The organism is Paenibacillus sp. WLX1005 (assembly GCF_046603685.1).
In the GTDB taxonomy this organism is placed as follows: Bacteria; Bacillota; Bacilli; order Paenibacillales; family Paenibacillaceae; genus Saccharibacillus.
Window position 1 is genome coordinate 190,172 of the sequence record NZ_CP176756.1, and the last position, 922,746, is coordinate 1,112,917.

The 922,746-nt window shown below is 47.8% G+C and carries 765 protein-coding genes, 29 tRNA genes, 10 rRNA genes, 3 pseudogenes, 5 riboswitches and 1 other annotated feature (2 of these 813 only partly in view); of the genes and pseudogenes, 589 read left to right on the plus strand and 218 right to left on the minus strand.

All coding sequences use genetic code 11. The annotated features are described in order from the left end of the window. Window positions 1-761: the 5' portion of a helix-turn-helix transcriptional regulator gene (locus ACE3MZ_RS00835; protein ID WP_411344674.1), read on the minus strand. Its footprint begins 79 nt before the window's first position; only the first 761 of its 840 coding nucleotides appear in the window; its start codon is at window positions 759-761; its stop codon lies off the left edge, out of view. A 112-nt stretch (window positions 762-873) separates the two neighbouring features. Here ACE3MZ_RS00835 and ACE3MZ_RS00840 point away from each other — a divergent pair, with 112 nt between their 5' ends. Further along, the gene (locus ACE3MZ_RS00840) at window positions 874-1,719 is read left to right on the plus strand and encodes an NAD-dependent epimerase/dehydratase family protein (protein ID WP_411344675.1); all 846 of its coding nucleotides are present in this window, start codon (window positions 874-876) and stop codon (window positions 1,717-1,719) included. Window positions 1,720-1,889: 170 nt separating this feature from the next. Here the strand turns inward: ACE3MZ_RS00840 and ACE3MZ_RS00845 are convergent, their stop codons facing one another. Then, window positions 1,890-2,453, minus strand: a complete 564-nt coding sequence (locus ACE3MZ_RS00845; protein WP_411344676.1) for an SMI1/KNR4 family protein — start codon at window positions 2,451-2,453, stop codon at window positions 1,890-1,892. Between the two features lie 260 nt (window positions 2,454-2,713). Between ACE3MZ_RS00845 and ACE3MZ_RS00850 the strand changes: the two genes are divergently transcribed. Further along, window positions 2,714-3,967, plus strand: coding sequence for a mechanosensitive ion channel family protein (locus ACE3MZ_RS00850; protein WP_411344677.1), 1,254 nt, complete (start codon window positions 2,714-2,716; stop codon window positions 3,965-3,967). Between the two features lie 177 nt (window positions 3,968-4,144). After that, window positions 4,145-4,342, plus strand: coding sequence for a hypothetical protein (locus tag ACE3MZ_RS00855; RefSeq protein WP_411344678.1), 198 nt, complete (start codon window positions 4,145-4,147; stop codon window positions 4,340-4,342). Between the two features lie 77 nt (window positions 4,343-4,419). Here the strand turns inward: ACE3MZ_RS00855 and ACE3MZ_RS00860 are convergent, their stop codons facing one another. Next, a complete protein-coding gene (locus ACE3MZ_RS00860) occupies window positions 4,420-5,268 on the minus strand; it encodes a stalk domain-containing protein (protein WP_411344679.1) in 849 nt (282 codons plus the stop codon). 351 nt (window positions 5,269-5,619) lie between these two features. Between ACE3MZ_RS00860 and ACE3MZ_RS00865 the strand changes: the two genes are divergently transcribed. From ACE3MZ_RS00865 to ACE3MZ_RS00880, 4 genes are all read left to right on the plus strand, one after another. Continuing rightward, window positions 5,620-6,321 carry a PspA/IM30 family protein gene (locus ACE3MZ_RS00865; protein ID WP_411344680.1) on the plus strand — a complete coding sequence of 234 codons (702 nt, stop codon included), beginning with the start codon at window positions 5,620-5,622 and terminating at the stop codon, window positions 6,319-6,321. 122 nt (window positions 6,322-6,443) lie between these two features. Next, complete coding sequence (locus tag ACE3MZ_RS00870; RefSeq protein ID WP_411344681.1) at window positions 6,444-7,475, plus strand: TFIIB-type zinc ribbon-containing protein; 1,032 nt, start codon at window positions 6,444-6,446, stop codon at window positions 7,473-7,475. Next, complete coding sequence (locus tag ACE3MZ_RS00875; protein WP_411344682.1) at window positions 7,472-8,473, plus strand: TPM domain-containing protein; 1,002 nt, start codon at window positions 7,472-7,474, stop codon at window positions 8,471-8,473. The genes ACE3MZ_RS00870 and ACE3MZ_RS00875 overlap by 4 nt, the downstream gene beginning before the upstream one ends. Before the next feature lie 63 nt (window positions 8,474-8,536). Further along, window positions 8,537-9,652 carry an SPFH domain-containing protein gene (locus tag ACE3MZ_RS00880; protein ID WP_411344683.1) on the plus strand — a complete coding sequence of 372 codons (1,116 nt, stop codon included), beginning with the start codon at window positions 8,537-8,539 and terminating at the stop codon, window positions 9,650-9,652. A gap of 272 nt (window positions 9,653-9,924) precedes the next feature. Here ACE3MZ_RS00880 and ACE3MZ_RS00885 read toward each other — a convergent pair whose 3' ends face one another. Further along, entirely contained in the window at window positions 9,925-11,427 is a 1,503-nt protein-coding gene (locus tag ACE3MZ_RS00885; protein ID WP_411344684.1) for a PucR family transcriptional regulator, read from the minus strand. A gap of 278 nt (window positions 11,428-11,705) precedes the next feature. On the opposite strand from ACE3MZ_RS00885, the gene ACE3MZ_RS00890 reads away from it, so the two are divergent. From ACE3MZ_RS00890 to ACE3MZ_RS00940, 11 genes are all read left to right on the plus strand, one after another. Continuing rightward, complete coding sequence (locus tag ACE3MZ_RS00890; RefSeq protein WP_411344685.1) at window positions 11,706-12,722, plus strand: zinc-dependent alcohol dehydrogenase; 1,017 nt, start codon at window positions 11,706-11,708, stop codon at window positions 12,720-12,722. Between the two features lie 361 nt (window positions 12,723-13,083). Then, window positions 13,084-14,121 carry a YheC/YheD family protein gene (locus ACE3MZ_RS00895; RefSeq protein WP_411344686.1) on the plus strand — a complete coding sequence of 346 codons (1,038 nt, stop codon included), beginning with the start codon at window positions 13,084-13,086 and terminating at the stop codon, window positions 14,119-14,121. A gap of 120 nt (window positions 14,122-14,241) precedes the next feature. Beyond that, on the plus strand, window positions 14,242-16,626 hold the full coding sequence (locus ACE3MZ_RS00900) for a polyprenyl synthetase family protein (RefSeq protein ID WP_411344687.1): 2,385 nt from the start codon (window positions 14,242-14,244) through the stop codon (window positions 16,624-16,626). Between the two features lie 468 nt (window positions 16,627-17,094). Continuing rightward, window positions 17,095-19,989 carry a glycoside hydrolase family 3 C-terminal domain-containing protein gene (locus tag ACE3MZ_RS00905; protein ID WP_411344688.1) on the plus strand — a complete coding sequence of 965 codons (2,895 nt, stop codon included), beginning with the start codon at window positions 17,095-17,097 and terminating at the stop codon, window positions 19,987-19,989. 341 nt (window positions 19,990-20,330) lie between these two features. After that, window positions 20,331-24,077, plus strand: a complete 3,747-nt coding sequence (locus ACE3MZ_RS00910; protein WP_411346655.1) for an alpha-L-arabinofuranosidase C-terminal domain-containing protein — start codon at window positions 20,331-20,333, stop codon at window positions 24,075-24,077. A 622-nt stretch (window positions 24,078-24,699) separates the two neighbouring features. Next, the gene (locus ACE3MZ_RS00915; protein ID WP_411344689.1) at window positions 24,700-27,264 is read left to right on the plus strand and encodes a LamG-like jellyroll fold domain-containing protein; all 2,565 of its coding nucleotides are present in this window, start codon (window positions 24,700-24,702) and stop codon (window positions 27,262-27,264) included. 252 nt (window positions 27,265-27,516) lie between these two features. After that, window positions 27,517-29,613, plus strand: coding sequence for a DUF2961 domain-containing protein (locus ACE3MZ_RS00920; RefSeq protein ID WP_411344690.1), 2,097 nt, complete (start codon window positions 27,517-27,519; stop codon window positions 29,611-29,613). A gap of 137 nt (window positions 29,614-29,750) precedes the next feature. Then, window positions 29,751-29,834 (plus strand) — tRNA-Leu (locus ACE3MZ_RS00925). 140 nt (window positions 29,835-29,974) lie between these two features. After that, window positions 29,975-30,595 (plus strand): HD domain-containing protein, encoded by a 621-nt coding sequence (locus tag ACE3MZ_RS00930; RefSeq protein ID WP_411344691.1) that lies wholly within the window; start codon window positions 29,975-29,977, stop codon window positions 30,593-30,595. Between the two features lie 213 nt (window positions 30,596-30,808). Further along, the gene (locus tag ACE3MZ_RS00935) at window positions 30,809-32,200 is read left to right on the plus strand and encodes an MATE family efflux transporter (protein ID WP_411344692.1); all 1,392 of its coding nucleotides are present in this window, start codon (window positions 30,809-30,811) and stop codon (window positions 32,198-32,200) included. 82 nt (window positions 32,201-32,282) lie between these two features. After that, a complete protein-coding gene (locus ACE3MZ_RS00940) occupies window positions 32,283-32,606 on the plus strand; it encodes a GRAM domain-containing protein (RefSeq protein WP_411344693.1) in 324 nt (107 codons plus the stop codon). 6 nt (window positions 32,607-32,612) lie between these two features. On the opposite strand, the gene ACE3MZ_RS00945 is transcribed toward ACE3MZ_RS00940, so the two are convergent. Beyond that, entirely contained in the window at window positions 32,613-32,828 is a 216-nt protein-coding gene (locus tag ACE3MZ_RS00945; protein ID WP_411344694.1) for a hypothetical protein, read from the minus strand. 259 nt (window positions 32,829-33,087) lie between these two features. Then, a complete protein-coding gene (locus ACE3MZ_RS00950; RefSeq protein WP_411346656.1) occupies window positions 33,088-33,453 on the minus strand; it encodes a DUF1304 domain-containing protein in 366 nt (121 codons plus the stop codon). A 211-nt stretch (window positions 33,454-33,664) separates the two neighbouring features. On the opposite strand from ACE3MZ_RS00950, the gene ACE3MZ_RS00955 reads away from it, so the two are divergent. Then, window positions 33,665-35,248, plus strand: coding sequence for a DUF5123 domain-containing protein (locus ACE3MZ_RS00955; protein WP_411344695.1), 1,584 nt, complete (start codon window positions 33,665-33,667; stop codon window positions 35,246-35,248). A 188-nt stretch (window positions 35,249-35,436) separates the two neighbouring features. Continuing rightward, window positions 35,437-36,321 (plus strand): NAD(P)-dependent oxidoreductase, encoded by an 885-nt coding sequence (locus tag ACE3MZ_RS00960; RefSeq protein ID WP_411346657.1) that lies wholly within the window; start codon window positions 35,437-35,439, stop codon window positions 36,319-36,321. Between the two features lie 166 nt (window positions 36,322-36,487). Here the strand turns inward: ACE3MZ_RS00960 and ACE3MZ_RS00965 are convergent, their stop codons facing one another. After that, entirely contained in the window at window positions 36,488-37,045 is a 558-nt protein-coding gene (locus ACE3MZ_RS00965) for a 5' nucleotidase, NT5C type (RefSeq protein WP_411344696.1), read from the minus strand. 169 nt (window positions 37,046-37,214) lie between these two features. After that, entirely contained in the window at window positions 37,215-37,862 is a 648-nt protein-coding gene (gene udk / locus ACE3MZ_RS00970; protein ID WP_411344697.1) for a uridine kinase, read from the minus strand. A gap of 336 nt (window positions 37,863-38,198) precedes the next feature. Between udk and ACE3MZ_RS00975 the strand changes: the two genes are divergently transcribed. Further along, complete coding sequence (locus ACE3MZ_RS00975) at window positions 38,199-39,437, plus strand: Zn-dependent hydrolase (protein WP_411344698.1); 1,239 nt, start codon at window positions 38,199-38,201, stop codon at window positions 39,435-39,437. 104 nt (window positions 39,438-39,541) lie between these two features. Here ACE3MZ_RS00975 and ACE3MZ_RS00980 read toward each other — a convergent pair whose 3' ends face one another. Beyond that, entirely contained in the window at window positions 39,542-40,078 is a 537-nt protein-coding gene (locus ACE3MZ_RS00980; protein WP_411344699.1) for a chromate transporter, read from the minus strand. Window positions 40,079-40,090: 12 nt separating this feature from the next. Beyond that, the gene (locus ACE3MZ_RS00985) at window positions 40,091-40,744 is read right to left on the minus strand and encodes a chromate transporter (protein ID WP_411344700.1); all 654 of its coding nucleotides are present in this window, start codon (window positions 40,742-40,744) and stop codon (window positions 40,091-40,093) included. 445 nt (window positions 40,745-41,189) lie between these two features. On the opposite strand from ACE3MZ_RS00985, the gene ACE3MZ_RS00990 reads away from it, so the two are divergent. After that, window positions 41,190-41,678, plus strand: coding sequence for a PTS glucose transporter subunit IIA (locus ACE3MZ_RS00990; protein WP_411344701.1), 489 nt, complete (start codon window positions 41,190-41,192; stop codon window positions 41,676-41,678). 195 nt (window positions 41,679-41,873) lie between these two features. On the opposite strand, the gene ACE3MZ_RS00995 is transcribed toward ACE3MZ_RS00990, so the two are convergent. Beyond that, a complete protein-coding gene (locus tag ACE3MZ_RS00995; RefSeq protein ID WP_411344702.1) occupies window positions 41,874-42,200 on the minus strand; it encodes a hypothetical protein in 327 nt (108 codons plus the stop codon). A gap of 62 nt (window positions 42,201-42,262) precedes the next feature. Continuing rightward, window positions 42,263-42,901, minus strand: a complete 639-nt coding sequence (locus tag ACE3MZ_RS01000; protein ID WP_411344703.1) for a hypothetical protein — start codon at window positions 42,899-42,901, stop codon at window positions 42,263-42,265. A 529-nt stretch (window positions 42,902-43,430) separates the two neighbouring features. Between ACE3MZ_RS01000 and ACE3MZ_RS01005 the strand changes: the two genes are divergently transcribed. The 4 genes from ACE3MZ_RS01005 to ACE3MZ_RS01020 all read left to right on the plus strand — a co-directional run bounded on the left by ACE3MZ_RS01005 (window position 43,431) and on the right by ACE3MZ_RS01020 (window position 46,378). Beyond that, complete coding sequence (locus ACE3MZ_RS01005) at window positions 43,431-44,090, plus strand: peptide-methionine (S)-S-oxide reductase (RefSeq protein ID WP_411344704.1); 660 nt, start codon at window positions 43,431-43,433, stop codon at window positions 44,088-44,090. Window positions 44,091-44,416: 326 nt separating this feature from the next. Then, complete coding sequence (locus ACE3MZ_RS01010; protein ID WP_411344705.1) at window positions 44,417-44,608, plus strand: LacI family DNA-binding transcriptional regulator; 192 nt, start codon at window positions 44,417-44,419, stop codon at window positions 44,606-44,608. Between the two features lie 2 nt (window positions 44,609-44,610). Beyond that, window positions 44,611-45,399 carry a LacI family DNA-binding transcriptional regulator gene (locus ACE3MZ_RS01015; protein WP_411344706.1) on the plus strand — a complete coding sequence of 263 codons (789 nt, stop codon included), beginning with the start codon at window positions 44,611-44,613 and terminating at the stop codon, window positions 45,397-45,399. Window positions 45,400-45,538: 139 nt separating this feature from the next. Further along, entirely contained in the window at window positions 45,539-46,378 is an 840-nt protein-coding gene (locus ACE3MZ_RS01020) for an endonuclease/exonuclease/phosphatase family protein (RefSeq protein ID WP_411344707.1), read from the plus strand. A 530-nt stretch (window positions 46,379-46,908) separates the two neighbouring features. On the opposite strand, the gene ACE3MZ_RS01025 is transcribed toward ACE3MZ_RS01020, so the two are convergent. Further along, window positions 46,909-50,178, minus strand: coding sequence for a DEAD/DEAH box helicase (locus ACE3MZ_RS01025; RefSeq protein WP_411344708.1), 3,270 nt, complete (start codon window positions 50,176-50,178; stop codon window positions 46,909-46,911). Continuing rightward, the gene (locus ACE3MZ_RS01030) at window positions 50,175-51,422 is read right to left on the minus strand and encodes a hypothetical protein (RefSeq protein ID WP_411344709.1); all 1,248 of its coding nucleotides are present in this window, start codon (window positions 51,420-51,422) and stop codon (window positions 50,175-50,177) included. The genes ACE3MZ_RS01025 and ACE3MZ_RS01030 overlap by 4 nt, the downstream gene beginning before the upstream one ends. A gap of 256 nt (window positions 51,423-51,678) precedes the next feature. Here ACE3MZ_RS01030 and ACE3MZ_RS01035 point away from each other — a divergent pair, with 256 nt between their 5' ends. The 5 genes from ACE3MZ_RS01035 to ACE3MZ_RS01055 all read left to right on the plus strand — a co-directional run bounded on the left by ACE3MZ_RS01035 (window position 51,679) and on the right by ACE3MZ_RS01055 (window position 57,862). Further along, complete coding sequence (locus ACE3MZ_RS01035; RefSeq protein ID WP_411344710.1) at window positions 51,679-52,998, plus strand: diguanylate cyclase domain-containing protein; 1,320 nt, start codon at window positions 51,679-51,681, stop codon at window positions 52,996-52,998. 187 nt (window positions 52,999-53,185) lie between these two features. Then, window positions 53,186-53,818: a LysE family translocator gene (locus ACE3MZ_RS01040; protein WP_411344711.1), complete on the plus strand. Its 633-nt coding sequence runs from the start codon at window positions 53,186-53,188 to the stop codon at window positions 53,816-53,818. Window positions 53,819-54,136: 318 nt separating this feature from the next. Continuing rightward, window positions 54,137-55,720, plus strand: coding sequence for a response regulator (locus tag ACE3MZ_RS01045; RefSeq protein ID WP_411344712.1), 1,584 nt, complete (start codon window positions 54,137-54,139; stop codon window positions 55,718-55,720). A gap of 36 nt (window positions 55,721-55,756) precedes the next feature. Further along, window positions 55,757-57,562 (plus strand): sensor histidine kinase, encoded by a 1,806-nt coding sequence (locus tag ACE3MZ_RS01050; RefSeq protein ID WP_411344713.1) that lies wholly within the window; start codon window positions 55,757-55,759, stop codon window positions 57,560-57,562. Between the two features lie 168 nt (window positions 57,563-57,730). Then, window positions 57,731-57,862: a hypothetical protein gene (locus ACE3MZ_RS01055; protein WP_411344714.1), complete on the plus strand. Its 132-nt coding sequence runs from the start codon at window positions 57,731-57,733 to the stop codon at window positions 57,860-57,862. A gap of 90 nt (window positions 57,863-57,952) precedes the next feature. Here the strand turns inward: ACE3MZ_RS01055 and ACE3MZ_RS01060 are convergent, their stop codons facing one another. Continuing rightward, a complete protein-coding gene (locus tag ACE3MZ_RS01060; protein ID WP_411344715.1) occupies window positions 57,953-58,855 on the minus strand; it encodes an Abi family protein in 903 nt (300 codons plus the stop codon). A gap of 170 nt (window positions 58,856-59,025) precedes the next feature. Beyond that, on the minus strand, window positions 59,026-59,643 hold the full coding sequence (locus ACE3MZ_RS01065; protein ID WP_411344716.1) for a DedA family protein: 618 nt from the start codon (window positions 59,641-59,643) through the stop codon (window positions 59,026-59,028). A 715-nt stretch (window positions 59,644-60,358) separates the two neighbouring features. On the opposite strand from ACE3MZ_RS01065, the gene ACE3MZ_RS01070 reads away from it, so the two are divergent. The 8 genes from ACE3MZ_RS01070 (at window position 60,359) to ACE3MZ_RS01105 (ending at window position 71,720) form a co-directional block, all read left to right on the plus strand. Then, window positions 60,359-61,276, plus strand: a complete 918-nt coding sequence (locus ACE3MZ_RS01070) for a copper amine oxidase N-terminal domain-containing protein (RefSeq protein WP_411344717.1) — start codon at window positions 60,359-60,361, stop codon at window positions 61,274-61,276. Between the two features lie 499 nt (window positions 61,277-61,775). Continuing rightward, on the plus strand, window positions 61,776-63,062 hold the full coding sequence (locus ACE3MZ_RS01075; protein ID WP_411344718.1) for an ABC transporter substrate-binding protein: 1,287 nt from the start codon (window positions 61,776-61,778) through the stop codon (window positions 63,060-63,062). Window positions 63,063-63,223: 161 nt separating this feature from the next. Next, window positions 63,224-64,153, plus strand: a complete 930-nt coding sequence (locus ACE3MZ_RS01080) for a carbohydrate ABC transporter permease (protein WP_411344719.1) — start codon at window positions 63,224-63,226, stop codon at window positions 64,151-64,153. Further along, window positions 64,146-64,970 carry a carbohydrate ABC transporter permease gene (locus ACE3MZ_RS01085; RefSeq protein WP_411344720.1) on the plus strand — a complete coding sequence of 275 codons (825 nt, stop codon included), beginning with the start codon at window positions 64,146-64,148 and terminating at the stop codon, window positions 64,968-64,970. The genes ACE3MZ_RS01080 and ACE3MZ_RS01085 overlap by 8 nt, the downstream gene beginning before the upstream one ends. A gap of 452 nt (window positions 64,971-65,422) precedes the next feature. Further along, on the plus strand, window positions 65,423-68,524 hold the full coding sequence (locus tag ACE3MZ_RS01090) for a glycoside hydrolase family 2 TIM barrel-domain containing protein (protein ID WP_411344721.1): 3,102 nt from the start codon (window positions 65,423-65,425) through the stop codon (window positions 68,522-68,524). A 250-nt stretch (window positions 68,525-68,774) separates the two neighbouring features. Next, window positions 68,775-69,380 (plus strand): esterase/lipase family protein, encoded by a 606-nt coding sequence (locus ACE3MZ_RS01095; protein ID WP_411346658.1) that lies wholly within the window; start codon window positions 68,775-68,777, stop codon window positions 69,378-69,380. A gap of 244 nt (window positions 69,381-69,624) precedes the next feature. Continuing rightward, window positions 69,625-70,434 carry an AraC family transcriptional regulator gene (locus ACE3MZ_RS01100; protein WP_411344722.1) on the plus strand — a complete coding sequence of 270 codons (810 nt, stop codon included), beginning with the start codon at window positions 69,625-69,627 and terminating at the stop codon, window positions 70,432-70,434. Window positions 70,435-70,697: 263 nt separating this feature from the next. Beyond that, complete coding sequence (locus ACE3MZ_RS01105; protein WP_411344723.1) at window positions 70,698-71,720, plus strand: proline dehydrogenase family protein; 1,023 nt, start codon at window positions 70,698-70,700, stop codon at window positions 71,718-71,720. Here ACE3MZ_RS01105 and ACE3MZ_RS01110 read toward each other — a convergent pair. From ACE3MZ_RS01110 to ACE3MZ_RS01120, 3 genes are all read right to left on the minus strand, one after another. Then, complete coding sequence (locus tag ACE3MZ_RS01110) at window positions 71,696-71,977, minus strand: hypothetical protein (protein WP_411344724.1); 282 nt, start codon at window positions 71,975-71,977, stop codon at window positions 71,696-71,698. The genes ACE3MZ_RS01105 and ACE3MZ_RS01110 overlap by 25 nt on opposite strands. Window positions 71,978-72,138: 161 nt before the next feature. Then, a complete protein-coding gene (locus ACE3MZ_RS01115; protein ID WP_411346659.1) occupies window positions 72,139-73,452 on the minus strand; it encodes an alkaline phosphatase in 1,314 nt (437 codons plus the stop codon). Window positions 73,453-73,596: 144 nt separating this feature from the next. Beyond that, window positions 73,597-73,728, minus strand: a complete 132-nt coding sequence (locus tag ACE3MZ_RS01120; protein WP_411344725.1) for a hypothetical protein — start codon at window positions 73,726-73,728, stop codon at window positions 73,597-73,599. A 355-nt stretch (window positions 73,729-74,083) separates the two neighbouring features. On the opposite strand from ACE3MZ_RS01120, the gene ACE3MZ_RS01125 reads away from it, so the two are divergent. From ACE3MZ_RS01125 to ACE3MZ_RS01140, 4 genes are all read left to right on the plus strand, one after another. Continuing rightward, window positions 74,084-74,713, plus strand: coding sequence for a VC0807 family protein (locus tag ACE3MZ_RS01125; RefSeq protein WP_411344726.1), 630 nt, complete (start codon window positions 74,084-74,086; stop codon window positions 74,711-74,713). A gap of 166 nt (window positions 74,714-74,879) precedes the next feature. Beyond that, on the plus strand, window positions 74,880-76,031 hold the full coding sequence (locus ACE3MZ_RS01130) for an iron-containing alcohol dehydrogenase (RefSeq protein ID WP_411344727.1): 1,152 nt from the start codon (window positions 74,880-74,882) through the stop codon (window positions 76,029-76,031). Window positions 76,032-76,412: 381 nt separating this feature from the next. Further along, a complete protein-coding gene (locus ACE3MZ_RS01135) occupies window positions 76,413-76,955 on the plus strand; it encodes an MOSC domain-containing protein (RefSeq protein ID WP_411344728.1) in 543 nt (180 codons plus the stop codon). A 40-nt stretch (window positions 76,956-76,995) separates the two neighbouring features. Further along, window positions 76,996-80,661, plus strand: a complete 3,666-nt coding sequence (locus tag ACE3MZ_RS01140) for an SNF2 helicase associated domain-containing protein (protein ID WP_411344729.1) — start codon at window positions 76,996-76,998, stop codon at window positions 80,659-80,661. Window positions 80,662-80,681: 20 nt separating this feature from the next. Here ACE3MZ_RS01140 and ACE3MZ_RS01145 read toward each other — a convergent pair whose 3' ends face one another. Beyond that, window positions 80,682-81,755 carry an HD-GYP domain-containing protein gene (locus ACE3MZ_RS01145; protein ID WP_411346660.1) on the minus strand — a complete coding sequence of 358 codons (1,074 nt, stop codon included), beginning with the start codon at window positions 81,753-81,755 and terminating at the stop codon, window positions 80,682-80,684. Between the two features lie 416 nt (window positions 81,756-82,171). On the opposite strand from ACE3MZ_RS01145, the gene ACE3MZ_RS01150 reads away from it, so the two are divergent. Continuing rightward, window positions 82,172-82,960 (plus strand): SDR family oxidoreductase, encoded by a 789-nt coding sequence (locus tag ACE3MZ_RS01150; RefSeq protein ID WP_411344730.1) that lies wholly within the window; start codon window positions 82,172-82,174, stop codon window positions 82,958-82,960. 420 nt (window positions 82,961-83,380) lie between these two features. Beyond that, on the plus strand, window positions 83,381-83,695 hold the full coding sequence (locus ACE3MZ_RS01155; protein WP_411346661.1) for a cupin domain-containing protein: 315 nt from the start codon (window positions 83,381-83,383) through the stop codon (window positions 83,693-83,695). Window positions 83,696-83,840: 145 nt separating this feature from the next. Here the strand turns inward: ACE3MZ_RS01155 and ACE3MZ_RS01160 are convergent, their stop codons facing one another. Beyond that, window positions 83,841-84,197: an MGMT family protein gene (locus ACE3MZ_RS01160; RefSeq protein ID WP_411344731.1), complete on the minus strand. Its 357-nt coding sequence runs from the start codon at window positions 84,195-84,197 to the stop codon at window positions 83,841-83,843. Between the two features lie 421 nt (window positions 84,198-84,618). On the opposite strand from ACE3MZ_RS01160, the gene ACE3MZ_RS01165 reads away from it, so the two are divergent. Then, window positions 84,619-86,115, plus strand: coding sequence for a PAS domain-containing protein (locus ACE3MZ_RS01165; protein WP_411346662.1), 1,497 nt, complete (start codon window positions 84,619-84,621; stop codon window positions 86,113-86,115). A 240-nt stretch (window positions 86,116-86,355) separates the two neighbouring features. Here the strand turns inward: ACE3MZ_RS01165 and pyk are convergent, their stop codons facing one another. Further along, window positions 86,356-87,771: a pyruvate kinase gene (gene pyk / locus ACE3MZ_RS01170; RefSeq protein WP_411344732.1), complete on the minus strand. Its 1,416-nt coding sequence runs from the start codon at window positions 87,769-87,771 to the stop codon at window positions 86,356-86,358. Window positions 87,772-88,040: 269 nt separating this feature from the next. On the opposite strand from pyk, the gene ACE3MZ_RS01175 reads away from it, so the two are divergent. Continuing rightward, a complete protein-coding gene (locus ACE3MZ_RS01175) occupies window positions 88,041-89,009 on the plus strand; it encodes an AraC family transcriptional regulator (RefSeq protein ID WP_411344733.1) in 969 nt (322 codons plus the stop codon). Window positions 89,010-89,134: 125 nt separating this feature from the next. Here ACE3MZ_RS01175 and ACE3MZ_RS01180 read toward each other — a convergent pair whose 3' ends face one another. Next, a complete protein-coding gene (locus tag ACE3MZ_RS01180) occupies window positions 89,135-90,043 on the minus strand; it encodes an AraC family transcriptional regulator (protein WP_411344734.1) in 909 nt (302 codons plus the stop codon). Window positions 90,044-90,423: 380 nt separating this feature from the next. Between ACE3MZ_RS01180 and ACE3MZ_RS01185 the strand changes: the two genes are divergently transcribed. The 4 genes from ACE3MZ_RS01185 (at window position 90,424) to ACE3MZ_RS01200 (ending at window position 95,831) form a co-directional block, all read left to right on the plus strand. Beyond that, entirely contained in the window at window positions 90,424-90,966 is a 543-nt protein-coding gene (locus ACE3MZ_RS01185; RefSeq protein ID WP_411344735.1) for a hypothetical protein, read from the plus strand. A 163-nt stretch (window positions 90,967-91,129) separates the two neighbouring features. Continuing rightward, window positions 91,130-92,215 carry an NlpC/P60 family protein gene (locus tag ACE3MZ_RS01190; protein ID WP_411344736.1) on the plus strand — a complete coding sequence of 362 codons (1,086 nt, stop codon included), beginning with the start codon at window positions 91,130-91,132 and terminating at the stop codon, window positions 92,213-92,215. 417 nt (window positions 92,216-92,632) lie between these two features. After that, window positions 92,633-95,167 (plus strand): LamG-like jellyroll fold domain-containing protein, encoded by a 2,535-nt coding sequence (locus ACE3MZ_RS01195; protein WP_411344737.1) that lies wholly within the window; start codon window positions 92,633-92,635, stop codon window positions 95,165-95,167. A 325-nt stretch (window positions 95,168-95,492) separates the two neighbouring features. Further along, a complete protein-coding gene (locus tag ACE3MZ_RS01200; RefSeq protein ID WP_411344738.1) occupies window positions 95,493-95,831 on the plus strand; it encodes a DUF4870 domain-containing protein in 339 nt (112 codons plus the stop codon). A 162-nt stretch (window positions 95,832-95,993) separates the two neighbouring features. On the opposite strand, the gene ACE3MZ_RS01205 is transcribed toward ACE3MZ_RS01200, so the two are convergent. Next, window positions 95,994-96,437: a DUF6376 family protein gene (locus ACE3MZ_RS01205; protein ID WP_411344739.1), complete on the minus strand. Its 444-nt coding sequence runs from the start codon at window positions 96,435-96,437 to the stop codon at window positions 95,994-95,996. A gap of 153 nt (window positions 96,438-96,590) precedes the next feature. On the opposite strand from ACE3MZ_RS01205, the gene ACE3MZ_RS01210 reads away from it, so the two are divergent. After that, complete coding sequence (locus ACE3MZ_RS01210) at window positions 96,591-96,836, plus strand: DUF6953 family protein (protein WP_411344740.1); 246 nt, start codon at window positions 96,591-96,593, stop codon at window positions 96,834-96,836. Between the two features lie 157 nt (window positions 96,837-96,993). On the opposite strand, the gene ACE3MZ_RS01215 is transcribed toward ACE3MZ_RS01210, so the two are convergent. Beyond that, window positions 96,994-97,251, minus strand: a complete 258-nt coding sequence (locus tag ACE3MZ_RS01215; RefSeq protein WP_411344741.1) for a hypothetical protein — start codon at window positions 97,249-97,251, stop codon at window positions 96,994-96,996. A gap of 273 nt (window positions 97,252-97,524) precedes the next feature. Between ACE3MZ_RS01215 and ACE3MZ_RS01220 the strand changes: the two genes are divergently transcribed. The 3 genes from ACE3MZ_RS01220 to ACE3MZ_RS01230 all read left to right on the plus strand — a co-directional run bounded on the left by ACE3MZ_RS01220 (window position 97,525) and on the right by ACE3MZ_RS01230 (window position 102,110). Further along, entirely contained in the window at window positions 97,525-98,289 is a 765-nt protein-coding gene (locus ACE3MZ_RS01220; protein WP_411344742.1) for an FHA domain-containing protein, read from the plus strand. 79 nt (window positions 98,290-98,368) lie between these two features. After that, window positions 98,369-100,267, plus strand: a complete 1,899-nt coding sequence (locus tag ACE3MZ_RS01225) for an ABC transporter ATP-binding protein (RefSeq protein WP_411344743.1) — start codon at window positions 98,369-98,371, stop codon at window positions 100,265-100,267. Beyond that, entirely contained in the window at window positions 100,248-102,110 is a 1,863-nt protein-coding gene (locus ACE3MZ_RS01230) for an ABC transporter ATP-binding protein (protein WP_411344744.1), read from the plus strand. Before ACE3MZ_RS01225 ends, ACE3MZ_RS01230 begins: the two co-directional genes overlap by 20 nt. A 130-nt stretch (window positions 102,111-102,240) precedes the next feature. On the opposite strand, the gene ACE3MZ_RS01235 is transcribed toward ACE3MZ_RS01230, so the two are convergent. The 3 genes from ACE3MZ_RS01235 to ACE3MZ_RS01245 form a co-directional block, all read right to left on the minus strand. Then, a complete protein-coding gene (locus tag ACE3MZ_RS01235) occupies window positions 102,241-102,678 on the minus strand; it encodes a TM2 domain-containing protein (protein WP_411344745.1) in 438 nt (145 codons plus the stop codon). Between the two features lie 39 nt (window positions 102,679-102,717). Next, the gene (locus ACE3MZ_RS01240; protein ID WP_411344746.1) at window positions 102,718-103,068 is read right to left on the minus strand and encodes a TM2 domain-containing protein; all 351 of its coding nucleotides are present in this window, start codon (window positions 103,066-103,068) and stop codon (window positions 102,718-102,720) included. Between the two features lie 196 nt (window positions 103,069-103,264). Beyond that, window positions 103,265-103,774 (minus strand): antibiotic biosynthesis monooxygenase family protein, encoded by a 510-nt coding sequence (locus tag ACE3MZ_RS01245; protein ID WP_411344747.1) that lies wholly within the window; start codon window positions 103,772-103,774, stop codon window positions 103,265-103,267. A 203-nt stretch (window positions 103,775-103,977) separates the two neighbouring features. On the opposite strand from ACE3MZ_RS01245, the gene ACE3MZ_RS01250 reads away from it, so the two are divergent. The 13 genes from ACE3MZ_RS01250 to ACE3MZ_RS01310 all read left to right on the plus strand — a co-directional run bounded on the left by ACE3MZ_RS01250 (window position 103,978) and on the right by ACE3MZ_RS01310 (window position 118,265). Beyond that, window positions 103,978-107,091, plus strand: coding sequence for a lantibiotic dehydratase (locus tag ACE3MZ_RS01250; protein WP_411344748.1), 3,114 nt, complete (start codon window positions 103,978-103,980; stop codon window positions 107,089-107,091). After that, window positions 107,082-108,920, plus strand: coding sequence for an ABC transporter ATP-binding protein (locus ACE3MZ_RS01255; protein ID WP_411344749.1), 1,839 nt, complete (start codon window positions 107,082-107,084; stop codon window positions 108,918-108,920). The genes ACE3MZ_RS01250 and ACE3MZ_RS01255 overlap by 10 nt, the downstream gene beginning before the upstream one ends. After that, entirely contained in the window at window positions 108,902-110,239 is a 1,338-nt protein-coding gene (locus ACE3MZ_RS01260; protein ID WP_411344750.1) for a lanthionine synthetase C family protein, read from the plus strand. The genes ACE3MZ_RS01255 and ACE3MZ_RS01260 overlap by 19 nt, the downstream gene beginning before the upstream one ends. A 124-nt stretch (window positions 110,240-110,363) precedes the next feature. Next, a complete protein-coding gene (locus ACE3MZ_RS01265) occupies window positions 110,364-110,537 on the plus strand; it encodes a gallidermin/nisin family lantibiotic (RefSeq protein ID WP_188774481.1) in 174 nt (57 codons plus the stop codon). Between the two features lie 157 nt (window positions 110,538-110,694). Next, entirely contained in the window at window positions 110,695-111,183 is a 489-nt protein-coding gene (locus tag ACE3MZ_RS01270; RefSeq protein ID WP_411344751.1) for a NisI/SpaI family lantibiotic immunity lipoprotein, read from the plus strand. 12 nt (window positions 111,184-111,195) lie between these two features. Then, the gene (locus ACE3MZ_RS01275; protein WP_411344752.1) at window positions 111,196-111,912 is read left to right on the plus strand and encodes a lantibiotic protection ABC transporter ATP-binding protein; all 717 of its coding nucleotides are present in this window, start codon (window positions 111,196-111,198) and stop codon (window positions 111,910-111,912) included. Next, entirely contained in the window at window positions 111,909-112,661 is a 753-nt protein-coding gene (locus ACE3MZ_RS01280) for a lantibiotic immunity ABC transporter MutE/EpiE family permease subunit (RefSeq protein WP_411344753.1), read from the plus strand. The genes ACE3MZ_RS01275 and ACE3MZ_RS01280 overlap by 4 nt, the downstream gene beginning before the upstream one ends. 1 nt (window position 112,662) lies before the next feature. Next, window positions 112,663-113,433 carry a lantibiotic immunity ABC transporter MutG family permease subunit gene (locus ACE3MZ_RS01285; protein ID WP_411344754.1) on the plus strand — a complete coding sequence of 257 codons (771 nt, stop codon included), beginning with the start codon at window positions 112,663-112,665 and terminating at the stop codon, window positions 113,431-113,433. Window positions 113,434-113,472: 39 nt separating this feature from the next. After that, on the plus strand, window positions 113,473-114,135 hold the full coding sequence (locus tag ACE3MZ_RS01290; protein WP_411344755.1) for a response regulator transcription factor: 663 nt from the start codon (window positions 113,473-113,475) through the stop codon (window positions 114,133-114,135). Next, entirely contained in the window at window positions 114,126-115,541 is a 1,416-nt protein-coding gene (locus ACE3MZ_RS01295) for a sensor histidine kinase (RefSeq protein ID WP_411344756.1), read from the plus strand. Before ACE3MZ_RS01290 ends, ACE3MZ_RS01295 begins: the two co-directional genes overlap by 10 nt. 207 nt (window positions 115,542-115,748) lie before the next feature. Continuing rightward, window positions 115,749-116,996 carry a DUF445 domain-containing protein gene (locus ACE3MZ_RS01300; RefSeq protein WP_411344757.1) on the plus strand — a complete coding sequence of 416 codons (1,248 nt, stop codon included), beginning with the start codon at window positions 115,749-115,751 and terminating at the stop codon, window positions 116,994-116,996. A gap of 95 nt (window positions 116,997-117,091) precedes the next feature. After that, complete coding sequence (locus tag ACE3MZ_RS01305) at window positions 117,092-117,595, plus strand: hypothetical protein (RefSeq protein WP_411344758.1); 504 nt, start codon at window positions 117,092-117,094, stop codon at window positions 117,593-117,595. Beyond that, window positions 117,528-118,265, plus strand: coding sequence for a nucleotidyl transferase AbiEii/AbiGii toxin family protein (locus tag ACE3MZ_RS01310; RefSeq protein ID WP_411344759.1), 738 nt, complete (start codon window positions 117,528-117,530; stop codon window positions 118,263-118,265). Before ACE3MZ_RS01305 ends, ACE3MZ_RS01310 begins: the two co-directional genes overlap by 68 nt. A gap of 77 nt (window positions 118,266-118,342) precedes the next feature. On the opposite strand, the gene ACE3MZ_RS01315 is transcribed toward ACE3MZ_RS01310, so the two are convergent. Then, a complete protein-coding gene (locus tag ACE3MZ_RS01315) occupies window positions 118,343-120,079 on the minus strand; it encodes a glycoside hydrolase family 13 protein (RefSeq protein WP_411344760.1) in 1,737 nt (578 codons plus the stop codon). Between the two features lie 269 nt (window positions 120,080-120,348). Between ACE3MZ_RS01315 and ACE3MZ_RS01320 the strand changes: the two genes are divergently transcribed. Further along, window positions 120,349-121,299, plus strand: a complete 951-nt coding sequence (locus tag ACE3MZ_RS01320; RefSeq protein ID WP_411344761.1) for a CorA family divalent cation transporter — start codon at window positions 120,349-120,351, stop codon at window positions 121,297-121,299. A 141-nt stretch (window positions 121,300-121,440) separates the two neighbouring features. On the opposite strand, the gene ACE3MZ_RS01325 is transcribed toward ACE3MZ_RS01320, so the two are convergent. After that, window positions 121,441-121,944, minus strand: coding sequence for a hypothetical protein (locus ACE3MZ_RS01325; protein ID WP_411344762.1), 504 nt, complete (start codon window positions 121,942-121,944; stop codon window positions 121,441-121,443). Between the two features lie 479 nt (window positions 121,945-122,423). Between ACE3MZ_RS01325 and ACE3MZ_RS01330 the strand changes: the two genes are divergently transcribed. Beyond that, the gene (locus tag ACE3MZ_RS01330) at window positions 122,424-125,147 is read left to right on the plus strand and encodes a stalk domain-containing protein (RefSeq protein WP_411344763.1); all 2,724 of its coding nucleotides are present in this window, start codon (window positions 122,424-122,426) and stop codon (window positions 125,145-125,147) included. 266 nt (window positions 125,148-125,413) lie between these two features. Continuing rightward, a complete protein-coding gene (locus ACE3MZ_RS01335; protein WP_411344764.1) occupies window positions 125,414-126,391 on the plus strand; it encodes an aldo/keto reductase in 978 nt (325 codons plus the stop codon). 449 nt (window positions 126,392-126,840) lie between these two features. Here ACE3MZ_RS01335 and ACE3MZ_RS01340 read toward each other — a convergent pair whose 3' ends face one another. After that, the gene (locus ACE3MZ_RS01340; RefSeq protein ID WP_411344765.1) at window positions 126,841-127,965 is read right to left on the minus strand and encodes a diguanylate cyclase; all 1,125 of its coding nucleotides are present in this window, start codon (window positions 127,963-127,965) and stop codon (window positions 126,841-126,843) included. Between the two features lie 282 nt (window positions 127,966-128,247). Between ACE3MZ_RS01340 and ACE3MZ_RS01345 the strand changes: the two genes are divergently transcribed. From ACE3MZ_RS01345 to ACE3MZ_RS01400, 12 genes are all read left to right on the plus strand, one after another. After that, window positions 128,248-129,123, plus strand: a complete 876-nt coding sequence (locus ACE3MZ_RS01345; protein ID WP_411344766.1) for an alpha/beta fold hydrolase — start codon at window positions 128,248-128,250, stop codon at window positions 129,121-129,123. Between the two features lie 357 nt (window positions 129,124-129,480). Further along, window positions 129,481-129,681: a cold-shock protein gene (locus tag ACE3MZ_RS01350; protein ID WP_017813974.1), complete on the plus strand. Its 201-nt coding sequence runs from the start codon at window positions 129,481-129,483 to the stop codon at window positions 129,679-129,681. Between the two features lie 161 nt (window positions 129,682-129,842). Beyond that, window positions 129,843-130,058, plus strand: coding sequence for a cold-shock protein (locus tag ACE3MZ_RS01355; protein WP_411344767.1), 216 nt, complete (start codon window positions 129,843-129,845; stop codon window positions 130,056-130,058). A gap of 233 nt (window positions 130,059-130,291) precedes the next feature. Further along, window positions 130,292-131,320, plus strand: coding sequence for an agmatine deiminase family protein (locus ACE3MZ_RS01360; RefSeq protein WP_411344768.1), 1,029 nt, complete (start codon window positions 130,292-130,294; stop codon window positions 131,318-131,320). 83 nt (window positions 131,321-131,403) lie between these two features. Continuing rightward, on the plus strand, window positions 131,404-132,282 hold the full coding sequence (aguB, locus tag ACE3MZ_RS01365) for an N-carbamoylputrescine amidase (protein ID WP_411344769.1): 879 nt from the start codon (window positions 131,404-131,406) through the stop codon (window positions 132,280-132,282). A 382-nt stretch (window positions 132,283-132,664) separates the two neighbouring features. Continuing rightward, entirely contained in the window at window positions 132,665-134,173 is a 1,509-nt protein-coding gene (locus ACE3MZ_RS01370; RefSeq protein WP_411344770.1) for a hypothetical protein, read from the plus strand. Window positions 134,174-134,440: 267 nt separating this feature from the next. After that, window positions 134,441-135,295: an aldo/keto reductase gene (locus ACE3MZ_RS01375; protein ID WP_411344771.1), complete on the plus strand. Its 855-nt coding sequence runs from the start codon at window positions 134,441-134,443 to the stop codon at window positions 135,293-135,295. A 135-nt stretch (window positions 135,296-135,430) separates the two neighbouring features. After that, window positions 135,431-135,952 (plus strand): hypothetical protein, encoded by a 522-nt coding sequence (locus ACE3MZ_RS01380; protein ID WP_411344772.1) that lies wholly within the window; start codon window positions 135,431-135,433, stop codon window positions 135,950-135,952. Between the two features lie 21 nt (window positions 135,953-135,973). Beyond that, on the plus strand, window positions 135,974-136,438 hold the full coding sequence (locus ACE3MZ_RS01385) for a hypothetical protein (protein ID WP_411344773.1): 465 nt from the start codon (window positions 135,974-135,976) through the stop codon (window positions 136,436-136,438). Window positions 136,439-136,581: 143 nt separating this feature from the next. Further along, the gene (locus ACE3MZ_RS01390; RefSeq protein ID WP_411344774.1) at window positions 136,582-136,797 is read left to right on the plus strand and encodes a hypothetical protein; all 216 of its coding nucleotides are present in this window, start codon (window positions 136,582-136,584) and stop codon (window positions 136,795-136,797) included. A 433-nt stretch (window positions 136,798-137,230) separates the two neighbouring features. After that, on the plus strand, window positions 137,231-140,695 hold the full coding sequence (locus ACE3MZ_RS01395; protein ID WP_411344775.1) for a PAS domain S-box protein: 3,465 nt from the start codon (window positions 137,231-137,233) through the stop codon (window positions 140,693-140,695). A 12-nt stretch (window positions 140,696-140,707) separates the two neighbouring features. Next, entirely contained in the window at window positions 140,708-141,478 is a 771-nt protein-coding gene (locus tag ACE3MZ_RS01400; RefSeq protein ID WP_411344776.1) for an NAD-dependent epimerase/dehydratase family protein, read from the plus strand. A gap of 260 nt (window positions 141,479-141,738) precedes the next feature. Here ACE3MZ_RS01400 and ACE3MZ_RS01405 read toward each other — a convergent pair whose 3' ends face one another. Beyond that, window positions 141,739-143,340: a methyl-accepting chemotaxis protein gene (locus ACE3MZ_RS01405; RefSeq protein WP_411344777.1), complete on the minus strand. Its 1,602-nt coding sequence runs from the start codon at window positions 143,338-143,340 to the stop codon at window positions 141,739-141,741. 257 nt (window positions 143,341-143,597) lie between these two features. Here ACE3MZ_RS01405 and ACE3MZ_RS01410 point away from each other — a divergent pair, with 257 nt between their 5' ends. Then, window positions 143,598-143,879 carry a GNAT family N-acetyltransferase gene (locus ACE3MZ_RS01410; RefSeq protein WP_411344778.1) on the plus strand — a complete coding sequence of 94 codons (282 nt, stop codon included), beginning with the start codon at window positions 143,598-143,600 and terminating at the stop codon, window positions 143,877-143,879. Between the two features lie 132 nt (window positions 143,880-144,011). Beyond that, the gene (locus ACE3MZ_RS01415) at window positions 144,012-144,578 is read left to right on the plus strand and encodes a DUF420 domain-containing protein (protein WP_411344779.1); all 567 of its coding nucleotides are present in this window, start codon (window positions 144,012-144,014) and stop codon (window positions 144,576-144,578) included. Window positions 144,579-144,820: 242 nt separating this feature from the next. Here the strand turns inward: ACE3MZ_RS01415 and ACE3MZ_RS01420 are convergent, their stop codons facing one another. Beyond that, a complete protein-coding gene (locus ACE3MZ_RS01420) occupies window positions 144,821-145,123 on the minus strand; it encodes a hypothetical protein (RefSeq protein WP_411344780.1) in 303 nt (100 codons plus the stop codon). Between the two features lie 545 nt (window positions 145,124-145,668). On the opposite strand from ACE3MZ_RS01420, the gene ACE3MZ_RS01425 reads away from it, so the two are divergent. Further along, window positions 145,669-146,499: a formate/nitrite transporter family protein gene (locus ACE3MZ_RS01425; protein WP_411344781.1), complete on the plus strand. Its 831-nt coding sequence runs from the start codon at window positions 145,669-145,671 to the stop codon at window positions 146,497-146,499. A gap of 319 nt (window positions 146,500-146,818) precedes the next feature. Then, a complete protein-coding gene (locus ACE3MZ_RS01430; RefSeq protein ID WP_411344782.1) occupies window positions 146,819-147,364 on the plus strand; it encodes a glutathione peroxidase in 546 nt (181 codons plus the stop codon). Window positions 147,365-147,686: 322 nt separating this feature from the next. Here ACE3MZ_RS01430 and ACE3MZ_RS01435 read toward each other — a convergent pair whose 3' ends face one another. Further along, window positions 147,687-148,841: an iron-containing alcohol dehydrogenase gene (locus tag ACE3MZ_RS01435; RefSeq protein ID WP_411344783.1), complete on the minus strand. Its 1,155-nt coding sequence runs from the start codon at window positions 148,839-148,841 to the stop codon at window positions 147,687-147,689. Between the two features lie 131 nt (window positions 148,842-148,972). Here ACE3MZ_RS01435 and ACE3MZ_RS01440 point away from each other — a divergent pair, with 131 nt between their 5' ends. After that, the gene (locus ACE3MZ_RS01440) at window positions 148,973-149,884 is read left to right on the plus strand and encodes an AraC family transcriptional regulator (RefSeq protein WP_411344784.1); all 912 of its coding nucleotides are present in this window, start codon (window positions 148,973-148,975) and stop codon (window positions 149,882-149,884) included. Between the two features lie 119 nt (window positions 149,885-150,003). On the opposite strand, the gene ACE3MZ_RS01445 is transcribed toward ACE3MZ_RS01440, so the two are convergent. Then, window positions 150,004-150,162 (minus strand): hypothetical protein, encoded by a 159-nt coding sequence (locus ACE3MZ_RS01445; RefSeq protein WP_411344785.1) that lies wholly within the window; start codon window positions 150,160-150,162, stop codon window positions 150,004-150,006. A gap of 287 nt (window positions 150,163-150,449) precedes the next feature. Between ACE3MZ_RS01445 and ACE3MZ_RS01450 the strand changes: the two genes are divergently transcribed. The 9 genes from ACE3MZ_RS01450 to ACE3MZ_RS01490 all read left to right on the plus strand — a co-directional run bounded on the left by ACE3MZ_RS01450 (window position 150,450) and on the right by ACE3MZ_RS01490 (window position 161,617). Beyond that, window positions 150,450-151,283: a sensor histidine kinase gene (locus tag ACE3MZ_RS01450; RefSeq protein WP_411344786.1), complete on the plus strand. Its 834-nt coding sequence runs from the start codon at window positions 150,450-150,452 to the stop codon at window positions 151,281-151,283. Next, entirely contained in the window at window positions 151,276-151,938 is a 663-nt protein-coding gene (locus ACE3MZ_RS01455; RefSeq protein WP_411344787.1) for a response regulator, read from the plus strand. The genes ACE3MZ_RS01450 and ACE3MZ_RS01455 overlap by 8 nt, the downstream gene beginning before the upstream one ends. A gap of 243 nt (window positions 151,939-152,181) precedes the next feature. Beyond that, window positions 152,182-153,939: a copper resistance CopC/CopD family protein gene (locus tag ACE3MZ_RS01460; RefSeq protein ID WP_411344788.1), complete on the plus strand. Its 1,758-nt coding sequence runs from the start codon at window positions 152,182-152,184 to the stop codon at window positions 153,937-153,939. 47 nt (window positions 153,940-153,986) lie between these two features. Then, window positions 153,987-154,778: a YcnI family protein gene (locus ACE3MZ_RS01465; RefSeq protein ID WP_411344789.1), complete on the plus strand. Its 792-nt coding sequence runs from the start codon at window positions 153,987-153,989 to the stop codon at window positions 154,776-154,778. A 415-nt stretch (window positions 154,779-155,193) separates the two neighbouring features. After that, window positions 155,194-156,741, plus strand: coding sequence for a p-aminobenzoyl-glutamate transporter (gene abgT / locus ACE3MZ_RS01470; protein WP_411344790.1), 1,548 nt, complete (start codon window positions 155,194-155,196; stop codon window positions 156,739-156,741). A 280-nt stretch (window positions 156,742-157,021) separates the two neighbouring features. Further along, on the plus strand, window positions 157,022-158,287 hold the full coding sequence (locus tag ACE3MZ_RS01475) for an amidohydrolase (protein WP_411344791.1): 1,266 nt from the start codon (window positions 157,022-157,024) through the stop codon (window positions 158,285-158,287). A 199-nt stretch (window positions 158,288-158,486) separates the two neighbouring features. After that, window positions 158,487-159,803 (plus strand): GTP cyclohydrolase IIa, encoded by a 1,317-nt coding sequence (locus tag ACE3MZ_RS01480; protein WP_411344792.1) that lies wholly within the window; start codon window positions 158,487-158,489, stop codon window positions 159,801-159,803. Window positions 159,804-159,862: 59 nt separating this feature from the next. Continuing rightward, window positions 159,863-160,210, plus strand: coding sequence for a hypothetical protein (locus ACE3MZ_RS01485; protein WP_411344793.1), 348 nt, complete (start codon window positions 159,863-159,865; stop codon window positions 160,208-160,210). A 3-nt stretch (window positions 160,211-160,213) separates the two neighbouring features. Beyond that, window positions 160,214-161,617 (plus strand): M20 family metallopeptidase, encoded by a 1,404-nt coding sequence (locus ACE3MZ_RS01490; RefSeq protein WP_411344794.1) that lies wholly within the window; start codon window positions 160,214-160,216, stop codon window positions 161,615-161,617. Between the two features lie 147 nt (window positions 161,618-161,764). Here the strand turns inward: ACE3MZ_RS01490 and ACE3MZ_RS01495 are convergent, their stop codons facing one another. From ACE3MZ_RS01495 to ACE3MZ_RS01515, 5 genes are all read right to left on the minus strand, one after another. Further along, complete coding sequence (locus ACE3MZ_RS01495) at window positions 161,765-162,118, minus strand: type II toxin-antitoxin system HicB family antitoxin (protein WP_411344795.1); 354 nt, start codon at window positions 162,116-162,118, stop codon at window positions 161,765-161,767. After that, window positions 162,105-162,371, minus strand: a complete 267-nt coding sequence (locus ACE3MZ_RS01500; RefSeq protein ID WP_411344796.1) for a type II toxin-antitoxin system HicA family toxin — start codon at window positions 162,369-162,371, stop codon at window positions 162,105-162,107. Before ACE3MZ_RS01500 ends, ACE3MZ_RS01495 begins: the two co-directional genes overlap by 14 nt. A 90-nt stretch (window positions 162,372-162,461) precedes the next feature. Continuing rightward, window positions 162,462-164,474, minus strand: coding sequence for a hypothetical protein (locus tag ACE3MZ_RS01505; protein ID WP_411344797.1), 2,013 nt, complete (start codon window positions 164,472-164,474; stop codon window positions 162,462-162,464). Continuing rightward, window positions 164,471-165,430: a hypothetical protein gene (locus tag ACE3MZ_RS01510; RefSeq protein ID WP_411344798.1), complete on the minus strand. Its 960-nt coding sequence runs from the start codon at window positions 165,428-165,430 to the stop codon at window positions 164,471-164,473. Before ACE3MZ_RS01510 ends, ACE3MZ_RS01505 begins: the two co-directional genes overlap by 4 nt. A gap of 32 nt (window positions 165,431-165,462) precedes the next feature. Then, window positions 165,463-165,615 (minus strand): hypothetical protein, encoded by a 153-nt coding sequence (locus ACE3MZ_RS01515; RefSeq protein ID WP_411344799.1) that lies wholly within the window; start codon window positions 165,613-165,615, stop codon window positions 165,463-165,465. 590 nt (window positions 165,616-166,205) lie between these two features. On the opposite strand from ACE3MZ_RS01515, the gene ACE3MZ_RS01520 reads away from it, so the two are divergent. From ACE3MZ_RS01520 to ACE3MZ_RS01590, 15 genes are all read left to right on the plus strand, one after another. Further along, window positions 166,206-167,987: a vWA domain-containing protein gene (locus tag ACE3MZ_RS01520; RefSeq protein WP_411344800.1), complete on the plus strand. Its 1,782-nt coding sequence runs from the start codon at window positions 166,206-166,208 to the stop codon at window positions 167,985-167,987. A gap of 189 nt (window positions 167,988-168,176) precedes the next feature. Further along, the gene (locus tag ACE3MZ_RS01525) at window positions 168,177-171,566 is read left to right on the plus strand and encodes a tubulin-like doman-containing protein (protein WP_411344801.1); all 3,390 of its coding nucleotides are present in this window, start codon (window positions 168,177-168,179) and stop codon (window positions 171,564-171,566) included. Window position 171,567: 1 nt separating this feature from the next. Then, window positions 171,568-173,934: a transcription initiation factor TFIID gene (locus tag ACE3MZ_RS01530; RefSeq protein ID WP_411344802.1), complete on the plus strand. Its 2,367-nt coding sequence runs from the start codon at window positions 171,568-171,570 to the stop codon at window positions 173,932-173,934. 488 nt (window positions 173,935-174,422) lie between these two features. Then, window positions 174,423-175,712, plus strand: coding sequence for a vWA domain-containing protein (locus tag ACE3MZ_RS01535; protein WP_411344803.1), 1,290 nt, complete (start codon window positions 174,423-174,425; stop codon window positions 175,710-175,712). 345 nt (window positions 175,713-176,057) lie between these two features. Then, window positions 176,058-176,771 carry a beta-mannanase gene (locus ACE3MZ_RS01540; RefSeq protein ID WP_411344804.1) on the plus strand — a complete coding sequence of 238 codons (714 nt, stop codon included), beginning with the start codon at window positions 176,058-176,060 and terminating at the stop codon, window positions 176,769-176,771. A 16-nt stretch (window positions 176,772-176,787) separates the two neighbouring features. Further along, on the plus strand, window positions 176,788-178,050 hold the full coding sequence (locus tag ACE3MZ_RS01545) for a TRAFAC clade GTPase domain-containing protein (RefSeq protein WP_367062799.1): 1,263 nt from the start codon (window positions 176,788-176,790) through the stop codon (window positions 178,048-178,050). A 2-nt stretch (window positions 178,051-178,052) separates the two neighbouring features. Next, the gene (locus ACE3MZ_RS01550) at window positions 178,053-181,499 is read left to right on the plus strand and encodes a hypothetical protein (RefSeq protein ID WP_411346663.1); all 3,447 of its coding nucleotides are present in this window, start codon (window positions 178,053-178,055) and stop codon (window positions 181,497-181,499) included. A 168-nt stretch (window positions 181,500-181,667) separates the two neighbouring features. After that, window positions 181,668-182,738, plus strand: a complete 1,071-nt coding sequence (locus ACE3MZ_RS01555; RefSeq protein ID WP_411344805.1) for a YheC/YheD family protein — start codon at window positions 181,668-181,670, stop codon at window positions 182,736-182,738. A 35-nt stretch (window positions 182,739-182,773) separates the two neighbouring features. Further along, window positions 182,774-184,663: an FAD-dependent monooxygenase gene (locus tag ACE3MZ_RS01560; protein ID WP_411344806.1), complete on the plus strand. Its 1,890-nt coding sequence runs from the start codon at window positions 182,774-182,776 to the stop codon at window positions 184,661-184,663. Between the two features lie 256 nt (window positions 184,664-184,919). Further along, the gene (locus ACE3MZ_RS01565; protein WP_411344807.1) at window positions 184,920-189,119 is read left to right on the plus strand and encodes a TerB N-terminal domain-containing protein; all 4,200 of its coding nucleotides are present in this window, start codon (window positions 184,920-184,922) and stop codon (window positions 189,117-189,119) included. Between the two features lie 7 nt (window positions 189,120-189,126). Further along, entirely contained in the window at window positions 189,127-190,539 is a 1,413-nt protein-coding gene (locus tag ACE3MZ_RS01570) for an ATP-binding protein (RefSeq protein WP_411344808.1), read from the plus strand. Next, entirely contained in the window at window positions 190,536-192,776 is a 2,241-nt protein-coding gene (locus ACE3MZ_RS01575) for a DEAD/DEAH box helicase (RefSeq protein WP_411344809.1), read from the plus strand. The genes ACE3MZ_RS01570 and ACE3MZ_RS01575 overlap by 4 nt, the downstream gene beginning before the upstream one ends. Before the next feature lie 200 nt (window positions 192,777-192,976). Beyond that, window positions 192,977-194,077 (plus strand): FAD-dependent monooxygenase, encoded by a 1,101-nt coding sequence (locus ACE3MZ_RS01580; RefSeq protein ID WP_411344810.1) that lies wholly within the window; start codon window positions 192,977-192,979, stop codon window positions 194,075-194,077. Between the two features lie 193 nt (window positions 194,078-194,270). Beyond that, window positions 194,271-195,044, plus strand: coding sequence for a GTP cyclohydrolase II (locus ACE3MZ_RS01585; protein ID WP_411344811.1), 774 nt, complete (start codon window positions 194,271-194,273; stop codon window positions 195,042-195,044). A 405-nt stretch (window positions 195,045-195,449) separates the two neighbouring features. After that, a complete protein-coding gene (locus ACE3MZ_RS01590; protein ID WP_411346664.1) occupies window positions 195,450-195,626 on the plus strand; it encodes a Spo0E family sporulation regulatory protein-aspartic acid phosphatase in 177 nt (58 codons plus the stop codon). Between the two features lie 270 nt (window positions 195,627-195,896). On the opposite strand, the gene ACE3MZ_RS01595 is transcribed toward ACE3MZ_RS01590, so the two are convergent. The 4 genes from ACE3MZ_RS01595 to ACE3MZ_RS01610 all read right to left on the minus strand — a co-directional run bounded on the left by ACE3MZ_RS01595 (window position 195,897) and on the right by ACE3MZ_RS01610 (window position 199,860). After that, the gene (locus ACE3MZ_RS01595; protein ID WP_411344812.1) at window positions 195,897-196,727 is read right to left on the minus strand and encodes an aldo/keto reductase; all 831 of its coding nucleotides are present in this window, start codon (window positions 196,725-196,727) and stop codon (window positions 195,897-195,899) included. 256 nt (window positions 196,728-196,983) lie between these two features. Beyond that, the gene (locus tag ACE3MZ_RS01600) at window positions 196,984-197,550 is read right to left on the minus strand and encodes an NADPH-dependent FMN reductase (RefSeq protein WP_411344813.1); all 567 of its coding nucleotides are present in this window, start codon (window positions 197,548-197,550) and stop codon (window positions 196,984-196,986) included. Window positions 197,551-197,932: 382 nt separating this feature from the next. Then, window positions 197,933-199,177, minus strand: a complete 1,245-nt coding sequence (locus tag ACE3MZ_RS01605; protein WP_411344814.1) for a CynX/NimT family MFS transporter — start codon at window positions 199,175-199,177, stop codon at window positions 197,933-197,935. Next, window positions 199,174-199,860 (minus strand): FadR/GntR family transcriptional regulator, encoded by a 687-nt coding sequence (locus ACE3MZ_RS01610; RefSeq protein WP_411344815.1) that lies wholly within the window; start codon window positions 199,858-199,860, stop codon window positions 199,174-199,176. The genes ACE3MZ_RS01605 and ACE3MZ_RS01610 overlap by 4 nt, the downstream gene beginning before the upstream one ends. A gap of 316 nt (window positions 199,861-200,176) precedes the next feature. Here ACE3MZ_RS01610 and ACE3MZ_RS01615 point away from each other — a divergent pair, with 316 nt between their 5' ends. Then, window positions 200,177-201,703, plus strand: coding sequence for a DUF6359 domain-containing protein (locus tag ACE3MZ_RS01615; RefSeq protein WP_411346665.1), 1,527 nt, complete (start codon window positions 200,177-200,179; stop codon window positions 201,701-201,703). Window positions 201,704-201,824: 121 nt separating this feature from the next. Here ACE3MZ_RS01615 and ACE3MZ_RS01620 read toward each other — a convergent pair whose 3' ends face one another. The 4 genes from ACE3MZ_RS01620 to ACE3MZ_RS01635 form a co-directional block, all read right to left on the minus strand. Then, entirely contained in the window at window positions 201,825-202,229 is a 405-nt protein-coding gene (locus tag ACE3MZ_RS01620; RefSeq protein ID WP_411344816.1) for a DUF350 domain-containing protein, read from the minus strand. 66 nt (window positions 202,230-202,295) lie between these two features. Then, window positions 202,296-203,699 (minus strand): glutathionylspermidine synthase family protein, encoded by a 1,404-nt coding sequence (locus ACE3MZ_RS01625; RefSeq protein WP_411344817.1) that lies wholly within the window; start codon window positions 203,697-203,699, stop codon window positions 202,296-202,298. A gap of 4 nt (window positions 203,700-203,703) precedes the next feature. Further along, on the minus strand, window positions 203,704-204,039 hold the full coding sequence (locus tag ACE3MZ_RS01630; RefSeq protein ID WP_411344818.1) for a hypothetical protein: 336 nt from the start codon (window positions 204,037-204,039) through the stop codon (window positions 203,704-203,706). Next, window positions 204,039-204,521, minus strand: coding sequence for a hypothetical protein (locus tag ACE3MZ_RS01635; RefSeq protein ID WP_411344819.1), 483 nt, complete (start codon window positions 204,519-204,521; stop codon window positions 204,039-204,041). The genes ACE3MZ_RS01630 and ACE3MZ_RS01635 overlap by 1 nt, the downstream gene beginning before the upstream one ends. A 331-nt stretch (window positions 204,522-204,852) precedes the next feature. Here ACE3MZ_RS01635 and ACE3MZ_RS01640 point away from each other — a divergent pair, with 331 nt between their 5' ends. The 6 genes from ACE3MZ_RS01640 to ACE3MZ_RS01665 all read left to right on the plus strand — a co-directional run bounded on the left by ACE3MZ_RS01640 (window position 204,853) and on the right by ACE3MZ_RS01665 (window position 210,487). Further along, window positions 204,853-206,175, plus strand: coding sequence for a hypothetical protein (locus ACE3MZ_RS01640; RefSeq protein ID WP_411344820.1), 1,323 nt, complete (start codon window positions 204,853-204,855; stop codon window positions 206,173-206,175). A 647-nt stretch (window positions 206,176-206,822) separates the two neighbouring features. Beyond that, window positions 206,823-207,980: a YhgE/Pip domain-containing protein gene (locus tag ACE3MZ_RS01645; RefSeq protein ID WP_411344821.1), complete on the plus strand. Its 1,158-nt coding sequence runs from the start codon at window positions 206,823-206,825 to the stop codon at window positions 207,978-207,980. Between the two features lie 109 nt (window positions 207,981-208,089). After that, window positions 208,090-208,707, plus strand: coding sequence for a TetR/AcrR family transcriptional regulator (locus ACE3MZ_RS01650; RefSeq protein WP_411344822.1), 618 nt, complete (start codon window positions 208,090-208,092; stop codon window positions 208,705-208,707). Between the two features lie 384 nt (window positions 208,708-209,091). Beyond that, window positions 209,092-209,649: an alkaline shock response membrane anchor protein AmaP gene (gene amaP, locus ACE3MZ_RS01655; RefSeq protein ID WP_411344823.1), complete on the plus strand. Its 558-nt coding sequence runs from the start codon at window positions 209,092-209,094 to the stop codon at window positions 209,647-209,649. A gap of 12 nt (window positions 209,650-209,661) precedes the next feature. Continuing rightward, window positions 209,662-209,865 carry a DUF2273 domain-containing protein gene (locus ACE3MZ_RS01660; protein WP_411344824.1) on the plus strand — a complete coding sequence of 68 codons (204 nt, stop codon included), beginning with the start codon at window positions 209,662-209,664 and terminating at the stop codon, window positions 209,863-209,865. A 181-nt stretch (window positions 209,866-210,046) separates the two neighbouring features. Beyond that, window positions 210,047-210,487, plus strand: coding sequence for an Asp23/Gls24 family envelope stress response protein (locus ACE3MZ_RS01665; RefSeq protein ID WP_411344825.1), 441 nt, complete (start codon window positions 210,047-210,049; stop codon window positions 210,485-210,487). A gap of 362 nt (window positions 210,488-210,849) precedes the next feature. Here the strand turns inward: ACE3MZ_RS01665 and ACE3MZ_RS01670 are convergent, their stop codons facing one another. Together ACE3MZ_RS01670 and ACE3MZ_RS01675 are read right to left on the minus strand one after the other, a co-directional pair. Continuing rightward, on the minus strand, window positions 210,850-211,422 hold the full coding sequence (locus tag ACE3MZ_RS01670) for a thymidine kinase (RefSeq protein ID WP_411344826.1): 573 nt from the start codon (window positions 211,420-211,422) through the stop codon (window positions 210,850-210,852). A gap of 214 nt (window positions 211,423-211,636) precedes the next feature. Beyond that, window positions 211,637-211,993: an Hpt domain-containing protein gene (locus tag ACE3MZ_RS01675; RefSeq protein WP_411344827.1), complete on the minus strand. Its 357-nt coding sequence runs from the start codon at window positions 211,991-211,993 to the stop codon at window positions 211,637-211,639. A gap of 45 nt (window positions 211,994-212,038) precedes the next feature. Between ACE3MZ_RS01675 and ACE3MZ_RS01680 the strand changes: the two genes are divergently transcribed. The 8 genes from ACE3MZ_RS01680 to ACE3MZ_RS01715 all read left to right on the plus strand — a co-directional run bounded on the left by ACE3MZ_RS01680 (window position 212,039) and on the right by ACE3MZ_RS01715 (window position 220,683). Then, on the plus strand, window positions 212,039-212,734 hold the full coding sequence (locus ACE3MZ_RS01680; RefSeq protein ID WP_411344828.1) for a response regulator: 696 nt from the start codon (window positions 212,039-212,041) through the stop codon (window positions 212,732-212,734). A gap of 308 nt (window positions 212,735-213,042) precedes the next feature. Next, on the plus strand, window positions 213,043-213,405 hold the full coding sequence (locus ACE3MZ_RS01685) for a metal-sensitive transcriptional regulator (protein ID WP_411344829.1): 363 nt from the start codon (window positions 213,043-213,045) through the stop codon (window positions 213,403-213,405). A 145-nt stretch (window positions 213,406-213,550) separates the two neighbouring features. Further along, window positions 213,551-213,763 (plus strand): copper ion binding protein, encoded by a 213-nt coding sequence (locus ACE3MZ_RS01690; RefSeq protein WP_411344830.1) that lies wholly within the window; start codon window positions 213,551-213,553, stop codon window positions 213,761-213,763. A 1-nt stretch (window position 213,764) separates the two neighbouring features. Continuing rightward, window positions 213,765-214,493 (plus strand): DUF4274 domain-containing protein, encoded by a 729-nt coding sequence (locus tag ACE3MZ_RS01695; protein WP_411344831.1) that lies wholly within the window; start codon window positions 213,765-213,767, stop codon window positions 214,491-214,493. Window positions 214,494-214,729: 236 nt separating this feature from the next. Beyond that, entirely contained in the window at window positions 214,730-217,213 is a 2,484-nt protein-coding gene (locus ACE3MZ_RS01700; RefSeq protein ID WP_411344832.1) for a heavy metal translocating P-type ATPase, read from the plus strand. Between the two features lie 228 nt (window positions 217,214-217,441). Further along, entirely contained in the window at window positions 217,442-218,185 is a 744-nt protein-coding gene (gene nfsA / locus ACE3MZ_RS01705) for an oxygen-insensitive NADPH nitroreductase (protein WP_411344833.1), read from the plus strand. 387 nt (window positions 218,186-218,572) lie between these two features. Continuing rightward, the gene (locus ACE3MZ_RS01710) at window positions 218,573-219,067 is read left to right on the plus strand and encodes a PH domain-containing protein (RefSeq protein WP_411344834.1); all 495 of its coding nucleotides are present in this window, start codon (window positions 218,573-218,575) and stop codon (window positions 219,065-219,067) included. Then, on the plus strand, window positions 219,064-220,683 hold the full coding sequence (locus ACE3MZ_RS01715) for a PH domain-containing protein (RefSeq protein WP_411344835.1): 1,620 nt from the start codon (window positions 219,064-219,066) through the stop codon (window positions 220,681-220,683). Before ACE3MZ_RS01710 ends, ACE3MZ_RS01715 begins: the two co-directional genes overlap by 4 nt. A gap of 115 nt (window positions 220,684-220,798) precedes the next feature. On the opposite strand, the gene ACE3MZ_RS01720 is transcribed toward ACE3MZ_RS01715, so the two are convergent. Then, window positions 220,799-222,184 carry an MDR family MFS transporter gene (locus ACE3MZ_RS01720; RefSeq protein WP_411344836.1) on the minus strand — a complete coding sequence of 462 codons (1,386 nt, stop codon included), beginning with the start codon at window positions 222,182-222,184 and terminating at the stop codon, window positions 220,799-220,801. A gap of 177 nt (window positions 222,185-222,361) precedes the next feature. Between ACE3MZ_RS01720 and ACE3MZ_RS01725 the strand changes: the two genes are divergently transcribed. Beyond that, the gene (locus tag ACE3MZ_RS01725; protein WP_411344837.1) at window positions 222,362-223,042 is read left to right on the plus strand and encodes a hypothetical protein; all 681 of its coding nucleotides are present in this window, start codon (window positions 222,362-222,364) and stop codon (window positions 223,040-223,042) included. A 240-nt stretch (window positions 223,043-223,282) separates the two neighbouring features. Continuing rightward, window positions 223,283-225,601 carry a response regulator gene (locus ACE3MZ_RS01730; RefSeq protein ID WP_411344838.1) on the plus strand — a complete coding sequence of 773 codons (2,319 nt, stop codon included), beginning with the start codon at window positions 223,283-223,285 and terminating at the stop codon, window positions 225,599-225,601. 121 nt (window positions 225,602-225,722) lie between these two features. On the opposite strand, the gene ACE3MZ_RS01735 is transcribed toward ACE3MZ_RS01730, so the two are convergent. The 6 genes from ACE3MZ_RS01735 to ACE3MZ_RS01760 all read right to left on the minus strand — a co-directional run bounded on the left by ACE3MZ_RS01735 (window position 225,723) and on the right by ACE3MZ_RS01760 (window position 230,027). Further along, the gene (locus ACE3MZ_RS01735) at window positions 225,723-226,508 is read right to left on the minus strand and encodes a TatD family hydrolase (RefSeq protein WP_411344839.1); all 786 of its coding nucleotides are present in this window, start codon (window positions 226,506-226,508) and stop codon (window positions 225,723-225,725) included. Next, entirely contained in the window at window positions 226,505-227,296 is a 792-nt protein-coding gene (locus ACE3MZ_RS01740; protein ID WP_411346666.1) for an ABC transporter ATP-binding protein, read from the minus strand. The genes ACE3MZ_RS01735 and ACE3MZ_RS01740 overlap by 4 nt, the downstream gene beginning before the upstream one ends. A gap of 119 nt (window positions 227,297-227,415) precedes the next feature. After that, window positions 227,416-228,198 (minus strand): ABC transporter permease, encoded by a 783-nt coding sequence (locus tag ACE3MZ_RS01745; RefSeq protein WP_411344840.1) that lies wholly within the window; start codon window positions 228,196-228,198, stop codon window positions 227,416-227,418. Next, window positions 228,195-228,488 carry an MTH1187 family thiamine-binding protein gene (locus ACE3MZ_RS01750; protein WP_411344841.1) on the minus strand — a complete coding sequence of 98 codons (294 nt, stop codon included), beginning with the start codon at window positions 228,486-228,488 and terminating at the stop codon, window positions 228,195-228,197. The genes ACE3MZ_RS01745 and ACE3MZ_RS01750 overlap by 4 nt, the downstream gene beginning before the upstream one ends. A gap of 119 nt (window positions 228,489-228,607) precedes the next feature. Beyond that, window positions 228,608-229,681, minus strand: coding sequence for an ABC transporter substrate-binding protein (locus ACE3MZ_RS01755; RefSeq protein ID WP_411344842.1), 1,074 nt, complete (start codon window positions 229,679-229,681; stop codon window positions 228,608-228,610). A gap of 90 nt (window positions 229,682-229,771) precedes the next feature. Continuing rightward, window positions 229,772-229,880, minus strand: a riboswitch (TPP riboswitch). Between the two features lie 9 nt (window positions 229,881-229,889). Then, window positions 229,890-230,027, minus strand: coding sequence for a hypothetical protein (locus ACE3MZ_RS01760; protein ID WP_411344843.1), 138 nt, complete (start codon window positions 230,025-230,027; stop codon window positions 229,890-229,892). 241 nt (window positions 230,028-230,268) lie between these two features. On the opposite strand from ACE3MZ_RS01760, the gene ACE3MZ_RS01765 reads away from it, so the two are divergent. From ACE3MZ_RS01765 to ACE3MZ_RS01785, 5 genes are all read left to right on the plus strand, one after another. Then, on the plus strand, window positions 230,269-230,685 hold the full coding sequence (locus ACE3MZ_RS01765) for a pyridoxamine 5'-phosphate oxidase family protein (protein WP_411344844.1): 417 nt from the start codon (window positions 230,269-230,271) through the stop codon (window positions 230,683-230,685). 397 nt (window positions 230,686-231,082) lie between these two features. Then, on the plus strand, window positions 231,083-231,277 hold the full coding sequence (locus ACE3MZ_RS01770; protein ID WP_411344845.1) for a Spo0E family sporulation regulatory protein-aspartic acid phosphatase: 195 nt from the start codon (window positions 231,083-231,085) through the stop codon (window positions 231,275-231,277). Window positions 231,278-231,569: 292 nt separating this feature from the next. Beyond that, window positions 231,570-233,234: a hypothetical protein gene (locus tag ACE3MZ_RS01775; protein ID WP_411344846.1), complete on the plus strand. Its 1,665-nt coding sequence runs from the start codon at window positions 231,570-231,572 to the stop codon at window positions 233,232-233,234. Between the two features lie 468 nt (window positions 233,235-233,702). Continuing rightward, window positions 233,703-235,988 carry a bifunctional 2',3'-cyclic-nucleotide 2'-phosphodiesterase/3'-nucleotidase gene (locus ACE3MZ_RS01780; RefSeq protein WP_411344847.1) on the plus strand — a complete coding sequence of 762 codons (2,286 nt, stop codon included), beginning with the start codon at window positions 233,703-233,705 and terminating at the stop codon, window positions 235,986-235,988. Window positions 235,989-236,434: 446 nt separating this feature from the next. Continuing rightward, window positions 236,435-237,463 (plus strand): EAL domain-containing protein, encoded by a 1,029-nt coding sequence (locus ACE3MZ_RS01785; RefSeq protein ID WP_411344848.1) that lies wholly within the window; start codon window positions 236,435-236,437, stop codon window positions 237,461-237,463. A 117-nt stretch (window positions 237,464-237,580) separates the two neighbouring features. On the opposite strand, the gene ACE3MZ_RS01790 is transcribed toward ACE3MZ_RS01785, so the two are convergent. From ACE3MZ_RS01790 to ACE3MZ_RS01800, 3 genes are all read right to left on the minus strand, one after another. Next, on the minus strand, window positions 237,581-238,735 hold the full coding sequence (locus tag ACE3MZ_RS01790; RefSeq protein WP_411344849.1) for a mannitol-1-phosphate 5-dehydrogenase: 1,155 nt from the start codon (window positions 238,733-238,735) through the stop codon (window positions 237,581-237,583). Between the two features lie 237 nt (window positions 238,736-238,972). Then, window positions 238,973-240,955, minus strand: a complete 1,983-nt coding sequence (locus tag ACE3MZ_RS01795; RefSeq protein ID WP_411344850.1) for a PTS mannitol transporter subunit IICBA — start codon at window positions 240,953-240,955, stop codon at window positions 238,973-238,975. Continuing rightward, the gene (locus ACE3MZ_RS01800) at window positions 240,952-243,081 is read right to left on the minus strand and encodes a PRD domain-containing protein (RefSeq protein ID WP_411344851.1); all 2,130 of its coding nucleotides are present in this window, start codon (window positions 243,079-243,081) and stop codon (window positions 240,952-240,954) included. Before ACE3MZ_RS01800 ends, ACE3MZ_RS01795 begins: the two co-directional genes overlap by 4 nt. 1,191 nt (window positions 243,082-244,272) lie before the next feature. On the opposite strand from ACE3MZ_RS01800, the gene ACE3MZ_RS01805 reads away from it, so the two are divergent. The 13 genes from ACE3MZ_RS01805 to ACE3MZ_RS01865 all read left to right on the plus strand — a co-directional run bounded on the left by ACE3MZ_RS01805 (window position 244,273) and on the right by ACE3MZ_RS01865 (window position 256,278). Beyond that, complete coding sequence (locus tag ACE3MZ_RS01805) at window positions 244,273-245,031, plus strand: flp pilus assembly protein CpaB (protein ID WP_411344852.1); 759 nt, start codon at window positions 244,273-244,275, stop codon at window positions 245,029-245,031. Then, window positions 245,028-246,182: a CpaE family protein gene (locus tag ACE3MZ_RS01810; RefSeq protein WP_411344853.1), complete on the plus strand. Its 1,155-nt coding sequence runs from the start codon at window positions 245,028-245,030 to the stop codon at window positions 246,180-246,182. The genes ACE3MZ_RS01805 and ACE3MZ_RS01810 overlap by 4 nt, the downstream gene beginning before the upstream one ends. Window positions 246,183-246,204: 22 nt before the next feature. Next, window positions 246,205-247,569, plus strand: a complete 1,365-nt coding sequence (locus tag ACE3MZ_RS01815) for a CpaF family protein (RefSeq protein WP_411344854.1) — start codon at window positions 246,205-246,207, stop codon at window positions 247,567-247,569. Next, entirely contained in the window at window positions 247,566-248,492 is a 927-nt protein-coding gene (locus ACE3MZ_RS01820) for a type II secretion system F family protein (protein ID WP_411344855.1), read from the plus strand. Before ACE3MZ_RS01815 ends, ACE3MZ_RS01820 begins: the two co-directional genes overlap by 4 nt. Before the next feature lie 3 nt (window positions 248,493-248,495). Further along, on the plus strand, window positions 248,496-249,434 hold the full coding sequence (locus ACE3MZ_RS01825) for a type II secretion system F family protein (RefSeq protein WP_411344856.1): 939 nt from the start codon (window positions 248,496-248,498) through the stop codon (window positions 249,432-249,434). A gap of 84 nt (window positions 249,435-249,518) precedes the next feature. Next, the gene (locus ACE3MZ_RS01830) at window positions 249,519-249,737 is read left to right on the plus strand and encodes a hypothetical protein (protein WP_411344857.1); all 219 of its coding nucleotides are present in this window, start codon (window positions 249,519-249,521) and stop codon (window positions 249,735-249,737) included. A 126-nt stretch (window positions 249,738-249,863) separates the two neighbouring features. Continuing rightward, complete coding sequence (locus ACE3MZ_RS01835) at window positions 249,864-251,243, plus strand: vWA domain-containing protein (protein ID WP_411344858.1); 1,380 nt, start codon at window positions 249,864-249,866, stop codon at window positions 251,241-251,243. Between the two features lie 65 nt (window positions 251,244-251,308). Next, on the plus strand, window positions 251,309-251,707 hold the full coding sequence (locus ACE3MZ_RS01840) for a pilus assembly protein (protein WP_411344859.1): 399 nt from the start codon (window positions 251,309-251,311) through the stop codon (window positions 251,705-251,707). Then, complete coding sequence (locus tag ACE3MZ_RS01845; protein WP_411344860.1) at window positions 251,704-252,414, plus strand: hypothetical protein; 711 nt, start codon at window positions 251,704-251,706, stop codon at window positions 252,412-252,414. Before ACE3MZ_RS01840 ends, ACE3MZ_RS01845 begins: the two co-directional genes overlap by 4 nt. Window positions 252,415-252,480: 66 nt before the next feature. Further along, window positions 252,481-253,161 (plus strand): hypothetical protein, encoded by a 681-nt coding sequence (locus ACE3MZ_RS01850; protein ID WP_411344861.1) that lies wholly within the window; start codon window positions 252,481-252,483, stop codon window positions 253,159-253,161. 97 nt (window positions 253,162-253,258) lie between these two features. Further along, a complete protein-coding gene (locus tag ACE3MZ_RS01855; RefSeq protein ID WP_411344862.1) occupies window positions 253,259-254,680 on the plus strand; it encodes a hypothetical protein in 1,422 nt (473 codons plus the stop codon). Window positions 254,681-254,730: 50 nt separating this feature from the next. Then, window positions 254,731-255,585, plus strand: a complete 855-nt coding sequence (locus tag ACE3MZ_RS01860; RefSeq protein ID WP_411344863.1) for a hypothetical protein — start codon at window positions 254,731-254,733, stop codon at window positions 255,583-255,585. A gap of 90 nt (window positions 255,586-255,675) precedes the next feature. Continuing rightward, on the plus strand, window positions 255,676-256,278 hold the full coding sequence (locus tag ACE3MZ_RS01865) for a prepilin peptidase (RefSeq protein WP_411344864.1): 603 nt from the start codon (window positions 255,676-255,678) through the stop codon (window positions 256,276-256,278). A gap of 118 nt (window positions 256,279-256,396) precedes the next feature. Here the strand turns inward: ACE3MZ_RS01865 and ACE3MZ_RS01870 are convergent, their stop codons facing one another. From ACE3MZ_RS01870 to ACE3MZ_RS01885, 4 genes are all read right to left on the minus strand, one after another. Next, window positions 256,397-257,338: a cation diffusion facilitator family transporter gene (locus tag ACE3MZ_RS01870; protein WP_411344865.1), complete on the minus strand. Its 942-nt coding sequence runs from the start codon at window positions 257,336-257,338 to the stop codon at window positions 256,397-256,399. Between the two features lie 391 nt (window positions 257,339-257,729). Further along, complete coding sequence (locus tag ACE3MZ_RS01875; RefSeq protein ID WP_411344866.1) at window positions 257,730-259,499, minus strand: alpha-glycosidase; 1,770 nt, start codon at window positions 259,497-259,499, stop codon at window positions 257,730-257,732. Between the two features lie 407 nt (window positions 259,500-259,906). After that, window positions 259,907-261,421 carry a CoA transferase gene (locus tag ACE3MZ_RS01880; protein WP_411344867.1) on the minus strand — a complete coding sequence of 505 codons (1,515 nt, stop codon included), beginning with the start codon at window positions 261,419-261,421 and terminating at the stop codon, window positions 259,907-259,909. 557 nt (window positions 261,422-261,978) lie between these two features. After that, window positions 261,979-263,280 carry an aldehyde dehydrogenase gene (locus ACE3MZ_RS01885; RefSeq protein ID WP_411344868.1) on the minus strand — a complete coding sequence of 434 codons (1,302 nt, stop codon included), beginning with the start codon at window positions 263,278-263,280 and terminating at the stop codon, window positions 261,979-261,981. 469 nt (window positions 263,281-263,749) lie between these two features. On the opposite strand from ACE3MZ_RS01885, the gene ACE3MZ_RS01890 reads away from it, so the two are divergent. Both ACE3MZ_RS01890 and ACE3MZ_RS01895 read left to right on the plus strand, forming a co-directional pair. Then, window positions 263,750-263,896, plus strand: a complete 147-nt coding sequence (locus ACE3MZ_RS01890; RefSeq protein ID WP_411344869.1) for a hypothetical protein — start codon at window positions 263,750-263,752, stop codon at window positions 263,894-263,896. Between the two features lie 305 nt (window positions 263,897-264,201). Further along, a complete protein-coding gene (locus ACE3MZ_RS01895) occupies window positions 264,202-264,870 on the plus strand; it encodes a TetR/AcrR family transcriptional regulator (protein WP_411344870.1) in 669 nt (222 codons plus the stop codon). Between the two features lie 153 nt (window positions 264,871-265,023). On the opposite strand, the gene ACE3MZ_RS01900 is transcribed toward ACE3MZ_RS01895, so the two are convergent. Beyond that, window positions 265,024-265,497, minus strand: coding sequence for a MarR family winged helix-turn-helix transcriptional regulator (locus tag ACE3MZ_RS01900; RefSeq protein WP_411344871.1), 474 nt, complete (start codon window positions 265,495-265,497; stop codon window positions 265,024-265,026). A 678-nt stretch (window positions 265,498-266,175) separates the two neighbouring features. On the opposite strand from ACE3MZ_RS01900, the gene zwf (ACE3MZ_RS01905) reads away from it, so the two are divergent. The 6 genes from zwf (ACE3MZ_RS01905) (at window position 266,176) to uxuA (ending at window position 272,925) form a co-directional block, all read left to right on the plus strand. Then, the gene (gene zwf / locus ACE3MZ_RS01905; RefSeq protein WP_411344872.1) at window positions 266,176-267,675 is read left to right on the plus strand and encodes a glucose-6-phosphate dehydrogenase; all 1,500 of its coding nucleotides are present in this window, start codon (window positions 266,176-266,178) and stop codon (window positions 267,673-267,675) included. A gap of 228 nt (window positions 267,676-267,903) precedes the next feature. Continuing rightward, the gene (gnd, locus tag ACE3MZ_RS01910) at window positions 267,904-268,803 is read left to right on the plus strand and encodes a phosphogluconate dehydrogenase (NAD(+)-dependent, decarboxylating) (RefSeq protein ID WP_411344873.1); all 900 of its coding nucleotides are present in this window, start codon (window positions 267,904-267,906) and stop codon (window positions 268,801-268,803) included. 269 nt (window positions 268,804-269,072) lie between these two features. Further along, window positions 269,073-269,510 carry a MerR family transcriptional regulator gene (locus tag ACE3MZ_RS01915; RefSeq protein WP_411344874.1) on the plus strand — a complete coding sequence of 146 codons (438 nt, stop codon included), beginning with the start codon at window positions 269,073-269,075 and terminating at the stop codon, window positions 269,508-269,510. A gap of 148 nt (window positions 269,511-269,658) precedes the next feature. Beyond that, window positions 269,659-270,873 (plus strand): MFS transporter, encoded by a 1,215-nt coding sequence (locus ACE3MZ_RS01920; RefSeq protein WP_411344875.1) that lies wholly within the window; start codon window positions 269,659-269,661, stop codon window positions 270,871-270,873. A gap of 122 nt (window positions 270,874-270,995) precedes the next feature. Then, a complete protein-coding gene (locus ACE3MZ_RS01925) occupies window positions 270,996-271,442 on the plus strand; it encodes a universal stress protein (RefSeq protein ID WP_411344876.1) in 447 nt (148 codons plus the stop codon). A gap of 403 nt (window positions 271,443-271,845) precedes the next feature. Further along, window positions 271,846-272,925, plus strand: coding sequence for a mannonate dehydratase (gene uxuA / locus ACE3MZ_RS01930; protein ID WP_411344877.1), 1,080 nt, complete (start codon window positions 271,846-271,848; stop codon window positions 272,923-272,925). 122 nt (window positions 272,926-273,047) lie between these two features. Here the strand turns inward: uxuA and ACE3MZ_RS01935 are convergent, their stop codons facing one another. After that, on the minus strand, window positions 273,048-274,004 hold the full coding sequence (locus ACE3MZ_RS01935; RefSeq protein WP_411344878.1) for an L-lactate dehydrogenase: 957 nt from the start codon (window positions 274,002-274,004) through the stop codon (window positions 273,048-273,050). A 534-nt stretch (window positions 274,005-274,538) separates the two neighbouring features. Between ACE3MZ_RS01935 and ACE3MZ_RS01940 the strand changes: the two genes are divergently transcribed. After that, a complete protein-coding gene (locus tag ACE3MZ_RS01940; RefSeq protein ID WP_411344879.1) occupies window positions 274,539-275,555 on the plus strand; it encodes an NADP-dependent oxidoreductase in 1,017 nt (338 codons plus the stop codon). A 263-nt stretch (window positions 275,556-275,818) separates the two neighbouring features. Here the strand turns inward: ACE3MZ_RS01940 and ACE3MZ_RS01945 are convergent, their stop codons facing one another. Further along, entirely contained in the window at window positions 275,819-276,319 is a 501-nt protein-coding gene (locus tag ACE3MZ_RS01945) for a CcdC family protein (RefSeq protein ID WP_411344880.1), read from the minus strand. A gap of 578 nt (window positions 276,320-276,897) precedes the next feature. Here ACE3MZ_RS01945 and ACE3MZ_RS01950 point away from each other — a divergent pair. The 7 genes from ACE3MZ_RS01950 (at window position 276,898) to ACE3MZ_RS01980 (ending at window position 287,382) form a co-directional block, all read left to right on the plus strand. Then, window positions 276,898-277,275 carry a response regulator transcription factor gene (locus ACE3MZ_RS01950; RefSeq protein ID WP_411344881.1) on the plus strand — a complete coding sequence of 126 codons (378 nt, stop codon included), beginning with the start codon at window positions 276,898-276,900 and terminating at the stop codon, window positions 277,273-277,275. Further along, complete coding sequence (locus ACE3MZ_RS01955; protein ID WP_411344882.1) at window positions 277,275-280,328, plus strand: ATP-binding protein; 3,054 nt, start codon at window positions 277,275-277,277, stop codon at window positions 280,326-280,328. The genes ACE3MZ_RS01950 and ACE3MZ_RS01955 overlap by 1 nt, the downstream gene beginning before the upstream one ends. Window positions 280,329-280,461: 133 nt before the next feature. After that, window positions 280,462-282,789, plus strand: a complete 2,328-nt coding sequence (locus tag ACE3MZ_RS01960; protein WP_411344883.1) for a response regulator — start codon at window positions 280,462-280,464, stop codon at window positions 282,787-282,789. Further along, entirely contained in the window at window positions 282,786-283,904 is a 1,119-nt protein-coding gene (locus ACE3MZ_RS01965) for a HEAT repeat domain-containing protein (RefSeq protein WP_411344884.1), read from the plus strand. Before ACE3MZ_RS01960 ends, ACE3MZ_RS01965 begins: the two co-directional genes overlap by 4 nt. A gap of 139 nt (window positions 283,905-284,043) precedes the next feature. Further along, entirely contained in the window at window positions 284,044-285,525 is a 1,482-nt protein-coding gene (locus ACE3MZ_RS01970) for a glycosyltransferase (RefSeq protein ID WP_411344885.1), read from the plus strand. Beyond that, window positions 285,522-286,676, plus strand: a complete 1,155-nt coding sequence (locus ACE3MZ_RS01975) for a hypothetical protein (RefSeq protein ID WP_411344886.1) — start codon at window positions 285,522-285,524, stop codon at window positions 286,674-286,676. The genes ACE3MZ_RS01970 and ACE3MZ_RS01975 overlap by 4 nt, the downstream gene beginning before the upstream one ends. A 253-nt stretch (window positions 286,677-286,929) precedes the next feature. Then, window positions 286,930-287,382 (plus strand): Lrp/AsnC family transcriptional regulator, encoded by a 453-nt coding sequence (locus ACE3MZ_RS01980; RefSeq protein WP_411344887.1) that lies wholly within the window; start codon window positions 286,930-286,932, stop codon window positions 287,380-287,382. Between the two features lie 234 nt (window positions 287,383-287,616). Here the strand turns inward: ACE3MZ_RS01980 and ACE3MZ_RS01985 are convergent, their stop codons facing one another. Genes ACE3MZ_RS01985 through ACE3MZ_RS01995 form a run of 3 tightly spaced genes read right to left on the minus strand, consistent with a single transcriptional unit; the run spans window position 287,617 to window position 289,332 of the window. Further along, the gene (locus tag ACE3MZ_RS01985; protein ID WP_411344888.1) at window positions 287,617-288,195 is read right to left on the minus strand and encodes a chromate transporter; all 579 of its coding nucleotides are present in this window, start codon (window positions 288,193-288,195) and stop codon (window positions 287,617-287,619) included. Continuing rightward, window positions 288,192-288,842 carry a chromate transporter gene (locus tag ACE3MZ_RS01990; protein WP_411344889.1) on the minus strand — a complete coding sequence of 217 codons (651 nt, stop codon included), beginning with the start codon at window positions 288,840-288,842 and terminating at the stop codon, window positions 288,192-288,194. Before ACE3MZ_RS01990 ends, ACE3MZ_RS01985 begins: the two co-directional genes overlap by 4 nt. Before the next feature lie 4 nt (window positions 288,843-288,846). Beyond that, on the minus strand, window positions 288,847-289,332 hold the full coding sequence (locus ACE3MZ_RS01995; protein ID WP_411344890.1) for an Lrp/AsnC family transcriptional regulator: 486 nt from the start codon (window positions 289,330-289,332) through the stop codon (window positions 288,847-288,849). A gap of 164 nt (window positions 289,333-289,496) precedes the next feature. Here ACE3MZ_RS01995 and ACE3MZ_RS02000 point away from each other — a divergent pair, with 164 nt between their 5' ends. From ACE3MZ_RS02000 to ACE3MZ_RS02025, 6 genes are all read left to right on the plus strand, one after another. Next, window positions 289,497-290,717 carry an amidase gene (locus tag ACE3MZ_RS02000; RefSeq protein ID WP_411344891.1) on the plus strand — a complete coding sequence of 407 codons (1,221 nt, stop codon included), beginning with the start codon at window positions 289,497-289,499 and terminating at the stop codon, window positions 290,715-290,717. A gap of 141 nt (window positions 290,718-290,858) precedes the next feature. Then, window positions 290,859-291,488 (plus strand): nitroreductase family protein, encoded by a 630-nt coding sequence (locus ACE3MZ_RS02005; protein ID WP_411344892.1) that lies wholly within the window; start codon window positions 290,859-290,861, stop codon window positions 291,486-291,488. Window positions 291,489-291,867: 379 nt separating this feature from the next. Further along, window positions 291,868-292,944 carry a GGDEF domain-containing protein gene (locus ACE3MZ_RS02010; RefSeq protein WP_411344893.1) on the plus strand — a complete coding sequence of 359 codons (1,077 nt, stop codon included), beginning with the start codon at window positions 291,868-291,870 and terminating at the stop codon, window positions 292,942-292,944. Between the two features lie 112 nt (window positions 292,945-293,056). After that, a complete protein-coding gene (locus ACE3MZ_RS02015) occupies window positions 293,057-293,854 on the plus strand; it encodes an MBL fold metallo-hydrolase (protein ID WP_411344894.1) in 798 nt (265 codons plus the stop codon). Then, complete coding sequence (locus tag ACE3MZ_RS02020; RefSeq protein WP_411344895.1) at window positions 293,851-294,948, plus strand: AbrB family transcriptional regulator; 1,098 nt, start codon at window positions 293,851-293,853, stop codon at window positions 294,946-294,948. The genes ACE3MZ_RS02015 and ACE3MZ_RS02020 overlap by 4 nt, the downstream gene beginning before the upstream one ends. Window positions 294,949-295,178: 230 nt before the next feature. Beyond that, the gene (locus ACE3MZ_RS02025) at window positions 295,179-296,246 is read left to right on the plus strand and encodes a lactonase family protein (protein WP_411344896.1); all 1,068 of its coding nucleotides are present in this window, start codon (window positions 295,179-295,181) and stop codon (window positions 296,244-296,246) included. 258 nt (window positions 296,247-296,504) lie between these two features. On the opposite strand, the gene ACE3MZ_RS02030 is transcribed toward ACE3MZ_RS02025, so the two are convergent. Together ACE3MZ_RS02030 and ACE3MZ_RS02035 are read right to left on the minus strand one after the other, a co-directional pair. Then, a complete protein-coding gene (locus ACE3MZ_RS02030) occupies window positions 296,505-297,347 on the minus strand; it encodes a hypothetical protein (RefSeq protein ID WP_411344897.1) in 843 nt (280 codons plus the stop codon). Window positions 297,348-297,546: 199 nt separating this feature from the next. Continuing rightward, window positions 297,547-297,894: a hypothetical protein gene (locus ACE3MZ_RS02035; protein ID WP_411344898.1), complete on the minus strand. Its 348-nt coding sequence runs from the start codon at window positions 297,892-297,894 to the stop codon at window positions 297,547-297,549. A gap of 274 nt (window positions 297,895-298,168) precedes the next feature. Here ACE3MZ_RS02035 and ACE3MZ_RS02040 point away from each other — a divergent pair, with 274 nt between their 5' ends. From ACE3MZ_RS02040 to ACE3MZ_RS02050, 3 genes are all read left to right on the plus strand, one after another. Continuing rightward, window positions 298,169-298,621: an Rrf2 family transcriptional regulator gene (locus ACE3MZ_RS02040; protein WP_411344899.1), complete on the plus strand. Its 453-nt coding sequence runs from the start codon at window positions 298,169-298,171 to the stop codon at window positions 298,619-298,621. 78 nt (window positions 298,622-298,699) lie between these two features. Further along, entirely contained in the window at window positions 298,700-299,332 is a 633-nt protein-coding gene (locus ACE3MZ_RS02045) for an NAD(P)-dependent oxidoreductase (protein ID WP_411344900.1), read from the plus strand. Between the two features lie 248 nt (window positions 299,333-299,580). Continuing rightward, complete coding sequence (locus ACE3MZ_RS02050) at window positions 299,581-301,284, plus strand: NAD(P)H-hydrate dehydratase (protein WP_411344901.1); 1,704 nt, start codon at window positions 299,581-299,583, stop codon at window positions 301,282-301,284. A 249-nt stretch (window positions 301,285-301,533) separates the two neighbouring features. Here ACE3MZ_RS02050 and ACE3MZ_RS02055 read toward each other — a convergent pair whose 3' ends face one another. The 4 genes from ACE3MZ_RS02055 to ACE3MZ_RS02070 all read right to left on the minus strand — a co-directional run bounded on the left by ACE3MZ_RS02055 (window position 301,534) and on the right by ACE3MZ_RS02070 (window position 307,442). Continuing rightward, window positions 301,534-303,120 carry a methyl-accepting chemotaxis protein gene (locus ACE3MZ_RS02055; protein WP_411344902.1) on the minus strand — a complete coding sequence of 529 codons (1,587 nt, stop codon included), beginning with the start codon at window positions 303,118-303,120 and terminating at the stop codon, window positions 301,534-301,536. Window positions 303,121-303,509: 389 nt separating this feature from the next. After that, entirely contained in the window at window positions 303,510-304,337 is an 828-nt protein-coding gene (locus tag ACE3MZ_RS02060; RefSeq protein ID WP_411344903.1) for a TerC family protein, read from the minus strand. Window positions 304,338-304,779: 442 nt separating this feature from the next. Beyond that, window positions 304,780-305,298 carry an anaerobic ribonucleoside-triphosphate reductase activating protein gene (gene nrdG / locus ACE3MZ_RS02065; protein ID WP_411346667.1) on the minus strand — a complete coding sequence of 173 codons (519 nt, stop codon included), beginning with the start codon at window positions 305,296-305,298 and terminating at the stop codon, window positions 304,780-304,782. Between the two features lie 5 nt (window positions 305,299-305,303). Beyond that, complete coding sequence (locus ACE3MZ_RS02070; RefSeq protein WP_411344904.1) at window positions 305,304-307,442, minus strand: anaerobic ribonucleoside triphosphate reductase; 2,139 nt, start codon at window positions 307,440-307,442, stop codon at window positions 305,304-305,306. Between the two features lie 349 nt (window positions 307,443-307,791). Here ACE3MZ_RS02070 and ACE3MZ_RS02075 point away from each other — a divergent pair, with 349 nt between their 5' ends. Then, complete coding sequence (locus ACE3MZ_RS02075) at window positions 307,792-308,109, plus strand: MTH1187 family thiamine-binding protein (RefSeq protein ID WP_411344905.1); 318 nt, start codon at window positions 307,792-307,794, stop codon at window positions 308,107-308,109. 1,595 nt (window positions 308,110-309,704) lie between these two features. Here ACE3MZ_RS02075 and ACE3MZ_RS02080 read toward each other — a convergent pair. Both ACE3MZ_RS02080 and ACE3MZ_RS02085 read right to left on the minus strand, forming a co-directional pair. After that, window positions 309,705-310,196, minus strand: a complete 492-nt coding sequence (locus ACE3MZ_RS02080) for a stalk domain-containing protein (protein WP_411344906.1) — start codon at window positions 310,194-310,196, stop codon at window positions 309,705-309,707. A gap of 542 nt (window positions 310,197-310,738) precedes the next feature. Further along, window positions 310,739-312,427, minus strand: a complete 1,689-nt coding sequence (locus ACE3MZ_RS02085; protein ID WP_411344907.1) for a stalk domain-containing protein — start codon at window positions 312,425-312,427, stop codon at window positions 310,739-310,741. A 521-nt stretch (window positions 312,428-312,948) separates the two neighbouring features. Here ACE3MZ_RS02085 and ACE3MZ_RS02090 point away from each other — a divergent pair. Together ACE3MZ_RS02090 and ACE3MZ_RS02095 are read left to right on the plus strand one after the other, a co-directional pair. Further along, window positions 312,949-313,530: an RNA polymerase sigma factor gene (locus tag ACE3MZ_RS02090; RefSeq protein WP_411344908.1), complete on the plus strand. Its 582-nt coding sequence runs from the start codon at window positions 312,949-312,951 to the stop codon at window positions 313,528-313,530. Further along, the gene (locus tag ACE3MZ_RS02095) at window positions 313,523-314,461 is read left to right on the plus strand and encodes an anti-sigma factor domain-containing protein (protein ID WP_411344909.1); all 939 of its coding nucleotides are present in this window, start codon (window positions 313,523-313,525) and stop codon (window positions 314,459-314,461) included. Before ACE3MZ_RS02090 ends, ACE3MZ_RS02095 begins: the two co-directional genes overlap by 8 nt. Before the next feature lie 155 nt (window positions 314,462-314,616). On the opposite strand, the gene ACE3MZ_RS02100 is transcribed toward ACE3MZ_RS02095, so the two are convergent. After that, window positions 314,617-316,083, minus strand: coding sequence for a potassium/proton antiporter (locus ACE3MZ_RS02100; protein WP_411344910.1), 1,467 nt, complete (start codon window positions 316,081-316,083; stop codon window positions 314,617-314,619). 169 nt (window positions 316,084-316,252) lie between these two features. On the opposite strand from ACE3MZ_RS02100, the gene ACE3MZ_RS02105 reads away from it, so the two are divergent. Further along, a complete protein-coding gene (locus ACE3MZ_RS02105; RefSeq protein WP_411344911.1) occupies window positions 316,253-317,782 on the plus strand; it encodes an HD-GYP domain-containing protein in 1,530 nt (509 codons plus the stop codon). 203 nt (window positions 317,783-317,985) lie between these two features. Here ACE3MZ_RS02105 and ACE3MZ_RS02110 read toward each other — a convergent pair whose 3' ends face one another. Both ACE3MZ_RS02110 and ACE3MZ_RS02115 read right to left on the minus strand, forming a co-directional pair. Beyond that, window positions 317,986-320,664 (minus strand): YhgE/Pip family protein, encoded by a 2,679-nt coding sequence (locus tag ACE3MZ_RS02110; protein WP_411344912.1) that lies wholly within the window; start codon window positions 320,662-320,664, stop codon window positions 317,986-317,988. 138 nt (window positions 320,665-320,802) lie between these two features. Next, a complete protein-coding gene (locus tag ACE3MZ_RS02115) occupies window positions 320,803-321,513 on the minus strand; it encodes a YoaK family protein (protein ID WP_411344913.1) in 711 nt (236 codons plus the stop codon). Between the two features lie 404 nt (window positions 321,514-321,917). On the opposite strand from ACE3MZ_RS02115, the gene ACE3MZ_RS02120 reads away from it, so the two are divergent. Together ACE3MZ_RS02120 and ACE3MZ_RS02125 are read left to right on the plus strand one after the other, a co-directional pair. Continuing rightward, window positions 321,918-322,532 carry a TetR/AcrR family transcriptional regulator gene (locus tag ACE3MZ_RS02120; RefSeq protein WP_411344914.1) on the plus strand — a complete coding sequence of 205 codons (615 nt, stop codon included), beginning with the start codon at window positions 321,918-321,920 and terminating at the stop codon, window positions 322,530-322,532. 121 nt (window positions 322,533-322,653) lie between these two features. Then, window positions 322,654-323,820, plus strand: a complete 1,167-nt coding sequence (locus tag ACE3MZ_RS02125) for an MFS transporter (RefSeq protein ID WP_411344915.1) — start codon at window positions 322,654-322,656, stop codon at window positions 323,818-323,820. Window positions 323,821-323,970: 150 nt separating this feature from the next. Here the strand turns inward: ACE3MZ_RS02125 and ACE3MZ_RS02130 are convergent, their stop codons facing one another. From ACE3MZ_RS02130 to ACE3MZ_RS02140, 3 genes are read right to left on the minus strand one after another with little or no spacing between them, the layout of a single operon-like run. After that, window positions 323,971-324,642 (minus strand): GNAT family N-acetyltransferase, encoded by a 672-nt coding sequence (locus ACE3MZ_RS02130; protein ID WP_411344916.1) that lies wholly within the window; start codon window positions 324,640-324,642, stop codon window positions 323,971-323,973. 18 nt (window positions 324,643-324,660) lie between these two features. Then, a complete protein-coding gene (locus ACE3MZ_RS02135) occupies window positions 324,661-325,356 on the minus strand; it encodes a GNAT family N-acetyltransferase (protein ID WP_411344917.1) in 696 nt (231 codons plus the stop codon). A 4-nt stretch (window positions 325,357-325,360) separates the two neighbouring features. Next, window positions 325,361-326,218: a carbon-nitrogen hydrolase family protein gene (locus ACE3MZ_RS02140; protein ID WP_411344918.1), complete on the minus strand. Its 858-nt coding sequence runs from the start codon at window positions 326,216-326,218 to the stop codon at window positions 325,361-325,363. Between the two features lie 196 nt (window positions 326,219-326,414). Here ACE3MZ_RS02140 and ACE3MZ_RS02145 point away from each other — a divergent pair, with 196 nt between their 5' ends. From ACE3MZ_RS02145 to ACE3MZ_RS02190, 10 genes are all read left to right on the plus strand, one after another. Next, entirely contained in the window at window positions 326,415-327,815 is a 1,401-nt protein-coding gene (locus ACE3MZ_RS02145; RefSeq protein WP_411344919.1) for a sensor histidine kinase, read from the plus strand. Window positions 327,816-328,109: 294 nt separating this feature from the next. Further along, window positions 328,110-329,423, plus strand: a complete 1,314-nt coding sequence (locus ACE3MZ_RS02150; RefSeq protein ID WP_411344920.1) for an MFS transporter — start codon at window positions 328,110-328,112, stop codon at window positions 329,421-329,423. Between the two features lie 269 nt (window positions 329,424-329,692). After that, on the plus strand, window positions 329,693-330,073 hold the full coding sequence (locus tag ACE3MZ_RS02155; protein ID WP_367062289.1) for a RidA family protein: 381 nt from the start codon (window positions 329,693-329,695) through the stop codon (window positions 330,071-330,073). Further along, entirely contained in the window at window positions 330,073-330,993 is a 921-nt protein-coding gene (locus ACE3MZ_RS02160) for an ArsR/SmtB family transcription factor (protein ID WP_411344921.1), read from the plus strand. Before ACE3MZ_RS02155 ends, ACE3MZ_RS02160 begins: the two co-directional genes overlap by 1 nt. Before the next feature lie 210 nt (window positions 330,994-331,203). Beyond that, window positions 331,204-332,922, plus strand: coding sequence for an ABC transporter substrate-binding protein (locus tag ACE3MZ_RS02165; RefSeq protein ID WP_411344922.1), 1,719 nt, complete (start codon window positions 331,204-331,206; stop codon window positions 332,920-332,922). A gap of 352 nt (window positions 332,923-333,274) precedes the next feature. Beyond that, window positions 333,275-334,228: an ABC transporter permease gene (locus ACE3MZ_RS02170; protein WP_411344923.1), complete on the plus strand. Its 954-nt coding sequence runs from the start codon at window positions 333,275-333,277 to the stop codon at window positions 334,226-334,228. 51 nt (window positions 334,229-334,279) lie between these two features. Further along, a complete protein-coding gene (gene opp4C / locus ACE3MZ_RS02175; RefSeq protein ID WP_411344924.1) occupies window positions 334,280-335,206 on the plus strand; it encodes an oligopeptide ABC transporter permease in 927 nt (308 codons plus the stop codon). A 9-nt stretch (window positions 335,207-335,215) separates the two neighbouring features. Beyond that, window positions 335,216-336,205 (plus strand): ABC transporter ATP-binding protein, encoded by a 990-nt coding sequence (locus tag ACE3MZ_RS02180; protein ID WP_411344925.1) that lies wholly within the window; start codon window positions 335,216-335,218, stop codon window positions 336,203-336,205. Next, the gene (locus ACE3MZ_RS02185) at window positions 336,198-337,211 is read left to right on the plus strand and encodes an ABC transporter ATP-binding protein (protein ID WP_411344926.1); all 1,014 of its coding nucleotides are present in this window, start codon (window positions 336,198-336,200) and stop codon (window positions 337,209-337,211) included. The genes ACE3MZ_RS02180 and ACE3MZ_RS02185 overlap by 8 nt, the downstream gene beginning before the upstream one ends. A 261-nt stretch (window positions 337,212-337,472) precedes the next feature. Continuing rightward, window positions 337,473-338,789, plus strand: a complete 1,317-nt coding sequence (locus ACE3MZ_RS02190; protein ID WP_411344927.1) for a hypothetical protein — start codon at window positions 337,473-337,475, stop codon at window positions 338,787-338,789. A 57-nt stretch (window positions 338,790-338,846) separates the two neighbouring features. Here ACE3MZ_RS02190 and ACE3MZ_RS02195 read toward each other — a convergent pair whose 3' ends face one another. After that, window positions 338,847-339,611, minus strand: coding sequence for a tryptophan-rich sensory protein (locus tag ACE3MZ_RS02195; protein WP_411344928.1), 765 nt, complete (start codon window positions 339,609-339,611; stop codon window positions 338,847-338,849). Between the two features lie 427 nt (window positions 339,612-340,038). Here ACE3MZ_RS02195 and ACE3MZ_RS02200 point away from each other — a divergent pair, with 427 nt between their 5' ends. The 5 genes from ACE3MZ_RS02200 to ACE3MZ_RS02220 all read left to right on the plus strand — a co-directional run bounded on the left by ACE3MZ_RS02200 (window position 340,039) and on the right by ACE3MZ_RS02220 (window position 347,427). Then, window positions 340,039-340,968 carry a carbohydrate ABC transporter permease gene (locus ACE3MZ_RS02200; RefSeq protein WP_411346668.1) on the plus strand — a complete coding sequence of 310 codons (930 nt, stop codon included), beginning with the start codon at window positions 340,039-340,041 and terminating at the stop codon, window positions 340,966-340,968. Beyond that, window positions 340,968-341,804, plus strand: coding sequence for a carbohydrate ABC transporter permease (locus ACE3MZ_RS02205; RefSeq protein ID WP_411344929.1), 837 nt, complete (start codon window positions 340,968-340,970; stop codon window positions 341,802-341,804). The genes ACE3MZ_RS02200 and ACE3MZ_RS02205 overlap by 1 nt, the downstream gene beginning before the upstream one ends. A gap of 60 nt (window positions 341,805-341,864) precedes the next feature. Further along, window positions 341,865-343,139, plus strand: a complete 1,275-nt coding sequence (locus tag ACE3MZ_RS02210) for an ABC transporter substrate-binding protein (RefSeq protein ID WP_411344930.1) — start codon at window positions 341,865-341,867, stop codon at window positions 343,137-343,139. A 455-nt stretch (window positions 343,140-343,594) separates the two neighbouring features. Next, complete coding sequence (locus ACE3MZ_RS02215; protein WP_411344931.1) at window positions 343,595-346,039, plus strand: TIM-barrel domain-containing protein; 2,445 nt, start codon at window positions 343,595-343,597, stop codon at window positions 346,037-346,039. 389 nt (window positions 346,040-346,428) lie between these two features. Beyond that, window positions 346,429-347,427 (plus strand): ROK family protein, encoded by a 999-nt coding sequence (locus tag ACE3MZ_RS02220; protein ID WP_411344932.1) that lies wholly within the window; start codon window positions 346,429-346,431, stop codon window positions 347,425-347,427. 216 nt (window positions 347,428-347,643) lie between these two features. On the opposite strand, the gene ACE3MZ_RS02225 is transcribed toward ACE3MZ_RS02220, so the two are convergent. After that, entirely contained in the window at window positions 347,644-348,360 is a 717-nt protein-coding gene (locus ACE3MZ_RS02225) for a copper homeostasis protein CutC (RefSeq protein WP_411344933.1), read from the minus strand. A 468-nt stretch (window positions 348,361-348,828) separates the two neighbouring features. Between ACE3MZ_RS02225 and ACE3MZ_RS02230 the strand changes: the two genes are divergently transcribed. The 3 genes from ACE3MZ_RS02230 (at window position 348,829) to ACE3MZ_RS02240 (ending at window position 354,054) form a co-directional block, all read left to right on the plus strand. Further along, the gene (locus ACE3MZ_RS02230) at window positions 348,829-351,975 is read left to right on the plus strand and encodes a DEAD/DEAH box helicase (protein WP_411346669.1); all 3,147 of its coding nucleotides are present in this window, start codon (window positions 348,829-348,831) and stop codon (window positions 351,973-351,975) included. Further along, a complete protein-coding gene (locus ACE3MZ_RS02235; protein WP_411344934.1) occupies window positions 351,972-352,847 on the plus strand; it encodes a hypothetical protein in 876 nt (291 codons plus the stop codon). The genes ACE3MZ_RS02230 and ACE3MZ_RS02235 overlap by 4 nt, the downstream gene beginning before the upstream one ends. A 163-nt stretch (window positions 352,848-353,010) precedes the next feature. Further along, on the plus strand, window positions 353,011-354,054 hold the full coding sequence (locus ACE3MZ_RS02240) for a D-alanyl-D-alanine carboxypeptidase family protein (RefSeq protein WP_411344935.1): 1,044 nt from the start codon (window positions 353,011-353,013) through the stop codon (window positions 354,052-354,054). A 141-nt stretch (window positions 354,055-354,195) separates the two neighbouring features. Here the strand turns inward: ACE3MZ_RS02240 and ACE3MZ_RS02245 are convergent, their stop codons facing one another. From ACE3MZ_RS02245 to ACE3MZ_RS02255, 3 genes are all read right to left on the minus strand, one after another. Continuing rightward, window positions 354,196-355,134, minus strand: a complete 939-nt coding sequence (locus ACE3MZ_RS02245; protein ID WP_411344936.1) for a nucleotidyl transferase AbiEii/AbiGii toxin family protein — start codon at window positions 355,132-355,134, stop codon at window positions 354,196-354,198. Further along, a complete protein-coding gene (locus tag ACE3MZ_RS02250; protein ID WP_411344937.1) occupies window positions 355,118-355,756 on the minus strand; it encodes a DUF6088 family protein in 639 nt (212 codons plus the stop codon). The genes ACE3MZ_RS02245 and ACE3MZ_RS02250 overlap by 17 nt, the downstream gene beginning before the upstream one ends. A 143-nt stretch (window positions 355,757-355,899) precedes the next feature. Then, window positions 355,900-357,978 (minus strand): ATP-dependent helicase, encoded by a 2,079-nt coding sequence (locus ACE3MZ_RS02255; RefSeq protein WP_411344938.1) that lies wholly within the window; start codon window positions 357,976-357,978, stop codon window positions 355,900-355,902. Between the two features lie 276 nt (window positions 357,979-358,254). Between ACE3MZ_RS02255 and ACE3MZ_RS02260 the strand changes: the two genes are divergently transcribed. Both ACE3MZ_RS02260 and ACE3MZ_RS02265 read left to right on the plus strand, forming a co-directional pair. After that, window positions 358,255-359,100, plus strand: coding sequence for a zinc ribbon domain-containing protein (locus ACE3MZ_RS02260; RefSeq protein ID WP_411344939.1), 846 nt, complete (start codon window positions 358,255-358,257; stop codon window positions 359,098-359,100). 189 nt (window positions 359,101-359,289) lie between these two features. After that, window positions 359,290-360,072: a TrmB family transcriptional regulator gene (locus tag ACE3MZ_RS02265; RefSeq protein ID WP_411344940.1), complete on the plus strand. Its 783-nt coding sequence runs from the start codon at window positions 359,290-359,292 to the stop codon at window positions 360,070-360,072. Here ACE3MZ_RS02265 and ACE3MZ_RS02270 read toward each other — a convergent pair. Continuing rightward, entirely contained in the window at window positions 360,056-360,703 is a 648-nt protein-coding gene (locus ACE3MZ_RS02270; RefSeq protein WP_411344941.1) for an NUDIX hydrolase, read from the minus strand. The genes ACE3MZ_RS02265 and ACE3MZ_RS02270 overlap by 17 nt on opposite strands. A 323-nt stretch (window positions 360,704-361,026) precedes the next feature. Here ACE3MZ_RS02270 and ACE3MZ_RS02275 point away from each other — a divergent pair, with 323 nt between their 5' ends. Beyond that, on the plus strand, window positions 361,027-361,332 hold the full coding sequence (locus ACE3MZ_RS02275) for a hypothetical protein (protein WP_411344942.1): 306 nt from the start codon (window positions 361,027-361,029) through the stop codon (window positions 361,330-361,332). Window positions 361,333-361,521: 189 nt separating this feature from the next. Here ACE3MZ_RS02275 and mscL read toward each other — a convergent pair whose 3' ends face one another. After that, window positions 361,522-362,007: a large conductance mechanosensitive channel protein MscL gene (gene mscL, locus ACE3MZ_RS02280; RefSeq protein ID WP_411344943.1), complete on the minus strand. Its 486-nt coding sequence runs from the start codon at window positions 362,005-362,007 to the stop codon at window positions 361,522-361,524. 528 nt (window positions 362,008-362,535) lie between these two features. Here mscL and ACE3MZ_RS02285 point away from each other — a divergent pair. The 17 genes from ACE3MZ_RS02285 to ACE3MZ_RS02365 all read left to right on the plus strand — a co-directional run bounded on the left by ACE3MZ_RS02285 (window position 362,536) and on the right by ACE3MZ_RS02365 (window position 381,309). Then, window positions 362,536-362,913: a hypothetical protein gene (locus ACE3MZ_RS02285; RefSeq protein WP_411344944.1), complete on the plus strand. Its 378-nt coding sequence runs from the start codon at window positions 362,536-362,538 to the stop codon at window positions 362,911-362,913. 425 nt (window positions 362,914-363,338) lie between these two features. Next, window positions 363,339-364,091, plus strand: a complete 753-nt coding sequence (locus ACE3MZ_RS02290) for a YveK family protein (RefSeq protein ID WP_411344945.1) — start codon at window positions 363,339-363,341, stop codon at window positions 364,089-364,091. Continuing rightward, entirely contained in the window at window positions 364,075-364,743 is a 669-nt protein-coding gene (locus tag ACE3MZ_RS02295; RefSeq protein ID WP_411344946.1) for a CpsD/CapB family tyrosine-protein kinase, read from the plus strand. Before ACE3MZ_RS02290 ends, ACE3MZ_RS02295 begins: the two co-directional genes overlap by 17 nt. A gap of 526 nt (window positions 364,744-365,269) precedes the next feature. Then, window positions 365,270-366,175: a UTP--glucose-1-phosphate uridylyltransferase GalU gene (galU, locus tag ACE3MZ_RS02300; RefSeq protein WP_411344947.1), complete on the plus strand. Its 906-nt coding sequence runs from the start codon at window positions 365,270-365,272 to the stop codon at window positions 366,173-366,175. Window positions 366,176-366,249: 74 nt separating this feature from the next. Continuing rightward, window positions 366,250-366,870: a sugar transferase gene (locus ACE3MZ_RS02305; protein WP_411346670.1), complete on the plus strand. Its 621-nt coding sequence runs from the start codon at window positions 366,250-366,252 to the stop codon at window positions 366,868-366,870. A gap of 34 nt (window positions 366,871-366,904) precedes the next feature. Further along, window positions 366,905-367,843, plus strand: a complete 939-nt coding sequence (locus ACE3MZ_RS02310) for a GDP-L-fucose synthase family protein (RefSeq protein ID WP_411344948.1) — start codon at window positions 366,905-366,907, stop codon at window positions 367,841-367,843. Window positions 367,844-367,880: 37 nt separating this feature from the next. Next, on the plus strand, window positions 367,881-368,864 hold the full coding sequence (gene gmd, locus ACE3MZ_RS02315) for a GDP-mannose 4,6-dehydratase (RefSeq protein ID WP_017812584.1): 984 nt from the start codon (window positions 367,881-367,883) through the stop codon (window positions 368,862-368,864). A gap of 20 nt (window positions 368,865-368,884) precedes the next feature. Continuing rightward, entirely contained in the window at window positions 368,885-370,252 is a 1,368-nt protein-coding gene (locus tag ACE3MZ_RS02320; RefSeq protein WP_411344949.1) for a flippase, read from the plus strand. A gap of 216 nt (window positions 370,253-370,468) precedes the next feature. Continuing rightward, entirely contained in the window at window positions 370,469-371,629 is a 1,161-nt protein-coding gene (locus ACE3MZ_RS02325; RefSeq protein ID WP_411344950.1) for a glycosyltransferase family 4 protein, read from the plus strand. Beyond that, the gene (locus tag ACE3MZ_RS02330; protein WP_411344951.1) at window positions 371,626-372,237 is read left to right on the plus strand and encodes a DapH/DapD/GlmU-related protein; all 612 of its coding nucleotides are present in this window, start codon (window positions 371,626-371,628) and stop codon (window positions 372,235-372,237) included. The genes ACE3MZ_RS02325 and ACE3MZ_RS02330 overlap by 4 nt, the downstream gene beginning before the upstream one ends. Next, a complete protein-coding gene (locus tag ACE3MZ_RS02335; protein WP_411346671.1) occupies window positions 372,237-373,496 on the plus strand; it encodes an O-antigen ligase family protein in 1,260 nt (419 codons plus the stop codon). Before ACE3MZ_RS02330 ends, ACE3MZ_RS02335 begins: the two co-directional genes overlap by 1 nt. Next, window positions 373,426-374,676, plus strand: coding sequence for a glycosyltransferase (locus tag ACE3MZ_RS02340; protein ID WP_411344952.1), 1,251 nt, complete (start codon window positions 373,426-373,428; stop codon window positions 374,674-374,676). Before ACE3MZ_RS02335 ends, ACE3MZ_RS02340 begins: the two co-directional genes overlap by 71 nt. Before the next feature lie 24 nt (window positions 374,677-374,700). Then, on the plus strand, window positions 374,701-375,291 hold the full coding sequence (locus ACE3MZ_RS02345; protein ID WP_411344953.1) for a WcaF family extracellular polysaccharide biosynthesis acetyltransferase: 591 nt from the start codon (window positions 374,701-374,703) through the stop codon (window positions 375,289-375,291). 434 nt (window positions 375,292-375,725) lie between these two features. Continuing rightward, window positions 375,726-377,018: a glycosyltransferase family 4 protein gene (locus ACE3MZ_RS02350; RefSeq protein ID WP_411344954.1), complete on the plus strand. Its 1,293-nt coding sequence runs from the start codon at window positions 375,726-375,728 to the stop codon at window positions 377,016-377,018. 86 nt (window positions 377,019-377,104) lie between these two features. Next, complete coding sequence (locus tag ACE3MZ_RS02355; protein ID WP_411344955.1) at window positions 377,105-378,472, plus strand: sugar phosphate nucleotidyltransferase; 1,368 nt, start codon at window positions 377,105-377,107, stop codon at window positions 378,470-378,472. Beyond that, window positions 378,436-379,590: a glycosyltransferase gene (locus ACE3MZ_RS02360; protein ID WP_411344956.1), complete on the plus strand. Its 1,155-nt coding sequence runs from the start codon at window positions 378,436-378,438 to the stop codon at window positions 379,588-379,590. Before ACE3MZ_RS02355 ends, ACE3MZ_RS02360 begins: the two co-directional genes overlap by 37 nt. A 393-nt stretch (window positions 379,591-379,983) precedes the next feature. Next, window positions 379,984-381,309 carry a UDP-glucose dehydrogenase family protein gene (locus ACE3MZ_RS02365; protein WP_411344957.1) on the plus strand — a complete coding sequence of 442 codons (1,326 nt, stop codon included), beginning with the start codon at window positions 379,984-379,986 and terminating at the stop codon, window positions 381,307-381,309. Between the two features lie 336 nt (window positions 381,310-381,645). Here ACE3MZ_RS02365 and ACE3MZ_RS02370 read toward each other — a convergent pair whose 3' ends face one another. Then, window positions 381,646-382,005 carry a helix-turn-helix domain-containing protein gene (locus ACE3MZ_RS02370; protein WP_411344958.1) on the minus strand — a complete coding sequence of 120 codons (360 nt, stop codon included), beginning with the start codon at window positions 382,003-382,005 and terminating at the stop codon, window positions 381,646-381,648. Window positions 382,006-382,569: 564 nt separating this feature from the next. On the opposite strand from ACE3MZ_RS02370, the gene ACE3MZ_RS02375 reads away from it, so the two are divergent. Next, complete coding sequence (locus ACE3MZ_RS02375) at window positions 382,570-383,142, plus strand: xanthine phosphoribosyltransferase (RefSeq protein WP_411344959.1); 573 nt, start codon at window positions 382,570-382,572, stop codon at window positions 383,140-383,142. Window positions 383,143-383,323: 181 nt separating this feature from the next. On the opposite strand, the gene ACE3MZ_RS02380 is transcribed toward ACE3MZ_RS02375, so the two are convergent. Together ACE3MZ_RS02380 and ACE3MZ_RS02385 are read right to left on the minus strand one after the other, a co-directional pair. Further along, complete coding sequence (locus ACE3MZ_RS02380; RefSeq protein WP_411344960.1) at window positions 383,324-384,532, minus strand: MGDG synthase family glycosyltransferase; 1,209 nt, start codon at window positions 384,530-384,532, stop codon at window positions 383,324-383,326. Between the two features lie 18 nt (window positions 384,533-384,550). Continuing rightward, window positions 384,551-385,609 carry a serine hydrolase domain-containing protein gene (locus tag ACE3MZ_RS02385; protein ID WP_411344961.1) on the minus strand — a complete coding sequence of 353 codons (1,059 nt, stop codon included), beginning with the start codon at window positions 385,607-385,609 and terminating at the stop codon, window positions 384,551-384,553. A 486-nt stretch (window positions 385,610-386,095) separates the two neighbouring features. Between ACE3MZ_RS02385 and ACE3MZ_RS02390 the strand changes: the two genes are divergently transcribed. The 8 genes from ACE3MZ_RS02390 (at window position 386,096) to ACE3MZ_RS02425 (ending at window position 393,284) form a co-directional block, all read left to right on the plus strand. After that, a complete protein-coding gene (locus tag ACE3MZ_RS02390; RefSeq protein WP_367062412.1) occupies window positions 386,096-386,284 on the plus strand; it encodes a hypothetical protein in 189 nt (62 codons plus the stop codon). Between the two features lie 444 nt (window positions 386,285-386,728). Further along, window positions 386,729-387,457, plus strand: a complete 729-nt coding sequence (locus ACE3MZ_RS02395) for a hypothetical protein (protein WP_411344962.1) — start codon at window positions 386,729-386,731, stop codon at window positions 387,455-387,457. Between the two features lie 51 nt (window positions 387,458-387,508). Next, window positions 387,509-387,904, plus strand: a complete 396-nt coding sequence (locus ACE3MZ_RS02400) for a GntR family transcriptional regulator (protein WP_411344963.1) — start codon at window positions 387,509-387,511, stop codon at window positions 387,902-387,904. A gap of 13 nt (window positions 387,905-387,917) precedes the next feature. Then, the gene (locus ACE3MZ_RS02405; RefSeq protein WP_411344964.1) at window positions 387,918-388,895 is read left to right on the plus strand and encodes an ABC transporter ATP-binding protein; all 978 of its coding nucleotides are present in this window, start codon (window positions 387,918-387,920) and stop codon (window positions 388,893-388,895) included. Next, window positions 388,892-389,800, plus strand: a complete 909-nt coding sequence (locus ACE3MZ_RS02410) for an ABC transporter ATP-binding protein (protein ID WP_411344965.1) — start codon at window positions 388,892-388,894, stop codon at window positions 389,798-389,800. The genes ACE3MZ_RS02405 and ACE3MZ_RS02410 overlap by 4 nt, the downstream gene beginning before the upstream one ends. Next, a complete protein-coding gene (locus ACE3MZ_RS02415) occupies window positions 389,793-391,175 on the plus strand; it encodes an ABC transporter permease (protein ID WP_411344966.1) in 1,383 nt (460 codons plus the stop codon). The genes ACE3MZ_RS02410 and ACE3MZ_RS02415 overlap by 8 nt, the downstream gene beginning before the upstream one ends. A gap of 58 nt (window positions 391,176-391,233) precedes the next feature. Then, window positions 391,234-392,400, plus strand: a complete 1,167-nt coding sequence (locus tag ACE3MZ_RS02420; protein ID WP_411344967.1) for a M23 family metallopeptidase — start codon at window positions 391,234-391,236, stop codon at window positions 392,398-392,400. 218 nt (window positions 392,401-392,618) lie between these two features. Continuing rightward, the gene (locus ACE3MZ_RS02425) at window positions 392,619-393,284 is read left to right on the plus strand and encodes a hypothetical protein (RefSeq protein WP_411344968.1); all 666 of its coding nucleotides are present in this window, start codon (window positions 392,619-392,621) and stop codon (window positions 393,282-393,284) included. A gap of 180 nt (window positions 393,285-393,464) precedes the next feature. Here ACE3MZ_RS02425 and ACE3MZ_RS02430 read toward each other — a convergent pair whose 3' ends face one another. Both ACE3MZ_RS02430 and ACE3MZ_RS02435 read right to left on the minus strand, forming a co-directional pair. Next, entirely contained in the window at window positions 393,465-394,841 is a 1,377-nt protein-coding gene (locus tag ACE3MZ_RS02430; RefSeq protein WP_411344969.1) for an MFS transporter, read from the minus strand. A 104-nt stretch (window positions 394,842-394,945) separates the two neighbouring features. After that, the gene (locus tag ACE3MZ_RS02435) at window positions 394,946-396,142 is read right to left on the minus strand and encodes an FAD-dependent oxidoreductase (protein ID WP_411344970.1); all 1,197 of its coding nucleotides are present in this window, start codon (window positions 396,140-396,142) and stop codon (window positions 394,946-394,948) included. Window positions 396,143-396,388: 246 nt separating this feature from the next. Between ACE3MZ_RS02435 and ACE3MZ_RS02440 the strand changes: the two genes are divergently transcribed. Next, window positions 396,389-397,117, plus strand: a complete 729-nt coding sequence (locus tag ACE3MZ_RS02440) for a TetR/AcrR family transcriptional regulator (protein WP_411344971.1) — start codon at window positions 396,389-396,391, stop codon at window positions 397,115-397,117. 182 nt (window positions 397,118-397,299) lie between these two features. After that, window positions 397,300-398,679, plus strand: a complete 1,380-nt coding sequence (locus tag ACE3MZ_RS02445; protein ID WP_411344972.1) for a TraB/GumN family protein — start codon at window positions 397,300-397,302, stop codon at window positions 398,677-398,679. A gap of 240 nt (window positions 398,680-398,919) precedes the next feature. Here the strand turns inward: ACE3MZ_RS02445 and ACE3MZ_RS02450 are convergent, their stop codons facing one another. Further along, on the minus strand, window positions 398,920-399,603 hold the full coding sequence (locus ACE3MZ_RS02450; protein ID WP_411344973.1) for a hypothetical protein: 684 nt from the start codon (window positions 399,601-399,603) through the stop codon (window positions 398,920-398,922). Between the two features lie 139 nt (window positions 399,604-399,742). Further along, the gene (locus ACE3MZ_RS02455; protein ID WP_411344974.1) at window positions 399,743-400,333 is read right to left on the minus strand and encodes a hypothetical protein; all 591 of its coding nucleotides are present in this window, start codon (window positions 400,331-400,333) and stop codon (window positions 399,743-399,745) included. A gap of 211 nt (window positions 400,334-400,544) precedes the next feature. Between ACE3MZ_RS02455 and ACE3MZ_RS02460 the strand changes: the two genes are divergently transcribed. Then, window positions 400,545-401,756 carry an ROK family protein gene (locus ACE3MZ_RS02460; RefSeq protein WP_411344975.1) on the plus strand — a complete coding sequence of 404 codons (1,212 nt, stop codon included), beginning with the start codon at window positions 400,545-400,547 and terminating at the stop codon, window positions 401,754-401,756. 168 nt (window positions 401,757-401,924) lie between these two features. On the opposite strand, the gene ACE3MZ_RS02465 is transcribed toward ACE3MZ_RS02460, so the two are convergent. Together ACE3MZ_RS02465 and ACE3MZ_RS02470 are read right to left on the minus strand one after the other, a co-directional pair. Then, on the minus strand, window positions 401,925-402,518 hold the full coding sequence (locus ACE3MZ_RS02465; protein WP_411344976.1) for a hypothetical protein: 594 nt from the start codon (window positions 402,516-402,518) through the stop codon (window positions 401,925-401,927). 38 nt (window positions 402,519-402,556) lie between these two features. Beyond that, a complete protein-coding gene (locus tag ACE3MZ_RS02470) occupies window positions 402,557-403,249 on the minus strand; it encodes a hypothetical protein (RefSeq protein ID WP_411344977.1) in 693 nt (230 codons plus the stop codon). A 306-nt stretch (window positions 403,250-403,555) separates the two neighbouring features. On the opposite strand from ACE3MZ_RS02470, the gene ACE3MZ_RS02475 reads away from it, so the two are divergent. Further along, window positions 403,556-404,953, plus strand: a complete 1,398-nt coding sequence (locus tag ACE3MZ_RS02475; RefSeq protein WP_411344978.1) for a dihydrolipoyl dehydrogenase family protein — start codon at window positions 403,556-403,558, stop codon at window positions 404,951-404,953. A 318-nt stretch (window positions 404,954-405,271) separates the two neighbouring features. Here the strand turns inward: ACE3MZ_RS02475 and ACE3MZ_RS02480 are convergent, their stop codons facing one another. Next, window positions 405,272-408,922: a collagen binding domain-containing protein gene (locus ACE3MZ_RS02480; RefSeq protein ID WP_411344979.1), complete on the minus strand. Its 3,651-nt coding sequence runs from the start codon at window positions 408,920-408,922 to the stop codon at window positions 405,272-405,274. Window positions 408,923-409,316: 394 nt separating this feature from the next. On the opposite strand from ACE3MZ_RS02480, the gene ACE3MZ_RS02485 reads away from it, so the two are divergent. Both ACE3MZ_RS02485 and ACE3MZ_RS02490 read left to right on the plus strand, forming a co-directional pair. Further along, window positions 409,317-410,363, plus strand: a complete 1,047-nt coding sequence (locus ACE3MZ_RS02485) for an LLM class flavin-dependent oxidoreductase (RefSeq protein WP_411344980.1) — start codon at window positions 409,317-409,319, stop codon at window positions 410,361-410,363. Window positions 410,364-410,466: 103 nt separating this feature from the next. Continuing rightward, window positions 410,467-411,156: a hypothetical protein gene (locus tag ACE3MZ_RS02490; protein ID WP_411344981.1), complete on the plus strand. Its 690-nt coding sequence runs from the start codon at window positions 410,467-410,469 to the stop codon at window positions 411,154-411,156. 259 nt (window positions 411,157-411,415) lie between these two features. Here ACE3MZ_RS02490 and ACE3MZ_RS02495 read toward each other — a convergent pair whose 3' ends face one another. The 4 genes from ACE3MZ_RS02495 to ACE3MZ_RS02510 all read right to left on the minus strand — a co-directional run bounded on the left by ACE3MZ_RS02495 (window position 411,416) and on the right by ACE3MZ_RS02510 (window position 415,314). Next, window positions 411,416-412,018 (minus strand): nitroreductase family protein, encoded by a 603-nt coding sequence (locus tag ACE3MZ_RS02495; RefSeq protein WP_411344982.1) that lies wholly within the window; start codon window positions 412,016-412,018, stop codon window positions 411,416-411,418. A gap of 438 nt (window positions 412,019-412,456) precedes the next feature. Next, entirely contained in the window at window positions 412,457-414,259 is a 1,803-nt protein-coding gene (gene pepF, locus ACE3MZ_RS02500; protein ID WP_411344983.1) for an oligoendopeptidase F, read from the minus strand. A 175-nt stretch (window positions 414,260-414,434) separates the two neighbouring features. Continuing rightward, window positions 414,435-414,650, minus strand: coding sequence for a hypothetical protein (locus ACE3MZ_RS02505; RefSeq protein ID WP_411344984.1), 216 nt, complete (start codon window positions 414,648-414,650; stop codon window positions 414,435-414,437). A gap of 184 nt (window positions 414,651-414,834) precedes the next feature. Beyond that, window positions 414,835-415,314, minus strand: a complete 480-nt coding sequence (locus ACE3MZ_RS02510; protein ID WP_411344985.1) for a GAF domain-containing protein — start codon at window positions 415,312-415,314, stop codon at window positions 414,835-414,837. Window positions 415,315-415,659: 345 nt separating this feature from the next. On the opposite strand from ACE3MZ_RS02510, the gene ACE3MZ_RS02515 reads away from it, so the two are divergent. From ACE3MZ_RS02515 to ACE3MZ_RS02530, 4 genes are all read left to right on the plus strand, one after another. After that, the gene (locus ACE3MZ_RS02515; RefSeq protein ID WP_411344986.1) at window positions 415,660-415,995 is read left to right on the plus strand and encodes a hypothetical protein; all 336 of its coding nucleotides are present in this window, start codon (window positions 415,660-415,662) and stop codon (window positions 415,993-415,995) included. Between the two features lie 248 nt (window positions 415,996-416,243). Then, on the plus strand, window positions 416,244-416,984 hold the full coding sequence (locus ACE3MZ_RS02520; protein ID WP_411344987.1) for an energy-coupling factor transporter transmembrane component T family protein: 741 nt from the start codon (window positions 416,244-416,246) through the stop codon (window positions 416,982-416,984). 168 nt (window positions 416,985-417,152) lie between these two features. Next, complete coding sequence (locus ACE3MZ_RS02525; RefSeq protein ID WP_411344988.1) at window positions 417,153-417,770, plus strand: ECF transporter S component; 618 nt, start codon at window positions 417,153-417,155, stop codon at window positions 417,768-417,770. Between the two features lie 14 nt (window positions 417,771-417,784). After that, window positions 417,785-419,434 (plus strand): ABC transporter ATP-binding protein, encoded by a 1,650-nt coding sequence (locus tag ACE3MZ_RS02530; RefSeq protein ID WP_411344989.1) that lies wholly within the window; start codon window positions 417,785-417,787, stop codon window positions 419,432-419,434. Window positions 419,435-419,607: 173 nt separating this feature from the next. On the opposite strand, the gene ACE3MZ_RS02535 is transcribed toward ACE3MZ_RS02530, so the two are convergent. Then, window positions 419,608-420,075: a MarR family winged helix-turn-helix transcriptional regulator gene (locus ACE3MZ_RS02535; RefSeq protein WP_411344990.1), complete on the minus strand. Its 468-nt coding sequence runs from the start codon at window positions 420,073-420,075 to the stop codon at window positions 419,608-419,610. A 782-nt stretch (window positions 420,076-420,857) separates the two neighbouring features. Here ACE3MZ_RS02535 and ACE3MZ_RS02540 point away from each other — a divergent pair. Further along, on the plus strand, window positions 420,858-421,724 hold the full coding sequence (locus ACE3MZ_RS02540; protein ID WP_411344991.1) for a glycerophosphodiester phosphodiesterase family protein: 867 nt from the start codon (window positions 420,858-420,860) through the stop codon (window positions 421,722-421,724). Between the two features lie 408 nt (window positions 421,725-422,132). Here the strand turns inward: ACE3MZ_RS02540 and ACE3MZ_RS02545 are convergent, their stop codons facing one another. Continuing rightward, entirely contained in the window at window positions 422,133-423,416 is a 1,284-nt protein-coding gene (locus ACE3MZ_RS02545) for an NAD(P)/FAD-dependent oxidoreductase (protein WP_411344992.1), read from the minus strand. Between the two features lie 309 nt (window positions 423,417-423,725). Here ACE3MZ_RS02545 and ACE3MZ_RS02550 point away from each other — a divergent pair, with 309 nt between their 5' ends. The 6 genes from ACE3MZ_RS02550 (at window position 423,726) to ACE3MZ_RS02575 (ending at window position 430,807) form a co-directional block, all read left to right on the plus strand. Then, complete coding sequence (locus ACE3MZ_RS02550) at window positions 423,726-425,435, plus strand: ATP-binding protein (protein WP_411344993.1); 1,710 nt, start codon at window positions 423,726-423,728, stop codon at window positions 425,433-425,435. 154 nt (window positions 425,436-425,589) lie between these two features. Then, window positions 425,590-426,024 (plus strand): BrxA/BrxB family bacilliredoxin, encoded by a 435-nt coding sequence (locus tag ACE3MZ_RS02555; RefSeq protein ID WP_411344994.1) that lies wholly within the window; start codon window positions 425,590-425,592, stop codon window positions 426,022-426,024. Between the two features lie 192 nt (window positions 426,025-426,216). Next, on the plus strand, window positions 426,217-427,023 hold the full coding sequence (gene nadE, locus ACE3MZ_RS02560) for an ammonia-dependent NAD(+) synthetase (RefSeq protein ID WP_411344995.1): 807 nt from the start codon (window positions 426,217-426,219) through the stop codon (window positions 427,021-427,023). A gap of 195 nt (window positions 427,024-427,218) precedes the next feature. Beyond that, window positions 427,219-427,617: a holo-ACP synthase gene (acpS, locus tag ACE3MZ_RS02565; RefSeq protein WP_411346672.1), complete on the plus strand. Its 399-nt coding sequence runs from the start codon at window positions 427,219-427,221 to the stop codon at window positions 427,615-427,617. Window positions 427,618-428,129: 512 nt separating this feature from the next. Further along, window positions 428,130-429,491, plus strand: coding sequence for an A/G-specific adenine glycosylase (mutY, locus tag ACE3MZ_RS02570; RefSeq protein WP_411346673.1), 1,362 nt, complete (start codon window positions 428,130-428,132; stop codon window positions 429,489-429,491). Between the two features lie 143 nt (window positions 429,492-429,634). After that, window positions 429,635-430,807 (plus strand): oligogalacturonate lyase family protein, encoded by a 1,173-nt coding sequence (locus ACE3MZ_RS02575; protein WP_411344996.1) that lies wholly within the window; start codon window positions 429,635-429,637, stop codon window positions 430,805-430,807. A 181-nt stretch (window positions 430,808-430,988) separates the two neighbouring features. Here the strand turns inward: ACE3MZ_RS02575 and ACE3MZ_RS02580 are convergent, their stop codons facing one another. After that, window positions 430,989-431,600 carry a superoxide dismutase gene (locus tag ACE3MZ_RS02580; protein ID WP_411344997.1) on the minus strand — a complete coding sequence of 204 codons (612 nt, stop codon included), beginning with the start codon at window positions 431,598-431,600 and terminating at the stop codon, window positions 430,989-430,991. Window positions 431,601-432,424: 824 nt separating this feature from the next. Between ACE3MZ_RS02580 and ACE3MZ_RS02585 the strand changes: the two genes are divergently transcribed. The 6 genes and pseudogenes from ACE3MZ_RS02585 (at window position 432,425) to ACE3MZ_RS02610 (ending at window position 437,753) form a co-directional block, all read left to right on the plus strand. After that, the gene (locus tag ACE3MZ_RS02585) at window positions 432,425-432,853 is read left to right on the plus strand and encodes a GNAT family N-acetyltransferase (protein WP_411346674.1); all 429 of its coding nucleotides are present in this window, start codon (window positions 432,425-432,427) and stop codon (window positions 432,851-432,853) included. Window positions 432,854-433,290: 437 nt separating this feature from the next. Beyond that, window positions 433,291-435,064, plus strand: a pseudogene (gene queG / locus ACE3MZ_RS02590) (tRNA epoxyqueuosine(34) reductase QueG). Window positions 435,065-435,166: 102 nt separating this feature from the next. Beyond that, window positions 435,167-436,201, plus strand: a complete 1,035-nt coding sequence (locus ACE3MZ_RS02595; RefSeq protein ID WP_411344998.1) for an HD-GYP domain-containing protein — start codon at window positions 435,167-435,169, stop codon at window positions 436,199-436,201. 146 nt (window positions 436,202-436,347) lie between these two features. Then, window positions 436,348-436,623: a YneF family protein gene (locus tag ACE3MZ_RS02600; RefSeq protein ID WP_411346675.1), complete on the plus strand. Its 276-nt coding sequence runs from the start codon at window positions 436,348-436,350 to the stop codon at window positions 436,621-436,623. Window positions 436,624-436,676: 53 nt separating this feature from the next. Beyond that, a complete protein-coding gene (folE, locus tag ACE3MZ_RS02605; RefSeq protein WP_411344999.1) occupies window positions 436,677-437,273 on the plus strand; it encodes a GTP cyclohydrolase I FolE in 597 nt (198 codons plus the stop codon). A gap of 312 nt (window positions 437,274-437,585) precedes the next feature. Further along, on the plus strand, window positions 437,586-437,753 hold the full coding sequence (locus tag ACE3MZ_RS02610) for a hypothetical protein (RefSeq protein ID WP_411345000.1): 168 nt from the start codon (window positions 437,586-437,588) through the stop codon (window positions 437,751-437,753). A 179-nt stretch (window positions 437,754-437,932) separates the two neighbouring features. Here ACE3MZ_RS02610 and ACE3MZ_RS02615 read toward each other — a convergent pair whose 3' ends face one another. Beyond that, on the minus strand, window positions 437,933-438,781 hold the full coding sequence (locus ACE3MZ_RS02615) for a MurR/RpiR family transcriptional regulator (protein ID WP_411345001.1): 849 nt from the start codon (window positions 438,779-438,781) through the stop codon (window positions 437,933-437,935). Between the two features lie 83 nt (window positions 438,782-438,864). Beyond that, the gene (locus ACE3MZ_RS02620) at window positions 438,865-439,998 is read right to left on the minus strand and encodes a serine hydrolase domain-containing protein (protein ID WP_411345002.1); all 1,134 of its coding nucleotides are present in this window, start codon (window positions 439,996-439,998) and stop codon (window positions 438,865-438,867) included. A gap of 635 nt (window positions 439,999-440,633) precedes the next feature. Here ACE3MZ_RS02620 and ACE3MZ_RS02625 point away from each other — a divergent pair. From ACE3MZ_RS02625 to ACE3MZ_RS02675, 11 genes are all read left to right on the plus strand, one after another. Continuing rightward, window positions 440,634-441,596 (plus strand): ROK family protein, encoded by a 963-nt coding sequence (locus ACE3MZ_RS02625; RefSeq protein WP_411345003.1) that lies wholly within the window; start codon window positions 440,634-440,636, stop codon window positions 441,594-441,596. 108 nt (window positions 441,597-441,704) lie between these two features. Continuing rightward, entirely contained in the window at window positions 441,705-442,610 is a 906-nt protein-coding gene (murQ, locus tag ACE3MZ_RS02630; RefSeq protein WP_411345004.1) for an N-acetylmuramic acid 6-phosphate etherase, read from the plus strand. A 338-nt stretch (window positions 442,611-442,948) separates the two neighbouring features. Further along, entirely contained in the window at window positions 442,949-443,809 is an 861-nt protein-coding gene (locus ACE3MZ_RS02635) for a biotin/lipoate A/B protein ligase family protein (RefSeq protein WP_411345005.1), read from the plus strand. A 95-nt stretch (window positions 443,810-443,904) separates the two neighbouring features. Beyond that, window positions 443,905-444,903, plus strand: coding sequence for a beta-ketoacyl-ACP synthase III (locus ACE3MZ_RS02640; RefSeq protein ID WP_411345006.1), 999 nt, complete (start codon window positions 443,905-443,907; stop codon window positions 444,901-444,903). Beyond that, window positions 444,893-446,347 (plus strand): ATP-grasp domain-containing protein, encoded by a 1,455-nt coding sequence (locus tag ACE3MZ_RS02645; protein WP_411345007.1) that lies wholly within the window; start codon window positions 444,893-444,895, stop codon window positions 446,345-446,347. Before ACE3MZ_RS02640 ends, ACE3MZ_RS02645 begins: the two co-directional genes overlap by 11 nt. After that, window positions 446,344-447,345: an NAD-dependent epimerase/dehydratase family protein gene (locus ACE3MZ_RS02650; RefSeq protein ID WP_411345008.1), complete on the plus strand. Its 1,002-nt coding sequence runs from the start codon at window positions 446,344-446,346 to the stop codon at window positions 447,343-447,345. Before ACE3MZ_RS02645 ends, ACE3MZ_RS02650 begins: the two co-directional genes overlap by 4 nt. A gap of 257 nt (window positions 447,346-447,602) precedes the next feature. After that, window positions 447,603-448,541 carry an MBL fold metallo-hydrolase gene (locus ACE3MZ_RS02655; protein ID WP_411345009.1) on the plus strand — a complete coding sequence of 313 codons (939 nt, stop codon included), beginning with the start codon at window positions 447,603-447,605 and terminating at the stop codon, window positions 448,539-448,541. Beyond that, window positions 448,529-449,893, plus strand: a complete 1,365-nt coding sequence (locus ACE3MZ_RS02660) for a F390 synthetase-related protein (protein WP_411345010.1) — start codon at window positions 448,529-448,531, stop codon at window positions 449,891-449,893. The genes ACE3MZ_RS02655 and ACE3MZ_RS02660 overlap by 13 nt, the downstream gene beginning before the upstream one ends. After that, window positions 449,890-451,098, plus strand: a complete 1,209-nt coding sequence (locus ACE3MZ_RS02665) for a GNAT family N-acetyltransferase (RefSeq protein WP_411345011.1) — start codon at window positions 449,890-449,892, stop codon at window positions 451,096-451,098. The genes ACE3MZ_RS02660 and ACE3MZ_RS02665 overlap by 4 nt, the downstream gene beginning before the upstream one ends. A 40-nt stretch (window positions 451,099-451,138) precedes the next feature. Beyond that, window positions 451,139-452,035, plus strand: coding sequence for an SDR family oxidoreductase (locus tag ACE3MZ_RS02670; protein WP_411345012.1), 897 nt, complete (start codon window positions 451,139-451,141; stop codon window positions 452,033-452,035). 539 nt (window positions 452,036-452,574) lie between these two features. After that, window positions 452,575-453,828 (plus strand): alpha/beta hydrolase fold domain-containing protein, encoded by a 1,254-nt coding sequence (locus ACE3MZ_RS02675; RefSeq protein WP_411345013.1) that lies wholly within the window; start codon window positions 452,575-452,577, stop codon window positions 453,826-453,828. Between the two features lie 347 nt (window positions 453,829-454,175). On the opposite strand, the gene ACE3MZ_RS02680 is transcribed toward ACE3MZ_RS02675, so the two are convergent. Continuing rightward, window positions 454,176-455,330, minus strand: a complete 1,155-nt coding sequence (locus ACE3MZ_RS02680) for an alpha/beta hydrolase (RefSeq protein WP_411345014.1) — start codon at window positions 455,328-455,330, stop codon at window positions 454,176-454,178. Between the two features lie 338 nt (window positions 455,331-455,668). Between ACE3MZ_RS02680 and ACE3MZ_RS02685 the strand changes: the two genes are divergently transcribed. Both ACE3MZ_RS02685 and ACE3MZ_RS02690 read left to right on the plus strand, forming a co-directional pair. Beyond that, window positions 455,669-456,412, plus strand: a complete 744-nt coding sequence (locus ACE3MZ_RS02685) for an IclR family transcriptional regulator (protein ID WP_411345015.1) — start codon at window positions 455,669-455,671, stop codon at window positions 456,410-456,412. 190 nt (window positions 456,413-456,602) lie between these two features. Next, window positions 456,603-457,208: a hypothetical protein gene (locus tag ACE3MZ_RS02690; protein WP_411345016.1), complete on the plus strand. Its 606-nt coding sequence runs from the start codon at window positions 456,603-456,605 to the stop codon at window positions 457,206-457,208. 158 nt (window positions 457,209-457,366) lie between these two features. Here the strand turns inward: ACE3MZ_RS02690 and acnA are convergent, their stop codons facing one another. Next, entirely contained in the window at window positions 457,367-460,096 is a 2,730-nt protein-coding gene (acnA, locus tag ACE3MZ_RS02695; protein ID WP_411345017.1) for an aconitate hydratase AcnA, read from the minus strand. Between the two features lie 438 nt (window positions 460,097-460,534). Here acnA and ACE3MZ_RS02700 point away from each other — a divergent pair, with 438 nt between their 5' ends. The 17 genes from ACE3MZ_RS02700 to ACE3MZ_RS02780 all read left to right on the plus strand — a co-directional run bounded on the left by ACE3MZ_RS02700 (window position 460,535) and on the right by ACE3MZ_RS02780 (window position 479,890). Continuing rightward, entirely contained in the window at window positions 460,535-461,209 is a 675-nt protein-coding gene (locus ACE3MZ_RS02700; RefSeq protein WP_411345018.1) for an AAA family ATPase, read from the plus strand. Window positions 461,210-461,244: 35 nt separating this feature from the next. After that, entirely contained in the window at window positions 461,245-461,823 is a 579-nt protein-coding gene (locus ACE3MZ_RS02705) for an AAA family ATPase (RefSeq protein WP_411345019.1), read from the plus strand. Further along, window positions 461,801-462,412 carry an RloB family protein gene (locus ACE3MZ_RS02710; protein ID WP_411345020.1) on the plus strand — a complete coding sequence of 204 codons (612 nt, stop codon included), beginning with the start codon at window positions 461,801-461,803 and terminating at the stop codon, window positions 462,410-462,412. The genes ACE3MZ_RS02705 and ACE3MZ_RS02710 overlap by 23 nt, the downstream gene beginning before the upstream one ends. A 579-nt stretch (window positions 462,413-462,991) precedes the next feature. Further along, window positions 462,992-463,807: a hypothetical protein gene (locus ACE3MZ_RS02715; protein ID WP_411345021.1), complete on the plus strand. Its 816-nt coding sequence runs from the start codon at window positions 462,992-462,994 to the stop codon at window positions 463,805-463,807. A gap of 186 nt (window positions 463,808-463,993) precedes the next feature. Next, window positions 463,994-465,088, plus strand: a complete 1,095-nt coding sequence (locus tag ACE3MZ_RS02720) for a D-alanine--D-alanine ligase (protein WP_411345022.1) — start codon at window positions 463,994-463,996, stop codon at window positions 465,086-465,088. A 195-nt stretch (window positions 465,089-465,283) separates the two neighbouring features. Then, window positions 465,284-465,610 carry a hypothetical protein gene (locus ACE3MZ_RS02725; RefSeq protein ID WP_411345023.1) on the plus strand — a complete coding sequence of 109 codons (327 nt, stop codon included), beginning with the start codon at window positions 465,284-465,286 and terminating at the stop codon, window positions 465,608-465,610. Further along, on the plus strand, window positions 465,610-466,611 hold the full coding sequence (gene uvsE, locus ACE3MZ_RS02730) for a UV DNA damage repair endonuclease UvsE (RefSeq protein ID WP_411345024.1): 1,002 nt from the start codon (window positions 465,610-465,612) through the stop codon (window positions 466,609-466,611). The genes ACE3MZ_RS02725 and uvsE overlap by 1 nt, the downstream gene beginning before the upstream one ends. A 130-nt stretch (window positions 466,612-466,741) precedes the next feature. Continuing rightward, window positions 466,742-467,593, plus strand: a complete 852-nt coding sequence (locus ACE3MZ_RS02735; RefSeq protein WP_411345025.1) for an inositol monophosphatase family protein — start codon at window positions 466,742-466,744, stop codon at window positions 467,591-467,593. 585 nt (window positions 467,594-468,178) lie between these two features. After that, entirely contained in the window at window positions 468,179-468,487 is a 309-nt protein-coding gene (locus ACE3MZ_RS02740; protein ID WP_411345026.1) for a hypothetical protein, read from the plus strand. A gap of 37 nt (window positions 468,488-468,524) precedes the next feature. Continuing rightward, entirely contained in the window at window positions 468,525-469,907 is a 1,383-nt protein-coding gene (locus ACE3MZ_RS02745; RefSeq protein ID WP_411345027.1) for a stalk domain-containing protein, read from the plus strand. A gap of 277 nt (window positions 469,908-470,184) precedes the next feature. Continuing rightward, entirely contained in the window at window positions 470,185-471,966 is a 1,782-nt protein-coding gene (locus ACE3MZ_RS02750; protein WP_411346676.1) for a sensor histidine kinase, read from the plus strand. Then, window positions 471,941-473,494, plus strand: a complete 1,554-nt coding sequence (locus tag ACE3MZ_RS02755) for a response regulator (RefSeq protein ID WP_411345028.1) — start codon at window positions 471,941-471,943, stop codon at window positions 473,492-473,494. The genes ACE3MZ_RS02750 and ACE3MZ_RS02755 overlap by 26 nt, the downstream gene beginning before the upstream one ends. 414 nt (window positions 473,495-473,908) lie before the next feature. Next, complete coding sequence (locus tag ACE3MZ_RS02760; RefSeq protein WP_411345029.1) at window positions 473,909-475,210, plus strand: ABC transporter substrate-binding protein; 1,302 nt, start codon at window positions 473,909-473,911, stop codon at window positions 475,208-475,210. A gap of 306 nt (window positions 475,211-475,516) precedes the next feature. Further along, entirely contained in the window at window positions 475,517-476,419 is a 903-nt protein-coding gene (locus ACE3MZ_RS02765) for a carbohydrate ABC transporter permease (RefSeq protein ID WP_411345030.1), read from the plus strand. A gap of 3 nt (window positions 476,420-476,422) precedes the next feature. Beyond that, window positions 476,423-477,325, plus strand: a complete 903-nt coding sequence (locus tag ACE3MZ_RS02770) for a carbohydrate ABC transporter permease (RefSeq protein WP_411345031.1) — start codon at window positions 476,423-476,425, stop codon at window positions 477,323-477,325. Between the two features lie 152 nt (window positions 477,326-477,477). Next, a complete protein-coding gene (locus ACE3MZ_RS02775; protein ID WP_411346677.1) occupies window positions 477,478-478,653 on the plus strand; it encodes a rhamnogalacturonan acetylesterase in 1,176 nt (391 codons plus the stop codon). Window positions 478,654-478,750: 97 nt separating this feature from the next. Beyond that, a complete protein-coding gene (locus tag ACE3MZ_RS02780) occupies window positions 478,751-479,890 on the plus strand; it encodes a glycoside hydrolase family 88 protein (RefSeq protein WP_411346678.1) in 1,140 nt (379 codons plus the stop codon). A 338-nt stretch (window positions 479,891-480,228) separates the two neighbouring features. Here the strand turns inward: ACE3MZ_RS02780 and ACE3MZ_RS02785 are convergent, their stop codons facing one another. After that, the gene (locus ACE3MZ_RS02785; protein ID WP_411345032.1) at window positions 480,229-481,377 is read right to left on the minus strand and encodes a hypothetical protein; all 1,149 of its coding nucleotides are present in this window, start codon (window positions 481,375-481,377) and stop codon (window positions 480,229-480,231) included. A gap of 125 nt (window positions 481,378-481,502) precedes the next feature. Continuing rightward, window positions 481,503-482,477 (minus strand): DMT family transporter, encoded by a 975-nt coding sequence (locus tag ACE3MZ_RS02790; RefSeq protein WP_411345033.1) that lies wholly within the window; start codon window positions 482,475-482,477, stop codon window positions 481,503-481,505. A gap of 256 nt (window positions 482,478-482,733) precedes the next feature. Between ACE3MZ_RS02790 and ACE3MZ_RS02795 the strand changes: the two genes are divergently transcribed. The 3 genes from ACE3MZ_RS02795 to ACE3MZ_RS02805 all read left to right on the plus strand — a co-directional run bounded on the left by ACE3MZ_RS02795 (window position 482,734) and on the right by ACE3MZ_RS02805 (window position 485,570). After that, window positions 482,734-484,092 (plus strand): PLP-dependent aminotransferase family protein, encoded by a 1,359-nt coding sequence (locus tag ACE3MZ_RS02795; RefSeq protein ID WP_411345034.1) that lies wholly within the window; start codon window positions 482,734-482,736, stop codon window positions 484,090-484,092. A gap of 207 nt (window positions 484,093-484,299) precedes the next feature. Continuing rightward, entirely contained in the window at window positions 484,300-484,887 is a 588-nt protein-coding gene (locus ACE3MZ_RS02800) for a TetR/AcrR family transcriptional regulator (RefSeq protein ID WP_411345035.1), read from the plus strand. 74 nt (window positions 484,888-484,961) lie between these two features. After that, window positions 484,962-485,570, plus strand: coding sequence for a YjgB family protein (locus tag ACE3MZ_RS02805; protein WP_411345036.1), 609 nt, complete (start codon window positions 484,962-484,964; stop codon window positions 485,568-485,570). 193 nt (window positions 485,571-485,763) lie between these two features. On the opposite strand, the gene ACE3MZ_RS02810 is transcribed toward ACE3MZ_RS02805, so the two are convergent. The 3 genes from ACE3MZ_RS02810 to ACE3MZ_RS02820 all read right to left on the minus strand — a co-directional run bounded on the left by ACE3MZ_RS02810 (window position 485,764) and on the right by ACE3MZ_RS02820 (window position 489,450). Then, the gene (locus ACE3MZ_RS02810) at window positions 485,764-486,300 is read right to left on the minus strand and encodes a LysE family translocator (protein ID WP_411345037.1); all 537 of its coding nucleotides are present in this window, start codon (window positions 486,298-486,300) and stop codon (window positions 485,764-485,766) included. A gap of 240 nt (window positions 486,301-486,540) precedes the next feature. Then, entirely contained in the window at window positions 486,541-487,863 is a 1,323-nt protein-coding gene (locus tag ACE3MZ_RS02815; RefSeq protein WP_411345038.1) for a glutamate-1-semialdehyde 2,1-aminomutase, read from the minus strand. 420 nt (window positions 487,864-488,283) lie between these two features. After that, the gene (locus tag ACE3MZ_RS02820) at window positions 488,284-489,450 is read right to left on the minus strand and encodes an LCP family protein (RefSeq protein ID WP_411345039.1); all 1,167 of its coding nucleotides are present in this window, start codon (window positions 489,448-489,450) and stop codon (window positions 488,284-488,286) included. 373 nt (window positions 489,451-489,823) lie between these two features. Between ACE3MZ_RS02820 and ACE3MZ_RS02825 the strand changes: the two genes are divergently transcribed. From ACE3MZ_RS02825 to ACE3MZ_RS02845, 5 genes are all read left to right on the plus strand, one after another. Then, window positions 489,824-490,849 carry an ATP-binding cassette domain-containing protein gene (locus ACE3MZ_RS02825; RefSeq protein WP_411345040.1) on the plus strand — a complete coding sequence of 342 codons (1,026 nt, stop codon included), beginning with the start codon at window positions 489,824-489,826 and terminating at the stop codon, window positions 490,847-490,849. Beyond that, a complete protein-coding gene (locus tag ACE3MZ_RS02830; RefSeq protein ID WP_411345041.1) occupies window positions 490,842-491,636 on the plus strand; it encodes an ABC transporter permease in 795 nt (264 codons plus the stop codon). Before ACE3MZ_RS02825 ends, ACE3MZ_RS02830 begins: the two co-directional genes overlap by 8 nt. A 10-nt stretch (window positions 491,637-491,646) precedes the next feature. Continuing rightward, complete coding sequence (locus ACE3MZ_RS02835) at window positions 491,647-492,435, plus strand: ABC transporter permease (protein WP_411346679.1); 789 nt, start codon at window positions 491,647-491,649, stop codon at window positions 492,433-492,435. 438 nt (window positions 492,436-492,873) lie between these two features. Then, a complete protein-coding gene (locus ACE3MZ_RS02840; RefSeq protein ID WP_411345042.1) occupies window positions 492,874-493,626 on the plus strand; it encodes a hypothetical protein in 753 nt (250 codons plus the stop codon). A gap of 50 nt (window positions 493,627-493,676) precedes the next feature. Next, window positions 493,677-495,197, plus strand: coding sequence for a hypothetical protein (locus ACE3MZ_RS02845; protein ID WP_411345043.1), 1,521 nt, complete (start codon window positions 493,677-493,679; stop codon window positions 495,195-495,197). Window positions 495,198-495,339: 142 nt separating this feature from the next. Here the strand turns inward: ACE3MZ_RS02845 and ACE3MZ_RS02850 are convergent, their stop codons facing one another. Both ACE3MZ_RS02850 and ACE3MZ_RS02855 read right to left on the minus strand, forming a co-directional pair. Continuing rightward, complete coding sequence (locus ACE3MZ_RS02850; protein ID WP_411345044.1) at window positions 495,340-495,888, minus strand: GNAT family N-acetyltransferase; 549 nt, start codon at window positions 495,886-495,888, stop codon at window positions 495,340-495,342. Window positions 495,889-496,145: 257 nt separating this feature from the next. Beyond that, window positions 496,146-496,343, minus strand: coding sequence for a hypothetical protein (locus ACE3MZ_RS02855; protein ID WP_411345045.1), 198 nt, complete (start codon window positions 496,341-496,343; stop codon window positions 496,146-496,148). A 429-nt stretch (window positions 496,344-496,772) separates the two neighbouring features. On the opposite strand from ACE3MZ_RS02855, the gene ACE3MZ_RS02860 reads away from it, so the two are divergent. After that, a complete protein-coding gene (locus ACE3MZ_RS02860) occupies window positions 496,773-497,192 on the plus strand; it encodes a universal stress protein (protein ID WP_411345046.1) in 420 nt (139 codons plus the stop codon). 127 nt (window positions 497,193-497,319) lie between these two features. After that, window positions 497,320-497,793 carry a thioredoxin-dependent thiol peroxidase gene (gene bcp / locus ACE3MZ_RS02865; RefSeq protein WP_411345047.1) on the plus strand — a complete coding sequence of 158 codons (474 nt, stop codon included), beginning with the start codon at window positions 497,320-497,322 and terminating at the stop codon, window positions 497,791-497,793. 236 nt (window positions 497,794-498,029) lie between these two features. Here the strand turns inward: bcp and ACE3MZ_RS02870 are convergent, their stop codons facing one another. The 3 genes from ACE3MZ_RS02870 to ACE3MZ_RS02880 form a co-directional block, all read right to left on the minus strand. After that, on the minus strand, window positions 498,030-499,463 hold the full coding sequence (locus tag ACE3MZ_RS02870) for a stalk domain-containing protein (RefSeq protein ID WP_411345048.1): 1,434 nt from the start codon (window positions 499,461-499,463) through the stop codon (window positions 498,030-498,032). A gap of 164 nt (window positions 499,464-499,627) precedes the next feature. Beyond that, complete coding sequence (locus tag ACE3MZ_RS02875; RefSeq protein WP_411345049.1) at window positions 499,628-500,281, minus strand: DedA family protein; 654 nt, start codon at window positions 500,279-500,281, stop codon at window positions 499,628-499,630. Window positions 500,282-500,549: 268 nt separating this feature from the next. Then, the gene (locus ACE3MZ_RS02880; protein ID WP_411345050.1) at window positions 500,550-501,218 is read right to left on the minus strand and encodes an alpha/beta hydrolase; all 669 of its coding nucleotides are present in this window, start codon (window positions 501,216-501,218) and stop codon (window positions 500,550-500,552) included. Between the two features lie 386 nt (window positions 501,219-501,604). On the opposite strand from ACE3MZ_RS02880, the gene guaA reads away from it, so the two are divergent. The 6 genes from guaA to ACE3MZ_RS02910 all read left to right on the plus strand — a co-directional run bounded on the left by guaA (window position 501,605) and on the right by ACE3MZ_RS02910 (window position 506,166). Beyond that, window positions 501,605-503,143, plus strand: a complete 1,539-nt coding sequence (guaA, locus tag ACE3MZ_RS02885; RefSeq protein ID WP_411345051.1) for a glutamine-hydrolyzing GMP synthase — start codon at window positions 501,605-501,607, stop codon at window positions 503,141-503,143. Between the two features lie 89 nt (window positions 503,144-503,232). Further along, window positions 503,233-503,706, plus strand: coding sequence for an SRPBCC family protein (locus ACE3MZ_RS02890; protein ID WP_411345052.1), 474 nt, complete (start codon window positions 503,233-503,235; stop codon window positions 503,704-503,706). 222 nt (window positions 503,707-503,928) lie between these two features. Then, on the plus strand, window positions 503,929-504,582 hold the full coding sequence (locus ACE3MZ_RS02895) for a restriction endonuclease (protein WP_411346680.1): 654 nt from the start codon (window positions 503,929-503,931) through the stop codon (window positions 504,580-504,582). A 41-nt stretch (window positions 504,583-504,623) separates the two neighbouring features. After that, on the plus strand, window positions 504,624-505,070 hold the full coding sequence (locus ACE3MZ_RS02900; protein WP_411345053.1) for a DUF3290 domain-containing protein: 447 nt from the start codon (window positions 504,624-504,626) through the stop codon (window positions 505,068-505,070). 24 nt (window positions 505,071-505,094) lie between these two features. Further along, window positions 505,095-505,730, plus strand: coding sequence for a DUF421 domain-containing protein (locus tag ACE3MZ_RS02905; RefSeq protein WP_411345054.1), 636 nt, complete (start codon window positions 505,095-505,097; stop codon window positions 505,728-505,730). Window positions 505,731-505,809: 79 nt separating this feature from the next. After that, window positions 505,810-506,166, plus strand: a complete 357-nt coding sequence (locus ACE3MZ_RS02910) for a nucleotide excision repair endonuclease (protein WP_411345055.1) — start codon at window positions 505,810-505,812, stop codon at window positions 506,164-506,166. 333 nt (window positions 506,167-506,499) lie between these two features. Here the strand turns inward: ACE3MZ_RS02910 and rluF are convergent, their stop codons facing one another. Continuing rightward, entirely contained in the window at window positions 506,500-507,213 is a 714-nt protein-coding gene (rluF, locus tag ACE3MZ_RS02915) for a 23S rRNA pseudouridine(2604) synthase RluF (RefSeq protein WP_411345056.1), read from the minus strand. 155 nt (window positions 507,214-507,368) lie between these two features. Here rluF and ACE3MZ_RS02920 point away from each other — a divergent pair, with 155 nt between their 5' ends. The 3 genes from ACE3MZ_RS02920 to ACE3MZ_RS02930 are packed head-to-tail and all read left to right on the plus strand — an operon-like array spanning window position 507,369 to window position 508,800. Next, a complete protein-coding gene (locus tag ACE3MZ_RS02920) occupies window positions 507,369-507,959 on the plus strand; it encodes a DUF1349 domain-containing protein (protein WP_411345057.1) in 591 nt (196 codons plus the stop codon). A gap of 54 nt (window positions 507,960-508,013) precedes the next feature. Next, on the plus strand, window positions 508,014-508,382 hold the full coding sequence (locus ACE3MZ_RS02925; protein ID WP_411345058.1) for a hypothetical protein: 369 nt from the start codon (window positions 508,014-508,016) through the stop codon (window positions 508,380-508,382). A gap of 34 nt (window positions 508,383-508,416) precedes the next feature. Next, the gene (locus ACE3MZ_RS02930; protein ID WP_411345059.1) at window positions 508,417-508,800 is read left to right on the plus strand and encodes a VOC family protein; all 384 of its coding nucleotides are present in this window, start codon (window positions 508,417-508,419) and stop codon (window positions 508,798-508,800) included. Between the two features lie 2 nt (window positions 508,801-508,802). Here the strand turns inward: ACE3MZ_RS02930 and ACE3MZ_RS02935 are convergent, their stop codons facing one another. The 6 genes from ACE3MZ_RS02935 to ACE3MZ_RS02960 all read right to left on the minus strand — a co-directional run bounded on the left by ACE3MZ_RS02935 (window position 508,803) and on the right by ACE3MZ_RS02960 (window position 514,964). Then, complete coding sequence (locus ACE3MZ_RS02935) at window positions 508,803-509,303, minus strand: hypothetical protein (RefSeq protein ID WP_411345060.1); 501 nt, start codon at window positions 509,301-509,303, stop codon at window positions 508,803-508,805. Between the two features lie 182 nt (window positions 509,304-509,485). After that, complete coding sequence (locus ACE3MZ_RS02940; protein ID WP_411345061.1) at window positions 509,486-510,208, minus strand: hypothetical protein; 723 nt, start codon at window positions 510,206-510,208, stop codon at window positions 509,486-509,488. Window positions 510,209-510,560: 352 nt separating this feature from the next. Further along, window positions 510,561-510,788, minus strand: coding sequence for a hypothetical protein (locus tag ACE3MZ_RS02945; RefSeq protein ID WP_411345062.1), 228 nt, complete (start codon window positions 510,786-510,788; stop codon window positions 510,561-510,563). Next, window positions 510,788-512,227, minus strand: a complete 1,440-nt coding sequence (hydA, locus tag ACE3MZ_RS02950) for a dihydropyrimidinase (RefSeq protein ID WP_411346681.1) — start codon at window positions 512,225-512,227, stop codon at window positions 510,788-510,790. The genes ACE3MZ_RS02945 and hydA overlap by 1 nt, the downstream gene beginning before the upstream one ends. Then, the gene (gene preA / locus ACE3MZ_RS02955; protein ID WP_411345063.1) at window positions 512,227-513,513 is read right to left on the minus strand and encodes an NAD-dependent dihydropyrimidine dehydrogenase subunit PreA; all 1,287 of its coding nucleotides are present in this window, start codon (window positions 513,511-513,513) and stop codon (window positions 512,227-512,229) included. The genes hydA and preA overlap by 1 nt, the downstream gene beginning before the upstream one ends. Window positions 513,514-513,572: 59 nt before the next feature. Further along, window positions 513,573-514,964 carry an NAD(P)-dependent oxidoreductase gene (locus tag ACE3MZ_RS02960; protein ID WP_411345064.1) on the minus strand — a complete coding sequence of 464 codons (1,392 nt, stop codon included), beginning with the start codon at window positions 514,962-514,964 and terminating at the stop codon, window positions 513,573-513,575. A gap of 307 nt (window positions 514,965-515,271) precedes the next feature. On the opposite strand from ACE3MZ_RS02960, the gene ACE3MZ_RS02965 reads away from it, so the two are divergent. After that, window positions 515,272-516,960: a PucR family transcriptional regulator gene (locus ACE3MZ_RS02965; RefSeq protein WP_411345065.1), complete on the plus strand. Its 1,689-nt coding sequence runs from the start codon at window positions 515,272-515,274 to the stop codon at window positions 516,958-516,960. Here the strand turns inward: ACE3MZ_RS02965 and ACE3MZ_RS02970 are convergent. The 5 genes from ACE3MZ_RS02970 to ACE3MZ_RS02990 form a co-directional block, all read right to left on the minus strand. Next, entirely contained in the window at window positions 516,935-518,293 is a 1,359-nt protein-coding gene (locus ACE3MZ_RS02970) for an aspartate aminotransferase family protein (protein ID WP_411345066.1), read from the minus strand. The two genes, ACE3MZ_RS02965 and ACE3MZ_RS02970, sit on opposite strands and share 26 nt — an antisense overlap. 42 nt (window positions 518,294-518,335) lie before the next feature. After that, window positions 518,336-519,406, minus strand: a complete 1,071-nt coding sequence (locus ACE3MZ_RS02975; protein ID WP_411345067.1) for an ABC transporter substrate-binding protein — start codon at window positions 519,404-519,406, stop codon at window positions 518,336-518,338. Window positions 519,407-519,631: 225 nt separating this feature from the next. Beyond that, complete coding sequence (locus tag ACE3MZ_RS02980; protein ID WP_411345068.1) at window positions 519,632-520,510, minus strand: ABC transporter permease; 879 nt, start codon at window positions 520,508-520,510, stop codon at window positions 519,632-519,634. After that, complete coding sequence (locus ACE3MZ_RS02985) at window positions 520,510-521,322, minus strand: ABC transporter permease (protein WP_411345069.1); 813 nt, start codon at window positions 521,320-521,322, stop codon at window positions 520,510-520,512. The genes ACE3MZ_RS02980 and ACE3MZ_RS02985 overlap by 1 nt, the downstream gene beginning before the upstream one ends. Before the next feature lie 8 nt (window positions 521,323-521,330). Continuing rightward, the gene (locus tag ACE3MZ_RS02990; RefSeq protein ID WP_411345070.1) at window positions 521,331-522,062 is read right to left on the minus strand and encodes an ABC transporter ATP-binding protein; all 732 of its coding nucleotides are present in this window, start codon (window positions 522,060-522,062) and stop codon (window positions 521,331-521,333) included. A 172-nt stretch (window positions 522,063-522,234) separates the two neighbouring features. On the opposite strand from ACE3MZ_RS02990, the gene ACE3MZ_RS02995 reads away from it, so the two are divergent. From ACE3MZ_RS02995 to rrf (ACE3MZ_RS03020), 6 genes are all read left to right on the plus strand, one after another. Further along, window positions 522,235-522,504 carry a hypothetical protein gene (locus tag ACE3MZ_RS02995; RefSeq protein ID WP_411345071.1) on the plus strand — a complete coding sequence of 90 codons (270 nt, stop codon included), beginning with the start codon at window positions 522,235-522,237 and terminating at the stop codon, window positions 522,502-522,504. Between the two features lie 734 nt (window positions 522,505-523,238). Then, a riboswitch (purine riboswitch) is annotated at window positions 523,239-523,338 on the plus strand. Window positions 523,339-523,514: 176 nt separating this feature from the next. Further along, complete coding sequence (locus ACE3MZ_RS03000) at window positions 523,515-524,906, plus strand: NCS2 family permease (protein ID WP_411345072.1); 1,392 nt, start codon at window positions 523,515-523,517, stop codon at window positions 524,904-524,906. A 333-nt stretch (window positions 524,907-525,239) separates the two neighbouring features. Then, a complete protein-coding gene (locus ACE3MZ_RS03005) occupies window positions 525,240-526,253 on the plus strand; it encodes an ABC transporter substrate-binding protein (protein WP_411345073.1) in 1,014 nt (337 codons plus the stop codon). A 993-nt stretch (window positions 526,254-527,246) separates the two neighbouring features. Beyond that, window positions 527,247-528,805 (plus strand): 16S ribosomal RNA (locus tag ACE3MZ_RS03010). A 255-nt stretch (window positions 528,806-529,060) separates the two neighbouring features. Continuing rightward, window positions 529,061-531,992, plus strand: a 23S ribosomal RNA gene (locus tag ACE3MZ_RS03015). A gap of 62 nt (window positions 531,993-532,054) precedes the next feature. Continuing rightward, window positions 532,055-532,171 (plus strand): 5S ribosomal RNA (rrf, locus tag ACE3MZ_RS03020). Together the 16S, 23S and 5S rRNA genes form the textbook arrangement of a ribosomal RNA operon. Window positions 532,172-532,543: 372 nt before the next feature. On the opposite strand, the gene serS is transcribed toward rrf (ACE3MZ_RS03020), so the two are convergent. Then, the gene (gene serS / locus ACE3MZ_RS03025) at window positions 532,544-534,175 is read right to left on the minus strand and encodes a serine--tRNA ligase (RefSeq protein ID WP_411345074.1); all 1,632 of its coding nucleotides are present in this window, start codon (window positions 534,173-534,175) and stop codon (window positions 532,544-532,546) included. A gap of 392 nt (window positions 534,176-534,567) precedes the next feature. Between serS and ACE3MZ_RS03030 the strand changes: the two genes are divergently transcribed. The 92 genes from ACE3MZ_RS03030 (at window position 534,568) to glmS (ending at window position 612,184) form a co-directional block, all read left to right on the plus strand. Then, window positions 534,568-535,491: a metallophosphoesterase family protein gene (locus ACE3MZ_RS03030; RefSeq protein WP_411345075.1), complete on the plus strand. Its 924-nt coding sequence runs from the start codon at window positions 534,568-534,570 to the stop codon at window positions 535,489-535,491. 326 nt (window positions 535,492-535,817) lie between these two features. Further along, complete coding sequence (locus ACE3MZ_RS03035) at window positions 535,818-536,276, plus strand: CtsR family transcriptional regulator (protein WP_411345076.1); 459 nt, start codon at window positions 535,818-535,820, stop codon at window positions 536,274-536,276. 28 nt (window positions 536,277-536,304) lie between these two features. Next, the gene (locus ACE3MZ_RS03040; RefSeq protein ID WP_411345077.1) at window positions 536,305-536,829 is read left to right on the plus strand and encodes a UvrB/UvrC motif-containing protein; all 525 of its coding nucleotides are present in this window, start codon (window positions 536,305-536,307) and stop codon (window positions 536,827-536,829) included. A 13-nt stretch (window positions 536,830-536,842) separates the two neighbouring features. Next, window positions 536,843-537,916, plus strand: a complete 1,074-nt coding sequence (locus ACE3MZ_RS03045) for a protein arginine kinase (protein ID WP_411345078.1) — start codon at window positions 536,843-536,845, stop codon at window positions 537,914-537,916. 19 nt (window positions 537,917-537,935) lie between these two features. Further along, on the plus strand, window positions 537,936-540,407 hold the full coding sequence (gene clpC, locus ACE3MZ_RS03050; RefSeq protein ID WP_411345079.1) for an ATP-dependent protease ATP-binding subunit ClpC: 2,472 nt from the start codon (window positions 537,936-537,938) through the stop codon (window positions 540,405-540,407). A 280-nt stretch (window positions 540,408-540,687) separates the two neighbouring features. Further along, complete coding sequence (radA, locus tag ACE3MZ_RS03055) at window positions 540,688-542,064, plus strand: DNA repair protein RadA (RefSeq protein ID WP_411345080.1); 1,377 nt, start codon at window positions 540,688-540,690, stop codon at window positions 542,062-542,064. A 12-nt stretch (window positions 542,065-542,076) separates the two neighbouring features. After that, window positions 542,077-543,153 (plus strand): DNA integrity scanning diadenylate cyclase DisA, encoded by a 1,077-nt coding sequence (gene disA, locus ACE3MZ_RS03060; RefSeq protein ID WP_411345081.1) that lies wholly within the window; start codon window positions 542,077-542,079, stop codon window positions 543,151-543,153. A 60-nt stretch (window positions 543,154-543,213) separates the two neighbouring features. Beyond that, window positions 543,214-543,939 (plus strand): CDP-diacylglycerol--serine O-phosphatidyltransferase, encoded by a 726-nt coding sequence (gene pssA, locus ACE3MZ_RS03065; protein ID WP_411345082.1) that lies wholly within the window; start codon window positions 543,214-543,216, stop codon window positions 543,937-543,939. Between the two features lie 169 nt (window positions 543,940-544,108). Further along, a complete protein-coding gene (locus ACE3MZ_RS03070; RefSeq protein ID WP_411345083.1) occupies window positions 544,109-545,197 on the plus strand; it encodes a PIN/TRAM domain-containing protein in 1,089 nt (362 codons plus the stop codon). Window positions 545,198-545,389: 192 nt separating this feature from the next. Beyond that, a complete protein-coding gene (gene ispD / locus ACE3MZ_RS03075) occupies window positions 545,390-546,088 on the plus strand; it encodes a 2-C-methyl-D-erythritol 4-phosphate cytidylyltransferase (protein WP_411345084.1) in 699 nt (232 codons plus the stop codon). Then, on the plus strand, window positions 546,085-546,564 hold the full coding sequence (ispF, locus tag ACE3MZ_RS03080; protein ID WP_411345085.1) for a 2-C-methyl-D-erythritol 2,4-cyclodiphosphate synthase: 480 nt from the start codon (window positions 546,085-546,087) through the stop codon (window positions 546,562-546,564). Before ispD ends, ispF begins: the two co-directional genes overlap by 4 nt. Window positions 546,565-546,657: 93 nt before the next feature. After that, a complete protein-coding gene (gene gltX, locus ACE3MZ_RS03085) occupies window positions 546,658-548,121 on the plus strand; it encodes a glutamate--tRNA ligase (protein WP_411345086.1) in 1,464 nt (487 codons plus the stop codon). Between the two features lie 477 nt (window positions 548,122-548,598). Beyond that, on the plus strand, window positions 548,599-549,279 hold the full coding sequence (cysE, locus tag ACE3MZ_RS03090) for a serine O-acetyltransferase (protein ID WP_411345087.1): 681 nt from the start codon (window positions 548,599-548,601) through the stop codon (window positions 549,277-549,279). A gap of 98 nt (window positions 549,280-549,377) precedes the next feature. After that, window positions 549,378-550,775 carry a cysteine--tRNA ligase gene (cysS, locus tag ACE3MZ_RS03095; protein ID WP_411345088.1) on the plus strand — a complete coding sequence of 466 codons (1,398 nt, stop codon included), beginning with the start codon at window positions 549,378-549,380 and terminating at the stop codon, window positions 550,773-550,775. 16 nt (window positions 550,776-550,791) lie between these two features. Beyond that, window positions 550,792-551,238 (plus strand): Mini-ribonuclease 3, encoded by a 447-nt coding sequence (locus ACE3MZ_RS03100; RefSeq protein WP_411345089.1) that lies wholly within the window; start codon window positions 550,792-550,794, stop codon window positions 551,236-551,238. 168 nt (window positions 551,239-551,406) lie between these two features. Then, window positions 551,407-552,153 carry a 23S rRNA (guanosine(2251)-2'-O)-methyltransferase RlmB gene (gene rlmB, locus ACE3MZ_RS03105; protein ID WP_411345090.1) on the plus strand — a complete coding sequence of 249 codons (747 nt, stop codon included), beginning with the start codon at window positions 551,407-551,409 and terminating at the stop codon, window positions 552,151-552,153. A 4-nt stretch (window positions 552,154-552,157) separates the two neighbouring features. Beyond that, window positions 552,158-552,682, plus strand: coding sequence for an NYN domain-containing protein (locus tag ACE3MZ_RS03110; protein ID WP_411345091.1), 525 nt, complete (start codon window positions 552,158-552,160; stop codon window positions 552,680-552,682). Window positions 552,683-552,868: 186 nt separating this feature from the next. Then, window positions 552,869-553,516 carry an RNA polymerase sporulation sigma factor SigH gene (gene sigH, locus ACE3MZ_RS03115; RefSeq protein ID WP_367064380.1) on the plus strand — a complete coding sequence of 216 codons (648 nt, stop codon included), beginning with the start codon at window positions 552,869-552,871 and terminating at the stop codon, window positions 553,514-553,516. A gap of 357 nt (window positions 553,517-553,873) precedes the next feature. Beyond that, entirely contained in the window at window positions 553,874-554,065 is a 192-nt protein-coding gene (gene secE, locus ACE3MZ_RS03120; protein WP_367064381.1) for a preprotein translocase subunit SecE, read from the plus strand. 22 nt (window positions 554,066-554,087) lie between these two features. Next, window positions 554,088-554,621: a transcription termination/antitermination protein NusG gene (gene nusG, locus ACE3MZ_RS03125; protein WP_411345092.1), complete on the plus strand. Its 534-nt coding sequence runs from the start codon at window positions 554,088-554,090 to the stop codon at window positions 554,619-554,621. Window positions 554,622-554,788: 167 nt separating this feature from the next. Beyond that, window positions 554,789-555,214, plus strand: a complete 426-nt coding sequence (rplK, locus tag ACE3MZ_RS03130; protein WP_026136396.1) for a 50S ribosomal protein L11 — start codon at window positions 554,789-554,791, stop codon at window positions 555,212-555,214. A gap of 108 nt (window positions 555,215-555,322) precedes the next feature. Then, window positions 555,323-556,015 carry a 50S ribosomal protein L1 gene (gene rplA / locus ACE3MZ_RS03135; protein WP_411345093.1) on the plus strand — a complete coding sequence of 231 codons (693 nt, stop codon included), beginning with the start codon at window positions 555,323-555,325 and terminating at the stop codon, window positions 556,013-556,015. A gap of 76 nt (window positions 556,016-556,091) precedes the next feature. Then, window positions 556,092-556,258 (plus strand) — a sequence feature (ribosomal protein L10 leader region). A 70-nt stretch (window positions 556,259-556,328) separates the two neighbouring features. Beyond that, window positions 556,329-556,832, plus strand: a complete 504-nt coding sequence (gene rplJ, locus ACE3MZ_RS03140; RefSeq protein ID WP_411345094.1) for a 50S ribosomal protein L10 — start codon at window positions 556,329-556,331, stop codon at window positions 556,830-556,832. Window positions 556,833-556,926: 94 nt separating this feature from the next. Further along, on the plus strand, window positions 556,927-557,286 hold the full coding sequence (gene rplL / locus ACE3MZ_RS03145; RefSeq protein ID WP_411345095.1) for a 50S ribosomal protein L7/L12: 360 nt from the start codon (window positions 556,927-556,929) through the stop codon (window positions 557,284-557,286). 90 nt (window positions 557,287-557,376) lie between these two features. After that, complete coding sequence (locus ACE3MZ_RS03150) at window positions 557,377-557,973, plus strand: class I SAM-dependent methyltransferase (protein WP_411345096.1); 597 nt, start codon at window positions 557,377-557,379, stop codon at window positions 557,971-557,973. Window positions 557,974-558,400: 427 nt separating this feature from the next. Next, window positions 558,401-561,946: a DNA-directed RNA polymerase subunit beta gene (rpoB, locus tag ACE3MZ_RS03155; protein WP_411345097.1), complete on the plus strand. Its 3,546-nt coding sequence runs from the start codon at window positions 558,401-558,403 to the stop codon at window positions 561,944-561,946. 153 nt (window positions 561,947-562,099) lie between these two features. Next, window positions 562,100-565,714, plus strand: coding sequence for a DNA-directed RNA polymerase subunit beta' (gene rpoC, locus ACE3MZ_RS03160; protein ID WP_411345098.1), 3,615 nt, complete (start codon window positions 562,100-562,102; stop codon window positions 565,712-565,714). A 276-nt stretch (window positions 565,715-565,990) separates the two neighbouring features. Continuing rightward, window positions 565,991-566,239 carry a ribosomal L7Ae/L30e/S12e/Gadd45 family protein gene (locus tag ACE3MZ_RS03165; RefSeq protein ID WP_411345099.1) on the plus strand — a complete coding sequence of 83 codons (249 nt, stop codon included), beginning with the start codon at window positions 565,991-565,993 and terminating at the stop codon, window positions 566,237-566,239. Between the two features lie 138 nt (window positions 566,240-566,377). Then, window positions 566,378-566,797, plus strand: coding sequence for a 30S ribosomal protein S12 (gene rpsL / locus ACE3MZ_RS03170; protein WP_188777916.1), 420 nt, complete (start codon window positions 566,378-566,380; stop codon window positions 566,795-566,797). Between the two features lie 49 nt (window positions 566,798-566,846). Next, window positions 566,847-567,317 (plus strand): 30S ribosomal protein S7, encoded by a 471-nt coding sequence (rpsG, locus tag ACE3MZ_RS03175; protein WP_367064391.1) that lies wholly within the window; start codon window positions 566,847-566,849, stop codon window positions 567,315-567,317. A gap of 50 nt (window positions 567,318-567,367) precedes the next feature. Then, window positions 567,368-569,440: an elongation factor G gene (fusA, locus tag ACE3MZ_RS03180; RefSeq protein WP_411345100.1), complete on the plus strand. Its 2,073-nt coding sequence runs from the start codon at window positions 567,368-567,370 to the stop codon at window positions 569,438-569,440. Between the two features lie 114 nt (window positions 569,441-569,554). After that, a complete protein-coding gene (gene tuf / locus ACE3MZ_RS03185; RefSeq protein ID WP_411345101.1) occupies window positions 569,555-570,745 on the plus strand; it encodes an elongation factor Tu in 1,191 nt (396 codons plus the stop codon). A 331-nt stretch (window positions 570,746-571,076) separates the two neighbouring features. Further along, on the plus strand, window positions 571,077-571,385 hold the full coding sequence (gene rpsJ / locus ACE3MZ_RS03190; RefSeq protein WP_017692074.1) for a 30S ribosomal protein S10: 309 nt from the start codon (window positions 571,077-571,079) through the stop codon (window positions 571,383-571,385). Between the two features lie 45 nt (window positions 571,386-571,430). After that, complete coding sequence (rplC, locus tag ACE3MZ_RS03195; RefSeq protein WP_411345102.1) at window positions 571,431-572,054, plus strand: 50S ribosomal protein L3; 624 nt, start codon at window positions 571,431-571,433, stop codon at window positions 572,052-572,054. Between the two features lie 25 nt (window positions 572,055-572,079). Next, window positions 572,080-572,703: a 50S ribosomal protein L4 gene (rplD, locus tag ACE3MZ_RS03200; RefSeq protein WP_411345103.1), complete on the plus strand. Its 624-nt coding sequence runs from the start codon at window positions 572,080-572,082 to the stop codon at window positions 572,701-572,703. Then, window positions 572,703-572,996, plus strand: a complete 294-nt coding sequence (rplW, locus tag ACE3MZ_RS03205) for a 50S ribosomal protein L23 (protein ID WP_411345104.1) — start codon at window positions 572,703-572,705, stop codon at window positions 572,994-572,996. Before rplD ends, rplW begins: the two co-directional genes overlap by 1 nt. 13 nt (window positions 572,997-573,009) lie before the next feature. Further along, window positions 573,010-573,840 carry a 50S ribosomal protein L2 gene (gene rplB / locus ACE3MZ_RS03210; RefSeq protein ID WP_367064396.1) on the plus strand — a complete coding sequence of 277 codons (831 nt, stop codon included), beginning with the start codon at window positions 573,010-573,012 and terminating at the stop codon, window positions 573,838-573,840. A gap of 59 nt (window positions 573,841-573,899) precedes the next feature. Further along, window positions 573,900-574,178, plus strand: a complete 279-nt coding sequence (rpsS, locus tag ACE3MZ_RS03215) for a 30S ribosomal protein S19 (RefSeq protein WP_411345105.1) — start codon at window positions 573,900-573,902, stop codon at window positions 574,176-574,178. 35 nt (window positions 574,179-574,213) lie between these two features. After that, window positions 574,214-574,561, plus strand: a complete 348-nt coding sequence (gene rplV / locus ACE3MZ_RS03220) for a 50S ribosomal protein L22 (RefSeq protein WP_367064398.1) — start codon at window positions 574,214-574,216, stop codon at window positions 574,559-574,561. A 15-nt stretch (window positions 574,562-574,576) separates the two neighbouring features. Beyond that, window positions 574,577-575,242 carry a 30S ribosomal protein S3 gene (rpsC, locus tag ACE3MZ_RS03225; protein ID WP_411345106.1) on the plus strand — a complete coding sequence of 222 codons (666 nt, stop codon included), beginning with the start codon at window positions 574,577-574,579 and terminating at the stop codon, window positions 575,240-575,242. Window positions 575,243-575,244: 2 nt separating this feature from the next. Further along, window positions 575,245-575,679, plus strand: coding sequence for a 50S ribosomal protein L16 (rplP, locus tag ACE3MZ_RS03230; protein ID WP_322907992.1), 435 nt, complete (start codon window positions 575,245-575,247; stop codon window positions 575,677-575,679). Then, complete coding sequence (rpmC, locus tag ACE3MZ_RS03235; protein ID WP_017815370.1) at window positions 575,669-575,869, plus strand: 50S ribosomal protein L29; 201 nt, start codon at window positions 575,669-575,671, stop codon at window positions 575,867-575,869. Before rplP ends, rpmC begins: the two co-directional genes overlap by 11 nt. A gap of 51 nt (window positions 575,870-575,920) precedes the next feature. After that, window positions 575,921-576,184 (plus strand): 30S ribosomal protein S17, encoded by a 264-nt coding sequence (gene rpsQ / locus ACE3MZ_RS03240; protein WP_017815371.1) that lies wholly within the window; start codon window positions 575,921-575,923, stop codon window positions 576,182-576,184. Window positions 576,185-576,220: 36 nt separating this feature from the next. Continuing rightward, the gene (gene rplN, locus ACE3MZ_RS03245; RefSeq protein ID WP_017815372.1) at window positions 576,221-576,589 is read left to right on the plus strand and encodes a 50S ribosomal protein L14; all 369 of its coding nucleotides are present in this window, start codon (window positions 576,221-576,223) and stop codon (window positions 576,587-576,589) included. Between the two features lie 53 nt (window positions 576,590-576,642). Further along, window positions 576,643-576,999 (plus strand): 50S ribosomal protein L24, encoded by a 357-nt coding sequence (gene rplX / locus ACE3MZ_RS03250; RefSeq protein ID WP_229685996.1) that lies wholly within the window; start codon window positions 576,643-576,645, stop codon window positions 576,997-576,999. A 33-nt stretch (window positions 577,000-577,032) separates the two neighbouring features. Further along, entirely contained in the window at window positions 577,033-577,575 is a 543-nt protein-coding gene (rplE, locus tag ACE3MZ_RS03255) for a 50S ribosomal protein L5 (RefSeq protein ID WP_411345107.1), read from the plus strand. Window positions 577,576-577,645: 70 nt separating this feature from the next. After that, complete coding sequence (locus ACE3MZ_RS03260) at window positions 577,646-577,831, plus strand: type Z 30S ribosomal protein S14 (RefSeq protein ID WP_013312154.1); 186 nt, start codon at window positions 577,646-577,648, stop codon at window positions 577,829-577,831. Window positions 577,832-577,863: 32 nt separating this feature from the next. After that, window positions 577,864-578,262 (plus strand): 30S ribosomal protein S8, encoded by a 399-nt coding sequence (gene rpsH, locus ACE3MZ_RS03265; RefSeq protein ID WP_367064402.1) that lies wholly within the window; start codon window positions 577,864-577,866, stop codon window positions 578,260-578,262. A 31-nt stretch (window positions 578,263-578,293) separates the two neighbouring features. Further along, entirely contained in the window at window positions 578,294-578,836 is a 543-nt protein-coding gene (rplF, locus tag ACE3MZ_RS03270; protein ID WP_411345108.1) for a 50S ribosomal protein L6, read from the plus strand. Window positions 578,837-578,918: 82 nt separating this feature from the next. Then, entirely contained in the window at window positions 578,919-579,284 is a 366-nt protein-coding gene (rplR, locus tag ACE3MZ_RS03275) for a 50S ribosomal protein L18 (RefSeq protein ID WP_411345109.1), read from the plus strand. 26 nt (window positions 579,285-579,310) lie between these two features. Beyond that, window positions 579,311-579,808, plus strand: a complete 498-nt coding sequence (gene rpsE, locus ACE3MZ_RS03280) for a 30S ribosomal protein S5 (RefSeq protein WP_188777883.1) — start codon at window positions 579,311-579,313, stop codon at window positions 579,806-579,808. 12 nt (window positions 579,809-579,820) lie between these two features. Further along, window positions 579,821-580,006 carry a 50S ribosomal protein L30 gene (rpmD, locus tag ACE3MZ_RS03285; RefSeq protein ID WP_411345110.1) on the plus strand — a complete coding sequence of 62 codons (186 nt, stop codon included), beginning with the start codon at window positions 579,821-579,823 and terminating at the stop codon, window positions 580,004-580,006. A gap of 46 nt (window positions 580,007-580,052) precedes the next feature. Then, a complete protein-coding gene (rplO, locus tag ACE3MZ_RS03290) occupies window positions 580,053-580,493 on the plus strand; it encodes a 50S ribosomal protein L15 (RefSeq protein WP_367064406.1) in 441 nt (146 codons plus the stop codon). After that, on the plus strand, window positions 580,493-581,791 hold the full coding sequence (secY, locus tag ACE3MZ_RS03295; RefSeq protein WP_411345111.1) for a preprotein translocase subunit SecY: 1,299 nt from the start codon (window positions 580,493-580,495) through the stop codon (window positions 581,789-581,791). The genes rplO and secY overlap by 1 nt, the downstream gene beginning before the upstream one ends. A 92-nt stretch (window positions 581,792-581,883) precedes the next feature. Further along, window positions 581,884-582,528: an adenylate kinase gene (locus ACE3MZ_RS03300; RefSeq protein WP_367064408.1), complete on the plus strand. Its 645-nt coding sequence runs from the start codon at window positions 581,884-581,886 to the stop codon at window positions 582,526-582,528. Window positions 582,529-582,533: 5 nt separating this feature from the next. Continuing rightward, entirely contained in the window at window positions 582,534-583,286 is a 753-nt protein-coding gene (gene map / locus ACE3MZ_RS03305; RefSeq protein ID WP_411345112.1) for a type I methionyl aminopeptidase, read from the plus strand. A 9-nt stretch (window positions 583,287-583,295) separates the two neighbouring features. Continuing rightward, window positions 583,296-583,592, plus strand: coding sequence for a hypothetical protein (locus tag ACE3MZ_RS03310; protein WP_411345113.1), 297 nt, complete (start codon window positions 583,296-583,298; stop codon window positions 583,590-583,592). Window positions 583,593-583,605: 13 nt separating this feature from the next. Continuing rightward, entirely contained in the window at window positions 583,606-583,821 is a 216-nt protein-coding gene (infA, locus tag ACE3MZ_RS03315) for a translation initiation factor IF-1 (protein ID WP_017815385.1), read from the plus strand. A gap of 115 nt (window positions 583,822-583,936) precedes the next feature. Further along, window positions 583,937-584,050 carry a 50S ribosomal protein L36 gene (gene rpmJ / locus ACE3MZ_RS03320; RefSeq protein ID WP_003333770.1) on the plus strand — a complete coding sequence of 38 codons (114 nt, stop codon included), beginning with the start codon at window positions 583,937-583,939 and terminating at the stop codon, window positions 584,048-584,050. 22 nt (window positions 584,051-584,072) lie between these two features. Then, window positions 584,073-584,438 carry a 30S ribosomal protein S13 gene (gene rpsM, locus ACE3MZ_RS03325; protein ID WP_188777868.1) on the plus strand — a complete coding sequence of 122 codons (366 nt, stop codon included), beginning with the start codon at window positions 584,073-584,075 and terminating at the stop codon, window positions 584,436-584,438. Between the two features lie 16 nt (window positions 584,439-584,454). After that, window positions 584,455-584,850 carry a 30S ribosomal protein S11 gene (gene rpsK / locus ACE3MZ_RS03330; RefSeq protein ID WP_367064411.1) on the plus strand — a complete coding sequence of 132 codons (396 nt, stop codon included), beginning with the start codon at window positions 584,455-584,457 and terminating at the stop codon, window positions 584,848-584,850. 134 nt (window positions 584,851-584,984) lie between these two features. Further along, window positions 584,985-585,929, plus strand: coding sequence for a DNA-directed RNA polymerase subunit alpha (locus tag ACE3MZ_RS03335; protein ID WP_411345114.1), 945 nt, complete (start codon window positions 584,985-584,987; stop codon window positions 585,927-585,929). A 33-nt stretch (window positions 585,930-585,962) separates the two neighbouring features. Next, window positions 585,963-586,328, plus strand: a complete 366-nt coding sequence (gene rplQ / locus ACE3MZ_RS03340) for a 50S ribosomal protein L17 (protein ID WP_367064413.1) — start codon at window positions 585,963-585,965, stop codon at window positions 586,326-586,328. Window positions 586,329-586,478: 150 nt separating this feature from the next. Further along, window positions 586,479-587,261: a tRNA pseudouridine(38-40) synthase TruA gene (gene truA / locus ACE3MZ_RS03345; protein ID WP_411345115.1), complete on the plus strand. Its 783-nt coding sequence runs from the start codon at window positions 586,479-586,481 to the stop codon at window positions 587,259-587,261. A 256-nt stretch (window positions 587,262-587,517) separates the two neighbouring features. Then, the gene (rplM, locus tag ACE3MZ_RS03350; RefSeq protein WP_411345116.1) at window positions 587,518-587,955 is read left to right on the plus strand and encodes a 50S ribosomal protein L13; all 438 of its coding nucleotides are present in this window, start codon (window positions 587,518-587,520) and stop codon (window positions 587,953-587,955) included. 19 nt (window positions 587,956-587,974) lie between these two features. Further along, a complete protein-coding gene (gene rpsI / locus ACE3MZ_RS03355; RefSeq protein WP_367064416.1) occupies window positions 587,975-588,367 on the plus strand; it encodes a 30S ribosomal protein S9 in 393 nt (130 codons plus the stop codon). Window positions 588,368-588,982: 615 nt separating this feature from the next. Next, window positions 588,983-589,675, plus strand: a complete 693-nt coding sequence (locus tag ACE3MZ_RS03360) for a phosphoadenylyl-sulfate reductase (RefSeq protein WP_411346682.1) — start codon at window positions 588,983-588,985, stop codon at window positions 589,673-589,675. A 128-nt stretch (window positions 589,676-589,803) separates the two neighbouring features. Beyond that, window positions 589,804-590,973: a sulfate adenylyltransferase gene (sat, locus tag ACE3MZ_RS03365; RefSeq protein ID WP_411345117.1), complete on the plus strand. Its 1,170-nt coding sequence runs from the start codon at window positions 589,804-589,806 to the stop codon at window positions 590,971-590,973. A gap of 223 nt (window positions 590,974-591,196) precedes the next feature. Beyond that, entirely contained in the window at window positions 591,197-592,306 is a 1,110-nt protein-coding gene (locus ACE3MZ_RS03370) for a P-loop NTPase (protein ID WP_411345118.1), read from the plus strand. 181 nt (window positions 592,307-592,487) lie between these two features. Further along, entirely contained in the window at window positions 592,488-593,105 is a 618-nt protein-coding gene (locus ACE3MZ_RS03375; RefSeq protein WP_411345119.1) for a stage II sporulation protein M, read from the plus strand. Window positions 593,106-593,294: 189 nt separating this feature from the next. Further along, on the plus strand, window positions 593,295-593,525 hold the full coding sequence (locus tag ACE3MZ_RS03380; protein ID WP_367064422.1) for a hypothetical protein: 231 nt from the start codon (window positions 593,295-593,297) through the stop codon (window positions 593,523-593,525). Window positions 593,526-593,961: 436 nt separating this feature from the next. Next, window positions 593,962-595,519: ribosomal RNA gene (locus ACE3MZ_RS03385) — 16S ribosomal RNA — on the plus strand. A 255-nt stretch (window positions 595,520-595,774) separates the two neighbouring features. Next, window positions 595,775-598,703 (plus strand): 23S ribosomal RNA (locus ACE3MZ_RS03390). 62 nt (window positions 598,704-598,765) lie between these two features. After that, window positions 598,766-598,882 (plus strand): 5S ribosomal RNA (gene rrf / locus ACE3MZ_RS03395). A 39-nt stretch (window positions 598,883-598,921) separates the two neighbouring features. Beyond that, a tRNA-Asn gene (locus tag ACE3MZ_RS03400) sits at window positions 598,922-598,997 on the plus strand. 1 nt (window position 598,998) lies between these two features. Further along, window positions 598,999-599,071, plus strand: a tRNA-Thr gene (locus tag ACE3MZ_RS03405). A 9-nt stretch (window positions 599,072-599,080) separates the two neighbouring features. Next, window positions 599,081-599,152 (plus strand) — tRNA-Glu (locus ACE3MZ_RS03410). A gap of 116 nt (window positions 599,153-599,268) precedes the next feature. Further along, window positions 599,269-599,344 (plus strand) — tRNA-Val (locus ACE3MZ_RS03415). A 17-nt stretch (window positions 599,345-599,361) separates the two neighbouring features. Beyond that, window positions 599,362-599,436, plus strand: a tRNA-Gln gene (locus ACE3MZ_RS03420). A 4-nt stretch (window positions 599,437-599,440) separates the two neighbouring features. After that, a tRNA-Lys gene (locus ACE3MZ_RS03425) sits at window positions 599,441-599,516 on the plus strand. A 21-nt stretch (window positions 599,517-599,537) separates the two neighbouring features. After that, window positions 599,538-599,619: transfer RNA gene (locus ACE3MZ_RS03430), tRNA-Leu, on the plus strand. A 6-nt stretch (window positions 599,620-599,625) separates the two neighbouring features. Next, window positions 599,626-599,700: transfer RNA gene (locus tag ACE3MZ_RS03435), tRNA-Gly, on the plus strand. A gap of 3 nt (window positions 599,701-599,703) precedes the next feature. After that, a tRNA-Arg gene (locus tag ACE3MZ_RS03440) sits at window positions 599,704-599,780 on the plus strand. Window positions 599,781-599,801: 21 nt separating this feature from the next. Then, window positions 599,802-599,875: transfer RNA gene (locus tag ACE3MZ_RS03445), tRNA-Pro, on the plus strand. Window positions 599,876-599,881: 6 nt separating this feature from the next. Continuing rightward, window positions 599,882-599,955 (plus strand) — tRNA-Gly (locus tag ACE3MZ_RS03450). 397 nt (window positions 599,956-600,352) lie between these two features. After that, the gene (ppc, locus tag ACE3MZ_RS03455; RefSeq protein ID WP_411345120.1) at window positions 600,353-603,148 is read left to right on the plus strand and encodes a phosphoenolpyruvate carboxylase; all 2,796 of its coding nucleotides are present in this window, start codon (window positions 600,353-600,355) and stop codon (window positions 603,146-603,148) included. Between the two features lie 404 nt (window positions 603,149-603,552). Then, window positions 603,553-604,122 (plus strand): RNA polymerase sigma factor SigW, encoded by a 570-nt coding sequence (sigW, locus tag ACE3MZ_RS03460; protein WP_188777435.1) that lies wholly within the window; start codon window positions 603,553-603,555, stop codon window positions 604,120-604,122. A 193-nt stretch (window positions 604,123-604,315) separates the two neighbouring features. Further along, window positions 604,316-604,930 (plus strand): zf-HC2 domain-containing protein, encoded by a 615-nt coding sequence (locus ACE3MZ_RS03465; RefSeq protein ID WP_411345121.1) that lies wholly within the window; start codon window positions 604,316-604,318, stop codon window positions 604,928-604,930. 412 nt (window positions 604,931-605,342) lie between these two features. Continuing rightward, window positions 605,343-606,185, plus strand: a complete 843-nt coding sequence (gene cdaA / locus ACE3MZ_RS03470) for a diadenylate cyclase CdaA (RefSeq protein ID WP_367064269.1) — start codon at window positions 605,343-605,345, stop codon at window positions 606,183-606,185. Further along, window positions 606,163-607,788, plus strand: a complete 1,626-nt coding sequence (locus tag ACE3MZ_RS03475; protein ID WP_411345122.1) for a CdaR family protein — start codon at window positions 606,163-606,165, stop codon at window positions 607,786-607,788. The genes cdaA and ACE3MZ_RS03475 overlap by 23 nt, the downstream gene beginning before the upstream one ends. A 192-nt stretch (window positions 607,789-607,980) precedes the next feature. Beyond that, window positions 607,981-609,321, plus strand: coding sequence for a phosphoglucosamine mutase (gene glmM, locus ACE3MZ_RS03480; protein WP_411345123.1), 1,341 nt, complete (start codon window positions 607,981-607,983; stop codon window positions 609,319-609,321). 1,030 nt (window positions 609,322-610,351) lie between these two features. Further along, window positions 610,352-612,184: a glutamine--fructose-6-phosphate transaminase (isomerizing) gene (gene glmS / locus ACE3MZ_RS03485; RefSeq protein ID WP_411345124.1), complete on the plus strand. Its 1,833-nt coding sequence runs from the start codon at window positions 610,352-610,354 to the stop codon at window positions 612,182-612,184. 432 nt (window positions 612,185-612,616) lie between these two features. On the opposite strand, the gene ACE3MZ_RS03490 is transcribed toward glmS, so the two are convergent. The 7 genes from ACE3MZ_RS03490 to ACE3MZ_RS03520 form a co-directional block, all read right to left on the minus strand. Beyond that, the gene (locus ACE3MZ_RS03490) at window positions 612,617-613,312 is read right to left on the minus strand and encodes a response regulator transcription factor (protein WP_411345125.1); all 696 of its coding nucleotides are present in this window, start codon (window positions 613,310-613,312) and stop codon (window positions 612,617-612,619) included. Continuing rightward, window positions 613,309-614,778: an ATP-binding protein gene (locus ACE3MZ_RS03495; protein ID WP_411345126.1), complete on the minus strand. Its 1,470-nt coding sequence runs from the start codon at window positions 614,776-614,778 to the stop codon at window positions 613,309-613,311. The genes ACE3MZ_RS03490 and ACE3MZ_RS03495 overlap by 4 nt, the downstream gene beginning before the upstream one ends. A 114-nt stretch (window positions 614,779-614,892) precedes the next feature. Continuing rightward, entirely contained in the window at window positions 614,893-616,062 is a 1,170-nt protein-coding gene (locus ACE3MZ_RS03500; protein ID WP_411345127.1) for an ABC transporter permease, read from the minus strand. Beyond that, entirely contained in the window at window positions 616,059-616,748 is a 690-nt protein-coding gene (locus ACE3MZ_RS03505) for an ABC transporter ATP-binding protein (protein WP_411345128.1), read from the minus strand. The genes ACE3MZ_RS03500 and ACE3MZ_RS03505 overlap by 4 nt, the downstream gene beginning before the upstream one ends. A 2-nt stretch (window positions 616,749-616,750) precedes the next feature. Further along, a complete protein-coding gene (locus ACE3MZ_RS03510) occupies window positions 616,751-618,076 on the minus strand; it encodes an efflux RND transporter periplasmic adaptor subunit (protein WP_411345129.1) in 1,326 nt (441 codons plus the stop codon). Continuing rightward, window positions 618,066-620,870 carry a hypothetical protein gene (locus ACE3MZ_RS03515; RefSeq protein WP_411345130.1) on the minus strand — a complete coding sequence of 935 codons (2,805 nt, stop codon included), beginning with the start codon at window positions 620,868-620,870 and terminating at the stop codon, window positions 618,066-618,068. Before ACE3MZ_RS03515 ends, ACE3MZ_RS03510 begins: the two co-directional genes overlap by 11 nt. A 256-nt stretch (window positions 620,871-621,126) precedes the next feature. After that, window positions 621,127-621,621 carry a DUF4334 domain-containing protein gene (locus tag ACE3MZ_RS03520; RefSeq protein WP_411345131.1) on the minus strand — a complete coding sequence of 165 codons (495 nt, stop codon included), beginning with the start codon at window positions 621,619-621,621 and terminating at the stop codon, window positions 621,127-621,129. Between the two features lie 474 nt (window positions 621,622-622,095). Between ACE3MZ_RS03520 and ACE3MZ_RS03525 the strand changes: the two genes are divergently transcribed. Further along, on the plus strand, window positions 622,096-623,475 hold the full coding sequence (locus ACE3MZ_RS03525) for an MFS transporter (protein ID WP_411345132.1): 1,380 nt from the start codon (window positions 622,096-622,098) through the stop codon (window positions 623,473-623,475). Between the two features lie 276 nt (window positions 623,476-623,751). On the opposite strand, the gene ACE3MZ_RS03530 is transcribed toward ACE3MZ_RS03525, so the two are convergent. Then, window positions 623,752-624,222, minus strand: a complete 471-nt coding sequence (locus ACE3MZ_RS03530; protein ID WP_411345133.1) for a rhodanese-like domain-containing protein — start codon at window positions 624,220-624,222, stop codon at window positions 623,752-623,754. Window positions 624,223-624,534: 312 nt separating this feature from the next. On the opposite strand from ACE3MZ_RS03530, the gene ACE3MZ_RS03535 reads away from it, so the two are divergent. The 4 genes from ACE3MZ_RS03535 to ACE3MZ_RS03550 all read left to right on the plus strand — a co-directional run bounded on the left by ACE3MZ_RS03535 (window position 624,535) and on the right by ACE3MZ_RS03550 (window position 628,806). After that, on the plus strand, window positions 624,535-626,058 hold the full coding sequence (locus ACE3MZ_RS03535) for a LysR family transcriptional regulator (protein ID WP_411345134.1): 1,524 nt from the start codon (window positions 624,535-624,537) through the stop codon (window positions 626,056-626,058). A 142-nt stretch (window positions 626,059-626,200) separates the two neighbouring features. Further along, window positions 626,201-627,127, plus strand: a complete 927-nt coding sequence (locus ACE3MZ_RS03540; protein ID WP_411345135.1) for a manganese-dependent inorganic pyrophosphatase — start codon at window positions 626,201-626,203, stop codon at window positions 627,125-627,127. Between the two features lie 239 nt (window positions 627,128-627,366). Beyond that, window positions 627,367-628,050: a hypothetical protein gene (locus ACE3MZ_RS03545; protein ID WP_411345136.1), complete on the plus strand. Its 684-nt coding sequence runs from the start codon at window positions 627,367-627,369 to the stop codon at window positions 628,048-628,050. 297 nt (window positions 628,051-628,347) lie between these two features. Further along, complete coding sequence (locus tag ACE3MZ_RS03550) at window positions 628,348-628,806, plus strand: RrF2 family transcriptional regulator (RefSeq protein ID WP_411345137.1); 459 nt, start codon at window positions 628,348-628,350, stop codon at window positions 628,804-628,806. 152 nt (window positions 628,807-628,958) lie between these two features. Here the strand turns inward: ACE3MZ_RS03550 and ACE3MZ_RS03555 are convergent, their stop codons facing one another. Beyond that, window positions 628,959-629,915, minus strand: coding sequence for a bile acid:sodium symporter family protein (locus tag ACE3MZ_RS03555; protein WP_411345138.1), 957 nt, complete (start codon window positions 629,913-629,915; stop codon window positions 628,959-628,961). A gap of 550 nt (window positions 629,916-630,465) precedes the next feature. Here ACE3MZ_RS03555 and ACE3MZ_RS03560 point away from each other — a divergent pair. The 22 genes from ACE3MZ_RS03560 to ACE3MZ_RS03665 all read left to right on the plus strand — a co-directional run bounded on the left by ACE3MZ_RS03560 (window position 630,466) and on the right by ACE3MZ_RS03665 (window position 655,665). After that, window positions 630,466-631,077, plus strand: a complete 612-nt coding sequence (locus ACE3MZ_RS03560) for a DJ-1/PfpI family protein (RefSeq protein ID WP_411345139.1) — start codon at window positions 630,466-630,468, stop codon at window positions 631,075-631,077. Between the two features lie 43 nt (window positions 631,078-631,120). Beyond that, window positions 631,121-631,675: a glycerol-3-phosphate responsive antiterminator gene (locus ACE3MZ_RS03565; RefSeq protein ID WP_411345140.1), complete on the plus strand. Its 555-nt coding sequence runs from the start codon at window positions 631,121-631,123 to the stop codon at window positions 631,673-631,675. A 329-nt stretch (window positions 631,676-632,004) separates the two neighbouring features. After that, on the plus strand, window positions 632,005-632,826 hold the full coding sequence (locus ACE3MZ_RS03570; protein WP_411345141.1) for an MIP/aquaporin family protein: 822 nt from the start codon (window positions 632,005-632,007) through the stop codon (window positions 632,824-632,826). A gap of 68 nt (window positions 632,827-632,894) precedes the next feature. Then, window positions 632,895-634,388, plus strand: a complete 1,494-nt coding sequence (gene glpK, locus ACE3MZ_RS03575) for a glycerol kinase GlpK (RefSeq protein WP_411345142.1) — start codon at window positions 632,895-632,897, stop codon at window positions 634,386-634,388. 347 nt (window positions 634,389-634,735) lie between these two features. Then, the gene (locus ACE3MZ_RS03580; protein ID WP_411345143.1) at window positions 634,736-635,728 is read left to right on the plus strand and encodes an ABC transporter substrate-binding protein; all 993 of its coding nucleotides are present in this window, start codon (window positions 634,736-634,738) and stop codon (window positions 635,726-635,728) included. Window positions 635,729-636,040: 312 nt separating this feature from the next. Next, window positions 636,041-637,729 carry a glycerol-3-phosphate dehydrogenase/oxidase gene (locus tag ACE3MZ_RS03585; RefSeq protein WP_411345144.1) on the plus strand — a complete coding sequence of 563 codons (1,689 nt, stop codon included), beginning with the start codon at window positions 636,041-636,043 and terminating at the stop codon, window positions 637,727-637,729. 398 nt (window positions 637,730-638,127) lie between these two features. Further along, window positions 638,128-638,631: a hypothetical protein gene (locus ACE3MZ_RS03590; protein ID WP_411345145.1), complete on the plus strand. Its 504-nt coding sequence runs from the start codon at window positions 638,128-638,130 to the stop codon at window positions 638,629-638,631. Between the two features lie 558 nt (window positions 638,632-639,189). Then, complete coding sequence (locus tag ACE3MZ_RS03595; protein WP_411345146.1) at window positions 639,190-641,028, plus strand: hypothetical protein; 1,839 nt, start codon at window positions 639,190-639,192, stop codon at window positions 641,026-641,028. A gap of 95 nt (window positions 641,029-641,123) precedes the next feature. Next, window positions 641,124-642,257: a glycosyl hydrolase gene (locus ACE3MZ_RS03600; RefSeq protein WP_411345147.1), complete on the plus strand. Its 1,134-nt coding sequence runs from the start codon at window positions 641,124-641,126 to the stop codon at window positions 642,255-642,257. 15 nt (window positions 642,258-642,272) lie between these two features. Then, the gene (locus tag ACE3MZ_RS03605; protein WP_411345148.1) at window positions 642,273-644,243 is read left to right on the plus strand and encodes a DUF2264 domain-containing protein; all 1,971 of its coding nucleotides are present in this window, start codon (window positions 642,273-642,275) and stop codon (window positions 644,241-644,243) included. A 322-nt stretch (window positions 644,244-644,565) separates the two neighbouring features. Further along, a complete protein-coding gene (locus ACE3MZ_RS03610; protein WP_411345149.1) occupies window positions 644,566-645,894 on the plus strand; it encodes a hemolysin family protein in 1,329 nt (442 codons plus the stop codon). Between the two features lie 317 nt (window positions 645,895-646,211). After that, complete coding sequence (locus ACE3MZ_RS03615) at window positions 646,212-646,472, plus strand: YqkE family protein (RefSeq protein ID WP_411345150.1); 261 nt, start codon at window positions 646,212-646,214, stop codon at window positions 646,470-646,472. Between the two features lie 456 nt (window positions 646,473-646,928). Further along, window positions 646,929-647,864 carry a carbohydrate ABC transporter permease gene (locus ACE3MZ_RS03620; RefSeq protein ID WP_411345151.1) on the plus strand — a complete coding sequence of 312 codons (936 nt, stop codon included), beginning with the start codon at window positions 646,929-646,931 and terminating at the stop codon, window positions 647,862-647,864. 281 nt (window positions 647,865-648,145) lie between these two features. After that, window positions 648,146-648,973 (plus strand): carbohydrate ABC transporter permease, encoded by an 828-nt coding sequence (locus tag ACE3MZ_RS03625; protein WP_411346683.1) that lies wholly within the window; start codon window positions 648,146-648,148, stop codon window positions 648,971-648,973. 65 nt (window positions 648,974-649,038) lie between these two features. Continuing rightward, a complete protein-coding gene (locus ACE3MZ_RS03630; RefSeq protein ID WP_411345152.1) occupies window positions 649,039-650,427 on the plus strand; it encodes an extracellular solute-binding protein in 1,389 nt (462 codons plus the stop codon). 346 nt (window positions 650,428-650,773) lie between these two features. Beyond that, complete coding sequence (locus tag ACE3MZ_RS03635; RefSeq protein ID WP_367064230.1) at window positions 650,774-650,977, plus strand: YwbE family protein; 204 nt, start codon at window positions 650,774-650,776, stop codon at window positions 650,975-650,977. A 37-nt stretch (window positions 650,978-651,014) separates the two neighbouring features. Beyond that, window positions 651,015-651,923, plus strand: coding sequence for an aldo/keto reductase (locus tag ACE3MZ_RS03640; RefSeq protein WP_411346684.1), 909 nt, complete (start codon window positions 651,015-651,017; stop codon window positions 651,921-651,923). A 169-nt stretch (window positions 651,924-652,092) separates the two neighbouring features. Next, window positions 652,093-653,067, plus strand: a complete 975-nt coding sequence (locus ACE3MZ_RS03645) for a ZIP family metal transporter (RefSeq protein ID WP_411346685.1) — start codon at window positions 652,093-652,095, stop codon at window positions 653,065-653,067. A gap of 141 nt (window positions 653,068-653,208) precedes the next feature. Next, a complete protein-coding gene (locus tag ACE3MZ_RS03650) occupies window positions 653,209-653,799 on the plus strand; it encodes a hypothetical protein (RefSeq protein WP_411345153.1) in 591 nt (196 codons plus the stop codon). 16 nt (window positions 653,800-653,815) lie between these two features. Beyond that, window positions 653,816-654,217, plus strand: a complete 402-nt coding sequence (locus ACE3MZ_RS03655) for a hypothetical protein (RefSeq protein WP_411345154.1) — start codon at window positions 653,816-653,818, stop codon at window positions 654,215-654,217. Window positions 654,218-654,477: 260 nt separating this feature from the next. Next, window positions 654,478-655,251, plus strand: coding sequence for an alpha/beta hydrolase (locus tag ACE3MZ_RS03660; protein ID WP_411345155.1), 774 nt, complete (start codon window positions 654,478-654,480; stop codon window positions 655,249-655,251). 96 nt (window positions 655,252-655,347) lie between these two features. Beyond that, on the plus strand, window positions 655,348-655,665 hold the full coding sequence (locus ACE3MZ_RS03665; protein ID WP_411345156.1) for a thioredoxin family protein: 318 nt from the start codon (window positions 655,348-655,350) through the stop codon (window positions 655,663-655,665). A gap of 197 nt (window positions 655,666-655,862) precedes the next feature. Here the strand turns inward: ACE3MZ_RS03665 and ACE3MZ_RS03670 are convergent, their stop codons facing one another. Then, entirely contained in the window at window positions 655,863-656,312 is a 450-nt protein-coding gene (locus ACE3MZ_RS03670) for a MarR family winged helix-turn-helix transcriptional regulator (RefSeq protein ID WP_411345157.1), read from the minus strand. A gap of 394 nt (window positions 656,313-656,706) precedes the next feature. Here ACE3MZ_RS03670 and def point away from each other — a divergent pair, with 394 nt between their 5' ends. The 14 genes from def to cyoD all read left to right on the plus strand — a co-directional run bounded on the left by def (window position 656,707) and on the right by cyoD (window position 676,245). After that, complete coding sequence (def, locus tag ACE3MZ_RS03675; RefSeq protein ID WP_411345158.1) at window positions 656,707-657,282, plus strand: peptide deformylase; 576 nt, start codon at window positions 656,707-656,709, stop codon at window positions 657,280-657,282. 293 nt (window positions 657,283-657,575) lie between these two features. Beyond that, entirely contained in the window at window positions 657,576-659,360 is a 1,785-nt protein-coding gene (locus ACE3MZ_RS03680; RefSeq protein ID WP_411345159.1) for a sensor histidine kinase, read from the plus strand. 20 nt (window positions 659,361-659,380) lie between these two features. Further along, complete coding sequence (locus ACE3MZ_RS03685; protein WP_411345160.1) at window positions 659,381-660,949, plus strand: response regulator; 1,569 nt, start codon at window positions 659,381-659,383, stop codon at window positions 660,947-660,949. A gap of 425 nt (window positions 660,950-661,374) precedes the next feature. Beyond that, the gene (locus ACE3MZ_RS03690) at window positions 661,375-662,355 is read left to right on the plus strand and encodes an ABC transporter permease (protein ID WP_411346686.1); all 981 of its coding nucleotides are present in this window, start codon (window positions 661,375-661,377) and stop codon (window positions 662,353-662,355) included. A gap of 94 nt (window positions 662,356-662,449) precedes the next feature. Then, on the plus strand, window positions 662,450-663,352 hold the full coding sequence (locus ACE3MZ_RS03695; protein WP_411345161.1) for a carbohydrate ABC transporter permease: 903 nt from the start codon (window positions 662,450-662,452) through the stop codon (window positions 663,350-663,352). 307 nt (window positions 663,353-663,659) lie between these two features. After that, window positions 663,660-665,351 (plus strand): ABC transporter substrate-binding protein, encoded by a 1,692-nt coding sequence (locus ACE3MZ_RS03700; protein WP_411345162.1) that lies wholly within the window; start codon window positions 663,660-663,662, stop codon window positions 665,349-665,351. Window positions 665,352-665,535: 184 nt separating this feature from the next. Continuing rightward, window positions 665,536-667,227, plus strand: a complete 1,692-nt coding sequence (locus ACE3MZ_RS03705; RefSeq protein WP_411345163.1) for an ABC transporter substrate-binding protein — start codon at window positions 665,536-665,538, stop codon at window positions 667,225-667,227. A gap of 176 nt (window positions 667,228-667,403) precedes the next feature. Then, window positions 667,404-670,016, plus strand: a complete 2,613-nt coding sequence (locus tag ACE3MZ_RS03710) for a glycosyl hydrolase family 95 catalytic domain-containing protein (protein ID WP_411345164.1) — start codon at window positions 667,404-667,406, stop codon at window positions 670,014-670,016. A gap of 109 nt (window positions 670,017-670,125) precedes the next feature. Continuing rightward, window positions 670,126-671,469 carry a GH1 family beta-glucosidase gene (locus tag ACE3MZ_RS03715; RefSeq protein ID WP_411345165.1) on the plus strand — a complete coding sequence of 448 codons (1,344 nt, stop codon included), beginning with the start codon at window positions 670,126-670,128 and terminating at the stop codon, window positions 671,467-671,469. Between the two features lie 162 nt (window positions 671,470-671,631). After that, entirely contained in the window at window positions 671,632-671,904 is a 273-nt protein-coding gene (locus ACE3MZ_RS03720; RefSeq protein WP_411345166.1) for a hypothetical protein, read from the plus strand. A 292-nt stretch (window positions 671,905-672,196) separates the two neighbouring features. After that, window positions 672,197-673,213 carry a cytochrome aa3 quinol oxidase subunit II gene (qoxA, locus tag ACE3MZ_RS03725; RefSeq protein ID WP_411345167.1) on the plus strand — a complete coding sequence of 339 codons (1,017 nt, stop codon included), beginning with the start codon at window positions 672,197-672,199 and terminating at the stop codon, window positions 673,211-673,213. A gap of 101 nt (window positions 673,214-673,314) precedes the next feature. After that, window positions 673,315-675,291: a cbb3-type cytochrome c oxidase subunit I gene (locus ACE3MZ_RS03730; RefSeq protein WP_411345168.1), complete on the plus strand. Its 1,977-nt coding sequence runs from the start codon at window positions 673,315-673,317 to the stop codon at window positions 675,289-675,291. Then, window positions 675,291-675,902: a cytochrome o ubiquinol oxidase subunit III gene (cyoC, locus tag ACE3MZ_RS03735; RefSeq protein ID WP_411345169.1), complete on the plus strand. Its 612-nt coding sequence runs from the start codon at window positions 675,291-675,293 to the stop codon at window positions 675,900-675,902. The genes ACE3MZ_RS03730 and cyoC overlap by 1 nt, the downstream gene beginning before the upstream one ends. A gap of 1 nt (window position 675,903) precedes the next feature. Continuing rightward, a complete protein-coding gene (cyoD, locus tag ACE3MZ_RS03740; protein WP_411345170.1) occupies window positions 675,904-676,245 on the plus strand; it encodes a cytochrome o ubiquinol oxidase subunit IV in 342 nt (113 codons plus the stop codon). 586 nt (window positions 676,246-676,831) lie between these two features. On the opposite strand, the gene galU (ACE3MZ_RS03745) is transcribed toward cyoD, so the two are convergent. The 6 genes from galU (ACE3MZ_RS03745) to ACE3MZ_RS03770 all read right to left on the minus strand — a co-directional run bounded on the left by galU (ACE3MZ_RS03745) (window position 676,832) and on the right by ACE3MZ_RS03770 (window position 684,430). Continuing rightward, window positions 676,832-677,716, minus strand: coding sequence for a UTP--glucose-1-phosphate uridylyltransferase GalU (gene galU, locus ACE3MZ_RS03745; RefSeq protein ID WP_411345171.1), 885 nt, complete (start codon window positions 677,714-677,716; stop codon window positions 676,832-676,834). Window positions 677,717-677,949: 233 nt separating this feature from the next. Continuing rightward, a complete protein-coding gene (locus ACE3MZ_RS03750; RefSeq protein WP_411345172.1) occupies window positions 677,950-678,330 on the minus strand; it encodes a GtrA family protein in 381 nt (126 codons plus the stop codon). Continuing rightward, window positions 678,317-679,345, minus strand: coding sequence for a glycosyltransferase family 2 protein (locus tag ACE3MZ_RS03755; protein WP_411345173.1), 1,029 nt, complete (start codon window positions 679,343-679,345; stop codon window positions 678,317-678,319). Before ACE3MZ_RS03755 ends, ACE3MZ_RS03750 begins: the two co-directional genes overlap by 14 nt. 53 nt (window positions 679,346-679,398) lie before the next feature. Further along, window positions 679,399-681,684 carry a glycosyltransferase family 39 protein gene (locus tag ACE3MZ_RS03760; RefSeq protein ID WP_411345174.1) on the minus strand — a complete coding sequence of 762 codons (2,286 nt, stop codon included), beginning with the start codon at window positions 681,682-681,684 and terminating at the stop codon, window positions 679,399-679,401. A gap of 362 nt (window positions 681,685-682,046) precedes the next feature. Further along, window positions 682,047-683,756: a sensor histidine kinase gene (locus ACE3MZ_RS03765; RefSeq protein WP_411345175.1), complete on the minus strand. Its 1,710-nt coding sequence runs from the start codon at window positions 683,754-683,756 to the stop codon at window positions 682,047-682,049. Further along, window positions 683,753-684,430 carry a response regulator transcription factor gene (locus tag ACE3MZ_RS03770; RefSeq protein WP_411345176.1) on the minus strand — a complete coding sequence of 226 codons (678 nt, stop codon included), beginning with the start codon at window positions 684,428-684,430 and terminating at the stop codon, window positions 683,753-683,755. Before ACE3MZ_RS03770 ends, ACE3MZ_RS03765 begins: the two co-directional genes overlap by 4 nt. A 1,319-nt stretch (window positions 684,431-685,749) precedes the next feature. Between ACE3MZ_RS03770 and kduI the strand changes: the two genes are divergently transcribed. From kduI to trxB, 6 genes are all read left to right on the plus strand, one after another. Next, window positions 685,750-686,580 carry a 5-dehydro-4-deoxy-D-glucuronate isomerase gene (kduI, locus tag ACE3MZ_RS03775; protein WP_411345177.1) on the plus strand — a complete coding sequence of 277 codons (831 nt, stop codon included), beginning with the start codon at window positions 685,750-685,752 and terminating at the stop codon, window positions 686,578-686,580. A 124-nt stretch (window positions 686,581-686,704) separates the two neighbouring features. Beyond that, window positions 686,705-687,466: a DeoR/GlpR family DNA-binding transcription regulator gene (locus ACE3MZ_RS03780; RefSeq protein ID WP_411345178.1), complete on the plus strand. Its 762-nt coding sequence runs from the start codon at window positions 686,705-686,707 to the stop codon at window positions 687,464-687,466. Between the two features lie 47 nt (window positions 687,467-687,513). Then, window positions 687,514-688,266 (plus strand): 2-dehydro-3-deoxy-D-gluconate 5-dehydrogenase KduD, encoded by a 753-nt coding sequence (gene kduD, locus ACE3MZ_RS03785; RefSeq protein ID WP_411345179.1) that lies wholly within the window; start codon window positions 687,514-687,516, stop codon window positions 688,264-688,266. Between the two features lie 220 nt (window positions 688,267-688,486). After that, the gene (locus tag ACE3MZ_RS03790) at window positions 688,487-689,353 is read left to right on the plus strand and encodes a sugar phosphate isomerase/epimerase family protein (RefSeq protein WP_411345180.1); all 867 of its coding nucleotides are present in this window, start codon (window positions 688,487-688,489) and stop codon (window positions 689,351-689,353) included. A 237-nt stretch (window positions 689,354-689,590) separates the two neighbouring features. After that, complete coding sequence (locus tag ACE3MZ_RS03795; RefSeq protein ID WP_411345181.1) at window positions 689,591-690,406, plus strand: SDR family NAD(P)-dependent oxidoreductase; 816 nt, start codon at window positions 689,591-689,593, stop codon at window positions 690,404-690,406. Window positions 690,407-690,832: 426 nt separating this feature from the next. Further along, entirely contained in the window at window positions 690,833-691,774 is a 942-nt protein-coding gene (trxB, locus tag ACE3MZ_RS03800) for a thioredoxin-disulfide reductase (protein ID WP_411345182.1), read from the plus strand. An 87-nt stretch (window positions 691,775-691,861) separates the two neighbouring features. Here trxB and ACE3MZ_RS03805 read toward each other — a convergent pair whose 3' ends face one another. After that, on the minus strand, window positions 691,862-692,608 hold the full coding sequence (locus tag ACE3MZ_RS03805; protein ID WP_411345183.1) for an EthD domain-containing protein: 747 nt from the start codon (window positions 692,606-692,608) through the stop codon (window positions 691,862-691,864). A gap of 182 nt (window positions 692,609-692,790) precedes the next feature. On the opposite strand from ACE3MZ_RS03805, the gene ACE3MZ_RS03810 reads away from it, so the two are divergent. Continuing rightward, complete coding sequence (locus ACE3MZ_RS03810; protein ID WP_411345184.1) at window positions 692,791-693,360, plus strand: TetR/AcrR family transcriptional regulator; 570 nt, start codon at window positions 692,791-692,793, stop codon at window positions 693,358-693,360. A 23-nt stretch (window positions 693,361-693,383) separates the two neighbouring features. Here the strand turns inward: ACE3MZ_RS03810 and ACE3MZ_RS03815 are convergent, their stop codons facing one another. After that, window positions 693,384-694,139 (minus strand): SDR family oxidoreductase, encoded by a 756-nt coding sequence (locus ACE3MZ_RS03815; RefSeq protein ID WP_411345185.1) that lies wholly within the window; start codon window positions 694,137-694,139, stop codon window positions 693,384-693,386. Between the two features lie 171 nt (window positions 694,140-694,310). On the opposite strand from ACE3MZ_RS03815, the gene ACE3MZ_RS03820 reads away from it, so the two are divergent. Next, complete coding sequence (locus ACE3MZ_RS03820; protein WP_411345186.1) at window positions 694,311-695,255, plus strand: AraC family transcriptional regulator N-terminal domain-containing protein; 945 nt, start codon at window positions 694,311-694,313, stop codon at window positions 695,253-695,255. Between the two features lie 41 nt (window positions 695,256-695,296). Here ACE3MZ_RS03820 and ACE3MZ_RS03825 read toward each other — a convergent pair whose 3' ends face one another. Beyond that, a complete protein-coding gene (locus ACE3MZ_RS03825) occupies window positions 695,297-696,406 on the minus strand; it encodes a hypothetical protein (RefSeq protein WP_411345187.1) in 1,110 nt (369 codons plus the stop codon). Window positions 696,407-696,547: 141 nt separating this feature from the next. After that, on the minus strand, window positions 696,548-696,745 hold the full coding sequence (locus ACE3MZ_RS03830) for a hypothetical protein (protein WP_411345188.1): 198 nt from the start codon (window positions 696,743-696,745) through the stop codon (window positions 696,548-696,550). 471 nt (window positions 696,746-697,216) lie between these two features. Between ACE3MZ_RS03830 and ACE3MZ_RS03835 the strand changes: the two genes are divergently transcribed. Next, window positions 697,217-697,579: a hypothetical protein gene (locus ACE3MZ_RS03835; protein WP_411345189.1), complete on the plus strand. Its 363-nt coding sequence runs from the start codon at window positions 697,217-697,219 to the stop codon at window positions 697,577-697,579. A gap of 240 nt (window positions 697,580-697,819) precedes the next feature. On the opposite strand, the gene ACE3MZ_RS03840 is transcribed toward ACE3MZ_RS03835, so the two are convergent. Both ACE3MZ_RS03840 and ACE3MZ_RS03845 read right to left on the minus strand, forming a co-directional pair. Further along, on the minus strand, window positions 697,820-698,047 hold the full coding sequence (locus ACE3MZ_RS03840; protein ID WP_411345190.1) for a hypothetical protein: 228 nt from the start codon (window positions 698,045-698,047) through the stop codon (window positions 697,820-697,822). A gap of 442 nt (window positions 698,048-698,489) precedes the next feature. Then, the gene (locus tag ACE3MZ_RS03845) at window positions 698,490-699,653 is read right to left on the minus strand and encodes an ROK family protein (protein WP_411345191.1); all 1,164 of its coding nucleotides are present in this window, start codon (window positions 699,651-699,653) and stop codon (window positions 698,490-698,492) included. A gap of 207 nt (window positions 699,654-699,860) precedes the next feature. Here ACE3MZ_RS03845 and xylA point away from each other — a divergent pair, with 207 nt between their 5' ends. The 7 genes from xylA (at window position 699,861) to ACE3MZ_RS03880 (ending at window position 708,985) form a co-directional block, all read left to right on the plus strand. Continuing rightward, the gene (xylA, locus tag ACE3MZ_RS03850) at window positions 699,861-701,177 is read left to right on the plus strand and encodes a xylose isomerase (RefSeq protein ID WP_411345192.1); all 1,317 of its coding nucleotides are present in this window, start codon (window positions 699,861-699,863) and stop codon (window positions 701,175-701,177) included. Window positions 701,178-701,509: 332 nt separating this feature from the next. Beyond that, on the plus strand, window positions 701,510-703,006 hold the full coding sequence (gene xylB, locus ACE3MZ_RS03855; RefSeq protein ID WP_411345193.1) for a xylulokinase: 1,497 nt from the start codon (window positions 701,510-701,512) through the stop codon (window positions 703,004-703,006). Window positions 703,007-703,535: 529 nt separating this feature from the next. Continuing rightward, the gene (locus tag ACE3MZ_RS03860; RefSeq protein ID WP_411345194.1) at window positions 703,536-704,702 is read left to right on the plus strand and encodes a transglutaminase domain-containing protein; all 1,167 of its coding nucleotides are present in this window, start codon (window positions 703,536-703,538) and stop codon (window positions 704,700-704,702) included. Between the two features lie 569 nt (window positions 704,703-705,271). Then, window positions 705,272-706,201, plus strand: coding sequence for a glycoside hydrolase family 43 protein (locus tag ACE3MZ_RS03865; protein ID WP_411346687.1), 930 nt, complete (start codon window positions 705,272-705,274; stop codon window positions 706,199-706,201). Between the two features lie 211 nt (window positions 706,202-706,412). Then, window positions 706,413-707,516 (plus strand): protease inhibitor I42 family protein, encoded by a 1,104-nt coding sequence (locus tag ACE3MZ_RS03870; protein WP_411345195.1) that lies wholly within the window; start codon window positions 706,413-706,415, stop codon window positions 707,514-707,516. A gap of 268 nt (window positions 707,517-707,784) precedes the next feature. Beyond that, window positions 707,785-708,330 (plus strand): RNA polymerase sigma factor, encoded by a 546-nt coding sequence (locus ACE3MZ_RS03875; protein ID WP_411345196.1) that lies wholly within the window; start codon window positions 707,785-707,787, stop codon window positions 708,328-708,330. Then, window positions 708,320-708,985 (plus strand): hypothetical protein, encoded by a 666-nt coding sequence (locus ACE3MZ_RS03880; protein ID WP_411345197.1) that lies wholly within the window; start codon window positions 708,320-708,322, stop codon window positions 708,983-708,985. Before ACE3MZ_RS03875 ends, ACE3MZ_RS03880 begins: the two co-directional genes overlap by 11 nt. 357 nt (window positions 708,986-709,342) lie before the next feature. Here ACE3MZ_RS03880 and ACE3MZ_RS03885 read toward each other — a convergent pair whose 3' ends face one another. The 4 genes from ACE3MZ_RS03885 to gpmA all read right to left on the minus strand — a co-directional run bounded on the left by ACE3MZ_RS03885 (window position 709,343) and on the right by gpmA (window position 714,520). Next, a complete protein-coding gene (locus ACE3MZ_RS03885) occupies window positions 709,343-710,815 on the minus strand; it encodes an amino acid permease (RefSeq protein ID WP_411345198.1) in 1,473 nt (490 codons plus the stop codon). 107 nt (window positions 710,816-710,922) lie between these two features. Further along, a riboswitch (Lysine riboswitch) is annotated at window positions 710,923-711,119 on the minus strand. A gap of 174 nt (window positions 711,120-711,293) precedes the next feature. Next, window positions 711,294-712,442, minus strand: coding sequence for a virulence factor (locus ACE3MZ_RS03890; protein WP_411345199.1), 1,149 nt, complete (start codon window positions 712,440-712,442; stop codon window positions 711,294-711,296). Window positions 712,443-712,672: 230 nt separating this feature from the next. After that, complete coding sequence (locus ACE3MZ_RS03895) at window positions 712,673-713,440, minus strand: DUF4253 domain-containing protein (RefSeq protein ID WP_411345200.1); 768 nt, start codon at window positions 713,438-713,440, stop codon at window positions 712,673-712,675. Between the two features lie 330 nt (window positions 713,441-713,770). After that, the gene (gene gpmA / locus ACE3MZ_RS03900; RefSeq protein WP_411345201.1) at window positions 713,771-714,520 is read right to left on the minus strand and encodes a 2,3-diphosphoglycerate-dependent phosphoglycerate mutase; all 750 of its coding nucleotides are present in this window, start codon (window positions 714,518-714,520) and stop codon (window positions 713,771-713,773) included. 323 nt (window positions 714,521-714,843) lie between these two features. Here gpmA and ACE3MZ_RS03905 point away from each other — a divergent pair, with 323 nt between their 5' ends. Beyond that, the gene (locus ACE3MZ_RS03905) at window positions 714,844-715,974 is read left to right on the plus strand and encodes a helix-turn-helix transcriptional regulator (protein ID WP_411345202.1); all 1,131 of its coding nucleotides are present in this window, start codon (window positions 714,844-714,846) and stop codon (window positions 715,972-715,974) included. A gap of 327 nt (window positions 715,975-716,301) precedes the next feature. Here ACE3MZ_RS03905 and isdG read toward each other — a convergent pair whose 3' ends face one another. The 4 genes from isdG to ACE3MZ_RS03925 are packed head-to-tail and all read right to left on the minus strand — an operon-like array spanning window position 716,302 to window position 719,503. Further along, window positions 716,302-716,640, minus strand: a complete 339-nt coding sequence (gene isdG, locus ACE3MZ_RS03910) for a heme oxygenase (RefSeq protein WP_411345203.1) — start codon at window positions 716,638-716,640, stop codon at window positions 716,302-716,304. Then, window positions 716,600-717,520, minus strand: a complete 921-nt coding sequence (locus ACE3MZ_RS03915) for an ABC transporter ATP-binding protein (RefSeq protein ID WP_411345204.1) — start codon at window positions 717,518-717,520, stop codon at window positions 716,600-716,602. The genes isdG and ACE3MZ_RS03915 overlap by 41 nt, the downstream gene beginning before the upstream one ends. Continuing rightward, window positions 717,517-718,527: a FecCD family ABC transporter permease gene (locus ACE3MZ_RS03920; RefSeq protein WP_411345205.1), complete on the minus strand. Its 1,011-nt coding sequence runs from the start codon at window positions 718,525-718,527 to the stop codon at window positions 717,517-717,519. The genes ACE3MZ_RS03915 and ACE3MZ_RS03920 overlap by 4 nt, the downstream gene beginning before the upstream one ends. Next, window positions 718,520-719,503, minus strand: a complete 984-nt coding sequence (locus tag ACE3MZ_RS03925; protein ID WP_411345206.1) for an ABC transporter substrate-binding protein — start codon at window positions 719,501-719,503, stop codon at window positions 718,520-718,522. Before ACE3MZ_RS03925 ends, ACE3MZ_RS03920 begins: the two co-directional genes overlap by 8 nt. 445 nt (window positions 719,504-719,948) lie before the next feature. Between ACE3MZ_RS03925 and isdC the strand changes: the two genes are divergently transcribed. The 11 genes from isdC to ACE3MZ_RS03980 all read left to right on the plus strand — a co-directional run bounded on the left by isdC (window position 719,949) and on the right by ACE3MZ_RS03980 (window position 734,792). Continuing rightward, window positions 719,949-720,422, plus strand: a complete 474-nt coding sequence (gene isdC / locus ACE3MZ_RS03930; protein WP_411345207.1) for a heme uptake protein IsdC — start codon at window positions 719,949-719,951, stop codon at window positions 720,420-720,422. Window positions 720,423-720,449: 27 nt separating this feature from the next. Continuing rightward, complete coding sequence (locus tag ACE3MZ_RS03935) at window positions 720,450-720,935, plus strand: NEAT domain-containing protein (RefSeq protein WP_411345208.1); 486 nt, start codon at window positions 720,450-720,452, stop codon at window positions 720,933-720,935. Window positions 720,936-721,023: 88 nt separating this feature from the next. Further along, the gene (locus ACE3MZ_RS03940) at window positions 721,024-721,512 is read left to right on the plus strand and encodes an NEAT domain-containing protein (protein WP_411345209.1); all 489 of its coding nucleotides are present in this window, start codon (window positions 721,024-721,026) and stop codon (window positions 721,510-721,512) included. A gap of 89 nt (window positions 721,513-721,601) precedes the next feature. Then, complete coding sequence (locus tag ACE3MZ_RS03945; protein WP_411345210.1) at window positions 721,602-726,365, plus strand: NEAT domain-containing protein; 4,764 nt, start codon at window positions 721,602-721,604, stop codon at window positions 726,363-726,365. Between the two features lie 163 nt (window positions 726,366-726,528). Next, the gene (gene isdE / locus ACE3MZ_RS03950; protein ID WP_411346688.1) at window positions 726,529-727,449 is read left to right on the plus strand and encodes a heme ABC transporter substrate-binding protein IsdE; all 921 of its coding nucleotides are present in this window, start codon (window positions 726,529-726,531) and stop codon (window positions 727,447-727,449) included. Between the two features lie 144 nt (window positions 727,450-727,593). Next, the gene (locus ACE3MZ_RS03955) at window positions 727,594-728,547 is read left to right on the plus strand and encodes a FecCD family ABC transporter permease (protein WP_411346689.1); all 954 of its coding nucleotides are present in this window, start codon (window positions 727,594-727,596) and stop codon (window positions 728,545-728,547) included. Beyond that, window positions 728,537-729,322 carry an ABC transporter ATP-binding protein gene (locus ACE3MZ_RS03960; RefSeq protein WP_411345211.1) on the plus strand — a complete coding sequence of 262 codons (786 nt, stop codon included), beginning with the start codon at window positions 728,537-728,539 and terminating at the stop codon, window positions 729,320-729,322. Before ACE3MZ_RS03955 ends, ACE3MZ_RS03960 begins: the two co-directional genes overlap by 11 nt. Window positions 729,323-729,465: 143 nt before the next feature. Next, entirely contained in the window at window positions 729,466-730,572 is a 1,107-nt protein-coding gene (locus ACE3MZ_RS03965; protein ID WP_411345212.1) for an MBL fold metallo-hydrolase, read from the plus strand. A 651-nt stretch (window positions 730,573-731,223) separates the two neighbouring features. Then, window positions 731,224-732,849 (plus strand): ABC-F family ATP-binding cassette domain-containing protein, encoded by a 1,626-nt coding sequence (locus ACE3MZ_RS03970; RefSeq protein WP_411345213.1) that lies wholly within the window; start codon window positions 731,224-731,226, stop codon window positions 732,847-732,849. Window positions 732,850-733,233: 384 nt separating this feature from the next. After that, window positions 733,234-734,106 carry a cation diffusion facilitator family transporter gene (locus ACE3MZ_RS03975; RefSeq protein ID WP_411345214.1) on the plus strand — a complete coding sequence of 291 codons (873 nt, stop codon included), beginning with the start codon at window positions 733,234-733,236 and terminating at the stop codon, window positions 734,104-734,106. A 41-nt stretch (window positions 734,107-734,147) separates the two neighbouring features. After that, entirely contained in the window at window positions 734,148-734,792 is a 645-nt protein-coding gene (locus ACE3MZ_RS03980; protein WP_411345215.1) for a hypothetical protein, read from the plus strand. 128 nt (window positions 734,793-734,920) lie between these two features. Here ACE3MZ_RS03980 and ACE3MZ_RS03985 read toward each other — a convergent pair whose 3' ends face one another. Further along, window positions 734,921-735,085, minus strand: coding sequence for a DUF1328 domain-containing protein (locus ACE3MZ_RS03985; RefSeq protein WP_367064165.1), 165 nt, complete (start codon window positions 735,083-735,085; stop codon window positions 734,921-734,923). 305 nt (window positions 735,086-735,390) lie between these two features. On the opposite strand from ACE3MZ_RS03985, the gene ACE3MZ_RS03990 reads away from it, so the two are divergent. From ACE3MZ_RS03990 to ACE3MZ_RS04035, 10 genes are all read left to right on the plus strand, one after another. Next, window positions 735,391-735,915 carry a DUF948 domain-containing protein gene (locus tag ACE3MZ_RS03990; protein WP_411345216.1) on the plus strand — a complete coding sequence of 175 codons (525 nt, stop codon included), beginning with the start codon at window positions 735,391-735,393 and terminating at the stop codon, window positions 735,913-735,915. 214 nt (window positions 735,916-736,129) lie between these two features. Then, the gene (locus tag ACE3MZ_RS03995; protein WP_411345217.1) at window positions 736,130-736,702 is read left to right on the plus strand and encodes a hypothetical protein; all 573 of its coding nucleotides are present in this window, start codon (window positions 736,130-736,132) and stop codon (window positions 736,700-736,702) included. Window positions 736,703-736,842: 140 nt separating this feature from the next. Continuing rightward, a complete protein-coding gene (locus tag ACE3MZ_RS04000; RefSeq protein WP_411345218.1) occupies window positions 736,843-737,187 on the plus strand; it encodes a general stress protein in 345 nt (114 codons plus the stop codon). 233 nt (window positions 737,188-737,420) lie between these two features. Beyond that, window positions 737,421-738,590 (plus strand): SpoIIE family protein phosphatase, encoded by a 1,170-nt coding sequence (locus ACE3MZ_RS04005; protein ID WP_411345219.1) that lies wholly within the window; start codon window positions 737,421-737,423, stop codon window positions 738,588-738,590. Further along, a complete protein-coding gene (locus ACE3MZ_RS04010; RefSeq protein WP_411345220.1) occupies window positions 738,587-742,285 on the plus strand; it encodes a response regulator in 3,699 nt (1,232 codons plus the stop codon). Before ACE3MZ_RS04005 ends, ACE3MZ_RS04010 begins: the two co-directional genes overlap by 4 nt. 166 nt (window positions 742,286-742,451) lie before the next feature. Then, complete coding sequence (locus tag ACE3MZ_RS04015; protein ID WP_411345221.1) at window positions 742,452-743,345, plus strand: CheR family methyltransferase; 894 nt, start codon at window positions 742,452-742,454, stop codon at window positions 743,343-743,345. 18 nt (window positions 743,346-743,363) lie between these two features. Then, window positions 743,364-745,031 carry a response regulator gene (locus ACE3MZ_RS04020; protein WP_411345222.1) on the plus strand — a complete coding sequence of 556 codons (1,668 nt, stop codon included), beginning with the start codon at window positions 743,364-743,366 and terminating at the stop codon, window positions 745,029-745,031. 238 nt (window positions 745,032-745,269) lie between these two features. After that, window positions 745,270-745,608: an STAS domain-containing protein gene (locus ACE3MZ_RS04025; RefSeq protein ID WP_411345223.1), complete on the plus strand. Its 339-nt coding sequence runs from the start codon at window positions 745,270-745,272 to the stop codon at window positions 745,606-745,608. A gap of 18 nt (window positions 745,609-745,626) precedes the next feature. After that, a complete protein-coding gene (gene rsbW, locus ACE3MZ_RS04030; RefSeq protein WP_411345224.1) occupies window positions 745,627-746,079 on the plus strand; it encodes an anti-sigma B factor RsbW in 453 nt (150 codons plus the stop codon). Further along, window positions 746,076-746,852: a sigma-70 family RNA polymerase sigma factor gene (locus ACE3MZ_RS04035; RefSeq protein ID WP_367064155.1), complete on the plus strand. Its 777-nt coding sequence runs from the start codon at window positions 746,076-746,078 to the stop codon at window positions 746,850-746,852. The genes rsbW and ACE3MZ_RS04035 overlap by 4 nt, the downstream gene beginning before the upstream one ends. Before the next feature lie 136 nt (window positions 746,853-746,988). On the opposite strand, the gene ACE3MZ_RS04040 is transcribed toward ACE3MZ_RS04035, so the two are convergent. The 5 genes from ACE3MZ_RS04040 to ACE3MZ_RS04060 form a co-directional block, all read right to left on the minus strand. Next, complete coding sequence (locus tag ACE3MZ_RS04040) at window positions 746,989-747,366, minus strand: DUF5665 domain-containing protein (RefSeq protein ID WP_411345225.1); 378 nt, start codon at window positions 747,364-747,366, stop codon at window positions 746,989-746,991. A gap of 105 nt (window positions 747,367-747,471) precedes the next feature. Beyond that, entirely contained in the window at window positions 747,472-748,071 is a 600-nt protein-coding gene (locus tag ACE3MZ_RS04045) for a YtxH domain-containing protein (RefSeq protein WP_411345226.1), read from the minus strand. 162 nt (window positions 748,072-748,233) lie between these two features. After that, entirely contained in the window at window positions 748,234-748,491 is a 258-nt protein-coding gene (locus ACE3MZ_RS04050) for a GlsB/YeaQ/YmgE family stress response membrane protein (protein ID WP_411345227.1), read from the minus strand. Between the two features lie 131 nt (window positions 748,492-748,622). Then, a complete protein-coding gene (locus ACE3MZ_RS04055; protein WP_411345228.1) occupies window positions 748,623-749,348 on the minus strand; it encodes a phosphatase PAP2 family protein in 726 nt (241 codons plus the stop codon). Between the two features lie 340 nt (window positions 749,349-749,688). Beyond that, entirely contained in the window at window positions 749,689-749,913 is a 225-nt protein-coding gene (locus ACE3MZ_RS04060; RefSeq protein WP_411345229.1) for a DUF1128 domain-containing protein, read from the minus strand. Window positions 749,914-750,019: 106 nt separating this feature from the next. Between ACE3MZ_RS04060 and yyaC the strand changes: the two genes are divergently transcribed. The 18 genes from yyaC (at window position 750,020) to ACE3MZ_RS04150 (ending at window position 767,620) form a co-directional block, all read left to right on the plus strand. Further along, entirely contained in the window at window positions 750,020-750,625 is a 606-nt protein-coding gene (gene yyaC, locus ACE3MZ_RS04065; protein ID WP_411345230.1) for a spore protease YyaC, read from the plus strand. A gap of 96 nt (window positions 750,626-750,721) precedes the next feature. Beyond that, the gene (locus tag ACE3MZ_RS04070; RefSeq protein WP_411345231.1) at window positions 750,722-751,513 is read left to right on the plus strand and encodes an alpha/beta fold hydrolase; all 792 of its coding nucleotides are present in this window, start codon (window positions 750,722-750,724) and stop codon (window positions 751,511-751,513) included. A 556-nt stretch (window positions 751,514-752,069) separates the two neighbouring features. Continuing rightward, entirely contained in the window at window positions 752,070-752,714 is a 645-nt protein-coding gene (locus tag ACE3MZ_RS04075; RefSeq protein ID WP_411345232.1) for a DUF6483 family protein, read from the plus strand. A gap of 16 nt (window positions 752,715-752,730) precedes the next feature. Continuing rightward, complete coding sequence (locus ACE3MZ_RS04080; protein ID WP_411345233.1) at window positions 752,731-753,924, plus strand: class I SAM-dependent methyltransferase; 1,194 nt, start codon at window positions 752,731-752,733, stop codon at window positions 753,922-753,924. Between the two features lie 280 nt (window positions 753,925-754,204). Beyond that, on the plus strand, window positions 754,205-754,804 hold the full coding sequence (locus ACE3MZ_RS04085; RefSeq protein WP_411345234.1) for a DedA family protein: 600 nt from the start codon (window positions 754,205-754,207) through the stop codon (window positions 754,802-754,804). Between the two features lie 27 nt (window positions 754,805-754,831). Beyond that, window positions 754,832-755,401, plus strand: a complete 570-nt coding sequence (locus tag ACE3MZ_RS04090) for a thioredoxin family protein (protein ID WP_411345235.1) — start codon at window positions 754,832-754,834, stop codon at window positions 755,399-755,401. A gap of 3 nt (window positions 755,402-755,404) precedes the next feature. Beyond that, window positions 755,405-756,043, plus strand: coding sequence for an MBL fold metallo-hydrolase (locus ACE3MZ_RS04095; RefSeq protein ID WP_411346690.1), 639 nt, complete (start codon window positions 755,405-755,407; stop codon window positions 756,041-756,043). A gap of 353 nt (window positions 756,044-756,396) precedes the next feature. Further along, complete coding sequence (locus tag ACE3MZ_RS04100) at window positions 756,397-756,774, plus strand: ATPase (RefSeq protein WP_411345236.1); 378 nt, start codon at window positions 756,397-756,399, stop codon at window positions 756,772-756,774. Between the two features lie 165 nt (window positions 756,775-756,939). Further along, window positions 756,940-757,227 carry an Asp-tRNA(Asn)/Glu-tRNA(Gln) amidotransferase subunit GatC gene (gene gatC / locus ACE3MZ_RS04105; protein ID WP_411345237.1) on the plus strand — a complete coding sequence of 96 codons (288 nt, stop codon included), beginning with the start codon at window positions 756,940-756,942 and terminating at the stop codon, window positions 757,225-757,227. 54 nt (window positions 757,228-757,281) lie between these two features. Continuing rightward, window positions 757,282-758,739: an Asp-tRNA(Asn)/Glu-tRNA(Gln) amidotransferase subunit GatA gene (gatA, locus tag ACE3MZ_RS04110; RefSeq protein WP_411345238.1), complete on the plus strand. Its 1,458-nt coding sequence runs from the start codon at window positions 757,282-757,284 to the stop codon at window positions 758,737-758,739. 27 nt (window positions 758,740-758,766) lie between these two features. After that, entirely contained in the window at window positions 758,767-760,206 is a 1,440-nt protein-coding gene (gene gatB, locus ACE3MZ_RS04115; protein ID WP_411345239.1) for an Asp-tRNA(Asn)/Glu-tRNA(Gln) amidotransferase subunit GatB, read from the plus strand. Window positions 760,207-760,375: 169 nt separating this feature from the next. Then, window positions 760,376-760,867 (plus strand): GNAT family N-acetyltransferase, encoded by a 492-nt coding sequence (locus ACE3MZ_RS04120; RefSeq protein WP_411345240.1) that lies wholly within the window; start codon window positions 760,376-760,378, stop codon window positions 760,865-760,867. 8 nt (window positions 760,868-760,875) lie between these two features. Further along, the gene (locus tag ACE3MZ_RS04125; protein WP_411346691.1) at window positions 760,876-761,583 is read left to right on the plus strand and encodes an MgtC/SapB family protein; all 708 of its coding nucleotides are present in this window, start codon (window positions 760,876-760,878) and stop codon (window positions 761,581-761,583) included. A gap of 135 nt (window positions 761,584-761,718) precedes the next feature. After that, entirely contained in the window at window positions 761,719-762,288 is a 570-nt protein-coding gene (locus ACE3MZ_RS04130; protein ID WP_411345241.1) for a hypothetical protein, read from the plus strand. Continuing rightward, window positions 762,272-763,666, plus strand: a complete 1,395-nt coding sequence (locus ACE3MZ_RS04135) for a DUF4097 family beta strand repeat-containing protein (protein ID WP_411345242.1) — start codon at window positions 762,272-762,274, stop codon at window positions 763,664-763,666. Before ACE3MZ_RS04130 ends, ACE3MZ_RS04135 begins: the two co-directional genes overlap by 17 nt. A gap of 359 nt (window positions 763,667-764,025) precedes the next feature. After that, complete coding sequence (locus tag ACE3MZ_RS04140; RefSeq protein ID WP_411345243.1) at window positions 764,026-764,466, plus strand: Fur family transcriptional regulator; 441 nt, start codon at window positions 764,026-764,028, stop codon at window positions 764,464-764,466. A 166-nt stretch (window positions 764,467-764,632) separates the two neighbouring features. After that, the gene (locus ACE3MZ_RS04145; RefSeq protein WP_411345244.1) at window positions 764,633-766,342 is read left to right on the plus strand and encodes a glycosyl hydrolase family 18 protein; all 1,710 of its coding nucleotides are present in this window, start codon (window positions 764,633-764,635) and stop codon (window positions 766,340-766,342) included. 399 nt (window positions 766,343-766,741) lie between these two features. Beyond that, window positions 766,742-767,620, plus strand: a complete 879-nt coding sequence (locus ACE3MZ_RS04150; protein ID WP_411345245.1) for a nucleotidyltransferase-like protein — start codon at window positions 766,742-766,744, stop codon at window positions 767,618-767,620. Window positions 767,621-767,728: 108 nt separating this feature from the next. Here the strand turns inward: ACE3MZ_RS04150 and ACE3MZ_RS04155 are convergent, their stop codons facing one another. From ACE3MZ_RS04155 to ACE3MZ_RS04175, 5 genes are all read right to left on the minus strand, one after another. Then, window positions 767,729-768,994, minus strand: a complete 1,266-nt coding sequence (locus tag ACE3MZ_RS04155) for an MFS transporter (RefSeq protein ID WP_411345246.1) — start codon at window positions 768,992-768,994, stop codon at window positions 767,729-767,731. A 10-nt stretch (window positions 768,995-769,004) separates the two neighbouring features. Then, the gene (locus tag ACE3MZ_RS04160) at window positions 769,005-769,958 is read right to left on the minus strand and encodes a hypothetical protein (RefSeq protein ID WP_411345247.1); all 954 of its coding nucleotides are present in this window, start codon (window positions 769,956-769,958) and stop codon (window positions 769,005-769,007) included. Then, complete coding sequence (locus ACE3MZ_RS04165; protein ID WP_411345248.1) at window positions 769,927-771,021, minus strand: arginase family protein; 1,095 nt, start codon at window positions 771,019-771,021, stop codon at window positions 769,927-769,929. Before ACE3MZ_RS04165 ends, ACE3MZ_RS04160 begins: the two co-directional genes overlap by 32 nt. Further along, the gene (locus ACE3MZ_RS04170; protein WP_411345249.1) at window positions 771,014-771,595 is read right to left on the minus strand and encodes a hypothetical protein; all 582 of its coding nucleotides are present in this window, start codon (window positions 771,593-771,595) and stop codon (window positions 771,014-771,016) included. The genes ACE3MZ_RS04165 and ACE3MZ_RS04170 overlap by 8 nt, the downstream gene beginning before the upstream one ends. Window positions 771,596-771,825: 230 nt before the next feature. Continuing rightward, window positions 771,826-771,990: a hypothetical protein gene (locus ACE3MZ_RS04175; protein ID WP_411345250.1), complete on the minus strand. Its 165-nt coding sequence runs from the start codon at window positions 771,988-771,990 to the stop codon at window positions 771,826-771,828. 177 nt (window positions 771,991-772,167) lie between these two features. Here ACE3MZ_RS04175 and ACE3MZ_RS04180 point away from each other — a divergent pair, with 177 nt between their 5' ends. From ACE3MZ_RS04180 to ACE3MZ_RS04340, 33 genes are all read left to right on the plus strand, one after another. After that, window positions 772,168-773,046: a helix-turn-helix domain-containing protein gene (locus ACE3MZ_RS04180; RefSeq protein ID WP_411345251.1), complete on the plus strand. Its 879-nt coding sequence runs from the start codon at window positions 772,168-772,170 to the stop codon at window positions 773,044-773,046. Window positions 773,047-773,724: 678 nt separating this feature from the next. Beyond that, window positions 773,725-775,279, plus strand: a 16S ribosomal RNA gene (locus tag ACE3MZ_RS04185). 140 nt (window positions 775,280-775,419) lie between these two features. Beyond that, window positions 775,420-775,536: ribosomal RNA gene (gene rrf, locus ACE3MZ_RS04190) — 5S ribosomal RNA — on the plus strand. A 25-nt stretch (window positions 775,537-775,561) separates the two neighbouring features. Next, window positions 775,562-775,640, plus strand: a tRNA-Ile gene (locus ACE3MZ_RS04195). Between the two features lie 22 nt (window positions 775,641-775,662). Next, a tRNA-Ala gene (locus ACE3MZ_RS04200) sits at window positions 775,663-775,738 on the plus strand. A gap of 148 nt (window positions 775,739-775,886) precedes the next feature. Beyond that, window positions 775,887-778,813 (plus strand): 23S ribosomal RNA (locus ACE3MZ_RS04205). A 62-nt stretch (window positions 778,814-778,875) separates the two neighbouring features. Further along, window positions 778,876-778,992, plus strand: a 5S ribosomal RNA gene (rrf, locus tag ACE3MZ_RS04210). A gap of 40 nt (window positions 778,993-779,032) precedes the next feature. Continuing rightward, window positions 779,033-779,108, plus strand: a tRNA-Asn gene (locus tag ACE3MZ_RS04215). A gap of 3 nt (window positions 779,109-779,111) precedes the next feature. Then, window positions 779,112-779,203 (plus strand) — tRNA-Ser (locus ACE3MZ_RS04220). Window positions 779,204-779,226: 23 nt separating this feature from the next. Then, a tRNA-Glu gene (locus tag ACE3MZ_RS04225) sits at window positions 779,227-779,298 on the plus strand. 97 nt (window positions 779,299-779,395) lie between these two features. Then, window positions 779,396-779,471, plus strand: a tRNA-Val gene (locus ACE3MZ_RS04230). A 21-nt stretch (window positions 779,472-779,492) separates the two neighbouring features. Next, window positions 779,493-779,566: transfer RNA gene (locus ACE3MZ_RS04235), tRNA-Met, on the plus strand. 4 nt (window positions 779,567-779,570) lie between these two features. Further along, window positions 779,571-779,646: transfer RNA gene (locus ACE3MZ_RS04240), tRNA-Asp, on the plus strand. A 73-nt stretch (window positions 779,647-779,719) separates the two neighbouring features. Then, a tRNA-Phe gene (locus tag ACE3MZ_RS04245) sits at window positions 779,720-779,795 on the plus strand. A 15-nt stretch (window positions 779,796-779,810) separates the two neighbouring features. Further along, window positions 779,811-779,886 (plus strand) — tRNA-Thr (locus tag ACE3MZ_RS04250). 23 nt (window positions 779,887-779,909) lie between these two features. Continuing rightward, a tRNA-Tyr gene (locus tag ACE3MZ_RS04255) sits at window positions 779,910-779,994 on the plus strand. A 7-nt stretch (window positions 779,995-780,001) separates the two neighbouring features. After that, a tRNA-Trp gene (locus ACE3MZ_RS04260) sits at window positions 780,002-780,075 on the plus strand. Window positions 780,076-780,105: 30 nt separating this feature from the next. Next, window positions 780,106-780,178, plus strand: a tRNA-His gene (locus tag ACE3MZ_RS04265). Between the two features lie 7 nt (window positions 780,179-780,185). Continuing rightward, window positions 780,186-780,260: transfer RNA gene (locus ACE3MZ_RS04270), tRNA-Gln, on the plus strand. Window positions 780,261-780,272: 12 nt separating this feature from the next. Continuing rightward, window positions 780,273-780,347 (plus strand) — tRNA-Gly (locus tag ACE3MZ_RS04275). A gap of 14 nt (window positions 780,348-780,361) precedes the next feature. Continuing rightward, a tRNA-Cys gene (locus ACE3MZ_RS04280) sits at window positions 780,362-780,435 on the plus strand. Between the two features lie 12 nt (window positions 780,436-780,447). Further along, a tRNA-Arg gene (locus tag ACE3MZ_RS04285) sits at window positions 780,448-780,521 on the plus strand. A 248-nt stretch (window positions 780,522-780,769) separates the two neighbouring features. Continuing rightward, window positions 780,770-781,081, plus strand: coding sequence for a hypothetical protein (locus ACE3MZ_RS04290; RefSeq protein ID WP_411345252.1), 312 nt, complete (start codon window positions 780,770-780,772; stop codon window positions 781,079-781,081). Window positions 781,082-781,154: 73 nt separating this feature from the next. Continuing rightward, entirely contained in the window at window positions 781,155-781,826 is a 672-nt protein-coding gene (locus tag ACE3MZ_RS04295) for a PspA/IM30 family protein (protein WP_411345253.1), read from the plus strand. A 2-nt stretch (window positions 781,827-781,828) separates the two neighbouring features. Beyond that, entirely contained in the window at window positions 781,829-782,338 is a 510-nt protein-coding gene (locus tag ACE3MZ_RS04300) for a PspC domain-containing protein (protein WP_411345254.1), read from the plus strand. Between the two features lies 1 nt (window position 782,339). Continuing rightward, window positions 782,340-783,074 carry a PspA/IM30 family protein gene (locus tag ACE3MZ_RS04305; RefSeq protein ID WP_411345255.1) on the plus strand — a complete coding sequence of 245 codons (735 nt, stop codon included), beginning with the start codon at window positions 782,340-782,342 and terminating at the stop codon, window positions 783,072-783,074. Window positions 783,075-783,366: 292 nt separating this feature from the next. Further along, window positions 783,367-784,035 carry a cell wall-active antibiotics response protein LiaF gene (gene liaF, locus ACE3MZ_RS04310; protein ID WP_411345256.1) on the plus strand — a complete coding sequence of 223 codons (669 nt, stop codon included), beginning with the start codon at window positions 783,367-783,369 and terminating at the stop codon, window positions 784,033-784,035. Window positions 784,036-784,519: 484 nt separating this feature from the next. Further along, on the plus strand, window positions 784,520-785,581 hold the full coding sequence (locus ACE3MZ_RS04315; protein ID WP_411345257.1) for a sensor histidine kinase: 1,062 nt from the start codon (window positions 784,520-784,522) through the stop codon (window positions 785,579-785,581). 4 nt (window positions 785,582-785,585) lie between these two features. Next, complete coding sequence (locus tag ACE3MZ_RS04320; protein ID WP_367053761.1) at window positions 785,586-786,233, plus strand: response regulator transcription factor; 648 nt, start codon at window positions 785,586-785,588, stop codon at window positions 786,231-786,233. 402 nt (window positions 786,234-786,635) lie between these two features. Continuing rightward, window positions 786,636-788,189, plus strand: a complete 1,554-nt coding sequence (zwf, locus tag ACE3MZ_RS04325) for a glucose-6-phosphate dehydrogenase (RefSeq protein ID WP_411345258.1) — start codon at window positions 786,636-786,638, stop codon at window positions 788,187-788,189. Window positions 788,190-788,341: 152 nt separating this feature from the next. Further along, a complete protein-coding gene (locus ACE3MZ_RS04330; RefSeq protein ID WP_411345259.1) occupies window positions 788,342-789,925 on the plus strand; it encodes a peptide chain release factor 3 in 1,584 nt (527 codons plus the stop codon). Window positions 789,926-790,157: 232 nt separating this feature from the next. Further along, complete coding sequence (locus ACE3MZ_RS04335) at window positions 790,158-790,820, plus strand: potassium channel family protein (RefSeq protein WP_411345260.1); 663 nt, start codon at window positions 790,158-790,160, stop codon at window positions 790,818-790,820. Further along, on the plus strand, window positions 790,821-791,615 hold the full coding sequence (locus ACE3MZ_RS04340; protein WP_411345261.1) for a TrmH family RNA methyltransferase: 795 nt from the start codon (window positions 790,821-790,823) through the stop codon (window positions 791,613-791,615). It abuts the gene before it with no gap. 663 nt (window positions 791,616-792,278) lie between these two features. Here ACE3MZ_RS04340 and ACE3MZ_RS04345 read toward each other — a convergent pair. Continuing rightward, window positions 792,279-793,073: a hypothetical protein gene (locus tag ACE3MZ_RS04345; protein WP_411345262.1), complete on the minus strand. Its 795-nt coding sequence runs from the start codon at window positions 793,071-793,073 to the stop codon at window positions 792,279-792,281. Between the two features lie 465 nt (window positions 793,074-793,538). On the opposite strand from ACE3MZ_RS04345, the gene ACE3MZ_RS04350 reads away from it, so the two are divergent. The 4 genes from ACE3MZ_RS04350 to ACE3MZ_RS04365 all read left to right on the plus strand — a co-directional run bounded on the left by ACE3MZ_RS04350 (window position 793,539) and on the right by ACE3MZ_RS04365 (window position 802,049). Then, window positions 793,539-796,457: an MrcB family domain-containing protein gene (locus ACE3MZ_RS04350; RefSeq protein WP_411345263.1), complete on the plus strand. Its 2,919-nt coding sequence runs from the start codon at window positions 793,539-793,541 to the stop codon at window positions 796,455-796,457. A gap of 39 nt (window positions 796,458-796,496) precedes the next feature. Beyond that, window positions 796,497-799,040 carry a DUF2357 domain-containing protein gene (locus ACE3MZ_RS04355; RefSeq protein ID WP_411345264.1) on the plus strand — a complete coding sequence of 848 codons (2,544 nt, stop codon included), beginning with the start codon at window positions 796,497-796,499 and terminating at the stop codon, window positions 799,038-799,040. Window positions 799,041-799,328: 288 nt separating this feature from the next. Further along, window positions 799,329-799,715: a hypothetical protein gene (locus tag ACE3MZ_RS04360; protein ID WP_411345265.1), complete on the plus strand. Its 387-nt coding sequence runs from the start codon at window positions 799,329-799,331 to the stop codon at window positions 799,713-799,715. Between the two features lie 744 nt (window positions 799,716-800,459). After that, window positions 800,460-802,049 carry a cellulase family glycosylhydrolase gene (locus ACE3MZ_RS04365; protein WP_411345266.1) on the plus strand — a complete coding sequence of 530 codons (1,590 nt, stop codon included), beginning with the start codon at window positions 800,460-800,462 and terminating at the stop codon, window positions 802,047-802,049. A 193-nt stretch (window positions 802,050-802,242) separates the two neighbouring features. On the opposite strand, the gene ACE3MZ_RS04370 is transcribed toward ACE3MZ_RS04365, so the two are convergent. After that, on the minus strand, window positions 802,243-803,361 hold the full coding sequence (locus ACE3MZ_RS04370) for a hypothetical protein (RefSeq protein WP_411345267.1): 1,119 nt from the start codon (window positions 803,359-803,361) through the stop codon (window positions 802,243-802,245). 221 nt (window positions 803,362-803,582) lie between these two features. Beyond that, window positions 803,583-804,437, minus strand: a complete 855-nt coding sequence (locus ACE3MZ_RS04375; RefSeq protein ID WP_411345268.1) for an alpha/beta hydrolase — start codon at window positions 804,435-804,437, stop codon at window positions 803,583-803,585. A 285-nt stretch (window positions 804,438-804,722) separates the two neighbouring features. On the opposite strand from ACE3MZ_RS04375, the gene ACE3MZ_RS04380 reads away from it, so the two are divergent. The 5 genes from ACE3MZ_RS04380 (at window position 804,723) to ACE3MZ_RS04400 (ending at window position 810,644) form a co-directional block, all read left to right on the plus strand. Next, window positions 804,723-806,522: an AraC family transcriptional regulator gene (locus ACE3MZ_RS04380; RefSeq protein WP_411345269.1), complete on the plus strand. Its 1,800-nt coding sequence runs from the start codon at window positions 804,723-804,725 to the stop codon at window positions 806,520-806,522. A 148-nt stretch (window positions 806,523-806,670) separates the two neighbouring features. Then, a complete protein-coding gene (locus ACE3MZ_RS04385; RefSeq protein ID WP_411345270.1) occupies window positions 806,671-807,705 on the plus strand; it encodes an ABC transporter substrate-binding protein in 1,035 nt (344 codons plus the stop codon). Further along, window positions 807,705-808,733, plus strand: coding sequence for a FecCD family ABC transporter permease (locus ACE3MZ_RS04390; RefSeq protein WP_411345271.1), 1,029 nt, complete (start codon window positions 807,705-807,707; stop codon window positions 808,731-808,733). Before ACE3MZ_RS04385 ends, ACE3MZ_RS04390 begins: the two co-directional genes overlap by 1 nt. Beyond that, entirely contained in the window at window positions 808,720-809,760 is a 1,041-nt protein-coding gene (locus ACE3MZ_RS04395; RefSeq protein WP_411345272.1) for a FecCD family ABC transporter permease, read from the plus strand. The genes ACE3MZ_RS04390 and ACE3MZ_RS04395 overlap by 14 nt, the downstream gene beginning before the upstream one ends. A 251-nt stretch (window positions 809,761-810,011) precedes the next feature. Beyond that, on the plus strand, window positions 810,012-810,644 hold the full coding sequence (locus ACE3MZ_RS04400) for a TetR/AcrR family transcriptional regulator (protein ID WP_411345273.1): 633 nt from the start codon (window positions 810,012-810,014) through the stop codon (window positions 810,642-810,644). A gap of 167 nt (window positions 810,645-810,811) precedes the next feature. Here ACE3MZ_RS04400 and ACE3MZ_RS04405 read toward each other — a convergent pair whose 3' ends face one another. The 5 genes from ACE3MZ_RS04405 to ACE3MZ_RS04425 all read right to left on the minus strand — a co-directional run bounded on the left by ACE3MZ_RS04405 (window position 810,812) and on the right by ACE3MZ_RS04425 (window position 815,781). Then, window positions 810,812-811,597 carry a Cof-type HAD-IIB family hydrolase gene (locus ACE3MZ_RS04405; RefSeq protein ID WP_411345274.1) on the minus strand — a complete coding sequence of 262 codons (786 nt, stop codon included), beginning with the start codon at window positions 811,595-811,597 and terminating at the stop codon, window positions 810,812-810,814. Window positions 811,598-811,934: 337 nt separating this feature from the next. Beyond that, on the minus strand, window positions 811,935-813,125 hold the full coding sequence (locus tag ACE3MZ_RS04410) for a copper amine oxidase N-terminal domain-containing protein (RefSeq protein ID WP_411345275.1): 1,191 nt from the start codon (window positions 813,123-813,125) through the stop codon (window positions 811,935-811,937). Between the two features lie 37 nt (window positions 813,126-813,162). Next, complete coding sequence (locus ACE3MZ_RS04415; protein WP_411345276.1) at window positions 813,163-813,654, minus strand: hypothetical protein; 492 nt, start codon at window positions 813,652-813,654, stop codon at window positions 813,163-813,165. Window positions 813,655-813,759: 105 nt separating this feature from the next. After that, on the minus strand, window positions 813,760-814,284 hold the full coding sequence (locus tag ACE3MZ_RS04420; protein ID WP_411345277.1) for a hypothetical protein: 525 nt from the start codon (window positions 814,282-814,284) through the stop codon (window positions 813,760-813,762). A 153-nt stretch (window positions 814,285-814,437) separates the two neighbouring features. Further along, window positions 814,438-815,781, minus strand: a complete 1,344-nt coding sequence (locus tag ACE3MZ_RS04425) for a nucleobase:cation symporter-2 family protein (protein WP_411345278.1) — start codon at window positions 815,779-815,781, stop codon at window positions 814,438-814,440. Window positions 815,782-816,243: 462 nt separating this feature from the next. Between ACE3MZ_RS04425 and ACE3MZ_RS04430 the strand changes: the two genes are divergently transcribed. The 3 genes from ACE3MZ_RS04430 to ACE3MZ_RS04440 all read left to right on the plus strand — a co-directional run bounded on the left by ACE3MZ_RS04430 (window position 816,244) and on the right by ACE3MZ_RS04440 (window position 820,382). Continuing rightward, window positions 816,244-818,742, plus strand: a complete 2,499-nt coding sequence (locus tag ACE3MZ_RS04430; RefSeq protein ID WP_411345279.1) for a rhamnogalacturonan lyase — start codon at window positions 816,244-816,246, stop codon at window positions 818,740-818,742. Window positions 818,743-819,150: 408 nt separating this feature from the next. Further along, window positions 819,151-819,366: a helix-turn-helix domain-containing protein gene (locus ACE3MZ_RS04435; protein WP_411345280.1), complete on the plus strand. Its 216-nt coding sequence runs from the start codon at window positions 819,151-819,153 to the stop codon at window positions 819,364-819,366. A 425-nt stretch (window positions 819,367-819,791) separates the two neighbouring features. After that, window positions 819,792-820,382 carry a GNAT family N-acetyltransferase gene (locus tag ACE3MZ_RS04440; RefSeq protein ID WP_411345281.1) on the plus strand — a complete coding sequence of 197 codons (591 nt, stop codon included), beginning with the start codon at window positions 819,792-819,794 and terminating at the stop codon, window positions 820,380-820,382. 531 nt (window positions 820,383-820,913) lie between these two features. On the opposite strand, the gene ACE3MZ_RS04445 is transcribed toward ACE3MZ_RS04440, so the two are convergent. From ACE3MZ_RS04445 to ACE3MZ_RS04470, 6 genes are all read right to left on the minus strand, one after another. After that, a complete protein-coding gene (locus tag ACE3MZ_RS04445) occupies window positions 820,914-821,996 on the minus strand; it encodes a glycoside hydrolase family 64 protein (RefSeq protein WP_411345282.1) in 1,083 nt (360 codons plus the stop codon). 226 nt (window positions 821,997-822,222) lie between these two features. Continuing rightward, window positions 822,223-823,017 (minus strand): ABC transporter permease, encoded by a 795-nt coding sequence (locus tag ACE3MZ_RS04450; protein WP_411345283.1) that lies wholly within the window; start codon window positions 823,015-823,017, stop codon window positions 822,223-822,225. 15 nt (window positions 823,018-823,032) lie between these two features. Next, the gene (locus ACE3MZ_RS04455) at window positions 823,033-823,887 is read right to left on the minus strand and encodes an ABC transporter ATP-binding protein (protein ID WP_411345284.1); all 855 of its coding nucleotides are present in this window, start codon (window positions 823,885-823,887) and stop codon (window positions 823,033-823,035) included. 242 nt (window positions 823,888-824,129) lie between these two features. Then, window positions 824,130-825,185, minus strand: a complete 1,056-nt coding sequence (locus ACE3MZ_RS04460; protein WP_411345285.1) for an ABC transporter substrate-binding protein — start codon at window positions 825,183-825,185, stop codon at window positions 824,130-824,132. Further along, window positions 825,182-826,645, minus strand: a complete 1,464-nt coding sequence (locus tag ACE3MZ_RS04465; protein ID WP_411345286.1) for an aryl-sulfate sulfotransferase — start codon at window positions 826,643-826,645, stop codon at window positions 825,182-825,184. Before ACE3MZ_RS04465 ends, ACE3MZ_RS04460 begins: the two co-directional genes overlap by 4 nt. Before the next feature lie 77 nt (window positions 826,646-826,722). Beyond that, window positions 826,723-827,466 carry a MarR family winged helix-turn-helix transcriptional regulator gene (locus ACE3MZ_RS04470; protein ID WP_411345287.1) on the minus strand — a complete coding sequence of 248 codons (744 nt, stop codon included), beginning with the start codon at window positions 827,464-827,466 and terminating at the stop codon, window positions 826,723-826,725. Window positions 827,467-828,787: 1,321 nt separating this feature from the next. Here ACE3MZ_RS04470 and nrdI point away from each other — a divergent pair. The 6 genes from nrdI to ACE3MZ_RS04500 all read left to right on the plus strand — a co-directional run bounded on the left by nrdI (window position 828,788) and on the right by ACE3MZ_RS04500 (window position 834,521). Beyond that, window positions 828,788-829,156, plus strand: a complete 369-nt coding sequence (nrdI, locus tag ACE3MZ_RS04475) for a class Ib ribonucleoside-diphosphate reductase assembly flavoprotein NrdI (RefSeq protein WP_411345288.1) — start codon at window positions 828,788-828,790, stop codon at window positions 829,154-829,156. Then, on the plus strand, window positions 829,143-831,227 hold the full coding sequence (gene nrdE / locus ACE3MZ_RS04480; RefSeq protein ID WP_411345289.1) for a class 1b ribonucleoside-diphosphate reductase subunit alpha: 2,085 nt from the start codon (window positions 829,143-829,145) through the stop codon (window positions 831,225-831,227). The genes nrdI and nrdE overlap by 14 nt, the downstream gene beginning before the upstream one ends. Window positions 831,228-831,301: 74 nt before the next feature. Then, the gene (locus ACE3MZ_RS04485; RefSeq protein WP_411345290.1) at window positions 831,302-831,769 is read left to right on the plus strand and encodes a VOC family protein; all 468 of its coding nucleotides are present in this window, start codon (window positions 831,302-831,304) and stop codon (window positions 831,767-831,769) included. Between the two features lie 368 nt (window positions 831,770-832,137). Continuing rightward, window positions 832,138-833,106, plus strand: coding sequence for a class 1b ribonucleoside-diphosphate reductase subunit beta (gene nrdF, locus ACE3MZ_RS04490; protein WP_411345291.1), 969 nt, complete (start codon window positions 832,138-832,140; stop codon window positions 833,104-833,106). Between the two features lie 377 nt (window positions 833,107-833,483). Then, entirely contained in the window at window positions 833,484-834,170 is a 687-nt protein-coding gene (locus ACE3MZ_RS04495; RefSeq protein ID WP_411345292.1) for a helix-turn-helix domain-containing protein, read from the plus strand. Between the two features lie 24 nt (window positions 834,171-834,194). Then, a complete protein-coding gene (locus ACE3MZ_RS04500) occupies window positions 834,195-834,521 on the plus strand; it encodes a thioredoxin family protein (protein WP_411345293.1) in 327 nt (108 codons plus the stop codon). Window positions 834,522-834,600: 79 nt separating this feature from the next. Here ACE3MZ_RS04500 and ACE3MZ_RS04505 read toward each other — a convergent pair whose 3' ends face one another. After that, window positions 834,601-835,041: a GNAT family N-acetyltransferase gene (locus ACE3MZ_RS04505; RefSeq protein WP_411345294.1), complete on the minus strand. Its 441-nt coding sequence runs from the start codon at window positions 835,039-835,041 to the stop codon at window positions 834,601-834,603. Between the two features lie 151 nt (window positions 835,042-835,192). Here ACE3MZ_RS04505 and ACE3MZ_RS04510 point away from each other — a divergent pair, with 151 nt between their 5' ends. From ACE3MZ_RS04510 to ACE3MZ_RS04555, 10 genes are all read left to right on the plus strand, one after another. Next, window positions 835,193-835,579, plus strand: coding sequence for a GntR family transcriptional regulator (locus ACE3MZ_RS04510; RefSeq protein ID WP_411345295.1), 387 nt, complete (start codon window positions 835,193-835,195; stop codon window positions 835,577-835,579). Continuing rightward, a complete protein-coding gene (locus tag ACE3MZ_RS04515) occupies window positions 835,572-836,477 on the plus strand; it encodes an ABC transporter ATP-binding protein (protein WP_411345296.1) in 906 nt (301 codons plus the stop codon). Before ACE3MZ_RS04510 ends, ACE3MZ_RS04515 begins: the two co-directional genes overlap by 8 nt. Next, the gene (locus ACE3MZ_RS04520) at window positions 836,431-838,041 is read left to right on the plus strand and encodes a hypothetical protein (protein WP_411345297.1); all 1,611 of its coding nucleotides are present in this window, start codon (window positions 836,431-836,433) and stop codon (window positions 838,039-838,041) included. Before ACE3MZ_RS04515 ends, ACE3MZ_RS04520 begins: the two co-directional genes overlap by 47 nt. A gap of 11 nt (window positions 838,042-838,052) precedes the next feature. Further along, entirely contained in the window at window positions 838,053-838,502 is a 450-nt protein-coding gene (locus ACE3MZ_RS04525) for a hypothetical protein (RefSeq protein ID WP_411345298.1), read from the plus strand. Window positions 838,503-838,980: 478 nt separating this feature from the next. Then, window positions 838,981-839,703 carry a polyphosphate polymerase domain-containing protein gene (locus ACE3MZ_RS04530; protein WP_411345299.1) on the plus strand — a complete coding sequence of 241 codons (723 nt, stop codon included), beginning with the start codon at window positions 838,981-838,983 and terminating at the stop codon, window positions 839,701-839,703. A gap of 2 nt (window positions 839,704-839,705) precedes the next feature. Then, entirely contained in the window at window positions 839,706-840,443 is a 738-nt protein-coding gene (locus ACE3MZ_RS04535; RefSeq protein ID WP_411345300.1) for a DUF4956 domain-containing protein, read from the plus strand. Window positions 840,444-840,629: 186 nt separating this feature from the next. Further along, the gene (locus ACE3MZ_RS04540; RefSeq protein ID WP_411345301.1) at window positions 840,630-842,591 is read left to right on the plus strand and encodes a CotH kinase family protein; all 1,962 of its coding nucleotides are present in this window, start codon (window positions 840,630-840,632) and stop codon (window positions 842,589-842,591) included. A 435-nt stretch (window positions 842,592-843,026) separates the two neighbouring features. Next, entirely contained in the window at window positions 843,027-843,881 is an 855-nt protein-coding gene (locus ACE3MZ_RS04545; RefSeq protein WP_411345302.1) for a rhamnogalacturonan acetylesterase, read from the plus strand. Window positions 843,882-844,046: 165 nt separating this feature from the next. Further along, complete coding sequence (locus ACE3MZ_RS04550; protein ID WP_411345303.1) at window positions 844,047-844,871, plus strand: rhamnogalacturonan acetylesterase; 825 nt, start codon at window positions 844,047-844,049, stop codon at window positions 844,869-844,871. A 499-nt stretch (window positions 844,872-845,370) separates the two neighbouring features. Beyond that, window positions 845,371-847,119: a methyl-accepting chemotaxis protein gene (locus ACE3MZ_RS04555; protein ID WP_411345304.1), complete on the plus strand. Its 1,749-nt coding sequence runs from the start codon at window positions 845,371-845,373 to the stop codon at window positions 847,117-847,119. 264 nt (window positions 847,120-847,383) lie between these two features. On the opposite strand, the gene ACE3MZ_RS04560 is transcribed toward ACE3MZ_RS04555, so the two are convergent. From ACE3MZ_RS04560 to ACE3MZ_RS04575, 4 genes are all read right to left on the minus strand, one after another. After that, window positions 847,384-847,536, minus strand: coding sequence for a DUF1540 domain-containing protein (locus ACE3MZ_RS04560; protein WP_411345305.1), 153 nt, complete (start codon window positions 847,534-847,536; stop codon window positions 847,384-847,386). 320 nt (window positions 847,537-847,856) lie between these two features. Continuing rightward, window positions 847,857-848,693 (minus strand): 1,4-dihydroxy-6-naphthoate synthase, encoded by an 837-nt coding sequence (locus ACE3MZ_RS04565; protein ID WP_411345306.1) that lies wholly within the window; start codon window positions 848,691-848,693, stop codon window positions 847,857-847,859. Next, window positions 848,694-849,374, minus strand: a complete 681-nt coding sequence (locus ACE3MZ_RS04570; protein ID WP_411345307.1) for a futalosine hydrolase — start codon at window positions 849,372-849,374, stop codon at window positions 848,694-848,696. 180 nt (window positions 849,375-849,554) lie between these two features. After that, window positions 849,555-851,123, minus strand: a complete 1,569-nt coding sequence (locus ACE3MZ_RS04575; RefSeq protein ID WP_411345308.1) for a methyl-accepting chemotaxis protein — start codon at window positions 851,121-851,123, stop codon at window positions 849,555-849,557. 533 nt (window positions 851,124-851,656) lie between these two features. On the opposite strand from ACE3MZ_RS04575, the gene fdhF reads away from it, so the two are divergent. Together fdhF and ACE3MZ_RS04585 are read left to right on the plus strand one after the other, a co-directional pair. After that, window positions 851,657-854,635, plus strand: coding sequence for a formate dehydrogenase subunit alpha (gene fdhF, locus ACE3MZ_RS04580; RefSeq protein WP_411346692.1), 2,979 nt, complete (start codon window positions 851,657-851,659; stop codon window positions 854,633-854,635). Continuing rightward, window positions 854,619-855,194: a DUF1641 domain-containing protein gene (locus ACE3MZ_RS04585; protein ID WP_411345309.1), complete on the plus strand. Its 576-nt coding sequence runs from the start codon at window positions 854,619-854,621 to the stop codon at window positions 855,192-855,194. The genes fdhF and ACE3MZ_RS04585 overlap by 17 nt, the downstream gene beginning before the upstream one ends. A 287-nt stretch (window positions 855,195-855,481) precedes the next feature. Here ACE3MZ_RS04585 and ACE3MZ_RS04590 read toward each other — a convergent pair whose 3' ends face one another. Together ACE3MZ_RS04590 and ACE3MZ_RS04595 are read right to left on the minus strand one after the other, a co-directional pair. Beyond that, window positions 855,482-856,288 (minus strand): transglutaminase-like domain-containing protein, encoded by an 807-nt coding sequence (locus ACE3MZ_RS04590; RefSeq protein ID WP_411345310.1) that lies wholly within the window; start codon window positions 856,286-856,288, stop codon window positions 855,482-855,484. A 14-nt stretch (window positions 856,289-856,302) separates the two neighbouring features. Next, window positions 856,303-856,392, minus strand: a riboswitch (cyclic di-GMP riboswitch). 48 nt (window positions 856,393-856,440) lie between these two features. Beyond that, window positions 856,441-856,531, minus strand: a riboswitch (cyclic di-GMP riboswitch). Between the two features lie 173 nt (window positions 856,532-856,704). Continuing rightward, a complete protein-coding gene (locus ACE3MZ_RS04595; protein WP_411345311.1) occupies window positions 856,705-857,349 on the minus strand; it encodes a class D sortase in 645 nt (214 codons plus the stop codon). 425 nt (window positions 857,350-857,774) lie between these two features. Here ACE3MZ_RS04595 and ACE3MZ_RS04600 point away from each other — a divergent pair, with 425 nt between their 5' ends. Next, complete coding sequence (locus ACE3MZ_RS04600; protein ID WP_411345312.1) at window positions 857,775-859,145, plus strand: alpha-L-fucosidase; 1,371 nt, start codon at window positions 857,775-857,777, stop codon at window positions 859,143-859,145. 202 nt (window positions 859,146-859,347) lie between these two features. On the opposite strand, the gene ACE3MZ_RS04605 is transcribed toward ACE3MZ_RS04600, so the two are convergent. Next, on the minus strand, window positions 859,348-859,431 hold the full coding sequence (locus ACE3MZ_RS04605; protein WP_411346693.1) for a putative holin-like toxin: 84 nt from the start codon (window positions 859,429-859,431) through the stop codon (window positions 859,348-859,350). Window positions 859,432-859,656: 225 nt separating this feature from the next. After that, on the minus strand, window positions 859,657-861,126 hold the full coding sequence (locus ACE3MZ_RS04610; RefSeq protein ID WP_411345313.1) for a PLP-dependent aminotransferase family protein: 1,470 nt from the start codon (window positions 861,124-861,126) through the stop codon (window positions 859,657-859,659). 168 nt (window positions 861,127-861,294) lie between these two features. Here ACE3MZ_RS04610 and ACE3MZ_RS04615 point away from each other — a divergent pair, with 168 nt between their 5' ends. Beyond that, complete coding sequence (locus ACE3MZ_RS04615; protein WP_411345314.1) at window positions 861,295-861,945, plus strand: LysE/ArgO family amino acid transporter; 651 nt, start codon at window positions 861,295-861,297, stop codon at window positions 861,943-861,945. 18 nt (window positions 861,946-861,963) lie between these two features. On the opposite strand, the gene ACE3MZ_RS04620 is transcribed toward ACE3MZ_RS04615, so the two are convergent. From ACE3MZ_RS04620 to ACE3MZ_RS04635, 4 genes are all read right to left on the minus strand, one after another. Beyond that, a complete protein-coding gene (locus ACE3MZ_RS04620; RefSeq protein WP_411345315.1) occupies window positions 861,964-862,170 on the minus strand; it encodes a hypothetical protein in 207 nt (68 codons plus the stop codon). A gap of 163 nt (window positions 862,171-862,333) precedes the next feature. Next, the gene (locus ACE3MZ_RS04625) at window positions 862,334-863,206 is read right to left on the minus strand and encodes a sugar phosphate isomerase/epimerase family protein (RefSeq protein ID WP_411345316.1); all 873 of its coding nucleotides are present in this window, start codon (window positions 863,204-863,206) and stop codon (window positions 862,334-862,336) included. Between the two features lie 174 nt (window positions 863,207-863,380). After that, on the minus strand, window positions 863,381-864,238 hold the full coding sequence (locus tag ACE3MZ_RS04630) for a sugar phosphate isomerase/epimerase family protein (RefSeq protein WP_411345317.1): 858 nt from the start codon (window positions 864,236-864,238) through the stop codon (window positions 863,381-863,383). Further along, the gene (locus ACE3MZ_RS04635) at window positions 864,235-865,296 is read right to left on the minus strand and encodes a Gfo/Idh/MocA family protein (protein ID WP_411345318.1); all 1,062 of its coding nucleotides are present in this window, start codon (window positions 865,294-865,296) and stop codon (window positions 864,235-864,237) included. Before ACE3MZ_RS04635 ends, ACE3MZ_RS04630 begins: the two co-directional genes overlap by 4 nt. 291 nt (window positions 865,297-865,587) lie before the next feature. On the opposite strand from ACE3MZ_RS04635, the gene ACE3MZ_RS04640 reads away from it, so the two are divergent. The 13 genes from ACE3MZ_RS04640 to ACE3MZ_RS04700 all read left to right on the plus strand — a co-directional run bounded on the left by ACE3MZ_RS04640 (window position 865,588) and on the right by ACE3MZ_RS04700 (window position 882,426). Further along, on the plus strand, window positions 865,588-866,460 hold the full coding sequence (locus ACE3MZ_RS04640; protein WP_411345319.1) for an AraC family transcriptional regulator: 873 nt from the start codon (window positions 865,588-865,590) through the stop codon (window positions 866,458-866,460). Between the two features lie 161 nt (window positions 866,461-866,621). Next, the gene (locus ACE3MZ_RS04645; RefSeq protein ID WP_411345320.1) at window positions 866,622-866,843 is read left to right on the plus strand and encodes a hypothetical protein; all 222 of its coding nucleotides are present in this window, start codon (window positions 866,622-866,624) and stop codon (window positions 866,841-866,843) included. 600 nt (window positions 866,844-867,443) lie between these two features. Continuing rightward, a complete protein-coding gene (locus ACE3MZ_RS04650; RefSeq protein ID WP_411345321.1) occupies window positions 867,444-869,003 on the plus strand; it encodes a methyltransferase domain-containing protein in 1,560 nt (519 codons plus the stop codon). Then, the gene (locus tag ACE3MZ_RS04655; RefSeq protein ID WP_411345322.1) at window positions 869,000-871,690 is read left to right on the plus strand and encodes a polynucleotide kinase-phosphatase; all 2,691 of its coding nucleotides are present in this window, start codon (window positions 869,000-869,002) and stop codon (window positions 871,688-871,690) included. The genes ACE3MZ_RS04650 and ACE3MZ_RS04655 overlap by 4 nt, the downstream gene beginning before the upstream one ends. A 62-nt stretch (window positions 871,691-871,752) precedes the next feature. After that, window positions 871,753-872,982 (plus strand): RtcB family protein, encoded by a 1,230-nt coding sequence (locus ACE3MZ_RS04660; RefSeq protein WP_411345323.1) that lies wholly within the window; start codon window positions 871,753-871,755, stop codon window positions 872,980-872,982. A gap of 87 nt (window positions 872,983-873,069) precedes the next feature. Then, a complete protein-coding gene (locus ACE3MZ_RS04665) occupies window positions 873,070-873,360 on the plus strand; it encodes a putative quinol monooxygenase (protein WP_411345324.1) in 291 nt (96 codons plus the stop codon). Between the two features lie 209 nt (window positions 873,361-873,569). Continuing rightward, on the plus strand, window positions 873,570-874,508 hold the full coding sequence (locus ACE3MZ_RS04670; protein WP_411345325.1) for an ABC transporter permease: 939 nt from the start codon (window positions 873,570-873,572) through the stop codon (window positions 874,506-874,508). Next, window positions 874,505-875,746, plus strand: coding sequence for an ABC transporter permease (locus tag ACE3MZ_RS04675; protein WP_411345326.1), 1,242 nt, complete (start codon window positions 874,505-874,507; stop codon window positions 875,744-875,746). Before ACE3MZ_RS04670 ends, ACE3MZ_RS04675 begins: the two co-directional genes overlap by 4 nt. Before the next feature lie 19 nt (window positions 875,747-875,765). After that, window positions 875,766-876,743, plus strand: a complete 978-nt coding sequence (locus ACE3MZ_RS04680) for an ABC transporter ATP-binding protein (RefSeq protein ID WP_411345327.1) — start codon at window positions 875,766-875,768, stop codon at window positions 876,741-876,743. Between the two features lie 29 nt (window positions 876,744-876,772). After that, window positions 876,773-878,011, plus strand: a complete 1,239-nt coding sequence (locus tag ACE3MZ_RS04685) for an ABC transporter ATP-binding protein (RefSeq protein WP_411345328.1) — start codon at window positions 876,773-876,775, stop codon at window positions 878,009-878,011. A 33-nt stretch (window positions 878,012-878,044) separates the two neighbouring features. Then, window positions 878,045-879,679: a peptide ABC transporter substrate-binding protein gene (locus ACE3MZ_RS04690; protein ID WP_411345329.1), complete on the plus strand. Its 1,635-nt coding sequence runs from the start codon at window positions 878,045-878,047 to the stop codon at window positions 879,677-879,679. 24 nt (window positions 879,680-879,703) lie between these two features. Next, entirely contained in the window at window positions 879,704-880,687 is a 984-nt protein-coding gene (locus ACE3MZ_RS04695; RefSeq protein ID WP_411345330.1) for a dipeptidase, read from the plus strand. Window positions 880,688-881,130: 443 nt separating this feature from the next. Then, the gene (locus ACE3MZ_RS04700; RefSeq protein WP_411345331.1) at window positions 881,131-882,426 is read left to right on the plus strand and encodes an MFS transporter; all 1,296 of its coding nucleotides are present in this window, start codon (window positions 881,131-881,133) and stop codon (window positions 882,424-882,426) included. Window positions 882,427-882,776: 350 nt separating this feature from the next. Here the strand turns inward: ACE3MZ_RS04700 and ACE3MZ_RS04705 are convergent, their stop codons facing one another. The 14 genes and pseudogenes from ACE3MZ_RS04705 to ACE3MZ_RS04770 all read right to left on the minus strand — a co-directional run. Beyond that, window positions 882,777-883,604, minus strand: coding sequence for an SDR family oxidoreductase (locus tag ACE3MZ_RS04705; RefSeq protein ID WP_411346694.1), 828 nt, complete (start codon window positions 883,602-883,604; stop codon window positions 882,777-882,779). 745 nt (window positions 883,605-884,349) lie between these two features. Next, a complete protein-coding gene (locus ACE3MZ_RS04710) occupies window positions 884,350-885,285 on the minus strand; it encodes an AraC family transcriptional regulator (protein WP_411345332.1) in 936 nt (311 codons plus the stop codon). A gap of 233 nt (window positions 885,286-885,518) precedes the next feature. Next, window positions 885,519-888,899, minus strand: a complete 3,381-nt coding sequence (locus ACE3MZ_RS04715; RefSeq protein ID WP_411345333.1) for a glycoside hydrolase family 2 TIM barrel-domain containing protein — start codon at window positions 888,897-888,899, stop codon at window positions 885,519-885,521. Then, window positions 888,896-890,212, minus strand: a complete 1,317-nt coding sequence (locus tag ACE3MZ_RS04720) for a glycoside hydrolase family 125 protein (protein ID WP_411345334.1) — start codon at window positions 890,210-890,212, stop codon at window positions 888,896-888,898. Before ACE3MZ_RS04720 ends, ACE3MZ_RS04715 begins: the two co-directional genes overlap by 4 nt. 2 nt (window positions 890,213-890,214) lie before the next feature. Next, window positions 890,215-893,728: pseudogene (locus ACE3MZ_RS04725) on the minus strand (alpha-mannosidase). Window positions 893,729-894,006: 278 nt separating this feature from the next. Beyond that, entirely contained in the window at window positions 894,007-894,972 is a 966-nt protein-coding gene (locus ACE3MZ_RS04730) for a carbohydrate kinase family protein (protein WP_411345335.1), read from the minus strand. A gap of 63 nt (window positions 894,973-895,035) precedes the next feature. Further along, window positions 895,036-895,941: a carbohydrate ABC transporter permease gene (locus ACE3MZ_RS04735; RefSeq protein WP_411345336.1), complete on the minus strand. Its 906-nt coding sequence runs from the start codon at window positions 895,939-895,941 to the stop codon at window positions 895,036-895,038. Window positions 895,942-896,021: 80 nt separating this feature from the next. Beyond that, window positions 896,022-896,810, minus strand: coding sequence for a hypothetical protein (locus tag ACE3MZ_RS04740; protein WP_411345337.1), 789 nt, complete (start codon window positions 896,808-896,810; stop codon window positions 896,022-896,024). Between the two features lie 62 nt (window positions 896,811-896,872). Then, entirely contained in the window at window positions 896,873-897,745 is an 873-nt protein-coding gene (locus ACE3MZ_RS04745) for an extracellular solute-binding protein (protein WP_411345338.1), read from the minus strand. 47 nt (window positions 897,746-897,792) lie between these two features. Continuing rightward, a complete protein-coding gene (locus ACE3MZ_RS04750; RefSeq protein ID WP_411346695.1) occupies window positions 897,793-898,743 on the minus strand; it encodes an ABC transporter permease in 951 nt (316 codons plus the stop codon). 145 nt (window positions 898,744-898,888) lie between these two features. Continuing rightward, window positions 898,889-899,653: a sugar phosphate isomerase/epimerase family protein gene (locus ACE3MZ_RS04755; RefSeq protein ID WP_411345339.1), complete on the minus strand. Its 765-nt coding sequence runs from the start codon at window positions 899,651-899,653 to the stop codon at window positions 898,889-898,891. Next, a complete protein-coding gene (locus ACE3MZ_RS04760) occupies window positions 899,650-900,576 on the minus strand; it encodes an aldo/keto reductase (RefSeq protein ID WP_411345340.1) in 927 nt (308 codons plus the stop codon). Before ACE3MZ_RS04760 ends, ACE3MZ_RS04755 begins: the two co-directional genes overlap by 4 nt. A gap of 603 nt (window positions 900,577-901,179) precedes the next feature. Next, on the minus strand, window positions 901,180-901,392 hold the full coding sequence (locus ACE3MZ_RS04765; protein ID WP_411346696.1) for a substrate-binding domain-containing protein: 213 nt from the start codon (window positions 901,390-901,392) through the stop codon (window positions 901,180-901,182). A gap of 68 nt (window positions 901,393-901,460) precedes the next feature. Beyond that, window positions 901,461-902,201: pseudogene (locus ACE3MZ_RS04770) on the minus strand (LacI family DNA-binding transcriptional regulator); the annotation flags it as partial. A 315-nt stretch (window positions 902,202-902,516) separates the two neighbouring features. On the opposite strand from ACE3MZ_RS04770, the gene ACE3MZ_RS04775 reads away from it, so the two are divergent. Both ACE3MZ_RS04775 and ACE3MZ_RS04780 read left to right on the plus strand, forming a co-directional pair. Continuing rightward, window positions 902,517-903,428: a RecB family exonuclease gene (locus ACE3MZ_RS04775; RefSeq protein WP_411345341.1), complete on the plus strand. Its 912-nt coding sequence runs from the start codon at window positions 902,517-902,519 to the stop codon at window positions 903,426-903,428. 97 nt (window positions 903,429-903,525) lie between these two features. Then, window positions 903,526-906,981 carry a PAS domain S-box protein gene (locus ACE3MZ_RS04780; RefSeq protein WP_411345342.1) on the plus strand — a complete coding sequence of 1,152 codons (3,456 nt, stop codon included), beginning with the start codon at window positions 903,526-903,528 and terminating at the stop codon, window positions 906,979-906,981. A gap of 136 nt (window positions 906,982-907,117) precedes the next feature. On the opposite strand, the gene infC is transcribed toward ACE3MZ_RS04780, so the two are convergent. Beyond that, window positions 907,118-907,597, minus strand: a complete 480-nt coding sequence (gene infC / locus ACE3MZ_RS04785) for a translation initiation factor IF-3 (RefSeq protein WP_411345343.1) — start codon at window positions 907,595-907,597, stop codon at window positions 907,118-907,120. 326 nt (window positions 907,598-907,923) lie between these two features. Between infC and ACE3MZ_RS04790 the strand changes: the two genes are divergently transcribed. The 16 genes from ACE3MZ_RS04790 to ACE3MZ_RS04865 all read left to right on the plus strand — a co-directional run. Further along, the gene (locus tag ACE3MZ_RS04790) at window positions 907,924-909,309 is read left to right on the plus strand and encodes an FxLYD domain-containing protein (RefSeq protein WP_411345344.1); all 1,386 of its coding nucleotides are present in this window, start codon (window positions 907,924-907,926) and stop codon (window positions 909,307-909,309) included. A 13-nt stretch (window positions 909,310-909,322) separates the two neighbouring features. Further along, on the plus strand, window positions 909,323-910,468 hold the full coding sequence (locus ACE3MZ_RS04795) for a S1C family serine protease (RefSeq protein ID WP_411345345.1): 1,146 nt from the start codon (window positions 909,323-909,325) through the stop codon (window positions 910,466-910,468). A gap of 156 nt (window positions 910,469-910,624) precedes the next feature. After that, window positions 910,625-912,133: a copper amine oxidase N-terminal domain-containing protein gene (locus ACE3MZ_RS04800; protein WP_411345346.1), complete on the plus strand. Its 1,509-nt coding sequence runs from the start codon at window positions 910,625-910,627 to the stop codon at window positions 912,131-912,133. A 687-nt stretch (window positions 912,134-912,820) separates the two neighbouring features. Then, window positions 912,821-913,789, plus strand: coding sequence for a hypothetical protein (locus ACE3MZ_RS04805; protein ID WP_411345347.1), 969 nt, complete (start codon window positions 912,821-912,823; stop codon window positions 913,787-913,789). Window positions 913,790-914,111: 322 nt separating this feature from the next. Continuing rightward, a complete protein-coding gene (locus ACE3MZ_RS04810) occupies window positions 914,112-915,092 on the plus strand; it encodes an aldo/keto reductase family oxidoreductase (RefSeq protein WP_411346697.1) in 981 nt (326 codons plus the stop codon). A 1,075-nt stretch (window positions 915,093-916,167) separates the two neighbouring features. Then, the gene (locus ACE3MZ_RS04815) at window positions 916,168-916,530 is read left to right on the plus strand and encodes a hypothetical protein (protein ID WP_411345348.1); all 363 of its coding nucleotides are present in this window, start codon (window positions 916,168-916,170) and stop codon (window positions 916,528-916,530) included. Window positions 916,531-916,669: 139 nt separating this feature from the next. Continuing rightward, window positions 916,670-918,619 (plus strand): asparagine synthase-related protein, encoded by a 1,950-nt coding sequence (locus ACE3MZ_RS04820; protein WP_411345349.1) that lies wholly within the window; start codon window positions 916,670-916,672, stop codon window positions 918,617-918,619. A gap of 36 nt (window positions 918,620-918,655) precedes the next feature. After that, window positions 918,656-918,784 carry a paeninodin family lasso peptide gene (locus ACE3MZ_RS04825; RefSeq protein WP_411345350.1) on the plus strand — a complete coding sequence of 43 codons (129 nt, stop codon included), beginning with the start codon at window positions 918,656-918,658 and terminating at the stop codon, window positions 918,782-918,784. Between the two features lie 64 nt (window positions 918,785-918,848). Beyond that, on the plus strand, window positions 918,849-918,983 hold the full coding sequence (locus tag ACE3MZ_RS04830; protein ID WP_411345351.1) for a paeninodin family lasso peptide: 135 nt from the start codon (window positions 918,849-918,851) through the stop codon (window positions 918,981-918,983). A 48-nt stretch (window positions 918,984-919,031) separates the two neighbouring features. Next, window positions 919,032-919,166 carry a paeninodin family lasso peptide gene (locus tag ACE3MZ_RS04835; RefSeq protein ID WP_411346698.1) on the plus strand — a complete coding sequence of 45 codons (135 nt, stop codon included), beginning with the start codon at window positions 919,032-919,034 and terminating at the stop codon, window positions 919,164-919,166. A 61-nt stretch (window positions 919,167-919,227) separates the two neighbouring features. Continuing rightward, window positions 919,228-919,362: a paeninodin family lasso peptide gene (locus ACE3MZ_RS04840; protein ID WP_411345352.1), complete on the plus strand. Its 135-nt coding sequence runs from the start codon at window positions 919,228-919,230 to the stop codon at window positions 919,360-919,362. Window positions 919,363-919,397: 35 nt separating this feature from the next. Beyond that, window positions 919,398-919,526, plus strand: coding sequence for a paeninodin family lasso peptide (locus ACE3MZ_RS04845; protein WP_367054040.1), 129 nt, complete (start codon window positions 919,398-919,400; stop codon window positions 919,524-919,526). Between the two features lie 286 nt (window positions 919,527-919,812). Then, window positions 919,813-920,745, plus strand: coding sequence for an aldolase (locus ACE3MZ_RS04850; RefSeq protein WP_411345353.1), 933 nt, complete (start codon window positions 919,813-919,815; stop codon window positions 920,743-920,745). A 281-nt stretch (window positions 920,746-921,026) separates the two neighbouring features. After that, window positions 921,027-921,338, plus strand: coding sequence for a lasso peptide biosynthesis PqqD family chaperone (locus ACE3MZ_RS04855; protein ID WP_411345354.1), 312 nt, complete (start codon window positions 921,027-921,029; stop codon window positions 921,336-921,338). Next, the gene (locus ACE3MZ_RS04860; protein ID WP_411345355.1) at window positions 921,313-921,777 is read left to right on the plus strand and encodes a lasso peptide biosynthesis B2 protein; all 465 of its coding nucleotides are present in this window, start codon (window positions 921,313-921,315) and stop codon (window positions 921,775-921,777) included. The genes ACE3MZ_RS04855 and ACE3MZ_RS04860 overlap by 26 nt, the downstream gene beginning before the upstream one ends. A 65-nt stretch (window positions 921,778-921,842) precedes the next feature. Continuing rightward, on the plus strand, window positions 921,843-922,746 hold the 5' portion of the coding sequence (locus ACE3MZ_RS04865; protein ID WP_411345356.1) for a nucleotidyltransferase family protein. The gene runs 296 nt beyond the window's last position; only the first 904 of its 1,200 coding nucleotides appear in the window; its start codon is at window positions 921,843-921,845; its stop codon lies beyond the right edge, outside the window.

Below are 922,746 nucleotides of genomic sequence, written 5' to 3' on the forward strand. Positions count from 1 at the left end.
GGATTGCCGGATGGATGCAACACGATATGTTCAAACTCCATCACACCTATACGCGGGTCGTCAAAATGTTTGAAGCGGTCTTTGACGGCTTGCACGTCGTGCATGGGCCAGCGTTCGCGGAAGATGGGGATGGTTTGTTGAAATTCGTCTACTAGCTTTTGGAATATGACATCGTTGGGAGACTGGGCGTAATCTGCACGGAATTGGGCAATGATTGCCTGCGCTTTTTCATTTCGCTCCTGCGTGTCGGTTCCGAGTCTGTCTCCGCTGAGTAGATGCTTGATCCAATTGATCTGGTAATCATTGGCAGCGGAAAAGGCAGGTAAATGGAAAACAAATGCAGCTGCCCGGTTCCAAGCGGTCAGATTCCAATACGGATCAAGCACAAATGCGGGATTCGGTTCCAGTGCCATAACGGTACGCTGCATACCTGTCTGCAATTGTTGTTGTTCGTCTTCCGTCTTCTCCTCACGCTGCGCGGGTTTGGCAAGCACATGCAAATACTGCCTCTCATCCTCGGTCAATTGCAGCGCCCGCGCAATATGATCCAGTACGTCCTGTGACGGATTCACTTCGCGTCCTTGTTCCAGCGATGTATACCATGACGTTCCAATATGGGCAAGCTGCGCCACTTCTTCACGACGAAGCCCGGATGTACGGCGTCTTCCATAATTGACCAGACCGACTTGTTCCGGCGACAAGCGTTGACGTCTTGAACGCAAAAATTCGCCTAATAGTTTTTTCGGAGAGAGTTCTTCCATATACATATGCCTCCTTATCCTGACACTGCCAGTCCTACGATCATCGTGGGCAGGCTACCTGTTGTTCTTTTCATTATACTAAATCTATTCAGTCGATACACAGGAGGGCTATATGATGAAACTATTTATTACCGGAGCTACAGGCAAAGTAGGCAGTCGTTTTGCACCACGCATGATCCAACATGGACATGATGTAAAGGTGCTGGTGCGGGATGTGGCGCAAGCGCAAGCATTGGAGCAGCAAGGCGCGCAGGTGATCCATGGGGATCTGGTACAGCCGGACAGTTATCTCGCTGCATTACAGGACGTGGATGTGATCGTGCATCTGGCAGCCAAGTTTCGCGGTGTGGATGAGGAAACGACGCGTACTGCCAATACCGACGGTAGTCTGGCGCTAGCACATGCCGCCTTGCAGGCGGGAGTATCGCGATTTGTATTTGCCAGCACGAACAATGTGTACGGCACGGGCGGTGCGGATCGTCCGAAGCATGAAGATGATGAGTTGAATCCGTTGTTTGCCTATCCGCAGAGCAAGGTTGCGGCGGAAACGGCACTGCTGGAGCTTCATCGTGAGCAAGGGTTGGGGTTACGCATCGTACGATTACCGTTTGTTTATGGTGATCGTGATCCACATATTGCTGATTTTTTACCGTATGTGAAGCAGTGGAATCCGGCGAAGCGTATTCATATGGGGCATCATGCGGACATTAGTCAGGCGTTGCTGCTGGCGGCTTCGGTACCCGGGATTGACGGTAGAATCTACAATGTGGCTGACGATGCGCCAATCTCGGCTGCGGAATTGCTTCGTTTTCATGGTGAGGAGAGTCTGCCGGAAGCGGCGCAGCAGGAGTACGATGCATGGGATATGGTCGTAGACACGATGCGTATTCGCAATGAGCTGCATTACCGGCCGGTGTATCCATCCTTCTACTCGGCATGGGCAGCCGGTGCACTGTAAGGAGTATAAATGACGGTATAAAATGATATAACCCCTTTTGGCGGATGAGCTGCAAAGCATCGGTTGACGATGATGGTTGCGACTCTGCTGAAAGGGTTTTTTGTTGGTGTGGATCAGAATTATTCGTTGGGTGCGTATTTGTAAGACACTATGCAGATAAATAGGAATAATTAACGGTGTTGATCCAATTCAAGCCAGAACGGGATCGGTTTGACGGCGGTGTAATCCATATCCGAATATGGCTTCTGCTTATATTCGATCTGAAAATATTCCTCCAAATTCGTGCCATATGGAATCACATCGGTCTGGTACACAGATAATACGGGATTGCCCGTTTCATATGGTTCGGTCGGCATGTAACGATGTCCGTAGATCGGAATCAATGGCGGAAGCTGGGCGTACTGTTGTCTGGCGATATTTTGTGCGGTCTGTGTATCTGCTGGACGTTCGCCCCAAGCGGCATACCAGAACACGTTATGTTGAATATCGAATAAGATTCCTTCCAGCGGTTTATGTAAATAGTCGCGCATATGGGTGATCCCACGTTCGGATACGTCTCTCCACTGCGGGAATCCGTTGCCGGTTGGTAGCATATGAGATAGAAATTCGCGCAGATCAGGCGGAAAATGGAATTGGTAGATGTACTCAATTTGGCTGATTTCATCGCTCAACAGACCGGGGTGCAAACTGACACGGTTCGACTCTAATAATTGCTTGATGGCGGAAAGGTTCATTGGTATGTAGACTCTCCTTTGTATGAGATGACTATGTATAGGGAAGGCTAGTCAAGGTGAAACAGACATAGTCGCGGTTGGTTTCTGACAACAAGTATAGAGCTAGTATGTATCTGGTATGGATGATCCACCAATGCAGTACTATACCTATACACCATGCCTGCATTTGCCTATGTCTCCGCCAAACTTTCTTTCGTACTGAGCAGTCATTTATAATAGGACACCAGTACACATGCAGTCAGGAGGAGACTATTTACATCATGGATTGGATCAGACAACAACTTCAGAATGTAGGCATGAATGAGATGATGATTGGCTATGCTGCTACGATCATCATGATCCTGTTTATCGCGGTCGTCTGTGTTCTGGCGAACTGGATTACACAGAAGATCGTACTCAAAACGATTATACACATCGCCAACAATAATCGATATACATGGGACGACATCATTGTAGAGAAAAAGGTATTTCACAAGCTATCCCATCTCGTACCAGCAATTATTATTTACTATTCTGCATCCGTCTTCCCAGCGTATCAAGGATTGATTGAGAAGGCGGCAATGACGTATATGATCATAGTCGGTATTACGGTATTTGATGCGCTGCTCAATGCGTTTGATGCGATTTATCGCTCGTTTGAAGTATCCAAAATCCGTCCGATTCGCGGATACATTCAGGTGGCGAAGATCATTATGTTTATCGTCGGCGGGATTGTTGTCATTTCGAATCTAATCGGGCAAAATCCGCTCATCATTCTCAGCGGACTTGGTGCGCTATCGGCGGTATTGATGCTGATTTTCAAAGATTCAATTCTCGGTCTCGTTGCTGGTATCCAGCTATCGTCCAACGATATGGTGCGTGTGGGCGACTGGATTGAGATGCCCAAGTACAATGCCGACGGTGACGTGATCGACATTACGCTGAATACGGTAAAAGTAATGAATTTTGACAAGACGATTACGATGATTCCCAGCTATGCGCTGATCTCGGATTCGTTTCGCAATTGGCGCGGGATGCAGGTGTCAGGCGGACGACGGATCAAGCGCAGTGTGCAGATCGATACGAGCAGCATTGCCTTTTGCACGCCGGACATGATCGAGGAATTTCGTAAAATTCACTATCTTGCTGATTATCTCGATGACAAAGTAGCGGAGATTGAGGCTTACAATGTGGAGCGTCAGATTAACCGCGAGAGCAATGTGAATGGCAGACAGCTGACGAATATCGGGGTGTTCCGCGAGTATGTGTATCGGTATCTCAAACACCATCCGGGCATTCATAGCAATATGACGCTGATTGTGCGCCAGCTCGCACCTGCGGATAACGGGTTGCCGCTGGAGATTTATGCGTTTAGTAGCGATACGACGTGGGCGGTGTATGAAGGGGTGCAGGCAGATATTTTTGACCATATCTTTGCGGTCGCTCCGACATTTGGACTGCGCACGTTTCAGAATCCAACCGGGCATGATATTGGGCAGCTGAAAGATCATCCGGTGTTGGTGCAGGGCGATTGAGTGGCATGAAAGTGGAATAGGTGCGTGCGGCATGTAGGGTACGTAATGCAGATGTTGAATACGGAGACATTTTGCAGTAAATAGACAGTGGGTGTACGTATATAAAAGCCATTAATCTCTGAGTTCGAAGGTTAATGGCTTTTATCCTAACTATGATATCAAATAGGAGTGAATGTTATGCCTTTGAATCGAGAGCAATTACAAGAAGCGATGAAAAAAGCAAGCCAGCATGCACGTCAGCAAGCGAAGGAGCGGGGCGCTTCGATTTATTATATGAAAGACAACAAACGTTTCCGTGAGGATGCGTTGGGGAATATATTCGAAATTGTCTACGATACGAATGGGCAACGAAAAGAGTATACGTATGAAGAATAGACATTTACCATGGATAAACTGTAGATGTTATTTTGAATATGGTAACTACATCACGTATACAATATAGCGCTACGTCCTCATTCCACGGCTACCCCCATATTCATAATACTTCTCTCAGAAAAGCTAACACGATCTACTTTCCATACGTTCCCATTTCGTATAAAGGTAGCGCTACGATCCGTAACTCCATGAGTATCTCCTAATAGATCTGGTCCATAGATGGCGAGAGACTGGGTGATCTCGGCTTTATTTTGATTAATATACGTAACTGTCGTGATTGGAGGACTGTACGGACGTGTTTTGGCAAAACCAGCATCTGGTAGAGTCGAGTTGATAAATGCATTGGTAAAGTACGATCGATAGGTGGCGGCATCTCTTTTGATTGAGGTGCGATCTGCGATTTCTTTTAACTTATCCGAAAGAACGGTCAAGCGAGCTACGGTCAGTTGTGCATCGGCAGATACTGTTACTTGAGGTTGCTGCACATGTACGATAATCTGCTTGCCGTCCTTGGTAATGGTTGCCTGTTTGGTTTGTTCGTTCCAAGAGATAGAGGCTTGAATGTATTGACTCATAAAACGCAGAGGTACATACATCGTGCCATTGCGAATTTGCGCCGGAGCATCCAGATCAATGAAAGTGAATACGTACGGAACGTCGACGCCTGGTGTATGCGTGACTGTACGGTTAAAATTCGCTGGCATATACGTTTTGTTCTTTCCTTGTGTTAACAGCACTGTTTTCATATCTGCAATCCACGTTACTGGAACGCCAAAGGATTGCGATACGGCGCGCATCGGGATGAAGACGCGATGATTCAGCAATTGACCATTATCAATCACTTCCGATTTCGCAGCTTGCGCAGTGAGTGAACAAGGCATAGCGAATAGTAAAAGGAATGCCAGACTCAGGATCAGCTTTTTCACGAAATACCCTCCTGTTAGTAAAATGATGAGATAGAGTGTTACCATAATTGCCTTACATACTTGCATGAATGATAACCAAGCTGTTCATACAAACAGATCGTTACACAAATTGGATATGTATACCAACCAGCTCATGGCAGTGGATGCATAGTACAACCTATCTATGTTAACGTTGATTTCCTTATTTTGGTTGCTGTTCCTTTACTATTTTCACATGGGAAAAGAGCAGACCGCACGTCCATGATCCAGTATCTTCATTTCCATCCACAAATCCATCCACAAAAAATGAAACCCCATCCCCACGATTCGGGTACAATATTACATATACCTTGCCGAAAGGAGATGACGGATATGAGTATGTGGAGTCGATTCAGAGACGTAATGAAAGCCAATCTGCACAGCATGCTGGAGCGGTCGGATGATCCCGAGCGTACTGCCAGACAATACATGCAGCAGTTAACCAGTGATATCGGACAGGTAAAGGCGGAGACAGCCGCCGTGTTAGCGGAGGAAAGTCGCAGTAAACGCGCATGGGACGAGAGCAGCGGCGAGATTGCCAAATTGCAGCGCTATGCTGAGAAGTCCGTCCAAAACGGCGATCAGGAGGGCGCGCTTCGTTTTCTGGAAAAGAAAGCCCAGCTGGCGCCAAAGCATAGCGAGCTACAAGCCGCTCACGAACGGGCAGCTGCCAAAGCAGATGTCATGAAGCAGATGCAAATCAAGCTGACCAGCGATCTGGACACACTACAAACTCGGTATGCCGATATCCAGAACAAGCTGCATGAAGCGCAAACGCTACAGCAAAGCAACTCCAACCATACGTACAGTAGCGCCAACAATGCGCTACATGATATGCAGCAAAAGGCAAATCAAGCACTCAACGAAGCGGAAGCACTCGCCGAAGTACGTGGAGGCGCTCAGCCGGAGGAAGATCTGGATGTGTTAATCGCCCGACTGGAGCAGCAAATGAACGCACAACCTGACCATACCGGCACATCTGACTCTACACCGCAGGAAGAATTAGCCGCGATTCAGCAACAATACAAAGGCTAGACCCTATCTGTTGTATTTTGCGATACGACAAACTAACACGCAGGTATTCAGTACTATGATGCAGGTATGTAGTATGATGCAACCTGTACAGTCCAGCATTTCAAACCGAGGTGAATCCATTCATGCCCGTTATTGATTACAAATGTCCCAACTGCGGCAGTAGCATGATGTTCGACAGTACAACTGGCATGCTATCCTGTCCAAGCTGCGGCAGGCAGGACAATATCGAACAGCTGCCCGATCCATTGAAAAAAGTCGTCTTTACCGATGACGAAGTGAAGGAATACCATTGTCCGAACTGCGGTGCCGATCTGGTGACTGAGCCGGAGACAAGTGCGACGACGTGCAGCTTTTGCGGTTCGCCAGTTGTGCTCAGTGAACGGTTGGGCGGTCAATTGGCACCAGTGAGTGTCCTTCCATTTTCCATTAGCAAGCAGCAGGCGGAGCAGGCATTCAAAAAATGGTGCCGCAACGGACTGCTCACCCCGGCTGGCTTCATGTCTGCCGACCGCATCAAAAGCATTACCGGCATGTATGTGCCATTCTGGTTATATGAGTTACATAACATTGCGGAGGCGCGCGGGCATGCGACCCGTGTACGCAGTTATACGCAGGGCGATTACCATTACACGGAAACCCAACATTACGAATTTTACCGCCGCATGCGGCTGCACTACGTCAATCTGCCCGTCGATGCTTCCGAGAAAATGAACGACCAGCTTATGGACAAGCTAGAGCCATTTCCATATGCACAGCTCAAAGATTTCAAAACGCCGTATCTGGCAGGGTATATCGCTGAAAAATACAATTACGACGACAACGATCTACTACCGCGTGCCAAGGATAAAACGATCCCGTATATTGATTCATCCATCGCGTCAACGGTCACTGGCTATTCTAGTGTGAGTTATACCGATCGGCAGGTGGATACGAATGTGCAACGCGCGGATTATGTGCTGTTGCCGGTATGGATGGTGAATTACGATTTTGACCATAAAGAATATTTGTTTGCGATGAATGGGCAGACTGGTAAAGTGGTCGGCAAACCGCCGCTTAGTAAAGGCAAGATGTTTGCTTGGTTTGCGGGGATTAGCGCCGTTTCGCTGGTATGTCTGAAGACTGTCTCTTGGGCGCTGGGAGGTGGATTCTTTTGACGTATGATTCGAATAAAGAGAGAGAGACGAGACTATATGCTTCGAGTAATGATAGACCAAGCAGCAACGAAAACGGTGATTCGGATCGTAATGATTGTGTACAAATTCATGCAGATCATGCAGATGAGGCAGCACAACATTGTCATCCTAGTGGTCATATAGATGGGCAACGTGATGGTTACGGCGTTGGCAAGTTGTTCGTTACTCTGCTGGTACTCATCACATTGCTGTGTGCTAGTGCAGGAACACTGTTGCCGACGCTGAGTTATGCTGCCAGTACGAGTGAAACGATTACAGGCACTAAGACGCTAGTTTACGATGATGCAAACTTGCTGACGACGCAGCAAAAGCAGGAGATTACCGAGATGGCGAATCAATATGGTGCGCTGCGGCAGACCGATTTTGTCGTGTATACGACAAACAATGATAGCAATCTGGATGTGGTGAAGCTGACGGAAGATTTGTACGACAACAAAGCGTTCGGCTATAACCAAAAGTATGGTAGCGCCGCGATTCTAACACTGGATATGCGCAATCGAGATATTTATCTGGCTGGTTTTGGTGAAGCGGAGCAATTGTTGGATGATTCACGTTTAGATAAAATTCGCGATTATATCACCTCGGATCTCAGCAGCGGCAATTATACGACCGCCTTTGAAAAATATATTCAGCGCTCGTACGAATATATGGGCTATCGTGCAGGAGTGAATCCCGACAATTGGCTGTTCAAATTCTGGTTCCAAGCTGCATTGGCGATTCTCGTCGGTGTCATTATTGTCTGGATAATGGCATATCGTTCCGGTGGGCGGGTGACGGTGGATCGCGCGACGTACGAAGACGCCAGTGCATCGTCGCTGCTGGATCATTATGACCGGTATATCAACACGACAGTTACCAAGCAGAAAATCGAAAAAAGTAGTAGCAGCAGTGGTGGCGGAGGCGGCGGTGGAACGAGCAGCGGCGGTCATTCGCACAGCGGGAGCCGCGGTTCCTTTTAGCATATTGGTGTTAGCAATCGGCAAGAGAGAATATATATCTGAATGACAGGGAGGATACTGAATATGGGATTTTTCAAAAATCAATTTGCCAATGTGGTGGAATGGGAAGAATTTAGAGATGATATGATCTTCTGGAAATGGAGCAACCGCGAGATCAAGAAGGGCAGTAAGCTCATTATTCGTTCAGGGCAGGATGCTATCTTTTTGAACAATGGCAAGATTGAAGGGATCTTTGAGGACGAAGGTTCGTTTAACGTGGAATCGGATATTATTCCATTTCTATCGACGCTGAAAGGGTTCAAGTTTGGCTTTAACAGCGGGATGCGCGTGGAAGTACTGTTCGTGAATACGAAGGAATTTACCGTGCGCTGGGGGACACAAAGTCCGATTCTGATCCCGGCACCACAGCTGCCGGGCGGGATGCCGATTCGTGCGAACGGGACGTTTAATTTTAAAGTAAGCGATTATGTATCGCTGATCGACAAGGTGGCAGGTATTAAGCAAAGCTATCTGGTCGAAGATGTGAAAATTCGTATTACGTCCGTGCTGGATCAGCTGCTGATGAAATGGATCGTGCGTGAAGGCAAGGACATGTTCAATCTGCAAGCAAATGCGTTCGATATTGCCAACGGGATTCGTGAGGATCTGGATATGCAAATGATGCAGCTGGGTATCGGCATTACGGGCTTCCAAGTGATGAGCTTCAACTATCCGCAGGAAATTCAGGATATGATCACGAAGACCGCTTCACATGAAATGATCGGCAACATGCAAAAATACCAGCAGGTCAGCATGACGGACGGTATCGCCTCGGGAAAAGTACAGGGTGGCGGTACAGCATCTGATATGGCGGGTATGATGATGGGTATGAACATGGCGAACGAAATGATGAAGAATATCAATCAGCAGAATGGTCAGAATAATGGCGGGCAAAATAATGCACAGAATGCCAGTGGCAACAACAGTGGCAGCAATCCGGCAAATGGGCAGAATGCCAATACGCAAAATGGCGGTAATGCCAACACTGGCGGTGGTCAGAACAATGGTGCAGAGGGCAACGCAGACACTAGTTCTGCACCAACAGGCTCCAGCGGTACAAAGCCGAATTTCTGTCCGAACTGTGGAGCGAAGAACGAAGGAGCGAATTTCTGCTCGAATTGTGGGTATAAGCTGGCATAAGGATTTTGAGACGATGTTGCTTCCTCACTTCGTATACAGTTTCAGTACGAATACAGAGAAGGAATACAGAAACATGGACAAAGAAAGATCAGCTTTACTACGGATGAGTTGTAGCAGTCGTACTATATCATACGTATGATTGTACGATGTAAGATTGAATTCAACCGCTGACAAGGGTATTACCTTCCTGTCAGCGGTTTTTTGTATGTTACAGCACCATACAATATACATGGATCATTCCGAACTTGATGACAACACGAAGAAATAGCGCATTACTTCAATAACCGCAAGCACAGCTCCACCCGAAACCGCTCATCCACATCACTCAGATCACTTCCCAGCAGTGACACGAGCCGCTCCTTCCGCGATAAAAATGAATTGCGCGAAATAAACAACCGTGATGCCGTCCGCGAATCATTGCGTCCTTCTTCCAACCAAATGTGCAGCGTCTCCACATAATCCACCGCAGACTGCTCATCATAATCGAGCAATCTTACCAACCCCGGCGGAAACAACAGGGACGGTGGCAGTTCACCCACACAATGATGCAGCACATACTCCTGCCAGCAATCTGCAAATGTACGCACCCGCGATACCTCTGGATTTACAAAATGAATAACTGCTTTCGCTTCCGCAAAATAGTCTTTGACGCTCACTAATGCAGCAAAGCTGTCGCTTGCCCCAGCAAGACAATCCATGTTGAGTAGCCATCTGTGAACCCAATCGTAAAAGTCCCGATCTTTACGCGCAAACCGAGTATCGTTGATCAGCCCGACAATCTGCTGGTCGTGCACAATCGCAATCGACGCGGGAATCTCCATCTGGAAACGATTGCGGATGTAGCGGCTCAAGTTGGTCAACGACTGCTGCGGCAATTGAATGACGATGCAGCGGAATTGATCGCCCGGCTGGGTATCTAGCGCTTCCGTTAATCGCTGTAAATGCTCCTCTGGCACAGGCAATCCATCCAGCAGTGATTGCAGTACATTTCCAAAAAACTTACCGCCCGTTTGCGATGGACGTAGCAGCATTGTTTTCACGTAGTCGGACAACAGTTCTAACAACTGCACATCATGCTCCTGTAACGGCTGACCGACGGGCTGCATGCTGAGAATACCGAGGTGAATCTGTCCATCGGTAATATGAATATAGTGCAGCTCAGAACTGGAACCGATATGGCGGGCATGCTGCGGGTCAAACGCATACCGATTACCAGATACACGCCGGATCGCCATTTTCAATCCATCCAGCGTATTGTCATCTGAAAAGACTCCGAGAATAGAATGATCGTCGCTAACTCGTTGCCCTTCATTAGAGGACGCCAAAATATGAATATTCTCATCGCTGACTGTCAGCAAGTGTCCCAGCACTGGCGAGCTAACGTCCAATAGCTCCTGAAGCGAACGGTTTCCATCCGATACAATCTGTCGTAGCGTATCCACCCATTGCTGATACATGACGAAAATAGCCTGTACCCGATTCAGCACAGTTGCGACAGATATGGCAGATTGAATCACGATCGTACCGGGCGCTATTGAGTTCTGCTCGTGGATGCCTGTTTCACAGCAGCAAACGAAAATTCCTTGCACCTCATCTGCTTGTGTCGATATCTCCTGTGTAGCATGCACGATATACACTTGATCTGACTGCAATCTCATCTCGGAATCATACAATAATGGAGGTTGTAACGGAAGATTAGCCTGAGATGGATCGCTGCAACTGAGTTTCCATGTTTTGGATAGCTGAGTGGTTAACATGTGAAAGGTTGGACGCATGAGGGATTCATCCTTCTTTTGAATATTTTCTATATCTTAACAGGTAGACCTACAATGTTGTAGGTCAGAGCAGAATAATAACTACAATTGCGACTATTACGGGAGATGGTCGGATTTTCTTATACTACATATAAGCAGTACAGATCACAGCGATACGCATCATGATAGACACGTAAAAAAGTAATATGATCTGCGATTGCTGATTCCGTAGGTAGTAGTTTGCAACACGTATTAGCTTCTATACATGATAACGAAATATAGATAAAGGAGAGATTGTGATGAAAGCAGCAATTTATTATGGTCAAAACGATATTCGAGTGGAGGCGCGTCCTGTTCCAACGGTAGGAGCGTCAGATGTGCTAGTACGTAATCTGCGTGGTGGCATTTGCGGAACAGATATTAACATTGTGAAAGTAGGCGGCGGAGACAAAGGCATTAGTCTTGGCGCGGAATTTGGACATGAGATGATGGGCGAAGTAGTCGAGATTGGGGAACATGTTGCCAGCGATATTCAGCTTGGCATGCGAGTCGGTATCAACCCAATTACCGCCAAAAAGGCAGGGCGCTTCAAATCACTGGAATGCTCCGGCTTCTCGGAATATGTGCTGGTGGAGGACGCGGTGCTGGATTACAATCTGTATGCGTTCGAAGCAGACGTATCGCCAGAAGCTGCGGTGCTGATGGAGCCGATGAGTGTTGGTCGTCACGGTGCCTTCAGCGTGGAACCGAAGCCGGACGAGCATATCGTCGTACTGGGCGCGGGACCGATCGGTTTGGCTGCTGCCGCCAGTCTGATCGCCGAAGGGATGCGTCATGTTTGTGTTGTCGATATCGATGACTGGCGTCTGAGTAAAGCGGCGGAATTGGGCGCGTTAACCGTCAATTCAGCACAAATCGATCTGGCGGAAGGATTAGCAGCCCATTTTGGCACATTACATGTGTACGGACAGGACGTACCGAATGTAGACGCATTTGTAGATGCAGCAGGTGCGCCGGTATTGTTCGACGCGGTGGCGAAGATTCTCAAGCCTCATGCTCGCATCGCGATCATCGCTGTCTATAAAAATGAAGTGCCAGTTAGCTTGCTGCAAGTGATGTCTAAAGAAGTGAAAATCATCGGAGCGAGCGGCTATACGCATGATGATATTGTAAAAGTGGTGGAGCATATCAGCCAGCAGAAAACGCCAATCCAATCCATCGTTACACAGGTGTACAAGCTGGATCAGATTCAGGAAGCATTTGAGACAGCGATTGCTGCCAAAGGAACGATCAAGGTAGTTGTTGATTTGACCTGATTATTATCTTGCGATTGCACATAAGCATTTGAAATAAATTCATGTAACAAAGTATTGAGACGTTTACAGATATTGAGTTTGCAGAATACGGTGCGAATGGTGAAAAAGGTTGTTTGTTATGGGAAGGCATCCCTTCTCGATGCAGCGGTTAAGATAGGGCTGGATCAAACAGGCAACTTTTTTCGCTGTTTATCTTTTTCTGTTCACCTTTTGCTGTTCCTCTGTCATATCATGATGTATAGCTATAGCCAATGGTCTGAGAAAATTCCTGCATGCGAACTGTTGCATTGAGTACAATACAGATAAAGAACGATACCGCACAACATGTTTTACACGATGACAAGACAGGAGGCAGCAGAAGATGAGCCATAGACCGTTGATTGGTATGATGCTGGGCTGGAAGGTGAAACCGGATCTGATGCGAGCTTGTACATTGTCGGCAGCGTATTACGGTGCTGATCTGTACTATTTTTATACATGGGATGTTAGAGAAGACAGCATTATCGGTATGCAATTGATCGATAATCAGTGGGTACAAGGAGAATTTCGTTATCCTGATGTAATCTACGACAACACCCGTCGGCGGGGACATGAACGATATGAGGAAGCGTACCGCAAGCTAGATGGCATCCCGATGGGACATATGCTCAAAGGGCGTGGCTTTGGGAAAACGAAAATCTATAATCTGATCCGTCATGATGAAGGATTGAAAAAGAATCTGATTCCATTCATGACGATGAAAGAACCGGAAAAGGTCATGGGTTTTATCGAAAAGCATAAGCGTGTCATTTTGAAGCCGGATGGCGGGTATATGGGACGTAATGCGCTGACGGTTCAGCTGACAGACGACGGAATTGAGGTATTTGATCAGGAGCAGCTGCATGTATGTAGCCGCGAGCAGATGCTACAGGTGATTGAGACGCTGATCCCGAAGAAATTCTGTGCACAAAAGCTGATCCGCAGCGAAACGTCGCATGGATATCCGTTTCATATTCGAGTGCATCTGTCCAAAAACGGTCAAAATGAATGGGTCGTGGCGTTCAAATCGGTCACGCTCTCTCTACGTCCGCATATTAAGATCACGAACAGCGATTCGACGTATCGCGGAACAAGCACATGGGCGGATTTCCTGCTGCATCGGTTTGGCGAAAAGGTCGATGGCAAGATGGACAACCAGTTGAGCGATTATGGTCTGGAGTTGGCGGCATATTTGGAAGAAGCTATTGGCGGCGGCTTTCACGAGCTAGGCTTGGATATCGGTGTAGATAAAAAGAAGCGCATCTGGCTGTTTGAAGCGGGGTTGGGTCTGCCGCGCTCGCCGTATTACCAGATGCAGCTGTCGGTTCCGGCGATGGCGCACTGTATGTATTTGTATAAGCAAGCGCAAACATCAAAATGAAATAGATGAACACATAACAATGGAACATCTTCTTGTCCATTATTCCGTAACCCCGCCGTTCTTTCTCCGTATTACTCTGTACTTATGACAAATAACGAACAGGATTTGAGGGAAAGCCTTATGAATCAACTATTCAACAATCGGGCGGAAGACGGGTATTCGGCGGCGGAACGGAAGGCGGCAGCGTATTTTGCAGAGCTGCGTCAGCAGTTGGAGAGTGAGCAGTATGCGCAAGGGCTGATGACTGATTTTGGTCAATGGCAAAAAAGGCACATTTCGCTGTCTTCTCGGCTGTCGCGCTGGCTGCCAGTCAAGCAAAAGCCTGATATGCGGGATTATCATGTATATATGCAGTGGCTGAATATGACGGGTAAGATGGACGGTTATTTGCAGCGCAGTGTGGCGTATATTTATATGCGTGATCTGGGGCGGGCGCTGCATACCCCGCATACGCAAACACGGGTGCAGGAAGTCGCAACCAGTCTGAAAAAGCGCCTGCTCACCTCGACGCAGAATAGAACGGATCATGTGCCGGAGTTTATGAGTCTGGATGGTGTATATCGCTGGGCGCAGCGCGAAGGCGTAGAAACAGCGATGATCTGGGTGATGAACAAGCTCCAGCAGGTGACCGCCCATATTCCAGAGGGCATGAATGCCGAGCAGGCACAGCGTAAATTGATCAAAATCATCGTCGGTGTTGTCCTACACGCAGTAGAGGAAATGGACGATGCTGTATCGCAAAGCGAGCGTTCGCGTCGACTGGATGAAGCGATGCGTCTGGGATATTCGTACGGGCTGACGTATCCATTTATCGACGATATTCTGGATTCCGATCTGCTTACCTCAGGCGAAAAGGAGCAATATTCGCGCCTGATCCGCCGTGCATTAGTAACCGGATCGGTGCCAAGATTGGGCGATTGGTCGGGCAGCCAGCCGGACTTGATCCGCTATATTCACAGTGAATTACGCGAAGCATTTGAATATATCAAAGGTCGTCAGCAGCCGCATGTTCAGAGTGTATTTTTTGAGCAGGCATATGTGTTTTTTCAGGCGCAGGATGTGGATCGGACACGCAGTCTGGCGAATGCGGAATACAGTAACGAGGAGTTGTATGTGCCCGTCATTCTGAAATCGGCATGCTCACGGCTGGTGGCGCGCTCGATTATCGGGGCGGATGAGGACGAAGGGTTTGATCAGCGTACGTTTTGCTATGGTATATACAATCAGCTGGCGGATGATTTTGCAGATATGTTTGACGATCTGGAGCGCGGAGCGGTGACGCCGTATACGTATTATGTAACATACGGACAGAAGCGAGACGATCTGATCAATCCGTTTGAACTGTATTGGGCAGTCATTCATTATCTGATTCACGATGTGTATCGTTCCGATGAAGCTACACGCGAAGTCATTCTGGATCGGGCGATCAACGGCTTGAAGCGGGCGCATGTACGGCTAGGTGCGGCGAGGTATGGTGAACTGATGGATCTGCTGACTGCTGGCATTCCGCAATTGAACATAATCATTCAGCGTATGGTGCGAGACGCAGAGGATGTGGATTTTCTCGACAAATTATTGCGTGACCAGATGTTAATCCATCTGCGACAAGATCGGGAACAGCAGGTACAGTTTGAATCTACAGTGCGACAGGTACGGAAGCAGATTAATGATCAGCTGCCCATCGCAACCCGGGAAGGCATCTTGCCGATGAATGAGCTATTAATCAGTGCTGCCAATTACAGTCTGGAAGGCTCCGGTAAAAGGCTGCGCCCGGTTCTGGCGTGGGTGATGGGCGTGCAGTATTACGGGCTGGATGCGCAGGCGGTGCTGCCGCTACTGCGTTCGCTGGAATATATGCACACCGCGTCCCTGATCTTCGACGATCTGCCTTCGCAGGACAACGCACCATCGCGACGCGGACGGGCAACATTGCATGAAGTACACGACAGTGCGACAGCCGAGCTGAGTGGTCTGTTCCTGATTCAGAAAAGTATCCGCGAACAAGCGTCGATGACCGGATTTCCCGCACATACCGTGTTGCAGCTGATGGACTATTCGGCGCAAAAGGCGGAAGAGCTATGTACCGGACAGGCGATGGATCTACATTCCCGTGGACAGGCGTTGACGTTGAAGCAGCTGAACGATATTTGCTTTTACAAAACAGGTGCGGCGTTTGAAGCCTCGCTGGTGATGCCAGCGATTCTGGCACAGGCGGAGCAGCAGGAGATCCAGACGCTGCAACAATTCGCGTATCACGCGGGTATTGCTTTTCAGATCAAGGACGATCTGCTGGATTTGCAGGGTGATACGGTACAGCTGGGCAAGCCAGTCGGGCAGGATGAGAGTAACAATAACTCGACCTTCGTATCCATTCTCGGTGAGGACGGGGCGCGGCGAGAGATGTGGAATCATTATTGCGACGCACTGGAAACGCTACGGGAGATGCCGAAGGCAGTGCCGTTTCTGAAGCATCTGCTGGACTATATCGTACATCGGGATCGGTAATGAGCGGCAGGATGTGGATGTGCAGAGTCGTCACGATGATCATAGATTGCGATAATATCAACGGAATCATAGATGATCCGTACAATGATTTTTGTATTTTACATTATGAGACAGCCCTGATTGTTTTGGCATACAAGGTGAGTACATCGGTTGATGTGCAACACTCGTATGCTGGAAGTTAAGGGCTGTTTTCTTTGTATCATATGGCGTAGAAATAACAGGATGTTGATCATGAATTTGTGATTTCTTGGCATATCTATTGGTGTATACAGATGGTGTAATGCATGTAGTTGACAGCGCACTTCAAATGGTGGAGTATGGAAGAGACGAATGCGCTCAAGCTAGTAATAGCAAGATGTGTATCGTCCAAAAAGCCCGTATGTTGCGGGTTGAAATAGCCGAAATAGTTGAAATGACAGAGTCTTATTCATTTACATATTGGGATTCAGCGAACAGGAGGAATAGAACATGACACAATCGCAAATTGGTGTACCGTTAGAAGGCTTTGCCGAATTTAGCCGAAAGGTTGCTGCTGAAGGTGCGGTATTGCTGAAAAATGAGAATCATATATTACCACTGTCGAAAAATGAAAGCGTTTCGATTTTTGGGCGGGTGCAGGTGAATTATTATCGAAGCGGAACAGGATCGGGTGGTAGCGTGCATGTGGCGTATACAACCAATCTGCTGGACGGGCTGCGCAGCAAGGGCAATATCTCGGTCAATGAGCAGCTAGCACAGGTGTATGAAAATTGGATTCAGGAGCATCCGTTTGACAATGGCGGCGGTGGTTGGGCAGCCGAGCCATGGCATCAGCAGGAGATGCCGCTGAACAGCGAGCTGGTGGCGGAAGCGAGACGTCAATCGGACAAGGCGGTTGTCGTCATTGGACGCACGGCGGGTGAGGATAAGGATAATGCAGACGAGCCGGGTAGTTACCGTTTGACAGCTGACGAATTGGATATGCTGAAGCAGGTGACGGCGCATTTTGACAAGGTAGCGGTTGTGCTGAATGTGTCCAATATCGTCGATATGAGCTGGGTGGATGACCCGGAGCATGTGCATCGCATCGGAGCCGTGATCTACGCATGGCACGGCGGGATGGAAGGCGGGAATGCGATTGCCGATGTGCTTGCTGGCGATGTAACGCCGGGCGGTAAATTGACGGATACGATCGCCTATTCCATCGATGATTATCCGTCCACTTCCAACTACGGGCATGAGACGAAAAGTGTGTATGCTGAGGATATTTATGTGGGCTACCGGTATTTCGAGACCTTTTGCCCAGAGAAGGTGCAGTATGCGTTCGGATATGGCATCTCGTATACGACATTTGCGCTGGAAGCAGGCGAAGCGTCGGTTGTGAACCGTGATGGGCAGGAGCAGGTGGAGCTATCTGTAACCGTGACGAATACTGGTTCAGACTACGCTGGCAAAGAGGTCGTGCAGCTATATGTCGAAGCGCCGCAGGGAAAATTGGGTCAACCCGCACGTTCACTGGCAGGCTTTGGCAAAACGAAATTGCTACAACCTGGCGAATCGCAGACGCTGACATTATCGGTTCCGGTCAGCCGACTGGCTTCCTACGACGATGCCGGAGTGACTGGTCATACACATGCGTATGTGCTAGAGCCGGGAACGTATTTGTTCCATGTCGGTACGAGTGTGAAGGAAACGACGGCGGTATCGTTTGCAGGTGATTCTGCTCAGGCAGGGCAAGATGCAGTGGCGACAGGCAGTAGTGAAAACGGCAGTACAACATTGCTCAATGGACAGGTAGCAGGTGTCGCTGACGCAGCAACCGCTGGCTTGTATATCGCTGAACTGCGTGTGGTGGAGCAATGGGAAGAAGCGATGGCGCCGGTAGAAGTATTTGACCGGATCAAGCCGGGGGCACGCAAGCCGGACGGTTCGTACGAGCTATCGTCTGAGCCAGTGCCAACGCGTCAGATTGTGCTGGCGGATCGGATTCAGAGTCGTTTGCCACAGCCACTAGCGCAGACTGGGAATCAAGGCTATACGCTGCAAGATGTGGGCAAAGGCAATGTGTCGCTAGAACAATTCGTCGCTCAGTTGGAAAATGAAGACCTTGCTGCGCTTGTACGTGCGGAAGGCATGAGTAGCCCGCTCGCAACACCGGGTACGGCATCGGCGTTTGGCGGCGTGAGTGACCGTCTGCTCGGATACGGTATTCCAGTCGCTTGTACGGCGGATGGTCCGTCCGGTATTCGTATGGACAGCGGAGACAAGTCGACACAAGTATCGATCGGTACACTGCTGGCAGCGACATGGGATGTAGAGCTAGTACAGGAATTGTATGTGCTGGAAGGCAAGGAGATGCTGCGCAACCATATTGATGCGCTACTCGGACCGGGACTGAATATTCGCCGTAGCCCACTGAATGGGCGGAATTTTGAATACTTTTCCGAAGATCCGTATATCTCAGGTGTGTTCGCAGCGGCATGTGTACGCGGAATTATGGACGGCGGCTCCAATGCGACGCTCAAGCACTTTGCGTGTAACAATCAGGAGCAGCACCGTAGTAAAGTGAATGCGGTCGTATCAGAACGTGCACTGCGCCAGATATATTTAAAAGGTTTTGAGATTGCTGTACGCGAAGGCGGCGCCAACTCGGTCATGACCTCCTATAATCCGATCAACGGTCACTGGGCGGCTTCCAACTATGATCTGAATACGACGCTGCTGCGCAAGGAATGGGGCTTCAAGGGCATCGTGATGACGGACTGGTGGGCAATTATGAACGACTGTGCCAACGGCGGTGAAGCAGATCGCAAATATACAAACTGGATGGTACGTGCGCAAAACGATCTGTATATGGTTGTTGCCAACTATGGAGCAGAGACGAATGTATGGAATGACAATACGATGGAATCGCTGGCAAACGGGACACTGACTGTTGGCGAATTGCAGCGCTGTGCGGTGAATATTTGCGACTTTATTTTGAACGCACCGGTGTTTGCACGCGGGGAGCTGTTGAAGGAGCAAACGCAGTCCTTTACAGCAGTTGCGGGCGCAGGCAGTGAGCATGGACAGGCGGTGACCGCAGGAGATGACGTGCAGATTCCCGTGCAGGCAGACGGCGTTACCGTGATCCAAGTGCCAGAAGCTGGCGAGTACCGTCTGTTTATCCATCTGATGTCTGAAGGCAACGAACTGGCGCAAAGTGCCACCAATCTGCTATTCAACGGACAGCTGGTCACTACGGCACAGACGAACGGAACGGAAGGACGCTGGCTGCGTCAGAAGCTGGTGAAGGTGCAGCTGGAGCAGGGCGTATACGAGCTGACGCTAGAGTTTGTGAAGCCGGGGATGCAGGTGGAATGGATGGAACTGAAAAAGGTGTAAAGTAGTTAAACATAGCCGTACGCTTGGATTGAATTCCGAGAGTACGGCTATTTCAATAATACGCAGAATATAATGATGTGACTGATATGAAATTGAGTAGCAAAGAATGTAAAACAAAAAGCAGAAAGCGTAGATACACTATGCTGTCTGCTTTTTGTTTTGCCAGCCATTTGATTAGCAAATCACACCTACATTTGAATGCATAAAGTACCATTTTCCAAATGTTCTACATTTAGCAGTTGAAAAACAACCAGCAGATGGAGTAGTATGACAGTATATAATACAATTATATTAATATATTAACAATAATATTAACTATATGAGCACAGGAGTTGTGAATGATGAGCAAGCTTGGGGAAGCTTTACTTGCATGGTATCCGCTGAATGAGCAGGAGCAAGCGGGCATAGATAGGTCAGGACACGGCAATGATGCACGTCCAGCAGGTCAACAATTACCGAAGATCAAGGACATACACGGACGCAAGGCAGCATGGTTTGGCGGTGGTGCCAACGGATCAAGTTATCTGGAATTGCCAGCTTCTTTGCTGGAAAATGTAAGCGATAACACTGGACTGACAGTGGCGGCTTGGGTGAACTTTGGCATGGGCGTAAGCATTTGGGAGCGGATTTTTGATTTTGGTAGCGGGGAAGGGAAACCATCGTTATTCCTCACCCGACAAATGCGCGGTACGCTGGCGGCAGATGGTGATCTGGCGGTCGACCCGGGCAAAGGGTATGTGCGTGACGAGTGGATGCACGTAGCGTTTGCAATCAAAGGCACCGAAGGCGGCACGCAAAGCAGTGCAGGACCAATTGTTTATGTGAACGGCGAGATCGCAGTTGACGGTACGATCAGCCAAACATCCAGCGGCAATTATGCCAAACTGCGCAGCTGGTTTGCTTCTTTCGGTCAATCGGAACATTACCAGAGCAACTATATCGGGCGTTCGCAATTTGCAGCAGATGACGATTACACGGGTGCAGTTACTGACTTCCGTGTGTATAAAGCTGGCTTGAGCGCAGATGAAGTCATCGAAGTGATGTGCGATTCGCTCGGAGATGATGAAGTGATCCGGTTAGCGCGGGATAAATATTTGTCCGCACCGGCAACCATCGTCACCAAGCCGCTACATTTACCAACAGAGTTAATGGGCGGACGTGTAACGGTAGCGTGGACGTCCAGCCAGCCGGCAGTACTGTCGCATACAGGCGAACTGCTGGATGTGCAATCGCCGCAAGGTGTACAGCTGAGTGCTACGCTGACACGCGGCGAGCATGTATTGGAAAAAAGTTTTGACGTTTCCGTGTTACCCTCCGATCTGCCGCCGTACACGTTAACAGTACATGGCGACCGCGAGTTGCTAGATGTGAGCGAAGTGATGTACGGGCTCTTTTATGAGGATATTAACAATGCGGCGGACGGCGGCATCTATGCAGAAATGGTGCAGAACCGCTCGTTTGAATCGTTTGCCTTTGATACGTATTCCCATGCATCGGGAGCTTGTGGCTGTTCGACTGGGCGCAATCGTGAACCGTTGTTTGCATGGTATGGAGAGACGGACAAGCTGACGGTACAGCATACAGGCGGATTGAATGCGCATTTTGGCGTGGACGACCCGGATGTGAATGCGTACTATGTGACCGCAACAGACGGCACGACCATCGTCAACCGCGGCTTCAACGATACGAATGGTGGCTGCGCGATGAATATTCGCGAGGGCGCTGGATATACCTTTACCATCTGGGCAAAAGCAGAGCAGGACGCGGAGATCACGCTACAACTGCAAACGCCGGACGGACAAGCTGCGAGTGAGCCAGTGCATATCGCTATCACAGGAAATGGAGCATGGCGCAAGTATGGAGTGGACACGCCGATTGTGTTGCATGGTAGCACCACTGTACTTGGTCAGCTGGCACTGACCTTTAACGGTGACGTGTCCATCGACATGGTATCGCTCGTACCACAGGATGTATGGGGGGCAGATGAGGAAAACAACTCGCCATCTGCGCATGCCAACTATACAGGCAACCCGAACTATCGTCTGCGCCGCGATCTGGTAGAAGCGCTACAAAACATGAAGCCATCGTTCCTGCGTTTCCCGGGCGGCTGTATTTCGGAAGGTTCCTTTATCTGGGACAATGTGTACGACTGGAAAGATTCGATCGGTGACATTGAGCTACGCAAGGAGAACTTCAACGTCTGGGGCTACATGATGACGATGGGACTCGGCTATATGGAGTATTTCCAGCTGGCGGAAGACTTGAATGCTGTTCCGTTGCCGGTAATGGCGTGCGGCGTGCTCTGTCAGGCGCGTTCGGATTACGCGCATCCGGCGGGTGGCGCATTGCGTGAGCATTATATCAAGAACTTCACCGATCTGATCGACTTTGCGATCAGTACCGATTTTGACCATAACGAATGGGCGGCGATGCGTCGTCATATGGGGCATGAAGCGCCATTCGATCTGCGGTATCTGGGCGTGGGCAACGAGAACTGGGGCACTGAATTTTTTGCTAATTTTGAAGTGTTCAAACGGGATATTGAAGCATATGTGGCTGCCCATTATCCGGGTCATGAGCTGTATATTATTTCTACCGTTGGTGCGCAGGCAGATGACGATGCGTATCAGCAGGGCTGGAAGTTCCTAAGCGGCAATCTGGAAGGCGGCGCTGAGGTTGAATTTGCCGACGGACAGCATGTGATTCAGGAGCACATTACGTGGTACGCCGACCAGCCGGATTATATGGATACGATTGCGGACGAGCATTATTATCGTTCCAATGAGTACCTGCTCAACAATGCGGATCGGTACAACTATTATCATCGTGCGCAACATCCAGACGGCAGCATCGACTGGCGCAATACGTCCAAAGTATTCGTCGGCGAGTACGCATCGACCGACAAAAACACACTTGCCGGAGCCGTCGCCGAAGCCGCAGTCATGACCGGCTTTGAAAATAACGCCGACGTCGTTCGTCTCGCCGCCTATGCGCCGCTATTCAACAAAGTGCTGACAGATGGCACGTACCGCTGGACACCGGACTGCATCTGGTTTGACGACGAGACGGTCTGGTACACGCCGAACTACTACGTACAGCATCTGTTCGCCACGTATCTCGGTGACAAAGTGCTGGGAACGTCCTTTTCCACTTACAAAAACGGTCGTTCACTGGAGCTAATCCCACGCGGCGGTATCAAGATCGCGACTGGGCAAGCGGAGATCGTCGTGAAAAAGGTCACCGTCACCTCTAACACTGACGGCGCAGTATTACTGGAACAGGACTTCACCACTGCAACCGAGCTATTGCCGGAATGGCAGATTATTCCGGGCTCTGCCGGTCATCGTCTGGAGCAAGGAACCGGACTGATTCTATCCGCGCAGGATAGCGGCTTGAACGGATTGTATGTACAAAACGACAACTGGACAGACTACCGAGTAGATGTGGTCGCCATACGCACATCAGGCACCGACGGCTTCTATATCGGCGCTGGTCTAACCGACATTCGCCCAGATACCAAGGACGTGCTGGAATACGCAATCGGCTACGGCGGCAACGCGACTGGCGTCAAAGTATACAAACAGGGCATCGAAGGCTACACACTGGGCGATTACTCCTCCAGCACCGCCGCTGGCAACCTGCGTGCGGCTAGCTACGAGCCACTGTCCGACGATACCGAATACACCATCACCGTCAACTACGGAGACGGAACCGGCAATCGCCTGATCTGCTCCTATACCGACGGTACATTCCATAGCAAAGTGCTGGACTATAAACTGGAAGCCTACAACCGCGAAGTCTTCCATTCCGTCACCAAAGACAACCAGCACGTCTATATCAAACTAGTTAACGCCGACGCCGCTTCCAAAGCAACCCGTCTGCAACTAAACAACCTAACCGTCGACCCATCCGCCAGATGGCTCACCCTAACCGGCGACGAGTCGCTACTGCACACACCAAACGTCAACACCAAAAACGCCGAACAAATCATCCCAACCGAACAACCACTAACACTAGACGGATCAACCGTAACACTCAACCTACCACCCAGTTCCGTCAACGTCTTAGTACTGAGCATCCGCGAATAGCAGTATGCAATAGTAAATAGAACGAATAATTACACCAACAAAGTCGCATACAGCAGAAGTGAAGTCCAACAGACTATCGTCGCAACATACAGATATTCCATATAGCTGAAATCACCAACCTGCAAAATCTCATAGCACTACAGCTCCAATATTCCAAACCGTTTACCCGAATGCAGTACCAGATGTACTTCAAGAACTTAAACATTCTAAGAACCCTAAGTACTGCATTCATCTTTTATATTTTTTCACTTCATCTACTACCCACCCACTTGCAATTGCATATGTTGCAAGGTGCACGGAGCGGAGGGAAGGAAATAAGGGAAAAGGGACGACTTGTAGTGTTTGTGTATTTCAAACACGGGGTTCAATAAAAAGTGATTTTTGCAAAGCAAAATATCTTACTACTCACAGTGTTTGCGCTGTTCAAACACGAGGTTCAATAGAAAGTGATTTTTGCAAAGCAAAATATCTTACTACTTCCGGGGCGTGAATCTTCATTATTTCCTAATCCAAAAGATTCGCGCGGCTCCACCGGAGGACGTCCCCTTATTCCTTCCCGAAGCGTTCGATGCACCAAGCACCATCCCAACACGCAAGTCCAAACGAAAGGGGATTTCAAAGCATGCTTCCATTGTCCACCATCAAGTCATCCGGCAAAAAGCTCGTCCTCGCTGCACTCAGCCTGTCCCTTGCAGCAGTCGTCGCCATCCCGGGCAACGCCTCTACAGCATCAGCAGCGTCTGACAACAAGGCATCATCTACATCGACGCCAACATTCAGCAACGCCACCGTCCACGATCCATCCATCATCAAGGACGGCAATACCTACTACGTCTTCGGCTCCCATATCGCTGCCGCCAAGTCACCTGACCTGATGCACTGGTCTAACTTTGCAAACGGTTACACCACGCCGGGCAATACTTTGTATGGCGACTTGTCCAAAACCCTCGCCGGCTCGTTCAAATGGGCTGGCGAAAATGATGCCGACAGCAAAGGCGGTTACGCTGTCTGGGCACCGGATGTGATCTGGAATCCCAAATATGTAAACAAAGACGGTAGCAAAGGCGCGTATACGCTCTACTATTCCACGTCATCCACCTATATCCGCTCTGCCATCGGCATGGCGGTATCACAAAAGATCGAAGGCCCATATACGTATGCAGACACCTACATCTACACTGGCTTTACCAAGGACACCGCATTTGATGCCAACAGTCAGGTAGACAAAAAGTGGACGAACACCAACGTACAAAGTCTGATCGACCAGAAAAAGCTGAGCGCCGCTAATCCGGCGTGGTTCAATGACAACGGTTCGTACAACAACCAGCAGTATCCGAACGCGATTGACCCAACCATTTTTTACGATAAAAAAGGCAAGCTATGGATGACCTACGGCTCGTGGTCAGGCGGCATCTATGTGCTGCAAGTAGATGAGAAAACCGGCAAGCCGATCTATCCAGGCAAAGACGGCAAAACGTCCGACGGTCGCCTGATCGACCGCTATTTTGGCACGAAAATCGCTGGCGGTTACGGTAAATCCGGCGAAGGCCCATACATCCAGTACAACAAGGATACTGGCTACTTTTACCTGTACATGACCTACGGTGGTCTGGCGGCAAACGGCGGCTACAATATGCGCGTCTTCCGCTCCAAAACCCCGGATGGTATCTACACCGATGCCAAAGGTCAACAAGCAACATGGCCGTCCGATGCAGATAGCAGTCAGTATGGCAACAAGCTGATCGGTAACTTTATGTTCGGCAGCAAGCCGGGTGATCCGGGCTATGGCGAGAACTTCGGTTATGTATCGCCGGGTCACAACTCCGTCTACACCGATGCCAAAACCGGACAATTGTTCCTCGTCTTCCATTCCCGCTTCCCGGGACGTGGTGAGGAGCATGAAGTACGTGTGCACCAGATGTATATGAACAAAGACGGCTGGCCGGTTGTATCGCCGTATCGTTATGCAGGCGAGCAACTGTCCAAAGTCAGCGACAAAATGATCGTCGGCGATTACCAGTTTGTCGATCATGGCAACGATACGTCCGCAGTGATCAAATCAGCTCAATCCATTCGTCTCAACGCAGACCATACCGTCACTGGCGAAGTGCAAGGCACATGGAAGAAGAAAGGCACTGCCGATGCTGAATTAACACTGGGCGGCGTGCAATACACTGGCGTATTCGTCAAAGATTGGGATCAGGTGTCCCAGCAATACGTACTGACCTTTACCGCCTTATCCTCCAATGGCACGATGGGCTGGGGCAGTCGCCTCGCCGATACACCGGATGCACAGGTGGTTAACGATGTATACGGTGATCTGACGCTGGGCAATACAGCGGAAGTGACGTCCAACCTGAATCTGCCCCAATTGGGCAGCCGAGGGACAACAATCGCCTGGACATCGTCCAATGCACAGATTGTGCAAACTGATGGAACCGTCAATCGTCCAGAATCCGGTAGCTCTGCTGTACCGGTCACGTTGACCGCAACCATTCGCAAAGGAAATAGCCAACGCAGCAAAACCTTTACGGTACAAGTATTACCTTATGTAAACGCCAAGCTAGTAGCACAATACAGCTTCAACAATAACCTGAATGACAGCACCAGCACATGGGGGCAAGGCACACTGACGGGTAACCGTCTCGATGCTACAGTCACCAGTGCAACGTATGCCACCTATGGTCAAGGTGTACAGGGACAATCGCTTGTATTGGATGGACAATCCGGCGTACGCTTGCCAAATGGGCTGATTCATAGCAATTCTTATTCACTATCGCTATGGGTGAAGCCGGAAACGTTGACGACGTATACACCTGCTTTCTTCGGGGCAGCGGATAGTAACCACTGGATTAGCCTGTTGCCACGCGGCAGTGCTGGTGACAATACGATGCTCTGGTCAGGCAGTCAGCCGTGGTACGATGCCAGCACCGGTCTGAAAATCCCGTCCGGTCAATGGAGCCATCTGGCAGTATCCGTCGATAATGGTAACGTCAAAGTATATGTAGATGGCAAAGAAACATTCAGCGGCACCGGCTTCCCGGATGTCTTCTCCGCTACGAACGACGCCAGCTTCGGTCTAGGCGTGAACTACTGGGATACTCCGTTCAAAGGAGAACTGGACGAGCTGAACATCTTCAGCGGCGCGCTGACACCAGCACAACTGGCGAAGCTATCGGCACGATGATCACACTCGTGCTTCAGTAAACGTTAAATGGAAGAGGTCAAATAAAACAAGTTAGATATAGGATGTCCATCCCAAGCATCCGTACTCAGCAAAACCAGCAAATTGTTCAATGTAATCTGAAAATCCTTCAATCTCGTACGTCGCTTCCTTCTTTATAATGAGCCATAAAGCCATCGCCGCAGAGCGATTCGCCGCCAACATCATGGCTGCGGATGTGCCCTGCGGCGATGTTGCATTTTAGGAAGAAACGCGGTGGTAGAGGTGAGAGAGATGAAGGAACATGTAACGGAAACGAAGTCTATTGAGCATACAGAAACAGGTGTGTTGAACTCGGCAACTTCTCATGCAGTACAAGGCAACAACGATAGGTCTGATTCAATAGTAGTTGATTCGGTAGAGTCTGGTGTATCAGCAGGAGGTAATACGGCAGATCCTGCTGTAACTTCCGCCGTGTCAGCAGGCATCGACAGTCTGCTGCGCTTGGATCTGCTACCTCGGCTGCGGAAGGATGTGCAGGTACGTTATGAAGGCAGTATCGACAAGCAGGGCTTTAATGCCGATTGGGATTGGTGGCTGTATAAGGAAGGCAAGGAGTGGGTGATCTTCGATGTAGATGGACCGGGGTGCGTGTACAATCTGGTGCAGCATCGGTACCCGGACAGCGAGGAGCCGACGTTTTTCTTTTATTTTGACGGGGAAGAGGAGCCGCGCTTTCAGATTCGGCATGCGGAGTTTGGACAGAAGGCACCGTTTCTAGCACCGCTGGCGGATCAATATATGGGACCAGACGATAACGGAAGGGGACCGATTCGGGTAGTACGCAGTTTTGTGCCGATGCCGTTTGCAAGGTCCTGTCGGATTACGACGGATATTCGTTTGAAGGGTGCTGCCAAAGGCGACGGCGGCTGGGGGCATGTAATATACCATACGTATGCTAGTGCACAGGGGATTTCGACCTTTACGGGACAAGAAGATTACAGTGAGTTGTTACAGCAGTGGGAGCATGTAGGCGACGATCCGAAGCCGCAAGTTGAGGGGCAAACGGTGACACTGGAACAGCTACATCTTCCGGCTGGACAGGCAGTAACCGTGTTGAAGCAGTGCGAGCCGGGCAGTATTGTATCTATGACGGCACGCTGGCATGAGGATTCTACGGTAGAGATTCCGCGCTCATTGCTTCATGATATCTGGATCGTGGCGCATTGGGACGAGCATGAGCAGCCGGATGTGGCATGTCCATTGGGGGCTTTTTTCGGTAATGAATTAGGGTATAACCGGATTGGGATTCTCTCGCATGGACAGCGCGAGGATGGACAGTGGTATCAGTATTTGCCGATGCCATATTGGAGTGGAGCGCATATCCAGCTGGACAATCGCGGGAGTGAGGACGTGGACTTTGCGCAGTGGGAGATTGTGTATACAGCGGCCAATGAACAGCTGTATCCGCAGCATGATACCGGGTACTTCCGTACGTCTGCCTATTATCCATTACAAGCTCGTCAGGGGCAGGATAGTATCATCGGGCGCATCACTGGGCGTGGACATCTGGTGGCAGGGCAGGTGACGGCATTTGCACGTACACCGGGTATCATTAGCTGTGAAGGGGATGTGCGTGTCTATATCGACGGTAATGCGACACCGCAGGTGGAGAGCGACGGTTCGGAGAGCTGGGTGAATTATGGCTGGGGCTTTCCGACGCCGCCAGAGATGAATCCGGCTACCGCTTATGACGGATTACCGGACAATCCGTGGTCGATGGTGCGGCTATGCAGCGGCGATTGTTATCCGTTTCGGCAAGAATTGATATTTGGCATCGAATCGGGGGAGTATAACAATCAGTATTTGCGGCATTCGGGCATTTTGCTGTATTACGGGCAGGATGAGAATGGGATGGTGCTGACCGATGAATTGGATATCGGTAACAAAGCATCTGAGGGCATTCACGATTATCGTAGAGAGGGCAGTCGCGGATATTGTACGCTGGAATCCAGCTACGAGGGCGCTGCCGACGATCTACGTATCGCGGATACAGGGCACGAAACAGAAGGCTGGAGTCAATTCGTCATGTCGATATCGCCAGACAATGACGGTGTACGTCTGCGCCGACGCTCTGACCAGATGATTGGGAGACAGCGGGCGCTTGTGTATGTAGACGGTCAGCAGGTGCAGGAACGTAGCTGGTACGTCGCCGACCGTAATCCGTATAAACGCTGGCTGGACGACGAATTTGAGATTCCGGTTCGTTATACGGCGGGCAAGGAGCAATTGACCATTCGGCTGGAATATGTGCAGGAGGGCGAGACGCGAACATGGAATGAATATTATTACTGGATGTATAGCTTGTTATGAGTCGCCCATGTCAGCGGAAATATAGGAATATACACGATAGTAAGCGCTTGAAAAATAATCTTAAAAAATGCTTGCGCCCTTCTCGCATACATGGTATGATCTTTCTTGTGGTTGCGAAATCAATCACCTAATCATTTGCGGTCGTGGCGGAATTGGCAGACGCGCACGGTTCAGGTCCGTGTGGGCTTACCCCCGTGGAGGTTCGAGTCCTCTCGACCGCATTATAGTGTTACTAGCGAAACTCTTCTCTTGCAGAAGAGTTTTTCTTTTTGTCCAGACAGGATAGGAGCTGTTCGTTGGTACATAAGGATATTACAGCAATTCGGCAATACAGCGCAATCGGTGAAAGGGTGGTAGAGAGATGGATTTGGGACATGTACTGGAATTGTTCAAACTCGGTGAAAAGCTGAAAATGGAGCTGCGGCATAGCTGGTTGTCCGATGGACGCCGGGAAAGTGTAGCGGAGCATACGTGGATGCTGACGCTGCTGGCGATGGCGGTCGAGCCGCATTTACCACAGCCTGTTCAGATGGAGCGGCTGCTCAAAATGCTGATCATCCACGATCTCGTCGAAGCCCGTGCCAGCGATGTCCCTGCCTTTGAGACGATGGACAATCCAGAGCGCAAAGCCATCAAACAAGCGAATGAGATTGCAGCGATTGCATATATCCGCGATCTGGTTGGCGGCGAGAATGGTCGTCAATTTTATGAGCTATGGTTTGAATTTGAACAGAAAGCGACCTATGAAGCACAGGTTGCCAATGCGCTGGACAAGCTGGAAGCGCAATTGCAGCACAATGAAGCGGCGCTGGATACGTGGTTGCCTGTCGAGCAGGGGATGACCTTTATGCTGGGACGACATACTGACTTTGATCCGGTATTGTCTCATCTCAAGGACCTGATCCAGCAGGAAGGTGACCGCAAGATGCAGGCAGGTGGAATCGACACGTCTGTGTTCAAAGATCGTCATCCTGAAGCTTGATAAGGATCATCGCAGGCATGACTGGAAGAAATAATTTCAGAACATTCCATTTTACTCTTCATAAATGCTGATAATCGTCTTAATATAGAGAACGACAATAACAAATAGAGCCTGATTGCGACAGGTTAAATAGATCATCGCAGCATCTGCAAACCCGTCGGATAAACGTGAACGAGAGCAACAACCAATTTTAACAAAAAAAGAAGTGAATCCATGATGGAAGAAGCTATACGCTGGAAGTGGGGTCACCGGATACTGGACAAATATTTCTCCGGGACTACGATGCATTACAGACAGATTATCGCGCTGTTCATTCCGATTCTGATTGATCAGGCGTTTATTATGGGACTCAATCTGATCAATACAGCGATGATCAGCTCCGCCGGAGTATCGGCGGTCAGTGCGGTCAATATGATCGATTCGCTGAATATTTTCCTGTTTAGTATTTTTATCGCGGTCGCTACGGGCGGCACGGTTGTCGTTGCCCAGTACAAGGGCAATGGCAATGTGAAAAAGGTATCCGAAGCGAGCGCAAGCGCCGTTTCGGTCGTGACGCTGCTCGGTGTCGTGGTCGGTATCTTCGGCATTGCACTGCATGTGCCGCTGCTGAATCTGCTATTCGGCTCGGCGGAAGCGGATGTGATGAGCCATGCGCGCACGTATCTAATCGGTAGCTGTATTTCGTTTGCCGGGATTGCGATTGTGGAAGCGATCTGTGGAGCGCTGCGTGGAGTTGGCAGTACGCGTGCATCGCTCATGCTGTCGCTCATTATGAATGTGCTGTACGTGCTGCTCAATTTCCTGTTTATTCACGGATTGGGACTGGGCGTACTCGGTATGACGATTGCGCTCAATATCGCCCGGTATGGCGGTGCGGTCTGCGCGCTGTATTATCTGTTCAAAATGGACGTCAACCTCAAGGTACGTATGCGCGAGCTGTTTAAAGTGAAATGGGAGATGTTCCGCAAAATCCTGTTTATCGGCTTCCCATTTGCGACGGAGCAGATGTTCTTCAACGGCGGTAAAATTCTGACTCAGATCTTTATCGTTGGCATGGGTACGTATGCGATTGCAGTCAATGCCATCTGTTCGGCGCTTGCTGGAGCGATGCAGATTCCCGCCAATGCGTTGTCGCTGACGGTAATTACGGTCGTCGGTATTTGTATCGGGAGCGGCAATGTGCAGGAGGCGCGCAAGTTTACGAAGTCCTTTCTGGTGCTGTCGTCGATGTCATTTATCGTGATGGGGCTCATTATTTTACCGTTGTTCCATCCGTTAATCTCCTTGTTCGATCCACCGGCAGAGATCGTGGACGAGATCTTTATCGTGCTGCTGGTCAATACGCTGGTGCAGATTCCGCTATGGTCAATTTCGTTTATTACGCCATCTGCACTGCGGGCGGCGGGCGATGCCAAGTTTACCTCCATGATCTCGATGCTATCCATGTGGCTGTTCCGCGTCGTCATGGGTTATATATTCGGCGTGGTTCTGGGCTGGGGCGTACTCGGCGTCTGGTTGGCGATGGATCTGGAATGGGGTGTACGGGGAGCGATCTTCCTCAAGCGCTTCTACGGGAACAAGTGGTTACAACATCGAATTATTTAGCAAGTATATTGCAATACACAGCAGGCGAAACGGCGTAGAGGATGCCGCTTCGCCTGTATGTACATAAATGGAGGTTATAGGTATGGAATTGTTACCCGGTGAGTATGTCGTCAAAAAGAATATTATGGCGAATCTGTTCAAAGGGATCGAAGCGGTCGGTGGCTTCATGCAGATTACGAATCAGCGCATCGTATTCAAGGCGCATGCGCTGAATGTGCAGACCGGTCCGGTCGATATTTGGATCGAGGATATTGTACAGATGGGCAAGCGCAATACGCTAGGGCTAGTGCCAAACGGTATGCGTATTATTGTGGCGAATGGAACGGAGTACCGATTCGTCGTCTGGAAGCGTGGCGAGCTGATGGCGCTCATCGACGAGATCAAGCGGGACAGCATGACACGTTGATACGATCTATTCCTCCGACGAGGTCTGACGTTGTCGCTTCATAAAATGATGCTGACTCCAGATGCCGATCGCGGCGATAAATGGTAAAATCACAGCTGCCAGCACCATCGCTTCCCGCAGCGGAGCCTTCATCCAGACCGGCATAATGATCACAAACAGAATAATCATCAGCACATCCCAGATCAGCTGCTTCTTGACGTAGATCTGTATCGCTTGCTGCATTCGCACGACCTCCAGTGAGCATAGTATGTAGGTAGAGCACTATTGAATATGGGAAATGCTGTAAATCTATTATACGTTGCTGAGGTTGAAATGAAAACGGTTTAGTGATAAATATAAAAAGACCGGAAATTCCCATCTTGCGGAAGATACCGGTCTTTTTGCTGTATATTTTCTATAAAAATGTACAGGCGGCTTGGAAATCACGGAATGATCAATCGCTTGATCTACCGTTTCCTCAATAGAAGCTAACGATTAGCCATCAGCTGACCAGCACCAGAATGAGTGCCATCAACGCTGGCAATCCCTGCATCAGCAGGATAGAGCGTTTCACACTCAGCCCGCCATACAGCGCCGCCACAATGACACAGAGTAGGAAGAAGATCGCCAGTTGGTGGGCAAATCCATCATTCGGATGCAGTAGCGACCAGATCAGACCTGCGGCGAGAAAGCCGTTGTACAGCCCTTGATTCGCTGCCATCGACGAGGTGGATTGTGCCAGCTCTGGCGTTGTACCGAACGTCTTCATCACACGCGGCGTAGTCCACAAAAACATCTCCATTACCAAAATATACAAATGCTCAATCGCTACCAGAGCGACCATAATACTTGCCAGAACAGAAAGCATCCGATTCACTGCCTTTCCTCATCAAAATAGAAACCATTTACCAAAGATTATTCAAAAAACATATGTAAATTCCACAGATGCCGTTACAATTATAATAACAGAAATTGTTCGTCATCCACTATGCATGACCACTCCGTCATCTCAGCCAGCAATACGAACAACAGATTTCAATGATAAATTGCTTGATCATCTTATCAGGGGAAGGTGTCACATGTCGAAGCACAGCACGGGAATACAACGAAGAATTACATGGATCACAGGAACCATCTTGGCGGCAATCGTACTGCTAACTGCATGGATGCTGCAATCCAGAGCATCTGAACAGGCATACGCAGCGCCGGCTGCTCATTACGTCGCTCCTACTGGCAAAGATACCAATAGCGGCACATTGCAATCACCATGGCGCACGCTGCAATACGCCGCAGATCATGCCGAAGCAGGCAGCACGATCTATATTCGCTCCGGTACGTACCGCGAACGACTAAACATTACCCGCTCCGGTTCGGCGAGCGCGGGCGCTATTACCTTTACAAACTATAACAAGGAACAACCGATTCTGGATGGCACCGGTCTGAGCGTAGACGGCATCCAAGGGCTGATCGAACTGAACAATGCCAGCTATATTACCATTAACGGCTTGTCAGTTCGCAATTATACGACGACCAGCCGCGATAATGTACCGGTGGGTATGTATGTACACGGTGCCGGGAAGAAGATCAGCTTGCTTAACAACAAGGTCTACAACATCCGTAATACTGCTACACCGGCAGGCAGTGATTTGTCGGGACGGGATGCGCATGGTATCGCTGTGTACGGCACAGCAGCGCCAGCTTCCATTCAGCAGTTAACTATCAGCGGCAATGAACTGTACAATCTGGTACTTGGCTCCAGCGAAGCGATGGTTATTAACGGCAATGTAGAGCAATTTGAGGTTACGAACAATGCTGTCCATGATAGCGACAATATTGGCATCGACGTGATCGGCTACGAAGGTACATCGCCCAATGACCAGTACGATGCTGCACGCAACGGCACCATCGCTGGCAATACCGTATACAACATCTCCGCCAACCAGAACCCATCGTATGGCAAAAAGCTACCGAACAATTGCAACTGCGCAGGCGGCATCTATGTGGATGGTGGCAAAAGTATTGTCATTGAACGCAATACCAGCTATGCGAACGATATCGGCATCGAGCTGGCATCAGAACACAAGGGCAAAGTGACGAAGGATATTACCGTGCGCAGCAATGTCGTTTACGAGAATCGCTATACCGGCATCGCTTTTGGCGGATATGACGAAGAACGAGGTACGACAACTGGCTCAGTTATTATTAACAATACGCTGTTCGGCAATGATACATTGTCTAGTGAGAGCGGCGATGGAGCTGGGCAATTGCTGATTCAGTACGGCACCTCCGGCAATACCGTGCTCAACAACATTATGGTGTCATCCGCATCGGGCGTACTGATTCGCAACGATTATCCATCCAGCAACAACAAAGTCGATTACAATCTGTACACGCTGAATGCTAACGTTGACACCGCCTATTGGATCTGGCAGGGCGATGCGTACGAAGGGCTACCAGCATATCAAAAGGCAAGCAAGCAGGATGCCCATTCTCGTCAGGCAGCACCGCAATTTATCAATACAAGCAAAGCCGATTTTCACCTGCAAGCCACGTCACCCGCACGGAATAGCGGCGTGTGGAACGATATTCTCAAAGGCACTTCGGATCGCGACGGCAAAGCATGGGTACCATCATCCACCGTTACAATTGGCGCATACCAATAACGTTTCGGATGATCCAAACGCCACTGCAAGCATGAATCTGTGCTAATCCGCACATGACCTACACCTTTGCTCCGTCTATGATCTCCATATAAAATGGTATAATGGACAGCGACATACAGGAACACATCATCAATCGATGAACACAATCGGCAAAGCAAACATCAATCAAGGAGGCAATCACAGTGGCAATGAATCCGGCAGAAACGGCAGTAGGTTTTATCGGTATTGGTGTGATGGGCAAAAGCATGGCGCGTCATCTCAAGGAAGCGGGCTATCCGCTGCATGTGTATACACGCACCGCAGCTTCGGCGCAGGAATTGGTGGATGAGGGCGCAATCTGGCATGAATCGCCGGGCAAGCTGGCATCGGCAAGTAACGTGATTATCACGATGGTCGGCTATCCGCAGGATGTAGAGGACATTTATCTCGGTCAAGACGGTATTCTGAACAATGCCGCCTCTGGCTCGTATGTGATCGATATGACTACATCCAGTCCACAGCTGGCACAGCGGATCGCCGAGCTGGCAAAGGACAAGGGCATTCATGCGTTTGACGCTCCGGTATCCGGCGGCGATGTGGGTGCGCGCGAAGCCCGTCTGTCGATTATGGTGGGCGGCGAGCAGGCAGCATTTGCAGAGATTCAGCCATTGCTGGAAAAGATGGGCACCAACATCGTGCTGCAAGGCGGTCCCGGCGCTGGTCAACATACGAAAATGTGTAACCAGATCGCCATCGCCTCCAATATGCTTGGTGTATGCGAAGCGCTGGCGTATGCCAAATTCGCTGGTCTGGATGCGGAAACGGTGCTGAAAAGTATCGCCACTGGCGCAGCAGGCAGCTGGTCGCTCAGCAACCTCGGTCCACGTATGATCAAGGGCGATTTTGAGCCGGGCTTTTATGTGAAGCATTTTATTAAGGATATGGGCATCGCCCTGAACTCGGCAAAAGAGATGGGATTGGATACGCCGGGACTTGCATTGGCAGAGTCGGTCTATCAACAGCTGTCCCAGCAAGGATATGACGAGAAAGGCACACAGGTGCTATACCGATATTTCACGGCACAATTTCAATAAGCACAGAGAAGATATCGTTGGAAACGTACAATCTCTATATTGCAATCATGCAACACAAAGCCGCTGTTCCTCCCAAAGGACAGCGGCTTTTATCGTTGTTCTAACTGTACTCATACTAGTTTGCCGCTATCATGAGTCTGTTTACACCAATCGTTCACACATCATACTACGATTTTCCGTTCAAAATCTCATCCACCAGCTCACTCATGCCCTGCCATGAATCCTTCATGACAAATTCGGACTGGATCGGCTGGTTCCACGGGCGCGGAATGCCAATCGTCTGTTTGCCAGCGTCACGCGCGGCGAGCAGATTATGCGGACCGTCGTCGATTAGCAGATCGAATTCCAACAGGTATTTGCGTTTGGCGACAAAGAAATTATCGTACGTAATAAACGGCAAATGCTGCTGCAACCAGCGCCACTTTTCCGGTACAGATGATGGGCGCGCAGCGGTAACGATGATCAGATCGTGCTTGGCATGGATTTTCTCCACTTCGCCAATCGTATATTCATCAAAAATCTCCAATTCCTCATACAAGCCCGGTCGCCCGAAAAAGATCTCCTCCGAGCATTCGTGATGCCAGATGCGGCTCATATCAAAATTCACAATCTGCTCCATACTGAGCAGCAGATCGGGATACAGCGCATTATGATAATGAATCGCCCGCGGCAGTAGATGGCACAGCGTATCATCCATGTCGATGGCGACAATTTTCCTATCCAATGGAACGTCCTCCTTTATACCGTGAACAAGCGGTCTGCCATCTTCAACGTGACAGACAATATCCAAATTGTAGCGGAGCCTCTCGGAAATAGCAAAACGAATGAGGAAAGGCAAACAAAAAGCAGGCTCGCTCAGAGCCTGCCAGTATATACGTGAATGATTGCTCTACTCAGTCGGTTCTTTTTACACCTGTCCATTGTTCGCCGGACAGATATTTTTCTGTGAGGATCGACAGCAGTTGAATACCAACTTCGTTATGTCCACCTTCAGGAATAATCAGGTCGGCATACTTTTTGGAAGGCTCGATGAATGCTTCGTGCATCGGCTTAACCGTCGTCAGATATTGCTGATGAATCGACTGGATGCTACGTCCGCGTTCTTCGATATCGCGCAATACACGGCGCAGGATGCGAACATCCGGGTCGGTATCGACGAATACTTTGATATCCAGCTGTTCCCGCAGTTTCTCGTCGGACAATACATGCAGCCCTTCGATAATAACGATATTGTTCGGCTGCAATTCCAATGTCTGGTCAGTAAAGCGTGCATGCATCGTAAAATTATACACCGGCGCATGTGCGACCTGACCTTGCTTCAGCTCGCCGAGATGTTGGATCAGCAGCTCATTGTCAAAGGCAAACGGGTGATCATAGTTGATCAGCGCGCGTTCTTCCAGATTCAGATGCGTATGATCCTTGTAATAATTGTCCTGCGAAATAAACGTGACTTCCTTGCCTGCACTCAAGCGTTCAATGACCGAGCGTGCGACTGTTGTTTTGCCTGAACCGGTGCCACCGGCAATACCAATAATGAGCATGGCGTTAACATAAACCTCCCTGGGATAAAAACACAATATAGTGCGGCGCGTAGATTATATCATTCGGTTATGGATATTTCCGTGATCCGGTGATCGTTCAGAAGCCTGCCAGCTGTCGAAAATGGACATGATACTGGCGAAACCGGATTTTACACACTACTAATATTTTAGAATAGCACAGCTGGCGCGATTTTTCACCTGATTTCAAAAGGTTTGCACTGGAAATATTACATTTTGTCAAATGACATTCACAACGATTGCTTTAGTATAGAAGATATGGAAATCGGCGGGACCTTGCGTTTCGGCATCCCAAATCTGGAGAGCGGAGTGATACAGATGAAGCAACAGCAACAATGGTTGGTCAATGTGCAGCGATTGGAGCAGACGATTGAGCGATTCGCAGATTACGGACGTACCGAGCAGAACGGGGTCACCCGGCTGGCGCTGAGCGAGCAGGATATTGCGGTGCGTCAGTATTTTCGGGAGTGTTGTGAGGAGCTGGGGATGCAGGTTGTTGTGGACGATATGGGCTGCATGTACGCGACACTGGCAGGTACAGAACAAGCACCGCCGATTGTGATCGGGTCGCATATGGATACTGTCAAAAAAGGCGGGTGCTTTGATGGTATACTTGGCGTGCTGGCGGGGCTTGAGATCGTGCGCACAATGAAGGATTACGGCATTCAGCCGCGCATTCCTATTACGATTATGAATTTTACTAATGAAGAAGGTGCGCGCTTTGAGCCGTCGATGATGGCTTCTGGTGTGTTGGCAGGACGCTTTGATAAGGCAATCATGCTGAACAAAACCGATCCCGACGGGATCACATTCGGTGAAGCGCTGGAACAGAGCGGGTATGCCGGCGATGTCGCCAACCGGATCAAAGAAGCGACCGCCTATCTAGAGCTACATATTGAGCAAGGACCGGTACTGGAGCGAGAGCAGCTGAGCATTGGGCTGGTGGATTGTGTGGTTGGCATGGTTTGTTATGAGATTGAAGTGATTGGCGAATCGGATCATGCGGGAACAACTCCGATGGATATGCGGCGAGATGCCTTTTTTGCTATGAACGATCTGGTGACGATATTGCGAGAGCAGCTAGAGCCGCTGGATTCGGAACTGGTGTATACGATGGGGCGTGCCAATGTGTATCCGAATATCCACACCGTCATTCCGAACCGGGTCGTCTTCACGCTGGAAGCACGGCATAAGGACGAGCAGATTGTGCGGCAGGTCGAGGAGATCATTCATGCGCTACCGAAGCAACAGAGCGGCTGCGAGGTGAAGGCAACGCGGCTATGGAATCGCGATACCGTCTGGTTTGACGAGCAGGTGTGTGCTACGCTGCAACAGGCAGTGCAGACGCTCGGATATTCACACAAAACGATGGCAAGCGGCGCGGGACACGATGCGCAGTTTGTAGCTGATTTCCTGCCGTCGGCAATGGTATTCGTACCGAGTGTGAACGGCAAGAGTCACTGTGAAGAGGAATTTACATCGTATGAAGAATGCGCACAGGGCGTGAATGTGCTGCTGGAAGCGGTCATGCTGTTGCAGAACGATACCAAGCTCTAATTCACAGTAGCTCGTTAAAGTTCGCTTATTTTGGACGCATCACAATCCACCATATCATACAAAAGAGGTATAACCGCAGCTATAGGAGCCGGGTTATACCTCTTTTAAAATAATACAATGCCCATGATCGCTGAGCCGAGGATGACCAGTAAAGGATGTGCTTTGTATTTAATAATCGCCAGAAATACACCGGCGCCGATGAGTAGTGTTAGCCATGTTTTCCATTGCAGCAGTGCATCCCAGCCGTTACCTATTCCAAAATGGATCGCTGCGTAGACGATCAGCCCGGTCACAATCGGACGTAATCCGTAAAAGTATGACTTCACCATACGGCTGCTGCCTAATCGGTAAAATAGCCCTGCCAGTGTAATGACCAGCACCAGCGATGGCAAGACGATCCCGGTCGTTGCGGCAAACGCCCCAGCAATCCCGGCGACATCATAGCCGATGAGTGTGGCGCTGTTCGTTGCAATCGAACCAGGCGCCATGCCCGCAATGGATACCGTCTGGCGAAACGTATCCGCACTCATCCAGCCGAATTGCTCCGCATCATGCTGAATCAGTGGAATGACTGCATAACCGCCGCCAAAGGAAACAAATCCAATTTTCAAAAAAGATAAAAATAGCTGCCATACCAGCATGGGTACACCTTCTTAAATATAATATTCAATATACGCCTGTGACGATGCATTCGCATGACGTTGCTTTTCCGTACGTGTTTGTAAACCAAGCGCTTGTTTTACGCGAATCACGACCCAGCCGATGACCAGCCCAGCAAGGATCAGGAACACTGGATTCAGACCAGTCAGCAGTAGAATCATTAGCGATCCGGCAGCTACGACAATCGTCGTCCAGTCAAACAGTGAATTCCTGCCCATCCGGTACGCAGCGACAGCAATCAGCCCGATGACCGCACCACGGATACCTTGGAATGCCGCCTGTACCTTCGGCTCATTCTGGAAGAACGAGTAAAACAGACTCAATCCGAATACGATCAAAAAGGTCGGCAGCGTAATGCCTAGCGTCGCTGCAATCGCCCCACCAATGCCTGCCATCCGGTAACCGACAAAAGCAGACGCATTCACGCCTACCCCACCGGGTGCCGAACCAGCAACTGATAGCAGATCATTCATCTCCTGCTGTTCCATCCAACGTCGCCGCTCCACCACCTCGCGTTCAATCATCGGAATCATCGCATACCCACCGCCAAAGGTCGCTGGTCCAATCTTGAAAAAGACTACAAACAGCTCAACCAGCACGCTCAAACGCTCCGACACCCGCGTCTGCCGGGAACTAGAAATTTTCATCATCATCCGTCCTTTCTATATACATCTAGTATATCATCTTTTTTTCAAAATGAAATTAACTTATTGGTGAACAAGCACAAGGAGATGGATTCATCAGGTAAACCAACAGGTACATCTTGCCTAATATCGTGTCTCACGTTCCAATACATAGCATTGTGCTGTAAATGAGTGTTTTTATTTGAAATATACGTACACATGCTGTCTCATACTGCCTCACAGCGGTACACCGCCATTCTTTTTTACGAAAATCAAACAGAAGGATCGTAAGTTTTTTTGTTTCTGGTAAAAAGTCGTCAAATTTGACAAGCTCTTGTGGCGGCACGTATCATAGAACCCAAAATCCAGCGAGATCTATATACAGAACATGATGAAACCGCAGATCGTCAGTGATGCTGCCATATAGTAACCAATCATCTGCTCTCGTCATCACAAGGAGGAAGCAACCATGCTGTCATTTTTCAAAAAAGGTAAGATTGAACAGATTGAGGCACTATCACCGATTACAGGTCAAGCCGTTGACCTATCCAATGTTCCTGATCCCGCATTCGCTGAGAAGTTGATGGGACAAGGTATCGCCATTGAACCAAAAGAGGGCAAAGTACATGCCCCATTCGATGGCAAAATCGCACAGCTATTCAAAACCCGCCATGCCCTGCTAGTAGAACATAGCTCTGGTGTACAGGTGCTCATCCATGTCGGCGTCGATACCGTTTCGCTCAAAGGCGAAGGCTTTACCGCTCACGTAGCAACCGGCGACAAAGTAAAACAGGGGCAATTGCTGCTGGAATTTGATATTGCATATATTCAGGCGGCAGGCTATCCGGTCATCACACCGATCATCGTACCAGATGGACAAGAAGCGGTGAAAAGTGTTGAAGAATACACTGGTAGCGTAACTGCGGGACAAGATAAAGTCGTACAGGTGAATCTGTAGTTCTTATATAATGTTTGGTTAGAATATTTGAAAGTATAATATTTATTTTCGTTTGAATACATCGATTGCAAAAACTAAAAATTTGTAATTGTACCTGAATAAATAATGTAAAAAATAAAAAGTAAGTACTTATCGTCATATGACGATAAGTACTTACTTTTTATTTTTTTGATATGAATAACTCTTCATTAGAATTCACCTAAAAACAAGAATACTAACAAAAATAATGGCATAAAATAAATAAATGTATCCAATCTTTATATTTGTTTTCTCGCAAAATAATTTTAATAAATCTCCTAATTTTTTGCTTAATAATAGGATAAGTAGATTAGCAAATAAAAATAGTCCAATTAACATAAGAGGAAAACTAAATGCTCCCTCTAATTTAAGAGTGTCATACGGAAACAAAAATAGAAAGGCAGATAAAAATACAACATCAAAAAAACTTTTGTAGGGTTTATCCTTAAAAACATGAACAGTACTCTCAAAAAAATTCGATAATCCTAATCGCATACTTTTCATTGTAGAACCTCCTTTAGAGAAAGTCCCTCATAATTATATTAAGAGGGACTCATGTTACTTATTTATTCTTTACTTGCTGCAATCTCATTATATTGAACCTTAATTGGTTTATTAAAAGAGTCGTTAGTGTAGTATACCACTGTAAGATAGTATCTGTACAAGCCAGAATTATTGTCATAAGATTTGGTAACCCAAGAGCCTACATAGGTTGGGTGTATAATTTGATTAAGCCCCCAGCCATGTACAACTCCAAAAACCCAACTAGATATTGTTCCTAAATTTTTAATGAATGGAATTTTACCTACGGTAGCACTCACTAACAAATCTGCAAGTTTTCGTTCAGTATAGTTAGAATAAGTTTTGTACTCAGGACCTGCTACTGTCATACCAGGTGAACCACCTTGATCAATAATGGAAGGTGTAACTTTATTTATACCTTGAGAAATATTTATAGTTTGATCATATAATTTTTTCAACTGTTCATCATTCAATGAAATGGTCGAACCTATTTCTACTCCATTATATGTATAAGAATATTGACTTGTTGAAGTAGAGTTTTGTGTTTCTACGATAGGACTATTTTTGACTTGATTACTAACTAGCGTTTGAGATGTACTTGCTGAAGCTAACGGAATAACTTGAGTGCTTAACATTGATGCTACAACAACTGCGGGTATACTTTTCTTGAAAAAATTATTCACTGATTTCCCTCCTGAAATTTAAAGTTAAACATTTTGGTATATGAAAATGATAGTTTATTGCAAATTAATTATATAAATAATTTGCAAGTCAAAATGTTCTATAAAGAAAATACTATACAAATATATTCATTGTCAAATTTATATCATAAATGTAATAATTTTATATTTTTATCTATACATTCATTCAGACTCAATCTTGCATTAAGTCTGTTGTTAATAATGATATCTGCAAGTGGAATTTTGTCTGCATGTATCTCAAAGTTGAATGAATGTATAGAACAAAGGGAAGTCGGGTCGAGACAATCGATTAAAATATGAGAACGTTCTCAGTTTGATTTCGCTCTCGTCGCATTCTTGGAAGCGATGCAGATGGTGCAGGTAGATTATCAGGTGCCGGATTTGGAATATTTGTGCTATCACGGCATTTTGTTGTTGTTGTCTGACTTCTGATTTGGAGAATACTCATCCTGTTACTGCTGTTTAGGCGGGCAGGATTTTTCTTTAATAAAGAGGAGGGGGAGAGGTATACATGAGTTACGATAGACAGAGCAGTTCGAATAGTGACAACAGCTCGATTCAGCGCATTACGCTCGGATTGGGCTGCTTCTGGGGACCGGAAGCATGGCTGGGCGCGCTGGAAGGCATAGTGCATACTTGTACCGGATATGCTGGTGGAACGACGGCGCACCCGGTCTATCGACAGATGGGCGATCATTCGGAAACGATTCAGCTGGACTATCGTCCAGACGTGTTGCCGCTGGAAACATTGCTTCAACTGTTCTGGGAACGACATCGTCCCGAAGGGATTAACACCTATAAGGACAGCCGCCAATATCGTTCGATCATCCTGTACGACCAGCCGTTTCAACTGGATATCATCCAGCATCTGCAAAATGAACAGCAAGCTCGTCAATCTACCGAAGTTCAGTTATGCACTGCCTTTTATCCAGCAGAGGAGCGGCACCAGAAATACTATTTGCAGCGTCGACCGGATGTACTGGCAGCGCTTGAATCTCTATTTACCAGCCGGGAGCAGGCGCTACAATCGCTACTCGCGGCACGATTGAATGGATGGAGCCGGGAAGCGTTAACGGCAACGGACATCATCGCGGAGCTGGATCACTGGCAGGAACCGCTGGATGAACAGCAGCGGGAACAATACCGAGCATTACTAATATCGCTTACGTGATCCTCATGCTGCGATATATCTGGATATATAGTGGTAACGTTTACCATTATTCCTGTATAATAAGCACAACTACAGGCACGGCATGTCGGCATTAGCGGCTGTGCCTTACATAGAACTCGTTGTCTCTTACATAGAGTTAGTCAGGAAACGAACGTATAAGCAAGAACGTACACATGCAATCATTTAGTGATACAAGCATTCAAGCATAGAGCAACGGTATGACACGCTGTGACGGAACATGCAGCGATGCTCTTACCTATTCGCCTATATACAGTTTCAAATGAAATATCCAGCCTGTATTCTTAGTAATGGGAGCGTATGCCCTGATGAAACCGAGTATTTTTGATGTAGCTAAACGGGCGGGATTATCTGTCGTGACCGTATCCCGTGTATTGAACGGAGCAGGAACGGTACGGGAGAAAAACAGGCTCAAGGTGCTGGAAGCGATCCGTGAGCTAGATTATCGCCCTAGTGCTGCCGCGCGCTCGCACGCGGGCGGACAGGCACGATTGGATTGATTTTGACGACATTGCACGATTCCTTTTTTGATTCGGTTGCCAAAGAGATTAACGATCTACTTGCCCTGCAAGGATATTATCTAGCGATTTCGGTATCGACCGGGCTAGGTGAGCAGGGTGAGCATTATATGATGCAGGAGGATCGGCTTGATGGATTGATTCTACTCTCGCCGGTAGAGGAGAAAGAGTTTGTCGATGAACTGGCAAAACGGGACATTCCGTATGTACTTATCGACAACCAGCTGCCGCAGCATAGCGCGGAAGCGATCTCCGTCGACAATGCGTATGGCGGGTATATCGCTGGACGGCATTTGCTAGAGCTGGGGCATCAGCGGATTGTGCATGTGTGCGGGGATGAACTGTTTTTGAGTACCCGTGAGCGGCGCAGCGGATTTGTTCAGGCGCTGGCGGAAGCTGGAGTGGAGCCGATAGTAGAGCAGGGAACGTACAGTATTGGCTTTGGATATGAAATCGGTCAGCGCTGGTTGCGAGAGGGAACATTGCCGGAAGCTGTATTCGCCGGGGATGATTATATTGCGATTGGACTGATCAATGCGCTGACGAATGGTGGTGTTCGTATTCCGCAGGACATGTCGATTATCGGTTATGACGATCAGATTATTGCGTCCCAGCTGCATCCGCTACTGACGACAGTACGTCAACCGGCAGACGAGATTGCCCGCTCGGCGGTCGAGCTGCTATTGAACAAAATGAATCAACAAGAGCAATCAGCGCAGGGCATGCGCATTCGTCCGCAGCTGATGATCCGTGAATCGACCGCTGTCCGCTGACAGCGGTTTTTGACGTTAAGGCATCGTAATTCACGCTCAGACTGCCTACATTCTGCGGGTGGAAAAAAGAATATGGTATGATGGGAGACAGCGAAGTTACAGTGGCAACACGATATAGAAAGAGCAGGTGGAGAGAATCATGAAACTGTTAACCTTGAATGCGCACGCCTGGCATGAAGAGAATCAATTGGACAAAATCCGCGAATTGGCGGCTTTTATTGATCAGCATTCCTTTGATCTGATCGCCATGCAGGAGGTCAATCAGCCTGCCGCTCAGCCGCCGTTATCGGTCGAGAAGCTGACTCATTATTTTGCCGCAGATTACGATGCAGTGATTCGCCGGGACAACTATGCGCATATACTAGTGTCGCATCTTCAGACCGTGTATTATTGGACATGGGTTCCGGTGCATGCGGCGTCCAGAGGTCGACTGGATGAAGGATTGGCGATTTTGTCGCGGACACCACTGACAGAGGCGATACTCGGTCACGTCTCTACGCAGCATATTTATGAACATTACAAAACGCGCAAAGTGCTGGCGGTGCAGACGGAGTATCAGGGACAACCGCTATGGTTGGCAGATGGACATTTTGGCTGGTGGAATGATGAGGTAGAACCGTTCCGTCCGCAATGGGATCGAGCAGAGGAGTTGCTGGCGCCGTGTCTGGATGATCAGGTGTTTTTCTTGGGCGATTTTAACAATGTGGCAGAGATTCGCGGCGAAGGCTACGACTATATGATGAAGCATATTTGGCATGATACGTATACACTCGCAGAGGAAAAAGACGGCGGACATACCGTAGTGAAATCCATCGCTGGTTGGGAAGGCAACGAACGTCCGCTGCGCATTGATTACATTTACAGCAATCGTCCAATGCGAGTCCAACGTTCTCAAGTTGCATTGGACGGGACAAACGGAGCTGTCGTATCCGATCACTTTGGTGTGATGGTAGAACTGGATTGCACGAATGCAGAGTAACGATGCTAGGCAAACATAGCTGCAAGCTCAATAACCATACAAAAGAGAAAAACGCTGATTCCTCGAAATGTTTAGCCAACAGGCAATCATCAGGAAACAGCGTTTTTATTTGATCAAATACTAAGTGAATAAGAAAAGCAAAACCAGAATACGCGTGTTCGTCTACATCACCATATCCTGCTTCATAGTCAACGACAACATCCTCCCGTTCATCGCTACAAGCAACCATAAACAAACAGACCAATACAATCAGGGTAACACGAAAGAAAACCTTCATCACAAGCTCCTCTCGACCACTTCATGTCTAAGACCTGCTACTCCCACAAAGTAGGAAATTGCGTTGGTGCTGCGATGAGCACGGAGCGGAGGGGAGGGAATAAGGGGAACGGGACGACTTTGGAGGTGCGAGAATCTACCTGCACTCCTAATCCATAGATTCTCGTACCTCCACCCGAGTCCCGTCCCCTTATCCCTTCCCGCAGCGGACTCTCACCCACCACCACCGTCAATTTTCCCCACACCACCTCACATTACACATCAACCCACTCACGCCGCAAGCTGAATAAGCTCTGCAACTCATCGTTCGACAGTTCCGTAATCCAGCCTTCCGAAGTGGAAATAATATTGTTACTTAGCTGCTGCTTACTCTCCAGCATCTCATCGATCCGCTCCTCCAGCGTCCCGAGCGAGATAAACTTGTGCACCTGCACATCTCGCTGCTGCCCCATCCGGTACGCCCGGTCGGTCGCCTGATTCTCGACCGCTGGATTCCACCATCGATCCACATGGAACACATGGTTGGCGGCGGTCAGATTCAGACCGACGCCGCCCGCCTTGAGTGATAGGATGAATATATTCGGCTCGCCCGGGCTTTGGAATTGCTCAATCATACGGTCACGCGCCGTCTTGGACGTGCTACCGTTCAAGTACAACACTGACTCGTTCATATCCTCGCTCAATACTTTCTGGATGATCTGACCCATACCAATATACTGGGTGAAAATCAGACATTTCTCGCCTTCGGCACGCAGCTCACGCACCATCTCCACCAACCGTTCTAGCTTGGCAGAGCGACTGATGAGCGTATCGATGCTCCAATCTGTCTGTTCTTCTTCGCCATCTTCTTGCGGCGACACAGTATGCACGAGTGCCGGATGGTCGCAGATTTGCTTGAGCTGCGTGAGGGCAGACAGAATAGCACCTTTGCGCTTCATGCCCTGTAGCTGGTTCATCTGCTGCATCAGCTGATTGACCGCCTGATCGTACATGACGCCCTGCTCCGGGGTGAGGTTGATATACGTCTTCATCTCGTTCTTTTCCGGCAAATTCAGCTGGATATTCGGATCTTTTTTCGTCCGGCGCAGCATGAATGGCTTAACGAGCTGTTGCAGATTCTGGGTGCGTTCCTCGTCATGCTCCTTCTCAATCGCCGTTGCAAAACGATCCTGAAATCCCTTCATACTGCCCAGATAGCCGGGAGTGATGAAGTCGTAAATGGACCATAGCTCGGCAAGCCGATTCTCAATCGGTGTACCGGTCATAGCGACCCGGTGCAAAGCGTGCAGACTGCGTACTGTCTGCGATTGGCGGGTTTGTGCGTTTTTGATATTTTGTGCTTCGTCCAGACAGATCGTTGCCCATGTAACCGTCTGTAATAGCTCCTGATCTAGTGAAGCCGTCGCAAAGGACGTTAGAATCACATCGTTCTCCTCAACCGCTTGCTGAAAAGCATCGCCGCTCAAGCGTTTGCTACCATAATGCAGGGCAACACGCAGAGAAGGCGCGAAGCGAAGAATCTCCTTTTGCCAGTTTCCGAGTACGGATGTCGGGCAGACAACTAGCGAAGTCGGACTGGACACCGAATGACTGACCAGCAGCGATGATTCCGTTTCCGACATACTGGGTGTAGAGTTGGAAGAAGGAGGATGTGAAAATTGTGCTTCCTCGCCGCTCCCTTGCATCGTACGCGTAAGATCCTGCTGTTGTTGTAACGATTGCTCGGAAGAGATCGTTGCACCGCTCATATCTGGTACATGGATATTTTCGTTTACAGCAGTTGTCTTCGTATCAATTGGCGGCTGCTTCATTACTGCTGCCAGCTGTGTATGTTGTAATTCCTGCGCATCATTTTGCTCCATACTTTGCAGCACGATCTGGTGTAATCGCTCTGCTTCGGTTTCAGCATCTTCCTTAATATGCAGCAGATACGTGATGAGCTGGATCGTTTTGCCGAGACCCATATCGTCTGCCAGACAAGCGCCAAGCCCAAAGCGACGCAAGAAGCTGAGCCATGAGAAGCCTTCCTGCTGATATGGTCGCAGCTGTGCATGCAGCCCAGCAGGAACCGGAATGAGCGGCATATCGTTCTGCTGACTAATCTGGCTGATCAATCCATTCAGATGCTCGTTCAATTCCACTTCAATCTCAATACGTTGAAATTCTTCCTCTTCGGCGTCAATTTCTTCTTCTTGTTCGCCATTTTGCTTGCTACGCCGCATCAGATGGAGTTGCAGCACATCTTGAAATGACAACCCGCGTCGCCGATCGATTCCTTGCATTGCGCGGCGAATCTGCTCCAGCAGCTCGGGGTCTAGTACGATCCACTGACCGCGGAACAGAGCAAGCCGTTCTTGCTTTTCCGCTAGTTCGAGGAATTCATCCTCGGTCAGCTCTGTCTCGCCGATCGCGATCCGCCAGTCGAAGTCGATTAACGCGTCCAATCCGAAAAAGGACTTGCCGGTACGCTTTTCCTCTTCCTCGCTCACTTTGGCTTTTAGCTTCGGACGCTTGCGGCGCGCCGCTTCCCACCATGCAGGCAGCAGCACGAGCCAGCCCGATTGCAGCAGTCGATTGCTGTACTGCGACAGAAAGCGCCACGCCTGCTCATTGTTCAGACTGCGCCCGATCATATCCTGCTCCGTGCCAAACTGGTTGATCGGCAGGACAGCGCGCAATTGCTCACGCCAAATGGTAGAGCGATCCAGCACATGCTGCTGCCATGCTGTCGGCCAATCCCCATCTGCCTGACCGCTCATACTCAGGCGCACTGGCACCAGATGAGTTTCATCCGTTTTATCCTGTAAAATCAGGCGTAATTGCCAGCCGTTATTCTCCTCTTCCGGCTCGACTAGCTGCAATGCCGGACGGAAAGGTGCAGAATCACTTTTCCAGCCAATCGATACGAGCCAGCTATTCTCATCCATTCCTGCCGTGCTGTTGTTCCGGTCAAATAGCTGCGGATATTCGCGCCGCAGATCGGCAGCTTCGGCTTCGGTATTGTAATACCGCTCCGACACATTGGCAGAAAAGGACGCCTGCAACCCTTCCAGCAGCTCCGGCTCCACGCCTGTTTGCAGCAATCGCTGCAATTCCTGCCGCTTCGTCCGCGATACCGATTTGAGCAAATAGTCCGGGTCCCATTTCCACTGCAATTTGCCACGTCGGTATGCGCCGAGCGATGGCAGATACTTTTTATCGTTCAGACAATTCAGTAGCGCAGGGGTAAGCTGACGCAGGGCATCGGCGTCACCTTCCCAATTCCACTCCACATGATGGAGCAGCTCTGCCTCTGCGAAAAAGGGAATTACCTGTTCGGCAGGCAAGACGATCAGCTCCACCTCTGGCGTCTGCTCGATCTGTAGCTGAGTTCCGTAAAAGGAAGGCTTGTGCCACGCAAACAGCAGATGCTTGAGGTAGAGCGCTGGTACGAAGCCGTATGATTCCTTGGTGCCATAGATCAGCGCATCGCCGTATTCGCTCATACCGACGCGGATTTGAATATGTTGTAGATGATGACTCATGGAATCAGCTTTCCTTTCCGTAATTCTTCCTGTAGCGCCCGCAAGCGGCTATGCTGGGCGGCGAATTGCTCCATATACTCCCGCCAGACTTCATCCTGCTTCAGCTTGGCATATAGCTTGGATAGTCGTTTGAGTAGCTTTACCGCTGCTTTGTAGCCATCCCGGTTTTTGTGTGACATATGCCGCTCTACCGCCTGATGGTAAAAGGGCAATAGCAGCTCCGGTGCATTGTTTTCCAGCGGTTTCAGTTCGGTCACTTTGTAGTTGGCAGGGTCTTTCCCTGCGGATAACTGATAATCCATCCACTCCCGGTACTTCCCATACGCCAGCAGGCGATCTTCATAAATACGTCCACCAAGCGGTAGCATACGTCCCAGCGCTTGCCACATCTGTGACTCACGATCTGGTAACTGCTGGATTACCAATTCCCAGTAGTCGCCGTAATGCTGGAGGTCGGAATACTGTCGGCGCAGCACCGGAACAAGCTGCTCCAGCCACCATGACAGCCGTTCCCATTGCTCCGCTGCTGCCAGTTCGCCCATTAGATCGGGCATCCGTTCCGGGTAAAAGTCATGCCGCTCTGCCGCTTGGCGAATCCAGTCCAGCGCCTGCTCATCTTCATTGGACAGAAAATAAATATAACTGCGCGCCAGCATCCCGGAATTGTAAGCAAAGCGTGGCGCCTGCCGATTGTCCTTTTGCTGATCTGCCTGCGCAAAGGCGCGTTCCAGCAGCTTCAATTCGCGCTCTAATAGCGGCACCGCCTGTGGCAAGGACATAAGCCAGCCGCGCCAGAGCAAATAATAGCAAGTCAGCAACACATGCGTATCTCGTACTTCGTACAGCATACTTTGCCGTAATTCCTTGAGCAATCCGCCCAGTACGACGCGTTCTTCCGCTTGTTCCAGTGGAGCGAGTGGCGCGGATAATAATTGTTGTAACCGATTCTGTACTTCCGTTGCCGCCAATCGGGTATGGTAACCGAGTGATAGCGTAGTGGAGCCGGTCGTGCGATGCAGTGGCTTCATGACCCGGCTATATATCGTTAATTCCACCAGTAGCCGATACAATTGCGCGGCAACTGGAGTTAGATCGGGCATGATGCGAAGACATTGCTCCAGCGCCTGCTCGGTATACGTAACATTGCGAATCTCCTGTTCTAGTGGAATCAGCTGTTGTTCAATCTGACGACGCCACCGATCCAGTATCGAATCCGCAACGGATTCATTGGAAGGTTGGTTCATATTTATCGTTCTCCTGCATTCCTAGGCTTTGTGGTATCCCTTTATTATACCATTTGCCTGTAACACGACGACTGTGTTTTCATGAAAATTTATTGTTTTTCCCGTCAAAATGGGGCTTTCAGCGCTGTAAACTGTTATGACTGCCGCCGATATAATATATATTATTGATGTGTTTATCTTTTCTGAGTCGCGCTGATCCATTTTTCTTCATTCCCTAGCGGCGATTCAGGATCATTTTGCGGAAAGGAGGATTCTTATGGAATTCTCCAATGAGCTTCTGGTAGGTTGCGAGAATGAGTCGCAGCTACGTTTGCTGATTGATATGATACCGGAGCTGATTGTACTCAAGGACGGCGAAGGGCGCTGGCTGCTATGTAACCAGATGGTACGAGAGGTTCATAAGCTGACCGAGTCTGAATATATGAATAAAACCGATCTGGAATTGGCGGAGATGCGTCCGGAATTACGATCGATTTTTGAATTTAATACAATGACTGATGAACAAACGTGGCAAAAAGGCTCCACGTTAATCGTGGAGAAGTCGTTTGTCGGGTATGACGGGGTAGAACGTACGTGGGAAGTCATGAAGACGCCGATCTTTTGCGGTGTGCATGAACGGAATCGTCTCATTATCGTGAGCCGCAATATCACCGACCGTAAACTTGCCGAAGTTGCGCTGCAACAGAAAAAGGAACGTTACCAGCTGATCGCCGAAAATATGACCGATGTGATCACCATTCTCGGACTGGATCGTACCGTGCAGTACGCATCGCCGTCCATTTCGCGTGCGCTGGGTTATACGCCGGAAGAGTTGATCCAGACCGAACGCTTTCAACTGGTACATCCCGAAGATATTGGGAAGTTTGCCGGTTTATTAAATGAAATACTGGTAGAAAAGAAAGTGCATGTTGTGCATGAATGTCGCTACCGTCACAAGGATGGTCATCATATCTGGTTTGAGATGAATATGTCGTATGTGCAGCAGGAAGACAAAGACGATTATCTGCTGACCGTAGCGCGCAATATCGAGGAACGTAAAATGCACGAGCAGCAGCTCAAATCGCTTGCCTATATCGATCCGCTGACTGGCGTGCCGAATCGTCGCTATTTGCTGACTCAGCTGCATCAAGATATTGAACTGGCACATCAGAATCAGACGATGCTAGGTATATTGTATCTGGATATCGACCGATTCAAGCAGGTAAACGATACGCTTGGTCATGAAGCGGGCGACTCGCTGCTTATTCAGATGGTTCAGCGAATCGCGAGTGAATTGGGTCCTATGGATACGATTGCTCGGATTGGCGGCGACGAATTCATCGTTGTATTGCCACTCGTGAGCAGTCGTGGTCAGATTGGCTGGATGGCAGATACGATCTGTCAGGCTTTGCAAAAACCGTGGCAACTGGACGATCAGGAAGTGATCACTGCTTCGTCGGTCGGCGTTGCAATGTATCCGAATGACGGAACAGGGGCTAAACATCTGTTAAGTTGCGCCGATCTAGCGCTGTACGAAGCGAAGCGCTCCGGGCGGGCACAGGTTGTGTTTCATGAAGATATAGAACATACGCAGTAAAGTGGTTTTTTATATTTTTTTGCGTAATAATTATACTTTTAAATGAATATTTATGTATATTGATTTCAAGTCAATCCCATCGTAATAGCTATGAGTAGCCTATACGGTAGGGTTGACTTTTTGCGTTGAAGTATTATCATTCAATATAATGTATAAAAATGGAATACATAGTACAGGAGGGTGAAGCATGCTGGATATGACAACGATGATTGGCTTTGCACTGGTGGCGCTCGGTATGGTGTGTGCGCCGGGACCGAATATGATCTATTTGTTATCGCGTTCAATTACACAGGGGCGAATGGCAGGCGTAATCTCATTAATGGGCATAATGCTGGCATTTACTGTGTATATTACAGCAACGATGTTCGGACTGTCTGCGCTCTTTCGTGCGGTGCCACTGTTGTATGAGCTGATTCGCTGGGCAGGCGCGGGTTATTTGCTCTGGCTCGCTTGGAAGTCGATTGCACGAGGTCAATCATCGCCGCTGGAACCGCAGCAGCTATCGGTGGATTCCCCGCGCAAGCTATTCATGATGGGCTTTATGACCAATCTGCTCAATCCGAAAGCAGCGGTACTGTACATATCGTTATTGCCACAATTTATCGATCCGTCGCGTGGGTCGGTATTGCTGCAAAGTATGGAGCTGGGACTGATTCAGATCAGCGTTAGCTTTATGATCAATCTGCTGATCGTTCTCACTGCCAGTGCTGTAGCGGCATGGTTCTCCACGCGTCCACTTTGGTTACAATGGCAACGCTGGCTCATGGCGGGCGTGCTGACCGGGCTGGCGGCACGGATGGCGCTAGATCGTAGCAAATAACACCAACTCCTACTTTATATGTACTGCCTGCCAATACCCGTGATGTGCTCAAGACGACATGACGGGTATTGGCTATGTATCGGTAGCGATGTACAATCCTGTGCCACTAGTGATCGTAAAACATTTTGTGCCGCAAATCCCCGTTTTGTGATAGCATAAAAAGACAAAATCAGACAAACATTATCCCTCTCTTATGAAAACGTTATCAAAAATAACTTCGCAAAACGCCATATTCGCGATCCATCCCATATAATGAAGATAGATGATGAGATTCAAAGCAACTTATGCGTAACATCCAGTCTTATAGGGAGTGTCCTAATGAAAGAATTATGCAAAATAGTAATCGTCGATGATGAGGTGCTGGTTCGGAAAGGAATCAAGCATTATCTCGTCTGGGAACAATATGGATTCCAGATCGTGGGCGAGGCGTCCAACGGACGTGAAGCATTGGAGCTGATGGACGAGCTGCGCCCGCATATCGTCATTACCGATATCGTGATGCCTATTATGGATGGTGAGGAATTTACACGAATCGTCAAGCAGAATTATCCTGCGATTGAAGTCATCGTGCTTAGCAGCTACGGTGAATTTAATTATGTGCGCTCCACCTTCCAGAACGGAGTAGCAGACTATATTCTCAAGCCCAAGTTAGAAACGCAAGAGCTGCTACAAGTGCTGCAAAATACCGCCCGCCGCATCCCGGCGCTCCAATATGACGAGCAAACGGGCGGCGAACAGATCACCGTCGACCATGTACTGGAAAAGCTCATCGCTGGCTTTGACGCTGACTATGAGCCGGAATTGTTAACGACACAGTTTCCATATGCTCACTGTTATCTCGTTGGTGTGCAGCCGCGCCTGACGCATGGTGGCAATGGCGATGCGTGGAGTCAGCAGCGCAGCAACCAGATTGCCAATATCAGTTCCAGCATAGCGGAATGTCTGGAACAGTGCGGAGTGCCGCTGGCGTTCCGTCCGGTAGCTACCGATCCGCAAATTGTTGTCTTTTTGCTGAATACGGATGATGCACATGCTGACGAGCTTATTCATGTATTGCGGAAGCTAGCATCGCACGGCGAGCAAGAGGTCGAGACAGCGCAGCATGCGTGGGCGCTAACTGAACCATTTGAACAGCCACAGCAGATTGGTGAGATGTACCAGCATTTGCTGACATTGCTGGAGTACCGGTTTTATTTTCCCGATCAGGCGTTGATGATTGAGCATGAATTGCCGGAGCCGATAGAGGTGAAGGGTGGCTTCAATCTGAAGCAGTTTACCGAGGAACTGCGGCGGGAGCAGTTTGACAGTGCCTTTGCAGCGCTACAGGAATATGTGCAGACGCTGGCTGGTAATTACCGGGCAACGCCGTTTGAATTGAAGTCGTTTCTGGGCAATATTATTTTTAACATTATTACGCTGCTGGGCAATCAGGATTACGATGTACGGCAGCTGGATCAGGAAAAATATGATTATTTCCGCGATATTAACGATGCGCTGGACGTACAGCAGACGCTGGCGCTACTGAACGGCTTTCTGGAGCGGGTGCAGGCAAGCATCGCTGAGCGTTCTGGTCAGCAGAGTGGCTCCAATATGAAGATGCTGCTGGAATATATACAGCAGCATTACGCTGAACCGCTCAGTCTGACCGGATTAGGGCAGCATTTTCATTTTAATCCGTCGTATTTGTCGAGTTATTTTACGACTCATAACAAGGAAGGCTTCAGCGAGCATTTGAACAAGATTCGGGTGCAAAAGGCTGCCGAGATGCTAACGGATGACCGGTATGCGATCTCCGAGATCAGCGACAAAGTGGGCTATTCCGATCATAGCTATTTCACCAAAGTATTCAAAAAGTGGACCGGTCTGTCGCCCAGTCAGTACCGCCGGCAGCATATGCGCTAAACGGCAGGATCTTATGAAGATGAGTGGGAATGAGAAATGAATATCAAAAACCATATGCGTCGTTTTGAGCAAAAGGGACTGTTTTTCAAGCTGTTTATCGTTATGGTTGTCAGCATCATCACCGTCTGTCTGTTCACTTCGTTAGTGACGATTCGCATGTCGGAGCGGCTGTTTACCGAGACGTTCAGCATTACCAATTCCAAAGTGCTGAATCAGATCAAGAGCAGTATGGAGTCATTCAACGATTCCATCGTTAATGGCGTCAGCCATGCGTCGCAGAACGGGACGGTGAAAAGTTACCTGACTGGCGGTGAAGGGGATTCGTTAAGCGCGTCTGTGACCTATTTTGGCATGGGACAGCAGATGAAGCAGATCAAGTCCAATGTGGATGCGTACGATGTCGGTGTGACGCTTGTCGGTGTGAACGGGCGCAGCTATACGTCGGACTGGTCGTATTGGCCTGTGCCGACCGAACAATTGGCGAAAAACCGGATTACCGAGCGTACCGTAGCAGAGCCGAAGCGGCTCATGTACCAGTATGACGAGGAGACGGCAAAGAATGGCAAGGAAGATTATATTATCGCGTCCAAAGCGCTCATGGAGCGCACGAGCGATTACCTGTATGGCACGATCTATGTGGCGATTCGAGAGCAGGAGTTCAAGCGCTTTTACAGCAATTTTACGAGTACGGGTAACGATGTGCTCATTCTCGACGCGTACGGACGGATCGTGTCGTCCAACCGCGAAGACCTGATCGGCACCTTTTCCCCGGAATTGTTAAAAGACGTGACCGACATTCAGGATCAACAGCTGAGCTACAAGAACGACGATGTGATGGGCAAAAATCATATCATTCTCGCCAATTATATCCCGTCGTACAATTTCTATCTGGTGAATCTGATCGACCGCGAATATGCTGTCGGACAGATTATTAACGTACGTGATATCGCCCTGATCTGTATCGGCATCGTACTGGCAGCACTGCTGACCGTGTTCCTGATCTCGCGTCGACTCACGCAGTCACTCACTCGACTGGTGCGCCAGATGTCGACCATTACCGAAAAGGACTTTGGCAACTATGTGCATGTGACAGGCAGCTACGAGGTGCAGGAGCTGAGCCGGGCGTTCAACTATATGCTGGATGAGCTGAACGAGTACATCGCACGTCTGCTAGAAACGCAAAAAGAACAGCGTAACGCTGAGCTAGCGGCGCTCCAGCGGCAGATCAATCCCCATTTCCTGTACAATACGCTGGCGTCGATCAAGATGCTCGTGCAAAAAGGCAATAAAGAAACCGCCGCCGAGACGATCAATGCCCTAATCTCCCTGCTGCAAAATACGATCAGCAATGTCAGCGAGACAATCACCATCGAGCAGGAACTGAACAATATGAAAAATTATGTGTTCATCAATCATGTGCGTTACGGCAATAAAGTACAGGTCAATTATTTCGTCGCACCAGACTGTATGGACTATCAGGTGCCAAAGCTGATCATCCAGCCATTTATCGAAAATGCCTTTTTCCATGCGTTTAATGAAAAAGGAGCAGGCGTTATCTATATTATGGTATCGCGCTTGGATGACATGCTGGTGTGCGAAGTCGTCGACAACGGCGACGGTATCGACGGTTTGTCTGATGATGAAGATAGCCAACTGCCCAATCCGAAGTCCAAACGCCAACTATTCACCGGCATCGGGATTCAGAACGTCAACAACCGTATTACGTTGCTGTACGGCGATCAATACGGCGTGAGTATTTCTAGTAAGAAGGGCGAAGGGACGAAGGTGAAGATCACATTGCCGTTGATTGTAGAGCAGCAGGAGTTGTTTGATCGTTCTTGATAGTGATTGGTAAAGATGCTTGTTCATGCCGATGGTTGCTAATAGTTGGTTTCCCTTTTGTTCTCATTTGAATATTCAACTACAAGTAGGATACGGCGTTCTGAAGTGGAAATTGTTGTATTTTATATGATACTTTGGATATAGATTGTGGCAAAAAGGGGGAGGAAGATGAACATCGGACGAATGAATACTCGCAAACTCATCTGGAGCATCGTTGCTGCTGTAGTGATTCTGGCGGTAGGGTTTGAATTATTCATGCTGCTTGGGTACGCGATGGTGACTAACAATCCGTCGAGTTGAGGGATGTTGTGTTGTTTATGAATAGTTGAGTTAGTCATGAATAAAAGAAGAGCCGTGGGCAGATGGTGCCTAAACTACACGGCTCTTCTTTTAATTTATGTCAGATGGTACACTCATTAAATGATGCTTCCAATCTGGTATAAAACCGAGAACATCCAGATCAATATCGGATGAGTATGTAATGATTAGATTTTCCAATTCATCTACCCATTGCTGCCAAAAATCTAAATCTTGTACCAAATACTTTGCTGAGAAAATGAGTGAAAATAACTTTTTTGCATTCAAATGAAGTTCTCTCGCATTAAACGAACGTGCTATATCTTTGTCCAAAAGCGTAAAGTACAATCTACCAAAGTGAGCACATTTGTTACGGATAACAGATAGCGCATGAAGCCAATTTCGGAGCAAGTTATTCGTTTTTAAATTAAATTCTTTTGCGATTAATCTTTGATCTTGCGTATGTAGATTGGAATATAAGATGGATAGTGAAGAAAAGGTTAGAACTTCAATAGCAACCCATATAGGATATTGTCCTCCATAACGACTGCGATAGTGCTGGATGAAAATTTCTCTACTATCAGATAAACTTTTTTGCCAGCTTTGACTAAAAGAATCAAAACTAATTTTTTGGAAATTGAAGTTTTGCTCTTCTTTATAAAACAGTGAATTCTGTACATGCTTCATTGCCAGATAATATGACAATGTAGCTCTCATTTTGATTTCGATATGTTCACACAATTTAAATAAATGAAGTCGCAATGCGGAATCGAAATGTGCAATATTAACGATCGATTGAAAATAGGTATGTTTACGATAATTACCTTGTTGATTTTTGAAGGGCAGGAGATAGCCGGTAAATCGATAGTAACTAATTTGTTGTAATATTTTCTTGGCATAATTATGATCTGGAATGATGAGACCACGAGATTCCAATAATAAAATCTGCTGTTCTATAGAAATAGCCGGTTTTAGAGGCAGACCGCCAGTATTCATAATAAGCCCCCATATAAAAAAATGGCCCACCCATTTTTGCATCAAACTGGGTCTCAGTTTGCTAGGCCGGGCGGGAACTGTTAATTATATTATACCATGATAACATCTTATCACACCATAATAACATCGTATTATTTAATAATTATTGATATTGTATACTTCTTGCTTAACTATTTCGCCTGCGCCTTCTTATGCCGTCTCACATACCAAACGATAAACCCAATCCCCACCACAGCAATAATCGCATACGCAATATTTGAATACACATCCATAAACTCCGTAATCCGATGCCAGTTCTCGCCCAGACTTGCTCCAATAATGACTAGAATCGAGTTCCAGATCACCGTACCAATCGTCGTAAATAATAGAAACAGTCCAAATTTCATATTAGACATGCCCGCTGGAATGGAGATCAGGCTGCGTACGAGTGGCACCATGCGGCAGAACAGCACTGTCCAGTAGCCATACTTGTCAAACCACTTGTCCGCGCGGTGAATATCTTCCTTTTTTACTCGTAAAATATGACCCCAGCGGTCAACAATCTTCTCCAGCCGCTCCACATCAATCAGCAGCCCCACGCCATACAAAATCACTGCACCCGCTACCGAGCCAATCGTAGCCGCAATAATAACACCAATCACGGTTAGCGACGAGTTGGTCGTCATGAATCCGCCAAACGGAAGTACAATCTCCGATGGAATCGGCGGAAATACATTTTCCAGTGCAATAATTAGCGCAATACCGACATAGCCGAATTGCTCCATGAAATTCGTAATCCAATTTTGCAAAGTAATCCTCCTCCAATATAGTCTCTACACATCCTATTGTCTGTTTGTCATTCTCTCTATTACGTCATCCGTGCATATGTCATACTCATTTGTACAAAATGACATATGCAGAATGGCATTTACTTTATATCTCTTCTGTTTATACACCGAAATCGCCTTGCTTGAAGCGCGGAAAGGCAGTCATAGCAACATAATCATAAATAAAAAGTGTCATATTCCGATGATTTTGCTGAGATATACGGTTTGCATAAAATATACAGCATCGCTTCTCCATATGCAAAGTTTGCAGCGAGCAGAACATTTCAACATAACTGCATGTACGTATGTTACGCATGTATCGTTTCTATTATTATTCATCTCATGTATTTGTCTCACCACTACCACTTTTCCAAACGATGACAGAATTGAAATTTTATGAATATGGCATAGCGGGTAAGGATACATAAGCAGGAGCGCGGTTCCGCCATACCTTTGCCAGCTCGCTTAGTTGGCAGTCGGGGTATAAAAGATGATAAGATAAGGCTGGACAGTGGAATGCTCCGTTTCTGTATACACATGGGCAGCAAAGGATAGAGCTGCGGCAGAATCGGGCGACTTTCGGCATACGGATGGAGCGGGAACCGCAAAACACGGCGTTGGCATACAAACAGCCTATGCAACATTTACGTGCACGGCAGTGTATTGGTTTGTATGACGATCAATGGAGGAATAGAATATGATGAAAACATTTTCCAGGCTGATTTTATCGATCGCGCTCGTTTTTAGTATGGGAGCCGGCACGGTTCAGGCAGCAGCGGCATCACCGGACATTCAGGTTATCGTCAACAATTCGACCGTTTATGTCGGTGTGACCGCTTACGTGGACCGCGGTACAACGATGATTCCCATCAAGGCGCTACAGTACATACCGGGCAATTCAACGATATGGAACAATATTAATCAAACGGTAACCGTCAGTCAGGACGGCAATGTGATCACGCTGGTCATCGGACAGACGACTGCAACGATCAACGACCGCACGATTCAACTGCCGGTTGCGCCGACGATTCGTGACGGACGGGCAATGGTGCCGCTGCGCTTTATCGCAGAAGCCGCACAAGCGACGGTGTACTGGAATGCGACATCGCGCATCGTCTATGTTGCCAAAACACCGGATCAGAATTTGCGTCAACTGAGCGGTACCGATCTGGCAACAGCGCGTGAGGCAGCAGTGACAATTCCGCGCATTAACCGACTGAAGAGCTTCACTCCGTCTGAGGAGAGCGGCGGCATCTACCGCTATTATTTCCCAGAAGGACAATACTACCCATTCTTTGAACAACGTGGAGATGTCGTTTCTTACTATGAAATGAAGGACAATCACAGCGAGCTGGTATGGACAGCCAAGCTGGATCTGACCAAACAATCATCGAACAATCTGTTCTTCTTGCCGTACAGCATTGAGCAGGAAGATGGAACGATGCCGAGCATTTTGAGTAAAGTGGTATTCTTCGACAATCTGACAGCTAACGGCGTATCGCGTTACGGGTATATCGATAATCCGATTCAGCCGTCAACAACAACGACTCCTACTGGCACGACACAGACAGAAAATCGCTTTACCAACATACCGGAAGAGAAGCCGGTCAAATAAGCAGAGCCAGTATCTACCTCGTGTTCGATTCCTGCATAATGTAGACGGGGAAGCCGAACAGACAGACAGCGCTAGCAATACTGGCAGCATATACGATCCGCCGCGCCCGGCGGTTCATCATTCATCCGATTGTCCTGATCACAGCCGAACCTGCGCAGCAGTATGCAGGTTCGGCTGTTTTTTGCTGCCAAAGCCCAGATGTAATTCTTGTAATCGCCAATATCCAGTCTGTTATTTCCACATCTATAATGAGAAAAAGCAGATAAAAACGGATACAAAGTCATATCTATTTTAAAATGTATCTAAAAAATGTACCAAAAAGTAAATATAGTACCAAATGATAACGCTACCAATAAAAATAGAACCAATAATATCACAAATCCGCATAAAGATATTCCTAACGACCGACGGAACGGGAATGGTAAGATAAATTTGTCAATAAGCAAGCGCTTTCAATCAAGTTGGTATTCCATCATATAAGAGCAGGGGTTGAACAGAAATGAAAAAATGGATGTTCCTTTTACTAGCAAGCGTACTGTTGTTGTCCGCATGTTCCAGCGGTGGCGGCAGCAGCGCAAGCTCCGATCCGGGCAAAAAAGAAATTACTATCTGGGCATGGGACCCGAACTTTAACATCGCCGCATTGAATCTTGCCAAAGAAAAATACATGGCTGACCATCCAGACGTAACGATTAATATCGTCGAAAATGCACAAGCGGATATCGTACAAAAGCTGAACACTGGCTTGAACTCCGGTACTACCAAAGGTTTGCCAAACATCGTACTGATAGAGGACTATCGTTCCCAAGGTTTCTTGCAAGCGTATCCTGACGCATTCCGCGACATGTCCGATTCCATCAAAGCATCCGACTTCGCAGATTACAAAGCAGGTCCTACTAGCTATCAAGGCAAACAGTACGGTGTACCGTTTGACTCCGGCGTAACGGGTCTGTATGTACGTACTGACTATCTGGAAAAAGCAGGCTACAAAGTAGCTGATCTGCAAAACATCGATTGGGATCAATTCATCGAAATCGGTAAAAAAGTCAAAGCCGCTACTGGCAAAGACATGCTGACCCAAGATCCCAATGACCTCGGTCTGATTCGTTCTATGATTCAATCCGCAGGCTCCTGGTACCTGAAAGAAGATGGTACGACACCGAATATCGCGAACAATGCTGCACTGAAAACGGCACTGGAAACATACAAAGCGATGTACGATGCTAACATCGTCAAAGCAAACTCCGACTGGAGTCAATTCCTGGCTGCCTTCAACAAAGGCGATGTAGCCAGCGTTCCAACTGGTAACTGGATCACACCTTCTGTAAAAGCTGAAGCGTCTCAATCCGGCAAATGGGCAGTTGTTCCTTACCCTGTACTGAAAGGCGTAGCTAATTCCGTACACGCTTCTAACATCGGTGGTGCTTCTTGGTACGTCATGAATATGGACGGACAAGACACAGCCGCAGACTTCCTGAAATCCACGTTCGGCTCTGACAAATCGCTGTACAACGATATGCTGACCAAAATCGGTATCATCGGTACACTGAAAACTGCTTCCGAAAACGAAGCATATGACAAACCAGACGAGTTCTTCAGTGGTCAAAAAGTATATGCCGACTTTGCAAAATGGACGAAAGAAGTTCCAAACGTAAACTACGGTCTTCACACGTACGCAATTGAAGACATCATGGCAGTCGAAGTTCAAAACTACCTGAACGGTAGCAAAGACGTCGATACGATGATGAATGATGTACAAGCACAGGCTGAAGCCCAGCTGAAATAATCGCAACACGCAATGAACGAGAGATAAAACCTTGGGCTTAACGGTTCAAGGTTTTATTTTTCCGTATCGATAGGTTGAGATGGATATACCGAAGGAAACCGCAGGCGAGCCACTACACATAGACAAGCAGCAAACCGGCGATATGAGGGAGATGAAACCAGATGAAGACAGCAGAACCCGCTCTGAATCCGAGCAAAAAATCCACCCGTTCCCGCATGGGCAATCGGGTCAAAGAAGGCGTAACCGGCTGGCTGTTCGTTGGCGTAGCCGCCGCTATGATTGTGATCTTTTATTTCTATCCGATGATCCAAGCGCTGATCCTGTCGTTCCAGACGGGAACCGGCATGAATTTGAAATTTAACGGTATCGAGAACTATACGCGTCTGCTAACAGATAGTATGTTCCTGACCGCCGTCAAAAATACATTTATTTATCTCATTTTCCAAGTGCCCCTGATGGTACTGCTGGCACTGTTTATCTCGGTGCTGCTGAATGACAAAAACCTGAAATTCAAAGGCTTTTTCCGTACGGCGATCTTCCTGCCGTGTATCACATCACTCGTTGCTTATGCAGTTGTATTCAAATACTTGTTCGCACCGGATGGATTGGTCAACTCGCTGCTGATGAATATTCATGTCATCGGCGCACCGATTCAATGGATCACCGATCCGTTCTGGGCAAAAGTAACGATTATTCTCGCAATCACATGGCGCTGGACGGGCTACAATATGATCTTCTACCTGTCCGGTCTGCAAAATATCGATAGCTCTATTTACGAAGCGGCACGCATCGACGGCGCTTCGGCAGTACGTCAATTTTTCAGCATTACGGTTCCGCTGCTCAAACCGATCATTCTGTTCACGTCCATCACATCCACCATCGGTACACTGCAATTGTTCGATGAGGTTGTGAATATTACGAAGGGCGGACCGGGTAACGCGACGACGAGTATTTCGCAGTACATCTACAATCTGTCGTTTAAATATTCGCCAGACTTTGGTTATGCGGCAACAGTATCGTATTCGATCGTAATTATGATCATCATTCTTTCCTTTATCCAGTTCAAAGTGGCAGGTGAGCGCAATGGCTAAAACCAAATTAACCTTTACGTATGTGTTTCTGATCATCGCTGCATTTGTCTCGATCTTCCCGTTCTTCTGGATGATTGTTAGCTCGACGAACTTATCGGTGGATGTGACTGGCGGACGACTGCTGCCGGGCAGTCATCTGATCGAGAATCTGAGCAAGCTCGCTAGCTCAGTCGACATCTGGAATGCGATGTGGAACTCGGCGAAGATCGCGGTATCTACTACGATTCTTGCCCTGCTGATCGCTTCGCTGGCAGGCTACGGCTTTGAAGTATATCGCAGCAAAGCGAAGGATATCGTATTCAATATCCTACTGCTGTCGATGATGATTCCATTCGCGGCGCTGATGGTGCCGTTGTACCGGATGTTCGGCAAAATTACGAATGTGGTTTCGTTCATCGGGATTGATACGCCAGCGGCTGTCGTAATTCCGACGATGACGACTGCGTTCCTGATCTTCTTTTTCCGTCAAAGTACGAAGATGTTCCCGAAAGACTTGCTGGAAGCAGGTCGGATGGATGGGCTGAGCGAGCTAGGATTGTTCTTCCGCGTATATATGCCGACGATGAAAACGACATATGCGGCTGCGGCAATCATTACATTTATGTCCAGCTGGAACAACTATCTGTGGCCGCTCGTTATTCTGCAAACGCCGGAGAATCAGACGATTCCGCTGCTGATCTCCAACCTCGGATCAAGTTATGCACCGGATTACGGTGTGATTATGATTGCGATTGTGATCTCGACGATTCCGACAGCGCTGGTGTTCTTCTTAATGCAGAAGCACTTTGTGGCAGGTATGGTTGGATCGGTGAAATGATGTTGCGCTGGTTTTATGGAAAAGATGGGTTGGGGGTGTGAGCTGGAACGCTCCGGGGAAGGGATTGTCCTGAAGTGTCGCCGTTAAGGACTGGATATTTTGAATTTCCGCTTAGGCGGAGAATATCCAGTCCTTACATGCGAGCGCTTCGCTCTTTTCAGGACAATTCCCTTCCCCTCCGCTCCGGCGCACCCCCCCAACCCTTTTCCATGCACAGCGTAAATGATTTCACTCTGGGTGAGGAAGTAGGGAAGGATTGGAAGGGCTGTAGCTTGGAGTTGGGTTTTGTGGCTAGAACTATTGGATTTTGTTTGACATTTGTAGTGAGATTAGGATTGTTAATGTATAAGAATATAGAAATTTTCTATGCGCGATTTTATTATATTAAAATGGTTGATGGTGGCGGGATATAATAATTGGGTGAGTATTTTAACGGGATGGAGTGGATGAGTATGAGTAAGGCGGACGTGCATGTTCGTGGGAAGCAGCGTGTGAATGAGGCTTCGCTGGAGTGGTTGGCGGATACGTCGGTGTTTGCGGTGAATCGGGTGGATGCGTATTCGGATCATCGGTATTATCGGTCGGCGGAGCAGGCACAGGCTGGTGGGGAGATGGATTGGCGGTATTCGCTGAATGGGAATTGGAAGTTTCATTATGCGATCAATTCGGCGGCGCGTCCGCAGGATTTTTATAAAGATGGATTTTCTTGTGCGGGTTGGGGCGATATTGCGGTGCCGGGACATATTCAGACGCAGGGCTACGGGCAGATGCAGTATGTGAATACGATGTATCCGTGGGATGGTGTGGAGAATTTGCGTCCGCCGTTTATTTCGGAAGATTATAATCCGGTAGGCAGCTATGTGAAGCATTTTGTACTGCCGGAGCAGCTAGATGGGGAACGTCCGGTATATATTTCGTTTCAAGGTGTGGAATCGGCGTTTTACGTATGGCTGAACGGGCAGTTTGTTGGATATGGGGAAGATAGCTTTACGCCGTCGGACTTTGATCTGACGCCGTTCATGCAAGCGGGCGAGAATCGTCTGGCAGTGGAAGTGTATCAACGCAGTACCGGATCGTGGTTGGAGGATCAGGACTTCTGGCGGTTCTCCGGTATTTTCCGTGAGGTGTATCTGTATACGGTGCCAGAGGTTCATGTACGGGATCTGCATGTGCATGCTGGTCTGGATGATGCCTATACGCAGGGACAATTGAACGTGAAACTGTCGCTAGAGCAGGGACAATCTGCAAATGGTGCCAAAGCGGTACTGGAATTAAAAGATGCTGCTGGCAATGTAGTGACATCTGGCGAAGCGGCATTTGCGGATGGTGAACAGGGCGGACAAGCTAGCTTCCACGCGACGGTGAATCGTGTATCCACTTGGAATGCGGAGCAACCGTATCTGTATACGCTGTACATTTCTGTGTACAATGCGGCTGGCGAATTGACCGAAGTGATTCCGCAGCATGTAGGTTTCCGTCGTTTTGAAATGATTAACAAAGTGATGTGCATTAACGGCAAACGCATTGTATTCAAAGGCGTCAATCGTCATGAATTCAACTGCCGCACCGGACGTGCAGTGACCGAAGAGGATATGCTGTGGGATATTCGTACGATTAAACAAAATAATATGAATGCAGTACGTACATCGCATTATCCGAATCAGACGCGTTGGTATGAGCTGTGCGATCAGTATGGCATTTACCTGATCGACGAGATGAATCTGGAAAGTCACGGTTCGTGGCAGAAGCTGGGTGCGGTAGAGCCATCGTGGAATATTCCGGGCGATCTGCCGGAATGGCAAGATATCGTGATGGATCGTGCGATCTCGATGGTCGAGCGCGATAAGAACCATCCGTCGATCCTCATCTGGTCATGCGGTAATGAGTCGTATGCTGGTCAGGTGATCCTGAATGTAGCAAATTATTTCCGCGCAACCGATCCGACGCGTCTCGTGCATTACGAAGGCGTATTCCACAATCGCGACTTTGACGATAGTAGCGATATGGAGAGCCGCATGTACGCGAAGCCAGCCGATATTGAGGAATACCTGAACAATGATCCGCAAAAGCCATATATTAGCTGCGAATATATGCACGCGATGGGTAACTCCGTTGGCGGCATGCACAAATATACCGAGCTGGAAAACAAATATGAGCTGTATCAAGGCGGCTTCATCTGGGATTATATCGACCAAGCGGTGATGAAGAAAAATCGCTACGGCGACGAATATCTCGCTTACGGCGGCGACTATGACGACCGTGCGACCGACTATGGCTTCTGTACAGACGGTATCGTCTACGCTGACCGTAAGGTATCTCCGAAAATGCAGGAGGTCAAATTCCTGTATCAGAATCTGAAGCTGACCCCGGATCAACAAGGGGTGACTGTGCGTAACGAGAATCTGTTTGCCGGAACGGACGAGTATACGCTACTGTATCGTCTGTACCGCGAAGGTGTGCTGGTGCATGAGCAGCAGCTGGATGTACAGGTGGCGGCAGGCACAGAGCAGCATGTAGCAGTTACATTACCACAGACAGCTCAGCTGGCAGGTGAATATGCCATCCATGCGTCCTTCTTGCTGAAGCAGGCGACGCTATGGGCAGAAGCTGGGTATGAAGTGGCATTTGGTGAGCATGTGTTTATCGTGGAACATACACAGCCACAGCCGAATCCGGTTCGTATCGGTGAGTTGCGTATTGCTGAGGGCGATGTGAATGTGGGCGTACATGGTGACAATTACAGCATCATGTTCTCGCGTGGTGCAGGCAGTCTTACGTCGCTGCGCTACGATGGACGCGAATATATTTCCACACCACCAGCACCGCTGTTCTGGCGTGCGACGACGGACAATGATCGCGGAACGGCACAGGGCTTTACGTCAGGCGCATGGTTTGCCGCCAGTCTGACTCGTCGCTGTACCGGTATGCAGCTGGACAAAGGGGACGACCACGTTACGTTTACGTTCCAATACGCGTTCAGCATTCACCCGGATGTGAGCATGACGACTGTGTACACTGTGTACCGTGATGGCAGTCTGCATGTGAAATCTAGCTATGCTGGTGCCGCTGGTCTACCGGATCTGCCTATCGTAGCATTGTCGTTCAAAATCCCGGCGGATTACCATCATCTGAACTGGTACGCAATGGGACCAGACGAGAACTATATCGACCGCGCATTTGGTGCTAGACTGGGCACTTTCCAAAATGATGCTGCCGATAACGTATCTGGCTATGTTGTACCGCAGGAGAGCGGCAATCGTACGGGCGTCCGTCGTGTGGACATTACCAACGATAACCGGCAAGGTCTGCGCATTACGTCTCCGGCAGACGCGCCGGTAGAGTGCAATATCTCGCCATACACCGCATTTGAACTGGAAAGTGCTGCGCATCTGTATGAGTTGCCACCTGTGCATTATACGGTCGTCACAATCGCAGGCAAGCAAATGGGCGTCGGCGGCGACGATAGCTGGGGCGCACCAGTACACCCGGAATACCGTATTCCAGCAGATACCGATCTGAGCTTTGCATTTACGATCACGCCATTCCGCGGCTAATCTACAAGCAAATACGTGCTATCTACTACTATCCCTGTTGTGTCACCATCGACATAACAGGGATTTTTTATACCAAATATAGACTTTCAAAGTTGACATACCAAGTAAGCATATTATATAGTAGTCAAGATCGCATTCCTAAAAATATACATAAAAGGAATAAGAATCAAAATGGCGGTTGAACGGAAATGCGAGATGATGCGAAGCCAATCAGCCGACTTTACTGGAATGATAAAGGAGAATACATATGATGAAATCTGTAATAAACATGCGCTTGACGATCATTATAGCGCTGCTTGTTTCGTTAACTGGATTATGGGGCAATGCGCCGTCTGCCAGCGCGGCAACGACACATACACCGATTATTTTCGTGCATGGTTTGGGCGGTTCTGCGAGTAATTTTACAGCGATTGAGAGTTATTTGACTCGTCAGGGCTGGTCGTCGAATGAGCTGTACGCGATTGATCTGCCTACGAAGAACGGTGTGCAAACACTGAACGCCGCAGCAATCCGCAGTAAAGTAGACGATGTACTGGCACGCACCGGTAGCACCAGAGTTAATATCGTCGCGCACAGCATGGGCGGCGCAAACAGCCTGTATTACATCCTGAACTACGGCGGTGCTGATAAAGTCGACAAGCTGATCACCCTCGGTGGTGCGAACCGCCTCACAACGAATAGCGCACCCGCAGGTGTGGACGTAACCTCGATCTATACGCTGAACGATCAGGTAGTTAGCAACTATCTGTCCATTCTGGATGGTGCAAACAATATCCGTATCGTTGGCGTCATGCACATTGGTCTGCTGTTCAACTCCAATGTGAATAGCCTCATTCTGGAAGCTCTGCAAAAGTAGTATTTGTATATTCGCACATCAACTTTCCAGCTTGCTTCATACGTAGAGTGCGCTATTATGACGTGCTTGCTTTGGTAGAGCGATCATAGCTTTGCGATGGCTTGCTCGTTGGATAGCGATACGAATAGTCGTCAATGAAATATGCACATATTACGGTCGGTCAGGCAGATGTTGCCTGAACCGATCCTTTTTTTTATACTGAGAAGAACGTAATAGATGCAACGGACAAAAGGGGGAAGATTGCATGGCAGATGTATCCTTTTACCGTCATCCGCAGTTGCCTTTTGTGGAGGGGAAACGATGCCGGGCGGACGAGTTAGCGTATCATCGGCATTTTCATGAGGAGTATTCGATTGGGCATATTCATCGCGGGCGTACGCATGCGTGGTGCGATGGGCAGGAGTTGCAGGTGGAAGCGGGACGGATGATTAGCTTTCCGCCGCAAATGCTGCATGCGTGTCACCCGGAACAGGGGATGGCGTGGAGCTACGACATGTTATTTATCGACCCGGACTGGTTAAACGGAATGGAGCGGCGACAGGTAGAGCAGATTCATATTCCGTATTTGCTGTCAGAGGGAAAGAACCGCAACTGTCTGCTGCCGATGCAGCAAGCGATACAGACACTGATGAACGGTAGCGAGCCGCTTGAAACGGAAACGGCATTAATCTCGCTGCTGCACAGAATTACTGGCACAGAGCAGGGCGATCTGGAGCATGAGCAGATGTCTACTCAGCAGGATCGCAAGTATATTGGTATCGTCCGCGATTATTTGCATGCACATTTTGACCGACCGGTGCTGCTGGAGGAATTAGAGCAGGTGACGGATATTAGCCGATTTCATCTGATTCGGCTGTTCAAGCAGTGGCAGCATGTGCCGCCGCATGCGTATCAAAACGTGCTGCGCATCAATTACGCCAAAGCCGAGCTGCATCGTCAGCGCCCGATTGCTGAAGTAGCGGCGGAAGCGGGATTTTACGATCAGAGCCATTTTACCCGTATGTTCACGCGGATTGTCGGTGTTACGCCGCGCCGGTATAAAGTATCGGTGTAAGCCAAAGCTCTAGTTGGATTTATAGGATACGGATATTCCACGATACAGCAGGGACACGTCGATGATCGATGATAGATAATAAAAGTTACTTGTTGCGATCAGGTAGCATGTTGTAGACGACTTGTTGTGACCGGGCATCATCTTGTAGACGATTGCCAGCAGTACAACGTTTTACAATGTGTCTGAGATCGTCGTCAGAGCAATTTTGTACAATATTTTGTCCTTCTCTTCCGGTAAGGTGTACGGAAAGGGAGGGATTTGGTATGAATCCAATCAATAGAGAGCAGCAAGTGATGACCGAAGCGGCGGTAGCGTTAAAATCCATTGCCCGCCGACCAGATGTTAAATCCAGTGTGGAGCATAATCCGCAGTTATATCGACTGTTACAACGTGCAGCGGCGCGTTATGTGACTGGAGATCAGCAATCACAGGCGCTGGAAGTGGCACAGCGTCTACGTCATGACGGATATGCCGTCTCGCTGGAATATATCGGGGAGAATACACGCACCCTTGCTGAATGTGAACATGCTACACAAGAATTGGCAACATTGATCATGAATATGGGGCAGCAGGGGATAAGCGGTCGGGTGTCGTTCGATCTGTCGCATATCGGACTGCTGTTGGACAAGGAGCTGGCGCTCCAGCATCTGCTACAGCTCGGGGAGCTAGCACAGCCGCTAGGCATTGAATTGTTCATCAGCATGGAGGAATCGGCGAAAACGGAATATATTTTGCATATCTATCAGCAAGCCGTCGCGAAGTATCCGTTGATCGGCATTACGCTACAAGCACATTTGCATCGTACGCTGGAAGATGCAGCAGCAGTGTTATCCGCTGGTGCCTATGTGCGGCTAGTCAAAGGGGCGTATGAGGAGCCACGCGACATATCGCTATCGCGTTCGGCAGAGCTGGATCAGCGCTATATAGAGCTGTTCCGACTGGTGGTGGAGCGTGGTTGTCATGTTTCGGTAGCTACGCATGATGAGTCGCTGATTGCATCGTTACTGGAGCTGGAGTGGAGTGGTGCAGCGAGTGTTGAGTTTGAATTGTTGTACGGCATTCGCCCAGAATTGTGTGTGCAGCTGCGGCAACAAGAACAGCCCGTACGTGTGTATCTCACCTACGGGCAGGAGTGGTATTTGTATCTGTGTCACCGGATTGCGGAGTATCCACCCAATCTGTTTCAGGCGCTGATTGATATCGTAGACGGACAGCGGGAAGAACCGGTGATGCAATATGTAACGTCAAGCTTTGATCCCAATCATTCCACCCATAGCGCCACGTAAATAAAGGTGATAAATAACAACACAGGCATAGCGGCTGCTAGCAGATATAATAAGGCTACACGCGGATTACTAAAATATTCTTTGAGTCGTTGCCAGTCGCTTTTTAGATATTGCGCTGTAACATCAGTGGAAGTATTCGGCGAATGGTCTTGTAGTTTGCGGATCATATCTTGTAAGGCGGCGACTTGTTCTGATTCGCTGCGTTGCTTTAGTTCTTGCTGTAACTGTGTTTGTAATTCTGTGATCGAAGGCTTCATGGTTCGAACTCCTTTCTAATCATTTCTAATTTGTATAAATATACCATACCATTAACAATGCACTGGTAAAATGAAAAACACACGGATCAACTACTTGAGTAGATGATTCGTGTGTTTTGGTGAATATCGACATCATCGCTGAACGTAATGATATGCCGGAGTTATTTTAATTTCAGCAGCTTGACCAACTTATCGTGAATGGCAGTGTTCTGGTAGTTCCCGCTAAATTGATCGGAGCCGGGACCCATAGCGGTCAGTGCGACATCGACTGCGCTATGCCCGCCAGTTGTCCAGTCGATATAGAATGTCTCCTGCGAATTGGCAACGGTAAACGGTCCATCTTCCTTGGAATCGCCATCGCCAGATTCGTCCTCATCGTCGGCGCCTTCGATCACCATGCCGCCAGTCTCGTGATCGGCGGTAACGAGGACAAGTGTGTCAGGGTGCTTTTTGGCGTAATCTTTGGCAACTTTGACTGCTTTGTCGAGCTGTTGACCTGCTTTGATCGTCAATTCGGCATCATTGTCATGTGCCATCTCGTCCGTCCCTTCCTCCTCTACCATCAGGAAAAAGCCCTTCTTGTTGCTGGATAGCACATCTAGCGCTTTGGTAGTCATATCTGGCAAGGAGACGATTGGATTATACTTGTTGCCCAGTTCGTTATGTGCCTGAAACATCTCTTCGTTGGCGAACAGACCGAGCAATTTGCTACCTTTGGCTGCTTGTAACTCGGTGCTGTCCGTCACATAAGTATAGCCGAGTTGCTTGGCACGTTCGACTAGATTGCCCTGTGTACCTTTGCTGGCTTCAGTTGGATCTTCAGCTGGCGCATCGGCATGAGCACCGGGCGTTCCTTTCGGATACCAGAAGTCTTCCCCGCCACCGAGCAGCACGTCGATCTTGCTGTTCTCGATATACTGCTTGGCAATATCGCTCTGCGCGGAACGATTCTCCACATGCGCGCCAAAGGCGGCTCCGGTCGCATCCGTTACTTGGCTAGTGGTTACGACGCCGGTCGACATACCGGCTTTTTTTGCCAGTTCCATAATGGTTGTCACTGGTTTCTTGTTAACATCGACACCGATGGCGCCGTTGTACGTTTTCACGCCAGTGGCGATTGCGGTCGCTGCTGCTGCGGAATCGGTCACCAGATTGTCGCTGGAGCTGGTGCGTACGAGTCCGCTGACGGGTAGACTGTCCATTTCCAGCGTGCCATGTTTGCCGACAGTGGCGTAGCGAATTGCATTACGACTCGCTTCACCCATGCCATCGCCGATGAAGAGGATGACATTTTTGGGCATGGTGACTTTGGCGGTGGTTGACGTTGGAGCTTTGGCAGGCGTCGTTTGAGCAGTTGTAGCCTTGGTTGTCGCTGCTGCGTCGGTTGTTGGTACGGTGCCTGCTAGCAGTGGCAGACTTAATACTGCTACAGCGCTGGCAGCCAGTGCCGCTTTTTTCAGAGAAGATTTGTTCATCATTCACACCCCTATATGTATTCATATGATGTATTGATCATATAAGAGTACTGTTATGTCTACATGTTTATTTTGTAAATTACATATGAAATTGCTTACAAATAGAAGGAGTGTCATTATTTTCTTCTTATTGGAATCATATATTCAGCCAAATAGCCAGCATAGTGCAACAGCCAGACCGCGGTAGATTAGACTGGGAAAAGACAAAACTAGATCGACGGTCGCATCCAGCCATGACTGCTTGCTCCAACGGCGTTCCATGATCGGTTGTGACATAGTAAAAGCCCCTTTCGATGAACTGAGAATAGGTCTGAAAATGAACAATGGACAAGGTAGCAGTATATAGCTTGGGTATAAGTATTTGGCATGCAGTATCCTTTTTTGTAAAAGGATGTAACCTTTTATACGTTTGAATATAGCGAAGGTTTGCATAAATATTTCGGTATAGCAAAAAGTCTACTGTTCATATTCATGGCAACAGATGATGGAATATCGCTTGCTTTGCAAGTTCATGTAAACGGAATATAAACAAACTCAACCTGTAGGTGGAGATACATTCCATCTATCGGTAGAGTTACATGTCCCGCGGCAGCTGTATCATAAAGACATACCTTTGATACGGGAGATGAGAATGATGTCCAATCTGTCCAATCTGTTGTTGAATCGCTCCACCCTGCTTACGCTTGTGATCAATGGGGTATTGCCGTGGTTAGTGTACATGTGGTTGCTGCCGCATACTAGCGGATTGTTCGCGTTATCGATCGCTACGCTGATTCCGCTGCTGGACAATGTGCGCAGTATATGGAAGCATCGCAAACTGGACGTATTTGGCGGATTGATGTTATTCGGATTTGTACTTAGTCTAGTGATGGTACTGCTGGGTGGCAGTGAGAAACTGCTACTGATGAGAGAGTCGTTCATTACTGCCGCCGTTGGATTGTTGTTTCTAGGATCGCTGTTGATGCCGCGCCCGCTAGTCTTTTACATGGTGGCACGGTTTGCCCGTTCGGTATCACCGGAGGAGAACTGGCAGTATCCATACTTCCGCCGTGTCATGCGCAATATGACATGGATCTGGGGCATCGGACTGCTGCTAGAAGTGAGTGTGAAGATTCTGATGATCCATCATCTGAGTACGACGCAAGTATTAGCGCTCTCGACACCAGTATCGCTGAGCATGATTGGTGGAATTGTACTGCTCACCATTGTGTATCGTCGCCTTGCAGCCGTACACATGAGACAGTTAAAAGAACAGGCGTAACCATATGGATCAAATCCATACTAAAACAATTCAAAGTATTTTCACGTATACCCATCCCGTTGTGATTATATTCACAATAGTGCTTATCTCACCGTGCTATCATGAGAAAGTAAAGACAATCAGTCACAGTCAAAGCAATTCAAAATAGATAGCGGAGGGAATAACGATGAGTACGCATGTGGTATATGTGCCAAGTACAAATCTGATGGGTAAAGGCTGTTTGGCGGAACTAGGTAATTTTATAACGGAACCGGGTTTTCAAAAGGCGCTGGTCGTGACTGACCATTTTTTGAATCATAACGGAACGGTATGCAAGGTGCTGAATATGCTGGAGGGCGCGGATATTGACTATAAAGTATACGATAACGTCAAGCCGAATCCGACGATCCGCAATGTGTATGACGGTGTAACATGTTACCGCGATCATCAATGCGACTTTATTATCTCGATCGGCGGCGGTTCTCCGCAGGATGCTGCCAAAGCAATCGGTCTGTATGTGAATAACGGCGGCGATCTGCGAGATTACGAGGGCGTTGGCAAAACGCAAAACAAATCCGTGCCGATTGTAGCGATCAATACCACCGCAGGCACATCAAGTGAATATACGATCAACTATGTGATCACCGACGAAGAGCGCGGCGTGAAGATGGTGATGGTCGACAAAAATTGTCTTGTTAGCATCTCGGTCAACGACCCCGAGCTGATGGTGGACAAACCAGCAGACTTGACCGCTGCAACGGGGATGGATGCACTGACCCATGCGATTGAAGCAATTGTTACACCCGGCGCTTTTACCGTTACCGATGCGACTGCGCTGGCGGCAGTGGAGATTATTTTTAAATATCTACCGCGTGCTGTGCGCAACGGACACGATATCGAAGCACGCGAGCAGATGAGCTATGCGATGTTCCTCGCTGGTCTGGCGTTCAACAATGCTGGTCTTGGGTATGTGCATGCGATGGCGCATCAGCTGGGCGGCATCTACGATCTGCCGCACGGTGTGTGCAATGCGATGCTGCTGCCAATCGTCGAGAATGAGAATGCCAAGCGCGACGCATCCAAATTCCGCCGGATCGCCTGTGCTGCTGGTATCGACACTACCGACAAATCCGATCTGCGCTGCGCCGAAGAACTGATTGGCGCCATTCGCATACTGGCGGAGGAAGTAGGCATTCCTTCCAAACTAAAACAACTTGGCGTCGAGCAGGTTGATCTGGAGCTGCTCGCCGATCATGCGATGCAGGACGCCTGTGCGCCCGGCAACCCGTATCAGCCGGACAAGCAGGAAGTCATTCGCATGTTCCAAGAGATTCTGTAATCCAGAGATTGTATCATGCCAAACATTCCATCATACCAAATATGCCTTCATCCAGATCGCTTTTCTTCGCCTGCTATGGACATTCAGTAGGCAGTAATCGTTGTACCGACAAACTCATACCTCTCTACCAGCCGCCTTTTGTTCCTGTATGGAGCAGAAGGCGGTTTTGTATTTCATTGCGATATGATCATTGGCTCGGAGCAGTCCACGATTCCCGTCACGACAAATACCTTTTATAAAATAAAGCAAAACATACATTCCGCACTTTAAACTTACGCTCACTATTGTTAGCATAGAACTACAGATCAAACCGAACAAATGCACCCCTATTCACATCTACACCTTATAACCCATTTTAGAACTCAGTTCAGGAGATGACCGATGACCGCAAATATTACTGTTGAACATGTACTGATCGCCGATAGCAAGGGCAGCTTTGTAACCCGTCCGCTGCCAGAAATTCAAGTGGAGCTGGCAGGCATTCCGGGCGACCGCCATTACGGATTGCTGCGCCCCGCCGATGTACGCCAGAAAATATACAAACGCGGCACGATGATTGCCAACCGCCGCCAGATTAGCATCATCTCGTATGAGGAATGCGCAGAGATCGCTGCCCGCATGAAGCTACCGGAGATTCAGGCAGAATGGCTGGGCGCAAACATCATGCTCAAAGGGCTGGAATCGCTCACCACATTGCCGCTCGGTACACGAATACTATTTCCCGATGGCACGGGGCTGATCTGTGAAGGCGAGAACCCGCCGTGCATATTGCCCGGTAAAGTGATCGAGAGCGTCAGCGGCATCGAAGGCATCAAATCGCGCTTCGTTCCCGCCGCCAAACAACGTCGCGGCATTGTCTGCTCGGTAGAACGCGAGGGTATGATTCGCTCCGGTGATGAAGTCCACATTATTTTGCCCAAGTAAATAAATATTTAGCGGCGCAGCAAGGAGGGGAGTTCCCACTATGAGCCAACAACTTCGATTGTCCACCATTCAGCAATGGTGCGGCAAGACGTCCTATACCAAAGGCATGTCCTACTACCGTGATGGCAAAGTCGGCTTTACGATGTATGACGATCATCTGCTGCAATACGAAGCGGACGTACAAGTCAAAGCCAGCGAGATTGAGCATGTATCGCTACGTATGGAAGAGGGACGCGATGTGCAGGCTGTATGCACCTGTCCCACATTGTCATCGTATCGCTATTATTGTCAGCATATCGCGGCAGTTCTGATTCATGTACATGAATCCCGATTACGTCAGGAGCCGCCGCAACTGATTGTGCCACGAACAGCTGAGTCGACATCCACATCGGCAACAGCAACACGGAATCGTTCAGAGCAGATCAATGAGATACCTGACGATCATACTAGACGTACAGATTTGCCTGACGAGAACACAGGCGCTATCGTTCATCATCCTATTCATCGCTCTGTTCATTCTACCAATGAGAATGAGGCACATGCTACTGGCGATCTATCAGCTATGAATGAGCAGCAGCTTGCTAGTGAACTGCTGACTTTGTTTGCCGGACCGCCTCAGCGTGCGGCTGGACGACGGCGATATTTGGAAACACGGGATGAGTTGGCGGTGCAGTTTATTTGCCGTCCGATCGCGTATGGCAACGGTCAATATCGGCTAGGTATCGAAATGAAGGCGGGACCGAAGCGACTGTATGTTGTGCGTCAACTGCGCAGTCTGCTAGATAGTATTCGCCGCCGCGAAAGCTATCCGCTGACAGCACGCTTCAGCTATGACCCGGAACTGCATAGCTTCACTTATGCAGATAACGAAGTGATTCGTCACTTGCTACAGATTGCCGAGGATGAACAACCGGACGAGGCATACAGCCATAACAACAGGCAACGTCGCCATTCCACATCGATACGTACAAGCCAATCGGGTCGACCAGAGGGGAGCAATAGTTATACTCGCGCCATTCCATTATCTACACAGGCAAACAAGACAGGCAAAAGCACTCTGTCCGCGATCAACGAACGGATGCTGATCATTCCCGCATCTCACTGGCACAGTCTGCTGGTCGCACTGCGTCAATGTCCGTCAGCACGCATCGCGGTTGGCGAACAGGACTTGCCGCTTCTTTGCCAGCAGGGCATGTTACCGCTGCATTTTGCATTGGACGCTGTGAAGACTGCCCGCACGAAGAGCGGTAATAACGAGCAAAGCAAAGCTGATCGCCGCAGTGAGCTAATCGTGCGCGGTTTGCAGTCTATGATCGTGCTGGAAGCATACGGTGCAGTGTTAAATGGAGCCGAGCTATGGTTGCTGGACGAAGATTTGTGCCGCCGCTTGAGTCGTCTGCAAACGCTGCTGCATTACAGCAATGAACAGAACGGCGAACAGCGGCTAACTTTATCGCCGGAGCAGCTGGAGCCATTTGTCCAGCAGGTCATTCCCGGTCTGATGAAGCTAGGCACGGTACAACTGACCCGCGGCGTCTCCGACCGGATTGTACAGACACCGCTACAAGCGAGATTGTATCTGGATCGGGTGCGCGACCGATTGCTGGCAGGATTGGAATTTCAATATGGGGATGTTGTGCTAAATCCGTTAGAGCCGGAACAGGGCAAGGATGAACAGGAACGCATTCTGCTGCGTGACGGAGAGCGGGAAGAGCAGATTTTGCAGATCATGGAAGAAGCGGAATTCACCGCGACCGAAGGCGGTTATTTTCTGACCGATGAAGAAGCGGAGTATGAATTTCTGTATCGCACCGTACCCAAGCTGGAAAAGCTGCTGCATGTGTATGCCACCTCTATCGTCAAAACACGCATCCAGCATCCACTATCTGCACCACGCCTGAGTGTGCATACCGATCACCGGCATGACTGGCTGGATTTCAAATTTCAGCTGGATGGTATTCCCGAGGCGGCGATTGTGGAAGTGCTGCAATCGCTGAAAGAGCAGCGGCGGTATCATCGGCTGCCGAACGGATCGTTTTTGCCATTGGAGGATGAGGCGTTTCAACAGGTCGCCGATTTTATCCGTAAAACAGGAATGGCGCTGCCCGATGATGTAGCAGAGCCACTGGAACAGGGCATTCTGTTCAAACTGCCTGTTATATACGGCATCGAAACGCTGGATGTGCAGGATGAGAATGAATATGTACGCTTCGACCGCTCGGTGCGCCGACTGCTCGACAGTATCAAGCATCCGGGTCGTCACGATGATCCGGTCCCACCTTCGCTGGAACCTATATTGCGCGATTATCAGCATGCTGGATACCAGTGGATGCGAACGCTGGCACGATACGGTTTTGGCGGTATTCTGGCGGACGATATGGGACTAGGCAAAACGCTGCAAAGTATAGCGTTTATCCTGTCAATGGCAGATGATATTCGCCGTAGTGGGCGTCCCGTGCTAGTCGTTACCCCGTCGTCGCTCGTATACAACTGGCAGTACGAATTGAACCAGTTTGCCCCGGAATTGAAGGTGCTGCTGATCGACGGCAGCAAGGAAGTGCGCACAGAGCGCTGGCAGCAGGTGCTGGCGCAAGAACCGGATACGTACGAGCAGAATGTCGGTACAGAGCAGCAGCCATTCGATGTGATTGTCACCTCGTACCCGCTGCTGCGCCGCGATATTGAGTGGGCTAGCACGCATGCGTACCATACGCTGATCGTCGATGAAGCGCAAAATTTCAAAAATGCGCTAACGCAGACTGCCCGCGCGGTGAGCAAGATTCAGGCGAAGCACCGCTTCGCCCTGACTGGTACGCCAATCGAAAATTCTGCCTATGAGCTGTGGTCGATCATGCATGTGATCATGCCGAAGCTGCTAGGCACGCGCAAGCATTTTGCCGATCTGGATCATGCGGTCATTGCGGCGCGTATTCGCCCATTTGTACTGCGGCGCATGAAGTCGCAGGTGCTGCACGAATTGCCGGACAAGCAGGAGACGACATTGGTATCCGAACTGCTGCCAGAGCAGAAGACGCTATACGCTGCCTATCTCGCGCAGCTACAGCAGGATGCACTGGAACATCTGCATGAGAAGAATTTTGCCGAAAATCAGATCCGCATCCTTGCTGGATTAACCCGCTTGCGGCAATTATGCTGTGATCCGTCGTTGTTTGTAGAAGGATATGAAGGTAGTTCTGCCAAGCTGGAGCAGTTGCTGGAAGTCGTGCAGGATTATCGAGATTCCGGGCGTCGGATGCTGATCTTTTCCCAATTTACCAGCATGCTGAAGATTATTGGCAATCGGTTGCGGGAACAGCAGACGTCTTACTTTTATCTGGATGGGAATACTCCTTCTGCTGAGCGGTTGGAGCTGTGTCAACGATTCAATGCAGGGGAACAGGATGTATTTCTAATTTCGCTAAAAGCGGGAGGAACCGGGCTGAATCTGACTGGTGCAGATACGGTCATTCTATACGATCTGTGGTGGAATCCGGCGGTGGAGGAACAAGCTGCCGATCGGGCGCATCGGATGGGGCAACGCAACAAAGTGCAGGTGATCCGTCTGGTCGCTCGTGGAACGGTAGAGGAGACGATGCTGGAACTACAACAAACGAAGAAAGAGCTGGTACAGCAAATGATCCAGCCCGGTCAGGCAAAATTATCGGCGCTGACAGAGCAGGATATTCGAGAATTGTTGATGATTTGAGTCTTCACAATGAATCACGGTCAAACGGTTGGTGAGGGCATATGCGAATTCATGCCTTCTACCGCTGTGATCATAACCGAATGATGGGCGAGCAGATCAAGGTCAAATGGAGCCGTGAGACGCTCGCCCTGTTCGTCGAATAAGATACGCACGATAGGACGCTGCGGAATCTCGGAATGAATATGCACGACTACACCTTTGAATCCGGTGCTGAGTGTGACGGTTACACCGATAGGGTAAATGGCAACCCGGCTTTTGAACACTTCCAGCATGGAACGGTCGTACAGCGTGCCAGAACCGGAATATAGTACATCCAGCGCCTGATGGGGCAGCATAGCCGCACGATATACCCGGCTGGTTGTCAGCGCATCATACGAATCGGCAATGCCGATCCATTTCGCATACTCATGAATATCCGGTTCCTTGATGCCGCGTGGATACCCGCTTCCGTTCAGACGCTCGTGATGCTGGTACGCACAATGAGCAGCTAGCAGTGGAATCCCTGGCTCGTCCTTGAGGATTTTGAATCCGTATTCGGTATGCAGCTTGATCGTATTATATTCGTCATCTGTCAGCTTGCCCGGTTTGAACAGAATTTCATTCGGGATATGTGCTTTGCCGACATCATGCAGTAAGGAACCGATACCAAGCACGCGAAGCTCATCCGTAGAATAGCCATGCACCTTGCCTAGTAACAATGTATAAATACAAACATTCAGTGAATGATGATACAGATAATGATCCTTTGTATGCATGCTCATCAGCATAACCATCACTTCTGGATTGCTGCTCAGTTCTCTCAGAATCGTATCTACGATACCGGCAAATGACTTGCCAATGACGGGATACATCGTCTTTTGGGTGTTAGGATCAGCCAATCTGCAAAAGTGTGTACGTATTTCCTTGAGTGCGCGTCGTTTCGTTTCAGCGGAAATAATGTCTTCCGCCATAACATCATCGGTGTCCTTGTCCTGAATGTAGACATAATCCAGCCCGTGGTTATACAGCTTACGGATGATGCCGGTAGTCAGTTCAGCACTTTCTGCTAGCAGTACGACACCTTCGTCATTATATATTTTTCTTGCCAATCGCATCCCGGGTTGGAGCGAGGTAATGGGTAATAGCCTCAATATGGTCACTTCCATCTATTCAGGAATTATCATGATCAGTATGCAGAGTGCGTCCATAGAGTTATAGCTGCTGAAGCATGATATGTATGTATGGGGAACGATATAAAGGAAGATATGTGCAGATCTAGTAGAACGTTATCAGAAATGTATAAAAGAAAAGATATACTATATATCGTCAGACAAGCGTAAATCTATAATGATTATAGGACGGATTTTTAAAATACGATAGACTTCCGGGGCAAAGTTTGACAAAGAACTAGTAAATTTAGCATCTCATATATCTGTAAGTTCCTAATGTGTATAAAAATGGATATAAAGATTTTCCTGTTTTCACCAACACTCCATTAAAGGAAACAATAAATGGAAAAAGGAGAGAGATTATGGAAACGAATCTATATGGGAAAAGTGTGTTTGTTGCCGCAGGCAGCAAAGGATTGGGACGAGCAAGCGCGCTGGAATTTGCTCGTGAGGGAGCGAACGTGACAATTGCCAGCCGAAATGCAGAACATCTACAACAAGCAGCGGCGGAGATTAAGGAAGTTACCGGACGCGATGTTCATTACGTCCTGATGGATGTGAGTGACGGCGAGCAGATCCAGAACGCTGTGAATGCGGCAGTGAAGCATTACGGACGGCTGGATGTGCTGATTACGAATGCAGGCGGACCGCAAGCGGGATCATTTGCCGATATGGATGATGCGGCATGGCAGCGTGCGTTTGAAAGTAATCTGCTCAGCACGATCCGTCTGATTCGTTCTGCGCTGCCATTTTTGCAGGAGGCGGGTGAGAGTCGAATCGTCAATATTGCCTCCAGTTCGGTCAAGCAGCCGATTGACGGATTGATCCTGTCCAATGTATATCGGGCAGGGATTCAGGCACTGACGAAGACATTATCATCGGAATATGCAGCGGCAGGTGTGCTGATTAATACGGTAGCACCCGGGCGCATTGCCACCGAACGAATGCAGGAGCTGGACAGCCGCCGTGCACAGACAGAGGGCGTTGCAGTAGAGCAAGTGCAGGCGCAATCGCTACATTCCATTCCTCTTGGTCGCTTTGGCACGCCGGAAGAGTTTGGCAAAATGGTGATGTTTTACGGTTCGTTTGCCAATACGTATGTGACGGGACAATCGCTACTGGTAGATGGCGGTACGATTCGTGCATTCTAGATTGATTCATTGTCACAAACCAACATAATGACACAAGAAAATCACATACAATCCCACAATGAAACACAACTATAATGTGACGATATTGTGTCATGTTAATGGCATAATAGATAAAAGTAGACCGAAATCTGCGGATTTTGGTCATTTTTTTGTCTTTCAAACGATAAAAATCGACTTTTTTCAATAAATGTAGTATAAAATAACTACAAACACATTTTATTTTTTTGTGATTTAATACACTATATCTTTGTTTTCAAACATGTTATTATGTGTATCAGTCGTTTCTGTGGATATGATTTCATTGCGTTGTAGATTGAAGGTAGGTTTTCATACATAAATACCGTGAATCGGTTATTTAAATTACCATCAATCTAACATCATTTTATAAAAAAGGAGCTGGGTACTGTGAGTAATGTAAGCCTGAACAATGTTGGAATCTGGGAGCTGGTTGAACCTGGTGTTCGCCGTAAAGTGTTCGAACCGGGACAATCGCTAATGATGATGGAAGTGCACTTTGAAGCGGGTTCCAAGAGCAGCGAGCATGCTCATCCACATGAGCAGATGAGTTATTGCATGAAAGGACGTTTCCAATTCGTCATTGATGGCGAAGTTCACGAGCTGCACGCCGGGAAAGCACTGGCTATTCCTGCCGGAGCGCTACATTCTGCGAAGGCACTGGCACCGGGAATCCTGCTAGACTCCTTTACCCCGCTACGCGAAGATTTGCTGAGCTGACTTTAACAAAGACGATCTTATTATCAAAGCCCGCATTCCCCAACCGACGAAGGGGAATGCGGGCTTTTCTATAAGTATTAAGAAATGAATGATCATCCTGCTGTTGTTGTATGCGGGCTGGAGGATTACCAATTAGAGTATGACACTAACAAGTATTCTCTTGCTCTTGTTCTGTATGATCTGTTTGCTCCATATCGTCTACGTCATATGTGAATCGCTCCAACTGCACACGTCCATCTAGCGTGAATTCCACGCCTTCTTCCTCCAACCTTGTCCGCTGCTCAAACGCAGATTCATCATCCTGAATGGAGATCTCGCCTTGCTTATTAATGATCCGGTGCCATGGTAGATGGTATGCAGCGCTCATCGAGTGCAGTACCCGTACCACTTGACGTGCAGCACGCGGACTACCGGCTGCTGCTGCAACCTGACCGTAACTCATGACCCGCCCGGTCGGAATGGAAGAGATTACTTCAATAACCCGTCTCGTAAAAGGTTGCATGATGATACCTCCTGTATGCAAACGCCGAAGTAGAAACATTCATATTGGCTTCATTATATCAGCAAAGCAGACCAGTTCAAAAGTGCATACATCCGCTAGGAATAAGGATTATAAACAGCGCATATCTATTCCGGTAACTTATTTATACATATTTTGGAACAAAGTTAAAAAATTTATAAAATTTCGCGAAAAATGTTTCAAAAAGTCGAATCATAGTTTAAAATTCTTATAAACTCATGAGTCTAAAGTTTTAATTTTATAATAAAATAGTTCCTGATACCTAAAAATAGACTTAGCTTATAAACCATAATTTTATTATACGTTGCTGCCATATTTCCAAGTTACCTACTTTTATGCACGACCATTTCGTAAAACGCCGTAGTAATGAATCCGGCGGTTTAAAGGAGAAGACAATATGTCCATTTTTGCCCCAAGAAAGAACTCGTCCGCTGTACAGGAATTGCTGGAAGCCAGTCGTCGCCTCGCTCAAGATCCAACAGCACCATTGCAACTACAGACCGAAGATCCTGTTATGCGCGAGATTGTCGAAAATATCAGTCAGGCTGTGCATATCGTTCGTCAAAGAAAGCAAGGTATCGCGATGCGGATGAATCTAGTTACTAAAGCGATCCATGTCGGTCTGTGGGATATGGAAGTCGAAGCGGGCGATCCAGTCAATCCGAACAATGCATTCACGTGGACAGATGAATTCCGCCATATGCTTGGCTACCAAAATGTACAGGATTTCCCGGATGTGCTCGACAGCTGGGCTTCCCGTCTGCACCCTGAGGATACCGATTGGGTATTGCAGGCACTGGCTGATCATCTGCTGGATCATAGCGGACGTACACCATACGATATCGAATACCGTCTCAAATTGAAAAATGGCGAATATCGCTGGTTCCGTGCAACAGGTACAACAGTACGCGACAACAGCGGTGTGCCGCTGCGTATCGCTGGAGCACTGTTCGATGTGCATGAGAGACGCACGAGAGACGAAGAATTGCAAATGCTCGTTACTCGCTACGATCTGATTAACAAAGCACTGGTAGAAGCACCTTGGGATATGGTCGTTGAAGCCGGTGATCCGATCAATCCGAACAATGAGTTCTGGTGGTCACCACAATTCCGCCAGACACTGGGTTTCCATGATGAGCGCGATTTCCCGAACGTATTGAGCAGCTGGAGCGATCGTCTGCATCCAGAAGACAAACAAATGTCCCTAGACGCATTTGCTGCGCATTTGAACGATCATACGGGGCGTACGCCGTTTTCCATCGAATACCGTTTACAGCTCAAGAGCGGTGAGTACCGCTGGTATCATGCAGGTGGCACAACGAATCGCGATGCGAGAGGATTGCCACTGCGTGTTGCCGGTACGATTCGCGATATTACGTTTGAAAAGAACAAAGATCATGTCGTTGATGCGATGACTGAGCGTATGTCGCAGCTGTCGCAATCGATTAGCGAAATGACGATTGCGATCAATTCCGTTACTGGGCAGGCGCAAGATCTGGCTGCCGCACAAGAGCATTCCACCGAAGCTGCCAACAAGGCGAAAAGTAGTGCGGATGAAACGAAAAACATCTCTACCTTTATCCGCGAGATTGCGAACCAGACTAACATGCTCGGTCTAAACGCATCCATCGAGGCTGCCCGTGCTGGTGAACTGGGACGCGGCTTCTCCGTTGTTGCCGACGAAGTGCGCAAGCTGGCGATCCATAGTGCTGATGCTACCGAGAATATTGAGAAAAGTCTGACTGAAATGAAAGATCAGATCGAAGAAATCCTGCAACAGATTAGCAATATGACGACGCTCACGCAATCGCAAGCAGCATTAACACAACAGCTTAATGCATCGATGGACGAGATCAATCATATGTCCCAATCGCTGACAGAGTTTGCGAAACAGATCTAAGCTGCCACTTTCGATATGGTGATTTCGCAGATTGAGAAATGTAGATAACGCGATAAACCTACAACGTGATAGCAAACGTAATAGAACTACAATGCAATAGAATACCGCTAACAAAAAGCACTCTACCTAATGGCAGAGTGCTTTTTGTTATATCACGCCACCATACTATCCGGTGGCAGCAAATGAATAGAGAGCATATATAATATAGCTTGCATACACGTTGAAATGAAAATCGTTATATTACACTTGTTGAATTTTGAGCAGGTTGGTATTACCGGATTGACCGATCGGTACGCCTGCGGACAGGACGACGATATCGCCAGCAGCGATATGACCGGTTGTTACTGCATTGCGAATTGCAGAGTCAAACATTTCGTCCGTGCTGGATACTTCTTCGCCATGTACCGGAATGACGCCGGACAGCAGACACAGCTTGTTCAGTACGGCTTCGTTATGCGTAACGGCGATGATTGGTGCATTAGGGCGATATTTGGAGATCATACGAGCAGTAAAGCCACTCTCGGTGGAGATGATGATCGCTTTTGCATTCAACTCCAGCGATGCGCTCACTGCGCCTTGGCTGATCACTTCAGTGATGTTCGTCGATTGTTGTGCTCTTTTACGGGAGAACTGCTCCTGATAATCGATCATCGTCTCGGCACGACGTGCTACAGCAGCCATTGTTTGTACCGATTGCACCGGATATTTACCAGCAGCAGATTCGCCGGACAGCATGATGACATCAGCGCCTTGCAGGACAGCATTTGCTACGTCACTCACTTCGGAGCGAGTCGGACGCGGATTCACCTGCATCGATTCCAGCATATGAGTAGCTACGATAACCGGTTTACCAGCTACATTACATTTGTCGATCATTTCCTTTTGCAGTGCCGGTACGTCTTGAATTGGCACTTCTACCCCGAGGTCGCCACGTGCAACCATGATGCCGTCGGATGCTTCGATGATATCATCGAGATTTTCCATTCCTTCGGCGTTTTCGATTTTGGAATAAATTTGTACATCTTCGGCGTTGTTTTTCGCCAGAATGCTGCGAATTTCGCGGATGTCATCGCCTTTACGGACGAAGGAAGCAGCGATCATCTCGATCTTTTGCTCCAGACCGAAGTGGATGTGCATCACGTCGCGCTCGGTAACGCCCGGCAGGGACGTGTGGATACCCGGCAGGTTCACACCTTTGCGCGGTTTGATCATGCCGCCGCTGACGATTTCGCAGACGATCTCGCTATCTTTTACTTCCAGTACGGTCAGATCGATCAGACCATCATCCAGCAGAATGCGGTCGCCTTCATTTACATCCTTGTTCAATTCTGGATAGTTGACACCGATACGCTCGGAATCACCCAGAATTTCTTCCGTTGTCAGAATCAGCTTGTTGCCGGTACGAAGTTCAAAAGATGCCTCTTTTAGCTTGCCAATCCGTACTTCTGGACCTTTGATATCCATCATGATCGGGATAAACGTGTTCATCTCGGCAGCAGCCTTACGCACGTTGTTGATACGCATCACATGATCTTCCAGTTCGCCGTGCGCCATATTCAGACGCGCTACGGTCATGCCCGCTTTGATCATTTCTTTCAGCATATCTACCGAATCACAAGCAGGTCCCATGGTACAAATAATCTTCGTTCTCAACATTACAGATGTTCCTCCTCATATTGGGCGGCTGTACGTCGACAGCCCATCATATTGGCGGCTGTCACACACCTCCTGAAACCCGGGGCAGGCAAGGACGATGTACCGACAACCTGTATTATCCATTTCATTGTAGCTGTAATATACACAGATATCTATGAAATATAGTACGGTGATTGCAATATAGTACGATTTTTATCGCGAATATTGTAGAATCTCATCTATAATGAAAGCATACAATAGCGGAACGGGGAACAAAAGGGGGGAATACGATGCTGCAACTAACCAGCGTGCATGAAGATCACCGGATGGAATGGTACGAGGAACGGCAGTTAGACCCATACAGTTATATTGTTAGTTTATGTACATATGGCAATTGTGTGTACTGGGTAGATGGGCAGAAGATGATCGTGGACAAAGGCGAATTGCTGCTGATTCCACCAGGCTGCTTTTATTATGGGAAGAGCATTCCGACCCATGTGCATACGAAGCAGGTGCTTCATTTCAGTACAGGCAATGATGTATCGGCGACAGTGGTGCAACAGTGGGGTGGGAGAAGCACTACCGTTGCGGCAACCAAGGACGTGGATGTAAACGTGGAAGCGGACGCACAAGCCAAACCCGATCAGCACGCCCGCGTTGAACAGAATGAGAATGCTATGCAAGGCGGCAAAATGCCTGTGCCTGTGCCGCCGCTCCAGCTTCAACCGACAGGCTTACCGTTGCTCGAACGCAGCCATGTACTGCATATTAAGCCCGGCAGCTATGAGCGATTGCACGACATCATCAAGCAGATTGTTGTACAATGGCGGGAAAAGCCTGCGTATTATGAGTGTATGAGTGAAGGGCTGCTGCTGCAATTGCTGGTGGAGATTAACCGCGAATATGACCGCGGACAGATGCGCGATGACAAGCAGCGACTAGTAGAACAGATGAAGCGTCATATTCAGCAACATTACAGTTCGCGTATTACGAAGGAACAGCTGGGCGATGTGATTCGGCGGACACCGAACTATGCAGCGACCCTGTTCAAAGACGTTACCGGGCAGACGATCAGCCAGTATATGCACGACGAGCGAATGAAGCGCGCCGTCTATATGCTGACCGAATCACAGCTGACGGTGGCGGAGATTGCGGAGTTTCTCGGCTATGCTGAAGTGTCGTACTTTTACCGGATTTTCAAAAAGAAGATGGGCATACCGCCCGCTGAGATGATGCAGGAGCGTCCACCGATGCGATAACGTGTGCAGCCATGTATGCACGTCGCTGTGTAGATCATGCAAGTGCGTATGCCAGCATATGATCGCATATATGGCAGTTTGAGGTTGATCTTGCATATTGCTCTTCGGTTGCTTGGTTGCATCGTTCAGTTCGTCTGACTGCGCATATGCTTGGGAGAGACGCCTTTGAGCTTTTTGAACATTTTGGAAAAGAGAAACGGATCATCGTAACCAACAGAGCGCGAGATTTCCCCGATGGACAGTGCGGTATGTTGAAGCAGCTCGACCGCTCGATTCATCCGATACTCCAGCATAAATGCCTGCAAGGACAATCCGAATTTGTCTTTAAATAGACTGGACAGATACGTACGATCCAGTCGTACCGAACGAGAGATGTCCAGTACCGTGATCTTCTGGCTGTAATTCGTTTCAATATAGTCGATGGCTTGCTGAATATGCAGCTCCTTGGAACGGGAACGACCTTTACCATGATCCGGCACGGGCAGTCGGGAGATCAGCTCATACATGACTTGATACAGAATACCCTGCGCATGAATATCTCCGGCAGGCTGTTGCGAGGTGGATAATAGCTGCTCATAAAAGCTACCCAGTGTTGGCGATATGATCGGTGGCACTGTATCGTCGGGAACGATTTCCGTAGCTTGGGCATGAGGGTATGAATAAGAAGCACGAGCATGAGTCAAGCGGTAGACTGGCTCCTCCGGTGTCAATCTAGCACGCTCCATCAGCGTTCTGGCATGCAAGCCGCGAAAACCGATCCAAGAATACACCCACGGCTGTTCCGTATCCGCTTCATATTGCACAACAGTATCTGGTGGAATGAGAAAGCCTTCATTGGCACATAATCGGTATTCCCCATCACCTAGTCGAAACATACCTGTTCCTTCATGAACATAATGCAAAATATAATCGTCTCGTACGCCGGGTCCCCAAGCGTGTCCAGGCAAACATTCTTCCTTACCAAAAAAGATCAGCTTCAAATCCATCGGCTGATGCGCCTCGGATTCGGTATAAATGGTATGATTCAGCGGCATTGTACGTTAATCCCCTTTGTACCTGTATACTCATATTATGACATGAGTAGCATGAGGTGAAAAGCATGCAAACCGAATATAATGATAATCAAACATGTGATTATGACATGCCAACGATAGAGGATGTATTCATCTTCGGCTAGAATATTCAGCATAGCCTCATACAGAATCAAGGCATATGGTGTATGCACAAAGGGAGCTGCTTATCGATTCGCTACACCGTTGATTCCAGAAGCAAATGACTCCTGATAACATCTGGAAGTGTTTTACAACGAGAAAGCCCAAAATGTTTGTGTTAGTATGAATGACATAACCTATATTTTCGGAGGGAGCGGGAGCATATCGAAAAGAATCTGCTTGGCACATGTATCGTTGTTTTTTTGCTGATCTGTGTCTTTTCTTATTTCAAATTTGCCCGCCCGCCGCGTCAACAGGAAGATGGCGAGACTCGTGATCCGCTCGATAGCATCATGAAGCCGTTCAGCCTGTTTGACCGGGTCTCCATGGCAGTGATTTTATCGCTTGGACTACTCATTGTGGTGGCAGCATCGGCGTTTGCGGCATATGCCTTTTTTTATCTGGCATCCTTCATACATCTGATTGGCTTTGAGAATCGGAGTACCGCGATGCTGTATTCGATCTGGACGAGTGCAGGATTGTCGATTCTGGCTATTTATATTCAACCTGCTGCTGCGGAATGGATCTATCCCATTCTTCGTCGTCCGCTACGGTTCTGGCAAACGCAAGTCGTTGCGATTGTACGCAATACGCTGCTGTTATACACACTGGCAGAGATCATTCGCGGCGTAGATACGCATGGCATCTGGGGAGCGTTGGGCTTGGCTTGTATCTTTCAACTGATTCAGTGTATTCGGTTTGATGAGGATTTGGATGTGAGATCGGGCGACAACGAGCAGCGCTAAGCTGCACAAGTGAAGCAAGAAGAACGAAGGATATTCCATCGGTCGATGCAAGCAACTTCGGCAATAGCCTGGCGTATACATACAGACGCACCAATACAGACTGCGATCCAACGGATGCAGGAGAACGTCAGGGTATATATGTCAACAACAGGGAGATGACAGGATGAAGGAAACCGTACCATCGTTGAGAGCGGCAATCACGCTTCGCCGTATTCCCACACTCTGGATCATGAGCGTATTGCTACTGCTAGGAACACTGTTGCCATCTGGAGTACATGCCGCCGAAGGAGGAAGCACTGCTATGCAAGAGCAAGATTGTACGATTAACAGCCAGACTCGCAAGCATTATGTCAATGTGGCAGTTGCTACGCTGTGGACGCAGCCAGGACTGGCGCGTAAGCTGGATCAATCGTCTCTATCGACTCCGGTAGACATGGAGCAATGGACTGCCGATATGAACACTGCCGACAAGCGGCGCTGGCTGACTGGCAAAACGGAAACGCAAGCGCTGTACGGTCAGGAAGTTCGTTTATTGCAGGTGAAGGGGGACTGGGCATACGTAGCAGTCGTTGGACAATCCACACCGAAGAGTAAATACGGATACCCTGGTTGGCTGCCCAAAGCTCAGATTCTGACTACCACGACGGGCGCTGCTTATAGCGAATGCCCTACCGCCATCGTGAAGGACAATAAGGCACAGCTGTACGGTGAAGATCGTCAGAGCAAGCTGCTGACGTTGAGCTTCAATACAAGATTGCCAGTAACGTCTACGGTCAGCGGTTGGGTGCAGGTGCATACCCCGGACAACCAATCTGCTTGGCTGAAAAGTAGTGCAGTAGACGTATACAAGCAATTGTCGGACATTCCTGCACCAACCGGAGCCGATCTAATTCGTACAGGTAAGCAGTTTCTTGGACTGCCGTATCTGTGGGCGGGCATCTCAGCATATGGATTTGACTGCTCTGGCTTCACATCGACGATCTATGGCTTCCACGGCATTAGCCTGCCGCGTGACGCATCCGCTCAGATCAAGGAAGGAACTGCGGTGAGCTGGGGCCAATTGCAGCCGGGTGATCTGATGTTTTTCGCTCATGATAACGGCAAAGGCAGTGTGCATCATGTGTCTATGTATATCGGTAACGGTCAGATGATGCACTCGCCCAAAGCAGGCAAAACCGTCGAGATCATCTCGATCAACACCCCTGCTTACAAAACAGAATTTGCTGGCGCAAGACGGTATATCCAGTAAGTGCAAGCGACGTATCGTTAGCAACAATAGTGGATCATGTTTTCTGATCTGAGACTGAAACTGAAACATCCCCTATCTTCGTAGCTTCCATCGTACAGGTGAAGGAATCATCTGACACGAGCAAGCGCGCAGGATAGGGGATTTTTATTATGATCATGTATATTTAATTTATGTTTTTATTTATTATTCTCTTTTTTATAAATTTAATGCTTGAAAAAGAGCAGAATGTTCCTTTATGATAAATCTATCTTCACTGAGCAAAGCGTATATTACTAAAGCATCCATACGTAATACCACATTTATGTAAGCGCTTAAAAAAATAATAGAAAGGAGCATGCTGATCTAATTTCTGAGCTATGTCCATTTCCGTTCCTATGCAACACCCATCCTATCGCCAAGTGAGAAAGGAAGACACTTATGACATCTCGTTTCCGTAAACAAGCCAGTATGACTGTTATCGCAGCAACTCTGGTGATACCGATGCTGCTGCCGTCAGCAACGATCTTCGCCGCTCCCTCTAGCACTGATTCGTTACAACCAGTGAATACGCCACTGCTGACAGATCATTCAGTTGCCAATGGAAGTGGGCAGGCTGGTACAGTTGCCGCGACGTCGAGCGCCAATCATACCAGTATCGCTTCATTATCTCCTACCTCTACATGGAACGCCATATCTACTACTGCGACTATATCTACTGGCACACCGGTGTATCAGGAAGCTTCTGTGCACGATCCGTCGGTCATCAAAGTCGGCAATGAATTTTACATATTCGGTTCCCATCTCGCCTCCGCCAAATCATCCGATCTGATGAACTGGAGTATGATCTCCTCCGGCGTCGCGGATGGCAATCCGTTAATCCCGAATGTCACTACTGAATTGAAGGATGCCTTGAGCTGGGCGCAAAGCAATACCTTATGGGCAGCCGATGTCATTCAGCTGGCAGACGGTAAATTTTACATGTACTACAACGCATGCAAAGGAGACTCGCCTCGTTCCGCGATGGGCATAGCGGTCGCGGATACTATCGAAGGTCCGTATCGCGATACAGGCATTTTCCTCAAATCAGGTATGTGGGATCAGATTAGCGAGGATGGCACCATTTACGATGCGCGTATTCATCCGAATACGGTGGACCCGGATGTATTTTTCGACAAAGACGGCAAGCTGTGGATGGTGTACGGTTCGTATTCCGGCGGCATTTTTGTTATGCAGATGGACCCGGCAACTGGCAAACCATTACCGAATCAGGGCTATGGCAAAAAGCTGATCGGCGGCAACCATAGCCGTATCGAAGGGGCGTACATGCTGTACAGTCCGCAAACAGATTATTACTACATGTTCTTGTCATTTGGTGGTCTGGATGCAGCTGGCGGTTACAATCTGCGCGTCGTTCGCTCGAAAACGCCAGATGGTCCATTTTACGATGCAGCAGGTAACGATATGACGAAGGTGAAAGCCGATCCGTCCAAGCCACTATTCGACGATGCTTCCATCGAGCCATATGGTGTGAAGATGATCGGCAATTACCAGTTTGAACGCCAGATTGGTGATCCGGGTACAGGCAGTGGAGCAGGTGCAGTCTCGCCGGGGCATAACTCTGCGTACTACGACGAGCAGACTGGACGCTATTTCCTCATTTTCCATTCCCGTTTCCCGGGACGCGGTGAGGAGCATGAAGTACGTACCCATGAGATGTTTATGAACACAGATGGCTGGCTAACGGTAGCACCATATCGCTATGCAGGCGAGCAGAATCCGCAGACCAAGGTTCGTGCTAGTGAGATTGCGGGCGAGTACCAGTGGATTACGCAGGACAAACATATTAGTGCTGACATCCACAAGGCTGTATCGGCAACGTTGAATACAGACGGTACAATTACTGGCGACGTAACCGGAACGTGGAAGCTGCAAGGCAACAATACGGCGCTACTGAGTGTAGATGGAACGCTATATAATGGTGTCTTTTTACATGAAACCAACGCCGATTCTGGCAAAACCGTGCTTACACTAACCGCATTGTCCCGCGATGGGATAGGTGTATGGGGCAGTCAGCGCGAGGTGCAGAAGGACAAGCAGCTCGTCTCGGCGGTAGATGCGGATTTGAGTCTGGGCGAGACGGACGGTGTGTTTTACGATCTGGATCTGCCGCTTACAGGAACACGCGGTGTGCAGATTAGCTGGCATTCCAACAAGCCAGAGATTATTTCTGATACAGGCAAAGTTACTCGTCCGGCAGCAGGCAAAGGCAATGCCCGCGTCACCCTGATCGCTACCATTACCAAAAACGGTGCCAAAAAGAACAAAAACTTTAAAATTACTGTACTGGAACAGGCGCGTGGACCGCTGCTGAGTCAATATACCTTCAATGAAGCCAGTGGCACAACCGTTGTCGATAGTACGTACAATCATTATGACGGTACGCTGATCAATGGCGTGACTCGTGCTGTATACGGCAAGTCCGGTGCAGGCATTACACTAGACGGCGTGGACGATTATGTACAGCTGCCGGGTACGATTACAGATGCAGAGGATTATACGTTTGCCAGCTGGGTCAAGTGGGACGGCGGCGCCGCATGGCAGCGGATTCTGGATTTTGGTGATGGGATGAATGGATTTATGTTCTTGACTCCTTTTCAAGGAACCGGTGTGCAGTTTACGATTCACCGCAACAATACTGACCAGAGCATCATCACACCATCCGCGTTACCAACCGGTCAATGGGTACATGTAGCAGTCACGCTGTCCGGCAATACGGGCAAGCTGTACATTAACGGCAAGCTGGCAGGAAGCAACGACCAGATGACCTTCAATCCACATGATCTGATGACCCGCGAAGCATATCTAGGCAAAAGCCGCTTCGCTGCCGATGCGTATTTGAAAGGCAGTCTGGATGAAGTGAATATGTACAATCGCGCGCTGAGTGAGCAGGAGATTCAGGATCTGGCGAAGTAAATGAAGGCGTCAAAATAATGTAGTCTGAACAGTTGCAGGCTCTTATGTTGTTCGTTGCACCGAAGAGATATACCTATTAAAAAAGAAGCATGTTCATCTCACTTGAGCATGCTTCTTTGCTATATCGCAAGCTACATCCTGCCAGCCCTCACCTTTGGTTTAAAATACTGCCAAAACTGCATAATAGACAGTACTCATCTCCGGTATCAGGTGGTATACTCAAGGTGCATGCCAGCAATATGAAACTTTTACATAACTACCCGCGTATTTCCCGGTATACCTGCACAGCACAGCAGTTCAAATTACGAACGAAAGAGGTTAAAACATGTCTAATTATCAAGACCCGTACGGTCAACAGGGCGATCCGAATGATGTACAAGCAAACAAAGTGATGGCGATTCTGGCGTATATTCTGTTCTTCGTCCCACTGCTTGCCGCTCGGAATTCACCGTTTGCGATGTACCATGCCAATCAAGGATTAGTATTATTCCTGCTGGCACTGGCGGCCAATGTAGTCGCTGCGATTATTCCATTTATCGGCTGGGTATTGTCGCCAATCGTGTCGATTGCCGTTGTCGTGTTCATGATCATCGGTATTATCAATGCTGCGAATGGTGAACGCAAACCGCTTCCTTTCATCGGCACCATTCAACTGATCAAATAAACCGGTATTTCTTCTACTCTACATAATACTCCGGTTTGCCAAACGCACGAAAACAGCCTTCCTTTTCACAGGAAGGCTGTTTTGTTGTTGCATGAGATTGTTCTACAGCATAGATTTCCTAAATACCACTTGCTGTTAGCGTATTCTGGATTGAGCTGTTGGTTACTGTCCCAACTGCTGGAACTGATTCAGCAAACCGTTAATCTGATCGACAGTCTGGAAAATTTGCGAATTGTTCAGGTCGGCTACGGTCAATTTTCCGGCTTGCACCTGATCGACCAGACTGTTCACTTCTGTACCCAGTGTAGCGCTGTATGCAGACAGTTGCTGATGCAAATCTTGGGCAAAGGCAGGCGGTTCCAGCTGATTGAAGTTGTCGATCTGGCTCTGGGTATTCGCTAGTTGCTGAGACAGCTGTTCACGCGCTTGTGGATCGGTGAGCGCTTGCTCGGTCAGCTCCGGCAGATTCTGCGACAGATTCGATGTACTGTTGATATACGAAGTAACTTCACTAACATAGTTAACGGACTGGTTGACCTGATCTAGTGCAGAACAGCCTGACAGCAGACCAGCGACCATAACAAGCATGAGCATGTATGTTTTCAATAGAGACACTCCTTGTTGAGGGAATACCTATATTACTGCGCAACACCGCATATGGTTTCAACAATTGCCTGTTCCGGGCGCTGGCAGATATGGTACAGTTACATACAGAGGAATCATCATCGGCAACGATGACGGATAGAAAGGAAGTAGAATATGGACAATCACGATGTACAAGCGCAGGAAATTGCCAGCTGGATGGTCGAGCATATTCGCGACCGCGGCATACTGCGGCAGGAAGAAGCGATTGATTATGTGCGAGAGCAGTACGGCGAGCAATTCCTGTTTACGAGCGATAGCGGTAACGTTTCGCTCGATAAAGAGATCAAAAAAGCATTTCGGAAAAAGCACGGCGGGCGCGTTGCCTGGGATCGGGACGGTTTTTTCTGGGCTTGGACGTAAGGCACGTATCATTTGAGATAAAAGGGTAAGCAAAAGGATCATGATCCTATCGTACACATGTACACAAATACGGGAGAAATGCGGCGTCGAATGACGGATTGCATTTCTCCCGTTTGCATAGGAAAGGGCTGCGTAGTATTGAAGCAAGCAACAAATGTTATAGATGAAGTAGAGATGAGGCGGTGTTGTCGTGATCAGTAGAGACAGGCTGAGTCGGCATCGCGGAAGACTGCTCTGGTTTGTCGGTCATCAGTCGCTGTAGATCGTCCAAATTCTCAATTCGTAGATTGTTGGTCGGTGTCGTCTGGCTATCATGCAAGCCTGGCAACTGATGATTCAGATATACATACATCGCCAGACTGCTGGCAATTAGAAATGACAATAGTCCGTAAATTAAAATTTGTTTTGGTTTCATTATGGATTCCCCACTTTTCGTCCACTCTTTGGTACCTGTTCAAGCAGGTACATTTCTCTATTGATGGAAGTGCCGGTACATTTTCTGCCAGAAAAATGACTGAAATTGAATTATTGTACAGGCGTTGTATAGTATAATGGAAAGACAGCCTTTCACGGGCAGTAGCGCTTCAAGCGCGTAATCTCTCTCCTTTACACTATAAAAGCTGCCAGGCAAGCAAACAATGAAAGGAATCTGATGATTCTGTCATTGAGCCTTCGCCAGGAAGGCGCTATGCTGACATGGCAGTGTATTTGTTGTGGAATGAGAATCTACTGGAAAGTGAGCGATGATCCCATGCCGGACATTATTAAAGTAATTGTAGATACCGCCGGCCAGGAAGGCCATGGTTCTTTTATTTATTTGGAAACTCATAAACCGATTCTGATCGGACGTCATACAGGCAGCGCGCAGACGGATCTGCCGCTGTATAACCAGCTCGTATCCAAGCAGCATTGTGTGCTTAAGCGTATCCATAACGATATCTACGTCGAAGACCTCGGCAGCAAAAATGGCACCGAGCTGAACGGTCAGCGTCTGCAACCTTACCAGTCGCGCCGAATTGGGGATGGCGATCAGTTAACGCTGGTGAACGGATTGGTCACACTGCATCTGGAACGAGGTACTGATCTGGAAGAAACGCGCGAGTACCGGGTGAGCGATCTGCTGGAGCATGAAGTGCGTCTGAACGATTATTTGCAAAATATTCAGGTGGGCGGCGACAGCATTACGCTATCCAAAAAGGAATATCAGTTGTTCAAGCTGCTGTACAATTGTCTGGATCATTTTGTGACTCGTGAGCAGATTGTACGCGAAGTCTGGCCGGAGCGTTGTGTCGATGATGCAGAGCTGGTCGGTGTGGATGAAGTGAACTCCTTGATCTATCGAACAAATAAAAAGCTGGGCGACCATTTTACAATTCGTTCGGTTTACAAAAAAGGGGTATATATGAAGAAGCAGGATCAGAGCGAAGCACTGGATCGCCATACATCCTCCTGAGGAACGGAACAGCTGAGAGCATCGATAATTGCTGGATCGTGAGCAGACGGCAAGCCATTCAAACATAAGGGGGATCACGATGACGCTATTGCTTTCCTTTTTGAAGAAATACAGGGTTGCGGCAGTACTGGCGCTGCTCATGATGCTGATTGAGCTAGCGCTGGAATTGCTGCAACCTTTTCTGATCTCCAAAATCATTGATGACGGCGTGAGTGAGCGCCATATTCCTACCGTTCTGTTATGGGGCGGCATTCTGATCGGCGGAACGATTATTGCGTTTATCGCCGGTATTTTTAGCTCTTTTTATGCGGCATATGCCAGTCAGGGGCTAGGCTATGATCTGCGGGAGGCGTTGTATCGCAAGGTGCAGTCCTTTTCATATAGTCTGTTCAATCGGTTTGCTACGTCATCGCTCATTACGAGATTGACGAACGATGTGACCATTTTGCAGGATATGCTGTTTATGGGGCTACGCTTTATGCTGCGAATTCCGCTGCTCGTCGTTGGCAGCAGCATTATGGCGCTAGTTGTTAACGTGAAGCTTGGACTGCTGCTCGTGGTAGGCATACCTGTGCTACTGGTTTTTGTAATCGCCATCATGAAGCGGGCAGCGGTTTCGTTTGAAAAGGTACAGCGGCGATTGGACAAGGTCAACAATGTGATGCAGGAAAATCTGACCGGGATGCGGCTCATTCGTGTATTCGTGCGAAGACAGCATGAACGGAATCGATTTGAGCAGCAGAGCGGGGCGCTGATGAATGATACAGTATCCGCGCTGCGGCTGACGGAGACGACGATGCCGTTTATTTTGTTCGTCATGAATGTCAGCATTATCGCTGTATTATGGTTTGGACATCGAGATATTCTGTCTGGTAGTACGTCAGTCGGTGAAGTGGTAGCGATTATCAACTATTCGATGCGTACGATGGGGGCGTTGTCGGCATTTTCGATGATCGTGGCGGCATTCTCGCGTGCGCGCGCTTCGGCAGGTCGGATGGATGAAGTGATGAGTTCCACGGAGGAGCAGGCAGGTCAGATGCTGGATATGCAGCAGAAGGATGAGGGGGCAATAGCTTCCGATGTTCGTGCAGCAGTTCATCCAGACGCACATAACGGTAACGGGCAAGTTGATCAAACTGCTATGGCAATCGTTGATGATCCTGCGGCAATGGTACATATCGATCCAGTCGTTGAAACCGTTCAGGAGCGCGACATGACAAGCGGTGCTGCACTGGAATTCCGGCATGTTCAATTCCGTTACCCTGATACTGACCGCGATATATTGAAGGATATTTCATTTACTGCCAACCGCGGTGTTACGACAGCGATTATGGGCGCGACCGGCTCGGGCAAATCGTCGCTGATGCAGCTTATTATGCGACTGTATGAAGTGCAGCAAGGTCAGGTGCTGGTCAATCATCAGGATGTGAGCCAGATGAACGAAGTGTCTCTGCGTAGCATGATCGGTTATGTGCCGCAGGAAATTGTGCTATTTACCGGCACGATTCGCGACAATATCGCTTGGGGCAATGAACATGCCAGTTCCGAAGAGATTGAGCAGGCAGCGCGTATTGCCCAGATTCACGATACGATCCTTCATCTGCCGAACGGTTATGATACACGGCTCGGTCAGCGCGGCGTGAATCTGTCAGGCGGGCAAAAGCAGCGCCTGTCCATCGCCCGCGCACTGGTGCGCAAGCCTAGCATTCTTCTGCTGGATGACAGCACAAGTGCGCTGGATGTACGAACCGAAGCCCGCTTGCTAGAAGGGCTGGCAACCTTATCGTGTACGACCATTCTGATTACACAGAAGATTAGCTCTACGATACGCGCGGATAAAGTATTGCTGTTGCAGGATGGCAAACGGATCGCTGAAGGCGGTCATGAGCAGCTGTTACAACATTCGGAATTGTACCGCCGTATTTACGCATCCCAGTTTGGAGAGGAGGAGTTGCAGCATGTGGAAGGCATTCATTGATCCGTTTCGCGTTGCTAGACCGCCAACGCTTGCTGCGCGCGAGCAAGGGGATACCCCGTCGTCAGACCATTCTGCTGTCACATCCAACAAGAAGCGTGCCAAGAACTGGCGCGGCACCTTATCTCGCATCTGGACGTATCTCGTAGAGCGTCGATTGAAGTTGTTTATGGTGCTGTTTATGGTACTGCTGACATCCGGCTTCACCCTGCTCGGTCCATATCTGGTCGGGATTGCGATTGACGATTTTCTGGAACGCGAAGGCGGTCAGCTATGGATCTGGTTTCTCGTCGGATTGGGTGTTGTGTATCTGTTGAATTCGATCACCTCATGGCTGCAAAATGTCTGGATGATCGAGATTGCACAGGAAACGGTATATCGGATGCGCTCCGATCTGTTTGCCCATTTGCATCGACTGCCGATTCCGTTCTTCGGTAAACGCCAGCAAGGTGAGCTGATGAGCCGTGTTACGAACGATATTGAAAATGTAAGTGCAACACTCAATAGTTCGGCGATCCAGATTTTCTCCAGTGTGCTAACACTTGTCGGAACACTTGTTGTGATGTTATTGCTCAGTCCGCTGCTGACGCTACTGACCTTTATCGTAGTGCCGCTGATGGCATTCGGTATGCGCTGGATTACGCGGCGTACTGGTCCACTGTTCCGCGAGCGGCAGCGCAACCTGGGTGAGCTGAACGGTTATATTGAAGAAACGCTGTCCGGCGAAAAGATTATTAAGGCGTTTGGACGCGAGCAACAAGTAATCGACGAGTTTGCGGAACGCAATGATCGCATCCGCTTCTCCGGTTTCTGGGCGCAGACGATCTCTGGTCTCATTCCGAAGCTGATGAACGGATTGAACAATTTGAGCTTTGCGCTCATTGCCGGAGTTGGTGGCTTGTTAGCGATCAAAGGCAGTATCACGGTCGGCGTGATCGTCATTTTCGTGGAATATGCGCGCCAGTTTACCCGTCCGCTGAACGATCTGGCGAACCAGTGGAATACGCTGTTATCAGCGATTGCCGGGGCAGAGCGTGTATTCGAGATTATGGATGAAGATATTGAGGAAGCGGATGAGCAGCACGCATCCGAAGTGACACAGATTACGGGCAAAGTAGAGTTCCGCGATGTATCGTTTGCGTACGATACTGGTGAAGGCGGCGACACGTTGCAGCATATTTCGTTCCAAGCGGAGCCGGGCGAGATGATTGCGCTGGTCGGACCGACTGGCGCAGGCAAGACGACGCTCATTCAGCTCATTTCTCGCTTTTACGATGCGGATCAGGGGCAGGTTCTGATTGACGGACAGGATATTCGCAGCTTGCGCCGTGCCAGTTTGCGGCAGCATATGGCGTTTGTCTTACAAGATTCGTTTCTATTTGAAGGTACGGTGATGGATAATATCCGTTACGGTCGATTGGAAGCGACGGATGATGAGGTGCGGCAGGCAGCTGAGCTAGCGAACGCCGATTCGTTTATCCAGCGATTACCGGATGGGTATGAGCAAGTATTGAGCCGAGATGGCGGCGGTATCAGTCAGGGGCAGCGTCAATTGCTGACGATTGCCCGTGCGATGCTGGCTGATCCGGCGATTCTCGTACTGGATGAAGCGACCAGCAGTATCGACACAGTGACCGAGATTCGGATTCAGGAAGGATTGCAGCGGTTGATGGAAGGACGTACGAGCTTTGTGATCGCTCATCGACTGAATACGATCCGGTCAGCAGATCAGATTCTAGTATTGCAGGACGGGCAGATTCTGGAGCATGGATCGCATGATCAATTGCTGGAGCAGGGCGGCTTTTACAGTGAATTGTTCCATAGTCAGTTGAAGGTGTCGTCTTGAGTCGCAATCTGATGTATGAAAAAGACCTTTTCCACTAAAGGAAAAGGTCTTTTATGTATCCTGCCTAGGTTTCTGTTTTATTCATAGTTGCTTCTGCAAGACTATTTTGTTGCTAACGTCGATGGAGAGATTAGCGTTTGCTCAGATCTAGTGGATGGTACGGTGGTTGTGCAGATGGCGCGCTAGTCTCTCTCTGACGCGTGGATTGCGGATTGTTACGAATCCATTCCAGCTGCTGCAAAATCTCCTGTTCCGTCTGCGTGTTCAATTGGCGAACCATACGCGGAATCATAAACAGATCAATAATGATCCAGATAAACAGTGGCACTCCGGCAATAAACATAATAGTCAGTCCCACAAACGTAACATTGCTAGATGGATCGAATCCCGAGCTAATAAGCAAGGTGAAATAGCCAAGCAGTGCGACAACAAACAAAACAAGCTGAGTGACAGCAGTGGCTGTCCGGCGCAAATAAAAACGATGCACACCAAGATGCCCGCCGATCAACATGATGTAAGCTAGCGCAAGTGACTTTTCCCGTGGGCGCATTTCCGAGTTAAGCAGCATTAGCTCCTGTGGAGATAGTTCGTATCGTGTCAGCATCTCTTAGTAGTTATAATCCGATGAAATAGGCTTTTGAATTAGAATCTGATCAATAACATTGCTCTCTACATAAGCATTGCGCTCTTTCACCCATGTATGCAGCAAGAACGCATCCACGATCCACCATATCGATGTAACAATAGCGCCGACCAAAGTTAACGTCAGAATCAGTTGTGTAACGGCTGTACCAATTTTGCCCATGTAGAAGCGGTGTGCGCCGAATACACCTAGAAAATACCACAATACGTAAGCGACAACCATATTCTTGCCGTACGTCTTCACTTCCGATTCCAACAACATCAGCTCGCGTGCGTCGAGCTGACTTTTACGCTGGAGATTGTAATTCATACCCATAATACTTGAACCCCTCAATTCCTAAAAGTAGTCGTGTTTCCCAACAACAATCATATTTTAACAAGAATGTACATTTTAATCTACCGTGTTATACGTGATGCGGTAAGGTAGGTTTCTTTTTTGACATATAGAAATCGCCCGGTTTCAGCGGAAACCGGGCGATTTTACATTCATACATATATAGTACGCCAAACGATTAACTTTCGACGATAAACGTTTTGACAAAAGATGGACGTGGGAAGATGGACGGTTGCTGTACATCAATGCCTTCCTCCGTATGACGCTTGCGGTGTGCATGACTGTATGCCTGCGATTCTTGCCACGCTTTGAACTGCTCCTCGCCATCCCACAGTGTCAAAATCACATACGTATCATCATCAAGCGGACGCAGCACACGAATACCGACAAAGCCCGGTTCTTCCTCTACCTTACGCGCCCGATTCATAAACCGCTGCTCAAATGCAGAGCGACCATCCGCCGTTACCGGAATATGATTCAACACAGCAAAGCCACCACTGACAATTCCACTACTATCCAAGACTTCATAACTAAACGTATGCTCCGACCGAATATCGACTGGCAAAATCTCGTCGATTTCCATTACATAGCGCGCATCGCCATCCTGATGCAGATGGATTACATCCGGTAAATGTGCTGCTTCTGGAAACTGCTCATGGATATTATGGGAGCTGATATACATGTACATGACATATTCCTCCAATAGGTTCGATACGATTCTGATAAAAACCTGATATTTGTACCTTAAAATAAATTTCACAGTTTATCAACGCAAAGGAACTGTTATTTACATAACCGGACTGCTGGTCTACTGAATCGCCTGTAAGTCATCTATCCAACACAACAGATATTATCTGCTCCAATACATTTATTTGAAAAGAGGTCATGGAGATGAAGCCACTTTTTCAGCCAGTCGGACAGTATATGGTACGCCTGCCCCTAAGCCCTGTTTCCGCTGAGACAGATTCTATGAATAGGAGTGGAGCGGAGGAGCAATTGCAACAATGGTGCGGCGATCCGTTATTTCGCGAACAGATATTGATCGCCAGTCGCACATTGTATGACACGATGAATGTGTATATCAATCACCCAGAGAAGTTGAATGGAAAAAAGAAGCGCAATTTTGTACAGGCGATGATGAAATATGCAGGACGGCGCGCTCATCGCACCACTCCGTTCGGTCTATTTACTGCTGTAGGTGTTGGGCAGTTTGAGGAGCACAACCAATGGACGTACGATCATCGTCACATCCGCAAATCGGCGCGCGTGGATCTGGAATGGCTATTTTTGCTAATCAAACGCCTGGAGCAGGAGTGTAGTGTGCAACTTGATTTTAAATTAAATCCAGCTTGTTATATCAAGGGGGATCGCGCGTACTTGCTGTATAGTCTGGACGGTCAGTCCGAAGATGTTCAGATTCGCGCGACGCCTGCCTTTCAGATTTTGTATGAGAATAGCCGGGCGGCGGCTTCCTTCCCTGCACTAGTGCAGACGTTGTTGAATTATTATCCCGATACATCGGCAGAACGCATCCAGCAGTATGTGCAGGAGATGGTCAATCAGGAGTTTCTCATTTCTAATCTGCGTCCTCCGCTGAATGTCAGTGATCAGTTTGCTTTTGCCATTCAACAAATGGAACGATGTCATCTGGATGCTGGAATCATTGCACAGCTTCAGCAGATTCAGCGTATGATCTGCGATTACAATGCGACGAAGCCGGGAGAAGGAGAAGCAGCCTATTTGCAGCTCGTAGATGCGATGCAGCATATCCAATCTTCATCCTCGCCGCTACAGATTGATACGAGCATGGATCATGACGAGCACACGTATTCGGGATTGGGTCTGAATCAGGAGCTAGCCGGGCAAATGGCACATCTGGCTTCTATGCTGGCTGCTGTAGCGATACCGCTTGAGCACAGACAAGGTTACTGGGAACAATACAAAAACAAATTTATCGAAGCATACGGCGTGGATCGCGAAGTCCCTTTGCTGGAAATGCTGGATACCGCTACTGGGATCGGGGCACCGTATTCGTATACTCATCCAGCAAATGATTATTTTGAGCAGATTCAGCCGGGTGAATATGTGACACCAGCATTCAAAAGTTTGCTGCTGCTCGATTATACGGAAGCGGTACAGAAGGGAATGCCGATCCAATGGACACGGCAGCATTTTGCAAAAGTTATCCCTGCAGAGCCAGATCGCGGTGAAGTGCCGGTGTCGCTGGAATTGAACTTCCTGCTGCGTATGAGACAAGGGCAACCGCTGCTGTATTTGGGGCCGAATATCGGTTCGAGACAGGCAGGCAAAACATTTGGACGATTTGCTCATCTATCGTCAGGCATGCATACGGTACTTACGCATATTCATGGTCATGAGCATAGAATACGCGGTCAGCAGGCAGAGCAGATGTGTGAACTTAGCTTTATTCCTCATCAGATTCGTTCTGGCAATGTGACGCGTAATGCCAGTGGACGCGCCAAGGAAATGGCTTTATTTACGAACAGTTCGCGCCGCACGGAAGATCAGGTAGGGATAGAGGATATCGGCATCGGTATACACGGCAATCGCTTTTATGCTCGGCACCGAATAACGGGGGAGCTGCTCGTGTTTGGTGCGAACAATATGCTCAATCCATTGATGACTACGAATGCGATTCGGTTTCTACAGGAAATGGAAGAGCATCGCCGCCGTAATTGGAGTTATTTTCCGTGGACAGACGTGTACAAAGCCTTCAAATATATACCGGAAATTCGCTATGAAGGTATTGTGCTGTCCGGTGAACAATGGCAGGTCAATCTGAATGATCTATATGAGCATGACAAGCCGGATGAGAATGAGTTTGCTGAACGATTTGAGCAATTCCGGCTACGATATCGTTTGCCGACAAGCTTTTATATTGCTAATTCGGATCATCGGCTGATCGTCGATACGCAGGATGAACGCTCCTTGCGCATGTTGTTCGCCGAGCTTCGCAAAGCGGGTAGCCAGAATATTCAACTCGTCGCTCTGGAAGAAGGAGAACCGGCGATTCATGATGCGGAAGGACGCGGTTATGTTGCAGAAGTGGTCGTACCGCTCGTACGTATCGCAGAAGAGCAGCCGCAGTTCATTCAGCAGAAATTGTGCAGTATGGAGCTGGAACAGCAACGGTTGAAGATGCCACTGGACGACTGGTTATACATCAAGCTGTATGGCAAACAGGCAAGAGAGGAAGAGCTGATTGCATTTGAGCTGCTGGACTTCTGCCGCGAACTGTCTGCCCATCTGCCGGTTCAGCATTTCTTTATGCGTTATATGGACCCCAAGCCGCATCTTCGACTTCGGTTTGCCGCTGATTCCGCTACGTTGTTAACGATGTTACCGGATGTGCTGGATTGGTTGAAAGGGCTGAAGCAGCAAGGGTTGATTGCGGATTATACGATCGCTTCGTATGATCGCGAATTGGAGCGTTATGGTGGTGTTGCTGCTATTCAAGCGGCAGAGCGACTGTTCGGTGCAGACAGCTTTGTCGTTGAATCGATATTACGCGGAAGACGCTTAAAACAGTTGAACATGGAGATAGACACGATTGCGATAATCTCCATCATTCGTCTGCTACAGCAATTGAATCTGAATCCGCAACAGCAGCTCGATATTCTGAGCCGTCAGGGTATGACGAATAGCGAATATCGTCAGGAATTCAAGCAGCAGGCAGCGTACTATACGGGGCTTTGCGATCCCGCGGATCACTGGCAGCGTCTCAGTGCAGAAGATGGAGGCAAGGAACTGCTAGATCTGCTTGCGCTTCGGGATGCACATGCGCATGAATATGCACACTATTTGCAGGGCGATATACCGCTGACTGCACATCCAGCTGATATGATCGGCAGCGTACTTCATCTGCATTGCAACCGTCTGCTCGGCACAGATCGGGAACAGGAACGCCGGGTACTGGCATTGACGGCGCATACGCTTCATGCTCTGCATAGCCGCAATCGGGAAGGACATCTGTCATGGAAGTAAAAGAAACCTTTCGGCTGCATGATTTGTTGTTTACGCTACGCCAGCTTCCGCGAACGTTGCAGCTTGTATTTCGATTGGAAGGCAGACTGTTTACCGTCATTGCCGTACTTAGCTTGATTACGGGATTGGCACCGATTGCTACGCTGTATATTTCCCAAGAACTGATCAACTCTCTGGTGCATATTCAGTCAGGGCTTCAGCCGATCTTATGGCTGTTTGCCACGTATATCGTAGTCACCTTGATCTCGGAATTGATCTCGCAGACGATGGACTTTTACAATACGCGCTTTCAATTCAGTATGAATTACAAATTGAACTATATGATTATGGAGAAAAGTGGACGTCTGGCACTAGAGGACTTTGAGAATCCAGAAGTATACGATCGGTTGGAGCGCATCACGCGCGAGATTTCGTACAAACCGTTTCAGATTTTTCAGTCGTTTATTGCCATGATTACCGCTGCGGTCACATTAGTATCAGCGATTCTCTTCCTGATGACCTGGAATTGGTTTATCGCGGTACTGTTGCTGCTTGTGCCGGTATTGTCGCTGTTTTATTTTCTACGGATTGGTCAGCAGGAATTTTTCATCCAGTGGAAACGGACAGGTGAGGAACGTAGAGCGTGGTATCTGAATTACATTTTGACGCATGATTTCTCATTCAAAGAAGTGAAGCTTTATGGGTTGAAGGGATATATTCTGGATCATTATTTGCGGATCAAACGCAAATTTTTGGAGCAGGATACCGCTGTGCTGCGGCGCAAGACGGCATTCAATGTTATGTACGAGATCATTGTGCAGATCGTTGGTGCGGCTGTGATTCTGATGGCGATTCTGTCCGCTTATGCAGGTCGGATTATGGTCGGTAATGTGCTGAGCTGCATTCGTTCTGTCGGTATGGTGCAGAGCAATTCGCAGGCGATCATTAATCAGATCTATGCGATCTATAACAGCAATCTGTATATGAATCAGCTGTTCGAGTTTTTGGAATATCGGGAGGAAGTGATTCCAGAACATCTGCAAGCAGGTGAATATACGGAAGCTATCCATTCGATTGCAATTGAACATGTGAGCTTTGCCTATCCGGGCAGTGCACAGCGTAGTCTGGAGAATATTAGTCTTACGTTTCGGGCGGGTGAGCGAGTAGCGATTGTAGGGCCGAATGGTTCAGGCAAAAGCACACTGATCAAATTACTATCCGGTCTATATCGCTTGCAGCACGGAAGTATTCAGATCAACGGTCATTCCGTAGAGCATATTCATCCAGCTGATTACAGCAATCAACTGGCAGTATTGTTTCAGGATTATATGAAATACGAGATGACGCTTCAGGAAAATATAGGCTTCGGTCAGGTCAATCGTATGCACGATACGGATCAGATGAAATCTACGCTGGAGCGGATGCAGGCTCATTTTGTCAAAGAGCATGGTGATTACAATCTGAATATGCAGCTCGGATTATGGTTTGACGAAGGACGCCAGCTATCCGGTGGACAATGGCAGAAGATTGCACTTGCGCGCACGTATTTCCGCGACGCTTCGGTCTATATTTTGGATGAACCGAGTGCAGCGCTTGATCCTATCGCGGAAAAAGATACATTCGATACCTTTTTCCGACTGTCTCGGCAAAAGATCGGTATTTTTATCTCGCATCGGCTTATAGCTGCGCAACAGGCTCATCGGATTATCGTGATGGATCAGGGACGCATTGTAGGTGAAGGCGTGCATGAACAGCTATTGCGAGATTGTCCAGTATACCGACAAATGTATGAATCGGAAAATTACGAGATCGATATGGGAGGCGAAGCCGAATGGAAACAAGTGCAATAAGTGCAACCGGCTTGCCGATCGTTGACCGGATCAAGCAGATTGCGCTAAATATGCAAGATTATGACCGCTTACTGGATGTGGTTACTCATCCACATAATGATTTGCAGATTGGCAATGAACGCATCAGTCCATGGAATGTTGCGTCATTGAGTCACGGGATTCCGGGCATCTGTATGTTATACGCTGAATTGCATGCTCATTTTCCAGAAGAAGGCTGGGATCAGAAAGGGCATCATTATTTATCCATTCTGGTGCAGCATATTGCCAGAGAAGGAATGCATAGCCCGTCTTTATTTTCAGGGGCTGCCGGCATTGGTCTGGCTACTGTCTGTTTATCGCAAAATGGACAGTTATACGGCAAGTTTATTCAGCGGATTCACGATTACTTGCTCATTCATGTTCCTGTCATGCTGGACAATGCCAGAACAGGCGGTGTGCGTAGCGGAGATTACGATGTGATCGAAGGATTGAGCGGCATCGCTGCCTATCTGTTATGGTTCCGGCAAGATGAGCAGATTCGTCCATTGCTGGAACAGGTAGTCGATTATTTGATTGAACTGGCACAGCCGATCAGATGGGGGCATCAATCCATACCCGGCTGGCATATTCCAGCTGCTCATCAGTTTAGCGAGAGCGAGAGTCAACAATATCCAGACGGTAATTTCAATCTTGGTCTGTCTCACGGGATTCCGGGCCCACTGCTGGTCTTATGCAAAGCATGGCAGCAGGGCGTTCGGAGAGCGAACCAGCTCGAAGCGATCCGTGATATGGGAGCGTTCGTGATTCGATTTGCTAGTACGGATCAACAGGGTCATCTATTCTGGAAAGGCTGCATTGGCATGGATGAATTCCAACAGGGGAGAGCGCATGAGCAGACTGAATTTCGGCGTGATGCGTGGTGTTATGGCAGTCCCGGTGTATGTGTAGCACTTTGGCATGCGGGCGAGGTGCTGGCACGAACGGAGTGGAAGCAACTGGCGCTGGATACATTTCAGCACACGCTGGAGGAGATCCATCATATCTATTCGCCAACCTTTTGCCATGGATTTGCAGGTATCGCCCAGATCGCGAGCCAATTCCAGCAATGGAGCGGATCGCCATCTATGCAGACGCATATTGATCGGATCAAACATACTATGATGGAACATGATAATCCACAATATGTATTTGGATTTTGCAATCTAGAGCATTTTGAGCATAGAGGCATGACTGCTGTACAATATACCGGATTGCTGGACGGCACAACTGGAACGGCGCTGACATTGCTGCATCTGGAATTAGGGCAGCGCACACCGTGGCAACAGGCATTTTTGTTATAGGGAAAGGAATTGGAAGTGTTAATTTTACCGATTTGGAAAAATATATAACTTAAATCCATATTCTGATAAAATCCTGATATTTGCCGTATACAATGAACTCATCCCAAAGAGAGGAGTGAGTATCATGGCAAAATTCGATGATTTCGATCTGGATCTGGTGAAAAACCCGCAGCAATCTTCGCTGCAAGTGGAGCCGCAATGGAAAAGCAAAAGTTTCTGTACACCGGGCTGTGTAACAGGTGTATTGCAAACATGTTTTATCCAAACTGCGACTTGCAACTGTCATATCAGTAAGTAATCAAACGGGCCGTATACATACGTACACTATAAATTCAGGGCACGGCCTGTGTATGAAATGATTGCAAGCGGGGGACGAGAGCTACCTTTAGGGTAAGCGGCGTGCTCCGCTTTTTTTATATGGATTGAGATCGGCTATTCATCAAGGAGGCGAAGAAATGAGATCAGTCAAAGTGATATCTTCCGTCGTTTGTATGCTGCTCGTTGTTGTATCTACGGGATGTCAGAGTCTGGATCAATTCAAGAAAAAGGTAATCACTGAAACGGAGAAAACAGCCAGCTATACGGTTGATCCCGATGTGGAGCCTGTGACTATGGCACAATTGATAGATGAAGGGCGTTCGGATTGCTTTGTATTTAACGGTGAGGTATATCAGATGCAGCATGAGGTAAAGTCGGATCAAGTCGGACGCGCACTGGGATCGGTAGGGGAAATGTATATGGTAGATCAATATGGCAAACGGTGGAGCAAGCAGGAGTTGAAGCAACCGTATGTCTATGCAAATCCGCAAGATGTTCGCGAAAAACATCCCCTGCAATATGGAGTCGTTTATCAGCTCAAGTCGACTTCAGCTCATTCTGATCAGGAATCGGTCATTATTCGTTTCAATCATCAATATATGCTAGCTATCAAATCTGAACTATAGAGGATGGATCATATGAGTGAATACATGTTGGAAACACACAATCTCTCCAAAACGTTCGGACGTGAAATGGCTGTTGCCGATGTCAGTCTGCAAGTTCGTCGCAATAGCATATACGGTCTGCTCGGACCGAATGGCGCTGGCAAATCAACAACCCTCAAAATGCTGACGGGGTTGTTATCGCCCACTTCCGGTAACATTGTATTTGATAATCATCCGTGGAGCCGCCGCGATCTAAGTTCCATTGGAGCGTTAATCGAATCACCACCACTCTATGCGAACCTGACAGCGCGCGAGAATCTGAAAGTGCACAGCATTTTATTAGGGCTAGATGATCAACGCATTACCGAGGTGCTGGATATGGTGACATTGAGCCATACGGGTCGTAAACGAGCAGGGCAATTTTCGATGGGGATGAAACAGCGACTCGGAATCGCGATCGCCTTACTCAATCATCCACAACTGCTTATTCTGGATGAACCGACCAACGGTCTGGACCCGATTGGCATTCAGGAGCTACGTGAATTGATTCGTTCATTTCCGCAAGCAGGCATGACGGTAATTTTATCCAGTCATATTTTGTCCGAAGTGGAGTTGATTGCTGATCATATCGGTATTATCAACAATGGCAAACTCGGATATCAGGGCGAGATTCACCCAGATGATGATCTGGAGCAGCTATTTATGGATGTTGTACAGGCAGATCGTATGACAGAAGGGGTGACAGGATGATTCGTTATGTGCGCGCAGAGCACCTCAAGTTCAAGAAGTCCTTTTCACGTAAATTGCTGCTGGTTGTGCCTATATTGGTGCTGCTATTTTCCTTTTTTATGAATCCGATGTATACGGTGACGAATACGTTTAACTGGTGGTCGATTTTCTTTCTACCGCTAGTTATTGCATTGTTGAGCGGGTTGTCTCATCAGAAAGAGCAACGATCGATCGGTTACAATCGTATCTTTTCGTTGCCAGTATCTCTGGCGAACGTCTGGTATGCCAAAGTGATCGTGATTGCAGGCTACACGCTGTGTATGTTGCTCTTTTTTGAATTGATATTGATGCTGTTTCAACTGGTTATGCCTATTGGAGGGCAATTGTTGAATACATTGCTGGCGGCAGGGTTGTTGTGGCTCGGAACGTTGTGGCAGATTCCATTGTGTTTATGGCTGGCACGCAAATGGGGGTTGGTCACTGCTCTGCTGGTGAACGCGGTAGGCGGAATTGGATTAGGTACGTATGTTGCGCCATTGCCGGTGTGGTGGGTCAATCCGTGGAGCTGGTCGATTCGTATGATGTGCCCGACGATTGGTGTTCATCCGAATGGAGTACCGCTTGTTCCGGGTGATGCACTTTGGAATGTGGATGTGATTGCTATTGGAGTGCCGCTAGGGCTTGTTCTATTTGGGCTAATGCTCGTCTGGACGGGTAAGGTATTCGCAGGCGTGACGCGTTCAGCTTCTATTGCAACGGAGGTGAGTTGAGATGATAGCGGTCTGGCGATGTCTGCATGCAGATTGGTACAAAGTCAAACGCACGCCTTTTGTCTGGATGCATGTGGGCTTACCGCTGATCTGGACGATTGTGTATGTGCTGTATATGCAAGGGAGAACGTATACGATGGTCAATGTGTATACAGGCTATATGGAAGTGCTAGGTGCGATGCTGCCTCTGCTATCGGGAATCATTTGCGGCATGGTCGCTATGCAAGAGGAACAGGCAGGTCATTTTCAAAATGTATTGACCCGTACTCGCATCAAAGAAACCGGGTATGCGAGCAAGCTGCTACTCGTCTGGGGCTGTGGCAGTCTGTCAATTATTCTGTCGGTATTACTACTTGGTTGCGGCATATCGCTGTCATTGAATATCGGGCAGGTTCCGTATGCTGCATTTCTGCTAGGTGCGGTCTATTTGTTGCTTACTAGTGCTATACTGTATGTAATCCAGTTATGGGTAAGTTTTACATTCGGTATCGGAGCGTCTATTTTGCTAGGCGGTTCGGGTACGTTGATTGCTGCTATTATGATTACCGGTCTAGGCGATCACATCTGGCACTACATTCCGTGGGCATGGGGCGTACGCATGACTGACAGTATCGCTTTGCTGCATATGGACACATTGACCGAAGCGGTGCAGTCTTATCTGAAACAGGATATGGCAACGGGATGGTTATGGGTGATTGCTGTCAGCATCGTGACTTTATTAGGCAGTCTATTATGGTTCCGTCATTGGGAAGGAAGCCGAACATACGAATGAGTAGAACTGGAGACCGATTACGAGGCAGGAGTGATGGTCGTGTTCAAAATACTGGCGATTGATGATGATCGCGATATTCTTGCGCTGATTTGTAATATTTTGCAGTTGGATCAGCATCTGGTCAGCGTTCGTGATCAGGTTCATCAACTGACGATTGAGGATGTTCAGGGATATGATTTGATTTTGCTTGATGTGATGATGCCGCAACTCAATGGATTTGATTTTTGTCATACGATTCGAGATGCGGTAGATTGTCCGATCTTATTTTTGACGGCACGTTCGGAAGAGGAAGCCATCGTACAAGGGCTGATGACCGGAGCTGATGATTATATTACGAAACCGTTTGGCGTGAAGGAATTGAGAGCGCGGGTGAATGCACATTTGCGGCGTGAGAAACGGGAGAAACGACCGTCTCGTCAGCAGATTGGTGCATTTACGTTTGATTTTGATCTCCGGCAAATCTGGATTGGTGATATGCAGCTACATATGACCAAAAATGAATACAAAATATGCGAATGTCTGGCTCGTAATCGTCATCATGTGTTTACAAGGGAAGAGATTTACGAAGAAATCTACGGGATGGACGGCAATGCGCTGTATTCGACCATTACTGAATTTATCCGGTCGATCCGTAAAAAATGCAAAGAACATGACAGGATGCCAATTACGACCGTCTGGGGTGTTGGATACCGGTGGGAATAAACATACATAAACGTAAAACAACCTTGCGCCGAGAATTGTTTAAATACTTGATTGCGCTGGGGCTTAGTTTTGTTCTGGTCATTGGTCTATATCTTGCACTCACCACCTTTGCCATTCGCGCTGGCTGGGTCTTCCCCGCCAATTACAACGAACAACTCATCAAGCAGGGAGAATCTATCATACGTGAAGCTCCAGAAGTTCGCGAAGATATGTTGCCGCTTGGCTCCAAATACGTCGTTCTGGATAAACAGAGCCATGCTGTATTGTATGGCAATATGGATGATGCGGAGACCAAGCTAGCGAGTCAACTCGTTAGCGGGCAATCCCCGGCGTATTACGGGCAGCAAGTGTATACGCTGATCGAGCGTCCCAAAGACTACTGTGTACTGCTATCCGATCTGCGTCCGCAATTCAGCTCGCCCTATTTACGCAGTCATCTGCCCAATTACGAATGGACAGGCAATGTGCTGCTGGGACTATCGATTTTGAGCATCTCGTTTCTGGTTACGACGATCTTTGCCAGACGATTTCAAAATAGTCTGAAAACTTTAACCCGAATCACTCGTCATATTCAAAATCAAAATCTGGATTTTGCCGAGAAGAAATCGGGCATTAAGGAATTTGACGATGTGGCGCAGGCGCTAATCGAAATGAAGGATGCGTTGCAGCAATCGCTAGAAACGCAGTGGAAAATGGAACAGACCAAGCAGGAGCAGATTGCGGCGCTTGCTCATGATATCAAAATTCCAGTCACCATTATTCGCGGCAATGCCGAATTGCTCAGCTTATCAGAGCAAAATCAGGAACAGGATATGTACACCCGCTACATTCTGAATGCCAGTGACAAAATTGATCAGCATGTGCGCATTCTGATTATGATGTCGCGCACCGGCAGCAATTTGACCCTTCATAAGGAACATGTGGTGATTCAAGAGTGGTTGAAGGAACTGCTGAGCGATACCCGTGCATACGCAGGCTGCAAGCATATTCAGATCGAGCAGCAGGCGCAATGCACCGATATGGTAGTGCCGCTGGACAAGCAGCTATTTCACCGGGCATTGATGAATATTATTGCTAATGCACTGGATCATACACCAGAAGGTGCCAGCATGCACATCCATGTGCATTGTGATCGCCATGGATTAACGATGGTCATTACGGATAGCGGTCCAGGCTTCACACCCGAAGCACTGGAAAAGGCGACGGAACTCTTTTATAGAGGGGACAAAGGTAGAAATGCAGACGGTCATTACGGCATGGGACTGACCTTTGCCGAATATGTGATCAAGCTGCATCATGGATCGCTACAATTGCAAAACGATCTACAGGGCGGAGGCGGACAAGTAACGATTCGAATGCCCGGCATATCGGAACAAACGCCACCTACACCGACCGTCAATCATTGAGACGTGTAAGGCAAAGACATGATCGGTTGAAATAAACGACACCCTTCAGCTCCTTCTTAACGTATCTATATAGGAACACGATCGCTGTTGATTCAGCCGTGCTGGATTGACGTAATAGTATGTGGGATTGGGAAGTGTTGTGCTATACTATTGCACATCCGGCCACATGCAGGCCGACGTGGAGTGAAGCGCTGGAGGAGGAAACTTATGAATTCGAGGTATTTGGCGAGTATTTCGCTTGCGGTTATGGCAGCCGGGTTTATTGGGACGCTGTTTTTGCCGCAGACGACACTCGTTTTGCTGATTCAGGGCGGCTTTGAAGCTGGGCTGGTCGGCGGGATTGCCGATTGGTTTGCGGTGACCGCGTTGTTCCGGCATCCGCTTGGATTGCCGATCCCGCATACATCGTTGTTGACCCGCAATCGGGAGAAGATTATCCGCTCGCTCATCTCAGCGATGGAGAATGAACTGCTGAACAAAGAAAGTATTGAAAATAAACTGCAACAGTTCAAATTGTTTCCGTTTGCGCTGTCAGCGATTACCCGCCAGCTGGGCAAAAAGACTGTGCGGCGTGAGATTGTTAGTCTGGTGATCCCAACGGTACAGCGGTTAGACCTGGAGCCGATTGCTCGTTCGGTATCATCCGGGCTGGTCGATTATATGCACAAAGCTAATTTGCAGGCGGCTGGCAACAAAGTGTTGACCCATCTGCTGAATGAGCGCTATGACGAGAAAACGCTCGATTATATGCTCAAGCAAGTGCACAGCTGGGCAGCGCGTCCACAAAACCGCGACAAACTGGGCAAAATTGCACTGGAGCAGCTGGAGAACATCAATCTGGGCGGGTTCAAAGGCTTTGCCTTTCAGGCGTTCGCGGGCATGATTAATGAAGATACCGTAGGTGGTATTTTACAAAATGCTCTGATGTCTGCCGTCGATAACTTGCAGCGTTCAGATAATGAATATCGCGAATCACTGCTGCGTGAGCTGCGTATCCAGATGTTCCAAGTCGTCGACGATGAAGAGACATGGTTCAAAGTCAAAGGCTGGGCAGACGAAATGCTGCAAGGCGAAGCAGCGCAAGCGTTCATCATGGAGCGCCTTGAAGAGGTGCGCGGTATGGCAGTGAATATGCTGGAACGCGAACGCGATACCGGCGGCAAGCATCTGTTCAAAATGTACCGCTCGCTTATCCGCGAACTAGGTCGCGACCCGGAGAAAGTACATGCGTGGGAAGAACGTCTGCGCGGCGGTATTATTAGCGCCGTCAGCCGCAACCATTACCGTCTCGGTCAACTGGTCAAAGAAAATCTGGATCAGATGGACAACGAGACATTGGTACACATGCTGGAGGAGAAGGTCGGTCAAGATTTGCAGTGGATTCGCGTCAATGGCGCACTCTGCGGCTTTATCGTCGGTTTGATCCTGTCAGCGATTCATCTGTTTTTGGTTTAATATAGTTTTGATAAAGATAGCGTTATCGTTTTAAAATGACTATGATAAAATTAGATTGCTTTTCATCTCAAATCAATAAAGAATGGAGTGATAGTATGGAATATAATTATATACCAACCACAGATAAGCGCCGTTATATCAGTGGACTGCATTCTTTAAATTTGGACGTTGGCGATAATACAAATAGCGATTGGCATTTTGCTAATTATTGGCTAATAAAAAATAAACCTATCGAATTATTTGGTGTTGGAAGTAAAGCAGACACTACACCTATATTTGGAAATCAAGGTGTGGAAAATCGTGCATATTCTCTACGTCGTTATGGTATTGAAGTAAGTAAGGTTTATATTGCTGATCATACTCGAGCTTTTGTTGATTTGGTATATCGTACCCTGAAATCTACAGGTCGTATCGGCTATGCTAAAGGAATGAAAGACGAAATATTTAATAATATTGAGCAAGTAAACCAAGTTTTTGACATGTTAGTCAAGTTGTTGCCTTATTTAAATGAAGATTCCAAGGAGGTTCTGGATGAGTGGTTATCTAGAGAATTTAGATCTTTCTATAAATCCAGAAAGTTTGGAGAAATACAAAGTTGAGCGAATACACGTCATCGGTAAAATTCTGGCTGCAATTAATAGTAGTAAGGACGCTGATAATTTTGCACTAAAAGGTGGTACAGGACTATTATTTTGTCATGGTTTAAACAGGTTTAGTGAAGACATCGATCTTGATGCTATAAGACCAGTAAACCTTATTAAGCTTATTGAAAACACCTTGAAAAATGAAGGTTTTACATGTTCTATTCGGGTTGCTAAGAATACAGAAACTGTAACCCGGTACATGATTAATTATGGCAGTGTTAGCGATCAACCGTACCCTTTAAAAATAGAAATAAGTTACCGTGAAAAAAAAATGTTATCTCGAGGAATATTCAAACCTATCTTTATCAAGGGTATTCGTACGTATTCCATGGATCATTTATTAAACACAAAGTTTGCTGCATTCTCGAATAGAGAAAAAGCTCGAGATTTTTATGATCTATCTTGGATGTTAGATCATCATCCGCAATTGTTTGATGCCCGTTTAGCTACTCAGCTTTTACAAATAATTGCGTATAAAGATCCTGATAGTTTAGAAGAACTTTTAAAAGAAGAATATATTAATGACCATATACTCACAAAAATTGATACTACGTCATTGGTTATTAATTTTATCGAAAAGCTTGAAGTTATTGCGTCTACTGATAATTCTGAAAAAAAGCATTAATCAAAGTTAATTTGGCTATGTATGAGGTAAAGCATTCTATCTTTGAATTTATGATGGAGTGCTTTACCTTTTACTATTTATTGATCCAAAATGGAAAAACCGCGGAATACAAGCGATTCGTATGGCTTCAATTGGGCAGGTTGTTGAGAGATCGCAGCGCGTGCCACATCGCGCGAATGATCGCCGTGTGTACACAAAATCAGCTCGGACGATTCGAGACGATCAATCAACTCCTGTGGCAATTGCAGCTCCACTTCAGAGCGCGAGAAGTTCAAAATGATCAGCCAGTGCTCATCGTGCCATTCGCGTGTATAAGCGAAGATCTGATCGTGTTCGGACATGATGCAATCGTATTTGCCATATAACAAAGCCGAACTTTTGCGGCGGATATGGATTAGTTTACGGTACATAGTCAAGATCGAATCGGGATCATCTTCTTGCCGCTGGACGTTAATATATTCCTTGTTGGGATTCACCTGCATCCATGGCTTATGCGCTGAGAAGTCGGCATATTGACTATCATCCCACTGCATCGGGGTACGTGCGTTATCGCGAGCTTTGGGACGAATACGCTTCATTACCTGTTCCGGGTCCTCGCCGTACTTGGTAGTCATTAGATCGTAATAGACGCGTGCCTGCTGTTCGGTCACATCATCAATCGTATGCAGATGAGACGCATTGGTCATACCAATCTCATCCCCTTGATAAATGTATGGCGTGCCGCGTAATGTCAATTGAAAAATGCCCAGCATCTTCGCAGACTCGACGCGGTAACGTCCTTCATCGCCGAGATAGGCAACGAGACGAGGGTGATCGTGATTACTCAGATACGTGCCCATCCAGCCTTCCCCGTACAGATCTTTTTGCCACTTGGCGACAATTTCCTTTAACTCGTGCAGATCCCATGATTTGCTTTTCCACATGTCCTTCGGATCGTCGCAGATTTTGGATGCTTCGATCATCAAGACCATGTTCAGCTCTTCGCGCGCGGGGTGCGTGTATTCTTTCACTTCTTCCAGCGTTACGTCAGAAGCTTCGCCTGTTGTGAAGATATTATAATGGGAAAAGACTTCGGTATACATCTCATGCAAATATTCATGAATATGCGGACCATTTTTATAAAACTCTGACGAGTTCGCCTGCATTTTTTCTGTATCAGTGGCAGGTGGAAAGCTCGTATCTTTGGAAATGGAATTGACCGCATCGATCCGGTAACCATCCATCCCCATATCCAGCCAGAAACGCATCGCTCTATGCATATCTTTGCGCACATTGGGATTATCCCAATTCAAATCCGGCTGTTTGATACCGTAGGAATGTAGATAATATTGTCCGGTTTGTTCATCCAGATGCCACATCGAATCGCCGAGAAACGATGTCCAATTGTTGGGCGGTCCGCCATCTGGTGCTGGATCACGCCAGAAATAATAGTCTCGGTACTTGTTATCACGCGAGGAACGAGATTCTTTGAACCACGGATGTTCATCTGAGGTATGGTTAATTACCAGATCCATAATCATGCGCATATTGCGTTCATGCAGCTCGTGCAAGAGCTGCTTCCAATCATCCATCGTGCCGTATTCGGGATTGATGCCGTAATGATCGGTAATATCGTACCCATAATCGGCATTCGGAGACGGATAAACGGGAGGAAGCCAGATTATATCGATGCCCAGATCCTGAAGATAATCAAGCTTGGAGAGGATGCCCGGAAGATCGCCGATGCCATCGTTGTTGCTGTCTTTGAAGCTGCGGGGGTATACTTCGTAAATAACACTTTCTTTCCAGAATTCGGGCTTCATGATTTTTCTCATAATCCTGCTCCTATCGGAAATAAATAGTCTGACCGGATTGTATATGTGTACCGGATATGCTGTGTAAAAGGAAGTTCCTGTTCTTTTTAATACCCGTAACTGGCTTGCCGAAATCCGGCAGTTATAAAAAGATAAACTTTTGTTACTTCGCAGTAATATGATGATCCAAGTGGAACATCAATATTTGCGCAATACGACAGATGCGAGCGATACGTAGCGGCAACTTTGCGGTTATATAATAGACAGATAGCATGGGAAGGATGATCATCATGGACAAACCGGAAGTACTACCATCCGGTCAGGGCTGGAAATGGTACCACTTGGATGACAGTCAGCATTTGATTGAGCATGAGGATTTTGACGAGCGAATCAATGCTTGGGCTTCGGAAAGTCTGCTGTGCAGGCATAATCATATATCGACCATCTCCTATGTCGACGGGCAAAATGCCATGAATGGCACGCTTATTGCGCGCTTGACGGACGAGCCGGGTGACGGCTGGATTTTCCATTATTACGTAGATGGAGATAGGCTGATCACAGTTGGCAATACCGATTGGCTGGAAAATAAGATTAGCGGTAGAGCGTGGGAAGAATATGTACTGGAACAAGGACAGCCGATCGAAGGATTTATTTTCGTGATCAATTCCTTCATTCGTGCCTTATTCGCGCGGATGGATGAGATCGAGCTGTATCTGATGAAGATTGAGAACCGGATGCAGGGCAACAATGGCAGTCGTTTGCTCAAAGAAATTATTGATCTGCGCAACCAGTTAACCCGCTGGAATCTACATACGATTGCGCTCAAGGAAATCGAGTATGCGATCGAGGAGACGTTTCCCGATACACACGACAATTCCAACACCTGCCGTATTATGCGCATCTATATGAATCGGATTCGAATGCTTCAGCAAAATTACGAGCATGAGATTGATTCCCTGCTCAAAGTCGATGACAATATCGGCAACTATCGCTCCAACATGATCATGCGTACATTGACTGTCTTCACCGTGCTGCTGACCCCGATGACCGCACTCGGCGCCATCTGGGGCATGAATTTCAAAAACATGCCGGAACTGGACTGGTCATGGGGCTATGCTGGAGCGCTCGGTCTGATTGCCGGTACTACTCTGATCACGTATGGATGGCTAAAACGAACCGGTCTGACCGACGACATTTTGCGTATTGATCTGAAGCAGGAAGAACATGACGATGACAAATGAATACGCATAGGATCCGCTTTGTCGCCAGTATTGTCACAAGCTGCGCAGTAGCGGATGGTACATGGCACAACAAAGGCTACCGTCTGTTATATGCGGTAGCCTTTGTTGTGCTTGTCTAGCCGATTCATGCTGATCCGTCGATCAGCGCCAAATGGAAGAAATGCGTGCTACTAGCGGTTTGCCTGGTGTGATCGGATAACGCGCCGTCAACCAACTGATCGTATTTAGGCGGGTACGCAATTTGATGAGGTCGGGAATCTTCCCATCATATACGCGGAACGATATAGCAAATTGCGGATTGCCTTCTGCATCGTGTTCGCCAAAGAAAAAGTCATAGAAATCCATGTCATGACCTATTTCAGCACGCATGATTGGAAATAAGACATCCGTCATACTTTGACCGTACGCACCTTCATATCCTCGGTAGATGCCATCCTCCATATTCAGCGCGATCGAATAGTTGTATCCATTACGATACGATTCTCCCTGTGCCTGTGTGTCTAATGAGGCGGCGGTAGAACTTGAAGCGACAGGGGAATCGGATGATTGTACTGCTCCTTCCGCTGCGTGATCAGCAAGGGCGACAGGAACCGATACACCCCACAGCAACAACATACATATGGATACCATTAACCATCGAATCATGATAGACTCCTCCTTTGTGTGTTTGCAGAACAGATAGAAGCAAGCAAAGCGTCGCGCGCTTGAGGGGCATTCCTCCTTTCCTTAAATATGTTAAGATCATAAGTTATTTACTAAAATATGTATATATAAAATAATTATTCCATTTTAGGTTGAATAACAAATCCGTTTTGGTAAATGAATTGTTTCCATTTGTAACTTTCCGCAGGTTGTTCGCCGAATATAAACGGTGGTACCTTACAAGGTGTCCGGCGCACAAGCCGTACGACGAATGGCAGCGAAGCCCGCTATATACTGGCAATACATACCGAGGTGGAACGCTGGGATGCACATCATCCGGTCTGCTGGTCTTCATCGCAAGGAAGGAACACCGTCATACATAGAGAGATGGTACGCCTGCATATGAACGACTAACATTCGCGAAACCAAGAATAGCGGAATATGGAAACAAGTTTGTAATCAGGGGACAAGGAGATGTCAAAGTGAAAAAGAAGCTAGGAACAGCATTACTTGCAACAGCATTAACCGTCAGCGGGGGTGTACATATCCCTTACGCGGTTGCGGCAACGCCAATCAAGATTGTGATCGATGGTGTACAGCTGAACACAGATCAACCTTCGGTGATGTCCGGCAGCCGTACGATGGTTCCGCTGCGTGGCGTATTTGAAGCATTGAATGCCAATGTCGGCTGGAAGCAAAGCACACGCACCGTAACCGCCACCAAAAATGGCACCACCATTACATTGCCACTCGGCTCCAAAACAGCCGTAATCAATGGCAAAAATACATCGCTGGATGTACCGGCAAAAGTCATCAACGGTCGCACCATGGTGCCACTGCGTTTTGTCAGTGAAGCGCTAGGCAACAAAGTGGGCTGGAACAAATCCACCCAGACTGTAACGATCACCACCGGTAGCACAACGACTCCAACAACACCGACGACACCAACCGTCGACAGTGCGGTCATGCCTGTCGCTTACGTAAACGCAACCGTCATCGGTCAGCAGGGCAATGGCAGCGATCTGCAAGTCGTTTTCCCGGCTTCCACTAGCAAGACAGGCTTGAGCCAGTACCGCATTCTGGTGAGCAAAGCTTCCGATACAAGTTCCTTTACCCTGAGCCGTGCGCTGGCGGTGCCTGCGAGCAATTATCAGGCAGTACCAGCGGGCAGCAGCAGTAATTATACGATCACCCTCACGCCGCAAGCCAAAGATGTGAACGGCGAGCTGATTCAGAAAAATGTCAGCTACCGCGTCTATGTTCTAGCGGTTGGCAATACCGGGTATATTAGCGCCATCACGACGGGGCAATCACTCGTCAATCTAGGTGCTACCGTATCCGCATCAGCAACACCAAGCAATGTGAAGCTGAGCGACGTGTCTGACTATAACGATGGTCGCGATCTGTCTGTATTTTTTGGCAAAGCGTCCAGTGAAACGAATGTTTCGGCATACCGTTTGTATATCGTGCGTACCGCCAGCGCCAGCACATTCAACACGTCCCAAGCTTCTGCTGTAAGCAGCGATAACTATACATTGGTAAGCAAGACAGGTTCCGATCAGACCGTACGTCTGAAAACGGCAACCACCGACACATCCGGCAAAACGATCCAGCAAGGCGTAGCGTACTCCGCATTTGTAATGGCGGTAAACAGCACTGGCGACGTACTCGGTCTGTCCGCAGTGTCCAACAGCATCACACTGGGCAATACGTCACCAACCGTCAGCATCAGCAAAGTCGCAGATGTTAGCAATCTGGGCGACGCTCGCGATATTCAACTGTCCTTTGACAAAATCGCTGACGAATCCAAAATTAGCGGATACCGTGTCTTCGTTGTGCGCAGCAAAGATTCCGGCAACTTCGATCTGGCAACAGCTAGTGGTCTGGCATCCAGTCGGTATATGGATGTATCCAAAGACGGCTCCGATCATGTACTGACCTTATCTTCTTCACTCAAAGATAACAACGGGGATGCGATCGCCAACAATGTAACGTACCGTGTATTCGTCATGAGCCGCGGAACAGGTTCCTACAGCGATTCACTGTCTGCCGCTTCATCCAGCATCACCCTGTCGTCCAGCAGCAAAACGGTCGGCACGACTAGCAGTGTAGCGTTGACCGACGTGAGCGACTATGGCGATGGACGCGATGCGCAGGTTACTTTTAACAAAGCGAGCGATGAGACGCTGGTGAGTCAGTACCGCGTAATGCTCGTCAAAGCGAGCAATGCCAGCAACTTTACCCAGACCAAAGCTCAGAATCTGTCCAGTTCCAACTACACATCGGTCACGAAAAATGGCTCTAACCGCACCGTGACATTCACCGCTGGTGCGCGTGATACCGATGGCGACACCATCAAAAACGGCGTCGCTTATCGCGCGTATGTGCTGACAGTCGGCACCGGCGATGCAGCAGATACGTATGCTCTGTCATCCAGCTCCAGCACCGTTACACTGGCAGGTAGCACTGCGGTGTCCGCCGTTACCGGTCTAACGGCGAGCGGCAGCAGCCCAAGCAGTGCCAAAGATATCACCGTTGCATTCACGCCTGCGAATGATACCGGCATCTCGGAATATCGCATCATTGCGGTGCGTACCGATCAAGCGGGATCGTTCAATCTGGCAGCAGCGAACAATACCAGCTCTGCCAACTACACCCGTGTGAACAAAACCGCATCCAAAGTAACGCAAGCACTGACAGATAGTACCAAAGACTACAACGGCAACGCCCTTGTGAAAAATGTCAGCTATCGCGTCTATGTGTTGGCTATAGCGGACGGTTCTACACGTACAGTCAATGCGCTGTCCGGCGCGTCCAATGATTTTACCCTTACAGACAAAGCAGTTGCTGCACCGACAAGTGTGTCTGCCGATGCAATCAATAACGGTACGGCAATCCGCGTAAGTTTCTCCCGTCCGTCCGATACGACGGGAATTAACTCGTATGCGATCATGCTGGTGCCGTCTGCTAATGCCAATAGCTTCTCCTTGTCCGACGCGAACCGCGTAACCGCGCCGAACTACCAGACTGTAACTGGCTCGACGTACAGCGAATGGTCGTTCTCGCTGAGCAATACCGATTATAGCGGCAATGCGCTGCGTCAAGGTGTAGCGTACAAAGCATTTGTCGTATCGGTAGCCAACGGCAGTACCGCAACTGTAAATGCATTGTCACCAGCTTCCCGCGAAGCAACGATGCTGCAATAGGAACACAATGCACTTGCTAGTTCCTATATGTACTATGGAAGTAGCTTGGATATGCTGCGTACGTTTTGCTTGTACTCTAATTTTCTACCCAGCCGATCATTTCCTGTACAGGGAGTGATCGGCTTTTTGGTATGTCTGCTCAAAGTGAGATCAGACCAAGACAGGTGAGCATACGACACCGATTTGACTTTTCATATCGGAAATTGGGTACAATACAGAGGTGCAAGCCGAAATCATGCCCGGTGTGGCGGAAACGAGGGAACAGCATGGAATATGTAAAATTGGGACGTACTGGTCTGGAAGTATCGCGTCTATGTCTTGGATGTATGAGTTACGGCGTACCGGAGCGTGGCACGCATCCATGGACGATGGAAGAGGAAGAGAGCCGTCCATTTATCCGGCAAGCATTGGAAATGGGCATCAACTTTTTCGATACGGCCAATGTGTATTCCGACGGAACGAGCGAGGAGATTGTCGGTCGTGCGCTCAAAGATTACGCGCATCGCGACGATGTGGTAATTGCGACCAAAGTACACGGCAAAATGCGCCCGGGACCGAATGGCGGTGGACTATCACGTAAAGTCATCCTGAGCGAGATCGACAACAGCCTGCGCCGCCTCGGAACGGACTATGTTGACCTGTATCAGATTCATCGCTGGGACCCGTTGACACCGATTGAAGAGACACTGGAAGCGCTGAACGATGTCGTTCGTGCTGGCAAAGCGCGTTATATCGGTGCTTCGTCTATGTACGCATGGCAATTTATGAAGGCGCTGGACATCTCCAAACGCAATGGCTGGGCGAGCTTCGTCTCCATGCAGAATCATGTGAATCTGCTATATCGCGAAGAAGAACGCGAGATGTTGCCGCTATGCCGGGAAGAAGGCATTGGCGTTATTCCGTGGAGCCCGCTGGCGCGCGGTCGTCTGACGCGTGACTGGAACGAGGAGACATCGCGCTCTGAGAGCGATGCGTTTGGCAAAACGTTATACAACGCATTTGAAGATGCCGACCGCCAGATTGTTGAGCGGGTCGCCGAGATTGCCAACGAACGCGGCGTACCACGAGCGCAGATTGCACTAGCTTGGGTCATTCAGAAAAATCCAGTCACCGCGCCGATCATCGGAGCAACCAAGCTACACCATTTGGAAGATGCAGCCGCAGCGCTGGATATCAAGCTCACATCAGAGGAAATCGCCCGTCTGGAAGAACCGTACGTGCCACATCCAGTGAGCGGATTCTAAATAGCAATGCTCCAATGATCGCTTGAGAAACGTACGGATCGTTTGACAAACGTACGAGATAGCATTAGGTGCATAACCGCATACTAAGGATATCGCTCTATAAAAGTGATTACGTAAATCGACTATATACATGGACTACAGCGAATAAAAAATGGACGATATTCAATACAAAAGCTAGTCAACAAAAAACACCCTGCTCTCATGCAAACCGCTCTTAAAACGGTGAGCTGCAAGAAGCAGGGTGTTTTTATGATATCCCAACTACGATAACAAGCTACAATATCGTAGGTATAAGCTGCCAATATGAAGATGAGAGATGATCCACTTCAAGCGTGATCTACACGGAGCAACCAATCACCGTCTATACGGTGCACCATCATACATCTTATCCAAAAGAATTGCCGATGATCACACCTTCCACCAGCAAATGCGAGATTGCCTATCCTGCATCAAGCGATGCTATGAATGCTGCCTGCGGTGACGGTGCGATTTTTGCCGGAGCGTTTTGCCTGATACAGATACTGGTCGACCTGCTCAAACAACTGCTCTTTGCTAAGACCCGGCTCACAGCTATGCAAACCGACACTGACTGTTACCGTCTGGTTGTCCAGTTCCTTCCATTTCAGACCTGCCAGATGACTGCGGATATTCTCAACCAGTTCATATGCTTCATCGAATTGCTTGTCAAAGATAAGCAACGCGAATTCCTCACCGCCATAACGAGCAGCGATATCACTGGACGAAATATACTGCTGAATGACCTGTGCCACGATGCCAAGCACCATATCACCTACTCGGTGTCCATACGTATCATTGATTTGTTTGAAATTATCAATATCCAGCAGTGCCAGATGCAGCGTCACACCCTGACTGGCATAATCGTAGGCGGTCTCATAATAATCTTTGAACGATACCTGATTGTATAGATTGGTCAAGCCGTCGGTTTTGGACATCTTGCTCATAATGGCATTATGGACGATCAATTCTTGCTTGGATTGCATGGTCTGATGCAGATTACTCAAAATCTCACTGCCGCTCGTCACAATAACATGAGCGACAAAGGTGCCTCCCATAATGAAGGCAGGAATAGAAACAACATCAAATGACGTTAAAAAAGTTCGGAAATGGGGATCGGCTAGATACAGAGCTGCAAATGCCACAATCTGAAGAATGGAAGAAATCCACAGCAATCGTCGTTTGAAGAAGATGACTGCCGAGAAGATGGGTATCAGACAGAGGGCGGTAATGATGCGTATGTCGTAGTTGAGATAAATGATCATCCATGTGATAAAGGTACTGGTCAGAAACAGAGCATAGTAGGAGTATGACTGTCTTTTGCGCTGCACCCATTCCGCCCAGAGGATCATAGCCATCATACCAAGCGTCGGTACAATGAGAATGTGAACATAAAAGTGGTACGGAGTCGCCTCATAGTCCAAAAATAAAAAAGAACCCAGTTGGGCAACGAAGTGAATGAAGACGACAAACCAGTATGTACTGAGAAAATTGCGAATCCATTGATGCTGATTAATATGTTCCAGATGTGCAAAGATAGGGTTTGAGGATTTCATCATATCACCCGATTACCTCATTCGATAATTTACATAATCGTATAACTGTTATTATAAAACATACCGATAGCAGAATAGAAGGTAACGATTACCAGAATATACAAAATGAAAGGCTTCTATAGCTGCATTTGCCTAATGTTTTAAAATTTTTGTACAGATCGTGTCATTCCATACATAACGGTAGCTCAGACAGTATAATGAAGTCGTTGTGTAACAGTCTAACCGTTTCAAATGAATAGTGGGTGTTAAATAACCGTTGTATTCCGAAAGGGAGGCGACTATTTTATGCCCACACAAAGTGTAGAGATTGAACATCATACGGTACACGTAAACGGTATTGATTTGCATGTGGCGCAGGCGGGACCGGAAGATGGACCGCTCGTTATTTTGCTGCATGGGTTTCCGGAGTTCTGGCATGGCTGGGTGCATCAGATTCCTGCGCTAACCGATGCAGGTTATCGCGTCTGGGCACCAGATCAGCGTGGATACAATCTAAGTGACAAGCCGGAAGGCATCGATTCCTATCAGCTGGACATTCTGGCGGACGATATTGCCGCGTTAATTCAGTCATCCGGTCGAGAGCAGGTGGATATGGTTGCGCATGACTGGGGAGCTATCGTCCAGTGGCGTTTATCCGAACGATATCCGCAGTTGATTCGTCGACAGGTCATTATGAATGTACCGCATCCGGCGGTGATGATGGACTTCCTAAAAAGCAATCCGAAGCAAATTGCCAAAAGCGCATACGTCTTTTTCTTCCAGACTCCCATCGTACCGGAAAAGGCGATTGCAGCCTCGAACTGGAAGCGTCTCGCGGACATGTTGCAGGAATCGTCCAATGAGGGTGCTTTTACCGATGAAGAGTTGGAGTTATACCGGGAAGCATGGTCACAGCCTGGTGCAGATACTGCCATGCTCAACTGGTATCGCGCATTGATGCAGAAAAAGCCGGATCTATCGAGCGAGGAACTGATTACCGTTCCGACACGTATGATTTGGGGCAGCAAGGATCATGCACTCAGTCGCGAAATGTCTGATCTGAGTATCCGCCGATGCGCGGATGGAGAACTGATTCATCTGGATCACTGTACACATTGGCTGCATCACGAAGATCCGCAGCGAGTGAACATGCTCATTTTGCAACATTTCCAATATGATTAAATCGAAGTGAAATCGAAAATGGATACCGGGATGGCAGAATCTTGCCGATTTCAGGTATCCGTTTTCATGCCTGCTAATTCGCTTAATGTCCGGTGTTGTGCGGTTTTTGGCAGCGTAATAAGAATATAGAGAGCGAACTTAAAATAAAATTACAGAAATTACCTTATAGACGTTGTGTTTATCGGCTAAATGGGTTATAATATGAATATCGAAATCGTGACCTGAACTCACCTATTGTAGAGGGTTATCATATAAGAAATGTAATAACCTTGTACAATATGTGATTTTTCATTTTATCGGATGTTTTTCTCTGAATAAAGAAAGTCATGTAAATTTAATTTTTTGGAGGTACCTCACATGCAAACAGGTACAGTAAAATGGTTCAACGCTGAAAAAGGTTTTGGTTTCATCGAAGTAGAAGGCGGTAACGATGTATTCGTTCACTTCTCCGCGATCCAAGGCGACGGTTTCAAAACTCTTGACGAAGGTCAACGTGTAGAATTCAACGTAGTTGAAGGCAACCGTGGACCACAAGCTGAGAACGTTGTAAAACTGTAATTTCAGCTTGAAAAGCGCCCTTAACGTAAGTTAGGGGCGTCTTTTTTATATTCCGGCAGTGCCGATGGGAAATGGTGTATGTCTCATATGTTGCCGTCCGGTCCGACGACGGACAAGATGGTTATTGAAACAGGAGCAAACAGCTCCGGAAGGAGACCTTCATGTATTATTCGCGTAAAAACCCGATGCAGGAAATTCCAAAGGAAATGACGGACGTATGGGAATGCAGTAAACCAGACTGTAATTCTTGGATGCGGCGTGCATTCGCCCTGGAGGATGAACCGGTGTGCGCAATATGCAAATCGCCTATGGTACACGGGCAAAAAGAATTGCCAGTGCTGGATTATGATGCCAAAGACAAATCGGCGAAAAAATAAGTGCCGACCATATAGCAGCTTCGGCTGCACTACATCGTTCGGATCAGGAATCCAGTATGTCCTGAAACGGGCGATTTTTTTTGCCCTTTTACACAAAATTTACCGAAATCACTTGGTGCAACCGTCCACGTATTGTATGATATAGGTTGTTCCAAACCGTTCTGCTTTGCATGCTGTGTATTGAACAGAAAAAGTGAACGATCCATCCTATATGAATAAGGTGAAGACTACTCATGAAACCCGTTGATTTGCAATATATGATGCCTGCCGAATGGGCGCAGCATGAACGTACAATGTTGTCCTGGCCCGTGCAGGATTCGATGGTATATCCAGACGATTACGCCAATGTGTGCGCAGGCTACCAAGAGCTGGTGAGCGCCATTGCTGAATTTGAGCCAGTGACACTAGTCGTAAACCCGGAAGATTTGGAAAAGGTACAACCGCTGTTTGTCGGACAACAGGTAGACTTCCTGCCACTTGCGCATAACGATGCATGGCTGCGCGATAACGGTCCAACCATCGTAGTGAATGCACAGGGCGAACGCGCTGGTATTAACTGGGGCTTTAACGCTTGGGGCGGCAAATATGAGCCTTGGGATCTGGACGATGCAGTCGCTCCAGCTGTGCTGAAGCATCTGAATCTGCGTCAGTTTGACGCTCCACTCGTACTGGAAGGCGGCTCCATTCATGTGGATGGTGAAGGTACACTACTCACGACCGAAGAATGCCTGCTCAATACGAACCGCAACCCGGAGCTAAGCCGGGAGCAGATTGAGCAGCATGTCAAAGAGTATACCAATGTGCAGCAGATCATCTGGCTGAACCGCGGGCTGGCTGGCGACGAGACAGACGGTCATGTCGACAATGTGGCTTGTTTTGCGGCTCCGGGTAAAGTGATTTTGCAAGTGTGCAACGATCCGTCGGACGATAACTATGCTATTACGCAAGAGAATCTGCGCATTCTTGGTGAAGCAACAGATGCACAGGGGCGCAAGCTGGAAGTAATCCAGATTGAGCAACCACCGCTAGTGATGCACGGTGAACAGCGTCTGACGCTGAGTTATTTGAACTTTTATTTTGTAAATGGCGGTATCATCCTGCCGATCTTCGGTGGCACTGCGGAACAAGCTGACCGTCAGGCAATCGAAGTACTGCAAGCAGCATTCCCGGATCGTCGTATTCGTACGATTAACGGTATGGCTGTCATCAAAGAAGGCGGCAACGTACACTGCACGACCCAACAGATTCCGACCGGACAATAATATACGGTTCCATTGATCAAGACCAAGGATACCGATTAAGATACGTCATTCTATAAGAAGTAACGAAAGGATGATCCACACCGATGAGAAACGTAAAAGTAGCCGCGACGCAGATGAGCTGTTCGTGGGATATCGACGATAATATCCGCAAAGCCGACAAGTTGGTACGGGAAGCTGCCGCAGAAGGCGCACAAATTATTTTGCTGCAAGAGCTGTTTGAAACGCCGTATTTCTGCCAAAAAGAAAAAGCTGAATATTATCAATACGCTACCGAATTGGAGCACAACAAAGCGATCCTTCATTTCCGCCAAGTTGCCAAAGAGCTTCAGGTCGTACTGCCGATCAGCTTTTATGAAAAGAAAAACTATGCTCGTTACAACTCGCTGGCAGTGATTGATGCCGACGGCGAGATTCTGGGCAAATATCGCAAAAGCCATATTCCGGATGGTCCGGGCTACGAGGAGAAATTTTATTTCAATCCGGGTGATACAGGCTTCCAAGTATGGGATACCAAATATGCCAAAATCGGCGTCGGCATCTGCTGGGATCAATGGTATCCAGAAGCTGCACGCTGCATGGCACTGATGGGCGCAGAGCTGCTGTTCTATCCGACAGCAATTGGCTCCGAGCCACAGGATGCAGGTATTGACTCCAAAGATCACTGGCAAGCGTGCATGCTTGGTCATGCTGGTGCGAACCTGATTCCAGTCATCGCATCCAACCGGATTGGCAAAGAAGAAGATGAGGATTCCTCAATCAACTTCTACGGTTCTTCATTTATCGCCGGACCACAAGGCAACAAGATGCAGGAAGCTGACCGCAGCAGTGAAGGCATCCTGACTGCTGAATTCGATCTGGATCAACTGGAAATCCAACGTCTGGAATGGGGCATCTTCCGCGACCGCCGTCCTGATCTGTACCAAATGATCGCGACGTATGATGGAGAGCGCCGTTTCAAGTAAGCTTGTTTTGAAACAACTGTCATAAACAACAAGCAGTATACAATGATCCATATCAAACAGCGACATGGCGCAACGAACGGTAGCATCATATACCGAACGACGCCATGCCGCTGTTTTTTGTATATACAGCTATATCTTGCTTTTGCTCTACATAAAATAGGAGGGAATAACCGATATATTTGATATAGCAACAAAGCAAGCAATATGCCAAGGGATCGTATAGTATAGAAAGAAGGATTAGAAATAAAAAGTAGCAACAACGAAGTGGTACTACAATGAGCATACAAGTATAACGATAAGAGGAACATGATTATGCTGATGCGAAAAGCAAACGTGAGTAGAAAGCAAATAAACCAAGTAGATACAAAAAGGAGACTTGCCTATGCAGCAATGGCTGGAAGTTCAAAGTGCCTCTATACAGACCATGACATCGTTTGTGCAATCGTTTGATGAGTTATCGTTTGTGTTGATTGGGCTACTTGCACTTAGCTTGCTTGCTAGTATTATTTTTCTAACTATTAACATTCGGTCTTATGTACATAACCGGTTCCATCCGGAATCATATGGAAAATACGATATTTTGGAACTATATTTAATCAACAATAGCTGTAAGATGTATCATGAAAGTATTTTGGTTGGGCTGATGTCCCTGTACAATCGCGGACTGTTACGGATGTCCCTTAAATCTACATCTATTATGGAGATGAGAAAGCTTCGATTTACGCTGACCAACTCTTTTGATTATGACGAGTTAAGTGAAGATGAGCAGTATCTGATAGATTGGCTGTTTGACGATCCCAATAACGATGAGTTTCTTCTTGATTCCATTGCTGGACCTTCACCGAGTGAGAAGCGTAATAAATCACGGTTTCCTTTTTATAAAGAGCGGCTGGAAGAACTGAATGAGAACTGGGATGAATGGACAGACCTTGTATATGAGCAGTGGAATGTACAGGCATGGATGTGTAAGTCGAATTCTTTTAAATGGTATATTGTATCGTTTGGGATTTTGTCTTTAATGCTTTTCTTCGCGTTACTTATGAATGAATATGAGTTTATAACAGCTTGCGCTATAATGTGGTACAACATAGTTGTTATTTTTTTATCTCTTACAACTGCTTTCTTGCTGGATTGGAACAGATTCGTTCTGGTAGTTTATGCAGTATTACAATCTGCCTTTTGTTTGTTGTATTTAGGTCTGGATAATCCGAATACAATCCTCACTATTATTCTAATCTTTTGTTTCTCACTACTGGTGTGGTTACTGCCAGAGAATCGCAAAAAACTACAATACAAGCAGACTTTTCGTTTCAGACAATGTTTGATGAACAAAGCATATCAACCTTTCGATGATCCACAGCGTTTGGAATATCTGATTCAAGCAAGCATCATATTGGGATGCAGCCAGCAATTTATGAGCCGACACGAAGATTGGATTCAACAGCAGGCGAAGCAATATCGAGGGGTCCATTCCTTTCTGACATATGCGAAGTTGATGGTTCAGGCGGAACAGGAGCTGTTCGTCTTGTATGATATAGTCGAGAGATATAGGGGCAAACCGCACTCGGTTCTTCATCAGTCGCGTCCGATTAGGTATCAGACTGAGCCTGTTGTGTACGAATCTGATCATTGTTCCGTTACTGTGGAGTGTGAATTTGAAGTTAGCTACGAAACGGAATACGAGATCGAATATGTAGATCATACTAGAAAACATACTGAGAAACGCGACAGTTCTGCACGTCGATCCAAAGATTACCTTAGCAGCGATTCGTACAGCAGCAGTAGCAGCTATAGTAGCGATAGCTCCAGCAGTGACAGTTCGAGTAGCAGTGACTCATCTTGTAGCGACAGTTCTTCGGATAGCTCTAGCAGTTCTAGCTCTAGTGATTGATACATGGATGCTGAACGATTGATCGTCTGCAATATGGATATAGTATAGCGAGACGATGGATATTCGGGGAACTCTTTTTCCAGTGTTTAAGCGATTTTCCAAGACAGATACTTCTTCATTAGAGGTGTCTGTCTTTTTGTTATATCCAGCTATATCGCCACCTAGAACATCCATTCCAACATATTATCTGTTCTCCGCTGCTCCATATCGGTTAATGGGTAAGTAGAGAAACAACGAGATTATGCAACGCTAAGGAGGAACATTACTATGTTAAATCGCAATATTACGTTAAAAGACGGAACTGTCCTTCCTGCGATTGGGCAGGGGACGTGGAATATGGGTGACGATGCTTCGCGCCGCCAAGATGAGATTGAGGCGCTACAGCGTGGATTGGATCTTGGTTTGAGTGTGATTGATACCGCCGAGATGTATGGAGAAGGACGCTCCGAATCGCTCGTTGGTGAAGCGATTCAAGGACGACGGGACGATACATTTCTCGTTTCCAAAGTGTATCCGCACAATGCAGGTGGCGAGCGGCTCATACACAGCTGTGAGCAAAGCTTGAAGCGACTCGGAACAGATTATTTGGATCTGTATTTGCTACATTGGCGTGGGCAGATTCCGCTGCATGAGACGGTGGAAGGCATGGAACGCTTGGTGCGTGATGGCAAAATTCGTCGCTGGGGTGTATCCAATCTGGATGTGGATGATATGAATGCGCTGATCAATCTTCCGGACGGTAGTCATTGTGCCGTCAATCAGGTGCTCTACCATCTCGGTTCACGCGGCATTGAATATGATCTACTATCATGGCAGGCAGAGCACCAGATTCCAGTGATGGCATATTCGCCATTGGCACAAGCTGGCTCGCTACGCCGTGAATTGATGAATCATCCCGTTGTACAGCAAGTGGCGGATGAAGTACATGCTCAGCCATTTCAGGTGATGCTGGCGTGGTGCATTCGGAGCGGTCATGTACTCGCTATTCCCAAGGCATCGTCCGTAGCGCATGTGGAAGATAATGCGGCAGCGGCTGCATTGGAGTTAAATGACGAGCAAGTACAGCGATTGAGCGAGGCATTCCCTGCACCCGATCATAAAGTGCCGCTGGATATTATTTGATCCTTGGCGTACTGATGTTCATGATTCGTATTCTATGTATTCCTTTTCCATCTCGAATGAGAGTGTCTAACACATCATCCTATGAACCGTATCCAGCAAGCGATACAACGAGCGATTCAGAGAGGCGGAACTACCATGCAGCATCATTATCTGTTTATTAGCAGTTGGACGATCGGTGCGCCGCGTGCCCAATTGTGGGATATGGCGAATGAGATTGAATGTATCGATTGCTGGAACAATGTCGTCTTTGACAAAGTAGCGCATGGTGACGGTCCAGACGGCATTGGCGACGTATTCCAATGTACGTTTCAAACGAAAATGCTGTTCCGCCTGTCCATTCGTCTCAAGGTGGTTGATCGTCGCAAGCCGAATCAGTTCACGCTGGAGGTCGAAGGACCGCTTGCTGGTATCGGCACCTGCTACATGGAAGAAACAGAGGACGGGCAATCGACATTGCTGCGCTGTGAGTGGAAGGTGCGGCTGGATCATGGCGGGCTGCGTGCGTTCAATCCAGTACTGCGTCCCGTCTATATCTGGAGTCATGATCGGGTAATGGATGAAGGTGTGCAAGGCGTTGCTGCCAGTCTGGGTGCTACGGTATCGGATCGGCATCATGAAACGAAGGTCTACCGCGCGAATAGCAGACAAACATCCTGACCGATGGAGGATTGAACGAAGATGGGGAACTATCAGTTTACACATAGCTGGCGGCTGCAAACGACATCCCGCAAGGTCTGGGAAATGATTAGTGATTTTGAGAAGATTGACAACTGGGAAGGTGTCACCTTTTGCAAGGTACATCAGTCAGCTCACCCACATGGCATCGGCGATGGCTATCGGATGAATATTCGTACCCGGTTTGGTTATCGGCTGTCCTTTGATTTTATTGTTGTGGAGAAGCGAGAAGGCACGCTGATTCGGTTGGAAGCGTCCGGCGATCTGCATGGGCATGGTATTTTTCGATTAGAGCAAACGGGTGACTGGACGGTGCTGCACTATCATTGGGAGGTACAAACTCGCAAGCCGTGGATGAGAATCTGTGAGCCATGGCTCCGTCCTTTTTTTATCTGGAATCATAATCAGGTGATTTATCGTGGGATTCGCGGATTAAGCCGTCATCTCGGTTCACAGGTGGTGCAATAAATAGCGATAAACGCGGGTGGATCTATCCATTGCCTGTTTATTCCCCGTCCATTGGGGTAAATGTCAGATAGGTAACATTCACTCATTATATACAAGCATGATCTTCTATATGATTTTCACAATATTGAAGGAGGCGTATGATTATGACTGGAAAAAAAGCATTATGGACAACGATTGGATTGGGTGCGGCTTATCTGATGCGTAACAAGGGAGCACGTGACAAAGTGATCAGTCAGGTGCGTAATATCTCCAACTCGCTACGTCAGCGTAGCAATGCAACAACTAGTTCATCTGCACATAGTCCGGCAACAGGTACAACGACTACAGGCACGAATAACATTAGTCCGCCAGCACAATAAGGCAGACTTTAATCGCAACGGAAGCATTACAGGATAGGCATATAGCCGATCTGGATCTTTATAAGACATCGATTATGCATAGCCGCGTAATCGATGTTTTTTTATGGAAAGAAATGAATGCAATCGTATGATAAATTTGTCGGTATTCGGTGATTATACGATGTGTAATATGGTGAAATAACGAGCAGCCCATACATATGTATATTTTATTCTATATAGAAATGTCGCTATTCGGTTGTCTGTTTAAAGGGTAATTTGCAGTATATCATTCTTTTTATAAGAAAGCCGACGATGTGTTGTGCATATACGGGAATAAACGATTGTTATACACGATATGTATTCATGAAGATAACGATTTTCTATTGGAACATAAGCGATTAAGATGTATAGATGTAGATAAATGGCAAGTGGTGGTATTTGGGAGGGGAGCAACATGATTAACCAATCAGGGCATGATCCAATGCTATATGAGCATATGTACCGGACCGCTTCCATCGGCATGGCGGTGATTATACCGCAGGAAGAGACGTGGAGCAGCGTCAATCCTGCATTGTGTCAGCTGCTAGGCTATGATGAGTCCCAACTGCTGCAATCTGGAGAGCAGCAGTTGGTTGCTATAGACAGCGTATCCGGTGACTCCTATATGACAATCGCAGAGGAGACACGTCATGTACAAAGTGATATGTACTGTACGGAACGGCAATTTCGCCATGTGCAGGGACATGTGCTTCGCATCGGAATCGAAGTATCGGTTGTACGTGATTCGAATGGAGAAGAAACCGCGTACATTGCCCAATTTCATGAATTAAAAGCATTACAGGAGCAGGTGCGCATGTCGGCGTCGGATCGGGAGATTTACCGACTGATTACCGAAAATGCCAAAGACCTAGTGTCGTACAGCAGTCCCGAAGGCATGCTGCGGTATGTATCCGATTCCTTTTATACCGTACTTGGATACAGACCGGAGGAGATGGTCGGGCAAAATCGGATGCAATTTTATCATCCAGACGATGCTGGTCATATGATCGCTAGCGGACAGGCATATTTGGATCAAGGCACGGTAACGCGTCGATTGAAGCACAAAAACGGACATTTTCTCTGGTTTGAGATTTCCTTTCAGGTTGTACGAGATGAAGATGGGCACATTATGCAGATTCTGGGCATCGGTCGCAATGTGAATGACCGCAAAAAGTACGAAGACAGTCTGCATGAAGCCCAGCGAATTGCCCGTATCGCTTCATGGGATTGGGATTTAATCGCTGGAACATTGAGTGCCAGTCAGGAGGCACAGGAACTATTTCCTTATATGTTCACGAGTCACAATAATGCTGCCAATCGTGTATACGAACTGGTGCATCCGTCAGATCGTGAGCAGCTAATGAATGCGCTGCGTCATTCTATCTCAACCCGTCATGCAGGCGAAGGGATCTATCGCATTGTATTACCGGATGAGACGACGCGATATTTACAATCCCACTGGAATGTTGATACCGATCATGAAGGACGTGCGATCCAGATTATCGGGATGACGCAGGATATTACGTCGCGTATTCAGATGGAAGAGCGGCTCAAGGAAAGCGAGAGGCAGTATCGCCTGATTTCGGAGCAATCACTCGACTTCATTAGTCAATTGTCGGTAGAGGATGGGATCTATCTGTATTGTTCGCCAGCTTGTTATACCATTCTCGGTTACGCTCGCGAAGAACTGACAGGAATGCCGATTCAGGACTATGTGCATCCAGATGACTGGTCAGCGGTGCAACGTTATATGACGATCTATGCAGCGGAGGAACAACCGAAACCGGTTACGTATCGCCATCGTCACAAGTCTGGCGGATACGTGTGGTTAGAAGCATCCGGTCGTTTTATTGAAAATGAAGATGGACAAGTACAGCAGCTACTCAGCATTGCACGTGACATTCAGGAGCGCCGACATGCTTCGCAACTCATTCAGGAGAGCGAGCAGCGGTATCGTTCTCTGTTTGACTATAATCCAGCAAGTGTATTCTCGTTCGATACACAGGGACGGTATACAACGATCAATGCAGAGATGGAAAATTTGGTCGGTCGTACTGAAGACGAGTTAATCGGTCGATCGTTTGAATGCTTTGTTGCACCGGAAAATGTCTATGACACGGTGGAGCATTTTGAACGAGCGCTGCAAGGAGAACCGCAATCGTATGAATCACAGGTTGTCGTCAAAAATGGCGAAAATCGCTTCGTTAACGTCGTCAATTTACCGATTGTCGTCGATGATCAGATTGTCGGTGTGTACGGCATTGCAACCGATATTACGGAAATGAAGCGGCATCTGGAGCAGATTGAGAAGCTCAGTAACGAATATACGCTTATTTTGAATTCTGTATCCGAAGGTATCTTCGGTCTGGATAATGAAGGCTATACGACGTTTATTAATCCGGCGGCAACACGAATGTTAGGCTTCAGCACGTATGAGCTGGCAGGTAAACCGTTACTGGAGATGTTCCAGTTAACACATGCGGACGGCACTAGCTATTTGCCACAGGATCATCCGATTGAACAGGCGCTGCGAGAAGGTCATTCGTATGAAGAACAGGAAGCCGTATTTTTGCGCAAAGATGGCACTAGTGTCCTTGTTTCCTACCGCATTACGCCCATCTGGGATCGTGGTCAGCGGAAAGGGGCAGTTGTCGTATTTAACGATATTACGAACGAAAAGCAGATCATCCGCGCCAAGGAAATGGCGGAGCGCGCAGACCGTGCCAAGTCTGAGTTCTTAGCGATTATGAGTCATGAGATTCGTACGCCGATGAATGGCATTATCGGTATGACCGGGTTGCTGGCGGATACGGATCTGGATGAGGAGCAACGTAGTTATATCGATATTGTGCGCGATAGCAGTGACGCATTGCTGCATATTTTGAATGAGATTCTGGATTTTAGCCGGATCGAAGCAGGCAAAATGATGCTGGATCACGCACCGATTCATCTGGGTTCACTGCTGGATAGCGTGTTCGACCTGTTCGCTGCGCGAGCGGCAGAAAAAGGAATTGAGCTGACGTATCAAACTGCTGAGCAGGTGCCTACGACGATTATTGGAGACGCTTCACGGCTGCGGCAAGTGCTGGTCAATCTGATCAGCAATGCAATCAAATTTACGGATAGCGGCAGTGTCGCGCTGTCGGTACGACAGCTGGAGCAGCGATCCAGTGAATGTGTGCTTGAATTTGAAGTGAGCGATACCGGGATTGGTATTTCTAGCGACAAACAGAATCTGCTGTTCCAATCGTTCTCTCAGCTGCATCCATCCATTAACCGCAAATATGGCGGAACCGGATTAGGGCTGGCGATTTGTAAAAAGCTGATTGAGCTGATGGGTGGTTCGATCAGCGTAGATAGCGAAGAAGGGCGCGGAGCTACATTCCGCTTTATCCTGCCAGCGCAATATTTGCCGGAGGAGTATACAGTGGCGCCACTTCCAGAGGAGAATGATGGCGAGATCAGACATGAGGAACACGCAAACGGGAAATATGGACCGCTGCGTATTCTGATTGCCGAAGATCATCCAGTGAATCAGAAATTACTGCGTGAGATGCTGCGCAAGTATGGGTATAAGCCGGATATAGCCTATAACGGACATGAAGCTGTTGTAGCGGCACTCACGCGTCCGTATGATCTGATCTTTATGGATGTTCAGATGCCTGAATTGGATGGTATTGAAGCAACGCGGGAGATCCGAAGTCGTTTACGGCAACATGAACAACCAATTATCGTAGCAGCTACCGCATTTGCCCGCAATGCCGATAAGGAAATGTGTCTGAACGCAGGTATGCAAGACTTTATTAGTAAGCCGCTTCGATTGCAGGAAGTAGAACGTGTATTAAAGGAATGTGCTGTCCATCTTCACCAGCTTGAATAGAGGAGGAGTAGGATGAAACGCAAACTACTAATCACAGGTGCAAGTGGCGTTATCGGTAGTGTGCTGTATGCCGGATTGCGGCAAGTATACGATGTCGTAGCGACTGACGTTGAAGCCGATGAACAAGCAGGTATTCAGCAGCTCGATATTACGAATGCACAGCAAGTAGATCAGATCATGCCGGGGATCGATACGATTCTCCACATTGCTTGGAAAAAGGACGAAGACGACTTTCTCGGCGTGGCGCTGCCGGTTAACGTAGGCGGAGCTTATCATCTGTATGAGGCGGCAAGACAGCATCATGTAAGACGTGTGATCTTCGCCAGCTCCAATCATGCGACCGGATTTTATCAGGTGGGTGAAGAGGTGGATGTGCATGATCCATACCGCCCCGACAGCATTTACGGGTTAAGCAAATGTTATATCGAATTGCTCGGACGGTGGTATGCGGATCGGTACGGTTTGTCTTCCTTTAATGTGCGGATTGGTAATTTCCCGGGTGATGATCGTCCGCATTCCGAGCGTTCTATGCATATCTGGATCTCGGAACGCGATATGATCCAGCTGATGCAGCGTTGTATTGAAGCAGAGGATGACTGCAAATATATGAATCTGTACGGCACTTCCGCCAATACAGACAATTATTACGATATCGCTTATTTGGAACAGGCGATTGGCTACAAACCGCAAGACAATGCCGCTGATATTCTGGCAGCCGAACATCGTCAGCGTGATGACTTGAAGCAGGATGAGACGATCTATCAAGGCGGACAACAGCCATAATCCCTTTTAAAAAAAAGAAACAGCCTGTCATACCCTGCTACCATGCAGCGTATGACAGGCTTTCTTTGTATCGAACAATCCAACGAAGGATTGAACGAAAGATCGAACGAGAAATCGTTGGCTAGAGCTATCTAATGAGAGGGTTATTCAGTGATCTAGTTATCCAATAACGACATGATGAGGGACGGGACACTGAATTGCCATTGCTTGCAGTCATAACAGACCATAATGGAGTAGAGCAGGCGAGGACATTCAGCGATTTATACTTTAAAACGCGAAACCGAATCGTTTAATTCTTCTGCCAAATGCGCGAGTGATTGAGAGGAGGCGGCAGTTTCTTCGGCAGCAGCAGCAGATTCCTGACTTGCAGCCGCGATCGATTCGACTGAGATCATGACTTCATTCGCTTGTGCGGATTCCTCTTCACAAGCGGCAGCGATTTCGCTGACCTTCATCGCGGAATCGTTGACCATTTGAATGATTTTTTGGAAAGCTTCGCCAGTTTCATCCGCCAGTTTATTATTTTGGGCAAACGAAGTAACGCTATCGCGCGTATTTTGCTGCATCACTTTGATAATACCGGTAATCTGTTTAGTTGCATCCATGCTGCGCTCTGCCAGCTTGCGTACTTCGTCGGCAACGACAGCGAAGCCTTTACCCTGTTCACCAGCGCGTGCGGCTTCAATGGCGGCATTCAGTGCCAGCAGATTCGTCTGATCGGCAATTTCGTCGATGACATCGATAATCTCACCGATACGCTGCGAATCTTGTTCCAATCGGTGAATGGCGTCGTTCACATGCTGCATGCTGATCATTGCATCATTCAGAACTTGTCCACCTTGATGCGCCATACCGGCGGTATCGTTGGACAGTTCCGCAGCTTCGCTAGCACTACGAGCAACAGAGTTAATAGCAGACGACAAATCTTCGAACAGCTCGGTAATATTGCTGGCGGATTCCGCCTGATTGGAGCTAGTGTTGGCAATTTCTTCGGTGGTAGCAGAGATTTCTTGGGAGGATGCAGCGACGCTTTGCGCAGACATAGAGATTTGTGCGATCAGATTGCGCAGATTATCTGCCATTCGGTTAAAGGAATGAGCCAGACGTCCGACTTCATCTTTGCTGCGAATATCAGATTGACCACTCAGATCGCCATCTGCGAATTGGTCGATCAGTTTGGACAGATTTTGGAGTGGTTTGGAGATCGTACGAGCGATCAGATAGCCAAGCAAAATGCTGAACAGGGTAATACCGACGAGAATAAGAATCGTTAGCTGACGGGTGGAGCTGTAGCTGGACATGGCATCATTGTTCGCCTGTCCGGCAAGCTGATCGTTGATGCTGATCAATTGATCAATATGATCGGACGCGCCGTCACCAGCAGGCTTGAGTGTATTATCTTTGAAATCAACAAATGTTGCGCGTGCTTCATCACCTTGTACTTGTGCCAGGCTCATTGCTTGATCCAACAAGGTAATGTACTGATTGTACGTATTGTCGAACTTGGCTAATTCTTGTTGCTCCGCTGCCGTTGTAGCGAGCGGGCGATATTTAGCCATATTGTCGCTAATGCTTTGCTTCAAGTCTTTGATTTTGCTCAAATACTCGGTGGTCACGGTAGCATCAGATGTATTGTTCAGATTCAGATCACGCATGTTGACACGGATACGCTGGTAATAAATTTGTACGCCCGATAGCGTCTGGATGGATACGAGGTTTTTGTTGTATACCATATCCGTTTGGAAATTGCTTTTTTGCAGGTTTTGCAAACTATATACGCCAAAGGCGATCATGATGGCGATGACGACGAGAAAAGCGGAAATAATCTTAGCCGATGTATTCCAGTTAAGGAACCATTTCATTGTAATACCCCCATTTTAATCCATAATATATAATATATTTCGTCATCCTACTCATTATGGTAATAGGGAAAAAGTAATAATTTTGATCAAATTTTGAAACTTTTTCTCGCTAAAGGATCAGAATGTGAAGATGAGGGCAAATTTTGAAGCGCGGTTTTGTTTCGCTTGCGAGGCAGAAGGGGATAAAAGGATAGATCGTTTTTCAATCAAACATCGGTTGTGCTGCATATAAAATGAAGTCCAAAGGAGAGAATATTATGCAAAATATCGTAGAAAACGAAAAAGGTCTTGTGATGGAAATTGATGGCGAACCTAAAGCGGAAATTGGCTTTGGTCCTTACGATGACAAGTCTCTCATTATTGATCATACATTTGTATCGGAAGAACTGCGTGGTCAGCATGTAGGTGAGCAATTGGTCAAACGGGTCGTCGATATTGCGCGTGAACAGGGCAAGACGATCGTTCCGGCATGTTCGTACGCGCAGGCGCAATTCAAACGCCATGAAGAATATCACGATATTTGGCGCAAAGACAACTAAGCCGGACATGAACCGCAAAACGTTCAAACTGTTGTCACCAAAAGGCTTGGTTCGTGTCCAAAATTTAAAATATAATGTACATTGAGGATGCACCAGATCCTGAGTCTGAATTGTAAAGATGGGAGCAAACACATGGGCAAAGGGACACAAACAGGCAATTTGAAGCCGACAACCAATAAAAACTTTGCGGGATTGATCATTACGGTATCAGTTGTTGCCAATATTATTATTCTGCTATTGTTCTTCGCACCGGGAATTGGTTACAAAGGGACACTCGATTTTGACGTGACAATTATGCCGCGTATGAATGCGATTTTTAACAGCTTTACGTTTATTTTTTTGGTGGCGGCATTGATTGCCATATTGAAGAAAAATATCAAATTGCATCGTGGCTTCATTCTAGCAGCCTTCTCCAGTACGCTGCTGTTTCTGGTCACGTACTTGAGCTTCCACTATCTGTCGCCCGAAACGGCACGGTATGGCGGTCAGGGCATCATTCGTCCGATTTACTTTTTCATTCTGATTACGCACAGTTTCCTGGCGGCAGTTGTTGTACCGCTGGCACTGTTCGCACTCGTATGGGGCTGGACGATGCAAATCTCCAAACACAAAAAAATCGTTCGTTGGACGATGCCCATCTGGCTATATGTTAGCTTCACTGGCGTAATCGTCTATCTGATGATGGCACCTTACTATTAAGCATACAAGTAGCTTCGACGAGCGATAACTATATCGAAGCTGTATCAACAGCATACATTGGCACAAACAAAAACCCGCAGCGAGTCAGCTGCGGGTTTTTCATAATAGTAGGTAGAACGATGGGCAGAAGTGGAGTGGATTCGTTAGAATCTGTCCATGAGGCTCGCCCGGCTACGGTATGACATGCTATGCAAAAGAAGGAATCACGTAGCGTGTATCTATCTGTACAATCGTGATGATAATTATTTAATACCGTCTTTGTAGTTTTTAGTCCAATGTTTGTCGCCAACGTGCATGAAGTCTTCTACCGTTCTCTCCAGTGTTTCGATCAGTTGTGCTTTGATCTCGGAAATCGTGTCACGGTATACGCGTTCTTCATTGCCATTGATTTTCTCGCCGTAGATTGCCAGGGAAGCATTATATTGACGGTGTTTTTCAACCAATTCGTCGATCGATTGCAGGGCGTGTTCAACGTAACGTGTAATTCCTTGTTGATCTTGTGGAATCATTTCGCGCAGTTGCATTACTTTACTTTGGTTTGTCATGATCATTCACCTCGAAGTTTTAATTGTAAATTTACATTAGCACATTTTCACAAATTGTTCATTAAATTTAGCTTAAATATGTTGATTTTTTTATATCATTTTTTTGGCTCTTGTGAAAATATACCCTTTCTACCTATATATAATCATGGTCAAAGTCAAAAATCACTTTGAACCTTGTTTACTGAAAATGATGTGTCCAATTTGTGACTTTAGTTGTGTGTAATACTATTTCGGCAGTACCATTTTCAAAATGTATAGCGTTTATAACTTTTGTCGCAAAAAATCGAATAATAGGAATTTATTCCTATGCTTATTGGACTATATAACATTTTGATAGCTAATTTCCTATACAACAGAAAATAACATGGGAGCGTGTACATTGAGCGTAAACGAGGTAATAGTACATAACAGGCAGCCAATCGTTTTGCAGCGTGAAGCAGGGTTTCATTGTATGACAGGCGAAAGGTACACAGAGGATTCAACCCCGTATTGACAGCTGGCAGACGAAGCAAACGGTCATTGACCGGAATTATGGAGGTGGCATAGTGGAAGTCCATACGTTAAAACAGGTTGAGAAACTAGCATTGGAAAAGCATTACATCTACAAACAGAGCAAATTGCGCTACCTTTCCCGGTCCATGCTGGCAAGTATGTTTATTGGCTTCGGTGTAATTGTAGCCTTTAAAACAGGGAATTTCTTTTATGCGGTAGAATCACCAGCAGCGTATCCGATGGCGGCGCTCACGTTTGGTGCGGCGATCATCTTGATCTCGCTCGGCGGTGGGGATTTGTTTACAGGCGATACGTTCTATTACTCGTATGCCGCACTGGTGCATAAGCTGAAGTGGTTGCAGGTAGTCAGGCTATGGGTGACGAGTTATATCGGCAATATTCTTGGTGCCTGTGCATTTGCGTTATTGATTTACTTGACGGGATTGTACGCGGATCATTCGGTTAACGGGTTTCTGCTTGGGGTGGTTGAACACAAGATGGAAGCGCCCACGTCGCAGTTGTTCTTCCGGGCGATTTTGTGTAACTGGCTCGTCTGTCTGGCATTCTTCATCCCGATGGGGCTAAAAAATGAAGTGGCCAAGCTATTCTGTATGATGCTGTTCGTATTCTGCTTCTTTATTTCCGGGTATGAACACAGTATCGCTAACATGTGTACATTTGCGATTGCGCTGGTAGTGGATCACCCCGCTACGATTAATTTTGCTGGCGTAATTCACAATCTGGTGCCTGTTACCATTGGTAATCTGATTGGTGGCTCGGTATTCATGGCGATGATGTACTACTACGTCAACAAGCCGTTTATGAAAGACCCGGCTTATGGTGGTAGCGATGAACAACAACCGACAGAGCGTGAACTGCATTAAATCTAAATCGCGGACAATACAAAATGATCGTCAGATGCAAGGGATGGATCTATAGAAGGCTAAGGGACTGTCGTATATGTATTATCGGCAGTCCTTTTATGTGTGTTCATATGTCAGTTTTGACTACCTATCATTTATTTACAAAAAGATAAAAATATACCTTATTTTATTGTGAAACAGGACTTTTATATTAACGGAATGTAAAATTTCGACGAAATACGACTTTTTTTGTAGTTCTATAGTTTCATTCTTCTTCTCGTTTGGGTACAATGGTATAGCACGTTATATTATTGTGAACGAAGGAGAATGACATAAATATATGAGTATTTATCAATTTTCGGCGAAGGCAATGAATGGCAAGGACATTTCGTTAGAGGATTATCGCGATAAGGTCGTTCTGATCGTCAATACAGCGAGTCAATGCGGATTCACTTTCCAGTATGAAGATTTGCAACGTCTGTATGAGCGCTATTCGGAAAAAGGTTTTGTGATTCTTGGCTTCCCATCCAACCAGTTTGCAGATCAAGAGCCGGACGGCAACGACCGTATCAATGCCTTTTGCACATTGAATTATGGTGTCTCCTTCCCGATGTTCCAAAAAGTCGATGTACGTGATCGCAATGCGCATCCACTGTTCACGTATCTGGCAGATAGCAAACCGTTTGAAGGATTTGATACGACGCACTCGGTTGCAAAAATCCTGTTGCCGCTGCTGCATGAGCGTCATCCAGAATATCTGCCGGGCAATTCGATCAAATGGAACTTTACCAAGTTCCTGATCGGTCGTGACGGAGCTGTCGTGAAGCGCTTTGAGTCGACAACCGATCCGTATGATATGGAACAAGATATCGAAGCATTGCTCTAATAGCAGTAATACGATAAGAAGCGTCCGATAGCTACAGCCCGACTATACATTCTTGATTGATGTACTGCTACCGCTACATAAGGAAGCAGAGCAGGGTGAGCTTGTTATCCATCTTGCGTGTGCAAGTATCGGCTTGATATGGTTTGTACGTATCGAAATAAATAGCAAAATCCCGGTGTGAGGAGCACCGGGATTTTTGGCATACACACATTTCTATATGATGAGCAGTCCAATCAGAGGGTCAGTGAAGATAAGCTGATGGGACAGTCATACCGATTGTTAGTGCCGAGGATACGGCAAAGGATAGCGATACATGACTAGATTACATTGCGCTGGCGAACATGTTGATAACATCTTCTTTGGATGGCTGGATCGGGTTGGTTACACCGCACGCATCCTTCATCGCATTGGCAGCGAGTGTGTCGAAGTCGTCGCGTTTTACGCCCAGTTGTTCCAGACCAGCAGGAATACCGACGCGTACCGCCAGCTTCTCAATCGCTTGGATTGCTAGCTCAGCGCCTTGCTCTGGTTGACTCTCATCGACCGTTTCACCCAGCGTACGAGCAATGATGGTCAGACGGGCAGCCGCAGCGGTTGCATTGTAGCGTTCTACATGTGGCAACAGGATCGCATTACACACGCCGTGTGGCAGATCGTAGAAGCCACCCAGTTGATGTGCCATTGCATGCACATAACCAAGACCCGCATTGTTAAATGCCATACCGGCGAGGAATTCCGCATACGCCATTTGCTCGCGAGCTTCTTCATCCTGTCCATTGTCGACAGCGCGTACCAGATAGTCGCGAATCAGCTCAATCGCTTTTAGCGCGCATGCATCGGTAATTGGTGTTGCATCGGTAGATACATATGCTTCGATGGAGTGAGTCAGCGCATCCATACCAGTAGCGGCAGTCAATGATTTTGGCATAGCCATCATCAGCTGTGGATCATTCACAGCGATGAGCGGTGTCGTGTGCTTGTCGACGATTGCCATTTTTACATGACGTACTTCATCGGTAATGATGCAGAACTTGGTCATTTCGCTGGCAGTACCAGCAGTAGTGTTGATCGCAACTAGTGGTGCAGCTGGCAACAGGGAGCGATCTACGCCTTCATAATCTTCGATCGTTCCATTATTCGTGGCAAGCAGCGCTACCCCTTTGGCGCAGTCATGTGGAGAACCGCCGCCAAGGGAGATAATACAGTCGCATGCATGCTGACGATACAGTTCTAGCCCTTCGTTGACATTCGTAACGGTCGGATTCGGACGTGTGCCATTATAAATAACGGAAGCAATTCCTTCCTTGTCCAGCATATCCGTAACGGTAGCGGCAATGCCGATATCGACGAGTGGTTTATCGGTAACGATTAACGCTTTTTTGTATTGCAGCTTGCGAATTTCTTGTCCTGCGTCTTGCAGAGAACCGGAGCCCATCAGACTCATACCGGGCATTGTAAATTTAGTCGTACCTGCCATTGTGATCAACCTCGCTTATTGGAAGATAGAATCAATTGAGTTATAATCTCTGTGTTCAGTGTAAATCGCCAACGGTTATAGAAATATCGATTTCTGCGCAAAAATATACGTGGCTTCAGGAAGGTGAACGTATGGATCAGGCATTACGTTGTTTTGACCGGTATAACGAGCTTCAATATGGATATCAGACTGATCTGCTGCGCATTTTGTATTACGATCTGCCACAGGATTACAGCGAGACGTACGCTTCCTATGAATATCCGAAATTATGTACCATTTTGAATGGGCAAAAACATGTGCGTATCAACGGCACACAAGAGCAGTTTGTGTACGATAACAGCGAAATGGTGCTGCTACCGCCGCGCTCGCTCGTAGAGATGAAGATTCCTATGCCAACGCGTGCGCTTGTATTTGAGCTAAGTGACCAACTGGTGGAACGACTGCAAAGTACGGTAGAGGAAGAACTATCCACTTCGATCATTTTGGAGCAGAGTGGATTGCTGCGCTGCGGCATCGATCATCGTACTCACGAATTAAACGAGACGATCCAGCGTATCCGTCGCTATCTATGTTACGATGATAAAAGTAAACGTTTTCTCGTTGATCTGGCAGCGCAGGAATTGACGTACCATCTGCTGCATATTCAAGGTGCTGAGCAAATCTTGCATCTGCGCAGCAATGACCCGGTACAACAAGCGATTCGCGAAATCAACGAGCAGATTGGTGAGATTCATCATGTGCGTGATCTGGCGAGTCATTACCAGATGTCCCATACGAATTTTACAAGCCGATTCAAAAAGTTGACCGGGCTCAGTCCGCGTGAATATATTACGAATCGCAAATTGGAAGAAGCCGAACGTCGACTGGAACGCTGTACAGTGACCGAGGTAGCGATGGATCTTCATTATGATAATATTTCTCATTTTATCGGACTGTTCAAAAAGAAATACGGCATGACACCGAAGCAATATCAATTGGAGCTTCAACATCGACGTGTCATTCATCACCCGGCTGCTCCATCGACGGAATATAGCCTGCACTAACAGCGGCAAACACGGAATATACAAAAAGCATACAAAAAAACCGACTTCGCGATGATAGTCGGTTTTATTTCATATAAAAGCTTCCTGATGTACAGGATGTATGTGTGTAGGGATCAGATCTAGTAACGGCTACGAGCAACAGTGGCACACTTTTTCATGTAAGCCAGTTTGCGGATGATTTCCTTTTGCCATTTCTGGTCGCCGATATGAACAGCCAGATTAAGCATATCCAAATAATCATCTATTTGAAGTGAAGTTTTCTGGGTCATTACGTTCATTGAGGTTCCGTCTCCTTTGTCATGCACCGATTGGCGCTGCATCTGGGTTGTGGTGTATACCTATATTGTTGATTCATCGGACATGTGGTAAACAATTATGTTATCGTAATATTATCAATCCGTTATCAATCAATCAGGAATGATAATCATTATCACATCTTCTTTCTCATTGTAAGCATACCGGTAGTGAAATGCAAATGATTTGACTATATTTCTTTAAATTTTTTTTAAAAAGTAATGGTTTGTTCACTTTTTCACAATATTTCTTGCAATCAAAGGAGAATCGTATGTCTTATCAACGGATCAAATGGATGATTCTGTTCTTGCCTACGGTGACGATCGGGTTATGGGAATATGTGCGTCATCAATGGTTAATGCCATATTTATCAATGGAGGCAGGCAACTGGCTATCGCCGTTAATCATCTATATCGTCAGTATTACAGTGCTGCGCGGGCTGTTTCAAATGATGGAACATACTCGTGCTGCGCTGGATCAGGAACGAATTGCCAAAGGCAAGCTGGAAGAACGGCAACAACTGGCGGGAGAATTGCATGATGGAGTGGCGCAATCGCTATTTCTGCTCGGTGTGCGTCTGGATCAGGCACGCCGCCGATTTGATCAGCCACAGGTGGTGCAACTGTTGAATGATCTTAGTCGCACGGTCAGTGAAGCGAATCATGATGTGCGTCAGGCGATTGCTGATCTGAAGCAGGCGCCGCGTCAGGAGGGCGCGCAGACTTCGTCATTGGAAGCGCGGATTCAGGCGATGGTGCCGCTTGCCGGGGTAAAGGTGGATGTGGACTGGCAATTAGAGGACGATATATTTTCCCCATCGGAGCAGGCGGAGCTGCTTGCCTGTCTACGGGAGGCGCTGCTCAATATTCACAAGCATGCTCGTGCACGTAGTGCCCGTATCGTCGGCACAAGGAATGAGAGAGGTTGGCAGATTGCGGTGGAGGATGATGGTAGCGGGTATAACAGAGATGATCTGGAGCAGCCGGGACGGTTTGGATTGCGGATTACGGCAGAGCGCGCACAGCAGCGCGGGTGGACATTTGATTTTGAGCGGGTCGATGAACGGACAGTATTTGTATTGAGGGAGGGCAAGCATCATGGATAAGGTGCGAGTGTTGATTGTGGATGATCATGCGCATGCGCGTGAGGCGACGAGTGTTATTTTATCGGAAGATCCATTGTTTGCTATTGTGGGAATGGCGGCAAGTGGACAGGAAGCACTGGATTTTACAGAGAAATGGATGCCGGATCTGATCCTGATGGACATTTCGATGAAAGGTATGGATGGGCTGGAGACGACGCGGCTGATCAAGCTGCGCTTTCCGTATGTGAAGATTATTATGATGACGGTATCGGATGATGCGGCGCATCTGTTCGAGGCGATCAAGCAAGGAGCACAGGGCTATCTGCTCAAAAGCTTGCCGCCATCGACATGGCTGGAATATTTGCGAAGTGTTGCTTCGGATCAGGAGGGCATGAGTCAGGAGATTGCGCTGCGGATTTTGCAGGAGTTTCCGTTTGGCAAGACGCGCAGCGATCCAGCGGCGGATACGCTAACCCGGCGGGAGCGGGAGATTCTGCAATGGGTATCGTCAGGCATGACCAATCGGGAGATTGCCGCTGAGCTGACAATTTCGGAGCAGACGGTGAAGAATCATCTCAAAAATATTTTGCAAAAATTACAGCTGGAGAATCGGGTACAGCTGACCCGGTATGCGATGGAGCAGGGATTGGCGTCTGATCGGCAGCATCGTCCATAATTCATTCAAATTTAAACGGAAAAGATGGATTTTATAGCCCCTTCTAGTCATTTTCAGATGCTGGCGTTCTTTGTATCATACAATAGAGGTATGACCGAACGATGACAATGGATGAAGAAGACGGCGGATTGGGCTATTTTCTATTCCATGTTCTGATTGGCATGTCACCAGTACAGGTAATAATGCAGCAGGACACGACTTCAATGATAAAGCAGGTGAGCAATCATTTCGGATTATACGATAATGGATACGACTAGTAACAGCAATAACAGGGAGCATATGCCACTTGGCACTGCACTGTGGCGCCGCTGGCGGATGATTGCTACAGCGCTGCTGGCAATGATGCTGCTGATGCTGAGTGTAGCTTTTCCACAGCAGGTATCGGCGCATGCGTCGGTGACACAATCTACACCGGCGCAAAATGAAGTGCTCACTCAGTCGCCCAAGCAACTGAAGATCAAGTTCAACGAAGATATTCAGCGGGCGTATTATGGGATGACATTGATGAATTCCGAGGGGCAGAGCATCGACGGTATTACGGCGCGGGTCGATGAGAATGACGGTACGACTATGCTGGCGGATGTATCGCAAACGTTACCAAGCGATGTGTACACCCTCTCTTGGAAAGCGATCTCTGGTGACGGGCATCCGGTGGAAGGCGTAATCATATTCCAGCTTGGCGATGGTGCAGGCAAATCGCTAAAGGAAGCGACGCAGGTGTCGCTGGATGACAGTAAACCGCTCAGCCCGCTGCTCATTGTGGCACGCTGGCTGCAATATGCGGCGCAGGCGATTGTGCTTGGTTTGCTCTGTCTGTCGCTATTTCTCATGCCGCCAGCATATCGTCAGCAAATGGCATGGATGAACGAATCACGGTATCGTCTACTGCTACTTGGTGGTGCGGTGCTAGCATTGATCGCGCTGGTGGCTCAGCTACCGCTGCGTATATCGTGGACAGCAGATGTACCGTTATCAGCAATTGGCGGTCAATTCAGCGATACGTTTAACGGAACGGTGTTTGGCAAAGTATGGATCTTGCAGACGATTGCTGCTGTTATCGTGCTGATCTGCGTACTGTTGCAATCGCTACGCAGATGGTCGCAGGGCATACGCAATCTGCTAGGGATGATCGCCTTTGTGCTGGTAGCATTGGGATTGCTGGCAAAAGCGTTTGACGGTCATGCGTTTGCTGAGCAGTACGCGGTATTGGCGGTTGCGGCAGATTATATTCATCTCTTGTCCGCATTGATCTGGAGCGGTGCGCTACTGGCGCTAGCGTTATTCTTGCCGCGAATTGTGAGCGGCATAGAGGGCGAGCAGCGCCGCACGCTGTACTGGGGCATCATTCGTCGATTCTCTTGGTGGGCGATTGCTTCGGTAGCTGCACTGCTGGTGACGGGGATTTATGGCAGCTTGTTGTATTTGCCAACATGGAGTGCCTTGTTTAACACGGGTTATGGTTTAACGTTATTGTCCAAAATGCTGCTGTTTCTCGTGATGGCAGCGTTTGGCGGTATGAACTATGTGAAGGGGCGCAAGCAGGAAGGCGAGATCGGCAAAGATATGGTCTGGGAAGTGCTGACCGGCTTCGTCATTCTGGTGCTGGCAGCGATCCTCGTTCATCTGTCACCGTACGCCGCACCACTTGGTAATAGTGGAACACCGCGCGGCGTGCAAACGCAGGTGCAGCAGGTGGACGGTTATGATATCAGTCTGAAGGTGCCGCCGAGTCGAATGGGCATGAATACCTTTACTGTGACCGTGAAGGATCAGCAGGGCAAGCCAGTAGATGTGGAGCAGATCACACTCCAATTGCAGCATCTCGATATGGCGATGGCACCGACCAATATTACGATTACTGCCAAGGATGGCAAAGATGGCGTATATGAAACGCAGGGCATGATCAGCATGAACGGGAGCTGGCAAGTCGATATGCGTATTTTGACAAAATCGCTGAACGCGGTAGAAACGAAATTTACGCTAAAAGTACCGGGCTCTTGATGAAGATGCAAATATTTTACTATAGACGACAAAGGGGAATTGTACAGATGAAAAAGAACACGTTGTGGACAAAAATGATAACGACCGGTGCAGCGGTTACCTTCGCAGGCATGTTAGTATTTAGCGGAATTGCCAGTGCGCACGTAACGGTGAAGCCAGCAACCTCGGCTACTGGCGCATGGGAAACGTATACGCTCAAAGTGCCTTCGGAAAAAGACATTCCAACAACCAAAGTGACACTGAAAGTGCCAGAAAACCTGTCCTTCAAGCAATATCAGCCTGTTCCGGGCTGGAAAGTAACCACTGAGAAGAATGATGCTGGTGAAATCTCCACCGTTACTTGGGAAGCGGAGAGCGGCGGCATTGAAGACGGTCAATTCCAGCAATTCGTCTTTGTCGGTCAAAATCCAGAGCAGGACAGCGATCTTGCTTGGGACGCGTATCAGTATTACAGTGATGGCAGTATTGTAGAATGGACGGGCGCAGAGGGCAGCGATTCCCCGCACTCCATCACCGTAGTTAGCAAAGATGGCGCAACTGCCGCTGCACCAGCGGATCACGGTCATGACAGTGCGGGTACATCCGGCACAGAAACAACACCGGAAGATGCCACAGCAACAACTGGTACGGAAACGACAACTGACAATAGTGCCGCAGGCAGCGAGAATGCGGCTACCGGCACTACAGCGACAGATAGCACAACCGCTGGTACGATGACAGGTACAGCTGCTCCAGCAGCCAATACTGGTCTGCAAACTGCAACGCTCGTCATTGCCATCGTGGCATTGATTGCCGCAGTGGGTGCATGGGTAACAGCAGCGCGTAAACGTCGCGGCTAACTCACTGTGATTGATGATGCGTCAATCACTACGTATTTCCCGATTATTGTATCGTCTATCGTATAACCGATGAAATATATGCAGACGGCATACTGTAGGATTAGCTGTATAGGATACAAATCGTGATATTGCGAACAAAAGTTGCATACGTAAAAATGAACAAAGCCTGACATCAGATCGGAGATTACCTCTGAATGAAGATGTCGGGTTTTTTCGTTTACATATTGATGCCGCTTACATGAATGAAATGACTACTGAACAAAATGATTTATCACATCTGTAATGAATGTTTATAATTTTTTTCGAATTTTTTTGTAAAAAAACCTCACATATCTATTGCGCAGACAAGAATCCATTTCCTATAATCAATTAAACGAAAATATCGTTAATAGGTCTAAAATTAGGGGGAAGGTCAGTGAGTGGATTAAATGGTGCAACAGCAAAGCAGCAGTCGGGAAATACGGGGTTGTTTGGAATGGTGGAACGGATCGGTAACAAGATTCCGAATCCATTTTTGTTATTTGTGTATCTGATCGTCATTCTGATGCTGGCAACGGCAGTGCTGTCATGGCTGCATATTTCCGTAACCGATCCGACCAATGGCGAGCAGGTCACCGTCAAAAACCTGCTGAGCAAAGAAGGCATTCAGTGGATTCTACCCAATATTATCGCCAATTTTAGCGGCTTTAAGCCTCTTGGCTCTATTCTCGCACTCGTGTTAGGTGCTGGTCTTGCCGAGAAAGTTGGATTGCTGCAAGCGTTGATGCTGAAAATGGCATCCCGCGTTAGTGCCCGCTATGCCAGCTATATGGTGCTGTTTATCGCTTTCTTCAGTCATGTGTCCTCCGATGCGGCGCTTGTCATTATGCCTCCGCTCGGCGCACTGATCTTCCTCGCTGTTGGGCGTCATCCGGTGGCTGGGCTGATGGCGGCAATCGCTGGGGTTGGTTCCGGGTTTACCGCGAATCTGTTAATTGTAACGACGGATGTGTTGCTGTCAGGTATCAGTACCGAAGCTGCGGCTGCGATCAACCCGGCGGCAACGGTCAGCGTACTGGATAACTGGTTCTTTATGGCAGCTTCGGTAATCGTGCTGACGATTACGGGCGGGATTATCACTGATAAGTTTGTCGAACCGAGATTGCCTGCGTATCACCCGTCTGACGGTGATGGCGATCATCAGCTGGAAACTCTCACACCGCAGCAGAACAAAGGTCTGATCGTCAGCGGTATTGCAGTACTGGTCTCGCTGATTGTGCTAGCGCTCATGATTCTGCCGTCCAATGCCATTTTGCGTGACCCAGAGCTAGGTACGATTGTGCCATCGCCGTTCATGTCGGGCATTGTGCCAATCATTATTTTCCTATTCTTCGTCGCCGCGATTGCATACGGACTGGCAACACGCCAGATTACGAATCAAAATGATCTGCCACGCCTGTTGACCGATCCGATGAAAGGCATGGCAGGCTTTATCGTAATGGTGTTCCCGCTGGCACAGTTTGTCGCTTTCTTCAACTGGAGCAATATGGGCAAGTTTATGGCGCTCGGTCTGACTGATCTGCTGGAAAAGACAAATATGACGGGTGTTCCTGCTTTCCTCGGTCTGATGTTCCTGTCCGCTCTGCTCTGTATGTTCATTGCCAGCGGTTCGGCGATCTGGTCGATTCTGGCACCGGTATTCGTACCGATGTTTATGCTGCTCGGGTATCATCCGGCATTTGCACAGATGATCTTCCGCGTGGCAGACTCGTCCGTCATTCCATTTGCTCCGATGTCACCGTTTCTGCCGCTGTTCCTCGGCTTCTTGCAGCGATATCGCAAAGATGCAAAGCTAGGTACGTATTACTCACTAGTGCTGCCATATCCGATTGTCTTTCTCATCGTCTGGTCGCTGCTGCTGGTTGTCTGGTATATACTGGGATTACCGATTGGACCGGGTGTATATCCGAAGCTGGAAGGCTAACTCATAGTGGACAGATGAATATTCGTTCGAACAGGTGAAGGACAGAAGGTGGATACTGGATAAATATTGGCTTTGCCGCCTATCGATCGGACTGGATGTTGTTATTCATCATGCAAGCTCTGTTTGATCTTGTCTTGTCTTTATCTTTTGATGCTAGCTATAGAAGAGATTGTGCAAACGAACATGAGCATATTACCCCATCGTTATCCGCGTCGCCCGGTACGTTTTCGCTCGCCGGGTGGTGCGATCTTACCTACAACCATCACAGGAGATGAACAACATGTTGGATATTATTGAAATGCGTCGCGATCTACATCGACACCCTGAGCTTGGATTTACCGAATTCCGTACCGCCACTATTGTCGTAGAGACGTTGCGGTCGCTTGGCTACGAGGTCATTTACGGTCGTGATGCGATTGATGGACCTTCGCGTCGTGGCTTGCCGTCCGAAGAAGTGTTAGATCATGCCTATGAGCGTGCGATCAAGAACGGAGCAAATCCGCAGATTGCGGAGCAGATGAAGGGCGGCTATACGGGCGTAGTCGGTATTTTGCGTGGCAGTGAGCCGGGACCAACGCTGGCGTTTCGTTTTGATATGGACGCATTGCCGATCAAGGAAAGTACAGATCAGCAACATGTGCCGCAGGCGGAAGGATTTATTTCGCAATTTAACGGCAATATGCATGCGTGTGCGCATGATGGACATACTACCATCGGTCTGGGCGTTGCTGAAGCGCTCTCCAAGCAGAAGCTAAAAGGCACGATCAAGCTAATTTTCCAACCTGCCGAAGAAGGTGTGCGCGGCGCATATGCGATGGTCGAAAAAGGAATGCTGGACGATGTAGATTATCTGTTCTGCGCCCATCTTGGCTGCGATGTGCCAACAGGGCAGGTGCATGGGGGAACACAGGGGTATCTGGCAACAACGAAGCTGGCAGTGCAATTCCATGGTGTTGCATCCCACGCAGGCGCTGACCCAGAAAAAGGCAACAATGCACTGCTTGGTGCGGCAACGGCGATGCTGAATATTCATGCAATTCCACGCTTCAGCACAGGCGATACTCGAATCAATGTTGGTGTATTGGAAGGCGGAACCGCCGCCAACATCATTCCTGAGCATGCACGCATGATCGTGGAGACACGTTCGGAATCGGAAGAAACCAACCGTGATCTGGAACAGCGGGTACGCCGCATTATCGAACATAGCGCAGGTATGCACGAGCTGACCTATGAAATTGAAGTTGCTGGTGGAGCGATTCCGATCACCTGCGATCCAGACATGGTAGAGCTGGCAAATGAAGCTGCGCGGGATGCCGCAGGCGTACACACTGTACCGGAGCAGATGGCATATTCAACTGGTAGTGAGGACGCAAGCTATATGGTACGCCGCGTACAGGAACACGGCGGCAAAGCGACCTATATGATCGTCGGTGCCAGCAATCCGGTGCCACATCATCATCCACGCTTTGATATTGAAGAGGAAAGTCTGCATATCGGTATCGACGTATTCCGCCGAATTGCAGAGCGCTTGTTGCAAGCGGAATAATGGTATGAGTGGGATAATATGTCGGGATCTACGTAAACCGACGAATGCGATCGGTGCAGTCTTCTTTTGTGCAGGGAACTTGGTATAATGGATATGATACGCCGGTGGCAGACCGGGCATATCTTTTATCACAAGCAAGGGTCTGTATGTGCATAAGCAGTGACAGACACTGAACATAAAGAGACTGGCGGAGGAGAGTATGATGACATACCGTTTCGGGGTAATCGGCCCGCAGCCTTCCGTGGAGCATATTTTGGAGATTACCGCATCCATGGGGGAAGATGTACAGTTTATTCCTTACATTTATAATCACCCGCAGGAAATACCGGACATTCTGGAACGTAACCGGACAGGTCTGAAAGGCTGGTTTTTCTCCGGTCCAATTCCGTTGTCGGTGGCACAGCCGTATTTGCGCAAAGAGGAGCTAGCCGTGTATTGCAAGCCTGCTGGTTCTGCGCTGTACAAGGCGATGGTACAGATGATGAACGGTCAGGATGTGCGCAGCAAGCCGTATTCGATCGATATGATTCGCTCGGAGGATCTCGATTTGCATGAATCGTTTGCCGAGCTGGGCATTGCGATGGACGGGTTGCCAGTGCGGATCTTTGATGGAACGGAAGAGCCGAACGATATTGTGCAGTTTCATCTGGAGTTATGGAAAAATGGCAAAAGTGCCGCGGCGCTGACGTGTATGCATTTTATTTATAGCGAGCTTCAAAAGCACGGCATGCCGGTATACCGGTTAATGATTACGCGTCAGGATATTCGTCAGGCGGCGCAGCTGCTCATTCAGCAGGCGCGCAGTTCGTATTTTAAAGATACGCAGATTGGTATGCAGATTGTGGAAGCAGATCTGCTCGGAGCTAGCGCACGCAGTAATGGCAGTCGATATTCTGTCCAGTATGCTGAACTGAAAATGCAGCAGCGGATCTTGCAGCTGTGCGAGCGATTGGACGGTATTATGGTGCACAACGGTGTGGGCAGCTACCAGATCATTAGCACGCGCGGCGCGATTGAGCGTGAATTGGTACGTCTGCGCCAGACGGTAGAGCGGATGGAGCTGGAATCGGATGTACAAATGTCGGTCGGTATCGGGTATGGCGATACGGCATTTACCGCCAGCAATCATGCGATGCGTGCGCTTCAGCACGCTCGTCACAACCGCCAGCAGTTACTCGTTATCGTGCAGGACAATGGCGATATTCGCGAGATCGACAAAGACGAAGGCGAATGGAGCTATGCCTCACGCTCGCTGGATTCGGAATTGCTGGAGCGATTGAATGAAGCGAATATTAGCGTCAAAACGTATCGCAAAATCGAAGCGTTAACCCGTCATATGAATTGGGACGGATTCACGACCACCCAGCTTGCTCAGCATTTGTCGATGACGATTCGCAACGCCCAGCGCATTATGAGCAGTCTGTGCCAGATTGATCTTGCCGAGATTGATGGCGAGGAACAGCAATCGGTACGGGGACGACCGCGCAAAATTTATCGTTTGCGCAGGGAGCGTTAGGATCATACATGTCGGTAGGGTTGCACAGTATAGTTTCGGCAATGAAGGGATGAGCAACGGTGAATAAACGTTCGAAGGTATGGAGTATAGGCATAAAAATATACTATGTAGTCATGGCGCTTGCTGTCGTGGCACTTGTGACGGGCAAAGAACGCTGGTTGGAACAAGGTGCCACCGGTGCGCAAGCGGGCGGGCTCTTTTACGGAATTGTAATTGTTGGAATCTTGATCATTGCACCGGCACTGATCTTGCTCTGGTTCTGGCTGCGCCGCTGGATGGAAAGTCATGGGGTAGAGCGTCAGCTACGGTTGATTCTGTTAGTGGTGACGGTGCCGATGATGCTGGTGATCGGCTATATGCTGGAACTGGTCTTTATTATGGTATTTATCGGACTGGGAGGGAGTTAACGGATGACAGATACGCAGGCAATTCGCCAGGCGATTGAGGCAAGAGGGCAGCGGTTGACGGACATCAGCGATCAGATCTGGGAATATGCAGAGACGCGTTTTCAGGAACAGCGTTCGGCGGAATTGCTGTGCCTGGCGCTGGAGGATGAAGGATTTGCTGTGGAGCGTGGTGTTGGCGGGCTGGAAACGGCGTTCATCGGCACATTTGGCAGTGGGAAGCCAGTGATTGCACTGCTCGGCGAATATGATGCATTATCCGGTTTGAGTCAGCAGGCAGGCACGGCGGTACAACAGCCAGTGGAGCCGGGCGGCAATGGGCATGGATGCGGGCATAATCTGCTCGGTACAGGCGCGCTGGGAGCGGCATTTGCGCTCAAGCAGCTGATGCAGGAGCAGGGCTTGTCTGGTACGGTGCGGTATTACGGCTGCCCGGCAGAGGAGGGCGGTTCCGGCAAAACCTTTATGGCGCGTGCCGGGTTGTTCGATGATGTGGACAGTGCGGTCACTTGGCATCCGTTTGATTATCATAGTGTGATGTCGGTACATACGCTGGCAAATTATCAGTATTATTACAAATTCAAAGGACGCAGTGCTCATGCTGCTGCCGCTCCGCATCTCGGTCGCAGTGCGCTGGACGCGGTGGAGCTGATGAATATGGGCGTCAACTATTTGCGCGAGCATATCGTTCAGGAAGCGCGTATTCATTATGCGATTACCGATACGGGCGGACGCTCGCCCAATGTGGTACAAAGTCAGGCAGAGGTGCTATATCTGATCCGTGCTCCACATGTTAGTCAGGCGGCGGAGATTGTAGAGCGGGTACATGATGTAGCACGCGGCGCTGCGCTGATGACGGGAACGGAAGTGGAGATTGTTTTTGACAAAGCATGCTCTGAGATTGTACCAAGTCGTACGCTGGAGCAAGTCATGCTGGAGCAGTTCTTGTTATTTCCGGTGCCAGAGCATACGGACGACGAGATCGCGCTGGCACAGGCGGTACGTGATACGCTGACTGAGCAGGAAAAGCAGGTGTCATGGCAATTACCAGCTTCACAGCGAAATCTGGCATTGGCTACAGAAGTGCTGCCTTATCAGCATGGGCAGATGCTATACGGTTCGACCGATGTGTCAGATGTGAGCTGGATTACGCCGACGGTGCAATGTACAACTGCTTGCTTTGCGAACAGCACCGTTGCGCATAGTTGGCAATGGGTGACATTGGGTAAAACGCCGATTGCGCACAAAGGCATGCTGTACGCATCGCAGATTATGGCAGCGACTGCGCTGGAGCTGGTAAAACGTCCAGAGTTGCTGGAAGATGCTCGTAAAGAATTGGATGAGCGTTTACAAGGACGAGCATATGAGTGCCCGATTCCGGCGGATGTACAGCCTGCGCTAGTGAGATAGAGGATAGTAGGACGGTCAGACGGATCATTGAGATTCAGATAATGGCTGTAAATGATATGCAACAAGGCGCTTCCTGAGATGCAGGGAGCGCCTTGTTTGCGTTAAATAGCCAGAATGATGTATGCAATTTGTGAAGGGAGATTGCATTTATAAATGTGGAATCAACTCTTTTAGCTCATTCTCAGCATCTGCGCGTGTGTGATCAGCGATCCATTGGTTGAGACTTTTACCTGCTTTGCTGGCGGCAATCGCCATTAATCGGTGCTGAGTGGGACTGATTCGTAACATTAAGTTTCCCGAGTACGGCTTATCCGGTTCTTCGCCACGCTCTGCGCAAAAGTCCAGATAATCATCAACCGATTCCTGAAACGCCTGTTTAAGTTCGTCAACAGATAATGCTTGAAACGTAATCACATCTTTGATGTTAATGACTTCTCCGTGCAAGATTTCCTGTTCATCATCAAATTCAACTTTGCCAATATAACCTTTATACTCCAGCATCGGGCTTTACACCTGCCTCTATTAAAAATCGTCTTACGGATTTGACCGCGCCTTTGTCTGTTTCTTTTTGTGGATGAGGACGATGAAATACGGCACGTCTATCATTCAAAAAGATACGAACTCGAGATCCATTACCTTCACTTATTTCTGCGCCACACGCAGATAAGAGTGATTCGATATTAGACCAAGGAATATTGGAGCGTACAGGATCGTCGAAAATAGCTTGTAATGTTTGCTGCTGTTTATTGTTCATGATACGTAGTACCACCTTTTGATATCATCCTTTGATACTATTTTAAGCAAACTTGTTGATATATTCAATATCAAAATAAAAAAGACAGCATCATTCGATGCTGTCTACATGCACAACTGGAATATTGATATTCATCCCCGGCGTATTCCCAGGTAACGGATTGTCGCCCAGTCCATAGTCCGGTTCAAATTGCTCATCTGGCATCGTATTGCCGTCATTGTTGCTATTACCATCGCCGATATCGCCGTTTCCATCTGGTGCAGATTGATTTTCATCCGATCCATTGTCATTCCCAGACAAACCGGAATCCGTAGCAGTAAACGATTCGTATTCTCCGTTAAACTGCCCGTACACGGTAAACGTTCCCGTCTCCAACGAAAGATCGCCTTTTAACCGCACATACGTGCCGGCCTCATTCACAATCGCGCCCGCATCATCCACCGATACAATATTGCCTGTAAAACGAATCGGTTGATTCAGATGCGCGCCGATCTCGGAGACAGCAACGTCGGTATACTGTTCGCTGTCCATTTGGCTGTCGGTTTTGCTGTACGTTCCATTCTCATCAGGCGTATATATATCCACCTGCCCTACATTGCCGCCGACTGGCTGATGCACGATAATGCTACGATCTGGTTGCACTTCATAGCTTGCTCCGGCAAAGGAGGCTACCGCCTTCAAACCAGCGCCGGTTACTGCATAGAGCGAGAACAGTGGACTGCCTTCCACACCAGATTCGGACTGAACGACCACAATCGGTTGCTCGGTCGTGCTCAATTGCGTATCAACCGCCAGCGATTGAATCTGAGCCGACGTCTGCCCGATCTCCCCAGACCAGACGCTGGCATTGCCGTCATTGTCCATTTTGCCGAAGAAGAGCTTGTTGTTCTGATCTGTCGCTACCACATAGACCGGGAAGATACCGCCATTCGTACCGCCAGTAACATGCTGATAGGCAACCGACGTATTGCTTCCTTGTAAAATAGTGACTGGTTCGTCAATGGCCCATGCCAGCTTGGTGCGGGCGATATTTTGCGTCATATCGCCAAGCGGTGTCAGCGCATTGTACAGATCCAATGCCTGCTGAAATTGCTTGTTGGTCGTCATCGTGAATGCCTGCTCCTGCAACGAGGATACTTCATTGTCAATTGTCGTCAGTACAGAAGACGACGACAGATTGAGCTGCTGTGCCGCTGAGCGGAAGCTAACCGCATGACTGACAAAACGCTCTGCTTGCCCAGAAGCGATATCCTTGGCGATGACCGATTGCGCGCCGTCTTCGGCAAGTGTGGTCACCCAGCGGGCGCCAGTATATTGGTGCTGCTGATACGCCTGCCATGTTTGAGACGCATTGGTCAGAAAAGCGTTAAAGTCCCCCGCTGATGCTAGACGCTTGAGCTTGGTCGTGTCATAGTTTTCAAACAACTTGCGCAGCTGATTGGATTGTACCGCTGCTTGTTGGCTGGCAGTAACATTGGTAGAAGTTACATCACTGGCATTGCCGTCGTTTATTCCGGTTGCAGAGTCCGATTTTGACCAGTAAGCGGAAGGGATGCGCAGCAGATTCCATTTGGCGGATTCGTCGCTGTAATTGCGATTGTCCAGATTGGTTTGCAGCGTTGTCTCCAATCGTGTACGAAACTCGCTGAAGCCCTGCTTCCATAACTGCTCCATGCCGTATTGCTTTGTGATTTTGCTATATTCATTGCTGTACTTGTCGTTCAGCGTTGCCTGCTGTTGTTGCTGCTGCGTCCATTCCGCATACACATCCATATACGTATCAAACTGGTTGAGATCCAGCGCCGCCTGCAAACGGCTCGCCGTATTGGACACGGTATCACTCCATGCACTAATGGGCGCTAGCTCCTGTAAACGGGACTGAACATGCTGCTCCTCATACTCCAGATACCGATTCTCCTGTGCCTGACGGTAAAAGGACTCTGCCTGTATCCAGTTTTGCTGCTCATAATATTGATCTGCTGCCTGTACCCAGTTGATTTTGTGATAGACGCCGATTCCTTTGAACACAAGCAACACCACGCCAACTGCGCAGCAGCACAATAGCAGATTGCGCAGCGCGAACCAGCGAAATACGGTTCTCATGACCGTTGCGCTCCTGTCGTTTGACCGCCAAAGGTCGTATCAGACGCATACAGCTCCATACGGATGCTATCCAGATCCTGTGCCAGCGCATCTGCCAGTAGTTCCGAATCGCTATGCACAATCCGATACAGCCGCACAAAGCGCTCCTTGGGCAAATGACGAGCATATCGGCGGATAAAGCCCGGATAGAGCGCGATATAACGCTTCATGCGCACCATCGCAGAAGTGACGCTAATCAAAATATTCCAGCCCTGCTCCATCTGCAATATTTTTGGTTCATGGGCAATGATATAGCGGATCGCTTTGTCCTTGATCATATCGCGCTTGAGCCGTGCTATCTCGCCAATATATTCCGCTACCAAAGGGTCAAAGTCGCGCGTAATCAGCGACTCCAGCTCCAGATCCATATCGCTGCGCAATCGGAAATTTTGCAGCAAGGATAGTAGGGCAAGCCGTAGTCGGTCATTATGCACAACAACTGCTGTCTGGCGCAGAATATGATATCCTTCGACTTCTTCGCCATCCCGCACCAGCTCTACGCCAACTCGCTGATCTTCTACCAATCCGTCGTAAATGGCAGTTCGTTGCTGCCAAAATAAGCGACTCAATTGTCGCAATGTCGCGCGCTCACGGAAACGTCGCTGCACGATGATCAGTGCCGCTAGTATCATAACGCCGCCCCCTGCACATAATGCAATCAAGGTCGTGGTCGGTGCAGCCACAATAGCGCCAATCACTAGAATGATCGTCAACAAAATCTCGTTCAGCATTCGCCGTCCAGCTAACCGACGTGCCTGTTCCATCACAGGCACTAGTCTCGATTTGCCGCAATCTGGACAGCTGTCACCCGGTAAAATGGTGAACCGTCCGCACTTGCGGCAGACGCGCAGTCGATCGTATTTGCGCCGACTTTGCTCCAGTGTCGGCAATTGTACCGCTTGTTTGGTTGTACTCATGTATGACATCACTCTCTACATTATATTTAAAATCATTTGCCCTGCTTGTGATTGACTGCATCCAGTAGCAATTGTTCCAGTTCCTGCTCGTCAGGCGTTTTTTTGCGCCGAATTGCGTATAGTAACAACCGGCTACCAACAAAAAGAAACGCAGCGCCTATACATACGTATGCAAGTATATCCATAATCCAATCCTTTCCTGTTGATCCGGTATCGGCTATGCGTTTGCCTGTTTGGGTGGTCGGATGCAGAGGATGCGAAGATCGCTCCGTGACATCCGGCGTTTGGGCAAGGACTGTGTAGTGTAATGAACAGTAATTTACCCGGCACCGTTAAGCAGAACCTGCCGATTGCGAAGTTTGTATTCTATTTTATGCCAAAATTGATGCCGGAATAAAGGGAGCGATGGTGCATATTCAACTTTTAGCCGATAGTCCAGCCCTTTTCCCCGTCTTAAGGTGGGGAAAAAATTGCATATTATAAGCTATAATGATATCCGTTCCTTGTATAGGCAAGCCAGTCAGGCACATGTGCTGTCTATAAGGATACATTGGATTGGCTTGTTCGCGATGTAAGATCAGGTTTTGGAATTCGGGAAGATATGGATTATTATGGATATTGTGGTGAAAGTGGTATCAAATTTTTCACTTTATGTTTTTTAAGGCATGTTAAGGTGAATTTAACCGGCGTTTAATCCTGATCCGCTACAATGTGAGATCATGGCCGTAGTCCTGCCAGCCACGAACTAACATTTTACCTTGAGCAAAGGAGTAGAATGATGCCCGTACGAAAATGGAATTTCATGCATATACTGCTGGCAGTTATGCTCAGTGTGACCTTGCTGCCGGGAACCCTGTTTGCCGCTGCGACAACAGGAAGCAGCAATACGAACAATGGTAATACCGCGCCAATTGATGCAGTGCTGCTATTGGACACCAGTTCTTCGATGAAGAACAGTGACCCTAACAAGCTGGGGAACGAAGCAATGAAGCTGTTTATCGATATGCTGCCGACGCAGGGTGATCGCGTAGGTGTCGTCGCTTATACCGATCAAATTGAGCGGGAAAAAGCATTGACGAGCATCGCCTCGGCAGACAGCAAATCTGGATTAAAAACATTTATCGATGATCTGAACCGTGGACCGTATACCGACATTTCAGTCGGGATGAGTGAAGCGGTCAATATTTTGCAGGATGGTGCCCAGCAGGGCAATGAGCCGATGATTGTACTGTTCGCCGATGGGAATAACGAGCTGAACAGCAATGGCGGCAAAAGCAATAGCGAAGCCGATCAGCAATTGCAAGCTGCTGTCGACAAAGCCAAACAGCTTGGCTATCCGGTTTATACAGTGGGTCTGAATGCGGACGGCAAGCTCAATCAGCAGGCACTGGCGAACATCGCCAGCGAAACGGGCGGTAAATCTTTTGTAACTAGTTCCGCCGATGAACTGCCGCAGATTTTGAGCGATATTTTCGCTGCACATCAGCAGGTCAATGTCGTACCAGTTGATTCGATTACTGGTAATGGACAATTTCAGGATGTGAAGATCAACATCCCGAACCAGAGTGTCAAAGAAGCGAATATCTCGATCATGTCCTCTCAGCAGGTCGAAGTGAAGCTGGTTGATCCAGACGGCAAAGCAGTAGCTGTACCATCTGATCAAGCGACATTATCTACTTCCAAAAGCTACTCGCTCGTCAAACTGCTGAATCCGAAGCAGGGAGATTGGACATTGCAAGTGAAAGGTGTCGATCGCGATAAGATCGATATTAACCTGATTTTCAATTACAGTCTGGAGCTGGCGCTGAACCCTATCGAGGACAAAGCATACAGCAAAGGCGATACCATCGATATCTCCGCTTATCTCGCTAGCAACGGGCAAAAGCTGACCGATGCTTCGCAGGTAGGCAGCATGAAGGCTGTACTCAACGTGACAGATCTGGATAACAATGCAACAAGTCAGGTTCCGCTCAATACGAACGGTACGGAGTTTACCGGTGCATTTGAAGTGCCGGACAATCATCGTTACCAGTTGGTTGTACGCGCCGAGGAGCAAAGCTTTTACCGTGAAACATCGCCGGTAACGGTAGATGCAAGCGGCGGCGGTGCCAGCGATGGCAAAGTTGCGGGTCTGAGCATCATGAACTGGATTATCCTTGTAGTCGTTCTGTTGCTGCTAGCTGTCGGCATCTGGTTCCTGCTCAAATGGCTAAAACAGAAAAATCGCGGCTTTGTCGGTCAGATGGTGATCGAGATCCGCGACGAGAATACGGGCGAGAAATCGTATCCGCAGTATAAAAAGTTAACTACCTTCCGTGGCAAATTCAATCTGCACCAGTTGTTGCAACTGGCGCCTGAACTCAAAGAAACGGAACAGATCGTCTTCACACCGGGTAATAACGACCGTCTGGTGCTCCGCAATCAAGCGGAAAGCGGCATCGAGAAATCCGGTCGTGCGATCGACGCCTCCAGAGGCTACGAGCTGAAGAGCGGTGATCGTCTGACGATTGCACTTCGTCAGGTAGACAAAACGATTTTGCTAGAATATTTAAACTGATTGCTACTTCATCTTATGCGGCAAACTCGGTATGTACCGAGTAGCCGCAACACATCATGGAATACAGAGAGATATGAAACGGATGTCTGCCAGCGGATCATGCGGTTCGTCTGGCGAGTCCATTTAGTACCAGATCATAATTCAACACGTATAGACACCATACTATGAAGGTTACAAGGGGGATCATCCATGAAACCAATTGTTAGAGAACACATTCAACAGCTCGACGTATCGCTCGGTGGCGGTATTGTCAGTGAAAAAATACGCGTCGATACGATCGACAATCCGATTCTGATCATCGGTCTGGGCGGTACAGGTATCGATGCCCTGCTGCGACTGAAATATCAGATCAACCGTCGCTTCCGTCTGCCGGAAGACCCGGTAACGAAGAAAAAGCAAGAGAAGCCCGATAACGTCGAATTCCTTGCTTTTGAAACGAACGAACAAGATCGCAACAAAAAATACAAAGGCGTTGGTCTCGACCCGCATAACGAATTCGTGCTGCTGTCCAACCCAGAGATCGGCGGTTTGTTGCAAAATCGCAGTCTGCTGGAGCCGTATATTACGGAATGGCTGTCCCCGGAAATGAGCATCACCGATGGTATGAACGGTGCAGCCGGGGTACGCCAAGCAGGACGTCTGCTGTTATTCACCAAGATCAATCAAGTCGTACAGAGCATCGATAAAAAGATCAAAACGCTGTCCGTCGGTACGAACAAAAAGCTGATGGTCTTCCTGCTCACCGGTCTGTCCGGCGGTACAGGCAGCGGTTCGTTCCTTGATATCTCGTATATTGTTCGCGGGATTGTGGAGCGTGACTTCGGCTCTGCTGGTATCGACCGTCTGAACATGCTCGGCTATCTGTTCACGCCTGACGTCAACCTGTCCAACAAGAGTCTGAGCGAGCATACCCGCGAATATATTCGCAAAAACGGTTATGCCGCCCTGAAAGAGCTGGATTACTGGATGAATGTCGATGCACGTGGCGAACGGTTCAAGCAGCAGTATGGCAATATTTTGAATGTCAATTCGCCGCTGCCACCGTTTAATCTGTGTCATCTGATCTCGGCAACGAATACAGAAGGCAAGCTGCTGGAAAATGCGTATGACTACTGCATGAATGTAACGGCTGAAAATATTACGAACTTTATGGCGAGTGAGGAAAAGGCGTCTGGCGAGGAATTTGCGATTCATGACTATATTAGCAATATCCGTACCAATATCGCTCAGATGAACCGTGCGTATCCTGCTAACTATGAATACAACATCATCGGTGCATCGTCTGCGGTACTGCCGATTGAAGAAATGACGACGTATCTGGCATATCGTCTGTTCCAGAAGATGGACAAAATGTTCGACAAAGCACCGGATCAGGAAGCAGTAGAGAATTTTGCCCGCAAACTGGGCGTCGATCTGGACACGATGACCAAAACGTTCGAATCTCGTGTGCCGGAACCATTGCCGGGCTTTGAAAATAGCGAACGCCTCAGCTACAACAATGTGGTGAAAATGCAGGCGGTTAGCATGGATACTGAGCTGGAGCAAACGTTCCTGACTCGTGCACGCGAGGAATATATCAAAGCGAAGCAGCAACTACCGGGCGAGATTGTCGGTCAATTTTCCGATCAGATTCGCCGCATGTTCCTGCATCCTGAGCAAGGTCCATTCTATGTATCGCGTATGCTGTACACGGAAAAAGGTTTCTCCTTGCTGAAAATGTTGCTCTCGTATATTGAAACATTACGCGAAAGCCAAACTCGCATTCCGCGCGATATCGAATCGGCGGCAGAATACGCCAATGATCGTCTGGGCGACGCGAAAAGCGCGTTCGTTTCCAAAGACAAAAAGAAAAATGTATATATTGAAGCGAAGATCGACGAGTACTGGTTGCGTGCCGATGTTGAACGTACGCAGCAAATGATCGAGTTTTACGAAGATCTGTATCAACTGCTGAACCGTGAAAATAACCGTATTTATGGCGTGTTCACGGAAGTGCTAAATGCACTTAGCTCGATTTTCGAGAAAAATGGAGAGCTGCTCACCAGCGGCAACGAACAGGAAGATCATCGCGGTAACAAAACGTACTATTGGAATCTTGTTAGCGTGCCGGACATCTCCAAAGCGGTCAGCGATATTATGGATAGCAAGGACGGCGACGATCTGATTCGCGACTTCTCCACGCAATTGCTGGATCATTCCGATCAGTGGGTCAAAGAAAACGAAGTTGATATCGTACGCTCTATCTCCGACTTCCTGAGCGACAAATTCGGTGACCTGATCACCCGTTCTATGGAAGACTTCTTAGTGATGAAATACGGTGAAGACGAGCCGATTGAGAAATTCGTCGAGCGTCAAATTGCCAGCCGTCTGGATGACGATGCTGTGCCAGTATTCCATCTGAGTAACAGTGCGGGCAATTTGCACTTCCCGTCGTGGGGCTTTGTGTCTGTACCGGTACAAGCGCCAAGCATTCTGCGCGGAATTCGCAACTACCAGAACAACGCGATTGGCAAATCGCATTTTACAATTAAAGAAAGTCAGGTCAAAAACCGGATCTTCTGGCTGAATACACGCAACGGGGTACCGCTGTTTGTGTATACACCGCTGAAAGTGTATGAGGAAAACTACGAACGCACTATTCTGGATCGCGAAGGTGTCGGTCGACATCTGGTCATGAGCGAGAAGGAAAACTGGACGTACCTGCCATCTCCGATTCCAGAACGTTCATGGGGCGACACGTATGTGAATACACGTGTGCAGTCGTACAATGCCCGCGTGCGTAACGACTTTGCTCGCGCTCGTGCGCTGCATGTAATCGTTGAGAAGGATGTAGATCAGAATACGAGCAGCCGGTTTGCTGTGCGCTTCAGTCAGCCGTTCGATTTGGAAGCGGTGCTGAGTGCTTACGATCTGCGTCTGGATGCATCCCGTCCGAATCTGGGCGAGGTGAAGCGAGCGCTGGCGGAACTGCGTCGTCTTCTGAGTGAAGGGCTGCCTGCGGAATCGACTAAAGATATTTTCAACAGCTATAACGAGGAGCTTGCGTCCGATAACCTGATCCGCTCGCCGAAAATGATATCTCGTCTGCGCGAGGAACTGGGCAAATACGATGCATTGCAAGCGAAGATCAGCGAGCTGGAAAGTCTGCTCGGTCGTCACGAAGGCGAAGAAAAGCTGATCGACCAATTCGTCCAAGCGCTGTACACCGATACAATCACCAAAAAAGGTGCCTTGTTCGTATACGACCGCGACGAGGAAGAAGAAGCGTGGGAACCGTTCGTCAATCTGATGAAAACGAAAAATGTAGTGGAATTCGAAATCTTCGAACATTTCCGCAAATTGGATGAGAAAAGCCGTGCCGTGCTGATGCGCAAAGCGGATCGTCGCGACAATGAGCTGACCGGTTCTGAGGATGTAACACCACTGCTGAACAAGCTGGATGAATTGTATGAGACGTATCTGGAAGCACGGGATCGTCTGGAATATGAGCGCGTGGAACTGGTCAACGGTGATGAAGCATACCAGTTCTACAAACAAATGGTTTCCAAATTAAACGATCTGCGCCGGAAGCTGAAATAAGATGAAGGAACGGCTGACACCATTTGCGGAAGCTTACGCTGCCGCCGGGGAGAAGACAGCCGGACAGGGAGACGGGCGGAGCAGTATTCACTACCCCGCCGTTTTCCTGTTTGTCGGGGATGGTCTTCAACAGGCGGCAGAACATATCCGCAGCGTAAATGCGCAAAAATGGGATAACGGAGCTGGTGTGATGTATGTGGAGGTGCAGTCGGAAGCGGCGGCATCTTCCTCCGTTCACCGGGAGAAGCATCCACAGCAGCTCATTACGTACTTATCTTCGCCAGATGCTACACGTTCAAGCGCGCAACATCGGCGCCCGGACTGGGCAAAGCATTTTCGGGAAGAGAGCAAGCATTTACTGGAATTGAATAAAACGTTTCGTCAGGCGTCGCACCGATTGGCGGATTTTGGACGATTGTATTCGTCCTTTGATCGTCTGCATCTGTCGGTCATTACGCGTGTGGAAGATCCTATGAATATTCTGGTGCCGGAGATTGCATTGCTGGCGCGTTCCATCTTGGGTCAGTCGTTCAAGTCGGTGCAAATGGATCTGTATGTACTGGTGCATGAAGGTGAGCAGGAGAATAACTTTGCGTATGCCAGCTCGACCGGTGTTGCCTTTTTGCAGGAAGTAGAGCAGATGCAGCGCGACGATTACAGTCTGAGTGCACCGCTACAGCGTACCGAAGATGGGCTGTCAGTAATGGTACAGCATGTGGCAGCGCCGCTGTTTGAGCTGGCGTATATTTTATCCGACCGGAACGAGCGCGGGGTGTCCGTCAATGGCGGCATTAGGAGCAATTACGATATCATTTGCCGGATCAGCTTGCTGAAAAATCGGCAGCGTGTCGATACAGGTAGTGACTCGTCATCCTACGGCTCGGATTATAACAATACGGCGTTTCGCAACAATATTCGCAATGCGGACGGTAGTCAGGGACTTGTATCGGCAGGGTTTGCGCGGGTACGGCGACCGGATGAGGCGATTGCGCTAACCGTATTGGAGCATTTCTTCCTCGGATTGGTGCAGCGAATGAAGCAGGAGCCGGATCTTGGCGTTGCTGAGCGTGAACGGCTGCTCGGTATGGACGAGCCGACGATGGATGCACGCTTGGAGCAGCTCATTCCAGACGAAGGTCGCTTGGAGGATATGAATAGCCTAATGACCCGCTCGGTCAGCTTCTCCTCGCTACGCTCAATGAGTCTACGGGAGGCGGAATATGCGCTGTTTGAACAGGGTGGGGATGCTTTTTTCGCGGACAATTACGAGCAGGAAACAATGAGAAGATTGGAACGCTGGAATGCGGAATCAGAGTTTCGCACGATAGTTGCCGAGCGCATGAAGGGGCGCAGAGATGTGCACTTTTACCAATTGGCGGCATGGAGTGACGAGAATCATTCGGACAGCATCTGGACGGTGCTGCACAGCCGGATTCGCGATTTGAATATTGCCATTGAACAAGCGCAGCAGGATTTGGAGAGCTGGTATGGCAGTCGCGCGGACGATCTGACGTTTCAAAAGCTGCCTTTTATGGACAAGCACAATGTGCGCAATCTCACGCGCGCGCTTATCCAGACGATCTATCCGCATAAGCTGTATATTTTAACATTACAAACAAGATTGAAGCTGTGTCGTCGTTGGGAAGAGCAATTAACCGCCCTGCATCGCGGCAGTCAGGTACTCGTACGCCAGATGGACGAGTTGGCGCTGGAGCTGAACCGTGCCGCCACAGCTAGCGTACGTTCTGCCGACGATTATATCGGTCAAAATATCGCCGATTACTACAGCAGATTAACGGCAGACGTGATGGCAGATATGGAAGAAAAACGCGGCGAACATGTCTTTTTTGAAGAGCGTAGCGTGGGCGATGTCATGGCTTTACTGCAAAAGGGCTCAGACGTGCTGCTGGATCGCTTGATCACCATCTGCCGTCAAGACCTGCTGCCATCGCCGATCTTGTCGCAACCCTTTGAACAAGAACTGCTCAGCCGTGCCAACGTCACCATCGACTACAACAACAAACAGGCTTTGTCGCAGGAAGACCTGTTCAAAGAGCTATACCGAACACTCGAAGACCGCGCCACCATCCACATCCGGCTGCTCGACTACACACACAAGCACCGGTACGAGGAAAAATACATGTTCGGCAACGCCAACGGCGAATTCGTCCGCTACGCCACCGGCGTCGACCACACGACCCGCATCTACAAAACCGGCTTCATCCACGAAGACCGCACCAGCGGCGTCGAAAAACTGAACCTCATGGGCGGCTTCACCATCGAAGACCTTATGTACTACCGCAACGGCAAAACGTATTACGATACGTATCTAGCCAACGGCTACACATTCCACGCGGACGCTGAGTAGCCTAAAAGCAAAGACGGCTTGACGTACAAAGCATGCTTTGAAAAAACTTATAGAGGTAATTACCAAATCCAGTCAAACAAATAAGGACTAAAGATGAGTTGAGACGCCGATGGACTGTTGATTTATATGTTTACTCATAATAAAACCACTTCAATCACGAACATGTAATAACAACTAAGAATATCTAAAAACCATCAAATTTAATAACAACATCTGTACTGCAAAGAATTTGAATTAAATCTTACGTTAACTACCCACCCACAACATGTCTTAAATCTCGACTTTGGCTGTATGCACGGAGCGAAGGGAAGGGAATTTGGGCTAAGGACGACTTTGGAGCCGCGAGAATCTACATGTACTCCCAATTCGTAGATTCTCGTGGCTCCACCGGAGTCCGTGCCCAAATCCCTTCCCGAAGCGGTACAGTGCATCCCAGCCACACTAAGAGTTTAAGGCTATCTATCAAACGAAAGGGGTTGAAGCCACAGATGCAGCGCAAGATCAACTGGCTTCTCGTATTGTTCAGCCTCATCGGAGGCGCGCTCGGCTTTATTTTCAGCGAGTGGTTGTTGCACGCGTATCTCGACCGGATGCCGCGCATTCTGCTTATGGGATTGTATTTTGGCATTATCAGCTTGATGATCGGTATATTCTGCTTGCTGGCAGAGATGATCTCGCCAGTGTTAAATGGAGCTTCTTGGCGGCAACGGTATGCCGATATCTCATGGAAGCTGCTCGTTCCAGCCACACTGGTCGTTATGTTCGTCGGCGGTCTTGCATCACAAGCATTGTATCAGCTGGATTTCAACGGCGCGCGTACGGTTAAGGACGTGGTTGTAGTCGTCGATAATTCCGGTAGTATGCTGAGAACCGATCCACAGAACCTGCGATATCAGGCTGTAAAAGACCTCGTTAGCTCGATGGACGATGGCATGCGTCTCGGTATTATCGATTTTACCGATGATGCTAAAGTTGCACTGCCTTTGACGGCTCTAGACACTTCGTCCAGACAGCAAATCAATACAATGATCGATAGTCTAGCTGTCAACTACGGTGGAACTAATTTTACAGCTGCTTTGAATGGAGCGATGCAGCAGATCACAGATCAAGGGCAGGATGATCGTGGTACCGTTGTAATTATGCTATCCGATGGATACAGTGAGCTAGACTCATCGGCACTACAGCCGTATAAAGATCGTAATATTGTGATTGATACGATTGGTCTGAATTTGACGGACGGAGGCGGACAAAACCTTCTGACCGAAATTGCTGGGCAAACTGGTGGACAATACCATGGCGTAGCACAAGCAACCGATCTCACGCAAACGTTCCAGCAAATTTACGACACATTAGACAAACGGACCCTCGTCACAGAGCGTAGCGAACCGTTTAACAGCAACCTGTACTACCAGATCCTCCACGTTGTATTGATCGCTCTCATCGGAGCATTGATGGGCGTTGGTTGGGGACTAATGTTCGACAATCGCTTTCTGGCGCGCAGTTTTGGCGTCGGCGGCGGGGTTGGCGGATTGCTAGCAGGCTTATTGTTGGAATGGGGTATTGGTAAAACAGACTGGTCGTGGACAGATGCAGTGATTCGTTTCTTGGCGATTATGATATTGGCGCTGGTATTCACATTATTCACGCTGGTCATTCCAATCGGTGAGAATAATAAGCGTCTGATTCGCCGCAATGAAACACCACCGCCACCAACGAGTAGCTCTGGTTCTCCGCGTCGCCGTCGTCCAGGTGATAGCGGTCGTACGTTTCAGCGATAAATGATCTCTTGATTCATACAGATCACATACAACAGGCATATACTAATACAGATACTATATATTCAGGGGCGGGAAGTCATTCCTGCCCTGCCGTTGTATCTATAGCAGAAATCATAAGGAATAGGCTGGGTATACAGTCTATTCTAGTTTAAAATAAAAAGGAGCATAGGTAGTGACAGGCGGTATCACGATATCAACGTATACAAAGCCCAATCACAACGACGATTGCTACGATATCGTATGTCTTTATTTTGATCATATGGGCGAGAACAAGTATGCCAGTTACGTGATGAGCATACATACCGTCGTAACTATCATACAGGTGCAGAGGAAGGAGAGGGTGTGATGCGTTATCTGGATGCAAAGTCGGAGGATGAGCAGGTGATCCACGGATTAACGGCGCAGGCGGAGGAAGGCTGGTGTATATTGCGCTGGTTATGGCCTCGGGGCGCGGAGGCAGTATATATCGAGAAGCTGAACAGCAGCGGAGAAGGCGATGGCGATACATCGTTAGCTACTGCTCCTGCCACTGGAGTAAAAGCAGTGATCGCAAATGATCCTCTCTCCGCCTCTGCTTCTGTCGACACTGCCAATCTCAAGCTGTACACACGCGAAGAATACAAAGCAGCCAACGGCTACCGCGACCGCATCGATCATTTTGGCAAAATCGCTTATCGTGTACATCTGGTCACCGAGCAACAAGGCGAAACGCTGCTTGTGCGCCAGCATGATGATCGTAACGTAGTCGAGCTGAGCGCAGGCAAAGCCCAAATTCGCTACACGATCCGCCAGCAGTCCAGCTGGTTCAGCAAACGCAAAACAGTACGCATCGACGTACACGCCGAAGTACCGGTTGAACGCGATGTGCTCTGCTATGTAAAAAAAGATGGCGGCTATCCAGCTAACCGTGACGACGGCATTGTGTATCCATTTGCCGAGCCGTTTCGCGCCGGACGCAATGAGCTACCAGCGATTGAGATTGGCAAAAACGAATATGTACGTCTGTTTTTTACCGATGGACGCAAGTATGGACACATGTACGAATTAATTTTGGAGTAGGGGGAAGATGGGGGATATGAAAATCTTCGATTGGTTTAAACGCAAACCGGAAGCGGAACCCAGACCATTATTTTACGATATTGTATGCCCGTATTGCTTTAACAAATTTACGCCAGACGAGGTAGAGTTCCGGGCGAGTCATTATCGTGAGGATGACGAGGATTATGCGCTGCGTGAAGACGCGCGTCTGAACCGATACCGTGCCCGCTTCGGTCTGGATACGGTGCAGGATATGGAAGCGGTGCTGCGTCCGCAGGATGTGCCAGAAGAGCATCGGATCTATTCCGACGAGGTGCTTGTTGGATTAAATGACCGCTATGGTGAGGTGACTCGTCGTCGTCTCTGCCCGCATTGCCATAATGAATTGCCAGTGACGGCGGGCAAGGTGCCGAGCAATATTATCTCCATCGTCGGTGCGTCTCAGGTCGGCAAGTCGGTCTATATGACCGCGCTCATTCATACGCTGCAAAATTCCACGGCAGATCATTTTGATGCTGCTTGTATGCCACTGACGACGGAGATCAGTCGCAAGTTCCGTATGAATTACGAGGAGCCGCTGTTTGAACGTGGCGATCTGCTCGCTTCTACACAAAAGGAACGGATGCAGGAACCGTTTATTTTCCAATTTGTATTCAAGGATGAGAGCAAGCCACCGCTTACGCTCGTATTTTTTGATGTCGCTGGTGAAGGTATGGTCGATCAGGATTATCTGGGACTGCACGGTCAGCATATTAAGAACTCGTCCGGTATTCTGTTTATGGTTGATCCGCTGCAAATTCGTTCCATCCGCGACCGCATTCGATTGAAGCTGGGTGATACGCGCGGCGAATGGGTGTCCCGGTATGACGAACCGCGTGATGTGGTGCTGACGCTGTTTAGCGATTTTATTGCCCATCAGGAAGACAGCAAAACGGATATTCCGACGGCGGTTGTATTAACGAAGAGTGATATGCTGGAATCGCTGCGCGGCGATGATGGCGAATATATCAAATCCAACAGCAATATTTTCCACAATGTAGTGCATCGTGATCACTTTGATCTGGATGAATTTGAAAATATTGACGGGGAGATTCGCCGCTTTATTGAGCGTGTGGATCGTCCGTTCAAAGGCACGATGGATGTGTATTTCAAGGATACCGCCTATTTTGCCGTGTCTGCACTGGGCAGCAATCCGGTGGAGCAAAAGCTACAAAGCGTCGTCAGCCCGATTCGGGTGGATGAACCGTTTGTATGGCTGATGTACAAATTGAATTATATCGAAGGGAGACGACAGGCTTGAGTATGGTTTCTGACGCTCGCATTCAGCAACAGCTGTATACACGCGAGAAAAGCGGAATATTCCGCACGACGGAAGGCTATGACACGATTGCGCGTTCTCCCGGGCTGGACCCGTCTTTGATCAAAAAGGCGATCCATCCGCTGTGCGGCTACGATGCACCGGCAGAATTGCAGGCGAAAGGGGAAAAGGATGCGTCGCTGTATCCGTCTGCCCTGCAACTGGTACGTCTGGAAAATCGCGATATCGTGCTGGGACAGAGCGTATACGTGCCAACTGATTTTACCGGTCTACGCAGTGCCTTTTTTACACATAACTATATCATTCCGTCCGCGCTGGGCGAGGATTGGGTACATCATTACGACCGCTGGCTGAATGCTTCCTTTGTCGATCATTACGATCTGGAGCAGGGTAGCGAATTGCCGGAGCTGGATGAACTGCCTGTGCGTTCTGCTGGGCAGAATAATCTGATGGGCGGCAGTGGATCTGCCGATTTTTCCACATCGCTATCGCCAGCGCCGCACATGCAATCCATTCCGCCGCGTGCCTTGCTGGATCAATTGCAGATCGGCGATGGTATGTTCCGGCAATTGCTCGGCGCAGTCATGTCGGCGATTCATCGTCACCGGAAAGTATACATTTCGCTCAATGTACCGATTGCGCAGTTGTCGGATTATGCGCGGCAGCTGACGAGTGTAATCATGCTGGCGCTGCCCTATGCGTTTCGGCGCAGGCTTGGCTTTACGACGTATGCCAAAGAACCGGAAAGCCGCAAAGGCATGCAATTGCTGTTTGTGGAGAGCGGTTCGATTCGCGCGGGAGATCGCAATATCGAGCGGGATTATATTTTTGATCTGAACAGTGGACGTATTCAGGCGGCACAGGCAGGACGTGCCGGTCAGTTGTACATCGATTGGGTGTGTCAGCATCTGGATCAGCCAGCATTGCTGCGCGAATTGCAGCAGTTTGCCGATCAGGGGCAGGCAGGATTGGATGCGGCTGAAGAAGCATTGCCTGATCCGGCGCAATACGATGAATGGACATTGCTATTCCGGGTGGAAAAAGGCGATCTTCATCTGTATGCCGAACAGCGCCCGCTCGTGCTGCAAACACTGCTGCGTCATCTGCGTCCAGCAGGCGCGCTGACAGCGGCAATGCGGCTGAACGATCTATTCTTGGCATGTTTTGACCGCGAATTTGATGCGGTGCGTGATGGTCAGGTGCCAGATGTGGCGATTGCGGAAGTGTTTGCCGAATATTATGGAATTGATCCGCAGCATACCGGACGTAAAATTTTGGAGTATTTTATCCGGGCGATTCGCAATGCGCTCTCTTCCGGGCAGGTGGCGGAAAGTCATGCGTTGTATGCGATGATGGAGCGTCAGCCGCCGCTGTATGAAGCGTTTATTTCGGTGGTCGGCAGTCAGCCGGGCTTGGCAACTGTGCTGTTGACTCCGCTCATTGATCGCAAATTCCAGCAGGCGCAATCGGTAGAGGAAGTGATTACGCTGGCAGCGGAGTGGGGCAGTAAGTACCCGCAGCTACTCGATATGGACGATTACTGCAACCGTGCCGGACAGTCGTTTATGGAAGCCTTGCGGCGCAGCCCAGACTTGTTGCTGGCAACCAGCAATGCCTTCAAGCAGCTGGAGCGATTGGAATCCGAGCAGCAGCCAGAGATCAACAGTGTGGCATGGGTGCAATCCGGTCTCGGTGACGATATGCGCGCGTCAGCAGAGCGATTGCTGCTTAGCGAACTAGACTTGAAAAGTCTTACCCGTAGCCGTCTGCTACAAGCAGACTTCCTATCGTATCCGCTGCCAAGCGATGAGCAGCCAGAGCGTGCGGAACGCCGATTGATTGGCAAGAAGCGGGCGCTGCAACTGCTGCATTTCTGGTTCTCCGGTAGCGGCGATGAGACGAATGAAGATGTGCTACAGGAAATGGACAATCTGCCTGTCGCCGAAAAGGATATTATGCAGCAGCTTGGTCGCGCTTGGATTGGCGAAGATATTCGCAATGGTCAATTTGAGCGTTTGCCTGCCGCTTTTGCCTATAGTGCCAAGCCCAATGATATCGATTATGCGGCGCTGGTCGAAGAAGTACGGCGTCATTCGCCAGATGAGCAGAACATTTATCGATTCTTCAACTGGTCGGAAGGACGCGCTGCTTTTATGGTGGACGAAGATGTGTTGGATCGTCCGCGTGCGTCAGTAGGTGAGCGTTCCGGCACTCGTAAGGGTAATGAACGAATAAAGGGTCGCACAAGTGGCCCCCGATTTGTGCTTGCGTATGAAACAGCGATTCTGGCTTACTTCCGCAAGCATGATCGTGAAGCATTCCGTCGTGGTTCGCTGGCAAAAGATAACTGGCCGCAGAACAAGCCTGCCCTGACCGCTGTGTACACACGCGCACGGGACGAGCTGGCAACACCATTTCAGAAATGGATGCGCCGTAACCGCAGTCGTTTGCCGATGTTGATGGGTGTCTTGGTTGTATTCATTGCGGGCATTGTCGGTCTATCGATCTATTTTGCCCATATCTTTGGCGGTTCGGAACCTGTGGTCACTGCACCGACGACACCGGAGCAGCAAGCACCTGCTATCAATCCGAACGACCTGCCGAATGTGCTAGTTACGTTGTCCGGTACGAATGGCGAGGATAGCGATGCCGCTACATCCACCGATTCGACGACTAGCGATTCTTCATCGTCGAGCGATTCTGCTGATAGTGCTACTACTGGAGCCGCTACAACCGGGCAGACTGCTACAGGCTCGGACAGCAACATCGTAACTGCTGCTGCATCCGGTACGAGCAGTACGGGGTCGTCCAATAGCAGCAGCTCCACCGATGGTGCTACATCTGGCAGCACTTCTACACCAGATAGCAAGAGCACTGCCGCATCCGAACGTCTGGTATTTCATTTTAAGACGATGGAGCCATGCACTGCGTTTCAACCGAAAAAGGCAACCCTGCATCTGAGCGGCAAGCAGGATGTTCATTATGAAAAGCTGGACGTACAATCTTCTTGCGCTTCCAGTACAGACACTTCTGGTACAACGAATAATGGAAATACAGGAGAGCAAAGTAGTAGCACATCCGATCGTACAGATACTTCTGCGACTGGTGCGACTTCCGATACAAGCACGTCCAGTAGGGACATCACTGATGCCGAAGCAACTGGCAGTAAGGAATCGACTGCCACTGGTTCTGATACGTCCAGTAGCTCATCTACGTCAGGAGATGACAGTACATCTGGGGAATCAGAGCCATCTACATCGGCAGAAACAGAAGCACCTTCATCGCTCACATTGACACCGGAGCAGATGCAGCAGGTATATCCGTATGAAGTCAGCCTTGCGCTGCCTGCGGATACCGACATATCGCTGCTAGACAGCATCACTATTAATGGACAAACCTATATCATTACCACAATTACGACGACTTCTTGATCGTAATTTATGTATACCTTCCATGCGTTTGTCCGTTTGATGAAGGACGCAGGTAAGCCCGCTTTTTCATGCAGTTCCGTGCAGAAAAGCGGGCTTTTGCCTTAGGAAGATTCATTGCTCCAGACCATCCCAACAGTCGGCAGGAACCGTTTATCAAAGGAGTGCATCATGAAGGATAAGGACACTACACAACACACATATGTAATCGGTGTGCTGATCGGCTGGCAAATTGAATCAGAATTGCTGGTTGCCTGCGCGCTGGCGGCGGCAAGCCATAAGGCAGAACTATTTTACTTTTATCCCTCTGGCGTGGACGAACAGCGGCAGATGATTCGCGGACGTACGATGCGAGATGGAGAATGGGTGAAGGACGAGTTTCCGTATCCTGACGTGATCTACGACCGGATGCGCCGCCGCGGTTTGAAAGGGTATGAGGATGTGTATCGCCAATTGGAGCATATTCCGCTCACTCATAGTCTGCGCGGTCGATCGATTCGCAAGCTGATGACGTATCGCCTGCTCAAGAAGGATGAACAGCTGCGCAAGTATCTGATCCCGTTCATGACCCTGCGTAATGCAGAGACAGCGCTGGAATTCATGATCCAGCATCAGCAGACGATTTTGAAATCCGATTCCGGCGCATCTGCACGCGGCATCTATACGGTGGAGTATCGCGACGATGTATTCGAAGTGTCTGATCAAAAGTACATTCACCGATTGACCCGCGACAAGATGGCAGAGCTGATCGAATTTTTGATTCCACAGCGCTATTGTTTGCAAAAGCTAGTGCGTAGCGTCACACCGCAGGGCTTTCCCTTTCATATTCGTGTGCACATGAGCAAAGATGGCAAGGGGCGCTGGATCGTTGCTTTCTGCTCTACGTCCATATCGATGCAACCAGAGCGCAAGGTCACGAATAGTGAGCATACATTTCGCGTGATCCCGATGTGGAAAACCTTTCTCAAGCATCATCTGGGCGAAGAACCGGGTGGAGAATTGGATCGCCGCATCGAAACATATGGCATCCAGCTGGCAAAATATATGCAGCAGCAACTAGGCGATGGATTTCACGAGATTGGGCTGGATATTGGCTTGGACGAACAGAATCGGATTTGCCTGTTTGAAGCAGGTATCGGCTTACCGTCTACCATCTTTCATTATGTGGAAATGGTGCGTCCGGCGATTGCTTACAGCTTGCTACTGGCACGTCGTCATCGAGAAGAGGAACAAGAGCAATAACGTGTAGAGCAGAATAGTCAAAGGGAGAGCTGATCATGCCGAAACCATCTCATGCGGAACAACATACGTCCTGTGAAGTGTTGATTGTGGGAGCGGGACCGACGGGATTGACGTTGGCAATCGAACTGGCGCGCCGAGGCATCCATTGTCGCATTATCGATCAAGCCGATGAGCCTTCGCGGTACAGCAAAGCACTGGGCGTTATGGCGCGCACATTGGAGCTGCTGGAGCAAGCGGGGCTGGCGGAAGAATTCACTGCTCGTGGACTGCCGATTGAACAGGTCAGCATTTATGGTGGCAAAAAACAACTGGCGGATGTACCTTTCGGTCAGCGCATCGCCAGCAAATATCCGTACGTGCTCATGTTGCCGCAAAACGAAACGGAAGAAATTTTGCTGCAACGGTTGCAACAGCTCGGCTTGCAGGTAGAACGTAGTACGACGTTGACGGCGCTTCAGCCGTATGATGCGACAGCCAACGAGACGCAGCACACGGACAACTCGTCAGTGGTGACTTCGGCGGCAACTCATACAGCAGACGTTGACAGCGCGCAGCCAGCAAGCCGAACAGCACTGCCGCATTTTGTCTCTGGCAGCCGAATACAGGTGAATACTGCATCGTCTACCGGACAAAATGGCAAACCGTCTACCTATCGCCTGACTGCGACCATTGTGCAGAATGCCTCCTCTGATTCAGCTGTCACCTCCCATATTCATGCAGGCTGGGTCGTTGGATGCGACGGCGCGCATAGCACGGTGCGTCATCTGCTGCGCATGCCGTTCAAAGGAACTTCGATTACGCAGGATTTTGCGCTTGCTGATGTGATGGTATCTGGTCAGATTGCGCATGACCGTTTGCAGATTTATTTGCATCAGGGACGAATCGCCGCCTTTTTCCCGATGAAAAGTGGTCGTCATCGCGTCATTGTTGCTTCGCCAGTTCAGCCGCAGCATCAGGCAGAGGACAAGGATGGCACGGGGAAAGTACGGCAGATTTCGTTGGAAGAAGTGCAGCAGGTGCTGGATGAATGTACGAGCGGGCAGTTTACCGTGTCAGACCCGATCTGGATGACGCGCTTCTCGGTCAATCAGCGCAAGGTCGAGCATTATCGCTCAGGTGCGGCTCTGCTGGCAGGGGATGCAGCGCATATTCACTCTCCGGTCTGCGGACAGGGCATGAATACAGGCATGCAGGATGCGTTTAATCTGGGCTGGAAGCTGGCGCTGATCTGTCAGGGACGAGCGGATGAGATGCTGCTGGACAGCTACGAAGAAGAACGCGAGCCGGTAGCCCGCTCATTGCTGCGCTGGACTGGCGTATTTACTCGGCTCGCGATCAATCGGTTTCCACTGCTGGCAGCGGCGCGCAATACGGTAGCGCCGTTGTTATCGTCGCGCAGCATCGTACAGCGTCTAATGGCGCGTGCGATTTCGGAAACGGATATTCATTATCGGCATAGCGAACTCGTGCTACGCGGGGAGAATTGGCGACATGGTATGGTCGCGCCTGGCGATCGTGCGCCGGATGCAGGAGCAGGGCTGGACTGGTGGGATAACCGCAAGCATTTGCTGCTCGTATTCCCAGAAGCGTCGCCACAATTGCCATCTCCAGCGAATCCCGAGTTGTGGGACGAGGATGAGCGCACTCGTATTCCGCTACTCATTCGGATTGGCGACAGCTGGCGGTCGGTGACGGAGATTGTGAATATTTTGCCGGATCAGTCGTTAATGGTGCCCCAGCCGCAGCCTGCTCATTTTCGTCAGGATGCAGGTTCCGTATTACGCAAGCTATACGGGATGGAGCAAGGTGGGTATGTGATGATACGCCCGGATGGATATATCGGCTTTGCGGGTAGCTTGAAGGACGAAATGGAATTAATTGGATGGGTGTATCGATTATTCCGTATCCCATCTGCGGTGAAATAAAAAAAACACCATATGCAACACATGCCCCGAACGCTGCTGCCGCACTATTGTGAGACTTTCACGATAGAACTGGCAAGCAGCGTATTTGTTAAAAATCACGAAAATATGTTCGTTCCCTATACCAATCGCCCAAAGGCATCATGTATAATTGGATATTATGTTGACCGACGGATGACCGGAAACGGTCGTATTGTGATATCCACCAATAACGTATTGCGCATAGATGATTACGCACGCAGAAAGGCCAGGTTCTACCATGACACTATCTTCTCCGGTATCCCTTACAGATAAATCATATATTGCCCTGCTGAGCTTCGAGGAAGACCGAGGCTTTTTCCTGCATATTTCCTATGGCAGTCTGGTGATGGAAATGGACAAGGCGCTGGAGATCCAGCAGCTGGTAACTGGACGTGTACTGGAAGGCGATGAACGCTGGCAGGTGAGCGCTTCGGGACATACCGAATGTCTGCTCAGCACTGAAGAAGCGGGCAAACTATACGCCCGTTTGCTGCGTATGCTGCCGGGTACGCTAGAGATGGACGACGGTGTGCCAGTGCAAGCGTACTGGGATAAACATGCTGCTGCTGTTCTGGCAGGGCATGGGGAAGCCACGTCTGCTGTCCTGTATGAAGCACCGGAATGGCAGGATACGTTTATAGACAATCTGGATGATATGCCGGATATGAATCAGCATGAAGGTGACGAGCAAGGAATACACATCGAGCCAGGATGGCGCAAGCAATCGTCAGGTTCGGATATTCCCAAATCTGATACAACTATATCCGCTGGAATATTGGTGAATACGCCGCTGCGTAGCCAGCCGGCACGGCAGATTCCGGCAGATTGGCAGACGACGGGAAGTAGAGCAGATCACCAGCACATGGAAGCAATGACAACAGACGTGTTGCCAGAACAATCGTATATTCCGTATAACGACGAGTTTGTCGCCGATGTGCATCAGGAAGTGAACTGGATTCTGGAAGGGCAAAGAGAATCCAGGAACGGGATCGGACAGGTGATGGCGGTGCCGATGATTCAGATTGGCGGTGTTCGCTATCCAGCGGTGGAATTGTCGCGGCGACTGCATGCTGCTGGGCGCTATATTGCGCTGGATGACGGTGGGCAGGTCGAGATCGATCTGCTGCGCGAAATTGGACTTGGACCGATGGGACGGATGGCAGACGGTACGCCACTGGATCGTCATAGCAAGCTGACGCCGCAGGAAATTATCCAGCGCGGTTCGGAGCGATTGCGTGGACCGTGGTCGACGATGCTGTTACCCGGTTTGGAATTGCCCAGTGACGATGGCGAGCGCAGCTTGACGGTGCACTTTGACTTTCTATGTCAGTGGGGATTGTCCGGTGGGATACTCGGCGGTGTGATGCACCATGCCGACGATCTGGGCGAGTTTCTGTCTGAATGGTTACGTCGTGAGCCGGATTGTCGTATCGGTCTGATTGGGAAAAAGACACAGCTTACCGCTCTGCGCAAGCTGTGGTCCGATCTGCTGGAACCGTACTGGCAGGATGCATCCGCGCCAGTAGTTAAAAGCAAAAGCGCTGCATCGCCCCGTCCGCTAATCGCTGTGCCAGTCAGCATGTTGACCCAGCGCGCTGCGGTACTGCCGGGCGGCGTCGATATCGTCATATATCTCGAACCGGATGAGATGACCGCTGATGTGACCAGCAAAATGTACCGCGCTCTGAACCGAATTCAGGCGCGAGTGCGACTATCGGTCTTTGCCGAAGAACAATTGCTGGACGAGCCGCATATGCGCACCGCCCAGACAAGTTTGCTCAAGTTATTTCATTCGGTCGTACGCGAATACGCGATTGCAGATCCGCAGCATCCGCTGACCGCGCTGCCTCCGGTTTTTGAAATGGAGCCGAAGCGAGCCGCTCAACCCGGTTTGCCGCAGCTTGCCCGCGCTGGTGGGTTTGCCGAGATTCAGCTAGGTAATGAGGACAAAGGCATGTCCATTCCGCTGCGTCCGATAGTAGATCATGACGAGCGCACAAGCCCCACGGAACGCAACAGCTACACCGAACGCAGTCACAGTCACTATAATGAACAAACTAGCTCCAATGAACATGGGCTGGATCATCATATGATGGATCACGACAATCCATCTGTAGAGAATCATCGCCCACGCGAAGTGCTGAACAATACACAGCCAAGCGATAAGGCAGAACGAATGGAAGGCTTGTTGCAGGAGCTATCCAGACAGGGCATCCATATTCAGCGTCCGCCTGCTTTTGCCACATCGGAACCGCTGGATAGGGAAGAGACATCCGCACGTATGGAATATGGTGAGGAACATATTCCATATGATGGTGCCGAACTGGAAATGTCGCCAGAGCAACAGCGCCGCAGCAACCTGTATATTCCACCAGTGCAGCAGCAACGCGCGCTAAACTGGGAAGTAGCAAGTGGCGACTGGACGAAGCCATCTACCGCATCTAACCGTCAAAATGATACCAGTCAGCACGATGATCATGTAGACGAGAACAGCCACAATCCATGGGAATCGTCCGTATCGCTACCATCAGCTTCACCCGGCATGCCAATCATGCTGTCCAAAACGGAAGGACGTACGTATGCCATTCCACCAGCAGAACAAGCACCATTGCCATCGCAATCATCCTTTGCCAACATGGACAACGATTCTAATGACATCACAGACTGGCGCGCTGACCATGACAATGAACTGACTATTGAATTGGAGCCATTGCATCAGGAAGGTTTATCGACCTACGCTTCGCAAGGACAGCCTTTGTCGGCAGCCGAGGATGCGCAGGATCGTAGTCGCTCGATGTCGGCGATCCAGAGTGCGGAATATATTTTCGCCTGTCGGGCGCATGATATGGTAGAGCAGGTAGAGGACGAAGCGGAGTTTGTACCGTTTATGAGCTATTGGCCGACCTATGAGAGCATGACGTGGCGGCAGAAGAAATGGTACTTTTACTGGCGCAACGAAGTACGGAATGAACGCTATCCGACGACTGATCTGTCATACATTTTCCTGCTCTGTTACGAGATTATTAATGGGGCAGGCTGGCAGGAGCCGCTGGACGGTCATCATCTGCTGATGAATCTGTGGCGTCAGTATCGTCGTCGCTTTCATAAAATGGATCGGTATCTGCCACAGTGGATTATCGATTTCTCGCAAGTGCATAGTCTGAACGAATCGCTGCTGGAGCTGCTGCTGGAAACGCCGCGCCATGTGTCGCAGGAGCTGGTCGATCTGGAGTGGGAGCGCATTTGGAGTGCATCGCCGATTCAGTTACCTTTTGCATTGCTGCCGCAGCTGCTAGATTATGATCTGGAGCGTAGCCGCTTGTATGCCGAGCAGGGCGGCGATGTGATGCGTCAATATATTCCGAAAGTACTGGCAGCGATTGATGCTTTTCTGGATAAACAGCAGGGAACACGCTTGATCCAGCTATTCCGTCCGCCTGTCTATCGTGAAAATGAACGGTATCTGTTCCGCAGTGCTGTTTACGATGCTTCACGCTATGGACGCACTAGTCTGGTGCGCCGTTTGCCGCTAAGTGAGCACAAGCCGCTGCGCGAATTTCTAACCGGCATTGTCAAAATGACCGAAAATGAACTGCGCCGTCACTTGAATGTGAACGGGCGACTGCGCATCAACCCGCCGGTGGAGCCGGAGATTGCGCGTCTGATTGAGCGCTATGTTCGCCGTGCGTTTACACCGGTCGAAGAATTGCCAGCACCGCGCCGGGTGGAGATCAACGCCGATCTGCTGGAGCAGTTGCAAGCAGACTCCGCTGTCGTGCGCGATATGTTAACGCTGCGTCAGGAAGAGCTGGATGTGATTCAGCAGGAAGCGAACGAAGAAGCACAGCGTCAACAATGGGCATCTACGCTTGCAACGTCTCATAACGAGCCAGATTATACTGCTGAACTGGATAGGAACGGTAAGAACGATAAGAACGAGAAGAGCGATACGAATGATACAGACCCTATGTATGATGATCTGACAAGCTGGATCTCCACCGGCTCCGAGCATGACGATCCCGACTGGACGCAGATACAGGAGCAGGAGGAGTCCGCAACAGATGCGGAGTCGGTATGCGACACTGATTCGGTATCCGATTCTGATTCTGTACGTGATACCGAGTCTGTCGATGATATACACAGCAGCACAGCCATCTCTACAAACGCAACACTGGGCAATATGAGTGAACTGGATGAAGAATGGCAGGATTGCTTGAATGCTTTACAGCCGCAGCATATCCAATTGCTAGCGGCGATGCTGAATGGCGCCGATGAACACGCACAGCAAGTCGTCGCTGGACGCTATAATACGATGGCGGCGCTACTGGCGGACGAGATCAACGATCTGGCGATGGATCATATCGGCGATCTGCTGCTAGATAGCGGCGAAATGATGGAAGAATACCGATCCATACTGGATGCAATCATCATGAGGTGAACTGGAAATGAATGAAGTGAAAATACCAAAACGCATCACGACCGCACTGGTCAACTCGTTTGCTGCCGGGGTTGTTCCGCGCATCGGGCTGGAGCATGTGGCAGTCGGTCGCAAATACGAGATTGAATCCATTTTACGCGAGCTGGACAATGTTGCCGATGGCGGTGCGGCGTTCAAGCTGATCACCGGTCGGTACGGCAGCGGGAAAAGCTTTTTGCTGCAAATGATTCGCAACTATGCGATGGATCGCGGCTTTGTCGTTGCTGATGGCGATCTGTCACCTGAACGTCGTCTCACGGGCGCGAAGGGACAGGGGCTGGCAACATACCGCGAGCTGATGATCAATCTGTCTACCCGTACTCGTCCCGATGGCGGCGCACTGGAATCGATGCTGCAAAAATGGATCTCCAATCTGCAATTGCAGGTGATGGAGGAACAGGGCGTTACTGCGGATGATCCGTCCATCGGCATCGAGGTACAGCGCCGCATTCATACGGTAACTGGCGAGATGGAGGGCTGGGTACACGGCTTTGATTTTGCCAAAGTATTGTCTGCGTACTGGCAGGGCATTCGTCTGAACGAAGATGCGCTCAAGCAGTCTGCGCTGCGCTGGCTGCGCGGTGAATACCAGACCCGTACTGAAGCGCGGCGCGAGCTGAATGTGAGCGTCATTATTGACGATGATGGCTGGTACGATTATATGAAGCTGTGGGCGGAATTTGCTGCTCGTATCGGCTACAAAGGATTGCTGCTGTTCGTCGACGAAGGTGTCAATCTGTACAAAATCTCCAACAGCGTCTCCCGTCAAAGCAATTATGAAAAGCTACTGACTATCTTCAACGATACGATGCAGGGCAAAGCCGGTCATCTCGGCGTCTTCGTTGGCGGCACGCCGCAGTTTGTCGAAGACCCACGCCGTGGATTGTACAGCTATGAAGCGCTGCGTTCCCGATTGGCAGAGAGCCGATTCGGTAGCAGCGGTACGAAGAATTTTGCTGGCCCGGTCATTCGCTTGGAGATGTTGTCTCATGAAGAAATTCTGCTTATGCTGCAAAAGCTGCGCGATATTCACTGCCAGCATTACAAATACGACAGTGTGCTTCAGCAGGCGCAGCTTGTTTCCTTTATGCAAACGGCGGTATCGCGACTGGGCGCAGATGAATTGCTGACTCCGCGCGAGGTGGTGCGTGATTTTGTCGATCTGCTGAATACACTGCATTTCAACGAAGAATTGACGTTTGACCATCTGCTGGGCGAGTTAGCATCGGCGCCAGCGGCGTCATCGAACAGTTATAGCGCAGATGATGAAGACCGTCCGGCAAAAGCGGGCGGCGCGCAGTCGACTTCCACACGGGCGAACGGAGCCGCACCGAAGCAGCCGGATGATGTGGATGACTTCTTGGCGGAGTTTGACCTGTGAGCGGGCATCCGTTTTACCGGATGGCGCCGTTTATTCAGGAATACATTTATCGTAGCGGCTGGAAAGAATTGCGGGAGGCACAGGTGGAAGCATGCCGGGTACTGCTGGATACGCCCCATCACCTGCTGATCGCATCAGGTACAGCCTCAGGCAAAACGGAAGCTGCCTTTTTCCCCGCGCTGACCGCATTATATGAGCAGCCGTCTAAATCGGTAGGCATTCTGTATATCGGGCCGCTCAAAGCGCTGATTAACGACCAGTATGAGCGGCTCAAAGGCGTGCTGCGGGATGCTGACATTCCGGTCTGGCACTGGCATGGGGATGTACCGCAATCACATAAGACGAAGCTGGTACAGAATCCATCTGGCATTTTGCAGATTACACCGGAATCGCTGGAAGGGCTGCTCATGAACAAGCCGAATTCGATTCCAGCGCTGTTCGGCGATCTGCGCTATATTGTCGTTGACGAAGTGCATGCTTTTATGGGTGTAGATCGTGGGGTGCAGGTGTTGTCGCAATTGTCGCGTATTCAGCGCATGGCTGGTTGTCGTCCACAGCGAATCGGTTTATCCGCGACGCTGAGCGATTACGAGAGTGCCTGTGAATGGCTGTCTTCGGATACCGGGCAGCCGGTAGAGATCGTATCGCCGCAAGGCTCGCGCAAACTGCGCATTAGCGTAGAGCATTTCTCGTTTCCCGATGCGCGCAATGAAGAACAGGCGCAGCAGCTTGAATATGCACAGCAGGCGTATCACAATTTCATTTACGACCAGACGCATCATAAGAAAGCGTTGATCTTCACTAACAGCCGCTCGGATGCTGAATATTTGACACTGGAAATGCGTAAAGTTGCTGCTCATCGGCAGGAACCGGATATTTTCCATGTGCATCATGGCAGTATCTCGGCGATGCTGCGTGAAGAAGCGGAAGCGGCACTACGCGAAGGCTACGGGCCAGCTGTAGCAGCGGCGACGCTGACATTGGAGCTTGGAATTGATCTGGGCGAACTGGAGCGTGTCATTCAGCTGGGCGCTCCGTATTCTTGTTCCAGCTTTGTTCAGCGGCTTGGTCGCTCCGGGCGACGCGAAGGAGCTGTCTCGGAAATGATCTTCGTCTGTCCAGAGGAAGAGGATGAGCAAGCGCAATTACCTGCGCGCATGCCATGGATGATGCTACGAGCGATTGCGGTCATTGAGCTATATGTACGCGACCGCTGGGTCGAGCCGTTCAGCGCGCGTAAGCTGCCGATTGGCATTCTATATCACCAGACGATGAGTACGCTCAAAAGTATGGGCGAAGCCGAGCCTGCCGAGCTGGCGCGTGCGGTGATGACATTGCCACCGTTTCGGCATTTTACAGTGGAGCAGTATCAGCAATTTTTGCGGTATCTGTTGCAGCTGGATCATATTCAGCAGACGGAGGAAGGTACGCTGATTATCGGCATGGCGGGCGAGAAGATCGTCAACAACTTCCGCTTCTACGCCGTGTTTAAGGATGACGAGGAGCATGCCGTTTACAACGGTTCAGAGGAAATTGGTTCGATTACGACTGTGCCGCCGCCGGGCTACTGCTTCTCGCTGGCAGGTAAGCTGTGGAAAGTAGAGGAGATCGATAGCCGTCACAAGGCGGTCTACGTCAAATCGTCCAAAGGCAAAGTCGATACGCTCTGGCTTGGTGCAGGCGGCGACGTCGACACCCGCGTGATGCAAAAGATCCGCGAGATTCTTGCTTCCACCGATCTCTACTCGTATCTGGCACCTAACGCTGCTTCCCGACTGGAGCGCGCACGGCGGCTTGCACGGGAAACTGGATTACTGGATGAGATCGTTATTCCGGCGGGTGGCGATTCGTGTTTTGTATTGCCTTGGTTAGGAAGTAAGCCGTTCCGTACACTGGAGCGGATGCTCAAGCATAATCTTGCTGAACGACTCGGAATTCGCGCTGTCACGCCGATGGAGCCGTATTATTTTGTCGTCTCAGGCAAGGCGGATGCGGCAGAGCTGCTAGCTGAGATGATCGCCGAATGCAAACATATCGATTATCCTGAGCAATTGCTGGGCGAGGAAGAAGCGCCGTATCTCGGCAAGTATGATGAATTTATCCAGCCTGGACTAGTACGGCAAGCATTTGCAGCTGATGGTTTGGATCTGGACGGATTGCGGGATGGACTGCTAAATATCCAAAATATACAAATTAATTTGAATCCGCCATCCGATAAAGAAGCTAGAGAGTCGTAATCTCTGGCTTCTTTTCCTATTCCCATCGTGGGTGTATCGCTTCTTAGATGCAGAAACACATATGACAATATACGAATACACAAAGTTGACAAAGCACATTTTCTTAAATATAATCTACTTATTAAAAGTAAGTAATAAACCAATAGAGCGACCACTACTACAAATAAAGGTACTGTAATCGCGGTGGGAAGGAGAAGCCGATGAGTTTGCATGCAGAAGTAATTATTGCGGGAGCGGGTCCCGGCGGTGCGCTACTCGGGTATTTGCTCGCAGCTAGCGGAGTGTCCGTGATTTTGCTGGAACGGCATAGTCATATGGATAAAGAATTTCGCGGGGAGCATCTGAACGCACAAGGAGAACGTATTTTGAAGGAGCACGGACTGTACAAGCGCGTACAGGAGGCGGGGTTACTGCTGATGGAGCGTGTGGAATATTTTCAACAAGGACGCATCATCAAGACGATCTTGCCCGGTCCGGGTGAACGACATACCGGTATCCATGTTCCACAAAAAAACCTGCTGCATGTACTGATCGGCGAATCTCTTCCATTCCCGAATTACAGACTGATGATGGATACAACGGTCACCGAGCTGCTACACGATGAGCAAAGTGGAGCCGTCAACGGCGTCAAAGTGCGCCATCAAGGGGAAGAACAGATCATACACAGTCAACTGGTCATCGGCGCAGACGGACGTTACTCTACCGTGCGCAAGCTGGCAGGCATTAGCACGCGCATTCTCAAGCACGGCTTTGACCTGCTGTGGGCGCGCATTCCCGCACCGGCAGGCTGGCCTGCCACTGTACGGATGGCGCTTGCCAATGATTCGCAGCTGGCGTTATTCAGCCAGCAGGGTGGATATATTCAGGTCGGCTGGAATATTCAGCAGGACAGCTATCGCAAGCTGCGCAAACAGCCAGTAGAGCCATTTGCACGCGCACTTGTCGAGGCATTTCCAGAACTAGAACAAACCGTGGAGAAGCATATCCGCACATGGGATGATTTTGTGCTGCTTCAGGTGCAGAGTTGTGTGTGTGATACATGGGTACAGCCCGGACTAGTCATTATGGGCGATGCGGCGCATACGTTCAGCCCAACTGGCGCCATCGGCGTGAATAGCGCTATGCAGGATGCCCACATATTGGCTCCACTGCTGCTGGATGCGCTGCGGTCGGGTGACACCGGACTGGAAACACTGCGCCAGTTTGAACAATTGCGCCGTCAGGAGACAACTGCCGAGCTGGATATCCAGTTTGCCAAAGAATCCAGCTTCAGCGGCAATTTCCCGGCATATCAGCCGTAAAGTAGCATCAGGCGAAGTCATCGCTTTTCAACATGTTGAGTACCAACTATGGAGATGATACGCATTCACACCATGGACAGTCAGAGGACACAAGACGGGATGAAGCGGAATGAATGCAGCCGGTTCATCATCCAATTTTGAATATAACACGTATCTATCGTTGACAGAGATACACAACCGGAGGTAATTCATAATGATTAATCCCAAAATAGCAGATGCCCTCAAAGATCGTATACAAATTGTACCCAGTGGTGAAAAATCCATCTATCTGGTCGGCCCGATTCGTCTGCCAGTCAATCTGGATGGCGAAACGGTCGTCTTCCAGTGGTATTGCTGGTTGCGCTGTGACAATATGCCGGGCGCAGAATGCGGCAACCCGAATGTTGATCATGCGGCAATTATCGAGATGCTATCCTCGTCCAATCTGGCGGAAGCACAGCAATCGAGCGTACTCGTATACGGCGACTTCCAAGGTTCCGCTGATGCGCTGATTCGCATGCATAGTATTTGTCACACCGGCGATATTTTCGGTAGTAAACGTTGTGACTGTGGCTATCAGCTGAAGCAGTCGATGAAAATGATCGTTGCTCATGGCACCGGCGCATTGTTCTATCTGGCAAATCATGAAGGACGCGGCATCGGTCTGTTCAGCAAAGCGATGGCATACGTATTGCAAGAGCAAGGTCTGGATACAGTAGAAGCGAATTTGGAGTTGGGCTTTGAAGACGATACGCGTAACTATGACGATGCGATTGCCGTACTCGGTCAACTGCGTCAACAACCGGTAACACTAATCACCAACAACCCGCGCAAGCTGGACGCCTTGCAGCGCTCCGGTGCAGTCGTAAGCGGTCGTGTGCCGCTGTGGGGAGATATCTCCGAATTTAACGAAAAATATCTAAAAACAAAAGTGAATCGTTCCGGTCACTTGGGCAGCGGACCACTGACCAATGCAGCGGGCGATTAAGCTGTTGTTGGATAATTCATAACAGCAATACAGCAGATGCAGCAGGCAGCCGGAACTACATATCCGGGCTGCCTTTTTGCATTATGCCCAGATTTGTATTAAAATTGCCAAAAGCTAAAATTTGAAATATCGGCGGCTGAAAACAGAACGTTGTACAGCCTATCCAGCGATGAGGATAGAAGCGTAATCGCGATATACCCGATCATTTATAGAATTATGTAACTTTATAATGTAAAGTACGTGTAAATCTGATATGGTAGAAATAGGAATCGTTTGGTAAAATTCGTAGACAGAGCAAGCTATGCAGACTGCCTTAGAATAGAAAGATATAGAGACGTACAAATAAGCAGCTGTTCCTTTTACAGATCGCGGCAGGAGGTGAGTTTCTTGGAAAGTCTTAAATTAATGGAAGAGTGCATCGAACAGGAGCGCCGAGAACTTAATGAGATGGTGCAATTCTATGACCTACAAGACCACCGCGTATTGGACCAGTCGAGACGAGTAGACTCCATACTTAATCAGTACAATCATTTGAAGCAGGCACTTTTGGGTACTCGCAGTTCAATCGTAGGGTCTTCATAACCAAACGGGAAAGACGAGCGGAATACGTAGCAAGCGACAGGGACGCAACATAAGATTCCACTATACAGATACACAATCATTCTACTCATTCCAGCCTCCGTGCCTAGCGGGGGCTTTTTTATATGTATAGGGAATGATGTGGAACGTAGCAGCTGTATCCGTAGCAGACGTATCTGTGCAAGCAAAAACAACCGCCTGCCGACCATGGGATATGGTTGACGGGCGGTTGTTGGTTGTATTTAGCTTTGGGCTACATCGTAGCAGCCTAAGTTAGAAGTTAAAGTTGTCCGGGTCTGGGCCAGTACGCTCGTTTTTGTTGAGCGCGTTCAGCTGGTCGATCTCATCAGTCGTCAGCTGGAAGTCGAAAATGTTAGCATTATCGACAACACGTTCTTCTTTTACAGAGCGAGTCAGAACGACAACACCTTTATCCAGTACCCAGCGCAGTAACACTTGTGCAGGGCTTTTACCGTATTTATCGGCGATGGATTTGACGGTTTCGTTATCGAACAGTTTACCGCGAGCGAGCGGGGACCATGCTTCGACTTGAATGCCTTTTTGCGCGCTGTAGTCCAGCAGTTCGTTTTGCGTGAGCAGTGGGTGGAATTCCACCTGATTGACCGCTGGTACGACTTCCGCATCTGCCAGCAGATCGTCCAGATGATGCGGTTGGAAGTTACTTACGCCGATTGCACGGATGCGACCTTCTTTGTACAGCTTTTCCATCGCACGCCAGGAATCTTTGTACTTGCCTTTGACTGGCCAGTGAATGAGGTACAGATCCAGCACATCCAGACCGAGCTTGTTCATCGTATCGTCAAACGCTGCCAGCGTAGATTCGTAACCTTGATCGCCGTTCCACAGTTTGGATGTCACGAACAGTTGGTCGCGCGGTACGCCGGATTCGCGGATTGCTTTGCCGACGCTTTCCTCGTTTTTGTAGGCTGCGGCGGTATCGATCAGTACATAACCTGCATTGATCGCAGCAGTTACGGATTTGGTTGCGTCTTCGCCTTCTTCGACTTGCCATACGCCCAGACCGAACCATGGGATTTCCACACCATTGTTCAGTTTGACGGTTGTTTTGATATCTGTTGTCATTCGTGATTCCTCCTTCAAGGGTGCTTTTGGCTTCCTTATAGAACATACCCTAATCTGAGCGTGTTAATCGGGATTCGCTGGAAAAATTCCTGTTTTTGAATCGGTATCTACCACTACGGAAAGGAATAACGGGATAGGCTCCAGGGAGAAAGGAGAATCGATGGAATGGGAGACAGTTGTAGATTCTCCTCTCTACAAGGTCGCTTGCTCCCCTTATTTCCTTTCCAGCGTTCCGAGCAGCATGGGATACAATGTATTAGTTTATGGATGGATGACAAGACTGGTGTAGGAATTGGAGCAGAGCTTGCAGGTTTTGTTTTAACGTAGGGTCTGTGATGGTGCCCTCTTTGGATAGCTTTAAGGTGATGTGCGGGATGGTTAGGGTCGTTGTGTCTGATAGTTGGGCGTTGATCATTTGTAAGGTGAGCAGTAGGGAGGCGTTGGCATAGTTGCCGCCCAGTGGCGATGGAGAGGCTGTGATGACGGCGGTCGGTTTGTTGACAAATTCACCGGACGATACGATCCAGTCGAGGGCATTTTTGAGTGCGCCGGGTACGCCATTGCCGTATTCAGGCGAGCAGATCAGAACGCCGTGAGCTTGGCTGAGCTGTGTTCTAAGAGTTTGGACAGGCTGAGGTACTTGATCGGTATCGAGATCTGGATTGAAATGAGGCAGGTCGCCGAGACCGGTATAAGTGGTGAAGTCCAGATAATCTGGGGCAAGATTGATGATAGCGTTCATCAGCGTTGTATTGGAGGAAGACTGGCGCAAGCTTCCTGAGATGGCGAGTATGTTCGTTGTAGGATGCATAGGATGATTCATGGTGGATGTCCTCTTTTCTATAATTGGGATATTGGAATCGGGATATGTAGTAATGTTGTGACTGGTATACAGCGGAGCGACTACCTTTAGTATAGAGCAGTGTGGAGTGATGGCGGATGAAGATTGGATGTATCCTTTGTATGCAAGGGGATGTGATGGGAAACATAGAGTAAGCAGTCTGGAAGTATAGCTGCGGCAAGATGAATAGGAGTGGGAGATCGAAACGGAATAGAAAATAAAAACAAAATAAAAATAAAAAATGGAGCGGCAACCGTATGTGGATGCTGCTCCGTTCCATGATGAGAATGACGATCATCCGATGATTCCACAATCAGATAGTGTGATGTTTGGATTGGTAGGAGTAGCCAATGAATGTTTGAAGCTACTCCACATGAATCTCGGTGTCTTTGGTAGCGGTAGGGTAGATATAGCCTTTGCTGCCTGCTCCTAGACCGGTGTAAAGAAGTGTCGCTGCTGCTGCGACGAGTAGCAGCAGTGGAATCGTCCAGCTGTTGGAGACGTCGTGCAGGATACCGAATAGGGTAGGACCGCAGGCGGCTAACAGGTAGCCGACGGATTGTGCCATACCGGAGATTTCGGTTGCTTGTTCCGGTGTCTGGGTACGCAGGTTGAAGAACATCATCGACAGGCTGAAGGCAGCCGCACCAGCGATACCGATCAGGATCAGGCAGACGGCGATGATGCCGATATGTCCGCTGCCGAAGATGATACCGAGCAGACCGATCAGGTACATAGCGACCGTTCCGGCGACGAGCAATCGTTGGGTCGCAAGACGCGCCGCCAGAATCGGGATAATAAAGTTAAAAGGCAGCATCGAGAATTGCATCAATGACAGCATGTAGCCGGATTGTATGCGCGATAAGCCTTGTTCTTGCAGAATATCCGGCAACCACGCAATCGAGACGTAGAAGATCATCGACTGCATGCCCATGAAAAAGGTGATTTTCCACGCCAGCGGCGATTTCCACACGCTATGACCCGAAGTATGCGAGCGCTTGGCGAGACGAGCCACTTTGTTGTGACGCAACTGGGTGAGCCAGAACAGCAGTGCTCCGGTCGCCAATACTGTCCATGTGAGCAGCGATCCTTTCCAGCCGAGTCCAGCGCTCAATGCCAGCGGCAGGCTGATTGCCGATGCCAGCGCAGCAAATACATTACTGCAAATCGAATAAATACTCGTCATCAGCCCGATCCGATGTGGGAATTCACGCTTGATCAGACCCGGTAAAATGACGTTGATCACAGCAATCGCCAGACCTGTCAGAAAGGTACCAGTGACCAAGATCCCCAGTCCACCAAACGGACGCATCCAGCCGCCGATCATCATGACGATCATCGAGAAGAAAATGATCTTTTCCATGCCGTAATTGCCAGCCAGCTTGGCGACAAAAGGAGATAATAATGCAAACGCCAGTAGCGGAATAGTCGTCAGAAAGCCCGCCATCGTATTGGAAATGGGGAAATCAACACGAATCAGATCCAGTAGTGGACTAAGCCCGGTAATCGGACTACGCATCGTACAAGAAACAAACAGAATACAAAACAGCAAAAACGCCGGATTCCGCAACGGTGCAGACTGACCGGGTATAGCAAGGGTACGCTTCATTGCTTGAAATCTCCTTCAGTCATAATAGTTTTAAAATAATGAATATAATCGTCCACAATTGCCGCTGCCTGCTGCTCATTCTGCTGGCGAATAGCGTCGATCAGATTGTGATGCCCGGTATGATCGTTGTCGGTCGTCAGCTCGGTCGTGCTCATGATCGACATTTGAATCCGTTCAAACATATGATTGTACAGATCGACCAGCAGCGGATTGTACGATGCCGCGATGATCGTATGATGCAGCTGCATATCAACCTCAACGAATGCTTCGATCTCGCCAGCATGTGTATGCTGCAAGCAGAGGGCGGAATAATGCTCCATCTGTTGTAGATCGTCCTCTGTGCGGCGCTGGCATGCCAGAATGACCGCTTCACGATCCAGCGCATGTCGGACTTCCAGAATCTCGATGACGCTAGAATTACCGATCCGCTTTTGCAATACCGAGCCGAGCGGACTGGCGGCGATGACAAACGTACCGTCTCCCTGACGCGTTGCTAGCAGACCGATATGCACCAAGGCGCGAATCCCTTCACGCAGCGTATTGCGGCTGACGCCAAACTGCTCCATCAATTCCGCTTCTTTTGGAATGCGCATACCGACGGTCCATACGCCGCTGCGAATCTGCTCCTCCAGCCGTTCGCACAGCTGCTCGACCAGCGATTTCTTTTCTAATTTATCAAACATATGCTTCACCGCATTTCTGTATATATAGATTGCCAGTTATCATCAATAATCGTTTTGAATGTAAAGGTAGGATGATTGGTCTATTGGACATTTTAAGGGATGATGCTGGATTTGTCTATATCTGACATGAAAAAGACATCACGTAAATACGAAAAAATGACCTAAATTTCCTTTTAATAAAAATTTTACATAAAAGAGGAATTTGATAGATAAAAGAGGAATATGATCAATAGAGAATCGCATTTTCCCGCATGGACGGGTACAGGAGGAATGTTCATTGAATTACACTATTCGCAAAAGATGGGTTGCTACGCTGATGACTGCTGTTCTGACAGTCGCTACATTGCTGGGATTTATTCCACAACAGCAGGTGCAAGCAGCAACAGCACTCACCGTAGCACAGGCGATCCAATCGCAAAGTGCAGGCACGATTACGGTAACCGGTATTATCGTTGGGCACGCCAGTGGTTCGCAAACCGCGAATTTCAAAAGTCCATTTGCGAATGATTTTAACGTGTTGCTGGCAGACAGCAGCAGCGAAACCAGCACATCCAAATTGCTGGATGTTCAATTGCCAACATCGTTCCGTTCCCAATACGGTCTGCAAACGAACCCGGGACTGATCGGCACAACGATTACGGTTACAGGCACAGCCGGTACATACAACAACTTTGCGGGTGTAAAGAACCCGACTGCCATCACGACAGGCGGCAGTACAACCCCAACCCCTCCACCAACCGAACCCGGCACGACACTGCCTAACGGTACAGGCAAAAAAGTACTGTTCGACAATACCCATGCCCAAACAGCGGGTGCAGCCGACTGGGTAATTGACGGCGGATTCTCCGACTTTGCAAGTGGTCTGCGTGCAGACGGCTTCACAGTCGCTTCGCTGGAACGCTCGATTCCTTACACATTTGGCGAGCAAGCGATCACGTACGACAAGCTGAAAGGTTATGACGTATTCGTCATCGCTGAGCCGAACGTACCGTTCAAAACAAGCGAACAGGCAGCGATGCTGCAATACGTCAAAGGCGGCGGTAGCATCTTCTTCATCGGTGACCACTACAACGCTGACCGTAACAAAAACCGCTGGGATGGTTCCGAAGCGATCAACGGATACCGCCGCGGCGCTTACAACAATCCGACACTGGGCATGACAACTGAAGAAGCCGCTTCTCCGGCAATGCAAAATGTAACTGGCTCTGACTGGCTGGGCAGCAACTTCGGTATTCGTTTCCGTTACAATGCGCTGGGTGATGCTAACGCAACGGACATCGTTGCTTCCTCGCAAGCATTCGGCATTACTGCTGGTGTTAGCTCGGTAGCGATGCACGCCGGTTCTACACTCGCCATTCTGGACCCGAACAAAGCGAAAGGGATCGTTTATATCCCATCTGGCATGTCCAAATGGGGCAATGCTGTCGATCAGGGCGTATACAATGGCGGCGGACGTGCAGAAGGTCCTTACGCGGCTGTATCCAAGCTCGGTGCAGGGAAGGCAGCATTTATCGGCGATTCCTCACCAGTAGAAGACGCTTCGCCGAAGTACAAACGCGAAGAAACCGGTCAAACGAAAACGACTTACGATGGCTACAAAGAAGTGAACGATGCTACCCTGCTCGTAAACACCGTGCGCTGGTTGGCTGTCAAAGAAAGCTATACCGATCTGACACAAGTAAGCGGTCTGACACTGGACAGCAAAACATCGTTGCTGTCGATCGAGAACCCTGCTACATCGACGGAGCCGCAAGCTGAACCTTGGGCTGCTCCATCCGCAGGATACAAATGGTATGACCCAAAAACATTCAAATCCGGTTCTTATGGCTATGTAGCCCAATAATGACCTGATCCCGACAGAACAGAAAACAAAACAGAACAACCAAGCGATACACCACACCAAACAGCCCCTATGTCTCCCATATCGTCATGGGTACATAGGGGCTGTTTCCTTATTCGCATAATTACATCAAAAATGTGCCGATGACGAACGAGATGCCGATAATGACCGAGCGCAGCAAACGCGCCAGCGCCATATTGCCGTTCTGAATTTGCTCGCACAGCTTTGTTTTCGGTGTGATCAGGTCAAAGATCATATACACCAGACACAGAATCACGATCCCGACCGCTGACCAGATGATCACATCCAGCCAATTGTCCGAGCTGATCGACACTAGCCCGACGATAATACACAATCCGAGCAGCTTACTGCCCATATACATGCCAGCTGCTTCATTGCCTGCGGCGATCTCCTTGTTATCATCGTACCGGGTTAAACGGCTGAATACATAATACCCCACCAGCAAAATGGCAAATAAAATCACCAGCCCAATTCCTACATGCCCCAGATCCGCTACAAAATTTCTCAACACAGTTCCTCCTTAGTAAATGAATACCATCTCTTTGTTCTATCCTATCGAGTTCTGCTGCTATACTTACGGCAAAATTGCCGCTGCACAATAACATGCCAGATTGTCCGTAACCTTGCCACCAATCCGTGGCAACAGACCGGCAAATTGTCCGCCGATCACAAAGGCACCCGTCAACAAATACCCGTCAAAATCGCCTTCCACCGTCTGCGCACACACTGGCTCCATCGGTTGCAGCTGCTGGTAAATTTGCAATTGATGCTCATAATAAGCAGCGATAGCGGCGGCGGCTTCGTCCTCTGCTCTGTCGGTAGGATCGGAATCGGAAGCACCAGCTGAAGGCATCTGCGTTTCTGTGATCGCCTGTTCCTGTGGCGAAGGCGAACGATCTACAGTCTCCGCTACAGGTTCACCCTGCAACTGCGGTTGCTGTATGAGCTTCGTGCCCTGACCTTCGCGCCCAAAGAATCCTTTTGACACATATGGAATATCCGCCAGTATAAACGGCTCAGGTGTAAAATAAGTCGGCAGCATATACCGCTCAATCCACTGACATTCTTCCTCTGTAAACAACGTAAAGCCGATCTGCTCCGCCATCTGGTCGTTGCGTTCATATAGCGACCAGAGCGTAGCCAGAAAGCCTTTGCTCTGGGTGATCATATGCTGTACCGGATTGATCAGTCCCAGCTTGCCATCCGCTACCAGATGCAGCAAGTCCTCGCCTACCGTTCGTCCGCTGTCTTCCTCGCGATCTTCCACCAGATATTCAAGTGGATACAGACGGTATAACAGCTCAATCTTCTGTTGTTCATAAAAGAGTCCGTCACCCGGCACAATGCGCAATTGCTCCAGCGGCACGTATACCGCGTCAATGCCCGCTCGCTTGCATTGTTCCAACAGATAGAGCGTATTCATCCGATCCTCATCATGCCAGTCGTAGCTAGTCATATACAGGATACCGCCAAGTCCGCGCTGCCGATAATCGTATACCGCAGACAGGAACATCTCACGAATACATTCATCCATTTGCGCAGATGCAGGTCGTAAATCCGGCGCGTATTGCAGCAGCTTTCCTTCCAAATACGCGACTTCTGGAATGCCGCTAGGCGTATCGGTGTTATTTTCAATACATTTCATATCGCCGTTCGGGCTGATGATCCAGTCCAATCGGGTGATGCCGTCCCAATCGATCTGCTCTGTTGCTAGCGCAGCGAGTAGAGGATGCAGACCAAGCTGATGGATCAGATATGGCTCTGGCAAATGCTGCTGGACGAAGCGCAGCGTTTTGCGATATAGCTGATGCACCCGCTGTGAACCGAGTGCAAGCTGCTCATATTCATGTGAGGTGTACAGCGTTAAGGCGGACAGGCAATACGGCTTATCGTACATAATGTGATACGGTACGACCTCTGCCACTTCACCGCTAAATAACACCTCACGCGATAGTTGCAAATTACGGGTTTGCCGCATAAGATCAGCCTCCAAAGAACGAATGGCTAGAGCCGGAGCTACCAAAACCGCTGTGCGAGCTGGACGTACTTTTTTTGTAAGAATGGGAGCTATAGTAGCCACCGCCGGAGCTATAATAATAATCTTCATCCTGACAGTCAAATGGCTTGCCTGCACTGTCATACTGACAATACTGATCTTTGTCGCCGCAGCCGGTGAGAGCAACCGGTACGATCAGCATGAGCGAGAAGGCGGTCATTTTGGCTTTGTTGGCGGCACTACCTGTCGTTTGGCTGGATGACTCCGACGATTCGCGGCGATGCACCTGTGAAGACGAGGGGATGTTGTTATCGTTGTTCATTACAGATCCACTCCTCTCATGAAAATCATAACCTTTTGCCGATCGGCATCTAGTGCCGTATACAGCAGTTCATACGTGTATCCCTGTTCGACCCGATAATGATCCAGCAGCATACGCGCGATATCCAGTGTGGACATAAACGAAGAATAAGAGGCGCGGCGCATAAAATCACGCCCGTCCCAGATCCAGAATTCCGGCTCCAGTCGCGATGGATAATCCTTTTGCCCGGCGATGACACGACCGAGACTTTCCTGATACGGCTCTGATAACTCCTGAGCAAATGGACGCGCATACACGACATGCCGCTGATCGTCCTGCGTTTCATGCGAAATATGTACCCAGATGCGATGATTCAGCTTGACCGCATCTACCAGCTTGTGCAGAAATAACTCATCCTGCGGCAGTGACGGATATTCGTGAATCAATCCTTGCTCGCGTTGTTGTCGTTCCGACCACTCTATGTATTGTAGTGGGTAATACATCTTGTCATGCTCACTCCTTTTGAATACTTGCTATTTGCAATACTTCCATGTTTACGAAGCATCTCGCATAAAGATGCAATATTCCCATTTTTCGATAAAAATGTGCATTTGGCAATACTATTCTGGCAAATTCGGACTTCCTATACAGAGGAAAGGGAGGAAGGTCATGATACGGGCTAGTAAATGAGTGGGCATTGTTGGTAATCCAGCCATAGACGACTGTATAATAGGGGCAAGCATTATCGTTTCTAGTATGTATGCGATGAAGCATATCATGCTTTCCTTGGATAAACGTCTGCCACTTTTGTATTGCACAGGGAGGTAAGACCGTATGAATAAACGCGCGGATGCGCTGCAATCTCGTCTGCATCGGACGGGACGATACAATACAGACAATCGCCGCCGTGAATGGTGGTGGATCGCGGGGCTGTTAGTCGCCGGTCTGCTGGTTCGACTCTGGCTTGGAGGACGTTATCCCGGATTTATGGACGACCAGAATCTATTCGTGCAATGGATGAACGATGTGAGGCAATATGGACTGGGAACCGTCTATATGCACAATCATGGAATCAACTACCCGCCAATTTTCTTGGCGCTGATGAGCATCTATGCGGCAGTCCTACATCTGTTCGGCATACAGGCAACCGCAGGTACGCTGTCGTATAAAGGAATTCTGATCGTACTGGATTTGCTATCTTTTATCGCTGTAGCGATCTGGTCACGCGGCAAAGCTGGAGTCATCACCCGCCCGCTACTGCTGGCACTGTTCGCGCTCAATCCCGTGCTAATCGTCGATGGCGCCATCTGGGGGCAGGTCGATATACTGAATGGCATGCTGATGACCGGCTCATTGCTGCTCATCTTGTCCGCTCCACTGATCGCGGGCATTCTGTTCGCGCTCGCACTGCTAACCAAATTTCAGGCAATTGTCATCGCGCCTGTATTCGGCTGGTACATGCTGCGTACGTTATGGAAAAGACAATTTCGTCCCTTGCTGCTATTCCTTGCTGGTGCCTTGCTGCCGCTCCTACTCACGGCTCTATATTTCGCCCTATACGGCGGATTCACAGCGATGATTCGAGGGGCGTACCTGAGTGCAGTCGGCATGTACAAGCAAGTAACCTTGAATGCCTTCAACATCTGGTACTATCTGGTCGGTACAACGCCTGATACAAGCGACACGATCAAGCTGTGGAACGTAATATCGCTTCGTAATATCGGCTTTGTATTATTACTGCTGGCAGTGCTATATACCGGCTGGTATATAGGGAGACGGTTTACCCTGAATACCGCCACCATGCTCAAAGCCGGCGCCTGGATCTCCTTCGCCTTCTTCATGCTACCAACCGAGATTCACGAGCGCTACAGTGTCCCCGCACTGATCATGCTGCTGCTGATCACCTTGCTGGATCGCCGCTGGATACCACTCGCGCTACTACTCAGCGTCACCATCACCTACAACCTGTGGGCAGTCATGACCAGCTACCTACCACCGACCCCAGGCATCATCGTATCCTGCATCCACGTCGTCGCATTGCTCTGGATGGCATGGCTCATACTGCAAGACCTACGCACCCAACATCAACATCGCAATCCCCAAAACCATTCAACAAACCCAGACCATCCACAGCCAACCAATACAAACAACACCTAATTACAATGCAAACATTGCAACCCAGTACCACCATCCATTCCACACAACTACCCGTCAAATACCAAGCAAACAAAAAGAAGTCGCTCCCCCGAGCAGACTTCTTTTTTACTACGTATCACTATCTTTATATTACGATTTTCTCAGTCATTCCAACTATCCCTATACACCACCATCACCTATCACTCTCATTTCTTTCCATCCCAACCACCCATCAACCAAACACCAAACCATCCCTATACCCCAACAATCCCCATCCTCTCCAATTCACTCCCTAACGCCAATCCATCCCCCAAACTCACTGCCACTCCTTCTCTTTGCAAAAACCTGCCCTCCCCCCCAAAGAGTACAGGATGAGGTACGGAACGGAGGGGATGGAACAATGCCGGACGTCCGACTTTGAAGCCCGGATGTCGACCGCATTCACCCATTCCTGACATCCGGGCTTCACCGGAGGCGCCGGCATGTTCCATCCCCGGAGTGTTCCCCCTCTCCCGAAAAATTTCAAATTCTTTGTTTGACAGTATCCGCTTTCAGATTCTATGATATTAAACGGTTGTTTGAAAAACTTGTTCCAGCAACGTTCCAGCAACTAAATTTTAACAAATGTACAGACAGTCCATTGCTACATGGCGTCACAAGGAGGATACATGAAAAGCGCGTTTCAAGCATTTATGAAATTGCCTACCACCAAAGTCGGAATTATGACGGCAATTTTGTTCCAACTTATCTTCACCGTCGTGTGGATGACCGGCTACCAAGGCATTACCGACCGTCTGCAAAATCTGAGCGTAGCGGTAGTCAACGAAGACCCTACCTACGGACAGCAGATTATCGAAGGATTGCAAGGCAAATTGCCAGTTCAACTCAAAACAGAACTGACCCTTGATCAGGCAAAGCAGCAATTGCAGGATCGCGAGGTGCAAATGATTATCCAGATTCCGTCCGATTTTGGTACATCGGTGCAATCGGCGAATCCGGCACAATTGCATTATCTCATTAACGAATCCAATCCAGTCATGATCAAGAATATGATGACCAATATCGCCGATCAAGTAACGGCGAGCGTGAACAAGGTCGCGATTCAGAGTGGCTTGACTGGTGTCTTCTCCGGTTCCGGTCAGGCATCGGCAGAGCAAGCGCAGGCAACCGCAGCTATGCTGGCGCAGCGTGTCGTATCGGATATTCAATCTGTGAATCCGGTGCAGGGTATGAACAACCAGATGGTGCCAATGATGATGGTTCTTGCTTCGTATGTGGGCGCGATGATCATGGGACAGAATTTTCAAATCTCATCCAAAGCGATGGCAAGCCGCTTCGGACGCTGGCAGCGCATGTCGGTACGTCTGCTCGTTACCGCTGCGTCAGCAGTCGTTGTATCGCTGATCGGTACTTCGCTGGTGGCGTTGTTCGGCGGACAGTTAGGGCATGGCTTCTTCGCTTTGTGGGGCTTCCAGGCGCTGTTCCTGCTGACCTTTATGTTCGTAGCGCAGATGTTCCTGTTTGTATTCGATATGGCGGGTATGCTGTTCAATATCCTGATTCTGTCGGTGCAGCTGGTATCGTCCGGGGCGATGATGCCGCGTGAGCTGTTGCCGGAATTTTACCATGTACTGGGTAGTGCCTTCCCGGCGACGTATGCGGTACAAGGCTTGATGAACATTCTGTTCGGCGGCAACGGTACGGGAGCGGCTTGTCTGGCGCTAGTACTGATCTTTGCCGTAGCGCTGATCATCATCGTTGTATCGACGTATTTCCGCCGCGACCGCATGCCGGTATCGCCTACAGTAGCGGCAGCCGAGTCTTGATGCTAAGATAAGAGAAGCAAGTCTGGAAATGATTGGTGAATCAGAACGAAACAGGTCTGTGTGTTGTTTCCGGCTGTAAGCAATTTGAAGCAGGGAAGTGAAGGGGACTTTGGTAAAACAAGGCGAAGATCATGTGAAACTGCGGATTTTGCAGGCGGCACGCAAACTGGCGGCAGCCAGAGGCTTTGAAGCGACGACCATCCGCGAAATCTGCCGGGAGGCGAATGCGAATATTTCGCTCGTTTCCTACTATTATGGGGGCAAGGAGCATCTGTTTGAAGCGATGCTGCAACAGTTTATTCCGTTTCCACTCTTTTCCGAACATATTCGGCAGGAGCAGCTGGACCCGGTTAACGGGTTGGCGCGCTTGATTGAGCGACTGTTCGATTTCGGTCAGCAAGACCCGGAGATTTCGCATATTTTGCATCAGGAGTTTGCACTTCGTTCAGAGCGAATTGCGACGATTCAGCAGTATACGTTCCCGGCATGGGAACTGCTGCGACAATATTTAAAAGAAGGTCGAGAACAAGGCGTGTTTCAGTTCTATTCGCTCGACCAGACGTTTTTGCAAGTGATGGGGAGTATTCTGTTCGGCAGCAATACCGCCAAATCGTTTCCGTTTATTCCGCTGCTCGATCAGGAGCAACCGAATCGACAGCAGCAGCTGGATGAACTTCAACGATATGTGTTGTACGGTATCGGTTATCGCGAACAATCGCCATCATAACAATCAGATAGATACACATAAGGATGATCTGAACACGCGGAGAGAAGCGGTACAGGTCATCCTTTTTGCATATATGAAGCCATGACCAAAGGTATACACATGTAAACAAATTTCCTTATATTCACATTAATTTTACATAAAATAGGAGAATTTAATGATTCATATGACCTATATTCTGGTTACTGCATATTAGGTTTAGAAATCAACCTGCTTCTGTTGCAAAGTCATAAGGTAGGCAAATATTCATGTTGTCGTACACGTAAATACGTATAACAAGCATTTGTAAACATGGGTTGACGGATTACATCTCGCTGTTCCATCAGGTGCAAGTATAGGGCAGACGGCATGTAAGACATGAAAACGAACAACAGAGGGAGAGATGGCATGAACAGGCTGACACGCTTGATTATTTTCCTGATCGGATTGGCGGGCATGGTCGTTACGGCGGTGCTGATTGCGATTACGTATCCGCTGGGACGTGTAACAGAAGTGGTTGTTACATACTTGTCACGGCAACCGTGGGCCCTGCAATCGCTCGTCATTTTGTCGCTGATTGTGTTTGTTGTATGCACGCTGATGGTTCTAGTTAGCTTGCTGGCGCGTCCGAAAACAAGAGCGTTGTATATTACGACTCCTGTCGGCTCTATCCGTCTGTCGCAGGCGATGATCGAACAGACCATTTTCTATGCAGTACAGGAGAAGAATCTGCTAAAACAACCGCAGATTAGCACCAGACTGAACAGCCGCAATCAGGCGGTATATGCGCGTATTAGCGGCGGCGTCATACCAACAGCGAGACTGGTGGATGCGTCACGCGAATTGCAGCTGTATGTCGAGCAGCAGCTTCAGCAGCTGTTACAGATTGAGAAGGTTCAGGTGGAAGTGCTCATTAACGAAAGACAGGAAGAGAAGAAAAATAAACAGGTGCCGCGTGTCATATAAGGAGGGAATCCATTGGAATTGCTGGAACAGTTGATGCCTTATCGAAGACGGATTTTGTGGACACTGCTTGGTTTGTTGATTGGCATTTTGTGGATCACCATCGGGTTCAAATACACTCTGCTGATCATCGCCTGCATGGTCGTCGGGTTTCTGATCGGCAAATGGCAGGATGGCGCACTGGATGTACGGCGCTGGATTCAGTTTTTTACCCGGTAGCCCTGAATAGAGAGTAAGGAACAACAAGATCGGTATTGGGGAAGGATACAGCTCGTCGCAGATGAGTGATCCATCCTTTATACAATAGATGTATGACTGCGCTGAACAAGCGTATAGCTAATTGCTGCACCGTCGTGATGGGAATGAATTACAATTTGCAATCGTGAAAGGATGACTGAACATGGCAGAAACCAGACTGGAACCAACACAGGAAGCATCATTGCAAGCTCGCAAAAACTCACTTACCTTTGAAGACCAGGTGGTACAGAAGATCGCTGCTCTGGCAGCTAACGAAGTACCGGGCGTACTGTCGCTGGAAGGTGGATTTTTCAGCAATCTGGCAGGTCGTTTTAGCAATGCGGAACATGTCATTCGCGGCGTAGATGTCGAAGTTGGTGAAAAGCAGGTCGCCCTTGATCTGGTCGCTGTTGTCGAATACGGCAAAAGTATCCCCGCTATCTTCAATGAACTGATCAAAAAAGTATCCGAAGCGATCAACCGGATGACCGGTTTGGAAGTCGTGGAGATTAACCTCAATATCGTAGATGTCAAAACACGCAAGGAATTTGAGCTCGAAACCAAACCACCACAAGAAGAACCAAAAATAGAACGTGTGAACTAAACCATTCTATACATGTATCTGCATGTGCCATATGGTATTTAGAATATACCTAGTAGCCCATCCAGAGTTGTACCAGTTGTACGCCGCAAAAACAAGAAAAACCGCCGGTCATAGAGGTTGAGGAACCTGACCCGGCGGTTATCTTGTAATATTCTGATGTTATAAGCGATCGCCGACGTTTCCGCCGACCTTGCATTCCAGCCTACAGTGTTCACGCACTGTGGGCTTTCTTTATAATCTTATGATACACCAAAATGCAAAGAAATGAAACGTTAAGAATTAGTACAGCTCGCTTTTTAAATCAATGTTGCATTGATACAGTAGATGACCACGGGGTTTGGTTTATGTTGACAAGAGATTCTTCAGGAAATGGGTGGATTGTTGTAGCATTTGCGACAAACCGGGTAATAACTCTCATTACCACCAATCTGAATCTGCTCGCCCGTATAGACGGGATGTCCGTCGCGCATGCGCATATTCATCGTCGCTTTGCGCTCGCAGAACCAGCAGATCGTCTTCATTTCCTCAATTTTGTCCGCATAGAGCAACATATATTGGCTGCCTTCAAACAGATGGTTTTGAAAATCGTTTTTGAGACCGAAGCCCATCACCGGAATATTCAACTTATCTACAATATCGACCAGTTGCAGGACAACGTCCTTTTTTAGAAACTGGCATTCATCAATTAACACGCACGATGGCTTGGGCTGGTAATTTTGTACGATATGGTAAATATCCGTATCTTCGTGAATCGCAATAGCCTGCCGCCGTACCCCAATGCGTGACGATACATAACCCATTTCATCCCGCGTATCCAGCGCAGAAGTGAAGATAAGGACATGTTTGTTCTGTTCTTCATAATTATGGGCAACTTTGAGAATTTCAATCGATTTGCCGCTGTTCATGGCGCCGTACTTAAAAAATAGCTGTGCCAACGAAAAATGCCCCTTTCTCCGTAGTTTCGCTCCGTTAACCTGATCCATTGTATCAGGAAACGGCAGCAAGACCAAGACATCACGGCAAAGTATTGCAAAGGGCAGGGCAACGCTGAAATAGGAGAATACCGTATGCAAGACTACTATGCTTGAATCCAACCACTACACGTATACCTATGAATACGGCGACAGAGTACACACCTTATACGATACCTTATTCGGGTTGGGCAGCTTGATCCAGCAGTCGTTTCAGCTCATTCGTTTGCTGCTCTAGCCAGTGAATATCAGGAGACTGCCATATTTTGTCTGAATCGTTTAAAATGTAATCAGTCATCACAGCACAGATGTGATCAATCTCGACAAAGGACAGCGTTAACGCCAATCCCTTGATGGCATGCACATGGCGGTGCACCAGCATGGCGAGTTCGCGGGCGGTAGATTCAGACGGATCGTTGGTCTGGCGGTATGTGGCGAAGCTGGCATCTAGCTCTTGCATTTTGATGCTGGCATCATGGAGGAAGCGGATGCGTGTCTGCTCCATAATCTGCCGGTATCGTTCTGCTTTGGACACGTGGGGTTCCTCCCTTTGATTATAAAAAAGGATGTGAGAATAATCGTGAAAAAAATAGTAATTATCGATGATAGCAACCCATTTGTCATGCTGGTGAAACATTTGCTAGAAGATGAGAATGTATTGGTGGATTCATTTGAGGATGCGGTCGACTTTTTGCGTATTCCTTCCCGTATTACAGCGTATGATCTGATTATTCTGGATATTAATTTGCCGGGCATGAACGGATTGCAAGTATTAGAAGAATTAAAAAGCAAACCGGCGACACGAGATGTACCGGTACTGCTGCTGTCAGGTGACTCGCGTTCTGAGATTGTAGTCAAAGGCATTCGCCGCGGAGCCATCGACTTCCTGACCAAGCCGGTCGATCCACCACAGCTGCTAGAACGGGTAATGAAGCATTTACAGCCAGAAGGGAAAGCGGGTAGTACGTCTATGAAATCGCCTGCTGATCCGAACGATTTGGAATCCGTGCCCGCAGAACCTTTGACTGAAGCGGAGCAGAGAGAATTGGACGTCATGTTGAGCGGCGATCATCAGACAGACGATGCGTCGCAAGAGGAGTCATATTCGCAAGCGCTTGGGAATATGCCGGACGATTCGTCTTCAGCGTCGGAGCAGGAGCATCCTTCTCAACAAGAAGAGGACAACAAAGCAGATACAAACAGATCACAAGACGCGCCATCGGACGATGAGAAGAAGAATGCCAAAGCGCCGGTATCGGATGCAGCAGATTCTTAATACAAATAGATAGTTGGAATGAACTGAATAGGGAATGATCTAAGTTTACCATAATGAGAGCAACAATCCCGTTGAAATTACCTTTTTATGTAATTTTTTGAGTGGTACACTAAATACAATATGCAAAGCATATGATCACTGTATCGTCAGATAGCTATTTCTCGTAGTTTGCAAAAACAATACGAAAAGAATCAGATCATCTTGAATACCCCATGGGGGTATGTTAAGATGGAAATATAATCAACATCCGCATCAGTGCGAGTAGGAAACATACAGTCTACTGATGTGATGGCAGAGGGGGACATGGAATGGAGAAGACAGGCGCTTCGCACGAAGAAACATTGCTCGACATTGCGGAACAGGGGGAAGCCTGTGCTACCGGCAGTCATCATGGACGTCGCAGCCATCATTCGGATGAGATGAAGACGAATCTCGTTCGCCGTCTGAACCGGGTAGAGGGACAGATTCGTGGCATCAAAGGCATGATTGAGAAGGACACATATTGCGATGATGTGCTGAATCAGATCGCTGCTGCCCAGTCTGCACTTAATTCGGTTGGCAGATTGCTGCTCGAAGGTCATATGAAGAGCTGTGTCATCGAACGGATCGAAGCGGGCGAGAACGAAGTGATCGACGAACTGCTGATCACGATCAACAAGCTGTTGAAATAAAGCCAGAAGTAAGAAGCATTGCTCGACTATGGAATGTTCGATGATTCAACTCTGTAGGAGAGCTAGTGTTCATCGGTACATTTATGGTAAGCATATACAAGATGTTATTTGAATGATCAAACCCAACGAAAGAGGAGGAATTACAATGGCACAAGTAACATTAGAAGTAGAAGGTATGTCCTGCCAGCATTGCGTCAAAGCGGTCGAAGGCGCACTCGCAGAGATCGGCGCAACTGGGAAAGTCAATCTGGAAGGCAAATCAGTCGATATTGAATACGATGAGAATCAGGTCGATGTCGTGAAGCTGACCGAAGCGATTGAAGATCAAGGCTACGACGTCGTTTCCGCAGGGGCTTGATTTGACAGCATTGAATTGGGCAACGATCAGCAAAACGGCGGATGCGGATCAATTACGTATCGCTGTGGAGCAACTGGACATCAATCAGCCAGACGAACGTGGACGTACACCGCTAATGTTGATGATTACGAATCGTCGCCCGGCAGAACTAGTATCCCTATTGCTACAGCAACAACCAGCATTGGAAGTATCCGATAAGCTGGGCGATACGGCGCTGATCAAAGCGGTGAAGTTCAAGCAATACGATCTGATTCCATTGTTATTGCAGGCAGGTGCGAAGCTGGATCATCCGGCTGGGGTTCTTCATTCCGCATGGCAAGAAGCGAGAACCAGACATGATCTGCAAGCTACCCGTCTTTTATCCAATACGACAGGAGCAGTACGGTTGGAACTGACAGAGCAAGAGCAGGCAACCGTTGATACCGTAGTGTATCAGGAATCGGTATCTGCCGCCTGCCAAGCTGCCGCTCTGCTGAATGATGATGTCGTGCTGCATGCAGCCGCAGAGCAGTACAACTGGGATGATAGTCCAGCACCGATGCTGATCATCGCCCGTAACCCACAATGTGCCTGGATCACACTGCATACGATGTACGAATTGCTGGATGGCGATTATTGGTTAGCAATGGATGAGGCGACTCTACTTCAACGTGATGAAGGAGAACAGTATAAGGAGTTAGCTGTGCTTTTACAACAGAAATTAGCTGCTTCTCGTTCACAGTCATCCTAGAGTGAGCAACAGAGTTGCATGTCATACGCACTCAACATCTGCGTATGCTTCATGTTGATGGGATACGAAGTGAAATGCTCTGCCGAATGGATACATCCAGATGGAACATCCGTCGGCAGTTCTCTTTTGACTGAAATATACCCCCACTGGGTATTCGATAATGAAAATGGAACTGACAATATAGTATGTAACTCATGATTGAATCTGACCTATTCTTTGCAAAGGAGGTACTTCCTATGAACACGCCACTTGAGAAATCATCCACCGAGCCATCTTCAACCCCATTGCCGACGTCCCATACCGACGGCTCCTCTTCCGCCAAACAACTGCAAGTGCAGATCGGTGGTATGACCTGCGCCGCCTGCGCAACCCGGATTGAAAAAGGGCTGCGCCGCATGGATGGTGTGACCGAAGCCAATGTGAATCTGGCATTGGAGCGCGCGGCAATTACGTATGAGCCTGGCAAAACGAGTGCTAGCGATGTAGAACGCAAAATTCAGCAGCTCGGTTATCAGACGCTCAAGGAAACGGTAGATTACGATATTACCGGTATGACCTGCGCCGCCTGTGCGACCCGTATCGAAAAAGGGCTGTCCCGGTTGGATGGCGTGGATAACGTCAATGTGAATCTGGCACTAGAAACGGCACGCGTCGTCTACAATCCAAGTACGCTGGACGGCGAAGACATTATGCGCCGGGTGGAAAAGCTTGGCTACAAAGCTTCACCGAAGCAGGAGGAAGGGATCCGCAATCGCCGTCAACAAGAGGAAGAGCAGCGCAAGTGGAAGCTGATTGCTTCGGCGGTATTGTCGTTCCCGCTGCTGTGGGCAATGGTTGCGCATTTTAGTATAACCTCGTGGCTGTATATGCCGCCTATTTTGATGAATCCGTGGTTTCAGTTGATTTTGGCGACACCTGTGCAGTTTGTGATTGGGCGTCAGTTTTACGTAGGTGCTTACAAGGCGCTGCGTAGCGGCAGTGCCAATATGGACGTGCTGGTGGCACTGGGTACGTCAGCGGCTTATTTTTACAGTCTGTTTCTGATGATTCGGGCGCTCATTGTGCCGGGTGCGGAAGTACAGCTGTATTTTGAAGTCAGTTCGATTCTGATCACGTTGATTTTGTTAGGCAAATGGTTTGAACATCGCGCCAAAGGACGTTCGTCTGAAGCGATCCGTAGCCTGATGAATCTGCGTGTGCAGACTGCATTGGTAGAACGGGACGGACAGGAGATACAGATTGCTGCCGAAGATGTCGTGATCGGCGATATCATTATCGTCAAACCGGGCGAGAAGATTCCAGTAGATGGACAAGTCGTTGACGGTGTATCCTCGGTGGATGAATCGATGCTAACAGGCGAAAGTCTGCCAGTCGACAAAGCCATCGGTGATACCGTCATCGGGGCGACGATTAATCGTAACGGACGATTGAAATTCCGAGCAGAAAAGATCGGGCGAGATACCGCACTGGCACAGATTATCCGTGTCGTCGAAGAAGCGCAGGTGTCCAAAGCGCCGATTCAGCGGATGGCAGACGTCATTTCCGGTATCTTCGTACCGGTTGTTGTCGGCATTGCACTGCTCACCTTCGGTATCTGGTATTTCGGCGTGGAGCCGGGTAATTTTAGCAGTGCTTTGGAAAAAGCAATTGCCGTACTCGTTATCGCTTGCCCGTGTGCGCTTGGGCTGGCGACACCAACTTCTATTATGGCGGGCTCCGGTCGTGCTGCCGAATACGGCATTCTATTCAAAGGCGGCGAGCATCTGGAAGCCGCCCATACAGTAGACACGGTCGTACTCGACAAAACAGGCACGATCACCCGCGGCGAGCCGGTGCTAACGGATTGGCATGCAGAGATTGATACGATGGATGAATGGCAATGGATGACGCTTATCGCTGCTGCCGAGAGTGCATCCGAGCATCCGCTGGCGCGTGCGATTGTGAGCGGATTGAAGAAGCAGGGAATTGTAACCGAATCGGTACAGTCGTTTGAAAATATACCTGGCAAGGGTATCGTAGCTGTGCAGAATGGACATACGATTGTTGTCGGTACACGACTGCTGCTGCGCGAAATTGGTATAGATACCGCACAGGTAGAAGATACCATCTCGGCGCTAGAGCAGCAGGGCAAGACGGTGATGCTGACTGCAATGGATGAGCAGTACGCCGGCTGGATTGCTGTTGCTGATACGGTTAAGGATACATCGCGTGCTGCGATTGCGCGACTGCATGAGCTAGGGTTGGAAGTGATCATGATTACAGGCGATAACGAACGTACTGCGCGTGCGATTGGAGAACAGACGGGCGTGGATATCGTACTGGCAGGCGTACTGCCGGAAGGCAAAGCTGCGGAGATCAAACGATTGCAGGATGCAGGCAAAATCGTAGCGATGGTGGGCGACGGAATCAACGATGCACCTGCTCTGGCTACGGCGCATACCGGCATGGCAATCGGCACCGGTACAGATGTAGCGATGGAAGCCGCCGATGTAACTTTGATGCGCGGCGATCTGAACGGCATCGCCGATGCGATTCTGGTCAGCCGTCGTATCATTCGCAATATCCGGCAAAATCTGTTCTGGGCGCTTGCGTACAATGTGATCGGCATTCCGATTGCTGCTATCGGTCTGCTGGCACCGTGGCTAGCAGGTGCAGCGATGGCATTCAGTTCTGTTTCCGTCGTATTGAACGCACTGCGTCTGCAACGGATGAAGCTATAAAAGAGAACGAAACCAAAACAGACGCCCGACACGTACAGTATGGCATCATACATCATCTAGTGATTAATCCGGTAAGCTGCAAACAGTATGAAGTAGCATTATGGAGTGTAGCCGTATGGAGAAAGTCTACATGCGCCAAATAGCGCAACTTGCACACTGTCTGTTTGAAGATCATACTATAAAGGTAAGATACTTATGAATAATTAGCAGACAGGAGTGTATATAGATATGAACGAAACGATTAATTTACTGATGAACCACCGATCCATCCGTAGCTACAAACCAGATCCTGTGACAGATGAGCAGCTAGAGGCGATTGTAGCTGCCGGACAGATGGCATCCAGTTCCAGCAATGTGCAAGCATACAGCGTGATTGCTGTTCGCGATCCAGCACGTAAGTCCAAGCTGGCAGAGCTTGCGGGAAATCAGCGCTATATCGACGAATGCCCGGTATTTCTCGTCTGGTGTGCCGATCTGTATCGTCTGGAACATGCGGTACAAGAACATTTGCCAGAGCAGGAATCATATGCTGATGCAGTCGAGAACTTTATCGTAGCGACAGCAGATGTTACACTGGCAGCGCAAAATGCCGCAGTAGCCGCAGAGTCGCTCGGTCTAGGTGTAGTGTATATCGGCGGGATTCGCACACAGATTGAAGAAGTATCCGAGCTGCTCGGCTTGCCAGAGCTGGTATATCCGATCTATGGCATGTGTATCGGCTATCCGAACCAAGAGCCGGGGATTCGTCCACGTTTACCGCTCAAAGCTGTTCTGCATCATGAGTCCTATCAAGCGGAGACAACGCTGGAAGCAGTGAAACAATATGATGAGCAGATGGTCAACTATTTGAGCGAGCGTACAGGCGGTGCCAAAACCGAACCGTGGTCCAAGCTGATGGCGCAGAAGGTCACCACTCCTTCACGCATGCAGCTCAAAGGATTTTTGGAGGAAAAAGGCTTTAACAAACGTTAATTCATCATAAGATTGTTATTGCGATGCAGCTGCTTTTTGCTATTCGATATGTGCGATTTGCGCATAGAATGGCAAAAGGCTTTTTGCTGTGTGTATTTTTGTTGTAGGTAGCATCTGCTGGAAGACAGGTAAAGTTGATTCTGCCGCGTTGCGTTGTATGCGATTCGTTTTGCCATGCCGGAATGAAACAGTTACGATTCTGAAACCATGTGATCAGACAGCAGTATATACTAAAGAAAGAACTCGCCCATTTACACATACAAAGGGCACATCATGGTCGCCAAGCAGTTGGCATGGCAAATGGTAGGACAAATGAAATGATTTTCGTGCAATGGATCGCACTGCAACGATCCTGACGATTGCACGGTACATAAGGGGGAAGATCACATGTCACTCGCTCGGGAACAGCAGGTGATGCGCAAACTTCATCCAGATTGGATCTTGGCAGAGCGCAAATCAGCGCTGATCAGTAACGGTATCTGGTTGCTGGCTGTGCTAGTTATATTGAGTGTGCCAACGCTATTGGACTGGTTTCGTGTTCCGGTCTGGATCTGGATCATTGCTATATTGGTAGTAGTACTGCGAATGGGGCTGAACGCATTCGTCTTGCCTTACTTCCGGTATGAGAAGTTTGCTTTTCACGTGTCGGATGAAGAAGTGCATATTCATAGAGGATGGCTGTTTATTAGCGAAATGATTGTGCCGATGATTCGCGTACAGCATGTAGAACTGGAATCGGGACCGATTTTGCGGCAGTATGGTTTGGCGTCGGTGGAGATCGTGACGGCGGCAACGACGCATGTGATTGCCGGACTGAAGCTGGACGAAGCGGAGCAGCTGAAGCAGCGTATCGGTGAGCTGGCGAGGAGGACGGACGAATGAATAGTGAACCTCGTCGTCAGCATGTGCTGTATTTGGCATTTACCGTGTTGAAAAGTGTACGCAGTCTGGCATTTCCACTGGCGTTGATGCTGATCAATTTGTTTCGTGGTGACGATGTGAATCGTTCGTATATGTATATTTTGCTAGTATTGGCACTGATCATTGTTGGTATGAATCTGTATCAGCTGGCGTCATGGCGCAAATTTACGTATCACGAGGAACCGGATCGTTTTGTCATTCGCAGCGGATTGTGGACACGCAATGAAAAGGCGATCTATTACGAGCGCATTCATTCGGTCAGCATTGAACAACCTCTGCTTCAGCGTCTGCTTGGTGTGGTGCAATTGAAGATTGAGACGCCGGGTGGAAGCTCTGGCGGCGATGCCGTGCTGGAAGTGCTGTCCACGGCAGAAGCAGATCGTTTGCAGCGGGTACTGAATGAGCAGTCGGAACGTTCCAAAGGGGAAGGTCATACTAGCGAGTCTACTGCTGTCATTGAATCGCTTTCTACTGACCATTCAACTGCATCTACGATGGCAAGCGCAAGCGTAACAAATATAAGCGATAGCGATGCTGCTGAGATAACGACTACTGCAACAGCACTTCAGCAGCCACAGTTGTTATACCGCCTTACGACCAAGCAGCTACTGCGTGCTGCTTTGACAGAGATGAATCTGGGGTTAGGACTGGCGGTTATCGCCGGAGTATATTCGTTTGCCTACGATCTGATTCCGCAGTCCATGCTGGATCGCTTATTCATAGATGCCAGTGGATATATGAGCGGCATCAAGACGCTAGTCTGGGCGGTAGTTGCCGGATTGCTCATCACATGGCTATTATCGCTTATTATGTTCATCGTAAAATACGCGGACTTCTCCGTCTATCGCGTTGGAGAGCGACTATCGATTCGCTACGGCTTGCTGGAACGCAGACAATTTATGTTCCATCCACGGCATGTACAGGCAGTAACGGTAAAAGAAAGCACGATCCGTCGTTGGTTCGGTTATGCGCAGGTCAATCTGCATGTGATCTCGTCAGATCATTCTGGCAAACTGCCCACGCTGCATCCGTTTGTTCGGCGCGACGACGTGCAGATGTTGCTGGATGCGCATACTCCCGGTTTTGTATATAGCAAGCCGCAGTATCATTCGCCGTCGCGTGCGCTGCTGGCGTATGTATGGCCCAGTCTGCTAGTGTGTGCGTTAGCTGGCATTGTCTTTTCTTATTTCTGGTCATGGTATGCGATTGGCATGATCATTCCGGCAGGGCTATTGTTCTGGCTGGATTACAATCGGTATCGTTATTCCGGCGCTACGTTAGATGGGCAGCGGGTCATTGTCAGCAACCGCTATATCGCGCACTATACGCATTGTGTGCAGTGGAAGCATATCGAAGCGTTTTATCTGCGTGGGAACTGGATGCAGCGCCGCCGTGATCTGCTCGACATTCGGATGTACATTGCAGCAGGCAGGGCTGATTTTGAAACGAGACGGTTGGAGCGGACGGACGCGGAACGATTTTTTGACTGGTATAGCCGTCGTCGCCCTGTAGCAACGATAGAACCTGTAGAACCCGCAAAACAACAAGACACAGCAGTAGAGCCGGATCATTTGTAGAATAGGCAGATTGTGCATAGACAGATTGTAGATGCCAAGCGGATAGAGAAAACGTCAACAGCAAAGAGACCGTACTTGATTATACAAGTACGGTCTCTTTTGAATTCCAACGCAATTACTGATGATTGTGTAGTAGCTTGCTGCTTGGTGGCAGGAACAAGGCGACCAGCAGATTGAGTGCAGCGACTGCTAGCATGAGTACAAATACACCATGAATACCGCTGGCAATCTGTAACGGTGTATCTGCTGTTACGATGGAGTTGAATACGAGACCAAACACAGCAACACTGACCGTCTGCCCGAGCGAGTTCATCAGCGTATTGGTGGAGGTTGCTACACTACGCATTCGGAAATCGACAGCACCTTGAATCGTAACCATGGATGGAGTGACGATACAGCCCATGCCGAAGCCGATCAGAATCAGCGATCCGACGATCCATCCATACGTAGAGCCTGCTTGCATGAGGGCGACCAGCAGACTACCTGCAACGACCAGCACCGAACCGAACACAATTAGCCATTTGGCACCAATTCGGTACATCCAGCGTCCCGCAAGGGTGGAGGCAATCGGCCATGCAATCGACATCGGCATAATAGCCAGACCAGCAAGGGTCGCACTGGAGCCAGATACGTCCTGCATCCAGAGCGCGCAATAGACGGTCACACCCATAACCATCCAGCGTGTGGTGAAGCCGAGAATATACGGAATCGACAGCACCGGATTACGGAATAGCGACAACGGCAGCATCGGTTCTGCGGCACGATTCTCAATCCACAGAAACAGTCCGAGAAATACGACCGTAATCGCGAACATGATCAGAATGACAGGCGAGTTCCATGCGTATTCCTCACCACCCGTCAATAGCGCGAGCAACAAGGAGGTCATCCCGATTGTAAAGGTAATCGCCCCGGCATAATCAATCGACTTATTCTGCTTCTCAAACGACTCATGATAATAGATGAAAATAAACAGCACGGCGATAATGCCGACCGGCAAGTTGATAAAGAAAATCCAGCGCCATGAAATATAATCGACAAAATAACCGCCAACAAGCGGGCCGAACAGACCGGCAATTGACCAGACAGAGGAGAAAATGCCCTGCACTTTGGCACGTTCCTTGCCCGGATATAGATCGCCAACAATCGTAAATGTAACAGGTGTCAGCGCACCAGCACCAATCCCTTGTAGCGCGCGGAACCAGATCAGCTCGGTCATCGAACCGGCGAATCCGCACAAGACTGAGCCGAGAACGAATAGACCCAATCCGATGGCAAATACCAACCGACGCCCATACAGATCGCCCAGCTTGCCGAAGATCGGAGTAGCGATACAGGTCGTCAGCGTATATACAGAGAAAATCCAGCTGATCAGGCTTAGTCCGCCGAGTGAATCGATAATGCGAGGGGAAGCCGTACTGACAACGGTCGAATCCAGCGCGCCGATAAACAGGGCTGCCAGCAGACCGACCGTCACCATAGAGCGGTTCGTTTGTTTGGACATAGAGAGCAATTCCTTCTTCCTCATTTGATCTGACGATATAATTGAAATAGAAACGTGAAACAGATGTTCCTATACTAGCATATTCTACATATATACAGAATATTTTATTATTCAGCGTCTGTATTAGCTGGTTTGTGTAATACAAAGCAATGGTTAAAGCAGCAAAGGGGTGAGCATATGGAAACGACCATTTTTGAAGATCAGATCTTATTTCAAAAAAGTAGACTACTCTGTCAATCCCAATTTGGTAGACAGCCCTATATTATCGAAATGTCAGTTCATTCAGCAGGAATTTCATTGATGTTCAGCGGTTTGATCGATTTTGAAGATCAGCGAATACCGGATGATATAGATAAACAGTATTTGCATGTGTTTATTTTGCTGGAACAATTTATTTCACCGATTTTATCCAAACGAATCGCAAAGATATTTCACAAAGATATTGATCATGTCTTTATCGATTGGCAAAAACGAAACAATACAGCTCATTTAACCTTTTTGTTCAAAGATTGGCAGATGGCTTTATCCTACGAACGTTATGAAGGACGAGAGCAACTACACAACGAAATATCCAGACTAACAAACAAAATTGAAAAACGACCCTTTACAGTGCAATCTTTATGGATCAACCCGACTAGGTTACTAGTGATCCGTACAGGATTGCTTATTTATTTGGAGAAAAAATCACGATTATCAAGATCTCTCCAATCATTACGCATATCCAAAAGAAAAGTAGAATTGGAATATTTTAAACAGAAAATTACCTATCCACAGTTCGTACAGCAATCATTGCAATCGGCTTATCTGGACTGGACATTTGATTGCAATATGAGTGTATTGATTTTACAATTTAATTGATTTTGCCAAATATACGTTTGTGAAATTAAAATGGAAGAATAAAATGGATTATATTGACTTGTTGCTATAATATATAAGGTACTGCATTAATCGAGTGCGGACATGATAATTTAAAAATAGTTGTTTGATTGTACGCATATATTTGGCAAAATGGCGTATAATTGGAGATATTCCTATCATTTCAATCATTAATCAAGGATGCAAATCAGTTTCTCATTAGAGAGGAAGAATGCAACGTTCATGAACTACAAAAAACAGCAGATTTTCGGCTTTGGTTTTCTTTTGTTTCTTTCTATTTCCTTACTGGTCATTGAAGGACTGATTTTTCAATACACTTCCATATCGGGTATATGGGGGGTTACAGGAATACTGATGCTGCTGTTGATTGCCAGCGGAACTTTTATTGCAGGTTGGACGATTCGGCGCACTACGAGTCGCTTGCAGTTAGCCACCGATGTTATCAACAATACTGACTTTAATCAGGCGGAACGTTTGCCGCGTCTGGAAGTAGACGGTGGCGATGAAATTGCCAATATTGCCGAGGCATATAATCGCATGTCACTTGCTTTGGAACTTCATAATCGCAAAGTACGCGAAGCTTCGGAGCATTTGGAAGACAATAATTGGGTACAAACACAGTTTGCATTGACTGGTAATATCTATCAAGGAATTAACAATAAATCTGAATTGGCTGAGAAGATGATGGCGCGGCTTGTTCCATTGTTGGAAGCAGCATACGGACTCCTGTATTACAAAGAGGCAAACGAACAAGGAGAGTATTTCAAACTGGATTGTGCTTATTCCGCATATACGGATATGCCGGATGCCATCTCTGTATTTGCATCAGGTGAAGGCATCATTGGTCGTGTTGCCAGCACTCAGCAGACCATTATACTCAATGATAACGCTGAGCATCCGATTCGCATTCAAACGGGGCAGGTTGCATTGACGCCACGGCAGATTGTAGTGATTCCGATTGTATTTGAAAATGCTATTGTTGCGGTATTAGAGCTTGGCTCACTGACAACCTTTTCCCAGCGCCAATTGAAATTGATGGATCTGGTGTGTGTTAACCTTGGTGTTGTAATCGACAATATCGAGAATCGCATGCAAGTAAATCAACTGCTACAAAATTCGCAGCAACTCAATATGGAGCTACAGGCGCAGCAAGAAGAGTTACAAGTTCAACAGGAAGAATTGCAAGTTCAGCAGGAGGAACTGCAAGCTACGAATGAACAACTGCGCGAACGTAATCAGTTCGCGGAATCCAAAACGCATGAATTGGAAACTACCCAGCAGGAACTGCAAGAATATGCCAAGCGTTTGGAGCAAAGCTCTGGTTACAAAAGTCAGTTTCTTGCGAATATGTCGCATGAGCTGCGTACACCAATCAATAGCATTTTGATTCTGTCGCAATTGATTGCAGAGCATGAACCGGTGAATGAAGATGATGAGATTCCAAAGTATGGAGGCATCATCCATCGCTCTGGTGAAGATTTGCTGGCGTTGATTGACGATATTCTGGATCTGTCCAAAGTAGAAGCTGGTATGGTCGACGTTCATCATGAACTGGTATCTGTGCAGGAGATTCCAGAGTTGTTGAATTATAGTTTTGGCAAGTTAGCGGAGCAACGCGGTATTCAATTTAACTATATGATCAATCCTGAGGTTCCGCATACGATCTACACGGACGGTAAGCGAGTACAGCAGATTTTGAAAAATTTGCTGTCTAATGCCTTCAAGTTCACACCGAGTGGCTCGATTACATTAAAAGTTGAGCCTGCCTCGAATGTGATCCCAGCATATGGATACAGCATCCCAGATCAGATTGAGGATATGATCGCTATATCGGTGATCGATACGGGAGTGGGAATTGCGCGCGATCGACAACAACCTATTTTTGAGGCATTTCAACAGGAGCGAGGATCGGTCACCGAACGTAATTATGGAGGTACGGGCTTAGGATTGTCCATTTGTCGAGAATTTTCCCGTTTACTGGGCGGTTTTGTAACAGTAGAGAGTGAGCAGGGGAAAGGAAGTACATTTACTCTGTATTTACCAGCAGGTCAAAGCGAAGAAAATACCGCGTTAGTTAGTCACTATGATTCTGGACCGATTGATATCACCGCAGATATGCAGATTTTACAAGGTAGAAAAGTGCTGCTGGTTGATGATGACCCACGTAATATTACCGCTTTGGAAAGTGCCTTGAAAGTGAAAGGATTACAGGTATTCAGTGCTCCAGATGGCAATCGTGCGCTGCATATGATAGAGCAGATAGAACCTGATCTTATAGTAATGGATATGATGATGCCTGTTATGGATGGCTATGAAGCCTTACGACGCATCCGCCTAAATCCTGAATGGCAGCAACTCCCGATTATTGCCTTGACTGCTAAGGCAATGAAAGATGATCGTGAGCGTTGCTTGCAAGCAGGAGCTTCTGACTATCTAAGCAAGCCCATCAATATGACACAGTTACTATCGGCTATGCAAGTATGGTTAACGCGTGTACAGGATGACAATAAAATTCCTGTCTGGCAAGAAGAGAATAGGTAAGTTAGACAGCCCATCATAACGGAATGAATGACAAAAAGCCTGATCGGTTACTCGCTCTACGTATTTGTAGGGTGGCTCCGATCAGGCTTTTTGGTATAGATATAGTTGACTTCATTGCCAACTACAATCTGTAAAATCGCCGCGCGTTGTTGTACAGCAGCTCCGCCGCATCGCCAACATCCAACCCTTGAATGTCCGCCCATGCGCGGCACACATCTACCACCATACTCGGAACCGTCGGTTGACCAGCAAATTGATGTTCGAACGGCCATGGGCCATCCGTTTCCGTCATCACCAATTCGCGTGGATAGATTGCCGCCAGCTCGCGAATTTCCGATTCATAGAGTATATCCGGTGTAAACGAAATAAAATACCCACGTTCCGCCATTCGCTGAATACTCTGCGCCGAACCTTTGAACCAGTGAAAATGTGCACGCTCGATCCCATGCGCTTGCAGCAGGTCGCAGACGGTATCGGCATCTTCGTATACGGCATGCAGGATGACCGGCTTGTCATGCAGCCGCCCAAGTTGCAAATACTGATCCAGCAAATCAATATAACCTTGCTCATCTAGTGCTGAACCCGTGGCAGCCATTTCCTGACGTCGGTAATACGGTAGCCCGATTTCACCAATCGCTATCGTCTCGTCGATCCGCGCCTCCATCCATTCCAGCAATAACTTGGTCTGATACTGCTGAGGTAGCGGCTGTTCTGGATGATAGCCATAAGCTGGTTTGACAATACCGGGATACTGCCGTGCCAGCTTTTCGGTGCGCAGACAGGATTCTCGGTTCATGGACACAGCGATCAAGTGCTCTACCCCAGCAAGCGGCAGCTGCCGAATGATCGTGCGAATATGTGTATCGCTATATTGATCCAGATGAATATGCGTATCGATCAACTTCATATCGTACTCACCTCCGCGCGCAGCAGATTGGTCAACCTGCGTCGCAATGCCACAAACTCCGGTGTGTCCACCAGTTCTTCACGCCGCGGGCGGGCAAACGGAATACTGACCTTTTCCAATACATGCGCTGGTCTCGCGGACAGCACGTAGATCGTATCGGATAGCAGTAATGCCTCTTCAATATGATGCGTAATGAATACGACCGACCGCCGCGTCTCTTCCCAGATGCTCAGTAGCCATGACTGCATCTCGCTGCGTGTAAAGGCATCCAGCGCACTAAATGGCTCATCCAGACAAAGTAGCGACTGCGGACCAAGCAGAGCACGGACAAAGGCAGCACGCTGCTGCATACCGCCAGACAGCGTATGCGGATAGGCAGTACGGAACTCACCTAGTCCAGCGCGCTCCAGCCAGCGGCGTGCCTGCTCCAGCGATTCACGGCGCGGCATCCCGGCAATCTCGCGTGCCATCACAACGTTGTCCTCGATATTCCGCCATGGGAGCAAGGCAGGTTGCTGTGGCATATAGCCTGCCTTGCCACGCTGTCCGGTGATGGATTGCCCATCTAGCACAATGTCGCCGCTGTCCGGTAGCATCACGCCGCCGATCATTTGCAGCAAGGTACTTTTGCCAGAACCGGACGGACCGATAATGGAAACAAATTCGCCTTGCTGTACGGATATGGAGATATTGTCCAGTACATGCAAGCGACTTGCACCTTTGCCGAACGACTTGCTAATCCATTGAAGCTCCAGAAAAGCAGGATTGGCTGTAGATTGACCGTTCATCTGGACTCCGAATGAGTCCACATCCGTTGTTGTAGTGAGTCTGCCTGTAGCTGCCGATCCATTGTCAGCATTCAGACCGGTAACATGGAGTTTGCCATTATGGTGTGTATTGTCACGATTCAAGCTTTGTCCCTCCCTTGTTGCTGTGATGATTGCCAGCGAATGCACCATCTCTCCAGCCATACAATGATGGAGAACATGAGCAGACTGAGCAGCACCACAATCATGATCGCTACAAACATCCGATCCGTACGGAAGGCGGACTTTTGCAGCAGCATATAATAGCCCAGCCCTTGATCACTGCTAATCCATTCCGCGATAATGGCACCCATAATGCTATACGTCGCGGCGATGCGCAATCCAGAAAAGACGGCAGGCAAACTGTACGGCAATTCCAGCTTCCAGAAGATCTGACTGCGAGAAGCACCGATCATTTGCATATAGTTTAGCATGGTGCGATCCGTACCGGCTAATCCACCGAGCGCGGCAACTGTAATCGGGAAAAAGCAGACCAGCACGATGACGATCAGCTTGGATAATATGCCAAAGCCAAACCAGATAATGAGTAGCGGCCCGAGCGCAATAATCGGAATATTTTGACTGAGAATGAGCAGCGGATATAGGGCACGCCGTAGAAAGGGAACATAGTGCAGCACACCTGCCACGATCAGCCCGGTTGCTGTACCGATGGCAAAGCCGGACAGTGTCAGCTTGAGCGTCGCCCACGTATGCCCAAGCAGCCGTTCATAGCTGCTGGACGCTTCATGCGCAATTTGCAGCGGAGCGGGTAGAATCCAATCCTCAATTCCGAACAGCGACGTCGCCGCCTGCCAGAGCAACAGTAACAAAACGACCGCCCCTAAGGGCGGCCATATGCCTTTCCACCATTCACGTACCGTCATGCGCGGTATTTCTCCGTCAGACCGTTCATGCTGATGCCGGTGGGATTATGGGCGATTTTGATCTGGGAAATGATGCTGGGACTTCCTTTGGCGACTAGTGCTTCGTGCATACGGCGCACGATATCCAACAGCTCCTCCAATTCGCCTTCTATCGTCGTTTCGAGCGGATGTACTTCGTAGGGAACGCCGGAGGACTGAATGACTTCAATCGCGGCATCCACGTAATCGTAAGAATCCTCGCCGGGCTGTGTTTTGGGAATGACCTGAATGCTGAGTAGTGTCTTGGACATGGAATCTGCCTCCTTGAATGCAAAGATGAGAGATGATGAAACCTGTTATACGACGATAAGGTATGGCAAACTTACAATACCTGTATACGCCAATGATGCTTGTATACGGAAATGATGATTTATTTTGCTGTAGTATCTGTTGTGGTCGTAGTGTCTTGGGTCGTTGCCGAAGCGGACGGTAAGAAGTCGTTAGTAAACGCCTTGCTTGCATCTAGCGGCTGCTCCAATAGTTTCTGCTTGTACATCCAGTCGGCGTAACCTGCCCAGACCGATTCTTTTTGCAGACCCCACTGAGCAGCGTCATCCTGATAGCGCGGCGACAACCATTTCTGGCTTGCTTTGACCAGTTCGGGATCAAGATCGGGAACGGCTTTGACCAGAATATCAGCAGCTTTGTCGGGATTGGCGATGGCGTATGCATAGCCTTTGGCTGTGGCGGACATGAATGCCTTCACCAGTTTGGGATCGTTTTTGATCTCATTCTCGTTCGTTACGATAACCGGTGTGTAATAGTCGAGATTTGGCGAGTAGTCTTTGACGTACAGCATATCGAGCGGTTCGCCGCGCAGCTCGGCTTCGATTCCCGTCCAGCCGTAGAAAATCCACGCGAAATCAATTCCTTTTTTGACAGCTGTAAAATAGTCCGCATCGCCGATATTAACACTCTTCACCTTGCTAACATCACCGCCGTCCGTATCCATGATCGACTTCATGACGGCTTCTTCGACAGGTGAACCCCATGCGCCGTATGATTTGCCTTCCATATCTTTGGGAGACTTGATGCCACGATCTACCGGAGCGGCAAAGCCGGACGTATTATGCTGAATGACTGCTGCCAGTGAGACGAGCGGCACATCCTGTACACGCGCCTGCGTCACGCTCTCCTGATAGCTAATGCCAAACGGCACCTGACCGGAAGCGACCATTGTATCTGCGCCGCCTTGACCGGGCTGAATGATCTTCACATTCAGACCAGCTTCCTTATAATATCCCATCTCTTGAGCTACATACAGACCGGTATGATTCGTGTTCGGCGTCCAATCCAGCACGACCTGCACATCTTGTAATGCAGTTCCGTTGTCGGTGCTGCCAGTGCTGTTCTGACTATCACTACTGCGTTGTCCGCAGGCAGTCATTAGCAATACCACAGACAGCAGAATCAGCAGACCTGCTTTGTTGCGTAATGTATTCATGTTTCGGTAAGACTCCCCTCTGAATATCGTGCTTGGTATATAAAAAAAGCGCCCCGGACTGGGACGACATAGGTGCATATATGAGTAGACATACATGGCATGCTTCACTTCCTACGCTGGCATTATCCAGATCAGGTATAAGGGTCAGTATTGTTGGAATACACTCTCAGCCGGCTTCCCAGCTCCCCTAGACAGATATGCGCTTTTTCTAGCTGTAATTATAGACGAGCAGGGCATAACTGTCCAGCAGGTCAGCGGCGAGCGCATCGCCAGAATATACGGCATAACCGCTGGATGAACCGTTCGAATCATAAAGTGGATAGTTATAACAAGTAGACGCTGACACAACACCAAGCAGACCGTAACATTCACACCAAACAGTCTGGAAACAGGCTGTAACAGGTTCACTGCCAGCCGCATCGGGTATGTATGCAATGAAGTATTTTTTATACCATTAACGGAGCATACGTATGTATATCCGTTGTCATAGGACGAATACACCTGAGCGATCAGGATACATGTCTATGATAGAAGCAGGATCTGGAACACCCAATACTATATCTTCCTATTGCGAAAGGAGCTTGATCATGAGTACATCCATCGAAGAACAAGCAATCGTCAAAGCCCTGTCCGACAATCCATTTTGTGCATTTGGTACAGTAGAGGATAACAAGCCAAAAGTGCGTTATATGGCGCTCTACAATGAAGGATTGAATATCCATCTGGCAACGGATCGCAAGACGCATAAAGTTGAAGAATTGGAACAAAACCCGAACTGCTATCTGCTGCTAGGTTACGAAAAAGGCGGCAATAACGAAGTGGTCGAAGTACAGGCAACGGCAACGGTGTCTGATGATGCCGAGCTGAAGCAGCGCGTCTGGAAAGACGATTTCAAGCAATGGTTCTCTGGACCGGATGATCCCGATTATGTCGTACTGGATATCAAGCCGCAAACAATCGAATATACCGATCAGGACGGCAATAAGCAAACCTGGCAGGGCTAATCCTGCCGGTTGCGGTTGCACCTGAGAGATACGATCAGCCTTGCTGTCGTATTTTGTTACACAGGTAAATCCTTGTCATAGTAGGCATTCGTAAAATCCGGTGACGAATTTTGTAAATTTCTATCCCGAAATACAAAATTCCAAACCGGATTTTTTGTCATTTTTTGTTTCCAAAATAAGGATAAAATAGGTACTGTAGGAACTTGAAACGTCACATGAAAGTAAGGTATAACCAATATAATACCAACAATTTAATGTAAACAACTAAGACATATAGATGAAGCAGCATTCTTTCGCAGATCAAACCATACAATCGCGGGATATGGTGATGGAAAATATGCCCGTAATCAGACAGAGCATGCACGTTGGAAGGGGTATTTTACGGGAGGTGTTTTCCTTGGACCTGGAAAAGATTGAACAGCAAATCGAGCAGGAGCGCCGCATTCTGAATCAGATGGCAGCCGAGCACGGCATTCGGGATCATCGGGTGATCGATCAGTCAGAGCAGCTGGATCGCATTCTGGATTCGTATTTGCAGTACAAACATCGCAAACGCCGGGAGCCAGCTCATAAATGGAATGAAAATTGCTGATCTTGTTATCGGGATTCCCGATAGCGGGACAGTGTAACAAAACGCCGATTGGTAGGTAATCTGCCGATGCGGCGTTTTTTGTGTTGAAGTGCAGCGAGTTGATCAAAGGCTTACAACGATGAGGATTGCAGACGATGCGACAGTCCGCGATAGGACATTCGGTTTATGGACGAAAACAAGTTTATTGCCGGATGGCAGAGACAGCACCATACTTTGGAATACATAACGGCATCGCCAAATCTGTAAGCAGAAGCTGTTATATGCTATACATTGCGAAAGGATGATCCTTACTATGACAAAGTGGAGCACTATTGCGAGTTCCTTATCGCCGGACAAGATGTTTTTGATGAAGCAAGCAATGGAACAGCTGGATACACGATACGACGAGCAGGAGAGCATGGTATGGGGCGAAGAGGGGCAGCATGATACGCGGGAAAGCGCTCATTATGCGCTTGGATTGCTGCTACGTGGTAGTCTGGAAGATGTACAGATGGCGAGCGGCATCATTGATCGTGTGCTGGAGATGCAACTGACGCAGCAGGGCGAGATCTATGAAGGAACATTCCGTGCATCGCCAGAGCAGCAAGCTCCACCATCCGGGTATACAGCTTGGGGAACCTTTTCGCCGGGATATGGATATGCGCAGCAGGACGCACTGACAGAAGTGTATCGCCGGTTTGCGCAGTATGCACAGCTGGAGGAGCAGACGCAATATAAGGAGCAGTTTGGGCGAGCGGCGGATGAAGTATTTCCACGGGTATGGGAGAGCTTTGATCCGAATTGGCGCGAGTTTATTGCCTGTACGTTTGCGGTGATTCTGGAGAATTTTGAAGATCGATTGTCGATCAAACAAGTGGCACGAATGGATAAGGCGATGCAGCGTGCGGTATCCACATCACTAGAGCGGTATGTATCGCAATCGATTCCGACGAATACGAATATTGAATTGATGCATCTGTTTATCGCGCATTATTATGGGCATCGGTATGAACAGATAGACTGGATTCAGCATGCAGAGCGTGGAGCGATGGCGCTGCTGGACGATTATAGGGAGCTGCATTCCTTTGCCGAATTCAATTCCAGTACGTATTATGGGGTCGATCTGACGGTGCTAGGCATGTGGCGAGTGTATGGACGTTCGGTATCGTTTCGCAATATTGGGTTACAGCTGGAACACGGATTATGGGAAGATATCGCTGCATTTTACAGCCCTGCTATGGAAAATATATGCGGACCGTTTGCACGTAGCTACGAGAATGAGATCACTAGTCACAGTTCGATCGGTGTGCTGCTCTATCTGGCGCTGGGCGAATCAAAGCGCCATCTCACAAGCATAAACTGCGAAACAAGCCATGATCTGCTTATTGCGCTATTTGGTGTAGATGTACCAGAAGCAGCGTTACAGCAGCTCAGAGAGCAGCAAGGCGAGCGGTTTGCGGTTCGTCAGTTCAAGGAGTTGTGCGAACGTGATCTGCCAGGGCATAATCGGCATGTGTGTACCGCCACAGCCTGGCTATCACCGCAGTTGATGATCGGCGGTCTAACAGGGAGTCATAATACAAATGGGCAGATGCATCATGCTACCGCTCACTGGCTGGATGAGCAGGGACGGCGATATTCTATGCGTATGGTACGGCGGGAGGTCGGGCAGAGCTGGAATACCCATCTGCGCGGCATGACATTTAACGTAGAGACGGAGGTAAGCCGTCTGGATATTACTGCTCATTTGGAGGCTGCTGTACCGATTGAGCTGGTCTTCGAGCTAGAAGGGGCTGCTCTGCATGAGATTCAGATTACCGCTGATCGCTGGCAGTTGCCGGGGTTGACTGTTCAGGTGGACGCGCAGGCTCCACAGCCGCAGGTCATACAGCAAGGTGGTCGGGCAGAGATCGTATATGCAGTGGAGCATCGTGACAGAATCTGGAATCAGATGCATTTTCGCTTGTATTTTCTGTAAAATAAAACGTCTCCTTTCGCTGATCATAGGAAAGGAGACGCATATAAGGCAGGAATATTCTGTCATCACAGGGGATTTATACTGAACATCGCAATCATGGAGCAGGGCATACAAGTATCTTTTACTGAATGATTTGGATAAAAAACAGAGTTATATAGCAGGTTTTATAACAAAGAATGATACATTAACAACGTTTCAAGGTTATTTTTCACAAAAACATTAAAAAAACCTTAAATTATACTTCAAATATATCAGCCAATAGTATACAATTCTATCATGTAACAGGGTATACGGTCTTGCGTCGACTTTCATTTTACCATCGGTCAATACTTAACGGGAAGAGACTTCCTATCTATTCTGGTTCATACATAACTCGGCTCCGGCTGAACCGCGCGTTACCGACCGTTATTGAAAGCGATACATCAAGCTGATACCCGTGCTCAATTTATGTGGGAGGGGTTTTGTATTTTGAAACTGGGGAAAAAGACGATTCGCAATGCGGTTAGCGCATTTGTAGCACTACAGCTGTTTGCTGTTACGGCAATTCCGGTATTCGCAGCGGACGCAACAGGCAACGCGGTAGTCAAGATTCGACTGATGGAAACGACGGACATTCACACGAACGTGGTCAACTATGACTATTATTCCGATAAACCGACGGATGAGTACGGTTACGCCAAAACAGGTACACTGATCAAAGCTGCTCGCGATGAAGCGAAGAACAGCGTTCTGATCGACAACGGTGATCTGCTGCAAGGCACACCGCTGGGTGATTATATGGCAAAGATCAACCCGCTCAAAGACGGTGAAGTGCATCCAGTTTACAAAGCGATGAACCAGTTCGGCTATGATGCCGGCAATTACGGTAACCATGAGTTCAACTACGGTCTCGATTTCCTGGCAAAAGCGGTTAAGGGCGCTAATTTCCCTTACGTGAACGCCAACATCTACGTTGATGACGGCACAGGCAAAGGCGAGAAAAACTACTTTACCCCATACCTGATTCTCGACAAAAAAGTAACCGACGAGAGCGGTGCTACCCATGATCTGAAAGTAGGCGTGATCGGCTTCGTGCCACCGCAAATCATGCAGTGGGACAGTGCGAACCTGAACGGCAAAGTAGTCGTGAAGGATATCGTAGAAACCGCCAACAAATTTATCCCGCAAATGAAAGCAGAAGGCGCGGACATCATTATCGCGGTCCCTCACTCCGGCTTTGAAGATATTCCACAAACCGAGCTGATGGAAAACTCGGTATTGTACCTGAGCAAAGTACCTGACATCGACGCGATCATGTTTGGTCATGCACACAAAGTATTCCCAAGCAGCGACTTCGCTGGTAAAACAGGCGTCGATCTCGAAAAAGGCACGATCAACGGTGTTCCATCCGTCGAGCCGGGCTTCTGGGGGGATCATCTCGGTATCATCGATCTGGAACTGACACAAAACGGCGACGATTGGGATGTAACCAGCTCCAAAGTAGAAGCACGCCCAATCTACGACAAAGCGACCAAAACAGCGCTTGTACAAGCAGACCAAAGTGTAGTCGATGCTGTGTACACTGAGCATGAAGAAACACTGGATTATATCCGTGGTCCGGTTGGAACCACAACGTCCCGTATTACCAGCTATTTTGCACTGGTGAAGGACGATCCGTCGATCCAGATCGTAACCAATGCACAGAAATGGTACCTAGAGCAGAAGTTACAGGGAACTGATTATGAAGGTCTGCCAATCCTGTCCGCAGGTGCACCATTCAAAGCAGGCGGACGTTCTGGTGCAGCTTATTATACCGATATTCCTGCTGGTACGATTGCAATCAAAAACGTATCTGACCTGTATGTGTATCCAAACACGGTCTATGCGGTAAAAGTGAACGGGGAAGAAGTGAAAAACTGGCTGGAATGGTCCGCAGGACAGTTCAACCAGATCGATCCATCCAAATCCGGCGAACAAGCGCTGATCAATATGGATTTCCCAACGTACAACTTTGATGTAATCGACGGTGTAACGTATCAGATCGACGTAACCCAGCCTGCCAAGTATGACGGCAAAGGCACAGTTGTGAATGAATCCGCTAACCGGATCGTCAATCTGCAATACAACGGCAAGCCGATCGATCCAAAACAAGAATTCGTCGTAGCAACCAACAACTATCGTGCATCCTCGTCCAAGCTGGCGAATCCGGATGGCAAACGTATCGTTCTGGCTGCTCCGGATGAGAACCGTCAAGTGATCATCGACTATATCCGTGAAAATAAAACAATCAATCCGACCGCCGACAACAACTGGTCGTTTGCACCAATCAAAGGCAATGCAGATGTAACGTTCAATACATCTCCGAATGCGCAAAGCGCGCTGACGTCTACCAAATCGGCAGTAGCCGGTGCGGGTGAAGCTATCACTTACGAAGGTGATGCAGCAGACGGATTTGCCAAATACAAAATCGATCTGTCGAGTGCAGCAGCAACGCCGACAACAGGTGGTACAGGTACGAAACCAACAACACCTGCCAAACCGTCCACGCCTGCGACACCGGCGAAGCCATCGACTCCGGCAACAACACCGGCGAAACCGGCTACACCAGTAGCTCCTGCAAAAGGCGAACAATCGTATACGATCAAACGCGGTGATAACCTGTACCGTATCGGTTTGAAATACGGTGTAACATGGCAAGAACTTGCCAAATACAACAAAATTACAGACCCAACTGCACTGCAAGTTGGCGATGTGATCCAGATTCCGGCAGACTGAGTGTTTCCACAATAACGTCTTCCATGAACATCAGAGCTGTGGTGTATACTATGCACCACAGCTTTTTATAACGATTGAATGAATATTTATACAGCAGGATGATTTATTATTAAAAAAGAAAAATTTGAAAAAGATGTTTGAATCAACGACAATTCGGGTAAATACAATTATTTATAGGTCTAAATGATCATTATAAAGGACTAAATAACTAATTTAACGAATGAAATAAATAGAAAGATCATGTTTCTATCTGTATCGTCGATATGTGTCGATATATATGATAAGAGAGCTATGGAGTGGTATGCTCATTTATCTGTTTGCATAGCGAGATAGTCTAATACCTTTGTCTATCTGTTATTTGCTTGCTATCTAGCTGTCCTTTATCTAAGACCATGATACGGATCGATATTGTATCCTTTACTATATTTCTACCCGGGGGGATCACCATGAATTGTAGCGGATGCAGCTATATTCAACCAATTGAAGACCAGGGAGTGATTTCTCTGCGACCGCTGACTCAGGAACTGGAGCAGTCGGTTCAGCAACAGTCTTTTGAATGTCGTTCCATCGTGCATAACGCTTGTTCGATTGAGTACGATTCAAGAGAGCAGATGCTGGACATTTTGCAGTGGATTTTTCATCTTCCCAATGTGGAAGGGAGCGAATTGCAGGTGGGTATTGGGGGAAAGAACAGGAATCAAGGGGAGCCAGACTGGCTTCCAGTAGCGGTGATGATTTCCCGCCTGCAAAATTACGATATTGTCGATATTATCCGCCAGCGTAAATTTACTAGTCATATGCAGCCTATTGTTGATCGTAATGAACAGATTATTGCCTACGAATTTCTACTGCGTCCAACACCGAATGGACCGTCATTTCAGCCATATCGCTTGTTTGAAGTTGCGCATCGGACAGGGCTACATTCCTTTTTGGATCGTGCTGCGCGTATCTCGGCGATTGAGACTAGCGCGCTTCATTTGCCCAAAGGAATCAAGCGGTTTATTAACTTCCTGCCGTCTTCGATCTACAATCCGCAATATTGCTTGAGTCATACATTTGCAGCGATTGAACGATTAAGTCTGGACCCGAAAGATTTTGTATTTGAAGTAGTGGAAACGGAAAATATTTTGCATATGCCCAAGCTTCAGGAGATTTTTGAAGTGTATCGTAGCAACGGTATCTATGTGGCATTGGATGATGTAGGTTCGGGGTATGCTCGTCCGGAACTGATTAACCGTCTCAAACCGGATTTCGTCAAAATTGATCGTGGATTGATCGATGGCTGTGATCAAAGTACAGAGAAGCAGCAAGCGATTTTGCAGATTATGGAGCGCTCGCGTGAGGCAGGCAGTCAGGTACTGGCTGAAGGCATTGAGCGTCGCGAGGAGTTCGATTTTTGCAGCAGCATCGGTATCGATCTGGCTCAGGGGTATCTGTTTGGCAAACCAGCGGAGCAGCCGGGCTTGCAGCTGTAAAGGAATATTATATAACCGAAGAAAAACGCCCTTTCAACGAAAGGACGTTTTTTGTTCGTATCATAAAAAGAACCTGCCGCGGTATGCCCGGTGCAGGTTCTTTCTCGTATTAGCTTATTATTTTTTCAGAGCAGCCAGTTCGTCGTAGGCTGCCATGATCTGGTTATAATCGTCGCTGTCTTTGGCAAAGCCAGTTACATCGCTAACGACCGGACCAAGTCCTTCGGCTTGAATGCGTCCTTGCAGTTCAGCGGATTGTGGGTCATTGGCGTTGTCATAGTGGAAAGCGGCAGCTGCACCTTGCAGCAGATGGTCGTGTGCCAACCCCAGTTCGGAAGCCATATTCGCTGGTCCGATCAGACGATCAGCAGGACCGAGTTTGCGTAACGGTTCCCGTCCGACACGGATGACTTCGTCGCGAATGTATGGATTTTTGAAACGGGTTTCGATTTTGTCGATATATTTGGCGTGCTCAGCAGCGTCAAAGCCATGCTTTTTCACCAGTGCTGCGCCGCTTTCTTCCATTGCCGGACGTACGATGGCACGTACCGATTCATCCTGAATGCTCTGGTCGATCGTCTCGATCCCTTTCAAGAAGCCGAGGTAAGCAGTGATCGCGTGACCTGTATTCAGCGTGAACAGCTTGCGCTGTACGTAGGCGACCAGATTGTCGGTCAGTTTCATGCCGTCGATTTGTGGTGTGCCGCCTTTGAGCTTCGGTTCTTCGACGATCCATTCGTGGAACGCTTCTACGCCTACATCCAACAGATTGTCACCTTGGAATGGCGGAACGATGCGGTCAACGGAACAGTTGGCAAAGCCAACATGCTCGCGAGCGTATGCTTTACCTTCTTCGGACAGATGGCTTTCTACCTGCTCTTGCAGATGGCTGGTCGCACCGACCATATTCTCACAGGCGATGACGTTCAGTGGACCTGCACCAGCTTCGCGGCGGGCTTCGATCCCTTGAGCGATTGTTGGAGCGATAAACTTCAATACGTTGGGACCAACAGCGGTTGTTACGATTTCAGCGGAAGCGATCTCGTTGACGATATCTGGACCGTTGGACAGACAACCGGACACGTTGGTAATCGTTTCAACGCTTTTTTCCAGATCGAGGATATGAATCTGGTAGCTCTTCTGCTCATTCAGGGCGTCGATCATCTTCTCGTTCACATCAGCAAATACGACATGATAACCGGCATTGGAGAGCAATGCCCCGATAAATCCGCGTCCAATATTACCTGCACCAAACTGAATAGCTTTTTTCATCACTTGCACCTCCGATAAGTATAGAGCAATTGCCGTTTGCAGTAATATTCAGATAACGATAATCTCGTTTTCATAAATGAACCGCAAAAAACGGCAAGTGCCGTTCATATGCGTCTGTGTTCAGACCAAGTATGGATAAACAGGTTCAATCAGCAGGCGGATGCGCTGCTGATTGAACCTTGAAAGCTTGTTTAAGATAGAATCCTTATCATGGATCGATTGTTGCGATACTACAGATTAGATCGAGAATGTGCGATAGATTTCGTCCGAATCGGTTACTTTTGCCAGATGGTGGACAACCGATTCGTCTTCGATCGTTTCAGCGATTTTGGTCAGGATTTGCAGATGTTCTCCGCCAGCGCCAGCGATACCGATTACGAGATACGCTTTGCCACCTTCAAAATCAACACCATTTGGATATTGCAGAACGACGATACCAGATGTTTGGATTTGTTTTTTCGCTTCTCCGACACCGTGTGGAATCGCTACGCCGTTACCGATGTAAGTAGTGGCTACTTTCTCGCGCTCTTGCATGGCAGCTACATAATCCGGTTTGACATAACCGGCGCCTGCCAGCAACTCACCTGCTCTGCGGATTGCGTCTTCTTTTGGCTCGCTGGACAGACCGAGTACGATGTTTTCTTTGCGAAGTACACCGGAACCGCCAACAGGAGCAGGGACGCCTTCCTTCGTATCTTCTACCACATGCGGTGCATTGTGACTCAGAACTTCGCTAACTTCTTCGCGTACACCGGCAGCTTCTTTCGGAATCGAGGAGGATGCATTGCCGGAAGTGGCGTCTTTCAATTTGCCGATCATGTCATCATAGATCGGGTTATTGATAAAGTTGTCGATCGATACGTGCTGTGCATTTGGCGCTTTGCCGCGTGCACGGCTAGTCAGGTTTTGCTGTGTAACGACGATGTCAGCATCGCCTGGGATTGCATCGACCGCCGAGTTGGTTACTTGAATCGGCAGACCGGCTTGCTGTACTTTTTTACGGAACGATGATGCGCCCATTGCGCTGGAACCCATACCTGCATCACAAGCAAATACGATTTTGCGAACGTTGCCGGATTGCAGATCTGCTGCTGTAGTCAGTGCTGGAGCTGCTGCACCACCACTAGACTTCATGCTTTTCGAAGCGGCTTGTGCTTTTTCCAGATCGCCTTCGCCTACAGGAGATGTGCGCAGGAAGATCGCAGAGAATACAAACGATACGATTGCAGCGGCAGCAACACCAGCGATAACAGGCAATGCGCCACCTTTTGGAGCGAGTGCCAGAATAGCGATGATACTACCTGGTGAAGCCGCACTGGTCAGACCGCTATGCAGCAGAACGTTGGTGAATACACCAGCCATACCGCCCAAAATAACAGATACGAACAGGATTGGTTTCATCAGTACATAAGGGAAGTAGATTTCGTGAATACCGCCCAGGAATTGGATAACGATTGCGCCCGGTGCGGAAGCTTTGATGCTGCCTTTGCCGAAGATCCAGTAAGCAACAAGTACGCCCAGACCTGGACCAGGATTGGCTTCCAGCAGGTAGAAGATTGATTTACCCGTTTCCAGTGATTGCTGTGCACCCAGTGGTGTGAAGATACCGTGGTTGATCGCGTTGTTTAGGAACAGGATTTTACCCGGCTCTACAAACAGAGATACGAGTGGCAGCAACTCATGTGCAACCAGGAAGTTAACACCTGCTTCAATCAGATGAGTGAATCCTTGTACGAGTGGACCGATCCCTACATAACCGAGGATCGCCAGAATCATACCGATAATACCGGCAGAGAAGTTGTTGACGAGCATTTCGAAACCGGCTTTGATTTTGCCTTCGATTGCTCTGTCAAATTGTTTGATTACCCAGCCGCCGAGTGGACCCATAATCATCGCACCGATGAACATTGGAATGTCCGCGCCGACGATTACGCCCATTGCGGCGATCGCACCGAGTACACCACCACGATGATCATGAACGACTTTACCGCCAGTATAGGCGATCAACAGTGGCAGCAAATATTTGATCATTGGATCGACCATTGTTGCTAGTGTAGCGTTAGGAATCCAGCCTGTTGGGATAAACAGGGCAGTCAGCAGACCCCATGCAATAAATGCGCCGATATTCGGCATAACCATGGAGCTGAGGAAGCGTCCGAAAGATTGTACGCGGTCTCTAGCGCTGCGTTTGGCTGGAGCAGGCGTGTTTACTGTGCTCATATTTGTTCAACCTCCATCATATATTGTTCAATTTTGCGGGTATATAAATCGCGCATCATGCCGGATATTTCCGACTTCAAACCGGAGGACCGGTCGGAGACGAGCCTTGTGACAAAGCCGGGGCGGTCGATCAGCGATTTGCTGACTTCGTTGACCGCTTCCAGATACGACTTGCTGCTGTCCTTCGGAGCGAGTAGTACAATGGAAGCGTATAGGTCAACATCTTGGGTCGCCGCCTGAATCGGTTCGGAGAACCGGATAATGCCGAGAAATAACTTGTTCACGACGCTGGAACGACAGTGTAGCAGGATCAATCCGTCTTGCGACAGTACGGTCTCGCCCATGCGTTCTCGTTCATGCAACTCTTGCTCCAGCGTATTGGCACGTTCCGCCGAAGCGGTGAACATGCCAGCGATCTGGTGAATCAGATCGGGTACCGATCCAGCGTGAAACTGGTCACGGATGACAAGCCCGGCGGTGAGATCGAGAATGCCGGTTAGCGTTTCCTTATGAATGCTCAGCGTGTCGGTTAATCGCTCTGCTGGATCGGTCGGTCTTACCATTTCGTTGTGCCGTGGTTCTGCTGTGATTTCCAAACGGGATAGCAGTTTACGAATGTCATTGATATCCTCTGGCGAAAGTAGCGGCGATACCCGAATCGTCGGGATGCTGCTGTCTACTTCGACAGTAGAGATAATCACATCCGCACGCGTTTCCATACTCGCTGCTTCCGAAGAAGAAACGACATCGATAATTTGCAGCGATGGAAATTCACGCTTCACCCGAATGGAGAGCAGGCTGGATGTGCCCATCCCGCTTGCACAGGCGATAATTGCTTTCAGCGGTTTGCGCTGGGCTGCGGCGTATTCGGACATAGCGCCAATATGCATCGCCAGATATCCAATCTCCGCTTCTGGCACGTCGCGCTGTGTGAACTCCGCCAGTAATCGGGAGCATTTACGAGCGATCTCAAAGGTAGGTCCATATTGCTCCTTGATCTGCGCTAGCAGCGGGTTACGGATATCCAGTCCCAGCCGCAGCCGCTCAATCGCCGGACCGAGATGGTTGATGAATCCCGCGAACAAGCGGCTGTTGCCTTTCAGCTCGAATCCGGTTTGCATTTCCGCCATCTTGAGGATATCGCGTGCCAGCTTGACCAGTTCAAAGCTGACATGCTCGTAATACGGATCGGATTCGACGCTGAGCCGAGTTTCGGCACCTTTGAGATGCATGGTGATATATCCCATTTCATCCTCAGGCACCGTAATGTCGAAGGACTGCTCCAACCGTTCTGCCAGCGTGCGAGCGATGCGGAATTCGCGCAATTGCTTCAGCTCATCCAGAATGTGGGACGCAATCGTAATGCGTTGTCCGCGCCGAATGCGCTCAATCGCGAGTGCCAGATGCACCGTCAGCCCGATATAGGCGCTATCGGTTAATTTCATATGCATCTCGCGTTCCAGATCGCTCAAGTACGTTTGCAGCTGATCCATCATGCCGTCGTCGACTAGATTGAGCAGTCGATTACGAATATGGAATTGCACGCGACCTGTTTCCTCATCGGGCGAGAGCTGATCCCGCACCAGATGGGTCAACTGGTATTCGTCCACACTTTCGTAGAGCAGATGAACGAGCGCGGAGCGGATGCTGCTCTCTGAGCCTTCTACATATACGCCTAGCCCGGGCTTTCGGACAAGCGCAATATCGAAGGAGGAGAGCCATTGGGCGATCCGATCCAGGTCGTTGCTGAGTGTGCCTTCTGTAACTTTGAATTGAGAGGCAAATGCGTAAAGTTTAATCGGTTCCTTGGAGAGAAGAAGTTCGCTAATAATGAAGTAATGCCGTTCCTCACGCGTGTAATCTTTGCGAAGGTTCTGTTCGTCGAGTTCTTGACGAGCGGCATCCAGAGCAGATGCACTGCCTTCCAGAGCCAGACCGGTTCCGGGCTTGCGAATGAGCTTCAGGTGATGCTGGCGCAGCCATTCTTCGGCGGCAGGCAGCTCACGTTTGACCGTTTTCTCACTGACGTCCAGATGATCCGATAGATCGCGAATCGTAATATAGTCGCCATGTGCCCCGGTCAGAAACTGAAGCATCATCGTCAGCCTGGCGGTCAGCTTCTCCAAAATGACAAACCTCCTCTCCCCAAAATCCGATTGTAAACGATATCATGAAAATAGTGCTGAGAAATTAGAACTAGTTCCGGTACTTCAAATTTTAAGCCTTATGTAAGCTGACATCAATTGAAAGATGCCTTGATTTGACCTCTGTGCATAAGGGACAAAGGCAGATAAATCCTTGCTAGTAAAGGGAAGTGAGTTGATTTTGGAAGGAATGGAATAGAGCATAAGTAGATAAGACAGGAGAAAACTGAACATATCACTCTGTAATATGCAGTTTTTTTACGACAAATAGCGACATCTAATAGCAGTTTGTTCACCTATAAGTGTAAGTGAAAGTTTAATTTCGGCAATATTCAGCAAAGAGGAGAACAGTAGAAGATAAAATACACTACATACATGAATTTTATCCAAAAGAAAATGAATTTCGATTATATTTCAGCAACAGAGTAATTGATATTAAGTTCGGAATACAGAAAAAAAAAGAGTTTAGATAAATTGAAGAAAATGGATAATTACCATGTATTAAACAAAAATAAAACTTGTTCAAACATGAAGATACAATAAAAATGTAATTTTGATACTTAATATTTATTATATAATTTTTAAGAAACATAAATTATAAAGTTCATTGCCTTACATATATAAGGTTCCCGGTTTTTTTGGTTGCCAACTAGGATGATCGAAATAGGTGAAATGTCGATTATCAGGTGAAAGGTTATGGGTAGGGTTTAAGAGAAAAGCCCCTGAAATGTTGTAGAATTTTAGCGAAAACGGGGACTTTATTACGAAATTGTCGCAAAAAGATGACATTGAAGCGGTTTTTTGTTACCTTACTTTTAAATAATTAATTATTTTGGTTAAATGTGGAAGATGCTTCAACAAGATACACATTCAATAACAATACAGAAGTAAGCAACTTGCAGCATGGAATGTATATTGCAGCCTTATATGATAACGATGCAGGATGAATACCTGATCGCCAGTATCCCGGACAAAATGCCAATCATCGCAGCTTATTCCCACTTTTTATTAAACTAATTCTAATCACCTTATTCTTAGTACGCGTATTTTATTTAGAACAATAGCTACATATTAAGTTTTGCCGGGTAGTTGCAATATGTATACGTTCCATCCTTTATCTTACCTTCATCGTAAGAATCACAATCAAGTTAACATAAAGGGGAAGAAGCGAATATGCTTGAGTCGAAGCGCAAAGCCACCATATTTATTAGTATTGCATTTATCTTTGCCTGTATTGCCGGATTTCTGTTTTTCCGACAGGTACAGAATCTCAATGAACAATTGGGAGGCACCACGACCGTTTATGTGGCGGCAGAAGATATTCCATCACGTACTCCTATTAAAGAAGAATATCTCAAAAAGATGGAACTACCGAATAAATTTGTGACTCCTTCTCATATCACGGATTTGTCATCACTGAAAAATAAAGTGTTTGCTGTTCCTTTGTCATCTGGTGATCTACTTACCAAAAATTTGCTCAAACCGGTATCGAATGTACAAAACCCAGAAAATCGTCTCGTTGCACTTTACAGCGGTGAACGGGTGAGGTTTGATCAAGATTTGAGTGCATTGGATCGTGTCGACCTTGTAGTATCGCAACAGGAGAACGGCAAGCCCGTTACCAAAGTATTTATGAAAGATGTTCTCGTATCGGCGGTTATGCAAACCGAAGGCAAATTGGTCGGTGTTGGCTTGGAAGTATCACAGGGAAATGCACCTTCACTGATTCATGTGCAAAATTATGCCGATTCCATTCGCGTACTGAAAGCAAATGTGGGTACCGAACAGGACACAGCTGTTCAAAGTAGTAAAGACAATGCGAACGCAGCAGAGCAGAAGGCAAGCAATAAAGCTTCTGATAAGGCAACCAATACAAAACAACCCGCAGTCTCCGATGCAAAACAGTCTCCAAAGGAGAGTGATCCATCATGATTATGAAACTAAAATCTATGATTATTAGCGAAGATGCCGCTTTGATCGCTCAATTGCATCCGCTGCTCTCCGATACGACGGTACATCAGATTAAGCCGGATGATGTGTTCAAAGAATTTGATCGTATTTCCCCAGATATTGTACTGATTACTGATCCGAAGCCAGGTACGGTTGTGGATAGTATTCAGCATATGACGACCCTGCAGCCACTTGCACGAATTGTATTGATTGCTAGAGCGCCAGACTTTGACTTGTTTCGTGATTGTATCCGAGCAGGTGCGACTGACTTTTTCGTCATTCCATCGGAATTGACACTGCTACAAAGTCGAGTACCTGCATTACTCAATCAACTAAACGAACTGAAGAAGAATGAACAAGAGCATCACAACACGCAAACATTCAAAAAAGGTCGAGGTCAGGTGATGGCGTTTTATAGCGCAAAAGGTGGGTCAGGCAAAACCTTGATTGCCGCCAATTTTGCTCATACGCTCAAGCTAGAATCGACTGCCCAAATTTTATTGATCGATCTCAATCTTCAATATGGAGGTATCGAAACGGTACTGAATATCGAATCAGGACGTTCGCTAGCAGATTTGCGACCGGTTATTAATGAATTGAATGGTAATCATGTATTAAATGTAGTCGAACGCGAACCTTTATCGCAGCTAGACATTTTACTAAGTCCGTCAGATGGAGAAGCTGCTGAATCGTTAAACGCGGACTTTGTATCAACGTTAATTCGTACTTGCCGTCGCAACTTTGATTTTGTCATTATAGATCTGCCAGTAGAGATGAACGAACTTACGTATACTGCTATGGAAGAAGCTGATAGTGTATTTTACATTTTGACACCTGATACACCAGCAATTCGCACCTTCAAAAAAGCAGAAAGTTTGTTTTTTACACTCGGTATGAATATGGCAGACCGTCTCAAAATCATCTATAACAAAACAGGCAAACAAAATGAACTTCAACCCAAAGATATGCAAGAGTTTATTAGTTATCCGGTAGAAGCTAGGCTTCGAATGGATGATAGAGGAGTACAATCTGCATTGAACAGAGGAGAACTGTTACGCAAAGCGGCAAATGAGAAGAAACTGCCTCAATTTTCGAAAGATATCAAGAAATGGGTGGATGGTTTGATCACCTGATATTCCGTGAGGAGGAAGCCACATGCCGTTGTTTGGTAAAGAAAAGCTCGCTGCACCTACAGCGAGCAGTGCATCCTACACTGTTCAACGTAGTATAGCGAACACGTCGTATATCGATGAACTGGTAGAACATTATAAATCTCGACTGTTGAAGGATGCCAATCTGGATATGCTCACTAATTTGTCACAGGGTGAGATGAGAATGCATATCGAAGTAATTATTAATCAGTTCATGGCAGAGGAGAAAGTTATTGTATCCCGTCAAGACAAAGAATTTATATTAACTCGTATTCTGGACGAGTCCGTTGGCTATGGACCGATGGAGCCGCTAATCCATGATGAGAACGTAACCGAGATTCTGATCAATGGTCCACGAGAAGTGTATGTAGAGCGGCTAGGTCGATTGGAACTCACTCCGATTGTTTTCCGAGATGAAGCTCATATCCGTCATATTGTGGACCGAATCGTTGCCCCGATTGGTCGTCGAGTGGATGAGAGTTCACCAATGGTCGATGCACGTTTGCCGGATGGGAGCCGCGTGAATGCAGTTATTCCGCCTATCAGTCTAAATGGCACGCTTGTATCTATTCGAAAGTTTCGTAAGGAGCCGTTTCAGACAGAAGATCTACTCCATTTTCAAACGATGAATGAGCCAATGGCAGCATTTATGAATGCACTGGTAGAAGCCAAATTTAATATGCTAATTTCTGGCGGTACTGGCAGCGGAAAAACAACGTTGCTAAATGTGCTGGCTGCCCGGATTCCACATCATGAGCGTGTCGTGACGATTGAGGATTCAGCAGAATTACGTATTGATCGCCCGAATGTGGTCGGTATGGAAGCCCGCCCTGCCAATGTGGAAGGAACTGGTGAAATTCCGATCCGCCAGCTGGTCAAAAATGCACTTCGTATGCGACCGGATCGCATTATCGTTGGAGAGGTAAGGGGTTCGGAGGCATTCGATATGCTGCAAGCGATGAATACGGGTCATGAAGGCTCGCTGACTACGGTGCATGCCAATTCACCAGCAGATGCGTTACGGCGGGTAGAATCGATGGTCATTATGGCTGGATTGGATCTACCCAGCGCGGTTATACGTGATTCAATCGTGGGAGCGCTTGATTTTATCGTACAATCGCTTCGCTTGACGGATGGAACACGGAAGATCGTTTCTATTGCAGAAGTCATTAACGATTATGATGGGAATTTTAAATTGCAAGAAATCTTCACTTTCCGACGTACCGGGCTGATAAATGGAAACGTTCACGGATACTATACAGCTACGGGTGTCATCCCGCGTTGTCTGGAACGATTGCAAACGTATGGTATTGATCTGGATCATACGATGTTTGTTCCAGAAGGCGAGCCAAAGGAGGCTGGCGTATGATCGAGACGTTGTTATTTATGGCAGCAGTACTGCTATGTATTTTTAGCATTTACTACTATCTTAGTTACCGTGCCGATAAACGCACCTGGAAGCGGCAGATGGAAACTCGTTATCAAAAAACGGAAAAGCGTCGTAGCTTCATTATGGTAATGGGTGATCGATTTGACCGAAGCCAATATGCAGAGCCGGTTCGTCTCCGACTAGTACGAGCGAATGTGCCGCTCAATCCGTCAGAGTTTCTGGCCATTCTGATTGTTGGTACGATGGCAGCTGTATTCGTCTTCAGCAACTTTTTCAGCATGACTTTTCCGCTTAACGTTGTACTGGCGGTTGTGTTGGTAGCGGCTGCTCAATATGTGTTCTTTTTGCTTCGCCAAGGTAAGCAGCAAGAGCGTATGAATGAGCAGCTGCCAGAAGTTTGCCGTATTCTGGCAAATACGACTCGCTCCGGTATGACGCTGGCACAAGGAATGGGAATGGTCGCTCAGGAGATTGCCGAGCCAGCACGTTCCGAATTTCAGCGGATTGTCTCAGAAATGTCGCTTGGTATCGATTTTGAACGGGCATTGCGAAATATGGAAAAGCGATTGCCTAGCCGTGAATACAAGCTCTTTGTTGCGATGTTGCTTGTACAGAAACGGGCGGGTGGCAATCTGTATTCCATTCTGTCTGATATGAGCACGACGCTGGAAGAACGCAAAATTTTGCGGCAGGAGATTCGCACGATGACCGCTGAACAGCGGTATGTCGCTTACATTTTGCCAGTCATCCCCATTTTCCTTATTCTGATGATGAATTCGATTGTGGACGGTTTTTTAGATCCGTTGTTCACTCCGGTAGGCATGATTCTAGGCGTTGTGTTCGTCATTGGTATTGGAGTTACGATCCTACTAGTTCGCAAAGTCACAAATATTAGGGTGTAGCGTATGATCTTCTTCATTTTTGTCTGTGTGTTCGTTGGATTATTGTTTTTTGGACTATTTCTGTTGGAATACCGCAAGTATGCGGAGAACAGACAGCAATTGAAATCTCATCTAGGTGAAGTTGCCACAGGATCACCTTTTTTAAAAGTAGAGAAAAAGCAGAATGTGAAGACGAGACTGCTAAATCGGATGTTCCATTATGCCGATGACTTTTCCGGCATTGGACACCGGATCAACTTTTTCAGTGAATCGCAGGATGTGGAGAAATGGCTAGTGCAGGCGGGTCATCCGTATGAGCTGAATGTGGAACGGTTTCAGGGACTCAAGATATTTGCCCTGATCCTCGGTGCATTGGCAGGAGCTTTCTTCTTTGTTCTTCGGTTTCCATTTTCACAGTTGACACTTATTTTACTTCCACTAGCAGGCTATTTTCTTACTATCTTTTGGCTCAAAGGTTTAGCAAAGAAAAGGCAGGACGAACTGGCATATAGTTTACCCGATTTTCTGGATACGATGAGCGTTACGCTGGAAGCCGGGATCGCATTGGATCAGGCGATGCGCGAAATTGTACGCTATTTTGAAGGACCGTTGCGGGAAGAATTCACAAGATTTTTGCAAGAAACCGATCTGGGTATTCCGCGCACAGCAGCTTATGAGAATTTGCTCAAGCGTAATGATAATATGGCGTTTACGACGGTTATCCGTGCTCTGATGCAAGGCGAACGTCTAGGTGTACCGATCTCGACCACTTTTAAAATGCAGGCGGAAGATATGCGCAAAATACGCAAGGAAAAGATCAAGGAAGTGGCAGCCAAAGCGTCACCAAAAATCACGATGATTACAACTTTTATCGTGATGCCGTCCGCAATGTTGCTGATTGGTGGACTCATGATTTTGAACATGTTCACTGGTGACAACAATGTATTTGATCTCTTTAAATGAGGAAGATGAGGCACGATCCATAGCGGAAATAACGTCATCTGACGTTTTTCATATATTTCACTTACACACGAGGAGGAATTTATAATGAACAAGCTCAACGAATGGACAACAACACTGGCGGTTAAGGCATCCAACGTACTTAGCAATGAAAAAGGTGCACAGTCGCTGGAATGGCTAGGTCTGGCAGCACTGCTGATTATGGTACTTGGTTTTGTATCGACAGCATTAAGCGGTGGACAGAGTCAAATTCAAGACCTGGTCAACAAAATTTTCACTAGTATCTCCGAACAGTTTGGCGGCTAAGATTTGTGATGAAGCAATATGATAACCAGCATCCTATCAGAGGCTGAGAACATTTGGATTTTCAGCCTCTTTAGGGGTCAGTATGCCTTCCGATTGGGATAGGCTATATGGCGGAAAGGAGTGCCTATGAACAAGAAGATACATTACATCATACCCGCCCTTTTGTTTGTTGCTTTGTTGTCAGCCTGTACCGGCAATACTACAGAGCAATCGAAAGCGGCTTCACCATCTGCCACTACAGCGCCGGTTGCCACGGACTCCTCATTATCAGCAGAAGAGACGACAACGGCAAGCGTACTGCCCAAGACTTTTGATGAGCTGGCAGAGTATCCGGCAGGTCCTTATGCCGATGTAACGTTTGCAGATCGACAGGATGAGATCGTTTCCCATGTGAAAGAACAGATACCGACGCTTAATCAACAAGCTACCGATGTAGTGTTGGATCAGTCGTTTGATCAGCTGGTCGCGATGTACATGCCTGCTCATGAGAAGCCTTTACAGCTCGCAGATTACAAAAAAGTAGAATTCAATGCAGGCGGCAATGCACCCGCGCGTGAGTTTAAACAAAATTTCAACGTCGAAATCGTACTGGATGCTAGTGGAAGTATGTCTGGCAAAATCGGTAGTAAAACAAAAATGGACATTGCCAAGCAATCGATTCAAAAATTTGCTTCCCAATTGCCAGCAGGCACCAAAGTCAGTCTTCGTGTATACGGTAACCAAGGAACGAGCAACTTCAAGGACAAGATGGAATCATGTAAAGTGACAGATCAGGTGTATCCGTTTAGCGAATACGATGCAGCTAAATTAAATACTGCATTGGATAGCTTCCAGCCATCTGGTTGGACACCGCTTACTTTGGCACTTACTGAAGCACAGCAGGATCTGGCTAACTATCCAGCAGATCAGAACACGAATGTCATTTATCTGGTCAGTGATGGGATCAACACCTGCGATGGTGATCCGGTAGCTACAGCGAAAGAAGTAGCCAACTCGGATGTGCAGCCGATTTTGAATGTCATCGGATTTGATGTAGATAATAAAGGGCAGCAGCAGTTGAAGCAAATTGCCAAGCAGAGCGATGGATTATACAGCGATGTGAATTCCGAAGATGAACTGATGGCGGAATTCAATAAATTACAGCAAATCGCCAAACAGTGGGATAGCTGGAAACGACAATCTCAAGTTGCCAGTTCCAATTATCAGGGTTGGAGAAATTTGGATGTCAATGCGTATGATGCCAAATGGCGTAACCATGACGACGATCTACGTCGTAATATTAGCGCAACATTGGATCACCTGCGCGACGATGGCACTATTACATCAGAGCAATATACCTATCTAGTTAATAAACGAACCGAATACGTCAATGTGCTAACACAGATTCGAATGGATACGGTTGCCGATATCCGCAAGCAGTTAGATCAGAAAGTGAATGACGTCAATCAGGATATTGACGAAACGTACGAACAGGGACCGCAGGATGTGAATAGTAGTACTCCATAATGTGCAAGCAAAGAACAGGCTATCGTCAGACAGCCTGCATATGACAGCAAAGGAAGTGTAGACTCATGTCCGGGAACAAATGGGGAATGCCCCATCTACGTAATGAAAAAGGAGCAGTCAGCTTAGAATTTCTCGGCACGCTTCCGTACTACTTTCTTCTATTTCTGCTGCTCTGGCAGGTAGTGGCTTCCGGTTATGCAATTATGACTGCACGCTCAGCAGCAAGTGAAGCTGCCAAAGTATATAGTTTGACTGGTAATCGACAGGAAGCCGATAGTATGGCACGCTCCATTCTTGGTAATGCTGCCAATCTACAATATGAAAGCTTGAGCATCAATGATAGTGGGACTAATTTTCAGGTCAGACTGGAATCGAGGCACAGTCTGGTATTGGTTCCCAAACAATGGCGCAGTAGCGCAAGCATCGAGTTAGATCAGACGGCTTCTGGAAGGCTGATCAATTGAGACATTTGATGCAGCAAATGAAAGAAGATGAGCAGGGGAATGCCTCGATTTACCTGCTGTGGTTTATTTTCGTTGCCGGTATTGTACTGGTATTGTCGGTTAACGTAATCAATGCTTTTGGCAAACAGGAGCAGTCATCGGTAAGCGCTGAACAAGCTAGCTTTGCAGCGACTGATGTGGTACTTCAAGCGGTAGCGGATGGCGTAGACAAATACGATGAGTGGAAAAAAGAAGAAGATGGAGACCAGTCAAGCGGAGATGAAGATAGTGCAGAAGAGCAGAAATCGATTGCCGAACAAATTGACAAAGCCAGACAGCAATGGATAGCAAAAGGGAGAAAAGGAGCAGAAGCAACAATTGCAGCATATGATGAAGTATTGAATAGTAATATTGCTTCCGAGTCTCGACTCCGTGAAGAGATTAACCGTGCTATCCGCAGCAGAGAGAGTGAAATTAAAGATGAAGCTCGGCGTGTGATTAGTGCCAATGGAGGCTTAGCGAACAAATCCGAAATCACACTGTTCAAGGACGATCGCGTTGCAGTCAAAGCGTATACCCATTACCAGGCACGTGTATATTCGCGCTACATCCCCGGTATGGAAAAAGATGTAGATTATACCGGTTACGGACCGAAATTAAGCTTTATTGAGCAACTTGGTTATGGACAATCGACAGGTAACATCGACTCACCACCGATATTACCCTAATAGTCTTCTTGGCAAATGAAATCAACAGATTCATATCAAATATCAACATGAAAAGGAGGAACTATCATGAATTTGGTCGCCGACGGATTTCGATTGTATCGCGAACGGTTTCTATCGATTTTACTACTTTCGTTTACGATTGTTTTTCCGATTCTGATCGTGCATGCGCTAATGACCAATTATGTATATGCAGTCACATCGTTTCTAGACGGGGGCGTTGTCGGTGACTTTACGAATGGAATGCTAGTGTTGTTGTTTCTTATGATTGCTCAGATCCCGTTTATTGTATTTACGCGTTATGAGCAGGAAGGCAGTGAACATCCGCTACGTTCTACCTATTTTGCATTTACGCAGCGCGGCTTTTCAGCATATCTATTTGCTATGGTATATTGTGCGCTTGTTGTGGCTGGTTTTGCTGTATTTATTATTCCAGGACTAATCATTATGATCTTGCTGTTTTTGACACCATACATTTCCATTTTGCGCGATCAGCCAATGCGTCGTTCATGGAAAACTGCTTTGCGTTTGGGGAAAAAGCATTTTGTACGTATTTTCTTATTATTGGTACTGGTATCTCTAGCTGAACTGATTCTGGAATTTGGCGTACTTTATGGCATGTCTTACGTAACGACCAATTATCTAATCATTCTGTTTACACAAATGGTACTTAACACAGTCTTGTTTCCTCTGGTCGTTATTATCATTACCATGCATGTTATGGACTGGAAGAGAAAAACCTGGCTGTAAATGAATTACATGTTCAATATTTTCATCCACATAATAAGCAATATATTCCTTTTCTGCATACATAGTGATGCAGATCATACCGGGAGGTAAGCAGCGCATGAAATGGTGGAGCAAGTACCGCAGAGTATGGGCAAGCACAGTTGTGTTGTTGCTGCTGTTATTACAATTTAGCCCTGTTATATCTGCAAATGCCATCCAACCTGGCGATCCGATCCAACCAGGCACAGCTATTCAGCCGGGCAATCCAGTCCAGCCAGGAACGTCTATCAAACCGGGTACATCCATTACGCCAGGCACACCGATTATTCCGGGAGAAATGATTCAACCAGGCACTCCTATCTCGCCGGGCACACCGATTCAACCAGGTACGCCGATCACTCCGGGTGATGGAATTGGGGGAGGAGGTAGTAACGGCTCTGGCTCAAATAACGGTTCACAGGGGAACAGTAATAGTAATGGTTCAGATTCATCCAGTAATAATGGGAACGAATCATCGCAAAATGGAAGTAATAACGGTTCTAACAATGGAACCAATACTCCAGGGCAAAATAACAATGCTCCCAATTCTTCATCCAATAATAACTCCAATGGCAGTGACACAAACAACCCCGATTCATCGAACACTAACAATAGTAATAGTGCTGATTCTGATAGTGGAAGTAACAACAGTAATGATAGTGAAAGCAATGGAGAAAATGGGGCGGATGACGAAGTCCAACCTTCTGAATTTACGCCGCCTAGTGCATATGATTGGTATAAATATTTGAATCAGGATGTGTTGTCAGGAACACTGGATTATATGGTGGATAATAATATTACCACACCCCGAGAATTACTGAATGAACTGGGACCCAATGGAGGTTCAGGTTCACATACTGGACTAGGGACACAATTGATGTGGAGTACAATCAAAACCTTAGACGGAAGCAGCGTCATCGTTCAAACAGCGGGCGATTCGGTGGATATGATCTCGAATGGTAAAGAAGCTATCGATAATATACGCAATTTGTACTCCTATACCAATGCTGTGAATGCTGCTCGTTCAGGTCTGCAAGGAACGACTCAGTTAACAGATGGTGCCCGTTCCGCATTACAAGCGACTCATTTTGCTACATCTCCGATATCCAAGTTTAATGTGGTGACATCGGCAGTCAGTCTCGGATTTTCAACGGTAGATACAGTTAATAATATTAAGGATATTACACAAGCCAAAAATGGTACTGAAAGTGCACTCGCTTGGGGAAGTTTGGGGCAGAGCAGTGGAGATATGCTGATGAGCAGCTCTGTACTTTTAGCAGCTTCTGGGGTAGGTGCTCCGGTAGCGGCGGGAGTATTTGTAGCTGGGGCTGTATTATGGACAGCGGGCACATTGACCAAAGCCTGGGTAAACCGTAAGCAAATTGCAGCAGATATTAAGCATGGCTGGAATGAAACGAAAAAGGCAGTAAGCAATGTAGTGGATAATGTCAAAAATGCTGCTAAAAATACTTGGAAATCCGTTACTTCCTGGTTTGGGTAAGAGAAAGTAATACCATGTATTGAATCCCAAGGGTAAAGGAGTCATGCACAATGACCTTAACGGTAACATCCAATATTCAATCTCAAATCGATGAATACAAAAAGTGGTTAGAAAAAGAACATGTATTTACGTACGCCTACGAAAAAGATACACATCTATACTATTATGTAGGCTATACCCGATTTAATAAGTTGAGTGGTCTGGTGATCTTATCGGAAACAGATCAAGATCCAGTTCGTTTACGGAATGCTGCACAATCTGTTTTCCAATTCAATCGCATCGTGATCGAAAGTAGTAGCGAACTTATTTCCAACATTAATAGACCTATTGAAGAAGTAGAAAAAGGGAAACGACTTTTGCAGCAGGCTCAACAAAATGCTTCGTTTCAAATGCAATCACAAAGTGAAGATATCTCTATTATCATGAATGCAATTGATTTAACTATTCAATCCATTCCTGAGCTTCAAACTATATTTAAGAAAATACAGGGTCTAGAGCGAAAAGTGCTTGATGAAGGAATCTTGAGAGATGCAGATGTGGAGCAAATGATTCATTATAATCTCCAGCATTATATGACGATGTATCGTCAAGGTCAGGCACAAATCGAAATCTTACCTCATTTGGAACGGGTAAGACAACATATTGAAGTATTAGAAGGACAGTTGAGCAATACAACAGATCAACAGCTTCGCCGCGAATTATTTAATTTTCTAAATGCAATGACAATAGATAAGAATGTTCAAAAGCTTCGTGAGTCACAATCTACTTTTCAACAGGATGGTCAGGGCAAACCGATTAGCCTTCCGTCTGGCGAAGAAGGTGTACATCAAATGGCTGCTTATTTGCGTGAATATATGCAATACAAATTCAATACCGAAATTATTAAAGATTTCCGCAATTTGTAGGTTGCGAATTTTTCGGTACCTTTATGTTCTATTATTGTTAAAAGTATTTGTTGAACAGTGTATGTTCAAATCTGAAAAGGAGGAGCATCTATGCTGCTTGTTGTATTGGCTATTGTCGGTATCGTCTATGGTTATCTTATTCACAAGCTTGCAATCTGGTCGCTGCGTGGGCGAGAGTATCGACAACAAGCTGCGGCAGTATGGGTAGCTTCAATCGGTATGGCATCGCTGTTGCCTCTGCTGTATATGATCAATCCAGGTTATTTTCCGTTGCATGGAATTGTAGCAGGATTGTTGTTCTGGATTTTGTTGACCGATTGGCTGGCGATGTTAATTTTGAATCAAACGTTATTGATCTGCCTATTGCCAATTATGGCTTTGCGACTGCTGTATCCTTTACCAGGCGGGATTGTAGATTCGTTGTTGGGAATGGCAGGTGGTTTCATCATCATGCTTATACTTGGAATAGCGTCACGTGGCAACATTGGCGGTGGTGATATCAAATTGTATGCTTTGCTAGGATTTGTCTTTGGTTGGAGTGGTATTTTATCTAATTTGTTTATCGCTTCGGTATTAGCATTAGGTGGAACGCTATTGTTTATTGTCATTCGTCGCCGTACAGCCGCAGCTAGTATTCCGTTTGGACCATATATCGCTTTGTCTTCTTGTTTGTTGCTATTGGTTCCAGTATGAACTAGAGTCGTACGATACCCTAAAGATCATCTTGTTGATTCACAACTACAACAGCCCTCTGATCTGCACACATCCTCGAAAACGGGATGCTGCGGAATCAAAGGGCTGTATCTGTTGATTAACGTTCTCTCGCATCAGATGAGATGACCATCGCTGCTTCTTGCTGTTCATCCGCATACCACGGATTCAAATGCACCAGCACTTCCGTCACCTGCGCGTCCGAGTGCATAATATTCTTTTTCATCAATCGTGAAATGTCGTGCCCCTGCTGAATCGTTAGCGAAGCATCCACGCCGATGCGCACATCGACTACAATATAATGCCCATGCTCACGCGCGCGAATCCGGTCAATTCGTTTGACCTCTGGCATTGCCGTCAAGACAGCAGTGTACGCTTCAATTTTCTCAGGATGTACTGCTTTTTCCATTAAAATATCGATCGATTCACGACCGGTAGAATAGGCGAGCTTGAGAATGAGCAAAGCAACGACAATTCCTGCCAGCGGATCGCCATAGGCAAGCAGCCCATAGCCGTAATATTCTCCGATCAAGCCTAGCCCAATCCCTAGAAAAGCCGCACCAGAGGCGTATACATCTGCCAGATGATCCTGCGCAGTAGCGATCAAGCCCTTACTGTTGGCTTCGCGTCCGATCCGCATCGTGTAGATGTACAGCAACAGTTTCCAGACTAACGAAACGGCGGCTGCCAGCAGGGCAATCACATGCGGCTGCGATGGCGCTTCAAACAGCAGCATGACCGAATGATACCCGATATACAGCGCCGCCAGCAGCAGAATTACCGCGACCATACTGGCACCAAGCACCTCGGCTTTGCCATGTCCATATGGGTGATCTTCATCTGGCGGGATTGCCGAGATGCGCATCGAACCAAGCGCTGTCGCAGACGCGATCACGTCACCGGCATTATGAATACCGTCGGCGATGAGTACCTGACTGTTAAACAGCACACCGACAATGAGCTTGAGCAGGGTCAGTGCCACATTGCTGATCAGGCTGAGCCAGGCGGCGAGCATGGACTGATTCACGGAAGAATTGGACATGATAGGGGAACCTCCTGCAAGATGGAATACTATATATAGACAACAAAATAGTCTCAACGTCTGCGACTGCCCAACGCGAGAATATAGTAAAAAACAAAGATGACACTGACACAATGATTGACTATATACGCCCAATATACATGTAATACACGTTCATAAAACAAAGTCTCACTATATCACATTTACCCGCAACCACCAATACGTTAAGCGTAAAAGCACACCTATTATATACATATGATTATATGCACCTGAATGTTATGTACATCTATGCCCTACATGCACTAGATAGGAAGTAATAATACAGAAATCATCCCAATTCATATAAAAGCAGGATTCCCGAGTATGAAGGAATCCTGCTATCTTTGTTCGTCTATCGTCTGCCTATACAGCCTTACTCGTCACCGTGTGGATGCTTGTCTTTTTCCAGACAGCGCAGTACTTTATAGCCGTAAGCTGGCAATTTGCATTGCAGCTTGCCACCGTCTAGCTGCACTTCCTGTCCTTCCAGCATATCTTCCCAATGATCGGCATCAATATCGATATCGATCTCAATCGGCTCACTAGAACTGTTCATAGCGATGACAAAGGTATCGTGCTCATCTGTACGCTCATACACCAGCTCATTACTACCTTTACGTGAGTGCAAGAAGCGGAAATGTCCCTGACGCAGCGCTGTATATTGCTTGCGCAGCCCGATAATGCGCTGGTAGTAGGCGAACAGCTCAAGATCCTGTTCTTCCTTGTCCCATACCATACAGCGGCGGCAATCTGGATCGCCGTCGCCTTCCATCCCGATCTCGTCACCATAATAAATGCACGGCGTACCGGTAAAGGTCATCTGGAACAGTGAAGCTAGCTTGAGTCGATCTTTGTTGCCTTCTGCCAGTGTCAGTGCACGCGGCGTATCGTGGCTATCCAGCAAGTTAAAGGCAACTTCGGTCACCTGACGCTGGTAACGTGCCATCTGCATCCCGATTGCATGTGAGAACGTGAGCGCATCTGTTGTGTCTTTAATGAAGAAATCGGTCACGGCATTTTTAAATGGATAGTTCATGACGGAATCAAACTGGTCGCCTTGCAGCCATGGACTGGACTCGTGCCAGATTTCGCCGAGAATGTAAATGTCCGGGTTGATCGCCTTTACCGTTTGCCGGAATTCGCGCCAGAATTGGTGATCTACCTCATCCGCTACATCCAGACGCCAGCCGTCGATACCGTATTCCTCTGCCCAGTAACGCGCTACGCCAAGCAGATATTCTTTTACTTCTGGGTTCTCCGTATTCAGCTTCGGCATGAGCGGCTCAAAGTCGAATGTGTCGTAGGTCGGAATTCCATCCTCGACCGCCAGCGGGAATTTGCGCACATGGAACCAATCTTTATACTTGGAATGCTCGCCTTTTTCCTGTACGTCGACGAAGGGAGCGAACGTTTTGCCGGAATGGTTGAATACTGCATCAAACATGACACGAATGCCTTTGCTGTGGCAGGTGTGAATTAACTTTTTCAGCGTTTCTTCATCGCCAAAGCTTGGATCAATCTGCATATAATCTTCTGTATCGTATTTATGATTCGTCGTCGCTTTAAAAATCGGACACAGGTAAATCGCGTTAATACCCAACTCAGTCAGATGATCCAGGTGGTCGATAATGCCTTGCAGATCGCCGCCAAAGAAATTGTACCACTCCGGCTTGCCGCCCCATGGCAACGTGCCTTCCGGGTCATTAGACGAATCGCCATTCGCAAATCGCTCCGGGAAAATCTGATAAAAGACTGCATCCTTTACCCAATCTGGCGTTGTGAATACATCGACCGGGTTGATAAATGGAATATCGAATAATCGATCCATCTGCGGCTCGTCGCTACCGAATTTATCCTCATCCATCCAGATCGTTTCCTCATCATTGGACAGCTTAAACCCATATTTCAACCGTCGAAACGGAGGCTTCACTTCACATTCCCAATAATCGAACAGCGTATCCGTGGCGAGAAATGTCATCGGCACTAGCTCTTTGGACTTCTCCCACATATACTTGTCACCCGCAAGCGCCCATGCCTGCTTCACATCCTGCTTTTTCGTCCGCAGACGCAAATGAATCGTCTCCCCATCATATGGATAACCCCAGTTCATTTTCGGACGATGATAAATAGCTTCAATCAGCATGTAAGTTCCTCCTGTAACAATATGTAGATGCTAACGCTTTTTACCCTTAAAGGGTATAGTGGAACCAGTTCGATTCCAAATAAAAAGGCACAGCCAGCAATCCCTGCCAGCCGTACCTTTGATCCGTTATATTACAATCTTCAAGTACATAAAAAAGGCTTCGTAATGTAGATTAACGATATAGATTGTAACAAAAATGCTTCCTGAAGCAATAGGTTTGTATCATGTCTAAGATGCATGTTTAAGATGCGAGTTGCACGGAGCGGAGGAAAGGAAATTGGGGAAAAGGACGATTTTGGAGTTGCGAGAATCTTCATTTTATCCTAATACCAAAGATTCTCGTAACTCCACCTGAGTCCGTTTCCCAATCCCTTTCCGCAGCGCATGTTGCACCTCTCCGCATCCATTCATTTTCCAATCCAACGTGCTTCCCCCGATGCCCTTGGCACCAGCACCGTTGTATACTCACCCGGTGTCTCCGACATGTGCACCTGATCGGTCACTCCTTGATAATGCCCACACACGGTATCTGCCGTAAATAGCTCTGGATCAAGATACAGATGTTCGTCATCCGATCCCGCAGTCTCATGGGCAAATTCTTTCTCAAACAATCCTAGCGACATTAACCACAGCGATACTCGGCTGAGCGAAATATGCACGCGATAACTGCCGCCTTCCTCTGCACGACGTGCCAGTGCCGCCATCGCTCCGGCAGCAGCAAGCCACGAAATAATATAATCATTCACTACTAGAATTGGCGGCAATTGTGGCTGCTCCGGTGTGCCTTCAAGCGACATGACACCAGTCAATGTACCAGCCGTCTGGTCAAAACCGATCCGATCTGCCCATGCACCATTCTCACCGTTCAATGATACCGATACGTGAATAATACCCGGACGTAACGCGGCACTCTGCTCTGCACTCAATCCGAACCGTTCCAGATATGACGGACGACGATTGGCGAAGAAAATATCCGCATCACGCAGCAGATCCATCATGCGCTCATGCGCTGGCTCATCATCTAGCTCCAGCATCGCGGAGCGCATGCCTACATTGGCGGTATAATACGTCGTATCGACTTCCCAATCGGACGGACGCCAAATGTTTAGTACATCCGCGCCATGCAGAGCAAGCGCACGACCGACACCCGCACCAGCAATAACATGTCCCATACCGAGTGCGCGAATACCGTCCAATGGTGCGGAGCCGCCCTGCGGTAACGGTTCTGGTGCGCTATCGCCAATTTTCTCAATTTGTACTAACGGTAGCGAAGCGACCGATTCAAACGCAGGCTCGTTCAGAAATTCGTCCACAGTACGTGCCATCGGCATAACGACACCAGCTTTGGCACCTGCTTCTTCCAGATCGCGAGCGTTCCATTGGGAAATAGCATTAGCTACTGCTTCCGGCGTATCCGCGCAATCGAGTAGCTTCAATGTGTTGATTTTTAGCTTTGGATATGGCTCTAACGGCATCACCCAGCGTTTATCTTTTGTCTGGTAAAAGCGGAATTTGAACGATGGGCTTGGATCGGATGGGCTGGTGGGCGAATAGCCGTTCAGTTTTTCCCATTTGCGGTCGTAGAAAGGAGAGAGCCGATGCAGAATTTTACGCAAATCGAGCGAAATGTCCTGACCTTTCCCACCGCGCAGTCGCCACAGATTCGCAGCAGCAACCGACTTCGCAACCATGCCGATGCCTGCCGAACTGGCGAGTCGGAGTACACTCGGAACGATAGGGTCTTTACCGGTAAAGCTAATCTGCCCGCCGCTGTCTGCGGACGATAATCCGATGCCGTTCAATACATCTTCTAGCGCGGCATGCATATCGAACTCTGTATGATCTGCCCGATTGTTTACGGCGTGTTGAATTTGTTGTTTGAGCAATGCGGTATCTTGTGTAGCTTGCGTATGTGTAGACATGATATGCACCTCTTTGGATAGAATCGTAATTCACTGCATGCAATAACAAAACATAATAGCCAAACTCAAAAGGTCTGTTTGTAATATCTATATATAAATTTATACATATAATTCTAATGTTTTTACAAGTGGAATGCAATAAACAATACCGGGTCAGTTGCGGTGTATGCCACATTTTATTAGCATTTGTAGGTTTAGTCGTACTATATTTTGTAAATATACAGTTTGAGGTGAAGGGGCGAAATCATGTGCATGTCCAATTGCAATCGCGCACTTATACAATAAGAGTGAAAGTACAAAATGAAGAGCGAGAGTACGATATGAAGAGTGGAAGTATAATATGCAATACCAATACAAACGAACAATACAGGCAACCTCGAAAACAAAACAAAAAATAAAACAAAATAAAACAAAACAAAACACATAATAAAAACAGCAACAGACCTATTCTAGTCTGCTGCTGTCTTTTTGTAGAATATCTATGCTTCATCCAGTGAGCATTGCATAAGCGCTGTTCACGAATGATAAATGACGAATGATGAGTTACGAACTACAAATTACGCGTTGCGTTTCATTACACTTTTATGATGGGAGAATACGTCGAAGCTTTGTTGTCCGTGGTATGAACCCATGCCGCTTTCGCCAACACCGCCGAATGGCAGATAGTGCGAAGTCATGTGGGACAACGTTTCGTTAATACAGCCGCCGCCGAAGGAGACGGTATTCAGCACTTGTTCTTCCAGTTGCTCATCCTGTGTAAACAGATACAGTGCCAGCGGTTTTGGACGATTCACGATTTCATCCAGCAATGGATTCAGATCGTCATATGCGATAACTGGCAAAATCGGTCCGAAAATCTCTTCCTGCATAACCGGCGCATCCCAGCTTACATTGTCCAGCAGAGTTGGCTCGATCAGCAGTTGATCGCGCACAGAACGTCCGCCAACTAGCACTTGCTGATCCTGCATCAGCCCGGTAAGACGGTCAAAGTTGCGTGCATTGACGATATGTGGGAAATTCGGGTTGTGCAGTACATCGTCAGTGAATTTGTCAGCAATCTCAGCGGAGATCAGTTCCACCAGTTGCTCTTTTACACTGCTGTGTACAAGCAGGTAGTCTGGTGCGACGCAAGTTTGACCAGCGTTCAGGAATTTACCGCGTACGAGACGTTGTGCAGCGAGCTTCAGATCAGCATCCTGATGCACGATGCTTGGGCTTTTGCCACCCAGCTCCAACGTTACCGGAGTCAGATGCTCAGCCGCCGCACGCATCACGACGCGACCAACACCTGTGCTGCCAGTGAAGAAGATATAGTCGAATTTTTCTTTTAAAAGGGCAGTACTTGCTTCGACTTCGCCTTCCACAACATGAATATATTCAGCCGGGAACAATCCGGTCAGCAGTTCATAGATGACGTGGGAAACGGTTGGTGTCAGCTCAGACGGCTTCAGGATGGACGTATTGCCTGCTGCCATCGCACCGATCAGCGGACCAAAAGCAAGCTGGAACGGATAGTTCCATGGAGCAATGACCAGTGTCACGCCATATGGCTCTGGATAAATTGTGCTGACTGCATCTGGCAACGCAGAAGAAGTAGGCACCTGACGTGGAGCTGCCCAGCTTTCCAGATGTTCCAGTGCAAAGTCCAGTTCACCCATTACGATGCGAATCTCCGAACCGTACGCTTCTGCTTCCGATTTGTTCAGATCAGCATGTAGGGCATCCAGAATGCGTTGATGATATTGCTCAATACCGGATTTCAGCTTGCGCAGAGCATCCAGACGATACGCTGTCGATTTGGTAGTACCTGTATGAAAAAATGTGCGCTGTTGCGCGACGAGTTGTGGAATAGAGTCCATATTAGTTATTCTCTCCTTGAACATTCATTTGGTTTAGTTAGGAAACGCTGAACAGATGTGCGAAATAGATATAGAGTAGTATTACCCATCTTTTAATCATTGTGCACAATTTTATTTTGTTTGAATAATCTGGTGCAATATATCGCATTATAAGTCAGTATATACATAGTGACAATAACCAGAATATAAAACGATGGGGTTTATGCCACATTTGTTGTTTAGATGTAGAGATAGGCGGTTTATAGTGGTCATAGAGTGAATAATGGTATCCAATCCATCGATAAGAGATTTAATGTGGAATTCATATTAAGAAGTTGTGTGTCATACAGATCTGTCCATGATAGAGTCATTTAGTATAGATTTGTTCATAATAATGACTTTTTAAAGTTATTTTTTGATATGATGTCAGCAGGACAGCAAGCATTCGGTGGGACGATCACGGTGTAGCCTTCGGTAAGGAGGTGATGCCATGATCGTATTGGTTTGGATGGAGTTTGTGTATGTGCTCAAAGCAGTAGCCGCTTCGCTCAGCATTGTGCTGAGCGGGCGCAAGCTGTATCGTATCGCACGTCGCAAGCGACAAGACCAAAACAAGCAAAAAAAAACCACCGAATAAAGGTTGAGAACCTTCGGTAGTTTTTTGCAACGTGATTTTGAAATCATTTGCGCGCCGTGGTTGTCGCACGCCTGTTGTCTCATGACTCTGCCGTTCCAGCGGCGGAGTCATTTTCATTTCTATACCACAGATTATAAACGTTTAAACGCTATTTTTCAATCTACTTATCATTATAAATACAATGAGACGGTTGTTCCTATTTCAATAGGATAGTTCATTCCTCACGTTTCCCTTGGTCACGAGGACGCATCGTTTACATCTTCCACATGAAATCTCAATCCTATTTGCAAAGGAGACTCTTACCCATGCCGGACAAAACACCATCGCCCAACCCGCAGCTGACCAATACCATTCCACAGACGATCCAGCAGACGACCTCTACCGAGCGCGTCGATCCGCGTATTCTACGTACGCGCGCACTGCTGCGTGATGCGCTGATCCACCTGATGGAGCAGCAGCCATATGACAAAATCACCATTCAAGATATTACGGCGCGTGCCACTGTCAATCGCAAAACCTTTTACCTGCATTACGAATCCAAAGATCATCTGTTGTTCGCGGTCACGGACGAGCTGTTAGGCGAGCTATTCGGTGAAGCGCGGGATGCAAGTACCTTTCACCAATCCATTGACGAATTACAGCGTTATATCGCCGGACGCATCTTTACCTATATTATCCGGTACAAGCGCTTTTTCGAGGTTATGTTTGAGCAGCGAGCGATGTTTAACTTTGTTCAATATATGAAGCAGTATATCGCACGCTTTTACGAGGAACGATTTGCTGCGCTGGATGATGCGCAGCTGCCCGTGCATAAGGATGTAATTGCCAGCTACATTAGCTCTGCCTATGTAGGTGTGATTCACTGGTGGCTGCGTGAAGGTATGCCGTATACACCGGAAGAGATGACCGAGCAGATGATCGCGCTCAATTCCAATGGACCGATCCGCTTAATTCAGCAGCAGGGCATGGAATAACAGATGTTTACTGGTGAAAACGTCACGGAGAAATCAGCGGATATACAGCTGTATATCTATCGAATACAAGTGTATATCCATCGAACATAAGACTCATACCTCTATAAATACAAAAAAGATCAGCGTCGCCATTACAGGCTGATGCTGATCTATTCAAATCGTATAGTCCGCCGTTTCCTTGGCGACTTCTGCCAATTCGCCTTCACGGGCATTTTGTTTGATCTTGCCGAGCAGTCGGCGCAACGTGTCACGTTCATCTTCGGAGATGCCTTCCATCAGATGTTGTCCGGTTTCCTTCATAATGCTGCATACATCCTGTTCCAGCCGTGTGCCGTCTGCCGTTAGATAGATTTTGAAGCGGCGGCGATCATCGGTGCAGGTGATTTTGCGAATAAAGCCTTTGTTTTCCAGATTGGAGATCATTCGCGTAATATTCGTTTTGTCTTTGCCGAGGCGTTCGCCGATCTCGTTCTGGGTCAATCCGTCCTTTTGCCAGAGTAGCATCATAACAAACGTTTGTTCCGGCGCGAGATTGAAGGGAGCAAGCTGCTGCTTGATATAGCCAGCAATTGCCAGATGAACATCACGAATGAATACGGTATAACTCTTCTCTACATCAAAATGCATATTGTTCACCCTTATATGGATCACATGTGCCAAACGGATCGCAAATTTATAAAAAATATAATTTAAAATTGAATAATTAGTACTTGAGGGGGTATAGTTGGTATAGCAACCTTTACAGCGCTTGTCATTTTCAATGCATATGTCAGCCGTATTGTCGAACGATAGCAAGCCACATCGTTGCATAACAAACGGTGCAGTGCAAGCAATAATGGTTGCATAAGGTAGATCTCGCACGTCTGAATCGACGTTAGACTATCATGTTTGTGCAACACTGTCAACGCTGCTATACGACAGTCATTTAGCTATTCATCATGGCGACCGGTTGACCGATAAAAAGGAAATACCGGATGCAGAAATGGAAATGGTAATATTCATTGTGAAACTTTCATTTTTATCTTGACATTGTTCGACACAAGGTCTATTGTAATTTTTGTGAGTTTGACTGTCACAAAAGAGACACAATGAAAGATTGACTTTATAACGATACCTGCATATGAAATATGTTTTTGTATACATATTTTATGGAGAGGTTCGTTTATTTTTTGACGATATAGTTGCTATATCAACAGTATCAAGCTGGCAGGACGTTAAGGTCTGTACACAACTAGCCCATAGACACAGAAGCATGCAAAATGCTATAGAACACACGGGATGGGTACATTTTGGAGGAGAAACGATATGGAAGCTATGACATTTGTATTGTTCGGTTCAACCGGGGATCTGGCGAAACGCAAAATTTTCCCTGCTTTGTACAATTTGTATGTAGATCGCAAAATGCCGGAAGCCTTCTCCATCATCGGACTGGGACGCAAATCATTCAATGACGCGACATTCCAGACGTATGTGGAGCAATCGCTGCAAGAATTTTCCCGCAACACACCAAATCATCGCGAAACGCTGGACGCGTTTTTACGTTCTATTCGCTATCATATTCTGAATGTGGATGATACCGCCGGTTACAAAGAACTGCTGAGCATTGTTGAGCAGCGCGAATCCGAGCTGAACATTCCACAAAACCGCATGTTCTACATGTCGGTAGCACCTGAATTCTTCGAGGTGATCGCTGACAACATCAACGCGAGCGGATTGGGTACAACATCTGGTTGGAAGCGTCTGATCATCGAGAAACCATTCGGTCACGATCTGGAATCGGCACGTCAGCTGAACAATCACCTGAGCAAAACATTTGCTGAGGAAGAAATTTTCCGCATTGACCACTATTTGGGCAAACCGATGGTGCAAAATATGGAATCCTTCACTTCGGCGAATCCGGTTATCCAATCGCTGTGGAACAACCGTCATATCGCAAACGTGCAAATTACTGCATCCGAAGTAGTCGGTGTAGAAGAGCGCGCAGGCTATTATGATCATACTGGTGCTGTACGCGATATGGTACAAAACCATATGCTGCAAGTGCTGATGATGACTGCAATGACACTGCCTGGCGGACATACGGCGGACGATGTACGTTCTCATAAGAAATACATCGCCAAAGCGCTGCGCCCAGTATCCAAAGAAGAAGCGCACAAACATATCGTGCGTGCACAATATACTGCTGGTGTCGTATCTGGTCGCGAAGTGCAGGGATATCAGGATGAGCCAGGCATTACACTTGGTTCCAACACCGATACCTTTGTCGCTGCACGCGTCTGGGTTGACGATTTCTCTTGGCAGGGCGTACCGTTCTACATTCGTACCGGTAAACGCATGAAGGAAAAATCGACCCGTATCGTGATCGAGTTCAAAAACACGATGCACAACAACGAAATCTGTATTGATTGCGACGGACAGCCGAATATGCTGACCATCAGCATCAATCCAGAAGAGAAAATTACCCTGCAATTGAATCGTCGCAATGTAAAAACGGGTCAACTGGAGCCGATGACATCCGAATTCGTGATGGGCACTGACAATGATCCAGAAGCATATGAACTGCTGATCGGCGATGCACTGCGCGGCGACGGCACCTTCTTCGCTCACTGGGATGAAGTGGAGCTGTCCTGGCAATGGATTCAACCGATTCTGGAAGCTTTCGCGGACAACAGTCTGCCGCTGCATGATTATGCCTCCGGCACCTATGGTCCAGAAGCATCCGATGCGCTGCTCGCCGAGCAAGGATTCCGCTGGTTGGGCGACCGCAATGCGGCACCTGTGCGTACCGGCGTAGCATCACGCTAAGCGTTCCACGCGTTCTTTTGCAGATGAATGTCTGGTTTACGCTCTGGTTTAGGATGAACAGAGCGTATTCCCTATGCCTTCAGAGCCGGTTGTATGGCTTTGCAGAGTGCCGTTGCAGTCTATGATTGGATAATTAGGCATGAGATGGCAATCAATTGGAGCAACATCTTTTACAAAGATTCAGATAAAAAAAGGGATCTATCATCCCACTACATGGAGGGCTATACTATGAAAATCGGATTGATCGGACTTGGCAAAATGGGTATGAACCTGGCACAAAACCTGATGGATCACAGCCACGAGGTTGTTGCCTTTGACCTGAACAAAGAAGCGGTAAAAGAAATCTCTGGACTGGGTGCACAAGGCGCCAACACCATCGCTGAGCTGGTAGAGAAAATGGAAGCACCACGCGTACTATGGGTGATGGTTCCTCACGGCGTCGTTGATTCCGTACTGGCTGAAATTGCTCCACTGTTGTCCGAGAAAGACATCGTGATCGAAGCAGGAAACTCTCACTACAAAGAATCTATTCGTCGTTACAATGAAATGAAAGTCAAAGGCATCCACTACATGGACGCAGGTACATCCGGCGGCATGAGCGGCGCTCGTAACGGTGCGTGTTATATGGTTGGTGGCGACAAAGAAGCATGGGATGTTGTGGAACCAGTATTCCGCGATACTTCCGTAGAGCATGGCTACCTGTATGCTGGCGAAGCGGGCAGCGGTCACTACCTGAAAATGGTACACAACGGGATTGAGTACGGTATGATGGCAGCTATCGGTGAAGGCTTCGAAGTACTGGAGAAAAGCCCGTACGACTTCAACTATGAAAAAGTAGCGCGCGTATGGAACAACGGTTCCGTTATCCGCTCTTGGCTGATGGAGCTGACCGAAAATGCATTTGCTAAAGACGGTCGTCTGGAAGAAATCCAAGGCATCATGCACTCCTCCGGTGAAGGTAAATGGACAGTGGAAGAAGCAATGGATCTGCAAATGGCAACACCGGTTATCGCGCTGTCCCTGCTGATGCGTTACCGTTCCTTGGACAACGATACATTTACAGGTAAAGTTGTCGCTGCACTGCGTAACGAATTTGGTGGTCACGCGGTCGAGAAATCCTCGAAATAATATAGTATTTAATATCCAGAACCCTTGCGCATAACGTGCCGGGGTTCTTTTTGTTGTATCTCATCTTGCTGAGCCCTTGCTTATACATACAGCAACTCAATTATAGATAGAATCAAACAACATATAACGGAAGTTTGTTAGATTTAGAATGAAAATAGATGAAAAATCTAAATTTAATTTTCAAATAACGTTGACGTTAACGTTAAATAGTGCTATTATATTCATATACAATATGTAATTATTTAAATATATGAATGTGAGGGAACGTCATGACGCTGTATAAGATTGATGAAGTAGCTACCGAATGCAATCTGACCAAGCGTACGATTCGCTATTACGAGGAGATCGGTCTGCTGGCTCCGCAGCGAAGTGAAGGCAATACCCGGTTGTATACGCGTGACGATATTGAACGGTTGAAAAAGATCATCAGTGCGCGCGATGTACTTGGCTTCTCGTTGCAGGAATTACAGCGGTATATCGAAGTGATGGAGATGCTGAGAGGTCAGCGTGAGCGGTATCGTAACATTACCGATCTGCAAGAACGCAGACAGCAGCTACAGCAGATCGATATCACGCTGGGCGAGCAGTTGGAGATGATGGAGAGCAAGATGAACACGATTCAGTCGTTCAAGCAAGAAGCGGAGGAATTGCGTCAGCAGGTGCGCGAAGGCTTAGAGAGGCTAAGCGGCGAAAAGGCGGATTCTTGAAGCAGGATATGCTAACTATACGTTAGCTACAAAGTCGTACGGTGTTCCAAATGGACGGTTCTGACAACGAATCGTTGGGACATTCTGTGATGCATCATCATATTACATGTAACGGAGATTGGAAGAGAAAAGGGAGGAATATATCATCATGAGTACCAAAACAGCTCAAGTCAAAGAGCTGCCCAAACAAGGCGGACTATTGTCGCAGCCAAAAGCAGTGTGGGCAGTTGCCTTTGCCTGTGTCATTTCATTTATGGGTCTTGGTCTGGTTGACCCGATTTTACCAGCGATTGCCACTCAGTTGAATGCAACACCAAGTCAAGTATCGCTGCTGTTCACCAGCTACAATCTGGTAACTGGTCTGGCGATGCTGATCACTGGTTTCGTTTCCAGTCGGATTGGTGTTAAATGGACGCTGCTAAGCGGTGTCATCCTAATCGTCATTTTCTCAGCATTGGGCGGTATGTCTGATACAATCAGTCAGATCGTTGGTTTCCGCGGCGGCTGGGGATTAGGGAATGCGCTGTTCATCGCGACTGCATTGTCTGCGATTGTCGGCTTGTCGACTTCCGGTACAGCCAAAGCGATTATTTTGTATGAAGCAGCACTGGGTCTGGGGATCTCAGTCGGACCTCTGCTGGGCGGCGAATTGGGCTCCATCTCATGGCGCGGTCCATTCTTCGGTGTCAGTGTCCTGATGTTACTCGGTTTTGTATTCATTCTGGTGATGTTGCCGAAAATTCCAAAACCTAAAACACGCAGTTCCTTATCTGATCCATTCAAAGCATTGAAATTCCCGGCATTGAAAACATTGGCGATTGTTGCCTTCTTATATAACTTTGGTTTCTTCACCCTGATGGCGTATTCGCCGTATGTGATGGGACTGGATGAGCACGGTCTTGGTTATGTATTTTTCGGTTGGGGCATTCTGCTGGCGATTACGTCCGTATTCGTAGCACCGAAGCTGCAAGCACGCTTCAATCTCGCTGGTTCGATGGGCGTGATGCTGACGCTGTTCGCACTAGATCTCGTATTCATGGGTGTAGGTGCAGCGACTGGCTCGCCAACTCTGGTCATTATCGGAGTGATTGTTGCTGGTATTTTCCTCGGTATTAACAATACGCTGATTACTACAGCTGTTATGGAATCTGCACCAGTGGAACGTTCGGTCGCTTCCGCGGCATATAGCTTTGTCCGTTTTCTCGGTGGCGCGGTATCCCCATTCTTAGCAGGTAAACTGGCAGAATGGTACAACTCGGCAACTCCGTTCTACTTTGGTGGTCTGATGGTGTTGGTTGCTGTTGTCGTGCTGATCGTTCGTCGCCGTCATCTGGCTGGCATCGACGTCTCGCACGGTCATTAATGGATGGAGCAGTGCTGAACTGCGTTGCGCATGAATTGCTGTGCCGCAGTTCGGCATATAATGGGTAATAGTAAGATATAACTGATTTGTCATATGAGTCGTATAGAATGGAGGACAAGCTTATGTCTGACAATAATCAAAGTACAGTATACCAACACATTGCTGTTGCGGTAGACGGTTCCGAACATGCTCGTCGCGCATTGGAGCACGCAGTATCGCTGGCGCGTTCGCTGCAAACGCCAGCCAGATTGACTCTGATCCATGTGAATCCAACAATGATGGTGTCTGAACCGCCATTCGGTGTTGATATCGATCAGCGATTGGATGAGGAAGGTCATGAATTGACCGAAGCATACCGTAGTTATCTTGACCCAACGGGTGTACAATATACAATTCGTTATCACGATGGCGATCCGGCAACTGTGATTTGTGATCTGGCTACCGAGGAAAAAGCCGATCTGATCATTATGGGAACACGCGGGATGAGCACCGTATCCGAGTTGTTTCTGGGCAGTGTAAGTCATAAAGTCATTCAACATGCGAAATGTCCGGTGCTGACGGTGAAATAAACTGCGTTGGCTGAACGTGACAGTCGTATTATGAACCGATTGGAATAGATGCGTTTCGAGGTAGTAGATCACTTACGTTGAAGAAGATCGATAATGATACGGATAAAATGTAAAACCACCAGTAGGATGATGAGAACTGTCTCTCATGATCTTACTGGTGGTTTTTTGTATGCAATGATTCGCTGGTGATATCGAAGTAATAATACGCTGTGTAAATATTTCTGAATGAAAAATATGCTATTGATAAAATGTATACGTATTTTGATATAACTATATTTATCATTAACGTGCTAAGAGATGGGTGCTTGAGAAGTGAGACTCGTTTGACAACACCTGCTGCCAGACGTATGATCTACCTGAATCTGGTATACAGAAATATCCAAATCGTAGAGGAGGCAACTGTATGAACATGACGTGGAGATGGTATGGCGAAGGCAATGACAATATTACACTGGATCATATCCGTCAGATTCCCGGGGTGATGGGTATCGTTTGGTCGCTGCACGACAAGATCGCGGGCGAAGAGTGGGAGCTGGAGCGCATCCAAGAAGTAGCCAATCAGATTACTGCCAAAGGATTCAGCACTGCCGTTGTGGAGAGTGTGAATGTACACGACGACATCAAGATTGGACGCCCGACGCGGGATCATTATATCGATATCTACATAGACACCATTCGTAAACTGGCTACGGTTGGCGTCAAAGTCATTTGTTATAACTTTATGCCAGTATTCGATTGGACACGCACGGAGCTGTACAAGGAGTTGCCGGACGGTTCGAATGCACTCTTTTATGAAAAAGCGGCGATTACTGACAATCCGCGCCAGATGGTGGATCGCATTTTGCAAGGAGCAGGCAAGTTTACGATGCCGGGTTGGGAACCGGAGCGTCTGGCAAAGCTGGATGAGCTGTTTGCAGCGTATGCCGATGTGGATGAAGAGAAGCTGTTTGATAACCTGAAATATTTCTTGGAGCGCATCATGCCAGTCTGCGAAGAAGTGGATATCAAAATGGCGATCCATCCTGACGATCCGGCGTGGCCGATCTTTGGATTGCCGCGCATCATTCGTAGCCGCGATACGATCCGCCGTCTGCTGGATATGGTAGACAGTCCGTACAATGGGCTGACATTTTGCACCGGATCGCTTGGCACGAACCCTACTAACGATCTGCCAGCGATGATTCGAGAATTCCACGACCGTATTTATTTTGCCCATATTCGTAATGTGAAGGTGTTCGACAATGGCGACTTTATCGAGGTGTCGCATCGCGGACAGGATGGTAGTGTCGATATTGCTGAGGTTGTCAAAGCATATCATGAGAACGGTTACAACGGATATGTGCGTCCCGATCATGGTCGTCATTTGTGGGGCGAGGAGCAGGATTGTCGTCCAGGCTATGGATTGTATGACCGGGCGCTAGGCATTATGTATTTGCTTGGGGTGTGGGATAGTCTGGATAATGTAGCTATAGCTGATGTTTAGAAAATAAAGAATACAGCCAGTGGGGACATGGAACGTGCATATCATCCCTACTGGCTGTATTTTGTTATTCTGCCTATAAGTTCATAGATAAAACCTATAAATTGATCCTCATGAAAAACCAATTAAACCGTAATGTGCACCTGTTCAATCGCGCCACGGATCACATCGCAGGAATGAGCGAATTGACGTTGTTCGCCTTCATCCAGTCGAAGTTCGATTAATTCCTGAATCCCTTCGCCGCTAATGATCGCCGGTACACCTGCGCATACATCGGTTTGACCATACTCTCCATCCAGAATAGCAGATACAGCGATAATCCGGTGCTCATCGTATAGAATCGAGCGGGCGATATGCGCGAGTGCATTGCCGATTCCGAACTGAGTGTGACCTTTGCGTAGGAAGATTTCCCAGCCTGCATCACGCGTCTTGAGGGCTACATCTTCCAGACTGAGTTCTGGGAAACGCAGGGCATGTTGTTCCATAATATGCAGCAGTGGCTTGCCGCCAATCGTCACATGCGACCAAGCTACAAATTGAGATTCGCCATGTTCACCGAGGACGTACCCGTGTACGCTACGTGGATCAATGGAGAACACGTCCGATAGGATCGTTTTTAGACGGGATGAGTCGATCGATGTACCAGTGCCGATAATGCGCTCGCGTGGCAGACCGGAATATTGCCAGGTTAGATAAGATACCACATCGACCGGATTGGCTGCGATGATGAATACACCGTCAAAGCCGCTTGCCATGATCGGATCAACGATCTCTTTGGTGATCACTGCTGCTTCATGCAGTACGGTCATGCGATCCTGTCCGGGCTTGGGATTGGCACCTGCGGTAATGATGACGATATCCATATCGCCGCATTGGTCTAGCGTACCTGCATATACTTTGGTGCGGTGTGAGGTAAAGTCCATGCAGTGTGACAGGTCAAGCGCCTGTGCGACTGCTTTATCGTGAGTGCGTCCGACCATCATAATCTCATCGGCAATCGACTGGTTGATCATGGAATAAGCACAACCTGCTCCGACCATGCCAACGCCGATAATCGCTACTTTTCTATTTTTTCTGCCCATCTTGTATAGCCTCCCGCTCCATATAAATTGAACGTGCGCAGTCCGAAGAAATGATCTCTCCTCAGCTCCGCCTCTTTCTGACAGGACGATAAAACAATGTTAAAATACTTTCCATCTCTGCCATTATACAATCTTTATCCGCCGCTGTAACCGTAAAATATGTCATATAAGTTAACTCTTTTTGAATAAAGATAGGGCGATGGATGTCTTTTGCGCATGCTAACGCTCTCATCATTTATATCGTCATAGATTGCATCGTTAGATATAGTCATCTATGGTCAATATGTGTATAAAAATGGGTAATAATAAGTTTGGATATACTGTGCTGAATGTTGGATATGCATTGTTTGATGTGTACACAACAGTATTTGCATACCATCCAAGATAGGCTAACAATTGTATCTCGTTGGCATCACCTTATACAAAAGAGGTACAATATTATGTGAAGGCAGACATATGATCTGCTGTGATGAACATTAGTTGAGCACTATATGTATCAAAACATTCAATGAATGATCCAGGGAGGAATAGAACATGGCAGAACAACAAAACGAATATATCGCACTTGCCAGTCGGCCGGAAGGCACGCCGCAGCTGGACAATTTTACATTTAAAACGGAAGAGCTGAACCCGCCGCAGAACGGACAGCTATTGATCAAAACGCTGTATGTATCGGTCGATCCATATATGCGTGGACGGATGAAGGATGCCAAGTCGTACTCTGCTCCGTATGCAGTCGGTGAAGTCATTACTGGTGGCTCCATCGGTAAAGTGCTGCAAAGTAAAGATGATGGTTTTCAAGAAGGAGATATCGTAGTCGGCGCATGGGGCTGGCAACGTTACGGCATTATGGATGCCAAAGCTTGCCGCAAAGTGGATACCGAGCTGGCACCGATCTCAACTGCACTTGGTGTGCTAGGCATGACCGGATTGACGGCGTACTTTGGTACACTGCGCATCGGTAACCCGCAGCCGGGCGAGACGCTGGTCGTCTCCGGTGCAGGTGGCGCGGTCGGCATGATCGTCGGTCAGATCGGTAAAATCAAAGGCGCACGCGTCATCGGCATCTCCGGTTCGGATGAGAAGAACCGTTATCTGAAGGAAGAGCTTGGGTTTGACGAGGTAATCAATTACAAGACTGATCAACCACTCGACCAAGCGCTGGAAAAGGCTTGTCCAGACGGCATTGATGTGTATTTTGACAATGTAGGCGGAGAGATTACAGATGCCATTATTCCGCTGTTAAACCGCAATGCACGTGTTCCGCTATGCGGTCAGATCTCGCTCTACAATCAGGAGAAGCCGGAACTCGGTCCACGCATTCTACCGATGCTGCTCACGCGTACCGTTCTACTAAAAGGCTTCCTTGTCGGCGATTATGCGCATGAACAGGCAGAGGGCTTGCAAGAACTCGGTCAATGGGTACGCGAAGGCAAGCTGAAGTACAGCGAGAATATTGTGGATGGATTTGAAAGTATTCCGGAAGCATTTATCGGGCTGTTCAGCGGGCAAAACTTAGGCAAACAGCTCGTGAAGGTTGCCGAACAATAAATAGCTGGGAACTCAGCATAGCAACGCTTAAACAAGACATGCAATAGCGACAACAAAGCGCCTACGAGATGTAGGCGCTTTGTTCATATGGTGTTCATGTTGATCGTTTACGATCATGAAGACGACGAATTCAACACCCTATACAACCGAAAAAAAGCTAAAGCCACCCCAGCTTCGGAAACCATTCGCTGCGGCAACGCAGCCTGTCCCCTTGGTACCGGAGTACGGCTTTAGCTTTTTGGTTTGTCATAAGAAGTAACCGTTCACAATGAAGTGCCTGATTGATGAGCTTGATACAGTTTGCGGTATTTGCGATACATATCCAGCCGCCAGTGCAGCAATGTACCGAAGGCGAGGATGAAAAACACACCTGCTGTTTGTGGAATGCTAATATATTGCTCGATAAAACGGTGCAGCAGCAAGCGAATCATCAGTAGACCGAGCAAAATGAATAGAAAGCTCTTGGAACGCTGTACGACGATATCTGTTCCATTGTGCTCAAACCGTGTACCACGAATGAGTGGATACGAGAACAGCAGCCAGCCAGCGAGAAAGGCACCGAGTGCCCATAACCACGATACGCGAAAATCAGGCAAGACAAACATAAAGAAGCCTGTACTCATGCCCAGTGGCGGAATGAGGATCTTTTTGGCGTTCACAGGTCTGTGATTGGTGCGCGACCGAACCAGAATAGCCGTTAACGCGATAACGACCAAACCGACAGTAGAACCTATTTGTAAAAAGGAGGGACTGAGTTGAAACATAATGAAGGAAAAACCCCTCTCCGATAAATGAAGTACACTACCTGTTCAGTATAGCATATTCGCTGTTTGGAATGCCTGTCCGGTATCGTTCGCATTTGTATATTTTGAAAAATATTCAATATCCGCTAGATCCTCTGCAATTCGTATGCCGTCCAGCATTTCCTCGGCGACTACATCTTTTCATTATGCCTCAACAAGGAGCAATCCTTCATCCGATTTTCGGCGAATCTACAATAGAAAGCAAAAGCTAAAATAATATGGAAAAAAAGCGCGTTTTTTGGCGGCAAAATACGGTGATTATGACGCACGATTAAGAACGAAGTCCTATTTCTGAAACGCCTATTTTTGCCGATAAATGGAGCAATAGTGACGCATGGTATGACCGGTAGTCTGTAATCTGTACATGATTTGTTGAACAAATACAGAATTTTAGCAATAATACCGGATTATAACTTGAAATAAATACTATTTATTGTTAAAAAATGTTTAAAAATAAGTAAGACGGAATGCGATGAAGCAATGAACTAACCCATTCGCTGTTGAATATTTCAGTGGCGGTATAACAGGAGGATGACACAATGGCAGCATTTCAGATTTTGATCGCAGAAGACGAACCGGCTCTGCGCTTTTTGTTAACGGAAACATTGGAGGATGAAGGGTACGAGGTAGCGGAAGCAGAAGATGGCGGGATTGCGCGCGATCGCTTGCAAGAACAATCGTATGATCTGGTCATTCTCGATTATATGATGCCGGAAGCGACTGGAATCGAAGTGTGTGAGTGGCTGCGTGGTAGCGGTGGTATCAATGCGGACAAGCCGGTTATTTTACTAACTGCCAAAGCACAGGAAAAAGATCGTATACGTGCCGAGCAGGCGGGCGTTACGTTGTACATGTCTAAGCCATTTAGCCCGCTGCAACTGATGGATGCGGTTGAAGGTTTATTGGAGGAAAATTAATGCAGCAGCGCGGCGGATTGGCACGGCGTGTAACCCGTTGGACAATCGTTATTTTCCTTGTATTTGGACTGATTATTTTTGCGGTGGAATGGATGTTTAAGCAGCAGGTGGCAGATATTACAGATGAGGTGAATGTACATCTGGAGCGCCAGAATCGGCTGCAAACGATTGGGGAAGATTACCGTTCAGCAGTATCGAATTTTCGAGCCTATCTGGCATTCGATGGAGCGAACTTCCTAGCATTAGCTGAGAGTGATCGAGATCGTTTTCAGCAGGAACTTGCGCAATATCGTAGTGATGTGGGCAATGACGAGGCGGTAGCGGATGATCTGGAGCAATTGTCTCGCCAAAGTCAGGAGTATTTTAGCTATTTTGCTATTATCGAAGATTATAAGCGGAACGATCAACAGGCTGAGATTGAACGTGTAGCCCAGACCATTACGACCAATCTAGTTCGCGGCGTCAATACGCAGCTCAATCAGATTGTGCAAAGTGAGCGTATGGAAGTGAATTCGCTGCTCAAGCAAAGTCAGCAGCTTAATTCCGCAGTATTGTTTATTCCGCTGGTCTTTATCGTGCTTGCATTGTTTGCTGCCTTGCTGCTGGTTCGTTATTTGCGCCAATCTATGATTAAGCCAGTGGTGGAATTGGAAGCGGCAGTGAAGCGTATTAGCAACGGAGAATATATCCATGTACCTGAGCGCGATCGCGACGACGAAATCGGCAGTTTGATTAATGGAATCAACCATATGGCAGAGCAACTGGAAGAGCGCCATCAGCAATTGGAAAGTAGTCTGGAACATATGGCACAGCAAAACGACAAAATGGAATCTCAAAATGAAGAAATCTTGCTGCAACAGCACGAACAATCCGTTATTTTAGAGAGATTAACCGAACGCGAACGTCAATTGCAATTGATCAACACGTATCAGGAACAACTGACTGGGTATACGCGTATGAGTGATTTTCTGGAAAATAGTCTGCGTGCGCTGATGCATGCCACGCATCATGATGCAGTGATGCTGGTTGTACAAGATCCTTCGACAGATAAACAATGGTTCCGTATGGTTCACGCGATTGGCTGGCCAGAAGAACAGGATCATATGACTAGCGAGCAATTATATGGACCTGCCCGTGAAGTGATTGAGGAACGTAAACCGACCGTTCGTAGCCGTGCAGTCAATGGCGCAGAACGAGGGCTACACAGCGGCAATGAACGAGCAGATGATCACTACTATCCACTGTTCGATGAAGAGAGCAAAGCTATCGGTTATCTTCTGTTTACGACGTACGGCAGTCTGTCTGTGCATATTATGGATCGTTTGCTAACGGAAGGCATGATCAATCAATTTGGACTGGCGTATCAGGCACAGCTGGCTGGCGAAGATCGTCGCAAGCAAAGTGCTCGTCTGGTCGAACTGAATATTGAGCTGGAAGCCGAGAAGCAGATGATCAAGCAGCAGCGGGATACGATTCAGGAGATTATCGATTCGCTGCATGAAGGATTGGTATTGTGTGATCACAACGGCATTGTATCCTTCTGCAATGAGCAGGTGAGCCGTGTATTGCCAGACTTGCGTACCGGGGCTTCTATAGCTTCGCTGGGCGAGTTTCTGGATCAGCAACATATGGGCAGTTACAAGCTGAGCGAACAAATTCGTCATGTGATGAACGAGCGAATGAACGAATGGAAAACGCAATTTACGATGCGAGCTCGGGATGGTTCGGTTCATTATATGGAGATGTATGCCAACGTCATCACTGGTGCGGATCTGAATGATTACCATCTGTTCGTGTTCCGTGATCGTACCGAAGAAGAACAGGCGAATCAGATGAAAAATGAATTTGTCAGCATTGTATCGCATGAATTGCGTACACCACTGGCAAGTATTCTCGGTTTTGTGGAAATTCTACTCAATCGTGAAGTTAAACCGGAAAAAGCGAAAAAGTATATGGATACGATCTATCGCGAAGCGAATCGTTTATCGAATCTGATCAGCGACTTTCTGGATTTGCAGCGGATGGAATCAGGCAAGCAAAGTTATACGATCATTCCGTTCGATCTGCGTACCGTCGTCGCGGATGTGGCGGGACAATGGGATGGCAAACAAGATCACAGCATCAATATCGTATTGCCGGAACAGACGACACTCGTACGTGCGGATAGAGATCGCATTACGCAAGTCATGCACAATCTGATCAGCAATGCGGTGAAGTATTCACCAGGGCAAGAATTGATCGATGTACGTATCCGCGAGGAGGACGACAACTGGTTGGCAGAAGTGCAGGATTACGGTCTTGGTATTCCGGAAGAAGCGAAGGATCAGATGTTTGGCAAGTTTTACCGGGTGGATAATTCTGACCGTCGTCAGATTGGCGGTACAGGATTGGGACTCGCTATTGTGCGCGAAATTGTCCGCGATCTAGGCGGCGAAGTAACATTTGACTCCATTCTTGGTCAGGGCAGTACCTTTACTGTGAAATTACCGAAAATGCACATTCCACAGCTGGATAATCGAATCGTTGTAGTAGAAGACGAGGAGAATCTGGCACGTCTGATCGGAGCAACGTTTGAAGAGCAGCAGTACGATATTTTGACGCTAAACAATGCGGAGGAAGCGCTGCTTGGATTGCAGATGCTACAGACGCCGCCGCTGCTCTGCATCGTAGATATTCAGCTGCAAGGTCCGAAGACGGGATGGGATTTTATCACTGCACTCAAAAGCAAAGAGATTACCCGCCGTGTACCGGTGATCGTCTCATCCGCGCTGGATCAGCCGGGAGACTTTGCCGAGAAACCGGACGAGAAGTATTTGCAAAAGCCATTTACGGTAGAGCGTCTGCTAGAACTCGGTATCTCTCTCTTGGGACAAGACCCGCACGCTTCCGATATGGTCATCACCAGTCGCAACGAACTGGCAGTTCAAGCGGAACTCAAAAAGAACGGTCTCAGTGCTGCTCAACTCAAAGTAGTTGGCGATGTCATTCGAGTCGATCTATTGCAAGAAGGTAACGATACACCATTGTTGCCAAAATCAGAAGAATCTCAATAATGGTAATATTGTGAAAATATTACTCCAATAGGTAGCAGAATGGGTAATACGTAGTACGAATTAATTTCCATTTTATTCAAATTAATGGCTGTGATGTCATCTGCATTATACGATTGCAGCCAGGGAGGGCCGTATGGACAAATATCAGCGCTTATTTATTAAACAAATGAAGGATAAAATCAGGGAAATGACCCGGCCCGGCCAATCCAGCACAGAAGCAGAATTGTATCGACTGCTGCATTCGGTAAAAGGAACAGCAGGCACGATTGGGCTGGATGATTGGTTCCAGGCTGCTTCGGAGCGGATCGATCAGCTGGATTCGGAAGGCGAACGTCAGTGGGATGCGAAGGAAGCACGCGAACTGCTGGCATCACTGGCATATTTGCTGCTGGCTGTTGGCGATGAGCTGGAGGAAGAGGAAGCGGACAGCGTATCGGATGAATTGCAGTCGACAGACGAGCTGCCCGCCTATCTGGGTACGCTGCTAGTCGTGGATGACGATCTCAGTCTGCTACAAATGCTCAAAGATTATCTGGAACGTCTCGGTTATATGGTGCTGGCAACACCAGATGCTGGTCGTGCACTGGAGTTGTTTTACAGTATGAAGCCGGATTGTGTTGTGCTGGATATTGTACTGCAAGATAGCAATGGTCTCGATCTGTTACAGGAAATGCAGGCGCGCAGTGAGCAGTATCTCATTCCGATCATTATGATTAGTGCAAGCAATAACCGTGAGACTCGTATTCGTGCGTATGAATCGGGCGCGGACGATTTTATCGGCAAGCCACTGGATGTGGAAGAATTCGCAGTGCGAGTGAAGCGTCAGATTTCCCGTCGTCTCAAGCTGAATACGCTATTGATGACAGATGAGCTGACCGGTGCCTATAACAATACGTACTTCGCTCAGGAACTGGTTCGTCATTTACAGCGATTGCCAGAACGTCCGGAACCATCGGTATTGACTCTGTTTGATCTGGATAGCTTCCGTTATATCAATGAACGGTTTGGTTACACCGAAGGAGACCGATTGCTCCAACATTTCTCCGATCTGGTGAAACCTTCGCTCGGACCGCTGGACATCTGGGCGCGTGATCGCCATGACCGTTTTTACCTATTACAACCTGGCATTAGTGAGAAGGAAGCAGCATCGTTTGCTAATCAACTGCTCGCGAAGCTGGAACAGGAAGAACAGAATGTAGGTTCCGAGATTTATCATATCTCCTTCTCTGCTGGTGTGCTGGAATTGAAGCCGGGTATGACTGCACCGTTCTGTTATGATCGGATTCTCCGTATTGTAGCAGAAGCGAAGCGCCGCCATGATGGAGTTATTGTAGTACCGGAACGTCGTGCACTGGACAGTCATTCGTCGTTACGTCTGAGTGATACTGTTCGCCATGTACAAGAAGCAGCGGGTGATACAGCTGCTGTATACGATTCAACGAGCCAGAACGAGACATACGAAGATCCATCTGCAACAGCATCCGTGACGTATCAAGGGGAGCCTGATTCTGCGCCCGCAGCACAATCTATTCATCACCGCGAGGTTCGTGCTGCGGTGAACCCTGTAGAGGAAGCGGAGCAGAAGATGGATTCGCTGTTGTCCAACCTGTCGTCGCGGCTGCAAAAGCATGCTAATCATGAACCGTTATTCCCCGGCACTGATGAAGCGACATATGCGTCGTCGCATCCCACTTCTTCTGATGCCGATTATCGGGAAGCAAGTTCTGCTGCTTCATCGAACCCAGTAGAATCGGTCATGTTGCCGGATAATGATTTGATCCATGAGCCGGAAATGGACGAGGCGGCAGGCAGCCCTGCGGGACAGCAATCGCCATTGTTGACCGAAACCGGTCAAAGTCGTCGTACGGCTGTTGCTGCCGGATCGATTGTCTTGCCCAATGAAGCTTCTGCTCCAGCCTCCGCTTTCCGTGCGGATACGATCCGTGAAGCAGTGGCAGCCGAGAGTGGAACTCGCCGATTAGAATGGGTCGATGGCGACGAGAAGCGTCTGCAACATAATGAGCGTGCCGAGATTCAGCAGGCACCCATTCCACCGGTAGATATTCGTTCATGGAGACTGGCGATCATTGATGATGATGATCTGATTCGTAATATGCTCACCAAGCGTCTGGCTGGTATTCAAATGGATCATAAGCTGGATGTACGTGCATTTAGCGATGGTGAGGACTTTTTCAGTGATGACTGGCATAACGAGGATACACAATATTTGCTCATTCTGGATCGGATGATGCCGCGTGTGAATGGGATGGAAGTGCTCCGTCGTCTGCGATCTTCCGAGAAGCGTAGTCGCTATACAGTGTTGATGTTGACGGGTGTCGGTGATGACCGTGAAGTGGCGGAAGCGATCAGTGCAGGTACAGATGATTATTTAACCAAACCATTTAGCATTGTGGAGTTGGAAGCCCGGATTCGCCGGTTATTGGGGAGGATGAGAGCATGAATCATCTGAGCACAGAACAGGTATTGATCATTATCGCCATTCTATGTGTAATCATGCTGCTGGCATTATTAGGCTTATACGGCTACCTGGCACTGCGCAAATCCACGTATAACAAACGGCGATCAACTATATATGAAATGGTACGTGAGCTGGAATTACCGGATTCAGCACTAGAACATTATCTGGCGACTGGTGAAACGTCGCGTCGTCTGTCGACCAAAGAACCGTATCGGATGGAAGCGGTACAGGAGGCATTGCAGCATCGTCTTGCCGTGACTCGTGCTCCAGAAGAACGGATTCGGATCTATGAATTTGCAGAACGTTATTTCTCCGGGCAGTATCGGCAGGCATTGCGTAGCTCGCGTTGGAGTACGCGTATGAACACATTGCTCTGGATTGAACAATTTCGTATAAATACGCTGGAAAACGATTTGATCCGCTGGATGAAAGATCCCAAATGTACGGATGAAGAGCATTTTCAGATTTTGCGTGTATTGTCCAAGCTGAGCAGTGAACAGCTGGTGGACTTTTTACGAGATGGTAATCATGAGCTGTCCGACAGTCAGCTGCTGCAAATCTTGTTGCCGCTCAATGAGGAGATACGCAACCGGATGCTACGCGAGTTTGACCAATTTCCGTATCGTGTACAGTGCAGCCTTATGGATGCCTTACGTGTCAACAATATCCGTTCTACCGAAGTACTCAGCCTGCTGGAGCGCCAACTGTCAGCAGGAGATAGCGAATTGCGTATTCGTGCGTTGAAGGCAATCTCTAACTTTGGCTATTTGTCACCGGAAGCGACTCGTCGATTGCTGAATGTATTGGAGCACGAGCATGATTATCCAGAAACACAAACAACCTCGTGGCCAGAGCGGTTGATGCGTGCCAAATTGATGGGCAATGTGCATGAAGATGTGTTTGTGTCCTATCTGATGGAAATGCTGGGCGACTCCGCGTACCGGGTTCGTCAGCAAGCAGCAGAATCACTGTCCGGTTACAAAAATGGGCTGAAGTTGTTGGAAAAAGTAGCCGCTGGCGAACACGCCGACCGCTATGCACGCGAGATGGCAGAAGAGACATTGGAACGAAAACACTACGAGCAGCATTTGGCTTAACGCTATGCTATCGCTATTAGCGATAGTATCGTAGCAGTAACTCACCCCCAATACACTGGAGCCGCTGCTCAAGCAGCTACCAGCGAACATGCGGACCGCTGTACATGAGATAGCGGATGAGACGCGGGAAGGAAACAATATGAGTGAAATCTGGCTGGAGACGATCGGCACGATCTTCGAGATTCTCGGCTATATTATTATGGTTTACGTTGTCGTTGTCAGCCTGGTCTATGTAGTATTATTTTTCATCGCAGCGATCAAGCTGAATCGGGAAAAGGATGTCAACGAAGCTCAATACGAGCAGGTGCTACAAGAAGAGTTAGCGCCGCCGTTGTCGATTATTGTCCCTGCCTACAATGAAGAATTGAATATCGTCTGGAGTGTACGCTCCCTGCTCGGTATCAACTACAAGCAATTTGAAGTCGTGGTTGTCAATGATGGCTCCAAAGACCGGACAGCACAGGAATTGATCGAAGAATTCAACATGGTCGAGATCAAAAGCCGGGTACGCTGGTCAGGGCTAGGCAAACCGACGCAACCGATCCGCGGCATTTACCGCTCCCTTCAGCACAACAATCTGGTGCTGGTCGACAAAGAAAACGGTGGGAAAGCAGATGCACTGAATGTCGGCATTAACGTATGTCAGTATCCGTATTTTGCTTCCTTGGACGGCGATACGGTGCTTGACCAGGATGCTTTTATCAAAGTAATGAAGCCGATCATGGATGCCGGTCCGAATGAAGAGATTGTAGCGACCGGTGGTAGTGTCGGTATCGCCAACGGCAGTTATGTGGATAGCGGCTATCTAAGCCGTGATAGCGTACGATTGTCCAACAAGCCGCTGGTCGTGATGCAGGTTATCGAATACTTGCGCGCCTTCCTGATGGGGCGCATCGGACTCAGTCGTTACAATCTGCTGCTGATCGTATCCGGTGCATTTGGTATTTTCAAAAAGAGCTGGGTGATCGAGGTCGGTGGCTACGATGTGAACACGATCGGTGAAGATATGGAGCTGGTCGTACGTCTACACCGACGGATTCAGGAGAAGAAGAGCAAAGCACAGATCGTCTACGTGCCCGATCCGGTCTGCTGGACGGAAGCACCGGAGCAAGCCAAAATTTTGCGTCGTCAGCGGACGCGCTGGCATCGCGGTCTGTTTGAAAGTCTGTGGAAAAACCGCAAGATGCTGCTCAACCCGCGTTACGGCAAAATTGGCATGATCTCCATGCCATACTTCCTGTTCGTCGAGCTGCTCGGCCCTGCGGTGGAGCTGGCGGGGATCATTACAGTTATTACTGGATTGTTTCTGGATACGATTGATATTCGGATTACGATCATTCTCGCGTTCTTAATGCTGCTATATGGCTCGCTGCTGTCGATGGGCGCAGTGCTATTCGAAGAATGGTGCTTCAAGCGTTATAACCGGGTATCCGATCTGACGCGACTGTTCTTCTACGCGCTGTCCGAGACGCTCTGGTATCGTCCGATGATGACATTCTGGCGCTTCGAAGGTCTGGTGCGCATCGCCGCTCGCAAAAAGCACGTCTGGGGCGATATGGCACGCGGCGGTGTAATGAACTCCAAGAAAACCGATAGCGGGGCGAGCGGAGGCAATCCATGAAAATAATCAAAGCATGGACGTTCTGGCTCATTCCCGTCCTATTGGTCGCTCTTGCCGTAACGCCATGGATCTGGTGGGAAATAAAGCCGGATCAGACATTACAGGTGACGATTCTGGACAAGACCGTTGCAAACGACTCGTACCGTGAACATAAAGGTCTTGTCTGGCTGCTCAATCAGCAGAAGTATGTCAAAGCAGATGGACAGCCTTACGATTATACGAAAGATTATTATGGCTTTTTCCCGCAGGCGGATGGCAAGTACACCACGACCGAGCTGCCTGAACAGATGAAAGGCACAGATATGATCTATCTGGCGGACACCTATGGTGTAGAGAAGGCTGAGTATCAGGGTACTAACGCTGGAGATGAAGATAGCTCTGCTGGTACAGGCGATCTGTCACAAGGCATGTTGTACGGCGGTCTGACAGATACCGATGTACAGCGGATCAAAGCGGGTGTTGAAGGCGGTGGTGTGAAAACGTTGATCGCCGAGTTCAACAGTCTGGCAACACCAACGAAGCAAAGTGTGCGTAAGCAGATCTATCCGCTGCTTGGAGTGGAATGGACAGGTTGGACAGGGCGTTATTTTAGCGATCTGACGCGCGGCGGTGAAGTGCCAGCATTTCTGAGTGGCAACGGCAGCGATGCCAACCAGTGGCCGTATACGGGACCGGGGATTGTACTCGTTCATGAAGATGGTCGCGTGGTTGTACTGCAAGAAGGCAAGCAGATCGGTACCGAAGGGGTACAGACGATCCTGACCACACAAGGGAAGGCATTGTTGGGACTGAATGATACGGTGCGCTATAACTACTGGTTTGATATTATGAAGCCGGCAGCAGGCACGGAAGTGCTGGCAACGTATGATCTCGGTCTGACCGAAGATGGACGTACCAAGATGCAGGAAGCTGGTATTGATGGTTCATTCCCGGCGATTATCCAGCAGCAGCATGACAGCTACGTATCCTACTATTTTGCAGGCGATTATGCGGATCATGATCAGTATCCGTTCTGGCGTCGTTATGAAGGTTGGGAGACGGTAAAACGGTGGTTTACATTTGACCGACCGAACAGTGAAGACGCATTTTACTGGCATATTTATGTGCCATTGATGAAGGCAATTCTGGCGCAAACGGCTGGAAGTAAATGATTCAGAAAAGGAAGTCGCGACTCTGCCGAAAGTAGCATTTCGGCAGTAGTGGCGGCTTTTTTGCGCCTTTGTTTGGATTTACTACAGGCATGTTCTGTGATAATATCGCACTAATACATATAACAACCGAGAAGATATGAACAACCGGCAACGCGACCGATGCGTTCTGCCGGTCATTCCTTTGATGTATCATTCCTAGCTTGGGCAGCAGCGTGTTGTTCGTCACGTCAAAACGTACAGAGGAGGATGATCTATGGACCACGTCGATCAATGTATTTTGCTTCATCTTCAACAGCACGGTCGCATTTCTATGACTGATCTGGGCAAGGAAGTGGGGTTATCGCAGCCAGCGGTGACGGAGCGGGTACGTCGGATGGAGGAAAGCGGCATTATCCAGCAATATCGCGCCATCATTTCCCCAGAGAAAATTGGACATCAATCTACTGCTTATTATCTATTTCATACGAGCGACGGACTGAACTTTGTGGAGTTCTGCCAGCAGACGGTGGAGATTGCCGAATGCCACCGAACGAGCGGCGAATACAATTATTTGCTCAAGGTCATCACTTCATCGATCCGTGAACTGGAGGATTTTGAGAATCGAATTAGTGCGTATGGGGATTATACTACGCTGATCGTGCTGTCTTCGCCGATTGATCATAAGCCGCTATCGCCGACGATTTTGGAGGAGAAGCGTCCCGTATAATAGTGAGGCGCAGTCCTATATCTATGCGTTCAAGACGGCTATATCGCGCGTCTCCAATAAAGCGATACGGATTCATACTACTTCAATCGAAACAACCAGATTGCATACTACACCATAGCTGAACATAACAAAAAGACCCGCAATGTCTACGGCATCAATATGCCTGAGCAATGACGGGTCTTTAACGATTGCTTATTTGCCCATGATTCGCAATAAGCAGCTATACAAGCAATATTACATAAAATAAGGCAGAGCGAACGCACCGTACGCAAACGCCGCCAGAATAACAAAAGCCGGGTGAATCTTGCGAATTTGCATCGCCCAGAAAGCAACAGCAGCGATAATGAGCGATTGCCATAGTCCGATGGAGGTATACGATTCCTGCGCTAGCTGCCACGTCAGAATGAGCATCAGCACCGCAATAACAGGCTGTACGAGCAATGTCAGCCCTTTGACCACAGGCGAGGTACGGTACTTTTGCAGCAGCTTCAACAGCACGATCATCGCTACCGCCGACGGAATGACCGTAGCGCCCAGCGCAATCAGCATACCCGGAATACCGGCTACATCAAAGCCGACAAATGCAGCGATCTTAGTAGCAATCGGTCCCGGCAGCGTATTACCCAGTGCCAGTACATTGGAAAATTGCGTATCGTTCAACCAGTGATAATGGGTAACGATCTCGTTATACATTAACGGAATGGAAGCAGGTCCACCGCCGTAACCAAGCACGTTAGCAAGGAAGAATCCCCATAGCAGACGCAGCCATTCCAGCCAGTCGATTACAAGCCCCTTGATCATCATCGTCATCATACTGCACCTCCGCTGCCGGAACGGCGGCTTTTGAGCCAGCTAACGAATTTGAAGTGAAAGGCGCCATACAACAGAAAGGCAGCGATCACGATAGCTGCATGCACATTCAGAATCTGCAACAGGATGAATACAATAATGAACAATACAATGCCAAGCGTCTTGCCTAGCCCTTTGACTGCCTTTTCGCCAAATTCGTACGCCATCACGCCCAGCATAACAGCGATCACTGGCACGACAGCAGCGATCATGCCCTGAATCATCTTCGACTGACTGAGGACAGCGACGGCAGATAGCAGCAGAATCATCGCTACAAAGGAAGGTACGATATGCGCCAGAATGGCGACGATGGCACCTAATGTGCCTTTGCTACGATAGCCGAGATAAGCTGCCATCTTGGTAGCAATCGGTCCCGGCAGGGCATTGCCCAGCGCCAGAATCTCGCCGAATTCGTCATCGCTGATCCAGCGATAACGAGTCACGGCTTCATACCGGAACAGCGGCATAACCGACGGACCGCCGCCATAGCCGAGAATACCGGTACGGATCATCGCCCAGCATAATTCGCCATAGGTTGCCTCGCGAAACGGCGGTGGTGATTCGCTACTGCTTGGAACAGCAGCGGGATTGGATGAATTGGATATGTTCATTGGATTAGAGCCTCATTCCCATCCGGCTTTTATAACGTGTAATCAGCACTTGGCAGTCCACGCTCATAATTCCCGGCATTGTGTATAGTTTGTCTTTCAAAAACGTCTCCATCTCATGGTTGTCGCGGAACAGTCCATGCATATGCAGCTTACTTGGTCCGGTCATATGATACAGACTGGTCACTACCGGTTCTTCGGCAAGCATATCCGCCGTTTCATGCAGATGCTTCGGCTCTACCTCTACATTGAAAAAGGCAGATACAGCAATACCGATCTTCGCCGGATTGATCACAGCGGCAAAACGCTCAATAATCCCGTTCTCGATCAGCGTATGTACACGCGCCTGCACAGCAACTCGGGACAGACCGATATCCTTGGCAAGATCGGTATAGGATATGCGTCCATTCTGGTTTAAAATAGCAATAATCCGTCGATCGGTATCATCAATATCGACTGGCAGCATATCATCGGATGGCTGAGAAGGATGCATCGTTAATCACTCCTTATGTTTTCGTATATTATGTCAGCCATATGTGAATTTCACTTTCTTTTCGACTGCAAAATAATACTTTTCATTACAATATGAATAAATATATAATGATAAATAATTGATTTCAATAGAAAATGTATTTTGTTTGCCAGGGAGGAACCATCATGACGCAGAATTGGAACGCATTTGTAAATGAACAGTGGACGCTATCTCATCATTCGGCAGAAGGACAGCTATCCGGTTTGACGTTTGGGGTAAAGGATGTATTCGCGCTGGAAGGTTACACATCCAGTGCAGGGAATCCAGATTGGCTGCGCACACATAGTCCAGCAGAACAGACTGCGCCAGCGATCCGCAAGCTGCTGGAAGCGGGAGCGGAGCTGCGTGGAACGACGCATACGGACGAATTGATGTACAGCCTGAACGGGCAAAATGTACACTACGGCACGCCGGTCAATCCGCAGGCGCCTGATCGTATTCCCGGCGGCTCATCGAGCGGTTCCGCGGTAGCTGTGTCCGCTGGGTTGCGTGACTTTGCGATCGGGACAGATACGGGCGGTTCGGTGCGTATCCCGTCGTCGTACTGCGGCATTTATGGCATTCGTCCGACTCATGGACTGGTAGACATTCACGGTGTGATTCCACTGGCGCAAGGATTTGATACAGTAGGCTGGATGGCGAACAGTGCGGATGTGCTGTACAGAGTAGGGCAGGCGCTGTTGCAGGATGTAGCAGCAGCTGCACAGCCGCATTCTGGCGACTCTTTTGATATCGTGTATTGGCCGCAAGAGGCGTGGGCAGGGGCAGAAGCGGAGACGAGCGAACTGCTGCGTCAGGTGGCGGAGCGTCTACTATCTGGTGCTTCTTCTCAGGAAGGGGCTGTAAAACAAGAGCAGATCGCTATCGCGCCAGAAGGGCTAGCAGCATGGATGACCGCGTTCCGTACAGTGCAGGGTATCGAGATCTGGGAGCAACATCAGCAGTGGATTGAAGAGGTACAGCCAACCTTCGCCGACGATATCGCTGGACGCTTCCAATGGGCATCCACGTTGCAGCGGGAACAGAGTGGCGAAGCATTCGCGCTGATGAATGAGGTACGTGACCGATTGCATCAACTGCTCGGTAACAACGGACTGCTGATTTTGCCAACAGCTACCGGGCCGGCACCGGCTGTCCATATTGAAGGTGAAGCCAATGAACAGCGTCGTTCACGCACGATGCAGCTGTCCTGCATCGCGGGTCTGTCCGGCTTGCCGCAGGTGAGCATTCCGGCTGGATTGATTGAGGGCGCACCGGTTGGTTTATCGGTGATCGCTGGTCCGGGACAGGATTTGCGATTGCTGGACTGGGTTCGTCAGACTTCACAAGCGTTAACGCCACGTTAAAAGATCAGGTGACTGGATAATTACAGTTGACACTCCATTTGTACGCTTATATAATCACAGTGGAAACGATATCTGATTACTAAAAATAAGCTTTATACCTGTTCCGTATAGTTTCCTACTTTTGATCGAGGAGTGTTCTACATGTCCAACGTGGTTAAACCAGAAACAATTCAAGTAATTGAAGACCGTCATTCGGTAAAAGTATACGAAAAAGGGTACGTGATTCCACAGGACGATATGGATACGATCCTGTCCGCAGCCAATGCTGCTCCATCTGCATGGAATCTGCAACACTGGAAATTCCTTGTGATCGACGATGAAGCGAAAAAGCAAGAACTGCTGCCTATCGCCTACAATCAATCGCAAGTAACAGAAAGCTCGTTTACCGTAGCGGTACTGGGCGATCTGGAAGCGAACAAAAACGCAGCTATCGTCTATGATGCACTGGTAGAAGCTGGCGGCATGACACAGGAAATCCGCGATACGCTCGTAGGTCAGATCAATGGCGCTTACCAGAACCCGGATGTAGCGCGCAATAGCGCACTGTCCAATGCTTCTCTGGCAGCGATGAACCTGATGCTGGCAGCACGCGCACTTGGTTATGACACTTGCCCAATGGGCGGATTTAACGCAGCGACATTCGTGGAGCACTTCAACGTGCCTGAGCGTTATGTTCCGGTTATGCTGATCACTGTAGGAAAAGCAGCGAAGCCTGCTTACGCATCTGGTCGTTTCCCCCTGACTGAAGCTGTCGTTAAAAACTCGTTCTAAATTGTAGCTCCTTTGTTATTCTCTCTATTCGTCCATCCGCTGGACAGTAGATTGTATACGTCGTACAGACCGGTGTCATCCGACACCGGTTTTTTTGCGGCATGTATCGGTAATATCTGTCGAAAATGGTGTTTGGTAGAGGATGTACCATTCCTTTACACATTACATTTGCGCATGCTATGATTCAATGCGTCGTTATCCGTACAGCATAAAGTTTCTTTGGTACATCTATGAAATAATAGTGTTGATTTGCCGTATTATATAGTATAGTTGCTGAATTATGTTGACTGAGACGTAGCGTGAATAATATGTCTTTTATTGAATATGATGTAGAAAACCATTGATAAACTGCCACGTTGGCATATATGAAAGGCTTACTATGATGCTTATTTTGATTAATAATCTGACTATGGTTACAGCTTTTTTGTTTTTTACGAACTTGCTGTTGAATCGGTTCAAAGAGAAGTTCCCGCGTTATCATGCAGCGTATCCCTATCTGGCGGGCTTATTGCATGGCGTACTTGGAATCGGGCTAATGCTGTTAAGCAGTGGGGCACCCGGTGGATTTCATCTGGATATGCGTGCGCTGGCGATTGTGAGTGCAGTGTACATGGCTGGGCGGTTTGCGGGCGGTATCGCGTTAGTCTGCATTTTGCTTGGTCGCTTCCTTTTATTGGATATTAATAATTTGGCGGGATTGCTGGCGGGTACAACGATGGTGGCGACTACATATGTACTGTCGGCGTTGCTGTTTACGTATTCGCATCGCAAGTCATTTCGCCGCTGGTTGGGCATTATCGCAGGTGGTATGCTGATGCCGTGTGTCGTTGTTTATTTTGCCGTACCGAACAGTGGATTACTGAGTACGCTGATCGTTATGCTCAGTTATTTTGCAGGCGGGGTATTCACGTATTTGCTGCTCACCTATCTGAGTCGTTCCAACCGTTCTCTACATTTGCTCAAAGAAAAGGCGAGTCGGGATCATCTGACAGGGCTGTACAACTCGCGTGCCTTTGAATCGATTATGGAGCAGAAGCTGCAACGGGCTGGACAGACGCGGGAGCCTTTTTCATTGTTAATGATCGATATTGATTATTTCAAATCGATTAATGATACGTATGGACATGGTGCCGGGGATACGGTGCTCTCTATATTTGGTGAATTGCTGATGGATTTTGTGCGTTCGTCTGATCAGTGTGCCCGCAAAGGTGGAGAAGAATTTGTCGTACTGCTCAATCATTGCCGATTTGATCAAGCGCAGCATATGGCAGAGCATTTGAGAAAGTTGGTAGAACAGCACGCCTTTCCGCTGTTGAATGGCAAACAGCTGCATATTACAATCTCGATCGGCATCGCGACCTTTCCGGCTACCGATGCGCATATGTTGTTGGAACAAGCGGATCAGGCATTGTATCGTGCCAAGCGTGAAGGACGTAATCGGGTATGCTCTATGTAAACGGATCAGGATGTGTCACGACACAGGTAGACGCCTGATCCGTTTGTTATGATGATATATACATAATTAACAGGTGGTATTATTTTGACAATTCCGACTGGAAAGAATGATAATGGAACAGATCAATCATTCCGCTCTGGGAGGTGAACCGAAGCTTGCGCTGGCAGGCTTTGGAATAGATATGAATAGTAATGAACAGATCGAAGTGCTTCATTTGGAAGTGACGATGGGTGGTCATGCGGCCGTACTGCATCCGTTTGTCATTTATGAAGAGGGGCGTGCCTATCTATTTGATACGGGGATACCGGGCAGTTATGACAAGTTGAATGCATTGCTCCAACCAGATTATCCGGTAGCCGGAGTGATTCTGACGCATCAGGATATCGACCATGTAGGTACGTTGCCACAATGGATCGCCGCAGGTGGTGGCGAACTGAACGTGTACGCGCATGAAGGGGATCGTAAGGTGATTGACGGCACTGCTCCTTTTCTAAAAGCTACACCGGAGCGACTCAACATGATGCTGTCCTCGCTCACGCCGGAGACTGCCCAGCAGTTCCGCGCGGTCTTCTCCGCAGATACACCGCCGAACGTTACTGATGTGCTGCAAGACGGCGATGTGTTACCACTGGCTGGTGGTCTGCAAGTCATTTATACACCGGGACATACACCCGGTCATATCAGTCTGTATCATCCAGGCAGCAAGACGCTGTTTGCTGGCGATGCGATGGCGGTGAATGACGGGCAGCTGGACGGACCAGTGCCGAATTTTACTCCAGATTATCCGTTGGCAGTGCAATCGCTGCAAGCCTTTCTGGAGCTGGATATCGACAAGGTCGTCTGCTATCATGGCGGAGCATTCCACGGCGATATTCATGGACGTATTCGTGAGCTGGTAGCTTCTTCGTGACTTCTTCCATCCGCTGGAGAAGTTGGGGCAGCACGCTGCTGTGTGCCCTGATTGGCGGTGTATTGTTCAGCCTGCTACATTTGCCGGTGCCGTGGTTGCTCGGTCCGATGATTAGCGTATTCATTGGTTCGCGACTATTGAAGCGCTGGCAACCGTCGTGGCCTGCCGCCGCGAAAAATGCCGGTATTATGATCGTCGGTTATTCGATAGGGTTATCGCTGACGGTATCAACATTAGGACAGATCGGTCAGCAATTGCCATCGATGATTACATTGACGCTGTTGCTACTGTTATTCTCTATGTTGATCGCGTATGTATTGTCGCGCTGGACAGGCATTCCATTTCAAACGATGCTGATTGGCAGCATTCCGGGTGGGCTCAGTCAGGTCATTGTGCTGGCAGAGGAACAGAAAGGCATTGATATTACGGTAGTGACCTTTTTGCAGGTGTCGCGGTTGATGATGATCGTTATCTTCGTGCCACTGCTTGTGTTCAGCCCATTGTTTGGCGTGGATGCGGATGCCGTATCGGGCACAGTAGTACGCTCGTCGGGGAGTTGGAGCGCGTTGTTCCCCGCTATTCTTCCATTTCTGATTCTTTGCCCGCTGGCAGCATGGATAGGCAAAAAAGTTCGCTTCCCGACTGCATATTTGCTATTGCCGATGATCATGACCTTTGTGCTGCAACTGATCGATCTGCACGGTCCGGCGTTGCCTGTTGCTGTGCTGGATGTGGCACAGCTGCTAATCGGTAGTTCGGTCGGTCTGATGCTGCATCCTGAGCAATTGCAGCGTAAGCGGCGCATGATTCTGTTGGCGCTGGGCAGTGGCGTCTTGCTGATTGTCTTCGCCTGCATCATGACACTGGTGCTGATGAAATGGCACGGTGTCTCTGCTGCAACAGGTCTGCTGAGTATGGCACCGGGCGGTATGGATCAAATGGGCATTATCGCGCATGAAGTACATGCCGATATCGCAACCGTGAGTTGCTACCAGCTATTTCGTACAATGCTGATCTTTATCGGTATCCCACCACTAGTGCGGTTGCTGTTCAGTCGCATGAATAAAGACGATGCAGCCGAATCATCACGCTAGTCCGATTTGGTTGTAATGGTTGTGGCTGACTGGATGACAAATACGTGCTCTGCTGATTCAGGAACGGATGGATTCGGTATTAAATAGAGAGTGTGCCTGTTCACTGAACAGGCTTTTTCTATAGCCGATCCGCATAATATTGCGTCGTGCAGGTGTAGATGCCTTTTTAATGACATCGCCTGTCGCGATTGACGTGCTATACCATCATAGTTGCAGAGAGGGGAATCATCATGTCAGTAATCGATCATCAGGTATGGCTTTATATCGGTACATATGCCGAGACACAAGAAGCAGGAATTCATGTAGCAATAATGAATCAGAATACAGGTGAGCTGAAGCTCGTTTCCCATGTGAAAGGGGTAGAGAATCCGTCCTATCTGGCATTGTCAGAGGATGCGACGCATCTGTATGCTGCCAGCGAAAAGGACGAGGGCGAAGTGCTGGCATATTCTATCGATAGTGAACACGCCTTGCATCTGCTGGATCGCAAGCCAACTGGCGGTGGAGCGCCATGTTATGTGCAATTGACACCGGACGGTCGGTATTTGCTGGCTGCGAACTATACCGGCGCGAATGCCAGCTCGTTTCCTGTAAACGAAGACGGCAGTCTGGGCGACCGTAGCGGCAATGTGCAGCATGAGGGGAAAGGGACTTACCCTGAACGTCAGGATGCCGCGCATACGCATTCTATCGTGCCATCGCTGGATGGTAGCATCGCGTACGTATCTGATCTGGGACAGGATATCGTAGCTGCGTATCATTTGGGCGAAGATGGCAGTCTTACCGAAGCTGGTAGCACGTCGCTGCCTTCAGCCGCAGGCCCGCGTCATCTGGTCTTTCATCCAAATGGTCAGCTAGCATATGGGATCAATGAACTGGATAGCACAGTGACTGCTTACTTCCGCAACGTAGAAACCGGCGTATTGGAGATTCTGAATACTGTATCTACACTGCCAAAAGACTTCGATGAAGAGAATACCGGTGGTGATATTCGCCTATCGTTGTGCGGTCGTTATGTGTATGCGTCCAATCGCGGGCATGATAGCATCGTGCAGTATGCTATCGATCAGGAAGCAGGGACGGTATCGGTAGTGGAATGGGTACATGTCAAAGGCAGAACGCCCCGCAACTTTGCCGTCGTTCCCGGTGGATACGTACTCGTCTGCAACCAGGATTCCGGCAATATCGTGCAGTTTGCCGCCGATCCAGAGACTGGTCGTTTAACTCCAACGGGTCACGAACTGACTGTAGATCGTCCCGTATGTCTGATGGCGGATATGAACGAAGTGGAAGATTGATATACTGGATATACATGATCTTTGGTACAAGGAGCTGACTCGTGAGGAGTCAGCTTCTTTTGTATTATCTTTTATAAAAAGAATTGCTGGTGTGTTGGATAATAGACAATCCTTCAAGAAATCAAATACAACAAAAACAGCCTGTAACCCATTTTTTGGGCACAGGCTGTATTCGATACTGTAAACTATACAATCTGTACATCATAGCACTGCATAGTAGTTATTCTTCTTTCGCTCAATCAAGCGCTACAGTGTAGATTATTTGTACTCGCCCGCATATGGACGCTCCTTGCGCTTTGGCTCCTGAGTGAATCGATATCCGACTGCAAAGACCAATACCTGAACAATCAGTACATACGGTGCTACCGCCAAGCCGAACAGATGCAGCAATCCAAGCCCCGCGATCACGAGTGCGTTGATCACAAATGACGTCCGGCGCCCGCTTTCTCTAAATTGTGCACTAAGCACACCGTACAACAACAGCAGTGCACCTGTTAGCGAAATCAACCGTAGTAATACGAAGAAAGGCGCCGGTGGGCCCGCCAGTTGCGCTATATGTATCGCCTGCAAACTGTGCACTAGCAGCGCACCTTCTAGCAGCAACACTACGAGCGGCAGCAGGGGACGCAGCGTTAGCCAGAACAACAATCCCCAGTGCGGCTGTTCGCCACGTGCCAGCAATTGTTTGCGTTCGCGGGTCAGACGGCTAATATTCATCTCCAATGTGCGATATAGCAGCAGCATTGCCTGTCGATTTTGCATATCCAGATAGCGGTCGATGCGCTCGACCAGCTCATGATCTGCATACGGTGCAGCTTTGCAGGCAAGTACGATTTCAGCGGTTAATGCCACTTCGCTGCGGTCGGATGCTGATACGGGGGAAGCAACACCAGTGGCACTAACTACCGGATACAGATGTCCGGCTGCCCGGGTAAAATGATTCAAACTGACTTCGATCCGGCGCATCCGTTCGCGGTCGGTTCGCTTGCGCTGTGCGGCGGAGAATCCATACACCGCCGCCAGCAAAGCCAGCATGGCGACACTCGACCAGATCCATCCGATCTGGTCGTATTGCCACATGCTTGATTGCCATGCGTCCACCTTGTTCACTCCTTTTACAACCATTGGTCGCTTTCCAGCTTGCTGATACCACTATTGCACAACCGTGCCGCTGATTCAACACCTTGTTGTTCTAGCGAATGATCTTACCTATTGTTGAAGCGTATGATCCAAGCAGACAATGGACGCTGGAAGAAGCCGATATTGCTACAGCAACGTGAGGTAATCCCTGTTCGTCCGATTAGTAACGACGATTATATTGATCGTATGGTGGCTGATGAACCGACGTGCCGCGCATCGTTACCGCAATCGATTCGAGCAGCAGCACAATTGCCGTAATCGTATGCATAATCCAGCCAACAACCGGAATCCAAGCGATCGCTGACGTCACAATACCGATCGCATTACCAAACGGCGAGCGACGTGCACGAATAGCCAGCACCAGCGTAATCAGATGCAGGATAAAAGCGATAAATAGCGGTCCGTACCCGTAGCTAATGACGAAGGTTCCGCCAATCAGCGGAATCGCCATCAATGCCTCCAGAGCGAACGTCAACCATTTCATAACAGGCAACGCATTATTGTACATGTATACTGCACTTCCTTTCGATAGGGAATGAGTTGAGACTGCATAGACAGGCTTACATTATAGTATTAAACGAAAAAAAGCATTTTGCGTTTCTTTCTGCTGATTGTTTAGATAATCAGTTGTCAGTTTTGGGTGAAATACTGGTATACTGGGATATGGACTGAAGTGATTGATGATGGACATAAGTACTTCGATATACACGTATAGATAGCATACTCAAGCCGGGACGACGATAATCTGCATAACCATCAGGCAGGAAAAAGGAGGAATCCGTATGGCGTACAATAGCCGTTTTGCCGTAGCGATACACACACTGTCACTGCTCGACTCTACCGAAGGCCGGATTACTTCGGAAATGATTGCGGGCAGCGTCAATACGAACCCGGTCGTGATTCGCCGCATGATCAGCTTGCTGACCAAAGCAGGCATTTTGCGGACACAACCTGGTGTTGCCGGAGCACAGCTGACCCGTCCAGCAGGCGAGATTACGCTGCTGCACATTTACCGTGCGGTACAGAGCGAGAATCGGGATGAGCTGTTTGCGATTCATGATACCCCGAATCTGGATTGCGATATCGGGCGCAATATCCAGCAGGAATTGGAGCAGGTATTCGCCAGAGCGCAGCGTGCGATGGAGCATGAGCTGGAGCAGATCACACTGCGTCAGGTGACGACCGATCTGCAACAGATGGAAGAAGTCCGTCAAGCGATCGGTCAGCAGAACTGAATCAGTTCCGGCTGTACCGGGTATGTAAGGACAGAACCTCAAGTCAGGTACTGTCATGACGGAAAGGATGGATAGAGGATGAAAATTATTATTATCGGCGCCAGCGGTATGATCGGTCAGCGCCTTGTACAAGAAGGGTTGCGTCGTCGTTATGAAGTGACCGCAGCTGGACGCGACTTGTCCAAATTTGATCAACAGCAGGAGCAGCTGCATCTGGTACGTGTCAATGTACTTGATCCGGCAAGTGTCGAAGCGGCAGTGTCCGGGCATGATGTCGTGATCAGCGCCTTTGGACCACAATTTGGCAATGAGGAAGAACTGCCGGAAGCCGCGCGCTGCATTAGTGCAGGTGTAAAAAATGCAGGCATTCAGCGCCTCGTCATTGTTGGCGGCGCTGGTAGTCTGGAAGTGGAACCGGGTGTACGTCTGATGGATACCGCCGATTTCCCCGAGGAGATCAAACCGCTGGCACAGGCGCACGCGGAAGCGTATGAAGTGTATCGTCAGAGCGGTCTGGAATGGACATATGTGAGTCCGGCAAGCTGGATTGAACCGGGCAAGCGCACCGGTAACTTCCGTATCGGTACGTCTCGTCTAATCACCGATGATGACGGGGCAAGCCGCATCTCTGCCGAAGACTACGCAGCAGCGTTGTTCGATGAGGTGGAAGATCCGCAGTTTGTACAGGATCGCTTTACCGTAGCGTATTGATCAAGTGTAAAAGAACCCAAGGGATGAAATAATATCAAGCAATGCGATATGCAGTCACTGGAATGAGATATAAAGTCACTGGATAGAAACAAGGTAACCTCAAGACACTGCCCTTTTCGGCGGTGTCTTTTATTTTACCCATTGGATCAGAATGGAAAGGATACGAATACGGTTAATAGAACAGTAGAGTTTGGCAAGAACAGAGTGATAGTATGCAGCTCAATCATATACGGAAAAGGGGCTTTTTTATGTATATCGTTACCGCAGAGCAAATGCGCAATCTGGATCAGCATACGATAGAGCAACTGGGCATTCCGGCAATGTCCTTGATGGAAAGTGCAGGCAAAGCCATCGCCGAGGAAGTGATGACATGGATCGGTGGCAAGCAGGAGGAGCAGGCAGATGTGCCATCTGGACCTTCACTGAAACGGCGCAGCGGCATCCGCAGCGATGAACACGTCATCCCGCATCGTCAGCATCAACACTGGCTCATACTGATTGGCAAAGGCAATAATGGCGGCGATGGACTAGTGGCGGCACGTTATTTACAAGATGCGGGAATCAAGGTCACACTGCTGTATGCAACCGAGCCGTCAGAGCTTGGCGGTGATGCTGCATTACAGCGGGATGCGGCGCAGCACTCTGGTATTCCTCATATCGTCTGGAATGACAGCTGGAATCTGCCATCTGATGGACAAGGTGACGATGAACAGCATGCTAACAATGCCCAATCTTCTTCTGCTGAATCGGCATCACCGCAGACTCAGTGGCAACCTTACACCGGGATTATCGACTGTCTGCTTGGCACTGGCAGCAAGGGCGAACCACGCGAACCGTACGCATCAATCATCCGTTCTGCCAATCACAGTGGCAAGGATATCATCGCCGCCGACATTCCGAGCGGCTTGAACGCCGATACGGGCGAAGTGGCGGAGCATTGTATTCAGGCAAAAGTAACGGTCTGTCTCGCTTTTCTAAAACAAGGCTTAACCCAGTATCCGGGTGCAGGCAATGCGGGCGATGTAATCGTACGCGCCATCGGCATTCCACGTAGCGTCGCACACAATGCCAACATGCAAACACATCTCATTACAGACGATACACTGCGTCAAGTATTGAAAATAGATACCGAACGTACTCGCACTGTAGATGGTCACAAAGGCACGTACGGTCACGTTATGATCGTAGGTGGCAGTCTCAATATGAGTGGTGCAGGCTTGATGGCATCGCGCTCAGCGCTGCGTATTGGGAGCGGATTGGTCACATGGCTACTGCCAGAGCAGCTAATGAAGCATATGGTCGGTCATGTGCCAGAGCTGATGATGGCGCCAGTATCATCACACCCGGACGGACAATGGACTGCTGATACGGTAGCTACTATTTTGGAACAGGCAGACAAAGCCGATGTGCTGGCAATCGGTCCCGGTCTGGGACGATTTGATGGGGATGGAGATTGGCTTCGTCAGTTATGGGAGCAGAGCGAACAGCCGCTTGTCATCGACGCCGACGGTCTGAATATTCTCGCAGAAGCGGATGGGCTGACCCAATGGTGCCGTCGCCAAGCACCTACTATTCTTACACCTCATCCTGGTGAAATGTCTCGTCTGGCAGGCATACCGACCAAAGAAGTCCAGCGCGATCGCATCGGTCTAGCACGCCAATTTGCGCAGGAGCATGGTGTCACGCTTGTACTCAAGGGCGCACGTACAGTGATTGCTTCGCCAGATGGTCGTGTATTCGTTAACACCACCGGGCATCCTGGTATGGCAACAGGTGGCTCTGGTGACGTCTTGACGGGCGTGATCTCCGGTCTGCTTGCACAGGGGCTGGATGGCATTCAGGCAGCGGCATTTGGCGTTCATCTGCACGGACATGCTGGCGATATCGCTGCCCTGTCACGCCCCGGCAATCCGGCTTCCTTGCTGGCAGGCGATATCATCGAGCATTTGTAATGTACAGTATAGGATACTGACCATATCGTATACTGCAAGGATCAACAGGGAATGCTATCGATATTCGGATATGAATCTAATTCGAAAATAAACCTGAAAAGCGGCTACCCTTCACATGCAGAGGGCAGCCGCTTTTCAGGTTATTGCAATGTTGGAGCATAGCTGGAGCATATAAATCATCTTTTGGAGTAGATGAATGATCCACATATATTTCCACCAGCATCATATTGATGCCGGGTACAACAGTGATTAAATTTTGAATGTATTGACCGAATCTTGCAAATGTTCAGCCAATTGTGCCAGTGTTTGTGAGGAGGTGGCAGTTTGTTCGCACGCCGAAGCTACTTCTTCGCTAGCGGCGGCAATTTCATTGACCGAATTGACCACTTCGGACGATTGCGCACTCTGTTCTTCACTGGCAGCGGCGATACCGTTAATTTTCAGTGACGAGTCATTAATGCGACCCATAATATCGTTAAATGCTTCACTCGTATTCACCGAATGCTCGGTGTTCAGCTCGGCAGAGTTCAAACTTTGCTGCATATTTTTCTGCATGGAGCGGATAATGCCGGTAATTTCCTTAGTCGCAGTTCCGCTGCGTTCTGCCAGTTTGCGTACTTCGTCGGCAACAACAGCAAAGCCTTGACCTTGCTCACCAGCGCGTGCTGCTTCGATCGCAGCATTCAGCGCCAGCAGATTCGTCTGATTGGCGATATCGTCGATGACTTCGATAATGTCACCGATCTGATTGGAATCCAGCTCCAGCTTGCGCATTTGGGCACTCATCAGCTGCATACCATCAGCAGACTGGTTGACCAGCGCACTGCCTTTGCGCGCTTTTTCTACGGTACGGTCGGCAATTTCGGCGGCTTCTTCGGCACTGTGTGCTACGTCATCAATAGCGGTCGACATATCGCGGAACAGCTGGGCAATGGAGTGGGCAGATTGGGATTGGTTCGCACTATTGCTGGCAATCTCTTGTGTGCTGGCAGAGATTTGCTCAGAGGTAGCGGCTACATTCTGTGCAGAATCGATAATGCTGGATACCAGCTTGTTAAGACGAGTGGACATATCATTCGCAGCGGCAGCCAGCTGACCGATCTCATCGCGTCCGGTCAATGGGGAGCGCTGACGCAGATCACCCGCAGCTACATCTTTGAGCAGCGCAGCAATTTGCTTGAGCGGACGACTGATCATGCGGGCGATTACAGTACCGAGTATGATTGAGAAGGCAAAGCCAACCACAATCCAGATCATCGTCCACAGACGAGAGTTGTTAAATATCGTATTGGCAGACTGATTGGCAGTACTTGCCTGCTGCACATTCAATTCGTTCAATTTGGCAATGCTGGCGTACATATCTGTGCCGGCAGGGACAACACTTTCTTTGACAAAGTTTTGGAAGGCGGTAGCGGAAGACGTTTGTGCCAGTTGGATCGCTTGATTGTAGACTTGCTGATACGTCGTCCAAAGTTGTTCAAAATTTTGCAGCTCGGTTTGTTCTTCGTTCGACAGCGGAGTACTGCGATAGCCTGTAATGCCTGCATTGACTTCTTCGATCAGACCGGGCACTGTATCCAGTACCGTTTGTTTATCCTGCGCGGTGGAGCTAAGGGCGATATCGCGCGAAGCGACACGCATTTTTTGCAAAGCAAGTTCGGCGTCGGACAGATGCTGCATGGAAACCAGATTATTGTTATACAGGTTATCTACGCTACCTTTGATCCGATCCAGATTGATCATGCTATACAGACCAACAGCGGCAACGATGAGGGATACCAGAATAAAAGCAGTGATCAACTTGGTAAACGTCTTGAAATTACCGGCAATTCGCATAATATTCACTCCATTTGGTGTAGTGTCATGCTTGGCTGAAGCTATGTAATTCACAAAATCAAATTACAAGATGCCAGATGCGTGTGCGTAACGTTCAGGCTATAGATGAGGGAGAAATGGACGGCTCAAGCAGTAACCGTCAAGCGAGAGGAGTAGAGCTGGAAATAAACATTTACATATTACTATTTCGTCACTTTATTCAAAAAAATAATATTAAATCCATAATTTTGAAAAAATATTATATGTATCCTGTATTGATGTGCAGGTAAATTGATATGGAATATAACAAAAAGGCAGCCTCCGTAGAGACTGCCCATTCGTACTTGCCATAAGTCGTGAATCGTAATACACGACCTATGACTTGTCTATAAGATTAGAAGCTTATGGTGTTACAGGTCTTCTTTGATCTCTTGCTTCACTTCTTTGACTGCGTTGTCTTCTGCCGGAATCTCACGCTTGCTGGACAAGAACCAGCCCGCAGCAGCGATGGCAACCAGAACAACGTAGAAGCTGAATTTCCAGATTTTATTTTCAGGGAAGTGTTCCGAAATGACTGCCAGTGATGGGTGAGCCAGCGTAATCACCGCGAGCTTCACACCGACCCAGCCGACGATAACGAATGCGGCGATCTCCAGACCCGGACGTTCCTGCAACAGCTTCACGAAGAACGAAGCGGCGAAACGCATGATGATCAGACCGATCAAACCACCCAAGAAGATAACGATAAACTGACCGCCATCCAAACCGCCGATTGGCGGCAAACCACTTGCAGGCAATGCCACAGCCAGCGCGACCGCTGCCAGAATGGAGTCAACCGCAAACGCGATATCGGCAACTTCCACTTTGAAGACCGTCATCCAGAAACCGGATTGCTTCTTCGGATTGGCAGCTGGCCCTTTGTCGTCAGCCGCTTCATCCGTCTTCGGCTTGGCGAATACATGCCGGACGATATGGTTGATGGAAATGTACAACAGATAAAGGGCACCAATCGCCTGCACCTGCCATACGTCAACGAGGAACGAGATAATAAACAGGGAAGCAAAGCGGAACACGAATGCCCCGAACAAACCGTAGAACAATGCCTTTTTGCGTTGCTCATCTGGTAAGTGCTTAACCATAATCGCCAGCACGAGCGCGTTATCGGCAGCGAGCAAACCCTCCAGCGCGACCAGTACGAGCAGTACCCAGCCATACTCTAACAATAATGCTGCATCCATAAGACTCCTCCTAAAAATAAATTGTTGTTAACGGCCACTAGCAGCCTCTATATAAAAAGAGACCTTTACCACAAAGGTAAAGGTCTCCCAAAAGATAGCGAGTCTTCACCAATTTTGTGGTAAAGGTCTCGCTAACAATGAAGTTCAGGTTTCTGATCCATTGCCAAGCAAAGCCGGGGTTATTCACCCGTAATGACGACGTTGCCTGTACAGCTACTCCCCTTTAACAGGAATAGGTTTATGAAATTAGTGTACGGTTTGAAGTGTTACTGATTATATATAACACCGGATTGTCGTGATTGAAGCAGCTTATTGACTACTTTGATCAAATCATATGCAATTTAATCGCATAAGTCAATATTTTGTGCAATAAAATTTTGAAAAAGTAGAAAATATTGCTTGTGATTATCTTTTTATTAAGTGGCGTGTCGACCGATTGATATCACAATCGTACCGGATGATTCCACAGAATAACGTGCCGCTGATCTATACTCTGCTGCACATCGATCACTCGCTGATTGCTACTGCCACGGTAAGGCAGTGACACATCGCGTAGCGATTTCTCGAATCTTCCATCAATCAATACGTCGCATAGAGAGAGAAGTTTCAAATATTTTGGGGACTGTTGCAAAAAGATTTCTTCCCATGTAAATCCGCTATAGATCCAGATCGACAGTTGTGGCAATTGAGCGCGAACCTTCTCTACAAATCCCGCCACCTCACCCGCGGAAAAAAATGGATCACCACCTGCAATAGTCAACCCATCTAGCAGGGGATTGCGCGCCATGCCGTCGATCAATTCCTGTTGCAACGAAGCGGTAAAAGGTTCCCCGGCGGTAAATGACCATGTATGCGGACTGAAGCAGCCCGGACAGGCATGACGACAACCGCTAATAAATACGACTGCTCGCATACCGTGTCCTTCATTAATCGACTCTGGAATATACCCGCAAATGTGCATACACATCAGCGATGCTTGAGCCGGTCGCGAACTTCCGCCTGTTTGGCAGGATTGAAGCGCGTCTGATAATCGCCCGTCAAATAACCGGTTACCCGGCGCAGACGGGCGATGTGCACTTGCTGCTCCGATTCACCGCAGGATGGGCAATGGGAGCCGATGATCCCTTCATACCCACAGGCAGTGCAGCGATCTACCGGATGATTAATGCTAAAATAACTGATCTGCTGTGACAGCGCATATTGCACAATTCGCGCCAGCGCTGCATGATTTTGCCGGGCGTTGCCATCCAGCTCGATATATGAGATAGCACCAGCATTGCACAGCTCATGAAACGGAGCTTCCAGCCGGATTTTGTCAGCAGCTTGAATATTGTGGTAGACCGGAATATGAAACGAGTTGGTGTAATATTCCCGATCAGTCACTCCTGCGATGCTGCCATACCGTTCACGGTCGATAGCGACGAATTTGCCGGATAATCCTTCTGCTGGTGTTGCCATCAGCGAGAAGTTCAGATTGTGCTGCTCACTCAGTTGATCGCACACATTGCGCATATGACGAATAACTTGTAGCGCTTTGGCATGGATGTGATCATCTGCGCCATGATGCACACCATACAGAGCATACATACATTCCGCTAGTCCGATAAAGCCGATAGATAGCGTACCATGCTTGAGCAATTCGCCGACCATATCATCCGGGGCGAGTTCATTGCCGCCTTCCCAGACGCCTTCTCGCATCATAAAGTCAGATGCTTTGGCAGGTTGTACCGCTTGAATGCGGAATCGATGCAACAGCCCTTCCGCCGCCAATTGCATACATTCATCCAGCGCCTGGTAAAAGCCTTGTTCATCCGCCTGATCTTGATCCATCATCCCGTAATCTAGCCCCAACTTCACCAGATTGATCGTATTAAAGGATAAATTGCCTTTACCGGATAGATGATTCCGTCCAAATCGGTCAGCCACGACGCGGGTGCGGCAGCCCATAGTGGCAAACTCCGTATCAGGATCGCCTTCTATGAGATATTCGCAGTTCAGCGGCGCATCCAGATTGGCAAAGTTCGGATACAATCGGCGCGACGTGCAATCGATCGCTTTTAGAAATAGATCATAATTAGGATCACCAGGCTGCTGGTTCACACCCTGCTTACATTTGAAGATTTGGATCGGGAAAATAGGCGTCTCGCCATTGCCCAGCCCACGTACTGTCGCCGCCAGCAGGCTTTCCACGACCAGTCGACCTTCCGGTGACGTACATGTCCCATAGTTGATACTTGTAAATGGAATCTGTCCACCGCCTCGACTCGACATCGTATTCAGATTGTGAACGAGACTCTCTGCCGCCTGAAACGTCTCATTGCGCGTCTCTTCCATGGCATATCGGTACGCCAGCGGATAGCTTAGCGCCAATTCACTGTCATTCATATGTGTGCAGGCGATCATCTGCTCCATCTCGGCAACCGAATGCTCATCTCCAACGGAACATGTGGTTGTTGGCTGTTCGTTGTGCTCGGTATGTAGCGATGCCGTGGAAGTGACTGGATGCAGATCGGCATTACGTGCGGCGATCCATTCACCGAGATAACGCAGCCCTTTGCGCAGATGCTTGCGGAATGAGCGGGTAACGTACGGTGCCAGATCGTAATCGAGCTTGTTAGCAGCGACTCCGCCGTATTGCGAATTTTGCTGACATTGGAAAATAATCGCCACCTGTGCCATCGCTGTCATGATCGAATTGGGCGTACGCAGACTGCCGTTGCCACTGCTGAAGCCTTCGCGCAGCAACCGTTCAAACGGGATGAAAATACAGTTAGTCGTACCAAGCGCATAATGATCCAGATCATGAATATAGATCCGGTTCTGCTTGACCGCTTCGGCGATAGGGGGAGGCAGAATACGCTCTTTGGTGTAATATTTGGAATATTCGCTGCCGAGACGGCTCATTTTGCCGGAAAAGCTGTCTCCATTCAAATTGGCATTCTCGCGTGTGGATTCATGCTCACCATACATAATATGCTCGCCCATCTCCATAATAGGGTGCTGCTTATGCTCTGACGGTGTGATGCTAAAGGGAAGAGAATTCTCGTCCGAATGGTCTGGATTTAACAGATGTGCAGGGTTCATCATCGACCGATGAATAGTCATAGGTGTAGATCATCCTTTCCGTGTATCAAATGGAGTGCGTTTGTAGTCAGCTCATTCCGACGAATGCTGGCATACAGACGGTATACATACTAAAAAAACGACGGTACACTTGCGTTACAGGTCGTTTAAAGAGTGCTACAGTACAATAAAAAATCGTTAACTGTATTCTATATGTAGGTGTGTTGTCTATGATATGACACAATATATTGACAAAAAAGTAAAAATGGGCGTGTCTCATTATGTTGCATGAACGTAAGGACGAGCAGCGTATCGCCTGGTAGCAGGGTTGGATTTTGGGTAAAACAGGAATAGAATACAATCACATGCGGGAATAGAGGAGGAGTTCAAGATGGCAATTGCAGAAGTGACCGTGATTCCGGTCGGTACAGGTAGTACGAGCTTGAGTTCATATGTGGCGCAGATGCAACGGGTATTGGATCAGCAGCAGGGCATTCAGATTCAACTGACACCGATGAGTACCATTATCGAAGGCGATATTGCAGATGTATTCAAAGCGATTCAGGCGCTACATGAAAGTCCCTTTGAACAAGGCGCGGGTAGAGTGTCTACAGCGGTCAAAATCGATGATCGGCGCGATCATCCAACTTCGGCACAGTACAAAATCGATTCTGTACGCAGTAAATTGGAACATTCTGGTCATTCTTGAGCAAAAAAAGGCATAAAATCAGAAAATTAATAACTTTTTTAGGTTGAGTTCATAAAGTTTTAAGATAAAGTGGCTATAGTTAACGCATACCCCTTTTGAATATATAAACAGATTGAACGCCATGGACTGCGACCGTGGCGTTCTTTTTTGCCCAATATTATAAAGGAAGATACCTAAAATGATAAAATTAATGTTTCTTTAAGGTTATTATCAGGTTTTTTTAAGATGCATCCGTTATGATGTCTGTAATAACCCCTTTTGAATTACTATATTTTTAGACCTCATCAGCTGCGAATGATGGGGTCTCTTTTTTTGCATTTTTTTAGCGGGAAGTTGCGGGAGGGGAGTTTTGTGCGGACATCACTTCGGAAAGGAATAAGGGAACGTCCTCCGGTGGAGCCGCGGGAATCTACGGATTGGGTAGTTACTTGTAGATTCCCGCCCCTCCAAAGTCGTCCTTTTCCCTTATTTCTTTTCCTTCGTTATGTGCGGGTGCAAACTTTATTGCTTTTGCATCATTGTAAAAATGTACTTTTAGAGGTGGGGGAAGGCAGTTTGAAATACATAAGTATTTGGTTTGAAAGGATGGATTAAAGTGATTAGGTGGTTGCTTCCTTTTTTGTTTGGAGAGGAAGTGGTGGGAGTGTAGGGATGGAAATGGTAGGGGAGTTGAATTTGCAGGGTATTGGGGTTAGAAATTGGACGATCCCCGGTGGGACAACGTGGTGGTTGTCCTGCCGGGGATCTGGTGTTGCGTCTTATGTTTGATTTGCTTGTAATGCCATAAGCCGTTATGCAGCTTACGAGCCATATGTGAATTGCTTCATGCTCAACAATGTGTAATTGATGTAGCCGGATTTTGCGGGGGCATGTTGGGATGCCTGAGGTGCAAAATGTACTGCTTTCGTTACAGAGTCAGATTGCGTAGGTCTGCTCTCCGGTGTCATATGGCTGCTTAACTGCAGCTATCGTTAACCCGTAACCCCGTGCGCGGTGAATGTGAAATGTGTGGACGGGGACGGTTTTGGTTCGCTTGCTTTGTGTATACAAATGGAACGTACATGGAATCGTCACTGTCTGTATACGATGAATCCAAAACAACAAAAGCCCTACCTCTCTTTTGTCCTTGCGGCTCCGATGACCGCGCCAGTGTGAATCAGATACTCAAATTTCAATGGATGTTCAGAAAAGAAAGGAAATTTGAAATGATTCCGGCAGCACCCGGAAAATTGCGAAGGATAAAACCGAGGGTTAAAAACAACATTACATAGTATACACCTATACTGCATAAAAGTCAAAAATTAGCATGGCGATATTCAAATGCGAACAGTGATCGTTTTGGAGACGGTATCTACTGCTTTTCCAATATTGTGTATCCTGTAATGAATAAGATGTGTACAACATGTCCATGAATGGTGCAAAGCGGACGCGATAAACGCCAAAAAAGGACTTCCTGTGAAGGAAGTCCTTTTGGTCATCCATAGCTTCGTTTGCGAAGAGGCAAGGAGGGAGTCTGCGATGTGTTCCCTAGTTGACCTGAACTGCCGCTTCCGCGTCCGTCCGCGTGGCGGAAGGGTGTAAACGATGACGTAGGATTAATATACTTTAGTCAGTGTGATCATGCCGTTGCTGTAGGACATGTTCCAGTCGAACTGGTCAGCGAACCAGCGTACTGGTACCAGTGTGTGACCGTTACGGGAGATGATCGGTTGGTTCAAGCCTTTGCGCATGTTGTCTACTTTGTAGACTTTGGCGTTTGTGCCTTTGGTCCAGAACTCGTAGCGAGCCAGACCTGTATCCAACCATGTTGTATCTGTCATTGCATCGTAAGATACTTTCATGTTGGCGTTAGCTGCCAGGTAGCGCAATGGCACGTATGTAGTGCCCATGTATTCTACTGGCATAATAGCCATGCTTTTAGACATGCCGTTCACCATGTACATTTTGCTGCCCATTGTGAATTGGATCGCTCTTGTTTGCAGTTCCGGATTGTAGTCAGCTGTTGTGCCTTCGGCAGCAAATGCGCCAGCCGCTGGCAACATCAAGGAAAGTCCCAGTACAGGTGCAAGCAATTTTCTCATTTTCATTGTGAATTACCCCTTTGCAAATTATGTGTATTTGATTTCTTCGGCTGTGCAGAATAGCGGTATGTGCAGACATCGCCCACAGTATAGCGCTTACATCAGCTAAGAATGATACAGCTGATTTTCGATTTTTCCCCTTCATGATGCTGCGCGCTGCAACATCGGGACGATATAGTTTGTCGATACGATGCTGTCTAAGTATTGTATAAACCTATTCCTAAGTAGTTAATCAGATAGTACCAAAAAAGTTACAACTTTGTTTTTGAATATGAATATATGGTTATGGGTCCATCGAACGGAAAGCAAGTGAGCAATGCAGTGAATATGCTATCTAGCCTGTGAATATATCCAGCTATTTGGCTCATACACAGCATAATGAACATATCTACCTATTTCATTCCAAAAGAATGACAGACAACAAAAGAACAGCAGACAGCTCCCAGTAGGGAAGGCTGTCTGCTGCTTGGCGTCCAAGTATCGTTTACGGTGAGTTCCTGCTCTTCATTCGGTACATCGATATGAGTAGCCGATATCAGTATTCGGTATTAATACGTTTTGCTCAGAGAAATCACACCGTTGTTATAGCCCAGTTTCCAGTCAAATGTATCCGCGATCCAGCGTACCGGAACGAGAGTGCGTCCATCTCTGGAAATGACCATTGCATCAGCTTTCATCTGCATATTGTTGAGTTTGTAGATTTTAGAGTTCGCCCAGAATTCGATCACATCTTGACCGGTATTGAGCGTTGTTGTTTTGGTTTTGTTGTTGTACGACATAGTGGCACCAATATTGGCAGCCAGATAACGAACCGGAATATACGTACTGCCTTTGTATACGATCGGTTTGGTTGTCATCGTTGCCGATTTGCCATTCACCATATACGTTTTGCTGTTCAGTGTAAATTGGATCACTTTTGTTTTCAGTTCTGGACTAGCATCAGCTGTCGTGTTGCCTGATCCAGTACTGCCTGAAGAGGAGTTGTCCATACCCGGCATGTTGCTGTGATCTACCGGTGTAGTAGTGCTACCCGGCGTTGTGGAACCGCCGCTAGCTGTACCGCCGAACTTGGTCGGGAACTGATTCACGATCGCTTCGCTCAGAATATCGCCAAACATAAACATGTGGGCGTAAGCTTTGCGTTCTTGATCGTATGCGCCAGTGTAATTTTTGGCTACATAATCGTCAAATGCCATCAGCAGCATATTGATGTGTTCTTCGAGACCAGCTTCCAGCGCTGCTTGTTGCAGATTCGGATTGGCATCAGCGAAGAATTTGGCTTGTTCCACTTTGTATTCTGCCAATTCGTCTTTCGCTTTTTGCTTGGCTGTGCTGTCATTGGTAGCCGTCGCTTTGACATAATCGACAAAATAGCCGATGTGGGAACCCCAGATTGTTTTGAATGATTGACCCGCAGCATCGCCGTATACGGAAGCGACCGCAGCAGACAGTTTATCTGTGTTTTTGTTCAATTGGGCAGCAGCCTGATCAAAGTCTGGTGCACCGTCGATGCCTTTTTGCATTGCCCATACAGCTAGTGTCGCGTGTTCACCCAGCACAATGCCTAAACCGGAACGCAGATCGGATGCTTGCGTAGTAGAAGCATCACTTGTAAATTTGTCTGGGAATTGTTTCTCGATGGCGCCGCTCAAAATATCACCAAACATAAACATATGTTTGTACGCTTGATCAGCGGTTGTGTAGACGGACGTGTAATCTTTGGCTACGTAGTCGTCAAACGCTTTCAGCAGCATATTGATATGCTCTTCCAGACCAGCTTCGAGCGCAGCCTGTTGCAGATTCGGGTTCGCATCAGCGAAGAACTTGGCTTGTTGTACTTTGTACGCAGCCAGATTGTCTTTCGCTTTTTGTTTGGCTGCACTATCATTAGCAGCTGTTGCTTTGACATAATCGACAAAGAAACCGATATGCGAAGCCCAGATCGGTTTGAACGCTTGACCCGCAGCATCGCCGTAAACGGAGGCGATCGCAGCTGTCAGATCATCCGTATTTGCATTCAGTGCAGCGGCAGCCTGATCAAAGTCAGCTTTGCCATCGATGCCTTTTTGCATAGCGATGATTGCCAGCAGGGCATGCTCACCGAGAATTTGTCCGAGCGCAGCACGGAGGTCGGAGCCAGCACCTTTGGTTGTTGCGGCTGCACCAGCTGTGGCAGGTACGAGCAGTACGACAGCCATGAGCACGATACAGACTTTAGAGAGAACCGATTTGAACATCTTCCCACACTCCTTTGGTGTAATGGATAGACACGATATAATGATGTCTATCAAAATGAAAATGAGAAACCGACGACGACGTACCCTCAATCCTCACAGATGTTACCTGATGAGAGGGGTACAATAATGGCAGCAGACAAATATGTATATCATGGTGTGATGCAAAAAGGTCCGCAATGTGTTATTAAACGGGTAATACCTATTTAATGCAAAATATTGGATATAAGATTAAGGAAGTGAATTTTATGAATATGAAAATATTGGTTGATTCGACAAAGTAACATCCTCTGTTCGACATCGTTCTACATAAGCGGATGTTATAGTATGTTGTTAGTATCACTGGGAAAAATGTTTTTTCTGACGGATGTCGGATCTTGCTTTTACGCTTGAAATACAACAATATGGAAATCAGTGCCCACCCTTTAGATAACCGGATGCAAAAATAATATTGCGTAAAAGTCATCCATCGCAAATTATTGTGCGAACGTTATAATAGAGGGGAATGGGAAAGGAGCCCTTGGATGAGTGAATTGTTGGACGACAAAGAACTGATGCGTCGGATTGCCCGCAAGGACACCGAAGCTCTGGAAGAAGTATATGATCGCTATGAACGCGCAGTATATGCTTTCGCTTACCGCATTGTGCACGATACGATGGCAGCGGAAGAGGTAGTACAGGAATTATTTTTGAGAGTATGGAATCATGCGGAACGCTATGATCGGGGCCAGGGGAAGCTCTCGACATGGATGTTTACCATTGCACGTAATATAGCCGTAGACATGCTGCGGCGCAAATCATCACGCGCAGCGGCCGATGCCGTAGGCGACGAGGTGTTGCAGGTTCTTCCAGATACCGGGACTGATGTGGAACAGGAGGTCACGATGAACTGGGAGCGCGAGCGCATCCGTGAAGCCATGATGGAACTCCGTGAAGAACAGCAACAAGTGATTGAGTCGATCTATTTTCAAGGATTGACGCAACATGAAGTATCCGAGAAATTCAGCATTCCGCTTGGAACCGTCAAAAGCAGGGTGAGACTTGCGATACGGCAACTTCACGGTAAGCTTGCTGAAGCGGTAAAGGGGGGAAACGCATATGAGTAACGAGCACAACAATAACGAGTGGATGGATATGGTCGAGATGTATGTACTCGGGGGTCTGGATCGGGAAGAACAGGAGCGATTTGAGGCATATATGAGACAATCTGAACAATGCCGCCTTGCCGTAGAAGAGTTACGGGAAGTGGTCGGCTTTCTGCCGCTGGTCACCGAGTCTATCGTACCACCAAAAGGAATGAAAAACCGTGTACTGGATCGAGTGTTTGCCGAAACCAAGTCAGGCAGTGAACATGAAGCTTCTGCCTTCGGATTGCCGTTTGAATCGGTAGCACCAACGACAGTTACACTACCAACCGGGGAATTGGATACACCACAACAGCCAGCATCTAACGTCACTCCGCTGCCTCAGCGTCGTAATGAACCGGCAACGGAAGTGACGGAGAAACGTACCAGTCGAGGTGCGATCTGGCGTATAACAACAGCTGTAGCTGTAGCCGCAGCGATTCTGATCGGCGTTTATGCGGGGAATCTGCGCGGTCAGCTAGACAATATGCAACAGCAATTGGCGATGAACAGCAGCCAGATTGGCAGCCTGCAGCAGCAGATCGTAGCTGCCTCCATGCCAAGTCAGGGGTTGCGCGTGAATGAAGCGGTCAAGCTCAGTCCGGCTGCCAAAGATATTGTGGCACAAGGATTAGCGACGATTGTGATTGATGATAAAGGCACGCATCTGCTGGTACAGGCTGACAACTTGCCTAAATTGGAAGGCACTCAGGCGTTTCAAGTATGGCTCATTAAGGGGAATATCAAACAGAGTGCCGGTACCTTCTTAACAAGAGGCGGTAACGGAGCGATGTATTACACGTTCAAACCGGAAGACTATGATACGATTGCGATTACGCTGGAGCCAGATGGAACAGGCGATCAGCCGCGCGGACCGGTCATTCTGGCCGCGAATATCGCGGATCAGGGGTAACACCGGTCTGGGCATATAGCTATACAATTTCACGACGATTATGGCAGCACAGTGAGGGAGTGTTATGCTGACTTTGCTGCCGGAACGATCGTATGCAGGTCCATGAGAAAAAGCAGTGCTTCGATTGACAGGAAGCACTGCTTTTTTTGTTGAGATTACGATGCTGACGGATTGCTGTCGCCAGTAAACAGACGGCGGATATCCTCACGTTTGGCTTTGGGACCGAGCAGATAAATTTTATCACCAGGTAGCAGCATCGTATCGCCGCGCGGAGTAATGATATCTTCATTGCGTAGCACGGCGGTGATTAACACACTAGCTGGAAGATCGATCTCCTGCAATTGGCGGTTGATCAGCTTGCTCTGGGGCGTTAACGTCATATGGCTGATCTCCGAGTGTGTTCGTCCGGTGGCGACCAGCTCCATAATGGATGGCTGCTGATCAATCGTTTTATCGACCAGACCTAGCTTTTGCGCTAATGGTGAGATGGTAGTGCCTTGAATCAGTGCTGAAGTTAGGACGATGAAGAAGACGACATTGAAAAAAAGCTGTCCGTGCTCCACGCCCGCCAGCAGTGGATAGGTGGCGAGTACGATAGGCACCGCACCCCGTAGCCCCGCCCAGGAGAGCAGTGTCTTTTCACGGAGATTGAATTGGCTGAATAGTAGGCTGACGAACACACCGAGCGGACGCGCCACGATAATGAGCAGCAGGGACAGTGCCAGACCTTGCCAGATAATCGACGGTAATTGTTCAGGAAAGACGAGTAGACCGAGTAGGACGAACATTAGAATCTGCATAATCCAGCCGAAGCCCTGATTGAATTGCAAAATCGTTCGTCGATAGGTTAGATCGGAATTGCCCATCACTAGCGCCATGACGTATACGCCGAGAAAGCCGCTTGCATGCGTAAGCGAGCTAACGCCGTACGTGAACAGGGCGCTGGAGATAGCCAGCACCGGATATAGGCTGGATGTCTCGAAGTTGATTTTGTTGATCAGGAACACGGACAGTTTGCCGCAGATCAAACCGAGTACAAGCCCAAAGCCCATTTCCCAGACAAAGGAGAAAATCTCGCTCCAGATGCTGGTATCCGGATTGTTCAGCAATTCGATGAACATAATCGTCAGGAAGACCGCCATCGGATCGTTACTGCCAGATTCCGCTTCCAGAGTGGAGGTGAGCCGAGTACGGACATTTTTGCCGCTTAATACCGAGAAGACAGCGGCGGCATCGGTTGAGCCAACGATCGAGCCGAACAGCAATCCTTCCATCAGACTGACGCCCAGAATGAGATGCGCACAATACCCGATCACAAATGCGGTCAGCAGCACGCCAACGGTTGCGAGTGATAGAGAAGGGCGGATAATTGGGCGAATCTGACGGAAGTCTGTCTGCATCCCGCCTTCAAACAAAATGATCACCAACGCCAATACACCAAACCACTGCGTAATAAACGCATTGTCATAATAAATGAATTTGCCGAGAACCATACCGGCGACGATAAAGAAGACGAGTGCGGGCATGCCGAACCGCGAGGAGAATTTGGCGGATAACACGCCGAGCAGTAGCAGGGTTCCCAGCAGTAAAATCAGATTGCTTGTCATTTCTGTTGCTTCCATGCGAACCCCTCCATCAGATTGAAATGTAGAAAAAGCATCAACTTTTGCGCTGAAATGCCGACATATACATAGTGAGACTATAAAATGGAAATGGAACTTCGGAATTCCAATATCATCTGTTTTTACTAGAATGATTCAGCCTGAACGGTACGGGAAAAGAGGAACCTCAGTGAACGAATATCAACAATTTTTACGGAAAATGGTGCTGAATTACATTCTTGGTTCCGTGCTTGCCGTTGCTGTTGTCGGCGGTCTGCTCGTACTTACAACTATAAATGCTTCGCTGCTGCAAAATTTGAGAATGCTCGGCATTATGCTGACTTCGTTTATTTTTATGGTAACGGTGGAAGGTTTGACCTTCAATCACCATATTCGTCCGATTCGTCAAGCATTTCAAACGGAACAGCCTACGGTGGAACAATTGGAAAAAGCGTATACTCAGTTGCATCGCTTCCCCAAGTTGGCTGTCTCTCGGATTATGATTCCTCACTTTATGGGGTTGACCATTCCAGCAGTGGCACTAGTAAGTATCGGTATCTACACCGGCTGGGTAACGCTGCCATGGTACTATATTGGAATCGGTACCGCTGGTGCACTCATGGTGGCAAGCATGCACGCATTTATTGAATTTTTCCTGACATCTACTACCATTCGTCCGTTATTGCTGGCGATTAAGGGACGTCTGAGAAGTCTATATGATCGCAATACATTAGGCTTGGAAAAGGTATATCTAACGGTTCGCCAAAAGTATCAACTCAGCATTTTCCTAATGGGCGTCTTTCCGGTAACTCTGTTCAGTTTGGCAGCGCAAATTCGGTTGCAGGAAATGACTGGTATTAACGCGACTGCATATTGGCAGTGGGCAGGCATGGTCATACTCGTCAGCATCGTGTTCAGTCTGTGTGGTGCACTGCTGCTGGCGCGTGATGTGGAACATCCGATCAACAATCTATACAGTGCAATGTCCCGTGTAGAAGCGGGCGACTTTAACGTATATGCACAGGATTATTACTCCGATGATTTCTCACGTCTGATTCTCGGCTTTAACAGTATGGTCAAAGGACTCAGCACACGCGATCAACGTAATCAGCAGCTATTGGATAGTTATTTTGCCACATTGGCAGCGGCGCTGGATGCGCGTGATCCTTATACAGCGGGTCATTCGCAACGGGTTGCCGATTATGCTGTCAGTATCGCCATTCGTGCCGGATTGTGCGAGTACGATATTGATCAATTACGCAAAACGGCGCTGCTGCATGATATCGGCAAAATCGGTGTAAAGGATTCCGTCCTGCTCAAAGATGGAAAGCTCACAGATGAAGAGTTCGATCAGATCAAAAAGCATCCAGAAATGGGTGAAAGCATCCTGCGTCAGGTGGAACCTGCCGATGCGATGCGTCCGTATCTGCCCGGCGTTCGTTCCCATCATGAGCGCTTTGACGGCAAAGGATATCCAGACGGATTGAAAGGTGCAAGCATTCCGCTGTTCGGCCGCATTATCGCGGTGGCGGATGCGTTTGACGCGATGACGTCTGACCGTCCATACCGCAAAGGCATGCCCAAGGAAAAGGCAATTTCCATTTTGGAAGAGGGGCGCGGCACCCAGTGGGACCCACAACTTGCTACGATATTCATTGATGAATATCGCCGTAATCAACAGCAAGAAGAATTGGCATTACCACATAAAGAGTCGGTCTGAAAACCAGCGAATATTGGCATGTTAGGCGAATATCAGTATGTGATGTGTATACATCTAACAGAAGACAGCAAAAAGGCCTGATGATTCACAATCACAGGCCCGCAGCCTGCGCGATGAGGAATGTCCCATCGTGCAGGCTGTTTTGCATATAAAGGACCTGCGGGTCGTGCGCAGGTGAAGCAGCATGGCTTTGCTCGTTTGGATTACGGAATCATTTTGGTCTTTTTGGCTTTTTGTGCCATCTTCTCGGTTAGTGGTCCGAGTGGTTTTTTGAATAATAGTGCGAATAAGATGAACAGTAGCATAAAGCCGATCAGATATAGGATGTCTTTGTACACGGTCGTCATTAGCATACCGCCAACCGTCTCACGCAGCAGTTCCACCGCATACGTAAATGGAAACCACGGGTGAATCGCTTGGAAAAAGGTGCCGGTCATGCTAACAGGGAACGTACCGCCGGAGCTGGAAAATTGCAGCACCAGCAGGATAATTGCCAGCCCCTTTCCGATATTGCCAAATACGGACACTAGCGTATACACCATCGTCACGAACACCATACTGATCAGCATGCTCATCGTGACGAACCAGATCGGATCAGCAACATACGCACCGAGGATGAAAATATCTCCCATCGCGATAACGAATGCCTGCACCAGACCGATGGTCATAAACGTCGCTAAGCGTCCAAAGTATACTTGGTAAGGACGGAAGCGACGCTCTGGATCATCCACCTCTGCTTTGAACATGGAGATGAGCAGCATGCCGCCTACCCAGATCGACAAGGTAGTATAAAATGGCGACATAGACGAGCCATAGTTCGGAATCGGATATGTGCGTACTTGCTTCAGCTCGACCGGGCTTGCTAGAAAATCGCTCTCCTGTTGAATATCCCCTTTGAGCCATTTAATAATCTGGGACAGCTCGCTATCGCTGTTTTTGAGTACACGTACTTTGTCAGCGGCGCTGCGAACGGATTTCTCCAGACCGGGCAGATCGTTGCGGACAAAGTCGCCGACCTTGTGCACCGCATCTTCAGCTTCCGGTAGCTTATTTTGGATCAGATCGCTGATCTTGGTCAGCTCCTGCTCCGCCTTCGGCAGATCGTTACGAACAAAATCCGCTGCCTCATGAATCTTGTTCTCAATCTTCGGCAGATCATTGTTGACGAACGTTGCTGCTGTATTGACCAGCTCCGTAAATTGATCCATGCGGCTCTGAATCAATTCGTTGGCATCATGCAGCTTCTGACGGATCGTCGGCAAATCGTTCTTGATGCGTGCCAGCTCTTGCTGTCCGAATTGCACACCGCTCTGAGCATCGCTCAATACAGCCGCGATATCCGGTAGCGTATTGTTGGCGGTGTTCAGTACATCGGAAGCATCCTTGGCGACCGTTTGCAGCTTGTCCAGACCTTCGTTAATATTCGGTACAATAGTGGAATCATAAACGGACAACAGATCGCCCAGCGCATCGCTCACATTGGTAGACAATGTGCGCAGATTGTTCAGAATATCTTTGGCAGGCTGCTGACCGTTCTGAATTGCCTGACTGATGCTCTGCACGAGCGTAATCTGGCGTTCCATCAGATCATGAATATTGTTCAAGCGACTAATATTGTCAGTCAGCGGTTGATTCGGCAACACATTGTTCAGACAAGTGAGCAAATCGGTAATCCGCTCGACAATCGTCGCCCCGCGTGTCAACCTTGTTTCCAAAAAGGACAGCGAATCGATTGCTGTTTGTGGATCAATATCTGCATTGTCGATCGCATCGACCAGCTGTGTCGTCGCATCGGCGGTCTGTTGCAGCAATACCAGATTCTGACGAATGACCGGTGCGATCGCATCGAATGCACCATCGTTATCATTCAGAAATGTATTCACCTTGTTGGCAAAATCGGAGCCAATACTCGTAATCTCTTGCACCTTAGGCAATGTTTCCTGTGCGGTAGAGATAATACTTGCCAGCTTGTCGGCATCTTCAATCGCCTGATCCAGTGCATCTTCCACCTTGTAGAAGTTCTGATCCAGTTCGTTCACTTTGTCAGCGGCTTTGCGGATTTCGGGTAGCCGCTTTTGCAGTTCCAGAATGGCATTGCCCGCTTCCTTGATCTTCGGCAGATTGTCCTCGACCTTGAGGATCATCTGTCCGGCTTCTTCAATCTCAGGAATGCGCTTTTGCAGCTCAACGATCTTTTGCGCTTGGGCATCGATCTCCGGCAATTTCTTTTCCAGTTCCAGCGCCTGATCGGCGAACTGATTAATCTCCGGTAGACGTGCTTCCAGCGTTAGAATTTTATTCTCAATATTGCGAATAGTCGGCAGTTCTTCTTCCAGCTTGATGCCTGCTTCCTGCATCTTGGTCAGCACAGCTTCACTGGCAGTCTGGATGAATTCCTCGCTGATCTCCTGCGTCAATGTGGTCGCGCCTTTGTCGGTGATTTTGGGTGCGATGGCGCTAATCTTCTCATTAACGGTGTAAACGATCTGCGGTTTGACCGGATCGTCAGTCAGAATGCTACCGATCTTCTCGGAAAAGTCAGACGGAATCAGGATGGTGGCGTAATAATCGCCATTATCCAGCCCTTTTTGTGCTTGCGCTTGATCGACAAATGTCCAGCCAAGCTTGTTGTTCTTTTTCAGGTTGGCAACGACCTGATCGCCGACATTGACCTGTTTGTCTTGGATTTTGGTGCCTTTGTCCTGATTGGTCACTGCGATGATGATGCCGGACGTATTGCTGTATGGGTCCCACATCGCCTTGATATTAAACCAAGCGTAGACGGACGGCAGCAGCATGATCGCAATGACCAGCAGAATGCCGGTCGAGACGCTGAACAGGTTTTTCCAGTCGGTTTTATAAATGGTCCAGATATTTTTCATGTTATAGCATTACCACCCGGTCTTAATATTTGTGGTGTCAATCGTAGGAAGTGTACGGCTGAACAGCAGTAGTTATTACCCTGAAATGACATGCTTGCTTCCTAAAAGGAAATCTGCCATTGCATTTTGCCTGCGGATTCATGAATGTGTTGGTTTGCGGAAAGCAAAGAGAGCGATGGATAGCACAATCAGCATGATAATAATCACGATCCAGATGCTAAGCAGGGCATGTCGTTGTTCGATAATAGTAGCAATCACCGCACCGCCACCGTAGATCACAATTGCCGCACTGCGTAGCAGTGTCTCGGCAAGCGGCCAGCCTTCACGCGCTGCCGAACCGTCGCGTCGTGCCAGTTGGCGCAAACGAGCGGTCACATCTTCAACAACACTCGCCATATTGTTCGTCAAAACGGTAGTGGAGATACCTGCTACCCCGAGTCGACGCGCCATCGTCGTTTGCGTGCCCATCGTGAAACTGAGCAGCGCGATCAGACCGTACTCAACTGCCGGAATGAGCAGCGACTGCGCCATCACTGAGAAAATGAGGAAAAAGACGAGCTGAATCATCACCAGTATCGTCAGTCGCGGCGACCATAATCCGGCAGGCTTGCTGCTGCCGAGCATCAGTCTGGCGACGGCATTCCCTACAATGAATCCGGCAAACGCCACGCCGGAGCGTAAAAAGGATACAGTGTGCAGATTGCCAATCGCCATGCCCATGACGATAATATTGCCAGTCATATTGGCGGTGAACACTCTGCCCAGATTCAGATAGCCGATTACATCGACAATCCCCGAGACTAGGCAGAGTAATAAAATAATCAGATTGCGGTATACATTAAGCCTCAAGTTCCATTCTCCTTACTTGCAAATGAACTGCAACAGTATCGTTTGCTTTATACATTTCTATCCTTTTGCAGAGATTGTTATATATCTATGTTACCATAACCCGTCCAGTAAAGCGGGACGACAGATCGAAGGCATAGTCTTGTAATATTTACCAAAAGGCAAATATTTTATAAAAACACTTGCATCTTCGTAAGAAGTGCGATAGTATTACATTGCATCTGACAACGACATAGAAGGCACATAACATAAAGGACGGCTGTAGAATCCTCTCGGGGAGCTACAGCCGTCTGTTTTTATATTTAGTATTTGACTGATCGTTACAGAATAGATATACTAAGTTCAATTCTGAAATGGAGCAGATTCCCTAGGGGAGTGATGCTGATCAGATGAAAGGAGGGGGCATCTTGCCTGCACCAGGTAGACCACGGGAGTTTAAAGATCAGCGTGTCGTGGAAGCAGCGGTAGATGCGTTTCTACAAAAAGGCTATGCTGCCTGTTCGGCGCAAGATCTGTGCGAGCAGACCGGATTGGGTAGAGGCAGTCTGTACAATGCTTTTGGCAATAAGCATGAGCTGTATATCGAAGCGCTGGAGCATTACGACCTACAGGGATTGAGCGAGCAGAAGCAGATTTTGCAGCGTCCGATTTCAGTTAAAGCGCGCTTGCAGGCGCTACTCGATTTTCCAATGGCGTTTGATTTTGCTGAACAGCAGAAGCCGGGTTGTCTTGTGATCAATGCGGCAATGGAACGCGGCGGGATGGATGCCGATGTAGATCGTATTTTTCAGAGACATGTTGGATTGCTAGAGGATATGATTATCGCTGTACTACACGAAGCGCTAGACAGCGGTGAATTGCAGTTAGCGGATTCAGAGTCACTCGATACACAGGTGGCAGAGCTAGCGGCGATGTTGTTGAGCAGCTTTTACGGATTGCGTGTATTGAACAAAGGAACGCAAAATCGCGAGCTTGCTCACCGGATTGCGAATGGAACATTAACGGCAATATTCGGTGTTTAGGAAAAGGAACTTGTAACACATATCGCTTCGTGCTATCCAGTTTCAGAACTGGCATATTACATGCCGGTTTGTTTTTTGGACAATTCTGTAACGATAATTACAAAATAGGAGGAATATGCGCATGCCTGTAACAGTATACATACTTGGATTGATTGTATTTGCGATGACAACTTCGGAATTTATGGTGGCGGGAATGATGAGCGAATTGTCGCAGCAGTTTGGTGTATCGATTGCAATGATCGGTTATCTGATCTCGGCGTATGCGGGAGCGATGACTGTAGGCGGACCAGTACTGGCGATTTTCCTCAGTAAAATACCGAAAAAAAACGCGTTAATGCTACTGGTGATCATCTTCCTCACCGGGCAGACGCTGGGCGCGTTATCTTGGAATTATGAGAGTATGATGGTGGCACGAATATTGACGGGGATTTCGTCGTCGGCAGCTTTTGGGATTGCAATCTCGATCTGCTCCGATCTGGTGCAAGTGCAATTGCGTGGACGAGCGGCTTCGGTAGTGCTGAGCGGAGCGATGCTGTCCAATATCGCTGGTTTGCCGCTTGCTACCGTAGCAACGCAAGCATGGAATTGGCGTACGAGCTTCTGGATTGTGGACATATTCGTCTTGCTGTCAGGGCTAATCTCGCTTTTCCTTATTCCAAAGCTAGCTTCAGCTGGTAGCCGCACAGAATCAGAATGGGCGTCTTTTCGCAAAAAAGGACTATGGGCGGCGTATACTACGAGTATGTTCATTATTGGAGCAACATTTGCGGCGTTTAGTTATTTTTCACCAATTTTGACTGGGTTGTCGGGATTTCAGGCGAGTACGGTGCCTTGGCTGCTAGTGTTGTACGGTGCAGCTACGGTATTCGGCAATATTGTTGTTGGACGATTGGCAGACCGATATACGATGAAAGTACTGGTTGGTGGTCTAGTATTGCTACTCAGCGGTTTGTTAGGCTTCGCGTTATTCGCACAGGTGCAGATTATCGTGTTAGCTGCACTTTTATTGATCGGACTGACCGGCATTACGATGAATCCGGCAATGTCGGCAAGGGTTATGCGTGCAGGTGGCAGTGGTATGCTGGTCAATACGGTGCATACGTCAGTTATTACACTTGGCGTTCTGCTTGGCTCATCCATCGGCGGACGTGCAATGGATCATGGATATGGACTAACTGCACCGCTATGGACAGGTATTGTGCTTGCTATGCTGGGACTGCTGTCGCTGGTTCCTGTCTTATTACCAATAGCGCGCCGTCAGTCGTTGCAGATGTCGAAAAAGATATAAGATGCAACCATGCAATGCCCTTTATATTACAAAAGTCCTCTCCATGGCAAAAAGATCATGGAGAGGACTTTTGTATAATGAGTCAGCGAATAGACTACCGTGCTGTGTATCAAACATTATATCCAGCGTGCCAGTAACAAGCATTGTCTGTTACAGTGGCAACAGATCCACTTGCGCGCGTTCACCGACTTCGCTGACCATGTGTTCCCATGCATCCGGCTTTTGTGCCAGAACGGCGTAATAACGGCGCAGGAACTTCTCAATCAATGCCCCCGGCAAGATGTCGACGGAAGAATCGTACGATAGGAAGCAGAGATCTAGCTCAGATACTGCTTCGCCGTCATTGTTCCACGACGGATGCACATAGGTAAAGTCCAACCGACGATAGCCGAGATGCGCCAGCACTTCGCGGCGAACAAACGGGTTCATCGGCTTGATTCCGCCAAATTCATGACGCTGCGCACGATACGGATCATAGATTTCAGCGAACATTCCGAACAGCTCTTTGCCGTTGTCCGCAGCCAGCTTTTTCAGATCGCGTTGACGATGTTGTGCCAGAAATGGACCAACCCCCAACCCCGGCTCGCCAATGATCGTAAAGTCGGTCATCGCCACATTATCATCTTCATAATATCGGTATTCCGTCGCACCTACGACGCTACCTTCATGCACAGCCACAAATACACGAATCCCCGGATCTTCCAACGGCTCACGCCACAGTTCAAACTCCAACACTTCCTCTGGTGGGAAAATGCGTCCCATCATCTTATGCATATCCGCGAACAGCGGATCATCAATATGCGTAATACGTGTATACTCCATTCTGTCCTACATCCCCCTTCAAATTATTGGGAGTGGATTGTTCCACTCCATCAATACCGCATAATTCAGCGATTCTTCGTCATCCAGATAATCGGGAATGACAGTAAGCGGCGTACGACCGCATCTCATTAAAAAGGAGATCACCGGATCGTACAGTTCGCCTGTTGTTACATGCTCTACATATTGCTGTGGCGTATAGTCTGCTGCGTATCGGTGATACCCCGGCATGCGCCCAGCACCAAGCAGCCTTTTCAAACCAAGTGCAGTGGTTACTTCATACATGGACTGCATAAGCAGCTTGCCTAGACCCCATTGCCGGTAATCTGGATGTACACACAGATCAGCAACATACAGCGTATCGCCGTTTGGATCATGGTTGCGAATATAGCCATGATCGGTGATCTGCTCCCATGTATGCTGCGGATGCTCTGCATCAAATGTAATCAGCAGCCCGGTCATGGAGCCGACGATGACGCCGTTCATTTCCACGCATAATGCTCCTTGCGGAAAGCGGCTAACATGCTCGTTCAGCTGCTCCGCATTCCACCACAATTCGGGCGGATACGGTGGCGGGAAAGCAGCCGCCTGCACAGCGATCATCTGTGTATGATCGTGCGCTGTGTAGGAGCGAACAACCGCCGGATATGGGCGGTTATCATGAAATATATAGCAGGATTTATAATATTGCTGCACACGAGAGGATGCCTGATTCATACGATCAGCTCCAGTCGGTGTACAGATCGGTACGGCGGTCACGCCATGTAGTGACTGAGCCTTTTTCACGGACTTTGTATAGCAGCTCCAGATCAAGATCAGCAACGATGATCATATCGTCGTTTAATTCACCTTCTGCGAGAATGCCGCGCGGCGGAAACGGAATATCGTTAGGCGTAATGACAGCTGCCTGACCAAAGTTACCACGCATAAAGTCGACCGTCGGTAGCGAACCGATGGTGCCTGTCGTCACGACATACACTTGATTCTCTACTGCACGCGCATGACTCGTATAGCGCACCCGGTGGAAGCCGTGACGGTCATCCGTACATGATGGGCAGAAGATCACATCTGCGCCGCGCGCTTTTGCCATGCGGACGATCTCTGGAAATTCGATATCGTAACAGGTCAGCAGTGCGATGGTGCCTTTCGATGTTTTGAACACGCTCAGACCGTCGCCAGCGGACATATTCCACTCAGTCACTTCGGTCGGCGTAATGTGAATTTTGGCTTGAGAAGCGACGTTGCCATCTGGATAAAACAGATGGGCTGTATTATATAGCTTCCCTTCCTGTTCAATTACGTGTGTGCCGCCGATAATATGAGTATGGGTCTCTTGAGCAAGACGTTGGAACAGCTCCAAATAGGCATCGGTAAATTCCGGCAAACGCTCAATCCCAAGTGCCTTACCGTTCTCATCACCGATAGAGAGCAGCTGCGTCGTAAAGAATTCAGGGAACAAAATAAAATCGACGTCAAATTCCTGCGCGGTACGTACATAATGCGTCACTTGATCCGCGAATTCGTCGAAAGAAGATATCGTATGAAGATGGTACTGTACGGCAGATACACGGAATGTCATGGATACGAAAAGCCTCCTTTGGGATGTCACAATGTGTACTCATCATACCAGAAGCATTATAGCTACAAAAGGGATGAATCTCGCTCTGTTTGTGGTATGATGAAGACGGGATTACCAATTATTTTACAATTAAACGAGATTCCTGCACATGAACACCTATCCGTAATCGATCTTAACTAATCTCAGGAGTGAGCATATGGAACTTGTAAAGAATTTCCTGGTCAACACAGGGATGCTGGTAACGCTCGCTTATCTGGCAAATCTGCTGTATAAATACGGTTTATCCCGCGTCTCGTTACGTTTGAAATATATATTATCTGTATTGCTGTTAATTTTTGCAGGTTGGATCAGCTCGTCCTTTGGCTTTCGGCTGAGGGACAATCTGATTTTTGATATGCGCTTTTTGCCATTGATCGTGGCGTCGATGGTCTATTCACGTCCAAGTATGATTATGCTGATTGGATTCGGTATCGGACTGACCCGATTTACATACAGTATCGATGAGGCTGCTTTTGTCGGATGGCTCAATCTGACGATTCTTGGTGTCGTCTGTGCGGTGCTGAATGTATGGATGCGCAGTAGTACGGCTAGTTTACTAGTCAAAGGTGTAGCAACGGTTCTAGTCGTCAATCTAACCAATGTTTTAAATATTGCAACCTTTGGTGTGTTGCCGCCTCGGTTATATTTGACTGAAATTGTACCTGTGCTGTTGCCTGTATCGATTGTATTGAGCTGTGTGATCATGTTATTACTACGCGAATTTCATCTGGAGCAGCAGCGGATTATGCAGATTGAACACGCCAATCGATTGTTATCCCAGCAGACAAGCGAATTGCAGCAAGCGCATCATGTGCTGGAAGAACGCGCCAGCCAGCTCATGCTGTCTTCACAGTATAAGTCGGAGTTTCTCGCCAATATGTCGCATGAACTGCGAACGCCGCTGAACAGTATTATTAACCTGGCACAGCTGATGGCGGAGCAGGACAATGAACGAACACCGGGGGAAACGAAGCTGTACAGTAGCATGATTTACCGCTCAGGTATGGATCTGTTGGAATTGGTAAACGATGTGCTTGATCTGTCCAAAGTAGAGGCAGGCAAGCTGGAAATTCTATACGAAGAAGTGAATATTAGTGAGATTCCAGAATTGCTGCAAATGTATTTTGAAATGACAGCCATACGCAAAGGGCTGGTGTTCGATATTGAACTGGAGCCTTCGCTGCCCGCAGTGATTATCTCAGACTCACAGCGGGTTCAGCAGATTTTACGCAATTTACTTGCTAACGCTTTCAAATTTACCGATCAGGGTGGCGTTACGCTGCATATTTGCAAGCGTACCGAAGCCGATGCGGATGAGTATATGGACTGGATGGTGTTCGAGGTAAGCGATACGGGTATTGGGATCGCTGCTACTCAACACGAGATGATCTTTGACGCATTCCAGCAGGCGGATGGTTCGATTACCCGGCGCTATGGCGGTACAGGTCTCGGTCTGTCGATCAGTCGGGATCTGGCGAATCTGCTCGGTGGTCATTTGCGACTACATAGCGTGGAAGGTCAGGGTAGTACATTCTCGCTGTATTTACCGATTCATTGATTCGCAAACTTCATAGATGATCGTCAAAGCAGCCTGTACGAAGGGCTGCTTTTTTGCATAGAAAGCAAAAAAAATAACATTTTTCTCAAAAATGGGACATTCGCTTAACCGCGCGCATGTAAGCGTTCACGATGATGTGTATGTCAGGTATTACGCTGTAGAGAAACGTTTGGTCAAAAAAGTAGCGGGTAAAAGAAACTTAAATAAGGGTTGATCAGAGATTATTGCCATCTGGTGGTTGCGAAAATAATAGTTTCTGGTTTAGTTTAATTTCTGCCCTAAGGGAGGCAGCTTATGAAACGAAGACGCGCACTTGGAGTGAATCGATTAAATATGCAAAAGCGCAGATACTCGATGTATCGCAGTCATCTGCATATCGCTACTGTGGAAGGCATTCCGTCTACCATTTTCTCGACGTTGTTAGGTGGACCATTTCTGACGGGATTTCTGCTCTATCTAGGGGCTAATTCCGGGCAGATCGGTTTTGTGATCGCGTTAACGACACTTGTGAATGTAGCGCAGATTATTATTGCGTTCCTATTGCAACGACTGAATACGCGTAAATGGGTACTGGTATTGTTCACGATTTTGCAACGAACGTTATGGGGAGCAACCGGGCTAGTACCATTTTTGTTTGATAAGTCGGTGTGGGTGAACTGGTTTATCATTTTGTATGTAGCTGCATTTCTGTGTAATGCGGTGATTGGGGTCGTCTGGGCGTCGCTGATTGGCGATATTGTACCGGGACGACTAAGAGGGCGCTATTTTGGCATTCGCAATACGATCTTGAATGCACTCGGCAGTCTGACGCTGTTTGTTGGCGGCATTTTGCTGGATCAGGTGCCGGGCGGAATGGGCTTTCTGTGGCTGTACATGATCGTCTGGACGTGTGCGGTGATCAATATTGTGATCATTCTATTTTACCCGGATGCGCCGTTTGAGCGCTCCACGGAAACGAAGTTCGTACCGATGCTGCGTCAACCGCTGTATGATGGACCATTTATTAAGGCATCGCTGTTTCTGGCGGCGTGGTTGCTAATGCAGACGTTGGTCGTTCCGCTATATTCGTATGTGATGCTGGAAGTGCTCAAGGTGAGCTATTCGGTGACGACGATTATGACGGTCGTGCAGACGATCTTCATGATGCTGGGCTTCTACTTCTGGGGCAATCTGAATGCTCGCTTCAGTAACAAAACGCTGTTGTACTGGACGTTGCCGTTTATCGCAGCAGCGTGCATGGCATGGGGCTTGCTTGCCTTTGTACCCGTTATTGTCGGGCTGCTGATTATTCATATGCTGCTTGGCATCGGCATTGGAGGCTTCAACCAGCTATCGTTTAACTTTATCATTGGCGATACGCCGAAAAATGCACGTCCGATGTTTATCGCTGTCTATTCGGGTATTACTGGATTTGCTTCCTTTATCGGACCGTTGCTAGGCGGGCAGATCTTCGAATGGCTCAAGCCGTTTCCATTCTGGGTACAAGCATTCGGATTCCAGATGCTCGTTGGGCTACTATTGCTCTTGCTGGCGGTTACTGCTGGACGACGTGTGCTCAAGGCACCAGCTGCCGTTCCGATTCAGCAGTATCGGGAAATTGAAATATAAATGGCAGACAGGAAGCACAAGTGTGAGTCAGATAGAAGTGAGATAGCGGACAAGAACGTCATGTTTGAATGGGCAACACGTACAGACCTTGCGTGGAATTCTTGTATGGAACTTGGGAGAAGACGAAGGTTCAGACGATGGATGGTTGCCAATAGACAAGGTGCGCTTTAGAATAAAAACAGACCATGAACCATGGCACAGCGGGCTGCCGTCGTCTGTACAGATGACGCAGACCGCTCATTTTATATACGAAAAGAGGTTATATATTTATGAGTAAACAACCGATTGCAACAGATCGCGCACCGGGCGCATTGGGTCCATATTCGCAGGCAATTGATGCAGGACTGTTTATTTTCGCTTCTGGTCAACTGGGTTTGGACCCGGCAAGTGGCGAACTGGCAGAAGGCGTACAAGAGCAAGCACGCGTAGCATTGCAAAATGTAACTGCTGTGCTGGAAGCTGCAGGTAGCAGTCTGGATCAAGTCGTGAAAACAACCGTTTTCCTGCATGATATGAATGATTTTGCAGCGATGAATGAGATTTACGGACAATTCTTCCAAGAGCCTTATCCGGCACGTAGTGCAGTACAAGTCGCTCGTCTGCCCAAAGATGCTCTGGTAGAAATCGAAGTCATCGCCTTGAAAAAATAATGGACGCCATCCTGCCTTATGGTGTCGAGATTCGCTTTACGCCGCTGTATGAATGTCTGAACAGTCTGCATGCGTACATCTGCCGTCCGTCTTATAAAAAGCTGGATATGGACCCTGCTTGGGTGAAACAGGTGGAGGAACGTATTCCAGACACGCTGCGCGAGCGGCTAGGACAGATGAGCATTGACACCGAATGGCGGCTGGTTGTACTGCTTGTCTGCTGCTGCCCCGCCGATACACCGCAAGGATTCGTGGATTGGCTGGACAAGATGAGTGTGCCGCAGTTAGAGCAGTTGCTGGTGGATCAAGGACAACAGCCTCCGGCAAGTGTAGCGCGTCTACGCAGTCGGTTGCTGACTGTATTTGACCAGTGGAATACGTCTTATTGGGCGACCATCGATCAGCATATGTTGCAGCGACTGGATGAAGAAGCTGCACAGCGTCGTCAGCAATTGCAGCAGTACGGCGCAACGGCAAGCTTTGTCGATATCACGACAGCAGGGATTGTGCTGGAACCGCAGCCTGAGTTGAAACGGCTCGTGCTGGTGCCGCATTATCATTTTCAGCCGCTGAATGTGTTGTATGCGTATCGGGAGTTTACGATCTGTCATTACGCTTCGCGCGTGCATTTCAGCGATGAGGGTGATTTGCCGCCGTATGAATACCGGATGCTGCGTAGTCTGAGCGAGCAAAGTCGATTAAAAATTTTGCGCTATCTGCACAAAGGACCGCGTAGCTTTATCGAGATTGTACGTCATCTTGGATTATCCAAAGGCATTACGCACGATCATGTGACCAAGCTGCGCAGTGCCGGATTGCTGCATGCGCATATTAAAGGTGAGACGCTGGTATCGTACAGTCTGCGTCAGCAGGCGCTGGATGAACTGCGTGCGGGATTGCTGCAATTTATCGAGAGCTGATGGATTGAAAAATCGCTATACAAATGCTAACCCCAAGACTGCTTCTACAAAGAGGCAGTCTTTTTGCTATGTTACGACATACATAAATTTACTTTTTTCTTAAATGGTTTCAAGTTCTCTATTTACAGAACCGGATGAGGTTTCTATAATAGGGCTTACCGGCTTTTCTGAGTTAATCGGTCGGAATAATTAAGTTTAGGGGTATGATGTATGAAAAAGAGTATGACTTTGCTGTCTGGTGTGCTGTTGTCTTCACTACTGTTCACGGCGTGCTCGAATGAAGGAGCTTCCGGTTCATCAGCTTCCAGCGGCAGCGAGTCTTCCGCAACCGGTCAGGCAGCAAGCGCAGCGCTGACGGAATTGTATAAAGCACCTGATCTGTCCAAGCTGCCAGCCGCAGCGCAGCAGCGCACGGATACGATCATTATGGCACTCACCGATCCAAGCGGTGCGTTTACGCCCTATTTTCACCAGAGCGGGTATGACGGCAACGTATCGTCACTGCTATTCGCTTCTCTCGTAACGACAGATGGCAAAGGATTACCCGCTCCGAATCTGGCAAGTAGCTGGGATATCTCGGACGATCAGCGTACATACACGTTTCATTTGCAAAAGAATTTGACCTTCAGCGACGGTTCGCCGCTTACTGCTGACGATGTTGCTTTTACATGGACGATTCTGCACGACAAAGCCTACGACGGCGATTCGCTCATTCCAGCGCTCGGCATAGAAGGGAGTCAGGAGTATCACGACGGCAAAGCCGACAGTATCTCTGGCATTAAAGTGACCGATCCGCAAACAATCTCGGTGACAATCGCCAAGCCCAATGCGACCGCACTGCTCACACTCGGTAGTGATGTACTATCCAAAGCTTATTACGGCAAGGATTATAGCTTTGGGCATCTGGATTACATCAAGGACTTGCATTTGAAGCCGCTCGGCAATGGACCGTACACATTGGAGAAATTCCTGCCCGGACAGGAAGTACGCTTTACTGCGAACGAGCATTATTTTAAAGGCGCACCCAAAACAAAGAACTTTATTTACAAAACATCCGAAGGCGATACATGGCAATACGTGGAGACAGGCGAGATCGACTTCGCCGCGTTCAGTGCTACACAGGAAAATATCGACAAGCTGAAAAGTCTCGGCTTCGTCAATATTCTGCCTTACACTGGCAGCACGTACAGCTATCTGCAACCAAATCTGGAGCATGATGCGCTCAAGGACAAAAAGGTACGTCAGGCGATTACCTACGGTCTGGATCGTCAGAGCATCTATGTAGATGCTAATCAGGGGGCAGGGGAACTTGCCAATATTCCGGCAGCACCGATCTCATGGGCATACACACAGGACGGCATCAACCCGTATGCGTATGATCCAGAGAAAGCGAATCAGTTGCTCGATGAAGCAGGCTGGACTGCCGGTAGTGACGGTATCCGTACCAAGGATGGTCAGAAGCTGACCATTCACTATCTCGGCACGAAGAGCCCGCAAACCGACGTGTTCATCGCTGTCGCAACCGAGAACTTTAAGGCGATTGGCGTAGACTTCCAGCCGGAAGTGTTTGCTGACTTTAACGCACTCGTGTCCAAAGTGGAAGGCGGCGATTACGATCTGGCATCCTTCTCCACACCGATGCTGACCGATCCGTCTGACGGACTGACTCAGTTCCTCGACGGCGAAGTGAAGGGCTACAACAATCCAGAATTCGTGAAGCTGTACAACGAAGCGTTGGCAACATCCGATATCGAACAGCGCAAGCAGATTTACGCCAAGATATTCAAATTGCTGAACGACGATCTGCCGGTTATTTTCACCAACTACAAAAAGACAGTGTACGCGTACAATGGTCGCATTCAGGACTTGAGAGTCAGTCCGTTCAATGGCATCGCGGCAAGCGTACCGGACTGGAATTTGCAAAAATGATCATGTCTACTTCTAGTGTTTGCGATTTCCAAACACGGGGTTCAATGAGAAGTGATTTTTGCGAAGCAAAATATCTTACTGCTTCTAGTGTTTGCGATTTCCAAACACGGGGTTCAATGAGAAGTGATTTTTGCGAAGCAAAATATCTTACTGCTTCTAGTGTTTGCGATTTCCAAACACGGGGTTCAATGAGAAGTGATTTTTGCGAAGCAAAATATCTTACTGCTTCTAGTGTTTGCGATTTTCAAACACGGGGTTCAATGAAATATGATTTTTGTGAAGCAAAATATCTTACTTCGTTACAAGCAGATCTTGACGGTCTGCGCCATTCATCAGGGCAGGAGGGATGTATATGGGAGCGTATCTGATCCGTCGCTTGTCGTACACGATCTTCATCCTGCTGGCGGCGTCGCTGCTGATCTTTGCACTGTATGCGATGACGCCGGGCGACTTTATTAGCGGGAACATCAAGCTAAGCCCGGAGCGCAAGGCAGAGCTGCGCGAGCTGTACGGGCTGAACAAGCCGCTGCTGGAACGGTATGCGGCATGGATGAATCAGGCGTTTCATGGTAACTTCGGGTATTCGCTCGATAAGCAGATGCCGGTGCTGACGCTGTTCAATCAGTATATTTGGAATTCGTTTTTGCTGGCGGCGGTATCGACCTTTTTGACGTGGGTGATTGCGGTGATCGTTGGGGTCGTCGCCGCATACCGTCAGTATTCGTGGTTTGATACGATTGTCATGGTAGGCATATTCGCAGCGATGTCGATCCCGTCGTTTTTTATCGGACTATTTCTGATCAAGATTTTGGCGGTAGACTGGAAATGGCTGCCGCCCGGCGGGATGGTCACGACTGGTAGCAATGCGACCGGCATGGCATATTTCGTAGAAGTTGTGGATCATATGACACTGCCGGTGATCGTCATGACGCTACTTGGTGTCGGATCGCTGACCCGGTACTTCCGCAGCAATATGATTGATGTGATCAAGCAGGATTATATCCGTACCGCTCGTGCCAAAGGGTTAAGCGAGCGCCGTGTTCTATTCAAGCACGCATTGCGCAATGCGCTGTTGCCTGCGATTACACTGGTCGGATTTGAATTGCCCGCGCTATTTGGCGGATCGCTCATTATTGAACGTATTTTCAATTGGCCCGGCATTGGGCAGCTGTATATGCAGTCTTTTACGGTACGCGATTATCCGCTGCTGATGGGCTTTACGATGTTTATTGCCGTACTGACGGTGATCGGTACGTTGCTGTCGGATATTTTGTACCATGTGGCAGACCCTAGGGTGAAGCTGTAAATGGACAGGCTCCGACAGGCAAGCAGAAGGCACAGGAAGGATGGGGAATCTATGCCCTCGGTGCAGGTAGAATTGGCGACAGGCAAGGCAGCCAGCAAAACGGTTGCCCGCTCGTCATTATGGCGACAATCGGTGCGCAAGCTGATCAAAAATCGCTTGGCGGTAGTAGGGTTTGTCGTTGTTGTATTGATGTTTTTGATTTGTTTTATCGGTCCATTGTTTTCCCCGTATACGGACGGCAAGGTCAATATGCGGATGATGAATCATGCACCTAGCGCGCAACACTGGCTAGGTACGGATAAACTGGGGCGGGATGTGCTAACCCGCGTCATGCAGGCAGGGCGGATCTCACTGACGGTCGGCATCGCTTCGATGTTTCTGTCTGTGTTTATCGGGACGCTACTCGGTGCGATTGCCGGATATTATCGCGGTATTGTCGATCAGATCATTATGCGCATTGCTGATTTGCTGCTGACGATTCCAAGTTTGCCGCTACTGTTTATTTTTGGAGCGTTGTTGTCGGAGTGGAAGGTGCCGACGGATTATCGGATGTATATCGTGATGCTCATTTTGAGCTTTGTCGGTTGGCCGTCGCTGGCGCGTATGATTCGCGGGCAGCTGTTATCGCTGCGAGAACGCGAATTTATGCAGGCGACAACGGTACTGGGGCTGCGGGATCGGCGGAAGCTAGTACATCATCTACTGCCGAATCTGGTGCCGCTGCTGATCGTCATTGCAACGCTGAATATCGGCGGCGCGATTTTGAGTGAATCGGTGCTGAGCTTCTTCGGGCTGGGGGTTATGCCGCCAACGCCAACATGGGGCAATATGATTGATACGGCGAACAATATGATTGATTTTCAGGAGCGTCCGTGGTTGTGGGTACCGCCCGGATTTTCCATTTTTATTACAGTGATTGCGATTAATATTTTTGGGGATGGGCTGCGGGATGTACTTGATCCGAAGCAGAGAAAGTAGGTGGACAGCATGAGTGACAGTGTATTGCGGATTCGCAATTTGCAAACCAAGTTTCGGACGGATGAAGGTATTGTGCGTGCGGTGGATGATGTAAGCCTACGGGTCAAGCCGGGCGAGATCGTCTGTATCGTCGGTGAATCCGGCTGTGGCAAAAGCATTACCGCGTTGTCTGTGATGGGACTGGTTGAGGAACCGGCAGGACAGATTGCCGGTGGAGTGATCGAATTTGAAGGACAGGATCTGTTGCAATTGAGCAAGCATCATCTGCGCGCCATTCGCGGCAATGAGATCTCGATGATCTTTCAAGAGCCGATGTCCTCGCTCAATCCGGTACTGACGATTGGCGAACAGCTAACCGAGCCGCTGATGGTGCATGGCGGATTGAATCGCAAAGCCGCTAGTAAACGAGCGCTGGAGCTGATCAGCGAAGTCGGCATTTCCCGACCGGAGCAAATTGTACGTTCTTATCCGCATGAACTGAGCGGCGGTATGTTACAGCGCATTATGATCGCGATTGCAATTTCCTGCCAGCCGAAGCTGCTGATCGCAGACGAGCCGACAACCGCACTCGACGTCACGATTCAAGCGCAGATTCTGGATACACTGCGCCGTCTGCGCGATGATACCGGTATGTCGATTCTGCTGATCACCCACGATCTGGGCGTAGTTGCGGAGATGGCGGATTACGTGATCGTCATGTATTCTGGCAAAGTGGTGGAGGAAGGCGATGTGGTGGAGCTGTTCGAGCATCCGCGTCATCCGTATACACAAGGGCTGCTGCGTTCCAAGCCGGTCATTCACCAGCGTAAGGAGTCGCTCTATTCGATTCCCGGCTATGTACCAAATCCGCTGGAATTGAAGGAGTCCTGCTATTTCCACGAACGGTGTGAGCACTGTATGGACATTTGTCGCAATCAGCAACCACCGCTGCGCGAGCTGGATAACGGACAGAAGACCGCCTGCTGGCTGTATGAACAGGAGGTTGCTGCGCATGTCTGATATCGTATTGCCTGCTGCTTCTGCAATATCGTCGTCATCTTCACAGACGCCATTGTTGGAGATTACGAATCTGAAAACGTATTTTCCAGTCAAATCCGGTCTGCTCAGTCGCACGGTCGGTCATGTCAAAGCTGTCGACGATATCAGCCTGACCATCCGCCCGGGCGAAACATTCGGTCTGGTTGGCGAATCTGGTAGCGGCAAATCGACCGTCGGGCGTACTGCCATCCGTTTAACCGACAAAACGGCAGGTGACGTGCACTTCGACGGTATCGATCTGTACAACATCTCGCCACAGGAACTGCGCCGATTGCGTCCGCGGATGCAGTTGATTTTTCAAGATCCGTACAGCTCGCTCAATCCGCGTGTACGCATCGGGGATGCGATCGGTGAGGCGTTGTTGGATCACGGACTGGCACCAGAGCATGAGATTCGTGACCGGGTACAGGATGTACTGTCATCATGCGGATTGTCGTCTTATCATATCGACCGATTTCCACATGAATTTTCCGGTGGGCAACGACAGCGGATCGGGATTGCGCGTGCGCTCATTCTGAATCCTGATCTGATCATCGCCGATGAGCCAGTGTCTGCACTGGACGTGTCGATTCAGGCGCAGATTATCAATCTGTTCAGCCATTTGCAGGAGACACGGGGATTGACCTATCTGTTCATCTCACACGATCTGAGTGTAGTCGAGCATCTGTGTACGACGATTGGCGTGATGTATCTCGGTTCGATGGTGGAAAAGGCACCTCGGGATGAGCTGTTCAGACATCCGCTACATCCATACACCAAGGCGCTGCTGTCCGCGGTGCCGATTCCGATTCCACGGTTGAAGCGCGAACGGATCGTGTTAAAGGGCGATATTCCAAGCCCGGTTAACCCGCCGTCTGGCTGCAAATTCCATACGCGTTGTCCATTTGCCATGCAGCGCTGTATAGAGGAGATTCCACAGTTCCGCGAGGTAGCACCGGATCATCAGGTGGCTTGCCATTTGGTGTGAATGGAATATTTACATGAAAGATAATCATTACGAGATAAAAAGCAATTTTTCTATTAAATATGGAAAAATTGCTTTTTTATTTTCACCAATTTAATTGCTATAAACTATTATTACAAGGGATACGATATATTATAAAAAGTAATATTAGTAATATAATCCTCATAATTATATTTAATGTAATGTAATTATAAGGAAAATTATAAAAATAGTGTAGATTTATGTAGATAAAGATAATAATATGATGTAAAAGGAGGTAATAATATGTCGAATGAAGTCGCAAAAATGATCAAGTCGTTGCCGGAAGTAGAATTGAGTTATTGGAAAAATGTTCTAAGAGTGGATACAGATCGAATCAGGAATGCTCTTAAAAATCCAGAAAGTGGAGTTTTAGATCGCATGCTACAAAAAATAACAAAATCTAATGATGGAATTTTAGAACTTTTAAATGAAATATTTCTCTTCGAAGATGAAGTGAAAACTAGTGAGCAAATTAGGACAGAACTTGCATTAAAATATGCAGATGATAAACACTTAATTGTCTTACTACTATGCCAAGAGTTCTTGAAAAATAAACATCAATTTTCTAAAAATAGAATATACAGCAAGTTTCTTAAAGGGAAAACAGATGTTTTAGGTAGTTTTGAAAAAAAAGATTTATTTCGGTGTATTTTATTATTATCCTTAGATTGGAAAAAAATGATTTATTATATTTTATTTGATAGTCATGAGAAGGCAGCTATCAAACGTTATAAACTTGTACCTGACGAAAATGAAGGACGATTTGAGAAAGCCGAACAGATATTAAAAAGAGGAATCAATATTGAAACTTATTTAAAAGAAGAAGATATTGATAGTGTACTTGCAGCATTTGAAAAAAATGAAGGAAATGAAGGCGTTAGTAGGAGCTTAGAAGTTTTGAGCGAATCAGATTACATTACTTTATTCGTTCAGAGAAACTACAAACCTACTAACATACTTGAACAAAATACAACTATTTTTGGTGATGAGACTAAAGTTGTTATTATGATGTTTAATAGAAACGGTATGATTTTAAATCAACATTCTGTACAAAAAGATAGTACAAAATTGGCTGGTTTTTTAATGTCTAATGCTTATAAATTAAGATTAAGATACGTTGAAAGTAACGATGCTAATGCTAATGAAATAGGTAAATTTAAAAATGTTTTGGGCTTATTATTAGCAGATCAAGATGAATTTATTGATATAGTATCAGTAGAATATCGAAACTTTGAAGTGGTTGGACACCCTATTGTTAAAATAATCAAGACACATACTACACCTTTGTCAGAAACTATCGAAGATTTTAAAAATAGAGGTTTTGGCGTACTTAATAACCCTGATAATATTATTGCTATAAAGTTGAAGTTTAAAAGTAATGAGAACGATAAAGCCAATACGATAACACTAAGCCTTCGAGTTACAGAAGATGGTGTAGTGTTGTATTATTTTAATAATCGTTTGGGAAAAGCGAAAACGGAATACTTTCATATCTACATGCAGCAGGAATATGGAATCATAGTCATACCTGATGCCGCCAATCAAAAAGATGCTAAGTAGTAAATAAAAAAGCTAGAGTCTTATAGACTCTAGCTTTTTTATTTACGTTACATACTATCAATCCCTCGCCGTATTCCTCGCAAAGAAAATCCACAACGAGTACGCTGCCAGCAGCACGGCGATAATCATGCCTGTCCACCATACCGTCTGAATATCTGGATGCTTGAGCGCAATCGCTATATACGCCCATGTGAACACTAGCGGATAGATGCTATCCCGAAACCGATAACTGATCACGACCGCCAGTAGCGCGCCAACGATTAGTCCAATGACTGACCAGACAGTCGGTGCAATTCCGAAGCCTGACCATTGATTGCTCGACAACGTGATTCCAATGTTAAGAATGGTAGCGACCGATACCCAGCCCATGTAAATACTGTATGGTAATTTGACTAGCCAGATTTGTCCCATCGTCGGACGTACAATCCGGCGAATCTGCACATACGGCACGATCAATGTCACCAGCAACAGCAGAATGACCAGCACAGCAATCTCCAGTTGCAGCGTATGCCATAGCATCAGCCAGCCCATATTACAGAGCGAATTCAGAATCAGCCACGGGCCGATAATCTGTACCGATTCCCGGCTGTCTTCCTGATTGCGGAACTGGTAGATCAGGAAACCGATTAGTAGCAGATAGATGACCATCCAGATCGAAAAGGCATAACCCGACGGCGTAATTTGCAGCGGATATTGATCGGAAATCTCGCCAGTATCTCTACCGAACAGACGTAATGCGGATGCCATATAATTGACGACCAGCACACCGACGATACCCAGTACATTTAGCCAGCGATACATATTCAATTTTGTCAACATCATTGCCTCCTTAAATGGAAAAGATATCGTGCTTGTAGAGGACAGTACGCTATTTATATACCCGCTGCTTGCCATATCGCCTACAGAAAATTCGCACAAATTCCGCATAATTTTCTGGCACGGTGTGCATGCCCCTTGACCATCCTACTAATTCAATGTCCCAACCCAGAGTCTACGCCAATGATAGCGTTATCAAAAAATGAACAAATCGTGTCATCAAGCTTACAATCTTTGGGTATATAACAATATATTGCGAGTGAGGCGCGACATTCTTCTATGCGCGGCACCCGCGGTTGAGTGGTTTTGCTCAGCAAAACGCCTCGCCCATAACAATACGGAAAACCGCATTGTAGAGCAGGTGCTTGTGCCTGCGACTATCGGCAGTACATACGCACCCGCGCCAAATGATAATGGAAAAGGGGTTGGCATGATGAATGATACGAGGGTAGCGGCAGGAACACGCGGAGCGGCACGCACGTCCAGCCGCAAACGGCTAACGCAGTGGCTTCATCAGATTGTGTTTGTAGGCCCGGCTACATTTTTCTTTATTCTGATTGTGATTATTCCGTTCTTTCTCGGTCTGTATTACTCGTTCACCGACTGGAACGGCATCTCCAAAAACATCAACTGGATCGGTATCGAAAATTATACCCATATCCTCACCAAAGACCCTGACTTCCGCAACGCGTTCTGGTTTACCGTTCGGTTTACGGTAGTCGGGATTATCCTCACCAATCTGCTCGGATTCGCACTGGCATACATTCTGACCAAGCCGCTGCGGACGCGCAACATTATGCGGACGATCTTCTTTATGCCGAATATGATCGGCGGTCTGTTGCTCGGGTTTATCTGGCAGTTTATCTTCATCCGTGGGTTTGCTGCTGTGGGCGAAGCGACTGGGTTGAGCTTGTTTACCTTACCGTGGTTGGGTGATCGGGCGACGTCGTTCTGGGGCATTGTCATCGTGTTTGTATGGCAGACAGCCGGTTATTTGATGGTCATCTATATCTCCTCGCTGAACAATATTCCGAAGGACGTACTGGAATCAGCAGAGATCGACGGAGCGAATCGCTGGCAGATTATTCGTCATATTGTTGTACCGCTCGTTATGCCTGCGGTGACAATCTGTCTATTCCTAGCAATCTCATGGGCGTTCAAAATGTTCGACTTGAACCTTGCGCTCACCGGCGGTGGGCCATTCAAGGCAACCGAATCGGTAGCACTGGATATTTACAATGAAGCGTTTACCAATAACCGTCTCGGACTTGGTACAGCGAAGGCTGTGATCTTCTTCGTGATCGTTGCCATTATTACAAGTATTCAGGTACGTGCTACCAAGAGCAGGGAGGTTGAGATGTAATGGACGTACAAAGCAAATACAGCGCCCGTACATTGATTCTGGAGATCGTTGTTATTCTCGTGGGCTTGTTGTTCCTCGTACCGTTTTATTTTCTGGCGGTCAACTCGGTCAAATCGTTCGGCGATATTTTGTCTAATTCGGCAGCATGGCCGCAGCAGTTTGTATGGAGCAATTATAAGGATGCATGGACAGCGATCGACTTTCCATCCGCTTTTAAAAATTCATTGATCGTTACCGTATTCAGCAACATATTCCTCGTGCTGATCAGCTCGATGGCAGCGTACCAGATGGTGCGTCGCCCGACGAAATTCAATCAGATTTTGTATTTTGTATTCGTAGCGGCAATGGTTATTCCGTTTCAATCGATCATGTTGCCGCTGGTAGAGATGGCAAGCGCTTATCGTCTTAATAACAGCATGCTTGGTTTGGTCGTCAGCTATCTCGGATTTGGCGCACCGTTGTCCGTTTTCTTGTTCCATGGATTTGTGAAAAATGTACCGCTGGAGATTGAACAGGCTGCACGGGTGGATGGCTCCAATCGCTATGGCGTCTTTTTTCGCATCGTCTGTCCGCTAATGATGCCGATGTTCGTAACGGTCATCATTCTGAATACATTGTGGATCTGGAACGATTACCTGCTGCCTTCGCTGATGCTGTCTAGCCCGGAGCTGCGTACCATTCCGATTGCGACCTATAGCTTCTTCGGACAATACACGAAGCAGTGGGATCTGGCATTGCCTGCACTGGTGCTGGGTATTACGCCGATCATTATTTTCTTCCTGTTCCTGCAACGGTATATCATTCAGGGCATTACGGCAGGCTCGGTCAAAGGCTAAACATGGCAATGATGAAGAGGGCTTGAACAAACGGCATTTCAAAGACAGGAGGATCTGTGCATGAACAAGCTGTGGCTTACCTCCCTGATCCTGCTAATCAGTCTGTCCCTGATCATGGCGGGATGTTGCAATTCGGGGCAGAGCAGTACTTCGGCGAGTGGGAAAAAGGTGATCCGTATTTATCAAGGCAAGGTTGAGATCGCTGATGCCCTTGCCAAGTTGAAAGTGGAATACGAGAAGGAGCATCCTGATGTGGAGCTGCAAATTCAGTCCGTCGGTGGTGGTACCGATTATGCGGCTTCATTAAAAGCGAAGTTTGCGGCGGGCGATATTCCAGACATTTTCACCAATGGTGGAGATGAAGAATTGAATTTGTGGCAGGAGTATTTGGAAGACTTGTCTGATCAGCCGTGGGTGAAAAACATCGTCGACGGTGCCGCCGACCAGATTAGCAAGGACGGCAAGATTTACGGTCAGCCGAACGGTCTGGAAGGATACGGATTTATTTATAACAAGGATATTTTCAAAAAGGTAGGCATTACCGAAGTGCCGACTACGATTGACGAGCTGCGCGCGGCATGTGAGAAGCTGCAAGCGGCAGGCTATACGCCATTTTCCAATGGATTTCAGGAGTGGTGGGTGCTGGGCAATCACAATGTAACGATTCCATTTGCCCATCAGTCAGATCCGACACAATTCGTTGAGGATCTGGATAACGGAACCGCTCAGATTCCGGGCAATGAGAAATTCAACGAATGGCTCAATCTGCTTGATCTGATGGTGAAATACGGTAACGCGAATCCGCTGACGACCGACTATAATACGCAGGTGACGCTGTTTGCCAATGGCAAAGCTGCGATGATGCAGCAGGGGAACTGGACGCAAGTACAGATTGATGGTATTAAGCCGAATATGAATATCGGGCTGATGCCAATGCCGATCAATAACAATAAGGAAGAGAATGACCGTCTGTTTGTACGTGTGCCGAACAACTGGGTCATTTACAATCAATCGCCTGTGAAGCAGGAAGCAAAGGATTTCCTCAATTGGCTGGTGACTTCCGATACAGGCAAACGCTACATTACTGATGAATTCAAATTTGTACCAGCATTCAAAAATATCCCGACTACCGACAAGCAGCTCGGTCCGATCGGTGCGGATATTGTTCGTTACAACGATGCAGGCAAAATCTTGCCATGGATTTTCCCGAAATTCCCAATGGGATTGAGCAAAGATTATGCGAGTACGATGCAGCAGTATTTGGTTGGTGAGTTGAGCAAGGAAGATATGCTGCAACAGATGCAAGAGCAGTGGGTAAATCTGCAATTGCGTTGATGCGTTAGGTACGCATGTTCATCGAATGGACGTTCAACCTCTTACTTGTATAGTGGGACTTGTATAGCTTGGTACCCAAAAGAGTATCTGAAAAGATACTCTTTTTTACTTAAAGCGGCAGATTCACTGTTATGCTGAACGTACCTTTTGGAATAAAATTAACGGTGAACATTCATATCAATGAATACACTTCGTTCGTAAGCTCAATATGCCAGACAAAGCGTATAAATCAATATTGCGCAAACGTTAGCACAAATGATATGATGCAACATAATGAGCATAATTGTCTTCAATTAGCAGATTGAACAGGAGCTAGGTAGCTTAATATAAAAGTATAGATTGAGCAAACGCCAAACCCCATAGAATGTGCAGCTTCGCCGTGCGACAGCCCATGATGCAGCGATAACGATCAATCTGTTTCTCAGTTCACATTACCAGCCATGGAGGGAAAACCAATGATGGAAGATACAAGCGAAGCGATACACCCCGATAAAGCGGACGCCCCCGTCATACAAGAAGTGTGGAATACGTTTGGTCAGTTACGCGACTGGCGCGAATATGATGGCGCCTATCTGTGCCACGGTCAGAAGGCGGGAGCGGTGCTGGTGTTTTTCTCGCCGACGCAGTTTCGCTTCAAGGTGTTTGGTGAAGGGGTCATTGATCTGACCACGACGATTGCTGTGCTGCCATCTCAAGAAATCATCAAACCGGATGTAGAAGAAACAGAAGGTCATTTGAATTTTAGTACGGGTGAACTGATCGTTTCCTTAGATAAGCAAACGTTTGCACTAACGGTGTTTAACAAGGAAGGCGTGGAGGTGGCTCGTCAGGAAAGTGTGAGCTGGAGTCCGCGCGGAGCAACGAGTGCGCTGTTTAATATGGAAGAGGACTCGCACTTTTACGGTCTGGGCGAGAAGTCCAGTTTTCTCGATAAGCGTGGAGAGCGATATACGATGTGGAATACAGACGTTTACGCGCCGCATATGCCGGAGATTGAGGCGCTGTATCAATCGATTCCGCTGCTCATCCATACGCATAGTGGGCTGACGTATGGCATTTTCCTCGACAACCCGGGACGTTCGGAATTCGATATGCGCTCGCATGGTGTTGCGTATACGGTCGGCTGCATGACGGGAGCGTACGATATTTATTTCATTTATGGACCGGAGATCAAAGATATTATCAATCAATATACTGCATTGACCGGACGGATTACGTTGCCGCCGAAATGGGCGCTTGGTTATCATCAGTCCCGGTATAGCTATATGAATCAGGCGGAAGTGATGGATCTGGCGCACAAATTCCGCGACAAGCAGATTCCGTGCGATGTGATCTATCTGGATATTCATTATATGGATGAATACCGCGTATTCACGTTTGACCAGATTCGTTTCCCCAATCCAAAAGAAATGCTGGCAGAGCTGCGTGAGATGGGCATACGGATCGTGCCGATTGTCGATCCCGGCGTGAAAAAAGATCCTAAATATCGTATTTATCGTGAAGGTGTGCAGGAGGAACATTTCTGTCGTCATCTGGAAGGCGATATTTATTTTGGCGATGTATGGCCGGGTACGAGTGCGTTTCCTGACTTTACGGAGACGCGCACATCGCAATGGTGGGGCGATCTGCATGAATTTTATGCTTCGCTCGGGATCGACGGCATCTGGAATGATATGAACGAACCGGCGATTTTTAATGAGTTGAAAACGATGGACCCAGACGTGATGCATCTGAACGATGGCGATCCGGTTACACATGAGGAGATTCATAATCTGTACGGAATGCTGATGTCGCGTGCGACGTATGAAGGAATGAAGCGGCATATGAACGGGCGTCGTCCGTTCGTGCTAACGCGTGCCGGATATTCGGGCATCCAGCGGTATGCAGCGATCTGGACAGGCGATAACCGCAGCTTCTGGGAGCATATGGCGATGGCGATTCCGATGGTGCTGAATATGGGCTTGTCTGGATTGCCGTTTGCTGGACCGGACATTGGCGGCTTTGCTCATCATACGTCGGCACAATTGCTAGTACGCTGGACACAGATGGGAGTCTTTTTCCCGTATTGCCGTAACCATTCGGCGCTCGGTACGACGCGTCAGGAGCCGTGGGCATTTGGAGAACAGGTAGAGGAGATTCTGCGCGAGTACATTAGTCTGCGTTACCGCTGGATGCCGCATCTGTACAATTTGTTCTATGAAGCGTCCCAGACAGGTATGCCGATCATGCGCCCGTTGCTGCTTGAATATCCGAATGATCCGAAAGTGACGAATCTGTGCGATCAATTTCTGCTCGGACCGGATGTTATTATCGCGCCAGTATATCGCCCGGATACGGATTATCGTAGCGTTTATTTGCCGGAAGGTGTATGGCATGATTACTGGACAGGCGAGAAGCATGAAGGTGGACGTACGATTCTGGCGGATGCGCCGCTGGACGTGTTGCCGATGTATGTACGTGCCGGAGCGATTGTGGCGGAAGGGGCGCTGTATCAATATAGCGGCGATCATGATTCCGACGATGTGGTCACCTTCCATCTGTATGGTGCGGATACAAACCCGGACTTTGACGTTAAATATACATTGTATGAGGATGACGGCGAGACATTTGCTTATGAGAGTGGCAAAACGTCCAAGCTGTATATCCGTGCGCAAGGTCAGCAAGATTCGCTGCGCCTGATGATTCAATACATGGAAGACACGTATGTACCGAAACGTCAGCACCTGCGCTTCACTCTGCGTCAACCCGCGTTCAAGCCTTCTAGTGTAGAACAGCTCGAACGCATCTCGCTCGATGATCTGGCAGAAGGCAAAATCGGTTGGAGCATCGACGATAACAGCGGCGATATTCTCATTCAAATCGAAGATCGCAAGCTGGATGAACTCGTGCTGAAAGTGTAATATAGCGTCCAGTAAACGACACATTTATTCACGATGAGGATTCAGCCTGCATAGGCAGCAGTTCAGGAAAAACCGCTTTTTCGGAGGGATACCGAAAGGCGGTTTTTCCCCATTTCAAGCCGCGTAAGCGATTTAGCGTGCTGCGCACGGAGAAAAGGACGCGATACGCGGATTCTGGTGCTTATTTGTGCAGATGGTATAATCTTTTACAGATAAAATATCGATAAACATGGAGAACCCTACGGAATTACATAATCCTTTATACTCATGTCAGCGTTGGTCATCTGCAAACGCGAGGTGCAATCCCAAGTGATGATTGCTTCAGCCAAATATCTTACAGTAGTATTCGCGCAAGTACCTTACATGAACGATGATGGACGCTTTACAGTATGGCGAATCAAGCTGTATCTACTTATACAATCAATGCACTCATGGAGATGATGGATATGCAATCATACTGGATCGGAATCGATATTGGCGGTACAGGAATTAAAGGGGCACTCGTCAGCGACAGCGGACAAATGATCGAACGCATGGAGTTGCCCACTCAGGCGGAACAGGGCGCAGAACATGTACTAGGTCGAGTGCTGTATATCGCCAATGAATTGAAAAGCATCGTTTATGACCGAGTGAAGCAAAATATTATTACCGTTAAGGCAATCGGCATCGGTTCGGCGGGACGAATCGACCGCGAGAGTGGCATCGTCATCGACGCGACCGATAATCTACCTGGCTGGAAAGGTCTGCATCTGGCGGAGAAAGTATCGGAAATGACTGGTTTGCCGGTATTTACTGTGAACGATGCCCATGCGGCAGCGGCAGGCGAGGACTGGATCGGTTCAGCGGCAGATATTCATTCGTGGATTATGCTGACGATTGGAACTGGTGTTGGCGGTGCGCTGGTGCATTACGGAGAGATTATTTCTGGACAATATGGCGGTGCAGGCGAGCTGGGGCATATGATTCTCCATCCGGGCGGCGTACAGTGCAATTGCGGCAAAAAGGGCTGTGTGGAACAATATGTATCCGGCAAAGCGCTGAACCGATTGGCGTATCAGCATCAGCCGGGCTGGACATCGCGCGAACTGTTAAAGTACGCGCGCCGTGGCGATTGTAGCGCACGGTATATTCTCGATAACTGGCTAAACGATCTTGCCAGCACGATCATCAATCTGGATCAGATCTTCGATCCGCAGGCAATCGTGATCGGCGGCGGCATCATTGTTACACGTGAAACATGGTGGAAATTACTGAATCAGCGCATCGACGAATTGGGCGGTAGACCGGTGCGACTGGAACCGGCATTGCTCGGTAATCATGCCGGTATGATTGGCGCAGCGCGTATTGCGATGCAGCGTTACGCACTTCAGATGCGTGCGCAAGGCTAGAAAAAGATAGAGATCGAGCGAGAATAAAGAGAGAATAGATATACGGATACAATGGCAGCGTGTGTTCACTGTAACGTGTCCCTTCCAGCATGACGATTTCAACATCCCCTTCCGAATACACCAACAAGCCAATCATCTGCTTACGATGAATAGCTCGTGGTGGAACGGAAGGGGATGTTTGTGTTGTAGCGCGAAATGAAGAGCACTTGTTTACGATCAAAGTGGGGTATGGGCTTCATCCAGAATCTGTCGTGCTTGCCGAATGCGTTGTGGATCAAGCGGCAATGCAATATTTCCCTCGCACCGAACCGCACTGCCCAGATGCACTTCACGTACACGAGTACGACGGACAAAGTCACCCAGCGTATCCAGCGTCAGCCCTGCCCCGGCAAGCAGCGTAATATGATGCTGCTTTGCCAGTTGTTGCAAGGAAGACCATTCATCTGCCGCATCTAGCACTGACGAGTGTCCGCCAGACGTTAGAATGCGCGTAATCTGCGGATACTGACTCAACGTTATGATCGCCTCGCGAATGTCCGCCGCTTCATCGATGGCACGGTGAAATGTCACTTTGATGTCTGGCGCTGCTGACAGCAGGCGCGACAATACTTGCGTATCCACATGCTGTGCATCGTCCAGCACGCCCAGCACAAGCGCAGCCGCTCCCGTATTGGCGATCAATTGCGCATCGCGCAGCATGCTGTTGATCTCGCCGACTTCATAACGAAAATTACGGCTATGCGGACGCAGCATCACATGTACCGGAATAGAGACAGAGGAGACAACTTCTTGGATCATCCCAAGACTGGGCGTTAGCCCGCCTTCGGATTGGGCAGATATTAATTCAATCCGGTTGGCACCAGCGGCTTCGGCGATAATCGCATCTTCCGGGCTGGTAGCGATCACTTCAAGCAGAGGAGAATTGTGCAACATCAACTTCATCCTTTCCATTGGTTTACTATAGAAGATCGGTAGAACGAATAGTGCTCATCGGTCATACTCGTACAGGGTCTGGCGTTATTATAACCGATTTCCATATACCGTACTCTTTTCACGATGATTGCAATCCTTTCTGATTAGGATGAAGCTGATGACATATATTCAAAATAAGGCGCAACAGAAGAATAACGATAGGATGTCGGATATTGATTTTTACGCGCAAGAACGCGATTTGCACAGCTTTACAAATAAAGCAGGGATGGTATTTTTGCACAAGCAATCTTATAATAGATAAGATACCTGTTCTGGGCGTATTGTTCGTTCTATTGGGCAGGAAAAGGAACAGAGGACCGACAGCAGTCTGTGGATTACGAACAGGCGATGAAAGGGAAACCCTGTAATGAAAACAAATACCAATTACAACGATCGCAAAGATTTGACCAAGATGGACGGGAGACGATGATGGATCAACCGTTATATGGAATATGGATTGGAGACGTATTTTTCTGTTTTTCCGGCGAAATGTCGGAGCCGAAGGTAGACGCATGGATGAAAGTTATGCGCCGTGTGCAATTGCCAGCAGGCACGCGCCCGTTTGCGCAATCCGGTCTGCGATTGGCGGAGCTGAAATCCGGCCCGGTCAATACATCCAAAGAACCGGTGCCACGCCGTGCTGGACGTAATAAACGATTGCCCGGACGCATGGTGGAGGGGCTTGCCCTGTCTGCGGAGCAGGCATATGATCTGCTGCTATCCTGGGATGAACAAGTCATTACCTCGCAGGGCATTACGCCCGGTAGCGAGATGAAATACTGGCAAACCGTCGCCCGGTTTGCAGAGAAATTGCTGCGCGAAGGCAAAATCGTACCGGATAGCAAAATTGTTGCCGGTACCGGACGACGCAGCTCGCAAGCGTCACTGCATGGCGTATGGAAGCCGTTGTTAGTAGGTGAAGATCGCGAGATGTTTGCCAAACTGGCGGAGGCGATTCCGATGATCGGATTGTCGGCATTGTCGCTCTTTTCCTCATCTGAGCCACCGGTTGCTTCGCGCGCACGCGCCGAAGTGCTGCATTCGTTCCTCGTTGCGATGATGGATGCCGAAGTGCGCCGGATGCTGCGGGATGCAGGTTATGGCAAATTCCGCATGTATCAGGCGAATTATCGCCGTGGTTCGTCGCCGCAGGCACATCTGTGGTGGAACACGCTGTTCGACGCATCTGCTGAGTTGGCAGTACAGGGCACAGCCGAGGATATGGCGGAACTTGAAGCGGAGATTCGTCAACATAACGGAGCGGAAGTTCCTATGCCGGAAGCGGGCAGCTCGTCTGATACTCATGGCGAATTGTCACTCGTTGTGCGGCTGGAACCGCCAGCGGCAAGCGAACCGGGCAGTTACAACGATGCATTGCCGCCAGCGCTACAGGAATGGCGTATGTCCTTCTGGGCAGGCGATGAATCTGATCCGGCAGTCTTGCTGCCAGCTGCACTATTGTGGCGGCATGAAGAATCTCGTCTGGTAGTACGCGGACGGACGTATGAGCGGGTGCAGCAGTCGATGCTCATTCAGCTAGGACGCGCATCAGAGTGCTCCGACATTGTCCGTTTCTGGATTGATCATCCGCATCCGGTCGGCGGTATGCTGGAAGCGGCGGATGTGTATACGTTTCTCAAGGAAGATGTGCCGCGCCTGCGCAAAGCGGGCATTGCAGTACAGATTCCATCGCGCTGGACACGGGAAGGCAAGCGCCGCACCGGTCTGAAGCTAAAAGTAAAAACCGCACAGCCACATGAAAAGCGTAACCCGAATGAACATTCGCGACTAGGTATGGAGCAGATGGTATCATTTGAGCCGCAAGCTGTACTGGATGGCAAAACATTGTCTGCTACCGAACTGGCAGAGATCGTCAAAAACGGCGTACCGATCATTCCGCTGGATGGCGGCTGGGTCGAAGTAGATCTGAACGAGATCAAGCAGGTGCTACGTTTTATCCGTCGTCATGAGGAAGGCGAGATTTCGTTTAACGAGTTGATGCATATTTATGCCGAGGAACAGGATGCGCTGTGGAACGGATTGCATATTTTTGAGATTGAAAGTAATCCGCTGCTGAGCAATCTGATGGATGGCAGCGCATGGCGCAATCTGCCGAAGCGTGAAGTGCCAGAAGGATTGCACGGTACGCTGCGTCCGTATCAGGAGCGCGGCTTCCAGTGGCTCGCTACGATGCGCGATCTTGGCTTTGGCGCATGTCTGGCGGATGATATGGGTCTTGGTAAAACGGTGCAGGTTATCACCTGCATGTTGGATCAACCAGCGACTGCACCGCGTCTTATTATCTGTCCGACTTCACTGCTGGGCAACTGGCAGCGTGAGCTGGAACGGTTCTCGCCGGAGATGAGAATGTATATTCATCACGGTAGCCGTCGTCCGCGTGGACAGGAATTTATCAATGAAGCACGTTCGCACAATATCGTACTCACGACGTATCATCTCGCTGGACGCGATGGTGAAGATTTGCGTCAGGTGGAATGGTCGTCCATTGTGCTGGATGAGGCTCAATATATTAAGAACTATCGTACCAAGCAGGCGCAGAGCGTCATGAAGCTGAATGCGCCGCATCGCATTGCGATGACCGGTACACCGGTAGAGAATCGTCTGAGCGAGTTGTGGTCGATTTTCCAATTTTTGAATCCGGGGTATCTCGGCACTGCGTCGGGTTTCCGTCAGACATATAACGCAGCAGGTGGACCGGAAACGGAAGGCAAATTATCGACGCTGCGTAAGCTGGTAGCGCCGTTCATGCTGCGTCGTCTCAAAAGCGACCCGGACATCCGCCGCGATCTGCCGGACAAGATCGAGTTGAAATCGTACTGTTATATGACCGTCGAACAAGCAGGCATGTATCAGAATGTCGTATCCGATATGCTCGGACGTATGAGTAATAGCGAAGGCATTACTCGTAAAGGGATCGTTTTGTCATCGCTAACCAAGCTCAAGCAGATTTGTGATCATCCATTTCTGATCGGTAGCAGTGGCAGAAGCGATACAGGCAAGCAAGAACGCTCTGGCAAAATGGCACGTCTGATCGAATTGCTGGATATGATTCGCGATAGCGGGGAAGCGGCGCTCGTGTTTACGCAATACGTAGAGATGGGTGAACTGCTGACTTCGCGACTGGGACGTCACTACGGACAGGAGCCATTTTTCCTGCATGGTGGTGTGAGTAAGGCAAGCCGCGACGAGATGATCCGTTTGTTCCAGCAAGGAGAAGGACCACCGATCTTCGTCTTGTCGCTCAAGGCAGGCGGCGTCGGTTTGAATCTGACTCGGGCGAACCATGTTGTCCACTATGATCGCTGGTGGAATCCCGCGGTTGAGAATCAGGCAACGGATCGCGTCTTCCGAATCGGACAGCAGCGCAATGTGCAGGTGCACAAGCTAATCTGTCAAGGTACGTTGGAAGAACGAATCGACGAATTGATCGAAAGTAAGAAAACATTGGCTGAGCAGGTAGTCGGTGCTGGGGAGCAGTGGTTGACCGAAATGTCGGACGAGGAACTGAAGCAACTCGTTTCCCTGCAAGCGGCAGAATGGGGGACTGAAGAATGAGCAGCGAGCGATGGATACTGGAGCAATACGGCATAGAGCCGGGACAGATTCAGGCGACAGTGCGCCAAACTTCTACTTCGGAACCTGTATCGGTTACAATAAAAGTAGAGCCACCAGAACCGGCAGCACTTCAGCGTATGATGGAGCAGCTCAGCATGTCTGCGGTTCAGTTGCATCTGCTACTGTCCAGTGACCCTGATGCTGCTGGCGAAGATGTTGCACCTTCCGGCAAGGCGCCGGCTATTCTCAGTCTGCAATCATTGGTCGGACAGGAAGAAGACACTACGATCTCGCACAAGTTGCTATCGTTTACCCCGTACATTGGAGAAGCTGGTCCATCGTGGACAGAGGTAATATCCGCTGCTCAGTTGGATGATGATTCCGTTGTATTCGTATTGGATAAAATAAAGTCTGTGCTCGAGCAGCAACCGCTGCTTGCCTGGACACTGGCAGGACGAACGTGTGAGCAGGTGCTTGAACAGGTGTGGACATGCTGGCGTAACGATATGCCAGCTGCTCCATTGCCTTCTGCCGATGGGCAGGAGGAGGAACAGGAAGAGACATCGTTATCCGACGAGCCAAGTCTGGGCAGTCTGCTTGCTGAAGCTGCTGCTGCGGGCAATCTGCATCAAGTGGGCGAAGGGTTGGCCGATGTACAGGCGTATCTGGATCAGGCGGATATCGTCTGGCAACCAGCTATCAAGTCGCCGCCCGTGTTCGGCACAGATGGCGAAGACAAGCAGCAGCTGCCGCAAGTCGGAGGAATTGTACCAGAAGTGAAACCGGCGATGGACGGGTACGAAGAGATTCGTCGCCGTGTTGCCGAACGAATCAAGCAACGTCAACTGACTGCCCAACGAGGCAAAAAGTAGACTGCACCGCCAGTTCACATTCCGCATTTTCGAGATTTCAGCTGTTTCAGAGTTCAGCGTTAAGACGACAGAGGTATGTATTGCAATGTAGGAAAGGAGCCGGAGCAGTTAACAGCCGGCTCTATTTATTTCCAGGGCAGTTCAATCACAAAGGAGACTTTACATGAAAAAGCAATCATCATGGAAATGGGCGCTACCTGCGGGCGTGCTAATGTCCGGGCTCGTATTCGCTGGTTGTGCGGGAACGCAACCGACGGCATCCAGCGGACAAGCATCTAGTACAACCGGCACTCAACAGACAGATAACGGGAATAATGACAATGACAGTGAAACGAGCAATGCTACGGACAGTACGAACAACAGTACCACTGGTTCCGATAGCAATGCCGCCAGTGGAACAGATAGTAGCTCCAATACCGGTACAACACAAACAGGCGCGTCCAGCAGTGGTTCGTCTTCGGATAACGGACAAAGCAGCGATGCGACTAGCAACAGCGGTACATCAGGTTCGAACGAGAGTAGTAGTACCGATGCAAGCAGCGATGCCGCATCCCTGATTCAGCAGCGTGAAGACAGCTCACTGCAATCCACGATTGAGAAAAAGGACGGCAAAATGGTCGTGACCAATCCAGAGTCGCTCACCGTAATCGCCAACAAGGAACGTTTCTTGCCCGACGGCTACGTACCGCCTGATCTGGTCGTGCCTGACGTTGCCTTTTCCTATGACGGTGTTCTTGAAAAAAGTCATATGCGCAAAAAGGCAGCCGCAGCGCTAGAGCAATTGTTTGCCGCAGCGAAAAAAGAAGGGCTTGATCTGCGCGCCGTCTCTGGCTATCGCTCCTACAAACGCCAGGTTGCCATTTACAATAACAATGTGGCGACCAAAGGCAAAGCGTATACCGATCGCGTCAGCGCGCGTCCGGGTACAAGTGAGCATCAGACAGGGCTTGCAATCGACGTCTCCGGTCCCGGCATTGGCTATGGACTGGAACAGAGCTTCGGTGCAACTGCCGAAGGCAAATGGCTGAAAAAGAACGCACCGGACTACGGCTTCGTAATCCGCTACACCGAGAATGGCGAATCCAAAACCGGCTATACGTGGGAACCGTGGCACATCCGCTATATCGGCAAAGATCTGGCTGAGGATGTTACTGCCAAGGGGTTAACGCTTGAAGAGTATTTCGATCAGGATACTATCAAGAACTGAATCGCTAGTTAGATCAGACTATACGATAATCACATCATATACTCATAATGAAAACAACAAGAACGCCTTCGGATGCAAAACGAAAGGCGTTCTTGTTATTTGTGCAATTATGTTTTTAGAGAATTTCTACTGTAGACATTGCTAGTATCTAGCATTAAATTGTAATTGCTTAAATACTTTTCTAAGAAATGTAACGATTTGATCGTAGGGAACAGAATTATGTACGAACAGTTGCATGGTCAAACGGTTATAGTCGTTTTCAAAAAAGTTGGTATCCAGAATTTCAATTAAACGTTGTTGAAATGGATAGTCCGTTGCGGATGAAGGATTACGCTCAATATCTTTGGATAAATCCGATTGTACTAAAGAGAACAAAGCTAACAGCTCATGCTGATCAGTCTGTATGACGTCCCATATATGATACAAATCATATAAATGCCTCGAAAATTTATCCGGTGTGCGCGCTTCGTATTTATCGCATATGGCAAACAGTTTATCGATAAATGTCCGATGTAGACTTTGCACTTTCATATCAAAAGGAACCAACTCTGTAAATTGATCTGCAAGATGAAGCAGATTGTCCTGCTGGATATAATCATAGATATAATTGGAAATGGTTGTCTTCTCGCAAGGATAAGGGGCATGAACAAAATACGTTTCAATTAATACATGATCTTTTAAAGTATCGGTGATATGAATATGGTCGTAGATGATTTCATATCGATTTACCCGCCCTCTTGAACGTATATGTTCGGGATTTTGTATCACTAAACCTACTTTATTCACTACATCCATAATGGTTTGATGAATATATTTTAGATCACGTTGTGCAGGCAAGTGATGATCTGCGTTAAAAATAGACAGGTCAATATCTTCAGAGAATCGCTCAATGAGCCGGTATGCCTTGGATAAAGAAGTACCACCTTTAAAGATAAGATCCGGTATGCACTGGCTTAGTTCATTTAATAAAAGTGAAACATAATAATCCTTCTCAATAATAGCTTCTGGTATAGCTGTATACTGGCTAGCAAGAATAACCAATTGTTCAAAAGTCTCTCGATCTTCATATAACTGCATCATCAATCCCAAGCTCCTTCAATCGTTCTCTCGTTTTTCGGGAATACTGCGATAAGATCCATTCATAATCTCCTACACAAGGCGTTGTGCTGGTTAGATATCGTTTGATTTGTTCACGAGTATATGTGAGATCAGTTTCGATATAGGCAGAACTGCCAGATAATAAATCAAGCACCTGCAACCATTTTACGTTTTGTGAAGTAACAGGTACTTTGGGTTTTCTTAAAATAAGAGTGTAATTTTTTAACGTAACCATTCTTTTCTTAGATGCATTGTGCTCGGTGACAATTTCCAGTAGAGCAGGGACTTGTGTGGTCAACTTTAACTGATTGGCAAAAGCCAGCCCAGACACATACCCATACACATCCGTATCATTTCGAATATATTTTTTCTCAATAACCGCCTGCTCACTGATTAAAGATTTGCGATTAAGCAGTTTGTTCCACTTGGGAAAATAATATACGCCTTCACTGAAACGCTCGACTTCTCCTTTTTGCACAAGTCGATTTAGATTTCTACGTAAACTGTCCTTTTTTAAGCCAAAATACTCATTTCTCATCTGATTAATAATAATAGGCTCATTGTATCCATAACGATCTAACAGCTGCTCTTTCAAAGAATTCATTTCTTCACCTCCTTCACATGTATACTTTTATTTTACCATCATTTCAACTGAAAAAGTCAAAAATCGAGACAAAACATACTCGAAAAAGGCAGTGCCATCCCACTTGCAATCGCACTGCCTTCTGCATTCATTCCAACATTAGTCTACTTAAAAGCTTCCAGCAAAAATCGCGACGGCGGCACGGTCTTGCCGTGGTGCATAACAGGTGACGAAATGTACAGCTCATGCTTCGCCCGCGTCACCGCTACATAAGCGATTCGGCGTTCTTCTTCCAACGCCGCCTGCATCAGCTTGCCTTCTGGATCAGGTCCTGTCATGCCTTGACCTGCCTTCACATCCTCTGGTGCTTCTTCCAGCAGTGCCGCTTTGTGCGGCAGAATGCCTTCGGACGCGCCAAGCAGATACACGCAAGGGAACTCCAGCCCTTTTGCCCGGTGAACGGTCATCAGATGAATGCCTTGTGGCGATTCCTGCTTCATCAGCTCGATCATCTTCTCGCGCTTCACTGACAGATCATCGGCAAACGTAACCATTTCCTCGACTGTTGTAAACTTCGCAGCCGCACTTTCCAATTCATCCAGCGTCTCGCGGATATTATCTTTATGCCGGGTGGCAGGGCCGCTAAAGTCGGCACTAGCAAACTTGTCATAAAAGACCCGCCGAATCTCGCGAATCGCATACACCGGCTTTAATTCGCGCAGCTTTTTCAAAAATACAATTCGGTCCTTCACCTGCTGGCGCTGAAACGATTGCAGCTTCTCCCAGTGGTACAGATGAATGAGCGGGTACTTTTTCGCTTGTCGCTGCTCTTGAGCCATAATGTGATCCATTCCAACATCACGGGAAATGTACAGCGGTCCAATCACTCCCGGTAGTGCATCCATTCGGCGCGGATTGACCGCTAGCCGCAGATGATCCATCACCGGACGAATCAGTGAATGATCGTAGAACACGGGCGCTTCGCCATACTGAATAAATGGAATATCTTCCATGAGCAGCCGCTCGGCAATGGCACGCGTGCCGCTAACAGTACGATGCAACATAGCGATGTCGCCCAGCTCATACCCTTCTGTCTGCTGCTGGCGTAACTTTTGTACAATCCAATCGGCTTCTTCGTCCGCATGGGAGGGACGTAGGTAATACGGGCTTTGCCCTGCCGATGCTCCAGCTTGCAGTGTCTTGGCATGACGCGCCTGATTGTGAGCAATCAGCCGAACACCAAGTCCAAGAATCTGCGGATGACTGCGATAATTAATATCCAGTGCAATGATCCGCGTGCCTGTATATTGCTTGGGGAAATCGAGAATATATTCCTGACGCGCCCCGTTAAACGAATAAATCGTCTGATCATCGTCACCGACCACCATCAGATTGCGGTGCTGATCCGCGAGCTTCTGCACCATACCGTATTGCAGACGATTCGTATCTTGAAATTCATCCACCATAATATATTGAAACCGCTGCTGTAGCACATGCAGCAGATCCGGGTCTTGTAACAGCTTCTCTGTACGCAGTAGGATATCGTCAAAATCAAGCTTGCGATAATTCTGCTTCCAATCCTCATACCGACACAGCAGTGCACAGCGGTCGCGTTCCTCTGGCGTATCCTTTGGCAGATCGTCCGCTGTACCGCCTTCCAGCTTGATCGCCGACAGCATCGCAAGCAATGTTTCCGGTGGCGTCGTGCTTGTGGAATTAATCTCGCGGCGCAAGCGCTGAATGATACCATGCTGGGCGCGCGTATCACCGAAAATATCCTCGGTCAGATTGCCATAGCGACGGAGCAGCAACAACCCGAAGGAGTGAAACGTACGTGCTTCAACCGCCCGTGCTACTTTGGCGGTAATACCAGGCAGAGCGGCAATCCGCGACTTCATTTCGGCTGCCGCCTTCGTTGTAAAGGTTACCAGCAAAATATGCTGCGGATTCACTTTGCGTACGGATAACAAATACCCGGTGCGTGCCGTCAGCACGGTCGTCTTACCGCAACCAGCACCTGCCAGTGTGAGCAGTGGACCGTCGCCATGCCGCACCGCTTCGATCTGTGGCGCATTCAGCAGAATGCCTTGCTGCTCCAATGCTCGAAAGAAAAAGGCATCGTCTGCATCGTCCGGCACTAACGTTACGCTCGTGTCTGCCGGAGCGGGCTGCGCAGCAGGCAGCGGAGTCTGTGGTGCCACCCCCTGAGGTCGGAGGGAATCTTTGATTGTAGTCTCTTTCAAGAGGGATCTTCCTTTCTATATCGCCTGCATTTCCAAGCACTTTTTTCAAAGAAGCCGGAATTTTGTTATGATAGGGTTACAAGCTGTTTATATTGCGGGTATATTCGTTATAAGGGGCTACTTTTGTACATATCCTTCTATTATAATGGATGTAACATTTTTGAGTAATCCCCCAATACAACGCTTGCGGCGATTTGTAATGGAACAGTGATGATTCATGCCCGTATATACTAGGGAAACGGGGTCATCCGTTGGAATTAGAGGAGGAGAACAGTCATGAATTTATTACAGCGGCTTAAAAGCGGTGCCGGCAAAGCGACCGAGCGCGCACAGAATGCGGTGGAGGTCAACCGGATGAACGGCCACATCGTCGATATCGAGCGCGAAGTCGGTGTGCATTATATGCGGATGGGTGAAGTCTTTTACGAAGGCTACCGCGCTGGCGATATGTCCATTGCCGAGGAAGAAATGACTGAATTGTGCAAAGCCTGTGACCTTTTAAATGAAGAGATCGAGGAAATCCGCACTCGGATTGCCATTTTGAAAAATGAACGATTGTGTGAATGTGGGAATGTAGTCGCGCTGGAAGCGAACTTCTGCCCGAATTGCGGTCGCAAAATGGAGAAGCTGGCGATTCCGCGCGATGAGCAGCATCTCCATGACGACGAAGATGGTGAAGTGGATGAGGAGCAGGATATCTATGCGGTAGCGGCAGGATCACGTAAGCCGGAACCAGAACCAGATCTGTCGGATCTGCCAGCGGATGAAGCAGAACGCCGCCGCGCTGATCGTCAGCGTGAGGAGCATGAGCGTCAGGAGGAGCTGGATCGTCTCGTGCGTGCATGGAAGCAGGATCTCGGTATCCCGTATGAAGAAGAACCAGAAGAACAACCGCCAGCGGAGCGCTCGGCATCGTCAGCTTCAACTGCTCGCCCTGTAGCTGCTGCACCGGTTGCGGAACCGATTGCTGAGGACGAAGGCGATGTATTGATCGTAACGGAACCGGTGGAAGTGCCGCCGTCGACCGATCCAGACACATTCAGCTGTCAAGTATGTGGGAAAACATTGCCGAAAGGCTCCAAATGGTGCCCAAGCTGCGGCACCGAGCAAATCGTCGGCTAATTTGCTTTCAAATGCTAACAACTAAGAATAACATAACAGGACAACAAGCACAGGCTGATCACAGACGCATAAACGGATGGATCAGCCTGTTGCCGCATACATAACCGTGCACGCGAGCGGGCGGGTACGGATGATCACGCGATAGTCTGCGAGAAGCTGGCACAGGCAAACAGGAAAGGCGGTAGAGGGATGGAACAACTGCTGAATCATTTGCGCAATCTGGGATTTACCGAATTGGAAGCCAAAGTGATGGTTTGCCTGGCTCGTCATTCGATGCAATCCGGTTATGAAGTAGCGAAGCGTCTCGGCGTGTCGCGCTCGAACGTATATGCCACATTGCAGCGGCTCGTAGCGCGAGGCGTCGTGCAGCATACGCCGGGTGAGCCGGCACGCTACAGTATGCTGCCCGTGCAGGAATTTACACGTATGATTGCTGGACAGGTGGATGAATCGTTATCGTATCTGGAACAGGAAATGCCGATCAGCAGCATGGAACAGCCGTCGTTTTACATCGTGGACGGTGAACGGAAAGTGATGGAACTGCTGGCTCGTGAGCTGGACAAAGCGCAGGATGAGATTATTGCAGGCATTTGGCGTCAGGAAGCGACGTGGTTTCGGCAAAAGCTGGAGCAGGCGGAGGAGCGCGGAGTGCGGGTGTTATGGTCATTCGAAGGAGTGGATGATAATCATCCGGGCATTACCTTGCTCAAAGACGGTGGCAGCGGTCGCAAATTCTGGCTTGTGATCGACCGCCGCTGGTGTATGGTCGGCATGAGAGGCGATGGTATTCCTGCTCAGGCGCTTGTAACCGAGCATCCGCTCATGGCGGAACTGCTATTGCAACATTTCTCACAGGAGATTATTTTGTACGAAATGGAAAATGATCTCGGTAGCGAGCTGGTACGTCGTTATGGCAAAGGCTATGCTGGGATTCTCGACCGCTATCTGCCGGGTATTATTTCGACGGAGTGAGCTGTTGGAGCAGGGAGAAGGTTTTTATACAATATCCGGGCTGATGTGGGACAAAATCAGCTATCGTCACCGAGATGTCGAATACATCGTTATGCTGCATTACTGGTGCATTATGAACACCGCGCGCTTGAACATGATCGCGTTGTCCGGCGAATAGTTCCGTCATCTCATCAAGACGCGCTTCGTAGATGCCAGACACTTCATCATCCTGTAGCGTATACTCATACAATTCCCGATCGCTGAATGCGCCGAATACGCTACTCACTTCTCGGTCGATAAACGTGCCGTGCATCGTCTCACCTTGCGATTCATCTCGCAGAACGAACAATGGAGTCAATTGGGCAAATGTCAGCGGCAATCCTAGCTCCTCTTGAATCTCGCGTGCTGCCTGTTGTACCGTTTCGCCTGCCGACAGATGCCCGGCGGCAGTAATATCATACAGATCGGGAAACGTATCTTTGCCCGGATGCCGCCTTTGGAAAATCAACATACGACCTTCTGGTGTATCGCGAACGAGCCAGCAGTGAAACGTATGATGCCAGTGTCCGAGACGATGAACCTCTGACCGTTCACAGACGCCAAGATGCCGATCTTGATCATCGTAAATATCGAGCAATTCCTGCTTTATCATGTAAAATCACATCCTTAAACGTTAAATGATTCATAGGTTTTTGATCGTGTTTCTACTATTATAATAGTAAGCCGTGCAGCACCGGAAATTGTAAAGCCAGCGTATGTATATATCACCATTTTGCAAAGCGCATATACAATCACGATTCTATGCAAAACCGGTTCCGTAGAAGTAGTGTAACTAGCCATACCGTATGACTGATAAATCTGCTTATGATTATACCTCTGTATACCGCCAGCTGCCAATCCGTCAGGGCAAGTGATCATCTCCCTGTGTTGCTATCGGCTATATCTATCATTCAGACAGAGAGGAAGAGAAACCATATGGAATGTATCGTAAAATTTGATGTTGTACATGGACAAGACGTGAAGTCACTGCGTGGACTTGTATTCGTAGATGGTAATGCACTACCTACTACGGAACAATTAACTGAAATGTTCAAAGACATGAAGTATGAAGTGACTCCCGATCGTACCGAACCGATGCGGTTTACACCGGTGCAGCCAAGTGCCGGATATGATCATATTCGGATCCGCGAGCTGGACACAGGCGAGAAAAAGTACACCGAAGATCGGGACTTGAAGAATATCGTATCCAATCTAATGCCTAATCCCAATCGCCCCATCTAATTTGAAGCAGAGTCCAGGGAAGCATAAAAATGAGTATCCAGTACTGTTACTGTACCAAAAGAGCGTATCCTCAGTGTTTGTAGACTGAAGATACGCTCTTTTTTGCATATTTGTGAAAATACGCTGAATGTAACGATATTGGATATGAACATAACGAAATGACAAGCTTTTGTAGACTGGTAAAGTTGCTCAGGACAGTCCAGCTGGAGCAGTGGTCAACTCGGATGTGCAGTGTGGGCAACGTGTTGCCTTGATCGAAATCTCATTGGTGCAATATGGGCAGGCTTTGGTCGTTTTTTCCGCAGCTGGTTTGGCATGTTCTTTGCGTTTGAGCATATTCACGCCTTTGACGAGCAAGAAGATACAGAACGCAACGATCAGAAAGTCGATCACGGTATTGATGAATTGCCCGTAAGCGACAACAGCAGCTCCTGCTTGTTGCGCTTCAGCTAGCGAAGCGTACACTTTATCGCTTTTGCCCATCAGGGAGTCGAGATTCCAGAACAGGTCTTTGAAATTGACGCCGCCCATTACAGCACCGATTGGAGGCATAATGATATCATTTACCAGAGATGTAACGATTTTACCAAAAGCTGCACCGACAATAACACCGACTGCAAGGTCGATGACATTGCCGCGAACAGCAAATTCTTTAAATTCCTTGATTAAACCCATAGTTCTTAGCTCCTTTTTATTATGAAATTGGTGTTTTTGCTCCGATTCGTGGAAAAAGTTGTCGTATTGGACGATTTGGAACTTTGGACACCTGGAAAAGCCGTTTTTATTTTAACATATTTCCTAAAACCTGCGGCAGCCCCTTTTTGATAATGAGAACAAACCCTTATGATTAAATAAATGTAAACGTATTCAATGAAAAGTAACAATTCATTAACCGCTGTAATACCCAAATTTTTACTGTTTCATAATTAAAGAACTGTTTAAATTAACGGGTAAGCAATAAACTAGGGTGGAACTAGACGAAAAGACCCGAAACTTACAAAATTTGCTTGCCAAGTGAGTCTAAAGGTTACAAAAACGACATTTTACCCGTCTTAAAGCCCAAAACTAAAGCCGTGGAAAGTCGAAAATTAAATAAATAAAGTTTTATTTTTATACTAGCTTTCGACATGATTTTCAGATAACCTAATTTATAATTTATTCAAAACGAATAAATGCTAATCGGAAATATAGGAGGGAATTGATGTGAGAAATCAGTATGTCCTTAATCAAGTAGGAGTTGAAAAGAAGAATGAGGTGAAAACATTCTTTGATCGGCTTTCGATTGACCCTGCACTTCAGGAGAGTGAAACTTGCAAATCTGACGAGCATCTGGCAGACTGGTTGTCGTTGGTTCGCTATCCGATTCATCAGGAAATCTCTTATCATCAGGGTATTTACGAAGATAAAACGTATCGTCCACTAACCGATCAGCCTGTGAAGAGCGTTAACGTTGCATTGCTGATTGATATGGTATTCGAGAAAATGGGCGTTCAAGCCAATGTCAATGATCTCATGAACCATATCAACAATGGAGGAACGCTGGAAGGATTCATGACAGAGCAAGATAAACATTCTTCATGAAAATGGGAATTGCAACCATTTTCGCAACTATGGGTGGTTTACAAAGTTTTCATGAGGCAGTATAATGAGCGCAGGAGTTATTCAAAACGAATAACATTGTGAATGGAAATCCAGTCACCAAGTGATTGACTTTCTATCACCGGCACAATTTCATACGCATTATGAAAATGAATGTGAAAAGCAACTTTTGCAGCTTTCAAACAGTCATAATATACAGAACGGCAATCTCTCTTGATCAGCAATGAAGTGAAAGCCGTTATTTTCTATTTTGAACATGTTACAATTTTGTAATTTTAAAATGAATTTTTGTAACTATATTCATCACAGCGCTTGAGAGGAGAATGGCTACCCACCCTGACGGACCACGGCGATAACGGGCACATGTTTATGAACGTCCGATTTCAAAAGTTATTGGAGGAGAAATAGTGGAGATTAAACAGTACTTTAACATCATAAAGAAACGCCTCTGGCTGGTGCTGCTGATCGTATTCGTCATCACTGCTGCTACTGCGGTGTATGCGTTCATGACGAATACGCCCAAGTATACGGCGACCGCTAAGCTGGTTGTGAACAGTACATCCAGTTCGGCAGACGGCATAGCCAATCAGCTGGATTTGGGAGCGATCAACTCCAACATTCAATTGATTAAGACGTATCAGGAAATCATCAAAACGCCGGCTATTATGAACAAGGTGGTAGAAGAACATCCAGAGCTTGGATTGAATGCTACGCAGCTTATCAATATGGTCAGTGTAAGCTCAGTGAACGAAACACAGGTGATGTCATTAAGCGTTACTGACGGCTCTTATGAGCGTGCTGCACAGACAGTCAATGCGATCGCAACTGTGTTCCAGCGTGAAGTTCCACAGATTATGAAGCTGGACAATATTAACGTACTGGATGAAGCAGATCCATCCGCAGGCGGCGTACCGATCGGCAACAGCCCGATTCTGTTCGTTCTGATTGCACTGGTTCTGTCGATCGTTATCGGTATTGCAGTTGCATTTGTACTCGAATACATGGACGATTCCATCAAAACGGAAGAAGATATCCGCGATGTACTTGGACTTCCCGTTCTTGGTGTCATTGCCAGAATGAATGAAGAAGACCTGACAGCCAAAGAACATCTGCCAGCGAAGCCTTTTGTAGGAGGTGGAGAACGTGCCAACCACACTTAAATGGCCATTGATTACGAAACAGAATCCTAAGTCACTGATCGCAGAATCTTACAAAGGTCTGCGTACCAATATAGATTTTTCCCGATTGGATGCCAAGGTGAAAAGTATTCTCGTCACTTCGGCGGCACTCGGTGAAGGCAAGAGCACAACGGTAGCCAATCTCGCTATCGCTTATGCAGAAACCGGTCGTAGTGTACTGATCGTCGATGGCGATCTGCGCAACCCGGCAATGCACAACATCTTCAACCTGTCGAATGACAAGGGATTGTCCAATGTACTGTTTAATACGGCAGATCTGGAGAAGAACATCCAATCCAGTCGTACGATGAACCTCAGCGTGCTGACATCCGGCCCAGTTCCACCGAATCCATCCGAGATTCTTGGTTCGCACCAGATGGAAGCTCTCATGAATGAAGTGAAATCGCAGTATGATCTGGTCATTCTCGATACACCGCCAACCTTGCCATTTACCGATGCGCAAGTAGCTACCGCATTGTGTGACGGTGTGGTGCTGGTGATCAAGTCCGGTGGCGAAAGCCGCAAGGATATTAGCAAAGCAGTAACGAGTCTGGAATTTGTCGGTGCCCGCTTACTTGGCGCCGTATTGAATCAAGCAAGTCGCAAAACATTATCTGCTGCTTATCACGAATAACGTCTCATCTGTACTGTGCCAGCATGGACAGTAGGAACAGGATCGCGTTACTTTCAGCCGTGAACCGGCCTTACCGGATTTCAAAGTTGATCAAACCGATCTGAAAACCATTTTATGAATGAGTACACGAACTACGTTTTATAACTTTGCTTAACATATCTTCTTTGCCGCTAAGGCCAAGCTTGGGGTAATGCCTCCTGCACCCATATCACTGGAGACACTCGGTCATGCCGTGGGCTGCAAGAGGCAGCCTTAGACGTTCATCGTCAAAGGTATGGTGATGAGGACGGGTTGAATGCCCGGTACCTGCTATTTGCCGGTACGTACCCGGGTGCGTCTGAAACCATGCGTTATATCCATATACAGTAAAGGAGAGAGTATAACGCGTTGTTTCAGGCGTCCCGCGTATGGATCGGAAGGTAGTGCAGTCTTCATAACAAGGGGTTATGGAGAACGTCATTGCCTACATAATTTGCAACTTGGTCATCATGAATGCAAACCAAAACAAAGGATAGGGTGTGATCTTGTGAAGAAGGTTCGTAAAGCCATCATCCCTGCTGCAGGACTTGGAACACGCTTCCTGCCTGCAACCAAGGCGATGCCGAAAGAAATGCTTCCCATCGTGGACAAACCGACGATTCAGTACATTGTTGAAGAAGCGATTGCTTCCGGTATTGAAGACATTATCATCGTAACTGGTAAAGGCAAACGCGCCATCGAAGATCATTTTGACAATGCCTTTGAACTGGAAACGACATTGCTGGAAAAAGGAAAGCTGGATCTACTGGATGAAGTACAGAAGTCATCCAAAGTGGATATTCACTATATCCGTCAAAAAGAAGCCAAAGGACTGGGACATGCAGTATGGTGCGCACGCAACTTTATCGGGGATGAGCCGTTCGCGGTTCTGCTGGGCGATGATATCGTCGAATCCGATACACCATGCACACGTCAGTTGATTGAACAATATGAAGTAACGGAGAAATCGGTGATCGGCGTACAAACCGTACCGGAAGATCACACGCACCGTTACGGCATTATCGATCCAATCGAACAATTTGGACGATTGCATGAAGTGCGCCAGTTCGTTGAGAAACCTGCTCCAGGCACAGCGCCATCTAATCTGGCGATCATGGGTCGTTATGTACTAACACCGGAAATCTTTGAATTCCTGGGCGAGCAACAAGTTGGCGCCGGCGGTGAAATTCAGCTGACCGATGCGATTCAACGGTTGAACGAATTGCAACAGGTATTCGCATATGACTTCCAAGGTACACGTTTTGATGTTGGTGAGAAACTCGGCTTTATTCAGACAACGATTGAGTTTGCTTTAAAGAATGAAGATCTTAAAGCACCGCTGCTGTCTTCTCTCAAAGCCGTATTGGAGAGAGAATCACAGGAGGATGTGCTGATAGCAAGAGGTGAGGGATAATGACTCCAAGACATGGGAGTGAAGCGGAAGCTTTAGCAAGCTATAGCGAGTTCTATGCGAGACATGTAGGCAGCATGACCACCAAACTCCGGTTTTATATGCTGATGAAACGGACCCTCGATATTATTTGCTCACTGCTGGGGTTAATCGTACTATTACCACTCTTTATTGTACTTGGCATTCTGATTAAACTGGAAGACCCGAAAGGGAAAGTATTCTTCTACCAGACACGAACTGGCAAGGATGAACAGCCGTTCCGAATGTACAAATTCAGATCCATGGTTTCGGATGCAGAGGAGAGGTTAAAAGAACTGCTCGCGCAAAACGAAATTGAGGGTGCCATGTTCAAAATGAAAAACGACCCGCGGATTACGCGAGTCGGACGTTTTATCAGAAAAACAAGTATTGATGAATTGCCGCAGCTGTGGAATGTGCTGCGTGGTGATATGAGTCTAGTTGGACCTCGTCCGCCATTGCCGCGTGAAGTGGAAGAATACAGTCCACGCGACAAGCTGAGACTGAGCGTAACACCGGGGTGCACCGGGTTATGGCAGGTCAGCGGACGAAACGAGTTAAGCTTTGATGAGATGGTTGATCTCGATTTACATTATATCAAAAAACGAGGGATCATTTTCGATTTATTTATTCTCGTTAAAACGGTCAAGGTGCTGTTCGGTTCCAAAGACGCGTTTTAAGAGACGAATTTCAGAATTGATGAGGTGATTATTGATGAATAAGGACTCCAAAATTTACGTAGCAGGACATCGCGGTCTAGTTGGATCGGCGATCCTGCGCTCCCTTGAAAAGCAAGGCTATACGAACCTCATCTACCGCACCAGCTCTGAGCTGGACCTGCGGAATTTGAATGATGTCTATGCCTTCTTCAAAGAGGAAAAGATTGATTATGTATTCCTGGCTGCCGCTAAGGTAGGCGGTATTGCGGCTAACAACGATTTCCCGGCAGACTTCATTCGCGATAATCTGATGATTCAAACGAATGTGATCGATGCTGCTCACTTTAACGGCGTACAGAAATTGCTGTTCCTCGGCTCTACGTGCATCTATCCGAAGTTTGCACCGCAGCCGCTCAAAGAGGAATATCTGCTGACTGGCGAACTGGAACCAACCAATGAGCCATACGCTATCGCCAAAATCGCTGGTATCAAAATGTGCGAATCGTACAATCGCCAGTATGGATCGAAGTTTATCTCCGCCATGCCAACGAATATGTACGGGCCAAACGATAACTTTGACCTGAAAACATCGCACGTACTGCCAGCACTAGTACGCAAAATCCATGAAGCGAAGGAAAGCAACTCACCAACGGTGGAAATCTGGGGAACTGGTACACCGAAACGTGAATTCCTGCATTCCGACGATCTGGCGGATGCTTGCGTGTTCCTGATGAACAACTACGAAGGCAACGAGATTGTGAACGTAGGTGTAGGGGAAGACATCGCTATCAAAGATTTGGCGCATCTGATCCAAAACATCGTCGGCTACGAGGGGGAACTGGTGTTCAATTCTTCCGTACCGGATGGTACACCACGCAAACTCGTTGATACGACCAAAATCAACGGTCTCGGTTGGAAAGCCAGCATTCCACTGGAAGAAGGCGTTCGTGCCGTTTATGAAGATTACCGCAACAGCTTGGCTGTTCAATCCTAACTTATAAAAAAAACATATTGGTGGAGGGAATTAACTTATGAAAAGCGCATTGATCACGGGTGTAACGGGACAAGACGGATCTTACTTGGCAGAGCTTCTGCTGGAAAAAGGATATAAAGTATACGGCGTACGCCGCAGAACAAGCACACCAAACTACGAAAATGTAGAGCATATCAAAGACCAAATCGAATGGATCTCTGCTGACCTCGGTGACCTTGCTTCCCTGATCGAAGCGGTTCGCGTGTCGGATCCAGACGAAGTATACAACCTGGCAGCTCAATCATTCGTTGCAGCTTCTTGGCCACAACCAATTGCTACTGGTCAAATGACAGCAATGGGCGTAACGAACATGCTGGAAGCGGTACGTCTGGTAAAACCGGAAGCACGCTTCTATCAAGCATCCAGTAGTGAGATGTTTGGTAAAGTTCAAGCGATTCCGCAAGTGGAAACAACACCATTTTATCCGCGTAGCCCTTACGGCGTAGCAAAACTGTACGGTCACTGGATCACTGTAAACTATCGTGAAAGCTTCGATATGTTCGCTTGTTCCGGTATTCTGTTCAACCACGAATCCCCGCGTCGCGGTCTGGAATTCGTAACGCGCAAAGTTACTGACGGCGTAGCACAGATCAAACTGGGTCTGTCCAAAGAGCTGCGTCTTGGTAATCTGGATGCACAACGTGACTGGGGCTTTGCCGGTGACTATGTAAAAGCGATGTGGCTGATGCTGCAACAAGATACTCCAGACGATTATGTAATCTCCACTGGCGAGATGCACACGGTTGAAGAACTGGTACAAATCGCGTTCGACCATGTTGGTCTGAACTGGAGAGACTATGTCGTAATCGACGAGAAATTCGTTCGTCCGGCTGAAGTGGATCTGCTGCTCGGCGATTGCACCAAAGCTAAAGAACAACTGGGCTGGGAGCTGGAAGTCGGATTTGATCAACTGGTGAAAAATATGGTCGATGCTGACCTGAAGCGCCATTCTCTGAAACCGTCCGCTGTACCTGTCTACTAAGCTAAGTGAGATGATTATGAATGGCTAATACAGTTGCCAGATTGAAGAATAAATTTTCCATGAGCCCGGAAAAGCGCAAAATCTTCTTTAACAGTAACTGGCAGTTGATGGACAAATTCCTGCGACTCGGAATTAACCTCATCGTCAGTATCTGGATTGCGCGCTATCTCGGACCGGAACAGTTTGGACAGTATAACTTTGCGATCTCATTCGTCACGATCATAGCGGCCGTCGTGCCGCTCGGTCTGGCGAATATCATCGTAAAGGAGCTCGTTCAACACCCGGATAACAAAAACGAGATTCTGGGAACCGTATCTACACTTCGGATGCTCAGTGGTCTGATCGCTTTTGCGATTACGCTTGTACTGGCATTTATGATTCCCGGGCAGGACGCTATCGTCCGCTGGAGTATTGTTGTCATCGCGGCGAACATGCTGTTCCAACCGCTCGACGTCATCTCCCAGTGGTTCGATTCTACGGTGGAAGCCAAGTATGCGGTCTATGCCAAAGGTATTGCCTTTGCAATGACATCAGTGATGAAGGTTGTACTAATCGTATTCCATTCCTCTCTGATCTGGTTTGCCGCATCGTATGCACTGGAATTGATTCTCGGATACGTGTTCTTGCTATTAACGCAGCGTAAACGGGTCTCAATTACGAAGTGGTCGTTCAACTGGAAGCTAGGCAAACGACTGACGAACAGCTCGTGGCCATTGATCGTCGCTGGTATCTCCACGATCATCTACCTGAAGATCGACCAGGTTATGCTGAGTTATATGATCAACGATACAGCGGTTGGTATTTACGCCGTCGCTGCAAGGCTGTCGGAAGTATGGTACGTCATCCCGACCGTCGTCGCTGCATCGTATTTTCCAAGCATGATCAAGAATAAGCAGCTCGGTCCAGATATCTATCATGCCGAATTGCAAAAGTTGTACAACATGCTGTTCTGGTTCGCGCTTGCCATCTGTATTTGCGTCACCTTGATGGCGAAGCCAGTGATCTCAATCCTGTATGGAAAAGAGTATCTGGAATCGATTAGCATCCTGGTTATCCACGTATGGGCGTGTCTATTCATCTTCATGCGCGCCGCACTGAACAAATGGATCATCAGCGAAGGATTGTACCGCTTCGAACTGATTAGCCAGGTGATGGGCGCAGTGACCAAAATCCTCGTTAACCTGATCCTGATCCCAATGTTCGGCGGTGTTGGTGCAGCCGTTGGTACGGTGCTTGCCTTTATCGTATCTAGCTACGCGTTCACCTTCCTGTTCAAGGAAACCCGCGTATCCGGCGTGATGATGTCCAAAACACTCATCTCACCAATCACCACACCGATCTCGAAGCTAAAAACAAGCAAAGCCAAACTATCCACCAATCAGGAATAAGCAACCCAGTCATCAGGTTCCCCATCAAGGGGAACTGATGCTTTCCTGCTTCATTACTTGAAAATAAGCTTCGCATTTGCGAAAACGACTCATAAACAAAACATAGCACATCGTAATTTTATACGTACCCAGTCTTAAATATTTTTGAATGTGATGCAGTGATACTGCTTCCTATTCAAGTTCATTTGAGCAAAACAAATCAAGGAGGCGTAGGCATTGAAAAAAGTACTGTACGTTCATCACTCGGGTCATATGGGCGGTGCACCGCGTAGCCTGACCTACCTGATCAGCCATCTGGATAAGGAGAAATTCCAGGGCAATGTACTCACCATTCGCAACGGTCCTGCGGTCAAGCTGCTGGAATCCGGCGGATTGCCGGTTGAAGTTGCTAAGGGCATGTTCCCGTTTCACGGTTCTACCGTATCGGGTATGACACCGAAGCTGTTCATCCGCAATCTGATTGGCGCGCTGCCGACTTATTTTCAGGCTAAAAAATACATTCGCAAATACAAGCCCGACATCATCCACTTGAACAGCACCTGTCTGTTCCAAGTTGCGCGAGCTGCCAAAAAAGCATCCCCGGATACCAAAGTCGTCTGCCATGTGCGTGAGCCGCTGCTTAATTCCTTTGCGGGTAACATCCTCAAACGGATGAATCACAAATACGTGGATGGCTACATCTCCATCGACCAATTCGATTCCGAGACGGTAGACAGCCAAGGACGCGAGCTGGACGTCGTGTACAACTTCGTTGATTTCAAATCGTACAACCCGCAAGTCAACGGCGCACCGGTTCGCCGGGAGTTGGGATTGGCGGACGACGATATCGTATTCCTGTATATCGGTCGTGTCGTATCTGGCAACGGAGTACTGGACATGGTTAATGCGTTCAACAAGATTGCCAAAGATCATCCGAAGTTCAAGTTGATCGTCGGCGGATTTTATTTTAATAAGAACAATGCGTATGAAGATAAAGTAATGGAAGCTTGCAAAGGCAACGACCAGATTCACCCGCTTGCGTTCCGCGACGATGTACCACAAATGATCGCTGCCAGTGACGTGATGATGTGCCCATTCGTGGAGCCGCATTTCTCGCGCAGCATTATCGAAGCCGCTTCGATGAAGAAGCCGTCTATCGGCACCAACATCGGCGGACCAAACGAGCTGATTTTGCAAGGGAAAACAGGCTATCTGTTTGAAGCTGGTCAATACGATGCTATGGCACAGTACATGGTGAAGATCGGAACTGACCGCGCTCTGCATGAGAAGCTGGGGCAACAAGCACTGGAATTCGCTGAAGAGAACTTTGACGCTAGAAAGAACACCAAGCGCACCTTTGAATTTTACAACCGATTCTTCGTTAGGGAGCCTGTATGATCACTTCTTTTATCAAAATCAAACGTAAAATTGCAAAAAAATGTTCAACTTGGGTGACCCGCCGGATGTTCAAGGAACAGCGGATCTCCTTCGGTCACAACCTGATCGCAGTCGGCGTACCGATTGTCGAGCAGGTAGCGGGCAGTAGCATCACGATCGGTCGCAACAGCATTCTCTGTTCGGACGATTACAGCAATCCGATCGGGCTGAATCATCGTACTGTGATCCGCACACTCTCCAGTGGCGCGGTGATCAAGATCGGTGACGACGTTGGCATTAGCGGCGCTAGCATCTGTGCGGCGTCCAGTGTGACGATCGGTAGTGAGGTAATGCTCGGCGTCAATGTACAAATCAGCGATACCGACTTTCACCCGATCAAGCCGGACGGACGACGCTTTAACAAGAACGTCGCCGATGTCGGCACGTCACCCACGATCATTGAAGACAATGTATGGGTCGGCGCCAACTCAATCGTGTTGAAAGGCGTAACGATTGGCAAAAATAGCATCATCGGAGCAGGCAGCATCGTCTCGGGTTCCATTCCGGCAAATTGTATTGCCGCCGGAGTGCCTGCCAAAGTGATCAAACGTCTGGATGTGAATAATTGATGATGTCAACTCCATCTACACTGTCCGATTCGTCGGACATTACGGTGAAAAGTAAGTTTTTAACCTTTGTGGCAGTGATGCTCATCGTTGTCACTTCCGGTTCGGTCCTGTTTGGCAAACAGTTCTATGCCGAGTGCATTATGGTGCTGTTCGCGATTGCGCTCGTCTTTTTCTTCCCGAAAAAGATTGAGCCGCGTCAGTTCCTGATTCTGATGGCGGTTATGATCGTGATTCTGTTCAATATGTTGATCTACCGCACGAACATCGGCGGCTATGCCGGGCTGATGCTCAAGATTATGGCGGTATTCATGGTCTTGAACCGGATCGATCTGCGGCAGGCAGCGAAAAGCTATCAATGGTTAATTACCGCACTGGCGATTCTCGGTATGCCGTTCTATCTGTTCGGTGTACTGGATGCCGCGCTCGTACGTGAAGTGTTCCCACCGACTGCGGTGTGGGGCGGCGCGTATCGGATCACTCCGTTTCATGTATACGGATTGTGGAATATGTCGCGTAATCAGGGGATTTTCTGGGAACCGGGTGCGTATCAGGTGTTTCTGAATTTAGGGATTCTACTCACCCTATTCTTGAATAAAAAAGTTCCCAAATGGCGGCTCATTATTCTGACCGCGACCCTACTGACGACGATGTCCACTTCCGGTTACATGATCTGTGGACTGATCTTTCTGGCGTATGTCATCCGCAACGGCAAGAGAGAGCAGATGGCACAAATGCTGCTATCGCTACTACTGTTCATCCCGCTCGTGTTCTTTATCGCTCAGAGTGGAGTCGTTACGGACAAATTTCAGGATGGCAACGCATCGTTCGACCGTCGCTCGCTCGATACTAGCTCGAATCTGGAGCTGATGGTCGAGAAGCCGCTATTCGGTTGGGGCTTCCAGAACAACGCGGTATTGATGGAGCGCTACGGTATTCCCGATTCGTCGAACTCGCTACTCACGTTCGGCTACCAATTCGGATTACCGCTGCTGCTGATCCTGATGATCTACTACTACTTTCAAATCTTGAGACCGGTCGGCGGCGTGTTCCAGGCACTTCTGATCTTTATCGGACTGCTGGTCGTGTTCTCAACAGAAAATATGCTATTCCAACCGTTATTCATTACGCTGATGTTCCTGGACACCAGCCGCATCCAAGCCGCCGTACAGGCAGAACGAGGTGAAATCCGTGGAAACGAAGTCAGTCGCATACGTGGCCCCTTACGTCAACAGCGAGTTACAGCTGAAAAGGGGATATAGTGCCAAGCATACAGCCGGTAACAAAAAGATCGATTGTATTCTGGAGGCATTGGAAGAGGGCGGACATCAGATAACGGTCATCTCGCCACTGCTGCTCAAGCGCAACACGCTGAAATGGTTCAGCCGTGATACGTACGAGATCGGCAAGCGTAGCAAGGCAGTCTATCCGGGCAACGTCGATCTCAAAGGATTCAGCCTGTTGGTTACATTATTCACTACGTTTTTCCAACTGGTTCGCTGGAATCGGGAAAACAAAAAGCAGCCGCGCGCAGTCGTCTTTTACAACTATCGACTGGAAACCGCATTGCCTGCGATTCTGTTCAAACTGCTGTTCCGTGTACCACTGGTTGTGGAATACGAAGATGGCATCTACGCTGTCACCGAGACCAACCGTCATTACAAAAAAATCTCGGTCGCCGTTGAGAAATTCGCCAACAAATTGCTCGACGGCGCGGTACTCGTTACGTCCGTTCTGAAAAAACGAGTCAGCACCGACAACTACACCGTCGTGCGCGGCGGTACGGTTCATCCCGCTCGGCTCAAGCCGGTGCAGGAAGTCGATCTTGGCAGAGAGCGTCCATTTCGGATGGTCTACTCCGGTCGACTGGATTATGACCGTGGTATCGAGATTCTGCTGGATGCTCTGCCGCATGTGCACACCGGTCGTCCACTGGAACTGCATATTACCGGCTACGGTCCGGTAGAGGATAAGCTGAAGCAGTTTATTCAAGATTTCCATCATACGCACATCAGTATCCAATTCCATGGCTTCCTAGATGACCGGGAATACGGCGAACTGATGGAAACCGCAGACCTGTTCATCAACACCCAACGTGAGAAGATTGCATTCAGCGAATGCTCCTTTCCATCCAAAGTGGTCGAATATATCAAATACGGCAAGCTGGTACTTACTTCCGGCGTGTCCGACATTAATGTCATCAATCAACAAATGTTTGTGACGTATGACAATGACGATCCACAGTCGCTCGCCGCAGGGTTGAACGAAATTCTGGATCATCCAGAGCGTTACAGCCTGTATCCGGTACGCGCGATGGAATGGCTCGTCAGCGACTGTGCTCACGAAGTCGTCGCAGGCAAGCTGGATCGCGTACTGAGTCAAGCGATTCACGGCAAACCGGGACAACCGGTATACTCGTCCGAATCGCCGCAAGCGGAATAATTCAATCAAGAGAGGAGAACGGACATGACACAAATCCGACTGGATCAATACTCGCAGGCAGAATACGATCGCGGCAAGCCGGGCTGGTACTGCCTGATCTGGTGGTTCGTCCAGGGAACGGTGTTCCGTTTCTCACTGCATAATATGTATGGCTGGCGGCGCTTCCTGCTCAAGCTGTTCGGAGCGAACATTGCACCCGGCGCCAGAGTACGAGCATCCGCCAAATTCACCTATCCATGGAAAGTCACCATTGGCGAACATTCCTGGATCGGTGATGACGTCGAATTTTACAGCCTGGACGAGATCATCGTCGGCAGCCAATGCGTCGTTTCGCAAAATACGTACCTGTGCACTGGCAGCCACAAACTGAGCGACCCAACCTTCGGCTTGATCACCAAACCAATCGTGATCAAAGACGGCGCCTGGATCGCCAGCGACGTATTCGTCTACCCAGGCATCACCATACACGAACTCGCCGTTGCCGGCGCAAGAAGCACCATCACCAAAGACATCCCGCGCAACGAAGTTCACATCGGCTTCCCAGCAGCATTCCATAAACACCGCTTCCCAGAAGCCGAAACCCAATCTCCACCCGCCGTCCACATCGTGAAGTAAAGAAATCGCCCTTCACATCTGAACGGGATGAAACAGAACCAACATTTCCGGGACACCCCGGCTTAACGTAAAAGTAAAAAGCATGAAAAAAATTGCTTTTTAAATCAACCCAAGCTTGAACCAAGCAAAGTGTATTAGTGATTCTCACAAACCCGACTTCATTAAACAAACTCAAATCTTTCCCAACTGCCGCCCCACTCATCTCTCCTGCTTTGAACAGTTGAGCGCGTCATGCGCTTGATTGCACAGAGCGGAGGCAAGGGAAATCGGTCAAAGGACGACTTTGGATCGTGAGAATCTACAATTCATTCCTTATCCGTAGATTCTCACGATCCACCGGAGGACGTGACCGATTCCCTTGCCGGAGCGGACCTATGCAATCCCAGCTATGCACATCGCAAAACCCTGTCAAAGAAAAGGAGGGATACCCACCCATGAATGGTAAGCCGAAAATCGTCTTTGTCATCAACTACTTTTATCCCGACTACGCTTCGACTGGACAACTGCTGACCGAACTGTGTCTGTACTTGCAAAATGACTTTGACATCACCGTTATCGCCGAATGTCCACCGGGCTACGGCGGCGACAATGCAGGCAAAGGACGCGTCATCCGCGACCGACTGGAAAATATCGAAGTCGTACGCATTCGCTTGCCGGAGGTCGACAAGCAAAATAAACTGAGCCGGATCAAGTATATCTCCACCTACTTCTGGTTCGCGACCTACCAGCTGCTCAAGGAAAAGGACACCGACTTTATCTACACCATCTCCACCCCGCCAGTGCTAGGCGGTCTGATCGGAACGATCGGCAAACTCTTCAAACGCGCCAAGCACATTTATAACATTCAGGATTTCAATCCGGAGCAGGCGGAAGCGGTTGGCTACACAGATCGCAAATGGATTTTTAATATCGCTCGTGCCATCGACAACATCAACTGCTCCATGTCCGACCATGTTATCACCGTCGGCAAGGATATGCAGGAGACGCTGGATAAGCGCTTTGGTGGACGCAAGAAGATCGCCAATACAGTGATCAACAACTGGACGAACGAGCAAGAGATCGTGCCGGTGAGCAAGGATCACCCGCGCGTGGCGAAGTTCATCGCCGACAACGGCTGGCAGGACAAATTCGTCGTAATGTACTCCGGTAACCTCGGATTGTACTATGACCTCGAAAACCTGATCAGCGTAGTGCCGAAGCTCAAAGAATGCAAGGACATGGTGTTCGCCTTTATCGGTGAAGGCGCCATGAAGAAGAAAATGCAAGACTACGCCGAGCAGCATGGATTGATTGCTTCTGGTCAAGTCTGCTTCCTACCGTTCCAACCGAAAGAAGATTTGAAATATTCACTGAATGCCGCCGACGTCCATCTGGTCGTTAACCAGAAAGGCATCAAGGGCGTATCCGTACCAAGCAAAATCTACGGCGTCATGGCTGCTGGTAAACCGGTACTAGGCGTACTGGAAGAAGGCAGTGAAGCACATCGCCTGATCGTCGATAGTTACTGTGGACTCGTTGCCGAGCCGCAAAACTACGATGACGTTGCCGTTCATCTACGTACGATGTACGAGATGGATCGCGCCGAATTGCAGCAGGTTGGTCATAACGGACGCCAGTATCTGGAGAAGTATTTACGCCGCGATGTATCGCTGGAGAAATACCGCCAGCTGCTACTATCTATGGCTACACCGTCCTCGTCACCAAGCATGTTGCCTGAATCGCAATAACATTCAGCATCATCGCAAGTGCAAACAGGACGTCAACGATATACACAACCGAACGACCCATTACAGAAAACACAGGAGGGATCGGAGTGAAACTTATCCTTTTATCCGGAGGTTCAGGCAAGCGTCTGTGGCCTCTATCCAATGATGCGAGATCCAAACAGTTTTTGAGAGTGCTGGAAAATGAACGCGGCGAACTGGTATCGATGGTACAGCGGGTGTGGAACCAGCTGGACATCAGCGGCTTGAGCGAATCCAGTTATATCGCGACAGGCAAATCTCAGGTGGAGATTATGCGCAGTCAGGTGGGCGCCGATGTGCCTCTGATCGTGGAACCGGAAAGAAGAGATACGTTTCCTGCCATTGCATTGGCGGCAACCTACCTTTACTCCATCAAAGGCGTCAGCTTGGACGAAGTCGTTACGATTTTGCCGGTTGATCCTTATGTAGACAATCACTTTTTCGAGACGGTACGCAGCCTGGAAGAAGCGATCAATGAATCGCAAGCTGACCTGGCGCTGATCGGTGTAGAACCGACGTACCCGTCTTCCAAATACGGTTATATTATTCCTTCTGGGGAAACAAGCGAAACCGGTCTTCGTTACGTTAGCCGTTTCCAAGAGAAACCAACGGAAGAATATGCAGAGCAACTGATTGCTGAGAAGGCATTATGGAACTGCGGCGTGTTCGCGTTCAAGCTGGGGTATATCATCAACCTGCTGGAACAAAAAGGACTGCCAATCCATTACGAGCAATTCTTGAAAAACTACGCTAGCCTGCCGAAGATCAGCTTTGACTACGAAGTTGTGGAAAATGCTGAGAACATTGTGGCAGTACCGTATACCGGTTACTGGAAAGACTTGGGTACATGGAACACATTGACTGAGGAAATGAGCAATGTGCAGATCGGACGCGGTATTATTAGCGACGATTCCACCAATACCCATCTGGTAAACGAAACGAATATCCCGGTTACTGTACTTGGTATGCAGGATGTCGTCGTAGCTGTTAGCCCGGACGGTATTCTCGTCTCTGACAAAGCAAGCAGTCCGAAGCTGAAAGAACTGGTGAACTTTGATCAGGGGCCGATGTTTGAGGAACGTCAGTGGGGCTGGGTACACGTACTGGATGACCAGACGTACGAAGATGGTCGCTGCGTATCAACCAAGCGAATCGGTTTGAAAAAGGATCACAACCTGAGCTATCGCACCCATACGGAACGCGAAGAAGTATGGACGATTGTGAAAGGCGAAGGCGAATTTGTACTCAATGGCAATATGATGCGTGTTAGCGCAGGGAACGTACTGCATATTCCGCTCAAAGCGATGCACAGTATGAGAGCCACAAGCGAGATGGAATTTATCGCTGTACAAACGGGAGTGTTTGAACGCGAAAATCAACTGGTGGAGCTGTTCCATTCATGGGAAGAGATCGCGCAGAACTGCATGAAAATCTGACGTCAGTCGCCTATTACGTATCTGATTACGGTTACGGGCATGCGGCGCGCAGCATTGCGGTGATCCGGCGGTTATTGGCGGACAGTCCCGAACCGTTACGCTTGATTATCCATTGCGGCAAAGCATTAGGGTTTATGTATGAATCACTGCAAGAGGACAGCAGACATCAGCTGGAATTCAGAACCGTTAGTTCCGATACGGGCTACGTGCTGAAGCAGGATTCCATCGCTGCCGATACAGAGGGCTTGCGTAACAAGTACCGGCAGGATCTATCGTTGTTGGGCGAACGAGTGGAACAGGAGAGGGAGTTTTTGCTGCAACAACGGGTACAGCTAGTCATTAGCGATATCTCGCCGATTCCGATTGTAGCTGCCGCACGAGCGGGCATTGAATCGCTCGGCATCTCCAACTTCACCTGGTATACCGCATATCGCGATATGTTGGAGCCAGTGGAGCTGGATGCGCTACGTACGGCGTATGCACGCATGGATCACTTTATCGGACTGGCAGGGTGTGCAGAGCCCGCATGGGGCTGCAAAGACCGGATTCATACCGGATTCTTTTGCCGCCAGCCAGATGCCCGTGAAGTGGCGCGTATCCGCCGCAAGCTGAATCCGGATGGCACGCGCAAAATTGTGTTTTTCGCACTTGGCATGAGCATCGAAGTGGGCGAGCTGGAACGGCTGCCGCTGTGGAACAGCGAAGGCTACAGCTTTATCGTTTCCTCCAATGTGCAGCTAGAGCGAGAACATATTGCCCGGATTCCATTTCACTATAGTGAATCGCAAAACTATCTGGCAGCTGCCGATCTCGTCATTACGAAGCCCGGCTGGGGCACGATTGGCGAGGCGGTTACGCTAGGCAAACCGCTGTTGCTGCTGAACCGCAGTCAGTTTTACGAAGACCGCCATACGGTGGCGGCGATTCCTAATCATCATCCTTACATGCTGATGAGCTGGGAAGAGATCAGCCGGCTGGATCTGAATGATCTGCCGGCGGTAGAGCAGCCTGATTCGTACCGAAGCATCCAGCGACACGGCGTGCAGGCCGTACGGGAAGATGCATTGGGCGAGATTACCGGCTATATCCGCAATTTGTTACATCAGGTACGTGTGTAAATGACGATGGTGTGCATATATGGTTAACGACAATCGGCGGATGAATCGTATCTCGAACCTTATGCTCTAAGCAGCACAATTAACGCAGGGCAATGGCAACGGTGAAAATAGCTGCCCACAGCAGCAGGGACAATGCAGTGCCCCAGAGACAGCCTCTGGCAAACGTCGGGTTTCCCAAATGTTTCATCTTGATCAGCCTCCAAAAGTATATAAAATGCTTCAACAACTGATGTTTGAATACTTCAAACACAACATTGAGTGGAATGAGATTTTTGCGATCGCAATCATCTTACACTTTATATCGGTTGCTTGATGTCAACCATGAATAGAGGTTTTTTAATCAACTGACAATAATGGCAACACCAACAAAAAACGGAAATAGGAGTGTGGATTATGAAAATTACAGTCATTGGTACAGGTTATGTGGGTCTGGTATCTGGCGTATGCTTTGCAGAAGTCGGCAATACAGTAACATGCGTGGACAAAATTCCAGCAAAAATCGAAACGCTTAATAGTGGCGAAGTACCGATCTATGAGCCAGGTCTGAAGGAGATCATGCTGCGTAACGTAGAAGCAGGTCGCCTGTCCTTTACGACAGATCTGAGCGCTTCTGTACCGGATTCTGATCTGATCATCATCGCTGTAGGTACTCCACCGCTTCCGTCCGGTGAAGCCAATCTGGAATATATCGAGGCGGCAGCGCGAGAGATTGCGCTTTCAATTCAAGGCTACACAGTAGTTGCAGTGAAAAGTACCGTTCCAGTTGGTACCAATGAGCGCGTAAATACGATCATCGGTAGCCTGACGGATCAACCGTACGACACAGCTTCGATGCCAGAATTCCTGCGTGAAGGCTCTGCTGTAAAAGATGCTTTCAACCCGGATCGCCTCGTTATCGGTGTAGAGACACAGGCAGCAGCTGACGTGCTGGTTGCATTGCACAAGCCGTTGACTGAGAATCTGGTCGTAACAGACATCCGCAGTGCAGAAATGATCAAATACGCATCCAATGCGTTCTTGGCTACCAAAATTTCCTTCATCAACGAAATTGCCAACATTTGCGATAAAGTAGGCGCGGACGTAGATCAGGTCGCACGCGGTATGGGTATGGATCGCCGCATCGGCGCTTCATTCCTGAATGCCGGTATCGGCTATGGTGGTTCTTGCTTCCCGAAAGATACACATGCGCTTATCCAGATCGCTGGTAACGTTGAATATGACTTTAAACTGCTGAAATCGGTTGTTGAAGTGAACCAATCGCAACGCTGGGCAGTAATCGACAAGCTGCTGGATGCATTGGGTACATTAAAAGGCAAAAAAGTCGCTGTCTGGGGTCTGGCGTTCAAACCGGATACCGATGACGTTCGCGAAGCACCATCGCTGGAGATCGTACCAAAACTGGTTGAATTCGGCGCATTGCCACAAGTATTCGATCCGGTAGCTGCCGACAACTTCCGTCGTGAGTATGATCATTCGTCCATCACTTATGCAGACAATGCACTGGAAGCTGCGCGCGATGCTGATGCGATCTGCCTGCTTACGGAGTGGGGCGAGTTCGTGAACATCGAGCTGGCAGAAGTAGAAGCAGTTATGAGCAATCCTGTACTGATCGACGGTCGTAACGTATACAGTGCCGATCGTATCAAAACAACAGGCTTTGACTACCATTCTATGGGTCGTCCGGCACTGCTGCGTGATAACTCTATAGTAGCCAAATAATCCAAATTTGAACCAATTTATGTTAAAATTTAACAAGCCGTTCGGTGATTATATGAACCGAACGGCTTGTTTTTGCTATTTTCCATTCCATATTCTTATGTAGATAGACATCAAACCGGATAGATGAATAGCTGACATACAGGACTAAATGCCTGAACTAGGAACATATTCATGTGATGGCAGGCAATACAGACATAACAAAAACCGGCTTCCGAATTCATCGCCAAAGCCGGCTACGTGAGACTGACATATGCAACGATACGGAAGTGTACCTATGGGGATGGGAAGAGACGAAATCATGATAGTAGAAGCAATAGAGGTAACAGACGGATATGATTAATGTTGTTCTTCCTCGGATTGGGCACGATCCCGCACAACACGCTCCAGCAGCTGGCGAATCAACTGCAAATCATCGGCTTCCAGAGGGACGCCGTCCCAGTGCAGATGGGCATAGTTCAGGAATTCGCGGGCATTGGTATTTTGCAGAACAGGATCAAATTGTTCCGTCAAACCAAGCAAATAATCCGATGTCGTACTCAGCTTGCGTGCAATTGCCTGGATCGTTTCCAGAGTAGGTTGGCGGTAACCGGATTCATAGCCTGCATATGTGCTTTTGGCTACTCCAACATAATCCGCGACTTCCTTCATCGACATATTTCGCCGTTTGCGAAGTTGTTTGAGGCGTTGGGCGAACAATACAAAGACCTCCTAATGAAGCAATAATGTATACGGCCCGGACAGACGGAATAGGAAAAAAGCCGCAGACAACAACTAGATTATAGCATGATGATGCACCATTGCCTACTTGACCTGAAATTCAAACAAACGGGCCACTATACTGCTATTTCATTTTCAAATTAGATAAGCCTAATTTCTTATCCATAAACAATTTTTACAAAAAAAGTTAAAATATAGAGTGTCCATTATACATTGTGTTAAGGAAAAGGAGCATTTGCTATTTTATGTAAAGCATGTTTGCAGAAGAATACAGGCTATTCGCAACCTGTCAATATAGTAGGATCATTTACAGAAGCTGCGTATCATTTACGTATTTTTTAAATATTTAAAGTATATATCGGTTATTTTAACGCAATCTTGAACGAATTTGGTAAAAAACTGTAAACTTTTTAAAAAAGTTTTAACATCAGCATACTGCTACAGGGTGGTATGACATCTACAGATTCGGTTATAGTGAGTATAATCTCAACCGGTCAGACACGATCATATCGACCGAATATAAGCCAAAGGAGCTACGACAATATGGAACTGTTGCGCAATAAGGTAATCACAGAAGGGATTGTACTGCCCGGCAATGTACTGAAAGTCGATTCATTTCTGAACCATCAGATGGACCCAGTGCTGATGCAGGCCATTGGTCGTGAATTTAAACATCGGTTTGCCGATGCTGGTGTGAATCGGATTTTGACTATTGAATCATCAGGTATCGCTCCGGGCATCATGACTGCACTGGAGATGCAGGTGCCGTTGATTTTTGCCCGTAAACAAAAGTCGCTCACATTGACTGAGGATATTTTTGTGGAAACGGCATATTCGTATACGAAGCAGCAGAGTAATGATATTACCGTCTCCAAGAAGTTTATTCAGCCCGGTGACAAGGTGTTGGTCATCGACGACTTTCTCGCCAATGGAGAAGCAGCATTTGCACTGGCACGGATCGTGGGGCAAGCTGGAGCAGAGGTGGCAGGCATTGGGATCGTCATCGAAAAGTCCTTTCAGCCGGGCGCGGATCTGCTAACAGGGGAAGGATACCGACTGGAATCGCTAGTGCGCATTGCCGGGCTGGAAGACGGCGGCGTGCAGTTTGCAGACTGATCTGTATACGCGGCGCCATCGCAGAGATATGCTGTAGCCTACAATACCAATCGTTATAGCAGAAAAAGAGCGTATGCCATCGTATGTGCATACGCTCTTGGTGTATTCATCTATCTGTACATATCACTACGTCTATATAGATCAATTCATTGGCAGATATAACTGCCGCTTACGTGCTTTTCTAGCGATATACGCCTTTGCTCAGCTTGTTCAACACGCGCATCGGTACAGCCGTCGTATCGGTTGCTGGTGCATCCAGATAGCGTGCGACCAGATCATTGGCGATGTAGCCTGCCGCATCTGGCATACGCAGTAATTCCATCTGGTTACGCATCTGTTCCAGCCGTTCTGGTTCATCCAGTGCGGTACCAAGCACTTGTGCCAGCTCTGCCGCGGAATGGCATACCTCGGCAATCCCTTCCTGCTGCAAATATAATGCATTGGCAAGCTCTTGCCCCGGCACTGGCTTGAGTAGGAAGACAGGCAATTCGCAGCGAATACACTCTGACATCGTAATTCCACCGGGTTTGGTCACGGCGCAATCGCTCAGCATCATCCAGTCGCTCATGCGGCGGGTGAAGCCTTCGATGTGGATCTGCTCGTAATGACCGTAGCTTCGATTCAGATCGCGACAGAGCGCCTGATTTTTACCACAAATGACGACCAGCTGCGTATCCTGACGGTGCACGATCTCGTCGCACACTTCGTGTACATGTTTCAGTACGCCATAAGCGCCTGCCAGTAGCAGTACGGTCTTTTTATAAGGATGTAGCCCTGCTTGCTCTCGCAGACGTTGCTTCAATGCCTGATACTCATCCGGGTCAACGGAATATTGCTCAAAGCTGCGATGCAGCGGAATACCCGTCACACTAATATTGGTTGCTGGAATGCCGCGCTGGATCGCTTCGTTGCGCATATGAACAGATGGCACGTAATAATGATCAATATGCGGATGCAGCCACCGTCCATGCAGATCGTAGTCGGTCAAAATATTGATCAGTGGAACCTTCAATCCCCAGCGCGTTTTCAGATGCGGTAGCGCTAGTTGAGGAAAGGTATGCACGATCAATTGCGGCTGCTCTATATTCAGCACTTGCCGCAGCCGCCGAACACCAAATGAATGAAGCCAATTGGAAAAGGGCGAGTTTGCCTTCATATCGCGGGTTGCATTATATACCCAGCCATACAGATGCGGAATCGTCTTGAAGCTCTGCATATAGACGAACCGGGTCACTTCATTGATGAACGGATGTGCTTCCGCCATCAGATCGAGCAGGATCACCCGCTGCACGCCCTGCTCCAGCAGGCTGTCATATAGCGAGCGCGCCGCTTGCAGATGACCGTCGCCATAACTTGCATATACAATCAGAACACAGGAATTGTGCTGCATAAGGATGTCCTCTCCAGATTAGTTAGTTGGATTACTGCTCTCATCAAGCAGCGGAAATAATAACTCCGGCAGCAGATGCCGCGGATTTTTGTATTTGCGTACTTTGCTTTCGGATGTGAAGACGACGACAGTATCCCATTTGGGCAGCAGAATAATCTCCTGGCCGCCGTGTCCATGGGCACAAATATAATCTACTCCGTCTTGCACACCATTCCACCAGCCATAGCCGTAATGACCAAAGCCAGCATAACCGTCGGTATGCGGTAGAAAGGATTGTTCCAGCCATTGTGCTGGAATCAATGACTGACCCTGCCAGCGTCCTTGCTGCATACAGCAAATGCCGAATTTTAGCATATCGCGCGGCGTCATACATAGTCCAACATGACCAATCGAATGACCTTCCGGTGATGGTGACCATGCAACCTGCTCAATGCCAAGTGGCACGAACAATCGCTCATTCGCATACGTAAATGCATCCTGTCCACTCCAGCGACTAATCAGTACGGAGAGCAGATGTGTGTCAATGCTCCGATACTGGAATACTTCGCGCATATCCGGTACAATCTGACGGCGCAACGCTGAGCGGCTCCAACCGCGACTACGGTGAAAGGCATGAATATCTGGCTCGCCCAATTTTTTGCCCGTTTTCCAAGCAAAGCCGGTTGTCATCGTTAGCAGATGCCGAATCGTCGTTTCTTGTAAGAGAGACGAGGGATGTGGGGGAAACAGATCACCAAGCCAGCGTTCAATACGTTCTTCAACGCTGTTGATGCCATATTCCTGCATCGCCATGCCGGTCAGTACCGAGGTGAAGCTTTTGGTAGCCGAGCGTAAATCTGCCAAACGCCCCGGCGTATGTCCATTATAATAGCTTTCATGTACCAGTTGTCCACTTCGGGCGATGAGGAAGCTATTTACGCCTGGATAGCGCTCTGCTACTTGCTTACCGATCTGCTCCAATTGCCTGCTGTCCGTTTCTGATACCGACAGTTGTTCGGCATTGTTCAACCCGTCCAGTGACGGACGTAGCAGGTTAGTATGTACCATAATTGTTGTTCTGTCCGTCGTATCGCTCATACTGCACCTCCTGCAAGAATGAATGTGTATTATCCATTACCCGGTTAAGAGGAAGAGTAAGAATATTTGTATACATTCTGCTGTTTTGTTGTAGCATCAAAACTTGGTTCCTATATGATTGGCAAATTGCTTTATTTGCAAACTATTTGTGCTTTTCAAGAGTCTATTATGATACAATAGGGAAAGATGGTGCTTAGATAAGTGCTGATAATGTAACATGATTGACGACCGGTCAGCACGCCAGAGACGCGCTCTCAAGCAAGAAATTGCAGCATTACGAAGGGCAATATCGGCCTTGTACAAGCGATAGGAGCATTCAGCCGGATTGATTCAGGTATCGTATCGACGGGTAATTTTTTAGATCAAATGCCTACCGATATAGGTGCCAGAAGATCACAGACGAGATATAACTTCATACTACTACGACACAGCTACGGATCTTTTCGGCGTTCTCACAAACAAGGCACGTTTTGGGGAGGGAATTCCATGGCAACTAAAGGTCACAATGAAGTCAAGGAAAGTCTACGGGAGATGACAAGAATCTTCCGGCCTAAGGATCCAAAAAAATTCGTCAAAGAATATGTGCGCAAATATCACATTACCGGCGGCTACGAAGAAGAACTCACGCTTCTTGTAGAGGATGAATTGCACAAACTAAATTCATCGGTTTCCTAATGGAATGACAGATAGCACATGCACTTGCAATGCTGGCTGGTGCATACGGTAGAATCAACTCATGATTGAACATTGTTAACATTTGATAATAGGAATAATGGCAATGAATAGTCCTTTGGCGCGTACGCCAGAGGACTTTTTTTACGTGGATTTGACGTCTGTTTTGCAGCTGCTTCTGGTAGTTGCAGGAGAGGCGTATTTGCTGTTGTTTGGCGCTGGAATGCGGATTTGTAGCAGTTACAGTTGTTATGTACAGGATGGAGAAAAGCAGGATGTGCGAGAACTTTTTTATGAAAAAGGGAATAAAAGGTTGCACAGGTGTATCTAGTGTGTATATACTGTGCATATAGATATACACACTAAGCACAGATTCATTGCATGCTGACATGTAGACTATACGATATGCGCATCGCAAGGATGACTGTGATCGAGGAGAGTGTACATATGTTTGATTTTAAAAAGGGCTGGCTGATTACGAAACGGGAATTGTCGCTGAATTGGACGATGTTTATCTGGTCGACTATTTTCATGCTGTATATGGGCGGAGTGATCGGATTTCTGTATTTTACACAGGGATATGTGCAGGAAGAGTCGCGTATTACGCATACACTGCTTGATTTCATTCTGTTACTCATTGCGCCGCTGCTCGGCATCGACTATTCGCGGCGTGCGTTCCGATTGTGGCAGGAGGATTCGTATCGCAAGCAGATGCAATATTATCGCACTCTACCAATTCCGTTCGCTGCTGTACTTGGTAGCCGATTGCAGATTTTGCTAATGAGTCTTATTTATAACAGCATTCTCGTATTCACACTTACGTATGTAATCGGCATACGTACGATACCGGAAGTTACATTCAGCGGGTATCTGGCATTCGTGCTTACGACGATTGGATTTGGACTGCTACTGACGGCGCTATACATTTATTGGGAGTATATGGTCAATTACAAACGATACGTATTCTGGTCGAGTATCTCCACAATACTGATCGTTGCGATCACGATTACTAGCATGAATATGGGTTGGAACATCGCCAATCGAATGCTGGCACTATCGATTCGTGACGGTCTGGCTTCCCCGCTAATGTGGATCGGACTAATTGCTGGTATTGCGGCGCTGACGCTGTCGTTTACGATCGTTAGTCGCAAAGCGAAAACAAGAGATTTATTATAACCAAGCCCTGCCGAAGGGGAGCAACAGGTGCAATGGACGGAGGGCAGAACAATGAGAATACCTGTACAGATTAATGAAAATAGTGCAGAACCGCTATACCGTCAGGTGGAGAATCAGCTACGCGCGCTAATCATAAGTGGACAATTGCAGGAAGGCACCTTACTACCGTCGATCCGCGAATTCGCCGCCGATCTGAAATGCAGCGTGATCACGATTCGGCGCGTCTATCAGGATCTGGAAAATGAAGGATTGCTGCGTACCCGTCAGGGAACGGGAACATTTGTGACTGGTGTGGAAGAGGAGCTTCGCACGCGAATGGGCGAGGAGCAAGTACGCCAGCTGATCGATGATATGATCGTGCGCAGCTACAATCTGGGTTGGACGCGGCAGCAATTGAGTCTTTTGATTGAAGAGCTGCTGAACAAGCATGACGACCAATATACATAAGGAGATGGGAACGATGAATCGCAATCCTTTACAGAGCAAATATGCCACATCACATACACTGGAATCACAGCCAGTCATTATGCTAGAACATGTATGCAAAACAAGACGCGACCATATGATCGGACCACTCAACTGGAGTGTACCGCAAGGATATGTGACCGCACTTGTCGGCGAAAATGGAACTGGTAAAAGTACACTGCTGCATATGCTGCTGCGTACGATGTATCCAGATAGCGGACGTATTCACTGGTTTGGACAATCGCCTGCAAGCGAGCTGCCAGTAGAACTGCGTCAGCAGATTGCTTATATCGGTGAAGGGTCTTCGCCGGAGGAGGATCGCATGACCGCTTACGAAGCAGCGGCGTTTCGCTCTAACTGGTACTCGCGCTGGAATGCGGAACGATTTGCACAACTGCTGGAAACATTAAACGTACCGTCCAATGCCCGCCTGTCCAAAATTTCCAAAGGACAGCGGCAAAAGTTTGAACTGGCTGCTGCGCTTGCATCATCGCCGCGTCTGCTATTGCTGGATGAGCCATCGTCGGGGCTTGACCCTTTTGCATGGAAAGATATGCTGGATGTGCTGCACACGTATATGGATAGTGGCGAGATTACGATGATCATCACTACGCACCGGATGGAGGAAGTGAAGCGTCTCGCCGATTATGTCGCACTTATGCATCACGGTCAGATTGTCGGCATGCGGGAAAAGGACGAGCTGTATCAGCAATGGAAGGAAATCTGGATCGACTCGTCAGGTCAAGGTACCGCCGCAGATGTAGAACTGCTGCGCGATTGGCACGGCATTCTGGAGTGGGAACAACGTCCAGATGGAGCGGTACGCATACTGACAGCAGATGCCGATGCACTGGTACAAGTCGCTGAGGAAAATGGGATTCTTTTGCAAGTGCGTGGTCTAGAATGGGAAGAACTACTGTTATGCTGGGTTCGTCATCATCAAATGAATGTGAACAGGGAGGTCCAATCATGAACCAACCGTTACAATTGCATGACGTCGTTAAGCAATATGCTGGTCACACTGCGGTCGATGGATTATCGCTTCAAGTGGAAAAAGGCGAGATTTATGGGCTGCTGGGAGGCAACGGCGCTGGTAAAACGACTACGATGCGTATGGTGCTAGGCTTGATTCATCCAGACGAAGGTCATATTTCCTACGATGGCAAGCCGTATCATAACGGTTTGCAGCCGCTGATGGGGTATCTGCCGGAGGAGCGCGGATTGTATCCAAAGGTCAAGGTGAGCGATCAACTGCTGTATTTGGCACATTTACGCGGAATGAAGGCAGCAGACGCGCGCCAGAGTTTGCACTACTGGCTGGAGCGTTTTGACGCAATGGAATACGAGCACAAGCGGATTGAAGAACTATCCAAGGGCAACCAGCAGAAAATGGGCTTTATCGCTGCTGTCATTCATCGCCCGAGTATTCTCATTCTCGACGAAGCATTCAGCGGACTGGACCCGGTAAATGTAGAGATGCTCAAGGAAGTGGTGCTGGAGCTACGCAATGACGGAACAGCGATTTTGTTCTCTACGCATCGTATGGAACATGTGGAGGAGCTATGCCGTCACCTGACGATGCTCAAGCGCTCCAAACCCGTCTTGCAGGGCGATATTCGTGAGATCAAACAGGCATATCCGCGTGAGCATGTACTGCTGCGAACTCCGCAGGATATTAACGGATTGGAGCAACTGCCCGGCGTGCTACAGGTCGAGCGCCGCGATGAGGGCGATTATCGACTCAAGGTGAGCGACGAACAGGCGGCAAGGCAAGTACTGCAAACGGCACTGGCGGCAGGCAATGTAGACCGTTTCGAGATTCAAGAACCAACATTGAATGAAATCTTTATCAAGGTGGTGGGACAATCTCATGAATAAAATGGGCGCAGTTATCTCCTTCACATACCGTAACAAAGTCAAAACGAAAGCATTCCGCTGGACGACAATTCTGCTGGCACTGCTCATCATTATCGGCTTGAATATTCCGTATGCGATCCAGCTCTTTTCCGGTAGTTCCTCAGATGGAACGATCCGAATTGGCATCGCTTCCGGGCAGTATAACGATATTGCCGACGATATCCGGCAAGCATCGGACGAAGCACAGCAAACAGCCACACATTCTGCATCGGGCATGACCAATGGCAGTACTGTCAACAGCACGAATACGGATGCATCTTCGGCATTGGCAGGCAGTACAGACGAAGATATTCCTACCAAACTGACGTGGAACAATGAACCGCAAGCTGTTGCTCAGTTGAATCAACAGCTGGAGCAAAAGGAACTGGATGGTTATCTGTTGCTGCGCAGTGGAACGGGGACGGACAAAGAGGCTTTTCCAACAGTAACTTATGTGAGCGATAACGACGATTCAACCGTACAGGCTATTCTGCAAGGCGCTGCACAGGCGGTCAAGCTGCGCACGATTGCCGCTGGTCAGCTTAGCGATGAGCAGCTTACCGAGCTGGGCAGCCCAGTTACTGTCGGCACAGTATCGCCAGATAAGCTGAACGGTGGAGCAGCGGCAGACAAGCCGTTTTCGGTAGAGAACTTTATTCTTGTCTATATGCTTATGGTGTTGTTCTTCATCTCGCTGACGATGACTGGTAATATGGTCGCCGCCGAGATTACCGCTGAAAAAAGCTCGCGTGTTATGGAGATTCTAATCACCAGCGTCTCGCCACTCACGCAGATGTTCGGCAAGATTATCGGCATTTTCCTAGTTGGGCTGACGCAGATGGGCATCTATGCGCTGGTCTTTGGAATCCATCTGACCTTGCCGTATTACCAGCATGTACTGGCGCAATTCGATCTGCATGTGTCCAATTTGTCGTGGGAAGTGGCGGTATTCGGCTTTATTTATTATATTCTCGGCTATTTCCTGTACTCTACATTGTATGCGGCAGTCGGTTCGATTGTCAGTCGCACCGAGGATCTGGGACAAGCAGTATCACTACTGACCGTACTGACACTGGCAGCATTTTATATCGGGATCTTCAGTATTTCTAAACCGGATACGTTGCTCGTTCGTATCGCATCGTACATTCCCTTCTTCTCGCCGACCACTTCACTGATCCGGCTTGGGCTGGGCAATATAGCGTGGTGGGAAATCGCCATCTCGATGCTTATCTTGCTAGTATCCATCGTCATCTGTGGCTGGATCTCCGCGAAAATTTATCGCACTGGCGTACTCATGTACGGCAAACGCCCAACGTGGAAAGAATTGCGCAAAGCAATGAAGGCATACAAAATCTGAAGTCCCATATTCAACATCCAACATCCGACATATAGGCAATCTAAGGGAGGGATCATCCATGGATCATCAGCACAGGCTGAACGTATCAGAGGAATTGCGCCCAACACCTAAGCCAGTACTAAGGATCAAAGGAACAGCCATCTCCGCACTTGTGCTTACAGCCGCACTGTCTATGACCGCATGTAGCAGTGGGAACGACAGTAGTAGTGGAAACGACAGTGGTAGTGCGATGTCTACCGATTCCGCATCTTCGGTAGAGCAGCAACCGACCGAATCTACTGCACAGGAGGAGGCAGCGGACGAGACAGCGATGGAGCAGAATCGTTCCGATTCCAATGAACAGACAGATGACACAGAGATGTTGCCACCGGAACAGATTCCGACGGCATTGTTACAAGGCAAGGAGTCAGCTGTGTACAAACAGCTGACTCCGGCATTTCAACAGGTGCTCACGCAACAGCAACTGGTCGATACTGTGCAATCTTCGTTGCAGAATGTAGCATCATTTGAACAATTGGGGAAGGTTGTTACGCTTAATCATCATACGCAATACAACTGGCTGGACAACAACGGCAAGCTTGGGCTGACGGCTATTGTGGATGAACAGGGCAAGATTGCCGGGTTGCAATTGCAGCCGATCCAATCATTTCCGGCAACCGATCAGAAGCTGACAACAGCCACATATCGCTTGCCTTTGCAAGGCGACTGGTTCGTCTTCTGGGGCGGCAGCAATGTACTGCAAAACTATCACTATGCGGTGGAGTCACAGCGGTACGCGTATGATTTTATCCAAGTGAAAGATGGAATGTCCTACAGCGGCAATGCTACGCGTAATGAGAGCTACTACGCATTCGGTCAGCCTGCACTGGCACCAGCCGATGGGACAGTGGTAGCTGTGGTAAACAATATCGCAGACAATGAACCAGTTGGCAACATGAATCCGCAGCAGCCCGCAGGTAACAGCGTAGTGATCCGCCATGGCAATGAATACAGTCTGCTGGGGCATTTGCAGAAAGGTTCGGTTACAGTAAATAAGGGCGATACCGTGCAAGCTGGACAGATCATCGGCAAGATTGGCAACTCCGGCAATTCCAGCGAAGCGCATCTACACTTCCAAGTAGCAGATCGCCCGGATCTAGCAACGGGAACATCGATTCCGATTCGTTGGCAGGGAGAGATTGAGCCGGTTAAAGGCGATATGGTTTCCGGAAAAGTGAATTATTAGAAAATAAACAAATCGCCTCACTCATAGCTGATGCGGTTTGTTTATCATGTTTATGAGAAGTATAAACATAGCTGAGAGGATAGGATTTTTTGGTTTTTATAGTAAAATATATAAATTAATTATAGTTCTTTATATTGATTTTCGAGTATAGGAGTGATACTTTAGTCATTAATTGAGGATATAATGAACGTAATTCTTTTAGAGGTGAGAATCATATTATGAAAATGGAAGATTTCATTGATACATACAAAGACAACTTTACTACGTATGCCTTAGTATTTAAATTTATGAAAATACAATATACGTTAACTAATATAATGGTTGTTATTCTTGCCTTTTCTACTTACTCAATTATTGTGGCTTTGCCGACTACTATAATCGTAGGTTTTACTATATTAAAAGTTTTGGTTGTTATATACGGTTGTGTTCTTTTACTTACTCTTTTATTTTTAGTATGGTTCATTTATTCAGCAAAAAAGATTATTTTTAAGCGTTATGATATTCTTTCCAGTAATGGAGCATGGCGTTCTAAAGAGTTTGATGACCATCAGTCTCAACTGCTAATCGATTATTTGAAAAGTAAGAAAGTATATACTGCGGATAAATTAAAAATCTTGATTACTAATCTGGAAGCAGCAATAAAGCAAAAGAAAAGTCCATCTGTGTGGACGGCAGGAGTATTTCTTGCGCTGTTTACTCCATTATGGAATCAGTATATGACATATTTATTCAAAATGGCTGAAGGAGAAGATTGGCTTAATGTATCTAAGATTGTTTTAGTGGCAAGCGTAGTTATTGTTTTTATTAGTCTTTTCGTAGGCGGATTTAAAAAGATTCTATTCTTTTTGCAAGATCTATTTATGACAGAAAAAATCATAGTATAATAGGTCAAAAACTCCTTGAACATGTTCAGTCTATACAATTAATGTATGAGGAACCTGAAGAACCTATAAAGAAAATAATTATTCCGTAATTGTAGAAAGATTATAAAAAATCAAAACTATAAACAAAAAAGACCATCTAGACTTGCGGATGATCTTTTTTGTTTGTAGTTTTATTGAATTTTATCGTATAGACTTTGAATCGGTCGCCCGTTGCAGCCACGTATACACCGCAACCATTACTATCACAACCAAGACAAACACTGCATAGATCTCTCCATACCGCACCGCTGCCGGATTTAACATCCAACTAGCAACAGAAGTCGTCCCTTCGTGATTCAGCCAATTGCCCATCACTGTAGTTGCAATCGAACTGAACACAAAGTTCACCAACATGAACAATCCCATCCCTGTACCAGATAACTCCGGCGGAAGAGTGCGGGAGATCGTGTTTGCCATCGTCAGTTGGAAAAAGGACTGAGCGATATAGCCGAAGATCAGCAGCAGCATAATCCCATACGGATTACTGCCAGCCAGCACGGTGAATCCTGCGAAGCAGATCAGGTAAAAGCTCAATGCCAGATACCCCGTCCAAGCGTTGCCTTTGCGGTCAGCCAGCTTACCACCTGCTCGCGCCAGCAACGCTGCACATAGCGCACCGGGGAACATTAGTAACCCACTATTGAAGGCGGTGAGTCCATTGATCTCCGAGAACAATAGTGGTGTCAAATACGGCAAACTAAAGCCGATTCCTGAGCTGCATCCGAACAGCAGTAATCCCCAGCAATAATATTTATTTCGGAACAGCGACGGCATAATAAATGGCACTGCCGTCTTGTGAATCCGCCAGATCAACAATACCAGCCACAACAACGTCAGTGCAGCTGTAACGATACTGAAATTCGTAATCATTAACAGTAACGTCGCAATCGTTAATCCTAGTAATAAAGCACCTAATATATCCAGTTTACTGCGCGTTCCTGCTTCTTCCTGTAAATATTTGCGAAAGAAAGGCAGGGACAGAACAGGGAGCATCGCCAGCAAAAACAGATCATTCCAATGTAAATACGTCGTCAGGAAGCCCGCAATAATCGGTCCCACTGCTACACCGAAGCTGAGTCCGGCAGACGTCATACCGAGTGCGCGACCGCGCGTCTCCGGTGGAAAGAAGCGTACTGGAACAATCATAGCACAGGCAGGAAAGACCGAAGCGCCTGCCGCCTGAATGAGTCGTGCAGTTACAATCCATGCAAAGCTACCTGCAAAATAACCACACAACGATCCGATCGCCAAGAGCACCAGACCGACCGTTAACAGGTCTTTAAGGCGATACTGGTCAGCAAGTCTGCCGTACATAACCGAGCCAATTGCGTACACGATCATATAACTGGTTACGATCCAGCCAGCTTGCGATGTTTGTAATCCCAATTCGGTACGAATGGATGGGAGTGCCACATTGAACATCGTTGCATTCATAGATGCAAAGATAAGTGCTCCCGCTAACACAAGCAGTAGACGATTAGCAGATGGGGCATGGGGTAAAGGGATAGAAGAATCCAAGTCTGTTGTTCACCTCCTGAAAATAGAAAGGGAGTGGCTATTCCCATAGCCACATTCCCGGTAGATCTATATTTCCTGTGTATCTATCCTTATATTGTTGCTGTTCAATCTGTAATTAGTGTAAATTTGCGCGCTGTTTCCTTATTAGAAGACATATCCAGAATCGGATAGCTATATGAACGCATTTGTTGCTCGTATGCTTCCACATAATCTCTCCAATCCGCTGGATGATCATTCATAGCAATCAGCTGTTGTGCCAGCTGATGAGCGTCCTTGAGTGCCAGATTCGCTCCGGCACCGTAGCTTGGCGGCATTGCATGAATCGCATCGCCAAGCAGAGTCACACGACTGGATGTCCACGGTTCTGCCGGGTCAAGACGACGGATTTTTTGCGGGAAAATAGTTGTAGGTTCGATATGTTGCACCAGCTTACGCAGATCGTTCGACCAATCATATGTTAAGCGCTTCATGATGTCATGCAGCTGTTGTGGAGTAGATTGACGCAGTGTATTGTCAGTGATGCCCGCGTTCGGTCCGATACTAAGACTGACCATAATATAGTCATCCACAGGATCGATTGCCGCAGTTGGTACCAGCTCGGCGACTGCTTCATGTACGGCGCGGCGTGGTTGATATGGACAGATCGCCATATACGTACCAGCATCATCGGATGCGCTGGTCAATCCGTCAAAAAATACATCTGGCAACGAACGTGCCAGTTCGTCATTCAGCTTGAGCTTGGAATAGAGAGCACGCGTACCCGTATCGATCACATTGATGTTTGGTAGCAGCTGTTTGCGGACGATAGAGTTGATGCCATCGGCACCGATCAACAGATCACCGTTGACGAGGCTGCCATCCTGCAATTGTACTTGTACTCCGCTGTCAAGTTGCGTAAACCCGGTTACCTTTTGACCAAAATGAACGAGATGTTCAATCCCGGTTAGCAGAATCTGACGCAGCGTTTTGCGGTTGACTGCGGTGTGGGGCAGGACAGGATCATTGGCAGGTCCGATATGTGGACGAACGCCCAGCTCGCTGCCATGTTTGTCCAGCAGTACTGCCATTTCGCGGCGTGGTGTGCGACGGGATGTTTGTACGTATAGCTCATACAACTGCTCAGGCAATGCAAATCGTAGTGCATTGCCGCCATCTGCATTCATATGGAGACGATAGCCAGAGATCCCCATTTCCAGATCTCGTTCATAAACGGCGCAGCTGATACCAGCTTTGTGTAGTGATTGTGCCAGACAGAGGCCGCCAATGCCTCCGCCAGCGATAATAATATGCAAATTCGACATGATTTCCCTCCTGATGATTCGCAGATGATGCGATACAAAATGTCAGCCTTACATTGATCATGGCTGTCATGCTATATTTTACATATTGAAAAATGGCAATCAACCGTCAGTTTTACAGGAAATGTTTCTTACCCGTCACATTGGATATAAGTGTTGCTTATATCTCAAATTTTATACAAAAAATGAAGGATTGTTTCGGTCAGTTCGCCGTATGGAGTCTGCCGGAATGAGGAAAAGGAGTGCCATATGAAATTCATTCATCCTACGAACCGTACCCCTAACCATCTCAATACCAGTAGCCATGTCACCATGTCTGATATACACCTTTCATTGACCAATGGCGGGGTGTATGCTGGAGCCACTGAAGATTCTACCGATAGCGAGCGTACGGATCGCCGCGTGCTGCGTACACGAGAAGCGATTTGGCAGGCATTGTTGACGCTCGCCTACCAGAAGCCATTGCACAACATTACCGTCATGGATATTACGCGCGCAGCAGATATTAACCGGGCAACCTTTTATGCACATTATCAGGACAAACAAGATTTGCTGGACAGCTGTATAGATGAGGTGCTGGCAGAATTGGAAGAAGTAATGGAGCGACCGCAAAGTCTTCAACCAGAGCAGCCTTTTGATTTGGCACTGCTAGCAGGTGTATTTCGCGAGATGTTTGAGCATATTTGGCGGCATGCCCATTTTTATAAGGTGATGCTGGGGAAGGAGAATACGTTTACGGAGCGGTTTCAGCAGCTATTGGAAAATTTTATTAACAAAGGATTGCAGATTGTACAAGGTGAGCAGCCAGAACGATTGGTTCGGCAGGATGTGTACATGAGCTACAATATTTATGCTCATCTTGGTGTCATTTATAACTGGTTGGAGCAGGACTTGCATTATTCGCCTTGTTTTATGGCAGAGCAATTTATGCTGCTGTACAAGCTTGGCGGTGCTCGTCTGGCAGAGTACGAGTTATAGTCCACTCGTTAGTATGCAATCGGTTCCTTTATTTGTATGAAAATATAAATATACAGCAACAATGTATTGTACTTGAAATGAGAATATGCAATATTTAGAGAGACACGTTTGGCTTGCACAATCCCTGTCATATCAAGGAACGGGACAGTCCGGATATCAAACTATTCAAAGGGAGTTATGCAATGAGAAAATGGCATCACAAAATCCTGTCCCTGGTTCTCGCAGCAGGTCTGCTGGCAACTTCTGCTCCAGCGCTGGCGTCCGCAGCCCAGCCGCTGACAGTCAAAGTGAACGACAAAAAAGTGGAGTATCGTGCCGGTAGCGGCGCACCGACGGTTCAGCAGAAAACAACGCTTGTACCACTGCGCTCCACGCTGAAAGCGATGGGCATCACCCTGTCCAGTGCATCGGGCAACAGCATCACTGCCATCGTTAATGGCAAGAGCGTCACCGTCAAAAGCAAGCTGACGAAGATCAACGGCGTCGTCTATGTGCCTATCCGTACATTTGGCGAATTGACGGGCTATACGGTTAGCTGGAATGCCAAGACGCGTACGATTCAGCTGACGTCTGCTCCAGCTGTGCCTGTAACGACCGAACCAATCACGACACAGCCGGTAGACAGCACAACGACCGCACCGACTGACAGTACAGCGACACCAACTACACCAGCAGCTTCCACAGCACCGACAGACAGTAGTCCGTCTCCGGCAGCTACCACCGAAACAGCGGATACGGGTGGACGCGGCTTCATGTGGGAAGTGCAGGCGAATGGCAACACCGTCTACCTCGTTGGTTCCATGCACATCGCCAATGACAGCTTTTACCCGCTGCGTAAGGAATACGAAGAAGCATTCTCGCAAGCGGATTATCTCGGCGTCGAAGTGGATGTGACGAAGACGACAGACGAGCAATTTTTCGAGCAAATTAGACAGATGGGCACGTATCAGGATGGCAGCACGCTCCCTAATCATATCGCTGCGGATACATACGCCAAACTCGGCAAATACCTTCAGGCAAACGGCATCAAGTCCGGTGACATGGATCGCTTCAAGCCATGGGTTGTGGAAATGTTCATCGACTCTGCGGCGACAGCCAATTCCAGCTACGAAGCCGCAAGCGGCATTGATCGGTACTTCCTCAAGCAGGCGGCAGAACGCAACGTACCGGTGATTGAGCTAGAATCCGGTGAATCGCAACTGAGTATGCTGAACAACTTCTCTCCTGAATTGCAGGATGCTCTGCTGTATTTTGCCCTTCGCGATCTCGAGGAGAACGACAACGGCAAGCAGGACGAAGCGATCGACAACATGGCAGAAACGTGGAAAACTGGTAATGAAGCGGAACTATTGAAGATGACAACCAGCTCCGCCGATATTCCCGAATACCACAAAGCGATGCTGGTTGACCGCAATATCGGCATGGCAAACAAAATCGACGGCTATCTGAAAAGCGGCGGCAACAAGCAATACTTTATCGTTGTTGGTGCTGCTCACTATCTGAGCGATGACGGCATTCTCCACCTTTTGGAGAAAAAGGGCTATACCGTCGTACGCAAATAGAACCAGCTTTTCCCCTCAGAATGATAACCCTATACTGTGTTAACCTACAAAAAGATAACAATTGGTATTCCTAACAAAACAACAATAGTCCGTACCCACCATACTGCGATGCTGCTGTCAGCAAGCCACTAACGTGATCACAAAAAACCGCCTGTCTCTTTTGGAGAACAGGCGGTTTTTGTATGATGTGCATACTATAACAGAACGTTGATCGGAGATCTCAGATTCATTGGCATGAGATCAGGAAGAGGAATTGCCGTTGACACGATCTAGTAGCTGGGCAAGTTGTGCTTGATCGTAGGCGTCATTGATGACTTTCCATTCGCCGCTAACCTGTTGTAGTTGCAGCGTGCCCTTGGATGGAATCTTCTCCTTATCACCGACGGCAATATTCATCTCGTAGGCGATTTCCATAATACCCTTAACCTTGAATACCGGATCGGCAGTCAATTTCAGATCGGTAGTAGTCACATTGGATTGGGACTGTGTGGCGAGTCGTTGTGGCAAAATAAGCACCCGGCTCATTGCTTGTTTACTCAGGAATTCTGCTGAAGCATACGGCTCCAACCGATCGTATTGCTGTTGAGAAACTTCTGGTAGTGATGCTTCGTTCAGACTTTCCTCATTGTTGGTATCAAGATTCAGCTTGCTATAGTCAGTGACTTGATACTCAGCTTGTTTGTACTGCTTGGCAACATCTGTAGCTGCTTGAACCTGCTCGTCAGTAGCTGTTTCCCCCTGTTTGGCTGTCGGCGTTGTTTGCTCAGTCTGTCCGGTTTCATTATTCGTGGTGGCTGCGGCATTGGTCTCCGCGGTAGTGGGACTGGATGTTTCGTTGGTGCTGGCTGGACTGCTTTGTTGGCTGCATCCGAGCAAGGAACCGCTCATGACCAGTGTCAGCAGCAGCAGAGTATATTTCTTCATATGTAGATAACCTCCTTTGATGTTGTGACAGGGTAGTGATGTTAAATTTACCATTAAAAGGCTTAGTTATGCAAATTTGAACATGCAACAGGCGCCATCTTCCTTATGCTGCAAGGAAAAGGCGCCTTTGAGAGGAGAGCTATTCTAGACTGAACTGATCGACATATTTGTATATGCTTTGATTGTACTGTGTAATGATTTTGGTCGCCAGTTTGATCTTGGTATTGATCGTATATTTTTGTTTGGCGGTTGGGGTAGCTGTGTTCAAATAGTTGGCGAATAGTTTGAAGCCTTCTAGCTGAATGTTGGCGCCTTTGAGAAATTTCTCGTGTAGCGCAATCAGTTCAGGTTGCTGAGGTTTGGCTTTTTTGATCATATTGATAAATTTGGTGTAATTGGGGATAGCGATAGTTTTGATGTTTTTGTACGCTTGTTTACGAGTAGCTTGGGTGAAGGCGGTATTTTCGTTATAGGTTGACAGTCCGATTTCACCGTATGCTGTGGCTTTGTTGGTCACTTTAAAATAAGCTACATAGTCGTCATAGGCATCCAGTAATTCTGGATCGACTACCGTGCGGAAGTCTTCCAAGTATTCATACACGTCGGCTTCTGACTCGAATACTTCGTCAGCAGAATAGACTTCTGCATGAGCGTTCTGTGGCATAGCGGGCAGTAAGACAGCTAGCAGCAATAGACTGCATAGCAGGGACAGGACAGATTTGGAATTCATGTGTTTTCGCTCCTTTGAATCGTATGTAAAATAACATGCTTTATCTTTATCGGCAATCTGAGTCGAAATTGGAATATTTTTGGTATATTTTCTGTGGTGGTCATTCTTTCAGCAGGCGGATACAATGGAGACAGAGACTGTCCATGCGTATGTATCCTATGCACAAGAAGCGGGCAGTATATGTTATTACGAACAGGGAGAATGAATAATTGTGTATCGGACAATCGCCAAAACGCTGAAACGGCAAACGTATGACCGGATTGCCGTGCAGGATGACGTTTCCAAAATTGAATTGATGAAAGACATTGATATTACGAGTAGTAGTCTAAACCGAGTACTGGATGAGTTGCTCCATGAAGGCTGGATTGTAGAATCCGGTCTAGGGCAATCGACTGGCGGGCGCAAGCCTGTGTTGTACCGGATTCAGCCGCATAACCGCTATCTGTTCGGATTGGACATTTCGCGCAAATATTCAGTGCTTGGACTGTACGATCTGCGGATGAATACGCTATTCAGTCATCGCTGGCTCATGGATGAGCAGATGACGCCGGAGCGGCTGGTGGAGGAAGTAGCAGAGCAGATTCAGCAGGTGCTAGCAGAGCGGCATCTATCCAAGCGTCGCATTCTCGGTATCGGCATTGGCGCTGTTGGACCACTAGATTATGAGCAAGGGATGATTCGCAATCCGCTGTATTTTACCGCTTCCGGCTGGCAAGATGTTCCGATCTGTCGCCTGCTTACAGACAAGACCGAGATTCCGGCGCTGCTGGACAATGGGATCAATACGGCATTGCTCGGTGAATACTGGGCGACTCGTGAGGATTCTCCGCAGCATTTGTTATATGTAAATGCTGGCGTCGGGATTCGTGCGGCATATCTATCGGATGGACGTATCATGCGAGGTGCTTCCGATAAGGAAGGCTCTATCGGGCAAATGGTTGTGCAGGCAGGCGGTGCAAGGCTGCATGAGCGCGGTAATTATGGCGCACTGGAAGCCTATGCTTCGATTCAGGCACTAGAACAGCAGACGCGTCAGCATGCTCGTATGGGGCTGGAATGGTCGGCTTTTGCCGATGTGGATGTAGATGAAGCTGCTGAGGGCAAGAACGATCTGCCGTTTGACCAGATGGTTCGTCAATTGCAGGAAGGGGAACCTTTTTTACAGGAATTGTTCCACCGTTCAGCAGGGTATATGGGCATCGGGTTAGGCAATCTGATCAATACGTTGCAGCCGGAGCGAGTCATTGTAGGCGGTGCACTGATTCATGCAGCACCAGGTTATTACGAAACGGCAATCGCTGTTGCTAGAAAAAAAATCTACGGCGAATCGGCAACACATCCGCAATTCTCACGCGGACATTTACAAGATAAAGCTGTGTCTGTAGGTGCAGCAGTGATGGTATTGGAACGGATGGAGATGTAAATCGCATCTATATTGCATTTATCGCATAGGAAAAATCGTATATCAAAAAACAGCTCCGTATCGGCAGGCATCTTTGTTGAAGAGGATGTATGCTTGATACGGGGCTGTTGTGGTATCGATAGTAATTATCGTATAGATATTAAATATCTAATATTGGATATTCAATATTTACTGTTCGAATTTGGCAGAATATTTCTCTACGGCAGCTTTGTAGGCATTCAGTTCATTCATGCCTGCGGTGATTTTCTGATTTGCCTGACTCAATACGGATACATTCAGCTTGCTGCTGGCTACGTATTTTTTGAATAGATTCAGTGCTTCCAGTTGCAGCGTAGCGGCTTTGATATATTTGTTATGGATTTTTGCCAGCTCGGCGTTGGCGGGCTTGATCTGCTTCAGACCTGCGACGAATTTAGTATAGCTTGGAATGACAGTGTACGTCATCGCGGCGTATGCTTGTTTGCGGTTAGCGGACGTAATGTAGCGATAGTCGTTGTATGTATCAACGGCTTTTTCTTCGTAAGTCGCGATCGCCGTCAGGGCATCGCCGTAATCCAGCAAGCCCTGTGCTTCTGCGCGCAGTGCCGGAGCGACCTCGCTCAGCAGATCTTCTGTATCTTCACTAACATCTTCACTGGCATTGTCTGTACTTGGTGCAGTTGTGCTGTTATTGGATGCCGCGTAAGTGGAGGCAGCATAGAACGGTGTAGCTGCACCAAACAGACAAGTCAGGGCAAGCGTAAGCAATAATTTCTTTTTCATAATAAGACTAAGCTCCTTCGCAATTCTATTGAATTTCTTTAGATGAAATCATCGCTTACATCGCTGCTGGAATCGTCGCTCGTGCTGGAATCTAAGCTGCTATCGTCCAGTACGTCAAAGCGGGTAATATAATCATCCAGCTCACTGTAAAATTGGTCGATCAATGCGCCGCCGCTATCAAGCTTCGCTTCGGCTTTTTTGAGCAGGGTTTTGTTCAGTGTGGTACTGGATACGTACTTTTTGTACAGCATGAATCCTTCCAGCTCGGCATAAGCACCTTTGACATATTTGGCATGCATGGCAGCCAGCTTGGCATTTTGCGGTTTGACTTGTTTCAGACCTGCGACGAATTTGGTGTAGTTGGGTACGACAGTGTACGTCATCAGGCGGTATTCTTCCTTGCGGTTGGCGGCGCTAACATAGTCGTTTTTGTTATATGCGCTCCATGCTTTGTCTTCATACGTCAGCAGCGGGTCCATGGCATCAGCATAATTTACAAATTCATTTGCTTCCGCTTCCAGTGCCGGATCGATCGTATCCAGACTGCCGTCATCGCTATACGTATCGTCTTCCACATCGCCGGATGTGCTATCGTCGTTGTTCAGATCCATAGAATACGAACCGTCTGGTGACTCATCGGTGGATGCGGCTGCAACCGTACCAACAGGCAAGGCGGCGAAGCCTACCAATACAGCAGTTAGTAGCAAAGTTAACCATGGTTTTTGTTTCATTGTTCATAACCCCTCTATTATGTATTTAATAGATTTTTTTTACAATTTAACACGGGAAGCAAGTAAAGGAAAGAACTAAAAACAGACGACTCCGATAAAATGGCAAATACATTCTATCTTTCACTACACTTTAATTGCGATTTGATGAATTTTCTTGACCGTTCTTCGACTCTATCCATGTCATGAAGGCGTCATAGCGATTGTGGTATATATTTAACCCGTCATAGAAGGATTGCACCGTATCATTCACGGTTAATGGTACAGAGAGCTTCTTACCAAATTATACAGAGAATGAGGCGATACTCTATGACATCAAGCTTCGATCTGATTGTAATCGGAACAGGCAGTGCAGGCGCTTCGGTAGCGCAAGCATGCCGCCAAGAGGGCTGGAACGTAGCCATCGTGGATGAACGTGAATATGGCGGCACCTGTGCCCTGCGTGGCTGTGATCCCAAAAAAGTACTAGTAGGTGCCGCGGAACTAGTTGACCGCACCGCCCGACTACAAGGCAAGGGCATGACTGATAGAGCCAATATAAACTGGAATGACCTGATGGCGTTCAAGCGTACATTCACCGACCACATTCCCGGTGCTCATGAGCAAAAGCTCCAAGATGCTGGCATCCATACATGGCACGGACAGGCGCATTTTGCCGGTGAAGATCTTATTGAGATCAACGGTGAGACGTTTCAAGCAAAGCATATTCTGATCGCTACCGGTGCAGCACCCGCACCACTGGATGTAGAAGGGGAAGAGCATCTGGCGAATAGCGATGATTTTCTGAATCTTGAGCAATTGCCAGAACGTATCGTGTTCGTTGGTGGCGGTTACATTTCGTTTGAATTTGCGCATGTTGCTGCTCGTGCAGGGGCAGAAGTACACATCATACACAATAATCATCACCCTCTCAAAGGCTTTGATCCTGATCTAGTTGACGAGTTAGTTGAACATTCGCGAACAGTGGGCATCCATATTCATCTGAATGTATCCTTGCAACAGATCAAGCTGCTAGCAGATGAGGCAGACAAGAAGCGCTATCAACTCACTGCTGCTTACAAACAGGAAAATGGAGACGTCGACGACAATCGTTCGCCATTGCAACTGGAATGCGGTCTGATCGTACATGGTGCTGGACGAGCGCCGAATATCCAGCAGTTACAGCTGGAGCAGGGCGGTGTTGATTACAGTAAAAAGGGCATCGCAGTGAATGAATATCTACAGAGTACGAGTAATCCGCGCGTCTATGCAGCAGGAGACTGTGCTGATTCGCCCGGCTTGCCGTTAACGCCGCTTGCTGGATTGGAGGCGAAGACGGTTGCTCATAATCTGCTAAATGGCAACAGTCAGACGACAGACTATACGGAGATGCCAAGTGTAGCTTTTACGATTCCAAGCATTGCGGCAGTCGGTCTGTCGGAAGAAGAAGCCCGTAAACAGATCAGCCATGTGGAAGTCCGTCATATGGATATGTCTTCATGGTATACGTACAAGCGGACGAATGAACAGGCAGCTAGTGTAAAACTCATTCTGGATACGGAGCAACGTACTATTCTTGGTGCGCATGTACTTAGCGGGGAAGCCGGCGATCTGATCAACCATTTTGCAGTCGCGATTCGGCTCAAGCTAACAGTAGATGATCTGAAAAAAGTCACCTTTGCATATCCAACTATCGCTTCGGATCTCGGATATATGCTGAAGCTGTAGATTGAATCGTAAGTAGATTGAGTAGTAAATCGTCATTGGGATTTTGTAGCTGCATATAGAGCGGAGCAGTACAGTTGTAAGCATGTCGGTGTATCTGAATCTATAGCTATCCGTATGTATCCATGTATAAAAGTATATGCCCGGCAAAACTACATGACGCAACATCCATATGATGCAAGATCCATAGAATGCAGCAGCATAACAATACAAATCACCCCCAGCCTCTATGGTTGGGGGTGATTGGATTACATACTATTCAACTGATCGTTGTGCATACCTTTGGCGAATACATAGTATTCACGTTCCATCATACACAGTCTATTCAGAGCGACCGCCTGTTTTTACTTTGCGGTTTTGCATACGGTTGATAATAATACCCAGTGCGATCAGTGCCGCACCACTCAGCCAGTATGGCATACTGCTCGATTCACCCGTTTGCGGCAACATTGGTTGCTGCTGCGGTGTCGGATTTGGCTCCGTTGTTCCCGTCGGAATCGGTTCATCCGGTACAGGAACTTCCGGTGTTGTATCTGGGTTGCCAGACGGATTCGGCGTTGTATCCGGCGGTGTTGTACCTTGCGGTACAGGTTCGTCTGGAATCGACACATCCGGTGTACCACCAGTATTCGTCGGCTGCTCCGGCTGGGACGGTGGTGTCGTACCCTGCGGAATCGGCTCATCATCTACCGGAACAGGCTGCTCCGTTGTAGGCGGCGTATTGCTGCTCGGTGGTGTTGTGCCTGGGTTAGATGGTGTATTCCCCGGTGTATCATCATCGTCATCCGGGTTGGATGGATTAGATGGTGTACCTGGATTACTTGGATTTTCTGGATTGCTTGGTGTTCCCGGTGTGCTAGGATTCTCTGGCGTACCCGGTGTCGTTTGTTTTGTATTCGTAATCGTTACAAGCGGCACATTGCCGGATTGTTGATTGTCTGCATTAATCGTTACCGCATGGATCGTATCATCTGCGGTATATCCTTCAGGTGCCTGAATCTCTTGCAAATTGTACTTGCCATACAACAGGCGAGTAAACAGAGCGCGACCTTGGGAGTCAGTCGTAATCGTAATCGCTGGGCGACTGCCCGCTGCATCTTGCAAACGGAACACAGCGCCTGCGAGTGAGACGGTATCGTCGGATGCATCGACTTTGTGAACGATCAAATTACCGACAACCCCGGTTCCTGTACCGGAAGCACTGGATGTACGTACGATAATGTCTTTGCTCGTTTCTACTGTGCCAGTCGTAATGCCATCACCGACAAATTGAACGCTATTGCTCAGCTTATCACGGTCATTAGCATTGATCAGCGTAGAGTACTCCAGAATATAAGCGGACGAGATCGGCTTCAGGAATGCCAGTTCGAACTTCTCTGGTGTACCAGAAGTGACAGTCAGTTTATAATCCGTACCTTCTACGAGTTCAGTACTCTTAGTCAGCTTACCATCCTCAGAAGGAACGGTGCTAAACAGATGGAAGGAATCGGTCATCAGAATCTGATTGGCGGTCGGCTGGTCGATGATTTTGGCGTTTTCCACATAGGATTGACCACGGTTGATCTGAACCGTCCAGTTGACCTTATCGTTATCTTGAACACCGGTTTTGTATACATATTCGCCGCCGTTTGGAATGCTTACAACGGAAGCCCATGGATAACTGTTCTCGTTCGCCTTCAGTACGGCATCATTGCGTACAGTCGGTGGAATGACTTTGCCAGTGAGCGTAGTTTTGAACGTAATCCAGTAAGCGGAATTGATCGGATTGTTGAATTTAACTTGCAACGCTCCGCCATCGCTTCCTGATGCTGGCGTAGTAGCTGTATAAGCAGAAGGATCAACGGCAACGCCGCGACTTACACCATTCCAATAGCCCAGCACATTCATGTGATACACACCCAGCGAACCGTCTACATACGTTTGTCCGGCTCCGAGCGTATCATTCAAAATAGCATTGGTTAATGTTTTGTTGTTGTAATTGGCTTTGATCGTCCAAGTGATTTCTTTGGTCACTGGATTGTAGACGCCTTCTTTGGCACCATTATTCACAGTCAGATTATCCGGCCAGAAACGAGCTTCAGCTGCAATCGTACGGTATTTACCGTTTTCCAGCCAATAGAGCGCACCGATATTCTGGTACGATACTTCGGATTTGTTTTTCTTCCAATCCGCATCAAAAGTCGTGCGGTAAACGATGATCAGTTGTTCTTTGACGGATTCTTTGAAATCAATTCGGAAGCCAGCACGCGCATCATTCACAGTCAGCGTGTACAGACTCGACGGATATACACTACCATCCGCGCGGGTGATTTTCAAAGTATCCGGCAGGAATTGCAGACCGCCGTTCGGGAATTGATCCTCAATCAGCGCACCTTGTAGCGGCTGATCTTTCGTATTCAGCGTCAGTTTCCATGTTGCATCTTTGCGAACGTAGTTGGCATCAGTCAATGCTTTGGTGAACAAGGCACCTTGTACACGCTGGTTAACACCGACACTTACGCCACCTGCTGTTACAATATTGCTAATATTCTCGTTGCGTACGACTTGATCGACCGGACGAGTCTGATACTTGATCGTATATGAGGAGTTGATATCGCTTAGGAATTGCAGATCAAAGCCGGTACGTCCGTTTGTCGGTGTAATCGTCTTGATCTTGTAATCTTTGTCGAGTGTGAGCAGATTGCCTTGATTGTCGTATACTTTGAGCGAACCATCGACTACCTGTTGACTGCTGTTGAAGCGGTCTTTAACAATAGCATTGCTTTGCGTAATCGTCTGGTTGTTCAGATTGTACCCAATCGCCCAATCGATTGTTCCTGTGGCAGGGTCGTAATTCTCTACCTTTTTGCTCAAAAATTGCTGTTCTACCGTAACCTGTGCTTGCGCTTCGGCATCGCCTTTGCTACTAGTCAGCGTTGCCGTGTTGGAAAAGACCGTGCGTGCATTATCCGTCATATCGGTTACGTATACAATGCGGTAAGCGGAATAGATCGTATTGTCAAAAGACAGCTTAAACTGGGACTCATCCGCACTGAGCGTATAACCGGATGTGATGCGATCTCCAAGTGTAGTCGTACCGTCTACATTCACATTCAGTCCATATACTTGAACGGATACCGTATCGAGCTTCATACCAGCGCCGGTCGGATCAGTGATAACGGCATTTTCCAGCTTTTCTTTCGTCGTATTCAGATCGATGGTCCAACGAATCTGGGAACTGCTGATGGCTTCACCGCGTTTGCCAATATTGCTGCCTTTATCCGGTTTCAGGTAAACGACAACAAACTGCGAGCTTTCGCCCAGAGGAATGGCAATCTTCACTTCGGTGCTGCCTGTTACTGTTTCCTTGCTAAGTGAGGTACGGAATTGCATCGTACCGTGGATATCGGAATATTCATCTACAGTGGAGTTAAATGTTACAGTTACATGCCCCGACTTGGTTGCATCAAAGCTACCGACTGTCGTATCGCCAAATTGCAGCGGAACATTGTTAATGTCGTTGTACAATTGAAAAGCGGACGGCAGATCGAATTCGAATGTCGAACCGCTAGTGTAGGAACCGTCATTTGGCAATGCCCATTCGTAATTTAGATTGATCGCTTCATCTGGATCAATCGGATCTCCAGGATTGGCTTCACCATCAATTACTTTACCATTCGCATCTGTCAAATATGCTTTGGTCAGAATGCTCTGCTTGGCAGCAGGTGTAGTAGGTTCTGTACTAGTTGTATCCGTAGGTGTCGTTTCGGTTGAACCATCTGTTGAACCAGTATCCGTTCCACCATACGTATCGGATTGAACCGTTGTAGACGATGTGGAAGCGGTGCTATCATCCGCGCTGGCGGATGTACTATTTGCAGATGGAGCTGTGCTGCTTTCATCGGCAGCATGAGTAATTCCCGGCATAAAAAGACAGTTCAAAATCAACATGAGTGCGACTGCTAATACACTCACTTTCTTAAATACATTCATACGTAACCTCTTTTCGTATGTAGTTATTCGTACCTAGCGACCGAGCAACAATGAATTTCCATATGGAACGCTGGAAATGGATAATTAAGGAGAGAACGACAATAATATGTACAAGGACTGTATTGATTATACATGATTGTACAAGATAAAATACCGAACTTATTAACGAATTTAATGATTAATTTTATAAAAAGTCATTCTATTCGCATAAGTCCAAAGGACTATACAGACTTAGTATGCCGTATGTACTAATAAAACGGTAGCCTGCTAAGTGAAACATGGTAAAAATTGTTTGGAATCTGCTTGAATGCAAGATAAGTAGCTCCGATTTCGTCTAACTTCGCCCATGACGTTGTTTGGGGAAGAATGATGATTATGAAAGGATGAAACAGGGATGACCACATTATCGATTCTGGATTATTCACCAGTGGACGAGGGCAGTAACGATCAAGAAGCGTTACGTCAAACGGTACACATGGCGATCGCTGCCGAACAGCTGGGCTATCATCGCTTCTGGGTATCCGAGCATCATCATTTGCCACCACTTGCCGGCAGCAATCCAGAGATGCTTATGATGCATCTGGCAGACCGTACCCACTCCATTCGTATCGGCTCCGGTGGAGTGATGTTGCCCAATTACAGTGCGTACAAAGTCGCCGAAAATTTCCGTATGCTGGAAGCACTGCATCCCGGTCGCATCGATCTGGGAGCAGGGCGGGCTGCTGGAGCTGGTCGAATTGGACGAACTGCATTGAACGAAGGACGGAATGAATCTGTATCGTACGAGCAACAATTGGCTGATCTGATTCACTATTTGCATCAAGACGCAAATGGAGTGGATCGCTTCCCCGGTCTGATCGCAACGCCGCAGATTGATACGCAACCGGAACTATGGCTGCTCGGTACAGGGAATGGCAGTGCAGAGCTGGCAGCAACATATGGCACGGCACTCGCATTTGCCCATTTTATCCATGCTTCCGATGTTGGACCGCAGGCGGCAAAGCGATATCGCCGAGAGTTTCAGCCGAGCGAGGTACGTAAGCAACCGTATACGATGGTTGGCATCTTCATCAGTGTGGCGGATACAGAGGAAGAAGCGCAGCTTCAGGCGCTTAGCTGGGACTACTGGTTACTCATGTCCGAAAATAAAGGGCTGCGCAAGCCCGGTCTCCTACCCCCAGAGCAGCTACAATCCCATATATATACGGAAGAAGAGCAGAATCAGATCACTGCTCGCCGAGAACGTATTCTTATCGGTACGCCGCATAAGGTGCGTGCGCGCATCGAACGTCTGGCAGCGCGTTATGAAGCAGACGAGGTGCTGATCCTGCCGCTTGTCTACGGATTCCATAACCGAATGCGTATGATTGAGCAGCTGGCAAAGGTGTTTGAAATGGGTGAGAGTGCAGAGAAGGAGCGGGATTTGCAGGATTTGCTATGAATCAAGTTTGGAGAGCACCGTGTTTGGGGTAAAAGGATCATGTGAGAGGTTCATAAACGATCCCAACAACCAACGGACACTATAGCGAAAGGGGCTTTTCCCAATGATGAATCCATTAAAAATGAGTGCCGCGGCGGCATTGCTATTATCGGGTGTGATTGCAGGTTGCAGCAATGGTAGTCAACCTGATCCGACAGCACCTGTTCAAAGCGTAAGTGAAGCGGAAACGGATCAAGCTGGTCAAGATAATACAACCGCGCAAACGCTGGAGGGAGACTTCCGTCAGTATTCTAGCGATCCCAACAAATCCGATGCCAGTGCCGATTATAATGTAGTTGGTAAATATGTAGCCGAAAACGGCGATACAATGACACTGGACGTGAATGGGAAGCAGCTCAATATTCCCAAAAGCAATTCCTACGAAGCAGCAGCAGACTTGCCCAAATCGACCGATCTGCCCGGTCAAGAAGTAAGCGTAACGCTGAATGCACAAGATAGCACGATTGCGACAGCTCAGCTTGCCAAAGATGCAGACGATATGGACAATTCACAGCCTGATATTGTCGGTCAATTCGTCTCCGAGACAGATACTAACGTCGTTATCAAGCAAGGTACAGAAGAGAAATCGTACCAGAAAGCGGCTGACTTTGAAGGTACAGACGGTCCATCCAATGAGCGTACCGTAGGTACAACTGTCAGTCTGGATCTAGACAAAGATGGCAAAGTCATTCGTGTTCGTGGCGAATATCAGGATGGCAGCTCGGTTGGAGATGGCAATTCGGTCAACAATTAAGTGCTAGCTACGCGCATTCTGTTTGCGAAATCGATTCACGATGCTTGTTTTCACATTTGGATATATGAGATGACAGATCGTAACGAGGCAATGAAGAATAGATACACGCATATAAAAAGCTTCGGACAGCAGCATTATAATGGGCTGTCCGAAGCTTTTTTGACGTACTGTTATGGGATTACGTACCAATGTCTCCAAGGAATGCGTCCCTATCGCTTAGCAGAATCAAGACATAGTTAGGGAAGGAGCAATGGATTGCTTATTTGTACACTTTCACGCGTTCTTCAACAGGTTGGAATGTTTTCTCGCCAGCTGGGGCAGCGGGTGTACCGAATGGCAATTGTGCTACCAGCTGCCATTGTGCCGGAATGTTCCACGTGGATTTTACTTCTTCGTCGATTACTGGATTGTAATGTTGCAGAGTGGCGCCCAGACCTTCGGCTTCCAGTGCAGTCCATACAACCAGTTGCAGCATACCGTTCGCTTGTTGTCCCCACAGTGGGAAGTTGTCTTTGTATGCTTCGAATTGGTTTTGCAGGTTGGTGATGATATCGGTATCTTCGAAGAACAATACGGTACCATAGCCATTTTTGAACAGACCCATTTTTTCTTCGGTCGCTTTGAATACTTCTTCGTTATTCACAATACCGCGCAATGTTTCGGTTGTGATGTTCCACAGTTTATCGTGCTGCTCACCGAGCAGTACAACCGCGCGAGCGCTTTGAGAGTTGAAGGAAGACGGTGTATGTTTGATCGCTTCCTCTACGATATGTTGGATCTTGTTATCGTCGATAGGCGACTCTTTACTGATTACATAAACGGAACGACGGTTTTCCAAAGCTTTGAAAAATTCAGCAGACATGAAAAAATCCTCCTCTTTGATATGTAAATGTTTGTTACTTACTTTTTTAATGATACTACATAATTGTTGTGAGTCAAGAACTTTTTGAAAAAGAACAAATAGGTGTGGTAGTAATCAGACTGACAATATGTTGTCCAGCAAATTTGGCGTTGTGATCGAGCAGCCGATCCAGTGTTGCGACAAACGGGCTAAAGCTGTAGCGACCGATCCAGTGTCGTGACAAATGTGCTGAAGCTATAGTGACCGATCTAGTGTTGTTGCAAACATGCTGAAGCTATAGCAACCTATTTTTTTGCAAAATAATAAACCTGCTTCTACAGACATATTGTCCGTTAGAAGCAGGTTTCCGTTTGCAGGGAGCTTAGTTGTGTTTGCGATGTTTATTGTGTTTATTGTGTTTATTGTGTTTGCTGTGAGATGTCTTGGCTGATCACACGATTATTCGTACAGTGATTCCAATTCTGCGATCAAGGAGCCGACATAATCGGCGGCGGATTGGATTGGTTCAGGTCCCGACATATCGACACCGGCAAGCTTCATTAACTCCAGCGGGTCTTGTGAACCGCCTGCTTGAAGTGCCTTTAACCAGCGATCAATTGCCGGTTGCCCGTCCTGACGAATGAGCTGCATCGCAGCGGTGGAAGCGGTCAATCCAGCAGCATAAGTGTACGGATACAATCCCATATAATAATGCGGCTGACGCATCCATGTGAGCGTAGCGCCTTCGTCCAATTCCAACGTCTCACCCCAGAACGATTGTAAAATCTGACCTTTGGTAGTCGATAGCCAGTCAGCGGTTAGCGCTTGACCTTGCTCGGCAGCCGCATACACCTGTCGTTGTAGCTCTGCTTCCAGCAGATGAGTAATGAAGTTATGGTAATACGTGCTGAGTAGCTGCTGAATGACCCAACTGCGCAGACGCTTGTCATCTGATCCTTGTAGCAGATGATCTGCAAGCAGCAGCTCGTTCATCGTGGACGGCGCTTCAACGAAGTATGTGGAGCACCAATAGTTGCTGAATGGCTGATGTTCTGCTGCCAGTGCAAAGTGTGCGGCATGTCCTAGCTCATGCGCGAGTGTAAAGGCATTGCGCATATTGTCTGACCATGCCATCAGAATGTACGGATGTTCTCCGTATACCGGCGAGCAGAATGCACCAGTCGACTTGCCGTCATTATCGGCATAGTCAATCCAGCGTCCGGCAAAGGCATCGCGGATGATAGTACTATAATTTTCGCCCATTGGAGCCAGTGCCTGCTGAATTATATCGCTGGCTTCCTCATACGATACAGATGGATTGTACGATGGATCAAGCGGCGCTTTCAGATCGCAGAAGTATAACTTGTCCAGTCCGAGTTTGCGTTTTTTCAGAGCGGCATATCGCTGCATATGCGGAGACAGCTGTTTCAGCAGCACGTTGTGGATGTTGTGATACATGTCCACATTGACTTGTTGAGGTTGCAGCAGCATGTCGGTCACGGAAGTGTACTTTCGTAGACCGGAGAGTACGATCTGCTTTTTCACCTCGGTCGCATACGTTTCAGCAAAGGTGTTGCGGTATTGCTTGAGCGTTTTGGTAAAAGAAGCAAAAGCATTGCGGCGTAGCGTAGTATCAGCGGACACTTCATACGCATTTTCATATAAACGGAACGACACTGGGATGATATTGCCCTCACTGTCCATGCAATCGTCAAAAGTCATATCGGTCAGCTTGCTGCGCACATAAATGCGATACGGCGCGCCGGTGACTTCACCCAGTGCAGCCAGTGCATTTTCCGTTTCTGGCGCAAGGCGATGCGGACGTGTCTCATCCAGCTGCTGTAAAATACGCTCGTACGGTTGCAGTCCAGCTTCTTGTTGTCTGAAGTTTGCAATGACGTCCTGCGGCAAATCCAGTATTTCCGAATCGATCCATGTGATAGCGGCTTGCACGCGGGAGTACAGATCACCTGCTTTGGCAGAACGGGCGATATTGGCAGAGTCGCTACCGTCAGCGGATTGCTGTAGACTGGCATAGCTGTACGCTTTCGAGAGCGCAAGCTCTAGTACCGTTTGCTGCTCCAGACATTGCAGCAGGGTAGCTGCGCTCTCGCCAAGGCGACCGCGGAATTGTTGAATCTGCTTCGTTTGCTGTTCAATCTCGGCTAGAGCATCGTTCCAATCTTGTTCAGTGGCGTATAGATCATTCACATTCCACGTAGCGGGAATCGGCACTTCGGAGCGGCTGAGCGTTTTGGACATGATCGTATTCCTCCTTGAATGATGGTATGTAGGTAAGTATTCATTTGATTCATAGGGTAGGAGCTGACTTTATCATGGTATGACTGTCTAACTGTTTATAGTCAATTCTATCATGAAAACGTGGCAGCATAATCCTTTTTGTAGTTGCCATGTTACAGCATGATGTCTCATCTCATTAGCTTTTTCTTTTATCGTTACTCATTTCAGCAATGATGATAAAGATAATCCCAGCGATCAAAAAGATCCACGCTCCAACCGTTAGAGGGGTAAGAGAAGTATCATAAATAGGTAACAATGTACCTGCTCCCAAAATGGAAGCACATATAAAATAAATGGAATAAAGGAATGCTGCAATGAAACAAAATACACCACCCAGAGTTCTTCTTGACATTTTTGGCACCTCCTTACTGAAAATTGAAATGAACTAATTACACAGTATATATCAAAAATACACGTGTTCAAAATGTGTAGTATGTAAGAAGTAATCATCGGGATGGAGTGAAGAAATCAAAGAAAGCCGCTCACAGGAGCGGCTAACAAGGGATTGTTTATATGCGTTTACGATTCAAAAGTCATTAGATCGCCTGTACCAAAATCTCGGCAAAGCGCTCCAAAAACTGCTGATCCTGCTCGTCAAAGCGGTTTTTGAGCGGGCTGTCGATGTCGATGACACCAAGTAGCTCGCCATCGCGTACTAGCGGCACAACGATCTCACTATTGGAGGCGGCATCGCAGGCGATGTGACCGGGGAATTCGTGCACATCGGCAACGAGTAATGTGCGACGTTCGGATGCGGATGTACCACATACGCCTTTGCCCAGCGGAATGCGAATGCAGGCGGGCAATCCTTGGAATGGTCCAAGCACTAGCTCCTTACCATCATACAGATAGAAGCCTGTCCAGTTCGTATCCTGCAAACATTGCTTCAATAGCGCCGAAGCGTTAGACAGATTGGCGACGCGATCCGGTTCGTCATGGATCAGACTTTTGAGCTGGCTTAGCGCTGTCTCGTATTGCTCCTCACGGGAGCCAGTATATGCTATATTTTCAAACATGAAAGTCACCTTTTTCAGATAGATTTACAGACCTTTCAGCTGTACCTATGCCAGATTCGGCATCTACACCCAGTATACAATTGTTGCCCCTATTTGCAAATGAACATTGCCTAAAATGAAAGGTATCCGTTCAAGCGGTACAGCGTTACTTCAAATGTAAGGTAAAAATTGGTATAAATTTAGCAAACCTGTTTACGTAATAGGCAAGCAGGGTAAGTACAGCTTGAATCATAACGGTTTACAGGGCTAATCTGTCAACAGCGATTACAGTTTGCTTACGCTCTTAGCCAGAACGGCGTACGACCTTTATACATCATTTCATCGACTGGAAGGGGAGAAGGGTATATGCATGCGGAGGTACAAAATTTGTTTATTCGAATCCATATGCTGCATCAGGCGAATCAGCACATGCTGACGATTGCCGATATGCAGCCTATTCTGGAGAACCGTGGGTATCGTGTTGGAGATCGTGAGATCAAGCAGGAGCTTGTGCATCTCACAGCCGAGAATATGCTGACTGTCAGCGGTGATGAGTATCGGATTACCGGCACGGGTATTAGCGAATTGAGGGAAATCCGCAAGCGGTTATCGCTGCTGTGCGGCGAAGTCGTTTCACCTACGGCTCCCGGCAACCTTCCAGAGCGTACGATGTCCAAGCAGGCATCTTCCGCAATCGTTTAATTTGATAAGTACAGTCGGCAAAAAGCCGGTATCCGCTATGATCAGCGAATACCGGCTTTTTGCCGTATACCCATACGCCCAACACGGTATCCCAAACACAGTATCCCACATATACATGTGCGCGATATGTATAAATGTAGAGGAATGATTTCTATACAGAACGTCAATCTTGCAGTTGCACAATGCAGACGTGCAGGTTATTCTAAGACGGTTCTAGCATATCGTGAAGCATAATGGAGGAAGCGAAATTGAATCAGGAGAAAAAGCCGTTCCTATACCGGATCGATCCGCTAACGAAGATCTTCATGCTGCTGTGCATTTCGATTCTGGCAGTGCATATGAAGCATGCTCTGCCACAGCTGATTTTGTTCGGATTCGTGTGGACGACGGTTGTGATCGGTACAGGGCAGATGGTAAGTCGCCCGCTTGTGCAACTACTGGCAGGCATCGGGATTCCGTACTTTGGATTATCGCTCTTGTCGGTACGTGAAGGCGAAGTATGGTGGCAGTGGGGCGCTTTGCAGTTGACGAGTGGTGGGCTGGAATATGGCGCGGTGATGACGCTGCGTATATTTATCTTTTGCCTGACTTCGGTGGCACTATCGGTAACGACTGATTATCGTGAGCTGGTCGGTGCGCTCGTATTGAAGTTGAAGGTGCCGTATCGGTTTGCTTATGGGCTGGCGCTGGCATTGACCTTTTTGCCATTGTTGCGAGAGGAAGGCAGATTGGCACTGGCGGCAAGGCGTTTGCGCGGACAACGTATCTCGCGCGGACCGGCAGCATTACTGCATGCACGAGACTATTTGGCAGCTGTATTTACCGGTTCGGTGCGCCGTATTCAATATATTGCCGGTGCAATGGATGGCAAAGGATTTGGCGCATCCGCATATCGTACATTTTACCGTCCGTTTGTACTGCCATCCTATGCCCTACCACTCATGCTGACCAGCGCAGGAGTTACACTGGCGCTCTGCCTGCTGGTGTAACTTCGGTCTGAAGATGTCGCACTGGCGACTACAATGCAAGAAAAAGATTGACTTATCCATATTGTTAACCTAAATTATATTTTGTGGTTAACAATGAATGAGCAGTAATGAATTAACATTATTGCATCATTATAAACCGCTGAATACCAACACATAGGGAGCGAAATCATGAGTACAAATGTAAATAGCAATTCATCCAACAGCAAAATGAGCCGTACCTTCCAAGCGTTTACGACGATGGATATCGTGCTGATGGCGCTGCTGGCGACCGCCAATGCGGTCATGACGATGTATCTGGGCGCAGTGAATCAGCTGCTTAGCAGTATCGGCGGTCCTATTCTCACTTCTACAATTGTCGGTCTGTATATGATCTATGGACTGCTGGCTTGTTATATTATCCGTAAACCGGGCACAGCCGTAATTACATATGCGCTGGGTGCGCTAGTGCAGAGCTTTGTCGGCGTATCATACGGCATTGCTTCCGCTTTTGCCGCAGCGATCTGTTATATGCTCGTTGCTGAACTGCTGATGGCGATTACTCGTTATCGTCGCTGGTCGACTGGCTGGATGATGCTCATCGGGGGCGCGATGGTGCCAATCTGGTTTGTAGTGGCAGTGCAAATGTTCGGCTATGCCAAATGGGGAATGACCATTCTATCCATTGCACTCGTAGTGCGTATTCTGAGTGGTGTGCTGCTGTGCGGTCTGTTAACGGTAGTCTTTGCCAAAGCGATTGGTAAAACAGGTCTGCTGCGCCGATTCGCCGGATTCAACGGACAACGCTAATGAGCAATAACGGCATGGACATGGCGAAACCGGCAGTTGTACTGCGGCAGGTGTCGTATGTGTATGACGGCAGCGAACAAGCGGCGGTGCAACAAATTGATTTGCAAATACAACAGGCACAATGGATTGCGATTGTCGGTGCAAGTGGTAGCGGCAAATCGACCTTGTGTCGCCTGATCAATGGTCAATTGCCACGGCTGGCTGGTGGACAGCGGCAGGGAGAGGTGTGTATTCAGGGTATCGACCCTGCGGAAGCACCGATTGGAGAACTGGCAGCTGCTATAGGTTCGCTTGGACAAGACCCGGATGCTGAGCTGGTCGTCGGCACAGTAGAGGATGAGATTGCATTTGGACCGGAAAATCTCTGTCTGCCGCCGGTGGAGATCGGCTTGCGCATAGAGCGGTTGACGACAACACTGGCATTGGAGCATGTGCGTCATCGCCGTGTTCATCAGCTCTCCGGCGGGCAACGCCAGCGTACGGCATTGGCAGCTGTGCTGGCGCTGGAACCGCAAATGTTGCTGCTGGATGAACCGGCAGCAAGTCTCGACCCCGCAGGTCGTCAGCAAGTACTTCATATGATTGATGATTGGCACGCCGCTGGCGGTACGCTAATTACGGCATCCGCTCGCTGGGATGATAGCGTACAGCAAGCAGATCGTGTCATTGTGCTGGAAAAGGGCAGGATCGTTCTGGAAGGTACACCGACGGAGCTGCTACAACAGCACGGAGAGGATCTGCGTCAGCTATACATTTTGCCAGCGCTATTAGAAAAGGAAGCTGAAAAGGCGGATGAGTCATCTGGCTTCTTCGCGTCTAAATCCGTATCTCCATCGTCGCAACAGTCGTCAGTTCCTTCAGCATATAAGTCGCCATCGTCACTGCAATCAGAACCGAGTCAACAGCAGCAAGCACCATTAGTATCATCTGAGAAACAACGTTCCTCATCAACTATGTTGCAGCCGATTGTAGATATTCGTCAGCTGGAGTACACGTATGCAGGTTCATCCGTGCCAGCATTGCACCATATTTCGCTATCGTTGTATCCGGGGGAAATGGTGCTATTATGTGGCGCCAACGGCTCTGGCAAAACAACACTAACCCGTCTGCTGACAGGTTTACTGACGCCACCGAGCGGACATATTTTCCGTCATGGGCGAGATAGCGGACGCGAGTTCATTGATGCGCGCGCGCAAGATACAGGATATTTGTTTCAGCACCCGGATCATCAGTGGGTAGCGCCAACGGTATGGGACGAATGCGTATTCGGCATTCGAGCACAGTTGAATTTGCGTCGTCGGCAACCACTGCCGCAGCTATGGGTGGAGCAGGTCGAGCAGAAGTTAGCGCAAGTTGGATTACTGGCAGAACGCGAAGCTTCGCCATACAGTCTGAGTGCTGGGCAAAAGCGATTGTTGTCCGCTACCGCTCAATTTTTGCTGGAGCGTCCGTTGTATATTTTGGATGAACCGGGAGCAGCAGTAGACTATTTTACGGTACAGCACATATTGCAGCAGTGCCGTACTGCTATGAAGCGCGGTGCAGCGCTGCTAATCGTCACTCATGAACCGGAATTGTTCAGTAGAGACGCCACACGTATCATTACGCTGGCAGAAGGACGCATCCAGTCTGAACAGCATCTGCATCCAGCCAGCCACTCCTGAAGCAGGGATCACAACCAATATGAAAAGAAAGCACATCTGTCAAGGAACGGCAATGGTACACATGGTAATTCAAAATAACAACAATATGGCGGTACAAACAAAATGCAGTTCCTCTCCGGCGAAACGATGTCACCGTGAGAGGAACTGCATTTTGAGTTATATTCAGACTGATCTTATTTTCGCATAGATGGAGACAAGCGCTCTGCTTCCATACCTAGCTTTTTGAGCAAATAGATCAGTTGTTCTTTTTCCTGCATATTCAGACCGCCTAGTGCAAAGTTCAGGCGCTCTTCGTATTTTGGATAAATCTCGTCCATCATCGCACGACCTTGATCAGTCAGCTCGGCGTAGATGACGCGGCGGTCGGTTGGGCAAGGGTGACGGCGCAGCAGACCACCATGCTCCAGCTTGTCGATGACATACGTAACATTGCCACTTTGCAGCAGCAATTTGGCTCCGATCTGTTGAATTGGTTGAGCGCCTTTAAAGTAGAGCACTTCCATGACAGAAAATGCGGTAGAGTTGAAGCCTTCGATTTTGCTTCCGGCAACAGCATGTTCGTTCAGGCTTTTAAAAGCTTTGGCGAAGACGCGGTACAGATGCATGGATTGCTCAGTGTTATTCATAGACATGTTAATCATGATACAGTCATCCTTTCCGGGTGTGGGATACGTAACATCTATGCAAAAGAGTTATAAGAAGTAATCTGGAATCTAATTCAATCTTACCTGCAATTAAAATTAAAAAATGTATCATTTGTCACAATGTCAGCCATTTTAAATATTAAATTTAAGGATTAAATTGCGTTTAAAAAGGTACTTATCTGTTCTAATTTTCACAAGAATAGAAATTGTGGATAAAATGTATACGCTGACGGCAATTTCTTTATAATCGTAATATTCATCTGGAATTGTACAAATGAAAAATGATTTCATCTTCATTTGGTAATGTTCAAATGTAGAAATGGAAAAAAGTCTGTGTGCAAGATGTGTATGACCTGTGGAAAAGTGGATAAATATTGTGGATAAGCATGTGCATAATTTCTCTTTTATCAAAAGGCGGAGATTACAATGCATAAAAAATAGTTGTTATACATAGCAAATCAGCAAAAAGGCGACTTATCAGCATTTTATACACATGTTGCTCTGCATAATGTATTGAACCTGTGTATAGAGTGGAATAATTTTACTGAAATCTATCCTCAGGCTGTGGATAAGATGTTTATAACTTGTGTGTAAACACTTAATATCTGGTACTAATTTGTGTATAGCATGTTGGTAACTGAAGTTGGTCTTTTACAAAACGTTTACGCAAATATTGCACAAATATCCATTCCTTTTAATACTCACACGTTAAAGTGGATAAAAAGAAAAGGCAGCCATTAGCGACTGCCCAACAATAAGGAAGTGGAGAGACGAAAGTGATGAGAGATAAGTCATTGACCTTGGGAACGGAGCCATATCACAGTCATTTGCAACAGATTATCGCCAGCTTTCACGATCATCGCGGGCGTGTACTGATTGCTGCACATCGCGGCGATTGGCGGTTAGCACCGGAAAATTCACTGGCAGCTATTCAGTATTCCATCGTGGCAGGCGCTGATCTGATCGAGATTGATGTACAGCGCACCGCCGACGGACAGCTCGTACTGATGCACGATGAGACGGTGGATCGGATGACGAACGGTAGCGGCAGAGTGGCGGAGATGACGCTGGAACAGCTACGGGCATTGCGCTTGCGTCAGCATCAGGGCGGGCATGATCAGCGGCTGACCAATTATATGATCCCGACGCTGGAAGAGGTGATGATTCTTGCACGCGACAAGGTCATGATCAATCTGGACAAATGCTGGGCATGGCGCGACGATGTATACGCTGTGCTGCTGCGTACAGACACCGTGGCACAGACGGTATTCAAAAGTACGGCTGAACCAGAAGAAGTCCATTCTTTTCTGAATCATAAACCACAGAAGCCGCTGTATATGCACATATTGGACGATAGTAATGAACATCATGTGGAGCGGATCGGAGAATGTTGTGAAATGGTGCGCCCGGAAGCGGTAGAGATTTGTTTTGAACAGGAGAACAGTAGGTTACTTCAGCCATCGCTGCTGCAAAGGATACAGCAATATGGTTGCCGACTGTGGGTAAATACAATGTGGGATTCATTATGTGGTGGTCACTCCGAGCTACATGGAGCGGAAGGCTGGGAATGGCAGCTACAGCATGGATTTAATATGATCCAGACTGACAATGCTGGCATGCTGCGTCGTTATTTGGATGAGCAATGACGGTTGGTATTTAAAAAGGATCTGAGGCGGAAGTACGCAAGAGAATGATGCGCTGAAGAAAATGGTAGGCAAGCAGCTTCTCTGTTCGGTGTCATACTGCGAGACACATATACTAACAGACGCCTATACTGCCAGCTATCAAGAAGATTGCTGGACACCCATACACCAAAACCCCCGGCATTCTGAGTCATCAGTTTGCACCAGGGTTTTGGTGTATGGGTGTATTTCTATATCAATAGACGATAGTCTATCTCCATATTGATAGACTATGAACAATATGTTTTACCTTGGACGATTATCAATCCAAGGCAACAATAGATAAGATTCTACAATCATCCAACGCTACGATCATCTAACGCTACCATCATTCGATAGTTGGAATCATTTGGCTATCATTCACGCTTATCGTTAGACTAGTTCAGATTCACTCCGACCAACTGCTTCCGCCGCGCTGCTGCCTGCCGCATGACCAGTTGTAAAGGCAGCCGTAATATTGTAACCGCCCGTATATCCGTGAATATCCAGCACTTCACCGCAGAAGTACAGATGATTCATCAGCTTGGATTCCATCGTCTGCGGATGAATCTCTTTTAGATTCACACCGCCGCCAGTTACAAATGCTTCCTTGATCGACAGCGTACCGTTGATTGCCACTGGGAATGCCTTGATCAGCCGTGCCAGCTCCAGCCATTGCTGCTTCGGAATATTGTGATACGTGATATCCTCAGCGATTTGTGCTTTTTGCAGCAGTAGCGGAATCATGCGCTCTGGTAGATAGCCTTTGAGCACATTTTTGACCGCTTTGCGCGATTCTTGCTCAGCAATCTGCAATGTTTCTCGGTAAATGTCGTCTGCACTTTGCTCCGGTAGCAGATCAATCGTCAATTGCACCGAAGTGACCGGGAACTTTTTGAGCGCTTTGACCACATACTGGCTGCAACGTAGCGCCGCAGGACCAGAAATGCCAAAGTGTGTGAACAGCATATCGCCATCGTGCATGATCAGTTTTTTTTCTTTGGGATTCCAGACACTCAGCTGCACATTGCGTAGGGACAAGCCTTGCAATTCTTTACTCTGGATAAACGATTCCGGTGATGTGAGCGGCACCTCGGTTGGATACAGCTCGGTAATCGTATGACCTGCCTTTTCCGCCCATGGATAACCGTCGCCTTCGGAACCTGTTTGTGGCACGGATTTGCCGCCAACCGCGATAATGACTGCCCGGCTGCGAATGACTTCGCCAGCACGTAGCTTCACCCCGCAGACAGTACCTTCATCGTATAACACTTCCGCGACCGGGCTATTCACCCGGATATCAACACCCTGCGCGCGTATTCGGTTCACGAGCGCATCGACTACAGATTTCGCTTTATCGGTTACTGGGAACATGCGCCCATTATCTTCTTCCTTCAGCGCAATTCCCATATTCTCGAAAAACGCCATAATATCGCGGTTGCTGAAGTTTGCCAGCGCGCTGTGCAGAAAGCGTCCGTTGCCCGGAATATATTTGATTAATTCATCGACTTCTTTGGCATTTGTGACATTGCAGCGTCCGCCGCCGGAGATGCCCAGCTTGCGTCCTAATTTGTTTCCTTTATCAATCAGCAGCACGCGCGCGCCATGTTCGCTGGCTGCCACACTCGCCATCAGACCCGCTGATCCGCCGCCGATCACAATAATATCGTATTTCAAACGTAATCGTTCCTTTATATAAAGTAGTAAAATGTATATCTCAGACTACTATACCATGAATCGTGACCGATCGACCGCTGCATTGCAAAAGCAGTACAATAGATTGCAGATTACAACGGATTGAGTAAACTCATCTGATTGCAGTGTTTATAGTTTGGAGAAACAAGGGTATTGTATAGGTGATTTGAAAATGATGGCACAAAGAACCATATATTGTAATGCTATCCGTGCTGTGCTTTAATCGAAGTACGACAGAGACAGGGGGAGGGGCGCGTCATTATTATTGCGGTCAAGGAAATCCTGCTGCAAATGCTTGCTGTAGGCGCTTCTGTTTTCGTATTCTCCGGTGTGGTGGAACGCAGTGGTGACGATTCTCTGCATCATGGACGGTTAGCATGGCGCGGATACGCTCCAGTGCTCGTCATCTCCTTTGCACTCAGTATTGTGATCGGCTGGATTCTGGCGGCTTATAGCGCGATTGATAGCCGAATTCCACTCAGTGTGGTGTCGTTGATTGTCGGTGTATTGTACATAGGCGCATGGCGTGGGTTGTGGCTACTGCTGCTCAGTGTATTTATGTATATATTATTTAGTGATAACGTTAACATTAGTGATTTAATGATTCAGACCGGGTTGCTATTGTATCCGATTGCAGGTTTGTGTTATCCGCTCTTTCAGCGCTCCACTCTTCGCCGCAAACGGTTGATTGTGATGGCGCTTGTCTTGCTGAGTACGTTTCTGGCGTTGGTTGTTATTGCCCTGCAAATACCGCTATTCCAGCTTGGTATAGGTATCTGGATGTTGATTACGCTCATTGTCGTCGCGGCGGTCATTGCAGGCGATTACTGTACTACCGCGATTGAACAAATTATTGAGAAAAAGCAGTTGAGTCGTCAGATGCTGGATCTATCCAACCGCGTCATTACGGAAGCGGAGAAGCTGCGCCAGATTATGAATGTGGCGCCGATGATGATCACCTCCATTGATGCCAAAGGACAGATCACAGCAATCAATGAAGCGGCATTCACCTTATTGCGTCATTCGGTGCCTGGCTTACAACGTGAGCAGGTGAATGATATTTCGTTTTTTGCATTGGAAGGCGGCGATATTCGAAGCGGGCTGAAAGGCACGATTCGTCTCATTCGGCGGGTGCAACAGAGTCGCAGTAATGAGAGCGAGATTCTGCGGCTGGAATACGGCGTCTTTTATCTGAATGTGGCGCCGTTGTTTCATAAGCCGGGTGGCGAATTGAGCGGCTTCGTCATTGTCGGTCAAGATGTTACCGAAGTGGAGCGGCTACGTAATGAGCTGAGTCATGTGGAACAGCTCAGTCTTGTCGGCAAAATGGCTGCCAGCATCACCCACGAGATTCGTAATCCGATGGCTGTCGTGCGCGGATTCCTGCAATTGATGCATGAGAAAAGTCCATCGTCGTTAGATCACTATTATATGATCGTTCTCGACGAACTGGATCGCGCCAATAGCATCATTAACGACTTCCTGTCGCTAGCGCAGAACCGAATTGTGGAAAAAGAACCGTTCAGTCTGCACGCGATCATCGAAGAATTGTTACCGCTATTATGGGCAGATGCCAATCTACGCGGACAGACGATTACATTTATACCGGGACAGGATATTCCCCTGCTAGAACTGAACTCCAAGGAGATCAAGCAGTTGGTTCTCAATCTGGCACGTAACGGCATGGAGGCGATGGAGGACAAAGGGGAGTTGACGATTGAAACGGAAGTGACGGATGCCGAAGTGATCATGCATATCCGCGATACTGGACCGGGAATTGCACCGGATAAGATGGACAAGCTGTTTGAGCCATTTTATACGACCAAGACCAAAGGGACAGGCTTGGGGCTGTCGCTCTGTCTTAGTATTGTCGAACGTCACAATGGGCGCATTACCGTCTATTCTGCGGAAGGACGCGGCACGACCTTTTCCGTCATTTTCCTTAGAGCTTCCGAAGAGTCACTTCCGCCAGAACCAACTCCGATACCGGATATGGGGTAAAGCGGTTGATCCTCTCATTATCGCGGCTCGAACCAAGTCGATAGGGGTAAAATAAACCTGTATTTTCCATGAAATCTACCGGGATACGGTGGTATTCTGATATAACCTGTGTATAATAGAGGTAATGCTTATGAAAAGTAAGGAGTGAACCAATATGTCAATGTCATTTGATCAATATATGAGAGATATGGTACAGCCGATGCGTGATGAGCTGACTAGTATCGGTATCCAAGAACTGCGTACACCGGAAGAAGTGCAAGAGCAACTGGATAATTCCAAAGGTACTGCACTGATCGTTGTGAACTCGGTGTGCGGATGCGCTGCTGGTCAATGCCGTCCGGGCGTAGCTCATGCACTGCAAAGCGATGTAAAACCGGATCACCTGTTCACCGTATTCGCTGGTCAGGACAAAGAAGCAACTGCCAAAGCGCGTGAATACTTCGCGCCGTACCAACCGTCTTCCCCATCGATCGCTCTGCTGAAAGATGGCGAGCTGGTGCATTTTATCGAGCGTCACCAGATTGAGAACCATTCCGCTGAGGATATCGCGATTGCACTCAACGACGCATTCGAGAAATATTGCCTGTAATCTCATACGAGAACACAACATCCTGCGCTGTCACATTCATGTGACGGTTGCAGGATGTCCTTGTTTATGGGTATATATAAAGAGAGCAACTTCTGCGTCGGCGATGTTCGGATGCAGAAGGAAGGAAATACGCATATCGGTTGTAGTCCGATCATGTATATTTGAGACTAGTCGAAGGAGTGAATGATGAGTATGAGTCTTCAACAGGACATTATTAACGATTTGAAAGTACAACCAACGATTGAACCGGAAGCTGAAATCCGCAAACGGGTAGATTTTCTAAAAGGATATATTGAGAAATCCGGTTCCCAAGGTCTGCTAATTGCGATTAGCGGCGGGATCGATAGTGCAGTAGCCACCGGTCTGTGCAAACAGGCAACGGATGAACTGACACAATCGACCGGACGCGAATACAAAACCGTCGGCGTCTTCCAGCCGTACGACACCCAATCCGATATCGACGATAGCTACGCGGTCGCACAGGCATTTGACCTGAAATACAAAGTCGAAACCAATGTGCACAAAGCAGTCGATGCGATCGAGCAAACGGTAAACAGCGTAATGCCACAGCTGGAACAAGACCCACTCAGCCCGCAGGCAAAAGGTAATGTCAAAGCGAGAACCCGCATGGTCGTACAATACGCGATTGCCAACTCGCTCAACCTGCTCGTTGTTGGTACAGATCACGCATCCGAAGCGATCACAGGCTTCTTTACCAAATATGGCGATGGCGCGGTCGATATTACACCGCTTAGCTCGCTCGACAAACGTCAGGTTCGTCAATTGGCTTCCCATCTGAATATCCCACAATCCATTCTCGACAAAGCACCAAGCGCTGGTCTGTGGGAAAATCAAACTGACGAAACCGAACTCGGCATCACCTACGCTGACAACTCCGACTACCTGGAAGGCAAATCGATCGCTCCCGAAGTAGCAGAACGTTTGGAGACGTACTACAAACGTACCGCACACAAACGTGATCCGATCCCAGGTATTTAATGTAAAGCAAGTACAACATCTGACTTAGATGTAATGAAACAAGCGACTTATATCCGATGATGGATTGAGTCGCTTTTTTATAGTGTAAAAAAGAAAGAGAACATACAAAGTTCAATGACGATTACTTACAAGTAGAGGATTTTGCCCATGTCATTTGATACAATAAAGAAATTGAAATTGCAGGAGGACACTTACTTGATTTACGGAATAGGGCATGATGTGCTGGAGATCGCCAGAATGATCAGCTTGCTGGAAGGCAAACAAAAAGACCGCTTCCTCAAACGCGTTCTGACACCCGCCGAGCAAACACTGGCTGAGCAGCGTGGTCCCAGACTATCTGAATTCACTGCCGGTCGCTTCGCCGCCAAAGAAGCCATCACCAAAGCCTTCGGCTGCGGCATCGGCAAAATCATAAGCTTCACCGACATCGAAATTCTGCCCAACGCATCCGGCAAACCTCAGGTTACTCTGTCCACCGGAGCATGGCAGCGATTGGACCTACAACAAGACTCCAACACCTACCAGATCCACCTAAGCATCACCCACCAACCCACCCTGGCATCCGCATTCGCCATCGTGGAAAAAACCAACTAGACGTTCAAGCAAAAGTTGAACAAGCAGACCCAACATATAACAAGCAACATCCCATATAAAACGATCTGCTGAATAATCATCCTTAATAATTACTACTCAAAAAGTCAAAAAGACATGTAAGATGTCAAAAGTCTCTAAAGTCTCTAAAGTCTTTGAATTTTTTAAAGTATCGCAACTTCTCAAAACACCAAATCAAACACCAAATTCACTACTGCTTCGCACAAAAAGAATGTTGCGCGTTGCACCAAGCGGAGGGGAGGGAATAAGGGAAAAGGACGACTTACAGTGTTTGTGATTTGCAAACACGAGGTTCAATGAAAAGTGATTTTTGCGTAAGCAAAATATCTTGCCTCTTTGGAGGTGCGGGAATCTTCATGTACTCATAATCCAAAGATTCCCGTAGCTCCACCGGAGTCCGTTCCCTTATCCCTTCCCGGAGCGCTATGTTGCACCAAAGCCCACATTCAAATAAAGGGCGTTCGATGGGAAACACGCCCCAAAGGAGATTGATGATGTCCAACATAACACCACAACACGAAGCCAAGCGTTATTTCAGCCGCGAACTGCTGGCATGGTATGACGAACATAAACGAGACCTGCCGTGGCGACGCAGCCGCAATCCGTACCATATCTGGATTTCCGAGATCATGTTGCAACAAACGCGCGTTGCAGCCGTGATTCCGTATTTTCAGCGATTTATCGAGCGCTTTCCAACTGTCGAGTCGCTTGCCGAAGCGCCAGAAGAAGACGTGCTCAAATGCTGGGAAGGACTTGGCTACTACTCGCGCGCCCGTAACATTCAAGCAGCGGCGAAGCAGGTCGTTGAACGTCATGGCGGGATCGTGCCAGATACGCCAGAAGAGATTTCCGCATTAAAAGGAATCGGTCCATACACCGCTGGAGCCGTCCTGAGCATCGCCTACAACGTGCCTGAACCAGCGGTGGACGGGAATGTCATGCGCGTCCTATCCCGCTATTTTTGCCTGAGTGACGATATTGCCAAAGCATCTACCCGTGTCAAAATGGAAAAGCTCGCTCGCGAATTGATCCCGATTGGACGCGCATCCGATTTTAACCAGGCGCTCATGGAGCTGGGCGCACTCGTCTGTACGCCCAAGTCACCACATTGTCTCACCTGCTCGGTCATGAAGCATTGTGAAGGGCGAATCAACGGCATGGAAGAACAACTGCCGATCAAAACCAAAGCCAAACCACCACGCCCGGAGCATCGCCTGATGGCAGTAGTCGAAGGACGCGGCGAGCATGCAGGCAAAGTACTGATTCGTCAGCGTCCAGCAACCGGTCTGCTGGCACGGATGTGGGAATTGCCCCATGTCCTGTCTTCCGACGCCAAAAAAGCTGGTGCTGGCTCCGATCTGACACAGCCTGCCGCGATGGAACGACTCAACCATGTACTCAAAAATGAAGGCATCGACGTTCGTCCAGATGAGGAATGGATGAGCGCTGAGCATACATTTAGCCATATTCAGTGGTATATGCGCGTCTTCCGCTGTACGGAAGCTGGGCAAATTGATGTGCCGGTAGATGGCAAAGATTGGCACGGTATGGGCGTCATATCTGGCGAGCAAGTGGAGCAGGGCACACTGGACATCCGTCTGCCGGGTTCGACACCGGAAGTGCGCAGTGCTATTCGTCAACAGCTTGCTACAGGCACCCTTATCGATACATCGGAGCCGCTGGAGCAAGCGCAGGTGGCTGAACAGCCTGCCGACTATGATGTTGTACCTAGCACATTGCTTGGCGAAGCAGTGGCATATGATTACCGCTGGATCGGACGCGACGATATGGAAAAGTATGCGTTCCCGAATCTGTTCCTGAAGATTTTGCAGCAGCATTTTGGCATTTCAAAATAGTCCGGCACAACGGTTCGAGGAGCCAATTATCCAAGCGATTCCATGACTAAAGCTAATCATGTCAGCAAGTAAGCAGCCAAGCAGAGCAACCAGATTCACACGGAAGTCATTGAAGCTGAATCCAATCATGAGGAGGGATAAACATGTCGAGAACGATTGCTATGGTCAAAGGCACGATATGGGCGCCAGAGTGGAGTACGTACACCGACCGTCGTACCGGGTTAAAGGTACACCAGCTGACGGATTATCGTGGTCATAGCCGATTGCCGTATTTTACCGAACATTCATTGTATGACGATGGCAAACGGCTGCTGTTTATTTCCGACCGGGATAACAGCGCGAATCTGTTCTCGATACAGCTCGAAACCGGTGAAATGACCCAATTGACTACGTATGCCAACAACGACGATCTGGACGTGGCACTCACGCCGGATGAGCAGTATGCGCTCGTATCGGACAAGCAGGTGATTCGTGCGCTGCATTTGACCCATTTTCGCGAAAAAATCAAGTACCGCTGTCCAGAAGGCTATGTGCTGGGCAATGTAACTTGTACTGCTGACAGTCGCACGCTGCTGACGTGTATTACCGAGGATTTGTCACAGCAGATCGATACCGATCTGGGCAACGGGTATGTCGGACATCGCGAGTGGATGGATGCGCAGCCGAACAGCATCATCATTGCAGTCGATCTGAAAAGTGGCATATCACGCGAGGTGTTCCATACCCGTCATTTTGTGACTCATATCAATGCATCGCCGACCCTGCCGTGGCTAATAACCTTTTGCCATGAAGGACCTTGGCATCTGGTGGATCACCGGATATGGGGATTGGATCTGCGCAGCGGTGACGTATGGACCATCCGTGAGCGTCATGAACAGGGAGAATCAGTTGGTCATGAGTGCTTTTTGCCAGATGGAGAGCAGATTGGATATCATGGGATTGCAGCGGATGGAACGTGCTTTTTTGGACGTATTCGATACGATAATACTGGCTTGGAGGAGCAGAAGATTCCTTTTTCAACTTGGCACTTGTACCAGAATGAAGGTTTAGTAATAGCGGATGGGCAGGGGGAAGTCGATACGCTGCATCTATGGGAGCGTGATGAAAATGGGCGCTATGCTGGTGCGTATGCAGTATGCGAGCTACGATGCAGCTTTCACTCGCAAAAGCTGCACGCCCATCCTCGTCTGAGCGATGACGGACGACGATTGTTTTTCAACAGTGATCGTAGCGGATATGGCAACGTATATATGGTGGAGTTACCGGAGGATGTACAGCGATTGCCGCGTTTTGAACTGCTGGATCATTCAGGCTAACCAGTACATCTGACCATTGTGATCATTCGTCATGGAATATAACTACTCGTGATGGAGAATAGCAACGAATGAGTGAGTACAGCAGTAGAAGATAACACTACAAAAAAACAATACAAAAAGACGACCTGCACTATGCAGATCGTCTTTTCTGTATGCGCTGTGCGCGTTATCTATGCTGGAATTACTTCGCAGCAGTGTAACGTGCGTTTACAGCATCCCAGTTTACTACATTCCAGAAAGCACCGATGTAGTCAGGGCGTTTGTTTTGATATTTCAGGTAGTATGCGTGTTCCCATACGTCCAGACCCAGCAGTGGAGTCAGACCTTCGAATACAGGGCTGTCTTGGTTTGGTGTGCTAGTGATTGCCAGTTTGCCGTCTTTGCCGACAACAAGCCATGCCCAACCACTACCAAAACGAGTTGTAGCCGCTTTTGCGAAGTCTTCTTTGAATTTGTCGAAGCCGCCCAGCTCGCTGTCAATAGCAGCTGCCAGTTCGCCTGTTGGTGCGCCGCCAGCGTCAGGACCGATTACTTCCCAGAACAGACTGTGGTTATGGTGACCACCGCCGTTGTTGCGAACCGCTGTGCGGATGCTTTCTGGAACGCTGTCCAGATCGGAGATCAGCTCTTCCAGACTTTTGCCTTGCAGTTCAGGAGCGCTTTCCAGAGCGGTATTCAAATTGGTTACGTATGTGTTATGGTGACGATCGTGGTGAATCAGCATCGTTTGCTCGTCAATATGTGGTTCCAGAGCGTTATTTGCATAAGGTAGTGCCGGTAATTCAAATGCCATCGTAAAATACCTCCTGAGATTTTAAATTTGAAGCGGAAGTTCCACTCCATATGTAGATAAACATCTTACCCTATATATTAAACCGTATATTTTTGACTAAATCAACATTTATGTTTAGAAAGTCCTAGCCATGCGGAAAAGGCAAGAAAAATTTTTTTATCGGTCTGATGGATATTTATTCAAAAAGGAATGAACAGAAGAAGGATCATATGTTCGTTTATTGACCAAATATAAATATAGGCGAAATCACGTCATTTTCCTTATGGAATGGGTAAATCAGGAAGTTGCGTCATAGATGACTCGCTTTTGTATAGCGCTTTCATAAAGAGATCATGTAATTTTATGGTAAAAGAAAACCTGACGTCATTATGATAAAAAGTATAGTGACAGCCAGAAACTAGTGATATAATCGTTTTTGTCGCTCCTGTGATTTCATATTAAGATATTTGGTTTTGGAGGAATATTTATAATTGGAGCTTTATATTCATAGACATAAGCCCATGTTGCCAGAACTATTCCTGATGAACTGGATATTTGGAATCATTTTTGCTGAAAAACGGAGTTATGAAGCGCTTTCATGAGAAAAGTGATGTAATTGTCAGAAAATTATGGTTTAATTAACACTGAGATTATATTGTGCGATAATATGAGGTTTTTTGCCGAAATTTGGGTACAATATAACAGGGGATTTTACACAAACATCGATGTAGGGCTTGTGGCTGGTATATGCAGATGTCCTTCTTTTTTGTGCTTCCCATATGTAGTGTTAAGGGGTATGTTTGCAAACGTTGCTTGATTAAGCTGATAAAGAGGGAGTTTGGATGATGAATATTCGTTCCTTTAAGCTGAGTGATTTGAACCTTGTCCAGGAGCTGCTCCAGGTAGCTCTGTCCGAAGAGTGTTACGAACACACGATGGGACCTTTTGCCAGACAATTGTCCTGGGATTCCGAACTGATTATTGTTGCGGAGCAGGGAGAAGAGATTATTGGCTTGTTAATTGGTACGATTGATCGCAACTTCGGTTGCTACTACCGTATCGCCGTTCATCCTGATATGAGAGGCAGAGGTATTGGTACCGCGCTGATCACTTCCATGGAGAAACGCTTCGAGCAGCGCAACGTCAGCGGCATTATGGTTGCCGGCGACGAACACAACGAAGTGGTTATGCCACTGTACGCCGCTCTGGGATATGATGAGAGCAAAGTGCTGCGCACTTATGAAAAGTTGAGCATTGTTGCGGCAAACGCCTGATTTTCTGAATGTAAACAAGAGATAACAGAACAGAAACCATACTTGAATATACACGCTTGCACGAGCGGCCCGCTATCCTGTGACGGATAACGGTGCTGCCGGACATTGCGGTGCGGACGATCGTCGGGAGGGATGATTGTCAGTAAGCATCGTAGTGATCCGGTTGTGAGGCTTCGGCTGCGTATGCTTTGTTAATGTAACACATTTTGTTTTCCGACGAGGATCGGATAAACGGATGTGTTTTTCTATTTTTTAGACGTTTTTCCAGTCGGATGCAGTATAATGGGAGAGAAGTTTTGTGATGAATGGTAGGAGGACTGTGTGTCTTTGAACGTATATATACAACATGATTGGCAGCAGAAGATACAGGTTTGCCGCTTATCCAGCAGGATGCAGGCGAATCAGCAATACGGATGTTTGGAAAGGAGTGCCGCTTCATGACACAGCAGATTGATACCGGAATCGCCGGTACAGAGTCCAACCGCTGGGAGTGGCTGAAGCAGGAAATCAAGGATGCAGGTCCGGAACTTGGTATCGACGATATCGGCTTTACGACCGCCGATCCTTTTTTATATTTGCGTGAAGTATTGGAAGAGAATCGGCGCAAAGGGTATGAGTCAGGATTTGAAGAACCGGATCTGGACAAGCGGATCGATCCGTCGCTGACACTTGGTGGCGCGCGTTCGATTATCGCCATTGCGGTTACGTATCATTCCAAAATGGAGAATCCGCCGAAGTCCGCACCCGGTGAGTATCGCGGCATTATGGCGCGGTCAGCATGGGGGCTAGATTATCATACGGTGCTGCGCAATCGGATGCAGCGACTGGAGGATTTTATCCGCGAAAAGGTGCCGGAGGCGCGTATTGAGAGCATGGTCGATACAGGGGCATTGTCCGACCGCGCGGTTGCTCATCGAGCGGGGATTGGCTTTTACGGGCATAATTGTGCGATCATCTCGCCCAAGCTTGGTTCGTGGATTTTCCTTGGTGATATGATTACCGATATTCCATTTGCCCCGGATACGCCGGTAACGGAGGATTGCGGCACCTGTACCAAATGTATTGATGCGTGTCCAACCGGCGCGCTCGTGAATCCGGGTCAGTTGAATGCGCAAATTTGCGTTTCCTTTTTGACCCAGACGAAGGGCATGTTGTCCGATGAGCATATGCGCAAGATCGGGAATCGGCTGTATGGCTGCGACACCTGTCAGATCGTTTGTCCGAAAAACAAGGGCAAAAGCTGGAATCACCAGCAGGAGCTACGTCCTGATCCAGAAAAGGCGAAGCCGCTATTGTTGCCGATACTGGAACTGAGCAACAAGCAGTTCAAGCAGGAATTTGGCGATACATCATCAGCATGGCGCGGGAAGAATCCGATTCAGCGTAATGCGATTATCGCGCTCGGTAATTTTAAAGATAAAAGCGCAGTACCAAAGCTCGCAGAGATGCTGATCAAAGATGTGCGTCCGGTCATTCGCGGTACGATTGCATGGGCGTTAAGCCGAATTGGCGGTGAGGAAGCGCTGGCAGCGGTGCAAAAAGGGCTGGAGCGTGAGCAAGAGCATGAAGTGATCGAACGCCTGCTCACCGCGCAGCATCTATTGGAGGAGGCATTGGCGAATGAGCAGCAAGCAGGAGAACCATCTGGCGCCACACAACAAGTCTGACCAGACAGTGCATCATCTGTACTACGATGAGTTGGATACACCGCTTGGCACACTGACACTTGTTCATTCCGGTGCTGGATTGTGTCATATCAAATTCCGCTCTTATGAGCAGGCTGCCGAACGTTTGGTAGTCTGGTGTCAGCGCTGGTACGGCGATCATGTGCTGGAGCATTCGCCAGACATGCTGGCAGAAGCGACTGCGCAGCTCAAGCAGTATTTTGCCGGGGAACGTGAGGAATTTGACCTGCCGCTGGATATGCAAGGAACGGACTTTCAACTGCGTGTCTGGGAAGCGCTGCGTCAGATACCTTATGGACAGGCGGTTTCGTACAAGCATATCGCCACTGAGATCGGTGTTCCGGCTGCGGTGCGTGCGGTTGGTGGTGCGAATAACCGCAATCCCGTTTCCATTATTGTGCCGTGTCACCGGGTGATCGGGATGAATGGCAAGCTGGTCGGATATGGCGGCGGTCTGAACAACAAGGAATGGCTGCTCGGACTGGAAGGGTACAGCAATCTACAAAATGAGCCGGTATTGTTCTGAAAAATCCCAACGCATATGATCCAAATTGCTACATGCGGCGAATCATGTAACGGAGCTGTAATCGTAATCCCAATTCATGTTGTGAATAAAGGGGGATGTTGAATGAGATATGTAAGTATCGAAAATGTGGAAACCGGTCAATATCTGGCAAAATCCGTCTACTCCGGCAATGGCACCATTCTGCTGTCGGTCGGCGTTCAGCTTACTGTCTTTATGATCAACACGCTCAACCGAATCGGGGTTACGATGCTGTATATCCGGGACGAAAATTATGCCGATGTCGAGCCAGAAGAAATTCTGAGCGAGCAGACGAAGCAGCAAATGATCCGCGAGATGAGCGATACATTCGATGCGCTGCGCTCCGGTAAGGAATGGCATCCGCTGCGGATTGCGCTTAGTGTGGACGCGTTGCTGGAGGATGTGGTCGGTGCGCGTGAAGTACAAGTGCAATTGACCGAGATTCGTACGGCGGATAATGCCGCTTATGTGCATGCGATGAATGTGTGCCTGTTATCGGCGATTATCGGCATGAATATCGGACTCAATCAAGCACAGCTTCGTGAATTGGCGATTGGTGCACTGCTGCACGATATTGGCAAGCTGGGTGGTTCGGGGATGCTGGATAGTATTCCCGGCTCACGTATGCATCATACGTGGCGCGGCTTTGAACTTTTAAAATCCAAACGCGAATTCAATCTGATGATCGCTCACGTTGCTCTTCAGCATCATGAACGGATGGATGGTAGCGGTCAGCCGCGTGGATTGCCGGAAGAAGAGATTCATCGGTACGCCCGTATCGTGGCAATTGCCAATACGTACGACAATCTGATCGCCGATAAGGAACAAGGTGGCAAAGGCTTGTTGCCACATGAAGCGTGCGAGGAGATGATGGCATTGTCGGAGAGCGGGCTTGACCGTCAACTGCTGATCGAGTTCAACCGGATTGTGTCGGTGTATCCAAATGGGACAGGCGTCCGACTATCTACGCGCGAATCTGGTGTAGTCGTGCGTCAGCACCGTGGATTGCCGGGTCGTCCGGTCGTTCGCATCGTTAACGGCAGCGGCGATGCGCTGGAGATTAAGGAGATTGATCTAGCCAGCGCTACGACCGTATTTGTCGAAGCGGTCATGAATTAACATAACAGATGAAACCGTTCCGAAAATGTTTGCCTGTCCCTACCTGAAAATGGTATGATAATTGCTGTTCATGCCTGAATTGGCAGGGAAAGTGAAGGCGCTTTTCCGTGAACGAACGACAATGAATATACAGGGGTGGCTTTATGATGTGGTGGAACTGGGTCATACCGATTGTGACTCTGATTGTAGGTCTTGTCGCGGGATTCTTTATCGGTGCGTACTATTTGCGCAAACAGCTTGAGAAAATGCAAGGCGATCCGCAAATGCTGCAAAAAATGGCGAAGCAAATGGGCTACAACCTGAATGCCAAGCAAATGCAGCAAGCACAGCAAATGATGAAAAACGGCGGCACTCCACAAAAAGGCGGCAAGCCACAAATGCCTCCAATGGGACGCGGCAATCAAGGCAAACGCAGAAGATAATCAACATGACAGGCGTCAGTACATGAAGACCCTGAGTGTGGAAGGAGGTCAGCATGGCTGGCATTAAGGACTATACCAATCTGAATGTTGGTGAACACCGCGAACAGATTGAATACCATATCAAAGAAATCCTGAACCTGATCGGTGAGGATACAGAGCGTGAAGGGTTGCTAGAGACACCGGCACGGGTTACACGTATGTATGAGGAGATTTTTGCTGGATACAGCGTAGATCCGCGTGAGGCGTTAGGCGTTACGTTTGACGAGAATCACCAGGAAATGGTCATCGTGAAGGATATTGTGTATTACAGCCAGTGCGAACACCATATGGCGCCGTTCTTCGGAAAAGTGCATATCGGTTACGTACCAAGCGGGAAGATCGCTGGTCTGAGTAAATTCGCCCGTCTGGTAGAGGCGGTTAGCCGTCGTCTGCAAGTACAGGAGCGGATTACATCGCAGATCGCTGATATTCTTGATGAAGTGCTGCATCCGACCGGCGTCATGGTCGTCGTGGAAGGCGAGCATCTGTGCATGTGCGCGCGCGGCGTCAAAAAGCCGGGCAGCAAAACGATCACTTCCGCTGTTCGTGGCGGCTTCCGCAATGATGCTCCGCTACGTGCAGAGTTTCTATCGCTCATCAAAGAACACTAATGACAACGTGACGGCTGTCTGAATCAAGTAATATATATTCAGGTAGTTGAACCGGTGCAGAAGTGAACGATAAGAAGCGATGATTCGCAAGCCCAGAGAACGATCCGTTATGGATCGTTCTTTTTTTATTGTTAGCATCGGAAACAGAAAAAAGAGCGGCTACACCGCTTTTGGCGCAATACGATGAATGTCAATGGCAAATATAGTTGCTTCCTTATGCTACATTGTATTAGACTTTTCTGAAAGAAGACTTTTTATCATCTGATCCAAGGCTATACCCGATCAGAAAATTAACGTACGGAGGGGAAGCACATGGATATTCGTGAAAAGCTTGATCAACGTCTGCTGGAAATGACGGACGAGAACAAAAGCGAGTTTATTAAGCAAGTTTGCCTCGTGATGAACAACCGCAACAATTCGGATCTGATCGTTCGTGCGAAAATCAACGAGCTGGTTCAGCGTTTTGGTCTGTATGACTGAGGCGATATGCGATGGAATAACAGATGTAGCTGTATCCGGCGATGATTCATCATCGGAATGACATCTAACACAATAAAAAGGGCAGTCCTACGAAATCGTGGGACTGCCCTTTTTATTCAACACTCAATACTCAACATTCGGCATGAGGCATATAATATTCCACATGAAGTGCATCATGATCAACGTTTGCTTTTGCGTACGATATTGCGGCTCTTCTCCAAGTAGGTGACGGATTGTTCGTAGTCACGACTGGCGACGGCGAGATACAGAATATCGATCACATTCAATTGGGTGATGCGTGAGGACGTGGCGCCACTGCGAATTTCATTTTCGGTGGAGGAGATGTGCAGCGGGATATCTGCTAGACTGCCGACTGGTGTATTGCCGTAGCGGGTAATGGAGATCGTGCGTGCGCCCGCTTCCCGAGCAATCTTCATACACTCTACCGTTACAGGCGTTTTACCGGAATAGGAGATGCCTACGACGGTATCATCCGGGGTGAGCATGACTGAGGAGATCAATTGCAGATCCGCATCTGCAAAGGCAAAGCAGGTTTTGTTAATCCGTAGAAACTTATGCTGGGCATCGGTAGCAATCAGATTGGAAGCGCCAATGCCAAAGAAGAAAATGCGCTTCGCATCCAGCAATGCCTGAACTGCTTGCTCAATGCTGGCAGGATTGAGGATTTTGACTGTATCGCGGATGGACTGAATGTTGTTGGCAGATACATTCTCTATAATGCGCTCAATCGAATCATCCGGGTTGATCTCCTGATATCCGCTCTGCGACTGGCTCTGTTCTTGCAAATCACCGGCGACTTTGAGCATTAGCTCCTGATATCCTTTGAAGCCAGCAGATTTGCATAGCCGGATGACGGCTGCCTGACTGCCGCCGCTCTGCTCTGCAAGCTGTGCGACTGACATGCCGACGAGCCGCTGCGGTTGCTCCAAAATAAAGCTTGCGACTTTGCGCTCGGATGGGGTGATTGTATGAATAATTTCCCGTAATCGAACTAATCCGCCATTCATAATCATTGCTCCTTTGCCGGAGAGGATAGGTGAAGCGCCTTCATGTACAAGCCTTCATATACGATATGCACATGTGCAGCAAGTTATACCAAGGAGGATAGCTGATCCAGTACGCTGACAAGCGTGCTATGGAAATCACGACGTAACTGCTGGATGGGACGCTGCCGACCGTAATGGACACGATTAGTGAGCAGGACAACTACAAGTTCGCGTTCTGGATCAATATACAGGCTGGTGCCAGTAAAACCAGTATGCCCGTAAGCAGACGATGACAAAGCTCCACCAGATACATCCATCTCATCGCCATCTAGCACCCAACCAAGTCCACGGTGTACATGAGGCAACTGAGGCGTTTGCCGCTGAATGGCGGCGTGCTTGATTTCGCGACAATCAGCATCGTGTGATGTATGCAGCCATGCAAGCCCATAAGTTAATACATCATCCGCAGTAGCGAATAGACCGGCATGTCCGACGATACCGCCGAGTTGGCGTGCATTCTCATCGTGAACGATGCCCTGCAAATACGCGGCAGTTACAGCATCGTACTCCGTTGCAGCGATGCGCGGTATCCATGACGGTTCAGGGCGGAAGCAGCTATTTGGCATATGGAGAGGCTGAAAAATATACTGCGCTGCGCCTTCCTCCAACGACATTCCGGTGATCACTGTGAAGAGGTGCCCCAGCAGCATAAAGCCCGGATCGCTGTAGATCCGCTGTGTTCCCGGCTTATATTGCAGCTTCATCTGTCCAATTTGTTGAATTGCATCTTGTACTGTCCACGGACGCTGGGCGAAATCTGCGATTGCTGGCAGCCCGGATGAGTGTGACAGGAGTTGCCGGATCGTGATCATATGATGCGGCGAATGATTCATTTCCGGTAGATAGCGGGCAATATAATCATCTGGATCTAACTGCCCTTTGTACCATAAATGCAAAATCAATGGTAGCGTAATCATCACTTTGGTCAGTGAAGCGCAATCGTACAGAGTATGTACATCCGTGCGAATATGTTGATCTGGCGTATCGATTGCCCAGCCACCAGCATAATGCAGTTGATGTCCGCGATAGCTAATGGCGACAGATGCACCCGGAATTAGCTTATCCTGCATACCATGCCGCAGCGGTTCCCAGATCTGATCCAGCTCGGCAGTGTTCATAGATGATTCAAGCAGCTCGCTGTAATGAATGTATTCGTGGTGTGACTGATGTTGAGACATGGGAGGCTCCTTTCTGGTGAGATCAGAATGAGGATGAATGTGATCGGATCATGATGTTGGTTATATGTGATGTAAATTTACGTTTTGACATTATATTTTATCGTATTAAACGTATGATACGTCATGAAGGGGATATCTGGATAGACAGATCATGAACTTTTTGCAGAAAAAAACGAATTTTTTTAGAAGGAATGTATGAATTTCGGCACGATTTCGACAAAGGTAAGCGCGTGAGATTATAGGCTAACAATAGGTTGGATGTAAATAGGCGTATTGCGAGTAGCGGGATTAAGTGGCTGTTAGTGTTAGATACATAGAATATTCAGTGTGTTTTTGAAATAAAATTTCAAGATATATAGTTATTATAATAGACATACATGCAGTCTAATAGAAGAATTGATTATAGAATGGGAAAGGTAGAGGATGGAGAGAGAGAAATGTCGACGTTGTTTAAAATAGAGCTGTACATATCGTATCAAAATAGAGCAATATACATAAAATTTTATTTTACAAACAGCAAGTCGTGCACTAAAATATAAGCAATTATTCGAATCTGGAAATATGCTGGTATCTGTAAAATGAATGAACGAGTGAGCAACGTTATTTTAGTTTACATATACGGAGAGGATGAGGATATGCAGTTCGTGCTGGGCGTGGATAGCGGTGGAACGAGGACAGAAGTCATGGCTTGGCAGACAGACGGTCAATTGATTGGTAGCATGCACGGTGCGGCAGGTAATCCGAAGTCCGCTTTGTATGGAAACGAAGCAGATGCTGTGATGGATACGATCTTTCGTTTACTGACAGCGTACGATCTGGAACAGCATCATTGTATTGGAATTGGTGCTGGCATCGCTGGAGTGTATACAGCGGAAGAATGCGAGAGAGCGGCAGCGGCGATTCGTTCACGTTGGTATGAGCATCATGAGTCAATAGCCAGACTGCATCGTGATGCGGCTGTATTCCCGATTCAGGTTATAAATGATGCGGAGATTGCACTGCTGGCGTCGAATCGTACACGACACGGAATCATTGCGATTGCTGGAACCGGCTCCATTGTACTGGGCATCATGCCGTCGGGGGAACGGGTGCGCATCGGTGGCTGGGGTCATATTCTTGGTGATCAGGGCAGTGGGTATGCCATCGGGCTGCGCTGTCTGCAAACGGTTATGCTGAGCTATGACGGCATATTGCCATCCACGCGACTTACGGCGGAGGTGCTGGCTCATTATGGTGCAGACGTTCCGTCGCAACTGCGCGACATGGTGTATAGCATAGAGATAGGCAAGCAGCATATCGCAGCAGTGGCTCATTGTTGTCTGCATTCCGCAGAGCAAGGCGATCCGCTGGCGCAGCAGATTGTGACGGATGCGGCTCATGATATGGCGCGATTCATTATGACGTTGTACAAACAACATAAGCAATTGCAGCAGAGCGCTGTTACGGTGAGCGGGTCGATGTTCACTCGCTCTGACTGGTATCGCAATACGTGTTTGCAATATCTGCATAGTGAATATCCTGACATGCAGGTTGTTCCATTGCATCAATCGCCATGTTACGGGGCAGCGTTGTTGGTAGCGCCGCAGTTATTTTTGTAAACGTGTGCGAATGTAATGTTCCATTACGTTGATCGTATTGGAATCGATCTGATTGAAGCTGATCTCATTGAACATATAGTATTCTTAATCCCAAAGGAGCTGAATGCCATGAAACTGCCTATCGGACAACTGGTAACAGAGCAGCAAAATCCACGTACGATCCATATTGATGAACAATCCACTGAAGGTATTTTGCATATGATTAATCGGGAAGATCAGCTCGTTCCAGCAGCGGTGGAGGCATGTATTCCGCATATTGCGGCTGCTGTCGATTTGATTGTGGAGCGGTTTGCACAAGGTGGACGACTACTGTACGTAGGTGCAGGTTCCAGCGGTAGATTGGGTATACTGGATGCTGCCGAATGTCCGCCGACGTATGGCACTGATCCGCAGCAGGTAGTCGGTCTTATCGCTGGCGGACAACGAGCAATCCAATCGGCAGTAGAAGGGGCGGAGGACAATGTATCGCTCGGTCGCAGCGACCTGATTGCGGCACAGATTCGCGCCAACGATACACTGGTGGGTATTGCCGCCAGCGGACGTACGCCGTATGTTATCGGAGCGATGATGCAAGCGCGCGAACAAGGCGCAGCAGTCGTTGGCATTAGCAACAATCCGGGCAGCGAAATGGGTTCTTATGCCGATGTGATGATCGAAGCGGTCACAGGTCCCGAAGTGGTACTCGGCTCCACGCGTATGAAGGCAGGCACCTCGCAAAAGATGATCCTCAATATGCTGACAACTGCTAGTATGATTCGTAGCGGCAAAGTGTATCGCAATCTGATGATCGACATGCAGCCCACTAACGAAAAGCTGGTGAATCGAGCGAAGCGGCTAATTATGCTGGCAACAGATGCGAATGAGCAGACAGTAGAGCGGGTATATGTAGAAGCAGGCGGGCATATGAAAACGGCAATTGTGATGATTTTGCTGGACGTGGCTGCGGAGGAAGCGACACAACTGCTGGCGCAAACAAATGGCAATATCGGCAAAGCAGTACAGCGGATTACGTAATCTATAGGCGTCAGCAAATGTATGAACTTTATGTAGTAACTTTGATCATATCTGTTATAACGAACGCATAGGAAGCAACACCAATAAGCTCACCAATCATCATCTGGCATAAGACCTCGATGTTCGCAGTCCCTGCGGATCAAGCGGTCTTTTTTGTTATACTTTGCCCATGTGTCTTAATGAGATGCAACCATTCTCATCCGTAGAGAGGTTACAGAATATGTGCTGTATTGTAAAAACATCATTGTAAAAACTGGTATAATGAACAGATCAACTCAGCGAAAAAAGTGCAGCATACAGCAGACATCATGCCGCCAAAGGCAGGAGGAAACAGCGTAATGGATGAACAGCAGTATAAGCAGCAGGGAGAGGAACGGTACAGACTATCGACCGTGCCGGAAGGATTGGAGCAAGCGATCTGGTACAAAACACCGCTGCTGGGCAGCGATGTATCCATATTGGAGCCGATGGCATGGGAGGAGCTAATGTGCCGCAAGGTCGGACTTGGTCATCCGCCTGTTATTCATATGTGGACACACAGCGATGCGATGACGATCGGCTTGCGCGATCGCCGCTTGAGTGGAGCGGTGCAGGCAATGGAGCAATTCCGGCAAGAAGGTACATCGGTAGCAGTGCGCGCATCCGGTGGCGCAGCTGTTCCGCTGCATCGCGGTATTCTCAATCTGTCGATTATGCTGCCAAATCCGCGTAGCCGGATTAATATTCATGATGATTTTCGTTTTATGGCAGAGTGGATCAGTCGGGCGGTGCATCCGTGGACAACGAACGTGCAGACAGGCGAGGTAGAAGGTGCCTTTTGCCCGGGGGATTATGATATTGGTATTCATGGACGCAAGTTTTGCGGTATTGCGCAGCGTCGCCAATCCAAAGCATATATGATTACTGCCTTTGTCATTGTGAACGGGCATGGCGATGAGCTGGCAGCGCAGATTCGCCGCTTCTACGATCTAGCAGCGGGACCGGAAGATGCGGACAAACAGTATCCGATCGTGCGCTCTGGCACAATGGGCGGCTTGGATGAATTGGCAGGTGTGCCATCGGTGGAGAGCTATATGGAAGAACTGCAAAAGCTGTTGAATCACGGTCAACTGGCGAAACTACAATCGACGAACGGCGTATTGGATGTGCAGGAAGTACAGCAAACGATGCAAGAGCTGCGTAGTCGGTATGACGATTAGGCGAAGCCTGTTTTGTATATGTAGATAGACAACAACATGGACCGAGAGAACATACACACAAATAGACAAGTATTTTATAGATTCGAGGGATCATTATGCAGCATCGAAAAGTAAAGATCTTGGGTACAGGCAAATATATGCCATCCACGGCAGTTACAGATGAACAGGTTGATCTTCGTCTTGGGGTGCAGGCTGGCTGGGCAGCCAAAGCGGGTGGTGTTGGAACACGCTATTATGTGAGCGAAGGCGAGACGGCTTCGTACATGGGAGCAGAAGCGGCGAAGGCGGCACTGCAAGCAGCAGGGCTGACATTTGACGATATCGATTGCCTTGTGTGCACGAGCGGCACGAAGGAGCAGCCGCTACCGAGCACAGCGTCGTTTATCCAGCAGGCGCTGGGACAGCAGGACTCTGGTGTACCGGCGTTTGATATCGACGGCACCTGTCTGAGCTTCGTATTCGGATTGGATACCTTATCGTATATGGTTGCAGCTGGACGTTATCGTCATGTATTGCTGGTGGCGACTGAAGTGGCATCGGCAGGCTTGGACTGGAGTCATAAGGAAAGCGCTGTATTGTTTGGCGATGGAGCCGCAGCGGTCGTCATCGGTCCATCAGCACCGGATGAGACGTCCGGTATTGTGCATACATCGCTGCATACGTACAGTCGTGGCGCGCGGTATTCGGAAATTCCGGGCGGCGGTACACGGTTCCCGCCGGGCGATGAACGCAATGCGGACAATGCGTATCTGTTTCAGATGGACGGGCATGGTATTTTCAAAATGGCATCCAAGTTACTGCCAAACTTCATGAACGAATTGCTGACTGGTGCGCAAACGAAGATGGATGACTTCAAATTGGTCATTCCACATCAGGGCAGTGCGATGGCAATGCGTCTGATGCGCAAGAAGTTAGGCATCGGCGAGGAGCAATTTATGAATATTACGCCGAACCACGGCAATACGATTGCAGCTTCGATTCCGATGGGACTGCATGAAGCGATTGTGCAAAATCGAATTCGTCGCGGGGATCGCATATTGCTGATTGGCACCGCCGCCGGTCTGTCGCTGGGGGGCATGGTGCTTGATTACTGATCATGATTCTGCTCAGACACCACGAACTATTTTGCTAACTGGGGGACGTGCTCCTGTCACATTGGAGCTGGCGCGTTTGCTGCATCAGGCAGGGCATACAGTGGATGTTGCCGAAAGCTTGCCACAGCAGCTCTGCGCCCGTTCAAAAGCGGTACGTCAAAGCTTCGTTGTACCACCGCCACGCCAACAGCCACAGGCGTATATACAAGAGCTGGTGCGGATTGTGAAGCAGCAATGGATCGATATACTGGTGCCGACATGTGAGGAGATTTTCTATGTGGCGCATGGGTTGGAGCAGTTGCGTCAGGTGTGCGAGGTGCTAGTTCCACCAGCAACGATGCTACAGTCGCTGCATCACAAGGGCGAGTTTATTCAGCTCGTTCATGCTGCTGGATTGGATGCACCAGATACGATGGTGATCCATAATAGACAGCAGTGGGAAAAGGTACAGCATGGTGAGTGGAGCAGTCTGTTGGCGGCATCGTGCTCCGTCCAAGACTTGGATGCAGCGTCGGATCTACCATCTGTGTATACGTCTCGTTCGCTTGTATTCAAGCCTGCGTATTCACGCTTCGCTTCCAAAGTGATCATGCCTGCACAGGATATGACAGATGATCCAGCAAGTGCAGGTGAGCAGAATGAACGGTCGCCATCCGCTGTTATTGCAGCGCCAGACGGTCTGTCGGAACAGGAACCGTGGATCGCACAGGCTTACGTGCCGGGAGAGCAGTTATGTACATACAGTATCGTATATGAAGGAACCATTGTAGCGCACGCGACCTACCAGAGTCGTTATCGTAGCAGCGAAGCGGGAGCAAGCGTGCACTTTGAAGCGTTAGATCGACCGGATACGCTGGTGTGGGTACAGCAGTTGGTACAGCAGTGGAATAAGGAAGCTTGTTCGGTTGATCCGTCATCTGTCTCTCATCAAACGAACAACGCGGACGCATCCATAGCAAGCGAATCACCAATTCGTACTTTGTCAGCACGCGCATGTAGCGGGCAACTGAGCTTTGATCTGATTCAGGAGCGACAGACAGGCAAGCTCTACCCGATCGAATGCAATCCGCGGGCGACCAGTGGTATTCACCTGTTTACTGCCGCAGATAGATTGGATATGGCGATTGTAGCGCCGCAGCTGTTAGTGGAGCAAGGGCAGGTGATCATGCCGCAACCGGGCAGACGGGTGATGCTAACGTTGCCGATGCTGACAAGCGGCTGGGGACGGCGCTGGAGCGGCAGGCAATGGAAGCAATGGCTCAAGGCGATGAGAGGCGCACATGATGCGGTATTTCGATGGCAGGATATGATGCCATTTTTCGGACAGTTTGCCTTGGTATTGGCGGCGGTTCGCATTAGTAGACGAGAACAGATTACGGTGACGCAAGCGCTGACGCATGATATTGAATGGAATGGGCAGCCACTGGAAAGGAGCGACGTATGACCAAGGCACTTGTAACAGGCGCCACTGGATTTCTCGGTAGTCATCTGGCATATCGTCTGGCGCGTATCGGTTGGGACGTTACAGCGACGGGACGCAATGAACAGGTCGGGCAGCAGTTGGCGGCGGCAGGCATTCATTTTGTAGCAGCCGATCTGCGGGATCGTCAGCGGATGATAGATGCGTGTCGCGGGCAGGAGTATGTATTCCATTGTGGCGCGTTGTCGTCGCCGTGGGGGAAATATCGTGATTTTTACGGTAGTAATGTAGAAGGCACAGCACATGTAGCAGATGGGTGTATCTCTGCCGGAGTCAAGCGGCTAGTGCATGTATCGACGCCAAGTGTGTATTTTGACTATCGTGAGCGTCAGATGATCTCGGAAGTCGATCCGCTGCCAGAGCAGCCTGCCAATCATTATGCGGCGACCAAGCTAGAAGCGGAGCAATTGTTGAAGCGATATCGGCGTGAGCAGGAATTGCCGGTCATTATGTTGCGACCACGCGCGATCTTCGGACCGGGTGAGCAGGCGTTATTGCCGCGCTTGCTGCGTACGAATGCGCAATCTGGTGTGCCGCTGCTCAACGGTGGGCAAGCGGAGATTGATCTGACGTATGTAGATAATCTGCTGGATGTGATGCTGCTCTGTTGCGATTCTCCAACATTCACGCTAGGACAGGTGTACAACATTTCCAATGGCGAAGCGATGCCTTTTGAACAATTGGTAAAGCGGTTATTTGCCCTGCTGGATATTCCACTACGTACGAAAAAAGTTCCTTACAAAGTCGCCTATGGTGTAGCGGCGATGCTAGAGACGATGTATCGGATCTTGCCACTGTCTGGTGAACCAGCACTCACGCGGTATACAGTCGGCTCGATTGCAGTGCCGCATACGCTGGATATTAGCCGAGCGCAACAAGAACTGGGCTATGCACCGACAGTTAGCGTAGACGAGGGATTGCAGCGATATGCAGATTGGTGGAAACGTAACTCCCAATGGTAATAGCGAGAGCAATAAGAGCAATAATAACAGCAAGAGCAACAATAGTAAGAACAGCAAGAACAGCAATAGTAAGAACGACAGTAAGAATAACACCAGCAGCAACAAAAAGAACAGTAAGAGTAGCACAGCCATACCGAGAAAAAGCATAGTTGTACACAGACATCAAAGTCTAAATGAGTCATCTATTCAACGATGGCATGCAAGCAGATGAATACAGACGGAGCGATTATTCCAATGGAGAGCGAGGTGCAGTTTCCATGAAGCATAGCAATGTGTCCCTGTGGCTTGGTGCTGCGGGTTATTGCACACATCCAGAGATCTTGACGATTCGCGGTGGAACATGGCGTCCGACGGCATTTCCGGCAGGCTTTGCTTGTATTCGGCATCCACAGCATGGCATGATTTTGTTCGATACCGGGTACAGTATGCGCTTTTTCGAGGAGACGCGCAGATTGCCGCAGGCGTTGTATCGTTATTTGACTCCGGTTGTGTATACCGAGCAGGATCATAGTAGCGTGCAGCTGGAGCAGGAAGCTGGTGTGCGTGCGGACGAGATTCGGTATGTGATTTTGTCGCATTTTCACGGGGATCATATTGCGGCGGCACGAGACTTTCCGAATGCGCAATTTATATATTTGTACGAATCGTATGCGGCGGTGAAGCGGTTGAATACGTGGAAGGCGGTCAAAGCAGGATTTTTGGCAGGATTGCTGCCGGATGATTTTGAACAGCGATCCTTGCCGTTTACTCGCAGCGATCTGCAATACGATCATGAGCGACCGTTGGAGGAACGGAACCATGCTGCCAATATACTGGACATTTCGCCGCTGGCTACTCCGTTTGGTATGGCGGCTTCTGTGCTGCCGGATCTTGGTGTGCCGTACTACGATGTGTTCGGCGACGGCAGCATTCGCGCGTTAGAGCTGTCTGGGCATGCGGAGGGGATGATCGGTCTGCTGCTACATGCAGGAGGTGAGCCGTACTTGCTCTGTGCAGATACGGTCTGGAGCAGCCGCGCGTTTGCCGAGAATCGTCGTCCGCATCTGCTGGCGGGCTTGATCATGTCCAATCGTCAGCAGTTCCGCAGCAATATGGATCGCCTGCGTCGCTGGCATCTAAAATATCCGCAGCTGCGGATCGTACCGACTCATTGCCGGGAAGCACTGGCAACATGGGGAGGGAGATGGCTGAAATGAGTGTGCTGCGCATTGTGTATCATTACTGGCAAACGAGACAACGACGTAAGCGCTGGAATAGCCGTGAGGCGCTAGAGCGCTGGCAAGAGTGGCAGGTACAGCGCCATATTCAGTGGGTGCGAGCGCATTCCCCTTTTTATCGGCGGCTCTGGAATGGGATGAGCGATGGAGAGTGGCGCGACTTCCCATTGATTGATAAACGTATTATGATGGAGCATTTCGATCTACTGAATACGATTGGCATTACGCGTGAGCAGGCGCTGGATACGGCGCAGCAAGCGGAGCAGACGCGGGATTTTGCACCGGTATGGAACGGGGTGACGATTGGGCTGTCTTCCGGTACGTCGGGCAATCGCGGCATCTTTCTCGTGAGTCCACAGGAGCAGGATGCGTGGACAGGTAATGTGCTGGCGCGTCTGCTACCGGGCAGTTTGCGCGAGCGGCATCGGATTGCCTTTTTCCTGCGGGCGAATAGCAATCTGTATGAATCGGTACAGCGAGGGAGCTTGCAGTTTCGCTACTTCGATCTGACGCTACCGATGGAGCGGCATATTGCAGATATGCAGCAGTATGGTGCGGACATCTGGGTTGCGCCGCCTTCACTGCTGCGGATGCTAGCACAAGCGGCACAGGATGGCAAGCTGACTGTTCAGCCGTCCAAGCTGATCTCGGTTGCGGAGGTGCTAGACCCGCTGGATCGCCAGTACATCCAACAGACCTTCCAGCAAAAGGTACATCAGGTGTATCAATGCACCGAAGGCTTTCTCGGCACGAGCTGTGAGCATGGCACCATTCATCTGAACGAGGATGTGGTGCATATCGAGAAGGAGTATATCGACGACGAGCGGCGGCGTTTTATGCCGATTATTACGGACTTTTCGCGGAGAGCGCAGCCGATTGTGCGTTACCGGTTGAATGACATTTTGACCGAAGCGGCGGAGCCGTGTGCGTGTGGATCGGTATGTACGGCGATTGAGAGGATTGAAGGGCGGTATGATGATATTTTGTATATTCGTCCTTTGCCGCAACGACATTCAGATAGACAGGCAGATGGAACGGGGGCGGATGAGAAGTATATCCCGTTATTTCCTGATCTGGTGACAAGGGCGATTATTGCGGCGTCGCCGGATATTCAGCATTATCGGGCTATACAGCATGATGTGGATCGGCTGGAAATCTCGTATGTGTTGCCGCAGGGGATGGATGGCAAGGTAGAGCAAACGATCCGGCAGCGGATAGAGCAGCTATGTACAGGGCTTGGCGGACAGGTGCCGCAGCTAATGTTCAGCGAGTATGATTTTGTACCTGGACCAGTCAAATTACGCAGGGTAGAGAGAGGCTGGCATATATGAACGCTTCGAGAACAACGATGGATCATCGTTCTGACGATCGGTGTGCTGGCTCGGATGAAGTCAGTGTAGATATTCGCTGGTATGATCGGGACAGTCGCCACGAAATCGTCTGGCAGGATGACGCATATGGTGAATATGCACGTAGCTATCTACTGCCGCTACTGGAACACGGTACGCTGTCCATGTTCGCCAATGTGCAGACAGAACTGCTTATTGTGACGGTAGATGGCATTCCTCTGCCAGTTACAGTCAATGATGCACAATACGACAATTCCTACGTCTGCTCTCCGTATACGCATTATGTCAGCTATGCAAGGCAGGAGCTGAGTATGTTAAAGAAGCCATGGCTGGAAAAGGGATTGTCCCTGCTGCTACGTGGTCTTGGCACATGCTTGCGGGCAGTGCATATGAACAGAGTGGTGCAGATCAACAACTGGTTGCTATCCACCAATCTGTATCCAACACTTACGCAATTGCAGATTGAACAGGTGCAGCAGGCAGTTAACGCGCGTTATCCGCGTCATGTGATCATCTGGCGCTCGCTCAATGAAGTGACTACGCCTACACTCTGGCATACGCTGCACAATATGGGTAGCCGCTTCATTCCAAGCCGTCAGATTTATTTGCTACATCCTGCGACCATTCCTTCCAAGGCGCGCTGGATCATCAAGCGCGACCGCAAGCTGATGGACACTTTCCATTACACCGTTGTGCGCCCAGATGAATGGAATGCAGATGATATTCCGCGGATGCTGGAGTTGTACCAGATGTTATACATTGAGAAATATTCGATACATAATCCGCAATTTACAACGGATTTTCTACAACTTGCGCTGGAGCAGAGGACGTTGCAATTGTATGGATTGCGCACGGAAGGTCGGCTGGACGCGATTCTAGGCTTTTTTGCCCGGGATGGCGTGATGACGACGCCCCTGTTCGGTTACGATACGTCGCTACCAGCGGAAACTGGTCTGTATCGGATGCTGTCGGTGCTGCTGATCGAATTGGCAACAGAGCGCGGCGATCTGCTGCATGAGAGCTCCGGTGTCGGTCAGTTCAAGCGCAATCGCGGAGCATATGGTGCGCTGGAAGTGTCTGCCGTATATGATACAGGACGAGCATTGCCGATACGCTGCTGCTGGTGGATGCTGGAGCAGCTACTATACCGGATCGGCGTACCCCTCATTCATAGGCTCAAATTGTAAATAGTAAGCAGTTCACGAAAATGATGTGTCAGGGAGGGAAATGATGTCAGCTTCGTCTACACAGCAAGCGATTCGGAATCACTCATCAACCGATAGGAAACGCATTGTACTCATTACTGGCAGTTCGAGCGGATTCGGGCTACTGACAGCGATCACACTGGCACAGCAGGGCTGGCAAGTAATCGCTACAATGCGTGACCTATCCCGTAGAACAGAGCTGGATCAGCAGGCACAGCAAGCAGGCGTACAGAACCATATTCACTGTGTACGTTTGGATGTCACGCAGCCGGAATCTATTGCGGAAGCGATACATGTTGTGAGGCAGCAGTATGGACGGCTGGATGTGCTGATTAATAATGCTGGCTATGCTGTCGGCGGCTTTATCGAGCATGTGCCTATGGAAGTATGGCGGGCGCAATTGGAAAGTAATGTGTTTGGACTAATCGCAGTTACTCGTGAAGTGTTGCCGATGATGCGGGAGCAGCGTAGCGGGCAGATTATCAATATGAGCAGCGTGAGCGGCATTGCTGCTTTTCCAGGATATGCGCCGTATGCGACATCCAAATTTGCTATTGAAGGATTTAGCGAAAGTCTGCGTCATGAGATGGCGTCGTTTGGCATTGCTGTAGTGCTGGTCGAGCCGGGAGCATACCGAACGGCGATCTGGAACAAAGGATTAGATGATATTCAGACCGGTGCACAGAATCAGACATCTCCTTACGAACGACAGCTGAACAAAATACTGGATTACTCCCGCCACTCTGCCCAACACGCTCCGCATCCGCAGCAGGTTGCCGATCTCATCGCTCGCATTGTACAGACGAAACGACCGCGTTTACGTTATCCTGTTGGCAAGGGGAGTGGGCTGCTAATCTGGGCGCGCCGCCTGTTGCCTGCTTGGTTGCTGGAGTATATTATCCAGCGTGTTTTACGTTGAAATACGTTATTCCGTGATTAGATTACCTTTGCATAGGTTAATACTACAATGGGCCTGAGAAGCTGACTGGCATCAGCATCCCAGTAATCTACCCGATTTGTAAAAACTTCTGTACACAAAGGTGAGAACATTGAATAACACATATAACAGTAAAAAACACGTCGCATGTAACAAGTGTGGACACGAAATTCAAAACGTACTGGAACACGTCAAATACGTATTAAATGGTCACTGCGAGCACTGCGTACAATCTCCCGCTCACGCCGCGATGACACTGAAGCATTCTTCCTGAAATGATCGCAACGACCAAGACGATGCAACGAATACGATGATCACATAATGATCACTACCCAATCAGTTGATTACGCAACACTTTATAAATATATGCCGCTAGATGGCACACATCATGCTTTGATTGCTTCATAGCTGCAATCCTATTGGTGCAGCAGGATATGGATATCCCTATATATCGTACACCCAAGTCTGATGCTGGCTGAAAAGTCGGTATCAGACTTTTTTATATTCAGGAGGAACTTGATATGATCATTCCAGCTCGTCGCACTCATCCATTCACTTCAATACTTCGCATCACTGCACAAACGATAATTTTACTATTCGCTGGATTGCTGGCATTATGGGGAATTGTTGCCCAGCTACTGGCGGTCATCCCGACAACATGGCTGGTGCCTGCTTTGCGAATCGGTAGTGTACAGACCGTCATTCTTACCGTGTCCATTATCCGTGATGGCATGGGCATCTATAATATCGTGTATACATTCATCCCGCTCGTCCTGTTCGTACTGCTTATGTGGTGGTTCCGACGTCAACATCGCTGGTTACGCATTGTGACGACGTTATGTGCAGCAGCGTTTATCGTCAGTATCATTACGTATGTCAGTCTGGTCGTTACGGTTGCGCGGGAAGGTGGCGGCATGTATGCCTTGGCGCCAGCGAATATGCAGATGCAGTCATGGGGCAAGCCGGATCAGAGCATTACATTTGGTCAGCCGGACGGGACGCCGTTACAGGCAGATCTATATTTGCCAGCACAGACGGACAATAGCAACAACGTACCAGTGGTCGTGCGTGTGCATGGCGGTGGATTTACATCCGGTGGCAAAGCACCAACTGCCTATAATCGCTTTTTGGCAGATCACGGGTATGCTGTAATGGATGTGAATTATCGGCTTGCGAATACGCAGCAGCATACATGGAATACCGAAGTGGGCGATGTAGGTTGTGCGCTCACTTGGCTGAATACAAAGGGTGCACAAGAGTACCCACTGGATATGTCCCGAGTCGGTATATTCGGCGATTCAGCAGGTGGTAATCTGGCGATCAATGCGGCGTATATGTCCAACAATGGGACGCTTCAGCCTACCTGCGGCAATAGCAGCGACCTGCCGCATATCCAAGCGGTAACCGGGCTGTATCCAGTCGTCAATATGGTCGTCGCTCAGCAGCAATCTGCGATTGGCTATACGGTTGGGCAGAGTTATGTCGGCGGTACACCGTCACAGTATCCCGACCGCTACACATTTGTCTCCCCATCGACTCATATTAGCAAGGAGGCACCACCGACTCTGATCATTCAAGGCAGTCGGGATCATCTGGTGCTGCCGGGACCTGTGGCGGAATTTGCCACACAGATTGCTGCCAAAGGCATCGTTACCCGCTATATCGAATTACCATTTCTGGATCATCAGACTGGAGATGGATTGTCTACACTCACAGTTGGTACGCTGGCTCAGCAGCAATTTTTGCTAACTTGGATGGATCAGTATGTAAAATAAAAGTGTAGCTGATACAGCGAATGCTCTCATGTACTGAATATTAGATGTTCTAATATGTCAAATAGAGCAGATACGTTCTTAATACAATAAACAACATGATACACACAGTAAGTATCGCAGGAAACATTTCACAAAAAACAATAAGCATACTAGTAAAAGCGCTCACTTCCCTCGGGAATGAGCGCTTTTTGCTAATGGATATAAGGTAGGCGATTGATGAATGTTGGGCTACATCGTCCTATCGTATTCTGTAATTCTCTATTACCACTGCACTATTAGCTTCACTAGCATGATCGATGCATTCATTCGTCAAAGCAACTACAGCATGCGGCGATTACGTCGTAACGTTATTCCGTTGGATTGCTGCTATTTTCCTCTGTGTTCGTACTCTGCTCCGACTGTGATTGTTTTTCCGCTTCGGATGCTGGAATAGGTACAGAGTCAGTCGTTGGGTCCGTATCGGTATTGTCCGAAGAATCATTCAGCATCGGTTCGTTGTTCACTTCATCCTCGCCTGCCAGATTCAGATTGCTCAGGAAGTTGGATACATTACGCAAATATTCGCGTGGATGTTCCCGGAACTCCAATTCGTGATGCGCTCCCGGGATGATCCAGACTTCCGAATTGGGATTGGTCTGGTGCGAGGCGAGCAGTTCGGCAATCTGGTACGGCGCTTTGCTATCCTGTGTCCCGTGAATAAAGAAGATCGGGAACGGATAATCTTTGCTTTTTACCTGCTGATACGGAATCTGGTTCAGACTAGTACCGTTAACGAGCGGCAATAGAAATTCCAAAATCTCAATCGATGGATGCTGCGGCAAATCCAACTGTTGGCGGATATTATAATAGAGCGTATCCGGTTCTAGCAGGAAGGAACTATCCAGAATCATCGCATCCACCTGATCGGTCAGCAGACCCGTTTGCAGTGCGGTTCCGGCTCCCATGGAGAAGCCCCATACGACCAGCTCCTGTGCACCGCGCTGTTTCGCCAGATCAATCGCGCCTAGCAATTGCTGAGATTCTTTTTTGCCGCCAGTTGCGACTTCTTTGTTCGTCTTGGCGGCGAAGCCATAGTCGAACATAATGACATTGAAATTCAGACGATGGGCGTAATGGGCGAGATCGTACATCGGAATCCACGTTTCTTCACGATTCGCGCCATACCCATGGCTGAAAATAATCGTTTTGCTGGACTTGGTTTCAGCCGGAATATACCAGCCCTGCATCATCCGGCTGCCATCACGGGCAGGAAATGTAATGTCTTCGTACGCCATGTTTTTCGCTTGCATCGGATTAGAATAGACGCTGGCTACGGTCGGATTGGACAGCACCCACGCAATATACGCATGCAACGCGACAAAGCAAAACAGAAAGAAAAATACGATAGACAGCAAAAAAGCGATAATAATATGCTTGAAGCGTAATTGCCGCGTCAGCACAATCGGCGTTTCTTCGCGTTCGGATGATGGGGTCTCGTTATTCGGCTCGAGAGTTGTAGACATAAGGCCCCTCCTGAAAAATAGTAAAAAGTAATACTCTACAGCATCATATGCAGCAACAGAATCATTTTCATAATCATTCATTGTAGCAAAGACTTGTTTCAGACTCCACTATACCTGATGAAGATTACACTATAATATCGTCCTATTTTCCTTTACCTTTACAGGTAGCTTCGATATAATTTATGTAACCAGGTTTCATTCAGTGAAACCAAATGATATACGACTTTACGGCACAACAGGAATACTTATGATCATACGGCAATCGCAGGAAGATGGCAAAAGGCTGCCGAATCAAGGACAGCCATCACAATAATGGACAGCCAATGGAGGCGAATGCAATGGAAGACCGCAAATTAACCGTACGCGCTGTAGAGCGTGCGCTTGATATACTACTTTGTTTTACCCGCTCCGGCGATCTGGGACTCACCGAAATCTCTTCGGAAATCGGATTGCACAAAAGCACCGTTCACCGTCTGCTCGCTACGCTGGAGGAACGAGGCTTCGTTGTACGTAATAGCGCGACAGATAAATACCGACTGGGCATCAAAATCTGGGAGCTGTCGACCCACCTATCTCAGAGCGATGATCCTGCGACCATGCTGCTGCCCGATATGGAGCAGCTGCGTGATCGGCTGGGCGAGACGATTAGTTTGTACATCCGCGATGGTGCTGAGCGTCTGCGCATTCAAGCAGTACAGAGCAATCAGGCAATCCGCCGCGTCGCTCCGGTCGGTGCGCGCTTGCCGCTGACTGTTGGCGCATCCAGCAAAGTACTGGTCGCCTTTTCCGGGGATCAGGAGCGCGAGCAGATTCTAAGTACCGCCGAATGGCCGCCAAGCGTCGATCCGGTGCTATACCGTCAGCAATTGGAGGAAGTGCAGCAGAGCGGCTACTCTACCAGCTATGAGGAGCGGGAACCGGGAGCAGCGGCGGTTGCTGTGCCTGTATTCGACAGTGCAGGACAACTGCGTGCATCGTTATCGCTATCCGGCCCAGTGAGCCGATTATCGCTGGACAAGCTACATGAGTACGCGCCGATCCTGATCGAGGTTGCGCATGATATGGGCATTAAGCTGCGGTAAATAACACGGTGAATAGAGTAAGAACTATACCAATGCGTATACCCGCAGATGTAACGATAATACGTATGGATGTAATGCTAACAGCAAGGAATGGAATATAAATATGTGAAATATTGGATCAAGAGCAACATTTTTGTCTATCACGTGTGTTTAAAGTAAACGCACAAATAGACGGGAGGTTGCTCTTGTTATGTTCTCAGCTATATATCGACTATGGACGACGCCTATATCATCGCCTATTCTCAAATGGTTCGGCATTCTGATTCTCCTGCTTATTAGCCTATCCCCTCTGTATACTGCCAAGCCTGCATATGCGTGTAGCTGCGCCCAGACCTTGGATGTAGCTGGCAAAATGAAGTATGCAGACACCGTATTTGCTGGTCAGATGACTGATGTGCGGCAAACGATATCGGCGTCTGAACATCAGCCGCTGTTGTATACGTTTAAGGTGAAACAGGCGTGGACGGACAATGTACATGAACAGACTTCCGTCGTAACGAGTGGTGAATCTTCCGCTTGTGGCTATGTATTTGAAAAGGGAAAAAGCTATCTTGTCTACGCCCATATGCAGCAAGGCGAGTTGAAAACGGATCTGTGTATCGGTAATGCTGTCTATACGACTGCCGATGCCCAATCCGATCTGGCGCAGCTCGGCGACCCGCGTCCTGTATTGCCCGGCAGCAATCATGTATTGGTCGGACAGCGACTTCGTCTTGTGATTGCCTTGGGTATTGTAGTCAGTCTCGTCGTATGGATCTGGTTGTATCGCCGTCGGCATCATCGACGTGTATCCTAAGTTAAGGACATTTCGTATGTATGCTTTTTATAGTACATTTACTGCTCGTATATAATGTATATGTCATTCTCATAAATAAGCAAATAAAAGCCCGCCGACTCCAAAAGGAGCAGCGGGCTGTTCATTATTGTATCGTGAATGCCAGATGGAGCGGTAGATTATACCGTTTCACCTTTGTTGGCGTTCTTCATCATTTGACGCAGAACCGTTTGAAGGATACCACCGTTATGGTAGTAATCTACATCGACTGCACTGTCCAGACGAACGGTAACAGGGAATTCAAATGTACTACCGTCTTCGCGTGTCGCGGTAACAGTCAGCGTTTGACCCGGTTTCACATCGTTGTTCAGACCGACGATATCGAATACTTCTGTTCCGTTCAGACCGAGCTGCTTCCAGCTGTAGCCTTCTTGGAATTGAAGCGGCATAACGCCCATACCGACCAAGTTACTGCGGTGAATACGTTCAAAGCTTTCGGTAATAACGGCTTTGACACCCAGCAGGAAGGTACCTTTGGCTGCCCAGTCACGCGAGCTACCTGTACCATACTCTTTACCAGCGATAACGACCAGATTCTGACCTTCTGCTTGGTAACGCATGGAGGCATCGTAGATGGACATGACTTCGTCAGTTGGCAGGTACTTCGTAACGCCACCCTCAGTGCCCGGAGCCACTTGGTTACGGATACGAATGTTGGCAAATGTACCGCGCATCATGACTTCATGGTTACCACGACGAGAGCCGTAGGAGTTGAAGTCTTTGCGTTCGACATTGTGCTCTTTCAGATATTGACCACCCGGGGACGATGGAGAAATGTTACCCGCTGGTGAGATGTGGTCGGTTGTTACAGAATCGCCCATCAGCGCGAGTACGCGTGCTTGACGAATATCCTGAATATCGTTCATGCCTTTTGCCAGACTTTCGAAGAATGGCGGGTTCTGGATGTACGTGGAGTTCGGGTCCCACTCGTACAGTTCGCCCTGTGGTACAGGGATATCGTTCCAGCGTTTGTTGGCAGTGAAGACATTTTCGTAACGGCTGCGGAACATTTCGGGACTGATCGACAGTGCGATTGCGTCGCGAATTTCCTTGGCTGTTGGCCAGATGTCTTTTAGGTAAACTGCTTCACCTTGCGGATCATGTCCGATTGGGTCGGTAGTCAGGTCGATGTCGACAGTACCAGCAAGCGCGTAAGCTACAACGAGCGGCGGCGAAGCCAGATAGTTCATTTTCACCTGAGCATGCACACGACCTTCAAAGTTACGGTTACCGGACAGCACGGAAGCGACGGTCAGATCGTTATCCGCAATTGCCTGACTTACTTCGTCTGGCAATGGACCGGAGTTACCGATACATGTCGCACAGCCGTAGCCAGCGAGGTAGAAGCCGAGTTGTTCCAGCGATTTGTCGACGCCGGCTTTTTGCAGATACTCGGTAACGACGAGCGAGCCGGGAGTCAGACTTGTTTTCACATAGCCTGGCACGGTCAGACCGCGTTCAACTGCTTTTTTGGCAAGCAGACCTGCACCGATCATAACGCTCGGGTTGGATGTGTTCGTACAGCTAGTAATCGCTGCAATCACGACTGCACCTGCGCCCATTTCGCTTGTTTTGCCGTTCGGATGTTGAACTTTGACCTTCTCGGCAATCTTCACATCGGACAGACCGTAGCCGCCGGATTCAACCGGTGTACGGATTGCAGTGTTGTAGCTCAGTTTCATATCAGTCAGTTCGATCCGATCTTGCGGACGTTTTGGACCGGCAAGACTTGGCACAACAGAAGCCAGATCCAGTTCGATGACATCAGTAAAAGTCGGATCAGGTGTTTCCGCTGTACGGAACATGTTTTGTGCTTTGTAGTACGCTTCTACCAATTCCACCTGATCGTCAGCACGACCGGTGTTGCGCAGGTAGAACAACGTTTCGTCATCGACAGGGAAGAAGCCGATTGTTGCGCCATACTCTGGAGCCATGTTGGCAACCGTCGCACGGTCAGCCAGACTGATGTTACCCAGACCTGGACCGTAGAACTCGACGAATTTGCCGACAACGCCTTTTTTACGCAGCATTTCGGTAACAGTCAGCGCAAGGTCAGTTGCAGTTGCGCCTTCACTCAGGCTGCCTGTCAGTTTGAAACCGATCACTTCTGGCATAACGAAGTACAGCGGCTGACCGAGCATACCTGCTTCGGCTTCGATACCGCCGACACCCCAGCCAACAACGCCCAGACCATTAATCATGGTCGTATGGGAGTCCGTACCAACGAGGGAATCTGGGAATACTTGCGTTTCGCCGTCAACCGTTTTGGTTGCCGCGACAGAGGCAAGATACTCCAGGTTTACTTGGTGAACGATACCAGTGGATGGTGGGACGGCACGGAAATTATCGAATGCCGTTTGCGCCCAGCGCAGGAAACGGTAACGCTCTTCATTACGTTCAAATTCAACGTTTACATTATATTCAAGTGCATCTGGTGTACCAAATGCATCTACCATGACGGAGTGGTCAATAACCAGGTCAACCGGTACAAGCGGGTTGATCTGCTTCGGATCGCCGCCCTGACTTTTTACAAAATCGCGCATGGCTGCCAGATCGACTACGACTGGTACGCCAGTGAAATCCTGCAATACGATACGTGCAGGGATAAATGGAATTTCCTTTTCCTCACGGCCTTCAGCCCATCCCGCGAGTTGTTTGACGTGCTCCTCAGTGATCGCGTGCCCATCGAATTGACGAACAGCTGCTTCCAGCAATACGCGAATGGAGAAAGGAAGCTTGTCGATGCTAGTGAAACCTTGATCTTTCAGCGCTTCAATGCTGAAATAACGGTAACTTTTGTCTTTCACTTTCAGTTCACGGCCAACGGAAAATGAATCTTTAACGGACATAGATGAACCTCCTTGAATGAAATACGGCTTTACAAGTTACAGGAAAAAGTAAACATGGGTGAAAAAAGAGTCAATCCGGCGGAAATGATTCTGGATATACAGAATCTAAGTTCCGTAGAATGAAACTTGATTTCAAAATTAACCACTACTACAAGTATACCGTTTACATGGAGGCGCGTAAAGTTGTTTTTGGGAGAATTTGATAGCATATTTTATCAATGTAAATATCATAGAATATATTAAGTACTCAAAAATTTAGGATTTTATTACCAGTACAAAGTTTAAATGTAAATCATAATGCTAAAAAAATGTAGTAAATTGTCGATAATAATTAAAAAAACAAAAAAAAAAAAAAACGTTTTTAAAATAGAAAAAAAAGTTTTTTTGTTATAATATTAAGTTTATAAAAACGTAATTTCGTTTTAAGGAGAAGATGCTATGTTAATAGAGTTTTCAACAACTAATTTAGGTTCTTTTAAAGAAGCTGTCAGTTTTTCAATGGAAGCAGGGGAAAAATTAAGGAAATTTAATGAATCAAATACGATAATTCAAAAAGATAAACGCTTATTAAAAAACGCTGTTATTTTTGGACCTAATGGTTCTGGTAAAAGTAATTTGTTTGCAGCTATGTCTACAATGCGTTCTATTGTTTTACAACCTACAAAAAATGCAACAAGCACCTTACCATATCAACCATTTGCTATGAATGTAGATTCGCTTAGCAAAGAAACAACTTATGAGATCAAGTTTATTTTCAATTCAAATGAATATTCATATTCCATAACTCATACTAAAAAAAAAATTTTGAAAGAAAAATTAATTGTTAATAATCAAATTTATTTTGAAAGAGACTCTGTTCAGAACTGTTTTGAAGTTCCTAATAATTTACAGGATTTAATAGAAAAAACTCGTGATAATAAGTTGTTTGTTTCCACTGCGCAAGATAATAACGATAAGGTGTGTATAGAAGTAATTACATGGTTTAATAACGAGTTGATATTCTTTGGTAGTAATCAACTCGAAGATATGTACTTTCTATTAGAGGATCCTAAAAACAAAAAACTTTTTTTGGATTTTTTGAAATTTGCTGATTTTTCAATATTATCGATATAGAGGTCAAAAATAGAATTGTTGAGGTTCCTGAACATTTGAGAAAAGCTATGGATACAATAGCTGAAACAATGGGCGTTGAAAAATATGATTACAAAAATACTAGTAGAGAATTATATACGGTGTATAGAAAATATGATAACAATGGTGAAGTTGTAGGAAGTTCTTCTATCCATGTATCTTCTTTAGAATCAAAAGGAACTAAAAAAATAATTGAAATAGCGTTGACTATATTATTTAGTGAAAATAATGGAAAAGTAATTATAATGGATGAATTTGATGATGCTGTTCATTTAAAATTATCGAAAGCATTAATTAGACTATTTAATTCGGCAGGAAATAAAAATCAATTTATATTAACTTCTCATGAACTTCAATTGTTAGATTGCGACTTAAGAAAAGATCAAATATATTTATTAGAAAAAGACTTTGAAGGACAAAGTAGTTTGTATTCCTTGTTTGATTTTAACGAACTGAATAGCACTCCAAGAAATGATATTTCCTTTTTTAAAAGATATATGAGAGGTCAGTTTGGTGCTGTTCCGACAATAGACATTCAAGGTATGTTAAATTCTCTTACAGGTGAGGAACAAAATGGCGAGAAGATCTGGAAATAAAAAATTAAAAAAAGAAATTCTGATTTTTTGCGAAGGTGAAACTGAAAAGCTTTATTTTGAGATGTTAAATCGGAAATATAATGCAAGTAATGTCAAAATAAATAATACTATACAGGTAAGCCCTTTTGTTGCTCCTGGTCAATCTCTTGACCTAGTTGAATATGTAATTCGCTCCATACAAAAAAATCCGCGGTATAAGAAAAACGATGTTGAGAAAATCTATGTGGTTTTTGATAAAGACGACCAAGATTGGGAAAGAGTTGATATGGCAATTAGATTAGCAAAAAGTAATGGATTTGGAGTCATATTTTCTAATATTTGTTTTGATATCTGGTTATTAATGCATTACGAAGATGTAAATATTGCTTTAGAAAGAAAAACTATATATTCAAAACTAAGCAACTCAATGAGCATTGAGAACTATGAGAAAAATAAAGCTAATTCTATTATCAAAGATATATTATATACTAAAGTTAAGGTAGCCCATGATCGATCTCAGAAATGTTGTGATTGGAGTTGTATGAGGTCCAATCCGTTCACTAATATAGCCGAAGAGATAAAAAATATCTATGGTACACAAAAATTGTAATTTGGTAATCAAGTCCAGTACTGAAGAAAATCAAAAAATCCAGAGCTGGACTTTTGTTATTTATTACATGTATTCTTGGATGAAAATTAAGAATGTGTACGTTTTTTTAAATACAACTAAGTTTTCGATATGTTTGAGATGTTATTTCATAAATCTATTGCTTGTTAATTAAAATACATAAAAATTCGTACTCGTATTTGACATTTTACACTTGTTATCTTCGAAATGATAATCATATATATTCTGCGGCTTATCTTGAAAAACAACTTCTGTCGTACAAGCATTATGACTTGTTTTGAATGAATACGTGCCTTGTGCGCTACTGATACCATTCACCGTATAGGTTTTTGGCTTAATCAAGTATTGATTTACTTCATAAGCAACTGCGTATGTATTGAATGGATTGCCATAGATACCGACATATATTACTAAACGACCGATGACTACAACGGTAACCAATTCAATCAGAAAAGGAAGAAACTTTTTAGAATTTCATACTCTTCTTCAAATCTTTTTTAGTTCATCAGATTCTGTGGACCGCTGCTGACTGGCGGACTCAGCAGTGTACTATCTGGACTCGTGGATGAAGATGAACAGCATCAACGGCGTGCAGAGAGCTGGGATGCGCTCACGTATGGCATGAGCGGCACGCTGGGACCGGCGGCAGTTGCGGTCATTGCGACGGTGTTTAGTCCACTGTTGGCGCTGATCTTGCTTTCAATAAGTGTGATTGTAGCAGTGTTGCTGATTCTGTGGCTACCTTTGCAGATGCGAACATCGCATACAGAGGAAACGGTCGTCTCGGAGCATGGCGTATTGCATATTTTGCTGCATACAGGACAACTGCGGCGGGCGATTGTTGTTATGATGGCGGCGGCATTTCCAGGTGGGGCGATCTCGGTCATTGCGGTTGCTTTTGCCTCGGAGCAGTTGGGCAATTCGGCAGGCGGCGGCTGGCTGGTAGCGGCATTTGGACTTGGGAATCTGGCTGGTTCACTACTGTTAACGCTATTTCCGCTACGCGGAGAGCCGGAGCGCAATATGCTGTTGTATACGGCGCTGGTGGCAGTTACTTTTGGCATTTGCGCGCTGGCGGCGCAGACGTATCTGGCGCTGCTGTTGGCACTGGCGGTAGCTGGCGCGGCAAATGCACCGTTTTTTGCGGCAACGCTTGGCGTACGGTCGAACTATGCACCAGATCATGTGCGGGGGCAAGTATTTACAGGTATGGCGGGCTTCAAAATCGCCAGCAGCTCCGCAGGCACGGCATTGGCTGGATTGCTGACCGGATTGGGCGCACCGTTGTTACTGCTGGCGGGAGGCATGATCGTTGGTGCGGCGTACGTATATGCAGTGCTTGATCGTAAAGGTGCTAGCAGACTGGCGAGATCATAAGCTACCAAAGTTTTTTTGCAGCCGTTCAGCTGAACATTTATACTAAGAAAGGGCAATAACACAGCCCGTCCGCCTGACTTTCCGATATAGCACATTTTATGTCTGCGGACGATTCCGACTGTACACTTTGACCTTCACTTTTACAGGTATATTCTAAATATGAACAATAGTAACGGGGGTTCCAACATGACAGCAACAAAATTGACCGTAGGCTTGATCTACGGTGGTAAATCCGGCGAACACGACGTATCACTGCAAACCGGATTTTCCGTACTGAACGCATTGGATTACAACAAATACGATATCGTACCGATCTATATCGACCGCGACGGACGCTGGAATATGGGGCAGACATATACAGCTGCGCCGTCCAAACCGGAAGAACTGCAAATTCAAGGCGGTGAACAAGCGACCTCGGACGCGATGAGTGTACTTTGGCGCAAACTTGGCGGACAAGAGAGTACGATCGACGTGTTATTCCCGCTGCTGCACGGTACATACGGCGAAGATGGCACGATCCAAGGGCTGTTTGAAATGATGGATATTCCTTATGTTGGTGCTGGCGTGCTGGCATCATCCGCAGGCATGGACAAAGCGATCATGAAAAAGCTATTCGCCCAAGCCGATCTGCCGCAGTGCAAATACGAAACCTTTATCGCTGCCGAATACGAAAGTAGTGCACATGAGATTCTGAGCAGCATCGAGCACAATCTCGGTTTCCCTTGCTTCGTGAAACCGGCGAATCTCGGCTCCAGCGTCGGCATTACCAAAGCCAAAGACCGTCATGAGCTGGAACGTGCAATTGAATACGCGCTGCGCTTTGACCTGAAGGTTGTTGTGGAAGAAGCGGTTGATGCGCATGAAGTGGAAGTTGGCGTACTGGGCAACGAATTACCGCTTGCTTCCGTACCGGGCGAGATTGTATCCAGCGGTAGCGACTATTACGATTACCATGCAAAATACATCGATGGCACGTCCCGTATGATTATCCCGGCGGAGATCGACAGCGAGCTGGCGGAGAACCTGCGCGAGATGGCGCTGCGTGCATTCAAGGCGATTGACGGTAGTGGGCTATGCCGCGCCGACTTCTTCGTTCGCCGCAGCGATAACGCCGTTATGATCAATGAAGTGAACACGATGCCGGGCTTTACCGCATACAGCATGTATCCTCTGTTGTGGCGTGAAACCGGCAAATCCTATCCAGAACTGCTGGATCAGCTTATTCAGCTTGGACTGGATCGTTACGCCAAGCGTCACGCGCTGCAATTTGGACGTGACTAGAATCGTAGCGTGTCTATAACGGTCGTACTGCACAGATTGGGCGGTGCGGCCGTTTCTTCTTTTACCGAATACCGACCAATCCAGTATCTTCACTCTGTATCATCTGCTATTGTTGCATGGAACTGTTAGGATCATGCGTCAAAAGGTTTATAAATGAGACGACACGTCAATTTAACGATCAGGGAGGCGAAAGGGATGGGGTTTCAAACCGAATTCAATTCCGTATGTAAATTCAAAAGCGAACAGGAGCTGCTCGATCTGCTGGAATACGGCAAAGGCAAGATGGTCAAGCAAGGATTTCGCGTCTATCCAACCGGGCAAAAGGTCATCGCCTATAACCCAGAGAACACCGCAATTGCTATCGTCAAAATCACCGGCTGCATCGCAGAGATCAACTTCCAAGGCAACGAGGTCACCGAAGTCGAGATGGAACTGATCCGCAAGCTAACGCCAGAGGAATCCAGCGTGCAAACGCATCTCGCCTACGAAATGTTCTTTGGCGAGCAGGATCAGGAAGCCTGATGATCGTCCGTTTCGGGTATGTAGCGATCTCGCTGGAAGTGAAGGATTCATCCCCTTCCAAAACGATGACCATGTCCAATTTTCGCAAGCTTCCGGATCGTGAAGCCGGGCTGCGGAGATTGGAAGAGATCGCTCGTATTAATTTGCAAAATACGCTGCGTTTGCTCAAGCATAATGTGGCGGAAGAGATTCATATGTACCGCATGAGCTCCAAGCTAATTCCGCTCGCTACGCATGCTGAGCTAGCGGATTGGGACCCGTTTCCGGCGTTGGCGGACGATTTTGCTGCGATTGGGGAATATGTGCACAAGCATGAGTTGCGGGTGTCGTTTCACCCGGACCATTTTACCGTGCTTAGTACACCGCGCCCGGAAGTACTGGAATCGTCAATTCGCGATCTGCGCTATCATGTGAAGATGCTGGATGCGATGGGATTGGATGCACGCTCCAAGAACAATATCCATATCGGCGGTGCGTACGGCGACAAGCCGACGGCGGCAGACCGATTTGTAGAGCATTTTGCTACATTGGACGACGATATTCGTTGCCGGATCACGCTGGAAAATGACGACAAAACGTTTACCACACCGGAGACGCTTGCGGTAGCACAGCGTACCGGGCTGCCGATGGTGCTGGATATTCACCATCATCTAGTCAATTGTGAAGGTGAGCCAGCGTCATACTGGTGGCAGCAAGTAGCGCAAACATGGGAATCGGAGCTATCTCGTACGGATGTACCGAATGGCATTCATTTACCACCGAAGATCCATGCGTCCAGCCCGAAAAGTCCAACCGACCGTCGTAGTCATGCCGATGGCGTAGAAGCTGGCCCGCTGCTAGACTTTCTGCGCGAAGCAGCACGTACATCCAGCCATCTTGATGTGATGCTGGAAGCCAAGCATAAGGACGCAGCACTGCGGCAACTGATGAACGATTTGCGCAATGTTAGCGGGGATGGCGTACGCATCATCGACAACGGAACCATTGAAGTGTTACCTTAATAGTAGGCATATCGAAATAACACATGCGGACATGCCATCGTGTATGTTCGCATCCATACTTAGCATACAGCCATCTGGCTTGCGGCGGCAGGTACACACTGCACGCCCATTATAATCAGGGGGATTGAACATGGAAAAAGACCAAAAGCAACCCTATGTTGTCAGCAGTAAAAGTCGTGTTGCCGTAGCGATTAACGCGGCATCCAAAACCGGCGAATGGATCAAAAGCAAAGTCGGCGATCACCGCCAGCTTAACATCAAAACATCGTCACAAGACCTCGTAACCGAAGTCGACAAAGGCTCAGAACAGATGATTCGCAAGCTTGTCCAAACGTACTGCCCAGGCGACGAATTCCTCGGCGAAGAGAGCGCAGGCATCGGTGCTGAAGCATCCGCTAACGCTGTGGATGCGGTCAAAGACGCCGAATACGTCTGGATTGTCGATCCGATTGATGGCACGACCAACTTTGTGCATGGTTTCCCATACTTTTGCGTATCGATCGCTGTTGCGCACAAAGGTGAAGTGATCGTCGGCGTTATTTACGACCCGACCCATGATGAGCTGTTTGTAGCCGAAAAGGGTAAAGGCGCCTACGTACACGGCAACCTGATGAAGTCCGCCGACCATGCAACATTGAACGAAAGTCTGGTCGCTACTGGCTTCCCGCCAAGCACAAGCGTCGAACTGAAAACCAAAGCGTTGACCGACATCCTGCCGAAAGTCCGCGGCGTCCGCAACGTCGGCTCCGCTGCATTGCACCTCGCCTATGTCGCCGCAGGACGCATCGACGCCTACTGGGAAATCGGTCTAAACGCATGGGATCTCGCCGCAGGCGCCCTGCTCGTAGCCGAATCCGGCGGCACCGTCACCGACGTCGCCAATAACCCATACGACATCACCGTCCGCAACATCGTAGCGAGCAACGGTCACATTCATAACGAACTCATCCAACAACTACACAATTCCGGCTTAAACGCCTAATAATCGATCCACCGAACACCAGCACCAAACGAATCATGTCCAACGATCACCCAGCTGACCAGAACACCACACCCTACATTCCCACTCTAGTCCGGTCAGCCACCAACTGATTTTCCAAAACCCAAAACGGGTAAATAACCGACAGGCACCCAGCCCGCCGGTTATTTGCTCATATCCAATAATTTTAATATCCAAACAACCATGCAAACTCAACATAATCTAAGTCCAAACTATTCTAAGTTCTAAATATTTTAAGTTCTTATCCCTTAAAATTGCTACGCCCCCACCCGAGTGCGATGGCGAGCAACGTGACTCATATGCACGGAGCGGAGGGAAGGGAATTGGGGAAAAGGACGACTTACAGTGTTTGTGGGTTTCAAACACGGGGTTCAATGAAAAGTGATTTTTGCGAAAGCAAAATATCTTACAGTTTTGGAGTGCGGGAATCTTCATTCACTTCTAATCCAAAAGATTCCCGCGGCTCCACCTGAGGACGTTCCCCAATCCCTTCCCGAAGCGTTCCCGCATCAATGAGCCAAAGCCTTGCCCCATCCCACTCAAAAAAATAAAAATGAGGTGCCAACCATGTCATCCGACGAACTTGAACGCGAATTGTCCGAACGCTTAACCGAAGGCGAGATGCAAGAAGAAGACCGTGAAGTCCGCGAACGCCGACTCATTCCGTCCAAATACGAAGTCCGTATCCAAGCCGAACACGACCCCATTGTCGAAGAAACACAGCACTACCGCAAACTCGCCAAAGAACTCGACGACCGCTACGACAAATATTTGGAGCGTACCAAACAAAATAAACCAAACGACGACGCCAACAATAACAGCACCGACCCGAATAGCCCTGTCGAAAACAAAAGCAACAATAATCACACGCAGTAAATACATTCACAAGCATTAACGACAAAGGAGTACCTGAATGCGCCACAAGAACCCCGTCACGTTGGACAATAAGCAACCGAACCAAATCAAAGTAACAAACCAAGCCAGCACGATTCCTACCCCTCATTCCCGCCCGGCGAAGCGCAAGATTCATCAGGTCAGACAGGAGACAACACGCATGATTGCACAATACATGATGATTCTCACCCTGCTGCTTGGCGGCAGCGGTATTACCGGTGGCATGACTACCACTGCTTATGGAGCGGCAGCAACTGGCGCATCCAAGACGCAAGCCTATGAACATATGGTCTTTCTCGGCGATTCCCTTACGGTCGGCTATGAGCCGGGCATAGCGGCAACTGATTACGATGGCTTTGCTCCGCGATTGGAAGAACAGGAGCTGTTCCGCGGACACGCGCAGGCAGATAACGCTGGCATTCTTGGTCTAACGAGTACCGGTCTGAAACATTACATGGACGCTATCACCGCCGGACGCAGTGTTAGCACTGCCGATATTCAGAGCACATTGCCCGGTGCTACACGTACGCTGGATGGAGCCGCCACCCGCAAGGAGATTCAAGCAGCCGATCTGATCACGATCACGATTGGTGGAAATGACTTTCTGAATGCGCTTGGCTCCCTGACTGCACTGCCGCAGGATTTATCGCAGATCAATTTGCAGCCGGTGCTTAACACGTATCGCACCAATCTCGGTTCGATCCTAGATCAGCTGACGACGCTGAATCCAAACGCAGTTATCGTGATCGCGGATCAGTACCAGCCCGTGCCACTACTGGCAGGTGCAACGCTGTATCACGATCTGAATGAAACGGCTGCGGAGTTCAGCAGCATTATCGACGATACGGTGTCTACCTACACTGCCAAAGGAAATGATATTCGTGTTGCCCATGTTTCGCCGTCTTTTCAAGGTAAAGAACTGGCGATGACCCATATTGCTGCTGGTGATATCCATCCGAATGCTACAGGCTATCAGGCGATGGCTGTTGCTTTTAGTATGGCGATCTGGGGCGAAACAGGTTATATGACACCATCCTCTGCGGTCAATGGAACGGATCAAACGATCCTATATACCAATGGCAAATTGCTGCAAAGTCAGTCCAAGCCGATCATTCGCAGCGGGCGCACATATGTAGCGCTGCGCGACGTGACGACAGCACTCGGTGCCAAAGTAAGCTGGTCAAGCACAACCAAGCAGGCAACCGTCACGAACGGTAGCAGCAAAGTGACGGTGCCGCTGAACAGCAAAATTCTGAAGGTGAACAACCAATCAGTCACAACCGATGCAGCAGCCTTTATGCAGCAAAATAAAGTATATGTACCAATTGCTGTGCTTGCCGATCAGTTTGCGTATGATGTGCATTATGTGAATCGCTGGAAAGCTGTCTTTATCCGCCAATAACGATAGATGAAGATCAAGCATAACGAGTAAAACGTATAGATTGGAACAACCGCTGTATCCATTGGTTTCGACAGATGGAATGCAGCGGTTACTTTGCCATTCGCGCAATCCCTTTTTCCACTTCTGGATAAAACAACTGCAATTTTCCACATTCCACGTTATAATATACATTAAATTACAAATGATAAATAAATATGTAAATGAAGATGTGCGGTAAGTAGATAGACAGGAAATAGGAAAACAACGACAGAATGATCTTCTGATGGGGGAAGGCATGATGCTATCTCGTTTTAAAAGCGCTTACATTAATTTGGGCATTCATCGTCAGATGCTGTTGTTGATCTCGGCGTTGATGCTGGTCAGCTTTGCTTCGTATTTGATCGTGCTCAATACCGTGTACAGCACGTATGACAATCAGATGTATGAGAAGACGTCTGAGCTGCTCAATATGTCGTCATTTGAGATCGAGAATCAGCTCAAGGATATGGAGAATCTAACGTTTCGCGTTGTGACGGATGAGCAGCTGCAACGGTATTTGTTGCAATTGCAGGAGGAGCCGTCCATTTATGAGAAGAACGTCATCCGTAAAAAGATTACCAATCGACTTGTCGCATTTGCCGGTTCTGAGCAGTTTGTGTATTCGATGATGGCAATCGACCGCGAAGGCGAGATTATGTTTGCAGGGAATCGTGAGGGCGTGCCTGTGAATGTGCGTCCAGCATTAACCAAACTGGCGCAGCAGTACAGCGGCTCGAACGCATGGTATGTAGGTGAGCAAGGCGAATTGCTGGCAGTGCGCCAGTTCAAGCAGTTCAGCGATTCTACCTTTACCCTGAACGATCTGGGGACGATAATGATTCGCGTACGTATTGACCGGATTGTGCAGGAGCAGGTGGAGAGCAGCGCAGGCAGCCAGCTCATTATCTCGGATGGCAGCAAAATCGTCTACCCGGAGGAACCGCCCTTTTCACGCGGGCAGATTGACAACCAGCTGCATAACAGCAAGCCATATGGCGTCATTTCCGAACCGGAGGAAAGTTATTTCTCCGCACGGATTCAATCGCCATATACAGGCTGGACGTACTTGCATATTACACCATTTGACCGCATGTTTCAGCGCATTATGTGGATTAAGCAGCTGGTGACGATTATTTTCATCGGTATCTTCCTGCTGGCGTTACTGTTCGGTACACGGCTGTCGCGCAGCATTACCCGCCCGATGGAACGACTATTGCAAAAGATGCGCACCGTCGAAACTGGCAATCTGGATCAACTGGGCGAGCTGCCAGCCGACCCGTCCATTACTCGGGCGCAAAATGAAGTCGGACTGCTGCATCGTACGTTTAACCGGATGCTGCGCCGTATTCGTGAGCTGATCGACGAGAATTATGCCAAGCAGTTGCTCATCCGCGAAACAGAGCTAAAAGCATTGCAGGCGCAGATTGATCCGCATTTTCTATACAATACGCTAGAATCGATCAACTGGATGGCGAAGATGAACAAGCAGCCGGAGATTTCACGTATGGTCGAAGCGCTGGGCTTTCTGCTGCGTAGCTCAGTCAATATGACGGAAAAGGTGATCTCACTTGAACAGGAGCTGGACATCGTGCGCAGCTATGTGACGATTCAGCGGATGCGATTTGAGGAGCGGCTGAATTTTGAGATTGACGTACCGGAGGAATTGTACGACACGCTCATTCCGAAGCTGACCTTGCAGCCGCTAGTAGAGAATGCGATCCATTATGCGCTAGAGCCGAAGATCGAGGAATGTCATATTCGCATTGCCGCGCGGCTGGAGGGCGAGCAGGTGCATATTACGGTGCAGGATGATGGACCGGGTATGACGGCGGAGTTTCTGGAGCGGCTGTATCAGGGGCAGGTGCAGACACGCGGCAAAGGCATCGGGCTGAACAATATTATGGAGCGCATTCGGCTGACCTTTGGACCGGAATATGGCATTCATATTGAGAGCGAACCGGACGTACGGACTGCGTTCCATATTCGTATTCCATATCAGAAAGGGGAGCAAGATCATGTACAAAGTGTTGTTGGTAGATGACGAGCGCATGATTCTGGAGGGCATTTCCAGCGTGGTAGATTGGCAGGGCAGTGGCACGGAGCTGGTCGGCACCGCGCGTAACGGATTGGAAGCGTATGAACGAATCGCCGAGAAGCGACCGGATATTGTGATCAGCGACATTTCCATGCCCGGTCTGGACGGCATTGGGCTGGTGGCGAAGACGTACGAGCAGTTCCCTGATGTGCGCTTCATTATGCTGTCTGGGTACAAGGATTTTGATTATGCGCGCCGGGCGATGCAGTACGGGGTGAAGCATTATTTGGTCAAGCCGTGCAATGAGCAGCAGATTCAGGAGGCGATTGCGGAGCTGTTGTCCGAGCGCGCCGCCGAGCAGGAGCGCGAGCTGTTCGTCAGCAGTATGCGCGACCAGTTTATCCGAATGCTGCCGCAGGTGAAGGAGCAATTTCTGAAGGAATTCATCTCCAACAAAATGTACGGCAGCCGCGATCTTGCGTATTACGAAGGATTGTTTCATATGCAGCTGACCGACCGCACCGTGCGCATCGTGCTGATGCGGGTGGAAGATTCACATGAATATGAGCATCTGTTTGCATTGAAAAATATCGCCGAGGATGTGCTGGAGGGTGTGCTGATGGGCACGACGATTCAGTTGCAGGATGAGCTGCTGCTGCTGATTGATGATCCGGCAGAACCGATGCGGCTGATCGAAGGATTGAATCGGGTAAAGGATGTGTTTGCTGGCTTTTACAAGCTGGATGTGACGGTGGCACTTAGTGAGCCGGATGAGCTGGAACAACTGCGGCGTATGTATCGGGATGCTCAGCAGGTGATGAATCATCGCTTTTACATCGGCGGGGGGAGTCTGATCACCCGTCAGGACATCGCGCTGCACGATTGTCGGACTGGGAGTGGATTTGAGCTGGATGAGGAGCAGTTTACGCTGATTATCAAGTCCGGTCAGGTGGAGCAGGTGGAGACGGAGATTGGGCGGTTGTTCGCGACGCTATCGGAATTGCGGCTGGATATTGCCGTGACACGCTCGTATGTATTGCAGCTATATGCAGTCATGCTGCGATTGTACCCCGAAGATGAGCGCTCCATGCCGACAGCGCGGCTTGCTGAATTGTCGCGATTGGATACGCTGACCGGGCTGCATGACTTTATTCGTCAGGTGGCACTTGAATTGACTGGCAGCTACTACAAAAGCAACATCAATCGCCAATCCTCGGTTGTGAACAAAATGCTGCAAATTATTGAGGAGAACTACACGAACGCCGAGCTATCCTTGAATGGCGTTGCCAATCAGATGCTGTACATGAACCCTGATTACTTGGGTAAAATTTTCAAAAAAGTGACCGGGGATAATTTCTCGCATTATGTGAATCGCTATCGGATTGAGCGGGCGACTGAGCATATTCGTCGCAGCGGGGATGTGAAGGTGTTTGAATTGGCAGAGCTGTTCGGGTTTGGCGGGAATTCGCAGTATTTTAGCCAAGTGTTTAAGAAGGTGACTGGCATGACGCCGACGGAATATCGGCGGGGGTAGGCTTAGGCAGCAGACATTCGATGATGATCCGATAATAAGAAGTCAAAGGGAAACGGGACAGAGCGGCAGCGATGGAAGCTGTACATCCCTCGTTTCCCTATTTTGCGCGAACTCATTTGTTGATCCGATCTATGCCCCTCTGTTTTTTACACCAAAACCTCGGATTTGTGTATTCATTTGCGAATGTCCATCTGCGAGAATAAAGACAGAATAAAAATGTAAGCGTTAACAAATTAAGCATTGTGATTATCGTTTACAGCTACATATTGTTTGCCAACATGCACCAATCATCCACGCTCTACACCTGCTTTACGATTTGCGATGTATCTTTTATCTCATTACAGATGGCTGTATTCGTCGGCATGATTCCACAGCGAATCTACATCTGTCCATTATCGAAAGGGGAGAATACGCATGAATTTTAAAAAGACAGCTTCTATCCTGACCCTGATCGCCATTCTGCTTACGATTACTGCATGTGGCAATTCTGGCAGCAGTACTTCTGGTTCCAGCAGTGGCGGGCAGGACGGCAAGACGATTCGCATCGCTTGGTGGGGATCGGATACGCGTCACAGCTACACCCAGCAGGTGATCGACATGTACAAAAAGGAAAATCCCGGCGTGAATATCGACATCGAATACGCGTCCTTTGATGATTATTGGAAAAAGCTTGCCCCGCAGGCAGCCGCCAACCAGTTGCCCGACATCATCCAAATGGACATCTCCTACATTAGCCAATATGCCAAAAACGGTCAGCTTGAAGACCTCAAGCCGTACATCGGCAACCAGATCAAGCTGGACGATGTGAGCGAGAGCGTCGTTAGCACTGGCGTAATCGGCGGTACACAATATGGTATCCCAACCGGGGTAAACGTACTCGGCTACCAATACAACCCAGAAACGCTCAAAAAAGCAGGCATCACCGAAATTCCGAAAGACTGGACATGGGATGACTATGAGAAGCTTGCCGGACAAGCCAAAGATAAAGGCATTTACTTTGACGAATCGATGGCACCGGATATTTTCTTTAACTATTTCTTGAGAACAAAAGGCATGTCACTGTACAAAGCTGACGGTACGGCACTCGGCTATGAAGATGACGCGCTGTTCACAGAATTTTTCGGTCGTCTTGCCAAGCTGATCCAAGAAGGCGCGGCACCATCTCAGGAAACGCTGAGCCAAAATAAAGGCATTATCGAGGAATCGACCGTGGTCAAAGGCACGGGGATCGGTACATGGCAGTGGTCGAACCAGTTCGTCGCCCTGCAAAAAGTAGCTGACAAGCCGCTGGAGCTGGCACCGATGCTCGGACCGGATATGCAAAAAGGCATCTACATGCAGCCAAGCATGTACTGGTCCATCTCCAAAAACTCGCAATCCAAAGACGAAGCTGCCAAATTCATTAACTTCTGGATCAACAATCAGGATGCAAACAAGCTGATTAAGGGCGAACGTGGTGTACCAATCTCTGCCGCTGTCAAAGAAGCGGTAACACCGGATCTGACGGAAGCAGAGAAACAGGTGTTTGATTTTGTTAGTCAAATGGAGCCGATCGCATCACCGATGAGCCCGCCGCCACCGGTAGGTTCCGCGGAGGTTATCGCTACGCTGGCGGATTATGTGGAGCAGATTAACTTTGGACAGATTACGGCAGCAGAAGCCGCACCGAAGTTCCGCGCCGATGCCAATTCGATTCTGTCCAACAACCAGCCGTAATGTGATGATGTAATCACTATAGCCGTGATGATCGAGTGCAGTAGCAGTAGGCACAAGCAGAGACGGCGTAGAAGAATGTCTCTGCTCTGTGCCACGGTATCACTGTTCCTGTTTTGATACGGTGATGACGAACACGAACGAAGCAAGTCGGAGTAAATGGGAATCGGGAAAGAGACGCATGGCAGCATCGATACGCTGCGATGTGGTCGGCTTTCCTTTTCCCGCTCATGGCTGAGCTATTTTGGAGCATGCCGGATACTATGATAATGCCCAGTTTTGTATTTTCCCAAGGAGGTGTGCGGATTCATGCGGAACAATTATTCGCTAAAAGCCAATTTGACTGGTTACGCGTTTATCAGCCCATTTATTATCGGATTTCTGGCGTTTACGCTAATTCCGATGTTTATCTCGCTGTATCTGTCGTTTACGAGCTATAACCTGTTTAGCCCACCGCGCTGGGTCGGATTGAATAATTTTGAGAAAATGTTCACTGGTGATACGAAGTACTGGAATTCGGTCAAAGTCACACTGTACTACGTGTTTATCGGTGTCCCGCTGCGACTGACATTTGCGTTATTCGTAGCGATGATTCTCAACACCGGCTCGCGTATGATCGGTGCGTATCGGACGATCTATTATTTGCCGTCCATCATCGGTGGTAGCGTTGCGGTATCCATCATGTGGCGCAACATTTTCAGCGAGCAGGGGATCGTCAACGGTCTGCTGATGGCGCTGGGAGCAGCACCGATTCAATGGTTCGGCGATCCGGGCGCTGCGCTCGGTATGCTGATCACGCTGTCGGTCTGGCAGTTTGGTTCGTCCATGCTCATTTTCCTCGCTGGTCTGAAAAACATTTCCCCGGAAATGTATGAAGCAGCAAGTGTAGATGGTGCGCGTCCGGCACGGAAATTTTTCAGTATTACGCTGCCGCTACTCAGTCCGATCATTCTGTTCAATCTGATCATGCAGACGATTAGCGCCTTTATGACCTTTGTACCGGCGTATATTATTTCCAAAGGCGAAGGCGGTCCGCTGGACGGCACGATGCTGTATTCGCTGTATCTGTTCCGTCAGGCATTCATGTTCAACAATATGGGGTATGCGTCTGCGATGGCGTGGGTCATGCTCATCTTCATCGGGGTGCTGACGTTGATTCTGTTCAAAACGTCGAAATTCTGGGTGTTCTACGAGTCGGAAGGAGGTCGCTGATCCATGGCAGATACCAAAGCAGAACGCTATAACCAAACGATCGCCGGTTCAGCGGCAAGTCAGGGAAGTCTATGGCGGCGCATTAAGTGGCCCGTCTACCATATCTTCGTCGCTGCACTGGCACTGCTCATGCTGTATCCGATCATCTGGATGTTTTTCAGCTCGTTCAAGGAAAGTCGCACGATCTTCACGACAGCGACGACACTGCTGCCAGCGGAATGGATATGGAGCAACTATGCTTCCGGCTGGAAAGGCATTGGCGGCTACTCGTTCGGTCATTATATCTGGAACTCGCTCGTGATCGTCGTACTGTCCACACTTGGTGTCGTGGTATCGTCGGCATTGATCGCGTTCGGCTTTGCCCGGTTGCAATTTGCCGGTCGTGCGTTCTGGTTTGCGGTGATGATGGTTACACTCATGCTGCCGCATGATGTCGTGCTTGTGCCGCAGTATATTATTTTCACGAAACTGGGCTGGCTGAATACGATCTGGCCGATCGTTGTACCGCAGTTTTTCGGCGCACCGTTCTTTATTTTCCTGATGGTGCAGTTTATCCGTACGATTCCAAAGGAATTGGATGAAGCAGCGACGATTGACGGTTGTGGGAAGTTCCGATTGTTTATTCAGATCATCATGCCGCTGATCAAGGCATCGCTGGCAACAGCGGCGATCTTCTCTTTTTACTGGAGATGGGAAGATCTGCTTGGACCGGTACTGTATCTGAACTCGCCGGATAAATATACCGTCTCTATGGGTCTGAAAATGTTCCTTGATAGCGAATCTGCATCCAACTGGGGCGGTATGTTCGCGATGTCGATGGTCAGTCTGCTACCGGTCATTCTCGTGTTCTTCCTGTTCCAGAAGCATATCGTGGAAGGCATTAGCAGCAGCGGGATCAAAGGCTAATCATGGGAGATTCCAAACAATCGGAACATGGTCAGGATCTGCTATCACAAGAACAACGTTCGTCATTACACGAGCAACATCCACGACTACAGAAACAAGAGCAATATCATCCATCAGGGCAACAGAAGCAATCGAATGAATATCAAACAAACATGGCGGCTGTACAGCAGGATATTGCACTAGATGCAGAGCGGCAAACGGCAGATGGCTGGAAGTTTGATGCAGGGCCTGGTACGCCGGTAGAAGGGTATCTGCCGTTAACGCCGGAAACGGTATATACGTCAGAGTCGGGCTATGGATTTCTGCCCGGCGGTGCGGTGTACGGTCGTGATCGCGCTGCATCTGACGATCAGCAATCTGCATCAACACAGCATCTGCAAGCTGCTTTTTGCATTCCGCTGCAAGCAACCTTTGTCCTCGATGTGCCGGATGGTTGTTATCTGATCCGTATGCAGCTGGGTGATTGGCAGACTGCTACGCACACGATCATCCGCGCATCAGGTAGCAAAGTGGTGGTGCCGCCGATTCGTACCCAATCTGGGCAGATTCAGGAAGTACTATGCAGCGTTCACGTACACGGCGGACGATTGGAACTGAACTTCAGCGGACAAGCCCCACGGCTCAATACGTTAGACATCACACCCGCACCGCATACACTGCAACTGCTGTTGGCGGGCGATTCGACCGTAACCGACCAGCCAGCGGATGGATATCCCTATGCTGGTTGGGGGCAATTGTTACCGGAGCGATTCAAGCATGATGTGTGCGTGGACAATCATGCGATCTCTGGGCGTAGCTCCAAAAGCTTTGCCGACGAAGGCAGGCTGGAAACGATCCGTCAGCAGCTACGAGCAGGCGATTATCTATTCATCCCATTCGGACATAATGATGCAAAAACGGACGTTGCTCGCCATACCGATCCATTTACAACGTATAAGCAGCAGTTGACCGAGTACATTGTAACCGCTCGTGAGAAAGACGCGCATCCGGTATTGCTGACGCCGATTCATCGTCGTTATTTTACCGAAGATGGACAGCTGGAAGATACGCATGGCGACTATGTGCTCGCTGTACGTGAACTGGCAGCCGAGCAGCAAGTGCCGCTCATCGATCTGGCGGCGAAGACGGCGATGGTATGGGAGCAACTTGGACCGGAACAGAGCAAGGCGTTATTCGTCTGGCTATATCCGGGCGAATATATGAATTTCCCAAGCGGCGTGCAGGATAATACACATTTGCAGGAGCAAGGGGCGCGGCAGATTGCCGGGCTAGTTATCGAAGGCATTCGGGAATTGAATCTGCAACCATTGGTCATGTATTTGAGATAGCAGATCAGGTATTGGAGATAACAGGTGGATATTCAAGTGCATCTGTATGTATATCAGTACTTCTATATGTATATTGCAGGAGGAAAGGATGGATCATATGCCAGCATTGCATTTTGACGAGGAACATATTAAACAGGTGATTGATCGGGTCGTAGAGCGTACATTCAATATGGATTTTAGCTGGGATTGGCCGGGCGGTGTAGCCTTTTATGGAGTGTGTGAAGCGTATCAGGCGACTGGCAAGCGTGAATATCTGGATCAGCTGCGACTCTGGGTCGATGAGAATATTGCGGATGGTCTGCCACCGTTATCGGTCAATGGAGTATCGATCGGTCACTGTCTGCTAACACTGTATGAAGCGACCGGGGAAGAGCAGTATTTGCAGATTGCTACAGAAATGGCGGAGTTTCTGGATAGCAAGGCAGAGCGGTTCGGAGAAGGCATTTTCCAGCATACCGTCAATTCGGTGACAGATGTGTTCCCAGAGCAGGCGTGGGTAGATACGATGTTCATGGCGGGATATTATCTGCTACGTATCGGTCATCTGCTGGGGAACAAGCGGTATTTTGACGACGGACTACGCCAGTATCATGGACATGAAAAGGTATTGCAGGACGAGCAGACGAATCTGTATTATCACGGCTGGGACAATGTGAATCAGAATCATCTGTCCTCGATCTTCTGGGCGCGCGGCAATTCATGGGCATCGTTAACGATGTCGAAGGCACTGGCATTCGTGCCCGTACAGCATCCATCGTATATGATCATCGACGGCTCACTGCGGGATCAACTTAGCTCACTCGTCCGCCTGCAATCGCCAGAAGGCTTATGGCATACCGTGCTGGATGATCCAACCTCGTATCTGGAAACGTCTGGCTCATCAGGTATCGCGACCGCGTTACTCATGCGCGGCAGACTATACAACAAATATTCGCAAAAAGCGATCGACGGCATTCTGTCCCGCATCCGAGAAGATGGCACCGTAACTGGCGTATCCGCAGGAACCGCGATTATGAATGACATTGACGGCTATCGCGAAGTGCCGGAGAAACGCATTCAAGGCTGGGGACAAGGACTAACATTGGCGTTCCTTGCTCAACTGCTACGCACGCGAGACGATCTGTATGGACAAACGATGAACCCAACCAATAAAGCCGCCACCCCGGAAACTGCGCAGCCACCTTCACAGTTGGAAGACGATCCTACCAATACGCAGACTGGTGTGGAGACGCTGTAGTTGTAACGGTAAACGGCACTAGAAGTCGACTTGTTTCGTACTATTCAGCTTGTTGTAAATGTGAACTATACATGGGAAACAGTAAACGCAACATTACGTAACGTCTTGTAACGTAGGTAAGCACTAGCGTCTACCATACCCGCTCAGATCAAGCAGAACAAGTTTAGATTAAGAATTAAGATCGGCGGATAAGCATAAATCAAGCACAGATCAAGCACAGATCAAGCACAGATCAAGCACAGATCAAGCACAGATCAAGCAAACTATACTCAATACAGACAAAGACCGTATTTCCCATATAGGAGATACGGTCTTTGCCATACGATGATATTCTTGCCCTACACCAGTGGCTGCTTCACAATCCGAAACTGCCGATTCTGATCCTCGACCAACAGATACAGCGTGCCCTTTTCATACTTGATAAACCGAAATAACAGCTGATCTGACAATGTCGGCGTGCGCCATAATTCATTTCCAGCTTGATCCCATAAATACAAACGCTGTTCGCTATCCACCTGTACAAATACCTGATGATTGTTGTAATCGGTTCGCCAGTTTTGCTTCGCATCTGTGAAGACGCGCGTTCTCTGCACTAGCAGCTTGCCGGTAGTCACATCATAGCGCGAATAGATCGGATACGAGGTGGAGCCGTCCTTTTGCAGCTTATTGCCGGTATCATTGGAAAGGTAGATCACCGCCTGCCCCTGATCCAGCTTGAACTCGCCAATCGTACTTAGCGGCGCACGCACCAGATGCGAACGATGAGAGGCAGAACTCGTATCCAGCAATTCAAATACATACCGCTGATCATGCAGTTCGCCACTGCGGTACCGAATGACCAGCTTGTTCGATTCATACTCCATATTCAGTACAGTTAGCGCTTCGTTATTGTTGTTGCTGTACGCCTGTAAGGACAACGTACGCACTGGCTTGTTCCACGGGGAACGGTAAATCAGTACCTGCTGCCCTGTTTGTAACGCTATACGTTCTGCATTTCCGGCAGTCTGCGCTGACCAACTCAGATGCGCCGTCTGGTCATTGCCGCCTGTGTTTAACGTTTGCAGCAGAGCAGTTGGATAGATAAAGGTAGACAGTGTGTTGCCGTTAAGCGATAGTACGATCTTTTGCAGCTTGTGATTCTGGCTAACAATGATGACGATCTTACCGCTGGCATCCAGCACATCATAGCTATACAGATGATCATACGTATGACTCCACAGCCGCGTACTGCTGGACAGACTCGTCATATATAACGTACCTTCCTCCTGATTCACAAACAAAGTACGCTCACCAGACAGATTCACAATGTCCGTCTGAATATAGAAATCGCGGGGAAAGGATAGATTGTCTTCCGTATCCTGACTCCAATTCATCCCATCGTGAAAATCGGGCAATGCCGCGGTCGCCGCTTCAGTGGAAGCAGGCAATAGCGTTACGGTCAGCAATAGTAGTGTCACGACCAACAGCAGCAGCTTTTTGAATATCACGTTACATTCCTTCCTCTCCCGTATGAAATGATGGATATGTAGTTAGGTATCCAATGTAATTGTCTACTCCTACTATACCTCATTCTCGTACAGAATGATAAGGCGATGGATAAAGGAATACTTGCTTATTTGCCCTTCCGTCGTCCGTTCCAATTCGTACCGAGCACACCGCCGATAATCAGCACCGCGCCGATCACATGATACAATAGCAATTGCTCATGTAAAATAATCGTTCCAGCGATCATCGATACAATCGTGGAGATGTTGCTGAATACACTCATCTGCGTTGCTTTTAGCCGGGATAAGGCGTAGCTTGACAGCAATGTTGTACCGAGTGAGGACAGCACACCAAGATACAGCAATGCCATCATATAACTCGGCTGTGTCAACGGCTGTACATAGTCGATCCAATTGCCTGCCGCGAAATGACGAATCAGCGCGATCACGTTGAACATGATTGCTGCTGTCAGCATGGTTACCCATGTCAGCTCCAGCGGATTATACACCCGAGTGAGCGGACGCATGAGCACACTATACCCGGCGAATGCCAGTGCCGAGCCGATCAGTAGCACAATGCCACCCAGATGATCCGCACGGAATCCGGCATTGCCCTGCATAACGAAGATCAGAATCACGCCGGCAACAGATACGAGTAGCGATACCTTTTGCAGCCAGCGTGTCCGTTCCTTGAGAATATAAGCAGCCAGCAGCAATGTGAACACTGGCACGGTCGCCTGAATGATCCCCGCCTCCGAAGACGAAGCGTACAACAGTCCAAACGCCTGCAAGGTAAAATACAACACCGGCGATAACAGCGCTAGCGGCAACATACGTTTCAAATCTGCCGCCCGCACCGAGATACGAATCCAGCCCAGCCGGATTGGTACCGCCATCACCAAGACGGACAGCAGAAAACGGTGAGCCAGCACATCGAACGGACTGGCAGTATACACCGTCATTTTTACAAATAGAAACGAGAACCCGATAATAAGCGCATAGGCAATCGCCGCTGCGTACGATGTCCATGTACGAGTCGGTGTTGCCTGTAGGTTCGAGGAAGAATGAATGGATGCAGAATCGGAAAACGAATGTGATTTCATAACTAAAAAACCTCCTGCTAACGCACAGCGTAAATGAGAATCAAGGCGATGCCGTGCACAAACATCGTCTCTATGCCCTTCACTATAGACTTCGCTTGAGGGAAGCAGCAATGCCTATCTATAGCATCTGTACCGGTACAGATGTACAGAACAGTCCAATGGCAAGCCGTAAGCATACGGTATAATGAGGTAGTGTAATCATACGGACAAAATAACACTAAGATCGATCCTAACCAAGACAAGGAGGAGCAATCCAATGCCGAGCAAGCACAGCACACTGGCAGCAGCGCTACGCCAGCAGATTATCTCCCGCGCCCGCCCGGCAGGTGACAAGTTGCCTTCGATTCGGCAGATGGCGACAGAGCAGCGATGCAGTGCCGCTACGGTTATTCGCGCGTATGAGCAGCTCATTGCGGAGCATTATGTGTATGTGCTGGATCGCAGCGGGTATTATGTAGCTGCGCACGGACCACAGCAGGATGCATTGCAGCAGCAGATGCTTGATCTGGCGTCTGCGGCACCGGCGGCAGAGATTTTCCCGTTTGCCGATTTTCAGAGTTGTCTGAATCAGGCGATGCAGCTGTACCGAGATCAGCTATTCACGTACGGCATGCCGCAAGGATTGCCTGCCTTGCTGGAAGAAGTCCAGCAGCAATTGGCAGAGGTGCAGGTATTCGCGCCGTTATCGCGGCTGTATATTACGTCGGGTGTGCAGCAGGCGCTGTCGATTTTGACGATGATGCCTTTTCCGGGTGGGCGGCAATCGGTCATGATCGAGCAGCCGGGTTACCATTTGCTAATGGAATTGCTGGAAGCGCTGGATGTTCCGATCGTGCAGATTGCCCGTACAGTCAAGGGACTGGATCTGGCAGAGGTGGAGAGATGGTTCCGCAGTGGAGAAATCAAGTTCTTTTACATCATGCCGCGCTTTCATAATCCGCTCGGTCATTCGCTGCGTCATGCTGATAAGAAGAAGCTCGTTGCGCTGGCGGCACGGTACGATGTGTATCTGGTTGAGGATGATTATCTTGCCGATCTGGAGCAGCATACGAATGCTGATCCGTTGTATGCGCACGATCTGTCCCAGCACGTTATTTATTTGAAAAGCTATTCCAAAATGCTATTCCCCGGACTGCGTATCGGAGCTGCTGTCTTGCCGGAACCACTCCAAGCATCGTTTGCCCGTTACAAAAATCTGCTTGATATCGACAGCTCCATGTTATCGCAGGCGGCACTGCATATGTACATTCATAATGGCATGTTCGCCCGTTATTGGCGTCTGTTACTTGATGCGTATCACCGTAGAAGCAGGCAGCTCCATAAGACATTGCAGGAGTTGGTGCCCGTATGCGCGTTGTTCGCAGATGTGTATCATGTGGATGCGATTCATGCGGTAATCCCGCTACCGGCACATTTTCCGACGAAGGCGCTCATTCGTCAGTTGGCAGAGCAGCAGCTGATTGCCGATTCGCTAGAGCGTTATTTTTTACCGGACAGCCCGTACAGCTGGAACGGATTGCGTATCAATGTATCCAATGTGCCCGAAGAACGCATTCCGACAGCACTACATACTGTTGCGACGCAGATCAACAAACTATGGATCACATCGAACTGACGAGGTAGGTATACACCTGAACATGAAGCTCATACACTGACAATACAGTGTATACGTGCAGAGATGATTCTTCTACATGTGGCAGCGCATATCACCTATCCAACTGCCACATCATATATCTGATTTATATGTCTGATTTGACAAAGCATAGACAAAGGTATAATTTAAATACAGAACGTTTCGTTTCTAAAATAAAGGAGTTACGAAATGAACAACATCAAACGAAAGCCCGGTCGACCGCCGAGCCAGACGTCGCGGCAAGCTGTATTTACCGCTACGATGGCATTGTTACGGGAACAAGGTTTGCGCAAAATGACGATCGATAAAGTTGCCGAACAGGCGGGAGTCAGCAAAGCGACCATTTACCGCTGGTGGAGTGATAAGGTCGAGATGTCGATGGAGGCATTTTTGCACCATGTGCAGATAGAAGGCATCATTGAAGACAAAGGCAACTTTGTGGACGATTATGTAGGATGGTTCAGCAAGTTGAATCAATTTTATGATAGTCCAGAAGGTCGGATTCTGGCGCAGATTATTGCGGAGAGTCAGAGCCGTCATGAATTGCTGCTGCCATTTCAGCATACGTTACAGGAGATGCTGGTCAGCAAATGTATGGTCATCTGGGAGCGTGCATTGGCGCGCGGTGAAGTGGATGAACAGGTATCCGCACAGACGGTAATCGAGCTGATCTATTCGCCATCCAGCTACCGCATGCTGTCCAATCAGCCGATTCTAGACGATGTCGCGACAACGGCTATGATTCGGGTTATATATAACGGTATCAAAAAGCGCTAGCGCTTTTTTAGATCACATAGACGATACATTCATAGGGAAATCTCAAGGATTTGTACATCAAGGAGGAATGACCAATGAACATCGCAAAACATATGCAACACACAGGAATCGCCATCGCTGTCACCGGAGCCGCCACACTGGGTTCATTTGCCGCTACTACCGCTATCGTGCCGTCTTCATCGGCATATGCCGCAAGCACGAGTGCAGCGACAAGTCAGCAGCAGAGCGGTGCGACACTGCTGAACACCTTTTACAAGCCCGCGCTAAAAGGACACTTCCCGCAGGCAAACGGCAATCCTGTCGATAAGCTGATCGTAGGCGATACGACGCGTGCTTCAGCAATCGCCATTTATGGCAAACCGACTACTTCGCGCACCAGTGCATCCGGCTACGATGTATATCAAGCCGAGATGGGAACACCGGGTTACGCGCTATCCTATACTAGCTCCAATGTGCTCAAAGAGATTCGCTATCTCGGCACAACCGTCGAGCGTAAGCAGACGATTGGCAGCATCACCATGAGCGTACTAAAGAAAAACTGGTATGCCCCAAGCTCCACCACGACGATCACCAGCGGCGGCACCAAGCAAACGAAGCTCACCTACAACCGTGGTGACTACAAGCTAGAATTCATCTACAACAGCCCGACCGATCTCGATCATATCAATTTGCTCCAAAAATAATTCCGACGTTTGCGATTGTACCTGACTCTTTATCATTCACGCAGCCGTACCGCACAGTGTTTTACTGATGCGGTACGGCTTTTTAACAATCTTGAATGCCTGAATGTGCGAATGTCTATTTTGGCAAAATAGCATGTCGATCATATCAGAGCAATAACAAGATAGCTGTCCAAACAAGCAGGAGAGCCATCGTCTAGTTAAACAGACGACGATGACGTTGAAGCCATGTCTGGAATAGCGCCCCGCCTAGACTCCAGCTAAACGAACTACATACACCGACCGCTCCCAGTAGTACGGCAAAGCCGATATAGTGAATCAGCGACGAATAATACGGCAGGATGAAGGTAGAGACGACCGATAGGCTGAATAGAATGCCTTTCGGATTTAGAAATTGAATCCATAGCCCAGTCCAAAACAGTCTTGGCTGTCGATTCGATTGTGTTGTCGATGTTTCACCGGAATCGGCGACCATTTGATATGCAAGATACAGCATATACACAACGCCAAGCACTGTAAGCGGCAAACGTATGAATGGTATCCACTGCACTAACAGCAGATTGGCTACACTGCACATCATAAGTAATAAGCTGAATCCTGTTCCCACACCGAGACAGAACGGTATCGTCTTGCGCAGCCCATAGCGATTCGCATACGCCATCGCCATTATATTATTGGGTCCGGGCGTAAAGCTGGCAATCAAAATAAACATCCAAAATGAAAATACAGGCATAACCAAGCTCCTTCCTATACTTTGTATGTTATAGTGAACAAAAATTCAATATAACGAAATTAAATCCATCATAACGAATTAGGTGGCTGTTGTACAGTTATTTTCTTTCTATTGCACCGCATAGTAAAAAAGTGCCGATCTACGATACAGTCGAAGGGTATTTCCTTCGCGCTGTACCATGGATCGGCACTTGCACATTATTTATCATTCGCTACATGAGTGATTATCACATTCACGATTTTATTTCCCCTGTGAGACCAGCTTCAGCGCTTCATCCGCCGCTTGCAGTGTCAGATCGATATCGCCATCGGTATGCGCGGTAGTCAGGAACCATGCTTCGTATTTGGAAGCGGCGAGGCAGATGCCGCGATCTAGCATATGGCGGAAGAACGAAGCGAATTGCTCGCCGTCTGTATCCTGCGCCTGATCGTAATTCGTCACCGGATGATAGCAGAAATGAGTCGAGAATGCCCCTTTGATCCGGTTAATCGTCAGCGGGACACCGTAGCGTTCAGCAGACGATTGGATACCGTCGGTCAGACGAATCGCCAGACGCTCCATTTCATCGTACACGCCATCGCCTTGCAGCACTTCCAGACAGGCGATACCGGATGCGATGGACGCTGGGTTGCCTGCCATCGTACCTGCCTGATAAGCAGGACCGAGTGGAGCGACTTGCTCCATAATATGCTTGCGACCGCCATAAGCGCCGATGGGCAAACCGCCGCCGATGATTTTGCCCAGTGCGGTCAGATCGGGCGTAATGTCAGCATGGTTGTCCAGACCGGCATACGTTTGTGCTGAACCGTAGTGGAACCGATACGCAGTAATGACTTCATCGTAAATAACGAGCGCGCCATATTGGTGAGCCAGCTTACACAGCCCTTCCAAAAATCCTTGTTCCGGCATAACCATACCGAAGTTGCCGACAATCGGCTCTACCATCACGGCTGCGACCTCATCGCCCCAGCGTTCCAGTGCTTCTTGTAATCCATCTAAGCTGTTGAACGGTACGGTGATTACTTCGCTCGCGATACTTGCTGGTACCCCAGCGCTATCTGGCGTGCCAAGCGTAGAAGGACCAGAGCCTGCCGCCACCAGCACCAGATCGGAATGACCGTGGTAACAACCAGCGAATTTGATAATTTTGCTACGGTCGGTGTACGCGCGTGCTACCCGAATGGTGGACATGACCGCTTCTGTACCGGAATTGACGAAACGGACTTTATCCAGTGAAGGAATGCTGTCTTTGAGCATTTGTGCCATTTGAATTTCTAGCTCAGTCGGTGTGCCGTACAGTATACCATTCTCGGCAGCGCGAGTAATTGCCGCTGTAATATGCGGATGTGCATGACCGGTAATGATCGGACCGAATGCCGCCAGATAATCGATATATTTGTTGCCATCTACATCGAAGAAGTGCGCGCCTTTGGCGGAGGACATGAATACCGGCGCCCCGCCACCTACCGCCTTGAACGAACGCGAAGGGCTGTTGACCCCGCCGACGATATGCTCCAATGCTTGCTCATATAATTGTTCCGAACGTTTGCGATTGCCATTCATCTTAACCTAGTCTCCTTTTTAACCTGTTGTATGGAAGAAAGCGTCCTTGCTGTCTGGACGCTGTAACCGTGCGATATGCGTATCTATTTTAACACGAGAGCGCAGTCAGGCATATGACGACTGTATGAACAAACCGTGCAGCGGCATGAAAAAAGGAAGCTTTCGTGAAGAAAGCTTCCTTGGATATCGCGAAATGAAGCGATGGAATGAATACAATAACAATTCATGATTTACAATGATACGCCCTGTTGAAAAGATAATATGAAGTAGAATGCCAGGTATACGCCGTCAGTCTTGTTCTCTCTACATCCTGAGGCATCGCGATGATATCCATCCAGCAGTACAGTTACCATATCCGATACTATAGTACTTCATATAGCGGATTCTGCTTCCTATACTGCATCGGATTCTAGTCCCATTTTAGTTACTGGATGAACTCGAACTGGAAGACGTGGACGACGATCCACTGCTAGAGCTGGATGAAGTACCCGACGTGCTGGAAGAACCAGTACTGCTCTCTGGATCGGTCGTACTGCTACTGCTTGAACTTCCAGATGTAGAGCTGCCAGACGAAGTGCTATCTTCGTTGGTGCCAGTTTGACCGTTACTTGATACTGGAGTCGGCTCAGTTGTGGTTTTGTTCAAGCTATCCTGTACGAATTGCTTCAGCTTCTCTTCGCTGCTAACGCCGATCACTTGAGCGCCGCCTACATGCTTCTCAGCAAGCAAGTCATTCGGCGGAAGCTGCTCGCTGCCACTCATATTACTATCATATGCCACGCTGGCGAGTTTCCACAGATCATCTACACTCAGATTCGTATCGATATACGGATTCACCTGGTTGAGGATGTCTGGCAGATTCATGATCGAAGTAGTCGATTTCAGCTTATCACCGACTGCTGTCAGGAAGGCACGTTGACGCTCGGTACGGGAAAAGTCTGACATCGCATCATGGCGGAAACGTACATATTCCAGCGCCGTTTTGCCGTCCAGATGCTGCGCACCGGCTTTCAGATCGATATCGTATTCATGTTTGTCGGCTACACTGGTGTAATGCATATCTTTTTCAACGGTGTAGTCGATACCGCCTACTGCATCCACCAGCTTAATAAATCCTTGGAAGTCAGTATAGACGTAATATTGCACCGGAATGCCGAGTAGATCACTAACCGTCTTCATCGCGGTATCCGGACCATGCGTAATCGCGGCGTTAATGCGGCTTTCCCCGTGTCCGGGAATATCCACGTACGTATCACGCAGGATGGAGAACAGATGGATCGTCTTTTTTACTGGATCAAGCGAGGCGACGAGCATCGTATCGGAGCGTGGAATCTCTCCGTCATCCGAACTGCGCGAGTCAACGCCCATCAGCAAAATGTTGACCGGCTCGGTGCCTTCCCATGCCGGCGGCTCAGCAGCCACAGCGGTATTGGTCGGTAGATTTTTGAAGGGAGAAGCGTCTCCCGTTTTTTGGAGAGCGCCAATCTGGTTGTAAACTGCGGTAAAATAGTAAATGGCGTAGCCGATAATCGCCACAGCGACGATAATCAGGCTCCAAAGCAGCGTGCGCTTTGTTTTCAAATTCATGCACGTTCTTCCTTTCAAAGATAAGGTTCACGATGTATAAGGCTGTACCTCATATTCAGTGTTATCGGTTTGTCGATGGTTGTCTGTAGCCATACATTCTGCGCAATGCAGGCGGGTAAAGGCGTGAAGCTTAGCATTGTCTTCACAACACCCGTACATTATAATTTCTTTTCAGACAACAATCAATTGTGACATCTCGATGGAACAAGCAGGTCAGCATCTGTCAATCCCTGCCCCTTTGAATATGATAGTGCGAGGAAATGTCGAAAAAAAGAGCAGAACGGTTACAATCCGGTCTCAATCCGGCAAACAACAGCAATCGCTGTACCCACAAATGACCGGCAGAGAGCCGGTACACAAGAAGGAGAACAACATGCAGGCGATTGAAGTGAACGCATTACGCAAAACGTTTCAGATTCAGCAAAGTCGTGGTGGTTTGAAAGGCGCACTACAGGATTTATTTGCGCGTCAGTATCATGAGGTCACAGCTGTTAACGATATTGATTTTAGTATTCCGCAGGGCGAAATCTGCGGATATATCGGCGAAAATGGTGCGGGCAAGTCGACCACTATCAAGATGCTAACCGGCATTCTGGTGCCGACATCCGGTCATATCAAGGTCAACGGCTACGTGCCGTACGAAGAACGCGAGAAATTCGTACAAGGCATCGGTGTCGTATTCGGTCAGCGTAGTCAGCTATGGTGGGACATCGGCGTGATCGAGTCGTTCCAATTGCTGCGCAAAGTGTATCGGGTGTCTGAGCACGACTTCCGTACACGCTTGGATGAGTTGGTGGAGCGGCTGGAATTGCAGGAGCTGCTTAGTCGTCCGGTACGCAAACTTAGTCTCGGTCAGCGGATGCGCTGCGAGCTGGTAGCGGCGCTGCTGCACAATCCATCGATTATTTTCCTCGACGAGCCGACGATTGGACTCGATATCGTCGTGAAATCGGAGATTCGCGAATTTCTCAAAGAATTGAACCGTACGCAGGGCACGACCATTCTGCTGACAACTCATGATTTGCAGGATATCGAAGCGCTCTGCTCACGGGTCATTATGCTGGATGCAGGCAGTATCATTTACGATGGCGGCTTGGATGAATTGAAATCCCGCTGGGGGCGCGGACGCGAAGTACGATTCCAGTTTGGCGAGAATGTGCAGCATGCTCAGCTCCAGCAGTGGACAACGGGCTTGCCGGTAACATGGACACAGGAGAGTGAACTGGTGGCGACTGCCCTTGTACCGGCAGAGCTGACGGTATCGGAATTGTTCTCGTGTGTGCTGTCCGTAACGCAGGTGACGGATGTGCAGATTTCCGAGACGAGTACGGATGAGATCGTTCGTCAGATTTATAGCTCTGGTTCGGCGGAGAAGCCGGGAGGCACGCTGCATGTCTAGTCTGTACTGGGATTTTATCCGTATTCGTTTTTTGACGATGCTGGCGTACCGGGTCAATTATTACTCTGGTATTCTGGTGTATACGCTCAACATCGGGGTGTACTATTTTACCTGGCAAGCGATCTACGGGGGCAAAGAAGAGCTGGCGGGCTTTACCGCTGCTCAGATGACCACGTATGTAGCGGTGTCGTGGATGGCGCGAGCGTTTTATTTTAACAATCTGGATCGGGAGATTGCGACCGAGATTCGGGATGGCACCATTGCGATTCAGTTTATCCGTCCATACAACTACCTGCTGGTGAAGATGATGCAGGGCTTTGGCGAAGGGCTGTTCCGGTTTTCGCTGTTTATGATTCCGGGTATGATCATTGCGGTATTGCTGTTTCCGGTACAGTTGCCAACCAGTCCGGTATCATGGGTGGGCTTTCTGGTGATGCTATTTTTCAGCTTTTTGATTAATACGCAGCTGAATATTCTCGTCGGGCTGATGGCATTTTTTATCGAAAATAATGACGGTCTGATGCGCATGAAACGAGTCGTGGTCGATCTATTCTCCGGCTTGCTCATTCCGATCAGCTTCTTCCCAGGCTGGCTTGTTTCCATTATGAATGTTTTGCCGTTTCAGGCGATTACGTATTTGCCAAGTTCGGTGTTTACGGGACGCATCGCTGGAACGGGGATATTGGAAGTGCTCGGCATTCAGGTGATCTGGTTTGTGATCCTGCTAGTGCCGATGATCATCGTATGGCGCGCCGCCCGGGTGCGACTGTTCGTGCAGGGAGGGTGAGGAGATGCGCATGTCGTATTATACCGGACTGATTTGGGAATATTTTACGAATTATATGAAAACAAGATTAACCTATCGCGCCGACTTCTGGGTGGAAGTGATCTCCGATCTGCTGTTTCAGGCAACGAATCTGATCTTCATCTTCGTTGTGTTTGCACATACAGAGACGCTGGGCGGATTTACCGAGGCAGAAGTGGTATTTGTATATGGCTACTTTATGGTGCCGTATGGATTGTATAGCTGCTTTATCAATCTGTGGAATTTTGGCGACCGTTATATTGTCAAAGGGGAGATGGATCGCATCCTCACTCGTCCGGCACATAGCCTGTTCCAGATTTTTCTCGAAAATCTTGATCCGCCATCGCTGATTGGCTCGGCGATTGGACTGATTATCATGATCTGGAGCGGCGGGCAACTCGGTTTGGAGATGGAATGGTGGTATATTCCAGCCCTGATCCTGATGACAATTGGCTCGACGCTGATCTACGCGGGCATTTATATTATTCTGACTTCGGTGTCCTTCTATTCCGATTCACCGACTGGCATCATCCCGCTCATGGTCAATATCCAGACCTACGGACGTTACCCGATTACGATCTACAACCGCATCATTCAGATTCTGCTGACGTGGGTACTGCCATTTGCCTTTGTCGGCATTTATCCGGCAGCTTTATTTCTGGAACGACCGGAGATGATGAATATGGCATGGATGACACCGGTGATGGGACTGATCTTCTTCACGGCGGCGCTGTTGTTCTGGAACAGCGGAGTGAAGCGGTATCGGGGAGCGGGTTCGTAGTTCTGTTACTGTATTTCATAGAACGTATTTCGGCAAAATCTAAGCTCAACATCTACGTTCTGATCATCGACGATCAGAGATGATCTTTATCGCAATATTGCTATGTCTCACCAATCATTCAACAGCATCCTGCATTTCTGCTATGGCATGTTCAACATTTTCGGCTGTCTCATTGGACAGCTATACGTGAGCAGCCAAGCAGGAATACAGGATGTTTTTTGTGTTGCATACAAGCATCTTTACATGCAAAGTTTAATTTCTTCTTTTTCTAAATTTAAAAATAGTTGGAAATCCTGCAAAAGTCATGGTATTATGGACGGCGGGTATGAAATAGATATAAATACCTAGTTCTTAATAACTAATTCTGAAAGGGGCAATACCATGGCTTTTTGTACACAATGTGGTACAGAACTACAAACAGATGAGGTACATACTTGCTTGACCAAACAGCAATCTGTAGCAGTGCCAACAGCTTCAACCGCTTCGGCGGCAACCGTATCTACTCCAGCATCATCCGCAGCACCGATGATCGCTAGCGCAAAAGAACAGCTCTCCAAAGTAGACAAGCACAAAATCTTAAACCTGCTCAAAAATCCAATGTCCGCCCTTCAACTGCGGGGCGACAGTGACCTGTTATACGGCATCATAGGCATCGCCGTATCGTTAATCGGCTTTATGTTATGGGCATGGTCGTTCAAACATCAATTGATCAAAGCAATGATTGGTCAGCTGAGCAGCATCTTCGGCGGCGCTGATCAATATGATGAAACGTACCGTTCTGCGAGCGATTCCATGTCCATCGTCGGGCACTCGCTGATCCTTTGCCTCGTATCGACGCTGATCTTGCTAGCAGCCGTCTTTTTCATTGGCAATAAGCTGGGTACTCAGCGCTTGTATTGGAAAGATGCACTCGTGAAGCTTGGCGGCTTGCAATTTGTAACAGGAGCTGCGTTGATCGTCGCTGCTCTGGTCATGCTAGTAACAATGAAATTTTCATTCGTATTGCTGTTTGCTATACTGATCTCTTCATTGATGCTGACACTGTATGCAGGGATTGAGATGTTCCGCCTATCGCGCGAGCGTGCCGTATGGTTTATCGGCAGTACCGTATTGATTCAGATTGTCGCTATCTTACTGGTGTTCAACTCGTTTGGCAATGAGATGGTCAGCAGTCTGCGTAATATGTTCTGATTGCGTACGTATCTATCATTGAACGGATCTAGAGAGGAAGAGACATCCCTATGTATTGTGGCAATTGCGGTACTCCTACCGAGAAAGACTGGGTATTCTGCAAACAATGCGGACACCAGCTTGAGCAAGGAACTGAAACAACTGACGACGAACCGGCAATCATGACTGCCGATACACTAGCACCTTCCGATATTCCAGCAACAACTCCTGTGCCACGAGCACCGTTATCCAAAGCAGCCAAGCGGAATCTGCTTATCGGCGGTGGTATACTGGCGCTAGCGCTGGCAGCGTTCCTGATTCTGCGTCTGACGAATGGACCTGGTACACCGGAGCAATTAGCAGATAAACTTAACGCCGCTGTCAATGCAGGCGATGCCAGTCAGCTAGCATCCTATCTGGATGACAAAGATTCACCGCTGCACGATCAGCAGAAAATCGCGTTGCTCACCGAAGCACTCAAAAACGAAGATACACGCGAAGAATATCAGTACGAGATCGCTAACGCATTGGATGAAGCCAAGATAAACGAAGAAGATAGCACCTCCGCTGCCGATGCGATCAAAAAGCAATTGCAAGCAGTACTCAGCAATGATTCTAGCTGGATCACTTTTGCTCCAGAGCAATCGTGGCGCGGCACCCGCTGGTCAGTACACATTGAACCAGTAGAGGTAGGAAACGACGTGTCTTATATGCCAGAAGGTGTCAAATCGACCATCCAGATCGGCGATCTAACCTCCAATAGCGATACGTTAAGTGATCTGTGGCCAGCAGCTTACCATTACACAGCTACCATCGATGGCACCTATGCCAGCGTACCGGCGCAAGGAATCGTGAAAGCATTCAAGGTTACTCGTATGAACGAAACGGATCTTGATCAGCAAAAGATTCAATCGATGACGTTGATTATGCCGGATGGCGATGCACAGGTGACGCTGAACGATAAACCGGTAAGTAGCGATCAGGGCGACTATGTTACCATTTTCCCTGCACCTGCCGAAGCCAAATTTACCGTCAGCACTACAGCGCAAGGTGTCGATCTCAAAGGCGATCTGACGATCACACCGACCAATGACCATAATTATGATTTGAATACAGTATTGCAGAAGCCGATTGCTGAGAAAGCGCTAGATCTCGTATACAACGCATCCGAAAGTCTGGCAACTGCGATCAACACCAATAATCCCAAAGCACTCAAGGACGTGAATCCTGATTCGGATTACTACAACCGTGCTACATGGGAAATGAACGAATTCACTTCTTCACCCAAGTACAAACTGCAAAAAGTTGTCATCGATCTCGACTCTGTAGATATACGTAGCGACAGCATCGAGTTAACTGCGACACAAGTATACAAACGTACCAATGAAGACGGCTCTGTCGAAGACAAAAACGTCAATTGGGACTATACCATCACCCAGAAGCCGAATACCGACCAATGGTGGGTACATTCTGGCTACGCTGGTTGGAATAACGCGATTGGTTCCCAGCACACGATTGAAAAGTCAGCTACCGATGCAGCTTCTTCCTCATCGGATACGTCATCCACATCGTCCGACACTGACGCAACGTGACTTCGATACAGTACGTATTGCATTGACCTTCTAAGCAACACAAAAAGCATCCCTTTCCTGACAGGTTTGGCACCAACCGTAATGGTTGTACCAGCAGTTCTGCGAAAGGGATGCTTTGTTTTGCTAGATAGTCAGGTATTTATTAGTCCCGTGGATTCACAATTCCCATCGTTACGTGATCCTGCCAGACGCCGTTAATCTTCACATTTTTACGAGCCAAGCCTTCACGTTCAAAACCTGCCTTTTCCAGCACTCGAATCGACCCGATGTTATGCGGCATCACACCCGCTTCCAGACGGTGAAATTGCAGTTCCTCAAACGCATACTCCACCACCATCTTCACCGCTGCCGTCATGATACCTTTACCGTTATACAGATGATCCAGAAAATACCCGATCCAACAACTCTGCAAATTGTCCCGCACAACCTCACTCAGCATAATCAACCCAACAATCTGCTCCGTCTCCCGCTGCATAATCACAAACCAGTATCCGACATCCTGCGTAGCCCGTTCCATCCGTTTGCGCGCTAAGTCTTGCTGCCCTTCTAACGTATAAAACGTTTCTGCTCGCGCCCCGGTAAACTGCTGGAAAAACTCGCGATTCGCAGTTTCCATATTCAGTAGCTGCGCGGCATCGTCCACCTGTACCAAGCGCACCTGAATGCTTTCATTTTGCATCATTGTCTTCATACTTTATCGCTCCTTTTGCTTGTTGAGAATCAATCTGTACGGCAGAGATGGTAGGTCGTGCCATGTGCCAATAAGCCATGTTTGAGACTATACTGCACATTGCATCCGATCTGTCACTTTATACATCCTATTCTATACTCCGCTCACCATCATATCCCGTATCCCGTACGCCGCATCTTACGCACCACGCCAAAAACCACAGGCAACAACTCCCTGTGGTCGGCGTTCATGCTGTATACCGAGTGTATTCACAGGCGTTAACCTGTGTGCATGTCCGTGGTTTCTTTTGGCATCCGTGTGTACATAACCATAGCGGATGCTGTCCAAGAAAGCCTGCACACCGGTCGACAATATCCAGTTTTGGACAGAGGAATCCCGTGAATACCCGCTGCAAAAAACACAGCGGTCTCATAACCGACGCCTGCAGACAGGGAAGAGAGCACTCGTTTCTTCATGGGATATCCTCCTTTAGCAAAATATTGGGTAGTGCAGAGATGATAGCAATATCCATACACTTTGTTAGCATAATGTACGGTTGAAGCAATATTCCGATCAGTTATTGGCATGATATGGGGATGAGAATAGTACTTCCATCTTTCTCTGACACTGCTGTAATAGATCCGTTCCGATTATGCTGCTTGCCTGCTATTATATCGACTCCCGCAGTTCTTTTCAAATGAGTATACAGATTCCTCATCATCGCAAAGCAATTCCCTTTTTCGTCATGCTAGTAAGCTGATGTGTAACATAACCGTTTCGGCGGGTATACAAGTAAGAAGAGGACACGTTATTTTCTAGTGAATTGTATCGTGCGAATCATGCAGGCTTATCTGTTAGATCGCTAATATAAGTCACCTATCATCCTTTGAATAGGAGTGTTGATCATGTACAATCACATTCTGATTGCCGCCGACGGTTCTGATAATTCCCTTCGTGCTGCTGGTGAAGCTGTGCAGCTGGCGCAATTGAATCCGCAGGTAACCGTAGAAGTGTTATTCGTCGCCGAACCCGATAAAATCAAAGACGAAGTGCTGCAATCCCACAACCACGACGAGATTCAATACCACCGTCAAGAAAAGGTACAGCCGATTCTTGATACGTTCCGTCATGCAGGAATTGAGCCGAAGCTGACTACTGTAAATGGCGAACCCGGTGCCACAATTGTAGATTATGCGCACAAGCAAAACGTCGATCTGATCGTGATCGGCTCCCGTGGACTCAATTCCCTGCAAGAACTCGTCCTCGGCAGCGTCAGCCACAAAGTCATCAAACGCGCCCATTGCCCGGTACTGATCGTCAAATGATTCAGCATTCGGCATCTCCGCATGTCAGACGGGCAATGGCAGTTGGCTTTTCATCCCGTACCCTTTCTACTATGATTAGAGCATACTATCTTCCATACCCTATTTTATTTCAAAAGGAGCTATAACCATGAGCGAACTGCAACCTGGACAACCCGTACCGGACTTCACACTCGAAGCATCCGGCGGCAACGAAATCTCCCTGAGCGATTACCGCGGCAAAAAAGTCGTGCTCTACTTTTACCCCAAAGACAACACCACTGGCTGCACGCAAGAAGCCTGCGATTTCCGCGATAGCACAGCTGGTTACGAGCAATACGGAGCCGTCGTACTAGGCATCAGCCCAGATAGCGTCACCTCCCATGACAAATTTGTAGCCAAACACGAGCTACCATTCTCACTACTATCCGACCCTGATCACGCCGTTGCGGAAGCATACGGTGTATGGCAGTTGAAGAAGATGTATGGCAAAGAATACGAAGGCATCGTACGCTCCACCTTCCTGATCGACGAAGAGGGAAACCTGCAACAGGAATGGCGTAATGTGAAGGTGAAGGGGCATATTGAAAAGGTGCTTCAAGCGGTGCAAGGGCAAGAGGGATAGCAACTCTTAGATACTGAGAAATAGCAAGATAGCAGAATCATTTTCTGAATATTGTCTTGTATAGTCTGGAGTATCATTCAAAAGATAACTTCTCATTCAAAAGAACCTGCCGACAGGAGTAAATCATCGGCAGGTTCTTTTATTTACGGGACAGCAATAGATACTTGCTGCTTTAATTCCTCGTTAATGCCCCTTTCAAACAAGAAATATTAACCTCTACATGCCAAAACAAGATGTTAATTCGTTGTAGTCACGCCATCAGTATGAATGTCCACCTCATAATTGGCACTATTCCAATTCACTTTAGCGCCAATCGTCTCCGAAATGAAGCGTAACGGAATAAAAATACTCTCGTTGGCATATTGAGGCGGAGAAGATAGAGATACCGTTTTACCATTAACAATGGCGGTATTTTTTCCTTTGGTCAGTCGGATAACAGTATCTCCATCTGTAATAGATACATCGTTTTTATTGGTTTTATCCCATACAACTGTTGCATTCATCTTCTCAAACAGTCCGCGTACAGGCACATAGACTGCATTTTTGATTAGCAATGGAGCATTAGGCATTCGAATAGTCGAATTGTTCAATGTTACTATGATTGGTTTTTGGACAATTACAGGTGTTGCACTGGATGAAATAGACGGATCGCTAATTCCCAATTGACCTTTATCATTCATACCCCAGCTATGCACATTTCCATTTTGATCAAGAGCAAGAGTGAAATTGATTCCTGAAGCAACTTGCGTAATTTGCTGTAAACCGCTAACTTGTGTTATTGCAGTTTGGCTATTTTGAGGATCGATTTTCCATACAGTATGGTTATCGGCAATAGCATAGATGACGCCAGTTGAGCTGTTATCGGTTGCTATGGCTGGTAATTTCAATATATAGGTTTTGGGAGCAACCATATTGGAAGACAAATCCCAATATAATATTTTACCCTGTTTATTAACAGCAACAATCTTCTCATAACTCATTTTGGCAGATATAATCTGTTTCCCGTTTGTCAATAAAGTAGGCGCTGTTATAGTATTATCGACAGATCCCCATCCCCACAATGTGCCATCTTTTTTCAAAGCAATTGAATAATTGTCATAAGCAGCAATAGCTGTGACTTCATTCAAACCAGACAAACGCACAGGCGTATTGTAAAAAGAAGTAGTATTTGTTTTTGTCTTGTCTAATTGTCCGCTCGCGTTCGATCTCCATCCCCATACTTGTCCATCTTTGTCCAGAGCAAGAACATGCTTTGCTCCGGTTGCTGTGGTAACAATACTTGTTAGATCTTGTATCTGTACAGGAGTAGATGTCTTCTGACCACTTGGATCTTCAACTCCCCATGTATACACTTGTCCTTTTTCAGTAACAGCACTTGTATATATGCTTGAACCGGGAGAAATAGCTTTAAACGGTGTACTTGGTGTTGTAAAGGAAAGCGGCGAGAGGTGGATATAATTGTCACCAGTTCCTGCATTTTTCCCAAGTCCCCATGTGAACGTTGTACCATTCTGGTCAATAGCATAAGATGTGCTTGATGAAGCTTGTATGTAGCTAATAGATTGTAGTGCATGGACTGTATTGCTTTTGGCTGCTGTTACATGAATAGGTGTCCAGAGATTTAGACACAAAAAAATGATTAAAGGTACTGCATATCGGCTTGATCGCATCTATTTTTCCTCCTGTTTTTATATGATTATGGTTACATAAAGAGTATATTTTATCTACAGTCGTATAGTCGAATCTAATCTCGCCCTATTGAAAAAATATAAAAGCAGTGCAGATTGTGGCATTTAAGCTCGGTATCTGCACTGCTACTTATATTCATCCTCGTTTATTCACCACTCGAATCATCCGACTTCTTCTTCCCAAATTTATTCACCAGATCAATCCCGAGCTGCCTGCGGTACTTCACAATCACTACTGCCAGTACCAGACCGACCAGGATCGCAATCGCTTCGCCCGAATACTCGTGAATCCAGTGAAACACCAAATTCCACTGCGGTCCAAAGATCTTACCCAGTAGCAGAAACACGAGCACCCATAGCATCGCCCCACTATACGCATACGCCGCAAAGCGCCAAAACTTATAGTTCATAATCCCCGAAAAGTACCCCGTAAAATGCCGTACCCCCGGAATAAAATACCCGACAAACACAAGCGTATACCCGTACTTATTAAACCACTTCTGCGCCTTGTCCAGCTTATGCTCCGGCAACAGAATCCATTTGCCATACTTGCGCATAAACGGCAAGCCCGCCTTTTTCCCAATAAAATACGTAATCGTCATCCCGATCGTCGTTCCGGCAAAGGCGCATACAATCAACCATCCAAAATGCAGATGCTCCAAATACGACAAATAACCTGCATACGCCATCGTCGTTTCACCCGGAAAAGGCAACGCCACAAATTCCAGCAGCAGCCCTAGAAACAACACCAGATAGCCATGATGGGTAAATAACGATTCCAAATATTCCACAATTCCCATGAGATTGCCTCCACAAGCTAGAATAATCCTTACTATACTATAAGGAAGTGGCGTTTCTGTGCCCATGTTCGAATACGATGGGGCAATCGTTCTCTTCTATAATAATAACAATAGCAAATTCCAGTCAGACATATATACGATACCATATCTACGTAAAATGAGGTGCTTCTATTCCTAGTTTACATATTGCTCCTACTATATAGTATACGTTTATGCAGTACAAAGGAGGAGTACTCATGGACATTCAAGTATATACCGTTCACTCTCACTACGTAACATGATGAGTATCGATCCAGTCTTGCACAGCTTCGAATACCTCGTGCTTACGCTCTGCATAACAGACCAGATGTCCGCTGGCAGAGATTATCACTACGTTCGTATGCGGCGTACCTAGATGCTTTGCCAGATACGAAGCACTTTTTAGTTTAACAAGATGGTCCTGATCGCCTTGCACGATCAGGGTAGGGATTTGGATCTGAGGATAGATGGCAAATGATTCGCGAACGATCCGATAAAATTCACGTGTTGCTTGGGAAGGCACAACGAAAAGATTGCGAATATATGCTGTTACCATTGGCCACTTCGACAGCGTTCGAATAATCTGCCGAGGATTGAGTGGGAAAACGGGTGCAGCCAGCATCGTTAATGAGCGAATCTGATTCGGATATTTTGTTACCAGATGAGCTGCAATGAGTGCGCCTGTTGAGAAGCCGATCAGATGTATGTGAGAAGACGTAGTGAGCAATTGCTTTACTTGGGTCTCGGCGCTATCGATCCAATCATAACGAGTGGCATGTCGAAGCTCGGCTTTCGTACCGCCATGCCCTCGTAAAGTGAACAGTTTGACCCTACACCCTTGCGCTTCTAAATGTTCAGCTAATGGAGAGACTTCATGCTCTCCTCCTGTGAATCCGTGAATCAGCAGACATACGTTCACAATAAGCTCCTTTGGTTTTTATAATTGTAAGATGCGTATACAATACGTGTATTCTTCCAAACGCTAGAATCTTATCATAACGGTTTATGATATCCGATGGAACGTTTGGTAACAGAACAGAGATGACTACCGGTTCATGGGAGTGATTGCATTTCAATAATGTACGTAAGAACCAGGTCGGGCAGCCTGCTCGTTTGAATCGACCTCCTTCGATACAATGCTCCCTTCCAGCCAGATGTTCCTGCGATATCCGCGCTTCTTATTTATCTGTTATGAAAAAACAATGAAATCATCTGAAAAATGAGCAATTCTAAGTACGACAAGCCTTGACGGTCTCTTTTGCGGGTAGGTATAATTAGACTCATTGAAAAGTGGGAGGCACATGAATGAACAGTCCAAATGAAATAATCGTTGTCCTTGATTTTGGTGGACAATATAATCAGTTGATTGCAAGACGTATCCGCGACCTTGGCGTATACAGCGAACTTTTACCTTTTAATACTCCTGTTGAACAAATCCGCGAACTGAACCCGAAAGGGATCGTGTTCTCCGGTGGTCCATCCAGCGTGTATGCGGAAGATGCACCGCATGTGGACCCGGCTATCTATGATCTGAATGTGCCAATCTTCGGTATCTGTTACGGTATGCAGTTAATGGCTCAACAATTGTCCGGTAAAGTAGAACGTTCCGCAAAACGCGAATACGGCAAATCCGATGTGGATTTCATGGCGCATTGCGTACTGAACAAAGGCATGGAAAGCAGTCACACCGTCTGGATGAGTCACGGTGACCACGTAGTCGGTCTGCCGGAAGGCTTTGTGCTGGATGCCAGCACCGAGTCCGCACCAATCGCGGCGATGAGCAACGAAGCGCGTCAGTTGTATGCTGTCCAATTCCACCCGGAAGTGCGTCACTCCGTATTCGGTAACGAAATGATCCGCAACTTCTTATATGAAGTCTGTCAATGTCACGGCGAGTGGAGCATGCAGACGTTCATCGACGATACAATCGAAGATATCCGCAAACAAGTCGGTAACAAAAACGTACTGTGCGCACTGAGCGGCGGCGTCGATTCTTCCGTCGTAGCGATCCTGCTGCACAAAGCGATCGGCGACCAATTGACTTGTATGTTCATCGACCACGGCCTGCTGCGCAAAGGCGAAGCCGAGAGCGTGATGGAGACATTTGTCGGTAAATTCGATATGAAAGTTGTCAAAATCGACGCACAAGAGCGCTTCCTGTCCAAACTGGCAGGCGTAGACGATCCAGAGAAGAAACGTAAAATCATCGGTAACGAGTTTATCTATGTATTTGACGAAGAATCCAAAAAACTGGGCGACTTTGCTTTCTTGGCACAAGGTACACTGTACACCGATATCGTCGAGAGCGGTACAGCAACAGCGCAAACGATCAAATCTCACCATAACGTCGGCGGTCTGCCGGAAGATATGGACTTTGAACTCGTAGAGCCGTTGAAAACCCTCTTCAAAGACGAAGTTCGTAAAGTCGGCGAAGAATGCGGTCTGCCACGCGCCATCGTATGGCGTCAACCGTTCCCAGGTCCGGGTCTGGCGATTCGCGTATTGGGTGAAGTAACTGAAGACAAACTGACCATCGTCCGCGACTCCGACTACATCCTGCGCGAAGAAATCGCGAAGGCAGGTCTGGAAAGCGAAATCTGGCAGTACTTCACAGCGCTGCCGAACATGAAGAGCGTTGGTGTTATGGGTGATGCGCGTACGTATTCCTATACGGTAGGTATTCGCGCGGTAACTTCGATTGATGGTATGACTGCGGACTGGGCACGTATTCCGTGGGATGTGCTGGAGAAGATTTCGGTGCGGATTGTTAATGAAGTGGATAACGTGAACCGCATTGTGTATGATATTACCTCGAAACCGCCAGCAACGATTGAGTGGGAGTAGGATTTAAATAGTTGTACGTTTGTAAAAAGCAGTCTGGTCGTTGATCAGGCTGCTTTTTGTATCATTATTCAAGAAAGAGGAAGCTATATATGCCGATCATCGTTCACGAAATCTATATTGAAGCTTCAATCCAACGTTGCTTCGATCTCGCCCGAAATGTTGATATTCATACGCAAACTACAGCAAGCACAGGTGAGAAAGCAGTCGCTGGAAAGACAAGCGGTTATCTAGAAAATGGAGACGAAGTAACATGGGAAGCTGTCCATTTTGGCATCAAGCAGCAATTGACCGCAAAGATTATACAGATGCATCCGCCGCATGTCTTTGTGGATATTATGGTCAAAGGTGCATTTCATTCGTTCAAGCACACGCATGAGTTTGTTGAGCAAGGTACAGGTACGATTATGAAGGATTATTTTGAGTACAAGTCTCCACTTGGAGTACTAGGTAGAATAGCAGATCATTTATTCCTGAAAAGTTACATGACTCGTTTTTTGATTTTGCGTGCCAAAGAATTGAAAGTACTCGCAGAATATACGGTAAATAGAAAGGATATAGAATGATATGGGTAGATACTGGGATTGATCGCCTACATACAAAAATGAAGCTCTATATGAAAGGTAGTTCTTTATTGATTATTATTACAATGTGATTCGTCGAATTACTCAACGAACGTTCTAAATATATAGAATACATGGTATTATTTCACTATTATTCTTTATTGAGATAGTCCATAAGATTCATAATCATAAGCAAGATAAAAAGTGGAGGTTAATTGTTTGGAAATGATATCAGTTTTAATTATTGTAGCCATTCTCATAGTCGGTACAGTCGTATATCTAATAGTAAAGGGTTCAAAAACAAAACATAAAGCTAAAGACATTCGATCCATAGCAGAAAGCCATGATTTGAAAAAAATCACGATAGAGCATATTGATCAAATGAAAGATGGTTCCGAGTTTGAGATATATTTGTACAGACTATTTGTGAAGTTAGGATATGCTGGTGTGTATAAAACGGTAGGAAGTCGCGATTTCGGTGCAGATGTGGTGTTTACAGATCGCGAAGGTATTCGAAATGTCATTCAGGCTAAACGTTACTCTCCAGAAAATAAGGTCGGAATTGGCGCGGTTCAAGAAGCATTTTCCTGTATGCGATATTACAAAGCGAAAAAATCAATGGTCATCACCACATCTACATTTACAGATTCATGTGAAACATTAGCTGGTATTAATCATGTGAAGCTACTGGATCGCGATGATTTAATCGCCATCATAAAGTGCTTACAAAAGGACGATATTGCAGCCATCAAAAACAGAATTGAAGCAGAACCGCGAATGATTCTGGAATCGTGGAACGAAATGAATCGTTCCGAATTGCATGAAATCAAAAAGGATCACAAAGCAGAGGAGCTTCTCCAAAAGATGAAAAGTAGCTAACCGTATTCCTATGTTTCGCAACCCAAGAAAGGAGCACACCCGTGAACTTCTACACCATCACCTACCTAGAGGGACAATCCACCATCAATCTCTACCTCAAATACATCTTCATCTTCGTCGCGCTCATCATCTTATTGGTCGTATTCTCCCTCTACCTGCGCCACCGCATCCAGACCAAGTACCGCGACCTCAGTATCATCCTACTGCTGGTGATCGTCTTCCTACTCGGCGTGCAGTACTCCGACTATACCCAAGACCAGAGCACTTATTCCAAATACTCGCAAATGGTTCAGTTCATGCACCAACTCGCCAAGGATCAGAGTCTCGACGAAACAACGCTCAGCGTCAACGCAACTACACTCAGCGACGGCATCATCGTCAAAACGACAGATACCTACTATTCCGTCCGATTCAACTCGGACATGAGCGCCTATACATTGCAGGAAGTGCATCTGGTCAATCCCGACATCAAACTTGTCGACAAGTAAACAAGTAGAGGAGACACGCCCCATATGGAAACGTACTATCCCGTTATTATCAAACTCGCGCTGGGCATTCTCTGCCTGATTTTTCAGATCAATCTGATGGGCAAGGGCAACCTGGCTCCGACGTCGGCGATGGATCAGGTGCAGAATTATGTGCTCGGTGGCATTATCGGCGGTGTTATTTACAATGAAGCGGTTACGCCACTGCAATTTTTCCTCGTACTCATTATTTGGACGTTGCTGGTGTTCATTATTAAATTTTTGAAGGAGCACAATCGTCATGTCAAACGCATCGTCGACGGTAGACCAGTCACGTTGATCGCCAACGGCAAGGTGGATGTGGGCGAATGTCTGCGCTGCGGCATGTCTGCCAATGAGCTGATGTTCAAGTTACGCTCCAACGGTATTTACGAGATTCAAACGGTCAAGCGTGCGATGTTGGAGCAAAATGGACAGATCTCTGTCATTCAATACGGTGATGAGACGATCCGTTATCCGATCATCGTGGACGGACAGGCGAATCAGGATGTGCTGGATCTGATCAACAAGGATATGGACTGGCTGCATGAACGTGTGCGGGAGAATAACTTTAGCGGGCTAAGCGACATTTATCTCGGCGAATACATTTCCGGTGAAGTACGATTGCATGGATATGTGAAGTGAATGCGCATTATACCCGTATCTATTCACGATTATTTGTGATAGGATGAACACCTATATTGAAAAAGGAAGTGACCACCACTTGATTCAAATTACGATTCCCGAAGCGGATGTATCGATCACCAAGCAAAGCAATCCGCAACTCAGCCATATTTATGGATTTACTGATTTTCATCTGATTACCCGCGAAAAGGGCGGCATTTACATGTTCTACAACGAGCAGGATGAACTGCTGTTCGTCGGCAAAGCGCGCAAGCTCAGACCGCGCATCAAGAAGCATTTTGAAGATACGGTATCGCCGATCAAGAACCATCGCGACGAAGTGACGCGGATCGACGTTTGTGTAGTTGAGGATGCGACCGAGCGTGAGATTTATGAAACGTATATCATCAACAGCCTGCAAGCACGCTATAACATGGAGAAAGTGTTCTACAAATAAGTGCCTGCTTTGTAGCCAATGGGCAGTCGCCGAGCATCTACAATAGCAAGCCCTGCTTTACGACTAGCCGTATAACAAAAGCTGCCTTCCTCAAAGGGAAAGCAGCTTTTTTCGTGTATATTCTTGTAGCTGTAGTTGATAGAGCTGGTATTGAGATACCGGGTGTTCATATAGCTGATTTTGATTCATTTTGAGAATCGCTAGTCCTTTTAGAAAAGCAAAATTGGAGATTGGATTTGAAATAGTAGTTTTGAAGAAGGTGCTTTGAAATAGCAGACAGCGGCTCATTCATTCGCGATTGTCCGATATTGCCGTATGATCTAGCAATACACTTTACAACGGGCGCGGCGTATAATCCAGATCGCTGAACAGCTGCTCTCGTTCCTTGTCCGTCAGATCACGCCACTTACCGATCGGCAGACTGCCGAGACGGATATTCATAATCCGCGTGCGACGCAGTCCGTGCACTTCATACCCAAGCGCCGAACACATCCGGCGAATCTGGCGGTTCAAGCCTTGCGTTAGAATAATTTTGAATACATATCTGGATTGCTGAGTCACTTTGCAAGGAAGAGTGACCGTATCCAGAATCTCTACACCGGATGCCATTTTGTTCAGAAATGATGGCGTGAGCGGACGATCCACGGTCACGATATATTCCTTCTCATGCTTGTTCTCCGCACGCAAAATCTCGTTAACGATATCGCCGTCATTCGTCAACAGGATTAATCCGTCGGAATCCTTGTCCAGTCGCCCAATATGGAAAATGCGCAGCGGATGATTGACAAAATCGACGATATTTCCTTTGATATGTCGCTCGGTCGTACTCGTAATGCCGACTGGTTTGTTGAGCGCGATATACACATGCTCTTTTTTCTGCTCGGCACCGATTGTTTTGCCATTGTAGCGCACATCGTCGCCAGGCTGTACCTGACTGCCGAGTTCGGCAATGACACCGTTGATCGTTACTTTGCCTTCGTTAATCCATTTATCCGCACCACGGCGGGAAGTCGCTCCAGACTCGCTAATATATTTATTGATTCGCACGTATGACACACCTTTAACTCGTTTTTTGGAAATGCAGCGCTTGGCTGTTTCCAGTCTATATCTAAGATACCCTTTTTCGTGCTTTTTTGAAAGGTGTCACATCGGTTAATATACATAGTAACTACATCGTAAGCACAAATAAATGAGGTGAGATTATGCAATATATTCCGCAGCATGTAGATCGGTTGCTGACTATGTTTCCGCCGGAAAGTCAGCAGGTGCAGGATGGGCAATTGATCGTGCGCAGTCTACCAGACAGCGACTTTTGGCTGAAAACACATTATGGATTTGAACGATATAACGGGCATGTGCTGTATGATGAGATCAAGGGCGATTTTGACGTGACGGTGGAGCTGAGTATGAAGCCGCAGAGCACGTTTGACCAGTCGGGGCTGTTTATTGGCATTGACCGGGACAACTGGCTGAAGACGTCGATTGAATACATACCGGATGGACCATGTCATCTGGGCGCGGTCGTGACGCGCTTGGGATTCTCGGACTGGTCGACACGTAATATGGAGTCGCAGGTTTTTGCAGGGCGGCTGTTCTTTCGGGTGAAGAGGGAAGGGGAGGACTTTTTCGTGTATTTCCGAAGTGCGGCAGAGCAAGAGTGGGAGCAGCTGCGCATCGCTCATCTGGATTGTTCGGCAGGGCAATTGCTGCGTGTAGGCATGTATACAGCGAGTCCGATGGATCGCGGATTTGAAACGACCTTTTCCAGCTTTGAGATTCAGCGGCTGGATTGAGGAAGATGTACAGGAATGGATGAATACGATTGACTGTCGATAGGAGGGAAGAAGATGACTCCGCTCATACTCGTGCTCTGCTGCGCCGGGCTGCTGGTGCTATTCGCGCTGGCGATTATTGTGCTGCCGGCATTACAGCGGCGGGGGAATCTGACCGAGCGTATTGTGCAGGAAGGATATGCGGCGCGCGGACTGATTTTGGATTTGACACCTACGGGCAATTATCGCTCTGGACAGCCCGAGCTGGCAATCCACATGCGTATTGAGAAGCCGACCCAGCTACCGTTTGAAGCGACGGCAGTTGTGACGGTATACAGCATCCACCGTTCCCGATTTCAGGAGGGCATCCATGTCCCTGTTCGTGTACTGGAAGACCGCAAGGGCAGACATGTGGTAGTTAAAGGAACGGTGGAGTATCCGTAAGCACTACAATCCTTTTGAAAATGGAGATGACGAGATGATCGATTTTCAATACATTCATCATGCCAGTTTGGCGGTGCGCGATATAGAAGTGTCGCGGCAGTTTTATTCAGATGTGCTGCAATTACAGGAGATACAGCGTCCACCGTTTGATTCGGTCGGGATCTGGTATGCGTTGGGCAGTCAGCAGCTACATTTGATACAACAGCCGCAAGGAGAGACGCTACGCAACGGCGGGATTGATTCGACAGATGGGCATGTGGCGATCTGGGTGGGAAGTTATCGCGGAACGCTGGAATGGCTGGATGCGCAGGGTGTGTATTATGAAGCAAGACCGAATAGTGTGGCGGGATTTGCTCAGATATATATTTTAGACCCGGATCGGAATATTATTGAACTGGACACTGCGTATGAGAAATGATTTTAGTGTGTAGTGTAGATAATCTGATAAGTAGATCCTTCATACTCGCTCGTTGTAGAGAGAACAACACGGTGAATACCTTCGTGAGAAGCTGGTAACGAATCTCCAAAACAGTGCGGGGACTCCCAATCCTCCAACGTTCTGCCTTCTATGATTCGAACAGATTCAGGCTCCCATTTGTCTTTCTCACCATTATGATATTCGAGTGAAATAATCATATACTCGTTATCTCTAAGTTGATGAGAAAAGTGAAGATTTACACTATCGTCGGTATTGAATGTAGGACTGTAATAAACGGGAGATTGAGACGTTAATAGAAAATTCCCTTTCAGTTCGCCTGCAAATTTGGGAGACACTCTGAAATCTGGAACCAAACAAGAATCCCATCCCGTTTTATTGGTCACCGCAGATTGTTGAGCAGTAGCAAGCGAAGGTGATAATGCAACTACCGACAAAATCCCCAACAACACAAACAGACGAAGCGAGCGTTCAAAATGATTCATAAATGAAACCTCCTTCATGTTGATACCCGGGAATGTGGAGAAATGCTTATGTAATGGGCTCGACTTCATAGTAGCATAATTCAATTACAGAAATATTTGTTTTAAAAAATAAATATTTCCATATAAAACAGACCATCTGATCGTAGCATGGTCTGTTTTGGTTTACTCGAATAGTGCTCTTATTACTCTGCTTTAACGGTAGACAGTGAAGTGGAGAGTTGCAGTCCAATCGTACCGGCATCTTCACTTTCAGGAATCATCGTGTGGAAAATATAACCGTTCTCGCCTTCGGGTTCCCAAACGATATAGTTGTACGTGCCTTTCTCATTGCTTACCTGTAACAATAGACGAGCCTGACTCATCGGACTTTCAGCCAGCTGATCGCCGCTGTATTCCTTGACTTCGCCATATTTTTGCAGCTCGGCTTTACCTTGTTTGCGTAGCTCATCCAGATTGAAATCGGCTGGCAAAGGCTCGATGGTTGCTGTGTTTTTGGGCTTATCCGTCAGCATCAATTGATTGGCACTGCTGTCAAAAGTAAATCCGTCAAATACATACAAGGAATAACTGCTTCCTTTTTTCAAAGTGGCAGGGTATTTCTTCAGTTCACCGGTTGCCATCAGTTCAAACGATTGAGATTCCGGGCGGTTGTCCATAGAACCGGCAGTACCGGAGCTAGTTGAACTTTCATTGTCCGTAGATGCCGGCGTGTCTGTACTTTCATTAGTAGCAGGGGCATCGCCAGTGCCAGAGTTAGTTTCTGGAGACGTTGTTTCAGTCGTTGTAGCTGGTGTTGTTTCCGATTGCGGCGCTGCACTGTTGCTGGCGGTATCGCTACAGGCACCGAGCAACAATCCTAGTAGTACAGTTGCAGTCAGCGTCATGATTTTGCGGTTGGTTTCCATGTTGATACACTCCTTCGTATTGGAATCGTGGATAAGCATAGGACAACACGCCTTGTATGTATAGACGGGATGAACCTGTAAATGGTTACGGTTTCAGCCAAATTCATTGCATCAACATGAAAAAAGCCCGATTTGGTGCGCTTGTTCATGTTGGGGGCATGACACAAGCGAACGACCAATCGGACAAGACATGTAAGGGAATCCGGGTGGTACAACATCATTCAAACGAGCATGTTACGGTAGAAGGAATGACCATTTGCAAGAAGCAAAAAAGATAATTCGGCGAGTGTAAAGCATGATCTCCATATGATATCGCAGCCTGTTGTCAGTAGTCGGTAAGTGGCAAGCGTTCTTACCCCGACTGCGCCTGATCTTTTTTGCCAAATAACAGGCTGGTCACATACTTGCGCGCATCGGCAGTCAGCAGTTGCAGCTGGGTGCTTTCCTTAGAGTTACCATTGCGGGCAAACAGGATCATCGCACCGTCCAGAGTTTCACGGATAGCGAGTACCATATATCCCTGTGCCATCACTTCGTCGATCTGCATCTTTTCCTTTTCAAACTCGGCAAAAGTAGACATCAGATCACCCCTCCGCTCAGTTCTGTTTCCGGCATCGTCTTCAGCTCAGTTGTGGCAGGTGCTTCAAAGCGATTCCGGTGTAAATATTGTCCGCTACCCGGTGTGCCAACAAATGTCTTATCGCGAATCACAAATTCACCGCGGCTTAATACTGACACCGGCTCGCCAGTCACTTCCATGCCTTCGAAGGCGCTGTAATCTACCTTCATATGATGCGTGGCAGCAGACAGCGTCCGCTTCACAGTCGGGTCGAAAATGACGATATCCGCATCGCTGCCGATCGACAGTGTGCCCTTTTGCGGGAACATACCGAACAGCTTGGCGCTGGTCGTCGAGACCATGGATACAAATTGATTGAGTGAAATACGACCTTTGGCAACGCCCTCGGAATAGAGGATACTGAAGCGATCTTCAATGATCGGACCACCATTTGGGATTTTGGAAAAGTCGCCGCGTCCCAGTTCCTTTTGTCCTTTGAAGTCAAAGGAGCATTGATCTGAGCCGATCGTTTGCAGACTGCCATTCCACAGACAATCCCACAGCACATCCTGATTCCATTTTTCCCGCAGCGGTGGCGACCAGACATATTTGGCACCTTCAAAGTCCGGCTTTTCCAGATCGGTCTGATCCAGTACGAGATATTGCGGACAGGTTTCGCCGTAGATGCGCAGCCCTTGCTTGCGTCCTTCGGCGATTTTCAGCGCAGCATCGGCGCAGGTCACATGCACAACATATAGCTGCGAATCGGTTAGTCCAGTTAAGGAAATTGCGCGTCCGGTTGCTTCGCCTTCCAGCTCTGGTGGGCGAGTGAGTGCATGGTAGATCGGGTCGGTCTGTCTGGCAGCAAGCGCCTGCTCGATCAGGAATTCGATCACATCGCCATTTTCGGCATGTACCATAACGAGTGCGCCTTCGCGGCGCGCGGTTTGCAGTGTTTTATACAGGGTACCGTCATCCGCTTGAAAGCTGTTTTTGTACGCCATGAATACTTTGAATGATGTGATGCCTTCATGTTCCATGATGACTGGTAATTCGGTCAGCACATCGTCATTGATCTCGGAGATCATCAGATGGAAGCTGTAATCAATCACCGCTTTATCCTGCGATTTGGTGTGCCACGTATCGACAGCACTTTGCAGACTTTTGCCTTTATTGGTCAGACAGAAATCGATAATGGTCGTGGTACCGCCGAAAGCAGCTGCTTTTGTACCAGATTCAAAATCGTCCACAGTGGTCGTTCCGCCAAACGGCATATCCAGATGAGTATGCGGATCAATGCCGCCGGGAAAAATGTAACAGCCGGAAGCGTCGATGATCTCGGCGTCCGGCGCATCCAGCTGTACAGCAATGGTGGTGATGATACCGTTCTCGATCATCATATCGGCAGTATACGTTTCGGCTGCGGTAACAATAGTTCCGTTTTTGATGATTTTTTTCATCATATAACCTCCACGGTGTGAGAATCGTTGAGCGAGGCAATCGTGCGTTGACGTTCGTTCCACGTCATCGGCGGCAAGCCACTATCGATAGCAACCATATCAATCGCATCATCAACTGGACAGACGATCGAGCAGAGATTACAGCCAACGCAATCTTCTTCACGTACCTGCACGATGCTCTTACCTTCGGCATTGGTCAGCATATCGATACATTGATGCGACGAATCTTCGCACGCAATATGGCATTTGTTGCAATTGATACAGTTGTCCTGATTGATACGGGCAACGACTTGATAGTTGAGGTTCAGATCGCCCCAGTTGGAATATTTCTGCACCGAGCGTCCGACTAGTTCGGATACCGATGACAATCCTTTTTCATCCAAATAATTGCTCAGTCCGTCGATCATATCCTCCACAATGCGGAAGCCGTGGTGCATGGCAGCGGTACATACCTGAATGCCTGTAGAACCCATTAGCATGAATTCGACCACATCCTGCCACGTACCGATACCACCGATGCCCGAGATCGGTACATTGATCTCTGGATTACGCGCACATTCAGCAACCATATTGAGCGCAATCGGCTTCACTGCCGGACCGCAGTAACCGCCATGCGCGCCCTGGCCGCCAACGTGTGGAATCGTATTCCACGTATGAATATCGACGCCAGCGAGACTGTTGATCGTATTGATCATGCTGATCGCATCCGCACCACCGCGAACGGCATGGCGGGCAACGACCGTAATATCTGTAATATTGGGCGTCAGCTTGACGATAACCGGAGTGGTCGCAACCTCTTTTGCCCAGTAGGTTTGTTTTTCGACCAGATCGGGCTGCTGCCCGGATGCTGCACCCATGCCGCGCTCTGCCATACCATGTGGACAGCCGAAGTTCAGTTCCAGCCCATCCACACCGACATCTTCCACGCGCTTGACGATCTCGTGCCATTTCTCCTGATTCGGCTCCACCATCAGCGAAGCGATAATCGCATGATTGGGGAAACGCTTTTTCGTTTCGTAGATTTCCTTCAAATTCACATCCAGCGGACGATCAGTAATCAGCTCGATATTGTTAAAGCCTGCCACCCGTTGACCGTTAAAGCTAACAGCCGCAAAGCGAGAAGAGGTGTTGATGATCGGATCGCCCAGCGTTTTCCAGACAGCACCACCCCAACCCGCTTCAAAGGCGCGCTGCACCTGATAGCCGGTATTGGTCGGTGGCGCCGAAGCAAGCCAGAACGGATTCGGCGAACGGATACCTGCAAGATCAATACTCAAATCTGCCATAATGAAATCCCTCCAGTCATGTATAAGCCATTCCATACGGTCCTTGTTGTTGACAAAGATTACACTGCTGAGCCGATCACATGATCCTGCTGCGGCAACAATTGACGAACGATCGCATGTGCCGCATCCTTGCCTTGCTGGGCAGCGGATACGACCATTGCTTCACCGCGTCCAGAACCGAAAATAATATCCCCGGCAGCATATACTTTCGGATTGGATGTTTGATACGTTACATCGTCTACCTCCACCACGCCCCACGCATGATGCAGTCCGAATTGTTCAATCAGTCCTTTTTGCCGCTCCTGCCCAATCGCCGTTACGACGGCATCAACCGGTAATAGAAATTCCGAACCAGCAACCGGCATCGGAACGAGTCGTCCATCTTTGCCCGTTTCGCCAGTTAACGTCATCTGCACACATTCCAAATGGGTCACTTTACCGCTCTCATCGCCAACAATGCGCTTCGGCAAGGTTAGCCAGCGGAATTCCACGCCTTCCTGCTTGGCGAATTCATATTCAAAGTCGTATGCTGTCATCTCCTCGCGTGTGCGACGATAAATCATTTTTACATTGGCAGCGCCGAGACGAACCGAGCAGGTAGCAGCATCAATCGCCGTATTGCCTGCACCGATTACAGCGACATGTTGACCGATCAGATTAACGGAGGGCAGACCGGTTTTGGTCTGTTCCACCAGCTTGATCGCATCGTACACACCGTCCAGCTGTTCACCCTCGATGCCGATTGGCGGTACATAGCCCATACCAGCAGCCAGTACAACGGCATCATACTGCTCCAGCAATTCGTCGGCGCTAATATCGGTGCCGACACGGACGCCCGTTTTGATCTCTACGCCCAGTTTCTGTACTTGCTCCACTTCCCATAAGGAGATGGATTGTGGCAGTCGGAAGGAGACGATGCCGTATGTATCCAATCCGCCCGCCAGATCGCGCGCTTCATAAATTACAACGTCAAATCCCTTTCTTGCTAGCTCACGAGCTGCCGATAGACCAGCAGGCCCGCCACCAACAACCGCAACTTTATACCCTGTACGTTGTCCCGGTTGGAACAACTCCGCATTGCTGGCAATTGCCCAGTCTGTCGCATAACGTTGCAACAATCCGATCTGAATCGGTGCAGAAGCATCGTTCAATACACATGCACCTTCGCACAATTCTTCGGTTGGACATACGCGTGCGCAGCTGGCGCCCACCGGATTCGATTCCATAATCGTCGTAGCGGCTCCGCGCAGATTATCTGTTGCAATTCTTTTTATAAAAGAAGGGATATTAATACTCGTCGGACACGCCTTGATGCAAGGTGCATCATAACAGTAGAGACAGCGATTCGATTCTTCCACCGCTCCTTTGCGCGATAAGCCCGGTTCAGCCTCGGCAAAATTATGCATAAACATATCCGGTGAAAATGCGGTAATAGGTGAAGAATGGTTCATCAGTCAGCCCCCTTGTACACAATATGAATCTGAAAAGTGATTTTTATGTTATTTATTATGACATTTATAAATGAATTCATGAAAAATAGTCATAAATAACGTCACATAAAATCACTTTATGTCCTATAATGAGAAAATAAAATATATAACGGATCAAATAAGTTATATATTCTAACATGTGATATACAAACTATAGTCAATTGTCGGTTTTATTACACTAGACAGACTGTCTAATTTCAAAAGTGTCTTTTTTGACGGGGTTGTGAACGCAGGAGAGAACCATTCCGATTGATGGGGGGAACATACAATGAATGGACATCGCATGTTTACGCTGGAAGATGCTTTGCAACGACCATTGTTCGCGGAAGCACAGGTGGCAGGTGGAGCGCAAGGATTACATCGCACGATCCGCTGGGTGCATGTACTGGAGAGCGCCAACTTTGAGAGTCTGATTCATGGGGAAGAGATGATTTTGACAACAGGGCTTGGTTTTCATACAGACACCGAATCGGCGCTAGCTTTTATGCACAATCTGATTCAGAAGAAAGCAGCATGTCTCTGTATTGAGCTAGGCGACTACTTTCCCGATATTCCCGAAGCGATGGTGAAGCTGGCAGATAAGCATGATTTTCCCTTGATCGTATTTACAAAGACGGTCCGCTTTGTAGATATTACGCTTGATCTGCATTCGCTTATCATCAATCGCCACCACCGGATGTTGCAAGAGCTGGAGAGCATTTCGCGTGAATTTAACCGACTGACACTCAGTTCGCAAGGCACTGGCAAAGTGCTGCAACTGCTGCATAGAAGTACTGCGCATCAGCTCGTTTATTTGCAGCTGGATGGGAAACCGTTATTTTATCCGGCGCTATCACCGGAGCGTCAGCAGGAATTGCTGGAGCAGTTTACCCAGTTTAACGATGGGATGGATGGTGTGCCACATGATGCGGCTCCCTACTTTCGCCAGCTTGATACACGCACGCTTGTAATGAAGCCAGTCGGTGCACTGGATCAGACGTGGGCATATATTATGATGGTCTGTCCACATCGTCCGCAGGAATATGATTGTCTATTGCTCGATTCGGCGGCATTGTCGATTGCTCAGGAACTGCTGCGCACTCGGTATATGGAGGAACGCCGCCTCTTTTCCGAGAATTTGTGGGTAGAAGAATTGATCAACGGACGACTGGAAGATGAGAACCGACTCAAGGGGCTGGTCGGACCCGATTTTAATCTGATGAATGAGCTGTCTTACCGCGTCTGTCTGATTGAGATCGAGAATCCGCAGGATGTCCGCTGGAATAGCTCGGAGAATGAATGGGAATCGATCACCTTTCATCTGTCAATCGTGCTGCGCTCCATTCTTGAAAAATATATGTTCCATCCACTGATCACACTGAAAAATAACCGACTCACTGTGATCGCACTGGATCGCCAATCTCGCTTGCCGTCCAAGCCGCGTCTGGAGCAGGCGCTGCATGCTTTGCAGCATATTCGTTCAGACGATAAGCTCAAAGACCTCAATCTGATCATCGGCGTTAGCAAGCTGGGCAAATCATTAAAAAACGCCTCCACCAGCTATCAGGAAGCGGTGCAGGCATTGTATATGCACTCATGCTCACAGCATTCGTTGCTTTTTTATGAGGAGCTTGGTGTGTATCAATTGCTACTCAGTCTCAATGATGGCAAAATGCTGCAAACGTTCGTCCGCAACTATCTCGGTCCGCTCATCGATCATGACGAATCCAGAGGTAGTGAGTTGATGCTAACATTGCGCGTCTATCTAGATCACGACGGCTCCAAACAAATCGCCGCCCAGAAGCTGTTTATCGTGCGCCAGTCTCTATACTACCGACTGGATAAAATAACCGAGCTACTGGGCGAAGATTTCATGTCACCGGAAAATCGCATTTCCATTCAAGTGGCGCTGCGTGCTTACCAACTGCTGTACCCGGACAAGCTGGCGCTACCTAATGTTCACTCATCACATGTTTGAAGGTGGAGATCAGGAAGTCCAGATCGTCATCGGTGGACGAGAGTGGCGGGGCAAAGGTGAGTACATTGTTGAAGCCTGCGACCGTATCGCCATTTTTACCTATGATCAATCCGCGCCGCTTGCAGCCAGCGATGACGCTTTTGACAATATCGAGCGATGCAGGCTGACGGGTATCCTTGTCGGCAACCAGTTCTACGCCGCTCATCAGCCCGAAGCTGCGCACATCGCCGACGAGTGGATGCTCCAATAATTGAGATAACTCGTTATGCAGTCGTTGTCCCAATACGCGCGAGCGTTCGACCAATTGCTCCTCTTCCATCAATTGCAGATTGCGCAGCGCCAACGCACATGCCGCCGGGTTACCGCCAAACGTATTCACATGGCGAAAATGCGAATACTCGTCCGACGAATCCTTGAATGCTTCATAAATATCCTTTCGTACCGCAGTTGCTGACAACGGCAAATATCCGCTTGTTAATCCTTTGGCCATCGTAACGATATCCGGCTTGATGCCGAAGTTATGGTGGCCGAACTTTTGCCCGGAACGCCCGAATCCGCAGATGACCTCGTCAATAATCAGCAATACACCATATTTACGACAAATCTCCTGCACTTTATCCGTATAGACACGATGCGGCACAATGACACCCCCGCCGGTAATCGTAGGCTCCATAATGACCGCACCAATCGTCTCCGCACCTTCCCAGACGATCATATCCTCAATCGCCTGCGCACATTGCAGATTAAATGCCTCTACCGATTGCCCGGCGGGACGACGATAGCTATCCGGTGGCGCTACGTGCAGGAAGCCTCCTGCCAGCGGTTCATACTTGTACTTGCGCTGCGCTTGCCCGGTCGCTGACAGCGCGCCAAAGGAGTTTCCGTGATACCCACGATAGCGGGAGATGAATTTATGACGATGATGCTGTCCGATCTGCTGATAATATTGCCGCACCATTTTAAAAGCCGCTTCATTCGCTTCTGACCCGCTATTGGAAAAGAAGATCACATAATCGCCTTCTAGCCATTCATTCAACTTTTCCGCCAGCTGGATCGCGGGTAGATGACTTTGTGTTAGTGGAAAATAAGGCAATTGCAGCAATTGATGATACGCCGCTTCCGCCAGTTCTTTACGTCCATAGCCGACATTGACGCACCATAAGCCGGACATACCATCCAGATAGCGCTGCCCATTCAGATCCGTTACCCATGAGCCTTGCCCGGATTCCACGATCATCGGCGGAGCGGATTCACTGTAAGGGGTAATGTTGTGCCATAGATACTGCCGATCCTTTTGCAGAGCGAGTTCATTTGCAGTTTCTGACTTGATCATGATGGGTATCCTCCTGGATTATTGGAATTTGGATCATTGGCATCATTTGGATTGAGTTGCCATATCCATAATTTCGTTTGTATACGCGGTTTGTGTATCAGCTGCCTTTTTGATGACACCGAATTGGAGAGCGATATCGGCAGTTTGCTTGAACATAGCATCATCGGTATAACCCATTTTCGATGCGTCAAAGCCTTCTGGCACGATCAGCTTGGACACTTCCTCCATCATTTTGAGCTGATGTTCTTTTGTCGTACTGCCGGATTCTGCTTGCTTCATCACAATATCCACGGCGCCTTCAGGATCTTTGATAGCATCCTGCCAGCCTTTCAGTGATGCACGTACAAATTTGGCGGCAGTCTCCTTGTTGTCCTGTAACCATTCGCTATTAGCGAATAGATTGTCTTCTAGCATGGCGACGCCTTCTTTGTTCATATCGATCACATTCATATCATCCGCTTTGACGCCTGACTCCAGTGCGACTTGATATTCGTTGTACGTCATTGCTGAAGCTGCATCCAGCTCACCATTCAGAAATTGATCCATCGTAAAGCCCTGTTTTGTAAAGCTCAGGTCTTTGTTAGGATCGAGCTTGTACTTATCGAACAGCGCCAGCAATTCAAATTCATTGCCGCCCATCCAGTTGCCAACTTTTTTACCTTTCAGATCAGCAGGGGAGTTGATATTAGCAGACTTTTTGGAGATCAGCACCAGACCGCTTTTTTGAAAAATTTGGGCAATTTGCACGAGCGGCATCTCCTGCTCCTGACTAGTTAACAGACTTGCAACCCAATCGACGCCGATATCAGCAGACCCACCAGCAACTTGCTGTTCCGGTACGATATCCGGCCCGCCTGGCAGAATTTCGACGTTTAACCCTTCATCCTTGTAATAGCCCTTGTCCAGCGCCACATAATATCCAGCAAACTGCGCCTGCGGCACCCATTTCAGTTGCAGCTTGACGGTCACTGGCTCTGACGAACTGCCAGCGCTCTCTGATCCGGCAGCACTGGAGCTTTCATTAGAGCCTCCACAGCCCGCCAATATCAATGCCATACACAACACAACTACACCCATCATACCTGTACGCTTTTTCCAGCTCATGATCTTCATATTTCCATGCCCCCTGTATCGTTGGATAGACTGCTCATGACCGGAAGTGGTCGAGAATTGCCAAGATGGAACCAGATCAAGACGAGGAGAAAAGAGTTGAGTTGAAATGATCTAAGAAGATCTAGGATGATCTAAGACGATTTAAGACGACCTAGGACGACCTAGAGATATCTAAAAATATCCAAGAATATGTGGCAATCCATCCACCGTTTTATGTTTCATGTATCATCCTATTCGTTGCGAGGAATGCCAGCGGATAAATACCTTCTCCAATCGCTCCACAATCAGATAAAAGAGTACGCCCGCCACCGCAGCTAGCACGATGCAAGACCAACCGAGTGGCATCTTCGCAACCTTGACCGAATTGGATAGCAAATACCCAAGCCCCTGCGAAGAAAAGAAAAATTCGCCCACAATCGCCCCGATCATACTAGCAGTCGTATTGATCTTGAGTGCCGTGAATACAAATGGCAGACTGTTCTGGATGCGCAAGTACCGGAATACCGCCGGTTTTCTCGCTGCATACGAATGCATCAGATCAAGTGCTAATGGATCGACCGAGCTCATACCTTTGTAAGCATTGATTGCCATCGCTGCCATCGTCGTTACCGTCACAATCGCTACTCGCGAACCGATGCCATCGCCAAACCATAGATTCATCACCGGAGCGAGCGCCACAATCGGTACGGCATTGAGGGCGGCTACGATAATGAGACTTGCCCCGCCCCAGCGCGGCCAAGCTGTCGCCAGCAGTGCAATGACAAAACCAAGCGCTGAACCGCATATCATTCCAAGTACCGCCTCTGTTAGCGTATAGCCGGTATATGATAACAACATGCTTGCGTTTTCTTGCATGGATTCCGCAATTGCGGAGGGGAGAGGGAGCTGATACTTTTTTAGATCAAACAAGGAATGGAATACTTCCAGCTGCCACATGACCAGAAATCCAATGCCCGCCAGGATCGGTAGCCAAACGTTTGAACTGTTCACGAACATCCGTCGTAACGAGAATGTTCGTTGCGCATCAGAACTGCCCATTTCAGTAGGAGTAGACACAGTATGCATACCCGCCGAGCGATTGCCGCTGTCATATCTACTTTCCATTACCGATCACCTCCCGCCGAACGAAATTCTGGCTGCCACGGCGCGACCAATCGTTCGATCAAGCCAATCACCCAGTAGCTGAGAATGCCGAGCAATGCACCGACAACGACAGTTGCCCAGAACATATATACGTGAGAAGGACCATAATATAGATTACGCAGCATAATGACGCCAATCCCATGCTGTGCCCCCATCAATTCCACCAGAATTGCTCCCGTTACTGCTAGCGGCGCAGCGATTTTTAGACCGCTGAACAGACTCGGTAGCGCAGCAGGCAAACGCAGCTTCCAATAAACCGTCCATGGACGAGCGGCATACGAGTGCATCAGCTCCAGCGAAGACGGATTCACACTGCGCAGTCCGCGTAGCATATTCAGTGCCACCGGGAAAAAGGTAATATACCCGGAGATGATAATGCGCGATATGTATTCATCTCGCACGATGCCGTAGATGATAGGAGCAAGTCCGAGAATCGGAATCATCTGCGAAGCAATCGCATACGGAAAGGTCAATCGCTCTACCCAACGCGACAAACTCATCAGAATTGCCAGCAACACGCCCGCCACCGCCCCGATCGCAAAGCCGATACCCGCATTGCCAAAAGTCGCTCCGCCTTCCCGCAGCAGTGTTCCGCTATATTGAATACTTGTCAGCAACACTTCATGCACATACGGAAGCTTGGACTGAGCAAGCGGCACCTGCGCAACATGGAGCAGTGCCCACGATCCGGCTTCCCACAACAGCAAAATGAGTGCAATCCAGACCAGTATCGGCAGCATTCGATGCCGCATCAGTAGCAGATTCATTTTCATGCCTGTCCTCACACTCCTTCAAAGCTGTTGCGAATATTGGCAATCAATTCAAAGAATTCCGGGCTATTGCGCATCTCAGCCGTACGTGGACGAGGCAGCGGAATATCCACCACCGCCGATAATCGCCCCGGATGCGGAGACAGTACGAATACCCGATCTGATAGGAACACCGACTCTGGAATGCTGTGTGTAACAAATACAATCGTATTCTGCACCTTATTCCAAATGGACAGCAGCTCCTCATTGAGTCGTTCTCGCGAGAATTCATCCAGTGCAGAGAATGGTTCATCCATTAGCAGAATCTCCGGCTCCATTGCCAGCGCCCGTGCAATCGCCGCCCGCTGCTGCATCCCGCCGCTCAATTGCCACGGATACTTGTCAGCAAATTTGCCCAGACCGACTAGCTCCAGCAGTTCCATCACCTTTTCCTCACGTTCCTTGCGCGGCACATTCATCATTTCTAGCGGTAACGCTACATTGTGCTTCACCTTACGCCAGTCATATAACACCGGGCTTTGAAATACAATCCCGTACTTCCGCGCCAACCGAGCTTCCCGCGCACTGTTCCCAGCAACCGTTAATTCACCGGATGTCGGCTCCAACAAATCCGCCATCAAACGCAGCAACGTCGTTTTCCCACAACCAGATGGACCAAGTAAGGATACAAACTCGCCCTTGGCAATATCCAGACTAACCTGATGCAAAGCCAGCACCTCAGTAGTACCAGTACGATAACGCATCTCTACATCCTTGAGAGAAATTTCCGGCGTATCCGTCAACACCATCGAAGCGGGCAATGATACAGAGTCGACAACCGATGAACTGGAAGAGGATACAGGATCCGTAGGTGCAAGAGAAGAATCAGTAGAATGAAAGACATTAGACGAAGCAGAGATAGAAGTAGAAGTAGAAATGGATGTAGATATAGCTGTAGAGGTAATTGTAGATGTAGGAGTAGAAGTGGAACTGGATGTAGATGTAGATGTAGATGTGAAAGTGGATGTAGGAGTAATAGCAGAGTGCCCAGCTACCGACTTTTGTGTGGTAGCCCAAATTGTAGATTCGCTGACTTTAGGTTTAGATGAAAAACTGGACAACGATGACATACCGAACAACGCGTTTGTGAACAGGTTGGACATGCTAAATCTCCTCCTGAAAAGCAATATGCCAAACATAAAATAACAACATGCTGAACACGAAATGATAAATCAAGCAGCGCTACATTAAGAAGCGTTACATCAAGAACCATGAAATCCCAAAAATGAAATACAACTAAGGAAATATGAAATAAGGCAGATCGAATAACCAGAGTTCCAATGTTGCAACAACCCCAATTCAGCTATTGCAATCCTAAGAGTTATTCCAGATCGGCATAATATCTTGCCACAGATCAGCATACATTGGAATTTGTTGATGATCCTCACACATCCACAATCAACCACAAGAACAGTGAAATCAAGAAAATAGTCATATAAACTCATAAAATGTTAATTAATATGACTTGATAAGTAGGTTTTTAATAATTATGTCACTTTTTTAATCATGAACAAAACGAAATACGCTTTTTAGTAAAAGAAACAAACCTTTATCGTACTCAATATGTTCTATTGACTAACATCATACTTTGCGGTTTTAATATTATCACTAGACAAAAAGTAATATAGCTTACATAAAATTACGTCAGTTTGTCTATTTGACCGTTCAGGGAGAATGATATTGTCTTGTTTTGCAAACTTGTTGACGAATTGCATCCAAATAGCGTGCAATTTGTAAAATTATTACCGAACATTAAGTGTGCGCTTACAATCTAACATTCGTATTTTTTGATTGACAACAATTAAAGCGTATCCTAGAATGTAACAGGTAAGTCATCTTTATATGACAAAAACAACACGAATGCGGATAAGCAATAAAGTTTTCGACAGCTGCAATTCTTTCGTATAATCCTGTGAATGGGCACAGGAGTCTCTACGTGATCACCGGAATGATCTCTCTACGGAATTCAGAATATGGCTTGTCTTTCCTGGTCTATGATTAAAAGTGGGTACGTGTATTCCATGCGCGCATTAGCTGTACAATCAGATCCGGGAAGGCGGTCCAATCTGACCGTGAGACCCCGATGAGTAATCGTACAATCGGGGTCTTTTGTCGTTTTCTTTATCTATTTTCCACAAGGGGGACAAGTATTCATTATGGAGCGTTTCTTTAAATTGCGGGAGCATGGTACCAATGTGAAGACAGAACTAATCGCAGGTCTGACTACCTTCGTTACCATGGCGTACATTCTGTTCGTCAATAATCTGTTCCTGGGACCTGATGGTGCAGGCATCCCTGCACAAGGCGTATTTTTTGCCACAGCTGTAGGTGCTGGTCTGGTTACCATTCTGATGGGACTGGTAGCTAACATTCCGGTTGCACTTGCACCGGGTATGGGGTTGAATGCCTATTTCATGACGGTCGTATTAAGCTCCAACGGTATGATCACGTGGCAGGCTGCACTGGGTGCGGTATTCCTGTCCGGTATTATCTTTATCATTTTGACTATTACCAAAGTCCGACAGTTACTATTAGTCGCTGTACCACACTCGTTGAAAATGGCGATCACAGTCGGTATCGGATTGTTTGTTACTATTATTGGTTTGAAGCTCGGTAACGTCGTTTCCGTCTCCGCTACAGTAAGCGGTATAACAGATGTAGCCCAGCTGGCTGCTCCTGTTACTGTAAAAGGCGGCGATTTCCAGCTTGGACTTAGCGATTTCATGCATAACAAAGATACATTGTTGTCGCTGATCGGTCTGTTCCTGATCGGTGTCCTGATGGTTATGCGCATTCGCGGCGCACTGCTGATCGGTATCATTGTACTGACCATCATCGGTATCCCGATGGGATTGACGGATGTAAGTAGTCTGTCTCATGCACAATGGTTGCCTTCGTTTGACAACCTGGCGGTTGGACAGCTCGACATCAAAGGCGCAATCGGGCTTGGTCTGTTCGAGATTGTTTTCATCTTTACCTTTGTAGAACTGTTCGATACCTTTGGTACGCTGGTTGGTACAGCCGAACGTGCCGGACTGTTCAAAAACCGCAAAGAAGGCGAGAAAAAAGTCAGCAAAGCAATGCTCGTCGATGCAGTCGGCGTTAGTGCCGGTGCTGTACTTGGTACAAGTACCATCACTTCTTATGTAGAAAGTACGTCCGGTGTAGCTGCCGGTGGTCGTACAGGTCTGACTGCTGTAACGACAGGCGTACTGTTCATTCTCGCGTTGTTTATCGCTCCACTTGCATTGATGGTTCCGTCCGCAGCAACTGCTCCAGCATTGGTTGTCGTTGGTGTACTGATGATGAGCCAGGTGCGTAACATCGTTTGGGATGACTTCATGCAAGCTTTCCCAGCATTCCTGACGATCATCTTCATGCCATTCACCAATGGTATTGCGAACGGTATTTCCGCAGGTATCATTGCTTACGTGCTGCTTGGTTTCTTCTCCAACACATTCACAGGCCACAAAGTAAAAGTTCATTGGCTGATGTGGGTTCTGGCAATTATCGTTATTTGCCGTTACGTATTCCTTGGATCAGAGTAATCAAGAACATTCTGTGTAAATAACGTAAACGTATTATTCTTTTGCACCTAGGTGTCGCCGATTTGCACAGCTTAGTTTTACAGAACATGTATGCACAAAGCATATAATCTGGAGCACATGCATCTTCATTGACCAATGTCATACACAATCCCAAAAAGGCAATTTGTAGCACATCATTGTGCCTGCGAATTGCCTTTTTCTCATCCTACTGTCTGTAGCTGATCCCCTAACCCGATATAGTTCGCAACAATGAGTGATAATAATTATCATTTACAAACAACAACAGAATGAAGCGAAATACAAATAGAAAACATACACAAGGAGCGAAAAATCATGAAAAACCTGTACATATCCAAATACATACGTTACCGCAGTTCGCTATTGTTAATCGTAATCATGTTTGTGATTGGTGGTTGCTCTTCCACACAACCAACCAATAACGATTCATCTGCCTCGTCTTCAGAAACGACATCGGAAGTCAATGGAGAAGATATCAGCTCCAAGACAAGAACCTTTACTCATAAAATGGGTACGATCCAAGTCCCCGAACATCCCAAGCGTGTTATCGGACTGTATGTAGAAGATCAGCTGCAAGCGCTTGGTGTAAAACCAGTTATGCAATGGGGATCGGGCGGACAGACGCGTAGCTATTTGAATCTTCAGGATGTACCGGTACTCGATGTAAGCGGCGGCGTTAATTTTGAAGCCGTATTGTCTGCTGATCCGGACTTAATCATTTTGTTTAACGATAGTCTCGCTGTCAAAGGCGGATATGAACAATTTTCAGCAATTGCACCTACGTATGTATTTGATGATGCCAACGAGAATTGGCGCGAAAGCTTAACAACGATCGGCGATCTGCTGCAAATGTCCGACCAAGCAACCGAAGTGATCAAACAGTATGATCAACAAGCAGCCGATTCAGCTCGTACATTACAACAAGCCATCGGCAACGAAACTGTCGCTCTGCTGCGAATCGAACAAAAAGGAATGCTTCTATATGGAGGTCCTAGTAAAGGCTTTACTGGTCCAGTCTTATACGGCGATCTGCAATTGCAGCCAGATCCGCTTGTGCGCGAATTAGCATGGGAGGATTACAACAAACAAATCACAATGGAAACGATCCCCGAATTGACCGCTGACCACATATTCATCGTCGTTGGCAATCAGGCAGAAGAACAAGCAGAACAGCTATACACTAATCCACTATGGCAAAATATCCCGGCTGTTCAAAAGAACCATGTACATGAAGTGGATTTCCTAACTTGGATGAGCAGTGGCCCCATAGCCAATAGCTTGAAAATAAAACAGGCAACAGAATTGCTCCAAAATAGGAATCTTCAATAGAATGACATCATAGAAGCATACCTATTTAAAATCAAAAGCATATGATAAACACAAATAAACCAAACGACAAAACACAACATTACAATTATCAAATCAAACGATCAGGTATGACTATAAACTATTCAACCATATTCAGATGACTATACACTTGCGCCGTACTTATTCCTCTAATCTACGAACATGTTCGATCCCTATACAAATGTACGAGACTTATATAATAGATAAAAGATAATCCAACGAAAACAAAAGAGCAGAAGAGCGAACTATGTTTCGCTTTTCTGCTCTTTTATACTTTACAAAGGTTTGAATAAGTATAATTGATCATCATATAACATTATTAGGATGCGGAAATAAAATAAAGATAAAACAAAAGGAATACAAAACAACAAGCATGATACAAGACATAACCACTGTAAAAGCCGATATTTGAATACTATCTACATTACTCATAATAATTTAACAAATGTGAATATAGAGATCATAAGCGTACCAGAAGGGATACTCACATCAATAATAAAGGAAAATTACTGTTTTACCCGCATTTCTTAGTGCTTGGTTTCCGTATCCTATAGTACTCTATCTATTAGAAATTAATACTTCATCTATGCAAAATAATGTATCGAAAGTAATAGATGCATGAAGTTATAATACTCATCAAATTGTATATAGATGTTACTTTGATAAAAGGGTTGCTTTTTAGAATGTATTCATGGTAAGATCTAATTCCGGTCAATAAATGACTGGTTATCACCTGAATATGAGCTTCTATGTCACTCAGCTCCCATCAAACGGACTGAAAAACAACTTCAAAAAAAGTTGTTGACAGTAAGCTAGCAAGGTGGTAAGATATAAGAGTTGCTGTGAGAGACAATGTAGCACACGAAAGAGTTTGATCTTTGAAAACTGAACAACGAGTGAGTGGAGAACTTTCGTTCTTCAAACAATAGAGAACAGCAATGTTCTCGCCAGCAAGACATGAGCAAGTCAAACACTTTTATGGAGAGTTTGATCCTGGCTCAGGACGAACGCTGGCGGCGTGCCTAATACATGCAAGTCGAGCGGAATTGATGAGAAGCTTGCTTCTTCTTTGATTTAGCGGCGGACGGGTGAGTAACACGTAGGCAACCTGCCCTTTAGCCTGGGATAACTACCGGAAACGGTAGCTAATACCGGATACTTTCGATGTCCGCATGGACGACGAACGAAAGACGGAGCAATCTGTCACTGAAGGATGGGCCTGCGGCGCATTAGCTAGTTGGTGGGGTAACGGCTCACCAAGGCGACATGCGTGCGTAGCCGACCTGAGAGGGTGATCGGCCACACTGGGACTGAGACACGGCCCAGACTCCTACGGGAGGCAGCAGTAGGGAATCTTCCGCAATGGGCGAAAGCCTGACGGAGCAACGCCGCGTGAGTGATGAAGGTTTTCGGATCGTAAAGCTCTGTTGCCAGGGAAGAACGTTTTCTAGAGTAACTACTAGAGAAGTGACGGTACCTGAGAAGAAAGCCCCGGCTAACTACGTGCCAGCAGCCGCGGTAATACGTAGGGGGCAAGCGTTGTCCGGAATTATTGGGCGTAAAGCGCGCGCAGGCGGTCATGTAAGTCTGGTGTTTAATCCCGAAGCTCAACTTCGGGTCGCATCGGAAACTGGGTGACTTGAGTGCAGAAGAGGAGAGTGGAATTCCACGTGTAGCGGTGAAATGCGTAGAGATGTGGAGGAACACCAGTGGCGAAGGCGACTCTCTGGGCTGTAACTGACGCTGAGGCGCGAAAGCGCGTGGGGAGCAAACAGGATTAGATACCCTGGTAGTCCACGCCGTAAACGATGAATGCTAGGTGTTAGGGGTTTCGATACCCTTGGTGCCGAAGTTAACACATTAAGCATTCCGCCTGGGGAGTACGGTCGCAAGACTGAAACTCAAAGGAATTGACGGGGACCCGCACAAGCAGTGGAGTATGTGGTTTAATTCGAAGCAACGCGAAGAACCTTACCAGGTCTTGACATCAGAATGACCGGTACAGAGATGTACCTTTTCTTCGGAACATTCCAGACAGGTGGTGCATGGTTGTCGTCAGCTCGTGTCGTGAGATGTTGGGTTAAGTCCCGCAACGAGCGCAACCCTTATGCTTAGTTGCCAGCACATGATGGTGGGCACTCTAAGCAGACTGCCGGTGACAAACCGGAGGAAGGTGGGGATGACGTCAAATCATCATGCCCCTTATGACCTGGGCTACACACGTACTACAATGGCCGGTACAACGGGAGGCGAAGCCGCGAGGTGGAGCGAATCCTAAAAAGCCGGTCTCAGTTCGGATTGCAGGCTGCAACTCGCCTGCATGAAGTCGGAATTGCTAGTAATCGCGGATCAGCATGCCGCGGTGAATACGTTCCCGGGTCTTGTACACACCGCCCGTCACACCACGAGAGTTTGCAACACCCGAAGTCGGTGGGGTAACCGCAAGGAGCCAGCCGCCGAAGGTGGGGTAGATGATTGGGGTGAAGTCGTAACAAGGTAGCCGTATCGGAAGGTGCGGCTGGATCACCTCCTTTCTATGGAGAATCGTCTTCTGCAACGAAGACATTCAAATATAAGTCGTTGAGTAATCGACGCGGATCCCATGTGGATCGACACTCACTCGTTGTCAGTTTTGAAAGAGCAACCACTCTTTCAAGTTGATCCTTGAAAACTGGATACCGAAACGAAACATCGCGTTTTAGAAGACTGTTCTTACTGAACACTGTGTAAACAGGATCGGTAACGAAGAGTAAGATAGGTTCTTCTTTTGATAAGAAGACCACCAACTAGGTTAAGCTAGTAAGAGCACACGGTGGATGCCTAGGCGCTAGGAGCCGACGAAGGACGTGGCGAACAACGATAAGGCCTCGGGGAGCTGTAAGCAAGCTTTGATCCGGGGATGTCCGAATGGGGAAACCTCACTGGATTCATCTCCAGTGACTCACATCTGAATACATAGGATGTGTAGAGGCAGACGAGGGGAACTGAAACATCTAAGTACCCTCAGGAAGAGAAAACAAGAGTGATTCCGTCAGTAGCGGCGAGCGAACGCGGAACAGCCTAAACCAAGAAGCTTGCTTCTTGGGGTTGTGGGACGTCTCTTTGGAGTGACAAAGGAATATGGTAGATGAAGAGGTCTGGAACGGCCCGCCGTAGAAGGTGAAAGCCCTGTAGTTGAAAGTGTGTTCCCTCCGAGACGGATCCCGAGTAGTGCGGGGCACGTGAAACCCCGTATGAATCTGCCAGGACCATCTGGTAAGGCTAAATACTCCCTAGCGACCGATAGTGAAGCAGTACCGTGAGGGAAAGGTGAAAAGGACCCCGGAAGGGGAGTGAAATAGAACCTGAAACCGTGTGCTTACAAGAAGTCAGAGCCCGATCTATGGGTGATGGCGTGCCTTTTGTAGAATGAACCGGCGAGTTACGTTCCCGTGCAAGGTTAAGGTGAGAAGCCGGAGCCGCAGCGAAAGCGAGTCTGAATAGGGCGACTGTAGTACGTGGACGTAGACCCGAAACCGGGTGATCTACCCCTGTCCAGGATGAAGGTACGGTAACACGTACTGGAGGTCCGAACCCACGCACGTTGAAAAGTGCGGGGATGAGGTGGGGGTAGCGGAGAAATTCCAATCGAACCCGGAGATAGCTGGTTCTCCCCGAAATAGCTTTAGGGCTAGCCTCGGAAGATGAGTCGCGGAGGTAGAGCACTGATTGGATGCGGGGCCCGCAAGGGTTACCAAGTTCAGTCAAACTCCGAATGCCGCAGACTTTATTCCGGGAGTCAGACAGTGGGTGCTAAGGTCCATTGTCGAAAGGGAAACAGCCCAGACCATCAGCTAAGGTCCCGAAGTGTGTGTTAAGTGGGAAAGGATGTGGAGTTGCCCAGACAACCAGGATGTTGGCTTAGAAGCAGCCACCATTGAAAGAGTGCGTAATAGCTCACTGGTCGAGTGACTCTGCGCCGAAAATGTAACGGGGCTAAACACACCACCGAAGCTATGGCTTGATACATCTGTATCAGGGGTAGGGGAGCGTTGAATGAGGATTGAAGGTGTACCGCAAGGAGCGCTGGACATCATTCAAGTGAGAATGCCGGTATGAGTAACGAAAAGATCAGTGAGAATCTGATCCGCCGAAAACCTAAGGGTTCCTGAGGAAGGCTCGTCCTCTCAGGGTAAGTCGGGACCTAAGGCGAGGCCGAAAGGCGTAGTCGACGGACAACAGGTTGAAATTCCTGTACCACCGAAAGCCGCTATGAGCAACGGGTGACGCAGGAGGGTAGTGACGCAGGCTGATGGATGCCTGTCTAAGCAGTGAGACTGGTGTGTAGGTAAATCCGCACACTCTAAGGTCAAGCTGTGATGGGGAGCGAAACTTACAGTAGCGAAGGTCATGATCTCACACTGCCAAGAAAAGCCTCTAGCCAGGAAGCAGGTGCCCGTACCGCAAACCGACACAGGTAGGTGAGAAGAGAATTCTAAGGCGCGCGGAAGAACTCTCGTTAAGGAACTCGGCAAAATGACCCCGTAACTTCGGGAGAAGGGGTGCCCCGGTAGTGTGAATAGCACGAGGGGGGGGGCCGCAGTGAAAAGGCCCAAGCGACTGTTTAGCAAAAACACAGGTCTGTGCGAAGCCGCAAGGCGAAGTATACGGGCTGACGCCTGCCCGGTGCTGGAAGGTTAAGGGGAGTGGTTAGTCTTCGGGCGAAGCTATGAACCGAAGCCCCAGTAAACGGCGGCCGTAACTATAACGGTCCTAAGGTAGCGCGAAATTCCTTGTCAGGTAAATTCTGACCCGCACGAATGGCGTAACGATTTGGGCGCTGTCTCAACGAGAGATCCGGTGAAATTTTAATACCTGTGAAGATGCAGGTTACCCGCGACAAGACGGAAAGACCCCATGGAGCTTTACTGCAGCTTGATATTGAACTGGGGTGCGATTTGTACAGGATAGGTGGGAGCCTTAGAAGAGGGAGCGCAAGCTTCCTTGGAGGCGCCGTTGGGATACCACCCTGATCGCATCTGAGTTCTAACCTAGTACCGTGATCCGGTACGGGGACCGTGTCAGGTGGGCAGTTTGACTGGGGCGGTCGCCTCCTAAAATGTAACGGAGGCGCCCTAAGGTTCCCTCAGAATGGTTGGAAATCATTCGAAGAGTGCAAAGGCAAAAGGGAGCTTGACTGCGAGACCTACAAGTCGAGCAGGGACGAAAGTCGGGCTTAGTGATCCGGTGGTACCGCATGGAAGGGCCATCGCTCAACGGATAAAAGCTACCCTGGGGATAACAGGCTTATCTCCCCCAAGAGTCCACATCGACGGGGAGGTTTGGCACCTCGATGTCGGCTCATCGCATCCTGGGGCTGAAGTAGGTCCCAAGGGTTGGGCTGTTCGCCCATTAAAGCGGTACGCGAGCTGGGTTCAGAACGTCGTGAGACAGTTCGGTCCCTATCTGTCGTGGGCGTAGGAAATTTGAGAGGAGCTGTCCTTAGTACGAGAGGACCGGGATGGACGCACCGCTGGTGTACCAGTTGTTCCGCCAGGAGCATCGCTGGGTAGCTACGTGCGGACGGGATAAGCGCTGAAAGCATCTAAGCGTGAAGCCCCCCTCAAGATGAGATTTCCCAAGTAGTAAGACCCCTTGAAGACGACGAGGTTGATAGGTTGGGGGTGGAAGTGCAGCAATGCATGGAGCTGACCAATACTAATCGGTCGAGGGCTTATCCAAGATTCTAGACACGCGATGGATCGTTTCGGATTCAGTTTTCAGGTGATCAACACATCTGCACGTTTGGTGATGATGGCGGAGGGGTTCCACACGTACCCATCCCGAACACGACCGTTAAGCCCTCCAGCGCCGATGGTACTTGGACCGCAGGGTCCTGGGAGAGTAGGACGTTGCCAAGCGAACCAGCAAGACAGAGAAGAAAGACGTTGTCCCACGGGATGACGTCTTTTTTTGTTTTTTCGTATATTGTTTTATCGAAGTTTTTACTGGAGTTTGATTGATTTTGGTTGTATTTTAGTTATATTATTGGTTGCGGTTTGTTTTATTTTACTTTTAGGCATCGCTTCCTTAGTAAGTAGAGTTATTGCACATTTGGTGATGATGGTGGAGGGGTTCCATACGTACCTATCTTAATTCTAAATGGAGTTAAGTAAAATATTGTAAATAGAGTTTTCTTTTTGGGACTTTTTCTTTAACTTAGAACATAGAACAGCGTATGATCCAATAATATAAAGGGATCATACGCTGTTTTTCTATTTATTATTTATTGTTTAATCGGTGGTAACGATTGTATTGGGAGCTTCCAGTTTTTGAAGCTGATTAAGATACGGTCGTAGTGCGACAGGGATGTAAATACTGCCGTCTTCCTGTTGATGATTTTCTAATAATGGGATCAGAATTCTTGGCGAAGCTACAGCTGTATTGTTTAGGGTATGGCAGTATTTTAGTTCGCCTTCTGCTGTGCGATATCGAATATTGGTGCGCCGGGCTTGGAAATCATGCAAGTTCGACGACGAATGAGTTTCACCGTAAGCTTGTCGTCCAGGCATCCACGTTTCGATGTCGTATTGTTTGTACGTTTTTTGCGACATGTCTCCGATACAGACGGCGACAACTTGATAAGGAAGCTCTAGCAGTTGCAGAAGTTCTTCAGCATTGGCTGTAATCTCCTCATGAATCTGTGCCGATAATTCTGCATTCGCTTCGCAAAGAATAACCTGTTCCACTTTTGCAAATTGGTGGACACGGTATAACCCTCGCACATCTTTACCAGCCGAGCCGACTTCACTGCGGAAGCTTTGTGAAGCAGCTGCCAGCTTGATAGGACCACTTTTCCAATCGATGATTTCATTCTGGTAATACGATACCAGTGCAACTTCCGATGTACCGGTAAGCCAATGATCTTCGTTCTCAATTTTGAAGGTTTGATCCATACCTAGTGGAAAGAAGCCCGTATTTTGCAGTGCAGCACTGCGTACCATCATCGGTACTTCGAGCGGCGTGTAGCCTTTAGCCATCAATAAGTCGAAGGCTAATTGCTGAACTGCGCGATGCAGCAGTACGCCCATACCGGTAAGGTAATAGTTACGGCTGCCGCTGACTTTGACTCCTCTTGTTGTATCGAACAGTTGATGTAGTTCGCCCAGTTCGACGTGGTCTTTTACTTTGTAGTCAAACGTTGGTAGTGTTCCATGTTGGCGGAGTACGATATTGTCTTCATCCGATTGTCCATCTGGTGTGTCTGGCGATACGTAGTTTGGCACCAATTGGAGCAATGTTTGATAATGGTGCTGAATACTATCTGCTTGTTGTTGTAGGTGCTGTAGTTGGCGATTGATTTCTTTTACTTTTACGCGTAGCTGATCTGAATTTAGATCATGTTTGTTTTTTATTGGCAGATCAGTTCGTAAAGGGTTGACATTGTCCGGTTCCATTTTCAACAATCGAAGTGTATCTGGTGTATCTGGTGTATCTGGTGTATCTGGTGTATCTGGTGTATCTGGTGTATCTGGTGTATCTGGTGTATCTGGTGTATCTGGTGTATCTGGTGTATCTGGTGTATCTGGTGTATCTGGTGTATCTGGTGTATCTGGTGTATCTGGTGTATCTGGTGTATCTGGTGTATCTGGTGTATCTGGTGTATCTGGTGTATCTGGTGTATCTGGTGTATCTGGTGTATCTGGTGTATCTGGTGTATCTGGTGTATCTGGTGCTTTTAGCTTGGTGCCGATTTTTCGGGTTAGTTGGTTGCGTTGTTGGCGTAATTGTTCAATATGCTGCATGAGTTGATTGCGCGACTGGTATTGGGTTAGTAGTTCTTCAATCGACACTTGAATATGCTTTTTGTCGGCAATTCGTTGTAACTGTTCTGGATGTTGTTTGATGTACTGAATGTCTAGCATGATTAATTTGCTCCTTTGTGGATGGGCAGTGGCTGCCGATTATTTTTAAAAACACAAAGAGCGCTCCTCATCAACTTGGGACGAGGAGCGCTCTGCTCGCGGTGCCACCCAATTTAACCGGAGAATATACCATCTCCGATCCACTCAGGTTCCGCGATAACGGGCGAATACCGTTTGACTTAGGGAACATAGCTGTTACCGAACGTTATACGGAAATAGAGCTATTCCTTGAAGAAAACGCCTCTGGGTTGGATTCCCTTCATTGGCCGTTTCAAAATATTAATTTGTGCTAGTGTACTTGATTGCAGCAAGATCGTCAAGCTATGATAAATGGAATAAACGTAAATTATACAGTTATCATTAGGAATGTTGGATGGAAAGAGGGTTTCAGCATGTTGGAAATTATACATATTCAGGAAGAACCTTTGGAATGGATGTCTTACCTTTCACCGACTACGGGAAGTCAGTTTATTGAACATAAGCAATTGCCTATTTATAGAGGTACAATCAGAGGATTGTCGGAATCTGTGAAGGTACTTATCGTTACATCTGATTTACAGGGAATTGTCGAAGATATAGCAGGGAATTTGGTGCAAGATGAGAACGAGCGTTTAGTGAGGGGAATTCAGCCACGCCTTCTGGGGGAGGCATTACCGGAAATGTTAGAATTGTTATTGGAAATGGAGGTGCCGCACATTTCGAAACAACAGGTTATGATTCTGCTTTGCGGTGATCTGTATACAGATATATGGAAAAGGGGTTCTAGTGGCAGTCCGATTGCGGTTTGGCAAGCTTTTCAGCAAAAGTTTGTGAATATTGCTGCCGTGTCGGGGAATCACGATATTTTTACAGATGAAGAGAAGCGAGATTTGAACACCAGCGCGCAAGCGGTGTGGATGCTTCAGCCGCAACTGCACACTATATGTGGTTTACATGTCGCCGGGCTGGGTGGCATCACAGGTAGAGCAGATAAGCCCAATCGTATGTCAGAAGTCGATTTTTCAAAACAATTGAGTAGATTGCTGAAAAAGTCACCAGATGTATTGATGATGCATCAGGGACCAGATGATCCACTCAATAGTCGACCAGGACATGCAGGTGTACGAATGGAAGTGGAGAAATCTGATCCTGTATTATTGTGCTGCGGACATGTAGGTTGGGATACACACAAAGCACAAGAACACTATACTCGCTTACAAAATGGAACCCAGGTACTGAATGCAGATGGAAAAGTATTTATACTAATTGCTGAACATGAACATGAACATGAACATGAACATGAACATGAACATGAACATGAACATGAAAAAGGATAAAGAAGGTTTGAACATGAGTGAAAATAAATAGACAGCTATGCTTTGAAACGTAGCTTATATACCATCATTGTTCTGCTCTTGGCAAAACGGGATTTTATGGTATAATACTATAAAGTCAAAGAAAGTCAAAGTCAGCGCACGCATACAGCAATGTATTATTCACGAAATGGATGTGATCCTGTCAAGAAACGTTGTTTTCACTTATTACGGGGATTATACAATATGTTCGTTTCTGACCATAAAAGATATGGTTAAGTGTTGTTTATGCAGACTTTGATATTAACATTGGCGAATTCATGTTTTAACTATACATGGAGGAGGATACAATGCGTAATATCTCCGACATTATCGAACAATATTTGAAACGCATGCTTCAGGAAGGTGAAGGTGCATTGGAGATTCAGCGTAATGATCTGGCTGATCAGTTTTCCTGCGTACCGTCGCAGATCAACTATGTAATCAGTACACGTTTTACGCTGGAAAAGGGCTATCTGGTGGAAAGTAAACGAGGTGGCGGCGGATATATCCGTATTCGCCGGATCGAACTTCCATCACACTCTACTCTTCATACGCATATTCATGAAAGTATTGGTCAGGCGATGAGCCAGACGGCAGCGGAAGGATTGATCTATCAGCTGTTTGAGGCGCGTCTAATCTCCAAGCGCGAAGCTGAAATGATGCGTGCTGTAGTGTGCAGGGATGTGATTTCACTCAATCTTCCCTATCGGGATGAAGTCCGTGCACGAATGATGAAGGCCATGCTGATCTCATTGCTTGGGTCTTGATCATAGGGAAGAAGGGAGGCATAGCAATATGATTTGTCAGGAATGCCAGCAACGGCCGGCTACCCTTCATTTTACCAAGATCGTAAATGGCGAGAAAACTGAATTCCACATTTGCGAACACTGTGCCCGTGAAAAAGGGGAGTTGATTCCAGGCACTTCTGGAGGATTTTCCATTCATAATCTGTTATCTGGACTGATGGATTTTGATTCCAGTAATAAAGCGAAAGCGGCAGGAACACCTGCTCAACAGCTGCAATGTCCAGAATGTGGCATGACGTATGCGCAGTTCCGCAAGCTAGGACGTTTTGGATGCAGTTCTTGCTATCCTACGTTTGACCGTCAGCTTGATCCGTTACTGAAACGCGTGCATGGCAGTACCGCTCATGCGGGCAAGCTGCCTGAGCGTGTTGGAGGGCAGATTAAGGCAAGACGTCAGGTGCATGAGCTGCGTCATGAGTTGCAGCAGCGTATCGCTGAAGAAGAATTTGAACAGGCTGCCCAGTTGCGCGATCAGATTCGTGAGCTGGAAAAGCAAATTTCACAGGAGTCGTAAGGAGGAATGACGTATGCCGGGTCTCCGTTTTACTGAAAAGCCTTTGAGCGAATGGATGCAAAAGGGCGGAGATTATTCGGATGTTGTCATCAGTAGCAGGGTGCGTATCGCCCGAAATCTGGTGCATCAGCCATTCCCGATTGTGTCTTCCGTTGAACAGGCGGAGCAGGTACGCCAGCAGCTCACAGCTGCGCTGGAAGATGAAGGTGTACAAGCGCTTGGACCGTTCGAGCCGATCGTCCTAAACGAGCTGAATGATGTCGACAAGGAAGTGCTGATGGAGAAGCATTTGATCAGTCCTAGTTTGATCAATGATTCCAAAGCAGGTGCGGTACTGTTAACAGATGATGAGGCGGTCAGCATTATGCTGAACGAGGAAGATCATCTGCGCATTCAGTGTCTGTACCCAGGCTTTCAATTGCAGGAGGCATGGCAACGGGCGTCGCAGATCGATGATGCTTTTGAAAAGGTCGTCGATTATGCATTTGATGATCGGCGTGGTTATCTGACCAGCTGCCCAACCAATCTGGGAACAGGCTTACGCGCATCGGTTATGCTTCATCTGCCAGCGCTGGCGATTCTCAATCAGGTTGGTCGTATTTTATCGGCGGTATCGCAGGTAGGCTTGGCGATTCGTGGATTGTACGGCGAAGGCAGTGAAGCGATCGGGAATATGTTTCAAATTTCTAACCAGATTACACTGGGATTGTCTGAGGATGAGATTATCGACAATCTGCGCAGTGTAGTCATGCAGATTATTGAATATGAACAGCATGCACGCAGTCGGCTGTTAACTGAATCCAAGCTGCGTATTACGGATCGCATTATGCGCTCTTATGGCATTTTGTCTTATGCAACGATGATGGATGCCAAAGAAGCATTTCAGCGAATCTCGGATGTGCGGCTTGGCGTGGATCTCGGATTGATTGATCGAGCATCGGTCGTTCAAATGAACGAATTACTGATTATGACACAACCGGGTTTCCTTCAGAAAACGTTCGGTGTTAAAATGGGATCAGGAGAACGCGATATGTACAGGGCGCAGCTGATCCGCGATACATTGGGTAATGTACATGTAGAAGACTAAACCGTGGAGGTGCTTCAATATGATGTTTGGCAGATTTACGGAGCGAGCGCAAAAAGTCCTGGCATTGGCTCAGGAGGAAGCGGTTCGTCTCGGTCACAACAACATCGGTACAGAGCATATTTTGCTTGGATTGATTCGTGAAGGCGAAGGCATCGCTGCCAAAGCGCTGATCGGTCTGGGTCTTGGACTTGAGAAAATTCAGGATGAGGTAGAATCGCTGATTGGCCGCGGTCAAGAGCAACCTACTAATATCGCGTATACCCCGCGTGCGAAAAAAGTCATCGAGCTGTCGATGGACGAAGCGCGCAAGCTTGGTCATACGTATGTCGGCACAGAGCATATCCTGCTCGGTCTGATCCGTGAGGGTGAAGGCGTTGCTGCTCGCGTATTGAACAATTTGGGCATCAGCTTGAACAAAGCGCGTCAACAAGTGTTGCAGCTGCTGGGCAGCAATGAGGCAGTATCTAGTCATCATGGTACACCTGCAAATGTCAGCACACCGACGCTGGACAGTCTGGCACGCGATCTGACGGCTATTGCCAAGGATAGCAATCTGGACCCAGTTATTGGACGTAGCAAAGAAATTGAACGCGTTATTCAAGTTCTGAGTCGCCGTACCAAGAATAATCCAGTATTGATCGGTGAACCGGGTGTTGGTAAAACAGCTATCGCCGAAGGTCTGGCACAAAAAATCATCAACAACGAAATTCCGGAAACACTGCGTGACAAACGCGTCATGACATTGGATATGGGTTCGGTTGTTGCTGGAACCAAATATCGCGGTGAGTTTGAAGACCGCCTCAAAAAAATCATGGACGAGATTCGTCAAGCGGGCAATATCGTACTGTTCATTGATGAGCTGCATACACTGATCGGTGCCGGTGGCGCAGAAGGTGCGATTGACGCATCTAACATTCTGAAGCCTGCACTGGCTCGTGGTGAGCTGCAATGTATCGGTGCGACTACGCTGGATGAATATCGCAAATATATTGAAAAAGATGCTGCTCTGGAACGTCGTTTCCAGCCGATTACGGTGGATCAACCGTCGCCGGACGAAGCAGTTCAGATTCTGATGGGTCTGCGCGATCGTTACGAAGCGCATCACCGTGTAAAAATTACTGATGAAGCGATCGAACAGGCAGTTAAACTGTCGGATCGTTATATTACCGACCGCTTCCTGCCGGACAAAGCGATCGACTTGATCGATGAAGCAGGTTCCAAAGTACGACTGAATTCGTATACCATTCCGCCAAACCTGAAACAACTGGAAAGCCGTCTCGAAGATATCCGCAAGGAAAAAGACGCGGCTGTACAAAGTCAGGAGTTTGAAAAAGCGGCAGCACTGCGCGATACCGAGCAAAAGATTCGCGAAGAGCTGGATACAACGAAGAACCAATGGAAAGAAAAACAAGGTCGTACTGATTCTGAAGTTACCCCGGAAGATATCGCTGATATCGTAGCGAACTGGACAGGTATTCCGGTAACGAAACTGAAAGAAGAAGAAACCGATCGTTTGCTCAATATGGAAAGCTTGCTGCATGAGCGTGTAATCGGTCAGGATGAAGCTGTCGTTGCTGTCAGCCGTGCGATTCGTCGTGCGCGTGCTGGACTGAAAGATCCGAAGCGTCCTATGGGTTCATTTATCTTCCTCGGCCCTACTGGTGTTGGTAAAACGGAGCTTGCTCGTGCGCTCGCAGAATCGATGTTTGGTGATGAGAATGCAATCATCCGCATCGATATGTCCGAGTACATGGAGAAACATTCGACTTCACGTCTGGTCGGTGCGCCTCCGGGATATGTAGGCTATGAAGAAGGCGGTCAATTGACCGAAAAAGTACGTCGTAAACCATATTCTGTTGTCCTGCTGGATGAGATCGAGAAAGCTCACCCGGAAGTGTTCAACATCCTGTTGCAAGTACTGGAAGATGGTCGTTTGACCGATTCCAAAGGTCGTGTTGTCGATTTCCGCAATACGCTGATCATTCTTACTTCCAATGTAGGTGCAGAAGCGATTCGTCGCAATACGACACTCGGCTTTACCGCAGCGGTTGATTCCGGTGCTGAGTACAACAACATGAAGGGCAAAGTGACCGACGAATTGAAACGTCACTTCCGTCCAGAGTTCTTGAACCGCATCGACGATGTGATCGTATTCCACTCGCTGGAAGAGAAGCACATTGCCGAGATCGTTACGCTCATGTCCGAAGAGCTGCGCAAGCGTCTGCGTGAATATGCAGTCGACTTCACACTCACGGATTCCGCAAAAGCATTCCTTGCCAAAGAAGGATTTGATCCTGCTTACGGTGCGCGTCCACTGCGTCGTGCTATTCAGAAGCATATTGAGGATCGTCTGTCCGAGGAGTTGCTCACTGGTAGTGTGAAAAAAGGCGATACCTTGCTGATCGACGAAAAAGAAGGTACGCTGTCTGTTGACAAAGTAACGCCTTCCGAAGAAAGCGACAGTGTTTCTGCAAACGAAGCGAAATCCTGATTATACTGGATTGTAGCGTTTGATGGGAAATGGTAATGTTGGATTTTCCAACTTATCCTGCACTGAATATAGCAACTTTACCCGCTACCATGCGTATGTATAGACGCTGAGGCGATACGAAAGCATCGTTAAAATAAAGGTTGGTTCCAGAGGCAAATATGCCCTCGGAACCAGCCTTTTTAATGTTATAATGTAAATAGACTGCAAAATCCTGTCTGTTGCAGAACAGATGGTTCTCAAAATTCAACGTGATTGAGCGTATATATAGAAAGGGACGTCCATGGCAAAAGTAAAAACAAAATTTTTCTGTACCGACTGCGGCTATGAATCGCCCAAATGGTATGGCAAATGTCCGGGATGCCAATCCTGGAATACAATGGTGGAAGAAAAGGAAACGTCAGCTGTCAAAACACAAGGCATGAATTCCAGCCTGTTCCAAACGCCAACATCGGTGAAGCCGCAAGCGATTACCGAAGTAGAAGCAGGTCAGGAGCCGCGCATTCAAACCGGTATCCATGAGTTGAATCGTGTACTTGGTGGCGGTGTAGTGCCGGGTTCGCTCGTGCTGGTTGGCGGTGATCCGGGAATTGGTAAATCGACGCTGCTGCTGCAAACGTCGCATGCACTAGCGGTCAAAGGGCTGCGGGTGCTGTACATTTCCGGTGAAGAATCGGTACGCCAGACGAAGCTGCGTGCAGAGCGACTTGGTGCGTTATCCAATGAATTGTTTGTATTGTGCGAAAGTAATATGGAGATTATCGAGGAAGCGATTGATAACCTTAATCCGAATTTCCTTGTCATTGACTCCATTCAGACGGTGTACCAGCCGGAAGTTACGAGCGCACCCGGTAGCGTGTCCCAAGTGCGTGAATGTACGTCACGCTTTATGCGCATTGCCAAAATTCGCGGTATCGCTACTGTGCTGGTCGGTCATGTGACCAAAGAAGGTGCAATTGCGGGACCGCGCATGCTGGAGCATATGGTAGATTGCGTGCTTTATTTTGAGGGAGAGCGTCATCATACGTACCGGCTGCTACGAGCGGTGAAGAACCGGTTTGGCTCAACGAACGAGATGGGTATTTTTGAAATGCATGAGGAAGGTCTGACCGAGGTATCCAATCCGTCGGAGCTGTTCTTGTCGGAACGGTCGGCAGGAGCGGCAGGTTCTACCGTTATCGCGAGTATGGAAGGCACAAGGCCGATGCTAGTAGAGATTCAGGCGCTGGTAGCGGCAACACATTTTCCTTCACCACGCCGGATGGGTACGGGCATCGACAACAATCGGCTCGCACTGATTATCGCTGTATTGGAAAAGCGAATGGGCTTGTTTTTGCAAAATCAGGATGCTTATCTGAATGTAGCTGGTGGTGTAAGACTGGATGAACCGGCGGTCGATCTGGCAATTGCGGTCAGTCTGGCTTCCAGTTTCCGCGATGCACCAACCAAGCCAGAGGACGTTGTGTTTGGCGAGATTGGTCTGACTGGTGAGGTTCGCGGCGTATCGCGTGCAGAACAACGGGTCAAGGAAGCGGCGAAGCTAGGCTTCAAACGCGTCATCATGCCGGAGAAAAGTCTCAAAGGCTGGACACATCCAAAAGATATTAAGTTGATTGGAGTTAATACAATAGCGGAAGCATTAAAAGCTGCGTTGGACTAGGAGGAACAGTTGATGAAGGAGCTCAGCCAGGCTGAGAAAATTAATCGGTTATTGAAAATGGTTGCACCCGGCACCGCATTCCGCGACGGTCTGGAAAATGTGCTGCGTGCCAAAACGGGCGGACTGATCGTCGTTGGCTCAACATCGCAGGTCATGAATGTAGTCGATGGTGGATTTTCTATCGATTGCGAGTTCTCACCCAACTACTTGTATGAGCTGGCGAAGATGGATGGAGCGATCATTCTGAGTGATGATCTGAAGCGGATCTTGTATGCCAATACGCAGTTGATTCCTGATTCGTCTATCTCGTCGATTGAGACGGGGATTCGTCACCGGACAGCTGAACGTGTTGCCAAACAGACAGGGGAGCTGGTCATTTCCATTTCCCAGCGCCGCAATATCATTACATTGTACAAAGGGAATTTGCGGTATGCGCTCAAGGAAATCGGTGTGATTTTGACCAAAGCGAATCAAGCGATTCAGACGCTGGAGCGGTATCAAGTGGTGCTCAAGCAGGCGTTGACCAATCTGACAGCTTCCGAATTTGAGCAGATGGTGACGATTGCTGAGGTAATCGGCGTCGTACAGCGTGTCGAAATGGTACTACGTATTCAGACCGAAATCAGTCGCTATGTAACGGAACTCGGGGCGGAAGGTCGTCTGATCTCGATGCAGATGGATGAGCTGGTCGGTAATACGGAAGAAGAATTCCGCTTACTGCTCAAAGATTATGGTCGCGATATTAGCGATGAGCGTTTGGATGAAATCGTTAACGGATTGAAGCGGATTACCGATAATGAACTAATGGACGTCAATCAGATCGTCAAAATGCTTGGCTATCCGATGGCGGCTGCCCAATCCGAGGAAGTGGTGCCATCGCGCGGTTATCGTGTATTGAACAAGATTCCACGTTTGCCAAATGTGATCATCAACAATCTGGTAGAGCGTTTTGCTGCTTTGCATCATGTCATTTCCGCGAGCATTGACGAGCTGGATGAAGTGGACGGTATCGGTGAAGTACGCGCACGTACAATTCGTGCTGGTCTGGAACGCATCCAGGAGCAAGTATTTATTGACAGACAAATCTAAAAGCGATAGAATCGTAGAGTTAATTGGTTAATATATCCATCTTTGAGGTGACAAGACAAAATGATAACAAAATCAATTCCAAACCTGTGTACGCTGTTTAACCTGGGACTTGGAATGTTGGCTATTTTACTGGCGCTACACGATAACTATAGCCTTGCGGCAGTCATGGTTATTGTAGCGATGTTAATGGATGGTCTGGACGGACGGATGGCACGCGCGCTCAATGCGCAGAGCGAGTTGGGGAAGGAACTGGATTCCCTGTCTGACCTTGTTTCATTTGGTGTAGCTCCAATCGTCATCATGTACGATATGGTCTTCAAAGACATTAACCCTGTTCTCGCGATCTCTGCTGCTCTGATTTTTCCGATGTGTGGAGCGATGCGACTAGCCAGATTTAATGTCAAAGCCGGTGTACCGGGTTATTTTACCGGATTGCCGATTCCAGCGGCTGGTGGCGTATTAGCAACGCTCTCGCTATTCCATAATGAAGTATCTACTCCTTATATGATTATCAGTACCTTTATGCTGTCGTATCTGATGGTCAGTCAGGTGAGATATCCGAATTTCAAAAAAGTCGGCATTCCCAAAAAAGCTCTCTGGCTCGCACCGATTGTAGTTGCTGCCGGTGTAGTTATTGCAATTATGTTCCCTGATCAGGTATCCAAACTGATCTTCGTACCGCTAGCAGCGTATGCGCTGTATGGCTTCAAACAGAATATTCGAAGACTGATGCGCCGTCATGCCCGCCGTGATGATGAGAATCGCTCCAAGGAATCGCTTCGTTAAGCGGTTGACGGCTCAGCAGATAGATAATGAAAAAGCATTTATTTCTCTACTTCTAAAGGGGAATGAATGCTTTTTTTATGCACTTTATTACAACAAAGGGGATAGTCAGATGCTGGAACAATGGATGTCATGGATGTCATGGATGTCATGGATGTCATGGATGTCATGGATGGCAATAATAGGAGGGAAACCAGATAGTGTAGGGATGATGGCAATTCATATTGGGATCATTGTAGTAGCAGCGGTATTGTTATCATTGCTGCTTCGTCGTCTGCTGCTGTTGATTGAACGTCAACGCGTGCAAGTACTGGCATTACCAGCGGAAAAGGTGCTTGCCGCCTCGTTCGGCTTGCTCATCGGTTTGCTGATTGGCTGGCTGGGCGCGCTTGTCATTGCATGGTGGCCGAGTGTGTACGAGGTGGTCCGAACCTTTCTAATGCTTACACTAGGTTATCTAGGGCTTCGTACTGGTTATGAACGTGCTGGCGAATTATTGTATACAGAACGTAACCACGTACGTCATCACGTTCAGCATCCGACACACAATTCTAATTATAATATGCCGGAAAGTAAGGAACAGACGGTCAAACCATTGCCGACTGATAAGAATCACGCAGATATGCTCATTTCCAGAATGCCAGCCATTAGTATTATGGATGCCAATATCGCTATTGATGGCAGAATCGAAGGGATTATCGCTTGCGGATTTATACAGGGAATCGTGATCGTACCTGATTTTATCGTACAGGAACTACAATTTATTGCCGATTCTGCGGATACACTACGTCGTCAACGAGGCAAAAAAGGGCTGGATACGCTCACTCGTTTACGGGAGCAATCAGGAATTGAATTGGAAGTAGCATCAACTCATTACTCGGACAGTGTACGTGCAGATGAGCGACTTGTACAGTTGGCAGCAGCGCGCAAGGCGGCGCTCATTACGAATGATCGGAATTTGCAGCAAATTGCCGAACTACATGATATCCGCATATTGTCGGTCAACCGTCTTGCTGCTCTACTCAAGCCACAACTCGTTGCTGGTGAACTGTTATATGTACAGATGACTCGCGCCGGCAAAGAACCAGGACAGGGCATTGCCTATTTGGATGATGGGACAATGATTGTCGTTGAACAGGGAAAGGATCATATCGGGCAAGAACTAGAAGTGATCGTAACAAGTGTACTGCAAACATCCAATGGTAAAATGGTCTTTGCACGTCCACATACAGAAGAACATATAGAGCAACACGACGATTAAAGAGCAAGCGTGAACGAAACGACGTCTACGCGGGGAAATATCATGCTCCATGCTGACAATGGCAGTGTGTGCATACGTGTCAGCGGTATTCGCTGTTGTGCTGTTGGTGCCGCCGGGTATATTATTAAGAAATGGAATTCGCACGCCTTGCAATCATACAGGTGTGGATAGCAACCGGTAAGGATGGGGAGTATGACAAATAAAGCTGGAATCATCGTCGTAGCGGCGGGCAAAGGCTCGCGTATGGGCACGGTGGAGAGCAAACAGTATCTGAAGCTACAGGATAAACCGATTATAATACATACACTGGAAGTGTTTGAACGCTCGGCTGTTGCGGAAGAGATCGTCATCGTTACGGGGACGGAGGATGTAGAGCGTTGCCGGGAATGGGTACAACAATATGGACTGCACAAAGTTCGAGCTGTTGTCGTTGGTGGACAGGATCGTCAGGAATCGGTATACCGTGGCTTGGAGCAGATTCAGTCTGACTGGGTAATGGTGCATGACGGGGTACGTCCATTTATTACTGAACAGCATATTGAGCAGTGTCTGGAAGCGGCACAGCGTGCAGGTGCGTCTGTATTGGCGGTGCCAGTGAAGGATACGATTAAGCAGGTCGATCAGCAGCTGCATATTACAGGTACACCGGATCGCAGTACATTATGGGCGATTCAGACACCGCAGACGTTTCGCTCAACCGATTTGCGGAATGCACATCAGCAGGCGGAAGAACAGCATTTTCGCGGTACAGATGATGCAATGTTGGTAGAACGACTTGGTATTCCGGTAACCGTAGTGGAAGGCAGCTATAGCAATATTAAGCTGACAACACCGGACGATCTGGATTATGCTGCTTATTTATTGACACACAAGGGAGAGAATTTATCATGATTCGTATAGGTCAAGGATTTGATGTGCATCAGCTGGTCGAGGGCCGCCCGTGCATCATTGGTGGAGTGACCATTCCATATGAAAAAGGACTGCTCGGTCATTCCGATGCAGACGTGCTGTTGCATACGATTGCCGATGCAGCGCTAGGCGCACTGGCGCTGGGGGATATTGGCAAGCATTTTCCCGATACCGATCCAGAATTCAAGGATGCGGACAGTGTGAAACTGCTACAGCATGTATGGGGACTCATCCGTGAGCGCGGTTACGTACTAGGCAATGTCGATGCAACCATTATCGCGCAAAAGCCGAAGATGGCTCCGTATATTCCGCAGATGGCGGAAGTGATTGCTTCCGTACTACAAGCGGAGATTGATCAAGTAAACGTCAAAGCAACAACAACCGAATGGCTCGGCTTTGCTGGACGCGGTGAAGGAATTGCTGCTCAGGCAGTCATTTGTCTTGTGAAGGAAGCCTAACACTAGCTTCGCGAATCAAAAGAAGTATAGCTCATTGGTGTACAAATAACACCAATAGAATCTGAATGTTGTTCAACCAGGGAGGAACTAAAGATGTCTAACGAAATACGCGTACGCTATGCACCAAGTCCAACCGGACACCTGCATATCGGTAACGCTCGTACTGCTTTGTTTAATTATTTGTTTGCCCGCAGTCAAGGTGGCAAGTTTATTATTCGGATTGAAGATACCGATGTGAAGCGCAACGTAGAGGGCGGCGAGGAGAATCAGCTGTCTTATCTGAAATGGCTCGGTATCGAATGGGATGAAAGTATCGATGTAGGCGGCAACTATGGTCCGTATCGTCAGACCGAGCGTCTGGATCTGTATCGTCCATATTGGGAAGACCTGCTCAACCGTGGCTTAGCTTACAAATGCTACTCCACTGAGGAAGAGCTGGAGCAGGAACGCGAAGAGCAAATTGCCCGCGGTGAGACGCCGCGTTATTCTGGTAAACATCGCAATCTGAGTGATGAGCAGCGCGCTGCCTTTGAAGCCGAAGGACGTGTACCAAGCATCCGTTTCCGTGTACCAGAAAATAAAACCTATACCTTCAACGATATCGTCAAAGGCGAAATTTCCTTTACAACAGAAGATACAGGCGACTTTGTTATTGTTAAAAAAGACGGCATTCCAACGTACAACTTTGCCGTTGCACTGGATGATCATCTGATGGAGATTTCTCATGTACTGCGCGGGGAAGACCATGTATCCAATACACCGCGTCAATTGATGATCTATGAAGCATTAGGCTGGGAACCGCCGCAATTCGGTCATATGACCTTGATCGTCAACGAAAATCACAAAAAGCTGAGTAAGCGTGATGAGTCGATCATTCAGTTTATCGAGCAGTATGATCAACTGGGTTATCTGCCGGAAGCCCTGTTCAACTTTATCGCCCTGCTGGGCTGGTCGCCAGAAGGAGAAGAAGAAATCTTCTCACATGATGATCTAATCCGTATTTTCAATGCGAAACGTCTATCCAAAAGCCCGGCTGTATTCGATACGAACAAACTGGCGCATCTGAACAATACGTACATCAAACATGCCAATACCGACCGTATTACTGCGATAGCAATTCCACATCTGCAAAAAGCGGGTCGTTTGCCAGCTGAGTTGAGCGAAGAACAACAAGCATGGGCGCATGATCTGGTGGCACTGTATCAGGAGCAGCTGGTTGCCGCTTCTGATATCGTAGGACTGTCCGAAATGTTCTTCCGTTCGGATCTGCAATTGGATGCCGAAGCCCAGCAGTTGCTGAGTGAAGAACATGTGAAACCGGTATTGCAAGCATTGTTGGACAAAATCCAAGCATCATCCGAGTTCAGCCCAACTGTAGCGGCAACGCTGATCAAAGAAGTGCAAAAGGAAACAGGTTACAAAGGCAAACAACTGTTTATGCCAATCCGCGTTGCACTGACTGGCGAAATGCATGGCCGCGATCTGAACCATACCATTTATTTGCTAGGACGCGATCGTGTAATCGAACGTCTTCAATCCCAGATTGCAGGCGCTTGATTGTCGACTGAATTGCATATTGTTTAATCCGCCGCAGTCCGTTATAATGATCACCTGAAGCAGCAATTGTGATGAACATCTGAATATAACTAATTTTATCCATATAATGGCAATGAGCAGGAAAAGTAAGTCTGAAATCGAAGTTCCAGAGAGGATGACCCTGTTGCAAACAGACAGGCGGCTGAGAATCATCCACTTCGGACAGACTGAACATGCACCTGTGAGCCGCAAAGCCGAACATTCCCGTTGTCTTTCCCTCAATTTGAAGAAAAGAGCAGGGCAAGTAAGTAGGCTTTGCCGTCTGGTCTTACGTTACGGACTGCATAAGTTGGGACAACTCCATCGTCTGCCGATCAATCATATTGTGCAGAATATGACGTTCTCCCAAGCAGAGTGGAACCGCGTAAATCGACGCCTCTGCAGCCTTCGGGCTGCGGGGGCGTTTTTTAATGAGCGTAAGCAAGGAGAGGTAAACCAATGCTGACCAATTTAAGATCTGATGTCCGCGCTGTATTTGATAATGACCCCGCTGCGCGTGGCTGGTTTGAAGTCATCTTTACCTATTCAGGACTGCATGCAATCTGGGGACACCGGCTTGCTCACTGGTTTTATGGCAAAAAGTTTTTTACGATTGCCCGTGTGATTTCGCAGCTTAGTCGTTTTATGACTGGAATCGAGATCCATCCGGGCGCAACGATTGGTAAGCGGCTGTTTATTGATCATGGTATGGGTGTTGTCATCGGCGAGACATGCGAGATCGGCGATGATGTTGTTGTTTATCAAGGCGTAACATTGGGCGGTACAGGCAAAGAAAAAGGAAAGCGCCATCCCACGATTGGTAATAGCGTCGTGATCGGCTCCGGTGCCAAAATTCTCGGTTCCTTCTCCGTCGGCTCCAATTCCAATATCGGCTCCAACTCTGTTGTACTGCGCGAAGTACCGCCGAATAGCACAGTAGTCGGAATTCCCGGCAAAATCGTTATTCAAGACGGCAAGCGTGCGGATCGTCTGAGTCACCAGATGCCCGATCCGGTTGCATCAAGACTGGCAGAGCTACAAGCCGAGATTGATCGACTCAAGCAGGAGCTGGAACAGCAGCAACGTCAGATTGATCACAGACTGATGGCAGGACGCGATCATAACCGACATTCGTCATAAATGCGGAATATGGTAACATGGTGCCTATAGTAGCTTGGATCATAGAACGATCAAGTAGACATTCAAACATATCGTGTATACAGGGAAGGGATGAACGTATGGCATTGCAAATTTACAATACCATGAACCGCAAGAAAGAAGAGTTTGTTAGCCAGATCGCTGGCGAAGTGAAGATGTACGTATGCGGTCCGACCGTTTATGACTATATCCATATCGGAAATGCACGTCCGATGATCTTTTTTGACGTCGTGCGCAGCTATTTGGAAAATCAAAATTATAAAGTCGATTATGCAGTGAATTTTACCGATGTCGATGACAAGCTCATTCGCAAAGCGGAAGAATTGAATACGACCGTCATCGAAGTGGCTGAACGGTTTATTGATGCTTATTTTGCCGATCTGGAAGGGTTGGGTATTCGCCGCGCTACCATCCATCCGCGCGTAACCGAGAATATGGATATTATTCTGGACTTTATCGGTACACTGGTCGACAAAGGCTACGCCTATGCCAAAGAAGGCGATGTCTATTTCCGTACACGCAAATTCCCGCAATACGGACAACTGTCGCATCAGAAGCTGGATGAACTGCAATTCGGTATTCGTATCGAAGTCGATAAACGTAAGGAAAATCCCGAAGACTTCGTACTGTGGAAAGCAGCCAAACCGGGTGAGATTTTCTGGGAAAGTCCATGGGGGAATGGTCGTCCGGGCTGGCATATCGAGTGCTCTGCGATGGCGCGTCATTATCTGGGCGATACTCTGGATATTCACGGTGGTGGACAAGATCTTCAGTTTCCACACCATGAATGCGAATGCGCTCAATCTGAGTCGGTGACAGGCAAGCCGCTATCCAACTACTGGATGCATAATGGCTTTATCCGTATCGACGATGAGAAAATGTCCAAATCGCTTGGTAACGGTATTCTGGTCAAAGACCTGCGCGCCGCACACAAGCCAGCAGCGATCCGTTATCTGATGCTGTCTACTCACTATCGTAATCCGCTTAACTATACCGACGATACGATGACACAGGCAGAAAATAGCGTAGAGCGTATCTCCAATGCCGTTAGCAATGTGCAGCACCGTCTATCCTCTTCGGATACCGTATCTCCAGCAGATGCACAGCTGACAGCTCGTGTAAACGAAATCCGTGCTCTATTCCATGAGAAAATGCAGGATGACTTCAATACGCCGGATGCAATCACTGCTGTATTCGAATGGGTGAATGAAGCGAACCAACTGCTGCAACGCGAAGTAGTACAAAAAGCGTCGCTGGAAGCATTGTTGGCACTGTTTAACGAAATGAACGAAGTGCTGCGTCTGTACTGGGCGGAAGAACAACTGCTCGACGAAGATGTAGAGCAACTGATTGCGGAACGCGTCGAAGCCCGTAGCAACAAAAACTGGGCACGTTCGGATGAAATTCGTGATCTGCTGTCCGCACAGGGCATCATTCTCGAAGATACGCCGCAAGGCATGAGATGGCGCCGCAAATGATGGGAGGAATGACATCATGACCTCTCCAGAACAGGATCAACCATTTGAAGGCTGGTTTCCATTCCCGCCTTCTCGTCCGTTAGAGCAGTTGCCACCGCTGGCGCTAGCTTATCTGGGCGATGCTATTCACGAAGTAGCCGTCAGACAGTATATCTTGTCTGGCAAAAATCTGCGTCCCAATCATATGCACCGCTTATCGACAAGCTTTGTTTCCGCTGGCGCTCAGGCTCGTATGCTTCTGCATGTAGAACCGATGCTGACCGAGGATGAAGCTAGTATCGTTCGTCAGGGACGCAATGCCAAATCCGGTACAGTGCCCAAAAATGCTAGCGTGCTGGATTACCGTTATGCAACAGCATGGGAATGTCTGATTGGCTATCTGTACTATCGCGGACAACAACAGCGCATTCTGGAACTAATTACGACAGCAATCCATCATCTGGAGCAACAACCGAAAGTATAATTTAGTCGAGCTATCGAGCTATCGAGCTATCGAGCTATCGAGCTATCGAGCTATCGAGCTATCGAGCTATCGAGCTATACAGAATAAAATGAGATCGCTGCTTATGCACAAGCCTACAAAGCGGGTAATAAGCAGCAACGTGAATTGTAGTACACAGGAGGAAACAGGATGGAAGAAGAATATATCGCCGGTAAGCATTCCGTAACGGAAGCACTGCGTGCCGGAAGAAGTATTAATAAAATATGGATCGCCGACGGCGCACAGAAAAACCTCGTGCAGCCTGTTGTAGCGGAAGCACGCGAAAAAGGGATCGTAATCCAGTACGTCGATAAGCGTAAACTGGACAGCTTCGTACCTGGCGTACAGCATCAGGGTGTCATTGCTCAGGCAGCACCTTATGAATACGCTGAGGTTGAAGATATTTTGGCAGCAGCACATGCCAAAGGAGAAGCTCCCTTTATCCTGCTGTTGGACGAGATTGAAGACCCGCACAATCTGGGCTCGATTTTGCGTACAGCAGATTGCACCGGTGTGCACGGAGTTATCATTCCTAAGCGTCGCTCGGCAGGTATTACTGCTACCGTATCCAAAACATCTGCGGGTGCAGTGGAATATGTACCAGTGGCACGCGTAACCAATCTGGGACAAACGATTGATCGACTCAAAGAGCAAGGTGTGTGGGTCGTCGGTACGGACGTCAACACCGACAGTAGTCTGTATCAGGCTGACGTATTTACAGGTCCAGTTGCTGTTGTTATCGGCAATGAAGGTAAAGGCATGGGCAGACTCATCCGCGAAAAATGCGATGTGCTGGTGCAGCTCCCGATGCAGGGACAGATCAATTCACTGAATGCATCCGTCGCTGCTGGCGTTGTGATGTACGAAGTGCTCCGCCGCCGTCAGGCATTGGGTTAGACCTATGAATGATCTTCGCGATGTTCTGCTGGTAGATGGTTATAACATGATCGGATCGTGGCCCGAACTGGTAGAACTGGCGGAGAGCAGCCTACAGGAGGCTCGCGATCGACTGCTAGAACGGTTGGCAAACTATCAGGCATATTCCGGTCAGCGTGTCGTTGCTGTATTTGATGCTTACCGTGTGCCCGGGCTGGGCAAGTCATACGAGCAAGGACGCGTCGAGCTGTACTTTACCAAAGAAAAGGAAACTGCGGACGAGGCGATCGAGCGCTTTGTTGGTCAGTTGCGCCATCGGCGTAGGCAAATCTATGTGGCGACGAGCGATATGACCGAGCAACATGTGATTTTTGGTCAGGGTGCGTTACGTATATCTGCACGCGAATTGCTGATCGAAGTTCAGATTGGCGAACGCGAGATTCGGCAGCGCATCAAAGACCAACGATTGGATGGCAGTCGCAACACACTGGATGGCAAACTCAATCCACAGCAAAGGCTGATGTTTGAAAAATGGCGCAGGGGAGAGTAGGCTGTCACTCTGATGATAGCTTATCTACGAACTTGTGTTCCGGTTTGGGGTAGAATCGGTAAATAAGCGTGTAATCTCCCGTCAAATGGGGCAAAATCGGTTGACGATGTGAGGTTACATAATATATACTGATGCTATATTTTATAGGGTAACGGAGACCTTGCGTTGCAACCGGAGGGATTGTTTGTGAGTGTCGACCTCAAAGATATCATGGTATCACCATATGATTACCAGAGCGATGAAGATCTTGTGGAAGCTGTCCGTCATGGCGATTCCGAAGCGCTGGAGTACTTGATTACCAAGTACAAGAATTTTGTCCGCGCCAAAGCCCGTTCGTATTTTCTGATTGGTGCTGACCGCGAGGATATTGTACAGGAAGGCATGATCGGCCTGTACAAATCAATCCGCGACTTCAAAAATGATAAGCTATCTTCGTTCAAAGTCTTTGCCGAGCTGTGCATCACCCGCCAGATTATTACGGCGATCAAAACAGCAACCCGGCAAAAGCACATTCCGCTGAACTCCTATGTCTCTCTGGACAAACCGATCTATGATGAAGATTCCGACCGTACACTGCTCGATGTGATCTGCGGCTCACCGATGTCCGATCCCGAAGAACTGGTGATCAACAAGGAAGAATTTACGGGTCTTGAAGATAAGATGTCCGAAATTCTGAGCGATCTGGAACGCAAAGTACTAATGCTGTATCTGGATGGACGTTCCTATCAGGAAATCGCGGTTGATCTATGCCGCCACGTTAAATCCATCGACAATGCACTGCAGCGTGTCAAACGCAAACTGGAACGGTATCTTGAAGTGCGGGACGAGCAATAAAGCCCGAGGCAACCAAGTGAAGACTCTGTGACGGAGTCTTTTTTATTTTGCCGGACATCCCTGTAAAATACGGCGCTGGTCGTCGGAAATGTCGCTGTCGGAACAGAACAAAAAATGTTATTTTTTTGCAAAGCAAAACAGTAATATTCGTTGACAGTGTAAGGGTGCTGTGCTAAAGTGTTTTAGGTAGGCCAAAAATCGCCTGTTTTTAAGTGTGCCAATCTTTAATTCGTTTAAAGAATGGCGTTCCTGAGAGCATGCGTAACCACCCTGACCACATGGGGATGAAGAACGTTGGCAGGCTCTAGGTCTGGATATTTTCTTCGATTCACCAGATCGTCTTTTGGAGGTGTAGTCGTGGCACGAAGCTTCAAGTCTTTGTTTTCCTTTTTCTCCGAAAGCTGGGCTGAACTTAAAAAGGTTCGCTGGCCTAATCGTAAAGAGCTGATAAACTATACACTGATTGTTATCGGTACGATTTTGTTTGTTGGCATTTATTTTTGGGTTTTGGACATCGGCATTTCCGCTGTGATCGAAGCGATAATTTAAGAAGGGTTCCAGGTGGCTTGATATGGAAAAAAGATGGTACGTCGTTCATACCTATTCCGGGTATGAAAACAAGGTCAAAGCCAATTTGGAAAAACGCGTTGAGTCTATGGGCATGGAAGACAAGATTTTCCGGGTTCTTGTTCCAATGGAAGAAGAGCTGGTAAACAAAGACGGTAAGAAAAAAACCGTTATGCGTAAAGTTTACCCCGGTTATGTACTTGTTGAAATGATCCAGACCGATGATTCTTGGTATGTAGTACGCAATACGCCTGGTGTAACCGGCTTTGTCGGTTCGACAGGTTCAGGCTCCAAGCCGACTGCGCTGCTGCCAGAAGAAGTGGAACAAATTCTCAAACATATGGGTATGGAAGAGCCGAAGGAGAATATCGACTTCGACATCAAAGAATCCGTGCGCATCAAAGTTGGACCGTTTGCGAATTTTGTTGGCTCCGTGGAAGAAATTTTGGTGGACAAGAGCAAGCTCAGAGTGCATGTTAACATGTTCGGACGGGAAACCCCGCTTGAGCTGGATTATACTCAAGTGGAAAAGATATAAGCAGGTTTCTAGGATGACACAGGGAATTGAAACAGAGCAATCTGTTTTGGTTCTGACCGGTGCTTCCGGTTTTACCGCAGTCTGTGCGGCGCAAGCCCGCAATTGCGGCGTTTTTCGTGGGAGGGCAGCGATGTCCGTCTACCACTATTCGCAAGGAGGTGTTTTACATGGCTAAAAAGGTAATCAAAATGGTAAAACTGCAAATCCCAGCTGGTAAAGCGAACCCGGCTCCTCCAGTAGGTCCGGCATTGGGTCAAGCAGGTGTCAACATCATGGCATTCTGTAAAGAATTCAACGCTCGTACAGCAGATCAAGCAGGTTTGATCATTCCGGTTGAGATCACAGTGTTTGAAGATCGTTCTTTCACTTTCATCACCAAAACTCCACCGGCTGCAGTTCTTCTGAAAGTTGCTGCTAAGATCGAAAAAGGATCTGGCGAACCGAACAAGAAGAAAGTTGCAGTTGTTAAACGTTCCGCAGTTCGTGAAATTGCTGAACAAAAAATGCCTGACCTGAACGCAGCTTCAATCGAAGCAGCAATGCTGATGGTTGAAGGTACAGCACGTAGCATGGGTATCACAATCGAAGACTAATATGTATTAGTTTTTACTGCACTCCTTCGGGAGGCAGTCTATGCCGAATCATATGATTTGACATATGTGGGAGGAATATCCGCTAATACCACAAAGGAGGAATATTAAATGGCTAAACATGGTAAAAAGTATCTGGAAGCTGTTAAGCTGATTGACAGCGAAGCTACTTACGAGCCGGCTGAAGCAGTTGCTTTGGTTAAAAAGGCAGCTACTGCAAAATTCGACGAAACTATCGAAGCAGCAGTACGCTTGGGTGTTGACCCTCGTAAACAAGACCAAGCTGTTCGTGGTGTAGTTGTACTGCCACACGGTACTGGTAAAACTCAACGTGTTCTCGTATTCGCAAAAGGCGAAAAAGCAAAAGAAGCGGAAGCTGCTGGCGCTGACTTCGTAGGCGATCAGGACATGATCAACAAAATCCAACAAGGATGGTTCGACTTTGATGTCTGCGTAGCTACGCCAGATATGATGAGCGAAGTTGGTAAACTGGGTCGTCTGCTGGGTGGTAAAGGTCTGATGCCTAACCCTAAAGCAGGTACAGTTACATTCGACGTTACCAAAGCTGTTCAAGAAATCAAAGCTGGTAAAATCGAATACCGTCTGGACAAAGCAGGACAAATTCACGCGCCAATTGGTAAAGTATCTTTCACTGAAGAGCAACTGAACGAGAACCTCAAAGCTCTTGTTGACGCTCTGAACCGCGCTAAACCAGCTGCGGCAAAAGGTATCTACCTGAAAAACATTGCGGTATCTTCCACAATGGGACCAAGCGCGCGCGTAAACGCTACGACTTACAGATAATTAAGTGTTGACATCTGTCAACGCATTTGATAATCTGTAAAAGTTGTGATTACGTACGAACTTTGTTTGTGCTATTACATTCGAATACGTTTAACCGTAGACAGTAGGTGCCGCTTGCGGCTTAATTTCCTACCGAGGTGTTCTGATAGAATAACGGGATGAACGGTTGTCGCTCAGGCGGCAACCGGCACATTCCGCCTTATCAAGCCTTCGTGATTCTACGGGGGCTTTTTTAATGCCCGTAGGAACACTTTTTCGCGACTCATTCAGGAGTGTACGGAGAAGCAAGAATACGATCAGGAGGTGTCCACACTTGGCAAACGCAAAAGTAATCCAGGCAAAACAGGAAGCGGTAGAAGCAGTAGCAACAAAGCTGCGCGAGAGCGTATCGACTGTTGTCGCTGATTATCGTGGTCTGAACGTAGCTCAAGTTACAGAATTGCGCAAACAACTGCGTGAAGCTGGCGTTGAATTCCAGGTATTGAAAAATACACTGGTTCGTCGCGCAACTGAATCTGCTGAATTGACTGAACTGAACGAAGTGCTGAGCGGTCCTACCGCTATTGCTTTCAGTAAAGACGATGCAGTAATCGCAGCGAAAATTCTGAACGACTTTGCTAAAACCAACGATGCGCTTGAATTAAAAGGCGGCGTTGTAGAAGGTCGCGTAGTAAGCGCGGACGAAATCAAAGCGCTGGCAGCACTGCCATCCCGCGAAGGTCTCTTGTCCATGCTGCTTAGCGTGCTTCAAGCTCCAGTGCGCAACTTTGCACTGGCAGTCAAAGCAGTATCCGAGAAAGAAGAGCAAAGCGCGTAAGCGACTGTTTCTTCCGCCTCACGCCCATGCGGCGTAAAATAGGCTGATCACAGCCACAACAAATCCAAATAAAACCAACATGGAGGGTTTATAAATGAGTCAAGAGCAAATCCTTGAAGCCATCAAAGGCATGACTGTACTGGAACTGAACGATCTGGTAAAAGCAATCGAAGAAGAATTCGGCGTAACTGCAGCAGCTCCAGTAGCAGCAGCAGCTGGCGGCGCAGTAGCAGAAGCTGAGCAAACTGAGTTTGACGTAGTACTGACTTCCGCTGGTGCTTCCAAAATCAACGTAATCAAAGCAGTTCGCGAAGTAACTGGTCTGGGTCTGAAAGAAGCTAAAGAAGTAGTAGACAACGCTCCTAAAGCAATCAAAGAAGGCGTTGCTAAAGAAGAAGCTGAATCCATCAAAGCAAAACTGGAAGAAGCTGGCGCATCTGTAGAATTGAAATAAGAGAGTTTCTCTTGTTTCTTACAAACCCCTTGAATTCGTTCAAGGGGTTTGTTTTGTAAAAAAGGAACAGGGAAAGGGTGAAGGAATGATATGGGAGATCATTATTATTCCAGTCAGCCAGGAGCTGCACACGAACGTCGCAAGCTCGATACGGAGTTGCGCGAACGCAAGTTTACCTTTGTCAGCGATGCCGGTGTCTTTTCCAAAACAGGAATCGATTACGGTAGCCGTGTATTGATCGAGGCGCTGGATATTCCGGATCATGCCAACGTATTGGATGTAGGATGCGGCTATGGACCAATAGGTCTGTCAGCAGCGATTCTTGCTCCCAAGGGGCATGTTACTATGCTGGACGTGAATGAACGTGCTGTACAGCTGGCACAGGAAAATGCCAGACTAAACAACATTCATAACATAGACGCGAAAGTCAGCGACCGTTTGGAAGCTGTATTCGGACAGTCCTTTGACGTGATCATCACCAATCCACCGATCCGTGCCGGCAAAGAAACCGTGCATTCGATCTTTGAACAGGCACATGAGCATCTGAATCCAGGTGGTTCACTGTGGATCGTAATCCAGAAAAAGCAGGGTGCACCATCTGCCTGGGCGAAGCTGGAACAGCTGTTTGAAACCGTGGAGGAAGTAATGAAGGATAAAGGGTATCGCATCTTCAAAGCGACCAAATAAAAAACCTGATCACCGGGCAAGGGTGAGCAGGCTTGAACAATTTGTAAATGAAATGGGCAATAATTGTGACGCAGTATAGTTGACTGCATATGCTTAATATGATATTATTATGAAATGTCAGTATTAAGATGCCCTTTTTGGCTTTAGTTTTCTGCAAATGTCGAAAATTATGTACCATGAAGGGTGTTTCATATTGTCCATAAACGTATAATAATCGTTCTTCCGATGAATTTCAACCGGAATTGCAAGTGTAGACGCTGGATCACATCCGTTGATAGCTGATGGTGCTCTTTTTTCGAACCATTCGATAAGGGCTTTTCTCTATTTCTGGGTGTGAACTTCTGTGTTATGAACTTATTATACGTGATCCAAACAGCAGTTCGCAATGAAATTTTTAAGTGAGTAGACATTAAGGGGTGAGTATAAGTTGGCAGGACATCTTGTTCAATATGGTCGACGCACTCGGCGAAGTTATGCACGAATTAACGAAGTTCTTGAAGTACCAAACCTGATCGAAATCCAACAAAAATCTTATCAGTGGTTTTTGGATGAAGGATTGCGTGAAATGTTCCAGGATATCTCGCCGATTCAAGATTTCACTGGCAATCTGGTGCTTGAGTTCATCGACTACAGCCTGGGTGAGCCTAAATATACAGTAGACGACGCGAAAGAACGCGACGTTACGTATTCAGCTCCACTGCGGGTCAAAGTCCGTCTCATTAACAAGGAAACGGGTGAAGTCAAAGAGCAGGAAGTATTCATGGGTGATTTCCCGCTGATGACGGAAACCGGCACCTTTATTATCAACGGTGCAGAACGGGTTATTGTCAGCCAGTTGGTTCGCTCTCCCAGCGTCTATTTCAGCACTAAAGTCGATAAAAATGGTAAAACATCATATACAGCTACCGTTATTCCTAACCGCGGTGCATGGCTGGAACTGGAAATGGATGCGAAGGACATTGTTTACGTCCGTATTGACCGCACCCGTAAGATCCCTGTAACAGTATTGCTGCGCGCGCTTGGATTCGGCAGCGACGCTGAAATTTTGGACCTGCTTGGTAATGACGAATACATCCGCAACACTTTAGATAAAGACAACACTGACTCTACCGAGAAAGCGCTGATCGAGATTTATGAGCGTCTTCGTCCGGGTGAGCCGCCAACATTGGATAACGCAAAAAGCTTGCTGGTAGCACGCTTCTTCGATCCAAAACGCTATGATCTGGCGAATGTTGGTCGTTACAAAATCAACAAAAAGCTGCATATCAAAAACCGTCTCTTCAACCAAAAACTGGCTGAGACGCTGATTGATACGAATACTGGAGAAATTATTGCAGAAGCTGGACAAGTGGTAGATCGTCGTCTGTTGGACGAAATCATGCCATATCTCGAAGGCGACCTGAATTTCAAAACGTATCACGTAGCTGGCGGCGTTCTGGATGCTAACGATATCCCGATGCAAAACATCAGTGTCTTCTCCCCGCTGGAGGATGGCAAGGTAGTATCGGTAATCGCTAATGGCATCATCGACAAATCTGTCAAAAACATCACACCAGCTGATATTATCGCATCGATCAGCTACTTCTTGAACTTGCTGCAAGGTATCGGCGATACCGACGATATTGACCATCTGGGTAACCGTCGTCTGCGCTCCGTAGGTGAATTGCTCCAGAACCAGTTCCGCATCGGTTTGTCCCGTATGGAACGTGTTGTTCGTGAGAGAATGTCCATTCAGGACGCTAACGTCATTACACCACAGGCACTGATCAACATACGTCCGGTCATTGCATCGATCAAAGAGTTCTTTGGTAGCTCTCAGCTGTCCCAGTTTATGGACCAAACGAACCCGCTGGGCGAACTGACGCACAAACGTCGTCTGTCCGCACTCGGACCCGGTGGTTTGACGCGTGAGCGCGCAGGCTTTGAAGTCCGCGACGTCCATCCAAGTCACTACGGTCGTATGTGTCCAATCGAGACACCGGAAGGGCCGAACATTGGTCTGATCAACTCCCTGTCCACATTTGCCCGTATTAACGAATACGGCTTTATCGAAGCTCCATATCGTCGTGTTGACCCGAAAACGCATCGCGTAACCGAGCATATCGACTATATGACAGCTGATGAAGAGGACAACTATGTGATCGCTCAGGCGAATGCGCAGCTGACAGAAGACGGCTCCTTTGCAGACGAGATGGTTATCGTCCGTTATAACAAACAGGCAGATAACATTCTCCCTATGCCAAGTGAACGCGTTGACTACATGGACGTATCCCCTAAACAGGTTGTGTCCGTGGCAACAGCACTCATTCCGTTCCTGGAAAACGATGACTCCAACCGTGCGCTCATGGGTTCCAACATGCAGCGTCAAGCGGTGCCACTGCTTATTCCGAAGGCGCCTCTGGTTGGTACGGGTATGGAACACAAAGCTGCCAAAGACTCCGGCGTATGTATCGTTACGAAATTTGACGGTATCATCGAGCGTTCCACAGCTAGCGAAATCACGCTGCGTCGTATCGAGAACGTAGATGGCAAAGAAGTCAAAGGTGACCTTGTTAAGTATAAATTACACAAATTTATGCGTTCGAACCAAGGTACGTCCATTAACCAACGTCCGATCGTCAAAACTGGCGATATTGTCAAAAAAGGCGATATCCTGGCAGACGGTCCTTCCACGGAGATGGGCGAGATCGCACTCGGTCGTAACGTTGTCGTCGCATTTATGACCTGGGAAGGTTATAACTACGAGGATGCGATCCTGCTGAGCGAGAAGCTGGTAAAAGAAGATGTATACACTTCGATTCACATCGAGGAATACGAATCCGAAGCCCGCGATACCAAACTCGGACCTGAAGAAATTACACGCGACATCCCGAACGTCGGTGAAGACGCGTTGAAAAATCTTGACGAGCGCGGAATTATCCGCATCGGTGCTGAGATTGCTGCTGGCGATATCCTCGTTGGTAAAGTTACTCCAAAAGGCGTAACTGAGCTGACTGCGGAAGAACGTCTCCTGCATGCGATCTTCGGTGAGAAAGCTCGTGAAGTTCGCGATACGAGCTTGAGAGTACCTCACGGTACGGACGGTATCGTTGTAGACGTGAAAGTATTTACCAGAGAAAACGGTGATGAATTGCCACCGGGTGTGAACCATCTGGTACGTGTCTACATCGCGCAAAAACGTAAAATCTCTGAAGGCGATAAAATGGCCGGACGTCACGGTAACAAAGGGGTCGTAGCCCGCATTCTGCCGGAAGAAGATATGCCATTTATGCCGGATGGTACACCTGTACAGGTTGTACTGAATCCGCTGGGCGTACCTTCCCGTATGAATATCGGTCAGATTCTGGAAGTTCATATCGGTATGGCAGCGATGAAGCTGGGTATTCACGTCGCTACACCGGTATTCGATGGCGCGAACGAGTACGATGTATTTGACACTATGGAAGAAGCTGGTATGCAACGTAATGGTAAAACTGTCCTTTACGATGGTAGAACTGGTGATGAGTTTGAGCGTGAAGTCACTGTCGGTGTCATGCACATGATCAAGCTCGCTCACATGGTCGATGATAAAATTCACGCCCGTTCCACTGGTCCTTACTCGCTTGTTACGCAACAGCCGCTGGGTGGTAAAGCTCAGTTTGGTGGTCAGCGTTTCGGTGAGATGGAAGTTTGGGCGCTGGAAGCTTACGGCGCTGCATACACCCTGCAAGAAATCCTTACAGTCAAATCCGATGATGTCGTTGGTCGTGTAAAAACGTACGAATCGATCGTCAAAGGCGAAAACGTTCCTGAACCGGGCGTTCCTGAATCATTCAAAGTATTGATTAAGGAGCTGCAAAGTTTAGGTATGGACGTTAAGATTCTCAATGAGGAAGAAAACGAAATTGAGATGAGAGAGCTGGATGACGAAGAGGAAAACACCAATGATAAACTGAGCCTGAACCTGGAAGGCTCCGAAGTCGGCGTAGATTAATATCACTTGTCATATTCCCAACATTGTTCGATGGCAGATGCAGGCGAACCGGAGTTATTCCGGTTCAGCCTCATTCGTCGGACGGTGCATTGGGTTTTGTGCGGAATAAAGAGCTTTACAATAAATAGGATTTGGCCTTAGGAGGGGTGTCTTTTGATAGACGTTAACAATTTCGAATTTATGAAAATTGGGCTTGCTTCCCCAGACAAAATTCGTTCTTGGTCCCGCGGAGAAGTTAAAAAACCGGAGACAATCAACTACCGTACGCTCAAACCGGAAAAGGACGGTCTGTTCTGCGAACGCATTTTCGGACCAACCAAAGACTGGGAGTGCCATTGCGGTAAATACAAACGCGTACGTTACAAAGGCGTCGTTTGTGACCGTTGTGGCGTTGAAGTAACACGCGCCAAAGTACGTCGCGAGCGCATGGGTCACATCGAACTGGCAGCACCTGTATCGCATATCTGGTACTTTAAAGGTATCCCGAGCCGCATGGGTCTGGCACTGGACATGTCCCCACGTTCCCTCGAAGAAGTAATCTATTTTGCATCTTATGTCGTTACTGATCCAGGCGAGACACCACTGGAGAAGAAACAACTGCTGTCCGAAAAAGAATACCGCAGCTATCGTGAAAAATATGGTTACGGATTCCATGCAGGCATGGGTGCGGAAGCGATCAAAAAACTGCTTCAAGATCTCGATTTGGATAAAGAACTGGAATTCCTGCGTGAAGAGCTGCGTACCGCTCAAGGTCAACGTCGCAACCGTGCGATCAAACGCCTTGAAGTTGTCGAAGCATTCCGTAATTCCGGCAACTCTCCAGACTGGATGATCATGGACGTACTGCCGGTAATTCCACCGGAAATTCGTCCAATGGTACAGCTGGATGGCGGACGTTTTGCAACATCCGACCTGAACGATCTGTATCGTCGTGTTATCAACCGTAACAACCGTCTGAAACGCCTGCTGGATCTGGGCGCTCCTGACATTATCGTACAGAACGAGAAACGTATGTTGCAAGAAGCGGTAGATGCTTTGATCGATAACGGTCGTCGTGGACGTCCGGTAACCGGTCCAGGTAACCGCCCACTGAAATCTCTCAGCCACATGCTGAAAGGTAAACAGGGTCGTTTCCGTCAAAACTTGCTCGGTAAACGTGTCGACTATTCCGGTCGTTCGGTTATCGTCGTAGGTCCTTACCTGAAAATGTACCAGTGTGGTCTTCCAAAAGAAATGGCACTGGAACTGTTCAAGCCTTTCGTTATGAAAGAGCTGGTCAACAAAGGTCTGGCACACAACATCAAGAGTGCGAAACGCAAAGTTGAGCGCGTAAGCCCTGAAGTGTGGGACGTTCTGGAAGAAGTAATCAAAGAACATCCAGTTCTGTTGAACCGTGCACCGACGCTGCATAGACTCGGTATCCAAGCGTTTGAACCGATTCTGGTTGAAGGTCGCGCGATCCGTCTGCATCCGCTCGTATGTACGGCATACAATGCCGACTTTGACGGTGACCAAATGGCGGTTCACGTTCCATTGTCTGCTGAAGCACAAGCGGAAGCACGCCTGCTGATGCTGGCATCTGGTAACATCTTGAACCCGAAAGATGGTAAACCAGTTGTTACACCATCCCAGGATATGGTCCTCGGCTCCTACTATCTGACTATGGATAACATGGAAGCCAAAGGCGCTGGTATGATTCTGCGTACTGTAAACGAAGCCGTATCTGCGTACCAACGTGGCACAGCTTCCTTGCATGCTCGTGTTGCAATTCCAGCAAGTGCACTGGGTAAAACCAGTTTCACAGACAAACAACAAACCGGTATGTTGATTACAACGGTTGGACGGATCATCTTCAACGAGATCTTCCCTGAATCGTTCCCGTATATCAACGAACCAACTCGTGCCAACCTGTATCAAGGTATCCCGGATCATTACTTTATTTATGAAAAAGGTACAAACGTACTGGAATTCATGAAGGCTGTTCCGCAAACCGGCGCTGTCGGCAAAGAGTACCTCGGTACAATCATTGCACGTTGCTTTGAGATCTATCATACAACACTGACTTCGGTCATTTTGGATAAAATCAAGCAACTTGGTTTCACATATTCCACTCGTGCTGGTATTACCGTTGGTGTGGCAGACGTTGTCGTTCCACCGGAAAAAACCGCATTGCTGGCTGAATCCGACAAAAAGGTTGCCGTTATTACCAATCAGTACCGTCGTGGTCTGATTACAAATGAAGAGCGTTACGACCGCGTTATCGAAATTTGGTCCCGTACCAAAGACGAGCTGACCGATATCCTCATGAAATCGATGGATCGTTATAACTCCATCATGCTCATGGTTGATTCCAAAGCCCGGGGTAACAAATCGCAGATCACCCAGCTGGGCGGTATGCGTGGTCTGATGGCCAACCCATCCGGTCGGATCATCGAACTCCCAATCAAATCGAACTTCCGTGAAGGTCTGACGGTACTCGAGTACTTCCTGTCCACTCACGGTGCGCGTAAAGGTCTGGCGGATACAGCACTTCGTACAGCTGACTCTGGTTATCTGACTCGTCGTCTCGTTGACGTTGCCCAAGACGTAATTGTTCGCGAAGATGATTGCGGAACGGACAAAGGCTTTATCGTTGGTCGTATCCAAGATGGCAAAGAAGTAATCGAAGATCTGTACGATCGTCTGGAAGGACGTTATTGCTTCGAAACTGTTCGTCATCCAGAAACAGGCGAAATCATCGTTGGTCGCAATGAACTGATTGACTCCGACAAAGCCGAAGCAATCGTTGCAGCTGGTATTAACAAAGTACAGATTCGTTCCGTACTGAGTTGCCGTACTCGTCATGGCGTATGTAAAAAATGTTATGGCCGTAACCTGGCAACTGGTAAACACGTGGAAATCGGTGAAGCGGTTGGTATTATCGCTGCCCAATCCATCGGTGAGCCAGGAACACAGCTTACTATGCGTACGTTCCACACCGGCGGTGTTGCCGGAGACGATATCACGCAAGGTTTGCCTCGTATCCAGGAGCTGTTTGAAGCCCGTAACCCTAAAGGTCAGGCGACAATCAGTGAGATCGACGGCGTTGTCAAAGAAATCCGCGAAGCAAAAGACCGTCGCGAAATCGAGGTTGAAGGCGAAGCAGAAACCAAAGTTTACTCCGTTACCTACGGTTCCCGCCTGAGAGTAAGAGAAGGCATGGAGATCGAAGCAGGGGACGAGCTGACTGATGGTTCGATTGACCCGAAAGAAATGCTGCGTATCAAAGGTATCCGTGGCGTTCAAAACTATATCTTGCAAGAAGTACAACGCGTATATCGTAACCAAGGTGTAGAAATCAACGATAAACACGTTGAAGTTATGATCAGACAGATGCTGCGTAAGATCCGTATCGTTGATAACGGTGAAACGACGCTGCTGCCAGGTTCTTTTGTCGACATCTACGAATACGAAGATGCCAATAAAGTAGCAATCGTAGCAGATCGTGAACCAGCCGTTGCCAAACCGGTACTGCTTGGTATTACAAAAGCATCTCTGGAAACAGACTCCTTCTTGTCTGCTGCATCCTTCCAGGAAACAACTCGTGTCCTGACAGATGCTGCAATCAAAGGTAAAGTCGACAAACTGCTCGGTCTGAAAGAGAACGTAATTATCGGTAAACTGATTCCTGCTGGTACAGGTATGAACCGTTACCGCAGTGTTCAATTTGAAGAGCCGGAACAGATTGAAGGAAACGAAGAGAATCTGGAAACTGTAACGGTTGAGTAGTAGATATAAAGCATGCTGATCTTCCTATGACAGCATGCCACCGGTGAGTTGGTTGTATACAATCACCAACGCAAAATAGAGTCTGACCAAAAAAAGGAGCAATCCTTTTTCTGGTCGGGCTTCCGTTTTGTGGTTGATGTCACGAAAGTGATGGAGACAAAATAATCTTTTCGCCACAATTGATTTATGTGTTGACACCTTGCCTATGATAATGCTACTATATCAAAGGTGCGTGAGTAGAACGTTGATCCCTGTTCTTTTGGAGGGAATCGTAAGATGACTAATGATAAAGGATTACAGGATGCCCGGATCAAGATTGGCACAAAGCAGACAATGCGAATGGTCGAACTTGGACAGGCTGAAGAAGTCTATGTTGCGCAGGATGCAGAACAGCATCTGATCACCCGAATCGTACAGCTTTGTAACAAGCATTCCGTCAAAGTCACCTATGTGGAGACGATGAAGGAATTAGGCAATGCGTGCGGCATCGAAGTGGGCAGTGCGATGGCTGTCATTCTTAAATAAAAGCAAGTCAGGAATGTTTTTGCAGGTCGAGTGGCAGGCAAAAACTTTTCATTTGTTCTTTTATGAACCGCCTGGGTCTGTGGGCTTAACAGACGGTTTACAAAAGTTCCAAACATATTGGAAGGAGGTGGCAATACAATGCCAACTATTAATCAATTGGTCCGTAAAGGACGCCAAGCGAAAATCGAGAAATCGAAATCTCCTGCACTGCAAAAAGGGTTTAACGCTCTGAAACGTCAAGAGACAAACCTGAGTGCTCCACAAAAACGTGGTGTTTGCACTCGTGTAGGTACGATGACTCCGAAAAAACCAAACTCCGCGCTTCGTAAGTATGCTCGTGTACGTTTGACTAACCGTATCGAGGTTACTGCTTACATTCCAGGTATCGGTCACAACCTGCAAGAGCACAGCGTCGTACTTGTACGCGGTGGCCGGGTAAAAGACTTACCAGGGGTTCGTTATCATATCGTTCGTGGCGCACTGGATACTGCTGGTGTTAACAACCGCATGCAAGCTCGCTCGAAATATGGTACAAAACGTCCGAAAGAGAAAAAGTAATCCGCTAGCGCAGATCACTGCGCTGCATAATTGAGAAAGGGGGATAACCATGCCAAGAAAAGGTCCAGTTACCAAAAGAGACGTGCTGCCTGATCCGGTTTATAACAGCAAGCTTGTTACACGCCTGATCAACCGCGTCATGATCGACGGAAAACGTGGAGTTGCTCAAAGCATTCTTTATAATGCGTTCAACCTGATTCAAGAACGCACAGGAAATGATCCTATGGAAGTATTCGAGGCGGCAATCAAGAACATCATGCCGGTTCTCGAAGTTAAAGCTCGCCGTGTCGGTGGTGCTAACTATCAAGTACCTATCGAAGTTAAACCGGAGAGACGTACTTCCCTGGGTCTGCGCTGGCTCGTAAACTACTCCCGCAACCGCGGCGAGAAAACAATGGAAGAGCGTCTGGCTGCTGAAATCATCGACGCATCCAACAACACTGGCGCATCCGTTAAGAAACGCGAAGACACACACAAAATGGCTGAAGCGAACAAAGCGTTTGCTCACTACCGCTGGTAGGATTTAAGCCTGTTTTCAAAAATTCATATTTTTGAAGGGAGTACCTATTCATGGCAAGAGAGTTCTCCTTGAAAAATACACGTAACATTGGTATCATGGCACACATTGATGCCGGTAAAACAACCACTACGGAACGTATCCTGTTCTACACAGGCCGTACGCACAAAATCGGTGAAGTTCACGAAGGTGCTGCGACTATGGACTGGATGGAGCAGGAGCAGGAGCGTGGTATCACTATCACGTCCGCTGCGACAACTGCACAGTGGAAGGGCCACCGCGTTAATATCATTGATACTCCAGGTCACGTTGACTTCACAGTTGAAGTTGAACGTTCCCTGCGTGTATTGGACGGGGCCGTAGGCGTATTTAGTGCGAAAGAGGGCGTTGAGCCACAATCCGAGACTGTTTGGAGACAAGCAGACCGTTATGGTGTACCTCGTATCGCTTATGTCAATAAAATGGATATCATTGGTGCAGACTACCTGAATGTTGTTAAAGACATGCGTGATCGTCTGCAAGCAAACGCTGTTGCAATTCAGCTGCCTATCGGCGCTGAAAACGACTTCGTTGGTATCATTGATATCGTTGAAATGAAAGCTATCCAGTACAAAGATGATCTGGGTAAAGATCCGGTAGATATCGAGATCCCAGCCGATCTGAAAGATACTGTTGAAGAGCTTCGCATGGAACTGGTAGAGAAAGTTGCAGAACTGGACGAAGACCTGATGATGAAATACCTGGAAGGCGAAGAACTGACGATCGATGAGATCAAAGCTGCTTTGCGTAAAGGTGTTTGTGATGTTAAGATCTTCCCTGTAATCTGTGGTTCCTCTTACCGTAACAAAGGTGTTCAGCCTATGCTGGATGCTGTCATCGACTACCTGCCGTCTCCACTGGATGTACCGGCGATCAAAGGTGAACTCGAAGACGGCACAGAAGAAGTTCGTCATTCTTCGGATGAAGATCCTTTCTCTGCACTGGCGTTCAAAATCATGACCGACCCTTATGTTGGTAAACTGACATTCTTCCGCGTATACTCTGGTGTACTGCAATCCGGTTCTTACGTTGTGAATGCTACTAAAGGCAAACGCGAACGTATCGGTCGTATCCTGCAGATGCACGCCAACAGCCGTGAAGAAATCAGCGTAGTTTACGCTGGTGACATCGCTGCCGCTGTAGGTTTGAAAGATACAGGAACAGGTGATACACTGTGTGATGAGAAAAACCCAATCATTCTGGAGTCTATGAACTTCCCTGATCCGGTTATCGAAATCGCTGTAGAACCTAAAACCAAAGCAGACCAAGATAAAATGGCAACTGCTCTGGGCAAACTGACAGAAGAAGATCCTACTCTGCGCGCTTCTACTAATGAAGAAACAGGACAAACCATCCTGGCAGGTATGGGTGAGCTTCACCTTGATATTATCATCGACCGTATGCGTCGTGAATTCAAGGTTGAAACGAACGTAGGTCAACCTCAGGTTGCTTATCGTGAAACTTTCCGTCAACCAGCTCGCGTCGAAGGTAAATTCGTACGTCAATCCGGTGGTCGTGGTCAATACGGTCACGTTTGGGTTGAATTCGAACCTCTCGAAGCAGGTACTGGTAACCAATTCGAAAGCAAAATCGTCGGTGGTTCCGTACCAAGAGAATATGTTGGTCCTGCACTCGCAGGTATCGAGGAGCAAATGAAGAACGGTGTTCTTGCAGGCTTCCCGGTTGTAGACGTAAAAGCTACAGTTGTAGACGGATCTTATCATGATGTCGATTCCAACGAGATGGCATTTAAAATTGCCGGTTCGATGGCATTGAAATCCGCAAAAGACAAGTGTAAACCTGTCCTGCTGGAGCCAATCATGAAAGTTGAAGTTACAGTACCAGAAGAGTACATGGGTGACGTAATGGGTATGCTGAACTCCCGTCGCGGCCGTATCGAAGGTATGGATTCCCGCAGCGGTACTCAAATTATCCGTGCAAAAGTACCTCTGTCCGAAATGTTTGGTTATTCCACAACACTTCGTTCCGGTACACAAGGACGCGGTGTGTTCTCCATGGAACTTTCTCACTACGAAGAAGTACCTAAGAGCATCGCTGAAGCAGTTAGTGCAAAAGCTAACGGCTAATACGTCCCACCTTGTTTTTACCTATGGGATGTAGAGAAAGCGGGTTGACCGCTTTCATACATTCCGTACTTAATATCAATACACAACACTACCTTTAAGGAGGAAATGTTTAAAATGGCTAAAGCTAAATTTGAACGTAATAAACCGCACGTTAACATCGGTACTATCGGTCACGTCGATCATGGTAAAACAACTCTGACAGCTGCAATCACTACTGTACTGTCCAAAACTTATGGCGGTGCTGCTGTAGCATTCGACCAAATCGATAAAGCACCAGAAGAGCGCGAGCGCGGTATCACAATCTCTACTGCACACGTAGAGTACGAAACTCCTAACCGTCACTACGCACACGTAGACTGCCCAGGTCACGCCGACTATGTTAAAAACATGATCACTGGCGCGGCACAAATGGATGGAGCGATCCTGGTTGTATCCGCAGCTGACGGTCCAATGCCACAAACTCGTGAGCACATCCTGCTGTCCCGTCAAGTAGGTGTTCCTTACATCGTCGTATTCCTGAACAAATGTGATATGGTTGAAGACGAAGAGCTGTTGGAACTGGTTGAAATGGAAGTTCGCGATCTGCTGAGCGAATATGAATTCCCAGGCGACGACACTCCAATCACTCGTGGTTCTGCTCGTGAAGCACTGCAAAACCCTGATGGTGAGTGGGCTCAAAAAATCGTTCAAATGTTCGAAGAAATCGACACTTACATCCCAACTCCAGAACGCGAAACTGACAAGCCTTTCCTGATGCCTGTCGAGGACGTATTCTCCATCACTGGTCGTGGTACAGTTGCTACAGGCCGTGTAGAGCGTGGTGTGGTTAAAGTCGGCGATGAAATCGAAATCGTTGGTATCCACGAAGAAACTAAAAAATCCGTTGTTACGGGCGTAGAAATGTTCCGTAAATTGCTGGATTCCGCTCAAGCGGGTGACAACATCGGCGCACTGCTGCGTGGTGTTGATCGCACACAAATCGAGCGTGGACAAGTACTGTCCAAACCGGGTTCCGTTAACCCACATACTGAGTTCTCCGCTCAAGTATACGTTCTGACAAAAGAAGAGGGTGGCCGTCACAAGCCTTTCTTCACTGGTTACCGTCCACAGTTCTACTTCCGTACAACTGACGTAACTGGCGTTATCTCTTTGCCAGAAGGTACTGAAATGGTTATGCCAGGTGATAACATCACTGTTACGGTATCCCTGATCAACCCAATCGCGATCGAAGAAGGCACACGCTTTGCGATCCGCGAAGGCGGTCGTACTGTAGGCGCTGGTGCGGTTGCATCCATCTCCAAATAATAAATCGTTCCTGATTGGTCTTCATTAGACTAAGGAAGATTTTCGATAAGCAACAGTGTATTGTAACGAAGCAACAATGTATCCTAATCGAAAGTCCGATAAGGTCTGCTTCCTTCATTGTGAAGCGGGCCTTATTTTTTTATGGAAAGTTTCAAAAAAGACTTGCGTCAATGCATGCTCATCATATATAATAACTAATGTTGTGCTGAGACGTTGCGATGATGTGAGAGGTTACTGACACACCCGGCTCCTTTGCCATGAGCGGTGCGGTCGGAAAATTTTCACGGAGTATGTCCGATAATAAATTGGGCGATAGAAGGAGGGACTAAAAATGGCAAAGCAAAAAATTCGTATTCGCTTGAAAGCTTACGATCACAGAATTCTTGATCAATCCGCAGAGAAAATCGTTGAAACGGCTAAACGTTCCGGCGCAGGAGTATCAGGACCGATCCCACTGCCGACTGAGAAACAAATCATCACTATTCTCCGTGCAGTGCATAAATACAAAGATTCTCGTGAACAATTCGAACAACGTACACATAAACGTTTGATCGACATTGTAAACCCAACTCCACAAACTGTGGATGCTCTGATGCGTTTGGACTTACCGTCTGGCGTAGATATCGAAATTAAATTGTAATCCACATAGATTGTGGTACTACGGAAAGTAGAAAGAGGTGTCAACATGAAAGGTATCTTAGGAAGAAAACTGGGTATGACTCAAGTCTTTACCGCAGAAGGTAACGTAATTCCTGTAACGGTTATCGAAGCAGGCCCATGTGTGGTGCTGCAAAAGAAAGACCTGGAAAATGACGGATACGAAGCGGTACAAATCGGTTTTGCAGACAAGAAAGCTAGTCGTGCAAACAAACCGGAAGCAGGACATGCTACTAAAGCAAACACTGTGCCTAAGCGCTACGTTCGCGAAATTCGCGGTGTTGACCTCGCTAGTGTCGAGGTTGGCCAGGAACTGAAAGCAGATCTGTTTGCTGAAGGTGAATTCGTTGATGTAACGGGTATTTCTAAAGGTAAAGGTTTTGCCGGCGTTATCAAACGTTGGGGCCAAAGCCGCGGACCAATGTCCCACGGTTCCCGTTACCATCGTAGACCAGGTTCCATGGGTTCCATCCAGGCTAACCGTGTACCAAAAGGTAAACGTCTGCCAGGACATATGGGTCATGATACAGTAACGATCCAACGTCTCGAAGTTATCCGCGTGGATGCTGAGCGTAACGTTATCCTTGTTAAAGGTTCCATCCCGGGCCCTAAAAACAGTTTCGTTAAAGTAAAAGAAACGGTGAAAAAATAAGTAAAAAAGAAAGGAGGAACATGAAATGCCAAAAGTAGCACTTTATAGTATCGATGGTAGCCAAGTTGGCGAAATCGAATTGAGCGATTCCGTTTTCGGTATCGAACCTAATGCTAGTGTGCTCCACGATGCAGTTGTTATGCAACGCGCTTCCCTTCGTCTGGGTACTCACAAAGTTAAAGGACGTTCTGAAGTTCGCGGTGGTGGACGCAAACCTTGGAAACAAAAAGGAACTGGACGTGCCCGTCAGGGTTCTATCCGTTCTCCACAATGGAAAGGCGGCGGCGTAGTATTCGGACCGACTCCGCGTAGCTATGCTTTCAAACTGCCTAAAAAAGTTCGTCGTCTGGCGATCAAATCGGCTCTGTCTTCCAAAGTAATTGCTAACGAAATTATTGTTCTGGATGCTCTGACTCTGAACAGTCCAAAAACAAAAGACTTCGTAGCGATTCTCAATAAATTGAACGTAGACCGTAAAGCACTGATCGTTGCTCCGGAATACGACAATAACGTTGCTCTGTCTGCTCGTAACATCCCAGGTGTTAAATTTGTTGCAGCTGATGGTGTGAATGTTCTCGATGTGCTGTTGCACGACAAACTGATTCTGACTAAGGATGCAGTTCAGAAGGTACAGGAGGTGTTCGCGTAATGAAGGATCCTCGTGATATCATTAAGCGTCCGGTAATTACTGAGCGTACTGCCGACTACATGAGCGAATTGAAATATGCTTTCGAAGTTGACATTCGTTCTAACAAAACCGAGATCAAAAAAGCAATTGAAGAAATCTTCAAAGTGAAAGTGTCGAAAGTTAACACTCTTCGCATGCCTGCTAAACCAAAACGCTATGGACGTTACAACGGCTATACTTCCGAATGGAAAAAAGCTATCGTAACACTGGCTCCAGATAGCAAACCGCTTGAGTTTTTTGAATCTGTAGAGTAAGGAGGAATAACCTGTGCCTATTAAAAAGTACAAACCGACATCCCCGGCTCGTCGTAATATGAGTGTTTCTACATTCGAAGAGATTACAACGAATCAACCGGAGAAAACGTTGCTGGCTCCGCTTTTCAAAAAAGCTGGTCGCAACAACCAAGGTAAAATTACAGTTCGTCACCACGGCGGCGGACACAAACGTAAATACCGTATCATCGACTTCAAACGTAACAAAGATGGAATACCAGGTCGCGTTGCTACAATCGAGTACGATCCAAACCGTACTTCCAACATCGCGCTGCTGCATTATGCAGATGGTGAAAAACGCTATATCATCGCTCCAAAAGGACTTAAAGTTGGAGATCAAGTATTCTCCGGCGCGGACGCTGATATCAAAATCGGTAACTCCCTTCCACTGGAAAACATTCCGGTTGGTACAGTTATCCACAACATCGAATTGAAACCAGGTAAAGGTGGTCAGCTGGTACGTGCAGCTGGTACGGAAGCCCAATTGCTTGGTAAAGAAGAAAAATACGTGTCCATTCGCCTGTCTTCCGGTGAAGTACGCCGTGTACTGAAAGTATGCCGCGCTACAATCGGTTCTGTAGGTAATGAAGATCACGAATTGATCAAAATCGGTAAAGCTGGTCGTAACCGCTGGTTGGGCAAACGTCCACAAGTTCGAGGCGTAGTTATGAACCCGAATGATCACCCACACGGTGGTGGTGAAGGTAAAGCTCCTATCGGTCGTAAATCTCCAATGTCGCCTTGGGGTAAACCAACTCTGGGTTACAAAACTCGTAAAAAAGGTAAAGCTTCCGATCAATACATCATTCGTCGTCGCACGAAGTAATAATCTTTGTGCGTGACTGATGTAACGGATTGACGAACAGTGAAGGGAGGATTCAATATATGAGCCGCAGTCTTAAAAAAGGTCCTTTCGTGGATGGATATCTGCTGAAAAAAGTAGACGTTCTGGATGCCGACAACAAAAAGGCAGTGATCAAAACATGGTCCCGTCGTTCTACAATTTTCCCACAATTCATCGGACATACATTTGCAGTCTATGATGGCCGCAAGCACGTGCCTGTATACGTAACGGAAGATATGGTTGGACACAAACTCGGTGAGTTTGCACCAACTCGTACGTACAAAGGTCACACTGACGATGACAGAAAAACAAGACGTTAATATAGAGTGGTAACAGTAAGAGAGGAGGTCACGCAATGCAAGCGAAAGCACATGCAAAGTTTGTACGCATCGCTCCGCGTAAAGTTCAACTGGTTGTTGATCTGATCCGCGGTAAGCAAGTTGGTGAAGCGATCGCAATTCTGCGTCATACACCAAAATCTGCGTCTCCGGTAGTTGAGAAACTGCTCAACTCCGCAATCGCGAATGCTGAGTTCATCAGCTCCGAGAAGAATGAGTCTATGGACGTGAACAACCTGTTCATTTCCGAAGCTTATGTAAACCAAGGTCCTACTTTGAAACGTTTCCGTCCCCGTGCGATGGGTCGTGCAAGTAAGATCAACAAACGTACAAGCCACATTTCTTTGGTGGTAACTGAAAAATAAAAGGAGGGAAAACGTGTGGGCCAAAAAGTAAATCCCATCGGATTGCGTGTAGGTATTATCCGTGACTGGGAATCTAAATGGTACGCTGGTAAAGATTTTGGCGATCTTCTTTTGGAAGATGTTAAAATTCGTGAATACCTGAAGACAAAACTGAAAGAGTCCGCTGTCTCCCGTATCGAAATCGAGAGAGCGGCTAATCGTGTGAACGTAACAATCCACACCGCAAAACCTGGTATGGTTATCGGACGCGGTGGTTCCGAAGTTGAAGTACTTCGCAACGAAGTAACGAAAATTGCGGGCGGTAAAAAAGTTCACATCAACATTTCCGAAATCAAAAATCAAGAGCTGGATGCAATCTTGGTTGCAGAAAGCATTGCACAACAACTGGAACGTCGCGTTTCTTTCCGTCGTGCTCTGAAACAATCGATTCAAAGAACTATGCGCTCTGGCGCTAAAGGTATTAAAACAGCCGTTAGCGGACGTCTTGGCGGTGCTGAAATCGCCCGTTCCGAAGGTTATAGCGAAGGAACTGTTCCACTGCATACACTTCGTGCTGATATCGACTATGGTACAGCAGAAGCTCATACAACTTACGGCCGTATCGGCGTAAAAGTATGGATCTATCGTGGCGAGGTTCTTCCTACGGCTAAGAAACAAGCTGCTCAGGAAGGAGGCAACTAATCATGTTGGTACCTAAACGTGTAAAACACCGTAAACAGCATCGTCCAGGTATGAAAGGACGCGCTAAAGGCGGTACTGAATTGAACTTCGGCGAATTCGGTCTGCAGTCTCTCGAGCCTGCTTGGATCACGAACCGTCAAATCGAAGCTGCCCGTATTGCTATGACTCGTTATATCAAACGTGGTGGTAAAGTATGGATCAAAATTTTCCCGGACAAACCAATCACTCAAAAGCCTCTTGAGGTTCGTATGGGTAGTGGTAAAGGTAACGTTGAGAAATGGGTTGCCATCGTAAAACCAGGAAAAATTATGTTTGAACTTGCTGGCGTATCTGAAGAAATCGCTCGCGAAGCGATGCGTCTGGCTTCTCATAAACTGCCGGTTAAAACTAAGTTTGTGAAACGTGAAGAATTGGGTGGTGAAGCAAATGAAGGCTAATGAATTGCGCAACCTTACCACTGCTGAAATCGAGCAAAAGATTGCTGGTTTTAAAGAGGAACTCTTTAACCTGCGCTTTCAACTTGCTACCGGTCAATTGGATAACCCTACTCGTATTAGCGCCGTTCGCAAGCAAATTGCTCGTGCTAAAACAGTAGTACGTGAAAGAGAACTCGGAATTACTTCATAATCCAATATTTGACGGACTGTTGATGCCCGTCAGCAAGGGAGGAGGCACACTATGAGCGAACGTAATGCCCGTAAAGTACAGGTAGGTAAAGTTGTCAGTGATAAAATGGACAAAACTATCGTTGTTGCTGTAGAAACTTACAAAAAACACGATCTGTACCACAAACGTATCAAGTACACTAAAAAATTCAAAGCTCATGATGAAAACAACACTGCGAAAATCGGTGACGTTGTAAAAATCATGGAAACTCGTCCACTGTCGAAAGACAAAAACTGGAGACTCGTGGAAGTAGTAGAAGAAGCAATCATCATTTGATGATTACGATAAGCTGCCCGGAAGGAGGAACTAACAATGATTCAACCATTTACACGTTTGGCTGTAGCCGATAACTCTGGCGCAAAAGAACTGATGTGTATCCGCGTACTTGGTGGTACTGGACGTCGTACAGCTGCAATCGGTGATACTATCGTTTGTTCTGTAAAACAAGCAACACCAGGCGGCGTTGTCAAAAAAGGTGATGTAGTGAAAGCAGTAGTTGTTCGTACGAAGAGCTCTGTACGTCGTAAAGACGGTTCTTACATCGCATTTGATGAGAATGCAGCAGTGGTAATCAAAGATGACAAAGGCCCTCGTGGTACTCGTATCTTTGGACCAGTTGCTCGTGAACTGCGTGATCGCGATTACATGAAAATCGTTTCCCTGGCTCCGGAAGTCATCTAAACGATACCGATATAAGGCTCTGTGCCTGAGTGAGTTATAGGAGGTGTACAGAAATGGCTAAAGTGAAAAAAGTTTTGGAATCCCACAACAACAAGCTGCACGTTAAAAAGGATGACACAGTTATCGTAATCAGCGGTAAAGACAAAGGTAAAAAAGGTCGCATCATCGCTGCTTACCCTCGTGAAAACCGCGTGCTGGTTGAAGGTGTGAACATGATTACCAAACACCAAAAACCGTCTCAGCTGAACCCACAAGGTGGACGCATTGAGCAAGAAGCACCTATTCACGTGTCTAACGTAATGCACGTTGATCCTAAGGACGGAAAGAAAGTAACCCGCGTTGGTTACAAAACATTGGACAACGGCAAAAAAGTTCGTGTAGCTAAACGCTCCGGCGATACTATCGACTAATAATTTTCCTTACAGAAAGGAGGACTTTCCAGAATGGCTTCAAGAATGAAAGATTTGTACCTGAATGATATCGTTCCAGCCCTGACTACTAAATTCAACTACACTACAGTAATGCAAGTGCCTAAAGTTGAAAAAATTGTCATCAACATGGGTGTGGGTGAAGCAGTATCGAACTCCAAAGTATTGGATTCTGCTGTTAGCGAACTGCAACTGATCGCTGGTCAAAAGCCAGTAATCACTCGCGCTAAAAAATCCATCGCTGGATTTAAACTGCGTGAAGGCATGCCAATCGGTGTTAAAGTAACACTGCGTGGCGATCGTATGTACTACTTCCTGGACAAACTGGTTAACATCACACTGCCTCGCGTACGTGACTTCCGTGGTGTTTCTTCCAAAGCATTTGACGGTCGTGGTAACTACACACTGGGTCTGAAAGAGCAGCTGATCTTCCCTGAGATCGAGTACGATAAAGTTGATAAAGTACGTGGTATGGATATCGTTATCGTAACAACTGCAAAAACAGACGAAGAGTCTCGCGAACTGCTGACTCAACTGGGAATGCCTTTCGTAAAATAAGATGTGAAATGTACGGGGTTCTAATATAAGCCCCTTTTTCTCCGAAAATATTTAGGAGGTGTCAGGCGAAGTGGCTAAAACTTCAATGAAAGTAAAACAACAACGTACTCCGAAGTTCAAAGTGCGTGCATATACTCGTTGCGAACGTTGTGGTCGTCCACATTCCGTATTGCAAAAGTTCAAAATCTGCCGTATTTGCTTCCGTGAATTGGCGTACAAAGGCCAGATTCCTGGCGTGAAAAAAGCAAGCTGGTAAACCATTGATTAACAGGAAGGAGGTTCACACACATGTCTATGTCAGATCCAATTGCTGATATGCTTACACGTATTCGTAACGCCAACACTGTGCGTCACGAAACGGTTGAAGTTCCAGCTTCCAAAATGAAAAAGCAAATCGCTGATATCCTGAAACGTGAAGGTTTCATTCGTGATGCTGAAGTCATTGAGGACAACAAACAAGGAATTATCCGTATTTTCCTGAAATACGGTCAAAATAACGAACGCGTAATTACTGGTCTGAAACGTATTAGTAAACCAGGACTTCGTGTTTACACAAAGAGCAATGAGGTTCCTCGTGTTCTTGGTGGACTCGGAATCGCGATCATCTCTACTTCCAACGGAGTAGTAACTGATAAAGAAGCTCGTCAAGCGAAAAGCGGCGGCGAAGTCGTTTGTTACGTTTGGTAATTAACGTCATAAAATAAGGAGGTGCAATGCAATGTCCCGTATTGGTCGTAAACCAATTGAAGTACCTAGTGGTGTAGAGGTGACTCTGAACAACACTACTCTGACGGTAAAAGGTCCGAAAGGATCCCTGTCCCGCGAACTTCACAAAGATATGAAAGTAGTTGTTGAAGACAACGTGATCACGATTGAGCGTCCTTCTGACAACAAACTGCATCGTTCCCTGCACGGAACTACACGCAGCGTAGTAAGCAACATGGTTAGCGGAGTAACTACTGGTTTCTCCAAAGCCCTGGAACTGGTTGGTGTCGGTTACCGCGCAAGCAAATCCGGCGAGAAAATCGTTCTGAACGTTGGTTACTCTCACCCGGTAGAAATCACACCGGAAGCTGGTATCGAATTTGATGTTCCTACGAACACTCGTATTGTAGTTAACGGTATCGACAAAGAGCGCGTAGGTGCTTATGCTGCGAAAATCCGTTCCGTACGTGAACCAGAACCTTATAAAGGTAAAGGTATCAAATACGAAGGCGAACGCATTCTGCGTAAAGAAGGTAAAGCTGGTAAGAAGAAATAAGCTAGGGGATAATGGCTCATTACCCCGGGTAGCTTAACCGGAAACTGGCTTATGTGAAATGAAGGGAGTGAAATATACAGTCATGATTACTAAAGCTGATAAAAATAAAGCTCGTCTGAAAAGACATCTGCGTGTTCGTAAGAACATTACTGGTACTGCTGAACGTCCACGTTTGAACGTGTTCCGTTCTGACAAGCACATCTACGCTCAACTGATCGATGACGTGGCAGGCGTGACTCTGGTCTCTGCTTCCACTATCGATAAAGAAGTTGGCGAGATTGCTAACGGTGGTAGCGTAGAAGCTGCTGCAAAAGTTGGCGAACTGATCGCTAACCGTGCAAAAGAAAAAGGACACGAAGCTGTAGTATTCGATCGCGGTGGCTACTTGTATCACGGACGGATTCAAGCCCTGGCGGATGCTGCTCGTGAAGCGGGTCTTCAATTCTAAACCATTGCAAAAAGGAGGTAAACGACTTGCGTATTGATCCAAACACTTTGGAACTGACTGAAAGAGTAGTTCATATCAACCGTGTTGCTAAAGTAGTTAAGGGCGGACGCCGTTTCAGCTTTAGCGCGCTGGTAGTAGTAGGCGACGGTAAAGGCTGGGTTGGTGCTGGTCTGGGTAAAGCTGGCGAAGTACCTGATGCGATCCGTAAAGGTATCGAAGATGCTAAGAAAAACCTGATCCACGTTCCACTCGTAGGAACAACTATTCCTCACCTGGTAAACGGTAAATTCGGTGCAGGACGCGTAATGCTGAAACCAGCATCCGAAGGTACTGGTGTTATCGCTGGTGGTCCAGTTCGTGCCGTTCTGGAACTTGCTGGTGTAGGTGACATCTTGACAAAATCCCTGGGTTCTTCGAATTCCATGAATATGGTTAACGCTACACTGGAAGGCTTGTCTCGCCTGAAACGTGCCGAAGACGTAGCGAAACTGCGTGGAAAAACAATCGAAGAGCTTCTCGGTTAAGGAGGGAATCTAATGGCTAAATTGGAAATTACCCTCGTACGTAGTGTAATCGGTCGCCCGGAAACACAACGTGTTACTGTGAAAACATTGGGTCTGCGTAAGCTGAACCATTCGGTTGTTCAAGAAGACAATGCTGCAATCCGCGGCATGGTTAACCAAGTAAAACACTTGGTATCTGTAAAAGAAATTCAAGGCTAATTGATCGAAAGATTAGCCTATTATCAATAAGGAGGTGCAACGAACGATGAAATTGCATGAGCTTTCACCAGCTCCTGGTTCCCGTAAAGAACGCAAACGCGTAGGTCGTGGTACTAGTAGCGGTACAGGTAAAACATCGGGTCGTGGTCACAAAGGACAAAACTCCCGTTCTGGCGGCGGTGTTCGTCCAGGATTTGAAGGCGGACAAAACCCATTGTATCGTCGTTTGCCGAAACGTGGATTTGTTAACCCTACCCGTAAAGAGTATGCTCTGGTAAACGTAGCTGAGCTGAACAGCCTGGCTGCAGATACTGAAGTGACTCCGGCATTCTTGGTTGAGCAAGGTATTGTAAAAAATACGAAAAGCGGAATCAAGATCCTGGGTAACGGTGATCTGACTGTAAAACTGAACGTAAAAGCGAATAAGTTCTCTCAATCTGCGGTAGAGAAGATCGAGGCTGCCGGCGGTAAAACCGAGGTGATCTAATGTTCAAGACCCTGAAGAATATATGGCGGGTGGAAGACCTTAGAAGTCGGATCATTTTCACTTTGCTGGTGCTGATCGTTTACCGTATCGGTTCATTCGTACCAGTACCTGGAGTAAATACGGAAGTATTCACTGCTGTAAATAACCAGGGCCAAGAATTGTTCGGTCTTCTAAACACTTTCTCCGGTGGAGCATTGTCTCGCTTTTCGATCTTTGCTCTCGGAATCATGCCGTATATCACCGCGTCCATCATTGTGCAATTGCTATCGATGGACGTTATTCCGAAATTTGCGGAATGGGCAAAACAAGGGGAACACGGTAAAAAGAAACTGGCACAGGTCACCCGTTATGGTACAATCATTCTGGGTCTGATCCAGGCTTTTGGTACGTCTATCGGTTTTAACCGTTTGTACAATACAGAGATGATTCCAGGCGCAACGTTCTGGAGTTATGCTTTGATTGCTATTGTACTGACTGCCGGTACATCGTTCCTGATGTGGCTAGGTGAGCAGATCACTGAAAAAGGAATTGGTAACGGGATTTCGATTATCATCTTCGCAGGTATCGTTGCGGCTATTCCGCAGCATATCCACGATATGGTTCAATCGGATTTTCTCGCTCAAGGTCAGACGTTCATGAATGTGATCAAGCTGATTGTTGTTGTTCTCGTCGTGATTTTGATTGTAGTGGGTGTTATCTTTATCCAACAGGGTATTCGTAAAATTCCGGTACAATATGCAAAACGCGTTGTTGGCAACAAAATGTATGGTGGTCAGAATACACATATCCCACTGAAGATTAATTCGGCTGGTGTTATCCCTGTAATCTTCGCTGTATCCTTGCTTCAATTCCCAATCATTATCGCAAGCTTCTGGTCCACACACGGCTGGGCAAAATGGATTACCGCAAATCTGTGGTATGACAAACCGCTGGGCATGGTCCTGTATGTTGTAATGATTATAGGCTTTACTTTCTTCTATACATTTGTGCAAATGAATCCTACGCAAATGGCGGATAATATGAAGAAGAACGGTGGTTACATTCCGGGCGTACGTCCAGGCAAACCTACGGCAACGTATCTGACGAAAGTTATGACACGTTTGACGATGACAGGTTCCTTGTTCTTGGCGATTATCTCGGTACTGCCAGTATTCCTCGGGGCGATCTCCGGTTTACCGAAATCGGTTCAAATCGGCGGTACATCGCTGCTTATCGTAATCGGTGTTGCGCTGGATACGATGAAAACGATCGAAAGCCAACTTATCAAACGTCATTACAAAGGTTTTATCAATAAATAGACGGCAGGTTCCGGCTGAATGGGTGATCCCGTTCTAACCGGCACCTTTCCGTGCTGTTCTTGCAAAAGTCGTTTTGGGGGGAGTGATGTAGCGTGAATATCCTATTCATTGGACCTCCGGGAGCAGGAAAAGGAACACAGGCTGCGGTTATCGTAAAAGAACTAGGCATTCCTCATATTTCAACAGGCGATGCATTTCGTCTGGCGATCAAACAGGAAACTCCAATTGGAGTCAAAGCCAAGTCCTATATTGATCAAGGCTTGCTTGTACCGGATGATGTAACAAACGGAATCGTGGAAGAGCGACTTGCTCAACCCGATTGCGAAAAAGGTTTTTTGCTTGACGGTTATCCAAGAACGCTAGCTCAGGCTGAAGCGCTCGACAAAATGCTGGCAGCAATGAACCGCAAGCTGGACCACGTAATCAATTTGAAAGTAGACCGTGACAAGTTGCTCGTTCGTATTACCGGACGACGCATTTGTAGAACTTGTGGCGCTACGTATCATATTGTTTTCAATCCGCCAAAACAGGAAGGCATTTGCGACCTGGATGGTGGTGAACTTTACCAAAGACCGGATGACAATGAGGAAAGCGTAGCAACGCGTCTTGATGAGTATGGTAACAAGACTGCACCGCTGCTGTCGTACTATGGTGATCAGGATCTGGTAAGGGACATCGATGGCGAACAGGGCATTGACCAAGTATCATCTGATATTGTGTCACTGCTTCGGGGTTAAGCAAAATGATCATTTGCAAATCCGAAACAGAACTTGGCTTTATGCGGGAAGCAGGGCGTATCGTCGCTGAAACCCATGCTCTAATCAAGCAGCACATTGAGCCAGGCATTACTACGCAAGAGCTCGATATGATTGCGGATCGTTACATTCGCAGCCATAACGCCTTGCCGTCATTCAAAGGATACAATGGTTTTCCAGCCAGTATTTGTGCTTCGGTGAACGAAGAACTCGTTCATGGATTCCCAAGCAAACGCAAACTGCAAGAGGGCGACATTGTTACTTTTGATATTGGAGCCCAGTATCAAGGGTATCATGGTGATTCGGCGTGGACATATCCGGTCGGACAGATTTCCGACGAAGCTAAGCGTCTTCTGGAAGTAACAGAGGGAGCTTTATTTGCGGGTCTGGAGCTGGTGAAGCCGGATGTTCGTCTGTTTACAATATCGCATGCGATACAGCGTTTTATCGAAGATGCCGGTATGTCTGTCGTACGTGAGTACGTAGGTCACGGTATTGGAACCAAATTGCATGAAGATCCAAAGATTCCGAATTACGGAATTGCAGATCGCGGCCCGCGCCTCAAGCCGGGTATGGTGCTTGCAATTGAGCCGATGGTGAACGCTGGCGGACGGCATGTTAAAACGTTGGAAGACAAATGGACCGTAGTTACGGTTGATGGCTCGCTGTGTGCCCATTTTGAACATACGGTTGCGGTAACGCCAAACGGTATGGAGATTTTCACAAAACTTAATGCGTAGGTGATTTTGTTGAAAACAGGAACATCCCCGCAGGTCGGTCAAATTGTGAAAGTGTCAAAAGGTAAGGGAGCTGGCCAGCCTGCTATAATCATTGGGATTTTCGATGAGAAATTTGTTTATATCGCCGACGGACACAAACGCAAGTTTGATCAGCCGAAGAAGAAGAGTATTCTTCATCTGGAGCTAATGCCAGTGATCAGCAGCGAAGTAGTAAACAGTTTGCAAGAAAGCGGACGGGTCACAAATGGAAAGCTGCGTCATGCAGTTGCCAAGTTTGTCGAATCTGCCGAAAACAATACGGTTTAAGGAGGAACTCATTGTGGCTAAAGAAGATGTTATTGAGGTAGAAGGCGTGGTTCTTGAACCATTGCCGAATGCAACGTTCAAAGTTGAACTAGAGAATGGTCATCAGATTCTCGCTCATGTTTCCGGTAAACTGCGGATGCACTTTATCCGTATTCTGACTGGAGATAAGGTGGTAGTCCAACTGTCGCCTTACGATTTGACAAAAGGTCGTATAACTTATCGTAAATAGAACACAAATGCATAAAAGTGTGCTATAATAGATACTTATGTGGACTCATTTGTGCTGCAGATAAAATGCTGACGAAATAAGTTTTACAACCGTAAAGCTTAAGGAGGTAATTAACATGAAGGTAAGACCTTCTGTAAAGCCCATCTGCGAAAAATGCAAAGTCATTCGCCGCAAAGGGAATGTAATGGTTATTTGTGAAAACCCGAAACACAAACAAAAGCAAGGTTAATTAATCGAGGAGGTGTAGCGTAATGGCACGTATATCTGGTGTGGATTTACCACGTGATAAGCGCGTTGAGATCGCCTTGACATATATTTTCGGAATCGGTAAAACGACTTCTCAGAAAATTCTGAGTGAAACAGGTATTGACCTGAACACTCGTGTCCGCGATCTGACTGAAGATGAAGTAGGAAAACTGCGTGAAGCAATTGAAGGTAAAAAAGTAGAAGGTGATCTTCGTCGTGAGATCTCTTTGAACATCAAACGTTTGATCGAAATCGGATGCTACCGTGGTGTTCGTCACCGTCGTGGTCTGCCGGTTCGTGGACAACGTACCAAAACAAATGCTCGTACACGTAAAGGTCCTCGTCGCACAGTAGCGAACAAGAAGAAGTAAGGGAGGTTAATGATCAATGGCTAAAGCGAAAAAAGTCGTACGTACGAAACGTCGCGACCGTAAAAATATCGAATCTGGCGTGGCACACATCCGTTCCACGTTTAACAATACAATCGTTACTATTACGGATCCTCACGGCAACGCTATTTCCTGGGCAAGCTCCGGCGGTCTCGGATTCAGAGGTTCCCGTAAATCCACTCCATTCGCAGCACAACTGGCAGCTGAAACTGCAGCAAAAGCAGCTATGGAGCACGGCATGAAAGCTGTTGAAGTTATGGTTAAGGGTCCTGGCGCAGGCCGCGAAGCAGCGATTCGTTCTCTGCAAGCAGCTGGTCTGGAAGTTAACATGATCAAAGATGTAACTCCAATCCCGCATAACGGATGCCGTCCGCCAAAACGTCGTCGCGTATAATCGAAGCATGTCTCTGCTAGTGTGGTGAGCCTCCCGGAAGAAGCTTTGAGCTTACCGGGAACTACTGCATGTCTAATGAATAAAGTTTTAGCGACAGTTTCACTGAAGCGACGTTTTGAAGGAGGGATATTGCAGTGATAGAAATCGAAAAGCCGAAAATTGAGACCGTAGATGTAAATGATGAAGGAACCTATGGCAAGTTCATCGTAGAACCTCTCGAACGTGGTTACGGCATAACACTTGGCAACTCACTTCGCCGGATTTTGCTTTCCTCTCTTCCGGGAGCGGCAGTAACATCTGTTCAAATCGATGGTGTATTGCACGAGTTCTCAACGGTTCAAGGCGTAATGGAAGACGTTACCGAGATCATTTTGAACCTCAAGGCCCTCTCGCTGAAAATCCACTCCGATGAAGAAAAATTGTTGGAGATTGACGCAGATGGAGAAGGAGTAGTCACTGCAGGAGATATCCGTGCAGACAGTGATGTAGAAATCCTTAACCCGGATCTTCACATTGCAACTCTTGCTCCAGGTTCGAGACTCCACATGCGTATTTTTGCTAACCGTGGTCGCGGTTATGTATCGGCGGATAAGAACAAACATCCGGATCAGCCAATTGGTGTGATTCCGATTGATTCGATCTATACTCCGATCTCCCGTGTTAACTATGGCATCGAAAATACTCGTGTTGGTCAAGTGACGAACTATGACCGGTTGACAATTGAAATCTGGACAGATGGCAGCATCCGTCCGGAAGAAGCAGTCAGCTTGGGCGCCAAAATTTTGAGCGAGCACCTGATGCTGTTTGTCGGTCTGACTGACGAAGCAAAAGATGCTGAAATTATGGTCGAAAAAGAGGAAGACAAAAAAGAGAAAGTGCTTGAGATGACGATTGAAGAGCTCGATCTCTCTGTACGTTCTTACAACTGCTTGAAACGTGCCGGCATCAACACGGTGCAGGAATTGACTACTAAATCCGAAGATGACATGATGAAGGTGCGTAACCTGGGACGCAAATCTCTTGAAGAAGTTCAAGAGAAGCTACAGGAACTCGGTCTTGGTCTGCGTCAGGAAGAATAGTCACTTAATCATTGATGAAGGAGGGAATACAAAATGGCATACCAAAAATTGGGTCGTAACTCCAGCGCTCGTAAAGCACTGTTCCGCGATCTGGTAACTGACCTGTTCTTATATGAGCGTATTCAAACGACTGAAGCAAAAGCGAAAGAACTTCGTTCTATCGCAGAAAAGCTGATCACCCTGTCCAAACGTGGAGATCTGCATGCTCGTCGTCAAGTTGCTTCTTACGTTCGTCGTGAAACTCTGAACGGTGAGCAAGATGCAATCCAAAAATTGTTCGCTGAGCTGGCTCCTCGCTATGCAGAGCGTCCAGGTGGATACACTCGTATCCTGAAACTGGGACCTCGTCGTGGCGACGCTGCTCCTATGGTTTATCTGGAACTGGTAGACCGCGCGTAACATGCAGATAAAGAAGGGTGGACAGGGTCTTGTGATTCTGACAAAGCCCTTTTTTTCTCTGTCTGAATAAAGTTGTGTTGAACAACACAAAGGAGGGGGCTCCAACCTGGAGCTCCCTTACTTTGTATGTGGATATAAAAGGTGATGACCATGCGGAATCTATGTATGACCGTCAACTATGACGGAACTCGATATAACGGCTTCCAGACGCAACCTGACGGCAATACCGTCCAGGATCATCTGGAAAAGGCAATTGCCTCCATGATTGGTGAACGTCCCAAAATCCACGGTTCTGGACGTACAGACGCTGGCGTACATGCTGTAGGTCAGGTGTTCAATTTTCAGACCGATTCACCGATTCCAGCAGATCGTTGGCCATTGGCTCTAAACGGACGCTTACCACGCGATATTATCGTAACGGGTGCACGCGAAGTGTCGTTGGAATTTCATTCACGTCGCTCTGCAAAGCGTAAAACGTATCGATATACGATCAATGCCAATCAGTACCCGGATGTGTTTTTGCGTCATATGCAGCTGCACCATCCTGGGAAACTGAATATCGGTAATATGGAAAAGGCGTTCCAGCATTTTGTAGGGACGTATGACTTTACGACATTTGCTTCACGTTACTCGCAAAAGCAGAGTCATGTTCGTACAGTGCTAGAAACCAGAATGGAGATCGATCTGTCACAAACCCGTGAGCATACAAGGGACCAGGGCATTTTGCATTTTTATATCACGGGCACTGGTTTTTTGCAGCATATGGTGCGGATCATTATGGGGACGCTCATTCAGGTCGGAGAAGGCAAATACAAACCGGATGATATTCCAGGTATGATTGCTGCCTGCGATCGCAATGCAGCTGGTCCTACAGCGGTCAGTAAAGCGTTAACGATGTGGGGCGTACAGTATGACGAAGTTGATTTTGGATGATTTTAATACTGAAATAAATTCAGCAAAAAAAGTCTCTGAAAATAACAAATAATACTTGCTTAACGCGGAACCATGCTGTAAAATCAAAGTTGTGTTTTCTTACGGCTCTCCCACAGCCCCGGTAAGAACTCACATAACCAAAGCTACAACCAACTGAATTTCAAAATTGTAATACTGTGTATTAATAACACAACCAATAACGAACGATCATATATGAAAATATATATTTTCAAAACAGACTAAGGAGGAACTTCTCATGCGTACAACTTATATCGCGAAGCCAAGTGAAGTAGAACGCCAGTGGTATATTATTGATGCTGAAGGCAAAACGCTTGGCCGTCTGGCAAGTGAAGTTGCAGCACTGATCCGTGGTAAACACAAACCATCTTTCACCCCTCATGTGGACGGCGGCGATTTCGTTATCGTAATCAACTCCGAAAAAATCCACCTGACAGGTAAAAAACTGCAGGACAAAAAATACTACCGTCACTCCATGCACCCAGGTGGTCTGAAAGTAACGACTGCTCAGGACATGATCAACAACAAACCTGAACGTGTAATCGAAGCTGCTGTACATGGCATGCTGCCAAAAACTCGTCAAGGTAACGCAATGAAACTGCGTCTGAAAGCTTATGCTGGCGCAGAACATCCACATGCAGCACAAAAACCAGAAGTTTACGAACTTCGCGGATAATTAAAAGGAGGACAGTTTCATGGCTAAAGTACAATACTATGGGACAGGTCGTCGTAAACATTCGGTAGCACGTGTTCGCCTTGTACCGGGTGAAGGACGCATTGTCATCAACAAACGTGAGATTGACGAATATTTCGGTCTGGAAACGCTCAAACTGATCGTTAAACAACCACTGAACCTGACAGAAACTCTGGGTAGCTACGATGTAATCGTAATCGCTGAAGGCGGCGGTATCTCCGGTCAAGCCGGCGCGATCCGTCACGGTATCTCTCGTGCCCTGCTGAAAGCAGATCCAGAACTGCGCGGTTCCCTGAAAAAAGCTGGATTCCTGACTCGTGACCCACGTATGAAAGAACGTAAAAAATACGGTCTTAAAGCAGCACGTCGCGCACCTCAGTTCTCCAAACGTTAATATTTATTTCATCAATGATTGCAACCCTCTGGTCCTATCGATCAGGGGGTTGTTTTTATTTTGTCGTTTTATTTACAGACAGATTGAACTGTGTTGAGGGAAGTTAAGCTGTAATGATGCAACATTGAGTATAAGAACTTATCCCCATCCCAGTAACATAACATCTTCTTACACTAGATTCATCCACAGGTGATTTCCCTTTTTGTGAGATTCGCCTCATGATTCTTCATTGAGAGTGGGTATAAAGGGGATAACTCTGTGAGTATGTGAATGAATTTTGTAGAAAACAGTAGCATCATTCAGGTTATCAACAGCTTTCTCAAAATGATTTGTAAAATATCCTATTTTCCTCTTGAATTACAGCTTCATCACTTTTATAATATACATATAATTCTTAGTAGTTTAGTCGGTTTTAGAATTCGAACAGATTAATATTTTACACACATCTTTTTTCTAAAAGAGTAATTCGCAAATTTCAAGTATAATCGCATCTACCCTTCATAGATAAACAAGGTCCAATCAATTGGTGTATCCATGAGAGTAGATTCATTTTTATTTGCGGACTTAAAACCAGTTTGGAAAAAAGAAACTAAATTTAGTGATGGGGGAAATCACATGAATTTGTTAGAAAAAGAAGAACTTGCTAAGATCAAAGCTGAAGAACTGGAACATGCCTCAGCAGAACAGGTTATCCGCTGGGCAGTAGATAATTTTGATAGTCTTACGTTTGCTTGCAGCTTCGGAGCAGAAGATGTTGTCATCGTTGATATGATACAGACGATTAGTCCATCCACAGACATTTTCTATTTGGACACTGACTTTCACTTTCAGGAAACGTATGAGACACGAGATCGAATGATTGAGCGTTATGGAATGAATTTTGTGCGTGTTGCTCCAAAACTGACACCGGAGGAGCAGGCTGCCCAGCATGGTGAATCTCTCTGGACGGTAGATCCGAATGCATGCTGCAATATTCGCAAAGTAGAGCCATTGACTCGTATTCTTTCACAATATGATGCTTGGATCACAGGTATTCGGCGTGATCAGGCACCTACGCGTGCGAACGCCAAGAAGATTGAATATGATTACAAATTTGGTCTAATGAAGTTCAACCCGATTGCAGATTGGACATCAGAAGATGTATGGAAATATATCCGTGATAATGATATTATCTACAATCCGTTACATGATCGTCACTATCCAAGTATTGGTTGCGAATATTGCACACGCCAAGTTATGCCTGGTGAAGATCCACGTGCTGGACGCTGGTCTGGTAATGATAAGACCGAATGCGGTTTGCATAAATAATGTGAATCAATCTATCTGTATATTTAACATCTACATGAGATGAATGGCGGAGTACTATATCCGCTGTACTATATTCGTTGTACGTATATAACAGCACATCCATTTTATTTTCAAAAGGAGCGACTTCAATGACGGCAATTTTACCACACGGCGGTAAACTGATTCAGCGTATTGTGGAAGGCGATGAGCGTACACAGTTGCTAGAACAGGCAAAAGGATGGAAGCAAGTTCCGATCAATAATTGGACAGTATCCGATCTGGATCTAATTGGAGTAGGTGCCTTCTCTCCATTGGAAGGTTTTCTGGAAGAAGCAGACTATCATTCTGTCGTAAATGATATACGTTTGAAAAATGGTCTTGTATGGAGTATTCCGATTACTTTGGCGCTAGATGAAGAAATTACATCTCAGCTGCAAATCGGTGAGAAGGTAGCTTTGGTAGGCGAAAACGATCAGATCGTCTATGGAGTGCTGGAAGTGCGTAGCATTTATACAGTCGATCAGCAGCAAGAAGCAATTCGCGTCTTCAAAACCGATGATCCTGAACATCCCGGTGTCAAAAAGCTATTTAGTCGTCCATCCACCTATGTAGGCGGTCCAATTCAAGTACTGAATCGCCCTCAACCAGAGAAGTTTGGCGAATTCTATTTTGACCCAGCTCAGACCCGCAAGATCTTTGCTGATAAAGGCTGGAAGACAGTCGTAGGCTTCCAAACACGTAATCCAGTTCACCGTGCGCATGAATACATTCAGAAAAGCGCAATGGAAATTGTGGATGCACTCTTTCTCAATCCGTTAGTCGGCGAAACGAAATCGGATGATGTTCCAGCCAATGTGCGGATGCGCAGTTACCTTGTACTGCTGGAAAATTATTATCCGGCTGATCGTACCTTCCTCGGTGTATTTCCAGCAGCGATGCGCTATGCTGGACCACGCGAAGCAATTTTCCATGCGATGGTACGCAAAAACTACGGTTGTACACATTTTATCGTTGGACGGGATCATGCGGGCGTAGGCGATTATTATGGCACGTATGAAGCGCAGGAGATTTTTGCTAACTTTACCGCAGAAGAGTTGGACATCACCCCATTGTTCTTTGAACACAGCTTCTTCTGCACTCAATGCGGCAATATGGCTTCTAGCAAAACTTGCCCTCATCCCAAAGAAAAGCATCTTACCTTATCCGGAACCAAAGTACGCGGTCTGCTACGTGAAGGGAAATGCCCACCGCCGGAGTTTACTCGTCCAGAAGTGGCAGAAGTCTTAATTGAAGGTATGGCAGAGCACGTACCTTCCTGATTTTGAAAATATGTATTTTATTGAGTATTAGCCCCCTGTATACGAATAGTGAAGCTGTCGAGAATGACAGAAACACTTCCATCGTATACAGGGGTTTTGCGTTTATGACAATGTGCAATCGATTCGCTACGCAACCGTATACAGTGGTATAATAACAACTATGAGTTTGTAATCAGTACGTATCATTCATCCATTAAATTCATCGTATAAGGAGTGCGCTATTATGCTATCAAGAGATTATGTTCTGGAGCTGTTAAATAAAGTGAAAGACCCGCAATATGAATTCCCACTCCTGGAAATGCAGTTGATCCGCGATGTAATGGTAAAAGACACGCGTATTTCCCTCACCGTGGTCTGTGTAGAGCTGGGACAAGAATACAAAGAATCGGTAGAGCAAGAGATTCGTCAGGCATTGAAGATCGTAGAACCGATCGACGTACATATCCGTTTCAGAGAGCCCTCTGAGCGCGAGATGGAGGCGATACGACAATTGCTGTCTCCAGATGAACAACGTGAGCCGACAGCCGAAGAGATCGAGCAGAAAGGTCATGCAGCGGGCTTAGAGAATCTACCTATTATTCATCCAGACTCCGGTGTACGCTTTGTCGCAGTCGCAAGTGGTAAAGGGGGCGTCGGTAAATCAACCGTTACCGTCAATCTAGCAACATCGCTAGCACGTCTTGGCAAAAAAGTTGGACTTATTGATGCGGACATCTATGGCTTTAGCGTACCGGATATGATGGGCATTGAAGAATACCCGCAAGTGGATGAAGGTCGCATTCAGCCAGTCGAGCGCTTTGGGGTTAAAGTCATGTCGATGGGATTCTTTATTCGTGAAAATAACCCAGTCATCTGGCGCGGTCCGATGCTTGGGCGGATGCTGCGTCAATTTTTCGCTGATGTAGACTGGGGTGATTTGGATTACATGCTGCTTGATCTACCGCCTGGAACAGGTGATGTAGCATTGGATGTACACCAAATGCTGCCACAAAGTCGAGAGATTCTCGTTACGACACCACATGCAACTGCATCGTTTGTAGCTGCGCGTGCAGGAGCAATGGCAATCCAGACCAATCACGAAATTATCGGCGTAGTCGAGAACATGGCATACTACCAAACACGCGATGGGCAAAAAGACTATGTATTTGGTCGCGGCGGTGGCGGTATGCTTGCCGAAAATCTGCATACTGATCTGTTAGCGCAAATTCCACTAGGTGCACCAGACAACCTCGCAACCGATCCTGAATTCTCGCCATCTGTCTATGCGGAAGATACTGAGATTGGGCAGCTATATCTAGAACTCGCCAACCGCGTCATTCAAAAGTTTGTATAGAAAGACCAGCGTATAATGATTGTTGAGCTCATGCTTATTCAGTGTATACGAATAACAATATAAACAAATAGAGAGACAGGGAGAAAAGAAGTTCCATCCCCTGTCTCTTGTTATAACTATAACAGTACATCCGCATATCAATACGTCTGCATCATTCATATCATTAATAGGGAGTGAAGCTATGCTGTCCTTTCGTACCTTCTGGCATGATTTAAAAAATAACTCTTCCATGTTGATCGTGGCAACCGCACTGTTTGTAATTGGTATTGTCCTCGGTATCATTATGGTTGGACCGCTGGGCGACTACTTGCAAAGCCAGCTACAACAATTACGGGGAATTAGCCAACAACTCCAATCTGGTAATCACGTGGAATGGAACTATTTTTTATTTATCTTTTTCAACAATGCAATCAAAAGCATTTTTATTATCTTTCTCGGGATTTTTTTTGGAGTTGTACCGGTCATTTTTCTTGTTATGAACGGTATGGTCATTGGTTATCTGCTACATGCTTCCACATTGCAAGGTGCCAATGTAATAGAACTGATTGTCAAAGGATTGCTACCCCATGGAATTATTGAAATCCCTGCGATTCTGATTGCTTCCGCTTATGGGTTGAAGTTTGGAAAATTGATTCTAGACTCCATGACAACTTGGAATACAGCAGGGCGGGAAAGACTGAAAACAGAACGCCGTCATTTTCTGCGCTCGACTTTGCCTGCTTCGTTGTGGATTGTAGTCATGTTGCTTATTGCCGCAGTGATCGAAAGTACAATTACGTACTGGTTGATGCAGGCATAGAAAGTATTCCCTTTTTCCAAGTGATATGTTTACAAGCATACAAAATGAGGTTAAATCATCACTATCTGGGCTATCCGCAAGTCAGTACCGCTGTTACAAGGAAACACCTTTTTCATTTAGCGGTATCGAACTGGCAGCCCATAAATAAGGACGCTATACCAAGTGAGGGTTAACTAGGGAGGATTTTGTATGCTTGGAATGCTATTAAATGAAAAAGAATGCAAGGAGATGGCTTATGTGCTGCGAAAGGAACTGGACGAAATGTTGTTCGATCTGAGCGATCAACGGCTGAACCAGGATATCCGACAAGCTATCGATAAACGCTACAAAACCATCTTCAAAATGTATGCACGTTTTGCACCTCAAAAAGAGCTGGCTAAGTATGTACGTAGCGCTCGCTATCCAGAAGCAAAAAACTGATTCATTATAGTTGACGACTTTCGCCATTTATGATAAATTTGTTTTCGCACTAAACAACTTTTAGCGCCGGTAGTAAGGAGAGAAGTAACAATCATTCCTCTCCTAACTAATACGGGCTAAAGTGTGTTAAAAAAAGTGTTGACGATTCGAAACTCACATGATATATTATGAAAGTTGTCGCAAAGACGCGATGATGAAATATAAGCTATCATGAGTAATCGAAAATCACGCATTTTGGTCGCTAAACGGCTTTAAAAAAGTGCTTGACGATCAAAACACAACATGATAAGATATAAAAGTTGTTACGAAAGCTAACAATGAAACGAAAGAGCTTGATCTTTGAAAACTGAACAACGAGTGAGTGGAGAACTTTCGTTCTTCAAACAATAGAGAACAGCAATGTTCTCGCCAGCAAGACATGAGCAAGTCAAACACTTTTATGGAGAGTTTGATCCTGGCTCAGGACGAACGCTGGCGGCGTGCCTAATACATGCAAGTCGAGCGGAGTTAATAGAAAGCTTGCTTTCTTGAGACTTAGCGGCGGACGGGTGAGTAACACGTAGGCAACCTGCCCTTTAGCCTGGGATAACTACCGGAAACGGTAGCTAATACCGGATACTTTCGATGTCTGCATGGACGACGAACGAAAGACGGAGCAATCTGTCACTGAAGGATGGGCCTGCGGCGCATTAGCTAGTTGGTGGGGTAACGGCTCACCAAGGCGACGATGCGTAGCCGACCTGAGAGGGTGATCGGCCACACTGGGACTGAGACACGGCCCAGACTCCTACGGGAGGCAGCAGTAGGGAATCTTCCGCAATGGGCGAAAGCCTGACGGAGCAACGCCGCGTGAGTGATGAAGGTTTTCGGATCGTAAAGCTCTGTTGCCAGGGAAGAACGTTTTCTAGAGTAACTGCTAGAGAAGTGACGGTACCTGAGAAGAAAGCCCCGGCTAACTACGTGCCAGCAGCCGCGGTAATACGTAGGGGGCAAGCGTTGTCCGGAATTATTGGGCGTAAAGCGCGCGCAGGCGGTCATGTAAGTCTGGTGTTTAATCCCGAAGCTCAACTTCGGGTCGCATCGGAAACTGGGTGACTTGAGTGCAGAAGAGGAGAGTGGAATTCCACGTGTAGCGGTGAAATGCGTAGAGATGTGGAGGAACACCAGTGGCGAAGGCGACTCTCTGGGCTGTAACTGACGCTGAGGCGCGAAAGCGTGGGGAGCAAACAGGATTAGATACCCTGGTAGTCCACGCCGTAAACGATGAATGCTAGGTGTTAGGGGTTTCGATACCCTTGGTGCCGAAGTTAACACATTAAGCATTCCGCCTGGGGAGTACGGTCGCAAGACTGAAACTCAAAAAGGAATTGACGGGGGGACCCACACAAGCAGTGGAGTATGTGGTTTAATTCGAAGCAACGCGAAGAACCTTACCAGGTCTTGACATCGGAATGACCGGTACAGAGATGTACCTTTTCTTCGGAACATTCCAGACAGGTGGTGCATGGTTGTCGTCAGCTCGTGTCGTGAGATGTTGGGTTAAGTCCCGCAACGAGCGCAACCCTTATGCTTAGTTGCCAGCATGTAATGATGGGCACTCTAAGCAGACTGCCGGTGACAAACCGGAGGAAGGTGGGGATGACGTCAAATCATCATGCCCCTTATGACCTGGGCTACACACGTACTACAATGGCCGGTACAACGGGAGGCGAAGCCGCGAGGTGGAGCGAATCCTAAAAAGCCGGTCTCAGTTCGGATTGCAGGCTGCAACTCGCCTGCATGAAGTCGGAATTGCTAGTAATCGCGGATCAGCATGCCGCGGTGAATACGTTCCCGGGTCTTGTACACACCGCCCGTCACACCACGAGAGTTTGCAACACCCCGAAGTCGGTGGGGTAACCGCAAGGAGCCAGCCGCCGAAGGTGGGGTAGATGATTGGGGTGAAGTCGTAACAAGGTAGCCGTATCGGAAGGTGCGGCTGGATCACCTCCTTTCTATGGAGAATCGTCTTCTGCAACGAAGACATTCAAATTGAAGTCGTTGAGCAATCGGCGCGGGTCCCATGTGGATCGACACTCACTCGTTGTCAGTTTTGAAAGAGCAACCACTCTTTCAAGTTGATCCTTGAAAACTGGATACCGAAACGAAACATCGCGTTTTAGAAGACTGTTCTTACTGAAATCTGTGTAAACAGGATCGGTAACGAAGAGTAAGATAGGTTCTTCTTTTGATAAGAAGACCACCAACTAGGTTAAGCTAGTAAGAGCACACGGTGGATGCCTAGGCGCTAGGAGCCGACGAAGGACGTGGCGAACAACGATAAGGCCTCGGGGAGCTGTAAGCAAGCATTGATCCGGGGATGTCCGAATGGGGAAACCTCACTGGATTCATCTCCAGTGACTCACATCTGAATACATAGGATGTGTAGAGGCAGACGAGGGGAACTGAAACATCTAAGTACCCTCAGGAAGAGAAAACAAGAGTGATTCCGTCAGTAGCGGCGAGCGAACGCGGAACAGCCTAAACCAAGAAGCTTGCTTCTTGGGGTTGTGGGACGTCTCTTTGGAGTGACAAAGGAATATGGTAGATGAAGAGGTCTGGAACGGCCCGCCGTAGAAGGTGAAAGCCCTGTAATTGAAAGTATATTCCCTCCGAGACGGATCCCGAGTAGTGCGGGGCACGTGAAACCCCGTATGAATCTGCCAGGACCATCTGGTAAGGCTAAATACTCCCTAGCGACCGATAGTGAAGCAGTACCGTGAGGGAAAGGTGAAAAGGACCCCGGAAGGGGAGTGAAATAGAACCTGAAACCGTGTGCTTACAAGAAGTCAGAGCCCGATCTATGGGTGATGGCGTGCCTTTTGTAGAATGAACCGCCGAGTTACGTTCCCGTGCAAGGTTAAGGTGAGAAGCCGGAGCCGCAGCGAAAGCGAGTCTGAATAGGGCGACTGTAGTACGTGGACGTAGACCCGAAACCGGGTGATCTACCCCTGTCCAGGATGAAGGTACGGTAACACGTACTGGAGGTCCGAACCCACGCACGTTGAAAAGTGCGGGGATGAGGTGGGGGTAGCGGAGAAATTCCAATCGAACCCGGAGATAGCTGGTTCTCCCCGAAATAGCTTTAGGGCTAGCCTCGGAAGATGAGTCGCGGAGGTAGAGCACTGATTGGATGCGGGGCCCGCAAGGGTTACCAAGTTCAGTCAAACTCCGAATGCCGCAGACTTTATTCCGGGAGTCAGACAGTGGGTGCTAAGGTCCATTGTCGAAAGGGAAACAGCCCAGACCATCAGCTAAGGTCCCGAAGTGTGTGTTAAGTGGGAAAGGATGTGGAGTTGCCCAGACAACCAGGATGTTGGCTTAGAAGCAGCCACCATTGAAAGAGTGCGTAATAGCTCACTGGTCGAGTGACTCTGCGCCGAAAATGTAACGGGGCTAAACACACCACCGAAGCTATGGCTTGATACATCTGTATCAGGGGTAGGGGAGCGTTGAATGAGGATTGAAGGTGTACCGCAAGGAGCGCTGGACATCATTCAAGTGAGAATGCCGGTATGAGTAACGAAAAGATCAGTGAGAATCTGATCCGCCGAAAACCTAAGGGTTCCTGAGGAAGGCTCGTCCTCTCAGGGTAAGTCGGGACCTAAGGCGAGGCCGAAAGGCGTAGTCGACGGACAACAGGTTGAAATTCCTGTACCACCGAAAGCCGCTATGAGCAACGGGGTGACGCAGGAGGGTAGTGACGCAGGCTGATGGATGCCTGTCTAAGCAGTGAGACTGGTGTGTAGGTAAATCCGCACACTCTAAGGTCAAGCTGTGATGGGGAGCGAAACTTACAGTAGCGAAGGTCATGATCTCACACTGCCAAGAAAAGCCTCTAGCCAGGAAGCAGGTGCCCGTACCGTAAACCGACACAGGTAGGTGAGAAGAGAATTCTAAGGCGCGCGGAAGAACTCTCGTTAAGGAACTCGGCAAAATGACCCCGTAACTTCGGGAGAAGGGGTGCCCCGGTAGTGTGAATAGCACGAGGGGGCCGCAGTGAAAAGGCCCAAGCGACTGTTTAGCAAAAACACAGGTCTGTGCGAAGCCGCAAGGCGAAGTATACGGGCTGACGCCTGCCCGGTGCTGGAAGGTTAAGGGGAGTGGTTAGTCTTCGGGCGAAGCTATGAACCGAAGCCCCAGTAAACGGCGGCCGTAACTATAACGGTCCTAAGGTAGCGAAATTCCTTGTCAGGTAAATTCTGACCCGCACGAATGGCGTAACGATTTGGGCGCTGTCTCAACGAGAGATCCGGTGAAATTTTAATACCTGTGAAGATGCAGGTTACCCGCGACAAGACGGAAAGACCCCATGGAGCTTTACTGCAGCTTGATATTGAACTGGGGTGCGATTTGTACAGGATAGGTGGGAGCCTTAGAAGAGGGAGCGCAAGCTTCCTTGGAGGCGCCGTTGGGATACCACCCTGATCGCATCTGAGTTCTAACCTAGTACCGTGATCCGGTACGGGGACCGTGTCAGGTGGGCAGTTTGACTGGGGCGGTCGCCTCCTAAAATGTAACGGAGGCGCCCTAAGGTTCCCTCAGAATGGTTGGAAATCATTCGAAGAGTGCAAAGGCAAAAGGGAGCTTGACTGCGAGACCTACAAGTCGAGCAGGGACGAAAGTCGGGCTTAGTGATCCGGTGGTACCGCATGGAAGGGCCATCGCTCAACGGATAAAAGCTACCCTGGGGATAACAGGCTTATCTCCCCCAAGAGTCCACATCGACGGGGAGGTTTGGCACCTCGATGTCGGCTCATCGCATCCTGGGGCTGAAGTAGGTCCCAAGGGTTGGGCTGTTCGCCCATTAAAGCGGTACGCGAGCTGGGTTCAGAAAACGTCGTGAGACAGTTCGGTCCCTATCTGTCGTGGGCGTAGGAAATTTGAGAGGAGCTGTCCTTAGTACGAGAGGACCGGGATGGACGCACCGCTGGTGTACCAGTTGTTCCGCCAGGAGCATCGCTGGGTAGCTACGTGCGGACGGGATAAGCGCTGAAAGCATCTAAGCGTGAAGCCCCCCTCAAGATGAGATTTCCCAAGTAGTAAGACCCCTTGAAGACGACGAGGTTGATAGGTTGGGGGTGGAAGTGCAGCAATGCATGGAGCTGACCAATACTAATCGGTCGAGGGCTTATCCAAGATTCTAGACACGCGATGGATCGTTTCGGATTCAGTTTTCAGGTGATCAACACATCTGCACGTTTGGTGATGATGGCGGAGGGGTTCCACACGTACCCATCCCGAACACGACCGTTAAGCCCTCCAGCGCCGATGGTACTTGGACCGCAGGGTCCTGGGAGAGTAGGACGTTGCCAAGCGAAATAGCAAAACTAGCCACTCTAGAGAGTGGCGACTATTCCCTGATAGCTCAGTTGGTAGAGCACTCGACTGTTAATCGAGTTGTCACAGGTTCGAGTCCTGTTCGGGGAGCCATGCTCTCATAGCTCAGTAGGTAGAGTGCATCCATGGTAAGGATGAGGTCACCGGTTCGAATCCGGTTGAGAGCTTTGTGGTAAGGCCCGTTGGTCAAGGGGTTAAGACACCTCCCTTTCACGGAGGTAACAGGGGTTCGAATCCCCTACGGGTCATTCTTTTCTTTTTATGAAAAGATTTAAGTAGTAAAGGATTGTCAGTGCTTGATAAGCCAAGATTTAGGGTGCGACTATGTACAATGATGGACATTGCCTTTACAACTAATACTTTTGGAGACTTAGCTCAGCTGGGAGAGCATCTGCCTTACAAGCAGAGGGTCGGGGGTTCGATCCCCTCAGTCTCCACCATCGTTATTTCATGACGTTGGGGATTAGCCAAGCGGTAAGGCAACGGACTTTGACTCCGTCATGCATAGGTTCAAATCCTATATCCCCAGCCATCATGAGCCATTAGCTCAGTTGGTAGAGCACCTGACTTTTAATCAGGGTGTCGAAGGTTCGAGTCCTTCATGGCTCACCATTTTCACTTCAGGTTTTACATGCGCGTGTGGCGGAATTGGCAGACGCACTAGACTTAGGATCTAGCGTCTTACGACGTGGGGGTTCAAGTCCCTCCACGCGCATCCTTTGCGGACGTGGCTCAGCGGTAGAGCATCGCCTTGCCAAGGCGAGGGTCGCGGGTTCGATTCCCGTCGTCCGCTCCATTTGCGCCCTTAGCTCAGCTGGATAGAGCGTTTGACTACGAATCAAAAGGTCAGGAGTTCGAATCTCTTAGGGCGCGCCATATTTTCATATTTCTGCATATCGGGATGTAGCTCAGCTTGGTAGAGCACCTGGTTTGGGACCAGGGGGTCGCATGTTCAAATCGTGTCATCCCGATTGTATGCGGGTGTAGTTCAATGGTAGAACTCCAGCCTTCCAAGCTGGTAGCGTGGGTTCGATTCCCATCACCCGCTCCAATTATAATTTAAGACCGGAAACGGTCTTTTTTTGCTATATGGGCATGCAAGCGTATTCAGATTAAACATTCATATTGGAAATTTAGATTAGGGATTTAGAGTGTTGATCATGTGTAGGGATGATGTGGGTAGCTGTTTCATTTTTAATAAATAAATGTATGTGATTGTCATTCTGACAAATAGGTCTAATTTAATCTTCACACGTTAAAGGATTGTAGTATAATGATGTAGTGCGATAACGCTGTGAAGTCATTATGAGTGAATGATGAAATGTTTGCATAAATAATCATAACGATTAAATTAATTAAAGTATTCGCTGACGCTTTGTTGTATGATGTTAAGAAGATGTTAACCTTCATTAGAATCAACACCGGTGGGGAACGATAGGAGGAGAAGCATGTCTGAGTTGACAGTGAATGTAAGTAAAAACCATTCTAACAATCTGCTACGGCGCGATGTACGCTTTTTGGGAAACATCCTGGGTGAAGTGCTTGTACATCAGGGTGGTCAAGAGCTGCTGGATATTGTGGAGAAAATCCGCGAGCTGAGTAAATCGCTGCGTGCAGTGTCTTTGCCTGAAGTATTCGAGGAATTTAAAACATTGATCCGCAATCTGGATTCAGATAATCGGCATCAGGTGATACGGGCTTTTGCAATTTATTTTCAATTGGTTAATATTGCAGAGCAGAATCATCGCATCCGTCGCAAACGTGATTATGAGCGTTCGGCGGGAGAGACGGTTCAATCCGGTTCCATGGAGAGTGCAGTTCAACAACTGAAGAAGCACAATTTCAGTCAAGAACAAGTGGAAGCTCTATTAGCTGATCTATCGCTGGAACTCGTAATGACTGCGCATCCGACTGAAGCGATGCGTCGCGTTATTCTTGATATCCACAAGCGCATTTCTGAAGATGTTAAATTGCTCGACAATCCGACTCTAACCTTCCGTGAGCGCGAACAGCTGCGCGAGAAGTTGCTGAACGAAGTCATTACGCTCTGGCAAACCGATGAGCTGCGTGATCGCAAACCAACGGTACTGGATGAAGTTCGTAACGGTATGTATTATTTCCATGAAACGCTGTTTGATGTATTACCAGAGCTGTACCAGGAGCTGGAACGTTCGTTGGCGAAGCATTATCCAGATCATCACTGGCATGTACCGGGCTTCTTGCGCTTTGGTTCGTGGATCGGTGGCGACCGCGATGGTAATCCTTCCGTAACAGCAGAAGTGACTTGGAAAACACTACAAATGCAGCGTAAGCTGGCGATTCGTGAATATCAGCGGATTTTGCGTGATATGATGAACTCGCTGAGCTTTAGCACAACAATTATTGACGTATCGGAAGAATTGCTTTCTTCCATTCAAAAGGATCGTCTGCATGTGACGATTGATAAAACGTATAGCTGGAACAATGAGAATGAACCTTACCGTATCAAAATCGCCTATATGCTGCGCAAATTGAACAATATCGTCGACGACTCCAAACGCGGTACGATGGAGCGTTACAATCATGTCTCCGAACTGCTGGAAGACCTGTGGACGATTGATAAGAGTCTGCGTCATCACTATGCCGATTATGTCGCGGATACGTATGTACAAAAAATGATTCGTCAGGTGGAGCTGTTTGGTTTCCATACGGCTACCCTCGATGTACGTCAGCATAGTCAGGAGCATGAAAATGCACTGAAAGAGATTCTTGCTGGTATGCAGATTGTGGATGACTATTCCAGTCTGAGTGAAAGTGAGAAGATCGAATTGCTGGGCAAGTTGATGACCGATCCGCGTCCGCTGACTTCGCCGTATTTTAATTACAGTGAAAGTACTGAAGAGTGTCTGGCGGTTTATCGTACGATTGCCAAAGCGCAACAGGAATTCGGCAAAAATTGTATTTCTAGCTACCTGATCAGTATGACTCAGGGTGCGAGCGATATTTTGGAAGTTATGATCTTTGCCAAAGAAACAGGGCTGTTCCGCTTGTTGCCAGATGGTCAAGTTCATTGTACGGTGCAAGCAGTGCCTCTGTTTGAAACGATTGACGATCTGCATGCAGCACCGCAAATTATGCGTAGTGTGCTGGATCTGCCAGCTTATCGTGCTGCTGTTGCTTCGATGAACGATCTGCATGAGATCATGCTTGGTTATTCTGATAGTAATAAAGACGGTGGTGTGGTAACAGCGAACTGGGAATTGCGTCTGGCGTTGAACGATATCACGGCAATGGGACAAGAATATGGTATCAAGCTGAAGTTCTTCCACGGTCGCGGCGGTGCGCTCGGACGTGGCGGGATGTCGCTGGATCGCAGTATTATGGCTCAGCCTCCACATACGATCGGTGGCGGTATCAAAATTACAGAGCAGGGTGAAGTGCTGTCTTCTCGTTATTCCTTGCAGGGCATTGCTTACCGTAGTCTGGAGCAGGCGATCTCTGCACTGATTACTTCGGCGGCGATTGCTCAGACTGGTGAACCAGCTGGCGAGAATAATAAAGAATGGGATAACATTATCCGTGGGATTTCGGAAGTGTCTCTGAACAAGTATCAGGATCTGATCTTCCGCGATCCAGACTTTATGAACTTCTTCAAGCAATCGACACCGTTGCCAGAAGTGGGCGAATTGAATATTGGTTCGCGTCCATCCAAGCGTAAAAACAGTGACCGTTTTGAAGATTTGCGTGCGATTCCGTGGGTATTTGCATGGACACAAAGTCGTTATCTGCTGCCAGCTTGGTATGCAGCGGGCACGGGTATCCAGCATTTCTATCAGGACAAACCGGAAAATATGGCTGAACTGCAACGTATGTACAAAGAGTTCCCATTCTTCAAAACGCTGATCGATACGCTACAAATGGCGATTGCAAAAGCGGATCTGACGATTGCTCGTGAATATGCTGGTATGTGTAAAGAAGAGAGTTATCGTAATCGGATCTTTGGTATGATTGAAGAAGAATTTAATCTGACACGCGATCTTGTTTTGCAAATTAGCGGTCAGCAGGAGATTCTGGACAATGTACCGGTCATTCAGGAATCTGTACGTCTGCGTAATCCGTATGTAGATCCATTGAGCTATTTGCAGGTACAATTGCTGAGTGAGCTGCGCGATATTCGCGAAGAAGGCTCGGATGATGCTGAATTGCTGCGCGAAGTGTTATTGACAATTAACGGCATTGCATCCGGTTTGCGCAATACCGGTTGATATTAGAGATAATATATTGGAGTAATTAAATAGAAAAAGGATACTATTAAAGTACTATACAATAGTATCCTTTTTTCTTATCATCCGTTATGAGTTATGAGTTATGAGTTATGAGTTATAGCTGATGATAGATGAGTTGTCGAGCGTGTTCTGATCATTGGAGAATGATATTATAAGTATTCTTTTTTCTGGGAATATTCATGCTGAAATTGTAATTGATCATTTCCATTTGGATGTGGAATGTACGGATTTTGATATTTGGTATACCGTAATTGTGTAAATGCTGAAATTATCGCAGGATTAAGATTGCAATTTACGGAATCATCCAGTACGATTTTAAGTGGATTGTAAAATGGTTTACACAACAAACAATATACATACCGGGAACATAGTTTGGGGGAGTGATGGTGGACAATCTGGATACGAGACTGGCAAAGCTGGCGCTAAAAGGTGATCAGCGTGCTTTTGCTGAGATCGTTGATTTATACAAAGACAAGCTGTTTCATCTCGGGTATCGGATGCTGAGTAATCGGCATGAAGCCGAAGATGTGGTGCAGGAGACGTTTTTGAGAGTATACAAAAATCTGGATCGGTATGATCCAAAACAGAAATTCTCGACATGGATCTATCGGATTGCAACCAATCTGTGCATTGACCGGCTGCGTAAGCGCAAGCCCAGCTTTTCGCTGGATGCAGAGCTGAACGATCAGGACAATACAGATGGCTATGCGCTTATTCCTGGCGATGAGCGGACACCGGAAAGCGAATATATGCTGACAGAAACGCAGCAGCTTATTCATCAGGCGATTGACTCATTACCAGATAAGTACAAGACGGTTATGGTACTGCGCTATCTACAGGAGCTATCCTTGCAAGAAATTAGTGATGTGATGGATATGCCAGTGACCACAATCAAGACCCGGGTGCACCGTGGCCGTGAATTTTTACGCAAAAAGCTGGAAAATAAGCTGTAAAGCCTATGTAACAACGCTATAGAAACCGTGTAAAATAAACCGGTTGGCATGGAAACATATTCAAAAAATCTTTCTGCTTTTTTGAAACATTACCGAAGCTACACCGTATTGAACAGAGTATTCGCGGTTCCAGACATTATGCCTGTACGGTGTGATGTACGAAGCGCTATTTTACGAGAAAGGAATGGCTCATATGGATTGCAAACTGGCTGTCACCTATATGCACGAGTACCTGGACGGCGACTTACCCGATGAACAGGCGGATGAGCTAAATCAGCATATGGCTGAATGCTCGGAATGCCGTGCCGCTTTTAAAGAGCTGGAGCAAACGGAGCTGCTCTTATTTGCTGTCAATCACCGTAAACCGCCAGTATCTGATGAGCTCACTGACCGGATCATGCAGTCACTGCCGAAGCCGAAGAAGAAGTCAGCCTGGGTTACCTGGTTGAAGCATCATCCGGCATTGACCGCAGCAGCAGCATTTTTCATCATTTTGCTTGGAACTCTTCCGTTGTGGGATGAAGGTCCTGAGATGATCGTCAAGGGGCAAAGTCTGGATCAGGTTGTGATTGAAGGAAATACTGTCATCGTACCGGAAGGTAAAACGATCGCCGGTAATTTAACAATAGAAAAAGGACAAGCTAGGATCTACGGTGATGTTGAAGGCAATGTAACGGTCATCGACGGTAGCGTATTTCAGGCAAGTACTGCTCATATCTCCGGACAAGTTCAGACGATAGATCAGGCAGTAGGCTGGCTTTGGTATAAGATTTCAACTGCATTCTCGGATGTCGCCTCTACTAATTAAATCAACAACCGAAAGGCGCCTCTTGTACAAGATGGCGTCTTTTTTGTGTGTTTTACCATTGTTCTTTGCATGTTGTACGAAAAAGCGTGTAAAATAAGAAAATAGGAATACGATCCATATCATGCACGGTTCATTTTGCCATGGAATGCGACTTGAATTGAATTTTCTGAAAAAGATCGCAAACTTGTCTGTATGTTGGGGTAATATGATAATAGTTAGTGCATGGAGTAGTTGATGTGATCATACGATGAAGGTCACGATCGTTGAATGGATTGGACAGAATTGCGTAGTTTGGATTTGAAGCTGTTACATTTTGAACTGCGTGAAATTCTACCCCTGAATGTTTTCTACCATGCAATACATTCATGACTTGTTAACGATCCACCAGATAGAATATAACGGGGGTTGCAGTATGGAGTATTTTGCAGACTTAACATGGAAAGATTCCATTAAAGATATTATTGATATTTTGATCGTTACGTATATTATTTATCAGCTGATTTTGCTAGTGCGCGGTACGCGTGCAGTACAGCTGTTAAAAGGGATTCTAGTGCTGGTGGTCGTCTGGGCGCTGAGTAGCTGGTTTGATCTGTATACGCTCAAGTGGCTGATGAACCAGGCATTTACCTTCGGGGTACTGGCGATCTTTATTATTTTCCAGCCGGAGTTACGGCGCGGTCTGGAGCAGCTAGGTCGCGGTAAAATATTCGGACGAACGGTAGCGGACGATGAAGAAATTACACGTATGATCGGTGAGATGATCAAAGCGGTCAACTATTTATCACGTCGCAAAATCGGGGCACTGGTTGTGTTTGAACGCACAACGGGTCTAAATGAGTATACGGAGTCTGGTATCAAGATGCAGTCAGCTATCAGCTCAGAGTTGCTGATTAACATATTCATACCGAATACGCCGCTACATGATGGTGCAGTTATTGTACAGGAGCAGAAAATCGCTGCGGCGGCATGTTACTTGCCCCTTTCAGAGAATCCATTTATTAGTAAGGAGCTGGGAACGAGGCACCGGGCAGCGATTGGGATTAGTGAAGTCGGAGATGCAATCTCACTGATTGTATCGGAAGAAACGGGTCAAGTATCGCTGGCTATGAACGGTCAGGTGGTACGCGATATCAACGAAGAATCGTTGATTGCCAAGCTGCATGAGGCACTCAAGCCGAATGTAACGACCGAGAAGAAAATCCCGTTCTGGAAGCGGAAGGGGGGCGGTCGTGATGATGGACAAATGGATCAGTAATAATACGGTTGCCAAAGTACTTGCTCTCATCGTGAGTCTATTATTGTGGGTGATGGTGCATATGGATAACAATACGATGCCTACGTCTACTTCATCCGCAGCGGTGGGTACAAGTGTCATTCATGATGTAGAAGTACAGCCTTACGGATTTGACGAGGACAAGTATGTATTAAAGTCGATTTCACCGACTACTGTTAATATTGAGGTACGAGGACAATCTGACTTGATTTCCTATTTTTCCAAAGATAACTATAAGGCTAAGATCAATCTAGCCGATATTAAAGGTGCAGGAACCGTTACCTTGCCGATCATAGCGGAGACGCCTGCAAGTGTGCAGTATGTATCGTCCACGCCAGGATTTGTACGGGTAACGATTGAGGAGAAAACGTCCAATTCATTTACTCCACAGATCAGCGTTCAAGGGGAACCAGCGAGCGGCTATCAAAAAGGTGATCCGGTTATTACCGATGACACGGATAAGGTAAATGTCACATTGCCAGAAAGTCGTTTATCGCAAGTAGGTACTGTACGTGGTGTAATCAATATCGCTGGTGCCAGTGAAACGGTGAGCAAGACTGTCACATTGTCTGTATACGATAAAAACGGAAATGCGATGGAGGATGCAACGGTATCTCCATCTACGGTCAAAGTAGAAGTACCGATCGGCGCATCTTCACGCAAATTACCGCTCAACTTGAGTTATACAGGTCAGTTGCCAGATAATCTAGTACTGGCGGGAACCGAGGTTAGCGCTGATGAAGTGACCGTATACGGTTCGGAAGAAGAGCTTGCAGCGCTGGGCGATTCTGTAACAGCATCGGTGAACCTGAGTTCCATTGAACAGGCAGGCACGGCTACGTTGACAGCGAAGCTCGATATTCCAGAAGGCACGGATAAAGTATCGCCTTCGACTGTACAGGTAACGATTACGACAGAGGAGTTCTCTGAACGTACAGTGCAGAATGTGCCTGTGAAGCTGAATGGTCTAGGCGCTAATCTGGAAGCGGCGATTACGCAGCCGGATAGTCAGCAAGTGTCTGTAAGTATTAAGGGGGCACCGGATGCGATTCAAGCGGTTCGTCCAGAGGATATTACGGCAACAGTCAATGTAAGTGGACGCGTAGCAGGAACTTACAAACTACCCGTGCAGGTCGTTTTACCGGAAACAGTCAGCCTCTCCAATCCAGGTGAACAGATTACGGTTACTGTGACGATTACTGAAAGTGCTACAACAACGCCACCGGATAATGGGCAGGGCAATACTGGCGGTACAACTAGTAACGGTGATGATAGCGAGAATGGTACAGGCAGTGGCAATACAGGAAATAATGGTAGCGGTTCGGATGGAACAACAACACCGGACAGCAACAACCCCGATAGTACCAGTGATAATGATGCGAGTGGCGGTGACAGTGCCGAATCTGCACCAGACGGTACTTCTGGAAGTACAGATAGTGGCACAAATAATGAAGCATCACCTTCCGATGCGACGGAAGGAAATGCGGCGGGAAGTGGTGCTTCCACCGCATCTCCGCCACCGCAAAATCAGATGATCGATCAGGCGCTTGCCGTGCCTGCTGTCTCATCAAGCACGTATCATTGATACCTGTACAAAAGCAGTACAGTATTGACATTGTTAATGGTAAAGACGTATAAAGGAATGGTTATGATGTGCAATCGGTCATTTTCATAAATGACCGATTGTGTCATGCAAACATATAGGATCTACACATTGGATGCATACAAATCAAAGATATGGGATTCCAACTGAATTCAAACATAAGGAGCACAATTCATGGGTAAATATTTCGGAACAGACGGCGTACGTGGTGTCGCCAACAAAGAATTGACAGCAGAAATGGCATACCAAATCGGTCGTTGTGGCGGTTATGTACTGACACATGGTGCAGAAAAGCCGACTGTCGTTATTGGAATGGATACACGTATTTCCGGGCTGATGCTGGAATCGGCATTGATCGCGGGTATGCTGTCCATCGGTGCGCATATTGTGCGTCTTGGGGTAGTTAGTACACCGGCAGTAGCATATATTACAAAATTACTAAAAGCAGATGCAGGTGTCATGATCTCGGCTTCGCATAACCCCGTTGAAGATAATGGTATCAAATTCTTTGGCGGCGACGGCTTTAAGTTGTCTGATGAAACGGAACTGCGCATTGAAGCACTGATGGATGCGGAAGAAGATACATTGCCACGTCCAGTTGGTGCGGAACTCGGAACAATCGTGAATGACGATGAATCCAAGTTTAAATATCTGGAACATCTGAAATCGACAATTTCTCATTCTTTTGCAGGTTTGAAGATCGTGATGGACTGTGCTAATGGTTCGGCATATGAGCTGGCTCCGGCACTGTTCAAAGAATTGGGTGCAGAAGTCATTACGATTGGTGCAGAACCGAATGGTTTGAATATCAATGATCACTGTGGGTCTACACACCCTGAACTGTTAAAAGAAGAAGTCGTTCGTCATCAGGCACATATCGGTCTTGCCTTTGATGGAGATGCGGATCGTCTGATCGCTATTGATGATCAAGGTGAAGAAGTGGATGGCGACTATATCCTGTGCATTTGCGGCGATGCAATGAACCGTGCAGGTAAGCTGAAAGACAGTACGATCGTGTCTACCGTGATGAGTAATATCGGCTTCTACAAAGCGACGGAAGAATTGTCGCTAAATACGGCGCAAACCGCTGTAGGTGACCGTTATGTGATGGAGGAAATGAGACGCGGCGGTTATACGCTCGGTGGCGAGCAATCCGGTCATGTGATTTTCCTAGATTATATTACAACCGGTGACGGTATTCTGACGGCTGTACAGTTAGTGGATACGCTGGTAGGCTCCGGTAAAAAGCTAAGTGATCTGAAATCGATGATGAGCAAATATCCACAGGTCCTCGTTAATGTACGTGTAGAGAGCAAAGCGCGCTATGAAGGAAACGAAGGCATTGCAGCTGCGGTGAAAGACGTGGAGGGCAAGCTTGGCAATAACGGTCGTGTGCTGGTGCGTCCATCCGGTACAGAATCGCTGATTCGCGTAATGGCGGAAGGTCCGGACAAAGATGAGTTAGAGCAATTTGTTGCGCAAATTGTTGATGTGGTGAAAAAGGAACTCGTTTAAAACAGTCCTTGTCCGCATTCAGAAGATGCTGTAGCAAGTCATAGAGAAGATGAAATGGCAAAGTCTGCTGTTATGCATGAGTGATCATGTGACAGCAGGCTTTTTTGTATGGATAAGATGCACAGGGATAGGAAACGGGAATATTAAATTTTTGCTAAAACTTGCATATATCTAGTTATTATGAGTGGTTAAAAGGTTAATAAATGTAATATTATGGTATTTAAGATTATTGTAGAATTCTGTCATGAAACCGTAATATAATGCAGCTCTCATCTACAGCATCGTTGATATGAAACAGGTGCATAACGAATATGTGGTGTGCTTAGCAACAGGATGGAGGGAGTGAGGTCAGGCGGTTTTTTTCAGTAAGTCTATGTCGTTATGATAGCAATCGTGTTGTTTGAACAGAATAGTTGCTATGTCGGTTCAACAGCGCTGGTAGCAGGTTAATTGTAAAGGGTGTGGTGTGAAGGATGGCTTTTATGATGTGTCAGCCAAGGAATAACACAGCTGTCACATTTTTATCATTGCCATATGCGCCAAAGATGAATATAATGAACGAGTTGCCATTTGTAATATAACTGTAACATTGGACATATTATAAAGGCGGCATCACTCTAGTATAGAAAGTGAGGATCGTTTGTTACCCTTTGCAAGATCAAGCGCCAGAGCTCGAATCACGGACGGAAACAGAATCGAGCTGACGAGGTGAAGGTGTTCGAAACATTCGGCGGGGACCTTCCGGTGACGTACCAGACCGTAAATAGAAATCCAAATATCGGGAGCGATCCTGGTTACAAAGATTTCTGCCGGTACAGATATAGATGGATTGCATTTGTGCACCAGCTATACACTTATACAATTACACTCATACGATCAGATGATGAATAAGCATGTGCATGAGACCTACAGGATTACGGACGAACGCCAATGCATGTGCAATCCCAATTTTATATGGATAAAGCGTTCCACGTGTCCCTTATGCACGGTTAACATCCATCGTCGAACTATTGAACGGAGGAATATAAACATGTGCGGTATTGTTGGATATATTGGAGATAAGGACACACAAGCTATTTTGATCGATGGTCTGCGTAAATTGGAGTATCGTGGTTATGATTCTGCGGGTATCTCGGTATTTACGAATGAAGGTTTGCAAGTCGTGAAAGCACAGGGACGTATGGCGAACCTGGAATCCAAGCTGGAGCATCATCCACTGGTAGGTACAGCAGGGATCGGACACACTCGCTGGGCGACACACGGTAAACCATCGGATGAGAACTCTCACCCACATATGGATGCACAACACAAATTCTCGGTCGTTCATAACGGTATTATCGAGAACTATCTGGAACTGAAAGATGAACTGATCCGCTCCGGTGTTGAATTTTTATCCGAAACGGACACAGAAGTTATCGCCCATCTAGTAGCACGCGAATACGAAGGCGATATCGTTAAAGCAGTACAAAAAGCAGTTACCTACATGCGCGGCGCATTTGCACTCGGCGTACTGACTGAGCATGAGCCAGACAAACTGGTAGCTGTACGTCAAGCTAGCCCGCTCGTGATCGGCGTAGGTGAAGGCGAGAACTTTATCGGTTCGGATATTCCGGCGATTCTGAAATATACACGTAACGTTTACATTCTGAATGACGGCGAAATGGCTGTTCTGACACAGGATGCGGTGGAACTGATGACCATCGAAGGTAACTTTATTTCTCGGGAAATGATTCATGTGGATTGGGATGCAGTAACCGCAGAAAAAGGCGGTTTTGACCATTTCATGCTGAAAGAAATTCACGAGCAACCAAAAGCATACCGTGATACGATGCTTGGACGTATCAATGACGATGGTAAAGGCGTTCATTTCAGCGATCTAAAACTGACTGCTGAGCAAATCCGCAATATTCGCAACGTACAAATCGTTGCTTGTGGTACGGCATATCATGCAGGTCTGGTTGGACGTAACATTATTGAGAAAATGGCAAAAATTCCGGTGGAAACGGATGTTGCTTCTGAGTATCGTTACCGTTCCCCGATCATCAACAAAGATACACTGGTGATCGTAGTTAGCCAATCTGGTGAAACAGCGGATACACTTGCTGCACTGCGTGAAGCACAAGCAAACGGTGCACATGTGATCGCTGTAACGAACGTAGTAGGTAGCTCTATCGCTCGCGATGCGGACGATGTGATCGCGACACTGGCAGGTCCAGAAATCGCGGTAGCTTCGACCAAAGCATATACGTCCCAGTTGATCGCCTTCTACCTGTTCGGTCTGCATCTGGCAGACATTCGCGGTACGATGACGACAGAAGAAATCTCGGAAACACTGGCAGCTATGGAATCTCTGCCTGAGCAAGTTGAGAAGATTCTGGAGATGGCTCCAGAAATCAAACAATATGCCGAGCACATCGCTCAGCACAAGCATCTGTTCTTTATCGGACGTGGTGTCGATTATGCCGTTGTACAGGAAGGATCTTTGAAACTGAAAGAGATCTCTTACATTCACTCCGAAGCATATGCAGCAGGTGAACTGAAGCACGGTACATTGGCACTGATCGAAGACGGTATTCCAGTAATTGCACTGGCAACACAAGAAGATGTACTGGAAAAAACGGTGAGCAACATCAAAGAAGTCAAAGCGCGCGGCGGCGAAGTGATGGTCATCTCTTACGATGAGCACCGCGAAGACCTGCTGAAATCGGTTGATTATGTAATGACAATTCCCAAAACATTGCAAACCCTGACACCGGCACTGTCAGTTGTTACGCTGCAACTGCTCGCTTACTACGCTTCTCTGGCGCTGGAACACGACGTGGACAAACCGCGTAACTTGGCGAAGAGTGTAACGGTAGAGTAGGTTTAAGAACTGCATGCTATCAAGCAGATTTCACTAAGTTGAGCACCATGGTAGCAGTGTGAACATGATCATCAATAATATAGTCATTAACAGATCTGCAATCCGTATCTTGATTGGCTGTAATGTTTGTTAAACAGATATATGCTCTAACGAGTACAGATGCAATCGTGTAGGTTGTTAAAGTATAGTCTTCCTGTAGCTCAACTTGGGTTATAGAAGCAGCAAAGCCCCTTCGACTTTACCGTCGAAGGGGCTTTGCTTGTATTTAGCGTAAGTGATTTTAGCGTGATCAATTACACACAGAGGGCGATCTTATTACACTAAGGCTTGTTGCGATATGGGGTTTATTTAGAATGCAGTCTGTTATGTTGATGGCGCTATACTTGTTGTAATGAAGATCATTGCTCATATGAACTCGTATCGTTACGTGTTTTACAATTGAAACCGGTACCCCGCACCCCAGACAGTCTGGATATAATGCGGATTTCCCGGATCATCTTCAATCTTCTCGCGCAGTCGGTTAATGTGAACCGCTACCGTTGCGTTGTCGCCGATAGAGTCAAAGCCCCAAATCCGCTCGTACAGTGTGTCTTTGCTGAATACGATATTGGAATTATCCACGAGGAAATGGAGCAGGTCGAATTCTTTCTTTTTCAAATCCAGCTCACGACCTTTGAGATAGGCGCGGTGGGCATCGGTATTAATGAGAAAGGGACCGACTTCGATGTGACTGCGGTCGGTATTAGCGCCAAGCTTCGCTTTGAGACGAGCATACTGAGCGAGATTGGATTTGACCCGCGCAACCAGTTCGTTCGGGGAAAAGGGTTTGACGATATAATCGTCTGCGCCCAATCCCAAGCCACGAATTTTATCAATATCGTCCTGTTTGGCGGTCACCATCAGGATCGGAATGTCTAGTTTGTCGCGCAGTCGACGACAGACGGAAAAGCCGTCTTCGCCGGGTAACATCAGATCCAGCAGGATCAGGTCAAATTGACCGGATAATGCACGCTCTGCACCAGTGATGCCATTATCGGCAATCTCGACGGCAAAATGGTTGATTTCCAAGTAATCCCGTTCAATCGCGGCAATGGCTTCGTCGTCTTCGATGATGAGTATATGTTTCATTGACCTTCCTCCTGCCTGATCAGCGGCAAACGAATCACGATGCGCAGCCCGCCAGACGGTGCAGCCATCGCTTTGATGCTACCGCCCAGACGTTCTACAGCTTTGGCGGTAATCGCTAGCCCGAGTCCGCTGCCTTTGTTGGGATTATTGCGCGAAGGATCGCTGCGGTAAAAGACGTCGAACAGTTGACTGAGCGATTGCTCAGGTACACCGGGACCATCATCAGTCATGTAAATAATAATCTGCTCATGATGCACCATCGTCTGAATACGGATCATGCCGCGTTCTTTGTCTTTGTATTTCAAGCTATTCTCGATAATGTTAGTAAAGATGCTGTCTAGCTGCAACGGATCGGCAAAGATACGCGTCGATTCGCTGGCGAGATCGAGTTGAATATCCAAGCCTTTGCTGCGATATTCCTCGGTTGTGGCACGGATTAATGATTCCAACTCGCGGTTTACATCGAGCAGTTCGGGATCGTACGGATAATCGCCCATATCCATTTTGGAAAAGAGAAAGATTTTGGCGACCATACGATCGATATCTTCTGCTTTTGTATTAATCATGGTGATGTACTTATGACGTGCTTCTGGTGTGCTGGCAACGCCGTCCAGCAGACCTTCCGAATACGCACGGATGGAGGTGAGCGGTGAACGCAGATCATGTGAGATGCTTGCCAGTAGCTCTTTGCGATTCTCTTCCTGCCGATGAATTAACTGTATCGATTGCTTCAGCTGCTCTGCCATATCGTTAAAATCATGGCAGATCGCAGCAAATTCATCTTTGCTAGCATAACGGATACGTGTATCCAGATTGCCATCGCGAATCTGCTGCACACCTTCGCCAAGTGTACCGAGCGGTTGGCTAATGCGCTTGAATACAAAATAAGTCAAAAAGCGGTTCGTAAAGAAGATAGTCACCAGAATACCGACACCGAATAAAATCATAAATAGCGTAATGAGTGAATTGTATTCATTGTAATATGAATCGTCGCTGCTGCTACTATCCAGATACGAGCTAAAAGTAGAAATGACGTATATATTACCGTTTACGATGGACTTTTTGCTGTACACGCTATCGTTGCCTACATAAGCGCTACCTTCGCCATTGAGCGACCAGATAGCTTGGAGAAGATTGCCGCCAGAATCGATTGTAGTGTTGCCCATATTTAGCAGCAGCTTATGCGTTTTAAAATCATTAACAGCAAGCCGCATATGATTTTTTTGCAAATAGGCTTCAAGCTGTTGCTTCTCGGCAGCTTTACGACTTTGCGGGTCGCGGATCAGCTCAGTAGCGACTGAGATAATCTTGTCAGGCACATCGTAGATGGAGCTTGTTTTGTCGTATTGATTTTTCCAGTATTGATAAGAGAGGTACTGACCGGCTCCGATAATGATGGCGGAGATGAGTACCGGTATCACAATCATCAAAATGTTGGAGATAATCAGGCGATGCTTAATTGTCATACCGTTGCTCCTTTGAAATTCGTTAGCCTGTTACGGCTTCATTGTAGCACATTCTCCGCACATCCAAGATGCAAGATTGACCATGAGCTTGGAAGCTCGTTGGCAAGGCTCCTTTTAATCGGTACGCAGTGCGTAAATAGGACGCAGACGCGCAGCTTTGTTTGCTGGAATAATACCGAACAGCACTCCGATAGCAAAAGAAAAGGCAAACGCAATCACTACCATATTCCACGCATACTGAATCGGGAACGGGATAAATTGTCCAACGATCCACACGAGACCGAGTCCAGTACCAATCCCTAGCAGCCCGCCGAGTGTGCTGAGAAAGATCGATTCGATCATAAATTGCAGCAAAATGTTGCTTTTGCGAGCACCAATCGCCTTGCGGATACCGATCTCGCGGGTACGTTCATTGACCGAGACGATCATAATGTTCATAATGCCAATGCCGCCGACGATAAGCGAAATACCGGCGATGCCTGCCAGTGAAGCGGACAGCAGGGCGCTTGTTTTCTCCATCGATTCAATCATTTCCCGGGCATCGAAAATATCATAGGCGGACGGGTCACCCAGCGCCGCAGTTAGCGCCGCCTGCAATTCTTCTTTGACCATCGGAATCTGCTCCGGCGATGTTGTTTTGATCTCGAAAGATTGAATGCCTTTGGTTTGTAAAAAGCGTTCCGCCGTCGCTAGTGGAATCAGAATTTTGTCGTCATTGGAACCCATCAGACTGGAGCCTTTAGTACGAAGGAGTCCAACGATGGTGAAGGTATCGCCATTGAGACGAATATCTTTGCCGACTGGATTCTCCATGCCGAACAATTTGCTTGCTGTCTCTGAACCGATCAGCGCTACTTTCTGACGATACTGGTTATCGATATTGAGTAGAAAGCGACCGGACTGCACATGAAAGTCTTTTACATGTTCGTATGAGGGCATAATACCTTCTAACGGTACATCGGCATTGCGACCACGATTCTTGGCAGTAACATTACCGGAAATGACCGGGGAGACGCCGCTGACGCCGGGAAGCTGTCCGTATGCCATCGTTTGCTCGGTAGTTAGTGAGGTAGTTGCGCCGTAACCCATAATACTGATCGTCAGCAGATCGGTGCCCAGCCCGCTGAACTGATCGCTGATCTGGTTGTTGTAGCTCATACCAACCGAGACGACCAGAATGACGGACGAGACACCGATGATGATACCGAGCATCGTTAGAAATGAACGAATTTTATTACCAATGACGCTGAGCAGCGCCATACGGATACTTTGGAACAGAATCATGGCTCATTCCTCCGATCCTCGGTCAATATGCCATTTTGGATGCGAATGACGCGGCGTGCCTGATCAGCAATATCAAGATCATGGGTGATCAGAATGATCGTATGTCCTTGCGCGTTGAGGGATTGGATCATCTGCATTACTTCGCGCCCGGTCTGACTATCCAGTGCACCGGTTGGCTCGTCCGCTAGTAGCAGCGGCGGATCACCAGCAAGCGCCCGGGCAATTGCCACACGCTGCTGCTGACCGCCGGATAGTTGATTGGGACGGTGAAACATGCGTTCCTGCAATCCGACTTGCTCCAAAGCGAGTGTGGCACGCTTCCGCCGTTCATGCTGAGACAGCCCACGATAGATGAGCGGCAGTTCGACATTTTCCATTGCAGACAGACGGGGCAGCAGATTGAAGCTTTGAAAAATAAAGCCGATCTTCTCATTGCGAATGCGAGCGAGCCGATTATCGGACAGCTTGCGTACATTGCTGCCGTCCAGCGTATAACTGCCGCTATTGGGTACATCCAGACAGCCGATCATATTCATTAATGTCGATTTGCCGGAACCGGATGGACCGATAATAGCGACAAATTCGCCTTTATGCACAGTTAGCGAAATATCCTGCAAAATAGGCATCCGCTGTCCTGCCATCATGTAGCCGTGAGACATTTGTTCGATCTGGATCAGCGGTTCCATACTCACGCACCTCCAGTGGATGCACTGCTATCGCTATTGGAAGTGCTGTTGTCTGTAGAGCTATTGCTGGAAGAGCTGTCAGAGGAACTTCCAGCGTCAGATGAACCGGAACTGTCAGTAGAACTGCTGTCGCCAGATGAATCGGAGCCAGTGGAACTGCCATCACTGGAAGTGCTATCGGATGAACTGCTATCGCCGCCAGTGGAACCACTCATGTCAAAGCTACTACTGCCACTAGTAGGTGTACTGATTCCACTCATATCGGAAGACGGGACGCTCACCAGATCACCAACCTTCAAGCCGCTAGCAATTTCAACATGACTTTCATCATGAATGCCGACACGGATTGGTTGATCTTCGGTAATTGGTGAGGTGAGATTTTGCTGATCGGCGGATACGTTTAACTTTTGTACAATATAGGCGTCGCCCTGCTGAATGATAGATTCGATGGGCAAGATTAGAATGTTCTTTTTGTGCTGTACAAGAATACTTGCTTGGGCAGACATGCCTGCTTTGATCTGACCGGGACGATCCAGATGAATCGTAACGCCAAAGGTAGAGACGCCATTTTTTACAGAGCCTTCATTCGCGATGGACGATACATGACCAGTGTACGTCTGATTCGGTAGGGCATCTAGCTGCATGGTTGCTTTCATGCCTTGGCGCACTTTTAGAATGCCCATTTCGTCCACCTGAATCGTTGCGCTGAGATCCTGATAATTGATAATGGTAAATGCTTCGGAACCCGCGCTGGAAGAGCCGCCTGCGAATACGCTCACTTTAGTGATTGTACCGTCGGTTGGAGATACTAGCGGCGCTGGTGCCGCCTGATCTTTTTGCAGACGGGTAATCTCGGTCTGCGTGGTAGCGATGTCGTCCTTGGCTTTTTCAATTGCCAGACGAGTGCTGTCCAGTTCGGTCTGGGCAGCGTTATCCATCATTTGCTGTTTGTATTGCTCTTGTTTGTCATGAAGATCATTCTGTTGTTGACGCAGTGTGCTTTGCTGTTGCGTCAGGTCTTTGGAGTTGTCCTTGGGCTTGTAGGTGAGCAAGACTTGTCCTTTGGTGACGGTATTGTTCAGCTTGCCAAGTACCTGATTGATGTTGCCTTCCTTGTCAGTGTAGACCATTGTCTGACTGGTTGCTTTGACAGCACCGGAGCCTTTGATACGGACCGTAATATCGCCTTTTTGTACGGATACGGACGGTGTTGTCTCGATGATCGGTTCCGTGGATGAACGTGGCCAGAGCAGGTATACGACAATACCAGCAATGGCGATTGCGACGAAGACGGATGCAGATATCCAAATTTTCTTTTTATTGGTCATGAGGTTCCTCCGTTTTACCGCTATTTCCTGAGCCAGTAGTTCCTGTACCAGTATTACCTTTGGACGTGCCAGTGTCCGGGTTCGTTGTCGGTTGATCGGACGGTATTGTTGTCGTTGGCGATGTCGTCGGTGTATTGACGATATTTGGTGTAAAATCGACCCGGTAACTTTGCATGCCGAGCAGGATACGTTCGCCTTCAAACTCATCGTATACGTTGATCGTAAAATGACCGCCCTTAACGTTTTTGTAGGCGCTGCTGGATAGGGTGGTGGCGTATGGTACTGATTTGCCCGGTGTCAGGTCTGTGCCCGGCACCATCGTTTTCTCTTGCATCTGACCGGATGGATCGACCCATTGAATGATCAGATTATGACCGAATGTGCCCATCGTATACGTATTGTCTTTGCTCAAGTTGTAGGTCATGTTGATAGCGATACTTTCTTGACCTTCGGTCAGCGAGCCAGTTGCGCCAGTAATAGCAAATCGGTACGGGAATAGCTCCATTTCGCTGCTGACACTGGTCGTTACTGGTGTGGTCTGTGTATTCAGCGCCAGTTCGACGGCATTGATATAGCCAGTTGGTGTAGCGGTTGCGGTGGACACTTTGCCGTCATTGATTGCTTCGCCGATGTATAGGGTCAGCTGTGAAGTATTGACCGAGGACGGCAGCTTGCTCCAGATAGTGATCAGACTTTTACCATCTGGACCGACGGTTTTATCGGACTGATTAACAGTTGCTTCGTAATATTCATTATCTGGCGTTTTGTAGTAGGCGACTAGACGAGATGGCAGAGAAGTACGTTTCTCCTCACTCTTCATATCCAGTTCGGTATAAGCGATCTTCTGGCTTGCACCTTCGTATGTGATCGTGCGACGTTCCTTGATCTCTGCCTTTTTGCCCATAGTCTGGATATGGAAGGAGGAGCCGCGAGCGATTTTGGCAACCGCAGAGCTAGTTTGTCCCACATAAAGCGACAGGAATGGATTGTCGCTGTCCAGCGTATTGCCGCTAGTCGTACTGGATTTGATCGTATCGCTATTTGTGGCTGAAGCGGTACTAGCCGTATCGGTAGTCGGATACAGCTCGATTTTGAGCTGAGCCAGATCGACATCGGAGTTGAAGCGTCCGACAATGTAATATACACGGCTTGCTCCAGCATCCAGCGAATTGTCAGTTTGCTCGGCGACAATCTGTACAGGACTGCTGATTCGGTTGTTCTGAGCTTTCATCCAGCCACCCAGTTCTGGCAGAGTCACAGAGGATGAACCTGCATTACGCAGACGGATTTTGGCAGCGACGATATCGTCGGTAGTCCACGGCATCCGCTGCAACGATTCTAACGTTACGCCAAAGCTACCGTAGTTATTATCAAAGGTATATTCGGTCTGGGCAGATTGGCTCTGCTCCTGACTGTATGGAATCATGTAAAAGGCAGTCGGCAAAATTACATTGCTTTGAGAAGCAGTCGCTGCCACCGTTTCTGTATTACTGGTTGTACCGGTCTGTGCTGTTGTCGTAGCAGGTTCCAGCAATTGCAGCTTGAGCTGTTGTTGCTTCAATTGCAGCGGTACTTCAGTAGACAGCTGGATTAACTTTTCTTCCAGTGGTTTGAGTGTCAAACTGGAAAAGGTTTTGGTCTGAATAGGAAAGGTATAGCCTTCCGCCGATGCGATAGAAGCTTCATAGGCAGGGATGATGACTGCCTTGTTTCCAGTATTTTTGAGACTGAATTGCATCGTCCATACCGCTTTGTCACCGCTGGTGGATTGAGAAGCACTTTTCAGTGTAGAAGTGACTGCATTCCCGTCGATCCACAGCTTCCGTGATTTGGATACCGGTACAGTCAGACTAGATGAACTGACCGCAGGTAGTCGGAACGAAACAATCGGTAATTCCAGATTGGTCGATGACGTACTGGATGTAGCATCGCTGCTCGTGGAAGCTACGCCTGTCGTATGTGTAATTTGCAACGATAGATTGGATGTTGGCAAATGTGCTGGAATAGCAGCGACATAGCTGATGCGCGTTGTAGCGCCCGGTTGAATATCCAGTTCTTTGCTAGAACGATCCAGACCTAGTGCATAGCTGGAACCGCTAGATGATAGCAGATAGGCGTTATAACCGGGAGATTCCAGCATTTCGGTGCCAAGATTAGTCATTTGCAGGGTAAGGCGTGCATAGTGCTTGCCATTGAAGTTGATGATTTGTAATTGCTCCGGTTTCAACTTTAGCGGTGTATGCCCGATCATGATTTTGCGTGCCTGATTGGCAGCAACCGCTGGGGAATAGCTAGCGGGCAGGGTGAATGTGCCGAGTTTCTTTTCATAATTAGCACTGTCAAAATCCCATCCGTATACGCTGATCTTCGTACCATTCACTCGGCTCTGATCTTGAGCGTTGACGTAGTAGGTGATAGATTGACTAGTTCCCGGCGAAATGGTGATATGGTCTTTGTCTTCTGGCACCGGTACGCCTTTGAATGCGCCATTTTGTGGCGTTTGCACTCTGGAAAATGTATTGAGCAGCTTGTAAGGGCTGGATGTACGATTAGTGTAGGTGAGGGTGTACGTGAGAATGCTGCCGGAATTGCGGGCAGATAGTTGCATATCGCTCAATCGGACACTGACCCCCGATTGCAGCCCAATAGCCGGCAGGCTCGTTAATGAGCTGCCGGTTGAGCTGGAGGCGGCTTGCGCTGCACTGGCTGGAGAAGACAGTACGGCAACACCGGATGTGCTGCTGACCGCCATGATTCCGGCAAGCAATACGAGGTACGCATGATGTTTCTTCATTGGTTTTCCTCCCAGATCGTTCTATCTCTTTATCTATATCCATGTAAGTTGAAGTCATGATTTAGCATAGAGGGAGGAAATAAAGTGAAGATAAATAAATGGCTCACAATTCTATGTAGAAGTTAAATAAAATATAAACTTTTTATAAACTGCTAGGTGAGGGAACCCAGCTACTGCATACAATCTATCCATTCCCAGCATACACAATAAAAAACCGGCATCGTCGTATAGACAATGCCGGGCTGTATGGATGTATTTATAAGGAACTGATCTTCTTCAAATAGAAGAAGTATGGATCGCGGCTACCTTTCATATCCATAATACCCATCAGCACATCGGAACTGACTTTGCGGAAATGATCCATGATGGGTAGATGATCATACACAAGTGTGCCGGTAATACGACCGCGATGTTCGACCATGCGAATACTACCTTCGCCGCCGTCGCTCGGTACAATTTTCATTTTATCAAAAATACGTCCCGGATCAGCAGCGAACGTCTGTCCATTGCGTTTGTAAAATAGCAGCGGATCTACCTTGTCAGCAGAATGGAATGCTTTGCCGTACCAATGTAGCTTCTCCAATGCGCCCTCCATCGGGTGTCCGGTGTGCAGCTCAAAACCGCGCCATACGCCAATCATATCTTCAAGTTCGACAGCATCCAGCTCGTCGTACAGATCAAAGGCTTCCTGCGGTGTAATACGATCCTGATACGTCATGCTCCAAAATTGCGGTTCTAGTGTCTCAAGCATAGAAGCTCCTCCTTATAAGTTCAACCTATTGATTCAGGGCATACCCAATCGTTAGTACCCTGCACGATAACGTAATTACTTACAGGAAAAATGTTCCTGTACTTATTTATAAGACGGATAGCAAGAGATGAAACGTTAGCTTTTGGGAAAATGAAGGAGAAGCGTCTAAACAAGGCAGTGTGTATGGCTGTCTGGGACTGTTATAATGGAACATGCCCCTCTATAAACCTTGTCTATCATTGAGTCTATGTAGTCTGACAATCAAACCAATGAGCTTCAAACCAATTTGGTCGACCAAAGAACTTAGATGTATATGCTTGATAAGTACAATGATGAATTAGGAGGTAGCATGAAAATGAGTATACATAGGAAGCAAGGAAAAAGGTTCGCATCTTTGGGTGGAACATATTCATACCATCGCTATTGGTGTTACCGTAATGTGGCGCGATTGCATGATTGCAGAGGACATAGCGTATGAGTCCATCCGCATCAGCCTCAGCTACATCTGTCGACGATTCTCACAACAGCCCCTATAGCTGGAAGTTTCCAACGATTCTATTGATCGCCTCCGGCATTGCTTACACTGGAGATTGGGTGTTTCTGATTGCACTCAATCTGACGATGTTACATCTGTCAGGTGCAGCGCTGGCGATTGCTGGATTGTATATGCTCAAGCCGTTTGCAGCATTGTGTACGAACGGCTGGTCAGGTAGCATGATCGACCGTACCAATAAGAGACGATTGATGTTCTCCCTTGATCTGGTACGGGCGATTCTTATTGGCATCTTGCCACTGCTCCATAACGTCTGGGTGATCTATGCCGTTGTGCTGGTTGTGTATATGAGTAGCTCTATTTTTCGTCCAGCGGCGATGGCGTATATTGTCCGTCTAGTGCCAGAAGTGAGACTCAAGCGCTTCAATGCAGTTCAAAGTCTGATCCATTCCGGCGCGTTTCTGATTGGTCCGGCGATTGCGGGGCTGTTATTTCTCATACTCAGTCCGCAGGCGACGATTATCGTAACGGCAATTAGTTTCTTAATCTCGGCATTGTTAACATTACTATTGCCCGATCTGGAACCAGAACTAAGTAAGTCTATCCATCCTTTAACTCTGGAACAGAAACGACAAACAATGATAGATGTAGACCAAGCAACGACAAATATGGATGAAGCAGCTACCCCTATCGTTCCAGCGACTACAAGTAACAATCCAGCTACAATGCGTCGCGCGCGCTCACCATGGACGATTTTGCGTGAAGATTGGGGGCAGGTGTATAAGTTTAGCCGTCATGTACCGATGGTAATGATTATTTATTTGCTCTTTTATCTTATTATGGTGTTAACTGCTGCGTTGGATGCACAAGAGGTGGCGCTGACCAAGCAGGTGTTGCAGGTTACGGATAGTCAGTACAGTTATCTGGTCAGCATTGCCGGAGCAGGTCTGGGTGCGGGCGCATTGGTAAATCTATTGATAGTCAAGCGACTGCATGTCGCTACGCTGATGGGGGCTGGCTCCATCGGTGTCGGTATCGGGTATATCATGTATGCGTTCGGAGGATCGTTTGGTATGGTCGCGGTAGGATTTTTTGTCCTTGCGTTTTTCCTTGCTTTTGCCAATACGGGGTTTACGACCTTTTACCAGCAGCATGTGCCAGTGGAGATGATGGGGCGGATTAGCGGTGTATATGGTCTGATTCTTGCGATTGTACAAATGCTATGTGTATTCGTCATTGGCGCGTTGGCACAGATATGGGATATTGCTGGTGCGGTGCGTCTTGGTGCCATATGTATGTTGGTGGTGGCGATTGTGCTGGCGATGTACTCTGGGCGTTTGTTAAAGAAATTGCCAATCTAACTGTCGGCTTCGCAGTAGAGGGGCATATGTACAGATTACGTTTCAACAGGATGCGTAGCCATAATTTCAAAAAAGTTATCCACTGTGGATAAATACACAGCCGCCATGCACATGCGATGCATAGCGGCTGTTTTGACGAAATATCCCCTGTTTAATTCCAATATGAAGTACAAAAAAGTGAACATGCCTACATTTCAAAACGATCACCGCATATTTATGCACAATGCTGGTGAATGAAAATCGGTAAACGTAGCATTTACGCACATGTTATGCACATTATCCACCGCTCGCAATACTGCAATGCTGCATCTGCCAGTATGTCGGTGCATCGTTGCCAAGTGATCCTTCGAGTGTACCACCTTCCAAACGCCAGTATTCGATCCCGCCCAGCATTTCTTTTACCTGAAAACCAAGTTGCGCCAATTTGGCGGCTGCTTTGGTAGCTCCGTTGCAGGCAGGACCCCAGCAATATACAATGACCACTTGCTCTTTATCCCAATCGGCAGTCGTCTGTTCGTTAATCTGACGACCCGGCAGACTGATTGCACCAGCAACATGAGCTTTCTCATAATCGGCTTCACTACGCACATCCAGCAGTTTGAAAGGGGCATTGCCTTTTTCCAAATCAGCGGCAACATCGGATACATCGGTTTCACAGGATAATCGCATATTCCAATAATGATAAGCTTGCTCTGGTAATAAGGCAGGTACTTCCAATACAGCAGAAAAGCGTGGACGGTGACTCATAAGACCCAACTCCTTCAATATAATGGATAGATTACAGCGCTGTATGAGCCGCTGCAAGGTTATATTGTCATTGTAGTACAATGAACAAAGTGCAGTGATGTGATCCTATCTATAGCTACTATCGATCTGATCGATACCAGTAAGAATACTAGTAAAAAGTCGTCCAAAACGCCTAAAATCATCGTTATTTGCCGAAAAACAGTTATAGCCGCTGTTCTGCATATGGATTAACATTCGGCGGTATGGTAACGTACATATCAACCTGCGGGTTTGCCCGGATCAAGCGGCAACCGTAATGAAAGGAGCCTGCCGATGGAGCTGCTATATTTGCGAACATTTTGCGCACTCGTGCAGTGGGGCAATTACACGCGTACTGCGTTAGAGCTGGATTATGCCCAATCCAGCATCACCAATCATATTCAGCGGCTAGAGCAATTGTACGGTGGGCAAAAATTACTCCAGCGCAGCGGCAATCAGGTGGTGCCGACATCAGCAGGTGAGCGTTTGCTGCCGTATGCGCGTCAAATGCTGGAATTGCAGCAAGCTGCTCATCTGGTAGTAAAACCGTCATCTGATCCAGCGCCAGTACTGAATATTGGTACGATTGAATCGCTATCGCTGTACCATTTGCCGGACATGCTGGATCTTTTTCGCCAGCAATATCCGCAATACAAAGTCAAAGTAGTCATTGGCTCGGAGCCGGAACTGGTCGCCCAGCTCAAGCAGGGGCAGATCGATGTAGCTCTGGTGCTGGATGAGCCAGTCCAGCAGCATGGACTGCGTAGCTCAGTACTGCTACGTACAGAGATGGCAGTGCTGGTGCACAATGAGCATCCACTTGCATCCAGAGACGGCGTAACAGCAAACGATCTGGCACCGTATCCGCTGATTTTGACAGAAGAAGGTTGTACGTATCGTTCGTATTTGTTACGTACATTACGTTATGTGCAGAGTGAGATCGATATTCGCTGGGAGCTTGGCAGTATTGAGTCTATTCGACAGGCGGTGCACAAGCAGTGGGGAATTGGCTTTTTACCATCGTTTGTCGTAAAGGATTGGCTACCACAATCCAATCTGCAAGCGATAGACTGGGTGCAGGACGATCTGAATCTGTATATTCAACTGTTATATCTACAGCAATGGTCACCACAGCCGAAGCCTTTGCAGATAGTCAGCGTAATCGCGAAGTTCTGCGTTATACGTGAAATAACAGCTTATTTATGTAGTCAAAGGAATGGTATGGATGCGAAGGGAGCCTGTTGTATGGATATCCGCGAGAACAATCTGTTTATCAAAATGCACGATCATCAGCTCTGGTATTGGCGTATCCGGGTCAAACCGGGCAAAGTAGAGACGCTATCCGCACCGGTCGGACAGCGCGGCGAATTTCAGGAGCACGAACTGAGCTTCTGGAAACGATTGTTGTCACCCAATGCGGCGCTGACTATGGTACATCAACATCAGGAGCATGGATACGATCTATACGAGCCAGCAGAGCAAAATATCAATCTGCTTGTTCACAATACAAACCGAAGTATCGGAGAGATGAATGAAGAACAGCAAAACCTGCTGGAAGATCAGATCGTACAAGCGCTAGAACAAACAGGGAATGGGTATGTGCTCTGCTGGCACGGTGTGGATGGATCGCTGTCTGCTTATTTGGGATGTGCAGTATTGGATGAGCAAGCTGCTGTTCGCTCTATTACAGAGAATTTGCAGTCCTATCCTGATTTGTATCAGGGACTGATCATTCAGAGTATAGAACAGACTGGCTGGCGGAGGAGTGCAGAAGAGGGCACCGTGTTACAGGGGAAAATAGAAACATTGTATCCATAATCCAACCTTAAATTCGTTAATTCCTATAAAAATAGTAAGAATACACTTCATTTTAATTTGGAATCAAGGTATACTATTGAAGAAAACGGGGAAGGTACGATATACTGTTCCCGCAAACCTATCCAATTAAAGGAGTGTCATTATGCCACAGGTATTGATTTTTGGTCATAAAAATCCGGACACGGACACGATTACATCCGCTATCGCTTATGCGGAACTGAAAAAAAAGCTGGGTGTGGACGCGGAAGCCGTTCGCCTTGGTGAAGTAAATGGAGAAACGCAATACGCTCTCGACTACTTCAAAGTAGAAGCGCCACGTCTCGTGGACAAAGTGAGCGAAGTGAAGGAAGTTATCCTCGTTGACCACAATGAGCGCCAGCAAAGCGCTGACGATATCGATCAGGTAACCGTTACTGAAGTTATCGACCATCACCGGATCGCTAACTTTGAAACTAGCGCGCCGCTGTACTATCGTGCGGAGCCTGTAGGCTGCACAGCGACTATTCTGAACAAGCTGTACAAAGAAAATGGCGTAGCCATCTCCAAAGAAGTTGCTGGTCTGATGCTGTCTGCGATCATTTCCGATTCCCTGCTGTTCAAATCTCCAACGTGCACACCACAGGACGTTGCTGCGGCAACTGAACTGGCGCAAATCGCTGGCGTAGAAACAGCAAAATACGGTCTGGACATGCTGAAAGCTGGCGCTGATCTGAGCCAGAAAACAGTGGAACAACTGATCACACTGGACGCCAAAGAATTCCAAATGGGCGATGCCAAAGTCGAAATCGCTCAAGTGAATACGGTAGACGTGAACGATGTACTGTCCCAACAATCCGAGCTGGAAGCAGCGATCAACAAAGTAATCGCTGACAAAGGGCTGGATCTGTTCCTGTTCGTCGTAACCGATATTCTGAACAACGACTCGGTTGGTCTGGCACTCGGTCAACGTCAGGACGTTGTTGAAAAAGCATACAGCGTATCCCTGAACAACAATACCGCCCTGCTGAAAGGCGTTGTATCCCGTAAATCCCAAGTTGTGCCGGTTCTGACAGACAACTTTACTGCATAATAATCAAAAGCAGGTATAGCAGGTACCATCAACATAGGTACGATCAATAGAAAGTCCGGAGTGAAGACTCCGGGCTATTTTGTTGGATATAAATAGACATCATAAGTAATAGTGACAAATATAACGAGAAGGGATCAATACAGGTGGATGCAACTTCAATCGTTTCTTTTATAAAAGAAAACGTGTATATCTCTTTGTTGCTGCCGTTATTCATATGGCTGTACAAAGAATGTAAAGTGATGGTCACAAGTGAGGAACAGGGCAAGATTACTACTGTAGAAAATAAACTGAAAATGTACGCCCGTCTGGAAGCGCAAATTGCTTATGTTGGACATTATCCAACACCAGATGCGCAAAAGGAATTATTTCATCAACTGGCAGAGATTCGTTTACATATGGGTGAGAGCGCGCAATTGATGATTCGTGAGTATTACCGAACAACAGATATCGATATGATCAAAACGCTCATTCCTCTCATTACGGTCGAGATGAACAAGCTGCATAAGAAAAAAGATAAATTGGTGCCAGAAGAGGCGTTTGGCGGTGTATTCCAACCTGTGATGAATCTGTTCAAGCCGTTTAAGCCGATTGTTATTTTGACGGTATGGATTCTATTGTCTGTAGTCATTGGAATTGGAGTGATGCTAAATACCGATCCGTTAACGAAATGGAATATTGCCTTATTATTTCTATCTATATTATTTAGTTTTAGTATAGGAGCGGCTGTAGTTTCGTTATATCTGGAAAAGAGCTTGAGAAAACTTACAACACTTAATTGGATTGCTACTTTGTCATTATTATGTGCCCCTTTGCTGGGAATCGTACTCTTTCAATATTCATATGCAATTCTGCCTATTCAGATCATTGCTCTTATCGTCTATGCCAAAATGAACAAGCCAACCAACATCATCACGTTCAAGTAAAAGTAATCACGTTCAAGTCAACACAAACTGCAACATAATCCACGAAACGATTCATTGACGAATTGAGCAAAAATGAAATCGATCCATGAACCCAGTCGCCATGCACCAAAAACCAAAGGCATTTTTTGTTTTCGTTTATAAAAGCCAGTCAGTGGGTAAAGGGATACATCAAGCGGTTTCCCTAATCATAGTCGCGCGAACCTACTCTTTGCCGAACTATAGGTTGAATAAATTGATGTTGCCTTAACTTAATAGCTGAGCTAAAATCTGAGATGAAGAACTAGAAGGGGGAACGCTATGACTGTATCCAGAACCAGATCGATTGGTCCTGCACGATTCAACACCGCAGTACACGCTTTAGCCGGATTGGCACACAATGGGGGAACCGTATCCAGCTCGGTGATTGCCACGCAAGTTCAATCGCATGCCACCTTTTTGCGAAGAATTCTGGCAACACTGGCTAACCACGGGATTGTGGATACGCGCGAAGGTAGAGATGGGGGGTATTCATTACGTATTCCTGCTGATTCGCTGACTTTGGCGGATATTTATCAGGCGATTCGTACTGAGGATCAAGCCAACCGTGAAGAGGTCAAATCCGGTTGTGCACCGCTTAGCGATGCGCTGGGCAGTATTATGCTGGATGCTGAACTTCAGGCTATCGAATATTTACGCAATTATACGTTATCTGATCTGCTGCACGATGCCAACGATAGAAAGAAAATGGAGGCAGGTCAACTGGAACTTCAGGACTGACGATCTGAACGTCCGGGAACATGCAAAAAACCTGCTGAAGCGAAAAGCAATCGCAACAACAGGGTTTTTGCATGTCTAACGTTAAGTTTATAGAATGGCGATTCCTACTATGGATATCGTATATAACGTATCCTATGGCCATCATTTGCGCTTTATTGTAGGGGGAGAGATTCTTTTTCCCGTCGAGCGGCGCGGCAAGCAAACCACGTTGCGAGTAGCGAACCGGAGATATTATGCCACACGCTGAAGATTGCACTTGGTACTGCTGCCAGTGGATTGAAATGTGCTGCTGCCAGGCTAGCACCAAGACCAGAGTTTTGCATTCCGGTTTCAAATACAATTGCTTTGCGTTTAGCTGGGTCCATGCCGACGAGACGGGCGAACAGATAACCAAGCAGATAACCTAAGCCATTGTGCAAAATAACGACTGCGAAGATCAGCAGACCAGATTCGACGATATGACTTTTGTTCAGACCGACGACAATCGCCACGATCAGCACGATTGCCAGCGTCGATACGAATGGCAAGGCAACTGTCGCCGCTTCGGCTTGCTTACGGAACAGCGCTTTGACAATAACACCGAGGATGATCGGTACAATTACGACTTTTAGAATATCCAGAATCAGACTGCCTGCACTTACATGCATCCATTGACCAGCAAGAAGCGAGATCATCGCCGGTGTTGCCAGCGGTGCGATTAACGTGGATACAGAGGCAATGGAGACGCCGAGTGCTACATCACCTTTGGCAAGATAGGTCATGACATTGGATGCCGTACCGCTTGGGCAGCAGCCGACGAGGATGACACCGACCGCAATATCCGGCGGCAGATTGAGCGTCACCGCTAGACCGAATGCCAGTAGCGGCATAATGATATAGTGACCGATGACACCGAGCGCCACATCCAGCGGACGGCGGAATACTTCACGGAAATCGGCAGAAGATAATGTTAACCCCATGCCGAACATAATAATACCGAGCAGCAATGAAATTTGCCCTTTTAACCCGATAAACCACGATGGCAAGAAGAATCCTAACAACGCGAATAAAATGACCCAGACGGAAAACGTATCTCCGACAAACTTACTGACTCTAGCAATTGCATTCATATGTAACTCTCCTTCATTTCCATTTCCCTGTCTATTGCAGATCTGTTATCCTACAGATCAGCGCGTCACCGCACAAAACAGCAGTAACCAGAATTTTACTATATAATATCTGACATCACCATTGTTCACATGTCAAAAAATACAGAGATTAACCCCTCATTCTTTGTCTGTTGTGCACAAAATCCTACCTTTTATACCCTCAATAACTGGAAAATCTACATTCATGCTGCAACAAGCTTTGCCATTGCTACAACGCCAAAGCCTCTTTTTTGTATAGAACAGAGCAATTTGGCAAAAAAGGCGATATAGTTAAAATAGCTACTGTAGCTTTACAAATCGCCATGCTTTTAGCTCGCTAAGTGCCTATAATCAACTACTATATGCAGCCATACCAAACCTTCTTAGATCACGATGACAACAATGAATTCACATATATCGCCGGTACATGATATATACATCCAGAGTCCACCATATAGTATTGTGCCTACGATACAAGCCGGTTGAAAAGCAAAGAGCCATGCGCACGCTAGAGAAGAAAGGGGTAGTAAAGATGCAAGAAGAAGTATATAAACCGCATCAGGTCGGATTGTTTTTGTTTCATGAAGTGGAGGTGCTGGATTTTGCAGGTCCGTTTGAAGTGTTCTCTATCGCGGAAACCGAACCGGGCGTGAAAGGGTTCAAAGTGAATACCGTGTCCGCAGATGGGCAGATGATCACGGCGCGCAATGGCTTGCAGGTGCAGCCGGAGCATAGTTTTGACAGTCTGCCGGCGATTGATCTGCTCATTATTCCCGGTGGATATGGTGCGGAAGAGCTTGAGATTCGCAAGCCTGACGTACTGCAATGGATCAAAACGTATGCATCTGCTGGCGTACAGATTGCCTCGGTCTGTACCGGCGCATTGTTGCTGGCAGAAGCAGGATTGCTTGACGGTCTCAAGGCAACAACCCACTGGATGGATCTGAAACGATTGGAGCAGGATTATCCGGCGGTCGACGTACAATCTGACGTAAAGTTTGTCGATCAGGGGTGGATCATTACATCCGGCGGCATCTCGGCAGGCATTCATATGTCGCTGCATCTGGTCGGCAGATACCTCGGCACCGACGCAGCGAATACAACCGCCAAACGGATGGAATACGACTGGCAAGCCAGCGAGTAATAGATCCATACAGCGTTTGAATATAACGAAATGAGTGATTACGATGTTTCAGGGACAGTCTATTTTACCAGCCGCCAAAACGATGAAGCAATTTGATCAATTGCTGGATAGCCCTTATCAATATGGGGTATTTCTCGATACCCATATCGCGCAGCTGAAAAGTATTTACCGAATGGCAAATGCCAACAACAAGCAGATGTTTCTGCATGCCGATCTGGTGCACGGACTTAAGAACGATGAGTATGCCGCCGAATACCTGTGTCAGGAGATCAAGCCATATGGCATCATCTCTACACGCGGCAATGTCATCATGAAGGCAAAACAAAAAGGCGTTATCGCTATCCAGCGTGTGTTTATGCTGGATACAATCGCCCTTGAGAAAAGTTATGCATTGCTGGAAAAGACACAGCCTGATTATATCGAAGTACTCCCCGGCGTAGTGCCGCATATGATCAAGGAAGTGGTCGCGCGCGCTGGTGTACCTGTATTTGCTGGTGGATTGATTCGAACGGTAGACGATGTGGAGCGTGCGCTACAAGCAGGAGCGACAGCGGTCACTACATCGAATCAGGAATTATTCAACCATTATCGCAAATGATGCCCCGAGTAGGGCATGTTGATTGCCCGTTTTAAAAATAGAAGCTTCATTATATCGCGTTTTTTGAAACGCTTCATGAACACCAAATGAAAAAAATCATATTGACACCGCTTACATGTTACGATATGATGAACACAAGTTAATACATGTGACGGAGAACAGGAGAGCCACGCAGAACCCCCTTTATGATCAGGGGGAGATTTGCGATGGCTCTTTTGTGTTCTTACAACCTGTATAACCATCAGCTGAGTTTTACATTATATGTGTCAAATTACTTAATGCAACAGGTGTAACAATCTGTTTCTCACAATCGAATGGAGGTTTTGTTCATGTCACCGTTTTTGGCTGAATTAGTAGGAACAATGATTTTGATTGCACTGGGTGGCGGTGTGTGCGCGGGCGTTTCACTGAACAAATCGTTTGCCCAAAATTCCGGCTGGATCGTAATCGGTGCTGGTTGGGGTCTTGCAGTAGCGATGGCAGTTTATGCAGTAGGTAGCGTCAGCGGTGCACATTTGAACCCGGCAGTTACACTGGCGCTGGCGTTTAACGGCGACTTCCCGTGGAGTCAAGTGCCGAGCTACATCATTGCACAGATTATCGGTGCGATGGCTGGTGCGTTACTGGTATACTTCCAATACTTGCCTCACTGGGGTGCAACACCAGATCCGGCAACCAAGCTGAGCGTATTCTCTACTTCGCCAGCGATCAAACATCCAGTTGGCAACATGCTGAGTGAGATTATCGGTACATTCATCTTCGTTATGGTATTGTTGTCCATGGGTGCAAACGAATTTACACAAGGTCTTCATCCGTTGATCGTTGGTCTGCTTGTCGTTAGTATCGGTTTGTCGCTCGGTGGTACAACAGGTTATGCAATCAACCCTGCTCGTGACTTCGGTCCGCGTCTGATGCACTTCCTGTTGCCAATCGCTGGTAAAGGTCCATCCAACTGGAAATATGCTTGGGTTCCGGTTGTCGCTCCACTGTTGGGCGGTTCCCTGGGCGGGCTGTTCTACAAAAATGTATTCCTCGGTCAAAGTGCACCAATGCTGTGGGTTGTACTGGGTATTACACTCGTCTTCCTGCTGCTGGCGTACCTGAACGGACGCAAAATTGAACGCACGGAATCCAAACGGGCTGCTGCCTGATTGGACTACCCGATAGTCCAAATTACGATATTGCAAATTGAACGAACATTTCGAGGAGGATATTTCAGATGGAACAATATATTATGGCACTTGATCAAGGTACAACCAGCTCCCGCGCAATCTTGTTTAACAAAAAAGGCGAGATTGCCTACATGGCACAGCGCGAGTTTCCGCAATACTTCCCGAAACCGGGTCATGTTGAACAAAATGCGGATGAAATCTGGAGTTCCATTCTGGCAGTTATCGCTTCCGTTCTGTCCGAATCTCATGTAAAACCTTCGCAAATCGCTGGTATCGGTATTACGAACCAACGCGAAACAACAGTCATCTGGGATCGTAAAACAGGTGACCCGGTATATAACGTACTCGTATGGCAATCTCGTCAAAGCGCGTACATCTGTGACGAACTGAAACAGCAAGGTCTGGAAGAAACATTCCGCAAAAAAACCGGTTTGCTGCTGGACCCTTACTTCTCCGGTACAAAAGTAAAATGGATTCTCGACAATGTGGACGGCGTGCGTGAGCGTGCAGAACGCGGTGAGCTGATGTTCGGAACGATCGACACATGGCTGATCTGGAAACTGTCCGGCGGCAAAGCGCACGTGACTGACTACTCCAACGCATCCCGTACTCTGATGTACAACATCTTTGACCTGAAATGGGACGAAGAACTGCTCGACATTCTGGGCGTTCCAGCTTCCCTGCTGCCAGAAGTACGTCCTTCCTCCGAAGTGTACGCGCACACTGTAGATTACCACTTCTTTGGTCAAAATGTACCGATCGCCGGTGCAGCAGGTGACCAGCAGGCAGCTCTGTTCGGACAAGCATGTTACGAAAAAGGCTCAGTTAAAAATACGTACGGCACGGGTTGCTTTATGCTGATGAACACCGGCGAAGAGCCAATCCGTTCCGAGCACGGTCTGATCACGACCATCGCTTGTGGTGTTGGCGACAAAATCAGCTATGCGCTGGAAGGTAGTATTTTCGTAGCGGGTTCGGCAATCCAATGGCTGCGTGACGGTCTGCGTATGTTCCGCGATGCTTCCGAAAGCGAAAACTATGCGTCCCGCGTCGAATCGACAGATGGCGTGTATATCGTACCAGCATTCGTTGGTCTTGGTAGCCCGTACTGGGATAGCGATGTACGCGGTGCAGCGTTCGGTCTGACTCGCGGTACAAGCAAAGAGCACTTTATCCGTGCAACACTGGAATCCCTGGCGTATCAAACGAAAGACGTACTGACAGCGATGGAAAGCGACAGCGGTGTAACCGTAGATTCGCTCAAAGTCGATGGCGGTGCCGTGAAAAATGGCTTCCTGATGCAATTCCAAAGCGATATCCTTGGCGTACCGGTTGAGCGTCCGGCTGTTAACGAAACAACAGCACTCGGCGCAGCATACTTGGCAGGTCTGGCAGTCGGCTTCTGGGAAAGTCTGGACGAAATTGCGTCCACACACGAAGATCTCGTTGACCAATTTGATCCGAAAATGGAAGAAGCACGCCGCGAAGAACTGTATGCTGGCTGGCAAAAAGCAGTTCACGCAACGATGGCATTCAAATAAGTTGGATGATGCTGTATGCATATGCAGAATAACTTCATACCGTATGATAGGAATCTGCGCAATACAGTAGCAACATGCTATGCTTTATTTAGAGAATGCAAAGAGCCTGTGATCCCTTCGCGGATGACAGGCTTTTTGTTATGTATACGTGTTCTATTCTGCCAAGCGTAATAGATATGCGACTATGCAAACGATGCACTATGCTCCTATTCATCATTCTGCTAAATATTGCTATCATCTTCATCAATCATTCACAAAACAGATCGTGCAATCGCTAAAGTTGTGTGATACTATGACAAATGAAAATGATTATCTTTATCAATTACGATACAAAAGGCGGTTAAACCATGTACACATTTCGCAAGTACAGTATGATCCTGATGACGATTCTGCTAGTAGGGGTATTGGCAGCATGTGGTCAGGCACAAACGCAGTCGCAGTCGAGCAGTGCCTCTACATCAACAACAGGAAGTAATGAAGCAGCATCTTCCACAGAAGCACAAAATACAACCATTACTTATAAAGCAGCCAATGGGGAAGTAGAAGTACCTAGCCATCCGAAGCGTGTCGTTGTGCTGGCGGACAGTTATTACGGCTTCTTCGTTGCTCTTGGTCTGCAACCGATCGCTACAGTCGATCATGTCTTTTCCAGTGAGATGCTGAAAAGCACAACAACCGACATGACCAATCTGGGCGAAACGCCGAAAGTAGAAGAAGTAATGGCGCTCGATCCTGATCTGATCGTCGTCTGGGATGGCGATGCCAATCTGGCAAATTACGAAAAAATCGCACCGACAGTAGCGATCAAATACGGACAATACACGTACAAAGAACAGCTGCAAGAATTCGGCAAAATGACGGGCACCGAGGACAAAGCCAAAGAAGTTGCCGCTGCTTGGGAAAGCAAAATTGCCGAAGCAAAACCAAACGTACAAGCAGCTGTTGGCGACAAAACCGTCTCCATCCTGCAACCGTATGCCAAAGGCGTGTACGTGATGGGCGATAGCTACGGACGCGGCGGCGAGATCATTTATCAGGAGCTTGGTCTGAAAGGCACAGAAGCAACACAGAAGGAAGCAGTCGATAATGGACCGGGGTATGTAGACATTTCGCTGGAAAATGTACCTGACTTTGCGGGCGACTACATCTTCACCGCACCATGGGGTGGCGATGGCGAGACGACGGGTTCGACGCTGTATGATAGCAGCCTGTGGAAATCGCTACCTGCAGTCAAAGAAAAGCATGTATTCAAAATCGATCCGGTCGCTTACTATTTCAATGATCCGATCTCGATGGATGCACAGCTTGATTTCATCGTGAAAAGTCTGACTGGCGCGTAAAGCTTCCGATTGATTGGCAACCGATTCTATCATCGTTGACGTTGCATTAAAATCTTTGTAAAATTTTAACGATTTCTTTGCCTTGCTCACATGAGTATGCTATAATAACGTTAACAAGTTAATAAATACGTCATTAGACTTTGGAGAGACCACGAATACACCCGGTTCACTGCCGGTACGGTGTACATTTCGTGGTCTCTTTTTTCGTGACTTTAATTGGAATAATATGCAAATTGGCATCCTGCACATGCAGGACCTTGCCATCTTGAGTTCACATTTATATTCACATCATAATCAGGGAGGCAATACAATATGAGTACTTCTTTTTCCGCACAACACAGGGCAGAAACATTACAACAAATGAGCAGTGCACCACTGGACGTACTGGTCATCGGCGGCGGTATTACCGGTTCCGGGATCGCACTGGATGCAGTAACACGCGGCATGAATGTCGGCGTAGTAGAAATGCAAGATTTCGCGGCAGGTACATCTAGCCGTTCAACCAAACTCGTTCATGGCGGTCTGCGTTATTTGAAGCAATTTGAAGTGAAAATGGTTGCCGAAGTTGGGAAAGAACGTGCGATTGTATACGAGAATGGTCCGCATGTAACGACACCAGAATGGATGCTGTTACCGTTCCATCAGGGCGGAACGTTTGGCAGCTTCAGTACATCGATCGGTCTGCGCGTATACGACTTCCTCGCTGGTGTTAAAAGCAGCGAACGTCGCAAAATGCTGAGCGTGCAAGAGACGCTTGCCAAAGAACCGCTTGTAAAACAAGATGGTCTCAAAGGCGGCGGCTATTATGTCGAGTATCGTACTGACGATGCCCGCTTGACCATTGAAGTGATCAAAGAAGCAGTAGAACGCGGCGCACTGGCAGTCAATTATGCCAAAGCGGCGGACTTCATTTATGAAAATGGCAAGCTGAAAGGTGTAAAAGTCAAAGACACCATTAGCGGCAAAGAATATTCGATTTATGCACACAAAGTGATCAACGCGGCAGGTCCATGGGTCGATACACTGCGCAAAATCGACAACTCCAAAAAAGGCAAAACCCTGCAAATGACCAAAGGGATTCACCTCGTTATCGACCATGACCGTTTCCCGCTGGAGCAAGCAGTTTATTTTGACACACCAGATGGTCGGATGGTATTCGCGATTCCACGCGATGGTAAAACGTATGTCGGTACGACCGATACGGTATACAAAGCCGATCCTGCGCATCCGCGTATGACGACAGCGGATCGCGATTATGTTATCGAAGCGATCAATTACATGTTCCCAAGTGTAAAAGTAACCGCAGCAGATGTGGAATCCAGCTGGGCTGGTGTACGTCCACTGATTCATGAAGAAGGCAAATCACCATCCGAGATTTCCCGTAAGGATGAAATCTGGCAATCCGATAGCGGTCTGATCACGATCGCAGGCGGTAAGCTGACGGGTTATCGCAAAATGGCAGAAATGGTTGTCGATCTGGCTGCCGAATTGCTTGGCAAAGAGCAAAACAAAACATTCAAACCGTCGCAAACGAAGCATATGTCCATCTCCGGTGGTAATGTAGGCGGATCTGCGGGTCTGCCAGCATTTATCCGTCAGCATACGGAAGCGGGTGCGAATGTTGGTCTGACTCGCAAAGAAGCAGAACATCTGTCCAGCTTCTACGGCTCGAACGTGAGCAAGCTGTTCGCACTGGTGAATCGCAAAGACGAGATTGCCGATGAACTCGGTCTGCCAGCAGATGTACGTGTACGTATCGCGTATGCGATTGAAGAGGAAATGACCTTTAAACCGGTTGACTTCTTTATCCGTCGTACTGGCGCATTGTTCTTCAATATTGCTTGGGTGCAACAATGGAAACAACCGGTCATCGACTATATGGCGAAACGTCTGGATTGGAATGCTGAGCAAAAACGCCGTTATATAGATGAGCTGGAAGCACAGCTGCACGATGCGGTCGTTCCGTCCGATGCAGAAGCGACAAGCGAATTTGCAGTATAAGGCACTTAGTCAGAGAAATAACAAACTGAGAAACAATCAATAGATGAACAATATTGTAAGAACAAAAACAGGCAGCGGTGCATCAACCGTTGTCTGTTTTATTCGTTTATCGCTGATTGATCATTCTTACTGTAATACATAGCATATGATACGTAATCGAGCATTTGAATATGACTTTTTGAATACGGTTATTATATGCACACAGTAGACAGCAAGTAGCAAAGCAGCAAGTAGACAGCAAATACTGGATAGTAGAGAGTAAGTAAAAAGCACATGCAAATCTGTATCCCCGACTAAAGTCTAGGTTACGCGTTCCCTGCGGACGGAAGTGGGATGTTGACGGATGTGGTATGCTGACTGCATCAGGAATGCAAAATATGGAAAAGGAGAGCATACATATGATCAAACGGGCGATTATTGCACCGGTTTTGCTGCTGCTGGGCGTATATTTATTTTTGAATCCTGGAGGCTCGGGTAATGCTGGAACGATTTTTGCGATCTTCTGGCCTACCTTGTTTATCATTCCACTCAGTTTGTTTTTGCACTGGATGGTATTCTCGCTGATTGGACGCCAAGCATTATGGCTCGTTGTACCGGGCGGGATTTTGCTAGTAAGCGGATTGACGTGCCAGATTGCGCAGATGTTCGGATTGTGGCATGTGATGTGGCCGGGCTTTATTCTCGCGGTAGCCGCAGGGTTGTTTGAATTGTACTGGTTCGGTACGCGTAACAAATGGCTGTTGATTCCGATCAATCTGCTAACTGTGCTGTCGCTGCTATTTTTCGCGGTATTTTCTATCGATTCGGTGCTGTCGAGCTTCGTGTTCGTACAGCCACTTGTCGCGATGGCGCTAGTGCTCGGTGGCGGCTGGTTGATTTTCAATCGCAAGCAAGAGTGGTAAGTCGATTGTGGTGAATGCCATCGGCTGTAGATGCAGTAGATGACAATGATCAGCAGAGACAGATATAGCAAAAGATGTAGACATAGAAAATTCTAGACATAAAAAGGCATCAAAGACTTCCAACTGTGGAGAATTTGGTGCCTTTTCTTTGTATTCGGATCCTGCTCTTTTGCATAGTGGTGTTTTTCTTTTGTACGTTGGTGTTGTGATTTGTATGTTGGTGTTTGGGCTTGTAGGATGATCGAAAAAGTATAGAAAGTCAAAATAGCAGCAAATTTCAGCAAAATCGTATCAAGCAAACTGTAAACGCTTTCTCTATAATGAGGATAAGAGTGCTATATCAAGAGGATGATAGAGTGTACTACGGTTTGTCTATTTATAGCGTTTGTCTAATTTATGGGATGTATGTATGCGATTTGTTTATTTACAAATAACTCTGCAAGGGATGACTGCTATAGAGCAATGACCGCCATAGAGCGAAGATTCTATATTCGTTGATCTATTTTACGGATAAGGTATAGGTCATTGTTACGCAGCATGTTGAAAGGGGAACACAGCATGGAAATGAATCGTGATCGGTTACTGGAATACAGTTCTCGCATGCGATCGGCAGACCGAAGCTGGTATTATCGTGGCAAACCGCATGAGACGTATTGGTATGAATTACGACATTCTACTGTAGTGGCGAAGGATATTCAGCAGATTGTGGATACAGGCGAGCAAATGTGGGGACAGCATATTCCAGAGCTAACCTATACGCTATTTGCGATCTTTGCGGAAAAAGGCTCGCGCTTGGAATATGAAAATGTGTATTTTGAGCGGCGTTGTCGATTGAATACGTATGCGTTGCTTACGCTGCTGGAACCGGAGCAGAGTGGATATATGGAACGGCTGCACGATATGTTATGGGCGATTTGCGATGAATATACATGGTGCTTGCCTGCGCATGTTGCTGCCGATCATCATCCAGCCGAGATTGCGCAGCAGATCGATCTGTTTGCTGCTGAAACTTGCTTTGCGCTGGCAGAGATTATGCTGCTGTTGGGCGAACGGTTGCCCCGCTTGTTACGGGAACGAATTACATATGAAGTGGAGAGACGTATATTCCAGCCATTTCTGAGTGAACGGTCGTATCATTGGCAGAATGCGCGTCATAACTGGGCGGCGGTATGTGCTGGCTCGATCGGTGCAGCGGCATTGTTATTGCTGGATGATACGGAGCGATTAGCGGATATTTTGGTCAAAACGCAGCATAGTATGGAATGCTATCTGGACGGCTTTGGCGAGGATGGTGCTTGTCTGGAAGGTGTAGGGTACTGGAATTATGGATTTGGCTTTTTTGTATATTATGCGGATTTATTGCGCAAGCGTAGCGATGGGGAGCTGGATTGGTTTCAGAATAAGAAAGTGGCAAGTATCGCTACATTTCAGCAAACATGCTTTCTCGATGGCAGTCTAGTGGCGAATTTCTCAGATTCGCTACCGCATGTGCATGTACATATGGGGCTGTCCCACTATTTAGCGGAGCAATATGCTGCGGTGCAATTACCGCCGCAGCATCTGCGCGCGACATACAGCGAGGATCATTGCAGTCGCTGGGCGCCCGCGCTGCGCAATCTACTCTGGACGATGGAAGCACCAGTCGTACACGATTGGCAGGACGGCAGTTATTATTTACAAGATGCGAGCTGGTTAATCTCACGGCATCATGGTGGGGATCATCGATATGGATTTGCAGCCAAAGGCGGTCATAATGATGAACCGCACAATCACAATGATCTGGGACAGTTCATCTGGTGCGTGAATGGCGAGGTGTATTTGGCTGATCTGGGTAGTGGCGAATATACAGCGGCTTATTTTGGCGAAGGACGATATGCGTATGATTGCAATGGCTCGCAGGGGCATAGCGTGCCGATGATAAATGGGCAGCTGCAATGTGCAGGTTCTGCCTATCGGGCGGAGGTGCTGCATGCGCAGATTGGCGCGGAGCGTGACGAATGGACAGTGGAGTTAAATGGTGCTTACGATATTCCGCAGCTCCAATCACTGACACGCTCACTGATCTGGCACAAAGGAGCACAACCTTATGTGAAGCTGACCGACTCTTATGTGTACGATGGAACGCCGAGCAGTTGGCGTGAACGCTTTGTCACATGGAAGCAGCCTGAATTGGCGGTGAATGAGGGAACAGTGATCTTATCGGGAGAACACGGGCAGGTGGAAGTGGAGTATGATCCGCAGCGCTGTCAGGTTGTTGTTACGCCGCAGCGGTATCGCGATCATTTTGGGGTGGATACGGTATGGTACAGTGTGGATTTTGACGTGGTAAAGCCGGGAGCGGAAGAAGCATTGACGTTTATTTTTCGTTTCGTACCGCTGTGTACGTCGTCTGTGTAATCTTGAGAGAATGACTAGATTTACAAATGAATACATCGATAACAGATACGGCGACGACAGTCTTATGTTTAAATTCAGCAAAGGTGGTGCTTGATATGAATGCAGGCAATCCGGCATGGGTAGAGGAAGCGTGGAGCAAGGCGCTTGATAAGACGAGAATCAATAGCGCGATCATTGGGGCGGAATTTCCGCATGCAAGTCAGAATGGGAAGTATGTGTTGGAGCCGCCGTACTGGTGGACAGCAGGGTTTTGGCCGGGAATGCTGTGGCAATTGTATGGAGATAGTCAGGAGCAACAGCTGCGCGATGTAGCAGAGCAATGTGAACAGCGACTGGATGAGGTGTTGGATGGGTATGTGAAGCTGGATCATGATCTGGGCTTTATGTGGCTGCTGACCAGTGTCGCCAATTATAAGCTGACAGGCAATGCGCAATCCCGTGTACGAGCGCTCAAGGCAGCCAATTATTTGGCAGCGCGCTTTAATTTGCAAGGGCGCTATATTCGTGCGTGGAATCCGTGGCGAGAAGGCGAGGATAACAGTGGTGTCGCGATTATCGATTGCTCGATGAATACCAGTTTGTTGTTCTGGGCGTCAGCAGAAACAGGTGATCCGCGCTATCGTCACATTGCCGAAGCGCATATGGATACGGTGTTGGAACATTTTGTCCGTGCAGATGGTTCGGTGTATCATATTGTGAATTTTGATGCGGCGACTGGTGAAGTGGTGGAGAAGCTTGGCGGGCAGGGACATGCGCCGGAATCGGCGTGGTCGCGCGGTGCGGCGTGGGCATTGTATGGGCTGGCGCTAGCGTATCAGCATACAGGACGCGTGGATTATTTGCATGCTTCGCAGCGGGTCGCGCATTTTTTTATTACCAGATTGCCGGATGATCATGTGCCACATTGGGATTTTCGGGCGCCAGCAGAGATTGGTGAGATTCGTGATACATCGGCGGGTAGCTGCGCTGCCAGCGGATTGGTGCTATTGTCGAAGCTGGTGGACGATTCGGAAGCACTCATTTACCGACGTACTGCGCTGCGGATGCTAGAATCGCTATATCGTCAGTATGGTAGCTGGGATGATCCCAATGAGCAGGGCTTGCTGCTGCACGGCACGAGTCATTACCCGGAAAATCGCAATATTGATGTACCGCTCATTTACGGTGACTTTTTCTATGTTGAGGGACTGGCGCGTTTGCAGGATAAAGGTCCATTTTACTGGGAATAAGAGAGGAGAATGAGAATGACTTCTTCATCGCGATATTCACAACATCTATCAGAACAGGCGCAACACCCATCGTCTACACAACAGGCACAACATTCATCGCAATCGTCAAACTCGGAAACGGATGCGGAATCTTCTGGACTGGAGCTGTACACGCGCGACGATCTTGCTGCGCTGCTGCATCGTCTGACGAAACCGCTGTTGCCGCTGTACAGTGAAGGCAAGGCTAGATTGCGTATCGGGCATACCGGAGCGAGTTATCCAGCAGATCTTGCTGAAATGGAAGGCTTCTCGCGTGTGTTATGGGGACTCGTACCACTGCTGGCGGGTGGCGGAGATAGTGAATTATGGGAGACGGTGCTGGATGGTATCCGTCATGGTACGAATCCGGTGCACCCGGAATATTGGGGCGATGTGAACGATTATGATCAGCGACTGGTGGAGATGGCTGCCTTCGGGCTGGCGCTGGCATTGATTCCAGAGCGCATCTGGACACCGTTATCCGCGGATGAACAGGGCAATCTGCATCGCTGGCTAAATCAGATCAATCATCATCCGTGCTATGACTGCAACTGGTTGTTTTTTAATGTGCTGGTCAATGTGGGATTTCGCCGTGCGGGATTGGACTATGATGCAGAGCAATTGGAAAAGAACGTACAGCGTATGGATGCCTTTTATCTGGAAGATGGCTGGTATAGCGATGGAGTGAATGGGCATAGCGATTATTATGTGCCATTTGCTATTCATTATTACGGGTTAGTGTATGCGCGTCTGATGGAGCAAGATGACCCGGAACGTAGCCATATATTCAAGCAACGCGCGGCGAAGTTTGCGACCGAATTTCTAGCTTGGTTTGCACCGGATGGATCGGCGCTACCGTATGGGCGCAGCTTGTCGTATCGATTTGCACAATCGGCGTTCTGGAGTGCGCTCGCGTATGCGGGGGTGGATGTACTGCCTGCGGGTGTACTCAAAGGATTGGTGCTGCGTCATGTACGCTGGTGGCTGGAGCAGCCAATCTTGGATGGGCGCGGGATCTTGACGATTGGATACGCCTACCCCAATCTGGTAATGGCGGAAAATTATAATTCGCCCGGCTCGCCGTACTGGGCGCTGAAGGCATTTCTGCCACTAGCGCTGTCGCAAGATCATCCATTCTGGAGTGAAGGCGAACTGCCATTGCCGGACATGGACATCTATCATGTCCAGCAACCGGCGCATCTGGTCATTGTGCGGGAACAGAATAGCGGTCATGTGGCTGCCTTCAATAGCGGTCATAAATATACCAATGAGCATACCCACACCTCTGCCAAGTACGAGAAATTCGTCTATTCGACTGGTTTTGGATTCAGTGTGCCACGGTCGGAGTGGGGACTGGGACAAGGTGCATTTGATTCGATGCTGGCGCTGAGTGAGCACGAGGATAATCTGTATCGGGTACGGCGACGCAATGTAGACACGCAGATTACGGACAATATCCTGCATGCGATCTGGAAACCGTGGCACGATGTCGAGGTGCGAACATGGCTCATTGCTGGTCTGCCGTGGCATCTGCGTATTCACCGGATCGAAACTACTCGTATGCTAGATATCGCAGAAGGCGGTTATGCGCTGGGGCAGGAAAAGCAATGGCAAGCGCATACCAAGCCAATGGGTACTGCGGTCATGACGGCTTATGGCAGCAGCGGTATAGTCGGATTGCGCGGATATGAGCAGGCAGAGCTGATCTGGCCGAATGCGAATACGAATCTGCTGCACCCGCGTACTGTATTGCCGACGCTCAAGGCGACATTGCAGCATGGCGTTCATTGGTTAATCGCCGCTGTATATGGCAATCCGGCTACAGGCGATGCGATTCCAGCTGAAGCCCATTTGCATGAGTTATTGTCGCAGTCGCCTGCGGATATGCTGCATGTGAACATTGCCGACGAACAAATCATTGTCACTACTCATACAGGTAAAGAAGTTACAATTAAGCTGAACGATTGAACGATTGAACGATTGAACGATTGAACGATTGAACGATTGAACGATTGAACGATTCTTTATCGTTCGTATACGCAAAAGCCTGTCTTGAAAAAAGTCAGGCTTTTTGCTATACCGTCTTACAGCGTATCATCTTCACACACTGCACACGCTTGATAGCAGAAGCAAGTTACAACACATCTGTGAAAATCGCACAACAACACGGATTTCTTCGCAAACAAGTGCAATTGTGGGTATATAATAAGAAGTTGGGTAAAAGCATACATATCATAAGGGATCGGGCAGGATAGCATTGCCCGTAGAGAGAGAGGAGAAACAGACCCGTATGGAAACATTGAACGTCATTCTGGTTGTTTTACTTATTTTATTGACTGCCTTTTTTGTGGCGTCAGAATATTCGATTATTCGGGTGCGAATCTCGCGGATTAATCAGCTTGCCGATGAAGGTAACAAAAATGCCAAAGCGGTGCAATCGATTATTAGTCGGCTGGATGAATTCCTGTCTGCCTGTCAGCTGGGTACGACGCTGACTTCGCTGGCACTCGGTTGGTTGGGAGAATCGACGATTGAGGAGCTACTCCATCCGTTGTTCGTGCTGCTGCATATTCCAGATGCGCTCACCTCGATTCTGTCCTTCCTGCTGGCGTTCTTGCTGTTAACGTATTTGGAAGTAGTCATCGGAGAACTGGTACCCAAATCATTTGCGATTCAGATTGCGGAGCCGATGGCATTGTTCTTTGCACGTCCGATGATCGTCTTTTACCGACTCACGTATCCGTTTAACTGGGTGTTGAGCCGTTCGTCGCGTCTGATTACCGGTTTGTTCGGGATTAAGCCGATCTCTGAGCATGAAGCAGCGCAGAGTGAAGCGGAACTGCGGTTTGCTCTATCCGAGGGGTACAAGAGCGGCAGTATCACGCCGACAGAATATCGGTATTTGAACAATGTATTCGATTTTGACGAGCTGGTGGGCAGTGAGATTATGGTGCCGCGTACCGAGATGATCTATATTGCGCAGGATGCGAGTCTGGCGCAATTTTATGAAGTGATCCGGTTGGAGCCGTACAGTCTAATTCCGGTAGCATTGGAAGGGGATAAGGACAAAATTATCGGTCTGCTCAATGTCAAAGAAGTGCTGCGCGATGTCATTCACAAGCAGCATGTACCGGAAGATGCGATTGCGCCATTTATCCGTCCGGTCTTGCAATTGATCGAAACTGTGCCTGCACGCGAACTGCTCGGCAGAATGCAGAAGGAAAATATTCATATGGCGGTGCTGCTAGATGAATACGGCGGTACAGCGGGTATGGTGACGCTGGAAGATATTTTGGAAGAGATCGTTGGCGATATTCCATCCAAATCCGATACCGAGCCGCCACCAAGCCCGACGATTACAAAGCTGGGCGAAAAGCATTACGCATTGCAACCACAAGCACTCATCCATGAAGTGAACCGTCGTCTAGGCACCGAGCTTGAAGCGGGCGAGGCATACACGATTGGCGGCTGGATCTGGTCACGTAAATTCAATATCCGTGAAGGGGATTCCGTCGTCGAAGACGGGTTTGAATTTACCGTAACCGTGATGGAACAGCAGCATATCCGCAAAATCGAAGTCCAGCCCTATATCGATCCAGAAGACCCAGAATTGGACTAAGCAGGAGAAATACAATAAAAGCGCTGAGGATATAAGGTGGATTGTCTATGTCCACGAATGTATCATCTAGTACGATGAACGATGAACGATGAACGATGAACGATGAACGATGAACGATGAACGATGAACGATGAACGATGAACGATGAACGATGAACGATGAACGATGAACGATGAACGATGAACGAGCTGCGTATGTGCAATCATCCTGTAATATCCATGCGCAACCGTGATATAATAAAAGAATGCATGAGCAACCCGCATCATGTAAGATCGCGATAGGCGATACACGATAAACCGATATAACGGGGTGAACATATGGCAAAACGGAACAAACAACCGACACGTCCCGCAGCAGCTGCGCAGGACAAACCGGCTACATTAAAAGACTTACTCAGCGCAGATGTGCTGGATAAGCTGAAAGCACAAGCAAATGAGCTACGCGAAGCCGAGCAGGAGCGTAAGGAAGAACAACGCCTTCAGGTGGAGCAAGAACGCAAAGCGGAACAGAAGCGACGCGATAACGATTTTGAATATTTGCTCGATAACACGAAGCAGGATTGGAAGAAATTCAAATAAGGGCATAACCCTGACACACCGGCATATGCCATTCTCCCGTGAGAGTGGACATGTCGGTGTTTTGCTGTGCTTTTGCTTCCAGCTCACGTAGTTAGATACATGCGATAGAAAGAAGCCTGCGATGCGCTGAATTGGAAATACAGTAAACCTTTATTTACAAAACACCATCTTTGTTTGTTATATAAACTAACTTGATTATATCAATACAACTATAAAATTATGGAATATACTGTTTATTTTAAAAGAAAATGATAAAATTAATCATATAAAATACGTTTACATAAAAAATAATTACAAAATGAGGTATGAAACCTCTAGTCAAAATTCATGATTACGTTATAATGAATTACAATATAAACGATGTCGCATTTCATCCTTCATCAAGACGTACACCGATGCCAGGAATGCTTCAGGATGCTGATCAACCTAACTTTTGCTGAAAGAGGGTGGAGTATCGTGTCTGAAAATGCACAATCGCTAACGCGCAAATCGTCAGCTGTCGTCAAGCGCAAATGGCTCAGTTACGCAGATATTGCGGGCTGGTGTTATGCGTTGCCGCTGCTCGTCGGAGTCCTCGGTTTCTCGCTGTATCCGATGCTGTCCGCACTATGGACAAGTTTCCATGGGAACGGTGCAGCTTCCTCATCCTGGGTAGGTCTGTCCAACTACACCCGTGTCCTTCAGGACGATCTGTTCTGGAACTCGCTGTACAACACCATTTACATTGGCGGATTGTCCGCTGCACTCGGTATTGTGTTCTCCTTTATCCTCGCCAGTTTGGTGCATCATCTGCCCTGGCAACGCACTCGCAATGTATTCAAAGCCCTTTTTTTCCTGCCCAATGTCGTCTCTGCGGTAGCGACCAGTCTATTGTTCAGTCTGCTCTTTTATCCCGGTCGTGAAGGGGTGATCAACTATGTACTGGGTTGGTTTCATATCGATCCGGTAGGCTGGTTTACCGATCCGTCGGTTGCTCGGCTTAGTGTAGTGCTCATGATCTTATGGGGCGCGCTCGGCTACAACACGATTATTTTCCTCGCTGCTCTACAAAGTGTGCCACGTGAACAATACGAAGCTGCCGATATTGACGGGGCATCGTCATTTGGCAAATGGCGCTATATAACGATTCCGTCACTGCGTCCGATCTTCGTCTTCATGATCATTATGGGTGTGATCAGCGGTATGAAGCAGTTTACCAATGTATGGCTCATTGGCGGCAGCGCAGGCAATCCTGCTGGATCATTGATGACATCCGTATTGTACATTTACCGTAATGCCTTTTTATCTGCTCAAATGGGGATTGCTACGGCTGCATCGTATCTGTTGTTCATCTTGATCCTGCTGCTCACGCTCATTATTCTGCGCGTGAATCGACGAGGTGCCACCGACTGACTAATAAAATAATCCAGAGCCTGCACTACTCAATATAATGAAATATATTCTTGAAACAATGTGTTGTAAACATTATTTTAACAGCGAACGCGTCTCGCCACATGATCCCATTTTGGAACATACACATGTACACGCACAAGCTTCCTTGGAGACAGAACCATTTCACTCACCTGCACATCTCCTATGTGCCACCGACTCTAATCTGATTGAGGAGGACAACTGCTATGGATAGAAGTACTCGCTCTCCAGCCGCTTCACCTCTGCGTATGAGCCAGCGTAATATGCGCCGTCTGAACAGTACGATCATTCTGTTCATGCTCTGTCTGGTTTCCATTACGATGGTGATTCCATTTGTTTGGATGGTGACGACCAGCTTTGACTGGGGGGCACGGCTGAATGTGCCTTTTCCACCGCGCTTCTGGCCGGATGATCCGTCGCTGCGTACGTATCGTGCCGCACTCACGAATGTTGATCTGCTACGCTACATATTCAATTCCTTTCTCGTTGCTGCGGGAACGATTCTGATCAGTCTGATCTCGGCGCTAATGTCCGGCTACGCCCTGTCCAAAATCCGCTTCAAAGGTGCTGGCATCGTACTTGTACTTGCGCTCAGTACGATGATGATTCCGTTCGAGATGACGATGATTCCGCAGTATATGCTGTTCAATCAGCTGCATCTGCTGGATACGTACTGGGTCTTTTACTTACCTGCATTGAATTATGCGTTTGGTACATTTCTGTGCAAGCAGTTTATTGATGGACTACCTGGTGAATTGCGCGAAGCGGCGCTGATTGATGGAGCGAGCGAGTTTTCCATTTTCCCGCGTATTTATTTGACAATCTGTATGCCAATTGTTGCGACAATGATTATTTTACAATTTCTCGGCGTCTGGAATGAATTGATCTGGCCGCTGCTGGCGCTAAATGATCCGAACAAATACACGATTCAGCTCGGTCTGGCAATGTTCAATTACAACAACGGTACCCGGCAGATGCCGTCGATCATCATGGCAGCTACTTGCGTCAGCCTGATTCCGGTACTGCTGCTGTACATGTTTCTACAAAAATACATTGTCGAAAGTATCGCGACTACTGGTATTAAACAGTGAATAGACAGCGACAACAGAGCAACGCTGCACATGCACAGTATACAATAAGAAAAGGCGGGGATGAGATGAGTAAAACATGGCAAACGGCGATCGTAATCGGTCTGGTGCTACTGCTGACCGCATGCGGTTCGTCCGGTGGTAGCGGTTCGGCAACGGAAACGTACAATACCGATGTCCAGCAAGTATCCGATCTATCCGGTACGGTACGCGTAGCGCTTGCTGGTTGGCAACTCGAAAACGGGATGGACGCGGTGACTGGACAGGAGACGACGGGCTTTAACCAGTATGTAGAGGACACCTTCAAGAAAATGTATCCCAATATTACACTGGAAGTGACACAGGTACCATGGGAGAATGCGCAGGCAAAACAGCGCGCATTGCTCATGTCCGGCGATGTGGATGTATTGTACACAGGCGGTGCGTTTGCTTCGCAGTATTATAATGAAGGATTGCTGCGTAATATCGACGATCTGATCAAGCAGGACAAGGATTTTGATCCATCCATTTATTTGCAAGGGATCTGGAACAATTCTTACAGCACGCGCTCGCCAGATGGTAATAATCAATATGGCATTCCGGCAGTACTCGGTAAGCGCGTTACCATTTATGATAAGCAGTTGTTCGACGAGTGGGGCGTAGAGCCATTGTCCGAAGTACCAACACCGGAAGAAATTCTGGAAAAAGCGAAAAAGATGACTGGCACCAATCCGAAAACCGGTGAGCAGAATTACGGATTATACTTTGCAGGTAATTCGCTCAATCAGGCGACACTAGTAGCGCTCAGCTATTATTTTGGCGAAAAAGGCGGCGAAGGTACACTCGACAAACCGGCAGATATTCAATGGGAGCTGAACACACCGGGCATGGTCAAGGCAGTGCAGTGGCTAGGCGAAGCCGCCAAGCTCGCGCCACCCGCATTCGTCAATGGCAACGGTGCCGAGAACTTCGGTTTGGACAACAATAATGTTGGTATGGTGCTGGATAATAGCGGTACAACAATCATGAGTGAATATCGCGCCAACAAAGACGATGCGCTACTACAGCGGTATATCCCGGTTATGAATATGGGAACGGACGGCACGGGCTGGGTCGCCGTCGATCCGATCATCATGGCAAAAAAAGCCGAGAACCCGGAAGCAGCATGGGCGGTTATGAAATTCCTCGCCAGCTATGATACACAGAAATGGGCGTATCTGAACTTTGATATGACGCCAACACTGACGAACGCCGATTTTGTGGAAGACAATAATGGTTTTATCAAACATGCAATGAAGATGGCAGAGATTAGCAAACCAACGCTGATGGACGAAGCCGATCCATTTTACAATAGTGAGATCGTTCCAGCGGTGAATGGCTATATCAGTGAGGTTGCTAATGGCGGCTCCCCGGATGTACAGGCACTGCTGGATCGACTGCAATCGAGAGCGGAGCAATGGTCGGCAAGTCAGAAGTGAGATAATGGCAGGTACTATCATAGGAGCTATTGCACCGATAGCTGAACCATGTAATAACACAAGATTGTACAAATAATGTTGGTCATTTCACAAGCCGCAAAATGAAACACTGTACAATCAGCAGAATACCGTTCCCCATCATGCCTTTGCGCGGATAGCATTGTCCGCCGCAAAGGTATTTTTGAGCTGCTGACAGATCGAAATGTTTATACCCGTACAAAGTCAGGTATATAATGGGAATGTCACGCTAGCTTTACGTATCCTCGATGATCTACAGTCGATGATGTGAAAATGATTATGTCAACATGCCTAGAAGTAAGGCATTTACACGAAAGGAAATGAACAGATGAACGGACAAACACGCGCTAATATCAAAGCAGGGCTAGAAGTGGATATTGTGCTCAAACAGGATCAGCGCACGGGTAAGCTTACGCGCGGGATCGTCAAAGATATTTTGACCAATTCGCCCAATCATCCGCATGGCATCAAAGTGCGGCTCGCGTCAGGACAGGTAGGACGGGTAAAACATATTATTGCGGCTTCCAATTGAAGACCGCACCAATGGATAACGAAAGGGGCATGACATGATGAAACAGAACAAACTAGGCGCTTCCGATCTGGTGGTCGGTGAAATCGGGCTTGGCTGTATGTCACTCGGTTCGGAGGAAAGACAAGCGACACGATTGCTGCACGAAGCGCTGGACCTGGGCGTCACCTTGCTAGATACTGCCGATCTGTACGACGAAGGACGTAATGAGGAGATTGTCGGTAAAGCGATCAAAGGTCGCCGTAGCGACGTCGTACTCGCTACCAAAGTCGGCAACCGCCGTGTTGCTGGCAAAGACGGCTGGGAGTGGGATGCGTCGAAGGCATATATTTTGGAAGCAGTCAAAGACAGTCTGCGTCGTCTGCAAACCGATTATATCGACCTGTATCAGCTGCATGGTGGTACGCTGGATGACAATATCGACGAGACGATTGAAGCATTTGAGCAATTGAAGCGTGAAGGTCTGATTCGTCAATATGGTATCTCGTCGATCCGCCCAAATGTGATCCGCGAATATGTCAAACGTTCGCATCTGGTGAGTGTGATGAGTCAGTACAGCATTCTGGATCGTCGCCCAGAGGAAGAAGTATTGCCATTGCTGGCGGAGAACGGTATTAGCGCTATCGTGCGTGGTCCCGTTGCGAGTGGTGCACTTGCTCACGGTCGTCAGGACAAAGCGGAAAAGGGATATCTGGATATCGACGGCGAGGAGATTGTGAAGCTGCGTCGTCACTTGGAAGAATTCTGTAACCCAGAGCGCACCTTAACACAGCTGGCGATTCGCTACTCGCTGGCGCATCCAGCGGTCGGTGCGGTCATTCCGGGCGCAAGCTCATCTGAACAGCTGCGCCATAATGTGGAGGCTGCTTCTGCACCGCTGCTGACGGAGGGCGAATACAACGCTATTCGCGTGCTGCGTCCAGCCAATACGTATGCACAACATCGCTAATCCGTTCTAATTGCAAGCTCAATCCTCTTATTCTCAAAACGTCATTGCCGTGAATATTGGAATGATATTGTAATAGATGTAGCAAGGTGACATACCACTCCATTTTCTGGTTAATAACTGGAATAGTGAAAAAGTAACCGGGAGGTGGATGTTGATGTGGAGCGCATTGATGTGGGGCGCCATCGCCGGCTCGGCAGTATTGCTGGGTGCGGTTGTGGCGGCCTTTTTTAAAATTCCGAAACGAATCATCGGCTGGATTATGGCATTTGGTACGGGTACGCTGATCGGTGCAGCAGCATTTGAATTGTTGGGCGATGCCATCCAAGACGGTGGACTGGCATCAACAGCAATTGGCTTTGTCGTCGGTGCGGTCGTGTATACGATCTTCGATCTGTACATATCCAATAAAGGTGGGGCGAATCGTAAACGGTCATATTACGGACGCGGCTCCAATCCAAAGGATGACGATGTAGATCCAGCGATCAACGGGATATCCGCCGCTGCATCCAATCGTGCCAAAGCCGCTTCCGACAGAATTACGGCGGCTGTTACTGACAGTGGAAAAGGTTCTGGTACTAATGATAGCAGTGGATCATTCCGACAGGGAGCCGCTTCCGTATCACGTCAGGAAGATGGCGGTTCTTATGCAAGCAACAAGCGCAAGGGCAAGCCAGCAGGCAATGACAATGCGAATGGCAAAGACGGAGGCGGCAAAAGCCAAAGTGGACTCGGTATCTTCGCCGGAACCGTGATGGATGCCATTCCCGAGTCGATTATGATCGGTGCCAGTCTATTGACCGGACAGGGCGTAAGCTGGGTACTGGTCGTGTCGATCTTCGTCAGTAACATTCCAGAAGGTCTGTCCAGCACCGTCGGTATGCAACAAAGCGGCTTTTCCCGCCGCAAAATCTTCTGGATGTGGATCGTCGTACTGGCGATTTCGTCAGCAGCTTCGATGCTGGGATATCTATTTCTGGAGATGCTGCCGAAGGAATTCAAAGCAGGCATCGGCGCCTTTGCCGGTGGTGGGATCATTGCCATGCTCTGCTCCACGATGGCTCCCGAAGCGTATGAAGAGGGCGGACCGATCGTCGGCTTGATTGCTTCGCTGGGATTACTGGCGGCGTTGGTGCTGAGTATTTGAAGTGGGGATTAGATAAAAAGCAGGTTTTATCATGTGCTATATAGAATAAAAGCTCTTCTGCATATTGGAAGAGCTTTTGTTGTACATACATAAGCTTCTCTGATGTCATGAATAAAACGAATGATAAGCAGGTGACTGAGATTGAAGATTTTTGGAGAGCGTAGCACATTCTCGATTGAATATGAATTTAAAACGAATCCGTTTGATGAACAAGGGCTGAATGGTAAATCATGGGGAGTATTTAGATTTTGGGTGGCTGGAAAAGATATATGTATGTTTTACAAAAATAATCGACAACATCAATATGAATGGAATTTGATATATATAGTAGAGTGGATGATTCAGAATATACATATCATTTTAGACGAAGAAGAATTTCCTTTACCTGTTCAGGGTGAGCATACGCTTGAATTGTTGAATCATAGCTTGGAGTTTGATTCAGCAAACGAGGAGGAATTTGAAAGATGGTTTGATATTAAACAAGATTGGGAATTTAGCCATTCTTGGTTTTCCGGTAGAGGAGGGTCGTATTTGCCGGTAATTTACTTTAGAAGAGTCAATAATCAAATAGAGGTTTGTTGGGACAATGAAGATGCATACAACAATCAAGTTACATTTCTTTCTTTAAAAGGTTTGGAATACATTCCTATTGGAATATTTGAGTCTGTGCTTACTGGTTTTATTGAAGATTTCTTGAAAGAGTTGCAATTAAAATCGAATGAAATTTGTTGATTGAGGAGATGCTTTTTTGACTGATATAAAACATTATCAAGCCTTGACTGCTGAACTACATTCATTGGGAGCGTGGACATTCAAGAAAGTAATGGAAATTCATTATGACGTGGATATGGATTTTGAAGATAATTATACAACTACACTTTATTTATCTTTTCTTGTGCTAACGATTGAGACAAACCGACGATTTAAATTGAAAATAAAATATGTAAACATTTCTAATTTAAGTTTAAATAAAGTGACCAATTTTTATTTAACAAATAGTTTAATAGTGCATGACAAATCACAATTAGGATGGGATGCCAATCAACGGTATCATGTGCATGATGATAGTGGGTATGGTGAAAATGATGGATACAACTTTATAGAATTTTATTGTAGTTCTATAGAAGCTGTTTCATTGGAGGAATTCTAATTTAGTTAGTCGTCAGCATGCTACAATCTAGCAATTATTTAATATTCGATTGATGTATCCAATAAACAAATAGTATTTTGGAATGAATTCTGCCATCACTCGCCTTGCAGGATGAAGCCACTTCATGCCGAATATCTCTGTATACAGGTATAGCAACACATACATCGTATATCATCATTCACATCCATTTCATCCATACCAGTCGTCCACATATCCATACAATCCAGTCCGTATCGATATGCGGAAAAGGGGGAGTCGTTATGAAGGGAACACTGTTTGTTGAGAGACATGCTGGGCGGGAGCTGCTCATCTATTTGCCGCCTTCGTATGATCAGGCGCAGTATCCGTTGCCAGTTGTGTATGTGCAGGACAGCGGCGATCTATTTGATCCTGTGTTAAACGGCAATATTTATCATCTGGAATTGCGGTTTGCGGCGGGGACGTTGCCGGAGATGATGCTGGTTGGCATCGTACCGAACGACCGTATTCATGAATATACGCCGTGGTCAGCGCAGAAGTTAGAACCGGGGCGACATTATGATCACTTTGGCGGCAGAGCGAGCCAATATCTGTACGATATTACGCATAAGGTGAAGCCGTGGGTTGACCGTAACTTTTATACCGATCCGCGTCCTGAATGTACCGGTATCGTCGGCAAGTCGCTGGGCGGGCTGGTGTCGCTATTTGCAGCTTACGTCTATCCCGAAGTATTCGGACGCATCGGGGCGATGTCGGCGTCACTCTGGTATGAAGGCTTTGTGGAATTCATGGCGGAGCGGCAGCTTGATCCTCATCTGCGTATCTACATGGACATCGGATCGCTGGAGGGAACGAACAAGACGAGCCGTCAGCGATTTATGCAGTCGTTAACCGACGAAGCAGCAGCGATTCTGTCAGGCAATGAGTTACAGCCGGATCAGCTACATTTTATCCGTCATGAAGGGGAAGACCATGAATCGGATTCGTTTTATCGGCGTTTCCCAGAAATGATGGACTGGCTGTTTGCCCGTAATACGGTGCGCTTGCTCAAGTGACTTCAGAAACGATCTTGCCAAATTCACTTCAAAAGCGGATAATGAGGAAAGAGATTTCTTAAAATTAAGATAGTCGCAGAAAGGAGCGGTTCTGATATGGAACGCATCGAAAGTGAAGATCAATACCGTCAGCTGATTGGTGAAGGAGAGTACACCGTCATCAAGTTCGACACCAACTGGTGTCCGGACTGTAAGACACTGGATCGCTTTATGGGCGGCATTATTGAAGAAAACAAGGACAAACGCTTCTATGCAATGGACGCGGAGAAGTTCCAAGATCTCGCCGAGCAAAATGAAGTGCGCGGCATTCCAAGCCTACTCGTCTACCGCAATGGGGAGAAGATTGCCCATCTGCATAGCAAATTTGCCAAAACGCCAACCCAGGTAGCTGAATATCTGGCTGAGGTGAAATAATACAGGACGTCCCGATATGTAGCGAGGTGACGGTATGCTGCCTGCGCACTAGCCTAGCAGGGCGGAAGGCGCAGAACGGCATAACTACTGCATTGTGTTCGCTGCATAGGCAAAAAGCCCGTACAGACCCAAATCTGTGCGGGCTTTTTTGCGTTCATAATAACGTTATTACATTATTACCTTTGTTTCGTAACTATTTATTTGACGGCGATTTGTCTACGCTTCAGAATAAGCTGTTCCACACTGCGCAGATGTAACAGCATTTCATCGGCTTCGTCATCGCTCAATTCACGAATATTTTCGACCAGTTTGTGCGCCATCGTGCCAAAGATTTTGTCCAGAGCGCGTCCACCTTTACGAGTAATGGAGATGCTGACATAACGACGATCCTGATCCGAACGGGTACGCTCGATCAGTTCTTCCTGCTCCAGCTTATCGCAGATCTGGGTAACTGCACTGGTTGTCAGGCCGGTTGCCTTCACAATATCCGTGCCATATTGGCTGCCGTTATTGAGCAGAAAATGCAAAATGAAAATTTCGGTGGTGTTTGATTTGAGCTGACGCATAAGCGTAGGCAGTTCCATGATTCGTGGCATCCGATCCACCAGCAAGAGATAGCTTTTTAAGAGTTCGCCAGACGTTTCCAATAGTAAATCCTCCTCAATGAAAATAAATAAAACTGTTAGTTAATTATTGGTATAATGAAAGCAATCAGAGTTGATTGGCTATCACAATTCAATTATGTAAATCGCCAGGATGTGAAGATACAAAATACCAACATACAGGATGAGACATAAAGATAATGATATCAATCATGAAATAGCATCATCTTTTTCTTAAAACTTCCTTAACAATATAGTAATTTGTTACCAGTATTCCGTCAATGCAAATTCGACAGATTGAGACAAAAAACCGTTGTCATTGACGTAAATTTGAACATTTTTTATAATTAACTATCAATATCGCCGATTACGAGGTGAAATCCCGAACATTTGACCTTACGTTTTAACCAATTTTAGAAAAAAGGTGGCATCAGCTACATTGAATCAATCATCACTTCCCTTTGTAACGATGGACGAAATCGTACGCGAAGGTGATCCGATTTTGCGCAAGGTAACGGAACCCGTAAACCTGCCGTTATCGGAAGAAGAACGTACAACTGTCAATCGCATGATGGAGTTTTTGAAGCAATCGCAAGATGAAAAAGCGGCCGAAAAATATGGCCTCCGACCGGGTATCGGGTTGTCCGCCAATCAGATTGGCTGGGACGCACGTGTGTTTGTGGTCTATTTTACCGATGACCAGGATCGTCAGCTTGAATATGTATTTTGTAATCCCAAAATCGTCAGTCACTCTGCGGCCATGACCTATCTTGAACATGGCGAAGGTTGTCTGTCTGTAGATCGTCCGGTGGACGGGTATGTACCGCGTTATGAGAAAGTGACCGTACAGGCATTTACGCCGGATGGGCAGTCATTCAAGCTGAAGCTGAAGGGCTTCTCAGCGATTGTATTTCAACATGAATACGATCATTTGAATGGGGTTATGTTCTATGACCACATTAACAGGCAGGATCCATTTACCCTGCCAGAGACCGAATTTATTAAGCCGCTCTAAGTCTAATGTAGTATATCGGTAATGGGTAAATAATTTATAAACAATTCTTAAAATTTTTCGCTTATAATTTAATACTTTTTTAAAATTTACACCTTCTACCAGAGACTGTCTTTTATGGACAGTCTTTTTATTTGAGAATATGTTATGATACAGTATATTTCCACCATGACTTTTGTAAGCGTTTCATATTTGGTGAGGTCGAATTTGATCAAAGCAAGAAACTTGTAGGGGTAACTTTTCGACCTGTTGTTGTGCGGAATGATTGTCAAACGATATGGAAAGCGGGTACACCGATGTGGCGTATGTTGATCCATCGTATTAACGATATCAAAATCAAAAACAAGCTGATTATCGCCTATATTTTTGTCGTGATGTTGCCGGTCTTGATTATCGGCGGGGTTGTGGTGAATTATATGCGTCAGGATGCACTCAACAATGCGGTTGAGCAAACGACAACCAATGTGGAGCGGATCAAGAACCAGCTGACCACTATGCTGCGTGTGCCGATTAACATTTCCAATGAGCTGCTATTTGATACACGGCTGAGTCAGGTGGTCAATACAAGGTATGACCGGGTATACGATCTCGTGGAAGCGTACCGGAATTATCAGGAATTTGACGAGTATCAGCGACTGTATTCCGAAGTGTCGGCGATTCGCTTTTATGCGACGAATGATACGTTGCAGGACAATCTGGAGTTTATGCGGGTGAACTCGGATACGCGTAATAGCAATTGGTATCAGGCGGCGATCAATAGCCGCAAGATTAACTGGTTTTATCGCAAGGATGATCAGATCAATACGCCGCAAGTGCTTAGTCTGGTGCGCAAAATCAATTTTACCGATTATACGACGAGCGGGGTGCTAGTGATCGAGCTAAGCCAATCGTATCTCAATTCGCTGATTAGCGCAGAACCGTTTGAGACGATGATTCTGGATGATCGTGGCAATATCGTATCTGCCAAAAACACCGATCTGATCGGGAAACGGCTTGATGATCCCGGTGTAGATATTGATATCGATCTCGCAGGCAAAGGTATCTATGAACGCGAGGTCAATGGGCAACTGTCCAATATCGTTGTAGACGAATTGATTCCAGAGAGTAGTATGAATGGACTGAAGATTGTATCGGTCTTTTCCAATAATAGTATTGTACGCGATTCCAATATGATCATCCTGATCGGGACGGGCGTGCTGGTGGCGATTCTGCTGATTGGTCTGTTATTTTTGCAACTGATCTCGTTGCTGATTACGCGCCGTCTGTCTGGATTGAGCCGTCAGATTAATCGGGTCGGCACAGGTGATCTCAAAGTCTCATCCAAAATTACCGGGATGGACGAGATTGGTCAGTTGTCTCGCAAATTTAACGATATGGTGCTGAATATCCGGCAGCTGATGGATCAGGTGTATGAGACGAATGAACGCAATACGAAGCTGGAGATTAGTCAGCGAGATATTAATTTTAAAATGCTGGCAAGTCAGATGAATCCGCACTTTCTGTTCAACGCGCTAGAATCGATTCGGATGAAGGCACACGTCAACGGGGAAAAGGAGATCGCTTACATCGTTCGCCTACTCGGCAAGCTGATTCGCAACAATCTGGAGATCGGCAGCAAGCATACAACGATTCAGGGCGAGATGGAACTGGTACGTTCGTATCTGGACATTCAGAAATTCCGATTTGGAGATCGTCTCAGTTATGAATTGCTGCTTGATCCACAAACTGGCGAGACGCCGATTCCACCGCTGATCATTCAGCCGCTGGTGGAGAATGCGATTATTCATGGTTTGGAGAGCCGGGAAAGTGGCGGCTTGATCATTATCCGCACGCTACAAATTGAGCATGAAGTATTGATTGATGTGATCGATAATGGTTCTGGCATGAGCATGGAGCGATTGAAGCAGGTACGCCAGTCGCTGCGTACGGATAGCGAGGGCGACCGTATCGGGCTGAAAAATGTACACCAGCGGCTTACTTTATCTTACGGCGAGGCGTACGGGCTGCATATCTCCAGCACACCGCATGCCGGTACACAGATTTCTTTTAAAATACCAGCTTCGGATATGACGGAATCCTAACAGGGGAGGGACCACAGATCATGTTTAAAGTGATGATTGTCGACGATGAACCAGCGATTCGGGAAGGATTGAAAACGATTATTGACTGGGACCGGATAGGCTTTGAGGTGGTAGATGCGGCAGCAAATGGGCGCGAGGCGCTGCAAAAGTTTGAACGCATTCAGCCCGATCTGATGATTATGGATATCCGTATGCCGGGCATGAGCGGGCTAGAGGTCATTCAGCAATTGCGTCAGGAGCATAATCAGGCACATGTGCTCATTCTGAGCGGTCATGCGGATTTTGAATATGCGCGCCGGGCGCTTGGGTATGGGGTAGATGGGTATTTGCTGAAGCCGGTGGATGAAGAAGAGATGGAGCAGGAGCTGCGCCGGGTATACCGCACGCTAGAACAGGAGCAGCGTGGGAATGCTGTGCAGCCGCAGCAGGTGCACGCTCATGAATTGGTGGAGCAGATGCTGCTGAGTACGTCTGGCAGGGAGCAGGAGCGTGCGCTACAGGAGCTGCGATTGGACTGGGACGGATATCAGATTCTTTTGCTGGAGTGGCATGCAGGTACAGGCGAGCAGGGAGAAGGGATGAATCGTCCGTTGCAGCGGTTACGTAGCGGATGGCAAGGAGAAGAGCAGCATATTGTATTCGCAGCGGGGCAATGGATTGGCATATTGACTGGCAGGCATTATGATGCGCAGGCATTGGCGGATTTGAGACAGCGATTGCTGGATGAAGATGGCGCTCGGGAGCAGTGGTATATTGCTGCCGGACAGATGGCACAACAAGCAGAATGGATTCATGACAGTTATGAACAGGCACAGTTGTTGCTGGAAGGACGATTCTGGTTTGACTCTTCCGGGGTAGCGCTGGCAGAGGCGGAAGTACAGCCAGCAACGTTTGATGAAGCGCCAGTGGCTGCGGAAGAGGGGACGACCGTTCCGGCACCTCAAGCAGCGGAGTGGGCAGATCGGCTGTATTATGCAGTCGATATTCGTAGTCTGTCTGCTGCACAGCGGGTATTGCAGGAATTGCTGGATACATGTCATCGCGCAGCCATGCCAGAGCGGGAAACGAAAAGTCTGTGCTCGCATGTGCTGTCACTCGCGCTCAGCCGCTTGCCGGGGAGCGTGTCCGGGTCAGGTCCAGCGGTGCAGCAGTGTCTGGCATTGATTCCAGAGCTGTATTCGGCTTCTACAGCGGCAGGCGTAGTGGAGCTGATTAGCGAACGGTTGGATTGTCTGCTGCAATCGATTGATGGAGGCAGTCATGAATCGGTGATGAAGCAGATGACTGACTTTATCCGTCGTCATTATAGCGACAATCTGAAGCTGGAGCTGCTCGCGGAAGTATTCAATTACAATAGCGCTTACTTAGGCAAAATGTTCAAAACGTATACAGGCGATTCGTTCAATCATTTTCTTGATCAGGTGCGGCTGGATCGTGCCAAGGAGTTGCTGGCGCAGGGTATGAAGGTACACAAGGTCGCAGCGCAGGTTGGATATGCGAATGTGGATTATTTTCATAGCAAATTCAAAAAGTACACTGGCATCTCACCGTCCGCTTATCGGGAACAACTGGATCGGCAATTGGATTGAAGGATGAACAGACTAATAAGCAATGCCCACTGGATGCAGAGCTGATAGATAGAGCAAGGTATATGCTGCAACAATGCAGACCGAATGCAGTAGCAATGAAATGATATGATGCGTCATACCAATTATGATAAGTAGAATATCCTGTTTTCCTGTTCTGTTGAGGAGAGCAGGATTTTTTGTATTGGTATCTGAATGTTTATGTAGGGATGATTCAGAGAATGGATGGTGCTGTACCCTTTATTTTTAGTGATGTGACAGGAAATGGAGCCGATGACTAATTTTTATATGATTTTACATCCAATTTGTCAGGTATAAATAGAAAGCGCTTTCTTTTATAATTCAATATGTACTCACCACGATACGGTTGCAGCACAGCAAGGCATCATCCTCGCGATGAAGCCGATTATAGGAAGGTGGATGGAATGATGGATTCAACAACCAAACAGGCATCTTCCCGCAAACGGGATAAGGCGTCCAGCATCAGTACCGGCAAAACCGGCAGCTTCTGGAAGGTGTTCAAGCAGCAGCGTTATCTGTATCTGATGTCGATCCCATTTGTGATCTGGGCATTCATTTTCAGTTATGTTCCGCTATGGGGCTGGCTGATGGCATTTCAGGAATATCGTCCGGCACGCTCGTTTTTTGAACAGCGCTGGGTCGGGCTAGATCAGTTTATTGCATTGTTTCAGGATCAGCAGTTTTACCTGGCACTGCGCAATACACTGGCAATGAGTTTCCTCGGTTTGATTTTCGGTTTTATTTTCCCGGTTGTGTTCGCGATTCTGCTTAATGAAGTGCGCGGCATGATCTTCAAGCGTACGGTACAGACGGTATCGTATCTGCCTCACTTTGTATCCTGGGTCGTTGTAGCCGGGATCGTCACCAAGTCACTCTCCACCGATGGTGGTATCATTAATGAATTGCTCGTTTCGCTCCATATTATTGACCAGCCGATTCAATTTATGGCACAGGGGCAATGGTTCTGGGGCATTGTAACCGCTTCCGATGTATGGAAGGAAATGGGCTGGAATACGATCATCTATCTGGCTGCCATTACGGGTATTGATCAGGAGCAATATGAAGCATCACGGGTTGACGGTGCGAACCGATTCCGCCAGATGTGGCATATTACCCTACCTGGTATGCGAACGACGATTATCGTCCTGCTCATCATGTCGATCGGTCACTTGGTCAGCATCGGCTTTGAAAAGCAGTTCCTGCTTGGCAACAACCTTGTCACCGACTATTCTCAAGTATTAGACCTGTATGCACTGAAATACGGGCTTGAAATGAACCGGTACTCCTATGGTACGGCGATCAGTATTTTCAACTCCGTGGTCAGTATTGCGCTGTTGTTTACAGCAAATGGCATCTTCAAGAAAACGACCAAAGAGAGCATTATGTAACATTGTATTCGCAGATAACGTAGCAGCATCGGCGGGGATGAAGACGTTCCGCCTGCTGCCGTATACGATATGAGTTTGAAAGGGGAGAACGGTAATGGCAACCAACAAAGCATTCAACGCCACCAAAGGCGACAAAATCTTTGATGTGTGCAATACGATTCTGATGTCGCTTGTACTGATTGTAACGCTGTATCCGTTTCTGAACGTGCTGGCGATCTCGCTTAACGAATCGTCAGATACGGTACGAGGCGGTATCCATATTATCCCGCGCGCCTTTACATTTGAGAATTATTCAGTCATCTTCCAGTATCAAGGTCTGCTGCAAGGTGCACAGATCTCGATCCTGCGGACGGTGGTTGGTACGATTCTCGGTCTGATCAGCGCTTCGATGCTAGCATTTACCCTCAGCCGGATTGATTTTCAGGCACGCAAATTCATCTCGACCTTTCTGGCGTTGACGATGTATGTGACAGCAGGTCTGGTGCCTACGTTCCTGCTGATGCGCGATCTGCATCTGATCGGCTCGTTCTGGGTGTATGTACTGCCCGGCGTGGTCAGTGCGTTCAACGTGTTCATTATCCGTTCCTTTATCGACGGATTGCCGTATGCGCTGCAAGAATCAGCGAAGCTGGACGGGGCAAATGATTTTACGATCTATCTCAAAGTCATTTTGCCACTTTGTAAGCCGGTACTGGCGACGATTGCCCTGTTCCTCGCAGTGGGACAATGGAATTCCTGGTTTGATACGTATCTGTACAATGCCAGTTCGCCAGAGTGGACGACGCTTCAGTACGAGCTGATGAAAGTATTGCAGCAAAGTACCCAGCAAAGCGGCGCTGTGAATGCAAACGATATGGCGAAGCAGATGGCAAGCATCTCGCCAGAATCGATTCGGATGGCGATTACGATTGTCGTTACCGTACCGATCCTGATCGTGTATCCATTCCTGCAAAAGTACTTTGTTAGCGGTATGACACTGGGTGCGGTGAAGGCGTAACGCCTTTGCCCTCCGGGGCTGGCGTACATAGTCATTCCTGCATCTGCTACTCTGCATGACAAGCACAGCGATCGTTTCTGCAATCCGATTCCAAACGATTCCTGCCGTATTGCCTCAGCCGGTCATTGCACCGGCTATCTATTTCCCCTTAAATGTAAGCGGAAACATTGAATGTTGAATGGTGATCCGCAAATGGTCTCAGGGAAATACTGTTTCCGAATTGTGTACATGTTATTTTCGCAAAGGCTACGTGACGGCAGTGCCGTCTTAGCATACAGAGGATGACCATTCAAAAGGGGGCTTTTTCATGGCTGGCAAATTGTTGAAACGCGTCATGATTCCGCTGGCGGTATTGTCGCTGGCAACCGTAACTGCCTGTGGCGGCAGTGCAGATCCATCCGAATCGGAAACGTCGGACACATCGACACCGATCACCATTTCGTTCTTTGGTTCGGATGCAAGTCCAACTTGGAACAACATGAAGGATGATGTCGGTCAAGCGATTACGAAGGCGACTAATGTAACGATCAATGCCGAGTATGATGTGAGTGGCGGCGGTACGCAGAAGATTGCTTTGATGACGGCATCGGGCGAATACCCAGATCTGATTTTCCCAAAAGGATCGATTACGAAGCTGGTAGAAGCGGGCGCACTGATTGATCTGACCGATCTGATCAACAAGTACGGTCCGAATATCAAAAAGGTATACGGCAATGATCTGGCGCGCTTGCAATACAGTAAGGATGATCCATCCATCTATGTCATTCCAACAAATGCTGGTGTAGGTCAGACATCCTTTGATGCAGGCGGCGGCTTTGAAGTGCAAAATGCGGTCATGAAAGAGCTTGGTTATCCTACGATCAAAACAGTCAAAGACTTTGAAAATGTGCTCAAAGAGTACAAAGAAAAACATCCAACTATCAACGGTCAGCCAACCATTCCATTGTCCCTCAATGCAGACGATTGGAAGATCATGATCACTGTCACCAATCCGGCATTCCTGTCCACCGGCGCACCGGATGACGGCGAATTCTACATCAACCCGGAGACATATGAAGCGCAATTGCATTACAAACGTCCGGAGGAAAAAGAATACTTCCGCTGGCTGAACCACATGTACAATGAAGGTCTGCTGGACAAAGAAACCTTTACCCAGAAGAGTGACCAATATCTGTCCAAAATCGCCAGTGGTCGCGTTCTTGGTCTGATCGATCAGGAGTGGGATTACCAGCAAGCCGAGAACTCGCTGAAATCATCCAAAATGGCAGAGCGCACCTACGGTCACTATCCGGTACAACTGGATGAGTCGACCAAAGACCGCTCCTTCCAAGACATCGGTGCACCGGTCGGTTACGGTATGGGGATTACGACTTCTGCCAAAGACCCGATTCGCATTATCAAGTTCCTCGACTGGATGGCATCCGACGAAGCCCAAGTATTGAACAACTGGGGCGTTGAAGGTAAACAGTATGAAATGAAAGACGGAAAACGCGTCATCCCGGCTGATGTACAGGAGCGCAAAATCAACGACAACACCAACTTTACCAAAGAATCCGGTATCGGCATGTACAACTTCTCCGTTCATTACGGTGACGGTGTGAAGGATTCTACTGGCAACTATTACACAACCAACTTCCCGGAACAAATTATCGCTGGATATACCCAGCCGGAGAAGGATACGTTGAAAGCATACGGCGCAACGACATGGAAAGATCTGTTCCCGCAAAAAGACGAGTTCCCGGTCAAAGCGTGGGGAGCAGCGTATAACCTGCCTGCACCGGATGACCCGAACTATACGGTAACATTCCAGAAATCGCAGGATATCGTACGTAAAAGTATTCCAGAAGCAGTACTCGCTAAACCAGATCAGTTTGACGGGATCTACGATCAGATGATCGAGCAATTGAACACCGATGATATGAAGAAAATGGAACAAACGTATTCGCAAATGATCAAAGACACGGTGGACCTGTGGAGCAAACCCGTAGCCGCCAAGTAAGCAGCAGCAAGGAGTGTAAGCTTCACTCCTGAATACCCGGTTTCTGTATGGAAATACAAATGGGGGACTCTGTTGCTGGAGTCCCTTTTTTCATACTCTGCTACTGTAGATGAAGAGGAGAGGAGGATGTACGGCAGATTTGCGCAGCAAGAGAGGCTTTTACTATAAAGGAGGACTTTTTACAATGTCTGCAACATTCTTAAAACGTGCACTGATTCCGCTGGCAGTTCTGTCGCTGGCAACTGTAACCGCATGCGGAGGTAACTCCGATCCGACCCAAACCGAAACATCTGATACATCGACACCGATTACATTTTCCTTTTTCGGCTCTGACCCCAATCCAACCTGGAACGGGATGAAAGATGATGTAGGACAGGCGATTACCAAAGCAACCAATGTTACGATCAACGCGGAATATGATGTCAGTGGCGGTGGTACACAGAAGATCGCGCTGATGACTGCATCCGGCGAATACCCGGACATGATCTATCCGAAAGGTTCGGTTACGAAGCTCGTAGAAGCGGGCGCACTGATTGATCTGACCGATTTGATCGACAAATACGGTCCTAACATCAAAAAAGTATACGGTGACGATCTGTCCCGTTTGCAATACAGCAAGGAAGATCCGTCCATCTACGTCATTCCAACAAATGCCGGAGTCGGTCAGACTTCGTTCGATGCAGGTGGCGGCTTTGAAGTACAGAATGCGGTTATGAAGGAGCTTGGTTATCCGAAAATCCAAACGGTGAAGGATTTTGAAAATGTGCTCAAAGAGTACAAAGAAAAGCACCCAACGATCAACGGTCAGCCGACGATTCCATTGTCTCTCAATGCGGATGACTGGAAGATCATGATCACCGTCACCAACCCGGCATTCACCTCCACCGGTGCACCGGATGATGGCGAATTCTACATCAACCCGGAAACGTATGAAGCGCAATTGCACTACAAACGCCCAGAGGAAAAAGAATACTTCCGCTGGCTGAATCATATGTACAACGAAGGTCTGCTGGACCCTGAGTCCTTTACCCAGAAGAGTGATCAGTATCTGTCCAAAGTAGCAAGCGGTCGCGTTCTCGGTCTGATCGACCAAGAGTGGGATTATCAGCAAGCCGAGAACTCGCTGAAAACATCCGGTATGGCGGAACGCACTTATGGTCACTATCCGGTACAACTGGATGGTCAAACAAAAGACCATTCCTTCCAAGATGTTGGCGCACCAGTCGGTTACGGTATTGGTATCACCACATCTGCCAAAGACCCGATCCGCATGATCAAATTCCTCGATTGGATGGCATCCGATGAAGCTCAGGTGCTGAACAACTGGGGCATTGAAGGCAAACAATATGAAATGAAAGATGGCAAACGTGTCATCCCGCAAGATGTGCAAGATCGCAAAGTCAATGACAATACCAACTTTACCAAAGAATCGGGAATCGGCATGTACAACTTCTCCGTTCGCTACGGCGATGGTGTGAAGGATTCCGGCGGTAACTACTACACAACCAACTTCCCAGAACAAATCGTAGCCGGATACACTCAACCGGAAAAAGATACACTGAAAGCTTACGGTGCCACCACATGGAAAGACCTGTTCCCGCAAAAAGACGAGTTCCCAGTCAAAGCATGGGGAGCCGCGTACAACCTGCCAGCACCAGATGACCCGAACTACACTGTTTCTTTCCAAAAATCGCAGGATATCGTACGCAAACGTATTCCAGAAGCGATTTTGGCAAAACCGGATCAGTTTGACAGCGTCTACGATCAGATGATCACCGAGTTGAATACCGATGACATTAAGAAAATGGAACAAACGTATTCGCAAATGATCAAGGATACCGTTGAACTGTGGAGCAAACCGGTAGCCGCCAAGTAATCGCGTAATCCTCAAGTCAGCAAGTACGATGCATAGTTAGCAACAGCACAACAAGAGAGGCTCGGTGATACGAGCCTCTTTTTTTCATCGAGCAATCATTGTGGGACATTGATTCCGATGCTCCTCGTCTGGAAGAGGCTTCACTGCTCGGAAATGAATACAAAGGAGGACTGAATATGACGGAAAATCAAGCACGCTCTACAAATGATATGTATAGACTCTGGTATAGCCAACCCGCGGAGGTGTGGGAAGAAGCGTTACCAATTGGGAACGGGCGAATCGGTGGCATGGTATTCGGTGATGCAGTACGCGATGTGGTACAGCTGAATGAAGATACACTCTGGTCTGGAACGCTGCGTGAACGCTCGAACCCGTCTAGCTTGGAGCATCTGGAACAGGCACGCAAGCTGATCTTCGCTGGGCAACTGGATGAAGCGCAGGAGCTGGTCAATGAGCAGATGCTCGGTCAGGATGTACAGGCATATCAACCGCTGGGTGATCTGATCGTGCAATATGTTGCGCCAGAAGCGGATAGCGAGATTCGGCATTACCACCGGGAACTCGATTTACAGCAAGCGGTATCGCGCACATCGTGGCAGCAGGGAGCGCAATCGTTGGAGCGAGAGGTGCTGATCAGCTATCCGCATCAGATCCTTGCCTATCGGCTACGTAGCACCATTCAACAGCCATTGTCTGCGCAGATCAGTCTGAATAGTGTACAGCCGCATAGACTCACCACATCTGGTCACCAGCTGGAGATGAAGGGCTATGTATACCCGGAAGCTTCGTGGTATGGGGAAAAGGAACAGCCGTACCGCTGGAATGATGCCGAAGAGCAGGGCATTCATTTTCATACTGTTCTGCATGTATGGAGCGATAGTGGAACAGTACAGGCACATGGCGAGATGATTCATGTGGATGGGGCAACCGAGGTTGTTATTTTACTAGCGGCGGCAACCAATTATGACGGCTACGATCGTCAACCCGGTAGCACTGGACGCTCGTTGGTGGAACAGTGTCGTCAGCAGCTGGATAGTGCAGCAGCACTCGGTTGGAACCAGATCCGGGCAGAGCATGTTGCCGATCATGAACGTTTATTCCAACGGGTACAGCTGGAGCTGGGGACATCACCAGAAGAACGTTCGCAGCAGGCAGATGTGTTGCCGACCGATCTGCGATTGCAGCGGTACAAACAGCAGGGGCAGGATAACGAGCTGGAAGCTCTCTATTTCCATTATGGACGATATCTGCTGATCGCCAGTTCACGTCCGGGCAGTCAGCCTGCTAATTTGCAAGGCATCTGGAATCCGCATGTGCAGCCGCCGTGGTACAGCGATTATACGACCAATATCAATACGCAGATGAATTATTGGCCTGCGGAATTGTGCAATCTGAGCGAATGTCATGAACCGTTGCTGACGATGATTGAACAGCTGAGCCATAGCGGGCGACAGGCTGCTACTGTTCATTACGGTGCAAGCGGCTGGGTCACTCACCACAATACCGATCTGTGGCGACAGGCAATTCCAACGGGTGGCGATGCCAGCTGGGCATTCTGGCCGATGGGCGGCATCTGGCTGTGCGCGCATCTGTGGGAGCATTACGAGTATACGCGGGATGTAGAGTATCTACGCCAGACCGCCTATCCAATTATGAAAGAAGCAGCCCAATTTGCATTGGATTGGTTGGTGGAAGACCCGCAGGGGTATCTCGTAACCGCACCATCCACATCACCGGAAAATAAGTTTCTGACGGAACGTGGCACGCCATGCAGCATATCTGCGGCATCGACGATGGATATGACCTTGATCCGGGAACTGTTCCGGCATTGTATGCAGGCGGCGCAAGTGTTGGCTTCTCAGCATGACAAAACAAGCACAAGATCAGCAGCGGATCAGCCAGCATCACCGATCGACGGATTATCATCAGTAGATGGATTATCATCGATAGACGAATCGTTTGCGATAAGCGAATCATCATCGATAGAACATCATCGTCTGAATGGTTTTGATGAGCAATTTATGGATCGCCTCACGACCGCGATGGATCGTCTGTATCCTTTCCAGATCGGACGTCATGGGCAATTGCGCGAATGGTATGACGATTATGAGGAGCATGAACCGGGACATCGCCATGTATCGCATCTGTACGGATTGTATCCAGGTAATGAAATCAACCGTCAGGAGCGCCCTGAGCTGGTACAAGCGGCAAGCGTATCACTAGAGCGGCGTCTGGAACATGGTGGTGGGCATACCGGCTGGAGCTGTGCATGGCTGATCAATCTGTATGCGAGGTTGTTGGACGGCGAGCAAGCACATCATTTTGTGCATACATTGCTAGCACGTTCGACGTATCCGAATCTATTTGATGCACATCCACCGTTTCAGATTGACGGCAACTTTGGTGGAACGGCTGGTATGGCAGAGATGCTGCTGCACAGTCATCTGGATCATCTTCACCTGCTGCCTGCGTTGCCCTCCAATTGGCAAAGCGGGAGTGTTACGGGGCTACGTGCGCGCGGCGGATATACGGTAGATATTAGCTGGAGTGACGGACAGTTGCAGCATGCACAACTCCAAGCTGATCATACTGGCGTATGTCGCATCCGTTCTGCACAGCCGCTGCATATTCATGATATCCCGGTTACTTCTGATGAACCTATCGTAGCGGCACCAGAGTTCAAATATACAGAGGATGAGCATGGTCATCTGATCGAGTTTGCGGTAACAGCAGGAGAACGGTACAACTTGATTCATCGTACAGAACATGTAAGTGGTCTATTGTCTTGAATTTACGTACCGGGAAACATAAGTTACAGCCTGTTGTATAACACTGAACTATACTATGATGTAAGCGTATACTCATTTGTAAATATTTTACTATGGGAGGGTTTCGATTATGACTATTTTCCAATTTCCAAAGGATTTTCGCTGGGGCACAGCGACCGCATCGTATCAGATTGAAGGCGCGTATCAGGAAGATGGACGCGGATTGTCGATCTGGGATACATTCGCTCATACGCCAGGCAAAGTGTATAACGGGCATAATGGGGATATCGCTTGTGACAGCTACCATCGGTATGAAGAAGATATTGCTATAATGAAAGAACTCGGTATTGATACGTATCGCTTCTCGGTAGCATGGCCGCGTATTATTCCAGATGGGGATGGAGAGATTAACCGTGAAGGCATTGAGTTTTACCATCGTTTTGTAGATGCGTTGCTGGAAGCGGGAATTGAGCCTTTTTGTACGTTATATCACTGGGATCTTCCACAGGCATTGCAGGATGTAGGTGGTTGGGAGAATCGACGCACTATCGATGCTTTTGTCAAATATGCCGAAGTGATCTTCCGTGAATTTTCCGGCAAAATCAAATTTTGGCTCACGTTCAATGAACCGTGGTGCATCGCTTTTCTGTCCAATCTGGAAGGCAAGCATGCGCCGGGGAATGAGGATCTGCAAATGGCGCTGAATGTTGGGCATCATGTTCTAGTAGCGCATGGACATACAGTGAAGCTATTCCGTGAACTGCAACTGGAAGGACAGATCGGAATCGCGCCGAATGTCGCGTGGGCGGTTCCTTACAGCAAGCGTCCGGAAGACCGCGCTGCTTGTGACCGTAATATTGAAGTGTATGCCGACTGGTTCCTTGATCCGATCTACAAAGGACAATATCCATCTTCTCTATATGAATGGTTCCAGCAAGCAGGCGCAACGCCGCCTATTCAAGATGGCGATCTGGAGATTATCGCGCAACCGATTGATCTGCTAGGTATCAATTATTATCATCCAACTGTTAATCGGTATAACGCATCCGCTGGTTCTTTGCAAAGTGAAGAAGTAGATATGGGGCTGTTCAAGACCGATATCGGTTGGCCGATTGATGCGACCGGTCTGTATGATGTCATTCACTATCTACAAAAATACGGCAACAACGATATCTATATTACCGAGAACGGCGCTTGTATTAATGAATGTCCGATAAATGGTAAAGTGAATGACGTGATTCGCGTCTACTATTTGCAACAGCATATTGCTCAGGTACACCGTCTGATCAACGACGGTATTCATCTGAAAGGATATATGGCATGGTCGCTCATGGATAATTTTGAATGGGCAGAAGGATATCGTATGCGTTTTGGGCTGGTGCATGTCGATTTCCGTACTCAGGTGCGTACACCGAAGGAAAGTTATTACTGGTATCAGAATGTGGTGCGTAATAACTGGATGGAAACGCGTTAATACGATCGATCTTTAAAATATAAATGGGACGAGCGAATCAAAGACCCTATTTTGTGGTAATAGGCAGTATAGCATACCGATGCGATCCAATATTGAATGCATGCAAGTGATCACCGGTACACATACTAGCAAAACAACTACGAAGAAAGGGGAGTGGATTCCATGGCTACCAACTCGAAAAGTCCCCGTAATAGAACATCAGCGCAAAATACGTATGGACTGAGCCGTATGCTCAGTATCGTGGCATGGATTGCCTGTGCTGCCGGTATCCTGCTGATTGTATTCAATCTTCAACCATTTAACGACAATAACTTGGGATTGATGATGGGAGTAGGCTGTTTGGCGGCTTTTGCGATCATTTATTCGCTTGGTAAATGGCTTGGATCGATGCAGGCTCGCAGCGATGAGGGCAAAGAAGGCATTAAAGATGATTAATAGTTATACGTTGTTAACAGATGTATAGTATGCAACAAACAACATGAATACGGCCCTTTTAAGATTTATTCTTAAAGGGGCTTTTTGTTGAAATAAAAATATGTTAATCTTGAAATAATGTGAAATCATTCACTTTTGGTTACTAATAAATTGACAGATTTGTTAACAAGCCAAAAAAAACTGAAATTTACACCTTCTATGGATACGCAAAAAGCACACTTAGTGTTACCATAGGAATGTGTGGTTTCAATATTATGAACGTCATGAGCGTTAAGTGAGAAAGGGGATCAAGATGAACAAAAAACCAGGTTCGCGCCTTATGTTATGGGTTCTTCTGGTTGTAACTGTTCTGTCGCTGGCCCTGACGGTGTGGGCGTTAGCTACTGGCTCCAGTAACTACGCTGTTCTCAATCCGAAAGGCCCTATTGCAGAAGGACAACGGGATATCATTATCATTTCTACGATTCTGACCGCGATTGTCATCGTACCAACTACCATACTGACATTTGTCATTGTATGGAGATATCGTGACAAGCCGGGCAGAAAGGCGAAATACGATCCGGATTTCAGCCATAGCACATTGCTTGAATCCATTTGGTGGGGCATTCCGATTGTCGTAATCGCCATTATTGGTATCGTAACGGTACGTTATACGTACGCGCTCGAACCTTCCGTGGCTATTCAGTCACAAAAGCAACCCGTAACCATCCAGGCAGTATCGATGGACTGGAAATGGGCGTTCTTCTATCCTGAAGAGGGAATCGCGTCTGTGAACACATTGACCATTCCTGAAGATACGCCAATCCGTTTTGAATTGACTTCCGATGCTCCGATGAACTCCTTCTGGATTCCGCAGCTGGGTGGTCAGATTTATACAATGTCTGGTATGGCGATGACCTTGTATTTGCAGGCAGACCATACAGGCACGTATTTCGGTTCCGGTGCAAACTTTAGTGGTGAGCACTTTGGCGACATGAGATTTGACGTAAATGCAGTGAGCGATGCGGACTATCAGGCATGGGTGAACAAAGTGAAAACTGAGTCTCAGCCAATGACTATGGATACGTACCAATCGCTGTCGACTCCAGGTACAGCTGAAAAGCAATTCTTCTCGGCGTTCCCGGACAATTTGTTCCAACAACTGGTGGGCAAATATCTGCCAGGCGGTATTGCTGATACTGATCGTGCATCCCATACGACTCCTCAGACTCAAACCGGTGAAGGTGAGAGCAATGAAGGTCAAAGCGACATGGGTACAGACAGTGAATCCAATCAACAGCATGATGGATTGGGTACGGATTCCAAGTAATCCTCTGTCGGTTGAATGATGTTCTGGCATTGATACAATGCTGCATTATACTGTTGTCTGCCTGACACGGTATAGATAAAGACAGTGAAAGGAGCTCCACGATGCTCGAAAATATTAAACAGTTTGCATCCGAGTTTTTCGTCACCGGTGATCCGCTGATTTACGGTGCAGACGTATCCATTGCATTGGTATCGATTGCCATCGTTGCTGGATTGACCTATTTCAAAAAGTGGAAATGGCTCTGGCGTAACTGGTTGACTACCGTTGACCACAAAAAGATCGGTATCATGTATATCCTGGCTGCCATCATCATGATGTTCCGCGGTGGCGTTGATGCCCTGATGATGCGTACGCAGCTAGCGATTCCAAACTTTGAGTTTTTGCATCCTGAGCATTATAACCAAGTCTTCACTACGCACGGCGTAGTTATGATCTTATTTATGGCGATGCCGTTTATGTTCGGTTTGTTCAACGTTGTCGTTCCGCTACAGATTGGCGCGCGCGACGTTGCGTTCCCGTATTTGAACTCCCTGAGCTTCTGGCTGTTCTTCCTCGGTGCGATGCTGTTTAACCTTTCCTTCGTTATCGGCGGTTCGCCGGACGCAGGTTGGCTCAGTTATCCACCATTGTCGGAGATGCAGTTTAACCCGGGTCCGGGTCAGAACTTCTACATCTGGGGTATTCAGATCTCTGGTATTGGTTCCCTGGCAACAGGTATCAACTTCCTCGTTACCATCATCAAAATGCGTGCACCAGGCATGACAATGATGAAAATGCCAATGTTCACTTGGTCGGTATTCGCAACATGCGTAATCATCATCTTCGCATTCCCGATTCTGACTGTTACACTGGCACTGCTGTTCCTCGACCGGTTTGGGGGCGGCCACTTCTTCACCCTTGACGGTGGGGGTAACCCGATGATGTATATCAACTTGATATGGATGTGGGGTCACCCTGAGGTATATATCGTTATCTTGCCGGCGTTCGGTATCTTCTCCGAAGTCGTCAGCGTGTTCTCACGCAAAAAGCTGTTCGGTTACACTTCCATGGTCTTTGCGATGATGATCATCGCGTTTGTATCGTTCTTTACTTGGGCGCATCACTTCTTCACGATGGGTTCCGGTGCAGACGTCAACGCCTTCTTCGCTTTGTCCACGATGTTGATCGCAATCCCGACAGGGGTTAAAATATTCAACTGGTTGTTCACAATGTACCGCGGACGTATCCGCTTCGATCTGCCCATGCTTTGGACGGTCGCGTTTATCCCGGCATTTATCGTCGGTGGTATGACAGGGGTACTGCTCTCGGTTGCACCTGCTGACTTCCAGTATCACAACAGTTACTTCCTAATCGCCCACTTCCACCAAGTTCTGATCGGTGGCGTCGTGTTCGGTTACTTTGCCGGCATGTACTACTGGTGGCCAAAAATGTTCGGCTTCAAGCTGAACGAAACGCTGGGCAGATGGTCCTTCTGGTTCTGGAACATCGGTTTCTACGTATGTTTCATGCCGCAGTACCTGCTCGGTCTGATGGGTATGACTCGTCGTGTAAGTACATTTGATTGGGATACCGGCTGGGGCCCGCTGAACGTCGTATCGACGGTTGGTGCGTACCTGATGGGTATTGCCTTCATCTTGCAGGCTGTACAGATCGCTTATAGCTTTGTACACCGCGAAAGAGATGTTACTGGCGACATGTGGGATGCTCACACACTGGAATGGACGATTCCTTCTCCAGCTCCAGAATACAACTTTGCCATTACTCCGGTAGTGGATAGCAGAGATCCACTGTGGATCGAGAAGCAGCGTCGTGCTGCTGGTAAGCTTCCTGCGAAGGATGCGAAACCAAAATACGAACCAATTCATATGCCTAGTAATTCGGGTATCCCGATTATCTTTTCTACGTGCTTCTTTATCGCAGGTTTCGGTTTTACATTCCACTGGGTATGGATGGCCGTAATCGGTCTTGCGGGCGTGTTGGCTTGTCTGGCTGCACGTTCCATGAATGATGATGAGGGCTTCTACATTCCAGCAGAAGAAGTAGAAAAAACTGAGGCTTCATTAAGGGGGACACTTTAATGGCACAAGCCGCAACACACGGTCATGATCATCATCATGACCATGGACATCACGATCCACAGGAATTGAAGCTGCTTGGCTTCTGGATCTTCCTGATCACGGACGTTGTTTTGTTCGGTACGCTGTTTGCTACGTATGTGGTCTTGCACCACAATACGGCAGGCGGACCGAGCGCGTCCGAGATTTTCGAAATGCCGGGCGTTATCGCTGAAACCTTTATCCTCCTGACATCCAGCTTTACAAGTGGTCTTGCTGTACTGGCAATGAACCAAGGGAAAGTAAAGCAACTGATTTCCTGGTTAGCAGTAACATGGGTACTGGGTGCAGCGTTTATTTTCCTGGAAGTTGACGAGTTTATCAAAATGGTACACGAAGGCTTCAACTTCGGTACAAGTGCATTCGCGACCTCGTTCTTCACGCTGGTTGGTACGCACGGACTTCACGTATCGATGGGTCTGGGCTGGATGTTGCTTATTATGATTCAACTGGGACGCAAAGGCATTACCGATGTAACACGCGGTAAAGTCAACGTACTCAGCTTGTACTGGCACTTTTTGGACGCCGTCTGGATTTTCCTGTTGTCGGTCGTTTATCTGATGGGGGTGATGTAACATGGCGGATCATTCCAACCATACACACGGACACGATGAAGCACATGCTCACGGTTCGTTGAAGTCTTACATCATCGGTTTTATCCTGTCGATCATTCTGACCATCATTCCACTGGTCGTCGTCCTCAATCATATGCTGGACAGATTCCCTACGGTTCTGGTGATCATGATCACTGCCGTATTGCAGTTCGTTGTTCAGTTGTTCTTCTTCATGCACGTGCGTGAACGTCAGGGCAACCAACCTCGCTGGAACGTGATGGCTCTGATCTTCGGTCTGGCAATCGTACTCGTTGTCGTATCCGGTTCGATCTGGATCATGACATACAACGGCGTAGGTTACTAAGTGTTATCGTAATAACAACAGGCTGCTTGCCTGTACTGAAGCTCTCCCGGGTAACCGGGGGAGCTTTTTTGTATACATTGGATGAAATAGACGAAAAATATGATCAGCTTCTACATCATTCTGCTTCGTACGGGTAGAATTTGTTATCAATGAACAAGAGTGCAAATGAACGAACAGAAGTGAATAGGATATATGAGAATCAGAGGATCTATACACTAGCACATCCATTTCATCAGGCGTATTCAAGATATAAAAGGAAATGTAACGCAAGGACGGCTTGTATGAGGCATTGCAATGGTTGGGAAATCTTTTGAATTTCTGAAATAGATGAGTAGTAAGTTACCCGGGAAATAATTGAATACGAACTGGTATTATCAACAGCTGCTGGATACTCTATACCGCGCACAGCATCATAAGGAAGCATAAGCAACTGCCCGTAAAATCCATTTGCAGCAAAACCGGTAAGAAATCCAAAAAGCCTGCACAATGAGATGTGCAGGCTTTTGCAGGTTATCATCGATGATTCATTTTACAAGTACGTAATGATAATTTAACAATACATCGTTGCTTCACATACGATACGTCATTACTTCACAGCTACACGGGAGCGGTTATACAGCTCTTCCAGATACTTCTGAATCTCGCCGCGCAGTTCCGGGCGATTCAGGGCGAACTCGATGGTCGATTTTACATAACCAAGTGGATCACCGATGTCATAACGGTTACCCTGAATTTCTAGTGCAGCCAGATGTGGCAGGCGGGAGATGGCATCGGTTAGTTGGATTTCGCCGCCTTTACCCGGTGGTGTGTCTTCGAGAATGTCGAAGATTTCCGGTGGCAGGATATAACGTCCGATGACCGCCAGATCAGAAGGGGCATCTGCCACATCTGGTTTTTCGACGATCCCGCTTAGTGGGATAATGGAATGTGGCGTATTCGGGAGTGCAGACGGCGCGACGATTCCGTATTTGTTCGTTTCTTCATACGGTACATGCTGTACGCCGACGATAGCAGTAGACGGATAGACTGTCTGGTTAATCAGCTGTTTCAGACCTGGCTCTTCATTAACGATCAGGTCATCACCGAGCAGAACAGCGAATGGTTCGTTGCCGACGAATTGCTTGGCGCACAGGATCGCATGACCGAGACCGAGCGGCTTTTTCTGACGAATATAATGAATGTCCGCCATCTCGGAAATATAGTTCACTTGCTCCAGCAGAGCGGTTTTGTTTTTGGTAGCTAGTTCGAGTTCCAATTCAACGGAATGGTCAAAATGGTCTTCGATCGAACGCTTGCCACGACCGGTTACGATCAGGATAGACTCGATGCCACTGGCAACCGCTTCTTCAATGATGTATTGAATCGCCGGTTTGTCGACGATCGGAAGCATTTCCTTAGGTTGGGCTTTGGTAGCTGGCAGCAAACGTGTACCAAGACCGGCTGCCGGAATAATCGCTTTACGTACTTTCATGGGAATGCCTCCTTAGATGATGGTAGCTTAGGTATATTTGAATCGAAATATCCATTGATATAGAGAGCAAGAGATATAGTTTGCTTAACGAAGGATGGAAAGGAAACCTTGCGCATTGGCAATAGAAAACAGGCATATATGGATCTTCTAACGTATGAATTGTCTTGGGATCATAACGTATAGAGTTTGGAATCCTAGAGACAAAACAGTCTGTTCGTTATATAACCAATATCTTATCCGCGGAATACCCATAACTTGCTGAATCCGAAGTTGATGCCTAGACCGAGAATCGTCACAGCGATCTTCGCCATCCAGACTGGAATGGTGACAGGTACAAGGCTGATTGCGATACTGGTAATGACCGCAACACAGATATTGACGACGAGAAAACGGATCAGTTCGCCTACATCCCAACCTTTGTCGCGGGCAAATGTCCATTTGCGATTCCAGTAGTAGCTGTTAGCAGTTCCGGCGCTATAGCCGAGAATTTGAGCTGCTGCAACCCCAGTTAGGTTTTGCAGCAGCATGAATACGATAAAGTCGATAACGGTATTGGAGACGCCGACAGCGGCAAAGCGTACTGCCTGATTAGAAAAGAGCTTAGAAACCAACATAGCGTTGCTCTTGGTTCATTTGACGTTGGTCGTTAACAGCGCGTTGCTCGGTAACGATGTGTTGATCATGCAGCGGTTGTTGCTGTTGTTGCACAAAGTTGCGTTTTTCCTGTACGAGGTAGAGCGGACGACCTTTGACTTCATCATAGATGCGACCGACATATTCACCCAATACGCCGAGAATAACAAGCATAATCCCATTGAGGAACAGAATGCAGGCGATGATGGATGCCCAGCCCGGTGTAGTTGAGAAGTTCATTAACTTCTGACCGACAACGAACAGCAGGAAGATAAAACTGAACAGGGAAACGAAGCTACCCAGTACGCTAGCGAGACGCAGCGGTTTGAGTGAGAAAGCGATCAGGGCGTCGGATGCGAAGCGCAGCATCTTTTTGAGTGGATACTTGGTTTCACCGGCAAAGCGTTCTTCACGCACATAAGCGATTGATGTTTGACGGAAACCGACCCAGCTGACCAGTCCACGTACGAAGCGGTTGCTTTCTTTCAGGCTTTTCATCGCTTCGCATACTTTGCGGTCGATCAGGCGGAAGTCGCCTGTGTCGAGTGGAATGTCGATATCGCTCAGTTTGTTCAGCGTGCGATAGAAGAGGGCAGCTGACCATTTTTTGAAGCCTGTTTCGCCTTTTCGTTCCGCGCGAGTGGCATAGACAACGTCATAGCCTTCTTTCCATTTCTCAATCATTTGCAAAATCAATTCGGGTGGGTCTTGCAAGTCGGCGTCGATGACGACGATTGCTTCACCGGATGCACTGTCCATACCGGCAGTGATTGCAATCTGGTGACCGAAGTTACGGGAAAAGTCGATCATTTTGACCGATGAATCGGTATTGCACAATTGAGTGATCATAGCAGCCGTTTGGTCACGGCTGCCGTCATTTACAAAAATCAGTTCATACGTTTCTCCAGTTTGCTGCATCACTTCCGTCAGACGGCGGTAGCACTCCAGTACAACTTCTTCTTCATTGTAAACTGGAACGATAATGGAATATTTCATCGGTAGTCCTCCTTTGGATGTTCAAGAGCTTGAGGTAACATGCTGCGGAATATTCATTCCGCCGTCAGTTGATACAGTGTCATTTGCGAGCCGCCCATACCGCCGCCACGACCGGAGCCGCCGGCAGAACCACGACCGGAATCAGTGCTGCTACTCGCTTGTGTTATTGTCGAAGTGTCATTGTTACTCGTTGTATTGGTAACGGTTGTACTTGCCGATGTATCGGCGCTTGTCGAAGTGGTTGTGGCAGATGCGGTAGAGCCGGATTTCCATTCCGATTCGGAAATTTCGGTTCCGTGTTCTTGCACCCATTGCGTCAGCTCGGAGCTGCCGCTGCCCATACCGCCACCAAGCAGTACGTACCGGAGTTGTCCACTGTTTACGAGTTGTTCCAGTTGATCGACTGTTAATGCACTATCAGAGCCTTTGAAACCGCCCCATGCAATGACAGCGTCACTCGTTTGCAGAATGATCGGTGTTGCAGTTTGCGAAGCCGTTGTTGCGACGAGATATTTGGCATCGCCTTGATTGGCTTCCAGATAAGCGATCAGATCGGCATCTACGTCAGAACTGTTATTGTTGCCGCTACGAGAGTCGGCAAGTTCCGGTCCAGCATACGGTTGAACCGAGTTGCCGCCATAGAGTGCTGGAGTCAGTGACCAGTAAGCTGGAGCTGCCAGCAATGCTACCAGTGTCAGCGCCAGAGCGCCACGTTTCAGTGCATCGCGTTTTAACAGCAGTAGGATCAGGGCAACGATACCGAGGGCAAATGCCGCAATAGCTAGCACGGTCATACCTTGTCCCCATGTAATATAGATACCCGTTCCAAGTGCAACTGCCATAAAGGCGATTGTCCACCAGCGTCGTCCTGCTTTCCAGAGCTGAACGATACCTGCACCAGTCAGAGCGGCAATCGCAGGAGCCATCATCACAAAGTAGTAACGGTGAATGTGACCAGCGATGCTGAAGAATACGATCATCGGCAGCAGCCATGCGAACCAGAATAGTACGATGTTGCGTTGTTCTCTGCGTTGCAGCCAGAGCATGAGAGCGCTCAGCAGTGCAGCTGGCAGGAACCAGGCGATTTGACCAGCATTGCTGTCATCCAGCAAGCGGAGAATACCGGCGTCACCAGCGTCATTACTGCCTCCGCCACCACTCATGCCACCGCCGCCAGAGCCACCGCCCGGACCGCCACCCGATCCGCCAGAGCCACCGCCCGGACCGCCACCCGATCCGCCGGGACCACCGGAACCTATACCGCCTGAAGGAGCGCCATTGGTCTGGGCTACGCTAGTATCCGCTGTTGTAGATGATGCAGTGGATATCGTGCTGGACTTGTCAGATGATGTATCTGAGCTGGTTGTGACTGCCGCAGTACTGGTTGTCGATGTACTGTCTGTAGTCGTTGCAGCTTGATCTGTCGAAGTGTTAGCAGTTGTTGCTGTTGTCTGTGTGCTATCGGTTATGGATGAGGCACTTGAATTACTCATACCCGGAGGTTGTCCGCCTCCGCCACCACTTCCACTACCACTACCGCCGCCAGAATCGCCAGTCAGACGGCTAATGCCGTTATAGCCAAGCGCCAGTTCCAGTACGGAGTTGCTTGTACCGCTACTGCCTACATATGGTCGTTCGCTAGCAGGTGTCAGGTCGACGATTGTTGCCCAGGACAGCGACACGGCAGCAAGTACGACACCGGAGATTAGCAGGTGCATAATCTTTTGTTTCCATTGTCCTTTACGAGCGAGCCAGTAGAATAGATAGAACGCGGGTAGTACCATAAACGCTTGCAGCATCTTGGTATTGAATCCGACACCGACCAGTGCAAAAGCGATGCACAAGGTGAGCAGTTTACCAGTTTTGACACTGCGTTGCAGCACGTAAGCTGCCAGCATCAGGAAGAAGACGAGTGTGCTGTCCGCATTGTTCGTGCGGCTGACTGCGACCGCAATCGGTGTCAGTGCGAGAATCAATGCGGAGATGCGAGCTGTTGCTAGTCCAAAATGCGGCTTGATGATCAGGTAGAGCAGGATGACCGAGCCAGCCAGTCCAAGTGCGGATGGAAGAGCCAGGCTCCAGCTATGAATGCCGAAGATTTTGGCGCTGATTGTTTGCAGCCAGAATGCGACAGGCGGTTTGTCGATGGTGATGAATCCGCCGGGATCATACGAGTTAAAGAAGAAGTTGTGCCAGCTCTGCATCATGCTCGTAACCGCTGCTGCGTAGTAGGTGTTCAGATCACCGGATTGACTGATATTGTACAGCGATAATCCCGCAGCGACCAGAGCTAGAATAGCAAGGATCGGGTCGATCCTTCGTAGAAATGAGCCTTTCATATTGTTGCCTCCTCATGCATGAATATGGGGTCCAGCTCCGTGACATGATGATGAGGAGCAGTTGTCATATGTTTTTGATGTACAAAATATAACAATGCAATATGAACAAGAAATGAACGCTACCTTAAACGATGCTGAATATTATTTTAAATATACATAAAAAAGGTGCGAACCCCCATTATGAAAGGGTTTCCGCACCTTTTATTACAGCACATATATGGAAAAGTAATAACCAACTATAACACATAAGTTACATATAAATATTGCATATTTATCATCGAAAAATCATATCCATTCATAGATAAATCCTGATGTTGGGATGAAAAAGCCAGTATATTGTACAAATGATCGGTGGTGCATGTTTATTCTGACGGGCGTTGTTTCTCAGGCTCTGGTAACGGAATCGGGCGCGGCAGATACACAGTCATCGTCGTTCCTTCACCAACTGTACTTGTCGCTTCGATCCGACCGCCGTGCAGCATCAGAATTTTTTGCACAATCGATAAGCCAAGACCATTGCCGCCGACTGCTGAATTGCGAGATGTATCCGCTTTGTAAAAGCGTTCAAAAATATGCTCCACATGTTCAGCGTCGATACCGCAACCCGTATCTTGCACGCTCGTCTTGATCCACTGTTCATCCTGAGTCAAGGTGATGTAGATATTGCCCTTTTCCGGGGTGAACTTGATCGCATTGGACAGCAGATTGATCCATACTTGGCTGAGCAGATCCTCATCCCCATCGAACAGGATTTTATCCAGATCGGCGGATACTTCAATCTGCTTCGCCGTCCACATTGGTACGCAGGAGACGACTGCCATGCGCACCTGCTCATCCAGTCGGAAGTGCGACAGATTCAGCTTGACCACATCGAGAGAAGCAAGCTTGAGCAGATTGCTACTGAGCTTGGATAGTCGTTCGCTCTCTTGCTCGATGATCTTCAGGTGCTTCATTTGCTCGGTGCTTGCCGTATCCTTGAGCGCGACCGCGAAGCCGCGAATGGAAGTGAGCGGCGTCTGAATTTCATGCGAGACGTTGGAGACGAACTCCTGCCGCATCGCTTCGATTTTGGATAACTGACTGGTCATCTGGTTAAAATTATTGCCTAGCTCGCCAATCTCATCTTTGCGCTTCAGATTGACACGGACGTTGTAATCGCCCTTCGCGACTTGCCGCGTCGCTTCGGACAGCTTCGTAATCGGTCGTGCAATCAGGCGTGCAGCGAACAGGAACAGTAACACACCCGTCGTCAGCATGACTGACAGCGCAAGAATCATCCATTTGTTCAGCTGATTGCTGAATTGATTCGGACGAATGAAGAGGGCATAATGTACCCCATTGCGTTCAAACGGTACACCTACATAGCGCGGTTCCGGGTCTTGCTTGCCAAATCCGAAATGGAAGTTCATTCCCGGAATGCCGGGCGTACTTTCCATTTCTTTATTTTCTGGATGGTAAATACCGCCATCCAGCACGAGCTGCTTCACATCATCTGGAATCGTCCAAGCCTGTTCCTGATTGGGCGGTGGCGGCGTCTCGCCGTTGTTGGCACCGGACGGCGGAGGCATGTCACCGGGAGTGTTCGTAGCGCCGTTAGCATTCGGAGCAGATGGAGAGGGCGAGCTTTCATTTCCAGTTGACGATGCGTTGCCATCCGTGTTGGACGTGCCTGAACTAGAATCTTCCGTCGATGTGGATGACGATCCAGTAGAAACGTCATTCGTAGTTGACGAACTACTCGTTGACGGGTCAGAGCTAAATGGACTCGGAGGAGGTGCCAGACCGAGAGGACCGCCCGGACCGTTACCGCTCGAACGATATTCCGTGCCGTCCTCGCTAATTACCATAATCTGCGTTTGCCCTGCCTGACTATCCAGATACTTCTGCATTAACTTTTCGGGAATCTCTGCCTGCATTGCCGCGATGGCTTCCGCATTACTGAGAATACCGTCTTGCATATATTTGGATTGTTGCCGCTGAATCACCCAATCCGACATAAGTAGCGTAATGACAAAGCTGGCGACGATGACGAGAATAAACGTAATCACCAGCTGGCTGTATATATTTTTCAATCTGCTTTCACCTCAATCCGGTAGCCGATGCCGCGGATCGTCTGAATCGTAAATCCATTTTGTTCGGAAAAGCGGTCGCGCAGACGCTTGATATGCACATCGACGGTACGCTCGTCGCCATCGTAATCATGTCCCCAGATCTTCTCGATCAGCTGATCGCGGGTAAAGATCTGACCGGGGAAGCCAGCTAGCGTATAAATGAGTTCAAATTCCTTCGCCGGAAGCGGCTGTAATGAACCGTCTACATCGGCTTCCTTGGTCGCGGCATCCAATCGCACATTGCCAATCGTCAGCGATTCCCCAGCGAAAATACGATACCGGCGCAGCAGCGCTTTGACACGCATCACCAGTTCTTCCGGTACAAATGGCTTCGCCAGATAATCGTCGGTGCCAAGTCGGAAGCCCTTGATCTTGTCTTCGGCTTCGCCTTTGGCAGTAACGAGCAGAATCGGTACATCGCCATAATAGCGGCGAATGTCCATGCACAGCTGCCAGCCGTCCATATGCGGCATCATGACATCGAGAATAATCAGATCCCATTTGCCATCGCTCAGCATATCGAATGCCTCCTGCCCATCGCGAGCGCGGTGCACGCTATAGCCTTCGCGGGTGAGGTACATATGAATCAATTCCAGAATGGACGCATCGTCGTCAGCGATTAAAATTCTTACCATGGTATTGTTCTCCTTTGGATTGAGTTTTAGGTAGATGTGTGGGCATCAAACGCTCCGGCAAGGGATAAGGGGACAGACTCCGGTGGAGGGATGAGAATCTACATTCAATCCTAATCGGTAGATTCTCATCCCTCCAAAGCAGTAAGATATTTTGCTTCGCAAAAATCACTTTTTATTGAACCATATGTTTGAAATTCGCAAACATTGTAAGTCGTCTTTTCCCCTTATTTCCTTGCCTCCGCTAAGCGATGCTCGCATCACATACACAATAAAATTACTAAGTATCGTTAAAAGTGCAATGAGAAGCATGAATGAACATCTAATTGCGCCAATGTACACGTTCTTCATACGAATATAGCATTCTTTATTTTATCTCGACTATCTTGAATCAAGCTAAAAAACAGGATTCTATTTCCTTCTCAAATCCCCGAAATCAGCAGTGAATAGTAACATGCAATCTGCCAAACTTCGTTCAACACAGACCTGCCTACAATTATCCTACCACAATAATATGTAGAAAATATGAACGAATCAACGTATACTTGTTCACTTTTCAAAATAGATCAAACCATCTTCTTACTTCTCTGAACAGTAAATTTTCATATTCGATAGCAGCACATGTTGATCAAAACAACAGTAATTCCAAGAAATAAACTTCACCAATAATCCCATCATTCACACCAGCCAAATCAGCAGCAACAAACTAAATAAACGTAAAAAAAAGACCACCAATCCAATATCTGAATAACAACAAACTACCAAGCCAACAATAATCCAACCAATAACTACATAACTAATAACGACCAATTCCTCCCGAAATGTAAGACTACCCACGCTTTGCGACCAAGCAAAATACACATCCCATAATGATCACAATCATCACGTATGAACACTACAATAAATATTCACTGCCATCTGCCCACTAAATATCATGCCTATTCATTAAAACAAATCAATAAAAGCTTCCCACAACAGCAAATCCAATAATCAAAACGCCGCAGTCTGCAAAACGTCTTTCAATCTTTCCAATCTACTCTCCACCAAGAGATAAATAATCTTGCGTTGGATGCGGCAAGCACGGAACGGAGGGGAGGAAATAAGGGAAAAGGGCGACTTTGGAGGGGCGGGAATCTACATGTACTCCTAATCCGTAGATTCCCGCGGCTCCACCGGAGTCCCGTTCCCTTATTCCTCCCCGGAGTGAATGCCACCCCATCCACCGAAAAATTATTTCCATCTCCCCCTTCCTTTTAGGTTCAAAATGAACTAATATAAACGTATATGAACATAAAATAAACCTATTCGAAAGGATGATCACCATGGAAAACCGTTATGTATCTCACCCGAATGATGTAAAAACGTTTGACACTGCCCGTTTGCGCGAGGAGTTTCTGATCGAGAATCTGTTCAAGCCGGACGAACTCGTAACCGTTTACAGTCATGTGGATCGCTACATTGTCGGTTCGGCGGTTCCAACATCGAAGGAGATCAAGCTGGAAGTGAACCTCAAGGACATTGGCACCGACTTTTTCTTGGAACGCCGCGAGATTGGGATCATCAATACCGGCGCGCCGGGTACAGTTACGGCTGATGGCGAAACATATGAAATCGGCGCATTTGAATGTCTATACGTATCGCTTGGCACGAAGGAAGTAAGCTTTGCTAGTAACGGCGGGGATGCGGCAAAATTCTATTTTGTCTCCACACCTGCACACAAAGCGTATCCAACGACCAAATCGACTCGTGAAGATGCAACGCCAAGCCATCTGGGCGACATCAAAACATCCAACGAACGCACCATCTACAAATACATCCACGAAGGCGGCATCAAGAGCTGTCAGCTCGTGATGGGGATTACGCAGCTGGAGCCGGGCAATATGTGGAATACGATGCCTTCGCATACGCACAATCGCCGCTCGGAAGTGTATCTGTACTTTAATGTGCCGCAGGATGCAGTCGTATTTCACTTTATGGGCGAGCCGCAGGAAACGAAGCATCTGGTCGTGCGCGACGGTCAGGTTGCTATTTCGCCAAGCTGGTCGATCCACAGCGGTGTTGGTACGAGCAATTATACGTTCTGCTGGGCAATGGCAGGTGAGAACCAAACGTTCGATGATATGGACGCGGTTGCCATGCAGGATTTAAAATAAACCCAAAAACACCATTCCGGTACAGCTTATAAACGATATTGATATCTACATCTTTGCTCATCTGCATAGACTTCTATACATGAAGAGTCTGTACGAGCATGTGCCGGAAAGGACGGGGGTTGGAATGAGCGCAATCAAGCGGCACGAGAAGATTATGGAATTACTGATCGCCAATCAGGAGATTACGGTTGGCGAATTGAGCGATACACTCAGCGTAACAGGCAAGACAATACGTGAGGACCTGGCACGGCTGGAGGAAATGGGGCTGCTGATGCGTGTGCATGGCGGCGCGGTGCTGGCGCAGAACGACCAGTATGGCATCTTGTCTGGTCAAGGCATCAACACCAAGCATATGCCGGAAAAAGGCGAGATCGCCGAGCGCGCCTTATCCTATATCCAGCCAAACGATATTATCGCACTGGATGGCGGCAGCACGACGCTGGAAATCGCCCGCCGTTTGCCTGCCATTCCGTTAACAGTTGTGACGAACGATCTGTTTATTTTGAGTGAATTGGCGCGTAGGGAGCAGGTACGACTCGTTGTACCGGGCGGCGAACGCAATCGCAATATGCTCATTAGCAGTCAGGCGATTGAATACGTGCGCGGGCTGAATATTCACAAGGCGTTTGTTTCATCGACTGCACTGCATTCAGAGTTTGGATTATCTATTTATACAGGCGATCTGGTTCCTTTTAAAAAGGCATTGGTTGCAGCGGCGCAGCATGTATACGGTGTTGTGGATCACCAGAAATTCGGACAGTTTGCACTTTGGACATTTGCATCTTGCTCGGAAATGGATATGGTCATTACCGACAGCGGATTGTCCGACGAACAGGCAGAGCAATTCCGTCAGGCGGGTGTACCGCTTGATGTAGCAAGACGTTAGCATACGGCACCATGCTTTCCATTTTGATACGAAAAGGAGCAATAAGCATGAATTCATTTGATTTGAACGGCAAAGTCGCCCTGGTGACAGGTTCCAGTGGAGGCTTGGGACAGGGAATGGCACTCGGACTAGCGGAAGCGGGCGCGGATGTAGTATGTGTATCGTATTCTGACAGTAACGATACCGTGGAGAAAGTGAAAGCACTCGGACGCGATGCAATCTCCATCGAAGCCGATCTGAGCAAGCATGATCAGCTGGAAAATGTGGTCGGGCAGGCATTGAACTTTAAAGGGCAGATCGATATTCTGGTCAACAATGCGGGCATTATCCGCCGCACACCGGCTGTGGAGCATTCGTGGAAAGATTTTGCCGATGTGATCGACATTAATCTGGAAACCGTCTTCTATTTGTCGCAACTGGTTGGGCGTCATATGATTGAACGAGGCAGTGGCAAAATTGTCAGCGTCGCTTCCATGTTGTCGTATCAGGGAGGCATCAATGTGCCAGGTTACACTGCTAGCAAACACGCGGTTGCTGGTATTACGAAGGCGCTTGCCAACGAATGGGCATCCAAAGGCATTCAGGTGAACGCGATTGCACCGGGCTATATGCTGACTGACAATACAGCACCGATCGTTGCTGATCCCGCGCGCTTTGATGCGATTACCGATCGTATTCCAGCAGCTCGCTGGGGCACAGCGGAAGATATGAAAGGACCGGTTGTCTTCCTGTCTTCGTCCGCTTCGGATTATCTGAACGGTCATGTGCTGTGTGTAGATGGCGGCTGGTTGGCGCGTTAAGCTTCCTTTTTATTGATTGCAACGGATATCCGATGTCCTCACTGTACTGGCTTCGTGGTGAATTGGATATGTTGGGTTTAAACACTTACGCTTACGTCTAGTACTACTGGGAGTGCTATTATGCATCACTGCCAGCATTGTCGTATACGATCCATAGATGCAGTACATCGTTACCATTTCGCGATTGTGTAGTTCCATTTATAGAAACGGGGTGTATTCGATGAGACAATCCGTGCTTTCCCATATTTATGGCAAACAGCCTGCGGCTGATCTGGCGGTACGTGTTGCTGCTGGTGGATTCAAGGGCGTACAACTGGCGCTAGCCAAAGCCATTTCCGATATCGACACTGCCAACGGCAAGCTGAGTCCGGGGCTGGGCAATTATGTAGCTGAGCAATTTGACCGTCAAGGTGTGCGTATTGCGGTGCTCGGCTGTTATATTGATCCGGTGCATCCTGACCGTGATGTGCGGCGTAGTGAGATCAACCGATTTAAGGAGCATCTGCGGTATGCGCGGGATTTTGGTTGCAGTATGGTGGCGACGGAGACGGGTTCTTTTCATACATACCAGCCGACTCATCCAGACAACTATGCGGAGATTGGCTGGCAGACGCTGCGCGAGACAGTGACCGAGCTGGCAGAGGAAGCGGAGAAATGGGGTGTCCATCTGGCGATTGAGCCAGTAGCAACGCATACGCTACATACCGCTGAGCTGATGGAGCAGTTAATTAGCGAAGTGCCTTCCCCAACGGTCGGTATGCTGTTCGATCCGTGCAATATGATGAAAAAGGAATTTGTGGACGATCAGCAGGGCTTTTTGCGCGGCGTATTGGAACGGCTCGCGGAGCGTATCATTCTGATCCATGCGAAGGACATTCATTTTACAGCGGATGGGCAAAAGGAAGAGGTGCTGGCGGGAACAGGCATACTGGATTATCCATACTTCTTCGAGCTGTTGCAGCAGTACAAGCCGCATATCGACATTTCGCTGGAAGGTGTGACCAAGGAGCAACTGCCGCAAGCATCGCTGCATATGCGCCGAATCTGGCAGGAAACCATCAGTCCGCATCATCAGACGAACGGTTAACACATCTGGCAGGAAGCACAGTCAAGTGTTCCAACATCGGTTGTGCTATCCTTTCCTTTATCCAATAACAGGCATCTTCGGATTTGTATCCGGGATGTCTGTTTCTATGTACGTTTCTATGTCTGATTCAGCTTGGTCTTGGTTTGGTATGTGGTAGGATGTTCATTTCGCAGGGTGAAGCAAGGAAGGCGGGGGTAATAATGTGCATCATCTGTTGTGAAAGGGGCTTATCTGTGTATGACCAATAGAACTCAGCAGCATCGTCCGGTGGCACTCGTTACTGGAGCGGGCGTTGGCTTGGGACGAGGTATTGCAACCGTACTGGCGCAAAAAGGGTATCGACTTGTGCTAACCTGTCATTCCGGTCGGGAGGAAACGGAACAGTTGGCGCAGGAACTGGCACATCAATACGGGACAGACAGCCATATTATTGAGAGCAATCTGGTAGAGCAGGAGGAAGTAGAACGTACCATCCGTGAAGCGGTGGAACATTATGACCGGATCGACCTGCTGGTGAATAATTCCGGCGCCAGTACAATGAAGCCACTGGTGGAACTGGAGCCGGATGATATCAACTGGATGATCAATCTGGATTATCGCGCACCTATTCTGGCAACGCGTTATGCCGCACAAGCAATGATCGAGCGGCAGATTGCAGGCAATATCATCTATATTACCTCGTCGCGCGGGGAACGCGCCTATCCGGGTGACAGCATTTATGGCGGGATGAAGGCAGCATTGATCCGCTCCTGCGCATCGCTGGCATTGGAACTGGCACCGCACGGGATTCGGGTCAACTGTGTTGCACCAGGAGCTACCGTCAATCGACCAGAGCAAGACGCATTAACCGAACCCCTTGGACACAAAATTCCACTGGGGCGTATGGGTACACCGGGTGATATCGGTGAAGCGGTAGCATGGCTATCATCAGACGCCGCATCGTATATTACCGGTATCAATTTACGTGTAGACGGCGGACTGATTTTACCGGGAATGCCGGAAGATGTATCCGAAGAAGCTGGGTATGGCTGGGGAAAAGTGTACAAGGATTGATTGCTATTCAAGTGTAAAATATGTGTGCTTGCTGCAAGGGCATTCTCATCATCAAATATAGTAAACAGAATATGCAGTATAGTAGACAAAGGATCTGTACTTCCGATGAGAAGTATACAGATCCTTTTTGCTGTGAAGTGGAGTAGATCAGCAATTTCGATTTCAATGGGGCTACATCGTACGGTTCATTAGAACTTCATTTGACTAACGTTTACCTACACAGCATAATAAATATTGTTTTATAAATAAATTTAATTGCACACAAAATAGTTTTGTGTTAATGTTATTTATACAAACTATAGTAAACGATAGGATCACTTGCTAGTTGGCATGATTAAATAGAAGCATATTCGCATAAACTTGATTGTACAGCTTGATAGAGAACATAGCTTTAGCCCATTATTTATCATCATGGAGGAATGGAACATGTATAAATCCGTAATTATTGGTACTGGTCCTGCTGGTTTGACGGCTGCCATTTACCTTGCTCGTGCAAATATGAGCCCGCTCGTCATCGAAGGTCCACAGCCGGGCGGTCAATTGACTACCACAACAGAAGTAGAGAATTTCCCTGGTTTCCCTGACGGAATCATGGGTCCTGAGCTGATGGACAATATGCGTAAACAAGCAGAGCGTTTTGGCGCTGAATTCTACACTGGTTGGGTCGACAACGTAGACATGTCCGAACGTCCATTCAAATTGCAAGTGGAAGGCAAAGGCGAGATTGTTACCGAGACGCTGATCATCTCTACCGGTGCAACTGCCAAGTATCTCGGCATTCCGAACGAACAGGACAATATCGGTCGCGGCGTAAGCACCTGTGCGACTTGCGACGGATTCTTCTTCCGTAACAAAGAGATTATCGTGGTAGGCGGTGGTGACTCTGCACTGGAAGAAGCAAGCTTCCTGACCCGTTTCGCTTCCAAAGTAACACTGGTTCACCGTCGCGACGAGCTGCGCGCGTCCAAAATCATGCAAGATCGCGCTCGTGCCAATGACAAAATTGAATGGGGTCTGAACCGCACACCACTGGAAGTCGTTGCCGGGCCACTCGGCGTCACCGGTCTGAAAGTACAGAACAACGAAACGGGTGAAGAAGAGATCATCGAAGCACACGGCGTCTTCGTAGCGATCGGTCACCATCCGAACACCGGCTTCCTTGGTGGACAGATCACGACTGATGAGAACGGCTATATCGTAACCCATGCTGGCACATCCGAAACGAACATCCCCGGCGTCTTCGCTTGTGGTGACGTACAGGATACTCGCTACCGCCAAGCGATTACCGCAGCAGGTAGCGGCTGTATGGCAGCGATGGATGCTGAGAAATTCATCGAAGCGACTGAACATGCAGCAGTAATGCTGTAAGGATAGATGTAAGTTTTACTATGATATATCAATAAACAAAACATCCACTCCGCGATATGGAGTGGATGTTTTGCTTTGTCATGATAATTAAGAAAGGCTGGCTCCCGCATCGTAGATCGTCAACGCATCTGTATACAAAAAGAACGAATACGATGGATCGATAAAATCTCCATGCTGCTGTGCATAGTGAACCAATTCCTGCTGGTATGTGCGGAATGCGGCAGTAGTGTCAAACCAGAATGTAGCCAGCACATCGTATCGCACATTCTCTTTGGAGCCAAAATAATTCGCATCTCCCGCACTGATCTGCACATTGTGGATACACTTGCGGAGCTGCTGACGAACCGTTACATTTCTCTCTACCACCTCATGATGCCCTTGTAGCCATAAGCGCGTAATCTCATCTGGTGCGTAATTATCATTGCCTTTGATCATATAAAAAATCTTGATTCCGCCTGCTGCCAGGTGTGGTACATCGATCTCCTGTTCCTGCACGAGAAACGGTAGCGATGTATCCAGATTGCTAAAATTCGCACCATCCGGTCCGATTACTTCATGCACATATGGATGTGCAAAGGTCTGCATCATTGCATCTTCATCGGCAAAATACAATTCCGTCACTGAATCTCGCTGATATACGATCTGGTATCCGCCGGTATGCAGATCACTTCTGGCGCCGTAGGCAGCGTCGAATACATAGTTTTGAATATATCTGCTTACTTGCAGCGGATTGCCGCAGGTGATCTGGTAGCCGTGAATGTGCTTGACATAGTTTACATATTCTTCGTGAGTCATATCCGGTCGTCTCGTCACAACCGCCATTTGTTTGATCATCTTCCAGTCCCTCCATGCTGTTCACTACGGATAGGGAGCAATGTAGGCACTGCCGTCCGCTGCTCCATACCTGTATTGTAAGCAAACGTTTCGCTGTATACTATGGTTAAAGAACAGGCGCGATGTTGTATAAACGACAACGTACCCTGCTCATGTTGTATGACACGACAGGAGGGACGATATTGTCTATAAAACAGGACTTGCGCGTCGCACGTACGCGCAAGTTTATAGAGCAAGCGTTGATTCGATTGATGCTGGAACAGCCATTTGCGACGTTGACCGTGCAGCAGATTGCCGATGCGGCGATGGTGAATCGTTCGACCTTTTATTTGCATTACACTGACAAATACGATTTGCTAGAGCAGATTCATGTACGGACGATACAAGCATTTACGAGCTGTATCGATTTTGCACAGGAAGATCAGTATGAGAGCATTTTGCGGGTGATTCGGCATGTGCAGCAGCATGTGACAATCTATCGCAGTCTATTGACGGTATCAGCCGAGACGTCGGATTTTGCCGAAGAAATCCGGTCGATATTTGCTACACTGGGCAGCCAGCAGGTCACTACGTATGCGGGCAAAGAGCGATTCAAGGGAGCTGGCGATTATTTCCTCCGCTTTTTCGCATCGTCTGCGTTGACGACGATTCGCTGGTGGATCGAAGTAAGCAATGACACGACGGCTGAGGAAGCAGCGCGTATGATTCGCGATTATTCCGAACAGGGGCTGCGCAATTCATTTGAACTGTGATGAGGCAGGGACTACATGGCTGTTCAACTATTTCCTTTTGCCGGACGAACGATCAATTCGTTCACATCCACATGTGCTGGCTGTTGGATGGCATACAGAATCGCTTCGCCAATAGCAGTAGCGGGCAGCGCAATGCGGCGATATTCGCGCATGAATGCTCGTGAATGTTCATCGGATATACTGTCTGCCAGCTCGGATTCGGTAACACCCGGTGATACAAGTGTGACTCGAATATGCGATTCGGTTTCCATACGTAATCCATCCGAGATCGCGCGAACGGCGTATTTGGTTGCACAATACACAGCCGCCGTAGGCGTCACTTCATACGCACCTACCGAAGCGATATTGATAAATTGTCCGCTTTGCTGATGTTGCATGATTGGCAGGGCAGACGCAATGCCATGTAAAACACCGCGTATGTTCACGTCGATCATGCGATTCCATTCGTCGATTTTATGTTCTGCCAGATTGGATAGCGGCATCACTCCGGCATTATTCACCATCACATCGACACGACCGCATGTATGCTGTGCATATTGGACAAAATCGTCCATATCCGCCGCATCGGTCACATCGAGTTTACGACAATATGCGGTACCACCTGCTGCTGTAATATCGGCAACGAGCTGTTCCAAACGTTCTGTGCGTCGCGCGCCCAGTACAACAATTGCTTGATGTCGAGCTAATAAGAGTGCAGTAGCTTCACCAATTCCGCTGCTTGCCCCTGTAATGAGTACAACCTTGCCTGCGATTCCATCCAATGGTACTTTGTTCATCATGTAATTCCCCTTTCGCTGTTGGTATTCTCAGTATGCGATGTTGAGATGGGGAAGCGATAGAACGATACACTCATAGCATTGCCTGATTCGCGCAAAGATGGTTGTTGTTGGAGAACATCGTGTAATGGAGCGTTATAATAAAAGTTATAGGAATGGGGGGAGAGTATACAGATGAACAGTCGCAATGTTACGCCATATCCTGCATCAGCTTTGCATAAAATCGGGAGTTTGATTGAAACATACTGTACAAACGATGGTGTGTATCAAACGGATTTCTCTGCACTGTCACTTATTCGCAACGCCCACGAAACGGCTCCGCTGCATAGCGTGTACGAACCGTCGATCTGTCTGGTGGCGCAGGGAGAGAAGTTGGTTTTGCTAGGGGAAGAGCAGTACCATTATGGACCTTCTGAATATTTTGCCGTATCGGTCGACTTGCCGATTTCTGGTCAGGTGATCAAGGCATCGCCGGATGAACCGTATTTGGCAGTTCGTTTGCAGATTGATTCGCAGCAGATTTTGGAGCTTATGCGTGTTATGGATACTGTGCCTACTGCGCAAGCGCAAGGGGAATTGGAACGGGGCTTGTTTGTTAGTCAAGCGAATACGGAGATGCTTGATGCTTTTGTTCGATTGCTCAAGTTGATGGATAAGCCGGAGGAGTTGCCTATCCTTGCGCCTATGATTGCACGAGAAATTCTGTATCGCGCTTTGCAAGGTGACCAAGGAAATGCACTCAGACAGATGGCGCCCGGTGCTGGGCGCGCTGCCTATATTGCGGAAGTGATTCAGCATATCCGTGAGACATATAGCGAGCCGCTTCGTATCGATGATCTGGCTTCCAAAGTCAGTCTTAGTCCATCGTCGTTATATCGCCATTTTCGCCATGTAACGATGATGAGTCCCGTACAATTTCAAAAACAGATTCGGCTTCAGGAAGCACGAAGAATATTACTTAACGACGCTGTCCAAGCTGCCGAAGTCGCTTTTCAAGTCGGCTATGAGAGCCCTTCACAGTTTAACCGAGAATATGCTAGACTGTTCGGTCTACCGCCGATAAGCGATATTCGGAGACTTCAAGCGATGTCACCAGACTCTGTCATCCGCGAGGTTTGAACGATATATTCTGTGTATGGGAAGCTATAGTTAGCATCCCTTTATATGCAGCGCCATACTGTGATTGTTCCGTCGTTTATTTTCAAAAACAAATCCGCTTGGGTATGATACAGATCAGGTACAGCGGGACAGTCATGAATCTGAACTTGCCGATCTACTAGATTCCAGCTGTATATGGGCAGTCCTTGTCCCCATGCAAATAATGTCCCACTAGACGATACGGCGAGTTGCGCTTGTGGATACGAAAACACATCCGCTACGCCAAAATTCGTAGAAAAAGCAGGTACATCCAACAGCACTTCCTGTCGTGTACGCTGGTTTACATTGTAGATCAGTATAGCGGGCGAGGTACCTTCTATATTCCAATCTTCTTCATCCAGCATATCTGCATCGACTTGTGCCCATATAGCAAGCCGCTCATGATTCAGCCATACCATCGGCACATCCCAATCGATTAACGGTTGCCAGATGGAATCCAGAGATTCTCCGTCTTCGGATTCCCAGACGTTGTGCAGCCAGTCATCAATACTCCATGCTACGGTAACGCCGATCGGTGCCCATACCCATCCCGTTTCTGCTACATGCTTGCCGTCAGGCGATACATGCAGTTGTCCATGAAAATAATCTAAATAATGGGCATCGTGCGAATGCGTTTCCGAATCAATCCCGGGAATTGTGCGCTCACTGAGCAAATGTACACCCGGAACCAGCGAGATCAGCTCCAACCGATTCCAGTCCGTACCATGAATGAGCAGTACCTGATCGTCACGTTGTATAAAAGCGAGCGGATACGCAGATTTATCATAATGATATTCGCCTCGGCTCAATTCCAATACAATATCCCCGGATTCCAAATTCATCACGACTGCGTGACGACCTAACCGATGGCATACGGCTGCGAAGCGAGCACAGGGGCTTATTACCAGTTGGATAGGATGCGACAGATTGAAGTCTGGCAGATTCAACTGCGCAAGCCTCTGCGCTGTACCGGATATCAGATTTATTTTCCATAGTTGTTGCTGTTCATTCAGCGCAATCAATTGCGGTTCAACATTGTTCGGTGTGCATGGAATTTGTGGATATTCACGAATGGCAAGTAGCTTGCCGATCTCATTCTGAAACGATGGATAGGTGTGATATTGAATTGTCATATGTATATACTCCTTTGCAAGCAGATCAAATGAATACCAAAAAAGCGATCAACCTCTGTAGTATACCAAAGGTCAATCGCCTCCTGCTAAGAGTACCTGCAACTCTTGCTACAGGTACCGCATCTATATCTGTCCATTGCGCTAAAAGAACAGCTTGGTCACTGCCTGGAAGATCAGGAAGAATCCGAATCCTGCTGCCAGCAGCGAAGCTCCTTTTTTACGTTTCGCCTGCGAGAAATTAAACACTCCCAGACTGAACAAAGGTACGATAATCAAGGCAAACAAAAACATCAGCACGTAAAAGGGCAGCGAAATATCAGCATTTTCCCAGAACGTCATGGTTGCTCTCTCTCCATTTCACAGTAGGTTCATCATCCTGCTTCTCCATCCAACTTCGTGGATCGCATACCGGCATAATAACCGTCCGATCTCATCTATACGTTTCAACTTCTATTGATCTCTCTCTATACATAAGGCTTTGCTCTGCTTCTTCAGCATCTCTATCAATCGTACAATCAGAGCTGCAAATAGAAAACATAGGTTGCCCAGCAATTACCAATAACGAAATTATAGTCGAAAACCGATAAAAGATTCACAGCCAAATAAGGCGATTTTACGTCAAATTTTAGATAAGTGATGTCGATTATGTGCTCTCAACCGCCGCTGATTCTAGCTATAGTCTATCTATAGGTGCTGGCTATTCAATAAAACTATAACGGATTATGTAACTTTCTAGTCCAAATCTATTGAAAACCTGTATATTCCGAGTATAATACTTGGTATATAAAGAGATTGAAGGTGAGTATAACTGTGAATCCTATTCAGAATATCGTAACAGAACGCAATGATGACTATCTGGACCTGCTGAATTATGCAATTGCGATTGGAGACGAAGAGTGGCAGCAAGAGATTGTCGCCAACTTGAGCCGTCTGAATCATTCTCAGCAATGGCAGCGCGAGTGGGCGGTAACTGAACATCTCTGGAGACAGTTCGACCGCATCAATGGCAAGCTGCTGGAACTGTATGACAATATTCGTGAAAGTAAAGATGATACGGTCAAACAGAATCTGCTGGAGCAATGGTGGGAATTGAAGCTGCAACGCATCTCGGTATCGCGTCAGATTCAAGAAGAAACCGCCGGTCTGAAACATGATTGTGAATCGTGCCGCTGAGTCGGCTACCCATATACCCGTCGTAATGTACACAATGTACATGTGCAACGCTGTACACGCCAAGATGTACATGCCAAAAACCGGACAACTGATAGTTGCCCGGTTTCCAGATAAAGCGCATGTATAGTTATACGTAATGCACTATGAATACTGTTGTCTTGCCCCGTAGTTGCCGATCCGCCAAGACGCGGCACTATCGTCATGCAAATAAGCCAGTATGGATTCACATGGACATGTGAATTACATGCTGGCTTGTTTCATGTCGCGCATCATGGACATCATGGATGTCATCATTTCGTCGCACTCTTGCAGTTTGCTCATCATCATATTCATGTCCATATCCATGTCTTTCATCATGTTCATGTCCATTTTATTGCACATTTCCATCATCATTTTCATGTTGTTCATTTTACCCATCATGTCTTCCATACACATACCCATCATCATTTGCATACACATTTTATCCATTGTTGCCATCTCCTCTAAAATGTATTTTGGATGTTGCCGGGTACAGAGCCGTTAGACGAAGCCCTGACGCTGTTAGCATACTACATTTTCCTATCTAAAACAATCAGATTATGGAAAACAAAGAGAGTTCTAATGCGTCTGACAACGAGCTGTACCACATGAATGTTCTGGTTTATTTTCATGAATCTATCATGTTTGTAAAAAACATGTCTCTGCTCATCAAAATACCCAAATCGCATGCAGTGTGAACAGTAGCGGCACTGACGTACTATACTTAATGTAACCTCATCTACGCATCTTTAATCTTCTACGCATGACGACAATATGGCAATATCGGTCGCGTCATGCGCAAAAGTCCACTTTATGATTCGTTATCACACCTAATATTACAAGCAGTGATCCATCCATGGGAAAGGTAATGATATACAGCTTTGTTGACTATTTAGATCGATACGCGTACTCGACCTAGAAACTGTGAAATTGCAGAGTAAGCAGCTCCAATGACAGTCGATTGTTCGCCCAATTCGGAATATTGGATGACCAGTTTTTGCCGATGGTATGGCAGGGTGCGCTGGGAGACTACTTCTTCTACATAGGGAGCAATCCAAGGTTCTGCCTGACGCATATGACCACCGATAATGACCAATTCCGGGTTGAAGCTATTAACCAGATTGGTAATGCCGATACCCAGATATTCGCCAATACGCTGAAACAAACGAACGGCTTCTGGCTCATCCCATAGCGCCTGTTGTACCCAGTAAGCGGTATTCGTATTCGGCTGTGGATCAGGCAGTGCATGTTCGTAAGCAAGTTCTGATGCGTACAATTCCCAACATCCGCGGCTACCGCAGGAACATGGCAATCCGTACGATTCTACAGACATATGCCCGGTTTCGCCAGCGTATCCACGTGCGCCTTTGTACGGTTCGCCGTCGATAATAATGCCGGAACCGATTCCCATGCCGACGCTGACATACACCAGATGACGGGCATGACGACCGGCACCGAATTGTAGTTCACCAATCGCACCCGCATTGGCTTCATTGTCAATCGTAACCGGCAGGCTGAACAACTGCTCCAATTCTTCGCGCAGAGGTACGCCTTCCCAGCCCAGATTGGGAGCAAACAGCACATTGCCCTGTTCATCAACCATTCCCGGTACACCGACGCCCATGCCGATCAAGCCATGGACAGATGGGGGAACTTCCGCCAGCAGATGCGCCATCATACGCTGCATGAGCGATAGCGTCGTTTCCAGTCGATGATCCGGCAGCGGCTCCGTCTGGCGGGTGATGATAATGCCTTCCAGATTGGTCAGCACAATTGTCAATTCGTTGACACTCAACTCTACACCTGCCGCATAACCGGCACCGCTGTTGAATTCCAGCATAAGCGGTTTGCGACCGCCGCTGGATTGACCTTCGCCTGATTCTAGTACGAGCCAATCGTCGATTAATTCCTGAACAAGATTGGAGACAGTCGCTTTGTTCAGCCCGGTTAGCTGCGATACGCGAGTGCGTGACAGCGGGGCATAACGGCGAATATTTTCAAGGACAAGGGATTTGTTTATTTTTTTGACCAGCGCCTGATCTCCGGTGATTTTCATAATAGTTCTCCTCTCCAGATGGTAGTTCGAGTACTTTGTTTATCGAATAGACAAAGTGATTTATATATGTTAGGATAGCGATGTAAACGATTTCTTACAAGAAATATCTGGCGGAACAGCCGTAGGCTGGCGCAAGATATGGGCGGTCCGGGCGCTGCAATGTCTGTCCGGTAACGAATTCAACGACTCGTGAGGAGGATTTATGTAATGGCTTATTTTGCAAATATTGAGAAAGTACAATATGAAGGTGTCCAATCCAAAAATCCGTATGCGTTCAAATTTTACAACCCGACCCAGGTTGTTGCCGGCAAGACGATGGAAGAGCATCTGCGCTTCGGCATGGCATACTGGCATACACTTGTTGCAGGTGGCGCTGATCCGTTCGGTGTTGAAACCGCTTCCCGTCCATGGGATCATCTGACTGGTCTTGACCTTGCCAAAGCACGCGTTGAGGCGCTGTTTGAACTGCTGGACAAGCTGAATATTCCGTATTTCTGTTTCCATGATGTAGACATTGCTCCTGAAGGCGACAGCCTCCGCGAATTTTATAACAATATCGATACCATTGTCGAGTTGATTGAACAACAGATGAAGCAAACTGGCAAAAAGCTGCTCTGGAACACGGCGAACATGTTCAGTAATCCGCGCTTTATGCACGGTGCAGCTTCCACTTGCAATGCCGATGTGTACGCTCATGCAGCGGCTCAGATCAAAAAAGGTCTGGAAGTCGGCAAACGTCTTGGCGCCGAAAACTACGTATTCTGGGGCGGTCGCGAAGGCTACGAAACGCTGCTGAATACCGACTATGCTCTGGAGCAGGATAATATGGCGCGTATGTTCCATCTGGCAGTCGATTATGCCAAAGAAATCGGCTTTGATGCTCAATTCCTGATCGAACCGAAGCCCAAAGAGCCAACCAAGCATCAGTACGATTTCGACGCGGCAACGGCAATCGCCTTCTTACAAAAATATGATTTGAAAGATCATTTCAAATTAAATCTTGAAGCGAACCATGCGACTCTGGCTGGTCATACGTTCCAGCATGAGCTGCGTGTTGCTCGTACGAACAATATGCTGGGTTCATTGGATGCGAACCAAGGCGATCTCTTGATCGGCTGGGATACAGATGAATTCCCAGTTGATCTGTATGCAGCGACAACGACGATGTATGAAGTGCTACAAAATGGTGGTATCGGTCGCGGTGGTATTAACTTTGACGCCAAAGTGCGCCGTCCATCGTTCCATGCAGATGATCTAGTAATCGCGCATATCGCCGGTATGGATACATTTGCCAAAGGTTTGACAACAGCTGCTCGTCTGCTGGAAGATCGCGTATTCGAAGACTTTATCGACAAACGCTATAGCAGCTTCCGCGAAGGCATCGGCGCTGACGTAGTTGACGGCAAAGCGACACTGTCCTCGCTGGCAGAATACGCACTCAACAATGAACATCCGCGTGCCAACGAATCTGGACGCGAAGAGTTGCTAAAAGCAACCTTGAACCAATATCTGGTGACCGAATAAGTCTCAGCAGTATAGGAACATAGGTACACTTGATCAACGCCTTCTATATTTATAATGAAAATGGAGAGATTGGAAACAGGTTCTCCTAAATACAGGTCTTTGGGTGGGGAATATGCTTGAGCATGTTGAGCGTATGACATGACGAGAGAGGAAGTACCTGTACGTAGCCTGATCTTGTTCTCTACATGAATAGCTATAGGACCGATGCTCCCTTGTATTCCCGTCAGGGAAGAAGGGAGCATTTTGGTTACAATGATCAGGTGATGATAAGGATTGGATCGTACATCGTAATCATAGTGATACAGGGTGTATACATGAAGGAGGTAGATGAGATGAGTTATGTCATTGGAGTCGATCTGGGTACAAGTGCCGTGAAAACAGTACTGGTGAATCGTGAGGGACAGGTAGCTTTTGAAGCGTCTGAAGCGTACCCGTTATCTCAGCCAAAGCCGGGCTACAGTGAGCAAAACCCGGAAGACTGGGTTGAAAAGACACTGATCTCGCTGCGCAAGCTGCTGGAAGTATCGGCGGTACCCGCGCATGAAATTGAAGGCTTGAGCTTTTCTGGGCAAATGCATGGTCTGGTATTGCTGGATGATCAGCATCAGGTCATTCGTCCGGCAATCCTGTGGAACGATACGCGCACGACTGCGCAATGTCGTCACATTGAGCAGGAGCTGGGAGAGGATCTGTTACGTATCGCCCGCAACCGCGCGCTAGAAGGCTTCACTCTGCCGAAAATCTTGTGGGTGCAGGAGCAGGAACCGGACAACTGGAGCAAAGCGGCGCTCTTCCTGCTGCCCAAAGATTATGTACGTTACCGGCTGACTGGTGATCTGGCGATGGATTATTCGGATGCAGCAGGAACGCTGCTATTGGATGTGGCGGGCAAATCATGGAGTACACGCATCGCGGAAGCCTTCAGCTTGCCAGAATCGTTTTTCCCACGGTTGGTAGAGTCGTTTGACGATACAGGGGCCTTGCTGGCGGAAGTGGCAGATGAGACAGGCTTGAGTGCGCAAACACGTGTGTATGCAGGTGGTGCAGACAATGCGTGCGGCGCAATAGGTGCGGGTATTCTGACTGAGGGGCAGACGATGTGCAGTATCGGTACATCCGGTGTAGTGCTGTCGTATGAAGAACGTCGTAATCTGGACTTTGAAGGGAAGGTTCACTTTTTCAATCATAGCGAGAAGGATGCCTTTTACATTATGGGTGTGACGCTAGCAGCAGGCTACAGTCTGGAATGGTTCCGCAGTACATTTGGCGAAGGGCGTTCCTTTGAAGCGTTGCTGGACGGAGTGGATCAGATTGCGCCGGGAGCGGCAGGCTTGCTGTTCACACCATATATTGTCGGCGAGCGTACCCCGCACCCGGATGCGGATATTCGTGGCAGCTTCGTCGGGATTGATGCGGCGCATAAGTTGCCTCATTTTGCTCGTTCGGTGCTGGAAGGCATTACGTTCTCACTACGCGAATCGATCGATATTTTGCGTGAATCGGGTAAAATGATTACCGAAGTTATCTCGATCGGCGGCGGAGCGAAGAATGAGACGTGGCTGCAAATGCAGGCAGATATTTTCAATGCCGAAGTGATTCGTCTGGAAAATGAACAGGGACCTGCGATGGGGGCAGCGATGCTAGCAGCGTATGGGAGCGGCTGGTTCGAATCGCTGGAGCAATGTGCATCAGCATTCCTGCGTACTTCGCGCTCATATGTACCAGACCAAGAGCGTGCCGCACGGTATGATGAACTGTTCGGAATTTATCAGGACGTATACGCACAGACGGCAGGATTGAGTAGCAAATTGGCTGCATTCCGCGGATAATGAACGAGCAGTTAGCAGTTAGCAGTTAGCAGTTAGCAGTTAGCAGTTAGCAGTTAGCAGTTAGCAGTTAGCAGTTAGCAGTTAGTTGGCGCTGGATGTAGGGTGAATATATTGTAGCAAAGCCTCTTTTTATCGAAAAAGAGGCTTTTTGTTCTGTATCGATCTCATACCCTAATCATCGCAAGTATCCCATCTCCTGTTCATCTGCTTGGATCAATGCCAAACTGTATCCAGAGAAGCGACAGTGGTATAATGAAACAAGCCAAACAGCAAGCACATTTTGTACAGAAGGCGATACACAATACTTTCTACACGCTATTATGCTCAAATTAGCATAACCATGCGGCATTCGAACGTTTTTTCACAAAAAATTAATGTCTATTGCGCAACTATGCAAGCCTTGCTGCGTTTACCTGTAGAGACGATAAATAAATGGCTACATTCCGCCGTCTATCTATTATCCCCATCGGACATTGTGCCGATATAATGCATTACAGTGAATTTATTTGGGAAGGGCGGATACGTCTGCATGAAAAGATCAAGTCACCTCTGGGCTAAGACCCTTCTAGCCGGAACATTATTGTTTGCCGGTCTACCGCTCGTTGCTCCGCATCAGGCTGCTTATGCAGCAACTACACAGATTACCGCAACTAGTCAAAGTGATGTCGCCGATCAGCTGTATCAAGCACTGATGAACCGCGATGCGCAGACGACCATTTCATATAAAGGAAGTACTACCGGTCTCAAAGCGATGCTACAAGATGCGTTTGAACAAGCATTGGAAAAAGACCCTTACACCCATTATATACTCGACAGCTACGGTCTGAATTGGCGCCAAAGCTCGTCTGCTGCCAAAGTGACGGTACAGATGAACTATCGCGAAACCGCAGCCCAGACCGCTTATGTACAAAGTCAGGTAAAGCAAATCCTATCCACGATCATCACATCCGGTATGAACGATCATGAGAAGGTCAAAGCGATTCATGACTGGGTCGTGCGTAATGTAAAATACGACGAAACATATACTCGCTATACTGCTTACGAAGCACTGCATGACGGCACTGCTGTTTGTCAGGGGTATGCACTTCTCACTTACGAACTGCTCAGACAATCGGGCATTCAGAATCTGATCGTTGAAGGAACCGCTGGCGGCGAGCTGCACGCCTGGAATCTGGTCAATCTGGATGGCACCTGGTATCACCTCGATACGACATGGGATGATCCAGTTCCCGATCAAGGCAACTATGTTCAAACGAGCTACTATCTGTTAACAGATAGTCAGATGAAACAGGATCACAACTGGACGAAAACGTATCCTGCTGCTAGCACGACGTACCAGAGTACGTTGAGCAAATTGGTTGCTGCCGGTGGCGACAAAACAAGTGTGTATCAGCAACTTCAGCGCGCACTTGATTATTCAGGCGTATCCAGCAATTTGACACAATCATCCAACAGCACAGCCAGCACGACCAGCGATGCTAATGGCGCAATCAGCACGCCCGCTGCGTTGAAAGCACAAGTACAATCTGCTCAAACGAACGGCAAACATACACTGGTCTTCCGCTACAGCGGCAATTTGACCAGTCTGAAGAGTGATTTGCGCACATTATCCTCGATTGGCATCCGCTCCATTTCGTATACGGTGCAATCAGGTAGCAATACGAATGATCTCAAGGTGACATTGAACTGGCAATAAACCAGCTGATACGTAATCAGATAATGCGTAACGTAGAATAAGATAACAAGGAAACAGCGATGCTTGGTGTACCCGGCAATCGCTGTTTTTTTGGATATTATCTGTATTCTTCTCATTTCATAAATAGATAAAGATGAAGCAACAGAACGAACTATGGATAACGTAGCGAAATGGAACGAAATAATCCTATATTTTCAGTTGCACAAAGCACCAATAAAAGCAGTTTAGCTGTCACTCATGTTCCATATTGTTATATACCGATAAAAGAGACAAAAATACGGAAATCCAGTATCCACGCTTTTCTGATACAAACATCAACAATAACCTTTATTTATTAACATAAATAGAAAGTAGCTAATATATACATTAACTATAAAATCATCAAAAATTGCCTCTGATATAAAGAAAGGAGGATACGGGAATATTATATTTCCCTCTGATGAAAGCGTTTTTATAATTAAGATAGACCTGACACGGACGCCGGAGCGTTGTTCCTGTTGCTGCATGTACAGGTTAAAACGCACAGAGAGGATGGGGTAACATTGCATATCAGAAGCAAAGTGGTGACCTTGCTCGTCATTGTATCGCTGATTCTGACATCGTTTGGCGATAGCCGCACGTATGCTGCACACTGGGCATTGACCGGGGATGTGGGCGTACATGATCCTTCAATCATCAAAGAGGGGAATAGCTGGTACGTCTTTTCGACTGGACAGGGCATTCAAGTGCTCAAATCGGACAATGGCACTAACTTTTACCGTGTACCACAGATTTTCCTGACAGCACCGTCATGGTGGAAAACGTACGTACCGAACCAGACACCACTGGATGTATGGGCACCGGATGCGAAGCAGTATAACGGCAAAACATGGTTGTACTACTCCATCTCCACCTTTGGCAAAAATATCTCTGCGATCGGTCTGGCTTCCGCAAGCAGCATCGGCGCAGGCAGCTGGAAAGACGAAGGCGTCGTACTGACAACAAACGGCACACAAAATTACAACGCAATCGACCCTGAGCTGGTAATCGATGCAAACGGCGATCCATGGCTTGCTTTTGGTTCCTTCTGGAGCGGTCTGAAATTGACCAAACTGGACAAAAACACGATGAAACCAACTGGTAGCCTGACTTCCATCGCTACTCGTACTACCAATGGCGGCGCGATTGAAGCACCATCTATTACTTATCGCAACGGTTATTACTATCTGTTCGCTTCCATCGATAACTGCTGCAAAGGCGTGAACAGTACTTACAAAATCATTTATGGTCGTTCCACCAGCATCACCGGTCCGTATGTGGACAAAAATGGCGTAAGCCTGCTGAACAACGGCGGCACCATCCTCGATGCAGGCAATGATCGCTGGAAAGGTCCGGGCGGTCAGGATATCTACGGTACAAGCGTCATCGCAAGGCACTCGTATGATGCCACCGACAACGGAAATCCAAAATTGTTAGTCAGCGATCTCAACTGGGATTCCAGCGGATGGCCGACGTATTGACGCTTTCTAATCGTATATTCTTTTAGTCTCATTGGATAACACACAAACCGATTTTCCCAACCAGCAGAGGGAGAATCGGTTTGTGTTTTTTTCTATATAAAGGCTGCTTTTGTTATTTTTAAAATTCTGTGCAACGTTTAGAGATACTGAGTGGTATATGGATTAGAAGCAACAAACGAAGCACATTAGTGCTATACACTAGGAGGAAAACGTGAATAACAAATTAAATCGTAAAGTGACTTTGTGGGGAACTGTATGTATGGCTGGAATGATATCACTAGGAACTTTGGGGATTCAAGAAATTGCATCCGCTCAAATCACGCCAGCATTGATTGCAAATGTATCGCAACAAAAATCTTCGATTGGAGATACTTGGACGTTCACAGCAGACAAAGATGGAACGTATACTATTAAATTTGTATATGTTAAATATGGTAAGGACAAAACAGAAATTGCAAAGAAATTAGTATATAAAGTAAAAGTAGCAGGAACTTCTACAGAAAACAAAGCACCAATCGCACTGCAAACGAATACGTTGAATACAGTCAAAAAAGGAGAACTTCTTACAGTGATTTTACCTGAGGCTGATAAAGAAGGATATGTATGGGTACTAAAAGACGCAGATCAATCACTTCATAGTGAAAAACAACCTGATGGGCCTATCCTCTTTACTGGAGATGGGCAAGAAAATAAACAAACGATTAAAACTACACCGAATAAAATGTTTAATATAACATTAGAGGAGAATCCTTCTACTGGATATTCTTGGTCATATAAAGCAAGCAGTAATGCTATCAGTTTAGTAAAAGAACAAAGCCAACCTCAAAACAACTCAAATGAAAATATTGTCGGTGCACCGAATGACAAATCTTGGACATTTAAAGCTGCAAAAGCTGGAACCTATACTCTAACCTTTACATCTGCACAGCCTTGGGAAAAAGACACCTCTAAAGCTGAAACAAAAACGTATACGATTGTTGTCGAAGATAATCAAACAACAGACCAAGTAAAAACATTTACACAAGCTGGGAATTATAATATACAGCAAGGTAAGACATTTGCAATCAAAATGGATGAGAATGCAACTACCGGATATTCATGGGAACTTTCTTCTAAACTTCAAGGGATGAAACTGGTCAAAGAAGGTTCTGATAGTTCAAGCAATGAAAATAGTGCAATTGGAGCGCCTTCTTCAAAAGTGTGGACATTTGTTGCAAAAGAAAAAGGCACGCATACAGTTGTATTTCAATATACCCAAGCTGGAACAAATGATACTCAAACAAAAACATTACAATACACGATTAATGTGAAGTAGGATGTACAATGAATCACTAAGTATCGTTTGCAGAATGTGAATATGAATATGAATTTGTATGGCGCAAGGTATATTATCCATTTATGATAATATACCTTGCGCCACCTTTTTGAGGTTGATATTGGTACGATACGTTTTGCATAAGCCATTTTATTATTAAGTATAGGAGGGTTTTTTTTGTACAGTTTGTTGCATGGCGAAAAAGTATGTAATGAGAAAAAAAGTTTTTACTGGTTATTGTTTTGCAAATTAATCAATTACTTATTCAGTGCTACAACAACAACGGAATAAGGAAAAAGAGTATAGCAACGTCGAGAGTAAAGAGGAACCATTAGATATAGGTGAAAGAGCAAGAGATATTATCGATAAATATGGGGATTCACTTTTGCGTCTTTCTTATTCGTATATGCATAATTTGATGGATGCTGAAGATGTGATACAAGAAACGTTAATTCGATATTTGAACTATTGCCCTAAGTTTGAGAATGATATACATGAAAAAGCATGGTTAATTCGTGTAACAATCAATTTGTGTAAGAATAAATTGAAATACAATAAACGGCGTCAATCGGATGAGTTAGACGAGGGGTTATTTTCAAGCGAAGATGCCGATTTATTGTTTGTATGGGAAGCAGTCAAAAAACTAGAGCCTGCTTATAGCGAAGTGATACACCTTTTTTACCACGAAGGCTATTCGACGGTAGATATCGCAAATTTGACTCATAGAAAAGATACAACAGTGCGTTCATTACTACATCGTGCTCGGATGAAGTTAAAATCTATACTAGTGGAGGAATATGACTTTGATGATTGAGCAAAATAAATACAACAAAATGATGGAAAAAGTAAAAATGACTCCTGAGATGCGAGAACGAATCATTGATCATGTACGCATTCAAACAGTAATGATGCAGCAACATAAAAAAAAGAAAAGCAAATTTATTTTAAAGTATCAAAAGTATATGTACGCAGCGGCTACTTTTTTAGTATTGCTTGCAGGAATAATAACTGCACAATATACGGTTAATCGTAATCCAAGTGAGAACCCTATAGTATCTTCTAACAATGGTTCCAATACAGGCTCTTTTGGATTGAATGAATATGATTCCTTAGCTGAGTTGAGAACTGCTATTCCATTTACATTCAAATCCGTTACATCTGTTCCATTTGAGCTAAAAGATACAACGTACTCTTCGTTTTCTAACACACTAGTGCAGATTGATTACATTGGCGCTACAAACCAATTAAATTTGCGCACGTCTCCTAATAAAGAAGAATTGATCGGCGATTACAATACTTATTCGCAAATCGACGAAATTGAAATAAACGATATTATTACAACGATCAAGGGTAACGACGGAAGCTACACTACAATTACGTGGAAACAAGATGGTTTATATTATTCACTTCAATTTAATCAAGGAATTAGCAAACAACAGATCCTTCAGACCTTTCGTTCCATGCAATAAATTTGATGTGAATAATAGGATAGCTGAATGAGTTATATCCAGATGGACAAGTGAGATACAGGAAAGAATGAAGGCCGGGATGCGGCTCGCAAACATGGACTATATGATGCAAGGAAAGAACTCATGGAGCAGATCACGCAAATGTAGATACAAATAAAAAAACCTCTCTGAATCGGTAACCGTCGGATGCGACAGATTGTACCGGAACAGAAAGGTTTTTTGTTATAGCTCGATTTCGCGTATACACTTAACTAGACTCACAGACTCACAGACTCACAGACTCACAGACTCACAGACTCACAGACTCACAGACTCAGGAGTCTGGTTCGCATGTCACAGTAGACTAAACCGCTACTATTACACGTCTTGCCGTGCGCCGGTATCCAGATCGCATTGCTCCAGTGGAATAATACGTGTACGTTTTGTCCATTTATAACCGAGCCACAAAATAAGAAATAGCGGTACGCTAATGTACGTGGCAAAGATCGACTGCCAATCAATACCGTCAGCAGAGAAGTACGACAAACTCTGTCCGATAATGACAACCGCACACAATACAAAAGCAAATAGCGGACCGAACGGGAACCATCTGGCACGAAACGGCAATTCACTCAGATCGCGTCCCTGCGCGACGAACGCACGACGGAACCGATAATGACTGATCGCAATACCCAGCCACGTAATAAATCCGCACATCCCAGACGCATTCAGCAGCCAGTTATACACGATTCCATCGCCAAACAGCGAAGCGAAAAAGGCGAGCATCCCGAAGGCAGCTGTGACGATCAGCGCATTTTGCGGAATGCCGCGTGAGTTCAAACGGGCGAACATCTTCGGCGCTTTGCCTTCTCGTGCTAGTGCGAACAATACACGGGTGGACGCGTACATACCGGAGTTACCCGCGGATAGCACGGACGATAGAATAACCGCATTCATGACCGCAGCGGCGAACGCCAGACCTGCCTTTTCAAAAATCATCGTAAACGGACTGACACTAATATCGGTCAGATCACTTCCTAGCAGCGATGGTGTGGTATACGGAATGATCAGACCAATCACCAGAATCGCCAAAATGTAAAAGATCAGAATCCGCCAGAACACCTGACGGATCGCGCGTGGCACATGTTCGCGTGGATTCTCACTTTCGCCCGCAGCAACCCCGATCAATTCGGTGCCCTGGAACGAGAATCCTGCCGCCACAAACACGCCGATAAAGGCAAGCAGCCCGCCATGAAACGGTGCATCCCCAATCGTAAAGTTGCGGAATCCGACGGCTTCGCCACCCATAATGCCGAAGATCATCAGTACACCGACGATCAGAAAGACGACAACGACCGCAATCTTGATCATGGCAAACCAGTATTCGGCTTCACCGTATCCTTTGACCGATAACACGTTTAGCAGGAAGATCAGCGCGAGGAATAGCAAGCTCCACAGAAACGATGAACTTTCCGGGAACCAGTATTTAATAATAATCGTCGCCGCTGACAATTCGGCAGCAATGGTGACTGCCCAGTTGTACCAGAAATTCCAGCCCATCGCGAATCCGAATGCTGGATCGACGAATCGTGCTGCATACGTATTGAAGGAACCTGAATCCGGCATATATGTCGCCATTTCGCCAAGGCTGGTCATCAGAAAATAAACCATAATGCCGACGCACAGATAGGCAAGCAATGCGCCGCCCGGTCCGGCTCCAGCAACTGCGCCGCCGCTCGCAAGGAACAGCCCGGTTCCAATCGAGCCGCCGAGGGCGATCATCGTCATATGTCTGGCACGCAGACCGGCTTTCAGGGTAGTAGGTGTTGGTTTCGTTGCAGGTGAACTCATGTTGCTTGGATACACTCCTTCATCAATATCCAGGGAAAGAAGGCAATAAAAATAGACCGCAGGCGAGCTGCGATCTATATACAGATAGACTCCGCACCATACTTTCCCTTTAAGATAGCTCAACACAATGAAAGGCTAGGTTTTTTCCATTGTGACAGTTCTGTTCCTTTCGGAGACAGCCCCAGCGTCATATTCTGGAGTGGAATACGGCACTTCGGCAGCAGGACCTTTTCTCCCGGGATCGACGGCGACTCCTGCGCCTGGTCCGGGGGTACTGATTCATGCTGCGACCTCTACCTCATCGGTTCTGCTGATGAGGCATATTATTTAATTGGTTAAAGTATTACGCACATGCCGACTATTGCATACTTGCAAGTAGCTGACACGGATGTGTTACAGTATAGCTTTTTGGCGTGCATTTGGCAATGACTTTTCTGTGACAGCATGCGGTATACGTTCGGACGCGGATAGTCAGGCGTTAGACGGAGCTATTTTGCTGACGACTTTTCGCCATTTGCTGCCAGATCGTACCGGCAGCTTCTTCACCGGACTCGATGCGTTCCAGCGCCATTTTCGCCTGTAAACTCACTTCAAATTCGGGATCTTCAACCGCTGATTCCAGCGCATCACGAGCTTCCTCTGTACCGACCTCATACAGGAAGCGTGCCGCGCGCCAGCGAACGAGCTTGCTGCTATCCTGCAACGTTTTTAGCATCGCTGGTGTCGCTGCATCGTCACCGATATCCGACAGCGTATCGCCTGCCGTACGACGAACAGCAGCCGATTTATCCTCCAATGCGCGATATAACAGCTCCATCGCAGCTGGCGTTTTCAGATCGCCCAAGTAAACGACGGCAAGGCGGCGCAACTGCATTTTCTCGTCATTCAACGCTTGCTCAATCAGAGGCAAGCTGTTCTCGTCCGGCTCCAATACGTCGAAGGCGGCATAACGCACACGCCAGTCGTCACTATCCATCGCTGTAGCAATCTCGTCAGCCGACAGCCCGCGCCGCTGCTCGACAAACTCTTCAGCACTTGCGCCATGTGAGATCGCCTGATCGATGATTTTACGCAGACGCTCCTGTGGAAATGCCGCTTCTAGCTCCTGTTCCACCTCACGCGCAATGTCCGGCAATTCGCCATAACGCACGCCATAATCGGTCAGCTTGCGTTCCTTAATCAGCGTAGCGCTTGCAACCTCAGTCACCGCCTGGACAAACCGCTCTGCCAGCGAAATTCGTTCTTCCTTCGTTCCCGCCTTTACCCGAATCTGCATCGGAATGCCGCGGAAAAACTGTACGAACACATTCGCTTCTCCAAAATGCTCACCCGACAGATCTTCCGGTACTTCCAGCTTGTTCTCAATACCATCCTGACCTAGCTTCTCCTGCACTTCATTCAGAATCGCTGACCAATCCGCACTTGCACGACGATCCAGCGCGACAAAGTCAGCGGTATGGAATACACTTTTGACCCCTTGAATATGCAGCATCTCCCGGATGAAAGACGGCGCAGAACGCTCATTGTCTACTGTATATGTTTTGCGAACACCATGCGGCAATTGCTCGTCAATCCGCAGCATCATCGTATTCGGACTCGGTGTCGGTTCTATCGATAAAATTTTCATGCAACATGTACCTCCTTGTTTACTTGTGATAACGCAATTGACCGACGAAGCGCTCAATCTTCCTTTTGTCACTACTTCATTGTAACCCAAATCACTGTATGCTGGCACAGTCCCTCAGATGAGAAACCTATAAGCTCAGAATAACTGCGGATTGTTGCCTTGTTGATTGCTCCAGTATACGTCGGTACATATAGATTCCAAGTGTTCAGCTTCTATAACAGGGTAGAATATCAATCCCAAAAGAAGTACCAGATAGGATGCTGCTTTAAATAGTCGGCATATTCGCCAATCGACTCGAAGCCTTCCAATACATAAGGGCAAAAGAGTACATGTTGACGTGCCAGCTCTATGGCATTTCCGTCTGTGCGAGGTAAATGTTGTGCCTGCAAAATCCAAGTACTGTCATTGACAGCTATCGGAATAGCGCCATATTGTTGCTGCCATTCTCGGAAAACGGTTGCTTGATCGACAGGTAATGGACATTCATTATATCCTCCCATCGGAATAATAAGCGCCGCTTTATATTCGCTTCCCTCCGGCAACGTTAGCCAGAATGCACCATCTTCTTGCCGAGCTTCCGCCCAATCACTATCCGGTACAGGTACAACCTGTTTGGAACGAATAGGTGTTTCGTTCAGATACGGCGTGTTTTCCAGTTCGCGATATGCTTCGTATAATTGTGTAGCAGATAGCTGTTCTAGTGGTGGGTAAGCGGCAGGTAATGCATTGGAAGCGAATAGCCATTCCAGTGAATGACGCAAGCTATCTGCGAATGAAAGAGAGGAGACTTTCTCCATACTATGTTGCACAAAGGCAGGTAATGATTCATGCTCATCCAGAGTTTCTTCCATTAATTCCATTATATTATCCCCTGGTAGTACTAACAGACGCCAAGGATGTGGAGGATCGCAGTGAAACGAAGCGGGATAGGTAATGTCTGCTATCTCTACGGATTCGATATCATAATCTTTTAATAGATCGCGTATTTCTTGACTCATTTCTATATCTCCTTTTCTATGTAATCTTACTCATGTGAATGTAGTATTAGTCCAAGATGAATGATATATGATGATGGATTGCTACCATGACCATAGCTATAGCGTTTGTTTACATCTTGGATAGTTCGTATACGTGTAATGATAGATAAAAAAGATATATAGCGATGCAAGCATACATGATATGGCATCGCTATATATCTTTTATTATACTTCATTCTGCATAGTGCTCCAAAGCAGTCTAATGTCATACCACCGTGAACTCTTATGAAGATAGAGCTGTAGGTTAGATAGCTACATGGGCGATGATTACACGATCTGCGATCGCTTATATTATTCGGTGACGTTATGCTCGTTCTCCACCTCAGCAGATTTGCGGTCAATATGCTCTTGCTCGCCTAGATAAAAGCGGCGCAGCGGATGAATCTGCTCATCCAACTCATACACCAGCGGAATACCGGTTGGAATATTGAGTTCTGTGAGTGATTTCTCATCCATATCCTCCATATATTTAATCAGCGCTCGGATCGTATTGCCATGTGCGGAAATAAGCACGCGTTCCTTTTCGCGAATGAGCGGGACAATCCGTTGATGCCAGAAGTCTTCGACCCGTTTGATTGTATCCTGCAAACTCTCGCCAAGCGGCAACTCCTGCGGATCGATATGACGATACCGCTCCTCTGTACGCGGACTGCGTTCATCGTCTGGCTTGAGTAGGGGAGGACGAACCGTCAAACTACGACGCCACAGCTTTAATTGATCTTCCCCATACTTTTGTGCTGTGTCCGATTTGCTCAGCCCTTGCAGCGCGCCGTAATGTCGCTCGTTGAGCTTCCACGACTTTTCCTCTGGAATCCAGAGCAGATCCAATTCTTCCAAAATAAAATGCATCGTCTCGATAGAACGCTTCAATACCGAGGAAAACGCCATATCAAACCCATATCCTGCTTCCCGAATCAATTGCCCGGCTACGCGCGCCTCATGAATGCCCCGCTCCGTCAGCGACACATCTGTCCATCCGGTAAATAAATTTTGCTGATTGTACTCACTTTCTCCATGCCGAACGAGAATGACGCTATACATGCTATCTTGCTCCTCTCCATGAGTGGATGATTTGGGTTGTTTGCTGCTGCGAAGTTGAATCGTTGTGCGGATAGAATGATTGTTCTCTATGTTCATTTTAACCAGAGCAAGCAGGTTACAATCTTGGGAAAAAGAACTGGTTATGTAGATACAGACATAATATGAGTTTTGGATTGTCAATCCAAGTCTGGGTACGTGTATATTGTTTTATGTTCGATAACCATAATCCAGTTTCTGCATACAATCATCACAACTATTATCAAACGTCATTGTCCATGTTTCCCTATACTTAAACCTATCACCACAGCAGAAAGGAGCAGCATATGAACGAAACGCACTCATCCAACCATCCTGTCCAGCAGATGATCGATATCATTGAGCACAGTCTCGCACACCAGCAAGACTTTTCCCTGTCAGAGCTGGGCGAGCAAATGGGCTATTCCCCATTCTACTGCTCATTCCTGTTCCGCCATCACACCGGAATCAGCATCAAAAAATACATCCTGCTGCGTCGTACCTTTCTGGCAGCATCTCGCTTGGCAGAGACGAATGACCGCATTCTCGATATCGCTGTTCAATACGGTTATTCCTCACAGGAAGCTTTTTCACGAGCATTCAAAGAGATCTTCGGCGTCACGCCCGCCGCATTCCGCAATGATCCGCAGCCATTACAGCAGTATGCCAAACGCAGTTTAATTGCACCAGACACATACGAAGGAGCGATTCCCATGCACGAACTCAAAACAGCAGATATTCTCCACCTGCAACATCAAGTGGAACAGATTTACGAGCAGGATATTTTGAACGTATTAAACGGTCAACTAATGTATCAGGAATTTCAATCCAACCAATGGATGGGCAATAGCGACTATGTGCCGTTCAATGAAGCAATGTGCACGCATGAAGCAGCGCAAGCTATTTTCAGCCCAACGTTTCATACAATCAGAGCAGCGGGACACGGCAGCACCTTATCGAGTTATGAGCAGGTCGTGATTCAGCTGCTACAGCCGCTCTGGGAGCAGTTGCATGATTACAAATGTATCGTTCTCTGGTTTGGCGATGATATGTTTTGCCAGCTTAATCTGTTAACGATGCTGGCGTATCTGGAACAGCAGCAGTTCAAAGGAACGGTTTACTTCAATACGGTACAAGAGCAGACGTACGATGTACAGCAGACGGAGATGACGCTCGGAACGTTTGCTTCATTATATGAGCATGTAGTACTGCATCACATGATGCCGGAGCAGAATCTATTGCCGATAATGTATCAGGGGATTACATTGTATCTGACTATGCAGCAGTCCGATCATGAGTTGAAGCGCTATATTATCGCCCATCCAGAACAACCAGCTATGGAGCTAGTGCGTCAGATGCTGAAGCTGTTCACGCATTACGGTCTGGGCGATACGCAGTATATGGAGATGATTGAAGATGTGCGCGGAGCAGAGAGGTAGCTACATGGATAGGCAAGAAGTAGAGAGCAGGGTAGAGTAGAGTAGAGTAGAGGTACACATATCGCGCATGATGTACGATAAGAACATGGTAATACGATGAGAATATAGTAAAAATAAGCGTATCACACACAAAAAGGCTGCTCCGTATCCTAACGGAACAGCCTTTTCGTTTATTTACACATTCAGATACTCAGGCACGCATAGCATAGATTAATCGCTCTCATGTACGTCATCTATCCATCATTTTGGTTGAAGCAATTCAATTGAACAAGCTACTGGCGCTTGCGCGCTTGATCTTGCTCATAGCTTGCGCCTTTGACACGATCCTTATACCGCTGCCTGATCACCGCTTGGCGATTGCTGCGGATCACGAACAATCTTCACTTCATAGAAACCGATTTTGTTATCCAGAATGTAATCTGGAATATTGCGGTGTGCATGGGATTCGCGGAACGCGTCGCTGCGTGTCCAGCCGTGGAAATGGTCTTTGGATTCCCAGCGAGTGCTGATTACGACCTCGTCGTATTCTTTGTTGCCATCATTGTACAGCACTTCCAGACCGAGAAAGCCTTCCATAAATTCCACTTTGCCTACTTTGTCAAAACGTTCAACGAGCAGATGGGCACTACCTTTGGTGATTTGCGATGTGTTCGTTACGATGATCATGGGATTGTCCTCCTGAATGGTGAGGGATTACCGGTACGATGACCGGATATTTCCCTTCATATTTAATAGTGGCATTCATGCCGTATACCTGTTTGATAAAATCATCCGTCAACAACTCCAGCGGCTGCCCCTGTGCAGCTAGCTGTCCGCCCTTGAGAGCGATCATATGATCACAGTAAGCGGCTGCCTGCTGTAGATCATGTAGCACCATCACAATCGTCAAACCAGTATCGCGATTGATTCGATGCAGCATATCCATCACTTCAAACTGATGAGCGATGTCGAGAAAGGTCGTTGGCTCGTCTAGTAGCACGACCGGTGTCTTCTGAGCAAGCGCCATGGCAATTCGTGCTCGTTGCTGTTCGCCGCCAGATAACGTATGGAACATCCGGTCACTGTAGGCAGCAATGCCTGTCCAATCCATCATCTGTTGTACAATGGCGTCATCTTCGGCGCTGTGAAGCGTCTGGAAACGTCGCTTGTGTGGAGCACGTCCATACGCGACCAGTTCACGCACCGTGAGCAATGGCAAAGATTCCTTTAGCTGGGGTAGCATTGTGATTCGGCGTGACCATTCTCGCAGACTATATTGTGACGATGGTTGTCCAAGTACTTGCACCGTACCGCGATCCGGCTTGAGCAGTCGTACCATGATGCGCAGCAATGTCGATTTGCCCGAGCCGTTCGGTCCGACAATGGCGGTCATTTTGCCTGCCGGAATAGATATCGAAATGGAGTCCAGTTGGAAATGCCCGCGGTTTAGAGCAATATCCTGAACATGAATGGCATGGTTAGGATCTGAATGTAGCTCCCAATGGATTCCATCCTGTAACAAGGCGGCATCAGTCGAAGTTGTTGGCATGTGATTGTTAAATGTCATGACAGCACCGGTCCTTTTCTTTTTAATAAATAAAGGAAGAATGGAGCGCCGATAACCGCCAGCAGAATGCCAACTGGCAGTTCGATTGGATCAAACCACGAACGGGCAATCTGATCTGCCAGCACAACGAGTACACCGCCGCCAACCATGGAGTACGGTAGCAGAAAGCGATAATCTTCGCCGATTAACAGCCGGATCATATGCGGTACAACCAGCCCGACAAAGCCGACCAATCCTGCGACACTGACCGCTGCCCCTGCCAGCAGTGCCGCTAGCATGATCAACAAGAATCGCTGCAACTCTACCCGCTGCCCGAGTAATTTTGCCGAATCGTCACCGAGCAGCAGTAGATTGGCAGGCTGGATAGCGAACAGACACAGTACCAGACCAATCAGCGCGTAAGGCGCCATGAACTCCAGATGATGCCAGCTGCGTCCGTTCAATCCACCGGATAGCCAAGGCAATACCGCCTGCACACGGTCGCTAAATACGACCATGATGCCATTCGTCACCGCGCCGAGCAGCGCATTAACCGCCACACCTGCCAGTACAATTTTGACGGGTGAAGCGCCGTGCTCCCATGCCATGAAGTAGATGATGATCGCTGTGATAAAGGCACCGATAAAAGCAGTCACTGGCAGCAGATAGCTGAATTGCGGCAAAATAACCATCGTGACCATTGCCGCCAGCCCACCACCTGCCGAGACGCCGATAATGCCCGGATCGGCAAGCGGATTTTTCATGACGCCCTGTAGCAGTGCACCGGACGCAGCGAGACAGGCACCGACAAGGATACCGATCAATACACGCGGCAAGCGCAAATCCATGATAATGGTGCGGTATACAGATTCTTGTTGACCGGACAGCACTGCTAGCAGATCAGATAAAGGAATGGAGATCGATCCGTAAGCGATGCTATACAATGACACTACAAATAGTAGTGTTGGCAACAGTACGGCAAGCAGCAGACGGCGACGCGACCGCCTACGAATATCGGCGTTACCCATGAGATGCGGTATCCGGGTAGAGCAGATTGTGTAGCAGATCCAATGCTTCGGTTACACGAGTACCGGGATTCGTGCCGAACAGATCGGAGGGAAGCACTTCGACGTGATTGTTCTTCACCGCGCTTACACTGCTCCATGCCTGATTATCCTGCATTTCCTTGAGAAAGCCGGCTTTCACTTCCTCGCTGTTACCATGAGTCATGATGAATACATAATCTGGATCAGCTTCTACGACTCGTTCGGTACTCAACTGGGCATATTGCGGATAATTTTGCAGTCCGGGCAGATCGGCAGCGATATTACTCCCACCTGCCAGCTCCAAAATGTTGCCGCTGAGCGAGTTGGGCAGTGCTGCCATATATGTACCGGGTGCGCCATAGACGAGCAGCACTTTGGGCTGGGTTCCATTGGCTTGGCTATGTGTAGCGAGTTTGGCGATATGCTGCTTCAGCTCAGTATTGAGCTGGGATGCTTGCTCCGGTTTGCTCAATAACTGTCCGAATAAAGTAATCTGCCGCTGTATATCGTCAACCGAGTTGGCGGCGCTAAGTATCATTTGCGCACCGATGCCTTCCACGGATGGGATATCCTTTTCATTCATCGGACTGTTGCCAAGCACAATATCCGGCTCAAGCAGAGCGACCTTTTCCAGATCAATCTCGTGAGTGGAGCCGATCGTCTGTACATTCTCCGCTTCCTTGACTGGAGCGCCGCCGCTGGACGTAGGGCGTCCGACAACTGTTCCGCCCAAGGCGTACACGATATTCACCTCGCCATTGCTAAGCGCTACGATACGCTGTGGTGTATGTTGCAGACGAACGGTTCTGCCTGCAAAATCGGTAACCGTCACCGGTGATCCTGTCGCTTCGGCTACTGCCGAGCCTGTTGTAGGGGATGTGTTGCTACCAGCCGGTTGACTGCATCCGGCAAGTGCACACATCAGCAGGACGGATAAACCGAGATAAGAAGCCTTCATGAATATCTATTCCTCCTGCCATTTGTATACAAAATATTGCAAGGTATTAATTGATAATCGTTTTCAATTACCTTAACCTAAATGATAATTAATATCATTTGAGGCGTCAACATTAAAATGAATTTTAATTTATTTTTTTTAGAAAAAAGCTCGGAATTCGTGTTAGCTTTATGTGCGTATAGATGAAAACAAAATAAAGAGTATGCCTGATATGCCTTATCACATGAGGGATTAAGCAAAAAATGACGTATTGACAAGTAGGAAAAATATAGTCTACCATTGGCATTGTGTAATGCACACAACTTTCCTGATAATGAACAGGGAGGGAAAAACTAGCATTTCACATGTCCTGCGAGGACATTTATTTTTTAAAGTTAATTGAGAATGATAATCAATTAACCTGCCAGCATCTCAAAAAAGTTAGAAAGGAGGAACCCTGTCACCAATGAAACGGAAATTCGCTTTACCGGTAGTATGGATGATTATGATCGCAATGCTAGTTGTCGGAACCACACCATCTTCCGCTAACGCAGCTGCATCATCCCGACCGGCTGTAGGTACATATACGCTGGATTACGATATTGTGCGGGCAGAAGACAATTCTGTATCGATGGCAAACGATTATTTTGAGAAGCCTGCCAAACTGTATGTAACTGGCAGCAAAATGACGATGCAAATTACGATTAACCACAGCGCTTGGACGACGCAGTTCAAGGTGAAGTACAAAGGCAAAATCGTAAACAGCACCGTGCTCAAAACGAACACAACCAAAGATACGCGCATCGTTCAATTCCCGATTGCGGATATCACGAATCCGATGATCTCGCAAATTCACGTTACTGTACCTTCATACAACTACGACCACGACTACACGATTCGCTTCAAGTTTGACCGAAGCACCCTGAAAAAAGTCAAATAATCCATCCAAATCGAGGAGAGTGTTGTTATGAATATTGCAATCAACCGTAAACAAAAATGGAGCTTCAAAAATACCCTGCTGGCTATGGTTATGACTGCTTTGCTGGGCGTTCTGGTTCTGCCATTCGGCGCTAGCCAAGCACGCGCAGCACTGGCAAACGGAACGTATTCCGTAGATTACACTGTACTGGCAGATGGCACATCCAATACATCGCGTCTGGATAGCTATGTTGTGAAGCCAGCAACTGTAACAGTAGCTAACGGCGTAACCAAAGCTCGTATCACAATCACAAGCAGCAACCTGATCACAGCGTTCAAAGTAGAACAAAATGGTCAACTGGTTGATGCTACCGTTGTTAGCACAAACACAGCAAACAACACTCGCGTTGTTGAATTCCCGGTTGCTGATCTGGATGCAACACTGAACGCTTATGCTGAGATCAAAATCCCAGTGATCAACTACACTGGTAAATACAACGTTGACCTGAAATTCGATTCTTCCAGCGCTGAGTGATCGCATTTTATTTACACTACGCTTTGTAAGATGGAATTGGGAATAACAGAACCGTTAATCAAACTACAAAAGAAGGAGAATGAATACAATGAATATGACAATGAACCGTATGGAAAAAGGAACATGGTTGAAAGCACTCATGATCGCAATGGTAGTCGCTCTGGTTGGAGCCCTGATGGCACCGTGGGCTTCCAAAGCGGACGCAGCGATTGCAGATGGCACATACCAAATTGACTACACTGTATATGCGAACGGCACGAACAATGCTTCTTATATGGACAGCTCCGAGTATTCCCGTAAACCAGCTACGCTGATCGTATCCGGTGGCAAAGCAACGGTAAAAGTAACACTGAATCATAAAGATTGGATCAAATCCTTCAAAACGCAACAAAACGGAACGTACGTTGCTGCTACATCCACAACAAGTGGTGACACTGTAACATACACATTCCCAGTAAGTAATCTGTCTGCAAAAGTGAACGCACAAATCCATGTTGTGGTTCCTGCTGAAATTGCAGGTCAAGCATACGATAACACGTATACTGTGCAATATCTGTTTGACCAAGAAAGCATCTAAATTAAAAGACAAAACGATGTAGACGTATGACGATTGCTTATCTGGGGCCACCCGGCCCCGGATAAGTCTATTTTGTTAACAGGGGGAGCATGACTTTGAAAAGGCGCTTTGCACCATATGTAATAAAATGTATTGTTTTTGTAATGCTGTTCTCTATGATCTCACCGGCACTGCCTTCCGCTTTCGCAGAGGATACAGGTAGCGGTGATTCCAGCAGCGTAAGTGCCGACACCTATGGTGATTCCTCGTCCGGAACGGTCAGCAATGACACCTACTCACCAGCGGAAACACCTATATATGTCCCTTCGCAGGACCCGCTGAGTCAATTCAATTATTCTACAGCTACAACGGCTACGTATGATACGTATGCAGATGGACAGTATACGATCGGGTACAAGGTTGTTCGTACTACGGATACTAGCCGAGAAGTAACTGCTTTCCGCGAAAGCTATGGAAATGCTGATCGTCCCGGTCGCGTGATTGTGGACAACGGCAAATACACATTCAGTTTCCGTGGGGTTAATGCAAGTAGCTTCACTGATCTGACCGCCACTCAAAATAATCAAACTAGCACCGCAGTATACACACAGGAAACACAAGCTGCGACAAGTAGCTCTTCCGCCAAAAACTATACGAGAGTCAGTTTTGATGTATACGATCTGAATACTCAGATCACACTCAATTACAAATTTAACGATGTAGACGGTTCTGGTTATTTGATTCTGGATACATCCACATTGACCAAAGAAGAAACGACAACACCTACTCCAACACCGACCGATCCTGAACTGGTCGAAGCTGTGACAGGTACCAAACAAAGCCTGACCTACACCGTCTTCAAAGACGGTACGAGCGAAACATCTATGATGGACAGCTATATGCAGAAGCCTGCTACTCTGGTGACAACAGCGGATAACAAACGCTATATTCAACTGGGAATTAACAGCAGCAGCATGGTAACTGAACTTCAAACGGATGTAAATGGTTCGTACACCAATGTAGGTATCATTGCAAAAGACACAGCTAACGATACACGTACTGTACAATTTCTAGCGGATGCGTTGACAGAAAGCAATTCCAAACTTTCTGCCAAAGTACATGTTGTCATTCCAAGTATGAATTACGACAACTGGTATACAGTGCAATTCCAATTCGACAACAGTAGTCTGATCGAAGAAACCGTATCAGATATTAACTATACCGTACTCAAAGATGGTACCGAAGAAGCGTCCATCATGGACGGTTATATGCAGAAGCCTGCGCAGCTTGTAACAAAAGGGGATAAACAATATATCCGCTTGACTGTTGGCAGCAGTAGTCTGATTCCTTCCTTGCAAACGAAGCAAGATGGAGCGTATACAGAAGTAGAAACGGTATCTCAAGACAGCGAGAACAATACACGCGTTGTCCAATTCCCAATCAGCGATGTCACGCAAAAAGTGGACGCGTATACCCATGTAGTCATTCCAAGTATCGGATATGACAACTGGTATTATGTACAGTTCAAATTTGACAGCGTAGTACAGACACCGGCTTATGCCAATGGCGATTATACGCTGAATTATACTGTGCTGCATGCGACCAAAGAACAAACATCGTCGATGGCGAATTATTTCACGACACCAGCTACATTTACAGCTCAAGATGGCAAGTATTACGTATCATTTGATGTGAAAAGCAGTTCGGTCGTAACAGCATTGAAAACGACATGGAACGGAGCATTAGTGGATTCGGAAGTGGTGAGCGAAAATACCGCTAACGATACACGTACCATTCGTTTCCAAGTAGCGAATCTGGATGACATTTTGACTGCGCAAGTTCATGTCAAAGCAACGCCAACATACGAAGCAGATTATACGATTCGTTTCCAATTTGACGCTTCTAGCCTGACACCGGTAACGACAACCCCAACTACGGGTGTGATCGCTGATGGCGAATATAATGTGAATTTTACCGTTTACAAAAATGGCACTAGTGAAGCTTCCGTGATGGATGCCTATACCGTCAAACCGGCGAAACTGATTGCCAAGTCTGGTAAATATAATATTCAAATGACATTGAACAATAGCTCTTGGATTCCATCCTTCCAAACGCAAGTGAACGGTACATTGCAAGAAGCAACAACTATTTCCATCAGTGGCGATACGCGTGTCGTACAGTTTGTATTGGAAGATCCGACGCAACAGGTGGAAGCATATACTCATGTAGTCATACCGAGTCTGAACTATGACAACTGGTATAAGGTTCAATTGAATTTTGATACATCAGATTTGCTTCCAGATACGACCACACCGGAAACACCAGAGACTCCTACACCAGAAGATCCTACTACGGAAGAGCCTGGGAATTCTGAATATGCTGATGGCACTTATACAATTCCTTTCTCTATTTACAAAGATGGTACTTCTGACGTTTCTGTAATGGATGCATATGTAAGTAAACCAGCAACGTTAGTTGTTGCATCAGGGAAATATAATGTTCGTTTACGCCTGAGCAATAGTTCTTGGATCCCTTCTTTCCAGACTAAAGTAAATGGCAAGTTCGAAGAAGCAACGATTGTTTCACAAGATACTAATTCCAGAACTGTTGAATTCCCTATTGAAAGTGTAAATACCAAAACCAATGTATATACACATGTTGTCATACCTGATTTGGATATAGGTGGTCAAAAGTATGATCACTGGTATACAGTACAAATCAAATTTGGTGAAAATGCAAAACCAGTACCAGCAAGTCCTAAAGCAATCGAGTTGTCTGATGGTAACTACACCGCCGATCTCCATGCTTGGAATATTGACGAAGATACCAACTCAGCGTTGGATAGCTATCTGGATCACACTGTTAATATTAGTGTTAAAGATGGAGTATATACGACTTCCTTTAAGCTGAATAATAGTGATGAGATTTCAAGATTCCAGATTAATGAGAGTAGTGTCTATGATGTTCAAGCATTGGACGAAAGTACAACCAACAATCAGCGAACAATGTCATTTAGTACAAAATCGCTACAAACGATCACGGAGGCATATATTGAATTAATCTCGTCTACTGAAGGTTTGGAATCCGTACGTTTGTACATGGACCCGAATTCCATCCAAACCGTCTCCACAACACCAGACGGCATGGCGGACGGCAAATATAGTGCGTCCCTAACAGCCTACAAATACGGAACCAAAGAAATTTCCGTGATGGATGAATATCTCGGTAAACCGGCAACGGTACTCAAAAAATCCGGTAAATACTATGTACAAGTAACACTCAAAAACAGTAGCTGGATCAAAACGTTCAAAGTTGGCGGGCAAGATGCGCAAGTGATCGAAACGTCCGGCGATACCCGTGTCGTTCAATTCCCGGTAACCGAACTGCCGCGCAAAGTGAAGATCAATACGCACGTCATTGTACCCGGTCTGGAAATCGGCGGCGTGGCTTACGATCACACGTATGATGTCGATCTGCAAATCGGTTCGCTCATGCCTTACGAAGCACCTAAGTTGTCCGCAGCAACCACGACGGTTCCGCTGGACTTTACCAACCTGGCAGCCGGTAAGTACAAACTGCCATTCAGCATCGTAATGCCAGGTATTGCTGCTGGTACATCGTCTCCACTGGATCGCTTTATGTCATCAGAAGAGCCAGTACAGTTGACTGTGGAAAATGGAAGTCGTTACGTAACGATGACACTGAACAACGGCAACAACATCAAAGCGCTGCGCGTCTCCAATGACGGCAGCTATACCGATGCCGAAGTGGTCAGCAGTGACGAAACGAAAAATACCAAAACAGTCAAATTCAGCGTGTCCGACTACACCAAAAATGTACCCGCACAGCTCGTAACGACCGGCGGTGTCAGCATCGCCAGCACAACGGATAGCAGCGATACTGTATACGATTTTGCATTCAAATTCGATACAGCGTCCGTGACTGCGGATAGCTCTACGACTGATACGGCAAATGGCAAAGGCACCAATAATATTGCGAATGGCGACTACACTGCCACATACCGTATTTTGAAAAATGGTTCTGATGCAGATTCTGTACTGACACCGTATCTGGATCGGACTGCCAAATTGACAGCAAAAGACGGCAAAGTATACGCGACCATCACGATTGCTGATGACGAAGCAGTGCCGGTATTTATGACTGATTATGAAGGCAAATACACGGCACCTGAAGTAGTATCGCAATCGCAAGACGGCAAGTCCCGCACAGTCACATTCGAAGTTCCTGATCTGGACAGCAAGCTGAGTATCTTCGCTCATGCCAACGTTTCGTCCCGCTATATGAACAACGAGAAACTGGGCGGTCAACTGCTGTTCGACCGTGCAACCTTGAAATCCAATGATGGCACCACTGAGACACAACCTGCACCAACAACGGAAGCAACGCCTGCCAACCCATCTGGCACAACTGGCACTGTTCCGGCAGAAGAAGCAACGACAGGCACGAACGGTTCCAGCGACACTGGTACAACCGTGACTGCACGGAAATATAGCATTAACGTCAAAGTATACAAAGACAAGAGCAGTGAATTGTCCGTGATGAACGATTATGTGACTCCAACCGCTACACTGGTGGAAGAAAACGGCGTAACGTATGCCGAACTGACACTGAAAAATGGCAGCTGGATGCCTGTCTTACAAGTTGAGCAGGACGGCGCGCTGAAGGACGTGGAGAAGGTATCCTCGACTGGCGCAACCACAGTCGTTCGTTTCAAAGTGGACAATCTGTCCAGCAAAATCAATGCGTATACGCATGTCGTAGTACCTGGTCTGGTCATCGGCGGCGTACCATATGATCACTGGTATACGGTGCAATTCCAATTTGACGAAGCCAGTAAAAAAGAATTGAGCTAACAACAACACCATATTCATACAGGCTTGATCCTGTACGCTTGCAAGTCTTGGCATTCCTTTATGCCAGGGCTTGCGGGCATTTTGGAAACTATTTTGAACGTTGGAGGGAATATAGGTGAAGTTACATTCATCCCGTCGCACCGGATACCATACACGTCCAGCGATGTTTGCACGCAAGCCGATCTATCAGGGATTGTCACTGCTGTTTCTGCTCATGCTAATCTTGTCCGGCTGCTCGTCTGCATCCGGTACAACATCTACTTCCGCTGCTGCGGACAATGAGAGTACGTCCAGCAACAGTCAGGCGCGCATTGTCGCAACGACAGTAGCGATTACCGAGATCGCCAACGCGCTGGATCTTGATCTGGCAGGCAAACCGACCAGCAGCAAGACACTACCGGAACGCTATAAGGATGTACCCGATGTTGGTAACCCGATGAGCCCGGATATGGAAAAAGTCATGTCGCTCAGTCCGACGGATATTTTATCTGTAACGACGCTCCAATACGATCTGGAACCGAAATTCAAAGGCTTGAACATTAACGCTGAGTTTTTGAATTTTGAAAGTCTGAGTAATATGGAAAATGAAATTACTAAGCTGGGTGCTCGTTTTGATCGTGTACAGCAAGCAGAACAGGTCAACAGCAAGCTGCAAAGCAAAGTGGCTGAGATCAAGAAAGAAGTAGCAGGTAAGCCATCGCCGAAAGTGCTGATTTTGCTAGGTGTACCGGGTAGTTATCTGGTAGCGACCGAGAATTCGTATATCGGCGATCTGGTGAAGATTGCGGGCGGTACGAATATTGTGCAGGGCGAGGATGTAGAGTATTTGGCATCCAATACAGAATATTTGCAGCAATCGAACCCGGATATTATTTTGCGCGCGGCACATGGCATGCCGGAAGAAGTTGTGAAGATGTTTGATGAGGAATTCCAAACGAATGACATCTGGAAGCACTTCAATGCCGTGCAGAATGGGCGTGTCTACGATCTGCCAGAGCCTTTATTCGGCACCACCGCTAGTCTGGCTGCGAACGATGCACTGGATGAACTGGTCAAAATGATGTACCCAGACTCGAAATCATAACAATCTATTCAAGAACAGGAGAGAATCATGTTGCCGAATCTACAAACGACCCCGGTGGCAGCGGGACGTGCGGACGGACAGAGCGATGATACCCATCTGATCTACCGTCGTCAGCAGAAAAAGAGAACATGGAGCTTTATTGGAATGATCGTGCTGCTGGTCGGTGTCGTGCTGTATTCGGCGATGACCGGCAGTCTGCGCGTCGGTGCGCTGCAACTGATACAAGGGTTGTGGACTGGCGATGATGCGCAGGTGAATGTGGTGCGCGACTTACGGTTGCCGCGCATTATTATTGCGGTGATGGCAGGAGCCGCCTTGGCGGTTGCTGGGGTGTTGTTTCAGGCGGTGATGAAGAATCCGCTCGCAGACTCTGGCGTGATCGGCATCTCATCCGGTGCTGCACTCGTATCGCTAATTGCGGTGACCATTTTCCCGGCACTGTATTTCTGGATGCCGGTCTTTTCCTTTCTCGGCGGGGCGCTAGCGTGTCTGATGGTATATGGCTTCTCGTGGCGTTCAGGGCTACATCCGGTGCGGCTCATTCTGATCGGGGTAGCGGTGAATGCGATCTTTTCCGGTTTGGGACAGTCGTTTAATTATCGGGGGAGTTATGCAGTGACAAGCATTAATCAGGTGACCACCTCTACGTTGTCGATGAAAAAGTGGATTGATGTCGATGTTATGCTCTGGTATGGTGGTATCGGTCTGGTGCTGGCGCTGCTGGTAGCGACTTGGTGCAATTACTTGTCGTTGCAGGAGAAGACGGCGCGCAATCTGGGGCTAAATGTGACACTGGCGCGGGTGCTGATCTCGATCGTAGCGGTCATTCTGGCATCGACAGCGACTGCCATTGCGGGTGTGATTGTGTTTATCGGACTGCTCATTCCGCATATTGGCAGACAGCTGGTCGGCTCGGATCATAAATGGCTGATTCCATTCAGTGCGCTGGCAGGTGGAGTATTGCTATTGCTCGCGGATACGCTTGGACGAACCGTACTGGCGCCGCAGGAGATTCCGGCGTCCATCATTATGGCAGTGATCGGCGGACCGTTCTTGATTTTCCTGATTCGGAGGAGTGATCGCATCTATGGACGTTAATCAGATTACCTTTTCATATGATGGCAAAATCGACCGGCTGCATAGTGTGCAGACAACGATTGAACACGGTAAAATCACTACCATCATTGGTCCAAACGGCTGTGGTAAGTCCACGCTATTGAGCGTCATGTCCAACAATGGCAAGCCGCGTCAGGGCGAAGTGATTCTAGACGGCAAAGCGATCGCCCGCTACCGTCCGCTAGAGCTGGCAAAGCAGCTAGCGGTCGTGCATCAGCAGAACGAGGCGCCGGATGATCTGACGGTAGAGAAGTTAGTCAGCTTCGGACGGATGCCTCACAAGACGATGTTTGCTAGTAATAAGGCAGAGGACGAAGAGGCGATAGAGTGGGCGATTGCCTGCACCAATCTGGAGCAGCGACGCTTTCGCACACTGGATCAATTGTCTGGCGGTGAACGACAGCGCGTCTGGATTGCGATGGCACTGGCACAACGAACTCCGATTCTGTTTCTTGATGAACCGACGACGTATCTGGATATGTTTTATCAATTGGAAATTATGGAGCTGATCCAGCGGCTCAATCAGGAGTTTGGCTTAACGATTGTGATGGTGCTGCATGATATCAATCAGGCGCTACGTTATAGCGATGTGATGATAGCGATGAAGGACGGACGAATTCTGACCTCTGGGCATCCGCATGATATTTTGACAGCTGATTTAATGAAAGAAGTATACGATGTGCAGGTGCTGGTGCGCCGTGATGAGGAGGCAGGGATGTATATCGTGCCAATGCAGGCGGTGTTGCGGTCTGTCTGAAAGCGGGTAATATACCGACAAAGACAGCCAGCCCAGTCTCCAGCCTGCCCCCAACAATGCCAGGGTACTGTGGATGACACAGCTCTGGCATTTGTATTTGTTCCAGACATTCTACATTTTACATGCGGGAGGACAGCATCTTTATGCCAAAAACTCGTTATCATAACATCGACAACGTTAGTATCGACAAGACGCTCAAGCAATTCCGCCAATGGCGAGAAGATCGGCGCAAAAAGGCAAGCCGCGACCGCTCCTATCTCGTGCCTAATCATCCGCCGGAAATGGATTACTTGCACGCTAACCGCGATGATGCCTCGATTACATGGATCGGGCATTCGACTTTTTTTATACAATACGAAGGGCTGAATATCGTGACCGATCCTGTATGGGCGCAGCGTCTTGCTTTTCAAAAGCGTATCGGTCAGCCGGGCATTCCGATTGAAGATATCCCGCCCATCGATATTATCCTGATCTCGCATTCTCATTATGATCATATGCATATCAATTCGATCCGCAAGCTGTATCGTAGCTCGACAACGATTCTGGTGCCTCAAGGATTAAAGTCCAAAATGGTACGCAAAGGCTTCCATCGTTGCCATGAGATGAAATGGTGGGAAACGTTCAAAATGGGTGACGCCAATATTACCTTCGTTCCGACCCAGCATTGGAGCCGTCGTACATTGCTCGATACCAATACGTCTCACTGGGGCGGTTATGTGCTGGAGCCAGTACAGCATCCGGTCATGCCAGACGAGCCGCATAATGTATGGAATACGGAACTGGACCCGACGCATCCACGTCCCAAAATCCCAGAAGTCAGTAATAGCAAAGAAATGGGCTATGTCCATCGTGTAGTGCCACCGACCGTTTACTTTGCCGGAGATAGCGGATATTTCCCCGGCTTCATTGATATTGGACGTCGTCACCGTATTGATGTTGCTCTATTGCCGATCGGTGCATACGATCCCGAATGGTTCAGTAGCTCCCAGCATACGACACCGGAAGAAGCGTTGCGCGCCTTTTGCGACGTGTGCGCGGAGGTTATGGTGCCGATGCATTACGGTACATTTAAGTTAGCCGACGATACCGCTCGTGAAGCACTTGACCGTCTTGAAGCCGAACGAGATCGTCTCAACATCGAAAAAGATCGCATTCGCGTACTCGGCTACGGTGAGACGTTGGTCGTACATGGTCTGCTGGATGAAGAAGCGGAACAACGCGCCGATGCTTGTCGTGCAGATGCTTTATAAAAGAATATTGCGATATAAGTCATGATAACAATCAAACATAGCAACGAAAGCCTTCTCTTCCCTATAGGAAGAGGAGGCTTTTTTTATTGCAACATACAATAAAGTGTAGCCATATTGCTTGAAATAGTAACTGTTATATAGTAGTTACTATTTCATCATTAATAAAATACTTGACTACAAAACACTACCGACACAATCTTATTCGAGTTTCGAGTTTCGAGTTTCGAGTTTCGAGTTTCGAGTTTCGAGTTTCGAGTTTCGAGTTTCGAGTTTCGAGGTTTAAGCATACGTTGCTATCCAACACTAAGCGGAGGGAAGAGAATTTGACCAAAGGACGACCTTGGAGCACAGGAATCTACATATATTCCTATTCCGCAGATTCCTGTGCTCCACCTAAGGACGTGGTCAAATCTCTTCCCGCAGCGATTGCTGCACCAGCAAGTAAGCATACATTAAATCCCCATCACTCCCAAAACCAACCTTCAAAATTTTAATCATCAAAACATTCATTCCACGCCTACGATTAGCCCAACTTGTGTGTTATACTAGTGCCAACAGTCGTTTTATGAAAACGAATACTGTCTTTTTCTTATGAGATCAGACATTTTCATTAAAACAACACTTTATAAACGATAAGGATGGGTTGTATACATGATAAGTACTTCAGGTGTCACGCTGCGTTATGGGAAGCGCGCCCTTTTTGAAGATGTAAATATTAAGTTCACACCAGGTAACTGCTACGGTCTGATCGGTGCGAATGGCGCTGGTAAATCGACCTTTCTAAAAATTCTGTCCGGCGAAGTGGAGCAGAATGAAGGCGAAGTGCATATCACACCGGGCGAGCGGATGGCGATTCTGAAACAGAACCAATCCGAATACGATGAGTTCCAAGTGCTGGAGACCGTCATCATGGGTCACAAGCGTCTGTACGATATTATGAAAGAAAAAGATGCACTGTACGCAAAGGAAAACTTCAGCGATGAAGACGGCATGCGTGCCGGCGAGCTGGAAGCGGAGTTTGCTGAAATGAACGGTTGGGAAGCCGAAGCCGAAGCAGCTGAGATGCTGAACGGTCTTGGTATCGACAACGAAATGCAATACAAAACAATGAAGGAATTGAACGGCAACGAGAAAGTACGCGTCCTGCTGGCACAAGCCCTGTTTGGTCATCCAAACATCCTGCTGCTGGATGAGCCTACCAACCATTTGGACATCGAGTCCATTCACTGGCTGGAAAACTTCCTGGCATCGTATGACGGTACCGTTATCGTAGTCAGTCACGATCGTCACTTCCTGAACACGGTTTGTACGCATATCGCAGATATCGACTTTGGCAAAATCCAGATGTATGTCGGTAACTACGACTTCTGGTATGAGTCCAGCCAATTGGCTCTGCAACTGAGCCGTGAGCAAAACAAGAAAAAAGAAGACAAGGTGAAGGAACTGCAAGCGTTCATTCAACGTTTCAGTGCCAACAAATCCAAGTCCAAACAAGCAACATCCCGTAAGAAAATGCTGGACAAAATTACGCTGGATGACATTCGTCCGTCCAACCGCAAATATCCGTTCATCAACTTCAAGGGCGAGCGCGAAGCGGGCAAACAACTGCTGCTGATCGACGGTCTGACCAAAACCGTAGATGGCGAAAAAGTCATCGACAATCTGACCCTGACCGTGAACAAAGGCGACAAAATCGCGCTGGTTGGTCCAAACGGCAACGTAAAAACTGCCTTGTTCCAAATCCTGATGGGCGAAGTAGAGCCAGATGCAGGTACGTACCAATGGGGCGTAACGACATCACAAGCTTATTTCCCGAACGACAACTCTGCGTACTTTGATGGCGTAGATGAGACGTTGGTTGACTGGTTGCGCGATTATTCCAAAGACCCGGATGAATCGTTCCTGCGTGGATTCCTTGGTCGTATGCTATTCTCCGGTGACGAAGCGCTGAAAAAAGCAAGCGTATTGTCCGGGGGAGAGAAAGTTCGCTGTATGTTATCCCGTATGATGCTCATGGGCGGTAACGTATTGCTGCTGGACGAGCCGACGAATCACTTGGATCTCGAATCGATCACAGCGCTGAATAACGGTCTGATCGACTTTGACGGTACCATCCTGCTCACGTCGCATGACCATCAGTTCGTCCAAACAATCGCCAACCGCATCATCGAGATTACGCCAAACGGCGTCATCGACCGCATGATGAGTTATGATGAATATCTGGAAAGCAAAGAAATTCAAGAAATGCGTGATAAAATGTACCCGGTACAAGTATAATCACCGGAGCATTTCCTTCATTTATTACTGTAAGCCTGTAGTTCATCGGATAGTACTGTCCGGTGCGCTACAGGCTTTTTTGCTGTTACGGAACATTTAGAACAGCAATGGTAGGAAGAGCCTGCCTTTACACATACAGCGTTATATTTACTATATTAAACAAAATCTTATGTTGCATACAGGCAAAATTGTTGAGTTACCCTTACAACATTTCGTTAGGCATACATGATTTGCCCGGCACTACAACGTTTAGTATAGGCTAAAAGGTTTGCCCTACCCTACAACGTTTCTCTAGACCCACAACAATTTCGTTTGTTAAGATGAACAGACGAAAGTGGAACTGAGTCATTGAGTAGGCTCCAATGGTGGGAGGATTCAGAACAAATGGTTGATGTGTATCAAAACCTAAAAGAAGGCGAACGTGGCGCGTGGCTCAGTATTATATCGTATCTGGTGCTATCCTCGTTTAAATTGATTCTTGGTTATTTATTCCTATCGAGCGCACTACGGGCAGACGGAATGAATAATTTGACCGATATTGTGGCATCCATTGCTGTATTGATCGGACTTCGCATTGCACGCAAACCGCCAGATTCCGATCATGCGTATGGACATTTCCGTGCGGAAACAGTAGCAGCACTTATCGCTTCACTTATTATGGCGATGGTTGGCATTCAGGTGTTGATTGATGCTGTTCAATCGTTATTTGGTGGTAGAGAACAGGCACCTGAGCCATGGCTGGCAGCTGTAGCGTTAGTATGCGCAGCAGTCATGTACGGCGTATATCGGTACAATATGGCACTGGCGAAGCGTACGAATAGTCAGGCATTGATGGCAGCAGCCAAAGATAATCTGTCAGACGCGATGGTGAGTATCGGCGCAGCAGTGGGGATTATCGGCTCACAGTTTGGTATGCCTTGGCTCGATGTCGTAGCCGCACTCGTCGTTGGCTTATTGATCTGCAAAACGGCTTGGGATATTTTGCAGGAATCGATGCATCGACTGACTGACGGATTTGATGAAAAGGAATTGCCAGAGCTGCGCGAAACGATTGCTTCTATCAAAGGTGTAGAACATATCAAAGATATTAAGGCTCGTGTTAACGGCAGTCAGGTGCTAGTCGATGTCATTATCGAAGTCGCACCGGAGATGTCCGTAAGCGACAGTCACCATATTACCGACCGAGTTGAAGCGGAGATGGCGAAAGTGCATAATATTCATTATGTACATGTGCATGTGGAGCCAAAGGATACCTGATTGGGAATACCGGCTCCTTTGGGCAAAAAGGAGGCCGTACGTTGAACCAGTCACCGCAACTTGATCCATCCTCACCATCTCAGCGACATCAACCGTCTGATCCTTCACGCAAACGGCGAAACAAACGTCGCTGGCTGATTGCGCTGCTCGTGCTTATTTTATTGTTAGGTGGAAGCGTCGCGTTATTATCGTGGATGATTGCGCCGCAGCGTCAGCCGGGCTTGGCATATACTGGACTGGATATGCAGGCGAAGATTATCAAGATGGTCAAGCAGAAGAAACCGGAGATTACGTTATCTCCAGCAGAATTTAATGATCTGGCGCGGGAAGAATTGATGGAGCGTGCAGCCCGTTTTCCAGCAGGTGTTCATATTATAGGCGCCGATTTTAGCTGGAAAGGCAGTGTGGTGCAGGCGGATGTACGAGGTAGCTTATGGGGCATACCGTTTGGCGCACTGCTGGATTTTAATGCGGAGCGGCAGGGCAATGCGTTAGTGTTGTCACATGTGCATACAACGGTGAAGCATGGTGCCTTTAACTGGCCGCATTTGCAGCCCATTTCGATTTCATTGAACAAATATGTACCCGCTATTGTGGAGGTGAGCGATCTTCAATTCGGAGATCAGCATCTTACCGTTACATTTAAACTGGATTTATTCACATTACCTCGCTTATTATGGAGATAGCAGACAGACAGCAAGCGAAAAAAGCAACATGATCCTGTAAAGGAATCATCCTGCTTTTTTCGCTTTTTGCTGTGTATGAAAGTATTACGCTGCAATTGTCTTCGAATGTACGAAGGGTGCACCGCTAACTAATAGGTTCGACGTCGTCCGGTAAACAGACTAACCACGAACAAGATCAGGAACAGGAAGAACAATACTTTGGCAATAGTCGCTGCTGCTTCCACGATACCGAAGAAACCAAAAATACCGGCTACGATGGCAACGATCAGGAAAATAATAGACCATTTCAACATGAGTTTCACCTTCTTTCAGGGTGGATTTGCCTATATGTAGGCGTTCATCAATGAATCCAACGGGAGTTCCATAATAAACATATCCAATATGGCAATATGTTCATTGTGGCGTTGTTCCGTTAGCGGATCGTAATGAAACTTAACCTTGAATTTCCAGCTTGAAACAAGCTAGCAAAAAGGGGATGGCAGCAGTCGCTTTTTGTTTCGGTGCCTGATCAGGCGGGTAGTTAAGAGTAACATAAAGGTGCACCACGAAATACATCGAAGACAGAAAATTTCAATCGTTGAAGGAGAGGACAGACAATATGATCATTAGTATCAGTGTCGCGATTATCGCGATCGCATTCGCAGTACTCGTAGTATTTCTGGTTAAACTTTTATTGGCAGCAAAGGATTCGCTTGATAACGTATCCGCTACATTAAAAGACGTTCAGAAAACCGTAGAAGAATTAACCTATGAGGTGAAACAAACCGTACGTAACGTAAACGACATTACGTCGAACGTAGAGTACAAGCTCAAGCAAGTCGATCCAGTTGTTGATTCCGTCAATAATCTCGGTATCGTACTGAGCGAAGTAACAGAAACAGTCAAAGACTTGACGCTGAAAACAAAAGAAGTATCTGGTGCTTTTTTTGAAAAAGTAAAGTTCGCAAGTGGTGACACACACGAGCATGCCAACAATCCGCATGGCGTAGTTAAAGCTTCGACTCCAGAAGATCGCACGCTGCAATCGTATTCGGCTACATATGCCAAATCCGGTGCGTGGGTGAACACTGTTGATATTATCGCTAACGTATGGCAACGCCTGCGCAAAGCACAATCTCGTTAATTGACATTAGGATAATTATATTGCTTTGAAGTGTTATTCCTCTATTTAACCGGCAGAGCGAACTTTGTTTAGACGACTACGCTTTGCCGGTTGAATTATAGATGAAACAGACCTGTAACCCCGAATAGACAAACTGGTAACCAAGCAAGCTTTCTTATGTATTAAGATGTAGATATAACGCTTCACAGAAGCAAGCCGAAGAAAGGGTGAGACGATGCTAACTCTCATGATGTTACTCGCTGGAATATTGTCCCCTGACCCCGGTTATGATCAAGTATCTGCTGCTTCCGTACAGCCGGTTACGACTGTACAGACCGCTCAATATGCTTCATCCACACCGGACACCGGTATTACGACTGCTCAGGCTTCTATGCCAACGGTATCGAATGCCGTATATGAAGAGGACCACAATTATACGTACAGCACACTGAATGGTGTATCGCTGGAAGATACCAAGGCGGATGTCATTCGCAAACTTGGAGAACCTGCGAGCATTGCAGAGAATGTGAGCGGCTATACCGAATACCGCTACAATCATCTGACTGTAGGTCTGCGCGATGGTCTGATTTATTACATCAGTGTCCCGGTAACAGCAGGTTCTATTGAACTGGATGGACAGCGTATTGCGCTAAATAAACAGGATATCACGAATGCACTTGGACAGCCGCAGTTTACCGCTGAGGACGGACAGGGCTATAACAATGAATTTTATGCCTTTAAGGTATTTACCGACCCAGAGACCGGCAATATTGTAAGTGCAGATATTTTTGACGCATTGTCTCAATAATAGACATGGTAGGACGTTGTTTCACGCAGCGAATATCATTATGCGCAAATTTTGACAACATACATGTTTCGGATGATTGGAATCGGGTTAATATACTGAATGACCATTTTGACAAACTTGAAAAGGATTGGTGAAACAGCATGGCATCTACCAACGCAAAACCTTATGCAAAAGTTGTAGAAAATGGAACACAGGCAGTAGCTGTAGTAAATGAACTTCGCAGTACCGGATATGGATTTGAGGAAGTGTATGTACTTGCTCACCAAAAAGACCGTACTGAAAAAATCGCTGAAACTGCTGATGCGCAAGAAATTGGCATCAAAGAAGAAGGCGCATTTGATTCTCTAGCGAATCTATTCCGCTCTCGCGGTGATGAACTTCGCTCCAAAATTACTTCCTTGGGCTTTACGAAGGAAGAAGCAGATTTTTATGAAGAAGAGCTAGACAAAAATAAAGTACTGGTGATTGCACAGCATAAAGCCTGATGAATCACTTGCCTGTTTTGCGGAAAGAGGTTATATCAAACGCGTATACCCATCGTCCCCGCAAGGGCCCAGTATGGTAGGGAATACACCTTCAACATCACCTATTTGGTGGTGTTGAAGGTTTTTTGACGAGTTTTTGATATAGCCCCTTTTCATACGGATTTTAATGTATTCTAAAATCAGGAAGTATGGCATGATGTTTTAAGGTTGAATTCAAGGAATGAGGAGAAGATATGAATATATTAATCGTGGATGATAATCCGACTAATCTAATCATTATCCGGGAAATTCTGAAAAGAGAACAATATACTGATCTGGTCACTGCAACTTCAGCGAAGGAGATGTTTGATTATCTGGGACATGGAGAACCGGATGCTGTTTTGCGTTCCAAATCTAATACATTTGATTTGATATTGCTGGATATGATGATGCCAGAGATGGATGGGATCGAAGCATGCCGGATTTTGCAGCAAAATGAAGTGTTACGGGATATTCCAATTATTATGGTCACAGCAGTTGGTGATTCGAAGAAATTGGCAGAGGCATTGGATGCGGGTGCTGCTGACTATGTAACCAAGCCGATCAATAAAGTGGAATTGATGGCGCGTATTCGTCTTGCCTTGCGACTCAAGCATGAGAAAGATTGGCACAAAGAGCGCGATCAACATATTCAAGACGAATTGAAGCTGGCGAGTCTGGTACAGCACGCGGTGCTTAGTACACCGATTACAGATCAGCAATTCCAAATTGAAGCGCGCTATAAACCTTCGTTTGAGCTGGCAGGTGATCTGTATGCCTGGTATCCACTCGGTGAAGGGCGATATGGCATCATTCTACTGGATATGATGGGTCACGGTATTTCATCATCGTTATTCTGCATGTTTATTGCTTCCGTGCTCAAGGATACGGTCACTACATATGTAGAACCTGAGAAAGTTATCCAGGAGCTGAATCGTCGCTTTAATCAATTGCATATTGAGAATCAGCTCGTTCAGTACTATTTTACAGCGATCTATCTCGTTGTAGATACGAAGTACAAAAAAATCGATTATGTGAATGCTGGTCATCCGCCAGGTTTATTTTTTGATGATCAAGGTGAAGTGACGCGCTTGACGACAACGACATTCCCGGTTGGATTATTTGACCGTATTGATGCAGAGTCGAACAGTTTCCATTATGAAGGAGATGCGCATCTGGTGCTGTATACCGATGGCTTGCTGGAAGCGGTGGAAGGCGATCAAGAAGTACAGCTGGAGTTCTTAATCAATAAATTGAAACAAGGTCATCATCTACATCAAACAGATGTAGAACAGGTGTTTTTCGAAGATATCATACCTGCCGACCGGGACGACGACAAGTGTCTGGTCTGGATTTCGTTACAGGAAGGGACGGACAGTGAATGAAACTAAGAACGAAACTCGTTCTGGGGTTCAGTGCCATTATTATGATTTTAATGGCGCTGGGCTTTATTACGTATGACCGTATGAATTACATGAACGAACAGCTGGACAAAGTATATCAAGATCGGTATTTGAAAGTTCGTTATTCTACCGACGTTCGTTCCGAAATGAATATTATTGCCCGCGAAATCGCCAATGTATTGCTCAGTGCCACTACGCAGCCAGCGCAAAGTCGCAGCATCATTGAAGAAAATATCGCAAGTGGTAACAATAACCTCAAGTTGCTTAAAGCTGGCGCAGATACGCCGGAAGAACGCCAGTTAACGGCTACCGTTACAACCAACTGGCAGACCTATATCGAATATGCTCGCAAAGTGACTGATTTGTTATCTCAGGATCAGATTGCTGCCGCGAATAATTATCGTACTACGAGCGGCTTGCCTGCTCAGATTAATCTGAATGATAGTCTGGGCATCCTGTCGAACTATCAAGATACGACGATTGATCAGGAGATTCAGGCAGCCAATACGGCGTATCAGAATTCGATTCGGATGACCACATACGTCATGGCATTCGGGATTTTGCTAAGTCTGTTGGTTATGCTATGGATTGTACCGAGTATTAGCCGTGGTCTGGGAACGGTATCCCTGATGATCAAAGGCTTTTCCGAAGAGCGTTTTGGCGCCATTCGCCGCATCAAAGTGAAATCGAAAGATGAGATTGGTGATGTGGCACGCGTATTCCAAGATATGGCGAATGATCTGCAAGAGAAGCGTAAGCTGGAAGAGCAGTATCAGCAGGCACAGGACGATCAATCTTGGCTCGCTTCCAATACTGGGCGCATTACCGAATTACTGCGTGGTGTCATAACACTTCAGCAAAGTTCGCAAACGTTCATTGATGAGTTTGCTCCGCGCCTCGGTGCGCATTATGGCAATCTGTATCTGCGTACTCATGAATCACCAGATCATATTCATCTACTCGCTTCCTACGCAGCAGAAGGATTATTGCCAGCCAAAAAAGAATTGCGGGTCGGCGAAGGATTGGTTGGACAATGTGCCGCTGATATGAAGCCGATTATATTGGATGATGTACCTGCCGGTTATTTCCCGGTCAGTTCTTCTCTTGGTGCAAGTCAGCCGAAAAGTATTATGATTTATCCGATTCTATTTGAAGAGGAATTGCTCGGTGTTATTGAAATGGCATCGCTGCAAGGATTCACATCGCTGCAACGACAGTTGTTGCACATGCTGTTGCAAGATCTCGGTGTCATTGTCAACAATATCAACCGTCGTCTGCATGTAGAGCAATTGCTGCGCGAATCTCAGGCACTGACCGAAGAATTGCAAAGTCAGTCGGAAGAATTGCAGATGCAGCAAGAAGAGATGCGTCGTTCCAATGAGCGACTGGAGGAGCAGACCGAGGAACTGAAACGTTCTGAAGATTTGCTGCAACGTCAGCAACAGGAACTGGAGCATTTTAACAATGAACTGATCGCCAAGACACGCGAGCTGCAAGAGCAGGTACAGCATGTTGAAGAGCAAAATGAAGAGATTGAGCAGAGCAAGCATCAGCTGGAGCAACAGGCGATGCAGCTGTCTGTAACTAGCAAATACAAATCCGAATTTTTGGCGAATATGTCGCATGAATTGCGCACACCGCTGAACAGTCTGCTCATTCTGTCGCAGCTGCTGACCGAGAACAAGGATGGCAATCTGACTGACAAGCAGATGGAATACGCCAGCACCATTTATATGTCCGGTGCCGATTTGCTCAAAATGATTGATGAGATTCTCGATCTGTCCAAAGTAGACGCAGGCAAAATGGAAATGAACCGTGAGACGATGCCAGTCAAAGTACTGGAATCGTTTGTAAATATGAACTTCGCTCCGGTCGCTGCTAAGAAGAACATCGATTTGCATGTGAATATTGGCGACAATGTGCCGGAATACTTGGTCACCGATGAACATCGAGTGAAACAGGTGCTGCGTAACATGTTATCCAATGCGTTCAAATTCACTGAAAAAGGCTACATCGAAGTGGATATCAGTGAATCGGACGGCAAGGATCTGCCGGTATATTTGCGTAAGCAGAATGAATATATCGCTATTCGGGTTACTGACAGTGGGATCGGTATTCCACAGGACAAGCTGGATCTGATCTTTGAAGCATTCCAGCAGGTCGATGGCACAACCAGCCGTAAGTATGGCGGTACAGGATTGGGTCTTTCGATCAGCCGTGAATTGGCACGCCTGCTAGGAGGTGGCATTACCGTAAGCTCTGAGCATGGCAAAGGCAGTAACTTTACGCTATATCTACCTAAAGTATTACCAACAGCAGAGGATCAGCCTGCCAACACGTCTGGAACATCGGTTGATCTGGTGAGTGCTTCGTATCTGCCGTCAGACTTTATCAGTCAGCAATTGCAGAATAGTGGCAATCCGTCGCGCAATCGTATGATGGAACAGGAAGAGAGTAAAGTGATCGCGGCTACGATTCTGGATGATCGCGATACTCTTACTAAGAGCGATAAGGTATTGCTAATCATTGAGGATGATCCGAACTTTGTTCGTATTTTGATCGATATGGCGCGTGGTCGTGGATTCAAAGCATTGGTAGCGATGCAAGGCGATACAGGGCTTCATATGGCGAAGACCTACAGTCCGGACGCGATTATTCTGGATATTCAGCTGCCGGTGATGGATGGTTGGGCAATTCTGAGCGAACTGAAGAGCAATGCTCAGACTCGCCATATTCCAGTTCACGTTATCTCTATGATGGATGATGTGAAGCAGGGCTTAATGATGGGAGCAATCGCGTATCTCAAAAAGCCATCCAGCAAAGAATCGCTGGAAAAAGCATTTAATCAGCTGCAAAATTACACCGAACAGGGTCTTAAACAGCTGTTGATCGTTGAAGATGATGAGATTCAGCGCAAATCCATTATCGAGCTGATTGGTCATGACGATGTGGCGATTACTGCTGTATCCACTGGCGGTGAAGCAATGCAACAACTGAGCAGCAAGCGATATGACTGTATGGTACTGGATCTGATGCTAACAGATATGACTGGATTTGAATTGCTGGATCGGATTCGCGAAAATCCGCAGCTACGCGATCTGCCAATCATTATTTATACAGGGAAAGAACTGGATACCAAGGAGGAAACGCAGCTGCGCAAATATGCCGAGTCGATTATCGTCAAGGATGTGAAGTCGCCGGAGCGCTTGCTGGATGAGACAACCTTGTTCCTGCATCGGGTGGAAGCTGATTTGCCGGAAGACAAACGCCGTATTCTACAGAAGCTGCACAACAAAGAAACATTGTTTGAAGGCAAGCGTATTTTGCTGGTCGATGATGATATTCGCAATGTATTTGCTCTATCGAGTGTGCTAGAAGGATATCGAATGGATGTCATGTTCGCTGAGAATGGACGCGAAGCAGTCGAGATGGTAGAGAAGCAGGACTTTGACCTCGTATTGATGGATATGATGATGCCGGAGATGGACGGTTACGAAGCGATGCGTCTGATTCGTCAGATGCCAGAACATGATAAATTGCCGATCATCGCACTAACCGCCAAAGCGATGAAGGATGATCGCTCCAAATGTTTGGAAGCCGGAGCTTCCGATTATGTGAAGAAGCCGATTCAAACGGATCAACTTTTATCACTAATGCGCGTCTGGTTGTATTCGTAAACCAAAAAAGTGGGTAAATGAAGTATAATATGGAGTACCAGGTTATTTTATAATATGATATGCATAATAAAGTGGAATGTCATGAATGATACGATTGCGCAACGACGTATAGATAAATGTATAGAGACTAGATAGAAGAGTTTACAGAATTGGGGCTGAAGAAACGATGACACCAATCGATCATGAGCAAATACCGAGTAGTTCCGAAACGCCCCAGGCGAACAACCAGATTATAACCAATATCGCAGAACGTGAGAATATCGAAATCGACTTGCTGCTGGAAGGTGTGCATCGATTGTACGGGTATGATTTTCGTAATTATGCCCGTGCATCGTTAACACGTCGGATTTGGCATCATGTGCATGCTGAGAAGCTAACCTCTGTGTCAGCACTTCAGGAAAAGGTACTGCATGATCGTTCTTGCTTTGAGCGACTTGTGCAGAATCTGTCCATCCCGGTTACCGAGATGTTCCGCGATCCGCAATTGTTTCGTATGTTCCGCGAGAAGGTTGTTCCACTGCTGCGCACCTATCCATACATTCGGATCTGGCATGCAGGTTGTTCTACTGGCGAAGAGGTCTATTCCATGGCGATTTTGCTTCATGAAGAAGGATTGCTGGACAAAGCCCGAATTTATGCAACGGATATGAATGATCGTTCGCTACAACAAGCACGAGAAGGTGTGTTTGGTATTGAGCGGATGCAGCTTTATACGAAGAACTATCTGGAAGCTGGCGGTACACGCTCCTTTTCGGAGTATTATACTGCCCGTTATCAGTCGGTGATTTTTCAGCCGTTTTTGCGCAAGCATATTATTTTTGCAGAGCATAATCTGGCGACCGACCGTTCCTTTAATGAATTCAATGTGATTTTATGTCGAAACGTTATGATTTATTTTGATGATAAATTGCGTGAGCGCGTGCATGGTTTGTTCCACGAAAGCCTGAGCCGTTTTGGTATTTTGGTGCTCGGCTCTAAGGAGTCCATGCAGTTTACTGGTTACAGCGATAGCTATGAACCGCTGGATCGGATTGAAAAGGTATACCGGAAAATTAACTAGAGAATGTAGGGGGATTCCATGAGGTTTCATGAAGCGATTCATATCTTGCTCGTAGATGATCGACCTGAAAACTTACTCGCCCTGGAAGCTGTTCTTGAAAGTGAACGCTACAATCTGGTCAAAGCCACTTCAGGCGAAGAGGCGCTACGATGTTTGCTCAAGGACGAATTCGCTGTGATTATTCTGGATGTGCAGATGCCGGGCATGGATGGCATCGAGACCGCCAAGCTGATCAAAGCTCGCGAGAAAACAAAAGAAATACCGATTATCTTCATTTCTGCCAACAGCAAGGAAGCTGAGCATCTGTTCGCTGGGTATTCTGCCGGGGCAATTGATTATATGGTCAAACCATTCATTCCACAAATTCTCAAGTCCAAGATTGAAGGCTTTGTGAATATGTATTTGACCAACAAGCGACATAAAACCCAGTCCATGCTATTACAGCAAAAAACGCTGGAATTGGAAAAGATGAATCAAGAGCTCATCCGCGCCAAGGAAGATGCAGAGATTGCAGCCAAAGCCAAAACTGAATTTTTGGCAATGATGAGTCATGAAATCCGTACTCCAATGAATGGTGTCATCGGTATGATCGATCTGCTGATGGAAACCGATCTGCATCCAGAACAAAAAGGCTATGCCGAGATTATCCGCAGCAGCGCGGATACGCTTGTCATGGTCATTAATGATATTCTGGATTTTACAAAAATGGAATCAGGCAAAATGGAGCTGGAAGAGCATCCATTCACACTGGACTCCTGTATTGCCGAAGTATTCAGCCTCTTCTCGGTTGAAGCAAGTAAAAAGAATCTGGAGCTGGTGTATCGTCTGAGTGATGATATTCCGGGATACTTGTTTGGCGATATGGCGCGATTGCGTCAGGTCTTAATTAACCTGACAGCGAACGCGGTCAAGTTCACCGAGCAAGGCGGGGTCTATTTGGAAGTCCAGCGCAAAGGGCAGTTGGATGGTAGGCTGGAATTGGAATTCAAAGTCAAAGATACTGGCATCGGTATCGCTCAAGAGAAACGTGAGCAGTTGTTCCAACCGTTTTCCCAGCTCGATTCATCCATGACCCGTAAATACGGTGGGACTGGACTGGGACTTGCCATTTGCAAAAATCTGGTGCAGATGATGGGCGGCGACATTTATCTCGACTGCAATGAAATGGATCTACAAAACGGAGCCATCTTTGCTTTTAATATTATGGTTGGTGAATATACGGTAGAAGAACCGGAAATCGGCAATCTGGAAGAAGGTCCGGCAAATTTGATTCACCCGAGGACGACAAACCCTCAGATCCTGATCGTGGATGATCATCCCATTAATCAGAAACTGATGGTGAGTATGCTCGGAAGACTCGGGTACACATGCGAAACAGCGGAAGATGGAGCGGAAGCAATACAGATGGCAGCAGCCAAAAGATATGATTATATTTTTATGGATGTGCAGATGCCAAACATTGATGGCTTGGAAGCCACCCGCAACATTCGCGAATTGCAGAATGGTGAACATACGGTTATTATTGCGATGACCGCTGATGTGATGGAAGGAATCAAAGCACGCTGTTTTGCTGCTGGAATGGATGATTATATTAGCAAGCCAGTTAAGATGGTTAGTGTTCAAAATGCATTGGAGCGTTATTCCGCAGAATTGTCGCGCTTTGAAGTTAAGAAAACAGTATACTAAATACGCAATGACGTTTGTCCTATAGCAAGCGCGATGAATTGCAGGTAAGCTGGTAGTAATAAAAGCGCACCCGCGATCGATCGCGTTTTTGCCTTTATGGTTGTTACGACAACCATTTTTTGCGTTTTTAGTTACCGATTGGAAAGCAACATACCAACCGAATGGAATATATTGGTTGTTTCAGGTCTTCATCGGTTGGGTTATTAGTAAAGAAACCATTGTTCAGGGGAGAATGTCTATGAATACTAACAAAAATGAGAAATTCAATGCTGTAACCCAGATGGATGAACGTGCATGCACCGTATTTTTAAGCGGGGAAATGGATTTGTCGGTCGCACCTGATTTTCGTCTGGTTATGGAACCTTTGGTCGGTAACGCAGACCAGGACTTGATCGTAAATATGAAAGATTTGAAATACATCGATAGTACGGGTATCGGTATTCTGCTTTCTATCCTTAAAGCGCGGCACGGTATGAATGCCAGCTTTACTGTTGAAGAAGTTCCTCCACAGATTCAAAGATTGTTTGAAATGACTGGTATTGCCAAGTTTTTTGCCCCTCAGGAGAACTCCCACTAGGAAAGGACCGAACATAGCATGAAAGCTGATACTCAAAAGGTAATCCTTAATCTGCCTGCCACAGCAGAGTTTGTTGATGTGGTACGTTTAAATCTGTACGGAATTGCTTCCAAAATGGGTTTTTCCTACGAAGATATTGAAGATATGAAGGTCGCTGTCTCCGAAGCATGTAACAACTCGGTTTTATATGCTTACGGTCAAGATGGCGGTCATATTGACGTCATTTTTGAAATTGGTGAAGAAACGCTGTCGATTATCGTTGAAGACGAAGGGGAGAGCTTTGACACGGTAACCGAAGTGGCGGATCAGTCCACCCTACACGACAAAGAACTGAGCGATGTTCAAATCGGCGGATTGGGCTTTTATCTGATGCAGGCGTTGATGGATGATGTCAGCATTGAGAATGTGTCTGGTCAGGGAACACGTGTGACCATGTCCAAAAGCCTTGCTCGAAGTGAGGAAAGAGTATGAGTGAAAAAGTGACTCCCCCTGCATCGATGGACGAGGCAATCGGCCTGATCTGGGAGTATCAACAAACAAAGGACAATGATATTGCAACCGTACTGATCAAAAAGTACGAGCCGATGGTCAAAATGGCTGCCGGCAAAATTGCACGTAACCGTCCTGACCTGTATGAAGACCTGTATCAGGTTGGTCAGATGGCACTTATCCGTCTTTTGCAACAGTATGATATTTCCTTGGGGATTCCTTTTGAACCGTATGCCATGAAAAGTATGATCGGGCACATGAAAAACTTTTTGCGCGATAAATCATGGTACATACAGGTTCCGCGCCGTATTAAGGAAAAGGGTGCCCTGGTTCAGCAGGCGATTGACGAACTGACTGTGAAGTTAGAGCGTTCGCCAAGTGTACGTGAAATTGCCGGATTCCTGGATCTGTCCGAAGAGGAAACGATCGAGGTATTGGCAGGACGCGAATGCTATCATTATGTATCCTTGGATTCCCCATTGTCGCAAGAAGAAAGTGCAGCGACACTGGGCGAACTGATCAGCGCGGACGTGAATGATTACGATGCTGTTGAGAAACGTATGGATCTGCAACAGGCACTTAGCCAGTTGAAGGAACAGGAGCAAAAAGTATTGCTGCTGGCATTCCAGGAAGGTCAATCCCAGCGCGCGATTGCGCAGAAGCTGGGCGTTTCCCAGATGAGTGTATCACGTATCCAAAAACGGGCAACCGAGAAGCTGAAGCAGATTATGTCCAATGCTTCATCGTCCGGATAACGCCAGTGGGTTATTCCATTTCATATGCAACATTGTCGAGTAGGCAATGCCAGAGGGTATGCTAATTCTTCCATCATGGAATGAAGCAGCATACCTTTTTTATGTATGTATATGTGTACGATAAAAAAGAGGCGGATTATTTTCCGCCCCGGGATGTATTTACATAACCAAGCAGTTCACTGATAAAGTCGCCAATAACCGGAAGGTTAAAGTTTACCAGCAAAGTAAGTACGTAACCAAGTAGAGCCAGAATAACGATCGTTCCGAGCGATAAACCGAGACCACGTGCTGCACCAGCGACGAAGTTAGTCAGGATTCGCTTTTTGACGCTGCTGTAATTTTCAATAATGTCTTTGATCTCTGCTTTGTCGAGTGCAGAGGTCAATTGATCCAGGCGCTCATTGAGACGATGTACCTCATGACGCAATTCAAATGGGTGTTCGCGAATGGCATCAGGTGCAGGGACAACCTGTGGTGGATTCGGTGATAACTCCTTATCGTCTTTATCAGCCATATCGTTCCCTCACTTTCACAATAATGTAGAGATGGACGTGTGCCGGGCATAAAAATAGCCGACTGCAATGAGCCGGCTATTGGAATTGTTCGATTCAATCACTGCTTATTTCTTCGGTGCATTCGTGGAAGAAGGAGCAGTATAAGAAGCAGAACCAGGTGTAGTTGTGCTTGTACCAGTTGTACTGCTGCCAGCAGAGTTATTTTGCGCCAGCGGTTTTGCATCTTCTTTTACGTTGTCCGAAGCTTTGCTTACTTCTTTGCTGATATCGTCTTTTGCATCTTTGATATCTTCAGCAATGTTTTTGGAAGCTTCTGCTACGTGTTTTACGATATTGTCTTTCGCTTCTGCCTGTTCTGGTGTAGGCGTTGTAGCATCTTTTACTTTACCAGTCAGTTCCGTAGCTTTGGTTGCTACGGTTTGAGCGATTTCGGTTGCTTTGTTACCTACAACACCAGCCAGTTCGACTGTTTTGTCGCTGATCAGACCAGCGGCTTGAGCTGTTTGGTCGGATACTGTACCGTAGACGTTTTTCGTTTTCTCACCAGCTACAGTCAGCTTGTCAGAAATGTCACCGCGCAGTTCGCGTCCAGGCTTTGGCGAGAACAGCAGTGCTGCGGCTGCACCGATCAGACCTCCGATAAATACACCTTTTATAAATGTGGAACTGCTTTGTGCTGGGTATTCTTTTTCTGCTTCGTTCATGAACAATCACTCCTTGGATTAGTATAAAGTGCATGGGCTAGCATATAAATCTCCCAGGCAGGAAGATTCAGCCATATCATATCAAGTGAAGCTTTCTGAGGAGTACATCTACCGAGAGTTTAGCTTACGAAAGGTATGGCTATATTTAAGCCTGGTATTGGATCAGGCTGCTCTTCGCAGCAGTCTGGAAACCAGTCCAAGCAAAAAAACAAAGATTGCAGTACCGATAATAGCAGGAATAATTGCGAAATCGCCGATCACCGGTCCAAAATTTCCAAACAATAATGCACCTAACCATGAGCCGACAAAACCAGCAATGGCTGCACCGATGATACCACCTGGCATGTTATCGCCTGCCAGTGCATTTCCGATGATACCAATAATAATAGCTAGAATCAGGCTGATAATAATTCCCCACATATGAACGCCTCCTTTTCCAGTGAAATGGCTTGGATTCAGATGAGGTGAAGAACAAGCCGGCTAATCGATTCGGTCTTACTTCGTATATAAACCGTGTTCATACAGCATGAAACATTACGATTCATTGGGCATTAACGGTAAGGAAGTTGCTGAGGGCGCCGCTTTTGCCACAAAGACAGGCAGTAAGCACAGGCAGCAAGCCAGAGAGCGCCGCTAAAAAAGCCAGCCAGCACATCGGTTGGATAATGCACACCCAGATAAATACGCGTCGTACCGATGATGACAATGAGGCAGATACCGGACACAATCGCAGGCCACATCGGTCGACCTTGCTGTTTGCGATACCGCGCCCAGATGAAGAACAACATACCATACATCGCTGCGGCAATCGTTGCATGTCCACTTGGAAAGCTATAGCCCGAAGCTGGTGTCCAGAATTCCAGCTCTGGTCGCGGACGCATAAAGTGGGCTTTAAGCAGCGTATTCAGCTGCCAAGCACCAGCTGTCGTGATGACGATCATCAGCGCTTCGCGATATTGTCGCCAGCTAATCAGGAGCGCCATAAAGCTAAGCGCCACAAACATCGTCGGGTAAAAGGAACCCAGATACGTAAAGAATAGCATAATACTACGCAGCGGCTCCCCGTGGTATTCACGCAGATCGCGCTGGAATTCATTTTCCCATACATGGATATTGACGCCAAATATTGCTTGCATCAACCAGATGGCTGCTTCTAGCAGCAAAAACGAACCTACTGCACCGCCAATCAGCACGAGAATGATTAGTAGCCAGAGGGGAATAGAGGGAGGAGAACGGTGCCCGGATGTACCGGAAACAGATCGCATAGAGATGGTCATCGCCTTCTTTCATTTTAAAATCAATAATCGTCCAGCTATAGCAGCCTGTCGATCACCTGCATCAGATTAGAACGTATTCACCGCATCCATTGCCAAGCAACAGCAAATGCTAATCACCGCCAAATCATGCAGAGAACATATTCCATTTGTAATCGTTATGTTAAATATAACCGCCGCCCGGCGTCTGAACCTTGTTAGCTGCAAACAAATCGTGAACAGAATCGCGCTCACTTTACTATCAATAGAAAGGAGCACGTGGCAGGAGCACAGTTATACGCTATCTCTAACAAATGACAAAGCCCGCCACCGTGGGAACGGAAGCGGGCTTTGCGGGCAGGCATTACTTGTTGCGCAGACGTCCAAGTTCAGAGACGAGGGCTTCCACTTCGCTAATGCTCAGATTCGGTTTGTTCATCACAATATCGTAGACATCATGAATATCTTCATACTGATCCAGCGAAAAGGCAGAAGCTTGCATCGCTGCGCCACTTGCCATCCGTAGCTTTGTTTTAATACCTTCAATCATAATGCTCAGATTTTCAGGCGTTGGTTGAGACAGGTCCATAATATCGTGTGCTCCTTCGTTTTCGCAAATAACTGATTTTGTTGTATTGTATCATGGATATGGAGTGGGAACCAACATTTTGCGGTAACGGAAGTCATGAGGTAAAATGACAGAAAATACGATCAACACGATGAGGGGAATCTACCATTATATGATTAATCGCCGTTCAAGCCTGCTGCCATATGATCAGCAGAACCGACGCAATGTAAATATGGATGGCATGGTGCAATTTTTCCGAATGATTCACAGCAGGCATACGCTGGATCAACTCGCCTTTGTCTGCATTGGCACCGATCGTTCCACTGGCGATGCGCTCGGTCCGTTAACCGGTAGTGGTCTGGAAGCACACGGCATTCCCCATGTCGTCGGCACGATGGAGCATCCGTGTGATGCGCATAACTTGCATGTACGCATCCCGCAGATTGCTGAGCATCTGACGATTGTCGCTATCGACGCCTGTCTTGGACAACCGCGTTCGGTCGGATTATATAGCATCGGCGAAGAACCGCTGTTCCCGGCATTGTCCGTCGGTGGTCAATTTCCGGGTGTTGGTACGTATAGCATCGCTGCTATCATCAACGAGAATGGACCCAAACCGTACGTAACCTTGCAAACGACATCCCTGCACCGGGTTATGAATATGTCGAACGATATTGTACAGGCTGCGGTACGCGGACTTGGCTTACATCGTGCCAATTCATCGATGATATGATCCATGCATTGTATATTATGATCTTTGGTGATCTATGTATAGAATAAAATTTAATTTGAAAATACGATCCTATACCGACTACAGGAGGAATATATTATGAGCAATCTGTCACCTCAATCTACCCCATCTCTGCTGCATTATACCGACTCTGGCAAGGGAACACCTGTCATACTGCTGCACGGATTTTTCGGAAGTTCTGCCTATTGGGACGAAGTCGTACCTCTACTAAATGCACACATGCGCTGTATCGTACCCGATCTGCGCGGACATGGGCGTAGTCTTGCACCAGAAGGCAGCTATCGAATCGAGCAAATGGCAGACGACATCATCGCCCTGCTGGATCATCTGGAATTGGATCAAGCCGTAGTGCTCGGACACTCCATGGGCGGCTATATCGCACTGGCGCTGGCAGAACAACATAGCGACCGTTTGCAAGCATGGGGACTCATTCACTCCACCGCCCACGAAGATACACCCGAAGCCAAAGAAAAACGCTTGCAAGCCGTATCCAAAATCAACAGCGAAGGCGTAGCTACCTTTGTCGATGGCTTCGTCGAAGGATTATTCGCACCAGCTTCCGTAGACCAATTCCCACAAGCTATCCAAAAAGCCCGCGAAATCGGCTACAATACACCGCCACAAGGCGGCTGCGGCGCCGCACTCGCCATGCGCGAGCGCCCGGATCGAAGACAAGTGCTGTCATCGTCAACTCTGCCGATCCTGCTAGTCGCTGGCGAACACGACCAACTCATCCCAGCAGACCGCCTGTTTACCGCCGAAGGCACCAACATCACCACCGCCACCATCCCAGCCGTCGGTCACATGAGCCTACTAGAAGCACCCGAGAAACTAGCAGAAATCATCACTTCATTCGTTCAAAAACTATAAATCTTGCTAACGGATCAAGTATTCCGTCTAATCATTACAAATAAACACCAATGCCATCATCACATCAAGACGTTCCAATCCAAACCAACTGTTCCCAAAATTGCATATCCCCCAACCATCCATTATAGTTAAGCAACAAATCAGTAAACCATATAAACTTATTTTCATATCCGAACCTATATTTTAATGCAAATCCAATTAAAATATGCCACAAAAACTTGTTATAACTCAAACAAACCTATAACAGCTTGAAATAGGCAAAGCAGATAAAGTAGACGGAGCAATCAAAACACTTCAACGCACCACAGTACCTATTACTTCAATACTGCTCTACCCAGAGACAAGGTAAACTTGCATGATGCACCGGCACAGAGCGGAGGAAAGGAAATAAGGAGAAAGGGCGACTTTGGAGGGGCGGGAATCTACAGCTATCACCTTATCCGTAGATTCCCGCGGCTCCACCGGAGTCCCGTCTCCTTATTCCTTTCCAAAGCGGATGTCCCCAGCAGAAACTGCATTTACCCCACTCTCCAACCATGTAAAGGCGGGATACCCAATGTTCAGAAAAGACTACCTCATGGGCATGATCGAAGACATGACCACCATGATTGCCAAAGCATTTGGCTTAAAAGAACAAAAGAAATACACCGAAGCATTATGGGAAACAGACGATCTGATGCGCAAAAACTTTCGCTTGAACAGCGAACTGGTCAACCGCATGCCGACGGAAGAGATCGTTGAGATGTTCCGTGTCGGTGCGACCGTAGAAGTGGATCAACTGCAAGGACTGGCACGGATGGTCAGCGTCGAAGCGGATATTTATGATGCCGCTGGGAATGAAGATGAAGCCGTCGTGCGCCGCATCAAAGCGCTCAATCTGTTCCTGTACAGCGCCATCAATCAGGCAGATCGCAGCCTGCTGGATTATCCGGCACAGATCGACGGTCTGCTGGATGCGCTCGAAGAATTCGTGCTGCCAGCGGCTGTTGAGAAATTGATGGTGGAATATGAGCAGCAGGAAGGCTATTATGATAATGCGGCAGATGCCGTGCGCCGTCTCGTAGAACTAGATGCTGCGGAAGGCAAACAGATCGGTCATGAATTTTACGTGCGTATGCAGGTGAAGACCGATGAGGAGCTGGAAGCGGGCGGATTAAGCCGCGCGGAAGTTGAAGACGGACTGGTTCGTTTTCAAAATTGAACAAATGGAAAGTGAGATGTACGCAATGGAGTCACTCCACAAATTGATTCACCAACTCACCGAAGGCGGAGAACTGATCTCGGCAACATTGAGCCAGCGCCGCAAGCGTGACCCGGAAGCATTCGCCAAAGTGGTCATCAAGCCGGTTGAGTTGAAGAAGCAGCTGTTCTACCAGTTTGCTTATCATTACAGCAACAAGGTTACTCATGACAATGTACCGGCTGCCGAAGCCGCAGGTCCGCTGATGGAACTGTTTGAACAGCATTTGCGTCAGGGGCTGCTTTGCACGCCCGAAGCCGATTACCAAATATTGGTCAGCAAAAAGTACAAAGTATCCATTTTGAAGAAAACCGCTACCAAAACGGTCGCTGACCTGAATCATAATCGCAAAAAGCGCTACATTTTGGACGAAGGTGAGCCAGTTCCATTTTTGGTGGAGCTGGGCATTATGAATGCCGACGGCAAAGTGCTAGCGAAGAAGTACGACAAGTTCCGTCAGATCAACCGCTTTTTGGAGATGGTGCAGGATATTTTGCCTGCGCTGCCGGAAGGTCGCGAGCTAACCATTGTCGATTTTGGTTGCGGCAAGTCATATCTGACATTTGCCTTGTATCATTATCTGAATATTCAGCAGCGTCGTCCGCTGCGCATCGTCGGTCTCGATCTGAAAGCAGATGTCATTCAGCATTGCAGCCAGCTCGCCGAGAAACTGAACTATGAACATCTGCGCTTCCTCGTTGGCGATATTGCCGATTACGACGAGCTGGATCAGGTCGATATGGTCGTTACGCTGCACGCATGTGATACCGCGACGGATGCCGCGTTGGAAAAAGCAGTCCGCTGGGACGCTTCTGCCATCCTGAGCGTACCGTGCTGCCAGCATGAACTGTTCAGTCAGGTGCAGAACGATGCACTCAGCCCATTGTTATCGCATGGCATTTTAAAAGAACGCTTCTCCGCTCTTGCGACCGATGCGATCCGTGCCAAGCTGCTTGATCTGATGGGCTATCGTACGCAGCTGCTGGAATTCATTGATATGGAGCATACGCCCAAAAACATCTTGATCCGCGCAGTCAAAGGCTCCGCTGGCGAGATGCCTGTCATGTGGCAGGAATATACGGTATTCCGCGATATGCTGCAAGCCGATCCCTATCTGGAAAATGCCTGTCGGGATCTGTTGCCGCAGGAAGTTGGAACGACTTCCAACTGATTCGTCAACTGCTGTATTCAAACAGAGTTCATAATGATCATCTATACTGCAATAAGCCGGCGTTGCCACCGCGCAATGATCCGGCTTATTTTCATATGTCGCTATGCAACCGGGATGGTATGATTGGAATCGCGCAGTTTCTGCTCGTGCTAATGCTTGTAAAGTAGCTGCTTTACAGGCGGGTGTGCTAAAATATGTAAGGACATCATGAGCATGAGCTGCATGCGTGGGAATACATACGCCCGGATATAGAGAACGTACACATATACAAGGAGGATTGGTGGAGATTATTTCCAATATTATTGCCCAATTACTGCATATGGTCGAGCAACTTGGTTATTTCGGTATCATGCTCGGACTGATGATTGAGGTTATTCCAAGTGAGATCGTACTGGCTTACGGTGGTTATCTTGTTCATATCGGTAGTATCAACTATTTTGGCGCTGTGCTGTTCGGAACCGTCGGCGGTGTGCTAGCGCAGCTGTTCATTTACTGGATCGGACGCTATGGCGGACGCCCAGTGCTGGACAAATACGGCAAATACATTTTGATCAAAAAAAGCCATATCGACCATGCGGAAGAATGGTTTGCTAAATACGGTACAGGTGTTATTTTCACCGCTCGCTTTATTCCGGTTGTACGCCATGCCATCTCCATCCCGGCAGGTATCGCCAAAATGTCACATATGCGCTTTATTTTGCTGACAACGATGGCGGTTATTCCATGGTCGGCATTGTTTGTGTATCTCGGTATGATACTGGGCAGCCAGTGGGAAAATATCGACGAAATTGCCGGAAAATACACAACGCCAATATTAATTGTTGCTGTTGTGCTGTTGGCAGGCTACCTTCTGGTTAAAATGAAGATGAAGAAAAAATAATCTGCATTTCGAAAGGCGGCTAACTTCATGAGCAAACGCAATCTGGCAGACAAATGGGAACAAGCCATTACACCGCAACAATTCATGGATGGTATGACCAAGAACAAGGAAACATTTCATGACAACTACCAGCTGTTCAATTGGACCGATCTGGATGATCATGAATTTTTCAAACTGCTGAACCAGCGCGATGATCTGCGCTCGCTAATCGTAGCAGCAGACTGGTGCGGCGATGTAGTGCGCAACATTCCGGTCGTATTCCGCGCGTTTGAAGAAGGCGGTATTCCAACCAAAGTGTTGATTATGGAAGAACATCTTGATGTGATCGACGAATATCTAACGATGGGCGGACGTTCCATACCGGTTGTGATCATTACCGATACCGGTGGTCATGTACTCGGTCAATGGGGTCCACGTCCAGAGCATGTACAGGAATTGATGGTACAGTTCCGTGAGGAGAATCCCGACCGCGAAGCACCGGATTACAAAGATAAAATGGCAGTCGTGCGTCAGCATATGATGGAGCGGTATGGCGAAGGTTCCGCTTCACATGCGATGGTCATCCGCGAACTGCATGAATTATTGTCAGGAGTGTGAGTTATCTTGTTTAAAGTTGAAAGCTTTTCTCTCGGACCGCTGCAAACGAATGCGTATCTACTCATCAACGAAGAGAGCAAGCAGGCGGTTGTGATCGATCCGGGTATGAACCCAAGTTCGCTTATTCGTCGTATTCAGACGCTGGGTGTGCAGCTGGAAGCTATTTTGCTCACGCATGCTCATTTTGATCATATGGGCGGTGTAGAAGAGATGCGCCAGCATTTTGACTGCCCGGTGTACCTGCATGATCTGGAAGCGGAATGGATGACCAATGCCAAGCTGAACGGTTCAGCGAATTGGCCGCAAGTGACACCACCGCTTACGGCAGAACCTGCGGAACATGCGCTGGATGAAGGGCAGAAGCTAGAGCTGATCGGTCATACGTTTACCGTCTACCATACACCGGGACATTCGCCGGGTAGCGTCAGCTTCCTGAATAGTACGCATTTATTTTCCGGTGATGTCTTGTTCCGTATGGGTGTAGGGCGTACCGATCTGACTGGCGGCAGCGAACGTCAGCTGGTAGATTCGATTCGTACCAAGCTGTATACCTTTGCCGATGATGTGACTGTGTATCCCGGACATGGACCGCGTACGACGATCGGTGCTGAAAAAGCCAGCAATCCATATGTGCCTGCATAATATAGTGATGTAACACGAAATGATAATTTTCGACAAGAAATTTGCAATTTGCTATTGTATTGCGCGCAATTATGAATATAATAAACATATGCACGAGCACGCGGACCGCATGATCATCACGGTTTGCGTGCTTTCTTTCTATCTTTTTTCCATTTTTTGTTGAAATAAGAGCATCCAAAGCCGATAACTAAACGTATAATCTTTTGACACCAATCGACGCGGATGCACGTAGAAGATACTCATATCATTTTGGCAAGAGGATTTGGATGTAACTTTCATGATAGAAGTGGACACTACTTACTTTTTGTAGTAGGATGTACAAATAAGTAGATACAGCTAGGAGGAGATAAACGATGCTACACCTCGGAGAAAAAGTCGTAGTCGTCGCTGATACCTTTGAGCAAAATCTGCCTGTAGGCGATTACGGATATATCATCGCATATGACCGCAATCCTGATAATGCCTTCGATTATGTCGTTCGCATTCCCAAAGCGAATCGTAACTTCTTCGTCCCGGCTGTCGATATCGAGCCAGAGGAAAAGTTGCTGCAACAGGAAGCGGAACGAGTCGGACGCGAGGCACTCATCGATTATGCTCTGGCGACACATAATGAACAGTTGTTTTTCCATGTAATGAATGGTGGAGAGATTCCAGTCCCAGAAGAACCGTTAACTGATAAAAGCGCACAGGCGGATTTCGTCAAACAGATCAATCTGCGCGCGTGGATTTAAAAGAGTCGGCTAAGCCGGCTCTTTTTTTGTATGCTTCGCTTTAACGGATTGAATTGTACCAGCATGTACCCTATAATGAGAAAAGTTATTTCCGACCGCATCCAGACAGGATTTGTCCTGATATGGACGACGGATGAACGGTATAGCATCAAAGGAGGATGGCATATGAGTATTAATATTCAGGATGTGGAGCACGTAGCGCGTCTGGCTCGTCTCGACTTGAGCGAAGAGGAAAAGGAAATGTTTACAGCGCAACTGAGCGCCATTTTAAAATATGCGGAAAAGCTGAATGAGCTGGATACCGACAATGTGGAGCCAACGACCCACGTTCTTCACGTCAGCAATGTGATGCGTGACGATGAAGTGAAGGAAAGCCTGCCGATTGAAAAAGTACTGCTGAACGCACCGGACGACGAAGACGGACAGTTCAAAGTTCCTGCCGTATTGGAATAGGTACACCCGGCGCATAGCCAAACTGCGGATACAGAATTAAAGGAGGACATGCAAGTGACTTTATTTGACCTCAGTCTGAATGAAATACATAACCGGCTGCATGCCGGCGATCTGTCTGTAACCGATCTGGTACAGCAGGCGTTTCAGACCATTAACGAACGTGATGACCAAATCCAAGCGTATCTGACGCTGGATGAAGAGGGTGCTACCCGTCAGGCGAAGACGCTAGACGCGAAACTGGCATCTGGCGGCGAGCGCGGACTGCTGTTTGGTCTGCCAGTCGGCGTGAAGGATAACATCGTAACCGAAGGACTGCGCACAACGTGTGCTAGCCAATTTTTACGTAATTATGATCCGATCTACAATGCAACAGTAGTCGAGAAGCTGCAAGCGGCAGATTCCGTTACACTAGGTAAACTCAATATGGACGAATTTGCGATGGGCGGTTCCAATGAGAACTCTAGCTTTAAGCCTGTGCGCAATCCATGGAGTCTGGATCATGTACCGGGCGGCTCCAGCGGTGGTTCAGCAGCAGCAGTCGCTGCGGGCGAGGCTTACTTTACACTCGGCTCGGATACTGGCGGCTCGATTCGTCAGCCAGCGTCATATTGTGGCGTCGTTGGGCTGAAGCCGACGTACGGTCTGGTTTCCCGTTTCGGTCTTGTTGCCTTTGCATCCTCATTGGATCAGATCGGTCCAATTACCAAAAATGTAGAAGATTCTGCGTATGTGCTGCAAGCGATCGCTGGCTATGATGCCAAAGATTCGACTTCGGCAAATGTAGATATTCCCGACTATATCAGTTCTCTGACTGGTGATATCAAAGGTCTGAAGATCGCCGTGCCATCCGAATATATCGGTGAAGGTGTCGATCCAGCGATCAAGCAATCCATTATGGACTCGCTCAAAGTATTGGAAGGACTCGGTGCGCAGTGGGAAGAAGTATCGCTGCCATACACCGAGTACGCGGTAGCGACGTATTATCTGCTTGCTTCTTCGGAAGCTTCGTCGAATCTGGCGCGCTTTGACGGTGTACGTTATGGCGTACGTGCTGACAATCCGGGCAATCTGCTGGAATTGTATCATCAGTCCCGCAGTCAAGGCTTCGGACCAGAAGTAAAACGCCGGATTATGCTTGGCACGTATGCACTCAGCTCCGGTTACTATGATGCCTACTACCTCAAAGCGCAAAAAGTCCGTACCCTAATCAAACAGGACTTTGACAATGTATTTGCCAAATACGACGTCATTATCGGACCGGCTGCACCGACGACCGCGTTCAAGCTAGGTTCGCAAGTGGATGATCCGTTGACGATGTATCTGAACGACATTTTGACCATTCCAGTCAGTCTGGCAGGCGTACCGGCAATCAGTGTTCCGTGCGGATTTGTATCCGGGTTGCCAGTCGGCATGCAGATTATCGGCAAAGCCTTTGACGAACAGACGGTTTTGCGTGTGGCGCATGCATTTGAACAACATACCGATTTCCACAAGCAGCGTCCACAGCTGTAACCACATCTGAAGAAGGAGGAACTACCGATGTCCACAGCCAGATACGAAACTGTTGTCGGGCTTGAAGTTCACGTTGAGCTTCATACCAAATCCAAAATTTTCTGCGGTTGCTCCACCGCCTTTGGCGCACCGCCGAATACCCATACATGCCCTGTCTGTCTCGGTCACCCGGGCGTATTGCCCGTATTGAACCGTCAGGCAGTTGATTATGCAATGAAAGCGGCGATGGCGCTGAACTGTCAAGTGGCAGATATTAGCAAATTCGACCGTAAAAACTACTTTTATCCCGATTCGCCCAAAGCGTATCAAATCTCTCAATTTGATCAGCCGATCGGCGAACATGGCTGGATCGATATCGAAGTTGATGGTGTAACCAAGCGCATCGGCGTGACCCGTCTGCATCTGGAAGAAGACGCGGGCAAACTGACCCATACGTCAGGTGGCTACGATTCACTCGTTGACTTTAACCGTGTCGGCACACCGCTGATTGAGATTGTATCCGAGCCGGACATTTCCTCACCGGAAGAAGCCCGTGCTTATTTGGAAAAGCTGCGCGCGATTATGCAGTACTGCGACGTATCCGATGTGAAAATGGAAGAAGGCTCCCTGCGCTGCGATGCCAACATCAGCTTACGTCCAGTCGGTCAGGAGAAGCTCGGCACACGCGCCGAACTGAAAAACATGAACTCTTTCCGCGGTGTACAGCGCGGTCTGGAATACGAACAACTGCGTCAGGCACAAATTCTGGATGATGGCGAGCTAGTTGTACAGGAGACACGCCGCTGGGATGAAGCTCAGGGCAAAACGATCTCCATGCGTGGTAAAGAAGAATCGCATGACTATCGTTACTTCCCGGACCCGGATCTGGTTACTCTGCATATCGATCAGGAATGGAAAGACCGTGTTCGCGCGTCCATTCCAGAGCTGCCGGATGCACGTCAGGCACGTTATGCATCTGAATACGGATTGCCGGCATACGATGCAGCTGTCGTTACTTCGTCCAAACCGCTTGCCGATCTGTTTGAAGAAAGCTTGAATTATACGAAGGATGCCAAATCAGCAGCCAACTGGATTCAGGGCGAGTTGCTTGGTTATCTCAACGCAGGCAATCTGGAGCTGACCGATGTACCGCTGACTGGACAGCATCTAGGTGAGATGATCGGCTTGATTGAGAAAGGCACGATCAGCAACAAGATCGCCAAAACTGTTTTCAAAGACATGCTGCAATCAGGCAAATCGCCACAACAGGTCGTTGAAGAAAAAGGTCTGACCCAGATCAGCGATACCGGCGCGATCCAATCGATCGTCGAAGAAGTGATTGCCGCTAATCCGCAATCTGTTGCTGACTACCAGGCAGGTAAGGACAAAGCGATCGGCTTCCTCGTTGGTCAGGTAATGAAACAAAGTAAAGGGAAAGCAAACCCTGGCATGGTCAACCAACTGCTGGCGGAATTGCTACCGCGTTAAGCTATCCATCATCATCGCAACTATCAGTACAAGGACCTCACATTCCACTCTGTGGAGCATGAGGTCCTTCTTTGCAGGTATACTTATATCCATAGACAGATAGAACATATGGAGCAGAATGGTTGTCAAAGGACACCATGTCGTCCGACAGAGAGAGGGGAAGGTAATCATGATACGCCAGTTTTCGTTGCACGACGATGATACCGTACGTCAAATATGGAGCCTTCAACATATCGCCTACCGTATTGAAGCAGAGATGATCGGGGCAAAGGAGCTGCCACCGTTAATGGATACGATGGAGAGTTTGCGCAGTTGCGGTGAAACCTTTTATGGAGAAGTGGACGAGGATGGCGAGATTCATGGCGTCGTCGCTGTACTGCGCGAGAAGCCAGATACGCTCACCATTACACGCATGATGGTGCATCCAGATTACGGTCGTAAAGGCATCGGCAGTCAGCTGCTGAATCATGTCTTTGCGCAGCACTCGCAGGTGCCGCTTTATATCGTGTCCACTGGTACATTGAACGAACCCGCTGTTGGTCTGTACCGCAAAGCTGGTTTTGAACCGGTTGAAGCCTTCGATGTAGCACCCGGTGTGGAACTGACGACTTTTCATCGCCACAATCCGAATGCAGTACAGACAGACAACAGGGAGGAATAGCCTTGGTCATCGACAATCCGTGGTTTATTGATAACACTCATATTTTGATTCGTTTACTGATATCGATGCTGTTAGGCGGTTTGATTGGCTGGGAGCGTGAACGTTCCAGTCATGCTGCCGGATTGCGCACGCATATTCTCGTTTGTGTCGGTTCGACGCTTATTATGCTGCTGTCTGTGTACGGATTTTCTGAATTTGTTAATGAAACGAATGTACGGATTGACCCGGCGCGTCTGGCAACAGCCGTCATTTCCGGTATTGGTTTTCTCGGGGCAGGTACGATTCTGTTTACTGGCAAAGCGATCACAGGTCTGACGACCGCTGCCTCATTGTGGGTAGTCGCTGCGATTGGACTCGCGATTGGCGCAGGCTTTTATTTTGCATCCATTACGGCGACAGCACTGGTGCTGTTGAATCTATGGGTACTTAACATCGTGGAGCTACGCTATATTCGCCGCAGTAAGGCACATTCGATTACCGTAGAAGGGGTGTCTGGTATTTTGACGTTGGAGCGTGTATCCAAATTTCTCTATGCCGAGAATATTACGATCAAGAAGGTCACCTTTATCAAGGAGCGCAGCGGGCATACGATTTCTTCTGAAATTCTGCTAACTGAACTGCGTATGAATGTGGAGATTCACCACGATTACAGCCCAATGGACATTATCGGTCGTCTGCAAAAGATCGAAGGCGTTACCGCTGTTTCATTTGAATAAATAGACATTACTCATCGTCTCTGATGAATAAATCATACGCTCTGACATAGAAACCAATCAAAAACGCCATAACGGTGTAAATAGTAAACAGGTTGTTTTCATAATGGATTGTTTTGAATGGAAGGAGGACCCGGCATGACCACACCACCGTCCAAACTCCCGTTGAAGCGCAAATTTTTTGCGTTGCTTATCGCTGCACTATTTCCGGGTTTGGGTCATATGTATCTGGGATTAGCCCAGAAAGGGATTCAGTTTATCGCTCTGCTGCTGCTGGATGTGTCGGCACTGCTGTATTTTACATCCAAAGGCATCCAGATCAATTTGCCGCTGCTTATTTTGCTAGGGCTGCTGATCCCGATTATTTACTTTTACAACATCTACGACGTGCTGCAATCGACCGACTGGATCAATGATCATATTCGCGCATTGATTCCGTTTAAAAAGAAGCATCGCAGCTTCGCACGTCTGCGCGGCATCACCTTCGGTATTCTGCTTATTGTCGAGGGCGTGCTAATCTGCCTATTCTGGCTACGACCGTACTGGCTACGCAATATCGTCAGCTTCTGGGCAGGCTATCTGACCGCAGGTGTCTGTCTGGCAGTCGGTCTGGCACTGCTGATTTTCCAGATCGTGCGTATGTATCGTGGACTTCGTCGTCCGGCATCTGGCGAGGCAGGAGGTGTAATCCATGCCCGTAAAAATTAAAGCTGGTCGCATTACCGCAGCCCTGCTCTGGATCACACTTGGCGTGCTGGTCATGATGGATCAGCGCACTGGCGATGGACAACTGATGCTATTGCTCACCTGGTGGCCGCTCATTCTAGTTGCATGGGGCATTGAATATCTCGCCTTTTACATGTTGGCACGGTTGCGCAAGCTACGTTTGCGACTGGATATCAAAGGTGTACTGATCGCGATCGTAGCGGCGGCGGCTGTATTTCTCGTTACTGAGCAAAATCAGTATTTGTACTTATGGAGTAAAGTCAGTCTCGATCTGACCGCCGCTTCTGCCGAATTTAGCGAAGCTTCCGGTACACGTACAGAGCTGGATCAAGTAGATGTTCCGATTGCCGAAGAAACCGATGAGCTAACAGTCGAAGGTATTAACGGCGATCTGATTATTCATACTGGTAACGTAGATCAGGTGCGTGTACGCCCTGTCGTTTGGGTAGACGAACTTGACACCGAACAGGCGCAATCAATCGCTGAAGCTACGACGATCCAGACGAGTGAAGGCGAAGAGATTAATATCCACGCTGAGACGCAGGCGTACGGTCAATCGAAGAATCGTCAGCCCCGTGTCAATATGGAGATTACTCTGCCAACAGATCGTCATTTCGATATCAATGTCCAGACGACCAATGGCAAAATTACGATGAGTAACGTAGAGGCATTGCGTAACATTTCCGTACGTACTGGCAGCGGCGGTATTGTATTACGTAATCTGATGGGCGATGTCAAAGCCCAATCTACGAACGGCAATATGGATATCAACTCTATTCTTGGCAGTCTGAATGCTGAAACAAGTCAGGGTACGTTTAAAGTAAACGATATTAGCGGTGCAGCCAAACTGTATACTCAGGTTGGCGATATTACCCTGACCAGCGGGCTTGGAGACATCGATGTGAATACACGTAACGGTAACATTCTGGTCGACGAAGCCAATTTTGGTGTCAAAGCCCAAACGTTGAACGGCAACATTGAGATTCGTTCCGTCAGCATCGGCGCTGATTGGTCAGTATATAGCGCGGTCGGCGTGATCAGTCTGTATTTGCCACCGACTGGAGATTATGCCGTTGACGGCTCTAACAGTTATGGCACGCTCAAGACCGATCTGCCATTGGAAACGAAAAACAAAAACATCAGCGGTGAATTTGGTACTGGTGAACATACGGTACAAGTAGACGGTAACGGCGATCTGAATATTTTGCGCAATACCGACGCACTGGTCGAAGATAATGACGATGAACAGATCGTTCCAAGCAATGGAGAAACAGTACCGGAGCAAGGAACACAGGAAGGCGATGCAACAGACACTACCAATAACAGTACCGATCGCAGTACGAATAACAGTGCCAACTAACAGTATGAAATAGCAACGTCAATACTAATCGTAGCGCTGCTATTGCGAATGATCGGTATATCTTCATGCTAAACCATACTGACTGGCTCTTACTGTAAACAAACGCCAATACCATAAGCAACACAGTTTCAATTGCAGTACTTTTAACAGTAGTGTCATTACAGATAATGAATAAATGTATACACCCACCCAGCATCCATTTGTCCACGAACTCGTTCTGCCAGCTTGCAGCGTTGACAATCCCTTTTTGCAGCACGTAAAATGTAAATCATATACGTCTGCGCGTTACATGCAGGCATTACGCATCGCAACGGAACAGGAACCTGCGAAATTTGGAAGTTCAACAGGATGGTGGGCAGATGACAGCACGTGTAGAACATGCACTAGAACAACTGAAAACAAGTGGAGTGCGCATCACGCCACAACGACATGCTATATTGACCTATTTGCTGGAGGAGTTGGAGCATCCAAGCGCGGATGAGATTTACCGTGCGCTGGCGCCACGTTTTCCAAGCATGAGTGTGGCTACGGTATATAACAATCTGAAAATGCTGATGGAAGCGGGCATGGTACGCGAATTAACGTATGGAGACAGCTCCAGCCGTTTTGATGCTAACGTTACCGAGCATTATCATATTATTTGTCAGCAATGCGGCAAAATCGAAGACTTTCATTATCCGATTCTCGCTGATGTCGAGCATCAAGCGCAGAAGCATACCGGTTATCGTATTTCCGGTCATCGTATGGAAGTATCGGGAATTTGCCCGTCTTGCCAGCATACTCCACAAGCAATGAAGTAAACTATCTCGGCAGCACAGATCATTTCATCCTGTGCTGCTTTTTTTATGAAGTACAAGGTTAAACTACATAGAGAGAAGCAATCAGCATCATCCTACGTCCATCATGTCAATCCAGTACAGTCGCTATCGCATCTACAGATACCGCACAGCACATAGGAGGGTTACCTTGACCAGACAGAGGCGCTCACGCGCACGCAAAAGCCGTATCATCAAATGGTGGATTGGAATTTGGGTATTCATCATCGTTGCCGGATTCGCTGCCTTTTTGATTTTGCCTAACTCACTACATGAAGACCCAGATTGGAAAGGCTTGAACAAGCCTATTTTCGTGGAAGGCGTACTGATGGATCAACCCGCAGCTGGCAGTGGAGAATCGCTGCAACTGCCATTATCGGTTGTCCAATCGCAGATTAATGAGAACATCCGTTATGAAGAAAGCACACGTTCCGTCATTTTGACGACGGGTAGCAATATTATGCACTTGCAGGAAGGAAGTACCGAAGCAGAGCTAAATATGAAGTCTGAGCAGCTGCGTGTCGCTCCACAGCAAGAAGACGACATCTTCTACATTCCCATTGCGCCACTCAAACAGATTTATCATGTCGATGTATACGAAGATCCACAGACCGGAGCCGTTATTCTCATGCGCGCTGGCGACAACATACAATATGCCCATGTCTCTAACGGCGATAGCACCGTACCGATGCGAACAGATGATAGCATTCATGCACGTATCTATGCTGATGTAACGCCGGATAGCCGTCTGCGCATATGGGAAACGGGCGATCAATGGGTATTTGCTCAGCTGGATAGCGGAGTCGTCGGCTATATCCAGCGCAGTCAGATCGAACTGGAAAAGCTCGTTACCGTACCAGTGCCAACCATTGCTGACAATCGTGTCGATATTGACTGGCGTGGCAAAAAGGTCAATCTTGCTTGGGAAGCCGTTTATGAGAAGCGCATTGACCCGCACCAAATCGGCTCCTTGCCCGGTATCAATGTCCTTAGCCCAACCTGGTTCGAGATTATTGACAATAACGGCAATGTGCGTAGCAAAGCCGATATGGAATACGTCAATTGGGCGCATAACCGCAATATCGAAGTATGGGGTTTACTCAGTAACGGGTTTGACGCTGATCGTACAACACAGGCACTATCCACATATGAGAAACGCAGCCGCATCATTGCGCAAATGCTGGAATATGCCGATCTGTATCAACTGGATGGCATCAATATCGACTTTGAAAGTGTCCATACATCCGATGGACCGAATGTCGTACAATTCATACGTGAATTGAAGCCGTTAGCCGCACAGCGTAATTTGATCTTATCGATGGACGTTACACCAAAGTCGAACAGTGAACTATGGTCGAAGTTTCTAGATCGCCGCGCGTTGGCGCCATCGCTTGATTATATGATGCTGATGGCATACGACGAACATTGGGCGTCTAGTCCAGAATCGGGTTCGGTCGCTTCCTTACCATGGGTAGAGAACGCAACACGTCGTTTGCTGGAAGAAGACGAAGTGCCAGCGGATAAGCTTATACTAGGTGTCCCGCTCTATACCCGTATTTGGACGGAGCAGCAGGAGAATGGCAAGACGAAAGTCTCCTCGCGCGCATACGGTATGGAGAAGATCGCCAACCTGATTCAAGAGAAGAAGCTACAACCACAATACGACAAAACTACCGGACAAAACTATGTGGAATACCAGGACAACGGAGCCACCCAGAAAATCTGGATTGAAGACGAAGTATCCCTGCAAACTCGTGTCAAACTCGCCCGCGAACTCGGTCTGGGCGGTATCGCCTCATGGACTCGTAGCCTCGGCGATGATCGCGCCTGGAACGCCCTATCCGGCATATCAGCGCAATGATTCCACTAAGGATGCAATCATACCGAACCGAATCAACAAAGCAAACTTGGCGTGATGTAACCCCATTAGCATGATTCATAATTGTAATGACATTCTTGAACAAACGAGATAAGCACTCAAATATCCAAGCAATGGTTTCAGAAAAAGATAGCCTTTTCCGAATTATGGCGAAAAAGGCTGTCTTTTTCCGTGTTGATACAATATTTAAATGCATCGTAGCAAGCTTTGCATACAGCTTGTAAATTTCACATCTATTCATTTTTACGAAATTTTGCTTTGTACCAGCAGGAGAAAAAGGGGTGGTCAGCGAAATTGTTATGCAAGAAGGCATAGCATCGTCAGAATGGGATTTGCCTGGTTTGCCGTCCATATTTCGTTGAACGGATAAGGGAGGATATTGTGGAATTAACCAATCTTTCTTTTCTTCATGAGAACAAAAACAATCACCGGATCATCGGAGCCATCGCTTCCCGAAGCAGAGGCAGTAACTTTAACGGTTCGCTGCTGCATGATTTCGATGTGCTGATTATTGTCGTTTACCGACAGCATGAGGAAGAGGAAATCATCGAGCATCGTATGGATGCATTTAATACGAATATTCAAGTTATTTATGTCGACCGTCAAATGTTGGAAAATGATACGATTACCGGCCGCAACCCTATGCTGGTCGAACAATTCATGAATGGCGAGATCATCTGGGATACCGACCGCGAATTGGAGCGGATGCGCGAACAGTTCACTCATTTTTCTCGTCCACTGAGCGAGCGCCGTATTCTGCTGGAATTTGCTCAGTTTCTCGCCTTGTATGTAGAAGCTAAACGTCATATGCAAGAGCAGCAAACGATGGATGCCTACAATTGCATCTTTCAGGCGCTACAGCACTGGGCACGCATTGATCTGTGTGAAAAGGGGATTTACCCGGTATCCGCTGTCTGGGAGCAAGTTCGCGAACACAAGCTGGACGTACACAAGCTGTACGAGCAGCTCGCCTTCAGTACCGAAACGATGGAGCAGCGTGTAGAGCTGGTTCTACTCGCCTGTGAATTCTCCGTCATGTCCAAAATGAGAGAATGCTCAGAAGCCTTATTCCGCGTATTGCGCAGTCGCAAACAGCCGTGGAGTATCCGCGAATTAATGGATCATCCCGAACTGTCCCATATCGGCAGCAACCTGTCGATGGTTATTCGCAAGCTGGTCTATCGCTCACTCATTAACGAGACCATCACTTGGAAACCAACACCCGGCGGCGAACGCGAGATCCGTTATTGGATCGGCTAAGGAGATCAGGTACAAAATAGCGTCATAAACTAAAACAAAAAAGCATGCCCGAATAAGGCATACTTTGATCATTACTTATGAGTGGTTGGTTATAGACGATGAACGGTATTAACGATTGGAAACAGAATACTCATCCTGTAATGGATGTACCGGAAGAGCAATATCTGTCTGCTCTTCTTTTTGTTTTTGTAGCGAAGGCAGAATGAATAGCGAGAAGACGGCAAGCAGGATCATGTACAATCCAATCATATATCCGGTATAAAGGACACCAGTACGCTCAATAAGTACACCAATCAGGAAAAACCCTGGTAAACTCGCACCTTGCATTAGCAGTGTGTAGAAGCTGGATATCCTTGCATAATAATCCTGAGACGTAATCTCTTGCAAATACGAGTTCACAAACGTAATGAAAATACCTTGCGCAATTCCGCCAATCATGAGAGAAACAAGTAGAACTGGTAGCGGAAGCTGCATAGCATAAGCGACAATCACCAATCCGAAGATCAGACTGGGCAGGCAAAAGCCGATCTTTTTATTTATAGTTTTATAACACCACGGGGCAAGCAGGGAGCCGATCACGATTCCGCAAAGTGAAAAGATAGAGATCAAATACAGATTTTCCGTACCCATATGCAGAATTTGATTTAAATAAGAGATCAAAAAGATATCAATGGACGATCCAACAAGCCATGCCAATCCAAAGATGATAAAGATGCTACGAATAACAGGCGTTCGTTGTATAAATCGCACACCCTCAACAGCAAGTTGAAGTGTTTTAGCTGTTTGATTACTGTGATTGACAATATACGGGCGAATACGTAGTACAATGCTAGCCGAACATAGAAACGTTGCAATCGTCACGACTAACAGCATAGATAGGCTCATCCCTTGTTTGATTAAAAATGCACCCATCGAATAGGACAGCAACTTGCCAGTCATCATGGCCATTTGCAATTGACCGTTGGCGGAAGGGCGTAACTCCTCTGGAACGATCCAGCGCAGTAAAGATTGGCTGGCAGGCAGAAAAAACATATCGTTGATCGTAATAACGAACAACAGTGTATAAATTAGTGCTGGATGCTGCCAACCATAGATTTGCATGGCGATAAATATAACGATCAATAGCGCACGCGTCAGATCCGTTATAATCATCGTTTTTTGTAAATTGGATTTTTCAACAACGGCACCTGCTGGAATCGCAAACAGAAAAGCGGGGATACCGGCAGCTAAATAATAAAACGACAATCCTATACTCCCCGTTTGCTGCAATTCCAGCATTTTCAATAAGGCTAAAAATAATAAACCATCACCGATTAACGCTACAAAGCGGGCGAGAAACAAATATACAAAAGGTCGGTTTTTCCACAGCTTCATATGATCAACCTCAATTTGTTTTGGTTTCGTAAATCTGACCCGTTCTCAAATCCACACCTAACCCATACTCCTCATCTATCCAATCGACATTTGGCGAAAAGGAACTCTCATCAGTAAGTGTGTCGCCCCACTGATGCACATACTGATGATGACGATACCAGAAACGCCACAAATCCGGTCGCTTCATCAGGGAATCGCGAAATAGGGAATAACTATGATCCGCACTGCTCTGCAATTTTGTTTTATCTACAGCAAATGGTTTATAGGCGATCAGACGATTATGACCCGGTTCCGGTTGATCCGCGATTACAATACACAGTTCTTTTTTTAATAGCGATACCAGACGGTAAATCCCGCTACGCATCTGCACGGAAGAAGTCAAATGCTGACAAACGAGAGGCTGCGAATCCTCGCCGGACCCGGTATTGCCGTCGAGATAGAGGAGAATATTTCCACGGTTGCGAAGAATGCGTACCAACTTTAGACCGCTGCCCTGCTCCTCGGAAACAATATAGTGAATATCCGACTCTCGACGAATATCGTTCCATGGCTCCAGTTCCTTTTCGCTATCATACGAATCCTGATCCACCACCACATCCAGACGCGAATTCAGATTCTCCATCATGCGTACCAGTTCAAGACCGACATATCGATAGGCTCCATAATGAAACGTACCGAATACTCCCTTGTTTCGAACACATTGTAAAATATGCTCGGCACCGACAATCTCGTCAAAACCAGCAAAGGCATCTGGGGATAAACGATATTCATTTTGTTCCAGATTGTTCATGCGATATTTCATCCAAGTGGATTCAATATGATTGGTATCAGCGGAATCTAAGGGCAGCAGCTCTTTGGAGATGTTCACGAGTGCCATAAAATCATCATAGCCCAGTCCATGCTCTTTTTCATATCGAAGCAGTTGATCTAACTCATTTTGTAATGGTGTTGTTTTCGTATTCATGGGGGATGCTCCTTTCTGGAATAGACACAGATTGTTGAAGCATATGCAGTAGCTGAGAGAAGATATGAATCACAGTGTCATATTGAAAAGGAATATGTTCTGCGTTTATATCTGCGCCATGACCTTCGACCAGATCCATGCCGATGATGCCTGGTACATACCGCAAGCTGCGAATGACATCCAGCAATACATGTGCAGACGGACCACCAGGAGAAGGGAAATCAACAAAAGGAAATACAGAAGGGTCCAAAACATCGACATCGAATGAGACGTAGATATCATAATGATACGCTGATAACGATTCCAATATATGCTGTAGTTCTTGCGCATTCAATTGTGCAGCAGGAATACAGGATAGGCGTGGATGCTCATAATATTGCCCAAGTGAGCGAAGTCCCCGAACACCGAGCTGTATCACATGCTCAACAATTTGATTGGCAAGTAAATGACGCACAAAATTTCCGTGATGTACTTCATGATCCAGGCGTAGAGGATCAGAGCCGCAATCCAGGTGGGCATCAAAATGTAAATAAAGAATACGTCGACCATTCTGCTTCAATTGCTTCAGAATATGGTATGTAACCGAGTGATCGCCGCCAATATATGCGAATTTGGCGTTAGCGGAGCAAAATTGCCGAATCGGCAGTTCCAACGATTGTGAAAGTGCCTCAGCATTGTAGTCTTGGAGCGACATGTCGCCGCAATCATGTAGATGACAATGGGTGAGGATATGCTCCTGATAGTTTATATCGAAAATTCCACTGGATTGTGTACGTTCCAGTGCTGGGTAAAGCGGCGTTTTCGTACTCACATAACGTAGCGTCGCCGGAAACTGCCGTACCTTGCTGTCTGGATGGTTGGAGCCGTCAGCGAAGGGTAGACCCATAATATGAAGCTGTTCCGAATAAGGGGCGGATGGTAGAGAGGCGTGATAGAAGCATATATCCTGCGTAGGGCTGGAACATGTAACGTCTTCAGATAGCCAAAAGTTTTCCAAAGAAGAATCGCTAATGATTGCCTCGCCCCGAAGAGTTTTATCTAATACATATTTCGTCTTATTCATGTTCCAACCTTCTTCCTTTTATGGAATAGCGTACAAATTTCAGTACAACCTGTCCCCATATCAGCAGGCACAATAACAGGTACGTCCATTGAGCGTACGAATGAGACAATGCTAATATACTTTGTAAACCCGATAAGGCTGCTATCCAACTAATGCAAAATGAAAGGTACAGTAATATACTCCATATTCGCATTTTGAATGTAGCCATGTTTTCCAATACATAATGACCATCCAATCCATAAAATGGTAAAAGGTTAAAGAAAATATAAGGCATATAGATGAGCGCGATACAGGATAGCATCATGGAGAAAGGTTGCCAGATCAGAATCATAGAGAAAATAAATTGCAATCCTACGCCCGCTACACTGACAATGATATTTTGCTTTTCTGTCATCTCCTGTTCAAACGCAAAGTATGTTTTGAACTCTACCTGATACGAACGACGACTTTTGGCAATAACTACCTGATTAGCACCAAGAGCATAAGCACTTAACGCGTGCCCAAGTTCATGAATATACGTGCTTACGAACGTAAACAAAATATAGACCAACACAATCCACATAATGATCAGCATGCCCATTCCTCCTTGAGAAAAGGAATGGAGGTGCAAAAAGCCGAAGCTTTCTGCACCTCCTAAGTATATTAACAGCGGCCAGAAGCACAGCGTCCGCTTGCACAGCGACCAGAAGCATTTCTGCGGTTCGCTTCCAGTTCTTTCAGGTCTTTCGCGTCAACAGGTTTCAGAACGATACTTTTTTTCATGATGGACTCCTCCTTTCACGAGTAATATTTATTAAAAGTCAATTAGACCTTTAATCCATTTTCGTGAGGCAGTTCTTCCTGCTTGCCGGAAAAGATCACATCATGATTAGAAGCGGGATGCATGGTGGTCATACTTATTGTCAATATGGAGTTAACTGTTGAAAAAAATAGCAGCCCTGCACACAATGATTTGAATACAATGTTCATGATCACCACTCCTTATGTAAGAACTGAATTGATCATACAACATTGTCTAAAAGGGTGGAGAAAGCCGGAATGATCATATTTTTTGGGTTTTATTACACTTAATAACAAATAATACTTGTAGCGTGATAAAATATAATTGTAGGCATATTCCATGTATCATGAAGAAAGGAGAATGGCATGCAGCAGTATAATACGTTAGGATCAACTTTAAAAAAGTTCAGACTAGAAATGGGAATGTCGCAGCAACAGCTGGCACAAGACATATGTACTCAAGCGCAAATCAGCAAAATTGAAAAAGGTGACATTCTTCCGTTAAGCAGCACATTATCTGAGTTGACCAGCAGGCTTGGCATTACATTGGATTATTTCTTTTCGTTTGTAAGAAGCCCTGAATTTGATTACGTGAGTGATTTCTTTTATTTTTTACGAAAGCATGTTAGGAACAAAGAATACGATGAAGCATTATGGATGGTACAAAAAGAAAAAGATAATCCGCTATTCGATTCCAAAGATAAAAAGCAGTTTTTGTTATGGCATGAAGGCATGTGCCACTTTCAGATTTATAAAAATGCCGACTATGCAATGCAATGTCTGTATGCGTCACTCGACCTCACACCGCAAATCAATCGAATCTACTCTGAACGTCAAACCGAGATTCTGAACAGCATCGGAATTATTCACGACCAATTGCACGAATACAGCCAAGCAGCAGAGATATTTCATACTGCATTACAAAGCTTGGACAAACTTCCTCTAGTACAGGATCGTAATATCCAATTACGTCTCTACTACAATCTATCCAAAGCATTAATCAATCTGGAGCAATATCAGAACTCTTTATTGTATTGTCAAAAAGGAATCAAACTATGCATTCAGGAAGAACGTCTGTACTTATTTGGAGAATTACATTATCAAATGGGGATCAATCTAGTAAATCTTAAACGAAGAGAAGAAGGTAGGAGTTATATCAATAAAGCAAGAAGTATATTTGAACTTACCCATAAAACAGAGCTAATTACAATTGTAGATAGAGAATTGAATTCATGGTCTTCATAGAACAGCAAATAGTCGAGCTATGCTTATGAAGCTAGAGAGTAAACATGTAATCCCCTTTAAGGTAGTAGATACAAGTGTCCAAGCCTTATTTCATGAATGTTAGATACTAGAAAACAATCTATATCATAATCCGATTTTTATCATAGATCAGAAAAGGATTTCACATTAGAATAGGAATCAACCAAATAAGTTGTAAAGACAAAGTGGTGACCTTTATAGATCGATAATAAAATGCTAAATAAATAGTTGACTCAAACAATTCATTTATGATAAATTATAAAACGTTCCGCTTAAAGCTTTTACAGTTTTACAAGCAGAATAAACAATGTCATTAATTTCAATCAAACAAACTTTTAAATGATTTTGAAAAAAAATTGTTGACGAAATAATTGATAACATGATATGATCTAAGAGTTGTCACGAACGAGTGATAGCGATGTGAGGTATATCATAAAGATCCAAGTTAAACACTTGAAAAGAGAAAAACTCCTTTAAAAAAGTGCTTGACGAAAGAAACACAACATGATAAGATATAAAAGTTGCTGCGAGAAATATTGAGCGGTAACGAAAGAGCTTGATCTTTGAAAACTGAACAACGAGTGAGTGAAGAACTTTCGTTCTTCAAACAATAGAGAACAGCAATGTTCTCGCCAGCAAGCATTGAGCAAGTCAAACACTTTTATGGAGAGTTTGATCCTGGCTCAGGACGAACGCTGGCGGCGTGCCTAATACATGCAAGTCGAGCGGAGTTAATAGAAAGCTTGCTTTCTTGAGACTTAGCGGCGGACGGGTGAGTAACACGTAGGCAACCTGCCCTTTAGCCTGGGATAACTACCGGAAACGGTAGCTAATACCGGATACTTTCGATGTCTGCATGGACGACGAACGAAAGACGGAGCAATCTGTCACTGAAGGATGGGCCTGCGGCGCATTAGCTAGTTGGTGGGGTAACGGCTCACCAAGGCGACGATGCGTAGCCGACCTGAGAGGGTGATCGGCCACACTGGGACTGAGACACGGCCCAGACTCCTACGGGAGGCAGCAGTAGGGAATCTTCCGCAATGGGCGAAAGCCTGACGGAGCAACGCCGCGTGAGTGATGAAGGTTTTCGGATCGTAAAGCTCTGTTGCCAGGGAAGAACGTTTTCTAGAGTAACTGCTAGAGAAGTGACGGTACCTGAGAAGAAAGCCCCGGCTAACTACGTGCCAGCAGCCGCGGTAATACGTAGGGGGCAAGCGTTGTCCGGAATTATTGGGCGTAAAGCGCGCGCAGGCGGTCATGTAAGTCTGGTGTTTAATCCCGAAGCTCAACTTCGGGTCGCATCGGAAACTGGGTGACTTGAGTGCAGAAGAGGAGAGTGGAATTCCACGTGTAGCGGTGAAATGCGTAGAGATGTGGAGGAACACCAGTGGCGAAGGCGACTCTCTGGGCTGTAACTGACGCTGAGGCGCGAAAGCGTGGGGAGCAAACAGGATTAGATACCCTGGTAGTCCACGCCGTAAACGATGAATGCTAGGTGTTAGGGGTTTCGATACCCTTGGTGCCGAAGTTAACACATTAAGCATTCCGCCTGGGGAGTACGGTCGCAAGACTGAAACTCAAAGGAATTGACGGGGACCCGCACAAGCAGTGGAGTATGTGGTTTAATTCGAAGCAACGCGAAGAACCTTACCAGGTCTTGACATCAGAATGACCGGTACAGAGATGTACCTTTTCTTCGGAACATTCCAGACAGGTGGTGCATGGTTGTCGTCAGCTCGTGTCGTGAGATGTTGGGTTAAGTCCCGCAACGAGCGCAACCCTTATGCTTAGTTGCCAGCATGTAATGATGGGCACTCTAAGCAGACTGCCGGTGACAAACCGGAGGAAGGTGGGGATGACGTCAAATCATCATGCCCCTTATGACCTGGGCTACACACGTACTACAATGGCCGGTACAACGGGAGGCGAAGCCGCGAGGTGGAGCGAATCCTAAAAAGCCGGTCTCAGTTCGGATTGCAGGCTGCAACTCGCCTGCATGAAGTCGGAATTGCTAGTAATCGCGGATCAGCATGCCGCGCGGTGAATACGTTCCCGGGTCTTGTACACACCGCCCGTCACACCACGAGAGTTTGCAACACCCGAAGTCGGTGGGGTAACCGCAAGGAGCCAGCCGCCGAAGGTGGGGTAGATGATTGGGGTGAAGTCGTAACAAGGTAGCCGTATCGGAAGGTGCGGCTGGATCACCTCCTTTCTATGGAGAATCGTCTTCTGCAACGAAGACATTCAACTCTAAGTCGTTTGGGAAACCAGACGCGGGTCACTACGTTGACCGACATTCACTTCGTTGTTCAGTTTTGAGAGGTTAATCTCTCGATGTAGATTGCGTCATCGTTTGGTGGTGATGGCGGAGGGGTTCCACACGTACCCATCCCGAACACGACCGTTAAGCCCTCCAGCGCCGATGGTACTTGGACCGCAGGGTCCTGGGAGAGTAGGACGCTGCCAAGCGATGCATCTTCATCATTTCTATTGTGGGCCCTTAGCTCAGTTGGTTAGAGCGCACCTCTGATAAGGGTGTGGGGTCGGTGGTTCGAGTCCACCAGGGCCCACCATTTTTTATTTCATACTGTATATGGGGCCATAGCTCAGCTGGGAGAGCGCCTGCCTTGCAAGCAGGAGGTCAGCGGTTCGATCCCGCTTGGCTCCACCAATATTATTTTGACAAGTTGATCCTTGAAAACTGGATACCGAAACGAAACATCGCGTTTTAGAAGACTGTTCTTACTGAACACTGTGTAAACAGGATCGGTAACGAAGAGTAAGATAGGTTCTTCTTTTGATAAGAAGACCACCAACTAGGTTAAGCTAGTAAGAGCACACGGTGGATGCCTAGGCGCTAGGAGCCGACGAAGGACGTGGCGAACAACGATAAGGCCTCGGGGAGCTGTAAGCAAGCTTTGATCCGGGGATGTCCGAATGGGGAAACCTCACTGGATTCATCTCCAGTGACTCACATCTGAATACATAGGATGTGTAGAGGCAGACGAGGGGAACTGAAACATCTAAGTACCCTCAGGAAGAGAAAACAAGAGTGATTCCGTCAGTAGCGGCGAGCGAACGCGGAACAGCCTAAACCAAGAAGCTTGCTTCTTGGGGTTGTGGGACGTCTCTTTGGAGTGACAAAGGAATATGGTAGATGAAGAGGTCTGGAACGGCCCGCCGTAGAAGGTGAAAGCCCTGTAGTTGAAAGTATATTCCCTCCGAGACGGATCCCGAGTAGTGCGGGGCACGTGAAACCCCGTATGAATCTGCCAGGACCATCTGGTAAGGCTAAATACTCCCTAGCGACCGATAGTGAAGCAGTACCGTGAGGGAAAGGTGAAAAGGACCCCGGAAGGGGAGTGAAATAGAACCTGAAACCGTGTGCTTACAAGAAGTCAGAGCCCGATCTATGGGTGATGGCGTGCCTTTTGTAGAATGAACCGGCGAGTTACGTTCCCGTGCAAGGTTAAGGTGAGAAGCCGGAGCCGCAGCGAAAGCGAGTCTGAATAGGGCGACTGTAGTACGTGGACGTAGACCCGAAACCGGGTGATCTACCCCTGTCCAGGATGAAGGTACGGTAACACGTACTGGAGGTCCGAACCCACGCACGTTGAAAAGTGCGGGGATGAGGTGGGGGTAGCGGAGAAATTCCAATCGAACCCGGAGATAGCTGGTTCTCCCCGAAATAGCTTTAGGGCTAGCCTCGGAAGGTGAGTCGCGGAGGTAGAGCACTGATTGGATGCGGGGCCCGCAAGGGTTACCAAGTTCAGTCAAACTCCGAATGCCGCAGACTTTATTCCGGGAGTCAGACAGTGGGTGCTAAGGTCCATTGTCGAAAGGGAAACAGCCCAGACCATCAGCTAAGGTCCCGAAGTGTGTGTTAAGTGGGAAAGGATGTGGAGTTGCCCAGACAACCAGGATGTTGGCTTAGAAGCAGCCACCATTGAAAGAGTGCGTAATAGCTCACTGGTCGAGTGACTCTGCGCCGAAAATGTAACGGGGCTAAACACACCACCGAAGCTATGGCTTGATACATCTGTATCAGGGGTAGGGGAGCGTTGAATGAGGATTGAAGGTGTACCGCAAGGAGCGCTGGACATCATTCAAGTGAGAATGCCGGTATGAGTAACGAAAAGATCAGTGAGAATCTGATCCGCCGAAAACCTAAGGGTTCCTGAGGAAGGCTCGTCCTCTCAGGGTAAGTCGGGACCTAAGGCGAGGCCGAAAGGCGTAGTCGACGGACAACAGGTTGAAATTCCTGTACCACCGAAAGCCGCTATGAGCAACGGGGTGACGCAGGAGGGTAGTGACGCAGGCTGATGGATGCCTGTCTAAGCAGTGAGACTGGTGTGTAGGTAAATCCGCACACTCTAAGGTCAAGCTGTGATGGGGAGCGAAACTTACAGTAGCGAAGGTCATGATCTCACACTGCCAAGAAAAGCCTCTAGCCAGGAAGCAGGTGCCCGTACCGCAAACCGACACAGGTAGGTGAGAAGAGAATTCTAAGGCGCGCGGAAGAACTCTCGTTAAGGAACTCGGCAAAATGACCCCGTAACTTCGGGAGAAGGGGTGCCCCGGTAGTGTGAATAGCACGAGGGGGCCGCAGTGAAAAGGCCCAAGCGACTGTTTAGCAAAAACACAGGTCTGTGCGAAGCCGCAAGGCGAAGTATACGGGCTGACGCCTGCCCGGTGCTGGAAGGTTAAGGGGAGTGGTTAGTCTTCGGGCGAAGCTATGAACCGAAGCCCCAGTAAACGGCGGCCGTAACTATAACGGTCCTAAGGTAGCGAAATTCCTTGTCAGGTAAATTCTGACCCGCACGAATGGCGTAACGATTTGGGCGCTGTCTCAACGAGAGATCCGGTGAAATTTTAATACCTGTGAAGATGCAGGTTACCCGCGACAAGACGGAAAGACCCCATGGAGCTTTACTGCAGCTTGATATTGAACTGGGGTGCGATTTGTACAGGATAGGTGGGAGCCTTGGAAGAGGGAGCGCAAGCTTCCTTGGAGGCGCCGTTGGGATACCACCCTGATCGCATCTGAGTTCTAACCTAGTACCGTGATCCGGTACGGGGACCGTGTCAGGTGGGCAGTTTGACTGGGGCGGTCGCCTCCTAAAATGTAACGGAGGCGCCCTAAGGTTCCCTCAGAATGGTTGGAAATCATTCGAAGAGTGCAAAGGCAAAAGGGAGCTTGACTGCGAGACCTACAAGTCGAGCAGGGACGAAAGTCGGGCTTAGTGATCCGGTGGTACCGCATGGAAGGGCCATCGCTCAACGGATAAAAGCTACCCTGGGGATAACAGGCTTATCTCCCCCAAGAGTCCACATCGACGGGGAGGTTTGGCACCTCGATGTCGGCTCATCGCATCCTGGGGCTGAAGTAGGTCCCAAGGGTTGGGCTGTTCGCCCATTAAAGCGGTACGCGAGCTGGGTTCAGAACGTCGTGAGACAGTTCGGTCCCTATCTGTCGTGGGCGTAGGAAATTTGAGAGGAGCTGTCCTTAGTACGAGAGGACCGGGATGGACGCACCGCTGGTGTACCAGTTGTTCCGCCAGGAGCATCGCTGGGTAGCTACGTGCGGACGGGATAAGCGCTGAAAGCATCTAAGCGTGAAGCCCCCCTCAAGATGAGATTTCCCAAGTAGTAAGACCCCTTGAAGACGACGAGGTTGATAGGTTGGGGGTGGAAGTGCAGCAATGCATGGAGCTGACCAATACTAATCGGTCGAGGGCTTATCCAAGATTCTAAACACGCGATGGATCGTTTCGGATTCAGTTTTCAGGTGATCAACACATCTGCACGTTTGGTGATGATGGCGGAGGGGTTCCACACGTACCCATCCCGAACACGACCGTTAAGCCCTCCAGCGCCGATGGTACTTGGACCGCAGGGTCCTGGGAGAGTAGGACGTTGCCAAGCGAAATAGCAAGACTAGCCACTTCTAGGGAGTGGCGACTATTCCCTGATAGCTCAGTTGGTAGAGCACTCGACTGTTAATCGAGTTGTCACAGGTTCGAGTCCTGTTCGGGGAGCCATATGGAGAGGTGTCCGAGTTGGCCGAAGGAGCACGATTGGAAATCGTGTAGGCGTCACAAGCGTCTCGAGGGTTCGAATCCCTCTCTCTCCGCCATATGTTTTCTCTATTAATTATAAGGCCCGTTGGTCAAGGGGTTAAGACACCTCCCTTTCACGGAGGTAACAGGGGTTCGAATCCCCTACGGGTCATATCTTTACTTCAATACTCATAGTATTGATTGTACATAGAAGTTGATAGGTTTGACATTAACTTGAAAATGATGATACAATCAATCTTGTGTCCTATGGAGACTTAGCTCAGCTGGGAGAGCATCTGCCTTACAAGCAGAGGGTCGGGGGTTCGATCCCCTCAGTCTCCACCATCTAGAATTTCTTATCAACGACGCGGGGTGGAGCAGTCCGGTAGCTCGTCGGGCTCATAACCCGAAGGTCACAGGTTCAAATCCTGTCCCCGCAATGATGGAACCGTGGTGTAGGGGTTAACATGCCTGCCTGTCACGCAGGAGATCGCGGGTTCAAATCCCGTCGGTTCCGCCATTTTTATCTTGTATCTTCTCGGCTACTGGATTGAATGTAAGTAGAGAGTCGACACTGTACCATGCATCATTAAGGCTCGGTAGCTCAGTCGGTAGAGCAGAGGACTGAAAATCCTCGTGTCGGCGGTTCGATTCCGTCCCGAGCCACCATTTTTATTTACACTTGCCGGTGTAGCTCAGTTGGTAGAGCAACTGACTTGTAATCAGTAGGTCGGGGGTTCAAATCCTCTCGCCGGCACCATTTTTTCTTTCTTTTCTTACTATGGAGGCTTAGCGAAGTGGCCAAACGCAGCAGACTGTAAATCTGTTCTCTCTGAGTTCGGTGGTTCGAATCCATCAGCCTCCACCAGTTTTATAGGGGCATAGTTTAAAGGTAGAACAGCGGTCTCCAAAACCGTTAGTGTGGGTTCAATTCCTGCTGCCCCTGCCATATTATATTTTATTCACTTTTCATACTTTGGCGGTCGTGGCGAAGGGGTTAACGCATCGGACTGTGACTCCGACATTCGCGGGTTCAATTCCCGTCGATCGCCCTTTTATAGGGGATTAGCCAAGCGGTAAGGCAACGGACTTTGACTCCGTCACGCACAGGTTCGAATCCTGTATCCCCTGCCATTACTTCATTGAGCGGACGTGGCTCAGCGGTAGAGCATCGCCTTGCCAAGGCGAGGGTCGCGGGTTCGATTCCCGTCGTCCGCTCCATTTCAATTTTATATGGCGCCATAGCCAAGTGGTAAGGCACAGCTCTGCAAAAGCTTTATCCCCAGTTCGAATCTGGGTGGCGCCTCCAGTATTTTATTAAGCGCCCTTAGCTCAGCTGGATAGAGCGTTTGACTACGAATCAAAAGGCCAGGAGTTCGAATCTCTTAGGGCGCGTATCTTTTTAAATTATAAGCTCATTAGTTCATGAAGAAGTTCATGTGCTAATGAGCTTTTTTTGTTGTATTGTATTATTTTTTATTTTATATTGCATTGAAGCAGAATTGCTTTATTAACGTTCATTTTCCTATATACTCCCCGTCTAAGGTCTAGGTCAAAATACCATCCCCGGTCCATTTTGCAATGCTATCATTTTCTTTAGAATGTAGTTATAAGGCAATTGAGTATTAAGGGAGGTGAGTACAGTGAATATTAATCGGAAAAGTGTTGCAGCTGTCGGACTGATTGTCATTGGGGCATTGATTGTATTCGGAAAATTCGTTCCTGTTTTACATAGTCTGATGGGGCATTTGATCGGACTGCTCTTCCCAGTTGCATTGATTGCACTTGGTTATTATGCGCTTCAAAGTGGACGTAAAGTTCTTGGCTTCGTACTAGCAATCATCGGAGCATGTATTCTTTTCTCCAAACTTTCTTTCTTAATCGGACCAATTATTGGTATTGCTCTTGTTGTCGGTGGTGTCTATATGCTCAAGAATCGTCATCAAACGTACTAATTGCGTTCGAACGTTGAATGATGAAGTGGAATTACTAACCCGTGCACTACAGTAAGGGAGGGAGCATTTACCCATGAACATGTTCAAACGTATACGGGATATCACCGTAGCGACTTTAAATGAAAAGCTGGAACAAAGTCAGGATCCGGTTCGATTGATTGATCAGTTTTTGCTGGATACTCGTCAGGAGATTGCGGAGGCAGAGCAGCTGCATAACAGCATTTCGCATCACACACGTCAACTGAATCATCATGTGGAAAAAGCATCTGCAATGCGCCAGAAACGTGAAGAACAAGCGATGTTGGCTCTGAAAGCGGAAGAGGAAGAATTGGCACGTATGGCTTTGCAGGAAAAGGTTATGTATGAAGAAAAGGAAAACCAGTATCATGATTTGCTGGATAAAAATAAAGAAGCGCTCAACGAGATCGAGTATCAGTTGAATACGCTGAAATCGGAATATCAGATTGTGTATAGCAAACGTGAATATTATCATGCTCGCATGGAAACACTTCGTTTACAGCAGCAGATGAATCGACGTTTTGGCAATGGAGGCGGCAACATGCCTTCCTTTAATCGACTGGAAGATCGCATCTCTGATTGGGAGCTTGAAGCCAAAGCGGTACGTGATGTACGTCAGATGGACAGTTATCCATCCGGTGGTTCTGATCCCGCCAGTGCGATTGCACTTGATGCCGAGCTTGAGCGTCTGAGACGCAAGCTTGATCAGCAGCGGAAGGAGGGCTGAATATGCGACCGAAGTTGTACCGGTCGAGCAATGACCGGATGTTATCCGGATTGACGGGCGGATTGGGGCATTATTTTCAGATCAACCCGACGCTACTGCGGATACTGCTTATTCTGAGTATCCCATTCACGGGTGGAACTACGATCTTGATCTATCTGATTGCGATCTTCATCGTACCAAAAGAACCGCCTATGTATCGTCCGTTCGATTTTGGTCCGGATGCACATGATCCTCGTTTTGAACAGGATCGTTATGGTGGTGAACGTCATACGTATGGCGGGTATTGGGGAACTTCCCAGAATGCCTATGAGCCAGATAAGTATGCTGAGCCGCATAAAAGCAATACGCGTTATTTTGGCCAAAATCGCCCACCTTACGAACAGCCGGAGCCAGTCAATAAAGCAACCGCTGACTTGGACTCTATGATGAAAAATATCGAAACAAAAGCACTGCGCAAGGAAGTTGAAGAGCTTCGCAAAAAAATTGCTCAATACGAGAAGGGAGAACAATAACATGGGAGTATTTAAAAGATTGAAAGATATGACAAAGGCATCGGTAAATGAAATGCTGGATAAGGTGGAAGATCCGATTGTGATGCTGAACCAGTATCTGCGCGATATGGAAGCTGAGATTCATCAATCCGAGGTGACGGTAGCAAAACAAATGGCGAACGAGCGCCGTATGAAGCAGCGTTTGGAAGAAGCAGGTCGCATGGCAGCACAACGTGAAAGCCAAGCAACCGCAGCACTGAAAAGTGGGCAGGAAGAAGTGGCACGTCGTCTGCTGGAAGAAAAATTGTACTTTGATCAGAAGTATGTAGAATATGGCGATATGCATGCACAGGCGAAAGAGCAAGTAGCTGGTCTGATGACTCAATTGCATGAAATGAAAGACGAATTCTACAAAATGCGTAATAAACGCAATGAGCTGGTATCCCGTGCTCAAATGGCGAAAGCGAAAAAACAAATGGCGAAAGTTAGCTCCGGTGACTCTTTGAACCGTGGTAGCGCATCGCTTGGATTTAGCCGTATGGAAGAAAAAATTATGCAAATGGAAGCGGAAGCTGATGTACTGCGTGTTCCTTACAACAGCTCCGGCTATAACACTCCATATATCAATGCTGAGCAGGCTGAAAAGCAACTCAAAGTAGATGAGCAGCTGAATCTGCTGAAAAGCAAACTGGCAGGTCCATCCACACCTAAAACAATCGAATCTAGCGCACGACCTGCTGACGAATCTACGCATTGATTAGTCTCATAACATCGAATCTAATAAAAAGTATTGATGAAGACAATGATTGATATGCGTAAATTGAAGATATATTCTAGTCAGCAATATTGATTCCAATAAGTGTATACGTACCAAGTGATTACAAAGAAATATTTCGTAATACACGTAGATAATTGGAATGTTGATATGAGTTCAAGATACGTTCGTAATATGATATAGTTAGATAGGTTAAGCCATACAGCGTGTGTCTGATGCATGCAGTATGGCTTTTCCACTACATGCCTGGGATGGGCGGTAAAGGAGGGGTGACATGAACAGAAAAAGAGATGCAGCTGCGGTAGTGTTAATCGGGCTGGGAATGCTGATTTTGCTAGGACCGTTTTTTGGCTTTTTTACGATTGTCGCTCTTCTTTTGCTGCTGATCGGCGTACTTGGATTACGCAAAGGTAAAATGAAGCAGGGGTATATTTGTTTGTCGATTGGCACAGGGCTGTTGCTGTTGGATCATTTGGCATTAGTTCTAGGTATTGTGTTGATCTCGCTGGGATGGTTTTATTTCCGAGCGAACAAGGCGCACCGTGGGCAGAAGCATCATGCGAAGCAGAATTTTATCAATACGTCGCAGCATAATCGTGATCCATGGTTGATGCAAAGCAGTAGTTCGTGGCATGCCATTGGCGATATTGATTATGATTTGTCGCTGGCAATGGCTGAAGATGCGGAGACGGTGTTGTATTTTCAGGGGATTATTGGTGATCTTGATTTTACGATTCCAGAGGAGTATGGTGTGGAGATTGAAGCACATGTGCTGTTTGGGCAGATTGGGTTTGATCCGGATCGTCGGTCTGGCGTAGAGCGCAGACAGGGAGTATTGAACCGGGTGCAGTGGACATCAGCGAATTATGGCAGCAGTGTGCAGCGGGTGAAGTTGGTTGTATTTTATGTGGCAGGTGACTTGAATATTCGGTTGTCGGCATAATTAGTCTGTAGTTGTAGTTGTAGTTGTAGTTGTAGTTGTAGTTGTAGTTGTAGTTGTAGTTGTAGTTGTAGTTGTAGTTGTAGTTGTAGTTGTAGTTGTAGTTGTGTTTTGCTATAACTCGTTGGGATAGAGAGTAATGAGAGCGGATTTGTTTTCTATAATAATAGGTGGAAATGTATAGGGCTGTTTGAGTGAGATGAATGAGTTGGTTGTGATTGGATTTTGTAGAGTATGGAACAGGTGGGACGGGTGGATATTGGGAGGAGATGTTAGGATTTCTCGATTGCATCTGTCTTTTGAGTAGGAACGAATGAAGTGTGGATTGTCAGAGAAGGCTTATTTGTAACGGTGTATAGTTAATGTGCATAATGTACATTTCATATTCATGTTGGATTGTTACTGTATGTTTTATGTGGGTATACGGTTAATGGGAAGGCTATGACGAGATGCAGTTAAGCCGATGTCGGGACGGAGGGATACATAGATGACGAAACGGAAATCTGCTGACATGATTGTTCGCAGTATGAGTGAAGGGGTGCTGTTGGCAGTCCTTTTGTTGATTGTAGTGATGTATGTGCTATATACGTCCGGGCATCTCGATCTGGAGGATTCTTGGGAAGCGTGGCTGCGCACAGGCATTGCGCTATGTATTCCGGTGATGGTGATTGGGGCATTGTTTGGACTGTATCATTCACTGCGGCTCAAGATGCGGATTGATAAGCTGCGGGAGACACTGCTTATGTGGGAAAAGGGAAGCTGGTCGCAGACAGCACCAGAATGGGGCAGTGATGAGTGGACGCGGCTTGGCGAGCAAATGGATCGCATCGGTAAAAAGTGGGGCGATCAGATCTCCAGTTTGCAGCGGTTATCTACTAACAATGCACAGCTTGCCGAACAGGCGCGGGTCTCGGCGATTATTGAAGAACGGCAACGGCTGGCACGCGAATTGCACGATGCGGTATCGCAGCAGTTATTTGCGATTTCGATGACGGCGACTGCGGTGGGGCGTACATTTGACAAAGACCCAGATCGGGCGAAGCGGCAAGTGCAGTTGATCGAAGAGATGTCGTCAGTGGCGCAGTCGGAGATGCGGGCGTTGTTACTCCATTTAAGACCGGTCTATTTGGAAGGAAAACGATTATATCAGGGCATTAGCGAGCTAGTGCTTGAGTTACAAACGAAGATTCCGATGGATATTGTGCTGGATATGGATGAAGACCTTCGGCTTGTCAAAGGGGTGGAGAATCATCTATTCCGTATTGTACAGGAAGCGCTATCCAACACGCTTCGTCATGCTAAGGCGAACCGGATGGAGATTCGTATTTTGCAAAAGGTAGACGCTGTACGAGTGACGTTGCGCGATGATGGTGTAGGCTTTGATCTGGATGAAACGAAGCAGACGTCATACGGATTGTCCACAATGCGAGAGCGCGTGAACGAAGTTGGCGGTACGATTCAGTATATTACGGCACCGGGGAAAGGGACGCGGATTGAGATCGTTGTGCCGATCGTGACATTACACACAGAAGAAAGCGGGTGGGCATAATAAGATGGATAACAGTGAATTGATCAAGGTGCTGCTGGTCGATGATCATGAGATGGTGCGTATTGGTCTAGCGGCGGTGCTCGATACAGAGGATGGGATTGAGGTCGTTGGCGAGGCAAGTAATGGGAATGACGGAATCCGATTAGCGCAGGAGTATCATCCAGACGTTGTGCTGATGGATCTGGTGATGGATGGAATGGATGGGATCGAAGCGACACGTAAGGTGCTGGAAATTAATCCGAACTGTAAAGTGATCGTGCTGACCAGCTATTTGGATGACGAGAAAATGTATCCGGTCATTGAAGCAGGTGCATTTAGTTATTTGCTCAAAACATCTCGTGCAAGCGAAATTGCCGATGCGATACGTGCAGCGGTACGCGGTCAATCGGTATTAGAGTCGCAAGTTGCTTCCAAAATGATGAGCCGTTTTCGCGAACCAGCCGAGCGTGCATTGCATGAACAACTGACTGAGCGGGAGATGGATGTACTGCGTTTACTGGCACAAGGGAAATCCAATCAGGATATTGCGGATGATCTGATCATCGGGATTAAAACAGTTAAATTTCATGTGACCAATCTGCTCGCTAAGCTGGGTGTAGAGGATCGGACGCAGGCGGCGATTTATGCGTACAAAAATGGTCTGGCGGAATGATAGAATGGGTAGTTTGCTGTAAAAGCCCTATGGCTCATCCGTATTGGTAGCGAAATGAGAAGTATATCATTTTGTGATTACTTAACTGACCAACCTAAAACGCCTATCTGATATACATGAATAGAAAACCGGCACTTCGCAGTTGCCGGTTTTTTGGTACATTGGTATGCTGATTGCGTAAGCCAGCTTTTTGATTACGTAAGCGATATCAATTTTAGCTTTACAAGGTATAAGTACTTTTGATAGGTGGTCAGATGGTATGGAATCGGGTAATTATGGTAAAATACGATTGATCAAAATGGCATCATGAGCACTATCTCACCAGCGTGATTTTTGTCCAGTACAGCAGCACCTTGTTCACTCTGCGGTAAAACAAAAATTTACATAGAAAGTGGAGGAGCCATGACGGATAATCAAACTTTGGAATCATTGCAGGCGCCTAGCGCAGTATTTTTCATTTTCGGAGCTACCGGTGATCTGGCGAGTCGTAAACTATTTCCGGCGATCTACAGTTTGTATCGTGAAGGCAAGCTGGCAGAGGATTTTGCAGTCATTGGGGTCGCACGTCGTCCACGTACGAATGAGGAGTTCCGTGTGAATGTGCGGGATTCGATTGATGAATTTTGTCGATATAAAGTGCGGCAGGATGAAGATTGGGATACATTTGCGCAGCATTTTGAATATAAATCATTGGATATTAACAATGTAGACGGATTCCGCGAATTGAATGAGCAGACCGAAGCATTGGAACAGAAATATAGCATTCCGGGGAATCGACTGTTCTTCCTTGCATTGGCACCGGAATTGTTTGGTAGTGTGTCGACCAATCTGCGGGATGGCGGCATGCTGGATGCGGATGGCTGGAATCGGCTGGTCATTGAGAAGCCCTTTGGTTATGATCTAGAATCGGCACGCAAGCTGAATGGCGAGATTACGGAAGTGTTTAAAGAAGATGAGATTTTCCGGATTGATCATTATCTCGGCAAAGAGATGGTGCAGAATATTGAAGTGATTCGCTTCGGCAATGCCTTTTTCGAGCCGCTTTGGAACAATCAGCATATTGCGAATGTGCAGATTACTCTGAGTGAAACGGTGGGCGTAGAAGAGCGTGGTGGGTATTACGACCATTCCGGTGCGCTGCGCGATATGGGGCAAAATCATATGCTGCAAATGCTGGCAATGATCGCGATGGAGCCGCCAAGTCGTCTGCTGGCGGAAGACATTCATGATGAAAAGGTGAAAGTGCTGCGTTCGCTGCGTCCCTACTTAAATCCAGAGGATGTAGATCAAAATGTAGTACGTGCGCAATATACAGCTGGTCAGTCCAAAGGTAAAGAGCTACCGGGTTATCGGGAAGAAGATAAAGTTGATCCGAATTCGACAACGGAGACGTATTTTGCCGCGCGTCTGTTCGTGGACAGCTTCCGCTGGGCGGGTGTGCCTTTTTACATTCGTACTGGTAAACGTCTGCCGGTCAAAACGACAGAGATTATTGTTGAGTTCAAGCGTACGCCAACCAATGTGTATCTCGGTCAGCGTCATAATCTGGAACCGAATCTACTCGTGATCCGGGTCAATCCGATGGAAGGCATTTATGTGAAGATCAATGCCAAAAAGCCGGGCTCCGATTCTGAGATTCAGCCGCTGGCGATGGAGTTCTGCCAAAGCTGTATGATCGGTATCAATTCGCCGGAAGCATATGAGCGATTGCTGGAAGACGCAGCACAGGGCGATTCGACGTACTTTACCCGCTGGGATGAAGTAGCAGCGGCATGGAGCTTTATCGATCATATCGACAATGCGTGGAAACAGCACCCGGAAGATGTGAAAAATTATCCTGCCGGTTCATGGGGACCTGTAGAAACGCATCAACTGCTGGAGCAGGATGGCTTCCATTGGTGGCCAGTCAACGGTCAGGACGAAGATGATGTGATCTGGACGGCGAACAGTCGGTAAAAGAGGATAGACACTGCCCGCCGCATCACGTACAATAAATACAGCGATTTTTAACGATAAAACACTCTTGTGATTGCCATTCATAAGAGTGTTTTTGCTGTGGATATGGTACAATGAGAGCAGTCTATTTAAGCGATGAAGGGAACATGAACATGAGTAAAACGATAGATACACAATTGCAGCGTGAAGTCGATAAACGCAGAACGTTTGCAATTATTTCTCACCCGGATGCGGGGAAAACAACACTGACGGAAAAGCTGCTGCTATTCGGGGGCGCAATCCGTCTTGCAGGTACGGTCAAAGCGCGTAAAGCAAGCAAACACGCGACCAGTGACTGGATGGAAATTGAGAAGCAGCGCGGAATCTCGGTTACGTCTTCCGTGATGCAGTTTGACTATAATGGACACCGGATCAACATTCTGGATACTCCGGGTCACCAAGATTTCAGTGAAGATACGTATCGTACGTTGACTGCTGCCGATGCGGCTGTCATGCTGATCGACGTCGCAAAAGGTGTCGAGGCACAGACGATCAAATTATTCAAAGTCTGTGCACAACGTGGTATTCCGATCTTTACCTTTATTAACAAACTTGACCGTGAAGGTCAAAGTCCGTTCGACCTGATGGAAGAATTGGAGCAAGTGCTCGGTATTCGTTCGGTTCCAATGAACTGGCCAATCGGTATGGGACGTGAGCTATGTGGCGTATACGACCGGATGAAAACGCAGGTTGAGCTGTTCCAAGGCGATGACCATTCCACGATTGAAGTACGCAAGGTGGAAGACTACCGCGATCCACTGATCAAGGAAATGGCAGGCGAGTTTCTGTATGAGCAGCTGAGTCAGGATATTGAGCTGCTGGACGTAGCGGGCGATCCATTTGACTATGAAAAAGTGATGCGCGGCGAATTGACGCCAATCTTCTTCGGTAGTGCGATCAATAACTTTGGATTGCAGACGTTCTTGGAGAACTTCTTGGAGCTGGCACCGAAGCCGGAACCACGTCGCAGCACCGAAGGCATGATCGAACCAACGAACGAGAAATTCAGCGGATATGTATTCAAAATCCAAGCCAATATGAACCCCGCTCACCGCGACCGTATCGCATTCCTGCGTATCGTGTCTGGTAAGTTTGAGCGCGGCATGAGCGTGAAGCACGTACGTGTTGGCAAAGACATTAAGCTGGCGCAGCCGCAGCAGTTTTTGGCGCAGGATCGGGATATTGTCGAAGATGCGTATCCGGGCGATATTATCGGTTTGTTCGATCCGGGTATTTTCCGCATTGGAGATTCTCTGAGTCAGGGCGGGGGCATCGTCTTTGATGAACTGCCAACGTTCTCACCGGAAATCTTCGCCAAAGTTACAGCGAAAAACGCATTGAAATACAAGCAGTACCAAAAAGGTCTGGATCAATTGACCGAGGAAGGTACGATTCAAGTATTCAACGCAGTCAGCTTCGACGATATCATTCTTGGTGTTGTCGGTCAGCTGCAATTTGAAGTATTCGAATATCGCATGAAAAATGAGTACGGCGTAGATGTGCAATTGCAGCGTATGCCGTTCCAATTTGCTCGCTGGATCGTAGCGGACAATCTCGATCCGTCCAAATTCCGCATCAACTCGACGCTGGTGAAGGACAAAAAAGGCAACTATGTTGTTCTGTTCGAAAACGAGTATGCGATGAGAACGGCAATGGAGAAAAATCCAGATGCCCAATTCTTGCAAACGGCACCGTAAAGTATAGACAGTCTGTACAACAGACAGATGTAGAACGAGCTAAATGTGTCTGTTATGAATAGTACTTTCTGTAAAGCCAAGCAGTGTACTTTACGCATAAAAAGTATTGGTTTGGCAAATAGGTTATACAGCATACAATCGCAGATTGTCTGGCAGCATGCAGCAGTGCACTGGCCTGCCGGGCGATCTGCTTTTTATTTGAGAATAATGGTAGAAATGGTGGAGGTACAATATGGGCAGAAAGCAATATGCCGTCATCGGAATCGGACGCTTCGGTTCCAGTATTGCCAAAACGCTGAGCGAAATGGGCTTTGACGTGCTGGCAATCGATTCAGATGAACATCGCGTACAAGAAGTATCAGCGATTGTCACACAGGCAGTAGTCGCAGACTCTACAGATGAAGAAGCACTGCGTGCGATTGGACTACGCAACTTTGACGTTGTCGTTGTGGCGATCGGGGAGGATATCCAGTCGAGCATTCTGACGACCCTGATCCTCAAGGAAATGGAAATCCCGACGATTCTCGTCAAAGCGCAAAACGATCTGCATGCCAAAGTGGTGCAGCGGATCGGTGCGGACAAAGTCATTTTCCCAGAACGCGATATGGGGGTGCGGGTTGCGCATCATCTGACCTCGCCGAACGTGCTGGATTATATCGAACTGTCCGACGATTACAGCATCGTAGAGATGCTCGCATCCGAAGGCATGGTCGGTCAGAACCTGATCGAACTGAATATCCGCGCTCGCTACAGCTGCAACGTAATGGCGATCAAACGCAACAATCATATGAATATTGCACCGGCACCACAGGAACGTCTCGAACAAGACGATATCCTCGTCATCGTCGGACAAAAACATGATCTGATCAAAATGGAAATGGATATGGAGAGCTAAATGGAGATACTATCGACTCAAAATGCCCGTGTAAAAGAATGGGCGCAACTGCTGGAAAAGAAGCACCGCGACAAGCAGGAGAAGTTTATTATCGAAGGCATTCATCTTGTGAGCGAAGCGCTGCGCAGTGACTGGGATATTCAATATATCGTATATGATACAGACAAAGGCATTCCGGCAGAGCTGAGAGAGGATATCTCCACTTACTCTGGTGGTGCACAGTATGTGGCGGTGTCGCAGGCGGTGCTGGAAAAGTGTACTGATACGAAGACTCCACAGCCAGTGTTCGCGATTGTGTACAAGCGTAATGCGCTGTTGTCGACACTGTTGACGGATGAACAGGGGATTGTGATGGTATTGGATGGTGTACAGGACCCCGGTAATGTGGGGACGATTATTCGCAGTGCGGATGCGTCTGGGGCGAAAGGGATTGTACTTGGAAAAGGCTGTGCGGATCTGTATAATCCGAAGACGATTCGCTCGACGATGGGCTCGCTGTTTCATTTGCCGGTGTTGGAGAGTGATCTGACGGAGGTATTGCCAGCGGCGAGGAAGCAAGGTGCACGGTTGATTAGTACGTCGTTGCAAGGGAGTACGTCTTGTTATGAGTATGACTTCCACAGTGGGGCTTGGATTGTGATCGGGAACGAGGGGAAAGGGATTTCCGAGCAGACGGCAGCGCTTGTGGAGGAGCATGTGTTGATTCCAATGCAGGGTCAGGCGGAGTCGCTGAATGCGGCGATGGCTTCGACGGTGTTGTTGTTTGAGGCGATGCGGCAGCGGGGCTTTAACTAACTAATAATTCCTGTCCAATTTTATTTTTACCGTCCCTACTAAAATTAACTTTCCCCAAACCACCAAAGACTGGAGTCTGGTTGACGATTGTTCCAACCATTTCTCCAGTCTTTTTCTCAGATATATAATTCACCTTACTATCTAATCTTTTATTAATAATAGCTTTATCACTTTTTTGTTTGATTTTATTTTAATTTATTCTTCATGATTAAATAATTTATTTTTGGAATAGTATCATGCATTGTTTAAACATCAATATGGATTTATTCATAATTTATTCCCAATAAAGAACTAGTAGAATATTTAAGAATGCAGACAAATTATCAATTAACAAGTAAATATATCCTTTATTTAACAAAAATAATGAATCATCTTAAGATTTAAGGAAAATTCTTCGCCACCACGTAGATGAATAAGTATTCTTTGATTTTATTAAATATTGTTGTAATAGAACGTAATGAAAAATAGATAACGCCAATTCATTTCTCAAAAAAGAATAGTATTTAATTATTTCTTCTTCTAATTCATATTCAGCATCAGATACCACTTTTTTGAAGGTAACTTCATGAGAATTAAAGCCAAAATCAATTCTTAATTCTTCATTGAATTTTTTATAAGGTATTAAGAATTCTTCTTCAGTAATTTGATTATACCAAACCTTTTTTATTTTTCGAATTTTTTGATTATTCTAGACAAACTATGTGATGGGAATTTTGTATAATTCTCAATTTTTTCTTTAGAAATAAAAGACTCGCTGAAATCAATGTCTCCAGCAGATAAGTAAATATTGAGTTCAAACAACTCGTAAGTGAGCTTTTTGTTAATATCATAATATACACTTTGAAGATGTTCTTTTTTTATATTTTTTAAGATTTTACTAACAGCTTTATTTTCTTTATTAAAGCTTTTAAAATTGTTTGTATAATAGTTCTGTCTAATATGGAATTCTCTTGATGAATTTACTTGACTAATTTTGTTTTCTTTGAATTGATACTTTTTTGTTCCTGTTATTAATTCGCAAAATGAAGTAGATGCTTGGTTCATGTATCTTGATAAGTTATCTATATTTTGCTCAGCATAGTAAAGAACGATTGATAAATTCCGAATCATACTTTCTTGATATTTTATTGTTTGTTCGTATTTATATTCTTTAGTTTTTTTTATGGCAGTCCATTTAAATATTTTAGTATTAAGCCAAATTACAAATATTAAAGAGAATATAATTGTAATTAAAGTAATGAATTGATTAACCAAAGTAAGACTAATTGCTGAATTATAGTTAGCAAAATTCTTTATATAAAAATCTAAATTTAGATAATTTATTATATCTGAATAGAAATAAGCTAAGATTATTGACCATATGATTATATTAGTTACATGAGGGTATATCAAATAATGAATTATAGTTTTGATATTATTGAATATAGTTATTGGACCGAATGCCTCTGATTTTTCCATTAAATTTTCTCTTCGAAATGAAGACTTTTTAACAATTAGATTTATGTTTTTGTCTGAAAATTTTTCTAAAAGATAATAAATTTCTGAAATTTGCCTTATATTGGTAATGGTATTATTTTTACGATTTATAAGTTTGTGAAAAAGAATATAAATACGCGAAGATAAAAAAAAAGAATAAGTAGCTCATAAAAAATACGAATTATGAAAATAATTAATAATAGAAGTAAGTATATTATAAAGAGTGAAAATAAATGGCTAATAAATTGAGTAAACAAATTATGTATAGAGTGAAAATTTATTTTGCTAGAACTACTAAACAAATATAAGATTTTGTTCAGAAACCAGTCTAAAAATTTTTCAATAGATACCATCGTTTTTGCACCCCAATCTTCAAAATGAGTAATAATAAATATATCGGAAGAAATAAGCATCTATTTAATATATTGATTTCAAAGGAGAATACCAATGACCTTACCAATAGAACTCCAAAATATTTTCCTTCACAGACAAAAATCATACAAAATGGTTCTCATCCTCGTACTCATCGACGAGATGCGCGCCACTCGCGAACGGGAAGTTTCGATGACGCGGATTAAGGAGCGCTTTTTGGAATATTTTCAGAAGCGGGAAGCGCGTAGTATGCCCGTGGATGCGCCGCCGTCGCGGATTGCGTTTCGGTGGGCGGATATGCCGGTGAAGCGGGTGCAGTATGTGGTAGATACGCCGATTGATGCGTTGTCATCGATTCTCGACTATCCCAGTTCCGGCTACACGATCGGCTTCAAGCCGGAGCTGTACAGTCAGCTAAATCCGGCGGTGTTGGATGAACTGTACCATTATACTCTTGATGAACTCGACACGTACTATGCTCCACCACAGTCTGACTTTTCGCTACGGGAGGACTTGCTCAACATCATCGGCAACTATCTGCTTGCCAAGCAGCAGCCATTGACCGGACATCCGCTTGCGAAATATGTACGTAAGGAGATTCCACAGCATTTACGTTCGTTACCATTTGTGCATAATCATTTTAAGGTACAGGGATCGGTGGGCAGTGGCAGCAATTGGGCGACCATTCCTTGGATTGCGGTGATGTATCCACAGTTGACGGATACGATCCAGCGTGGGGTGTATGTGGCGTATTTGTTTTCTGCGGATATGAAGCGGCTCTATTTGACGCTCAATCAAGGGTTGAATGAAGTGCGTAGTCATCTGGGACGCAGTGAGAGTCAGACGTATTTGCAAGAACGGGCGCGGGTGATTCGGGAGAAGTTGCCAGCGGGGCGAATGAAGCTCTCGGATGATATTGATCTTGGGGACGGGCGGCTCGGAGACGATTACCAGACGTCGACGATTGCTTATTTTGCGTATGATACGGAGCGTTTGCCAGACAATGAACAGCTGGTAACGGATCTGTGGGATGCGATGGATAGTTATATGTTTTACATCGAGAGCACAGCGATTACGCTGAATACGGTGTGGACGACGCAGGTGCAGGAGGATGATGGTGGTGATGTATATACGCCGCGGCTGCGCGACCGGGATGTATCTGGTGTGCTGGAGCAGGTGCATGAGCATATAGCAGGAAATGGGTTTTATTTTCCAGAGCAGCTTACGTATAACTTCTATTTGTCGCTGAAAACGCGACCTTTTGTTATTTTGGCGGGCATTTCAGGAACGGGCAAGACGCGGCTTGTGCGGCTGTTTGCGGAAGCGGTTGGAGCGACGGCGGAGAATGGTCAGTTTACGCTCATTCCAGTGCGCCCGGATTGGAGTGATCCGGCGGAGTTGATCGGGTACCGTGATCTGTCGGGTATGTTTCAGCCGGGACCGTTGACACTGGTCATTCGCGAGGCTTCGCGTCCAGAGAATCGGAAGAAGCCTTATTTTGTCTGTCTGGATGAGATGAATTTGGCGCGGGTGGAGCATTATTTTAGCGATATGATGAGCTTGCTGGAAACGCAGAAATGGCGGCAGGAGAGTGAGCATTTGTATTCGTCGCCGGAGCGATGGCAGGAGTATGTGTACAGCGATGGTCAGGAACATGCGTACAGCGATGGTTCTGAGTATATGCAAAAGCATAAAGATGGCAATGTTGATGCTGGTGGAAGATCGTATCCAGGTCGTACGGATTACGGTGTTGATGCAACCGTGCATACGGATGCAGATACGAAGCGAAGTGAGAGAGTGCAGCCGGAGCCGGTGAATGGACAGAATGCAGCGGAACGTTCTGATTTGACGGCTGGGAAGCATGGACATGTTGCTGATGATGAATATCGATTAGTAGATGGGCATGATGATCATTGGGATGGGGCTGAGTCTAGGTCTCGTTCGGATTGGGAAAATAAGAGTCCAACGCGTATGAATAAGGATGGATCTGGTTATCCGGGTAACATGGAAGAGGAGACAGAGCAAGATTCCATTCACATGCGCAGCCGCTCAGCAAATACAACATCTGGTCATAATGGAGTATCGCATAGCAGTAAGATATCCAACAGCGATAGGATACCAAATAATAATACGATATCCAACATCAGTAGAGCACCTAGCGGCAGAGCTTCCAATAGCGAAGGACCTTTTGGTAATAGCAATTCGGCAAATGGTAACAATGTCGATAGTGTGTGGCAACAGCAATCCTCCGCTACCAAAGGAGAGCGTCGAATCGTTACTGATCCGCTGATTGCCGCCGGGATGCTGCAATTGGAAGAGGATCGTGTGATGTACGGGCATCTTGGTATACCGGACAATGTGTATATTGTTGGTACAGTGAATATGGACGAGACGACGTATCCATTTAGCAAACGGGTGCTGGATCGGGCGAATACGATTGAGTTTCACCATATTGATCTGATGCAGTTACCAGATGATGCAGCGGATCACGCGCAGAGTGTGGAAGTTGTGCCGGTGGAGCAGGGATTTTTGCGTAGTGATTATTTGCAGTTGAAGGATGCCATTGGGGAATACCGGGAACTGGTAGTGCGTACGACGGAGCGACTGGTGCAGGTGAATGCAGTATTAGAGAGCATTCATGCGCATGTGGGGTACCGGATTCGGGATGCGGTTTGCTTTTATGCGGTGTACAATGAGCGCTTTGGGCTGATGAGTGAGGAAGAAGCATTCGATCTACAATTGCTGCAAAAGATTTTGCCGCGTATTCAAGGTAGTCAGATGGCGGTGCGGCGGGCATTAGTGCGTTTACTGGAATGGTGTCTGAAGGGCAATGTGCGTGTGCCGTCGCCGCTGGAGGATGATGAGAATTTCTGGGATAGCTGGGAAACAGGGAATACACCGCCGGAAGCGGATTATCCAGACAGTGCGCGTAAGCTAGTGTATATGATCCGTCGCTTGGATGAGGATGGATTTACGTCGTATTGGGTGCATTGATGAATAACGCGTGAACATACACATACCGAAGGAGGTGTCATGATGAACCCGGAACAGACGGTGCGGCTTCTAGAGGTGGGAACGAATATTGGTACTCTGTACATCGAGGGGCGACCGTATCATCCGTCGGTGGAGACATTGGAGTTACACCGGGAGCAGGGGAAGTGGATGGACGCGCATCTGAAATGTATATCGCTGTCGCCGGATGTACAGGTGCATGATGTCAATGTGTTTTCGCCGCTGGAAGGACGGCTGGTGGAATGGAATTTGCATACGCTGGTGTTGCCTTGTTTTTATGAGCAGCAAAATTATGAGTTTGTGTACGAAAAAGCAGACGGAATAGTGCAGCGTGTACACTTTTATCATGAGAATCGGTATTTGCGGGAAGCGGTTAGTGAGAAAGGAAATCGAGTGCTGTCCGGGCTGCTGAATTTCCGCAATGAAGTGGGGTTTAGTGAACTAGAGCTGCGCGCGGGTAACCAGCGTTTGTTGTCGCTGGAGCTAGAAGTGTTTCCATCCAAAATCGATTACCGTGACGATTACGCCATGCTGCTACAAGATGTGAATCGGCAGGTGTACAATCTGAGCTTTGACTTTCTAAAACGGACGTATCAGTCGGTGTCGCTGCGTAGTAGTGAGCGGCAGAGTCTGACGGAATTTTTCTCGATTATCTCGCATTTGTTTGAGCAAATGGAGCGGGCGATGGAGCGGATTGGCAGACAACCGCATCACCGGATGGAGAAGGAACTGGAGATGCGTAAGGCGGCACTTGCCAAGCGTCCGGGGCGGCGGAACAGCGATTACCTTGCCAAGCATCCGCAGTATTTGGAACATGTACGGGAGGACAGAACAAGGGCGAATAGTGGAAGTGTAAACGACAATAGAGGAATTCATAGCAGTCATCCGATTACTCCTGCTCGCGGTACAATTCAGATCGGCGGCGAAGCATATCGTCCGACACGGCTGCTGGATACGGTCAAGCATCTGTCGTACGATACGGCAGAGAATCGGTTGCTGCGCTGGATGTTGGAGCGGATCATGGGCAAACTGGTGCAATTGCGAGATCAGTATGTGCAGCTGAGCAAGCCGAGCAATTTCCGTAGTCGCAGCTACGACGAGCATTTTGCGATGCAGGTGAATCAGATGATGCGGCGGATGGAGCGAATGCTGGATGCGGAATGGTTGCAAGCGTTAACTCCGATGCGCAGTATGAGCATTAGTCTGGTCATGCAGATGGCGCCGGGGTATCGGGAGATGTACCGATATTATCTGACCTTGCTCAAAGGCTTGTCGATCCAGAGTGATGTCCTGCGATTATCGATGAAAGAAATCTCCGAGCTGTATGAATACTGGTGCTTTCTCAAGCTGAACGAGCTGATGGCGAGCAAATACCAATTGGTGCAGCAAGACGTAATCCGGCTCAACCATGCGGGATTGTTCGTCACACTGGACACGGGTAAACAGTCGCGTATGCAGTATCGTCATCCGCGTACTGGAGAAATCTTCGTGCTGTACTACAACCGTTCATCGCAGCAGCGTTGGTTGCCGACATTACCGCAGCGACCGGACAATGTGCTATCGCTGCGCAAGCTGGATGCGGGATTGGAAAAGGAGTATAGCTTTATTTTCGATGCCAAGTACAAGCTGGATGTAGCGGAGCCGGGATCGGAATATCATCGGCGGTATAAGTTCCCGGGACCGCAGGAAGACGATATAAATACGATGCATCGGTACCGGGATGCGATTGTACATCTGGCAGAGGATCATACTGCGGAAGATGTGACTTCGCGGTATGAACGCAGTATGTACGGAGCGTATGTGTTGTTTCCATATGGGAATGAGCAGCAGTACAAGCAGCACCATTTTTATCAAAGTGTTCGTAAAATCAATGTCGGTGCATTGCCATTTCTACCGAATGCGACGTCGCTAGTCGAGCAGTTTCTGGATGAGCTGATTGCGGATAGTCCGGAAAAGGCATACGAGCGGGCAACGGTGCCGCAACGCACAGACGAGTATTATACGGATGTTATGCAGCAGCGTCAGCGCAATATGCTGGTTGGATCGGTGCGTGGATCAGAGCAGGTGGAATTGGCGTTGGAACACCGATTTTACCATGTGCCGTTACGTAATCTGGGTGATGTACAGCAGGTCACTTCGCTGGAATATGTAGCGATGTACCAGTCGAAGCGATTGTTTGGCGCAGAGCTGGCGGGGATTCGGTACTATGGACGGGTGACAGGCTGGCAGATTGTACAGCGCAGACAGATTGCCGAATTGCCGCGTGACGAGAAGCGGGATGAGCAGTTGTATGTCAAATTCACGGTGGATGCGTGGCAGCAGTTGGAGCAAGCAATTATGCCAGGTGGACAAGGCATTTATACGCTGCTGTATACGAGCAAGTATATGTTCGACCGGGCATGGGAGCTGGCGGAGCTGCGATTGGATAGTGAGCAACAGCTGCGTGAATGGCGGGAGAAGCGTCGGCAAGGTCGGGTCAAAGTAACGCTGGATCAGCATTATGTGGATCAGGCGGAGCAGGTGCTGGATATTGACGTACAGCCGCAGCCGTTAGACCGGAAATGATGATAATTGAGTCTCTGTCCAGTAAATTCGCAAAGGTAAAATAATCGAAAAAGCGAAATAGATCATGCGTATACAGGTTATTGCTGTTCACAGAATAGGATACTTCATCCCGTATGATGACATCTTATACCTGATTTACATGAACCAGCATGATTTTGAACGAATGGTGACAGATGCTTCGTATCGGTCATTTTGCTCCAACTCTATCCTTTCAAATTGTAACCACAATATCCTTACCGCGTAGTAAAGGTAATTAAATATTATCGTTATTGGCGGTGGAGGGATAAGATGAAGTATTTTTTCGGTAAAGGGCGTATCATTCGGTGGATTGAAGTTATTGTCGTCTGGATCGTGCTCGCGCGGATCTTTGGCGTGATGTCGCATATGGCGTTTTTCGGTGTTGCTCTGATGGCGCAATTGCTCATGTATCAGATGTACGAACAGCAAAAGGACAGCAAGGGCGATACGCGCCTCAAGCGCTTTTGGCTGGCAGGTTTGACCGGATTCGTAACATTGGCGAGCGCGGTCAGTGCATTGTGGGCGGAATATGACGCTTGGTGGTTCAAGGCATTCATGATCTTGTTCTGGCTGTTTTGCAGCTATGGAGCAGTTCGCATGTATCGGGAAACGAAAAAGTCGCAACCTGCTGTTGTAGCAATAGGGCGAGTAAAATAACTATTTTTGTAGTAGAGACCAAGTGACGTCTGTTGACATGTATAAAGTTGATGTATACTTTACGGCAATTTTGACGATTCAAACGTCCATATTGATAATGTATGCGAAACAGTAGCGAAGAAGTCGCAGAGTAACACAGTACAAGGAAACCGGCTGAGACATGAGCCGGTTTCTTTGTATGTGTACACAGGAAATCTGGCGCTGTTTGGCAAAGTGTTTCCGTTATCTGCAAGATCTACAACCGCTATGTTAAAATGATGGCAACAGATATTTCATTACGATTGTAGGCAAGGATGGAGGGAGTGCAGCATATGAATATTGCGTATTTGATCTTGCAAGGGGTAGGAATGATCTTCATTGTGATCGCGATTTTTGTAGTGATCACATTGATTCGTCTATGGCGCCGCAATAACAGCCGTTGAAGCTTCCCGGCAAACCGGGACTTTTCGTTACATGATCCGCTGAGTTAACCAATACAAGAGCAAAGATAGCTAGCGAGCCCTCTTGAAAGTGCCAAAACGCGTTGTAAGGGGCTAGTTTGCACATGATTCCCTTTTCCCACGTTCTGGAACTTTATATTCATTTTATGGTAAAAATATATTAATTTGGTTATAAAATGGATATACTGACGAAGGCAACAAAAGATACTGCATAATCACCCGTTGCACATTCGCGAAATACAGCAACCACGTCAGCCTGCAAGATGTGCGAAACGGGAAAACCATGCAAAGGGGAATGGGAATCATGTGGAGAAACAAAGTCAAGAAATGGACAGCAGGAGCGGCAACGGTAGTACTTGCCTTTTCGCTCACAGCAGGCTCATGGTCGGCACCAGCGTATGCGGCAACAACACCTGTTCAGCAGCATGGACAGCTGAAGATTTCAGGCGGTAAGCTGGTCGATGCTAGCGGCAAAGTAGTGCAACTGCGCGGGATTAGCTCGCACGGTCTGCAATGGTATGGCAATTACGTAAACAAGGATACGATGAAATGGTTGCGTGATGACTGGGGCATCTCTGTGTTCCGAGTAGCGATGTATACAGCCGAGAACGGATACATTTCCAATCCGGCAGTAGCGAATAAGGTCAAGGAAGCCGTCGCTGCGGCGAAGGAGCTGGGTGTGTATATTATCATCGACTGGCATATTCTGTCGGACGGCGATCCGAACATTTACAAAACACAGGCGAAAAGCTTTTTCAGTGAAATGGCAGGATCGTATGGCAGTCTGCCAAATGTCATATATGAGATTGCCAATGAGCCGAATGGGAATGTGAACTGGAACGGGCAGATTCGTCCTTACGCGCTGGATGTAACACAAAGTATTCGCGCAAAAGACCCGGATAATGTGATCATCGTCGGTACAGGTACATGGAGTCAGGATATTCACGATGCAGCCGACAACCAGCTGCCAGATGCGAATACGATGTACGCGCTACATTTCTACGCAGGTACACACGGGCAATCGCTACGTGACCGGATCGATTATGCACGCGGCAAAGGAGCGGCTATTTTCGTAAGTGAGTGGGGAACAAGTGATGCGTCTGGCAGTGGCGGACCGTTCCTGACCGAATCGAAGACATGGATCGACTTCCTCAACAGCCGTAATATTAGCTGGGTAAACTGGTCGCTGTCGGATAAAGGCGAAGCGTCCGCTGCGCTGGCTTCGGGAGCAAGCGCAACGGGCGGATGGACGGATGCCAATCTGACCGCTTCGGGTAAATTTGTCAAACAGCAAATCAAAGCGGGCAGCACCAGCACAGATGGTGGCAGTACAACAACACCAGGAACGGGCAATGGTGGTGGAACGACTACTCCTGATCCGGGTACAGGCGGAGGCAGTACAACGCCAACTCAGCCCGGAACGCCTTCGACTGGCACTGGATCGTTGGTATTGCAATTCCGTAGCGGAGATAACAATCCGTCTGACAACGCGATTCGTCCCGTGTTCAATATTCAGAATACCGGCAGTACAGCGGTCAAGCTGAGTGATCTGAAGGTACGGTATTATTTTAACAATGATGGCAAATCCGGCGACCAGACGTATATCGATTGGGCGAAAGTCGGAGCATCCAATGTAAGCACCATATCGAAAGCATTGACAGGAAAAACACAGGCGAACCGGTATGTAGAATTCTCATTTGGTAGCGGTGCAGGTAATATTGCGGCTGGCGGACAAAGCGGCGAAGTACAGGCACGCATTCATCCGGCAGACTGGAGTAACTTTAATGAGACGAACGATTACTCGTACAACAATGGCAGTACGACATTTGCCAAGTGGAGTAAAGTGACTGTGTATCAGCAAGGTAAGCTGGTATGGGGCACGGAGCCGAAGTAAGTGGATGTTGCGTGATGATTATGAGCATATGATCATTTAAAAATGAAAATGAGCATCCCAAGAAAAGGCATGTACCATATCATTCGGTACATGCCTTTTTTGTGCAACCATTCATGCCTAAACATCAATCTCAATATACAGTACTTCACTTATATGCTATGAGCCGAAACGAATCTCCTACATCCCAGCCCAATCAAAAACTTTGTGCTGAAGTCAGCTTGCCGTTCCAGAAATATAAATAGTTATGCGGGTAAATCCATTGTTCGTACACGACTCCAGCAGACTGGTACGTATTGTGGTCGGAAGGCATGCCCCATGAGAGAACGACCTGCTGAGGTGTCATGCCGGATGATACGCGGTTGTTGCTAATGGTGTTCCAGACTTTTTCGCTCCAGTTATATACGGAACGCGGGTTGGTGCCGAACAGGTAGCGACTCAGCATGTTGTTCACATCGTAGCTGGCATCGAGCAGGACGGCGACTTTGTTGCCATTTGCTTTGCGGAGTACCATGCTGATCTCGTTATCCTTGCTGATCTGGAACGAAACAAAGGTCAATTTTTCCAAATGCTTAAGCCCGGTGCCATAGAATTGGCGGTTATCGAACCAGACGTTTTTGCCACGTAGAGCATCCTGTGTTTGATTCAAGGCGGCATCTAGTACAAAGTCGAATGCTTCGTAATTCGTATTCGTATGAATCTCTTCGCCGCCAGAATTGCGGGCAGTTACGTAAAAGATCGTACTATCTGGATCATAGTAAACATTGGTGATCCAGTAAGCTCCGCTTTCGTGAGCCGGGTACATTTTCTGACCAATCAGTAAACCCATGTTGGATGGAAGCTGACTAATATTGGTAAGGATTTTGGATGATTGGGCTTTGCCTTCATCGGTTGTCCAGAGGAACAGCGTGTACGCACTGGACGCGTATTTGCCATCCAGATCGCTAATGGATAGCAGGGTTTTGTACTGTACATACGTTGTACCCTTATATTCAAACGAATTGCTGCTGTTCACATTGGCACTGCCACGACTACCGGTCAGACTGAGCGGGCTGCCGTAGTTGATCGTAATGCCGGGAATGCGCGTGATCGTTTTGACCGGGATGTACAGAGTGTTGCTGTTCATAAACTGGACGTTCTGGGTAGGTGGTAGAATTTGCAGCTCGCCATTTACATAAAGCGAGACGGCGCTGTATGTATTGCCTTTGGTTGAAGCTGCGTTGGCGGACAATGCCAGACCACTCGACAGAATGAGTAGCAATGTCGCTGCACACAGTAGCTTGACGACCGGATGAATCGATAGACGTGTAAACATGGAACGTTCCCCTTTTCTCTATATTCTCTCTGTATGATGGCAGGTGAATGGTGCATCAGTCAGCCATTTACCTGCCATTCCTAATATCGGAACATATGTCGAGATCATGAAGATGGGAACGTACACCAAACAAGGCTGTTCATTTTGGACAGCCTTGTTGGTATGACAGTTTATGTTATGAAATGAGAACGCCAATAAATGAAAACGTCAATGAATGAAAACTACAGTGGAGCTGTGCGCAATGCTGCGCTAATCATCGACGGAACGACAGAACCGTGATTCTCATCGGCATATTCACGAAAACGCACATGTAGTCCATATTCATGAAGTGGCTGCAATCGCTCTGCTAACGCTGCCGCATGTTGCAGCATGTGAAATGGTGGTGTATTTTCCAATTCGCCCAGTGCGATGAACAGATGATGCTCTTCCTGCGCCGTCTTCATATACTCGGCAAATTGCTGTTCTTCATCGACAATTTGTGGTTGCGCCCAATGCAGCGAAGGGCTGGCTGCTACATAATTGCGGAACGATTGCGGTGAAGTGAATAGCGTATGCAGGGTGAATAAGCCACCGAAGGAATGACCAAGCAGTGTCTGACGATTGCGGTCAACTGTCTGACGTCGTTCGACTTCCGGCTTCAGCACTTCCTGAATAAATTGTAGAAACTCATCTGCTCCGCCATGCAAAGGCCATGGCTGACCGTCGCGGGATGCGGGCAGATTGTCTACAGGAACGGGCAGAGTGTAATCGTAATGACGTTCCGGTGAATTTGGCAATTCGGACGGATAGCCGATGCCGACGATGATAGATGCGACGGCATCGGTCTTTTGGCTACGACGCGATTGTGCACGCTCGGCTGCCAGCAGTGTCGCGAAGATAGCATGACCGTCGAGTGCGTAGATGATTGGGTAGCCTTGTTCCGTTGGGGGCAGGTCGGGAATCGACATTAGAATACGATACTGCCGACCAGTAGCGGATGTGAGATCGAATTGAGTCGTTCCGCGTAAACGAAATTCACTTTCCGGTGCTTGTGGATGAGCGGCGACGGGTTGTGTATGAGGAAACGATGAGTTCATACTGATTCTCCTTGTCTGTAGCTTGAAATGAGATGAATATTGCAAAGTAGGATGATTGCATCTATTCCTACTCATGTACGTGTGCCTTGATAATACAAAGTTGTCGCTTGTCCGACCATGCACAATATTCCACGCCAATCATGGACAAATGTTGAAAAAGGAGTGTATTCGTTGACGTGCCGGGCTAGAAAGGGGTAGAGTGATGAAGTATATATTGAGAATTATTATCATTTGGTGATGCTCAGATTTGGTGATAACCAGATTAAAATAGAGGAGAGATGAGCTATGAATACGATTGCGGATCGGAAAATAAAAAGTCATTCATCGTCAGCATCTGCCTTGCAGTCGCAAAGTACACAACAACCGCTGTACGGCTCCATCTTATCAGCGCTAGATCATATGAGTTTTCGGCTACGCAATGTGGAGAAAGTGCGCAAAACTGGCGACTTTCATCTGCCGCAGCAATATGCGTCCAGCCATACCTTGCTTGTTATTGCCGAGGGCGAAGGCATTCTGACACGGGAACAGGAGCGACTGCGTGTACAGGGGCAAAGTGTACACTGGTTTGTGCCGGGAAGCACGCTCGGGTTGCGCTCGTCTGGGCGTAAAGGGATGAGTGTGTATTTGCTACGGTTTGACTGTTATGTGGAGCGGGAGCAGGAGTTGGAGCTGCTCGGATTGTCAGCATATACCGCCATGCCTGCCTTTGAACCGGAATACGAGAATTACGATCATAGCGGCTATCCGGTATCTGGTTCATGGCTGCTGCCGATGTGTCAGTCCATCCATGAGCAATGGTTGAGCGGTGAGCATGGTAGCCGGACACGAGCAGTCAGTTTATTTTTGCAACTGTTATGCGATCTGCGGGAACAGGAAAATGTGCCGGAAGGCGATGCGGGTGTGCAATTGCAGCGGACGCGTGCGTATATTGAGCAGCATTACCGTGAACCGCTGACGCTGGAACAGCTTGCCGAGATGGCTGGACTCAGTCGGAATTATTATGTCAGTCTGTTCAAAAAGCACTATGGCGAAAGTGTTATTCATTATATGACCCGTCTGCGTATGGAGCAGGCACGTCGTCTGATGGCGAACCCAGAGCTGCGGCTGCGGGATATTGCACATGAAGTCGGGTACAACGATGAGTTTTATTTTAGCCGCAAATTCAAGCAGGAAACTGGCATCACACCGTCTGCCTACATTCGCAATCGGACGCGGAAAATCGCTTCTTACGATCCGATTATTACTGGTTATCTGCTGGCGCTGGACGTGATTCCGTATGCCGCACCGCTGCACCCGAAATGGACAGCTCACGATGAGAAGCGGCTTGCCGCCGATATTCCCGTTCATCTAAAAGTGCAGCGTGCGACGGTGCAATGGCAGAGCAATATCGCTATTTTGCGGCGCTGTAATCCAGAGCTGATCATCGCGCCAGAGCATATTTCAGAGGAAGAAAAGCAGCATTTGCAGCAAATTGCCGAGGTGTATTATATACACTGTGCTAGTCCGCAGTGGAAGCAGCAGCTCCAACAGCTGGCGCAGAAGCTAGGGCAGGAGGCGGAAGCAGCAAGCTGGCTAGAGCAATATGATCAGCAGTGTCGTCAGGTGCTTCAGAAGATAAAAGGTGGAAAGGAAACGGCGAACAACCATGTGGACGATCTGCATGAGCAGAGCGAGAGCGAGAACGTTGTCTTCGTCCGGTATTGGAAAGGCAATTTCTATTCATGTTATTCATCCGAAGCTGCTCATATGCTGCGTCATGATCTGCATGTGAATCTGGTGCGTTTACTGCCGCAGCATGCGTCGAATGCTCCTACAAACGGCAACGAAGAGATAGAAGACGAGGATACGCCAATCACACCTGCCATGCTGGCACATGTGGATCCGGATCGGTTATTGCTGCTCATTTGTCAGGAAAGCCAGACGCTGCAACAGTGGAAAGAGCTGGAGACGCAGCCAGATTGGTTGAATCTGCGCGCTGTACAGCTCGATGCAGTGCATGTATTGAACTCTGATCCGTGGCGCGATCGTTCGCCGGAAGCATATAAACGAATGGTAGACGATGCAGGCAACGTCTTTTGCCGGTAAGGTGGATCAGTTGCTTCATGGGATTGGACTGAATATACTCCATGACTTTTGCGAATATTGTCCATGTTCGGATGACGGTATCCATACTATCATTTTATTGAGAATGATTATCAAGTGGGATGGATATCGAAAGGGGAGCCATATAGTGATGAATAGACAAACTCAAACGGCAGGAGGGGAGCGCACATCTTTGCGTTCCTGGACAGCCATTTGCATACTGGCGTTAATGATGGTGCTAGTATCTGCGTGCGGCAGCAGCAACAATGCGGCAAGTAGTGAAGGCAGCGCGGGAGGTACAACATCTGCGAGCGGCACAACGTCGGATAGCTCGGCACAGGCAAAGCAGCAAACGATCACCTATCTGGGCAAGGAATATACCGTTCCTGCCAAAGCAGAGCGTATTGTAATTACCGGTTCCATGGAAGCGATGGAAGATGCGTTGATGCTGGATGTACATCCGATCGGTGCGATTACGTATCAGGGCAATTTCCCGGAGAAATTCGCTTCGATTACCGATCAGGCGAAGTCGATTGGGGAGAAAACAGAGCCGAACTTTGAAACGATCCTGTCGTTGAAGCCGGATGTGATTCTCGGTACGACCAAATTCGATGCACCAGTGCTGGAGCAACTGAACAAGATTGCACCAACGATTGCAGTATCGCATATTTCGGATAACTGGCAGGATAACCTGAAGCTGATGGGTCAGCTGACTGGAAAGCAGGATCAAGCGGAAAGCGCCATTTCCAAATATGATCAGGATGTGCAAACAGCCAAAACCGAGCTAGGTGCCAAGCTGAATGACAAAACAGTACTGGCAGTGCGTATCCGTCAGGGTGCGATCTGTGTGTATCCGTCGAACGTGTTCGTTAATGCGGCGCTGTATGAAGATCTGGGTCTCAACGTACCAGACATTATCCAGCAAACAAAGGCGCAGCAGGAAATCTCCGTAGAGCAGCTGGCACAGGTGAATCCAGATGATCTGTTTATCCAGTTCTCCGAAGATGAGAATGCGGATACGCCAAATGCACTCAAAGACCTGCAAAGCAATCCGATCTTGAGCAAAATGAAAGCATTCCAGGACGGTCATGTGTATGTGAATGTGATTGATCCATTGTCCGAAGGTGGTCCGGCATGGAGCCGTGATCAATTCGTACAGGCAGCCGTGAAGGAATTGTCCAAATAATGACTACCATAACTGGCGGAATCCGAAGCTGGTTTCCGCTACTATTCATCGTGGGCGTGCCGGTTTCGGCTACGCTCACGATTGCTATTTCCATCCTGTATGGAGCGAATGATATCGATCTGTCGACAGTGATGCAGGCGCTGTTTCATTTCGATGAACATGATATCAGGCACCAGATCATTATGCATTCCCGGTTGCCGCGTGCGCTCGGGGCGCTACTGATTGGCGCCTTTCTGGCGGTATCTGGGGCAATCATGCAAGGCATGACCCGCAACTATCTTGCTTCTCCGTCGATCATGGGGGTATCGGATGGTTCGGTGATGGCGATTACGCTATGTATGATTATGCTGCCGGGTGCATCGTCGTTGACGATGGTCTTTTATTCGCTGATCGGCTCGGCGATTGGAGCGGGGATTGTATTTGGGCTAGCTTGGCTATTGCCGAATGGGACATCACCAGTACGCATGGCGATTCTAGGCACGATCATCGGCACGTTTTTGAGCGGAGTAGCAGAAGCGGCGGCGACTTATTTTCAAGTATCGCAATCGGTTAGCTTCTGGTATAACGCCCGGCTGAATCAAATTGATCCGACGATGCTCAAGCTGATCATTCCATTTGCACTGGTCGGTTTGATAATGGCGCTTATGCTGGCGCGTTATATTACCGTGCTGTCGATGGGCGATGAGATTGCCGCCGGATTAGGACAGCGTACCAGTGTGATTAAAGCACTATCGATGCTGGCGGTTGTGATTCTGACGGGCTGCTCGGTAGCGTTAGCGGGCAAAATCGCCTTTGTCGGATTGATGGTGCCGCATATTACACGTTATCTGGTTGGTACAGATTATCGCAAAGTCATTCCATGTGCTGCCTGGTTAGGTGGATTGTTCCTCTGCTGGTGTGATCTGATCAGCCGCTGGCTGAATGCACCGTTCGAGACACCGATTGGTGTCGTTACCGCGCTGTTCGGTGTTCCGTTCTTCCTGTATCTGATTCGTCGCAAAGGAGGCAAAGCACATGAAGCTTCCTGAAGCGGAGATGTTCCCGGTGCATCGGCGCATCTGGCTTGTCGTACCGCTATTGCTACTGGTGACGCTGGCGGTCGTATACATCAGCGTTACCAATGGCACGTTCGATATGACGGTCGGTGATGTCATTCGCACACTGCTGCGTATTGATGTCACTCGCGAATATGATCTGGTTGTGTTCGATTTTCGATTGCCACGTATTGTGCTAGCGATGTTGACTGGCTTCGGGCTGGGCATTGCGGGTGCTGTTATTCAGGGTGTCACTCGCAACGGTCTTGCCGATCCGGGGATGCTGGGGATTAACGCTGGTGCGAGTATGGCGGTTGTGCTGTTCATGCTGGTGTTCAGCCAGACGCTAGATCTGACGGGCTGGTTCGCATATATAGCGATGCCGCTGTTCGGTTTGGCTGGCGGAATGCTGGCTGTGGCGATTATTTTCTGGCTGGCGCGCAGCAATGGACGGCTTGATCCACAGCAGCTAATTCTAGTCGGAATTGCAGTCAGCGCGGGCTTCGCGGCGGTTACGCTGTATTTGTCGTTAAAAATGAATCCGAATGACTTTGAAGCAGCGGCGGTATGGTTAGCGGGTAGTCTGCATAGTGCCAATTGGCGGTATATTGGTGCGATGCTGCCGTGGCTGTTGCTGATTGCCCCGTATTTATGGTGGAAAGGCAAAGTGCTGGATGTACTGCAATTGCATGACGAGACGACGCTCAGTCTCGGATTGGATCTTGGTCGGCAGCGGCGCAAGCTGATGTTGGCGGCGGTCGGTCTGGTGGCGGCGTGCATTTCGGTATCGGGCGGGATTGGCTTTGTTGGTCTGATCGCACCACATATTGCGCGGCGACTAGTCGGTCTGCATCATCGCCGCTTGTTGCCTGTGTCCGGTCTGGTCGGTATGCTGATGGTATCGCTCGGGGATCTGATCGGCAAAACGATATTCGCTCCTGCGCAACTAGCAGCCGGAATCGTCATTTCCCTGATCGGTGTGCCGTACTTCATCTATTTGCTGTTCCGCAGTCGAATGTGAGTGAAGATTGGAATGTTCGCAGCTGAATAGATTCAGGATAGAATACAATGTGAGGATGTGCCTGTACAAGATGTATAGGTACATCCTTTTTGCATTTGCAGCAATAGATAGACACAATTCCTTCTATATAAAAGGGATGATGTACAGCTTTGCAATATCGTGCAGATGAGCAGACAACATTGACTACAATGAGGTTATCCGCTAGCATGGATACAATCAAGTTGACTGGTGAGTCAATCGGGAGGTTCGACATGCAAGAGCGGAATGCAACGGGGAACAATGGAGAGAGAAGGCAGGAACTGCTGGATATTGCAGTGGAATTATTTGCGCGGAACGGATATCATCAGACCAAAGTTTCGGATATTGTACGACAGGCGGGTGTCGCGCAGGGAACGTTTTATTGGTATTTTAAAAGTAAAGAAGCGATTGCGCTGGAGATTATCGCCAATGGGCGGGAAGAGATTGCGAACGTGATCTCGCAGGGATATCGTACGCAATCTGGTTCGGTGGTCGATATGGTGCAGGCATCCCAACATTTGCTACAAAATCTGTTCCAGTTTGCCAGCGATCATCGTTATCTGATGGAGCTGCTGCTCGGTAGTGGCGCGGCGGATGAAGCGATCCGGCAGGCAGCCAATGAAGCGCGGATTCAGATGGAGCAGGCATTCCGTCGTAACATCGAGCGAGCCATCGAGCTGGACATGCTGCCGCCCGGTATTGATCCGGCGATGCGCGCAGCGATGCTGACGAGTCTAATCGAAGGCATGATCGCCAGATGGCTGTTCGGTCCACAATCGGCGGATTCGTCACTTGCGGATAAAACGCTGGAAGAAATCTCGGCGCAGACAGCACGATTTGAATTTTTCGGATTACTCGGTATTTGAGTGGCTGAACAGTCTAAAATAGTTGAATACCAATACCAATACCAATACCAATACCAATACCAATAGCTAAAAGACCAGGTATGCCCTTCTTGTGTAGAAGTAAAGGCGTACCTGGTCTTTTGGCTGTTTGTATCATGAATGTGCGTGTGCTATCCAGTCTTATGCACTTAGTCGAGCAGACCGACCATTTGCAGCCCGTGCAAGATGCCGTCTTCATCGACTGCTTTGGTTATATGACGCGCGACTGCTTTGGCTTCTGGTTCGGCGTTGCCCATCGCGACGCTGTTATAGATTTGCTTGAGCATCTCTACATCGTTCAAGCCGTCGCCAAAGGCATACTGGCGTTCCTTGGGGAAGCCCAGCTTGTCGGTGATTTTGGAAATGCCATTCGCTTTGGAGCCACCAGCGGGCAGGACGTCGACCGACATCGGATGCCAGCGGATAAAGTCAAAGTCTTGGAAGTTCTCGGCATAGTTTTGCTCGGCGCCTTCCAGACAGAACAGCAAACACTGGTACATCTCGCGCTGTTCATAATATGCCGGATCGTAGGTTGGAAATTTGTCCACATGCAGGGTGCTAATGCTGGTGGTGATATATTCATGCTCATCCGGTACGTTGGCGCGCATATCGTCCGCATCCATGTACACGATTGGATTTTCATTTTCGTTGGCAGCCTGACTCAGTTTGACAAGCCCATCCGGGTTAAGTGGATTGGTGTACAGCACTTCGCCTCGCAAAACGACATATTGTCCGTTGTAGCTGACATACGTGTCAATTTGCAGCTCTTCGCGGATCTTCTCAAACATAAATGGCGCACGTCCGGTCGCAATCGCTACTTCATGTCCACGCTCGCGCAAATCGAAAATAGCTTGTTTGGTGGAAGCAGGCAGTTCTTTGTTGAAATCTAGCAGCGTTCCATCGATATCGAAAAAAATAATACTTTGATTAGACATAAGCAGCTCCTATCCGTCTCTCTGTATTGTTGGTGCAGTTTAAATACGCCTCTATGATAGATGCATATTCGCAGTTCCTTCTATTATATCAGTCGAGACGGGCGTTGTCGTGGAATTGGGCAAGTATAGTCGTTACATGCAGCTTCTCCCAATCGCCAATTAATAGTTGCCAGACAGTGATATGAGCAAAGTGGGACTACTAATAAATAGAGTCTGAAACTTAGGGGAAACTCCGATTTTATATAAATGGGAGTTTATTCATATACACAGCTGTCTATGTGATAGACAACATGAATCGATGCATGTTGCTGTATGGAATATTGTAGTTGTAGCTCTGTTAGTTTGGAGTTTCGGTGCTTAATGTATACGTTAGTTCCTGCTCGCGATCTGTTCCTTTGGCGTAGGTGAAGTACAGCGTTTGTCCCGTACGGTGATCAAACGTGATCTCATCTCCTTGAGCCCACGGTGTAATAAGCGGTTCAACGAGACGTTGTTGTTCCGGCGTCAGCAGATTCTGGTATAGCACAATCGACTCGCCTGTCTGGCGGTGTACTATCATCAGATGGGCATCGTCGGTATTGCGCATAAGAATGAATGCTGGTTGGATGGCTTCGACAACATAAGTTGCTTTTTTACCACCAAGTTTGATCAGATCGATCGTCTCTAATACATTGCCAGTCTCGCCAGAAATTATGCGAAGCGTAGCACCGTCACTCAATACGATATTGTTATTATACGTCTCAATATTGCTGCCATGTTCCCAGAAATACTGCATATGTGCCTGCCGGATCAAGGCATCTTTTTTGAAAATAAGGGTGAAATCCTGTGTGTTTATACCCGGTTCCCCGTAATTGTCTCTAATGCGTATGACCTGTAAACCACCGCTTGTATGACTGACCTGAATCTGTGCGGTTGTAAGTTGAGTGTCGATGGATGCGATCAGAACCGGAAGACTTGAACCGCGGGAAACGAACAGATCACCTGTCTGTTTTTTTAGCGTATAGGTTGAATCACCGTATACATCTGTCAGAACCGTATAGGATTGTACATGATCTGCAGTTATGCGATGGTTGGCGGCATCCACTTGGATGTTGCCACCACCGATTGCCTGTAGGGCAAAACGAACAGGGACATAAATAGCGATATCTCCACTGTTGTGATTGCTTTGCTTGAAGGGAGCAGCTGGCAAGGTTACCTTTTTGCCATCCAGCATAGCGGTGCGACTGCCCATGCGAATAGCAATCTTTTTGTTAAAGCCCTGAAACCCGGCGCGCATTTGAGATTTGTCCCATGTAAGTGTAAGACCGGGGTCGTTGGTATAAAAAAAGCCGATATCGATATAGGTAATGCCGCTGCGGACGATGAAAAGATCACTCGTTTGTGTTCGGGCATAATGGAACAGATTACGTTCACCTGCAAAATCGTAGGAAGTGATAGGAGCAGAAGCGGCATGAGTCATACTTGGCGGAACAGCAGATGTGAGTAAAGCAGAAGTGAGTAGGACGGAAGAAATGATTTTTTTGTACATGATATGGAGTTCCTTTCCGTTTGAGATGGTTGCTGTATCAATGATTGTAATGGAGAAGCCAATCATCCAGTAGTTGCTCATCGTTCAGTTTACCCGGTTCGGTCTGAGCAAGCTCAGCCTGAGTAACATAATCTTCGAAAGTATCTCCGTTAGTATCGACACCATCATCTCGTTTACTAGTTTGATTCAATCGATCCAATTCCCATTCTCTCCAACTTGGTTCTTTCCCTTGTTTCCTCATTATAGATTCATATTTCTCATAAGTATCAGCTAAAGAACTGCGCGGCTTCATATTATCTAAGCTCTGCTTAATCTTGCTCTCTGCCATTTCTGTAAGAGTTTTTAAATCCGCGTCATTGGGCTGGTCGACTTTAGCCTTTTCAAAATGATACAGCGCAGCGCGATAATATTCATTCTTCATGGCTACTTTTCCGAGACTGACATTTTGATCGAATTCATTTACATTTTGTGGCGTGGATGTGCATGCAGTTAAGAGCAACATGACTAATAGAAATACCATTTTATTCATGGATTGGAACTCCTTGCTGTATGTGTTTTCTCTATCATAATATTGAACACATCAAAAAAGATACTCCCATTTGTATCAATGAGAGTATCTGTAATGTGTAGCTATTTACGCTTTCAAGTTCGGTTTGAAGCCTTCTTCTCGTAAATAATCATCTGCTTCGCGGCGCGATTCGAATGCCATGTCGAGGTTGTCGCCTGCGTACAGGCACCACATGTCATCTTCGTACTTCAGAATCAGAGTGTGACCTTCTTCGTCGATCCAGTTACCGCCTGCGGATGGGCTGGATGATGGTACGAATGCAGCCGAAGGAGCGGCAGATTTGTCTTGCTCTTGCGTATCTTCAGCTGGTGCTTGGCTGGACATGGCTTCAATTGTAGCATCCAGCAACGTACGCAGTTGCTCTTCCGAATAGTCGCGGATATTCACAAAGCCTTTGTCATCGGTTTCGTATGCATCCAGCAATCCAGCGTAGACAAAGCCGTTGCCGTTGGGATGAATGTGAAACGCTACAATTTTCTTATCGACGGTACTTTCTTCAAAATGAAAATTAACCCGTCCGAGTGATACATTTTTACGCTGCAATTGAGGGTACGATTCCAGCAGTTCAAGCTTTTGTTCAAAAGTAAGCATGTGTGCCTCCTGTTAACTGTCAATAGTGGTGATTATACCATATCGGCAGTCGCTTGGGACGGCTTTTCCTTAGAGGGAGTACAAACGGTAGAAGCAAGCAACGGAATCGTTATGTTTTAGGCTACGTTTTATTATGATCCAAGATTGGCTGGATTAAGAAATCTGCTCACGCGCAACGGTAGTCTCCGATATCCCATGTGAATGAACAGGTGCCGCTTCGACCTTACGCCGTGACGTCATATTGAAAAATACATTCAGTACAATTGCCGACAAGCTGCCGGTAATCGTACCATCGCTGACGATGATGCGCAGCGAAGCTGGTAACCCGGCGAATAACTCTGGCACTACGGTTGCACCGATGCCGAGCGAGATGGAGCAGGCAACGACCAACAGATTGCGCTGATCTTTGAAATCCACTTCGGTCAGCATACGAATGCCAGACGCGATGACCATACCGAACAATACGACTGTTGCACCGCCGAGTACAGCAGGCGGGATGATCGTTGCCAGCGCAGCGATTTTCGGAACTAAACCGAGCACCATGAGAATACCGGATGCCATAAAGATGACGTTGCGCGTTTTGACACGAGACAACTCGACCAGACCGACATTTTGCGCAAAGGTATTATACGGAAACGCATTGAACAATCCACCCAGCATGATCGCGATCCCTTCAGTGCGATAACCGCGCGTCATATCCTGCGGTGTCAGCTTCTGATCGCAGACACGACCGAGAGCGAGGAATACGCCCGTCGATTCAACGATAATGACCATACAGACGATGATCATGGTGAGAATGGGAGCGATTTTGAACTCCGGCAGACCGAAAGCGAAAAATTGCGGCAGATGGAACCACGATGCTTCCATCACGGCACTTAGATTGACTTTACCGAGCATCGCAGCAGCCAGTGTACCGGCGATAATACCGATCAGCACGGATAGCGAACGCATAAAACCGGTAAAGAATCGGTTAATCAACAAAATCAATGCCAGTACGCCAAACGAGAGCAGGAAGTTTTGCAAGCTGCCGAAGTCGTCATTGTTGGCACCGCCTGCCATATTACGAATACCTGTTGGAACAAGGGAAAGCCCGATCACTGTAACGACCGTTCCGGTTACAACTGGAGGGAACAGCTTGATAATTTTACCGAACAATCCGGCGAATATCGCAACGAATAATCCGGCGGCGATAATTGCACCATAAACGGATGCCAGACCGTATTGATTGCCGATCCCGATCATTGGCGTAATCGCGACAAAGGAGCTGCCGAGCATAACCGGCAAGCCGATGCCGAGATATTTGGTCTTCCATGCTTGCAGTAGCGTAGCAATACCGCAGGTGAGCAGATCAATGGCGACGAGATAGGACAGTTGTTCTGTCGTCAGATTCAAGGCGCGTCCGACGAGCAGTGGTACAAGAATAGCACCGGCGTACATTGCTAATACGTGTTGCAATCCGAGCGAAAAGATTTTACCGCCACTTACTTTGTTTTCCATACATAACTCCCCTTTGAATATAAGTATGATTGTATCGTTGTATGCTTATGTTAGAAAATATATCTGTATTTGCTGGTATTAGTGTTATCATAGGAGTATTTTGGTATTTTGCAGAGTATTATTCTTAACATTTGTAAAAAAATATAATTAAAAGTTCGGATTTTATGCAGAAATATGATTATTATGTTAGTTAATATTACACAAGATAAATTTTGAACTCATTTACTTGGGAGAAGTAGTTGCTTTAACGCAGTGTTGAGCGATATATACATCAAGACAGCATCCTATTCACACATGTGAACAATTCTCGTATAAAATGTAGAACGATCATCGAAACAGACGGGTATTTAAACAGTTCAATCTGATTTTTGAACACGTTAACATAAATGGAATTCTATAATAAAGAGGCAATCACAATATGTAAGCGTTATCAAAATCACGAATGAACAGGGAGTGAATCACGTGATCAAAAAGCAGTATGCTTTGACAACTCGCTTGCTGACTGTTGCACTGGGTATCGCACTTGTTGTACCAGCAGGTGGGGTTACCGCAGCAGATGACACAAGCGATGCAGCGCTGTCCGCTCATGGGCAAGGCAAGCAGCAGAAGGTACAGCTGGAATATCTGGATCGTGGATTGGTTGCTGCGCATACGACAGATGGTAATTTTCTCAGTTGGCGGCTGCTAGGTAATGAGGTGAATGGGTATTCCAAGACAGGGCTGACTGGAACGGATTTTGCCGTGTATCGGAATGGTCAGTTTGTGGCGGTAGTTAGTGACAGTACGAACTATCTGGATACAAAAGGGAAGGCACAGGATCGGTATCGTTTACTGGCGATTCCTGTTCGTTCGCATCCATCTGCTACAGCGACGGAATCGGTATATGAAGATGATGCCAATGCAGCATTATCCACGTCTACCGAGGTCACTTCTGCTACATACGGCATCTCATCTAGCAGTGGTCAAACGGTAGAACAGACGGCGGCAGCACATGGCGTCTCCGCTGCCAGCCTGCTCAAGCCGGACAAAAATAAGCTGAGCGCACCAGTTTCCGTTTGGAATGATACGTATTATGATCTGCCATTGCAAAAGCCGGCGGATGGTATCACGCCAGCAGGTGAAGTGTACAGTTATTCCGCCAATGATATGAGTGTGGGCGATGTGGATGATGACGGGGAATACGAATATTTTGTAAAGTGGTATCCGTCCAATGCGAAGGACGTATCGCAGAAAGGCTATACCGGCAATACGTATATTGATGCGTACCGACTGGATGGCACACTGCTGTATCGGATCGATCTAGGCGTGAATATTCGCTCGGGCGCGCACTATACTCAGTTTCTCGTGTATGACTTTGACGGCGATGGCAAAGCCGAGATGATGATGAAAACAGCGCCGGGTACGAAGATTACCCGTTATGGAGCACGCGGGAATGTCGTATCAGAGCGCTACATTTCGCTGCCGAAAGAAGATCGGCAAGCAGGATATGCCAATACCGACGATTACCGGATGAGCAGTGAGGACTATTACAATCATGTAGTGCAGATGTTTCAGGGCTGGAGTGAGCATCCTGAAGTGAAAAATGGGCATTGGCCGAAGACGCTGGAAGAGGCATTTGGCATAGCACCGAAGTATTCGTATCCGTTGTCGCTGGACGATGCAAAAGCGCTGGCAGATTATTTTATCGACGTGTATGCACCGTCACGAAGCACACGCAACGACCTGCGTGACTTTGAAGGCTTCATTGTAAGTGGACCGGAGTATTTGACAGTATTTGAAGGACGTACTGGCAAAGAAGAGCAGACCGTACGTTATGAGCCAGAGCGGTATGACGATGGACTCATGTGGGGTGATTATGCGATGAATCGGATTGAGCCGGGCAATCGGGTCGATCGTTTTCTCGCGACGGTCGCCTATGTCAATGGGAGAACGCCGTCTGCTGTATTTGCCCGTGGATACTACACACGAGCCGCGCTAGTTTCGTATAGCTGGGATGGCAAAAAGCTAAGCAAAGACTGGACTGCTGATACCGGCTGGGCGATTATGACCAATCCCTTCAACGACGGTCCGCATGGACGCGACGGTACTGATCCAGATCTGGGACCGCTCGCTGGGCAAGGCGCTCATTCATTGACTGCCGCGGATGTAGATGGAGATGGTAAGGACGAGATTGTATACGGCTCCGGTACGGTTGATCATGACGGTACATTGCTGTACAGTTCCAAAGATGTGATGCCAGCAGGCAGTGCGATTCCAGGTCAGATTGCCAAATTGGGACACGGCGATGCCCTGCATGTAGCAGATATCGATCCGAACCGACCGGGATTGGAAATCTACATGGTGCATGAAGCAGCGACATACGCGCCTTACGGGTATGCACTGCGCGATGCAGCAACGGGCAAAGTGATCTATGGCGCGTATACCGGCAAAGATACCGGTCGCGGCATGGTCGGCGACATCGATCCGTCCCGTCCGGGGCTGGAAACATGGGCAACCGATCTGCGTACCGCCGATGGCAGCCTAATCGGTAAGAGCTATCCGGGCACCAATATGAATATCAAATGGAGTCCGCAGCTAACTACCCAAATCGTTGACGGTTCGCAGGATGTTACACCATCGATTCAAGACTGGCAAAAAGGCACAGCACTGGTCGCGACCGGCACGCTGTCCAATAACGGAACAAAAGGCAATCCTTCGCTCGTAGCAGACATTTTCGGCGACTGGCGTGAAGAATTGCTGCTGCGTACAGCAGACAGTTCGGCAATCCGCATCTACCTGAGTACAGATGTGACGAACCACAAGCTGTATACGCTGATGCACGATGTGCAGTATCGCACCGGGATTGCACGTCAGAATACGACGTACAACCAGCCGAGCTATCCAAGCTTCTACTTTGCTTCAGATATGGACTGGTCGAAGGTGCCAGTGCCGAATTATACCGCGCCGGGTCGAGGGAAATAACGAAGAATAAGGTTGCAGCCAAGTGAGCTACTACTACAATCTCTCTTTTATGTAATATCGTCTTCTATTATAGTACTAAGGCATGTGAGCGATAGATTGCGTAGCATAGTAGAACATGAAAAGGAACGTATCTATAATGGATACGTTCCTTTTATTTGCAATTGTGAGTCGTTGAGCGCGCTTTGAAGAAGTGTGAGAGGTAAGCTTATTTTTGACTGAATAGAGTTTATTTCGCTGGACACTATATGTTTTCGTTGTTGACTAAAATAAGCATAATACATATTTTCGATTAATCCACTCATACATTCACCTCATCATTCCAGATTATGAATTCACTTTTTATGCGAAAAACGCATAAAAATAATATGCAGTTTTCGCATAAAATATGATGATTTATGGTGATGTGAAATGTACAAACGTATACGCGATTTGAGAGAAGATAAGGACCTGACTCAGCAGGAGATGGCGAATATGCTTCATACTACGCAGACGACATATTCTCGCTATGAACGCGGCGATCTTGATATTCCAACGGCAGTCCTGATCAAGCTTGCAAGGTTCCACAATGTGAGCATTGACTATCTGTTGAATGAAACCAATCATCCGCAAAGGTACGATTCTTAAATGACGATTAGATATACAGTGATGTAGACGCTCTACGACTTATAGTGGAGAATACACTTGCGATTCTGAACAGAATAAGCGTTCTTGCTATAAGTGAATGTAGGCGAGAGAACGAGGAGTGTATGACCAATTTGAAATGTGGTTAATCAAGTATAGGAGCTATAGGTTTATAGTCGGATTGTTTTATTTGTTTTTAGCCAACCGTTTGATAACAGTATCGATTGTGGATTCCCATGCTGGTCTGCGTTTACTGCTAAATGAGTAAGGAATGTATGTCTTATGTTGATGCAACGTTGCTTGGCACGAGCGTCGGTATTTTATTGGCTGTTATCTACTACGCCTATCCAACGAAAAAGTACGCAAAGCATAGAGATCCAAAGAGCAGCAAACATCCACTTATTTTATACGAAAAGGAGTCTACATCTATGACAAACAAGAAGCTTACTGAGCCAGAAACTGAATTCTCCACAACTATAAATACAGTGAAATCTAATTCCAATACATCTGCACAGGCACAATCTGAACACCAATATCCTGCTGTCACCACATATGAATATCGCAAACTGCATGCAATGCCAGAAACAGATATGCTCCAGCATATCGCTACGCTGCATGAATCTATATTTGCAGCCCGAGAAGATGACGGACTCATTCAAAAAATACATAATAATGTCACTATACCCGATATCAATAAGCTGCTAACGATCGTGGCACTGGATGAAGACAAAGTTATCGGCTACAAAATCGGCTATCCGTTAATGGAGGATCAGAATACGTTCTATAGCTGGCTTGGAGGTGTCGATCCCAATTATCGTAAGCAAGGCATCGCATCAATGCTAATGGACATGCAGCACAATCATCTGCGCCAGTCTGGATACCGCAAAGTTCAGACGAAAACAATGAATCGCTGGCGCAATATGCTGCTGCTGAATATTCAGTATGGCTTTGATATTGTAGATACATTTACCGATGCACGAGGGTCATTCAAGATTGTGCTGGAGAAGGATCTGGTATAGCTTTTAGGGGTACAGGTCATTATGGAGATGCAGGAAAGAATAGATTGATTATCTAGCATATATCTAGCACCGTAGGGATTTAGACAGCGAAGCACAATATATGTAATCCTAAAAGGCAAATCAGTACGCACTGGTTTGCCTTTTGCTGTATTCGTACATGCTTGCTAATAATAGAAGCAATTCCATAAATACAACAAGATCAGCTCGATATGTTCCTTAAAAAATCAGGACATTATATCGAGCTGGTTTACTACACCATACATAATCATTATTTTAAAAACCATCTGGAATATTCATGTTGACTCTACGTTTTTGTATTATTAAATATGTTGCAACTCGCACGTAACGGAGAAAAGGAAATACGGGAAAAGGACGACTTTGGAGGTGCGAGAATCTACATGCAATCCTAATCCGTAGATTCTCGTAGCTCCACCGGAGTCCGTTCCCGTATTCCTTTTCGGAGTGCTTGCTGCACAACCACCTCTTCAGTCATTTACATGCCAAACTTAAAAACTAGCAAACAATGAACATCTACCAGCCCACTCGAACAATCAACCCTTTCGGATCGCCCACCTCAAGATAAGCCGCCTGCTGATTATAATCATCATAAGCAAACCCATACGCCAGCCCGCCAATACTATGATCATGCCAGAACTTCGCGTAATAATTCGCCGGAGCCGCTTTGTAATACGCCGCTACATTGTTCCAATCCGCCTGATTGCTATACACATGCCGATTGATCGCCGAGCAAATGCCAGGTGATTCCTGCAACGCTCCATTACAGAGCAGAATCTCCTGCGTCGTATAATTCGCATAGCCGGCAAAATAATTCGCATTCGCCCCACCTGCTTTGAACGAACCGTGAATCGGCGCTACGATGCGGTACGGCGCTTGCACATCTGCCAGCCCTTTGAACGCGGTGGGTACTTCACTCTTATACTTGCTAAAAATACTCGCCCGTGTTTCCGATTCCTGTTCGCCCACGGTACGATCATAGTTGCCCGCACGATTCACCAGACGATGTTGCAGCGGAAAGCCGAATCCATCTACACGCGTCGTATTGCCATGATACCCGGAATCATTTACCGTAAACTCCACAAAATCAAAATACACATTCAGATTCGGATCGGACGGATTGTTAATATCCGGTCCAGCAAAGCCGTCGTTGTACGTTTTGATATAACAGGGAGAGCCAACGCAGATGAACATGCGACCAGAATCCATTTTCGGCAGACTCACCCATTCCTTCTGGGCGATTGTGCTGTAAATGTTGGCGTAATTGACACCATTTTTGGTCAGATGACCAGAAGCATCATTCAGCGCCGCAGAGATTGGGCGCAGCTCGCCAAAGCTGGTCAAGTAGCTCCATTGCTTGGTCGCCGGATTGATACCGAGAATGCCCCAGTACACCTGACTGTCCGAATAAGCGCCATTGGTTGCATTCAGCAGCTTGAAGGTCATCACGCCACTACCCGTTGGAGCGGGAATGGATGAAGCGGGAACCGAACCTACCGAAGGGGCAGCAGCAGAGACGTTACTCACAAGACCCGGTGAAGCAAAGCCTGCGATCACCAGCGCTGCGAGTAGAATACATTTGCCAATCCAATGAAACATCAAATTCCTCCTTTTTTGTATACGCTTTCATATTGCTTTTTTATTATACATTATATGGTATTTATTTAAAATTATAGAATTTGGAAAGATAATCCTGATCTATATGTCCGCTATGTACGATCACTCACGTCATTAGAAAATAAAAGGGAAGCAAGCAAAACCACAGCCTCGATCTTAGCAGGCTGCGGCACATAGAGGCACATACAGATGAAGAGATACATATTAGTTAAGCGCGGCGCACAGGGCTGGCATCGACCAGACCGTAACGAGATAGAAACAATCGCCCCAGCCATTGCACAATCCGATCTGTCGTAAAGCCCATGATGCCAAGGCAGATTAGCCCAACGAAGATCCAGTCGGTACGGAAGTACAGCCGTGCATTCCAGATCAGAAAGCCAACCCCTTCGTTGGCGGCGATCATTTCCGCCCCGATAATCGCCATATAGGATGTGCCCATTGCGAGCCGAATGCCGGTAAATATATAGGGCACCGCCGATGGAATCATCACATGCAGCAGAATTTGCCACTCCGACGCGCCCATACTGCGGGCGGCACGGATTTTATCCTCCTGCACCGCCAGTACGCCAGTCAGCGTATTCATCACCACAATGAATAGCGTTGCATATGTGATGAGCGCGATCTTGGACTGCTCACCGATGCCGAACCAGACGAGAAACAGCGTAATGAACGCAATCGGCGGGATAAAGCGGATAAAATGTAGCGCCGGTTCTGCGAAGATACGAATGATGCGCACTTTGCCAATGATTAGCCCGAGCGGGATGGCGATCAGACTGCCTAGCAGCCAGCCGCTAATCACCCGGTAAAAGCTGATCCCGATATACTGCCATAACGAGCCGTCCACTGCCAGCTCAACCGCGCCATTCCACGTTTCCAGCGGACCGGGTACAATCTCTGGACCATACTGCCATGCCGCTACCTGCCAGATCAATACCACCAATACGATCAGTAGCGGCACACTAATCCATTTTCGCGAAAGAAGATTCAATATATGAGTGGTCATCAGATCACCTGCCTGTTATTCATCAAAATGGGATTGGATATGCCGCAAATGTTCATAAAATTCCGGCAATGACGGATCGCGTGGATATTCCAGCGGAATATCGTACAGCTCAGCGATACGGGCAGAGGGACCTTCGGACATAATACCTACCCGCTGACCGAGCAGCACCGCCTCTTGAATATCATGCGTTACGAAAATAATCGTCTTACCCGTCTGCCGCCAGATGTTAACCAGCTCGCGCTGCATCGTCCGCCGAGTCATCGCATCCAGCGCACCAAACGGCTCATCCATTAGCAAAATATCCGAGTCATTGGTCAACACCCGCGCCAATTGCACGCGCTGCTTCATACCGCCGGACAATTCGCCCGGATACTTGTCTGCATGTGCTGATAATCCAACCATTTGCAAATAATGATCAGAAGTTTCCCGGCGCTGCGCGCGTGGTACTTTTTTCATTTTTAATCCGAACTCGACATTTTGCCGAACTGTGAGCCATGGAAATAAGGACGCATCTGCCTGCTGAAATACGACTGCCCGATCACTGCCGGGCTTGTCGATATCACGGTCGCCGATTTGCAGCGTACCGGACGATTTGGATATAAAACCAGCGATCATGTTGAGCAGCGTCGACTTACCACAGCCACTCGGACCGAGCAGGATAAAGCATTCCCCGCTGCGCACGGTCAGATCAATATGTTTGAGCACATAATGCACGTCACCGGCGCGAGGCGTATAACTTTTGTCCAGCTCACGGATCGTAATCGTACTACTGCCTGCTACAGAATCATTCGGCGGCACAGCCGCAGCAGACGAGATGGGGGCGGTAGGCGATGAAGCCGACAGCGTCTTACGAGAGAAGGGAAGGGGCATAATCGTTGAGCCTCCTTTGACGATAAAATAAGTTGAGCAAGCGTCGCATACATTTTGCAGTTGTTTGCTATCTGATCTGATATTGATATTCATGCTGGTGGTTTGTTGCACAAAATGTTGCTGTCTGTGTTACTTCGGTTCTGCTCCTTGTCTTACATCGTTGAATCGCTACTATTGCTTATTTTGTACATTGTTCTTGTTACTTGCTGTAGAGCCATCTTATTGTGTAGCGTACAGGCTTGTTATTGCTTTTTATAAGTTACCGAGTCCGGCAGTGCCTGCTCTAGGGCAGTCAGATTCAGCTTGTCATCCAGCTTGAAGTCGGCTTTGATCACGCCTGTGCGCACCATATATTCCTTTTGCTTTTCCAGACTTTCGTAGGCGGCTGGTGTGAAGCCCAGCTCCCACGCATTGGTTTTCAAATCCTCAAGCGTCGATTCACGCGGTTGCTTCACTTCTTTGTAGAGAATATCCGCCGTTTCCTCTGGATTCTCGTCGATGAACTGCTGCGCTTCGTTGATCGCAGTCAATAGCCCTTTGACCGCTTCGGGATGGTTTTGCAGCAGTTCATTCGGCGCGACCATGCCGGAAGCGAGCCGTAGACTCGTTTTGGACATATCACTCAGTTCATGCACACCGTCCAGCTTTTCAAACTTAGACAGCATGGCGGCATTGGTGACCCACGCAGCATCGATATCGCCCTTTTGTAGTGCTACATATGCTTCGTCAAACCCGCCTTGACCGATCTGCTCCACATCAGTAGCTGCCAGCCCATTTTCCGTTAGATACAGCTCCCACAGATACGGCAAAAAGGTTCCGCGTAAGAAGCTCACCTTTTTCCCTTTTAACTGAGACGGCTCGGTAATATCGGAGCGTGCGAACAATTTCCACTGGGCGGCATTTGCGTCCGTTCCTGTGCCAGTCGAGGCGATGATGGAGTACGCGCCTTTGCTGACTGCATTGAGCACAGGATAATCTGCGCCAAATGCGACATCCGATTGCTTGATGAAGAGTGAATTAATACCTTCTGCTGGTGTAGCGAATGTAATGATATTCGCATCAATTCCTTGTTTATCGAAGAATCCTTTTGTTTTGGCGATACGGAATACAGGATTGGATAGTGTATCCGCGATATTCAGTGTCAGCTTGCCATCAGCGCTCACCTGCTGCGACCCATTGGAGCCGGGTGCACAACCTGCGAGTAATGGTAACATGAGCAGGAGCAGGGATAGCGTGACAGACCAGCCTTTGAATCCAGCACGTCGACGGCGGAGCGAAGAGAAGAGAGAGATGATCATGCCTCCGCCTCCCCAGTACGCGGACGTTCGTTAATATCCGCGACGCAGAATGCGCCATCTCCATATTCCTGCGTACCCGCAACAGCTACCACATCTTCCTCCAGCCGTCCCGCAGGTGCTGCACCTGGTACTCGGAAGGTTGCTACATCCAGTCGTTCAATAGGCTGTTCTACTGGCAGCTGTAATTGCGGAATCCATTCATATGGAACTCTGTAGGCTCGATACACCATATTGGAATTGCGTTTATTTTTGTAAGGGGAGATGTATTCCCATACCAGTTCATGCTGTGCAGTCACTTCCAGAATGCGCCCGTCCGCGCCTTCGGTGATCAGCGTATTGCCATTTGCCAGACGCTGTGCCGAACTAATATACGGGCTGTAAAATTGATACGAATCGAGCGGCGCAGTAAAGCCTGCCTCGGTCGGTGTAAACTGCCATTCAATTTCCAATGTGACCGGATTGATCTCCAGTACACGCGAATAATCACGTAACGCATGTTTGACCCCGTCTGGTGACGATGGATTGGGTTCGCCATAACCGCCCCAGCCGCCGTTATCGAAGACGAGCAGATTGCCTTCACCCGGCAATCCTTTCGGGATGATATGGGCGTGATGCTGTCCGATAATCCAGCCGATATGCTCCAGTTCTGGTGATGAATAATCCGGTCCAAGTTGCCAGACGATCTTGCCTGTCGCTTTGTCGATAATGGCAATAATATTCGTCTCCCGCGCATCCCAGATAATATTGTTTGGGTGGAAGCGCTCATCTCCGGCATCGTAAAATTTGTTCGGTCCAACGAGCGACATCGAATTGATATGCATCCAGTCACCTGCTCCGGAAGCTTCGCCAAAATAGCGCGTATTCGGATCACGGTACAACGTTTCCCGTGCCGCTGCATCAAAGCCCAATTCCTCAAAATGCTCACTGCACACCCATTCCCACACAATGTTGCCCTGTGCATCCACCTCGATAATAGCGTCGTCCAGTAGTTCCTTATCGGAGATGTCGGGATGATGTACATTTTTATGGACAAGGATCAGCGTATTGCCGCCTTCGGTCTTCGGCTCCTGACCGGGCGAGTAGTAGCCAACCGGGCTGCCTTCGCGCTGATAGTCATGGTGGGCGCGTGCCATCCATTGCGGTTCATTGTCTGGGTCTTCGATATACTCATAACCGTTGAAGCGCCAAACGATATTGCCATCCCAATCCACCTGTACTAGATCCGCCTCATCCTGAAACGAATATCGTGGATCGCGTTGAGCCGTACTGCCAAGCACATGACCACCGGGCAAAATTTTGTTCGGAAAGCCGCGTAACCCCTGCCACAGCCGCACTTCGCGTCCGCTCATATCAATCAAGAGCGCCCCTGTATCCGCCGCCTGATAAATCGTGTACCCACTTGCCGCTTTGTCCGGGTTGTACAACGTCGTGCCTGTTGGATAAATGCTAGGATGTCCCATAATGCAATCTCTCCTTTAAAGGTCAATGTGTAAGCATCGTTAGGAAAATAACGTAACAGCTACCAAAGCTATATTGCTCAATAACTGAGAAAACGAGGTTTCGTCTTCGGTGTCTTGCGCTTATCCGGCGTGTGCGATTGATCCTGCTGCGTTGTCGCTTCATGCGAAGGAGGTGTCGTTTGGTCTGCTGCATCTGGCTGTTGCTGATCCGGTGTCGCTGTATAGTTGCCAGTACCAGCTGTATCTTTTCCAGTTGGATGAGAACTTGCTGCCTGCGTCGATCCCGTCTGTGCTACCGAAGCGGACATAGATGCCACTTCTGCCACTTGTGTGTCTACTTCGTCCTGCTGACCATTGGCTGCTGCCAGCTCCAGAATCGCTTGTGAAAAGCCATTCAGTCGCTCGGTCATCTCACGGTACCGCGTAATCTGCTGTTGCAGCTCCTCCTGACTATGTTCGCCAAAGAGGAGCGTCGTACACGCCGCACCGATATTGCGATGTCGTTCATAGAAGGTGCGACCTTGCTCCGTTACCGTCAGTAGCACCGTACGACGATCTTCCGGCAATCGTCGACGAATCGCGAGTTGCCGTTTCTCCAGCTTGTCACTTACCGCTGTAATCGCCCCGGACGTAAAATCCAGCTCCTCCGCCAGATCGCCAAGCCGCTGCTCACCATCTTCAATAATCTTGTGCAAAATAAACATTCCCGGTAGCGTAATGCCATCAATCGTAATCCGATCACGCTCCTTCACAAACTTGCGTACCATTTTGCGGAAATACCAATCCGCCTCCGCCAGCAATTCAAAATCCGATTGTGTCATGACGAGATATCCTCCTATATATTGATCGCTAACGAACATCCGTAGTAGATGGAGTAGAGCCTGATTGGAGATTGTACAAGTACAGCAATAACAAAGTGGATACCATTCAACAATAATTAAATGAACGTTAAACAAATGAATATTAAAATAATGAGTCATGAAGGATTGAACACAGTGTATGATCAATTATTCCGGGTTGTAAAGTAGGCTTTAAGTGAAGACAGTACCTTGTACCGTACTCATAAAAATAATCTATACATCGATCCAACCGTATACCGCCTACCTTCGCGCACTTAGTACAGCACCAAAATAAACACATAACAAACATCCTATCAAATATTTTGATTCAAGTGTTTGCGCCCTCCAAACACGAGGTTCAATGAAAAAGTGATTTTTGCGAGAGCAAAATATCTTACTGCTCAAGTGTTTGCGCCCTCCAAACACGGGGTTCAATAAAAAGTGATTTTTGCGCAAGCAAAATATCTTACTGCTCAAGTGTTTGCGCCCTCCAAACACAGGGTTCAATAAAAAGTGATTTTTGCGCAAGCAAAATATCCTACCTAATACCAGTGTTTGCGCTCGCAATCCTACAATCATGACTTCTATAGAAGAAACGTGACTCGCCATGCTGACTTCTCAGTATCCTATTCACAAATACAACACCTCTCATCGCAAAATGATTGTTTTCATCCTCATCATTTCAAGACAAGCTTCTGAATCCGCTCCCAAATGGCGGTACATTAACAAATCTGCAATTGCAACATTCGCACCGATATGACATCAAGAAATCAAAAAGATTGTTGCAAGCTTTTTCAATTATGAACTTTCTTAAAATGAGGTAAATTTCATTTGCTTTTTTAGATCGAAAGCAGTAAAGTTTTATACTTGAGTGTCCAAAAATGTTATCGTTCCGACTACGTTTCTTGTTTTGGAAATGATAGACAAAACGGTGGAAGGAACAAACCATATATAGTATGTCAAGCAGTTTATTTTTTTGACGACATACCGGCAGTCACAACGATGCATATGTGCTGAATAGTTCTTGTTTTTAAAGGGAAAAGTGCTGCAAATCATCACGTGAGCACTTACGTTTCGTGCTTTCGTACGCTATTGACAACACAATATATAGGGTATACACTCAAAAACATCTCCCATATATTGATGAACGGATGTTTTAGGGGACAATATATGGGTAATGCTTTGTAAGAGCGGCTGACACAGTGGGGAATCAGCAATTCAGCGGGTTGTTACCGGTGATGAGGAAGCTGAGCTGTACAGCACACCTATACTACATATTGAGTTGAAAAGGAGATGTCATCCCATGCTGATTGCGTACGATTCCAAGACGGGCAATGTACGGCGGTTTATCGGAAAATTGAAACATGCATCAGTGCAGGCGGTACAGATTGAAGAAGCGCTGCAACTGAATGAACCTTTTGTATTGGTCACCTACACGACTGGCTTCGGTCAGATTCCGGAACGGGTGACTCATTTTCTGGAAAGAAACCATAACCGTATGCTCGGCGTAGCAGCGAGCGGCAATCGCAACTGGGGTGACAACTTTGGCAAAAGCGCTGATCTGATCTCAGCACTTTACAACGTTCCCATCGTATACAAATTTGAACTGTCCGGCACGACAGGAGATGCACAACGATTCGTACAGGAGGTAGAAAAAATTGCGGCATATTGAATTGAACAACCTATTGATGCAACGCGACGATAACGGTTTTTTCCGTTTGGATAAAGATAAAGAAGCGGTTCTGGAATATATGAAGGAAGTTGACGAGAAGAGCATGAGCTTCGCGGACACAACGTCCAAAGTACGCTACATGATCGACAACGACTATTATGAGGATATGTACCTCCACTATGGTGCACAAGATGTAGAAGAGGTGTACGAGATTACACACAGCTACAACTTCCAATTTCCTTCCTATATGGCAGCCTCCAAATTCTACAAAGACTATGCGGTAAAAACGAACGATCGCGCACAATATCTGGAGCATTATGCAGATCGTGTCGCTGTAGTCGCTCTGCATCTCGGTCGCGGTAACGCTGACAACGCCAAGACGCTGGCACGTTCTATGATGGAGCAGCGTCTGCAACCGGCAACCCCGACATTCCTGAATGCTGGGAAAAGCCGTCGCGGTGAGATGGTATCGTGCTTCCTGCTGGAAATGGACGATTCCCTCAATTCGATCAACTATGTACTGAATACATGCATGCAGCTGTCCAAAATCGGCGGCGGTGTAGCGGTCAACCTCTCCAAGCTGCGCGGACGCGGTGAGCCGATCAAAGGCGTGGAAGGTGCAGCCAAAGGCATCATGCCAGTACTGAAGCTGATGGAAGATGCGTTCTCCTATGCCGATCAAATGGGTCAACGTAAAGGCTCCGGTGCTGCATACTACAACATCTTCGGCTGGGATATCCTAGAGTTCCTCGATAGCAAAAAGATCAACGCCGACGAGCGTACGCGTCTGAAAACACTGTCGATCGGACTGATCGTGCCTAACCGTTTCTACAAACTGGCGGCGGACAACGAACTGCTGCACGTATTCGCTCCATATAGCGTATACAAAGCATACGGCAAACATCTGGACGACATGAACATCGACGAGATGTACGATACACTGCTGGCAGATGATCGTGTGAAAAAGAAAGTCATCATGAGCGCACGCGACATGCTGACTAAGATTGCAAGTATCCAGCTGGAATCCGGCTATCCTTATATTATGAACAAAAGTAACGCCAACAAATTCCACGCGCTGAACAGTATCGGTTCGGTGAAAATGTCCAACCTGTGCACCGAGATTTTCCAATTGCAGGAGACAACCGAAATTAAAGATTATGGCGTAGACGACATCATCCGCCGCGATATTAGCTGTAACCTCGGTTCCCTGAATATCGTTAACGTGATGGAGCTAGGCAAAATCCGCGAATCCGTACACGAAGGCATCATGGGTCTGACCGCTGTCAGCGATATGACCAACATTGCGAATGCACCGGGCGTAGCCAAAGCAAACCGTGAGATGCGTTCCGTCGGTCTTGGCGTCATGAACCTGCATGGCTATCTGGCGAAGAACAAAATCGCTTATGAAAGTGACGAAGCCAAAGATTTCGTTCGTACATTCTTCATGATGATGAACTTCTACTCGCTGGAGAAAAGTATGGAGATCGCGCGCGAAGCCGGTCAAACGTTCATGGACTTCGAGAAATCCGACTATGCTAGCGGCGTCTACTTCGACCGTTACCTGTCTACTGACTACCGTCCAACGACAGCACGCGTACAACAATTGTTCGGTAGCATGACCATCCCTACACCAGCTGACTGGCAAAACCTGAAAGCTGATGTAATGAAACACGGTCTGTACCATGCGTACCGTCTGGCAATTGCGCCGACCGCAAGCATTTCGTACATCCAAAATGCGACTTCCAGCGTAATGCCAATCGTTGAACAAATTGAGACTCGTACGTATGCGAACTCGACAACGTACTACCCAATGCCGTATATGCAGCAAGATAACTTCTTCTATTACAAATCCGCGTATCAGATGGATCAGTTCAAAGTACTGGATCTGATTGCGGAAGTTCAGCAGCATGTGGATCAAGGTATTTCGACCGTTCTGCACGTAAGCAGTGACGTAACGACACGCCAGCTGGCACGTTACTACCTGTATGCCGCGCAAAAAGGTCTGAAATCTCTGTACTACACACGTACGAAGCGTCTGACTGTAGAAGAGTGCATTAGCTGCTCGATCTAATCTATGAATGAGTAATTCGCCGGTAGGATAGGCAACAAGATACCCATATCATACCGACAGAAAGTGTGCATACTATGATACAAGGTATTTTTGAAACGCATATTAATGTAAGTGATGTACAAGCGTCCGCCCGGTTTTATGAACAACTGCCAGGCGTTACTCTTTTGCATAATGATACGCAGCGCAAAAGCCGTTTTTACTGGATCGGTCAGCCGGGGACTTCCATGTTGGGCATCCGTGAAAACTATCCGTCTCCGCTCGTACAGCGCCAGCATTTTGCGTTTACCACGGATGTGGAGACATTGTATACCGCTGCGGATGAGCTTGCTCAATTGGGCATTGCTGCTCAGAATTTTTACGGTGAATCGGTGCAGGATGCCGGTGAACTGATTGTTTTTCCATTTATGCCTGCGGTTTCGATCTATTTTGCCGATCCTGATGGTCACTCTCTTGAACTTCTTGCTATGCTGCCGCATCCGGCACGACCGGAGCAGCCGCTAATGACATGGGATGAGTGGAACCAACGGCAAGCTCAACAATGAGCAAGGAACGAAGGTTTGGATAGGTCAATGGCTGAATCCATATCATGATTGCATTTCAATACAGCTTGCATTAGATGCACCTCACGGGCATTCACGCTCAAGGCTTCTTTTGCAGGCTGTCCTTATGCTGCGCGCAATATGTTACGCGTCAGTCGCCTACATTATTGTTCGTCATTCGCTGTGCTGTATCCGGCAGTTGTGCATTCGTACATAACGGTTCACCGTCCGATTCGGGCAGACACGATATGACATTTACGCTTATAGATGATATGAAATGAATAAATTCAAGCAAGACTGTATGGAGATATTGTACAGGATATATCGCTGGATCTTGTGAGCCAGCCTATTACGAAAGGGGCATACAACCGATGAGTGAGCCAATCAAAGCGGTAAACTGGAACCGTCCAGACGACGATTTTACAATGATGTTCTGGAACCAGAATATTATGCAGTTCTGGACGGATGACGAGATTCCATTATCCGACGACAAAATGTCTTGGATTCAGCTGACCGACGCCGAGCGCGAAACGTACATGAAAGTACTGGGCGGTCTGACCCTGCTGGATACGATTCAAGGCGGCATCGGCATGCCGCAAATTCTGGAGCATGTAGACGGTCTGCAGCGCAAAGCCGTACTTGGCTTTATGGCGATGATGGAGCAAATCCATGCCAAATCGTACAGCAGTATCTTCACAACGCTGTCCTCGACCGAAGAGATCGACAACATCTTCAAATGGGTCGAAGAGCATCCGCGCCTGCAACGCAAAGCGGAAACGATCCGTCAGTACTACACCAATATCAACTCACCCAAAGAGCTGTTCTTGGCGATGTCTGCATCGGTTCTGTTAGAGAGCTATCTGTTCTACAGCGGCTTCTTCTACCCGCTCTATCTGGCAGGTCAAGGCAAAATGACATGCAGCGGCGAGATCATTGACCTGATCCTGCGCGACGAAAGTATCCACGGCGTATACGTGGGCGTACTGGCGCAAGAGATCTACAACGATCTGGACGAAGACGAGCAAAAAGATGCATACGAGACGCTAGAAGGTCTGTTCCGTTATCTGCATGAGAACGAAGAAGGCTACACGGCGGAAGTATACGACACGCTTGGTCTGACCGAAGAAGTGAATGTATTCCTGCGCTACAATGCGAACAAAGCGTTCATGAACTTGGGCTTTGACCCATTGTTCCCGGACGAAGAAGTCAATCCAATCGTGTTCAACGGTATCAGTACCCACACGAAGCAGCATGACTTTTTCTCCAAAAAAGGCAATGGCTATGTGCGCGCGATCAACGTAGAGCGCCTGACTGATGAAGACTTCAAATTCGATTTCTAAGCCAGTCAAACAGAAACAATCACGTTCCAACCTAAACAAAACATCAACGCCAGCCGATAAATATAAAGCCGGTTACAAAGACAAGGCGTAGAGATGTATAGAGAGATAAAATAGAGATATACAAAGGTTTGTATTGCAAAAGGGGATTTAGAGAAGGCTGCTTTGCCACGCAGGGGTGCGATGGCAAAGCAGCCTTCTTACGTATGTACTGTTTGCATGAATAATTACTGCTACGATGGAATTCAACCGACTCAACTATTGGTTGAGTTAAAGGATTCAACGGATAGGCGATGTTCAGTTAACTCTGTTTTACATATGATTAAGTGGAAGTGCAGGCATGGCATTTTACAAACTTAACTGATGAAAGGATGATTACGATGGAAATGTTTGAATCACGCAAAGATCATATACTTTCAGAGCAATTGCTACGCCTGCGTAAACAGCATCACATGACTCAGGAAATGCTGGCAGAACGTTTAGGTGTTACTTTTCAAGCAGTTAGCAAATGGGAGAATGGGAATAGTTACCCAGATATTATGTTGCTACCGCATATTGCTGATGTGTTTGGCGTTACACTGGATGAATTGTTTGGACGCTGCTCTACTGAATCAGTCTTGATAGCCGATGTAGAGAATACTGTATATCAAGAGCAAGAATCGACATTTAAACAAGACATACCTTTTCAGGCATCATATGACGTCCATGATCATAGGAATGCAGCAAATGTAGACTGGCCAGATGACCAACTATTACGCATCGTCATGTATCGCGGTCAGCAATTGCTAGATGAGCAGCATGTCAAAAATAGCGAAGTTATTGTGCATTACCGAGGAGAGCCTCTAAATGTATATAGTCATTTATCGATCCAATGCGGAGATGTACTAGGTAGCGTAGATGCGGGTACACATTTACAATGCAAAGATATTCACGGTAATGCTTCAGCTGGCAGTGATTTGTATGCGGATGACGTATTTGGAAATGTGCAAGGCGGGCGCGATGTGCAATGTAAAGATGTTACTGGAAGCGTCATTGCAGGTCGCGACCTAGTTTCAAGAAAAGAATAAAATCTGAGGAAAAAGGAGAACGATATGCAATCATTCAACTGCGCTGAACAGATTGACCAGCTGCTGCAATCCAGTCTGCTCACTATCATGCTGTTTAAAACGAAACATTGCAGCGTTTGTGAAGCGGTACAACCGCAGTTGGTTACGCATTTGCAGCAATATCCGCATATCGGCAGTGGATATCTGTATATGGAAGATGCACCGGAATTGGCTTCGGCGTATATGATTTTCACTTCGCCGGTCGTATTGCTGTTTTACGAGGGCAAGGAAGTGTATCGTGCAGCTCGGTTTATCCGTTTTGCCGAGTTGGATCAACAGCTGCAACGGTACAGTTCGTTGTTGGATAGCTAATGAATGTGCTGGAGACAAGGTGGATGTATTCGATCACTACGATCTGTTGGTACAGTAGTAGGTCTAACGATTATGGGATCTAAAGCATCCGCTCCATAATCACATACGCTTTGTCGCCTTTTTGAAAAGTTTCCGCTGTAGGACGCAATCCGAACGTTTCGTAAAAGGCGGCTTTTTCCGTGCGTGCATTGCAATACAGCCGTGATATACCTAGACGCTCCGATTCCTGCACGACAAAGGCAAGCAACTGACTGCCATAGCCGCGCCCCTGACATTCGGTTCGAGTAGCAAATTTGCGAAATTGAGCTTCGTTGCCATTTACAAATAGCGAAATGACGGACACCGGATGATCATTGGACTCCTCTGTAAATAAACCATAATGGGTGCCATCTGCATCATCTGCCAGCTTCACATAATCCAGCTCACGATCCGGCCACATCACCTCATGACGCAGCTGCCACACCTGTTCTATGGGTACAATCTGAATGTGAGTCGAATGAGAATTGGAACGGTTATACATGAAAAAACTCCTTCGTTTGCACAGAATATATTGAGTGTACAATGCACTGTCGTCTCATTCAACATCCATTTCATGGTAAAAATAGATTGACATATCAAATCAACTGTACTAATAATAGTAATACAGTTAGTACAGTGAAAGGAGGCAGAGTATGTTTGAACTGGATATACGCAGCCGCAAGCCCATTTACGAACAACTGATGGACAAAATCAAAGAGCTGATCGTATACGGCGTACTCAAGCCGGATGAGCAATTGCCATCCGTGCGTTCACTGTCCACCCAGCTTACGGTGAATCCGAACACGATTCAGAAGGCGTACCGGGAGCTGGAGCGGGAAGGCTACATTTATTCACAAGCCGGGAAAGGCAGCTTTGTCTCGCCGGTTCAGCATCAGCCCAATGCGTCACAGATGGAAGAGATGAGGGGGAAACTGTTAAAACTGTTTGCTGAAGCGATCTATCTTGGTTTTACACAGGAGGATATGGAGAAGCTGTATCGGCAGGCGATGGAAGAACAGAGGAGGGAGCAGGATGATTGAGATCAGCGGACTTCATAAGAGATTTGAGGAAGAAGCAGCGGTGCAGGATATTAGCTTGACCGTACATAAAGGTTCGATTTTTGGTCTACTTGGCTCCAACGGTGCAGGCAAGACGACATTATTGAAAATGCTGGCAGGCATTTATCGCCCAGATCGCGGTAGCATTACACTGGATGGTCAGCCGGTGTATGAGCATCCGGCAAGTAAACAGCGCATGATCTTTTTAGCGGATCAGCCATACTTTTTTGCGCAAACAAGCATTACGCAGATGGCAACATTTTACCGCTCAACCTATACCAGTTGGAGCGAGGAACGGTTTCAGCAATTGGCACCGGCATTTGCCAGCATCAGCCCCAAACGGAAATTGCATCGTATGTCCAAAGGCATGCAGCGGCAAGCATCGTTATGGCTCGCTCTTAGCTGTAAGCCAGATGTATTGATTCTGGATGAACCGATTGACGGACTTGATCCGGTGATGCGCCGACAGGTGAAGAATCTTCTGTTCCAAGAGGTCGCCGAACGAGGGCTGACCGTTGTCATCTCATCGCATAATCTGCGCGAGATTGAGGATATGTGCGATCATGTCGGCATTATGCACGAAGGACGTCTATTGCTGGAAAAAGAACTGGATGACCTCAAATCCGATACACACAAAATCCAAGTTGCTTTCCGCGATGAGCGTCATCAACAGGCGATTAGCGGATTGCTGGACATTGTCCATCGCGAGCAGCGCGGAAGTGTAGGCACGTATATTATCAAAGGCACGGTGGAGCGGATTACCGAAGTGGTGCAGGTGTACCAGCCGTATGTGTTTGATGTACTGCCGATGACGCTGGAGGAGATCTTTATTTATGAAATGGGGGATGCCGGTTATGACGCACACATCATACTTCTTTAATCGGGGCATCTGGTGGTATGCTTTCAGACAAACAGGCTGGTTGGCAGCATTGTACTGGGTTGCGCTTATTATGGTCTTGCCATTCCGTTTGATTAATAAAGAAAACAATATTAATACAATCAATGCAGGGGTCTCTACAGTCAATCATTTATATGAATATGATATATCTGGCGATTGGCAAACTGCTGTTTTGATCGTATTCCCATGTTTAATTGCAGTATTTTTGACGCGTTATATGCAGCATCGTAAGTCTAATGACCTCTTCCATAGCTTGCCTGTAAAACGGCACCATTTGCTTTCGGTTCATCTGATCGTGGGAATGATTATGCTAAGTGTTCCCGTCTGGTTGACGGGATTGATTTTATGGCTGATGCGTTTTAGTCTCAAACACATATATTTTGGAAATGTACAGATCATTGAATGGATAGTTTCTACCAATGTAATCATGCTACTTCTTTTTTCTTTTACTATGTTAATCGGTATTTGCGTTGGACAGTCGATTTTGCAGCTTATTGTAACCGGAGGACTGTTGTATTTACCTTCTGTTTTGTCCAATTTGTTTGATCTTCATTTCAAAATGTTTTTGTATGGTTATGTGGGAAATAATATATTTCACGATAGCCCGGCATTTTGGTCGCCTATATACCGAATTAGCAATCTGAATTATTGGGCATTGGAAGCGCGCGAAGGCTGGATGTATGTATTGTGGTCGATTCTGTTTGTTTTATTAAGCTACTGGTTATATCGTATGCGACCAGCAGAAAGTGCTAGCGTTTCTATCGTATTCCGGTATTTCAATCCGCTCTTCCAATTTGGCATGACACTGACGATTTCTTTAATGATTGGTATTCTTTGTAAAAGCCTGATTGTATCTAAACCAGTGATTGTAATTGGGGGATACATAATCGGAGCTATTATTGGTAGTATAGTTGCTGATATGATTATTCGAAGAACTTGGCAAATAGCAGATAAATATATGCTTAAGCAATTAAGTATATACGGAGTACTGACATTACTTGTATTATTTTTTTCGGTATCAAGTTTAAATGGTTTCGCATCCAGAGTACCGGAAGAAAACAATATTCAGAGTGTATTTGTAGGAAGCGATTTGCAAATGGATCTATATTCATTTGAACGGGCAACAAATGGAACGAATATCTCTCAGCAGTTAAATTCAAATGTATTTTCCAATGATCATTCTTATATTGAAGCAGTTATTGACCTACATCGTATTCTTGAACAAATGCGACCTAACGAGAATGTAAGTGAACAGGATATATATCACTTAGGTAATGATCAACAGTATATTCAGATTGCATATCAACTGAAAGATGGAGATTTATTGACTCGCAAATACTCATTCTCATTTGATGAATACAAAGCCTATATTTTACCTGTAATTAATCAATTTTCGTATAAAAGAAGTTATTACTCACTAGATGAATTAGAATCTTATTCTGAGAATATACAAGTTGTAAATCCTGATCTAGTTAGAACAGCTAATAATAATGGATTATCGCTACTGTCGATAATCCAAAAGAAATCAAAGAACTTAAAGCATTAATTATTGAGCAGATGGAAAATATAAATGATCCTTGGCATCATGTGGTTCTTGGAAATAGCCTAGATTTCCAAATTAGTATACCTGACGGTTCACCGGGAAGCTATGTTATAAAAACATACTCATGGAGTCCTGATAATAAAAAGTTATACAAGTGGCTAAAATCTAAAAATTTACTTTCTGATGCGACATCAATACAAAACATCCAAGCTATCCGTTTATTGCCAACATCAATATCCAATAATATTGGATACGATGAGCTATTTGAGCAAAATAAATCAAAAGTAACAACGATAACAAATCCTGTTCTTATCAAAAAATTACTCGATCATAGCGAATCGAATTACAGAGAAATTGATGATAGTTACATTCTGCAACTTGAATTTAAATCCAAAATTAAAGCGTATCGCCAGTTAAGAAGTGCCGATATTACACCAGAGTTATACTCTATCATATCGCGCTAATTATTATAACTGGAGGGACAGGTTAGTAATTAATTGCTCTAAATAAAAACAAATTAGCCATAATCCAATAACGATTCGCCCCAAATATCATAACTAGCAAAACCAAAGCAACAAACTATAACAGCAATACATCCAAGCAACAAACCCAGCCCCACCCTGTCCCTACCTCACCCGAAAAGCCCTGCTGTCTCGCCAACAACGAGCAGCAGGGCTTTTCCCTATGCTCTATTACACGATTTCCCACCACATTCTCCGCCCCTCTCTTTACAAGCCATTCTATCCCATAGTCCCATCCTTCCAGCTCAACAATTTTTCAGATCTTTATCTAATTTTACAGATCTGTTCATAAAGAGTTCAAAATACCTATTTATAATCAGAATTGTTAACGGGATGTAAAATCTACGTAAAATACAATCCCGACTGGACAAGCGGCGACTGCTCATTTCAAAGCAGTTGAAACGGGAAAGGAGAACAACAGGTGTACTATCCCCGAACGGATTTGCAGTATCGTCATGAACTGAAGCATTACGTCAATTATCATCAGTATTTTATGATTCGCCAGCGGCTCAAAGGCATTCTCAAGCAAGATACCAATGCCAATGAAGCCGGAGAATATTTGATTCGCAGCCTTTACTTTGATGATGTAAACAACACAGCACTGCATGAGAAGCAGGGCGGTGTGCGCGACCGTGTGAAATACCGGATTCGCATTTACAACGGCAGCGACCGTATTATCCATTTTGAGAAAAAGATCAAAATGAACGAATACATCGCCAAAGTAAAAGAGTCCATTACTCGCGAAATGTACGACGAGATGCTGAAAGGCAACTACGAAGTATTCAATATTCCGGAGAAACCGCTGTTGTATGAAATTTATCATGCAGCCAACAATGTGCTGCTTCGTCCCAAAGTCATCGTCGATTATGTGCGTGAGGCGTACACATCGCCACTGGGCAATGTGCGCATTACCTTTGATAAGTATCTGAAAACCGGGCTGAATAATGTGGACATTTTTGATCCACAGCTCGCTATGGTAGATGCGATCGACAACAAGCATTTTGTGCTAGAAGTGAAGTACGACGAGTATTTGCCCGATTACATCAAGACGGCATTACAGCTCGAAGGACTGATCCGGCAATCGAATTCCAAATACGTCATTTGTCGCAAGCTCGGCAAAGAAAACAACTGGGAGGACCAATAAACATGGCAACAACGACAACCGTCGCAGCAGCGGCAGCGAATAATACTACAGATTCCACCACAGCAACAAACTTCTCCGATATCGTCAAAAATTCGGTGCTGGAGAGCTTCTCCACCGATATCAGCATCACGCATATCCTGCTCACGATGGGCATTTCCTTTTTGATCGGATTGTTTATTTATTTCCTGTACAAACGCGTCTTCAGCGGCGTGTTATATTCCAAAAGCTTTAACATTTCTCTCGTCGGTATGGTACTCGTTACGTCGATGGTCATCATCGCGATTAACTCCAACCTCGTGCTCTCGCTCGGTATGGTCGGTGCACTGAGTATCGTTCGTTTCCGTACCCCGATCAAAGACCCGACTGACCTGATCTTCCTGTTCTGGGCAGCAGCTGCGGGTATCGTAACCGGTGCAGGGTTCTACACACTGTCGATCATCGGTTCCATCATCGTCGGTATCGTTATGTTCCTGTTTATCAAAGGCTCTTCGTTCGAAACGCCGTACCTGCTCGTTGTGAATGCACAAGGCGATGAAGCGGAGAAAACGGTCAACAGCAAGCTGGATTCCCTCGTAAAACGTCACAATGTTAGACAGAAAACAATCACTGCCGACAATATCGAGATGACAATCGAAGTTCGTCTGAAAAACAACGAACCTACATTTGTTAACGAAATTAGCCGCATCAGTGGCGTGAAGAATGCTGTTCTGATCAGCTACAATGGCGACTACGTATCCTAATATCCATCGCAACAATTGAAAATAACAGGATAAGCGCACGGTCATTCGTCAGCAATTTGCGTAACGATACTGTAGCTTATCCATGAACTGAATGAATGTCGTGAAGATTCCCTGTAGCTATCGTCAATGGATACAGGGAATCTCATGTTATGAACGTATATCCATCTTGAAACTGGCGGTGATCTAGTGAAGTGGGCATTAAAAGTAACGCTTGCGTTCAGCCTGTGCATGGCCGCGGTACCGTGGTCATCCCTGCAACAAGCGAATGCAGCAACAGAAACAGAGCAAGCGGAGCAATCGTCCAATGTATTTATAGAAGATAAAGTGGTCGATGTGAAGATTACCATTGACTCCGATGATTTCCAGGATATTCTGGACAATGCAGCTGATGAGAAATATTACGGTGCAACCGTCGATTATAACGGCAAAGTGCTGAACAATGTCGGTATCCGTGCCAAAGGTAATCTGTCATTGCGCAGTGTTGTGCAGATGGATGATTCCGACCGCTACAGCTTCAAGCTGAGCTTTGACCAGTACATTTCTGGACAAAACCTGTACGGTTTGGACAAAATCAATCTGAACAATGGCTACAGTGACGCCAGCTATATGCGCGAGTTTCTGGCATATGAGCTGTCCGAAATGCTCGGCTTGCCAACACCGAAGCATTCCTTTGTCCGCGTCTATGTGAATGGCGAATACAAAGGGCTGTATCTGGCGGTAGAGCAAGTAGACGAGTCGTTTATCGACAGTCATTATACCGATACAACTGGTACATTGTACAAAGGCATCATGACTGGTAGCGGTAGTGATCTGCAATGGATCGACGACGATGCTGACTCCTATACTGGCTTGGAAGTGAAAACCGACAAGCAGGATAAGGATGCACTCATCAACATGCTGGACAAGCTGAACAATGATGCGACCACACCGTATACCGATTATCTTGATGTGGACAGCATTTTGGAATATCTGACCTTGAACGTAGTGACGAATAATACCGACAGCTACATCGGGCAGAATAAGCAGAACTATTATCTGTATGAGCACGGCGGCATCTTTAGCATGATTCCGTGGGATTACAATATGGCGTTTGGCGGTCTTGGCGGTGGAGGCGGCATGGGCGGAGGCGGTGGTTTCCCTGGCGGAGACGCAGACGACCGTACCGACAACGGTGCCGATAACACCAATGCACAAACCAATACAAACGGTCAAAATGGAGCCGATACGAATAACGCTGCAAATACAACGAACAATACCCAGTCGACTGGTAACGCAGCAACCAACGGTAATACTGCCGCAGCCGATACGACTGCTCAACAAAAAACAGATAATACCGCAGCAGGCAATACAACCGATGCTGCAAAAACGAACAATGCAACGAATAACACGAACGCAGCCAATGATAATACGACTGCAACTAATGGCGACAATGCCAATGCAACAAATGATGCCAACACAAATGCAGCGAACGGCGATAACGCGAACGCAGCAAATGGTGACAATGCAGCCGAAGGTGACAACGGTGGCGGCAGTTCCAGCTCACTGATGATCGATGAGCCAACGAGTGGTGCACTGGCAGAGCGTCCGCTAGTAGCAAAATTGCTGGCTGTCGACGAATACAAAGCCAAGTACCATGAAATGATCCAGACATCGATCGACAAGTTCCTGAACAACGATACATTCACGGCAAAAGTGAAAGAAATTCAGACCATGATCGCAGCCGATGTCAAAGCCGATCCAACGTCATTCTACACGTACGATGAATTTGAATCCGGCGTGCAATCGCTGATCGATTATAACAAAACGAATGTTGAGAATTTGCAAGGTCAATTGGATGGCACAATTGCATCGTCTGGTGACGGCTCCGGCAGCGGGGGCGGCATGGGCGGTGGTGGCGGACAAGGCGGCGGTCCTGGTGGACAGGGCGGCGACCAACAAAATGGTGGCGGTATGCAACCACCTAGCGGCATGGGCGGAGGCCCTGGCGGTGGTGGACAAGGTGGCGGTCCCGGTGGCGATATGGGTGGCTTCGGTGGCGGTCAGCCAACCGTAAATAGCAGTTCGCAAGCGATGTATACAGCTATAAGTATCGGCGTGCTCGTACTCGCAATGGGCTTCGTCTTGATCTTCCGACGCAAACGCATTTAAGATCTCAAAGCGGAATGATGATACAAATCTCATGATGGCGATTATGGTGATGATACAAGCCGAATGATGCTGGCAATAGTACGTATCCTTTCATACTTGTAGCCACATAACACATGAGACAAACATCTACGAAATTGAGTCAATAGACATGATCCATTCCAAAAGAAGGCGGCATTCGTGCTTGCCTTCTTTTTGCTATTGCTGCTATCGATCTTGGAATGAATAACTTCTCTTCCTCGTCTCAATCTCAACTCTGGCAGACTGAACGTCGTAAAACTATGCGGAAAAATGGCACAACAATACGGAAATTCACACAAACAGCACTGATTTTTAACCAAACACCACGGTTTTGTGAATAACAGCGAATCTAACATCCAGCTATGATGTTTTATGTAAGCGCTTTATAATTTGAGAAAAGAAAGGATGATCTTGCGCATGTCCATGTTGAATCTACGCAAAACCCCTCTTTTCCTGATTGGTCTGTTTACATTGCTTGGCTTTTTGTTTGGAGGGATGTCTGGCACTATCCAAGCATCTTCCGGTCAACCTAACGGTACAACAACAGTCGCCGCACAGCATGATGCTACTGTCGTAGCTAACGAAACGGCAGCGACTGTAACGACCGTCTATTTGGCTGGCGATTCGACCGTTCAAACGTATCGTTCGTCCCAACAACCGCAAGCAGGCTGGGGTCAGATGATAGGTAGCTATTTTGATAGTGGAGTTGTCATTAGTAATCATGCGATTGGTGGACGTAGCTCGCGTTCCTTTATCGAGCAAGGGCGGCTGGATACCATTCTGAATCAGATTCAGCCGGGTGATTATCTGATGATCCAATTTGGACATAATGATGCAGATACGAAGCCGGAGCGCTATACACCGGTGAATGATTACCGCAATTACTTAAAACAATACATTGACGGCGCACGCAGCAAAGGCGCCAATCCCATTCTGGTCACTTCTGTCTCGCGTCGTGACTACGATGCCAATGGACAATTCAAAACGAGTTTCCCCACCTATGTACAAGCGATGAAGGAAGTTGCTGTAGAAACGAACACGCCGCTACTTGATCTGAGCGCCCGTAGCGTCGCCTTGTACAATCAGGTCGGTGTAGAAGGCACGAAGTCGATTTTCCTGCATGCCGCTGCTGGCATCTATCCATACTTCCCGGATGGAGTCGCGGATAATACGCATTTCCAAGAACAAGGTGCAGTACGCATCGCCAGTCTAGTTGCTGACGGGATTCGCGATTTGCAGCTGCCGCTTTCTGCGCATCTTTTGCCGCAATGATCGTCATAAAATGCTCATCGAATGTATCTATCCTTTTCTATTTTCTACAAAATATTGTTGTGCAATGAGTACTCATTCGCTAATATAAAATCAGGATCATAGATACGGTGTAAGCTTGCATCGTATGATCGGAGTACGTATTTTATTTACGAAAGAGGGACTGGATTGAACCGGATATCGTATCAACCTGCACGACGTTATATGCTGCTGCTTGTTGCTCTAGTATTGCTTGTTGGTTTATGGATTGCTATGGAAGCTTCGGCAGACAAGCGCACTCCGCATGCACAGCCTGTCGTGTACATCGCTGGTGATTCGACCGTGCAGACGTATACATCGGATCAACAACCGCAGGCAGGTTGGGGTCAGATGATCGGGCATTATTTTGATACAGGTATTGTGTTCAGCAATCATGCGATTAGCGGGCGCAGCACGCGTACGTTTATACAGCAGGGGCGGTTGGACGAGATTATGAATGAGATTCGACCGGGCGATTATTTGCTTATCCAGTTCGGACACAATGATGCCAATACCGCCAAGCCTGATCGATATACGCCAGTCAACGAGTATGGTCGGCTGCTGCGTGATTATGTAGAACGTGCACGTCAGAATGGAGCAACACCGGTGCTGATTACGCCGATGGGTACACGGGATTATAACGCGCAGGCAGGTGGATTCACGATTAGCTTTCCGCAATATGTGGAGAAGATGAAGCAAGTCGCTGCCGATACCGATACACCGCTGGTCGATCTGAGCACAAGTAGTGTTGCGTATTACAACCAGTTGGGTGAAGACGCTACGAAAAAGCTATTTTTGTACGCTGAACCCGGACAATATCCGGCTTTCCCGAATGGCGCACAGGACAATATTCATTTTCAAAATAAAGGTGCTGATCAGATGGCGCGTCTGGTCGCTCAAGGAATACAGCAACTCAGTATCCCACTCGCCAACCATGTACAATCTGCTACCCTGCATGTCGATTCTACGAATTGAAGTTGGCATGTGGATGTCCAACGCTAAATGTTGAACGTGCAACAACCTTTCATCCTAACAAATGGCAATGATCCTGCATGATCATCTTGCTTCAGCAAGCATAATCTATAACCGCCGCATATCCGCGTACATGTACCGGATTCGGCGGTTATTTTTGTATAGGTGCACATCGACTACCCGCACAATATTCATCTATTCTACATCCAAAACACATCATTCTCTATAAACTTCATATTCATTAATATACGCGCACAAACTAGTTTTTATCCGAATTATAACAGTGAATTCTACTCTCCAAGTTAACTTGCTTATTATCCTAATAAACCATAAAAAATAAGCGGTTTTGACCGATATAGTTACAGAGTGATTCCTAATATGAAAAGGATAACGAATCTATACACATAATTCCTGTGACAATCATGATTGGCGTATCGCTCATGTATTGGTGTCGTAGAGCAATGAACAGTATGGATTCGTTAATGATCTGGGAGGATGTAGGGTGAAATTATTCAAAATTAACAACTGGAGTCTGACTGTGAAAATGTTGATTCCAGTCATGATTGTCATACTGGCGCTGATCGTCTTTTCCGTATTGTCATTGCGCAATCTGGAGACGATGGGCAAGCAGTTGACTAGCTCCCTGTATGATCGAGCGTACAAAATCAGTTACCTCGTACTGAATGCCGACCGTGATTATTATCAGGCAATGGTCGCCGAGACGCTGCTGACGGATCTGCAAAATGAGCAGCAAATCAAGCTGCAAACGGACAACTACAACGATAACGTCCAACAGGCATATGATCGTATTCAACAAGCACGCGCTATTATGGAGCAGGACCATGATGCATTTGCGGCTTACAAAGACGCAGATACTGGGAAAAATGTGTTTGAACTGCTGGACGGGTTCAATGAGAATTTTAACACTTGGAAACAGGAGTTTGATGTGGATCAACGCCGATTTAGCAACTCTGCCAATTCGGATGTGAAGTTCGCTGCTGCACGTGATAATCTAGAACGTCTGGAAGCTCTGATTGATACGTACAGTCAGGATTCCATCGGTAAAGCAGCCACACTGACCAGTCATATGACATTGCTAACGTACATTCAGTTAGGTGTGATGCTGCTGATCTCACTGCTGATCATTTACTTTATTATGCGCAATGTTAGAAAGAGAACCAAAGACACATTGGAGCTGATCGAACGTACAAAACAGTTTGACCTGACGTATGCCGGTCATTTGACTCCCTATTTGACCCAAAAAGACGAATTTGCTGTGATCATCCAAGCGTTGGGTGAAGCACGCAAAGAATTCAGAATGATGTTTGGGAAAGTGATTGATGAGAGCGGTAATTTGCAAGGCATCATTCGTACAGTAGAAGAGCGGATGAATACGTTGGAAGGCAGTATGCACGATATTTCCTCCACGACCCAGCAGTTATCCGCTGGTATGGAAGAAACAGCTGCTTCTGCTGAAGAGATGAATGCGACGTCTAACGAGATCGAATCGGCTGTTCATTCTGTAGCTGACAAAGCGCAGGACGGTGCCAAAGCTGCCGAGCAATTGACTACGCGTGCCCATGAATTGAACCGCCAGTTCCGTACTTCGTACGAGAAGAGTACAGCGACGTATCAAGTTGCCAGTGATAGTCTGGTACAAGCACTGGAAGAATCCAAATCAGTACAGCAGATCAATTCGTTGGTTTCATCGATTATCGATATTGCATCTCAGACCAATCTGTTGTCGCTGAATGCAAGTATCGAAGCGGCACGTGCAGGAGATGCCGGTCGTGGATTTGCCGTTGTAGCTAGCGAGATTAGCAAGCTTGCCGATGATTCCAAGCTGGCTGCCGATCAGATTAACAGCATTACCGGCACCGTAATTCGTTCCGTCGATAATCTGTCGCAGAACTCCAATCATCTGCTGGAATTGTTCCGCACTGATATTCGTGGTGATTATGAAATGATGCTCAGCTCAGCAGAACAATATGCGAGCAGTGCGCAGGAGATCGATGATATTGCCAGCGACCTAAGTGCCACGTCCGAACAATTGCTGGCATCCGTTGAGAATGTCGTCAAAACGATCCAAGAGATTTCTATCGCTGCCAACGAAGGTGCGGAAGGAACAGGTCTGATCGCGGAGAAAGCGGACGATATTGTTCAGCAGGCTGCCCATGTTAGTGAGCAGATGCAGGTATCCAAGCAAGGCGTAGAAGACCTCGCAGGCTCCGTATCCAAATTCAAGCTGTAAATATCTAGTGATTGATTATCTTTCTCAGAGGCTGCCATTCTTCACGGAAATGGCAGCCTTTTGTATATAAAATATAGGTAGAACCTTGCTGGAATAGCCTTTGTATATGTAATTTTAGTGAGGAAGAGAGCAGGTTCTCAATCTTTTCTCAACAAATTTGCAAAAACCTATTGATAATAATAATCATTGCTGATAGAATGTAAAAAGAAAGAAGGAACTCGGCAAAGTCCCTTCTTCCAGTAAAGCTATTGAGTTAAGTAATGCTTATTTCTTTTCAAATGTTTGACAATCTGTTTCTTGAGTTTCTGTTGTTTCTTGTTGAGCGTGGCTCACTACAAAGATTGTTTCAGCAGTACATTTATTCTGTTCTGCCCAGTGAGTACAGCTGTTTACTTCACACAGTACGCCTTGTGCCATGATATTTCACCTCCGTTATTATAATGGATGTACACTTAAGAAGTCCCTTCGGCAAAAGGGGCTATTTTGCGTTGATGAAGAAAGATTCATCAGCAACACCAGTATACATCATATATAACCCATTTGGCAAACCATTTTACCACTTTGAGCAGAAGTTGTCACAAACATATAGCCCCGATTGTCCAATAAATGGCGATCGGGGCTTTTTGCTGTACTTTTTCAGAGGGAAATATTCACTTGTATCGGCTATAAAGCAGTTGTAGCGCTGCTATCTGCTATCACATTGGTATAGAGATATGAATACAGTACGGTAAGAATCCTTATTTGCGCAGCAGACTGAGATCAAATTGTGGGACTAACCCTTCACGTGCAGCTCGTCCCAGTAACGCTTCGATCGCATTGTAACCATCTTCACCGAGATCGCGGGTGAACTCGTTAACATACAGATCAATATGCGAATCTGCTACATCCGGGTCCATCTCCTGTGCATGCTCCATAACATAAGGGCGCGATTGCTGTGGATGTTGCCATGCGTATTCTACCGAAGCACGCGTCCATTCCGCAATTTGCGCAGTATCCAGCGAACGATGAGCAATGATTGCACCAAGTGGAATCGGTAGCCCGGTATCTTGTTCCCACCAGCTACCCATATCTTGTAGCAAGGTCAGACCATAGTTCTGATACGTGAACCGGGCTTCGTGAATAACGAGTCCAGCGTCGATGTGACCGTCGCGAACGGCAGGCATGATCTGGTCAAATGGCATTACGACCACTTCGCCTATGCCGCCCGGTACATTTTGCGCTGCCCATAGGCGGAACAGCAAGTAAGCGGTGGAACGCTCGCTTGGCACAGCTACTTTTTTGCCGGACAATGCGGCTGCATCATTCGCTTCGGGGTGGTTGGTCAGCACAAGTGGTCCACAGCCGCGACCAAGTGCGCCACCACAAGGGATGAGTGCATAATTGTCTAATACCCATGGTAGAGCGGCGTAGGAGATTTTCATAACTTCTGGTCCTTCGCCAGCCGCTGCCCAGTTATTCGTAATATCAATATCTGCATACGATACATTGAGTTCCGGTGCGCCTGCGACCAGACCGTGCACCCATGCATGAAATACAAACGTGTCATTCGGACACGGGGAAAACGCGATATTCATTTACAGCACCTCCGCTAAAATACGGCTTGCTTGCGTTAACGATTGCAGCGCAGCCGGGATGTTCCAACTGTCACGATCACGCGGACCGACAGCATTTGAAATGGCGCGTAGCTCCAGCACGGGCAGTTGAAATGCCTGTGCTGCCATAGCTACGCTAAAGCCTTCCATACCTTCACAGGCAGCATTCGGAATACGTTGCAGCAATGCTGCCGTGCTAGCAGCCGAGCCGGTTGTCGTGGATACGGTTAGCGCCGAACCGATATGCACCGAGAGCCCTGAGGAGGTAAGCGCCGTCGCCAGTGTAGCATTGTATGCTGCATCACTGGTCAACACCGATTGTCCAAATCCCAGCTCATCGACGGAGATGAAGCCCTGTTCCGCCGTTTCCGAACCAAGGTCGGCAGCGATGATCTGATCTGCCAGTACGATGGAGCCGATGGAAGCGTGTGGAGCAAAGCCGCCGCCGATTCCTGCGCTAATCACCAGATTGTACGTTTGACCTGTCAGTGATAGTGTTGTCGCAACAGCTGCCGCCGCTGGACCGACACCGGCTGCTTTGACGGTAATACGTGACGCTGCTTCTGCTGGAATACCGCGACGAATCGCTTCGCATTCCGCTTCCACTGCCGCCATGATCAATATATGGTTGTTCCGTGAATGATCCGGATGGGGAGTGTTCATGCCTGATTGCCTCCTTGTTCATGCCCGCCTTGCGACAAGCCCATCCTTTAACGTTACTCCTAATAAAACACAAAGTAAAGCCTCTGCGGCTACAGAAATGAACGGTAGCGACAGAGGCTATAGGTCGGATCGGTATTGCTTTGGTCTGGAGTGCTATTGCGTTGGATTGTTATCGTTTTCTTATTCTGCGCGCAGCTGTTCAATGACACGCTGTAATCCGTCGGACGCTTCATTTAGCGTATGAGCAACAGTCATATTTTCCTGATTGACGGCATGTTGTCGTGTGGCGAGCTGGCGTGCGTCTTTGCAATTGGTCGTAAATTTGCCTGCGATCTCGGCGATGCGTTCGACAGCACCTACGACCTGTGTGGAGGTGGAAGACATTGCCTGACTGGATTGTAAAATATGCTGTACACCGGCGTCCACATCAGCAGCATGCCCCCAAATTTTCTCCAACGATTGCTTGGTGCTGCGGGTCGTTTCCATACTGGTATCGAGGCGGCTAGTTACCTGATCCATGGAGCTGGCAGATTTCTCGGTATCGGTAGTCATTTCGGACAGGAATGAGGTGATCTGAGTCGCGGAATCGCTGGATAGATGAGCAAGCTTCTGAATCTCCTGTGCTACGATCGCGAAGCCTCGTCCTGCTTCACCGGCACGTGCCGATTCGATAGACGCATTCAAGGCGAGCATCTGGGTTTGGGAAGCAATTTCTTGAATGAAGCTGGTGATTTTGGAAATGTTTTGCGAGCGCTCTTCCAGTAGACGGATATATTGACGGGATTGTCCGATTGCTTCACGTAGCGCGGTCATATCCTGATTCATTTGCTCCAGATTGCGGTTGCTGAGTTCGGCAAAATTAGCGGTTTCGGTAGAGCGGGTGGAGACCATAGAGGTCGTTTGAATGATGCTGTCGATCTGCTGATTGGTCTGATTCATCGCATTCATCGTCAGCGTTGTCTGATCAGTTTGCAAGGAGGCACCGTAACATACGCCATCGATCTGTACATTCATTTCTTCACTATGACGAGCAGCTGCGGTAGAACTGTCCTTTAACTCACCGGAGCTGTGGGCGATGCGGCTGGATACGTCATGTAGACGTTGAACGATGGAGTCGATAATGCGGCGGCGTTCCTGCTGTTTCTCCAGTCGTGTTTTGGCACGGTAGCGCTGACTGGTGATAATCTGGACACTGACGGCAATAGACGTACAAATGAGGAAAAAGGCGTGTACGATCAGCATTTCTAGCGAGTAGCTATCCGTGCCGAAAATAAAACGTGGAAAAGAGAAAAAGCCGATTAGATGCTGCACAGCGAACAAGATAGTGGCAAGTGACAGCAGCTTGATACTTTCATAGAAGCATAGAATGGCGATAACCATGAAGATAGAGAAGTGAAAGACGGCATCGCCCTGACCGCCGGAGATCATGGACATGCTGCTAAATACGAGCGAGAGCGTATTGAGCACAGCGACTTTGAAATCGGAAGGCTTGCGAGCGTACATCCAATAAGCGAGTACGAGTAGGACCGCCGGCACCAGCAGCAGGAAGTTTAACCAATCCGAGCTGCCATGTACCGGCATGGTCCCCGTCATTCCAGGCATATCGCTCATCGAATGCTGCATCCCCGCAAAGATTTGTAACTGACGGGCAAGAAAATGAACCAGCAGTGAAACGATAAATACACTGGCTGAAATGTATAGCATGATTTTATTTTTCTGTGCACTCATTTGATTTTTCTGTGTAGTCATGTGGTACTCCCCCTGAACATACATAATCAATCATCGGGACGAAACGACGGAGCGGCAATGTCGGCTGCGACCTTCATTCCGTTACTTGGACGCAGTCTGCTGTTACCTATATCGGCACGGTTGACCGAAATTTTTTAGCTTATTCATTTAATTTTTCATAAAAATACATAATTAGGAATTTGGAATTTGATAATCGACATCGGTCGACAGGATTCGCTTTGTTGCTCAGTAGATAAGGCTATGCTTGGAATGGTGAGTGTTTATCAGTACAGATCATGAACGTCTATTACAGATTGCAAGAGTCGATTCTGAGCGTCAATTCATAGAAAGAATCAAGCAGAACTACTTTATATAAATAATATGTAAAAAAATAAATATCAAATATAGCCAACTAAAATGCTTAAATTTTAAATGTAAGGGTAATAGATGATCAAAAAGCTCTCTGTCGTAAGTTGGGCAGTCTATCGTTGTGCCTTAATATGAAATGTAAAATCATCCGAGAAAGCTTCCGCTGAGGTGAACATCCAATGAAAATGCAATCCAATGAACCTATCGTAATTCACGTAGACGGTCAGTCTGTCGTAGCGCAGCCGGGCATGACGATCGTGCAGGCAGTGAATACGGCGCCCGATCTGTACATTCCGCAAATTTGCTACAACGAGCAATTGGGACCGATCAACACATGCGATACCTGCATGGTTGAAGTGCAGGGCGAGCTAGTACGCGCATGCAGCACACCCGTAACACCGGGTATGCGCATTACCCTTCAAACAGATCTGGTCAAAGACGCACAGCAAGAGTCGATGTCCCGTATTCTGCGGAATCATGAATTGTACTGTACCGTTTGTGACAACAATAACGGCAACTGTATCGTGCATAATACGACCGAGAAGCTGGGCATTGAACACCAGACGTATCCGTTCCGCAACAAGCCGTATGAAGTGGACAATACGAATCCTTTTTACCGGTATGACCCGGATCAATGTATTCTGTGTGGTCGCTGTGTGGAAGCATGTCAGGATTTGCAGGTGAATGAGACGCTATCGATTGATTGGAGTCGTGAACAGCCGCGTGTCGTCTGGGATGATGATGTGCCAGTGGATCAGTCTTCCTGTGTATCGTGCGGACATTGTGTCACCGTATGTCCATGTAATGCGTTAATGGAAACTTCGATGCTGGGCGAGGCAGGCTTCATGACCAATATCGATAACAGTCTGATGGAGCCGCTGATTGATCTGACAAAAGCGGTGGAGCCGGGCTATTCCAGTATCTTTCAGATTTCTGAGATGGAAGCGGCGATGCGTCATTCTCGTATCGAAAAGACCAAAACGGTCTGCACGTATTGCGGTGTAGGATGTAGCTTTGACATTTGGACAAAAGATCGCGAGATTCTGAAGATCGAGCCGTCTGTAGATGCGCCGGTGAACGGTATTTCCACTTGCATCAAAGGCAAATGGGGCTGGGATTTTGTGAATAGCGAGGAACGATTGACCCAGCCGCTAATTCGTCAAGGTGACCGGTTTGTGGAAGCGAGCTGGGACGAAGCGCTAGCACTAATCGCGGAGAAGCTGGGCGGGATCAAAGAACAGCATGGCTCCGATGCACTGGCGTATATCGCTTCATCCAAATGCTCGAATGAAGAAAATTATATTTTCCAAAAATTCGCCCGTTCTATTATGGGTACGAACAATGTGGATAATTGCTCCCGCTATTGCCAATCCCCGGCAACATCCGGTCTGATGAGAACAGTTGGCATGGGTGGCGATAGCGGTACGATCAAGGATATTCAACAGGCAGAGCTGGTTATGATCGTCGGTGCTAATCCGGCAGAATCGCATCCTGTCTTGGCGACACGAGTCAAACGCGCGCACAAGCTGCACGGGCAAAAGCTGATCGTCTCCGATATCCGCAAGAATGAAATGGCAGAACGTGCCGACCTGCATCTGCATCCAAAACCAAGCTCGGATCTCGTCTGGCTGTCCGCAGTAACGAAGTACATCATCGATCAAGGCTGGGAGCATCGCGAGTTTCTTGATCAGCATGTGGAAGGCTTTGACCAGTTCCGCGATTCGCTGTCTATGTATACGCTAGACTATGCTGAGGAGCATGCCGGTCTGTCACGCGAAGAGATCATTCGTACGGCTGAGATGATTCATCAAGCAGACACCGTATGCATATTGTGGGCGATGGGCGTGACTCAGCATCGTGGCGGTACAGATACATCGACTGCGATCTGTAATCTGCTGCTGACGACGGGCAATTTTTCCCGTTCGGGTACAGGTGCCTATCCACTGCGCGGACACAACAACGTACAGGGCGCTTGCGATTTTGGTACGATGCCGAACTTCTTCCCCGGTTATGAAAAGGTATCGGATGACGATGTGCGTCATCGGTATGAGCAAGCATGGGGCGTGACCTTGCCATCCGAGCCGGGCATGGATAACCACCAGATGGTCGACGGCATCAAAGACGGCAAAATCAAAGGCATGTATCTGTTCGGTGAGGAAATGGCGTTCGTCGATTCCAATTCGAACTTTGTGGAAGAGATGTTTGAGCAGCTCGACTTCTTCGTCGTACAGGATATTTTCTTCTCTCATACAGCACAGTATGCCGATGTGGTGCTACCTGCATCGCCAAGTCTGGAAAAAGAAGGCACCTTTACGAATACCGAGCGCCGGATTCAGCGGTTCCATCAAGTGTTGGAGCCACTAGGCAACTCCCGTCCAGACTGGGTGATCATTCAGGATGTAGCGAATGCACTGGGCGCAAACTGGAGCTACAGCCATCCATCCGAGATTATGGCGGAAGCTGCCAGCCTGGCACCGATCTTCGCAGGTGTTAGCTATGAACGTCTGGAAGGCTGGAACAGTCAGGTGTGGCCGGTGAAGCCAGATGGCAGCAGTACAGAATTGCTGTATACCGATGGTTTTGCATTCCCGAATGGCAAAGCACGACTGTTCCCGGTGGATTGGACAGAGCCGCTAGAATCAGAAGCAGAATACGATCTGCATCTGAACAATGGACGCTTGCTGGAGCATTTCCATGAAGGCAATATGACGTATCAGTCTGCCAATATTCGCCACAAAGTTCCGTCTACATGGCTGGAAGTATCACCAGAGCTGGCGGCAGAGCGCGGGATAGAAACAGGTGCCAGCGTTCGTCTCCTGTCCCCATATGGTCAGGCAAAATTGTCAGTTGTTGTTACAGATCGGGTAAAAGGCAAGGAACTGTATTTGCCAATGAATACTCAGCATGCTAGCGAAGCGGTCAATCGACTGACAAGCAGTCATACGGATCATGTCACCCATACGCCAAGCTACAAAGAAGTTCGTGTGAAAATGGAAGTGCTGGAAGATCGCGGCGTATCTCCACTGCCATCTGTCAATCACCGCTTTGCGACACGTCATCCACAGGTGAGTGTACGAGTGGAAGAGAAATGGAGACGCGAAGACTACGAGCCGGTAGCTGATACAATACGGAGGGAGCGTGCCCAGTATGGCCAGAGCCATTAACAAGATCGAACGACATGTGCCGACCGAAGCAGAACTACAGGCAGAATCGCTAACCCAGATCATCGGAGCAATCGCTGACAACAAGGAAGCAATTCTCAAAACGGTCGATATTGTCAAAGAACTGAACGAAGCCGGTGTATTGGATATTGCCAGTGCTGCGCTCAAGAATCGCACCGAGGTCGGGATTCACGGCGTTAAGCTGATCAATGCGCTCAATGTGCCACCACTGCTGCGCAATTTATTTACACTGACCGAAATGGTTGGAAGTATCGATCCAATCGAGATGAATCGTTTGTTATCAGCACTCGGTAACGGTCTGGAGCATATTAGCGAGATCGATCCGACAAACAAGCAGTATGGTGATCATTTTGACAAGGAACCGCCGGGTATGCTGGGATTGCTGAAGACGATGCGTGATCCTGATGTGCGCACGACGCTGGCATTTGGACTGCATTTTCTGAAGGCGATGGGCAGTGAGCTGAACAAACCGAAGCCAGCGGAGGAAGAAGTTATTCCGAATCCATCTGGCAAAGAGCATAAGACAAATATGGAAGTGTAATAAGGAAAAAGGCGCCTGTCTCGACATGAGATAAGGCGCCTTTTTCCTTTGCTGAAATCTGTTCATGAAGTACAAGGATCATTCATTGCATCTGAAAGAGTACTCTATTGGGAGGAATGCTTTATCCGAAGCATCACTTACTCTATCTTAACAATTACTTACTCTAAAGTATGACAGCTACTTAGCATTGGGTAGAGAAGTACGTCATTTCGATCTGCAAGCGACTAGTTGCATTGTGTGAACAGAATATGATGCACGGAATAATCGGTATATGGTGAACCGGATGATTAGTATACTTTAGCAGCTGTATATTGTGCGCTGTCTGTAGTCAGCGTTGTTTTTTTGCCGCCTTGTTTCATGCTGGCATCAACTGTTGTATCGATAGTCGACCATTTGCCATTCAGGAACACTTCGTTCCATGCATGGTATTCTTTGACGCGTGTTGTTGTACCCATTATCAGTTTGGCAGGGATGCCAACGCTACGCAGCATTGCTGCATTCAGCGAAGCGTAGTCGTAGCAGATGCCTTTGTTCGAAGCTAGTGTTCTGTCTGGGCTAGGAATATAGACAGTTGGCAATGCGCTGGCAAATGCATAATCGTATTTTACGTTAGATGTGATGTAGTCGTAGATTGCTTGCGCTTTTTGAGTATCGGTAGTTGCATTGGCAGTCAGCTGCTGTGCTTTGGCGATGACAGCGGCGCTATCTTTCCAATTGACGTTTTGAGTAGAAGCGAGGTAGACAGAATTTTGATCAGCCAAATCCAGTTGCAGCGAATCTGTGCCAACTTTCTTATAGTTGTTACCGGAAGTATTTTCCAGTAACGTTACTTCGTATGTGCCGTTGCCTAGTTGCAGTGGGAACGAAGCAGCGCTAACGGTATTGAGATCGTAAGTGTAAGTGGTGTCGTTTTTGCTGATCATGACTTTGGTGCGGGCAGTGTTATCCGGTGCATAGTTGACCGCGATATAACCGCTATTTAGGTTGGATGTATCGAGCCAGTTGGCATCGGTAGTAGCAGCGAAGGTGGATACGGGTGCAACAGCTAGCAAGGTAGTAATAGCTGCGAGGCAGGTGAGGGCGAATGTTTTCATGGTTTAAAACCCCTTTCGGTAGCTGGCTGCCAACCCGAATTCTGACCGGGGGAGGCCCTTTAGCTTTGCGTCACTATCTTTCGATAGTTTTGCCATTATCGTCTAAGTTTTATATTAATTGGTAATAAGAAGAGACAAAAAAAGCTATTTCATTCGGCAACTGGCTGCCAACCCGGATGAAGATATGGGTAAGGCCCTTTAGTTTTGCGTCCCTGCTTTTCAACAGGTTTGCCCTTATCGTGCAACAGCTTCGTTACATATGCGACAAGTTATTTAGTTAGGTACATGTGTGAAAATGTGATGAAACAGTAAAGTTACTGGATTACCATAATTAAATGATAGCACGCCCTATATTTTTCGCAATCAAAAAACGACAAAGTACGCGAAATGAATAAATACAGGGCGAGGAAATGTGTCTAACTTTGCAAATCGGTACGGTGAGCGTGGACGATCAGGCGGTGGGTGGGGTTGATCAGCGGATCGCAGGTTACAAGGGTCAGCTCTTGTTCTTTGCCATTGCTGTTCAATACCGCAACATCGGTTGGTTCGACAATCTGAATGTTGTCGACGGTGTAGTGATACGTCTTGCCTTTGGCTTCAATCTGAATGGTATCGCCGTTCTTCACTTCGTTTAAACGGTTGAAGAGACGCCCATATTTATGCGCGCGGTGCGCGGCAACGGCAAAATTGCCGATTTCTCCAAGCTGATTCGTTTCGGAAATGTGGACAGCTGCACTGCGCATATTGTCGCGAGTGGCGCCTTCGATAACCGGCAGCTTTACATCAATGACCGGAATTGTAATAATCCCAATAATATCACCCTCTGATGCTGCTGGTAGGGGGTCATTACTACTATTATCGGCAGACGCTCCTTCATTTAGTAGAGCATTTACGTAAGAATATTCTTTTTTTAATTTGCCGTCATTCGTGCTTGCCGTTTCGCTTTGTTCCGCTGCTGTCAACAAACGTTCTTGCTGCCAGTCGGCATACCATTCACTTGCTTTGGGGTATAGAAGCACGGCAATGCCGAGCAGGATAAGTACATAGGACCACTTTTTCATAGGTCATTTTCCGCCTTTCAGGTAGCACTTTCGCTTGATTATTCAAGAGTAAGAGGTACATTAGATGCGCCTCTGTCCTTATTATTAAAGCCATCTGACCAAATTTATTCAAATGTTGCGCAAATAAATTTGAATTATTTTCCATGAAAATAAGTTTCAAGGAGTATGTATGTGCAAATTAGAAATGGTAAGTGATTGCACAACATATCCAAAGAAGCACTTAGAGTATATCAGATGCAGAAATGGAATGACATCTGTCGAACGTATGGAAAATAAGCACGTAGTTATGCAGAAAATCTGCTTTATGGCAGGTTCTTTATCGTGAAAGCATGCTATACTTTATCAAACAGTATAATGTTATGTTGTATTAGATTTCAGGCTGTATTTGTCGTGTATTACATATTCTATGAAATGGAGTGAAGAGTATGGTCACACAAGCGATACATTCCTCTACGATACGACCGGAATGGCAATGGTTCACAGATAGTCGGTATGGATTGTTTATTCATTTTGGCCCGTATGCGCAAATTGGACGCGGGGAGCAAGTACTATTCCGCGAGCATCTGGATCAGCAGGAATATGCTGATCTGGCGTGTGCATGGAATCCAGAGCACTTTGACGCTGCGTTATGGGCGCGGACAGCCAAACAGGCGGGTATGAAATATGCTTGTTTGACGACTCGTCATCATGACGGCTTCTGTTTGTGGGATTCGAAGTATACCGATTACTCTACTGCTGCGCAAAGCTGCGGTCGGGATCTGGTCAAGGAGTTTGTAGAGGCGTTTCGGGCGGAAGGGCTGCGAGTCGGTCTGTATTATTCATGGATGGATTGGCGCATTCCTGCGTTCTTCGATGGGCCAGACAAAGACCCGCAGGGCTGGGCGGAAATGAAAACCTATATGCACAATCAGGTGGAGGAACTGCTGACTGAGTACGGCGTAATCGACCACTTTTTCTTCGATGGTGTGTGGCCAAGAACAGCAGAAGAACTAGGTAGTGTAGAGTTGGTGAAGAGGATGAAGGAGCTACAGCCGCATATTCTGGTGAACAATCGTCTCGGTCCGTCCGAAGGTACGAAAACGTATGCTGACGGTGGAGCAGGTGCAGGCGATTCGGACGTGTTGGGTGACTTTGGTACGCCGGAGCATCAGATTATCGCTGATCCCAACCGACTGTGGGAATCGAATCAGGTGACGACGTGGCGGTTATGGGGCTATACAAAAGGCGAACGTTGGCGCCCAGCGGATGTATTGCTGGATCTGTTATGCGAATGTGCAGAGAAGGGCGGCAATCGTGGCGGTAATCTGCTGCTCAATGTTGGTCCGCAGCCAGATGGTCAGTTGCCGCCGGAGTTTGTGGAGCGGGCGCTGGAGATCGGGAAATGGCTAGATGTGCATGGTGAAGCGATCTATGGCTCGGATGGTGGCAATGTGACGGAGTTTATTTCACGGGGACGACAGACGACGAGCGGCAATCATCTGTATCTGATCATTCGCTTTTGGGACGGGGAGCCGGTACTACGGTTAGCTGATCTGGTGACGCCAGTGAAGCGTGCGACGCTGTTAACGACCGGGCAGGAGTTGGAAGTTGAGCAGCAAGGGGATGTGCTGTGGATCAAAGGGCTGCCCAAGGAAAGCCCGAGTCGATTGTTTCCGGTGATTCGGCTGGAATGCGATGGTGTGCCGGAAGGGAATGTATGGGGCAAACAGCGATTGTGGGAAGGTGATCCGACGAGGATTGCGGATTGGGCGAGGTCGCGTGGGACGTCGGTGTATGTGGATGGGAAAAGGAAATAGTGAATTTGTGACGTAAATACATTATTTTTATTAGTGAATCGTTTAAAAAGTATTCAAAACCAGTTTCGGTTGATGTATACTGTGGTTAGAAAGAAACAAGGAGCCGTGCTAGTAACACGACTCCTTGGTACAATCACTGCGTAAAGAGCAGCCGGCTTTTATTTAGGATAGACGAATAGACCGTATCCCTGGACCGGGCGGTCTATTTCTTTTTCATGTAGGTAAGAAGCGCCAGAATGAACATGCCGAATAACAGCATCAAACTGAGAGTATCTTGGACCTCCATGGGCTTCACCTCCCTTCATGGGGAGATTAGCCGACCGCCCTTGTCGCCGTAAATTGTACTCTGGTAGTATAGCATGAAATGAATAATAATAGCGTAAAAAAGTTTTAGTATAATTTCAACATGAACATGAACATGAACATGAACATGAACATGAACATGAAAGGATTAGATCGTTGCCAGTACATTGTTGGTGACGGTCTGATCCGTTTTTTTTGTACATCCCATTTATGATTTATTCCCATGTAACAATTGATCTACCAATCGGCGTAATCTGTTCAGACTATAGTCCAATTGCTCGATCGTCGCATACGCATACGACAAGCGAATATGATGAGCAGACTGGCGGTCGTAAATATAGCCGGGATTGATCAGAATGCCTTCTTTGAGCGAAAGGTGGAACAGACGATGCACCGATATATGAGTAGGCAGTTCCAGCCAAATATAAAAGCCGCCGGACGGCACGCTCCATTGAGCCAGATCGCCAAAATAACGTTCCAGCAGCGATAACAACCGCGTTCGCCGTACACGCAACTCAGCGCGCAGCCATTCACAATGCTGCTGATGATAACCGTCAGCGAACCAGCGGGTGGCGACATATTGGGAAAAGCCGCTGGAGCCGTAATCGGTTTGCATTTTGATATCTGCCAGTCGTTGGATGACTGGTTCGGGAGCGATGATCCAGCCGACGCGGATGCCGGGGGTCATCATTTTGGATAGGCTACCGAGGTAGAGAATATTGCCGTCGGTGTCCTTCGCCTTGAGCGGTGGTGGGGATGGTTCATCCAGCCATAACTCACGGTATACATCGTCTTCGATTAACGGCAAGGACTGGTTGCGGCACAACTCTAGCAATTCGTTACGGCGCGCAGGTGACATAACGATGCCGGTCGGGTTGTGAAAGGTTGGGATCGTGTATAGCAGTCCCGGTTGGTGCTGAGTAATCTGCTGTTGCAGCGATGTCAGTTGAATACCCTGCTCGTCCATCTCCACACCATGCACGCGAATGCCTGCCGATTGAAAGACGCGTACGGACTGAATATACGATGGTGCTTCCGCCACAATCGACGATGGACGTGCCAGCAAACCGACGGCGATGAGCTGTAAGGCTTGCAATGCGCCAGATACGATCAGCACCGATTCTGGACTACATGCAATACCCATGTCAGCGGCATGAATAGCAATTTGCTGACGTAGGGCAAGACTGCCTCTTGGTTCTTCATAACCGAGAAACAGTTGCTCGTCAGCATGGTTCAGAATCTGTTTGATAGCTGTCATCGGCAGCAGTTCTGGTCCGGGTTCACCTGTGCCGGTGCGAATCATATCGGTCTGGTATTCGGCTTCGTTGATCTGGCGAATCGCTGGTAAATTGGGCTGATGCGCACCTGCTTCTACATAACTGCTCCAGTCGATAGCATTAGCGGCAAGCATATTCCATGTGCTATTGACGACATGCGTACCACCGCCCTTATTACCAGCGACGATGCCGTAAGATGCCAGTTCTTCGAGCGCCTGCGTGACGGTGCTGCGATTGACGCCAAACTGCTCTGCCAGCTTGCGCTGGGACGGGAGCCGCGTACCGACTGGCCATTCGCCGCTGCTGATTTTGTGGCGCAATTGCTGTTCAATTTGGCGATGAATCGGCACCGAGTGCTCACGATTTAGTTGCCACGGTTGCGGCGATTGTGGTGAAGACATGATAAGTTCCTCCGTGAATGAAGCTGATTTGGAACCATTATAGCAAAAGAAACAAATGAGATGAGCATTATGCTATACACTTGGCTGGTGTGTAGAAAATGAGTTTGGCTGTTTGCATGAGATACACTCCTTGCTACACTTGGATTTGTGTACAAGGGGGATGACGATATGGCTGGTGTGATGATACATGCGTTTGTTTTGGCGCTGGGATTGATTTTGCCGCTTGGTGTGCAGAATGTGTTTATTTTTCAGCAGGGGATGGTGCAGCGCAGATTATGGAGCGTATTGCCCGTCGTGGTTACTGCCGGATTGTGCGATACGCTGCTCATTGGTCTGGCGGTCGGTGGTGTATCGGTGTTGGTGTTCGGCTTGCCGGGAGTGAAGCTGATACTGATGAGCGCCGGGGTATTGTTTTTGATCTATGTGGGCGCTGTAACGTGGAAAAGCACATCGTCTGTACAGCCGACCGTAGGCGGTGATTCGGTGGATTCTCCGACATCGTTGACGGCGCGAAAACAGGTGGCGTTTGCGTTATCTGTTTCGCTACTCAATCCACATACTTTGCTGGATACGATCGGTGTGATTGGTACGAGTTCGTTGCAATATGAGCATGGAGCAAAATGGGTGTTTGCGTTGACTTGTATCGGTGTGTCGTGGTTGTGGTTTGGATTGCTAGCGATTGCGGGGATGACAGTTGGCAGATGGGATGAAGATGGGCGTTGGTTTCGCGTGTTAAATCGGTGCTCGGCGCTGTTGATCTGGGGCATTGCAGTGTATTTGCTCATAAGTGTGTGGCAGGAGATTCAGTTTTTACTTTGACTGGACAATAGAGGAATCCTATATATAATTGCGACGAACGACGAACGACGAACGACGAACGACGAACGACGAACGACGAACGACGAACGACGAACGACGAACGACGAACGACGAACGACGAACTAGAGAAGTAGGAACGTCTATAAGATCAAACCAATAAAAAGGCAGAATGCTGGAATGAGCGCAGCGTTCTGCCTTTTTATATAAAGCATGTTGTGGTGACAATGTTCTCGTACATACTATAATTCGATGACGAAATGATCATCTACACCTAATAGCTCGTGCGATTCCTGCCATATAGATACTGATGCAGATACATGGAAAATCTATATGCTGAAATGAAAGTCCAACTTTTTAGCCTTCAGGATTGAAATGTACGCGTACGCTGTTAAACCTTCGCCTTAAATCCTTTAATAAACTCCACCGCTTTACGGATATCCTGCTCCGGTTGGCTACCGACTTCGCGTTCAATCGTCAGATAGCCGGTGTAGCCGATGTCCTGTAACGCTGCGAAATACGCTTTGAAATCAACGCTTCCTTCGCCTAGCGCCACTTCCTTAAATCCAACACTACCATCTTCAAAAGCAGCAATCTGCTCATGACTCAGATCACCATACACGTCATGCGGATTCACTTCCGCCGTGCGAATGCCGTCCTTCACATGGGTATGCACGATGTAGTCGCGCAGCGTATACACGCCCTGAACGGGATCATCGCCGGTGACCATCACCATGTTGGCAGGATCGAAGTTGACGGCGACGCCTTTGTTATCCAGTGAATCGAGAAATTGCTTCAATCGTGTCGCTGGTTCCGGTCCCGTTTCGATGGCAAAATAACCGCCCATGGACGAAGCGAACGAAGCGAGTTCGTTACACGCGGCTTGCATAATGGCATATTCCGGGTGATTGGTATCTTCGGGAATGATGCCGATATGTGTGGTGACGATAGGTGTACCGAGTTCGAGCGCGAGTGTCATAATCTTTTTGGATTTTTCTACTTTCCATACATTGTCTGTCTCGCGGCGGAAGCCGTGTCCGCCGAAATCGGCGCACAATGCGGACACTTCCAATCCCAACCCTTGTAAATATTCCTTGAGATCGCGGCGGCGGTCGATGCCCAGATTGTCCGGGTCCATTATGCCTTCGGTTGCCCAGATTTGTACGCCGTCTGCACCGACTTCAAGCGATTTTAATAAATTGTCGCGCAGTTCCAGTTTAAAAGCATCGGCGATCACACCGATTTTACCCAGTTCGGTTGTCATATCGTCACGTCCTTTTTGGAAAATATCGTGAGCATACTTGAGTGTGTATCCATACATATTCGTAGGTATTCAATGGACGATTATCCATGTCACGAATGGAAGCAACGTATCTAGTCGCTACTTCGATGTAGCTAATATTGCGATGTGCTCCGTTTCGCTACATGGAAGTATCTGTTAAACGGCATCCCAGATACGGCGTACATTGTCCAGTCCAACTTTCGCGCCGATCAGGCAATCTTCCATGCCTTCAAATTCCACTGACAGGTAGCCGTCGTAACCGGAAGCTTTGACAATTCGCAGAATCTCCCACATATCCAGATCGCCCTGCCCGATAATCGCGCCGCGCAGATACGTTCCGCTAGTGCTTGTAAACCAGCCTGCACCCGGATTCCGATCTGCCGGACGCAGGTAAAAGTCTTTGATATGCACCATTGAGGCAAAGGGCAGATTTTTCTGCACGGCAGCGACCGGATTCTCGTCGGCACACACAAAGTTGCCGACATCCAGCGTTGTTTTATAATTGTCGCGGTTGACTGCTTGAACTAGCGTCTGTACGCGGTCGGCATGCTGGATCAGGTAGCCGTGGTTCTCGACGCTGGTGGTGATGCCATACGTGGCAGCGTGCTCAGCGATGCGGCGACAGGCATTGGCAAGCTTCTCCAGATGAGTATTGAAGTTGGCAATCGATACATCCGGCGAAGAGGCGACATCGTGGCGCATCAGCTTGACGCCCAGCTGGGCAGCGATATCCACTTCACGGATGACGCGCTGGATTTCCTGCTCGTATGCTTCCTCGCTATCTGTCAGAAAATTAGCGCCAATCGCATAATTAGACAACTCTATGCCGCGTTGCTTGGCACGTTCCACGATCTGGTCAATCCATTCCGGGTTATCCGTCAGGCTATAGCTGAGCGGTACAATCTCGACATGTTCTGCGCCGTGTTCGGCAGCGTAATCGATCACATCCAGCACGGTCATGTCGCCGCTGGATAGTTTGCCGTGCAGGCTGTACGTACTGAGTCCAAGCTTCATAGAATCACCTCCCGACCGAGCTTCGCCGATTCGTACACCGCAGTCAGCATGCGCATCATATGCACGCCGTCTTCCACCGGGCTAATCGGCTGGCTGCCAGTCTGAATACAGTGGATAAAGTGACGAATTTCGTTGTCAAACGCACCTTCAAAATGGAACCCGGCATGATCCGTTTGCGGCTGGATATTCAGCACGGTATTGTATTTTTCGGTAGTGATGGAGATGGCTGGATCCACTTCAAAGCCGCCTTTGCTGCCGTATAGCTTGATCTGCCCTTCATTTTCACGGGCGTGCAGACTGAAGCTGACATCGACGAGCAGGGAAGCCCCATTTTTGAAACGGATCATGACGTTTGCCATATCTTCCACATCGTTCTTGGTGGCGTCGTAATCGGCGGCTTTGTAATGGGACAGGTGTTGGATGTGGGCGCGGTTGCCCAATTCGTAATATGTATTGCCACTGACGGATACGGGTTCTGGACGACCCATCAAATACCAACATAGGTCGATCACGTGTACGCCGATGTCGATCAACGGGCCGCCGCCTGAGCGTTCGATGTCGCTAAACCAGCCACCCGGATTGCCGAAGCGGCGGATATACGATGCCTTGGCATAATAAATGTCGCCAAAATCGCCTTGTTCGCTAAAATGCTTGAGCATTTGCGCATTGTTGTCATACCGACGGACAAAACCGACCATCAGCGTTTTGCCAGATTCGCGGACGGCGGCTTGAATTTGCTCTGCTTCTTCCACCGTGCGGCAGAGTGGCTTTTCGACGAGTACGTGCTTGCCTGCTTTTAACGCGGCGATGCTGATCTCAGCGTGCGTATTGTTCCATGTACAGATACTGACGGCATCGATCTCTGGATCAGCGAGCAGCTCGTTATAATCGCTGTACGCTTTGGCACCTTCATATTGGGAGGCGACAGCGCGTGCGCGTTCTTCATTTTTATCGCAAACGCCGAGGATGGTTACGTCTTCATGGTTGTGATACGGCTTCAAGTGAAACTCCGAAATACTGCCTGTTCCGATAACGCCAATACCGATGGTGGTTTTCATAGCAATCGTCCTTTCCGGGTAGGTGAGTATGTAGCTGATTTGCAACGATTATATAATTTCGGGAAAGAGGGAGCATGAATGGAAATGCGCTTTATTTGAACTATTGTGCTGTTAGGAGAGGCGATATGAAGTATAGTAGAAGTGTGATGAGATGCTGGAATGTACTCCAAACGTGATGAACACATGAGCGAACAGTATGTCACCCAAGTGTGTGGAGAAAGGCATATTTGCAACACGTAGAATACATACTTGCATCGTTGTGAACCATCTAAGTCCTCAGGAGGTGTGTTTATGAATTGGCCGGTGGATTTGCAGGAGCCGATGAGTATGCCTGATCCTTCGTTTCCGATTAAGGTGAATTTTTGTGGATCACGGGAGTATGGGCAGGTGATGTTTCCGCATCATTGGCATCGGCATATGGAATTTTTGTATGTGGAAAGTGGGGAAGCGATGATTGAGTGCAATGCGGAGCCGGTGCATGTACGTGCTGGGGATCTCATTGTGCTGAATGGTAATGATCTGCATCAGGGGACAAGCTTGTCGAATCAGCTGGTGTATTATGCGTTGATCGCGGATTTGCAATCGCTACAAAGTCCGTCACAGGATGCGGTAGAGACGCGTTTTATTACGCCGATGACGCAGAATCGGCTGCTATTTCGCACACATATTCGCGGGGATGCCGAGTTACAGCGCTGTATGGAGGATATTATCGACGAGTTTCGCAATCGCCGAGTAGGGCATGAATTGTCGGTCAAATCGTATATGTATCGGCTGTTAACGCTACTCGTGCGTGGATATGTGGCGGACGTGTCCAACTGGAAGCATAACGAGAATCGGATGCGTAATCTGGAGCGGTTTACGCCGATTTTGCAGCATATTGAGCAGTGTTATGCGGATGAAATGACGATTGAACAGCTGGCGGGCATGGCAGGGCTGAGTCGGTTTCATTTTAGCCGATTATTTCATGAATTGACTGGGCGCACAGTGACGGAATATATTAATCGGGTAAGGATCAATCGGGCGGAGTATCTGCTGATTAATACCGGGATGACGGTATCGGAAGTGGCGATGGCGGCAGGGTATAACGACATCTCATATTTTAGCCGCACCTTCAAAAAATACCGGGATGTTGCGCCTTCGGAAATTCGGGAGCTGTTGATGTAATGTTTGAATAGTGTAATGTAAGAACGATAACGTACTGCATATAACGAGCAGTTACAGAGCAGGTGTAACGTAGTGATCTATCATGGATATGTTACCATTTGAATAATTGTGCTGCTTTTTGCAAGTATATATTTCAGATTTGAAGGAGAGACGACAGGCATATGTTAAATGTATTCATCTGGGCAGGCTTTATTTTGCTTGCGCTTGCGGTGATTTTGAGCAGTTCTTGGTTTGGCGGCGGGTATGTACGTAGCGAGGATGAAGCAGTTATTGAAGCACGAAGATTGCAGAAAAAGCAGCGTATGAAATGGGCGCTGCGCTGTATCGGTCTGTCGGTGCTGGCATTCGTGCTGGCGCTCATCGTTTACAATTTGCCACTATAAAATAGACAAAAGCAAGCGTTGACAGAATCTGGGGACGCGGTTATGATGTTGACATTCAAGTGCTGCAACAGCGGCATCACCATTACTTTTGAGGAACAGGAGGACGCAGGAGATGATGTACTATACGTATTTGCCAGAGCAACCGTCGAATTCACATTATGATGAACGCAGCCCGCAGCGAAATTTGCGCACGGTCGAACGTTCTTATTTTCCGGAACATATATCCGGATCGCTCACCCCTATACGTACATGTACAGACTCATCATCCTTACCGGACCTCCATATCGACCTGCCCAGCAGGCGGTAACTTACTCATTGGTCTGACGCTATGTACCGCAGTGACATGATCTACATGTCATTCTGGTAACAATAGCAGCAGGCAAATTAGCATTAGGGAGAATATAAGCCAAGCAGTGTATCTGCTCGTTGTCGTCGCATGAATATTCAGCTAGTATCGTTGAATGAACATGGCGGATGACGCAGCAGCAGGCATTTGCCCAGCATACCCGGCCGTGGACTGAATAGTCTGCGGTCTTTTTGTGTTGTGGCATGGATAGCAAGTGAGGAACAAGGAAGTAAGCTACATAGGGAGGAACAAGCATGTATTTACAAATCAAATCTGTCGGTCCGCACGCTGGCATGATCTCGCATCTACTCGCAAAGAATCCATACAACCTGTACGACCGTCAGGAAAAAGGCGCTCGTGTGCGTCTGTTATTTCCCGTATTTACAGAGCAGGAAATGCAAGTGCTGCTGTTTGTTACACCCGACCCTATCGATCTGGTCAAAGGCAGCCCAGACAGCTATGACATTACGAATTATATTAACGACCGCGAGTTTGTCGTTAGCAGTTTATTTTGCTCGTATATTCGTCCAGCGCTCGGTACAGCGCTGAATGGTAAGCCGAAGGCGGATTATGCACAGTGGGTCGATTATCAGTTCCCGCTTGAAATCAGCGTAGGCCCAGTAGCATCCAATTTGCCGGATGATGTGCTGTCGTCGCTGTTCACGGCACTTGGGTACGAGGTGGAGCTGGAGCGTGGAGAAAGCGACTATTCCTTTCAGCTGAAAAAGCGCAGTACGATTCGAGTCATTCATCTGCGCGGGGAAGCTACCATTCAGAATCTGCTGCGGCAATTGTTTATTTTGCTGCCCGTGCTGGATGATTATAAGCATTATTATATCGGCGACGAGGAAGTAGAACGGCTACAGCGGTATGGCGAAGGCTGGCTGACGATGCATCCGCAGCATCGGCTGATTGTCAAACGGGCATTGCGCTTTATGCCGCTGATTCGCCAGTACAGCGCATCCTTGCCGCTGGAAACGCAAGATATGCTGGAACAGCCCGAAGAAACGCAGGAGGTGCTGGAGCAATCGGAGGATGGTAGCAGTGAGCGCGACGGAACAGCAAGCAAGGCAATTGCACCGGAGGATCATCTGCATACATCCAGTTCGCACGTTCCTACAGTATCTACAGATGTCGTAACAGATGATACGGACGCGACGTTGGAAACTGTACCTGCTGCTGTACACACTGTCAAAGCTCCGCGTCTGAACGAACTTCGATATCAGGCAGTCGTAGAGCAGATCGGTGTATTGCCACAGCGTCAGACCATCGTCGACTTTGGCGCTGGCGAAGGCAAATTGTCTGAGCGGTTGGCACGTATTGGCGGTGTAAAGCAGGTATGGGCAGTGGAGCCGTCCGCTTATGCAGGCGTGCGTGCACTGGAGCGATTCGCTGATATGCAGGCTTCGGGAGCAGGTACGGTGCCGCAGCTGGCGACCGGCTCGTTATTTTACCGGGATGATCGCTGGAGTGGTGCGGATGTGATGATTCTGTGCGAGGTGATCGAGCATATCGATGAGCTACGCTTGCCGATGGTGATGCGTACGCTGCTGGATGAATATCGTCCGCAGACGTTGATCCTGACGACACCGAACCGTGAGTACAACGCGGTCTATGAAATGGAACAAGATGATATTCGCCATACTGATCATCGGTTTGAATGGAGTCGTCAGCAATTTGCGGACTTTTGCCAGGAATGGAGCACGTACGGCGGTTATAAGATGAATATGCACGGGATTGGTGAGGTGTCCGTGGAATATGGTCAACCGACACAGATGGCGGTATTTCACAAACAAGGAGGGAAGAACAAATGACTGGCTACCGGGATGAACATAACAAAGGGCAAGAGAATCAACAATATGACGACAAACGAGATCAGCCATTGCAGCAGGAGCCGATTCGCACGATTACAATGCCCACCGGCGGAATTGTGCTGCTGATGGGACCGTCCGGCAGCGGGAAAACGACATGGCTGGAACAGCTAGTAGAGAACGGCACTCTGTTAGCTAGCGAAACGGTATCGTCTGACCGCTTCCGCCAGCTTGTTGGAGATACCGACCATATCGATTGGCGGCAACATCCGCGTGAGGAAGGCGATGTACTGTATCAGCAGTATCGGCTAATCTCGGATCGCGCGTTTCGGGTGATGGAAGAAACGATTGCCGCGCGTGCTCGGCTCAACTTGCTAACATGGGTAGATGCGACACATTTGCATCCTGAAGATCGGGCGGTCTATATCAACCTTGCACGTCGCAATCATGTGCACATTATCGTCATTGCGCTGGATGTACCGGAAAAGGTACTGCTGGAGCGCGACCGCACTCGTCTGCATGCGCGTGGACGACAGAGAATCAAGCAGCATATCGGCGTGTTTCGCGAGAATATGTACAAGCTCAAAAGCGAAGGTTTCGACGCTGTACATCTATTGAAGCCGCGCGATCTGGAACTGGTTCGGCTGGAACGTACGGCGAACCCGCTACTGCAACCGCTCGGAAACGGTGTGGATGTAATCGGTGATATTCACGGCTGTTACGAAGAAATGATGCAGCTCATTCACAAGCTTGGCTATGTCGCAGATGAGCAGGGCATCTACCGTCATCCAGATGAACGGATGTTAGTCTCAGTCGGCGATATTATGAGTCGTGGTCCGCGCTCGCTGGAAACGATGCAGTTCTGGCAACGTCAGCTGGCAGCACAGCAAGCGCTGATGGTTGACAGTAACCACGGCTGGAAAGTGGCGCGTTATCTGGAAGGACGCCGAGTACAGATGAACCACGGTGACGAGCAATTTGTAGCGGAATTGGAGCAATATGGGGCTGTACACGGGCAGGAAGCACTGGACACACTCAAAGAACAGTTTCGTGCAATGCTGCTGGCAGCGCCGTCCCATCTCGTATTTACGCATAACGGTGTGCGCCGCTTGATCGTAACCCACGCAGGAATTCGGGATCATTACATTGGCAAGCAGTCCAAAGGTATTTCCGATTACTGTCGTTATGGCGAAACCGATGGACAGGATGATAGTGGCAAGCCGCAGCGCACCGATTGGTTTGCGAATCATGAGTCCGGAGAATGGATCGTATGGGGACATGATCCGCGTCTGCGTCCGACGATTGTGAATCGCACAGTCAATATTGATCAGGGCGTCGTATTCGGCGGGCAGCTGACGGCGTATCGTTTTCCAGAGCAAAGCTTTGTCGCGGTAGACGCGTTGCACGATTATGCGCAGGATGTAGACAGCCCGCTAGAGCGTCAGCGCAAACGTCGCTTTGCCGCGCCGAACTTGACGCCGCTTATTAACGGGTACAGCGTCATGACTGACAGTTACGGTGAGATCGGCGTGCGTAGTGAATTTGTGAAAGCAGCGGTCGATACGGTATCGCATTACACCGTGCCGCTGGAAGAATTGATGTATGTACCGCCAACGATGACGCCGCCAGCGGTCTCAGCGCTGGACGACTATCTGGAGCATCCGGCGGAAGCGCTGGCGTATTACCGCTCCCGCAATGTGTCTCGTATTGTTGCACAGAAAAAGCATATGGGTAGCCGTGCAATTGTACTGCTGTTCCGCGATTCGCAGGCAGCAATTCCGTATATCGGACGTCCGCTCAGTGGACGCATTTACACACGTACCGGGCGTGCCTTTTTCCCATCTTCATTGGAGCAGCAAGTGCTGGATAAGCTGCGTACAGATCTGGAGCATGCGAACTATTTTGAGCAATATGGGACGGATTTTGTACTGTTGGATACTGAGATTGTGCCGTGGAATTTGAAGGCACGCGAACTGATCTCATCCCAATATGCGCATGTGGCAGAAGCGGCGCTGCATGATCGTCGTACGATTCTAGATACGCTACATACCGCGCAGCAGCAAGGGCGCGAAGTAGCGGACTGGATTGGGGAATGGAGGGAACGACTGGATAATGCACAGCGATTTGCAGAGGCATTTCAGGCATATTGCTGGGATACAGACGGGCTGGACGGCATTCAGATTGCACCGTTTCATATTCTGGCGCATAGCACAGGTTCGCTCATGGATCGGGAGCATAGGTGGCATATGCAGCATGCTGAGCAATTGGCACAATCTTGCTCGATGATACTAGCTACCGAATATCGAGTAGTGGAGCTGGGCGATGAAAATGCCGAACAGCAGCTCGTACAATGGTGGAGCGATATGACTGAGCAGGGGCATGAAGGTATAGTGATCAAGCCAGAGTGTATGACGACATATGACGGAGATCGTTTGGTACAACCGGCGATCAAAGTGCGTGGACGCAAGTACCTGCATATTATTTATGGAATGGACTACTTGCAGCCAGACAATCTGAAACGATTAAAACAGCGCAAAACGCGTAAAAAAGAACGCCATGCGCTGATGGAATTTGCGCTCAGTCTGGAATCGGTAGCGCGCTTTGTACGTCAGGAGCCGCTGGAGCGGATGCACGAATGTGTACTCGCGGCGTTATCGCTGGAAGCCGATGCGGTCGATCCACGTCTGTGATCGCTGAAGCCCCCCTTTAGATAGAATAAGAAAACAAACATAATGAAAGTAGAGTGAACAAGATGGCATTTCAAATTATCGACGGCGTGCGTGTCTGGGGTGAACCGGACAGCAGTGCGGTCAGTCAGGCAGTAACGTGTGCCAATCATGGTAATGTGGTGCAAGCGCTGCTGATGGCAGATCATCATAAAGGCTACAGTCAGCCAATCGGCGGTGTGGTCGCCTATAGTGGTCAGATCTCGCCATCTGGTGTCGGCTATGATATCGGTTGCGGCAACAAAGCGGTACGTACCAATCTGATGGCAGCGGATATTATGCCTCAGATCGGTAGCATGATGGATCAAATCGCCAATCAAATTACGTTTGGCGTTGGACGGGGCAATCGCAACCGTGTCGATCACGAGCTATTCGACGATCCAGACTGGAATGTATACATGCAGGTTGCAGGGAAAAAAGGGCATGATGCACTGAAAAGGCTTGCCCGTGAGCAGCTGGGCACGGTCGGCAGTGGTAATCACTATGTCGATCTGTTTACCGAGCCATCTACAGGACGGCTATGGATCGGCAACCATTTTGGCAGTCGTGGATTTGGACATAAGACGGCAAGCGGATTTCTGAATCTGGCAGCGGGACGGGGCTTCTTGGATAAAGCGCCGGGTGAGCACATGGATCAGGCGCCAACGCTGTTCGATCTGGATCAGGAGCATGGCGAGCTATACTACCGGGCGATGAAGCTCGCAGGACGGTACGCGTATGCCGGACGCGATTATGTCATTGATGAAGTACTGCGTCTGCTGGGCGCGACTGCGGATTTTGCAGTGCATAATCATCATAACTTTGCGTGGAAAGAACAGCATGACGGGCAAGAAACGATTGTCGTTCGTAAAGGTGCGACACCTTCGGCACCGGGTCAGCTGGGCTTTATCGGCGGCAGTATGGGCGATATTTCGGTCATTGTGCGCGGGAAGGACAGTCTGGAAAACAAGCAGTCCTTTTACAGCACCGTACATGGCGCTGGTCGGGTCATGAGCCGTACGCAAGCAGCGGGTAAAATGAACTGGAAAACTCGCACCCGTAATGGTGGCGCGATCACGCGCGAGCAGATGAAGCAGGCGATTGACGATTTTGGTGTGGAACTACGTGGCGCGGATACGGATGAAAGCCCGTTTGTGTATCGCAAGCTGCAAACGGTGCTGGACGCGCATCATGAGACGCTGGATGTGCTGCATGTGCTGAAGCCGATTGGCGTGTGCATGGCGGGCGCGAATGAATTTGATCCGTATAAGGATTGAGTGGGGTTGTATTGTTGATCGTTCTCCAAAACGGGTATGCTAATACATAGCACCGCCAAAATGGATTCATTGGAAGGAGAATGATCGATGACGAATCTTGTTAATAATGCGATCTTGAAAGCAAAAGCAGGGTATGAAGAGCAGTTAAAAGCAGAGTTAATCAAAATGTTGGAGCCTTCTCGCAGCGAACGTGGTTGTATTCAATATACGTTGCATGAATCGGTGGAACCGGGTGTATTTGTCTTTTATGAAATATGGGAAGATGAAGCTGCGCTTGAATTTCATATAAATACCCCTCATTTCAAAACCTACCGTGAAAATATTGCATCATTGATTGATTCTCGTGAAGCATTCCGTTTGCACCAGATCGAACAATAATATAAGCATCATACAACAGTGATTTCCGATATCGGGAATCACTTTTTGTTATGTGTATCCACAGATTGTTGATCTGATCCAGACTACCTGTGCTTTTTGTATCAACATTATCTATTAGACGTCGATTGGTAATTTCGATAATCTAATAGATACATATTAAATTTTATAAACCCGATAGGAATTATAAGTTTTATAGAAAGGGACTGCTTATGATCAAATATGTAACGAAACGGCTATTGATCGCGTGCTGCACACTGCTCGTTATTTTGTTCATTTTATTCGCGATGATGGAGTGGATGCCGGGTACGCCGTTCAATGATGATAAATTGACCGCACAGCAGCTTGCCCAGCTCAACACTGCCTACGGGCTGGACAAGCCGGTGCCGGTAAAATTCGCTAATTACGTAACACATGTGCTGCAAGGCGACTTTGGCGTATCGTATGTCATTCAGAAAAATATGCCGATTGCCAGCTTGATTCAAGATCGGCTACTCATCTCCTTCCAAATTGGTTTGCAGGCAATTACGCTCGGTGTGGTGATCGGTCTCATTCTCGGCATCATCTCAGCGCTGCGTCATTCGACGATCTGGGATACGATCTCGTCGCTCGTATCGATGCTAGGCGCGAGTATTCCATCGTATGTATTCGCGCTAGGATTAATGTACGTTTTCGCTTTTAAATTGGGCTGGTTTCCGGTGTTGTTCTCGCAGCGAATGGCGGATTCGTCAACTATTTTGCCGAGTATTGCACTGGCGATGCTGCCAATTGCCAAGGTAGCACGATTCACACGCAATGAGATGATCGAAGCGCTGCAATCGGATTACATCCAGCTGGCGCAATCAAAAGGTATTAACAGCTTTGGCATCATTCTATTCCATGCGCTACGCAATACGCTCATTCCGCTGCTAACGGTCATTGCACCGATGGTCGTGGGCATGATGATGGGCAGTATGGTAATCGAAAACATTTTCGCTATTCCAGGTATCGGCAATCTGTTCATTACCGCTATTCAGGTGAATGATTACAATGTTGCGATCTCGATTGCCTTTATTTATAGCGTACTGTTTATCGGCATGATGCTGCTGGTCGATCTGCTGTATGGACTGATCGATCCACGAATTCGGCTGGCGGGAGGAGGAAAAGCGTGAAGAAAGGCATCGATATCTATGCTCGTCATACGAAGCGGAACGACACTTCCTCTCTCGACGCATCCCATGACGCTTCCAATAACTTAGCACAAGCTAATCAATCGCCAGCATCTACCGATCTTCGCCAGACTAGCGGAGCGAAAGTGCCTACAGAAACGACAGCTATTGCACAAACGACGAATGCTGTACAACATCCATTGAATGCACAAGAACATTATGTTGGCAATAACGGTTCACATGAAGGAAATTCTGCGTTTGCTGCACCGTTTGAGCTGGCACATCGGCAGCTTGCCGCTGAAGGCATTAACGAAGAGTACCGCAAGCCGCGTTACGACAGTATCCGCCGTGTCTTTCGCAGTAAAAGTGGCTTGATTGGCGCTATCATTCTCACGCTGATCGTTCTGTTTGCACTCATCGGTCCACTCATTAGCGGCTATGCACCGAATGCAGTAGATATGAAAATACAGAACCTGCCGCCACGGCTACCGGTTGTGGAGCAGCTGGGCTTTTGGAATGGAGAGACGCGGGGCGAGAATCCGTATATCGAACGGGGGATTCAGCAGCAGTATCACTATTTTGGCACCGATACGCTCGGGCGCGACCTGTGGACGCGTGTATTTACCGGGACACGCATTTCGCTATTTGTAGCGATGGTGGCGGTATGTATCGATATTGTAATTGGGATTACCTATGGCATGATTTCAGGATATTTTGGCGGCAGGGTTGATCTGGTGATGCAGCGGATCATCGAGGTGATTGCGGGTATACCGAGTCTGGTCGTCATTACGCTGTTTATGATTATTCTGAAGCCGGGGCTGATTACGATTATTATCGCGCTCATGATTACGAACTGGATCGGGATGAGCCGGATTGTTCGGGCGCAGGTATTACGACTGAAGCAGCAGGATTATGTACTGGCGGCACGTACACTGGGCGCTTCGGATATTGTCATTTTGCTACGGGAGATTTTGCCGAATATGTACGGCACGATCATCATTATGGCAATGATGTCGATTCCAGAAGCGATCTTTATCGAATCGTTCTTATCGTTCATCGGGCTGGGCATTCCTGAGCCGACGGCTTCGCTCGGTACGCTGATCAGTACTGGCTTCAAGTCGATGATGATTCATCCGTATATGGTGGCGATTCCGGTCGCTGTGTTCGCACTGCTGATGATCAGCTTCAATCTGCTGTCTGATAGCCTGCGCGATGCACTGGATTCCAAATTGAAAATCTGAAGCCAAGGAGGCGAGCAAGATGACAGTGGCAGAGCAATCAACAAACTTTATCCAGCCGGTGAAAATAGCAGCCGACGATGCTCCCTTGTTATCGGTCAGCGGATTGAAGCAGTCCTTTCGCTCCAATGGGCAGAGAGTGCAGGCGGTCAACGGTATCGATCTGCACATCCGGCAAGGCGAAACGTATGGACTGGTCGGTGAATCCGGTAGTGGCAAGTCGACGATTGGACGATGCCTGATCCGTATTTATGATCCAGACGAGGGCAAGATCATATTAGACGGTAGTGAGATTAGCGGCAAATTGACGCGGGAGCGCAAGCGATATATTGCCAGCCGCATGCAGATGATTTTCCAAGACCCGATGGCAAGTCTGAATCCGAAAAAAAGGGTGATCGACATTATCGGGCAGGGGCTGGATATTCATCGCACATATCGTTCGGCAGCAGAGCGGCGGCAGCGCGTGTATGAAGTGATGGATAAAGTAGGGCTGGCGCGCAGTCATGCGGATCGGTATCCGCACCAATTTTCCGGCGGGCAACGACAGCGGATCGGCATTGCGCGGGCGCTGATTATGAATCCAAAGCTGCTCATTGCCGACGAAGCGATTAGTGCGCTGGATGTATCGATTCAAGCGCAGATTGTCAATCTGCTCAAGCAATTGCAGCAGGAGCTACACACGGCGTATCTGTTTATCGCGCATGATCTGGCGATGGTGAAGCATATTTCGGATCGGATTGGCGTGCTGCATCACGGTTATCTGGTGGAAACGGGCACAGCGGATGATATTTTCCTGCGAGCGGTGCATCCGTATACTCGCTCACTGCTGTCAGCAATTCCAGTACCTGATCCACGGGTGGAAAAGCATCGGCAAAGCTTTCACTACCACGCGAGCGAGCTGGATTATGTCGATGCAGTAGAGCATCGTCTGGAGGGAGAGCATGCAGTGCTGGCTACACCGGAGCAGCTGGTGCAATGGCAACAGGAGATGAAGGTATAGAATGCAGCAAGGTGAAAGGAGGAGCGTACATGAGTGAGTCAACGATACATAATGATGCACAATCTGCAAATCAGCAGATAGCGTCCGGTACACAATCTCTATCGTCACAAGCGTCAGATGCACCATCGCAATCTCTATCATCGAAACCTATACCGTCACAAGCGCCAGTCGTATCATCCGATGCACCGCACATCTTGTCCGTATCGAATCTGGCGGTTAGCTTTCGGACGGCGCGCGGATTGCTGCGGGCGGTGCGTGGTGTTGATTTTGAATTGAAGCGTGGGAAGACGCTGGCGATTGTTGGTGAATCTGGCAGCGGCAAATCGGCGACAGCGCGGACGATTATGGGGCTGGGTGGACCGCAGCAGCAGATCGACAGTGGGCATATTTATTTTCACGATAGTCAGAATGGAAGTGGAGAGCCCATTGATTTGCTTGCGCTCAGCAAGAAACAACTGATTTCCGACATTTGTGGTCAGAAGATTGCAATGATCTTCCAAGATCCGATGAGTACGCTCAATCCGACGATGAGCATCGGGCGTCAGATTGTGGAAGCGATTCGCAAGCATCAGCGGCTCGGTCGACGGGATAGTCGTGAGCTAGGCATTCAATTGCTGGAGGAGGTCGGTATTCGGCAGGCGGCGCATACGTACAAGCAGTATCCGCATCAGCTGTCCGGCGGAATGCGGCAGCGGGTCGTCATTGCGATTGCACTTGCCTGTAATCCACAAATTCTGATCTGCGACGAGCCGACGACAGCACTGGACGTGACGATTCAGGCGCGTATCTTGGAGCTGATCGCACGGATTCAGCAGGAGAAGAGTCTGTCCGTCATTTACATTACGCATGACTTTGGCGTAGTGGCACGGGTAGCGGATGAGGTGGCAGTGATGTATGCCGGGCAATTGGTCGAAAAGGGCACTGCCGACGATATATTTTACCATCCGGTTCATCCGTACACTCGTGCGCTGCTGTCCTGTGTACCGGATGCCGGAATCGATGCGCACCGCTTATATTCGATTCCGGGCATCCCGCCTGATCTGGTGCATCCCATTACAGGCGATGCGTTTGCACCGCGTAATGAATATGCGCTGAATATTGATTTTGAACAGGAGCCGCCAGAATACCGGATCAACGATACGCATACCGTTCGTTCATGGCTGCTGCATGAACAGGCACCGGAGCTGGACGTGAATCCTATTTTGACAGAGCGACTGCGTCAGATGCAGCAGCGCGCTGCCGATACAACAACGCAAGCAGAAGCATGACCCACTATATGTAATCAGGACAGGAGACTGAATATGAGTAAAAAAACGATGGTATTGCTGTTAACGCTGGCGTTATTGGCGGGGCTATTAAGCGCCTGCGGCAAAGGCTCGGAACGTTCGGATGCCTCTTCATCCAGCAGCAGTCAGGATCTGATCGTTGCCAACACAGCGGATGTATCGACACTGGATTCCAATCTGGCTACGTCGGCGGAGGATTTGAATATTATTAACAAATTGGTCGAAGGATTGTACCGTCAAAGCGAGAAGGGCGTCGAGCTGGCGGCAGCAAGCGATGTGAAGATCAGCGATGACAAGAAAACGTACACCTTTACTATTCGTGATGAGAAGTGGTCGGATGGCACACCAGTAACGGCGCATGATTTTGAATATGCGTGGAAACGATTGGCGAATCCAGAAACGAAAGCGGAATACTCGTACATGCTGCTAGTCGCTGGTGTGAAAAACGCCGAGAATGTACTTTATAATGGTGCCGCCCTAGATACACTCGGTGTAAAGGCAACCGACGACAAAACATTTGTCGTGCAGCTGGATCGGGTCGTGCCGTACTTTGATTCTTTGATGGCAGGTACATACTTTGCACCGATCAATGAGAAATTTGCTGCGGCGCAAGGCGATCAATACGGGCTGTCCAAAGACAATGTACTGTCCAATGGTCCATTTGTCATCTCTGACTGGACGGTTGGCGGTGACTCGGTTGTCCTATCCAAAAATACGCAGTATTGGGATCAGGACAATATCAAGCTGAACACCCTGACGTACAAAACGGTCAAAGATTCGCAATCCGGCATTCTGGCGTATCAATCGCAGCAACTGGATTATGTAGAGATTAACGGTGAAGAAGGGGCAGCTTACAAAGATTCCAAAGATTATCATACTCAGCTTGCCCGCATGCTGTACTATTTCCAACCGAATCTGAAAGTAAAAGAATTGAACAACGTGAATCTGCGCCTCGCACTGGCACTGGCGTATGACAAACATTCAGTCGTCGATAATATTCTAAAAGATGGCTCTGTTCCGGCAGATTTCCTGATCGTCAACACGCTTGCTTCTGGCGTAGAGGGCAAAACCTTCCGTGACGCTGCCCAAGCGACGTATCTGGAATCGGACAAAGCCAAGGCGGTCGAATATTTCAACAAAGCCAAAGCCGAGCTGAAGCAGGACACGTTCACATTTGAATTACTGTACGACGATGACGATACAACCAAGCAGATCGCTCAATTCTATCAATCCGAAATTCAAAATACACTGCCCGGCATCACGATCAATCTGAAAGCCCAGCCGAAGAAAAATCGTGTTGCTCTCGCTGGCAAAGGTGACTTCCAGATTATTATCACTCGTTGGGGCGCTGACTATGACGATCCATCCACATACTTCGATCTGTTCACGGAGCGTTCCGGTTACAACTTTGGTCACTGGGTGAACCCGGAATACAACAAGTTGGTTAACGGCGCATCGCAGCAGTGGATCGCTTCGCCGGAGAAACGTCTGGATGCGTATATCAAAGCAGAGAAAGTATTGCTCGACGATGCCGCCATTTTCCCAATTTATCAGGATGGACGTTCGTATCTGCTTAACTCGCGTGTCACCGTGAAATTCAGTCCAGAAGGCTCGGCATTGTGGAGAACAGCAACGATCAGCAATGAATAGTGAATCTAGTTGTGGAGGATACACATGGGATATATTGATCTGCACTGCGATACGCTCATGCTGTTTGCCAGACCGGATCATACTGGCGATTTGCGGCGTAATGACCGACAGGTCGATCTGGACAAGCTGACACGCGGCGGAGCGTATGCGCAATTTTTCGCCATCTTCATGGTACCAGAACCCTTTTATGCTCATTTGCATATGGAGCCGCTGGCGGATGACGTATATTATGAGCGTTTGTATGAGGCGTTTCGACAGGAATTTATCGATGGAACAGTGGAAGGCGCAGCCGCACGGTTTGCTGGGAATTACGAGCAATACACTGCCAATCGGGAAGCAGGCAGATTGTCCGCTTTTCTGACGATTGAAGATGGACGGCTGCTGGACGGCGATCTGAATACGCTGGATCAGTGGTATCGTCAGGGCGTGCGACTGATTACGCTCACATGGAATTACGAGAACAGCATCGGCTATCCGCAATCGTCGGATCATGAGCTGATGCAGCATAGGTTAAAGCCATTTGGGGTAGAAACCGTGCAACGCATGAACGAGCTGGGCATGATCGTTGACGTATCGCATCTGTCAGATGGCGGGTTCTGGGATGTGGTGAAGTATAGCAACAAGCCATTTGTTGCTTCCCACTCCAACAGCCGAGTTCTGTCGCCGCACCCGCGTAATCTCACCGACGAGATGATCAGAGCGCTTGGTAACAAGGGCGGTCTGGCAGGGCTGAACTTTGGTGGCAACTTTTTGAATGAACAGATTTCCGATGATCGCAGTACGTTGCAGCAGATGGTGCGACATATTCATCATATGGTCAATGTAGGCGGAGTGGACAGTGTGGCACTTGGCTCCGACTTTGACGGTGTGCCGAGAAATCTGGAGATCGACGATGCCTCTCAAGTTCCGCTACTCGCTGAGCGATTACATCAGCACGGATTCCATCCATCCGACATCGATAAAATCATGTTCGGCAATGTAGAGCGACTAATTCGCGAAACGTTATGAGGGGAACGAATTCCAAATACTCATATGCAAGTCATACGTACACGCAAGAAGCATCTGTCACAAAGGGCAGATGCTTCTTTTTTGTTTGAAATGAATGAACGTATAAAAGTTATAAATAATACTTAATTACGATATTATTATATAGCCAGCTATCGTTATACCCGTTACAATGAGATTTAGAATAAATTAACAAATTATTATAGTTTTTGTTTGTAAATGGTGTACACGGCTTACATATCGTGCGATACTTAAAATTGACAAGTCGAAAAAGAAAATCATATACTGATTAAAACATAATTTATGGATCAATTTACATTATTTAAAATATTACGTACATACTCTAGTTAGCAAGACAATATCGTGCCACTTGTCATCCGCAACGGATAACCGTTTGAAGTGATATAAGCATGACTTACTCCACATTGCAGGAAGGGATGGACATTTTGATCAGAAAATCGTTTTACATGTTATGGGGCACACAGACCGTTTCCAATATTGCGGACATTGTGTACTCGCTCAGTCTCGTTACCCTCGTATTTATTCAAAGCGGCTCGCTGCTAACAACGATCTTTATTCCGCTATTCCGTATGCTGTCCAAAATCGTCAGCGGGTTGGTTGCACCGCTAGTGATGTCGAGGTATCGATTAACATCGATTTTAATGTGCTCGCAGCTTGGACAGTTTGTGCTGTTTACAGCGCTGATCTTTTACTTGTGGCTGACGCCTGTACCGTCGTACGGTATCGTATTTGCAGTCGTATTCGGCATGTCCTTCTTGGATGGCTGGACAGATCCGGCGCGTAATGCGCTCGTGCCACGACTGGCAGATGGCGAAGGCTTGATGCGAGCCAATGGATTGATCTCGGTCAGCGATCAGATCGTCAAATGCTCTGGCTGGGCACTCAGCGGTATTATCGTCGCTGTTGCTGGGGCGTTGCCAACAATGTGGATCGCGTCGGCAAGTTATTTTCTGGCGATGTTCTTTACCGCATTTATCCGTGATCCGTATGCACAGGCAGGTCTAGCACATGCCAAAGGTGCAGTGGACGATGAGGCTGCACCAGCGACCAAGCCGTCGTATGGACAGCAATTATCCGAAGGCTGGAAAATCATCGCCACTAACCGCCGCATTCGTCTGCTGGCAATTGTCGACAATATCGATACGTTAGGCGGCGCGGCGTGGTTGGGCGCATTTATCCTTGCCTTTGTCGTGCAGGTGCTGCATCAGGATGAACGCTGGTGGGGCTTTATGAATACTGCCTTTTTCATCGGTTCGATTGCAGGCGGACTGCTGATCGTCTCACGGGTGAAAAAGATTCAAAAGAACGCTTATCTGCATATGCTGCTGCATCTGATGATCTATGTGGTCATTGCGGTCGCATTTGCCTTCAATACCCAGCCGTTTCTGGCGATGTTCCTGCTCATGATCTCTGGCTTGCCAGTACAGGTGGCAGGCGTGATCCGTCGTACACTGATCCAGCAAAATCTGACACCGGAAGAAACACCGAGTGTCATGTCAGCATGGAGTGTGCTGAGTAATCTGGCATTCGCGGTTGCGATGCTGGGGCTGAGCTGGATTGCCGATCAATTCGGAATGAAAAATATGTATCTGATTGCTGCGTTAATGACGACGATCGCTGTCGTGATCGGATATGTATATCGCTCTTATTTCCGCGAGGAGCTGGCGGGTGAGAACGAGCAGTATGTCAATGAACAATCGGTAGCAGCGAACAAGGCATAATTGGTTGGCTGGGAGATACGTAATAAGCTTACGTTAGTAAACGGTGGAAAAGGTAAAATTGGTAGTAGGAACGATGCAAAGTAAGATCACAACAGCAACATATGTAGCTCCAACAATTACAGCTACAACATTGCAAACCAAGAGATAATACTGCAAATTCAGAGATAATACTGCAAATCCAGAAGTAATCGTTACAGAAAAAGAAGCAGTGATCTAAGATCGCTGCTTCTTTTTTACGTGGATGTGTAATATGACCACCTATGCACGTACATAGCACAATGACCCTACAGACAGACATTGCAAAATGCTTTCAGCTGTATGCTACATAAGCAATCATGAGAAGAACGATCTTAAACACCCGAATACGCCATAAATCCGCCATCCACCGGAATCGTTACGCCAGTAATAAACCCAGACGTATCGGCATCCGCCAGCCACAGCAGCGTGCCAAGCAGATCATCCGGTACACCGAATCGTCGCATCGGCGTATGCGCGATAATCTTTTCCGAACGTTCGGTGAGCGAGCCGTCTTCGTTTTTTAACAGTTTTTGATTTTGCTGAGTTAGGAAAAATCCCGGTGCAATCGCGTTTACTCGAATCCCAGTATGCGCAAAATGCACAGACAGCCACTGCGTAAAGTTGTTGATGCCTGCTTTGGCAGCTGAATACGCAGGTACTTTGGTCATCGGGCTGTACGCACTCATGGACGAAATGTTGATCACACTCACGCCCGTGCGTCCGGTCATATGGCGAGTGAAGATTTGCGTCGGAATCAGCGTGCCAATCATATTCAGATCCATCACCTGACGGAAGCCGTCGATTTTGATATCATAAAAGGTCTGCTTGTCGTCATCATTCAGATCCTGCTCGTGGAACGTTTCTTCGGTCGTATTCGCATCCGAATGATTGCCCCCGGCACCGTTGATCAGAATATCGCACGGACCGAGCTGCGCGGTGACTGCCGTCTCGGCAACGATCACGCTATCCTCGTTCGTGACATCGCATGCAACAGCAATAGCTTCGCCACCAGCGGCAACGATCTCGTCAGCGACCAGTTGTCCTTTTTCCACCGTACGGTTCAGAATGGCGATGCGGCAACCTTGTCGTCCTAACTCCAATGCCATCGCGCGGCATAACACGCCCGCCCCGCCCGTAATGACGACCACTTTGCCACGCATGGAATCGTGTAGCGGCAACGGCTTGGATTCTGTCTCGGTTGGTGGTTCCTGCTCCTGTTCCTCCACATGACGAATCACTTCGCGTAGCGTTTTATCCACCAGTTTATTGCCGGTAGTTGGCTCGGCAGGTGGAGCAATGGGAATGTCTGAAGCGGAGATCGTATCGGCGCTCGTAGCGAACTGTGGTATCTGATCGTCTGCCAGATTGTTCACAGGCAAGACACTGTTCGCTGCATCTGAAGTGGACAAGGATGGTTGCGTCGGTATTCTATCCTGCGTCGAATGTGGCGTTTGCTTATGGCTTGCTTGATTCTGAGAATGTACTTCGTCTCTATGTGGTGCGTCTGTCAGAGTTTCCAATACTGGCGAATCATTCTGGTTACGCTGCTGTGAGCTGTTTTCAGTCGTTATATTAGATGGTTGCTGCTTGTTCATGATGGATCATTCCTTTCTGTGACCGCATATGGGTAAACGGAAACCCGGTCGGCAGGATTACAATATCTTTAGCCCGATTCGGCGCAAGCGAACCGCACGTAAATAACTCGCACGCAAACAACCCGATATCATGTTCACCAGCATCAGCATTCTGCTTCCTCTGGCTGTCAACGATATCGGGCGATGGATCAAACGTAGTAGCAGTAAGTATACAAGCGGCAGCCAGCTGACGATGATGCCGTATGGAGCATCGTTATATTGCCCCTCATGGACGTATACGGCAGCGTGGCTGTCCGGTGGTTCAGCTATGTCAGACATCGGCTTCGAGTGGCTGATTCATATGCAGATGATTTTTACGGTAATGGCTAGGTGAGATGCCCGACCAGCGTTTGAACTGGCGGCTAAAATGCGCAATATCGCGATAGCCGAGTGTGGTCGCAATGTCCTGAATCGACATATGCGGATCGGCAAGCAGCAGCTTGGACTTGTGCAAGACGAGATTGGACAGGTAGCTGCGCGGCGAGATAGCAAACACCTGATGGAAAATGCGATTGCAATGCGACGGACTGATTCCCAGCTCGGCAGCGATATCGTCGATACCGTAATGCGATTCCGGGCGCTGGGTGACCTGCGTAATATTGCGGTTCACAATTCCTTGCAATCGTGCGGCAATCTGATGCGCCAGCTCCATATGCGCATACGTGGATGGCGATGCCTGAGCAGCTTCATCCAGCAGAATCTCCCACAATACGCCGAACAGCTCGAACGAAGCTGCCTGCAAACGGATACGGCGTGTGATCATATGCTGTCCTTCTAGCTCGGCAGCCTGTACCAGTTTCATAATGCACGGTTCGATCTGACGTGCTGCCAGACTATTTTTGCGCAAAATCAGTTGATTCGTACGTTCCAGCAGCGACAGGAAGACACGGTCATTCATCTCAAAATGAATGCAGACATACACCAGCGAACGGTCGCTGATGCTACGGCTCATATGGGGGATACCCGGCGGCAAAATCACCAGATCACCGGCTTGCTGCACATAGCTGTATTCCCCGATCTTCAATTGCTGGGTGCCCTCTAAGACATAATTGATCTCATACTGATGATGGGCATGACTTGGACATTCCCAATCCCGGCTCACCTCGCGCAGATTGATACCGAGCAGATTAACCGATGTCTGCACGTCTGGGCATACGGTTTCCGAGACGCTGAGACCCCATTCCGGCGATATAAAGGAAGTGGACATAGATAGCCTCCAATCTCACATTTATGTTTGCTGAGTATTGCCTCCAACCGGACAGAGAACGAAGAACGGCGAAATCAAACGGGATATGGGTAATTTGCTGATTGGACTAGTTTCAGCATACATGCATATGAACAAAAATGAAAGGGTTTTCATTTGATTCATATAAAAGTTTATGAATGGACAAAAAAGGGCTACCCCGAATGAAGAGACCGGGGCAGCCTGCATACATTTTGCTAGTAGCGATTTTCCAGTGATACGACGTGAATATCCAGCTCATACGTAAATGATTTTTCCTGCAAACGGAACATCTCCGCAAGCTCGGGACCACAGGAGTTAGAGCCAACACCGCTCATTTTGTAATCCAGATGCAGATACGTTTGTGGACGTGGGCGTAGTTGGTGCGCATGGGTTGCCGTCGTCAGATCGGCAGACGTATAATGCGACGCTTGGAACGAAAAAGGCTGCGAACCACTTACCTGTAAACCGACACCAAGTGGATTCGTAATATGCAGCCAATCGGTACGGTCACGGGAGCCATTTTCCTGCGGGACAACGTAGTTGTAAAATAGTTGCTCTACCGTCTGCGTATACCGTCCAAAGCGTGTACTATAATGCTTGTCCACATAACTCTCATACGGACCTTGACCGAAATACGTTACCTGCTCCATCCCCGACTGCAACGTCAATAACAGTCCAAATCGTGGCAAATACGGAGCTGTCGGCAATACTTGCACATCCACCTTCATCTGGATCACGCCATTGCTGTGAATCTGCCAGATCACATCACCATGCAGCAGTGGATACTGGCTAATCGCGCCGAGTGAGAAGGAGGTCTGAATCAGTACAGTTTGCTCGTCCGTCTGCTGCCACTGACTATCGTATATTTTGGTATGCAGCCGATCCATGCCGATGTCGCGCCACTTCTCCTCTATATGCATATCGTTGCTGATCGGCGCGCGCCAGACGGCAAAGCTGGATGGGGCATCCAGCAATTCGATCCCACTACGGCCGATAGAGAGAAGGGCGCCTTCTACCAGATCGTAGCGACAGCTAAATTCGTCGCCGCTCATATGCAACATACCGTCAAATTCCTGTGCGGATAGCGGTATGACGATCGGCTGTGCGTTAACAGCATGATTGTGGGTAAACGTGTCATCCAATGTAGAAATAGCATCAGTTGTTTCATCGCTCGTTGTCGTTGTTGTTAGCGAGGATGTCTGTATAGTATTGATTGTCGATAACGGCAAAGGATCGACTTTTTCCAGTGCATCCAACGCAAATTGGAAAAAAGCAATCTCGTAACCATGCTCCGCCCAGCGCGTCTGTTGGCGCTGACGAATATGGAACGTTACGTAGCGATTGCGACGGGCAGTATAAGATGGTGCTGTCAGATGGATATCCGGCGGCAATGACCATTCCAGCATCGCGGATTGCTGGGGTGCAATATCTGGTAGTGCCAACTCGCCCTGTGTTAACAGTACGCCATTCTGTTCCACAATCCAGTGCACAGTCAGATGCTCCAGCGAGGCAAAGTCATATCGATTATGCACGCGGAGCCACAGTGAGTCGGAATTTTTATTGTTTACGACATGGTCATAGTTCTGCTGATTCTGGTCATGTTCTGCATTATGCTTCGTCTGCTCGCTCCATTGCTCGATCCACACAGGCGCGATAATCTGCTTCAATTCTAGTAACCCCGGATGCGGCTTGCGATCTGGCGAAACAAGACCGTCGATGCAAAAGGCGCCGTCATTCGGTTGATCGCCAAAATCGCCACCATACGCATAATATAGCTGTCCGTGCTCATCACGCTGCTCGATGCCGTGATCTGCCCATTCCCATACACAACCACCCATCAGACGTGGATGCGCATAGATGGCATCCCAATATTGCTTCAGATCGCCAGGACCGTTGCCCATCGCATGGCTATATTCACACAGAAATAGCGGCTTGGTTTGCTGTTCGTCGCTGGCATACGCAATAATGTCGGCGGGAGAAGCGTACATCCGGCTTTCTACATCCAGCACAGATACATTGCTATGCCCATTGTAACCCGGAGCTGCCCCTTCATAATGCACGGGACGAGAAGGATCGCGTTCCCGCGTCCAGCGAGCCATGGCGATATGGTTGATATCGTAGCCGGATTCGTTGCCCATCGACCATAGAACAACAGAAGCGAAGTTTTTATCGCGTTCTACTAGTCTCACTGCCCGATCTACAAAAGCCTCTTGCCAATCCGCATTGGCGGACAACTGATGAAACGCACCCGGACCAAAGTCCTCAGGAATGCCAATTCCGTGACATTCCAGATCTGCTTCGTCAATCACATACAAGCCCAGTCGATCACACAACTCAAGAAAGCGCGGATCATTCGGGTAATGTGCTGTACGCACCGTATTGATATTATGCCGCTTCATCAACAGCAGATCGTCGATCATATGCTGCAACGGTACCGTATGACCAAGTACGGAATGCGTATCATGGCGATTGACGCCTTTGAGCTTGATCGGCTGTCCGTTGATCGTGAATACACCGTCAGCTGTAATAGCAATCTCGCGTAGCCCGATGGCAAAATACAATACTTCGCCGCTCGCTTCCACATACAGATGATACAGCTGTGGTTGTTCGGCATTCCACAATACTGGATTATTCCAGCTTAACGATAAGCAGCCTGTATGTGTATTCGGTTGTATGTCCACTATACCTGTAGCGACGATCTGCTTGCCGGATGGATCTATCAATTGTGCTTGTACTGTCAGCGTGTTTGATGGCGAATGCTTACAGGCAACTTTGAAATCGGAGCTATCCGCCCCATGCTCTATCGAACGACTATTCATATCAAGCTCAATATCCAGATGGGCGGAAGTATAGACAGGGTTACCAGCAGCATCCAGTTCTGTTTCCAGCGATTGACGGACGAACACGTCACGCACATGCTGTGGAGCACGACTTAACAGATACACATCGCGGAAAATGCCGTTGTACCGCCACATATCCTGATCTTCCAAATACGAGCCGTCACACCATTTCAGCACGAGCACAGCGATTGTATTGCTACCGGGCTGTACATACGGAGTAATCTGAAACTCCGCTGGTACCCGACTGCCCTGACTATATCCGACAAACTGTCCGTTTACCCATACGTATACACACGACAATACACCTTCAAATACCAGATAACTGTCCCGCTCCTGCCACGACGATGACAGTTCAAATTGACGCACATACGCACCCGCCGGATTGCGGGTTGGAATATGCGGCGGATCGCATGGAAACGGATAATTCAGATTGGTATAATGCTGCTGATCATATCCATGCCGCTGCCAGCAGGAGGGCACGATCAAGTCGTTCCACAATCCAGCTGTTGCATGCTGCCCGGTATGAATCGGCGCATGTTGCCAGAATTCTGGCTCTACTTCGCGAACGGAGTCATAATAACGGAATTGCCAGTTGCCATTTAACGATTGGTAAAAGGGCGAACGCTCGCGCTGCAAACTGGCAGCATCGGAGCGATGTGCATACGGAATATAGTAAGAACGCGCGGGTTCGCGGTTCACCTGAAGTACGTTCAGCTGTTGATGGTAGTTTGGAATGGATGGAATGACAGGATTCATAGGCGATACGATTCCTCCCTGGTGGATGATTGCACATAATGAATAACGAATTCGGCAAACAGACTATTTGACCAGGCAAACCACGGACGAGTGAATTGCGTCGGATCGTCCTTGTGGAAGCCTTCGTGCATCAATCCGGTTCCGGCATGAGTGGAGGACAGCCATTCTAGCAATTGCAGTTGCTCCTTGCGGTCGACAGACGTTAGCCCCTGCATCGACAATGCAATATGCCAAATATAATCTTTGGGTGTATGGGGACTGCCAATGCCACGAGCAGCTGTCCCGGCAAAATAATACGGATTGTCGCTGCTCAGAATAAAGCGGCGCGTATTCTGATACACAGGATCGTCTGCCGGACGATAACCGAGATATGGAATCGACAGCAGACTTGGCACATTGGCGTCATCCATCAGATGATGATTGCCACGACCGTCGGTTTCATAGGCATAGATTTTGCCATATACCGGATGCAGAACGGTACCATAATGCTCAATGCCAAATTCGATTTCTTCCCGTAACGTTTCCGCGCGTATCGCCAGACGTTCATCATTGTACATATCACGGGCGATGGTCGCCATATACCCTAGCACGACAACGGCAAACATATTCGACGGAATGAGATAGCCGAATACACACGCATCATCGCTCGGTCGGAAGCCAGACCAGGTCATACCAGTATACGAAGTAGGCATGCCGCGTCCTTGATTGCGCAATGTATCTGACGGCGGACAGTTCTCACGGATGAACCGATACGGCGACTGTTCATCATGGCGCTGCTCGCAGCTCCACAGATCGATGATTCGATTCATACCATTGTAAAAGGAGTGGTCGAACAGCTCGGCATTGCCCGTTTGCTGCCAGAACAGATACGCAAGCTGAATCGGATAACAGAGCGAATCGATCTCATACTTGCGCTCCCAGATCCACGGCGACAGAGTAGTAAGGTCTTCGTCGTATCTTGCATCATTTGGCTCATGATTGAACGCATTGGCATACGGATCAAGCCCGATGCAGAACAATTGCCGCCGAATCAATCCGGCGATACGTGCTGCTACCTGATTGTCGGATGATGCCAGTGGCAAGTAATGCCGCACCTGAGCTGCCGAATCACGCAGCCACATGGCAGGAATATCGCCAGTAATAACAAAGGAACTGTCATCGTCCATCACCCGAATGGTCGTCTCATATGTGCTAGCATAACAATGACGAAACATCGTACAAACGGCGGGTAGATGCTCCAGCCGCCGTTCGATACGTTCGACATACTGCTCCATCTCCGGTGTAAGCTGGAGTGGTGTATTTAACATGCTCATATTTATTCCTCCCGCAGTGAGATCAAGAAGGTGCGCAGCTCATATGGCGTAATCGTTATATGCAGCTCGCCCTGCTGCGAATCACCTGCTGGCTGTTCCATCAGATTGCATTCCTGCCATGACGCTATATCCAGATCGCTTGTAATCGTGAGCGGGGTGCGGATACCGCCGTATTCATGGATACGCAATACAATCTGGTTGGTTGGAACTTCGGCTTTTTTAACTGCGTCCACCATAACATGCTCAGCTGAGAATGAGAACATGGAAAAGGACGACCAATCACTGCCTGTCCCAGCGGATGAAGATACCATGTGTGCTTGATATGACAACGTATCGTGTGTAGCGGCAGAGAAATTAGCTGCATCGGCAGAAGCGGTAACCGGGATCGTCGTTACCGGCTGATTGAGCTGCCATGCTGCCTGTACCGTGCCACCGTCCAGCCAGTCGCCGCCATGCGGGTACAGCGAGTACGTAAACTGATGCTGTCCGTAATCTGCCATCGGATCGGGATAAATAGCAGATTTGAGTAGCGACAGTCGGATCACATGATCTTTGATATCATAGCCGTATTTGCAATCATTGAGCAGACTGACGCCGTAGTTGCGTTCCGACAGATCTGCCCACTGATGACCAACACTTTCAAAGCGTGCCCAATCCCAACTCGTATTCCAGTGCGTCGGACGCTTCACATTGCCAAATTGAATATCATAGGTCGCTTCGGTAGAGCGAATCTGTACCGGGAAAGCTACCTTCAGCAGCTTCTGCCGTTCTTTCCAATCAACATGCGTTACAAAATCGATCCGACGATCATGACTGTAGACGATCAATTGCTGCGTAATGATCGTATCGTTGTAATGCCAGACGAATTCTACTACCGCGCGTAGCGCTCCTTGCTCCAGAAGCTGCACTTGTTGCAGATCGGCAATCTCCTGCATCTTTTCCTGATAAAAGATATCGATATCCCACGCATCAAAGTTCATCGGCTTATCCTCGAACAATTGCAGCACATTACCGCGCTCGCCCGGTGCTAGCACTTCGCGATCATAATCCAGATCGGTAATAGAGATCAGTTGTCCCTGTGCATTCCATGTTAGCTCGTAATGCGGGGTACGCAGCACGCTATGTTCATAGGTGAATGTAGAATCTTCGTCTGTCACCGAAGCTGTGTGAACGAAGGGGAGCTGGCTCTCCTCCGTCGTATTGTTTCTCTTTGTAGCGCCTGTCATACGCTCAACATCTTGTGCCTGTGCAGCAATAGTCGTATCCGTAGCAGCTAGTTGTACTTGCTGTTCGGCATAGTGAATGATAGTAGTACCGAGCGATGGAACAGTGGATGACTGTACGATCCAGCCGTCCGTTGTGTGTTGTGCCGCAAGCGGTTGCCCTTCGCTGTCGCTCCACACATAATCACCTTGCGCACACTGGTCATACGGAATATGCACCAGCGGTTTCAGTGCCCATGAGGAGCTGTTTAGAACGAGCAATGTTCCATTATTATATTCCGGTTCGGAATATAATAGAGAGGTGGAGCTAGTCTGATTCGCTGTACTAGCATCTACAGTAATGATCTGATCTTCGGCACCGATAACGCCAGTTTCGCTAGCCGCATATTCACCTGCCAACAACAGGGACGGAGAGAGTGGAGCTAGCGGAAGTTCTGCTCCCGCCGCTTCACGCCATACTTGTCGTCCGATCTGCTCCTTCGCGTATTCTACCGTACTGTCTTCGTACACCTCGGCAATGGACGAGCCGGGGATAATATCATGGAACTGATTGCGCAGGATGATCTTCCAGCCTGCTTGCAGATTCTGTACCGGATACGACGACCAGTCGCCACTGTGCGCGATATTCAGCGTTTGCAGCCATTCAGCTTCCCGATACAGCAGCTCCAGCTTGCGATTGAGCTTTTTGTTGTACGCCTGACTGGTGTACGTGCCGCGATGATATTCTAGGTACAGCTCGCCATCCCATGTATGCACATAGCTGTCCGTCTCGTGGAACGTCTGTTGCAATTTGTTAAAATAGTCATCTGCCCGTCCGCTCTGCACAACCGGTACGCCGGGAATACGGTTCAACTGGCGACGCAGCTCCAGCATTTCACGAGTGACACCACCACCGCCGTCGCCGTACCCGTAGGAGATCAGCAGATTCTGATTCGCTTCTTTATCCTGATAGCTGTTCCATACGCCTTGCACAGTCTGCTTCTACCAGCCCGTTGTACGTATAATAAAAGGAATTGCCGCCTTCCCAATCATCCGGTGTCGTGATGAAGTGGGTTAGCACCTCCGAGCCATCAATCCCGCGCCAGCAGAACGTATCGCGCGGCATCCGGTTCACCTGATTCCAGCTAATCTTGGTCGTCATAAATGTATCAAACCCGGATTTGCGCAAAATTTGCGGCAATGCCCAGCTATAACCGAACACATCCGGTAGCCACAGATAGCTACTCTCCACGCCAAATTCCTCTTTGAAAAAGCGCGTACCGAGCAGGAACTGACGCACCAGCGATTCACCGGATGTCAGATTGCAATCCGCTTCTACCCACATGCCGCCGCCCGCTTCCCAGCGTCCTTCTGCGATACGCTCCTTGATGCGCTCATACAATTCCGGGTAATCTTGCTTGATATATTCATATAGCTGTGGCTGAGTTTGCAGGAAAATATACTCCGGGTCATGCTCCATCAGCCGCAGAACGGTAGAGAGGAGCGCGCAGCCTTTTCGCGTGTATGCTTGAGCCGCCATAGCCATGCCACGTCGATATGTGTATGACCAACAGCGGTAACGAGTACGGGATGCTCTTTTTTCAACGTTTCTAGCTGTGCATTCAGCGATGCATCCGCCGTCTCCACCGAAGCGTAAAAGTCCGCCGAGCCTGCCACCGACCAATCCAGTCCACGGTATGTGTCGTTCAATAGCTTCAGCAGTGCAGAGCGTTCATACGCAGATTCCGGCAAAATGGCAATCGTCTGCAAGATCGCTAGCGACGTGTAATACAGCCGATCTGCTGCATGATCCAGCCAGCCGATGCGTGAATCGCGAATGATATGCGTCAACTCACGCGGCGCACCGCCGCCTTCCAGCCCTGACCACAGTCGAAAATCAAACCGTGCTTCACCGGTATAACCGACTGGTAAAATCAACTCGATATGATTGCTATCCACGCCTTGAAATGGCTTGCCGTTCAAATAAGCAAGGCTTTCAAAGAAAAGCGCCATTGTTGCCGCCTTCTGTAGTGCCAAAATCAAACAGTCCAATGACCGTACGATCCTGCCACTCGGCGGGAATGGCAATCGTGGCGGATAGCCATATATAACGATCTCTGCCTGTCCAATGTTCGCCTTTGTGCAGCGTATAGGCAGCGGAATGTTCTTGTGATTCAGGCAGCGGTGGATACGCACCGTTGATGCCTTCACGGTCTTCGATTGCAGTATACGACGGCACGACAAATAGTTCTCGATAACGGAGCGGTTCCAGTTGCTCCAGACGCTTGCGCAATTTATCCTCGGTAAAAAACATGAAGTTCCTCCTTCATCGTCAGAGCGTATAAGGGTATGGTGTATGTTGATACGATTCCAGTATGATTGCGACCAATATTCGATCTTCCAAAAAAATAGGACAACCGGAGCGGGAGCGGTATCATCTGGTTGCCAATCGCGCCCAGCAACATGCAGTTCCCTGTTACAGCTTCCGGTTATCCCATTTTGATTGGTGATGCGATCCATTTTCGTTGCTTCATTACCAATGTGTTCATGCGCTGCTGCGGGTATGCCGATTGTTGCTGGCATTTGGACGGGCTATGCGATCACTTCCCAATCGTCCACAATTTGTCCGGCATGCTGTCTGATAAATTCCTGCACGCCATCATGATCGAGAATACCTGTATTGCCGCCATATGCAGATACCGATAGCGCGCCGCACGCATTACCATATTGCAGACATTCGCCCGCAGTCTTCCCTGTTAACACGCCGTACATATATCCGGCGTTAAAGCTGTCGCCTGCACCCGTCGTATCGACGGCGGTGACGGAGTAGGCGGAGCGGTACGTACGATCAGCGTTGTGTACAGAGACTGCACCGCGCGAGCCCATCTTCACTACCAGATGCGAGGCGTGACTGCTCATCCGCTGAATCGCCTGATGAATATCCTGTCGCCCGGAATAATGCAGAGCCTCCAGTTCGTTTAAGAAAAAGACATCCACTTCACGCATCACTTCAAAGATGCCGCTGTACCATTCGCCGCTGTCATCCCAGCCGACATCGAAGGAGATGGTCGTGCCAAAGCTTTTGATTTTGCGGATCATCTTCATATAGGCATCATGATTGCGACTGCCCTGATAACCGGTCATATGCACATGACGACCGTACCGCATACTATTTTCGTTTAGATCCTCCATCCGCACCTCGGCATTGGAGCCCATATACGTAATGAAGGAGCGGTCATGTTCTGGATTGATGGCGATGGAGATGCCGGTGTTGTTATGCTGGCTCTGACGAATATAGGTCGTATCGATATTCAATTCGCTGAATTCGTCCAAAATAAACTGACCGTAATAATCGCTGCCCAGCACCCCGTTAAAAGCTACTTTCAGTCCCAGCTTGGCAAGTGCCATCGAGAACAGCGCTGCGCCGCCGCCGATGTGCACCAGCATATTGCTAACGAATACTTCTTGCCCCGGTAGAGGCAACTGGTCGCTTCCGGCGACAATCAGATCGATATTGGCATCACCGATGGAGACGACATCATATTGTTTGTTATTCAATGAACATCCCCCATTTTCGTTACAGGCATGACTTGGTATGATACGTTGCAAGATGATGGCGGATCAGCCTTTGACCGAACCGACCATAATGCCTTGGACAAAATATTTCTGGATAAATGGATATACGCTCGCAATCGGTACGATGGAGATGATGACCATCGCCATTTTCAGCGATTCGCTCGTTACGGTACTGCTGGCGCTCATCATGGCGTTCATGGACAGATTTTTGCGTAGTGCTTCAGCGGCGGTCAGCATTTGCTGAAGCACCGTTTGCAGCGGACGCAGCTTCTCGTCGGTCACATAGAATGCGCCGTAGAACCAGTCATTCCAGTGCATAACACCATTGAACAAACAGATGACCGACAATACCGGCATACTGAGCGGGAAATAAATGCGGAATAACACCTGAAAATCGTTCGCTCCATCAATCTTGGCAGATTCCTCCATGCTGGGATCAATCGAGCGGAAGAACGTACGCACTAGAATGAGGTTCCATGCGCTATACAGCGTCGGTACGATATACACCCAGATCGTATTGTTCAGATGGAACATCTTCAGCACCATGAAAAAAGGAATGATCCCGCCATTGAACAGCATCGTGAATACGATAAAAATACTCGCTGCGCCGACACCCGGCAGATTGCGGTTTTTCAATGCAAATGCCGCCATAGCAGTTAGAAAGACGCTGAGTGCTGTACCGACAATGGTGCGGAATAGCGTCACTTCCAAGCCTTGCACAACCGCCGGATTTTTGAATACTTCGATATAGTTGGAGACGGAGAAGACGCGTGGCCAAAAAGCGATCCCGCCAAGCGAAGCATCCTTGCCGTCATTGAGCGACAACGCCAGAATGTTAACCAGCGGCAGCAGAATGATCAGCGACAGCAGGGCAAGCAGCATATAGTTGACGATATTGGCAATGCGCTCGTTGATGGGCGTTTTGCCGACAGCGTGAGCCTGTTGATCCATATTCAATACCTCCGCTTCAAAATAAGGATGGGGGATGGTGCGCATCCCCCGATGATTGCCTATCAGCTGAACAATACCGATCAGAAGAATGCATCGATGTAGAACACAACAGAGGACGGATCTTGATCATATTTTTGCTGTAAATATTGCTCGAATTGGTCGACACCGGCGGCTTTGAGCTGGGCGCGGTAATCGTCGAGAATCTTCTGCGCTTCGGTCATATCGCTGGCGAAGAAGGCTTGAACGAGCACGTCTTTGTACGAATCGAGAACCGGCTTCAGCGATGCTTCGATATCCGGCACCTCAGACAGATACGAAGCGGCGGTGTAGCCATCCCAATATTTGTACTTCGGATTGCCATCATTCATCAATTCAAAATACAGTTTGTAACGATCTGGTTGGGAATTGGCACCACGAATCAATTCGCCAAAGTCTTTGTTGTTATTCACATCCGTTTTGCCGAGCAGTCCGCCCCAGAAGTAAGGGATCGTATTGCGCTCATCCTGCGGGCTATTGTCGAGGATCGATTTTACTTTGTCAGTGTAAATATATTGACCTTTGTCATTGATCGTATAGTCGTCGCCTTCGATACCGTAGTTCCACAGTGCTTTGCCTTCTTTGCTGGCAAGGTAGTCAGCGAATTGTACGATTTGCTCTGGATTCTCGGTCGTGGATGGAATTGCCCATACTTGGTTACCGTATTTGCCTTTTTCATAAATCTCGTCTTCGCCTTTGTAGTTGTACATTTGATCCATTGGCAAGTATTTTGTTTTCTCGAACATAGTTAGTGCGTCCGGGGCGATATTCATATAGGAGGAGATGGCATAGGAACCGTTATTGTAGGCTTCTTCCGCACGCACGCCGTCCATATTGAATGCTTCTTTGTCGAGCAAACCAGCTTTCAGCAGCTTTTGGACAAATTCGATACTTTTCAGTGCATAGTCGGTTTCGGCAACGTGTTTGACTTTGCCATCAGCACGTCGAATTGGGTGCCGTTACCGAAGTCGTAGTTTTTGAACAGGGTGCTGGTTACTTGACCGCCCCATTTACGTGGACCGATAACGGTGATTGGCTTGCCGTTGTTGTCTTTGAAATTACCAGCTTTGATCTTGAGCGCCAGATTATACAGATCGTCCTCGGTTTTGATAGAGGAAGGATCAACGTTCAGCGCTTTGGCAATATCAGCTCTGATCCACAGACCAGCACGGTAATGCAGACGATCCTGATCAGTTGTATCTTTGGATGGGATATTCATATGGATAAAGTATACTTTGCCGTCAAAGTCCGGGCGGAACATAATGTTCTCACGCGTATCGCGCGGCAGGAAGTCGGGATCGAGATAGTTTTTGAGTACTTTGGTATTTTTCAGATAAGGGCTGAGATCGGTGAACATGCCTTCGCGTGCAGCCTTGAGCAGAACTGGCATTTCCGGGCGTCCACCGTGATCCAGATACGCTTCGATCACATCGGGCAAGTCGCCAGTAGCGAGCGCTACGGTCAGTTCTTGCAAGCCATCGGCAGCGCCACTGGATTGCCAGTTGATCGTCATACCGGTTTTTTCTTTGATTTTCTGAGCGACCGGGTTGTTCACCTGATCATCCGGCAATTGAGCACCGTCACCTTCGAGGAAAATACGACCAGTCAGATCGCGGTTGGCGATAAAGCCGCCTTCACCCGCTTTGCGACCATCAGCGGCAACCGTACTGGCACCATCATTACTGTCGGACGAACAGGCGGACAGCACAACAACCATCATCAGCAGCAGGGACAACGTAAGGGACAAGCGACGCGTAATCTTTTTCAATGAAATCACCCCAATGAATTATTGAAATTGCAGGTGTGCAGAGAATCCTACCAGAGGCTGGATTCGTTTTTACTGAAACGCTTGACCAGATAATTGGTCACGATAACGAGGATCAATCCAACCAGACCTTGCAGCAGTCCGACAGCGGCACCATAGCCGTATTGTCCCTGCATCATACCGACACGCAGCACATACGTATCCAGAATATCGGAGAAATCGGAGTTGCCTGCTGTCCGCAGCAGCCAGTTCTGTTCATACCCCGTTGTCAGCAGACTACCGATATCAAGAATAAACAAGATGGCGATGGTCGGGCGAATCGAAGGGAGCGTAATATGCCAGATTTTGCGCCATTTGCTGGCGCCGTCCATCTCGGCAGCTTCGTATAGCGTCGGATCGATACTTGCCATAGACGCGAGGTAGATAATCGAGCCCCAGCCGATATTTTTCCATACATACGTCACGAACATGATCAGATAGAAATAATGACCGTCCATCATATAAAAGGTACTGCTATCTCCGCCAAGCGCCGCCATAAACTGGTTGAAGATACCGTCATCCGGTGCCAGTACTTTGGTCGTGAACGCTGCGACTACGACCCATGAGAGGAAGTAAGGCAGATAGGAGATCGTCTGGGTTAACGATTTGAACCATTTGGTGCGTAGCTCGTTCAGCATAAGCGCCAGCAGAATCGGGAATGGGAAGTAGACGATGATTTTCAAAAAGCCGACGATAAAGGTGTTCAAAATGAGCTGTGTAGCGTCCGGGTAAGAGAAGAACAGTTTGAAATAACGTAATCCCACCCACGGGCCGCCGAACATGCCGCCGTTAAAGCGGAATTCCTTGAACGCCATCACGAGTCCCGCCATTGGCAGGTAAGCGAAGATGGCAAAGAAGATCAGACACGGCAGCAACATGATGTACAGATAGCGGTTGGCGACGATGATTTTCCATAGACCTGCCGAGGAGGCTTTTTTCGCCTTGGTCTTTTTTTTCGACATCGAATCCAGTTCAGCTTGCATGACATGTCTCCTTTCAAACGTGCATCATACGTGGAGTTGATTATATACCTCAGTTCGTTGTTACATGATTTAAAGTGATCATATGCTAACTATCGAGTTATCGCGCTTGCAGGTCATTACGATGTTAGCGCAGCGGCACAATCAGCTGTTCCAAATATCGAAGACTCTGCTCCAGACTGTCTAGTGGTGAGCCGGGACAATAATCTTGTTCGACGGCGTAGAACTGAACGCCATTCTGTTCGCCCCATTGCAGCACAGGCACGAAGTCGATCATACCACTGCCAATCTCAGCAAAATATTCCTGTCCGTCAGACGTCATATCCTTCAGATGTAGAATTGGCATGCGTCCACTATACTGACTAATGACGCTCAGCGGATCGCGTCCTGCCTTCTGCACCCAGTAGGTGTCGATCTCGGCGTACACCGGAGCCTGATGATCATAATCCAGTAAATATTGCAGGGCGTACTGTTCACCCATCATCGTATGGAATTCCCAATCGTGATTGTGAAAGCCGACCCGATAACCGCGCGGCGAGACGAGGGAGGATACATTACGTAGCTCGCGTCGTACAAATTCGTATCCGGCAGCGTTCTTATGTTCATCCGGCAGTGAGTGGCAAATAATATCCGGTGTCTCAAACAGATCGGCTTCGCGCAGCACATTGTCCAGATCGTTGCGCATGCGTTCCAGCCCGACGTGCATACCTGCCGTTTTCAATCCAAGTTCCTTGACAGCAGCGGCAATCTCCACTGGATCATTGCCATGCAGACCGTCAATCTGAACTGCTTTCCAGCCCATCTCTGACAGTAGCTTCAATGTGCCGATATAATCCTGTTTTAATTCATTGCGTACGGTAAATAATTGCGCCGCCAGTTTGTCCTGAATCATGCTCGTTCCTCCTTCTCCAGATTGATCCATTGCAGCTCGTCATCAGAAATGTTCAACGTTAGCACATCTAGCGATTGAGCCAGCTCGTCGCTACTGCGAGGCCCGATAATGGCAGCAGTAGGGAAGGGACGATGCAGGACAAAGTAGAGCGCGATTTGCGTCGGTGTTACATTATGTTCCTCTGCCAGCTGTACCGTGCGGCGATATCGTTCCCAGTTGGATTCACTGTAATACACGCGTACCATTTCTTCATTGGAGCGATCCTCTGGTGAGAACGCACCGGAGAAAAATCCGCCCGCCTGCGCCGACCAGGATAGTAACGGTAACTGTGTGCGTGTATGCCATTGAACGGTATCATCATCTGCGGATACACATCCGGGCCAGCGTGCTTCCAGCGCGACCGCAAGCGACAGGTTTGGGCTGTTGAAGCGGAAGCCTTGCAATCCGTTAGCAGCAGCATACTCGTTCGCTTCTTGAATTCGTTGCCAGCTCCAGTTGGATGCGCCAAGTGCGCGAATCCGTCCGGCTTGCAGATGTTCATTTAGGGTATCGATGATTGGCTCTACTGGTACATCGGCATTGTCGCGATGCAGAGCGTACAGATCAATGTGATCGGTACGTAGTCGTTCCAGACTGATGAGCAGATCGTGTGTAATGTTATCTGGTGTGACACGCGGCGTTGGATCGCCTTTGAGTGGATGACAACATTTACTAAGCAGTACAAGCTGCTGGCGATTCCCCTGTTCATTCATCCAGCGCCCGATGATCTCCTCGCTGCCGGTATACTGATACGCCATATCAATGGTCGTACCGCCAGCGGCAACAAATTCATCCAATGCCCAGGTGCCGTCCATTCTGGATAGATCGCCTGTGCCGATAATGAGCGGCGATATCGGGATTCCAGCTACAGTTACATTGGTCAAGTGAACATTCCCCCTGTTTTCTGGTATCGATACCAGATGTGGTTTCATAGCCTTGCGCCAAGTTGTGCAATCAGGATGATACTCTTGCTAATGATGTTCTGGTATCGATTCCAGAAAGTCAGGTTATTTGTAAATGACTAACCATCTGAAATCGATACCAGATGCGTATAAAAGCTGTAAACCTAAAAAGTGGATGAAGGATGTGTATACGATATAAACCGGGTGAATGATCATGCGCAATGGATGATGGGATCGTGGAGGAAAGAACATTCATACGGGTATAACCAGAATACGTAATGAATGAGAGCGATGAAATCATAATCTAACATGAAATGATGATTATAACGAGTGCGTAGAGAGTGAGGTAGGTTTTAAAAGCCTTAATGTAAACTTGTCTTACATAAATGATCCTAAACATAAGATTTAGATTCGACAAATTCTGTTGATATGAGACATTATATTACGCATGATTTCAAATTGACAAGTAAAATTTTAAATTTGTTCTCTGTCTGGTAACGATACCATATTTTTTTGTAAGCGTAAACATTTATCTTGCATAGCCCTGCGGCAAAAAGGGGCATGCCCATGGCACGAACCCTTCTTTTACACGGAAGCAGAGGACGGGATGATTTTGCAGCTTTCACGCACGACCAGCTGATGTTGCAGCATGATGTCGGCGCGGGGTTTGTTTTTGGCATGAATAATGAGTCGGTGCAGATTTTCCAGCGATACCTGACCCATCTCATAGATTGGCTGTTGCATTGAAGTGATGGATGGACGCACAATATCGGTAATATTGCTGCCGTCAAAGCCCATAATCGAGATATCCTGTGGCACACACGCAACCCGCGATCCAGTGCGCAGTTCAGTGCACCAACTGCCATATCGTCACTGGCGGCAAATACCACGGTTGGTCGCTTGCTCAGACGTAGCAGCTCATCCATCAGCGCATGTCCGCTCGGCAGCTTGTAATCGCCAAATTTAATATATTCATCAGGAACATGAATACCGTGTTTGTTCAGTGCATCCCGGAATCCGTTGTAGCGATTTTGCCCGGACGTTACATCTTCCAGATCGCCGCCGAGATACGAGATGTCTGTATGCCCGGACTGAATCAGATATTCGGTTGCATCGAAGGCAGCCTTATAGTCGTCGATCAGTACGGAGACAAATGCTGGATCAGGCGATTGTACGCTGGAAAATAGCACAGGCATCGTCGCATTGCGGATAAACTGAACAATCTCATCATTCGTTTTCTCATGCATAATAATAATGCCCTCCACACGCATCTCCTGAAAAATATGCAAGTACTTCAATTCTTTGCCCAGATTCTCGGCGATATTGCAGACGATCAGGTTATACCCGTATTTGCTTGCCGTCTCCTCAATGCTGCTCAGAATGGTGGAGTAGAAGTTGGAAGTCAGATCCGGTACGATCACGCCAATCGTGTTCGTTTTTTGCTTTTTGAGGCTGCGAGCGATGTGGCTAGGGGAATATTTTAACTCCTCGATTGCCTCATTCACACGTTGCAGAATGTCTTCACTGACATACTTTTCTCCGTTCAGCACTCGGGAGACACTGGTTACGGATACGCCTGCGCGCTGGGCGACGTCTTTGATTTTCACGGTCAAGTGGTTCAGCTCCCTTCATGGAACAAATGGAAATAGGGTGCATAATGTATGCGATTGGGTCTTAGTATCATATTTTGACGACTGCATTCCTTTTCGTCAATCCACAAACCCCATAATCTGCAAAATTTAGCATTGTATGCAGCATCAGGGAAAATTGCAGAATGCATAGGGAGTTCTGCCGCGTGGTCTGGTATAATTTAAAAGCCGTAAGATATTTTACAACTATAAGTAACTTCTTTTCACGATACCGAGCGTTTCAAAATGCTAAGCACGGTATATGTTGAATTTTATACAGAAAGGCTGTCTGGAATGGCACAATACCCACAATGGTCCTACTCACAATCCAGGGCTAATATGTTTGATGAATGTTTGCGTAAGTATTATTTTCACTATTACGCCGCTCATAACGGCTGGAATGATCGACTTGGTTCACCGGAGCAGGTACATGCGTATCGGTTGAAGCAACTGCGTAACTTTTACCTGCTGTTCGGTGATCTGGCGCATCGGATGTGTGAATCGGCACTCCGCCAGCTGAATGATGGCAAGCAGGCACCGCGTCCCGAATTTTTGTCGCAAACGATGCGGCAGCTGCTTAACGATGCGTATGTGCAATCCAAGGATCGTGACGCATGGCTGCGCAATCCGAAACAGCATATGATGCTGTCCGAAGTGTATTACGGCGATGATACGTTAACAAGCCGCATCTCCACGATTCGCGAGCGACAGCAAGAATGTGTGCGTCATTTATATGCTACTCGTACTTGGCAGGAAGTGAGCCAACCGGGCATGAATATACTGGAAATTGAGAAATGGGATCATCTGATTCTGTTTGATACCAAAGTCTATGTCAAAATGGACTTACTATACCGTCGACCAGATCACAACGTGGTCATTGTGGATTGGAAAACCGGACGCGAAGATGACTTTTCCGATCAGCTGTATCTGTACGCTTCTTATGTGCAGGAGAAATACAATTTGCCGCTGGATCAGATCGTCATTCGAGTGGAATATCTGGTCACCGGTGATCATCAGGAATATAGCGTCACCCGCGAGGATATTGATCGGGTTGAGCGCAATATTGGCAGCTATATTCAAGAAATGAAGTCCTGTCTGGACGACGATTATTACAATCGCCCCAAGCCGGAAACGTTTTTTACCCCAATGCCTTCGGCACGCAAATGCAGAGATTGTAACTTCCGTGAGATGTGCACGCCAGTGTAGTCTGAGCGCGATTGTACTGGAAAAGAAATCCATTACCAGCGTGCAAACGAATCTATTGATATCAAATCAGCCGTAAAGGAACAAGGAGGTTGGACTAGTGGATACAGGTTGTGCACCGGACATGTCCCTGTTAATTCATATATACCGGCATATCCCAACTGGAATCGCCGTCTTTTCACCGCAAGGCGACTGCTTGTATGTGAATCCAGCATTATGCGCATTGCTGGATGAAGAGGAGGGACGACTGCGTACCCGGCTGAATGAGCAGCAACTTGCTCCGATCTGGCTGAATAACCGCCAAGAAGAAGTTGTCGAGCGGCGCATGCTTCGTGGCGATCGGCAGCCAATCTGGCTGTCGCTGCATGCTTCCTTTTATCCAGAGCAGTCGGATGTACCACTGCAATATATGATTCTATATGCGGAGGAGATCACCGAGCAGCCAGAACCGATTTCGCAAAATCTATACTCGCTGGTCACGCAACATGGTGCTGGTATTGTAGCCATCAGTTCGCCGGATGGTGAAGTGCTGTATGCCTCGTCTTCCATTCGTAATGTACTCGGCTATGAACCGGAAGAAGTCGTCGGTACGAGCTATACGTTGTACTGTCATCTGGATGAACAGGCACCTGAACAGGAGCGTTTGCAGCAAGTGGAACGGACATTCATTCGCCGCATCCGGCATAAAGACGGGCATGACGTCTGGCTGGAAGGGTTTGTACAGCGGCTGGATGAGGAGAAAGGGAAGCAATCGCGTATTTTGTGTATTTTACAGGACGTAACATTGCGCAAAACGCAGGAGGATATCGTCTCGCGCGCACACCGCATGGCACGAATCGGAGCATGGGACTGGGATATGACAGCAGGCAAAATCCACTTCTCCGAAGATGTACTGCGTATCTTCGGTCATGTGATGAAGCCGGTAGAATATACAGCAGATGCGTATCTGTCTACCATCCATCCCGACGATCTGGAGTATGTGAGCGAATGCTTGAATCGAGCGCTGGCGCTGGGCGAAAGTGGAGCGAACACGTATCGCATCGTATTGCCAGATGATGTACAAAAGACAGTACAAACGCGCTGGGAAGTCATTACTGACAAGCAAACCGGCAAGCCCCTGCAAATCATCGGTATCGCGCAGGATGTGACCGAACAATACATGATGAGCGAACAATTGCGCATTAGCGAGCACAATTATCGTATGATTACCGACCATTCGCTTGACCTGATCTCGCGTCATCTGGACGATGAAGCATGTACGTTTCTGTACGCTTCGCCTGCCAGCTTGACCTTGCTTGGTTACCAGCCGGAAGAGATGGTGGGCGAAGCTTGCTTTGATCATGTGCATCCTGACGATATTAACAAGCTGCGTGCTTATGTGGAGCATATTCGTACGCTGGACAGCCATCACAGCGATACACTTGTCTTTCGTTATCGTCATAAAAATGGCAATTACGTCTGGTTTGAAACGTTAAGTCGGTACATGTACAACGAGCAGGAGAAGCGGTACACCTACACCGCCGTTTCTCGTGATATTACCGAGCGCAAATATTTGGAGATGGTACTGCGTGACAGTGAACACCGCTACCGCTCTCTGTTTGAAAATAATCCGTCCGGCGTATGCGCCGTTGATCTGGATGGTCATTTCCTGTCGGTGAATAGCAGTCTGGAAGAATTGACCGGCTATTCGCGTCATGAACTGATCGGTATGCGCGTCTTTTCCTTTTTCAGCAAATCGGATACTCGTAAAATTCGCTACCACGCCGATCTGGCTCGTCAGGGCGTACCGCAGATGTACGAAGTGAGCATTCTGCGCAAGGACGGTTCCCTCTTCTCGGCGGATGTAGTGAATGTGCCGATTATGTCCGAAACAAAAGTAATCGGTCTGTACGGCATCGTGACAGAGACGACCGAATTGAAACGATATATTCATATGATCGAGAAGCTTGGTAATGAGCGTGCGCTTATTCTGGATTCCGTGTCTGAAGGTATCTTCAGCGTGGATGCCGATGGCAAAGGTATCTTCATCAATCGTACGGGCGCCGAGATGCTAGGACTGAATATGTACCAGCTGGATGAGCAGGATCAAGCAGGTCAGCCAGAATGGCATAAAGGCTATTACAATTTTGACGTGCTGAACGAGCAATCCCCGATCATTCAGGCGATTCGTCAAAGCAAACCGCATCTGGAGCAGGAGACGGTATTTTGGAAAAGCGATGGTTCCAGCTTCCTCGCTGCGTATCGGGTAACCCCGGTATATGAGCAGGGCGAGCAGCGTGGAGCGGTTATCGTCTTCCGCGATATTACCGATCAGAAGGAAATTTTGCGTGCCAAAGAATCGGCAGAGCGTGCCGACCGCGCCAAATCCGAATTCTTATCGGTAATGAGTCATGAATTGCGTACACCGATGAACGGCATCATCGGTATGACGGGGCTATTGGCGGATACCGAGCTGGATGAGCAGCAACATAGTTACCTAGATATTGTAATCAATAGCAGTGAGACATTATTGCAGCTGCTTAACGAAATTCTTGATTTTAGCAAAGTGGAAGCCGGCATGTTAACACTGGAAGCAGAGCCGTTCCAGATGGCAGTGATGCTGGATCATGTTGCCGAGCTATTCCTGCTACGAGCAACCGAAAAGCAAAATGTATTAACGCTCAATATCGACCCCGATCTACCGGAATTGCTGCTTGGCGACGAGGGGCGGATTCGTCAGATTCTGGTCAATCTGGTTGGCAATGCGGTTAAGTTTACCGAGCAGGGGCAGATTACGGTTAGTGTTCGTCCACTAAGCCGAGAAGAAGGGCAAACGTCGTGTCAGAAAGATATCTGGTTGGAATTTGCTGTGAGTGATACGGGCATCGGCATCGCGACAGAGCAGCAGCATTTGCTGTTCCAACCGTTTTCGCAGCTGCACCCAGTCTGGAACCGCAAGTATGGAGGCACCGGGCTTGGTTTATCCATTTGCCGCAAGCTGGTAGAGCTAATGGGCGGTACGATTGATGTGATTAGTCAGGAGAATCAAGGCTCCACCTTCCGCTTCGTATTGAAGCTGGAAACACTCCAACCTGTCATTCCTGATTTGCCGGATATCGTCAATCGTTTGGCGGAGCAGGAAGCGTCTATACTGGTAGCAGAAGATTCCTTTGCCGAATTGCGCATTCTGATTGCCGAAGATCATCCATCCAACCAGCGTGTGCTCACGTCTATGCTGCAACGACTTGGCTGCACTGCTGATATGGTGGTGAATGGACTGGAAGCGGTGCGACTTGCGACCGAGCAGACTTATGATCTGATTCTGATGGATGTGCAGATGCCGGAAATGAACGGAATCGAAGCAACGCAGCGTATTTTGCAGCATTATGCGCAGACGCTGGACGCCGAGCCTCGCATCGTCGGAATTACCGCTTTTGCACGGCTGGAAGATCGGCAGCGTTGTCTGGAAGCGGGCATGCACGATTTTGTCAGCAAACCGATTATGAATGCGGAATTGCGTCGTGTGCTAGAGGAATGCAGTCAATTGGTAGCAAGCCGTCATGTCGAACGGCAATAGAGAGCCAGTCAGATCAATACTGGCATGTTCATACAAACAGCCTTATCCTTTTCCATTCACATCATGAATGGGCAGGATAAGGCTATTTATGTTGCAGATGAAACGAAAGGAATCGCGATGATACGCTACTGGCTGACTACTTGCTGGAATCGAGCTGCACCATCGCTTGCTTGCCGCTCACCTGAATACCAGTAGCTGGTTTGCCATAAGGCTTCAATTCGCTGATCAGTTCTTCCAGCAGTTTGCGTGCTGTTGCCGATTCCTTGCTGTTCTTAGTCTTCACGACCAGTTGCACAGCATTGCCGGATTGCAGCAGACGCTCCGCCTGATTCTTTTTCGTATCCAGATCGTGATCCTCAATCTGAGCGGTCAGTCGGATTTCTTTCACTTTGACGGGGCGATCTTTGCGTGCTTCTTGTTGCTTTTGTTGTTTGGCAGCGCCAGCACCGATCAGCTGACATGGTGGCGGGCTGCTGAATAACGATGTGCAGACGAGATCGACTTTCGATTTGCGTGCCAATTGCAAAGCTTCCACTGTTGGCATAACGCCCAGATCTTCACCGTTTATGCCGGTTACATGTACCTCGGATGCTTTGATTTTCTCATTTTTGATCATATGAATATCCTCCACACCGCATTGTTGACAGGGGCAATGCGGGATTTAATAAAATAGTTTGCTTCTCGTTCTATAGTTCACGATGCTTGTAAGCATAAGCATGCACATAGTACTGCAATGCAACCTATTCCATCTTAAAGACAATCCTTTGCAAATACAAATCATTCCTGCGTCTATAACAGGAAATAATAACCTGAAATTCAATGAAATATGATATATTTTAATCAAAATAAAGATTACATTCCAAGACAGCATCAGGCGTACAGTATCGAAGCATCGCTATCAACGATGCGGTCAAAAGACAAGCCTGTATGCAACAGGGGGTTATGATGTACTGCAATCAATGTGGTTCCAAACAACCGGATGACGCAGTGTTTTGCAATCAATGTGGTGCCCGGATGCAGCCGGATACCGGAAGTACACCGCCAGTTGATCCATTCGTGGATTCGCCTAACGCGGAAGCAGTAGACTCATCTTCATCATCAGCCGATGAATCGCCATTGTCACCGGAAGCACGCAACGATCTCTACCCTTCAAGAGCAGAGCAGGAAGATAGCGAGCATACAGCTACTCTTGTGCCATTGTATGACGCTGGGCATCGACCAGATCGTACGTCCGAATTGTCGGACAGTCTAAGTCGTAATGATCGCCAACCAAGATTTCTTCGATTGCGAAAGACATTGCCGTGGATCGTACCGATCATTGTACTAATTGTCGCCATCATATGCGTGAATGCGCGGTACGAACATGAACAGCAGGTGAACCGCCAAGTGTCAGCATTTCACCAGCAGGCGCAGCAGCTTGCTTTGCAGGGCAAGTATGACGATTCGGAGCAGCAGTTGCAATCCGCACTGAATCTGCGCCCGGATCACAAAGCGTTATCGTCCGATCTGACCATCGTGCAGACTGCACATCGTATTCACGACAAGCTGCAAGCCGTATCCTCTCGCTTAAAGCAAAATCAGCTCGCTCCTGCGGAAAAGTCGCTGACTACCTTACAGCAGACGCTGGATAAGCGTCAGGAATCCATTTTTGCCCGTGAGAAAAAGCTGGCTGCTCGCAATCAGGATCTGCTGGCAGTGCTCAAGGTCAAGCAGGAGGTGGACGGGCTTGATACGGTAGAAGCACTAGCGTACAAGCTGGATGAAGTGGAGCGCCTCGACAGCAGCGAAGCCGATGAAGTGAAGACGCTCATCGTAGACAAAATCGTCAATCTGAGTCTGAAAAACGCTGAAAATCTGCTGCAAAAAAACGACTTTACCGCAGCTACCGATACCGTCAAGCTGGGACTGCAATACGACGAAAACAACGACAAGCTAACATCGTTACAGAAGCGTATTGCATCCCAGCAACAAGCATTTGAGCAGGCAGAGCAGCAGCGGATTGAACGCGCTATGCAGCAGGCAGAACAAGAAGACCTCAACAATCGTACTGCCGCTGTGGAGCCGTCTGATGTCAGCGCTGTGTTGAACGAATACGGCGATATCGAGATTTCCGGTAGTGTAGAGAATGTTGCTACCCGTCCGATCTATTCAGTCGATGTGGAATATTCCGCTTATGATGCCAATGGTAACTATCTGTTCTCTTCATCAGCTGTCGTTGAGCCGTATTATTTACAGCCAGGTGAGAGTGGATATTATAGCTCTTACGAATATGGCTGGTACGAGCAAGTGACGATTCAGGTAGATCATATTACCTGGTATCTAGATTGAGGGGGCGGAGCAGATGAGCAAATCATGGATCATTAGCAGTATTGTCAGCGTGTTAATCGTTGCTGCAAGCATCGGTTCGATTCTGTATATTAATCGTGCCGTACCACAGCAGTTGTCTTCCAAGGTGCTGCTTGCCGACGCTACAGCGAGCAAAGCCTCAGCAACAGCAAGTGGAAGTCAGAAGCTCAAAGATGTCATTTTCACAACGCAAAAAAAAGTCGTTATGCTGGAAACGGAAGCAGGTTCGCTTGGTTCAGGCTTTCTATATAACAAGCAAGGCGATGTCATTACCAATGCCCATGTTGTGTCCGGCGTGAAGCAGGTAAAGGTAAAAACGGCAGACGCGCGCATCCTGACTGGGACGGTGATTGGCATTGGTACGAAGACTGATATTGCATTGGTACGTGTACCGGAGCTGGCGGGAACAGAACCATTGCAGTTATCTTCACAAAAAACAGCGGAGGTCGGCGACGATGTGCTAGCACTCGGCAGCCCGCTCGGTCTGCAAAATACGATCACAACTGGCATCATTAGCGGTGTGGGACGCGATTTTACAATCGATCCCTACGTATATCGCAATCTGTATCAAATATCTGCGCCGATCGCGCCGGGCAATAGCGGCGGACCGCTTGTTCAGGCGGATACTGGCGAAGTGCTAGGCATCAATTCTGCAATGGCGAGTGAATCGAATACGATTGGATTCAGCATCCCGGTATCTGAGATTCAAGATACGGTGCAGCAATGGTCTGCCAAGCCGATGAGCGAATTGCCGGAAGCAATAGAGTCTGCTGACGAAGACATCGAACCATCAGAAGAGATGTCTGAGGAAGAGTATGGAGAATATATCGTCAGTTACTTTTATGAGAATCTGAATATGCAGGATTATGTGACTGCCTATTCGCTGCTCGGCAGTAACTGGCAAGGGCATACCGATTACGCAGAATTTCGGCAAGGCTATATTAATACCGGTTATGTGAGCATCGATTCCATCACGTCCGCCACTTCCGGTGATCAGGTGAGCGTCACGGTACAGATTACCGCCGATGAGCGCAAAGACAATACCAATGTGACCAGTATGTACAAGCTGACGTATGTAGTAGGCTATGAGAATGATATTTTGAAAATCATCAGCGGCAAAGGCGAAAAGGTGCAGAACTGATCTGCCCTTTCGCCGGAATCCAAGCAGTCATATTGCAAAGTATCCTACCGCTTCCATGACCATAAATTGCAACAGATATTGCTGTCCCATTCGTTTTACAAAACCTGTGTAAACTGGGATAATGAAAGCGAAGTCAACTATAGAAAGGGGAACATTATGCGAAAAAAAAGAACGACCTTGTGGATAGTCCTTCCGCTCGTATTGCTGCTCATTGTGCTGTCTGGTTGTCAATCCGTAGGTAGTCTGGATATCCAAAAAGCGATGGTCAGCAACTTGGATGTACAGTCGATTGAATCCAATCAAACCTTGTCGGTGCATCTGACACCTGCATCTTCCGCCAGTGCACAAAATGTGATGATTGCGGAGGTACTGAACAACAGCAAGCTGATTATCGATCATGCCAAAATGGAAAGTCCAAGCGAAATGTCTCTAACCGGAGCAGTCGAATATGTTGGACAACGTCTTCCGTTCCATCTGTATATGAATAATGATGGAGTTACGATTGATCTGGAAGGAGCTAAGCAGCCCATATACATATCTTATTCACTCTACGAGCAGGCTACAGGGCTGAGTGGTGTAGGCTTTAACTTTGCGGCAGTGCAGGAACAACAACGTGAATTTACAAAAGCTGTAGCTTCGTTCCTGTTCAAACATCTGCCGAACCCATCCAATATTGCGGTCGATTCCGTGAGTACAGACGTATACGGAGAAACACTGGATCTGACCCGTCTGCATACAGAACTAGATGGCAAAGAAGTATTGGAACTGGTGAAGCCATTCCTGACCAGCATGACGGCGGATGAGCAAGGAATCAAAGATCTGATTGGTGCATTCTATGATTATTATGCGCCTATTATTGCTCAAAGCAGTGCAGACAGCGAATCTTCAGCCGCATCTATGTTTGGGGATCGGGATACCTTTGTTCAAGAAGGATACACTTCCGTGAAAGAAACGCTGGATGAAGTATTAAAAGAGTATGATCAGAACATCGCCGATCTGAAACAAGACGAGAGCTTCAACACCGTCTTCGGACCGGAGACACGCGTAACAGCAGACGTATACTTTGACAGCGATCTGCATGCACGCAAGCAGAATTTGGATGTGACGATTGCATTACCAGCGGATGGATCGCTGGATTACACCTCCATTAATATTCATACCGAAAGTGATGCATGGAATATTAACGGTAGCGTCACTGCCGAGCCAGTCGATGTGAGCGGCGGCACGCTGAATATTAGCGAAAATACAACGCCGGGAACGATTCTGCGCAATTTTGATTCGTCATCCCCAATCTTCAAATTGCTCAACTTAGCAGACATTAGCCGCAAAACAGTCTATATCGGAGACTACTCCGACTACGATGATATTATCGTGCGTAACAAAATTTCCTATATCCCTGCCAAAGACCTTGCTGAAGCATTGGATGCCAAAATGCAATGGAATGCGTCTACCAAACAATTAACCTTCACCGACGATATCACTGGCGCAGTAACAGTGCTGAAGGTCAATTCCAAACAGGCAACGGTAGATGGTCAGGCAAAAACATTGCCAGCGAACGTTATTCAAGTCAAAGGCAAAACGTATGTACCAGTGCGTGCGGTTGCGGGATTCCTTGGGGCTACAGTAACATCCAGCTATGGGGACATCGTGATCGAACGGAAATGATCATACTCGTATAATCAACCATATCAGAATAACGAAAAGGGCAATTCCAAAAGACGGAATTGCTCTTTTTTTGACAATTTCTTTTTACATCATTGCGAAAAAGGGTATATATATACTTCAATCGTTGTCGCATAAAATCGAAATACGCTGATATACGCCCTATTACTTATTTATCAATTGCAGGATTTTTACAAAAAACAGAGATATTAGGAGCAATTAACAAAATAATAATAAATAAGCATTTTGCATCATTTCAACCCGGATGGTAAGGGCTAAAATTTAGGCATACATACAATAGATCGTTGTTATATCTATCATTTTACACGGAAATGAACAGACAGCAGATGCGACAGTATAACATTACGGTACAGAAGGGAGAAATGAGACTTCAGCAAACAATTAATAAATTACACAAAATAATATTTATGTAATAAAGTGAGTCAATTATGAAAAAAATGGTTATTAAACCGTCATGGTAAATTTATTCATTCGTACGTTCGCAATGAGCTGGACAGGCTGAGTGCAATTAGGGGACGCAATACATTGTCTCATCCGTCCAAAACATATGGGGGAACGCAGTAGCGGAATCATCATGATTTCTGACATGCTACATAGGCAATCCTAATCCGGCGATGAATGGACATCACACATGGCGGCAATCAAGCCAAATCAAAGGAGATAGACATCATGGGATTGTTAAATAAACAAAATGGGTTATTGTTGGCTGGAACATTGCTGGTAGGAACATGGTTTTCGGGTGGAACGGCGTCCGCGCTATCGTATAGTAGCGATGTCGTACCAACATTGACATCCAATACTGGTAGCAATGGTGCAGCGAGCGCAAGTGTAGAGGAAAGTGGTCATGAAGCATGGCGTGCCTTTGACGATACGGTTACAGCAGATAGTTACTGGCGTGCTCCGGCGGGAGATACATCTCGCATTTCATACCAGTTTAACGATAAACGTACGATTACCAAATATACAGTGCAAGCAGCTACGTACGATACAGATACTGCACCGAAAGATTGGGTATTTGCAGGCAAAATCGGTAACAACTGGTTGGAGATCGATCAGCAGTCCGGCGAGAAGAACTGGAAACCCGGTGAACGCAGAACATTTGAAGTAGATAACGATGTTGCTTATAGCGGTTATGCTCTGTTCATTTCGAACAACAATGGCGGCGATTGGGTTGCTGTCGATGATCTGGAACTGACGCAGTTTGAGAATAATTACAATCTCGTACCGCCTACACCTGCTCCAGCAACTGGCAAGGCAAGTGCTTCGGTAAATGCTGAGAACGCCTGGAAAGCATTTGACCATTCGACTGCTGGAGATAGCAGCTGGGTATCCGATTCGCAGCGGTATGTCGATGCCTCGCTGTCGTATACATTTGATCATCCAACTGTGGTCAAAGGATATTCGTTAACTGTAAACACGAAGTCCAATGCACCTACATCGTGGATTTTGGTTGGTTCTAACGATGGCGAACAGTGGGAAGAAGCAGTTCATGAAGTGCCTTCCGCTATGCGCTGGGAAGCTGGCGTTGCCAAAGCCTATGCAGTTGATAACACCAAAGCCTACAAAACATACAAACTGATCATTAGCCGTAACAGTGGTCCTGCACAGGTCAGCATCTCTGAGCTGGAACTGTACTAAGCCCAAATGTAAGATGAATATCAAGTGTATGAATGAACAAATGATTCATACAAACGCATCGCTATAGATGCAATATGCAAACCCTGCTATCAATCACAATATAGACTTCAAGCCTGTCGGTTCGCAGACCGCACAGGCTTTTTGTTTTATACCTATTTGATTTCATGTTATTTCATTCTCTACTATAGAACATCCACAATATACGACATGAGATACGTAATATATGAATAAGAACGTTCTATTGTAATATAGTGTTCATCTGTGCGAACATGGTAACGTATGGACAGCAACGCAAGAGACAACAGAATGGGAGGAACGAATGATGAACAAAGTAATGCCACTCGTTCGACGTGGTGTAAATGCAAGCCGTCTGGCGCTAGGCTGTATGCCGTTTGGCGGTAGCTGGGACAGCGAGCCATTTACTGAGCAGCATGTAAAAGAAGCAGAAGCGGCGGTGGAAGCAGCGCTGGAGATCGGAATCACGATGTTTGACCATGCGGATATTTATACGCGCGGCAAGGCGGAGGAAGTATTCGGTCGTATTTTGCAAGCCAAGCCGGAATTGCGCGAACAGATCGTTATTCAATCCAAATGCGGCATTCAGCTGTCGGATGATCAATTACCGGGACGGTTTAACTTCTCGTATGATCATATTGTACAATCGGTGGATGATAGTCTGGAGCGTCTGGGAATTGACTATCTGGATGTATTGCTGCTGCATCGTCCCGATCCGTTAGTAGAACCGGATGAAGTAGCGGAAGCATTGGCTGTACTGAAAGCAGCGGGGAAAGTTCGCTATTTTGGCGTTTCCAATATGAGTGCACCGCAGATTGATTTTTTGCAGCAGGCGATACCGGATTCGTTTGCCGTGAATCAGCTGGAGATGAGTCTGGGACATCTGCACTTTGTCGATCAGGACATTCATGTCAACCAGCAGGCAGGCACCAATGTTCATTTTGGCTCTGGACTGATGGAATATTGTCGTAGTCGTCATATCCAGCTACAAGCATGGGGACCTCTGGCTCAGGGGAAATTCTCCGGTCGCAATGTAGACGATCAACCGGAACATATTCGCAAAACCGCTGCCCTTGTACAACAGCTGGCAGAGCAAAAGGATACAACCCCGGAAGCGATTGTACTCGGCTGGTTAATGCGTCATCCAGCGATGATTCAGCCTATTGTCGGCACGACCAATCCAGAACGGATCAAAGCTTGTCAGGATGCAGAACATCAGGCAGAACAGATGAGCCGGGACGAATGGTATCAACTGTACACAAGTGCACGCGGGCAAATGGTTCCTTAGTCGAGTGGAGAACATAAGGTCATAACTGGTATAATAGATAAAATAAGCATACGAATCTTCACTATCTTTAGATAAGTTAAAAGCCGTTTTCTCGCCAGCCCGGTGTGGATGGAGGAAGGCGGCTTTTTGCTTACAAATTTACAAAGTGATCAGGTAAAGTGATCAAGTCACAAAGTCGCACCTTGATATAGTTACAGAGTAATAGATCTACAGATCTATCGTATGTACATACCATTGCTATAGTTGCCCTAGCTGGACTCTGGAGCATCTCCATTATGAGAAAAGCGAAATCAATATCGCCGCTAGTCACCTAGCTATTTACGTAAAAACGTAGCTGTAACTTTTGGAGAATAAGGAGATATTACAAGTAATAAAGGATAAACCTGACACCAAAGTGGAGAAAATCAGCACTATTACAAGTTTTAAATATGAAAATAACGGATTAATAATTTACAATTTTATGGATTAAATAGGAACATGTGTTTTTTAATTGGAATTGGAATATTATCTTAATAAATGACAGTCAGAACGCTTTTGTAACCAAATTGTAATAATTTAAATCGCTTACGTAGCAAGAAAATCACAGCAAAAATTTTTACTGAACTATGTAAAATGGCGATTTGCGTATCACTTGTTAAAAACCTTATTATACCAGGGGTTAAAACACTTTATACACTTATAACATCACAAAAATGAGATAAGAATCCCAACGATTCCTTATATACCAAGGAATCATGCATTTCAAAAAAAAATCAATCAATCGCATAAAATGGAAAAATTATCATGTAAATTATTCTTTTTGCGTATATAATATGTTCAAACGAAGCAAAGTTATTCAAAACGAATAACATTTGGGTAAAGGTAACAATGGGATTGCGTCGTGAGTTATTTCATTGATTAAACTGTCGTTTATTCGAAAATCCGTCGTCAGGGTAGCTTTACTGCCAGCGTACAAACTGAAACTGCCTTAATTACTGAATTTATTCTCGCAAAACCGTAATTTCCAAATTTGAATATACGGGTGATAAAAATGATCAACCGATCTCTTCCCGTCTTTATAACGGGAGGTACAGTGGTGAAGCATTATGAAAAAAAGGCTAAGACACTTACTGAATTTGATAATGAACTGAATCAGCAACGTGCACAGGACATTTATATAGAAGGAGAACCGAAGCAAGTCATCCCTTCGGTGTATAACAATCCTATTACAATGGTAGATCAGCTGCCGATCGTAACACCTTCCGAATCGGAAACAATCAGTATTGCGGAATTGCAAATGTTTACTCGTCAATATGGTCAACGTGCCCAGCAGTATGAGACGCAAGCGCAAGTGCTGAAAAAGCAAAGTGAACAACTGCGCAATGAATCTCTCTCTTTGCTTAGTCGCAAAGACTGGCTGGCTGAAGATTGCCGACGTGCCAATATGAAGGTTCATTAAAAGCATTGCTTTGTATGAACGATGAACAATGATGTATACAAATCTGTAAATACACACGATACATACAGAAGATGACGCAATGCTAATGATGACACCATGCTACTAATGAATAAATATAGGACTGAAAGGAGTGCAGACGATGAGCGCAATCGCCGGAATATGGGATCGTAGCAAACAGCAAAGCCCGAAGCAATGGACAGCGTATGGGCAGCGAATGATGGACAGCATGAGCAAATATCCGAAGGATCGCTCAGCCATCTGGCAAGATGGACACGTCTGGCTCGGCTGTCATGACCAGTGGATCACTCCAGAGTCAGAAGGACAACAAGTCCCGTATGATGACGCATTGCGTAGATTGACGATTACCGGTGATGTCATTCTTGATAACCGCGAAGAATTGATGTCACGACTTGGACTGCAACATGAACATGATATGCCTGATTTGCATGTATTGCTGCGTGCGTATGAGCAATGGGGCGAGCAGATGGCAGATAAGCTGAATGGCGATTTTGCCTTTATGATCTGGGATGACGCACGTCAACAGCTATTCGGTGCGCGAGACTGGTCAGGCAACCGAACATTGTATTATGCCGAGCAGCAAGGAGCATTTCTGTTTGCAAGTACGATGGAGGCATTGCTGCATACGGGTATCGTTGGAAGAACGTTGTCCACACCATGGATGGCGGAGTTTCTAACCACAGTGGCAATGGAAGAGTCAACCGATATTCAGGCAACGGTGTATGAGCAGATCAAGCAATTGCCGCCTGCCCATGCTATCGTATTGAACGAATCTCATGTGCGTATGTACCAGTATGGTAATCTACTGCCAGATGAACCGCTGCATTTACGTTCGGATGGAGAATACGAAGAAGCATTCCGCGAGCTGTTTGCCCGTGTTGTACGTGCCAAAGTGCGTACTCGTCATGGTGTAGCTGCAACGTTGAGTGGTGGATTGGATTCAGGCAGTGTAGTCAGTTATGCTGCACCGATCTTGTCGGCGCAAAATAAGCCGATTCACACGTATAGCTTCGTTCCGATTCCCGGCTTCAAAGATTGGACGTCATCGCGCATTATGGCGAATGAACGTCCTTATATTGAAGAAACGGTCAAGCATGTGCGCCGTGTGAACGATGTGCATGATCATTATATGGACTTTGCCGATCGCAGTCCGCTGAGTGAAGTGGAGCACTGGCTTGGTCTGATGGAGATGCCTTACAAGTATTTTGAGAATTCGTTCTGGATTCGAGGAATCTTCGAGCGTGCTCAGCAGAATGGAGCAGGGGTATTGCTAACCGGGGCGAGAGGAAACTTTACCATCTCTTGGGGACCAGCGATCGAATACTATGCCGGGATGCTGAAGAAATTCCGCTGGCTGCGATTGTATCAGGAATTGAAATTGTACAGTCGGAACGCCGGTATTCGTCGCAAAAAGATCATTCAGCAGATTAGCGAAACGGCATTTCCGGGATTATCGCGCAGTGCGCCTGATCTCGGTCGCCCAGATGCGCTGAAATGGATCAATCCTGAGCTGGCACAGCGAACCGGTATGGTAGAGCGTGTGCGTCAAGCAGAGCTAGATCTGATCGGTAGCGATACGATGAGCGATATGGAAGTTCGGCATAGCAAATTTGCCAATTTGGCGGTAGCGAACAAGGATGGCGCGGTCACATCGAAGATCTCGATGGGCTACGGTGTCTGGGAACGCGATCCGACGAATGATCCGCGTATTATCAAATTTTGCCTGTCACTTCCATTTGACCAATATGTACAAAATGGGATGGATCGCGCGCTGATCCGCCGCGCTACCGCTGGTAATTTGCCAGATAAGATCCGACTGAACCAGAAGGTACGCGGGTTGCAACCGGCGGACTGGGTACTACGGATGCGTCCGCAATGGGGCGCTTTTACAAGTGAAATTCGTGATATTTGCCAGGATTCTGCGGTAGCGGAATGGGTAAACACGGATAACATTATGCACGCACTGCATGAGGTGGGAGAATCGCCTGATGCGGAGGCAGCATTCAATCCGGCTACACGCCTGCTGATGCGCAGTCTGATTATCGGACGCTTCATCCGCGGCTTAGCATAATGTTTGTATACTCTGTAAAGGAGGTGAAAAACAAGGATGAACAAAATGGAGTGGAATGCGCCAGAACTGGAAGTTCTGGACATCAACGAAACGATGGCCGGCAAAGGCTGGAAAGTCATCGACTGGGTTACCTACGATGATGCCGACCTGTACAATCCAAGCTGATCCAACTAAGGGGTAGTCAGTCGCTATTCAGTTTTATATCCAAACATTATGGGAGGCACGTGCAATGACAAACGAAAAAATGCAATGGCAAGCTCCACAGCTTGAAGTGTTGGATGTAAACGAAACACAAGCAGGTAAAGGCTGGAGAGTGATTGACTGGGTTACTTACGACGACGCGGACCTGTATAACCCGAGTTGATCGGCACATCCGCACCTTTCATATCCACGCACAAAGGAGGAATTAATGATGAATACTGATAAATTGCAATGGCAAGCACCAGCTATGGAAGTGCTGGATATGAGCCAGACAGCAGCCGGTAAAGGCTGGAAAGCTATCGACTGGGTCACTTATGACGATGCGGATCTGTACAACCCAAGCTGATTGGTATGTATGGCAAGGCCATTGATTACGTTTGATCATTGTTTCTGAGGAGGTTCATGAAATGGAGCAAAAAAAAGCAACATGGCACGTTCCGCAGATGGAAATATTGGATGTAAACCAAACGATGGCTGGTAAAGGTTGGCGCGCGATGGACTGGATTAACTATGAGGATGCGGATGTAAATAATTACAGCTGATTCTTCATCAAAACGAATATAAGGGAGGCTATGCGATGCAAAAAGAGCAATGGCAAGCACCGACGCTGGAAGTTCTGGATGTCAATGAAACAATGGCAGGTAAAGGCTGGAAAGTGATCGACTGGGTCACTTATGATGATGCGGATCTTTACAACCCGAGCTGATCGGTGTTCTGCCTGCACAGGATCATCATGGACCTGTTCGGGCCTCTGATGACGAAAGTGACCCTTATACCTTGTAACGTATAAGGGTCCATTTTCTTGACTTTACCCAAGACGAGTGAGTAGACAAGCTGTTTCACACATAGGTGACCTATCATAGCACAATTGCAGATCGAACAAGCAGGTCGCTGACCTGTAGCTTCATATTCCAACTGCGCACAACGCGTATTGCCGATGGATGTCCGGGATGCTGGCGCATCGCGCAGACCTACACTGGGAGGACCAGATTATGAACACGATCCAACAAACCGTATATCAGGCGTTTGGCCTGCGGATTCAAAGCGAAATTTCCTTGCCCGAGTTGCAGCAAGTTAACGATACAATAGATTCCATTGACGTGACCATCCGTTTTGGCGACTTGTCCAAATGGGAGCATGTGGTCAACGCACGCGAAACCAATTTCAGTATTCAGCTAGCGGGCTTTATGTTCCGTATGCCGGATACCGCCACTTTTTGCATTTCCGAAGGCGAACAGATTGTTATTGATCCGTTGCCAGGTGTAAGTGAGGATAAGATCCGTCTGTTTGTACTTGGAACGTGCATGGGTGTACTGCTGATGCAGCGCAACCGATTCCCGCTGCATGGTAGCGCATTGCTGATTGAAGGCAAAGCATACGCGTTTGTCGGTCAATCCGGAGCAGGCAAATCGACGCTGGCAGCTACTTTTGTCAAAGCAGGCTATCCACTGCTGAGCGATGATGTCATTCCGATTGCGTACAAAGATGGTATTCCGTTAGTGTACCCGACCTATCCGCAGCAAAAATTATGGCAAGAAAGTCTGGACCATTTTGGCATGTCGTCCAATAGTTATTCGGCGCTGCACGATGAATATGATAAATTTGCCATCCCGGTCGGGGATAAATTTCATAATGAGCCTGTACCGCTCGCTGGTGTATTCGAACTGGCGAAGACGGAAGATCCATACGCTTCGATCCGCAAATTGGAGCGTCTGGAGCGTGTGCATATTTTGCTCGCACATACGTACCGTAGCGCAGTCATTCCGCGCCTGGATCTGAAACAGCAGCATTTCTCGATGGTAGCTGCTCTGGCGGGCGAGCTGGAAGCTTATCAGATTCATCGTTCGACCACGACATTTACAGCACCGGAGATTGTGGAAAAGGTACTGTCCTTGATTCGCTCCAATCGTTACAGCAATTCCTAAGCATGCTCGTTATGCTCCTGAGCGCGAGAATATCGCGATCATCGTAACGAATGTTTCCAATCCAACAGGTGTACCAGACAGGCAGCAGAGCGATGGCATTTCCATCGCTATCGCCTGTTTGTTGTATACCGGAACGTTTCAGATCATATGCGATGTTGTTATAACATAAGAACGTCATGGAGAAATACGGAAGGGGTGTTGTCTTTTTCATCTGTATCATGAATCGGTAGAACGGTTCATCATTGTAAGCTAATTTGCCCATATGGAAAGGGGAGTTCATAATGACCCAAACAGAATTGTTAAACAATCAGAAGATCACGCAAAACAAAAATTATATCGCTAGTGATATGAATGGCGAAAAGGTGATGCTGGATGTGCAATCCGGTAAGTATTACAACCTCGGTGCAATCGGTGGACGGATCTGGGATTTGACATCACAGCCAACAACGGTAGATGGCATCGTGGATGTACTCGTGCAGGAATATGATGTACCTCGCGACGTTTGTTCACAGCAAGTGCAAACATTTATCCAGCAAATGCTGAATGAAGGTCTAGTTGAGGTGCAGGATGGCGCGGACGATCGCAATCTCTAAGCTGAGCAAGCTGCGTCAATACCCTGCCGAGATGCGACGTCTGATGCTGGAGGCGTTCTGGTATCTGGCATGGGGACGCGTATTGAAGATGCTGCCTTTTGCCAAAGTGTCGCCTTCCCTTGGTGACCATATGCAGGAGACGACTTACGAAACGCAACGTGAGGCACACCGCCAATCGGTTCAGATCTCGAAGGCGCTGCATCTAGTCAGCCCGCATGTGTTCTGGGAAACGGAATGTCTCGTTATGGCATTTGCCGCTCAGAAAATGTTAAACCGTCGTCGTCTGCCCAGTACGTTGTATCTCGGAATGCGGCGGGATGAACGAGGACGTACTGCTGCCCATGCGTGGCTGCGCAGTGGACGCTTTTACCTGACCGGGGCGAAGGAGCTGGATCAGTATACTGTCGTCGGTATGTTTGCCAAACAATTTCAATCTTAACCGGAGATGACCCTGTGCACGAGGCAGCGGCAGACCCGGACGATTTTGCGATAAAGGAGTACGCCATGAACAAGCAATGGAGCCCTGAACTGCATGATTTCCCTGCTGAACTGCTGCTTTTGCTGGATATGGTTCAATCCGGGCGCAGTTCGTTTGCTGCCTTGAATGTGGCAGATCAATCATTGGACTGGCAGGCGTTTGGCTCGCTTGCCTTGCATCACCGCTTGTATCCAACCATTCACGCGGTCTGTAATGCACAGTCACAGCAGTTGCCTAGTAACATGCTGCAATGGCTGAATCAAAAATACCAGCGCAATGCGTTTACAATGCTGCAACTGAGCGGTCAGATGCAGCGCGTGACACAAGCGCTAACCGATCGCCAGATTCGTGCTCTGCAATTAAAAGGGCCAGTACTGGCGCAATCGCTATACGGCGACCTATCCCGCCGCACATCCAAAGATCTGGATGTGCTGGTGCCGATCGAACAGGCGGACGAAGCAGAGCAAGTACTGCTCAGCCTCGGATTCGTGAAAACACAGGAAGTGCCGCGTACGACCGACAATTGGCGCTGGCGGTACAACCATGAATCGTATGTCGATGAACGCACGGGTGTGGAAATTGAACTGCACTGGCGACTGAATGGCGATGCCGGTGCGGAACAAGGATTCGAGGAGTTGTGGGAACGCCGTCAACAGCTAGAATTCGGTGGAACAGCAATTCAGATGCTCGGACAGGAAGATCTGCTGATCTATCTGTGTGTGCATGGCGCACGTCATGCGTGGTTCCGTCTACGCTGGCTCGTCGATATTGATCGACTGGTGCAAAGCCAGCTGGATTGGCAACTGCTGCGCCGCTTAACGCATCAATACAAATGTAATCATATCGTCGGTCAGGCATTTGTATTAACTCACTGGATGCTGCATACGCCGATTAGTGGCGAGATGGCACAATGGGCAGATGCTCCGCGTG

What these genes read in the sequence shown, in the direction of transcription:
- ACE3MZ_RS00840 (WP_411344675.1), top strand. Translation starts at nt 874, where the DNA reads ATGATGAAACTATTTATTACCGGAGCTACAGGCAAAGTAGGCAGTCGT.
- ACE3MZ_RS00845 (WP_411344676.1), bottom strand. Translation starts at nt 2,453, where the DNA reads ATGAACCTTTCCGCCATCAAGCAATTATTAGAGTCGAACCGTGTCAGT.
- ACE3MZ_RS00850 (WP_411344677.1), top strand. Translation starts at nt 2,714, where the DNA reads ATGGATTGGATCAGACAACAACTTCAGAATGTAGGCATGAATGAGATG.
- ACE3MZ_RS00855 (WP_411344678.1), top strand. Translation starts at nt 4,145, where the DNA reads ATGCCTTTGAATCGAGAGCAATTACAAGAAGCGATGAAAAAAGCAAGC.
- ACE3MZ_RS00865 (WP_411344680.1), top strand. Translation starts at nt 5,620, where the DNA reads ATGAGTATGTGGAGTCGATTCAGAGACGTAATGAAAGCCAATCTGCAC.
- ACE3MZ_RS00870 (WP_411344681.1), top strand. Translation starts at nt 6,444, where the DNA reads ATGCCCGTTATTGATTACAAATGTCCCAACTGCGGCAGTAGCATGATG.
- ACE3MZ_RS00880 (WP_411344683.1), top strand. Translation starts at nt 8,537, where the DNA reads ATGGGATTTTTCAAAAATCAATTTGCCAATGTGGTGGAATGGGAAGAA.
- ACE3MZ_RS00885 (WP_411344684.1), bottom strand. Translation starts at nt 11,427, where the DNA reads ATGCGTCCAACCTTTCACATGTTAACCACTCAGCTATCCAAAACATGG.
- ACE3MZ_RS00890 (WP_411344685.1), top strand. Translation starts at nt 11,706, where the DNA reads ATGAAAGCAGCAATTTATTATGGTCAAAACGATATTCGAGTGGAGGCG.
- ACE3MZ_RS00895 (WP_411344686.1), top strand. Translation starts at nt 13,084, where the DNA reads ATGAGCCATAGACCGTTGATTGGTATGATGCTGGGCTGGAAGGTGAAA.
- ACE3MZ_RS00900 (WP_411344687.1), top strand. Translation starts at nt 14,242, where the DNA reads ATGAATCAACTATTCAACAATCGGGCGGAAGACGGGTATTCGGCGGCG.
- ACE3MZ_RS00905 (WP_411344688.1), top strand. Translation starts at nt 17,095, where the DNA reads ATGACACAATCGCAAATTGGTGTACCGTTAGAAGGCTTTGCCGAATTT.
- ACE3MZ_RS00910 (WP_411346655.1), top strand. Translation starts at nt 20,331, where the DNA reads ATGAGCAAGCTTGGGGAAGCTTTACTTGCATGGTATCCGCTGAATGAG.
- ACE3MZ_RS00915 (WP_411344689.1), top strand. Translation starts at nt 24,700, where the DNA reads ATGCTTCCATTGTCCACCATCAAGTCATCCGGCAAAAAGCTCGTCCTC.
- ACE3MZ_RS00930 (WP_411344691.1), top strand. Translation starts at nt 29,975, where the DNA reads ATGGATTTGGGACATGTACTGGAATTGTTCAAACTCGGTGAAAAGCTG.
- ACE3MZ_RS00935 (WP_411344692.1), top strand. Translation starts at nt 30,809, where the DNA reads ATGATGGAAGAAGCTATACGCTGGAAGTGGGGTCACCGGATACTGGAC.
- ACE3MZ_RS00940 (WP_411344693.1), top strand. Translation starts at nt 32,283, where the DNA reads ATGGAATTGTTACCCGGTGAGTATGTCGTCAAAAAGAATATTATGGCG.
- ACE3MZ_RS00945 (WP_411344694.1), bottom strand. Translation starts at nt 32,828, where the DNA reads ATGCAGCAAGCGATACAGATCTACGTCAAGAAGCAGCTGATCTGGGAT.
- ACE3MZ_RS00950 (WP_411346656.1), bottom strand. Translation starts at nt 33,453, where the DNA reads ATGCTTTCTGTTCTGGCAAGTATTATGGTCGCTCTGGTAGCGATTGAG.
- ACE3MZ_RS00955 (WP_411344695.1), top strand. Translation starts at nt 33,665, where the DNA reads ATGTCGAAGCACAGCACGGGAATACAACGAAGAATTACATGGATCACA.
- ACE3MZ_RS00960 (WP_411346657.1), top strand. Translation starts at nt 35,437, where the DNA reads ATGAATCCGGCAGAAACGGCAGTAGGTTTTATCGGTATTGGTGTGATG.
- udk (WP_411344697.1), bottom strand. Translation starts at nt 37,862, where the DNA reads ATGCTCATTATTGGTATTGCCGGTGGCACCGGTTCAGGCAAAACAACA.
- ACE3MZ_RS00975 (WP_411344698.1), top strand. Translation starts at nt 38,199, where the DNA reads ATGAAGCAACAGCAACAATGGTTGGTCAATGTGCAGCGATTGGAGCAG.
- ACE3MZ_RS00980 (WP_411344699.1), bottom strand. Translation starts at nt 40,078, where the DNA reads ATGCTGGTATGGCAGCTATTTTTATCTTTTTTGAAAATTGGATTTGTT.
- ACE3MZ_RS00985 (WP_411344700.1), bottom strand. Translation starts at nt 40,744, where the DNA reads ATGAAAATTTCTAGTTCCCGGCAGACGCGGGTGTCGGAGCGTTTGAGC.
- ACE3MZ_RS00990 (WP_411344701.1), top strand. Translation starts at nt 41,190, where the DNA reads ATGCTGTCATTTTTCAAAAAAGGTAAGATTGAACAGATTGAGGCACTA.
- ACE3MZ_RS00995 (WP_411344702.1), bottom strand. Translation starts at nt 42,200, where the DNA reads ATGAAAAGTATGCGATTAGGATTATCGAATTTTTTTGAGAGTACTGTT.
- ACE3MZ_RS01005 (WP_411344704.1), top strand. Translation starts at nt 43,431, where the DNA reads ATGAGTTACGATAGACAGAGCAGTTCGAATAGTGACAACAGCTCGATT.
- ACE3MZ_RS01010 (WP_411344705.1), top strand. Translation starts at nt 44,417, where the DNA reads ATGAAACCGAGTATTTTTGATGTAGCTAAACGGGCGGGATTATCTGTC.
- ACE3MZ_RS01020 (WP_411344707.1), top strand. Translation starts at nt 45,539, where the DNA reads ATGAAACTGTTAACCTTGAATGCGCACGCCTGGCATGAAGAGAATCAA.
- ACE3MZ_RS01025 (WP_411344708.1), bottom strand. Translation starts at nt 50,178, where the DNA reads ATGAGTCATCATCTACAACATATTCAAATCCGCGTCGGTATGAGCGAA.
- ACE3MZ_RS01030 (WP_411344709.1), bottom strand. Translation starts at nt 51,422, where the DNA reads ATGAACCAACCTTCCAATGAATCCGTTGCGGATTCGATACTGGATCGG.
- ACE3MZ_RS01035 (WP_411344710.1), top strand. Translation starts at nt 51,679, where the DNA reads ATGGAATTCTCCAATGAGCTTCTGGTAGGTTGCGAGAATGAGTCGCAG.
- ACE3MZ_RS01040 (WP_411344711.1), top strand. Translation starts at nt 53,186, where the DNA reads ATGCTGGATATGACAACGATGATTGGCTTTGCACTGGTGGCGCTCGGT.
- ACE3MZ_RS01045 (WP_411344712.1), top strand. Translation starts at nt 54,137, where the DNA reads ATGAAAGAATTATGCAAAATAGTAATCGTCGATGATGAGGTGCTGGTT.
- ACE3MZ_RS01050 (WP_411344713.1), top strand. Translation starts at nt 55,757, where the DNA reads ATGAATATCAAAAACCATATGCGTCGTTTTGAGCAAAAGGGACTGTTT.
- ACE3MZ_RS01055 (WP_411344714.1), top strand. Translation starts at nt 57,731, where the DNA reads ATGAACATCGGACGAATGAATACTCGCAAACTCATCTGGAGCATCGTT.
- ACE3MZ_RS01060 (WP_411344715.1), bottom strand. Translation starts at nt 58,855, where the DNA reads ATGAATACTGGCGGTCTGCCTCTAAAACCGGCTATTTCTATAGAACAG.
- ACE3MZ_RS01070 (WP_411344717.1), top strand. Translation starts at nt 60,359, where the DNA reads ATGATGAAAACATTTTCCAGGCTGATTTTATCGATCGCGCTCGTTTTT.
- ACE3MZ_RS01075 (WP_411344718.1), top strand. Translation starts at nt 61,776, where the DNA reads ATGAAAAAATGGATGTTCCTTTTACTAGCAAGCGTACTGTTGTTGTCC.
- ACE3MZ_RS01080 (WP_411344719.1), top strand. Translation starts at nt 63,224, where the DNA reads ATGAAGACAGCAGAACCCGCTCTGAATCCGAGCAAAAAATCCACCCGT.
- ACE3MZ_RS01085 (WP_411344720.1), top strand. Translation starts at nt 64,146, where the DNA reads ATGGCTAAAACCAAATTAACCTTTACGTATGTGTTTCTGATCATCGCT.
- ACE3MZ_RS01090 (WP_411344721.1), top strand. Translation starts at nt 65,423, where the DNA reads ATGAGTAAGGCGGACGTGCATGTTCGTGGGAAGCAGCGTGTGAATGAG.
- ACE3MZ_RS01095 (WP_411346658.1), top strand. Translation starts at nt 68,775, where the DNA reads ATGAAATCTGTAATAAACATGCGCTTGACGATCATTATAGCGCTGCTT.
- ACE3MZ_RS01100 (WP_411344722.1), top strand. Translation starts at nt 69,625, where the DNA reads ATGGCAGATGTATCCTTTTACCGTCATCCGCAGTTGCCTTTTGTGGAG.
- ACE3MZ_RS01105 (WP_411344723.1), top strand. Translation starts at nt 70,698, where the DNA reads ATGAATCCAATCAATAGAGAGCAGCAAGTGATGACCGAAGCGGCGGTA.
- ACE3MZ_RS01110 (WP_411344724.1), bottom strand. Translation starts at nt 71,977, where the DNA reads ATGAAGCCTTCGATCACAGAATTACAAACACAGTTACAGCAAGAACTA.
- ACE3MZ_RS01115 (WP_411346659.1), bottom strand. Translation starts at nt 73,452, where the DNA reads ATGAACAAATCTTCTCTGAAAAAAGCGGCACTGGCTGCCAGCGCTGTA.
- ACE3MZ_RS01120 (WP_411344725.1), bottom strand. Translation starts at nt 73,728, where the DNA reads ATGTCACAACCGATCATGGAACGCCGTTGGAGCAAGCAGTCATGGCTG.
- ACE3MZ_RS01125 (WP_411344726.1), top strand. Translation starts at nt 74,084, where the DNA reads ATGATGTCCAATCTGTCCAATCTGTTGTTGAATCGCTCCACCCTGCTT.
- ACE3MZ_RS01130 (WP_411344727.1), top strand. Translation starts at nt 74,880, where the DNA reads ATGAGTACGCATGTGGTATATGTGCCAAGTACAAATCTGATGGGTAAA.
- ACE3MZ_RS01135 (WP_411344728.1), top strand. Translation starts at nt 76,413, where the DNA reads ATGACCGCAAATATTACTGTTGAACATGTACTGATCGCCGATAGCAAG.
- ACE3MZ_RS01140 (WP_411344729.1), top strand. Translation starts at nt 76,996, where the DNA reads ATGAGCCAACAACTTCGATTGTCCACCATTCAGCAATGGTGCGGCAAG.
- ACE3MZ_RS01145 (WP_411346660.1), bottom strand. Translation starts at nt 81,755, where the DNA reads ATGCGATTGGCAAGAAAAATATATAATGACGAAGGTGTCGTACTGCTA.
- ACE3MZ_RS01150 (WP_411344730.1), top strand. Translation starts at nt 82,172, where the DNA reads ATGGAAACGAATCTATATGGGAAAAGTGTGTTTGTTGCCGCAGGCAGC.
- ACE3MZ_RS01160 (WP_411344731.1), bottom strand. Translation starts at nt 84,197, where the DNA reads ATGCAACCTTTTACGAGACGGGTTATTGAAGTAATCTCTTCCATTCCG.
- pyk (WP_411344732.1), bottom strand. Translation starts at nt 87,771, where the DNA reads ATGTTGAGAACGAAGATTATTTGTACCATGGGACCTGCTTGTGATTCG.
- ACE3MZ_RS01175 (WP_411344733.1), top strand. Translation starts at nt 88,041, where the DNA reads ATGCTGCAACTAACCAGCGTGCATGAAGATCACCGGATGGAATGGTAC.
- ACE3MZ_RS01180 (WP_411344734.1), bottom strand. Translation starts at nt 90,043, where the DNA reads ATGCCGCTGAATCATACCATTTATACCGAATCCGAGGCGCATCAGCCG.
- ACE3MZ_RS01190 (WP_411344736.1), top strand. Translation starts at nt 91,130, where the DNA reads ATGAAGGAAACCGTACCATCGTTGAGAGCGGCAATCACGCTTCGCCGT.
- ACE3MZ_RS01195 (WP_411344737.1), top strand. Translation starts at nt 92,633, where the DNA reads ATGACATCTCGTTTCCGTAAACAAGCCAGTATGACTGTTATCGCAGCA.
- ACE3MZ_RS01200 (WP_411344738.1), top strand. Translation starts at nt 95,493, where the DNA reads ATGTCTAATTATCAAGACCCGTACGGTCAACAGGGCGATCCGAATGAT.
- ACE3MZ_RS01210 (WP_411344740.1), top strand. Translation starts at nt 96,591, where the DNA reads ATGGACAATCACGATGTACAAGCGCAGGAAATTGCCAGCTGGATGGTC.
- ACE3MZ_RS01215 (WP_411344741.1), bottom strand. Translation starts at nt 97,251, where the DNA reads ATGAAACCAAAACAAATTTTAATTTACGGACTATTGTCATTTCTAATT.
- ACE3MZ_RS01220 (WP_411344742.1), top strand. Translation starts at nt 97,525, where the DNA reads ATGCTGACATGGCAGTGTATTTGTTGTGGAATGAGAATCTACTGGAAA.
- ACE3MZ_RS01225 (WP_411344743.1), top strand. Translation starts at nt 98,369, where the DNA reads ATGACGCTATTGCTTTCCTTTTTGAAGAAATACAGGGTTGCGGCAGTA.
- ACE3MZ_RS01230 (WP_411344744.1), top strand. Translation starts at nt 100,248, where the DNA reads ATGTGGAAGGCATTCATTGATCCGTTTCGCGTTGCTAGACCGCCAACG.
- ACE3MZ_RS01235 (WP_411344745.1), bottom strand. Translation starts at nt 102,678, where the DNA reads ATGCTGCTTAACTCGGAAATGCGCCCACGGGAAAAGTCACTTGCGCTA.
- ACE3MZ_RS01240 (WP_411344746.1), bottom strand. Translation starts at nt 103,068, where the DNA reads ATGGGTATGAATTACAATCTCCAGCGTAAAAGTCAGCTCGACGCACGC.
- ACE3MZ_RS01245 (WP_411344747.1), bottom strand. Translation starts at nt 103,774, where the DNA reads ATGTACATGTATATCAGCTCCCATAATATCCATGAGCAGTTTCCAGAA.
- ACE3MZ_RS01250 (WP_411344748.1), top strand. Translation starts at nt 103,978, where the DNA reads ATGAAGCCACTTTTTCAGCCAGTCGGACAGTATATGGTACGCCTGCCC.
- ACE3MZ_RS01255 (WP_411344749.1), top strand. Translation starts at nt 107,082, where the DNA reads ATGGAAGTAAAAGAAACCTTTCGGCTGCATGATTTGTTGTTTACGCTA.
- ACE3MZ_RS01260 (WP_411344750.1), top strand. Translation starts at nt 108,902, where the DNA reads ATGGAAACAAGTGCAATAAGTGCAACCGGCTTGCCGATCGTTGACCGG.
- ACE3MZ_RS01265 (WP_188774481.1), top strand. Translation starts at nt 110,364, where the DNA reads ATGGCAAAATTCGATGATTTCGATCTGGATCTGGTGAAAAACCCGCAG.
- ACE3MZ_RS01270 (WP_411344751.1), top strand. Translation starts at nt 110,695, where the DNA reads ATGAGATCAGTCAAAGTGATATCTTCCGTCGTTTGTATGCTGCTCGTT.
- ACE3MZ_RS01275 (WP_411344752.1), top strand. Translation starts at nt 111,196, where the DNA reads ATGAGTGAATACATGTTGGAAACACACAATCTCTCCAAAACGTTCGGA.
- ACE3MZ_RS01280 (WP_411344753.1), top strand. Translation starts at nt 111,909, where the DNA reads ATGATTCGTTATGTGCGCGCAGAGCACCTCAAGTTCAAGAAGTCCTTT.
- ACE3MZ_RS01285 (WP_411344754.1), top strand. Translation starts at nt 112,663, where the DNA reads ATGATAGCGGTCTGGCGATGTCTGCATGCAGATTGGTACAAAGTCAAA.
- ACE3MZ_RS01300 (WP_411344757.1), top strand. Translation starts at nt 115,749, where the DNA reads ATGAATTCGAGGTATTTGGCGAGTATTTCGCTTGCGGTTATGGCAGCC.
- ACE3MZ_RS01305 (WP_411344758.1), top strand. Translation starts at nt 117,092, where the DNA reads ATGGAATATAATTATATACCAACCACAGATAAGCGCCGTTATATCAGT.
- ACE3MZ_RS01310 (WP_411344759.1), top strand. Translation starts at nt 117,528, where the DNA reads ATGAGTGGTTATCTAGAGAATTTAGATCTTTCTATAAATCCAGAAAGT.
- ACE3MZ_RS01315 (WP_411344760.1), bottom strand. Translation starts at nt 120,079, where the DNA reads ATGAGAAAAATCATGAAGCCCGAATTCTGGAAAGAAAGTGTTATTTAC.
- ACE3MZ_RS01320 (WP_411344761.1), top strand. Translation starts at nt 120,349, where the DNA reads ATGGACAAACCGGAAGTACTACCATCCGGTCAGGGCTGGAAATGGTAC.
- ACE3MZ_RS01325 (WP_411344762.1), bottom strand. Translation starts at nt 121,944, where the DNA reads ATGATTCGATGGTTAATGGTATCCATATGTATGTTGTTGCTGTGGGGT.
- ACE3MZ_RS01335 (WP_411344764.1), top strand. Translation starts at nt 125,414, where the DNA reads ATGGAATATGTAAAATTGGGACGTACTGGTCTGGAAGTATCGCGTCTA.
- ACE3MZ_RS01340 (WP_411344765.1), bottom strand. Translation starts at nt 127,965, where the DNA reads ATGATGAAATCCTCAAACCCTATCTTTGCACATCTGGAACATATTAAT.
- ACE3MZ_RS01345 (WP_411344766.1), top strand. Translation starts at nt 128,248, where the DNA reads ATGCCCACACAAAGTGTAGAGATTGAACATCATACGGTACACGTAAAC.
- ACE3MZ_RS01350 (WP_017813974.1), top strand. Translation starts at nt 129,481, where the DNA reads ATGCAAACAGGTACAGTAAAATGGTTCAACGCTGAAAAAGGTTTTGGT.
- ACE3MZ_RS01355 (WP_411344767.1), top strand. Translation starts at nt 129,843, where the DNA reads ATGTATTATTCGCGTAAAAACCCGATGCAGGAAATTCCAAAGGAAATG.
- ACE3MZ_RS01360 (WP_411344768.1), top strand. Translation starts at nt 130,292, where the DNA reads ATGAAACCCGTTGATTTGCAATATATGATGCCTGCCGAATGGGCGCAG.
- aguB (WP_411344769.1), top strand. Translation starts at nt 131,404, where the DNA reads ATGAGAAACGTAAAAGTAGCCGCGACGCAGATGAGCTGTTCGTGGGAT.
- ACE3MZ_RS01370 (WP_411344770.1), top strand. Translation starts at nt 132,665, where the DNA reads ATGCAGCAATGGCTGGAAGTTCAAAGTGCCTCTATACAGACCATGACA.
- ACE3MZ_RS01375 (WP_411344771.1), top strand. Translation starts at nt 134,441, where the DNA reads ATGTTAAATCGCAATATTACGTTAAAAGACGGAACTGTCCTTCCTGCG.
- ACE3MZ_RS01380 (WP_411344772.1), top strand. Translation starts at nt 135,431, where the DNA reads ATGCAGCATCATTATCTGTTTATTAGCAGTTGGACGATCGGTGCGCCG.
- ACE3MZ_RS01385 (WP_411344773.1), top strand. Translation starts at nt 135,974, where the DNA reads ATGGGGAACTATCAGTTTACACATAGCTGGCGGCTGCAAACGACATCC.
- ACE3MZ_RS01390 (WP_411344774.1), top strand. Translation starts at nt 136,582, where the DNA reads ATGACTGGAAAAAAAGCATTATGGACAACGATTGGATTGGGTGCGGCT.
- ACE3MZ_RS01395 (WP_411344775.1), top strand. Translation starts at nt 137,231, where the DNA reads ATGATTAACCAATCAGGGCATGATCCAATGCTATATGAGCATATGTAC.
- ACE3MZ_RS01400 (WP_411344776.1), top strand. Translation starts at nt 140,708, where the DNA reads ATGAAACGCAAACTACTAATCACAGGTGCAAGTGGCGTTATCGGTAGT.
- ACE3MZ_RS01405 (WP_411344777.1), bottom strand. Translation starts at nt 143,340, where the DNA reads ATGAAATGGTTCCTTAACTGGAATACATCGGCTAAGATTATTTCCGCT.
- ACE3MZ_RS01410 (WP_411344778.1), top strand. Translation starts at nt 143,598, where the DNA reads ATGCAAAATATCGTAGAAAACGAAAAAGGTCTTGTGATGGAAATTGAT.
- ACE3MZ_RS01415 (WP_411344779.1), top strand. Translation starts at nt 144,012, where the DNA reads ATGGGCAAAGGGACACAAACAGGCAATTTGAAGCCGACAACCAATAAA.
- ACE3MZ_RS01420 (WP_411344780.1), bottom strand. Translation starts at nt 145,123, where the DNA reads ATGACAAACCAAAGTAAAGTAATGCAACTGCGCGAAATGATTCCACAA.
- ACE3MZ_RS01430 (WP_411344782.1), top strand. Translation starts at nt 146,819, where the DNA reads ATGAGTATTTATCAATTTTCGGCGAAGGCAATGAATGGCAAGGACATT.
- ACE3MZ_RS01435 (WP_411344783.1), bottom strand. Translation starts at nt 148,841, where the DNA reads ATGGCAGGTACGACTAAATTTACAATGCCCGGTATGAGTCTGATGGGC.
- ACE3MZ_RS01440 (WP_411344784.1), top strand. Translation starts at nt 148,973, where the DNA reads ATGGATCAGGCATTACGTTGTTTTGACCGGTATAACGAGCTTCAATAT.
- ACE3MZ_RS01445 (WP_411344785.1), bottom strand. Translation starts at nt 150,162, where the DNA reads ATGAACGTAATGACCCAGAAAACTTCACTTCAAATAGATGATTATTTG.
- ACE3MZ_RS01450 (WP_411344786.1), top strand. Translation starts at nt 150,450, where the DNA reads ATGTCTTATCAACGGATCAAATGGATGATTCTGTTCTTGCCTACGGTG.
- ACE3MZ_RS01455 (WP_411344787.1), top strand. Translation starts at nt 151,276, where the DNA reads ATGGATAAGGTGCGAGTGTTGATTGTGGATGATCATGCGCATGCGCGT.
- ACE3MZ_RS01460 (WP_411344788.1), top strand. Translation starts at nt 152,182, where the DNA reads ATGGATACGACTAGTAACAGCAATAACAGGGAGCATATGCCACTTGGC.
- ACE3MZ_RS01465 (WP_411344789.1), top strand. Translation starts at nt 153,987, where the DNA reads ATGAAAAAGAACACGTTGTGGACAAAAATGATAACGACCGGTGCAGCG.
- ACE3MZ_RS01475 (WP_411344791.1), top strand. Translation starts at nt 157,022, where the DNA reads ATGTTGGATATTATTGAAATGCGTCGCGATCTACATCGACACCCTGAG.
- ACE3MZ_RS01480 (WP_411344792.1), top strand. Translation starts at nt 158,487, where the DNA reads ATGATGACATACCGTTTCGGGGTAATCGGCCCGCAGCCTTCCGTGGAG.
- ACE3MZ_RS01490 (WP_411344794.1), top strand. Translation starts at nt 160,214, where the DNA reads ATGACAGATACGCAGGCAATTCGCCAGGCGATTGAGGCAAGAGGGCAG.
- ACE3MZ_RS01495 (WP_411344795.1), bottom strand. Translation starts at nt 162,118, where the DNA reads ATGCTGGAGTATAAAGGTTATATTGGCAAAGTTGAATTTGATGATGAA.
- ACE3MZ_RS01500 (WP_411344796.1), bottom strand. Translation starts at nt 162,371, where the DNA reads ATGAACAATAAACAGCAGCAAACATTACAAGCTATTTTCGACGATCCT.
- ACE3MZ_RS01505 (WP_411344797.1), bottom strand. Translation starts at nt 164,474, where the DNA reads ATGAGAACCGTATTTCGCTGGTTCGCGCTGCGCAATCTGCTATTGTGC.
- ACE3MZ_RS01510 (WP_411344798.1), bottom strand. Translation starts at nt 165,430, where the DNA reads ATGAGTACAACCAAACAAGCGGTACAATTGCCGACACTGGAGCAAAGT.
- ACE3MZ_RS01515 (WP_411344799.1), bottom strand. Translation starts at nt 165,615, where the DNA reads ATGGATATACTTGCATACGTATGTATAGGCGCTGCGTTTCTTTTTGTT.
- ACE3MZ_RS01520 (WP_411344800.1), top strand. Translation starts at nt 166,206, where the DNA reads ATGATGCCCGTACGAAAATGGAATTTCATGCATATACTGCTGGCAGTT.
- ACE3MZ_RS01525 (WP_411344801.1), top strand. Translation starts at nt 168,177, where the DNA reads ATGAAACCAATTGTTAGAGAACACATTCAACAGCTCGACGTATCGCTC.
- ACE3MZ_RS01530 (WP_411344802.1), top strand. Translation starts at nt 171,568, where the DNA reads ATGAAGGAACGGCTGACACCATTTGCGGAAGCTTACGCTGCCGCCGGG.
- ACE3MZ_RS01535 (WP_411344803.1), top strand. Translation starts at nt 174,423, where the DNA reads ATGCAGCGCAAGATCAACTGGCTTCTCGTATTGTTCAGCCTCATCGGA.
- ACE3MZ_RS01540 (WP_411344804.1), top strand. Translation starts at nt 176,058, where the DNA reads ATGCGTTATCTGGATGCAAAGTCGGAGGATGAGCAGGTGATCCACGGA.
- ACE3MZ_RS01545 (WP_367062799.1), top strand. Translation starts at nt 176,788, where the DNA reads ATGAAAATCTTCGATTGGTTTAAACGCAAACCGGAAGCGGAACCCAGA.
- ACE3MZ_RS01550 (WP_411346663.1), top strand. Translation starts at nt 178,053, where the DNA reads ATGGTTTCTGACGCTCGCATTCAGCAACAGCTGTATACACGCGAGAAA.
- ACE3MZ_RS01555 (WP_411344805.1), top strand. Translation starts at nt 181,668, where the DNA reads ATGAAGGATAAGGACACTACACAACACACATATGTAATCGGTGTGCTG.
- ACE3MZ_RS01560 (WP_411344806.1), top strand. Translation starts at nt 182,774, where the DNA reads ATGCCGAAACCATCTCATGCGGAACAACATACGTCCTGTGAAGTGTTG.
- ACE3MZ_RS01565 (WP_411344807.1), top strand. Translation starts at nt 184,920, where the DNA reads ATGACACTATCTTCTCCGGTATCCCTTACAGATAAATCATATATTGCC.
- ACE3MZ_RS01570 (WP_411344808.1), top strand. Translation starts at nt 189,127, where the DNA reads ATGAATGAAGTGAAAATACCAAAACGCATCACGACCGCACTGGTCAAC.
- ACE3MZ_RS01580 (WP_411344810.1), top strand. Translation starts at nt 192,977, where the DNA reads ATGAGTTTGCATGCAGAAGTAATTATTGCGGGAGCGGGTCCCGGCGGT.
- ACE3MZ_RS01585 (WP_411344811.1), top strand. Translation starts at nt 194,271, where the DNA reads ATGATTAATCCCAAAATAGCAGATGCCCTCAAAGATCGTATACAAATT.
- ACE3MZ_RS01590 (WP_411346664.1), top strand. Translation starts at nt 195,450, where the DNA reads ATGGAAGAGTGCATCGAACAGGAGCGCCGAGAACTTAATGAGATGGTG.
- ACE3MZ_RS01595 (WP_411344812.1), bottom strand. Translation starts at nt 196,727, where the DNA reads ATGACAACAGATATCAAAACAACCGTCAAACTGAACAATGGTGTGGAA.
- ACE3MZ_RS01600 (WP_411344813.1), bottom strand. Translation starts at nt 197,550, where the DNA reads ATGAATCATCCTATGCATCCTACAACGAACATACTCGCCATCTCAGGA.
- ACE3MZ_RS01605 (WP_411344814.1), bottom strand. Translation starts at nt 199,177, where the DNA reads ATGAAGCGTACCCTTGCTATACCCGGTCAGTCTGCACCGTTGCGGAAT.
- ACE3MZ_RS01610 (WP_411344815.1), bottom strand. Translation starts at nt 199,860, where the DNA reads ATGTTTGATAAATTAGAAAAGAAATCGCTGGTCGAGCAGCTGTGCGAA.
- ACE3MZ_RS01615 (WP_411346665.1), top strand. Translation starts at nt 200,177, where the DNA reads ATGACTGCTGTTCTGACAGTCGCTACATTGCTGGGATTTATTCCACAA.
- ACE3MZ_RS01625 (WP_411344817.1), bottom strand. Translation starts at nt 203,699, where the DNA reads ATGCGGCAAACCCGTAATTTGCAACTATCGCGTGAGGTGTTATTTAGC.
- ACE3MZ_RS01630 (WP_411344818.1), bottom strand. Translation starts at nt 204,039, where the DNA reads ATGAACAACGATAACAACATCCCCTCGTCTTCACAGGTGCATCGCCGC.
- ACE3MZ_RS01635 (WP_411344819.1), bottom strand. Translation starts at nt 204,521, where the DNA reads ATGTATTACCCACTACAATACATAGAGTGGTCGGAACGACAACAACGC.
- ACE3MZ_RS01640 (WP_411344820.1), top strand. Translation starts at nt 204,853, where the DNA reads ATGAATAAACGCGCGGATGCGCTGCAATCTCGTCTGCATCGGACGGGA.
- ACE3MZ_RS01645 (WP_411344821.1), top strand. Translation starts at nt 206,823, where the DNA reads ATGAAAAGCGCGTTTCAAGCATTTATGAAATTGCCTACCACCAAAGTC.
- amaP (WP_411344823.1), top strand. Translation starts at nt 209,092, where the DNA reads ATGAACAGGCTGACACGCTTGATTATTTTCCTGATCGGATTGGCGGGC.
- ACE3MZ_RS01665 (WP_411344825.1), top strand. Translation starts at nt 210,047, where the DNA reads ATGGCAGAAACCAGACTGGAACCAACACAGGAAGCATCATTGCAAGCT.
- ACE3MZ_RS01685 (WP_411344829.1), top strand. Translation starts at nt 213,043, where the DNA reads ATGGAGAAGACAGGCGCTTCGCACGAAGAAACATTGCTCGACATTGCG.
- ACE3MZ_RS01690 (WP_411344830.1), top strand. Translation starts at nt 213,551, where the DNA reads ATGGCACAAGTAACATTAGAAGTAGAAGGTATGTCCTGCCAGCATTGC.
- ACE3MZ_RS01700 (WP_411344832.1), top strand. Translation starts at nt 214,730, where the DNA reads ATGAACACGCCACTTGAGAAATCATCCACCGAGCCATCTTCAACCCCA.
- nfsA (WP_411344833.1), top strand. Translation starts at nt 217,442, where the DNA reads ATGAACGAAACGATTAATTTACTGATGAACCACCGATCCATCCGTAGC.
- ACE3MZ_RS01710 (WP_411344834.1), top strand. Translation starts at nt 218,573, where the DNA reads ATGTCACTCGCTCGGGAACAGCAGGTGATGCGCAAACTTCATCCAGAT.
- ACE3MZ_RS01715 (WP_411344835.1), top strand. Translation starts at nt 219,064, where the DNA reads ATGAATAGTGAACCTCGTCGTCAGCATGTGCTGTATTTGGCATTTACC.
- ACE3MZ_RS01720 (WP_411344836.1), bottom strand. Translation starts at nt 222,184, where the DNA reads ATGTCCAAACAAACGAACCGCTCTATGGTGACGGTCGGTCTGCTGGCA.
- ACE3MZ_RS01725 (WP_411344837.1), top strand. Translation starts at nt 222,362, where the DNA reads ATGGAAACGACCATTTTTGAAGATCAGATCTTATTTCAAAAAAGTAGA.
- ACE3MZ_RS01730 (WP_411344838.1), top strand. Translation starts at nt 223,283, where the DNA reads ATGAACTACAAAAAACAGCAGATTTTCGGCTTTGGTTTTCTTTTGTTT.
- ACE3MZ_RS01735 (WP_411344839.1), bottom strand. Translation starts at nt 226,508, where the DNA reads ATGAAGTTGATCGATACGCATATTCATCTGGATCAATATAGCGATACA.
- ACE3MZ_RS01740 (WP_411346666.1), bottom strand. Translation starts at nt 227,296, where the DNA reads ATGAACGGTCAATCTACAGCCAATCCTGCTTTTCTGGAGCTTCAATGG.
- ACE3MZ_RS01745 (WP_411344840.1), bottom strand. Translation starts at nt 228,198, where the DNA reads ATGACGGTACGTGAATGGTGGAAAGGCATATGGCCGCCCTTAGGGGCG.
- ACE3MZ_RS01750 (WP_411344841.1), bottom strand. Translation starts at nt 228,488, where the DNA reads ATGTCCAAGACACTACTCAGCATTCAGGTCATTCCCAAAACACAGCCC.
- ACE3MZ_RS01755 (WP_411344842.1), bottom strand. Translation starts at nt 229,681, where the DNA reads ATGAATACATTACGCAACAAAGCAGGTCTGCTGATTCTGCTGTCTGTG.
- ACE3MZ_RS01765 (WP_411344844.1), top strand. Translation starts at nt 230,269, where the DNA reads ATGAGTACATCCATCGAAGAACAAGCAATCGTCAAAGCCCTGTCCGAC.
- ACE3MZ_RS01775 (WP_411344846.1), top strand. Translation starts at nt 231,570, where the DNA reads ATGACAAAGTGGAGCACTATTGCGAGTTCCTTATCGCCGGACAAGATG.
- ACE3MZ_RS01785 (WP_411344848.1), top strand. Translation starts at nt 236,435, where the DNA reads ATGAATTGTAGCGGATGCAGCTATATTCAACCAATTGAAGACCAGGGA.
- ACE3MZ_RS01790 (WP_411344849.1), bottom strand. Translation starts at nt 238,735, where the DNA reads ATGAAAAAAGCTATTCAGTTTGGTGCAGGTAATATTGGACGCGGATTT.
- ACE3MZ_RS01795 (WP_411344850.1), bottom strand. Translation starts at nt 240,955, where the DNA reads ATGAGCACAGTAAACACGCCTGCTCCAGCCAAACGCAGCGCTAGAGAC.
- ACE3MZ_RS01805 (WP_411344852.1), top strand. Translation starts at nt 244,273, where the DNA reads ATGCTTGAGTCGAAGCGCAAAGCCACCATATTTATTAGTATTGCATTT.
- ACE3MZ_RS01810 (WP_411344853.1), top strand. Translation starts at nt 245,028, where the DNA reads ATGATTATGAAACTAAAATCTATGATTATTAGCGAAGATGCCGCTTTG.
- ACE3MZ_RS01815 (WP_411344854.1), top strand. Translation starts at nt 246,205, where the DNA reads ATGCCGTTGTTTGGTAAAGAAAAGCTCGCTGCACCTACAGCGAGCAGT.
- ACE3MZ_RS01820 (WP_411344855.1), top strand. Translation starts at nt 247,566, where the DNA reads ATGATCGAGACGTTGTTATTTATGGCAGCAGTACTGCTATGTATTTTT.
- ACE3MZ_RS01825 (WP_411344856.1), top strand. Translation starts at nt 248,496, where the DNA reads ATGATCTTCTTCATTTTTGTCTGTGTGTTCGTTGGATTATTGTTTTTT.
- ACE3MZ_RS01830 (WP_411344857.1), top strand. Translation starts at nt 249,519, where the DNA reads ATGAACAAGCTCAACGAATGGACAACAACACTGGCGGTTAAGGCATCC.
- ACE3MZ_RS01835 (WP_411344858.1), top strand. Translation starts at nt 249,864, where the DNA reads ATGAACAAGAAGATACATTACATCATACCCGCCCTTTTGTTTGTTGCT.
- ACE3MZ_RS01840 (WP_411344859.1), top strand. Translation starts at nt 251,309, where the DNA reads ATGTCCGGGAACAAATGGGGAATGCCCCATCTACGTAATGAAAAAGGA.
- ACE3MZ_RS01850 (WP_411344861.1), top strand. Translation starts at nt 252,481, where the DNA reads ATGAATTTGGTCGCCGACGGATTTCGATTGTATCGCGAACGGTTTCTA.
- ACE3MZ_RS01855 (WP_411344862.1), top strand. Translation starts at nt 253,259, where the DNA reads ATGAAATGGTGGAGCAAGTACCGCAGAGTATGGGCAAGCACAGTTGTG.
- ACE3MZ_RS01860 (WP_411344863.1), top strand. Translation starts at nt 254,731, where the DNA reads ATGACCTTAACGGTAACATCCAATATTCAATCTCAAATCGATGAATAC.
- ACE3MZ_RS01865 (WP_411344864.1), top strand. Translation starts at nt 255,676, where the DNA reads ATGCTGCTTGTTGTATTGGCTATTGTCGGTATCGTCTATGGTTATCTT.
- ACE3MZ_RS01870 (WP_411344865.1), bottom strand. Translation starts at nt 257,338, where the DNA reads ATGTCCAATTCTTCCGTGAATCAGTCCATGCTCGCCGCCTGGCTCAGC.
- ACE3MZ_RS01875 (WP_411344866.1), bottom strand. Translation starts at nt 259,499, where the DNA reads ATGCTGATTGAAGCTATTTATCATCGTCCGAAAATGAACTGGGGTTAT.
- ACE3MZ_RS01880 (WP_411344867.1), bottom strand. Translation starts at nt 261,421, where the DNA reads ATGTCTACACATACGCAAGCTACACAAGATACCGCATTGCTCAAACAA.
- ACE3MZ_RS01885 (WP_411344868.1), bottom strand. Translation starts at nt 263,280, where the DNA reads ATGGACTCTATTCCACAACTCGTCGCGCAACAGCGCACATTTTTTCAT.
- ACE3MZ_RS01890 (WP_411344869.1), top strand. Translation starts at nt 263,750, where the DNA reads ATGATCGTATTGGTTTGGATGGAGTTTGTGTATGTGCTCAAAGCAGTA.
- ACE3MZ_RS01895 (WP_411344870.1), top strand. Translation starts at nt 264,202, where the DNA reads ATGCCGGACAAAACACCATCGCCCAACCCGCAGCTGACCAATACCATT.
- ACE3MZ_RS01900 (WP_411344871.1), bottom strand. Translation starts at nt 265,497, where the DNA reads ATGCATTTTGATGTAGAGAAGAGTTATACCGTATTCATTCGTGATGTT.
- zwf (WP_411344872.1), top strand. Translation starts at nt 266,176, where the DNA reads ATGGAAGCTATGACATTTGTATTGTTCGGTTCAACCGGGGATCTGGCG.
- gnd (WP_411344873.1), top strand. Translation starts at nt 267,904, where the DNA reads ATGAAAATCGGATTGATCGGACTTGGCAAAATGGGTATGAACCTGGCA.
- ACE3MZ_RS01915 (WP_411344874.1), top strand. Translation starts at nt 269,073, where the DNA reads ATGACGCTGTATAAGATTGATGAAGTAGCTACCGAATGCAATCTGACC.
- ACE3MZ_RS01920 (WP_411344875.1), top strand. Translation starts at nt 269,659, where the DNA reads ATGAGTACCAAAACAGCTCAAGTCAAAGAGCTGCCCAAACAAGGCGGA.
- ACE3MZ_RS01925 (WP_411344876.1), top strand. Translation starts at nt 270,996, where the DNA reads ATGTCTGACAATAATCAAAGTACAGTATACCAACACATTGCTGTTGCG.
- uxuA (WP_411344877.1), top strand. Translation starts at nt 271,846, where the DNA reads ATGAACATGACGTGGAGATGGTATGGCGAAGGCAATGACAATATTACA.
- ACE3MZ_RS01935 (WP_411344878.1), bottom strand. Translation starts at nt 274,004, where the DNA reads ATGGGCAGAAAAAATAGAAAAGTAGCGATTATCGGCGTTGGCATGGTC.
- ACE3MZ_RS01940 (WP_411344879.1), top strand. Translation starts at nt 274,539, where the DNA reads ATGGCAGAACAACAAAACGAATATATCGCACTTGCCAGTCGGCCGGAA.
- ACE3MZ_RS01945 (WP_411344880.1), bottom strand. Translation starts at nt 276,319, where the DNA reads ATGTTTCAACTCAGTCCCTCCTTTTTACAAATAGGTTCTACTGTCGGT.
- ACE3MZ_RS01950 (WP_411344881.1), top strand. Translation starts at nt 276,898, where the DNA reads ATGGCAGCATTTCAGATTTTGATCGCAGAAGACGAACCGGCTCTGCGC.
- ACE3MZ_RS01955 (WP_411344882.1), top strand. Translation starts at nt 277,275, where the DNA reads ATGCAGCAGCGCGGCGGATTGGCACGGCGTGTAACCCGTTGGACAATC.
- ACE3MZ_RS01960 (WP_411344883.1), top strand. Translation starts at nt 280,462, where the DNA reads ATGGACAAATATCAGCGCTTATTTATTAAACAAATGAAGGATAAAATC.
- ACE3MZ_RS01965 (WP_411344884.1), top strand. Translation starts at nt 282,786, where the DNA reads ATGAATCATCTGAGCACAGAACAGGTATTGATCATTATCGCCATTCTA.
- ACE3MZ_RS01970 (WP_411344885.1), top strand. Translation starts at nt 284,044, where the DNA reads ATGAGTGAAATCTGGCTGGAGACGATCGGCACGATCTTCGAGATTCTC.
- ACE3MZ_RS01975 (WP_411344886.1), top strand. Translation starts at nt 285,522, where the DNA reads ATGAAAATAATCAAAGCATGGACGTTCTGGCTCATTCCCGTCCTATTG.
- ACE3MZ_RS01980 (WP_411344887.1), top strand. Translation starts at nt 286,930, where the DNA reads ATGGACCACGTCGATCAATGTATTTTGCTTCATCTTCAACAGCACGGT.
- ACE3MZ_RS01985 (WP_411344888.1), bottom strand. Translation starts at nt 288,195, where the DNA reads ATGATGACGATGATGATCAAGGGGCTTGTAATCGACTGGCTGGAATGG.
- ACE3MZ_RS01990 (WP_411344889.1), bottom strand. Translation starts at nt 288,842, where the DNA reads ATGAACATATCCAATTCATCCAATCCCGCTGCTGTTCCAAGCAGTAGC.
- ACE3MZ_RS01995 (WP_411344890.1), bottom strand. Translation starts at nt 289,332, where the DNA reads ATGCATCCTTCTCAGCCATCCGATGATATGCTGCCAGTCGATATTGAT.
- ACE3MZ_RS02000 (WP_411344891.1), top strand. Translation starts at nt 289,497, where the DNA reads ATGACGCAGAATTGGAACGCATTTGTAAATGAACAGTGGACGCTATCT.
- ACE3MZ_RS02005 (WP_411344892.1), top strand. Translation starts at nt 290,859, where the DNA reads ATGTCCAACGTGGTTAAACCAGAAACAATTCAAGTAATTGAAGACCGT.
- ACE3MZ_RS02010 (WP_411344893.1), top strand. Translation starts at nt 291,868, where the DNA reads ATGATGCTTATTTTGATTAATAATCTGACTATGGTTACAGCTTTTTTG.
- ACE3MZ_RS02015 (WP_411344894.1), top strand. Translation starts at nt 293,057, where the DNA reads ATGGAACAGATCAATCATTCCGCTCTGGGAGGTGAACCGAAGCTTGCG.
- ACE3MZ_RS02025 (WP_411344896.1), top strand. Translation starts at nt 295,179, where the DNA reads ATGTCAGTAATCGATCATCAGGTATGGCTTTATATCGGTACATATGCC.
- ACE3MZ_RS02035 (WP_411344898.1), bottom strand. Translation starts at nt 297,894, where the DNA reads ATGTACAATAATGCGTTGCCTGTTATGAAATGGTTGACGTTCGCTCTG.
- ACE3MZ_RS02040 (WP_411344899.1), top strand. Translation starts at nt 298,169, where the DNA reads ATGGCGTACAATAGCCGTTTTGCCGTAGCGATACACACACTGTCACTG.
- ACE3MZ_RS02045 (WP_411344900.1), top strand. Translation starts at nt 298,700, where the DNA reads ATGAAAATTATTATTATCGGCGCCAGCGGTATGATCGGTCAGCGCCTT.
- ACE3MZ_RS02050 (WP_411344901.1), top strand. Translation starts at nt 299,581, where the DNA reads ATGTATATCGTTACCGCAGAGCAAATGCGCAATCTGGATCAGCATACG.
- ACE3MZ_RS02055 (WP_411344902.1), bottom strand. Translation starts at nt 303,120, where the DNA reads ATGCGAATTGCCGGTAATTTCAAGACGTTTACCAAGTTGATCACTGCT.
- ACE3MZ_RS02060 (WP_411344903.1), bottom strand. Translation starts at nt 304,337, where the DNA reads ATGGATGCAGCATTATTGTTAGAGTATGGCTGGGTACTGCTCGTACTG.
- nrdG (WP_411346667.1), bottom strand. Translation starts at nt 305,298, where the DNA reads ATGCACATTTGCGGGTATATTCCAGAGTCGATTAATGAAGGACACGGT.
- ACE3MZ_RS02070 (WP_411344904.1), bottom strand. Translation starts at nt 307,442, where the DNA reads ATGACTATTCATCGGTCGATGATGAACCCTGCACATCTGTTAAATCCA.
- ACE3MZ_RS02075 (WP_411344905.1), top strand. Translation starts at nt 307,792, where the DNA reads ATGGCAATTGCAGAAGTGACCGTGATTCCGGTCGGTACAGGTAGTACG.
- ACE3MZ_RS02080 (WP_411344906.1), bottom strand. Translation starts at nt 310,196, where the DNA reads ATGAAAATGAGAAAATTGCTTGCACCTGTACTGGGACTTTCCTTGATG.
- ACE3MZ_RS02085 (WP_411344907.1), bottom strand. Translation starts at nt 312,427, where the DNA reads ATGTTCAAATCGGTTCTCTCTAAAGTCTGTATCGTGCTCATGGCTGTC.
- ACE3MZ_RS02090 (WP_411344908.1), top strand. Translation starts at nt 312,949, where the DNA reads ATGAGTGAATTGTTGGACGACAAAGAACTGATGCGTCGGATTGCCCGC.
- ACE3MZ_RS02095 (WP_411344909.1), top strand. Translation starts at nt 313,523, where the DNA reads ATGAGTAACGAGCACAACAATAACGAGTGGATGGATATGGTCGAGATG.
- ACE3MZ_RS02100 (WP_411344910.1), bottom strand. Translation starts at nt 316,083, where the DNA reads ATGGAAGCAACAGAAATGACAAGCAATCTGATTTTACTGCTGGGAACC.
- ACE3MZ_RS02110 (WP_411344912.1), bottom strand. Translation starts at nt 320,664, where the DNA reads ATGAAAAATATCTGGACCATTTATAAAACCGACTGGAAAAACCTGTTC.
- ACE3MZ_RS02125 (WP_411344915.1), top strand. Translation starts at nt 322,654, where the DNA reads ATGCCTGTAACAGTATACATACTTGGATTGATTGTATTTGCGATGACA.
- ACE3MZ_RS02130 (WP_411344916.1), bottom strand. Translation starts at nt 324,642, where the DNA reads ATGGAGTATACACGTATTACGCATATTGATGATCCGCTGTTCGCGGAT.
- ACE3MZ_RS02135 (WP_411344917.1), bottom strand. Translation starts at nt 325,356, where the DNA reads ATGAATCAGGCATCCTCTCGTGTGCAGCAATATTATAAATCCTGCTAT.
- ACE3MZ_RS02140 (WP_411344918.1), bottom strand. Translation starts at nt 326,218, where the DNA reads ATGACATTCCGTGTATCTGCCGTACAGTACCATCTTCATACGATATCT.
- ACE3MZ_RS02145 (WP_411344919.1), top strand. Translation starts at nt 326,415, where the DNA reads ATGGAACTTGTAAAGAATTTCCTGGTCAACACAGGGATGCTGGTAACG.
- ACE3MZ_RS02150 (WP_411344920.1), top strand. Translation starts at nt 328,110, where the DNA reads ATGAAACGAAGACGCGCACTTGGAGTGAATCGATTAAATATGCAAAAG.
- ACE3MZ_RS02155 (WP_367062289.1), top strand. Translation starts at nt 329,693, where the DNA reads ATGAGTAAACAACCGATTGCAACAGATCGCGCACCGGGCGCATTGGGT.
- ACE3MZ_RS02160 (WP_411344921.1), top strand. Translation starts at nt 330,073, where the DNA reads ATGGACGCCATCCTGCCTTATGGTGTCGAGATTCGCTTTACGCCGCTG.
- ACE3MZ_RS02165 (WP_411344922.1), top strand. Translation starts at nt 331,204, where the DNA reads ATGAAAAAGAGTATGACTTTGCTGTCTGGTGTGCTGTTGTCTTCACTA.
- ACE3MZ_RS02170 (WP_411344923.1), top strand. Translation starts at nt 333,275, where the DNA reads ATGGGAGCGTATCTGATCCGTCGCTTGTCGTACACGATCTTCATCCTG.
- opp4C (WP_411344924.1), top strand. Translation starts at nt 334,280, where the DNA reads ATGCCCTCGGTGCAGGTAGAATTGGCGACAGGCAAGGCAGCCAGCAAA.
- ACE3MZ_RS02180 (WP_411344925.1), top strand. Translation starts at nt 335,216, where the DNA reads ATGAGTGACAGTGTATTGCGGATTCGCAATTTGCAAACCAAGTTTCGG.
- ACE3MZ_RS02185 (WP_411344926.1), top strand. Translation starts at nt 336,198, where the DNA reads ATGTCTGATATCGTATTGCCTGCTGCTTCTGCAATATCGTCGTCATCT.
- ACE3MZ_RS02190 (WP_411344927.1), top strand. Translation starts at nt 337,473, where the DNA reads ATGTCGAATGAAGTCGCAAAAATGATCAAGTCGTTGCCGGAAGTAGAA.
- ACE3MZ_RS02195 (WP_411344928.1), bottom strand. Translation starts at nt 339,611, where the DNA reads ATGATGTTGACAAAATTGAATATGTATCGCTGGCTAAATGTACTGGGT.
- ACE3MZ_RS02200 (WP_411346668.1), top strand. Translation starts at nt 340,039, where the DNA reads ATGAATGATACGAGGGTAGCGGCAGGAACACGCGGAGCGGCACGCACG.
- ACE3MZ_RS02205 (WP_411344929.1), top strand. Translation starts at nt 340,968, where the DNA reads ATGGACGTACAAAGCAAATACAGCGCCCGTACATTGATTCTGGAGATC.
- ACE3MZ_RS02210 (WP_411344930.1), top strand. Translation starts at nt 341,865, where the DNA reads ATGAACAAGCTGTGGCTTACCTCCCTGATCCTGCTAATCAGTCTGTCC.
- ACE3MZ_RS02215 (WP_411344931.1), top strand. Translation starts at nt 343,595, where the DNA reads ATGATGGAAGATACAAGCGAAGCGATACACCCCGATAAAGCGGACGCC.
- ACE3MZ_RS02220 (WP_411344932.1), top strand. Translation starts at nt 346,429, where the DNA reads ATGGCGAATCAAGCTGTATCTACTTATACAATCAATGCACTCATGGAG.
- ACE3MZ_RS02225 (WP_411344933.1), bottom strand. Translation starts at nt 348,360, where the DNA reads ATGTTGCACAATTCTCCTCTGCTTGAAGTGATCGCTACCAGCCCGGAA.
- ACE3MZ_RS02230 (WP_411346669.1), top strand. Translation starts at nt 348,829, where the DNA reads ATGGATCAACCGTTATATGGAATATGGATTGGAGACGTATTTTTCTGT.
- ACE3MZ_RS02235 (WP_411344934.1), top strand. Translation starts at nt 351,972, where the DNA reads ATGAGCAGCGAGCGATGGATACTGGAGCAATACGGCATAGAGCCGGGA.
- ACE3MZ_RS02240 (WP_411344935.1), top strand. Translation starts at nt 353,011, where the DNA reads ATGAAAAAGCAATCATCATGGAAATGGGCGCTACCTGCGGGCGTGCTA.
- ACE3MZ_RS02245 (WP_411344936.1), bottom strand. Translation starts at nt 355,134, where the DNA reads ATGATGCAGTTATATGAAGATCGAGAGACTTTTGAACAATTGGTTATT.
- ACE3MZ_RS02250 (WP_411344937.1), bottom strand. Translation starts at nt 355,756, where the DNA reads ATGAATTCTTTGAAAGAGCAGCTGTTAGATCGTTATGGATACAATGAG.
- ACE3MZ_RS02260 (WP_411344939.1), top strand. Translation starts at nt 358,255, where the DNA reads ATGAATTTATTACAGCGGCTTAAAAGCGGTGCCGGCAAAGCGACCGAG.
- ACE3MZ_RS02265 (WP_411344940.1), top strand. Translation starts at nt 359,290, where the DNA reads ATGGAACAACTGCTGAATCATTTGCGCAATCTGGGATTTACCGAATTG.
- ACE3MZ_RS02270 (WP_411344941.1), bottom strand. Translation starts at nt 360,703, where the DNA reads ATGATAAAGCAGGAATTGCTCGATATTTACGATGATCAAGATCGGCAT.
- ACE3MZ_RS02275 (WP_411344942.1), top strand. Translation starts at nt 361,027, where the DNA reads ATGGAATGTATCGTAAAATTTGATGTTGTACATGGACAAGACGTGAAG.
- mscL (WP_411344943.1), bottom strand. Translation starts at nt 362,007, where the DNA reads ATGGGTTTAATCAAGGAATTTAAAGAATTTGCTGTTCGCGGCAATGTC.
- ACE3MZ_RS02305 (WP_411346670.1), top strand. Translation starts at nt 366,250, where the DNA reads ATGACCACCAAACTCCGGTTTTATATGCTGATGAAACGGACCCTCGAT.
- ACE3MZ_RS02310 (WP_411344948.1), top strand. Translation starts at nt 366,905, where the DNA reads ATGAATAAGGACTCCAAAATTTACGTAGCAGGACATCGCGGTCTAGTT.
- gmd (WP_017812584.1), top strand. Translation starts at nt 367,881, where the DNA reads ATGAAAAGCGCATTGATCACGGGTGTAACGGGACAAGACGGATCTTAC.
- ACE3MZ_RS02320 (WP_411344949.1), top strand. Translation starts at nt 368,885, where the DNA reads ATGGCTAATACAGTTGCCAGATTGAAGAATAAATTTTCCATGAGCCCG.
- ACE3MZ_RS02330 (WP_411344951.1), top strand. Translation starts at nt 371,626, where the DNA reads ATGATCACTTCTTTTATCAAAATCAAACGTAAAATTGCAAAAAAATGT.
- ACE3MZ_RS02335 (WP_411346671.1), top strand. Translation starts at nt 372,237, where the DNA reads ATGATGTCAACTCCATCTACACTGTCCGATTCGTCGGACATTACGGTG.
- ACE3MZ_RS02345 (WP_411344953.1), top strand. Translation starts at nt 374,701, where the DNA reads ATGACACAAATCCGACTGGATCAATACTCGCAGGCAGAATACGATCGC.
- ACE3MZ_RS02350 (WP_411344954.1), top strand. Translation starts at nt 375,726, where the DNA reads ATGAATGGTAAGCCGAAAATCGTCTTTGTCATCAACTACTTTTATCCC.
- ACE3MZ_RS02360 (WP_411344956.1), top strand. Translation starts at nt 378,436, where the DNA reads ATGGGAAGAGATCGCGCAGAACTGCATGAAAATCTGACGTCAGTCGCC.
- ACE3MZ_RS02365 (WP_411344957.1), top strand. Translation starts at nt 379,984, where the DNA reads ATGAAAATTACAGTCATTGGTACAGGTTATGTGGGTCTGGTATCTGGC.
- ACE3MZ_RS02375 (WP_411344959.1), top strand. Translation starts at nt 382,570, where the DNA reads ATGGAACTGTTGCGCAATAAGGTAATCACAGAAGGGATTGTACTGCCC.
- ACE3MZ_RS02380 (WP_411344960.1), bottom strand. Translation starts at nt 384,532, where the DNA reads ATGCAGCACAATTCCTGTGTTCTGATTGTATATGCAAGTTATGGCGAC.
- ACE3MZ_RS02385 (WP_411344961.1), bottom strand. Translation starts at nt 385,609, where the DNA reads ATGAGCGATACGACGGACAGAACAACAATTATGGTACATACTAACCTG.
- ACE3MZ_RS02390 (WP_367062412.1), top strand. Translation starts at nt 386,096, where the DNA reads ATGGCAACTAAAGGTCACAATGAAGTCAAGGAAAGTCTACGGGAGATG.
- ACE3MZ_RS02395 (WP_411344962.1), top strand. Translation starts at nt 386,729, where the DNA reads ATGTTTGATTTTAAAAAGGGCTGGCTGATTACGAAACGGGAATTGTCG.
- ACE3MZ_RS02400 (WP_411344963.1), top strand. Translation starts at nt 387,509, where the DNA reads ATGAGAATACCTGTACAGATTAATGAAAATAGTGCAGAACCGCTATAC.
- ACE3MZ_RS02405 (WP_411344964.1), top strand. Translation starts at nt 387,918, where the DNA reads ATGAATCGCAATCCTTTACAGAGCAAATATGCCACATCACATACACTG.
- ACE3MZ_RS02410 (WP_411344965.1), top strand. Translation starts at nt 388,892, where the DNA reads ATGAACCAACCGTTACAATTGCATGACGTCGTTAAGCAATATGCTGGT.
- ACE3MZ_RS02415 (WP_411344966.1), top strand. Translation starts at nt 389,793, where the DNA reads ATGAATAAAATGGGCGCAGTTATCTCCTTCACATACCGTAACAAAGTC.
- ACE3MZ_RS02420 (WP_411344967.1), top strand. Translation starts at nt 391,234, where the DNA reads ATGGATCATCAGCACAGGCTGAACGTATCAGAGGAATTGCGCCCAACA.
- ACE3MZ_RS02425 (WP_411344968.1), top strand. Translation starts at nt 392,619, where the DNA reads ATGAAAATGGAAGATTTCATTGATACATACAAAGACAACTTTACTACG.
- ACE3MZ_RS02435 (WP_411344970.1), bottom strand. Translation starts at nt 396,142, where the DNA reads ATGTCGAATTTGCATATTATTATCGCTGGCGGAGGCATTGGCGGCCTC.
- ACE3MZ_RS02440 (WP_411344971.1), top strand. Translation starts at nt 396,389, where the DNA reads ATGAAATTCATTCATCCTACGAACCGTACCCCTAACCATCTCAATACC.
- ACE3MZ_RS02445 (WP_411344972.1), top strand. Translation starts at nt 397,300, where the DNA reads ATGAGAAAATGGCATCACAAAATCCTGTCCCTGGTTCTCGCAGCAGGT.
- ACE3MZ_RS02450 (WP_411344973.1), bottom strand. Translation starts at nt 399,603, where the DNA reads ATGAAGAAATATACTCTGCTGCTGCTGACACTGGTCATGAGCGGTTCC.
- ACE3MZ_RS02455 (WP_411344974.1), bottom strand. Translation starts at nt 400,333, where the DNA reads ATGAATTCCAAATCTGTCCTGTCCCTGCTATGCAGTCTATTGCTGCTA.
- ACE3MZ_RS02465 (WP_411344976.1), bottom strand. Translation starts at nt 402,518, where the DNA reads ATGAAAAAGAAATTATTGCTTACGCTTGCCCTGACTTGTCTGTTTGGT.
- ACE3MZ_RS02470 (WP_411344977.1), bottom strand. Translation starts at nt 403,249, where the DNA reads ATGAAACAAAAACCATGGTTAACTTTGCTACTAACTGCTGTATTGGTA.
- ACE3MZ_RS02475 (WP_411344978.1), top strand. Translation starts at nt 403,556, where the DNA reads ATGACATCAAGCTTCGATCTGATTGTAATCGGAACAGGCAGTGCAGGC.
- ACE3MZ_RS02480 (WP_411344979.1), bottom strand. Translation starts at nt 408,922, where the DNA reads ATGAATGTATTTAAGAAAGTGAGTGTATTAGCAGTCGCACTCATGTTG.
- ACE3MZ_RS02485 (WP_411344980.1), top strand. Translation starts at nt 409,317, where the DNA reads ATGACCACATTATCGATTCTGGATTATTCACCAGTGGACGAGGGCAGT.
- ACE3MZ_RS02490 (WP_411344981.1), top strand. Translation starts at nt 410,467, where the DNA reads ATGATGAATCCATTAAAAATGAGTGCCGCGGCGGCATTGCTATTATCG.
- ACE3MZ_RS02495 (WP_411344982.1), bottom strand. Translation starts at nt 412,018, where the DNA reads ATGTCTGCTGAATTTTTCAAAGCTTTGGAAAACCGTCGTTCCGTTTAT.
- pepF (WP_411344983.1), bottom strand. Translation starts at nt 414,259, where the DNA reads ATGTCCAAAACGCTCAGCCGCTCCGAAGTGCCGATTCCCGCTACGTGG.
- ACE3MZ_RS02505 (WP_411344984.1), bottom strand. Translation starts at nt 414,650, where the DNA reads ATGTCAAGAAGAACTCTGGGTGGTGTATTTTGTTTCATTGCAGCATTC.
- ACE3MZ_RS02510 (WP_411344985.1), bottom strand. Translation starts at nt 415,314, where the DNA reads ATGTTTGAAAATATAGCATATACTGGCTCCCGTGAGGAGCAATACGAG.
- ACE3MZ_RS02515 (WP_411344986.1), top strand. Translation starts at nt 415,660, where the DNA reads ATGCATGCGGAGGTACAAAATTTGTTTATTCGAATCCATATGCTGCAT.
- ACE3MZ_RS02525 (WP_411344988.1), top strand. Translation starts at nt 417,153, where the DNA reads ATGAGTACAAATGTAAATAGCAATTCATCCAACAGCAAAATGAGCCGT.
- ACE3MZ_RS02530 (WP_411344989.1), top strand. Translation starts at nt 417,785, where the DNA reads ATGGACATGGCGAAACCGGCAGTTGTACTGCGGCAGGTGTCGTATGTG.
- ACE3MZ_RS02535 (WP_411344990.1), bottom strand. Translation starts at nt 420,075, where the DNA reads ATGATTAACATGTCTATGAATAACACTGAGCAATCCATGCATCTGTAC.
- ACE3MZ_RS02540 (WP_411344991.1), top strand. Translation starts at nt 420,858, where the DNA reads ATGAGAGATAAGTCATTGACCTTGGGAACGGAGCCATATCACAGTCAT.
- ACE3MZ_RS02550 (WP_411344993.1), top strand. Translation starts at nt 423,726, where the DNA reads ATGCTTGCTGTAGGCGCTTCTGTTTTCGTATTCTCCGGTGTGGTGGAA.
- ACE3MZ_RS02555 (WP_411344994.1), top strand. Translation starts at nt 425,590, where the DNA reads ATGTCAATGTCATTTGATCAATATATGAGAGATATGGTACAGCCGATG.
- nadE (WP_411344995.1), top strand. Translation starts at nt 426,217, where the DNA reads ATGAGTCTTCAACAGGACATTATTAACGATTTGAAAGTACAACCAACG.
- mutY (WP_411346673.1), top strand. Translation starts at nt 428,130, where the DNA reads ATGTCCAACATAACACCACAACACGAAGCCAAGCGTTATTTCAGCCGC.
- ACE3MZ_RS02575 (WP_411344996.1), top strand. Translation starts at nt 429,635, where the DNA reads ATGTCGAGAACGATTGCTATGGTCAAAGGCACGATATGGGCGCCAGAG.
- ACE3MZ_RS02580 (WP_411344997.1), bottom strand. Translation starts at nt 431,600, where the DNA reads ATGGCATTTGAATTACCGGCACTACCTTATGCAAATAACGCTCTGGAA.
- ACE3MZ_RS02585 (WP_411346674.1), top strand. Translation starts at nt 432,425, where the DNA reads ATGAATATTCGTTCCTTTAAGCTGAGTGATTTGAACCTTGTCCAGGAG.
- ACE3MZ_RS02595 (WP_411344998.1), top strand. Translation starts at nt 435,167, where the DNA reads ATGAGATATGTAAGTATCGAAAATGTGGAAACCGGTCAATATCTGGCA.
- ACE3MZ_RS02600 (WP_411346675.1), top strand. Translation starts at nt 436,348, where the DNA reads ATGTGGTGGAACTGGGTCATACCGATTGTGACTCTGATTGTAGGTCTT.
- folE (WP_411344999.1), top strand. Translation starts at nt 436,677, where the DNA reads ATGGCTGGCATTAAGGACTATACCAATCTGAATGTTGGTGAACACCGC.
- ACE3MZ_RS02610 (WP_411345000.1), top strand. Translation starts at nt 437,586, where the DNA reads ATGGATATTCGTGAAAAGCTTGATCAACGTCTGCTGGAAATGACGGAC.
- ACE3MZ_RS02615 (WP_411345001.1), bottom strand. Translation starts at nt 438,781, where the DNA reads ATGAATGGCGGATTAGTTCGATTACGGGAAATTATTCATACAATCACC.
- ACE3MZ_RS02620 (WP_411345002.1), bottom strand. Translation starts at nt 439,998, where the DNA reads ATGTCTCAACATCAGTCACACCACGAATACATTCATTACAGCGAGCTG.
- ACE3MZ_RS02625 (WP_411345003.1), top strand. Translation starts at nt 440,634, where the DNA reads ATGCAGTTCGTGCTGGGCGTGGATAGCGGTGGAACGAGGACAGAAGTC.
- murQ (WP_411345004.1), top strand. Translation starts at nt 441,705, where the DNA reads ATGAAACTGCCTATCGGACAACTGGTAACAGAGCAGCAAAATCCACGT.
- ACE3MZ_RS02635 (WP_411345005.1), top strand. Translation starts at nt 442,949, where the DNA reads ATGGATGAACAGCAGTATAAGCAGCAGGGAGAGGAACGGTACAGACTA.
- ACE3MZ_RS02640 (WP_411345006.1), top strand. Translation starts at nt 443,905, where the DNA reads ATGCAGCATCGAAAAGTAAAGATCTTGGGTACAGGCAAATATATGCCA.
- ACE3MZ_RS02650 (WP_411345008.1), top strand. Translation starts at nt 446,344, where the DNA reads ATGACCAAGGCACTTGTAACAGGCGCCACTGGATTTCTCGGTAGTCAT.
- ACE3MZ_RS02655 (WP_411345009.1), top strand. Translation starts at nt 447,603, where the DNA reads ATGAAGCATAGCAATGTGTCCCTGTGGCTTGGTGCTGCGGGTTATTGC.
- ACE3MZ_RS02660 (WP_411345010.1), top strand. Translation starts at nt 448,529, where the DNA reads ATGGCTGAAATGAGTGTGCTGCGCATTGTGTATCATTACTGGCAAACG.
- ACE3MZ_RS02665 (WP_411345011.1), top strand. Translation starts at nt 449,890, where the DNA reads ATGAACGCTTCGAGAACAACGATGGATCATCGTTCTGACGATCGGTGT.
- ACE3MZ_RS02670 (WP_411345012.1), top strand. Translation starts at nt 451,139, where the DNA reads ATGATGTCAGCTTCGTCTACACAGCAAGCGATTCGGAATCACTCATCA.
- ACE3MZ_RS02675 (WP_411345013.1), top strand. Translation starts at nt 452,575, where the DNA reads ATGATCATTCCAGCTCGTCGCACTCATCCATTCACTTCAATACTTCGC.
- ACE3MZ_RS02680 (WP_411345014.1), bottom strand. Translation starts at nt 455,330, where the DNA reads ATGTCTACAACTCTCGAGCCGAATAACGAGACCCCATCATCCGAACGC.
- ACE3MZ_RS02685 (WP_411345015.1), top strand. Translation starts at nt 455,669, where the DNA reads ATGGAAGACCGCAAATTAACCGTACGCGCTGTAGAGCGTGCGCTTGAT.
- ACE3MZ_RS02690 (WP_411345016.1), top strand. Translation starts at nt 456,603, where the DNA reads ATGTTCTCAGCTATATATCGACTATGGACGACGCCTATATCATCGCCT.
- acnA (WP_411345017.1), bottom strand. Translation starts at nt 460,096, where the DNA reads ATGTCCGTTAAAGATTCATTTTCCGTTGGCCGTGAACTGAAAGTGAAA.
- ACE3MZ_RS02700 (WP_411345018.1), top strand. Translation starts at nt 460,535, where the DNA reads ATGTTAATAGAGTTTTCAACAACTAATTTAGGTTCTTTTAAAGAAGCT.
- ACE3MZ_RS02710 (WP_411345020.1), top strand. Translation starts at nt 461,801, where the DNA reads ATGGCGAGAAGATCTGGAAATAAAAAATTAAAAAAAGAAATTCTGATT.
- ACE3MZ_RS02720 (WP_411345022.1), top strand. Translation starts at nt 463,994, where the DNA reads ATGACAGCAACAAAATTGACCGTAGGCTTGATCTACGGTGGTAAATCC.
- ACE3MZ_RS02725 (WP_411345023.1), top strand. Translation starts at nt 465,284, where the DNA reads ATGGGGTTTCAAACCGAATTCAATTCCGTATGTAAATTCAAAAGCGAA.
- uvsE (WP_411345024.1), top strand. Translation starts at nt 465,610, where the DNA reads ATGATCGTCCGTTTCGGGTATGTAGCGATCTCGCTGGAAGTGAAGGAT.
- ACE3MZ_RS02735 (WP_411345025.1), top strand. Translation starts at nt 466,742, where the DNA reads ATGGAAAAAGACCAAAAGCAACCCTATGTTGTCAGCAGTAAAAGTCGT.
- ACE3MZ_RS02740 (WP_411345026.1), top strand. Translation starts at nt 468,179, where the DNA reads ATGTCATCCGACGAACTTGAACGCGAATTGTCCGAACGCTTAACCGAA.
- ACE3MZ_RS02745 (WP_411345027.1), top strand. Translation starts at nt 468,525, where the DNA reads ATGCGCCACAAGAACCCCGTCACGTTGGACAATAAGCAACCGAACCAA.
- ACE3MZ_RS02750 (WP_411346676.1), top strand. Translation starts at nt 470,185, where the DNA reads ATGCTATCTCGTTTTAAAAGCGCTTACATTAATTTGGGCATTCATCGT.
- ACE3MZ_RS02755 (WP_411345028.1), top strand. Translation starts at nt 471,941, where the DNA reads ATGTACAAAGTGTTGTTGGTAGATGACGAGCGCATGATTCTGGAGGGC.
- ACE3MZ_RS02760 (WP_411345029.1), top strand. Translation starts at nt 473,909, where the DNA reads ATGAATTTTAAAAAGACAGCTTCTATCCTGACCCTGATCGCCATTCTG.
- ACE3MZ_RS02765 (WP_411345030.1), top strand. Translation starts at nt 475,517, where the DNA reads ATGCGGAACAATTATTCGCTAAAAGCCAATTTGACTGGTTACGCGTTT.
- ACE3MZ_RS02770 (WP_411345031.1), top strand. Translation starts at nt 476,423, where the DNA reads ATGGCAGATACCAAAGCAGAACGCTATAACCAAACGATCGCCGGTTCA.
- ACE3MZ_RS02775 (WP_411346677.1), top strand. Translation starts at nt 477,478, where the DNA reads ATGGCGGCTGTACAGCAGGATATTGCACTAGATGCAGAGCGGCAAACG.
- ACE3MZ_RS02780 (WP_411346678.1), top strand. Translation starts at nt 478,751, where the DNA reads ATGCCAGCATTGCATTTTGACGAGGAACATATTAAACAGGTGATTGAT.
- ACE3MZ_RS02790 (WP_411345033.1), bottom strand. Translation starts at nt 482,477, where the DNA reads ATGAAATCACATTCGTTTTCCGATTCTGCATCCATTCATTCTTCCTCG.
- ACE3MZ_RS02795 (WP_411345034.1), top strand. Translation starts at nt 482,734, where the DNA reads ATGCCGAGCAAGCACAGCACACTGGCAGCAGCGCTACGCCAGCAGATT.
- ACE3MZ_RS02800 (WP_411345035.1), top strand. Translation starts at nt 484,300, where the DNA reads ATGAACAACATCAAACGAAAGCCCGGTCGACCGCCGAGCCAGACGTCG.
- ACE3MZ_RS02805 (WP_411345036.1), top strand. Translation starts at nt 484,962, where the DNA reads ATGAACATCGCAAAACATATGCAACACACAGGAATCGCCATCGCTGTC.
- ACE3MZ_RS02810 (WP_411345037.1), bottom strand. Translation starts at nt 486,300, where the DNA reads ATGCCTGTATTTTCATTTTGGATGTTTATTTTGATTGCCAGCTTTACG.
- ACE3MZ_RS02815 (WP_411345038.1), bottom strand. Translation starts at nt 487,863, where the DNA reads ATGAATGGCAATCGCAAACGTTCGGAACAATTATATGAGCAAGCATTG.
- ACE3MZ_RS02820 (WP_411345039.1), bottom strand. Translation starts at nt 489,450, where the DNA reads ATGAATTTGAAAACAAAGCGCACGCTGCTTTGGAGCCTGATTATCGTC.
- ACE3MZ_RS02825 (WP_411345040.1), top strand. Translation starts at nt 489,824, where the DNA reads ATGCAGGCGATTGAAGTGAACGCATTACGCAAAACGTTTCAGATTCAG.
- ACE3MZ_RS02830 (WP_411345041.1), top strand. Translation starts at nt 490,842, where the DNA reads ATGTCTAGTCTGTACTGGGATTTTATCCGTATTCGTTTTTTGACGATG.
- ACE3MZ_RS02835 (WP_411346679.1), top strand. Translation starts at nt 491,647, where the DNA reads ATGTCGTATTATACCGGACTGATTTGGGAATATTTTACGAATTATATG.
- ACE3MZ_RS02845 (WP_411345043.1), top strand. Translation starts at nt 493,677, where the DNA reads ATGTATTGTGGCAATTGCGGTACTCCTACCGAGAAAGACTGGGTATTC.
- ACE3MZ_RS02850 (WP_411345044.1), bottom strand. Translation starts at nt 495,888, where the DNA reads ATGAAGACAATGATGCAAAATGAAAGCATTCAGGTGCGCTTGGTACAG.
- ACE3MZ_RS02855 (WP_411345045.1), bottom strand. Translation starts at nt 496,343, where the DNA reads ATGAAGAAACGAGTGCTCTCTTCCCTGTCTGCAGGCGTCGGTTATGAG.
- ACE3MZ_RS02860 (WP_411345046.1), top strand. Translation starts at nt 496,773, where the DNA reads ATGTACAATCACATTCTGATTGCCGCCGACGGTTCTGATAATTCCCTT.
- bcp (WP_411345047.1), top strand. Translation starts at nt 497,320, where the DNA reads ATGAGCGAACTGCAACCTGGACAACCCGTACCGGACTTCACACTCGAA.
- ACE3MZ_RS02870 (WP_411345048.1), bottom strand. Translation starts at nt 499,463, where the DNA reads ATGCGATCAAGCCGATATGCAGTACCTTTAATCATTTTTTTGTGTCTA.
- ACE3MZ_RS02875 (WP_411345049.1), bottom strand. Translation starts at nt 500,281, where the DNA reads ATGGGAATTGTGGAATATTTGGAATCGTTATTTACCCATCATGGCTAT.
- guaA (WP_411345051.1), top strand. Translation starts at nt 501,605, where the DNA reads ATGAACAGTCCAAATGAAATAATCGTTGTCCTTGATTTTGGTGGACAA.
- ACE3MZ_RS02890 (WP_411345052.1), top strand. Translation starts at nt 503,233, where the DNA reads ATGCCGATCATCGTTCACGAAATCTATATTGAAGCTTCAATCCAACGT.
- ACE3MZ_RS02895 (WP_411346680.1), top strand. Translation starts at nt 503,929, where the DNA reads ATGATATCAGTTTTAATTATTGTAGCCATTCTCATAGTCGGTACAGTC.
- ACE3MZ_RS02905 (WP_411345054.1), top strand. Translation starts at nt 505,095, where the DNA reads ATGGAAACGTACTATCCCGTTATTATCAAACTCGCGCTGGGCATTCTC.
- ACE3MZ_RS02920 (WP_411345057.1), top strand. Translation starts at nt 507,369, where the DNA reads ATGCAATATATTCCGCAGCATGTAGATCGGTTGCTGACTATGTTTCCG.
- ACE3MZ_RS02925 (WP_411345058.1), top strand. Translation starts at nt 508,014, where the DNA reads ATGACTCCGCTCATACTCGTGCTCTGCTGCGCCGGGCTGCTGGTGCTA.
- ACE3MZ_RS02930 (WP_411345059.1), top strand. Translation starts at nt 508,417, where the DNA reads ATGATCGATTTTCAATACATTCATCATGCCAGTTTGGCGGTGCGCGAT.
- ACE3MZ_RS02935 (WP_411345060.1), bottom strand. Translation starts at nt 509,303, where the DNA reads ATGAATCATTTTGAACGCTCGCTTCGTCTGTTTGTGTTGTTGGGGATT.
- ACE3MZ_RS02940 (WP_411345061.1), bottom strand. Translation starts at nt 510,208, where the DNA reads ATGGAAACCAACCGCAAAATCATGACGCTGACTGCAACTGTACTACTA.
- ACE3MZ_RS02945 (WP_411345062.1), bottom strand. Translation starts at nt 510,788, where the DNA reads ATGTCTACTTTTGCCGAGTTTGAAAAGGAAAAGATGCAGATCGACGAA.
- hydA (WP_411346681.1), bottom strand. Translation starts at nt 512,227, where the DNA reads ATGAAAAAAATCATCAAAAACGGAACTATTGTTACCGCAGCCGAAACG.
- preA (WP_411345063.1), bottom strand. Translation starts at nt 513,513, where the DNA reads ATGGCAGATTTGAGTATTGATCTTGCAGGTATCCGTTCGCCGAATCCG.
- ACE3MZ_RS02960 (WP_411345064.1), bottom strand. Translation starts at nt 514,964, where the DNA reads ATGAACCATTCTTCACCTATTACCGCATTTTCACCGGATATGTTTATG.
- ACE3MZ_RS02965 (WP_411345065.1), top strand. Translation starts at nt 515,272, where the DNA reads ATGAATGGACATCGCATGTTTACGCTGGAAGATGCTTTGCAACGACCA.
- ACE3MZ_RS02970 (WP_411345066.1), bottom strand. Translation starts at nt 518,293, where the DNA reads ATGATCAAGTCAGAAACTGCAAATGAACTCGCTCTGCAAAAGGATCGG.
- ACE3MZ_RS02975 (WP_411345067.1), bottom strand. Translation starts at nt 519,406, where the DNA reads ATGAAGATCATGAGCTGGAAAAAGCGTACAGGTATGATGGGTGTAGTT.
- ACE3MZ_RS02980 (WP_411345068.1), bottom strand. Translation starts at nt 520,510, where the DNA reads ATGGAAAGTAGATATGACAGCGGCAATCGCTCGGCGGGTATGCATACT.
- ACE3MZ_RS02985 (WP_411345069.1), bottom strand. Translation starts at nt 521,322, where the DNA reads ATGAAAATGAATCTGCTACTGATGCGGCATCGAATGCTGCCGATACTG.
- ACE3MZ_RS02990 (WP_411345070.1), bottom strand. Translation starts at nt 522,062, where the DNA reads ATGCGTTATCGTACTGGTACTACTGAGGTGCTGGCTTTGCATCAGGTT.
- ACE3MZ_RS02995 (WP_411345071.1), top strand. Translation starts at nt 522,235, where the DNA reads ATGGATGTAGATATAGCTGTAGAGGTAATTGTAGATGTAGGAGTAGAA.
- ACE3MZ_RS03000 (WP_411345072.1), top strand. Translation starts at nt 523,515, where the DNA reads ATGGAGCGTTTCTTTAAATTGCGGGAGCATGGTACCAATGTGAAGACA.
- ACE3MZ_RS03005 (WP_411345073.1), top strand. Translation starts at nt 525,240, where the DNA reads ATGAAAAACCTGTACATATCCAAATACATACGTTACCGCAGTTCGCTA.
- serS (WP_411345074.1), bottom strand. Translation starts at nt 534,175, where the DNA reads ATGCTAGACATTCAGTACATCAAACAACATCCAGAACAGTTACAACGA.
- ACE3MZ_RS03030 (WP_411345075.1), top strand. Translation starts at nt 534,568, where the DNA reads ATGTTGGAAATTATACATATTCAGGAAGAACCTTTGGAATGGATGTCT.
- ACE3MZ_RS03035 (WP_411345076.1), top strand. Translation starts at nt 535,818, where the DNA reads ATGCGTAATATCTCCGACATTATCGAACAATATTTGAAACGCATGCTT.
- ACE3MZ_RS03040 (WP_411345077.1), top strand. Translation starts at nt 536,305, where the DNA reads ATGATTTGTCAGGAATGCCAGCAACGGCCGGCTACCCTTCATTTTACC.
- ACE3MZ_RS03045 (WP_411345078.1), top strand. Translation starts at nt 536,843, where the DNA reads ATGCCGGGTCTCCGTTTTACTGAAAAGCCTTTGAGCGAATGGATGCAA.
- clpC (WP_411345079.1), top strand. Translation starts at nt 537,936, where the DNA reads ATGATGTTTGGCAGATTTACGGAGCGAGCGCAAAAAGTCCTGGCATTG.
- radA (WP_411345080.1), top strand. Translation starts at nt 540,688, where the DNA reads ATGGCAAAAGTAAAAACAAAATTTTTCTGTACCGACTGCGGCTATGAA.
- disA (WP_411345081.1), top strand. Translation starts at nt 542,077, where the DNA reads ATGAAGGAGCTCAGCCAGGCTGAGAAAATTAATCGGTTATTGAAAATG.
- pssA (WP_411345082.1), top strand. Translation starts at nt 543,214, where the DNA reads ATGATAACAAAATCAATTCCAAACCTGTGTACGCTGTTTAACCTGGGA.
- ACE3MZ_RS03070 (WP_411345083.1), top strand. Translation starts at nt 544,109, where the DNA reads ATGGCAATAATAGGAGGGAAACCAGATAGTGTAGGGATGATGGCAATT.
- ispD (WP_411345084.1), top strand. Translation starts at nt 545,390, where the DNA reads ATGACAAATAAAGCTGGAATCATCGTCGTAGCGGCGGGCAAAGGCTCG.
- ispF (WP_411345085.1), top strand. Translation starts at nt 546,085, where the DNA reads ATGATTCGTATAGGTCAAGGATTTGATGTGCATCAGCTGGTCGAGGGC.
- gltX (WP_411345086.1), top strand. Translation starts at nt 546,658, where the DNA reads ATGTCTAACGAAATACGCGTACGCTATGCACCAAGTCCAACCGGACAC.
- cysE (WP_411345087.1), top strand. Translation starts at nt 548,599, where the DNA reads ATGCTGACCAATTTAAGATCTGATGTCCGCGCTGTATTTGATAATGAC.
- cysS (WP_411345088.1), top strand. Translation starts at nt 549,378, where the DNA reads ATGGCATTGCAAATTTACAATACCATGAACCGCAAGAAAGAAGAGTTT.
- ACE3MZ_RS03100 (WP_411345089.1), top strand. Translation starts at nt 550,792, where the DNA reads ATGACCTCTCCAGAACAGGATCAACCATTTGAAGGCTGGTTTCCATTC.
- rlmB (WP_411345090.1), top strand. Translation starts at nt 551,407, where the DNA reads ATGGAAGAAGAATATATCGCCGGTAAGCATTCCGTAACGGAAGCACTG.
- ACE3MZ_RS03110 (WP_411345091.1), top strand. Translation starts at nt 552,158, where the DNA reads ATGAATGATCTTCGCGATGTTCTGCTGGTAGATGGTTATAACATGATC.
- nusG (WP_411345092.1), top strand. Translation starts at nt 554,088, where the DNA reads ATGGAAAAAAGATGGTACGTCGTTCATACCTATTCCGGGTATGAAAAC.
- rplK (WP_026136396.1), top strand. Translation starts at nt 554,789, where the DNA reads ATGGCTAAAAAGGTAATCAAAATGGTAAAACTGCAAATCCCAGCTGGT.
- rplA (WP_411345093.1), top strand. Translation starts at nt 555,323, where the DNA reads ATGGCTAAACATGGTAAAAAGTATCTGGAAGCTGTTAAGCTGATTGAC.
- rplL (WP_411345095.1), top strand. Translation starts at nt 556,927, where the DNA reads ATGAGTCAAGAGCAAATCCTTGAAGCCATCAAAGGCATGACTGTACTG.
- ACE3MZ_RS03150 (WP_411345096.1), top strand. Translation starts at nt 557,377, where the DNA reads ATGGGAGATCATTATTATTCCAGTCAGCCAGGAGCTGCACACGAACGT.
- ACE3MZ_RS03165 (WP_411345099.1), top strand. Translation starts at nt 565,991, where the DNA reads ATGACTAATGATAAAGGATTACAGGATGCCCGGATCAAGATTGGCACA.
- rpsL (WP_188777916.1), top strand. Translation starts at nt 566,378, where the DNA reads ATGCCAACTATTAATCAATTGGTCCGTAAAGGACGCCAAGCGAAAATC.
- rpsG (WP_367064391.1), top strand. Translation starts at nt 566,847, where the DNA reads ATGCCAAGAAAAGGTCCAGTTACCAAAAGAGACGTGCTGCCTGATCCG.
- fusA (WP_411345100.1), top strand. Translation starts at nt 567,368, where the DNA reads ATGGCAAGAGAGTTCTCCTTGAAAAATACACGTAACATTGGTATCATG.
- tuf (WP_411345101.1), top strand. Translation starts at nt 569,555, where the DNA reads ATGGCTAAAGCTAAATTTGAACGTAATAAACCGCACGTTAACATCGGT.
- rpsJ (WP_017692074.1), top strand. Translation starts at nt 571,077, where the DNA reads ATGGCAAAGCAAAAAATTCGTATTCGCTTGAAAGCTTACGATCACAGA.
- rplC (WP_411345102.1), top strand. Translation starts at nt 571,431, where the DNA reads ATGAAAGGTATCTTAGGAAGAAAACTGGGTATGACTCAAGTCTTTACC.
- rplD (WP_411345103.1), top strand. Translation starts at nt 572,080, where the DNA reads ATGCCAAAAGTAGCACTTTATAGTATCGATGGTAGCCAAGTTGGCGAA.
- rplW (WP_411345104.1), top strand. Translation starts at nt 572,703, where the DNA reads ATGAAGGATCCTCGTGATATCATTAAGCGTCCGGTAATTACTGAGCGT.
- rpsS (WP_411345105.1), top strand. Translation starts at nt 573,900, where the DNA reads ATGAGCCGCAGTCTTAAAAAAGGTCCTTTCGTGGATGGATATCTGCTG.
- rplV (WP_367064398.1), top strand. Translation starts at nt 574,214, where the DNA reads ATGCAAGCGAAAGCACATGCAAAGTTTGTACGCATCGCTCCGCGTAAA.
- rplP (WP_322907992.1), top strand. Translation starts at nt 575,245, where the DNA reads ATGTTGGTACCTAAACGTGTAAAACACCGTAAACAGCATCGTCCAGGT.
- rpmC (WP_017815370.1), top strand. Translation starts at nt 575,669, where the DNA reads ATGAAGGCTAATGAATTGCGCAACCTTACCACTGCTGAAATCGAGCAA.
- rpsQ (WP_017815371.1), top strand. Translation starts at nt 575,921, where the DNA reads ATGAGCGAACGTAATGCCCGTAAAGTACAGGTAGGTAAAGTTGTCAGT.
- rplN (WP_017815372.1), top strand. Translation starts at nt 576,221, where the DNA reads ATGATTCAACCATTTACACGTTTGGCTGTAGCCGATAACTCTGGCGCA.
- rplX (WP_229685996.1), top strand. Translation starts at nt 576,643, where the DNA reads ATGGCTAAAGTGAAAAAAGTTTTGGAATCCCACAACAACAAGCTGCAC.
- rplE (WP_411345107.1), top strand. Translation starts at nt 577,033, where the DNA reads ATGGCTTCAAGAATGAAAGATTTGTACCTGAATGATATCGTTCCAGCC.
- rpsH (WP_367064402.1), top strand. Translation starts at nt 577,864, where the DNA reads ATGTCTATGTCAGATCCAATTGCTGATATGCTTACACGTATTCGTAAC.
- rplF (WP_411345108.1), top strand. Translation starts at nt 578,294, where the DNA reads ATGTCCCGTATTGGTCGTAAACCAATTGAAGTACCTAGTGGTGTAGAG.
- rplR (WP_411345109.1), top strand. Translation starts at nt 578,919, where the DNA reads ATGATTACTAAAGCTGATAAAAATAAAGCTCGTCTGAAAAGACATCTG.
- rpmD (WP_411345110.1), top strand. Translation starts at nt 579,821, where the DNA reads ATGGCTAAATTGGAAATTACCCTCGTACGTAGTGTAATCGGTCGCCCG.
- rplO (WP_367064406.1), top strand. Translation starts at nt 580,053, where the DNA reads ATGAAATTGCATGAGCTTTCACCAGCTCCTGGTTCCCGTAAAGAACGC.
- secY (WP_411345111.1), top strand. Translation starts at nt 580,493, where the DNA reads ATGTTCAAGACCCTGAAGAATATATGGCGGGTGGAAGACCTTAGAAGT.
- map (WP_411345112.1), top strand. Translation starts at nt 582,534, where the DNA reads ATGATCATTTGCAAATCCGAAACAGAACTTGGCTTTATGCGGGAAGCA.
- rpmJ (WP_003333770.1), top strand. Translation starts at nt 583,937, where the DNA reads ATGAAGGTAAGACCTTCTGTAAAGCCCATCTGCGAAAAATGCAAAGTC.
- rpsM (WP_188777868.1), top strand. Translation starts at nt 584,073, where the DNA reads ATGGCACGTATATCTGGTGTGGATTTACCACGTGATAAGCGCGTTGAG.
- rpsK (WP_367064411.1), top strand. Translation starts at nt 584,455, where the DNA reads ATGGCTAAAGCGAAAAAAGTCGTACGTACGAAACGTCGCGACCGTAAA.
- rplQ (WP_367064413.1), top strand. Translation starts at nt 585,963, where the DNA reads ATGGCATACCAAAAATTGGGTCGTAACTCCAGCGCTCGTAAAGCACTG.
- truA (WP_411345115.1), top strand. Translation starts at nt 586,479, where the DNA reads ATGCGGAATCTATGTATGACCGTCAACTATGACGGAACTCGATATAAC.
- rplM (WP_411345116.1), top strand. Translation starts at nt 587,518, where the DNA reads ATGCGTACAACTTATATCGCGAAGCCAAGTGAAGTAGAACGCCAGTGG.
- rpsI (WP_367064416.1), top strand. Translation starts at nt 587,975, where the DNA reads ATGGCTAAAGTACAATACTATGGGACAGGTCGTCGTAAACATTCGGTA.
- ACE3MZ_RS03360 (WP_411346682.1), top strand. Translation starts at nt 588,983, where the DNA reads ATGAATTTGTTAGAAAAAGAAGAACTTGCTAAGATCAAAGCTGAAGAA.
- sat (WP_411345117.1), top strand. Translation starts at nt 589,804, where the DNA reads ATGACGGCAATTTTACCACACGGCGGTAAACTGATTCAGCGTATTGTG.
- ACE3MZ_RS03370 (WP_411345118.1), top strand. Translation starts at nt 591,197, where the DNA reads ATGCTATCAAGAGATTATGTTCTGGAGCTGTTAAATAAAGTGAAAGAC.
- ACE3MZ_RS03375 (WP_411345119.1), top strand. Translation starts at nt 592,488, where the DNA reads ATGCTGTCCTTTCGTACCTTCTGGCATGATTTAAAAAATAACTCTTCC.
- ACE3MZ_RS03380 (WP_367064422.1), top strand. Translation starts at nt 593,295, where the DNA reads ATGCTTGGAATGCTATTAAATGAAAAAGAATGCAAGGAGATGGCTTAT.
- ppc (WP_411345120.1), top strand. Translation starts at nt 600,353, where the DNA reads ATGTCTGAGTTGACAGTGAATGTAAGTAAAAACCATTCTAACAATCTG.
- sigW (WP_188777435.1), top strand. Translation starts at nt 603,553, where the DNA reads ATGGTGGACAATCTGGATACGAGACTGGCAAAGCTGGCGCTAAAAGGT.
- ACE3MZ_RS03465 (WP_411345121.1), top strand. Translation starts at nt 604,316, where the DNA reads ATGGATTGCAAACTGGCTGTCACCTATATGCACGAGTACCTGGACGGC.
- cdaA (WP_367064269.1), top strand. Translation starts at nt 605,343, where the DNA reads ATGGAGTATTTTGCAGACTTAACATGGAAAGATTCCATTAAAGATATT.
- ACE3MZ_RS03475 (WP_411345122.1), top strand. Translation starts at nt 606,163, where the DNA reads ATGATGGACAAATGGATCAGTAATAATACGGTTGCCAAAGTACTTGCT.
- glmM (WP_411345123.1), top strand. Translation starts at nt 607,981, where the DNA reads ATGGGTAAATATTTCGGAACAGACGGCGTACGTGGTGTCGCCAACAAA.
- glmS (WP_411345124.1), top strand. Translation starts at nt 610,352, where the DNA reads ATGTGCGGTATTGTTGGATATATTGGAGATAAGGACACACAAGCTATT.
- ACE3MZ_RS03490 (WP_411345125.1), bottom strand. Translation starts at nt 613,312, where the DNA reads ATGAAACATATACTCATCATCGAAGACGACGAAGCCATTGCCGCGATT.
- ACE3MZ_RS03495 (WP_411345126.1), bottom strand. Translation starts at nt 614,778, where the DNA reads ATGACAATTAAGCATCGCCTGATTATCTCCAACATTTTGATGATTGTG.
- ACE3MZ_RS03500 (WP_411345127.1), bottom strand. Translation starts at nt 616,062, where the DNA reads ATGATTCTGTTCCAAAGTATCCGTATGGCGCTGCTCAGCGTCATTGGT.
- ACE3MZ_RS03505 (WP_411345128.1), bottom strand. Translation starts at nt 616,748, where the DNA reads ATGGAACCGCTGATCCAGATCGAACAAATGTCTCACGGCTACATGATG.
- ACE3MZ_RS03510 (WP_411345129.1), bottom strand. Translation starts at nt 618,076, where the DNA reads ATGACCAATAAAAAGAAAATTTGGATATCTGCATCCGTCTTCGTCGCA.
- ACE3MZ_RS03515 (WP_411345130.1), bottom strand. Translation starts at nt 620,870, where the DNA reads ATGAAGAAACATCATGCGTACCTCGTATTGCTTGCCGGAATCATGGCG.
- ACE3MZ_RS03520 (WP_411345131.1), bottom strand. Translation starts at nt 621,621, where the DNA reads ATGCTTGAGACACTAGAACCGCAATTTTGGAGCATGACGTATCAGGAT.
- ACE3MZ_RS03525 (WP_411345132.1), top strand. Translation starts at nt 622,096, where the DNA reads ATGAGTCCATCCGCATCAGCCTCAGCTACATCTGTCGACGATTCTCAC.
- ACE3MZ_RS03530 (WP_411345133.1), bottom strand. Translation starts at nt 624,222, where the DNA reads ATGAGTCACCGTCCACGCTTTTCTGCTGTATTGGAAGTACCTGCCTTA.
- ACE3MZ_RS03535 (WP_411345134.1), top strand. Translation starts at nt 624,535, where the DNA reads ATGGAGCTGCTATATTTGCGAACATTTTGCGCACTCGTGCAGTGGGGC.
- ACE3MZ_RS03540 (WP_411345135.1), top strand. Translation starts at nt 626,201, where the DNA reads ATGCCACAGGTATTGATTTTTGGTCATAAAAATCCGGACACGGACACG.
- ACE3MZ_RS03545 (WP_411345136.1), top strand. Translation starts at nt 627,367, where the DNA reads ATGGTCACAAGTGAGGAACAGGGCAAGATTACTACTGTAGAAAATAAA.
- ACE3MZ_RS03550 (WP_411345137.1), top strand. Translation starts at nt 628,348, where the DNA reads ATGACTGTATCCAGAACCAGATCGATTGGTCCTGCACGATTCAACACC.
- ACE3MZ_RS03555 (WP_411345138.1), bottom strand. Translation starts at nt 629,915, where the DNA reads ATGAATGCAATTGCTAGAGTCAGTAAGTTTGTCGGAGATACGTTTTCC.
- ACE3MZ_RS03560 (WP_411345139.1), top strand. Translation starts at nt 630,466, where the DNA reads ATGCAAGAAGAAGTATATAAACCGCATCAGGTCGGATTGTTTTTGTTT.
- ACE3MZ_RS03565 (WP_411345140.1), top strand. Translation starts at nt 631,121, where the DNA reads ATGTTTCAGGGACAGTCTATTTTACCAGCCGCCAAAACGATGAAGCAA.
- ACE3MZ_RS03570 (WP_411345141.1), top strand. Translation starts at nt 632,005, where the DNA reads ATGTCACCGTTTTTGGCTGAATTAGTAGGAACAATGATTTTGATTGCA.
- glpK (WP_411345142.1), top strand. Translation starts at nt 632,895, where the DNA reads ATGGAACAATATATTATGGCACTTGATCAAGGTACAACCAGCTCCCGC.
- ACE3MZ_RS03580 (WP_411345143.1), top strand. Translation starts at nt 634,736, where the DNA reads ATGTACACATTTCGCAAGTACAGTATGATCCTGATGACGATTCTGCTA.
- ACE3MZ_RS03585 (WP_411345144.1), top strand. Translation starts at nt 636,041, where the DNA reads ATGAGTACTTCTTTTTCCGCACAACACAGGGCAGAAACATTACAACAA.
- ACE3MZ_RS03590 (WP_411345145.1), top strand. Translation starts at nt 638,128, where the DNA reads ATGATCAAACGGGCGATTATTGCACCGGTTTTGCTGCTGCTGGGCGTA.
- ACE3MZ_RS03595 (WP_411345146.1), top strand. Translation starts at nt 639,190, where the DNA reads ATGGAAATGAATCGTGATCGGTTACTGGAATACAGTTCTCGCATGCGA.
- ACE3MZ_RS03600 (WP_411345147.1), top strand. Translation starts at nt 641,124, where the DNA reads ATGAATGCAGGCAATCCGGCATGGGTAGAGGAAGCGTGGAGCAAGGCG.
- ACE3MZ_RS03605 (WP_411345148.1), top strand. Translation starts at nt 642,273, where the DNA reads ATGACTTCTTCATCGCGATATTCACAACATCTATCAGAACAGGCGCAA.
- ACE3MZ_RS03610 (WP_411345149.1), top strand. Translation starts at nt 644,566, where the DNA reads ATGGAAACATTGAACGTCATTCTGGTTGTTTTACTTATTTTATTGACT.
- ACE3MZ_RS03615 (WP_411345150.1), top strand. Translation starts at nt 646,212, where the DNA reads ATGGCAAAACGGAACAAACAACCGACACGTCCCGCAGCAGCTGCGCAG.
- ACE3MZ_RS03625 (WP_411346683.1), top strand. Translation starts at nt 648,146, where the DNA reads ATGCGCCGTCTGAACAGTACGATCATTCTGTTCATGCTCTGTCTGGTT.
- ACE3MZ_RS03630 (WP_411345152.1), top strand. Translation starts at nt 649,039, where the DNA reads ATGAGTAAAACATGGCAAACGGCGATCGTAATCGGTCTGGTGCTACTG.
- ACE3MZ_RS03635 (WP_367064230.1), top strand. Translation starts at nt 650,774, where the DNA reads ATGAACGGACAAACACGCGCTAATATCAAAGCAGGGCTAGAAGTGGAT.
- ACE3MZ_RS03640 (WP_411346684.1), top strand. Translation starts at nt 651,015, where the DNA reads ATGAAACAGAACAAACTAGGCGCTTCCGATCTGGTGGTCGGTGAAATC.
- ACE3MZ_RS03645 (WP_411346685.1), top strand. Translation starts at nt 652,093, where the DNA reads ATGTGGGGCGCCATCGCCGGCTCGGCAGTATTGCTGGGTGCGGTTGTG.
- ACE3MZ_RS03660 (WP_411345155.1), top strand. Translation starts at nt 654,478, where the DNA reads ATGAAGGGAACACTGTTTGTTGAGAGACATGCTGGGCGGGAGCTGCTC.
- ACE3MZ_RS03665 (WP_411345156.1), top strand. Translation starts at nt 655,348, where the DNA reads ATGGAACGCATCGAAAGTGAAGATCAATACCGTCAGCTGATTGGTGAA.
- ACE3MZ_RS03680 (WP_411345159.1), top strand. Translation starts at nt 657,576, where the DNA reads ATGTGGCGTATGTTGATCCATCGTATTAACGATATCAAAATCAAAAAC.
- ACE3MZ_RS03685 (WP_411345160.1), top strand. Translation starts at nt 659,381, where the DNA reads ATGTTTAAAGTGATGATTGTCGACGATGAACCAGCGATTCGGGAAGGA.
- ACE3MZ_RS03690 (WP_411346686.1), top strand. Translation starts at nt 661,375, where the DNA reads ATGGATTCAACAACCAAACAGGCATCTTCCCGCAAACGGGATAAGGCG.
- ACE3MZ_RS03695 (WP_411345161.1), top strand. Translation starts at nt 662,450, where the DNA reads ATGGCAACCAACAAAGCATTCAACGCCACCAAAGGCGACAAAATCTTT.
- ACE3MZ_RS03700 (WP_411345162.1), top strand. Translation starts at nt 663,660, where the DNA reads ATGGCTGGCAAATTGTTGAAACGCGTCATGATTCCGCTGGCGGTATTG.
- ACE3MZ_RS03705 (WP_411345163.1), top strand. Translation starts at nt 665,536, where the DNA reads ATGTCTGCAACATTCTTAAAACGTGCACTGATTCCGCTGGCAGTTCTG.
- ACE3MZ_RS03710 (WP_411345164.1), top strand. Translation starts at nt 667,404, where the DNA reads ATGACGGAAAATCAAGCACGCTCTACAAATGATATGTATAGACTCTGG.
- ACE3MZ_RS03715 (WP_411345165.1), top strand. Translation starts at nt 670,126, where the DNA reads ATGACTATTTTCCAATTTCCAAAGGATTTTCGCTGGGGCACAGCGACC.
- ACE3MZ_RS03720 (WP_411345166.1), top strand. Translation starts at nt 671,632, where the DNA reads ATGGCTACCAACTCGAAAAGTCCCCGTAATAGAACATCAGCGCAAAAT.
- qoxA (WP_411345167.1), top strand. Translation starts at nt 672,197, where the DNA reads ATGAACAAAAAACCAGGTTCGCGCCTTATGTTATGGGTTCTTCTGGTT.
- ACE3MZ_RS03730 (WP_411345168.1), top strand. Translation starts at nt 673,315, where the DNA reads ATGCTCGAAAATATTAAACAGTTTGCATCCGAGTTTTTCGTCACCGGT.
- cyoC (WP_411345169.1), top strand. Translation starts at nt 675,291, where the DNA reads ATGGCACAAGCCGCAACACACGGTCATGATCATCATCATGACCATGGA.
- cyoD (WP_411345170.1), top strand. Translation starts at nt 675,904, where the DNA reads ATGGCGGATCATTCCAACCATACACACGGACACGATGAAGCACATGCT.
- galU (WP_411345171.1), bottom strand. Translation starts at nt 677,716, where the DNA reads ATGAAAGTACGTAAAGCGATTATTCCGGCAGCCGGTCTTGGTACACGT.
- ACE3MZ_RS03750 (WP_411345172.1), bottom strand. Translation starts at nt 678,330, where the DNA reads ATGTTGGTTTCTAAGCTCTTTTCTAATCAGGCAGTACGCTTTGCCGCT.
- ACE3MZ_RS03755 (WP_411345173.1), bottom strand. Translation starts at nt 679,345, where the DNA reads ATGAAATATTCCATTATCGTTCCAGTTTACAATGAAGAAGAAGTTGTA.
- ACE3MZ_RS03760 (WP_411345174.1), bottom strand. Translation starts at nt 681,684, where the DNA reads ATGAAAGGCTCATTTCTACGAAGGATCGACCCGATCCTTGCTATTCTA.
- ACE3MZ_RS03770 (WP_411345176.1), bottom strand. Translation starts at nt 684,430, where the DNA reads ATGGTAAGAATTTTAATCGCTGACGACGATGCGTCCATTCTGGAATTG.
- kduI (WP_411345177.1), top strand. Translation starts at nt 685,750, where the DNA reads ATGGAAAACCGTTATGTATCTCACCCGAATGATGTAAAAACGTTTGAC.
- ACE3MZ_RS03780 (WP_411345178.1), top strand. Translation starts at nt 686,705, where the DNA reads ATGAGCGCAATCAAGCGGCACGAGAAGATTATGGAATTACTGATCGCC.
- kduD (WP_411345179.1), top strand. Translation starts at nt 687,514, where the DNA reads ATGAATTCATTTGATTTGAACGGCAAAGTCGCCCTGGTGACAGGTTCC.
- ACE3MZ_RS03790 (WP_411345180.1), top strand. Translation starts at nt 688,487, where the DNA reads ATGAGACAATCCGTGCTTTCCCATATTTATGGCAAACAGCCTGCGGCT.
- ACE3MZ_RS03795 (WP_411345181.1), top strand. Translation starts at nt 689,591, where the DNA reads ATGACCAATAGAACTCAGCAGCATCGTCCGGTGGCACTCGTTACTGGA.
- trxB (WP_411345182.1), top strand. Translation starts at nt 690,833, where the DNA reads ATGTATAAATCCGTAATTATTGGTACTGGTCCTGCTGGTTTGACGGCT.
- ACE3MZ_RS03805 (WP_411345183.1), bottom strand. Translation starts at nt 692,608, where the DNA reads ATGATCAAACAAATGGCGGTTGTGACGAGACGACCGGATATGACTCAC.
- ACE3MZ_RS03815 (WP_411345185.1), bottom strand. Translation starts at nt 694,139, where the DNA reads ATGATGAACAAAGTACCATTGGATGGAATCGCAGGCAAGGTTGTACTC.
- ACE3MZ_RS03820 (WP_411345186.1), top strand. Translation starts at nt 694,311, where the DNA reads ATGAACAGTCGCAATGTTACGCCATATCCTGCATCAGCTTTGCATAAA.
- ACE3MZ_RS03825 (WP_411345187.1), bottom strand. Translation starts at nt 696,406, where the DNA reads ATGACAATTCAATATCACACCTATCCATCGTTTCAGAATGAGATCGGC.
- ACE3MZ_RS03830 (WP_411345188.1), bottom strand. Translation starts at nt 696,745, where the DNA reads ATGACGTTCTGGGAAAATGCTGATATTTCGCTGCCCTTTTACGTGCTG.
- ACE3MZ_RS03840 (WP_411345190.1), bottom strand. Translation starts at nt 698,047, where the DNA reads ATGGATAAAATGTGTATGCAAATGATGATGGGTATGTGTATGGAAGAC.
- ACE3MZ_RS03845 (WP_411345191.1), bottom strand. Translation starts at nt 699,653, where the DNA reads ATGAAAATCACCGGAGATCAGGCGCTGGTCAAAAAAATAAACAAATCC.
- xylA (WP_411345192.1), top strand. Translation starts at nt 699,861, where the DNA reads ATGGCTTATTTTGCAAATATTGAGAAAGTACAATATGAAGGTGTCCAA.
- xylB (WP_411345193.1), top strand. Translation starts at nt 701,510, where the DNA reads ATGAGTTATGTCATTGGAGTCGATCTGGGTACAAGTGCCGTGAAAACA.
- ACE3MZ_RS03860 (WP_411345194.1), top strand. Translation starts at nt 703,536, where the DNA reads ATGAAAAGATCAAGTCACCTCTGGGCTAAGACCCTTCTAGCCGGAACA.
- ACE3MZ_RS03885 (WP_411345198.1), bottom strand. Translation starts at nt 710,815, where the DNA reads ATGAGTTCACCTGCAACGAAACCAACACCTACTACCCTGAAAGCCGGT.
- ACE3MZ_RS03890 (WP_411345199.1), bottom strand. Translation starts at nt 712,442, where the DNA reads ATGAAAATTTTATCGATAGAACCGACACCGAGTCCGAATACGATGATG.
- ACE3MZ_RS03895 (WP_411345200.1), bottom strand. Translation starts at nt 713,440, where the DNA reads ATGAGTCAAGAAATACGCGATCTATTAAAAGATTATGATATCGAATCC.
- gpmA (WP_411345201.1), bottom strand. Translation starts at nt 714,520, where the DNA reads ATGTATAGCGTCATTCTCGTTCGGCATGGAGAAAGTGAGTACAATCAG.
- ACE3MZ_RS03905 (WP_411345202.1), top strand. Translation starts at nt 714,844, where the DNA reads ATGAACGAAACGCACTCATCCAACCATCCTGTCCAGCAGATGATCGAT.
- isdG (WP_411345203.1), bottom strand. Translation starts at nt 716,640, where the DNA reads ATGATCATCGTAACGAACACATCGCAAATCACCAAAGGTAGTGCCCAT.
- ACE3MZ_RS03915 (WP_411345204.1), bottom strand. Translation starts at nt 717,520, where the DNA reads ATGACATTTAACAATCACATGCCAACAACTTCGACTGATGCCGCCTTG.
- ACE3MZ_RS03920 (WP_411345205.1), bottom strand. Translation starts at nt 718,527, where the DNA reads ATGGGTAACGCCGATATTCGTAGGCGGTCGCGTCGCCGTCTGCTGCTT.
- ACE3MZ_RS03925 (WP_411345206.1), bottom strand. Translation starts at nt 719,503, where the DNA reads ATGAAGGCTTCTTATCTCGGTTTATCCGTCCTGCTGATGTGTGCACTT.
- isdC (WP_411345207.1), top strand. Translation starts at nt 719,949, where the DNA reads ATGAAACGGAAATTCGCTTTACCGGTAGTATGGATGATTATGATCGCA.
- ACE3MZ_RS03935 (WP_411345208.1), top strand. Translation starts at nt 720,450, where the DNA reads ATGAATATTGCAATCAACCGTAAACAAAAATGGAGCTTCAAAAATACC.
- ACE3MZ_RS03940 (WP_411345209.1), top strand. Translation starts at nt 721,024, where the DNA reads ATGAATATGACAATGAACCGTATGGAAAAAGGAACATGGTTGAAAGCA.
- ACE3MZ_RS03945 (WP_411345210.1), top strand. Translation starts at nt 721,602, where the DNA reads ATGACTTTGAAAAGGCGCTTTGCACCATATGTAATAAAATGTATTGTT.
- isdE (WP_411346688.1), top strand. Translation starts at nt 726,529, where the DNA reads ATGTTTGCACGCAAGCCGATCTATCAGGGATTGTCACTGCTGTTTCTG.
- ACE3MZ_RS03955 (WP_411346689.1), top strand. Translation starts at nt 727,594, where the DNA reads ATGATCGTGCTGCTGGTCGGTGTCGTGCTGTATTCGGCGATGACCGGC.
- ACE3MZ_RS03960 (WP_411345211.1), top strand. Translation starts at nt 728,537, where the DNA reads ATGGACGTTAATCAGATTACCTTTTCATATGATGGCAAAATCGACCGG.
- ACE3MZ_RS03965 (WP_411345212.1), top strand. Translation starts at nt 729,466, where the DNA reads ATGCCAAAAACTCGTTATCATAACATCGACAACGTTAGTATCGACAAG.
- ACE3MZ_RS03970 (WP_411345213.1), top strand. Translation starts at nt 731,224, where the DNA reads ATGATAAGTACTTCAGGTGTCACGCTGCGTTATGGGAAGCGCGCCCTT.
- ACE3MZ_RS03975 (WP_411345214.1), top strand. Translation starts at nt 733,234, where the DNA reads ATGGTTGATGTGTATCAAAACCTAAAAGAAGGCGAACGTGGCGCGTGG.
- ACE3MZ_RS03985 (WP_367064165.1), bottom strand. Translation starts at nt 735,085, where the DNA reads ATGTTGAAATGGTCTATTATTTTCCTGATCGTTGCCATCGTAGCCGGT.
- ACE3MZ_RS03990 (WP_411345216.1), top strand. Translation starts at nt 735,391, where the DNA reads ATGATCATTAGTATCAGTGTCGCGATTATCGCGATCGCATTCGCAGTA.
- ACE3MZ_RS03995 (WP_411345217.1), top strand. Translation starts at nt 736,130, where the DNA reads ATGCTAACTCTCATGATGTTACTCGCTGGAATATTGTCCCCTGACCCC.
- ACE3MZ_RS04000 (WP_411345218.1), top strand. Translation starts at nt 736,843, where the DNA reads ATGGCATCTACCAACGCAAAACCTTATGCAAAAGTTGTAGAAAATGGA.
- ACE3MZ_RS04005 (WP_411345219.1), top strand. Translation starts at nt 737,421, where the DNA reads ATGAATATATTAATCGTGGATGATAATCCGACTAATCTAATCATTATC.
- ACE3MZ_RS04010 (WP_411345220.1), top strand. Translation starts at nt 738,587, where the DNA reads ATGAAACTAAGAACGAAACTCGTTCTGGGGTTCAGTGCCATTATTATG.
- ACE3MZ_RS04015 (WP_411345221.1), top strand. Translation starts at nt 742,452, where the DNA reads ATGACACCAATCGATCATGAGCAAATACCGAGTAGTTCCGAAACGCCC.
- ACE3MZ_RS04020 (WP_411345222.1), top strand. Translation starts at nt 743,364, where the DNA reads ATGAGGTTTCATGAAGCGATTCATATCTTGCTCGTAGATGATCGACCT.
- ACE3MZ_RS04025 (WP_411345223.1), top strand. Translation starts at nt 745,270, where the DNA reads ATGAATACTAACAAAAATGAGAAATTCAATGCTGTAACCCAGATGGAT.
- rsbW (WP_411345224.1), top strand. Translation starts at nt 745,627, where the DNA reads ATGAAAGCTGATACTCAAAAGGTAATCCTTAATCTGCCTGCCACAGCA.
- ACE3MZ_RS04035 (WP_367064155.1), top strand. Translation starts at nt 746,076, where the DNA reads ATGAGTGAAAAAGTGACTCCCCCTGCATCGATGGACGAGGCAATCGGC.
- ACE3MZ_RS04040 (WP_411345225.1), bottom strand. Translation starts at nt 747,366, where the DNA reads ATGGCTGATAAAGACGATAAGGAGTTATCACCGAATCCACCACAGGTT.
- ACE3MZ_RS04045 (WP_411345226.1), bottom strand. Translation starts at nt 748,071, where the DNA reads ATGAACGAAGCAGAAAAAGAATACCCAGCACAAAGCAGTTCCACATTT.
- ACE3MZ_RS04050 (WP_411345227.1), bottom strand. Translation starts at nt 748,491, where the DNA reads ATGTGGGGAATTATTATCAGCCTGATTCTAGCTATTATTATTGGTATC.
- ACE3MZ_RS04055 (WP_411345228.1), bottom strand. Translation starts at nt 749,348, where the DNA reads ATGACCATCTCTATGCGATCTGTTTCCGGTACATCCGGGCACCGTTCT.
- ACE3MZ_RS04060 (WP_411345229.1), bottom strand. Translation starts at nt 749,913, where the DNA reads ATGGACCTGTCTCAACCAACGCCTGAAAATCTGAGCATTATGATTGAA.
- yyaC (WP_411345230.1), top strand. Translation starts at nt 750,020, where the DNA reads ATGACAGAAAATACGATCAACACGATGAGGGGAATCTACCATTATATG.
- ACE3MZ_RS04070 (WP_411345231.1), top strand. Translation starts at nt 750,722, where the DNA reads ATGAGCAATCTGTCACCTCAATCTACCCCATCTCTGCTGCATTATACC.
- ACE3MZ_RS04075 (WP_411345232.1), top strand. Translation starts at nt 752,070, where the DNA reads ATGTTCAGAAAAGACTACCTCATGGGCATGATCGAAGACATGACCACC.
- ACE3MZ_RS04080 (WP_411345233.1), top strand. Translation starts at nt 752,731, where the DNA reads ATGTACGCAATGGAGTCACTCCACAAATTGATTCACCAACTCACCGAA.
- ACE3MZ_RS04090 (WP_411345235.1), top strand. Translation starts at nt 754,832, where the DNA reads ATGAGCAAACGCAATCTGGCAGACAAATGGGAACAAGCCATTACACCG.
- ACE3MZ_RS04100 (WP_411345236.1), top strand. Translation starts at nt 756,397, where the DNA reads ATGCTACACCTCGGAGAAAAAGTCGTAGTCGTCGCTGATACCTTTGAG.
- gatC (WP_411345237.1), top strand. Translation starts at nt 756,940, where the DNA reads ATGAGTATTAATATTCAGGATGTGGAGCACGTAGCGCGTCTGGCTCGT.
- gatB (WP_411345239.1), top strand. Translation starts at nt 758,767, where the DNA reads ATGTCCACAGCCAGATACGAAACTGTTGTCGGGCTTGAAGTTCACGTT.
- ACE3MZ_RS04120 (WP_411345240.1), top strand. Translation starts at nt 760,376, where the DNA reads ATGATACGCCAGTTTTCGTTGCACGACGATGATACCGTACGTCAAATA.
- ACE3MZ_RS04130 (WP_411345241.1), top strand. Translation starts at nt 761,719, where the DNA reads ATGACCACACCACCGTCCAAACTCCCGTTGAAGCGCAAATTTTTTGCG.
- ACE3MZ_RS04135 (WP_411345242.1), top strand. Translation starts at nt 762,272, where the DNA reads ATGCCCGTAAAAATTAAAGCTGGTCGCATTACCGCAGCCCTGCTCTGG.
- ACE3MZ_RS04140 (WP_411345243.1), top strand. Translation starts at nt 764,026, where the DNA reads ATGACAGCACGTGTAGAACATGCACTAGAACAACTGAAAACAAGTGGA.
- ACE3MZ_RS04155 (WP_411345246.1), bottom strand. Translation starts at nt 768,994, where the DNA reads ATGAAGCTGTGGAAAAACCGACCTTTTGTATATTTGTTTCTCGCCCGC.
- ACE3MZ_RS04160 (WP_411345247.1), bottom strand. Translation starts at nt 769,958, where the DNA reads ATGAATACGAAAACAACACCATTACAAAATGAGTTAGATCAACTGCTT.
- ACE3MZ_RS04165 (WP_411345248.1), bottom strand. Translation starts at nt 771,021, where the DNA reads ATGAATAAGACGAAATATGTATTAGATAAAACTCTTCGGGGCGAGGCA.
- ACE3MZ_RS04170 (WP_411345249.1), bottom strand. Translation starts at nt 771,595, where the DNA reads ATGCTGATCATTATGTGGATTGTGTTGGTCTATATTTTGTTTACGTTC.
- ACE3MZ_RS04175 (WP_411345250.1), bottom strand. Translation starts at nt 771,990, where the DNA reads ATGAACATTGTATTCAAATCATTGTGTGCAGGGCTGCTATTTTTTTCA.
- ACE3MZ_RS04180 (WP_411345251.1), top strand. Translation starts at nt 772,168, where the DNA reads ATGCAGCAGTATAATACGTTAGGATCAACTTTAAAAAAGTTCAGACTA.
- ACE3MZ_RS04295 (WP_411345253.1), top strand. Translation starts at nt 781,155, where the DNA reads ATGAACATGTTCAAACGTATACGGGATATCACCGTAGCGACTTTAAAT.
- ACE3MZ_RS04300 (WP_411345254.1), top strand. Translation starts at nt 781,829, where the DNA reads ATGCGACCGAAGTTGTACCGGTCGAGCAATGACCGGATGTTATCCGGA.
- ACE3MZ_RS04305 (WP_411345255.1), top strand. Translation starts at nt 782,340, where the DNA reads ATGGGAGTATTTAAAAGATTGAAAGATATGACAAAGGCATCGGTAAAT.
- liaF (WP_411345256.1), top strand. Translation starts at nt 783,367, where the DNA reads ATGAACAGAAAAAGAGATGCAGCTGCGGTAGTGTTAATCGGGCTGGGA.
- ACE3MZ_RS04315 (WP_411345257.1), top strand. Translation starts at nt 784,520, where the DNA reads ATGACGAAACGGAAATCTGCTGACATGATTGTTCGCAGTATGAGTGAA.
- ACE3MZ_RS04320 (WP_367053761.1), top strand. Translation starts at nt 785,586, where the DNA reads ATGGATAACAGTGAATTGATCAAGGTGCTGCTGGTCGATGATCATGAG.
- zwf (WP_411345258.1), top strand. Translation starts at nt 786,636, where the DNA reads ATGACGGATAATCAAACTTTGGAATCATTGCAGGCGCCTAGCGCAGTA.
- ACE3MZ_RS04330 (WP_411345259.1), top strand. Translation starts at nt 788,342, where the DNA reads ATGAGTAAAACGATAGATACACAATTGCAGCGTGAAGTCGATAAACGC.
- ACE3MZ_RS04335 (WP_411345260.1), top strand. Translation starts at nt 790,158, where the DNA reads ATGGGCAGAAAGCAATATGCCGTCATCGGAATCGGACGCTTCGGTTCC.
- ACE3MZ_RS04340 (WP_411345261.1), top strand. Translation starts at nt 790,821, where the DNA reads ATGGAGATACTATCGACTCAAAATGCCCGTGTAAAAGAATGGGCGCAA.
- ACE3MZ_RS04345 (WP_411345262.1), bottom strand. Translation starts at nt 793,073, where the DNA reads ATGGAAAAATCAGAGGCATTCGGTCCAATAACTATATTCAATAATATC.
- ACE3MZ_RS04350 (WP_411345263.1), top strand. Translation starts at nt 793,539, where the DNA reads ATGACCTTACCAATAGAACTCCAAAATATTTTCCTTCACAGACAAAAA.
- ACE3MZ_RS04355 (WP_411345264.1), top strand. Translation starts at nt 796,497, where the DNA reads ATGATGAACCCGGAACAGACGGTGCGGCTTCTAGAGGTGGGAACGAAT.
- ACE3MZ_RS04360 (WP_411345265.1), top strand. Translation starts at nt 799,329, where the DNA reads ATGAAGTATTTTTTCGGTAAAGGGCGTATCATTCGGTGGATTGAAGTT.
- ACE3MZ_RS04365 (WP_411345266.1), top strand. Translation starts at nt 800,460, where the DNA reads ATGTGGAGAAACAAAGTCAAGAAATGGACAGCAGGAGCGGCAACGGTA.
- ACE3MZ_RS04370 (WP_411345267.1), bottom strand. Translation starts at nt 803,361, where the DNA reads ATGTTTACACGTCTATCGATTCATCCGGTCGTCAAGCTACTGTGTGCA.
- ACE3MZ_RS04375 (WP_411345268.1), bottom strand. Translation starts at nt 804,437, where the DNA reads ATGAACTCATCGTTTCCTCATACACAACCCGTCGCCGCTCATCCACAA.
- ACE3MZ_RS04380 (WP_411345269.1), top strand. Translation starts at nt 804,723, where the DNA reads ATGAATACGATTGCGGATCGGAAAATAAAAAGTCATTCATCGTCAGCA.
- ACE3MZ_RS04385 (WP_411345270.1), top strand. Translation starts at nt 806,671, where the DNA reads ATGAATAGACAAACTCAAACGGCAGGAGGGGAGCGCACATCTTTGCGT.
- ACE3MZ_RS04390 (WP_411345271.1), top strand. Translation starts at nt 807,705, where the DNA reads ATGACTACCATAACTGGCGGAATCCGAAGCTGGTTTCCGCTACTATTC.
- ACE3MZ_RS04395 (WP_411345272.1), top strand. Translation starts at nt 808,720, where the DNA reads ATGAAGCTTCCTGAAGCGGAGATGTTCCCGGTGCATCGGCGCATCTGG.
- ACE3MZ_RS04400 (WP_411345273.1), top strand. Translation starts at nt 810,012, where the DNA reads ATGCAAGAGCGGAATGCAACGGGGAACAATGGAGAGAGAAGGCAGGAA.
- ACE3MZ_RS04405 (WP_411345274.1), bottom strand. Translation starts at nt 811,597, where the DNA reads ATGTCTAATCAAAGTATTATTTTTTTCGATATCGATGGAACGCTGCTA.
- ACE3MZ_RS04410 (WP_411345275.1), bottom strand. Translation starts at nt 813,125, where the DNA reads ATGTACAAAAAAATCATTTCTTCCGTCCTACTCACTTCTGCTTTACTC.
- ACE3MZ_RS04415 (WP_411345276.1), bottom strand. Translation starts at nt 813,654, where the DNA reads ATGAATAAAATGGTATTTCTATTAGTCATGTTGCTCTTAACTGCATGC.
- ACE3MZ_RS04420 (WP_411345277.1), bottom strand. Translation starts at nt 814,284, where the DNA reads ATGCTTACTTTTGAACAAAAGCTTGAACTGCTGGAATCGTACCCTCAA.
- ACE3MZ_RS04425 (WP_411345278.1), bottom strand. Translation starts at nt 815,781, where the DNA reads ATGGAAAACAAAGTAAGTGGCGGTAAAATCTTTTCGCTCGGATTGCAA.
- ACE3MZ_RS04435 (WP_411345280.1), top strand. Translation starts at nt 819,151, where the DNA reads ATGTACAAACGTATACGCGATTTGAGAGAAGATAAGGACCTGACTCAG.
- ACE3MZ_RS04440 (WP_411345281.1), top strand. Translation starts at nt 819,792, where the DNA reads ATGACAAACAAGAAGCTTACTGAGCCAGAAACTGAATTCTCCACAACT.
- ACE3MZ_RS04445 (WP_411345282.1), bottom strand. Translation starts at nt 821,996, where the DNA reads ATGTTTCATTGGATTGGCAAATGTATTCTACTCGCAGCGCTGGTGATC.
- ACE3MZ_RS04450 (WP_411345283.1), bottom strand. Translation starts at nt 823,017, where the DNA reads ATGACCACTCATATATTGAATCTTCTTTCGCGAAAATGGATTAGTGTG.
- ACE3MZ_RS04455 (WP_411345284.1), bottom strand. Translation starts at nt 823,887, where the DNA reads ATGCCCCTTCCCTTCTCTCGTAAGACGCTGTCGGCTTCATCGCCTACC.
- ACE3MZ_RS04460 (WP_411345285.1), bottom strand. Translation starts at nt 825,185, where the DNA reads ATGATCATCTCTCTCTTCTCTTCGCTCCGCCGTCGACGTGCTGGATTC.
- ACE3MZ_RS04465 (WP_411345286.1), bottom strand. Translation starts at nt 826,645, where the DNA reads ATGGGACATCCTAGCATTTATCCAACAGGCACGACGTTGTACAACCCG.
- ACE3MZ_RS04470 (WP_411345287.1), bottom strand. Translation starts at nt 827,466, where the DNA reads ATGACACAATCGGATTTTGAATTGCTGGCGGAGGCGGATTGGTATTTC.
- nrdI (WP_411345288.1), top strand. Translation starts at nt 828,788, where the DNA reads ATGCTGATTGCGTACGATTCCAAGACGGGCAATGTACGGCGGTTTATC.
- ACE3MZ_RS04485 (WP_411345290.1), top strand. Translation starts at nt 831,302, where the DNA reads ATGATACAAGGTATTTTTGAAACGCATATTAATGTAAGTGATGTACAA.
- nrdF (WP_411345291.1), top strand. Translation starts at nt 832,138, where the DNA reads ATGAGTGAGCCAATCAAAGCGGTAAACTGGAACCGTCCAGACGACGAT.
- ACE3MZ_RS04495 (WP_411345292.1), top strand. Translation starts at nt 833,484, where the DNA reads ATGGAAATGTTTGAATCACGCAAAGATCATATACTTTCAGAGCAATTG.
- ACE3MZ_RS04500 (WP_411345293.1), top strand. Translation starts at nt 834,195, where the DNA reads ATGCAATCATTCAACTGCGCTGAACAGATTGACCAGCTGCTGCAATCC.
- ACE3MZ_RS04505 (WP_411345294.1), bottom strand. Translation starts at nt 835,041, where the DNA reads ATGTATAACCGTTCCAATTCTCATTCGACTCACATTCAGATTGTACCC.
- ACE3MZ_RS04510 (WP_411345295.1), top strand. Translation starts at nt 835,193, where the DNA reads ATGTTTGAACTGGATATACGCAGCCGCAAGCCCATTTACGAACAACTG.
- ACE3MZ_RS04515 (WP_411345296.1), top strand. Translation starts at nt 835,572, where the DNA reads ATGATTGAGATCAGCGGACTTCATAAGAGATTTGAGGAAGAAGCAGCG.
- ACE3MZ_RS04520 (WP_411345297.1), top strand. Translation starts at nt 836,431, where the DNA reads ATGAAATGGGGGATGCCGGTTATGACGCACACATCATACTTCTTTAAT.
- ACE3MZ_RS04525 (WP_411345298.1), top strand. Translation starts at nt 838,053, where the DNA reads ATGGAAAATATAAATGATCCTTGGCATCATGTGGTTCTTGGAAATAGC.
- ACE3MZ_RS04535 (WP_411345300.1), top strand. Translation starts at nt 839,706, where the DNA reads ATGGCAACAACGACAACCGTCGCAGCAGCGGCAGCGAATAATACTACA.
- ACE3MZ_RS04545 (WP_411345302.1), top strand. Translation starts at nt 843,027, where the DNA reads ATGTCCATGTTGAATCTACGCAAAACCCCTCTTTTCCTGATTGGTCTG.
- ACE3MZ_RS04560 (WP_411345305.1), bottom strand. Translation starts at nt 847,536, where the DNA reads ATGGCACAAGGCGTACTGTGTGAAGTAAACAGCTGTACTCACTGGGCA.
- ACE3MZ_RS04565 (WP_411345306.1), bottom strand. Translation starts at nt 848,693, where the DNA reads ATGAATATCGCGTTTTCCCCGTGTCCGAATGACACGTTTGTATTTCAT.
- ACE3MZ_RS04570 (WP_411345307.1), bottom strand. Translation starts at nt 849,374, where the DNA reads ATGAACACTCCCCATCCGGATCATTCACGGAACAACCATATATTGATC.
- ACE3MZ_RS04575 (WP_411345308.1), bottom strand. Translation starts at nt 851,123, where the DNA reads ATGACTACACAGAAAAATCAAATGAGTGCACAGAAAAATAAAATCATG.
- fdhF (WP_411346692.1), top strand. Translation starts at nt 851,657, where the DNA reads ATGCAATCCAATGAACCTATCGTAATTCACGTAGACGGTCAGTCTGTC.
- ACE3MZ_RS04585 (WP_411345309.1), top strand. Translation starts at nt 854,619, where the DNA reads ATGGCCAGAGCCATTAACAAGATCGAACGACATGTGCCGACCGAAGCA.
- ACE3MZ_RS04590 (WP_411345310.1), bottom strand. Translation starts at nt 856,288, where the DNA reads ATGAAAACATTCGCCCTCACCTGCCTCGCAGCTATTACTACCTTGCTA.
- ACE3MZ_RS04595 (WP_411345311.1), bottom strand. Translation starts at nt 857,349, where the DNA reads ATGAAAAAGTGGTCCTATGTACTTATCCTGCTCGGCATTGCCGTGCTT.
- ACE3MZ_RS04600 (WP_411345312.1), top strand. Translation starts at nt 857,775, where the DNA reads ATGGTCACACAAGCGATACATTCCTCTACGATACGACCGGAATGGCAA.
- ACE3MZ_RS04605 (WP_411346693.1), bottom strand. Translation starts at nt 859,431, where the DNA reads ATGGAGGTCCAAGATACTCTCAGTTTGATGCTGTTATTCGGCATGTTC.
- ACE3MZ_RS04610 (WP_411345313.1), bottom strand. Translation starts at nt 861,126, where the DNA reads ATGTCTTCACCACAATCGCCGCAACCGTGGCAACTAAATCGTGAGCAC.
- ACE3MZ_RS04615 (WP_411345314.1), top strand. Translation starts at nt 861,295, where the DNA reads ATGGCTGGTGTGATGATACATGCGTTTGTTTTGGCGCTGGGATTGATT.
- ACE3MZ_RS04625 (WP_411345316.1), bottom strand. Translation starts at nt 863,206, where the DNA reads ATGACAACCGAACTGGGTAAAATCGGTGTGATCGCCGATGCTTTTAAA.
- ACE3MZ_RS04630 (WP_411345317.1), bottom strand. Translation starts at nt 864,238, where the DNA reads ATGAAGCTTGGACTCAGTACGTACAGCCTGCACGGCAAACTATCCAGC.
- ACE3MZ_RS04635 (WP_411345318.1), bottom strand. Translation starts at nt 865,296, where the DNA reads ATGAAAACCACCATCGGTATTGGCGTTATCGGAACAGGCAGTATTTCG.
- ACE3MZ_RS04640 (WP_411345319.1), top strand. Translation starts at nt 865,588, where the DNA reads ATGAATTGGCCGGTGGATTTGCAGGAGCCGATGAGTATGCCTGATCCT.
- ACE3MZ_RS04645 (WP_411345320.1), top strand. Translation starts at nt 866,622, where the DNA reads ATGTTAAATGTATTCATCTGGGCAGGCTTTATTTTGCTTGCGCTTGCG.
- ACE3MZ_RS04650 (WP_411345321.1), top strand. Translation starts at nt 867,444, where the DNA reads ATGTATTTACAAATCAAATCTGTCGGTCCGCACGCTGGCATGATCTCG.
- ACE3MZ_RS04655 (WP_411345322.1), top strand. Translation starts at nt 869,000, where the DNA reads ATGACTGGCTACCGGGATGAACATAACAAAGGGCAAGAGAATCAACAA.
- ACE3MZ_RS04660 (WP_411345323.1), top strand. Translation starts at nt 871,753, where the DNA reads ATGGCATTTCAAATTATCGACGGCGTGCGTGTCTGGGGTGAACCGGAC.
- ACE3MZ_RS04665 (WP_411345324.1), top strand. Translation starts at nt 873,070, where the DNA reads ATGACGAATCTTGTTAATAATGCGATCTTGAAAGCAAAAGCAGGGTAT.
- ACE3MZ_RS04670 (WP_411345325.1), top strand. Translation starts at nt 873,570, where the DNA reads ATGATCAAATATGTAACGAAACGGCTATTGATCGCGTGCTGCACACTG.
- ACE3MZ_RS04680 (WP_411345327.1), top strand. Translation starts at nt 875,766, where the DNA reads ATGACAGTGGCAGAGCAATCAACAAACTTTATCCAGCCGGTGAAAATA.
- ACE3MZ_RS04685 (WP_411345328.1), top strand. Translation starts at nt 876,773, where the DNA reads ATGAGTGAGTCAACGATACATAATGATGCACAATCTGCAAATCAGCAG.
- ACE3MZ_RS04690 (WP_411345329.1), top strand. Translation starts at nt 878,045, where the DNA reads ATGAGTAAAAAAACGATGGTATTGCTGTTAACGCTGGCGTTATTGGCG.
- ACE3MZ_RS04695 (WP_411345330.1), top strand. Translation starts at nt 879,704, where the DNA reads ATGGGATATATTGATCTGCACTGCGATACGCTCATGCTGTTTGCCAGA.
- ACE3MZ_RS04705 (WP_411346694.1), bottom strand. Translation starts at nt 883,604, where the DNA reads ATGCGTGGCAAAGTGGTCGTCATTACGGGCGGGGCGGGCGTGTTATGC.
- ACE3MZ_RS04710 (WP_411345332.1), bottom strand. Translation starts at nt 885,285, where the DNA reads ATGTCCACTTCCTTTATATCGCCGGAATGGGGTCTCAGCGTCTCGGAA.
- ACE3MZ_RS04715 (WP_411345333.1), bottom strand. Translation starts at nt 888,899, where the DNA reads ATGAATCCTGTCATTCCATCCATTCCAAACTACCATCAACAGCTGAAC.
- ACE3MZ_RS04720 (WP_411345334.1), bottom strand. Translation starts at nt 890,212, where the DNA reads ATGAGCATGTTAAATACACCACTCCAGCTTACACCGGAGATGGAGCAG.
- ACE3MZ_RS04735 (WP_411345336.1), bottom strand. Translation starts at nt 895,941, where the DNA reads ATGGATCAACAGGCTCACGCTGTCGGCAAAACGCCCATCAACGAGCGC.
- ACE3MZ_RS04740 (WP_411345337.1), bottom strand. Translation starts at nt 896,810, where the DNA reads ATGGACGGCGTGCGTGCGGAAGAAGCCTACAATAACGGTTCCTATGCC.
- ACE3MZ_RS04750 (WP_411346695.1), bottom strand. Translation starts at nt 898,743, where the DNA reads ATGTCGAAAAAAAAGACCAAGGCGAAAAAAGCCTCCTCGGCAGGTCTA.
- ACE3MZ_RS04755 (WP_411345339.1), bottom strand. Translation starts at nt 899,653, where the DNA reads ATGATTCAGGACAAACTGGCGGCGCAATTATTTACCGTACGCAATGAA.
- ACE3MZ_RS04765 (WP_411346696.1), bottom strand. Translation starts at nt 901,392, where the DNA reads ATGGGCTTTGACGGCAGCAATATTACCGATATTGTGCGTCCATCCATC.
- ACE3MZ_RS04775 (WP_411345341.1), top strand. Translation starts at nt 902,517, where the DNA reads ATGGCACAATACCCACAATGGTCCTACTCACAATCCAGGGCTAATATG.
- infC (WP_411345343.1), bottom strand. Translation starts at nt 907,597, where the DNA reads ATGATCAAAAATGAGAAAATCAAAGCATCCGAGGTACATGTAACCGGC.
- ACE3MZ_RS04790 (WP_411345344.1), top strand. Translation starts at nt 907,924, where the DNA reads ATGATGTACTGCAATCAATGTGGTTCCAAACAACCGGATGACGCAGTG.
- ACE3MZ_RS04795 (WP_411345345.1), top strand. Translation starts at nt 909,323, where the DNA reads ATGAGCAAATCATGGATCATTAGCAGTATTGTCAGCGTGTTAATCGTT.
- ACE3MZ_RS04800 (WP_411345346.1), top strand. Translation starts at nt 910,625, where the DNA reads ATGCGAAAAAAAAGAACGACCTTGTGGATAGTCCTTCCGCTCGTATTG.
- ACE3MZ_RS04805 (WP_411345347.1), top strand. Translation starts at nt 912,821, where the DNA reads ATGGGATTGTTAAATAAACAAAATGGGTTATTGTTGGCTGGAACATTG.
- ACE3MZ_RS04810 (WP_411346697.1), top strand. Translation starts at nt 914,112, where the DNA reads ATGAACAAAGTAATGCCACTCGTTCGACGTGGTGTAAATGCAAGCCGT.
- ACE3MZ_RS04820 (WP_411345349.1), top strand. Translation starts at nt 916,670, where the DNA reads ATGAGCGCAATCGCCGGAATATGGGATCGTAGCAAACAGCAAAGCCCG.
- ACE3MZ_RS04825 (WP_411345350.1), top strand. Translation starts at nt 918,656, where the DNA reads ATGAACAAAATGGAGTGGAATGCGCCAGAACTGGAAGTTCTGGACATC.
- ACE3MZ_RS04830 (WP_411345351.1), top strand. Translation starts at nt 918,849, where the DNA reads ATGACAAACGAAAAAATGCAATGGCAAGCTCCACAGCTTGAAGTGTTG.
- ACE3MZ_RS04835 (WP_411346698.1), top strand. Translation starts at nt 919,032, where the DNA reads ATGAATACTGATAAATTGCAATGGCAAGCACCAGCTATGGAAGTGCTG.
- ACE3MZ_RS04840 (WP_411345352.1), top strand. Translation starts at nt 919,228, where the DNA reads ATGGAGCAAAAAAAAGCAACATGGCACGTTCCGCAGATGGAAATATTG.
- ACE3MZ_RS04845 (WP_367054040.1), top strand. Translation starts at nt 919,398, where the DNA reads ATGCAAAAAGAGCAATGGCAAGCACCGACGCTGGAAGTTCTGGATGTC.
- ACE3MZ_RS04850 (WP_411345353.1), top strand. Translation starts at nt 919,813, where the DNA reads ATGAACACGATCCAACAAACCGTATATCAGGCGTTTGGCCTGCGGATT.
- ACE3MZ_RS04855 (WP_411345354.1), top strand. Translation starts at nt 921,027, where the DNA reads ATGACCCAAACAGAATTGTTAAACAATCAGAAGATCACGCAAAACAAA.
- ACE3MZ_RS04860 (WP_411345355.1), top strand. Translation starts at nt 921,313, where the DNA reads ATGGCGCGGACGATCGCAATCTCTAAGCTGAGCAAGCTGCGTCAATAC.